Here is a 749992-nt window from a genome sequence, read left to right as displayed (position 1 = left end):
TCGGAGGCCGGTGGACCCCCGTCGGGGCAAACGATTTACTTTCGTCGGGTGTATCTACGAACATGGTCGTCACAACCGAGCGAGACGAGATGACGTGGTACAAGTGCGAGGGGTGCGGGATGATGTTCGACGACGAGGACGACGCCAAGCAACACGAGGCGAACTGCGACCACGAGGACCCCTCGTACATCCAGTAGTCCGGCGTCTCGACTTCGGGACGGTCGATGGGTCGAGAGTGACTTGCAAGATACAGCGCGCGTGTCCGTCACACTCCGTGCCCAACTTTGTCCAGATGGAGAGAAGCCATCTCCTGTTTCAGCGGGCCTCGCATGTAGGGGAGTGACAGAACCTATCACGCCAGATATAGTTTTAAAGGAGAGGCGCTCGGGAGTCGTAGTATGGAACTCGTCGAAGCCACCCTCGACGACCTCGATGCGCTCGTCGACCGCTGGTACGCCCTCGCAAGTGCGATGGAGGAGTACTCCGACCTGAACGAACTCGTCTACGCGGACGTCCACGAGGTTTCGGACGATGGCTTCCGCGCTCTCCTCGACGACGAGAACACTTCCATCTATCTCGTCGTCCACGACAGCGAGACGATCGGCTATCTCACACTCCGCGAGGGCCACCACCCGTCGCGGCAGTACTCGCAGTACCTCCGCATCGTTGACCTCGCCATCGACGAAGACCACCGGAATCAGGGCCACGGCACGGAAGTCGTCGAGCGTGTGAAAGAACTGGCCCGCGAGCGGGGGTGCGACCACCTCAAGGTCTCCTGTGAGTGGCGGAACGAGGACGCGCGCCGGTTCTACCGTGACACGGGTTTCCGTCCGAAACAAGTCGACTACGCACAGCCATTAGAATGAGCGGTCGCTGTCCAGTCGTGTGTTCCGCACTGTGGAAGGCACAAACTCACGATGCCTGACGAGTGGTCGAACGACGCTCGCGGGAGATTCGACCCGCGCCGTCCGGCACTACAACCCGGCGCGCTCACGGTGTTCGTCGGCCAACTCCCGCGCCTCGGCCTCCGTCTGGCAGGTCTCCCAGCGAACCTCGTCGCCCGACCCGTAGGCCAGCGCGTCCTTGAGTTCGTCGCGGAGGACGCCCCACCCGACTTCGAGGACCGCGCCGTCCTCGCCGAGTTCGTAGACGCCGTACTGCTCGGGCGCGGACCCGACCGTCTGCCGGTTCAGCGTCCGCCAGCGTTTCGGGAGCGGCATCTCAGTCCTCGTTGACCAGTTCGTAGGACCGCTCGCCGAGTTCGTCCTCCTCGAAGACGAACACCCGGCCGCGAGCGACCTCCGGGTCGGCCTCGACCTCGATGGCGTAGCCGTCAACGCGCACCGTGACGCCGGGGAACAGCTCCTCTTCCTCGTCCTTACCGAGCATCACTCGACCCACGCCGGTCGATTCGAGGATGTCGTCGTGGGTGTTGCGGTCGTTGACGTACATCAGCACGCCCTCGGTCTCGGTCGGGTCCGTCACGAGAATCTGGACGAGTTTGCCGGGTTGGGTCCGGAGGGTGCCCGACTTCTTCTCCGGGACCCCGCGGTAGTAGGCCTCCCGGCCGTCGGTGTACTCCACGACGATGCCGTCCTCGCCCAACTCGACGCCGAGCGTGTCGGGGGCCACGTCGTTGCGTGCGCTCATGTCCGGATTTTCGTCGGGGTCGGGGAAAAGGGGTGCGTTTCGGCGACAACCCCGATTGCACCAACCACCAGCGTCATTACGACCCGCGAGAGAGTCCCGGGCATGGACGGCCGAGCATCGGCACCCGCGGCGGGCACCGTACTCAACGCCCTCGCCTGCGGAACGGGGTCGGCGTTCGCCATCGACGCCGAGACGACCGCGACGGTCGAACTCGACTCCTCGGGGTCGTTCGACGCGGAAATCGCCGACGCGCCCGACGCCGACACGACGCTGATAGAGCGGTGCGTCGAGTTGGTCGTCGCAGAGTACTCTGCGGAGGCCGGTGACGAGGCCGCCGAAATCTCCGGCGGCCGCGTCCGCACCGAGAGCGAAGTCCCGATGGCGGCCGGACTCAAGAGTTCCAGCGCCGCCGCGAACGCCACCGTGTTGGCCGCGCTCGACGCGCTGGGAGTCGCCGACGAGGTGGCCCGCGAGGACGCCTGCCGACTCGGCGTGCGGGCGGCCCGCGACGCGGGCGTGACCGTGACCGGCGCGTTCGACGACGCGAGCGCGAGCATGCTCGGCGGTGTCACCGTCACCGACAACGAGAGCGACGAACTGCTCGCTCGCGAACCCGTGACGTGGGACGTGGCGGTCTGGACGCCGCCGGAGCAGGCCTACAGCGCGGACGCCGACGTGGCCCGGTGCCGGCGCGTCGCGCCGGTCGCCGAAGTCGTCGCGGACCTCGCGCTCGACGGTCGGTACGGCGAGGCGATGACGGTCAACGGCTTCGCGTTCGCGGCGGCGCTCGGATTCTCGGCCGACCCGATGCTAGAGGCCCTGCCCGACGTGCGGGGCGTCTCGCTGTCGGGCACCGGACCGAGTTTCGTCGCGGTCGGCGATACGGCGGCGGTCGAACAGGTACGCGAACACTGGAGCGAACGAGAGGGTACGACATGGCTGACGACGACACAGAACGACGGCGCCCGGACGAGATGAACCTCGCGGAACTCCGCGAGGAGATAGAGAGCATCGACCAGGAAATCGTGGAACTCATCGCCCGACGGACCTACGTGGCCGAGACGGTCGCGCAGGTCAAGGCCGAGCGAGAGATGCCGACGACCGACGAGGACCAAGAGCAGCGCGTGATGGACCGCGCGGGCGAGAACGCCGAACAGTTCGACGTGGACGCGAACTTGGTGAAGGCGATTTTCAGGCTGTTGATAGAACTGAACAAGGTCGAACAGCGGGAGAAACGGTAGCCAAAAATTCGGCTTCGTGGGGACCACGACCCTTGTGGGTTTGTCTCGATTTATAGGGTCCCGACTTAATCAGCCACACTTCCCGAAACCGTCTGGACGGGTGGCTCGGTAGAGGACCGCTCCGGTTGGATTAGCTCCCATTCCATGGTCTCCTGATAGTGGAGCGGTGCGTTGTCCTGTTCGGGATCGATTACTGTCAGTTGTATCCAGCCGTTGTCGAGGAGTTGCACGAGCTGTTCGTGCTGACGGAGAATCTCTGTAACCCGGTCGACAGGTGCGTGAATCAGTGCAGTCAAACGCAACGGCTGGTGGTGTGGCTGGTCTGCGTCGGCGTAGAGCGACTGGAGCGGAAGTCCGGTCATCAGGTCGCCGCCGTTCCCTTGGAACACACCGACGTTGCCGACGGGGTTCTGCGTCACTTTCGAGCCACTTCCGTAGACGGCGTTATCGACCGTGGCGAAGTAGTACTGGTTGTTGATCCACTGCGTGACCACGAGCGGCCCAGTCATGATGGCCTCCAGTGCCTCGCCCTCCGAATCGGTACGCCAGTCGTAGGAGTGGAGGAACGTACGACCGTCGAGGGTTTCGTCCTCCGTCAACTCGCGCGGGCCGATAACGAACGAGGCGTTGCCGGCCAGTCCCCACTCGGGGCGCGTCTCCGCCCAGTCGGCGGCCCGACGCTGCGTTTCGCGAACGCTATCGGCAGTCTCGTCCGCCATCGATTCCGTCCGCTCCGCCGTCGCGCGAGTCTGCGCCTGCGTGAGGTCCTCACGCAACTGTTCGAGGTCTTCCCGGTGACTCTCGGGCACCTCGCTGTCGAACAGGGTGATTTCGTCGGTCGTCGTGTTGTGTTCTGCGGCGAGGAACGCGGTGTCTTCGGGGATGTCGAACCCGCGTTCGCGCAGTTCGGCCTTGACGGCTTCGTCGTTGCAGATGGCCGCGAGGACGCGAGCGTTCGGGCCGCCGGGGTTGCCGGCACAGGCGCCGCAGTCCAGACTCGAATCGAACGGGTTGTTGGTCGTCTGGCTGGTGTGGCCGGTGAACACGACGAGTCGGGCGAACTCCTCCCAGCCCATCAGTTCGAAGGCGGTCTGGGCGTACTCGACTTTCTCCTCCAACGAGAGCCCTTCCCGGAGGGAGTGGACGGCGTCCGGGTTGTAATCGACCGACGGCTCACAGAACTCGTGTTCGTCGGGCGTGCGGTCGGTGTCGTGAAGTGCGTCGTAGACGCGAGCGGGTAGGAGCGTCCGAGCAGTCAGCGCGACGCCGTACCCTGGCCCGGCGTTCTCGACGAAGCTGAACGCCGCCGCCGTGTTGGCCTTGAGGGCTTTGAGCACTTTCCTCCCTGCATCCAGAGCGCCCTGCCAGCGGTCGTAGCGCTCCCGTGTGGCGTCCGCTCTCCTCGCAGGCCGATCAGTGATACGGTGCTGGGCGTCGACGATCGGCGGACAGGCATCGACAGACACGTCCGCGTCGTACGCCTGATAGCGCATCGGGACACCGAAGAACCCCGCGTAGCCGTGGGTTTCGTACGGGCCGACTGCCTCGATGTGGCGGCGGATAATCTCCGAGCGCGTGTCGATACAGAACACGAGCTGTGCGGCCGGACGAGCGGATTCGTCCGCAGTAGTGGTCTCCCGGTTAGGTTGTGACACCGCCTCCAGCAGCCGGTCACGGTGGCTCTTTTCCCACGCGGTCAGCCATATCTCCGGCAGCGGAACCTCGTCGTTCTCGACCGATTCGGTGTCGTGTTCGTTCGGCTGGATAGGGGCATCGAGGAAATCCGCGAGGAGCAGACGGACCGCGAGATACTCGGTCAGCGAGATGGGATAGCTCGACTGCCACGCGTCGGCGTCGTCGCTGGTCCGCTGTTTGATGAAGCCGGTCCAGCCGGGGAGGGCGGCGAGTTGTTGCTCGAAGATCGTCTCCCACTCTCCCTGTGGATAGTCCGCCAGAACGTCTTCCAGCGCCGCTATCGGGGTTTCCGGAAGGTCGGACGGACCGTCACAGCCGGGAACATCGCCATCGTAGGGAGCCACCGCACGCCAGGCCGCGTAGAACCCGTCTTCGCGGTCGGGCATCGGCCACTTGGCGTTCCCCTGGTCGAGGAAGGCGGCGAGCCACTTCGAGAGGACGCGGTCGACCTCCTCCGTGTTGGAGTCGGTCTCAGAGGGAGAGGCGGACTCGGTCGTCTCCATCTCGTCCAACAACGTCTCCGGGTTCTCGTCGAAGCCGTGGGCTTCTAGCTCGGCGGAAAGCACCTCTCGTTCGATTTGGCCGTTCTCCCAAGCCTGTCTGAAGACGGAGGGATGTGGATAACCCCTACCGCCGAACAGCTGTTCGGCCTCGGCGACCGCCTCGTGGAACGGCCGGTCTTCGAAGCCGGACAGCGGATTGGCCGTGACGAACGAGTGGAGCGGCCAGACCGAGCCGACTTTCTCGGCCGCGCGTTCGATACTGTTCGCGAAGTGGGTTTGCTCGTTTTCAAGCGTCATCGTAGTCCTCCTTGGTGGTCAACACCGTTTCCGGGACCGGCTGTGAGAGGTTCAGCAACGCGACGTAGAGGCGCTTGCTGGACCGGTGCCAGCCGAGTTCGACCGCGAGATACGAACCGACGAAGAGGGCGCCGATGGCGAGGTGGACGACCGTCAGTTCGGTCGGCGCGTGGGTCATCGGAACGTCCGCCAGCACCGCCGAGACGGCGTTGAATAGGAGCCCATAGACGGCGATGGGTACGGCGACGACGAGTGGGAGACCGACGAGTTTGAACTTCGCGGGGAGCTGTGACCGCTTGAGTACGTCACGGGTCGCGTGGAGTGTCGTCAGAACCACCACGAGCGCCAGGAAAGCGCCGGAATCCAGTTTCGCCCCTTTGCCAGTGATTGCGACGAAGAGCGCGCCGCCACCGATTGCGGCGCCTAGACTGACGACGAGACCCGGCAGGCCCAAGTCGGTACGAGTGGTTCCCGTCGGAGATTTTTGCTCGACAGTGGCGCCGGAGGAGAGGAACAGGTACGCCTTGTAGAAACCGTGCAGGACGAGGTGGGTGATGGCGGCGGCGAAGAACCCGAGTCCACACTGGAGAATCATGAAGCCCATCTGGGCGACGGTGGAGGCTCCGAGCTTCCGCTTGATGTCGGGCCGGACGAGCAACAGCGCCTGTCCGAGCAGGGCGCTAGCCGCGCCGACGACGACGAGCAGCGACATAGCAACCGAGACGTCGGCGAAAACCGGCGCGAAGCGAGTCAGCAGGATGCCACCGGCGTTGACGAATCCGGCGTGCATCAGGGCGGACGCCGGGGTCGGTGCCGTCATCGACGACAGCAGCCAGTTATGAAACGGGAGCAGTGCCGACTGAACCATCGCCGTGAGGAAGAGCCCCCCGATAGCGAGCCAAGCGAGCCCAGCGGGGAGGCTCCCTGTCTGAGCGACGATACTGGAGATAGAGCTCGTTCCCGTCGTCCAAGCGAGGAGCGCGAGGGTTCCACCGAGCAAGCCGCTGCTTGCGACGAAGTAGCGGCGGGCGAGCGAGCCAGCGGCCCGCGCCTGCTCCCAGCCGCGAACGTGTCCGATGAGCGACGCCATCGCCAGCCCCATTCCCAGCCACGCCGCGGCGAACAGCACGACGTGGTCAGCCGCGGCCATGGCCATGACCGTGAGCGTGAAAGCGAACGTCAGACCGAAGAACTGGTCGACGCGGGCGTCACCGGCCATGTAGCGGCGAGAGTAGGAGTGGACGATACCACTGAAGAAGGTGACGACGGTCCACACGACCATCGTCAGCCCGTCTACGACGACGTAGCCCGAGAGGTGCCACTCGTTGCCACCCCAGACCGAAACCGCGACCGTCGCCAGACTGAGCAAAAAGAGCGCCCAGACACCCGCCGTCGTCGCTCGCGACACCACCGAGGATGACGGCGTCGTCTCTAGGAGTTGTACTGAGCCATTCGAGTGTGATTGTCCAGTCATCGTTCGTATCTCCTAACTGCCAGCACAGGTCATCAGGCCACCCGGGCCCGGAGTCACTGCAACGAGCTGGCCGATTCTATACTCTTGTACGAACAGATTGGTTATTATATTCTTCGGCTTTACCATATCGTTCTAAGCACGAAACTGTATTAACAGGATGGTAGATAATGATGGATGGAGATAGATTTCGTTTCTGGTGACGCCGAGGGAGTGCGATTAGTTTCGGACGCTAGCCGCGGCTACGTTACGTCCCTCGGGAACACGCGACCGGAGGGTCTCGACGTCTTGCTCGCCGTTCAGACTGACGAGGTAAGGTGTGTCAGGAAACTCTCCGTAGACCCCGTCATCGTCGTGGACGTATCCCACAATCGTCGCTGTGACCGATTCGCTCTGGACGAGAAACTCGACCTGCCGTGAATGGAGATATCGAACAAAACGTTCGGGACGGTTAGTATCCACCTCTCGTAAGTGATGGTCGTGGAACTCGAAGGGCCGATTATCGCCGTGGAAGGTCGTTCTGATTGCCGTAATCGTTCGTCGTGCTGGCGCCCGGGCCGTGAAGCGCGTAGTCCTGTAGTCCTGAGACGAACTCGCGGAGGTTTACTCGTCGCTCGGATTCGACTGTGAGGTGAGGTCGTCGAAGGGTGTCGTCTCGTGACTGCGGACGAGCACTTCGTCGGCGACAGTCAGGCCCATCTCGAGGAGTTCCTGCGCGACGGGCGTGATGTCGTCGTCGCTTTCACCGACAGCTGTCACGAGCAAGTTCTTCTCGCCGGTGACGAGTTCTTGGACGGAAACGACTCCCGGAATCTCGAGAATGTCGTCGATGAGTTCGCCACGTTCCGGAATCGGTGCGGTACAGTACAGGAGCATCCGGAGTGGGTATCCCGATTTCTGGTAATCCACGTCGGCGCTGTAGCCCTTGATGACGCCCTCGGACTCCAGGCGCTGGATGCGCTTTCGGACTGTACTCGACGACGCTTCAGTGCGGTCGGCAATCTCGGAGGACGAGAAGTTTCGAGCCTCCTCCTGCAGTGCGTAGAGGATTTCACGATCGATATCGTCGAGCTCGTACTCGGTCATGCTTCCTGCTTGCTCTCGGTGATATAAGGAGCTTCGGCTGGTGACACCGTCTCCAACCGCCGACGATGCCGGACGAGTCGGCAGACGATCGGTGGCCGCGACGACTCGTTTTTCGGCAAAACCGACTGCGACGGGTTCTCCACGTGCCGAGGCCCGTCCGATGCTCGCCGGTTGACTCACGCCCTCGTACACTGTACAATCTTCCGTTCGAACCCCGGAGGCAACGATGTGAGAACCGTCGAAAGAGTCCGTGCCACCGCGGCGTTCGATTGCTTGCTACCGAGCGAAAAATACGTCGTGCAAGTCGCTCACCTCCGTCCGGCGGACTCCTTCGACGACAGCCGACAGATGGTGTAATAATTCATAACAATGGCCACAATGGGTTTGTGAGGGGCAATAGAATCTGTCGCTGAGGGGTATTCATGGACCGTCGGACATTCCTCGGGTTAGGGGGAACGACTGCGTTCGGCGCGTTGGGCGGTAACTACTTCCCGGACGTCCCCGTGGAGTTTCGTCAAGCGGACGACGGCCAAACAGGAGTGGACCTCCGGGTGCAGCAAGAACCGGGGAAGACTGTCAACTGGGTCCTCCCCGGCAAGCGCCAAATCAGCGAGTACGTGTTCGGTACGCCCGACTATCCGATCAACACGGGCTGACACTGGGTCAACGTGGCCGAGGGGCCGGTGGCCGACCTGCTTCGGGAACAGACCTACCAAGTGGGACTACCGTTGGACAAGCGCCGAACCAACGCGGACGAGAGTGCGTACACCGTCACGACGTTCAACTCGGCGTTCAGCGATTCGTCCCGGACGGTCGACGGTCGACTCGACCTGACGTACAAGGACCGCCGGCCCTACGACATCCCGGCGGGTAGCCCGACCGAGACGCCCGACGACGTCGACCTCGACGCCCGGTTCACCGACCCGGCGGGCAACCAGTATCGACTCGAAATCAAACAGGTGTTTCAGCCGCCGATTCCGCCGTGGAACACGGGCGGCGGTGTCGTCACCGGGTCGTGGCTCCACGGCGTCACCGGCACTGGTACGCCCCTGATGCCGACCCAATTTGCGTACGGTGCGTGTTGGGGAGTCGGGAACGTCATCGTCAACGGCGAAGTGGTCAACCGACGCCAAGTCATCCACTTCATGACCACGCAGATGATTCGGAAAGCCGGTAACTATGCGCTGGCGATCGACGAGGAACTCCCACTGTCGCCCGACGAGGCGTATCTCGGCAATCTCCACCACACGCACGTCCTCGTCCCGCCGATCAAAGTCACGCAACGCGGTCCGGAACCCGAACCGGTTCACACGGCCTTCGAGTTGCCGACCGGTCGGCCACAGCCGTTCCTCCACGTGATGTGGGACGAGGAGACCATCGAGGGAGCGACGGTCGCGGTGTCGCCCGACTTCCCGGACGCGGCGACGACCACTCAGGCCGCCGAGACCACGACAGCCACGACTACGCAGGCCGGGACGACGCAGGCCGTCGCCCCGGACGCGGACTTCGTCCTCGGCGGGCGAGTCGGCGGCTGGCGGGGCATCTCCCCCGATTCTATCGACGGCGAAACGAACCCGACGTTGAATCTGCAACCCGGAACGGAGTACACGCTCGTCTGGAAGAACCTCGACGGTGCGCCGCATAACTTCGCCATCGTCGGCGAACAGGGCAGTACACTCCTCAGTACGGAGGTTATCTCCGAGCAGGGCGCGACCCAGACCGTGGAGTTTACCGCGGAATCGGCGATGGCCGAGTATCTTTGCGAGGTCCACCCGATATCGATGCGCGGCGACATCGCGTTCCCCTCCGGGTGAGGAACGCGGTGGAGCAACGCGAGGGTCGATACGGATACTCCTATCGACACTCCGTTTACCGATTCGCCTCGGGAGGCGTCTCGACGAGTCTCCCGGCGCGCGTCCGTACGCAGTCGCGGAGGCGCTTCCCCGACCCGGTAAAGACCAGCGCCCCCGCGAGTGCGACCGACAGGCCTCGGAGACAGACCTCTCGCCACGGTCCGAGCGCGCCACTGGAGAACAGGCCACTGCCGAGGGCCAGTAACAGGTGAAGCGCTTGTTCGGCGACGAAGTATCCGACGCTCGCCGAGAGTGAGGGACGGAACCCGACCACCCAGAACAGAGCGACGACGACCGTTCCGGCGAGCAGTCCGGCGTCCATCGAGGAGACGGGGAGTGCGACCGGGACCGCATCGGCGACGGTCCACCCGAGACCACAGAGCGACGACCCGACGAGAACCCAGACGGAGAGCAGACGAACGAACGAGGAATCTTTCCTCGCGGATTCGGAACCCGATTCCTGTCGCATTACCGAGTCATCACGCCGAACGGGCCAAGAGTGTTTGGATATCGAACCAGTTCGGTCCGCGGGCGACTCAGTCGTGTTCCGTGCCGGTCTCTTCGCTCTCGTCCGTCAGCCGAATCCCCGGTCTGGGAGTGTCGAACGGGCGGCCGCCCTTCAGGCTGAACAGCAACTCGCGCGTCGAGAGGACGCGGATTTCGGGGTAGCGACGCTGTTCGGACTGGGCGTAGCTGACGAGCGCGACCAGCACCACGCCGCCGAACGTGTTTCCGAGCAGTACCGGGAGCCAGAACTCGTAGGCGATAGTGAGCAGTCCCGGACCGGGAACGCCGAGGAAGACGAAGAAGAGGGCTTCGGCCCCCGAGGAGACGACGTGGAACAGGCCGACGGTGGGTATCATGTAGAAGACGAGGTAGATGATTATCAGTCGGGAAATCGTGTCGCGCGCCCCGGTTCCGAGCCACACCACGCCGGCGACCAGCCACCCCGCGAACACCGCCTTGAAGAACACGTCCCACCAGCCCACTTCGAGGCCGTGCTGGACGAGTCCGGCACCCGCCCGCATCGCCTCCGGCGAGAGGACCTGTGTGTTGGCGAGGACGAACGCGCCGATGGCCGCCCCGACGATGTTCGCCGTCAAGACGACGGTCCACATGCGCAACAGGAGCGGGAGGCTGGCGAGTCTGGTCAACACCAACTTGACCGGCGGGAGCGTGTTCTCGGTGTAGAGTTCGTACCGGCCGAGGATGATGTAGAGGAACCCGATGGGGTAGAGGACGGTGGCGAGGAAGTTGTTGTTCGGGAAGTTCGCGCTCCCGACCGCGTATCCGATGAAGGTCAGGACGATGGCGAATCCGGCGGTGAGACCGCTGAAAAACAGCTCCCTGGTGGTGCTGTCTATCGCCTCTTCGGCCGACGCTAGGAGTCGCTGGTGAATCTCCTCCCACGCGAACCGGTCGCCCAGCGCCCACCCGGCGGCCGGGGCACCGGACGCCGCTCGGTCGCTTGTCCGAACTCTGGGCGTCGATTCCTCGTCTCCCTCGGCTTCTTCGCTCACGGTGGTCCCTTTCGGCGTATCCATTCTTCCGAGCGGACATGGGACTTGTGGCGACGGACCCGTCGCCCGGCGGTCGTGCGCCCCTCGTGCCCCTCGCGAACCGAGTCGCTACTCGGGTCGCCCTCAGTACGTCCAGAGACGCGCTATCCGGTCGTCGATTTCGGGATGCGCCTCGCGAAGGGCGTCAACCTCTCTCTCGTCGTCGACGTTGACGACGTGGACCTCGCCGCGGCGCTCGCCGTACACGTCCTGAAAGTCGTAGACGACGCCGACGACGACGGTGGCGTCGGGAATATCGTCGCTCTCCACGAGGAACTCGACCTGCCGGTCGACGTTGTACTCCACGAGCCGATTGATGGCCTCGGCCCGGTCCACGTCGTCGGGGAGCGCCTCGACGCCCGATTCGAGGCGGGGCTTCAGCAGGCCGAGACAGTGGTCGATGCCCGGCGGCTCCGAGAGGTCGTCGGTCAGCGCGTCGTAGGTCGCCGTGACCGCCCCACAGCCGGTGTGGCCCACCACGACCACGGTGTCGGTGCCGGTGTGTTCGACGGGGTAGAGAACGTCGCCCGAGACGGCCTCGCCCGCCTCGGTCCGCTGGACGACCCGGTTGCCGATGTTGCTACAGGTGAATACGCGGCCCGGTTCGTCGTTGCCCCACATCTCGTCCTGCAAGACCCGCGAGTCCGAGCAACAGACGGTGACGACTGCCGGATGCTGGGAGTCCTGTACGCCGCCGAACCGCGACTGGAACTCCTCGGCGTGTTCGGCGTTGCGCTCCAGCAGCTCCACGAACGTCTGATGCATGGTCGAACGGACTCGCTCCGGGAAAATCACTCCTCGGTTTTCAGGTGTCTACGGACGAGCGTCTCCGACTCACGTTCTCCATGCGGGACTCGGTCACGCGGCCGCTGCTCTCGACGCGTTCACCGCTGTTCGGGTTGGACCGACCGGCGGGGCGTCGAGGCCGCGTCGGGCGACGACTCGTGGTAGAACGAGAGGAGTTCTTCGAGGAGGACCGCGTCGCGGTCCGCGGGGTCGTAGTGGTGGTCGATGAAGTCCTCGGCGTCCTGGACGTTTCCGCGGAGCGCGTGTTTTCGGATGAAGAGTACCGATTCGAGGAAGGACAGTCCCTCCTCCTCGGAGGGACCCGCGTCGCGGATGAGCGCGTCTTCGAGTTCCTCGAAGTCCAGCGTCTCCGGTTCGAAGTCGGGGTCCAACTGCGCGAGGACGTACTCCGAGCAGAAGCGGTGGAACTCCGACTTGCTCTCGACGACTCCCTCCTCGACGAGTGCTTCGATTTCCTCGACCACGGGTTCGGGAAATCGAACGGTACTCTTGACCATGTGACTCTGTTCTCAGTACGGTTAAATAAACTTTGCCAACGTCTGTCTCGGTCGCCCGGGAGGCCGGAGAACCGCCGAAGCAGCGATTCTAGGCGGCGTATCGAGATGCTCACTTCCTTCGGAACGAACCGACCCACACTTCCTTGGTTATTGATTGTGTAGTTCCTCCATGGACACCTGCGAACAGTGCGGCGAGAAACTGGTCGGAGCGCGGGGCTGTTCCTACTGTGAGGGCACGTTCTGTCCGCACCACCAGCTACCCGAGAAGCACGACTGCCCCGGCGTGAAGAACTTGGACAAGACCGGCGACCGCTTCGACAGCGGGTTCGACGGGTCGCCGTAGGTCGGCGGCGGTTCGCGCCCCGCTCGGAACCGTTCGGGAAATCAGAACCGCTCGGCGAGGTCGTCCAGCGCGTCGTGGCGCTCGGTCGTGTGGGGCGCGGTCAGCGGCGAGACGCTTATCTTCCCGTCGAAGACCGCTCGCCGGTCGGTGCCCTCGGGGTCCGACAGCGTGTCGCCGTCCAACTGCTCCCACGTCCGGTCGTGGAGCGTGACCACGCCGTCGTCGCGGGTCGCGTCCATGTCGTAGACGTGCGACGGTCGGGTGACGACCATCGGCGTTCGTTCCGGGGCGTCCGCGGGGGCGCTCTCGCGGCCCTCGGCGGCGCCGGACGTGGCGGACGGGAGCGGTCCGTTGACGTTCAGGTACTCGGCCTCCTCGAAGACGCCCGCGTCGGGGGCGTGTTCCACGAGGTAGCGGACCGCCTCGGCGACCTCCTCGTACTCCTCGACGCTGGTGTCCCGGGGCCACTGGCTCTGTGGGACGTGGAGCGACGCCGCGATGGCCGGCACGCCGAAGAACGCCGCCTCGACCGCGGCGCTGACGGTGCCCGAGCGCCCGAGGACGTACGCGCCGATGTTCGCCCCCTCGTTGCACCCCGAGACCACGATGTCGGGGTAGGGGCCGAGTTCTGCGAGTCCCGCGACCACGCAGTCCGAGGGCGTCCCCTCCACCGCGTAGCCGAGTTCGTGTTCCTCGACGGGAACCTCGTAGGTCATCGCCCGGCCGACCGCGCTCTGGTCGTCGGCGGGCGCGACCGTCGTGACGTTGCCGACCTCCGAGAGCGCGTCGTAGAGCGCGCGGATGCCGGGGCTCTCTATCCCGTCGTCGTTCGTCAGCAGGATTTCGCGGGTGTCGCTCATGTGCGCAACCTCACGACGGCCGGTCAAAAGTCCTACCGCTCTCGGCGCTCGTCGCGCGGAACCCCGCGGTGCGCGGGTCGCGAAGACGAGCGGTCGCGCCTTCGAACGAGAATCGCCGCGGAACTCAGAACCGGACGTACACCATCACGAAGATGATAGCCAACTGGAGCGCGCCCTGAATCCCGCTCAGTTTGGCGTTTCGCATCCCGATGGCACCGATGAGTTCCTCGTCGGGATCCGCCGAGGTCATCTCGCGGTACATCCGGAGTTCGCCCGGCAGCAGTACGCCGAAGCCCAGAACCGACAGCAGGGTCACGATACCGAGCGCCGCCGCGATGGCGTGGTCGGTCATCGCGAACTCCGGGAGCGTCCGGAACAGCCACGCCGCGTGCCCGACGGCGACGACGCCCAAGAGGCCGAGCGTCCGCCGGTCGGTCAGCGCGTCGAACTGCGCGGCGAACAGCAGAATCACCGGGAGCGAAATCGCAGTACTCATCAGCGCTATCCACGGTTCGGCGTGGGGGAACTTCCCGAGGTCCCGCGCGAGCGTCACCCCGCCGAAGACGGTGACGAGCGCCAGCGACGGCATCAGGAATGTCGTCTTCGGGGTGAGTCGCCGGAACACCGACGCCTTCTCCTCGGTGCTGAGTCCGCCGACGACCGGACCGAGTACCAGTCCCATGAACAGGTCGATGCCGGTCCAGAGGACCCCGGCCATCACGTGGACGTAGGTCAGGTGCTGGAGCGGGCCGACCGTGACGCCGTAGGCCAGCGCGACCAGCGGTACCGCGACGACGCCCGCCGCGAACGCCGGATTCGCTCGATTCGCCATGCCGCCGACGAAACTTCGTGACGTGGTAGCCATACTCTAGCCGGTTCGGCGCACGGTCTGATGTTAAAAATTCTGGTTATTTCACTACGGATACTGTTTCGCCGAAGAGAGGACTCGCGATTCGGTTGCGCGCCGGAGTTTGATTCGCGCCGAACCTATCTCGATTGGTGACGAGTTCAGTCCCGTGCGGGGTGGTCGTCGGCGAGTCGCGTCCGGCCTTCCTCCTCGAACAGGTTCTCGCGCAGGGTGTCGCCCTCGTACTCCTCGCGGACCAGTCCTCGCTCGCGCAGTTCCGGAACCACCATGTCCACGAAGTCCCGGAGCGTGCCGGGTCGGACGATTTCCTTGATATTGAACCCGTCCACGCCCACGTCCTCGTACCAGTACTGGAGTTCGTCGGCGACCTGTTCGGGACTGCCCACGATGACGGGGGAGGTGGACCCGAGGCCCGCGAACTCCGCGACTTCCTCGACGGTCCAGTCGCGGTCGGGGTCGTTCTTGGTGAACGCGTTGATGGCTCCCTGAATCGCGTCGGTCTCGATGTGTTCGACCTTCTGGTCGGGGTCGAGTTCCGAGAAGTCGAGGTCGATGAACCCCGAGAGCAGCGCGAGGGTGGCCTCGGTGTCGACGTTCTCGGCGTACGTCTCGTACTTCCGCTGAGCTATCTCCTCGGTCTCGCCAACGACGGGCGCGATACCCGGGAAGAACAGGAGGTCGTCGGGGTCCCGGCCCTTCGACGCGGCCCGGTCGCGCATGTCCTCGACGTAGTCGCGGACTCCGTCCTCGGTGAGTTGGCTGACGAAGACCGCCTCGGCGTTGTCGGCGGCGAACTCCCGGCCGCGGTCCGACGACCCCGCCTGATACAGCACGGGCGTTCGCTGGGGCGACGGCTCCGCGCCGTGGGGACCGGGCACGTCGAAGAACTCGCCCTCGAAGTCGATGGCTCGCACCTTCCCGGGGTCCGTGTACACCCCGCTATCGCGGTCCCGGACCACCGCGTCGTCGTCCCAACTGTCCTCCCAGAGCGCGTAACAGACGTCCATGAACTCGTCGGCGCGGTCGTACCGGTCGTCGTGGTCCATCCGCTCGTCCAACCCGAGGTTCTGGGCCGCGCTCTCCAGATAGGAGGTGACGATGTTGAACGCGACCCGGCCGTCGGTGAGGTGGTCGAGCGTCGAGAGTTCGCGGGCCAACTGATAGGGGTGGTTGTACGACGTGGACTTGGTGACCGCGAAGCCGAGGTTGTCGGTGACCGACGCCATCGCGGGGACGAGGTACGCGGGGTCGTTCGACGGCGTCTGTATCGCGTTCTCGATGGCGGTCTCTCGGTCGCCGCCGTACACGTCGTAGATGCCCCGCACGTCGGCGAAGAACACGCCGTCGAACCCGCCGCGCTCGGCGGTCCGGGCGACCTCCTGCCAGTAGTCGGCGTCGGTGTAGCGGTCCGACTGGTCGCCCGGCGTCCGCCAGTTGCCGGTCGTGACGTGTTCGACCGAGTTCATCGTGAAGAGGTTGAGGTGGATGTAGTCGCTACTCATTGGTCCGTACGTGGGTTTCGCCGGGTGAAAAGGCGGGGATACCGGCGAGACGTGCGGCCGACCTCGGACGACGACGGCGATTGCTTCGGCGGCGTCGGTCAGTCGTCGGCCCGCGCGACGAACCGGCGCGTGTCGCCCGCGAGGTCGGCGATGGCGCGTCGCTTGAGGACGACGAACCCGGCGAACACGAGGAGGAATCCGAGGACGGTGAGCGGGGTTATCGTCTCCCCGAGGACCGCGACGCCGACGACCGTGGCGACGACCGGCACGAGGTAGGCGACCAGCGACGTCTCCAGCGCGCCCCGGACTTCGAGGAGCGTGAAGTAGATGACGAAGGCTATCGCGGTGGCGAAGACGCCGAGGTAGGCGACCGCCCCGGCGGCCGCCGCGGTCCGCGGGAGCGCGAACGGTTCGCCGAGGCCCGCGCTGACGGCGTGCAGGACGAGCGCGCCGACGAACATCGACCATCCCGTGAGCGCGGTCCGTTCGAGCGTCGGGCGGGCGCGCTGTATCAGGACGCCCCCGAGCGCCACGCCCGCGACCTGAAGCAGGATGAGGAGTCTGCCGACGACGTCGTCGCCGAGGAGGTTCGCGGGGTCGGGCCGGACGATGAGTCCGACGCCGACGAGTCCCAGCACGATGCCCACCGCACCGCGGGCCGAGACGCGCTCCTCCGGCAGCAACGCGAGCGCCCACAGCGATGTCGCGATGGGAACGAGGCTCTGCATGATGGCCGCCACCCCGCTGGGGACGGTCTGCTGGCCGACGAAGAGGAACGCGTTCGCGGCCACCAGGAACAGTCCGCCGGCGAGGACGGCGCTCGCGCTGGCGCGGTCGGTCGGCCACGGCGCGGTGTCGCGGACGAACGCGTAGCCGAGCAGGAGTACCGCGGCCACGTCGTACCGGAAAGCGGCGAACAGCACGGGTTCCAGCGATTCGAGACCGACGGAAATCGCCATGAACGAGAACCCCCACAACACGGCGAGCGTGGCGAACAGTCCGACGGTAGCGGTGCGGTCGTTCACGTCGGTCTCAACAGGAGCAGTAGTACTCCTGCGTGCCGAACTCGGTGGTGAGAAGCTGATACGCCGGAGCGGGGTCCGATGGGCGATAGACACCGGTCGTCAGGTCGTCGCTCGCCTCGAAGTCGCCCGACATGAGCGAGAGCCAGTCGTCGCGGGCCAGCACGTCCGAGAACTGCTGGTCGCTGGCGAGCAGTTGTAGGTAGTCGGCGAGGTAGACCCAACTCGCGTCGCGCACCTCGTCGGCTTCGTAGCGTTCGCCCACGGCGTCGGCGTACGCGGCCAGCGGGAGGTTCGCGCCCGCCTGCACCGGCAGGGAAATCCACTTCCACGGCCGGGTGTTCACGTCGATGAGGACGTACTCCTCGCGGTCGCCGTCGTAGAGGAACTCGGCCTCGCTGATGCCGTAGTAACCGGTCTCCTCCAGCACCGCGAGCGCGTTCTCCTCGACCTCTCTGGCGGCGTCGCCGGTCGCCCGCCGCACGACGCAGGAGGTGCCGTAGCCCAGCGGGTAGCGGACCCGGGCGTTCCCGACGAACGAGACCGCGTCGCCCGACTCGGGCACGTAGGAGGCCAGCGAGCAGTCCTCGCCCTGCACGGCGGGGACCTTCTCCTGAGCCATCACGCGGATGCCCTCCGCGGCGGCGTTGGCGACCACGTCCTCCAGTTCGTCCTCGTCGGCGACCTCGATGACGTTCGTCCCGACGGCCTCGGAGAACTTCCGCTTGAGCGCGGGCTTGACCACCAGCGGGAAGCCGAGGCGGTCGGCGGCCTCCGCGGCGGGGACGCTCTCGCGGCCCTCGCCGCTCGCGTCGCGCCCGACGGGTCCCGACTCGCCGCCGGTCTCGGCGGGGTCGGTCTCGGCGATGCGGTAGGTCTCGGGGTACGGGACGCCCAACTCCTCGGCGACGGTGTAGAGCGACTCCTTGTCCAGCACGCGGTCGACGGTCGCGCGCTCTGCGAACGGGAGGGTGACGCCCTCGGGTTCCGTGCGGGAGAAGGCGTGGACCCACTCGTCCATGCACCCGAACGCGACCGGTTCGTGGTCCAATTCCGCGGCGAGGGCTTCCACGTCCTCGCGGAAGCCGTCCTCGTCGTCCAGCGGGTACGTGACTCGACCGGCGTAGTCCACCGCGTCGGAGTAGGGCGCGACGCCCTTCTCGTTGCGGTCGATGGCGATTACGGGCACGTCGCGGGCCTGCAGGGCGCGCGCCACGCTCAGACCGGTGACGTGTGCGTTACAGACGATAGCCGGCGGTCGGTCGAACTCGGCGTCCGCGAGCGCGTCGCGGAGTCCCTCGAAAGAGCGAAAGGTAGCCATATCCACGCTTGGCGTCTCGCGTGCTAAAAGTCGTGCGAGTCGGCAAAGTCAACCGGTAGGTCGGACGGTCGTTCCACGGGCAGACTTTTAACCCCCGGTTATAAACCTCGGTGCAATGGGTACTATCAGAAACTCGGCGGGGTTGACCGACTTCCCGGTGTCGGAGGCGTTCGATGCCGTGCGAGACCGCCGGTGACGACCTCCGTGCGTTCGTCGAGTACGACGACGAGACGTACAATCCGCTGTTCATCGACGAGCGAACCGTCGAGGAGTTCGGCGGGGCGGAAGCCGTCGAGGAGTTCGCGGACCAACTCCACTACAACTACAAACTCGACTTCACCGAACAGGAGATGTACGCGGACCTGTACGAACCGCTCAGTTCGCTCGACGCGTTCGCGGTTTACCTCGAGGACGAGACCATCGTCCGATACGTCGACGACGGACGGGGAATCTACGTGTCGATTCAGGGCGAGACGTACGCCGGGGAGGTAATCGACGTGTTGACCGACGTGCTGGAGGAGCAATGACCTCGCCGGCGCTCGAACAACTTCAGGACGCGAGAAACGTCCTCATGTTGGCCTCGTCGCTGAGTCCTGCCAGCGGTGACATCCACCACGACCTGTTCGGTGAGCGGACGCTCGCCGAGTCGAACGTGCTGGTACTCACGTTCGGCCGGGCGGACCGCTGGCTTCGGGAACTTCGAGCGGAACACGGCGACCCGAACGAGACCGCTATCATCCAAATAGACGAGACCCTCAGACGCTCGACGTCTCACCCCGACGACGTGACGGTGAAGACCGTGAGTCCCACCGACCTGACGGGTGTCGGGATGGCGGTCAGCGACGTCATCGAGCGGTGGACCGACGGCGACGCCGAGACGGTCGTCTGCTTCGACTCGGTCACCGACTTCCTCCAGTACGCCGACTCGTCGACGATGTACCGGTTCCTCCGGGTCGTGACTCGCCGGTTCGACGCCGTCGACGGGTTCGCTCACTTCCACATGAACCCCAACGCGCACGACCAACAGACGATAGCGACCCTCAAGTCGCCGTTCGACGCGGTCGTCGACGCCAGCGACGGGAGCGACGTCTCCGTCTCGACGCGGTACTAAACCGGAATCCGGTCCACGATGGTGTCCTCGTCCACGACGAGGTTGTACGCCTCCTCGTCGTCGTTCCACAGCACCAGCACGTTCTCGAACGAGAGCAGGTCGCCGTACTCCGCGGTTCCGAGGTCGGCGTTCATCGCCGTCTCGCGGGTCAGCACCGCGAAGTGGTCCTCGGCCTCGCTCCCGTCGCTGATTTTGAACAGCGGGTTCCGGTCGCCCTCCGCCAGCGAGTGGCTGAGTTTGAGCGCCACGAGGTCGATGCGCTGAGTGACGTGCCGGTCCATGTCGGCCATCTTCGCCACGTGTTCGGTGTCGAGGTCGAACTCGACCTTCCGGGTCCCGTCGGGGCGGAGAATCGAGTAGGAGAACTGCACGTCCGCGTTGACGAACTCGCCCGACGCGCCCGCGGCCTCGTCGAGTTTGCGCTGGAACGCGGGCACCTCCAGGTCGGGTTTCACGTCGAACGACCACCCGCGGTCGGTCGGGCGCTCGCCGGGCCAGAGTCGGAGCGTCGGGTAGAACACCGCCGCGGCCCCGGCGTCGTCGACCACGGCGCGCTCGACTTGTCGAAGTCCGATGCTGGTCTCGCGGTCGGCGGGTTCGAGCGCGACCACCGACCCGTCGTCGGCGAGGAAATCGAGGTAGCGCCGGACGACCGCCTCCGGGTCGTCCAACTCGTTCAGGACGTTGGCGAACAGCACGACGTCGTAGCCCCCGGCGTCCTCGCCGTCGGCGTCGGCCGCGGCGAGCGCCCCGCTCTCGGTCGGGTCGAACGCCTCGGCGGTCTCCCGGTGGACGTCGGCGTGGAAGTTCCGGTCGGCGTCCGCCAGCATGTGTTCGAACACGTCCGCGGCCGCGCTCGGTTCGACCGCGTCGTACTCCACGAGCGCGTCTTCCGGGAGGTAGTCGGCGAGTCCGAGCGCCGGGCCGCCGACGCCCGCGCCCACGTCGAGAATCCGGAGTCGCCGGTCGAACAGTCCTTCCTCGGCGAGTTCGTGGACGACGTACTGGACCGCGGCGTAGTTGTCCGGCAAGTGGTAGATGGCGTAGCCGAGCGCGGCGGTCTCGTCGTACTCGACCGGGTTGTTCCGGAAGTAGTCCTCCTTGAGTCGCTGGATGGCGTTCCGGAGTCGATTCCCGGACTCGCCCTCGTGCCAGTCGGGACCGAACCGGTCGACCAGCAGATTCTCCAGCCCCATCCCGTACTCGGGCGGGAACGCCTCGACGCCCCGGAACGTCGGCGCTATTGGCCCTTCCTCGACCGGTTCGAAGGTCCGGTCCGCGCGCTCGACGAGTCCGAGCGAGGGCGCTTCCTGCCGGAGAATCTGACGGACGACGCCGGGGTGAGGTTGGCTCTCGATGTACTGGGAAATCTCGTCGGCGTCGATGGGTCTGACGTTCCGGAGGTACTTCGCGTTCTCCCGGACTCTCTGTCGTAACTCGTCGTTCATGTGTCGTCGTTCTCCGCGGTCTCGTCGGCGTCTCGCGTCGCCGCATCCGCGTCTCCGCCAGACGCGGTCGTCTCGTCGGCGACCCGCTTCGCTTCGCTCGCCTCTCGGTACAACTGCGCGAACTCCTCGTCGTCGGCGTCTGCGAGGCGCGCGGCCGCCTCCGCGACCCGGTCCGCGCCGTCGAACGTCGCCTGAATCTCGGCGTACACCGAGGGCGAGTTGCCGGTGACTCGCTGGGCGACCCCGGTCAGGTCCTCGAAAATCGGCGTCGTCAGTCCGTCGGGAACCTCGTCGGCCGCCGCGGCGAACGCCAACACCGCGGCGTGGGTCCCGGCCTGCACCGTCTCCATCGCCTCGTCGTGTTCGTCGGGCGTCGTCTCGACCAATCGGTTGCCCGCGGCGTCGAGCGCGGCCAGAATCCGGTCGGTGACGGGACCGGACTCGTCGGTCACGACCGCGACGTTCCCCGGCGCGTTCGACGCCGCGAACAGCGGGTGGAGGCTGACGCGCTCGCGGTCGGGCGCGGCCTCGCGCATCGCGGCCACGGGGTCGGCCATCTGGCCGGTCACGTCCACGAGCGCGCGCTCGGCCTTCGGCGCGTGGCGCTCGATGGCCGCCTCGGCGGCCGACATCGGGACCGCGACGCAGACCGCGTCGAATCGCTCGTCGGTCGAGAGCGGGACCGCGCGGGCGCCGACCGCGTCGGCGGCAGCGCTCGCGACTTCGGGGTCGGCGTCGGCGAACGCCACGTCCGACTCGTCCGCGTGCGCCGCTACGAGGCCGCCGAACCACCGGCCCATCTCGCCCGCGCCGACGACGAGTAGCTTCATCGGGAGTTGATAGCCGGTCGGCTCTCAAAAGGGGTTCGCTACGAGTTGCTGGGGAGCGACAGCGCCATCTCCAACTCGCCGACCGCGCCGCCGGTCGGTTCGAATCCGACCCCGCGATAGAGGCTGACCGCCGGGAGGTTCGTGCGCTCGACCGAGAGCCAGACCCGCTCGACGCCCGCCGTTCGGCCCCGGCCGAGGAGCGTTCGGAGGAGCGCCGTCCCGACCCCCGCCTCGCGGTAGTCGGGGTGGACGAACAGCGCGAGTTCGTGGCCCGGCCCGCCGCCGAGCAGGATGCCGTGGCCGACCGCTACGTCGCCGTGCCACGCGACGACCTCGATGCCGTCGCGGAGTCTGTCGAGCCACTGGGCGCGCTGTCGGGGGTCCGCGGGCGGAATGCCCTGCGCGCGGTCGGACGCGTCGAAGGCGTCGTACATCGCCGCCAGCGCGCCGCGCTCGTCCGTCCCGTCTGCGGTCGCCTCGTCGCCGGACTCGGGTGCCGATTCCGTCGCCGACTCGCTCGGAGAGTCGCCGCTCGCGCGGAACTGAAGGACGCGACCCTCGCCGTCGGTCAGCGTCCGCGGCGGGGCGGGGAACTCGCCGTCCGTCTCCGCGTCGTCGGTCTCCGAGTCGGGGTCGCTCGTCTCGACTTCGGAGTCCGCGGCCTCCGCCTCGGAGTCGGTGGCGTCCGCGCTCATCGTCGTTCCATCACGACCCGATAGAGGGCTCCCCGCCATTTAAACATAATTGTCTTTAATGATGGTGTGGGTGGTTGTCGCTGCTCCGTACGACCGCCGGACCCGTCGCGGCGGTGGTCGCTGTCAGCCTCGACCTACCTCGCGCTACTGATTCCACGGGGCTTCGTCGGGGTCCACGATGCGGCGACGCTCCTCGATGGAGTCTATCTTCTCCATATCGTCGTCGTCCAACTCTACCCCGAGGCTCAGCCAGTTCTCCCGGAGGTGGTCCTCGCTGGTCGCCTTCGGAATGGCGGTCACGCCCTTCTCGCGAAGCCACGCGAGGCTAATCTGCTGGGGCGTCGCGTCGTGCTTCTCGGCGACCTCTTGCAACTCGTCCACGTCCGAGACGTCGCCGCGGGCGATGGGCGAGTAGGCCACCAGTTCCACGTCCACGTCGTCCTGCGTGCAGAACTGCTGGAGTTCGGTCTGGGGGAGCAGCGGGTGCATCTCGACCTGATTGGCGAAGATGGGTTCGTCCGCCACCTCGACGGCCTCCTCCAGCAGGTCCACCGTGAAGTTGCTCACGCCGATTTCCCCGATGAGTCCCTCCTCGCGGAGTTCCGCGAAGGCTTCGAGGGTGTCGGTGGCCTCGTACTCGCCGGTCGGCCAGTGGACGTACAGCAGGTCCACGAAATCGACGCCGAGGCGCTCGAAGCTATCGGCGGCGCTGGTCAGCACGTGGTCGTAGTCGAGGTTGTCCGGACTCACCTTCGTCGCCACGAAGATGTCGTCGCGGTCGATTTCGGCCTCTTCGATGGCGTCGCCCACCGCGTCCTCGTTGTCGTAGCCCTCCGCGGTGTCGACGTGTCGGTACCCCATCCCGAAGGCCCGTTTGACGGCTTCGACGCACTCGTCGTACTCCTCCATCTGGTACGTGCCGAGGCCGAGCATCGGCATCCCGTGGGTCGTCGGCGGCGAGAGGTCGGCGACCGCCTCGTCCATTTCGGCGGCCTCGGTTCCGGCGGATTCCGCGCTCTCGGACGACGCGGCGTCGCCCGATTCGGCCTCCGAGCGGTCGGTCTCGGAACTCTCGCTCGCTCGGCCCTCGCTTTCGGACTCGCCGGGCGTCGCGCGCTCCCGGACCTCGCTCGCGGCCTCGCTCAGTTCGTCGCCACCGGTCTCGACCGCGGCCCCGTCTCCGCGCTGTTTGCCGAGGAGAAATCCCATCGCGAAGGCGAACGCGAACGGCAGTCCCTTCCGCAGAATACCTCCGCTCTCCCCCGGTTCCTCGCGCGGCTCCTCGCTCTCGGTTCGCTGTCGAAGCATGGTCCGAATTAGACGGTCCCCCACTTGCCGGTTGTGGCTGGTTTTCGGGGACGCGAAGGCCCGAACCGGGGTCGAGCGCGTCGGGAATCGACTCGGGTCTCGTCCGCCCTACGCCAGTTCAAGCCGAATCGGGTAGTCGGTCAGGTTCTCGTAGCCGTCCTCGGTCACGACCACGAGGTCCTCGATGCGGATGCCGCCGACCTCGGGGTCGTAGAGGCCCGGTTCGATGGTGACGACGTGACCCGGCTTCAGTTCCCCGCCCTCGGGGCTGACTCGGGGCAGTTCGTGAACGTCGAGTCCGATGCCGTGGCCGGTGCTGTGGATGAATCCGGTATCCGCGGCGGGGTCGCTCCGGAGGGTGTCGTACCCCTCGCGCTCGTACACGTCGCAGACCGCGTCGTGGACTTCCTTGCCGGTCGCGCCGGGTTCCACCGCGTCGAGCGCGGCCTCGAAGGCCTCCCGAGTGAGGTCGTAGCGCCGGCGGACCTCCTCGCTCGCCTCGCCCTTGACGAACGTCCGGGTCATGTCGCCGTGGTACTTGGTGGACTTGTCCCGCGGGAAGATGTCGATGACGATGGTCTCGTCGGCGCGGAGCGGTCCGCTCCCGCGGTTGTGCGGCCCCGCGGCGTCCGCGCCGCAGGCGACGATGGTCTCGTCGAGCGCACACCCGTGGCGCAGGAGCGTGACCTCGATTTCCTCCTTGACGCGCTCGCTGGTGAGTTGCTCGCCGTCGCGGTACAGCACGCCGTCCTCGACCGTCGCGGATTCGAGCAACTCCTCGGCCGCCCGCATCGCGGCCTCGTTGGCCCGCTGTGCGGCGTGGACGTGTTCGACCTCCTCGTCGGTCTTGACGGCCCGAATCTCCGTCACCACGTCCTCGTCCAGCACCTCGACGGAGACGCCCTGCTCGCGCACGCCGTCGGCGGTGCCGAGCGGGAATCGCTCGGGCGCGGCGACCGACTCGACGCCGTAGTCGTCGAGGAACTCGGCCACGACTCGATGTTTGCCCTCGGTGCGACCGTACTCGCCGACCTTCTCCTGAAAGCCGTAGTCCGAGAGTCGGGCCACCTCGTCGGCCCGACTCTCCTCGGTGGCGCGGCCGTACTCCAGTCCCGAGACCAGCAGTGCGGTCTCCTCGGGGGTGTAGAGCGTGACGAACGGGTCGGGCGCGTCGAAGCCCGAGAGGTACAACTGGTCGGACTCGCCGGAGTCGGCGTCGAGCAGGTAGCCGTCCACCTCGGCCTCGGCGAGCGCGTCCGCGAGCGGTGACAGGTCGGGGTTCATACCGACAGCAACCCCCGCGAACGGGAAAACGATACGGGTTCCGGAACGGTAGTTCCTGACGTAGCCCTCTATGTAATGTCGACCTCGAAAGAGACGATAAATCCGTGCGACAGGACGCGTCACTCCCGATTCGACCGTCAGGAGACGACTACGTCTTCGATAGCGATTTGCAGTTCGGAGTACGAGTTCTCCCGCTTCAGGTACGCGGTTCGGAGGTAATCCGGACGGTTCTCCGGTTCACCGCCGTACTCCCTCTGTTGTCGGTCGATACGCTTCCGCGCGAGGTCGGTGAAGGACTGAACCGAATCGGGAATCGGGGGGCAGGCCTTGTACCTCTCGTCGCTGGCCTCCTCGATAATCTGCTGATGCGCTTTTCGGAGTTCGGTAAAGACGAGCGGAAAGAGGTGCGACACCTGCTCGTCAGAGAGCGACGCGGGTTCGAGACCTATCGTCGTGCTGTGCATGCTGTCGCACCCCGGAACCACTCGTGATAACTGCGCACACCCCGAACTCGCCGTGATACCGATACCCGCTCCGGCCGTCGCTAGGAGGGTCCGTCGCTTCACGTCTCGAATCCGGGAAGCTATGGACAAATACTTTCTCGAGAGTCAAACGCTCGTTTCACCGAGAGCGATAGGGGGACACGCTGCACTTCACGGGCGGAAACCTCACCCCCGGGTTTCCGCTCTCCCCTCCCGACGAACGGTCGAGTTCTCCCCGACGAAGTACGTCGCGTACTGCCTGAAGTAGTCGGCGTAGACCGTCGTCTCACCGCTCCCGGAGTTCGCCCACGCCGAACACCACACGACGACGCGGAACCCGTCGCCGTACTCCTGCACCGACTCGACGCCGCACTCCTGGTGGACCGAACTCGACGCGCCCCGGTACAGTTCGTTGTACACCCACCCGCGCTCGAACGTCTCGACGTACCGCTCTACCGACTCCGCCGTCAGGTCGGCCGGGCGTTCCGGACGGGACTTCGGTCCTTCGGGAAACACGACCGGCCCCTCGGGGAGCGAGGTATCGACGCCGAGCGCGTGGGTCGTGGCGTCGGTAGTCGCCGCGTCGGTGTTGTTCGCGTCGGTGGTCGCGTCCGCGGTCGTCTCGGTCCCGGAATCGGTCGTCGTCGCGCCGGACTCGTCGTCCCGCACGCCCGAGACACATCCGGCGACGGACCCGACGAGCGCGGCCGCGCCGAGGCGGATGGCGCGGCGTCGCGCCAGACCTCCCGCGCCGGGGTTCGACTGCCCGTCGGTCCGGCGGCGTCTCGGCGGTGACATGTCCGGCGACTCTCACGGTCGAAGTAAATACTTTCTCCGAGGTCGGGACCGAGGCTTTTCAACTCCCGCCTGCGAAGCCCGAAACATGTCAAGCCAAGACGACTCGGTGCGCGTACACGAACCGTCTCGGGTCCGGGGTGCGCTCGGGGTCCTCGCAGTTCTGGTCCTGCTGTACAGCGTCCTCATCGCCACTCGGCCACTGCTCGGCGTGACGCTGGTGGTTCTGCTGTTCGGGGCGTACCTCGCGTGGCGGACGTTCCACCTCGCGGTGCAGTTCGTCGCGGCGGTCGAACGCATCGCCGACGCGATGGAGGGGCAGGCGACCGACGCCGCTTCCCGAGAGAGTCGAGCGCGGGACCGCGAGCGCGAGCGCGGACGCGAGTTCTGAAGTCAGTGTCCACTCGACCGTCTCCTCGCGGACGACTCGCGGGGAGTCCGCCGTAATCCAAATCAGCCGTCGCATCGAAGTCGCTCGTATGAAGTACCTCGTCGCGGTCGATGGCTCCGAACCCAGCATGGACGCGCTCCGGTACGCGGTCGAGCAGGCGGCCGCGACCGGTGCCGACGTGACCGCGGTCAGCGTCGTCGTGCCAGACCAGTTCTTCACCGGCGGCGACGACCCGCCGACGAGTTACACCGAGGCCGCCGACGAACTCGTCGCCGAGGACGTGGAGGACGCCGAGGAGGAGGCTCAAGCGGTCCTCGACGAGGCGGCCGAGGTGGGCGAGCAGACGGGCGTCGAGGTCGAGACCGGTCTGCTGTACGGCGAACCGGTCGAGGTCCTGACCGAGTTCGCCGACGACGAGGGGTACGACGCCGTCTTCGTCGGCCACCGGGGCCTCTCGGAGCGCTACGAGGGTCTGGTCGGTTCGACCGCCAAGGAACTCGTCGGGCGGGCCACGGTGCCCGTAACGGTCGTGCGCTGACCGGACTGCCGAGTCGTCGGATAATTCGCCACCTCCGGTATTCTGATACACCCTCGGGCCGTCGGCCCGGACATGGACGTAGAGATAGGACCATCGACGCTCTCGGGGTCGGCGCGCGCGCCCTCCTCGAAGAGTTACACTCACCGGGCGATTCTGGCCGCGGGTTACTCCGGCGGCGCGCTGGTCTACGACCCGCTCGTGAGCGCCGACACGAAAGCGACGATGCGCGCCGTGGACGCCTTCGGCGGAGCGGTCTCCCGCGAGTCCGACCACCTCGACGTGGACGGGTTCGACGGACGCACCGAGGTGCCGGGCGACGTCATCGACTGCGCGAACAGCGGGACGACCATGCGACTCGTCACGGCGGCCGCCGCGCTGGCCGACGGGGGAACGGTCCTGACGGGCGATAGCTCGCTCCGGTCGCGGCCACACGGCCCCCTGCTCCGGGCCGTCGACGAGTTGGGCGGACGCGCCAGGAGTACCCGGCGGAACGGACAGGCCCCGCTGGTGGTCGACGGGCCGATTTCGGGCGGCACCGTCTCGATGCCCGGCGACGTGTCCTCGCAGTTCGTGACCGCCCTGCTGATGGCGGGCGCGGTGACCGAGGAGGGCGTCGAGGTCGAACTCGAAACCGAACTCAAGTCCGCGCCGTACGTCGACATCACGCTCGAACTGCTCGACGAGTTCGGCGTCGAAGCGGGCAAGAGGGGCGTCGGCGGCGAGGGAGACGGCGGCGGCACCTACTACGTCGAGGGCGGCCAGTTCTACGAACCTGAGGACGGCGAGTACCACGTGCCCGGCGACTTCTCGTCCATCTCGTATCTGCTCGCGGCGGGCGCGCTGGCGGCCGACGAGGGCGACGCGGTCCGCGTCCGGGGCGCCTACCCGAGCGCGCAGGGCGACTCGAAAATCGTCGGCGTCCTCGGGCGCATGGGCGCGGACGTGGACTGGAACCGCGACGACGGCGTGGTGACGGTCGAACGCTCCTCGCTCTCGGGCGTCGAGGTGGACGTGGGCGACACGCCCGACCTCCTGCCGACCATCGCGGCGCTGGGGGCGGTCGCTGACGGCGAGACCCGCATCGTCAACTGCGAGCACGTCCGGTACAAGGAGACCGACCGCGTCTCCGCGATGGCCGAGGAGTTGGAGAAACTGGGCGCCGTGACCGAGGAGACCGAGGAGACGCTGACGATTCGGGGCGGCGAGTCGAATCTGACCGGCGGACGGGTGGACGGCCGGGGCGACCACCGCATCGTGATGGCGCTCTCGGTCGCGGCGCTGGCGGCCGACGGCCCGACGACCGTCGCGGGCGCCGAACACGTCGACGTGTCGTTCCCGGACTTCTTCGAGGTGCTGTACGACCTCGGCGCGACCGTGAACCGGTAGTCGCTCCCGCACCATCGAAACGTACTTTTTCCGACGAATCGAACCCCTGCCGGATGCTCAGGACGGACGTGGCCGACGGACTTGTAAAGTGATGTCGGAGAAAGATATACAGCCCTTTGAGAATCATCTGTAATTGTTACGTCTCCCTACCCCGTGATACCGGCGAGTCCCAGCGCCCACCGAACCGCCTCCGACAGCGCGAACAGGCCGCCTTCCGCGCGGGAGAGTCGCCGACCCGACCAGAGTGCCGCCACCATCACGACGACGACGACCGTCAGCCACGCCATGCTCTCTATCGCCGCCCCAGAGACCGCCAGCGGACGTATCAGGGCGCCGAGTCCGAGGATGCCGAACAGGTTGAAGAGGTTACTGCCGACGACGTTCCCAACCGACACGCCGAGGCGGCCGCGCCGCAGCGCAACCAGCGACACCGCGAACTCCGGGGTGGAGGTACCGGCCGCCACTATCGTCCCGCCGATGACCCACTCCGAGACGCCCGCTCCGCGAGCGAGTGCGGTCGCCGCCTCGACCATGTAGTGGCCGCTCACCAGTACGACGGCCAGTCCGACGACCAGCGGGACCGCGTCTCGGCCCCACGAGGCGTTCCGCTCGACGGCGAACGCGTCGGTCGAGTCTCGGCCGCTGTCGGTCGTTTCCGGTGACTCCCGACCGCCGTTAGACGACGCTTCGGCCGACGACTCCCCGTCGTCAGCTACGTCGCCTCCGGACTCCGCGCGGAACAGGTAACCGGTGTAGACGACCAGCAACCCCACCAGCAGCAGTCCCTCGGCGCGGCCGACCGTCAGGTCGCGCATCGCCGCGAACCCGACGAGCGTCGACGCGACGAGCGCGAGTCCGTCCCGGTGAACCAGCGACCGCTCGATGGGGACGACTCGGAACAGCGACACGACGCCGAGGATGAACGCGAGGTTGTAGATGTTCGACCCGACGACGTTTCCGACCGCGATGTCGCTCGCACCGGTGAGCGCGGCGTCGACGGTCACGACGAGTTCGGGCGTCGAGGTACCTATCGCGACGACGGTGAGTCCGATGGCGAGTTCGGAGAGCCCCGCCCGGCGGGCCAGTCGAACCGCGGAATCGACCAGAAGCCGCGCTCCGAGCCAGAGACCGAGGACCGAAGCGACGATTACGCCGACCTGACCGAAGACTGTCCCCCAGACCATGGCGCGCTGGTGGAGGTATTTCCGCCGGACAGACAAAAGGGATGGCGGTGCGAGCGCGTCGAGGACCAACTTGCGCCTACTCCAAACCATAAATACCGGCCCCGACCAACGTTCCGGTAATGAACGGAAACAGCTTCGGTCGCCTCTTCCAAGTCACCACGTTCGGCGAGAGTCACGGCGAGGCGATGGGCGTCACCGTCTCCGGTTGTCCGGCCGGACTGGAACTCGACGAAGACGACGTGCAGGCCGACCTCGACCGTCGGAAGCCCGGCCAATCGATGATTACCACGAGTCGGGGCGAACCCGACCACGTCTCCATCAAGTCGGGGCTACAGGACGGCTACACCACGGGCACGCCCATCGGGATGGTCATCGACAACAAGGACGCCCGCTCGGAGAAGTACGAACCGTTCGTCACCGCGCCCCGGCCCTCCCACGGCGACTTCACCTACTCCGCGAAGTTCGGCACGCGCAACTGGGGCGGCGGCGGCCGGTCGTCGGCGCGCGAGACGGTCAACTGGGTCGCGGCCGGGGCCATCGCCAAGAAGATTCTCGCCAGCGAGGGAATCGAACTCAAGGCACACGTCAACCAGATCGGCGACATCGAGGCCCCCGAAGTCTCGTTCGAGGAGATGCTCGAACACAGCGAGGAGAACGAGGTCCGGTGCGCCCACCCCGAGACGGCAGAGAAGATGCGCGAGCGCATCGACGAGTACCAGCAGGAGGGCGACTCCATCGGCGGGTCCATCTACTTCGAGGCCCGCGGCGTCCCCCGCGGACTCGGCGCGCCGCGGTTCGACTCCGTCGAGGCCCGACTCGGGCAGGCCATGATGTCCGTCCCGGCGTCCACGGCCTTCGAGTTCGGCCTCGGCCGCGAGGCCCGCGAGTACACCGGGAGCGAGCGCAACGACGAGTGGGAGTTCGAGGACCCCGAGAACCCCGAGGAGAGCGACCCCGTGCCGGTCGAGAACGACCACGGCGGGCTACAGGGCGGCATCACCACGGGCGAACCCATCTACGGCGAGGTGACGCTCCACGCGCCCACCTCGATACCGAAGTCCCAGACCACCGTGGACTGGGAGGCCGGCGAGGAGCGCGACGAGCAGGTCATCGGCCGCCACGACCCGGTCCTCCCGCCCCGGGGCGTCCCGGTCGTGGAGGCGATGCTCGCGCTGACGCTCGTGGACTTCATGCTGTTGGGCGGGCGAATCAACCCCGACCGCGTCGACGACCGACCCGGCGAGTACGACACCGACTACCATCCGAGCAGTCCGAGAAACGAGTGACCTCCCGACGGTCGAAAAGAGTTCGATAGTTCGCTGTCGGTCGAACGGCGGGGTTACATCGAACCCGTCATGTTGCCGCTTCCGCCACCGCTCTGGACCTCTATGTCGCCGACCATCGTGTTCGGGTGGACGATGCAGATGTACTGGGCCATCTCCGGGGTGGCGGTGAAGCGAACCGCCTGCACCGCGCCCTCCTCCGAGAGAATCTGGGTCTTGGCCACCAGCGACTGGGTCGTCTGCTGACCGCCGGTCGCGTTTCCGCCGGTCATGTTTCCGCCGGTGCCGTTACTCACGCCGGTCACGTTCCCGCCCGTGATGTCGAGCGTGACGTTCTGGTCCTCGGACGTCTGGTTAATCTGGGAGAACGTGTCCGCCTGAACGGTGAGCGGTTCGAGGACTTGGAGGTTGTTCCCCTGCGAGTCCTGAATGGCGAAGTTGTGGCCTACGCCGTCGCCGTTCTGCCACATCAGGGTGTAGGTCGTCCCCTCCTGCAGCGTCAGCGTCGGGTTCGCCGTTCCCGACGCGCTCGCTCCGCCCGGGAGACGGTAGCCCTGCCACCCTTGGGTGTATCCGCCGAGCAGGATTACCTCCTCGTTCTGGCCCTGTGCGAGGACCGTCGCGTTCAGACCGGCCAATGCGCCTGTCGCTGCCGCCGCTTTCAGAAAGCGCCGACGGGATGTGTTCTCTGTCATGAAACCCCCGTCGGATACTCCTCGGGGAGCGGATTAAATGCCGGCAATAGTTCTACGCTCTCACTCGCCGAGAGCGACGTAATGGGAGGTTTCTAACAGACGTGAACCGTTTCTCGCCGGGGGCGGCCGGTGGTCGCCGGCACCGACAGAGACGTCGCGACCGACCTCGGAATCAGTTCCGTCACTCGGCTCACCGTTTCGAAGTCGCCACCGATAAACGCCATAAATTTATTATTCCTTCAAACTGAAAAAGAAGTGGAGTCGGGAAACGTGTCCAAAAGTAACATGGGAAATGATATCGACGATAACCCGGGCCTGACCGAAGCGCCCGACCGTTCCGGCGTCTACCGCGCGACGTACGACCCGGACGGTCCGGCGATGCTGAGCGACGTCGTCATCGAAGCGATAGCCGAAGTCGCGGACGTCGACCCGACGACGACGGTCATCCCGGTCGCCGACAGAATCGACCCGGACGCACTCGACTCGCTGTTCGTCGACAGCGAGGGCGAGGCCCAGGCTACCTTCCGCGTCTGCGGCCTCGAAGTCCTCGTGCGGAGCGACGGACGCGTCCGAATCGTAGACGAACCGGTATCGGACGACGAGTGAGGAGGTGAGTGGTGTGCAAGATACGAGACTCGTCCGGACGTGCGTAGACGGCGACCCGCATACACTGGTCCAGCGCCGGACGAGCGACGAGAACTCGCGATTCGACGTACTGTTCGACCTCCTGACCGAGACGCCCACCGAGACGGTCGCGGTGACCTACCGACAGTCCGAGCGCTTCCTCCACGAGTGGCGCGACCGGGTTGACCGTCCGCCCCGGAACGTCGGCGTCGTCAGCGTCGGCGAACAGATGCGCTCCTCGGCCGCCACGTCCGCGCCGCTGTCTGCCGACCGGACGCCGCTCCGGGGCGTGGCGGACCCGACCGACACCGACGAACTGCGCGACGCCGTGACGGGGTATATCGACGCGTGGCCCGACGAGGGCCGAACCGTCGTCTACTTCGACTCGCTGACCGACCTTCTCGGCCACCTCGACGCCGCGTCGGCCGCCGCGTTTCTCCCCGAGTTCCTCCGCGCCCTCGACGCCCGCGACGCGGTCGGCTACTTCTGCCTGCGACCCGCGGCCCACGACCGACGCGTCGTCCGCCAGGTGGCCTCGCTGTTCGACACGGTCGTCGAGACCGTCGAGGCCCAGACTGCCGGGGTCGCCCGCCCTTCGGTCGACGACTGCTTCGAGGCCGTCGCCGACCCCCGTCGCCGCTGGGTCCTCGACGCGGTCGCGGACGGCGACCCGATTTCCGTTCCGGACCTCGCCGACCGGGTCGCCGCCCGGAGTTCGGTGGCCTACGAGCGGGCCGCCACCTCCCTCCGCCACGTCCACCTGCCGAAACTCGCCGAGTTCGGGATGGTCGCCCACGACCGGGAACGCGACCGAGTCGCGCCGGGCGACCGCTTCGAGCGGGTCGAACCGTACCTCCGGAAGGCGCTCGGCACCGACGACGACCGGTACTGAGAGGCCGCCGGGTCGCTCCGACCGGTTTTTACCGCGCGCGCCCCTCGATTCCGACGATGGACGCGAACCAGCAGACTCGCTCGAACCCGTTCGGGATGGACGCCGACTGCGAGAACTGCCCGGAACTCTGTGCGACCCGCGAGCGGGTCGTCCACGGGTACGGCGACGTGGGCGCGGACTTCCTGTTCGTCGGCGAGGCGCCCGGTCCGGGCGCCGACCGGACGGGCGTCCCCTTCACGGGCGACGAGCGCGGCGAGGCCCTCCAGCACGTCCTCGGTCTGCTCGGTCTCAACAACTCCCTGCCGAGCGCCGACGACCCCGAACTCGAAAACGCCTTTCTGACCTACCTCGCGCGGTGTCGGGACCCCGACCGGTCGCCGACCGACGACGAGATTCGGACCTGCGAGCCCTACCTCAACGCCGAGATTCGCATGATAAACCCCGAAATCCTCGTGCCGGTCGGCCAGCGCGCGCTGACCGAAATCGCGACCGAGTACACCACGACCCCCGCCGAGGAGTTCGACGCGAGCGCGGACCACGCGACGACGATTCGGGGCCGGGGCTTCGAAATCGTCCCGATGACCGACCCGCTCGACCAGACCGACGCCGAACGCGAGGCGTTCCTCGACCACTTCTCGTCGCTGATGGACCGGGACTACCGCCAGACGAAGGGTCGGCGGGGTCGCTGAGAGACGAGGCGGGCGCGAGTCCCGGTCTCGGCCCTCACTCCCAGTAGGGGTTCGACAGCCAGCGGTTCGGCGACGTGCCGGCCTTGCTCGCCGCGACGACCGCGACGAGTAGCAGGGCGACGACCGCGAGCGCCGCGACGCTTCCGAGGACCTCCTGGACCAGTCCGACCAGCGCGCCGACCGCGACGAACGCGACCAACGCGACCGACAGCGCCGCGAGTGGCTTCCACCAGTTCATACGCGAGGGGAGGGTCGCCGCCGACAAAAAACGGGGCTTTTCGCCGTCGGTGGGCGTCACCCGACTCGCCGGTGTTACCTCGGCTGCGGCCGAGGCGACGAACCGACTTCGCCGGAGCGGGAATGACGACTTTCAAGGCCGCGGCCCACCGAGAGTGAGGTATGACTGTCATCGCCGTCTTCGCGGACCCGCCGCGGCCGGGGCTGGTACTGCCGGAACTCGCCGAGTCGTCGCCGCTCTCGGAGGAGGAGGCGGCCGACCTCTACGCCGCGATGCTGAAAGACACCGTCCGAGCGGCCGAGCGGAGCGGCGGCGAACTCCTCGTCAACTACCGCGACGAGGAGTCCGCCGACGCGAGCGACCGGAGCGCCGAGGCGGAGGTCCGGGCGCTCGTCACCGACGCTCTCTCGGACCACGACGAGGCCCGGTTCGAGGTGCAGGTCGGGTCGACGTTCGCCGCCCGCGCGGGCAACACCGTCTCGCACCTGCTCGGCGAGGAAGACGCCCAGTCGGCCGCGGTCGTCCCCGGCACCGCGCCGATGCTCACCCGGAAGGAAATCGACAGCGCCGCGATGAAACTCCGGCGCAACGAGGTGGTCCTCGGGCCGAGCGAGCGCGGCCGGGTCCACTTCGCCGGCTTCACCGACACCATCGACTTCGAGGGCGCCTACGCTTCGCCCGCGGTCGAGACGCTGACCGACCGCGCGGTCGATGCAGGCCACGAGGTCGGGTTCCTCCCGACCGAGACCCGGGTGGCGACGGGGACCGACCTCCTCTCGCTCGTGCCCGAACTCAACGCCCGCGCCGCGGCCGGACGCATCGTTCCGGAACACACCGCGACCCTGCTCCGCGAGTGGGGCCTGCGGGTCGCGGACGGCGACGCCGGCCCCGAGTTGGTTCGAACGCAGACCGACAGTTCTTAGACGGACGAGTCGGTAGCTTGGACCGCGCGGTGGGATGGCAGAGCGGCCTATTGCGCCTGCCTTGAAAGCAGGTGGCGTCATGCCTCTTGGGTTCAAATCCCAATCCCACCGTCCTTCTGACGGGAGCGATACCGCGAGCAGTGCATCTGCTCGCCAGTCCGCGAGCGCTTTCGGCGTACGGTGGGATTTGAAGTAGACGAGTCGCACGCCCGGAACGGCGCGAAGCGCCGCACGCCCGGACCGTCTCGGCGTAGTTCAAATCCCAATCCCACCGTCCTTCTGACGGGAGCGATACCGCGAGCAGTGCATCTGCTCGCGGCTCTCGCGCTTCACCCGACCGCGAGCGCGCGCTCCAGCAGGTCGGCGTCGTAGCACTCCCGGGTCTGGGACTCGCGGGCGTCGTGGACCGCCCGGACCGTCTCGACCGTGTTCTCGAAGTTCTTCAGGGTCGCCTCGTCCACCATCTGGCCGTCGATGGAGACCGCGCCGGTCCCCTCGTCTTTCGCCTCCGTGAATGCCTCTATCTTCCGAACCGCCTCGCGGAGTTCGGCGTCGGTGGGCAGGTGGATGCGGTTGGCCTGCTCGGTCTGGTTCGGGTGGAGCGACCAACTGCCGTCGAGTCCGACGCGGGCCTCGCGCTCGACGTGCGCGGCGTACTCGTCGCCGTTGTAGAACGTCACGCCCGCGCGCTCCCGGAACAGTTTGTCGAAGGGACCGCCGATTGCCAGCAGGTCGTTCGCGCTGGCCTCGTTCGACATCGCCTCGTAGAGGCCGGGCCAGTTCGGCCCGCCCTCCGGGCCGCCGACGTCCCGACCGCCGAGTTCCGCGGCGTAGTCCACCGGGCCGAAGACGAGCGCCGAGAGCCGCGAGTCGCGGCCGAACTGCGCGATTTCCCGGAGGTCCGACCGAGCGCGCGCGGTCTCGACGATTATCGCCATCTCGATTTCGCGGCCCGACTCCTGCACCGCGGCTTCGACCGCGGCCTCGGCCGCCTTCACGTCGTCGAGTCGGCCGACCTTCGGCACGACCACGCCGTCGAGGTGGTCGCCGACCGACGCCGCGAGCGTCGCTATCTGGTCGCGGCCGCGTTCGCGGGTCGCCTCGTCGTCGTAGCCCCACTCGACGCGGGGCCAGATTTCGCCCGCGAAGTCGGGCGCGTACTCCGGCAGGAGGTCCCGGACGTTCGCCAGCGCCTCGTCCTTGAGGTCGGGCGCGGTGCCGTCTTCGAGGTCGGGAACCAGCCAGTCGGGCGCCTGCCAGCCCTCGGCCGCGAGGCCGGAGACGAGGTACTTCGCGCTGTCGTCGCGGGGGACGCCAGCGGGCGCGGTCTGGAACGTTCGGCAGAGTCGGGTGTTCGTCATGGATTGGGTGTGGTTTCGGGTGTGCGTTTTAGTCGTCAGGCTCGCTTCCGGACGAGTGCGGTTCGCGTCCCGGAGTAGACCGGTTCGTCGCGCTGGTTGAACGCGACGTGTTCGAAAGTGACCTCGCCCGCGTTCCGCGCGTCGCCGTCGTTCGCGTCGAGGACGTGCGTGAAGCCGTAAACCGTGTCGCCGACGGTCACGAAGTCGTGGAATCGCTCGTCGTCGCAGGACACCTCACGTAGGGTCTGCTCGTCCGAGCGCGCGTGGCCGAGCGCGATGGAACGGGTCACGTCGCCGTACGCGACGATTTCGCCCGACGGCGAGTCGGCCATCGCGTCGGCGTTGTGGTGTTGCTTCGCGGTGTTGAGCGTCGCCAGCGGGAGCTGGGCCACCGTCGTGTCGTCGATGGTCCGGCCCCGCTCGTGGCGGTAGGCGACCGCGGCGTCCCGGCCGTCGGCCCGGGCGAGCGCCTCCCGGAAGTCCTCGAAGTGGCCGCCTTCGGGCGCGAGCAGTTCGTCGGGGAGGTCCGCGTCGGCGCGTTCCGCCTCCTCGTCCTCGGAGTCCCCCGCGTTCGCCCCCTCGCCGTCGGCCGCGATTGGCTCCCGGCGGGGAATCATGTTCGTCCGGGTGTACGACAGGAGCGGGTCGCCGGTCGCGGCGTCGTATCCCGTGGTCTCCCACGTCACGATGCCGTAAGCCGGCCGGGAACTCGACTCGGCCTTGCTCTCGACCACCGACTCCACGCGGAGTTCGGTCCCCGGCGCGACCCCCGGACGGTGGTACCGGAGGTCGTCGCGCCCGAGGAAGTAGCCGCCCTTCTCGCTCAGGTCCCCGACGCTCGCGCCCATCACGCAGGCCAGCAGGTAGTCGGGGTGGACCGGCACCGCGTCGTAGCCCCGGGCCTCGGCGACCGAGGGCCGCCAGTACGTCGGGTCGTAGTTGAGCGTCTGTCCCGCCCAGAGTTCCGACCCGCGGCGCGAGAGGACGAGACCGGGGTCGTGTTCGACGGTCTCGCCCTCGGCGAAGTCCTCGAAGCAGTTGCCCTTCTCCTTGGTCTCGGCGCGCTCGAGCGCCGCCGCGAACGCGTCGGGGTCGGTCCAGTCAGTCATCCGCGACCGCCTCCCCGTTCGCCACCGGCGCGCGCCAGTCGCCGCGGCGCGCGAGCGCTCGCCGCATCTCGTTCTCCACTATCATGTACCCCTCGTCGAAGCCCATGCCGGGCTTGGCGAGGACCTGCGCGGCGTCGGTGGCGAGCGCGACGTGTGCGCAGGCCCGCGCCGACTCGGCGGTCTCGTTGCAGGTCCCGCCGAGGTACGCGCGGGTGTCGGTCCCCTCGCAGTACCGGACCGCCTCGCCGCTCCGGTGGACGCCGCCGAGGTCGGGCGTCTTGACCTGCACCACGTCGGCCGCGCCCGCGTCCACGAACGCCGTCACGTCGTCGAAGGTGTTGCACCACTCGTCGGCGACGAGGTCCACGCCGACGCCGGCGTCCGCGAGGGCGTCGCGGAGTTCGGCCATCGCGTAAATCTGCTCCTCGCGGCCGCCCTCGTCCATCGGTCCCTCGACCTGGAGCGGGTAGGGGTCGGCCGCCGCTCGGAGGTCGGCGAAGTAGTCGGCGACCTCCGGCCGGTCGTACGGGGCCTCGAAAATCTCGCCGAGGACGCCGTACACGTCCACGTGGAACCGGGGCGAGTAGTCCGCGCCCGCCGGCCCGAGTTCGGCGGTCCGGTCCGCGAGCCAATCGAGGTACTCGACCAGTCGCTCGCCCGACTCGCCGACCTTCTCGACGCTGTTGAACAGGCCGTGCGGGAGGACGGGCACGCCCTTCAGCAGCATCTTCTCGGCGTTGTCGCGGCGGGCGTCGCCCGACTGGCCGAAGACGGGGACCGGTCGGTCGGCCGGGTCGGTCCCGAGCGCGTCGGCCAGCACGTCCGTCTTCGTCGCGCGGCGCGCCTTCGCGGCGGCGTCGAGGAGCGCCTGCGAGACGCCGTACCGGATGGCCGTGTGGAGTGGGTCGCCCGACGCCGTCCGGATTTCTTCGGTGAGCGCGGCGTTCTCGGCGAACCGCTCGGCGGGCCGACCGACAAGCGCGTCGGCGACCGGTCCCTCCACGACCGGGAGGAACTCCGCGGCCCGGAAGAGGGGGTCCCGGCCGCCCGCGCCGGAGTACTGGACGGCGGCGCAGTCGCCGGTCGCCACGGTGCCGTCGCCGAGTTCGAGCAGGACGCTGATGGCCTCGCCCGCCTGCCGGACGCGGTCGAACCCGGGCGTGACGGGGTCGCCTCGATAGGCGGCGCCGTCGCGTTCGGCCCCGCGTTTGATGGCGCGCTGGTCGTCGAAGAAGAACCCCGACGCGCCGGGCACCGCTCGGACGGTCTCTATCGTCGTCACGCGCCCTCACCTCCCGGCCGGCCGATGAGTCGCCCGTCGCTGATGGCGTCCACGTCGTCGGCGACCATCTGGAACGACCGGTCGCGGTTCTCGGCGCGCGCCCGGCGGTCGAGTCGGTCGGTGTGAACGTCCTTGAGGTCCGGGTCGAGCGCGAGGTCGCCGAACTGGAGTATGCGGACCCGACCGTCGTCGTCGCGGGCCGGGAGCACCGCGCTCTCCGCGCTGTCGCTCGGCGCGAACGGCACGTCGAGTTTTCCCGTGTCGAAGGCTTCGACGACGCCTCGGGCCACGTCTTCGTCGCCGAGTTCGAGGACGGTGTCCATCAGCGACCGGGTGGACTTCTCGATGAACTCGCGCTCGCGCTCGACGCCGTCGAGGGTTATCTCCTGTTCTCGCATCATGTCGATGAGCTGTCTGGTGGTCCGCAGACCCGCGGCGTTGGCCTCCTTGGTCGGCACGCCGCCGAACTCCTGCGGGGACTTGGTGATGACCTTGTCGGGTTCCGCGATGGCCGCGGTGGCCGCGCCGAGCGCGATGACGCCGTTGGCGCGGGCCTCGTCCGGCGGGAACCCGCCCATCCACTCGTGGAAGACGGTGGTGACGGCCACCTCGTCCGGGAGGTACTCCTCGCCGAGTCCGCGGAGCGCCCGGAGCGCCGCGATGTCTTGGACGAGATTGCCGACCTGTCCGTAGCCGAGCGTGACGCTCCGGACGCCCTGCGTGGCGGCGAGCATCCCCTCGACCAGCATCACCGCGATGGCGATGCTCGGCGGGACCAGCGTCCCCGTGAGCGGCCCGAACGGTTCTCGGTTTATCGTGACGCCGCGCTCGGTGTAGGCTCCGGCGAGGCGGTCGACGTACTGCCAGTGTTCGATGGTCTCGGCGAGGTCGTGCTCCTTCGTGTAGGGGATGTTGTACGAGATGGGACCGCCCTCGAAGCTCTGGAACCCGCCGGCGAACGTGACGGCCGCGAGCAGTCTGGCGTCGGGCGTGCCGTGGCGGACCTCGATGGGCGCGTCGAGCGCCTCGATTAGCTCCCGACAGCCCTCGACGCCGTGGTTGACCGCGGGGAAGCCGTTGAGAGTGTCCTCGCCGCTCTCGCGGGCCTCTTCGAGGCCCTGCTGGGCTTTCTCGTACTCGTTGTCTCGCGTGTACGAGTCGATGGTCGTCGGGAGCAGGTCGGCCCGCCCCGCCTCTTCGAGGTGGCCCAGAAGCTCGATCTGGTCGTCGAGTCGCGGGACCCCCGCCCGGGGTTGGAGAAGCGGGCGGTCGGCGTCTTCGAGGACCCGGGCGAACCGTTTGCTCGCCGGCAGCGAGTCGTGGTACTCGACCGCCTCCTCGAAGTCGAGGTCGTCGACCGACCAGTCCGCCCGTATCTCTTGGCCGATGCGCGAGAGGTCTCTTCCGGAGAGTCGCGTGTCGCGTAACATTGAGTGAATCGAGAGGGGTAACTCAGCTCGTGAGTCTGGCTCGTTCGGCTTCGGACTCCGCGATGTTCATGTCGGCCTTGAGCGCGGCGATGGCTTCCTCGGGACCGGTCTCGGAGTCGAAGACCCGGTCGAAGCCCATCTCCCGGAACCGCTCGCTGGTCCGGTCGAAGTCGTCCTGCCCGACCGCGAGGTTGCCGCCGATGTAGGTGACGAGGTCGAGGTCCGCGTCCGCGATGGCCTCGTGGAACCCGCGGCAGTCCTGCTCGGCGTGTCCGTAGAGAGAGGAGACGAGTACGGCGTCACCCTCGTGTGCTTCGGCCGCGGTGATGAACTCCTGCTGGCTGGACTGGACGCCGAGGTTGACGACCTCGAAACCGGCCGTCGAGAGCGCCTGTTCGAGTATCGTGATGCCGACGGCGTGCGCGTCGGACCCGATGACGCCGAGGATGACTGTAGCAGACATCACCTACAACTTCCATGAACAATACTTAAAGATAATCATTGTTCATGATTAAACCCCTTTAAGGTCATTTGAGGGTGTCCATGTCCCTTTCAGACAAATGTAATCATCTATTGCGAAGATTTTTGTCGCGGGTCGGCGAGGGGTGAAACGATGCAAGCGCTCGACGACGTGCGCGTACTCGACCTCACGCAGGTTCTAGCGGGACCGTACTGTACCATGCTCCTCTCGGATTTGGGCGCCGACGTGGTAAAAATCGAGCGTCCCGGCGGCGACCTCATACGACCGAATCCTCCCTTCGTCGGCGACGACGGGGGCGACCGGGAGGCCTACGGCGGGTACTTCCAGAGCGTCAACCGCGGCAAGCGGAGCCTCGAACTCGACCTGAACGACGAGGCCGACCGCGAGGACTTCCTCGAACTGGTCGAGGAGGCCGACGTGGTCGCGGAGAACTTCCAAGCGGGGACGATGGAGCGGTTCGCCCTCGAATACGAGACCCTGCGCGAGCGCAACCCCGAACTCGTCTACGCCTCCATCCGTGGGTTCGGCGACCCGCGCACGGGCGAGACCGACCGACAGGGCCAACCCTCGTTCGACCTCGTCGCGCAGGCGCTCGGCGGCGTGATGGAGATTACGGGACCGGAGGACGGCCCGCCGACCAAGGTGGGGCCGGGCATCGGCGACCTGTTCACCGCGACGCTGAACGCGGTGGGCATCCTCGCGGCGCTTCACCACCGCGACCGGACCGGCGAGGGCCAGTACGTCGACACCGCGATGTACGACGCCATGATTTCGATGTGCGAGCGGACGGTCTACCAGCACTCCTACACCGGCGAGGTCCCGACTCGCCGGGGGAACTCCCACCCCACGCTGTTCCCGTACAACGCCTTCGAGACCGCGGACGGCCACGTCGTCGTGGCCGCGTTCGGGGACAACCACTGGAACGCCCTCTGCGAGGCGATGGACCGGCCGGACCTCGCGGCCGACTACCCGACCGCGGCCGACCGCCTCGACGACCGCGAGTCGCTCCGCGAGGAGATAGCCGAGTGGACCGCCGGCAGGACCGCCGAGGAACTGTGCGACGCGCTCGAAGGGTCGGTCCCGTGCGCGCCCGTGCAGGACGTCGCCGACGTTTTCGAGGACCCTCACGTCCGGGCCCGCGACATGCTGGTCGAGGTCGAACAGCCGGGGGCCGACGAGGACGTGACCGTCGCGGGGTCGCCCATCAAACTGAGCGAGACGCCGCCCGACCCGGGCGAGTGCGCGCCCCTGCTCGACGAACACCGCGAGGAACTGCTCGGCGAGCGAACGAGTCCGGCCGACGCCGACGACTGACCTCCCGAAGCTAACGCGGCGGTTCCGTCGTCCGCCGTCGGGGCCGTTCCGGTTCGATTACCGCGTCACCGTCCGCGTCTCGGACGCTCCGACGAACGGTAAACTCTTTTTACGGCCCGTCCCACGTTCCGGGTATGGACTGGCCGCACGACCCCGACGGCGAAGAAGGGAGCGAAGGCGGACGCAAGTACGGCATGGCGATTCTCGCCAAGAAACTCGACGAGGAGGAGGACTTCCCGCTCTCGAAGCGGGAGTTCGTCGAGGAACACGCCGACGAACCGGTTCGCATCAACTACCAGCGCGTCGTCAGCGTCGCGGACATCTTCGAACACGTCGAGGGCGAGGAGTTCGACTCGATTCTGGACTTCCACAAGGCCGTCGGCGCGGGGATGCGCCGGGGCGGCTTCTGGGACTACCACCCGCGCGGCGAGAACCCCGAGAAGAAGAGCGCCTGAATCGGATTTTCGTCGTTCGAGCTACTTCTCGTTCTCGTCGTTCCACTTCTCCGGGTCCTCGTCGTCCGGCCCCGCCCGCCGGTCGCCCTCGCGGGTTCCGCGTTCGGCGTCGGCCGCGCCCGGTTCCGCGTCGGTCGCGCCCGCGCTGGTGACCGCGAGGCGTTCGGCGTCCTCGCGCTCGACGCCCTCCTCGCTCAGGGTCCAGACCGACCCCGAGTCGGTGTAGGTCTCGGCGCGGACCTTCTCCTCCAGCAGGTTCACCGCGACGGCGTTCGCTCCCTCGGGGATGATGAGGTCGGCGCGCTTCTTCGTCGGCGCGACGAACTGTTCGTGCATCGGTTTGACCGTCGAGAGGTACTGGTCGATGACGCCCTCTAAGTCGCGGCCGCGGTCCACCACGTCGCGTTCGATGCGCCGGAGGATGCGCACGTCGGCGTCGGTCTCGACGTAGACCCGGATGTCGAGCATCTCGTTCAGTTCCTCGTCGTAGAGCGCGAAGATGCCCTCCAGCACGATGACGTCTGTCGGTTCGACCGTGACGGTCTCCGTCTTGCGGTTGTGAATCTCGAAGTCGTACTGGGGCATCTCGATGGTCTGGCCCGAGAGCAGGGCGTCCATATGTTCGCGCAGGAGGTCCCACTCGAACGCCGAGGGGTGGTCGTAATTGACCTCCGTGCGCTCCTCGAAGTCCATGTGACTCAGGTCCTTGTAGTAGTTGTCCATCGGAATCCGCGTGACGGCGTCCTCGACCTCCTCGGTAATCTCGCGGGCGACCGTCGTCTTTCCGGCCCCGGTTCCCCCCGCGATACCCACGACGAACGACGGAATGGTCATTGGTGAGGTGCAGGGCAGACTGTGGTTTGAATCCCTCGGATTCGGATTTCCGCTCTCTCCGCGGGCGGTGTCCCGCCGCGCGGGAGGACGGTTTCGGGACGTTGTCGGCCGTCCCACAATCGCTGTCGCTGGTCGCGTAACAACGCCTGCTCGTGACGAGTCGCGGGTAATCCCGCACGGGATTTCGACTCCGGCGTCAGCAGTACCTGCTCACGTATCTACGAGTCGTCCCGGAATAGCCAGCGCTACTCGCGTGCGGTTCCAGAGAAAATCACGAGTCGTACCGCCGTCAAGCGGACAACTGCGCTAATTTAAAGTCGCGTAAGATTCGTCGCGCGCGGACCCTTGTCCGCTTGCTCGATCTCGAACTCTACCTCAGTGCCTTCCTCGAGGTCGGGGCCGCCGATATCTTCCATGTGGAAGAAAACGTCCTCGTCCGCGTCCTCAGTGTCGATGAAGCCGTAGCCGCCTGTGTCGTTGAAGAAGTCAACGGTTCCTTCTGCCATAGCAAATTAACGAATGTCCGCCGCACGGATAAGTATTGTGAGATACGTCTACGAAACGCCCCGAAATGTGGACGAGTATTTTCCGATTCCCGACTTCTATCGTCGGAGTCCGACCGTACAGTCACTTCGACTCCGTATCGAGTCGGGTTTCGGTTCTCTCAGTGATATTCTGTCCGTATCGACAATCGAACGGGTCGGGTTTCGTCTCCCGCGCCGATTCCGTTCTCAGTTCTGGAAACGCTACCACAATTAGGATAACTTATAAGCCACCGTCACAAACCAACGCCCAACAGTGACGAACGCGCAGGTCACCCTAATTCAGATCGACAACTACGGACCGTGGACCGTGACGCCAGAACCGCGCCGGGAAGTGGACCTCCAGACCCTCCAGTCCCGACTCTACGCCGACCTCGCGCAACTGGTCGGCAACCGCGAGGGGTACGTCTTCTTCACCCGGTTCGACAACATGATAGCGGTCACGAACGGGATGGACGAGGCCGACCACGCGCTGGTGCAGGAGTCGGTCGCCAACCGCTACCCCGTGACCGTCAGTTTCGGCGTCGGCGTGGACCCGAGTCCGGTCGAGGCGCTCTCCGCGGCGACCGAACACATTCAGGACGCCGGGAGCGCGCAGGCGGCCGACCGGACCGAAATCCTCCGGGGCGCGACGCTCGACCCCGACGAGCGCACGGACGACGACGTGCAGATCGCGCACTTCGACGTGAACGACGCCACCGGGAAGTACACCGACCAGTTGAACGCCTTCGACTCGTTCATCCACATCGAACAGGGTTACGCCGAACTGATGCGGTACTTCCGGCGCGCCCACGAGGGCCTCTCCTTTTTCGTCGGCGGGGACAACGTCATCGCGCTCTCCCCCGACCTCGACGCGGCGGCCTACGAGGACGCCATTCGGCACGTCGAGGAGACCGTCGAAGTCGAACTCAAGGTCGGCGTCGGACAGGCCGCCAACGCTCAGACCGCCGGGATGGCCGCCAAGCACGCGCTCGAAGACTGCCGCGACGACGGCGACCGCGTCGTCATCGACTGACACGCGGTCGGGTCGGTGCGGTCGATACGGCCGTTTCGGTCGTTTTTGGTCGATACCGTTTTTCGACGCTCGCGTATCCGAACGAACACCCCGAATCGAACTCCGTCGCCGGCCTCGTCGAGCAATGACGGGGTAACTTCGCTCCCGCCGGCGGTTCGCCGTCCGACCGCCAATCTCGTCGTGTCCGAAGAGACAACTTCTAACGTTGGTTTCTTACGGGCATAAAGTTGCCGGGGATACCTTTTAGAGAATCTGTGCCAATCTTTCGCACATGGAAGGCGAAGTGACTGTCCGGGACGTGATGACCCGAGAATACGTCGGCGTCAGCGAATCGGACACGGTTCTCGGAGCGGTCAGACTCATGGACGAGGAGGGAACCGGTTGTGTGGTCGTCCTCCGCGGGAGCGACCCGGTGGGCATCATGACCGAGTCGGACGTACTCTCGCTGGTCGCCGAGGAGGGCGCTCCGGCCGAGACCGAGGTGTCGTCGGTGATGTCCGAACCGGTCGTCTCGGTGGACGCCGAGCGCGAACTGTCGGACGCCGCCGGCACGATGTCTCGCGAGGACATCCGGCGACTCCTCGTCACCGACGGCGACGAACTCGTCGGCGTCCTCTCGGAGCGCGACGTCATCTCGGCGTCGGCGTCGCTGTCGGCCGTCCCGTCGTTCCACGGCGACTCGCCCGCCGAGGTCAGTGGCCGCGGACCGATGAGCGACGACCGCGTGGGCGGCGAACCGATGACCGGCGACCGGCCCGCGGAACCGACCGGGACCGTCGGCGAGAACGGCGACCGCCGCGAGTACTCCGACCGGAGCATCTGCGAGACCTGCGGAACGCTGAGCCGAGAACTCGCGAACGTCAACGGCCAACTCATCTGCGCCGACTGCCGCGAAGTGTAACCGGTCGGGTCGGCCGGGCGACTCCCAATCGGGAACCGAGATGTCCCGGTAGTCGGAGACCGGAACGCTCCGGCAATCGCGGACCGGGAGACTGTCCGCTCTCGTTCGGACGCTTGCCGCGACCGTGCTGCTCGGACGTGGACCGTGGCCCGGCGGTCCTAGCGCAGGCGGCAGTCCCGGACCCAGATAGTCGTTCTGGACGTCGATAGACGCTCTACGCTTGGACCACCGTCTCGAGCGCAGGCCATCCGCTTCTTCGAGGGGTGTGAAAAAGCGCAAGACACAAATAGGTCGGGCTTGCGAGATACGTCATATGGTAGGTTGTGACAAGCAGACATGCGAGGTGGTTTCACATGCCACCTAGTACCGGGTTGGCCAACGCGATTACGACCGGATTAGTCACCGGGAGCATCGTCGCGCTGGGTGCTATCGGACTGGCGCTGGTGTACAACATCGCCGAAGTCCCGAACTTCGCGCACGGCGAACTCCTCATGCTCGGGGCGTACATGGCGCTGTTCGTCAACAAACCGACGACCGTGCCGGTCTTCGAGATGCTGACCGACGCGGCGGCCCGCGAACTCACCGGCGTCGGGATGGCCGTCCTCTTCGTCCTCGCCGCCGGGTCGGCGCTGGCCACGGTGTACTTACTCGGCGGTCTCCCCGCGCTGAAGGGGTCGTGGTGGCCCGGCGACCCCAGTCCGGCGCTCGCACTCGGCGTCCACGCGGCCGTCGCGGCGGTGCTGGGCGTCGTCGTCACGCTCGGATTCCCCTCGATCTGGGCCGGACTGTTGCTCTCGGCGCTGATGCTCGCGTGGATAGCACCGTTCCTCGAGAAGGTAATCTTCCAGAAGTTCCGCGCGAAGGACGCCTCGCTGGCGACGATGCTCATCGTCACGCTGGGTCTCTCCTTCGTGCTTCGGTTCGGTACGCAGGCGTTCTACGGCGGACAGGTCCGGACCTACGTCGTCCCGCAGGTCGGCACGGTGTTCGGCTACGACATCGGCCTGTCGGCCGCGAAGTTCTTCGACTTCTACGTCACCGGTAGCGGTTTCACGATGCACGTCATCGACACCGGGCCGGAACCCGACCAAGCGATGTTCACCGCGACCTACTCGTGGCTCGCGTTCGTCGCGTTGGTCGGCCTGACGCTGGTCGTCGCGGCCGCGGCCTACCGCTGGCGGAGCGGCGGCGCGGAGGGCTACGGCGCGGGCCACACCGTCGGACCGAGACTCACCGCGGCGCTCGGGGGAATCGTGACGTTCGTCGCGCTCCTGTTCGCGCTGGCGGGCGGCGGGTCGGTTCCCGACTCGTCGGCGTTCGCGACCCGCATCCGCATCTCGGTCATGCGGGCCTCGGTCCTGTTCATCGCGCTCGGGATGATGGGATTCCTGCACTTCCTGCTTCAGGAGACCAAACTCGGGAAGGCGATGCGGGCCTCCAGCGACAACATCGACCTCGCGAAGATTACGGGCATCAACACCGACCGCGTGATGATGGCGACGTGGATAATCGCCGGGGCGTTCGCCGCGGTCGGCGGCGTGATGCTCGGAGTGCTGTTCAGCCAGCTGACGGTCAACATGGGATTCTTCCTGTTGCTCCCGATGTTCGCCGGGGTCATCCTCGGCGGCCTCCAGTCGGTGTACGGTGCGATTCTCGGGAGCTACATCGTCGGACTGTCGATGGACGTGGGCATCTACGCGATTCCGAACATCGGGTCGACCTACCGCATCCCCATCGCGTTCGCCATCCTGTTCGTCGTCCTGCTGGTCAAACCGGAAGGCATCACGGGAGGAAGCTAACATGGCACTGTCATCCAGCCTCGTCTCGCTCGGCATCATCGTGGGCATCTACGCGATACTCGCCCTCGGACTGAACATCAAGTTCGGCTACACCGGCCTGCTCGACATCGGACACGTGGCGTTCTATCTGGTCGGTGCGTACGTCACCGCGTTGCTGGTCTTACCGCCCGCCAGCGAACAGCAGTTCACCACGTACATTCTGGGGTGGAACTGGCCGTGGCTCCCGGCCATCGCGGTCGGGACGCTGGTCGCCGGACTGCTCGGGATGCTGGTCGCGCTCCCGGCGATACGTCTCCGGGAGGACTACCTCGCCATCGCGGTGCTGGGCATCTCGGTCATCCTGAAGCGCGTCGTCCAGTCGGAGGGCTGGCTGGCGAACGGTCCCGGGTCGCTCCGGGGGTTCAGCCAGCCGTTCCGCGACCACTTCCCGCTCCCGGCCGACACGCTTCAGGCGGCCGCGCTCCTCGGATTCGTCGTCCTCGTCCTCTGGACGGTGGCGACCTACCTGCTCGCGCAGGTCGGCACCGAGCGCGACTCGGAACTCGCGGCCGAGGGCGTCGAAGCCAAGGCCGACGGCGGCGAGCGTGCCGACGGGTCGCCCGCCTCGTCGGGACCGCGTTCCGACGGCGGCGTCGCCGCGGGCCGGACGATATCGGGCACGCCGGGCGTCGGCGGGTGGGTCGTGGACGGCCTGCTCGCGCTGACGACGCTCGGGGTCGGCTACGTCGCCGCCCGCCGCTCGCGCACGGAGACCGGCGCGTCCGAACAGCGACTCCTGCTCGGCGGCGGCGCGCTCTTCGGTCTGGCGGCCGGAGGCGTCGCGTGGCAGGCCTTCGAGTGGTGGACGCTCCTCGGCGTGAACCTCGACTGGCTGTTCGGCGTCGTGGTCTTCGCGGCCGTCACAGCGGGGTTCTACGGTGCGAACCGCCGCTACGCGCCGGCGGCCGGTGCCGTCACCGCGGCGGTCGCCTTCGGGGCCGCGCTGGTCGCGGGCGACTCGCCGACGGTCGCGTTCGTCTTCCTCGCGGCGATTTCGCTGTTTACGTGGGTCTTCGGCGCGGTCGCGGTCGTCCGCCGGTACAGCGACCTCTCCGGGCGCGACTTCGGCGTCGCGCTCGCCCTCGCGGTCGTGTTCGTCGCGTGTTTCGTACCGCTCATCGTGTTGGGCGGCGGGTCGGGCGACGCGATGAGCAGCTTCGGCCTGTTCGTGACGATGGGGATGCTCGTCGCGTTCCTCTACGGCGTCTACTACCTCGGGTCGAACTGGAGTCGGTTCGGGTCGGGCGTCGAGTTCGTCCGCATCGTCGGGGTCGGCGCCATCTGGCTGTTCGTCATCCGGTACTTCGTGATGGCCAACATCGTTCCGTTCCAGCGCGCGGGCGCGGGCGCCGTCGTGGACAACACCGTCCAGAACCTGCTGTGGCTGTTGAAGTTTCAGGCCGGAACCGCGGCGTTCGACTACTCGCGGTTCCTGCTGGTGCTGACGCTGGCGTCGCTCGGGATGCTGTACTACCTCGCGGAGATAACGGTCGAGTCGCCGTTCGGCCGGGTGTTGAAGTCCATCCGCGAGGACGAGGACGTGGCGACGTCGCTCGGGAAGAACACCTTCGCCTACAAGGTCCAGAGCATGATGCTCGGGTCGGCGCTCGCCGGGTTCGCCGGCGGCCTGACCGCCATCTACTTCCAGAGTCTGGTCCACACGATGTTCGCGCCGCGGGTGACGTTCATCGCGTTCCTCGCGCTCATCATCGGCGGGACCGCCAACAACAAGGGGATGATTCTGGGTGCAACCATCTACTGGGCGTTCCAGAAGGCCACCGCCGACATCGCGGCGTTCTTCCCGACGGCGGCGCGCTCGTCGGTGCAGGCGCTCCGGTTGGCGTTCATCGGGGCGCTACTCATCGTCATCCTCTACTACCGCCCCGAAGGGCTGTGGGGCGAGCAACGAACCGTCGCTGAGGTGACCGAAGAATGAGCGAGACAGTCGAATCCGAACGCGAGACCCACGGAACCGGCGAATCGATACTGGAAGTCGAAGGCCTACGCAAGACGTTCGGCGGCATCACCGCCGTGGACGGCGCGACGTTCGAGGTCGAGGAGGGGACCGTCACCGGTCTCATCGGCCCGAACGGGGCCGGGAAGACGACGACGTTCAACCTCATCAGCGGGTTCTACGAACCCGACGGCGGCGAGGTCCGGTACCGCGGAACCGACCTGCAGGACATCATGCGGCCGAGCGACACCGAGCAGGGAATCTGGATGGGCGCGTCAGGGATGACCTTCGGCGGCGTCGGTCTCGCGACCGCCGCGGCCGCCGGGGTCTCGACGCTCGGACTCGGCGCCGCGGCGGTCGTCGGCGCGGGACTAGGTGCCGGCGTCTATCAGGCCGAGGAGAAGGTCAAGAACGACTACCTCGACGTGAAGCACCAGCGCCCGTTCCGGGTCTCGCAGGCGGGTCTGTCCCGGACGTTCCAGTTGACCCGCGAGCTACAGGGACTCACCGTGCTAGAGAACCTGATGCTCGCGCCCCAAGACCAGCGCGGCGAGCGCCTGACCAACGCGTGGTTCCGGCGCGGCGCGGTGGCCGAGGAGGAGAACGACGTGCGCGAGCGCGCGGTCGAGATGCTGGAGTTCCTCGAAATCGACCACCTCACCAACGAGTACGCTGGCAACCTCTCCGGCGGCCAGCGCAAACTGCTGGAACTGGGTCGGGTGCTGATGACCGACCCCGACCTCATCCTGCTGGACGAACCGGTCGCCGGGGTCAACCCCGCGCTGACCGAGAAGTTGCTGGAGCGAATCGAGAGTCTGCGCGAGCAGGGCTACACGTTCTGCATCGTCGAACACGACATGGAGGTCATCATGAACCTCTCGGACACCATCATCGTCATGGACCAAGGAAAGAAGCTGATGCAAGGCACGCCCGAGGAGGTACAGAACGACCAACGAGTTGTGGACGCCTACTTGGGGGGATAATCGATGGCACTCCTCGAAGCCCGCGACATCGTCTCGGGCTACGGCGACGCCCAGATTCTCCACGGCGTCTCGATGGACGTGAGCGACGACGAAATCGTCTGCATCATCGGCCCGAACGGCGCCGGGAAGTCCACGTTCATGAAGGCGGTGTTCGGTCTCATCGAGTGCTGGGACGGGTCGGTCACGTTCGACGGTGCGCCTATCACCGACCTCCGACCGGACGAAATCACCCGCGAGGGGATGTGCTACGTCCCGCAGGTGGACAACGTCTTCCCGAACCTCACCGTGCGCGAGAACTTGGAGATGGGCGCGTACATCCTCGACTCGATGCCCGAAGGCGCCCTGCAGGAGGTGTTCGACCGCTTCCCGATTCTGGAGGAGCGCCAGAACCAGAAGGCCGGCACCATGTCCGGCGGCCAACAGCAGATGCTCGCGATGGGTCGCGGCCTGATGGTGGACCCGGACCTGATGCTGGTCGACGAACCCTCGGCGGGCCTCGCGCCTGACCTCGTAGACGAGGTGTTCGAGAAGATAATCGAGATAAACGAGTCGGGGACGGCCATCCTGATGGTCGAGCAGAACGCCCGGAAGGCGCTCCGGAACTCCGACCGGGGGTACGTGCTGGAGATGGGCGAGAACCGGTTCGAGGACACCGGTGACGCCCTGCTCGACAACGACGAGGTCACGGAACTCTACCTCGGCGGCGGCGGCGGTGGCGGCGGCGATACCGGCGAGGCCGCGACCGACGACTAGCGACCCTCTTCTCGACCGCGGTTCCGGCGTTCCGCCTCGAAATCGGCGACACGTCCTCACCTTCGGATACGGCCCTGGCGGTATGGCTCAGCCCTCTCTCAGGTTAGTCGGACTGGCAGTCCCGGGATGGGCCCACTGACTCGTCCGGAACCGCGCGAAGCGTCCGGTCGGGGTTGGTCACCTCACCGGACGTAAAATTTCGCCTGCTGACCCGTCGCTCCCCTCGGCCGAGCGTCGAAAAATTTGACGTCGCGGGCCGACTGTCCGGCGTCGCGGCTTTATCCCTGCGTCGTCGTGGTAGTCGTACCGCCACCGACGCCCAGTTTCCCTTTGAAAAAGCTCCGGGGAATCGTCTCCAGCACCTTAGTCGACCCGTCGCCCTGCACCTGCAGGATGGCGAACTGGTTGAGCGGTTCGAGCGACTCGTTGAGGTTGACGGGACTCGACGCGCCCTGATAGTTGATGTCCTCGCCGTTCGAGAGCAAGTCCTTGGCCTTCTGGAACTCGCCGACAGTCACGACGTTGGCCTGCTGGCCACCGCCACCGCCGCCACCCCCGCCGGTGGTCGTGGCGGTCTGCTGGCTTGCACCTTCTTCGGGCCGCGAGACCGACCGGATGTTCTCGGCGATGGCGGTCCCCGACGCCTCTCCGGCGGCTTGGATGGCGAGTGCCTCCAAGAACAGGCAGTCGTAGGCGTGGGGCGCGAACAGCGTCCCGGCTTGGTCGCCCATCTTCTGCTCGAACGTGGTCCGGCCCGGCGTCTGCTCGGGGTCGGGCGACGCCAGATACATCCCCGACGTGATGTTGCTGAGGCTACTCAGGAACTCCGAGGAGTTCAGTCCCTCGCTGAGGACCCACTCGCCGCCGTAGCCGCCGTTGTTCCACTGGTTTAGGATGGTTCGACCGTTGCCGGGGTAGCCGATGAACCCGATGGCGTCGGGGTTGTTGCTGAACAACTGGTCGAGCGTCGAGGTGTAGTCGCTGGCCCGCTGGCTGTAACCGACCATCCCGACCGTCTCGCCTTGGAACTGCTCGCGGGCGCGCTCCGCCAGACCCTGCCCGTAGGGGTTGTCCACGAAGAGGAACGCCGCCTTGTCCGCGCCGATGTACTTGTCGTCGCTGAGGATGCGGCCCATCACGATGCCCTGCTGGGCGTCGTTCGGGGCGGTCCGGCCGAAGTACTTGACGTTGCTGCCCTCGGCGTAGCCGATTTCCGACAGCGCGGGTGACGTGCTGGCGTTGCTCATCTGCATCACTTGGTCGGCCGCGACGTTCTGAGCCAGCGGAACCGAGACTCCGCTGGACGCCGCCCCGACGAACCCGATGATGTTCTGCTCGTTGACCAGCGTGTTGTACTGCTGGATGGCCCGCGAGGGCTGGGTCTGGCTGTCGGTGTTCGTCATGTTTATCTGCCGACCCAGCGGCCCGCCGGCGTCGTTCACGTCCTGCACGGCGATGTTGACCGCCTTCTGCATCCCGCTTCCGTAGGCGCTCAGGTTCCCCGTGATGGGGAGAATCGACCCCATCTGGATGGGACCGCCCTGCCGGGCACCCGCCGAGGTTGACAGTCCGGTCAGCCCGGCCACCCCCGCGGCCGTCGCGCCCTTTAGATACACCCGTCGCGTCGTTCGATATTTCTCTGACATCTCCGACGTATCACACGACGCGATAGCAATAAACAATTGTGTATGATTCCCACGGTACGGCGGAATAGTTCAACCGGATCCGGTGAGCGACGAAGAATATCAGGACGTTCCTGCGATTTGTCCTCGAAAGAAAGCGCAAGCAGTCACCGCGATGGCGGCGAATTCGTTACAGTTTCCCCTCGAACCACGACCGTTTGATGGAGGTCAGTTGCTCGCGCTTACCTTGCTTGACCTGCATGATGGCGAATCGGTTGAGCGGTTCGAGCGACTTGTTCATGTCCACGGGACTCGACGCGCCCTGATAGTTGATGTCTTCGCCGTCGTCCAGCAGGTCCTTGGCCTTCTGGAACTGTCCGGCGTACACCTTCGTTCCCTCGCGCGAGACCGACCGGATGTTCTCGGCGATGGCTTTCCCGGTCGCTTCGCCTGCCTTGTGGATGGCGAGCGCTTGCAGGAACAGACCGTCGTAGGCGTGGGGTGCGAACAGCGTCCCGGCTTGGTCGCCCATCCCTTCCTCGAACGCGGACGCGCTCTTCTTCGCGGACTCGGGACTCGGCGAGGCGAGGTACATCCCGTCGGTGATGGATTTCAGGCTCTGGAAGAACCCCTTGTCGTTCAGGCCCTCGCTCAGGACCCACTCGCCGCCGTAACCGCCGTTGTCCCACTGCTTGAGGATGGTCTTCCCGTTGCCGGGGTAGCCCACGAACCCGATGGCGTCGGGGTCGTTCTCGAACAGTTTGTCGAGCGTCGAGGTGTAGTCGGTCGACTTCTTGTCGTAGGGGACCATCCCGACGGTTTCGCCGTCGAACGCGGCCTTCGCCTTGTCGGCCAGACCCTTGCCGTAGGAGTTGTTGACGTAGAGGAACGCCGCCTTGTCCGCGCCGATGTACTGGTCCTCGTTCATGATGCGGCCCATCACGAGACCCTGCTGGCCGTCGTTCGGGGCGGTCCGGCCGAAGTACTTCACGCTCTCGTCGTCGTTGTACCCGATTCCGGAGAGCGCCGGGGTCGTACTCGCGTGACTGACCTGCATCACGCCGTCGGAGGCGACGTTCTTGGCGAGAGGAACCGAGACCCCGCTGGACGCCGCCCCGACGAACCCGACGATGCCCTGCTCGTTGACCAGCGATTTGTACTTCTGAGAGGCTTTGCTCGGTTTCGTCTCGCTGTCCTTGTTCGTGACCTTCACCGTCCGACCGAGCGGTCCGCCCGCGTCGTTGATGTGCTTCTTCGCGAGATTCACCGCGTCCTGCATCCCTTGCCCGTAGGGACTCAGCGACCCCGTAATCGGCAGTATCGAGCCCATCTGGATGGGTTCGCCGCCCCCACCGCCGCTGCCGCCGCCGGAGATGCTTCCGATGCATCCCGAGAGACCCGTGAGTCCGGCCCCGGCGACCGCACCAGTCGTCTTCAGATACGCGCGCCGCGACTTCTCCATGCCTGTCATAGTCTACCAATACGTCTCAGACGGGGTATAAAAAAGTTTGCAAACTGTGGACCTAACTCACACCTTCGCGACTGCGAACCCAACGCCCCGCTCCGGAAAGTTCACTCGGAATCGAATTTTTATTTGTCAATCAGCCCGACACATATTTCCCTCCCGCTGTCGGACAGACGTACATGGCGATAGAGACCCTGGACGACCTCGCCGTCCAAGGGACAACGCTGGGAGTGCGTATCGACATCAACAGCCCCCTGACCGACGAGGGCGCGCTCGCCGACGACGCCCGCCTCCGCGCTCACGTCGAGACCCTCTCGGAACTGCTCGAACGCGACGGTCGGGTGGCCGTCCTCGCCCATCAGGGCCGTCCGGGCGGTGACGAGTTCAGGGACCTCCGCCCGCACGCCGACCGACTCGACGAACTGCTCGACGCGCCGGTGGGGTACGCCGACGGCACCTTCTCGGGGGAGGCCCGCCGCGCGGTCGAGAGTCTGGACGACGGCGAAGCGGTCGTGCTGGAGAACACCCGATTCTACAGCGAGGAGTACATGGAGTTTCCCGCCGACCGCGCCGGAGAGACCGAACTCGTGGACAAACTCGCGCCCGTCTTGGACGCCTACGTCAACGACGCCTTCGCCGCGGCCCACCGCTCGCAACCCTCCATCGTCGGCTTCCCGACCCGGATTCCGAGCTACGCAGGTCGGGTGATGGAGGCGGAACTCGACGTGCTGGGAGACATCGAGTCCACGCCCGAACCACGGACCTACGTCGTCGGCGGCGCGAAGGTCCCCGACTCGATGGCGGTCGCCGAGAGCGTCCTCGAACGCGGCCTCGCGGACACCGTGCTGACGACCGGCGTCGTCGCCAACGTGTTCCTGCTCGCCGACGGGACCGACCTCGGCGACGCCAGCGCCGACTTCGTCTACGAGCAGGGTTACTGGGACGAAATCGACCGCGCGGCCGACCTGCTCGCGGAGTACGGCGACCGAATCCGCCTCCCGGTGGACCTCGCCGTCGAACGCGACGGCGACCGTCACGAAATCGCCGTGGACGACCTGCCGCCGCGGGAGGGCGAGGCCGCGATGGACGTGGGGTCCGCGACCGTCTCGGCGTACGGCGAGGTCGTTCGCGACTCGGGCGCGGTCATCCTCAACGGCCCGGCGGGAGTCTTCGAGAACGAGACGTTCGCTCGGGGTACGCGCGACCTGTTCGAGACCGCCACGGACGCCGAGTACAGCGTCGTCGGCGGCGGCGACACCGCCGCGGCCATCCGACGGTTCGACATCGACGGCTTCGACCACGTCAGCACCGGCGGCGGCGCGGCGCTCAACATGCTGACCGGCGAGGACCTCCCGGCGGTCGAGGCGCTCAGAAACTGAATGGTCAGCATCGAGGTCGGCACGACGGCGGACGTCGACGCGGTGGCCGACCGATGGGTCGAACTCGCCGAGGGCCAGCGCGAGTTCGACTCCCGACTGCTCTCCGCGGAGAACCGCCAAGCGGTCCGGGAATCGGTGGCTCAACGCGCGGTCGCCGACGAACTCCTCGTCGCTCGCGCGGACGAGGCCGACCCGAAGGTGGACGCCGAAGACGCGGGCGAGGACGCCGGGAATGCGGAGGACGGTGACGGGACCGACGACGGCCGAATCGTCGGCTTCGTGACCTTCGGCATCGAGTCGAGTAGCTACGAGCAGGACGCGGTCCGCGGCATCGTCCAGAACATCTACGTCGTGCCGGACCGTCGCGGCGAGGGCATCGGGTCGGCCCTGCTCGCCGAGGCGGAGGCGGGTCTGGCCGACGCCGGCGCGGACGCCGTCTCGCTCGAAGTGATGGCTGACAACGCCGACGCCCGGCGGTTCTACCGCCGCCACGGCTACGCTCCCCACCGCGTCGAACTCGAAAAATCGGTCGAAAGCGATACGCTCACAAAGGAGTAGCCAGAAGGTGGCGATGCGCGCCAGGGGAGCTTGGGCGGTTCAAGCACCCGACTTGTAATCGGGAGTTCGTGGGTTCAAATCCCACCCCTGGCTTGGTAGTCGCGGGCCCTTTTCGGCCGGGACCGACACATCTATTGTGAGCGACGAGTCCAGTCCGCTCGTCTTTCCGACAAGAGGAGAGAACGCCGAGATTAGGCGTAGAACGCCAGCAACTGGTCGTCGAGGTCGGTGGTCGCTGTCGGCGCGACGTGGGACGACTCGTCGAGCCACGCCGCGAGGTCCGCCAACTCCTCGGTCGGGGTAATCGCCTCGCCGTCGTCGGTCACGACGCCCGCGTCGGCCAAGCGCGGCAAGTGGTTGTGGTGGAGCGCGATGCGCAACTGACGCCGGTTCGTCCGGTCGTCCTCGGCGGAGACGCCGACGCCGCGAGCGAGCAGTCGGGCCGTCAGTTTATCGCGGGGGACCGACCCCTCCTCGTCCAAGAGCGCGACGACGGCGCGTCGGTACTCGTTACTCAGCAGGTCGAACGCGGTTTCGAATTCCATGGGTGGCGGGGCACGCGGGGAGTCGCGTGCGCTATCCGACTCACTCTAAGCGAGGGTTAAGAATCCCACCGCCGGTTGCAGACGGTTCGCCGTCGCGGCGTCGCTCGACCGCGAACCGTCCCGCTTCACTTAAAGTGAAACGGTCCGGGAGTCTGACGCCGTTTTAATTATCGCACCGCACTCTACTCGGGTAGGCGGTGATAGACCGCCTCGATGTGTCGCGACTCGCGTGCCAGAGTCCGCATCGAAACCGCCGGAACTCCCCGGACGACTCCCGTATTCACTGAACCTGTGACGCGACCGGGTCCGCCGGGCGCACGCTCCCGCTCGGCGGACTGCGGAACTCGGTGTCAGGTCGAAGCGCAGCGGCCGGGACAGGGGGAAGACCCGCCGTTCGATTTTACGCCGACTCGTCTTCGTACGACAGCGCCGCGACCCGACCGTCGCCGTACATCACCAGAATCTCCGGCGCGGGGTCGTCGTCCACGTTCCCGAGCGTCGGGTTCGTCCAAATCGGCGTGTCGCGCTCGTACTCCGCCAGAATCTCGCCAGAATCGGGGTCGACTACCGTCACGCGCCCGCCGTTCGACGCCGCGACGAGTTCGGCCTCGCCGTCGTCGTTCAGGTCGCCGAGGACCGGCGGCGGCGTCATCTGGGCGTTGACCGTGGTCAGACTCGTCGACCACTCGACGGTCCCGTCGGTGGCGTCGACGGCCCGGAGGTTGCCGTCTCGGGCGGTCGCGTACACCTCGGCCGTGCCGTCGTCGTCGCCGTCGCCGACCGCGTTCACCGCGGCGTACGCGCCGAACGACCGCTGCCAGACCCGCGACCCGTCGCCGTCGAACAGCGAGACGTTGCCTCCGGACGTCGCGGTCACGAGTTCGGCGGGCGAGTCGCCGTCGGCCTGCCCGGTCGTGAACCACGTAACCGAGTCGCCCGCGCCGACCGAACGGTTCCACGCGAGCGTCCCGTCGCTGTCGAGCATCGCGAGGCGGCCGCTGCCGAGCGCGACCGCCAACTCCGGCGACCCGTCGCCGTCGAAGTCCTCTATGTGGGGCTGACCCCAGACGTAGTCGGCCGGGAGCTTGCGGGTCCAGACGGTCTCGCCGTTCGGCCGGACCACGAACACCGTCCCGTGAACGTCCACGACGACGACCTCCGGTCCCGCGTCGCCCGTGAAATCGGCCACCAGCGGCCGGGTGTAGCCGTACGCCGAGAGGTTGTGTTCGAAGGAGACCTCGCCGGTCGCCGGGTCGAACGCCGCGACGGTCCGTTCGGTCGAGGTCGCCAGCACCTCGCGGGTGCCGTCGCCGTCGAGGTCGGCGAGCGTCGGGTCGGCGATGGCGTGGATGGTGCAGTTCTCGGCGGGCACCTCGTAGGTCCACCGGGCCGCGCCCGAAGTGCCGTCGAGCGAAACCAACCCGCACCCTGCCGCGGCGCTCGACGCCGCGGTCCCGTGGTCGTGGTCGTGACCGTCGCCCGCGGCGCTCCCGGCCTCGCCGCTGATGGGTGCGAACACGAGCGACCGGTTGCCGACCCGTCCGCCGACCGCGACGTGGTGGTTTCCGGAGATGTTCCGGCCGGTGTCGCTAACCCAGTTCGCGGTCAGCGCGTCGGTCGACGCGTCGCCGGAGTCGCCGGTCTGCGTGGCGACGAACGCGCCCGCGCCGGCGAAGACAGCGAGAAAGACGACCGTCCCGACGGCGAGGAGTTTCGTTCGAGTCATGGTGTCGGTCGGCGGGCGACCATTGGTCGAAACTCGTCGCCCGACCGGGAAAAGCGTCTCTATTCGGCGTCGGTGCGGTCGGCGAATCCGAAACCGGTGTGGTCAGCAGTTTACGAGGCACGGTCGGCGGGCCCGCCGTCGGCACCGCCGGGGGTCTCGATAGTATCCTTCGCGTGTGCGAGAAGATTAGTCAGGTAGTCGGACTGCCGCAACGCCGACAGAAATATACTCTCAATTAAACTTACCGACGTTCGAGAAATCGTCGTCTTCGCACTTCGAACACTGTTCGGGCTTCGAGATGAACACCGAACCACAGCCCTCGCACTCGTAGAGGTCGGGGCCGTCGTCGCGGGCGGCGCTTTCGTCGTCGGGTCCCGACTCTGCCGACCCCACCATTCGCCTGAGTCTGTCGAGGACTGCGGAGAGCATGCGATGCAACGTTCGTGGATGCTTACCGCGGATATAAAACGTTTGTTGCCAGCTACGTAAACTGATACGTCCGGCGACGCGACTCCCGTCGGTTCGGGAACGACGCCGGATGGCCGCCGGGCGTCGATCGCGGCGACCGGTCGCCCCGGAGGGTCGAATGGCCGTCAGTCCTCCTCGGGTCGGGGGAGCGCGACGAACGAGACCTCCACGATGTTGTACGGGTCGTACACCGACTGGTGGCACTGACAGTAGATTTCGTTGGCCGCGTTGAACCGCTGACTCGACCCGAGCGCCTTGTACCCCGGGACGCAACAGAAGTGGGTACACTTGTTCAGGTTGGCGATGAACCCCTGTTCGGTGCTCTCCGAGAGCCAGTCGTTGCCCTGCTCGGTCATCGCCTCGACTCGGGTACTCCGGATGAGTTGGACCGGCATCGTTCCGCCCGGCGGCACGTCCTGCGAGCGCCACGTCACCAGCGCGGGTTTGCCGAGTCCGTCCCGCCCGATGCCGTTGCCCCACGTCGCGTAGTCCTCGAAGTCGCTGACGTTGACTTTAGTGCCGGGTTCGACCTCCTCCTGTTGCCACTGGTACGGCGGAGAACTCGCGTACCGGAAGAAGTTGTCTTGGTCCGCTTCGGGGTTCACGCCGGGGTACGTCTGGACCCCGCAGTACTGGAACCACTCGCTGGAGTAAGTGATGCCGCCGAGTTCCATCTCAGCGACCGTTATCTCCCGGCCCTGTTCGGTCACAGTTTTGGGTTCGGGCCAGATGCCCTTGACGAACCCCTCGTCGTCTATCTCTATCGGAATCTGGGGCATCGCCCGCGGTGCCGGTCCGGCGACGTTCTCCGGACCGTAGTACTGGGTGATACCGCCGCCCTCTCCGGTCGGCGAAGTCGTCGTGTCGATGCCAGCGGCGGCCGCGGTGCCCAGTCCCGCGAGCGTCGCGCTCCCCACGACGCCCTTGACGAACCGACGCCGTCCCGACTCCTCGGGATACTTGTCTCCCGATTCAGACATGCTCTCTCCCCCGGAAAGCGCTCGTGCTACTGTCGAACATACAAAACCCCATCATGAAGTAGTGGGCTCCTGCGGTAAAAGAACTGTCGGGGGTCTACGACCGACAGCGCCGTGCGTCGGGTTCGTGGCCGCCGTACCGACCCGGTCGCTAAACCGGCGAAGACGGCCGCTGTCTTTTTGGTCTTACCGTGAGTTCCTTCGCCTATGGCTCTCTCGAAAGAAGAACGCGAGCGCATCGAGCAGTTCGTAGCCACCCCGCGCTACCAGCGAACACCCGACCAACTCTGCCCCGAGGAAGACGAAGAGTAACTACTCGGCGACCGCGAACCGTCCGTCCCGCTTCTCCACGAGTTCTCGCTCGCGAAGTGTTCGAAGGATGCTGTACAGCGTGATCTTCTTGACGCCGAGACCCGACTGCAGTTCGTCTATCGACGCCTCCGCGCTCTGTAGGTAGAGATAAACGAGTTTCGCGCGCGGCGACTCCAGTTCGCTCGGCAGTGCTTCGGTGCGTGTCGTCGGACGTTGAACGCTCATTTCGGTATTGGTGTCGAGTACTTCGACGATAATAAACCCCATCTACAACGATTGTCGAAAATACGGCGGCCCGTAGCAAAAATTGCGACTTCTGGTGCCAATCGTCGCTCGAAGTCCGGACCGTGCGACGACTCTCGGCGAACCGAGAGGTGCGGCCGACGGCGAGGCCCGCGAGACGCGGCGGCAGGTCGGGGTAGGCGGTGGGTTTATGTGAAATCGAACGGTAGCCACTGGCAATGTGTCCGATGCCCGACGACGGTCGGGACCCCGAGGAGCGGTCGGCGCTCGAAGCCGCCGACCGGACGAGCGACGACGGTGCGCTCTCCCCCGACGAACTCGACATCGAGAGCGAGGAGAACGTCGTCTCGCTCGACCAAGACCGATACGTCATCGGCACCGACGAACGGCCGAACGTCCCCGACGACTCACCGGACTCCCGGTCGGGCGGTTCGCGGTCCGGCGAGGCGTCGGCCCCGGCGGAGTCGGCGTCTCGCGAGGAGTCGGCCGCGTCCGGGCCGGTGGACTCCGGCGCTGTCAAGCAGTGGCTCGAAGACGACCTCGACAGCGTCAGCGCGCGCTACGGCTTCCACGTCACCGCCAAGTCCGACGACGCCATCAGCCACCAGCAGATGTTCTCCGACGACGTGGGCGCGGTGTTCGACAGCCTCCTGCGGTGGTACGCCCAGCAGTTGACCACCGAGACCGCGGTCGAGGACGTGCTCGGCATCCTGCTGACCGAGTCGAACGTCCGGGTGCGCTACTCGCCGTCCTGCCTCCAGTCGATTCTGGAGACCTACGACCTCGGTCCCGAGGACACCATCGCCGACCTCTTCGAGGCGGTGCAGGACGACCGCGGCATGGTGTTCCCGCCCGAGAACGTCGGGTGAGCAGTCGGCGGTCGAGACGCTCGTTATCTGGTAACTCTCGCCGGAACCGGCAGATACACCCCGATTGAACGGCGTCGCGGCCGAATGGTCTCCAAACAAGTAGGAATTGTTTTGACGGCTCCACCGAAAACCACCAGTCACCATGACCGACGAGAGTTACGACCAATCGCTGCTGTCCGACGTTCTGCTCCCGGTGGCGGACGAGGACGACGCCGAACGCTCGGCCCGTGCGCTCGAACCGTACGGTCCCGAACGCGTCACCGTCCTCCACGTCGTCGAGAAGGGCGAGGGCGTCCCGGACAAGACGCCGGTCGAGCAGTCAGAGGAAATCGCCGCGGCCGCGTTCGAGGCGACCCGACGGACGTTCCCCGACGCCGACGACCGGACGGCGTACCGTCGGGACGTGGTCGAGGCCATCCTCGACGTGGCCGACGACATCGACGCGAGCGCCGTCGCGTTCCGACCGCGCGATAGCGGCCGCCTCGCCCGGTTCCTCTCGGGTAATCGTACGACCAGAATCGTCACCGAGGCCGACCGGCCGGTGGTCGTACTCCCGAAGGGTGAGGACGGATGAGTTCCGAAGACGAGGAACTGGCCAAGGACCTCGGCCTGCTCGCAGCCCTGACCATCGGGGTCGGGACGATGATCGGCGCGGGCATCTTCGTCCTGCCGGGGCAGGCGGCGGCCGCCGCCGGACCCGCGGTCGCGCTCTCGTTCGTCGTCGGGGGCGTCATCTCGCTGTTCACCGCGCTCTCGGCGTCCGAACTCGGCACCGCGATGCCGAAAGCCGGGGGAAGCTACTACTACGTCAACCACGCGCTCGGACCGCTGTTCGGGTGCATCGCCGGATGGGGTAACTGGATGGGACTCGCGTTCGCCAGCGCGTTCTACACCCTCGGGTTCGGCGAGTACCTGGCGACCTTCCTGCCGATACCCGCCATCGGTCTCGGCGTCGTCACCCTCTCGTCGTTCCAAGTCGGCGCGCTCTTCGCGGGACTGGTCTTCATCGCGGTCAACTACGTCGGCGCGAAGGAGACCGGCCGCCTGCAGGTGTTCATCGTCGTCACGCTGGTCGGCATCCTCACGCTGTTCTCCGCGCTCGGCTTCCTGCAGGCCGACCTCTCGACGCTCCGACCGTTCTTCCCCGCCGAGACCGGCGGCGCGACCGCGGTTCTGCCCGCGACGGGTCTCGTCTTCGTCTCGTTCCTCGGGTTCGCCAAGATAACCACGGTCGCCGAGGAACTCAAGAATCCGGGCCGGAACCTCCCGCTGGCGGTGGTCGGGAGCGTCCTCATCGTGACGACGATGTACGCCGTCATCCTCGTCGTCATGATGGGCGTCGTCAACTGGCGGCAACTCGGGCCCGAGTTCACGACGACGCCCGTCCTCGACGTGGCGGAAATCGCGTTCGGGACCGTCGGTCTCGCGGCCGTCGGCGTCGGACTGCTGACGTTCGCCGGACTCCTCGCCACCGCGTCGAGCGCGAACGCCTCGATTCTGGCGTCCTCGCGCATCAACTTCGCGATGGGCCGGGACCGACTCATCAGTCCGAAACTCAACGACATCCACCCGAACTTCGCGACGCCGTACCGGAGCATCGCGGTCACGGGCGGTCTCATCCTGCTGTTCATCGTGGCCGGCGACGTGAAGACGCTCGCGAAGGCCGGGAGCGTCCTCCACCTCATCGTCTACGGCCTGCTGAACGTCGCGCTCATCGTCATGCGCGAGGCCGACACCGAGGAGTACGACCCCGACTTCGAGGTACCGTTCTACCCCGCCGTCCCCGTTCTCGGCGCGTTCACCTCGTTCGGTCTCATCGCGTTCATGAAGCCCATCGAAATCACGCTCGCGTTCGTCTTCGTCGCGGGCGGTATCGTCTGGTACTTCGTCTACGCCCGCTCGAAGACCCAGAAAGAGGGTATCCTCTCGGACTACATCCTCTCGCGGAGCGACGAGATGCCACGGTCGGCGGTCTCGGCCGCGACGTCGCTCCAACCCGACGGCGGGCAGTACCGGGTGATGGTGCCGCTGGCCAACCCCGAACACGAGACCGACCTCATCACGCTTGCGAGCGCGTTCGCCAGACAGCGCGGCGGCGTCTTGGACGCGGTCCACGTCATCACGGTGCCCGACCAGACCTCGCTGGAGTACGCCGCCGACCACCTCGACGAACGGGAGGAGAACTACCACCAGATTCTGGACGACGCCAAGCGCGACGCCGAGACGTTCGGCGTGGACGTCGAGACCCACACCATCGTCTCCCACCGTTCGTTCGAGGAGATATTCTCGGCCGCCCGGAGCCACAACGCCGACCTCGTGGTGATGGGGTGGGGCGAGGACGCCCACGGCTCGCCCGGCCGGGTCGAGAGCGCGTTCGACGACCTCGGGATGGACCTGCCGAGTGACTTCATCGTCATGAAGGACCGCGGGTTCGACCCCGAACGCGTCCTCGTGCCGACCGCGGGCGGTCCCGACTCCGAACTCAGCGCCGAGGTCGCGCGCCTGCTCAGGGACGCCTACGACTCGGAGGTGACGCTCCTGCACGTCGCGGACGACCGCGCGGAGGGCGAGGCGTTCCTCGACCAGTGGGCGACCGACCACGACCTCGCGCACGCGAACCTCCGGGTCGAGACCGGCGACGTGGAGGAGGCCATCGAACGCGCCGCCGCCGACTCCTCGATGGTGATTCTGGGCGCGACCGAGCGCGGTCTGCTCTCGCGTCTCGTCGGCGGGTCACTCGTCGCGGACGTGGCCGAGGGCGTCGAGTGCTCGGTCCTGCTGGCCGAGCGCGCTCACAAGCGCGGCATCAAGGACCGACTCTTCGGAAACTGACGCGCCCGTCGGAACGAGAAATATCCTCCATTCTATAAGAAATATATACTCGTGTCGAAGAAATACAGAGTGAGCTACTCTGCCGTCGCGGTCGGTCGTTCGTCGTCCGGCGACGTCGAAGCGTCGCCCGACGAGTCGGCGAGCGACGCGCCGACGACGAACAACGGCGTCCCGACGGCGGCCACCGCGCCCGCGTACGCCGCGACGAAGACGGCGACGAACAGTCCGAACCCTCTCGTCGGCGAGAGGAGCGACACGAACGGCAGCACCGAGAGCGCGAACCCGACCGCGGCCGTCGCCAGCGCGAGTCGTCGGTCCCCGCGGCCGAGCGCGTACCCCGCCGGGAACAGCGCGAACACGGCGACCAGCGGCGGGAAACTGCTCAGGAGCGAGTAGGTCAGTCCGCTCTGGTCGAACGCGACGGCCCCGACGAGCGTGGTCCCTGCCGCCAGCGCGACGCCGACCCCTCCGGCCGCGACGAGTCGCCAGTAGGTCGCTCGCGCTCGGACCGCGGGCCGCCCGAGCAACGCGCCGAAGACGACCGCGGTCGCGCCGACGCCGAACAGCGGCGTGGCGGCCCCGCCGAGCAGCGACAGGCCGCCGCTGGCGAGGAGCGCTCCGCCCGTCAACAGGACGCCGACGCCGACGAGGACGGGGCCGACCGCCTCGCCGACGCGCCCGACGAGTCCGTCCGACCGGGAGACCCCAGCGCCGACCGCCCCGACGAAGAGTCCGAACAGCGCGGTCGGGAACACCACGACGGCGACGAGGTTGCTCCCGACTCGCGGCGCGACCAGCGTCCCGACCGCCAGCAGACTCAGCAGGGGACCGAGCGCGCTCTCCTCGGGAACGAACGTGACGAACCCCCGGTCCTCGAACGCCGTGAGGACCGTGCGGCGGCCGTCGTCGGAGACTGTCGCGCCGGGGACCGTCCACCCGACTTCGGTCCCCTCGGGCGCGACGACGACGAGGCGGTCCGCACCGAGTCCGTCGAGGTTCCGGTAGCCGTAGGCGTCGGTGAACTCGCCCGACCGGAGCGTCCCGCCGACCGACGCCTCCGCGAAGTCGGGTTCGCGGTAGCGCATCGTCAGGACGCCCGACGACGAGACGTTCGCGGCGACGAACTCGGCGTCCCACATCGCGTCGTCGGCGATTTCGGACCGGAGCGTATCGTTCTCGCGCAGGCGTTCGACGCCCGGGGAGTCGGCGAGTCGGTTCCGGACGACCCACGTCGCGGTCCCGTTCCGGGCGACCGAGACGGTGGCGGTGCTTCGCTCTACTGAGACGGTGAGGTCGCGAGACGCGGCGGTCTTCTCCAACGACTCCCCGCAGGCGTCACAGAGCGGTCGCGGCGGCGGGGCGGCGCTACCGGGTGCGACGACGGCGAGGAGCGAGACGACCACGAGGGCACAGGCGGCGAGGCGGAGGACGCGAGCCATACACCGGTCGTTACGCTCCGGTGACAAGTACGTTTCCACCTCCCGTCGTCGCGCCGACAGTTCACCGCGTCCACCGCCGACGAGACCGATTATCAAATCCGAGAGGCGAGGCCGGGATTTATATGCTGGGCTTCGATGTTCAAGTTAGAGACTGCTATGGAGGTACAGGAAACCGACACTGGTGACGGGACCGACGGGACCGAATCGCCGGAGGTCGCCGAGGGACCGACGCGACAGGTCGTTGAGTTCCGCCTCGGCGAGGACTACTGCGCCATCGACATCGACGAGGTCGATAGCATCGTTGAGATAAAGAAGGTGACGCGAATCCCCCGGACGCCCGACTCCATCGACGGCGTGATGGACCTCCGGGGAGAGACCACCGCCATCATCAACCCCCGGACGTTCCTCGGCATCGACGGCGACCAACCGACCAGCGAGGAACAGAACGTCCTCGTGTTGGACCGGGCCGACGACAAGCAGAAAATCGGTATCCGGGTCGACGAGGTGCTGGAGGTCACGACCCACCCCGAGAGCAGAATCGACACCGACGACGACCTCTCGGACCTCCAGACGCGGGGCATCGAGGAAGAGATTTCGCGAGGCATCATCCGCAAGCCCAGCGGCGATGCGCTCGACCTCGTGGTCTGGATAGACATCGACGTTATCATAGAACAGTTGAAATGATAGAACTCAGTTGCTTCAGTCGAGAACGCGGCGAAGACAGCATCAGTCCTGATAATCGGAGGGGAGAATTTATTTCACCCCGTTTCAAACCAACCGCTCGGTGACTATCGCATGGCTAAGAACGTACTCATCGTAGACGACTCGGAATTTATGCGGAATCTACTTCGCGAGATACTGGAAGAGGAGTTCGAAATCGTGGGCGAGGCCGAGAACGGCGTCGAGGCCGTCGAACTCTACGAGGAACACGGCCCGGACCTCGTGATGATGGACATCGTGATGCCCATCCGAGACGGTATCGAAGCGACCACCGAAATCAAGGACGCGAACCCCGACTCGAACATCATCATGTGTACCAGTATCGGGCAGGAAGAGAAGATGAAGGCCGCCATCAAGGCGGGTGCTGACGGCTACATCACCAAACCCTTCCAGAAACCCAGCGTGATGGACGCCATCGAGGACGTCGTCTCAGCATGACGCGGGCAGTCGTCGTGGACGACTCTCACTTCATGCGGACGGTCATCTCCGACATCCTCGACGACGGCGGCATCGAGGTCGTCGCGCAGGCGAGCGACGGCGAGGAGGGCGTCGAGGCCGTCGTCGACCACGACCCGGACGTGGTGACGATGGATGTGGAGATGCCACGCATGGACGGCATCGAGGCCGTCGAGGAGATCATGGCGACGAACCCGACTCCGATTCTGATGCTGTCGGCCCACACCGAGGACGGCGCGGACGCGACGTTCGAGGCGATGGAGAAGGGCGCGGTCGACTTCCTCGCCAAACCCGGCGGGGAAGTCTCGACCGAGATTTCGGCCCACGGCGACGCATTGGTCGAGAAGGTCGAGTCGGCGACGCGGGCCGACCCCCAGTCCGTCGATCGAGTGGACACGTCGAGTTCCGACACCCTCCACACCGACCACGGCTACGTCGAGAATCCGACGCTCGTCGTCGGAGCGTCGACCGGCGGGCCGCGAGTGGTCGAGCGCGTGCTGTCGAGTCTCCCGCGGGAGGCCGACTTCCGGGTGCTGGTCGTCCAGCACATGCCCGACGGCTTCACCGGCCGGTTCGCCGAGCGACTGGACCGCCGGAGCGAGTACGACGTTCGAGAGGCCGAAGACGGCCTCCGAATCGGCGGCGGCGAGGCGCTCGTGGCGAAGGGCGACTACCACATGGCGGTCGCGGGGTACGGCAACGGGCGACTGCGCGTCCGCCTCACGCAGGACGAACCGCTTCACGGCGTCCGCCCGGCCATCGACGTGGCGATGGAGACGGCCGCCGAGAAAGTAGACGGGCCGCTGACCGGCGTCGTCCTGACCGGCATGGGTTCGGACGGCGCGGCGGGCATCGAGGCCATCGAGTCGGCGGGCGGGGCCACCCTCGCCCAAGACGAGGAGAGTTGCTCGGTGTTCGGCATCCCGGCCCGCGCGATAGAGACCGGATGCGTCGACAGCGTGCACTCGGCCGACGAGATGGGCAAAGCGATTCTCGACACGATACGAGACAACGGGTGAACTGAAATGGAAGACTACATTCAGGATTTCATACGCGAGAGCGAAGAGAACGTCACGGAGTTGAACAACTCCCTGCTCGAACTGGAAGACGACCCCGGCGACGAGGCCGCGATGGACTCCATCTTCCGGACCGCCCACACGCTGAAGGGGAACTTCGGCGCGATGGGCTTTCAGGACGCCAGCGACCTCGCGCACGCCATCGAGGACCTGCTGGACGAGATTCGGCAGGGTCGCATGGAGGTCACCCCCGAAGTCATGGACCTCGTGTTCGAGGGCGTCGACGAGATAGACCACGCCCTCGACCAGATAGAGGCCGACGGCGAGTCGAACATCGACCCCGACCACATCATCGCCGACATCCGGAGCGTCATCGACGGCGACGGTGGCGAGGACGGTGACGCCGCGACCGACGACGCCGCAGACGAGACCGGCGCGGCGCTGGCCGACGTTCCGGTCGAGCGACTCGACGACCCGTCGGCGCTCTCGAACCCCGGCGGCGAGGTGTTCCACGTGGACGTGGACATGGGCGACCCCGAGATGAAGGGCGTCGACGGCATGTTCGCGCTCGAAGGACTGAGCGAGAACCTCGACCTCCTGGGCACCGTTCCCGACGTGGACGCCGTCAACGACGGCGAGTACGGCGACGGGTTCGACGCCTTCGTCTCGGCCGACGGCGCGAGCGAGGTCGAGTCGGTCGTCGCCTCGGTCGGCAAAATCTCCGGCGGGACCGTGACCCCGCTCGACCCGGCCGAAATCGACGCGACGAGCGCGGGCGGCGGGAGCGACGAGTCGGGCAGTGCTGCTGACGAATCTGAGGAGGCGGCCGACGAACCGAGTGACGCGGCCCGCGCGAGCGACTCCGGCGACGCGCCGGACGAGAGCGCCGAAGCCGAAGTAGATGCAAGCGCGTCGGCGTCCGAGTCGGACGCCGACGCGGCGGAAAGCAGTGACTCTTCCGAGGACGGCTTCACCGACGCGGACGTGGTCGAGACCGCCGACTCGGACGCCGACGGAGATGGCTCCGACGACCCCGACGATTCGGCGAGCGGTTCGGAGTCGTCGGACGAGTCGACCGCCGGAGAGATAGAGGAGATTCAGTCGGTTCGCGTGGACGTCGACCAACTCGACGACCTCCACGGACAGGTCGAGCAACTCGTCACGAGTCGCATCAAACTCCGCCGGTCGGTCGAGCAGGCGCAACTCGACAGCGCCACCGACCACCTCGACGAACTCGACAAGATAACCTCGAGTCTGCAGGACACCGTGATGGACATGCGGCTGGTCCCGCTGAAGAAGGTGGTCAACAAGTTCCCGCGTCTGGTCCGGGACCTCGCGCGCGAACAGGAGAAGGAGGTCGACTTCCGGATGGAGGGAACCGACATCGAGTTGGACCGCACCATCCTCGACGAGATAAGCGACCCGCTGATGCATCTCCTGCGAAACGCGGTGGACCACGGCATCGAACCGCCCGAGGAGCGCGAGGCCGCGGGCAAGTCCCGCGAGGGGACGATTCGGCTCCGAGGCTTCCGCGAGCGCGACCGCGTGACCATCGAGGTAGAGGACGACGGACAGGGAATCGACCCCGAGGGTATCCGTCGGAAGGCCGTCGAGAAGGGCATCATGAGCCGCGAGGAGGTCGACGAACTCGGCGAGGAGGAGGCCCAGAAGCTGGTGTTCCACGCCGGGTTCTCGACCAACGACGAGGTGACGGACGTGAGCGGCCGCGGCGTCGGGATGGACGTGGTCCAAGACACCGTCTCGCGACTCGACGGCGAGATTCGAGTGGACAGCACGCCCGGCGAGGGCACGACCATTAGCCTCTCGCTGCCGGTCACGGTCGCCATCGTGAAGGTCCTGTTCGTCCAGTCGGGCGAGGAGGAGTACGGGGTCCCCATCAAGAACGTGGACGAGATTCGCCGGATGGAGGACGTCCAGACCGTCGAGGGCGAGGAGGTCGTCACCCACGACGACACGGTCTACCCGCTCGTGCGACTCGGCGACGCGCTGGACGTGCCCGGCGAGACCAAGAACGGCGACGGAATGCTGGTCCGGGTCAAGGAGTCCGAGCGACAGGTCGCCATCCACTGCGACGCCGTGAGCCGACAGGAAGAGGTCGTCGTCAAACCGTTCGAGGGCATCCTCAGCGGCATCCCCGGCCTGTCGGGTGCCGCGGTTCTCGGCGAGGGCGACGTGGTGACGATTCTGGACGTGGAGACATTGTGAGAGGTGACGAGATATGAGCCGAGGTGAGGACAGAAACTTGCACATCGACATACGAAAACTGAACTTGTTCAACCAGATGGCCAAGGAGGGGGCGAACACGGTCGCCAACCATCTGAACCAGATGACCGGCATGGAAACCGAGATGGAGATCACGAAGATCAACTTCCTCGAAATCGACGACATCAAGACCCACGTCGGTCACGAGAAGCAGGTCGGTACTCACATCGAACTCGTGGAACCGCCCCACGGCTACATCCTGTTCCTCTTCAGCGCGAGCAGTGCGAAGAAACTCGCCACTGGGATGCTCCCGGGTAGCGCCGACCCCTCCTCGAGCGGGTTCTCGGACATGGAACGGTCCGCGGTACAGGAAATCGGCAACATCATGACCAGCGGCTTCATCGACGGGTGGGCGAACGTGCTGAACACCACCATCGACATCTCGACGCCGAAGTTCACCTACGGTGCGGGGTCGAAGATGGTCGAGAACCTCGTGGGGACTCGGCCCGACGAGATGGCTTTAGTGTTTGACTCGCGCGTACACGCCCGCGCGGCCGACGTCGAGGTGAAAGTGTACACGTTCCCCGAACTGGAGGAACTCGTCTCGCTCATGCAGAAGATAGAGATATGAACCCGGACCCGAGGTTCGAACCATGAACGTGGACATCGAATCGCTGGGGACTTTCAATCGGACCGCCCGAGCGGGTGCGGAACGGGCGGCCGAGAACCTCACCGGGATGACCGGCATCGAGACAGCCGTGGACGTGACCGAGGTGACGCTGGCCTCCGCGGCGGACGTCTCTCGCGACGCCCGGCGCGTCGGCGTCGCCATCGACTTCGAGGGCGGCATCGACGGGACGAGTCTCCTGACGTTCTCGCCCGAGGGCGTCGAGGTGCTGCTCGACACGCTTCTCCCCGGCGAGGGCGTCGAGGAGAGCGCGGTCGCGGAGGTCGGCAACATCGTCACCAGCGGGTTCGTGGAGGGGTGGGCCGACCACCTCGACGCGACCATCGACATCTCGCCGCCGGAGTACGTCGAGGGGGCCGGCGAGCAACTGCTCGACGCGGCCGGAGTCGAGCGCGACCGAGCGTTCGTCTTCCGGAGTCAGGTCGGCGCGGTCGGCGAGGAACTCGACGTGAACTTCCACATGTTCCCCGACAGCGACTCGATGGAGGAGATGTTAGCCGACGGCGACGACCCCGTCTCGGTCGAGAAGTTGGCGACGCTCCGCGAGATGGCGACGACCGGCGCGGAGACCGCCTCCGAGAGCGTTTCGGCCATGACCGGCATCGCCACCTGCGTCGACATCACGAACCTGAACTTCGTCCCCGTCGAGGACGTGCCCGCGGAGTTGGACGACCGGCCCTACGTCGGCGTCGTCCTCAAGACCGACGAACCGCTCGGGGGCTACGTCCTCGTGCTGTTCGACGAGGCGTCGGCCCGCGAGGTGGCCGCGGCGCTCGTGCCCGGCACCGAGGAGGTGTCGGCCTTCGAGGGGCAGGCCCGGTCGGCGATGGAGGAAATCGGTAACGTGATGACCAGCAGTTTCATCGACGGATGGGCGAACGTGTTGAACGCGACCATCGACATCTCGCCGCCCCAGTTCGTCCACGACGTCGGGCCGGCGGTCGCCGAGTCGGTCGTCGCGCGCCTCGGCCGCAAGCAGGCGTTCGCGTTCCTGTTCGACGCGACCCTGCGGGCCGACGACGCGGAGTTCGACTGCGGGATATACGCCCTCCCGGACGAGAACGACCTCCGGACGGCCCTGGACGACCTCGACCCGGACGCCACGGCCGAACGCACCACGAAAGCAGGGTCACTATGATGACTGCAGAACGACCTTCCTTCGCCGAAGAACCCCCCGAGCGCGTCCGAGTCGGCGTCGCCGAACTCGCAGTCGCCGCGGGCGACACGGTACTCACGACCAGCGGACTCGGCTCCTGCGTCGGCGTCGCCGTGGCCGACCCGACTGCGGGAGTCGCCGGACTGGCCCACGTCATGCTCCCGGAGGCGAGCGGCGACGACCGGGGGAAGCCGGCCAAATCGGTCGAGGTCGGCGTCGAGCGACTGCTGGCCGAACTCGAAGCCGCGGGAGGCGACCCCGAGCGCACAGAGGCCAAACTCGCCGGCGGAAGCCAGATGTTCGACTTCTCGGGAGTCAGCGAGGGCGTCGGCAAGCGGAACGTCGAACAGACGCGGGTCGCACTCGCAGACCGCGACGTGCCGGTCGTGGCCGAGGACGTGGGCGGCGACTACGGCCGGTCGGTCGAGTTGACCCCGAAGACGTGGACGTTTCGGGTGAAGAGCACCCACGAGGGGGTCGAGAACCTGTGAGGCCGGACGACGAGGCGTTCGACCGACTGCTCGGGTACGTCGAGGCCGAACTCGGCTTCGCGACCAGTTACTACGACGACTCGTATCTCGACAGGCGGGTCTCCTCGCGGATGCGCCGAACCGACACCGAGGAGTACGCCGAGTACCACGACTTGCTGAAAGACGACGAGCGCGAGCAGGAGGCCCTGCTCGATGCTTTCTCGGTCAACGTCACCAGCTTCTATCGCAACCCCGAGGTCTGGGAGGAAGTCCGGCAGGTCCTCCGGGCGCTCTCGGACGAGCGCGGCCGGATTCGGCTCTGGAGCGCGGCCTGTTCCGACGGTCGAGAGCCCTACTCGCTGTCGATGCTCGCGCTAGACGACCCCGAAGTCGACGACGCGAGCATCGAGATAACCGCGACCGACATCGACCGCGAGATTCTGGCCGCGGCCCGGCAGGGCGTCTACGAGAACACCCGGACGACCGACATCGGCGAGCAACTCGCACCGCTCGACGAGTACGAGCGGTACGTCGACCGCGACGACGACCAGTTCGCCGTGACCGACCCCGTCAAGAACCTCGTGTCGTTCGAGCGCCACGACCTCATCAACGGCGACCCGAAGTCGAACTTCGACCTCGTAGTGTGTCGCAACCTCTTCATCTACATCGACGCCGAACACAAACTCCCGATTCTGAAGACCGTCTCGAAGTCGCTCTCGGTGGGCGGCTATCTCGTCATCGGGAAGACCGAGACGCTTCCCGACACGCTCAAACCCGCCTTCGAACCGGTGGCGCGACGCCTCCGGATATACAAGAAAACTGACCACACATCTGTTCAGTAGTAGTGTCTCGGAAACGGGACACAGAAGTCCTCCATCGGCGTTTCGACGTTCTCGTCGGCGAGTATCAGAGCTGATAACTCAGGGGGAAGATTAATGTGCTGGAAGTTCGCTGTTGTCGATAATGAAACTTATCGGTCTCAGCGACCAGTTCGTTCACCTCCTCGGGACGGGCTTGGTCGGCATGGGAATCATGGATTTCATGGACGAAGAGGAGGGCGAGAGCGCCGACGCCGACGGCTCCGGCGGCGGTGGCGATGACGACCTCTTCGGCGACGGCATGGGCGGCGACGGTATGGGTGGCGACGGCATGGGCGGGGAGATGGACGACGACTTCGGCGGTATGGACGACGGCATGGGGATGGACGGGGAGATGGACGACTGGGGCGACGGGGGCGGCGACGACGAGTTCGCCATGGGCGGCGGCGGAAGCGGGCCGACGCAGGAACTCGAAAACCGGATCGACGAACTCGAAAACGAGGTCGCCGAAATCTCCTCGACGGTCGGGACGGTCCGGAGCGAGAACGAACAGATATCCTCGAAGGTCGACGAGACCGAGGAGAACGTCCGCAAACTCCTCGAAATCTACGAGATGGTGACGCGCGGTGTCAACCCGTTCGTGGACGACGTTCAACAGGGCGGCATGGGTGCGGGCGGTGACGCCTTAGGCGGTGACGGCGGCGGTGGCTTCGGCCTGTTCGACGGCGAGGAGGAAGAAGAGGAAGAGGAAGACCTCAGCGAAGACGTGGCCGACGCCGAGGCCGAGAGCTTCTTCGACGACGACTTCGACGAGGAGGACGATTTCGAGGAGGACGGTGACGAGTTCGGCGACGGGGAGGACGACTTCGAAGACGACGCGGCCGACGACCTCGGCTTCGAGTCGCCGGACGAGGCGCTCGACGACGAAGGTTCGACCGCGGACGACGCCGACGACGACGGCGAAGGCGGACAGGCCGGTGGCTCGACGTTCGCGGAACTCAAAGAGGAGTACGAGTCGGGCGACGCCGACTGGGCGGAGGAGGGCGAAGAGGCCGGAGACGAACCGCCGGCCGACCTCGACCCGGACCCCGAACCGACTATCGAGACCGACGACTCGGAAGACGGCGACTTCGAGTTCGAGGAACCCGCCGACGCACAACCCGCGACCGCCGACCCCGCGACGCCCGCGAACTCGGGCCGGGGCGGCAAGCCGTACCTCGCGGAACTCCCGAACGGCTACGTCTCGGACCTCGTCGTGATGGAGTGGCTGGAGTTCCTCGTGAGCGAGTTCGGGCCGGAGGACGCGGTCCGAACCATCGAGTACTACAGCGACATCGGGTGGATCAGCGAGTCGGTCGAGGAGGAACTGCTGGCGTTCGTGAGCGGGTTCGCCGACGTGGAGTCGGTCGACACCGAGGAGACCGGCCCCGCGACGCTCGAAGTCGACGACCACATCCAGAGCCTCACCTTCCTCAGCCAGCTCACCGGCGACGCGGTCCAGCGGAAGATAGTCGAACACTGTTCGCGGATTCGAGGTGGGCGCGATGGGATTCAGCGTTAGCGGCGCGACGGTCGTCCTGTTCCTCGGCATCTTCATCAGCTTCGGTATCGCCTACACGACGGCGAACAACGGCTTCGAGCGGGTCAACGACGCCTACGAGGCGAACGGCGAGGACGCGCTCGCACGCCAGAACACCGCGATAGATATCGGCAACGCGTCGCTCGTCGATAGGGGCGGACAGCGCTACGTGAACGTGACAGTCAACAACGCCGGTTCCACGACCTTGTCGGTAGATGACACCGACATTCTTATAGGTGGAAATTACACCAACCACACGAGTTCGAACATGGAGACGCTGGAAGTGAACGGCAACAACGAGACCGACATCTGGCTTCCCGGCGAGACGTTGCACTTCAACCTCTCGGTCGAGACCAATCCCGACAGGGTGAAGGTCGTGACCGGACCGGGAGTCGCCGACTCGGAGGTGGTCTGAGTGGCGAGCGTCTCCAGTTCACACCTCATCCTGTTCATAGCCAGTCTCATCATCGCCGCGAGCGTGGCCGGCACGTTCACGCAGGGCGTCCAACGACTCTCCTCGGCGCTCGGCGAGCGGAGCGTCGACGTGAGCGGCGACATCCGTACGGACATCTCCATCATCAGCGACCCCGGTAGCGGTGCGGTGTACAACGCCTCCGGGAACGAGAACGTCACGGTGTTGGTAAAGAACACAGGGTCACGGTCACTCGAAGCGGAGAGTGACCAAATCGAAGTCTTAGTGGACGGCAGATACCAGACGAACGTCGGTATCACCGTCCTCGACGGGTCGGCGTGGCGCGTCGGCAACGTCGCGAAACTCGAAATCTCTCAGTCGCTCGACGCCGACTCAGACCATCGAGTCGTCGTCATCGTCAACGGTGACAAGGAGGTGCTTCAGTTCAGAACATGAGTCACGATAATCTCTACTCCCTCGGCTTGGAAGACCACGACCGTTTGAACCACGAACTGGGCGGCGGCGTCCCCCGCGGTTCCATCGTCCTCATCGAGGGCGACTACGGGGCCGGAAAGTCGGCCATCAGCCAGCGGTTCAGTTACGGGCTCTGCGAGACGGGCCACTCGGTCACCCTGCTCTCGACCGAACTGACCATCGGCGGGTTCATCGACCAGATGCACTCGCTGTCGTACGGCGTGGAGGACCACCTCCTCGACGAACGCCTCCTCTTTCTCCACGCCGACGTGGACACCGGCGGCGGTCGGCTGACCGCGCCCGCCGAGGACGAGGAGGGCAACCGCAAGGAACTGCTGAATCGGCTGATGAACGCCGAGGCGATGTGGCAGGCCGACGTCATCGTCATCGACACGTTCGACGCCATCCTCCGCAACGACCCCAAGTTCGAGGCGCTGATTCGCCAGAACGAGGAGCGACAGGCCGCCCTCGAAATCATCTCGTTCTTCCGTGACCTCGTGTCCCAGGGGCAGGTCATCGTCCTCACGGTGGACCCCTCGACGGTGGACGAGGAGGCCATCGGGCCGTTCCGAGCCATCGCCGACGTGTTCATGGAACTCCAGATGGTCGAGGTCGGCAACGACGTGCGCCGCAACATCTCGGTGAAGCGCTTCGCCGGGATGGGCGAGCAGGTCGGCGACACCATCGGGTTCTCCGTGCGGGCCGACGCCGGAATCGTCATCGAGAGCCGTAGCGTCGCGTAACGACCCCTACCATGACAGAGCACGGGACCGCGCAGATTCAGGACGACCTTCGGGAGGTCGCCATGCGGCGACCCCACCTGCGGGACTATCTCAAGCGGTTCAAGCAGTTCACCGGCGAGTTCCCCAGACTCATCGACGAACCGGACGACGAGTGGGAGGCGGACAAGCCCAACGTCATCTACCCGGTCGGTGGTCCCATCTACTGTCACGTCTACGGCGACGTGGGCCAAGACACCGAGTACTACGCGGTCGAACCGGAACTATCGGGAACCGAACAGGAACTGTTCGGCAAGGTCCGGGGTGAGATTCTCGAAAAGAGCGTCAAGAAGCCCGCGCCGCAGGACGAGGGCGAGTACGACGACCGCATCGAGGAACTGCTGGACGACACGGTGCTAGTCAACAACGGCAACAACGGCGGTGGCGGTAGGGGTAACCTCCAGAACGTCTCGGCACAGCAGATTCTCGACTGGATAAAGGACGTCTCGTACAACGACTTCAAGCACAACGTCCGGACGTTCTCGACCGACGACATCGTGCGGTACGTCAAGGACTTCACCAACATCGGGACCTACGAGGTGTCCGAACAGACCTACGAGAACATCCGGTACCGACTCAACCGGGACATCGTCGGCTTCGGTCCGCTCGAACCCATCATGCGCGACCCGGCCAACGAGGACATCCACGTCATCGGTCCCCACGAGACGTACGTCGACCACGGCACGTTCGGCATGCTCGGGACCAGCGTGGACTTCGGGTCGCCCGACCGGTTCGACAACTGGCTGCGAAACATGGGCGAGCGAATCGGGGACCCCGTGAGCGACTCCGACCCAATCGTCGACTCGACCCTGCCGGACGGGTCGCGTATCAACATCATCTACTCCGACGACGTGAGTCTGAAGGGGCCGAGCCTCACTATCCGTCAGGGCGAGGGGACGCCGCTGTCGGTCGCCCAGATTACCAAGTGGGGAACGCTGTCGCCCAAACTGGCGGCGTACCTCTGGCTCTGTCTGGAGAACGAGCAGACCGTGTTCGTGGTCGGGGAGACGGCGTCCGGGAAGACCACGACCCTGAACTGCATCATGTCGTTCATCCCCCGCGACAGTAAGATTTACACCGCGGAGGACACCGCCGAGGTGCTGCCGCCCCACGACACGTGGCAGCAGCTCCTCACCCGCGAGGGCGGCGGCGAGGACAGCACCGACGTGGACATGTTCGACCTCGTCGCGGCCGCGCTCCGTTCTCGTCCCGACTACATCATCGTGGGTGAGGTCCGTGGCGAGGAGGGTCGCATGGCGTTCCAGGCGGCCCAGACCGGCCACCCCGTGATGCTGACGTTCCACGCCAGCGACATCGTCTCGATGATTCAGCGGTTCACCGGCGACCCCATCAACATCCCCGAGACGTTCATGGACAACGCCGACGTGGCGCTGTTCCAGAACCGGGTCAAGCAGGGCGACGACGTGCTGCGCCGCGTGACCTCGGTGCAGGAAATCGAGGGCTACTCGAAGGAGATGGGCGGCGTCGTGACCCGCCAGTCGTTCTACTGGGACCCCGTCGAGGACGAAATCGTCTTCCAGGGGATGAACAACTCCTTCGTCCTCGAAGAGCAGATCGCGACCCTGCTCGGGTACGAGAACACCCGCGACATCTACAAGGAGTTGGACTTCCGGGCCGAACTCATGGAGCGCATGATAGAGGAGAACATTCTGGGCTACCACGAGGTCAACGAGACCATCGAGGCGTTCCAGCGCGGCGGGGTGGACGAACTGCCCTTCGACATCCACCGGTCCATCGACTGAGGCGGACGTTTTTGGGAGCGCACTCCTTCCCGTTCAGCGAGGGTTCCCGCGGCGAACCACGGGACGAGTGGACGGCGGAACGCTGACCGCTCCGTGAGTGGCGTCCAATCGGACGGGGAGTTCGACGACGGTGCTTTCGTTTCCTGAGACGACTCCCGAGAACGAGTGACATTCTCGATTCTTTCGGGCGATTCCATCGACCGATCAGACCTCGCCGAGTATCAGTAGAAATACTCCGAGGGAAAGAGAATTGAAGGTGGAACGTAAACCCCGCGAACACCGACGGCTTCCACCATGGCGACTAACGAACAATCCGAGGACGCCCCCAAGGACGTGAAGGACCTCATCTCGGGGTTCATGTCCTCGACTATCGAGTCCTACCAGCACATGGAGACGCCCGTCTCCAGATACCTCACGCTGGTCGTGGCTCCCTCGGCCGTGTTCTTCCTGCTGACCGTGGTGGTCTACGCCGTCACCGATTTCCCGCTGCTCATCAGCGCGCCGATTCCGCTGCTCGGCCTGCTGGCTATCGTCGTCGCAATCATCTACCCGAAGATTCTGCGCGACCAGAAGCGCAAGGAGATAGAGGACCGCCTCCACCTGTTCATCACCCACATGACCATCCTCTCGACCGCGAACATCGACCGTGTCGAGGTGTTCCGGACGCTCGGCGAGGAGGAGGAGTACGGCGCGCTGGCCGAGGAGATGCGCCGCATCACGCAACTCGTGGACACGTGGAACCAGAGCCTCGACGACGCCCTGCGCATCCGAGCGAACAAGTCGCCGAGCAAGCCGTTCGCCGACTTCCTCGACCGACTCGCCTACACCATCAACGCGGGGCAGGAGATTCAGGACTTCCTGCTGAGCGAGCAGGACGTGGTCATCCAGAACTACGTCACCATCTACGAGGGGTCGCTCCAGAACCTCGAAGTGATGAAGGACCTCTATCTCTCGATGGTGCTGTCCGTGACGTTCGCGCTGGTGTTCGCCACGGTCCTGCCGATTCTGACCGGGACCAACCCCACGATGACGGTCAGCGCGGTCGTCGTCATGTTCGCGTTCGTCCAGACCGGGTTCCTCGTGATGATTCGCAACACCGCGCCCTACGACCCGGTGTGGTACCACCCGGAGGAACACACCACCGACTCGGAGTGGCGCATCCGCATTGCGGTCGCGGTCGGATTCGCACTGACCCTCGCGCTCATCGGCGCCTGCCTGCTCATTTTACTGGGGCGGACCGGCATCGACCCCGACGCGATTCCGCTCCCCATCTACGCCGCGATTCCGACTACGCCGCTGTTGCTCCCCGGCATCGTCGCGCGGAGGGAAGAGGAGAGCATCAAGGAGCGTGACGAGGAGTTCACGAGTTTCATCCGGGCGCTCGGTGCGACCGAGACCGCGAAGCAGAGTACCACCACCAAGGTCCTCCAGAGCCTCCGTGGCAAGGACTTCGGCGCGCTGACCGACAACGTCAGCGACCTCTACAAGCGTCTCAACATGCGCATCGAACCCTCGATGGCGTGGCGACACTTCACCGCCGACTCGCGGTCGTACCTCATCCAGAAGTTCTCCGAGATGTTCCTCGTCGGGCGACAGATGGGCGGCGACCCGAAGAAACTCGGCGAACTCATCTCGGCCAACATGAACGAGGTGCTCCAGTTGCGCGAGCGCCGCGCCCAGTCCACCGTGACGCTCATCGGCGTCCTCTACGGGATTACCGCGGCCTCCACCTTCGCGTTCTTCATCGGTCTCGAAATCGTCCAAGTGCTGTCCCAGATGTCCATCGGTCTCAACAGCAGTCAACTCGACATCACGACCATCATCCACACCAACGTGTACGACATCCCGACCATCGAGTACCTGCTCGTCATCATCACCCTCCTCAACGCCGTGCTGTCGTCGCTGATGATTCGCATCGCCGACGGCGGCCACAAGGTCAACTCCTACATGCACTTCGTGTTCCTGATGTGGTCGTCCAGTCTCATCGCGGTGTTCACCCGCATCGTCGTCGGGTCGTTCCTGAACGTCTGAGTCGGCGTTCACGGACTCCCTCGGAGTTCGCGGCGGGGCGCGTCCGGCGGGCGTCTCACTCGCGTCAGGTCCGGTGGATGACGAAGAACGCCGCGATACCGCCGAGCGCCAGCGCGAACCAGTAACTCGCCACTCGGTAGACCAGCGCGGCGCTCGCGGCCACGTCGGCCTGGAGGGTGGTCAGCGCGACTATCAGCCCCACCAGCGCGAACTCGACGCCCCCGACGCCGCCCGGCGTGGGGACGACGCCCGCGAGCGAACTCGCCGGGACGACGAACAGCACCAGTATCGGCGTGAGTTGGTGGCTCACGCCGAGGGTCAGCCCCGCGAAGTAGAGCGGCGCGGCGAAGAAGAGCCAACCGACGTAGGCGTAGACGAGCGTCTTGGCGAGTTGCCCCCGACTCGCGGCGATTCGGTCGACCAACTCGTAGAACTCGTCGATGCGGTCCCGGACGTTGTCGGCATTGATCCGTTCGACGCGCTTGGCGATGGGGCCTATCACCTTCATCAGGAGTCGCTCCACGAACTGCTGGTGGCGATACGACCCGTAGATGATCAGCGGGAGGACGACGGCCATTCCGCCGAGTCCGGCCACGAGCAGTTCGGCCTGTTTGGGCACTTCTCCCTGTATCAGGAGCGCGAGGGTTCCCAGTCCCGCGAAGGTGAAGAACGGAAGCAGGTTGAGCAGGTCGGCGGTCACGACGCTCGCGAGACTGTCCTGGTAGTTGGCCTCGGTGTCGGCCGCCAGCACGTAGGCGATGAAGGGGCCGCCCCCCGCCTTGCCGAACGGCGTCGCGTAGTCGGCGAAGGTCGCCGCGAAGTAGGTCGTGACAATTTTCGGGAAGGGAACGTCGATTCCCACCGTACAGAGGATGATGTCCCACGACTTCGCCCAGATGACGAGCGAGACCACCGTCGAGAGACACGCGAGACCGATCCAGACGGGGTTGGCGTTCCGGAACGTCCGGAGGATTTCGTTCCACCCGATTACCCGGCCGAAGAAGTAGAGGAGCAGTCCGGCCACGGCGAATCCGGCGATGACTTTGAGTGTCGTGCGCCGGTCGAACACCTCACCGGACGTTTCGGTCGACATCTACACCACGGAACGAGCGAGAGACAGTTAGGTCTCGTGGCTTCGGCGGAGTGGCGCTCGGGGACCGAAAAAATATTTACCCCGACTGAGAATTAGGTTTCAAAGAGGCGCGCGGACAGCGAGCGTCCTCGGTTTCGTCTACCATGTCCGAAAAGGTCATCGCCGACTTCGTCGCACGTTTCAGCCTCGACACCTTCGATTCGCCAGACCCGGTCAAAGGACGAATCGTCCTCAGTCGGAAGCGTCTGGTGCTGGCGTCCGGCGACTCGAAGACGACGGTCCCGCTCTCGGCCATCTTCGACATCAACGTCGGGCAGGTTCCCGGCGAACTCGAATCGTTCTTCCAGGACACCATCACCATCGCCTACCGAGAGAACGACCGTCGCCGGACCGCGGTCGTCGAGGCCGGGACCGAGGAGGTGTCGCGGTTCAAGACCGTGCTGTTCAAGGCCGAACTCAACGGTTCGAAGGCAACGGTCAAGCACCCGGCGCGAGTCGGTGGTCGCGTGACCGGTTCGTCGTTCCGCCCGTCGAAACTCAAGATTCGACCCGGCGCGGTCGAGTTCGTCGGCGAGGAGTCGGTGACGGTCGACCTCGCCAACGTCACTCACTTCCAGAAGGACACCCGCGACGGCAGCGCGGTCCTCGTCGTCCGCCACGCCGACGAGGGCCAGTCGGTCACTTCGGAGTTCGGCATCGAGAGCGACCGGAAACTCAACCTGCTCGGACGCTATCTCAGACTCGAGTACTCGGAACTCGCGAAGGAGGTCGAGGAGGTCACGACCTCCGAGGACGAGATGGAGGCGCTGGTCGCGATATACTCCGGGGCGCGAAGCGGCGACCTCGCCGGGACCCTCGGCGTCGATTCGAGTCGGGTCACGATGCTGCTCAACGACCTCCGGGAGAAGGGACTCATCGACGAGGGCCAGAAGGGACTGTCGCTGACCGCGCAGGGGAAACTTCTCGTCAGCGACCGCATCGAATCGGTGAACACCTAGGAAAGTTTGTCATCTATTCCGACACGTAATTTATTCCAAACTATCTACAGCCGTAAGCCTCCTATGGATTTTTAAAGACATCTTTGGTAAACAACAACATACAATGGGCCACGCCATCCGCGTCCTGCTGGTGGACGACGATTCGGCCATCGCGGACCTGACCGCCACCTATCTGGAGCGGGCGAGCGACCGCATCGAGACGGTCGTCGAGACCCGTTCGGACGCGGCCCTGGACCACGTAACCGACGGCAGCGTCGACTGTGTGGTCAGCGACTACGAGATGCCCGAGATGGATGGCCTCGAATTTCTGGACGCGGTCCGCGAGACCGCTCCGTCGCTCCCGTTCGTCCTGTTCACGGGACGGGGCAGCGAGGAAATCGCGTCCGAGGCCATCTCGGCGGGCGTCACCGACTACCTCCAGAAGGGGACGGGGTCCGACCAGTACGCCGTGCTCGCCAACCGCGTCGAGAACGCCGTCGCCCAGTATCGCGCCGAGCGAGAGGCCGAGGAGGCCGACGAGCAGATTCGACGCATCTTCGACCGCATCACGGACGCCTTCTTCGCGCTTGACGACGAGTGGCGGTTCACGCACGTCAACGAGCGCGCGGCCGACTTCTTCGACCGGGACGCCGACGACCTGCTCGGCGAGGACATCCGCGAGGCGTTCTCGCAGGACCTCGGCGAGCAGTTCCGGGCGGCCTACCGGAAGGCGTTCGACGTTCAGGAACCCGTCACCCTCGAAGCCGAATCGACGCTCCGGCCCGGAAACTGGCTGGAGGTCCGGGTCTACCCCGCCGAGGACGGCCTGTCTGTGTACTTCCGGAACGTCACCGAACGGCGCCGCGCCCAGTTGGAACTCCGCGAGACCAAACAGAAGATAGAGGCGCTCCACGACGTGGCCGCTCGGGCGGTCGCGTGTACGACCGAACAGGACATCTACGACCTCGCCATCGAGGCCGCCGAGGAGATTCTGGCGTTCGACCTCTGCACGGTGGACGCGTTAGAGGGCGACGAACTGGTCACGAGGGCCGTCTCGAAGGTCGTCTCGACCGACGGCTACTACGAGCGCACCCCGGTGGACACCGAGAACAACCTCGCGGCCCGGGTCTACCGCGAGGGCGAGACCTCGCTGGTCCGGGACCTCCACGCGACGAACGTAGTGCCCGCCGAGAGCGAGTACCGGTCGGCGCTGACGGTTCCGCTAGACGAGTTCGCGGTGTTTCAAGCGGTCTCGAAGGACGCCGGCGGCTTCGACCACGGCGACCGCGAACTCGCGGAACTCCTCGCGGCCCACATCTCCGAGGCGCTGGCCCGCGTCCGGACCGAGACCGAACTCCGAACCGAGCGCGACCGGTTCGCCGCGCTCTTCGAAAACGTTCCCAACCCGGTCGTGCGCTACGAAATCGACGGCACCGACGCCATCTGCAAGTCGGTGAACCCGGCGTTCGAGGACGTGTTCGGCTGGAACGAGGCCGACATCGTCGGCGACCCCGTGGAGGACTACATCCTGTCCGACGACCGGCGCGAGGAGGCCGAGGCGCTCAACGAGCGAGTGAGCCACGGCCAGCGAATCGAGGGCGCCGAGGTCCACCGTGAGACCCGCGACGGCGACCACGACTTCCTGCTCCACACCGCACCGGCGGGCAACGGCGACGAGAGCGAGGCGTTCGCCATCTACGTGGACATCAGCGAGCAGAAGGAGCGCGAGCGCCAGCTCGCCCGCCAGAACGAGCGACTGGAGGAGTTCGCCAGCGTCGTGAGCCACGACCTCCGCAACCCGCTCAACGTCGCGCTCGGCCGGTTCGACCTGTTGGCCGACGAAGTCGAGAGCGACCACCTCGCGCCCATCGACCGGTCGCTCGACCGCATGGACGGACTGGTCGAGGACCTGCTCACGCTCGCCCGGCAGGGACAGGTCGTCGACGACCCCGAACCGGTCGACCTCGCCGCGGCCGCCGAGGCGGCGTGGGAAACCGTCGACACCGAGGAGGCGTCGCTGCTGCTCGACGGCGATGCGGTGGTCGAGGCCGACGAGGCCCGGTTCCGGGAACTGCTCGAGAACCTGTTCCGCAACGCCGTCGAACACGGTTCGACCAGCCCTCGTTCGCAAGCTCACGAGGACGCCGTCGAACACGGCGACTCCGGGCCGGTCGTGGAGGTGGGCGTACTGGACGACCGCAGCGGCTTCTACGTCGCCGACGACGGGCCGGGCATCCCGGAGAGCGAGCGCGAGCGAATCTTCGACCACGGGTTCACGACCGACGAGGAGGGAACTGGTTTCGGTCTCGCCATCGTCTCGTCCATCGCCAACGCCCACGGCTGGAACGTCGAAGTCGTGAACTGCGGTTCCGGCGAGGGAACCGGCGGCGAGACGGGCGCGCGCTTCGAGTTCTCCCGCGTCTCGGTCTGCGACGAGTCGCCGTCGGAACGTTGATTTGGATTCGGAACCGACACTCCGAACGCGACGGGCAGGCGGCCCGTAACGAAGTCAGTCCCGAACCTATCGGTCGGACGTGGAAGGGTAGCTCAGTGGTAGAGTGCCACCGGACTCCCCGGTGGCAGCCTTACAGGCTTCGCGTGGTTCGACTCCCGCCCCTTCCGCTTTCTGTTGCTACACTGCGAGGCGCGTAGCGCCGAGTGTCTTCAGCAACAGAAAGCGAGCCCAGAAAGGGTGTCGAGCAGGTGAGTCGCAGGCCCGGAAGCGCAGCGAAGCGAGCATCCCGGACCGTGTCACCGAGTTCGACTCCCGCCCCTTCCGCTTCTCGCGAGGAACGCGACGGTGAGCGGTCGGTCCGCTCGCCGCTCCACGCGTCGCAGTACGGCGTAGATTGAGGTCGGGAAACCAACAGTATTGGCCGGTAGAACCGGCGAAACGAAGCTTAGCGCGGGCCGATGGGTTCGCGCGGGAGCGGTTCGTCGTCCTTGATGTCTGCCGCGATGGACCCCATCGTCTCGACCGACAGCGGGGTCGTGTCCCTGACCTGCGCGAGGTACGAGAGGATGGCTTCGAGTCGCTCGAAGTCCCGCTCCTCGGTCAGGTTGTTCGGGTGGAGCCACATGTGAAACACGCCGTTCTCGGCGCTCGCTCGGTCGATGCCGCGCTTCGCCATGCTGACGATGGGGTCGTCGGCCACGCGCTCGACGGCCGACCGACTGCGCCCCTCGAAGCAGAACAGATACAGCGAGGCCGGGATGTTGACCAGTCCGTACTCGTCTTCCTCGGGCGTGACCAGCGTCGGCGAGACGGTGCCCGTGGGCCACCCGAGGAACTTGGTAAGCGACCCGAGCGGGCCGCGGTCGTACCACTGACGGGGTTGGGTGCCGCGGTAGCTCTTGACGCCGTAGGCCGCCAGCACGTCGCGGTGGCCGACGTAGTTGCGCGGAAAGACCACCGAATCGACCGACAGACCACGGTCCTCGGCGAGTTCGACGCACTCGCGCATCTCGGCCGAGGCAATCTCCCGGGTGGTGTGGCCCATCTCGACGTGCGAGTAAGTGTGGGAGCCGATTTCGTGGTCGACGTCGGCGTTCTCGATGGCGTCGATTAGCTTCGACCCGTACCACTGTTGGTCGCGACCCTCCCACGTGCCGGGGTCGCGGTCGAACCACTCCGCCGACGTCGGGTGCGCTTCGTGTTCGCCGTCGCAGGAGTCGAGGAACAGGTGGCCCACGACCGCCCACGTCGCCGGAATTTCGTTGTCGTCGAACGTCTCGAGCAGGCGGAGCCACGACTCGCGCGCCGTGGCGACCCGGTCTTCTGGCATCGTCTCGCGGTCGTGGAACCCCCACGCGAGTTCGGCGTCGAGGGAGAGTACGACAGAACCCATCGTATCGCTGCTTTCGGGCGGTCGGCGAGTAAATCGGGCCGACTGTTCAGGAGCGTTCTCCACGGTAATCGCCGGTTTCTACTCGACGGTCACGCTCTTCGCGAGGTTTCTGGGCTTGTCGATGGCCCGGTCGAGCAGGTCGGCCGCGTGGTACGAGAGCAGTTGTAACTGGACGTTGGCCAGCACGCCCGCAACGTCGGGGTGGGTGTCGGGAATCGTCAGCACCTCGTCGGCGTACTGGTGGACTGACTCCTGCCCGTCGCTCGCCACCGCGACCACGGGCGCGCCCCGCGCCTCCGCCTCCTTGACGTTGCCGAGGGTCTTCTCGTCGTTGCGTCCGGTGAACACCGCGAACACCGGTGTCTCGGGCGTGACGAGCGCGAGCGGGCCATGCTTGAGTTCGCCCGCGGCGAACCCCTCGGCGTGCTCGTAGGATATCTCCTTGAACTTGAGCGCCCCTTCCAGCGCGACCGGTCGGACCGCGCCGCGGCCGATGAAGAAGTACGCCTCGCTGTCCCGATAGTTCTCGGCGACCCGGCGGGCGCTCGTGTAGTCGAGAATCTGCTGGACGTGGCCCGGTAGGTCCGAGAGGGCTTGAAGGCGCTCGCGGGCGTCGTCGGTCCGGCCGCCGGTCACGTCCCGGACGATGCGTTCGCCGAGCAGAGCCAGCGAGACGACCTGCGAGGAGAACGTCTTGGTCGCCGCGACCCCGATTTCGGGGCCGGCCCGGATGAACAGCGCGTCGTCGCACTCGCGGGCCGCGGTCGAACCCACGACGTTCGTCACTGCGAGCGTCCTCGCGCCCGAGGCGTTGGCCCGCCGGAGCGCCGAGAGGGTGTCTGCGGTCTCGCCGCTCTGGGTCACGCCGATGACTAGCGTCTCCTCGTCCACCGGCGGTTGGGCGGTGGCGTACTCGCTGGCGAGGAACGCTTGGGCCGGCACGCCGCCGTCGGAGAGGAACTGTGCCCCAACGAGTCCGGCGTGATAGGAAGTCCCGCAGGCCACGAACTGGACCCGGTCCACGTCCTCGAAGGCCCCCGCCGGGAAGTCTTCGAGGTGGATGTCGCCCGTCGCGGGGTCGGCCCGGCCGCGGAGCGTCTGGCGGAGCGCGGCGGGTTGCTCGTGAATCTCCTTGAGCATGTAGTGGTCGTAGCCGCCCTTGCCCGCGTCTTCGGGGTCCCACTCGACCGTCTGGACCGACCGCTCGACCGTCTCGCCCGCGGTGGTCGAGATGCGGTGGCCGTCGGGTTTCGCCACGACCACGTCGCCGTCGTCCAGGTAGATGACGTCGTCGGTGAAATCGAGGAACGCGGGCACGTCGCTGGCGAGGAAGTACTCGCCGTCGTCCACGCCCAGCACCAGCGGCGACCCCCGCCGGGTGGCGTACACCGCGTGGTCGTGCTTGGTTATCATCGCCACCGCGTAGCTTCCCGAGAGCTTCTCGATGGTCTCGCGGAACGCGGTCTCGGGGTCGACACCCTCGGCCAACTGCTCCTCCACGAGGTGGGGAATGACCTCGGTGTCGGTGTCGCTCTCGAAGTCGTGGCCCCGAGACTGTAGGTCGGCTTTGAGTTCGTCGTAGTTCTCGATGATGCCGTTGTGGACCACGGCAACCTCGCCGGTGCAGTCGGTGTGGGGGTGAGCGTTGGCGTCGCTCGGCGGGCCGTGGGTGCTCCAGCGCGTGTGGCCGATGCCGAGGCCGCCGTCGGGCACCTCGTCGGCGAGCGCGTCTTTCAGGTGCGAAATCTCGCCCTGCCGCTTGAACACTTCGGGCCCACCGCCGTTCTTGATCGCGAGTCCGGCCGAGTCGTACCCGCGGTACTCTAAGTTTTCGAGCCCAGTGAGTAGTTCGTCGACCGCCCTGTCGTCGTCACCGCCGATTCGTGCGATGATTCCGCACATCAGCAGTACACCCCCGTCGTCTCGGTCGCCATTTTCGTGCTAGTGTTTATCATGATTAGAGCGTCGTAGTGCGATATTCGTTCGGGACGGCGCGCTGACCGTCGCATAATCCGCGCCTATCGTTCGTCCGGGCTACTCCATCGAGCATTGTACCGTCCTAACCGCCCCGACGTACGGGAAGCGGGTGATGTTCGACAGATTGGGGCCGGTCCCCTTTGTTATACGCTCGCTGACCGCCGAGTAGGGGGAAATACGGCGTCCGTAGGCCGAACTTATCTCGAAACGGCCGCAACCGTTTCCGACGCATACCTCGGTTCGCGGGACGCTTTGGGGGTGCGTGAATCGGGTGCAGGCCGCGAAATCGGTCCCGTACCTCACACTTACGCCGCCGCAAGCAGGTGGTAACAAAGGCTTCGCCCGGAGTCGTTCCTCCAATGACAGCCGAGAGGATTCAGGCAGTCGTCCTCGCCGCCGGCGAGGGCACCCGAATTCGGCCGCTGTCGGCGTCGCTCCCGAAACCGATGCTCCCGGTCGCCGACCGACCGCTCGCCGCCCACGCCGCGGACGCCGCGGTCCGCGCGGGCGCGGACGAACTGCTCTTCGTCGTCGGCTACGAAGCCGACGCGGTCCGAGACTACTTCGGCGAGGAGTACGCCGGCATCCCGGTGAAGTACGCGGTCCAGCGCGAGCAGGCAGGGACCGCCGACGCGGTGCGGGCGGCCCGCGAGCATCTCGACGGCGCGTTCGCGGTGCTGAACGGCGACAATCTCTACGACCCCGACGGTATCGAGGCGCTGTTCGAGTCGGGACCGAGCGTCGGCGCGCACCGCGTCGACGACCCCTCGAACTACGGGGTGCTCTCGACGGCGGGCGACGCGGTCACCGACATCGTGGAGAAGCCGGCCGACCCGCCGACCGACCTCGCCAACGCCGGTGCGTACGTCTTCCCCGCCGAGGCCCGCGAGTGGCTGGACGTGCCAGCAAGCGAACGCGGCGAGCGAGAGATTACCGACGTGCTGGCGCGGACCATCGACGAGTGCGAGGTCACGGCGGTCGAAATCGACCGGTGGCTGGACGTGGGTCGACCGTGGGAACTGCTGGAAGCCAACGAGTGGAAGCTCGCCGAACTCGAACGCGACGTTCGGGGCGAGGTCCACGACGACGCCGACCTCCGCGGCCCCGTCGTGGTCGAAGAAGGCGCGACCATCGACGCGGGCGTCGTGATAGAAGGTCCCGCACTCGTCCGGGCGGGTGCGAGCGTCGGTCCCAACGCCTACGTTCGCGGCGCGACTCTCCTCGGTGAGGACGCCCACGTCGGCCACGCCGTCGAAATCAAAAACAGCGTTCTCATGTCGGGCGCGACCGTCGGCCACCTGAGCTACGTCGGTGACAGCGTCCTCGGCCGGAACGTCAACTTCGGCGCGGGGACGAACGTCGCCAATCTCCGCCACGACGACGAGGCGGTGAAGCTCACTGTCAAGGGCGAGCGCGTCTCCACCGGCCGCCGGAAGTTCGGCGTCGTCGTCGGCGACGACGTGAAGACCGGTATCGACGTCGCGCTCAATGCGGGTACCAAACTCTCGACGGGCGCCGGGGTCCCGCCGGGCGAGACCGTCACGCGCGACCAGTAGTGACGGCGGAGCGCGGTCAGTTGTTGATCTCTTCGGGCTTGACCCAGACCACGAAGCCGTCGTCCTGCCGGACGATACCACGGACCGATTCGCTCTCGACACTCTCGTCTACCTCGTCGGTGTCGATGCCGACGACCTGATTCACGGCGTCGATGAGCCATCCGACGCTGCGCTCCTCGTCGTCCTCGGTTTCGAGGACGACCACGCGCTCGCCGGTCTCGGTCTCGTCGAGGTCTAGCACCTGCTTGGGGTTGATTATCGTGGTCGTGATGCCCCGGAGGTCCATCACTCCCTCGACACGAGGCTCGGAGTTCGGGAGCGGTGTCAGTTCGTCCTTGTCCACGATTTCGTCCACGTGAGCGATGTCGATGCAGTACTTCCGGTCCTCGAGCCGAAATTCGAGGACCTGAACGTCGCCGACTGTCTCTGGCATAGTCGGTGGGTCCCGCGGGGGGCACTTTACTGTTCCGACGCCGACCAGTTCGTTTCGCGTGATGGGTCGGCTACGGTACCTTTTTAACCCGTGTTTTCAAACGCGATAATTGATGGAGGCCGTGGAACTGCTCCGGGTACTCGGCAACAAGTACAACGCCGAGATACTCCGCGCCACGAACGAGCCGATGTCGGCTCAGGAACTGAGTGACGAACTCGAAATTCCGATAGCGACCAGTTATCGCCGAATCGAGGAACTCACCGAGGCCGACCTGCTCGAACTATCGGGCAGAGAGTTTTCCGACGAAGGGCGTCGCACGAAGGTCTACCGACGTAACGTGGACGCGCTCGAATTCTCGTTCGAGGACGAGAACGTCGACGTGTCCGTCGACGACCGCCCGGACGTGGACAACTCGCTGGCCGACGTGTGGCGCGACCTGAAAGCAGAATGAACCGAGCATACCCCGGGGACCGCCGTCTGCGTTCGCCGTCAGGTCGACCACCGTTCGCGGGCGGGCGGCCTCTCAGCACAGGAAAACCATGCAAACGATAGAACTGCTGTACGTCGTGTTCAGCGCCACCTTAGCAACTGCTGGTCTCTCGATGGTCGGACTCGCGGTCCGGGCCTACCACCGGACGTCCCGACAGGCGATGTTCCACCTCTCAGTGGGGTTCACGCTCATCGTCGCTGCCGCGATAGCCACGACCGTGAGCGCCTTCGTGACCCATTTCGGACAGACCCGCATGCTGTTGACTGTCAACTACCTCATCACGACGATCGGATACCTGTTCGTCATCTATAGTATAACTGCAAACGAATAGTTCGATCGAAAGGATTCAAACTATTTAGATAGGTTATCGGCCAACCTCGGGACGTATCTGATTCCGTTACTGTCCACCTACTCAATATCAGGTCTGATAATCGAGGCCGTACATTTATTATGCAGCTTCGTTTCGTTCCGGGTAGAGTCCGTAGTCAATGTCACATTGACGTTCGGACAGGACGTGAAAAATGAAAGAGAAACTCAAAGAACGGCTAACTGATAGAGGTCAAGTCGGTATCGGTACGCTCATCGTGTTCATCGCGATGGTGCTCGTCGCAGCGATCGCAGCGGGCGTGCTCATCAACACCGCCGGATTCCTCCAGACCAAGTCCGAACAGACCGGTCAGGAGTCCAGCGCACAGGTCTCGAACCGCGTGCAGGTCGTCAGCGCGTTCGGTGACGTCGCCAACGAGGAAGTCGAACAGATCAACCTGACGGTGATGCGCGGGTCGGGGTCGGACGACATCAACCTCTCTTCGGCCACGATCGAGTGGATCGGGCCGGAGGAAGCAAGGACGCTCGTCCACAACACCGCCAAACCGAAGGACCTCAACGGCACTGAGTTCAACGTCAGTGCCATCAAGGATCCCGACGGATCTGAACCCGTCCTCAACACGCAGGACGACCGGTTCAAGATCACGATGAATGCAACTGAGATTTCGAGTCCGCTCGGTGAAGGCGAAGAGGTCAAACTCAAGCTCACCACCCAGTACGGCGCAGTGACTCAGTACCGCGCCAACGTGCCACAGTCGCTCTCCCAGGAGAGCGCTGTCACGGTCTAAGCCGCATCGCTCGCAAACTGACCTTCCTCTCGGTTTCGACCGCGTAACACAACGTTTTTTCTCGGCGCGATTCCTTCGACCAGTCGTGACTTCGCTGTTCGAACTGGAGAAGACGGGCGACGTGGACCAACTCACCTCGCTGTTGGCGAAGAGCAACAGCGAGCCAGTCCGTCGGCGCGCGGCCGACATCCTCGGCGAGGTGGAGGCCGAGGACCACGAGGTGCTGGACCCGCTGGTGACGGCCGTCCAGAACGACGACAGCGAGGCAGTTCGTGCGGCGGCCATCGACGCGCTCGACCAGCGCCACGCCGTCGAGCGCCTCGTCGCCGCGCTGACCGGCGAGGAGGTTCCGACCGAGGGGGCCGAGTGGGCGCGGGCCGAGGCGCTGGTCGAGACGCTCTCGGCCGACCAACCCGAACTCCGCATGGCGTCGGCCAACGCCCTCGGGCGCATCGGCAACAAGGCCGGGACGAAGGCGCTGGCCAAGCGTCTCGGCGACCCCGACCCGCGAGTTCGGGCGCGGGCCGCGCGTGCGCTCGGCCGCATCGAAGACCCGCGGGCGGTCACCGCGCTCCGGAAGCGACTGGGGGACGAGAGCGTCGACGTCCGCCGCGAGGCCGCCGACTCGCTCGGTCGCATCGGCGGCGACGAGGCGCTGTCGGCTCTGCTGGGCCTGCTCGACGACGACAGCGAGACGGTTCGGCGAATCGCGGCCAACTCGCTCGGGAACTTCGGGAGCGCGAAACCGCTGGACGCGTTGGTGTCGCTTCTCTCGGACGAGAACGAGGCGGTCCGGCGGGCCGCGGTGTTCTCGCTCATCGAACTCCTGTCGAACGCGCCGGGCCAGCAGAGCCACGACCTCCGCGAGCGCATGGTCGAGAAACTGAGCGCCACGGACCACCGGAGCGTCGTGGACTCGCTCGTCGACATCCTCGACCAAGGCACCCAGCCACACCAGCGCCGGAACGCGGCGTGGTTGCTCGGTCGGGTCGCGGGCGACGACAACCGCGAGGCCGCAATCAGGGCGCTGGCGTCGGTGCTGGACGACAAGGACGGGATGACCGCACAGTTCGCCGCGACGAGCATCGCCGAAGTCGGCGGGGAAGCGGCCGAAGACGCACTGCTCGACGTGCTCGACGACCCCGAGGCGAGCACCGACGCGCGGGCCAAAGCCGCGTTCACCCTCGGCAAGGTCGGCGGCGAGCGTGCGCGCAGACGCCTCAACGAGATCATCGACGACACCGACGACGAGGAAGTTCGGAAACGGGCGTTTTCGGCGCTGTCGAAGCTCGGAGGCCGCGGATAGCTGAGGTTATCGCGCGTGAAATTTGAGTAAAGCTTTATATCCGGTTGGTGTCTCTTTCCGGCATAAGATGGTCCGGGACAGGTTACTGAAAATTTTAACGAGCTTACGTGACGTGGATAACGACGGCGAACGGCAGCGGAACGTGACGTTCGACGGCGGCACGCAGACCGGAGCGGTGTCCGTCTCGTCGGCGGACACGATCACGCGCTCGCAACTCGCCAGTACGTATCGAGACACCGACGCGGCCGACGACCTGCAACAGGCCCAAGCGGTTCACCTCGGGCAGGTACTCACCGACCCCGAGGCCGCGTCGGGCGACGCCGCCGACCTCGGGCGACGCCACGCCGACGCGTCGGTCTCCGCGGGGACGTTCGCCGGCACCTACGGCGTCGGCGTCGAACGACTCGTCAGCGAGACGTTCGAGCGACTCGAACACCGACTCGCGTCGAACAACGAGGCGGTCGCCGAGGAACTCTCTCGGGCCGAAGACGAACTCCAGTCCGCGCTCTCGGCCACGATGGCCGACATGCAGGCCGGCCTCGACGCCTACGGAACGTCCGGACCCGCGGCCGACGAAGACGAGGAGGAACTCAACGTGGACGACGACGACCTGCTCGACGGCATCGGCGTCCCGGTGTTCATGCTCGACACGGAACGCGACACGGTCGCGGCGTGGAACTCCGCGCTGGCCGACCTCACCGGCGTCGAGGCCGAAGACGCGCTCGGCCTCGAAAACGCCAGTAAGGCGTTCTACCCCGACGGTCGCCGAGTGAAGACGCTGGCCGACAAAGTCGCCGAGGCCCCGGAGTCGGCCCACGTCGAGTTCGACGTGGAGAAGGCCGACACGACCCGGACGCTCTACACCGACGAGGGGACGATGGTGACTCGCGGCGGCCAAGAGCGGAAGATAGAGTTCTCGGCGATGCCGCTGTACGACGACGGCGACCTCATCGCGGTAGTCGAGACGGTTCGGGACCGCACCGAACACATCCACCGACAGGAGGGCATCACCTCGCTGGTCGAGGAACTCATCGGCACGTTGACCGCGATGGAGGCGGGCGACCTCTCGGCCAGAGCGTCGTTCGAGGACGAGTACGGCGTGGTCGACGACTCGCTGGTCGAAGTCGTCGACCAGGTCAACGCCATGGCCGAGCGGTTCGAGGGACTGACCGCGCGGGTCGGCGAGAAGGCCGACAACCTCGAAACCTCGGTCGAGCAAGCCTCCGAATCGGCGCAGGCCATCGACGAACGCGTCGCGGCCCAGACCGAACAGCTCTCGGAAGTCGCCACGCAGATGGAGAACTTCTCGGCCAGCATGGAGGAGGTCGCCGCCAGTTCCGACGAAGTCGCCTCGGCGGCCGAACAGGCCAAGGCGTCGGCCGACAGCGGACTCGAGTCCAGTCAGGGCGCGCGCGAGGCCACCGACGAGGTCATCGAAATGAGCGACGAGTTGGTGGACACGGTGACCGAACTCGAATCCCAGATGGACGAGATAGAGGACGTGGTCGAGGTCATCGCCGAGGTGGCCGACCAGACCAACCTGCTCGCGCTCAACGCCAACATCGAGGCCGCGCGCGCGGGCGAGGCCGGGAGCGGGTTCGAGGTCGTCGCCGACGAGGTCAAGCAACTGGCCAACGAGACCCGCGAGCACACCGAGGAGATAGCCGAGCGCATCGAGGAGATTCAGTCGCAGGCCAACGAGACCGTGGTCGCCGTCGAGGAGTCCAACGAGCAGGTCAAGTACGCCGGCGACGAGATAGAGGACGCGTTGGTGGCCCTCGAGGAGATCGCCGACGCGGTCGAGGAGGCCGCGACCGGCGTGACCGAGGTCGCGCAGGCCAACGACGAGCAGGCCGCCAACGTCGAGCAGGTGATGGCGACCGTCGAGGAAGTGCGCGACCAGACCCGGCAGGTCGAGAGCGCGACCGACGACATCGTCGCGGCGACCCGCGAGCAGACCCAAGCGATCGACGAACTCTCGGCGCGCGTCGACGACATGCGAAGCGAGTGAGTACCTCTCTCCGTTGCCATGACCGCATCCAAACGCCGCCGACGCGAACGACTGCGCCGAGAACGTAGACACAACGCATGAGCAAGGAAGGCGAGCACAAGATAACCGACACGAAGGGGAAGTTCCTGCAGGTCGTCAAGAACGGCCGCAAACTCAACGACCCCGACTGGACCAGCGGCCGCATCCTGCTGTCGAACAAGCGAATCGTGTTGGCGGGCAACCAGGGCAAGCGGTCGATTCCGCTCTCGAAGGTCAACGGCCTGAAGGGTCGGTACGACGTGAATCAGGCCGTCGCCTCCGTCTCGGACTATCTGAGCGTCGAGTTCGAGAACAACGTCGTCCTGCTCGGCACGGGCATGGACATCGACGAGTTCGAGACCGACGTGTACGGGGCCCTGCTCAACCAGAAGATGATCCTGACCAAACACCCCGCGGTCGAGGGCGGCGTGGTTCAGGACACCGAGTGGGAGAAGGCCCGAATCAAGATTAGCGAGGAGATGGTGAACGTCGCCATCGCCTCGGGCACGTTCGTCGGCATCGAACTCGACGACATCGGCGGGGTCGACAGGGCGACCAGGACCGTCAAAGGCGAACAGCGAACCGTGCTGGAGGTCGAACACACGCAGGGCGACACCAGCGTCCAGACCTACATCTCGGGCGAGACCCGGCGATGCGCGCTGCTCGAATCGCTGTTGAAGAAGGGCGAGCGCAAGAACGAGGGCGGAGTCGAACTCGACGAGACCGAGAAGGAGGTCCTGATGGCGCTCTATTCGGGCGTCTCGTCGTTCGAGATTCCCGACTTCCTCGGGATGGACGTAGACGAGGTCGAGAGCATCTTCGAGCGACTCGTCGAAGTGGACGTGCTGGAGGAAGTGCGCAAACGGCGCGAAGTGAGTTTGAAGACTCGCGGGCGGAACATCGCCAGCGAGTCCATCAACGAGAAGTGACGCTACGGACAGGGAAAGGGCAGACGTTCCTCAGGGAAAGGGAACTCGTTTTCTACCGACTACGAATCGAGGTACAGTTTTTGGTGACGAAGTGAGCGTTCAGTGACGGAGTGAACGTTCGGTGAGAGTCTCGGGTCACGCGCGAGCGTGCGCGGGCGAGACACTATGTATGAAGTTGGGCGTGTCCATCGACCGCGTCAATCGGCCGAACGCGCTCGCCCTCAGTCGCTCAGTCCCTTCGCCTCCGCCAACTCCCGGAGTCCCTCCTCCAGCGACACCGTCGGTTCGTACCCCAACTCCTCGCGAATCGCCGAGACGTCGGCCTCGCTGTGCCGGATGTCGCCCGGTCGCGGGTCCACGTGGGTGATTTCGGCGTCCGAGTCCGTCACCTCGACCACCGTCTCGGCGAGTTCCGATATCGTGACGCTCGTGCCCGTGCCGACGTTGAACGGTTGGCCCACGCGGTCGGTCGTCGCCGCGAGCAGGTTCGCCTGCACCACGTCGCGGACGTGGACGAAGTCGCGGGTCTGGCCGCCGTCGCCCTCTATCGTGAGGGGACCGCCGTCGGCGGCCTGCTGGAAGAAGACGTTGACGACCGCGCTGTACTCGGGATTCTGGCGCGGACCGTAGACGTTGAAGTAGCGCAGCGGCACCGTCTCCAGTCCGTAGAGGTCGTGGTACCGGCGGGCGTAGTGGTCCAGCGTCAACTTGTCGATGCCGTAGGGCGAGGTCGGGTCCTTCGAGTCGGCCTCCGCGACCGGGACCGAGTCGGGGTGGCCGTATATCGCGGCGGAGGAGGCAAGCACCACGCGGGCGTCCTCCTCGCGGGCCCGTTCGAGCAGGTCGACGGTCGCGGCGGCGTTGATGCGGTTGCTCCGCTGGGGGTCCTCGACCGACTCCTCGACGGACACCAGCGCGGCCTCGTGGAACACGAGGTCCGCGCCGTCCATCGCGTCGGCGACGGTTTCGGAGTCGCGGATGTCGCCCTCCACGAGGTCGGCGCCCGCGGGGACGTGGTCGCGCGCGCCGCCCGAGAGGTCGTCGAGGACCCTGACCTCGTTGTCCTCGACCAGCGCCTCCGCGAGGTGGCTTCCGATGAAGCCGGCACCGCCGGTTATCAGTACGGTTCGATTCGACACGTCGGGCGTCCGGTCCGCTCTGCCGGCAGAGCGGTCGGAGTCGTCGGTGTCGGCGTCGTTCATGCTCCGACCCTCGCCGCGGAAAGCCAAATAACTGGGAGTCTCGTTCGTGACATCGTGTTGTAGAGTCGTCTCGTTCGTAGCCTGTTCAGGTGAGGATGGTTCTGACTCGCCGGAGGTCGAGCAGGCCGCCGGCCACCGAGAGGCCCGCCCAGACGGCGACGCCGGCCAGAATCGAGACCACGACCGCGAGCGCGCCCGCGACCTGCGCCAGAACCGCGAGGACCGCGGCCGACATCGCGCCCGTGACCGCGGCGACCGCGACGAAGTGGCGGACGAGTTCGCCGACCGACAGCGAGAGTTCGGCGTGGATGACCCAGAGCGTGACCCCGAGGACCGCGGCGTGGGTGACGACCGTCGCGGCGGCCGCGCCGACCACGCCGAACGCGGGAATCATCACGAGGTTCAGCAGGAAGTTAGCGACCGACCCGCCTCCCTTGGCGATGGCCCGTTCGCGGGCGCGTCCGAGGAAGTCGAGCGTGTCGCCGGTGACGTACGACACCGCCTGCAGGACGACGTAGGCCGCGAACACCTGCAGGACGGGCGCGGCCTCGACCCACTTCTCGCCGAAGACGAGCGCGATGGCGGGTTCGGCCACGATGACGATGCCCGCCGCGGCCGGGACGTAGAGCAGGAGGATGTACTTCAGCGTGGTCTCGTAAATCTGGGCGGCGTGGTCGGTCTCGCCCTCGGCCTTGTGTTCGCCGTACGCGGGCGAGAGCGTGAACCCGAGCGAGGCCGCTGGCGAGTGGATGAACCCCACAATCTGCTTCGAGAGGTAGTAGTAACTCACCGCGACCGGGTTCATGAAGTAGCCCACGAGGATGGTGTCCACGCGCTTGTCGAGGATGTTGGCCCCGCGGGTCGCGGTCAGCGGGACGCTGTATCGGGCGATGCGTCGCTTGAGGCCCGCCTCGGCGCGTTCGGCCTTCTCCACGTCCCGGTAGCACTTCCGGTAGAGCAGCGCGAGTCCGAGGAGGCCGCCGAGACCGTAGCCGACGATGTAACCGACCAGCGCACCGACCGCGCCGCCGACGACGAGGACGAACGTCGCCGCGAGCGCGAGTCGGGCGACCGAACCGACCGCCCGGATGACCGCGCTGTTCGTTATCTGGTTGTACCCCTGGAACAGCACCTGCGAGAAGGTGAACACCGAGTGGACCGCGATGTAGCCCGTGCCGACGACCAGCAGGGTCGCTATCTCGGGTTGGCCGATGAGGTCGGCGATGTATCCCCCGAGGAGCGCGAACAAGGTGCCGACGACGAGGATGGTCCCGAGGCGGTAGACCACCGCCGTCCGGAGGACGTGGGGCACCTGTCCGGGGTCGGTCTCGCGGTACTCCGTGATGTAGCGCGCGGCCGCCTTGGCGAGGCCGAGGTCGGTGAACAGTTGTACGACCCCCAGCACCGCCAGCGCCGCCCCGAGGAGTCCGTACTCCTCCTGGGTCAGCAGGAACCGGGCGAGGACGACCATCAGCACGCCGCTGGCCGCCATGTGGAGGACGCGCGCACTCAGCATCGCCTTGAACGAGCGCGCGAAGCGTTTCAGATCCATGGTTGTCGAAGTGCTGTATTGCCGCGGGTCACGTTAGCTCGTCTCGTTTATCTGGTACATCTGGAAGCCGCCGTTGGCCTGCACGCGGTTGAGTCCGGGCGTGGCGTCGAGCGACCGGAACCCGGCCGCGCCGAACCGGAACCCGTCGTACACCTGCAGTTCCTGCTGGCGCACGCGGTCGGTGAACGTCAGATACCGGTCGTCGTAGTGGCGGGTGATGTAGCTCCCTGTGAAGTTCTCGCCGACCGCGGGGTGGGTTTCGGAGGCGTAGAGGCTCGCCGCGCCGAGTTTGCGTTCGCGGCTCTCCTCGTAACCGAGGACGCCGTCGGTCCATCTCTCGCCGGTTCCCCGAATCCCGACGAACGGGGCCGACCCGCGGTGTTCGATGGCGTTCGCGTAGCCGGTCATCTGGGCCTCGGTGACGTGGCTCGAACTCTGATACATGTACGGCGACTGGTACACCGTGGGGACCGTCGCCGCGAGCATGACGACGAGGACGACCCCGACCAGCGTCCGGGCGCTCGCCGGCGAGAGCGAGAAGCGCGTCGAGAGCAGGTCCATCCCGCGGGCGAGCGCGACGGCCCCGAGAATCGTCACCAGCACCATGATGAACCCCAGTTGCCGGAAGTGGAGTTTCTCGTAGCTGACGATGAAGTAGGCCGCGAACAGTCCGAACAGCGGAACCAGTGCGAAACCGAAGTAGCGGGAGAACGCGGTCAGGTTCGACTCCTCGATGCGCCCGAGGACGCCCCCGAGGACGAGGAGGCCCGCGAGCGCGCAGAAGACCACGCTCACCGCGAACAGTTTCAGGAACAGCATCTGGAGCGACCCGCCGACCGAGGCCACCGACCCCGCGGCCTGCGTGGTCTCGGTCCCCAACTGGAGACCGCTCATCAGCATGTTCACCAGCGCGGAACTGGCCCCCGAGGCGCGCTCGTGTCGGGGAGTCCACACCGCGAACACCCCGGCGAGGAAGACCGCTTGCAGCGCGAACGTCCGGTGGTCGGTCGCCTCGCCGCCGAGGTATCGGGCGACGAGTTGGAGACCGACGATGGCGACGAAGACGACGAGGACGTTCGCGGCCTGCTGGGGGTGGACCAGCACGACGGCGACCGAGGCCAGCGCCAGCAACGCACCGGTCGGGGTGCCGACCGCCAACCCGTCGCGGTCGGCCCGCGTCAGGTAGCGCGCCGACAGGTAGAGGACCAGCGGCAGGAACATGATGGCCTGCGTGGTCGGATGGGGCATGTCGAAGACGCTGACGTTGTTCACCGGCATGAACAGCAGTCCCGACAGCGCCGCCACCGTGGTCGCCCGCCGGTCACGGGTTATCGCCCACGTCGCCAGCGGGAGGAACAGCAGGAACGTCGCGGTGAACGCCATCACCATCACCAGCATCGCGCGGGTGAGTTCCATCCCGGTCGCGTCGGCGAGCATCACCGCGATGGTGTGCGTCCCGGGGTAGAGCAGGTCCACCACCGCCAGCTTCCCGGACGCGATGTCCTTGGCCCACCCGAGGTGGGTCAGCGAGTCGCCCGCGCCGAAGAAGTAGTACGACCGCAGGACGGGGAGCGAGGCGACTGCGAGCATCGCCGTCCCGCCGAGAACGAGCGCGAGTCGCCGGGTGCCGCCCGACGCCCGCAGTCCGACGAACACCGCGACCAGCAGCGCCGCGGCGGTTCCGAGCCAGAACGCCGGCGGCGTGCCGGCGTATATCGAGAGTTCGTACGCCTCCGGCGGCGACCCGTGCGCAACGAGTACCGCCGCCGCGAGCGAGACGAAACCGACGAGGAGTGCGCCTTTCTCCCATCGCTGGGAGGATTGCGTGTCCGAAGCCATGGTATATCAGACCGCGCCCGGACGGGCGCGTCGTTACTTCGACAAACCCACGTTCGGGCTTTGTTATGGGCCGCCTGACGCGCCGTAGGTTGCGAAAACGCACGACAGGCAGTCTGTCGTCCCGGGAGGCCGACCCTCCGACCGGCGACAGCCGAGACTCGGTCGGTCGGCGGGTTCATTTCGTCGTCCCCGATTACTGGAAGGTTTGCTAACTCTTATCACTGTACGGCGCCGAGTAACTGGTAGAAACCCACTTACCGTAGGAAAGTGGGCGATCCGACCAATGACCGGAAAATACGAAAGCGATGACGGCCGCGACGCCGACCGAGTGACCGACCGCTACGCCGCCTTCAACGACGGCGCCGGCGAAGTCGTCGTCTACGACACCAAGAACAACGCCGCGTGGATGAAGTCCGACGCGGCGGTCGTCGTCGAAGAGATGGTCTGACTGTTTCTCGCGGTCGCTCGTCCCGACTCCGGGTCGGGCGACGCCAAAAACGTCGGAGAACTCGACTTCCGACCGACTACTGAACTAACTTGTACGCTCGCTTGGCGACGTTCATCGCCGCGCCCGACGACTCCACGACGTAGTACGGTTCGAGGTCCGCGCCGAACTTGGCCTTGTACCGGCAGAGTCGCTCGGTGTTCGCGCCCATCAGGTCGTACTGCGTGACCGACTCGACCGGCGGGTCCTCGACGACGTCCTCGATGAGTCGCCAGTGGATGAGGCTGTTGACCGCGGTGCCCTCGTAGATGCACTTCGCGCCGCCCTGCCAGAAGTAGGCGTGGTCGTTCGAGTAGAGCGCGGTGATGCCCGAGAGGTACTCGCCGTCGGCGTCGCGGGCGACGTAGGCCCGCGCCCGGTCGTCCTCGGCCAGCGCCTCGAAGAGGTCCCGGACGTAGGCCCACGAGAGTCCGAACGGTTCGTCCTGCTCGGCGAAGCGCTCCTCGGTCGCCCGGTAGATGTCACGGGCACCCGACACGCCCTCGCACTCGACGGTCACGTCGAGGTCCTCGGCGTCGCCGATTTCCCGGCGGAGGCTCTTTGAGAAGGACTTTCGGACCTCCTCGGTCTCGCGGTCCTCCAAGTCGAGGAAGTACGTGAAGTTCGGTTCGACCTGAAGGTTGCCCCACGCGTACGGTCGGGGGTCGCCGTAGGCCGCGTTGCACTCCATGCGAAAGAGGGTCAGCCGCGAGTCCACGTCCAAGGTGTCGAGTACGCGCTCGGCCGTCGGCGACTCGACTCCGGCCTCGGCGAGTCGCCCGTCTAAGTCGAGGTCGGTGCCGACCTGCTGGAGGACCTTCTCGGTGAACTCGTTGTTGACCTTCTCCTGCTTGCGTCGCTTGGGACTGGTCGGCATCAGAATCGGTCCCATCCGGGGGATGCCCATGCTCGGCGGCGGCGAGGTGACCGCGGTGCCGACCGACTTCTGCTGGACGAAGACGGGCAACAGCGCGATGGGCTGTTGGCCCTTGAACCCGCCGAACAGCTTCATCTCGGCGTCCGTGTGTCTGTCGACCACCTCCAGCGCCTCCGGTAGATGGAACACTTCGAAGCCGTCGCTCGGCAGTGCCGACTCCCACTCCGACAGTTCGAGTTGCTCGACTCTCATCCTGTTGACTCGGTGTTGGTGCCGGTTTTCACTTTGTTATCCCCCACCTGACGCGGGCGTAGGTCGGTCCTGTCGCCGGGTCCGGCGGTGAAATCGACCGACTGCGAACCTCCGCGGCCGGTCGGCGGGTCGCCGTCACGCCGGTCGGCGCTCGCTCCATCGGCGTCCGATTCGGCCGCGCCGTCGGGGTCGGGGTGGGCCATGAGTTCGTAGTAGTCGCGGGGCGCGCCGACCCACGCGCCCATCTCCAGCGCGCTCTCGACCAGTTCGCGGTAGAGTCGGCGGTAGCCCGGGAAGTCGGCCTCGGTGAACAGCCGCGGGTGCCAGAGCGCCGACATCACCGCGCCGTTCTCGGCCGCCTCCGAGAGCAGGGCCTCGCACTCGGCCCACGCCGCCGCGAACTCCTCGCCGGGGTCCGGGAGCGCACACTCCATCACGGTCAGCGGGAAGACGACGAAGTCGTCGCCGAACGGGCGGGCGGGCAGGTAACGGTCGAAGCCGAACGTCTCGCTCGAACCGGGGCTGGCGTCGTACCGCAGGCCGATGTCGCGGTGGTGGTCCCACGTCTCGGGCCCGCGGTTGAGGTGGTGCTGGCGGCCGCCGACCACCTCCCGGCCGAGCGCGGCCTCCAGCGCCGTCTTCTCCGTGCGGAGGCGGTCGGGGTCGTCGTAGGAGTCGTACGACCCGTGGAGACCGACTTCCCACCCGCCCTCGTGGAGGCGGTCAAGCACGTCGAGCATCTCCGGCGTCTCTATCTCGTAGCGCCCGAACTGCTCGACCCAGTAGAAGGGGTCGAGCCAGTCGCTCGGCGGCCGTTCGAGGAGGTGCTTCTCACGCAAGAAGTAGAACGCCGACCGGACGCCGAGCGACTCCTCTAACTCCATCATCTCCTCGAACTGCCACCACGGGTTGTTGCCGGGGAGCAGGTCGGTCAGTTGCCGGGGGTCGCGGTGTTCTATCGCGTGGTACGCCGACTGAACCGTCTTGTACGGCCGGTCCACGTCGTGGGTCAGCAGGAGCGCGAACTCGCTGTCCGCGACCGCACGTGGCGACCCGGCGACGCGGGGGTCCGCGTACACATCGTCCTCGCTGTCGCGTTCGAAGTCACATTCGTCAGGCATCGTCCAACAGCTCGGTGATTCTGGCCGCGGCGTCGCCGTCGCCGTACGGCCGGGGCTTGTCGCCCGGCGGGTCGGCGTCGGCCAGCGCCCGGCGGATGGCCGTCTCGTTCGCGCCGACCAGTTCGTTCCACCCGGCTTCGACCGTCTCGCGCCACTCGGTCTCCTCGCGCATCGTCACGCACGGCGTGTCGAGGAAGAACGCCTCCTTCTGGACGCCGCCCGAGTCGGTCGCCACCGCGTCGGCGCGGTCCTGCAGTCGCACGAAGTCGAGATAGCCCACCGGGTCCACGAGCGTCAGCCGTTCGCTGGCCTCCTCGTACATTTCGTATTCCCGCATACGGTTTATCGTCCGCGGGTGGGCGGGCAAGACGACCTCGCGGGGGTCGCCGGCGAGGGCGTCCAAGATGGCCGCGAGTCGCTCGGGGTCGTCGGTGTTGCTCGCGCGGTGGACGGTCGCCAGCACGTACTCCCCGGACTCGACGCCCACCTCGGACAGAATCTCGGAGTGGTCCTCGGCCCGGTCGCGCGCCCAGCGGACCGCGTCGCACATCACGTCGCCCGTGTTGTGGACCGCGCCCGGCACCGACTCCTCGCGGAGGTTCGCTACTGCGCGCCGGGAGGGCGCGAACAGCAGGTCGGCGGCGTGGTCGGTCAGGACCCGGTTTATCTCCTCGGGCATCTCCCGGTTGTAACTCCGGAGGCCCGCTTCGACGTGCGCGAGTCGGGTGTCGACCTTCGAGGCCGCGATGGCGGCCGCGAGGGTGGAGTTGGTGTCGCCGTAGACCAACACCGCGTCGGGGTCTTCGGCCTCGATTCGCTCCTCCAACCCGGCGAGCATCTCGGCGGTCTGTGCGCCGTGGCTCGACGACCCGACGCCGAGGTTGTCGTCGGGTTCGGGGATGCCCAACTCCTCGAAGAACACGTCGGACATCTCCTCGTCGTAGTGCTGGCCGGTGTGAATCAGTACTTCCTCGTGGCGGCGGCGGAGTTCGCGCGAGACGGCGGCGGCCTTGATGAACTGGGGCCGCGCGCCGACGACGGTGAGGACCTTCACGGTTCGCCCTCCGTGTCGGCGTCGCCGGAGTCCGCGCCGACGACGAGCGGTTCGCTCTCGGCGGCGTCCGCGTTCAGCCTCCGACCGAGTCGTTCGGCCAGCGTCGTCAGGGGGTCGCCGCCGGTCGTTCGTCCGCGCTGGGAATCATCTACGTTTCTTGTAACCGTATTCATACTTTTTTGAGGTGGTTTTCTGTTTCTTGGACTCGATTGCGTCCGGTCGAAGTCCGGGCCGGGGATGCGGCCGCCGGTCGCTCGAACGGCCTCCCGCTTCGCGGGTGTGGACCGACTCGCCGAGTCGGTCCGCGACGCTCGCTCGACCGCCGGAGGCGCCCCGATGCGACGGGAGCGCGCTCGACTCATCGCTGTCCGCTCCCGATGGTGTAGACGCGGTGGTCGGTCGCGTCGAGTTCGAGGCTCTGGCGGCCGTCCACGACCACCAGCGGGTCGAACCGGTCCCACTCGATGCGCTCGAACTCGCTGTGCGGCGTCACCAACACGACCGCGTCGATATCTCGATCGTAAATCTCATGTTGCGATATCTTTTTGGCGTCGAACCCCTCGGCGTCGTCCAGCATCGGATCCACCGCGAGGACCGACGCGCCGAGCGCCGAGAGGCGCTCAGCGATGGGTTCGGCGGGCGTCGCGCGGGTCTCCTCGACGCCCGGCCGGTAGGTCAGACCCAACAGCGCGACGGTGGTCTCCTCGGGCGATTTCCCCTCGGCGTCGAGTTCGCGGGTCAGCGTCTCGACGGTGAACGCCGGCATCGAGTCGTTGACCTCGCGGGCGGTTTCGAGCAGCGGCGACTCCGTCTCGAAGCCGTTGATGACGAAGTACGGGTAGTAGGGGATGCAGTGGCCGCCGACGCCGGGACCGGGCGAGTGAATCTCGCAGAACGGCTGGGTGTTGGCCGTCTCGATGGCCTCGTTCACGTCGATACCCAACTCGTCGGTCAGCGTGGCGAGTTCGTTGGCCAGCGCGATGTTCACGTCGCGGTAGAGGCCCTCGAACACCTTCACGGCCTCCGCGGTGGTCGCGTCCGAGACCGCCAGCACGTCGTTGTCCGTAATCTCGCCGTAGACGAGTTCGGCGACGCGGGTGGCCTCGTCGTCCGTCCCGCCGACGACCTTCGGGTAGGCCCCGCGGATGTCTTCGAGCGCTCGACCGCTCGACGTTCGCTCGGGGCAGAACGCGAGGCCGAACTCGTCGTGGCCCGCGGCGTCGGCCAGCAGGGGTTCGAGCAGGTCGGCGCAGGTCCGCGGCGGGACCGTACACTCCACGACCACCAGGTCGCCGGGGTCGAGACCCGCGCCGACGTCCTCGGCGACCGACCGCAGGATGGATAGGTCGGCCTCCTTCTCGTCGGTGATGGGCGTCGGCACGATGACGACGTGGACCGCCGCCTCGTCGGCGGCCTCGGCGGGGTCGTCGGTCGCCTCCAACGCGCCGTGCTCGACGGTGTCGGCGACCAGTTCCGACAGGCCCGGTTCGCGTTTGACGTGGCACTCCCCGGCGTCGACGGTCTCGGCCACCTCCGGGTCCACGTCCGCGCCCACGACGTTGCCGGACGCGTCGGCGTACACCGCCGCGAGCGGCAGGCCCATCTTGCCGAGACCGTACACCGCGACGGGGACCCGGCCCGACCGGAACGCCTCGCGCTGTTCGGCCTCGGGGGCGTCGTTGCCGTACAGGTGGACGACTTCCTGTAGGCTCACCGGGCGCTCACCTCCGCTTCGGGGCGCTCGTCCGCGGCGGCCGCGTCGTGAATCTCGCGCGCGACTTCGAGTACTCGGAGGCCGTCCTCGCCGGAGACCACCGGGTCGCCGTCGCCGGTGGCCGCCGAGACGAACGACTCCAACTCGTTCTTGAGCGGTTCGCCGGTCTGGACGGTCGGGCGCTCCACGATGCTCTCGTGGCGGTAGCGCACGTCGCCGTTGTCCTCGATGTACTCGGGCAGCGAGTGGCGGTGAATCTCGACCGACCGGTCGATGTAATCGACGTTGACCCGACAGCTCTCGGCCGTGATGGCGAGTTTCCGGACGCGCTGTTGGGTCACTCTGCTCGCGGTCAGCGAGGCGACGGTCCCGTCGTCGAACGTGAGGTCCGCGGTCGCGTACTGGTTGTTCCTGACGCCGTGGGCAGTGACGGTCTCGGGCGACTCACCGAGCATCGCCAGCACCACGTCGATGTCGTGAATCATCAGGTCCATCACCGCGCTCTCGTCCACCTGCCGGCCCTCCGGCGGCGGGCCGAGTCGCTGGGCGTCGACGGCGATGACGTCGAGGTCGGCCACGATGTCGGCGAGCGCCCGAATCGCGGGGTTGAACCGCTCGACGTGGCCGACCTGTATCGTCACGCCCGCGTCGTCGGCCCGGTCTATCAGTTCGCGGCCGACCGCCGCGTCGTCCACGAATGGCTTCTCGACCAGCACGTCCACGCCGTGGTCGATGCAGTCGCGCGCGATGTCGGCGTGGAACTGGGTCGGCACCGCGACGGAGGCCACGTCGGCCGCTCGGAGGAGCGCGTCCATCTCCATCGCGGTCGAACCGTGGTCGGCGGCGACCTCGCGGGCCTGCTCGTCGTTCACGTCGAAGACGCCGACGAGGTTCACGTCCGGCAGTTCGCTGTACACTCGCGCGTGGTGGCGGCCCATGCTTCCGACGCCGATGACCGCGGCGTTCGTCGGTTCGTCTGTCGGTTCAGCGTTCATACTCTTGAATTGCGGAGGCGATGGTTCGGAGGTCCTGTTCGGAGACGTTCGGATGCACCGGGAGCGAGAGCGCCTCGTCGGCCGCCCGCTCGGCGACCGGCGCGTCGTGGCTCACGTCGTCGTACGCTGGCTGTTCGTGAATCGGCGTCGGGTAGTAGACGCCCGTGCCGACGCCCGCCTCGTCGAGGTAGTCGGCCAGACCGTCCCGGTCCTCGGTCCGAATCGTGTACTGATGGTAGACGTGGGTCCGGTCGTCGGGTTCGGTCGGGGTCACCACGTCGGCGTCGGCCAGCGAGTCGGTGAGGTAGGCCGCGTTCGACCGCCGGGCCTCGTTGTAGTCGGGCAGGCGGTCCAACTGGACTCGGCCGATGGCGGCCGCGATGGAGGTCATGCGGAAGTTGTGGCCGACCCTGACGTGGCGATAGCCGCCCTCCGGCGGGCGACCGTGGTTGACGAAACTCGCGGCCTTCTCGGCCACGTCGTCGCGGTCGGTCGTCACGACGCCGCCCTCGCCCGTGGTCATGTTCTTCGTCGGGTACATCGAGAAGCAGGCCGCGTCGCCGAGCGACCCGACGGGTTGACCTCGGAACTGCGCGCCGTGGGCCTGCGCGGCGTCCTCGATGACCGCGAGGTCGTAGTCGTCGGCCACGTCGAGCAGGTGGTCCATCTCGGCGGGCAGGCCGTAGAGGTGGACCGGCAGGACCGCGGACACGTCGTCCTCGCGCCGGACGACCTCCTCGACCGCGACCGGGTCGAGGTTGTACGTCTCGGGGTCCACGTCGGCGAAGACCGGTTGCGCGCCCGCGAGTCGAATCGCGTTCGCGCTGGCGACGAACGAGAACGGCGTCGTCACCACCTTGTCGCCCGGCCCGACGCCGAGTGCCTCGAAGGCGGTGTGGAGCGCGGTCGTCCCGTTGCTCGTGGCGACGCCGTGGTCGGTTCCGCAGAGGGCCGCGAACTCGTCCTCGAAGGCCCGGACCTCGGGCCCGTCGGCGATGCGACCCGACTCCATGACCTCGCGGACGCGCTCGATTTCGCGCTCGCCCATCTCCGGGTCGGCGATGGGGACGCTCATGCTATCCGGTTCCCCCCTCGCAACTCCTCGGGCAGGTCCCGGAACTCGGCGGGCGCACCCACCGCCAGCGTCTCGGGCGGCACGTCCTCGGTCACGACCGCTCCGGCCGCGACGAACGAGCCTTCACCGACGGTCACGCCGGGGAGGAGCGTCGCGTTTGCGCCGACAGAGACGTGGTCTTCGAGCGTCGGTCCCTCGAGGTCGTACTCCTCGCGGATGGGGTAGGCGTCGTTGGTCAGCACCGCGTTGGGACCGACGAACACCTCGTCGCCGATGGTCGTGTTCGTCGGGACGTAGACGCCCGTCTGGAGGCTGACGTGGGAACCGACGGTCGTGGTCCCGTCGATGACGGTGTTCGTGCCGACCACCACGTCGTCGCCGGCGCGGGTGTCCTCCCGGACCAGCACGTCGTGGCCGGTGGTGAAGTCGTCGCCGATCTCCACGTCGGCGTAGACGACGGTGCCCGAGCGAATGGTCGCTCGGTCGCCGATTCTGGGCGGGGCGGCGTCCTCGCGGTGGCGGTGGCCGACCGTGGCGCTCGGCGACACCTCGCAGTCGTCGCCGAGTTCGGGAGCGATTCGGTCGTCGCGCTCGGACCGCGTGTCGGCCTTAGCCACGCTGGCTCACCTCCCCGGGGGAGCGGGAACCCAGCGTATCGTTCGCAGTCAGTAACGGAATCATAGTCAGTTAGTCGATTGCCCGGCCGCATCGCCTGACGGCGGGCCGGGCGTTATCGACTCAATGACCTGTGTTCCTCTTTGTTATATGGCGCCTTGATTTCGGGTAGACCGCTCTTATCGACGCTCTCGGCGGGTTTTTCGCCGGATAGCGCCCGCGAGGGAACCTGCCGGTACGCCGACCCCATCGGGAGCGTTACTGTCCCCGTATCGCCGACGAGACCCGTCGTACCGTCGGACTACCCGTCGGCAGTAGGTGGGTAACAAAGTGCCAATGCGCCAATATCGAGGGTATGCGGCGGTCTCACCTGCGGACATCCTCCCGACCCGGTGGCTCCGAGCGCGTATCGCCTCCGACGACCTGCCGAGTTCCGGGGGAGCATGTCTCGCGCTGACGGACTCTCTCAGGACGAGGTGTTCGAGGTTCTGAAGAGTCCTCGACGTCGATACGCGCTGTACTACCTCCGACAGGAGGGCGGCGAGACCGAACTCTCGGACCTGACCGAACAGGTCGCGGCGTGGGAGAACGAGACGACTCCCGCGGCCCTCTCCACCGAACAGCGCAAGCGCGTGTACATCTCCCTCTATCAGACCCATCTGCCGAAACTCGACGAGGCGGACATCGTCGAGTACGACCGCGACGAGGGTATCGTCCGACTCGGCGACCGGGCCTCGGACCTCGACCTCTATCTGGGCGACGTCTCCCGCGAGGAATTCCCGTGGGACAGATACTACCTCGGACTCGTCGGGGCCAGTTCGCTGCTGGTCGCGGCGGTCTGGATCGGCGTCCCTCCTTTCGGAATGATTCCCGGTCTCGTGTTGGCGACGCTCATCCTCGCGGTGTTCGGCGTCTCGGCGGTCGTCCACTACTTCTCGTACAGGCGCGGCGGCAAGGTCGGCACGCCGCCTGAACTGCACCACGTCAACGGACAGGAAAATTAGATGTTCGGAACCAGCGGCATCCGCGGACGAATCGGCGACGAAGTGACCTGCGACCTCGCGCTCGCGGTGGGGCGCGCTCTCGCGAGCGAGGGCTACGACCGAGTTGTGGTCGGCAGAGACGCCCGCGAAAGCGGCCGGATGCTGGCCGACGCCGCGGTCTCGGGCCTCCGAGAGTGCGGCGCGGACGCGATTCGCCTCGGCGAGGCCGCCACGCCCACGGTCGCCCGGAGCGTCGGCTGGCGAGACGCCGACGCGGGCCTGATGGTGACGGCCAGCCACAACCCGGCCCCCGACAACGGCCTGAAGCTCTGGAACCCCTCGGGGCAGGCGTTCGACGAGCGCCAGCGCGAGGCCGTCGCCGCTCGCGTGCGCGAAGAGAACTACGACCTCCGAGAATGGGACGGCCTCGGCGAAGAGTCGTCGTGGGACGGGGCCGAGGAGCGCCACGCGCGGGCGCTGGAGCGCGCGGCCGCGCCGGGCGACCTCTCGATAGTCGTGGACGCGGGCAACGGCGTCGGGCAGGTCACGGCCGAGGCGCTGCGCCGACTCGGCCACGACGTGCGGACGCTCAACGACCGACCCGACGGGTCGTTCCCCGCGCGCCCGAGCGAACCCACCGCGGAGAACTGCCGGGCGCTCTCGGAGTTCGTCGCGGCGACCGACGCCGACCTCGGTATCGCCCACGACGGCGACGCCGACCGGATGCGGGCCGCCACCGAGTCCGGCGAGTTCGTCTCGGGCGACGTGCTGCTCGCGCTGTTCGCTCGGGAGGCCGCCAACCCCGGCGACGAGGTCGCGGTCCCGGTCGACACCAGTCTGACGGTCGCCGACACGCTCGAACGACAGGGCGCGTCGGTCTCCCGGACGCGGGTCGGCGACGTGTACGTGGCCGAGCGCGCGACCGACGGGGGCGTCGCGTTCGGCGGCGAACCCAGCGGCGCGTGGATTTGGCCCGACGAGACGCTCTGCCCCGACGGTCCGCTGGCGGCGTGTCGGCTGGCGGGACTGGTCGCCCGGCGCGGGTCGCTCGACGCGCTCGTGGGCGAGGTCGAGAGCTACCCGCTCCGGCGCGGCAGCGTCGAGACCGACGAGAAGGCGGCCGTGATGGAGCGAGTCCGCGAGCGCGTCTTCGCGGAGTACGACGACGTGAACGCGCTCGACGGCGTGCGCGTCGGAACCGACGACGGGTGGTTCCTCGTGCGCGCGAGCGGGACTCAACCGCTGGTCCGGGTCACTGCAGAAGCAAGAAGCGAGGGACGGGCCGACCGGTTGTTCGGAGAAGCCAGAAACGCGGTGGAGGAGGCGAGTCGCGCGGTCGAACGCGCCGGCGTCGGAGGCGAGGCGGAACGTGTAGAGCGAAGCGGTTAGATTCGGTCGACGACGTCGCAGACCGAGCGGGCGTCGGCGACGATGAACGCCTCGTCGCGGAGCATCTCTTCTTCTTCGGGGAGGAACATCAGGTGGCCGCGGTCGTCCTTCCGGGCGCGGATGACTTCCCAGTCGTCCAGTTCGTACCCGAGGTCGGAGGGGTCCGGGTCGCGGGGCGCGTCCTGCCAGCCCTCGGTCTCGGAGTGGGCGTTCTCAGGAGCCATCGCGCACCTCCGCGCCGGACGCGCGGCCGGGAGGGCAGAGCGTCGGTGTGCCAGCGGGAGTGGTCTCGTCAGCGGGGTTCGCTCCGGGCGAGGTCGCAGTCTCGCGCCCGTCGGTCGCCGTCGAAGTCGACCCGGCGTGCCAGCGGGCCGAACGACGGTCGAGGAGGGTCGTTTCGGACTTCGAGTCGCGTGCCGTAACGTCGCGTGCCATGCAGTCTTCAATGCGTCATTACCACTTGAAAAAGGTACCGACTTCTGTTCAATGCTAGCTTGCCGATTTAAGTATAATGGCCGAACGATGCCGGTCGCTGGCTTCCGGCCGACTCGCCGCCGTTCGGGCCGACGTGCGACTCCGTTATAAGTCATCGCTCGCCGAAAGCGGCGCGTAATTCGGCATTTCCGGGGAACGGATGGCGGAACGGAGTGAAACAGTGGCCGGAACGACGGTTCGAGCAGGTCGTCGGCCCTCCGTCAGGAGTCGGACGAGAGGCGCCGGACGAGAGATGTCGGTCGAGACGAAGAGTGACTCCGACGAACTGTCGAGAGAAGGAGAGCGTCGCAACGGAGGGACGAAGGTCAAGAAGAGAAAGTAGTGTCGAGGGGGTAAAATGAGGGAGTAGAGAGGAAGAGAGGAAATCGAGACGTGGGGAGAGCGGTTAGCGGGTGCGAAGCGGCCGTCGTGGAGGGCGATGAGGGAGTCGAACCGGGAACGGAGGGCGGAATCGACGGGCGAGAGGGGAGGTCGCGGACCACGCTGGGGGAAGGTCACGGGCCGCATCGGAGAGGGGGACGACCGCGGAGTGCGCGCCGTCGGGGGAACCGACTCAGGACCCGTCTTCGACGCGGACGTTCGCGGCACCGTCGAGGCTGAAGCCGGTGACCTCGCCGGAGAACCGGTAGCCGTCCTTACCGCCGAAGACCGACCCGGTTATCTCGCCGGCCGAGACGCTGTCGTTCTTCTGGACCGAACCGAGTTCGGTGCTCTTGCGCGCCGCACCGCTGACCTCGAAGGTGTAGTCGGCCGCGACGCGCGGGCGGTTGCTGCCGTCGATGACCAGTTTGTTCGGGAGCGTCAGGTCGTCGGGAGTCACCTCGCTACCGTCGAGTCGGAGCGTCCAGACGCTCTCGTCCAGATTCACCGACGTGATGGCTCCGTCCACGTAGTAGGCGTCGCCGAAGCCGTTGCCCGCGACGCCGGACACCGTCACCGTGCCGTCGCCGTTGTCGGTCACGCTATCGCTGCTCTCGGAGTTGGGGCCGTCGCCGGAGGTGCGCTTGCGGACGCTCCCCTCGACGGTGAACTCGTACTTCACGTTCTTGTGGCCTTCCGCGGCGACGAGTTCGAAGAGGCTACCCTGCGAGTCGCTGGTGCCGTCCGACTGGGTGGTCTCGTTCGCGGGCGAGGACGTGTTCGACGACGAGTCGATTTCGCCCGAGGCGGCCTCCTCGGCCGACATCGGGACGCTCGCGGGCGGCGTGACGTCGGGGCTGCCCGAGACGTTTACCTGCTCGACCGGGCCGGTGACGGGGCCTTCGACTCGGCAGTTCTCCAGCGTGCCCTCGCCCTCGTTGCTGGCGAAGACCGCGTGAGAGCCCTTGACAGAGATGTCGCAGTTGATGGCCTTCAGGCCCGACTGCTCCTTGAACCAGATGCCGCGGGCGTTGGTCTGGCCCGACTCGTTGGACGGGACGGCGTCCTGGCTCTCGACGTGGACGACGCTGTCCTTGATGTAACTGCCGGGCGTGCCGAGCCGACAGTTCTCGATGTTGTTGTTCTTGAGGTAGGCGTTCTCGACCTGCGTGACGCCCATCGTCTGCTTGACGTGGTTGCCCGCGTGGGACATGTACATCCCGTCGGCCGCCCAGCCCTGAACGTGGATGTTCCGGATGGTGACGGTGCCGGCGTTGGCCCAGTCCGAGACCGCCGCGTGCCCGCACCGGTCGGCCGCGCCGTCGCCCATGTAGATGTTCTCCGCGAGCGCCTCGCCGTCCTCGGTGCAGCGGAGGTAGAAGGTACCGTAGGTACCGTCCATGTTGTTGTTCTCGCCCTTGACTCCGACGTTCCGGACCGTCCACCCGCTGCCGTGAGTCATCAACTTCACGTGCGCGCCGTCGGCCGTGATGTCGATGAGTTTGTTCTCGAAGGTCTCGCCGCCGTTCACGTCGATTACCTTCTTCGTGTTCGCGGGAACCTTGATGGTGTCGTAGGACGCCGCCTCCGCGGAGTTGGCGGAGACGCCTGCCGCCCCGACCGTCGCGGCCGCCGCACCGGCCATCTTGAGGTACGAGCGTCGGTCGAGCAGTGAATCGTCCGAACTGCGGTCGCGTGCCGTATCGTCGCGTGCCATGTATTTCTCAATGCGAGACTACCTATTCATAAACCTACCGACTTCGATTCAATGCTACATTACTGATTTAAGTGTTATGGCCGGGGGTGGAACGGTCGGAACGGAACGGTCCGCAACCGGCGAAACGCTCGGTTTCCGCCGAGTAACGCGAGCTTAACCCGGAAAACCGGCCGTAGGACGTGTCTTCGCGGTGACAAACAGCCCATAACAAAGGCCGGCCGGACGGTGGAACGTGGTACATGGCTGACCGCCCGCAGACGAACATGGAGACTCTCCTCGTCGGGTTGGACGCGGGGTGTCGGCCGGTCCTCGACCCGCTGTTCGAGGCCGGCGCGCTCCCCAATCTGGCGTCGGTCTTCGAGTCGGGGGCGGCCGGGCCGCTGGAGTCTCAGATTCCGCCGTGGACCCCGAGCGCGTGGCCCTCGCTGTACACCGGCGTCAACCCCGGGAAACACGGCGTGTTCGGGTTCCTCACGTTCGACGGCTACGAGTGGGACGTGGTGAACGCGACTCACGTCCGCGAGCGGACCCTCTGGGAACTGCTGGACTACCACGGCAAGTCGAGCGTCGTGGTCAACGCCCCGGTCACGCACCCGCCCGACGAAATCGACGGCGCGATAGTGCCGGGTTACACCGCGCCCGAGAACCCCGACTGTCACCCCGACGGACTGCTGGACGAGATACGCGAGGAAATCGGCGAGTACCGGGTGTACGCGCCCCGCGACGCCGACGGTAAGGAGAAGGTCGAGTGGTACGAGCGACTGGTCGGGATGCGGGGGTCGGCGTTTCGCTACCTCGCCGACCGGTTCGACCCGGACTTCGGGTTCGTCCAGTTCCAGCAGACCGATACCGTCTTCCACGAGTTCCCCGGCGACCACGGCAAGGTCCGGGCCGTCTACGAGGCGGTGGACCGACAGCTCGGCACGATTCTCGAGGAGTGCGACCCCGACACCGTCGTCGTCGCCAGCGACCACGGGATGGGAGAGTACGCGGGCCACGAGTTCCGGCCCAACGAGTACCTCCGCGAGCGGGGACTGGTCGAGACGACCACCGAGGGCGAGGGGATGCCGACGTGGTCGACCATCGCCGACAATCAGCTACAGGACGGCAAGCAGGGGAGAGACGAGGCCGACGACGGGACGGGTCTCCTCGAACGGGCCGTGGCCGGACTCGCCGGTGTCGGTCTCACAAGCCAGCGCGTCTACAACGCGCTCGACGCGGTGGGACTGGCGGAGTTCGCGGCCCGACGCGTCCCGACCGAAGTGGCCCGCGCGGGGTCCGAACAGGTCGATTTCCCGGCCTCGAAGGCGTACATGCGCGACCGAATCGAACTCGGCGTCCGGGTCAACCTCGCGGGACGGGAACCCGAGGGCGTCGTTCCGGAACGCGAGTACGACCGGCTCTGCGACGACCTCGTGGACGCGCTGTCGGAGGTGACGACGCCCGACGGGAACCCCGTGTTCGAGCGCGTGGCCCGCCGCGAGGAGGTGTTCTCGGGGCCCTACGTCGAGGAAGCGCCCGACGTAATCACGGTCCCTCGGGAGTACGACGAGTTCCTCTCGACCCGCGTGGGCGACGGGGAGTTCGGTCCGCCCAGCGAACCCTACAACCACAAGCGGGACGGTATCGTGGCGATTTCCGGCGACGGAGCGACCCCGAGCGCCGACCTCTCGGGCGCACACCTCTTCGACGTGGCCCCGACGGTGCTGGCGACGATGGGGCTTCCGGCGGGCGACCGCATGGACGGGTCGGTCCTCCCTGCGGTCGGGTCGGCCGGCATCGAGTCGTACCCCGCGTTCGACGCGGGCGAACAGGAAGCGACGGACGACGACGAAGTCGAAGCGAGACTCGCGGACCTCGGATATCTCGAATAATATGAGCGTAACTATCGAGCGACAAGGCATCAGTATCGGACGCGCGGCGGAATTCGGACACCACGAGTGGAACGACCTCGTCGAGCGGTCGCCGCAGGCGACCCCGTTCCACTACCGGGAGTCGCTGGCGGTGCAGGCCGACCACGCCGACGCCGACCTCCATCTCCTCGCGGGCTACAAGGGTCACGAACCGGTCGGTATCCTTCCGGTCTTCGAGAAGCGAAAGGGCGGGATGTCGATGGCGTTCTCGCCCGCACCCGGCCTGTGGGTCACGTATCTCGGCCCCGCCCTTCTGAACCACCGGAAGCTCAAGCGCCGGAAGCGCGAGCGCCGGAACAAGCGGTTCGTGCAGGGGTGTCTCGACTGGGTCGAGCGCGAACTCGGCCCGAAGCACACTCAGATTCGGCCGGGTCCCGACTACCGAGATGTGCGGCCCTTCGAGTGGAACGACTTCGAAATCGACGTGCGCCACACCTACTCGGTCGACCTGACGCCGGGCGAGGAGGACGTGCTGATGTCGTTCTCGAGCGACGCCCGGAACAACATCCGGACCGACGGCGACTACCGCGTCTACGAGGGCGGTACCGACGAGATTCGGACGATCATCTCGCAGGTCCGGGCCCGCCACGACGAACAGGACGAGAGCTACGGCGTGACGCCCCGGTTCGTGACCGACCTCTACGACCGCCTGCCCGAGGGCTCGGTCCGGCCGTACGCCTGTGAAATCGACGGCGAGGTCGCCGGCGGGATGGTCGCGCTGGAGTTCGGCGACACCGTCTACCGGTGGCAGGGCGGCGCGAAGCACGACCACGACCTGCCGGTCAACGACCTCGTGGACTGGGCCATCATGACCGACGCGATGGACCGCGGTATCGAGAACTACGACCTCGTGGGCGCGAACGAGGAACGCCTCTGTGGCTACAAGGCCAAGTTCGCGCCCGAACTCCGGTCGTACTACACGATGGAGACCGGAACCGCCGTCACCAACGCGCTGTCGAGCGTCTACAAGAAGTTCCGGTAGGCCGGCGTCGCTCGGTTCGGCCGCACTCCTTCTCTCCGACCCTCCGGGCGATAGCCTCCGCCTGCGCAGTCGGTCAAGTCCGGCGTAAAACCGCGCGCCGAGCGTCAGTCGTCGCGTTCGCACGCTCGACGGACCGATAGGAACGGCGTTCTCTCGACCGGTCGCCGCGCAGGCACCGCGTGCGCTCGGCGGGGTTAGCCGCAGGCACCGCCTGTCGCCGGCCGCGTTAACGAGGCGTCAGAGCGGGTTAGACGCTCGGTGCCGCCGGGCTAAGCGCCCGAGAACAATACCGGGAGCGGACGTGGGTCTCGCCGAGAGCGGTCGAACGAATCGACCGTGAGACACCGATGTCGAGCAAACACAAAACCGTGGTCGTCGGCTTCGACGCGATGGATTTCAGATACCTCGACGAGTTCGAGTCGTCGCTCCCCGAGTTCGCCCGCCTCCGGAGCGAGGGCGTCGAGGCTCCCCTCGAATCGACGTTCCCGCCGTGGACCGGGAGCGCGTGGCCCTCGATGTACACGGGAACGGACCCGAGCCACCACGGCACTTACGGCTTCTTCCACCGCACTGGGGGCTACCCCGACGAGGCCGAACTCGTCTCGCGGAACCGCGTCCGCCGGCCCGCGGTGTGGAACTACCTGACCGCGCTCGACGAACCGGTCGTGGTCTGCAACGTGCCCGTGACCCACCCCGCGGAACCGGTCGCGGGCGTCCTCGTGCCGGGATACCTCGCCCGCGAGACGGACTCGGGGTATCCCGAGGGCATCCGGGACGAGCTCTCCGAGGCGGTCGAGGGCGAGTACCGAATCTACTCCGAGGCCGAGTCGAGCGACGACCGCGACCGCAAGCGCGAGGGCTACCTCGACCTGATTCGGACGCGCGGCGAGGCCGCCGAGTACCTCCTGACCGAGTACGACTGGCGGGTCGCAATCGTGCAGGTCCAGAAGACCGACACCGTCTTCCACGACTTCGACGACCGAGAGACGTTCCGTCGCGCGTACGAGCGCGCGGACGAGGTCCTCGGTCGGGTCCGCGAGGCCGCGGGCGACGCCAACGTCGTGGTCTGTTCGGACCACGGGATGGGCGAACTCGACGGCTACACCGTCTACCTCAACGAGGTCCTCCGGAACGCCGGGTTCGTGGAGACGACGACCGAGTCGTCGGGGCCGAGTCTGATGACCGAGAAGGCGACGCTGACCGGCGCGGCGGACGGGGCCGCGGGCGGGCCGGAGGGCGCGAGCGGTCCGTCCGTCACTGGGCAGGTCGTCTCGGCCGCGACGACGGCGCTCGACACGGTCGGCGTGACGCCGGGCGACGCCTACTCGCTGGCCACGCGACTCGGCGTGGGCGACCTGCTGACCGACGTCCTGCCTTACGAGGCGGTGTCGGCCGCCAGCGAGGGCGTCGACTGGGCCAACTCGAAGGCCTACTGCCGGAGCGTCGAACTCGGCGTCCGGGTCAACCTCGTGGGCCGGGAACCCTCCGGCGTGGTCACGCCCGAGGAGTACGAGGGCGTGCGCGACGAGTTGATTCGGACGCTCTCGGACCTCCGGACTCCCGACGGCGACCCGGTGTTCGAGTGGGTCCGGCGGCGCGAGGAGGTGTACGACGGCCCCTTCACCGAGCGCGCCTGCGACGTGCTGTTCATGCCCGCGGAGATGAACCACACGCTCAGCACCAACCTCATCGGCCAGGAGTTCGTGGCGACCGAGGCCCACGACCACAAGCGCGACGGCGTCTTCATCGCCGACGGTCCGGCGTTCGCGGACGGGGCGGCCGACGCCGCGCTCGACGCGGACGGTTCCCGGCCCGGCGCGCTCTCGCTGACCGACGTGGCACCCGTCGCGATGGCCGCGGCGGGCCTCGACGTGCCCGCGCGCGTGACCGGCGAAGTCCCCGACGGCCTGCTGACCGACGACCCGCCGCGGGCCGACTACGGCGAGGTCCCCTTCGGGAGCGACCGGTCCGACGCCGGCGACGACGGGTCGGTCGAACAGCGACTCGAAGACCTCGGCTACATCTGACCGCGGGCCGACTCGCCGGTTTCGGCGGCGAGTCCGTCGAGCAGGAACTCCGCGGAGGTCCGGGTGGTCGCCATCGGCACGTCGTGAACGTCGCAGATGCGGAGGAGCGCGGTGATGTCGGGTTCGTGCGGTTGGGCGGTCAGCGGGTCCCGGAGGAAGACGATACCGTCGAGTCGCTCCTCGACGACCTCCGCGCCGATTTGGGTGTCGCCGCCGATGGGTCCCGACTCCTTGCGCTCGACGGAGAGACCGGTCTCCTCGGCGATTCGCTCGCCGGTCGTGCCGGTCGCCACGAGGTCGAACGTCGAGAGCAGCGACTCGTACTCCCGAGCGAGGTCGATTATCACGGGCTTCTCGTCGTCGTGCGCGATGAGTGCGACGCGTGGCATACCGACCGCTCGGCGTGCAGACGCAAAAACCCACGCCGAGAGCAATGTATTTCGTTATGTTGGAATTATTTAGGGATGGAAGAAGTGGCTACAGTCACTTCTCGACGCCGAATCAGCACGACCCGTCGGTCCGGACGCTGCGCTTGGTCACCGTCGCGTTCTCGGTCCGGATGGCCTCGCCGCCCACGTCGATGGTCGAGTTCCGGACCGCACACCCCTCCGCGTCCGCGAAGGCCATGCCGTCGCGCGACCCGCCGTGCTGGATGCAGACCCGCTCGAACCGGCAGTCGTCCCGTCTGACCGCGCGGACCGCGGTTCCGGTCTTCGCGCTCCCGGAAACGCGGAGGTCCCGCACCGTGACCCGCGTGCGCTTCGGGAGGCGGTCCATGCTCGGGACGGTCTGGCCGGCCATGCTCTCGATGGGGTCCCGGACGCTGACGGCGTACGCGTCGACGTCCGTCCGGATTTCGGTGTCGGTCACCGTCACCTCGCCGAACTGCTGGCCGACGACGATACCGCCGGAACTGTAGGTGCCGGTCAGGTCGGTGATGGCGATGTCGCAGTCCTCGATGCGGACGTGACCGCCCTCCTCGGCCCAGATTCCCCGCATGTTCGGCTTGTGCTGGGGTTGCTTGGGATTGTCCACGCGCACGGTCACGCCTCGGACGAGCGCACCGCTGGTTCCGCCGCCGACGCGAACCTGCTCGATGCCGTTGTTGGCGTAGTAACCGCCCAGAATACGGAGCGGGCCGCGGTGGTAGGCGGCGTACAGTCCCTCCTTCCAGTGTTCGAGGCGGCAGTTCCGGAACGTCAGTTTCCCCACGCTCTGGGGGAAGACGTACATCGCGTGGCCGGTCGTGGACCCGTCGGGGAGCGAGACGTTCTCGAAGGTCAACTCGCCCTCGGGGTCGGTCACTTCGATTTCGAAGGCTGTCCGCGGCGCGTGGCGGTGGCCCCGGACCGCCACGTCTCGGACGACGCTCTTGCCGCCGGCGGTGCCGACGTGGGCGACCGGAGCGACGTCGTTGGGCCGACAGTCGACGGTGAACCCCTCGAAGAGGAGGTCGCTCAACCCGCCCCACATCAGCCAGTAGTTGACGCCCTTGGGCGGGACGAGGACGGCGTCGTCGCCGACCACGCCGAGGTTCCGGTAGTCGGTCGCGCGCCACTCGTCGAGTCGGTAGCGCCCGGTCGGGAAGTACAGCAGGGTGTCGTCCCCGGCGTTGGCTTCGAGGACGGGCCGAATCGACTCCTCGGCGTTGGGGTCGGCCCCGGCGTCCACGACGTTCACGACCGACTCGTAGCCGCGCCGCTCGACCAGTTCGCTCGGCGTCGGCGACGCGGTCGATTCGCCGGTTTCGGTCGGATTCGCGGTCTCGCCCGTCGTCGATTCGGTCGCCGTCGCGGCGGTCGACTCTCTCGTCGTCGACCCGCGGTCCCGCTGGCCGCACCCCGCGAGCGCGCTGACCGCCGCGGCGGTCCCGGCGGTCCGGAGGTACGCGCGTCTCGTCGCCGTCCGCTCGTCACCGTTCACGTCGTCGTCTCCGTCTCCTCGAACCATTGTTATGTTCGTCCTGATAGTTTCTACGACGCTTCTTCGGCGGGCCGACCGAGGACGACCCGCGACCAGACCCATCGGAGCGGCGGCAGGCCGTCGAGTACCCAGAGTCCGAACACCGACGCCAGCAGGCCGAGTTCGACCGCGAGGTACGGCGACACCTCGCCGCGGGCCAACCGCCGGACGTACCGGCCCAACAGCAGTCGGACCATCTCGGCGAACCCGACGCCGACTTCGGTCTCCGCCGCCGGAACGACCGGCCAGAACAGGAAGCCGTAGTTGGGTTCGCCGCCGACCAGCGCCGGGTAGAACACGTCGGCCGGCAGGTGGCTGAGGTAGCCGAGCGCGAACGCCGCGCCGACGCGCTCGCTCCCGTCTCGCCGGCGTCCGAGCGCCGCCCCGACCGTCACCGCGAGCGCCGCGACCGGGAGCGCCGCGAACAGCGAGTGGGCCAGCGAGTGGCCCGACGGCAGGACGCCGACCGTCCACGCCAGCGGCTTGTCCACGAGGTCGGGGAACTGCGTGCCGACCGCGAGCGCGACGACCGGCCACGGCCGGGGCGCTCCCCGACCGGAGAGTCGGACCAGAAGCGAGTAACAGAGGTAGCCGACCGCGAGGTGTTCCCACGGCCACATAGGTTAGCGGTGTCTCGCCCCCGGAGTCCGGTCGCCGGTCATGCCGTCACGTTCACCCAGATGTGGACGTGGTCGTACGCGTTCTCCGTGGTCGGGTTCTTCGGCGGGTCGCCCTCGTAGACGAGGTAGGTCAGACGCAGGTTCTCGCCGGTCATCGTCGGCGTGACCTCGTGGGTGGTCTGCCACGTCTGGCCCGGTCCCACGGTGGGCGTGAACGTCGCCATCTGCTGGTCCTGCACCACCTTCGCGCCCCCGTCGTCGGCCTTCCGGACGCGCTGGAGTTCGGCCACCACCGAGTAGTCGGTCGGCTGGCTCGCGTGGTTGGTCAACTCGACGACCAGCGGTTTGCTCTGCCCGCGCTCGAACGTCCGGGGGTAGTCGTCCGCGACGAGTTCGCCCGTCTCGTTCTGGGAGAGCAGCGCGATGCTCGTGTAGCTCTGGCCCGGCCCGGGCGAGGCGACCGCGTAGCCCATCGCGCCGACCGCCAGCAGGACCCCGACGGCGAGACCGACGTTCAGGACGCGGTCGGAGAGCGGCCCGGTCGAAACCGACCGCCGGGCGTCGTCGAGCCACGCCCCGACCGGGAGCGAGAACCGGCGGTCCGCGGGTCGGCGGAGTCGTCGGCCCGCCCCGACGACCGCGAACGCGACCGTCGCGAGCGCCACCGACAGCAAGACGGTCGCGGGCGCGATGGTCCACGGCGAGACCGCGACCGCGACGCCCAACACCGGGAGCAGTGCGAGGCTGACCCCGAAGCCGAGCGCGGCGCGCTCGTTGCCCGAGAGGCCGTGCTGGCGCACGTCGGCGAGGGTCACGTCGGCCCGGGCGTCGTCGGGGGTCGCGCCGGGGAACAGCGCCGAGACGAGCGCGTACCCCGGCGCGAAGAACAGGAGCGGAAGCCCGATGGCGGCCGCCAGCGGCGTCCCGTAGACGCCGGGTTGCGAGAGGACGACGACCGCGACCGCGACGTAGCCGACGACCGCGAGGAGGTCGACCGGGAGCGCGGGGCGCGCGAGGCGGTCGACCCACGTGTCGGCGGGCGTTTCGTGACTCATGGTTCGACCGACATCGCCTCCGTGCCGGTTCGGCGGCTATCGAAGCTGGTTCGACGGCTCATTACCCCACTCCAACGCAGGATTGCCACTTTGTTATCTCCCGAGTGTCGGGCGGTAAGCCGAGCTTACTGTCGGTGTGAAACGGCGACGCCCCGTTTCTCGGCTTCGCTCGTCCGTTCGCGACGCCCGCCGGAACCGCGTCAGGTCGGGGCTTCGAGACCGTCAGTCCGCGTATAACAAAGACCGGAACGCGGCCATATGTGGAGTAACGTTCGCCCCGGCGCTCTCTGGCCGGGGAGAACAGCGATAATCCCGGGATAATCGGGACAACGGGTCGATACTATGCTCTCGAAACGCGAAACAACGGTTCTGGACGGGAGGAACGAGTCGTGAGACGAACGGTGGTTGCCGCGGTCTTCGCGGTGCTGATAGCCGCGGCCCCGATTGCGGGTCCGGTGGCGGCCGGGGGTGCGAACGCGAGCGCACCCGACGAGGCGGCCAACGCGCCGGGTCCGTCCGCGCGGTGGTCTCAGACGGTCGGCGGCGGCGACGACGACAAACTGGCCACCGGCGTGAAGGTCGACGGCGGCTACCTCGTCGTCGGCTGGTCGAACAGTTCGACCGAGGGTGCCCACGACGGCTACGTCGCCATGCTCGACCGGGCCGGCCAGACGAAGTGGGAGCGAAGCTACGGCGAGTCCGGCGTCGACCGCATCTACGACGTGGAGAAGGTCGAGGACGGCTACCTGCTCGCCGGGATGTCGGCCGAGTCGTCCGGCGACGCGTGGGACGGCTGGGTGCTGAAAGTCGGTCCCGAGGGCGAGAAGCGCTGGTCGAAGACCTACGGCGAGCGCGGCCCCGAGGAGTTCTGGTCGCTGGCGAAGTCCGCCGGTAACATCTACGTCTCGGGCTGGACCGACGACGACGGGTCGGCCGAGGCGTGGACGATGCAACTGACCCGCGGCGGCGACAAGGTCTGGAGCGAGACCTACGACACGCCCCGCGCGGGGTCCGACGAGTACGTCAACTCCATCTTCGTGACCGACGGGGGCCACCTCCTGATGACCGGTACGACGACGAGCGACCGGGCCGACCCCGCCGACGCGTGGGTGCTGAAGGTCGAAGGCGACGGCGAACGCGACTGGAGCAAGACCTACGGCGGCGCGGAGTACGACCGGATTCACGACGCGACGGTCGCCTCCGACGGCGGGTTCGTCCTCGCGGGACGGACCGCCAGTCAGGGCGCGGGCGAACAGGACGGCTGGATGCTCAAGATCGACGGCGACGGCGAGCGACAGTGGGGCCGGACGTTCGGCACCGAGCGGTCGGACGCGTTCTACGGCATCCACAACGACCCCGACGGCGGCTACGTCGTCTCGGGCACCAAGCACGTCCTCGGCGACGAGGGCGCCGACGGATGGATCGTGAAGACCGCCAGTTCGGGCAAACGCGACTGGGGCAAGACCTACGGCGACAGCTACTGGGACAAGTTCTGGCCGGTCGTCGAAGGCCACGGCGGCGGCTTCCTCGCCGTCGGAGAATCGACGAGTTACGGCGAGAGCCGTGACGGATGGGTCGTCCGGGTCGGCGGCCCCTCGGTGGCCGCCATCGAGGACGCCGACGCGAACCGGACCGGAACGACCGTGACCCTCGACGGGTCGCCGGTCCGAGCGGTCACGCTCGCGGACTCGAACGTCTCGGGCGTCCTCGCGGTCGCCGAACGGACCAACGCGTCGGCGCTCTCGCCGCCGGGCGACGCGCTCTACGCCGTCGAGATGAACGGTCCCCCGGCGCTGGAAAACGGGTCGGCGACGGTCGAGTTCGCGGTCCGAACCGGCGCGGTCGAGTCGGACCTCTCGGACGTGCGCGTCGCCCAGCGGACCGCGGACGGGTGGTCGCTGCTGGAGACGACCGTCGTCTCCGACTCGAACGGCACGGCCGTCCTCTCGGCCGACGTCGGGGGAACCGGCACGCTGGCGGTGACGAGCGTGCCCGCGCCCTCCGCGAGCATCGACGCCCGGACGGCGGTTCCGGTCGGCGAATCGGTCGCGCTCTCCGCCAGCGGTTCGACCGCGGAGAACGGGAGCCTGACCGCCTACGAGTGGTCGGTGGGCGCGAAGTCCGCGACCGGCGAGGCCGCGAACTTCAGCTTCGACTCGCCGGGCAAGCGCACGGTGAACCTGACGGTCACTGACCAGCACGGCCTTCGCGACACCGCGACGAAGACGCTGGTGGTCAACGACCGACCCGAGATTAACGTCGAGACGCCCGACTCGATGACGGTCGGCAAGGCCGGCGAGTTCTCGGCCGACGTGTCCGACGATGTCGGCAACGTGACCGTGACGTGGCGGTTCGGCGACGGAGCGGTCACCGGCGAATCGGTCGAACACAGCTTCGGGTCGCCCGGCACTCGGACCGTCACTGTGGTCGCGAAAGACGAGTACGGCGCGACGGTGACGAAGAAGGTGAAGGTCGAGGTGGCCGCGCAGGGCCAGCAGGCGACGACCGGTACGACGCAGACCGACGCCGACGGCGGCGTCCCCGGATTCGGCGTCAGCGTGACGCTGGTCGCGCTGGTCGCGGCCGCGCTGGTCGCGGTCCGCCTGCGCGACTGACCTCCCGAAGCAGTGTCAGTTGCTTTCCGTTTCGCACCGTTTTGCGGCGGTACGGTGGCCGTAACCTCCCGTTACGAGCGGGAGGGTGGCGTATACTAAAGACCCTCTCGCGACTAAAACTGGAGTACCGAAACCGAACTACGGTGATCTACCCTGAGCTGGACACTCCCCACCGCAGAACTGGACGAATCGTTCGAGGACGGCGAAATCATGTTCGCGGTCGACGAGACGGACGACGAGCGCACGACCGTCATCGCCGACGTGTCGAACGACGAGGCGTACATCGCGATGCCCTTCGAGGAATCGAACACGCTATCGCAGTGGCGCTGACGCGGTAGACGGCCCTCTTTTCGCCTCGACCGATTCCAGGCGCTCCGGTGTCGACCGCCGAGCGACGCCTTCCCCGAAGTCGTTTGGCGGCACGGCACGGATTTCCGGCGGCACGGACTGCCGGCGGCGCGCTCGGCGACACGAGACCCCGGAACCGGGAATCCGAAACTGCTTCTAACTCCCGGGCTAATCCACCCATCCATGAACGTGACACTCACGCTCCTCGCGCTCCTGACGGGGTTCGTCACGGGCGCGCTGTTCACCTTCCTCGGCATTCCGCTGCCCGCACCGCCACGGCTCCCCGGTCTGGTCGGCATCGTCGGCATTTACGTCGGCTACAAGACGGTCGAGTACTTCGGCGCGGGCATCGACCTGCTGGCGGCGCTCGGACTGGCGGGCTGACGGGACCGCTCTGCGAGTCGGCCGAAAGACGACACGCGACCGACGGGATTACAAACCGCCAGCGAAAGGTCTCCGTCGATGCCCTCCCGCTACCACAGACCCGACCGCTCGTCGACCGACGTGGTCGGTGCCCGAATCGGTGCCCAAGTCGTCGACCTCGTTTTGCTGTTCGTGCAGGTGATGGTCGTCGCCGTCGGCCTCGCGGCTCTGGTCCGCCCCGAGAGCGAGGCCGCCGTCGAGGGGTACGTCGGAATCGCCTTCCTCACCCTCCCGCTCTACGGCGGTCTCCTCGAAGGGTTCTGGAACGGCCAGACTATCGGCAAGCGTGTGGCCGGTATCAGAGTCGTGAACCGGACCGGCGAGGCGGCGTCGGTCGGCCAAGCGTTCGTTCGGAACGTCCCCGCGGTCATCCTGTTCAGTTGGCTCACCAGCGCGGTCGCGCTCGCCGCGATAGCGATAGACGACCACAACCGGCGGGTCTTCGACAACTTCGCCGGGACCTACGTCGTGAAGGCCTGACGGGACGGCCCGGTGGCCGACGGTCGGGAGACGTTCCGTCACCCGTCTCGCCGCTCGAAGTCAGCGGGTAGGTCGAACGGAGCGGTGGGTCGAGCGGAAGTCCCGGACTACTCGTTTTGCTACGGCTCTGCGGGGTCGGAGAGACCAGAAAAACGAGGCGCGTACGGGGCGGCGCTCAGTACGAGCGTTCCTTCGGTTCGTAGGTCTTGTCCTGCCCTTCGAGGATGACCGGCTTGTACCAGAGTTCCGGCGTGCCGTCGTTCCACGACAGCATCGTGTGCTTGAGCCACTCGTCGTCCTTGCGCTCCTGGTGTTCCTGACGCCAGTGGGCGCCGCGGAACTCGTCTCGGGCAAGCGCGCCGAGCGTGATGGCCTCCGCGAGGTCGATGAGGTTGCGGGTCTCGATGGTGTGGATGAGGTCCGTGTTGAACGTCCGCGACGGGTCGTTGACGTACACGTCCTGATACGCCTCGCGGACCTCACGGATGTCTTCGAGCGCCTGCTTGAGGCCCTCCTCGTTTCGGAAGACGTTGACGTTCTCGGTCATCGACTTCTGGAGGTCGGCCCGCAACTCGGCGTGCTGGATGCCGTCGTCTTTCTCCATCAGCCGTTCGATGCGGGTGCGCTCGCGCTCGACCGCGCTGCGGACCGTCTCGTCGGGTTCCACGACCGCCGCGCCGCCGTCGGCCGAAACGTCGCCGCCGTCGGCCGCAACGTCCTCGTCGTCGGTGGCGACCGCACCGGGTTCGACCGGCGTTTCGAGACCGTCCTCTTCCTCGATTTCGGCGGTCTTGCCCGTCGTAATCTCCGCCTCGCTTACGTCGGCGCCAGCGGCGTGGCGACCGGCGCGCGCGCCGAAGACGATGAGTTCCGGCAGGGCGTTGCCGCCGAGGCGGTTCGACCCGTGGACCGAGACGCAGGCACACTCGCCCGCGGCGTAGAGCCCGTCGATGAGGGTCTCGCCGTTCTCGTCGGTCTCGATGCCGCCCATCTCGTAGTGCTGGCCGGGCTTGACCGGCATCGGCTCTTCGAGACCGTCGACGCCCTCGAAGTCCCGCGCGAGGTGGAGGATGTTCTCCAGTCGGTCGGTGATGCGCTCCTCGCCGAGGTGACGCATGTCGAGGTAGACGTACTCGTCCTCGACGCCGCGGCCCTCGTTGACCTCCGTGAGTTCCGCGCGCGACACCACGTCGCGGGAGGCCAGTTCCCCGTCGTTTTTGGCGTAGCCGTACTCGAACATGAACCGCTCGCCCTCGCTGTTGTAGAGGATGCCGCCTTCGCCGCGGACGCCCTCGGAGATGAGGACGCCCGTCGAGGGGAGCGTCGTCGGGTGGAACTGGACGAACTCCATGTCTTCGAGCGGGACGCCCGCCCGGTAGGCCATCGCCGCGCCGTCGCCGGTGTTGGCGACGGCGTTGGTCGTGTGGTCGTACACCTGTCCGGTGCCGCCCGTCGCGAGGATGACGCCGTTTCGAGCCTTGAAGCCCTCGACCTGCCCGGTCTTGATGTCGTAGGCGACGACGCCGTGACACTCCCGGTCGGCGGGGTCGTCGTGGTCGGTGACCGCGAGGTTCGAGACGTACCACTCGTCGTACACCTGAATCCCGCGCTTGACGACCTGCTCGTACATCGTGTGGAGCAGGTGATGGCCGGTCTCGGCCCCGGCGTAGGTCGTCCGCGGGAAGGAGAGTCCGCCGAACGGTCGCTGAGAGACTCTGCCGTCGTCCTCGCGGGAGAACGGCATCCCCCAGTGTTCGAGTTGGACCGTCTCCTCGGGGCTGTCCTGCGCGAGGGTCTCGATTGCGGGGGCGTCGCCGAGGTAGTCCGACCCCTTCATCGTGTCGTAGGCGTGGAGTTCCCAGTCGTCGCCCTCGCGAATCGCCGCGTTGATACCGCCTTCGGCCGCGCCGGTGTGGCTTCGCACGGGGTGGAGCTTCGTGACGATAGCCACGTCCGCGCCCTCCTCGTGGGCCGCGATGGCCGCGCGAAGTCCGGCACCGCCGCCGCCGATTACCAGAACGTCGTGTTCGTGCATAGTTTTGAATCTCGTCCGTTGTTACCAGAACTTGAGGTTCTGCTTGACCGCCTCTCGCTTGAGTTCCTGGATGTGTTCGGTCAACGGGATGTCCTTCGGACAGACGTTGGTGCAGGAGAACTGGGTCTGGCACCGCCAGACGCCGTGTTCCTGGTCCATCACGTTGAGCCGGTGTTCCTTCATGTCCTCGCCTTCGCGCTCGTCCATGGCGAACCGGTAGGCCTTGTTGATGGCCGCCGGACCGAGGTACTGGTTGTCCTCGGCCGCGATGTTACACGAGGACATGCAGGCACCGCACCAGATGCACCGCGTGGACATCTTGATGTTCTCGCGGTTCTCGCGGGTCTGTCGGTACTCTTCGAGGTCGCCGTCCGGTTCCTCGTCGGGTTGGAAGAACGGCTCGACCGCGTGCATCTGGTCGTAGAAGTGTTCCATGTCCACGACGAGGTCCTTCACCACGTCCTGATGCGGGAGCGGTTCGACCCGGACCGGTTCTTCGAGGTCCGAAATCTGGGTCTGACAGCCGAGTCGCTGGCGGCCGTTGATGAACAGCGCGTCCGACCCGCAGACCGCCTGTCGGCACGAGTGCCGGAAGGTCAGCGTGGTGTCGTAGCGGTCGCGGGCGTAGATGAGCGCGTCGAGGACCGTCATCCCCTTCTGCTTGGGGACGGCGAAGTCGTCGAACCGCGGCTCCATCTTCCCCTCGACCTCGGGGTCGTAGCGGAACACCTTCAACTCGAAGGACTCGCCCTCGATGTCGACGGGTGCGCCGGACACCGACTCCCGGCGCTGAGCGTCTCGCTGGGAGCGTCGTTGGTCGCCGTACGAGGCGCCTTCGGTAATCTCGGCCTCGGTCTCGGCGTTGACCTCCTGTTCGGTCTCGCTCTGCTCTTTCTCTTCTGGTACTTGCGTGCTCATGTTTACACCATTCCGTTCATGACGAGTGCGAGGTAGGTGCCCTGCGCCGCCAGCGCGAGACCGGCGATAGCGAGGACGCCCTTGACCACTGTCTTCTTCGTGCCCGTCAGGCCTTGATTCAGCAGTGCGGCGTAGACGCCGTTGACGCCGTGGAACGTCGCGGTCAGCAGGAACAGAACCATCGTGACGAGATAGCCCCACTCGCTCATGCGAGCGGTCGTCCCGGCGAACGTCACCTCCGACGCGTGGTTCAGGAAGTGCAGGAGGAAGAAGTGGAACGCCAGCACCACGACGAGGAACGCCGCCGTGACTCGCTGGAGGAGCCACGACGCGCTCCCGCTCTGGAACGAGGAGTAACGCTCGGCCATCTTAGAACGCCCCCTCCAGGAACGTCGGGATGCTCGCCAGCACGATGACACCCGTGACTATCAGCGATGCGTAGAAGCTCTTGTCCTGCGATTCGAGTCCGAGTCCGAGGTCCACGAACAGCAGGCGGACCCCGTTCAAGATGTGGAAGACGGCGACCGCCAGCAGGCCGACCTCCATGACGCGGACCACGAGCAGGCTTTCGAGCCCCTGAATCGTGTCCGTGTAAGCGTTGGCACCGGAGATTGCGGTACTCAGTACGGCGATGTGAGTGAACAGGTAGCCGACGAGTACCCACCCGGTGAACTTGTGGAATATCCAGGCCCACATCCCGGCCGTGAACTCCCGCCACCGGCCGAAGTCTTCGACGAGGCCTCGATTGTACGATTGACTCATACTTGTCCGTTCGGAGGGTTGGACTGTGGGCAAATAGAAGTTTCTACCTACTGCCGTACTCCAAACCGTTATCGGCGTCTGATTTTCGGAGACGCCGGCCGAACACGTTCACCGACGACTCGGACTCGCGGGCGTCGGCGTGTTCTCGACCGACTCGCTCCGGGCGCGCTCTCGCTTGAGCGCCTTCCGGGTCTTGGCCGAGAGTTCGACCATGTGACAGAGCGGGTTGCCCGGGTAGACGACCGGGTTCTCCAGCACTCCGACCAGCAGGCCCGTGAAAGGCGCCTCGACGGGTTCCCGGTCGGTCTTGAACGGGTTGGTGATGGTGCAGATGGTGTCGCCCTCATAGACCAGCGACCCGCGGTCGTGGTGCATGTCCACCAGTCCGCCCGCGTCGGCCCGAATCCACGTCTTCTCCTTGGCGTCGTCGATGACGGTCCGCCAACCGGGCCACTTCACCGACGGGGTGCGGTGGGCGCCGTACTCCGAGAGGACGCTCTCTACCCCCTCCAGTCCACGGTCGATGAACTCCCGCTGGAACCGGTGGGCCTCGCCCATCTCGATGGTGATGGTCGGGATGCCGTAGTCGGTCGCCTCCCGGCGGAGCGTGCCGGTCGGTCCCTCCGAGGAGATGATGACGTTCGAACCGAACGACTTGGCGAGTCTCGAAACCTCGGGGTCGGCCATGTCCGCCCGCACGTGTAGCATGTTCGTGCGCCCGCGCGTGGACGTGTGAAAGTCGAGACCGATGTCACAGGGCGCGATGAAGTTCCGGAAAATCTGGAAGGCCATCCGCTTGGCGCTGGTCGACCCCTGCCGACCGGGGAACGACCGGTTCAGGTCCCGGTCGTAGATGGGGAGGTAGCGCTCTTGGGCGAGGAAGCCGGGGACGTTCAGGACGGGCATACAGACCAGCGTGCCACAGAGGTCGTCGTGGTTCCAGCCGTGAGCGACTTCGCGGACCACCTCGATGCCGTTGAGTTCGTCGCCGTGGGCCGCGGCCGTGAGGAACACCGTCGGGCCGGGTTCGGCCCCGTTGACGATGGTGACGGGGATGCGAACCGGGTCGCCGAGATACGTCTCGCTGATGCCGTAGCGAACGTTCTGGGTCTCACCCGGCTCGACGATTCCGCCGTTGTACGTAAACGCGTCCGGGTCAGCCTCCGAACCGGTCATGTGCCCACTCGGACCCCGCCGTATATAAAGGCGCGGCAGACGGCCAGTCTCGCCCAACGTTCGGCTTTTTAAGCGATGGCGTCCAATACGTTACTATCAATGACTGCTGACGGTTCCGGTGTGCGCGTGGGTGTACTCAGTCTTCACAACAGCAAAGAAACGAAGGCGATTCTGAATGCTATCGAGGATCTCGGTCACGAACCCTTCTGGCTTCGCGAGGAGAACACGGCGGTGCAACTCCGGGACAGTTCCGTCGAACTCGAACCCGAGGTCGACGCGGTGGCGAACCGACTGTTGCTCTCGAACACCGAACAACCGTCGGAGGCGCTCGGTCTCGCCAAGATTTACGACTCGGTCCGGCCGGTCCTCAACGACCCGAGTTCCGTGATGACCGCCATCCACAAGTTCTCGACTGCGACCGCGCTGGCCGACGCGGGCATCGCGGTGCCCGACGCGCTGTTGGCGCTGTCGAACGACCGACTCAACGACGGCCGCGACGGCTTCGGCGACGAGGCGGTGTACAAGACCGCCATCGGGACCCACGGCGGCGGGACGTGGAAGGTCGGCCCGGACGAACTCGTCAACCCCCGGGTCGGCGACCGGCAGGCGTTCCTGCAGGAACTCATCGAACGCGACGACGCCCGACACCGCGACCTGCGGGTGTACGTTGTCGGCGACCGCATCGTCGGCGCGATGAACCGCTACGCGCCCGAGAACGACTGGCGGACGAACGTGGCACTTGGCGGCGACGTGGAGGACGCGAGCGACACCCTCCCGCGAGAAGTGGCATCCATCGCCCGCGAGGCCACGGATGTCATCGGTCTCGACTACGCCGGTGTGGACCTCATCGAGGGTCACGACGGCTGGTACGTCCTCGAAGTCAACCCCACCGCGGGCTTCAAGGGCCTGTTCAAGGCGACCGGCAGGAGCGCCGCGCCGTACATCGCCCAACTCGCAATCGAACGCGCGGGCGGCACGGTGGACGAGGGGAGAGTCGAGAACCTGACCGCCTCGCTGGACGACTCGGTTCCCGCCTGCAAGCCGATGCCCAAAGAGACGGGGTCGAGCGAGCCGGTAACCATCGGCTACACCGAGGAGGTCATCCTGAGCGGGACCAGCGGTTCCGAGACGGTCGTCGCCAAGTCCGACACGGGCGCGACGCGGACCAGCATCGACACCAAACTCGCGGCGGAAATCGGGGCGGGACCCATCAAGAGCATCGCCAAGGTCAAGTCCGGCAGCAGCAAGTCGAGTCGGTCGCGTCCGGTCGTGGACGTGGTGGTCGGCGTCGGCGGGAACCGACACACGGTCACGGCCAGCATCGAGGACCGCAGCCACATGGACTACCCGGTCTTGCTCGGCCGGGACATCCTGAAGCACTACCAAGTCAACGTCCAGAAGCGCGTGGACGCCGAGGAAGAGACTGAAGAAGAGGAGGAGTAACTCGCGCGGACTCGGCGTCTCTCGGTGGGGCGGTCGCCGTCCGCTGCCGGTGGGACTTTATCCGCGCTCGACCCCCGAGGTTTCGACCTGACCTGTCCCGACACGACTCGGTTCAACCCCAGATTTTTGGCCGTAGGCGTCGTCAGCACCACCGTCATGACCGACCGGCCCGCCAGACAGACTCGCGCGGCCGAGAGCCGTCGTCGCCAGTCGTGGTCCGGGTGGGGCGAGGGAACCGTGGACGAGAAGGACGGCATCGGCGTGTTCTTAGACGACGTGACCTACGTCTTCGCGGACGTCTCGGCCCTGAGCCTCCCGATTCTCTGGACCGTCCTCGTCGGCGGGACGAACGAGTGGGTGGGCGTCAAGACCGCGGCGCTGGTCGCGTGGCTGACGACGGTGGCGGTCGGGGCGCTGATTCGCGGCGGATGGGTCACGCCGCTGGCCACCGACGCGCCGGGATGGGTGGCGTTGACGCCGTGGCTGGTCGCCCTGCGAGTGTTCTACTACAACGCGGCGCTCGCGCTGGCGGCCTACGGCGGCCGGGCGCTCGGCGAGGCGTCGTCGACGGTCGGACCGCAGTGGCCCTCGCTGGCGACCGTCGGGTTCGCGTTCGCCGTCGGGGCGCTCGCGGCCGCGCTGTTCCCCCGCGTCGCCGAGTCGTTCTACGGTGCCGTGGCGGGGTGAGCGTCGTCCCAGACTGTGAACGTGGCGGCGTGACGGACGGGAGTCGAACGTGACAATTCTCTGTACTTGCGAAAACAACAAGAATATTTCCGAGAGCAATGTCGAGTCGGCGCTACTCGGTTTCGCGTCGGTCGCTCGACTCGAAAAAGATGCGCGGGAACCGCGCCGTCAGTCGTTGTAGTACAAGCCGTCTTCCTCGTCGTCGTCGGTGTTCTGCCGCACGCAGTCACCGTAGGCGACCACGGCGTGCCACTTCGTTCCGACCTCGACCGCAGTGTCGCCGTTCCGGTACGAGGCCATCTTCTCGCCGAGGCTCCGGCAGTTCGAGATGTCGTCGTCCGACGACGGCGACCCGGCGATCATCGCGCCGTCGACTTCGGCGCCGTCGTTCGTTCCGAAGTCGGTGTCGGGGTCGGTGTCGATGCACGTCGGATGGTGGTCGTATCCCATCTCCTCGTTCTCGCAGTCGTTCCCGTCGTCTCCGCCCCAACCGTCGTCGCTGTCGTCCTCTCCCCAACCGTCGTCGTCCCAGTCGGCGACCGGTCGGGCGTCGCGCGCCGGTACGGCGTCGGACCCGGCGGCGACGGGGGTCGTCAGGCTCAACACCACCGCGAACGCGAGCAGGAGCTGTGTCGCTCGTTTCATAGGTATCCCGGCTTGGGCTGCCTCGACACGGTGTACTCCCGGTTCTGGTCCACAGTTTCCCGGTGGGGCGGCCGGTACTCGCCGTGTCGCCGGCCGGCCGCACGCGCTTCCGGTCGGGCCTCCGCCGCGACTCGGAGGTGACCGACATCGCGCTTCCCGCGGTCGGCCGGACTCGGGAGGGCCGCAAGCCGATTCGAACGCGGCGGAGAACCACGATAAATCCATCCGGAAATTGTGATTATATTCTTCTAGGTCCTAGACCGGCGAAAAATGCCACGGCGAGTCGACGCTTCACGGACGCGGCGACGTCTCGGGAGCGGGGAAACGACTGGTACGCGACAGTCGGAGGCGACCGGAAGCCACACGCTCATCTATCTCCGGCACCTACCTCGCGTCGAATGACCGACGAAGCCATCGCCGCGCTCCGCGGCGACGAGTACCTCGGACCGCTGGTCGCCGAGTACGGGCCGATGACCATCGAACCCGCCGAGAACTTCTACGAGCGGTTCGTCGTGTCCATCCTCCGCCAGCAGGTGTCGATGGCGTCGGCCGCGGCGACCCGAGAGCGACTGTTCGACCGGGTCGAACCGACGCCGGAGGCGATGCTCGCGGCCGACCCCGAGGTCCTTCGGGACGCCGGCCTCTCCCGGCAGAAGACCGAGTACGTTCGGAACGTCGCCGAGGCGTTCCTCGAAGAGGGCTACTCGCAGGCGTACTTCGCCGGCGTCCCCGACGAGGAGGTGGTGGCCGAACTCACGTCCATCAAGGGCGTCGGGGAGTGGACCGCCGAGATGCAACTCATGTTCTCGCTCGGGCGGCCCGACGTGTTCCCGGTCGGCGACCTCGGCATCCGGAAGGGGATGGACCGCCTCTTCGACGCCGAGATGACCCGCGCCGAGATGGTCGAGACCGCCGAGCGGTGGGCGCCGTACCGAAGCTACGCCAGCCTCTACCTCTGGCGGGCCGACGAGGACATCACCGAGAGCGTCGGCGAAGTGACGCAGGACTAACTCGGTTCGAGCGCGGGAAGTAGGCGGAGCGGCGAGCGTGTTCGGGGGAGGAAAGTCGAGACGGCTAGCGGACGGGCGGTTCGGAGGGCCGAGAGTCCCGGGAAGTCCTACTCGAAGTGACCGTCAGCGGGACAGTAGAGGCCGAATCCTTCGGAAGCTGTTCGGCGAACGGTCGGAGCGTTTCGGCGGGAAACTCCTCTGGTCGGACGGCGTCCCAATGTCAGACGACGTTCTCCTCGGCGGCGGCGAGGTCGAGGTACTCCGCGAGCGGCATCTCGTCGGCTTCGGTCAGCGCCACGTAACTCTCGTCGGCGTCGAACGCGACTGCGCCCGCTTCGTCCAAGCGGGGGAGTTGACTGTGATAGAGGTCGGCGAGAACGCGCTGGCGGTCCGCGTCGTCGTTCTCCCACGACACGATCTGGTCGGCCAGTTCCTCGACCGACATCGCGCCACCCTGTTTTCGAAGCGAATAGAGGACGTACCGGCGCCGCTGGTTCGAGAGAATATCGAGCGTGGCGTCGAGTGCGGGAGAGATGCCACGGCTTCCCCCTGCGCGGCCGTCGGTCACGTCCGGAGCATCCGTATCCATCATGCAATTCCTACTCCAAACTCCGGGGCAAAAAGCACGGTACCTAAAGGATTAGGTGGTGCCCTCTCGAAGCGGGGCGTGTCTGTGTTTCCCGGTCATATCAACCGACCAATTCGACGGAGGGCGTCGGGTCGAGACGGCCGATTACGGTCCGCTTTCTCGCGGCGTTGGCAGTTCACCTCGCGGGGCACACGAACCGTCGGCGCGGCCCCGTCGGAACCTCTTAATCCCCGGAGCGTCTATCGCCGAGTGCGTACCTCAAGTCCCCGCCCGAGCAGTCCCATACGGGAGCGATGACAGCGCGGAGAACCCGGGTGCGCGACATAGAGTCGTGGCGCTTCGCGCCACGCACGGCCGGTCGGTCTCACCGACTCGCCACGTGGTGCTACGTAGTAGCACCCGCCCGGCACGAGGGTTTGCCAGCAGACTCGGCACGCCGCCACGGGATGACGCTGGAGGTTAGTGTTCCGGGCGACATTTCCGTACTTCGTCGCTACTACCGTCACTACCGGTGACTGCGCTTTTACTCGTCAGGCCCCTATCGCTGGTAATGACGATTCAGGAGAGGCGGGAGCGTCCCGGGCAGTCTGCGGAAGAACAGTCCGCAGAGGAGCACTCCTCGGAAGAGCAGTCCTCGGGGTCGGCGGACGACTCGCAACTTGCCGAGTCGCCCGCCATCGCCGTCGAGGGGCTTCGAAAGCGGTTCGGAAGCGGTTCCGAGGCGGTCACTGCGGTCGACGGAGTCTCGTTCACGGTCGAACGGGGGTCGGTCGTCGGCCTGCTCGGTCCCAACGGCGCGGGGAAGACGACGACTATCAAGTCGATTTTGGGGATGGTCCTTCCCGACGCCGGGTCGGTCCGGATTCACGGCACCGACGTGTACGCGAACCCCCGGCGGGCCTACGCCCACGTCGACGCAATGCTGGAGGGTGCCCGCAACGACTACTGGCGGCTGACCGTCCGGGAGAACCTGCGGTACTTCGCCACCATCGGCGGGGTCGACCCCGACTCGATAGCCGACCGCCACGACCGACTTCTCGACAAACTCGACCTCGCGGACGTGGCCGACCAACCGGTCCGGAACCTCTCGCGGGGGATGAAACAGAAGGTCTCGCTGGCCAGCGTCCTCGCCGGCGAGGCGGACGTGATATTCCTCGACGAACCGACGCTCGGTCTCGACGTGGAGAGTTCGCTGACGCTCCGGCGCGAACTCCGGCGTATCGTCGCCGAGCGCAACCTGACCGTCATAGTGAGCAGTCACGACATGGACGTCATCGAGGACATCTGCGACCGCGTCGTCATCATGAACGAGGGACGAGTCATCGCCGACGACACCGTCGAGAACCTGCTCCGCGGCTTCGACGCGCGAGGGTACCGCGTCACCAGCCCCGACTTCGACGAGTCGCTGGTCGCGGACTTGCGCGACCGTTTCGAGGTCGTCGGCGTCGAGCGCCTCGGCGACCGGACCCGCGTGGAGGTGGCGACCGACAGCGACGGGTTCTACGCGCTGACGGCGTTCCTCCGAAGTCGCGACGTGACCCTCGACGCGGTCGACACCGTCGATTGGGACCTCGAAGACGTGTTCGTGGAGTTGACCGGAGGGAAGGACCGATGACGGACTCGCACCTCGACTCGCCCGACTCTCGACGCGAACCGGACGCGCCGCGCCGGGCGGGCTACCTGCAACTCGCGCAAGCGGTCCTCTACCGGGAGTACCTCATCTTCGTGCGCTATCCCGCCAACGCCATCGGCGGCATCGTCGTCTCGCTGTTCTTCTTCGGCCTGCTGTTTTACGGCGGGAAGATGCTCGCGGGGCGGGCGCTGACCGATTCCATCGAGGGCATCATCGTCGGATACTTTCTGTGGACGCTGTCGGTAGGCGCCTACTCGGCCATCTCCAACGACATCGGAAGCGAGGTCCAGTGGGGGACGCTCGAACGCCACGTCATGACGCCGTTCGGGTTCGCGCCGGTCGCCTTCCTCAAGGGAGTCGCGAAACTGGTTCGGACGTTCGTCACCTCGACGGTCATCTTGGCCGCGATGCTGCTCGTGACCGGGACGACGCTCGCGCTCGACGTTCTCACTATCGTCCCGGTCGCAGTCCTCAGCGTCGCCTCGGTGCTGGGTCTGGGCTTCGCGGCCGGGGGCGTCACGGTCCTCTACAAGCGAATCGGCAGTTGGCTCAACCTCCTCCAGTTCGGCTTCGTCGTCCTCATCTCGGCACCGGCGTTCGGGGTGGGGTGGACGAAGTTCCTCCCCCTCGCGCTCGGAAGTTCGATGCTCCAGCGCGCGATGGTCGACGGGACCCGGCTCTGGGAGTTCCCGCTGGCCGACCTCGCCGTCCTCTCGGGAACGGCGGTCGGCTACGTGGCGCTCGGGTACGCCGTCTTCGAGTACGCGACCCGGCGGGCGCGACGGCTCGGCGTTCTCGGCGACTACTGATTCGGCCGACGTCGTCTCGGCGGTGTTCGGCGCTGGCTCGTCCGTGGCGTACCCGTAATGCTCATGTGACGGGCCGAGGTGCTGTCAAACGTGCAAATCAACATCATCGGTAGCGGGTACGTCGGGACGACGGTGGGGGCGTGTCTCGCCGACCTCGGCCACGAGGTCACGGCTATCGACATCGACGAGGACGTCGTCGACGCTATCAACGCTGGCGAGTCGCCGATACACGAACCCGGTCTCGACGACTTGCTGGCGGAACACGTGGGCGGGAACCTCACCGCGACGACTTCCTACGAGGGCCTCGCGGACGCCGACGTTACCATTCTCGCCGTGCAGACGCCTTCCCGCCCGGACGGGAGTATCGACACCGGGCCGCTCCTGAGCGCGGCCGAGATGGCGGGCGAGGCGTTGCGGGACACCGAGGAGCGTCACCTCGTCGTCGTCAAGAGTACGGTCACGCCGCCGAACGTCGGAGCGCTTCGCGACGCCGTCCTCGACGGTGCTGGCGACGCGCGCGACTTCCTCGAGGTGGCAGCGAACCCCGAGTTCCAGCGCGAGGGGTCGGCGGTCGAGGACTTCCTCCACCCACAGAAGATAGTCTTCGGCACCGACTCGGACTGGGCGACCGACAGGCTACGGGCAGTGTACGCGCCGCTGGTCGCGGACACGGACGCCCGAGTGGTCGAGACAGACCCCGAGACGGCGATGATGGTGAAGTACGCTAACAACGTCTTCCTCGCGTCGAAGATCAGCCTGATAAACGAACTCGGGAACGTCTGCAAGGAGTTCGGCATCGACGCCTACGAGGTCGCGGACGCCATCGGGATGGACGACCGCATCGGCGAGCGCTTCCTCCGGTCGGGCGTCGGGTGGGGCGGGTCGTGTTTCCCCAAGGACACGGCCGCGCTCATCGACACCGCTCGCGAGTCGGGATACGAACCGGAACTGCTCGAAGCGGTCGTCTCGGTCAACGACGGCCAACCCCACCGGATGGTCGAGTTGCTCACCGACCACGTGGACGTGGAGGGACGAACCGTCGCCGTCCTCGGGTTGTCGTTCAAACCCGGTACCGGCGACATTCGAAACTCGCGGGCTATCCCGGTCATCGAACGACTCGACGACCTCGGGGCCGAGGTCGTCGCCTACGACCCGGTCGCAGCCGACAACATGCGCGAGCGATTCCCCGACGTGACGTACGCGGACGACGCGGCCGACGCACTTCGAGGAGCGCACGGCGCACTGGTCGTCACCGGTTGGGACGAGTTCGAGGCGCTCAATTCGGAGTTCGACGAGATGGCCCGTCCCGTCGTCGTGGACGGCCGTCACGTCGTGGAGCATCGCGACGGCCTGACCTACGAGGGCCTCACGTGGTAACACGACGGTAGTTCAGTCTCTTCTTTGCCGACCGTCCCGGCTCGCACGGAGGATGTGGAGGCCCGCCCTCGAGTGCGCAGGCGCGAACAACAACCCGATAAACCACCCGATAAATCGCCTCACCAAAACAACTTACAGTCTAACACGGACTGGGCACGCCGTTCGATAAGAGTCGATTACTAGTCGGCGAGGGGCCGTTGCTCTTACCCATGGAAACGTTACGCAATGGACGCTCGATTCGACGGCCTTAAATCTATCCGGGTGTTTCGTAGTGATGTGAGCGGCGTCCTGCGATTCGGGACGTTCGCACCACGCCCGATCCGATGCCCTTAAGTGTAACAGGGTACTCGGATTGGATGTGACGAGCCTTCGGGGGTCTTCCCACCGAAGGACGACCGCGGTTCGGTGCCCTTAAATGATAGGGGCGCATTGAACCGTTACGCAGAGAAAGACGCGACGTGATTCGCGAGACGTTCAACCCGTCTCGCAGTCTCGGACCACGAACACGCTTCGATGGGTTTAAGCCCAATCGACGCAAACGTTCAGGTCCGAAGGAAATGAGGATTCCACCCCTGCGGTCCGCCGTACACGATGGAATCTGATGTTAGCCCTGGTAGTTCGGTGACACTCGGTCGGTTACGACCGTGTCGTCGAACTAACGGACCATAGAAGATAGACACGATACATGTGTCTCCGCCAGAAACCCACCGAGCCATTACGCGCTCGGCAACCATTCCGGTTGATCCTGCCGGAGGCCATTGCTATCGGAGTCCGATTTAGCCATGCTAGTCGCACGGGTTTAGACCCGTGGCAGATAGCTCAGTAACACGTGGCCAAACTACCCTGTAGACCAGTATAACCTCGGGAAACTGAGGCTAATGCTGGATACGACTCTCAGGCTGGAGTGCCGAGAGTCAGAAACGCGCCAGCGCTACAGGATGTGGCTGCGGCCGATTAGGTAGACGGTGGGGTAACGGCCCACCGTGCCGATAATCGGTACGGGTTGTGAGAGCAAGAGCCCGGAGACGGAATCTGAGGCAAGATTCCGGGCCCTACGGGGCGCAGCAGGCGCGAAAACTTTACACTGCACGACAGTGCGATAAGGGGACTCCGAGTGCGAGGGCATATAGTCCTCGCTTTTCTGAACCGTAAGGTGGTTCAGGAACAAGGACTGGGCAAGACCGGTGCCAGCCGCCGCGGTAATACCGGCAGTCCAAGTGATGGCCGCTATTATTGGGCCTAAAGCGTCCGTAGCCAGCCAGACAGGTCCGTCGGGAAATCCACTCGCTCAACGAGTGGGCGTCCGGCGGAAACCAGCTGGCTTGGGGCCGGAAGACCTGAGGGGTACGTCCGGGGTAGGAGTGAAATCCTGTAATCCTGGACGGACCACCGGTGGCGAAAGCGCCTCAGGAAGACGGACCCGACGGTGAGGGACGAAAGCTAGGGTCACGAACCGGATTAGATACCCGGGTAGTCCTAGCTGTAAACGATGCTCGCTAAGTATGGCACACACTACGAGTGTGTGCTGTGCTGTAGTGAAGACGAGAAGCGAGCCGCCTGGGAAGTACGTCCGCAAGGATGAAACTTAAAGGAATTGGCGGGGGAGCACTACAACCGGAGGAGCCTGCGGTTTAATTGGACTCAACGCCGGACATCTCACCAGCTCCGACTGCAGTAATGAAGGTCAGTGTGATGAGCTTACCTGACGCTGCAGAGAGGAGGTGCATGGCCGCCGTCAGCTCGTACCGTGAGGCATCCTGTTAAGTCAGGCAACGAGCGAGACCCGCATCTCTAATTGCCAGCAATACCCTCGAGGTAGTTGGGTACATTAGGGAGACCGCCACGGCTAACGTGGAGGAAGGAACGGGCAACGGTAGGTCAGCATGCCCCGAATGAGCTGGGCTACACGCGGGCTACAATGGCCAGGACAACGGGTTCCAACCCCGAAAGAGGACGGTAATCTCTTAAACCTGGTCGTAGTTCGGATTGAGGGCTGAAACTCGCCCTCATGAAGCTGGATTCGGTAGTAATCGCGCTTCAGAAGAGCGCGGTGAATACGTCCCTGCTCCTTGCACACACCGCCCGTCAAAGCACCCGAGTGAGGTCCGGATGAGGCCCGGTTCCCGGGTCGAATCTGGGCTTCGCAAGGGGGCTTAAGTCGTAACAAGGTAGCCGTAGGGGAATCTGCGGCTGGATCACCTCCTAACGCACGAGACCAGGTCGACGACCTGGCTCACACACCCGTTCGTCACCACCATACGACGAACACACGCGAGGGTTCCTCGACGACGCGTTCGTATTACCGACCGAGCACCTTTGAACTACCAGGGCTACACTACATTCCCCGTCCGGGGGAAGGGCCCATAGCTCAGTGGCAGAGCGCCTCCTTTGCAAGGAGGAAGCCCTAGGTTCGACTCCTAGTGGGTCCATGTCTCGGGCTGGAACGTGAACCGTGTCCCTTAAGTGGGAGACGGAGCAACGTTCGAGTCCGAACTAACCGATGCACTACACCGTGAAAGCGCGTGTAGGAAGGGTTCGATGCACGCTCCTACACCACCTGTAGGACGTGGCAATGACGACCGTATGTACGTGCAATCCAGGCGTCCACTGGATCCGATGCGTAGCAGTCAATCCGGGTCACAGTGCGATGTATACCAACAGCGTGGCTACTGTGCCAGCTGGTGGATGGCTCGGCTCGAGCGCCGACGACGGACGTGCCAAGCTGCGATAAGCCTAGGGAAGCCGCACGGAGGCGAAGAACCTAGGATCTCCGAATGGGAATCCCTACAACAATTGCCTTGCGCAATGGGGAACGTCGAGAATTGAAACATCTTAGTATCGACAGGAAAAGAAATCGCAAGAGATGTCGTGAGTAACCGCGAGTGAAACCGACACAGTCCAAACCGAAGCCCTCACGGGCAATGTGGTGTTCCGGACTGACACCCAGCACCCGACCGAACAGAAGAAGTCTTCTGGAACGGAGCGCGATACAGGGTGAAAGCCCCGTATTCTGTTCCAGTACGGTGTGCGTCAGCTCCAGAGTAACAGGGATTGGAAATTCCTTGTGAATATCGCGGGCATCGACCGCGAAGACTAAACACGACTCGAGACCGATAGCGAACAAGTAGCGTGAGCGAACACTGAAAAGCACCCCACAAAGGGAGGTGCAATAGAGCCTGAAATCAGTTGGCGATAGAGCGACAGAGCTCAAAAGGCCCTGCAACAAACGACACGAGTGCAAACTCGCAGTAGGACTTGCAGGGAGCCGGTGTTCTGTCGTACGTTTTGAAAAACGAACCAAGGAGTGCATCTGATTGGCAAGCCTAACCGGTTCATCCGGGCAGGCACAGGGAAACCAACATGGCCGCAGCCCTCACGGGCCAGGGCCGCCGTCTTCAAGGGCGGGGAGTCAACCGGATGCGACCCGAAACCAGATGATCTACGCGTGGGCAAGGTGAAGCGTGCCGAAAGGCACGTGGAGGCCTGCTAGGGATGGTGTCCTACAATACCCTCCCGTGACCTACGTGTAGGGGTGAAAGGCCCATCGAATCTGGCAACAGCTGGTTCCAACCGAAACATGTCGAAGCATGACCTCTGCCGAGGTAGTTCGTGGGGTAGAGCAACCGATTAGGGGCGCCGACTTCGAGAGAAGTCGGCCCCCTTGTCAAACTCCAAACCTACGAACGCCGTCGACGCAGGGAATCCGGTGTGCGGGGTAAGCCTGTGCACCAGGAGGGGAACAACCCAGAGCCGGGTTAAGGTCCCAAAGTGTAGACTAAGTGCAATCTGAAGGTGGTCTCAAGCCCTAAACAGCCGGGAGGTGAGCTTAGAAGCAGCTACCCTCTAAGAAAAGCGTAACAGCTTACCGGCCGAGGTTTGAGGCGCCCAAAATGATCGGGGCTCAAGTCTACCACCGAGACCTGGCCATGCGGATCACACCGCAACTGAGTAGGTTGGCACTCTGTTCGGATGGAAGCTCGGGCGAGAGCTCGCGTGGACCGAATAGGGACGAAAATCTTGGTCATAGTAGCAGCGTTAGTCGGGTTAGAACCCCGACGGCCTTACGAGCAAGGGTTCCTCGGCAATGCTGAACAGCCGAGGGTTAGCCGGTCCTAAGTCTCACCGCAACTCGAATGAGACAACAGGGAAACAGGTTAATATTCCTGTGCCGCTATGCAGCGAAACCGACGCCTTGGGAACCGTCAAGCCGGGCTTTCGCCCGGTCAAATCCGGGAACTTCGTGGAAGCCGTAATGGCACGAAGCGAACGAAGCCGGAAACAGCGCAAGTTGACGTTACCTAGGGCCCGTGAAAAGGGAGCATAGCGTCCGTACCGAGATCCGACACAGGTGCTCTGGCGGCGAAAGCCAAGGCCTGTCGGGAGCAACCGACGTTAGGGAATTCGGCAAGTTAGTCCCGTAAGTTCGCGATAAGGGATGCCTGCTCCGGATAGGAGCAGGTCGCAGTGACTCGGACGCTCCGACTGTCTAGTAACAACATAGGTGACCGCAAATCCGCAAGGACTCGTACGGTCACTGAATCCTGCCCAGTGCAGGTATCTGAACACCCGGTACAACGGGGCGAAGGACCTGTTAACGGCGGGGGTAACTATGACCCTCTTAAGGTAGCGTAGTACCTTGCCGCTTCAGTAGCGGCTTGCATGAATGGATCAACGAGAGCGTCACTGTCCCAACGTTGGGCCCGGTGAACTGTACGTTCCAGTGCGGAGTCTGGAGACCCCCAAGGGGAAGCGAAGACCCTATAGAGCTTTACTGCAGGCTGTCGCTGGGACACGGTCGCTGATGTGCAGCATAGGTAGGAGACGTTACACAGGTACCCGCGCTAGCGGGCCACCGAGTCAGCATTGAAATACTACCCGTCAGTGACTGTGACCCTCACTCCGGGAGGAAGACACCGGTAGCCGGGCAGTTTGACTGGGGCGGTACACGCTCGAAAAGATATCGAGCGTGCCCCAAGATTTCCTCATCCGCGTCAGAAACGCGGAACAGAGCGCAAGAGCAAAAGGAAGTCTGACAGTGTCCTCCACAACGAGGGACGCTGACGCGAAAGCGTGGTCTAGCGAACCTATCAGCCTGCTTGATGCGGGCGATAGATGACAGAAAAGCTACCTTAGGGATAACAGAGTCGTCACTCGCAAGAGCACATATCGACCGAGTGGCTTGCTACCTCGATGTCGGTTCCCTCCATCCTGCCCGTGCAGAAGCGGGCAAGGGTGAGGTTGTTCGCCTATTAAAGGAGGTCGTGAGCTGGGTTTAGACCGTCGTGAGACAGGTCGGCTGCTATCTATTGGGGGTGTTACGGTATCTGACAGGAACAATCGTATAGTACGAGAGGAACTACGATTGGATGCCACTGGTGTACCGGTCGTTCGAGAGAGCGCGTGCCGGGCAGCCACGCATCACGGGGTAAGAGCTGAACGCATCTAAGCTCGAAACCCACCTGGAAAAGAGATACCATCCGAGACCACTCGTAGAAGACGAGTTCGATAGGCTCGGGATGTACGCGCCGAGGCAACGAGGCGTTCAGTCCGCGAGTACTAACAGGTCGAGCCACACACTCATCACCGCACTGCGCCCGATTGACACACACTCATCGGGTCCAGGCGCAAACTGGATTGCACACACTACATACGGTCACAACGACCATCGAATCACCGACGGTGGACCAGTATCGCGGTTCGATTCCGCGAGTCGGCGTTAAGGCGGCCACAGCGGCGGGGCGACTCCCGTACCCATCCCGAACACGGAAGATAAGCCCGCCTGCGTTTCGGCGAGTACTGGAGTGCGCGAGCCTCTGGGAAATCCGATTCGCCGCCTCCCACTCATACTCCGACCCCGTTCGGCACCGCGCCGGACGGGGTCGCTTCATTTCGAACTCAACGCTCGATAGCGGCCGCGCCGGACGGGGTCGCTTCATTTCGAACTCAACGCTCGATAGCGGCCGCGCCGGACGGGGTCGCTTCATTTCGAACTCAACGCTCGATAGCGGCCGCGCCGGAAGTCGCGGACCTCGCCCAATCGCGAAGAGAAACGAGTCGTTACCGGAGCGACGTTGGAAACGCGTCTCGGTAGCGTTCGACCAGCGTCGCGCCCAGTCGCCGCTCGACCGTCGTGAACTTGAGGCGTCGGAGCGACACCGCGTACGCGAGCAGTCCCAGTGCGGTTCCGACTACGAACGCGACGGTGTCCGGCAGCGCGAACCTGACGGTCAGCGCGACCAGTGCTAACGGTAGCCCCGCGACCAACGGCTTCGCGTGGAGGCGCGTGAACGGCTGGAGTCCTTCGAGGTAGTACAGCACCGCCACCTCCAGACCGTTGTTGATGGTCAGCATCAGCACGTAACTCCCCACCAACCCCGGGAGTCCGAACTCCGTGGTCAGCGGAATCGCCGTCACGGTCAGAAACGCGGTGATGACGACGTTGACGACGAGCAGCGCCCGCTGGTGGTCGGTCATCGTCAGCAGGATGCCGACGCTCCCCGCGGCGCAGGCGGCGTACTGCGCGACGACGAATCCCGGCAGGAGCGGTGCGTACTCGACGAACGTCGGACCGAACAGACTCATCACGGACTTTCGGTAGACCACGACCGGAATCGCGAGCCCCGTCACGCCGACCAGCACTAGCCGACTCGTCACGTGGTAGAGTCTCGCGAGCGCGTCCCGGTGGCCCTCCTCGTGGAGCGCGGCCGCGACCGGCGGGATGAACTGGTTGATGCCCAGCAGCGGCAGGCGGACCAGCGTGCCGACGAGGACGCCCACCGCGAACACGCCGCCCGCGACGCTCGACAGGAACATCGCGATGAGCGGGTAGAACCCGAGTCGCTGAGTCGTGGTGGCGAACCCGCCGACGAACAGCGGGAGGGTGAACGAGAGGTACTTCCGTCGGAGTCGCGCGGCGTCGCCGCCCCGGAGTCGGGGACGGAAGTCGCGTTCGCGGACCAGCCAGACGGCCGCGCCGACGCCCGACAGTCCCATGACGAGCAGGACGCCCGCGGCGGCGAGCGCGAGGTCGTGGAAGACGAAGGTGGCGACCGCGCCCACCCCGAGTTGGGCCGTCGGGAAGCAGACCCGGAGGGTGAGGTTCAGCGGGCCGACGGCTTCGAGACCGCGCAGCACCTCGGTCACGGTGAACAGCCAGACGCCCGCCGGGAGACCGACCGCGAAGATGCGCAGGAAGAGTTCGAACTGTGCGCCTTCGTCGGCGACTCGCGTCACCAGCGGCGCGGCGGCGAACAGCGCGACGCCGAACGCAGTGGCGACGCCGACCAGCAACAGACCCGCGAACGTGGCGAGCGCGTCGCGCTCGGCGTTCGAGTCGGCGTTCGGCAGGAACCGGCTCAGTCCGCGCCGGAAACCGAGCGTGAGTCGGAGCAGATACCGCTGGAGTCGTCGGGCCAGCGCGAACACGCCGTACGCCCCGGCGGAGAACCCGTTCGTCAGAACTGCGGTGAAGGCCAGCGTCAGTCCGCGCTGGAGGAGGATGCTCGGCACCGAGACGGTCGCGCCGTGGGCGACCCGCTCTAGCGCGTCTTCGAGGCGGGCCTCCGCCGGGTCGCGACCGGTCGCGTCGCCCGTCGGCGACTCCTCGCTCGCGCCAGAGACGTGGGAGTCAGGCACAGTCGAATCGGCGGCGTCGCTGCGAGTCGGGTCGTCCTTCGTCCGACCCGACTCGCGCCCGGCGGTCGAACCGCGCGGGTCGGTCGATTCGGAGGTCACGGTTCGACTTGCTCCAAGCGTCGAATAAATCCGCTGGTCCTACTCGTCGGCCTCCCGAATCCCGCGCCAAACCCGCCGTCAGTCAGCGGCACGTCGACGTGCCGGACGCCGAGCGGTTCGCGCGAACACCGAATTCGGTTAGGAAGCCGTCCGTTTCGGCCGCGAGACCGACGCCTCGCCCGAAGGACAATCGTTTTTCGCCCGCGTTCCGAAACACTCCCCATGAACGTACGAAAGCTTGCGGACCTCGGCCCCGACGACCGGCGGGCGCTGTTCGACCGCGACGCCGGTATCGAAGGCGTCCGCGAGGACGTGCGCGACATCGTCTCGCGCGTCCGTGAGGAGGGCGACGTGGCGGTCCGGGAGTTCTGCGAGGAGTTCGACGGCGTCTCGGTCGGCAACTTGGACATCACCGACGAGGCCGAACGCGCCTACGACGAGATAGACGACGGGATTCGGGAGGCCATCGAGACTGCCGCCGAGAACGTCCGGGAGTTCCACGAGGCCCAACTCCCCGACGACTGGCGCCGGGAGTTCGCCGACGGCCGCGAGTTGGGTCGCCGGTTCAGACCGCTCGAACGCGTCGGGGTCTACGTCCCCGGCGGGGCCGCGGCCTACCCCTCCAGCGCGCTGATGGGCGTGATTCCCGCGAAGGTGGCCGGCGTCGAGCAGGTCGCGGTGGCGACCCCGCCCGCCGAGGAGATGAACCCGGTGACGCTCGCGGCCATCCACGTCGCGGGCGCGGACGCGGTGTTCAACGTCGGCGGCGCGCAGGCGGTGGCCGCGCTTGCCTACGGCACCGAGCAGGTCGACCGGGTCCAGAAGGTCGTCGGACCGGGCAACAAGTGGGTCACGGCGGCGAAGGCCGAGGTGCAGGGCGACGTGGCCATCGACTTCCTCGCGGGACCGAGCGAGGTTCTCGTCGTCGCCGACGACACCGCTGACCCTCGACTCGTGGCCGCGGACCTCGTGGCGCAGGCCGAACACGACCCCGAGGCGTCGGTCGTGGCCGTCACCGACGACGAGGACACCGCCGAGGCTATCGCCGAAGAAGTCGAGTCGCAGGTCGAGAACCGTGAGCGCGCGGACGTCGCCCGAAAGGCCCTCGACGGCGACGAGAGCGGCGTCTTGCTCGCGCGCTCGCCCAGCGAGGCCATCCTGTTCGCCGAGGAGTACGCCGCCGAACACCTCTCGATTCAGGCCGACGACGACGAGGAGATTTTAGACCGCATCGACAGCGCCGGGAGCGTCTTCCTCGGTCCCTACACCCCGGTCGCGGCGGGCGACTACGCCAGCGGTACCAACCACGTTCTCCCGACCAACGGCGGAGCGAAGATAACGGGCGGCCTGTCGGTCGACACCTTCCTGCGAGAGACGACCGTCCAGCGACTCGACGAGGGCGCGCTCGGCGACCTCTCGGAGACGATTACGACGCTTGCGGAGGCCGAGGGGTTGGAGGCGCACGCCGAGAGCGTGCGAAAGCGATTCGAGGACTGAGGCCGGTCAGTTCGGCCGTTCGTCTTCCGGCGGTTTCGTCCGCTCGTCTCCGTCTTCGCTACTCGCGTCTCTCGTCGGTCCCCGTTCCCGAACGACGACCGTCGAGACCCGAGCGCCGTCCACGTCGGCCACGTCGAGGTAGTAGCCGTCGGTCTCGATGCGGTCGCCGACCTCCGGCGCACGCCCGAGTCGGTCCAGCACCAGTCCGCCGACGGTGTCGAACTCCGACACCTCGAAGTCGGCGTCCAGTCGCTCGTTGACCGCCGAGACGGCGACGCCGCCGTCCACGGAGAAGACCCCGTCGCTCCGCCGGTCGATGGAGGGTTCGCGGTGGTCCACGTCGAACTCGTCGCGGATGTCGCCGACGACGACCTCCACGAGGTCCTCGACGGTCACGATGCCCTCGAACGACCCCCACTCGTCGATGACCGCGGCCATCTGGCTCTGCTCGTCCTGGAACTCGGTGAGGAGGTCGTTGACGCGGCCGGTCTCCGGGATGACCGGCAGGTCGCGCGCGAGATCGCCGGCCGTGACGCTCCCGTCAGCGTCCGCAGATTCGCCCGCCCGAAGCACGTCCTTCACGTCCACGAACCCGACCGCCTGGTCGCTGTCGTCGGCGTCCACGACCGGATAGCGCGTGTGCCCGGACTCGATTATCAGTTCGCGGAGGTCCGATAGCGGGAGGTCGGACCGGACGCTCACCACGTCCGGGCGGGGAACCATCACTTCGCGGACCGAGACGTCGTCGAGGTCGAACACCCGCTCTATCATGTCGACCTCCGCCTTGTCGATGTGGCCCTGATTACCCGAACGTGTCAACACCATCAGCAGTTCCTCCTCTTCGAGGCTCTCTTCGGTCTCGGACACCGGCGGGACGCCGAGTAGTCGGGTGAAGGCGTTGGCCGTGCCGTTGAACAGGATGATGCCCGGGACGAACAGGTAATAGAAGAACTTCATCGGCGGCGCGGCCAACAGCGAGACTCGCTCGGCGCGCGCGATGGCGATGGTCTTGGGCGCGAGTTCGCCGAAGACGACGTGGAGGAACGTGATGAGGCCGAATCCCACGGCGAAGGAGACGAGGTGGACGAGATTCGTCGGCAGGAACGGTCCTATAACCGGTTCGAGGACCGCCGCCACGGCCGGTTCGCCGATCCACCCGAGGCCCAGCGACGCGATGGTGATTCCGAGTTGGGTCACCGCGAGGTAGTCGTCGAGGTTGTCGATGGCCGCCTGCAACGTGGACGCGCCCGGCGCGCCCTCCTCGACGAGCGATTCGACGGTGGTCGACCGGATGCGGACGAACGCGAACTCCGTGGCCACGAAGAAGCCGTTCAGTACCACCAGAAAGAGCGCGAGCACGATTCGCGCGGCCGAGAAGACGAGGTCTACCATCTGGCCCTCCGCGGGGGTCCAGTCGTCTGCGGGGCTCCGTCCGAAACCGGGCTCGCGGCTTCGCGTCTCATCATACTCTCACGTAGCGTTCACGATGTGATAAGAATGACCCCCGCGACCCGACGGCCCCCGAACTCGACGGCGAACTACGTCCGGAAGCTCTCGCCGCACCCGCACTCGCTGACGACGTTCGGGTTCTCGACGTGGAAGCCCGCGCCCTGCAGGCCGTCCTCGTAGTCCACGACGCTCCCCTCGATGTAGTTCATGCTCGCGGGGTCCACGAACACTCGAAGCCCGTGGTGCTCGTAGACGGTGTCGTCGTCTTCCGGTTCCTCGTCGAAGCGCATGCCGTAGGACAGGCCAGCGCAACCGCCCTGCTGGACGAACAGTCGGAGTCCCGCGATTCCGGTGTCTAATTCCTCGCTCTCGAGCAGCGCGAGGGCTTCGTCCGCGGCGCTCGCCGTCACCTCTATCTTCGGCGTGGGGTCGCCGTCGGGTGCGGTCTCGGTACTCATACCCCACCGTTGGGCGTCCGAGGTGTTAATCTTGACGCCGAGTACCGAACGCTTTCGAGACGTTCGAACGGGTTCGGTCGGGCTACTCCTCCAACTCGAAGGCGACTGTCACCTCGGCCTGATACTCGCGGTCCGGCGCGTTGGCCACCTCGACCCCGAGTTCGTCCACTTCGACCCACTTGAGATTGTCCAGCGTTCGCTCGGCGCGGTCGATGGCGTCGTCGGCGGCCGCGTCGAAACTCTCGTCGCTCGTTCCGATGAGCGTGATTTTCTTGAACACCATGGCCTCTCGCGGTACCACGTAGAGACGGATAAAGCTACACGGCCAACGGCCCGCGCGAGGCGTGCGTTCGGCGCTCGCCCGCGCGCGTGCGCCGACGCTCCGCTGGATTCGACGCCCGGACTCTCCGCCCGAGTCGCATCTGTCAGAGTCGGACCGAACTACTCCGTCCGACCCCGCCCGTCGAGGCGGTCGGTGAGCGCACCGACCACGTCCGAGAGGTAGGCCGTGCCCCAGACCGCGACGAGGACGCCCCCGACCGTGTCGAACATGAGGTCGCGTATCGTGTCCTCCAGTCCGTACTGGGTCAGGACCGAGTCGCTCCCGATAATCGAGGCCGCGCCAGCGACCGCGAACTCGATGACCTCCCAGACGACGCCGAACGCCAGGACGAACAGGAGGATGAAGACGAAGGTGAACCGCGGCGGGAAGTAGATGTCCTCGGTGTGTTCGTCGAGCGCGCGGGTCGTCGCGTAGCCGATAGCCGCCACGAGCGACGACGAGAGCGTGTGGGTCACGTTGTCCCACGCGACTCCCATCACGGTCATGCCGCTCTGGTACGGTCCGAGAGTGCCGACCGCGTGGAGGAACACCGCGGCCGTAATCCAGAGCGTGAGACCGGCGTCCATCGGGATGTCGTAGTCCCGTTCGAGCATCGCGGGGAGGAACGTGACCGCGAGCGCGATGGCCGAGTTGACCACGACGCCGACGTTCCGGCGGTAGAGTCCCGCGAGGAGGACGACGACGAGTCCGACCTCCATCGCGCGCGTCACCTGCGTCTGGCGGCGCTCGGAGATGTGGAGTCGGTCGCGGACCCTCATAGCCGCTCACCGTGTTCGTCCGGCAGGCGCGTCTCGACGCGTGCGAACCGCCTGAAGTACCACTCGAAGACGACGCCCGCCATCGCGCCGATGACGGTGGCGGCCACGAAGTCCCACATGAGTCGCGTCTCGCTCTGGAGGAACGCCGTACCCAAGTAAACGTCCGAGAGGTGCTGGACGACCGCCCAGACGCCCGCCGTCGCTATCGTGGCGACGACGACGAACAGCACCGCGAACCAGTCGGTCATCTTGACGGGCGTGAAGGCGTGTAACTCGACGGCGACGACGAGCGCCAGCGCCGCGACCGAGAGGTAGGCTGTCACCCGCGAGGCCGACGGGAGCGTCGCCACCGCCCGTCCGAGGATGGAGAGCGCCGAGAGCGCCAACACCTCCCACGGGAGCATGACGGTCCAGTCGCGCTTGGCGACCGTAGGGACAAGCGCCAGCGCTCCCACTGACGCGGTGAATCCGGCCCACAGGAGGTTGCCGTCGAGTACCTCCTCGACCGAGACCAGCGCGAGGAACGCGACGAGCGCCCACCCGATGCCGGCGTTCACGCGCTCGTCCTCCACGACTTGGTCGAGTCCGCCCGTGCGGCGTGCCATGTCGCTCCGTAGACAGCGCCCCGATATGAAAGTCGGGGTGTCGGGTCTCGGTGTAGAAGTCGGCGCGTCGAGTCTCGATACGGAAGTCAGCGCGTCGGGCCGAGTGTGGAAGCCGAGGTTCAAAACGGAACGCGGCGTGGTTCGGGGGTCGCGGCACCGCGACCCCTGACCTCTCACGCGAAGGGATAGGTCAGATAGACCAGCGTGTAGGTCAGCGCCGCGACCGAAACCGCGGTTAGCCCGGTCAGCGCCCACGTCACGGCCTCGTGGTGCTCCGCCGACAGCACCGACCGCGACCGGAGGAGGTTCGGCGCGAACCCGACTGCGCCGACCGCCAGAATCGAGAACACGAAGTGGTAGGACACGTCGAGCGTCGGCGCGGGCATCGTCACCGCCGCGAGGGCGTAGGCGGCGCCGAACGCGGCGCGGGTGTCCACGTGGGAGAGGACCCGCCGGTCGGTGGCGCGCAGGTAGACGTACCCCGCGAGCCAAATCGTCGCCAACTCGATGCCGAACACTGCGAGCAGGTTGAGCGTCGGGTCGCCGAGCAGGACGACGCGCTCGGTCAGCAGGCGGAGGTCCAGCGGGTAGAGAAACCGCGGCGGCGAACCGGTGAACAGGTCGCCGAACGGGTGGGAGAGCAGGCCGACCAGCGCCGCGGCGAGCAGTTCCCGCGGGCCGAGGTCGGTCCGGCGCGCCGCGACCGCCCCGACGGCGAGACCGGCGAGCAGGAACGCGAGCATCACGCCGCCGCCGAGCAGGCCGCTCTCGGCGACGGCGACGGCGGTCAGGCCCGCCACGAGCGCGGCCGCGAGCAGGCGAGACCACCGGGCGAGCGAGCGCGGTGTCTCGGCGTCGGCGGACTCGCGCCCCGCGACGCTGGCCGCGACCGCCGCGGCGGCGACGACGCCGACGACCAGCGAGTGGGTCACGGCGCGGTGGACGAGGTGGGAACTGTCCCAGAACGCGTCGGTCATGGTCCAGACGCCCGCGAGACCGACCTGCGCGAGGCCGACGACCGCGTAGAGCATGTCCACGTCCGGGACTGCCGCGAACGCGCCAGCCACCACGCCGAATGCGAGGGCGCGCTCGCTCGACCACCGCCGCCCCGCGACGGCGGTCGCGATTGCGAACGCGACCATCGCGTGCCCGACCATCATGGGTACGACCGTTGGCGCTCGGGCGATATAAGCGTCTCCCCGTCTGCTACGGGATGTCAATTTCCGAGCGGCGGACTCTCAACTGGCGCAGTTCGGGCTGACTCGACGCCCCGTGACGCCGATTCGTCGTCGAACGACGGAGAAGCGTCTCGGAGATGGTGACGTATTCAGTGCGAAAAACCGAGCGTCGGTCGGACGGAAACCCCCGCCCACCGCGTCGGAAAGACGGCTCGGGACGCCGCGCAAGCGGTCGCGACCGAGACTCGGCCGCCCTCGGTCGGGCAGTAGCGTCGTGCCCGCACGGGGTCGAACCAACCTCCCCCCGTTTGGTGTGACCCTCGTACGGGCTTCAGTCGTGGCCGTTCGTCGGTCGCGCCCGCGGTCCCCCGCGGGTCCGGTCGTGCCGTTTGAAATTCTCGCCCGTCGAACGCGCCCCCGTCGCGTCCGTCTGGGCGTCATCTCGTAGGCCAGACATCGGAATAAACCGAGGTGACCGTTCTATCCGTTCGCGAATCGAAACGCCGTGTTTACCCGACTGTCGCTCGTTCGGACTCGGACAACGCCGGGTTACGAGCCGACGCACCGTCCGAAACGACCGGATAATCCGATTTCCGGGGTGAAACGGTTTAAGTCATTTCGGGTAGATACCACGCGACATGGTAGAGAAACCGGACGTTGGCGAGTTGACACCGCCGGACAGGACGCTGATGGGTCCCGGGCCGAGCGAGGTCCACCCGCGGGTGCTTCGCGCGATGAGTACGCCGCTGGTCGGCCACCTCGACCCCTCGTTCATCGAAATCATGAACGAGGTCCAAGACCTCCTGCGGTACACCTTCCGGACCGACAACCAGTGGACGATTCCGGTCTCGGGCACCGGGTCGGCCGCGATGGAGGCCGCCATCGGCAACGTCGTGGAACCGGGCGACACGATGCTCGTCCCGACTAACGGCTACTTCGGCGGCCGAATGGAGGAGATGGCGACCCGCGCGGGCGGCGAAGTCGTCCACGTGGACGCGCCGTGGGGCGAACCGCTGGACCCCGCCGACGTGGCCGCGGCGATGGACGAGCATCAACCGGACGTGTTCGGGTTCGTCCACGCCGAGACCAGCACCGGCGTCCTCCAGCCGCAGGTGCCGGAACTGACCGACGTGGCCCACGACCACGACGCCATCGTCATTGCCGACACCGTCACCTCGTTAGGCGGCGTGGAACTGAAGGTCGACGAGTGGGGCATCGACGTGGCCTACTCCGGCCCCCAGAAGTGCCTCTCGTGTCCGCCGGGCGCGGCCCCGCTCACGCTCAACGACCGCGCGATGGACAAAGTCCTCTCGCGCGAGGAGGACGCCCGGTCGTGGTATCTCGACCTCTCGCTGCTCGAAGGCTACTGGGGCGACGACCGCTCGTACCACCACACCGCGCCCATCACGAACGTCTACGCGCTCCGCGAGGCGCTCCGCCTCGTCGCCGAGGAGGGAATCGAAGACCGGTGGGAGCGCCACCGCGAGAACGCCGGCGCGCTCAAGGCGGGCGTCGAGGCGATGGGCTTGGAGATGAACGCGCCCGACGACTACTGGCTCCCGAGTCTCAACGCGGTCCGGGTGCCCGACGGCGTGACGGACACCGACGTGACGAGCTACCTCCTCGACCAGTACGACCTCGAAATCGCCACCGGTCTCGGCGACTTGGAGGGCGACATCTTCCGCATCGGCTGTATGGGCTACTCCTCGCGCGCCGAGACGGTGTCGTACCTGATGGCCGCGCTCGGCGACGCGCTCTCCGAGCAGGGCGCGGACGTGGACGTGGAGGCCGGACTCGCCGCGACGGCCCGGAAACTCGGCGAGCAGTAACTGCAAAGCCCGTCCGTCGGACCGTCGGTCGGACTACGGGGAGCGTCGAAACGGTGCGCCGGGGGTCCGGCGCGAGAATCGGGACGCGTCTCAGACCGCTGGTGCCGCGCTCGGCGGTGCGCGAAGGACTTCGTAGTCGCCGCCCTCTCGGACGCCGATTATCGCCCACTCGTACTCCGGGTCTGTCCGCCGGAGTCGGTTACGGAGTTCCGAGGCATACTCGTTCCAGGTAACGAAGCATCGAAGGTCGCCGTCGTCCGGCGTCTCGTCCGAACCGGTTACGGCGCTGACGCGGACGACTCGCCACTTTCGCTCGGCGCGGAACTCCTCGCCGTCGCCGGAGACGGTGTAGCCCAACTCGTCGAAGATCGTCTTCGCTTGGTCGGTGGGCGGTGTGCTAACAGTAGCCATCCGACTGACCCTACCACGGAGTAGGTAATAAACTTTCTTGCGAGTCACCGGAGTCGAATGGTCGGGTCCCGGTGTTGCGAGGCGAACTCCTCTATCTCGTCGTTCTCGCGGAGTTCCTTGATACGCTCGCGGGCGGTCTCGTTGTCGATGCCCGCGACGGTCTGGGCCACTCGCAGCACCTTCGGTTGGGGAACGCCCCGTTCCTCGGTGACCGCCTCTCGCTGGTCGCCCTCCGCCTCGGTGACTTCGTCCTGTATCACTGCTATCACGTCGCGGATGTCGCCGCTGTCGGAAATCGACTCGTGCCAGTCGGCCGGGTAGGCGCTGAGTCGGCCGTCGCCGAGGTCGTAGAGTCGCCCGCCCTCCTCCCACTCCTCGCTGTCGGTCACTCGCTCGTCCACCGCGTCGAGGTCGACGTCGAAGTAGACGGCGTCGGCGTACGCCGCGAGCAGGTCCCGGTCGATTCCCCGACCCTCGTCTCGGTGGTGGGCCTCGATAGTCTGGACGAACTCCGGAAACGTGAGCGTCTCGCTGTGGCTGTCGAGTTCCTCGACTACCTCCTCTCGTACGTCGGTCATGGTGGACGTTAGGGAATCGCTGACAAAAGTCGAGTGGCCGCCTCACTCGTGGGCCGCGTCCCACTCGGTCGGCTTCCGGACGTTCCCGCAGACGTTGCACTCGATGCGGCCCATCGGGTCCATCGCGTTGTCGATTCGCTCGCAGTTGCCACAGAGGTAGCCGTACCGGTTCTCGCGGGCCTCGTCGCCGTAGACGACGAAGAACTGTCCCTTCGACCCGCGGTCGCCCTCCCCGCGGGCCACGTACACCGTCCGGCCGTCTGTCGTCGTGGTCGCGTCCATCGGCCACGAGTAGGCGGTCCGGGCGTTTAGGCGTACTGACCTCGTCTCGAAGGAGTCATACCGTGGCGCTCGCAACGCCGAACAAATGGCTCCCCGTCTCGTCCACTACTCCGACGTGGAGAACGTCTACGACACCCCCGAGCGCGCGGGCCGACTCGCCGGACTCCTCCGGGAGTTGGACGCCGACGACGCCGTCCTCGCGGGGTCGGGCGACAACACCTCGCCGGGCGTCCTCGCGCTGGTCGAAGACGGCGCGCAGGCCCTCGATTTGTTCGACGCCGTCGAACCGGACGTGGAGACGTTCGGCAACCACGAGTTCGACCACGGTCCGTCGGCGCTCCGGGAACTCGTCGCCGACTCGCCCCAGACGTGGGTCAGCGCCAACGTCTGGCGCGACCGCGAGTCCGGGTCGCGGTTCGGAGCGGACGCCGGGGTCGTCCCCGCGACGGTCGTGGAAGCCGACGGCGCGACCGTCGGTGTCGTCGGCGTCACGACCGCGCGAACCGGGTCGATAAACCCCGAGGCGACCGACATCGAGTTCGGCGACCCAATCGCGGCCGCCCGCGACGCGCTGGCCGACCTCGACGCGGACTACAGCGTCGTCCTCTCGCACCTCGGCCGGCGCGACGAGGAACTCGCGCGCGAAGTCGAGGCCGACGCCATCCTCGGCGGCCACGTCCCGACCGAGCGGTGCGACCGAGTGGCGGGCACCCTGCTGACCCGGCCCGGCGACGGCGGGTCGGTCGTCGTCGAAGTGGACCTCGAAACCGGCAACGGGACCCGCCACCGGGTCGCCGACGCACCGCTCCACGAGGGTGTCGCCGACGCGATGGCCGACCGACTCGCCGAGACCGGTCTGAACGACGTGGTCGGCACCGTCGCCGACCCCATCGACCGGGCGGAGACGACGCTGTTCGGCGGCGAGTCGAGACTCGGCAACTTCGTCGCCGACGCCTACCGGTGGGAGACCGGCGCCGACGTGGGACTCCAGAACAGCGGTGGCGTCCGGACCGGCGACGCCCTGAGCGGCGAGATTACCGCCGCGGACCTCGTGAGCGTCACCCCGTTCGAGGAGCGCGTGGTGGTCGCCGAAGTGCCGGGGACCGCGCTCCGTGACGCCTTCGAGTGGGCCGCGAGCCCCGGCCTCGGGTTCGCGGAACGGGGCTGGTGGCACGCGCAGGTCAGCGGTGCGACCGTCGCGTGGGACCCCGAACGCCACAGCGTCGAGTCGGTGCGGGTCGGCGGCGAACCGCTGGCCGACGACCGGACCTACTCGGTCGCGCTCTCCGACTACGTCCTCCACACCGACGACGAGTTCCCCTCGCTCCGGGAGGCTCACCGGGTCGAAACCGCCGGCGTTCAGTACGACGTGCTGGTCGAGTACGCCCGCGAGAACGGCGTCGCGCCCGAACTCGAAGGTCGAGTAACGGCGGTTACAGGCGGCACTGAAACGGGAGCGACCGAGAGGTAGAAGGGGCCGGACGGCGTGGCCCGAACCGTGACTCGCGTCGTCGTCCCCGTCAGGTATCCGCTGACCGACCACTCCGAGCGGACGCTCGCGGAGGCCATCCGCGTCGCGGAAGAGCGCGACGCGGCGCTGACCGTCCTGCACGTCAACCTCTACCATCGCGGGCGAGAGGTGTCGCGCGCCGGACTGAAACGCGCGGTCGAAGAGGAGTTCGGCCGAGTCCCCCGCGCCCGATACGTCGTCCGCGAGGGATTTCTGGTCGAGGAGACCATCCTCGAAGAGGTCGCGGCCGAGGGGGCCGACGTGGTCGTCATCGGCCACAAACAGGCCGGGCGCTGGCGGCGCATGCTCCGAAAGCTGACCTCCGACCCCGACATCGAGGGCTACCTCCGCGCGAAACTCGACGCCGAAGTCCTCACGGTCGGCGACGGAAGGTGAGTAGTCAGTCCGGCGCGTCGAACTCCTCGGGGCGGGTCCGGCGCTCGCTCTCGGTGACTTCCACGCTGGCGGTGCCGCTGGTCTCGTCGAAGACGAGATGGCTGTGAGGGTAGGCGATTTCCACGTCGGCGGCGTCGAGTTGGTCCCAGACGCGCTCCTGTATCTTCGACTCGACCCGGCCGACGTAGTAGGGGTCTTTCACCCAGTAGCGCAACTCCAGCAGGACGCCGTGGTCGGCGTAGTCCTTGATGTACGCGACGGGCGCGGAGGGGTAGCGCGCGCTCCCGATGCGGATGTCCGGACCGCCCTCGACGACCTCGTTCGTCTCGCGGGCCGCCCGCTCCAAGATTGCGCGGGCCTGCTTCAGGTCGCCCTCGTAGGTCACGAGGAGTTGGAGCGAGAGCCGCGACCGGGTGTCCTCCGCCGAGTAGTTGATGACGTCCCGGTCGCGCATGTTCGAGTTGGGAATCACGAGGAAGGTGTTTTCGAGCGTGAAAATCTTGGTGTAGCGGAGCGTGATATCCTCGACGTAGCCCCGCTGGTTCCGGTCCACGAGTTTTATCATGTCTCCGACTTCGTACGGCTGGTCGGCGAGCAGGAACAGGCCGTTGATGACGCTCCCGATGATGGGCGCGAGGACGAGACCGAGGACCGCGGAGAACACCGTGACCGACAGCAGGATGTCGCCCGCTTTGAACCCGACTTGGTTCGCGGCGACCGACGCCGCGAGGACCATCACGATGGCCCGAATCCCGCTGAGAATCGTCTTCGTCAGGCTCGGGCGTTGGAACCGCCGGGCGATGGGCCGACCCAGAAACCGTATCAGCAGTCGGCTCCCGAACCACGCGACTACGAGAATTAGCGTGGCGTCGACGTAGTTCGAACCGGGGAGGCTCCTGTAGGTTTCCAAGAGCCGGTCGATAGCCTCGGCGACCGTGACCATGACTCCAACCTTTCCCGGAGTTGGCAAAACGCTTTCGCCCGACGGAGCGAAGGTCGCTCGCGGCCCCTCGGTGGACCGCCACACTCTCGCCACCGGACAGGGCCCCGCACTGAATAGCGTCCGGGCGACCCCGAAAAGACCTAAGGACCGCTTTCGTGTACGTGTGTCCATGAGTAGAGAACCGCGCTCGATAGGCACTTCGTTCGAAATCGACGCTCACGACCTTCAAGAGACTCTCGTCGCCGGGTTCTCTCAGTCCGGGCTGGCGGGCCTGACCGCGGTGGACTACCTCGTTGACCACTTGGATTTCGAGGAAGTCGGCCACATCACGGCCGACCAACTCCCGGCCATCACGCCCTTCGAGAACGGTCAACCGCGCCACCACACCCGCGTCTTCTCCCACGAAGGCGCGGGCCTCTCGGTCCTCGTCGGCGAACTGTTCGTCCCGGCGTGGGCCGCCCAACAGTTCGGCGAGGCCGTGTTGGAGTGGACTGAGGCCGAGGGTATCGAGGAGGTTACGGTCCTCAACGGCGTCACGATTCCCCACGCGCCCGAGGAGCACGAGGTGTTCTACGTCGCCACCGACGACTACCGGGACCGCCGACTCGCCGACGTCGAGATTCCGGCGATGGGTCGCGGGTTCCTCGACGGCGTGAACGCCGAACTCGTGGCCCGCGGCATGGAGTCGGACCTCCGGACCGCGACGCTCGTGACGCCGGTCCACGCGCAGGCCCCGGACGTGGAGGCCGCGATTCGACTCCTCGACGCGACCCAACGCGTCTACGACCTCGACGTGGACACCGGACCATTGGAGGAGTTCGCCGCCGAGATACAGGGCTACTACGAGGGTCTCGCCGAACGCCTCTCGGAGCGCGCAGACGAGGGCGGCCCCGAGGACCGGATGTACATGTGAGACAACCTTTTGCCAGCGGAGGGCCGCCACATGCGGCCCGGAGCGCAGGAAAAGGTTGATCAAAAACACTGCGTCACCCCCTCAGAAGCGCCGAAGGCGCTTCTTCGAGGGTTCCTTGGTCCGCTCGTCGCGTCGCACGGCGCGAAGCGCCGCGCTACCTCCTCGCTCGCGGTCGTCTGCTGGTGTATACCATAGCTCCTTCTCGCAATTCTCGCCTCGTCTACTTCCCGCTCCGAGGGTTTATAAACGAAGCCGGGACGAACTCACGACGTGCCGACTCGCTGCGTCGTCCCTAGACTCGTTCACTCCCTCGTTTTGAGGTTCCAATACCTGCTCCTCCGGATTACCGCCGTTACTACGCAGAGGATGAAACTCGTTTTCGGAAACCGGTGCTACTCGAAACCGGATAAATCATTTACCCTTCGAGAGTATGGCTTCTCACATGAGTTCAGACGACCTCTACGCGACGTTGGAGAAGGTCGGCGACCGGTTCGACCTCGGCGAGTACGAAATCGACGCTTACCTCACAGTCCTCGAACACGGCGACCTGACCGCGAGCCAAATCGCCGACCGGACCGACATCCCGCAGCCACGAGTGTACGACACGGTTCGGAGCCTCAGCGACCGCGGACTGGTCGAACTCCGCGAGTCCCGACCGATGAAGGTCATCGCGGTGGACCCCGACGAGGCCTTCTCCGGCATCCAGTCGTCGCTGATGGACATGGTCTCGGAACTCGAAGCCCGCTACACCGCGCCCGCCCGAGAGACCGAGGCGGTCTCGCTGGTCAAGTCGCGCTCGACCATCCTCAGGTACCTCGAAGAGGTCATCACCGAGGCCGAGTTCGAAATCGCGCTCTCGCTGACCCCGGACCTGCTGGAGCGGTTCAGCGACGAGTTGAGCACCGCCGTCGATTCTGGCGTCAGCGTCGAACTGCTGGTCACGCCCGCCTCGGAAGCGCCCGACCCCGCGAAGTTCGACTACCTCGACGTGGCGACCACCGCCCGCGCCCGCCGGGGCATCACCACGCCGGTCATCGCGGTCGCCGACGGCGAGTACTCCATCTACGCCACGCAGGACGCCCTGCGGGACGACGAGGACCGCTACGGCGTCATCTTCAACCGTTCGGCGCTGGGCTTTCTCGTCTCCGGGTTCTTCGGCACCGTCCTCTGGACCACCGCCGAGCGCACCCTCGCGACCGACGGCGAGGACCGCCCGTTCCCCCGCCGGTACGCCTCCATCCGTCGCTGCGTGAAGGAGTTGCAGGAACTCGACGGCGACTTCTACGCCACCATCGAGGGCCGGGACATCGAGACCGGTTCCTCACGCGTCGTGGAGGGCGAGGTCGTCGGCTTCTCGTTCGAGGCGGGCGAGCGCGTCGCCGGGATGAAGATAGAGACCGACGACGGCGTGGTCACGGTCGGCGGACAGGTCGCCGCCCTGGAGGACGTCGAAGCCCACGAAATCCGAATCGGTCGGAACAGTCCGCCCGCGCGGTAACTACGCCACGCTTCTTCGGCCGCTACTCGAAAGTGTAGAGTCGCGCGCCGCAGTCGGCACACGCCAGCACGTCGTCGGGGGCGTCGGGCCGCGTCCCGCCCGGCCCTCCACAGCAGTCCGTCTCGGTGGTCTCCTCGACCGGTCCGTCGCAGACCGGACACGCCTGCAGGAGCGTCCGGAGCGGCGCGGCGGCCTGTGCCCGGCGCGTCGCGGGAAGGTCGGTCTCGTCGGCCAGCGCCCGGACCGCCGCGGCTTCCGCGAGTGCGACCGGCCGAGTCAGCCAACTCTCGTTCGCGGGGTCGTCGCTCCCGTCGGAGACCACGAACCAACGCCGGTCGTCGCCGGCCCAACCGTTGGACTCCACCACGTCCACGACCGCGCCGTCGGGTCCGGCTTCCCGGAGCGCGGCCGCGAGTCCGTCGTCGTCTCGCGCCCGAAGGGTCTCCATCTCCGCGCGCCACGCGTCCCGAAACTCCTCGTCGAGTGCGACCGACCGGTCGTCGGCGACGACCACGCCGCGGTCGAGGAGCGCCGACAGGACCGCCTCTCCGGCGTCCTCGGCGTCGGTCTCGTCGCCCAGCGACCCCGAGGCGTCGGGGGCGGCCGGAGCGTCCGGCGGGTCATCTGTTCCCGTGCGGTCGGACGCGTCGGGCGTGCCGGACTCCCCGAGCGTCCGAGACGCGCCGATCGGTGTCGGGTCGCCGTGACCGAAGGGGTCGCCCGGGAGCCACGAGACCAGTCGCGGCGCGAACCGCGGCGTGAAGGGAACCAGATACCCGCGGACCGCGATGGCCGCCGCGCCAACGCCCCCGAGAACGGCCGCGAGCGACCGCGAGCGGCGGCGCGCGACGAACGCGGCCGCGACGAGCAGTAATACGACGTTGACGACGGTGCAGGGCCAGCACCGTCGGTCGCCGGTGTGCGAGGGGTCTCGAAGTCTGTCGTAGAGGGAGTCCATGTCCGACGTATCGGTGTCGAGGGGCTTCGGTTTTCCGGACGCGCGTCTCTCCGGACCGTTTCGCCGCTCCCCGTACCGTTTTACACCCGGTCGCCGTAGCGGCGTGCGTGCCAGAGACAGACATGGAGTACACGACGCTCGGCGACACGGGCCTCGAAGTCTCGCGGTTCTGCCTCGGTTGCATGAACTTCGGGAGCGACCGCGAGTGGATGATAAACGACGAGGACAAGAGCCACGAGATAATCGACCGCGCCATCGACCTCGGTATCAACTTCCTCGACACAGCGAACGTCTACTCCCACGGCGAGAGCGAGGACATCGTGGGCGACGCCATCGCGGAGTACGACCGCGAGGAACTGGTGATTGCGACGAAGGTGTACGGTTTGATGGGCGAGGGACCGAACAAGCAGGGCCTCTCGCGCAAGCACGTCTTGGACCAAGTCGAGGGGAGTCTGGAGCGACTCGACACCGACTACATCGACCTCTACCAGATTCACCGGTGGGACGACTCGACGCCCATCGAGGAGACCCTCCACGCGCTCGACCACCTCGTCGAGACCGGGAAGGTCCGGTACATCGGTGCCTCCACCATGGCGGCGTGGCAGTTCACGAAGGCGCTCTACGAGAGCGACCTGAACGACTACGCCCGCTTTTCCTGCATGCAGCCCCAGTACAACCTCGTGGATCGCCAAGAGGAGGAGAACGTCCTGCCGGTCTGTGCCGACCAAGGCGTCGGCGTCATCCCGTGGAGCCCGCTCGGAGGCGGATTCCTGACCGGGAAGTACGACCGCGAGGACGACCCCGACGAGGGGCGGGCCGCGACCGACGAACACACCCACGAGCGGTTCACCGAGGAGAACTGGCAGGTGCTGGACGCGGTCCGGGACGTCGCCGACGGGAAGGACGCGACGCCCGCGCAGGTCAGTCTCGCGTGGTTGCTCCACAAAGACGTGGTGGACGCGCCGATTATCGGGCCGCGGAGCATCGACCACCTCGAAGAGAACGTCGCCGCCCTCGACGTCACCCTCGACGACTCGGAAATCGAGCGACTCGAAGCGCCCTTAGAGCCCGCTTGGTCTCGCGTTATCGCCGACCTATAGCCACGGAATCCTCGCAGTGGCTGTCCCGGTCCGCGGGAACCGGTCCCGTTGGCCGGTCACTGCTCACTCAATCTGACGTGTCGTCTGTGTTACGGCGCGGACGTCGAACCACGCCACGGAAACCCGAGCTTACTGTCGGAATTACACAACTACAACCGTAGTTACTATCACAAGGATATAAATGGTGAAACGTGGTCATTCGCTGTGGAATGGTTGACAGCAGTTCACACGAGTCCGACGGTCGGGACGGGAGTGTCTCACGCCGGAACTTCGTGCGGGCGGTGGGGGCATCGGGAGCGGCGGCGGGACTCGCCGGTTGCATCGGCGGGGGTGACCCTGAGAGCGCCGACACCAGCGGTACGGTCGGGAACGTCGACAATCAGGGCCAGAAGACGACGCTCCAGTGGGCCACCGACCCCGACTTTCAGGGGGCGACGTGGAACAAGGAACTACAGCCGATTCTGTACAACAACGGTCTCTCGAAGGACATCGAGGTGAACGTCCTCGCGGGTCCGTCGGTGACTGACAACCGCCGAGCGCAGTACCAGCAGTGGCTCTCGGCGGGACGCTCGAAGCCCGACATTCTGTACATGGACAGCGGGTGGACGATTCCGTTCGTCGTCCGGAACCAGCTGATGAACCTGAGTCAGGCCGGGAACTTCCCGAAGAGTCGCATCCAGCGGGTCGAGAACCAGTACTTCGACGCGAGCGTCTCGACGGCAAAGGGGCCGAACGGCGACCTCTACGCGGTGCCCCTGTTCCCGGACTTCCCGACGATGCAGTACAACCAGAACTACCTGAAGAGCGCCGGGTTCGGCCAGTCGGACTTCGACAAGTGGGCGACCGACTCGATGACGTGGCAGAAGTTCTCGCAGGTGACCAAGCAGGCGATGAACAGCAACGACGTCCAGTACGGCTACACCTTCCAAGCGAGCGCCTACGAGGGCCTGTCGTGCTGTGACTTCAACGAGTTCATGTCGAGTTGGGGCGGAGCGTACTTCGGCAACCCCGAGAAGTACCTCTTCGGCCCGGTGGGCGACCGACCCATCACCGTGGACGAACAGCAGGTCATCAACGCCATCAAGATGGTCCGGACGTTCATCCACGGCTCGAACGCCAACAACACCCTGAACAAGTATCAGGGGAACATCGCGCCCGCGGCGGTGATGCAGTGGACCGAGGAGCCGTCTCGGAAACCGTTCACGAACGGCGACGCCATCATGCACCGCAACTGGCCGTACGCCATCAACATCAGCGGCTCCGAGGAGAACCTCGGAAAGGACCTCGGTGTGATGCCGATTCCGTACGCCAAGACGCCGAAGCAGGCGAAGTACCCGATGACGGGCGGTCCGGTCGCGGCGCTCGGCGGGTGGCACAACGCGGTCAATCCCAACTCCAACAACAAGGAGGCGGCGGTCGAGGTGCTGAAAGCGATGATGAGCGACGAGTTCAAGTACAAGCTCTTCGAGGTGCTGGGCTTCCTGCCGCCGGAACCGAAGCTGTTGACCACCAACCGGGCCAAGGAGGTGCCCGTCATGGGCCGATACCTCGAATCGCTCCGGGTCGCTGGCGAGAACGCGATTCCGCGGCCGGTCACGCCGGTCTGGCCCGCCGAGTCGTCGAAGATTGCCCAGCAGGTCAACGGCGCGTTCAGCAAGGGCGGCAAGCCCAAGCAGGCGATGACCCAGCTCAAGGCCCAGCTCGAAGCCATCGAAAGCAGCGCATAGACAGAGAGAAGCCAAACCCTACACGCCTTTTATGTCAACAACTGACGAAGGGGTTCGCGAATCGAAGCGGTCGGGACCGTACGTCGCGGCAGTGCGCTGGATGGAGAACCTGAGCGACACGCAGTTCGCGTACCTGCTGTTGACGCCTGTACTGCTGTTGCTCGGTCTCATCGCGTTCTGGCCGCTGTTGAGTACGTTCCGCATGTCGCTGTTCGCCGACAACCTCGTCGGGAGCGAGGCGCTCGGGGAGTTCGTCGGACTCCAGAACTACGTCGCGCTGTTGACCGGTGAGCGCGACGCGCTGTTGGTCAGGCCGTTCTTCGACCCGGCGACTCCGTTCAAGAGCGCGCTGACGGTGACGCTCATCTTCACCGTCACCAGCGTCTTCTTCGAGACGGTGGTCGGGTTCGGGCAGGCGCTGGTCCTCGACCAGGACTTCCGGGGCCGACGGTGGATTCGGGTCGCCATCATCATCCCGTGGGCGGTGCCCATCGTGATTCAGGGGATGATTTTCTTCCTGCTGTTCCAACCCAACATCGGGTTCCTCGTGGACCCGCTCCAGAATCTGGGCATCTTCAGCGAGACGCCGCTGTCGAACTCGGTGGACTCGCTCATCATCCTCATCGTCGCGGACGTGTGGAAGACTTCGGCGTTCATGGCGCTCATCATCCTCGCGGGACTCCAGAGCGTCGACCGGAGTCTCTACGACGTGGGGAGAGTCGCCGGAGCCACGAAGTACCAGCAGTTCAGGATGATTACGCTGCCGCTGGTCCTGCCGTCGGTGCTGGTCGCGATGCTGTTCCGCACCATCGGCGCGATGCGAATCTACGGCCTCATCGAGACGGTCGTCGGCTGTAACACGGTGCCGTCGCTGTCGTGTCTCGTCGTGACGACCTTCCGCGGGTCGCGCATGTACGGGACCTCTGCGGCCATCGCGTTCATCACCGCGGGCCTCATCGGCATCGTGGTCTCGGTGTACATCGTCAAGTACGCGGATACGGAGACTGGGGGATAACGATGGCTACTGAAACTGATTCCAACCAAGGCGCGTTCTCTCGGTGGGCAGACTCGGCGATACAGAATCCCGGGAAGGTGTATCGGGCGATGTTCTACGTCGCCATGCTGTTCTTCCTGTTCACGACGCTGTTCCCGTTCTACTGGCTGCTGGTGCTGGCGCTCACGCCGAACGAGGCTATCACCAGCTTCGGCTTCCCGCCGGTGCCTCACGGGTTCAACCCCGAGGCGTTCGTGAACGTGTTCACGACGGTGCCGTTCCACATCTACATGTTCAACAGCTTCGTGCTGGGCATCGCCACGACGGCCATCGTGCTGGTACTGGCGAGTCTGGCGGGCTACGTGTTCGGCAGGCTCGAATTCCCGGGCAAGGGACCGCTGATGCTGCTGATACTGGCGGTGTCGTACTTCCCGCCGGCGGCGTTCATCATCCCGCTGTTCCGGCTGTTCACGGGGAACGTCTCGCTGCTGGGAGTGTCGAGTCCGAACCTGTTCAACACGCCGTTCGCCATGATACTCCCGTTCAGCGCGCTGTTCATGCCGCTGTCGATATTCATCCTGTCGACGTTCTACGGGCAGATTCCGGACGGGTTGGAGGACGCGGCGCGCATCGAGGGGACGACGCGACTCGGGGCGCTGTTCCGAGTCATCATGCCGCTGTCGGCACCCGGAGTGGCGACGGCGGGCGTGCTGACGTTCATCTCGGTGTACAACGAGTTCTTCTTCTCGTTCCTGATGACCTCGGGGGAGGCCCAGAGTTGGGCGCCCATCGTCTGGGGCATCCTGAGCTATCAGGGTCAGTACACGCAACTGTACAACCTCATGGCGGCCGCGAGCATCGTCGGGGTCCTGCCCGTCGCCATTCTCGTGGTCGTGGCACAGGAGAAAATCGTCAGCGGACTCACCGCAGGAGCGCTCAAGGAGTGATACACAATGGGTAAAGTCATCTTGGACGACGTCACGAAACGCTACGCCGACGTAACGGCGGTAGACAACATGAACCTCGACATCGAGGACGGCGAGTTCGTCACGCTGGTCGGTCCGTCGGGGTGTGGCAAGTCGACCACGCTGGAGACCATCGCGGGGCTGACCATGCCCACGTCCGGCACCATCACCATCGCGGAGCGGGACGTGACGAACCTGCCACCGAAGGACAGGGGAATCGCGATGGTGTTCCAGAACATCGCGCTGTTCCCCCACATGGACGTCTACGACAACATCAGCTTCGGACTCCGACTTCGGGACTACCCGAAAGAGGAGATAGACCGCCGGGTCGAACGCGCCTCCGACATCGTCCAGTTGGAGGGGATGTTGGACCGTATGCCCGACGAGATGTCGGGCGGGCAGCGCCAGCGAGTCGCGATTGCACGGGCAATCGTCCGGGAACCAGAGGTGTTCCTGATGGACGAACCGCTGGCGAACCTCGACGCCAAACTCCGCGTCCACATGCGGACGGAACTCCAGCGCCTCCACAAGGAACTGGACACCACCATCATCTACGTCACTCACGACCAGGCCGAGGCGATGACGATGTCCGACCGCATCGCCATCATCGACGGCGGCGAACTCCAGCAAATCGACCCGCCGCTGGTCTGCTACAACGAACCCCAGAACCTGTTCGTCGCCGGCTTCATCGGGTCGCCCTCGATGAACTTCGTCGAGGGGGAAGTCACCGCGAGCGGTCTCACGACCCCCGACTTCGACGTGGACTTCGACATCACGCAGATGTCGGGCGTTACCGAGGGCGACCACCTGACGCTCGGCGTCCGCCCCGAGGACGTCTACCTCCGGGAGATGAGCGAAGGGGTCGCCAACCCGACCCAACCCATCCCGGCCCAGACCGACGTGCTGGAGCCGATGGGCGACGAGATATTCGTCTACCTGCTGACCGGCGACGCTGCCGACGTGCAGATGGATATCGAAGGCGAAACGGCCGAGGCGCCCCAGAACCAGTTGCTGATGAGCATCGACCCCTCCTCGGACATCGAGAGCGACGAGAGCGTGGAGGTCGTCCTCGACCGCGAGCGAGTCCACCTCTTCGACACCGAGACCGGCGACGCCATCAGCCACAGCCTCGAATTCGCGGCCGTCGAACCGAGCGCGACCGAGACCGAGGCGGAGGGTGACGACTGATGGTCACGACGCTCGGATGGCTCTACCTCGTCGGCGGGACGGTCCTGTTCTTCTTCTGGGCGTACGGCATCGTGTCGTTCGCGCTCGACTGCAAGAACAAGTTCCTGCCCGCGATTCGGACGTTGCTCGCCAACCGCCGGCGGAGAGCGGAGGAGTCCGAGCGCGAGAGCGAACGCGAGGAGACCGAACAGCAGTTGTACTGACGGCGGGCGAGCAGACGGTCGTGACGGGGACTGACGTGTCCGAAAACGTTACGTTTCCGGTCGTTGATGGACCGCCGAACAGAAAAACCTAACAACGATTCACGGTTGCCTACGACTAGTAATTATGTCTAGTACGAATGTGCCGGTTCAAGTCGGCTTCGTCGGGTTGGGGAACATCGGTCACTACCACGCCGACCGAATCGTGGACTTAGACGGCGTCGAAATCGTCGGCGGCGTCGACATCAACCCGGACGCGCGGGCCCGGTTCGCCGAGAAGTACGGCGTCGAGTCGTTCGAGAGCTACGAGGACCTCTACAGCGCGGCCGTGGACGCCGTCGTCGTCACGACGCCCAACAAGTTCCACGAGGAGTACGCGGTCGCCGCCCTCCGAAGCGGTCTCGACGTTCTGCTCGAAAAGCCCCTCGCCCACTCGCTGGAGTCCGCCGAGCGAATCGCGGAGGCGGCCCACAACGCCGACGGTTTCTGCATGGTCGGGTTCCACAACCGGTTCCGGAACCCCATCGAGGTCGTGAAGGCGTATCAGGAGGAGGGCCGGTTCGGCCAGACCCGCCACGTCGAGGCAAACTTCATCCGACGGCGAGGGATTCCGGGCCGCGGGTCGTGGTTCACCAACAGCGAAATCGCGGGCGGCGGCGCGCTCATCGACATCGGGGTCCACGCCATCGACCTCTCGCTGCACTTCCACGACTTCCCGAAGGTTCAGGAGGTGTCGGGCACGATTCGCTCGCAGTTCGGGTCGCGCGACGACTACGCCTACCTCGAGATGTGGGGCGAGGACGCTCAGTCGGGCGAGTTCTCGGTGGACGACTCGGTCAGCGCGTTCATCCGGTGTGAGGGCGGCAAGACCATAGCACTCGAAGTCGCGTGGGCCGCCAACCGGTCGCCGAACGAGGAGTACATCGTCCGGGGAACCGAGGCGGGCGCGACCTTCGACAAGGGCGACGACACTCTCACCCTCCACGAGACGGGCCGGCAGGGCACCGACCACTTCTCGGACTCCGACATCCAGACCCGCCACGAGGACCCCCACAAGGCCGAACAGCGCGTCTTCTTCGACGCGGTCCGCGACGGCGTTGCCCCGGCCCGGAACACGGTCGAGCAGGCGCTGGAGGTCCAGCGCATCATCGACGCCATCTACCGCTCGCACGACGAACAGCGCGCGATTCGGTTGGAGTAGGTCACGACGGTTCCCCAGCGCGTTTACGCGTTCTCTCGACGGTTTCTCCCTTCTCGCTCGTCGCTCGCGAACTCCGATGGCGGGATAGTAATCGGCGTTACCACGCGGTGTTTGTCGTAGCCGTTTCTAACAGCGGGATACTGCTCCTAATGCGAGCGAGTAACTAAACCTTCGGCGAGCGTGGGGGTCCGCGTGTCCGAAACGCCCACCGACGACCGACGCGCCGACGAACTCGACTCGGACGCGCAGGCGCTTCTCGACCAACTGGTCGAAGCGGACGCGCCCGACATCAGCCACTTGTCGCCCGAGCAGACCCGAGCGGTTCTGGGAGACCTGTTCACGCCGGCGGTCGACCCCGAGGAAATCGCCGCGGTGGACGAGCGCAAAGTCCGGGCCGACGCGCGGGACGTTCGCGTCCGAATCTACGACCCGGCCCCGGGCGAGCAGCGCCCGGCCGTCGTCTACTTCCACGGCGGTGGCTGGGTCGCCGGAAATCTCGACACGCACGACGGCGTCGCTCGCTCGCTGGCGAACGAGGCCGACTGCGTCGTCGTCTCCGTCGATTACCGCAAAGCCCCCGAACACCCGTTCCCCGCCGCGGTGGAGGACGCCTACCTCGCTACGAAGTGGGTCGCCGACAACGCCGACGAAATCGGGGCCGGCGGAGGGTTAGCGGTGGCGGGCGAGAGCGCGGGCGGCACTCTCGCGACCGTGGTCTCCCAGATGGCCGTCGAGAAACAGGCCGGCACGCCGGACATCGACCATCAGGTGCTGTTCTACCCGGTCACCGACCACTCGTTCGACACGCCGTCGTACGAAGAGAACGCCGACGGCTTCTTCCTGACCGCGCGGGCGATGGTGTGGTTCTGGAACCACTACCTCCGCGACGACATCGACGGCGCGAACCTCCGAGCGTCGCCGCTCCGCGCGCCCGAGCGAACGCTCTCGGAACTCCCGCCGGCGACCGTGTTTACCTGCGGGTACGACCCCCTGCGCGACGACGGATTCGCCTACGCCGACGCGCTCGACGACGCGGGCGTGCCTGTCGAACACACCAACTACGACGACATGATTCACGACTTCGCCAACATGCGCCGGCTTTCCGACCCGTTCCCGAACGTCGATGCGGCCGAGGACGTGCGCGAGCGTGCCGGCGAAGCGTTGCGAGACGCCTTCGAGTAGCGCCGACCGAGCGTAACGCGATTCGGACCCGCCGAAACCCTCCGCTCCGTAACGGGCGACTTCAGTCGGGACGCGCCTCGTCCGGCATCTCGACGTGATTCGAGAGGCAACACAAATACGTGTGAGGGGAATATGGAGAATTCTTAGACAATTAAAGAGGTTGCTATCTCCAGCCGAATCACCACGGTCCGACCGCCCCCGTCTCGGCGGCGAAGACGGCGACCTCGTGGGCTAGCGAGAGGCTGAGGTACGCGAGCGCGGGCACCGCCAACGAGTCGGTCCGCCCGTAGACGAGGGCGGCGAGTCCGAGGACGACCAGTTGCGTCCCCGCGAACAGCGCGCCGGCGACCGAACCAATCGCGGCCACCGCCGAGAGGAGCGTCGCGCCGACGACGGCCAGCGCGGGAACCGCCGCGAGGTACGGAACCCACCGGCGCTCGGCGCGGTCGGTCGCGTACAGCGCGACCCCGCCCGCGAGAGCGAACAGCACCGCCCCGGCGATTCGCCCGCCGTCGGGGAACGGCGAGAGTCCGGTCCCGCCCTGAGTCCCAACCAGCAGGAAGGCGGTCGTCGCGGTCGTCAGCGTCGCGGCGGCGTCGCCGCCGACGGCGCGCTCGAAACTCCCCTGCACGAGGACCTGACACAGCAACAGATAGCTCGGCACTCCGACGAACAGACCCAGTCCGGTGACGACGAGGACCGGGCCGAGGGCAACGTCCGGCGCGTAACTCGTCCGCGCCAGCGACCCGTACGACGCGCCGGTCGCGTCGCCGACCAGCGCGGTGAGCGCGACCAGCGACGCCGGAACGGCGAGCGCCGCGGCGACCGCCGGGAGGTCGTCGCGGGTCGGCCGCGCCAATCGGACCTCGATGCCGCGCCGCCTCGCGTACGCCCCGACGAGCAGGCCGAGTCCGAGGAGCGTCGCGGTGCCGTGGAGCAGTCCGTCGACCAGCAGACCGCCGGGCAGCGCGACGAGGTCGCGGAGTCGTGACGACGCGGCGGCGACGACGCGAAACGCGACGTAGAATCCGGTCGCCGCGCCGACGGCGAGGACGAACTCGAACGCCAGCGGTCGCTCCTCGGGGTCGAGAGGGAACGTCGAGCGGGAGGTGGACATGCCGTTCACTGGTCAATCTGGTGTAATAAATCTTCGCCGGGGCGTCCGCTGGCTCGGTCTTCCGCCGCCGAAAGCGCAACCCGGAAAACGCGGTGGGTCGAACGACCGCGCATGTACGAGGTCGAAGTGAAGGTCCGCGCCGACCACGCCAGCGTCCGCGAACGCCTCGCCGACCGCGGGGCCGAACGGGTGAACGCGGTCGAACAGGAGGACGTCTACTACGACGCGCCCCACCGCGAGTTCGCCGAGACCGACGAGGCCCTGCGGGTTCGCCGGGAGCGCCCGACCGACGCCGAACCGTTCGCGGAACTCACCTACAAGGGGCCGCTCGTGGAGGCCGAGTCGAAGACCCGCCGGGAGATAGAGACCGAAGTCGCCGAGGGCGAGGCCGCGGGTGACATCCTCTCGGCGCTCGGGTTCGACCCCGCCGCGACCGTCCGGAAGGAACGCGAGCGGTTCGCGCTCGACGGCTACACCGTCACCCTCGACAGCGTCGAGGGGCTCGGCGAGTTCGTGGAGGTCGAGACCGAGGTGGACGACGAAGGGTCGGTCGAGGCGGCCCGCGAGGCGGCCTTCGACGTGTTGAGAGACCTCGGTCTCGACCCCGACGCCCAGATTCGGACCTCGTATCTGGGTCTCCTGCTGGAGACCGAGTCGGAGGAGTAATCGCCGCGCTCTCGAAGCGTTCCTCCGGAGCGGCGGGGCGCGGAGACGCCGGGCAATTCTTGCGGCGAGCGGTATCGGGCGCGTTTCCGCACGTCGCGCGTCCTCGCTCCGGAATACCAGAAGCACCGTCGGACCGACGGATAACCTCGGGTTATCCCGCACGCGCATTTTCTTTTCGCAAGTTATAGAATCCGCGACCGGATAGGGTGGGGTAATGACCGACCGAAATATCCAGGTCGAACCTATCGACCGCCCCGCAGTCGAGGACCAGGAGATAGAAATCGTCGAGCGAAAAGGGCTTGGCCACCCCGACTCCATCAGCGACGGCATCGCCGAACGCGTCTCGCAGGCGCTCGCGAACGCCTACCTCGACCGAGTCGGGAAGGTCCTCCACTACAACACCGACGAGACCCAACTCGTCGCCGGCCGCTCGAACCCCCAGTTCGGCGGCGGCGAGATGATAGAACCCATCTACCTCCTCATCGTCGGCCGCGCGACCAAGGAGTACGGCGACCAGACGATTCCGACCGAGACCATCGCGCTCGAAGCGGCCCGCGACTACCTCGGCGAGAACTTCCCCGAACTGGAGTTCGGCACCGACATCATCGTGGACGTGAAGTTGGGCGAGGGCAGCGGCGACCTCAAAGAGGTCTTCGGCGAGGAGGGCGTCACGGTCCCGATGGCCAACGACACGAGTTTCGGCGTCGGCCACGCGCCGCTGACCGAGACCGAACAGATAGTGCTGAACGCCGAGCGACGACTCAACGGTGAGTTCGCCGACGACCACCCCGCCTTGGGACAGGACATCAAACTCATGGGCAAGCGCGAGGGCGACGACATCGACATCACCGTCGCCGCCGCGATGATAGACCGGTACGTCGAGGACCGGGCCGACTACGACGATACTGTCGAGAGCGTCCGGGAGTTCGTCCGCGACGTGGCCCACGAGTACACCGACCGGAACGTGAGCGTCTACGTCAACACCGCCGACGGCGACGGCGACGACGAGGAGAGCGTCTACCTCACCACGACCGGCACCAGCGCCGAGATGGGCGACGACGGCTCCGTCGGCCGGGGCAATCGTTCGAACGGCCTCATCACGCCCAACCGCTCGATGTCGATGGAGGCGACCTCTGGCAAGAACCCCGTCAACCACATCGGGAAGATTTACAACCTGCTCGGGACCGAAATCGCCGAGTCGGTCGTCGCCGAGGTGGACGGCATCCGTGACCTCCGGATTCGCCTGCTCAGCCAAATCGGTCGGCCCATCGACCAACCGCACGTCGCCGACGCCGAGGTCGTCACCGAGGACGGCGTCGCCATCGCGGACATCGAGGACGACGTGACCGAAATCATCGACCGCGAACTCGCCGACGTGACCTCCATCACTCAGCGGGTCATCGACGGCGAACTCTCGACGTTTTGACCGACCACTCGCGCTCGGACTCTCCTTCGACTCTCTGACCGCGAACTGCGCCGACACCTCTCACTCGACCCTTCCGTCGGTGCGGCGTTTCGGGGTCGGTTGCCTGCCTCGCTTCGCTCGGCAGTTTTCCGGCCACCACTTCGAGGCGGTTTGCCTGCCTCGCTTCGCTCGGCAGTTTTCCCGCCTCGCAACCGAAGCCCGTTTATTCCCGTCACGACTACCCCAGTCCATGCGACAACCGGGAGCCGACACCGTCCTCGTTCGCCACGCCGACGTGGGCGTCAAGAGCGGGAAGGTCCAAGCCGAGATGGAGCGACGGCTCCGGGACAACATCGAAGCCATCGTCCGCGACCGGGGCATCGACGCCGAGGTCGAGCGCCGCTGGTCGCGCATCCTGCTCCACGCCGACGCCGACGAAATCGACGCCGCGACCGACGCGGCGGCCGACACCTTCGGCGTCCGTTCGGCGAGTCCCGCGGCAGTCGTTCCGCCCGAGAAGGGACCCATCGTGGACGCACTGGCCCGGAGCGCCGAGGCGAACGCCGACGCGGCGGGCGACACCTTCGCGGTTCGCGCCCGGCGGGCCGGCAACGCGGACGCCCACCCGTTCACGAGCGAGGACTTGGAGCGGGAGGGCGGCGCGACGGTGTTCGACGCGCTGGAGGACCCCGAGGTCGACCTGACCGACCCCGACACGACGTTCTCCGTGGAGTGCCGCGAGGACGAGGCGTTCGTCTTCACCGAGAAGCGGCCCGGCCCCGGCGGTCTCCCGCTCGGAAGCCAAGCGAAGGTCGTCGCGCTGGTCAGCGGCGGCATCGACTCGCCGGTCGCGGCGTGGGAAGTCATGAAGCGCGGGGCACCCATCGTCCCGGTCTACCTCGAACTCGGCGACTACGGCGGGCCGGACCACGAGGCGCGAGCGATGGAGACGGTCCGGCGACTCGCCGACTACGCGCCGAACTTCGACATGAGCGTCCGGAAAGTCCCGGCGGGCGACGTGATGGACCTGCTGGCCGAGGAAGTCGGCCCGGCCCGGATGTTGGTCTACCGGCGGTTCATGTACCGCGTGGCCGAACACGTCGCCCGGGAGGCGGACGCCACGGGCATCGTCACCGGCGAGGCCATCGGCCAGAAATCCTCCCAGACCGCACGGAATCTGGGCGCGACGAGTCAGGCCGCCGACCTGCCGATTCACCGGCCCCTGCTGACGATGGACAAGTCCGATATCACCGAACGCGCCCGAGACATCGGCACGTTCCGCGACTCCACGATTCCGGCGGGGTGCAATCGCATCGCGCCGGACTACCCGGAGACTAACGCCACGCTCGAAATCGTGGAGAACGCCGAACCCGACGACCTCTTCGAGCGCGCCGCGGAGGCGGCCCGGAACGCGACGGTCGTGGACATCTGAACCACCGAGAGACGACGAAACCGTTTTGACCGCGCCGGTCGCCCGTCCGGTCGGGGGAGGGAAATGAGACACTACACCAGACGGCGTGTTCTCGCGGCGCTCGGAGGCGGCGTTGCCGGGCCGTCGGCGCTCCGACGAAATTCGGGCGGCGAGACTTTCGGCGCGTGGCTGACCGGGGATAGCGAGGTCCCGCCGGTAGAGACCGACGCTTTCGGTTTCGCGGGTTTTCGGCTCCCGCCGGACGAGTCGCACATCGACTACTGGCTAATCGCGGCGAACATCGAGAACGTCGAGGAGTCGCACGTCCACAAGGGACCGCCCGACCTGAACGGCAACGTCGTGGCGTACCTGTTCGGTCCGGCACGCGACCCCGTGACGAGGACCGGCCTGCTCGCGTCCGGACGACTGACCGACGACGGGATGATATGGCCGCTGACCGACGTCGCCGACATGGTCGAACAGATGCGCGCGGAGAACGTCTACGTGAACGTCCACACCACCGCGCATCCCGAAGGCGAGATTCGAGGACAAATCCGGCCACTCGACGGCTGAGTCCTCGTCTCGGAACGAAATCGCTTTACGACGGTGGTCCCTTCGACCACGTGTGACTCGGGTCTGTCTCGTCGGGTCCGACGGCGTGGACCTCCGCACCGAACTCGTCTCGCGCGAGACCGCTCGCGAGGCGCTGGCGACCTACGACCTCCGGGAGCAGTACCGCAACTCGCTGGCGCTCGACACCATCAGCCTCGGGTCGGCAGTCGCCCTGCTGGGCGACCTGAACTGGTATCTCGTTCGGTTCACCGACGACGCGCTCGTCCTCGAACCGAGCGTCAGCGAGACCGAGTGGCTCTCTCGCGACCTCGCGGAGGCGGTCCGCGACGGCGAAATCGACCCCGAGGAGACCGACGAGTACCTCAAGGTCTACGGTCTGACCGCCGAGCGGGAACTCGTCGAACCAATGTATCTGACCCGACAGGACGGCGAGTTGCCCGACTACGACCTCCGGGAAGTCGAGGACACCGTGGTCGTGCGCGTGACCGACTCGGAGTTCGGCGACTGAGGGTTGTCCGAACTGCTTAGTTCGCGAACACCGAAAGTTTAAACGAACGTCATCGGCGTGGGTAGACGTATGGTTGTTGGGCTCGTGAGTCGTTGTGGTTCAAAATCGCCGGAGGCAGAACGTCCGAAGGACTTGTCTCCGGATTCGATTCTCTCTGAAGAGCTTCATCACTACGCCGAGCGAGTCCACGCGAGCTTGTGCGTTCGTTCGCCTGAACACGGTCTACTCGAATCCGAGTACGACCGAACGGTGGACCGATGACTCGACGAACAGACCTCGACCGATTCTACGGCCTGCTTCACGAACTTCGAGAACGGGTCGGCGGGTACCGATATCTGGCGAACTCCACCGGTCGCATGGACTGGCCCGACCGTGGCGTGTACTTCTTCTTTGCCCGTGAAGTATCTCGAACCGACGACGACCAACCGCGGGTCGCTAGGGTCGGTACTCACGCCGTTTCGGAGGGAAGCGGTACTACGCTCTGGGACCGGCTTCGAGGCCACCGCGGAACGTTCAGCGGCGGTCACGAGGACGGAGGCAACCATCGAGGCTCCGTCTTTCGTCTGAGAGTCGGAGAGGCACTCATCGACCGCGAGGGGTTGGCCGACGAGTATCCGTACTGGGGTGAGGGGTCGAGTGCTCCCAAAGACGGTCTCCGAGACGAGGAGTACGACATGGAGAAGCGGGTCAGCTTCTACGTTCGCGGCATGCCGTTGCTCTGGGTCGACGTAGACGACGAACCGGGCCCAGATAGCGACCGCGCGTACATCGAACGGAACGCGATAGCGCTACTGAGTAACTATCGACGGGAGTCGCTCGACCCTCGAGATACGCGGTGGCTGGGGACGAGCAGTTCGAGTCCGGAGATTCGCCAGTCGGGACTGTGGAACGTGGACCACGTCGAAGAGGACTACGACCCGGCGTTTCTAGACGTGTTCGAAGAATACGTCGCCGAGACTGGTTATTAATCGAACATCCCGGTCGAGAGGTACCGTTCGCCGCTGTCGGGGAACACCGTCACCACGAGCGGGCAGTCGTCGTAGCCGTCGAGTGCGCCGCCGTCCGATTGCACTTCGGTCGTCGCTCCGCCAGCGGGCCCCGGTTCTCCCCCGTCAGAGGCTATCAGGTCCTCGATTTCGTCGGGGGCCTCCGGGCAGTTCAGTTCGGGTTGAGCGATGCGCTCGGCCACCCGGTTGGCGGCGACCGACGCCGCGCCGGACGACTGGCCGACGAGGATGCCCTCCTCGCGGGCGATTCGGCGTGCCTCCGCTTCGGCGTCCTCCAGCGCGACGGGTTCGACCGAATCGAGCAGGTCGGTGTCGAGCAGGTCGCTGACGAACCCCGGACCCATCCCCTGATAGTCGTCGTCGCCGGACTCGCCCGTCGAGAGGACGCCGTCGGACTCGTCCGACGAGCCCTCACTCAGTTCCCTCGTGAGGACCGCGTTTCGCTCGGGTTCGACCGCGACGACCTCCATGTCGGGGAACTCCTCGCGCAGGCGCGATGCGGTGCCGGTGATGGTGCCGCCGGTGCCCACGCCCGCGACGAAGGCGTCGATTTCCCGGCCCTCGACCTGTTCGAGAATCTCCTCGGCGGTCGTCCGGTAGTGGGCCTCGGCGTTCGCGGGGTTCTCGAACTGGCCCATCTGGACGACGCCCTCGGCCTCGGCGAGGCGGTCGGCGCGCTCGCGGGCGTGCTCCATCTCGCCCTCGACGAGTTCGAGGTCCGCGCCGTAGGCCCGAAGCAGTTTCCGGCGTTCGGGCGATTTCGATTCGGGCATCACGATGGTCAGGTCGTAGCCACGCGCCGCGGCCGCGACCGCGAGACCGATGCCGGTGTTGCCGCTAGTCGGTTCGACGAGGCGGTCGCCCGGCGAAATCTCCCCGGCGCGCTCGGCGGCCGCTATCATCTCTCGCGCCGGCCGGTCCTTCGCGGACCCGCCGGGGTTGAACCCCTCGACCTTGGCCGCGACCGTCGCGCCCTCCGGCGACGACACCCTGACGAGCGGCGACCCCACCGCGTCCAGGATTGACTCCTTCATTACGAACAGATAGGAGCGGGATGTATAAACGAATGGCGACTGGTGGCAGGACGTGCCGGTATTCGTCCGGACCGACCCGTCCGCCGGCAAACGCGCTCGCGTTCGGTGTCGGGAGAACCACCCCAACTCTGCCCCGACCCGTGCGACTAAACGCGTCGAGCGCCAACTGTCGGCCATGGAGACGACCGAACCGAATCCGACGTGGGACGCCGCGGCGCACAGCGAAGTCGTCGACGCCTTCGAGGCCGGCGTCGGCGAAGTCACCTACCGCGTCTGGGGCGCAGACTGGTGTGGCGACTGCCGTGACGTACTCCCCGACTTCTTCGCGGCGCTGGAGGCCGCGGGCGTGGCCGACGACCAGATCGAGGTCTACGAGGTCGACCGCGACAAGGACGGCCCGAAGGTCGAGGAGTACGACGTGTCGCTCATCCCGACCGTGGTAGTCGAACACGGCGGCGAGGAGATAGCGCGCTTCGAGGAGTCCGAGGACCGACCCGCGGCGGAGTACGTCGCAGAGCGACTACTCGACGCCGACGTGATGGCCTGACACCGGGCGTCGACTCTTCTCGACGCCGAACTACTTACTCGCCATCGAACCACTCGTCGGTCCACCGGAGTTCGTCGTCGACGAGTATCGGACCGGGGTCGTTTCCGAACCCTTCTCGCATCTCCTCGACCGTGTTCTCGAACCGCTTAGAACCGGGCACCGTGTAGAGTCCCTCTTCGCCGTCCCGCAGATACGAGTGCACCACCGTCCCGACTGCGAACTCCGCGCTCGGATAGCTCGTCATCCGAACCCGGACTCCTTCGGTGTGCGACGTCGCGTCCGAGTCGCTGTCGAACTCGCACAGCGACGGGGTACCGTCTTCACACTGGGCCACTGCGACGCTCGGGTCCCCGACCGCGACGTAGTGACGACCGATGCTCGTGTACTCTTCGACGATTGCGAGTGCGCTGCCGACGGCGAACCCGTAGTTGAGTAACTGCGCGAACGTCTCGCCGACCTCGACTGCGCCCGAATTGCCGACGTCGCCCCAACTCACGATGGCCGCGCGAGCGCCCGCTTCCACGAGTGAGACGCCTTGGTCGTGGGACCGACAGGCGTTGAGCAGAATCGTCGTCGCTCCGGTCTCGTCGACCGTTTCGGCGTCGAGGAGACCGTCGGAACACGCTAACCCGCGACCGTCGACGTGGCCGATGAAGTGGAACAGGTCGCGGTCGGCCGCCAACAGCGTCCGGAGTTCGTCGGTCGTGACGCCGAACCGACAGTCCACCTCGAACGGGACCTCGTCGCGCGCGCCGTACACGTCCGAGACGGCGTCCCACTCCTCGCGCATCTCCTCGTCGTTGCAGACGACGGTCACTTCGATGACACCGTCGGTGGACTCCGTTCGCTCGTGGCGGAACGCCGCGGCGTGGAGTTTCGTGCCGTGGACCGGCGTCCCGTCGCCGATCCACGCCCGCTCCAGCGCGTCGGCCTCCGGCAGGGGCACGTACTCGTCGGGGTCCGGTACGCCGGCCGCTCGTTCGCCCGACTCAGACGGGAGACCGAGGTCGGCGAGGTCGGAACGACGCTTGAACGAACTCAGCGCGTCTTCTCCCGTGGTGTCGTTCGCACCGACGGTCGCCGGGGCGTCCGGCGTCGCCGCCTTCGCGCGAACTATCGAGAGGTCGTACACCGCGTACGGTAGCAGTTCGAGGCTCTCGGCGACCGGCCGTGCGTAGGTGACGCGACCCCACGTCGGTTTGACCTCCTCGGCGACCGTCTCGGGTACCGAGAGGTACGTCGGGAGGCGCTCGACCGGCGGTGCGTCGTACAGCGTCGCGAAGTCGAGGTCGGCGACGGACTCGACCGCACGGCGCGCGGGGAGTTCGACCGGGTGGAACCCCTCGCCTCTCGTCGCGCAGTCGAGGACGTAGACCCGTTTCAGTAACCGAGCGACCTCGTCACCGAACTCATCTCCCTCGCCGAGACGGTGTGTGAACCCGTCTGTCGTGGTCAGACGGGGCGGGTCGCCGGGCACGACCCTCGCGCCGAGGTAGTACGCTAGCGGTGCGACGGGGAGGACGTGTTCGTAGGTCGCGGGGACGTGGATGGTGATTCCGGTATCCGGGGCATCGAGTTCGTCGGGTATCGCCAACTCGTCGCCGCGTTCGATGCGCGGCGGATGACCCCGGAGCGTGGGCCACGACCGCTCCGGCGACGTCGTTTTCAGCGCCGACCCGAACGTGGATATCGCGTCCATCGCAGCGGCGGGGGCGTCGGGAACCGTAATCGTCGCCGCGGGAGTGTTGTGCGGCAACCGGGCCCCGAGTTCGACTTCGACGTCGCCCCCGAACTCGAACCGGAGGCCATCGTCCGTTCGTTCGGTGCTGATAGACGACGGTACCCTGAGGTACATTTTGACGGGGCCAGTCACTTCGAGGAGATACTCGCCGTCGTCGAACTCCCGATTCGTCACGGGGTCGAGGTCACAGAGATACGCGCCGTCACTCCGACGAACACTGACCTGAACGGCGTACCGGAAGCGGATTTCGGACGTGACGAACCGCCGAGCGGCCGATACCGGGTAGACGAACCCGTCGGTGTCGGCCGGTTCGGGCGAGACCGACCCCGGCGTGTAGAGGGCAACTCGGTTGCTCCCGACGGGGTCGATTACGGCGATACCGGATTCGTCGTCGGGTGAGTCGAATCGTGGGTTCATGTTGGTGGTCTCGTTTCGCGTCGGAGAGTTGGTTGTCGGGGAGTTACAGCGGGAACCAGTCGGTCACGAGGTCGTGGCTCGACACGTGCCAGCGCTCCTCGGCGTGGTGGTCGTCCCGGCCGCCGTCGACCGCGCGAATCTCGACCACGGCGTCGAAGTCGTCGGCGAGTCGCTCGGCACGCTCGCTGTCGTACGGTTCGGTCAGCACGTAGTGGCCCATCGCGTCGTAGTCGTCGACGTAGCCGGTGACGACCTGCAGACACCGGTGTACGACGCCGGCGTCGTAGTGCTCGAAGAGCGCGCCGAGGGAGTCGACGCCGACCCGCAACTGGGCCGGGCGGAGTCCCCCGGCGTGTCGGTTGAACGTCGCCATCGACTCGGCGAGTTCGGCCTGCAGACCCGCGAGTTGCGGGTCCACGACCCGCCGCTCCGAGAGGTCGCTCAGCGGCGGGGCATTGCGGGACGCTCCGGCGTCCACGACCGACCGCGGCGGGGACGCGTGATTGACGATTTCTGTCGTCTCGGCGAATTCTCCCGGCGTCTCCTCGGGGTCGGGCAGGCGCTCGACGACGCTCTGTGCGCTCGCGTCAGTGACCGCCAGCAGTCGATAGCGCCGTTCTTCTGGTCCCCCGAGCAGGCCCGCGCTGGCTTCGGTGAACAGGCGACGCGGCGCGTCCCCCACGACCAGCAGGTTACACCCGTCGGCCTTCAGTTCCCGTAGCACGTCGAGAAATCGAGGCTCGTCCTCCGAGGAGGAAGCGTCGTCGGAAGTAGCCCCCCGATAACCGGAACTCCCTGCGCTCATTGGCAAAATCGTTGAAGATGTGTTGTTAATAAACTTTCGCACCCCGGGACCGGGAATCTACCGGCCGACGCGGGGTCGAACCCCGGCCCGCGTTCAGGCGCTCTCGTCGGCCCAGTCGAGCGCCGCGGCGAGGTCGGTCTCCGGGGGCGAACAGGCGAACTCTCGGCAGACGTAGACCGTCGGTTCGCCGTCGGTCCGCCCGCGCTCGGCCCAGATGGGCGGGGCTTCGCCGAGTCCGAGTCGGTCGAGCCACGTCGAGAGTTCCCCGTCGGTCGGGGGTCGGCGCGACAGCAGACGACCGGGCAGGTATCGCTCGGCGAGCGTCTCGCGCCACGCCTCCGGCAGGTCGTCGGCGACCGCGGTGACTTCGAGCGACCCGCGGGCGTAGCGGTCGGCCGCGAGCGCGAGCGAGGCGTGCTGCAGCGGGTTCGACCGAATCTCCTGCGCCCGGGTTTCGAGGACGCGCTCGGCGACGTCGGCGAACTCGTCGTCCGGCGTGAACTCGGCGAGCGCGAGTAAAGTGTCGGCCGCGACGCCGAGGCTGGAGGGCGTCGACTGGTCGCGTGGCTCCTGCGGTCGGGCGACCAGTTCCTCGCCGCGCTCGGGGGTGAAGTAGATGGTTCCGGCGTCGGCGTCCCAGAACTCGTCGGTGACGGCCGCCGCGAGGTCCAGCGCGAAGCCGAGGTGGTCGGGGTCGCCGGTCGCCTCGTAGAGGTTCAGCGCGCCCCGAGCGAGGAAGGCGTAGTCTTCGAGGTAGCCCTCGATGGCCACGTCGCCGTCCTTGAATCTGCGAGCGAGTCGCTCCTCCTGCGGGTCCCACAGTTGCTCGCGGACGAACCCGAGCGCGTCGGCCGCGAGGTCGGCGTAGCGGTCGTCGCCGAGGACGAGAGCGCCCTCCGCGAGCGCCGAAATCATGAGGCCGTTCCAGCCGGCCAGCACCTTCTCGTCACGCCGCGGCCGGACGCGCTCCTCGCGCGCCTCGAAGACCCGCTCGCGGACGCTCTCGACGGTCTCCTCGACCTCTCGCTCGCTCATCCCGTACTCGTCGGCGAGGTCGGCGACCGACTCGCTGACGGTCAGGACCGTCTTCCCCTCGAAGTTGCCCGACTCGGTGACGCCGAACCGGTCGCAGAAGAGGTCCGCGGCGGTGTCGTCGTCCGCGGACTCGTCGGTCCGCTCGCCGCTCGCGACCGCGTCCCGAATCTGGTCGGGCGTCCAGACGTAGAACTTGCCCTCCTCGCCGTCGCTCTGGGCGTCGAGCGTGCTGTAGAACCCGCCGTCGGGATGGGTCATCTCGCGCTCGACGAACGCGAAGGTCCGGCGCGCGGCGGTCGCGTACCGGTCGTCGCCCGCGACCTGATAGCCCGCGAGCATCGCCCGCGAGAGTTCGGCGTTGTCGTAGAGCATCTTCTCGAAGTGGGGCACGACCCACTCGCGGTCCACGGTGTAGCGGTGGAACCCGCCGCCGACGTGGTCGAAGAGGCCGCCCTCGGCCATCGCCGAGAGCGCCTCCGTGGCGACTGCGCGGTACTCGTCGGCGGTATCGTCGCCCGCGCCCCCGTCGCGTTCGGCGCGCTCTGCGGCGCGCAGGAGCAGGTGGATGCGCCCGGCCTGCGGGAACTTCTGGCCGGTGCCGAACCCGCCGTGTTCGCGGTCGGCGCTCCGGACCGCGGCGTCGGCGGCCGATTCGAGCAGGTCCTCGCCGGGGGCCTCGCCGGGGTCGGGGACGGATTCGAGTTCGCCCTCGATGGCGTCGGTCCACTGGTCGACCCGCCGGTCCATCTCCCGGCGCTCGTCGTCCTCGGCCCACGAGTCGGCGATGTTTTCGAGCAGGTCGCGGAAGCCGGGTTGGCCCCGCTTGGCCTCCTTCGGGAAGTAGGTCCCGACGTAGAACGGTCGGCCGTCGGGGGTGAGCCACACCGACAGCGGCCACCCGCCCCGGCCCGAGACGGCCTGACAGATGGTCTGATAGATGCTGTCGAGGTCCGGGCGCTCCTCGCGGTCCACCTTGATGGGGACGAAGTTCTCGTTCAGCACCTCGGCGGTCGCCTCGTCCTCGAAGCTCTCTTCCTCCATGACGTGACACCAGTGGCAGGCCGAGTAGCCGACCGACAGGAAGATGGGCACGTCGCGCTCTCGGGCGGCGTCGAGCGCGGCGTCGTCCCACGGTTGCCAGTTGACCGGATTGTCGGCGTGCTGGCGGAGGTACGGACTCGCCTCCTCGTCGAGTCGGTTGCGCGCGGTGGGGTCGTCGGTCATGGCTGAAGCGAGGGGCTTGACGGACGTAAAGGCGGGGTTCCCGGCTACCGAGGGCCGTCGGTGCGGTCGGTCCGTCTACGGGCACTATCCGGAGCGAATCAGTAGGACGTTCTATAGATGTCTCAAAAGCGTCTATAACGTTCTGAAACACTTATATACAATTCTCATCTGACAGCGACTGACCGCGAACCCACTCCGCGCCCGAGACAGATTAGAAATCCGAGTAGTGAGTTTTTCATTCCGCGAGAGAGAAGCCACGCACATGGGCGTGAGGCCACCACCGTCGAACTCGGACGGAGGTCCCGACGTCATCGAGTTCGGCATCGCCGAAGTGGCGGCCGAACTCGACGGCGGCGACCTCTCGTTCCCGGCGACCGGCGACGAAGTCGTGCAGGCACTCTCGAACCCGCGCATCAAGTACGACGCCGACGGCCACACCGTACCGCTCGCGGAGGCCGTCGCGGAAGTCGAGCGCGACCGGTTCGACGACCAGCAGGAGTTCCTGAACGCGCTCCACCCCGTCTTCGAACGCTACCGGAACTCCCGAACGCCGGGCGTCATCGAGCGCGTTCGAGCGGCGTTGCCGCTCTGAATCGGTTTCTGGCTTCTAACTTTCCGGTCGCTTCGCGGAGGCCGGGCGTTCGTGTCCGCTCTGCGGGAGAGTCGAGTCCGCCCTGCCACCTATTGTCGTGGCTACCCGAATCCGGGTATGGTCAAGTTGGACAACGTGGACCGAGGAATCCTGCACGAACTCCAGATGGACGCGCGCAACCGGACGGCCCAAGAAATCGCGGACAAGGTCGACGTCTCCGCCAGCACGGTCCGCAACCGAATCGAGCAACTCGAAGACGACGGAATCATCGAGGGCTACCATCCGAAAATCGACTACGAGGCGGCCGACCTCCCGCTCCAAGTGCTGTTCGTCTGTACGGCACCGCCGTCCGAGCGGACCGCGATGGTCGAACAGATACTCGACATTCGCGGGGTCGTGGACGTTCGGGAAACGCTGACGGGCCAGCGGAACCTGTTCGTCGAGGCGGTCGGGACCGGCACGTCCGACACCGTCCGCATCACCGACGCCATCCACGAAGTCGGCCTCTCGATAGAGAGTTCGGAAATCCTGCGCCAGCGCCGGGTGCAACCGTTCAACCACTTCTTCTTCACAGACCCGTACGACGACGATGAGGACGACGACCCAGATGACGCGTAATCAGGCGGAAACTCGCTCGCTGTGGAATGCGCAGTATCGCGGGACGAGACGCGGGTAGACACACCGAACCGTGTGCCCGCCTCAAGAGAGCGCGCGTAAACTGCGCTATCTGCATCCCATTATTTATCTGCCAGACAACACTTATCCCCGTCGAAGGCCACCGTTCTAGCATGGAAAACGAAGCCTCTGAGACGAACGGGTTGGGATTCGAGGTCGGAGGCGACCGTCAAGACGAACTCTTCAGTGTCTTGTCTCATCCCTACCGCCGTTTTGTCCTTCAGCACCTCCAGACCGCGGATAGCCCGATTCCGGTGGCCGAACTGACGACGGAACTGGTCGCGTGGGAGAGAAGCCAGTCCGAAATAGGTCGCTCGGGTGACGAACGGACGCGCGTCGGCGTCTCTCTCGTCCACAATCACCTGCCGAAGATGGCCGACGCGAGGGTCGTCGAGTACGACGCGACCCGACAGACGGTTACGCTCGTAGACGACACCGACGAAGTTCACACCCACCTCCAAGCGATGGCGAGCGACTGAACCGGGGTGGAAGTCCGTCCGTACGACGAGCACCGACTACTCCTGTTCGACTTCGGCCTCCTGCTGGGCGTCGTCCTGTAGTTCCGTCCGGCGAATCTTGCCCGTCACGGTCTTCGGGAGTTCATCGACGAACTCGATTTCGCGGGGGTACTCGTGGGCCGAGAGTTCGTCGCGGACGTGAGTCTTGACGGTCTCCGCGAGGTCCTCGGAGGGGTCGGCGTCGTCGCTCGGCACGACGTAGGCCTTCACGATGTTGCCGCGCTCGCGGTCGGGTTTGGGCACCACGGCGGCCTCCGCGACCGCGGGATGTTCGCCGAGCGAACTCTCGACTTCGAACGGACCGATGCGGTAGCCGGACGAGATGATGACGTCGTCGGCCCGGCCCTCGAACCAGAAGTAGCCGTCCTCGTCCTTCCGGGCGAGGTCCCCCGAGAGGTACCACTCTCCGTCGGGGCCGTCCACGAAGCAGTCGGCGGTCTTCTCCGGTTTCTCCCAGTACTCCGCGAAGAAGCAGGGGTAGTCGCCGCGCTGAGCGATTTCGCCGGTCTCGCCCGGGCCCATCGGTTCGCCCGTCTCGGGGTCCACCACGTCGGCCTCGATACCGGGCAGGGGTTTGCCCATGCTCCCCGGCTTGAGTTCCATCGTCGGGTAGTTGTTGATTATCATGTTGCCCGTCTCGGTCTGGCCGTAGGTGTCGTGGATGGTGACGCCCAGCGTTTCCTCGCCCCAGTCCACCACGCCCGCCGAGAGCGGTTCGCCGATGGAGAGCGCGTGGCGGAGGTTCAAATCCACGCCCTCCAGCACGTGTTCTTTCTCCCGGAGCATCCGGTAGGCCGTGGGGACGCTGAACAGGACCGAAATCGGATACTCGTCCAGCAGGTCGGCCCACGTCTCGGGGTCGAACTCGCCCTCGTAGGTGAACAGCGACGCGCCCCAGAACCACGCCCCGAGCGTGTTGATGGGACCGGTCAGCCACCCGAGGTCGGCCGTAGACCAGTAGAGGTCGCCGGGTTGGAGGTCCACCGCGTACTTCTGGGTCGCGGCGACGCCCGCGACCCACCGCTGTTTGTGGCGGACGCCCTTCGCGGGACCGGTCGTCCCGCTGGTGTAGTAGAGGAGCGCGTCGTCCTCGGCCTCGGTTCGGGCGACCTCGTACTCGCCGCTGGCGTCGTCCAGCGCGTCGGCGAACGCGAGGTCGTCGTCGGCCACCGCGCTCTCGCCGCGGTCCACCGTGACGACGTGTTCGACCGACGGTGCGTCGTCGAGCGCCTGTCCGACCGTCTCGCGGTTGTCGCCGGTCGTCACGACCACCGAGGCGTCGCAGTCGTCGAGGCGGTAGGCGATGCCGTCCGGGCCGAACCGCTCGTTGACGCCGCCGAACACCGCCTCGCGCTTGAGCGTCCCGACCAGCGCGACGTAGTGTTCCGGAATCCGGGGCATGTACGAGAACACGCGGTCGCCTCGCTCGACGCCCAACTCTTCGAGGACGTTGGCGAACCGACTGGACTGGTCGGCCAGTTCCCGGAACGTCGTCTCCGTGAGGTCGCCGTCCTCGCCGACCTGATAGAGCGCGACGCTCTCACCGTCGTCCGCGTGGCGGTCGCAGACCTCGTGGCCGACGTTGAGTTCCTCCGGCGCGTCCCAGTCGGCGTCGGCGAACACGTCGTCCCACGAGAACGATTCGCGAACCGCGTCGTAGTCCGAGAGGTTGTGATTGTCACCCATGCAGGAAAATTATGTTCGGGTATCCAGATAACTCTACCGTCGATTTCGACCGGAACGACGAGAAGGGGCCTCACTTCATCCGTCGCATCTGTTCGCGGTGGAGCGTCACGATGAGGTCCGAGAGGACACCGAACATCAGCAACTGGACCCCGAACAGGATGGCGAACGCGGCGACGATGGCGAGTACCTCGTGGGACGTGTTGGCCGGACCGAACCACTCGTAGCCCACGTACGCGCCGATGATGACGCCGATTAGCGAACTCAGAACGCCGACGCTCCCGAAGTAGAACAGCGGATTGCTAGTCTTCGCCAACTGGTAGAGCGTGATCAGGATGACCCCGCCGTCCCGAATCGGGTGGAGGTTGGTGTCCGACTCGTCGGGTCGCGCCTCGTAGCGTATCGGCACCACCGTCGTCGGCACGCCGTGCTTGACGCACTCGACGGCGAGTTCGGTCTCGACGCCGAAGCCGTCGGCGTCGAGATAGAAGTTCTCCACCGACTCGCGGGTGAACGCCCGGTAGCCGCTCAGGATGTCCTCGAAGTCCTTGCCGTGGATGGTGCGGAACACCCAGTTGAACAGGCCGTTGCCGAACTCGTTGAAGCGACTCATCGCGCCCTCCTCCATGTCGGCGAAGCGGTCGCCGATGACGTGTTCGTACTCGCCGTTCACCAGCGGTTCGAGCATCGCGTCGGCGTCCTCGGGTCGGTAGGTGCCGTCGCCGTCCAGCATCAGGACGTACTCGGCCTCGATGTGCTGGATCGCTTCCCTGACCGCCTGCCCCTTTCCGGACCCCGATTGGCACATGACGCGCGCCCCGTGGTCGCTGGCGATGTCGGTCGTCCCGTCCGACGAGTTCCCGTCGACGACGAGGACGTTCTCGTATCCGCGGTCGGTGAATCCGTCGATAACCTCGCCGATGGTCTCGGCCTCGTTCAAAGTCGGGATGAGAACGCAGACGTCCTCGCTGTCGGCCATTGAGAGGGAGTGGTCACCACGAGCGCAAAAGGCTTACTCTATGACCTTTCGGTCGCCGGGGGTGGCCGCGAAGTCGTTCGCCGCGTCCCCGCAACGACCTTCAGAGTATCCAACAACATATGTTCGTTCGGATATGTTCTGAGCCGCGGATACCGGCCTCTACGAAGTCCGTAAATCGGATTCCGCCGTCCGATTATCACGGCTGAAAACGGACGAATGTTATATATATCGGTGGTGGTACGTCCATGTTGGGAAAGTTCCCGAATACGATACGGTCCGAATAATGACACGGAATTATCTCTCAGCGGTAAAAGATAGAATCGAGAGCGCGGTCAACGACCGCGGTCAGGTGGGTATCGGTACGCTCATCGTGTTCATCGCGATGGTGCTCGTCGCAGCGATCGCAGCGGGCGTGCTTATCAACACCGCCGGATTCCTCCAGACCAAGTCCGAACAGACCGGTCAGGAGAGCAGTGCACAGGTCTCGAACCGCGTGCAGGTCGTCAGTGCGTTCGGTGACGTTGCCAACGAGGAAGTCGAACAGATCAACCTGACGGTGATGCGCGGGTCGGGGTCGGACGACATCAATCTCTCTTCGGCCACGATCGAGTGGATCGGGCCGAACGAGGCGAAGACGCTGACCTACAACGAGACCGCAGACAGCGGTAACTTCACGGTCAGTCCCATCAAGGACCCCGACGGCTCCTCGCCCGTCCTCAACACGCAGGACGACCGGTTCAAGGTCTCGATGAACGCCAGCGCGATTTCGAATCCGCTGGGTGAGGGCGAAGAGGTCAAACTCAAGCTCACCACTCAGTACGGCGCAGTGACCCAGTACCGCGCCAACGTGCCACAGTCGCTCTCCCAAGAGAGCGCTGTCACGATCTAAATCGAATCGCTCGCAAACTGACCTTCCTCTCACTTTCGTCCTGTCCGTCTCTCCTTTTTTGCGTTTAGTCGCGAAGGCCGACCAACAGTATGTTATAGTCCGATTCCATACCCGGTCGTATGAACGCTCTCGTGGCCGTCGCCGGGGCGCTCGTCGCCGCCACGGCACTGCCGTATCTCGCGTATCTCGCCCTCTACGCGGCCGTCGGGGCGAGCGGGTCGGCCGCCGACAAGCGCGACGCCGAACCGACCGTCAGCATCGTCCTGCCGACGTACAACGAGTCGGGAATCATCGAGAAGAAACTCGACGACGTGGTGTCGCTGGACTACCCGATGGAGAAGGTCGAACTGGTCGTCGTCGACTCCAGCGACGACGAGACGCCCGACATCATCGAGGAGTACTTCGCCGACCGCGAGCATCCAGACCTGAACCTCATCCGCGAGCAGGAGCGCCGGGGCCTCGCGCCCGCGCTCAACGACGCCTACGCCGCCGCGGACAACGAGATGGTGGTCAAGACCGACTGCGACTCCTACGTCGCCGACGACGCGCTCAGGGAGGCGGCCGCCAACCTCGCCGACCCGGACGTGGCCGCGGTCACGGGCCAGAACGCCGAGGTCCTCGGCGGAAGCGAGGTCGAGGCCGGCTATCGGGGCGTGCAGGCTCACATCCAGACGCTAGAGTCCCACCTCGACTCGACGCTCATCTTTCACGGTCCCTTCTCGGCGTTCGAGAACGACGCTATCGTCCCCATCGACCCCAACTCGCTGGCCGACGACACCGAACTCGCGCTGAAGATACGCCGGGGCGGCGACCGGGTGATATTCGACCCCGCGGTCCGGTACAAGGAGGCCTCCCACTCGGACTTCGGCAAGCGTCGCCTCCAGAAGGACCGGCGCGGGATGGGCCTGATTCGACTGCTAGCCCAGCACCGCGACGCGCTCGGCAGGTACGGCAACTACGGGCGACTCGTCCTCCCGTTCAACTGGTGGTTCATGGTCGTCTCCCCGTGGCTGGTGGCGCTCGACGTGCTGGCGGTCACGGCCGCCGGAATTGCTGTAGCGGGCGTCGCCGGACTCGCGGTCCCGGCCGCGCTCGCCGGGTTCGTCTGGCTCGGACAGAAGGACTTCCTCGGCCCGCTACAAGCGGTTTACGCGGTCTTCGACTCGCAGGTCTCCCTGCTCCACGCTGCGGTCGAACTGCTCCGCGGGAAGGGCGACGGGACGTGGGAAGTCGACGAGGAGCTTCGGGAGGCGTTCGAATGACACCGCCGCACTTCACTGAAAAGTATTTCAACACTCCGCGGACTATCAGTACTCAGTAATCATGGTCGGGAACACCGCTGGCGCCGAAGACCTCTCCGTCGCCATCCTCCACGATCGTTTTCCCCAAATTGGCGGAGGCGAAACGTTCGCTATCGAAGCGGCACGAACGCTTGACGCCCCGATTTACACGATGTACGTCTCGGCGGGAACCAACCTGCCTAACGACGTGGAAGTCATTCCGATCAGACAGAACAAGTACGCCCGAGGTCTGTCGAAACACCTCCTCGAGTGGAAGAACGAGGGCATGAATCCGCTGGAGACCCTGAGCGTCGCCCTCGACATGACCGACGCTCATCCGGACTTGCAGGACTACGACGTCGTCCTCGAAAGTGCCCCGCTGAGTAAACACTACGTCCCGGATGTAGACCAGACCGTAATACATTATCCGCATAGTCCGCCGCGGTGGCTCTACGACCTCTATCGGGACCGGATGGACTCGTTCGACTATCCCGGCGTTCGCGTCTTCCTCAAGGCCTACGCGAAGTGGTGGCGTGCGCTGGACAAGGAGGCCAACGACTACGTAGACACGTTCGTCGCCAACAGCGAACTCATCCGCGACCGAATCCGCCGGTTCTACGGCCGTGACGCAGAAGTAGTCTATCCGCCAGTCACGGGCGATTGGCGAAACGAGGGTGACGAAGGGTACTTCGTCACTTGGTCGCGGCTCGCCCCCGAAAAGCGGATTCCGATGATTGTAGAGGCGTTTACGGAACTTGACGAACGCCTCGTGGTCGCAGGTGACGGTGAGGAGCGTGAGAAGATAGGGCGCATCGCTGCAGGTCACGACAACATCGAGGTCCGCGGCTTCGTAGAAGATATCGAATCACTCGTTGCGAACGCCACTGCGGTCGTCTACGCGCCCAAGCAGGAAGACTTCGGACTAGTCGGGGCCGAGTCGTTGAGCGCGGGCAAGCCGCTTCTGGGGGTGAACGAGGGGTTCACAAAGTATCAGGTGACGGAGGAAACGGGGCTCCTGTTCGAACCGACAGTAGAGTCGCTTCGGGAGACGGTCCGGCAGTTCGACCCCGAGAAATTCGACGCTGACCGGATTCTCGAGATTGCCGAGCAGTACCGATACGAGGAGTTCCAGGACCGACTGCGAGAGGTCGTAGAGCAGTCCACGACCGAATCTGCGACGGAGTAACTCCCCGAGAGGAGAGCGTTACTTGTATCCGAGGGCTTCGAGTCTGTCGGTCACGTCTCCGTCGGCGTCCGACCGTTCCAGTTCGGGTTCGTACTCACCGGTATCGGTCGCGGTTGTCTCAACCCACGGGACCGTCCGGAGGCAGTCAAGCGGTACGTCGTGCGGGTGTCCGTAGATGCCTGCCTCGCCGAAAGCATTCCCGTGGTCCGCCGAGATCGCTACTCGGTCCGCGTCGATGTTGTCTAGCAGAAGTGCCACATCGTCTAGGACGTATTCGAGGTTCCTTCTGTAGGCCGTCCACGTCTCTTCGTGGTCGAGGTCGCCCGACTGAAGCCGTTTCCAGACCGAAGGTGTCTCTTCTTCGTCGAACGAATCGAGGTCGATACCGTGACCGAGCGACGCGGTGACGAATGGGTAGTGCGGTTGCATGTAATGAACTACGAGTCGTCCCGGTCGGTGATCACGCCACGTTCGGATGGCACGGTCGGTGATGGATCGCGGGAGAATCGTCCCTGCCTCGTCGTCCCACGCATACCGCCACACCTCGTCTACCGTCTCGAAGTCACCGGCGTCTATCGCATCGGCGGAGTACGGATTTCCGGTGACGTAGGCGGTTGAACGTATCTGTTCGGAATACTCCGGTGTGAAGGTCCGGTTCATCCACGTCCGAGACATACTGGCTGGCGAGGGGTGAGTCTCAACGTCTCCGATGAACGAGTATTCGTCGGCGACTTCCCGAAGCAGGTCCACGCGACAGGCATCGAGAATCACGAGAACGTCCCACTCGCGTTCGTACGTGGAGTATCCCGACCGATAGCCGAGACGACCGAGTCGCCGGAGCGCTCCGAGCCACAGCTCGTGGGCCGCGTCCTTCGAGCCTCGTCTGACCCCATTCTGTCGGATGTCGTGGAGAGTTCCCCGTGTCCAGTCAGCCAAAGTCATTACTGAGAGAAGTCGGAACACGGACGAATAAAGACTGCGCTGTCGGCTCCGAGGACGCTTTAACTCCGCCACTCACAGTTCTCGGTACAGTTTGACGTGCTCGCCGGCGACGGCTTCGAAGGAGTTTGCCTCGCGGAAGGAATCCATCTCGCGTTCCAAGGTTTCGAGGTCGGAGACGGCTTCTCGGAGTCTGTCCCCGAGGTCGTCGTCTGGCTCGTACAGCGCAATACCGCCCCATTTGGAGGCGATTCGCTCGAAGTAAGGAATCCGTCGACAGAGCATCGGAACTCGGTACGCGAAACACCAGTTGAGGATACCGCTCTGTCGAATGTCGGAGTAGGACAGCACCGCGAGGTCGGTCGCGGCGAACGCTGCGTGGAAGTCCTCGTCGGGGAGGACGCCCGTGATAGTCAAGTTCGAGGGTGCGTTCGAGCGAATTGATTGGAAGTATTCGCGCTCGTCGTCTCTGCGAGGGCCGCCGGCGACGAGAAACTCGTATTCCGGGAACGAATCGGCCAGTTCGAGCATCACGTCGGTGTTCTTCCGGGGGGCTACGTAGCCTATTTGGGAGACGACCGTCGCATCAGAGTCGATGTCGAACCGCCGTTTCGCCTCCGCGGGAGCTACGTCTCGGGTTCCGCGCACGTCGACGCCGTGGGGAAGCGTTCGCGCGCGAACTCCCGGCACACTGTCCTCGAACGCTTCGACTGCGTTCTCCGAGAGAAAGAGCAACTGGTCGGTTGTCGTTGCGAGGAGTCGATGCGTGAGACGGACATAGGCCCGCTTCGGGCCGACAACCGGCGGTTCCACGATGTCGGGGCGCCACGCTTCGTGCATGGTAACGACGACTGGAACGCCTCGGAGTCGGGTGAGGACGAACAGGATAGGGAAGAACACCCATGCGAACAGGATTCTGGGGGTGAAAAAGGCGTACTCGAACTGGAGGTGAATTACGTCGACGGACGCACAACCCGCGCGCACGGCCGTCCGAACGTGTCGAATCGGACCGGCCCCCTCTTCGAGGTTGAGTCGCTCAACGTTCACCGACTGATCCGAGAGCGCTTTCGAGAGCGTGTCGGCGTACTTTCCGATACCCCCGGCGTCGGACGGTGGGGCGACCAACAGCGTATCGACCATTGTTGGGAGATTGTTCGGAGTGACGTGATAAACTCTTTCCGCGTCGGAACGGCCTCTGCTCAGTCGTGCGTACTGTATGCCGGACCTGGAATTGACCGGCACTACTGCGTAGAGGACGGAATACATTTAACTCCGAGCGAACGTGAGCCCAGACAACCAATGAACGTCGCGCTGGTAGTCCTCGACACATTACGGAAAGACGCCTTCGACAGGCAGTTCGATTGGCTCCCAGGTGTTCAATACGAGAACGCTTGGTCGACTAGCCACTGGACGGTTCCCGCCCACGCATCCCTGTTCACCGGCCGCTACGCCAGCGAAGTCGGCGCATACATGGGTGCCGAGAGCCTCGACTGTGAGCGACCAGTGCTGGCCGAGCAACTCCGCGAGGCAGGATACACTACGCGAGCCTTCAGCGGCAACGTAAACATCTCCCATCAGTTCGGGTACGATCGCGGGTTCGAGCAGTTCGAGGGAAGCTGGCGGCTCCGAGCGCTCGAAGAGACCGTCTTCGATTGGGAGGAGTTCATCGTCGATTCCCGAGATATGGGCCCGAAACGGTATCTACTCGGTCTCTGGCGATGCCTCACCGGCGACTGTGACACCATTCCCTCGCTCAAGCACGGCGTCCAGATGAAGATGCGGGATTGGGGGTACGGACACGAGACCAGAGACGACGGCGCGACCGCCGCGCTCGATATGATTCGGAACGCCGAATTCGGCGACCGGGAGTTCCTGTTCGTGAATCTGATGGAGGCCCACTCACCGTATGATCCTCCGGAGGAGTATCAAACCGTCGAGCCGCCCGAAATCAAGGGATTACAGGCGTCCTTCGCGGACACGGACGTCGACCCCGAGCGAGTCAGGCAGGCCTACCGCGACAGCGTAAGTTACCTTTCCGACATGTACCGGAAGATGTTCGCGGAACTCCGTGAGGACTTCGACGTGATAGTCACCGTGTCGGACCACGGTGAACTCCTCGGCGAGTACGGTGCGTGGGAACACGTCTGGGGTATCCCGCCCGAACTCACGCACGTCCCACTGTCGATCTACGCCCGGGACGGCGTCACCGACGCCGAGAATCTCACCGCCGGCACCCGAGAACAGTCGGTGAGTCTGCTCGACGTTCACCGGACGATTCTCTCGCTCGCTGGAATCGACGCCGACGATTCGCGGGGTAGGGACCTCCTGGAACCCGTCGAAGACGGCGAGTTCCTCACTGAGTATCACGGCCTCTCGGACCGCTACTTCCAGGTACTGGAGAACAACGACATCACCGATTACGAACACCTCAACGACGAACTCAACGGCCTCGTCTACGGTGAGTACTACGGGTACGAGGATTTCGACGGGTTCTCAGAGATCGGCGATTCTCCCTTCAAGGACCCGGAAGTTCACCTCGCTGAGCGAATTGCTGAACTCGACAAACGGCGTGTCGCAGAGGACGACGAACTTGACGACGCCGTGATGGAACAGTTAGAAGACTTGGGATACGCTTGAACCGTTTTCTGTGCGAACGCCCGCGGTCATCGCTCTCGCCGCCGCCGATTACTGATTCCCCCGTCAGTGGAACTGCGAGAATATCTTTTCGCCAACCACGACTGAATCGAGACGGTCACGTCGTGGATAGACGGACTCGTCACGCCCGAAGTGGGGCCACCAGTGACGACCGGCGTCCGTCGAAAAGAACACGGCGTGACTCAACCGGGGGCAACACCGGTTGGAGAATCCGGTTATGCGCCCGTGATCCTCGTCGCGCTGTACGTTACTCGAGTAAAACGTCGAATAGCGATTCGGCTGACACGAGAACCGCTCGGGAATTGCAGGTGTCTGTAGCCCGGAAGAGAAGAGTCACCTTCAAATCCTCATAGCTGAATAGGAGATACCAATGAAAACACTTCTGGTCACTGTCGACTCTCTTCGGTACGACCACTTCCGGCACATGCCGGAGACTCAATCGTTCCTCCAGACTACACACGACCGGGCGTTCGCTCCCAGTACGGCGACTATCGGGAGCTTTCCTGGAATCATCGGCGGTGAGTACCCGGACGGGTCCGGCCTTGGCGGGACGAACGTCGCAACCCGGTTCGACGAGTACAGTGTGGGCGTGACGACGAACCACCTCCTCTCGGAGCGATACGGGTACGCCGAGGGGTTCGATGCGTTCGAGTCTCCGACGGGCGGCGGCGATACGCTCAAAGACAAAGGGGCGGCATTTCTCACGCGTGGGTCCGTCCCGTACCGAGTCGCTTCGTGGGGCTTCAATCGTTATCAGCAACTGGTAAGCGCGTTCGGCGATGTCGAGAAGTCGTTCCGACCCGCCGACGACGTAATTGAGCGGTTCCGCTCGGAGATAGACGGCCGGAGCGAGTGGTTTGGCTGGCTCCACTTCATGGAACCCCACCATCCCTATGATCCCGACACGGCCGACTTGAGTCGGGCGCAAGCCCAAGCACTCACCCGCAAGGTCCTCGCGGGCGGCGGTGACGAGGCCGACAGGGAGCGAGTTCGCGAACTCTACAGAACCGAAATCAAAGAGTTAGACGCGGCGCTGACGACTCTTTGGGAGATCGTGCCTGACGACGCGCGAGTCGTGTTCTGTGCCGACCACGGTGAACTGCTCGGCGAAGACGGACTCTGGGGCCATCCCGGAAAGATGCGACCTGAACTGTTACACGTTCCCTTCGGGACGCGAAACGCGCCGGAACTGGGTGAGGTCGTCTCACTGGTCGACGTTCCTTCGGTGTTGTTGGGAGTCGAACACGGAATCGGCGAACTTGACAGGGATGTCGCGTTCGCCACCTACGGCGACCGGAAGGCGGCGATGAACGCCGAACACTTCTCGACCGGAGGAGCGACGACGACCCTCGACGGTGCGGAGTCGGTCGAAGACCCTGCTCTCGAACGAGAACTAGAGCGGTTCGAGCCCGGCCGGGTCGTCAAAGAAGACGCGCTTCAAGAGGACTTGGAGGACCTGGGATACGCATGACTGTCGTCGTTCTCGCTCTCGACGCGCTCGACGCTGGACTGGTCGAACACTTCAACCTCGATGAATTCCGCCTCGAATCGTCGGGACCCATCGAGACGTTCGCCTACTCGAAGGACGACCCGTACACTCCGGAGGTGTGGACCACCGTCGCCACCGGCGTCGGTCCCGAGGAACACGGCGTGACCGGAGCAGGGACGAGCGAGTGGGGGAACCCGTTGCTGGAGTTCGCCTCGAAGTTCACGGGCCGACTCTCCGAAAGTACGCGCGGAACGCTCGGTCGATTCATTCGGAACACGACCAACCAACGTGAGACCATCGGCCGGACCGACCGCCAGACCGCGTTTGACAGGGACAACGCGGTCGTCCGGAATTGGCCGGGTGTCACCGACGGGCGCGACCTCCAGCAGGCGTGGGACCTGATGAACGCGGTTGCAGAGGGGATGTCGAAGCAGGAGTTCGAGCGGAAACTCCTCTGTCTCTGCGCCGAGCAGTTCGGCTGGGCACGGGAGATACTCCACCACGACGTCTCACTCGCCGGGGTTCACGTCCACACGCTGGACGCAGCCGGACACGCCTACGCCGACGATCCCGAGTCGCTCGAGCGCGTCTATCGCCGTGTGGGTGCATTTGTGGCGGAGTTAGTCACGGAACTCAGCGAGGAAGACGAACTCCTCCTACTCAGCGACCACGGGATGTCCGTCAACTTCCTTGATGCCGACGCCGACGCCGATCCCGCGACTCACTCGTGGCGGGCGTACGCGAGCGCTACCACGGATGAAATCCCCGAAAGCGTCTACGACGTTCCTGCATGGATAGATCGTCACTTATCGGCGACCGACGGGGACGTTGACGACATCGACATGCCGACCGAACGACTCCGCGAACTCGGCTACATCGAGTAATATGTCCGACGCATCCAACGTAAGTCTTGGCGGGGAAACCGTCAAGGCAACCTTGGCGAAGTTCACGATGGCGATGACTGGCTTCGTCGGAACGATCCTTTTTGCGCGCATCCTCGGACCGACCTCGTTCGGGGGATTCTACCTCCTGTTCGGTCTCGTGAAACTGGCGGACAGGCCGATAAACGGATGGGGAATCGCTGCAAAGAAGCGTTTCTCCGAGGTGTCCAGCCACGACCGCGAACTCCTCGGTTCGGTCCTGTTTGCTGTCGTAGGATGGACCGTAGTCGTCCTTCCAGGAACTATCGTCTTCTCCGGGTGGCTCCGGTCGTACACGGGTCTGCAGGAAGCCCCGATTCTATTCGCAGTACTCCTCCTGTCAGTTTCGCTGTACGAACCACTCGAAAAGTTGGTGCAGGCTCGTGGACTCATCGGTGCGGCCACGTGGGTTGATGCGCTCCGTTCGTACCTCACGCTCCCACTCCAAATCGCGTTCGTCGCCTACGGGTTCGGAGCCGCCGGGATGGCGTACGGTTTGTCTGGAGCATCTCTTCTCGTCGTACCCGTGTTGCTCCACTACATAGGCGTCTCTCCGGCGCTACCGACGCGCGCGACGGTCCAAAACGTCGGGGAGTTCGCCAAGTACAGCATTCCGTCGAACTTCTTCGGAACGGTATACAGCCGATTCGACCTGCTCCTGCTTGGTCTCATGCTTACCCCTGCCGCTGCCGGAATGTATGAGGTCGCGGCGAAGTTGACGCTACCTGCCATCTTCGTCGCGACGACGGCCGCGAGCGGCCTCATGTCGAGAGTCAGTGATCTTCACAGTCGGGGCGAGAACGTCGAACCGGACATCTCGAACACGCTCGCGTTCGCTAGCATTCTGTCGATACCCATCTTCTTCGGTGCGCTCGCTATACCGAAAGCGCTTATCGTCACCTTCTACGGAGGCGAGTACGCCGAAGCGGCATCGCTGTTGATCGGTTTATCCCTGTACCGCCTCGTGCGGACACAGAGTGCCCCGCTAACACAGGCAGTAAACGGCCTAGACATGCCCGATACGAACATGCGACTCTCCGTGGCGACACTCGCGGTGAACGTCGTCCTCGGTGTGGCGCTCGTGTACCTGCTCGGTGCAATCGGTGTCGTAATCGCTACCATCGTCGCGGAGTCCATTCGGTACGTCGCGCTGTCGGTCTTAGTGAAGCGCCACCTTCCAGACCTCACGCTGTTTCCGCGGACGCTCCTCGAACAATTCGGAATGGGAGCGGTGATGTTCCTAGCGGTGACCGCGGTCCATCGGGTCGTCGCAGTTCAGCGGTGGTTCGACCTTGCAATCCTGTTGGCGGTCGGTGCCGGCGTGTACGGCCTCGGACTGTTGGCTATAAGCGGCCAGCTTCGCCACACTATCGCGAGCGTACTTCGAGGTTCCCGGATAGAATCGGCCATTCCCGGACGGTTCCTGAACTGGTAGTGGCGGGTTGTGAAACGGTTTCCATCTCTTTCCGGACCACTACTGCTTGATACACAGTGAAACACGTGCCCAGATGATAAGGCTTATGCGCGTTTTGCCTCTCCTTCAATCCAATGAGCCAGCAGACTGAGCAGGTCGAGGATTCGTCCGATACCGTCGATTCGGTCCTCGACTCGTTCGAGGACTGGTATCACGTCCCCGTGCTCGCCGCAGCGCTCTCGTTCATGCTGTGGGTTCGACTCCAGTCGTTCGACAAGTTCATCCGCAACGGAGAGGTGTTCTTCGACGGAAACGACGCGTGGTATCACCTCCGGCAGGTACAGTACACGGTGAACAACTGGCCGTCCACGATGCCGTACGACCCGTGGACCTACTTCCCGTTCGGCACCAGCGTCGGCCAGTTCGGTACGCTGTACGACCAACTCATCGCCACGGCGGCGCTCGTCGTCGGACTCGGCGACCCCTCCCAGAAGACGGTCGCGATGACCCTCCTCGTCGCGCCCGCCGTCTTCGGGGCGCTGGTCGCAGTTCCGACGTACTTCGTCGGTAAGCGCCTCGGTGGCCGCCCCGGCGGGCTGTTCGGCGTCGTCGTCCTCGCGCTGTTACCCGGAACCTTCCTCCGACGAGGACTCGTCGGCTTCGCCGACCACAACATCGCCGAGCCGCTGTTTCAGGCGTTCGCAGTGTTGGCGATGATGGTCGCGCTGAGCGTCGCCGAGCGCGAGAAGCCGGTGTACGAACTGCTCGCCGACCGCGACTTCGAGGCGCTCCGAGCGCCAATCGGCTACAGCGTGCTGGCCGGCATCGCCACCGCGCTCTACCTCTGGACGTGGCCGCCGGGCGTGCTGCTCGTCGGTATCTTCGGCGCCTTCTTCGGACTCAAACTCACTGCCGACTACGCACGCGGCGTCAGTCCGGACCACCTCGCGTTCGTCGGCGCGATAAGCATGAGCGTGACCGGACTGCTCATGCTGGTACCGCTCGGCACGCTGAACCCGAGTCCGACCAAGTTCTCGCTGCTCCAGCCGTTACTCGCGTTCGCCGTCGCCGCGGGCTGTGTCTTCATGGCGTGGCTCGCCCGCCAATGGGACGCCCGCGACCTCTCGACGGGGCTATACCCCGCGACGGTCGGCGGCATCGTACTCGGCGTCGTCGGCGTGGTCTACGTCGCGTTCCGCCCGCTGTACAACCTCGTCCATCGTAACCTCCTCCGAATCATCGGGTTCGGTACGAACGCCGAAACCCGAACCATCGGCGAGGCGCAACCGTTCCTCTCCCGAGTCCAGCCGCAGATCGGCATCGAGTGGTACGACCTCATTATTCGAGAGTACGGCCTGATGCTGTTCACGGCCGTCCTCGCCGCGGTCTGGATGGTCTGGCGGGCCTACCGGTCCGACGACCACAAGGCCGAACACCTCCTCGTGCTCGTGTGGGCCGCGTTCATCACCGCGGCGGCGTTCACGCAGGTTCGGTTCAACTACTACCTCGCGGTGCCGGTCGCGGTGCTGAACGCGTACCTGCTCGGCCGAGTAATCGCGTGGGCCCAGTTCCCGCGCCCCGAGAACATCGCCGACATCAACGGGACGCAGGTCGTCACGATTCTCCTGGTCGTGTTGATGGTGACGCCCGTACTCGTCACCCCGGCCAGTATCGGGTCGTCGGGGTACGCGAGCGTCGACAACACGAACACCGCGATGCAGGCCGCAGAGACCAGTCCGGGCGACATCACCAAGTGGGACGGGTCGCTCGACTGGCTGGCCAACAGCACGCCCGCCGAGGGCGACTACGCCAACGCGAACAACGCGGACGAGATGAAGTACTACGGCACGTTCCCGCAGAGTAACAGCGACTACGAATACCCCCAAGGGGCCTACGGCGTGATGTCGTGGTGGGACTACGGCCACTGGATTACGGTCGAAGGCGAGCGCATCCCGAACGCCAATCCGTTCCAGGAAGGCGCCGAGACCGCCGCGAAGTACCTGCTCGCACCTAACGAGTCCCGCGCGAACGAGATCATCAAGACCCTCGGCGCGCCCAGCGAGGAGACCCGGTACGTAATGGTCGACTGGAAGATGGCGTCGGTGTACCCGAATGCCGGCGGGAAGTTCTTCGCCCCGGCGACGTTCAAGAAGAACGTCACTCCCTCGACCTACTACCAACCGATCTACCGACAGGGTCAGAACGGACTCCAGACCGCGTTCAACCTGCGGTCCCAGAAGTACTACGACAGCCAGATGGCGCGGCTCTACCTCTATCACGGCAGTCGCATGGAGCCCAAACCCATCGTCGTGGACTGGCAGGCCCGCCAGTATCGGACGCAGAACGGACAGGTCGCTTCGTTCAAACTCGCCGAGCAGGGACCGAACGCGACGCTCGTCCGGCGGTTCCAGACGATGAAGCAGGCCCGCGCGTTCGTCGCTAACGACTCGACTTCCCAAATCGGCGGCATCGGGCAGTTCCCGAGCGAACCCGTCGAGGCGCTGAACCACTACCGCGTGGTCAAGCAGAGCGAGGCCTCCGGGACGAGCAACGCGCAGTGGGCCCGGCGACTCCGCGCCGAGATGCAGACGCTCCTGCAGGGGAAGGCGATTCGGAGCCCCGGACAGATGTTCCAGACCGCGCCCTCGTGGGTCAAGACGTTCGAGCGCGTGCCCGGCGCGACCGTGAAGGGTACCGGCCCGGCCAACACCACGGTCACGGCCGCGGTCCAGCTATCGCCGGTCGGTCAGAACGGGTCGTTCACCTACACCCAGCAGGCCCGGACCGGTCCGGACGGTCAGTTCACGATGACCCTGCCGTACTCCTCGACCGGCTACGAGAACTGGGGTCCCGAGAAGGGGTACACCAACGTCAGCGTCCGCGCGACCGGTCAGTACCAGTTCTACACGCCCCGGAGCTTCGAGGGTGGCAACGTCACCTTCCACAACGCCTCCGCGCACGTCACCGAGGCGCAGGTCATCGGCGAGAGCAACGAGACCACCACGGTCGAACTGACGAAGGAGTCGGTTTCGCTCCGGCAGAACAACCAGTCGAGCGACAACTCGACGGCCGACGGCAACCAGACGGCGCCCGCAAACGGAACCGCCGCGAACGGGACGACCGGTAACGACTCGGCGAACGCCTCCGCGCTCGGGTCCTCGGCCGACGCGTCGCCCTCCGACGCGCAGTCGAAGATGACGCCCGAACGCGCGCTCCCCGAACGCGAGGAGACCGCTCCGGCGCGCGCCGGACTCGTCGGCGCGTGGGCCGGTGCGCTCGCGCTCGCGAACCGAGACTGAAACGCGGCGCGTCGTTTTCGAGCGGTCGATTTTCGAGGTCCGATTTTCCGGCGTTCGTTTTTCAACGTCAGTTTTCGTGTCCAACGGGTAGCTACCGCGACCGGGACGGTCTCGTGCCGTCTATGCCCCAGGGCCACTCAGTCCTCCGAGAAAGCAAACCGTTTTCCGGCCGGTTGTCGTACCCCTCGCCAATGCGAGAGTGGCTCTCCATCTACCTGAAAGGCGTCTCCATGGGTGCCGCCGACGCCGTCCCCGGCGTCTCCGGCGGGACCATTGCGCTGATAACCGGCATCTACGAGCGACTGGTCGGAGCCATCGCCGCCTTCGACCCCCGCGTGCTGGCCGACCTGCCGCGAGTCTACGACCCCGAGGCCCGGCGGCGCGTCGCGGGAATGCTCCGCGAGATGGACGTGGCGTTCCTGCTGGTCCTCGGTGCGGGAATCATGACCGCCATCGTGGGAGTGACCGGAGCGGTCAGTCGTATCGCGGACTCGTCGCCGGCCGTCCTGTTCGCGTTCTTCTTCGGTCTCATCGCGGCGTCCGCGCTCGTCCTCTGGAGCGAGGTCCGACTCGACACCGGGGGCGAGAAGGCGGCCGCCGTCGTCGGCTTCGTCGTCGCGTTCCTGCTCGCGAGTGAGTCGACGGCCGCGGCGATTCCCCACTCGCCGCCCGTCCTGTTCGTCGTCGGCGCGATAGCCATCTGCGCGATGATTCTGCCCGGCGTTTCGGGGTCGTTTTTACTCATCCTGTTCGGCCAGTACATCTTCATGTCGGACACGCTCCACGCGTTCATCGACGAGGCCGTCGGCGTCGTCCGCGGCGGTCCGGTCGAATCCGCGGTCGGTCCCGCCGTCGCCGTGGTGTCGTTCGTCGCGGGCGCGGCCGTCGGCATCCTCACTTTCGCCCGCGTCGTCGAATGGGCGCTGTCGAACCACCGCGAGGTGACACTGACGTTCCTCGTCGCGCTGATGGTCGGCGCGCTACGGCTTCCGGTCGCGAAGATTCTCGGCGCCGGCGGCGAGTGGCCGGTGGCGCGCGTGGCCGCGGTCCTGCTGGCCGGCGTTGCGGGCACCGCGGCGGTCCTGCTCGTGGACTACTACACCGACGACCTCGACTACGTCGAGGACGACCCGACCGCGACGCCCGCGCCGCGCAACGACTGATTCCGTCCCGGCGTCGCTTCGACCGACTTCACTCCCCGAACAGCGCGTGGAGCACCGTCGACTCGGCCTTCCGGAGGTGTTCGGACGCCGTGCTCGGCGAGCAGTCCAGCGCCTCGGCGACCGCTTCGTGGGACGCGGCCCGCGGCACGTCGTAGTACCCCGCCGCGACCGCCGCCTCGACGGCCTCGCGCTGGCGCTCCGAGAGGAGCGTCTCGTAATCCCCGGACGGCCCGCCGACGCGCTCGACTTCCACCTCGATGCCGTCTGGAGCGCCACCGTGGAGGTCCTGTAACGCCTCGGCGGTGCCGACCACCTCGAAGGTGACTCCGCCGTCTTCGGTGTGTTCGAGCGACGACGTGACCACGACGCCGCCCCGATTGTAGGCGTCGAACATCGCCCGCTGGACCGGCGTCGTCCCGGCCCGGACGTGGAGGTAGAAGCGGTCCTCGGCCACCGTTGTCAGGTCGTAGGCCCGGACCTCGGGCGTCTCGTCGAGCGCCGCGGCGAAGGCCTCGCGGTCGGCCTCGACGTAGAACGCGTGGGTCATGGTCTCGCCCGCGTCGTTCCAGTGAACCATCTCGGCGGCGCTCACGAAGTCGCGCTCGGCCATCAGCGTGTGGAGCGGATGAACCTCGGTGTCGGGCGCGTAGAACGTCAACTGGAGGCGACGCATACGCCGGTGGGCGCCCGCCGCGCCTATAAATCCACCGCGCAGGTCCGGCAGAACCGCTACCTCCTCCGCGGTCGTGGGTCCGCACATGAACGTCTTCGTCGCCGGCGCGACCGGCGTCCTCGGACGACGACTGGTGGCGGAACTCGCCGACCGCGGCCACGACGTCGTCGGCCTGACGCGAGACGAATCGGGCGACCGACGGGTCCGGGCCGCGGGCGGCGTCCCGCGGCGCGGCGACGTACTCGACCGCGAATCGCTCCGGAGCGCGGCCGAGGGGGCCGACACCGTGGTCCACGCCGCGACTGCCATCCCCACCGCGGGGAAGCCGACCGACGACGACTGGGAGCGGAACGACCGGGTCCGCCGGGAGGGCGCGCGGAACCTGACCGCGGTCGCGAGCGAGGCGGGCGCGGACCGCTTCGTCCAGCAGAGCGTCGTCTGGGTCGTACGCCGACCCGACGGTTCCGCGTTCGACGAGACCGCAGACCCGAACCCGGACCGGACCACTCGGTCGGCGCTCGACGCCGAGCGAATCGCCCGCGAGGCGGCCGACGACGCCGAATTCGAGACCGCGGTCCTCCGGTGTGGCTTCTTCTACGCCCACGACTCGGCGCACGTCCGGTCGTTCGGCGAGCGACTGCTCGCCGGGCGGATGCCGATAGTCGGCCGCGGACTTCTGGGCCGGGGCGACGCCGAACTCTCCTTCCTCCACGCCGACGACGCCGCGCGGGCGTTCGCCGAGGCGACCGTCGGGGCGGAAAGCGGTCTCTACCACGTCGCGGACGGGACCCCCGTCACGACCGCCGACTTCCTGCGGGCCTTGGCCGACCGCCTCGGCGCACCGGACCCCCGAAGGATGCCGGGGTGGCTGGCGAAACGCCTCGCGGGCGAGGCGACGGTGGACCTGCTGACGTCTCCGATGCCGACCGACGCCGAGCGGTTCCGGCGCGACTTCGACTGGAGGCCCCGGTATCCGTCCTACCGCGAGGGCCTCGACGCGGTGGTCGAGCGGTGGCGCGAGGAGGGGGTGCTCCGAGAAACCGGAGACGGCTACGAGTGGCGCGCGGAGGCGGTCGAGTCGGCCGAGACGGCGGACGTAGCGGAGGCGGCGGAGACGTAGATGGTCCGCAAACTGGCGGTCGCGACGCTCACAGTCGTTCTGCATCTCGCGGCGAACGCGGCTCACGGCGTCCCGCACGCCGCGATTCCGGTTCCGCTCGCGGCGTGGCAGCGGGCGTTCGTCTTCGGAGTCGTCGCGCTGGCACCGCTGGTCGCGCTCGGGTTCCTGTGGCGCGGGCAATCGAGGGCTGGCGCGGGCCTGCTCGCGGTCTCGATGGCGGCGTCGCTGGCGTTCGGCCTCTACTTCCATTTCGGCGCGCCGAACCCCGACCACGTGGACGCGGTTCGCGCGGGCCCGTGGCGAAGCCCCTTCCGGACGACCGCAGTACTGGTCGCAGCTATCGACGCCGTCGGCGCTCTCGTCGGCCTCTGGTTAGCGTACGAGGCTCCGGACTCGTCGGTCGGTGACCGACCGCCGAGGATTGGACCGCTCCCGAGGCTCCCGCTACGCTGACCGTCTGCCGTCGAGGCGTCGGAACGGGAGGGTCGGGAACCGCGGAACTGCGCGGCTAGGGCGACGCCCGCTCCCGTCGGTCGAGTCGGTCTGAATCCGTTCGAGGACGCCCCGCTCCGCGAGTTCGTAGAGGAACCGCTTGACCGTCGCCGCGGTCAGGTCCGAGCGCTCCGCGATGGCGCTGGCCGCGTCGTCTATCGGAAGCGTCGCGTCGAGCGAGATGAGTTTCAGGAGGACCTCGCGCCGGTTCTCCGGCAGGGCGAAGACCCGCCCGACGTGAATCCCGTCGTCGGGCACGTCCTCGATGCCGGCGTCCACGTCGCTCGCCCGGATTCGGTCGGCACCGTCGGCGTCCGCGATGTCGGCCGCGCCGAACGCGGCCGCGAGGGCGTCGTGGGCGTCGCCGCTGGCCCACTCCGCGAGATGGCGGGCCTGCCCGTGCCTGAGGGCACCGCTCGTCAGCGCTCGCGAGGCCCGCTCGGTCAAAATGTCGACCAGCGCGTGCTGGCGGTACTCCGGCACGTGGACGGTCTTCGCGCTCCAGTCGTCGGGGACCGCTCGGCCGACGACCACGAGCGCCGCGTCGTCGGCGACGGGGTCGAACCACTCGCGGAGTTTTCCGCCGTCGGGCGAACTCGGACTCCCGACGTGGTCGACGGCGACGACGGCCCTCCGGGCGGACGACGAGAACTGCTCGACCAACCGCTCGCGGAGTCGGTCGGTCCCGACGCCGCGTCGGGGGACCGACTCCTCGACCACGGCGTCGAGCAGCGTGTGGTAGAACTGGAACTCGCTGGTCGTCCGGTAGCCGTCGACGTGGACGAACTCGACGGCGTCGGCGGCGGTCCCGGCGCGGGTCGTCGTACCGATTCGGCGGTGCCGTCGCCCGAACTGGTCGCTGAGGTGAGCGAATAGCGCACTCACGAGCGCCGACTTCCCCGACCCCTTCGGCCCGTACACCGCGGCGTCCGGCGGGAGTCGCCGGTCGAACACGGGGTCGAGAACGTCGAGGAGGCGTTCGAGGACTGGACCCCGACCGACCGGGTCGGGCAGGTGAACCGCGGGGTTGAGCGGGCTTCGGTCCACGAACAGGTCGTCGCCCCGCGTGGCCTGTCGCCGAGCGATTCGTTCTTCGAGGTCCATCGGCGCTCAGTGGCTCCCCTCGACGAGGGCCTCCTCCAGCACTTCGAGCGGATGGCGAATCTCGTAGCCGGTCCCGTGTTCCATCTGCATCGCGCAGGTCGGACACTCGGTCATGCCCGCCTCGGCGTCGGTCTCCTCCATGTGTTCGAACATCTCAGCGCCGATTTTCATGGACGTTTCGTATTTCTCGTCCTTCCAACCGTAGGTGCCCGAGATGCCGGAACACGAGTCGCCCACGTCCTCGGCGTTCGCGCCGTCAAGACCGTCGATGAGTTCGACCGCCTGTCCGGCCAGACCCTGATTCCGGGCGTGGCAGGGCGCGTGGTAGGCGAACTCGCCCGCGTCGACTTCCGCGTCCGCCAACTCGGCTTCGAGGTCCTCGTGGAGTCGGAGGTATTCGAGCGCCTCGTAGGTGTGGGCCGCGACGCTGGCGGTCCCGTCGTAACTGAACAGTTCCGGGTACTCCTGGCGGAGTGACATCGAACAGGAGGTACAGGAGGCGATGATGTCGTAGCCCTCCTCGACGAGGCCCGAGAAGTTCTCGACGTTGATTCCGGCCGCGCGCTTGGCGTCGTCCAGCATCCCGTTGGCGAACATGGGCGTCCCCGAACACCGCTGCTTGGGGACGACCACCTCGTAGCCGAACGACTCGAACAGTCGGACCATCGCCTTGCCGACCGCCGGGGTGTTGTAGTTCGAGTAACAGCCGTGGAAGTACGCGACGCGCTTGTCCTCGGAGCGGACCTGCGGGCCACCTCGCTTCTCCCACCACTCGCGGAACGTCTCCTCGGCGAACTCGGGGAACTCACGCTCGCTCGTGATGCCCAGCACCTTCTCGTTGACCGCCTGCACGAGCGAGTTGCCCATCAGGAAGTTGGTGAGTCGCGGGACCTTGCTCCCGAGTTCCGCCATCGTCCGGTAGTTCGCCAGAATCCGGTTGCGGACGTACTCCCGGGATAGCTTGTCCATCTGGTTCTCGACGTACTCCCCGCGGGCCGTGTTGTGCATCTGGCTGAGGGGCACGTCGGAGGGACACGACGAGTCACACCGCATGCAGTTCGAGCAGGACATCACCGAGTCGTCGATGTCGGTGTCCTCCTTGCGCTTGAGTCGCCACTGCTCGGGCCCCTGGAACTTCGGCCCGGGGAAGTCGTCGTCCACCTCCGCGACGGGGCAGTTGGTGTCGCAGGTCGAACACTTGTAACAGTCGTCGCTCCCCGGTCGGAGGTCCATGTCTTCGCTCTCGGGGAACACCTGCACCGGTTCGAACTCGTCGTCCGAGACCGTTTCCTCGTGGCGCACTTCGTTCACGTCGTTCGAGTCGTTCGGGTTAGTTGGCTGTTCTGCGTCGCTCATGAATCAGACACCTCTTTGGCCGCGCTGCGTCCGGCCGCGACGCCGGTGGCGAGCGAGACGCCCGCACCGGACTTCTCGGCCGCGAAGTCGTGGCCGCCCAGCACCGCCCCGGCGGCCCGGAGGTTCGGAAACTCCACGTCACCCCTCCGGTCGAGGGGTCGCAGGTCGTCGTCGGTCTCCACCCCGAACCGAGCGAACGGGTGGTCGCCGAACGCCGCGTCGGCGAACCAGTCGTACCGGTCGCCCGAGTGGGGCACGTGGCAGTCGAAAATCGGTTCGGCGACGCCCTCGCGGTCCGAGTCGATCCCCTTGCCCACGAGGCCGCCGGTCGCCAGCACGAACTGGTCGGCGTGGAACGGAATCGCCGCGCCGTTGCGCTCGACGCGGACGGCGGCGATGTCTTCGCTGCCCGCCCTGCCGCCTTCCTCGTAGTCCACGACGGGGTTGCCGGTCGTGAAGCGCACGCCCGCCTCCCGGCACGCCCCGGTAAGCGCGCCTTCGAGGCGCATCCCCGGGATGCTCGGCGGTCCCATCGGCACCTCGAACACCGCCGCGCCGAGTTCTGCTTCGAGGCTCTCGCGCACCTCGTCTGGCCGGTGCTGGCCGAGGAGCGCCGGAAAGCCCACGCGCTCCGCGCCGCGGAGATGGGGTTTCACCGCCTCCGCGAGCGCCTCCCGGACCGGGAGTTCCGTCGTGTAGCCGTCACCCTGGACTGCCACGCGCTCGTCGGCGTCGAGCGCGTCGGCGAACCGAGTAATCTTGGCGTCCACCCGGAAGTCGCCGGGGAACGAAATCGTCGCGCCCCGCGCGGCGAACGGGACGCCCGCGGATTCGAGGTGGTCGGCCGCCAATGGCGCGTCGAAGTCGGTGACGGTCTCGAACCCCACGAGGAGGGCGCTCCGGTCGTCGCTCGCCAGTCCGGCCGCCGCGCTCGCGGGGTAGCGCGCTGTCGGTTTCACCGCCCCGCCGTGAGTGGGCACGAGCGCGTTTCGGTCGGTGTGGTCGCCGCGGTAGCGGTCGCCGACGACCCCGTCGAAGACCGCCAGCGCCTCGCGGACGCCCTCGACGCCCACGGTCCGGTACGGGTGGGCGTCGGGGAGTTGCGGGATGGCCTCGAAGGGGTCGGAGAGCGGTCCTTCTCCGTCCGATTCGGGGAGATACCCCAACACGTCCACCAGTCCGCTCGCGCTCTTGAGGGTCGAGTCCTTGTGCGAGAGCAGGCGGACGTCCACGCCCTCGCGGGCGGCGGCGAGCGCGGCGGTCATCCCGGCGATGCCGCCCCCGACGACGGTCACGTCGTCTTCAATCGCCACGCTGGCCTCCGTCGAACTCGCCGAACGCAATCGCTTCCTCGCGGTCGGCCGGGTCGCGGTCCCGGTTCATCGTCGCGGAGTGGAGCGCGTAGTTCAGGCCGGCCTGCGATAGCTGTTCGCCCCAGAGGGCGTGGCGCTCGCCCTTCCAGCGCTCCTCGAACAGGTCGTCGAGCGCGGCGTAGGCCTGCGGTTCGTCGAACTCCGGGTGGAGTTCGCTCGCCATCCGGTGACAGCAGAACCCGCCCTGACAGTTGCCCATCGACGCGCGGGTCCGGATGCGGACCGCGTTGAGGTCGGTGCCCGACTGGTCGATGGCGTCGCGCACCTCCGCGCGAGTGACCGCCTCGCAGTCGCAGAGGACCGGATTCGGTTCCACCGACGAGAGTACCTCGTCCGCGCGACTGCCGAGGCGCTGGGTGCTCCGGCGCGCGACCGGCGAGCGCAGGCCGAATCGGTCCATCCCGGCGTCGAGGACGGACTCGTCCTCGCTGCCCGGAAGCGGGACCTCGGCAGTCCGGCACGTCGCGCTGACGCCCAACTGGTCGCAGACGTGGTCGGAAATCTCCTCGGCCATCATGCGGTAGGTGGTGAACTTCCCGCCGACGATGGAGGTGAGTCCGTGAAGGTCGTCGCGCTCCTCGTGGTCGAGCAGGAAGTAGTCGCGGGTGATGTCTGTCGGGTCCGAACTCCCGACCTCCGGCGGTTCGTACAGCGGGCGGACGCCCCAGAACGACCGGACCGTCCGGGCCTCCCCGAGGATGGGGACGAGTCGCTTCAACTCGTCTATCATCAGGTCGACCTCCCACCGCTCCTCGGGGTAGTCCTCGGGGTCTTCGACCTCCTCGTCGGTCGTGCCGAGGATGGCCGTCGTCTCGTGGGGCACGACGATGTCGGCGTCGCCCTTCGGTCGGCACCGATTGATGACGGTGTCCACCTGCCGGCAGTTCATGACGACCATCACGCCCTTCGAGGGCCGGACCTCGATGTCGACGCCCGCCATCTCGCCGATTCGGCCGGCCCACGCGCCGGTCGCGTTGACCACGTACTCCGCGCGAATCTCCTCGGTCTCGCCGGACTTCCCGTGCGAGCGCTTTCCGGGACCGGTCTCGTGGCGAATCTCCGCGCCGGTGATGCGCTCGTCGTCGCCCAACAGGTCGATTACCTCGGCGTGGGTCTCGACGCGCGCGCCGTGGTTCTCGGCGCTGACCGCGTTGGCCACGCAGAGCCGAAACGGGTCGACGGCCCCGTCGGGAACCCGAATCGCGCGCTTCACGTCCTTCGTGAGGTAGGGTTCCTCCTCGCGGGCCTCCTCGGCGCTGAGGACCTCCGCGGGGATGCCGCACTCCCGACAGCCCTCCAACTTCTCCTCGAAGTACTCGTCGGGGTCGCCCTCCAACTGGACGAACTGGCCGCCGGTCTCCTCGACGCAGTGGCCCGCGATGTCCCGGAGGACGCGGTTCTCCTCGATGCACTCCTCCGCGCTCGCCTGGTCGGAGACGGCGTAGCGCCCGCCGCTGTGGAGCAGGCCGTGCATCCGCCCGGTCGTCCCGTGGGTCAGGTTCCCTTTCTCGACGAGGGTGACGTCGACCCCCCGCATCGCCAAGTCCCTGGCGATGCCGGTGCCGGTAGAACCCCCGCCGACGACGAGAACGTCCGTAGTAGCTGTCATCCGTTTTCTCAGAAGTGGGACCCGCGATACTTTACTTTACCGCCACTGCCATCTACGGAGTAAATACATTCGAGAGGCGGCCGAAGACCTTCTGACGGGCGGAAAATATCCGTATATGGAACGACTCGACGAAAGTTTTATAATGAAAGTCAATATTGTTTACCAGTAGAGCGACATCGTGAGTAAACTACGCGCGGTGTCGCGAACCCAGATACGGCTGGCGATTACCATCGGTGACTCACTCACGACAACGGAAACGTACGTCGGAGCAATCGACCAGGGGACGACAGGTACCCGGTTCATGGTCTTCGACCACGACGGAACGGTCGTAACGGACGCCTACGAAACGCACGAACAGATTTACCCGGAACCCGGATGGGTCGAACACGACCCGCTCGAAATCTGGGAGAACACCAAGTCGGTCGTGAGGGCGGCGCTCGACGACGCGGGCCTCTCGGCCGACCAACTCGCCGCCATCGGCGTCACCAACCAGCGCGAGACGACGCTGCTCTGGGACCGCGACACCGGCAAGCCGGTCCACAACGCCATCGTCTGGCAGGACCGGCGGACCACCGACCGAGTCGAACAACTCGAATCCGAGGGCAAGGTCGAGGAGATACGAGCCAAGACCGGTCTCGAAGCCGACGCCTACTTCTCGGCGACCAAGGCCGAGTGGCTGCTCGACAACGCCGACCCCATCAAGACACAGCGCGCTCGCCCGGCCGACATGAAAGAGCGGGCCGCCGAGGGCGAAATCCTGTTCGGAACCATCGACTCGTGGCTGATATACAACCTGACCGGGAACCACATCACCGACGTGACCAACGCCTCCCGGACGATGCTGTTCGACATCCACGAGATGGAGTGGGACGACGACCTGCTCCGGGAGTTCGACGTACCGAGGGAGTCGCTGCCGGAGGTCCGACCCTCCAGCGACGAGGACTACTACGGCACGACCGACCCCGACGGCTTCCTCGGTGCCGAGATTCCGGTCGCGGGCGCGCTCGGCGACCAGCAGGCCGCGCTGTTCGGCCAGACCTGCTTCGACGCCGGCGACGCCAAGAACACCTACGGCACCGGGAGCTTCTTCCTGATGAACACGGGTAACGAAGCGGTCGACAGCGACCACGGCCTGCTCACGACGGTCGGGTTCCAGCGCTCGGGCGAACCCGTCCAGTACGCCCTCGAAGGCTCCATCTTCGTCACCGGCGCGGCCATCGAGTGGCTCGAAGACATGACGCTCATCGAGGACGCCGCCGAGACCGAAGCCCTCGCGCGGAGCGTCGATTCGACCGACGGCGTCTACGTCGTCCCGGCGTTCACCGGTCTCGGAGCGCCCCACTGGGACCAGCGCGCCCGGGGGACCATCGTCGGGATGACCCGCGGCACGCGCCGGGAACACGTCGTCCGCGCGACCCTCGAATCCATCGCCTACCAGACCCGCGACGTGGCCGAGGCGATGGTCGCCGACAGCGACATCGAGATGGAGAGTCTGAAGGTCGACGGCGGCGCGGTCAAGAACAACTTCCTCTGCCAGTTGCAGGCCGACATCATCGGCACCGAAATCGCCCGCCCCGAGGTGGACGAGACGACCGCGCTCGGGTCGGCGTACGCCGCCGGTCTCGCGGTCGGCTACTGGGACGACCCCGACGAACTCCGACAGAACTGGCGGGTCGACCGCGAGTTCGCCCCGGAGATGGACCGCGACGAGGCCGACCGGATGTACGACCGGTGGGGCGACGCCGTCGAGCGCTCGACCGACTGGGCGCGCGACGGGGGTGACGACTGAATGGCTTGGGGCGACCTCTGGGCGGTCGAGATGCTGGTCGCGGCGTTCGCGGGCGGCGCGTTCGGCGCGGCGCTCGGAGCACTCCCGGCCTTCATCTTCACCGGCTTCATGGTCATCGCCGGCGAGGCGGCCAACGTCATCGGCAAGACCGTGGCCGGCGCCTCCGACGCGGGCGCGTCCAGTGAACTCGCGGCGGTCGGCATCACCGGAGCCATCGCGTTCGGCCCGGTGTTCTCCCCGGCCATCAGTTTCGCCGGCGGCGCGGCGGCGGCCGCCTACGCCGCCAAGAAGGGGTACATGGACACCGACTTCGACTTCCACGAGGCCAAGAACATCGCGTTCGCCCAGGGCACCAAGCCCGACGTGCTGGCGGTCGGCGGCGCGTTCGGTATCGTGGGCTACTGGCTGACAGTCGCCTCCTCGACGCTCGGGATGCCCTACGACCCCATCGCGATGGGCGTCGTGCTGTCGGCCGTCATCCACCGAATCGTCTTCGGCTACGACATCATCGGCGACACCAGCGGCGGCATCCTCGACATGAGTCCGTTCGAGGACGGCGACCGCCGCGTCATCGGCGAGGCCGCGACCGCCGACGCCGACGGCGACGGAGGTCGGGAACCCGCGGCGGACGGCGGGGAACCGAGCGACGACTCGCGACCCTCGTCGGAGCCTCGCTCCGACGGCGGGACCGCGGAAGGCCGGTTCGTCGTCGAACCGTGGCTCCCCCACCAGTACAAGTGGGCGAACGTGGCGACGCTCGGAGTGGTCGTGGGCATCCTCGCGGCGTTCACCGCGTACACGACGGGGAGCCCGTTCCTCGCGTTCGGCATCAGCGCGGCGAGTCTCGTCTTCCTCAACTGCGGGGTCGAGCAGATTCCGGTGACTCACCACATCAGTTTGCCCGCCAGCACCGCGGCGCTGGCGCTGGCCCCGGCCGGGATGTCGGTCTCGACGGCGCCGACCGCCGAAGTCGCGGCCGCGATTCCGCTCGGGTCCGCGCTCGCGGTCGGCGGCGTCTTCGGTCTCGTCTGCGCGCTCGCCGGCGAACTCGTCCAGCGGGTCTTCTACGCCCACGCCGACACGCACTTCGACCCGCCCGCAGCGGCCATCGTGGTCGGCACCTTCCTCGTCGCTGTGCTTGCCGCGGTCGGCGTCTTCCCCCAGACCGTCTGGGTGCCGGCGCTCGGCCTCTGAGCGGTCGGTCCGACGACCCCGACGAACTTTTTCTGCGACTCGGGACGCGCCCTGTCGCTCTACCGGTCGGCCGAGCGACGGCCATCTGAACGCGGGTTCAGACCGGAAGCCCTATCTGAATCTTCGCTCAATCACCCGTCATGGCAGACACGACCGACCGACTCCGGCGACTCGTCACCGACGAACTCGGCGAGTGTCGGGACGCCGACTTGGACCGTCGGCTCTCGGAACTGGACGGCCTCGCCGACAGCGCCCTCGCGGACGACTCGGCCCGACCGGTGTTCGCGGTGCTCGGCGACGAGACGCGATACCGACTCGCGCGACTCCTCGTCGCCGCGGACGACGACCTCTGTGTCTGCGAACTCGAACCGCTGGTGGACGTGAGCGAGAGCGCGGTCAGTCACGCGCTCGCCGACCTCGTGGACGCCGGACTCGCCCGCCGTCGGAAGGACGGCAACTGGCGCTACTACGACGCAACCGAACTCGCCGCGGAACTGCTCGCGGCCGCGGACCGGGAGGTGGGCGACGCGTGAGCGACGACATCGGCGTACTGGACCGGTATCTCACGGTCTGGATCGGACTCGCGATGGCCCTCGGCGTGGGTCTGGGCTACGCGGTGCCCGGCGTCGCCGACCTGCTGAACGCGGTCACGTTCAACGGCACCAGCCTCCCCATCGCGATCGGACTGTTCGTGATAATTTACCCCATCATGGCCGAAATTGACTACGGGCGCATCCCGAAGGTCACTCGGACCGCCCGGAAGGAGATCGGGTTGACGCTCGCGTTCAACTGACTCGTCGCGCCGTTCGTGATGTACGGTTTCGCAGTCCTCTTCCTCGGCGGACACCCCGAGTTCGTCACCGGACTCATCATCGTCGGCATCGCGCCGTGCATCGCCATGGTGTTGGTCTGGAACGAACTCGCGGCCGGAAATCAGGAGATGTGCGCGGTCTGCGTCGGCGTCAACAGCCTGCTGCAAATCGTGCTGTTCGTCCCCTACGCCTTCGTGTTCCTGACCGTGCTTCGGGGGACCTCGGTGGACGTTTCCATCGGTCTCATCGCCCAGACGGTGCTGGTCTTCCTCGGCCTGCCGCTGTTGCTCGGCTACCTGACCCAGACGGTCGCGTTCCGAACCGTGGGCAAGGCGGCCTACTACGACCGAATCGTCCCGCGAATCAGCCCGCTGGGTCTGCTCGGCCTGCTGTTCACCGTCGTCGTGATGTTCGCGCTCAAGGGCGAGTACATCGTCGAGAACCCCGAGCAGATAGCGCTCATCGCGGTCCCGCTGCTCGTCTTCTTCGCGGGGATGTGGGCGCTCGCCTACGGCGCGTCCGCCGCGCTCGGCTTCAGTTACACCGGGAGCATCAGCGTCGCGTTCACCGCCTCGTCGAACAACTTCGAGTTGGCCATCGCGGTCGCGGTCGCGGTGTTCGGCATCGGGAGTAACGTCGCGCTCGCCACGGTCGTCGGTCCGCTCATCGAGGTTCCCGTGATGCTGGCGCTCGTCCGCGTCGCGCTGGCGACGAGAGGCCGCCTGTTCTCCGAGGCACAGGGAACGGGCGGGGTCGCCTACTCGGACTGACCCGCCGGTCGGGGCGCCCGAAACGACCGCGAACGACCGCTTTTTGTGGCTGACGCCCTCACGGTGAGCCATGACTCCGCCGCTCGTCCTCGACATCGACGGCACGATGACCCGGCCCGACGACTCCGTAGACCCGCGATTCTTCGACCTTCTTCCGAGTTGGGACGCGCCGGTCGTCGTCGCCACCGGGAAGGCGTTTCCCTATCCCGTGGCGCTCTGTCACTTCATGTACGTCGAGCAGAACGTCATCGCCGAGAACGGCGGTATCGTCCTCTCGGGCGAGGAGGTGACGCGGAACGGCGACGGCGAGGCCGCACGCCGGGTCGCCGAGGAGTACGTCGCGGCGGGATACGACCTCGGGTGGGGGCCGACCGACCTCACGAACCGCTGGCGGGAGACCGAGGTGGCGGTCGCTCGGGACCAACCGCTCGGCCCGCTGGAGGAACTCGCGGCCGAACACGGACTGGAAGTCGTGGACACCGGCTTCGCCTACCACGTCAAGTCGCCCAGCATCGAGAAGGGAATCGGCCTGAAGTCGGTCGCGCCGCTCCTCGACCGCGACCCCGAGGAGTTCGTGGCTATCGGCGACTCCGAGAACGACGTGTCCACGTTCGGCGTCGCCGGCGAGTCCTACGCGGTCGCCAACGCGGACGAGAAGGCCAAGCGCGCGGCAGACGTGGTGCTCGACGAATCGTACTCCGAGGGCACGCTCTCGGTGCTGGACGAACTCCGGAGTCGGGCTTAACTGCTCGTCACGCTCACCGTCGGAACCGTCGGAGCGCTCCCCGAGCAATCGCCGCGACGGCGACGAGGAACACCCCGACGACCAGCGTCCACGGTCCCCAGTCGCGGCGCGTCATCGTCGCTCCTCGCTCTCGGCGACTTCCTCGTCGCGCCACTCCGCGAACGAGTCCAGCAGCGCCGTCTCCTCGAACCGCTCGATGCAGGGCACGTCGTAGGGATGCAACTCCTCGACCCGCGCGGCCAGTCGGTCGTAGCCCTCGTCGGTAGTCTTGGCCAGCAGGACCACCTCGTCGTCTCGGTGGACCTCGCCCTCCCACCGGTAGACCGAGGTGCAGGGAAACCGGTTGACGCAGGCCGCGAGTCGTTCCTCCACGAGCGTCTCGGCGATGTCGGACGCGTCCTCGGGCGGCGCGGTGACGTAGGCTGTCGGCATACCCGTCGCAACGTCCGCGGGACGCTTAAGGCTCGGCCCATCGCTGGTGCGTTCGTTCCCTCCGGTCGCTCGCCGTCGCCGCGTTCGGATGGTGGCTCAGCTCTCTCGAGGTAGTCGGACTGGCGGTCCCCGGCCCCGACTCCGAGCGACCGCGCGGAGCGTCCGGGCGGGGTTCGTCGCGGCCTCGTATTTGAACCCTCGGCCGACTCGAATTCCACTCCGAGAGATTCAAGGCGCGTCCACCTCCCTATTCTACCAATGCGGGACGACCACCTCATAACCGCGAAACAGCTCTCTCGGGAGGACGTAGAGTCGGTCCTCGACCGAGCGGCCGAGTTCGACGCCGACCCGGCCGCGTTCGGGGACCGCCACGAGGACGCGATACTGGGACTGCTCTTCTTCGAGCCGAGTACCCGGACGAAGATGAGCTTCGAGACCGCCATCAAGCGCCTCGGCGGCGACGCGGTGGACATGGGCACCGTCGAGTCGTCGTCGGTCAAGAAGGGCGAGAGCCTCGCCGACACCGCGCGGGTCATCGAGGGCTACGCCGACGCGCTGGTGTTGCGACACCCGAGTCAGGGCGCGGCCAAGATGGTCGGCGAGTTCGTGGACGTGCCGCTCCTGAACGCGGGCGACGGCGCGGGCCACCACCCGACCCAGACCCTGCTCGACCTCTACACGATTCGGGAGAACGCCGGACTCGACGACCTCACCATCGGCATCATGGGCGACCTGAAGTACGGCCGGACGGTCCACTCGCTGGCCCACGCGCTGACCAACTTCGACGCCGACCAGCACTTCATCAGCCCCGAGAGCCTGAAACTCCCCCGGAGCGTGCGCTACGACCTCCACGAGTCGGGCGCGATGGTGCGCGAACACACCGAGTTGGACGACATCCTGCCGTCGCTCGACGTGCTGTACGTCACCCGCATCCAGCGCGAGCGGTTCCCCGACGAGAACGAGTATCAGGAGATAGCGGGCGAGTACGGCATCGACCTCGAAACGCTCGAATCGGCGAAAGACGACCTGACCGTGATGCATCCGCTGCCGCGCGTGGACGAAATCGCGCCCGAGGTGGACGACACCGACTACGCGACCTACTTCGAGCAGGCCCACAACGGCGTGCCGGTCCGGATGGCGCTGCTCGACCAACTGCTGGAGGGACGACAATGAGCGACCACCAACTCCGCGTGAGCAAGATTCCGAGGGGGACCGTCATCGACCACATCCGCGCCGGGCAGGCGCTCAACGTCCTCGCCATCCTCGGCATCGACGGCGAGTCGGGCGAGACGGTCAGCGTCGGGATGAACGTCCCGAGCGACCGCATGGGCCACAAGGACATCGTGAAGGTGGAGGACCGCGAGCTGAGCCAAGACGAGGTGGACGTGCTGTCGCTCATCGCGCCCGAGGCGACCATCAACATCATCCGGGAGTACGAAGTCGCCGAGAAGCAGTACCTCGAACGCCCCGAACGCGTCGTCGGCGTTCTCTCCTGCCCGAATCACAACTGCATCACCAACGAGAACGAACCCGTCGAGACCGAGTTCGACGTGTTGGACGACGGCGTCCGGTGCGAGTACTGCGAGACCATCGTCCGGGAAGACCTCGCGGACCACATCGCGGTCGAGTAGGTCGGGAGTTCGAGCCACGACTCGTAGGCCGACGGCTCCGGCGTCGCCCCGCCGTGAACCGGCGCCGACTGCGACTCACGGTCGAGAATTGGGATAAGTGGCGGCTACGTTTCACGAAACGTCCCGTTACGCGACAAAACGGACCGAACGGTCGTTTTCGTTTATCTTCGGCCTCGAAGTACGTCTCCGGAGATGAGCTCACGACAACTTTCCGCACTCGCGCTCGCGGCCCTCGTCCTGCTGGCCGGGGCGGGACCGGTCCTCGGCGTCGGCACCGACGCCGCGACCGGGAGCGCGGACGACGGCCCAGTACAGCGGACCGGCGAACCGGTCCACCGAACCGACGCCGTCGAGCGGAACGCGACCGACGCCGACGACTCGTTCGCCCAGTACAAGGTTTCGCTCGACAACGTGACGGTCAAGACGTGGCTGATTCGCGACTCCACGGTGCTGAACGCGACCGTCAAGAACGTCGTCGTCCGGAACGCCACGACCGAGAACGGGAGTCGGACGAACGTCACGCTGTCGAACGTCTCGGTGGGGCAGTTCACGCTCGAACGCGCCCGGATGAAGAACGTCACCGCCCAGAAACTCGTCATCCGGAACAAGTCCGTTCTCAACGTGCCCGGCGGAAGCTTCTTCGACCCGAGCGTGAAGAACCGGACTATCGACCGCCAGTGGACGAAGAACAGCACGGTCTCGGGCGTCGTCATCGACCGCCTCGTCGTGGACGCGGCCATCCTCTGTGGCAACGCCTCGCTCGGCCCGCGGGCGACCGGCAACGACTCGGTCGCTCCCGCGGCGGGCGAGAAGAAACCCGACATCGTGGTCAAGAACGGTACGGTCGGCGAGGCGCTCATCATGCGAGGCCACGCCTCGAACTGGTCTGTCGGGTCGGTCGACCAACCCGCAGCGACCAACTCGACCCTGCCGCAGGGGTGCAATCGCGGATAGGCGCCGCGACGCGCCTCGTGGCGAGGGTGGGCGAACCGCACCGTCGGCCGGAGAGCGAACCACTTACCCGGTCCGGCGACCAACTCCGGGTATGTACGGCGTCGTCACGCGAAACGAGGAGGAACTCGACTGGTCGGAGTTCGACCTCGGCTTCTACGAGGTCAAGGACGTGACCGGTCGGTCGGCCGAACCGCTCACCGAGGGGGTGAACATGGTGTCGTGCTTCGGGGACAACGCCGCGGTCGAAGCAGACCCCGACCTCGCGGCCGTCAGCGACGCGGGCGAACTCGCCACCCGCGAGCGCCCGTACTTCGACTGGGCCTACGTCTGCCCGACGCGCGAGGACTACCGCGAGGGCGTCCTCGAAATCATCTCGGACTGCGCCGAGGCGAACCCCGACGTGCGCCTCGACGACGTGGGGTTCCCGCGCGCCGAGTACTGTCACTGCGAGCGGTGCGACGCCCGATTCGAAGCCAGCGACTTCGAGGACCGATTCGAGTGGCGCGCCGACGTTATCACCGAGTTCGTCGCGGAGGCCGCCGACCGGATTCCGGGCAAGACCTACTTCACGCTCTACCCCGACCCGTACCCGGGCCACCTCTACGAGCGGGCCGGACTCGACCTCGACGCTCTCACGGAGTACGTCGACGAGTTCGTCGTCCCGCTCTACGACATGGCCTACGAGACGACCTACTGGCTCGAAACCATCGCCAGCGGGTTCCGGGACGCGCTCGACGCGCCGTTCAGCGTCGAACTCTACGCGGTGGACGTGGACGTGGACAACCTCGTCCACGCGGGAGAAGTCGCCGACGAGTACGCCGAGAACGTCTTCTTCGGGTACGACGCGAGCAACGCGCGGGCGGCGCTCCGCCGGAAGCGCGCCGAGGCGCGCGAAGGCGTCTCCCACGAGTAGCGCGGTCCGCAGGGCGCTCCGCTATCGTCGTTCTCTCGGACGCTTGTCGCTTCCCTCGGACGCTCGCCGTTTCCGGTCCTCGCTATCTCAGGCGTGAGGGTGGACTTCGACGTCGCCGTCCGCGGCGAGGACGACGCGGTGGTCCGCCAGCGAGAACTCGACGCTCCCCGCGTCCCGAGTGCGTCCGCCGGGCGTCCGCGCGAAGAGGTCGTCTATCGCGTCGGGGTCGAGCGCGCGTCGCAGGGGTTCGAGGTCCAGCGGGTCGCACTCCGCGACCGCGGCGACCGCGTTCACGACCACCGAACTCGGTGGTTGTTCGCCCGGTTCGCACGCCGTTCGGTAGCAGTCGTTCTCCTCGTCGTATTCGAGTCCGCCGTCGGTCGGTAACAGTATCTCGTCGTGCATGTGTCGTCGTTTTCCCTGACACCGACCGAGGGCGCCGCGCCGGACGCTCTCCGCGCTCGCCACATCGGTCGGCGTCGAGTTTCGACCGAAAGTGAGGTCCGCCGTGGATATAGCTTCGGGCGCTCAGAACTAATGGTGTGAACCGAGCGACCCCGGGTCACTCCAGCGCGTACTCGCGCCACGCCAGCAGGTCCTCGCGGTCGCGGGTGTTCTCCGGCAGGTCGGCGAACCACTCGGCGTCGGTGATTTCGCCGTCGGGGTCGCTGGGTTCGGGCGTCGGCGCCCCCTCGACGCGGGCCTCGAACAGCGGGAGGACGCCCCACGTCGCGTAGTCGTCGCACCGGACCTCGACCCGGACGTTCATCGCCAGTCCGTCGTACCGGGCCTCGACGCCCGCCTCCTCGGCGAGTTCCCGCTCGGCGGCCCGCCGAAACGACTCGTCGGGTTCGGGTTCGCCGCCGGGGACGACCCACATGTCCACGCCCGCGTGCCAGACGAGCAGGAGTTCGCCCGTCGGCCGGTAGACGACCGAGTGAGCGCCGTACGGTGCGCCGAACTCCGCGATTCGCTCGGCGAGGGTCCGGAACCGCGAGCGCGAGACGCGTCTGCTGTGGTTCCGTTCGAGGAAGTCGTCGTAGGCGTCGGTCAGGCGGTGGTGGACCTGCTCGGCCCGCTGGTCCGCTCGCGTGGCGAGATACCACAGGTCGTCAACGGTGGTCATCGGGGCGTCGTGCGGACGGAATCGACTGACAGCGGACGGGTCGAACCGCGAGGGAGGGCGAGCGCAAGGTCATACTCGGAGGCTTGTCCGGCCGCCCGAATAAGCCTTCGGTCGGCGACACCGGCCGACCGCCCGGGCCGAGTGGAACCTCGACGCCGAATCGAGGTCTCGCGCCGAGTCGGGGTCTCGGCTCTCGACCGGAACCCCGACGCCGAACCGGGTCGTTTTTACCACCAGCGGGGCTATCACGACCCATGAGCTTCGAGGAAGACGACAGCGTCATCCTGCACGACGAGCACAGCGAGTACGACGGCGAAGAGGGCCAGATTACGCAGGTCATGGACACGATGTTCGGCGACAGCACCTACACCGTCAGCTTCGAAGACGGACAGGAGACCGGCATCCCCGAGGATTCGCTGGAAGCCGTCGAAGACGACGAGTAACGACGCGCCGTTTCTCCCGCGTTCCCGTTTGTTCCTGACATCTCCGTTCGACTACCGAGGAGGGGTATTAAATACTAGTCGTGGTTCTGGACTGTGTGAAGAAATTGTTACGCCGGAACGTGTCCGAGAGAGGGCAGGTCGGTATCGGAACGCTCATCGTGTTCATCGCGATGGTGCTGGTCGCCGCCATCGCGGCCGGGGTGCTCGTCAACACCGCCGGATTCCTCCAGACCAAATCCGAGGAGACCGGACAGGACGCCAGCGCGCAGGTCTCGAACCGGGTGGAAATCGTGTCCGCGTACGGGAACGTGGCCAACGACGGCCACGTCGACCTCGTCAACCTGACCGTGATGCGCGGGTCCGGGGCCGACGACATCAACCTCTCGTCGGCCACGATGGAGTGGATAGGTCCCGACACCGCCACGACGCTCGTCGGGAACAACTCCACGATGGAGGGCGGCAGGCACGTCATCGACCCGGGGAGCGACGAGTTCGGAATCAGTCCCATCAAGGACCCGGGTAACACCGTCCCGGTGCTGGCAGACCAAGACGACCGCTTCCGACTCACGATTCCGGCCTATCTCCTCGACGACGACGGGATGGGTCTGGCCGAGGGCGAGGAGGCCGCCGTGAAACTCACGACGCAGTACGGCGCGGTCACGCTCTATCACGTCACCGTTCCCCAGTCGCTGTCGGCGAAGAACGCCGTTATGGTCTGACGCGAACGAAACGCCTTTTTCCGTCCGGGGACCCTACCTCCTCTCGATGGCCGAAGTTCCGTTCCACTACATCGACCTGCGGGCGTTCTGCTACGCGACCGAAGACGACAAGCGCGTCGAGCAGGCCCTGCGGACCTACCTCCCCGACGAGTTCGAAATCCAGCGCGCGAAGAGCGAGGGCCACCACGGCGACCGCATCCTCGTCCTCTCGGCGCGCGTCGAGAACGCCGACGAGATGCGCCACGTCCTCTCGAAGGTGGCCGAACTCCCGGACGACGCCGGCCTGCTGGACGAACTCGACGAGCGAGTGGACGAGAACTGCTCGCTGTTCCTCCGACTCGACAAGCAGGCGGCCTACCGCGGCGAGGCCGAACTCGGCGAGGGCATCACTTTCCGCGCGAAGGTCGAGGCCTACCCCGCGAAGAAGGAGGCCGCTGTCGAGAACGCCCACGAGACGCTGGCGTCGCTCTGAGACCGCCGAGTCAGAAAACGAGTGGGGGTTCCGGCTCAGTGGGCCGTGAATCCGTCTATCATCTCGTCGCAGTCGGGACAGGAGACGAGTTCCGAACCGGTCGATTTGCCGCCGAGCGGTTCGCCGTTCCGCCGCGTCTGGGTCTTCGCTTGCCGATCTAGGTCCGAGCCGCAGTGTGGGCATTCTATCATACGTCTCACCAGAAGTTCTGTGCGAACAGGTACCAATACCCGAACGACACGGATATACTTTGTGTCGAACGTTCGGTTTTCCGTCCGTTACCGCGTCGGTCACGACTCGGGCATCACGACTCGGGCATCACGACCCGGGCAGGATGTCGCCGAGCGCGGCCCCGAGCGCCATCGCGGAGAACGTCACGCTCGTCTGGCAGAACGCCAGCCACGGGTCGGTCCAGTCGACGCGCCCCCAGGCGGTCATCATGGCGAGCGCGGTGAAAAACGAGACGCCGACGACGCCCGCGAGGCGGCGGGGGACGACCCCGAACAGCGGTCGGTGAATCTCGACCTGCTGGATTTCGGCCACGTACAGCAGGCCGACGACCAGTCCGATGGTGCCGACGAGAGTGACCGCGAGGGAGACCGGATGGGCCGCGATGAACGCCCCGATTTCGGCGGTGCCGCCCTCGACCAGCATCGGAATCCCGAACACCACGCTCCCGACCAGCGCCTCGGCGGCGTCGTGGCGGTCGAACCCGCGGATGACCCGACCGAACGCGCCCGGCGTCGAGACGCGTCGGGCGACGCGTATCGTCTCGCGGACCTGCTCGCGCTCTGCCGGGTCGTCGACGGTCTCCTCCAACTCCTCCAGTTCGTCCAGTAGGTCCTCCAACTCCGGGTCCTCCCGCGGGTCGGACCTCGCGGAACCGGTCTCGGAGTTCGCGCTCCGGTCGCTCATGCGTGCCACGTTACGCCGGGCAGGCATAAACGCAAAGGTCGTGGCGGGTCGCCTTCGGGGTATGCCAGCAGCACTCGTCACCGGTTCCTCGCGGGGCATCGGCCGGGCAATCGCCGAGCGGTTCGCGCGCGACGGCTACGACGTCGCGGTCAACTACGTCTCCAGCGCCCAGAAGGCGCGGACTGTCGCCGAGTCCGTCCGGCGCGAGACCGACAGCGACGCGGTCGCGGTCCGGGCGGACGTGGGCGACCCCGACGACGCGCGCGACCTCGTGGACGCCGCCGTCGAGGCCTTCGGCGGCCTCTCGCACGTCGTGAACAACGCGGGCGTGGACCAGCATGTCTACACCGAGGACCTCTCGCCCGAGGATTTCGACAGCGTGATGGACACCAACGTCAACGGCGCGTTCAACGTGACCAAGGCCGCGCTACCGCACCTCCGGGATGCGGCGGACGGCGACGCCGACTCCGCACCGACGCCCTCGGTCACGAACGTCTCCTCGATTCTGGCGTTCACGGGCGCGCCCGTCGAGTGCCACTACGCCGCCTCGAAGGCCGGAATTTTGGGCCTCACGAAGAGCCACGCCGGGGACTTCGCGCCCGAGGTTCGGGTCAACGCCATCGCGCCCGGTCACGTCGAGACCGACATGACCGCCGACCGGACCGAGGCGGAGAAGCGCGAGGAGATGGCCGAGATTCCCGTCGAGCGATTCGGCCAGCCCCGAGACATCGCCGAGGCCGCGGCCTACCTCCGGGACGCCGGGTTCGTCACGGGCGAGACGCTGAACGTCAACGGCGGCGAACTGATGCGGTAGCACGGTTGCGACGCCGACCGAGACAGTAGCACGGTCGCCCGACGAACCGAGGCGCGCAGACGGCCGCGACGCCGCGGGCGAGCGAGGCCGACCCTGACTCGCTCAGCGTTCGAGGTACCGGTCGGCCCAGTCGGGCCGGGGTCGGGCCTCGACGACGTTCCGTTCGGGGTCGTAGCTCACGAGACCGGCCTCGTCGAGTTTCGGCAGGTGGACGTGGTGAAGCCGAACCGCGACGGTGTCGGAGTCCGACCCGTCGGCGACCCGGTCCCGAAGTTCCGAGAGCGCGACAGGTCGCTCGTCGGGGTCGAGCGCACGGAGCGTGCGTCGTCGGAGCGAGTCGCCGAGCAGGCGACAGCGTTCTTCGGGCGCGACGTCGGTCTGCCCGGACGCGCCGGCAGTTCGGGTCGGATTCTGACCGTCTCTGTTTCCTATCATGGCTCCACCTTCGGAGAGAGCGTTCACAGGGTGAATGGGGCCACGGCATTTTGATTGTATTCGACCGGAAGCGGTTCGACCGCGGACTCGCGTCCGAGCAGGTCGGACGTGTTTCGAGTCCCGAAACGCGTCCGAACTTTCGAAACGTCGCTGACTGTCACCGCGAGCGACAGGTGCCGAAACGAATACGTCGCTCGCGTCGGAAGACGCAACAGCCATACGAGCGCGAACGTCGATATGAGCGACGACACAGATTCTATCCTCCGAGACAGCATCGGGACGGTCGTTAAGCGCGGGGCGGTTCTCGACCGACTCGCCGCGGGTCCGGCGACCAAGCGCGACCTGCGCGACGAGTTGGACGTCTCGCGCTCGACCGTCTACAAGGCGGTCCGCGAACTCGAAGACCGGGGACTCGTGACCGAGACCGACGAGGGCGTGGCGCTCACGCTGGTCGGCCGCCTGCTCGGCGAGGAGCGTCGGACGTTCGAGGAGCGCGTGGCGGCCGTCACCGACAGCGAGTCGCTCCTGTCGGTGCTCCCCGACGACGCGCCGGTGACGACCGACCTGCTCGTGGGGGCCGAAACCGTCCGCGGCGAACGCCACGCGCCCACCCGGCCGGTCGAGTACATCGACGACTTCGTCCGCCGGACCGACCGAATCGTCGGGTTCACGCCCGTCGTCCTGCCCCAGTACGTGGACATGTTCCACGAGGAGGTGGTGGGCGACGACCTGACCGCCGACCTCGTGCTGGAGGCCCCTGTCGTGGAGTACCTGCGCGAGAGCCACGGCGAGCGCCTCGACGAGGCGCTGGCGACCGGTCGACTCTCGATTCGCCGGACCGACGAGACCCTCCCCTTCGGCCTCGTGGTCGCGGAGGGCGAGGGTCTCGTCCTCATCATCTACGACGAGGCGGGCGACCTCCGGGGCGTCCTGCTGAACGACACGCCCGCCGCGCTCGAGTGGGGCGCGGAACTGTTCCGGACCTACTGGGACCGCGCGTCCGAACTCGATTCGGCGTAGAAACCGTCGCTCGCGGCCGCTACTTCCCCTCCCACTCGGGGTCGCGGTCCTCGAAGAAGGCGTCGATGCCCTCGTTCTTGTCCTCGGAGGCGAACAGGTGTGCGAACAGTTCGGCCTCGTACTCGATGCCCTGTTCCAGTTCCATTCGACTGGAGGCCTTCACCGCCTTCTTCGCGAACTCCAGCGCGAGCGGACTCTTCTCGGCCATCGACTCGGCGAGGTCGTAGACCCGGTCCTCGAACTCCTCCTCGGGGTGGACCTCGTCCACGAGGCCGATTTCGCGGGCCTCCTCGGCGTCGATGAGTTCGCCCGAGAGAATCAGCTTCATCGCCTGTCCCTCGCCCACGAGTCGGGGGAGCCGTTGGGTTCCCCCGCCGCCGGGCATGATGCCCAGATTTATCTCGGGTTGGCCGAGTTTGGCGCCCTCGCGGGCGATGCGGGTGTCGCAGGCCTGCGCGAGTTCGCACCCGCCGCCGAGCGCGTGGCCGTTGAGTGCGCCGACGACTGGTTGTTCGAGGTCGTCGACGTACTCGTAGACCCGCGGGCGCTTGCTGGCCTCGCGCTGTTCGAGCGAATCGCGCTCGCGGAGTTCGGTCACGTCCGCGCCCGCGACGAACGCGCCCGACTCCTCGTCGCCGGTCAGGACGACCACGCGCACGTCGCTGGCCTCGATGGCGTCTAACACGTCCTTCAACTCGGCGCGCAACTGGGCGTTCAGCGCGTTCCGGGCGTCGGGCCGCGAGAGCGTGACGGTGGCCACGTTCTCGACGCGGTCGCCGACCGACACCTCGACGGTCTCGCACTCGGCCCCGACCGCCTCGGGACTCCCGACGGCGTCGGACGCCGAGTCGTCGCTCTCTCCGCTCATTCGTCGTCACCCCACTCGCCGCTGGTGCCCACGATTTCGCCGTCCTCCCAGACGTAGAACCCCTCGCCGGTCTTCTTGCCGAGGTTCCCGGCCCGGACCTTCCGGCGCAGAATCTGGGGCGGGCGGAACCGCTCGCCCAACTCCTCGCGGAGGTGTTCGAGGATGTCGAGGCGCACGTCGAGTCCCACCACGTCGCCCAGTTCTATCGGTCCCATCGGGTGGTTGTAGCCCAGTTCCATCGACCGGTCGATGTCGCGGGGACTCGCGACGCCCTCCTCGACCATGCGCATGGCCTCGACGCCGAGGGCGACGCCGAGACGCGAGGAGGCGAACCCCGCGGTGTCGCGCACTTGGATGGCTGTCTTGCCGACGTCCTCCACGAAGTCGGTGGCGAACGCGACGGTCTCGTCGCTGGTCTGCTCGCCGACCACCACCTCGACCAACTGCATGATGTGGACCGGGTTGAAGAAGTGCAGACCGATTCCCCGGCCGGGACGCTCCAGCGCCGAGACGATTTCGGTCACGGGGAGCGACGAGGTGTTCGAGGCGATGACGGTGTCGTCCGCGACTTCGGCCTCCACGTCCTCGAAGGTCTGTTTCTTCAGGTCCACGTCCTCGGGGACCGCCTCGACCACGAGGTCGGCGTCCGAGACGGCCTCGGCGAGGTCGGTCGTCCCAGAGATGCGCGAGAGCGTCGCGGCCTTCTCGTCTCCCGACACCTTGTCGCGCTCGACGCCGCCCTGTAGGTTCGACTCGATGGACGAGATGCCCTCGTCCACGAGGTCCTGCTCGACGTCCCGAATCGTCACGCTGTGCCCGGCCATCGCCGAGACTTGGGCGATGCCGTGGCCCATCGTCCCGGCTCCCAAAACGGCGACTTGCAGGTCGTTCATGTCCGATTGGGCGACCGGAGCGCGGTTAAGCGTTTATCTATCGGTTCTCTGTCGTCTCTGTCGGAAGATAACGGACCGACTCCGCCGGGCGGCCGTCCCCGTCGCGTTCACCTCGTCCGTCGCCACCGCCCGCGGAGCATCCCGAGTCCGACGAGAACCGCCACCGCCTGCGCGGCGGTCGCCTGCCACTTCGACGGGCCGCCGCGGGGGTTCTCCGTCTCGGAGAGGTGGTAGTAGGTGCCGTTCGAACGGACGACCTCGTGGGCCGCGTCGAGCGGTTCGCCGCGAGTCCGAACCGTCTCGCCGTCTATCGCGCGCCGGGCCTCTTCCGAGACCTCGCGCTCGGGGACCGAGACGTTCCGGAGGATTTCGGGGGGACTGACCGCGGACAGCGCGTAGGTCACGCGGTCTTCGTTCGCCGTCTCGGTCCGGTTGACTCGCCAGCGGTAGAGGTACTTGCCGCTCCCGCTGTCCTCCACGGCGACGTACTCGGCGTCGAACTCGTACTCCCGGGCGAGAAGGTGGGTCTGGTTCACCACGACCGGCCCGTTCTGGGCGACGTGGGCCGCGAAGAGGCACTGCTTGTCCAGATTGTGGTAGTCGTAGCACGCGAGACCGTCGATTTTGCCGTCGGCCCGGATGTAGCCGGTGTCGTACCTCGTGTACTCGACCTCCTCGGCGGTGTACTCGTAGGTCGTCGCTCCGGCGTCGGGCAGAAGCCAGAACGGACTCGCCACGAGCGCGAGCGCGACCGCGAGGCGGAGATGCGAGGACCAGTCGGGGGACATACCGGGCAGGTCGCAGGTCGCCGGTAAGTGCTTTTTCACTTCTAGAATCCCGGCGGCTGTAGCCACCTACTCCTTCTCTTCAGCAATGAAAATACACGCTTGAGAAAGGCAGAGATGTCTGGTGAGCGTCGTCCGACGGCGCGCCGACACCGCAGTCCGGAGAAAACCCGACGGGTGGGCAACTGCCGCCTCGGCGGTCCGTCGAGCGACGGGGGACGGCCCGCAGAAGACTCCGCAGGTCACTCCGTTCGCTGCGGCCCGACCTCGAACTACGTCGAGACTCCGGGCGTGCGACTCGCCTCGTTTGAAATCCGTCCTCGGTCACGTCGTTCCCTGCGGGCGAACTTTGAACCCGTACCGCGTCACGCCCTCCTGCGTGTAGATGCGCCGCATCGTCGTCCCCACGCGGTCCCCGATGGCCACGTCCGCCGGGTCCGCGGCCACGACCTGCGCCGGCACGCTCGCGGACCCGCCGTCGGGACCGTCGAGCGCCACGACCGCCACGCCGAAATCGCCCGACTGGGCCTGCTGCTCGGCGAACTCCGGCGGCGCGCCGCCCTGCGAGATGACCGTCGCGGCCTCGACGGTGCCCTCGCCGGTCAGTTTCACTTCGTCGTACTCGTCCACGAGCGTCTTGCAGTCGTTGCAGGCGCCCTCGGGCGGGAAGTTGAGGCCGCCGCACTCCGGGCACTTCCCGGCGACCAGTCGGTGGCGCTGGTCGAGCGTGCGCTTCCACGACGGCACGCTGACGTACGCCCCGCCGCCCTCGGGCGGGCCGGAGGTCAACTCGCCGCGCTTGCGGAGGTACTCGGCGTAGGTTACTTGCTCGCCGTCGTCTAGCGCGAGCGAGGCGGCGACGCCGTCGCCGTCGTCGCCACTCGCGCCGGTCTCGACCAGAAGGGCGTCGGCACCGGCGCCGCTCCCGAACGACGCCGCGAGTACTCTCGCCTCGCCGCCGTCGTCTCGCGGGTCGTCGCTTCGTTCCTCGCCGCTCGACCGTTTCGAGGCGTCGCCCGCCTCGCCGTCGGCCAGCGCCCGTGCGAGTCCGAGCGGAACGCTCGCGGCCCCGGTGTCGCCCAACTCGTGGACCGTCGCGCACCGCTGAATCGCCTCGGAATCGACCCCGAGCGCACCCGCCGCCCGGTAGGGCATCTTGCCGTTCGGGGTCTGCACCGCCGCGGCGTCGATTTCGCTTCCGTCTACATCTAACTGCTCGACCGCCCCCGCCAGCGTGTCGGTGAACGCCTGCCGCTCGTACCCCGTCGCGCCGAGACCCTCGACCGTCTCGGACCCCGCGCGCCGGAACCGCGTGCCGGGGAACTCCTCGGCGTACTCGGCGCGCCGGCGGACCGCCGCGTCGCCCGATTCCGACAGCACGAACGCGGCCGCGCCCGCTCCGGCGGCGTGGTCCTCGTCGCTGTCGGGGTCGCCCCGCGGGCAGTCCGCGGCGACGACGAGACCGACGCTCTCGCCGGAAGCGTCCGGCGAAGCGTCTTCACCGGACGGCTCGCTACTCCACGGCCCGGCCGACAGCGCGGCGTCGAGCGCCCGCGTCCCGGCCCGCGTGCTTCCGGTGAAGACGTGGCGGGTCGCGTCGGCCGGGACCCCGACCATCCCGCCGAGTCGGGCGGTCAGGTCCTCCTCGGCCAGCGGCGGCGTCGTGGACGCGAACGCGAGGAACGCCACCTCGTCGCCGTCGCGGTCGGCGGCGTCGAGCGCCCGCGCGGCGGCCTCGTAGGCCATCGTCAGCGCGTCCTCGTCGGCGTCGGGGACCGCCTTCTCGGTCACTCCCGGCGCGTGGAACTGACCCCACGCCTCCTCGAACGCCTCGGCCGAGACCCGGAATCGGGGCGCGTAGGCTCCGACCGCCTCGATTCTGGGCTGTCGCTGACCCGTCATTCTGCCACCTCCCGTTCTCTCTCCCGCGGGCTCGGCCCGCTCGTTCCTTCCGAGGCGCTTCGCGCCTCGCGCTCCAGTACGTGAACCACCGCGGCCCCGCCGCTGCCGCCGACGTTGTGCGTCAGGCCGCGGGTCGCGCCCTCGACCTGCCGATTCCCGGCGTCGCCGGATAGCTGTTTGAACGCCTCCGCGACCTGTCCCGCGCCGGTCGCGCCGATGGGGTGGCCCTTCGACTTGAGGCCGCCAGAGGTGTTCACCGGTAACTCGCCGTCGAGCGCGGTCGCGCCGGACTCGACGAGTTCGCCCCCTTCGCCGGGTTCGCAGAAGCCCAAATCCTCGTAAGCCAGAATCTCGGCGATGGAGAAGCAGTCGTGGACCTCCGCGAAGTCGAGGTCGTCGGGACCGATTCCCGCCCGTTCGTAGGCGGTCTCGGCCGCGCGCTGGGAGGCCTCGATGCCGGTGTAACTGTCGCGCTGGAACAGGCCCACCGCGTCGCTCGCGGCGCCGACGCCCGCGACCCGAATCGGGTCGTCGGTGTACTCCGCGACGACCTCCTCGCTGGCAATCAGGGCGACCGCGGCCCCGTCGGTCGTCGGACAGCAGTGATAGAGCGTCAGCGGGTCGGCCACGGTCTGGGCCGATTCGGCGTCCTCCAGCGAACACTCGAAGCCCAGTTGCGCGTGGGGGTTCTTCGCGCCGTTCCGGTGGTTCTTGACCGCGACGTGCGAGAGTTGCTCGCTCGTCGTGCCGTACTCGGCCATGTGCGCGTCGGCCATCTGGGCGTAGACGCCCGCGAACGTCGTCCCGGAGAGCCGTTCCCACTCGGTCTCGCCCGAGACGCCGAGCCAGTACTTGGTGGCGTCGCTGGACGTGTCGGTCATGATTTCGACCCCGCCCGCCAGCACCACGTCGGCCATCCCCGAGCGGACGGCCTGCACGGCCTGCCGGACAGCGTATCCGGAGGCGGCGCAGGCGTTCTCGACTCGCGTGGTCGGGATGCCGTGGAGACCGACGTGTTCGGTTGCGGCGGGACCCGAGAGACCCAACTGGCGACCCCCGACTCCGAGCGTGCCGACGAACGCCTCGTCCACGTCGTCGGGGTCTACGCCCGCGGGCACCGACTCGCGGGCCGCCTCGAACGCGCTGGCGAACAGCGACCGGTAGCTTTCGTCGGGGAACGACCCGAAGTCGGTCTGGGCCGCGCCGACGATGTAGGCGTCTCGCATGCACGAACCGTGTGGGTCTCGGAGGAAATAGTTGCCGCTGTGGACGGTTGCGAACCCGACCCGGAGCGGCACGAACCCGAAAGGCTAACCGAGGGCGGACCGCCAGTTCGGAACGACATGGCAGTCGCGCGGCCACCGGGAGAACGCGGCGAGCGAGCGGGTCGGCGGCGGACCGACCTCGACAGCGGTCGGCGAGCGACGGCGGTCGGCCACCGCGTCGCCCGAGCGGCGCGGGTCGCCGTCTGACGATGGCGTCCGCTCGCCCTTCGCTTCCGGCCCTGCTTCCCGGTCTCGGTCTCCTCGTCGTTCTCGCGGTGGTCGCCCGCGGTCTCGCGGCGGTCGCACCGGTCCCCGCGCTACTGGCCGCGGTGCTGGTCGGCGGCGTCCTCGCCAACACCGTCGGCGTCTCGGCCCGCTTCGCGCCCGGCGTCGCGACCTATACGCTCTGGCTCGAGGTCGGCATCGTCCTGATGGGCGTCCGCGTCTCGCTGGACGCCCTCCTCGACGCCGGCCCGACGCTGCTCGTCACGGTGGTCGGCGTCGTCGGCTTCACCCTCGTCGTCGCGGAGGCGCTCGCGCGGGGGTTCGACCTCCAGCGGCGACTCGGGTCGCTGGTGGCGGCGGGCGCGAGCGTCTGCGGCGTCTCGGCCGTCGTCGCCGTGGCGGGGGCCATCCGGGCCGACGAGGACCACGTCGCCTACGCGACCAGCACGATTCTGGTCTTCGACGCGGTGACGCTGTTCGCGTACCCCGCGCTCGGACAGTTCCTCGGCCTCCCGGACCGCACGTTCGGCATCTGGGCGGGGCTGACGATGTTCAGCACCGGCCCGGTCACGGCGGCCGGGTTCGCCTACTCCGAAGTCGCGGGCCAGTGGGCCACCGTGGCGAAACTGACCCGGAACGTCCTGCTCGGCGGCCTCGTCGTGGCGTACTCGCTCGCCTACGCCGGGTCCGACGGCGACGCCGCGTCCGGCGCGACCCTCCTCAGGAACCTCTGGGACGGCTTCCCGAAATTCGTCCTCGGGTTCCTCGCGCTGGTCGTCCTCGCCAGCGCGGGCGTCTTCACCGACGCCCAACTCGCCCGCATCGAGTGGGCCTACCGGTCGGCGTTCCTCGTGGCGTTCGCGGGCCTCGGCACGAGCGTCGCGCTCCGCGACCTGCGAGCCACCGGAGTTCGACCGCTGGTGGTCCTCGCACTCACGCTCGGCGTCGTGAGCGCGGTCACGCTAGTCGTCGTCCGACTCGTCTTCTGAGCCGCCGATTCTGATTAGTGTTCTGAAACCAAAAGCGCCGAACTTAAGTCTCGAATTGCGAAACGCGAGGCATGGTCCTCGACGCTCGAAAGCTGAAAGACGCCCTCCTCCTCGCGTTCGTCGTCGGTCTCCTCCTGACCGGCGGGGAACCGAAAGCCGTCAACGCGCTGCCCGGATTCTCCGACCACACCGGACCCACCGAGATGAACGTCAGCGAACTCGAACGCCTCGATTCGGGATGTCGGGAGGCGGTGAGCGGGTACGCGAGGAGTTCGGTCAGCGGCGGCACCTACTCGCAGGTCACGTTCGTCGAAACGGGCGACCCCGACGCCGACCTCTCGGCGTGGGTCGAGCGCACCTCGCCGCCGGGGGCCGACCTGAGCACGTTCCGGGTCCACGTCGAGTCCAGCGGAAACGCGACCGGTCGAAACGAGTCGAACCGGTCCTGTGAGGCGGGCGTCCAGTACCGACTCGAAGTGACGACTGCTGGCGGGAGTCCGGAAGGCGTCCTCCCCGACGCGCACGGGATTCGCATCCTCTGGCTCGAAAACGGCGAGTACGCGGGTTGCTCGGGAAGCTACACGGGTCCGCTCCGGAGCGGTTGTTCTCAACTCCGTCCGCAAGACGGCGGTCCGGACCGGACGTGGGCGAACGCGACGGCGTGAGGCGACCCACCACCGGCCAAACAGTTTAGACCCTCTCTTGCGAATGATTATTCGACATGGTCTACAACGACGTGGAGACCACCCCCCGCGAGGAGTTGCGCGACTTACAGAGCGAACGACTCGCCGAGACCGTCGAGTACGCCTACGAGAACGTCGATTTCTACCGCGAGGCGCTCGACGACGCGGGCGTCTCGCCCGACGACATCGAGGGCGTGGAGGACATCTCCGACCTCCCGTTCACGACGAAGGAGGACTTCCGCGACGAGTACCCCGACGGACTGTTCGCGGTCGAACACGGGGAGGTGCGCCGGATTCACGCCTCCTCCGGGACCACGGGCAAGCCGAAAATCGTGAGTTACACCGACGAGGACCTCGCTACTTGGCGCGAGGTGATGGCCCGGTCGCTGTACGCGGCCGGCGTTCGCCCCGAACAGGTCGTCCAGAACGCCTACGGCTACGGCCTGTTCACCGGGGGCTTGGGTTTCCACGACGGCGTCGAGGAGTTGGGGGCCTGCGTCATCCCGACCGGCGGGGGCAACACCGCGCGCCAGTTGGACATGCTTCAGGACCTCGAAAGCGACGTGCTGGCCTGCACGCCCTCCTACTGCCTCTACCTCGCGGAGGCCGCCGAGGAGCGGGGCATCGACCCGACGGACCTTCCGCTGGAGACAGTGGTCATCGGAGCGGAACCGTTCACCGACCCGATGCGCGACGAGATAGAGGCGGCCCTCGACGTGACCGCGGTGGACGTGTACGGTCTCTCGGAGATAATCGGGCCGGGCGTCTCCATCGAGTGCGAGGAGGTCCAGAACGGGCTTCACGTCTGGGAGGACCACTTCTTCCCCGAGGTCGTGGACCCACGGACCGGCGAACCCCTGCCCGAGGGCGAGGAGGGCGAACTCGTCCTCACGACCCTCACGAAGGAGGCCCTGCCGGTCCTCCGCTACCGGACCGGCGACATGACCTCGCTGACCTACGAGGAGTGCGACTGCGGCCGGACCGTCGCCCGCATGGACAACGTGACCGGCCGCACGGACGACCTCATCATCGTCCGCGGGGTGAACGTCTACCCGAGCCAAATCGAGGAGGTCATGGTGGACGTCGAGAACGTGGCACCGCACTACCGCATCGACCTCTACCGGCGCGGAAATCTCGACCGCATGGAACTCACCGTCGAGTACCACGAGGAGTACGGGGGCACCCACGAGGAGTTGGAACGCCGGATTCGGGAGAAGTTAGAGGAGACGCTGGAGGTCAAGCCCGACGAAATCGAGGTCGTCGGGCCGGGCGTCGTGGACCGGACAGAGGTCGGGAAGGTCAAGCGCGTCTTCGACCACCGCGGCGAGGACGAGTAGCCGACTCTCGGGGCTACTCGACCGAGAACGCGACCCTGTACTTCGCCGTCGCTCGGTCGTCGCTCTCGCCGCGTTCAACTCCGAGCGACCCCTCCACGACGTACTCGCCGGGCGCGAGGTCGGCCGGAATCGCGTACCTTTCGGCGACCGACTCGCCGGGCGCGAGCGCCGAGACCAGCGCCACGTCGGCCGCGTGTTCGACTTCGCGACCGTCGGTCCGGACGCGGTCGCTCGCGGCGTAGGCGTCGGTCCAGAGCGGTCGGGAGGCGACCCCGGTCGCCGCGCCGGAACGTCCCGCCGGGCGACACCGGACGACGCCGAAGGGTCGGGGCGGACCGCTGGCGAGTCGAACCTCGCGGGGTCCGTCGTTGCGGGCCGCGAGTCGGAGTCGGCCGTCCCGGAACGCGGCCGAGACCGAAACCGGGGCCGGGCCGTCGGACTCGACGGAACTAGTGTAGAACGTCCCGTCGAGCGCGACGTACCGGTGGTCTCCGAGCGCGTCGAGGAATCCCTCGGGCGCGCTGTCGAAACCGTACGCGCCGCGCGCCCGTCCGGCGCGTCGGACGAGCGTGCGGGTCCGCTTCGGGGCGGCGTCGGCGTTCCAGACCGGGCCGCCGACCGCCTCCGCGACCGGCACCTCGGTCGCCGAGAGTTCGTGGGGCGGACCCGAGCCCTCGACTTCGACCGTGAAATCGAGGACCGCGCCGTGGTAGCGCGCGGCGTCGTAGGTCTCGAAGAACGTCCGGAGCGCGGGCCAGACGTAGCCCAGTTCGATGCCCTCCCGGCGGGCGATTCGCAGGAGACCGCTGGCCACGTAGTCCTCGCGGGTGACGGCGCGCTGGTACTCGCCGTACGTCGCAATCGCGCCCGCCACGTCGCTCTCTGCGACGGTCTCGGCGGTGATACGGTAGGTCTGCAGGGTGTCGTCGAGTCGGTAGTAGGTGCCCGCCCGTTCGACGAACGGCGTCGCGCTGGCGAACTCCCGAAGCCACTCGGGAGGGTCCTCGGTCTCGTAGGTCCCGTCGATGGCGCTGGTCACGACCGCCCGCTCGCGGTCGGAGAGGTCGGTGAACGCGGTGATGCGCCCGCGCGGGTCGTCGCCGAGGTCGTTCAGGCGGACGACGTGGTCGAAGGTCTCGACGCGGCGGACCGACAGCGAGCGGTCGGTCGCGGCCATCCGGGTCGCGGCCGACGCCGAGTCCGAGTTCGCGCCGGTCGCGGTTCCGCTATCGCTCCCGTCTGACGACCGACGCGCGCCGAGGCGTCCGGCAACCGTCGCAGTCGCGGTCGCGGCGACCGCGCGCCGGAGGAACGGGCGGCGTTGCATACCGGTGGATGACACTCCGGGTTCAAAAATACACAGGAATTAATATGGGTTCGCCGAGCGAGCCGAGACCGCGCCGGTCAGGACGGCGGCGTACCGCTCTGGGGGTCGAACTGCCGGCGCTCGTCCGAGCGACCGGTGAACAGGCCGCGCACCTTCTGGACGGCGAGGTACGGGATGAGAACCGGCAGGACCGGCAGCAACAGCAGGACGTAGCACGCCGCCATCACCTCTCCGATTCGTGCCATGACGAGTTCGGCCTTGGACTTGCCGAGTACTGCTCTCCTGTCCATGCTATCACCCGTATGCGTTCGAGCTAACGACCGTATAGGACAAGAAAGTTACCGGTTCGGCGGCGTCGTTCTCACCGGACACCGCCGCTACTCGTCGGAGTGGAGTGCGACGCCCGTGAACTCGAACCGCGCTCCGCCCGCCTCGCTCTCGGTCACCGCACACTCCCACTCGTACGTCTCGACCAGTTCGGCGACGAACGTCAGTCCCACTCCGGTTCCGCCCTCCAACTCCGCGGTGGTGTACCCGGCCTCGAACACCGTCTCTCGGTCTTCAGGCGGGATGCCGACGCCGTCGTCGGCGACGTAGAACCCGTTCGGGACGTCGCCGACCGTGACCGTGAGGCCGGCGTCCTCGTCCGAAGGACGAGGGCTCGCGGAGCCATGCTCCGCGGCGTCGTCGGCCTCCGGCCGACTGCCTGTCGAACCGTGTTCGACCGCGTTTTCGAGCAGGTTCTCGAAGAGGTGCCGGACGTACGTCTCGTCCGCGGATACGACCCGGTCGGTCGCTATCTCCAGCGTCGCCTCCGGCGCGCTCACTTGCTCCCACGCCTCGCGGGCCACGTCGGCGAGCGCGACCGGTTCCGACTCGCCGACCGCATCGCGGCCCCGCGCCAGCACCAACAGCACGTCTATCATGTCCTCGATGCGGTCGAACGCCTCGGTGACGTACTCGACCGCCTCCGGCGCTTCGTCGGCCGGAAGCCGTTTCCCGTATATCTGGCCGATGGTGACGGGATTGCGGAGTTCGTGGGCGAGCATGCTCGCGAACGATTCGAGTCGCTTGTTCTGTCGTTCGAGGCGGCGCTCGCGCTCCTTGCGTTCGGTGACGTCCCGGACGACGCCGACTCGCTCGTACTCCTCGCCCTCCTCGTCCAGCGGAATCAGCGCGAAACTCGCCTCGGTCTCGACGGTCTCGCCGTCCGCGGTCTCCAGCGACGCTTCGATGGTCTCGGTCCGGCGGTCGCCGGTCCGGAGGTCGCTGTACAGTTCCTCGGCGGCGTTCATCACCTCCTCGCTGACGAGAAACGAGGAGTCGCGCCCGACGAGTTCGTCGGGCGCGTAGCCGAGCATCTCCGCGTACGTCTCGTTGACCAGCGTGAATCGGTTCCCCTCGTCTTTGACGTAGATGCCGTCGTTGACGGTCCGGACGATGGCCTCGTACCGTTCGAGGTCGCGGTCCCGGCGCTGGCGGTCGGTCGTCCACCAGACGCGAACGCTCCCGCCGACCTCCCGGGTCTCGGCGTCGCCGCGTTCCGCGAGTTCGTCGAGTCGGTCGCGCGCCGTCTGGCGCTCACAGCCGAGTGCTTCTGCAACTTCGCTCGCCGTGACGGGAGCGCCCGGCGCTCCCGTCGTCTCTAGCACGGTGAGCGTTTCGGCGAGCGTGATTCCAGAAGAACTCATTGACGGATAAATTAGAAACGGGCCCTCATAGATTTTCCGTTGGAGCGATTCGCGCGTCCTTCCGACCGGTCTCGACCGGATTCGGCGCTCGCGCTACTCGCCGGGCAGGTACACCCGACCGCGGAACGCCGCGATTTCGTCGCCGGCCTCGTCGGTGACGGCGACGCGGTAGGCGGCGGTCCGGCCGCGTTCGTGGACGCGTTCCGCCTCGGCGGTCAAGTTCTCGCCGACCTCGACCGCCTCGAAGTAGGAAACGTTGGTCTCCAGCGCCAGCGCCGCGTCGCCCTCGGCGTTCGACGCGGCCGCGAACGCGGCGTCCGCCAGCGAGTAGACGGCCCCGCCGTGGGGCGTTCCGTGGAAGTTCAGCAGGTCGTCGGTGACGGTGAGTTCGGTGGTCGCGGTGCCCGGACCGAGGTCGGCGAGTTCGACGCCCAACTTCCGGCAGAACGGGTCCGACGCGATTCGTTCGCGGCGCTCGTCGGGGATGTCGGCCATGGATTCGGTTCGCGCGACGGACACTTAGTTCTCGGCTTCGGGAGTGACGGAGTCTCGCCGACTGGGGCCGTCGCGGCGTCTCGGCCCGGCGCGCGGGCGCGGCGCTCTCCTGCGCCGCGCGGACCGTTCCGGCCCTCGCCGGACTCCTTCACGGTAAATACCATAGAATTTTGTCGCCGCCCGGCGAACTCGGAAATATGCCGTACAGCTACACGCCCCACCACTTCGAGGACTTCGAGGAGGGACAGACCTTCGAGAGCGTCGGCCGGACCGTCACCGAGTACGACTTCGTGATGCACTCGGCGTTCGCGGGCGACTGGACCGAACTCCACACCAACAAGGAGTACGCCGAGGGCGAGGAGTTCGGCGAGCGCGTGGCCCACGGCCCGATGACGTTCGTGCTGGCGACCGGATTCGTCTACCGGACCGGCATCTTGGAGCGGACCGTGCTGGCCTTCCTCGGGATGAACTACATGGACATCCCGAACCCGGTCCGCATGGACGACACCATCAGCCTCGACATGGAAGTCGTCGAGACGAAGGAGATTTCGAGTCGCGACGACGCGGGCCTCGTCGTCATCGACACGACGATGACCAATCAGGAGGACACCGTGGTGTTCGAGGGCGACATGAAGTTCCTCATCAAGAAGGAGTAGGTTCGCGCTACTCCAACTCGGCCAGTCGCCCGCACTCCTCCCACTCACCGTCGAGCGGACGTCGGTGGACGCGGGGTTCACGCCATCCGTTCGGGGTGCGCACCGCCGAAAGCCGGTACTGGGGGTCGTCGCCGTCGTACGGACAGATTTCGACGCGGATTCCCGCCTCGTCGCGGTCTATGCGCGACGGTCTGCCCCGAATCAGCGTCCCGCCGACGCGGGCGACGACCTCGTCGTCCGCCGTAATCTCGAACAGGTCTTCGACGAGTTTCATGGGTGTTCTGGCCTCGAATAGCGCTCCGGAGTCGCGCCGGTGTGTGACTGACGCTAGCATACGGCTCGATTATGGTCGTTCTACATAAACGTTCGCGTCGATGAGACGCGTCCGCCGGCAGTCGGTCGCGGCTCTGTTTGGCCACAGCGGAGCGAGCTGTTCGCGCAGACTCGCCTCCCCCACGATTTTTCACGACACTCCGCGAACACCGTCCCATGCCGAAACTCGACGTAGTGGCCGACCACCCCGACGAGAACCCCATCGTCGACACCCACTGCCACCAACCGACAGAGGAGTTCCTCCACGACGCCGGCGGCCTGATGATGGAGGACGCCGCGGAGAAGTTCGGGTCGTCCATCGAGACCGACACCTACGACAATCTCATCGAGGAGTACCACGAGGTCGGCATCGGGAAGACCGTTCTGCTCGGATGGGACGCCGAGACCAACACCGGCAACCCGCCCGTGCCGAACGACTACGTGGCCGAGGTCCGCGACGAGTACGACGACTTCTTCGTCGGGTTCGCCAGCGTGGACCCCCTGAAGGACGACTGCGTCGAGGAGGCCGAACGCGCGGTGAAGGACCTCGACCTCTCGGGGTTCAAGTTCCAACAGATAGCGCAGGGATTCGACCCGAGCGACCCCGAACACGAGGAACTGTTTTCGACCATCGAGGACCTCGGCGTCCCGGTGGTCTTCCACGGGGGCAACTCCACGCTCGGCGCGGGCGCGCCCGGCGGCCGCGGCCTGAAAATCAAGTACGGGAACCCGATGCTGATAGACGACGTGGCCGCCGAGCATCCCGACCTCCAGATTCTCATCGCCCACCCCGCGTTCCCGTGGGAGAAAGAGCAACTCGCCATCTGCCAGCAGAAGGGCAACGTCTACATGGACCTCTCGGGGTGGATGCCCCGCTACATCGACGAGCAGGTCCTCCACTACGCCAAGACCCTCCTGAAGGACAAGGTGATGTTCGGTACGGACTACCCGATGATAGAACCGGCCCCGTGGCTCGACCAGTTCGAGGAGTTGGACTTCCCCGAGGAGGTCCAGCGAAAGATTCTCTGGGAGAACGCCGAGGAGTTCCTCGGACTGTAGCGGTCGCCCGTCCGCTCTCCCTGTCCGGTCCCGTTACTCGGCGTCGTCGGCCTCCACCAGCGTCGTCTCGTCGCCCGTCGCGTGGTGAATCTCGACCGCGTGGCGGGTGTGGCGCGCGTGGGTCTCGGCCCACCGGGTCGCGGCGTCGCCGGCGAGTCGCTCTGCCTCCTCCGGGCAGTTTCGGCACCTCGCGCGCCACGTCGCGATTTCGTCGGGGAAGTGGCCGGTGTGACGCCGGTGGTCGAGCGCGAACTGCTCGACGGCGTGGTTGCCGACGCCCAAATCGTCGAACTCCTTCGAGAGGTCCCACTCCCGGTCGCAGCGCTCGCAGGTCACGGTCGGCGCGTCGCCGAACTCGTCGTCGGTCGCTATCGAGTCGTCTGGGTCGGACACGAGCGACGATAGCGCGCCCGACGCCTTGAGTCTGTCACTCGACGTTCGCCGTCCCGCCCGAACCCGGCGGTGTCACTCGAACTCGGGGTCCCGACCTTCGAGGAACGCCGCGACGCCCTCCTCGTGTTCGGGCGTGTCGTAGGCCAGCGACTGGACGTGGTTCTCGTAGTCGAGTCCGTCCCGCCAGCCCCGGCCCAGATTCTCGTGGATGGCGCGCTTGGCGAGACCGATGGTCCTCGTCGGGCGCTCGCGGAGCGTGTCGAGCAGGTCAGCGACGGCCTCGTCCAGTTCGTCCTCGGGAACCGTCTCGTTGACGAGTCCCAACTCGGCGGCCTCGTCGGCCCCGAAGAACTCGCCGGTGAACGCGAGGCGCTTGGCGGTCCGGAGGCCGACGAGGTGGGGGAGGAGGAACGACCCGCCGGTGTCGGGAATCAGGCCGACGCGGACGAACGCGCAACTGAAGGTCGCGGACTCCGCGGCGTAAGCGAAGTCGCTGACCGCGGTAATCGCCAGTCCCGCGCCCACGGCGTCGCCGTTCACCTTGGCGACGATGGGGACCTTCGCGGAGAGGGCCTCCTCGACCACTCTGCCGAAGGTCTCGGTGACGCGCTCGTAGGCCTCCTCGGTGGTCTCCTCGCGTTCGGCCATCGACTCGATGTCCCCGCCCGCGCTGAACGCGCCGCCCTCTCCGGTGAGGACCAGCGCGTCGTACTCGTCGGCGTCGGTGTCGGCGATGACCTCGGCCAACTCCTCGGCGGTGTCGGTGGTGAAGGCGTTCATGACTTCGGGCCGGTCGAACGTGACGGTGCGGACGCCGTCGTCCTCGGCGAGTTCCATACGTCCACCGACCGCCGCGACCGAAATAAGGCTACCTCACGCTCGGCGCGTCCCGCTTCGCGCTCTCGGCGCGGGTCGTCCGCTCGCGTCTCGACCCGTCGCAGGACGTATTTTTAAGCCCCTCGCCGGCGAAACTCGCCGGCATGGACGTAGAGCGCTTCTTCGAGGAGATGCCGTTCGCCGACCTGCTCGGCGTCGAAGTGACCGAAGTCGAGGACGGCCGCGCCGAGGGCCGGGTCGAGATGCGCGAGGAACTGTCGTGGAACGCCGACCGCCAGATGGCCCACGGCGGCGTGACGTTCACGCTGGCCGACACCGTCGGCGGCGCGGCGCTGGTCTCGCTGGTGGACCAACCGGTCCCGACCGTCGACATGCGCATCGACTACCTCGAAGCAGGGACCGGCGACCTGCGCGCGGAGGCCGACGTGGTCCGATGCGGGAGCGACGTGGGCGTCGTGGACGTGGCGGTCTACGCCGAGGACGATGAGACGCAGGTCGCCGACGCGCGGGGCGTCTACAAGACGGGATAGGGAGTCTCCCACGGATGCGACTCCTCCACTACTCCGACGTGGAGAACGTCTACGACCGCCCCGAGCGCGCGGGCCGCCTCGCGGGATGCATCGACGCCCGGCGCGACGGCGAGACGGTCGTGGTCGGCACCGGCGACGACCTCGGGCCGGGCGTCCTCCCGATGGTCGAAGACGGCGCGCAGGCGCTCGACCTGTTCGAGGCGCTGGACCCCGAGGTGGAGACGTTCGGCAACCACGACTTCGACTACGGTCTCGACGCGGCGCGCCGCGTCGTCCGCGAGTCGCCCCAGACGTGGGTCAGCGCGAACGTCAGCGAGGACGGCGACCCCTTCGCCGCGGACGCGGGGGTCGTCCCCCGAACCGTCGTCGAGCGGGGAGGTCGCCGGGTCGGGTTCGTCGGCGTGAGCGACCCCGAATCCTCGATTCCGGACGCGCTGACCGTCACCGACCCCGCGAGCGCGATTCGAGCGGGCGTCGCCGACCTCCGCGCCGAGGGAGTCGAGCGGGTCGTCGCGCTTGCACACGTCCACGACGAGCGCCTGACCGACCTCGCCCGAGCGGCCGACCTCGACGCGATTCTGGCGGGGCACGTCCACGGCGAGCGGTGCGACCGAATCGACGGCACGCTGGTCGTTCGGCCGGGTGCGAACGGCCGCGTGGTCTGGGAGGTCGAACTGGGCGAGGAGGTTCGCGCGACTCGCCGAGAGGTCCAGCGCTTCCCGTGCGCGGAGCGCGTCGCCGAGCGCCTGCGGACCCGGATGGCCGAGACTGGCCTCTCGGCCGTCGTTGGCCGCGCCGAGGACCCCATCGAGCGCGACCGGCGGGCCTGCTTCGCGGGCGAGCGGCGCGTCTCTAACCTCCTCGCGGACGCCTACCGGTGGGCGGGCGACGCCGACGTGGGGTACTACGACACCGGGATGCTCCGAAGCGGGCCGCCGCTGTCCGGCGACGTGACCGTCGCCGACGTGATGGGACTGGCGCCTTTCGCCGCCGACCTCTGCGTGGCCCGCGTCTCGGGCGCGGCGCTCCGGGAACTGGCCGAAGCGACCGTCGTCACCGACGAGCGCGCGGCCCGGATTCCGGGCGACGCGGCGTGGTGGGGGCAGTTCAGCGGGATGTCGGTCGTCTGGGACCCCGGTGCGGACGTGGTTCGGGAGGTCCGCGTCGGCGGCGACCCTCTCGACCCCGACGGGGAGTACGCCGTCGCCACCAACGAGTACGTCGTCGACACCGACGAGTTCCCCGGCGTGACCCGCGCGGACGTGACCGAGGTGGTCAGCGTGCAGTACGACGCGCTGGTGGAGTACGCCCGCGAGTTCGGCGTCGAGGCGGGCATCGACGGTCGAATCGTCGTCGAGGAGTGGTGAGAAGCAGTCGGCGCGTCACTCGCCGGTCGTCGTTCCGGTCGGCGGCGCGTCGGTCACGTCGCCGATGCGGTTGTCGCCCACCGCCTTCGGTCGTCGTTTGCCCCCGCCGAACCCGCCGAACTCGGTCGGGCACTCGTCGTGCGAGAACTCCAGAAGCGGGTCCTCGACCCGGAGCGTCCCGGTCCAGTAGCCGTCGTCGTTGGTGTGGTCGCTCGCGGCACAACTACGGGGTTCCCACGTCCACGACTGCCACTGCTCGTAGGCCGCATCCTCGTGGTGGAGTTTCCCGTGGACCTCGTAGGTGCCCCACGCGAAGCCGTCTTCGAGGTGGAGCGCAGTGGCAGTCGGGACCCGGTACCGACCGCTGCGGACTCGCTCGGCGTCCTGCGTCACGACGACCGAAACGACTCGCTCGGCGTCGAGGGCGTTCGAGAGGACGAGGAAGTCGCGCTTCGTGTCGTCCGACTCGTCCTTGCCGCCGCCGACACAGCCAGCGGTTCCCGCGACTGCGAGACTCGCGGTGGCGAGGAAGTCGCGTCGCGTCTGAAGCGAGGGCATAGTTCCGGTCAATCGCGTGACCGTTAACTGTTTTTCGGGGACGACTCGCGCGGCGACTCTTTGGTCTCTCTCCGTCACTCGCCGATTCGCTCGGCGAAGCGCAGGAGGGCGTCGAACGCGAGGAGGAACGCCGCGCCGCCGCCGACGACGGTGCCGACGGTGCCGCCGTTCTGGAACACGAGGACGGCGAGGAGGAACGCCACGAGTTCGAGCATGCGGTAAACGTCGGCGAGCGTGAGGTCTGGGTCGGTCACGATTGGGACGTGACAGCCGAACTTCAAGAAAACCTCGGTCGTCAGAGCGCCCGGGAGACCGAATTCCCGACCAGCAGGAGTATCGCGACGCCGCCGGCGACGAGGCCGACGAATCCTTGGCTAATCGCTACCACCGCCAACAGGAGGGCTATCAGTTCGAGCGTCTGGTGGATGTCCGTGAGTCGTTGGGCGATTTCGGCGTCGGTCATGGCTCGAACGTTTCGGCCGGCTCACAAATTCAGTTCGGTGTGCGTTGGCGGGAGGTCCGAAATTTACTTGCCACCGCTCCGACAGGACTCCCGCATGGACGACGCCCTCCGGAAGCGACTCGACGCCATCGTCGGTCTGCTCGCGGTCGTCGTACTCTTGCTCGCCGGCGTCGTCGTCGGTCTCGGCGGTGGTCGGTTTCCGGTCGGAACGTTGCTGTTCGGATTCATCTTCGCGCTGGTCGGAGTGACGGTGTGGACGGACTTCGTCGACCGAATCGCTCCGAGCGATTCGGTGAGTGGCGACTCGGTGAGCGACGAGTCGTAGCGAGAACAGTCACCCGAACACCTGCGCGAACAGCGTCGCCTGTCCCCGGCGCAGGCGCTCCAGAAACGCCGACTTGCTGATGCCCAACTCGTCGGCCACCTCAGCGGCGGTCGCGCCTCGCGGCACCGCGAAGTACCCCATCTCCATCGAGGTCCGGAGCGCGGCCTCTTGGGCGGGCGTCACGTCCCACCGCTGGGCGACCGCCTCGTCGTCCTCGCTCCCGAGGGGAAAGACCCGTTCGAGCGAGACGCCGACCGTCTCGGCGGCCGCCGCGAGGACGCCCTGTAACACGTCGTGGCCCACGACCGCGCCGGTGTAGCGCTCGGTCCCCTCCCGGTACTGGAGCGTCTCGGCCATGAACCCCGCGTCGGTGAGTTCGTGGACGACGCAGGGTCGTTTCGAGAGACACCGGAAGTTGGTCCGACTGTCGGTCCGGGAGGCGTGGAGGTAGCGAATCCGGTCGTCGGCGTCGAGGACTGCGGCGAGTTCGTCGGCCCCCTCGCTCGCCGAGAAGCGCAGGAGCGCGTTGTCGTCGGAGCGCAACTGCGGCGGCCGGGCGTCGACGGTGGTCCCCGTCTCGCGGGTGGCCTCCGCGAGCGGACAGTCGTCGCCGGTGACGGAGAACTCGACCACCAAGCACTCGTCTATCATCGGTCGCCTCCCTCCGGCGTCCGGTCGGCCGGGCGTCCGCGGTCGGTCGTCGCCCAGTCGGTCATGGCCGAATCTCTGTCGCCGGCGTATTTAAACCCGCCACATGGACGGGTTAACCGGTATGTCGGTCGGGACCTATATGATTATACATGGACATCGAGCAGGTCAAAGAGCGCGCCGGGCCCCGCGAGTTCAGCCCGAAGGACGACCTCCCGGAGAAGTACCGGAAGGCCGCCACGCGCATGATTCAGTTCCACGCGAACAGCGAGATAATGGGCGCGTACCTCGAACGCCCGTTCATCCGCGAGGCCCCGAGCCTCGACCGGAAACTGGCGTTCTCCGCGAAAGTGCAGGACGAAATCGGCCACGGCCAACTGCTCTACCGGGCCGCCGAGTCGCTCGGGGTCAAGACCCGCGAGCAGATGCTCGACGAGTTGGCCGAGGGCGAGGGGAAGTTCCTCAACTGCTTCCACTACCCGATGGAGTCGTGGGTCGAGACGCCGATGATAGCCTTCTTCGTGGACGGCGCGGCGATGCGCCGACAGGCCACGCTCAAACAGAGTAGCTGGGAGCCCTACGCCCACGCGATGGACAAGGTCTGCTTCGAGGAGGGGTTCCACGTCAAGCACGGCGAGGCCATCCTCTACGAACTCATGACCGGGTCGAAGGCCGAACAGGAGAAGACTCAAGACGCCTTCGAGACGTGGTGGCCCCGAATCATCCAGTTCTTCGGGCCGACCGACGACAAGTCCACCCACCACGACTTCTCGGCCGACGTGGGCCTGAAGACGATGACCAACGACGAGTTGCGCAACGCCTTCCTCAACGCCTACATCCCGAAGGCGAAGAAGTACGGCCTCGAAATCCCCGACGAACCCCGCATCCGCGAGAACGGCGACGGGACCTACGAGGTCGAGGAGGACGACCTGAACTGGGACGAGTTCTTCACTATCGCCAAGAACGACTCGCCGGGGAGCCACGAGCAAATCGGCAAGCGGAGTCGCACTCAAGAGGCGGTCGAGTGGGTCCGCAACAGCATGGACGACTGGGAAGCGAAGGGCGCGGGCCAGACCCCGCAGGCGGCCGACTAACCATGATTTGGGAAGTGTTCAGACAGGACCAAGCCGGAGAGTACCACACCCACTGCGGCAACGTCCACGCGCCCGACCGCGAGATGGCGCTCATGTTCGCCGAAATCCAGCACGGGCGGCGCAAGCCGACCAACAGCCTCTGGGTCGTCCCCCAGAAGGAAATCGGCGAAGTCGATACGGAGGAGGCCAACTTCGGCGGTACGACCGACAAGTCCTACCGGTGGGCCCAGTCGTACAACTTCGAGGCCGCGGCCGAGGAGGTAGCCGACTCCGAGAGCGAGCAGGTGCAGGCAGAGGCCGAGCGCCAGCGGGGTGACGACTGATGGCGAGCGCCGAGCGACTCGCCGGGCCGGACGACCTCTCCGAGGAGGAGCGCGAAGCGGTCGAGACCCTCCTCTACCGCCTCGCGGACGACGAGTTCGTCACGGCCGAGCGCTACACCGAGTGGCAGGTCCGCGCGCCGACGCTCGAATCCGACCTCGCGCTGGCCAACATCGCGCAGGACGAGTTGGGCCACGCCCGACTCTGGTACGACCTGCTGCAGGACTTCGGGCCGGACGAACCCGACCTCATCTGGGAGCGCCCCGCCGACGAGTGGCGCCACGCCGCGCTGGCCGAACTCCCCTACGGGGAGGGCGACTGGGCCGACCCCATCCTGCGGTCGTACCTCTACGACGTGGCCGAGGAGCTTCGGCTCGAAGCCCTCGCGGACTCGTCGTACGCCCGCATCCGCGACCGCGTGGGGAAGATTCGGGGCGAAGAGGACTACCACCGCGAACACGCCGAGAACTGGCTCGAACGACTGGCCGAAGACGACGAGAGCCGCGAGCGCGTCCAGACCGCGCTCGACCGACTGTTCCCCTACGCGCTCACCCTCTTCGCGCCGACCGACGAGGAGGTCGAGGAGCGCATCGACGAGTTAGGTCTCCGGACCGAGTCGCTGGCCGACATGCGCGAGGCGTGGTTCGACACGGTGGTGCCGTACCTCGAAGGCCTCGGTCTCGACGTGGACGCCGACGCCGACCTGCCCGACGACATCGGGCGCGGCGAGTCCCACACCGACGACTGGGACGACCTCTGGGACGAGTTCACCAACACGTACCGCGAACTCGGCCGGAGCGAAGCGACTCGCATCATGAAAGACCCCGACGAGGTGAAGTGACGTGTCCAGCGAACTGCCCTACGACCCCGAGATTCCGGACCTCCGCGAGAACGACCCGGAGGACATCGAGGACGACGAGATTCCCGGAACGGGCAGCGTCACCGGGAGCGGCGACGCCGCCATTCCCGGCCTCGACGACTGCGCCGACCCCGCGCTCTGCGCGTACACCGAGTACGTCGAGGGCGCGGAAGTCGAGGACCTGCCCGCGACCGGCGAGGGCGCGGAAGGCGTCGAGGTCGACGTGTGGGACGCGCTCTACGGCGTCGAGGACCCCGAGATGCCCGTCTCCATCGTGGACCTCGGTCTCGTTTACGGCGTCGAAGTGACCGACCGAGTCGACGAGGGCGTCCACGCCGAAGTGCTGATGACCCTGACCTACTCGGGGTGTCCGGCCCGCGACATGCTGACCGACGAGGTAGAGCGCGCCGTCGCGGGCGTGGAGGGCGTCGAATCGGTGGACCTCCGACTCGTCTGGAGTCCCGAGTGGTCCATCGAGATGGTGACCGAACGGGGGAAGGCCGACCTGAACGAGTTCGGCCTAAGCGTCTGACCGTGCGACGACCAGACCCGAGCGTCGAGACGTCCGGCGACGACGCGGGGGCCGAGTGCCCCTACTGCGGTTCGACCGAGACCGAACGCGAGCATCCCAAGGGGCCGTCGCTCTGCCGGTCGATGCACTACTGCAACGAGTGCGAACAGCCGTTCGAGAAGTTCGAGTAGTCGGCGCGACTATCTACGATAACAACGACGTGCGATGACGAAAGTGGAGGGCGTGGAACTCGCGACACCGGACCGCGCTGGATGGCGGCAGCGCGATTGGATGACAGACGGGACCGCCGGGCGGCGTGGTCATGGAGTCGCGGCGCAACCGGGGCGCAACCGCAGTTTACTCATTCGGGAGTACCCGCTTAGTTGTTGTGGCCACCCGTGTGGGAATTTACACGCGAGCCGCGGGGCCGTCATCCTCTTGTCCGAACCGGCCCGAACGTGAGGTATGTCCGGAAACCGCCCCGACGAGGAGGAACTCAGGCCCGGAATGACAGTCGAAATCGACCAGTCGAACGCCGACAACGCCGCCGACGCCGACCCGATTCGCGGCGACATCAGAGCCGTCATCGACGAGGGCGACAGTCCGCAGGGCGTGAAGGTGAAACTCGAATCGGGCGTGACGGGCTACGTCCGGCGCGTCGTCGCCGAGTAGCCGACGGCTACTCGAGCGCACCTTCGAGTTCGAGCAGTCGCCGCTTGAGCGCGGGACCGTCGCCCGCCGAGTACCCGCCGAGCGAGTCCGCGCCCACGACGCGGTGGCAGGGCACGACCAGCGGTACCGGGTTCGCCCCGCAGGCCCGGCCCACCGCGACCGGCGCGGAGTCGAGCGCCGCGGCGACGTCGCCGTAGGTCCGGGTCTCGCCGTAGGGAATCGCTCGCATCTCGGCCGCGACTTCGCCGGCGAACCCTTCGGGAGTGGCCACCGACAGGTCGAACTCGCGGCGCTCGCCCGCGGCGTACTCGGCGACCTGCGCCCGAATCTCGTCCTCGGAAGCCGCGACGCTGTCGGCGTCGAGTTCCACGCGCCGACCGAACAGTTCGACGTGCATCGGTCACGAGAGGGCCAGCGGGGCCTTTGCGGTTTCGGTCGGCGCTCCCCGTCCGGCGGAGTCGGCGGCCTACTTCACGTCCACGGACCGTCGTCGCTCGCGCTTCGGAAGCGTGATTCGGAGTCGGCCGTTCAGGTACTCGGCGTTCGTTCGCTTCTCGTTCACCCGCTCGGGCAGGCGAATCGTCCGGCTGACCGTCCCCCGCTCGCGCGCCCGGTCGGCGAAGGCACCGCCGCCCTCGTCGTCCGCCTCGGGGTCGGCGAATATCTGGACGCGGTCCTTCCGGACGCGCACGTCGATGTTCTGCTTGCGGATGCCCGGTAGGTCGGCGGTCACGACGAACTCGTCGTCGCGCTCGGCCACGTCTACCGCGATTTCGGGGTTAGTCCCGGACTGTCGTCGGCTTCGGCGTCGATTTTTGCGTGACATTCTCTCACTCTTCTCTGGCGACGGCTTCGGGCTTAACGTTGGCGAGGCCGGGAACGCGATACGCCGCCGAGCGTCGCTCGAACCGCTCGGAGCCTCTCGCCGTGTGACCGCCGCGGAGCGACCCGAGTAACGTAGGTTTAAACGCGACGACGCGCAAGCCTCGGGCATGACCGAAGATGGAACTCGCCCCGAGACCGACGGTGGCGGGTGGTTCGAGGGGGTCGCCCCGGACGACGCCGAGGCGGGTGCGACCCGGATACGCGAGGGCCGGGCCGACGCGCCCGCCGACTGGCCCGAGCGGGCCGTCGCGTCCGGGTTCGCGGCCGACGACGAGGAGTACTACGACGCGCTCCGGGAGGCCAGTCTCCGGGCCGCCCGAGAGGGCGCGGCCGAGCGAGCGCGGGCCGACGACCAGCAGTTGGTCCACGCGGTCCGAGCGATGGACGACGCCGCGGCGGAGGCGAACGAACTCGCAGAGCGGGTCGCCGAGTGGGCGGGGAGTCGCTACCCCGACGCCGGGACGGGCGTCGAGTACGCCCGCGAGTTGGCCGAGCGCGACCCCGAGTCGCCGACCGACGAGCGACTTATCGCGCTGGCCGGGCGAACCGCGGACCTCGCCGACGAGTCCGAGGAGTTGCGCGAGTTCATCGAGCGCGAGACGCCGGAGGTCGCGCCGAACCTCGCGGCGCTGGCCGGGCCGGTGCTGGCCGCGCGACTCGTCTCGCTCGCCGGCGGACTGGAACCGCTGGCGAAGAAGCCCTCCGGAACGCTGCAGGTCCTCGGCGCGGAGGACTCGCTGTTCGCGCACCTCCGGGGGCACGCGCCCTCGCCCAAGCACGGCGTCATCTTCACCCACGAGTTCGTCCGGGGGACCCGCCCCGAGAAGCGCGGGTCCGCCGCGCGGACGTTGGCCGGAAAGCTGACCATCGCGGCCCGAATCGACCACTACTCGGGCGAACGCAAGCCGGAACTCGACGCGGAGCTACAGCGTCGCATGGACCAGATTCGCGGGCGGGGCGACGACGTCGATGGAACTGACGAACAGTCAGGAGGTGACGAAGAATGACCGACTCGTCCGAAACCGGCCCGTCAGGGACCGACCTCCCCGAAGGCGTCGAGCGCCGCGCGTTCGACGGGCGGGACCGACTCGCGACCCGCGGCGAACCGGTCTACGGCGAACCGACGGACGACGGCTGGCGATGCTGGGACGCCGGGCGGTCGAAACTCGCCGCGATGTTCGAGTCCGGGATGAACGTCGGTCTCGCGGGGGACGAGACCGTCCTCTACCTCGGCGCGGCCAGCGGGACGACGGTCAGCCACGTCGCGGACTTCGCGGGACCGACCTACGCGGTCGAGTTCGCGCCCCGGCCCGTCCGGGACTTGGTCGGGGTCGCGGAGGACCGACGGAACCTCTTTCCCCTGCTGAAGGACGCCCGCAAGCCCGAGACCTACGCCCACGTCGTGGAGTCGGACGTGGACGCCATCGTGCAGGACGTTGCGACCCGCGGGCAGGCCCGCGTCGCGGTCGAGAATCGCCAGTTCCTCGCGCCGGACGGCCGCCTGCTCGCGGCCCTCAAGGCCCGGAGCGAGGACGTGGCCCGCGACCCCGAAGACGTGTTCGAGGACGCGCTGGCCGACCTCCGAGAGGGTTACGAGGTGCTGGAGACGGCGCGACTCGAACCCTACCACGACGACCACCTCGGCGTGGTCGCCCGGCCGCGGTGAGCCGCTCGCTCGACCCCGCCACCGCCCGACCCTGCCGGGTTCGGAACTATTTACACCTCGGATTACGAAACTCCGAGAAATGGACTCGGGTTCGGCTGAGAGCTTCGCAGAGATGGGGACGCTGGGTATCGAAGAGGAGTTCTACGTCGTCGACGAGCGCGGACGCCCGACGGCGGGCACCGACGAACTCGTCTACCAGCGCGACCCGCCCGAACTGCTCGACGGACGACTCGACCACGAACTGTTCAAGTGCGTCATCGAGACCCAGACGCCGAAGATAGAGCGACTCGCTGACGCCCGCGAGAACCTGATCGCGGTCAGGAACGCGCTCGTGGACCACGCCGAGGCCGGCGGGTTCCGAATCGCGGGCGCGGGCCTCCACCCCGGCGCGCGGTGGCGCGAACTCGAACACGCCGAGAAGGACCGATATCGCGCGCAACTCGACCGGATTCAGTATCCGCAGCACCGTAACACGACCGCGGGCCTGCACGTCCACGTCGGCGTGGACGACGCCGACAAGGCGGTCTGGATAGCCAACGAGATTCGGTGGTACATCCCGGTGATGCTCGCGCTCTCGGCGAACTCGCCGTACTGGAACGGCTTCGACACCGGTCTCCAGTCGGCCCGCGCGAAGATATTCGAGGCGCTCCCGAACACCGGGATGCCGACCTGTTTCGACTCCTACGACGACTTCGCGGCGTTCGAAGAGACCATGCTGCGCTCGGAGTCCATCGCCGACCGAGGCGAACTCTGGTACGACGTGCGACCCCACACCGGTCTGGGGACGGTCGAGGTCCGGACGCCCGACGGGCAGGCCGACCCCGACCGCGTGATGGCCTTCGTGGAGTACACCCACGCGCTCGTCCGCGACTTGGCGGCGAGATACGAGGACGGCGAAGAGGGCTACCGACACCGCCGGGAACTGCTGGACGAGAACAAGTGGCGAGCGATGCGCTACGGCCACGACGCCGGGTTCATCCGGCGGGACCGCGAGGGCGAAATCGGCCTCGGCGAAGTCGTCGACCGCGAGTGCGACCGACTCGGCGTCTCGGGCATCCGAGACATCTACGACGGGGAGAGCGGCGCGGCCCGCCAGCGTCGGATTCGAGACGCGGAGGGCGCCGACGCGCTCTACGAGTCGCTGGTCCTCGAACGGAAGTGAGGCGACGACCGACGAATCCGGAGCGGGGCGCGCCACCGCTCTAAGCAAGGTTTTTACTCGCGCGCGGCTTGTGTCCTCGTAGAGAGGACATGTCCGGGGAAAATACAGACGACGAGGATACCGACGTGAACGTCGAGGACGACGCCGTCGAAGAGGCGGAAATCGAGGACGTGGACGACGACGTGTCGGTCGAGGAGGAACTCGACGTGGACGAGGAAGGCGACCTCACCGAGGAAGTCAACGTCGAGGTGGCGGGCGAGGAGGAACTGTCGGTCGAGCAGGACGTGTCGGTCGAGACCGACCGAGACCGCATCTCGAAGGGGCGCGAGCGCCTCGAAGAGGAGGCCGACCGCGCGGTCGATCAGTTCGACCAAGGCATCGTGGACCTGCTCTCGTGGGTCCTCGACACCGAGACGCGGGCGCGAATCTACGTCTACCTCCGCCAGCACCCCCACAGCACCAGCGAGGAGATAGCAGAAGGAACCGGTCTCTACCCCTCGACGGTCCGGGAGTCGCTTGCCGAACTCCACGACGAGGAGAAGGTAGAGCGCCGCAAGCGCGAGAGCGAGGGTGCGGGCAACAACCCCTACGAGTACACCGCCATCGCGCCGAGCGAACTCGTCGGCGGCGTCGTCGGCCAGATTCAGGACGAACTCAACACGGTGTTCAATCTGGACGACCACCTCGACTCCGAGTCCGAGACCCGATTGGAGACCGAACCGAGCGAACCGGTCAGCATCCGGGTCGAGGACGAGGAGCGCGCGGAGAGCGACGACGAGACGACCGCGACGGGCGAGGAGGGTGAGACGGGCGACGACGGAGACGAGTAAAATTCGAGCGTCGGGTCGGTATTCCGAAGGCACTAAGCCGCGGGGACCCTTTCGCGAGGGTATGAGGGTTGCCCTGGGCGGGACCTTCGACCCGGTCCACGACGGCCACCGCGCGCTGTTCGAGCGCGCCTTCGAACTCGGCGACGTGACGGTCGGTCTGACCGGCGACGAACTCGCGCCGAAGACGCGCCACGAGGACCGGTACGTCCGCCCGTTCGACGAGCGGAAGGCCGACTTGGAGGCGGTGCTGGCCGAGTTCGCCGACGAGTACGACCGGGAGTTCGAGGTCCGGGAGTTGACGGAACCGACGGGCATCGCCACCGAACGGCAGTTCGACGCGCTGGTGGTCTCGCCCGAGACCACCGACGGCGCCGAGCGCATCAACGATATTCGCGCCGAGCGCGGGTTCGACCCGCTGGAGGTCGAAGTAGTGCCCCACGTCACCGCCGAGGACGGCGACATCATCTCAAGCACGCGCATCGTGAAGGGAGAAATCGACGAACACGGCGACCTCACTCCGGAGCGGGACGGTCGGTCCGCCGAGCGCTAATCAGTTCTCGATTCTCAGGCTTCGGTCGCTCGCACGCTCAGCCGCGGAGCGACGGTGACGACGGCGGCGAGCAAGAGCAACCCCCGGAGCCAACTCGGGACGAGCGCCAGCACCCCGAGCGCCTGCGCGACGCCCAGACAGACCACGAATCCGCCGGCGACGAGCGTGACGTTGGCGGCGTAACTCGCGAAGACGGGGCGCGGTTCGCCGGAGTCGAACGGGGCGACGCCGGCTATCAGCGAGGTCCAACCGCGGTACTTGATCAGATAGCCGACGAGGAGGACGCCCGCGCCGACGAGCGCCGTGGTCAGCGGACTGGCGGGTATCTGGGCCATGCGTAATCCGAGCCTTTACGTCCGAGTTAGTTAAGCGATACGTTCCGCTCGGTGACAGTCTCGGGTCGGCAGAAAGGTCGCGATTCGCACTCGTCCGCCGTCTCCGGGGCTTACCACGACGGCGGCTGTAACCCGGCTTCCTCCAAGAGTTCCTTCCAGCGCTGTTGAATCGTCAGTCGCGCGACCCCCGCGGCCTCGGCCACGTCGCCCTGCGACCGCTGGTCGCCTTCGATGAGCGACCCGGCGTAGAGGCTGGCCGCGACCACTGCGCGCCGAGAGTCGGCGTCCCGTTCGTCTGGCGCGTCCCACTCCGAGACGGTCGAGAGGAAGAGGTCGGTCGCGCGCGAGCGCGCGGCGGTGTCGAGGTCCAATCGGTCGGCGCACTCCTCGATTTCGGCGAGCCAGCGCTCGTTTTCGACGTGGTCGCGTGCGCGATACACGACCACTGTTTGCGACCGAATTCACATAAGCGTCCCGTCGCGGGAGTTCGAACCCTCCGAGGGCGGACCGGTCGATGGCGAGACCGAACCGCCGGTCCGCTCGGCGAGAACGACAGGTTCTTGTCGCCCTCGCCGGAACGTGGGACTGCGCGCGGGTTGCCAAGCCAGGCCAACGGCGTAGCGCTTAGGACGCTATCCCGTAGGGGTCCGCCGGTTCGAATCCGGTCCCGCGCATGAGCGACCGAAGTGAGCGAAGAGCAGGACCGAATCGAATCCTGTCAGTCGCGCACAGCAAGCGAGCACGTCTGACTCCGGTTCGAATCCGGTCCCGCGCATCAACGATTTTCGAGGGAACCCAGAGACGAGCGAGACGGAAATATCATCGGTGAAACTCTCCGACACGCTTTTTCATTCGGCGTACATATCAGGCGTAGTATGTCAGGTTCCGAGGCCGACGAGGAGGCTCTCTGGCGAACGGTCGGCCGGGCCGTGCTCCTGCTGGCAGGGGGTTTGGTGGCAGTCGTGGGGTTCGTCGCGGCGACCGCCAGTCTCGTCGCCGGGTTCGGCGTCGGGAAGGCGACCTCGCTCAGACTCGGCGTTCTGCTCGGGGCCGTCTTCCTGCTGGCGTGCTTTCTCGCCCTGTTCCGCAGGACCCCCGACGCCGACCGGTCTCGGTCGCTCGCAGGCGTCGGCACTGCGGTCGCAGTCGCGGGGGTCGCGCTGTTCTGGACCGCCGGGTGGACCGGCCGCCCCGGCGAGTTGCCGCCGGTCGCCGCGGGGGCGTACGCGGTCGGACTGCTCGCCGTGTTCGGCGCGGGCTTTCCGTCCGACTTGCGCGACGTGTGCGGCACGTGCGACCGCGGCGAGACCGACACGTTCGGTCGCGGCGTCGAGTCCGTCGTGACCGCGGCCGACGGCGACCGGGAGTTCGACGGCGGTCACGACCGTTCCGACGCCGGCGGGGAGCGCACGGAGACCGGCGAAAGTCGCGCCGAGGTCGACGAGAGTCGGTCGGGGAGCGAGACCGACCGCGGACGTTCCGGCCGCGGGGAGCGGTCGTAACGCCTCCGACCGCTGGCATCATTCCGGCGTCGGTCGCGCCGACTCCGGGCGGCCGTCGGGGGCGCGACCGACGGCGACGTTCCAGTTTAGCTATGTATCCTCCCACAAACCTTTTCTCCGGTCACTGAGTCGTTTCGGGTAATGGCTGACCTGAACGAACTCTTGGGGGACGTGACGGAGGACGCCGACGCCGTCTTCCTGTTCTCGCCGAGCGGGTCTTACTACGACCGGTATGCAGACTTCGACGACCTGGAAGTCGCGGTCGTCGGTCCCGAGAACTCGGTCGGGGCCGACTCGTTCGTCGAACTGCCGCTGGAGTTCGACGACGTACGCGAGCGCATCCGATTCGGTATCGAAGGCGGGATGGAGCAAGGGCTGGTCGAGGACGGCGACGTGGTCGTCTGCGTGGTCAGCATGTTCGACGAGGGGACCGACACCGTGACCCGAGCGCGGGCCAGCGACTCGATTCACTCTGGCGTCTACGACCTGTTCGCCAACTCGCGTGGCGACCCCGGCGTCATCCGCGACGTGTTCGAGGTCGCCATCGAACTCGGCAAGAAGGGCCAGAAGGGCAAGCCGGTCGGCGCGCTGTTCGTCGTCGGCGACGCCGGGAAGGTGATGAACAAGTCCCGGCCGCTCAGCTACAACCCCTTCGAGAAGTCCCACGTCCACGTCGGCGACCCCATCGTGAACGTGATGCTCAAGGAGTTCTCGCGACTCGACGGCGCGTTCGTCATCAGCGACGCCGGTAAAATCGTCTCCGCCTATCGCTATCTCGAACCCTCCGCCGAGGGCGTCGACATCCCCAAGGGCCTCGGCGCGCGTCACATGGCGGCCGGCGCCGTCACCCGCGAGACCAACGCGACCGCCATCGTCCTCTCGGAGAGCGACGGGTTGGTCCGGGCGTTCAAGGGAGGCGAACTGGTCCTCGAACTCGACCCGGAGGAGTACTGATGTCGGTGTTGCAGGTCCAGTGGGAGGTACTTCTCCGCGAGGAGTTTCAGTACATTCTGGCCCTGCTCATCCTCTTCGGCGGTCTCGCCGCGGGGTACGCCATCGGCCGCCTCAACCAGCGACTCCTGACCGCGGCGGGGGTCCCGGAAGCGGTCGAGCGTACCCCCTTCGAGCGCACCGCCCAGAGCCTCGGGACCGACACCGTCGCGCTGGTCTCGCGGCTGAGTTCGTGGTTCATCTACGGCGTAGTCGTTCTCATCGCGCTGAACGTCGCCGACCTGCTGAACGCCCAACTGTTCTGGAGCGGCGTCCTCACGTTCATCCCCGACCTGTTCATCGCCATCCTCGTCTTCATCGTCGGGTTCGTCGTCGCGGACAAGGCCGAACTCGTGGTCGGCGAGCGCCTCCGGTCGGTCAAACTCCCGGAGGTAGGAATCATCCCGCGACTGGTCAAGTACACCATCGTCTACCTCGCCGCGCTGGTCGCGCTAGGGCAGGTCAACGTCGCCATCGAAGCCCTGCTCATCCTGCTGGCGGCCTACGTCCTCGCGGTCATCCTCTTCGGCGCGGTGGCGTTCTGGGACCTCCTGCGGTCGAGCGCGGCGGGCGTCTACCTCCTGCTCAATCAGCCGTACGGCATCGGCGACGAGGTCCGGGTCGGCGACGACCGGGGCATCGTTCAGGAGGTGGACGTGTTCGTCACGCGCATCGAGAACGACGGCGAGGAGTACATCGTCCCGAACAGTCGCGTCTTCGAACAGGGCGTCGTCCGCATCCGGGACTGAGTCGATGCCCGGGGCCGGCGTCGGTTCCGGGAACCGACGCACCGACGCTCGGGGTCTCGTGTTTCGTCGGGCCACTCGCGTCGGTCCCCGCGTAACCGTTCCGTACTACTGCTACGTTGGCTAGCGACTCGTCGCCTCATTCCGGCGATTCCTCGCTCCCCATCGGCGTCGCGGGGACCCCCGCGACCGTCTCGCCGGGCGGCACGTCCTCGGTCACGAGCGAGTTCGCGGCCACGCTCGCGCCCTCGCCGATTTCGACGCCCGGCAGGATGATGGCTCCGGCACCTATCATCGCGCGCTCGCCGACGACTACCTCGCCGGTCCGATACTCGTCCTGCAGGAACTCGTGACAGAGGATAGTCGCGTCGTAGCCCACGATGGCGTGGTCCTCGACCGTGACGAGTTCGGGCCAGAACACGTCCGGCGTCGATTCCAGTCCCCACGAGACCCCCTCGCCGACGGTCACGCCGATGGAGCGCAGGAGGACGCTCTTGAGTTTGAGACTCGGCGAGATGCGCGCGAGGACGATGACGACGTAGTTCAGCGCGACCCGGAGCGGACTCTTGGCGCGGGTCCACGACCGGAGGGAGTTGCCCGGTCCGGGCGTGGCGTGGCGCGCGATTCGGTCGTGGCGTCGCGTCGGGTCGGACTCGTCGGTGTCGTCGGGCACGGTCGGGATTTGGGAGGGTTCGGCCTTGAAGGTAGCTACTCCGACGGGACCGACTCGCGGTACTCCTCCATCACCTCGAAGTACGGGTCTAACTCCTCGCCCACCTCGGTCAGTTCGACCTCGCCGGACATCGGGTCGTAGGACACCACGTCGGCGTCTTCGAGTCGGGGGAGGTGGGCGTGGTGGAGCATCGCCGCGGTTCGCTCGCACTGGTCGGTCGCCACGTCGTCCGGCGTCGTACCTTCGAGTCGGGCCGCGGTCGCCTCCGCGAGTCGGTCGAGACTCACCGCGTCGTCGAACTCCCGGAGGGCCGCCAGCGCCCGCCGTCGCTCGCCGTCGCCGAGCAGGTCGAAGGCCGTGTCGGGCGTCAGCGACCGAGAGTCGCCTTCGTCGGTCAGAGACATAGACGGCGAGACGGCCAGAAGCAGTTTTGTTATGGGTCGCCTGCGGGGGTTCAGGAGACGGCTGAACCGGGTAAGCCCGCGATTACTCGCCGAGCGAGACCGTCGGCGGTTTCGCCGCGCGCCGCGGACCGCGCCGGACTACTCGCCGCGGAGTTCGTTCACGTGGTCGACGCGCCGTTGGACGAGGTCGGGTTTCCCGATGTCGTGGCGCACGTCGAGTCCCTCCTCGCCGGCGACTCCGAGGGCGTCCTCGGCGATTTCCTCGGCGTCGGTGATGGTGTCGGCCACGCCGACCACGGCGAACGCGCGGGAGGTAGTCGTGTAGATGCCGTCCTCGCGCTCGTCCACGCTGGCGTAGAACAGGAGCGCGTCACCCGCGCTGTCTCGCGTCTCCGCGCTCGACCCTTCCGTGACGTTTCGCGCCACGCTGTCTTCGTCGATTTCGACCTTCGCGCCGGCCTCGGGGTCGGTCGGGTAACCTTCGGGCACGGCGTACTTGCAGACCGTCGCCTTCGGTGCGAACGAGAGTTCGGGGAGCGAGTCGCTCTCGCGGGCCGCGACCAGCACGTCGAGGAAGTCGGTGTTCAGCACCGGCAGGGTGTTCATCGCTTCGGGGTCGCCGAAGCGGGCGTTGAACTCCACGACCTTCACGCCGTCGGCGGTCAGCATGAACTGGCCGTAGAGGACGCCCTTGTAGTCGTCCAGCGCATCGACGGTGGCTTCCAGCACGTCGACGGCCTCGCGGTAGTCTTCTTCGGCCATGAACGGGAGCGCGAGTCCCGAATCGCTGTAACTGCCCATCCCGCCGGTGTTCGGTCCCTCGTCGCCCTCGTAGGCGCGCTTGTGGTCCTGCACCGCGGGGGTCACGCGCAGGTCGCCGTTGGCCACGAACGCTTGGACGGTGAACTCCTCGCCGACCAGTCGCTCTTCGAGAACCACGCGGTCGTAGTCGGAGTCCCGGAGGTAGGCCTTGGCCTCCTCGGCCGTCACTTGGTCGCCGATGACCCGGACGCCCTTCCCGCCGGTGAGTCCGGCGGGTTTCACCGCGAGGTCGCCGTCGTACTCGTCGATGTACTCGCAGGCCGCTTCGAGGTCGTCGAACGTCTCGAAGTCCGGACAGCCCGGAACGTCGTTCTCGCGCATGAACCGCCGCTGGAACGCCTTGTCTGTCTCGATGCGGGCCTCGGCCTCGTTCGGGCCGAAGGCGTAGATTCCGGCGTCGTCCAGCGCGTCGGCGACGCCGGCCGCGAGCGGACCCTCCGGGCCGACGACTGCGAGGGTCGCGCCCACGTCCTCGGCGTAGGAGACGACCGCCTTCGGGTTGGTCGTCTCCAGCGTCTCGAACTCTTCGGCGAGCGCCGCGATTCCGGGGTTGCGGTTGCCAGCGCAGGCGTAGAGGTCTGCGTCGCTCTCTCCGAGCGCGCGGGCGATGGCGTGTTCGCGCCCGCCGCCGCCGACCAGCAGGACTGTTTCGCTCATACCCGGAGGATGTAGGCAAGGGAGTGTAAAGGTTGCTCTTGGCTCCGTCGAAAGTATACAAGAACGTGGCTCACCCACGGCGCTCGCGCTCGACGCTCCGACGCTGCCAGCGTCGAATCTACGGTCGAGACGACAGCGACAGAACGAGGGGAGTCGCGACCGAGTAAATGTTTTCTCTCGCGGACGCTCCGCGACGTACGCCGACGCTCGGCGCCACCCGGCGTTTCTTTCGCTCAGCCAGACGGCCACAAGACCGATGGCTTTCTTAACTGTCCATCACGAAGAGAGACGCATGACAGGCGTACGAGTCGCGGGGGTCGGACTCACCCACTTCGGCAAGCACCCCGAGCGGACCGGCCGGGACCTCTTCGCCGAGGCGAGTCAGCGCGCGTTCGAGGACGCGGGGGTCCCCCGCGCGGACGTGGAGCAGTTGAACTACGGCAACTTCATGGGCGAACTCAGCGAACATCAGGGCCATCAGGGGCCGCTGATGGCCGAGGCCGCGGGGCTGACCGCTCCGGCGACGCGCTACGAGAGCGCGTGCGCCTCCTCGGGCGTGGCGGTCCGCGAGGCCGTCAAGGACATCCGAAACGGCGAGGCCGACGTGACGCTCGTCGGCGGGGCCGAGCGCATGAACAACCTCGGCACCGCGGGGACGACCGAGGCCCTCGCGATAGCGGCCGACGACCTCTACGAGGTCCGGGCGGGCATGACCTTCCCGGCGGCCTACGCGCTGATGGCCCGCGCGTACTTCGACAAGTACGGCGGGAGCGGGGAGGACCTCGCCGAAATCGCGGTCAAGAACCACGACAACGCGCTCGACAACGAGTTCGCGCAGTTCCAGCGAGCCATCACGGTCGAGGACGCCCTCGACGCGCCGACCATCGCCGACCCGCTCGGACTCTACGACGCCTGCCCCATCACCGACGGGGCGAGCGCGGCGGTCCTCGTCAGCGACGAGTACGCCGAAGAACACGACCTCGACGCGCCGGTCTCGGTCACGGGAACCGGGCAGGGCGGCGACAAGATGGCCCTGCAGGACAGGCAGTTCCTCGCCCGCACGCCCGCGGCAGAGCGCGCCGCCGAGGAGGCATACGACGACGCCGGAATCGGCCCGCGGGACGTGTCGGTCGCGGAGGTCCACGACTGCTTCACCATCGCGGAGGTCCTCGCGCTCGAAGCCCTCGACTTCTACGCGCCGGGCGAGGGAATCGGCGCGGCCGCCCGCGGCGAGACCACCCGCGACGGCGACCGGCCGGTCAACCTCTCGGGCGGCCTGAAGGCCAAGGGCCACCCGGTCGGCGCGACCGGCACCAGTCAGGTCGTGGAGATGACCAGACTGCTCCGGGGCGACCACCCCAACAGCGACGCCGTGCCCGGGCCCGTCGGCGTGACCCACAATGCGGGCGGTACGGTGGCTAGTACCACAGTCCACGTGCTGGAGGTGGAAGAATGAGCGACGAGAGCGGCGAGGCCGACCGGGTCCGCGACGAGGGCTTCGACGACTTCCTCGACGCTATCGAGTCGGGCGAGGGCTTCTACCTCGAATGTCCGGAGGGTCACGGCTCGCTCCCGCCGCGTCGGGTCTGTCCCCACTGCGGCGCGACCGACCTCGAACACGTCGCCCTGCCCGAGACCGGCGAAATCGAGACGTACACCACGGTCCACGTCGCCGCGCCCGAGTTCGCCGACGACGCGCCCTACGTCACCGCCGTCGCCGACTTCGGTGCGGTTCGGTTGACCGGTCAGCTTCGAGAACTGGACGCCGGAGAACTCGACGTCGGAACCGAAGTCACCGTCGGAATCGGCGAGAGCGAGACGGCGGACGAGCGCGTGTTGGCGTTCCGGCCGCGCTGAGGTCTATAGCGAACGCAGCGCGACGAGACGCCAGACCTCCGGTTCTGCTCTCGTTGGCCACCACCCTTACCCAAGCTTCCGTTGGCTAGGCGACTGCATGGTGAGGAGATACGAACTGACGCTGCTTCTCGTCGTCGCCACCGTCGCGGTCGCCCCGGTGGCGGCGCTCGGCGCAGCGACGCCGACGGACAGTCGCGTGGGGGCGAGTCCGTCCGTCGGAAGCGGGGGACAGGCATACCAACAATCGGGGGCCGCGAGTTGCGACTACTCGCGACTGTACAACCAGACGATAGACTCGGTCGTGCAGATTCAGGCCGGGCAGGGGAGCGGTTCCGGATTCGTCTTCGACGTCGCGTCGGCCAACGGGACGAGTTACGTCGTCACCAACCAGCACGTCGTCAACCAGACGTCGAACGTGGGCGTCCGGTTCGCCCGCGGAGAGACTCGTCCGGGCGCCGTGATCGGGGCCACCCAGGCCGCCGACCTCGCGGTCGTCCGCGTGAACAGCACGCCGGAGTACGTCGAGTCGCTCCCCGTCGCGAACGCGACGCCGAATCCGGGCGACCGAGTCGCCGCTATCGGGAGTCCGTTCGGTCTGGAGACGTCCATCACCTCGGGCATCGTCAGCGGGGTCAACCGAACGTCGCCGGTCGGGTTCCCGCTGCCGAACTCCATCCAGACCGACGCGCCCATCAACCCCGGGAACAGCGGCGGACCGCTCGTCGCGTGCGACACCGGGGCCGTGGTCGGCGTGAATCAGGCCGGTGGCGGTGATAACATCGGGTTCGCCATCGGCGCGTCCATCGTCGAGCAAATCGTGCCCGCGCTCATCCAAGACGGCGAGTACGCCTATCCGTTCCTCGGGGTGCAGGGAGTCACGCTCACTCGCCCGCTCGCCGAGGCGAACGACCTCAACGTGACCGAGGGCGTCTACGTGGTGGACACCGTCGAGGGAACGCCCGCCGCCGAGGCGCTACAGGGCGCGACCGACAGTACCGTCGTGAACGGTCAGCGGATTCCGGTCGGCGGCGACGTCATCGTCGGCATCGGGGGCCAGAGCGTCTCGTCGCGCGAGGACCTGCTGTCGTACCTGTTCACCCAGACCCAACCGGGGGACACGGTGCAAGTGACGGTCCTCCGAGACGGGGCCCGACAGACGGTCAACGTCACGCTCGCGGAGCGCCCGAAACAGAACCAGCAGTAGTTATGGACACTCTTTTTTCGAGCGTCACGTCTCTCACCCTACGGCCGCGCCACTGCGAGAGTCCTCTCGAAACACGGCGGGTACGGGCGCGAAACGGGGCGCCGAACGCGGCGTCGCCTACGTCTCGGCGCCGGGTTCGGCCTCGCGTTCCTCCTCGGTCAATTCGTCGAGCAGGACGTCGAGGAAGGGACCGGGATGCTCGGCGTGGGGGAGGAGTTTCGCCTCGTCGAACACGACCAGTTTCGCGTCGGCGCGCTCTGCCAGTTGCTCGCCCTTTTCCAGCGGCGAAACCGTGGCGTCGCGGCCCCAGATGATGGTGACGGGGACGTCTAGCCGCGCGAGTTCCTCGCCCAAGTCCACGTCGGGGTCGAGATAGCCCGAGACGAACGAGGCGGGCGCGAACCGCGCGCCGGGTTGGTGGGAGGTCTCCCACTGGTAGTCCACGTCGCGCTCGGTGTACGAGGCCTCCGTCGAGTACGCCTCCCGGTTGTCGAAGAAGTGGAGCGACCGCTTGCTGGTCAGCAGGTTGAACAGGCCCTGTCCGAGTACGGGCGACCGGAACACCGACCGGAGCCACGTCCGGCGCGGCCCGGTGTCGCCGGTCGGCGCGACCAGCACGAGTCGGGAGAACGCGCCCGACTGGTGCTGGGCCAAGGTCGCGTAGGCGCCGGACAGCGACGTGGCCACGCAGGTCGCGTCATCGGTCATGTCTTCGGCGAAGTCGGTGACGAACGCGGTGTAGAGCGCCGCGGAGTAGGTCAGCGGCGGCCGGTCCGAGCGCCCGAACCCGGGCAGGTCGGGCGCGACGACGTGGTGGGTCTTGGCGAGTTGGTCGAATATCTGGTCGAACTCCTTGTTCGAGGCCGCCGCGTGGACCCCGTGGAGGAGCAGCACGTCGGGGTCGTCGGGGTCGCCGGCCTCGGTGTAGGCGACGTCGAACCCCCGCCAGCGGTAGGTGCGCTGGTCGCCCTCCAGCGCGGGGCGGAGGTCGCCGGACTTCCACGAGAGCAGTCGATTGCCGAGCGCGGCGGCTCCGAGACCGCCGGCGACTCCGGCCGCGAGCTTTCGTAGCTTCATGCCCGAATCTTCGCTATCGGAACAGTTAGCCGTTGTGCCGAGACCCCCGCGATACGAGGGGCTCTCACCCACTCCGGGCGCGCGCTGGCTTCGGTTCTCGACCCGATGTTCGACCACCGACGGGTCCACCGCCGTCCCAACGTCGAAAATCTCGGGCGACTCCCGGTCCCCGACCGGTCGGCTTCGCAAACGAATTAACCCCCCGAACGGAACCACCGGTATGGTCGTTTCGAGCGCTCCGGGCAAGGTCTACCTGTTCGGAGAACACGCGGTCGTCTACGGCGAACCGGCGGTCCCCTGCGCCATCGAGCGCCGAGCGCGGGTGTCCGCCGAGGCCCGCGACGACGACCGCATCCGAGTCCACGCCGAGGACCTGAGTCTGAACGGGTTCACGGTCGAGTACAGCGACAGCAGCGACGGCGCACCCGACGTGGACGCGGCCGAGTCGCTGGTTCAGGCCGGAATCGGGTACATCGACGCCGCGGTCGAGCAGGCCCGCGACGCCGCGGGCGAACCCGACGCCGGCTTCGACATCACCGTCGAGAGCGAGATTCCGCTCGGCGCGGGTCTGGGTTCGTCGGCCGCGGTCACGACCGCGGGCATCGACGCCGGGACCCGCGAGTTGGGCGTCGAGTTGAGCGCCGAGGAAATCGCCGAGCGCGCGTACCGGGCCGAACTGGAGGTCCAGAACGGCGAGGCGTCGCGCGCCGACACGTTCTGCTCGGCGACGGGCGGCGCGGTCCGGGTCGAGGGCGACGACTGCCGGGGAATCGACGCGCCGGACCTGCCGTTCGTCATCGGGTTCGACGGCGGCGCGGGCGACACCGGCGAACTCGTCGCGGGCGTCCGGGCGCTCCGCGAGGAGTACGACTTCGCGGCCGACACCGTCGAGGGAATCGGCGACATCGTGCGCTCGGGCGAGCGCGCTCTCGCGGCGGGCGACGTGGAAGAACTGGGCGACCTCATGAACTTCAACCACGGTCTGCTCGAAGCGCTCGGCGTCTCCTCGCGGTCGCTCGACCAGATGGTCTGGGCGGCCCGCGACGCCGGCGCGTACGGGGCCAAACTGACGGGCGCGGGCGGCGGCGGGTGCATCGTAGCGCTCGACCCGACCGAGAGCACCGAGACCGCGCTCCGGTACACGCCCGGTTGCGAGGACGCCTTCCGCGCTGAGTTGGACACCGACGGCGTCCGCGTGGAGGAACGATGACGGCGAGCGACGCCCCGACGACCGTCCTCAAACTCGGCGGGAGCGTGATTACGGACAAGGACCGCCCCGAGGCGCTTGACGGCCCGGCGCTCGACCGCGCGGCCGACGCCGTCGCCGACGCGCTCTCGGCGGGCGAGGTGTCTGACCTCGTCCTCGTCCACGGCGGCGGAAGCTTCGGCCACTATCACGCCAGCGAACACGGCGTCTCGAAGACCGAGGGGTCGGGCGAGGCCCGGGCGGCGGTCGAAATCCACGGCGCGATGAAGACGCTCGACGACTTCGTCCTCGCGCGCCTCCACGACCGCGACGTGCCCGCGGTCCCGGTCCACCCCTTCTCGGCGGCCTACCGCGACGAGGCGGCCGCGCTGTCGCTGATGACCGAGCAGGTCGAGACGATGCTCGGCGAGGGGTTCGTGCCGGTCCTCCACGGCGACGTGGTGGCCCACGCCGGCGAGGGCGTGACCATCCTCTCGGGCGACGAGGCCGTCACGGCCGTCGCGACCGGCATCGACGCCGACCGCGTGGGCTTCTGCTCGACGGTCCCCGGCGTGCTGGACGACGACGAGGCGGTGATTCCGGAAATCGAGTCCTACGACGAGGTGGCCCCGTTCCTCGGCGAGAGCGACGCGACCGACGTGACCGGCGGGATGGCCGGGAAGGTCCGGACCCTGCTGGACCTCGGCGCGCCCGCGACCATCTTCGGTCCCGACGCACTTCGCGAGTTCCTCGCTGGCGAGGACCCCGGCACGCGAATCGACGGGCGGTGAGGCGGCGACTTCGAGGGTCTGCGACACCGGGACCGAGTTTACAATCGTTCGTCCACGTGGTCGGCCGCCTTCAGCGAGAGCGCCGCGATGGTCAGCGTCGGGTTCAGCGCCCCGCTGGTCCTGAAGACGCTACTCGACGCTATCGAGAGGTTCTCCAAGTCGTGGGTCCGAAGCCGCGGGTTCACCACGCTCTCGGCCGGGTCGGTCCCCATGCGGGTCGTGCCCATGTGGTGGAACGCGGGCCCCGTGTTCTCCGGGCCGACCGTCCACGAGATATTGACGCCCAGTTCGTCCAGAATCGCGCGCTGAATCTCGTTCGCGCGCCGGAGCGAGGACTTCGTCCGGGCGTCTAAGCGCCAGTGAATCTTCGGCACCGGGTTCCCGTGGTCGTCGGTGGTCGAGGGGTCGAGTTCGATGCGGTTCTCCTTCCGGGGTCGCTGGCCGACCAGTCCGCCCATCGCGATGGCGTTCCCGTAGCCCTCGCGAAGGGTGTCGAGCAGGTCGTCTCCGAACTCGTCGCCGGTGAGCGCCATCTCGACCGGCGAGGGGCCGGCGTAGTTCAGGAACTCCAGTTTGATGCTGTCGGGCCTCGGTTCCCCGCTTTCTTTCGACCACGCCGGAATCCCGCCCGCGCTCCCCTCGGTCCCCCTCGTCGGGTCGTCGTAGAACTGGTGGCACTCGCTGGTGAGGAACCCGACGTGGTTCTGGCGGGTCTCGCGGTCCAGCGTGCCGCCCGTCCCGGCGAACAGGTGGTCCATGAAGTACCGACCGACCGCGCCCGAGGAGTTCGCCAGACCGTCGGGGAACTGCTCGGACTTCGAGAGCAACAGGAGGCGCGGAATCTCGACCCCGCCCGCCGCGAGGACGAACTCGCGGGCCTCCTGTCGGTGGGTCCGGCCGTCGGGCGTGGCGTAAACCGCCGCCGTCACGCGTTCTCCCGCGCCGTCGTGTTCGAGGCGCTGGACCGGCGCGCGGGTGACGACTCGCGCGCCCTCCGATTCGGCCTTCTCGACGTGGTGGTCGGCCGAGTACTTCGCGCCCGAGGGGCAGACCGGCTTGCAGGTGCCGTAGCCGACGCACGAACTCCGGCCGTCGTAACTCTCCGAGTTGCGCGCGTTGGGGACCGAGTGCATCGTCACGCCGAGGCGCTCGCACGCCTCGGCGAAGATGGAGTCGCTGTGGGAGGGCGGGAAGGCCGGCAGCGGAAACGGTTCCTCGCGCGGCGGAGCGTAGGGGTTGTCGTCCGCGCCCGCGACGCCGAGCGCTTTCTCGGCCGCGGCGTAGTAGGGCCGGAGGTCCGCGTAGTCGACGGGCCACGCCTCGAAGTCCGACTCGTGGAGGCGCATCACCATCCCCTGCCAGTGGAGCGTGGTGCCGCCGACGCCCTTGACGCGAGCGGCGTTCAGGGGGTAGAACCGCTCGCCGTCGGAGGAAAAGCGGTCGCGCGCGCCGCCCATCTCCCAGACCGACAGCGGGCCGTGGGCCGGGCGAATCGACCGCTCCATGCGGCGCTCGCGGTCCGCGAAGTCGAAGCGCTCCCCGGCCTCCAGAATCACCACGTCGCGGCCGCGTTCGGCGAGGCGGTGGGCCGCGAGCGCGCCGGCGGGACCGGCCCCGACCACGCACACGTCCGCGCGCTCGGACGGCGTTCGGTCGCGGTCGGCCGGCGTGCCGTCGGTCATTCCGTCCCTCCGCCTCCGTTGGGCCCCCGCCGGTAGCTTCCGGTGCCGCCGGGGTGGCCCTGCGGGTTCTCGATGCCGACCAGTTTCCCGCCGGTCGGCGAGGTGTAGAGCGCGTAGAGCAGTTCGTTGACGAGGTAGTAGCGCACGCGGTCCGGGTCCGCGCCCTCGGGGGACGGACTCGCGGTGTCGACGCCCATCTGGTCCAGTAGTTTCTCGCGCGCCCCGGCGTCGAGTCGTCGGAAGTCGTCGTCGAACCACGACCGGGCGTACTCGTCGAGGGTCGCGAGCGCGTCGACCATCCCCTCGCGGTAGTCGGGCCGGTCGGAAACCCGGCCGAGCGCGTAGGTCCGGACGAACTCCTCGACGCCCGAGACCTCGGAGGGGTAGACGACCTCGGCGACCGCGAGCAGGGTGTCCAGTCGGTCCTCCGGCGCGGGGTCGTCGGCGAAGGGCGTCGCGTCCGCGAACTCCCCCGAGAGGACCGCGCCCGTGCCGACCGCCGCACCGCCGCCAGCGAGTGCGACCAGCGCGTCCCGACGGGTCAGTTCCATTCGGGGAGAGTTAGGCCGGCCTAAAACTTAGGGGTTGCCATGTCGGTGCGGGCGCTCACGGCGCGAACTCGTCGGCGTCGAGGGGGGACGCCGCCCGCCAGTAGCGGTCGAACGCGTCGCTCGCCCACGAGCGAACGGCCGGGTCGTCGGTGTCTATCGACGCCCGGAGCACGCCGCTCTCGTCGCGCAACAGCATGTGGACCCGGTCGTCGGCTATCGTCACCGCGGCGGGAATTCCGTCCTCGTGGATTCGAACAGCTACGCCCTCGGCGTCGAGCAGCGAGGCCAGTCGCCGCCGCAGCCCCGAGTCCTCCGCGAGCGCGTCGATGGCGCTCCGCGAGAAGACCCCCTCGAAGGTCCGGTCGCCGTCGGTCGTCCGCTCCCGAATCGCGTCGAGGCTCTGCTCGTTGAACGCGTGGGAGAACACTCGACACTCCTCGGTCTCGTGAAGCAGGTCGAGGACGCGCTGGACCGGCGCGTTCGGTCGGGTCTGACTCGGGCGGGTGACGGTGGCGTCGGCGAGGCGACCGAGGTCGAACTCCATCGCGTCGGTCGGCAGGTACTCCACGATTTCCCGGAGTTCGCTCTCCGTTTGGAGGACGGCCAGTAGGTCGGTGAATCCCTCGGCGACCAGTCGGCCCGTTGCGGTCGCGGCGTACTCGCCGCCCTCGCGTCTGACCCACGAGCGGTCCTCGAAGTCGCTCAGAATCCGGCCGAGCGTCGCCTGCGAGGCGCCGGTGGCCGCCGCGAGGTCGCCCCGGGTGCGCCGGTCGGCCGCGAGGAGTTCCAGCACTTCGACCCGATTCGGCGAGAGCGCGAGGAACTCGATTTCCTCCAGCGCGGATTCCATACTGGCCCTCGGACCCGTCGCGGTAAACTGTTTTCGCACCGTGAAAGGATTTCACCCCGCGACCGGCTACCGCGCGACGCCCGCGTTTCTCCCCGCGAAACGTTTTCTGAACGGGCCTAAGAGGGTGCCGCTCTTACGGAGAGTAAGATGATTCCGAATTCTCTTTCGAAACTCTCCGGCGTATCGGCCCGCTCGATTCGGAGCGGCGGGACGGGAGCGTAACGTGGTCCGGCGTCGCACGCTGGCCCTCTTCGCGGTCGCGGGCGTCCTCTTCGGCGGGACGTTCGTGGCCGCGAAGGCGGGTCTCGACTACTTCCCGCCGCTGTTGTTCGTCGCGCTCCGGTTCGACGTCGCGGCCGTGGCGCTGGCGGGGTACGCGGTCCTGACGAACTCCCGCGAGGACCTGCTCCCGCGAACGCGGGGCGACGCGGTCGGGATTCTGGCGACCGGCGTCCTCGCCATCGGACTCACCAACGCCCTGCTGTTCGTCGGCCAGCAGTACGCCACCAGCGCCGTGGGGTCCATCGTCTTCAGCCTCAACCCCATCCTGACGCCCGTGTTCGCGGCCGCGCTCCTCTCGGACGAGCGACTCTCGGCCCGCGGGGCCGCCGGGATGGCTCTCGGACTCCTCGGCGTCGGTCTCGTCGTGAGTCCCGACCCCGCGAACCTGCTCGGCGGGAGCGCGTTCGGCAAAGCGATTCTGTTCGCGGGCGCTGTCAGCGGTGCGCTCGGAAGCGTGCTCATCCGGTGGGCCGACGGGACCCTCCCGAGTACGGCGCGCACCGCGTGGGGACTCCCGTTCGGCGCGCTCCTCTGTCACCTCCTGAGCGCGTGGGCCGGGGAGTCGGCCGCGGCCATCACGTGGTCGCCGGTCGCGCTGGCGTCGCTCGGCTACGTCGGCGTCTTCGCCGGGGCGGTCGCGTACATCGCCTACTTCGGTCTCCTCGACTCGACCGGCGCGATTCGCGCGAATCTGGTGTTCTACGTCGTCCCGGTCGTCGCCACCCTCGGCGGGTGGGCGCTGTTGGGCGAGGCCGTCTCGCCGCTGGCCGTCGCCGGGTTCCTGACCATCTTCGCCGGGTTCGCGGTCCTCGGCAGCGAGTCGGTGGACGTTGGCGCGTACCTCCCGGCGGAATGGAGCGAAGACGCCGCGCCCGACCGGTCGCACGTCGCCGACGGGCCGCGGGCCTGCGAGTCCGACTGACTCCGAAGACTCCGCGCTCGTCCGGGCGGACGTTTCACAGAATAGTTAGTTTTATGACCTGTGGTGGAGTGTCCCACCGTAGGTGATTCGATGTCCGACCTCGTCCGCACGGCTAGTCGGTATCTCGACGACCACTGGGTGCTGAAGTGGTTCGCACTCCCGATTCTGTTCATGGCCTCGATGCTGTTCGCCCTCAGTCTGGTGTTGACTCCGACCGCGGGCGAGAGCGTCCAGTTGGTCGGCCTGTTCGTCGGGTTCTCGCTGGCCGTCGTCGCGGTCGGACTCGCGCTGGACTGGGCGGTCCGGAGCGCGACCGGGTGGGAACTCCTCGAATCGAACCGCGGCGGTAGTTAGGGCCGAAGCGACGCCTCCGTCTCTCCGCGCCAACATCCTTTAAGTGCGAACCGCGTGTAGATTTGCGCGCCTATGAAACTCACTTGGTACGGCCACTCGACGTGGCACGTAGAGGTCGACGAGACCGAACTCCTCATCGACCCCTTCTTCGACAACCCGAAGACGGACACCGACCCCGAGGAACTCGACCCGGACTACCTGCTGCTCACGCACGGTCACGCCGACCACATCGGCGACGTGGACCGCTACGAGGGGACGGAACTGGTCGCCACGCCCGAAATCGTCGAGTACTGTCGCGACGAGTTCGGCGACTACGAGGCCGTCGGCGGGATGGGAATGAACCTCGGCGGGACCGTCGAGTGCGACGACGCCTTCGTCACGATGGTCCGGGCCGACCACACCAACGGGATGGACACCTCCTACGGCACGTCCGGCGGGATGCCCGGCGGTTTCGTCATCAGCGACACCAAGCCGACCCAAATCAGCGACCAGGAGAGTCAGTCGTTCTACCACGCCGGGGACACCTCGCTCCAGACCGAGATGCGCGACGTCATCGGTCCGTTCCTCGAACCCGACGCCGCCGCGGTGCCCATCGGCGACCACTTCACGATGGGACCGATGCAGGCCGCCATCGCGGTCGATTGGGTCGACGCCGACTACGCCTTCCCGATGCACTACGACACCTTCGCGCCCATCGAGCAGGACCCCGAGGACTTCCGCAAGGAGGTCAAGGGTACGGGGAGCGACGCCGAGGTGAAGATTCTGGACGGCGACGAGACGTTCGACCTGAGCGAGTAACGGCCCGCTGACGGTCCGCTGGCGGCCCGACTGCTTCTCTCGTTCGCTCGCCCGGGGATGAGCAAACCTTAGGGGTCTGGCGGGCGAACGTCCGGGCGCATGACGAAGGAAGTCACAACTGTCTCCGAAGAGGGGTACACGGCCGAGAACCAGATTCGAGATTTCGAGGTCACCATCGACGCCACGGGCGAGGAAGCGCCCGACACGCTCGAATCCCTGCTGGCGGCCTACGGTTCGTGTTACGTCCCCGCGCTCCGCGTCGGCGGCGAACAGCGCGACGTGGGCGACCTCGGCCGCATCGAAATCGACGTGTCCGGCGACCTCAACGACGACGACAAGCTCTCGGCCGTCGAGTTCACGGTCAAGACCGAGGCCGAGATGGACGACGGACAGGCCGAACAGGTCGTCGAGCGCGCCGACGAACTCTGCAAGGTCCACGACGCGCTGAAGACCGACCTTGAAGCCGACGTGACCGTCGAGAGCGGCGCGTTCTGAGGCCGGAAGCCGAGCGAATTCGGAGTTTCTTTTTCTGCGTCCGGGTGACGAGCGGCGTTTCGGCCGCGACGGAGAGCCGAGTCGAGTAGGAAAACCCTCATACTCCCCGGAACCCAACCGTTCGGACATGACCGAACGCGCGTGGCAGGACCTCATCGTCGGCGACCGGATGTCGGTCGACCAGGAGTTCGCACAGGAAGTCGCGGACTCGCAGTTCTCCCGGCAGGAGTGGGGCCTCATCATGACCGCAGTCGAGTTCGAAATCGAGAACCCCGGCGACGCCGAGCAGGCCCGCATCGTCGCCGACACCTCGAAGGTCGAGCAGGTGATGCCCGAACTCGAGAACATCCGCAACCAGATGAACTCCGTCGCGGGCGGCGGCGGGGGCGGCGGCAAGCAGAGCGGCGGTGGCGGCGTCTTCGACTCCGTGAAGGACGCCCTCGGCCTCGGTGGCGGCGGCAGCGGCGTGGACCGGGACCGCCTCGAAGCGGCCAACCGACTCGCACAGGAGTACGCGGGCGAACTTCAGCAGCGCCTCGAATCGCAGGGGAAGTGGTCGAGAGTGCGCCAGGCCGCCAGCGAGTGATGGCCGGAGAGCGACCCGACGGTCGGCAGGGGCCGGACTCCGGGAACCGATTCGCGCCCGGCGCGTGGCGCTACGCCCTGCTGGCGCTCGCGCTGGCAGTTCCCGCGGCCGTACTCGCGCGGTCGAAGGAGTGGACCAGACGGTGGGGCCTCGCGGCGCCGCTTCTGAGCGCCGGCGCGCTGCTGTTCCACCGGGACCCAGACCGGACGCCGCCGGAGTCGGGCGTCCTCGCGCCCGCGGACGGTCGGGTATCGGTGGTTCGAGAGGAGCGCCACGAGACGGACGACGGGAACGAAACCGAGACCCGCGTCCGGGTCGGCGTGTTCATGAACGTCACCGACGTTCACGTCAACCGGGCACCCCTCGGCGGTCGGGTCCGGGCGGTCGAACACGAACCCGGCACTCACCGGCCCGCCTTCTCGAAGGAGTCGGACAACAACGAGAAACTCCACGTCCGGTTCGCCGACCACGAGGTGACGCTGGTCGCCGGGGCGTTCGCGCGGCGCATCCACCCCTACGTCGAACCCGGCGACGAACTCGAACGGGGCGAGCGACTCGGCCACATCTCGTTCGGGAGTCGGGCGGACGTACTGCTACCGCCCGAGGTGGCCCTCGCGGACGTGGCGGTGGAGCGCGGCCAGACGGTTCGGGCCGGCGAGACGAGACTGGTCGAGCGCTAGTCGCCGCTGTAGTCGCCGCCGTGGAACAGCGTGCGCTCCTCGGCCTCGTAGATGTTGATGAGTTCCTCGACGATTTCGTCGTAGGACTCGTCCTCCACCCGGAGACTGTCCAAGCGCTCGATGGTCTCCTCGTCGAGTTCTATCTTGGGCATCACCTCCCGAGTAAGCGGTCAATCCTCTTAAGCGACGGGGCACCGACGACCGGCCGCGCGGCTTTGGCGCGCCGGTGACTTAAATTAGCGGTACGATTTCGGAATTAACGGGGTTCCAATACCCCGCGTAACAACCGCTTACTGAGGCCGCTAATGGTTGATTACGGGGGTGTAGGTACTGGATAACAAAGTGGATAGGATTGTGTGTATCTATCGCGCACTCATGACCACGACCGACAACAGACTCACCAACGGCGACGACACGATGGCCGAGAACCGCTGCCAGAGCTGTGGCTCTTTCGTCACCCGGGACTTCGCACGCGTCTTCGGGAACAACCACAACGAGGTATTCGGCTGTCTGGAGTGCATGACCGCGACGGAGGTCAAGAAAGGAGGAGCGCGCGCAGACGAGGTGGACACGACCAACCTCATCGGCGGCCGCGACCCGCTTCGATAATCGTTCGGGAACGGACCCTGAATCAGAGTTCTCCGAAGTAGCGTCTCGACGGTACGTTCTCAGAGCCTCGACAGCACCGCGTCAGTCGAGTCTCTCGTCGTCGCGTCGCCGCCGAGGTCCGGCGTTCGGGGACCCGACGCGAGCGTCTCAGTGACCGCAGAGCGCACGCGCTGGCCGGCGTCGTCGTAGCCCAAGTACTCCAACAGCATCGCGGTCGACAGCATCGCCGCGCTCGGGTTGGCGACGCCCTCGCCCGCGATGTCCGGCGCGGTACCGTGAACCGGTTCGAACAGCGCGCGCTCGTCGCCGACGTTCGCGCTGGGCAGGAGACCCAGTCCGCCGACGAGACCCGCCGCGAGGTCCGACAGCACGTCGCCGGCGAGGTTCGGGCAGACCACCACGTCGTAGTCCTCGGGGCGCTGGACGAGGTGCATCGCCAGCGCGTCCATCAGCGCGTCGTCGTACGCCACGTCGAACTCCTCGGCGACCGACCGCGCGGTCTCCAGAAACAGGCCGTCGGTGGTCCGCATCACGTTCGCCTTGTGAGCTATCGTCACCCTCGCGTCGCGTTCCGCGGCGTACTCGAAGCCGTAACGCGCGATTTCCTCGGACGCGGCCTCGGTAACGACCCGTGTCAGCGTGGTTACGCCCGGCGCAATCTCGGACTCGTGGCCCGCGTAGACGCCCTCCGTGTTCTCTCGCACGAAGACGAGGTCGGTCTCGGGGTTGGGCGCGTCGACGCCGGGGTAGGCCCGGACCGGCCGGACGTTGGCGAACGATTCGACCGCGCTCCGGAGCGGGAGAATCACGTCGGCCGCGGTGTCGCCCGCCGCGCCGAACAGGGTGGCGTCGGCGTTCGCGGCGAGTTCGCGGGTCTCCTCGGGGAGCGCCTCGCCGGTTTCCTCCTTCACCGCGTCGCCCGCGTCGGCCTCGGTGAACTCGAAGTCCGGACCGACGGCTTCCAGCACCTCGCGGGCGGCCGGAACGACTTCTCGACCGATTCCGTCGCCGGGAATCACCGCGATTCGCTCGGGGTCGTCGGCCATCTCACTCGGCCTCCTCGCCGTCGCCGGCGGTCCCCGTCTCCACGTAGGGCAGGTCGCTGGCGGTCCGAGCGACCGCCTCGGCGTTCGACTTCAGCAGCGCCGTGGTGTCCCAGACGCCTTCGACCAGCGCCTTGCGCTGGGCGTCGTCCACGGTGGCGTCGATTTCGCTCCCGTCGTACCGGACCGTCTCGGCCGCCACGTCCACCTCGATTTCGGCGTCGGGGTTCTCCTCGACGTAGTTCTGCAGCGTCTCGATGTCCTCCTGACTCGCCGTGACCGTCGGGACGCCGAGTGCGAGGCAGTTCCCCGCGAAGATTTCGGCGAAACTCTCGCCGACGATGGCGTCGATGCCCCAGCGCACGAGCGCCTGCGGGGCGTGTTCGCGCGAGGACCCGCACCCGAAGTTCGAATTGACGACCATGACCGAGGCGTCGCGGAACTGCTCCTCGTTGAACGGGTGGTCTTTCGGTTCGTCCTCGTCGGTGAACCGCTGGTCGTGGAACGCGAACTGGCCGAGTCCGTCGAAGGTCACGACCTTCATGAACCGCGCCGGGATTATCTGGTCGGTGTCGACGTCGTTGCCCCGGACCGGGATTCCCGTGCCGGAGACGCGTTCGACCGTCTCGATTTCGGTCTCGTCGGTCGTCATGCCTCCACCTCCGAGTCGGTCGCGTCGGCGTTCGGGAGGTCGGTCTCGTCCAACTCACGGGCGTCGGTCACTTCGCCGCGAATCGCGGCGGCCGCGACCATCCGGGGGTTCATCAGCACGGTCTTGCCGTCCTTGCTCCCCTGTCGCCCGACGAAGTTCCGGTTCGAGGACGAGGCGCTCGCCTCGTCGCCCTCCAGTTGGTCGTCGTTCATCCCGAGGCACATCGAGCATCCGGCCTCGCGCCAGTCGAAGCCCGCGTCCTCGAAGATTTCGTCCAGTCCTTCCGCCTCGGCGGCGGCCGCGACTCGCTGGCTTCCGGGGACCACCATCGCGCGCACGTCGTCGTGGACCTCTCGGCCCGCGACGAGGCGGGCCGCCCGCCGGAGGTCCGGCAGGCGGGCGTTCGTGCAGGAACCGAGGAAGGCAACGTCGATGGGGTAGCCCTCCATCGTGTCGCCGGGTTCGACGCCCATGTGTTCCTGCGCGCGCCGGGCGGTGTCCCGCTTGTCCGCGGGCAGGTCCTCGGGGTCCGGAATCGGTTCGGTGACGCCGACGCCCTGTCCGGGCGTGGTGCCCCACGTGACCATGGGTTCGAGCGCGTCGCCGTCGATGACCACCTCGTCGTCGTACTCGGCGTCGTCGTCCGAGGCGATGGACTCCCAGTAGGGCTTCAGTCGCTCGAACTTCTCGGGGTCGTCCCGGAACGCGTCGGTCTGCTTCAGCCACTCGAAGGTGGTCTCGTCGGGGTTGACGTACCCGGCGCGAGCGCCGCCCTCGATGGACATGTTGCAGATGCTCATCCGGCCCTCGACGTCGAGGCTCTCGATGGCCTCGCCCGCGTACTCGTAGACGTAGCCGACGCCACCGTCGGTGCCGAGTCGCCGGATTATCTGGAGAATCACGTCCTTGGCCTCGACGCACTCGCCGAGTTCGCCCGTGACGCGAACCCGGCGCACGTCCTTCTTCTCCATCGCCACGGTGCCGGTCGCCAGCACGTCCCGAATCTGGGACGTGCCGATGCCGAACGCCAGCGCGCCGAACGCGCCGTGGGTCGAGGTGTGGCTGTCGCCACAGACCACCGTCATGCCGGGTTGGGTGAGTCCCTGCTCCGGGCCGATGACGTGGACGATGCCCTGATTCCCGGTGTCGGGGCTGGAGAAGTCGATGCCCGCCTCGCGGACGTTCTCCTCCAGTTCGGCCATCATCTCCTCGGCCGCGCCCTCGTAGGGCCGGTCGCGGTCCGCGGTCGGGACGATATGGTCCACGGTGGCGTGAGTGCGCTCGGGGTAGGCGACTTCCAAGTCTCGCTCGCGGAGCATCCCGAAGGCCTGCGGACTCGTCACCTCGTGGACGAGGTGGAGACCCACGAACAACTGGTCCTGTCCGGTCGGGAGTTCGGTCACCTTGTGGCGGTCCCAGACCTTGTCGTACAGGGTACGCTCGCTCACGCGAACCGCCCTCCGGCACTGGTCGCGTCGGTCGCAGTGGTCGGATACGGTACGCCGCTGGTAGTTATCGGGCTTCTTCGTGTTTCTTTTGGCATTGTCTATCTTTCTTTAGGGCCGCTGTAGATGGTCGAAGACGGTACGGACGACGGCACGACGGACCGTCCGCTACGCGTTTCAGCGTCGGAAAAATCCGTACGTACGTTCATCGCTGGCTTACTCTTCGGATTCGACGGGTTCGCGCTCGCCGCCGCGCTCGAAGACGCGGTCCGCGCCCTCGCCGTAGGGCGGCGTGTGCGCCACGTCTTTCATCCGGTCGGCGCGCGATTCCTCGTCGTCCTCCTCGCGAGCGTCGGCGTCGCGCGCTTCTCGTTCACTTTCGGAGGACTCGCTCCGCTCGTCCTCCGACGTTCGAGAGACGGCGTCTCTCTCGCCGCCGTCCGCCGCGACGACCGGTCCGCGCTGGAACGGTCGGTTGACGGTGCCGCGCGCGGCGTGGGGATGAGTGTGACTCACGTCGCGCATCGGGGTGTCGTCGGCGGTCTGGTCGGTCGTCGAGTCGTCTCGGGTCTGGGTGTGTCGGTCGGGTCGGGTCATGGTCAGTCGTCCGCGGTAACTTTCTCGGATTCGCTGTCGTTCTCGGTCGATTCGTCATCGGTCTCTTCCGCCCACGCGAACAGGTCGCGGAGGCGTTCGCCGACGTCCTCGATGTCGTGGTTCTTCTCGGCGATGCGGCGCTGGCGGTAGGACGGCCGGCCCGCCTGATTCTCGGCTATCCACTCGCGGGCGAACTCGCCGTTCTGTACCTGCTCCAGAACCGCCTCCATGTTCTCGCGAGCGGTCTCGTCGACGACCGCCTCACCGCGGGTCAGGCCGCCGTACTCGGCGGTGTCAGAGACCGAGTCCCACATCGCGCCCATCCCGCCCTCGTACATGAGGTCCACGATGAGCTTCATCTCGTTCAGGCACTCGAAGTAGGCCATCTCGGGGCTGTAGCCCGCGTCCACGAGGGTCTCGTAGCCCGCCTTGATGAGTTCGGTCACGCCGCCACAGAGGACCGCCTGCTCGCCGAACAGGTCGGTCTCGGTCTCTTCCCGGAACGTGGTTTCGACTACGCCCGCGCGCGTACAGCCGATGGCCTCCGCGTACGCCAGCGCCTGCTGTTTGGCGTCGCCCGTGGCGTCCTGATACACCGCGAGCAGGCCGGGCGTCCCCTCGCCGCTCTCGTAGTTCCGCCGGACGAGGTGGCCCGGCGACTTCGGCGCTATCATCGTCACGTCCACGTCCGCGGACGGTTCGATCTGTCCGTAGTGGACGTTGAACCCGTGGGCGAACTGGAGGGTGTCGCCGGCCTCCAGTTCGTCCTCGATGTCGGCGTACACCGCGGGTTGGACCGTGTCGGGCACGAGGACCGAGACGACGCTCGCCTCGCTCGCGGCCTCGACCGGAGTCGCCACGCGCAGGCCGTCGGCCTCGGCGGCCTCCCGCGACGAGGAGTCCTCGCGCAGGCCCACGACTACGTCCACCCCGCTGTCCGCGAGGTTCTGGGCGTGAGCGTGGCCCTGACTCCCGTAGCCGAGGACGGCTACGGTCTCGTCTTCGATGTGCGAACTGTCCGCGTCGTCGTCGTAGTAAATCTCGGTGTCGAATTCGTCAGTCATCGTATGTTCCCGTTTTGACTTCGTCTGATTGCTCGTCGGTGTCTTTCGCGTGGCCCGGTTCCTCGCCGGGCGTGGTCGGGGTGTCGCCTCGCGCCAGCGCGGTCTGGCCGGTTCGGGCGATTTCGATGATGCCGAACTGCCGGAACGCGTCGATGGCGTCGTCTATCTTCTGCTGGTCGCCCGTAATCTGGACCGTGATGGTCCGCGGCCCGGCGTCGAGGGTCCGGCCCTCGTACATCTCGGTGATGGCTTGGACCTTGTCGGGTTCCTCGCCCCGGACTTTCAGGACGACGAGTTCGGCCCGAACCGCGTCGTCGTCCAGTTCGCCCACCTGAATCACGGGCTTCAGCTTCGCGAGTTGCTTCTTCACTTGGTCGATGCCGGGGTCGGTCTCCTCGACCACCAGCGTGATTCGGGCGTGGCCCTCGACGGTGGTCGGACCGACCGTCAGGCTCTCGATGTTGAACTGCCGCCGGGAGAACAGCCCCGACACCCGCGAGAGGACGCCGGGTTCGTGTTCGACCAGCGCCGAGACGACCGCGGTCCGGTGCTCGGGTTCGGCCTCGGCCTCGGGGTCGATGCGGATGCCCTTGGCGTTGCGCCGCCCCTCCGGATGCGGTCGCTCGTCCGGCGAGGGCCCCGGCATCCCGTTCCGGGGAATCTCGGGGTGCGGTTCGCTCCCCTCGTCGGACGCGTCGTCGCTGCTCATAGTTGGTCCTCCGAGAGGGCGAACTTCCCGTTTGCTCCGCCGCTGGGAACCATCGGATAGACGTTCTCCGCGGGGTCGATGTGGAAGTCGACGACCGCCGGACCGTCGTACTCCAGCGCCTCCTCGACGGCGTCGGCGACTTCGTCGTAGTCGTCGACGCGCAGGCCCTTGGCGCCGAACGCCTCGGCCAGTTTGTCGAACTCCGGACACCAGTCGTAGTCGGCGGCCATCTGTCGGCCGTCGAAGAAGGCGTCCTGCCACTGGCGGACCATCCCGATGTAGCGGTTGTTGAGGACCGCGACGGTGATGTCCAAGTCCTCCCGGACCGCGACCGAAATCTCCTGCATCGTCATCAGGAACGACCCGTCGCCGTCGAAGCAGACGACCTGCTGGTCGTCGTCGGCCGCGATTCGCGCGCCGATGGCGGCCGGAACGCCGTAACCCATCGTGCCCAGACCGTGCGAGGAGACCCACGTCCGGGGACTCCGGTAGGTCCAGAACTGGGCGGCCCACATCTGGTGCTGGCCGACGCCGGTCGTCACGACGGCGTCGTCGTCGGTCGCCTCGTCGAACGCTTCCACCACGAACTGTGGCTTGAGCGGTTCGTCGTCGGGCGTCGCGTAGGCCAGCGGGTACTCGTCTTTCCACGCTCGGCACTGACTGCGCCACTCACGCGTCTGGGGCGAGCGGTCCATCTCGGCGTCGAGGCGTTCGATGGCCGTCGCCGCGTCGCCGACGACGGGGTAGTCGGCGTGGACGTTCTTCGAGATTTCCGCGGGGTCGATGTCGACGTGAACGACCTCGGCCTCGGGCGCGAACGTCTCGACGCCGCCCGTGAGTCGGTCGTCGAACCGGGTGCCGACGGCTATCAGGCAGTCGGTGTGCGTGATGGCCATGTTCGCGTAGCCGGTGCCGTGCATCCCGGCCCACGACAGGCAGAGTTCGTGGTCCTCGGGCATCGAACCGATAGCGGGCATCGTCGTCGCCACCGGGATGCCGTGTTCCATCGCGAACCCGCGGGCCTCCTTGCAGGCGTCGCTCTTGACGACGCCGCCGCCGAACAGGAGCAGCGGTTTCTCCGCGCGTTCGATGGCGCGGGCCGCGGCCTCGACCTGTTCGTCGTCGGGGTCCTCCTCGACCGAGTAGGTCTCGGGTGTCTCGGCCGGACCGGGTTCGGCGTCGGTCTCGGCGAGGGTCGTGTCCTTCGGCAGGTCCACGAGCGTCGGGCCGGGTCGGCCCTCGGCCGACAGCGCGAACGCCTCGCCGACCGTGTCGCCGACCGTGTCGGCGTCGCCCGCGAAGTAGTTGTGCTTCGTAATCGGCGCGGTGACGCCGGTCGTGTCGGTCTCCTGGAACGCGTCGGAGCCGACCATGTGCGAGGGGACCTGCCCGGTCAGCGCGACCATCGCGTCCGAGTCCATGTCGGCGTCGGCGATGCCGGTGACGAGGTTGGTCGCACCGGGGCCGGACGTGGCGAGACAGACGCCGGGTTCGCCCGACACCACGCCGTAGGCGTCGGCGGCGTGGGCAGCGCCCTGCTCGTGGGCCATCGTGACGTGCTGGAGGTCCGAGTCGTACAGCGCGTCGTAGACGGGCATTATCGCGCCGCCCTGCACGCCGAACAGCGTCTCGGCGCCGGCGCTTTCGAGGGCGGCGACGACCGCCTCCGCGCCGGTTTCGACGCCGGTGTCGGTCTCGGCGTCGTCGGCCGCGTCGGACTTCGGCGGTGCGTGTTCACTCACGCCAACCGACCCCCGGAGAGGTTCGTCTGGCGTCGTTAGCTGGCGGTGCCGCTGGGTTTCTCGGTGTCGTGCGATTCCGTGTCACTGATGGTCGAGCGCGTACTGGTCGGTTCGAAAACGATGCGGAACGTCGGGTCAGAGAAGTGGTGTTGTAGGGGCTCAGGCCCCTACAATAATCGCGCGCTCGACAGTCGCACTGCTGGCGGCCGGTGCGCCCGCTGCGTCCGCCGCGAGCGTGCGCCGAGACGCGAGGCGTCTCGTGCCGGTGGCAGTCGGTGACTGTCGCATCGTTACTGGGAACGTACCGACCCCGACGTTCATAACCCTTTCCCGTGGCGCAACCATTGCGCGAAGGTCGCGGGAGTGTCACACGCCCGCTTGGGGGCCCCGTCGGACCCGCCGCGCGCGGCTGGCAGTGCGAGGCGAACCCGGGGGACGCCATCAGGCGCTGACCTCCTGTTCCTCTCGGGCGACCCCTACGTCGCGGGCGAACCGCTCGAGGTCGTCGACCGTGACGCGGTTCTTCTCCGCGCCGTAGTCTTTCACCCGGCGAGTGACCTCGCGGACCTCGCCGTCGGTCGGCGCGAAGCCGCGGTCCTCCAGTCGCTTGCGGACCGAGTTCGCGCCGGTGTGCTTGCCCAGCACGAACTCGCGCTCGGCGCCCACCATCTCGGGCGTCATGACCCCCGGCTCGAAGGTGTCGGAGTTCTCGATGACGCCCGCGGCGTGGATGCCCGACTCGTGGGCGAACGCGTTGTCGCCCGTGACCGGCTTGTTCGCCGGGACCGGGACCTCGCTGTACTCCTCGACCATCCGGGAGATGTTCGCGATGCCGGTCGTGTCGATGTCGGTATCGACGCCGTAGACCGACTCGACCGTCATCACGACCTCCTCGTAGGCGGCGTTGCCGGCGCGCTCGCCGATGCCGTTGATGGAGACCTGCGCTTGGTCGGCGCCCGCTTCGAATCCGGCGACGGCGTTGGCCGCGGCCATGCCGAAGTCGTCGTGAGTGTGAACGTCGATGCGGGCGTCGGTCCAGCTATCGACCTCGCTCACGAGGTCCCCGAACCGGGTCGGGGTCGCGACCCCGCAGGTGTCGGGGATGTTTATCCAATCGACGCCGACCGCAGAGACCGCTTCGACCACCTCTCGCAGGTAGTCCTCGTCGGTCCGGGTGGCGTCCATCGGGGAGAACATCGCCGTCGCGCCCGCGTCCTTCACGCGCTCGACCGCGTTCACCGAGCGTTCCACGACCTCCTCGCGAGTGGCGTGCATCGAATCCTCAATCTGCACGTCGCTGGTCGAGGCGAAGACGTGGACCATCTCGACGCCGGAGTCGAGCGCGGCCTCTACGTCTTTCTCGACTACGCGGGCCAACCCGCAGGTGGTCGCCGAGGTGTCCGCGGCGATGTCGCTGACCGCCTCGAACTCGGCGTCGGAGTTGACCGGGAACCCTGCCTCGACGACGTGGGTGCCCATCTCGTCCAGCGCGGCAGCGATGGCACGCTTCTCGTCGTAGGAGAAGGACGTACGGGGAGCCTGTTCACCGTCGCGTAGGGTCGTGTCGAAGACCCGCGCGGACTCGAATTCGCCGTTAGTTTTCAACGTACCGTCGAAGAACTCGACCCGCCCGACTGGTATCGGACGAGTGCATGTCGTTGTCAGACATTGTACTCCGTCATGGAGCGCTTCCCGTATTTAAGCCTACCGCTGTAACAGGTCGAGTATCTCGACTTACATATTCGCTCGCGGACGGCCGAGACCGAAATCGCCCGAGGGAAACGTCCTGTAACTATCGGGGATTCCTTAACCCTCCTTATATCACGCTCGCTAACCAGAATTGTAATCGCTATCAAAATGGTTGATTTTCAAAATTCGAGTCCAGAATATTCTCGGGCGCGCCGAAACGACGGTGCCTGTCGCTCGCGGACGCCCCGGTCGTGCGATGACCGCGCGCAGACTGTCACCGCCGGAACAGTAAGAAGGCTGGCGAACGTATCCTCGGGCGTATGACGAACCAAGAGGTCACGGACCTGCTTAAGAAGGCGTACAGCGACGAAATCGAGACCGTGATGAACTACCTGACGAACTCGATCATCCTCGACGGCGTGAGCGCGGAGGAGGTCAAAGAGAGCCTCGAAACCGACATTCAGGAGGAACTCAACCACGCCGAGATGCTCGGCCAGCGACTCAAGCAACTCGACGAGCGTCCGCCCGCCTCCTACGACTTCGAGGCGCGCCAGGAGAGTCTCCAACCGCCCGAGAACAGCACCGACGTGCTGTCGGTCATCAACGGCGTCCTCGACGCCGAGGAGGACGCCATCGAGACGTACCGCTCGCTCATCTCGGCCGCCGGCGACGAGGACCCCGTGACCGAAGACATCGCAGTCACCATCCTCGCCGACGAGGAGGCCCACCGGACCGAGTTCCGCGGGTTCAAGCGCGAGTACGACGAGTGAGGCCGCGGCGTCGTCCGCACCGCCGGGTCGCCCCGCGACGGGTCCGAAACACCATCGCGCGTTCGGTCGCTGACCGCACTCGCGTTTCAGCCGTCACGCTTTAACTGATTGGCACTCATTCTCATTGCACGTATATCGCGGAATCGCTACGTTGCTCATCGTTCGCACACGTAGTCAGGGAGAGTCATCTATTCGCACCTGGAGGAATACAAAATTTTATTTCCGGCCCCTCTGTCGTATGAGACGAGATGTCACTCCAGCGGGCGCGATTTCGCGGGGACTGCTCGACCGACGAGTTTCAGGAGGTGTTGAAACGGCTGAAGCACGACGGGTGCAATCTCCTCGTCACCGGTGCCGTATCAGAGGACGTGACCGTCAAGGCGACTCGGACGCTGCTCGGCGCGTCGAACGCCGAGCGCAAGCGGGTCGTCGCGCTGGCCGACTCCCGAACGGAGACCGTCCGCGAACGACTGCCGCCGGGCGTCGAGTCCGACGACCCGAACGTGTGGTTAATCGACCAAGACGCCCGCCAGCGGTCGGTGCCGAAGGCCGTCGAGAGCGCCGCGGTGACGATCCCGTCCGCCGACGCCGGTCAGAGCGCGCTCGGCCGTCTGCGCGAGGAGATAATCGCCGCCATCGACTACTTCTCAGACGCCGACGGCGGACTCGAACCCGCGGAACTCCGCCTCTCCGTCTCGTCGCTCGCCCGCATGGCACACGAACACGACCCCGACCGCGTCGCTCGATTCGTGCGCTCGGTCTCGGCGATGGTTCGCGGGGTTCACGGGATGGCCCACTACCACCTGCCCCGACCCGACGACGACGGGGTGGTCGAACGGCTCTCGCCGCTGTTCGACGCCCGTATCGAACTCCGGAAGCGCGACGGTCTCCCGACCGAACAGCGGTGGCACGTCCCCGAACACGACCAGACGACCGAATGGGTGCGTCTGTGAGGTGATCCATGGACCCGACGTTTACGGTACACGCTGAACGCAACGGCGTCGAGATAGCTGACCCCATCGAGAACGCCCGCTTCGAACTCCACACGCCGTCCCCGGTCGACCCCTCGCCCGTGTCGACCGACCGATTCTACTTCCCCGTCGACTCCGCAGTCGCCGTCGAGACCAGCGCCGTCGGGGTGCCGAAACTGGCCAACGTCCTCGTCCGCACCCAGTCGGGCGAACTCGTGGCCGACAACGCCGACCACGTCGACCGGTCGCTCGACCCCGGAGCGTACGCTATCGAACTCAGCACAGCGCCCATGAAGCTCTACCTCTCGGTCGAAAGCGCCCTCGACGTGCGCCACGACGAGGCGGCCGTCACCGTCGACTTCGGCGGCCCGACCGAGGTGGCGGTCGGCGCGCGCTCGTTCCACGACCACCCCGCCGCCACGGTCACGACCACGCCCGACCCCGTGGGCGCGATGGACGCGATTTCGCTCCTCGGGTCGGCGCTCAAGACGACCAGTCCCGAGCGCTCGTTCCCGACCCTGCGGGGCCACCCGCCGCTCGTGGAGTTGGGCGACGAGTTCGACGCCCCCGACGCCATCGAACGCCCCGACACGGAGGTCCGCCTCGAACTCCCCGCCGACTACCAGTACGTCTACCCCGCAGCGCCGCTGGCGTACTACCTCGGAGCGGAGGTGGTCCCGAACGACCGCCCGAGACTCGTCACTGACGCGGGCTTCGAGTACGACCTCGACGGTCCGCGGGGCTACGAGACGACAGTCGGGCGCGTCCTCCGCCAGACGTTCTTCTTCGACTGCGTGACCCGAACAGAGGGCTACTATCGGGTGGACCTCCACGAGCGCGAGGCGGTCGAACCCGACGTCGAGTTGGACTTCGCGGCGCTCTACGACCGGACGCCGGCCGAACGACTCGAAGCGTACCTCTCGGTGCCGTTCGGGGAAGTCGCCGAGTACGTCCCCGACTGGAACCTGACGACCGACGTGATGGCCACTCCGAACAACGTCGAGGTGTTACCGTTCGTCGCCGCCGACCTCGCGCTGGTCCGGTGTCCCGGCGAACCGACGGGCGCCTCGGTCAGTCAGACGCCGAAACCGCTCGGCGAGTTCTTCCGGAGCGACGCGGACGGCGCGGCGGCGAGCGACGCCTCGACGCAAACGGAGTTCACGCGAAGCGCGACAGACGACAGCGCCGCCCCGGTCGAGCAGGGCGATATCTTCACCCCGGAACCGGTCGAGACGGTCGGACACGCGTGGGTCGGTGAGGGGTTCCCCGTCGGCGCGAACAAGGCCACCGTCGAATCCTACCGACGGCGCGCCCGTCGGTCGGACTCCGACAAGACCAGCATCGAGATTCACGTCGTCTGCAACGACGAGCGCATGAAAGAGGAGGGCGTCGTCGAGGAGTTCTACGGGCTTCGGGACCTCCTTCAGTTCGACGTGTCGGTCCACTACGAACTCACGACCGACGAACTCCGCGACCTGTTGGCTGAGTCCGCCGACTTCCTCCACTACATCGGCCACGTCGACGGCGACGGGATGCGGTGTCCCGACGGTCACCTCGACGCCCGGACGCTCTCGGAGGTACACGTGAAGGCGTTCGTTCTCAACGCCTGCCGGTCGTACGCTCAGGGCGAGGCCTTGGTGGAAGCCGGGAGCTACGGCGGTGTCGTGACGCTGTCGGAGGTCGCCAACAGCGTCGCCACCGACGTCGGTCGGACGCTGGCGCGACTGCTCAACTGCGGGTTTCCGCTCCGGGTCGCACTCTCGGTGGTGAAAGATGCCATCGGACCGGCGTATCAGTACACCACCGTCGGCGACGGCGGATTGACGCTGTGTCAGAGCGAGAGCGGAACGCCACTTCACTTGCAAATCGAAGCACTGGATTCTGGTAATTACGAGGTTGACTTCCGGACCTATCCAAGCCCGAGTCACGGACTCGGCTCGATGCAGAAGCCGAATCTGCCTAGAGTGAAAACTCGGTATCTTGCGTCAGGTGTCGTTGATACGTACGAGCTTAGTGCTGCGGAACTCGCCGACTTTCTCCAATTGGAGGTTCTCCCTGTAGAGTTAAACGGCAATCTCCGCTGGAGCGACGATATTTCCCCGGACGAACTGTAGTTTACGGTCCTGCATTCGTACTTGCACCGTTCGCCGCCACGTTTCCGGCCTGCATCAACAGCAGACACATTGTGAACAGTGCGCCCATCATCCGGGGATGCGATTCGAGGTACGCTGCCAGACTTTCGTGCGCCGTGGTTTGTGCCATGACCACTCGTGGCAAGCACGCCCTACGCATTGAATCTGTTTAAAGAATGGTAATAGAAAATTTCTTGAAAAAGGTTACTGCCGTTCATTTAAAATGTTCGATTATCGAACGGCTCTCAGGGGGCAAGGATTTTGCCGGGGGAGCGAGAGCGAGCGGGTATGACCAGTGGTTTCGACCTCGACCTCCAAACGGTCGAACAGGAGATAACGAACGGCGACGACGACACGGAGGGCATCGACCGACGAATCGTCCTCGGTGAACTGGACGGGGAGACCGACGAGCGCGAGTGGTTCGAGGTCATCGACCGCGGCAACGTCCTCGTGTTGGCGGTCGAGGGCGAACTGTCGGAGCTGGCGGCCGACCTCGCGCCGCGGGTCAAAGAGCGGGGCGGAAACCTGATTCACTTCCGGAAGTTCCTCATCGTGACGCCCGACGACGTGAGCGTGGACACCGAGCGACTTTGAAACGGTGATTCTCGGGCGCCGGAACGGGTTCTGTCGGCACCGATTCGGCCCGTGCCGGAACCCAACCGTCGTTATCGGGGGCGGGCCGTGACCGTCGGGAGCTAGCGTCAGGTGCGACGGAACGTGAGGTAGTGGCCGTCTGGGTCCCGAACTCGCGTCCCGCCGTCCACCTCGGCGACCGCACAGGCGTCGTCGCGGACCGCGTCGGCCGCGGCCGCAGGGTCCTCGGCCGCGAATCCGACGTCGACGTGGAGTCCGCCGCGCGCGTCGGCGATGCCGAGTTGCGGTTCCCAGAGTTCGAGGTCCACCGGTCCGCCGAGTCGGAGTCGGCGACGCTGCTCGCCGCGGTCCACGACTTCGAAGTCCAGCGACCGGTAGAACGACTCGGCGCGCGCGAGGTCCTCGACCTCCAGCACGATTTCGAAGACGTCGGTGATGGCGGCGTCGCCGTCGCCGACGCCGCCGATTTCGACGCAGTTGCCGTCCGGGTCGTAGAAGTACAGCGACTTCGCGCCGCCGAAGTCGAACTCCGCGAGGTCGAACGACTCCGCGAGGCGGTCGTGCCACTCGTCGTACCGGTCCGGGGGCGCGGCGAAAGCGAAGTGAGTGTGAACGCCGCCGCGGGGCACCGCGCCGGGTTCCCGGAGGACGAGGTTCGCCCCGCCCGCGTCCAAGACGACTTCGCCGTCGCTCTCGCGGACCACCGACAGGTCGAGGTGGGTCGTGTAAAACTCGCGGGCGCGGTCCAGATACTTCGCTTCGAGCGCCAACCAGCGCAACCCCGAGAGCATGGGTTCGTGTACTCGCGCACGGCGCTTAAACCCTCGCGGGCGCGCCGCGCGAGGACCGTATCGAGACCCTGCGAGCGTACAGGAGCGTTTTGTGGGTTCAGTCCGTAGGTCCGGACATGCCGCTGAAGAAGACAGAGCCCGCGACCGAGTACGAGGAGATAGACCGGTGGGACGAGGGCGTCGGGTGGATAGCTCACCCCGACGAGACGATGTTGCGGGCCAGCCACGCGCTCGACACGGCGGCGGGGGTCTGGGTCGTCGACCCCGTGGACGCGCCGGGAGTGGACGACCTACTCGAGGAGTTCGGCGACGTGGCGGGCGTCGTCGTCCTCCTGAACCGCCACTACCGCGACGCCGACGCGTTCGCTCGCCGCCACGACGTGCCGGTCTACGTTCCGGCGTGGTTCGACAAGGTCCCCGAGATGGAGGCCCCGATTCGGCGGTTCGACGCGACGCTTCCGGGCACCGACTACCGAGTGCTGACGGTCACCGACACTTTCGGGTGGGAGGAAGCGGCGCTCTACGACGAGGACGGCGGAACGCTGGTAGTCGCCGAGAGCGTCGGTAATGCGCCGTACTTCACCACGCCCGGCGAGCGCATCGGCGTCCATCCGATGGTGCGACTCACGCCGCCGTCGGCCCTGCGCGGACTCCGACCCGAGCGCGTGCTGGTCAGTCACGGCCGCGGCGTGTCGGACGACGCGGCGCGCGCCCTCGAAGACGCGCTGGACGGCGCGCGACGACAGACGCCCAAACTCTACGCCGAAAACCTGCGCATGCTACTGCGTTGACAGTCGAAGCGACAGACAGGTGTCGAGTCCGCCGATAATTTTTTTGCTTTACCGGTCATATTGTGAAAAACATGAGTTCTCTCCGAGGGGTAGAAACGCGCCAGAAAAAGCAGGGGGTGCGCCCGTGACGCTGTCGTTCGAGGCCGCATCGGAGCGGCCCGGCGTCGAAATCCGGGACCGAATCGAGCGGCGCACGTACACCGTCGGAACGTCCGGGCCGGTGTCGCCGACGCCCGCCGACACCGACGAGTTCAGATTTCCGGTAGATGCCGCGGTCGCCGTCACCACCGAGACCGTCACGCTCCCGACGTTCGTCGCGACGTACGTCCGGGGCGCGGCGGGCCGGATGCAACTCGAAGTCGGCAACGAGACCGACCGACGGCTTCCGTCGGGGCGCTACGACGTCGAGTTGTGCGCGCCGATGAAGTTGTACCTCGCCGTCGAGGGGCCGATGACGGTGACGGCCACCGACGACGGAATCCGATTCGCGTTCGAGTCGGCGACCACGGTGCGGGTCGGCGCGCGGTCTCACCACGAGCGCCCGGCGGTGACCGTCACCACCACCGAGGACCCCCGGGACGTGATGGCCGCGTTCTCGACGCTCGGTTCGGCGCTCAAGACGACTAGTCCCGAGCGCTCGTTCCCGACCCTGCGGGGCCACCCGCCGCTCGTGGAGTTGGGCGACGAGTTGGCGATTCCCGACGCGCTCGACGTTCCGGAGACCGGCGTCCGCATCGAGTTGCCGCCCGACCGGGGCCACGCCTGCGTCGCCGCGCCCCTCGCGTTCTACCTCGGGGCGCGACAGGTGCCGGTCGACGACGGGAGCGCGCCCCGAATCGTCACCGACGAGGGGTTCGCGTACGACCTCGACGGGCCGAGAGGGTTCGAGGAGGAGGTCGCGCGGACGCTCAAGCAGACGTTCTTCCTCGACTGCGTGACTCGGACCGAGGGGTACTACCCGGTGACGTTGCACGAGCGCGAGGCAATCGAACCCGCGGTGGAGTTGGACTTCGCGGACCTCTACGACCGGTCGCTGGCCGAGCGACTCGAAGCGTACCTCTCGGTGCCCTTCGAGGTGGTCGAGGAGTACGTTCCGACGTGGAAACTGACCACTCACGTCGAACCCACGCCCGAGAACGTCGCGTCGGTGCCGTTCTTGGTCGACGACCTCGCGGTCGTCCGGACGCCCGCGGCCCGGCAGACGACCCACCGCGCGGTCGCGTCGTCCGGCGAACTCACGCGCGACGGCGACTTCACCCGGAGTTCCTCGGAGTCGGGCGGAACCCGGCCGGTGGTCGAACCGGAGGGCACCGACTCGGTCGAACAGGCGTGGCTCGGCGACCACGCGCCCGTGGACGCCAGCAAGGCCACGCCCACGGCGTTCCGCAACCGCCTCGCACAGGAGACTGACGCCGGCGACATCGAAATCTCGGTGGTCTGCAACGACACCGCGATGGACGAGGAGCGCGACATCGCCGCCGAGGTGTACGGCTCTCGGGAGAGTCTGCCGTTCGACGTGACGGTTCACCGCGACCTGCGCACCGACGAACTCCGCGAGGTACTGGCCGAGGAGACGGCGTTCCTCCACTACATCGGCCACATCGACGACTCGGGGTTCGAGTGCGCGGACGGACACCTCGACGCGGCCGACGTGGAGTCGGTCGGCGTCGAGGCGTTCGTGTTGAACGCTTGCCAGTCGTACGACCAGGGGATGGAACTCATCGACGCCGGAAGCGTGGGCGGCGTCGTCACGCTCAGCGACGTGATAAACAGCGGCGCGGTCCGGGTCGGCAAGACGATGGTTCGCCTGCTGAACCGCGGGTTCCCGCTCCGGGCCGCGCTCTCCATCGCCCAGAGTCGGAGCATCGTGGGCAACCAGTACATCGTCGTCGGCGACGGGAACCTCGACGTGGTTCAAACCGAGAGCGGGTCGGCGTTCCTCTGCGTGGTGGAGACCGGCGACGGCGACGGTGAGAAGCGAAGCGACGACGAGTTCGAGGTGACGCTCCGGAGTTACGTCTCGGGGGACGGCGGCATTGGCGGGTTCTTCAGGCCGCGGTTCGGGGAGTCCGACGACTACCGCTTGACTTCTGGCGACCACGGCCCGTTCACGATGACTCGCGAGGAACTAGGGACGACGTTGGCGATGGAGAACTTACCGATGAAAGTAGACGGCGAATTTACGTGGAGTAACGCGTTCGACGCGGACGAAATCTGATTTTTACGGACCGTAGCAGGTCACTGCGATTCCGGCGGACGCGTTTCCGGCCTGCGTGAGCAGGAGCAGCATCGTGAACAGGACGCCCATTTTCCGGGGATTCTCTGCGAGGTACGACGTGATGTTGGATTCGGACATTGCAACAACCTCTAATAGCTATGGTAATATAAAATATTCTATATTTTTCAAGACATGAAGGCGTCTGACGTAAGTCAGACGGACGGCGTACTCCGTGAAATACGTTCTCACTTGTCTTCCAGCTGTCTCGTTCGAGGCTGTCCCCCAGTTTCGTCGGTGACCGCCGGCGGCTCGGTCGGGTCGCCGCTCGGGGCAGTATGGTTATACGGGGACGGCCCAAAAGGGAGGTGTGGTCTACGTAACTCGGGGGTTGGTGGACGTGCTACTGGGCTTCGCGGCAGACGCCGAACCCGAGGAACTGACGGTGTCGCTCGCAGTCACTCCCGCGGCCGACTTAGAGGGTACCGAGGGCGTCCCGCCGGACGCCCCGGTGTTCACGCACTTCTATCCGCCCGACGCCGGCAAGTCGATTACCGCGGTATTCGGCGTCGACCTATCGGTCCCCGCCGGGCAGACGCAGGGCCGGTTTATCTCCCATCCGCGGGGCAACCTCGAAGTGGACAAGACCGACGACCTCCACGAGGCGATTCTGGTCGCGGTGCCGCCGTGGGACGAGGCGTCGCTGGCCGCGTTCGACCGGTCTGGCCGAAAGCAACCGCTGGAGGTCGTGGACGCCCGACCGCCGACCGAATCGCTGTCGTAGCTACTCCAGATAGCCCAGTTCTCGGAGTTGCCCGGTTATCTCCTCGAACTCCGCCTCCGTGAGTTGACCCTCTTTCTGGTGCTGGATGACGATGCTCCGGAGCAGAAAGCGCACGAGGTCGCTCGTGCTGGAGAAACTCGTGCCTTCGATGGTTCCTTCGACGCGGTCGGCGAGGTCCTTCGGAATCGAGACGGTGGTGTACTCGGTCATGGGGGCAACTGGGGCCGCCCGCGGGATAGATGTTGTCCTCCGGTCGGTCGCGGTGCCGAGGCGGGCGCGCCCTCCGGTCGGCCGACGCCTCACATTCCCATGTCCTCGGCGTCCTCGGGCACCGGCAGGTCGTGGGGCGAGACGCCGAGTAGTTCCGCGACGTGGTCGAGCGCCATGTCGAACCCGTAGTAGCGTTCGAGTTCGTCGCCGTCGGCGCTCGGCCGGACCTTCAGCATCGCGTAGCCCTCGACGTTCTGGGCCACCGCGGCGGTCGAGCGGTCGGACTCGAATTCGAGGACGCGCTCGTCGTCGGTCTCGTAGTAGCGCGCGGTGATGCCGTGGTCGGCGGTCTCGTGGTCGGTCATGGCTGGCGGTTCGAGTCGGCGATAGTCGAAGCTACCGGTTCGGTCCTCGGGCGTCCCGGAAGCGCAAACGTCGTGGTCGCTCGGCCGGATTGCTCGACCGTGACCCGATGGCTCCAGAGCGGGCGACGGCGCGACCTCTGCGTCCTGCTGTACGACGCCGAGGGACTCCGCGGCCAGTCGCTCAAGACCCGACTCGAATCGCACTACGACGGCCACTTCGACTCGAAGTCGTTCTACGGCGCGCTCGACTGGTTGATTCAGCAGGGGTTCGTGGAGAAGCGCACCGAGGGGATTCACGAGGTGTACGCGCTGACCGAGGCGGGCGAGCGGCGGGTCGAGGAGCATTTCGAGTGGATGCGTGAGAAAGTCGGAGAGGACCACTCACCGAAATAGCCCGTACTGCGTTCCGACCGCCAGCACCGCGAACACCGTCAGCAGGCCGGCGACGACGATTCCGAGCCCGCCGCCAATCGGAAGCCAGCCGACGCCGACCAGCACCGCGCCGAACAGCAGACCGACCGTGGGAAGCCAGACGAAGCGAGCCCGAAGGAGCGACCCGTACATCACTCCGACTCCTCGGAGTTCTCGTCCTCGACAGCGACCTCGTGGCGAACGACCGAATCCGGAAACGACGCGTCGGTGGTCTCGCCGCAGGCGACGCTCTGCGAGCGGTCGGGTGCGAAGGTGATGATTTCCGCGGAAGCCCGGGTACAGAATCCACTGTTGTCGATACCGAGGTGTTCGAGGCGGGGAGACGACTGGCCGGTGCTGACGACCTCGATGGTCGCAGCGTCTTCTTCGACGTTCCGAATCGACAAGCGGAGCGTCGAGCGGGCCGGAACGCGGTGGGTGGCGGTCGTAATCGCGCCGTCGGCCGGTTCGACTGCCGTGGCGTTCACGATGGCCCACCCCGGAATCGGCGGACCGCCGGCACCGTCGAACGTCCGCGTCGTTCCGTTCTGGAGCGTGAACGTCACGGGGACGGTCGATTGGTTCGGCGGGAGTTCGACCACGTAGACCGTGACCTCGAACGCCTCGTCGTAGTGGTTGTTGAACACGTAGTTGGCGGTCGCTCGGCCGCTATCGGTATCGAGTCGTGTCGCTGTCGGTGCAGTACATCCGGCGAAGACGAACAGGAGCGCGAGCGTCGCGTGGAGCGCAGGGCGATTCACGTTGGACGAATGTCAATTCTGGCGGCGAGAAGATAAATCTTCCCGCGCTAATCGGTCGGAGACGTTCGTCCTCAGGCCAGCAGTTCGTTCGCGATCGTGCTCCGGAAAGCCTTCGCGGCGTCGGCGCGTCCACGCCGACGCTCGCTCGCCCTTTCCAGGTCCACCGAGGCGGTGGTTTGGAGCCAGTTCGCTCAGTCCAGCAGTTCGTTCGCGATGGTGTTCCGAAGCACTTCGCTCGTCCCCTCGTAGATTTCGTTCAGTTTCGAGTCCCGGTAGTAGCGCTCGGCCGGGAAGTCCTTGGTGTAGCCGTAGCCGCCGTGAATCTGGATGCCCTCGTTGGCGACCTCACGGGAGATTTCCGAGGCGTATAGCTTCGCCTGCGCGGCCTGCTTGATGTAGTCCTCGCCGCGCATCTTCCGGTCGGCCGCTCGGTGCATCAGCATCTTGGCGGCCTGCACCTTCGTGTCCATGTCGGCCAGTTTGTGCTGGATGGTCTGGAACTCCGAAATCGGCTGGTCGAACTGCTCGCGGTCCTGCGAGTACTCGAGGGCGTCTTCGAGAGCGGCGCGCGCGAGTCCGATGGACCGGGCCGCGATGGTGATGCGGCCGCCGTTCAGCGTCTTGAGCGCGTGGACGAAGCCGCGGCCCTCCTCGCCGAGCAGGCGGTCTTCGGGGATGCGCATGTCGTCGAACCGCAACTCGGCGGTCGGACAGCCCTTGTCGCCGAGTTTGTCCTCGGTGCCCTCGACGTGGAAGCCGTCGTCCTCCTCGGGTCGGACGACGAACGACGAGATGCCCTTGTTGCCCGCCTCCGGGTCGGTCTTGGCGAACAGCGTGACCGTGTCCGCGACCGAGCCGTTGGAAATCCAGAGCTTCCCGCCGTTTATCACGTACTCGTCGCCGTCCTTCTCGGCGGTGGTGTCCATCGCGGGCACGTCCGACCCCGCACCGGCCTCCGAGAGCGCGAACGCGCCGATGTCCTCGCCGCGGTTCAGCGGCGTCAGATACTCCTGTTTCTGGTCCTCGTCGCCGAACTCGTAGAGCATGTTGCCCGCGAGGCTAGTGTGGGCCGCGACGACGGTGCCGAGGCCGCCCGACCCGCGCGAAATCTCCTCCAGTCCGATGGCGTAGGAGTGGTAGTCGAGGCCCGCCCCGCCGTACTCCTCTGGGAACGGCATCCCCATCAGGCCGAGGTCGGCCATCTTGTCGACGAGGTCCTGCGGGAACTCGTCGGCCTCGTCTATTTCGGCGGCACGAGGCTTTATCTCCTCGTCTGTGAACTCCGCGACCATGTCGCGTATCTGCTTTTGCTCGGCGGAGAGACTGAAGTCCATGCGCAAAAGTTGCGGCCACGCTACCCTTTAGTTTTCCCTTCCGAGCGGGGCCGCCGACTCACCGCCACGGCGGCGTCAGGTGGACGTGGAAGAGTTTCTCGCAGTCCTCGTCGCCACAGACCGGACAGGTCTCCTCGGGTGCGACTTCGCCGGACTCTTCGGCCGAGGCGCGGGGGTCCACCGCCGAGACGACCCGCGACCCGGCGTGACCGAGTTCGTAACCGCCGTCCGCCTCCCGGACGAAGTACGAGCAGAGCTTCGTCAGGTGGTAGTTGAACTTTCCCGTGTCCCGAATCCCCGTCCGCTCGCGCAGTTCGGTGAACGACAGCGGGCCGTCGGCCTCCGCGAGTTCGCGCAGGATGGCGACCCGAATCTCGTTGCCGAGAACGTCGAGCGCGTCGGTCACGTCTGGCGAGTCGGCCATGCGAGTCGTTGCTCGGGCCACGACAATCAATTTCCCGAAAGACATACGATTTGTTACAGAACTGCGCTTCGCCGAACGCTGAAGGCGTCGCCGGTCGTCGCTCCCGGCCGTGACCGAATTCGAGTTCCGCGCCGCGGTCGGGCGTCGGGTCGCCGTCCTTCGGAATCGCCCGTTCCGCCGACTCCTCGCCGGCCGAACCGTGAGCGTCCTCGGCGACGGGTTCTACGCCGTCGCCGCGATGTGGTTGGTCTACGACCTGACCGGTTCGACCGCGTACACGGGTCTCGCCGGGTTCCTGACGCGTGCTCCGGGCGTCCTGAAGGTCCTCGTCGGTCCGCTGGTAGACCGGTTCCCGCTCGGCCGGACCATCACCCTCTCTGAAGTCGCGCAGGCCCTGCTCGTCCTCGTCGTACCGCTCGCGGCCGCGGCGGGACGCCCGTCGGTCTGGGTCGTGTTGGTCGCCATGCCCCTGCTCGCGCTGGCGAACCTGTTCTCGGGACCCGCCCAGAACGCCGCGGTGCCGCGCCTCGTCTCCGACGAGCGGATGGTCCGAGCCAACTCGGTCGCGAAGGTGGTCGGCAAGACCGCGGACGCCGCGGCCCGTGCCGTCGCCGGTGCGGTCGTGGCCGCGACCAGCGCCGTCGCGCTCTACGTGGTGGACGCCGCGACGTTCGTTCTCGCGGGGAGCGTCTTCGCCTCGCTGTCGATTCCCGAGCGCGGGCGAGGACCGGACGAGGGGGCCGAGAGCGCCGAGTCCGCGCTCGACCTCGACGGTTATCTCGCCGACCTGCGCGAGGGGTTCGGCGTCGTCTCTGGGTCCGTCGTCGGTCTCATGCTCGCGGGGAGTATGCTGGCGAACTTCCTGACGGGCGTCGCGCTCGCCGTCCTCCCCGCCTTCGCGGACGCGGTCGGCGGAGCCGAGACCTACGGCCTGCTCCTCGCCGGGATGACCGTCGGCGGCGTCGTCGGGTCGATGCTGGCGGCCGCGGTGGACGGGGTTCCGCTCGGTCAGACGGTCGTGGTCGGTTTCGTCGCCGCGGGACTCGCGTGGGTCGGCGCGGTCGCCCTCCCGGGGAGAACCGCCACGGTTGCGCTGTTCGCGACATCTCGCGTGCCCGTCGGCGTCTACAACGTCTCGGCGTCGGCGACGCTTCAGACCGGCGTGCCCGACGAACTCCTCGGTCGCGTGACCGCCCTCGTCGGGAGCGCGTCGAGTCTCGTCCTCCCCGCGGGGATGTTGCTCGGCGGGGTCCTCGGCGCGCGACTCGGAAGCCGAACGGTGATGCTCGCCAGCGGGGTCGGGTCGGTCCTGCTGGCGGCGTACTGGGCGGCCGTCCCCTCGCTCCGGACCTTCGGCCCGCCGAACGCGGTGTCGTCCGGCGAGTTCGGCGGGTCGGAGACGGTCTAAAACAGCTTTCGTCGGATGTCGTCGGCCGTAATCGCACCCTGCAACAGCCACGACGCCGCGGGGTGTTTCGGCGCGACGCTGGCCGCACCGAGCAGCAGGAACGCCCGCTTCGGCTTGCCGTTTCGCAGCGCGAGCGCGGCTTGCAGGACGAACGACGCGACGTTCAACCGGTTCTTCTGGAACTTCAGCGGCTTGCCGACGAGGACCTTCGCGGCGTCTCTCGGGGTCGGAATCATATCTAATTCGACGCGCTCGGCGAGAATAAACGTTGGGTGGCCGACCTGTGTCGTTTCGGACGGCGGCGAGTCCGGAAGCCGCCCCGGAGAATCGGGGGCGGTCAGGGGCGAATCGGGGCCTCTCGGGTCCGCGTCGGGACTACCGCCCGCCGCATCGGCGGTAAATTCTAAGGTATTTGCTCAAGCTTTTCACTATCGCGTCCTTAGGACCCAAAAGTCAATGGACACGGAGCCGCCCACCGAACGCCTCGCGGACAGCGATATCGACTGGTGTTTCGACGCTGTGCAGGGCGTTTCGAGAACGTTCGCCATCACTATCGACGTGCTGGAGGAGCCGATGGCCTCCTACATCTGCGTCGGCTACCTACTCTGTCGCGTCGCCGACACGGTCGAAGACGCCGGGCACATCCCGCCCGACGAGCAGTCGCGCCTCCTCGCGCTCTACGACCGGGCGCTCGACCCCGAGGACTCGACCGGCATCGAGGAGTTCCGACGCGAGGTCGGGCCGTGGCTCCCCGAAAACGCCGAGGAGGTGTCCGCAGACGAGGTCGGCGACGAGGCGGACTGGGAGGTAGTCGCCCGGTCGCCCCGAGTCGTCGCCACCTTCCGGTCGCTCGGCGAGGACGCCCAGTCGGCCATCTACCCGCCGGTCAGCGAACTCGTCACCGGGATGGCCGAGTTCGTGGACCGGTACGCCGACGACGGCGGCCTCCGCATCGGCACCATCGACGAACTCGAGGAGTACTGCTGGTACGCCGCCGGAACGGTCGGCGAACTAATCACCAACCTGCTCGCCCAAGACGTTGACGACCGGCGGGCCGAAATCATGCGGGCCAACGCCCGCGGGTTCGCGCTCCTGCTCCAACTGGTCAACGTCGCCAAGGACGTGTCCGACGACTTCCGCGAGGAGAACAACGTCTACCTCCCGGCCTCGTGGCTCCGCGAACGCGGCGTCAGCCCCGCCAACGTCACCGACCCGGAGAACCACACCGCGGTCGCCGGGGTCATCCAGCGCGTGACCCGCCACGCCCGGGGCTACATGGACGACGCCCAGCGCTACCTCGAAGCCCTCCCCGAGTCGCAGGGCAACACCGTCGAAGCGTGGGCCATCCCCTTCCTGCTGGCGGTCGGCACCAGCCGCGAGTTGCTCGAACGCCCCGAGGACGTCGTCGAGGAGGGCGGCGTGAAGGTCTCGCGCGCCGAGGTCATGGGGCTGATTCAACTGTTCAAGTCGGGCAATGTCGAGCGCGAGCGAATCGGCGAGTTGCGGTCGCAGTTGGAGGACGAGCCGTTCTCGTCGTCATGAGACCCGGACGGCGTATCGGTCGGTCGTGCTCTCGAACGCCGTCCGAGACGACCTCCGACCCCGGACTGCTGGCAATCGGAGAACGTCTTATCCCGGTACGGAACCGAATACGGGTATGGAACGGTACGAGGCTTCCTTCGAAATAGACTCGAAGACCGATTCGTACGCCGCGAGACGCATCTTGGAACGGGTGTACGACACCATCCGGGAGGAGTCGCGCAGCGTCCGAGAGGGTACGGACGACGCGAGCGCGTTACTGCAGGAGTTCAGAACGCTTCGGGAGGAGGTGAAGAGTCCGTCACCGGGGAGACTGACTATCACCTACGAACGGCACGACGACGACTTCGACGATTGAAGCCTCGAACTGAACGACCGGTCGAGTCAAACAACGCCCGAAAGCAGGACGCCGCAGTGACGCCTCCGTGCGGACGACGACTCGTCGGGCCGGCCGACGTTCGATGCAACCGTCGGCCCCGGCGGTTCCGAGGGCAAACCCCATAACCCCCGCGTGCGTTTTTGTGGTATGAGTTCTACCGACAGGCCGACCGTCGAAGACGTGATGTCCGCGCCGCTGGAGACGATTTCGAAGGACGCGACGGTCAGGGAAGCCACCCAGCAGATGCGAGAGAAGGACATCAACGCGTTGGTCGTCAAAACGACGCCGCGGGCGATTATCAGCAGCACGGACGTTCTCGACGCCGTCGCCGAGGGGCGAGACACCGCAGAGCTACAGGTGGCGGACGTGATGACGACCGACGTCGAGACCGCCACGCCCGACCTCTACATGGAGGAGGTCGCCGCGATGATGACGACCTACGGTATCAAACACCTCCCGGTGGTCGACGACGGCTACGTCGGGATGGTCTCCTCGACAGACGTCACCGCCCACCTCTCGTAACCGAACCCCTGCCTTCTCGGGACCGAGCCAACTCGCTCGACGTCTCAGTACTCGTAGAATCCCTTCCCCGTCTTCTTGCCCAAATCGCCCGCGTCGACCTTGCGCTTGAGCAGGTAGGCGGGCTTGTAGCGGTCGCCCAACTCCTCGAACAGCGTCTCGCTCGCGTCCAGACAGATGTCGAGTCCGATGTGGTCGGCGAGTTCGAGCGGACCCATCGGGACGTTCGTGCCGAGTTTCATCCCCTTGTCGATGTCCTCCTTGGAGGCGACGCCCTCGTCGTAGGCCCGGACGCCCTCGTTTATCCACGGCATCAGGATGCGGTTGGTGACGAACCCGGGCTTGTCGTCGGACTCCCACGTCTCCTTGCCGAGGGCCTCGGCGAGCGCGTGGGCGAACTCGACCACGTCCTCGTCGGTCTTCTCGCCGACGACGACTTCGACGCCCTTCATGACCGGCACGGGGTTCATGAAGTGGAGGCCGACGATTCGGTCCTCGCGGTCGGTCACGGACGCGATGGTCGTGATGGAGAGCGTGGAGGTGTTCGTGGCGAGAATCACGTCCTCGGGAATCTCCTCGTCCAAGTCCTCGAAGATGTCCTGCTTGATGTCCATGTCTTCGACCGCGGCCTCGACCACGAGGTCGCAGTCCGCGAGGTCCGAGAGTTCGGTGGTGCCCTCGATTCGGTCGAGGGCCGCCTCGGCCTCGTCCTCCGACATTTTCTCCTTGCTCGTGAACCGGTCGAGACTGCTCTCGATGGAGTCGAAGCCGTTCTGGACGAACTCCTCCTCGATGTCCCGCATCACCACGTCGTATCCCGACTGGGCGGCGACCTGCGCGATGCCGCTCCCCATCGTTCCCGCGCCGACGACGCCGATACTCTCGATGCTGTCGAGCGTACGTACCATGGTCGGCAATTCTTGCGGTCGGGCCGTAAGCCTACCGAAGTTCCGGGTCGATTCGCTGCAGACGGACGTTCCGAGTCCGTCGGCGTCCAGTTCGCCGACGGGTGAGCGAGTTCGCCCCGCATCTGTGCGAGCGCCAGCCCCGTCGGCGGTCGCAACCGGTCGCTAGCCGTATCTGTTTAGCGTCAACCATGCTATGCAAAACATTCAAGCCCTGTCGGCGTGAGTCCGAAACAAATCGGTGACGCCCCGTGAGCAAAGACGACGCCCTCGACGATTCAGACCCGAACGCGGTCGAGAGACTCACCGACGTCCACTTCGTCGGCCCGGCGACTGCGGAGGTGTTGGCACGCGCGGAGTTCGACGCGACCGGCATCCCGGACAAGACGGTATCGTACCAGATGCTGATGGACGCGGGCGTGAACCCCGGCGTCGCCACTCGCCTGCGCAAGAAACACTCCCTCCCTTGGTCGTTCGGCGGCGAGGAGGAGAACGACGACTCGCTCGAACGGCGCTCCGAGAAGGTGCGAGGCCTTCAGGACGGCGAGCGCGCGTGGGTCGCGGCCAGCAACGGCGACTGGGAGGACGCCGAACCCGAAACCGCCACGACCGGCGGCGACTGGACCCCGACCGGAGACGACTCCTCGCCCGTGCAGGCCTCCACCGACGGGAGCGGTGCCGCAGAGGCCGCCGAGGCGGCGTGGCGAGAGCGGAGCAGGCCCGACCCGGTGACCGACGTGCCGGGCGTGGACGAGCGAATCGCCGAGATACTCGCGAACGGCGGCATCACTTCGGTCCGGAGTCTCGCCACCGCCGACCCCGAACACGTCGCCGACTCGCTGGAACTCGACGCCGAACTGGTCGCCGAGTGGCGCGACGCCGCCCGCGACCTCGCCTGAGTTTTTACTATCTGAGTAGTAAGTAACTCTGGTGGGGGAACGGCGCTCACGGCGCTTCTCGCGCCCGGTACCTCTCTCTGCGACAGAGTGGCAGGCGACGCACCCGACCATTAGACTCTTATGCGATGTTACCGGAGATTGAAACGGATGATACCACTCGAAGACTCCCCGGTAACGCGCGACGGCAAGGCGCTCATCCTCGCATACGACCACGGTCTCGAACACGGTCCCTCCGCGGACTTCAGTTCGGTGCCGGAGACGCTCGACCCCGAGCAGATTTTCGACATCGGCACCCACGACGCGGTCACGTCGCTGGCGGTTCAGAAGGGGGTCGCCGAGACGTACTACCCCTCCTACGACGACTCGGTCAATCTGCTGGCGAAACTCAACGGCACCAGCAACCTCTGGACGGGCGAACCCTACTCGCCCCAGAACTGGACGGTCGAGTACGCCGCCGAAATCGGCGCGGACGCGGTCGGCTACACCGTCTACTCCGGGTCGAACCACGAGACGGAGATGTACGAGGACTTCCGACAGGTGCAGGAGGAGGCCCACAGCGAGTACGACCTGCCGGTCGTCATGTGGTCGTACCCGCGCGGACAGGGACTCAAGAACGACACCAAGGAGAGCGTCATCGCCTACGCGACCCGCATCGCGCTCGAAATCGGCGCGGACATGGCGAAGGTCAAGTACCCCGGCACGCGGGAGTCGATGGAGTGGGCGGTCCAGTCCGCGGGCGACATGCCGGTCGTGATGTCAGGCGGGTCGAAGGTCAGCGACTACGAGTTCCTCTCCAGCGTCGAGGCCGTGATGGACGCCGGTGGCTCGGGTCTCGCGGTCGGCCGCAACGTCTGGCAGCGCGACGACCCCGAGCGAATCCTCGACGCGCTCGAACGAGTCATCTTCGAGGACGCCACCGCCGACGAAGCGCTCGACGAATGAGCGGCCCCGAATCGCCGACCGCGGAGACCGACGACGCTATCGGTGAGGCCCTCGCGGTCGTCGCCCGGTCGGCCCCGGAAATCCGGGGCGGACTCGCGGGGCGACGCACGAAGACCGGCGGCGAGAACGCCTCCGGCGAGACCCAACTGGCGGCCGACGTGTGGGCCGACGAGTTGCTCGCCGAGCGTCTGACCGCCATCGAGGGCGTCGGCCAGTTCGCCAGCGAGGAGCGCGACGAAGTCGTGGACGCGGGCGACGGGGAGTACGCCGTCGCCGTCGACCCTCTCGACGGGTCGTCGAACCTCCGGTCGAACAACTCGATGGGGACCATCCTCGGGGTCTACGACGCCGAACTCCCGGCGTCGGGCCGGGACCTCGTGGCCGCGGCGTACGTCCTCTACGGTCCCATCACGACGATGGTGGCCGCCCGCGACGGCGAGGTCACGGAGTACGTGATAGAGAGCGAGGCGCGAAGCGCCTCGGACCGTTCGAGCGGCGATAGCCGCGAGCAGACAGCGGAGGCGCGAGAGGACGGCGAGGTCCGCCGGCGCGCGGTCCGCGAGGACGTGACCTTGCCCGAGGACCCGACGGTCTACGGGTTCGGCGGGCGCGTGCCCGACTGGACCGACCGGTTCGCCGACTACGCCCGAGAAATCGAGGACGAACTCAAACTCCGCTACGGCGGGGCGATGATAGGCGACGTGAATCAGGTCGTGACCTACGGCGGCGTCTTCGCCTACCCGGAACTCCGGTCGCGACCCGAGGGCAAGTTGCGCCTCCAGTTCGAGGGCAACCCCATCGCGTACATCGTGGAGTCGGCGGGCGGCGCGTCCTCGAACGGCGAAACCTCGCTACTGGACGCCGACGTGGCGGAACTCCACCAGCGCACGCCGGTCTACGTCGGCAACGAGGAACTCATCGAGCGACTGGAAGCCGGATTCTGAGCCGTCGGTCGCGGCGATTTTTCGGTCGGCCGTTTCTCGGAACGTGTACGTTTTCCCGACGGTACGGGTGGGTTCGAGTCGGGACTGCGGAGTCTCGCGGATTCCGAAACAGTTGAGTCCCCGCGCTGAACACCGTCGGCCGGATGCACAGTCCCCTCCACTTGCTTTCGGTCGGAGTCGTCCTGCTCGCCACCCTCGCGGTCGGCGTCTGCGTCCACGAACTCCTCCACGTCGTCCCGCTCTCGTTCACCGACGCCGAGTACGCGGTCCGCCTCCTCCCGTCGGACGAGTCGGCGGCCGACGCGCGTCGGCACACCGCGTGGACCACGCTCCAGACCGCGCTGACCGGCGGTCTCGTCCGCGTCGAGATTACCCACCTCCCGCGGACGACGCCCGAGTGGGTGGTCCGCGGGGCCGCAGTCCTTCCGCTCGCGCTGGCCCTGCCGTTCGCGCTGGTCGCGGCGGGCGTCCTGCCGAACCCGGTCGCGGCCGGCGACCACCTCGGGACCGTCGCGCTCGTCGCGCTGACGGGGTGCGGCCTCCCGAGTCCGGCCGACTGGTCGGTTGTCTGGCACGGGTCCGAGCGTTCCGACAACTAACTGTAGTCACGTTTCAGAAATATATACCAGCTTTTGAGACACGAGAAGCTGTCTTTCGTCCTGACGCGCCACCGATTGTCCGCCGGGCGTCGAGTACCTGCCGTGCGTCAACTCTCCGTCTCGCCGACTTCGACCTGTCGCCCTGTCTCTGCCGACTCGTAGATGGCCTCGACCGCTTCCATGTCGGCCACGCTGTCGCGGCCGTCGGGTTCCGGCCGGGTATCGGTGAGGACGCAGTGGGCGAAGTAGTCGAACTCCTCGGCGACCTCGTTGACGTACGGCCCGGTGTACTCGACGCGCTCGTCGCCGACTTCGAGCGTCAGCGTCGGATTGATTTCGGAGTTGAACGCCGGGTTCAGCGCGGCCTGCCCCTCGGTGCCGACGACGCGGAGGCGGTCGTCGTCCTGCGCGCGGTAACTGGCGGTGCAGGAGGCGGTCTCGCCCTCCGGGAACTCCAACTGGAAGGCGACGTGTTCGTCCACGCCCTCGAACTCGGCGTCGGGCGTGCTGGTCGTCGCCTGCGCCGCGACCGGGTCCGACCCGAACAGGAACCGGACCGCGTTGAGCGGGTAGACGCCCACGTCCATCAGCGCGCCGCCGCCCGCGAGGTCCGGGTCGAGTCGCCACTGGTCGGGACCGCCCTGTTCGAGGATGTGGCCGGTGAACCAGCCGTGGAACGCCACCGGGTCGCCGAGCGCGCCGTCCCGAATCAGGCCCCGAAGCCGGCGCGTCGCGGGTTCGACCTGCGGCCGGTAGCCGACCATCAGCGTCACGCCCGCGTCCTCGCAGGCCCGGACCATCTCCCGGGCGCGGTCGGCGCTCGCCTCGATGGGTTTCTCGCAGAGGACGTGCTTGCCGTGGTCGGCCGCGGTCCGGGCGTAGTCGAGGTGGAGCGCGTTCGGCCCTGCGACGTAGACGGCGTCGAAGGCGTCTACGCCCTCGCCCGCCTCGAACTCGTCGTAGTCGAGGACGGTCTCCACGCCGTACTCGTCGGCGACCGACTCGGCTTTCTCGGGCGACCCGCTGACCAGCGCCGTGACTTCGCAGAAGGACGTGCGGTCGGTCGGGCCGCCCGCGTCGCCCGCCACCGCGGGCAGGACGTGGTCGCGCGCGAACTCGCCGAGACCGACCAACGCCACCCGGACCGTCCCCTCCTCGGCGGTCTGCCAGTCGCGGGCCGCGAACTCCTCGAAGTGAGCGTCGAGGTCCATGTCCGTCTCGTCGCCCCGGACGCCGGAAAGCGTACCGGCCCGAGGAGACGCCGACTACCGCAACTTCCAGAACGTCTTGTCGCCGTTCGTCCAGAGCGAGAACTCGAAAGCCCAGTAGAGCGGACTGACACCTTTCGGGACCTCGTAGGCGACCTTCCCGCGTCGGGTCTCGCCGTCGGCCAGCGCCGAGGTCTGGTCGTACGACCGGTCGAGCGACGCGGCCGCGCCGACGCTCATCGGGTAGGTTCGACCCCGGCCGTCCTTGGCGAGCATCTGGAGCGCCGTCGAGATGTTCTGGGCCTTCCCCGTCCCGTTCGTCGTGGCGATGTCGACCACGGCGAACTCCTTGCCCTCCCCGGCCGAGGTGAGGTCGCCGAGTTGTTCGGTGAACTCCACGCCGTTGACCATCACCTCGACGCCGCCGTTGCTGACGGCGTCGCCTTCGCTGTGTACGTCGACCTGTAGATTCTGCTTCAGGTCGTCGGCCGAACTCGCCGCCGATTCGAGGTCCACGCTCACTCGGTCCAGCGTCAGGAACGAGACCGCTTGGAAGTCGAACTGGAGGGTCAGCCCCGAGGCGTCCTTCGGAACCTCGTAGACGAGGTCGCCGCGAGCGACCTCGCCGGGGACGAGTTGCCCGCCGGTGAAGGTCCGACCGCTCGCGGTGATGGTCTGGTCGTAGGTGTAGTCCGACCCGTCTTTCAGTCGGGTCTGGAGGAAGCCGCTGAAATCGAGATAAGCGTCCGTCGTCGTGTTCTTGACCGCGAGACGCACCACGACGAACGTGTTCCCGCTCGACGCCTTCGAGAACTCGCCGAGCTGCTCGGTCTTCTCCACGCCGCGGACCACCATGCTCATCTGCTCGTCGTCCACTCGTTCGCCGACCCGTATCGCCTTCGCGCTCGCCGAGTCGGTCTCGGTCGCGGATTCGCTTCCGGTCGTCGCGTCCGTTCCGGCCTCCTCGGCCGCCGTCGTCGGGGTCGCGGACGTCCCGTCCGTGGTCGGAGTCGTCGATTCGGAACCGGTACACCCGGCGAACAGTCCGGCACCGAGGGCCGCGATTAGCTTTCGTCGTTGCACACTCGCTTATGTATCGGGGATTAGATAGTTATACGTCAGCAGAAAACGGTCGCACAATCTAAAATTCGTCTCAGGTGGTAATTACCCATTGGTGTCTTGACTCGTTTCGAACTCCTGCCTACGAACTCTCGCCAACGAATCTCTGTCCGCGAATCCCGCCTACGAACTCCCGACACGCTTGCCTCGGCCGGACGTTTCTTGCCCGGCGACCGAGAACGGTGCGCCGTGGTAGGTTCCGGCATCTGGTACGCGACGGTCTCGGCGCTCCTCTGGGGCGGCTACCTCTTCGGCCTCAAGCGGTACTTCTCGGAGTTCTCGCCCGCGGTCGTCATCGTCGCGGCCAACGCGGCCGGGGTCGCGTGGTACCTCCCGGTCGTCCTGTTCGCGCCCGCCGACGGTCCCGCGTTCGGCGAGTTGACCCTCCCGGCGCTCGCGCTGGTCGCCCTCGTGCTGGTCGCCAGCGCCGCGGCGTACCTCGCGCTCCTCTACGCGCTCTCGGCCGGAGACGTGTCCTACGTCGCACCGCTCGGGAAACTCGTCCCGGTGTTCACGCTCCCGCTGGAGGTCCTGCTCGTCGGCGAGCGTCTCACTCTCCCCCAAGTCGTCGGCGTCGGGTTCGCCACGCTCGCGGTCTACCTCGCCAACTACCAGCGCACCGGCCCGCTCGCGCCGATTCGCCGCGCGGCGACCCACCGCCCCGCGCAACTCGCGCTCGGGAGCGCCGCGCTCTACGGCGGGGTGGACGTGGGGACTCGCGTTCTGTTGCAGGGCGTGGGCATCCGCGCGGACGTGTGGGTCCTCGTCTACACCGGCGGGGTCGGGGCCGTCCTCCTGCCGGTCGCGGCCCGCCGGTGGCCCGACGAGTTCGCCCCGGCCGTGCCGAAGTTCGTCGCGCTTGGCGCGGTCGTCGCGGTGGCGACCCACACCATGACACGGGCGTTCGCAGTCCTCCCGGCGAGCGTCGTCTCGCCGATTCTGAACACGCAGGCCATCGTCGCCGTCGTCCTCGGCGGTCTGCTGTTGGGCGAGGACCGCTTCGCGCTCCGACTCGCCGCCGGGGCGGTCGCTATCGTCGGCATCTCGCTCATCGCGTTCGGGTGAGCAGCGTCGGGTCGGCGGCGGACCGCGGCAAGATTCCGGCGAATCGAAAGGGAAAACTGTTTGAAATCGCTGGCCGGATTCAACCGTATGAGAGTCCGCGTCAGCGACGGTGCGACCGACGAGGAGGCCTCCGCCATCGCGGAGGCGCTCGCCCAACACGTTCGCGACGAAGTGGAAGTGTTCGTGGGCGACGCCGACGCGCCCGCGGTGGTCCGCGAGGCGCCCGCCGGGGCCCCGGGACCGGCGGCCGAGGCGACCGCCGAGGCCATCGCCGAGTCCGACGACCTCGGGCCGACCGAGCGCGAGGCGGCGCTCTGGGACGAAATCGAGGACATCGAGTTGGGCGGTCCCGAGAAGTACAAACAGCGCCTCGAAGAGCAGGGCAAACTGTTCGTCCGCGACCGACTCGACCTCTGGTTCGGGGAGGACGGCCTGCTGTTCGAGGACGGGAAGTTCGCCAACTTCGACGCGTGGCACCCCGATAGCCCGGAGGTGGACGCGGAGGAGAACGGCGACCGACTGCCGGGCGACGGCCTGCTGACCGGCGCGGCCGAGTTCGAGGGCCGCGAGTTGCACTTCATGGCGAACGACTTCACCGTCAAGGCCGGGTCGATGGCCGAGAAGGGCGTCGAGAAGTTCCTCCGGATGCAACAGCGCGCGCTCAAGAACGGGAAACCGGTCCTGTACCTGATGGACTCCTCGGGCGGCCGCATCGACCAGCAGACCGGCTTCTTCGCCAACCGCGAGGGCATCGGGAAGTACTACTACAACCACTCGATGCTCTCGGGTGCCGTCCCGCAAATCTGTGTCCTCTACGGTCCCTGCATCGCCGGAGCGGCCTACACCCCCGTCTTCGCCGACTTCACCATCATGGTCCGGGACATGTCCGCGATGGCCATCGCCTCGCCGCGGATGGTCAAGATGGTCACGGGCGAGGACATCGAACTCGAAGAACTGGGCGGCCCCGACGTTCACGCCAAGAAGTCGGGGAGCGCCGACCTCGTTGCCGACGACGAGGAACACGCCCGGCAACTGGTCGCAGACCTCGTCTCCTATCTGCCAGACAGCGCCGACGAGAAACCCCCGCGGACCGAGGGCAAGCCCCCCGTCAAGTCCCCGGAGGGAATCGACTCGGTGGTCCCCCAAGAACCGAACAAGGGCTACGACATGACCGACGTCATCGACCGAGTCGTGGACGAGGACTCCTACTTCGAACTCAAGCCCGAGTACGGCGAGGAGATAATCACCGCGTTCGCCCGCATCGACGGTCGGCCGGTCGGCATCGTCGCCAACCAACCGGCCCACCGCGCGGGGGCCATCTTCCCCGACGCCGCCGAGAAGGCCGCGGAGTTCATCTGGACCTGCGACGCCTACGAGATTCCCCTGCTCTACCTGTGTGACACGCCCGGATTCATGGCCGGGTCGCAGGTCGAAGAGGACGCCATCCTCGAGAAGGGCAAGAAGTTCATCTACGCCACCTCGTCGGCCACGGTGCCCAAGCAAACCGTCGTCGTCCGGAAGGCCTACGGCGCCGGCATCTACGCGATGGGCGGCCCGGCCTACGACCCCGAGAGCATCATCGGACTCCCCTCGGGCGAAATCGCGATAATGGGGCCGGAGGCAGCTATCAACGCGGTGTACGCCCGTAAACTCTCCGAAATCGACGACGAGGAGGAGCGCGCACAGATGGAGCAGGAACTCCGCGAGGAGTACCGCGAGGACATCGACATCCACCGCATGGCGAGCGAAGTCGTGGTGGACGAAATCGTCCCGCCGAGTACCCTCCGGACCGAACTGGAGAACCGGTTCGAATTCTACGAGGGCGTCGAGAAGGACCTGCCGGACAAGAAGCACGGCACGATTCTGTAGTCGGCCGACGAACCGTCGCTTCGCGCCTCACCGCCGCGTCTACTTCTCGCCCGGATTCCGTCTGGAACCACGTCCGTAAACTCCGTCCACCGACCGCCGAGCGCCAACGCCGCCGAGGTAGCGGGCCGCTGTCGCGACGTACCGACTTCGTAACATCGCGTTTCGCCGGTTTCGAGGGCTGAGAAGTCGCGTCTCGACGCTCCGCCGCTCCGTGCGTCGTCGAGTCGCACGACGGGTTAATCCGGCGTGTCAGTAGCTAAGGAGCCGTATAACAATTGGCCGGTGCGTCGTTCGTTCGCTCGTGACGAGGCGCACTCAGCGCCGGATTTCATCATGAGTTCGGACCGACTTCACTGGCCGACGTCCGCCCGCGAGGGTCCGCGACGCCTGACCGCTCCGCTGGCCCGAGTCGACGGGTGGGAGCGGACGCTCTGGATACTCGTCGGCGTCGCGCTGGTCGGCGACCTGCTCACGACCTACTACGGCCTCCAAATGGGCCTCACCGAGTCGAACCCGGTGGCTCGGACCGCGATAGAGCGATTCGGTTTCGCGGCGATGGTGGGTCTGAAACTGTTCGCGGTCGGCGTCGGGGTCGGGTGTCGGCGACTCCTCCCCGACAAGCACGGCCTGCTCGTGCCCGCGGGACTGGCGGTGCCGTGGACCGGGGCGGTTTTAGTCAACCTCGCGCTGTACGCGATGGTTCTCGCGTAGGGTCGCGCTCTCCTCGGGGCACCGAAAAACGTGATTTGCGGTCGGCGAGACCGCGGACGCGCTCCGAGGTCTAACAAGTGCCGCCGGTGAGACAACACCGGTGGGCACAGCAGTCGGACTCACACTTCGCGATACAGCAGTCGTCCTGGTTGACGAGTCGGTCGTCGTCCTCGACCTGCTCGTGGATGCGGTCTAAGTCCTCGACCGAGGGGTCTTCGAACGTCCGGACGACGTCGCCGTCCCGAACCACGCGGAGAACGTCGAGGTCGTCGTCGGTCACTCGGCTGTTCGGTCGTCGGGCCGCGGCGCTACCGACGGCCAGACTCGCTACTCCGCTCGCTCCGACGCCTTTGAGGAGTTGTCTGCGTTTCATGGCGCAGTCGTGGTATAGTGTAACAACGCAGATAAATTATTCTCTAGAGTTCTAGAAATAAATAGGTGCGCCGACGACGGTCGGCTACTGATTCTCTCGCTTCAGCGACAGCACGGTCCGGTCGAACTCGCAGACCAGCGTCTCGCCGTCGTCGTCTCCGTTGTCGCCTCCGTCTCCATCGTCGTCTCCCCGCCCGCCGTTGACCTTGAACGCCTCGACGTGCATCGTCACGACGCCGCGTTCGCCGTCGCTGGTCTCGCGCTTGTCGGTCACGGTGGATTGAGCGCGGATGGTGTCGCCGTGGAACACGGGGTTCGGATGCTCGACGCCGTCGTACGAGAGGTTGGCGACGATGGTGCCGTCGGTGGTGTCCGGGATGGAGAGTCCGACCGCGAGACTCATGGTGTAGAGGCCGTTGACCAACCGCTCGCCGAACTGGGTGTCCTCGGCGAAGTCGGCGTCGAGGTGGAGCGGTTGCTGGTTCATCGTCATGTCGCAGAACTGTTGGTTGTCGGACTCGCTTATCGTTCGGCGCTTCTCGTGTTCGTAGGTCTCGCCGACCTCGAACTCCTCGTAGTAGAGGCCCGTCATGGCTGAACGGTCGGCGCGTCCCGGCAAAAATCCCGCCGGTTCCGGTCGCCGCCGACGGTTGCGGACCGTTTCAGGGACCGCCTACGCGCCGGTAAGCGGTGCATAACAAAGGATAAGTCCCGAATAAATCGGGTCGCAGTCAGTCACAGTCGAGGCTTACCATGTCCGAAGACGCAAGCCGGTTCGAGTGGGTACGACCGCGAACAGGGGAACGCGACCGAGTCGGCTCGACCCCCGGACGCGAAGCGGCGCGAGGGACGCCGCGGGGCGCGACGCCCTCGGCCGGTGGGTCGGACGCACGCGAGTCGCCCGCTGGGCGGCCGCGTACGCGTCCGACGCCGACCGACTCGGACGAACGTGTGACGCACTCCACCGACCGGCGCGCGACTCCGGACGACTCGCGGATTCGCTTCCGGTTTCGGGCCGATGGCCCGGCCGAGACCGCACCGGCGGTCCGCGACGGGACGGTCTACCTCGCCTGTGCGAACGGCTGCGTGCACGCGTTCGGCGCCGACGACGGCGCCGAGAAGTGGTCCCGGCGGGCGAGCGGTCGACTCACGGCACCGACGGTCTCCGCGGGCGTCGTCTGCGCTGGCACCGACGGCGGCGCGGTCGTCGCCTTCGACGCCGCGACGGGCGACCGCCGGTGGGAGTTCGCTGCCGACGGCGGCGTGCAGGCGTCGCCGACGGTCGCCGACGGCGAGGTCTTCGTGGCGGCCGACGACGGCCGTATCACCGCTCTCCACGGCGAAGACGGCTCCCGACGCCGGAGCTTTCGGAACGCGGCGCGGGCGCTCTGTTCGCTGGCCCACGACGGTCGGCGGCTACTCCTCGCCAGTCTCGACGGTGGGGCGTACGCCCGCGACCCGACCGACGGCCGCGAACGCTGGCGGTTCGCGCCCTCCGTCGCGGTCGGCGGTGCGCCCGCGGTGACCGACGACACCGCGTACGTCGGAACGGTGGACGACGGTCGAGTGTGCGCCGTTTCGGCGACGACGGGCAGGGAACGGTGGCGCGCCGAGACCGGCGGTGCGGTGTGGGCGTCGCCGACGGTGGCGGACGGGACCGTCTTCGCGGGAAGCGGGGACGGGTTCGTCTACGCCTTCGACGCCGAGGACGGGTCCGTGGTGTGGCGGACCGACCTCGGGGCGCGCGTCTGGTCGTCGCCGACGGTCGCCGGCGACGCCCTCCTCGCGGCGACCGACGCGGGGGACGTGTGGGCGCTGGACGGGGACGACGGGACGGTACTGTGGTGGTGCCGGGCGACGGACGCCGTGGTGGCCCCGGTCGTCGTCGCCGACGCGACGGCGTACGTGGCCGACCGCGGCGGGACCGTCACTGCGCTTTCGCTCGACGCCGGTCCGCGCTGACGCGCTCTCGGTCGCGGGACAGCGAGGCAAAGAAGAGCGTTCTGCGGATTCGACCCTCGCGCGACTGCCTCAACAGATGCAACAGTGGCACGCGCAGTCGCAACCGTCCTTCACGACGCAGCAGTCCGAGAGGGTCGCGTCGGTCTCGGACAGCGGCTTTTCGACGCGCTCGCCGGTCTCATCGTCGAGGACCGAGACCGTCGGGTCGTCCGGGAGGTCTTCGGGGTCAAAGTCGCCCTCGTTGGTCGTGGCCGCGGCGACGCTGGTCGCGCCCATCGCCAGCAGGCCGGTCGATGCGGTGTTGCGGAGCAGGGTGCGTCGTTTCATGACTGCAGTATACGTAACTAACTTTTCTGACTAAGTTCTTTTCTCTAGTTATATAGACTAAAATACTCGGGTGCGTCGGTTCGTGGCTCGCAGGCCGCGTTTCCACGGGGTTGAAAGTCCGCGCACTCTTTGGTCCGGGTATGCCACGACGAAGCGTCATGTTCACGCCGGGCGACCGCCCGGAGATGATGCGCAAAGCGCCGAGCGCGGGGGCCGACGTGCTCGTCTTCGACTTGGAGGACGCGGTGGCCCCTGGCGCCAAGGCCGGCGCGCGCGAGGCGGTCCGCGAGGTATTGGCCGACCCCGACTTCGACCCGGACTGCGAGGTCTGCGTCCGTGTCAACCCGACGGGCATCGCCGCGGACGACGACCTGCGAGGCGTCCTCGGCGGCGCGACGGGCGACGAGGCGTCGGCCGCGAACGCCGCCGAAACTCTCGACGCCGTGATGCTTCCAAAGACCGAAGACGCAGACGACGCCGAGGCGCTGGCCGACCTGTTGGCCGAGCGAGACGCCGAGGTGCCGATTCTCGCGCTGGTCGAGACCGCCGCCGGAATCCTGTCGGCCGAGTCCGTCGCCGAGGTGCCAGAGGTCGACGCGCTCGTCTTCGGCGCGGAGGACCTCGCCGCGGACCTCGGCGCGACCCGGACCGACGAGGGAACCGAAGTCCTCCACGCCCGCGAACACGTCGTTCTGGCGGCCAGCGCGGCGAACGTGGACGCCATCGACACGGTTTACACCGACATCGAGGATAGAGAGGGCCTGCGCGAGGAGACCGAGTTCGCCATCGAACTGGGCTACGACGGCAAGATGGCGATTCACCCCGCGCAGGTCGCGCCCATCAACGAGTCGTTCACGCCCGACCCCGACCGCGTCGAGTGGGCCGAGCGCGTGCTGGCGGCGAAAGCCGAGGCCGACGCCGAGGGTCGGGGCGTCTTCCGGGTCGAGGGCGAGATGATAGACGCGCCGCTGGTCGCGCAGGCCGAACGCGTGCTGGCGTACGCCGAGGCGGCCGACGAGAAGTAGACCGATAGCCGAATCGGAGTCCGGACTTCAGGGCCAGAGACCGCGGGTGCTCTTCGCCTCGGCGATGCGCGAGAGCGCGACGACGTAGGCGGCGTCGCGCCAACTCACGTCACGGGCCTCGACTTCGGCCCGCACGTCGTCCCACGCCGAGAGCATGTGCTTCTCCAGTTCGTCGTTGACGCGTTCGAGCGACCACTGGCGGCGGTTGATGTCCTGCAACCACTCGAAGTACGAGACGGTGACCCCGCCCGCGTTCGCGAGGATGTCGGGGATGACTTCGACGCCGTTCTCCTCCAGTATGGCGTCGGCGGAGAACGTCGTCGGACCGTTCGCGCCCTCGACGACCACGTCGGCCTGCACGTCGTTCGCGTTGTCCGCGGTGAGGACGTTACCGATGGCCGCCGGGACCAACACGTCCACGTCGAGTTCGAGAATCTTCTCGTTCGAGAGCTTCTCGGGCGCGTCGTACTGCATCACGGCCTCGGGTTCCTCCTCGTGGGAAGGCACCGCGTGGGTGTCCAGTCCGTCGGGGTCGTAGATGGCGCCGTTCACGTCGCTGACGGCGACGACGTTCGCGCCCCAGTCGTCGAGCAGGCGGGCGGCGTTCGCGCCCACGCTCCCGAACCCCTGCACGGCCACTGTGGTCTCTTCGAGGTCGTAGTCGTAGTACTCGGCGGCCTCGCGGGTGATGATGGCGACCGACCGGCCGGGCGCTTCTTGGCGGCCCTCGCTCCCGCCGACGACCGGCGGCTTGCCCGTGACGACGCCGGGAATCGTCTCGCCCTCCTGCATCGAGTAGGCGTCCATGAACCACGCCATCGTCTGGGCGTCGGTGCCCATGTCGGGCGCGGGGATGTCCTTCTTCGGTCCGACGAACTTCCGGAGTTCCTCGGCGAACCGGCGGGTGAGTCGCTCCTTCTCGTCGTCGCTCAGGTCCTTCGGGTCCACGACGATGCCGCCCTTCCCGCCGCCGAACGGCAGGTCCATCACCGCGCACTTCCACGTCATCCACATCGACAGCCCCACGCACTCCTCCTCGCTGACGTGGGGGTGGAAGCGCAGGCCGCCCTTGTACGGGCCGCGCACGTCGTCGTGCTGGGCGCGGTAGCCCGTGAACACCTCGACGCTCCCGTCGTCGCGCTTCAGGGGCACCGCGACGCGGTGGACCTTCGTCGGATGCTTGAGTCGCTCGACGACGCCCTCGTCCACGTCGAGATGGGCCGTGGCGTGTTCGAGTTGGCGGCGCGCGGTTTCGAGCGCGGACTCGGGTTCTTCGATTTCCTCGTCACTACCCTTCTGTTCCGTGGATTCGACGGTTTCTGCAGGCATGATTTGTTCGGCGCGTCGACTGCACGACCCGGCGGGGACCGACCCCGTTCGGACCCGCGACGGCGAGTCGCCTCGGCGACGCATCGTAGACGTACGTTCCCGCAGGCGTATAAAATATTAATGCTATAGTCTCATCTTAGGTCCTTATACACACACTTACGGCCGGCGCCGGATTTGGATGCGGTTAGTCGGACCTGCCCGCGTACGGTCTGTGGAATGTTCCCGTTCCGGAAACTGTATGAGTCGCTATCGAGACGTTGTAACTTGACGCCAGAAATTCCCACTCATGTCCGAGCAAGCAAATCCCTTCGAAAGCCTGCAGGAACAGATCGACGACGCGTCGGAGTACATGGACGTCGGCGAGGACGTGCTGAACCGCCTCAAACACCCCGAGCGCGTGCTGGAGACCAACCTCTCGGTCGAGATGGACGACGACTCGGTCGAGGTGTTCAAGGCGTTCCGCTCGGAGTTCAACGGCGACCGCGGTCCCTACAAGGGCGGCATCCGCTACCATCCGAACGTCTCCCGCGACGAGGTCAAGGCGCTCTCCGGGTGGATGGTCTACAAGTGCGCCGTCGTGGACATCCCCTACGGCGGCGGGAAGGGCGGTATCGTCATCGACCCCGACGACTACAGCGAGGAGGAACTCGAACGCATCACGCGGTCGTTCGCCAAGGAACTGCGCCCGTTCATCGGCGTGGACAAGGACATCCCCGCCCCCGACGTGAACACGGGCCAGCGCGAGATGAACTGGATAAAGGACACCTACGAGACGCTGGAGAACACGACCGAACCCGGCGTCATCACGGGCAAGTCCCCCGACAGCGGCGGGAGCGCGGGTCGCGTCGAGGCGACCGGACGCTCGACCATGCTGACCGCACGCGAGGCGTTCGACTACCTCGACCGGGACATCGAGGGCGCGTCGGTCGCGGTGCAGGGGTACGGTAACGCCGGGTGGATAGCGGCGAACCTCATCGACGAACTCGGCGCGAACGTCGTCGCGGTCTCGGACTCCAGCGGGGCTATCTACAGCGAGGAGGGCTTCGACCCCGCGGACGTGAAGGGCCACAAGAACGAGACCGGCAGCGTCACGGACTATCCCGGCGCCGACGACGAGTTCTCGAACGAGGACCTGCTCACGCTCGACGTGGACCTGTTGGTCCCCGCGGCGCTCGAGAACGCTATCGACGGCGACCTCGCAGAAGACGTTGCGGCCGACGTCATCGTGGAGGCCGCAAACGGTCCGCTCACGCCCGAGGCCGACGACGTGCTGGCCGACTCGGACACCTACGTCTTCCCCGACATCCTCGCGAACGCGGGCGGCGTCACCGTCTCGTACTTCGAGTGGGTCCAGAACCGCCAGCGGTTCCACTGGACCGAAAAGCGCGTCAACGAGGAACTCGAACGCATCATTACCGACGCCTTCGACAATCTGGTCGAGACCTACGAGGAGACCGGCGCGCCCAACATGCGGACCGCCGCCTACGTCGTCGCCATCCAGCGCGTCGTAGACGCCTACGAGGAGAGCGGCAACTGGCCCTGAAACCCGGCAGGTCCGTCGCCGATTCCCGTTTTCTTCTGAGGTAATACACATTACAAGTCGGAGTAAGGAGAAACGGAAAATAGGCCTTAGGTGGCCTCACGGCCGTATTTTATCCCTCCCCGCGTCTGTTTTCATCCCTGATAATGGTATCGGGGTTTTATGTCCTCGGTACGAGAAAAGCTGCCCAGAAGAGAACTATGTTCGACACCGACAACTGGCGGCCCGACCGGGCACAGGTGGGTATCGGGACGCTCATCGTGTTCATCGCCATGGTACTGGTCGCCGCTATCGCAGCGGGCGTACTCATCAACACCGCGGGCTTCCTCCAGACCAAATCCGAGCAGACGGGCACGGAAGCCACCGGACAGGTCACCAACCGAGTGAAGGTCGTCAGCACGGTCGGCATCGTGGGCAACGACCAATCCATCCACACCGTGAACCTGACCGTCATGAAGAGTTCCGGGTCGGGCGACGTGAACCTCTCGACCGCCACGGTCGAGTGGCTCGGTCCCGACCACGGGAGGATTCTGACCGCAAACGAGACCGCCGACGAAGGGAACTTCAGCGTCTCGACCATCAAGGACATCGGCGGCACCGCGCCGGTGCTCGTGGACCAGGGCGACCGGTTCCGGGTGACGCTCGACACCGCGGCGATCACCGACGGCTCCCACGGCCTCCGCGAGAGCGAGGAGTTCACCATCAAGATCGTCACTTCCGCAGGTGCAGTGACCTACCACCACAACGTGCCCCAGACGCTGACTAGTCAGAAAGCAGTCCAGCTCTGAGCCCCGTTTTCCTCTCGTTTCTCCCGTCGCGTAGCCAGCGGTGTCGTCAGCGACCGCTCGCCCCGTCGGTGTCGGTTTCGGACTCGACTACCGCGCTACGTCGGCTTCTTGCTCTTCTCCTGCGGTCTCGTCGCTGTCTCTGGTCCCGATAGCCGCTCCGTTCCAGCGTCTGAGCTTGGGTGCGCGCTCGGAGACGTAGTTCCGCTACTCTCGACCCGAGCAGTGCGGTGAAAAGAGAAGAACGTACTCCGGGACGCGTCGGTTGTCGGCTGGTTCAGAGACCGAGCTCTCGTCCGATGACGAGGTGCTGAATCTCGCTGGTCCCCTCGCCGATCTCCATCAGCTTCGCGTCGCGGAAGAACCGCTGGGGCGCGAAGTCCTCGGTGTAGCCGTAACCGCCGAGCGTCTGGACCGCGTCCTCGGCGACTTCGCGGGCGGCCTCGCTGGCGTCGAGTTTGGCGAGCGCGCTCTCGTGGGAGACCGAGTTCCCTTGGTCGTACTTCCACGCCGCCTTGTGGGTCAGCAGGCGGGCGCGCTCTACCTTCCGGTCCATCGAGACGACCTTGTTCCGGATGGCGTCGAACTTCGAGATGGGCTGGCCGAACTGCTCGCGCTCCTTGCTGTACTCCTTGGCGGCCTCGAAGGCGCCCTGCGCGAGTCCGGTCGAGAGCGCCGCGATGGAGATGCGGCCGCCGTCCAGCGTCTTCTTCGTCTGTTCCCAGCCGTCGCCCTCCTCGCCGAGCAGGCGGTCCTCGGGCAGGCGGACATCGGTCAGCTTTATCTCGCACGTCGGCGAGGCGTTCAGTCCCATCTTGTCCCAGACGGTCGTGACCTCGAAGCCGTCGTCCTCCACGGGGTCCACGATGAACGTCGAGATGCCGTCGTAGCCCGCGCCAGGGTCCGTGACCGCCTTGACGAGGACCGACCCGGCGACGTTGGCGTTGGTGATGAACTGCTTCGTGCCGTTCAGGACCCACTCGTCGCCCTGCTTCTCCGCCATCGTGTCCATGTCGCTGGCGTCCGACCCGCTACCGGGTTCGGTCAGCGCCCACGAGCCGAGATACTCGCCTTCCGCGAGGGGTCGAAGCCACCGTTCCTTCTGCTCCTCCGTGCCGAACAGTTCGATGGGCTTGGAGGCTAGCGAGACGTGCGCGGCGTACGAGAGGCCGATGGAACCGGAGACCCGACCGAGTTCCTCGGTCACCAGCGCGTACATCAACTGGTCGCCGCCGAGTCCGCCGTACTCCTCGCTGACGGGCACGCCCATCATGTCGAGGTCCGCGAGTTGGTCGAAGATTTCCTCGGGGAAGCGGTGTTCGTCCTCGATGTCCTGCGCTATGGGCTCTATCTCCTCGTCGCAGAACCGGCGCACCTCGTCCCGAATCATCTGGTGCTCGTCGGGAAGGCTGAAATCCATACGCAAATTTTGCGCGAGTGGTAGTATAAAGACAGCGGACCACCGTCGGCGTTCCCGGAAAGCACTTGTCGGAGAGGTCTGACTACTCAGACATGTCTCCGCCCTCCCGCCGCGAACTCCTGCGCGCCTCCGGCGTCGGTCTGGCCGCCCTGGCCGGTTGCACCGCTCGAGACGACTCACTGGACGACGCCGCGACCCGGACTACGACGCGACGTACCGAAACCACCGCGCAGAGGACGTCCGAGACGACCACGACCACCGAGCAAACGACGACCGCCGCCGAAGCGTCCGAGTGCGCGCCGAAGTCGCTCCCGGAGACGGGGTGGCCGCTCCCCGACCGCGACCCGGCGAACACGAACTACGCCCCGTCGGCGACCGGCCCGGTCGAGAAGCCGTCGGCCCGGTGGCAACGAACGGCCGAACCCCCGGAAACGGACGCGTACGTCGAAGCCGGGTTCACCGACCCGGCCGTGACGAGCGACCGACTCTTCGTCGGCAAGCGGCTTCTGCCGGGGGCCGAGTCACCGATGCCCGAGGGAAACGCTCTCCACGCCTACGACAGGGCGTCCGGCGAGCGCGTCTGGACGTATCCGTTGGGCGACGAGGCCCCGCGAGCGCTCGCGGTGACGGGCGACGCCGTTCACGTCGCCACGTGGTCCCGACTCAGCGCTGTCGGCCGGACCGACGGCACCCGACGCTGGACGTTCGACCCCGAGGAGGGCGTGGAGGCGGTGACGCCGACGGACGAGCGAATCTACGTTACCGCCGGTTCCGGGTCGGTGACTGCGCTCCGGTCCGACGGCACCGCGGAGTGGACCGCCTCGGCCGGCGAGCGACTGAGCGCTCGTCCGGCCGTCTACGACGGGAGCGTCTTCGTCGGGACCGCCGACGGAACGCTGACTGCGCTCCGCGCATCCGACGGGCGCGAGCGCTGGTCCGCGACGCTCGCCGGAGGCGATTCGGACAGCGACCGATTGGTCACCGACGTGGCCGTCACCGACTGCCGAATCCTCGCCATCGCGAGTGACGACGTGGTTGCGCTCGACCCCGACGGGTTGGTTCGGTGGCGGGCGACCGGAGGATACGGCACGGTCTCGACCGACGGCGCGAGCGTGTATGCCGGAACCGACGACGGCCACCTGCGAACGTTCTCGGCCGCCGGCGGCGCGGTCGAGTGGGAGACGTTCCTCGGCGACCGGAACCACCGGCGGGTAGACGGCATTTGGACCGACCCGGTCGTCGCGGACGGAACCGTCTACGTCTCCGCACGGCCCGACAGCCTGTACTCTTTCGAGGCGAGAACGGGCCGGGAAAACTGGAAACTGACCTTCGACTCGTTGGCTCACTCCGGAAAACCGGTCGTCGCGGACGACGACCTGTTCGTCTCGGCCGGCAATGTTCTCGCGGCGTTCGCCTGACCCGTAGTCGGTCGCTCCATCGGTCGGAGTCGCTCGGTCACGGGTGCCGAAACGCTGTTGTCGCTCTTCGACGTATCCCGCTGGCGTGAACCGTCGTACGTCGCCAAGAGTAGTCCTCGGAGTCGTCACGGTCGGTCTGGTTCTCTCGCTCGCCGCCGGATTCGTGACCGCCGGCCACTCGCCCAACCAGCGCTACGACCGATCGTCCGACGTGCCTCCGGGTGAACGAAAGCAGGTAGTCGAACCCCGCGGCGGGGTCACCGTCGTCTCGGTCCAGAAGGGGGATATGCGAGACCGTTCGGGCGAACTCGTCGCCGTCCGGCCGAACGGAACCGTCCTCTATCAGACCGAACGGCACAGTTCCTACTGGGACGTGGACCCGAGTCCCCACGGTGCGCGCACCGTCACGTACGTCGCGACGAAGTGGCTCAACGAATCGGTCTGCGGTGGCGGTCCCCTGCTCGCGGACCGCGGCGACTGCCGCCGGAACGTCGTCGAGCGCCTGAACCTGACCACGGGCGAGCGCACCCGACTCTACGCCCATCGGATGGAGGGCGGTCGGTGGCACGACGTGGACGTGATAAACGACAGCCACATTCTCGTCGGCGACATCGGAAACGAGGCCGTCTTCCTCGTGAACACCACGTCGGGCATCCGGGAGTGGACGTGGACCGCCGAGAGCGACCTGCCGATAACCGGCGGCGGTAGCTACGACAAGGACTGGGTCCACCTCAACGACGTGGAACTGCTGGACGACGGGCGGGTCATGGTCGACCTTCGAAATCAGGACCAGGTCGCGTTCGTGAATCCGAAACGCGGCATCGCGGACAACTGGACCCTCGGGAGCGACGACGACTACGGAGTCCTCCGCGAACAGCACAACCCCGACTACATCCCCGAGTCGGCGGGCGGCCCCGCAGTGGTCGTCGCCGACTCCGAGAACGACCGGGTCGTGGAGTATCAGCGCACGGGAGCCAACGGGACCCAGAACGGGACGTGGAACCGGTCGTGGGTCTGGACCGACGACCAGATGCAGTGGCCCCGCGACGCCGACCGCCTGCCGAACGGGAACACGCTCGTCACCGACACCATCGGCGACCGGGTGTTCGAGGTGAACGAGAGCGGAGCCATCGTCTGGAAGATGCCGGTGGACCGGGCCTACGAGGCCGAACGCCTCGGCACCGGCGACGAGAGCGCGGGCGGACCGAGCGCCGCGAGGGCCGACCTCGAATCGAGGCGGGCCGAACCGCCGTCTGGAGTCGCCGAGCGGTTCGAGGAGGCGGTCCGCGACGCCGTGCCCATCCAAGTCCAGAACGGTCTACTGGGCTACTTCTTCCCGTGGTGGATGGGGTTCTACGACGTGCTGGCGACGTTCGGCTTGGTCGCCGTCCTCGGGGTCTGGGGCGGACTCGAACTCCGGTGGTCGTCGGTCTCGATGCCGGTCGGGCGACCGCTGAGTCTCGACTCGCTCCCGTCGGTCCGGTCGCTCCTCCTGCTGACCGGGATGGCGGTCGTCGGCTACGCCGTCTCGGTGGTCACGTCGCTGTTGTGAGTCGGGGCGACCCGACCGCGGGGTCCGGACTTGATAAAGATATTTACTGTGGGCCGTTGGGCTTTTTTTCGTGCCTGAGCTATCGAGGGTATCGAATGACGGATAGTCGGTTGGACCCGATTCTCGGGGCGTTGGCTCATCCGCGACGGATAGCGGTGATGAGATGTCTGACCAGCGAGTATCTGCCGATACCGGTCCCCTCGTTCGCGACCTATCTGGCGCTCTCGCTGTTCGCGGACGCGGAGGCCGACGACTTCGAGGAGTTCCGAAGTGAAGTCCACGACAGTCTCTATCACGTTCACCTGCCGATACTGGCCGAGGCCGGCATCGTGGACTACGACCCCGACCTCGCCGACGGCGTAATCGACGAAGGGCCGGAGTTCGAGACCGCCGTGGCGCTGTTGGAGGCGTCCGAGTAGCGTCTCCCCGCGAAACGCGTCGCGTCTCGGAGTTCGCCACGGTCACGAGCGCGGGCAAGTGGCTTTTTGAGGGCCGGACGCTTAGTCGCGTCCGATGAGTATCCGGCGGCTGGTGCGTGGCACCATCGAGTGGGACCGACTCGAAGCGGTCTTCGAGGAGATGGCTCGGCGCTACGACCAGTCGGAACTCCGGGTCGAGTTCCTCGACGCCGACAACTGGCTCTCGACGCCCTGCGTGGTGAACGACGAGTGGTTCGTCAAGATAATCACCCGCCAGAACTCGCTGGTCCACGCGCTGTTTACCGGCGCGCGAAACCTCGGGGCCTTCTCGTCGGGCACCGAGGGGTTCTTCGAACACTCGGCCGGGCCGGTCGAGATGGCCGAGCAGGAACTCGCGGCCACCGAGCGCATGGCCGACATCGGCCTGAACGCTCCGGCCCCGCTGGAGGTGTTCGAGGTAGAGGACATGGCGGTCCTCGTAATGGAGTACCTGCCCGACTTCCGGACGCTCGACGAGGTGGCGACCGACGAGGTGCAACGGCTCGCTCCGGAGGTGTTCGAGTCGCTGGCCGCGATGCACGACCACCGACTCGCTCACGGCGACCTCCGGGGGGAGAACGTCCTCGTCCAGCACGGCGAGGTGTACTTCATCGACGCGACGACGGTCCGCGAGGACGCCATCGAGGAGGCCCGGTCGTACGACCTCGCGTGCGCGCTCGCCGCGCTTGAACCGCGAATCGGCGCACGCGCCGCGGTCGCGGCCGCCGCGGAACACTACTCGCCCGAGCAACTGCTCGCGGCGCGGGACTTCCTCGACTTCGTGAACATCCGACCGGACCACGATTTCGACGCGGTCGGCGTCAAGGGCGAAATCGAAAAGTTGGCCGACGCGAACGGCGAGTAGCCAAAATTGGGAGACTTTTTATCCGTGCCCATCACAGTTTTTGCCAGAGCATGAGCCAGCAAGCCAGCGAGGAAACTTACGAACATTACATCGGCGGCGAGTGGACAGAGGGGCACGGCGACGAGACGTTCGAGAGCGTCGACCCGTCGAACCAAGAGGTCCTCGGCGAGTTCCACCGCGGGACCGAAGAGGACGTAGACGCCGCGCTCGCGGCCGCGAAGGAGGCCGAAGACGAGTGGGCCGCCCTCTCGTACATCGACCGCGCGGAGTACCTCTGGGACGTCTACCACGAACTCAAGGACCGAACCGACGAACTCGGCGAAATCGTCACCAAGGAGTGCGGTAAGGAGATTTCGGAAGGCAAGGCCGACGTGGTCGAGGCCGCGCACATGGTCGAGTGGGCCGCGGGCAACGCCCGCCACCCCCACGGCGACGTGGTCCCCTCCGAAATTGGGAGCAAGGACGCCTACATGCGCCGCAAGCCCCGCGGCGTCATCGGTTGTATTACGCCGTGGAACTTCCCGGTCGCCATCCCGTTCTGGCACATGGCGCTCGCGCTGGTCGAGGGCAACACGGTCGTCTGGAAACCCGCCGAGCAGACGCCGTGGTGCGGCCAGATAATCGCCGAGATGCTGGAGGACGCCGGCGTTCCCGAGGGCGTCTTCAACATGGTGCAGGGCTTCGGCGACGCCGGCAACGCCATCGTCGAGGACGACCGCGTGGACACCGTGCTGTTCACCGGGAGCAGCGAGGTCGGCCACAAAATCGCGGGCAAGGTCGGCGGCGAACCCGGCAAACTCGCGGCCTGTGAGATGGGCGGCAAGAACGGCATCGTCGTCACCGAGGAAGCGGACCTCGACATCGCGGTCCACTCGGCCATCATGTCCTCGTTCAAGACCACCGGCCAGCGGTGCGTCTCCAGTGAGCGACTCATCGTCCACGAGGACGTCTACGACGAGTTCAAGGATCGCTACGTCGAACTCGCCGAGCAGGTCTCGGTCGGCGACCCCCTCGACGAGGACACCTTCATGGGTCCGATGGTCAACGAGGAGCAGGTCGAGAAGTTCGGCAAGTACAACGACCTCGCCCGACAGGAGGGCGCGAACGTCCTCGTGGACCGCGAGGAACTGGACGACGACGAGATTCCCGAGGGCCACGAGGACGGCTACTGGGTCGGTCCGTTCGTCTACGAAATCGACTACGACGACGACCTGCGGTGCATCCAAGAGGAGGTCTTCGGTCCCCACGTCGCGCTCATCGAGTACAGCGGCGACATGGACCGCGCGATGGAGATTCACAACAACACGCCCTACGGCCTCGCCGGGGCGGTCATCTCCGAGGACTACCGCCAGATCAACCAGTTCCGCGACGAGGCGGAACTCGGTCTGGCCTACGCCAACCTGCCGTGCATCGGCGCGGAGGTCCAACTGCCGTTCGGCGGCGTCAAGAAGTCCGGCAACGGCTACCCGAGCGCCCGGGAGGCCATCGAGGCCGTCACCGAGCGCACGGCGTGGACGATGAACAACAGCAAGGACATCGAGATGGCGCAGGGTCTGAGCGCGGACATCAAGACCGAAAGCGACGACTGAGCTGAGAGGCCCTCAGGGCCGAACACTCGGTCTCGCTCTCGCAGAGTCCGACGACTGAGCGGACCGCCGACGAACGTCTTTTAGCGTTTGTCCGGGTCAGAAACCGGAGACAGAGTCCTCCGAGAAGAATCCGTGTTCAGTTCCCGAGGCGGAGCAGTTTCGGCCCCTCGACGGCCATCACGAACGAGATGCTGAGCATCATGAACACGACCGTGAGGACGCCGTAGAGGCTCTCGGTCGTCACGTGCGTCGTCGGGGCCGTGCCGAGCCAGTTGCCCGCGATGACCGCGCTCCCGACGACGGCGGTCCAGAGGAAGTAGCGACTCCACTGGTGGGAGAATCCGGTGCGGTCGGGCGCCTCGACTTCGAGGAATCGCCGGATTCGGTCGGCGTCGCCGGTCAGCGAGACCAGTCGTTCCTCGGAGTCGTACTCGACCAGTCCGTGTTCGCTCAGGCGCGGAACGTGGGTCTGGTAGAGCGACGAGTACACCTGCTTTCGCTCGCGCGAGGTCAGGTCGGCGACGGGGGTGTCGTTCTCCCACGCCGCGATGCGCGCGCTCAGGTCGGTCAGGGTGATTTGGCGCTCGTCCAACAGGTGGCGGAGGATTCGCCGCCGCCGGGAGTTGCCCAGTAGGTCGAACATTACGTCACGGGAGGGACCCCGCGCGGCCTCCCCACCCCTCTTCGAAGCACTCATCGTAGTTGTCGCTTCGGCCATCTGTCTGTTATTGTAGGTTCGAAGCCGCTCCGTAATTAAGATTCGGGTTTTTACTCTTGTGGCCGTCTGACAGATGTCCGATCATTATCGCTCACTTCGCACGGTGTTCCTCTTCCGGATATCTCTCACTCGATGACTTCGTTCGGCAGTTCGTGGACCCGAAGTCGGGCGTATTGCCCGTCGCAGCTCTCGCCGCCGACCGCTCGATACCCTCCCGTCGTCGGGAGTCGTCCGCCCGAAACCGGCGCGTAGATGCGCGTGCCGACGATAGCACCGATGCTCCCAGTAAGGGTATCGGGGAGATCGAGGTCCTGCGACTCCAGCACCGACCGGAGTCGCTGGATGGCGTCGTCGTCGCCGCCGAACAGTTGGAACGCCTCGGTCGCGTCCACGAGGACCCCGTCGTAGACGTACGCCCCCTTCTCGAACGCTTGCCGGGCCTGCGTTTCCGCCTTCTCGAAACAGTCGCTGAAGGGCAGGTTGGTGATTCGCTCTCGGAACGCCGTCGTGAAGAGGAACTTGTTGAGGTAGTCGCCTCTCACGATGCCGCGATTCGGCACCACCACTTGGTAGTACTGGATGCCTGACTCCTCCTGCGCGCCGACGCCGAGACCCTCGCGGTCCGTCTCACCGCCGTCGTTCCGAGCGCGGACGCCGAGTCCGACGCCTAACGACGCGACGGCGCTCCGCTTGACGAAGGTTCGACGACTCGCCGATACATCGCTCTCGAACGGATGCTCTTCGGACATCTATTTCCCCCGCTCTCGACTAACCGACCCACGCGAAAGTGGGTTTCCGCAGTCGAAGTGAAACTACCGGACGAGCGATACGCGCCGCCTCAGATTCGCCGGTCGTGCCACGCGGGGAACTCATCGCGAACCGCCTCGACCTGGTCTACGTCCACGTCGGTCACGACGAGGTCGGGGTCGTCGTCCGTGCTGGCCAGCGTCGTGCCCCACGGGTCGTACGCCGTCGAGCGCCCGAGCAGGGAGGCGTCCTCGAAGTCGCCCGACCCGTTGACGGTCGCCACGAAGAACTGGTTCTCGACGGCGCGAGCGCGGGGTAGCAGCTTCCAGTGTTCGACGCGGGGGTAGGGCCACGCGCTCGGCACGAGGACGAGGTCCGCGCCCGCCTCGGCGATGTCGCGGTAGAGTTCCGGAAACCGGAGGTCGTAGCAGGTCGTCGTTCCGACCGTCACGCCGTCGAACTCGGCGACGCCCAACGTCTCGCCGGGCACGAGCATCTGGGCCTCAGCCGACTCGTAGCCGAACAGGTGGTGCTTGCGGTAGACCGCGAGGCGCTCGCCGTCGCGGTCGAACAGGACCGACGTGTTCGCCAGTCCTTCGTCGGCGGGAGTCTCGACGCTCTCGGTCTCGGCGAGGTCCTCCACGATGCTCCCCGCGAGGACGCCCACGCCGTGTTCGCGGGCCGCGTCCGCGATGCGTCCGAGCGTCGGCCCCTCCACGGGTTCGGCCGCGCGCTGGTAAGCGTCGAACGCGAAGTAGCCGACGTTGAAGATTTCGGGAAGCGCCACGAGGTCCGCGCCGCGGTCGGCGGCCTCGGCGATAGCGGTCTCGGCGCGCTCGCGATTGGCCTCGACCGCGCTACCTTCGATTTCGAGTTGCGCTAGCGCGACTCTCACGCCGTCGCCTCCTCCCGAAGCGCGGCTTCGAGGTTGTCGAGTTCGTCGTCCAGATTCTTGCTGAAGTAGCGCTCGATACCGGGCACCTTCCCCTCTACGGTGAACCGGTTGATAAGTCGGCTCCCGGTCTCGGTCTCCTGAATCTCGTGTTCCCCCGTCACGCGGAGCGCCGACGACCGGCCGACGAACTTGACGTACCGCGGCGGGTCGCGCTCCACGTCCTCGGTCCGGACCGGGACTGTCTTGTCGAGGAACGGAATCGGAACCCGGATGTGCCAGATGGAAGAGTTCTCGCCGGTCTGTTCGTAGTCCTTTACGACGCTGATGACGCTCGCGCGCTTCTCCGGGTCCGCGATGAACTCCCACACGTTCTCCGGCGAAACCCCGAGGTCGAAGGTCCGCTCTACCCGGACAGTCATATCTGGATTTCGGGCCGCGGTATCAAAAACCCGCCGGACCTCCCGTAGCTTCCGCGACTCCCGTGACCTTCGGGCCGGTCTAGCCCAGCGTTACCTTCCACGTCGTGGACTTCGCGCGGCCCCACTTCTCGATGTCGACCTCCTCGCTCTTCTCCGCGAGTTCCGGAAGCCGGACACCGACCTGCTTCGACGAGAGGCCGAGCTGCTCGGCGATGTTCTTCGAGCGGAAGTAACGCTCGCCTTTCGAGACGCTCTCGCGGAGGTACGCGAGGATGCGCCGTTCCTCGTCGCTGTAGTCAGTCATCCTTGTACGGTAGTAGGGCGTTGTCACTCTTAACGATTTCCCGCGGGTAATCGCTCAGTTCGGCGACTGGTCCCGTCGGAGACCGGCGATTCGCGCCGCGCTCGCCGGGATACTACCGGAGGAATCGGTTCAGGACGGGATTACCAGTAGAGGTGAACTGCGGCGACCGCGAGGAGGCCCGCGGTCACGGCGGCCGCGAAGCCCCACGCGGCGATTTCGCTGCCCGGTTCCACGAACATCGCTACCGTCGACCCCGCAGCCAGCAGCGTGAACAGCGTGGCGAGTCCGATGCCCTTGTCGCTCGCGACAGTCTCGTGTTCGGCCATGCCCGGCGTTTCCGGCGGGCGGAACTTAGTTCATTCTACTCGGCGGTACACGTCGATGGGTTTTACGGGGTGGAGTGTCGGCTTCCGAGTATGCTCGGGAGCATCAAGTCAGCGTTACTCGGAAGCAAGCTTCGTGTACTGGTCACGGTGGTGGTGGCCCTCGGCGTCGTCGGGGGCGGAGGCCTCTCGCTCGGACTCCTCGGCGCGCCGAGCGTCGGCGGCATCCACAACAGTTTCGGCAACGTGACCGAGGAGACGACGGAGATTCGGACCGACCTCGTGGTCCGGAATCCCAATCCCGTCGGCGTCAACCTCGGCGGGGTGTCGGTCTCCTACGACGTGACGATGAACGGCGTGGCGATGGCCAACGGCACCAAGGAGGGCGTCTCGGTCGGCACCGGCAACAGCACCGTGGCGCTCAGCACCGAGATGCGCAACGACCGGATTCCGGCGTGGTGGGCCAGCCACGTCCGGAACGGCGAGAAGACCGCGCTCCGGGTTGACGCGTCGGTTCGTTCGCAGACACTCGGACGGAGTTTCCAAGCCCCGCCGGTCGAGCGCGAGATTTCGACCGACGTCATCTCGCAGTTCAACTCCTCGGAACCGCGGCCCATCAACGCCGAGCAACCGCTGGTCTCGGACCCGGTCGGCTACGTCAACGAGACCAGCGCGCAGTGGGGTACGGTGACGGAGTCCGAGACGCCCATCGACATGCGCTTCACCGTCTACAACGCCAAGACGCTCCCGATGGCGATTACCGAACTCGGCTACACCATCACGATGAACAACATCACGGTCGGCAACGGGTCGAGCGAGACCGGCCACGTCATCGAGGGCCACAGCACCGAGACCATCGAGACTCGGACGGCTATCGAGAACGCGAAACTCGACGAGTGGTGGGTCTCGCACCTCGAAAACGACCAAGTGACCCAGCTCCGCATCGACTTCTACGCCGAAATCGAACTCGGGGGCGAGACGTTCCGCGTGCCGCTGGACGAACTGACCTACCGGAAGACAGTCGAGACCGACATCTTCGGCAACAAGGCCGAGTCTGACGGGTCCGCAAGCGCCGGCGAGTCGGGAACTGCCGACGACTCGGAGTCGGGCGGAGAGACGACGAGCGACGGTTCGGCGACCACCGCGAACGACGACTCGGCGACGACGACGGCAGACGGTGATACTACCACTACCACCACTACCGCCACCACCACGACTACCGCGGACGACGGCACGACCACCGGCGAGGACACGACGACCACCGACGACGGCCTCCTCTCGCTGTCCGAGGCCGGACTCCGATAGCGCGGCGACGAAACGTTTCGCGCCTGAATGCTTGCCGGCGGCGGGACCTCACGCCCGAACGCTCGCCGCTGGCGCGGGTTCACGGCGACCCGGAGACCACACCGCCGGGAGAACGACGCAGATATTTCCGGTCGCCGGTAGAGTTTTAACCTCGGGTGAGAGAGCTACCAACGCATGACACGGAGTGTAGACGCTCCTGATCGAGTTCTTCTCGTGCGATGAGAGTGACGTTTCGATACGGAGCGACGGCGAGTCGATAGTACTGGCGGTCGAAGACCGAGCCTACGAACTGTCCAGAGACGAGGCCGCGGACCTGCAGGACGCGGTCGGCGACGCCCTGACCCAACGCCGGGAGTTCTTCCGGACCGCGGGCGTCCACCGCGAAGACGGCACCTACGAGGTGTCACGCCGCGGCGCGGACTCGGCGGGCAACTCGAAGGTGTTCGAGAGCTTCGAGGCGCTGCGTCGGATGTTCGACCGACTGCCCGACGAGTTCTCGGCCGACGACGTGGGCCGAACGGGAATCACGGGGTCGCGCCGCCACATGCTGGTGCGCCACTTCGCGGAGCATCCCAGTTTCGACTGCACGATAACCCGGCGCAACCCGCTGACCGCCGAGAAGACCGGAGAGTCGGCCTGCGAACAACCCGTCGGTAGCGAGGAAGGCGAGGTGGTCGTCGGGGACTGAGGACCCGCCACCGGCCCAGTATAAGAAATATTTTTCGTGCCTTAGAGAACGCTAATATTTCTTTGAACCTGCTAGAAGCGTCTATCAGTGGCTTCGAACTCGACCCCCGACAGGCGCCGTTCCGTCCGGTCGACCGACCCTCGTTCCGGGAGACGACGTTCGAGGCCACTCCTCGATTCTCCTCACTCGTCCGGACGCATGTCGAATCCCCCGACCTCCTTGGTCTCCTCGGACCCGCAGTTGGGACAGTTTTCGAGGGGTTCGTCGAACGTCTCGCCGCAGTTCGTACACTGCAATTCGACGCCCGATTCGGCGTCGGGAATCACCCACTCCTTGATAGTGTCGACGACTCCCATGCGACGCGTTAGCGGTTACGAACGGAAAGCGATTGTTTCCGAACCCGAACGCTCGCGGCGGCGGGTTTCGGAACCGCCGCGCGTCAGTTGATAGTCGTGTGTTCGCTCTCTTCGTTGAGCGCCAGATTCGCCGCGATTTCCGCGTTCCGCATCGCGTACTGGGCGGTCTGCTGGAGGCTGACCAGCACCTCGCGGACCGCCAGCAGCGAGTCGTTGTCCATCTCGGGCAGGTCCGAGAGGATGTCGCTCTCCCGGTCGCCGATCTCGTGGAACAGCGCCCGGACCTCCAGCGTCTTGTCGTAGTCGCGTTCGACGGCGGCCTGCACCGCCTTCGCGGTGATCTCGTCCACTTGGTCCGTGAACTCCCGGATGCGGCGCATCGTCTGGCCGTCCACGTCGAGGGTGTGGCCCTCGGCTTCGAGGGTGATTTCGGCGATGTCCTCGGCGTTGTCCGCGATGAGTTCGAGGTTCTTGGCGATGGACCGGTAGCCGATGAGCGGGAACCCGGTGTCTAAGTCAACCGCGCGGGCCAGCGTCGGGTTCTGGTACGCCGTGAAGATGAGTCGCAGCAGCAGGACGAAAATCTTGTTCGCCTGTCGCTCGCGGTTGAGCGCGCGCTGTGCGAGGTCCGGGTTGCCGTGCGCCAGGGCCTTGACCGCCTCGCCGCGCATCGTGGACCCGGTGTTCTCCAGTCGTTCGAGCAGGTTGTCGAGGCTGAAGTCCTCGGGGTCGACCGAACACCGGATGGCGATGCTGTCGGGCGTCTCCTCGACCACGCCCAGTCCCATCAGTTGCGTCTCGGCCTTGTAGACCGCGTTGATGTGGGCGCTCTCGAGGGTGTCCTCGCTCTCGACGTGGATGACCCGTCGGCCGAGGACGTACTGGGCGACGATGGCGCGTTCGACCGCGTCGGCGTCCAGATTCTCGGCGTGGATGACCGCCTCGGACTCCTCGGTGTGGGCCGACTCCGGCAGGACCGTCAGCGTCCCCTTCCCGCCCATCCGAAGCGAGACCTCGTCACCCTTCTCGACGTTGTTCTCCTTGGCCCACTCCGCCGGCAGGGTCATCGCCAGCGTCGAGGGACCCAGTCGCTGCACCTTGCGCGTTTCCATGTCTGTTCCCTCGACCCCCCATGACCTTAAACTTCACTAGGAGACAATTATTGTGCCTTAAACGACCTTCATCATCCGGCGCTCGAATCTGCCGACCCTGACCTTCCGCCACCCGCGCAGGGAGTCGTCGACCTCGTCGTCGCCGGTGTCGACTCGGAGGACGCCCACGCCGTCTAACTTGTCCTTCGAGGCGACGACTTCGACCTCCGACCGGCGAATCACGTCGGGGGAAATCTGGTCGTTGCCCCGGCCGAAGACGAACCCCTGCCCGCCGATGGGCGAGACCACGACAATGTTCCGGTCGCCGAGGTGCGAGAGAATATCGTCGGCGCTGGCGTCCTCGACCAGCACCTCGCCGTCGCGCCACACGTCCACACCGAGCGGCGACCCCTCGAAGCCGAGTTCCGACTTGACCGCCCCGACCGTACCGCCCGGTCCGAGGACGTAGGTCGCCCCCTCGTCGCTCCGCGCGTCCGCGGCGACGCCCGCCGCGACGCTCTCGACGGTGCCGCCGCCGACCTGCTTGCTCGACTGCAGGTCCTCGGCCACGGGCACCGCGGCGACGCCCTTCAACTCGGCCCGGACCTCGCCCTCACGGTAGGCGTCCTCGTCGATGTCGTTGACCTCCCGGCGCTCGGTCCGGTCGAAGTCGGCCGCGACCCGGCCCGCCGCCTCGGGCGTCACCGCGAACACCGCCGAGTAGACCTTCACGCCCGCCGGCACGCCGAGGATGGGAATCTCGGCGCCCGCCTCGTCCAGCGTCTCGGCCACGTCCACCGCGGTCCCGTCGCCGCCGACGAACAGAATCAGGTCCGCTCCCTCGGCGGCGAACCGCCGGACCGCCTCGCGAGTGTCCTCAGCGGCGGTCTCGTCGCCCGCGGACGACCCGACGACCTTCGGGTCGAACCCGGCCGACCGGGCCTCGCGCTCGCCCATCTCGCCGCCGTAGGTCAGAATCTCGACTTCGGAGTCGTCCGCGCCGCCGGCGCGCTGGGCGAGAGCGCGCAGGGCCGCGACCCCACGCTCGGGTGCCCGCGGTTGCGCGCCGCGCTCGCGGGCCGCCTCGACCTTCCCGTCGGTGCCCTTCAGCCCTACTCGTCCGCCCATCCCCGCGATGGGGTTGACCACGACGCCGATAGTTCGCATAGGCGTCGCTACGCGCGTCGAGCGCAAAAGCGGTCCGATACCCCGGACCCGGTCACCGCGGTGCGAGCGGTCCGTACCGCGAGCCGACGGCTTCGGAGTCGAATCGACGCGAAAAGAAATCGACTACCGAAATGGACTGTCAGCGACCCGTCGGTTGGACGGAGTTCAGTACGACTGGGAACCCGAGAACGACCCCGTCTGTCCGCCTTGCTGGCCCATCTGCCCGCTCTGCTGGCCAATCTGTCCGCCCTGTTGGCCCATCTGTCCGCCCTGTTGGCCCATCTGTCCGCCCTGTTGGCCCATCTGTCCGCCCTGCTGGACCTGCTCTTGGATGCCCATCGTCTGGCTCTGCTGGCCGCCGCTGATGGAGTCGAGCAGTCTGCTCGTCGAGTCCAGCGCCTGCTGGACCGCCTGATACGTCTCCTGTACGTGGGGCGACTGCTGGTGCTGCTGGAGAATCGGGAGTCCCTGCTGGGCGACTCGCAGGAACGCCTCGGCGACCTCCGGCCCGTTGATGGAGTCGCGCGCGATGAGTTTCTCGTTCAGCGACGCGAGGTCCGCGAGGTCCTCGCAGAGTCGGGCGCACTCGGCCATCTGGGGGCCGCTCTCGATACACTTGTCGGCGCACCACTCGGCGATTTCGACCACGCGGTCGAAGGACTCGAGCGCCTGATTCAGTTCGGGGGTCATCTCTGACTCGAACTGGTGGCCGACGTTCTCGTGTGTCGTGCGGTGGCTCTGGCCGGACTGTTGGGTCCCCATCTGGCCCATCTGGCCGCCGGACTGCATACCCATTCCCTGCGACTGCATCGGCTGTTGCTGGCCCGTCTGTTGGCCCATCGAACCGCTGTGCGTCTGCTGACCTGTGCTTCCCGTGGACTGTTGATACTTTTCGGACATAGTTGTTCACTCCCCTGCGTGGGCGCCTCCTAAGCGTCGAGACGCCGCGCCGCAGGCGAACGAGCCTTCGCCGGATTCGCAGATAAACCGGAGCGACCGTTGGCTATCGTTCAATCGGACAACGGTGTGTTTCCCGCCCGTCGAGGTCGAAAAAACGTATTCTTCCGGAGAAAGAAACGCCGGGTTACGCCGACGTTTCGGGACCGTTCGCCGATTCAATCCGGGGTTTCGCCCGACGAAACGGGGAACCGTCGCCGCGCTTAACAAGGGTTAAGGGACCGGCCATGGAACCGACTCGTATGTTCGTACTCGCAGAATCGGCGTCGATTCCGGCCAACGCCGCAGGTATCGTCACTGGCGTCCTCGGACTCCTTATCACGGCCGCGTGGCTGGCGTACTTCTACCGCTGAACGCCCTCGACGCGTTCGCGAAGCCACGCCGCCGCGCGTTCGAGTTCGTCCTCGTCGGTACTCTGCAACTTGACCCGCACGTGGTCGCCGGGGTAACTGCCGACGGTCACGTCGAACCGGTCGCGTAGCTCCGCGAATCGCTCGACGAGCGCGCTCTCTGGTTCGTCGGCCTCCACGACGATCGCGTGTCGCTTCTCCCCGGAGAACTCCCCGGCGACGGACTCGAACATGGCCTTCATCTCCTCGGGCACGCCCGGCAGGACGTAGATGCCCTCGATGACGCACCCGGGCGCGACGCCACGCTCGTTCGGGAGCATGCGAGACCCCTTCGGGAGGTGGGTCGTTCCCTCCACGAGGTCGGCGCGCTCGTAGTCGGTGTGGTCGGTAATCCACGACACGGCGTCGTCGTGCTCTTCGACCGGGACGCCGACCGCGGCCGCGACGCCCTCCATCGTCATGTCGTCGTGGGTCGGCCCGAGACCGCCGGTGACGACGACGGCCTCGTAGTTGGCCCGCAACTCGTTGACGACGCGGGCGATGTCGGCCACTCGGTCGGGGACCACGACCACGCGCTCGACGCTCGCGCCGCGCTCGCCGAGTCGTTCGCCGAGCCACGCGGCGTTGGTGTTCACGGTGTCGCCCGCCAGCAGTTCGTCGCCGACGGTGACGAGGGCAACCTGCATAGCGAGCGGTTGGTGTCGCGCGAGTAAAAACCAGACGCTCCGCGGCGGTCCGTTACCCCATCCCCGGCGGCGGGCCTTGGTCGAACTCGTCGCCGTCGGTGTCGACGTTCAGACCCATCTCCTCGCGCTCGCGTTCGAGTTGTCGAATCTGGAGGCGGAAGTAGGCCAACCCGAGGAGCGCGATGACGACGCCCGCGCCGATGATGCCCCCGAAGATGAGCAGGTCGCGCGCGAGGTAGTACCGGACGGTGACGTTCTTCGCCGTGACCTCGGCCCACGAGAGGTGGACCCGGCCGCCGATCTGATGCTTCTGGTCGGCGTCGGGACGGACCTGACTCAGAATCGGCGTGCCGACTCGCATTCCGCTCGGCAGGATGACCTCGTAGGACCCCTCGACGTACGTCGGCGTGCTGAACGACTTCCCGCGGTGTGGCGCGGTGTAGGCGAGTTTCCCCTCGCGCGAGGGGAGCGTGAACACCGTCCGGGAGTCCTTGCGCTGGACCTGCGACTGGTCTAGCGTGACGACGGTGCCGTTCGGGTAGCGGAACCGAACCGTCTTCACGTCGACCGGGGCCTCCTCGCCGAGCGACTCGCGCTGGAATATCTTGAGTTGCGACCGGTTGGAGAAGTCGTAGATGGCGCGGTACTGTCCGCCGGTGACGTTGAGCGTCACCTCCGCGGTGGTGTTCCAGTCGTAGGTCGCGTTGCTGTCGCCTTCGAGTCGCTTCTCGCTTATCTGGTCGCCGCCGAAGATACCGGTACAGCCGGCGGTTGCGGCCAAGACGGCCAGCGTCGCGCACGCGAGTAGGAGTCGCCGATTCATGCTGAGTTACGGAATCACGCACCGAATCTCCGCGGGCAGGTAGTCGCCGATGGCCGCGAGCAGACCCGGCGGGTCGGTCTCGTCCTTGCAGACGATGCTCTGCTCCAGCAGGCCGAGGCGCTCGACGGTGACGATGTCGCGGGCGTGGCCGGCGCGGTTGACCGTCGCGCGGACCTCTCCGCGAGTCGCGCTGTTGACGTTGACCCGACCGGCCCCGCGCGTCCAGTCGTAGAGTCGGTCGCGCTCGGCGTCGGCGAGGCGGTGGCTCTCGGTGTCGGGGTCGTCGTACACGAACCGGAGCGGCATGTGCTGGACGAGTCCGAAGCGCTCGACGATTTGGACGGGCGTCCCCTGCCCGAGTCCGAGTTCGTCGGCGGGCACGCGAACGTCCTCGCCCGCGTCGAGGACGAAGCCGTCATCGTCCCACGCTTCGAGCGTGCCGACGTACGTCTCGCCCGCCTCGAAGTCCGGCGTGACCTCGCCGTACTCCTCGCGGAGGAGGTTTCGCGCGACGACCTCGTCGTCTCCTTCGATGGTGACGACCGCGAAGTCGTCGCGGCGCACGCCCACGGTGTACTCCACGTCCAAGTCCTCGATTTCGTTGGCGACCAGCGACCGGAGCGCGTCGAGCGAGCGCTCGCGGGCGTCGCCTTCGACGTACACCTTGGTGGCGAGTACGACCATCTATGCCTCGGCCTCTTCGAGTTTCTCGACGTTGAGTTCCTCGCGGAGGTCCGCGATTCGCCGCTCCATCGCGTCGATGAGCCGACTGTTCTCCATGGATTCGAGCGGCGACCCGCACTCGGGACACTCGAAGCCGAAGTCCATCGCCTCGCCGAACTCGAACCGAATCGAACAGACCTCACAGAGGTAGAACTCGTGTTGGCGCTCGTAGTCCTCGCGCTGGTCGAGCGCTTCGAGCAGGCGGTGCATCTCCTCTTCGAGGTTGTCCGGGATGTTCTCGTACTGGAACGTCCAGAGGTACGTCAGCCACCCCGAGTCCTCGTCGCGGAGTCGTCGGTACGTGGCGAGGTCGTTCTCGTAGAGGATGAACAACGCGCGGCGCACGTCGTTGAGTTCGAGGTCCAACTCCTCGGCGAGTTCCTCGTCGGTGACTTCGCCGTCCGGCGGGGCCGCCGCGACCGGCATTCCCTTCGGACCGACCAATTCGTGAAGATATTTCTGAATTACTGGGTCCTCCAGTAAGTCCTCAAAAGCCATTATCGTGTACTGGGGCGTTGGAGCGTTTAAAACCATCGGGAACACGTCATTCCTCGCAGAACTGGCCCCGGTGGGTCGTGACTTGCGACGGGCGATGGCGTCGGTCGGAGACCTGACCGCCACTATCGCTCGGTCACGCGTCCGCTGGCGTCGCTCGGTGCTTCGACCGCCACCCCTGACGGACTGAAAGGGACAAGGCGTCTCGCCGTTCGGCGGGGAACTCCAGACCGCTGTCGTGCCTGGCGCGCGCCTCCGGGAACTGGTCGAGACGGTCTTCACGCCCGACGACGAACACGGCCGGCTCTGGGCGGGCCACTTCGCGGGCGTCGAAGTCGCCTACGACCCGGAGGAGGGCGAGATTCGCGAGGTCCGCCTCGACGGCGAGCCGGTGGCCCCGGACGCGGACTACTCGGTCGCCACGAACGCCTACGCCGTCGAGTACGGCTCCGAGCCAATCTACCCGGACGACGTGGTGGAGTCGTTCGGCGTCCAGTACGAAGCCATCGTAGAATACGCCCGTGAGGCGGGGCTGGACGTGGAGTTGGACGGTCGGCTGCGACGGGTGTAGAGCCCCGAAGAAATTCATAGAATGTTCTCAGAAATATATAGATTTCTTTCAGAATCCTACAGTCGGCTTCACCCATGTTATCGGCGGTATTCGGTGCCACCGCGTCGGTGTACTTCCGGCCGTCGTTCCGACAGCGATTCGAACCCCATCGTCCCCGACGGTCCCCGAGTCACTCCTCGTCGGCGGGAACGACTTTCTTGCCCGTCGCCTTCGGAATCACGGTCTGGTCGGCGTCCTCCCACTCGCGGTCCAACTCCCGGCCCTCGAACAGGCGGTCCAAGAACACCGCCAGTCCGGCCACCTCCGAGTGCGGTTGGTTCGTCACGCCGACGTTCCAGTCGGCGGCCTCGTACACGTCGAACGACACCTTCTGAGACCCGACGACCGCGAGAATCGGGTCGCCGTCCGCGCGACGCTCGCGGATTTCGGCCTCCACGTCCTGCACCCGCTCGCCGTACATCGTGAGGTGGACGACCTGCCCCTCCCAGTCGCGGATGACCGCCTTCGGGCTTTCGGTCAGTTCCACGTCGAACGGTCCGCCGAAGCGGTCGGTGATGTCCTCGACGGTACCCCGTGACTTGCTCGCGTCGCCCGCCAGAATCGCGCGGTCGGCCCCCAGCGCCCGCGCGGTCAGGCCGACGTGGGTCGTCATGCGCTCGTCGCGGCCCGGCCGGTGGCCGAGTCGGAGGACCGCAACTTCGGGTTCGCCTTGCATGTCAGGGCGTCGGTGGTCGGCGGGTTAGGGGGTTTCGGAACGCGGCGGCGAGTCGGCGGTGGCGCAACTGCGTACCGGAGGTCACTCCGACGTGTACCGCAGTCCGAACTCGGATTCGAGCAGGTCGTACCACTCGTCCTCGCCGATTTCGCGTTCGGAGCGCTCGCTCCGGTCCGACCGAGTGAGTTTCTCCGGCGAGAGTTTGAGGTGGCCGCGCTCGGTCGCTATCGAGACGGTCGGGTCGCCCGTGAACGACGACTCGGGCGCGGTGGCGAGGTGGTCGCAGGTCGCCTCGAAGTAACTGAGTTTGCGGGGCGTCGCGTCGAAGACGTACCGGTCGCGCCACTCCTCGTCGCCCGGCGTGCGGTACTGTGTCAGATACGCGGCGTCCGGTCGCTCGCTCTCGACCGCGCGCCACGCGACGCCCGCCGAGTCCTCGCGGACGCTCCCGCCGAGCGGAAGCGGTCGGCGCATCGTCGGCACCCCGCATCCGACGTCCACGACGTAGGTGCGGTCGAGCGACACGAGGTGCGCGTGGTGGTTCGCGGGCGGCCTCGGGTCGCCGTCGTCGCTTAGCATCCGCGCGGCGATTCGGTCCGCGTCGAAGCCGAGTTCGGCGAGCAACCACCCGAACAGGCCGTTCAACTCGAAGCAGAACCCGCCGCGCTCGCGGTCCACGACCTTCTCGTAGAGGTGGGGCAGGGTCAGCGTCACGCCCTCGCCGTCGCGGGGTCCGAAGGGGTCGCCCGTGACCGCGAGCGTCTCGAACGGTACGGTCGCGACGTGGGCCCGCTGAAGCGCCGCCAGCGTCTCGCGGTCCGCGGCGTCGGACGCGCGGACTGCGCCCGGGTCGAGACCGATTCGTTCGAGGTAGTCGTCGGGGTTCGCGGCGGCCGCGGTGTCGGAGTTCGACATGCGTTCTCGGGTCGAACTCCTGCCGCGAGCGACTTCAAGACTCGCTGAAACGGAGTTAGGTAAGAAGTCTGTCAGAAGTCTGGTGGGTTGCGACTCGACTTACACCGAGAAGTCGGTCCGGGCCTCGGCGTCGTCGCCGGTCGCGTTCAGGGTGGCGACGACGGTGTAGTCGCCGGGCGCAGGGTCGTCCCACGCCTCGGCGAACGTCTCGCCGTCGTCGGCGTCGATGCGCTCGGTCTGTATCATCTGGGCGAACATCTGGTCGTCGCTGGCCCGCCAGACCTCTTCGCCGTCCGCCACGACCGCGAAGTCGGCCAGCAGGGAACTTCGGAACTGAACCTCCTCGGGGGCGTCGCCGACGTTCTCGACGGTGTACTCGAAGACCACGCGGTCGGACTCGACCGTCGCGTCGACGGAACTCTGAAGCGCCATACTTTCTACTGGCCGTCGGAGGCCTGAAAACTTTTCGCGGGGACCGCTCAGTCGTCGCCCGAATCGAGTCCGACCGCGGCCGCGGCATCCACCAGTCCGTACCCCTGCTCGTCGCTCGACAGGCCGACGTCCTCGGCGGTGTTCCGGAGTCGGGTGCGAGCGCCGGTGTTGGCGTAGCCCTCGGCCATCACGAGCGCGGCGACGCCCGAGACGTGAGCGGTGGCGTACGACGTGCCCGAGAAGGTGGCGCACCCGCCGTCGCTCCCGCCCGTGGTGACGTCGGACCCCGGCGCGGCGAGTTCGACTTCCGGCCCCCTGCTGGAGAAGGAGGCGAGTTCGTCGTTCGAATTGGTCGCGCTGACCGCGACCACCTCCGAGTAGGCCGCGGGGTAGCCCACGCAACTCGAACACGGACCGCCCCCGCCCGCCGCGCCGACGAGGAGGACGCCGTTGTCGGTCGCGTACTGCACGGCATCCCGGAGGACCGACGACCCGGAACTACCGCCGAGGCTGATGTTGGCGACGTCCCACCCCTGATTCGCGACGTACTCGACGCCCGCCGCGATGTCGGAGTACGACCCCGCGCCGTAGCCGTCCAGCACCTTGACCGCGTGGAGGGTCGCGTCGGGAGCGACACCGGTCGTACACTCGCAGGCCTCGCTCGCGCCGATGACGGCCCCGACCTGCGTGCCGTGACCGTTGTCGTCGTCCCACGGCGCGCAACACCCGCCGGAGCAGTCCACGAACGCCTCGCCCGCGCCGACGTTCGGCAGGCAGGGGTCGTCGCAGGGCAGTCCCGTGTCGATGACGGCCACGTCGGCCCCGTCGCCGGTGTAGCCGCTGGCGTTCGCCACGTCGGCGTCGATTCGGTCGTAACCCCACGTCGTCGAGAGCGCGCGAGCGGTGCCGTCGCGCTCGACGTAGCGCACCCCGGCGCGCTCTGAGAGTGCGGTGGCCGCGCGCTTGGGTAGGTCGAGCGTCGCGGCGTCGAAGGTGAACTCCCGGACCACGTCGTCGGCGGCGTCGAGGGCGGCCGACCGGCCGCGCTCGGACGCGAACCCGACGTTGACCCGGACCGTCTCGCCGGGGTCGGCCCCGGCGAGACCGCCCGCACCGACGGCGAGGAGCGACCCGCCGGTCGTCTTGAGGACGGTGCGTCGCGATATGGACTGTTCGTCGAACATCGTTCGACTATACGTCCTATCGGAACAAAAATTTTCATCTAGAATTAACGAAACAAAATGGCGGGTGATGCGGCACTCGTCTCACTGTCGAACGGAAAGGCAGGCGGACTCGCCGGGGCGCGGCCCTGCCGGGGCCACGCCCGACTGCGAACGGGGTGGAAACGCGGGGGACTCGCGTTTCGTCACCCGCGGATGGCGACGTGTCGCAGGTGGGTGACGACTTGGGTGAGTGACGAGTCGCGGTGGGTGACGAGTCGGGTGAATCGCGGTTGGATGACGAACCGCGTTCGAGCGGGAGTCGCGGGGTTGCTACGACGCCGCAGTTACCGGGCCGGCGTGCCGAGAGCGGCGGCTTACTGAGTCGCCGCTTCCACGTCGAGCAGGCCCGCGCCCGACTCGTTGCTGGCCAGACCGATGTTCTCGGCGGTGTTCAGGAGTCGGTTCTTGGCCTGCGAGTTGGAGTAGCCCTGCGCGCGGAGGATGCCCGCGGCACCGGCGACGTGCGGGGTCGCCATCGAGGTGCCCGAGAGCGTGTTGTAGCCGCCGCCGACGTACGACGAGTAGATGTCGGAACCGGGCGCGGCGATGTCGACTTCGGGACCGGTCGAGGAGAAACTCGACAGGTCGTCGTTCCTGTTGGTCGAACTGACTGCGATGGTCTCGGGGTAGGCGGCGGGGTAGCCCACGCAGTCCGAACACGGACCCGAGTTCCCGGCCGCCGCGACCAGCGTGACGCCGCGACTGTCGGCGTACTGGACCGCGTCGCGGACCGTCGAGGACGCACTTCCGCCCAGCGAGAGCGACCCCACGTCCCAGCCCTGGTCGGCGACGTACTCGATACCGGCCGCGATGTCGGAGTAGGAGCCACCGCCGTTGGAGTTGAGGACCTTCACGGCGTGGAGCGTGACGGCGTCACCGACGCCGACGACGCCCTGATTGTTGTCGACGGCGCCCGCGATACCGGCGCAGTGGGTACCGTGGCCGTTGTCGTCGCCCCAGCCGTAGGTGCACTCCGCGGAGGAGGAGTTACACGCGACGGCGTAGGCACCTGCGCCGAGATTCGCTTCGAGGTCGGGGTGGTTGCCGTCGATACCCGTGTCGATGATGGCCACGTCGGCACCGCTTCCGCCCGAGGCCGCGCGGTCGGCGTCCACGCGATTGACGCCCCACGGCAGGGTCTGGGCGAGCGCCTGCATCGTGCCGTTCTCCTCGACGTACCGAATATCGGGGCTCCTTTCGAGCGACGTCGCGGCCTTCTTCGGGACCTGAACGGTCACGACGTCTAGGGAGTCGAACTTCCGGACCACGTTGTCCGCGGAGGAGAGCGCCATCTGGCGGCCCTTGTCGGAGTCGAACCCGACGTTGACCTCGACCGTGTCGTCGGGTTTGGCCGCCGCGAGGCCCGTCGCGCCCATCGCGGCGAGGGAACCGCCCGCAGTTTTCAGTACGTTACGTCGGGAAACGCCGTTTTCGTTACCAAGCATCGCATTCTAACAATAGAAGACTACTGAAATAAACTTTTATTCTAGTATCTGACAATGAAATAAAATCTGAGCCCGGCTCCGAGGCGATTCGATGCCTGAATGCTCATTTGCGAGTTTTACTCGGTGAGCAAATCGACCGAGCGTCACAGGACGACCGCGGTCGGTCACATCGGTACGCTCACTGCCGCCGAGATGCCGGCGACGCGTCGCTGGCGAGGGTCGAACCGTCGGGCACGACGACGCCGTTCGCGCTCCGAAAAGAAGTCGGGTCGAAGGTCGGCCTACGTGTCGTCCGACGAGTCGTAGCCGAGTGCGGCCGCGGCGTCGAGCAGACCCGACCCCGATTCGTTGCTGGCCAGACCGATGTCCTCGGCCGAGTTCTTCAGCGTCGACCGGATGTCGCTGCCGGTCGTCCCGTTCGAGGCGAGTTGGCCCGCGACGCCGGCGACGTGCGGCGTCGCCATCGAGGTACCGGAGTAGGTGTCGTAGCCGCCGTTCGCGACCGACGAGTAGATGTCGGTGCCGGGCGCGGCTATCTCGACTTCCGGTCCCGTGCTGGAGAAGTCCGAGAGGGAGTCGTCGCTCGCGGTCGAACTCACGGCCATGACCTCGGAGTAGGCGGCGGGGTAGCTCACGCAGTCCGAACACGGACCCGAGTTACCCGCGGCCGCGACGACGAAGACGCCCTGCCCCTGCGCGTACTGGACCGCGTCCTTGAGTGCCGACGACCCCGAACTGCCGCCGAGGCTCATGCTGGCCACGTCCCAGCCTTGGTCGGCGACGTACTCGACGCCCGCCGCGATGTCCGAGTACGTACCGCTCCCGCACTTGTCCAGCACCTTGACCGCGTGGAGCGTCGCGTCGGGCGCGGCACCGACGACGCCCTGCGAGTTGTCGTCGCCCGCCGCGATGCCCGCGCAGTGCGTCCCGTGGTTGTTGTCGTCGGTCCACGAGTAGTTGCACGTGTTGTCCGCGGGTTTCGCGCCGTACCGACAGCCACCGCTCGTGTCGCAGGTGACGAACGCCTTCCCCTTGCCGAGGTGGTCGGTCAGGTCGGGGTGGTCGTCGTCGATGCCCGTGTCGAGGATGGCCACGTCGGCACCGGCACCGAGGTCGCCGTTCGCGTGGACCACGTCGGAGTCGACGCGGTCCTGTCCCCACGGCAGGGTCTGGGCGAGCGCTTCCATCGTGCCGTTCTCCTCGACGTACCGGACGTTCGGGTTCTTCTCCAGCGCCGTCGCGGCCCGCTTGGCCGCGCGGATGGTCACCACGTCGATGGAGTCGAACTTCCGGACGACCTCGTCGGCCGCGGCGAGCGCCTTCTGTCGGCCTTTCCCGGACGCGAACCCGACGTTGATTTCGACCGTATCGTCCGGCTTGGCCGCCGCCAGACCGCCCGCCGCGGCCGTCGCGACGGACGCACCGGCCACTTTCAGAACGTTACGCCTCGACACACCATTGTCGTTATCTCTCATGGCATGGAAATAATGGCACCAACCCTCAATAAATGTTTTTCGTGAAAATATAGAAATAATGTCTGAGTGGGATGTTCTCAAGTGTTATGCGCGGGAGGAAAACGCGACGCTAAGCGACGCCACCCCGGAACTATCGAAAAAGCGGCGGTCGGCGAATCGCTTACGTGCTGTCGCTGGAGTCCAGACCGAGCGCGGCGGCCACGTCGAGCAGACCCGACCCCGATTCGTTGCTGGACAGACCGACGTCCTCGGCGGTGGACTTGAGTTGGCTCCGGGCGTCGCCGTTGGTCGCGCCGTTGGCCATCAGTTGACCGCCAGCGCCCGCGACGTGTGGACACGCCATCGAGGTGCCCGAGAAGGTGGCGTACCCGCTGGGAACCGTCGAGTAGATGTCGGTGCCGGGCGCGGCGATTTCGACCTCCGGACCCTGCGAGGAGAAACTCGACAGGTTGTCGTCCTTGTTGGTCGAACTGACCGCGACGACTTCGGAGTAGGCCGCGGGATAGCCCACGCAGTCGGTACAGGAACCCGAGTTCCCGGCCGCGGCGACGAGCAGGACGCCCTGCCCCTGCGCGTACTGAACCGCGTCCTTGAGCGCCGACGACCCCGAACTGCCGCCGAGGCTCATGCTGGCCACGTCCCAGCCCTGATTCGCGACGTACTCGATTCCCGCCGCGATGTCCGAGAACGAACCGCTCCCCGAGCAGTCCAGAACCTTGACCGCGTGGAGCGTCGCCTCGGTGGAGACGCCGCGGACGCCCTGACTGTTGTTCACCGCGTTGGCGATGCCCGCGCAGTGGGTCCCGTGGTCGTTGTCGTCGGACCACGGTTCGTTACACGAGTTGTCGTTGCCCGAGAACCCGCAGTTTCCGAAGTAGCCGCCGTTCCCACACGAGACGAAGGCCTTGCCGGTCCCGAGGTTGCCCTGCAGGTCGGGGTGGTCGTCGTCGATGCCCGTGTCCACGATGGCGATGTCCGCGCCCGACCCCGTCTCGCCGTTGGCGTGCGCGACCTCCGCGTCCACGCGGTCGACGCCCCACGGCAGGGTCTGGGCGAGCGCCTGCATCGTGCCGTTCTCCTCGACGTACCGGATGTTCGGATTCTTCTCCAGCGCCGTCGCGGCTTGTTTGGGCAGGCGGAGCGTGACCACGTCGATGGAGTCGAACTTCCGTACCGTCTCCTCGGCCTGACTGAGCGCCGCCTGACGACCGCGCTCGGACGCGAACCCGACGTTGACCTCGACCGTGTCGTCTGGCTTGGCCGCCGCCAGACCGCTTCCCACGCCCGCGGTCGCCACGGACGCACCGACGCCTTTCAGAACGTTACGCCTCGACACACCATTATCATTTCGTATCATGACATGTGTAAATAAGACTAAGCCCTAATGAATTTTTCTAAGAAAAATATACTAATTTTATATCTAGAGTGGAGTTGTTGGCGTAGTTGGAAAGGGGAAAACAATTGGGGGAGCAAACCGCACGCCTTTAGGAACCGAACCCGTAGCCGGTCTCGTGCAAATCGTCGGGTACGAGACGGAGCGCGAGGGCGGTGCGAGCGGCGAGGACGGAAGCGACGAGAGCGACGGGAGCGGAAACGACGAGCGTGTACGCGGGGCGCTGGTCGTCGCGGACGACGGAGCGGTGCGTCGCGAGCGACTCGAACCCGGCCGGACGCTCGGCTATTCGCTCGGCGAGCGCCGGTGCGCGGGCGCACTCGACGGCCCGACCCACTACGAGTGCGCAAACGAGGGCGCGCCCTACTGCGACCAGCACACCAGCACGTGGGTCTGCGCACGATGTACCGGCACCTGTCTGAAGGACGAGATGGACTGCTACGACGACCACGCCATCTACCTCGCCGCGTTCGCGCCCGCGACGTTCAAGGTCGGCGTGACCAGAGAGTGGCGACTCCGCACGCGCCTGCGAGAACAGGGCGCGGACCGCGCGGCCCACCTCCGGACGGTCGAGAACGGCCGGGTCGCCCGCGAAATCGAGTCCCAGTTGGCCGAGGAGTTCACCGACCGAGTGCGGGTCCCCGACAAGATTTCGGGGCTCCACCGCGACGTGGACGCCGCGGCGTGGCACGACGCCCTCGCCGAGTTCGACCCCGTCGAGCGGTTCGACTTCGACTACGGCCTCGACCTCTCGACCCGACCCGTCGCGGAGACGCTGGCGACCGGCGAAGTCGTCGGCGTGCAGGGCCGGGTGCTGGTGCTGGCCCGCGGCGGCACGACCTACGCGGTCGATTTGCGGGATTTAGTCGGCTACGAGGTCACCGAGGAGGAGAGTCTGCGACAGCTTCAATCGAGTCTCGGCGCGTTCTGAGTCCGGGGTTCGGCGCGTTCTGAATCGAATTTCGGCGCGTTCCGAGCGTCGTCGCGCGCCCGGGCCGCGAGCGGTCGGCCGCCCGACCCCCGACGACCGACTGCCCGCGCCCGGAACCCGCGGAACCGAAAGGCAGTTCCCCGATACGCCGGTAGCTTCTCGCATGATTTCCATCGCGCTGGCGGGCAAGCCCAACGCGGGCAAGTCCACCTTCTACAAGGCCGCGACGATGGCCGACGTGGACGTGGCCAACTACCCGTTCACGACCATCGACGCCAACCGGGGCGTGAGCCACGTCCGGACCGACTGCCCCTGTCTCGAACGCGACGAGCGCTGCGGCGACGAGAACTGCCACGGCGGCAAGCGCTACGTCCCCATCGAACTGCTCGACGTGGCCGGACTCGTCCCCGGGGCCCACGAGGGCCGGGGCCTCGGCAACCAGTTCCTCGACGAACTCACGAACGCCGACGCGATTATCAACGTCGTGGACGCCTCCGGCGGCACCAACGAGGAGGGCGACCCCGTCGAAATCGGCACGTACGACCCCGTCGAGGAGGTCGATTTCATCGAGGAAGAGATGGACCAGTGGCTCGCCAGCATCGTCGAGCGCAACTGGGAGAGCGTCGAGCGCAAGTCCCGGTCGCCCGACTTCGACATCGACGACGCGCTGGCCGACATGCTGACCGGGTTCGGCGCGAGCGAGGCCGACGTGGCCGCCAGCCTCCGGGACCTCGACTATCCCGAAGACCCGATTCAGTGGACCGACGACCACCGAGTCGCGCTCGCTCGCGACGTGCGCGCCCGAACCAAGCCCATCATCCTCGTGGCGAACAAGGCCGACGTGGCTCCCCCGGAGAACGTCGAGCGACTCAAGGAGACCGGCAAGCCCGTGATTCCGGCGACCGCGGAGGGCGAGTTGGCGCTCCGGCAGGCCGAGCAGGCCGGCGTCGTGGACTACGACCCCGGCGACGAGGACTTCGAGGTGGTCGGCGACCTCAGCGGGGAACAGGAGAGCGGCCTCGAACGGATTCGGGAGGTCATGCGCGATTGGGGCGGGACCGGAGTGCAGGAGTCGCTGAACGCCGCGGTCTACGACCTGCTCGACCAGATTACGGCCTACCCGGTCCAGAACGAGACCAAGTGGACCGACGCGAAGGGCAACGTCCTGCCCGACGCCTTCCTCCTGTCGCGCGGGTCCACGCCCGTGGACCTCGCCTACGCGGTCCACAGCGACATCGGCGACGGCTACCTCCACGCCGTCAACGGGAAGACCAACCGGGAAATCGGCGACGACTACGAGTTGGAGGAAGGCGACGTGGTGAAAATCGTGAGCACCGCGAAGTAGTCGCCCGCGGGTCGGTCTCTCTCCTTCCGACGTCCCTCCTTCCGACGTCTCTCCTTCCAACGACCCTTCCCCGCTGTCTCTTCCTCCGGTCACGCGTCGGAAATCTTACGCGGCGTTTTTCCGCGTCGGCGTCGCACGACGCCTATGACCGCCGTCGATACGGACCTCGCCGACGAACTGTCCCGCCACGACGAGTACTTCACCGCCCGCGAACTCGTGGAGTACCTCGAACGCCACCACCCCGTCGAGGGTCCGGGCGTGCCCCGCGACCTCGTGGAGGCCTACGCCGACGAGTTGGAGTACGACCGCGAGCGGTTCGACACCTCCTTCGAGGACCGCCTCACCGACGCCCGGTCGTGGCAACCCGGGAACCGACTCTACCGCGTCAGCGAGAACGTCAGCATCTACCCGCCCTCGTGGCACGAGCAACTGGCGGACACGACGGACCTCTCGGACTACGTGGACGTGATGCTGGAGAGCGTGCGAGCGCCCGAGGGCGTCGAAGTCGCGCGTGGCGACCTCGGCGTCGCGCAGGACGAACTTCTGACCGCGGTCGAGATAATCGGCGACGTGGACCGCAGTACGTCCAAGAATCTCCTGAAGAACCAGCGTCTGGAGGGGTCGCTCGTCCTCTACGCCTTCCAGAACCCGGAGGAACTGATTCGGCTTCCGAAGGAGGAGTCGGACTGAGCGGTCACTCTCCGAGGAACTCGACCAGCAGGTCGTTGACCCGTTCCGGGCGGTCGTTCTGGACCCAGTGGGTCGCGTCGGGCAGTCGTTCGACGCGGAGGTCCGGCACCCACCGCTCCAGTCCCTCGGTCAGTTCGACGCCGAGCGCGGGGTCTCGCTCGCCCCAGACCAGCAGGGTCGGCGCTCGAACGACGTACTGGCTGGTCTCCCGACCGAGCAGTCGCCGAACCTCGCGGCGCAGGTTCTCGCGGAAGAACGCCCGGTAGTAGTCGAGGGCCGACGTGAGCGCGCCCGGACGACACGCCGCCATCCGGTATCGGCGCAGGTCGGTCTCGCTGAAGGTGTCCGGCCCCGCCGTCTCCCGGAACATCTCCGCGACCCCGGCGCAGTCGCTGGCACCGAGCGTCGTCTCCGGGAGCCACGGGAGTTGGAAGTAGAGGACGTACAGCGACCGACCCCACTGCTCGGGGTTCCGTCGGAGTTCCTGCCGATACCGCTCGGGATGAGGCGCGTTGAGGACCGCCAACCGCTCGACCGCCTCGGGGCGGCGAATCGCGGTCTCCCACGCCACCACGCCGCCCCAGTCGTGGCCGACGAGGTGCGCCGCGTCTCGGTCGAAGTGGTTTATCAGGCCGACCACGTCGCCGACGAGTTCCACCGTCCGGTAGTCGTCGAGGCCGCGGGGTTTCTCCGACAGGTTGTACCCCCGCATGTCGGGCGCGACGACCCGGTAGCCCGCGTCGGCGAGCGCGGGAATCTGCTCGCGCCACGAGTACCAGAACTCGGGGAAGCCGTGGAGCAGGACCACCAGCGGGTCGTCCTCGTCGCCCGCCGCGACGTAGTGGAGACGGACGTCGCCGACGACGGCCTGCTCGTGGCTCCACGGTCGGTCGGCGTCGCCGGGCGCGGTCTCGCGCTCACTTCCCTCGGTCGTCATACCGGACGTGCGAGTGACTGACGATTAAAGCTTGAGGCGGTGGTTACGCCTCGGTCGTCGTCTCGTTCGCGGCCGCCGCCGTCTCGTCACCGGCCGCGGTCGTCGTCTCGCCGAAGGTGAGGTCTATCGCGTCGTACTCCACGATGACGTACCCGGTGTCGATGACCGGCGACCCGTTACGGGTGTACGGTTCGTCGGCCTCCGGGAAGTCGTACTGCCGGTTGTCGTTCGTGTCCCGGTGCGGCATCGCGACGAGCGTCTGACTGCTGTTGACGGTCTCGTTCAACTCGACGACCACGTTGCTGTGGACGCCGGGTTCGAGGTACGTCGAGTTACCGACCACGGCACCGACCTCCACCTGCCCCTCGGTGGCGTACTCGCCCGTCGTGTTCCGGGCCTCGTGGAGGACGAGGAAGCCGCCCTCGGGCACGACGACGCGCTCTATCATCACGGTCGTCTCGTTCGGCTGGTCGCCGGTGAAGGTGAATCCGGCGCTCTGATTGAGGAAGGTGACGCGCGCGGACTCGGCACCGACCTGCCCTTCAGCCGTCGTCGTCGCTTCCTCCGCCTGCGTCGTCTCGCCCTCGGCGGCCGTCTCGTTCTCCGTCGTCGTCTCGGTGTCCTGTGCGAGCGGTGCGTCGCCGGTCGCGGCCGGACCGGACCCGACCGCGAGCGCGGCCGAGGTTCCGACGACCATCAGTGCGACGATAGCGAGTACTGCTGTCTTGCGTGTCATGAGTCGCTCCGTCCGGACACACGCCGGACGCGGGGAAGAGCGTATCAATCGTTTATCTCGGAACGACCGAATACCGCTCGTGAATCTCGCTTTACCGCCCGTCGAACCCCGAGACGCTGTCCGCCCAATCCCGACTCCGTCAGTCGATTCTTTCGGCCGAACCCCGACGTTGCCCGTTAGTGCCCACCAGTAGCGGCGTCGATTCCTCGCCGTGAGGGGGAGTTCCCGGGATAAGGATCCCCTATGCTGTCGGATACTCTATATGAGACGAACGCTCAGGGCGCGACGAAGAGTCGAGTTGCGACGAACGGAACCGCAAAAAAGCCGACGGAGCCGTCGACTCGGCTCTCGGTGTTACGCCTCCTCGGTCGTGGTCTCGACTTGCTCCGCAGTCGTCGTCTGGACGCCCGCCGCGGTCGTCGTCGCGCCCGCTTGGACGCTCACGTTCGCCCAGTCAGTGACCGGTTGGCCGTCGACCGTGTAGGGGTCGTCGGCTCCGGGGAAGTCGTACTGCTGGTTGTCGTTCGTGTCCTGGTGCAGCATCGCGATGAGGACCTGATCGCCTTGGATCTGCTCGTCGAGTTGGACCGTCACGTTCTGGTGGACGCCGGGTTCGAGGTACGTCGAGTTACCGATAACCGCACCCGCAGTGTACTGCTGGTCCATCTGCTCGGCCGCGGTCGTGGTTCCCACCATGGTCGTGGCGAGCGCGGCCGTGGTCTTCGTGGCCGTCCCCTCCGCACCGGCCGCGGCGCTCTCAGCCTCGTGAATCACGACGAAGCCGCCCTCGGGCACGACGAGGCGCTCGACCATGACGGCGGTACCGTTCGAGGTCTGGTTGGTAAAGGTGACGTTCGCCTGCTCTGCCGCCATGGTGGTCTGCTGTGCCGCCACCGTCGTCTCCTCTGCCGTGGTGGTCGTCTCCTGTGCGGCCGGAGCGTCCGCCGTCGCCTGCGGACCGGCACCGAGTGCCAGCGCCGCCGACGTTCCCATCGCGAGCATTACAACTACCGCTACGAGTGTTACTTTTCGTGTCATCGTTACACCTCACCGGTGCCACGACCGATTCCGGAAAGAAGGCGTCACATCGTTCAGTGGCCGAACGAACGATAACCTCGAACGTATCTGCACTCGCTCCGTCGTAACCGGAGTTACGCGGCCACAGCGGCGTATTTCTCGCGGTTAAGTTACGAATTACATCGACGCAGGCGTGCAGAAAACGCCGGTTTCCACCTCTAGTCGCCGACGCGGGAGACGTTCACTCCAGCGGCCGGAACCGCATCACCCCAGCGGCCGGAACCACACCGCCGCGAGCAAGAGCGCGAGGAAGACGTACGACCCCCGGACCAGCAACATCGTCGCCAGTTCGGCGTCGGCCCGGCTAGCGACCCCGGCGACCGCGCCGAATCCGGCGGCGGCGGCAACGCTGCTCGGCGGAAAGACCGCGAGCGCCGCGAGCGCGACGACGAGGACCAGCGCGGTCGTCATCAGCGCGTATGCCGCGGTTCTGGCGCGTTCGGGACCGAGCGTGACCGCCACGGTGCGCTTCTCGATGGAGCGGTCGTAGTCGTAGTCCTGGGCGTCGTCGATGACCTTCACGCCCGAGAGCAGGACGAGGAAGACGGCGGCGAACGCGAGCGCGATAGGCGCGAGCGTTCCGGCCTGCGCGGCGTAGCCCCCGAGGATGGCGAGCGCGATGCCGAGCGGATAGCCCGTCGTCGCGGTCACGGGGTTGGTGTCGAGTTGCGGCGCGTGGTGGTACGCGACGAGCCACGTCGGGAGCGTCAGCAGGGCGGCGAGGCCGCCCGCGAGCGCCCAGAGCGCGAGCAGACTGCCGAAGAACAGCGCGGTCGAACCGGCGAGCGCGGCCTTACACCCCCGCTCGGAGAGCGGGTGGTCGTCGTCCTCGTCGCGGACGTAGAAGTCCACGTAGCCGTCCTTGACGTGGGCGGTGTAGACCGCCGCGAAGATGGCCAGCGCGTGGACCGCTCCCGACGCGAGGCCGAAGCGCCCGGCCAGCACGCCGCCGAACAGCGAGGAGGCGACCGGCGGCGTCATGAACACCGGATGGACCTGCGAGGCGAGAGCGCGGACCGCGGGGACGACGCCGGACTCCCGGCGAGCGATGGACATGGTACCCATCGACGGGAGCGAGACGCATAAAATCTCATGCGACCAACGACTGGGTTCCGCGGTGGAACGGGCGCTTACGGAACTCCGTCGGCGCGAACGGAGCCCTCTTGTCGGACCCGCCCGCTTTCGCCGACCATCGGACGCGCCGTGCGCGGGAGGGCCGTCCGTGACAGTGCGACCGCAAAGCAATACAGACGATTCTATCGGCGATACATATAATTGGAAAAGAAACGAGTTGGTTTCTCAATCGCTCACCGGACCGCATTCGTCGCCTCGCGCATGATTTCCAGCGCCTCCTGTATCTGGTCCATGTCGGTCGCGTAGGAGATGCGAGCGTAGCCCTCGCCGTTGTCGCCGAAGGCCTCGCCGGGGACCACGATGACGCCGCGGTCCAGCACCTCGTCGGTCCACCCCTCGGGAACCTTCGGCATGGCGTAGAACGCGCCCTCGGGCGTCGGGCAGTCGATGCCCATGTCGGCGAAGCCGTCGAGCAACACGTCGCGGCGCTCCTCGAACGCGGCCACCATCTCCTCGACCGGGTCCTGCGGGCCGGAGAGCGCCGCCTCCGCGGCGAACTGGGCCGGGGCGCTGGCGCAGGCCTGCACGTACTGGTGGACCCGGAGCATGCGCTCGATGCGGCGCTCGCTCGCGGCGACCCACCCGAGTCGCCACCCGGTCATCGAGTAGGTCTTCGAGCAGGCGTTGACCACGACCACGTTGTCCGACTCGGCGTAGGCCATCGGCGAGTGGTGTTCGCCGTCGAAGACGATGTGTTCGTACACCTCGTCGGAGATACACAGCACGTCGTGTTCGTCGGCGATGCGGGCGAACTCCCGCACGTCCTCCTTGCTCTGGACCGCGCCGGTGGGGTTCGCGGGACTGTTGACGACGAACGCCGCGGTGTCGTCCGTAATCGCCTCTTCGACCGCCGCGGGGTCGAGCGTGAGGTCCTCGCGCAGACCGACCGGTCGGGGTTCGCCGCCCGCGATGCGAGTCAGCGCCTCGTAGGAGACGAACCCGGGGTCGGGGTAGATTACCTCCTCGCCGATGTCCACGTGGGCCTCCAGCGCGAGGTGGAGCGCCTCGCTCCCGCCCGCCGTGGCGATGAGGTTCTCGGGCGGAACCGAGAAGTCGTTGTCCCGGTCGTGCTTCGCGCTGATGGCCTCCCGGAGTTCGAGCGTCCCCTTGTTGGAGGTGTAGGCGTCGGCCCGACCGCCCTCGATGGCCTCGACCGCGGCCCGCCGGGCGTGTTCCGGCGTCGGGAAGTCGGGTTGCCCGATGCCCAGGTTGATGGCGTCCTCGCCCGCCATCTCGAACACTTCGCGGATGCCGCTGATGGAGACCGATTCGACCCTGTCGGAGAAACCCGTCATACCGCGAACCCACGGAATCGGACCGGATAATTCTTCGTGTGGGGGAAGTGAACGAACCACACTAATTCCGGAGCTACTTCGCTCTCACCTACTGGCGAACGGGTCGCGACCCGAATCGCTCTCAGGGCGTTCGGAGCCTATCGCATATCGAACCACCGCAAATATAAAATTAATAACTAGTAGAACAAAAATTTAGTATAAGGATATTCATTACGTATACGAAGATGACACGGAAACTAAATCGACGCTCGGTCGTCAAGTCGCTCGGAATCGCCGCGACGGGAATCACCGGAACCGCCGCACTCAGCGGAACCGTGAGCGCGTTCGCAGAGGGAGAGCGGGTCGAAGCGACCACCGACCTGAACACGCGGAAGCGACCCGGAACGGAGTCGTCCGTCGTCGCCACGGTGAACCCCGGCGAGGTCGGCGAAATCGTCAACGGGCCGACCGCCGAAGACGGCTACACGTGGTGGGGCATCCACTGGCTCAACCGCGACGTGTGGGGTTGGTCGGTCGAACGGTACCTGACCTCCGCCGGCGGCGGGGGCGCCGGAACCGACATCGTCTGGCCGATGGACGGCATCATCTCGTCGGACTACGGCCAGCGCTCCAGCGGGTTCCACGGCGGCGTGGACATCGACAACAACAACACCGGCGTCGGAACGCCCGTCTACGCCGCCCGCGCCGGAACCGCGTACACCGCCTACGACTCCGGCGGCTACGGCAACTACGTCTACATCGTCCACGAGAACGGCTACGAGACGGAGTACGGACACCTCAACAGCTTCGCGGTCTCGGACGGCCAGCAGGTCAGCCGAGGCGACCACATCGGCGGTATGGGCAACTCCGGCAACTCGACCGGACCGCACCTCCACTTCGGCATCGAGCAGAACAACAGTCCCAAGCCCATCCCGAGCGACAACTATCAGAACGTCAGCGCACTCGGTGCGATAAACAAAGACTACAGCGGCCTGTAAGTCGGCGGTCCCGACGGCGGCTTTTTTCGACGGAGACGAGTGTCAGGACAGTCGCGCCGCGATGTCGGCCTCGGTGATGATGCCGACGGTGTTGCCCCGCTCGGTCACGATGACCGCCTTGTTGTGGCCGAGGTCGGTGCTGAGTTCGTCCAGCGTGGCGTTCCGGGACTTGGTGGGGAAGCTCTCGCCCATGAACTCCGAGACGGGTTGGTCGCGGGCGTCTTCGCCGACGCTCATCAGGTCCTCGAAGCTGATGGAGCCGACCGGCACGCCGTCCTTGATGACGGGCAACTGCGAGAAGCCGGCGTCCTGCATCTTCGTGACCGCTTGGCTGACCGAGTCGTCGGGACCCACGCTGACAACGTCCTCGTGCATCAGGTCGCCCGCACGGACGATGTCGCCCTCCGACTCGTCCAGCGCGTCCACGATGTGCCGGAGCGTCGAGAGCCGCGGGTCCACGTCGCCGCCTTCGATGCGGGCGATAAGCGGCTGAGAGACGCCCGCGCGGTCGGCCAGTTCGCTCTGGGTCAGGCCGAGTTCGGTCCGGCGCTCCCGGATGTCTTGGGGCGTCGGTAGTTCCATGCCCTCGGATAACTAACGGTTATAAATAAAGGTTCGGTTCCGCGCGTCAGAACTGACGGTTCGACGACCACCGGCCCCGACGCGCCCGCCGTTCGGTCGTCCGAACTGCCGTCGGAAACCGGTTCGGGTCGGACCGGCCTACTCGTCGTCGCTGCCGAGTTCGATGTCCTCGTCCTCCTCGTACTCGATGGTCTCGACGACTTCGAGGGGAACGTCGCGGAGCGCGCCGCCGATTTCGCTCTTGGCGATGCGCTGGGCGTGTTCCTCGCTGTCGGCGTTGAAGACCTTCATCTCCAGCACCAGACCCACGAGCGAGGTTCCGGCCGCGATGAACGCCGAGTCGAAGGGTTCGCCGCACGCCGGACACCCGGTCGCGCCGACGTCTACCTCCACGTAGTCCATGTCCTTCTCGTTCAGACGCCTCCCGGCCTCGCTGACCGCGACGCCGATGGCGTCGTCGATGTCCTCTACGTCGCGTACCAACCATGCCGCCTCCATCGCAACGAGATAGTTGCTCATATCGGGGGGTCGTTCCGCGGTGGTTCGTGTCTTTCGGTTTTGAAACGAGTTCGTGGGTGGCCGGTGGTCACACGTGACGCACGGACGCTCGCAGGCGGGCCGGAGCGCGCGCGAGGCGCGGACGTGAGCCGTATAATCCTCATAAGTTATACGTACGCCGAGCGTCGCCAAGTCGGTGCCTACGTCTGCGCGCGCCGAAACTCCTCTTTCGTTGAACCGAACGCAAACTAGGTTGAATCGCAAGACTGCGCCGCCCTCGAACTGCAATATAGTTCATTATGGATTTTATCTATCAGTAACGCTTTTATACTCCCTCGGCCGACCCTCGGTCGAGGTACGAACCCAGATGCCCACGCGGATTCACCGTGCAATCCTGTTCGCCCTGTACCAGACGAGCGTCGCGGCCAGCATCCTGCTGCTGCCGCTCGCAATCCTGACCAGACAGCTCGGCGTCACGCTCCCGGCGCACAAGATCGTACAGAAGTTGGAGTACGCCTACGACGCGACGGCCTGAGTCCGACCGTCGGCGAAGCGACGACGATTCTCTCGGCTCCCGACCTAGACAGCACCGACTCCGGCGAGCGCGGCCGCCACCGCAGTTTCGTGAAGAGTTGGTTTTATCAGTGCTGGCGGTCTAGGGACGGGTAATGCGTAGCCCAATGCACGGTTCCGAATTTTCCCAGAACGCTTCGCGCCTCGCAGCCGACGACACGAACCCGTACGAGCCGGAACTCGGCTCGCTCCCGAACCGCTCGGTCGACGCCGAGGACATTCAGGAGCTCAAGACCGGGACCACGACCATCGGTCTGACGACGAACGACGGCGTCGTGATGGTCACCGACCAGCGTGCGAGCCTCGGTAACATGGTCTCCTCGAAGACCGCCCAGAAGGTCGAGCAGGTCCACCCCTCCGCCGCGCTCACCATCTCCGGGTCGGTCTCGGCCGCCCAGTCGCTCATCCGCACGCTCAAGGTCGAGAGGAACCTCTACGACTCCCGACGCGGCGAGGAGATGAGCATGACGGCGCTCTCGACGCTGACCAGCAACCTCCTGCGCTCTGGCGGTTTCCTCATCACGGTGCCGGTCCTCGGCGGCGTCGACGAGGAGGGCGGACACATCTACTCCTACGACGCGCTCGGCGGCGTGACCGAGGAGACCTACAGCGTCTCCGGGTCCGGGTCGCAGTTCGCGCTCGGCGTCCTCGAACAGGACTACCACGAGGACCTGAGTCAGGACGAGGCCCGCGAAGTCGCCATCCGCGCGCTCAAGAGCGCGGTCGAACGCGACACCGCCTCCGGCAACGGCATGTGGCTCGCCGAAATCGACGCGGAAGGCGTCGAAATCTCGAACTACGAGGACTACGACGAGGCGCTGTAAGAGGCTCTTCTCCGGTTGCTCGGGCGCTCGCCGCCCGCTATTTTTCGCTCGATAGCGACGGCTCCCGGCGTCGGAGATACCGACCGGTAGGGGCCCGCGTGGACGAAACGAGAACCGCTCGCTTCTGGACTACTCGTCGCGCTCCAACTCCGTGTCGCCGCGTCCCACCCAGTCGGCGAACGTGCCGTCGATGAGAGTGTCGGCCTGTTTCTCGACGTACTGCTTCTGCATCCCGTACACCGCGTCCTCGAAGTCATCGCCGTCGTCGAGTCGTTCCCGGACGCGTTCGCGCTTCCAACTCGCCGGGGTGAGTCGGTGGCGGGCGCGCTGGCGGAGCGGATAGAGGTACTTCGCGGCGTCTTGGTCGCTCAGACCCCGCATCTGGAGTCCGTCCTTGGCGTGGGCGAAGATGTCCTCGTAGACCTGTTCGTGGTCCGTCGTCTCCTTGCCGTCGTTGGTTATCCAGTAGAGGTCGGCGTCGAGTCCGTCCTCCATCGCGTCGTAGAAGTTGTCCTTGGCGACCACCCAGTCGAGGTGCCGGACCGGGTGTTCGCGCCGGTAGGTCGATTCGAGCAGGCCGGCGAACGCGGCCTGAAACGCGATGGAGTCCCTGACGGTGGGTTGGGCTGCGATGGGCCGGAACTCGATGCGGGCGTTGGCGGCCGACCGGGTCGCCCCGCCGAACACCGGCCGGACCCACCGCCAGTAGGTGCCGTGCTTGAGTCGGAAGTGGGCGAACTCGTCGTCGAACCGGTCGCTGGTGCCGACCGGCATCGGTACGATGGTCCGGTCGCGAGCGATGCGCTCGACGGCTTGCTCGACGCTGTCGAAGTCCCGCGGGAACCGGACCTTGTCGGGGTCGTCGGCCGACCGGTTCAGCACGGACTCGAAGACGCCGATGCGATGCTCGTCGTAGCCGTCGGACAAAATCTCGTCGGGGTCGGCGTCGTCGTCGTAGAGGCCCGGCGGGAAGAACGGCGAGTTGACCCCGAGCGCCAGCAGCGGTCCGGCGATGCGAATCGCGTACTGGAAGTAGGTCGGCAGGTCGCGGGCGTGGGGCACCTGATAGTGAGGTTGGATGGAGGTGATGAGGCTCTCGGGCATCACCGTGTCGGCCGACAGCGAGACGTGCGGGGCGTCCAGACGCATGCCGGCCTGACCGTCGGAGTTGGCCATCGCGTGGTAGCGCACCGAGTCGCTCATGTTCGAGGCGATTCGGACCCCGCGGTCCGAGACGCTGTCGGTCAGATACTGTCGGGCGGTCTCGCCCTCGGGCGGGACGGTCCACATCGCGTCGCTGACCAGTCGCATCCCCTCCGCCCCGGTGCGGTCCTCGGCGGCCGAGAGTCGGGCCTTCACCTCGGCCTCTTGGGACGCCAGTCCGTGGGTGTTCAGCGGTTGGGGACTGGTGGACATCTCGGCGTTGTGGAGGCCCAGTTCCTTCTCGAAGCCGATGAGGTCGAGGAGTCGGCGCGGGACCCGCCGGAGCGCACCGGTCTCGGCGTCGACCGCGTAGAACTCGTACTCGAAGCCGATGATGGCCTGCGGGTTGTCGAACGTTCCCGCGTCTACCTCTTCGACGATGACCTCTGCGTCCGCTTCGACCCTCGCTTGGAACTCGTCGGGGTCGACCGAAAGCACGTCTTCGACCTGCGCCGCGAGGTCGGACTCGGGCATACCCGGTACGTCTCACGGAACCGCCTTGAATCCACGGGCCACGGGGTCGCTGCGCCGCGTCCCACGGGATTGCTCCGCATCCCCAAGGTCGCTACGCCGCCCCGTCCGACGGCGGGTCGCGCTCGCGAGACCCCGGCGCGAGGCCTCCCGCGACACGGAACGCCGCGAGGTCGAGCGCCGCGAACAGCAGGCCGACGACCGTCCCGACGACGAACGCCAGCAGCGACCCGACGCCGACGACGGCGATGAACGAGAGGACCGCCTCGGGGCCTTCGACCGACCCGACCGGGAACACGACGACGGCGACCAGAATCCAGAGGAACAGGACGCCGTCGACCCCGGCCCACTTCCCGCCGGTACCGAGGACGACCGAGAGCGAGGCGTCGTCCCCGGCGGCCGCGATTGCGGCGAACGCCCGGCGGGTCGTCCACCACGTGCTCGCCCAGAGGCCGAGGTAGAGACCGAGGCCGACGACGGTGTCGAGACCCGCGAGCAGGTCGCCGAGCGCCCCCGAGAGGTAGAGCGCGGCGACGAGAACGGCGGTCAGCGCCGCGGTGTGGAACGACGCGAGCGTCCAGACGACCAGCGGGTCGTCGGCGACCCGGTGAAGCGCGAGCGACGGCGGCGACTCCTCAGCCATGTGCCAACACCTCCGCGAGCACGACGAGGACCGCGAGCGAGAGCGCGGTCGCGCCGTAGCCGAGTTCGAGACTCCGCGTATCGAGATTTGACCCCGCGGCCGCCCCGCGCTCGGCCCGGCGAAACCGAGCGACGGCGAGCGTCCGGACCAGCGAGAGCGCCAGCACCGCGAGGACGAGCGCGAGTTTCGCCGCGAAGACGGTGCCCCACTCGGTCCCGGCCGCGGGGACGAAGGGCGCGAGACTCCCGAGGTTGCCGACGCCGGTCATCACGAGGACGCCCATCGCGGCCCAGAACCCCCGCTCGTAGGCGGCCGCGACCGGGAGCGCGTCCGCCGTCCCGCCCGCAGTCGCAGTTCCGCCCGCACTCTCGCTCGCGGCTACGTCGCCGACCTGCCGGAACAGCCACCACGTCAGGGTCGCCCCGCCGAGGACGAACGCCATGCCGAGGACGTGGAGCGCGCGAACCGCGAGCATCTACCGCTCACCGCCGTCCTTTCGGCGGTCCCAGTAGTCGTCCCGCGGTTCGTCGGCGGTCTCGCCGACGTCGTCCGCGGTCGTCGGTCCCTCGCGGTCGTCGCGGTCAGCGCCGAACTCTCCGCCCGGACCGGCGGTGTCGCCGTCGAATCCTTCACTGCCAGCGCCGAACCCCTCGGCGCCGCCGAATCCCCCGCCGCGACCATCGACTTCGCCGTCGCCGCGCTCGTTCGCGTCCAAGTCCGCGACGAACTCGGTCGTGGCGAACGTCAGCGCGAGCGCGACCGGTGCGGTCGCCACCGCGCCGACCGCGACGCCGAGGAGGCCGAGATTGACGACGAAGGCCGACGTCACCAGCGAGACCGCGGCGGCGAACAGCAGGTAGCCCGCGCCGTAGGAGAGGTACGGGCCGCCCGCGGTCGCAAGCCGATAGCTCCGGGTCAGCGCGTCCGCCAGCGAGTCGTCGTTGACCGCGACGAGGTACGTCGTCGCGTAGAAGAGGTACTTCAGCACGAGGAACGCCGGAATCAGAAAGACGATCAACAGCGGAGCGGCCACGACCGGGCCAGCGAGCGCGAGCGTGACGGCCCTGACGAGCGCGACGAAACCGAGCATCGGCGCGAAGTACCTGCGGGCGTTCGCCGCGAAGTCGTAGCGCCCGGTCCGGAGGACCTCGGCGACGCTCCCGACCAGACCGGCCACGAGCGCGGCCTGCAGGAGAATCTGGACCGGGAGCAGCGCGATGGTTGGCGAGAAGTGGACGCCGGGGCCGGGACTCGGCACGTTCACGAAGGTCCAGAGGTCGGGGAGCGCGGCGGGGAACGGCAGACTCACGCCGATGTTGACTCCCTCGGCCGAGCGGACGCGCCGGACGTTGTCCACCGCGAGCAGACTCGACAGGAGCGGGACGGCCGCGAGCGGGAGGTGGTCCGTCGCTCGCTCCCAGCCGATTTCGAGTCGAGTGCCGAACGATTTCCCGTCTGGCGGCGTCCGGGACGCGTCTGTGGAGGGCATCGCCAGTGACTGGCTCACCCCGAGGCGAAAAAGGTTGTCTTCCTTGCAGGTCGGCGCGCGTCGAACGTCGGCGTCCGACGCTTCGACGCGACCGTTCCTCGTCGCTGTGACACCCGACGCTATCGTTTCAGACACTTCGGAACCGGACACGCCCGAACACGTGCGGCGAGCGCGGAGAACGCGCTCTTTTTCACCACCGAAACCGAAGCCTCGCGCAAATGGGTAAAATCAGTATCGGGCTTCGCGGCTGGCGGTTCGACGAGGACGCGGTGTTCACCGAGGACGGCGAGTTCCGGCCGATGGACGACATTCCGGCCGACCAGCGCAAGCGACTCGTCCGACTGCAGGCGCTGGTCGCCTCGCCGTGCGACGGTTGCTGGCTGATTCACGGCGACGAGGACATCCACAAGTGCAACGAGTCGGAGGTCGTCTACGGCGAACCGCTCGGCGAAGTCGTCCTCTGTGCCGACCACGAACCCGACTTCCTCTACTGGTTCGGCGAGGCGGGCGGGAGCCAGTACAAGGGCCAACAGGAGCTACAGGACGAGTTCCACGAGTGGTTCGCGGACGGCGGGCGCGCGCCGGAGGGGTACGGCGGGGTCGAACACGTCGAGACCGACCCCGACGACATCCCCGAACCGCCCGAACCCGACATGGAGGACCTGAACGTCGATATACCGGAGGAAGAGCGCGAGCGCATCGACCTCAGGAACATGGAGGTCGAGAGCGGAGACGGCGGCCAATCGGCCGACGAAGACGACGAATCGCTCGACGACGACCTCGACCTCGGTCGCGACTACCCGTCATGACTCCGCCCGCCGTCGCCATCGTGGAACCCAAGACCCCGGGCAACATCGGAACCATCGCGCGAGCGATGAAGAACTTCGGCATGCACGACCTCAAACTGGTCGACCCGCCGGAGTTCGGCCGGGACAGCGAGGCCTACGGCTTCGCCGGACAGGCCCGCGAGGACGTGTTACCGAACGCCGACGAGGTGACGTTCGACCACCTCGTAGAGAACTACCACACCGTCGGGCTGACCGCGACGACAAACGAGGACGCCCGGAAACACCGCCGGTTCCCCTTCAAGACGCCCGACCAACTGGCCGACAGTTTGGGCGACGTGGCGGCCGACACCTGCCTGATTTTCGGCCGGGAAGACAACGGCCTGACCAACGACGAGATGGCCCGCGTGGACGAGGTGTGCTCGATTCCCGCCAGCGCCGACTACTCGTCGCTGAATCTGGGGCAGGCCGCGACCGTCACGCTCTACGAACTCCGGGACCTCACCGTCGAGGAGACCCAACTTCCGGACGTGGAGCGCGAACGGGCCGACGAATCCGAGATAGAGGGCTTCTACGACCACTTCGCCGAGTTCCTCGACGCCATCGACCACCCCGCGGAGAAGCGGGCCAAGACGGTGCGACTCGCCCGGCGACTCCTCGGGCGCGCGCACCCGACCGGCCGCGAGGTCCGGACGCTCCGGGGCCTCCTCCGGCGCGCGATGTACCACGCCGAGGACGGCGGGGACCGCCCCGAGGCCGATTCCGCCGAGACGGCCGCGACCCCGGACGACGGGTAACGCCGTCGGTTCCGCCCGAACGGTTTTCACTCTCGGCGGGATACGTTCGGGCAGAGACGTTGTGGGGGTTCCATTCGTGCTAAAACGTCGCATATCACGGTCTCGGCGGCGCTCGCATAGGGAAAGTCAAATCTTTTATCGGACCGGGAGATAGCTACGTACGAGTATGTTTGCCTCCCTCCCGCTCGGTACGCAGTTCACCCTCCTCGTCGCGGTCCCGAGCATCGCGGCCATGCTCGTGGGCAAGCGACTCTTCCTCCCCGACCAGCGGTTCCGGACCCTGCTGGCCGACTTCCTCCGGACCGACTGGAAGTACCTCGGGGTCGCGTGGGTCGTCACCGAAATCGTGAACAAACTCGCGCTCAACTTCCACGTCGCCAGAACGTTCACCGGCGCGATTTACGCCATCGAGGGCGCGACCGTCGCGGCGTTTCAGGCGTTCGCGGCCACGCCGCTGACGGTGCTAGCGACCGGGGTATACCTCGTCGGGTTCCCCTTCATCGTCCTCTTCACGTACTTCAAGGTCAAGGCCCACGACGAGGAGGAGGCCCACCGCTACGCGCTCGCCTACGTCATCGTAGTCGTGTGTGCGGTGCCGTTCTTCATCCTGTTCCCGGTGAAGGTGTCGTCGCTGTACCTCTCGACGGTCGAACCGCTGATGTACGAACTCACGCCCGCCATCCAGCACGGCATCTACAGCACCGACACGCTGGTCAAGGCGTTCCCGAGTCTCCACACCGGTCTGTCGGTCCTCGCGGCGCTCTACGCCCGGAAGGCCGACGCACGGTACGCCTACACCGCCGCTATCCTCGCCGGGGCCATCGTCTTCTCGACGCTCTACCTCGGCGTCCACTGGGTGACCGACGCCGCGTTCGCCATCCTGCTGGTCTGGGTCGCCTACCGACTCTCCCAGCGGGTCAGCGAGCCCCACTGGTCGGTCGTCTCCCGGGAGTTCATTTCGGGCGTCCGGCGGCGGACGCCGCTGTAGCGGATTCGGGCTCCTCGGGTCAGTCGGCCTTCGCGTCCGACAGCACCGAGGGGAGCCAGTCGTAGTCCGGAGTCACTCGCCCGTCCAGCACGGCGTTCAGCACGATTCCGAGCAGCACCACCAGCGCGGCGACGTAGAGCCACGCGAGCAGCAACAGCACCCCGCCGACGATTCCGTACAACCGAACGCTCTCCGAGAGTCCGGCGTACCACCGGAACACCCCGCTCGAAACCGTCCACGAGGCGGCCGCGAACACGGTCCCCGGGAGCGCCTCGCGCGGACTCGTCTCCGACGGGAAGACGTAGTACAGCGGGAAGAACACGACCGAGAGCCCGCCGAACAGCAGCAGCGGCCCCAGAACGGTCCACGCGGTTGACGTGAAGACTATCGACCGGGCGACTCCCAACGCGACGAGCAGGACCAGCGCCAGCGTCACGACGCCGAACCCGAGTCCGACCGTCATCACCCGGTCGAACACCGACTTCTGCTTGCGCACGCTGTAGAGGTCGGCGAAGATGCGCCGCAGCGTCGCGAACATCCGGAGCGCCGACCACACCACGAGGACCGCGGCGATGACCGCCGCCCGGGTCCGACTCGCATCGTCCCTGATGGACTGCTCGAAGAACCGCGCCACGGAGTCGTCGGTGGCGAGTTCGACTGCGAGGACGAGCGACCCGATTCCGTCGAGCGCCGAGAAGCCGATGAACCCGAACAGCAACAGCGGAATCGCCGAGAGGAACATGTAGTAAGCCAGCCCCGCCGCCGTGACCGAGAGGTGTTCCTCGCGGGCGACCGCCAGAACTCCTTTCCCGATTTCCCCGTACTTCCCGACGCCTCGCATCGCGGGGAGTTCCACGCCGGCGCACAATAACTCGGCGGCCCGGCCGCCGCCACCGCCAACGGCGCTCCGGCCGGTGATGCGAGTCGGTGGTCGAGCGTCGACCGCTCCGTTCCGTCTTCGATTTCGGGCGCTCGGTAACGCAGACCACCGGGTTCCGCTCGGTGGCGAAGCAAACACTCCTGTATATGGCTGAAGAAAATCTGAAAAATTCTAACACCAATACGTAGGCGTCTAAAGGCCGCCTGTAGATTCCTTCAGGCCCGCTTCTGAATTTCCTCGCGCAGCAACTCGCTCACGGTGTCGCCGTCGGCCTTCCCGCCGAGCGCTCCCATCGCTTCGCCCATCAGCGCCGAGAACGCCTGCATGCCCTGCTCCTCGACCTGTCCCTCGTTTCGCTCGACCACTTCGACCACGGCCTCGCGGACCTCGTCCTCGCCTGCACTGCCGAGACCCTCCTGTTCGATGGCTTCGGCCGCGGTCAGGTCCGGACTCTCGGCGAGCGCCGTGAGGACTTCGCCGACGTTGCCCTTCGCCGTCTCGCCGTCGGCGACTGCTTCGAGCGTCCCGAGGAAGTGGTCCTCGGTCAGGTTCTCGACCGGCACGCCGTCGCGCCGGAGTTCGGTGACGGTGCTCTCGACGGTCTGGGCCGCGAGCGTCGGGTCCGCGCCCAGTCGCTCGACCGCGCGCTCGAACAGCGGCATGCGCTCGCCGTAGGCGACCTGCTCGGCGAGCGCCGCGCCGAGGTCGTACTCCGACTGGTAGCGCTCGACCTTCTCGGTCAGTAGTTCGGGCGTCTCGACCTCGCTCGGGTCGGGTTCGACCGGCGGCACGTCGGTCTCGGGGTACATGCGGGCCGCGCCGGGGAGCGGTCGGAGGTAGCGCGTCGTGCCGTCCTCGTTCGCGCCCCGGGTCTCCTCGGGCACGCCCTCCAAGGCCGTCTCGGCGCGCTCGGCGGCGGCCTCGACGGCGAGGTCCGCGGTTTCGGGGTCGGCCGCGACGATGGCCACCGCGTCGTCGTCGCCCGCGCCCACGGCCTCTCGGAGCGCGGCTACTTCGTCTCCGGTGACGCCGTATGCCGGGAGTTCGTCGGTGTGGAAGATGCCGCCCGCGCCGTGGCGCTTGGCGTGGTCGGACAGTTCCGTCCCGAGGCGGCGGTCCGGTTGAATCTCCGCGCCGACCAGTCCGTCGAAGCCGTAGAGCGGGACCGCCGTGACCTTCCCGCCGGATTCGAGCGCCGAACCGATGACCCCCGACTCGGTGTCGGCGAAGGTGTCGGTCACGTCCACCACGTCGCCGACCGAGGCGTCGCGCTCGCGGAGTTCGTCACGGAGTTCGAGCAGGCGTACCTGCCGGTGGACCTCGTTCTCGACCAGGTCGTCGATGTCCTCGAGGCTCTGGACGCCCTTGACCTCGACGCGCGCGCCCTCCTCGATGGAGATGTTCACGTCTTGGCGGATGGTGCCGAGGCCGCGCTTGACCTTGCCGGTCGAGCGCAGGAGCATCCCGATGGTCTCCGCGGCCTCGCGGGCCTGCTCGGGCGACCGGATGTCGGGCTTGGTACCGATTTCGACCAGCGGGATGCCGAGTCGGTCGAGCGAGTAACGCACGCCGTCGTCGGTCTCCTCGACGCGCTGGGCCGACTCCTCTTCGAGCATCAGGTCCTCGATACCGACCGCCCCGTCGCTGGTCGAAATCTCGCCGTCGGAGGCCATCAGCGTCGAGCGCTGGAAGCCGGAGGTGTTCGACCCGTCCACGACGATTTTCCGCATGACGTGGGCCTGGTCCACCACGTCCATGTCGAGCAGTTGCGCGATTTCGAGGACGACCGCTTGGGCCTCGTCGTCGAGTCGGTGGGGCGGTTCGTCGTCCTCCTCGACCAGACAGGTCGTGTCGTACGCCAGATACTCGAACTCGCGCTCGACGCGACTCTCTTCGAGCGCCGCTTGGTCGAGTTCGCCCAGTTCGCTCTTGGTCGGGTGGAGGAAGCGCGTGAACCGCCGGTCGGACTCCTCGGGTTCTCGGAGTTCGGTCGGACAGTTGCAGAACAGCTTCGTCTCGGTGTCGAGTTGCTGGTGAATCTCCAGCCCCGCGACGAGGCCGAGGTCCTCGTAGTCGTGTTCGGTCATTACTCGCCACTCGGACCGCGAAGGGTAAAAAACCGTTCAGTCTCGACGCGAGGAGTCGAGGTCCGACTCCCGGTCGGCCTCGCCGCGACGCGCCGCCAGACTCGCCTGTAACTTCTCGCCGACCGTCTCGCGCAACTCCCTCGCCGTCTCGGCGTCCACGTCCACCGCGGCGGCCACGCCGCCCGCGGAACTCGCGGTGTCGACGACCACGCTCGCCAACCGCCGCCGGCGCTGGAAGACGGTCGCGCTCTGAATCACGGTCTGGACCCGGTAGTACGGCACCACCTTGGTCGTCCGCGTCCAGAACCCGTTGCGGGTGAGAACGTGGTCCTCGCCCACCGCGTAGCCCCGGTTGCGCCACTTGAGGTGGGCCGCGACCGGAACGACGAGCAGGAACGCGAGCGGGACCACGGCGAGCGGAAACGGAATCGGCGCCGGCGGGCCGACGACCGCCTGCAACGCGAACAGCACCGCCGCGAGGCCCGCGAGGACGAGCGCGTACCTGACCGCGTACCGAGTCCGGGCGCGCTCGGGCGGCCGCGAGAACGCCGGCACCTCGAAGTCCTCGACCTCTCGGGCGAGGCGAAGCACCCGCTCGCGAGTCGCCAGCGGGACCGCGGCCTCCGACCCGCCGGAGGGCGCCTGTCCCGGCCCGTAGCCCGCGGTCTCGACCGCGAGCGTGGCGTAGCCGAACCGCCGCATCAGGACGTTGGCGTCGAGCGTGAGCGCCTGCACCTTCCCGAGCGGAATCGACCCGTCGTAGCGCTGGAGCAGGCCGCGCTCGTACCGGAGTTCGTCGCCGAGGCGGGTCAACCGGAAGTCGTAGTAGCGGGCGAACGTCATTCCGGCGCTCAGCACCCAGAGCGCGACCACGAGAAGCGCGACCAGCAGCATCCCGCCGAGGAACGCCAGTTCCGCGACCCCCGGCACGAACGGGAGCGCGGCCGGACCGAACGCCAACAGCGAGAGGTACCGGAAGTCGAACGAGAGGGCGCTCAGGAGCAGCAGTTCGCCGGACTGAAGCTCGAAGAGGACGGTCCCGCGTTCCTCGGGGTCGGCCCGCTCGTCGGGTTCGGTCCCGCTTTCGGCGTCCTCCGCACCGCGTTTCAGGCGCTGAATCTCGCGCTGGACGCGCTTGGCCTCGTCGTAGCCGACGTACCGGAGGCTGGCCTCGGTCGCGCCGCCGCCCGCCGTCTCGATGTCTAGAACTGCGACGCCGAGCGCGCGCTGAATCACGTTGCGCGAGATGTCGACGTTCTGGATGCGCCCGAGCGGAATCTCGCGGTTGCGCCGGGAGACGACCCCCGAGGCGATTTCGAGGCCGTCGCCGGTGAGTCGGTACTCGAACCGCCGGTAGTAGGCGACCTGCCACGCCGCCGCGCCGACGACGCCGACTGCCGCCAGCGTGACCAGCGCCGGACCCGCCATCGGGACCGGGAGCGCCTCGGCGTCACCGAGCGACCGGCCGACGAAGAACAGCATCAGGCCCGCGCTCAGTCCTCGCGAGGCCGCCCGGTAGGGAATCGACAGCGGATGGAGTTTCATACCGCGTCGGTCTCGCGCTCGCTCTCGATGGCGAGGCGACGGAGCTGTTCCTGCAGGTCGTCGGCCCGCTCGGGCGTCAGGCCGGGAATCGACACGTCGGCCCCGCGAGAGCCCGCGGTGTAGACCACGACGCTCGCCAGTCCGAGCGCGCGCTCGACCGGTCCGCGCTGGGTGTCGACGTGCTGGACGCGGACGAACGGGACGACGGTGTTGACCCGGGTCAGCACGCCGCGTTCGAGGTAGAGGTCGTCGTCGCGCACCTCGAATCGCCAGGTCCGATAGCGCAACACGGCGAACACGAGACCGAGCGCCAGCGCCCCGAGCGCGACGGCCAGCCCCACGGTGACGCCGGGACCGAGGGTGAACCTGCTGACCACGGCCGCGAGGACGCCGACGATGACTGCGGTCACGACCGCGCCGACGCCCCACGCGAGGCGGACGCGCGGATTCAGGACTTCCATGCGGGTTCCATCTACCTCGCGGCCGATAAGTCCCCCCGTCTTCGCTCGCGCGAAAACGCCTGCTCCGGCGTCCGGGGTCGGGCGTGGCCTCTCAGTCTGAGGTCACGCGAGGCCTCCGTGTTCCGAGGCCGTACAGCGAAAGTCGGACCGAGTGCGGGCGAACCCGGACGCCCGTGCTGGTTCGGCAAGGCTTTTCAATCGGCTGGCAATATCTCCCAAGGATTACCGCCTCCGATGAGTACCGACGAAGCCATCGACGCCGAGTACGTCGAGAAACACCGCCGAGAGGTAGAGCATCCGCTGGTTCAGTTGTTCCTGCGCTACGGGGAGGGGAGTCGGCGCTGGTTCGCGGTCGGCATCCTGTCGAGCATCGGCGCGCGCTTCCTCTCGCTGGTCCCGCCGGTCGTCCTCGGGGTCGCCATCGACGCCATCTTCCGGGACAATCAGGCGTTCGCGCTGCCCGGCGTCCCGGCGGCGTGGCTCCCCGACGGGACCGAAGACCAGTTCTGGTTCGCCATCGTCCTGATGGGCGTGGCGATGGTCGGGCAGGCCGTCCTCAACTTCGTGCGCCAGACCTCGCTCAACCTCTTCTCCCACCGGGTGAAACACGAGGTCCGGACCGCGACCTATCAGGAGATGCAGCGACTCGACATGGACTTCTTCGACGAGATGCAGACCGGCGAACTCATCTCCATCCTCTCAAACGACACGAACCGACTGGAGCAGTTCCTCGACTCGATGATGGGCGAGGCCATCCAGTTGGGCGTCCTGATGCTCGGGACCGCGGTCGTCCTGCTCTGGATAAACTCCCAACTCGCGGCGATTACCCTCGTCGTCATCCCGCTCTCGATACTGTTCACTTACTGGTACACCAGACTCGCCGAGGAGCGGTACGCCGACGTGCGGTCGTCCATCGGCGACCTCAACAGCAGGTTGGAGAACAACCTCAACGGGATTCAGGTCATCAAGGCGAGCAACACTGAGGAGTACGAGGACGACCGGGTCGAGGACCACTCCTACAAGTACTTCCGCCTCGACTGGCTCGCGCTCCGACTCAGCTTCGTCTATCGGCCGGGTCTGCAGGCGCTCACCTCGCTGGCCTTTATCGCCACGTTCGTCGTCGGCGGCATCTGGATTCTGGAGGGACCGCCGGGCCCGCTCTCGGGCGACCTCTCGGTCGGCCAGTTGGTCACGTTCCTCCTGCTGACCCAGCGCATGGTCAACCCGCTCGCTCAGATGGGAACCATCGTGGAGCGCTACGAGGACGCCAAGGCCTCGACCAAGCGCATCCTCGGCCTGATGAGCCTCCCCGCCAGCGTCGAGGACGCGCCCGACGCGACCGACCTCGAAAACGTGCGCGGCCGAGTCCGGTTCCGGGACGTGTCGTTCGCCTACGAGGACGAGACGGTCCTCGAAGGCGTGAATTTCGAGGTCGAACCGGGCGAGACCGTCGGCGTCGTGGGGCCGACCGGGGCGGGCAAGACGACCATCGTCAAACTCCTGTTGCGCCTCTACGACGTGAACGAGGGAGTCGTCGAAATCGACGGCCGCGACGTTCGCGACGTGACGCTGGCCGGTCTCCGCGGGTCGATGGGCTACGTCGGACAGGACAACTTCCTGTTCGACGGCACGGTCGCCGAGAACATCGAGTACGGCCACTTCGACGCTACCGACGAGGAGGTGGTCGAGGCGGCGAAGCGCGCCGAGGCCCACGAGTTCATCCAGAACCTGCCCGAGGACTACGACACCGACATCGGCGAGCGCGGCGTGAAACTCTCGGGCGGCCAGCGCCAGCGAGTCGCCATCGCTCGGACCATCCTCCGGCGGCCGGAGATTCTCGTCTTCGACGAGGCGACCTCCGCGGTGGACACCGAGACGGAGATGCTCATCCAGCAGTCGATAGACAAACTCGCGGCCGACCGAACCGCGTTCGTCATCGCCCACCGCCTCTCGACGGTCCGCGACGCCGACACCATCCTCGTGGTCGAGGACGGCCGCATCGTGGAGCGGGGCACCCACGAGGACCTGCTCGACGCGGACGGTCTCTACGCGAACCTCTGGCGGGTACAGGCGGGCGAAATCGAGCGGTTGCCCGACGAGTTCGTCGAGCGGGCCAGCGCGCGGGTCGCCCGCGAGGGCATCGGGAGCGGCGAGTCGCCGGAGTGACCGGGAGCGTCGAACTCCCGTCGGTCGAGTTGCATCGAGACCCCGCACCCCCGGAATTTATATCAAACGTCTGTTAACCGGAGGGCAATGGGAACCGAACCACGTTCCGGACCTGTCGAACAGACCGACCGGGTTCACGTCCGCACGCTCGGGGTGGTGGACACCCTGCGCTGGTCGTGGGAGGCGCTGACCGACCGCCTCGAACTCGTCGGCTTCGTCTTTCTCGTCGCCCTGATAACGGTCGTCGCCAACCTCGGTGTCTCGCCGGCGACGGCGGGCGAGACGCCCGAGTTCGCCAGTTGGGTCTGGCCGCTGTATCTCGTCTACTTCCTCGCCGTCACAGTCGTCTGGAGCGTCGCGTACACGAGCGCCGCGGACGCGGTGGCGAACCGAAAGCGGCCGCTACGCGACCACGTCGTCGCGGCCGCGAAGCGAGTCCCGGCGCTCGTTGCGGTGGCAATCCCGACGTGGATACTTTTCGTAGTGGGTCTCCTCCTGTTCGTCCTGCCCGGCATCTACGTCCTCCACCGACTCGTGCTGGCCTTCCCGGCCTGCGTCATCGACCGGAAGGGACCGCTGGCGAGTCTGAAGGCGGGCTGGCGCGCGGGCGGCGGAAACGTCCTCAAACTGGTGGGCGTCAGTCTCGTTTACTTCGCGCTCATCGGCGTCTCGAACTACGTAGCGGGTATCTTCGGACCGCTCACAGTCGTCGGCGGACTGATATCGGCGGGGCTGTCCGCGGTCCTCCTACCGCTTTTCGGTCTCGCGCTCGGCCACCTCTACCTCGAAAGCAGTCGAAACCAGTAGCCGTCGGCCGCGTCGCTTTTGTCCGTCGCTCCGCTTTGCTACGTCGAAGCCGTCCTGTCCGACCAGTCGCGCACGACTGTCGGACCGAGAGCCGACTCGTTGGACTGACCCGCAGGACCGTCCCGCGCGGCCGACCGGCCGCGAGTCACGCCGGCGCGACTTATTAGAAGGAAAGGTCTTTTAGTTTAGACGAGTCTAATCTTTGGTAACGATGGGCTCCCCCGACACGCTCACCTCGCGGGCGGCCCGCCCTGCTCGAAGCGCGGAGGTGGCGACTCGATGAACGGCTGGCTCGAAATCCTCGTCGTGGCGTTCACGGCCCAACTGGCGGTGCTGCCCGGCGAGAAGGTCCAGTTCATCATCGCGGGACTCTCGACGAGGTACAACCCGTGGGTCGTCGTGGCGGCCGCCGGGAGCGCGTTCGCCGGGTGGACCGCGCTCGAAATCTGGTTCGGGAGCGCGCTGAAGGGCGCGCTCCCGCAGGTCTACCTCGACGTGTTCACCGTGGGCCTCTTCCTCGTCTTCGCGGTCCTCCTCGTCGAGTCGGCCCCCGAGCGCGGCGAGACGCCGGCCGAGACCGACGGCGGAATGATGGGCACGGGCGACCTCGACGTGTCGCTGTTCGGCCGCGAGGTCCCCGACGCGCTCGGCGGGTTTCTCCCCATCTTCGTGATGCTGGCGGCCGGCGAGTTCGGCGACAAGACCCAACTGGTCACCATCGGGCTGGCGGTCCGGTACGGCGCGACCCCGGCCATCTGGGCGGGAGAGATGCTGGCCGTCATCCCGGTCAGCCTCGCCAACGCGTTCTTCTTCCACAAGTTCTCCCACAAGTTCGACGTGCGGAAGGCCCACTACGCCGGCGCGGTGCTGTTCCTGTTCTTCGGTCTCGACACTGCCCTCTCCGTCTTCACGGGGTTCTCGGTGTGGGAGACCGCGGTCGGCACGATAGCCGGCGTGATTACGGCCGCGTTGCCGCTCTGACGTTCAGGAGTCGAACGCGTCGGCGATTCGCTCGCGCACGTTCTCGGCGGTCCCGGCGTTCTCGTGGGTCTCGTCCAACTCGAAGGCGGCGAGCGCGTCGGTCACCGCGGTGGCCTCGGCGCGCGCGAGTTCCACCGTCTCGGTGTCGTCGGGGTCGTTGCCGCCGAAGATGGAGTCGTTGTCGAGCCATCCCTCGTCGTCCTCGGCGGCCATCTCGCCCTTCTCGACCCCGCGGTGTTCGTCGAAGTCGAACTCGGCCGCGAGGTGGTCCTGCACGTTCTGGAGCCGCATCCCCCGGTCGCCCGAGGCGGTCATCTCCTCGTCGGCGAGCGCGGCGATGACCACGCGGGCCTCGTTGCGCGTCATCTCGAATGTCGCTGCGTCGCGGTCTGACATAGAGTAGAGACACGGTGGCCTGCCTGAAACGACTGGTGGGCGTTCCGGCGGCGGGCCGAGCGTCGCGACGAACTCCGCTCGACGGTCGTACCGCAGTTCCGTCGCTCGGACTCGACCGTACGCAGGTCGTACGCGTCACTGCGAAACGTACTGTTATCGTACTTCGGGAGAAGCGTCGCGTCCGCACCTCCACGGCGGAGACGGGGGTGCCGTCTCGGTTCGAAACCGATACGCCCGACAGGCGTTCCGTTCACTGCTGCGGCCAGAGACACCGCATTCCGCAGTTCGTGGAAACGCCGAAGACGAAACCAAACATTTGATTCATCTCCTGACGGTTCGAAACCGACGGCTAGAAACGTAGTAATAATGGTATAAATTATTTACTTTCCGACTGTTAGGGAATTACGGTTACTCGCCGCTTCCGAGAATCCCCCGGTGGGTCATGGCCTCGGGGTCGATGACCTCCTCGGCCTCCTCCTCGCTGAGATAGCCCTTCTCGACGACGACTTCCTTGACCGTCTTGCCCTCCTTCAGGGCGGTCTTGGCGGCGTCGCTGGCCTTGTCGTAGCCGATGTGGGGGTTGAGCGCGGTGGCCAGCGCCATGCTCTGTTCGACCTGTCGCTCGCAGTGTTCCTCGTTGGCTTCCAGTTTCCGGACGAACTTCTCGCCGAACACCTCCGAAGCGTTGGCGAGCATCTCCGCGGACTGGAGGAAGTTGTGCGCGAGGACCGGCTTGTAGAGGTTGAGGTCTATCTGGCCCTCCGCGGCCCCGGCGCTCACGGCGGCGTCGTTGCCCACGACCTGCTTGTGGACCTGATTGACCGCCTCGGCGACGACGGGGTTGATTTTGCCGGGCATGATGGAGCTACCGGGCTGGTTCTCCGGTTGTTCTATCTCGCCGAGACCGTTCCGCGGCCCGGAGGCCAGCAGGCGGAGGTCGTTGGCTATCTTGTTGAGCGACCCCGCGATGGTGCGGAGCGCGCCGTGGGCCTCCGACATCGCGTCGTGGGCGGCCTGCGCCTCGAAGTGGTTGTCGGCCTCGCGGAACTCGACGCCGGTCTCCTCGGAGATGTACTCGGCGGCCTTCTCCGGGAAGTCGGGGTGGGTGTTGAGACCGGTACCGACCGCGGTCCCGCCGAGCGCCAACTCCGAGAGGTGGTCGCGCACGTAGTCGACCCGGGAGAGGCCCTTCTCGACCTGCGTGCGGTAGCCGCCGAACTCCTGACCGAGGCGGACCGGCGTGGCGTCCTGCAGGTGAGTGCGACCGGTCTTGACCACGTCGTCGAACTCCTCCTCCTTGTCTTCGAGGGCCTCGCGGAGCGAATCGAGCGCGGGCAGGAGGTCCTTCTCGACGGCTTCGAGCGACGCGACGTGCATCGCGGTCGGAATCACGTCGTTCGACGACTGGCCGAAGTTGACGTGGTCGTTGGGATGAATCTCGCGGGACCCGACTTCGCCGCCGTAGATTTCGGTCGCGCGGTTGGCGATGACCTCGTTGGCGTTCATGTTCGTGGAGGTCCCCGACCCGGTCTGGAACACGTCCACCGGGAACTGGTCGTCGTGGCGGCCCTCGATGACCTCGTCGGCGGCCTCGACGATGGCGTCGGCCTTGTCCTCGGGAATCAGTTCGAGGTCCCGATTGGCCCGCGCGGCGGCCTTCTTCACGACGCCGAGCGCACGGACGAAGCGCCGCCCGAAGGTGATGCCCGAGACGGGGAAGTTCTGTAGCGCGCGCTGGGTCTGTGCGCCCCAGTAGGCGTCTGCCGGGACCTGCATCTCTCCGAGACTGTCCTCCTCTATCCGGTAGTCCTCGTCGTCGCTCATACGTGTCGGCGTTCGCGGTGCCGGGCGTAAAACCCACCGAAACGGAGTCCCTGTCCGGGGTCGGTCGGGACTCGCGCACGGCGGACGACGGACGTACTGCCCGCTCTGGTACTTCGCGCGCTTCTAGTCGCTCGGTTTACGCGACTCACTGACACAATTTCATGTGCAACTATAATGTTGCTTATCTTTGATAACTGTTAAGTTGGTCGTTGAAGTTAGACTTCGTAGGCTCCACTTGTATGACAGGTAGCGAGGACAGTCACGAGGCTTCGAGACGGACGTATTTGAAAACCGTAACCGCGGGCACCATCGGACTAACCGGTCTCGCCGGTTGTACCGGCGGCGGTGGGAGCGAAGCGACGACGACTACTACCGACGCCACCACAGAGACGACGGAGTCGATGGACGGCGGGGACACCACAACCGAAGGGGAGTCCTCGACCGACTACAAACCGCTGGAGGTTCAGCACTGGTGGACCGGCGGTGACGGCAACAAGGCAGTGACCGCGCTCTTCGAGGGCTTCAAGCAGAAGTACCCCGACATCAAACTGAAGGAGAACCCGGTTCCGGGCGGCGGCGGGACGAACCTCCACACGGTCATCAAGAAGCGCGTGCTGAACAACAACCCGCCGAGTTCGTGGCAGGCGTGGCCGGGTAAGAACCTCCAACCGTTCGTGGAGGCGGGGAAACTGAAGGACATCGGCGACTCGGTCTGGTCGAAGAACGGGATGAAGGACGCCTACCTGAAAGGGCCGAAGGACGCCGCGAAACCCGGCGGGAAGTTCGTCACGGTCCCCATCAACATCCACCGACTCAACAACCTCTTCTACAACAAGAAGGTCGTCGAGAAGGCGGGCGTCGACCCCGCGTCCATCTCGAAGCCCAGTGACCTCGTTGCCGCGATGAAGAAGGTCGAGAACAACACCGACGCGGTCGGCATGGCGCACTCGACCAAGCACCCGTGGCCGACGCTCGACCTGTGGGAGGCCGTGCTCCTCGGGGAGTACGGGCGCAATACCTACCAGGCAGTCGCCGAAGGCAAGATTGCCGAGAACCAGCAGGCCGTCAAGGGTGCCCTCCAGACAGTCAAAGACTACAAGCAGTACTTCAACGAGGACAACGGTTCGGTCAGTTGGACCGAGGCGAACACGAAGGTCATCAACGGCGAGGCGGCGTTCTACCAGCAGGGCGACTGGGCCGCGGGCATGTACCGCGGGCAGGACGGCTTCGAGTTCGGCACCCACTGGGACCAGGTCTCGTTCCCCGGGTCGAAGGGCGTCTACGCGTTCAACATGGACTCGTTCCCCTTCCCGAAGAACAACCCTTCGCCGAAGGCCACCGAGAAGTTCCTGCAGTACTGCGGTTCCGTGGACGCCCAAGAGCGGTTCAACCCGAAGAAGGGGTCGATTCCGCCCCGGACCGACGTTCCCAAGGACGAGTTCGGTCCGTTCCTCCAGCGCCAGATGGACGACTTCAAGAACTCGAAGGCGCAGGTCCCGTCTATCACGCACGGACTCGCGGTCGCACCCGAACCGCTGACGGGGATGAAGGACGCGACGGCGACCTTCACCTCGGACTGGAACGTCGACAAGACGTTCCAGCAGATGAAACAGGCGTTCAACTGAGGACGCCTCTTGTCTTCCGTGGGCGAGAGCGCGCCTCGACGGAGACGAGTCTTCTTTCGTGACGTGCGTCGCGAGACCGGCCGGAAACCCCCGGAGAAGCGGTCGGTGAGTCACACGTTCGGGATAGGAACAGCAGTTGACGGGAGCCGACCTCGGAATCGAGCGAGCGCAGAATCGCGACTGGCCGTGTCCCTGAGTGTCGAGCGTGCTTCACTTTCACGAACTCGCCACCTCGTATTTTGGACGCGACAGTGTCGGAGCGAACGCGAGATACTGTAATTGAACTTATAGAACGACGGGAAGAGACAGCGAAACGAAACGACCGAGCCGGTAACTGTTAGCCGACGAACGGCAAATTTTTCCGATAGCTTCGTTCGTAAATCCACTCCGGGATTTTCGATAACACTCGTAAAATCGGGTTTACACCCGGTCTACTCACCGAGCGTGTTATCGTCTCACAATTTACTCGGTCCTGCATTAATTTCAACAACGTTTAAGTGGCTGGTGGCAGATTACATCTGTTAGGCTTACAGTATGACAGATGCCAACGAAGGTTCCGACGTTTCTCGGCGCGATTACATCAAAGCGGCCGGTGCGGGTACTATCGGCGTAACCGGACTGGCCGGTTGCATGGGTGGCGGTGGCGAGGGCGACTCTACGACGACCACCGACTCCGGTTCGGAGACGACCACGGGGTCGTCCGACGGCGGCGACACTACCACCGAGGAGCAGTCCTCGAACTACAAGCCGCTGGAGGTCCAGCACTGGTGGACCGGCGGTGACGGTGCCGCGGCGGTCAAGGCGCTGTTCGAGGGCTTCAAGGAGAAGCACCCCGACATCAAGGTCAACCAGAACCCCGTCCCCGGCGGTGCGGGCCAGAACCTCAAGACGGTCATCAAGAAGCGCGTGCTGAACAACAACCCGCCGAGTTCGTGGCAGGCGTGGCCGGGCGCGCACCTCCAGCCGTTCGTGGAAGCGGACAAACTGAAGGACATCGGCGACTCGGTCTGGTCGACCAACAACATGAAGAGCGCGTACAAGCAGGGGCCGAAGGACGTCGCCAAGCCCGGCGGGAAGTTCGTCACGGTCCCCATCAACATCCACCGACTCAACAACCTCTTCTACAACAAGAAGGTCGTCGAGAAGGCGGGCGTCGACCCCGCGTCCATCTCGAAGCCCAGTGACCTCGTTGCCGCGATGAAGAAGGTCGAGAACAACACCGACGCGGTCGGCATGGCCCACCAGACCAAGTCCGCGTGGTCCACCTCCCAGCTCTGGGCGCAGGTCCTCCTCGGCGAGTACGGTAAGGAGACCTACGTGGCGTTCACCGAGGGGAAGGTCGAGGAGAACAAGAAGGCCATCAAGGACTCGCTCCAGATAGTCAAAGACTACAAGCAGTACTTCAACGACGACGCCGGGTCCATCTCGTGGACCGAGGCGAACAAGAAGGTCATCAACGGCGAGGCCGCCTTCTTCCATCAGGGCGACTGGGCCGCGGGCATGTACCGCTCGCAGGACGGGTTCAAGTTCGACTCCGAGTGGGGTCAGGTTCCGTTCCCCGGCACCGAGGGCATCTACGCGCTCAACATGGACTCGTTCCCCTTCCCGAAGAACAACCCTTCGCCGAAGGCCACCGAGAAGTTCCTGCAGTACTGTGGCTCGGTCGATGCCCAGGAGCGGTTCAACCCGAAGAAGGGGTCGATTCCGCCCCGGACCGACGTTCCCAAGGACAAGTTCGGTCCGTTCCTCAGCCGCCAGATGGACGACTTCAAGAACTCGAAGGCGCAGGTCAAGTCCATCCAACACGGACTCGCCATCCCGCCGGAGGCCAAGAGCAACTTCGGCGACGCGATGTCCACGTTCACGTCCGGCTGGAACGTCGACAAGACCTACAGCCAACTGACCAAGGCGTTCAACTGAAGACAGTTCCGACTGTTCCTTTTTCACATGCAACGACTCAGAGACGTACTCCGACGGATAACCCCCCGGAACGGCGACGAGACGGGGCCGGTTCGCACGGATGGCGGGGAGTCGGCCGACGGTTCGCGGGCCTCGCCGGACCTCCGCACCGACGGCGGGGCCACGGTCAGCGGCGAGTCCGCCGAAGCCACCGAGTCCGAGACGCGGAGCGGCGGGTCGTTCCTGTCGAGCGACTTCGTCCAGTCGATGCCGTTCTGGCTGCCGCCGTTCCTGCTGATGGGCTTTTTCGTGTACGGAGCCATCGGGTGGAACCTCGTCATCTCGCTGACCGACTTCGAGGGGCTGTTGCTGCCGGAGTACAAGATTTCCCAATTCGACCTCGAAATGTATCGCGAGGCGTTCTCGGACCCGTCGTTCTGGACCGCGGCCCAGAACACGCTGGTCCTGCTGGTGGCGTTCACGGGGGTCTGTCTCGTGGTCGGCCTCCTGCTCGCCATCCTCGTGGACCAGGAGATACGGTTCGAGAACACCTTCCGAATCATCTATCTGCTGCCGATGAGCCTGTCGTTCGTCGTGACCGCGAAGTTCTGGGCGTGGATGTACAACCCCCAGATAGGGATGATAAACGTCACGCTCCGCCAGTTGGGTCTGGACTTCCTGACGCTCCAGTGGATCTCGAACCCCGACACCAAACTGGCGGCGGTCATCTTCGCGCTCATCTGGCAGTTCTCGGGGTACGCGATGGTCGTGTACCTCGCGGGGCTTCGAGCGATTCCGACGTCTCACTACGAGGCCGCGAAGGTCGACGGCGCGAGCACCCTGAAGATGTACTGGCGGGTCATCCTGCCCCAACTTCGGGCCTCGACCATGAGCGCCGCGGTGGTGCTGATGGTGTTCGCGCTGAAGGCCTTCGACTTCCTCTACGTGATGTTCGGCAACAACCCCGGCCCGGCCGCGGACATCCTCGCGACGCTGATGTTCCGCGAGGCGTTCGGGTCGAACAACTGGGCGTACGGGTCGGCCATCGCCATCGTGCTGTTCGCCATGGCGCTGGCGGTGGTCGCACCGTACCTCTACAGCGAATACCGACGAGGTGAACTATGAGCAGTCCGCCAGCCAGTCCGAATCCGGAGGACCACACCAGACGCGAGCGAGTCGAACAGACGGTTCGAGACACCGACGGCCGGCGAGCCGCGCTCTACGCTGTACTCCTCGCGCTCGTCGCGTTCTACCTCGCGCCGCTGGAGGCGGGCCTGATGACCGCGTTCAAGACGACCGACGCGTTCAACAGGACGGTCCCGTTCCTGCCGCCGATCACCTTCGAGTCGGGACTCGTCGCCGTCGAGGGATTCACGGTCGAACCGTGGCGGGTCGCGTTCGACGCGATGTCGGGCGCGCTGATAAACAGCCTCCTGTTGGCGGTCCCGGCGACGGTCCTGTCGGCGACCCTCGGGTCCATCGCGGCCTACGGGCTGACGACCATCGACTGGAAGTACCAGACCACGCTGGTCGCGCTGTTCATCGCGGGCATCTTCATCCCGTATCAGGCAGTGCTGGTGCCCCTCTCGCGGCTCTACGCCATCGTCAACACGCAGGAACTGCTGTCGTTCCTGTGGGGCTTGCCGCTGATGCACGACCACTACGCGAGCATCATCAACCTCATCGTCACCCACACCGCGTACGGGATTCCCATCACGTTCCTGTTGTTCCGGGGCTACTACCAGTCGCTCTCCGATGAGATGATAGAGGCCGCGCGACTGGACGGCGCGAGCGTCTACAGCATCTACCGCAACATCATCCTGCCGCTGTCGAAGCCGATGTTCGCGGTGACGCTCATCTACCAGTTCACGCAGGTCTGGAACGACCTGCTGTTCGCGCTGGTCATCCTGCCGTCGGGCGGCGGTGCGGCCGCACCCGTGACCGTCGCGCTCAACAGTCTGACCGGCGGCATCGTGGAATCGTTCAACACCCAGATGGCGGGCGCGTTCGTCGCGGCCCTGCCCACGCTGCTGGTGTACGTCCTGTTCGGTGAACAGTTCGCGAAAGGAGTCGCAGGCGAAGCATGACAAAGACTTACACTACTCTACGACGGAGGACAGAACGATGGCCGAACTGACGTTAGACGGAGTCACGAAGTGGTTCGACGACGACGGGGACCGCATCGTGGCGGTCGACGACGCCAACGTCGAAATCGAGGACGGCGAGTTCCTCGTGCTGGTCGGGCCGTCCGGCTGTGGCAAGTCGACCACTCTGCGCATGATAGCGGGGCTCGAAACCGTCTCGCAGGGTGACATCCGACTCGGCAACCACGACATCACCGACGAACCGCCGACTGCGCGGGACATCGCGATGGTGTTCCAGTCCTACGCGCTCTACCCCCACATGACCGTGCGGGAGAACATGAGTTTCGGACTGGAGGAGTCGACCGAGATGCCCGACGACGAAATCGCCACGCAGGTCGAGCAGACCGCCGAGATGATGGGCATCGCCGACCTGCTCGACCGCAAGCCCGGCGAACTCTCGGGGGGTCAGCAACAGCGGGTGGCGCTCGGCCGGGCAATCGTCCGAGACCCCGAGGTGTTCCTGATGGACGAACCGCTCTCGAACCTCGACGCGAAGCTCCGCTCGCAGATGCGGACGGAGCTTCAGCGCTTGCAGGAGGACCTCGGCGTGACGACGGTGTACGTCACCCACGACCAGACCGAGGCGATGACGATGGGCGACCGCATCGCCATCCTGAACGACGGCGAACTCCAGCAGGTCGGCACGCCGCTGGAGTGCTACCACGAACCGGCGAACGTCTTCGTTGCCGGGTTCATCGGCGAACCCTCGATGAACTTCTTCGACGTGGAACTGCAGGGCGGGAGCCTCGTGGCCGACGAGTTCGAGTATCCGCTCTCCGACGACGTGCTGACCGACGTGGAAGGCCACGAGCGACTCGTCCTCGGCATCCGTCCCGAGGACATCGAACTCGCGGCCGAGGGCGACGGTCGCCACGAGTTCCGGACGTCCGTGGACGTGGTCGAACCGATGGGCGACGAGAACAACGTCTACCTCACGTTCGCGGACGCCGCCGCGGCGTCCTCCGACGAGGACGTCGAGACGTTCGTCGCCACCGTCTCGGGGATGCGGAACGTCGAGAGCGGCCAAGAGGTCGTCGCTCACATCCCCGAGGAGGCGATTCACGTCTTCGACCGCGACACGGGAGAGTCGCTTCACAACCGAGAACTGAATCGAACGGAAGTCGCACAGCCCAACTTCTGACCTCGGTTCGCTTTTTTCCGGTCCGTGCGAGACTCGGGTAGCCGTCCCGCGTCTCGGCGATGTGTCGCGGCGCTCGCTCGTCGCTCGCTGACTTTCGTCGTCTCTGACCCAGATAGGGTTAGTATATTCTTGGAGTACATTTATGCTACATCCACGAAACCTAATTAAACTCTTCCGATATTATATAAAATATTAAGTGGTCGACGTTCAATCGTCGGACTGGAATGTCAGACCATAGCAGACGGACGTTTCTCAAAGCGGCTGGCGGAGCGGTCGGCAGTGCCGCGCTGTTGACGGGTGCGGCGAGCGCCGACGGTGGCGCGAGCGGACCGGACCGCCGATTCCTCGTGGACCTGCGCGAGGTGTCGCGTAGCGAGGTTCCGGACGAAGTCGAAATCATCCACGACATCTCCGAAATCGACGTGCTGGCGGCGCGCGGCGACCCCGGCGCGGTGCCCGGTTCGGCCTCGACGGTCGCGGACCTCGCGGTCTACCAGCACGACGCGACGCCCGAAGGCGGTCCCGTCAAGGAGCACTCGGCGAAGGGCCCCGGAAGCAAGGGTCCGGCGTGGGACAGTGGCGCTCCCACCAACACGGAACTCCAGTGGGACAAACGCGCCCAACGCGTCGGCGACCTGACCGAGAACCCCGGCGACGGCCGGACGGTCCAAGACACGACGACCGGCGAGGGGACCCGCGTCGCGGTCATCGACAGCGGAGTCTACGACCACCCGGACCTCGAAGGCGTCGTCAACGAGGAACTGTCGGAGAACTTCACCACCGACCCGTACGACTTCCGACCGAACGGCGCGGGCGACCACGGCACCCACGTCGCGGGCATCGTCGCGGGGACGAACGCCGCCGGGGACGGCATTCTCGGCACTGCGCCCGACACCGAAGTCCTCTCCCATCGGGTCTTCTCCGGCGTGAGTGGCGCGAGCGGCGACGTCATCGCGGCGCTCGTGGACGCGGCGAGTAAGGGCTGTGACGCCGCGAACATCAGTCTCGGCTATCCGGTCCCGTACGTCTACCCCGAGAAGTACCCGTTCCTGCTCGACGTGAAGGAACTGTACCGGCGCGCCGCAAACTTCGCCCGCGAGCAGGACATGGTCATCGTCAACTCCGCGGGCAACGACGCGCTCGACATGGACCGCAAGGGCGTCCTCAGCCTCCCGACCGAAGTCGAGGGAATCTTCGGCGTCGCGGCGACCGGTCCCATCGGCTACCTCTGGGACGACGAGAAACCGAGCCGCGAGGACAAGGGGCTGAAGAAGTTGGAGAAATCGACGTCCCAACCCGCGAAGTACACCAACTACGGCGAGGCCGTGGACGTGAGCGCCGGCGGCGGGAACTACGACCTCGACGCCTACGCGGACGGCGTCGAGGGCTGGTACTACGACCTCGTGTTCTCCAGCGTCTACGAGACGAACGAGAACGGCGAGACCGAACCCGGTTACGGCTGGAAAGCCGGAACGAGCATGGCGGCCCCGCAGGTCACGGGCGCAGTCGCGCTCGTGCGCTCGCTCCGCCCGGACGCCAGCGCCGCAGAAGTCGAGAATCTGATTCGAGAGACCGCCCGCGACGCGCCCGGCGGCGAGGCGTACCACGGCGCGGGCCACCTCGACCTCCGCCGACTCGTCGAGCGCGCTCGGTAATCTCCGGTCGCTCTCGTCGCGATTTCTCTTCTCGTGGCGGGCCGCAGTCACCGCTTGTCGCCGATTCGCTCGCGGGTCGGGCCGAACATCTGTACCGTCGGGAGACTCCACCCGTAGTTGACCGCGGCCACCCGCGTTCCGACCGCGACCGTCGCACACGCCACCGCGGCGGTACTCCCCGCCGCGCCGACGGCGACCGCTAGCCAGTAGGCGCTACCGCCCAGCACCGCACAACTCGCGTAGAAGTCGTCGAAGAGGATGAACGGCGACCGGTCCAACAGGATGTCCGCGAACGCGCCGCCGCCGACCGCGTTGATGGTCGCCACCGCGACGACGCCGAACCCCGACAGGCCGGCGTCGGTCGCCACGATGGCGCCCGCCGTGGTGAACGCCGCGAGTCCGACGGCGTCGGCGACGAGCGTAATCGGGTGGTCGTCCGGCGAGTCGAGGACGACGCTCAGACCGACCGCCAGACCCACGCCGAGCAGTCCGAGACTGATTTCGCCCAGCGACCGGAGCGCCAGCGGAACGCGGTTCACGAGAAGGTCGCGCGTTGCCCCGCCGGCGAACGCAGTGACGAGGCCGACGACGGCGATTCCGAACACGTCGAACTCCTCGCGTATCGCCTTGGTCGCGCCGACGAGCGCGAACGCGACCAGTCCGACCGTGTTCATGACGGTAAACGGGTCGGCGAGGAGCGTTCCGACGATGTCCCGAAGCACTGACTCGGGCTACGGCGGTGAGCGCCTTGAGCGCTACGTCTCCGCTGCGGACGACGGCGCCACTCGGTTCGTCCGGCTACTGCTGCTCGGCGTACTCGTCGGGAGTGTAGGTCTTGAGTTCGAGCGCGTGGATGTCCTCGGTCATGTGGTCGCCCAGCGCGTCGTAGACCAGTTCGTGCTGCTGGACCAGCGACTCGCCCTCGAACGCGGGCGAGACGACGGTGGCCGCGAGGTGGTCCTCGTCGTCCACGCCGCGCGGGTGGCTGACGGTCGCCTCGGCGTCTTCGAGATTCGATTCGATGAGTTCCCGCACGTCGTCGGCGTCCATGGAGTCAGATACGGAGTGGGAGGCCAAATGCGTGTGGATACGCCGCCGGCGTCACTCGCTCGCGGGGAGAATCGCGTCCAAGCGCCCGACGGTCTCCGTCTCCGGTTCCTCGCCGTCCTCCAGTCCGCCCTCGACGCGCTCGACCACCGGGGTTCGGTAGTCGGTGTAGACGTTGATGGCGTCGTCGCCGCGTTCGACGGTGAACTCCTCGACGTCCGCGTCGGGCCGCCAGACCCGCGTGACTTCGCCCGTCGCGTCGTCGCCGGTCCCGCGACCGCCCCGCGGGGACCACTCGACGCGGACGCGTTCTTCCTCTCGGAGGTCGTTCGGTTGTAGTTCGTCGGTCACGGTCGCACTTCCCGCTCGCGCTCCCTCAAGACTTCGGCCGCCGCCGGACGTTCCGTCGCGTGGCGGTGCGGGCGCGATAAGAAGACGTACTATACCGTTCAGAGCAATACAGAGATTCCTCTTAACCATACGTACCAACCGAAAAGAACGGAGAAGAGAGCTAAGCGGCAATCGCCCCCGTCGGCACCGATACCGTCGACGCCGAGTCCGTCGAGGTCGGTCCCGGTTAGTCTAGGTCCAGCGTGTAGAGGCGCTTGCGCGCGTCCGAGAACGAGAACCGCGAACTCACGATTCCCTCGTCGTCGAGGCGGTTCAGCGCGTAGCGGACCGTCCGGTCGGGCAGGAGCGATTCCTCGGCGATTTGGCTCTGAGTCAGGGTGTCGTTGTACTCCAGCACCTTGGCGACCAACTTGGCGCTCGGCGGCAGGTCGCGAATTTCCTCGGTGGCGTTCTCCCCCGTGAGTCGACTCTCCTTCGTTCGTGCAGTCTCTGACGCACTCATGCTAAGGTCTACTTTTGGATACGGCTTAATAATATTTCTCCTTTAGATGTATTACTGTCGGGCATCACACCGGTCCGGCGCGTCCCGCGGGGTCCGGTCGGCGAGCGGTATCGTCGAGTCTCGGTCACCGCCGCAGTCCCGGCGGAGAGAGTCGCTCTCCCCGGCCCGACTCCGAGGCGCGTAGACGTGTACGACACGTGTCACACTCACCCGAAGCCTCTTATGAGGGAGGAACCTAGGGCGTCTTGATGACCGACACTGTGGAAGACGTCGACCTCCCCTACGACGAGGAGAGCGCGTCCCAGCAGGACAAGATCGAGGCCCTCCAAGAGCGGTTGGAGGTCCTGGAATCTCAGAACGAGGAGATGCGAGACAAGCTTCTGGATGCGAACGCCGAGAACAACAAGTACCAGCAGAAGCTCGAACGTCTGACGCACGAGAACAAGAAACTCAAGCAGTCGCCGCTGTTCGTCGCCACCGTACAGGAACTCACCGACGATGGCGTCATTATCAAGCAGCACGGCAACAATCAGGAGGCAGTCACCGAGGTCACCGACGAGATGCGCGAGGACCTCGAACCCGACGACCGCGTCGCGGTCAACAACTCTCTGTCTATCGTGAAGACGCTGGAGAACGAGACCGACGTCCGGGCCCGGGTCATGCAGGTCGAGGAGAGTCCCGGAGTCACCTACGAGGACATCGGCGGTCTCGAAGAGCAGATGAACGAGGTCCGCGAGACGGTCGAGATGCCCCTCGAACACCCCGAGATGTTCGGCGAGGTCGGCATCGAACCGCCGAGCGGCGTCCTGCTCTACGGTCCGCCGGGGACCGGCAAGACGATGCTCGCGAAGGCCGTCGCCAACCAGACCGACGCCACCTTCATCAAGATGGCCGGGTCCGAACTCGTCCACAAGTTCATCGGCGAGGGCGCGAAGTTGGTCCGAGACCTGTTCGAGGTCGCCCGCCAGCACGAACCCGCCGTCCTCTTCATCGACGAGATAGACGCCATCGCGGCCAAGCGCACCGACTCGAAGACCTCGGGCGACGCCGAGGTCCAGCGGACGATGATGCAACTCCTCAGCGAGATGGACGGCTTCGAGGAGCGTGGCGACATCCGCATCATCGCGGCCACGAACCGCTTCGACATGCTCGACCGCGCCATCCTCCGGCCCGGTCGCTTCGACCGCCTCATCGAGGTTCCCAAGCCGAACCTCGAAGGCCGCGAGAAGATCTTCCGCATCCACACCCGCGACATGAACATCGCCGACGACGTGGACTTCGACAAACTCGCGAAGAACGCCGAGGACGCCTCCGGCGCGGACATCAAGGCCATCTGCACCGAGGCCGGGATGTTCGCCATCCGCGACGACCGGACCGAAATCACGATGGAGGACTTCGAGAGCGCCAAGGCGAAAATCGACGCCGAGGACGAGGAAGAGGAAATCTCGAAGACGTTCGCCTGAGGCGACCTCTCGGCTGACGACGCGGTTCCTCGTCGTACTTTTCCTTTCGAGTCTAACGGAGTAGCCGACCGGCCGTCGGGGGCGACGCTCCGGACCGGCGGTCGGTGTTCGTGACTCACTACATCGGAGCGGCGGACGCGGCGAGCGCCGTCACCCGAGGACGAGGAAGGCCGCGTAGGGAAGGAGGAACAGCACGACGAACATCGCCAGCAGAATCGCGCCGTAACCGGCGAGCGTTCCGAACGCGGTCAACCACGAGGGGTGGTCGAAGTCGGCGGGTAGGTTCATGTTCGACTCGTCGGACCAGCGGGCCTTAACCCTACCTGAAACCCGCGGGAACTCACCGGAGGATGTCGCCGATTCGCCGGGCCTCGCCCGCGAGGTCCGGGTTCTTCTCCACGATTCGCAGCACCTCGTGGTCGGTCACGTCGAAGTAGGACTTGCCGGTCGCCCCCTCGATGAGATCCTTCGAGAGGCGGAACTCGGTCCCCTCGTACACCACGTCCACACCGTCCTCGTCGAACGCGAGCGTCGTCATACCCCCGCGTTTGACCGCGCTATTTAAAAACATCTCCGAATCTCGGCGGGAGACTGTCAGATATCCGTCTGGTGTCTGACTGAAGTTTATTAGGGTCGAATCGGAACTGACCGGTGTGCCGCTTGGTTCGGACCCCTTGGACGAACTCGCAATCCCGGACGGAACGACCGTCGAGGAACACGACCTCGTGACCGACGGCGACGTCATCGTCGGCGGTCAGAGTACGGTCGAGTTCGGCGTCCGAGGCCACAACGTCATCGCCGGCGAACGCGTCCAGTTCGGCGGCCACATCGAGGCCGAGGCCGACTGCCGCCTCGACATGTGGTCGGACGTTCGGGACAACGTGCTGGTCGGCCGCGACGCCTACCTCGGCGAACGCGTCCACGTCGGCGGTCGCCTGATGGTCAGTGGCGACCTCGACATCGGCGACGACGTGGACATCGAGAAGGGGTTCGAGGCGAACGGGTGGATAGTCATCCGGAACCCGATGCCGACCATCGTCTTCGTCTTCGTCTACCTCCAGCAACTGCTCCGCATCGGCGAGGAGGAGGCCGCCGAGGAGGTCATGTCCGAACTGCTCGAAAACGAGGAGGTCGAGGCCGAACCCGTCGTCGTCCCGCGGAACGGCCACGTCTCCGACGACTCGTGGCGGGTCTCGACACCCGCGACCATCGGCGACGACTGCCGACTCCACGGCAACATCCGCGCCGAGTCCATCGACGTGGGCCAGCGCAACGACGTGTTCGGAAGCCTGCGCGCCCGCGGCGACATCTCGGTCGGCGAGAGCACGGTCATCCACGGCGACGTGACGACGCGGAACGGGACCGTCGAACTCGCCGACGACGTGGAGATTCGCGGGGACGTCTCCTGCGAGGACCTCCACTTCCACGAGGGCGCAATCGTGGACGGAACGATGCGCGCGAGCGGCGAGATGTCGATGGTGAAGGCCGGAACTCACGAACACATCGCCGCGGACGGCGACGGCGGCCGCAAGCGCTTCCACGGCGACGACGCCGAGAGCGCGGTCGGCGGCCGTCCCGGTCGCGCGCCGAACGAGACGTCCAGTAGCACGGCGAGCGTCGGCGCTGACCACGCCGACGCGGAAGGCGCAGAAGACGCGGAAGACGCGGAAGATGCGGGAGACGCGGAGTCGGCGGACGAAGGCGACGGAGCGCCGGCCGGGACCGCCGCCGAAGGCGATTCCGAAGTCGAAGCCGAATCTCGGGCCGAGTCCGAAGACGCAAGCGAGACCGAAGTCGAACCGGAAGACGAGGCCGAAGTCGAGCCGGGTCAGACCGACGCTGAATCCGCCGAGACCGACGACGAGGAGACTTTCGAGTTCGCCGCCGAGACCGAAGACCCCGACGACGAGACGCCGACCGAGGACTGATTCTCCGCCGCTCGACTCGACGCTAACCTAACCGCGTAGCGACTTCGCCGGACGACTCGGAGTCGTTCGACTGATTCGGGAGACGCGACTCGGAACCGCTCGACCGCCTCACTCGTCGTGGGCGAGTCGTACGCCGCCGTTCCGAACCTGAGACGCCTCCTTCGGGGTTAATGTAATAAACATTGACGATGATATACGGACGACGTATGGGAGAGAGACTCAATCTTGTCAGGTGGTGTCGATGCACTCGGTAGTGCTCACGAAGGGCGTCCCCGACTTCAGGGAGGGACAGGTGTCGTTCGACGAGGACGGCCACCTCGAACGCGGTGCGACCCCCACGGTGATGAACCCGAACGACGAGTTCGCGCTGGAGGCCGCGCTCCAGACGAAGGTCAAGCGCGGCGGCACGGTGAGCGTGATGAGCATGGGGCCGCCGGGCTACGAGAGCGTGCTGGAGGAGGCGATGGGCGTCTACGCCGACGACCTCTACCTGCTCTCGGACCGCGAGATGGCCGCGGCCGACACGTGGTCGACCTCCATCACGCTCTCGGCGGGCATCGAGAAGATAGACGAGGAACCGGACCTCGTCTTCGCGGGGTTCAAGACCGCGGACGGCGAGACCGGCCAGACCGGTCCCCAGACGAGTTGGTGTCTCGACCGGCCCATCGTGACCCACGTCGTCTCCATGGAGATAGACGAGGAGGCGGGCCGACTCCGGGCGAAGCGACTCGTGGAGGGCGACGTGGACGAGATAGAGACGGTCGAGGCTCCCCTGCCCGCGTTCGTCGTGACCGACCCCGAGTTCGAACCCTCGTACCGCCGGGCCGAACACCGACTCCGGCACAAGCAGTTGAGGGCCGAGACCGAGGAACGCGTCGAGAACTACGAGGACCACCTCACGACGTGGAGCGCCGAGGAACTCGACCTCGACCCCGACTTCATCGGTCTCGACGGGTCGCCGACCATCGTCTCGGGCGTGGACCCGATTCCGAAGGCGCCCTCCGAGCGCGAGGCGACGATGGTGACGCCCGACGACGAGGAGGGGATGGAGCAGGTCCTCGAAACGATGCGGCCCCTCGCGGGAGGTGACTGAGCGTGGCCGACGAGAACGACGACGTGGACCTCGACCCGAGCGAGTACACGGTGGACGAACTGGAGGAGAAACTCGCGGCGGCCGACGACCCCGCGGAACTCGACGCGACGCTCGCGGCCGAGCAGGAGGGCAAGGACCGGAAGACCGCCAGAGAGGCCATCCAGCGCCGAATCGACGAGTTGCAGGAGGAGACCGAAGGCGGGGAGGCGGCGGCCGACACCGACCACGAGGAGGAGTACGCCGACACGGAGGGAACCGAGACCCTCGACGAAGCGGCCGGAGACGCCGACCAGGGCGCGGCCGCCCCCGACGAAGCGGGCGAGGCGGAGGACGAGAGCACCCCCGACTACGGAGTCGAGAACCGGACCCGCGACAAGAAGCACGTCCGAGCGCTCAAGGGCGGCGACTACCGCGACATGTGGGTCTACTGCGAGACGCAGGGCGGCGAACTGCTCGACGTGTCCAAGGAGATGCTGGGCAAGGCCCGCGACCTGATGGACACCTACAACGAGGAGTACGAGACCGAACGCGTCGTCGGCGTCCTCGTCGGCGACGAGACGATTTCGGACCTCACCGACGAAGTGGTGGCTTACGGCGCCGACGTGGCGATTTACCACGAGGACGACCGCCTCCGGCGGTTCCGCCACAAGCCCTACACCGAAATCGTCGCCGACATGGCGAGGGGCGGCGCCGACCCCCCGAACTGGGAGACCGGCGACCCCGGCACCGAACCCACCGCCGAGTGGCGCGAATACGACAAGCCGCGGTACTTCCTCTTCCCGGCGACCAACAACGGCCGGGACCTCTCAGCGCAGGTGCAGGGCGAACTCGACTCCGGGTTGGCCAGCGACTGCTCGGGGCTGACCATCGAGGAGGAACTCGTCTCCAATCCGGTCAAGACCGGCGAACCCGGCGAGAAGGTGGAGTTCGAGCGCGTCCTCCACATGAAGCGACCCGACTTCTCGGGGTTCGAGTACTCCACGATTCTCTGTCTCGACAACCCCGGCCGGGAGTTCCACCCGCAGGGCTGTTCGGTGATTCCGGGGAGCTTCGACCCCATCGACCCCGATTACGACCGAGAGGGCGAGGTAATCGAACACGACCTCGACCTGCCGGACGACTGGTTCCGGGTGGACGTGACGGAGTTCGACCGCCTCGACGAGGGCGTGGACCTGACGGGCCACGAGGTCGTCGTCGCGCTCGGCCGGGGCATCGGCGACGACCCGACGAGGGGCATCGAACTGGGCTTGGACCTCGTGGACGCCTTCGACGACGCCGCGCTCGGACTCTCCCGGGGCGTCGTCACGGCGTCCTACGACGTGGACGGCCACGTCGCCGACTACGTGGCCGAGGAGCGCCAGATAGGCGAGACCGGTCAGGAGGTCGAACCGACCCTGTACATCGCCGCAGGCATCTCCGGGGCGGTCCAGCACAAGGTCGGGATGGACGAGTCCGACACCATCGTCGCGGTCAACACCGACCCCGACGCCCGCATCCGGGACTTCAGCGACTACTTCGTGGAAGGCGACCTGTTTGAGGTGCTCCCCCGCCTCGTCGATTCCGTCGAGGCGGGCGAACTGCGGACGAAAGCGGAAGCGGAGGCCAGCGATGACTGACGAACGTGAACATTACGAGGCGGTCGTGGTCGGGGCCGGACCCGCCGGGGCCGCGGCGGCGGCGGTACTGGCGCGAAACGACGTGGAGACCCTCGTCCTCGAACGCGGGGTCGAAGCCGGGTCGAAGAACGTGACGGGCGGACTCGTCTACGCCGAGGAGTCGGCACCGTACACGATAGACGGACTGTTCCCCGACTTCCGCGAGGCGGCGACCGAGCGCCCCGTCACCGACTACTACCTCCACAACGTGGCGGGAGAGAAGGTCGAGACCTTCGACATCACGGACCTCCACGAACACGACACCGAGTGGTCCGACGCCGTGCTCCGGCGGAAGATGGACTCGTGGCTCGCCGACCGCGTCCACGAGATGGCCAGCGAGACTGGCGGCGGTCTGCTGACCGACGTGCGAGTGAACGGCCTGCTCCGCGAGGACGGCGAGATTGCCGGCGTCACCTGCGACGAACTCGACCCGATTCGGGCCGACCTCGTGGTGGCCGCGGACGGCGTCAACTCCGAGTTGGCCCGCGACGCGGGCCTGATGGACTGGGAGGACCCCGACGAGTGGTTCCAAGGCGTCAAGGCCGTCGTGGACGTGCCCCCGGAAATCATCGCCGAGCGATTCGGCGTGAGCGACGACGAGGGCGAGGCCCACCTGTTCTCGGGCGACCTGTTCGAGGGCGTGCGCGGCGGCGGGTTCGTCTACACCAACGAGGACTCGCTGTCCATCGGGTCGGTGTTCCACCTCGACAGCATCGTGGAACGGGAGGCCGAACCCCACCAGTTGCTCGACAACCTGCTGACTCATCCGCTGCTCGCGGATTGGCTGGAGGACCACTACGACGAAGTCGAGTACAGCGCGAAACTGGTGCCCGACTCGAAGAAGGCCGCCAACCCCTCGCCCCACGAGGGCCGCCTGCTCGCGGTGGGCGACGCCGCGGGCCAGATGCAGGCGCAGGGTCCCATCATCAAGGGGATGAACCACGCCGTCTCGGCCGGGGCGCTCGCGGGCGAGGCGTTCGCCGAGGCCAAGTTGCGCGGCAAGCCCGAGAAGGCGGGCGACCTCTACGAGCGAAAGCTCCGCGACGAGGGCGTCATGGGCAAACTCCGGCCGACGGGGTATCGGGTCGCCAGCGCGCTCGGCGAGCGCGACGCGGTGGCGAACGCGACCGACTCGCTGCTGACCTCGTCTGTCGGTCGCCTCGGCGTGCGCCTGCTGGGCGACCGCCTCGAAGACATCTACTCGTCGCCCTACCTCTCGCAAATCGTTCCCGACACCCGGACGCCGTACGTCACCCTGCCGACCGTCATCGCCGAGGAGTTGGGCGAGCGAGTCACCGGCGAGGCCGACTTCGAACCGAAGGACCTCGCCGCGCGCATCGGCGACCTGACCTACGACACCGACGTGGGCAACCCCCACATCAGGTTGCGGGACAACTCGATGGAGGCCAGCGGCGCGGCCGTCACCGCCTGTCCGGTCAGCGCGGAGGACTTCGGCGGTGGCTGTTACCGCGAGGAGACGGTCGAGACCAACGGGAGCGAGGAGAAGCGCGTCAGCCTCGACACCCAACCCTGCGTCGAGTGCGGGACCTGCGCGGTGGTCGCAGACACCGAGTGGGAACACCCCCGCGGCGGCAAGGGCGTCGAGTTCAGGGAGGGATAACCGGATGACAGCGCCCGCTCGTGGGCTCCGACCATGAGCGACTACCGCGACCGAATCGAGGCGCTGGCAGAGCGCGCCCGCGAGGAGCGGCGGAGTTTCTCCCCGCCCGCGGACCTGCCGGCCGAGGAGCGGGCCCTGCGCTACCTCAGGGACGGCGTCGGCGAGGTAGTCGCGGTGTACGTCGAGGCCCGGACCGGCGAGTACGCACCGCTCGACGCCGCCGAGATGGCCGGACTGGAGCGGGCCGCCAACGACTGGCTGGAACTGTACGCCCGGTGTCACGGTCGAGAAATCGACGCCGAGTTCACGGTCCGAGAGGTTGCCGAGACCGTAATCGAGACCCGCGACGTGGTCGAGACCGCGCGACTCCTGACCGGCGTCCCCGACTGCGACCGGAGCGCGCCGTGGCGTGCGGGCGCGAGAAACAGTTAAGTGAGCGCGGAGTGTGTTACCATTAACCATGAAGTTTTCAGAAACGCTCGAATTCGGACACGAGGACCGCAAGCGCATCTACGAGTACGTCGAGAGTCGCGGCGAGGTGGACGTCGAGGAGGCCCGAGACGTACTGGGCGTCGACCCCGGCGGGTTCCGACACCACGTCGCCATCCTCAAGCGCGACGGCTATCTGGAGGAGCGGGAGGGGAAACTCCAAGCGTCGTTCGAGGAGGGCGCGGCCGAGGAGTACGAGGCCGGCGGCGTCGAGTTCACCATCCGACCCGCGCGCCAGGAGGACCTCTCGGGAATCGTCGGCGCGATTCGGCGGGTCGCCGAGCAGGGGCGATACATCGTCGCCGAGAGCGTGGCCGACGAAATCGACCACGACGAGGCCCTGCTCCGGCACAACGAGATAGAGTCTCGGATGTTCTTCGTCGCAACGGTGGGCGGTGGCGAGGCGCGAGGCGCCTCGGGAGACTCGACCGGGGTTCGTCCGGGCGACGACGTGGTCGGGTGGGTCCACCTCTACGCGCCGGAACTCGACAAGTTGGCCCACACCGCGGAACTGACCGTCGGCGTGCTGGAGGACTACCAGAATCACGGTATCGGGAGCCACCTGCTCGAACGCGGACTGGAGTGGGCCGCCTCGAACGGCTACGAGAAGGTCTACCAGAGCGCACCCTCGACGAACGAGACCGCAATCGAGTTCCTGAGCGACCACGGATGGGAGACCGAGGCGGTCCGCGAGGACCACTACAAGATAGACGGCGAGTACGTGGACGAAGTGATGATGGCGGTGGAGTTGTAGGCGAGTCCGTCGGCTTACGTCGCGCTTCGGGTCGAAAAAGCGGGCGTCGCGCTGCTCCCGGAGCGACGGACCTACTGGCTCTGCTGTTGGTGGACCGGGAACGCGACTTCGACGGTGGTCTTGTACTCCTGAATCTGGCCGTTCTCCACGTCGGCGGTCCAGTCCTCGACCTCGACGCCGTGGATATCGTCGATGGTCTCGCTCGCTTGGTCGACCGCCTCTTGGGCGGCGTGCTCCCATCCCTCCTCCGACGTGCCGAGAACTTTGATTATTTTCACTGCCGTCATGGCACCGACGCTACGACGCGATTCGAGTAGCGTCTTGTGGCCGCGCGCAGGACCGCCGCTACAGCATGATATAGAGACGTTATAGACAGGTGTATAATCATCTGAGAAACATATACGATTCCCAAGTTGGCCGGAGATGGTGACTCCGGTCGACCGCCAGTACCGCGCGACTCGCGTGGAAGCGGAACCGCCGTCGGGTCCGAACCGCCGACCCGCTACAGTTCGAGGCCCCGAATCGCGACCGCGTCGCCCTCGCGCACCGCGCCGATGATCCGTCCGTCGGTCTCGTCGGCCAGCGCCTCGGCGTCGCTCTCGGGAAGCGCGACGACGAAGCCGGTTCCCATGTTGAACGTCCGGTGCATCTCCTCGTCGCCGACGTTGCCCTCCTGTTGGACGAACTCGAAGACCGGTTGGGCGTCGAACGGGTCGGTAATCTCGTACCGGAACTCGCCCATCCGCGAGAGGTTCGTCCACCCGCCGCCGGTGACGTGGGCCGCGGCGTGGACCTCCCGGTCGCGGAGGTGGTCGAGCAGGTACGTGTAGAGGCGGGTCGGTTCCAGCAGGACCTCGCCGACGGAGGGAGTCGCGGATTCGCCTCCGTTATCGTCGCCGTCTGCCTCCGTTTCGAGCGGGAACGGGTCGTCGTAGTCGTGGTTCCGGGTCGCGGCCTCCCGCGCGAGCGTCAGGCCGTTCGAGTGGATGCCGCTGGAGGGGAACCCGACCAGCGCGTCGCCGACCTCGGCCTCGCCGGGGAAGACGGCGTCCTTCGGCGCGAGACCGACGCACGCGCCGGCGAGGTCGAGTCCTTTGATGACTTCGGGCATCACCGCCGTCTCGCCGCCGACCAGCGCGATGCCGGCCTCCTCCGCGCCCGCCGCGAGGCCGTCTCCGACCTGCTTCGAGAACTGCTCGCTGGGTTCGTCCACCGCGAGGTAGTCTACGAAGGCCACGGGTTCGACCCCCGACGCCACGAGGTCGTTGGCGTTCATGGCGATACAGTCGACCCCCACCGTCGAGTAGTCGCCCAGCGCCTCCGCGACCAGCAGTTTCGTGCCCACGCCGTCGGTCGCCAGCGCGAGGTAGCGGTCGCCGATGTCGAGCAGACCCGCGTACTCGCTCTCGTCGATGTCGCCGACCGCGCCGACCAGCGCGGCGGTGGCGGCCTCGCTGGCCTCGATGTCCACCCCTGCGTCCGCGTAGGTGAGTTCCTCCTCTTCGGTCATGGTGGAACCGGCGCGTCCCGCGAGTAAAGTTCCACCGTTTGCGAGCGCGACGGCGCGTCCCGACGCCCCGTCGCCGCCTCGCCGGCCGGAAACTGTCATTCGTTATCACGATGAAGGCTAAATATATGCGTCTTCGTCGGCTATCGTTCTGCAATGAGTCACCGTGTCGAGAGCGACGACCGACTAGAATCCCCGAACGTCGAGAGCGGAGTGGACGCGCTCCGCCGGAGACCGGAGTTTCGCGGCCCGGTCGACCCGCCGGACGACCCCATTCACGGGGAGGGTGAGGCAAACGACCACTTGGCGTCGATTTACGCCGACCGCGACGAGCAGTTCGGGGCGGCCATTCCGTTCCTGTGCCAAGGGCTCGAACGCGGCGAGAAGTGCGTATACATCGCCGACGAGAACACCAGAGCGGAGGTTTTGGGCGCGATTCGGTCCCACGGCGTCGACGCGGACGCCGCGCTCGAATCGGGGGCGCTCTCGGTCCTCACTCCGGCCGAGACCTACCGCAGTACCGGCGAATTCGACATAGATGCGATGGTGGGGTTCTGGGAGGACACCCTCGCGCGAGCGACCGACGATGGGGAGTTCTCGGGCGTCCGGGCGACCGCCGAGATGACGTGGGCGCTCGACGGTCGGACGGACGACGACCTGCTGGTCGAGTACGAGGCGATTCTCAACTCCGTGTTCGCGGACGAAGACTACACCGTTCTCTGCCAGTACAACCGCGAGCGGTTCCCGGACGAGGTCCTCCGCGATATCATCCGGACTCACCCCCACGTCGTGTCGGACGGCGCGGTCCACCACAACGGCTTCTACAGGCCGCCCGAGGAGTACTTCGGACCCGACGACCCGGCCCGCGACGTCGAGCGGATGATGAGCGCGATGCGCGAGCGAACCGAGATGAAGACGACGCTGGAGGAGCGCCACCGCGGCCTGCGTCGCCAGAACGAGATTACGGCCGACGCCGACCGGACGTTCGACCAGAAGTTGCAGGCGCTCTTCGAACTCGGTTGCGAGCGGTTCGACCTCGAACTCGGGGCGATGGCCTGCGTCGACCCCGAGACCGACGGGTTCGTCGTCGAGTACACGAGCGACGACCACGACCACTTCGAACCCGGAACCGAACTCCCGCTGTCGGAGACCTACTGCGCCACGGTCACGGAGACGGGAGGCCCCGCGAGCGTCACGGACCCGCTCGCGGACGGGTACGAGGACACCACCGTCCACCGGGAGTTCGGGATACGGACGTACCTCGGCACCTACGTCCCGGTCGACGGCGACTTCGACCGGACGTTCTTCTTCGTGTCCTCGGACCCTCGCGGCGAGGCGTTCTCGGAGGCCGAACGGACGTTCCACCGGCTTCTGGGGCGGTGGGTGAAGTACGAACTCGAACGCCAGCAGCGCGAGCGACACCAGCGGACGCTGTACGAAATCGCGGCCGACGCCGACCGGACGTTCGACCAGAAGTTGCAGGCGCTCTTCGAACTCGGCTGCGAGCGGTTCGACCTCGAACTCGGCGGGATGGCCCGCATCGACCCGGGGACGGACTTCTTCGAGGTGGAGGCCGTCAGCGGCGACCACGAACATCTGGTACCGGGCGCGCAGGTGTCGCTCTCGGAGACGTACTGTCGGGTGCTGACCGACACCGCGGACGTGACCGGCATCACCGACCCGTTGGACGCCGACTTCGGGGCCACCGAGGCCTACGACGAGTTCGGCGTCCGGACGTACCTCGGAACTCGCATCGAGTTGACCGACGACCTCGACAGGTCGCTGTTCTTCGTCTCTTCGGAACCGCGCGACGAGGGATTCTCGGAGGCCGAGCGGACCTTCCAGCACCTGATGGGCCAGTGGGTGAAGTACGAACTCGAAACCGACCGACGCGAGTCCCAACTCCAGAGCAAGAACGACCGACTCGAATCGTTCGCCAGCATGCTCGCCCACGAACTCCGCAACCCCGTCACCATCGGCGAAATCTACAGCCAGCAGCTTCCGGACGAGTCCGACTCCGAGGCGGTCGAGTACGTGACGGAGGCGTTCGACCGCATCGAGGACATGATAGACGTGATGCTGGTGCTGACCAAGGGCCGCGAGGCGGTCGACGAGTGTACGACGGTACCCCTCTCGACGGTCGCGCACGAGGCGTGGGAGGAGGTGGAGGCGCCCGACGCGACGCTAGCGGTGACCGTCGACCGCGCGATTCAGGCCGACGCGACGTACGTCCGCCACCTGTTCCGCAACCTGTTCGAGAACGCGGTGAAACACGGCGGCGACGACGTAACCGTCGCGGTCGGCGACGCGCCGACGGGGTTCTACGTCGCCGACGACGGGGCGGGCATCCCCGTCGAGGAGCGCGAACAGGTCTTCGAGGCGGGGTTCACGACCGCGTCCGACAACGGCGGGACCGGACTCGGCCTCGCGTTCGTCGAGGAACTCGCCGAGGTGTACGACTGGACGGTGACGATAACCGAGAGCGAGGACGGCGGCGCGCGCTTCGACTTCCGGAACGTAGTCGCCGACTCGTAACACCGGTTTCGGGTCCGACTCGCCCCCGAAATCGACTTCATCACTGCTCCTATCAGCCCGCGCCCACAGGACTCTTGGCGAAACGCGTTGGGCGTACACTCGTGAATCAGCCACTCAGCGAAGACGACGAGGGCAAGCGAGTCGTCGGTCCCGACGGGGAGGAAATCGGCACCGTCGAGAAGGTAGACGCGGGCGTCGCCCACGTCGACCCAAAGTCGTCGGTGTCCGAGGCGGTCAAGGAGCGACTCGACTGGGGCGACCAAGGCGACTACACGTTTCAGGAGACCCACGTCGAGTCGGTGACTGCCGACGAAATCGTGCTGGGTGAGGACGGCCAGAAGCGAGAGGCCGGCGAGCGCTGACCCCGACTCAGAGGAACGAGAAGCCGAACAGCGCCCACGCCGCCAGCGCGAAGCAGGGGAGGCCGAACCCGACGAACGCCGGGACGCTCCACTTCTTGACCGTGTTGCCGTCGAGGGGGCCGAACGGAATCATGTTGAAGCCAGCGAGCAGGAAGTTGATGCGAACGCCGAGCGCCGCGACGCTCCCGAGCGCACCGCCGAGCAGGAGTTCTAGCGGGAAGAACACCATTCCGAGCGCGACGTTGGTCAGCGGCCCGGCGAGCGCGATGAGACCGTTCTCCCGGAGCGTCGCCCGGCCCTGATGGTACACCGCGCCCGGCGCGGCGAAGAGGAACCCGGCCAGCGCGCCGGCGACGGCCAGAAACAGCATGCCGTAGTCGGCGCGGAACTCGGCGACCTGTCCGTACCGAATCGCCGTGACCTTGTGAGCCATCTCGTGGAGCAGGAAGCCCAGTCCCGCGGTCACGAGACTCGCCGGGAGCAGGCCGACGAGGACGCCGGGGCGGTAGAGAATCGCCCGCCCGCCGCCGCCGAAGAACACCGCGAAGGCGACGGTGAGGGCCGCCCACGCGACCGAGATGTCGAGCAGTTCGCGCTTGCCGAACCGGACGTTGCCCACCCTCATGTCAGTGCCTGCACGATGATATCTGCGCTGTTGCGCGCGCCCTCTATCATCCAGTCGGTTATCTGGGCGACGCCACCGACTTCGGACCCCAGCAGCGGCAGGACGACGAACGGGAACGCGAAACTCGCTATCATGCTCCCGACGTTGGTCATCGCCACGATGGCGATGAGTCGGAACAGCGGCACGTCGAGCATCCGGCCCAGAATGTCGCGGAGCGGACTCTCCTCGTCGGAGAGGATGTCGTTGAGTTTGGCGATGTCGCCGACGTTGACCGAGGTGTACTTGAGTTCGACGTAGCCCGCGAACCACCCCGGCGCGAGCAGCGGGTTGACGCTGGTCAGCCACGCCACCGCGCCGCCGACGCCCGCGGAGGTCCAGCGCGCGCCCGCCAGTTTCGCCAGTCCGAACGCGAAGATGCCGTTAAAGAGGAACCACGCCCCGAACACCTTCAGCAGGAACGTGTCGCGCACGCCGGCCATGAACAGCAGGAAGAAGAACGCGAGGAAGCCGACCGTCATCAGGTAGCCGAACAACTTGAACAGCGAGAACCGACTCCCCGACTCGGTGCCTACCAACTCTTCCATCGGAGGCAGGCGCTCGGGGTGGTCGAGATACTCCTCGATGCCGGCGCGGTGGCCCGCGCCGACGACCGCCAGCACGTCGTGGCCCGCCTTCCGCAGGGCGACGAGTCGGTGGGCGATGAAGGCGTCGCGCTCGTCGATGAGTGCTTCGGCCCCGCCGGGCGAGAACTGGCGGAACTCCTCCATCATCGCCGTCACCACGTCGCCGTCGGTCAGGTCCGCGACGTCGAACTCCTCGTCCTCCTCGGGTTCGCCGATGCCGACCATCGCCAGACAGAGTTCCCAGACCATCCGCAACTTCTCGAAGACGCTCATGCGCGCCCAGAACCGCTGGATGGTCATCTGGATGTCGCGGTCCACCAGCGCCACCTCGCTCCCGACGGCCTCGGCGGCCTCGATGGCCGCCTGCATGTCCGCGCCGGGTTCGATGTCGAAGCGGTCGCCCATCTGGGCCTGCACGTACGACAGCATCCAGTAGGCGATGAACTGGAAGACCGTGTTCCCTTCGAGCAGGTCCGAGGGTTCGAGGTCTTGGGCCACCTCGCCTTTCATCTGGCGATACCGGCCCTCGTCGAGTTCGACCGCGACCACGTCGGGTCGCTCCTCGTCGATGGTCTCGCGGACCTCCTCGACGCTGTCCGCGGAGACGTGGGCGGTCCCGAGGACGCGGACGCTGCCCTCTCCGTCTCCCGCGCCCAACTCGGCTGAATCGCTCATCGTTCGCCTTACACGCTATCCCTTTTTACCGTTGTCGGTGACGAGAGAAATACCAGCGTGCCGAGAGTTCCGCGTCGGGAGCGTTCGGTTGCTGGCGCCTCTCCGCGGAGAATTGGGCCGTTACGCGAGGAAACGACAGCGATAACCGGTCCGTTTCGCGGTGACTCTGGCCGGAAGACGGCGACGGCAAGCCAAAATCCGGAAGGCGAAAACTGGATTGCCTCCGAGCGAGACGTTTCGAGCGATGACGGACACAGCGACGCTGATGGACTCCTACACCGAGATGACCGAACTCCTGTTGCCCAACGACACCAACAACCTCGGCCGGGCGCTCGGGGGCGCGGTCCTCCACTGGATGGACATCTGCGGCGCCATCGCCGCGATGCGGTTCTCGAACTACCAGTGCGTCACGGCGTCGATGGACCACGTCGATTTCATCTCGCCCATCGACCTCGGCGAAGTCGCCGTCGTGGAGGCGTTCGTCTTCGACACGGGGCGGACCAGCATCGACGTGAAGGTGGACGTTCGCGCCGAGGACCCCCGGAAGGGCGAGGAGCGCGAGACGACCACCTCTTTCTTCACGTTCGTGGCGCTGGACGACGACGGCACGCCGACCGAGGTGCCGGACCTCGACTGCCCGACCGAGAACCAGCGGGCGCTCCGGGACGCCGCGCGCGACCAGCGCCGCGAGCAGTTGGCCGCGGTCGCTGAGAAAATCGGGAAGGACAGCGACGGCTGAACCGCCGGATTCCGCTTCGGGCGTTCGTTACGCCTCGGTCGTTCGCTCCGTTTCGGTCGCGCGTTACGCTTCGGTCGTCGTCTCGCCCGGTGCCGTGGTCGTCTCCTCGGCCTGTTCTGGCTGTCGGGCCCGGTCGGTGCGCTGGGTCTCGCTCGCGTTCGTCTCGCCGCCGGCGTCCACCTCGACGAAGAGCTGGAGCGGCGCGTCGGCGGGCGCGTCCTCGGGCGAGGCGTACCCGGCCGCGAAGGCGGTGTAGGCCGTGCCGCCGAGGAGGCTCTCGTTGAACGTCGCGACCACGGTGCCGTTGTTGTCCTCGGCGGCCGCCCGGACCTCGAACGTGTAGACGCCCGACGGGAGGGTCGCGTACTCCGTCGCGTTGCCGAACGTCAGGTTGTCGGCGACGACCTCTCCGGACTGTCGGAGTGTCACGTCGATCGGCCCGGCGTCCGGCGAGAAGTGCGCGAGTCTGACGACGGACTCGTTCTCGCTCGGGACGGCGGGGTCGGTCCGGAGCGCGATGGGTTCGAAGCCCTGCGTCGCGTTCTCCGAGACTTCGCCCGCGGCGGTGATGGTGTAACTCTCGTTGGCCCGGAGCGAGAGTTGTCCCTCGAAGACGACGCTCTCGTTGTCGGCGGTGACGATAGTGACCTGATGTTCGCCGGATTCGAGTTCCGTGAACTCGGTCACGTCACCGTATTCGAGGTTCTGAAAGACGGTCTGATTGTCCACCTGCACGTCCACCGCGGGTGCGTCGGGCGACATGTGCGCGATTCGGACCGTCGCGGATTCGCCCTCGGCGTCTTGGGTCGTCGAGACCACGGACCCGACGCCGAGACTGGCGACGAGGACCACCGCGAGGCCGACCGCTACGGTACGCGTCAGTGTCGAGGTATCTGCTGTCATACGTCGGTGCTGTTTCCGGGAGGCACGGAGATAAAGCGCAACGACCGTGTCGGCGAGTAATCCGCGATAGGTGTCTTCGAAGCCGAGGTTTTCGTATTCAGGCCGACAGAGAGCCGTGCGAAACGTGGCTTACGCCGGGCCGTTCCTCCGAATCGGTCGCCCGGGTGCTGGTCGTCTCCGTAGTCGTCTCGTTACCCGTCGGTTCCGTCACCGTTACGACCCGGCGGACCACCGACCGTGACATCGGTTCCCGCACGGAGAAAGCCGCTCCTAACTCGGCCGCTCGCGGGTCGGAGCGGCAACGTCCGACCGGATCGCCGAGAGCCTTCGACCCCGGCACTCGGCGGGAAGGAACGCTTATCGGAGTCGCGGGCGTAGGGCCGCGGCATGGGACTCGACGTAGCGGTTCCGGACCCGCCAGAACTGGCGGACGCGCGGGACCTACAGGAGTACGACGACGTGGAGGTGCAGGGCGACACCGACTACCGCCGCGAGGAGTTAGAGGAGTTCCTGCACGACGGCGCGTGGGACGAGGCGTTCGGCGAGTGGGCCGAACACACAGACCTCGAAGTGTCCGAGTTCGAGATTTCCCGCGAACTCGGCCTGTTCCGAGAGTACGACTTCTTCTGGGACGACTTCGCCGACCGAGTGGGATACCACGCGCCGGGCATCCCCGAGGACTGGAAGGAGCGCGACTACCACCCCGACCTCGACTCGTGGAACACCGTCTCGGGCATCAACGCCGCGATGACCGAACTCGGACAGGTCGTCTGCGACACGCTGGAGACCGACTACATCGAGTGGGAGGCCGACTACGACGCCCCCGAGGACCTGCCCGACTTCGAGACCTGACCGCGACTCCGGTTCTTTTCCGCTCTCAGACGCGCTCCGGCGCGGCGAGACTGACCGCCCGCGCGCTCGCGGCGTCCGCCGAGACGACGAACTGCCACCCCGCCTCGCCCGTCGCCCGGAGGTCCGACACCGCGATGGTCGCGTCCGGAAGCCACCGGAGCAGTTCGACAGCGAACGGGAGCGTCGGCACTCCGTCGTCCGCGCTGTCGAAGGCGTACTCCTCGACCGTGACCGTCCACGAGCGACCGGCGGCGCTCCCGTCGGCGTTCGCGGTTCGCTCGCGCTCCCCGTGCCGGACGACCGCGTAATCGCCGACCAGCGAGAGGCCGTCGAAGCGCGCCAGCGTAGCGTCCACGGGGTCGGCGCGGTCCGCCGGCGCGTCGGGTCCGGAGCGCTCGCCGAGGCGGTCCGCGGCGGCCCGGAGGACCTCGCCCTGCCGGTCGGGGGCGAGTCGGTCGTCGAGTTCGCTCGCCGCCGTCGAGAGCAGGACCAGACAGAGTTCGTCGGGGGTCGTCACCGACTCGGCGGAGTGGAGGTACGCCTCCAACACCGCCCGTTCGACCGCGGTCTCGCCGAGTTCCGAGAGCGCCTCGAACACCGCGGCGGCCACGTCGTGACAGAAGTCGGAGGCGGAGAGCGCGTCGAGGGACTCCTCGACGACCGGCGCGGGGTCCACCGGTCCGTCCGGCCCCGGTTCCTCCGACACCACGAGGTCGTAATGCGGGAGTCTCGGGTCGTAACGCCGGAGTTCCGCCCGGTACTCGGCCGCGAGTTCGGCGGCCGCCGCCGCGGTCTCGCGCCCGGCGAATCGCTTGCCGGCGACCGGAACCGGCCGCTCGCCGGTCCGGGCGCAACTCACGTAGTAGCGACCGTCGTCGTCGTGGCGGTCCGCGATGCGCTCTCGCAGGTCCCGCAGTGTTCCGCCGACCATTTTAGGCCAGCCTAAAATTTCGCAGAGGAAGTAAATTCCGGTTCGCTCCGGTCACCCGTCGGGTATCTCGCGCGTCCTCGGGTAGTCGCCCGGAACGCCGAATCCGGCGTCTCTCAGGGCCTCGCTCGCGGAACCGAGTTCGCGGACCCACTCGCGGCCGCGCGCTGTCCGGGCGCTCGCGGCGTACCGAATCGGCGACCCTACGACGGTTCTATCGGCCAGTTGGACGGTCGCGCTCGCGTACTCGTCGGCCAGGGCGGGGTCCGAGAAGTCGATGCGGTCCGGGAGGTCGAACGACGGCAAGTCGTGTTCGACCGCCATGTTCCGGTAGGCGAACGCGGCGTCGATGCCGCCCGCTTCGAGCGTCCGGAGCAGGCCGGTCTCGGGGAAGACCGCGCTCCTATTGAGGACCGCCTCGGCGTCGACGCCCTCGGCGAGTTCGAGCGCCATCGCGGTCCGGTAGCCCAACGGGTCGCGCTCGGGGTCGGTCCGGCCGAGCGAGACCCCGGAATCGCCGACGAGCGCGCGCCAGTCGTCGTACTTCGCGGCGATTTCCTCGCGGACGGCCACGACCAGCGCGTTCGTGGCGAAGCAGGTCGCGCGCTCGGTCAGTCCCGCCAACAGGCCGGGGTCGGCCAGCGCCACCGCGTCCGGGTCCCGAACACCGTCCTCTAGCAGGCGGCGACAGGCCACGCTCCCGTGGGCCTCGACGGTCGCGTCGCCGACCTCGCCGGCGATTCGCTGCAGGCTTCCGGCCACCAGCACGTTCGCGCTCCGGGCGGGAGCGTTCGACTCGTCGGAGCGAGCGTCACCTGCACCGCTCGCGTCGCCTACGTCACCGCTGTCCGCGTCACCGCTATCCGCGTCCGACAGCGCCACGCGTGCGCCCATACTCGTCACGCTCCCGAACGCGAGCAGGCCTGCGCCGCGACGGAGGACCTCGCGTCGATTCGACACGAGGGTAACGATTACCCACTACGAAAAAACAGTTGCGTAACCTATTCCGGTTACCCGAACGCCAGAATTCGCCGCTCGGGGACGGTCGCAACTCGCTGAACGCTCCCGCGGATTCAAGAGGAGGAACGTCGAGTGGGAGGTATGACATCCGGGGAACCCATCGCGGTCGTACACTTCACGGGGCGAATCGCAGGAGGCGAGGAGGCGGGCGAGACGTTCGACACGACGGACGCGGCGGTGGCGACGGAGTCGGGCATCTACCGCGGTCACCGCGACTACGAACCGCTGGAGTTCCGGGTCGGCGCGGGGGAAGTCGTGGCGGGGTTGGACGACGCGGTCCGGGGAATGGCGGTCGGCGAGGAACGGACCGTCGAGGTCGAACCAGAACGCGCGTTCGGGGAACGCGACGACTCGAAGGTGGTTGAGTTGCCGCGCGCCGACCTCGAAGCCAGAAGCGACGTGAGCACGCGAGCGGGCGAACTCGTCCGGTCGGAGTCCGGCGAGACCGGGTGGATAACCGGGGTGGGCGACGGGACTGTCACGGTGGACTTCAACCACGAACTCGCCGGCCTCCCCGTCGAGTTCGACGTGACGCTGTTAGACCGGCGCGACAACTGACCGTCGGCTCCGCCGGAAGAAAGCGGCGACGACCGACCGCTCAGGAGGTCGTCGTGGTCTCGGCGCTCCGGGCGTACTGTCCGACGTACCGCGAACGCGCGATGGCGTTCCCCATCACGGCGTCGACGACCTGCTGGTACTCCGCGCCGGGTGCGAGGTCGAGCGGCGCTTCGAGCGCGTAGAGGCTGAACAGGTAGGTGTGTTGCGGGTCACCCACGGGCGGACAGGGCCCGATGTAGCCCAATTCTCCGGTGCCGTTCGCGCCCTGCACCGCGCCGCCGAGGTCCCCGAGCGTCTCGCCGGGCGGAAGGTTCTCCGGGAGTTCTCGCGCGTCGGCCGGAACGTTCCAGACTAGCCAGTGGACGAACGGCGGGTTCGGCGCGTCCGGGTCGTCCATCACCAGCGCGAACGCCTCGGTCCCCTCCGGCGAGTTCGAGACGGAGAACGGCGGCGAGACGTTCTCGCCCTCGCAGGTGTACCGGGTCGGAATCGTCTCGCCGTTCTCCCACGCGTCGGTCGTGAGCGCGAACTCGCCACCGCCTCCGGCGGTCGTCTCCTCCCCCTCTGCGGTCGTCTCTCGTCGCTCGGTCGTCGTCTCCTGTCCGTCTGTCGTGGTCTCTCGCCCGTCGCGGTTCCCGCTCGCTGCCATCGCTCCGGTCCCCCCAATCGTCGCGGCCACTGCGGCCGAGCGCAGAAGCGTGCGTCTGCGCATGGCCGGTGGTTCGTCGTCGTCCGCAAAGCAGTTTGCGGTAGTGTCCCACGGCTGTCATTCTCCGGCGCGGACGTCCGAAGTAGTCACTATCTTTATTCGGAAGTCAAAACCGTCGAACAGAGCCGCCTTTGACGGCGGCACGTTCAACCATGACACCCAATCAGTCCCCCGACACGCACCTCCACGATAGCCCCTCCGACGGTCGGTCGCGCCGCGCGTTCCTGACCGCCGCCGGGAGCGTCGCGGTCGGCGTCGGTCTGGCCGGTTGTAGCGGTAGCGCACCGAGCGCCGACGGTTCGTCGGCCGAGCGGACCTTCCAGATGGTCGGCAGTTCCATCCGGACGCTCGACCCCGCGGCCGCCAACGACTCGGAATCGACCACCGTCGTCTCGCAACTGTTCGACGGACTGGTCCACTACCCGAAGGGCGACCCCGACCCCGAGTTGCTGCTGGCCGACGACCACCGTGTCTCCGACGACGGGACCGTCCACACCTTCGAGTTGGACCCCGAGGCGACCTTCTCGGACGGCCGGCCGGTCCGGGCCGCCGACGTGGTCTACTCGTTCGAGCGCATCGCGGCGTCCGACAACTCCACGTCGGCGAGCGCCCTCCTCGACGTTCTCGGCGTCGAACACGACACCCGGACGGTCGAGACTGAAGACGGCACCGCCGAGGAGTACGACCCCGGCACGCTCGGCGTCGAGGCGTTAGACGACCGGACGGTCGAGATTCGGCTCAGCGAACCGTTCCACGCCGCGCTCGGCGTGCTGGCGTACCCGTCGTTCTCCATCGTCCCGGAGGGCGTCGTGGGCGACGTTCCGGGCTACGACGGCGAGATGAGCCAAGACGAGTTCGCCACCTCGAACCCCATCGGCGCGGGGCCGTTCACGCTGAAGAAGTGGGAGAAGGACGTGGAGTACGCCGTCTCGGCACGCGACGACTACCGGGGCGACGGGCCGTACGTCGCGGGGATTCACTGGCGAGTCACCAGCGACCCGGCGGCGGCGTACACCTACGCCACCAACGAGAACGCCGACGCCTTCTGGGTGCCGAGCGGGAAGTTCGACCCGAGTCTCGTCTCCATCGAGACCACCGACGAGCAGGGCCGGAAAGTCGGCACCTACGGACCGCTCCCCGAGAACGGGAAGACGGTCCAGTACCGGCAGGTGCCGCTGGCGTGGACCTACTACCTCGGATTCAACACCGAACAGGTGGAGAAACCGGTCCGTCAGGCCATCGCCTACGTCCTGAACCAGCAGACCCAAATCGAGGAGGTCCACGCGGGCCGGGGGTCGCGCGCGGCCCACATCACGCCGCCGGGAATCTACCTCGGCGGCAACTCGGCGTACCGCGACCACGCCGAGAACTACCCGTACGGACTCGCCGAGTCGCAGTTCGAGGCCGCCAGCGACGTGCTGTCGAAGGCCGGGTACGGTCCCGACGACCCCGCGAGCGTCCGACTCACGGTCTACGAGGCGTCGGCGTGGAAGGAGACCGCGACGCTCCTGCGGGACAAACTCGCCCGCGTGGGCGTCGACATGACCGTCGAACAGGCGCCGTTCGCGTCCATCGCCGAACGCGGTCGGAACGGCGAACTCGACGTCTTCTCCTACGGGTGGACGATGGACTATCCCTCGCCCGACAGCTTCCTCAAGATTCTCTACCCGCCGTCCTCGGACGACTACTTCTTCCGATGGGGCGGCACGCCCGCGGCCGACCGGGCGAAGCGGGCGTGGGAACGCGTCCTCGACCACCCGTCGGCGAGTGAGACTGACCGACAGGCGCGCACCGACGCCTTCCGCGAGATGGAGACCGCAAACTGGGAGGACGTTGTCGCGCTGCCCGTCTACCACCCCGTCGGCGAGGGGTTCTACTACGACTGGGTGGACGTGCCCAAGACCGGCGCGGCCGGGTTCTCGAAGCACAAGTACAACCACGTGAAGGTCGGTCGGCGCGACTGACGGACGGTCCCCGACTCGCGGCAAACCCCGCGGCAGGAGTCTCATTTATCAGGCCGGCGCGCGTCCCTCCGACCGATGGTCGAACTGGACCCGCCGAACGAACGGGAGTGTCAGCGGTGCGGTCGTCGGGACGTGTGGGACCCCGACGCGACGACGTGGCGAATCGACGGCGAAACGCGCGCCGGGAACCCCCACTGCATCCACGAGTGGGACATCAACGGCGCGTACCGCTCGATTCGGAAGTAGCGTCCGCGACGGGCGGCGAACCGCCTGCGTCGGCGAACGTCGCTAGTCACGACTACCGCCGCGGTCGGACAGTCGGATTTCGGGGAGACGACCCCTGACTCGGGCGGCCGCGGGACGCGAGCGCTCGTTCTCGTTTCGTCCGAACCTTGAAACCGGAGGCCGGGACAAGCCCCGTCCATGCTCGCCGTCGCCGGAGGCAAGGGAGGTGCCGGAAAGACGACCACGACGCTCGGTCTCGCGGCCGCGCTCGGCCGCCAGCGCAGGACCGTCGTCGCGGTGGACGCCGACAGGGAGATGCCGGACCTGCACGCGATGTCCGGGGTCGCGCGCACGCCCGGCCTCGACGCGGTGGCCGCGGGGTGGCCCGCCGAACTGGTCGCCGGACCCGCCGACCCGCCGACGGCGGGCGTCGACGTGCTCCCCGCGGGAACGGGTCCGCCGTCGGCCGGGTCCGGGGCCGTGGACCGCGGAACCGACAGGGCCGCGGACCGCAGAACCGCCGGAACCGAGTCCTCGCTGGCGCGCGTGCGAGGCGTCGCGGACGCCGTGCTGGTGGACTGCCCCGCGGGCGCGGGACCGGATGCCGTCGCACCGCTTCGGGCGGCCGACGCCGCGGTAATCGTGACCACGACCGACCCCGACTGCCTGCGCGACGCCGCCAAGACGGCCGCGATGGCGCGCGAACTCGACGCGCCGGTCGCGGGCGCGGTCGTCTCGCGGGCCGACGAGACGCCGTCGGGGGTCGGCCGCCTGCTGGACTGCCCGGTCCTCGGTGACGTCCCCGACGCTGGAATCGACTCCCGGACAACCTCCGTCGGCCGGGGCGTCGAACCGCTGGACGACGACGAGGTTCGGGCCGCACACGACCGACTCGTGTCAGCTCTTCAGCCCAAATACTTATGAAACAACGATTCCAATGCGTGCAAATACGTGGCACGGCGTCTCTCGACTGGTATCGACGTGTTAGACAGGAAACTCGACGGGGGACTTCCCAAGGGGAGCGTGGTCGCGCTCTCGGCACCGCCCGCGAGTCAGGCGGAGTTGCTACTCTACGAGTTCACCGCCGCGCGTCAGACGCTGTACCTCTCGACTGACCGCGACGAGGCGGCCGTGACCGAGGCGCTCGAACGCGCGCCGGGCCACACGGGGTCGCCCGACGTGCGCCGCGTCCCCGGCGACGCGCCGCTGGACCACTCCCAGCGCCTCTTTCGGCGACTCCCCGAGGACTCGAACCTCATCGTGGACCCCGTGGACCTGCTGGAGAAGCGCGACGAGGACCGGTATCGCAACTTCCTCAACGACCTCCAGAACCACCTGCACAACACCGACGGCGTCGCCTTCCTCCACTGCCTCGACGGCCGCGCGGTGCCCGACACCCGCGACGTGACCGAACACGTCGCCGACGTGGTGTTCCAACTCCACACCGAGTACTCGGGCGACACCGTCGAAACTCGGCTCGCGGTGCCGAAGTTCCGCGGCGGCCGCGCGCTCCCCGAGACCATCAAACTCGAACTCGCCGAATCGGTCCGCATCGACACGAGTCGCGACATCGCGTGACCGGAGCGGCCGTCCGATTTTCTCCCACGAGCGCCGACGTTCGATTTCGCGATAACGGGCCGGCGACTCCGTCGAACGCACTTTGCGCGACGCCGAGAGTGAGAACTTAAGGTCTCGCGCCGACCCATCGAAGATACCCCGCCATGCAGACGATAGACGAGGTTCACATCGCCCCGCTCGGCTACGAGTACGACCGCATCGTCGGCCCCGTGCGCGAACACAACGTCGACGTTCTCTACCTCCTCGAACACGACGACCCCGGAAGCGGTCCGGACTACCACGACGACCTGCGCGAGGAACTGGACGACCTCGGCGTCGAGACTCGCTCCCGGAGCGTGGACGTGTTCGACATCTACGACGTGCTGGGCGTGGTGACGACGCTGACCGCCGACCACGCCGAGGACATCGTCCGGGTCAACGTCTCCAGCGGGTCGAAGCTCTCGGCGGTCGGCGCGGCCATCGCCTGCATGGCCACCGACGCGACCGCCTACTACGTCCATCCGACGGACTACCCAGCGACCGACCGCCGGGAGCGACGGAGTTACGGCTACGCGGGCGACGAAGTGCTGCCGTCCTACCCCATCGAGTCGCCCACGACCGACCAAGTCGCGGTCATGGACTTCCTCGCGGAGACCAATACCGACGCGTACACGGTCAAGAAGAAGGACATCATCGAGTACGCCGAGGAGCAGGGCCTCGCGTTCGTCGCCGACAACGACCCCGCCAACGACAAGGCGAAGTTCGCGCTCCTGAACGCGAACGTCATCGACCCGCTGCTCGAAGACGGCTACGTCGAAATCGAGGACGTGGGCCGACGCAAGCAGGTCGTCCTCACCGACACCGGGGCCGACGCCCTCCGCGCGTTCCGCCACAAGATTCGGGACCTCTGACGCGCTACTTCTCCTATCGGACGGTCCGCGGTAATTCGCCGGTCCGTCGGTTTCGGTCACGACGACCGTAGAATGAGTAGTGTCGATAGTATAGATTGTATCGATACTATCCTTTACTTCGATAGTATAGATTGTATCCGGATAGAGTTGAATACGGCCGACCGTGCAGGTAAACGTGGAGGTCGCACCCGACCTCCTCGGACCGCCCGGGTCCCCGACAGACAGCCCTCCCGACCAGTCAGGTCGCCCTGACCCCCGCGGCGGTCTCGCGTAGCCAGCCTTCCTTCGCGGTATCGCCCGCGGTCCCCGCTGGCGCAGTCGGCCCTCCGTTCACCCCGACCCCGCTGTTCGCCTCCAGAATCCTCCGTTAACCTCCGAAATTTTCCGTTCGCCTCCGGAACGCTCCGCTCGCCGCTAAGGCTCTCGATTCGTTCGAGGCCTCCCGGCGCTCGTCGCTCGTTCGACGGCCGCGACGCTATCGGCGGAAAAGAAAGCAGGAACGAGTCGCGATTACTCTTCGTCGCCTTCGACTTCTTCGAGTTCTTCGACGATTTCGTCTTCGTCCACGTCGGCGTCTTCGAGGGCCTCTTCGAGGTCGGCGCCGCCCATGCCGCCGCCCATCATGCCGCCCATCGGTCCCATGCCGCCGCCGTCGATGGTCTCCTGAACGATGACGCGGTCCAGACCCAACTGGTCGATGACGTTCTGGGCGATCTGCTGCTTCTGGAACATCCACTGCTGGTTCATCGCCAACTGGGGCGTGCTCTCGATGTAGAGCGTCTCCTTCTCGACGGTCTCGGTCTCCGTCTCGGGTTCGGCGTCCTCGTCGTCCTCGTCGGGTTCGACGACCGTCTCCTCTTCGACCTCGTCGGTCTCGATCCACATGTCGAGGTCGGCGTCGATGTACATCGAGATGAGGCCCTGGGCCTGCTCGACGCGGTCGTCGACCTCGCCGACGATTTCGTAGTCGTACTCGATGTCCTCGCCCGCGAGCGGGTGGTTGAAGTCCACGCGAGCGCGGCCGCCGATGATGGTCTCGACGTGACCGTGCTGGCCGTCGACGTCGACGTGCGCGCCGGGGTACCGGTCGTCCTCCGGAATCTTGTTCGCGCTGACCGTTCGGACCTCGTCGGCGTCGTACTCGCCGAACGCCTCCTCGGCGGGGATGGTCGTGCTGCCCGAGTGACCGATGTCCTTGCCGATGATGTCCTCTTCGACGCTCTCGAAGATGTGACCCTCACCGAGGACGATGGTGCGCGGTTCGAACTCGCGCTCCTCCTGGTCGAGACCCTCCTCCTCGGCGACCTCTGGGTCGGTCGTGTCCACGATGTCGTCGTCCTCTACGGTGCGCGCGGTGTAGTCGAGGCGAACGAAGTCGCCCCGCTGAAGTCCCTCATTGGCCTCGTCTTCGACTTCCGCCTGTTCTTCGTCGTCGGCCACTTCGGCCTCTTGTTCTTCACTCATACCCGAAACGTCGCTCGTTCGCCTCTTAAGAATCACGTTTCGGAGCGCGCGCGGTCAGCGGCGGCCGGCCGACCGCTCGATTTCGCCGACGAGTCCGCGACGAACAGGGTCGAACCACCGGTGAGTCACTGGTGTGGCGGGGCTGGCGGCCCTATCGAAACGATTTAAAGTCGTGGTCGGGTACAGGGAGGTATGAGTCAATCCAAACAGAAGCAGGCGCGACGATGCGTCTCCTGCGGGATCAACATCTCCGGGACGAACGCGGCGTCGTTCAAGTGCCCCGACTGCGGGCAGCAGATCTACCGGTGCGCCAAGTGTCGCAAGCAGAGCAACCTCTACGAGTGCCCCGACTGCGGGTTCATGGGACCGTAACAATGGGAAAGGTAGCCGCTAAAATCAAGGTCATGCCGCAGAGCCCCGAAATCGACCTCGACGACCTCCAGGAGCGACTCGAAGACTCGCTCCCCGAGGGCGCCAAAATCAACGGCTTCGAGCGCGACGAGGTCGCGTTCGGACTGGTCGCGCTCCTGCCGACCGTCATCGTGCCGGACGACACGGGCGGGACGGAAGCCGTCGAAGAGGGCTTCTCGAACGTCGACGGCGTCGAGAGCGTCGAAGTCGAGAACGTCGGCCGGATATAAATCGGTTTTCTCGATTCGTTTTTCGCCGCCGCCCGCGACCGAACAGCTACGCGACTGCAATCACGACCGCAGTCGCGAGGAAGGCCGTCGTTTCGACCGTTCCGACCCAGACCTCCTTCTGGACCTCGGCCGCGGTCTCGGGCGGTTCGCCCGACCCTCGGTATCGCCGGAAGTAGAGTCCGGCATCGAGCGCCCGTTGTCGGTTCCTGGCTACGTAGATAGTCTTCGCGCCCAACGCGAGGGCGAGGACGAAGAGAGCGAGCACCGCGTACGCGTTACTTCTCGCCAGGAGGGCGAGGCCCAACAGGACAAACGCCACGAGATACCCGAGCAACGGAACGTGCTGGACGACGGAGGTTGTCTCTTCGGTCACGTGTCAGTCTTCCCGAGAGAGGGGAGCCTGAAAACGGTTGCTAAAATGTCCGCCTCGTAACTCGACTCGGTGCGCACGAACGGCGGGTCGAACTCGCTCCTTAGACGCCCGACCCGGTATCGGCGTCCGGCAGGTCGTACTTCTCGACGTCCATGCCGAGTTCGTCGAGCGCCTGTTCGATGTGGCGTTCCTCGGCGAAGTCGGCACCGTCCTCCTCGCGGATGCGCTGGGCAGTCGCCAGTACTTCTCCCCGTCGGTCGTCCGGAATCGCCCACTTGTCGGTCGAGAGTTCGATGACCAGTCCGTTGTGGTCCTGCGTGTACAGCGAGTGGAAGATGCCGCGGTCGAACTCGTTGCACCCGCGCCACTCCTCGTTGAGCGTCTCGCGAATCTCCACGAACTCCTCGGGGTCGATGCTAAAGGAGAGGTGGTGGACGGCGCCGAGGCCCGTGCGCTGGGGCCGCGGGTCCGAGTCGCGGTCCTCGTTCACGAAGAACGTGACGATGCGACCGTCGCCCGTGTCGAAGAAGAGGTGAGTCTGGGAGGGGTCGTCGAGGTTCGGTTGCCGGAGGACGAGCGGCATTCCGAGGATGTCGCGGTAGAACTCGATGGTGTCCTCGGTGTTGCTCCCGATGAGCGTGATGTGGTCGGTTCCGGTGGTGTGCATCGGACTGTCGGGGAGGTCGGCAGTTATCTCGAAGTCGTCCGCTGAACGGCGTTGATTCGACATACGTTTTCGTAGCTACTGGGACGTAATAGGTCTCAGGTAACACTCGCGTCACCCCGCCGCCCGGAACCCATCCTGCGGTTGACACCCGACCCGCAACCGACACTCACTCCGCGAGTTCGTCCCAGATACGGGCGATGGAGTCGGTGCCCTCGTCCACGAGTCCGCCGTGGTAGCAGAGGGTCCGGTCTACGTCGTACTCGGCGAGCGTTCGGACGGACTCGGTCGCCTCGTCCATCTCCGGCGTGAACTCCTCGTTCGGTCCGGAGAGGTCACCCTCCGGAGCGGTCAGCGCGTCGCCCGCGACGAGCAGGTCGGCGTCCGGGAGGAGCAGCGAGACGTGCCCCGGCGAGTGGCCGGGCGTCCCGACGACTCGCATCGGTCCGGCCTCGGTCCGGAACGTCACGCCGTCCTCGATTTCCACGTCCACCGGGACGCCGACCGAGTCGCCGCCCTTCACCGGGTCTCTCCGGCCGTCGATGTAGGGCGTCTCCTCGCGCGCGGCGAACACCGCCGCGTCGGTCCGGTCGAGAAAGTCGGGGAGTGACCCGACGTGGTCGCCGTCGTGGTGCGTGACGAGGACGGCCCACACGTCGTCCCACCCGTACCCGAGGTCGTCGAGGTGAACCGACAGTTGCTCGACTGCGCCGGGAAGCCCCACGTCCACGAGGACGAGGCCGCGCGGCGTCTCGACCGCGGCAGGGTGGATGACTAGCTCGCCCCCGTCGCGCTCGAACGACAGCGGAAGTGCGTGTACCGCAGAGCTATCCGTCATGCGCCCGGATACGGAGTCCCGCGTGGTAGTTCTACTGGACAGTCGGGGTGTGTCGGCAACACCGAAAACGGCCTTCTACGACGCGTCTCACTCCAGCGACTGCTCGAACGCCTGCTGGAGGTCGGCCTTCAGGTCCTCGACGTTCTCGATGCCGATGCTCGCCCGAATCAGGCCGTCGCGGAGGCCCGCGGCCTCGCGCTCCTCGGCGGGAATCGCGGCGTGGGTCATCGTCGCGGGTTGCTCGATGAGGCTCTCGACGCCGCCGAGGCTCTCGGCGAGGGTGAAGACCTCGGTGTTCGACACCACGTCGGCGGTCTCTTCGAGCGAGGCGTCCATCTCGAAACTGACCATCCCGCCGAAGTCGTCCATCTGCGACGCGGCCAGGTCGTGGTCCGGGTGCGAATCGAGGCCGGGGTAGTAGACGCGGTCCACGTCGTCGTGGCCCTCCAGCCACTCGGCGAGCGCGCGGGCGTTCTCGCAGTGGCGGTCCATCCGGACCGGGAGCGTCTTCGTCCCGCGGAGGACGAGGAAACACTCGTGGGGACCGGGCGTCGCGCCGACGCTGTTCTGGTAGAAGCCGAACCGCTCGTCGAGTTCCTCGTCGTCGGTGACGAGTGCGCCGCCCACCACGTCGGAGTGGCCGCCCATGTACTTGGTCAGCGAGTGGGCGACGATGTCCGCGCCGAGCGAGAGCGGTCGCTGGAGATAGGGCGTGGCGAACGTGTTGTCCACCGCGCAGAGCGCGTCGTGGTCGTGGGCGATGTCCGCGGTGCCTTCGATGTCCACGACGTTGAGCAACGGGTTGGTCGGCGTCTCGACCCACACGAGTTCCGTGTTCTCGCGCACGGCGGCCGCTGTCTCGTCGAGGTCGGTCATGTCGACGAAGTCGAACTCGAGGTCGTACTGCTCGTAGACCTGCGTGAAGATGCGGTGGGTGCCGCCGTACACGTCCTCGCTGGCGACGACGTGGTCGCCGGATTCGAGCAGGTTGAGGACCGTGTTGATGGCTCCCATCCCGCTGGAGAAGGCGCGGCCGTACTCGCCGCCTTCGAGGCTGGCGACGTTGGCCTCCAAGTCGGTCCGGGTGGGGTTGCCCGTCCGGGAGTACTCGTAGCCCCGGTGTTCGCCCGGCGCGTCCTGTTCGTACGTGGAGTTGGCGTGAATCGGGGTCATGAGCGCCCCGGTCTCCTCGTCGGGTTCCTGTCCGGCGTGAATCGACCGCGTCTCGAATCTGAACTCCTCGTCGTCGGTCATGTGCGTAGCGAGGGGCGGGCGGCAGGTTACTCTTGTCCTTCCGACGCGCCCCGCGTGGGGTCCGAGAGACTCGGAACGTGCCTTTTATAACGGAGACAGAACAAGAGGTGGGTACGACTATGCCGAGTTCGAACGGACCCTACCACAGCACTCGTGACAAACTCTCGAACGACCCCCGAGAGCGCGGTACGTCCCCGCCTCAGCGCGCCGTCCAGCAGTACGAGGAGGGCCAGAAGGTCCACCTCAAAATCGACCCGAGCGTCGAGGACGGTCGCTTCCACCCGCGCTTCGACGGACTGACCGGCGAAATCGAAGGCAAGCAGGGCGAAGCCTACAAGGTCGGCGTCAACGACCGCGGCAAGGACAAGACCCTCATCGTCACCCCGGCGCACCTGAAAGCGCAGGAATAGCATGACGATATTCAAGGAGAAGGTCGACGAGGAGTACCTCACCACCGCGGAAGCCAAGGAACTCCTCTCGGACGTCGAGGAGGAGCGCGCGTTGGACGAGGACCGGGAGATGCGCTACGAACTGGCGCGTGCAATCGAACACGTCAACCGGTTCGCCACGCTCGACGCCGAGGAGTCCCGCGAACTCGTCGAGGCACTGCTCGAACTCGACAAGGTGGACGAGCCGACGGCGTACAAGATTACCGACGTGCTCCCGCAGGACCGCGACGAACTCCGCGCGGTGTACGCGCAGGAACGCTACACGCTCTCGGGCGAGGAACTCGACGACATCCTCAACGTCGTCGCGAAATACGTCTGACGCCCACCAACTGTTTAAGTAGTTCGTCGCCGTAATCGATGACAATGAGCGAACAGAACGACGACGAAGAGCAGGTGCCGGCGGTCGTTTTGGACTACCTCCCGCACGGCCGCGCCGACGACGACAGGCCACAGTACCAGAAACCCGCGCTGACCTACGCGCTCGGCGTCGAGGAGTTCCGGCTGTTCGAAGTGACGCTCGAAGAGGACGTGAGCCTCACCATCACCGACCGGTTCGACGCCGACACCGGCGACGAACTCGTGGCGAACGTGCGCGAAATCGAGTTCGAAGACCTCTCTGGGGCCGCCCAGTCGGAACTCGAACACGCCATCCGCGACGTGGTCGAGACCGACGAGGAGCGCTTCGTGAACTTCTACAACGACGCCCAACCCATCACCCTCCGTCTCCACCAACTGAATCTCCTCCCCGGCATCGGGAAGAAACTCCGGAACAACATCCTCGAAGAGCGCAAGGGCAAACCGTTCCAGAGCTTCGAGGACCTCGAAGGGCGGGTGTCGGGTCTTCACAATCCCAAGGAGGTGCTCGTCGAGCGCATCCTGGAGGAGATTCGGGAAGACGACCTGAAGTACCGGACGTTCGTGCGGGTCGAGGAACAACAGGAGTAGTCGCGGGCGATTCGGTTCTCTCGGCGCTCGGTGCGAAGCCACGTTTCTGTGCGGTCCCCCTCACTACGACTCTCCTCCGTCACGTACGAATCTACTGCATAGCGCCGCCTGCGCCGGCTCAGCGGCCGGAAGACCGCCTTTCGCTCCCGCATCGAACGGTGCGGCCGTCGAGAGAACTCCCTACCCCTCAGAGACTCGGTGGCTTTACCCACCTCCGGTAGCTACCACCGGGTAAGATGACCGACGCACGCGACGCGGGGGACGACCTCCGGAATCCCGACGCGCTGCTCAGGCGGGCGGGCGTCCGGGGGAACCCCGACAGGGACCAGCACTTCCTCGTGGACGACCGCATTCTCGACCGACTGCCGGACTACGCCGAGGAGGCGGGGTTCGACCTGTCGCACGTCCTCGAAATCGGGCCGGGGACCGGCGCGCTGACCGACCGACTGCTCGCGGTCGCCGACGAGGTGACGGTGATAGAGCGCGACCGGAACCTCGCGGCGTTCCTCCGGGAGGAGTTCGCCGACGAAATCGCGGCCGGTCGCCTGACGGTCGTGACGGGCGACGCGCTGGAAGTCGAACTCCCCGATTTCACGGCCTGTATCTCGAACCTCCCCTACGGCGTCTCCAGCGAAATCACCTTCCGACTCCTCCCGCGGGGCAAGCCGACGCTCCTGATGTTCCAGAAGGAGTTCGCCGAGCGCATGGCGGCCGACGTGGGCACCGACGACTACGGCCGTCTCTCGGTCTCTGCACAGCACTACGCCGACGTGGAAGTCGTCGAACCCGTGCCGAAGGAGGCGTTCTCGCCGCCGCCGGATGTCGAGAGCGCGGTCGTCCGGACCACGCCGCGGGACCCCGACTACGAAGTCGACGACGAGGCGTTCTTCCTCCGGTTCGTGAAGGCCGTGTTCACTCAGCGGCGCAAGACGCTCCGGAACGCCATCCGGAACACCGGCCACATCTCGGGGCTGGACGACGCCGACGCGCCGGTCGCGGCCATCGCCGACGGAATGACGGGCCTCGACCCCGACGTGCTCGGAAAGCGAGCGGGCAAGATTCCGCCGGAGACGTTCGCCGCGCTGGCGACGGTCGCGGCCGAGTACGGACTCGACGGGGGTGAGAACGGGTGAGGCGTCCTCTCGACGGCATCCTCGCGGCCATCGACCAGTTGGCGAACTTCAGCCAGACCGAGCAGATAGTGGCGACCGCGCTCATCCTCCTCACCAGCGTCGCCGCGGTCTGGGCGACGCGGTACGTCCGGCCGAAGCTCCGGCGGCGGTTCCCCAGACACGTCGGCGACGTGGTGTTGCTAGCGGGACTCGCCGGCGGTCTGCTCGTGACGACGGTCAGTCTCATCGTCCTCTGGGGACAGGGAAAGACCGCCGCCCAAGCGCTCGATCAGATTACCCTCACCGCCGGGAAGGGATTCGCGATCATCCTCGCGCTGGTCGTGCTGGCGAGCGCGTACGTCGTGACCGGGTTCGTCAAGAAGGCCATCGACCGGTTCGTCGAGGGCCACGACACCATCAGCCAGCACCAGAGCGAAATCGTCTACCGCGTCTCACAGCTCACGGTGTACGTCTCGGCCGTGTCCATCATCCTCGGTCTCTGGGACGTGGACCTCAGCGGCCTGCTGGTCGGGGCGGGCTTCCTCGGTATCGTGGTCGGGATGGCCGCGCGCCAGACGCTCGGTGCCCTGCTGGCGGGGTTCGTGCTGATGTTCTCGCGGCCCTTCGAGATCGGCGACTGGGTGGAGATAGACGACGAGGAGGGCATCGTGACCGACATCTCCATCGTCAACACGCGCATCCAGACGTTCGCGGGCGAGTACGTGATGATTCCCAACGACATCGTGAGCGGCGAGAAGATAGTAAACAAGAGCCGAAAGGGGCGACTCCGAATCGAGGTCGAGGTCGGCGTCGACTACGAGGCCGACGTGGAGCGAGCGGCCGACCTCGCCGAGGAGACGATGAAGGAGTTAGACGAGGTGCTGACCGTGCCGACTCCGAAGGTCGTCCTCAAGGAGTTCGGCGACTCGGCGGTCACGCTCGCCCTTCGGTGCTGGATAGACAAGCCGAGCGCCCGCAGACAGTGGCGCGCTCGGACCGCGATAATCGAGTCGGTCAAGGCGACCTTCGACCGCGAGGGCGTCAAGATTCCGTTCCCCCAGCGCGAACTCACCGGCCGACAGGAGTCGGGCGGCTTTCGGGTTGCCGGAGAAACCGACCTGCCGGAGGCCACCGCGGACGGCGGCCGGGCCGGTAGCAGTCAGACGGACGGCGGCGTGACCGGCCAGCGGGCCGACCCGAGCGAGCGAAACGGGGGGAACGAGAAGTGACCGACCTCGCCGACCGCCGGGACGCCGAGACCGAAGTGTACCAGCCAGCCGAGGACTCGAACCTGCTGGCCGAGGCCGCGATAGCCGACCTCGAATCCCACCCCGCCGACCTCGCGCTGGAGGTGGGCACCGGGTCGGGGTACGTCGCGGAGACGGTGGCCGACGAGACCGGCGCGCGCGTCCTCGGGTCGGACCTGAACCCTCACGCCTGCCGACAGGCCCGAGAGCGCGGGGTCGAGACGGTCCGGGCCGACCTGCTGGAACCGTTCCGGGCGGGCGTCTTCGACGCCGTTCTGTTCAACCCGCCCTACCTGCCGACCGACCCCGACGACGAGCGCGACGACTGGATGGAAGTCGCGCTCTCGGGCGGGGAAGACGGCCGGAAGGTCATCGAACCGTTCCTCGAATCGGTCGGGCGCGCGCTCGCGCCCGACGGGGTCGTCTACCTGTTGGTCAGCAGTCTCACGGGCGTCGACGAGGTGGTCGAACTGGCCGACGACGAGGGGTTCTCCGCGGTGGCGCTCCGCGACGAGTCGTTCCCGTTCGAGACACTGACCGTGCTGAAACTCCTGCGCTAGCGGTCGGTCGCGTTTATCGGGTTCGGGAGTCGGTGGAGGTCCGCGACCGTACCGTCGTATTCGACGGTCCGAATGGTCCGACCGTTCATCGCGACGGTGAACTGCTCGTAGTCGGTCGGAAGACTCGTCCCCAGACTGAGGCGAGTCGAGGCGCAGTCGGGGACCGAACCGGCCGACGCGTTCGCCTTCTTTCGTCGGGCGTCCGCTCGGTCGGAGGGGACGGTTCGGAGGTCGACGACGTAGTTCCCCGGCGCGACGTGAGTGACGTTCGCCGTCACGGTCCGGTTCCGGTCGTGGACGACAGTCGCCTCCAGCGTGACCGCGAACGATTCTCCGACCGCCACGTCGTGGACCCACCCGGAGTCCGAGTCGATTCCGTCGCACGAACCGGTCGCCTTCGACAGCGAGAATCCGGGCGACTCGAAGTCGCTGGTGTCGGTGTCGCCGCCGACCCTGAGTCCGAGTCCGCCGGCCGAACCGACGACGGTCCCGAGGACGAACGCAGTTGCGACCGCGAGGAGGGCGAGCGTTGACTGTTTCACGTATATACTTTCGAATAGGAACGAGAAGTACGTTTCCACTGCCTTGCGGTGTGTCACCGTTGACCTATGACCGACGGTAATTTCCGAAGAGGAAAATATTAAGCATCGGCATTTCGTAGTCGGAGGTACATGACCGAATACGTCGCAACGACGCCGGGAGTGTACCCGCTCCCGGACTGGGCCAAGGACGACTTGGCCGACCTGAAGGGCCACCAGAAACACGACCTCGTGGACGGCGACGAGGGCGAGGAGGTCGTCGCAGTCTACGACGAGGCGCGCCAAGAGGTACTCGACCGCCAGCAGGCCGCAGGACTCGACCGCGTGGTCGAAGGACAGCTCCGATGGGACGACATGCTCGCCCATCCGCTCGCGGTCCACGACGCCGTGGAGACCCGCGGCATCGTCCGGTACTACGACAACAACAACTTCTACCGGGAACCGGTCGTGACCGACGAGTTGACCTTCGACGGCGACATCGCCGGCGAGTTGGAGGCCGCGAGCGAGTTCGCGGACGACGACTCCCTGCAGGCGGTCGTCCCCGGCCCGTACTCGCTGGCCGACCTCGCCACCGACGAGTACTACGGCGACGACGCCGACTTCTTGGACGCGGTGGCCGACTTCCTCGCCGGAGAGGTCGAGGCGTTCCCCGAGGTCGAGACGCTGTTCGTCCTCGAACCGTCGCTGGTCGAGAACGCGCCCGGCGAGGGTGAAGACGAGCGTGCGAGCGAGGCGGTCGATACGGTCGCCGACGCCGCTCCGGCCGACACCGACGTGGTCGTCCACACCTACTGGGGCGCGCTCGAAGAGAAGGTCCACGCCCACCTGCTCGACGCCGACTTCGACGCGCTGGGCTACGACTTCGTCTCGAACCCCGAGGACAACCTCTACAACATCAACGAGTACGGCACCAAGGACTCCGTCGCGGCGGGAGTCGTGGACGGCCAGAACACGCTGGTCGAGGACGCGGAGGCCATCTCCGAGCGGGCCGACTGGTTGGAGGACAACACCCCGGCCGCCGACTTCGAGACGGTGTACCTGACGCCGAACACCGAACTGTTCTACCTGCCCTACTCGACGTTCGAGGAGAAACTCGCCGCGCTCGGCGAAGCGACCGACCTCGCGGAGGTGACAGCATGAGCCAGAACCGAGACCAGTTCCGACCGCCGAATCACCCGAACGACCACTTCCTACTGACGACCGTCGTCGGTTCGTACCCCAAGCCGAAGTGGCTGGACAGGGCCCGGGACCTCCACGAGGACGAGGACGCGGACTTCGACGACGACGCGTGGAACGAGGCCAAGGACGACGCCGCGCGACTCATCACGGACGAACACGAGCGGGCCGGACTCGACGTGGTCGTGGACGGCGAGATGCGGCGCAACGAGATGGTGGAGTTCTTCGCTCACCGTATCGAGGGCTACGAGTTCAACGGTCCCGTGAAGGTGTGGGGCCACAACACCTTCGACAAGCCGTCGGTCGTCTCCGAGGTGGAGTACGACGAGTCGTGGCTCGTCGACGAGTACGAGTTCACCGCGAGCGTCTCGGAGCGACCGGTCAAGGTGCCCATCACCGGCCCGTACACGCTGGCGAACTGGAGTTTCAACGAGGCCTACGACGACACCGAGTCGCTGGCCCACGACCTCGCGGACCTCGTGAACGAGGAGATAGAGAAGTTGGTCGAGGCGGGTGCTCGCTACGTCCAGATAGACGAACCCGCGCTGGCGACGACGCCCGACGACCACGCCATCGTCGGCGACTGCCTCGAACGCATCGCGGACGGGATTCCCGAGGACGTGCGCATCGGGCTTCACGTCTGCTACGGCGACTACTCGCGCATCTACCCCGAGATTTTGGACTTCCCGGTGGACGAGTTCGACCTCGAACTCGCCAACGGCGACTACGAGCAACTCGACGTGTTCAAGGACCCCGAGTTCACCGCTGACCTCGCGCTCGGCGTGGTCGACGCCCACGACGCCGACGTGGAGACGGTTCCCGAAATCAAGGAGAACATCCAGAAGGGTCTCGAAGTCGTCCCGCCCGAGCAGTTGACCGTCAGTCCGGACTGCGGGGTGAAACTCCTCCCGCGAAAGGTGGCCTACGAGAAGATGGCGAATCTGGTACAGGCCGCCCGCGAGGTCGAACGGGAACTCGACGAGGGCGAAATCGACGTCGAGCGGTCGGCCGTGACCGCGGACGACTGACCGGCGCCCGCGATTGACCGGACAGACCGTTATTTGCGCTCGTTGGAGGTTGCTAACAGGCGGCGCGCGTCGGCCACGTTCCGGAGCGCTGCGCGCCGCGCGACCGCTGGCGCGCTCCGGCCCGATTCAGGTCACGGACCGAGTTCGTTCCGGTTTCGTACTTGAAGGTTTGTACGGGGGTCTTCGACGCGTTATCGCCTCGATTGGATTTTCTGGACTGGCGCATGCGGGCGCGAGGACGAGGTGGCGCGAGGCTAACGCGGTGCTGGGTAGCGCGGCTGAGTTCTCACTGTAGGTTCGACCAACTACTCGCGTCTTAGGGAAATAAGAATATTTCTCACAGAATCATAAATACTTCTGCGGCTCACACAACGGCCCGAACCAGCGACCCGAGCGCCGACAGACCGACCGGAATCGCGACGCTCAGATAGAGCAACCGTCCCATCCCGGCGTACTGCATCAGACCGCCGTTCGCGGCCATCAGACCGGCGAAGACGGCCCACGCGAGCAGACCGAAGCCGAGTCCGGCCGCGAGGCCCCGCTTGGCGTCCGTCGAGACGAGACCGACCAGCGCGCCGCCGAGGAAGAAGCCGTACCAGTGGACCCGCGCCGCCGCGAGACCGACGACTGCGCCCGCGACGAGCGCGGCCCGTCGCGCCCGGGCGTCGGTCCGAATCTCCGCCAGCGCGCTCCGGAGCGGTCCGGTGACGGTCCGACTCGCGTCTCGGACCTCGCGAAGTCCGCTCATCGGTCGCCCTCCCGCGTCTCGAAGGAGATGGCCGTCTCGCCGCGGACGTCTCGACCCATCGGCTTGTACTTCCCGTCGGCCCAGAGTCGGAGTTGGTCGTCGTAGTGGTCCGAGAAGTACTCCCCGGAGTTGCCGCCCGGCAGGACGCAGACCGACCGCTCTCGCTCGGCCATCGGACAGACCATGCGCCAACTGCTCCCGACCGCCGACTCCTTCCGGTAGTTGTTCAGCGTGTAGGCCGACCCGTCGGTCGGGTACTCGGTGTAGTTGAGGAACGACTGGTCGAACGGGTGGGTGATGGCCGCGGTGGTGTTGTAATCGCCGTAGGTCGCGCCCTCCTCGATTCCGTCGAGCGCCTTCCGGAGCGCCCGGACCATCACGGCCTCGCGTCCCTCGTCGCCGAACCACCTGCTGTCGTCGGGCAGGGTCGCCAGCACCCAGTCGTTCGGGTAGTACGACTCGTCGAGACCCTTCGCCTCGAACTCGTCGGCGAACGCCTCCCGGCGGAACTGGTCGAACCACTTCACGAAGACGAGCGCCGCCCGGGAGTCCCGGGTCATGCGGGCGTCCCAGTTCCGGAGGGTCTCGACCGTCCCCGAGAGGTCGTCTACGCCTTCTGCGGCCGAAACGAGTTCCTCGCGCACCTGCTCGGCGCGCGCGGACTTCGCGTCGCGTTGAACCCTGCGCATGAACCGGGGCGTCATCGGTTTCTCGGAGGCGGCCCGGGCGTCGAGCAGTTCGTAGAGGCGCTGGCCCCGGTAGGGCACGGCGTACTGCTCGCCGACGTAGTGTTCGGGGTCGTCCTCGATGCGCTGGTTCGCGGTGCCGAGGTAGTCGGGGTCGCGGACGTGGGGTTTCTCCTCGAACGGGACGAACCCCTCCCACGACGAGACGCCGAACGGTTCGAAGCCCTCCCACTCGGCCTCGCCCGCCGACCCGTCGAAGACTCGCGTGCCCCAGACCTCCTCGCCGTCGTCGGCGCTCTCCGACTGCCGGTTACTCTCCGAGTCTCGGTCGGCGGCGTCTATCGTGCGAACCGGAATCTTACCCGTGACGTAGTAGAGCGTGTTCCCCTCGCGGTCGGCGTAGACGACGTTCTGGGTCGGCAGATCCATCTTCTTCGTCGCCGCGAGGAAGTCGTCCACGCCCCCGGATTTGCTGTACTCGTGAATCGCCGCCGAAGTCCGGGTCGCGGTGTGGCCGGTCCACGAGACGCCGACTCGCTGGCCCTCGCGTTCGAGGAGCGGACCGTGGACCGTCTTGCGGGTCGTGACCGTCCGGTCCTCGCCGTCGGCCACCCGAATCGTCCGCTCCTCGGTCTCGAACTCGCGCCACTCGCCGCGATACCGGTACCGGTCGCCCGACTCGTCGGTCTCGTAGTCGTAGAAGTCGATGACGTCCGCCCCGCTGTTGGTGAACCCCCACGCGCCCGAGTCGTTCTCGCCGATGACCACGAACGGGACGCCCGGGAACGTCACGCCCCGGACGCTCACGTCGTCGGTCCGGAGGTTCATCTCGTACCAGACCGGCGGCGCCATCAGCGTGAGGTGCGGGTCGTTGGCCACGATGGGCTTCCCGCTCTCGGTCCGCTCGCCCGAGACGACCCAACTGTTCGACCCGACGCCGGGCAGCGACTCGAACGCCGAGAGCCAGTCGAGCAGGTCGCCGCCCTCGAACTCGCCCGACGGCGAGACCCGACGGCGACGCCGCGCGCCGTCGGTCCCGCCGTCGTCCCCTCCGGCCGAGTCCGACCTGATGATGGGCGAGTCGTGGTCCATCCGGAAGGGGTAGAGTTCCTTCACCGCGTCCTCGCCCAGTTTCCGGGCGAGTCGCTCGCGCCGGAGCGTCCGGAAACTCCCGGTCAGTCCCCACGAAATCTGCTGTTCCATCAGCATCGTGTCGGCGGGGGTCCACGGGTCGGGTTCGTAGTCGAGCAGTCCGAACTCCAGGGGCAACTCCTCGCGCTCCCGGCAGGCGTTGACGCCCTCGGCGAACGCCTCGACCGCCTCGCCGGTCGGCGTCCCCGAGAGGAGTTCGAGGTTGGCCGCCGCGCCGCCAGCGAAGTCCATCCGCACGTGGAACTCGTCGGAGTCGAGAGCGCGCTCGCCGACCACCTCCGAGAGTTCGCCCCGCATGACCCGGCGCTGGAGGTCCATCTGGAAGAGTCGGTCGGCGGCTTGCGCGTAGCCCACGGCGTAGTACAGCGGTCGCTCACCGCCGGCCTCGCTCTCGACGTGAGCGGTCCCGTACTCGTCGTAGCGCACCGTCGCCGGTCCGTAGGGACTCTCGACCCGGCGGTTCGTTCGGTCGGTCGCGTCCCGCCACGCCGACCCCGAGAACGGCGCGAACCGGTCGAGATACCCCCTGACCGGCGAGAGCGACCCGCCGACGGCGCCGCCGCCGACGATGGCGGCGACGAGCGCACGTCGCGTGGTATCGATGTCCATAGAGGGGGTGTGGCGGTTCTCACGTAAAACCGCTGTTCCACTCGTTCCGAGTTCCCGAGCGTTGTTTCGGTCAGATACTATATAAAAGACGAGCGCAGGACGATCGGGTGCGTGCTAAACGACTATCGTTGCTGGAAACGGGCGGAAGGACTTAATCACCAAAAGTATGAAATAGTATGATTGGTTACGGTCACGGTGATAATGCCTGCCATGAGCGCACTCGACTGGTTCGGGTTGGTCGGACCGTACGTCCTGTTTTTCGGGATGTTGATAGCGTACTACGTCTGGGAAGGGAGACGCGAGCGCCGCCTCCGCGAGCGCTACGACGAGGAGGTGGAGCATGCAAGGTAGCGCCGGCGGCATCGCGGGAGACGCGGGCATCTGGGTGCTGGGCACCTTCGCGCTCTATCTGTTGGTCCTGCTCGGCATCGGACTGTACTCCTCGCGGTTCATGGACTCGGTCGGCGACTACGTCATCGGCGGCCGCGAAATCGGCCCCGTCGTGACCGGGTTCTCCGAGCGCGCCTCCGAGATGAGCGGTTGGCTCACGCTCGGCGTGCCCTCCGACGCGTACACCTCCGGCATCATGGCGTTCCTGAACGGTCTCGGGATGATTCCGGCCGACCTGTTCGCGTGGGCCGCCATCGCCAAGCGCCTCCGGAAGTACACCGAACTCGTCCGGTCGGTGACGCTCCCCACGTTCTTCGCCACCCGCCTCGGCGACGACACCGGCGCGGTCAAGGGCGTCTCGGCGGTCGTCCTCATGCTGTTCGAGGGCGGCTACGTCGGCGCCCAAATCGTCGCGGCCGGGACCCTGCTCCAGATTCTGACGGGCATCGAGCCGTGGGTCGGGATTCTGGTCGGGGGCGTCATCGTCATCGGCTACACCTTCCTCGGTGGCTACTTCGCCGTGGCGTGGTCGGACTACTTCCAAGGAGCCATCATCCTCGGGGCGTTCATCCTCCTGCCGGTCATCGCGTTCACCAACATGGGCCTGCCCTTCGACGAGGTGGCCCGCGTCGGCGAGGGGAGTCTGACCAGCATCACCGCCGGAACCGCCGGGTGGGCCGCGGTCTTCGGCGTCATCAGTTACGCCGCCATCGGTCTCGGGGTGCCCGGCAACCCTCACATCATGGTCCGGTTCATGGGCATCGACCGGGTGAAGAACGTCCGCCTCGCGGCGCTGGTCGCCCAGTTGTTCATGTTCGTCGCCTACATCGGCGCGGCGCTGGTCGGTCTCTACGCCATCGCCACGTTCGGCGAAGGCGCTATCCAGAACGGCGACAAGGTCATGCCGATGCTGACCCTCGACCTGCTGCCCGGCGCGATAGCCGGCATCGTCCTCGCGGCCGCGCTCGCCGCGATGATGTCGAGCGCCGACTCCCAACTGCTAGTCGCCACCAGTGCGGTGGTGGAGGACGTGTACCACGGCTTCGTCAACGAGGACGCCAGCGAGGAGGACCTCGTGAAGTACTCCCGGTACGTCACCTTCGCGCTCGGGTCCGCGAGCGTCGCGTTCGCCTACCTCGCCAAGAGCACGCCCATCTACACGCTGGTGTTGGACTACGCGTGGGGCGGTCTCGGGGCCGCCATCGGCCCGACGGTCATCGCCACCCTCTGGTGGAAGCGCGTGACCGCCGAGGGGTCGGTCGCCAGCATGATAGTCGGCGCGTCCACGATGATTCTGTGGACCCAGATATCGACGGTCGTCGACCTGCTGGGCCTCTCGGCGACGGTCGAAAGCTCGGCGTTCCTCTCGGGTCTCGTCGGCGTCTACGGCCTTTTCCCCGCGTTCATCGTCTCGGCGATTACGCTGGTCGCGGTGTCGCTGTACACCGAACCGCCCGCGAACGTGGACGACCACTTCGACGTGTTCGACAAGCCCCTCTCGGCGGTCATCGCCGACGGCGGGTCGGCCGACTACGCGACGGACGGCGGTGAGCGGTCCGAAGGTCCGCGGGCCTCGTCGGACCTGCGGTCCGACGGCGGGACCGGCGACGACACCTCGCCGAAGGTCGTGACCGAAGGGGACAACATCCGCGCCCACGTCGCGGCGTCGGGCTACTGGGACGACGATGAGCGCTGACACTCCCGCGGCCGACGCCCCGGCCGACGCAGCGTCCGACGGCGCCGACGCCGGCGACCACCCGATGGTCGGCCAGCGCCACGACGAGGTCGAACTCCCGGTCATCCGACCCGCGATAGCCCGCGATGAGGTCGATTCTTCGGGCCGGGTCGGCGCAGTGGCCTACCCCTACCGGGTGTACGAGGCCGAGGTCGAGGTGGACCGACCGCTCATGTCCCCGCGGCGGGACCGCCGGGTCATCAGCGTGGACTGTTCGCGCCGCCTCTCGCTCCGGGCCGACACCGTCCCCGAGTTCGAGACCCGGACCGTCGAGGACGCGCTGGTCCTGCCGAGCGAACTCTCGCCCGAGCAGGCCGACGAGAAGGCCCGCGACGCCGCGTTCAAGTGGACGCTCCGGACCTCGATTCTCGGCGACGTGCCCGAGGTCGAACTCGCGCGCACGGTGGACGCCTATAAGCTATTCTGGTTGGTCGAGCGCCCCGACGGCGACTGTATCGTGGACAGCGTCGACGGGAGCGAGCGACCGCTCGACGACTGAGCGCTCCTCTCGTCGGTCGCTCGCGGTTCGGTCGTCGGTCGTCGGCCGCCCGCGTTCCGCGTCTGTTGTCGGTCGCTCGCATTCTACGCTCTCGCCGTTCTTGAGACACGTGAGTAGGATTCGATTCGCGTGAGAGGCAACGAGATGTCCTCAACTCCATAACCGGGCATTCGACGTTTACCGGCTAAATCGTTGGCGGCGCGTGCGCTCGCGCCGTCACAGCGGCTTCGTCGTGATGAGTCCGTCAACGCCGCGCCGCGCGAGCGCCCACGCGAGCGACCGCGACCCGACCGGCCACGCGTGGACTTCCATCCCCGCCTCGTGGGCGCGCTCCACGAGGTCGGTGGCGAGACACAGCGTCCAGTGGGGGTTGGCGTAGGCGCAGTCGAGCGTCGTGGCGGTCTCGAAGTTGGCGTCGGGTCGCACGTCGAAGTTGAACGCCAGCGGCATCGACTCGTCGAGCATCCGGGTGCGCCAGAGCGGGTCGGGGTGGAGCGACGAGACGACGACGTCGTTCTCGACGCCCTCCAGCGCCGCCAACAGGTCGGCCACCAAGCCGGTCTCCTTGACTTCGACGTTGATGTCCACCGCCGGCGGAATTACCTCCAACACCTCGGTCAACAGGGGGATGCCGCAGTCGGACCCCTCGACCCGGAGGGCGGCCAGTTCCGTCGCCGAGAGGTCGCCGACCTCGCCGAACCCGTCGGTGACGAGTTTCACCTCGTTCCAGTGTGAGACCACGAGTTCGCCCGTTCCGCACCGTTGAACGTCGATTTCGACCGCGTCGGCGAACCGCGAGGCGCGCCGGACCGCACAGACGGTGTTCTCCGGGTGCTGGTCGCCGAACCCTCGGTGGGCAGTTATCTGCACATCCTCTGTTTGGTTGTCCGGTGGTAAGGAACTAGTGGCAAAGCCATCCACAAAACTAACAAGTCTCGGATTGGTCTTAAGGTTGTAATGTCTAAGATACAGTCTGAAGAAGATGATGAATTACAAGAGGGTAATATTTCTGAAAACCTGTACGATAAGGACCTCCTAATCGCAGAATACACCCAAACAGGAGAGGAATTTCGATACAGAGACAAACTTCTTCATAACTCCTACTATCTTCTTATAATCGCCACGTTTGCAATTGTAGGAATAGTACTGCGAGAGTTCAGAACTGGAAACGTCGTGACCATAGGCATAAGTATCTTAGTTGGAGGACTCGGATTTTCGTTGATTGGGGCTATCATTCTTAATCATTTTATTCAACGACAGTCAGCAGAGGCCCTCCGTACGCGAACGGAGCAGTATGCCGAAGGAATCCAGAATGAACCAGTACAACGACCACTGGGTATTCAATACTGGGTTATAGGGAACAATTCTAACATTGTAAATCAAGATATTAAGAAGTCAGATACCTTCTGGCAGGAAATGAGGAAATTGCCTAAAAAGGCATATTCGGCGAAGACAGTTGCCTTCTGCATCTTTTGGAGCGGCCTCCTGATTACGATTGGAGGACTCCTAATACTAGTCACCGTATAGCTGCGAAAAAACGGGTGGAAAATCGAGTTATTTTACTCGTACAGCCACGTCTCGTCGACGCGCTCGTAATCGACCAGTTCGTCCTCGTCGAAGAACAGGTCGATTTCGCGCTCGTTCGCGCCGGGGTCCTCGTGGTCCGACCCGTGGATGACGTTGCGACCGAGGTCGAGTCCGAAGTCGCCGCGGATGGTGCCGGGCGCGGACTCGGCCGGGTCGGTCTCGCCCATCATCTTGCGGACCTGTCGGGTCGCGTCCTGACCCTCCCAGACCATGGCGAAGACCGGACCGGACGTGATGAAGTCCACGAGGCCCTCGAAGAACGGCTTGCCCTCGTGTTCGCCGTAGTGTTCGTGAGCGAGGTCCTCGCTCATCTGCATGAACTTCCCGGCGACCATCTTCAGGCCGCGCTCCTCGAGTCGGGAGACGATTTCCCCGATGAGGCCGCGCTGGACGCCGTCGGGCTTGACCATCACGAAGGTGCGTTCGGTTTCGTCGCTCATTCTTGGGTCCCTTCGGTGGCACCGCCTTCCTCGGTCCATTCGAGGTCGCGGGGTTCGCGGCCGAGGTCGGCGTTCTTCTCGCACTTCGCCGAGCAGAAGTGGACCGTACTGCCGTCGGTGTAGACGAACATCGTACCCGTGCCGGGTTCGATGTCGTCGCCACAGAAGTCACAAACTCGGGATTGGGGCATTAGTTACTGACCTCCGATGGAGTCGGCTTCGCGTGCGGTCTCGCGCAGTTGCAAGACGTCGCCCTCTCGGACGGGGCCGAGACAGTTCCGCGTGATGATGCGGCCCTGATTCTCGCCCTCGCGGATGCGGCACTTGACCTGCATGGCCTCGCCGTGCATCCCCGTCTTGCCGACGATCTCTATCACTTCGGCGGGCGTGGAGCCTTCTTCTTCAGTTTCCTCTGCACTCATGACTCAACCACCTCAGCGAAGTTCCTCGACCTTGCCGGCGATGTCCTCGATGTCGTCTTCGGCCTCGCCGGAGTCGGTGACCGCCGCGGCGGCGCTCCCGACTTCGAGTCCGGCGGCGTGACCGATGTCGTCCTGGGTCTCGACGAAGATGAAGGGGATGCCCTTCTCGTCGGCGAGTTCCGGAAGGTGCATGACGATCTCCTCCGGCTGAACGTCTTCGGCGATGTAGACGAGGTCGGCGTTGCCGCGCTCGATGGCCTTGGTCGTCTCGTTGGTTCCTTTCTTTACACTACCCGTGTCTCGGGCGACCTCGAGCGCCTCGACGGCGCTGTCTTGGAGGTCGGCTGGGACGTCGAAGTTTACGTACACTGGCATAGGTTGTTCACCTCCCTGCACGTCGGCTCAAGCTCCCCTGCCGGGCGTATCCTGTGCGGCTAGGAGCATCATCAACCGCGCGCAGGTCGTATCCTTGCGTAGTTCGTCGCCCCTTAAAAGCGCTTTCAAATGCTCCGGCGGCGTGCGAAACGAATGCACGGGATCGGAGGTCACGGCGCTCCGTCCCACTCGTCGCGAAGGAGACCGTACAGCACCACGTCACGGTACGCACCTTCGAGGAACACGTGTTCGCGCAGGCGGCCCTCCTCGGCGAATCCGAGCCGTTCGACCAGCGCTCTCGAAGCCCCGTTGAAATCTACTACACGCGCGTAGACGCGGTGGCGGCCGCTCGTGTCGAACGCGTAGTCGAGCAGGAGCGACACCGCCTCCGTCGCGTAGCCTTCGCCTCTGGCCTCCGGGAGGAGCCAGTACGAGATTTCGCCGTGGTCGTGTTCGGTCCGGAAGAGGCTCACCTCGCCGATGGGGTCGGGGTCTTCGGACGCGTCGTCGTTCGCCGATTCGTCGTCGGAGCGCACGCACACGACGAAGTCGGCGTCGCCGTTGTCGACCGAGACGTACTCGTCGTAGAACTCGTCGACTTGCTCGCGGGTCTGCGGTGCGGTCTGGGTCAGCGCGGTGCGGATGGCGGGGTCGCTCCGGGCGCGCTGGACGAGTTCCACGTCCTCGCGTTCGGTCACTCGCAGTTCCACGCGCTCGCCGGAGAGGTAGACGGGGCCGGGCATACTGCGCCGGAGGCACGCCGAGACGAAGTCCGTTGCGGACGGCCGTCCCGAGTTCCGGCAACACTTCGGGTGACGCGAAGATGTGCGACCCAACGATTACCGCCTCGCTGCGGGTAGTTCCGCCGATGGCAGAATCTAGCGAGTCCACGGCGACCTTCGACGCGGCGGAGTCGATAGACGACCTCATCGGCGGGACGCCGCTGCTCCGCCTCGACGCGTTCGCCGCCGACCTGTTCGGGAAGGTCGAGGCGAGCAACCCCTACTCCGTGAAGGACCGTATCGCCCGCGAGATGGTAGACGCCGCCGAGGAGAGCGGCGAACTCGGCCCGGACGGGGTCGTGGTCGAATCGACCAGCGGCAACACCGGCATCGGCCTCGCCGCGGTCTGCGCGGCCCGCGACTACGACCTCGTGTTGACCATGCCCGAATCGATGTCCGAGGAGCGCCGCAAACTGCTCCGGGCGCTCGACGCGGAACTGGAACTCACGCCCGCCGAGGAGGGAATGGGCGGTGCGAACCGACGCGCGGCGGAACTCGCGGACGGACGGGAGGGCGCGGTGCTGGCCCGCCAGTTCGAGAACGATGCCAACCCCCGCGCGCACCGACGCACGACCGGGCCGGAACTCTGGCGCGCGACCGACGGCGAGGTCGACGCCTTCGTCGCGGGCGTCGGGACCGGCGGGACCATCACGGGCGTCTCGGAGTACGCGAAAGAGGAGCGCGGCGCGGAGGAATTCACCGCTGTCGCGGTCGAACCCGCCGCCTCGCCGACGCTCTCCGAGCAGTGTTCCGACGGCCACGACCTGCAGGGCATCGGACCGGGGTTCGTCCCCGACGTACTCCGAACCGAACTCGTGGACGAGGTACGCGCTGTCGCAGGCGACGACGCCAAGGCGGCCGCCCGGAAGTTGGCCCGGACGGAGGGCCTCGCTGTCGGCGTCTCCGCCGGCGCGGCGGTCGCGGCGGCCGCCGAGTACGCCCGCAACCACCCCGGCGAGACGGTCGTGGCGATGCTCCCCGACGCCGGCGAGCGCTACCTCTCGACCGACCTCTACGAGTGAGCGACCGGGACGGTGCGAAATCCCCTTACTCCTTTCGCGCCAACGCCGGGACATGACTCTCGAATCGGTCGTCGCCGCGCTCCGCGAGGAGGCCGCGGCGACCGACGAGCGCCGACTGCTCGTCCTCACCGGCGACCGGGACGCCTGCTACGCGGCCGCGGACGCCGCGCTCGACGCGGCCGACTTCGACCGCGGGGCGACTACGCTGGTCGGCACCGGTAATCTCGACTGCGAGCGCGTCGGACCCAAGCGCGCCGACCGCCTGCTCGGGACGACCCGCGAGTGCGTCGTCTTCGACGCCCACGCCGACTTCCGACCGAACGCGCTCGGCCGAGTCGTCGGCGCGGTGGACGGCGGCGGCCTGTTCGTCCTGCTCGCGCCGCCCCTCGACGAGTGGCCCGACCGCCGGACCGACTTCGACCGGACGCTGGCGGTGCCGCCGGACGACCTCGAAGACGTGACGGGGAACTTCCGGCGGCGGTTCGCCGAGACCCTGCGCGTCCACCCCGGTATCGCCGTCTTCGACGCGGACTCCGGGACCGTCGAGCGCGACGGCCTGACCCACCCCGCGCCGCGACTCTCGACCGCAGACGACTCGCCGGAACGCCCCGCGGACCGCGCGTTCCCCGACGCGGCTTACGACGCCTGTCTCACGGGCGACCAGATGGCGGTCGTGCGGGAGTTGGAGGCGTTGCGCGTTCCGGACCGCGACGCCGGCGACGACTCGGACCCGGACGAGACCGCGGTGGTCGTGGAGGCCGACCGCGGCCGCGGCAAGTCGAGCGCCGCGGGCATCGCGGCCGGAAGCCTCGCCGCGGAGGGCGCGGACGTGCTGGTCACCGCCCCGGAGCATCGGAGTTCGCGCGAGGTGTTCGTCCGGGCCGAGGCCCTGCTGGAGTCGCTCGGACTCGACGTCGAGACCGACGGCGACCCGCCCCGGACCGTCGAAACCGCCGGCGGCGGCCGCGTCCGCTTCGCTTCTCCGGCCGAGGCCGCCGACCTACTCGGCGTCGCCGGTGACTGCGACGACTCGGCGGGCGCGCCCGACGCCGTCTTCGTGGACGAGGCCGCCGCGCTCTCGGTCCGACTGCTCGAACGCTTCCTGGCCGCCCCGAAGGTCGCGTTCGCGACGACGGTTCACGGCTACGAGGGCGCGGGCCGCGGGTTCTCGGTCCGGTTTCGGGACAGACTCGCCGAGAGCGACCACGCGGTCGTCGAGACGGGACTCGACGACCCGATTCGGTACGCCGCGGGCGACCCGGTGGAGGCGTGGGCGTTCCGCGCGCTCCTGCTCGACGCCCGGCCGCCGGTGGACGCGGTGGTCGCCGACGCCGACCCCGAGTCGGTGGCGTACCGCGACTTCTCGGCCGACGACCTGCTCGCCGACGAGACCCTGCTCCGGGAGGTGTTCGGCCTGCTCGTGCTGGCCCACTACCGGACGGAACCCGACGACCTCGCGCGTCTGCTCGACGCGCCGAACCTGACGGTCCGGGCGCTCGTCCGGACCGACGGCGCGGCGGGCCCAGATACGGACGCGGACTCGCCTCGCCGAGACCACGTCGTCGCGGTCGCTCTGCTCGCCCGAGAGGGCGGCCTCCCCGCCGACGTGCGCGAGCACATGTACGAGGGCGGTCGCGTGCGGGGCAACATGCTCCCCGACGTGCTGACCTCCCAACTCCGGGACGAGGCGGCCGGAGTCCCGGTCGGGAAGCGCGTGATGCGCATCGCCACCCACCACGTGGTCAGGTCCCGCGGCCTCGGGTCGCGCCTGCTCGGGGAGATTCGCCGGGAGTACGCCGACGAACTCGATTGGCTCGGCGTCGGCTACGGCGCGACGCCCGAACTCCTCCGGTTCTGGCGCGCGAACGGCTATCGAGCGGTCCAACTCTCGACGACCAGAAACGACACCAGCGGGGAGTACTCGGCGCTCATGCTCGACCCCCTGAGCGAGGCGGGCGAGGCGCTTCACGACCGACACGCGCGCTGGTTCGCCTCGCGGGTCGCCTCGATGCTCGCCGACCCCCTGCGCGACGCCGACCCCGACGTGGTCCGGGAACTCCTCCGGTCGGTCGAGGCCCCGGTCGAACTCGACCTCTCGGCGTGGGACTGGCGGGCGGTCGCGGCGAGCGCGTACGGTCCCGGCCAGTACGACGCCGCGCCCCGGCCCTTCCGCCGGGTTGCGCTCCGGTACTTCGCGGACTCGGACGGAGATTCGGACGCCCTCTCTCCGCGCGAGGAGCGCCTGCTCGTCCGGAAGGTGTTGCAGGGCCGCCCGTGGCCCGACGTGGCCGACGAACTCGGCTTCCACTCGGCGGGCCAGTGCATGCGCGCTCTCGGCGACGCCTACGAACCGCTGGTGGACCGCTACGGCGACGCCGCCGCGGCCGACGAGAAGCGGCGATACGTCGAGTGAGATTCCGGGACTCGTCGCGGCGGTGAGCGAGGCGCTACGCGACGGTCAGTCGGTCGCGTCCACGAACACGTCACGGGTCCCGGTCACCGTGACGGTACAGTCGGCGTACTCGAACGTGACGCGTCCGCCGGTACGGGCACGCCCCGAGACCCTGTCGCCGAACAGCGAATCGAGGGCGTCGGGGTCGAGCGCGCCGTTCAGCGGCGGTAAATCGAGGGGGTCACAGCCGCGGGCGTCGGCGACGGCCAGCACGACAGCCTCGCTCGGCGGCGAATCTCCGACGTCGAGATTCCGCACGGTCCCGCCGGTGTGCGTCGCGTCGAGTTCGTCCATGTTCCACTTACGGAGGAGGGAGACGTGAGTCGCGGGGTTTACTGCTGAGGCCCTTTTAAACGGGGAAGATGCTTGTGATTGGTTACCGTACGTTCAGGCGATGGAGTGTTCCGAGTCGGACTGCACGGAACCCGCCAAGGTAAGGCTACACGTCCCGTGGACGGAGAATCGCGTGGTCTGTGCGGCCCACGCTCGCGTGCTGGCCCGGCGAGACGGCGTGGTCGCAGACCCCATCGGGGACGCCGACGAGTGGCCGTGACCGCCCCGGCATAACCGTTATCTGACGTGTCGTCGTGGCTACCACATGGCCGAGCGCGGTCCCCGATGGTCGAGACGCCAGTTCCTCGCCGCCTGCGGTGCGACGCCGTTCGGCGGGTGCGGTTCGGTCCTCCCCGGCAACGACAGTGAGTCGGCGTGGGTGACAGTCCAGCGCGACCCCGGCCACACTGGCTTCCTCCCCGACGCCGACCGCTCGGCGCGAGATGCGCCCGCGGAGTGGGACCTCGAAACCGACCGCGACGGACTGTTCCACCGGCGACCAGTGTTCGCGGACGGGACGCTGTTCGTGGCGAGCGACGGCGAACTGTACGCCGTCGACGCCGAGGCCGGGTCGGTGGCGTGGACTCGCCAGCGGAAGACGACGAACGCCGACGGCGAACGGGTCCCCTTCCACGTCGGCGAACTCGCCACCGACGGCGACTGCGTCTTCGTCGCGTGGAGTCTGAGCGGCGCGAACGACGTGCTGGCCGCCTACCCCGTCGACGGCGGCGAGACCCAATGGGAGTTCGAGACCAACACGAACGTCGGCGCGGTCCTCCCGGTCGCCGACACGCTCTACCTCGTCGCGACGCTCCCCGAGGGGCAACGGCTGGTCGCGCTGGACCCCGCGACGGGGCAAACGCGGTGGCAGAGCAGGGTGGACGTGGCGACCCATCCGCCGTTGGCGTACGCCGACGGCACGCTGTTCTCCGGCCGCTACCGGGACGAGCAGGAGTCGTTCACCGGAACGTGGGTCCTGCAGGCGTTTGACGCCGACGGCGGCGAACGCCGCTGGAAGCGCGACGTGACCGGCTACGGCGTCGGCACCGGCGACCGCCTCGCGCGCTTCTTCGGACTCGGCGGCGGCGAACCGAATCTGACCGCCGCGGACGGCCGGGTGTACTTCGGGACGGGACCGGCCGAACTGTACGCGCTCGACGCGGCTGACGGGACCGTCCGCTGGTCGTACGCGCTCGAAGAGGGTAACACGTCTACCGGCCACGCGCCGGTCGTGGACGACGACACGGTCTACGTCGCCAACCTCTCGACGGTCACCGCGCTCGACGCCGCGACCGGAACACAGCGGTGGCAGTACGAGGACGCCCGGATTCCGTTCGACGACCCCCAGCGGTATCCGGTGCTGGTCGGCGATACCCTGCTCGTTCCCGAGCAGGTGACGTGGCTCGCACTCGACGCCGCGACCGGCGAGGAGCGGTTCCGCTACGGACCCTACGGCGACGGACTGGTCGGTCCCGCACCGCTGGTCGTAGACGGTGTCCTCTACACTCCGGTCGGCGATTCGGTGTACGCCTTCGCCGTGCCGGAGTTGTTCCGCGACAGCGAGTGAGAGACGAGTCGAGGGCGGGAATGAGTTTCGCGAGCCGCTATAGCGAGGTTCACCGCTACCGTGGGAAATATCTACCTATCTTTGCGGAACTTATTCAGTCCCGAAAGGTGGCTATAGAAGTGTTCGAGACGTCTGTAGAGGGTGAGCTACGTCTCGGGATTCGCACAGTAATCGTGTAGGTCGTCGTTCCAGTGGTGGACGATCGGCCCGTCGAGTTCGCCGTCCCGAATCGCCGCGCCGACGCTGTAGCACTCCGATAGCTGGTCGGCCGGGAGGTGGTAGCGCTCGCCGGAACTGCGGTTGTCGAGACGCACGAGGACGGTGTACCGGCGCGTCGTGTTCTCGATTTCGGGCGGATGAACGTCCGCGCTGTGGACCACGGTCCCGAGCGTCTCGTTCTCCTCTTTGCCCGCGACGCGGCGCGTCGCCCAGTGGACCACCGCGCCATCGTGTAGGACGACCACCTCGACGGTGTGGCTCTGGTTGTCGTAGTTGTTCACGCTGACGCTCCGGAAGACGGGCGGTTCCTCGGGAGTGTCGGGGGCGTCGGACTGCGACGTGAGCGAGGAACAACCGGCGAGCGCGAGGAGCGCGGCGAGTGCGAGAGCGAGGAGGGCGCGGCGCATCACCGAGTAGTGCTTCCGTAGAGTCACGTGAGTTTTCTGTTTTCCCGTCGCTCGGTCGGTGTGGGCGTTCGGGTGATTCTCGTGGTGGTTGGAGGGACAGTGTTTTGGAAAGCCCCTGCCGCTCGCTGTGGACGGTTCGACTCGCTACGAGAACAGCACGATAACCGGGAACCTCGAAGGAAGAATCGAGAGAATTACTCGTGGGCGAAGTACGCCACGCTCTCGTCGCTCGCCTCGTGGTCGTCCACGCGGGCGAAGCCGACGCGCTCGAACTGGACCATCTCGTCCTCGGCGGTGTCGCGGAAGCCCGGTTCGGCGTAACCCGTCACGTCGCCGTCGGGCGTCCGCATCCGGGTCAGGACCGCGGTGTCGGCCGGGACCCAGTGAATCACGTCCACGCCCTCCTCGCGGACCGCGGCGATGTCGTCGCCGACGTAGGAGAGGTCCTCGCCCTCGCGTCGGAAACAGCCGAATCCCTTGAGCCAGATGCGCTCGCCGTCCTCGGGGGCGTCTTCCGCCTCGATTCGGACCCGACTTCCGGCGTCGATGTCGCGGGTGCCTCGCTCCTCGTGTTCGGGGTGGACCGGCGGGTGGGCCGTCTCGGGATGGTCGCCCGCGAGCGTGAAGTCCGCGTGGTCCTCGCGCACGAAGAAGTACCGGTCGGCGTCGTCGTCGATGCGCTGGCGGTTGTTCGAGTAGACCGTGCTCATCGCCAAGTCGACGTTGCTTGTCGAGGTGCCGAGTTCGACCATCGCGTCCACGATGGCCTCGCCCCGGATGCCCCGGCGGCGGACGCTCGGAATCGTGGGGGCGCGCGGGTCGTCCCACCCGTCCAACTCGCCGTCCTCGATGAGTTCGCGAATCGTGGAGGTGGACATCTTCACGTCGTACTCGTCGACCTGCACGTGGCCCCAGTGGATGACCTCGGGGTACTCCCAGTCGAAGTAGTCGTAGACGAACTGCTGGCGCTTCGCGGAGTCCTGCAGGTCGATGCCCCGGATGATGTGGGTGACGCCCGTGAGGTGGTCGTCGACGCCCGACTGGAAGTCGAGCATCGGCCAGCACCGGTAGTCCTCGGCCTCCTCGCGGGGATGGGGCGTGTCGATGATGCGGAAGCCGACCCAGTCGCGGAGCGCGGGGTTCTTGTGTTCGATGTCGGTCTTGACCCGGAGGACCATCTCGCCCGACTCGTACTCGCCGTCGACCATCGCCTCGAACTCCTCCATCGTGGTCTCGACGTCTTTGTCGCGGTGGGGGCAGGCCTCCGCGGAGTTCTTCAGGTCGGAGAACTCCTCGCCCGAACACGAGCAGGTGTAGGCCCCGCCCTTCTCGATGAGGTCGCGGGCGTGGTCGTAGTAGGTCTCCAGACGGTCGCTCGCTCGGTAGACCTCGGCGGGGTCGAAGCCGAGGTACTCGATTTCCTCCAGAATCTCGTCGTAGGCCCAGATCAGGGGCCGCTTGGTCTCGGGGTCGGTGTCGTCGAACCGGACGATGAACTCGCCGTCGTACTCCTCGGCGTAGGTGCCGATGACGGCGGGCATCCGTGCGTGACCCATGTGCCACGGGCCGTTGGGGTTCGGCGCGCACCGCATCCGAATCTGGTCGTACTCCTCGGCGTTCGGTAGGTCGGGCAGAATCTGGTCCTCGCCCTCGTCCTCGCTCTCTATCTCCTCTAGCCAGTCGGGCGCGAGTTCGCCGAGTCGCTCGCGGCGCTCCTCGGCCGTCGAGTCGTTGACCCGCGAGACCACCGGGGCGATGACGCCCGGAATCTCGTCGCCGTGCTGGCGGAAGTCGGGGTTCTCGCCCATCAGCGGTCCCATCACGGCACCCACGTCGGCCTCGCTCTCGTGTTTGACCGCGTTGACCAGCGCGTGCTTCTCTGCCTCCGTCTCGATTCGCTCGCGGAGTTCGTCGTTCATTGCCGGGGAGTTGGACGGTCTTCGGGAAAACTCGTCCGGATTCGCCTCGGTCCGAACTCGTCGGGACCGTCGCGCGACGACCCCGACCGGACTCGTACGGACCGGAAGTTGTCGGCGAGGTAACCGAGGCCCTTACGTTCGCGCGAGCGTACGCTCCGTAAGAACGTGACTTCCGAGGAGACTGCGCGGGCGACGGACGAGCGACCCACCGAGAAATCGGGACAGACCGTCCGAGTTCTCTACGTGGACGACGAGTCGCCGCCGACGGCGTTATCCGAGTCCGAAGCGGTCGCGCTCTCGACCCTGGAGACGGCCGCGGGCGCGCGCGACCGCCTCGCGGCCGACGGGAACGTCGACTGCGTCGTCAGCGAGTACGAACTGCCCGACGGCGACGGACTGGCCCTGCTGGAGGCGGTCCGGGGCGACCACCCGAACCTCCCGTTCGTCCTCTACACCGGGTCGGGGAGCGAGGCGGTCGCCAGCGAGGCGTTCGGGACGGGCGCGACCGACTACCTGCCGAAGGACGCCGACGGCGAGACGCTCCGCGAACGCGTCGTCCGGGCGGTCGCCTCGGCCAGCGTCGAGACCGAGTCGGGCGTCACCGGCGACCGACTCCGAGAACTGACCAACGCCTTCCCCGACGTGGCGTTCGTGCTCGACGAGACCGGACGGTATCTGGAGGTGCTGTCGGGACCGAGTACCCAAGACCTCCAGACGGTCGAACAGGAGCGACTGGTGGGCAAGCGCCTCCACGACGCCTTTTCGACCGAACAGGCCGAGCGCTTCCTCGACCTCATCGACACCACGCTCGAAACCGGCGAGGTCGAGACCATCGAGTACGAAGTCGAGACCGACGCCGGCGAGCGCTGGTACGAGGGCCGGACCGCGCCGCTGGGCGACACCATCGACGGCCGCGAGGCGGTCGTGTGGGTCGCACGCGACGTGACCGAGCGCCGGCGAAACGAGCGCCGTCTCGCCGAGAACCGCGACGAACTCGCCAGACTCACCCGAATCAACGGTCTCGTCAACGACATCCTCAAGTCGCTGGTCGGGTCAGCGACCCGCGAGGAGATAGAGCGAATCGTCTGCGAGGAACTGGCCAACTCGGAGTACTACCAGTTCGCGTGGGTCGGCGGCCCGTGGGTCACGGACGAGCGCATGGCCCCGAGCGTGGTCGCGGGCATCGAGCGCGAGCGAATCGAGCGACTCGTGGAAGCCACCAGCGCCCGGACCGACTCCGAGAACGCCTTCTCGCGGGTCGTCGGCGAGGACGAGTCGGTCGTCGTCTCCGACGTGGCCGACTCGGACATCCTCTCGGAGCGCGAGCGCGAACTCATGGTCGAGATGGAGATGTCCACGGCGGTCCTCGTACCCCTGACCTACGGCACGACCAACTACGGCGTCCTCGGCATCAGCGGGGCCTGCAGCGGCACCTTCGGCGACCGGGAACTGACCGCGCTCGAAGCGCTCGGAGAAATCGTCGCGTTCGCCATCAACGCGGTCAAGAACCGCAACCTGCTCCTGTCGGACACCGCGGTCGAACTGGAGTTCCGAGTCGAGGACCCCGACCGGGGGTTCGGGCGCATCTCTGCCGACCTCGACTGCCGGTTCTCGCTGGAGGGTCTCGTCGGCCTCTCGGGCGACCGACTGCTCGAATACGTCGCCGTCGACGGTGCGTCGCCCGACGCCGTCACCGACCGAATCGCCGACTCTCCCACCGTCGCGGACTACCGACTCGTGACCGCCGACGACGGCGAGTGTCTGTTCGAGATAGAATCCGCGGAGTCCGGCGTCAGCCAACTGGTCGAGACCGGAACGGTCGTGACGTCTGCAACGGCCGAGAGCGGCGTCGTCCGGTGCGTCGCCGAGGCGTCCTCCGACGTGAACGTCCGGACCGTGGTCGAGGAGTTCCAGACGACCTACCCCGGCGCCGAACTCGTGAGCAAGCAGGAGGTCGACAGGCCGGTCCACACGACCCAGGAGTTCCGCCAGACGCTCGCGGAGAACCTGACCGAGAAACAGCGGACCGCGTTGCAGGCGGCCTACTTCGCGGGGTACTACGAGTACCCCCGCGAGAGCACCGGCGCGGAAGTCGCCGAGTCGCTCGGCGTCTCCTCGCCCACGCTCCACCAGCATCTACAGGCGGCCCAGCGAAAACTCGTCGGCACCTTCCTCGACCTCCAAACGTCGGGTGAGTGAACGTTCGTTCTACCTCTAAAACGTTTGATATTCGGCGTTTGACACTCTCTACCGTCCGTACCTCACTATTGAGGCATAGGTTTGTTGTCCCCTCTGGAGAAAGATTCGAGCGGAGGTCACCCGCCATGAACAACGACTCTATCCGCTCCGGTATCGAGGGCGACCACGCCCTCCGAAACGGTCGCGCAGTCACCACGCCCTCGTTCGACGAACTCTTCGACCTCCTCGCGGAGAGCCGACGCCGGTACGCCCTGTACACGCTTATCGGAACCGAGGACGGTCTCGCCGAGGTCGACCAGTTGGCCGACGAAGTGGCCATGTGGGAGGGCCGCACCGGCGACGAGCCGATTACCGACGCCCTCCGAGAGACTATCGCCGAGGAGCTTCGAGAAATCCACCTGCCGCGCCTCGCCGACGCCGACATCGTGGAGTACGACGAGCGCAGCGACGTCGTCCGCTACTGGCGCCAACCCACGCTCGAAGAGTATCTCGAACACACTCACAACAAAGAATTCTCGGGCGAATGACCTCGCCCGGTTCCGCTGACGCCGTTCTCTCGACCGCTACGCGGTGACGCTCCCCGCCGAGAAGCCCCGCTGACGCCGACCCTCCCCAGTTCTCGCGGACCCCGACTCCGTCGGCTCTCCGCTTCTGACTGGCTCTCCGATTCTCACCGCACTATCGTCCCCCGACGAGAAGCCGTAGCTACGGGGAGAGTAGTTTCGGCCGAAGAGAAACGGCGTCGGGCCGCGACGGAACTCGGCGCGTCGACGGACCCGGTCAGTAACCGCGCTCGATGAGGTAGTCGGCGAGGCCTTCCAGCAGTTCGCGCGACTCGTTCTCCGGCAGGACCGAGAGTCGGTCCTTCCCGCGAGTGACCAACTCTTGGGCCTTCTCCTTCGCGTAGTCGATGCTTCCGGCGTCTTCGAGTCGGGCGACCGCCTCCTCGATTTCGGCCTCGGTGACCGCGTCCACGTCGTCGGTCCCGACCAGCGAGTCCACGTCGACGCCCTGTTCGCGGGCGTGGAGCGTGATGATGGTCTGCTTGTTCTCGACGAGGTCGCTCCCGCGCTGCTTGCCGAGTTTCTCGCTCGGTACCGTCAGGTCGAGCACGTCGTCCTGAATCTGGAAGGCCCGACCTACGTCGATGCCGTACTGGTAGAGTTCCTCGACGGTCTCGTCGTCCGCGCCGAGCAGGATGGCGGGGATGGTCGCCGCCGCGCCGTACAGCACCGCGGTCTTGTCCTTTATCATCTCGAGATACTCGTCGGGGAGCACGTCCGGGCGCTCCTCGAAGGCGATGTCTCGGGCCTGTCCCTCGCAGATGTTGGTACACGTCGTCGCCAGCACGTCGGTCGCCTCCACGACTCGCTCGGGGTCGGCGTCGGCCTCCACGAGAATCTCGAAGGCCTTCGAGTAGAGGGTGTCGCCCGCCAGAATCGCGGTCTCGGTGTCGTACTCCCGGTGGACCGCGGGGACGCCCCGGCGCAGGTCGTCGTCGTCCATGATGTCGTCGTGGATGAGCGTGAACGACTGGATGACCTCGATGCTGACCGCGGCGGCCATCACGTCCACGCTGTCGCCCTGTCGGTCGGGGAAGTCCCGGTAGTCGATGGCCTCGGGGTCGGCGTCGAAGTCCGCGAGCGCCTCGGCGACGAGCAACAGTACGGTCGGTCGCAGACGCTTGCCGCCCGCGTCGAGCAGGTACCGGACCGCCTCGTAGAGGCGCTTCGGTTCGTCGACCGGCAGGTCGTCCTCGATGGCGGCGTTGACGATTTCGCGTCGCTGTTCGACCGCTCCAAGCACCTGTGCTTCCAGTGTCTCGGCGCTCGCGTCCGTCATGTTACTCGACGAGTTGGATGATGTTGCCGTTGCTCGTCACGTGGAGGTCGCGACCAAGTTTGTAGCCCTGACTCTCACACAGGCTCACGTAGGGCGCGAACCCTTTCATGTCTTGGTGGGCCGGGATGATGTTCTGTGGCTGGAGCGCGTCTATCATCTCGTAGTGGCCCTCCTCGCGGAGGTGGCCCGACACGTGGATGTCGTCGTAGATGCGCGCGCCCTGCATCTTCAGGAGGCGCTCGGACTGGTAGCGCTGGCCCTCGTTGGTCGGTTCCGGAATCACGCGGGCCGAGAAGATGACCTTGTCGCCGTTCTCCAGTTCGTAGGGCGTCTCGCCGCGGCCCATCCGGGTGAGCATCGCGCGGGGTTCGCCCTGATGACCGGTGACGATGGGGAGGTAGTTCTCCTTGCCCTCCTTCATGATCCGCTTGAAGGTCCGGTCCACGGACTTGCGGTGGCCGAACATCCCCATGTCCTCGGGGAAGTCGACGAAGTCGAGTCGCTCCGCGGTGCCCGAGTACTTCTCCATCGACCGGCCGAGCAGGACGGGTTCGCGGCCAATCTCCTGCGCGAACTCGACGATGCTCTTGACGCGGGCGATTTGGCTGGAGAACGTCGTCGCCACGATGCCGCCGTCGTAGTCCTCGATGGAGGTCATCACGTCCTTGAGGTGCCGTCGAGCGACCGCCTCGCTCGGCGTGCGTCCCTTCCGGCCCGCGTTGGTGCAGTCCTCGATGTAACAGAGGACGCCCTCGCCCTCGCGACCGATTTCGCGGAACCGCTTCATGTCGATGGGGTCGCCGAGGACCGGCGTGTGGTCCATGCGCTTGTCGAGACCGTAGACGACCGCGCCCTCGGGCGTGTGGAGGACCGGGTTGATGGCGTCGATGATAGAGTGGGTCACGTTGACGAACTCCAACTCGACCTGTCCGGAGTCGCCGATGGACATCGTCTCGCCCGCCTCCATCTTCACGAGGTCGTTCTCGACGCCGAACTTCTGCTCGCCCTGAATCTGCTGTTTGACCAGTTCGATGGTGTAGGGCGAGGCGACGACCGGCGCGTTGTACCGGTGCGCCAGTTTGCTGATGGCGCCGATGTGGTCGAGGTGACCGTGAGTCGGAACGATGGCCTGCACGTCGCCTTCGAGGTCCGACATCACGCGGTCGTCCGGGATGGCCCCCATGTCGATGAGGTCCAGACTGTGCAGTTTCTCTGTCTCGACGTTGTCGTGGAGGAGAACCTTCGAGAGGTTCAGCCCCATGTCGAAGATGACAACGTCGTCGCCTGCGCGCACGGCAGTACACTGCCGTCCGACTTCTTCGTAACCGCCGATGGTTGCAATTTCGATTTCCATAGTTTCACCTTATGTACGCAAAGCCACCGGTCGCGGCAGTGCCACGCCGCGGTTCCACTTCGGGCCTCGCCGTCGTGCCGGGGCGAAGCCGCGCCGGTTCCGTGGCAAAGCCGCGTCGGGTGGCGTCCGTACGCACGTAAACCTGCTCGGGGCGACGAGGTCCCGCCGCGGCGTCTTACAGCCATCGGTCGGACCCCGCGGTGGCGAGGCCACGTACCCCCGAGCTATCGGTCTATGGGGGCTTTACGCGCCCCGGTAATAAAAACTGCCGGGATTGACCGCTTGGGAGACCGCTCGAAATCCGTGGAACGAAAGGCGGAGTCAACGTGGCCTCAGCCGTCTTCCTCGGCGGCGTCTCCGGAGTCTCCCGAGTCGGGCGCGTCGGGGAGGTCCGCGCCCGCCGAGTCGTCAGAGCGCCGTCGCCGCCAGAACGCGACCACGCCGGCGACCGGAAGCCCGAAGGCGAGAACGTACGGGAGACCGTACGCCAAGCCGACCGCGAGGCCCCGCGCGACGACTACGACGCCGTGGGCCGACGAGACGAACGCCGAGAGCAGTCCGGTGTCGTACCACGACTCGGTGTCGGAGGTCGAGGGTCCCTCTGGCGGGCGCTCGTTCAGGCGGACCGTCAGCGTCGAGTAGGCGACCTTCCGGTTCAACGACTTGCGCCGCGCTTCGAGTCGCTCGATTTCGGACTGGACCTCCGAGAGTCGCTTCTGAATTTCGAGGACGTTCTCTGTGTCGTTGGCCGCCGCGTAGAGGTCGCGCAGCTTTTGGCGTTGGGCCTTCAGGTTCTGGAGTCGGGCCTCGAGGTCCACCAGTTTCTTCGTCACGTCCTTCGTGCTGGTGCTGGCCTCGCGGACCTGACCGGTCTGCTTGGCCCGCGAAATGAGCGCGGAGAAGTTGTCCTTCGGGACCCGGAGGACGAGTTCTCCGGTCGTCCACGTCCGGTTGCCGCGCTTGTTGACCTGCTGAGTGGAGTCGCTGACGAATCCGCCGAGTCGCTCGACCTCCCGCGAGAGATTCCGCCGGGCGGCGTCGTAGTCGTTCACCGTCACCTCGACCGTGCCGGTCCGAATCAGCGCCCGGTTCTGAGCCTGCACCGCGTTACCGTTCGAGTTAGCGCCACCGCCGCCACCGCTCTGGGTCGCCTTCTCCTCGTTCGAGAGGTCCGGGTTCCCGCCGGCAGTCGCCTGCATCGCGGCGTCGTTACCGCTGCCGGAACACCCCGCGAGGACGACCAGCGAGGCCAGCGCCAGCGCGAGCAGCCACCGTCTCGTGTCGCGTGCCATAGCGTAGCTGTCATATTCTACCACCGTAAACCCGCCGGTGAGTCAAACGCGCCTTTGACCCTCCGAACCGAGTGGACCAGGCGCGGAGAGGCGGTCCCCGCAGTGGGAAGGCGAGGGCGACGCGACGACCGGGCGACGCGACTACCGGAACTCGGGCAGGACGTTCTCCTCGTAGAACTCCATCGCCCTCTCCTGCTCCGCTCCGATTTGATGGACGTAGACGTGGTCGTAACCCGCGTCGATGAACTCTTGGACGCTCTCGACGTGGGTCTGCGGGTCGGGGTCGGTCACGATGCTGTCGGCCTCGCGCACGTCCTCTTTCTCGACCATCTGGCAGGCCTGCTCGAAGAACTTCGGCGTGGCGAGTTCGGTGGCGAGTTGGCCCGGCAGGAGACTGTTGGGCCAGTACTCGTAGGCGGTCTCGACCGCCTCGTCCTCGTCGTCGGCGTAGCAGACCGTCAACTGGCTGAACTTCGGCCCCTCTCCGCCCTCCTCTTCGAACGTCTCGACCACGTCCTGAGGTCCGACCGACCAGAAGCCGTCGCCGAAGTCGGCGGCGTGTCTCGCGGTCTGTTCGCCGTACGCCGAGACGCAGAGCGGCGGGTTCTCGTCGGGCAGCGTGAACAGTCTCGCGTTCTCGACGGTGTAGTGGTCGCCGTGGTGGCTGACCATCTCGCCGGTCCAGAGCTTCCGAATCACGTCCACGGCCTCTTCGAGCATGTCGAGTCGGACGCGGTGGGGCGGCCAGTGGTCGCCGAGGACGTGTTCGTTCAGGTTCTCGCCCGTGCCCACCCCGAAGTAGAACTGCTGGTCGGAGTCCTCGAACATCTTGGCCACCGTCGCCGTCGCCTGCGCGAGGAGCGCGGGCGGATACCGGATGATGGGACAGGTCACGCCGACGCCGACGTCCAAGTCGTCGGTCGCCGCGGCGATACCGCCGAGCGTGGACCACACGAACGGCGCGTGCCCCTGCTGGCCTATCCACGGGTGGAAGTGGTCCGAGATGGAGGCGAAGTCGAAGCCGTGTTCTTCGGCGCTGACCGCGTGGTTCACGAGGTCGGTCGGGCCGTGCTCTTCGCTGGAGAGTGTGTAGCCGAGTTCGACCATAGAGGTGCCACGGCAAGGTCGGGCAAGGCTATTGTGGCCTCGATAGAGGACGCCGACCGTTCGTCTCGACCCGTCCCGCGCTCACCGAAAGGCGTTTCAAACTGATATGAGATGCGACAACTGACATGAGCCCGCCCGTCGATACCTCCGGTCTTCCGAGACCGCTGGCGAGATACACTCCGGATAGCCGTCGGTGGCGGCGTCGCGTCGCCGGACTGGCGGCAGTCGGAGCCATGCTCTCGCTCTACGCGACGTTCGCTATCGTCTCGGGAGTGAAGAGCGGAATCGTCTACAACCTGCTCGCGCTCCTGTTCGGCACCTTAACCCTGCTCCTTCCGGTCGTCGCAACGACGACGGTGTTCGCTCCCGATTCGGGCCTGACTCGACCTGACGACTCGCGCGGCGAGCGTCCTGTAGAGACGCTGAAACGGCGATACGCCGCGGGAGAGATAGACCGAGACGAGTTCGAGCGACGGCTCGACGACCTGATGGCGGCGTCCGACGACGCGCCCGACCGGTCCGACGCCGATTCGGTCGAACGGTCGGGCGGTCGTCGTGCGACCCGCGACGCGGAACTCGACTCGGCCGGACAGTAGCAGCGCTACCGGTCCACAGACCCCAGCACGATGTCCAGACTCCCCAGCGCGGCCACGAGGTCGGGGACGTACTCGCCCTCGGCCATCTCTCCCAACGCGTGGAGGTTGTTGAAACAGGGGCTCCGAATCTTGAACCGTGCCGGCTGGTTGGTCCCGTCCGACCGGATGTAGATGCCGAGTTCGCCCTTCGCTATCTCGACGGAGCGATAGATTTCGGTGTCGGGGTCGGGCTTGAGTGTCCGGGGAACGTTCGACTGGATGTTGCGCTCCTCTTCCGGCCAGTCCTCCAGGATGTCGACGCATTGACCGATAATTTTCGCGGACTCCTCGACCTCCTGCATGCGGACCAACACGCGCGAGTAGTTGTCCCCGTAGGGTTCGGTGACGACCTCCCAGTCGAGTTCGTCGTAGTAGCCGTAGGGGTCGTCGCGGCGCACGTCGTAATCGACGCCCGACCCGCGGGCGACCGGACCTGTACAGCCGTAGTCCTTGGCGGTCTCGGCGTCGATGACTCCGGTATCGACCGTCCGCTTCTGGAAGATTTCGTTCTCGGTCATCATGGCGTGGTACTCCTCGATGCGCTCTGGCAGGCCGTCGAGGAAGTCCCGAATCTTGTCGAAGAACTCGTCGCGGGGTTCGGGCAGGTCCCAGACCACGCCACCCAACCGGAAGTAGTTGAACATCATGCGCTGGCCGGTGAGGTCCTCCAAGATGTTCTGGACGATTTCCCGGTCCCGGATGGCGTACATGAAGATGGCCGTGAAGTCGCCGTACACGTCGAGCGCGAAGGTCCCGAGCGCGAGCATGTGGCCCATGATGCGGGCCAACTCGACCGCCATCGTCCGGATGACTTGGGCGTACTCGGGCACCTCGATGTCGTTCAGGTCCTCCGCCACCCGAGCGTACGCCCACTCGTTCGGCATGTTGGCGGTGTAGTCCCACCGGTCGGGGTAGGGCATAATCTGGTAGCGGTAGTTACAGCTCTGGCACATCTGCTCCTCGCAGCGGTGGAGGTAGCCGATGTCGGGTTCGACGGCCGCGACCTGCTCGCCGTCCAACACCGTCTTGAGGTGGAGCACGCCGTGGGTCGCAGGGTGGTGGGGACCGATGTTCAGGAACATCGTGTCCGACTCGGTCGTCTCGTCCGAACTGTTCGCAAGCGGGTTGACGTGCTCTTTCAGCGAGACGACTTGGGGCTTGTCCTGGTCGTATTCGAGGCTCAGCGGGTGGCCCTGCCACGTCTCGGGCAGGAGGATGCGCCGGAGGTCCGGGTGGTTCTCGTAATCGATACCCACCAAGTCGTAGGCCTCGCGCTCGTGCCACTCCGCCGTCTTGTACACCGACGCCGCCGACTCGTTCCACGGATTGTCCTTGTTGGTCGGCACGACCACGCTGACCTCTTGGGTCCGGTCGTCGTACTTCGTCAGGTGGTAGATGCTCTCGTAGCGGTCCTCGTACTCCTGGGCGGTGAGCAGCGAGAGGTGGTCGAACCCGGCCTCGTGCTTGAGCGTCCGGAGGACCGACTCCACGGCGTCCGGGCGAACGACGAACCCCTCGGCGTTGAGGTGGGTCTCACGTCCGATTACCTGGTCGCCGAGCAGGGATTCGAGTTCGTCGTAGTCGACGCCCTCGCGTCGCGCCGGCGTCGTTACGTCGCGGTCGGTTTCGGGCGCGTCACTCATCGCGCACCACCCAACTCGACCCGACGTTCCCCTCCCCGACACGCTTCGCTCCGACTTCCGGTAGTAAATCGCGTGTACATTCCCATTCCCGACTCAACGTCGGCCCCGGACGGCATTAGTGCTAACGTCTATCGTCGTCGGCGCGGCGTTCGAAAAAAGACGGATTCGAGCGACTCGGTCGGTACTGCGGGCGATGGTGACGGTCGACCGTTCTATCGGCCGCCGCGACGCCGGGACGACTCCTCGTCGTCGCGGGTCTGTTCGCTCTGGCGGCCGTGACGTTCCTGACCGCGCATCATGGTCTGCTGGACCGGACTGAATCCGCTCTCGGAACTCCCGCCGTACTGGTTCTGGCCCTGCTCGCGGCCGGTCTGGTCGTGTTGGCCGCCCTGCTGGTGCTGGCCCGTCTGCTGGCCGGACTGCTGGTGACGACCGGTCTGGCCACGTTGGCCGGTAGTCTGCCCGTACTGGTCGGTCTGGTGCTGGCCGCCGGTCTGGTGCTGACCGGTCTGACCGTGTTGGCCAGTCTGGTGTTGCCCCGAGCGTTCGTGCTGACCTGTCTGGTGCTGGCCGCCGTGCTGACCCGTCTGTTGACCGGTCTGCTGGTCGCTCCCGAACTGCTGGTGCTGGCTGGTCTGGTGGCTGGTGGGCTGACCGCCGTGCTGGCCCGTCTGTTGGCCGGACTGCTGGTCGTGGCCGGTGTACTGGCCGCCGCTTCCGCCGTGCTGGCTCAGTTCGTGGACGTCGCTCTGCTGGCGACTCTGTCCTCGACCCTGATTCTGTCCGACCTCGTGGCGCTGACTACTCTGATGGCGGCCGCCCTGCTGGTGCTGGCCGGTCTGCTGGTGCTGGCCGCCCTGGTGGTGCTGGCCACCCTGCTGGTGCTGGCTACCCTGCTGGCCGCGCTGGTTTCCGTATCGGTTGCTCTGCTGGTGGCTTCCGTGCTGGCCACCGGTCTGCTGGTGGTGGCCCTGCTCTTGGATGTCGCGGCCGCCCATCTGGTGCTGACCAGTTTGGTGGTGGCCGGTCTGCTGATGCTGACCGGATTGCTGGTCGTGGCCGGTCTGGTGCTGCCCCGTCTGGTGGTGCTGACCGGACTGCTGGTGCTGACCGGACTGCTGGTGCTGACCGGACTGCTGGTGCTGACCGGACTGCTGGTGGCCACCCTGTCGCTGACGGTTGCTTCCGTATTGGGTGTCCTGCTGACCGGACTGTTGATGCTGACCAGTCTGCTGATGCTGACCCGTCTGGTGCTGGCCCGGCATATCCTGCTGACCACCCTGGTGTCGTCGCCCGGACTCCCCTCGCTCTCGGCCACCCGCCGAGTAGCGGCCGCCTCGTGTGTCACCTTCGCCCTGCGAACTGCGCTCGTGGCTCCGCTCGTCGTGGCTGCCCCAGTTGTTTCGATTTTCTCGTGACATTGTGTCTCCCCACAGTAACGACCACAGGATTTTCCTTATGTGTACTGGGCGGATTCTGACAAAAATACCGCCGGGCGTCGGGGACCCCTCGATTTCGGGCGGTTCCGGTTCGGTGGCGCTCCCCCGCGCTACCGGAGGTAAGCAGTCTTAAGGCAAGTCGCCCACACCTCTCTCACATGGAACCACGGGACCTCTCTTCGCACACCGTGTATCAGGCCGGGCGGGGCATCGAGGAGGTCGCCCGCGAACTCGGGTTGGACCCGGACGACCTCGTGAAACTCGCGTCGAACGAGAACCCGTTCGGCCCGAGTCCGGCCGCGGTCGAGGCCATTCGGGAGACGGCCGCGTCGGCTAGCTCCTACCCCAAGGCCTCCCACGCCGACCTCACGGAGGAACTGGCCGACGAGTGGGGCGTCTCGCCCGCCCAAATCTGGCTCGGAAACGGCGGCGACGGCGTACTCGACTACCTCGCTCGCGCGACGCTCGAACCCGGCGACGAGGTGCTGGTGCCCGACCCAGGCTTCGCCTACTACGGGATGAGCGCGCGCTTCCACCACGGCGAAGTCGCGGAGTATCACCTCTCGAAAGACGAAGGCTTCGCGCTGAACAGCGAGACCGTCCTCGCCGACTACTCCGGCCAGCGAATCGTCCACCTCACGAGTCCCCACAACCCGACCGGGAAGCGATTCGAACTCGACGCAGTCGAGGAAATCGCCGACGAGACCGGCGACGACACGCTCGTCGTCGTGGACGAGGCCTACGGCGAGTTCCACGACGGTCCGAGCGCGGTCGAACTCGTCGACGAGCGCGACGACGTGGCGGTCCTCCGGACGTTCTCTAAGGTGCACGGACTGGCGGGCGTGCGCCTCGGCTACGGCGTCGTGCCCGAAGAGTGGGCCGACGCCTACGCCCGCGTCAACACGCCGTTCGCCGCGAGCGAAATCGCCTGCCGGGCCGGACTCGCCGCGCTGGACGACGACGACCACGCCGAGAAGACTGTCGAGACCGCCGCGTGGGCGCGCGAGTACATGTACGAGCATCTGGACGCCCCCACGTGGGAGAGCAACGCCAACTTCGTCCTCGCGGAGGTCGGAGACGTTCTCGAATCGTCCGATTCGAGAGCCAGCCAGAACTCGGAGAGTTCTGGCCCGGCGAGCGAAGTGGCCGACGAACTCCAGCGCCGGGGCGTCATCGTCCGCGACTGCTCGTCGTTCGGCCTGCCCGAGTGCATCCGCATCACCTGCGGGACGAAAGACGAGACGAGACGCGCCGTCTCGGAACTCAACGAGGTGCTGTCGTCGTGAGGGTCGTCGTCACCGGCACCCCCGGAACGGGCAAGACCTCGGCGGTGGAGGCGCTGGAGACGGAACTGGAGGTCGTCCACCTCAACGACCTGATTCGGGAAGAGGACCTCTGGGCTGAGCGCGACGAGGAGCGCGACAGCCTCGTGGCCGACCTCGACGCGATCGCCGAGCGACTCGACGGCCGCGACGACCTGCTCGTGGAGTCGCACCTCGCCCATCACCTCGACGCGGACAGGGTGGTCGTCCTGCGGTGTCACCCCGAAGAACTGGAGCGCCGACTCACCGAGCGCGGCGAATCCGAGGCGAAGGCGGCGGAGAACGCCGAGAGCGAGGCGCTCGACGTGATTCTCTCGGAGGCCGTGAACGCTCACGGCGTCGAGAACGTCTACGAAATCGAGACGACCGAGCGCGACCCCGACGACGTGGCCGCCGAGATTTCGGCCGTCGTCGCGGGCGACCGGGAACCGAGCGCGGGCGAGGTCTCGTACATCGACTACGTATGACGCTCGACCAGTTCCGCCACGTCGCCGACCGCATGCTCGACCCGTTCGTCTCGCTGTCGACCAGACTCGGACTCACCCCCGACGCGGTCAGCGTCGTCGCGTTCGCGCTGGCCGGCGGCGCCGGCGGCGCGTTCTACCTCGGCGGGACCGCGCCGGTCTGGTATCTGGCCGGAGCGGTCCTCGTCTTCCTGAACGGGTGGCTCGACCTGCTCGACGGCGCGCTGGCCCGCGAACTCGGCACCGACTCGAAGGCGGGCGACCTGCTCGACCACGTGCTGGACCGGTACGCCGACATCGTGGTCATCTCCGGACTCGCGGCCGGAATCGGTCGCTACGCCCTCGGTCTCGCGGCCGTGACGGGCGTGCTGATGACCTCCTACCTCGGAACGCAAGCGCAGGCCGTGGGACTGGACCGGGTGTACGGCGGCCTGCTCGGGCGGGCCGACCGCCTCGCGCTCGTCGGCGTGACCGGGGCGCTGGCGGCCTTCGTCTCGGCGACGCCCGCGGGCCTCACGGTGGTCGGATGGCTGCTGGTCGTGTTCGCCGTCGTCGGCCACTTCACCGCCCTCCAGCGGTTCTACTACGCGTGGCGGGCGCTGGCGTAGCGAGCGACGTTCAGTCACCTTTTTTAACCTGCGGATTGTCGAAATCAACAGAGTTGAGAAGTGTCATGACGGGAGAACGTCCGGGCGAGTCGGGCATCAACGTCGAGTTGGACGACATCCTGCCGGCGAACAGCCACATCACCATGGAGGAGTTCCTCGAAGTGGCCGAAGAGGTGGACTCGCTGTTCGAGTTGAGCCGCGAGACCCGATTCTCGCGCGAACGCTGTCGGCGGATTCTCAAGTACTTCGAGCGGAGCGAGGAGGTAAAGCAGGGGTTCGGCTACCTCCGCGACCAGAACGACGGGCGACTGCCGTAGCGGTCGTCGGTCGCGGACCCACGGACGGTCGCAGTTCGACGGTCTCCGCGGCGTGGAATTTAAGAGCGGCGACAGACTACCACCTACTATGGTTCAGTGTGAGATGTGCGGCGCCGAGACGAGTTCCCCGAAGACCATCAAGGTCGAGGGGGCCGAGTTGGACGTCTGCGACAACTGCTCGGACTTCGGGACCGAGGTCAAGACGCAGGACGACGCCGGTTCCACGTCTACCAAGTACTCCACGAGTTCGTCGTCCTCCGGAAGTTCGTCGTCCTCGTCGAGTACGTCTTCGAGTTCCTCCCAATCGCGGCGTTCGGACATGTTCGACGACATGGACGAACTCGCCCAAGACTACGACGACCGCATCCGGAACGCCCGCGAGGGCACCGGGATGAGTCAGGAAGACCTCGCCGACGAACTCAACGAGAAGGCCAGTCTCATCCGGAAACTGGAACGGGGCGACGTTCTCCCGAGCGACGAGGTCCAGCGGAAACTCGAACGCGAACTCGACATTCAACTGACCGCCGGCGGTTCCGGCGACGACGAGGACTGGAGCGGCGGTAGCTCTACCGGCGAGTACACCCTCGGCGACGTGGTCAAGCGCAAGGACTGAGAGCGACCGCTTTCGGCGGTCGGGAACTCGCCTGCGGCCGACCTCCCGCCGCAGACGCTCGGCCGAAAACGCCGTCGGACGCGTCCGACGCGACTCGCGCCGACCGCATCTTCTCTCGACGAGCGTTCTCGCAACCTATTAGTCCGGCCCGGCGGACAGTTCGGGTATGAAAGTCGTCGTCAACCTCAAGGCGTACCCGTGTGACCCGGTCGAAGTCGCCACCGCCGCGCGCGACGTGAGCGAGGCGTCGGGCGTCCCTATCGCCGTCGCGCCGCAGGCCGCGCACCTCGAACGCGTGGCCGAGACGGGCGTCGAGACGTGGGCACAGCACGTCAGCCCGGTCGAACACGGCAGTCACACCGGTTCGACGCTCGCAGAGGCCGCCGCCGAGGCGGGCGCGACCGGGACGATGCTCAACCACTCCGAGCGCCGCCTCAAACTCGCGGACATCGACGCCGCGCTGTCGGCGGCCGAGCGCGTCGGCCTCGAGACCTGCGTCTGCGCGAACAACCCCGACCAAATCGGGGCCGTCGCCGGTCTCGGCCCGGACGCCGTCGCGGTCGAACCGCCGGAACTCATCGGCACCGGCACGCCCGTCAGCAAGGCCGACCCCGACGTCGTGACCGACGCCGTCGAAGCGGCCGCGGACGCCGACGACTCCGTGGCGGTCTACTGCGGCGCGGGCATCTCGACCGGCGAGGACCTGACCGCGGCGCGGGAGTTGGGCGCGGAGGGCGTCCTGCTCGCCAGCGGCGTGGCGAAGGCCGACGACCCGACCGCGGCGCTGGAGGACTTGATCGCACCGCTGGAGTAGACCACTGGACGGGAGAATATTTCTTTTAGCAATATCCCCCATTCCGAGACGATTCTCTGGTCACTTCCGCGACCCACAGGTTGAATGAGTCTCGCTGCGACGCGGGAGTCGTGACGGAGAACGTCAAGCGGTACTTCACCGCGCGTAAGACGACGACACCGACGCTCGCGCCCGACGGTCGCCTCGCCTTCCTCGCGGACACCACCGGCACGACGCAGGTCTGGACCGCCGACGAACCGGGCGCGTGGCCCCGCCAGCGAACCTTCTACGACGAGCGCGTCTCGTTCGTCTCGTGGTCGCCCGCGGGCGGGTCGGTCGTCTTCGGGAAGGACGCCGGGGCCGACGAACACGACCAGTTGTTCCGCCTCGACCCGGCGACCAACGCCGTCGAGCAGTTGACCGACGACCCCGACGCCATCCACCGCTGGGGCGCGTGGCACCCCGACGGCGACCGCATCGCGTTCGCGGCCAACCGGCGGGACGCCGCGACCTTCGACGTGTACGCGATGGACCTCGACTCGGGCGACCCCGAACTCCTCAGCGAGAGCGACGAGGAAGGCTTCCTGAGCGTCGCGGCGTGGGGACCCGACGGCGACCGACTCGTCGTCCAGCGCTCGCGCGCGAGTTCCGACGACGACCTCTACGTCGTGGACGCGGCCACCGGCGAGCGACGCCACGTCACGCCCCACGACGGTCAGGTCCGCTACCGCCAGCCGATTTTCGGTCCCGACGGCGACGCGCTCTACTGCCTGAGCGACGCGAACGCCGACGCGAAGGAACTGGTCCGCATCGACCTCGCCGCCGCGACCGACGCGGACGCGGTCGCCGATTCGACCGAGACGGTCGTCTCCGGGGGCGAGTGGAGCATCGACGGGTTCGCGCTCGACGCCGCCACCGGCCGACTCGCGCTGACCCGGAACGTAGACGGCTACTCGGAGTTGCGAGTCGGGAGGCTGACCGACGCGACCGAGGCCGCTCTCGCGGACGCCGAGATTCCCGACGGCGTGGTCCACGACCTCACGCTCGGCCCGGACGGCGAGCGCGTCGCCGCCACCGTCTCGGCGCCCGACCTGAATCACTCCGTCTTCGTCGCGGACCCGCCCGAGGAGGTTTCGGAGTCGCTGGACGCCGTGCCGACCGAGCGATGGACCCGACCCTCGCCGGGCGGCGTCGAACTCGACGCCTACGACTCGCCGGACCTCGTGCGCTACGAGACGTTCGACGGCCGGGAGATTCCGGCGTACTTCACGCTCCCCGACGGTGTAGCTGAAGGGCCCGAGACCAGCGAGGTCCCGGTCGTCGTGGACATCCACGGCGGACCGCACCACCAGCGTCGGCCGTGGTTCCGGCCGATTCGTCAGTACTTCCTCGACGCCGGGTACGCGGTCTTCGAACCGAACGTCCGGGGGTCGTCGGGCTACGGTCGGGAGTACGCCGCGCTCGACGACGTGGAGAAGCGCATGGACTCGGTACGGGACATCGCGAAAGCGGTCGAGTGGCTCCGGGACCGTCCCCAAATCGACCCCGACGGCGTGGTCGCCTACGGCCGCTCGTACGGCGGGTTCATGGTCCTCGCGGCCATCACGGAGTACCCCGACCTCTGGGCGGCCGCGGTGGACTTCGTCGGCATCGCCAACTGGGTGACGTTCCTGGAGAACACGGGCGACTGGCGGCGCTCCCACCGCGAGGCCGAGTACGGGTCGCTCGCCGACGACCGCGAGTTCCTCGAATCCATCAGCCCCATCCACTCGGCCGACGAGATTCGGTGCCCGCTGTTCGTCCAGCACGGCGCGAACGACCCCCGCGTCCCGGTCGGCGAGGCCCGCCAGATAGCCGACGAGGTCGAATCGCAGGGCGTCCCGGTCGAGACGCTGGTCTTCGAGGACGAGGGCCACCACACCACGAAACTCGACAACCGCATCGAGATGTTCGAGCGAATCGCGGCGTTTCTGGACGAACACGTCTGAGACCGGGAGAGACGGAGTCCTCGGCGGACTCGTGCCCGGTCGTAGTTCGTCACGCCTCGCTTTCGACGATAATCCAGTGGTCGTCGTCCTGCTTTTCGAGAACCGACTCCTCGCGCATCCGGACGACGTAGCCCGTGACGGTGTTCTCCAACTCGTGGTCGGCCTTCACCCGGACGAGGTTGCCCAGCACCCGCGCCGAGGGAGGTTTCTGGGCCGCGCCGCAGTCGTAGATGGTCAGCAGTTCGGTCTCTCGCTCGTCGTAGACAACGACGTAGGCGTGTTGCGGGAGTCGCCACCGGTCGTCGGCGTCGCCCGCCCGCGCCAGCGTGTTCATGCGCCACGCTACTCCGAGACGCGGTAAAAGTCTCTCGTCGCGAGAGCGCGCTCAGGCGACCGTTTCGGTCGAGTCGCCCGCGTCGCTCGACCCGGTCGCGTCGGCCGGATGTTCGAGGCCCTCGACCAGTCGGTAGACGGCGTCGGAGTCGTCGGCCTCCCGAGGGTAGACGCCGACCGGCACGACCACGTCGCCGTCGCGCTCTGCGACCGCGAGGTGGACCCGGACCGGAACCGGTCGGTCGCTCCCCCTTCGCGCGCCGGTGAACGTCGCGTCGAAGACGCCGAACTCCGCGGGTTCGCCCAGCAGGTCGCGCTCGGTCGTCTCGACGCGCGCCACGTCGGCGAAGTCGCCGTCGCCGAGGACCGAGGAGAACGCCTTACCGACCGGTCCCTCGCCGGAACTCGTGGAGAACGTGGTCACGAGGGGACCGTATTCGAAGTTCGAAATCGGGTTCAGTTGCGTCCCCTTGACCTTCTCGGTCGGCGACGACATCACCTCGAACCGGGCGACGCCGCCGTCGGAGAGGCGCTTGCGATACCGGGCGAGCCACCACGTCGCCTCGAAGTCGGCGACATAGGGGAACGCCGACACCTCCGTGGCGAGCGTGTCCGGTTCCGTGCCGACGTGTTCGTAGCCCGCCTCGGCGGCCGCCGACTCGCGCACCGCGGCCGGAGAGGCTTCGGCGCTCGCGCTGACCTCGATGATTCCCTGACACCCCGCGAGTCCGGTCGCGACCCCGGCACAGACCGCACCGAGGACGCGTCGTCGTGTTGGCATACGCGGTGGTTCCGTCGGCTTCCATATAAATCGGTGAGCGGAGTCGCAGAGTCGGCGAACGCGCTACTCCACGTCCGGCAGTTCCTCGGCCACCGCCTCCAATGCCTCTTTCCGGGTGTCGTCGTCCATCTCGCCGTCGGTCAGCGCCGCGAGCAGACTCGGCAGGGCCGCGACGTACTCGCCGCTCCCGGCGTGCTGGACGAACCCGCGCTGGCGCAGGGTCCGGTTGTGGTTGTAGGCGAGTTCGCGGTCCTCCGACCCGCCGGCGACGACGTGGGCCTCGACGGGAGTCGCCGGGCCCTGCCGGAGGTAGTGGGCCAGCATCCCGCGCTCGACGCCGTCGAGGGCGTCGAGTTCCGACCGGATGGCGTCGATGGGGTTCCGGTCGGCCGCGTCGCTCTCGGTCTCCCCCGCCTCGGTCTCCTCCGACTCGGACTCGGCGTTCGCCTCGCCCCGCTCGAACCCGCCGAGGTCCGCCTGCCGGGCCCGCTCGCCGGCCTGCTGGACCTGCTCGCCGGGTCGTCCGTGCGGGGGTTGCGCGTCCGCTCCCCGCACCGTCCCGCCGCTACCGCCGGTACCGACGTACGGGTTCGCGCGCTGGTTCCGCGAGGTGTCGAGCATCGCCTTGGCGAACTTGTCGGCGACCTCCTCCATCTCGCGGGCCTCCTCCAACTGCCGTTCGAGGTCCTCGATGTGGTTCTCCTTCTCGCGGAGTTCCTGCTGGAGTTCCTCGATGCGGTCCTCGCGCTGGCTCTCCTCCTCGCTTATCTCCCGGAGGTCGCTCACCAGGTCGTCGCTGACCGACTTGAGGTCCGGGCGCTCGAAGTCGTCGAGACCCGGCGTCGCGCCGGCGTCGAACGTCTGCTTGCGGTGGAACTTGACCCGGCGGGTCTCCTCCGACCAGTCGGTGGTCATGAACGCCTCGCCGTCGCCCATGTCCTCGATGGCGTCGGCGTAGTCGTTGCCGAGGATGCGCCCGACGACGTTGGTGTCGTTGTTCCACGTGAGGCGATGCCACACCAGCCAGTCGCACTGGGTGATGAAGTCCTTCTTCACGTCGGCGGGGCGCTGGCTGATGCCCGCGATGCCCAGTCCGTGTTTCCGCCCGCGCTTGCCGATTTTGATGAGCATGCGGCCGCACTCGTCCATCCCGCCGCCCTCGGGGATGTACTCGTGGACCTCCTCGACCACCATCAGGAACGGCTTCTTGAGTTTCTTCTCCTTGGCGAACAACTGCTGGGCGACCGCCTTCAGCAGTTCCTTGCCGTCCTCCTCGTTGAGGTAGCCCGACACGTCGAGGATAATTGGGACGTTGTCCTCGAGAGCCAGCGAGGCGAGTCGCTCGGCGTGTTCGGGGTTGACCTGGATGTCGCACTCCTCGTCGGCCCCGGCGTGGAGGAGTTCGTACTCCTCTTTGAGGCCGTAGTACTCCCCGTCCGTGTCCACGAGCATCACCGGGTATCCGCCGTCTAAGAGCTTCTCGGCGACGACGCTCATCGTGTTCGACTTTCCGCTCCCGGACTTTCCGGTGATGAACGCGCGGCCGGTCAGCACCTCCACGACGGGCAGTTCGACGGGGTCGCCGGGTTCGCCGGCGGTTCCCCCTTTCCCGGCGCTCACCTCGGCCACGTCGATGGTCTCCTGCGACATTCCTTGCGGGCTACCTCTCACCCGCCCCTCATAAACTGTCGGGCCACGGTGCGGGGCGGCGTTCGGCGACGGGAGGGCCGCGCCGAGAGTCACCCGAAGTCGCCGAGCGAGACCTGTCCCTCCGGGTCCGACTCGTCGCGGCGGTCGCTCTCCGAACTCTCGTCGCCCGACGAACTTTCATCGTCCGTCGAACCCCCGGCGCCAGACGAACCCCCGTCGCTCGCCAGCGACTCTCGGCCTTCGGCGTCGTCCGTCGTCGAACCCCCGGCGTCACCGTCCGTGTCCCACTCATGGCCGAGCGAGACCTGTCCGTCGGGGTCCGCGGGGTCGGACGGTTCGCCGCCGGTCTCGTCGCCGGACTCGCCGGGGTCCGATGCGGCGTCGCCGTCCCACTGCTCGCCGAGCGAGCGTTGGTCGTCCTCCGGCGTCGCGCTCTCGGACTCGGCGTCCGCGTCGGTCTCTCGCTCGCTCGTACCCTCGGACTCGCCCGCGCTCGACTCCCACCCGTCGCCGAGGCTGGCCTGCTCGCCCGCCGCGAACGAGAGGTTCGAGACGCGCACGCCGACCTTCCGGACCGCGAGGCCTTCGAACTCCGAGAGGAGGTCGAGCGCCACCTCCTCGACCAGTTCCGGTTCGTCCACGGGACCGGGGAGCGACTTCGCGCGGGTGTTCACGTCGTAGGGCGGCGTCACGGCCTTGATACCGATGGTGCGGTACATCGCGCCCTTCCGGCGGGCGCGGTCGGCCACCGCCTCCGCCAAGGTCCGAACCTGGTCGCGCTTCCGGTCGTCGTCGTCGGTCGCCTCGGTGAACGCCGACTCCCGCGAGAGGCTCTTGGGTCGCCCGGTGGGCGTCACCTCGCGCTGGTCCTCGCCGCGCGCCCTGCGGTGCATCTCCGCGCCGCGCTCGCCGAACCTCGCTTCCAGTTCCGCGCGGTCGGCCGCGGCGAGGTCGGCCGCGGTGTCGATGCCCATCTCGCGCAACTTCCGGGCCGTGACCGGGCCGACGCCGTGAATCTCGCCCACGCCGAGCGGTGCCAGGAACTCGCTGACTTCGCCGGGTTCGACCACCACGAGACCGTCTGGCTTGTCGTGGTCGCTGGCTATCTTCGCGGCGGACATGTTCGGCGCGACCCCGACGCTGGCGGTCACTCCGACCTCGCGGTCGATGCGGTGTTTGACGTGGCGGGCGAACCCCTCTGCGACCTCCCACGCGGTCCGGTCGGTCACGTCGAGGTACGCCTCGTCGATGCTGACCTCCCGGACAACGTCGGCCGACTCGTGGAGTATCTCCTTGACCTCCGCGCTGACCGACTCGTAGTAGTCCATGTCCACCGGTCGGTAGTAGCCCGCCTCGTCGGGGTCGACCTCCGATTCGGGGTCCTCGGCCGCCGCCATCCGCGGCAGTCGCTCCAGCGCGGTCGAGATGGCCTGCGCGCTATCGACGCCGTACTCGCGGGCCTCGTAACTCGCGGTGGCGACCGCGCCGTGGGTCTCGCCGCCCTCGTAGCCCATCCCGACGACGACGGGTTCGCCCTCCAGTTTGGGCTCTCTGCGGCGCTCGCAGGCCGCGTAGAAGCAGTCCATGTCTACGTGGAGGACGATGGGGTCGCTCCCCTCCTCGTCGGGCGTCCCCGGCAGGCGCGACCCGCCACCAGTCATTGTCGGGGATGGTTCCCGAGGTGGGATAAAGCTTCAGTTCGCGTCGCTGATTCCCTCGGACTACGCGATTTCGGCGTCCCTGAACAGGTCGGCGACGACGTGGACGTAGAGGACGCCCGCGGTGAAGAGCGCGTAGACCGGCCGGACCAGTGCGAGGACCCCGACCCACGCGCCGCCGAGGAGAAGGTGACTGAGGAGGCGGAGCGTTTCGAGCGTCCGGGTGTCCACGCCGTCGAAGACCCGCTCCTGTTCGGTGAACGCGAACACCGGGTCGGTGACACAGCGCCGGAGGTGCGACCAGTCGCCCGCGAGGTAGCGCGCGACGACGAAGTGGTCGAGGTCCACGAAGACCGAGAAGAGAACGCCGTAGCCGACTAAAACCCCGGCCTCGACGGGAACCGAGACGGGGAGCGCCGCGACGAGGAGGCCGGACGCGACGGTACCGAGCGCGGCGTGTTCGGGCGACTTCATCGGTTCGCGGGGGCGTCGGCGGTCGGCGGTCGCTCGAACCGGTCGGCGAACTCGTCGCGTAGAGTTGTCATCGTCCGGAGTATGCCGTCTCCGCGACTTAGTTCCCCGGTTCGAGACCGGGACCCGCCTCGGTCACTCCTCGTCGCGGACCGGAATCTCGACGGCGTCGGTCTCGGAGTCGGTCGCCGACTCGGACCCCGGCCGCAGGTCGCGCAGACGCTCGGTCCGGTCGCCGACCGCTCCCGTCGCACTGGCGACCACGCCGCCCGAATCGCCCGCGCTCTCGGCGACGTTTCCGACCGCGTCTCTCGCGCCGTCCATCGCGTCCTTCGCACCGTCCACTGCGTCTCTGGCACCGGTGGCCGCGCTCTTCGCGCCGCCGCCGACCGCGCGCTTCGCGTCGCTCACCAAGTCCCTCCCGTCGGGGGCGCTCTCCCGCGCGTCGGCGGCCTCCTTCCGAGCGTCGTCCGCGCGGTCCTTCGCGGCCGAGAGGAGGTCCTCGCCCGAGAGGTCCGGCGTGTCGCGGTCTATCGCCCGGAGTTGCCGGTAGAACTCGGCGAACGTCACCGCCTCTTCCTCGCTCCCCTCGAAGGCCTCGTCCAGCGCCGCGACGTTCTCGTCGAGGTACCGGGTCACCGCGTGGTCCTCGCCGTACCGCTCGACCGCTCTGGCGTGGAGGAACTGGCCGACCCGGACGCCGCCCCGGTCGGCGTACTTGACGATGGCCCCCTGGTTCTCGTAGATTATCTGGCCAGCGAACAGCGCCGCGCCGAGGTGGTTGGTCGAGACGCCGACCTTGGTCGCCACGGGTTTCAGGACGGTCAGCGGCACGTCGCTGTGTTTGAGAAGCCACGACGCGAGGTGGTGGGTGGGCATTCGACGTTGGGTAGTGGACTCGAACGGGTTACTGTTTCGGCAGACCCCACCGACCGGTCCGGGGTGAGTCGTCCGCCTCCGAGAGAAGCCGCCAGACACTCACCTCCGAAGACGGTCGCAAAATGCTCGCCTCCGGAGAGCGTCGCCAGACGCTCGAAACGCGGAAAGAGTCGGACGGCCGAGAGCGACCGTCTCAGTTGCGCGGCGCGACCGGGTCCCGTTCGCGGTGGACCTCGAATCGGTCGACCGTGGCCGCGAGCGACTCCGCTTTCTCGGCCAGTTCCTCGGCGCTTCGGGAGACCTGCCGGAGCGAGGCGGTCTGTTCCTCGGTCGCGGCGGCGATGTCCGTAGCCTCGTCCGCGGTCTCGTCGCTGATGTCCGTAATCTCGTCGACCATCCCGACGACCTCTTGGGTCGTGGTCGACTGGTCGTCGGCCGCGTCGCTGATTTCGCGGACGCCGTCGGTCGTCTCCTCGACGTTGTCGACGATTTCCTCCAGCGCCTCTTGGGCCTCGCGGACCGTCTGGGTCCCCTCCGAGACCGCTTCGCGCGTCTCCCGAACGTCTTCGACGGTCCTAGTCGCGCCGGACTGGATGTCCTCGATGCGGTCGTCGATGTCGCCGACCGCGTCTTTCGTCTCGTTGGCGAGGTCCTTGACCTCGTTCGCGACGACCTCGAACCCGTCGCTGGAACCGTCGGTGTTGGCGGCCTCGATGTTCGCGTTCAGCGCGAGCATGTTGGTCTGCTCTGCGATGGACCTGATGAGTTCGACGACTTCGCCGATGCGAGCTATGTCGGACTCCAGTTCCTCCATCTGGGCCACGGTGGACTCGGTCCCGGATTCGATTCGCTGCATCTCGTCGATGGCGGCCTGTGCGGCCTCGCGGCCCTGCTGGCCCAACTCCTCGGTGTGGGTCGCCGCCTGCGCCACTTGGTCGGCAGAGGCCGCGACCTCCTCGATGGTCGCCGAGAGGTCGTTCATCTCCCCGGCGGTCGCGTCGAGGCGGTCGGACTGGTCTTCGGCGGCCGACGACATCACCTGCGTCGACTCGCTGACCTGCTGGCTCGCGTCCTCGATTTCCGCGGTGCTCGCGGTCACCTCTTGGCTCGACGCCGCGACGGTCTCCGCGAACTCGCTCACGTCCGCGATGGTGGATTCGAGTTGCGCTATCATCGCGTTGAACTCCTCGGCGATTTCGGTCATCGCCTCGCTCTCGGAACCGGGGTCCATGCGCTGGGTCAGGTCGCCGGCGGCGGCCCGCTCCATCACGTCGCCGAACTCGGCCGCCTTCCGTTCGAGCGCGTCGTTCATCTCCTCGGCCTCGGCCTTGGCGCTCTGGGCCTCGGCGCGGGCCTGCTCGATGTTCGTCACCATCTCTTCGAGGTCGTGGCGCATCTGGGCCAGCGACTCGCCGAACGTGCCCGGCACCGACTCGTCGAAGGCGTCGGCGTCGAAGTTCTGGTTCGCCAGCGCGTCGGCCTGGTCCGCGACCGTATTCAGGTACCGCCGCATCGACTCGAACGACTCGAACAGCCGTCCCATCTCGTCGTCCCGAGTCGTCTCCGGGAGTTCGACGTCGAGTTTCCCCGACGCGATTTCGTCCGCGGTGTCCGCGACCTCGGTGAGCGACCTCGCGGTCCCGCGCCCGATGGTGACGCCGACGAGCGCCAGTCCGAGCACCGTCGCCAGAACCATCAACAGGATGTTCTCGGAGACGTTGGACTGGACCGCGAGCGCGTCGCTGGTCGGGACGTGATACAACAGCACCCAGTCGGTGCCCACTACGGGAGTGTAGGCGCGGACGTTCCCGCCACTGTCGAGCATCGGGAGGACCGGCATGCCGCTGACCCCGCTCTCGCCGACCAGGCCCTTCTGGATGACGCTCGAATCGCCCGCGTACGTCTTCAGCAGGCGGTTGTTTCGGTTGTCGAAGACGATAGTGCCGTCCTCGTTCACGACTTTGATGTCGCCGGTCGCCGTCGGCGACGACAGGTCGTGGGACCGCTCGGCGAGCGAGGCGGTCAGGACGAGCATCCGGTTCGGTTCGCCCGTCGGCGTCGCGAACGCGACGACCGGTTCCTCGCCAACTCTGTACGGGGCGGTGACGACCACGTCGTCGGGGGCGTCGAACGACACCGACCCGCCGGCCCAGGCGGCCTGCGACGCGGACGGGGTCGTCCCGACCGTGCTGTCGGTCGTACTCGCGAGGACTTCACCGCTGGAAGTATCGACGTAGTGAATCGCCTGCACTTCGCTCGACAGGTCGATGAACTCGCGTTCGACGAGTGCTCGGCGCTCGGCGGTCGACATCTCCCGGCCGACGGAGTCGGCGAGGAACCGCGTCGTGGAACGCTGGCGAGTGACCCACTTCTGCAACGCCTCCGCCTCGTCGGTCGCGGCGCCGCTGATTTCGGCGCGGGTGTCCTCGCGGACGATGTCGCCGGCCTGCACCTGCACGTAGACGCCGACGACGAGCATGAGCAGTACCACCCCGAGTAACACCGCTCCGAACTTCGCTGCGTAGCTCTGGCGAAGTCGCGCGGGTAACAGCCGTTCGATGCGGGTCGTGAGTCCGTCCAGCCACTTTCGATTCGGTTTGCTCATTAGGCTCGCCCTCCCTCGAAGTACGACTCCTGCAGTAGCTCCAGTTGCGTCACCGACCCGTTCTCGACCCGTTCGACGACGTAGGGGTTGAGCGGTTCGAGGTTCTCGTTCAGGTCGACCCCGCCCGACGCGCCCTGATAGTTGACCTCGCGTCCCGCGGCGAACAGGTCCGCCGCGCGGCCGAAGTCGTCGACGGAGACGGTGTGTCCTCGACCGCCGGACACCACGCGCAGGTTCTCGCTGATGGCCGTTCCGGTGGCTTCTCCCGCCCGCTCGATGGCGAGCGCTTGGAGGAACAGCGCGTCGTAGCACTGGAGCGTGTACGCCGTCAGCGGTGCGGCGTCCCGTAACTTCTGTTGCAGTTCGACTTCGCCCGCGGCGTCGGCCTCCGCCACGGACGCGCTGTACATACCGTCCATGTAGTCGGGGGTATCGCCGGTCAGGTATCCGGTCGACAGGACCGTCTGGCCCTCGTAGTCGCTCTCTCCGAGCGCCTCGACGACCGTGTTGTTGCCGGGGACGTTGATGAACGCGACGGCGTCCGCTCCGGAGTCCATCAGCGCGCTAATCTCCTCGTCGTACGAGTCTTTCCCGGCGGAGAACGGTATCCGCACCGTCTCTATCCCGGACGCGACGCGCTCGATTTCGTCGGCGAGTCCGCCGCCGAAGGCGTTGTCGATGTAGAGAATCGCGGCTTTCTCGGCCCCGATGTAGCGTCCTTCGACGAGGATTTTTGCCATCACCGTCGCCTGCTGAGCGTCGTTCGCCGTCGTCCGGCCGAAGAACTTGGTCTCCCCGGCTACCCCCGCGGTTTCGAGTTTCGGATTCGTCGCGGAGTGGCTGACGCCCATCACCCGCTCCTCGCCGAGTCGGTCGGCGAGCGCCAGCGAGTTGCCGGACGTGAGCGGTCCGACGAGGCCGACTGCTCCCCGGTCGACGAGCGAGTCGAACGCCGCCTTCGTCGCCTTCGGGGTGCCGTCGGTCTTCTCTAACGCGAGTTCCACGCTCCGACCGAGCGGCCCTCCCGCTCGGTTGATGTCTTCGACCGCCTGTCTGAGCGACTCGCGGTGGTCCTCGGCAATCGGACCCAATACGGACGACGACAGCGGGAGAATAGCCCCTAACGTGATGGACGAGGACCCGATCGAACCACCGAGACACCCCGTGAGGCCGGTGGCCACCGGTACCGAACCGGCCGTCAGTTGTAAATATCTTCGCCTAGATAAGTCTGATACCATTCGTACGGAGATTTACTAAATCCTCCATATAGTTACTCCGGTGAGTTGCGATTTCTAAACTGTTGTACTTACGTCCGACCTGACACACCGAAAACTACACCGGGTCGTGTCGAATTTCTTAATATCTGGCTGTTCGCCGGCATGAGTGAGAAGTATTACAAATCCTCGCGCCGGTTGTCGCAGTCCGCATCGACGAACGAACCGATGGTTCGTCGACTTTTCGTCGGCTTTCGATACGCCGCTTCACTTCTGCCGCAGCGTAAACACTTATTGTGCGCGTGGCGAGTGATTCCGACCATGACAGATTCCCAGTCGTCGCCCATCCGTGTCCTCCACGTCGACGACGACTCGGACTTCGCGGACCTCGTCGAAACCTATCTCGAACGTGAACGCGAGCGTATCGCGGTCACTACTGCGAACACCGGCCGGGAGGCGCTCGAACTGCTCGAAGACGAGGAGTTCGACTGCATCGTCAGCGATTACAACATGTCCGAGATGGACGGACTCGAACTGCTCGACGCCGTCCGCGAGGAACACAGCGACCGACCGTTCATCCTGTTCACTGGACGCGGAAGCGAAGAAATCGCCAGCGAGGCCATCTCCGACGGCGTGACCGAGTACCTCCAGAAAGAGACCGGGACCGACCAGTACACCGTGCTCGCGAACCGTATCGTGAACGCCGTCGAGAGCTACCGGTCGAGACAGGCGCTCGCGGAGAGCCAACACCGTCACCAGACACTCGTCGAGGAGTCTCACGACGCCGTATTCATCTATCAGGAGTCGGAACTCGTGTTCGTCAACGAGCGCGCCTGTGAACTCACCGGCTACGGGAAATCGGAACTCCGAGAGAAGGACATCTTCACGCTCGTCCATCCGGACGACCGCGAGCGAGTGCGGGAGAGAGTCGCGAGACGAAAGGACGGACGAGACGTGCCGGAGATGTACGAGGCGAAAATCGAGACGAAATCCGGTGAGACGCGCCACTGCGAACTGAACACCCACTGGATTACACACGAGGGCGACGACGCGATTCTCGGATTCGCCCGCGACGTGTCCGACCAGAAGGAGTACGAGCAGACGCTCGAAACCTTACACGATACGACCCGCGAACTGATGCGGGCCGAGACGAAGGAGGAGATCTGTCGCATCGCGGTCCGAGCGGCCCAGAGCGAACTCGGACTCCCGATTACCGGCGCGTGGCTGTCGAACGAGGCGGAGAACCGACTCGACCCGGTGACGCACACGGACGAGAGCGAGGCGATCATCGACACCATTCCGACGTTCGAGCCGGGTAACAGCCTCGCGTGGAAGGTGTTCGAGAACCGCGAACCCGCGGTGTTCGACGACCTGCGAGTCGCTGAGGAGGTGTACAACTCCGACACCGCGATTCGGAGCGAAGCGATACTTCCGCTGGGCAGTCAGGGGCTCCTCATCTCGGGGGCGACGGAACCGCGAGCGTTCGACGACATAGACCGCGATTTCCTCGAACTCCTCGCGACGAGTACGGAGGCGGCGTTGGAACGGGCCGACCGCGAGGCCACTCACCGACGACTCTCGCGGGAACTTCGGTCGACGAACCGGAAAATCGAACAGCTACACGGAATCGCGACCGAAATCGAGGCCTGTACGTCCGAACAGGGAATCTGCGATCTCACCGTCGATGCGGCCGAGCGCATCCTCTCGTTCGACACCTGCATCGTCGATCTCGAAGAAGGAGGGATGCTCGAAACGAGGAGCATGTCGAGTGAGATTCTCTCCGAGGAGACGCCCCCGATGTCAGTAACGGAAGGCATCGCCGGGAAGACGTATCTCACCGGAGAGTCCTATCGGTACGACGACATCCAGACGGTACCCGAAGCCAAGCCACAGGCCGACTACCGGTCGATAATCAGCGTCCCCATCGGCGAACACGGGGTCTTTCAGGCGGTCGCCGACGAGGTCGGGTTCTTCGACGAACAGGACATCGAACTCGCGGAACTCCTGCTCTCTCACGCGACGGAGGCCTTGACGCGAGTCGAACGCGAACAACAGATACGGGAGAGCGAGGCACACCTCCGCCAGCAGAAAGACCGACTCGAGGAGTTCGCCAGCATCGTCTCTCACGACCTCCGGAATCCGCTCAACGTCGCGCAGGGGAATCTACAACTCGTCGTCGAGGGCCTGACGGAGAACTCCGACCAACGCGCGCAACCGTCGGAAGTCGACCGACTGGAGAAGGTGTCGACGTCGCTCGACAGAATGGAGACCATCATTCAGGAGGTGCTGACCCTCGCTCGTCAGGGACAGGTCGTCGACGACCCCGAACGAGTCCGTCTCGACGAGGTCGTCGAACGCGCGTGGACGAACGTCGAGACGGCCGATGCGACGCTCAACCTCGACTGTGAGAGGAAATTAGAGGCGGACCCGGGGAGACTGCAACAGTTGGTCGAGAATCTGCTCCGGAACGCCATCGACCACGGCGGCGATGACGTCACAATTCGCGTGCTGAAACTTGCCGACGGGTTCGCCGTCGAGGACGACGGGCACGGACTGCCGGACGATGGAGACGGTGAAATCTTCTCTTCGGAGTATTCGATGTCGAAAGACGGAACTGGGTTGGGACTGGCGATCGTCGAACAGATTGTGGACGCGCACGGATGGGACGTGTCGGCGACGACTGGGTCCGATGGCGGTGCGCGAATCGAAGTTGAGGGCGTCCCGGAGATTACCGAGTGACGGCTTTTCCAACGGGTTCGCGCACGACCGACACATATGTCCGTCGTCTCTCGCGTTGTGTAACTTGGACAGTGGTACCGCTACTTCTGGATTGCGTCGTAATCTGTACCTGCGCGACGCCCACATCTAGCGCTACTCGGGTGGAGTAATGATATCGGTTCGATAGTTCGGTGAAAAGAAAATACAGAATATTCATCTGCCAGCGTTAGATTAGCCAATAATGTGAAACGACGTCGTTTTCTAACAGTCTGTAGTACCGTCCTCACTACAGTTGGCGTTACTGGCTGTACCGGTTCAGACGAATCGTCTGATTCTACAGAAAAGACAACCGCCTCAACGACAACCGAGACATCGAATCGTAAATCGATCACTACAGGCGTCACAACACGTGTAGATAATTACGATGATGAAGACGGAGACGACCATAATATCAAGATTTACAACAGAGATGGAGAAGTAGTAGAGACGTTGAGTGATGAGAAGAGCGACGAAGTTCAGGACAAAATTATAGAGAAAGCCCACGGAAACGATGATTACGGATCAGGCGGAGAGAGCGACTGTGATGATTATAACGTTGACGGAGACTGCGATGGAAGCGACGGCGTTGACGGCGACGAGTACTAGATGAGATAGAGTGCTACTTTAGAATCCTGTACGTACTGGTTCATAGCTGTCCGATTCCAAGCGTATCGACAAGGTTACGCCTTCGAAATCACTTCCTCCTACAGAATCGTCTCGTCGGAAGTGTTTTTGTGGAGTGGGGTCGGAGGGATTTGAACCCCCGATCGACTGATATCTCCGGTGTATGCGCCTCGGAACTCCAGAGGGTCGTCGTCGCGGACCGATGATCAGTCGGCCGCTCGGTATATCAGCTGGAGTTTCGTCCCGGGCGCGTAGCCTCTGGAGTCAGTCGCCATCCCTGACTTGGCCACGACCCCGCAGGAATTCGTTGGTCCATTCACCGTAAAGGGGTTTCGATTTTTCTCACTCGCGGTCGGTGTCGGCCCAGTCGCAGTCCTGACATTTCCAGCCGGTGACGAACTCGGTCACGCTCGGCATGTATCCGACTTCGAGAACGTCGCCGCCGCAGTCGGGACACTCCCGGTCGGTCTCCTCGATAGCCTCGGCGTCCATCACGCCTTCGCCTTCTATCAACTCCGCGAGAGCCTTCGGCGTCACCATGCGACCCTGCACGACGCGGTTGTCGGCCATGTCTCAGCGAAGTAGATCCGAGCGGGTAAGCCTTCTCGTCGCGCCCGTCGCCGATGAGGCTGACGTCATCGGAGAATCGGGGTTGCACCGGCCCGAAAATCAGGGAGCGTCGCCGCTCAGAGCCACGGTTCGCGTTCGTCGTCGTCTTCCTCGCCGGGGTAGCCGTAACCCACCTCGTCGGAGTCCGCTCCGCCCGACCCGTCGGTGGCGACCGCCTGTGCGGCGTCGGACTTCGCGCCCGAGTCGGTCGCGTTCGGCGACGTCTCGGCGTTCATCGCTTCGACGGCCGCGGTGTCGTCGGCGTCCGTGTCCTCGGCAGCCTCGACGTCCTCCGACTCGGGGTTGAACGCGAGCAGACTGGTGACCGCCAGCACCGCCAGCGGGGCGTTGCCGGGGGCGAGTCCGAGCAGACTCAGCGGTAGGACGCCCAGCGCGACCGCGCTGCCGAAGCGGAAGCGGTCGATGTCGACGACGCCGCGGAGCCACGGCGAGGTCAGCGCGACGAGGAGCGCGAACGTGACGCCAGTGGCCGCTGCCGCGGTGGCCCGCAGGATGAGCATCTCGTCGACGACCGCCAGTCGGAATCCGGCGGGGTGGAAGCTGGCAATCATCCCGAGACCCACGATGACGCCCGGACTGGGGAGGTACTCGCCGATGCGGGAACTCGCGGTCTTCGCGGCGATGGCCAGCATGACTAGCGCGGCGAACCGCTTGAACGTCTCGGGGTGGAGAACGCTCTCGATAGTCGGCGCGAACGCGGCTTCGACCGCTGCGAGGGCGACGATGCCGACGCCGACCGTCAGCACGGTGCCGGCCTGTTCGCGGGGCGTGCCGTCCATCTCCGCGAGGATAACCGCGACCGTGGCGCTCCCGCCGAAGACGAGCAGACCGACCTGTAGGATGCCCGCGACGCTGTTCACCCCGCCCGCGAGGACGAGTGCGGGGAAGATACCGTCTATCAGGGGAAGTCCCATGACGGTGGCCAGCAGCTTCGTCGCGCCACCTACCTGTCGCTCTAGGCGAAGGGCGACTGGGTGTTGTGAGCTACTCATCGGACACTAGCTGGCGTGGCCGTATCCATCGGCCGAACGGTGGTGATAGTCGCGGTACCTACGATGGCCGTCGTCGCCGAGGTTCCATCGCCGTCCCACGAAGAGATTTGCTACCAGTGTAAGGAATCCCATCGCAAAAATCGGTTTGCAGGAGCTGCCGGAGGCAGCACTCGTCTGGCCTGCAGTGCGTGCAGCGATGGGACTGGTAGCGTCCATATTCGTAACAAAACGAGTTTCGAGCATAAACGTTGCGTGAGAGAGAACCACATTCAAAAGAAGATTATAGATTAGACTTGAATACTCAGATAGACAACGACGATTTTCCCCAGGTGATTTCTACCATCTCTCACCGGGTGTCGTCGGCTCGATAACGAACCCGAACTGCGGCCCGGACCACGTTCTTGCATACCGAAGCCACCTGTCCGGTGAGAACGTGCAGTATCTCGCAACGTTTTTGACGGGGGACTCCCTTCGCCTTACATGGAGCGAGATTCTGAGCGAACGGGGCAGTTCACCGATAAACTCCGCGTACCCGAGGCGCTGACCTTCGACGACGTACTTCTGCGACCGAAGGAGAGTCGCGTCGAACCCGACGAGGCCGACGTGTCGACCCGCGTCTCGACCAACGTGGAGGTGAACGTCCCCATCCTGTCGGCGGCGATGGACACCGTGACCGAGAGCCAGATGGCTATCGCCATGGCCCGTCAGGGCGGACTCGGCGTCCTGCACCGCAACCTCGACGTGGACGAGGCCGTCGCCGAAGTCGAACGCGTCAAGCGCGCAGACGAACTCGTCATCCGCGACGTGGTGACCGCCGACCCCGACCAGACCGTCCGCGAGGTGGACGCGATGATGGACCGACGGGGAGTCTCGGGCGCGCCCGTCACCGACGACGAGGGTACGGTGCTGGGCATCATCTCCGGCACCGACATCCGGCCCTATCTGGAGGTCGGCGAGAGCGACGAGGTGCGCGAGGCGATGACCGACGAAGTCGTCACCGCCGGCGAGGACGTGACCGCCCGCGAGGCGCTCGAACTCATGTACGAACACAAAATCGAGCGCGTCCCCATCGTGGACGACGACGAGTGTCTGACCGGTCTCGTCACGATGCAGGGCATCCTCCAGCGCCGCGAGTACGGCAACGCCGCCCGCGACGAGAGCGGCCACCTGCGCGTCGGCGTCGCGGTCGGTCCCTTCGAGACCGACCGCGCGGTCGCCGTGGACGAGGCCGGCGCGGACGTTCTCTTTATCGATTGCGCCCACGCGCACAACCTCAACGTCATCGACGGCGCGCGCGAAATCAAGGAGTCGGTCGAGGCCGACGTGGTGGTCGGCAACGTCGGCACCCGCGAGGCCGCCGAGGACGTGGTCGACTTCGCCGACGGCATCAAGGTCGGCATCGGTCCGGGGTCCATCTGCACCACGCGGGTCGTCTCCGGCGCGGGCATGCCCCAGATTACGGCCGTCGCCGAAGTCGCCGACGTGGCCGGCCCCGAGGGCGTGCCGGTCATCGCGGACGGCGGGATTCGGTACTCGGGCGACGCCATCAAGGCGGTCGCGGCGGGCGCCGACGCCGTGATGCTCGGATCGTACTTCGCGGGCACCGACGAAGCGCCCGGCCGGGTCATCACCGTGGACGGCAAGAAGTACAAGCAGTACCGCGGGATGGGGTCGGTCGGCGCGATGCAGTCGGGCGACGGCGACCGCTACCTCAAGGACGAACCCGAGGAGGACGAGGAGTACGTCCCCGAGGGCGTCGAGGCCGCCGAACCCTACAAGGGGAGCCTCGAGAGCGAACTCCACCAACTCGTCGGCGGGATGCAGTCCGGGATGGGCTACGTCGGCGCGGAGACGATTCCGGAGTTCAAGGAGCGCTCGGAGTTCGTCCGGGTCTCCTCGGCGGGCCAGACCGAGGGCCACCCCCACGACGTGATGATTACCGACGAGGCACCGAACTACAGTCCGAACGAATAAAACGAAACGAGCAGGGCGGCGAGTCAGTTCGCCGCCGTGTAGCAGTTCGGGCTACCGTACGTGATTTCGGCGGCGTTCGAGCTTTCGAGCGCCGTGAACTCCGCACCGCAGTTCTCGCAGGTGTAGGTCTCGAACTCCGGCATCGTTGTGAGACCTCCAACCGACCTATTTCGCCGCCTGAGTCGTTATACTCTGCGTTTTCGGCCGCTCCGATGAATCGCTCGACGCGGTCGGCGTTCCCGGTTCCGAAACGTTCAGGAGCGTGCGACCGGAACCCCCACCGATGACTGTGGGAGTTCGCCGCGCCGAGACCGAGGCCGAGCGCACGGACGCGCTCGCGGTCCGGTCCGAGGTGTTCGTCGAGGAACAGGGCGTCCCCGAGGACCTCGAACTCGACGGCAAGGACGACGAGGCGATTCACGTCGTGGGCTACGCCGAAGGGGAGTCGAGCGACGGACGCGCCGACGGTGAGACCCCTCGCCCGGTCGGTGCGGGTCGTCTCAGGGAGGTCGGAGACGGCGTCGGCAAGGTCGAACGCGTCGCGGTGCTGAAGCCCCACCGCGGCGAAGGGGTCGGCCGAGTGATTATGGACGAACTCGAAGCCGCCGCCGCGGAGCAGGGACTCTCGAAACTGGTCATGCACGCCCAGTCGCCGGTCGAAGGGTTCTACCGTGACCTGGGCTACGAGACCACCAGCGACGAGTTCGAGGAGGCCGGGATTCCCCACGTCGAGATGGCGAAGTCGCTGGACTGAACGCTTTTCGGGCGCTGACCCCTCGTTTCGAGCGTGAAGCTCCTGCTCTGTGGACCGCCGGGCGTCGGCAAGACCACCGTCGCCGAGCGATTGCTCGGGCGACTCAGCGGGGCGGGCCGTGACGTTCGCGTCCTCCACTCCGACGACTTCTCGCGGAACACTTACGAAAAGCTCTACGAGCGCGTGCTTGCCGACCCCGACGCCGATTGGCTCCTCGACGGGACCTTCTACCGGCGCGAGTGGCAGGAGCGGTTTCTCGACTTTCCGGACGCGCACCTCGTCTACCTGACGGCGGGTCTGGAGACCGCCGTAGAGCGGAATCGGGAGCGCGAGAACCCCATCCCGGAACGGGGCGTTCGCGCCATGCACGGCGAGTTCGAAAGGCCGGAGCGACCGGACCTGACGCTGGACACGGAGCGACTCTCGGTCTCCGAGTCGGTCGACGCGCTGGAGCGGTACGTGTCGACGTGGTGCGACGGCTGACTATTCGTCGAGGAGCGACTCGGCGTCCGACTGGAGCGGTTCGCCGAGGCCGCCGTCGGCGGCGAGCGTCCGGAGCAGGTCCCCACAGCCAGCGTTGGCCATGCTGTTCAGGGCGCGACGTCTGAGCGCTCCGTCGAGTCCGCCCATCTGGACGAGGATGGCCAGTTTGTCGCACGCTCCGCTCGCGGCGAGACTATCGATGGCGTCCTCGCGCTCGTCTCGACTCGGCCCCTTATCGACCGCCGTTTGGAAGTCTTGCTTCGCGGAACTCACGGGTCCGGGCTACGGTACTGTCGCGGATAAGTCTGTTCGGGGTTTCGGACGTGTTGCACCGCTCGCCTCCTTCCTGCGGTCGATTCCCGCTCACGGAGAGAACACGGGCCGGAAGGAATTGTGAACCACGTCAAGACGGTCCGGGATGCTCGCTTCGCCTGCGCTTCCGGGCGTGCGACTTGCCTCGTTCAAATCCCTCCGTCGAACGGGTTTCCGGCTCACAGTAGAAACGAGTAGACGAACTGCTCACGGTGTAGTTCGCCGGAGAATACGGGCCGGAAGGGATTTGAACCCCTGACCGTCTGATTAAGAGTCAGACGCTCTCCCTAACTGAGCTACCGGCCCAACGCATCACCAACTTACCGGGTGTTACGTAAATACGTTTCCGTTTCGCCGAACTGTTACCCCTTTCGATTCTCCTCGAAACCCGGCGACGGCGATGCTTTCGAGCGACCTTTGTTTCGGGGATTACTAATTCGAAAAACATCTCCGGGAACGTTAAGTGTGGGCCGGAGCAACGCCACAGTATCATGAGCGCCGGGATTACCATCTCCTCGATGTCCGACTACGCCATCTTGGGCTGTGGGAGCGTCGGGCACGCGGTCGCCGAGGAACTGGTGGAGCAGGGGAAGGACGTACTCATCATCGACCGGGACGCCGACCGTGTCGAGGCCCTGCGCGACCAAGACCTCAACGCCCAGACCGCCGACATCCGGGAGGAGGACCTCTACGATACTATCGCGGACAACGAAGTCGTTCTCATCATGTCTTCCGACGTGGAGGCCAACAAGGACGCCGTCCGGAACATCCGGGCGAACGACGGCGAGCAGTTCGTCGTCGTGCGCGCGAGCGACCCCGTCTCCGAGGACGAACTGACCGAGTTGGGCGCCGACGTGGTCATCAATCCCTCCGAGGTCATCGCCGACTCGGCCCTCCGCGCGCTCGAAACCGGCGAGTTGGAGTACAAGGCCCAGCAACTCGCCGAGGTCATCGAGGACACCGAGGACCGCCTCGCCATCGTCACCCACGACAACCCGGACCCCGACTCCATCGCCAGCGCGGTCGCGCTACAGGCCATCGCCGACACGCTCGGCGTCGAGGCCGACATCCTCTACATCGGCGACATCGGCCATCAGGAGAACCGGGCGTTCGTCAACCTCCTCGGCATCGAACTGCTCCCCTACGCCGACGCCGACGTGGCCGACTACGACACCATCGCGCTGGTGGACCACGCGAAGGCGACCGAGACCACCTTCGACAAGCCGGTCGACGTGTTCATCGACCACTTCGAACCCGACGAGGAGTACGAGGCCGAGTTCGTCGACATCCGGCCGAGCGTGAGTTCGACCTCCACCATCATGACGAAGTACGTCCAGGAGTTCGACCTCAACGTCAGCGAGGAGGTCGCGACTGCGCTCCTCTACGGTATCCGAGCCGAGACGCTGGACTTCAAGCGCGACACGACGCCCGCCGACCTGACCGCGGCCGCCTACCTCTACCCCTTCGCAAACCACGACACGCTCGAACAGGTCGAGTCGCCGAGCATGTCGCCCGAGACGCTCGACGTGCTGGCCGAGGCCATCACGAACCGCGAGGTGCAGGGGAGCCACCTCGTGAGCAACGCGGGGTTCATCCGCGACCGGGACGCGCTGACGCAGGCCGCGTCCCACCTCCTGAATCTGGAGGGCATCACGACCACCGCCGTGTTCGGCATCGCGGACGACACCATCTACCTCGCCGCGCGCTCGAAGGACATCCGCATGAACATCGGGAAGGTGCTGCAGGACGCCTTCGCCGAAATCGGGGAGGCCGCGGGCCACTCGACGCAGGCCAGCGTCGAGATTCCGCTCGGCATCTTCACCGGCATCGAGACGACGGACGACAACCGCGACACCCTGCTCTCGCTGACCGAGGAAGCGGTCAAGCGGAAACTGTTCGACGCGATGGGCGTCGAGAGCGGCGAGGGAAGTAACGGAAGCTAACGGCCCGTTCCCGGTACTCTCGGCGCGCCCGTTTCGAATTTTTATCTCGCGTCAGAAACTCGTACGCAGCGTTCGGCAATCGAGTCGATACCTCGAAATCACCGACGCGCCTCTCGAATCGTCGGCGTCTCCCGTGGGCGAACCGACGACGAAACGACTCCCGAAAAAGAACCGAAGCGACCGACGACGCTCAGACCGCGACCTCTTCCTCGTCGGCGTCCGGTTGCTGAAGTCGCTCGATGGTGTCGTTGATGAGGACCACGTCGCCGACCGCGCGGACCCAGCGGTACGGAATCATCACGCCGTTCTCGTTGCCGACCACGTCGGAGAACAGTTCGCGGTTGAGTTCGCCGAGCGCCAACCCCGTCACGGCGCACGCGTCCACGTTCAGGCGCACGTCTTCGACTTCCCCGACGAAGACGCCGTTGTTGGAGTACACCTCCCGGCCGACCAGATTCGTTATTTCCTGCGGTGTTCCGTCCATGTAGACAACGATTGTGAGGGCGGGTCTTAACTTTTGGCAGACCCGGGCGAAATCATCTCCGAAGTGAACTATCGGACCCCGCTGACCCTCGAAACGTTCGACGGCCGGTCGTCCTCCGCCGCGTCACCCCGCGAGCGAGTCCAGCACCTCGCCGAGGCGGTCCAGACCCGCCGAGACGCGCTCGGGGTCCCCGCCCGCGCCGACGCGGAACCTGTCGGACTCGTCGAAGAAGCGGCCGGGAACGACCAGCACGCCCTCGTTCCACGCGGCCTCGGCGACCGCGTCGCCGTCGGCCGCGTCGTAGTCGAGGAACGCGTAGGAGCACCCGGGTTCGACCCGGCCCGAGAGGTCCTCGCGCGAGGCGACGAACTCGGCCAGCGCCTCGCGGTTGGCCCGGATTCGCTCGCGGGACTCGTCGGCGAGTTGGTCGGCGGCCGCGAGCGCACGCCCGGCGAGTTGCCTGCTCGGTTCCGCGACCGCCGGGACGTGGTGGCGGACCGAGTGCGCTCGGTCCACGAACCCCGCGTCGGCGACGAGCCAGCCGATTCGGACGCCGCCGAAACCGAAGAACTTGGTCAACGAGTTGGTGACGACCGTGTTCGGGAGTCCGGCCGCGGTGGGGCCGCCGAAGGGACCGTCGCCGGGGTCGGCGCGGAACGGCGCGTACACCTCGTCCACGAGGAGCGTCGAGTCCGCGTCGCCGACGAGGCGGGCGGTCTCGGCGAGCGTCTCACGGTCGGTCAGCCGACCGCTCGGGTTGTGGCGATTCGACACCGTGACGAGCGCCGTGTTCTCGACCGTCGCGGCGGCCACCCGGTCGGGGTCCAGCAGATAGCCGTCGTCGGCCCGCCGGAGGAACCGGTCGACCGTCGCGCCGACCGCGCTCGGGGTCGCCAACAGCGGTTCGTAGCCCGGTTTCTCGACCAGCACGCGCGGTGTGGAAGCCGGTTCGGCGCCGTCGCCGTCGCCTTCGGTCGCCTCCTCGGCGGCTTCCGCCCCGGTGACGGCCGTCGCGGCCGCGAGGAAGTTGGCGTGGGTCGCGCCCGCGGTCACGAGGACGTTCTCGGGAGCGACGCCGTAGATTTCGGCGAGGCGTTCGCGCAGAGTCGCCTCGCCCGCCACCACGTCGGCGAGCGCCGGGGGCACCACCTCGTCGGCACCGGCGGGCGCACGCCGGAGGTCCGACGAACCGAGGTCGTACTCGGCGGTCTCGGGCCGTCCGGAAATCCACTCGAGATACGCGATGTCGGGGAACACGTGTCGGTGTACGGGCACCGAGAAATTAACCTTCGGGATACGACGACACGCTTGACAGTCCAAGCAGACGGTTTAAACGTGGTTGCCGCGAAGAGAGAGGCGTGTTAGCTTCTCGTGAGACCAGTCGGACGCGACGAACGCCTCGGAGGCCGACCTGAGAATGCCGGACGACCCGAGCGACGGCGAGGCGACTCCGTCGTCGGAGGAGTCGGACGCGTCGGACGGCGGTTTCGGTGCGACCGCCGACGCGCAGGCACCCACCGCCGACCTCCGGACCGGTGAGGAGTCGTCCGAGCGACTCGACGCCGCGTTCGCGCTTCTCGCACATTCGGTGCGCCGCGACGCGCTCTATCACCTCGCAGAGAGCGATGCGGCCGCGCTCTCGGTCGAGTCGCTGGCCGAAGCGGTCGCGTCGAAGCGGGCGAGCGAAGAGCAGAACGAGGACGCGACCGACGGAACGTCCGAAAGCGCGACCGACACCTCGTCACTGGCGGTCGAACTCCACCACGCACACCTGCCGAAACTGGAGTCCCACGGCGTCGTGCGGTACGACCCGGCCGACCGGTCGGTCGAGTACCGGGGCCACGAGTGGCTGGACGAGTGGCTCGAACACGCCCGGCGGGCCGAGGACGGGTAGTCGAACTTCTGCGGTCCGTCCTTACGACCGACAGGACTCGCAGAAGTTCGCGACGAGTCGTCGGCCCGCGTCGGTCAGGATGCTCTCGGGGTGGAACTGGACGCCGACGTGAGGGCGCTCGCGGTGGCGGACCGCCATGACGACGCTTCGGCCGTCGCCGCCGCGCTCCTCGCCGACCGTCCGCGCCGCCACGTCGAGCGTGTCGGGGAGTTCGTCGCGCTCGACCGCCAGCGAGTGGTAGCGCCCGACCTCGAAGGGGTCGGGCAGACCCGCGAAGACCCCTTCGCCGTCGTGGGTCACGGTCGATGGCTTGCCGTGGACGACTTCGGTCGCGTGGCCGACCGCCGCGCCCTCGGCGGCGCAGAGCGCCTGATGGCCGAGACAGACGCCGAGAATCGGGTAGTCGGTCCGCTCGAACAGCGGAATCGAGACGCCGGCGTCGGCGGGCGTGCCGGGACCCGGCGAGACGACGATGCCGTCGGGGTCGAGTTCGCGCACGTCCGCGACCGTGACGGCGTCGTTGCGCCGGACCGAGACCTCGGGGTCGAACTCGCCGACGTACTGGACGAGGTTGTAGACGAACGAGTCGTAGTTGTCGATGACGAGGATGGACATGTTCGGGGTCGGAATCTCGGCCGCGAATTCGGTCGTGGGTTCAGTTGGCGTGCAGACGATTAATGGGCTTCGATGCGCCGCCTCGGTCGAGGTTCGGGGTCGGCGAAGTTCCGGGTCGGTCGATGCTCCTGTCCGGGGTCGCCGTCGAGTCGCGCGTTCCGGAACAGCCTCCTTTTTATTTCTCCCGTCCCGGGGTTCGCACATGCAGAACGTGAACGCCGCGGGCTTGGGCATCGGCGACGACCACCCGCCGCGGATAATGGGCGTCCTGAACGTCAGCGAGGAGTCGCCCTACGACCCGAGCGTCTACGACGACCCCGGCGAGGCCGCCGAGTACGTCGACACCGAACTAATCGCTGAGGGCGCGGACATCGTGGACGTGGGCCTCGAATCCGCCAACAAGCGGTTCGAGGTCCTCTCGGCCGAGCAGGAACTCGACCGCCTCGACACCGCGGTCGAGGCCATCGAGAGCGTGTCGGGCGACGCCGTCTTCTCCATCGAGACCCGGTACGCCGAGGTCGCAGACGCGGCGCTCGCGCGCGGGTTCGACATGGTCAACGACATCTGCGGGTTCGCCGACCCGCGGATGCCCGACGTGTGTCGCGACCACGACGCCGCGGTCGTGAAGATGGCGAGTCCACCCGACCTCGAACGCCCCGGCGCGATAGAGCGCGTGGACGACATCTACGACGCGCTGAAGCGCGAGGGCCTGACGGACAAGACTATCGTGGACCCCGCGTTCGGTGGCTGGTCGGAGGCCAAGACCCTCGAAGACGACCGCGAGACGTTCCGCCGACTCCGGGAGTTTCGCGGCCTCGGACAGCCGATTCTGGTCTCCATCAACCGGAAGAACTTCCTCCGGGACCTCGCGGGCCGAAGCACCGAGGAGGCCCTGCCGGTCTCGCTGGCCGCGACTTCGATGGCGGTCGAGCGCGGCGCGCACGTCGTCCGGACTCACGACGTGGCCGAGACCCTCGACGCCGCGAAAATAGGGGACGTCTTCGCGCGCGACCGACTCCGCGACGCGGACCTCGGCGTCGAGGAGTTGGACGTGACGAGCGCCGGAGAGGCCGCCCGCCACCTCGACCGCCTCGGGGCCGACGCCGACCTCGCCGACGAGACCGAGACGCGCGTGTTCGAGCTTTCTCGACTCTCGGACGCCGAGCGCCAAACTCTCGCCGCGGCCGCGATGGACGCCGGCGTCACCGTCGCGCCCGGAACCGCGGGCGTCCTGCTCGCGGGGACGCCCGCCGCGCTGGCCCGCCTCCGCTCGCTCGTGGCCGACGAATCCGGGGGAGAAGCGCCCTCCGACCGATTGGTCGACGCTCTCGATGCTGTCAGCGACCCGGAACGGTAAGAGAAAACTTATGCCGGGGGAGGAAGAATCCGGATTTGGGAAGCCGGAAGGGCGCTCGCGGGTAGGGGTACTTGCTTGCGAACTTCCGGCTCAAGCGATTCTGACATGAACTACGAAACGTGGAGCCCCGTCTACGAGCGGATTCTGGCGGACTTCGGCTTCGACAGCGAGGCCGACGAGCGCGCCCGCGACGTGCTGGCCGACCTCACCGGACCCTTCGACCTCGCGGAACTCGACGCGTCGGGCGAGACGGTCGCTATTGCGGGGGCCGGTCCCTCGCTGACCGACTCGGACCACCCCGACCGACCGGCGGAACTCGACCGCGCCCGCGAAGCCGACGCCGTCTTCGCGGCCTCGACCGCCGCGGACGACCTCCGAGACGCCGGCGTCGGCGTCGATTGCATGGTCACGGATCTCGACAAGAACCCCCAGACCGCCCGCGAGTTGACCGAGGAGGGGACGCCGGTCGCGGTCCACGCCCACGGCGACAACGTGCCCGCGGTCCGCGAGTGGGTGCCGAGATTCGACACAGACTACGTCCTGCCGACGACCCAGTCCCGGCCGGTCGCACACGTCCGGAACGTCGGCGGGTTCACCGACGGCGACCGGGCGGCGTTCCTCGCCGACCACCTCGGCGCGGCCGAACTCCGGTTCGTCGGGTGGGACTTCGACGACCCCGACGTGGACCCCGTGAAGGCGAAGAAGTTGGACTGGGCCGAGCGCCTGCTCCGGTGGTTAGAACTCCGGCGCGGCGAGCGGTTCGAGGTGTTGGACGGCCGCCGCGAGCGAATCGAGGCGGCGTTCGAGGGGACCGACGTCGCCGACGAGCGTTTATAGCAGGCGGTCGTTAGCCGAGTCGAGTTTCCATGAGCGTCATGGCGGAGATGACCGTCCCCGCGAGCGAGTTCGTACTGGCGGACACCCTGACGAGGGCTCCCGACATGCGAATCGAAATCAAGCGCGTCGTCGCTGGCACCGAACACGTGACGCCGTACTTCTGGGCGGCCAACGGCGACTTCGAGGGGTTCGAGGCCGCGCTCCGCGAGGACAGCACGATTCAGGACATCCTGACGCTGGAGGAGCAGGGGGACGACGAGCGGTTCTATCGCGTGACGTGGCAGGCCAACGTGGAGAACCTCATGGCGGGCATCTCGGACGCGAAGGCGACGATTCTGGAGGCCGTGAGCGATGGCGGCGAGCGGTGGGAACTCAAAGTCCTGTTCCCGAATCGGGACGCTCTCTCGGCGTTCCACGACTACTGTCTGGAGCGGGAGTTCTCGTTTCAACTCGACCGAGTGTACCAACCAGAGAACCCCGAGGAGAGCGGCACCTACGGCGTGACCGAGGAGCAACGCGAGGCGCTGACCGCCGCCTACGACGCGGGCTACTTCGACGTGCCGCGGGGCGCGAAACTGGCCGAACTGGCCGACGACCTCGGTATCTCCCGGAACGCGCTCTCCGCGCGCTTGCGCCGGGGGAACCGGAATCTCTTGGCGAACACGCTCGTCCACGACGAGTGACCGGGCGGCCCCGGGCGACCCGCGTCCGAGGACTCGCTATCGGCAGGGCTGACTTAAAAGAATGGTAGTATTCACACGCCGGGACTTAGGGGCCGGGTTCACAAGTGTTGCTGTCGGTTTTAGCGAACGATGAACGGCGACGAGTCTACTTCACTTCACAGCGAGACAGCACAGGACCCCGTCGTGACTTCCGAAGTCGGCGACGGCGAGTCAGTCGCGGAAGCCATCGTAACCGCCGTGAGTTCGGCGTCCGACGCGGACGAGCGCGAATTACGACCGCTCTACGACACCATCGACCCCGACGCGCTCGACGCGCTATTCAGACCGGTCCGGAGCGACGTGTCCCACCAGCGCGAGGGCCGCGTCGCCTTCGAGTACGGCGGCCACGAGGTGTGCGTCGAGAGCGGCGGAACCGTCCGAGTCTACTGACCGCGACGCGGCGAGCGACCGACGGAGTCGCCGAGACCAGTCGTCGGCGCGTCCGGGGCGCGTCTGGGGGTGCGTTCCGGCGGGTCGAGGAGTAATAGCGAACGGAGTGCGGAGTCGGGGGTGAGACGAGGGTCCGGTTCAGGGGTTCAGAACGACTTTGCCGGTCGTCTCGCGGTTCTCGATGGCTTCGTGGGCCGCGGCGGCGTCTTCGAGCGGGAACCGTTCGCCGACCACGACCTCCAACTCGCCCGCCGCGAGCATCTGCTGGAGTTCCGGCACCGACAGGAGAATTCGCTGCGGGTCGCGCTGGGTCGCGTTCCCGAGGTGGAACCCGACGACCGACTTGTTCTCGAAGAGGAGTCGCGTCGTGTCGACCTCGCCGGGTTCGCCGCTGGCCGCGCCGTAGGCCACGACCCGCCCGAAGTGCGAGAGTGCGTCGAGGCTCCGGGCGAACGTCTCGCCGCCCACGCCGTCCAACACGAGGTCCACGCCCTCGCCGTCGGTCACCTCGTCCACGACCTCACGGAAGTCCTCTTCCTCGTAGTTGATGGGGTGGTCACAGCCGAGTCGCTCGGCGAGTTCGAGTTTCTCGTCGGTGCTGGCGGTGCCGAACACCTCCGCGCCCGCCGCGCTTGCCAACTGGACCGCCGCGGTTCCGACCCCGCCCGCCGCCGCGTGGACCAGCACTCGTTCGCCTTCCTCCAGTTCGCCCCACTCGTGGAGGACCGCGTGGGCGGTCATGAACTGGACCGGGAACCCCGCGGCCTCGTCGAACGACATCGCCTCGGGCACCTCGAACAGCGAGTCGGCGTCCGCGAGCACGTACTCGGCGTAGCCGCCCCGTCCGGTCATGGCGACCACACGGTCGCCCTCTTCGTACCCGACGCCGTCGGACGCGTCCGACGAACCTCCGCTCGCTTCGCTCGCGGAGACGCCCTCGCCGACGGCGTCGACCGTACCCGCGGCCTCCATCCCGGGCACGTACGTCGGTTCCGGGCCGCCGACGTAGTGGCCGCGACGCTGCATGATGTCCGCGAAGTTGATGCCCGCGGCCTCGACGGCGATGCGGACCTCGCCCTCGCCGGGTTCCGGTTTCTCCGCGTCCGTGACCGCCAGTGCGTCGCTGTCGCCGAACTCCGTGACTTCGACTCTCTGCATACAGTCGGCTTCGTGCCGGAGCCCGATAAACTCTCATGTCGTGGAGAGTTCCTCCGGTTCCGCGCCGAGAGCGGTGCGGAGTTCGCTGGCGTCGGACGGACCTATCGCGACTGGTTCGAATCGCCGGAGCGCCCCGTCCGAACGGGAGTCCAGTACCCGCGGGTGCGGACGAAAACGAACGTCAGCGCGAGCGCCTGCACGGCGACGCCCGCGGCCAACAGTCCCCAGTTCCACGCCGGGTCGCCGGGGTGCATCAGTCCGAGCGCGACCGTCCGTTCGGACACCGGCCAGAACGGTTCCACCGGGTTGTCCGCGATGGGTATCATCAGCACGTCCGCGAAGAGGTGGCTACCGAGGCCAGCGAGCGCACCGCCCGCCCCGAGCGCGAACGCCGCGCGCGGCCGGAAACTGGGCAGTCCATCGACGCGACGCGCCAACCACGTGAGGTTGGCCGAGACGAACGCGAGCGAGAGTCCGACGGCGAGGCTCACCGAGAGGACGAACAACACCGTGTGCGGCCCGCCGTGGTGGTGCGAGAAGGGAATCTTCCCGTCGAGGTCCGGCAGGAGCGCGGTTGCGAGCGCCAGCACGGCGACCGGCGGGTACCGACGCTTCCGGTCGAGGAGCAACACGACGGGCGCGACGAACAGCAGCGCCATTCCGACGTGACCCAGCGGAAACATACGCTCGGTACGTCTCCGACGGCAGTAAGTGCAACGGGCGGCCGAACGCCGACGGGTCGTGCGTCGCCGCGCGGAGACGGAGTCGTTTTCTGATAGCTCTCCGAGAAGTCCGTATGCGCAGTATCGAGGTCCTCCTGTTCGGCATCGCCGTCGTCTGCGCCAGCGGGTTCTTCCTCGTCGGGCAGGCGCTCGGCGTCGTCTCGGAGAGCATCGTCACGTGGGGTCTCGTCTTCGGACTCCTGCTCTGCTTTCTGGGTCTGCTGGTGGACGACCCGAACTCCCACGGAAACGGTCGACGGGTTCGCAACGAGTCCGACGGAGCGTCCGGACGGGGACCTGACGATACTCCCGGAGACGAGAACGATAGCGGAGACGACGAAACGGACGGCGACGACCCCGATACGAATCGCTACTCCGTCAATCGCTTCCCGCCGATGTAGAGTCGGTCGGGGTCGGGCCGACCCTCGGCGAAGGGGTCGCGGTACTCCATCAGTTGCCAGAGGACGCCGGTCGGGTTCCGCGGCGAGACGAACGCCTCGGCCCACTCGTCGTAGTCGGTGCGGTCCACGACCCGAACCCCTTCGGCTTCGAGCGCCGCGATTGCGGCGTCCATGTCGGCGACTTCGAGCGTGACGTGGTGCATCCCCGCCCCGTTCTCGGCGAGGAAGTCGGTGAGAAAGGAATCTTCGCCCTCGATTGGTTCGACCAACTCGACGCGGGAGGCGTCGCCGAGCAGGTAGTACGCCCACCGGAACGCGCCGGTCGGGTCCTCCTCGTGGACGAGCTTTTCGGCTCCGAGCAGTTCCAGCAGAGGTTCGGCGTCGGCGACCGAGCGGACCGCGATGCCGACGTGGTCCACGCGGATTTCGGGCGTCTCGGCTCCGGAGGGGTCGGCGGAGTTGGAATCAGCGGAATCGGAATCGACGGAATCGGCGGAGTCTGTCACGGTTCCCGTGTGCGACCCCGACCGGAATAGGTTTTGCGCGGCCGTCTCCGTCCCTCGCCCGCGAGAAACCGCGACGGTCGCAGGTACGGGTGGTCGCAGTCCGCCGAAGGGTCGACGCTACTCCTCGGGGGCGAGCGCGTCGATGGTCGCCTCCAACTCGTCTTGCTCCGCGCCGCGGGGGAACGAGACCGCCACGCGGTCCACGCCGTCGATGCCCTCGAACTTCCGGAGTTGCGCGCGGGCCTCCTCGGGCGTCCCGACCGCGCCGAGGTCGTCGAGCAGGTCGTCGCCGATTGCCGCGATTGCGCCCTCTTGGTCGCCGTTGCCCCACGCGGACGCGACCGCCTCGGCGGTCTCCTCGTAGCCCTGCCGCGAGAGCGCCTCCCGGTAGAAGGTCCCCATCGCGCCGACGTAGAACGCGAGGTGCTGGCGCGCGAGGGTCCGGGCGCGCTCGCCGTCCGGCGAGACCGCGCAGGTCGTCGAGAGCGTGACCCGCACGTCGTCGGGGTCGCGGTCGCCCAACTCCGCGCCGCGCCGGAGGTCTTCGAGTCGGTCCCGAATCCCGTCGGGCGTGAGCATCAGGGCGTGCCAGCCGTCGGCGAAGCGCCCGGCGAGTTCGACCGACTTCGGTCCCATCCCGGCCGCGTCGATGGGTACGGTCTCGTCCGGCGGGTCGCTCCGCAGGCGGAACCCGCCGACGGTGAACTCCTCGCCCGCGTAGTTGACCGTCTCGCCCGAGAGGACCTGCCGGACGATTTCGACGTACTCGCGGGTCCGCCGGAGCGGTCGCTCGAAGCTCTGGCCGTGCCAGCCCTCGATGACCGCAGGACCGGACGGGCCGATGCCGAGGCGCATCCGACCGTCGGAGAGTTCCTGCAGGGTGGCCGCGGTCTGGCCCACCAGCGCCGGGGACCGCGAGTAGACGTTGAGGATGGACGGCCCGATGCCGATTTCGTCGGTGCGCTCGGCGATGGCCGAGAGGACCGTCGCGGCCTCCCGGCCCCACGTCTCGGGGAGCCACGCCCGGCGGTAGCCGCGGTCCTCGGCCTGCTGTGCGAGCGAGACGATGTCGTCGATGCTCGGTCGGGCGGCGACCGGCAGGTGGATGTTGCGCTCTGTCATGGACGAGACGACGGAAGCGCCCACCATAGTTCCCATGCCAACTGTTCGTGTGAGAAACGATATTCATCGGGCGTCGAGTTGGAGGCATGGGGTTGGGAGCGTCGGGTGGAAAATGTCGAGACGGGACCGCCGAGGTTCGAGTTCCGTACCCCGTCCGCGTTCGACTCGCGCTCCAGTAACCGTTCGCGGTTACGAAATCTGCCGAAGTACCGACTTTCGGTTTCTGAGTAACCCTAAGTCGGTTACGGACGACTGCTCTCACGATGAAGTTCTCGACCGCCGACCTCCGGGACCGAGCGCCGACGTTCGCGCCGGGCGACGCGACCGGTGCGGTCGGCGACTCGGTGACGGTCCTGCCGGTCGTGGTCGCGGTGTCGGCGCTGACGGAACTTCGGCTTCCGGTCCTCCTGCTGTGGTTCGGCGCGTTTCAGGTCGTCTGGGGGCTTCGCTACGGCGCGCCCGTCTCGGTCGAACCGATGAAGGCGCTCGCGGCGCTGGTCATCGCGGGGTCGCTGACGGTGCCGGAACTCGCGGTCGCGGGGACGCTCTCGGGCGTCGTCCTGCTGGCGCTCGGGTCGGTCGGCGCGCTCGGCGCGCTCGCCGACCGCATCGACCCCGCCGCGATTCGGGGCGTCCAGTTGGCGGTGGCGCTCGTCCTCGCGCGGACCGGTCTCGAACTCGGGTCGGGCGCGCCGAAGACGGCGCTGGCGGCGGCGGCCACGGGCGGCGTAGTGGTCGCGTTCGGCCACCGGCGCGCGGCCGCGCTGGCGGTTCTAGCCGTGGGCGTCGGCCTCGCGGCGACCGAGACCGGCGCGCCGAGAGTCGCGGTACCGAATCTCGGAGTCGGACTCCCGCGGGGCGGCGTCGGGGTCGCCGCCGAGGACTTCGCCGTCACCGCCGACGCGCTCGCGGCGACGGGCGCGCAACTGGCGATGACGGTGGGCAACGCCGCGGTGGCGACTTCGCTCCTGCTCTCGGACCTGTTCGACGCGGAGGTCTCGCCCGACGAACTCGCCACCAGCATGGGCGCGATGAACCTGCTGGCGGTTCCGCTCGGCGCGCTCCCGATGTGTCACGGGAGCGGCGGCGTCGCGGGCAAACACGCTTTCGGCGCGCGGACCGCGAGTGCGAACCTGATTCTGGGCGGCCTCTACGCCGGCGCGGCGCTCGGCGCGGCCGAGTTGGTCGCGGCGTTCCCGATGGCCGCGCTCGGAGTCGTCCTCGCGCTGGTCGCCGTCGAGTTGGCGAAGGCGAGTCTCGACACCGACTCGCTCGCGCTGACCGCGAGCGTCGGCGTCCTCGGCGCGGCGACGAACGTCGGACTCGCGTTCGTCGCGGGAGTCGCGGCGTCGACGGTGCTGGCGCGGACGCGCGATTCGAATGAGGAATAGCTACGACCACGTTTGAGAAATAAAATTCGTTCTCTGAAGCGGGATGCATGCTCGCCGCACGCCGAGGCGGGAAGATCCTGACAAGTTATAACAACCCACACCACCACCGGACCACCATGGACGACCCGTCGGAAGCCTACGGCCCGAATCGCCAGCGAGAGGTGTACGCCAGCGGGATGCTCGCCGACCAGCGTCCCGAGATGCCCGTCTCGCCCGACGAACTCGAAGAAGCCGCGATGGAAGCCCTCTCGGAGGAGGCCCGCGCGTACGTCGCCGGGAGTGCGGGCGGCGAGGACACCGCCGACCGGAACCGCGAGGCGTTCCGGCGGTGGCGCATTCTCCCTCGGATGTTGCAGGACGTGGCCGAGCGCGACCTCTCGGTTGAGATGTGCGGACAGGAGTTCCCGGTTCCGGTCCTGCTCGCGCCCGTCGGCGTCCAGTCCATCATCCACGAGGGCGGCGAACTCGCCAGCGCGCGGGCCGCCCAATCGCTCGGCGTGCCCTTCGTCTCCAGTTCTGCGGCCTCGGCCACGATGGAGGACGTCGCGGACGAACTCGGCGACGCGACCGGGTGGTTCCAACTCTACCCCAGCGCGGACCCCGACGTGACCGAGAGCTTCGTGAATCGCGCCGAAAATGCGGGCTACGAGGCCATCGTGATAACGCTCGACACGCCGACGATGGGGTGGCGCGAGCGCGACGTTGCCAACGCCTACCTGCCGTTCCTCGACGGCGAGGGCGTGGCGAACTACCTCTCGGACCCCGCGTTCCGCGACTCGCTCGACGCCCCGCCCGAGGAGGACGAACAGGCCGCACTCTGGCGGTTCGTCGAGCAGTTCGGCGACCTCTCGATGGACTGGGAGACGGTAGAGCGCGTCCGAGGGGCGACCGACCTTCCCGTACTCCTGAAGGGGACATTACATCCCGAGGACGCCCGCGAGGCGGTCCGGCGCGACGTGGACGGCGTCGTCGTCTCGAACCACGGCGGCCGACAGGTCGACGGCGCGATTTCGGCCGTCGAGGCGCTCCCCGACGTCGTGCGGGCGGTCGGGGACGCTCGGTCGGCAAAAGACGCCGTGGACGAAGGTCACGACGAGTTCGCCGTCCTGTTCGACAGCGGGATTCGCCGCGGCGCGGACGCCGTCAAGGCGCTGGCGCTCGGTGCGGACGCGGTCCTGCTCGGCCGACCCTACGTCTACGGACTGGCCATCGACGGCGAGAACGGCGTTCGAGAGGTCGTCCGGAACTTCCTCGCGGACTTGGACCTGACGCTGGCGCTGTCCGGGTACGACTCGGTGGCGGAACTCGACGAGTCGGTGCTGGTCGAGCGGGACTGACCGACCGTGACCCCCGTTGCGACAACGGAGTCCGACTGAGTTCCGGCCGCCGGCCCCGGCAGGACTCCGGCCGCGGACCCGTCGTTTGACGGTTCGTCGGACCAACGGCTTCCGTATGAACCTTCACTGGCACCGCCGGGACCTCCGCGTCGCGGACAACCGCGCGCTGGCCGAGGCGACCGCCGGAGGCGAGTCGGTCCTGCCGGTCTTCGTCTTCGACCCGGAGATTCTGGCCCGCGCGAGTCCGCCGCGCGTCGCGTTCCTGCTCGACGCGCTCGAATCGCTCCGCGCCGACTACCGCGCGTCGGGCGGCGACCTGCTGCTCGTCCGGGGCGACCCCCGCGATGAACTGCCCCGAATCGCCGACGAGTACGACGTAGACGCCGTCTACTGGAACCGCGACTACTCGGGGCTGGCCCGCGAACGGGACAGCGAGGTCCGCCTCGCGCTCGACGACGCGGGCGTCTCGCGGGCGGCGTATCACGACGCGCTCCACCACGAACCCGGGTCGATTCGGACGAACGAGGGCGAACACTACTCGGTGTTCACCTACTTCTGGAAGAAGTGGCGCGACCGGGAGAAGGACGCGCCGTACGACCCGCCCGCGTCGGAGACGGTGGTCGACGCCGAGAGCGTCGCCGACGCCGACCTCCCCGGCGACTCGACCATCCCGACGCTCGCGGACCTCGGCTTCGAGGAACCGGAAGCGGACGTGCCGCCCGCCGGGACCGACGTGGCGCGTGACCGACTTCGGGAGTTCTGCGACGACATCTTCCGGTACGCCGAGGACCGCGATTACCCCGCGAAGGACGCGACTTCGCGGCTCTCAGTTCACCTCAAGTGGGGCACCGTCGGGATTCGGGAAGTCTGGGAGGCGACCGAGGAGGCGGCGGCCCGCGCCGACGGCGACCCCGACGACGAGGGGAGCGAGGCCGCCTCCGTCCGAGAGTTCCGGAGTCAACTCGCGTGGCGGGAGTTCTACGCCCACGTCCTCTCGGCCCGGCCAGACGTGGTGAGCCGTAACTACAAGTCCTACGAGAACGACGTCGAGTGGCGCGAGGACCCCGAGGCCCTGCGGGCGTGGAAGGAGGGCCGGACGGGCTACCCCATCGTGGACGCCGCGATGCGCCAACTCCGGGCGGAAGCGTGGATGCACAACCGCCTCCGGATGGTCGTCGCCTCGTTCCTCACGAAGGACCTCCTGCTCGACTGGCGCGAGGGGTACGAGTGGTTCCGCGAGCGACTCGCCGACCACGACACCGCCAACGACACCGGCGGGTGGCAGTGGGCCGCCTCGACCGGAACCGACGCCCAACCGTACTTTCGGGTGTTCAACCCGACGACGCAGGGCGAGCGCTACGACCCGGACGCGGAGTTCGTCAGGGAGTACGTGCCCGAACTCCGGGACGCCTCCCCCGACGAGATTCACGGCTGGACCGAACTGACCGACGCGGAGCGCGAACGCGTCGCTCCGGGCTATCCCGCGCCCATCGTGGACCACGCGGAGCGCCGCGAGGAGGCGATAGCGATGTTCGAGCGAGCACGCGGTGACGAGTGAGGACCAGACCGCTACTCGCCGAACGCGTCCTCGAAGTCGTTGCGGATAAAGTACCGGACCCAGTTGCCGTAGGTGCGGTCGGTGAGGTCGTCGGCGACCTGTTCGTATCGGACCTGCCCGTCGGTGTCCACGACGTACGTGCCCGCGATACCGGTCAGGCCGTGGCTGGTCTGCTCGGTTCCGCTGTACTGTTCCGCGACTTCCCCGTCGGGGTCCGCGAGCAGTTGGAAGTCGTAGTCGAACCGGTCGCGCATCTCGACTAGCTTCGGCGCTTCGCTCGTCACGACCGGGAGAACGTCCACTCCTTCGTTGAAGTGGAGGTCCTCGTAGACCCTGCTGAACGTCGCCAACTGCTCGGCGCAGAAGCTACACCAGTGACCGCGGTTGACGAGGACGATAGTAGGACCGGACTCCAGCGTCTCTTCGAGCGATACGTCGCCGCCTGAGGTGCTTTCGAGGGTGAAGTCGGGTGCCTCGGAGCCTTCGAGCGTCACGGTTCTACCGTGGCGTCCGACGCCAAAGCCGGTTGTGGCGGCGGCCGGATTGACCGCGGTCTCGGTCCCCGAGGAGTTCGGCCTGCCGGCGCCCTCACTCCCCGGAGGACAGGACGAGACGGAGTCCGACCGAGACGAAGACGACCGCGGCTTTGAGCAGGAGGAGAACGACGAGGACGGACGCGACTGCCAAGAGGACGGACTCGACTCGGCGCCACGCCTGCCCGCCCGCGACGGCGACGAACGCGAGGCCGAGGAGACAGACCACGAGCGTCGCCAAGCCCGCGCGGACTGCGGTGCGACGACTTCGGAGGGCACTCTTCATATCGGACCATTTGCAGTCAGATAAATAACCGTTGTCCCGTTTCGGAATCGGTCCGACCGCTGCGAGACTGCCCGACCCCGGCCGAGTATGGCGGCGCTCTGGCGGTTGTCCGCGAACCCGCATATCGCCGATTCGACCACTGGCTTAACACTTAACCCCGTGGCCGTTGCCGGAGAGAGACGGGGGAGAGACTAATGGCTACTTACGAACTACCGGAACTTCCGTACGACTACGACGCGCTCGAACCGGCCATCGACCAGCGCATCATGGAACTTCACCACGACAAGCACCATCAGGGCTACGTGGACGGCGCGAACGCCGCCCTCGACAAACTGGAGGAGATGCGCGGGAGCGGTGACTTCGGCGACGTGCGTTCGGTCAAGCGAAGCCTCGCGTTCAACCTCTCGGGTCACGTCAACCACACCGTCTTCTGGCAGAACATGCACCCCGACGGCGGCGGCGAACCCGGCGGCGAGTTGTCCGACGCGTTCGACGAACACTTCGGGGGGTACGACCAGTTCAAGCAGGACTTCTCGCAGGCCGCGAAGGGCGTCGAAGGCTCCGGATGGGGCATGCTGGTCTACGACCACATCGCCGACAAGCCCATCGTCGCGGCGGCCGAGAACCACCAGAACCAGCATCCGCAGGGCGCGACGCCCCTGCTGGTCTGTGACGTGTGGGAACACGCGTACTACCTCCAGTACGAGAACAACCGCGGGGAGTACGTGGACAACTTCTGGGACGTGGTGAACTGGGACGACGTGGAACAGCGCTACCAGCAGGCCCAGCAGGCCGACGCGATTCCGAAGCAGACCGGGTCGCACTGAGTCGGAGTCGTCGGGCCGAACCGGAATCGGACCGAACGGGGAAACCGAGCAGCGACGGGGAAGTCGGACCGGGTCGAACGGCCGGAGAGCGCTCCGCATATCAACATCTTTACTGTAATTGCGTTCAGTCCGGGGTGGAGAAACGGCGTCGAGAGCGTCCGAGGACTGGGTTCGACACCGCCCTAGAGGTGTGCTACCAATCGACTTCTCAAACTTTAAGAGTGAAAAGCGACTATATAGGAGCGAGGTTCAATTATGTCCGAGCGATCCAACCCCGAACTACCACCGCTTCCGTACGACTACGACGCGCTCGAGCCGCACATCAGCGAACAGGTGCTCACGTGGCACCACGACACCCACCATCAGGGCTACGTCAACGGGCTCGACAGCGCCGAGGAGACGCTGGCCGAGAACCGCGAGAGCGGGGACTTCGGCGGCACCGCGGGCGCGCTCGGCGACGTGACCCACAACGGCTCGGGTCACTACCTGCACACGCTGTTCTGGGAGAACATGGACCCGAACGGCGGCGGCGAACCCGAGGGCGAACTCCTCGACCGCATCGAGGAGGACTTCGGCTCCTACGAGGGCTGGAAGGGCGAGTTCGAGGCCGCAGCGAGCGCCGCCGGTGGCTGGGCGCTGCTGGTCTACGACCCGGTCGCCAAGCAGCTCCGTAACCTCGCCGTCGACAAGCACGACCAGGGCGCGCTCTGGGGCGCACACCCCATCCTCGCGCTCGACGTCTGGGAACACTCCTACTACTACGACTACGGTCCGGACCGCGGCGACTTCGTGGAGAACTTCTTCGAGGTCGTCGACTGGGACCACGTCGCGGAGCAGTACCAGAAGACCGTCGGCAACCACGAGTAAGTTCCCGAACGAGCGCTTTCTTTCGGTCGCTTCGTCCGACCAGCGACGCGTCTCACCGGCGTCCGTTCTCCAGCGAACGGCTCTGTTACTCGGCAGTTACGCCTGTGAATGATATCCAAACAACTCCGTTCCATTGTGAAACGCTGCCAATAGAGAGTAATATATAGATATCGAGAAAATATATATTTTATTCGGTAGGTTTATGACGGAGTCGCTGGTTCGTTCACTCGATGGCAGACCAATCGACTCGTCGTAAGTTCATGACCGTGGCAGGAGCATCCGGAGCGGCGGCGCTCGCAGGCTGCGTCGGCGGCTCGGGCGGCTCCGGAACGACCGAGGGCGGGAAGAACGACAGTTCCGACTCCGGGTCGAAACAGAGCGGTCAGTCGTCCGGGCCGGACAAACTGAAGGCCGGCGGCTCCTCGACCGTCTACCCGATTACGAGCACCGCGGGGTCGGTCTGGTCGTCGAATCCGCCCGCCAGCGACGAGGAGTACTGGGGGCCGAGCAACTACGGCATCGACACCGAGAAGCGCCTCGCCGACTACTGGGCGGGCCTCTACGGGTTCGAGGCGACCGGGAACGCCGCGCCGCCGTTCGACGTGTCGGTCGGCCTGAGCCACTCCGGGACCGGACTGGAGAAACTCAAGAACGGTCTCATCGACATCGGCGACTCCAGTGCCCCGGTCTCGGCCGAACTCCCCGACGCCAGCGAGTCGGAACTGAAGAAGTTCAAGGACCACGTCGTGGGCGTGGACGCCCAACCCATCGTCGTCAGCAACGAGATATACGAGGCTGGTGTGACGAAGCTGACCGCCGAGCAGGTCCGGAAGATATACACCGGTAAGATCACGAAGTGGTCGGAGATTCCGTCCTACGAGGGCGAGGAAAAGGAGATTCAGGCTGTCGGCCGCTCGGAGGGGTCGGGGACCGACACCGCGTTCCGGGTGAATCTCCTCGGCGGTCCAAACGCCTCGATGTCGGGCGTGGACGTGCGCAAGGGCCAGAACCAGCAAGTCAAGACGCTGGTCAGCAAGTCCGACAACGCCATCGCGTACATGGCGCTGGCGTTCGTCGGTTCCGACGTTCCCTCCATCAAACTCTCGTTCGACGGCAAGGTGTACGAACCCGGCAAGAACCTCGCCGACGAGAACTACCCGCTGTCGCGTGACCTCCACTGCTACACCTACGAGGGCACCTCGAAGAAGGAGGCGGCGTACCTCCGCATGATAATCAGCGAGTTCGGACAGGAGAACTACGTGAAGACGCAGGGGTACGCCACCCTCACCGACGACCGACGCAAGAAGCAACTCGACGCGCTTCCGGACCCCGAGAACTGAACGAGACCTCGTTCGCTTTTCTCGCCTCGTCTGCTCGCTCTCCTCGACTTTTCACCGTCTGTCGTCCGTTCGTGCCTTTCCGTCAGTCGAAATGGAGGCTTCGACCGGGGCGGCGGTCACTCGGGTCCGAAGGCGTCGACGGGGTAGTCGGCGACCACCTCGGCGAGCGAGTCGGAGAGTGCGCCGAAGTCGTAGCCGCCCTCCCGCCGGTCGAAACTCGCGAAGACGCCGACCTTCCGGTCGCCGTCGCTCAGGAAGGTCCGGAACTGCTCGAAGCCGTCGAACCCCCGGACAGTGTACGCGAAATCGGCGTAGTAGAGGTCGCTGTAGGTGTCGCGGGTGACGTACCCGTAGCGCTCGTTGTCCACGAACCGGGTCACGTCGAGGTCGGCTATCTTCTCCGCCACGTCGTCGCGGAGGTAGAGTCGCTCGTGTCCCCGCTGGTCGAACAGCCATACGTCCCGGAGGGCGTCGTCACCGAACGTCGAGAACGCCTCGACGAGCGCCCGCGCCGCTTCCCGTCGGCGTTCCACGTTCACATCTCGCATAGCCAGTCAATCTGCGTCGGCGCGAAGTATAAAAATTAGGTCTCCGTCGGTCGTGACGCCTCCGTCGGTCGTGACGCGCCGGAAGCGCGGCCGCGGCGTCCGACGTCCGACGACGAGACGAACCATTTACCCCGCGCTCGGCCGTACGCTCGGCCATGCCACGACCGAAGTCGGAGTTCGAACAACTCCACCCCTGCGACTTCTACACCGCCGAGGAACTGCTCGACGCCGACCAGATGTACACAGTCTACGAAATCGCGCGCCTCCTTCAGGGACTCGACCCCGACGCGGAAATCGACGCCGAGACCGAGGACATCTTGCTCGACTGGGCCATCCCGTGGGTGATGAACAACGCCGACGACCTCGTCATCGCGGAACCCGAGGACGACGACGAACCGGGCTACTACGGCCTGAAGTCCGACGACAGATGAGGATTCTCGTCGCGGGCGGCGAGCGCGTTGACGCCGGGAAGACGACGTTCACGACCGGCCTGCTCTCTCGCCTCGGCGGGGTCGGGTTCAAGCCCCGCGCGGGCAACGACTACTGGTTCGACCACGACGACTACCGCCGGGCGGTCGACGCGGGTCGCCTCTACGGCAAGGACGCCAAGCGACTCGCCGAGGCGAGTTCGGCCGCGTGCGGCACCGAGTTCGACCCCGAGGACCTGAACCCGATTCACCGCCTCTGGCGACCCTCGCCCGGCCCCGACGCCGGACTCGTCGGGCAGGCGCACCGGGAGTTCGTGCTGGACCGGGTCGGCCAGTCGTTCGTCGCGAACGCCCGGGCCGACGTGCCCGAGTCGGCCCGCCGGAACCTCCCCGTCGCCGAGGCACCCGAAGTCGAGTCGGTCGACCAGTTGGACGACGTCACCCGACGGCTCCACCTCCCGATGCTGGAGGGGTTCGCCGAGCGCGTCCGCGAACTCCAGCGCGAGACGGGCGGGTCCGCCGTCGTGGAGTCGTACGGCGACGTGGCGCTCCCGATTCGGGGCCTCTCGTTCGACGCGGTGGCCGTGGTCGAACCCGGCCGAATGGCCGCCTACGACGGCGACCGCTTCCTGAAGGCCTGCGAAGTCGCCGGCGGGAGCGCCCGCGAGGGCCGATTGGAAGTCCACACCGGCGATGCCACCGAACTCGCCGACCCGAAGGCGACCGCCGGACTTCCGGCGCTCGCGGGCGACGACCGGCGCGACCCCGCCGCCGTCGCGCGGGCCTACGACGAGGCGTTCGGCGAACTGCTCGCCGTCGCCGACTCCTGATTAGAATCCGATGTGGGAGGTCGAACTCGGCATGTCGTCATCGTCGTCCTGCGATTCGTCCGCGTCTCCCGCTCCATTTTCACCTCCTTCCGCGCCGCCGTCTTCGATGCTCCCCTCGTGGACGAACTCGTAGCCGTCGTCGGTCAGGTAGACCGCGCCGTCCTCGACCGCGATTTCGACCGCGGGGAGCGTCGTGTCCGCGGCGTCGCCGTTGTCGCAGTACCCCGAGCAGGCGTCGAACATCGACCCGTGCTTCGGGCAGATTATCTGGCCGTCACGCATCGCCGCGCCGAACCCCCGGTCGAGTCGCTGGGCCTCGTGCGTGCATCGGTTGACCCACGCTTCGACGCCGGAGTCGGCAGAGTCGGCGGCCTGCCGGTCCGCGGAGTCGGCGGTCGCTTCGCCGACCTCTCGCTCCTCGCAGGGAACCAGAATCACCTCGTCCAGTTCGTCGTACTGGTCGCGGACCGTGAATAGCCACGACCGCTCGTCGCGGACCGTTTCGGTCGTCGTCAGTCGCGTTCTTCCGGTCACGCTGCGAGGAACGAACCGGCGAAAAATAAATTTAGCTGCCGGTTCGCGCCCGGCAGCGTCTCACCCCATGCGGGCCGCGCTCGCGGCCAGTTCCACGTCCTGATACGGGTTGGTCGTCACGCTCGGACCGTGGCCGACGTGCATCGCCGAGAGCGTCTCGTCGATGCGGTCTCGCACCCGGTCGATGCTCTCGACGAGTAGGTCCCGGTCGCCCTCCTCCAAGTCGGTGCGGCCGAAGCTCCCGTTCTGGAAGATGAGGTCGCCCGCGAACAGGACGCTGGCGGCCGGCGAGTGGAAACAGAGGTGGTCGTTCTTGTGCCCCGGCGTGTGGAGCGCCGTGTAATCGTGGTCGCCGAGTCGGACCGTCTCCTCGTCGGCGATGGCGTTGTCCACGGCGGAGTGGTCGGTGTCGAACCCCCACGTTTCGACGCCGAAGGCATCGGTGACGGTTTCGAGGTTTCCGACGTGGTCGTGGTGGGTGTGCGTGAGGACTACGGCGTCGAGGTCCGCGTCTCGCTCGCGGATTCGCGCCACCGCGTCGAAGTTCGACCCGGTATCGACGAGTACGGTCCGGTCGCCCTCCACGAGGAAGGCGTTGCTCGTGAACGCCTGCACGCCGCGCGCGAGATTCGTAATCATGCCGGGGAGTAGGAGCGGCGGGGGTTTGTGAGTGTCGCTGTCAGTTCGGAGGACGGACGATGTACTCAGGTTTATGTAGTCCGGCGCTACTCGTCACACCCATGGAGGTCCAACTGCTGGAAGCCACCGACGACCCGGAGGAGGTCATCTGTTCGGCGGCGCGCAACGATTACATGAGCGATTGGCTCGGGGACCAGTCGTTCGAGGAGACGATGGAGTCCATCGAGGGCGAAGGTATCGAGGAGAAGAAGGAGACGCTCATCGGCCACCTGCTGAAGCAGGGTCACTTCGGTCCCTTCGAGCATCCGCAGGCCACCTTCGCCGTGAAAGGAATCAGTCGGTCGTGCATGGCGCAGATAACTCGCCACAGGCACGTCAGTTTCGACGTGCAGTCGATGCGGTACGTCGCGTTCGACGAGGTCGACCCCGAGAACGTCGCCGAGGGCGAGATGGTGGTTACGCCGCCGTCCGCCAACGACCCCGACTGGGTCGGTCGGAACCAGAAGGGCGGGGCGGTAGACGACGAGACGGTCGAGAAGCGCGAGGCCGTCTTCCGGCAGTCTGTCAAGCGTTCGGTCGAGGACTATCAGGAACTGCTCGACCTCGGGATGCCGCCGGAGGACGCCCGGTTCGTCCTGCCTATCGGAACCGAGGTCAACATGGTGATGTCGATGAACGCCCGCATGCTCATGCACGTCGCCGACATGCGCGCCGCGGCCGACGCTCAGTGGGAAATCAGGGAGATGACCGAGCAGGTTCTCGACTTGGCGAAGGAGTGGTGTCCCATCACCTTCGAACACTACGAGGAGCACATGAAGAACCGGAAGAATCGGCTCGCGCCCTGACCGACGCGCCGTTCCTACTCGTCGGCCAGTTCTTCGACCAGCGTCTCTAAACTGTAACTCTCTAGTGGATTGTCCGTGTCGCGGAGCGACGAGATGACGAACGTCGAGTTCGTGCGCTCGACGCCGTCGATGGCCTCGAAGTCGCTGATGAGGCGCTCGACCGCGTCGCTGTCGGGGAGGCGCGCGACGAGGATGAAGTCGGTCTCGCCCATGGCGAAGTACGCCTGCGTGACGCCCTCGACGGCGAGCAGTTTCTCGCCGAACTCCTCGTAGGAGTCGCTGTAATCGGCGAACACCTCCACGACGACGGTGACGCCCAGACCCGCCTTTTCGAGGTCGATGTCGTAGAGGTCGTTCTCGATGACGCCCTCCTCGCGCAGGTTGTTCAGTCGGTAGTGGATGGTCGAGACCGGAATGTCGGTCTCTTCGCCCAGTTTTTCGGGGCTGCCGGTCCCGAGGTCGGCGATGGCCTTCAGGATGGTTACGTCGCGCTCGTCCATTTTCCTCCACGTTACGTCGCCGACTACTTAACCTCGGGTCTGTCGGCGCGAGCGGTCCGACGACGACGTTCCCATAGAGCCGGCTTGAGTCGAGCAACGAGTGAATATTGATGAAGAATTCGGGACTAGGAACTGTTTTCGACTCTAATTCGATTTCAGGACAATCTGTTGTAGAAGCGTTTAAGGCCCGCGACCTATGACGGTTGAAACAGAATCATGATTTCGGACGATATTGGAAGCAGTATCTCACTACCTTCCGTGATGTTCGTATTACTCGCTACGTTCTGGGGCGGTTCGTTCGTCGCCATCGAAATCGGGCTTCACTACTTCCCGCCGCTGGTGTTCGCCGGACTCCGGTACGCGGTGGCCGGTGCGGTCATCTTGGGCTACGCCGCGGTGGCGACCGACCGCTGGCGACCCCGCGAGCGCGGCGAGTACCTCGCTGTCGCCGTCGTCGGCGTGTTCGTCATCGCGGGCTACCACGGTCTGCTCTACCTCGGCGAACAGCGCATCTCGGGCGCAATCGCGGCGGTCGTGGTCAGTCTCTCGCCGGTCCTGACCGCCGGATTCGCGGCGGTCCTGCTGGACGAGCGCCTGACCATTCCGAAGGGAGTCGGGTTCGCGCTCGGCATCACCGGCGTGGCAATCGTCGCGGGCCTCAACCCCGCGAACGCGCTCTCGACGAGCGTCTTCGGCGTCGGACTCGTCCTCGTCGGCATCGCGTGCTTCGCGCTCGGCGCGGTCCTGACCCGGCCTCTCCGGACCGACCTGCCGGTGGCGACGATGGAGGGGTGGGCGATGCTCGGCGGTTCGGGCCTGCTGTTCGCCGCGGGGGCGCTCCGCGGCGAGTCGCTGGCGGCGGTTCGGCTAACCCCGACCTCGCTGGCGTCGTTTGCCTACCTGACGCTCCTCTCGGGCGTCGTGGCCTACCTGCTCTACTTCCACCTGCTGGACGAAATCGGCCCGACTCGACTCAACCTCGTCGGCTATCTCGAACCCGTCGTGGCGACGCTGGCGAGTTGGGCGGTGCTGGGCGAGTTGGTCGGTCCCACCACGTTCGTCGGCTTCGCCGCCATCTTCGCCGGGTTCGCGGTCCTGAACCGGCACGTCGTCCGGCGGGCGGCGGTTTCGGTGCGGCGTTCGCTCGCGCGCGGCGAGCAGTCGGACGCGTCGCCGGACGCCGACGGCGAACGTGGGAACGCGTGGTCTAGCCCCACGGGACCCGCCGACGACTGACTACCGCCTCTCGTTCGGCGAGTCCATCTCGCTGTAGACCGAAGTCCGCCGCTCTCGGTCAGAATCCGCTGAACTTGTCGCGCCGGTAGATGTCGAGTTCGCTGACGGTCGAGTTCTCCTGTTCGGCCGCGAACGCGATGGCCTCCGCGACCTCCTCGGGTTCGGTCACTTCGCCCTCGCCGAACCGCTCGGCGAACGACTCGCCGTAGGCCGACCCGAACTCGGTCCGGACCTCCGAGGGATTGACCACGGTGACGGCCACGCCCTCCTCTCCGACGTTGGCCTCGACGCTGTGGGCGAACCCGCGGACCCACCACTTCGACGCGGCGTAGACGGGGTTGAACGGCCGGGGGTACTGTCCGGCGAAACTCCCGACGAAGACGAGATTGCCCTCGGTCTCCTTGAGGTGCGGAATCGCGGCCCGCGTCGCGTAGAACACCCCGTCCACGTTGGTCTCCATCATCGTCTCGTATTCCTCGGTCCCCATGTCCTCGACCGACTCGCCGCGGGCCAGTCCGGCGTTGTTGACCAGTACGTCGAGACCGCCGAACGCGTCGACGGTCGTCTCGACCATCCCCTCGACCGAGTCCTCGTCGCGGACGTTGGTCTGGACGACGAGCGTCTCGGCGTCCCACTCGGACTCTATCGTCTGGGCGACGTCGTCCAGCGCCTTCGGGCGGCGGGCCGCCAGCGCGACCCGAGCGCCGTCGCGTGCCAGCGCGTGGGCCGTCGCCTCGCCGATACCCGAACTCGCGCCCGTAACCAGTGCCGTCCTGCCGTCGAGCGGGTCGTCTGCCATGGGTGCGGATGGGTCGGCGACCGAGTTGGTTCTTTCGCCGGTCAGGCAGTGTCCTCGACGAGGAACGACCTAAGTTCCTCCAGATAGCGGTCGGGTCGGTCCTGTACGACCCAGTGGTTCGCGTCGTCGAGTCCGACGACTTCGGCCGATTCGATATCGTCGGCGAGGCGTTCCGCGGTCTCGATAGGCTGGAACTGGTCGTCTGCGCCCCACAGCAGGAGCGCCTCGGCCGTGACCTCGTTCGGGTCGATTTCGGTGGTGTGGTTGGTGTTCGTCGCGGCCGCACTCCGGACGAGCGAGACCAGTCCCTCCTCGGAGTTCCAGGGTGCCTTCATCCCCTCGACGAACTCCTCCTCGGGGTCTTCGGCCGTCAGACTCTCCCGGAACATGTCGTCGAGCGTCTGCTGAACTTCCTCGACGGTGTTCTCTTTCGCGGTGGACGGGAGGCCGATGTCCACGATGGGTTCGACGGGCCACGAGTCGTAGGCGACCGCGTTCGACAGCGCGAGTCGGTCCACGGCGTCGGGCCGGTGGACCGCATACCGGAGTGCGACGCCGCCGCCCAAGTCGTGGCCGACGAACGAGACGGTGTCCGCGCCCAGACCGTCGAGGAGGTCGGCGACCGCCGCCTCCTGAGCGCGTATCGACCGGTCGAACTCGTCGCGCATCGAGGACTGGCCGTACCCCACCATGTCGGGGACGACGACGCGGCGGTCGTCGGCCAGCGCGGTCGCAACGTCCCGCCAGAGGAACGACGAAGTGGGGATGCCGTGCAGGAGCACCACCGGGTTGTCCGACGCCGTCGAATCGCCGTCGCCGCCCGCGTCGTAGTACGCCATTTCGAGGTCGTGTCCGTCTACAGTCACCTCGTGCGAGTCGAGTTCGGCGGTCCACTCCTCGTAATCGACCATGATACGAAACTGGCACCGGAGTGCAATAGGTACTTTTCCCGCTCGCTGATAGGACTCCCGTCGGGTGACGGAACTGCGGCCCAGACTCCCGGAGGACGGACTTGCGAGCGCGTGACGGCGACCCGACTGTTTCGAAGCCGGTCGCCGTGAGGCGGTGGGACCGAGCGGGCGCGTCGAATGAAATTACCGCTACCCCGGTATTTAGGAGGCGGAGCGCGAAGTGTGCGGTATGCTCGCACTTCGAGGAGGGACCGTCGTGGACGCCGACGGGACCAGAGAGGCGGACGTGGCGGTCGAAGGCGGACGAATCGTATCGGTCGGCGACGCGCCCGACGACCCCGACGAGGAGATAGACGCGACCGGGCGATTCGTCGCGCCGGGACTCGTGGACGCCCACGTCCACCTGATGATGGACGGGCGAGCGGACCCGGGCGAAATCAGCGGCGACAGCGAATCGACGTTAGCCTACCGGGCGGCGGCCAATCTCCGGGACGCGCTCGACGCGGGCGTCACGACCGTTCGCGACCTCGGCGCGTCGGGGTCGCTCGCGCTCGACGCCCGCGACGCGGTCGAGGCGGGCGTCCTCGACGGACCGCGCGTCGTCGCGTGCGGCGAGAACGTCGTGATGACCGGCGGGCACGGCCACTGGTTCGGCCGCGAGGCCGACGGCGTGCCCGAGGTCAAGAAGGCGGTCCGCGAGCAACTCAAGCGCGGCGCGGACGTGGTCAAGTGCATGGCGACCGGCGGCGTCCTGACCGAGGGCGCGCTCACAGGCATGCCGGAACTCGACGAGGCGGAACTCGAAACCGTCGTGGAGACCGCCGGGGCCAAGCAGGTGCCGACCGCGGCCCACGCCCACGGGACCGAAGGCATCAAGAACGCGGTCCGGGCCGGCATCTCCAGCGTCGAACACGGGACGTTCATGGACCGGGAGGCGGCCGAACTGATGGCCGACCGTGGGACCTACTGGGTGCCGACCGCGAAGGCGCTCTACGGCATCGTCGAGGCGGGAACCGAGGCCGGGATTCCGGAGTTTGCGGTCGAGAAGGCCGAGGAGGCCAAGGAGGCGTGGGCCGACGCCTTCGAGTACGCGCTCGACGCCGGGGTGCCGATAGCGATGGGGACCGACGCCGGAACGCCGTTCAACTACCTCGCGGACGCCCCCGAGGAGTTGGAGTTGATGGTCGAACACGGTCTCTCGGAGCGACAGGCCTTGGAGGCCGCGACGGTCAACGCCGCCGACCTGCTCGGTCTCGACGACGTGGGAACGGTCGCGGAGGGCGCTCGCGCCGACCTCGTGGTGTTGGACGAGAATCCGCTGGACGACGTGACCGCGTGGCAATCGCCAACGCGAGTCGTGAGTCGTGGAACCACAGTCCGGTGACAAGCCTACGTCAAAAGGTCTTTTATACCGGGCAATGGAGGATTAAGGTACATGAGACGGCTGCTGGCTGTCGGCCTCGTAGTCGTGCTACTCGTCGGGACGGTGCCCGTAGCGCCGGTTCTGGGCGTCCTCCCCGCGCGTGACGCGACGGCACCCCCGACGACGCCCTCCACGGAGACCTCCGACGAAACCCCGCGAACCTTCTCTGAGACACCTCGTACGCCGGATAACACCGCAGCGACGGCGGACGAATCTCCGGCGAGGCTCTCGGCCACCCCGAAGACACTCGGCGTCGCCGAGAACTTCGACACCGTCGAGTTCCACATCACGGTTCACGAGAACGGAACCGCCGAGTGGACGTTCACCTACCAGCGCACGCTGAACAACGAGAGCGAGCGCCAGCAGTTCGAACAGTTCGCCGACGAGTTCAACAACAACTCGACGGAGTTGTACACGAACTTCAAGCGACAGGCGCGGCAGTTGGCCAGCGCCGGGCAGAACGCGACCGGCCGCGCGATGAAGGCCCAGCACTTCGACAAACGGGCGTACGTCGGCGGCCTCGTGAACAACAACCGCGGCATCGTCAAGATGTCGTTCCAGTGGACGAGTTTCGCGACCGCAGAGGGCGAGACGGTCATCATCGGCGACGTGTTCGAGGGCGGTCTCTACATCGGCCCGAACCAGTCGCTGGTCGTCCACACCGGGACCGGACTCCAGTTCACGTCCGCTCAACCCGCGAAGTCGGCCCAGCCGTCGGGCGACTCGCTGTCGACCAGCGAGTCGGTCACGTGGCAGGGCGAACACAACTTCATCGACCAGCGCCCGCGCGTCAAGTTCGAACCGGTGAAGGGCACGACCACGACGACCGAGGAGACGACCAACGCCGGCGGTGCCAACAACGCGACCGTCACGACTAATCCGGCCGGGCAACCGCCGTCGAGCGGCGACGGCTGGTCGCTGCTGATGATGTTCATCGGTGCCGTCGTCGTCCTCCTCGGTCTCGCGGCCGCCTTCGCCTACCGACAGGGTGACTTCGGGTCGTTCGCCAACGGGACGGACGACCCCGACGGCGGCGACGACGGCGGGACGGCCGCGACCGCGGGCAACGGCGGAACGACACCCTCCGAACCGTCGGTCAGCGACGAGGAACTGCTGACCGACGAGGCCCGCGTGAAGAAACTGCTGGACGACAACGGCGGCCGGATGAAGCAGGTCAACATCGTGGAGGAGACCGGATGGTCGAAGTCGAAGGTCAGCATGCTCCTCTCGGAGATGGAGGAGGACGGCGACATCAGTAAGCTTCGGGTCGGCCGGGAGAACATCATCAGCCTCGAAGGTCACGAACCCGACGCCGCGGGGTCGCCGCTCGAAGGCGAGTAATCGTTCACGTCCGTTCATTTTGATCGGTGGTCGAGTCTGTTCGGAGAGCGACGGCTGGAAAGCCGCGGTTTCGCTCGCGTGAACTGTTTTCGATTAGTTCGCTGATATGGGGAACCGGGGCACAGCGGCGTGAAAACGCAACTGTTAAACATTCAGTGCCATTACGAAAGAATGCAGACGCGCTCCGTTGGTGTAGTCCGGCCAATCATCTTGCCCTCTCACGGCAAGGACCAGGGTTCAAATCCCTGACGGAGCACTCCCATCCTTCTCCCGTCATGCAGTTTTCGTCCGTGAACAACGGTGAAACCAACGCATGTTCACGGGCAATTACCTTCGATGGACCGGTCGAACCCGCCGCCGTCTTGCGATTAGCGATATAGCGGCGGCAAGCACCTTAGATGTACTGAACCCCACGCCGTCTGGCGATTGGGTGAAATCGACGGGCAAGCACCTGGGTTCCCCGCGAGGTGGCAGGCAATGAAGAACGCCGACGAGGCAACGACCCCTCTAGAGGGGATTACAGTCGTCCCCGAACCCTCCGCGGAACTCCTCAACGAACGCCAACAGATCGACTACCGCAACCAGCGCGAGCAGTGCCTCGAATGGCTGCTCGTATTCGGGAAAGACCCCAAGAAGGCCGAGGGTTACGCACGCACTACCGTCAAGAACCGCGCCCACCGAATGGACCAGTTCTACCGGTGGGTGTGGGACCAAGACGGGTATACGACGAACGTCACGCACGACCACGCCGACGCGTACCTGACCTGGCTCGCCAAGCAGGACCACAGCAACGCCCACAAGGACAACTGCCGGAAGGCGCTGCTGATGCTGTACAAGTGGCGCGAACACGAACACGGGTTAGACGAGTGGGACCCGGAGCTGTCCTTCAGTACCGGCCACAAGACGACCACGCCGCGCGACTACCTGACACGTGAGGAACGCGGCCAGATTCGGGAAGCCGCGCTCGAATACGGAAGCGTCCCGTCGTACAAGGGCCTCGATTCCGAGGAGCGCGACCGGTGGAAGGCTTACCTCGCCCAGCGCTTCGAGAAGCCGAAATCCGAAGTGACGCCGGAGGACTGGGACGAGGCGAACGGCTGGAAGATCCCGAGCCTCGTCTCGGTGAGTCTCGACGCAGGACTGCGTCCCATCGAAGTGGAGCGTGCCGTGACGGGCTGGGTCGATATCGAGAACGCCGTGTTGCGCATCCCGAAGGAGCAGTCCTCGAAGAACACCGGCCACTGGATCGTCGGTCTTCAGGACCGGACGGCCGAGACGCTCGACCGCTGGCTTGAGCAGCGCGAGAACGACCCGACGTACGACGACACTGACAAGCTCTGGCTGACTCGGTTCGGCAACACCTACGGGTCAGCTTCACTGCGAAAGGTCCTTCGCCGGCTCTGCGATCAGGCCGACATCCCATACGAAAACCGGCAGATGAGTTGGTACTCTATACGTCATTCCACTGGTACTTACATGACCAGGGAGGAAGACCTCGCTGCAGCTCAAGCTCAACTCCGACATAAAAGCCCTGAAACAACTATGAAGTACGACCAAGCGCCCGTAGAGGACCGTCAGAACGCCCTAGACCGGATGGGCTGAGAAACGGACGCCGAGCAGGCCCGGTCAGATTTCTTCGGACAGTATTTTCTGAGCGAGGTCGGCGCGGTCCTCCTGAGTGTCGTCGATGACCGCGTCGATGTGCGTAGGAGGAGTCTCTGCTGCGGGGGCCGATGTCTCGTTTTGGGTCTTCCGAGCGGGTTCCTGTGGCGTGTCCTCCCGAGTCGGTTGCTGTGTCTCGTCCGCGTACGGGTTGAACTCCGGGTCTTCTACTGCCCGTCGTGCGGTCTCGTTCACTTTTTCGAGCGTGTGGCGGCGACTCTCGATGGTGGACTCGCCGTAGGTTTTCTTCGTGGTCTCGATGTGCTCGTGGCGGAGCTGGTCGCGGGCCTGTGAGACGCCTTCCGTCTCTTCGATGGATTGCCCGAGGTTGTGTCGGAGGCTGTACCACACGATGTTGCGGTGCTCGTGGTCGATACCCGCCTCGTCGCAGAGCCGCCGGAGCAGGTAGCAGAGGTTCTTCGAACTGTACGGGTTCCCGTCGCGGTTGAGCCAGAGGCGATTCGTCCCGTCGTACTTCTCGTAGTGACGGCGCTCCTGCAACCACTTGCCCATCAGTTCGCCGGTTTCATCCGTGAGCGGGAGTTCCGTCGTCGGCCGGTCCTTCCCGGCGTCCTCCTTCGTGATTTTGAGGATGTTCCGCTTCGCGTCGTACCAGTCCGTACGCGCCCGCTCGACCTCAACCGGGATGATCCCCGTTTCCAGGGCCACGGCGATGAGCGAAGCAACTTTGTTGCTGGTGTCCGCGCGCTCCCAGTCTTTCCTCGTGACTTCGGCTTTCGGTTTCCCAAGTCGCTGCGCGACGAGGCTATCGATCTTGTCGCGCTCCTCCTCGGACGTCTCGTAGTACGACGGCAGCGACCCGTACTCCTTCGCCGCTTGGAGAACCTGCCAGCGCTCTTCGAAATTTAGTTTGTCGGCGTGTTCGTGCTCACCGTCAGTGAAGTTGATCCGCGGCCGCCATTTCTCTGCCCCGTACTGGTCGTGCTTCCACGCGAAGTACTTCTGGAGCGCATCAGCGAACTTCCGCTTGCTCGTCTCCGAGTACGGATCGCCACTCTGGGTACGGATTTCGTCGCGGTCCAACCACTTGACGATCAGATCCGCCTGGTCGTGCGTGAGTTCCGTCTTGTCCGATGGGTCAAAGCGGTCGATGACGAACCTGAAGACTTGGTCAACACGTGCGTGGTAGTTCTCCGACAGCGACGATGACAGCGGCTGTCGTCGATTCGGGTTCTTCCCCTTCGTCAGCATCCAGTTGTAGAACTCGTCGAGATCGCTCTGTACTCTGCTCGCGTCATCACCGAGCGACTCCGCAAGCGCGTCCGTGATCGATTTTGGTTGGTGGTCTGGCATCGAAGCACACCGGGAAATGGACCGGTTACCTAAATACCCTCGTAATCAACCACTTTCGGTGCTTCCATCGAATGTATCCTTCCCCGGATAATCGCCCTATCCAGGGTCTGTAAGTTCTGTTTGGGGAATACGGTAACCGATCCTACGCCACTACCGGTCTCTACAATGGAATGTTTGTAATCCCGTGAAGTGATCCGTTTCCCGGAAGGAGATACCCTCGTCTGGCCGTTAACGAAATATCGATACCGGCCTAAAAGTGATACTAGAAAACCACATCTCCTTCTGGCGGTACCGATAGCGGGCTATCTGGCGGAATCCCATCAGGAATTGCCGGGAATATTGTGACAGCAGAGACTGCCTGAAACGACCGTCGAAACAATGCCCTCGACAAACAATCGCCCTCCAAAAATCCCATCGTCGATGTCATGTACACGGCTAAGTACGTACTCAGGTACATACACAGGTACCTCAGTACCCACTGGCGAACACCAATGAGTAGGCAGATATGTACTCGTCTCAGTATGTACGAACTGGTATGCGGAACTACGGAAGACGATAGATTAGATCTAACGGAGGTTCCGTCATTCCACTCGACTTTGGCAACCGCTTCTCAGGAGATTCGCGTAGATTAGCCAGCAGCAGGGCTAAGAAACCGAGAATTTAGTCATTAAATAGCGAATACAGCATCTCAAGATTATCCGTATCCGAGTAGTCCGTAGTCCTGTAGGATTTCGCCAGTCGTAACGTAGCATCACGTTGTTTCCGAATCTGTTCCTCAGACACATTCGGAGGCTCGTACTCGTCACCGCGTAATTCAGCGACCAACTCCTCGGCCTCCGGTTCGGGAACGAACACGTCGAGTGCCATCGCTAGCAGGTCTTCATCTGCGTCTTCGTAGCCAGCGAGTGCATCAGCCAACATCAGCAACGACTCCAGTTTCGTCTCTCCCTGCGTCGTCACTCCGGTCTCTTCGTCCGTAATCACGAACCAGTCGTCTTCTCGCTCAATCGTAATCGTCGGCATGATTTTCTCAACAGCGAGGAGTGGTAAGTGTCTCCGGGTACGGATAGAGTGCACCACCCTATCACTCTGTGGCAGGGGTTTATTCGTGTTAGGTGAATTCCTCCTTTATGAACGAACTGAGAGCGAATATCTCGTTCGACAGGTTCGCCGATATGCCGGAGTTCTACGGATCGGGTGCTGCGAAGTACCGCCTGGCGATGGTGAAAGAACGAGACGACTTCCTCGACCTGTTCGAAGGCGCTCGTCACGTGGATGCGGTGACGTACGCGGAGACGCCCGAGCTGATGGTGAAGATGCTGACCGAGTACGACATCGGGTCGCTGGACGTACTCATCGGGAACGCCGAAGACTACGCAGACCAAGTGAGCGAAGTCTCGACGGCCAGGTCTCTCGTCCGACTTCGGCAAGACGACCGGCTCACCGTTCGACTGAAGAATCGGAAGACCGTCCACTCGAAGATCTACCGGATCGTCATGCCGGACGACACGGTGAAGCTCGTACAGGGGTCGGCGAACCTCTCGCGGAACTCGTGGGAGTACCACACGAACCAAATCTCGGTCTTCACGACTGAGGTCGGGACTGAGCTGGACGAGGAGTTCGAGCGGTTCATCGACGAGTACCGCGAGGGGTACAGCGACCAGACGCTCCTCGAAGGGCTCGTCGAAGCGCTGGAGGAAGCCGATTCGCCGGAGGAGCGGGAGAACCGCATCGAGTACTGGGTCGGTGCGGGCGACCTCGACGTGAGCGACACGGCCGCACTGAATCAAGACGCCGTCGAGGACCTGAAAGACGTCGCCGACCAGGTCACCGCCGTCGTCGACGACCCCGAGGAGGCTGACGAGACGGTCGCGTTCGTCGAAGAACCCGAGAACGCCGACCGCAACGTCGTCGAACCGGACGCTCAGACAGGTGAGAAAGAGTCTGGCGAGGACGAGAACAGTGACGAGTCGCCGGATGTCGGCCTCGTGGAGTCGGATCACGAAACGGGGTTGACGGATACGCTCGACCGGCCACGGGTTCGCGCCCCCGACGAGAAGATCCGGATGGGAACCAGCAAGGTGGACAAGGATACCGCAGACGAGTTCGGAGCCGGTCTCCGTGACCGCGGTGCGACCGTCGAAGATCACAGCATCACCGCGCCGCTGAGCGCGTACAACAACCAGGTCAAGGAATCGACGGCCATCCCGACGATGTCCGTCCTTCCGGAGGCCGAGCAGGTCGTGATCGGCGAAGACGACGAGATGATTCTCGTCGCCACCGACGAGCCGACGCCCGAAGTCCTGGATCACTGCCTCGAAACCATCGAGCACTACATCGAGACCGTCGAGAACCACGGCCACACGCAGTCCGAGACCGCAGTAATGGCGCAGATGTACGAGGCGTTCCTCTACGGGTTCTGGGCTCCGTTCGCCAACCAGTACGCTGAAGCCCTCTCGTCACCGTCGCGGACGCTGGATAACGTCCTCCAACATCTCTACATCGAAGGAAAGAGCGACGCAGGGAAGGACAAGCTCACCGAGTACATTCTTCGCCTCGTCTCCGACAACACGGTCATCTCCGGTGTCGACGCGGACGAGGTCGGTGTCAAGGAGGTCCGTGGCGTCCGCGAGTGGGACACGTGCTTCCCGTACGCAATCATCGACGCGGAGAAAGAGAAGATTCAACGGTGGAGCCCGATTCGGAACTACTGGGGCGACTGGACGCCGACCAGCGTCGATCAGCCGTGCCTCATCTTCACGACGAACGACGCGCTTCCGAAATCCGAGTTCCGGAACCGGATGAAAATCCTGAGCATGGACGTCTCCTTCCCCTCCAACCCGGAGGACCCGGGCTTCCGCGAAGCGCAAGAAGACCTTTCGGACGTGCTGGAACGGCAGAACCCGATCTTCAGTTACGTGGCCCGCCGGATGCTCACCGAGCGACCGTGGACTGACGGGAACGGCACTATCGAAGACGTCCGCCGCATCGTCCGCGAGTTCTACGACGAAGCTGGTCGAGAGCAACCCGAGTACTTCCCCGCTGACGAGCCGGCCGAGAAGACGTACGACACGGGGCGGCTGAAGTGGCAGCGCGACATTCAGGGCGGTCGCGTCACGTTCGAGCCGGAACCGAATGCCATCACGGCTGACTTCGACCGCGAAGAGTACGAGGTGTACGACTACGAGAAGCGTCTCCCCAAGCGCTTCATGTCCGAGAAGTCGTCCACGAGCGTCTACATCGGTGCACCCGAGGAGTTCGCCGAGTGGATCGGGTACTCCGTCGACGAACTCCTGAACGGGACAGCAGAAACCGGCACAGATACCGAGCAGTCAGCTAAGATGGAAGACGCGTCTGATACAGACAACTCCGGTGGATTCCTTTCTCGGCTGTTCGGCTAGTCTTCTCAGTCTACTGTATGACTTTCGTGGAATACTACTGTACAGCAACGCATCAACATATAGAAGTCTGTGAGCTCGTCTGATCGGGGGCGTGAGTGAGCACGACTGCATCGAGGTCTACAATCGGGGTTGCCTCTGGGATTTGCAAGTACGGAACTTCACCCTCAGCTCCCGGCTTATCACCACAATCGATGAGAACGCGTGACTCCGAAGTGCTCGAAATGAAATTCGCCCAGACAGCTTGTTGTCCGCAGTCGTGACACTCGGCCTCATCCCGAGCATTAGTGGATTTGGAGGCGGAGGTCAGTTCACCCTGTTCTCGACAATGGAATGTTTGTAATCCGGTGAAGCGACCCAGGTACATCGGAAAGAACTAATCGTGATGAACTCGCCAACGGATCGCCGATCCAGAAACACATCCTTGACTGCATAGAACCGCGGTCACTGTCGGTAGGCCGACGTGAGCCTATCCGGAACTAACGCGTGTGTTGATACCACCGAGACCGTCCTGAGGACCGACAGCCGGAGCATCATCGTCGACAAAGAGACAGCCCTTCAAAATCCCAGTGTCGAGGTCATGTACACGGCAATGTACGTACTCATGTACATGCGTATGTACCTCAATACGTACCTGCGTACCGTTGCGAGTAAGTAGCTGCGTGCAAGTTCCAGGGTGTACAAACTGATCTACAGAACCACCGAAACAGATGAGATGATACCCACGGAACTACGCTTCTAATCACGTTACTCATTCCTTCAATCTCGATGTGAGTACTGACGTCCTCAATTGCGCAGACCAGTATTCTCGAATATCACTGTAGGCGTCGGACCACCGTATCAATTCGTTCGATCACCGCCGTTTCATCTTGATTGCATCGCGCCGCTTCCCGGAGTTCATCGAAACACTCTGCAAGCGTAGCGACGACATCGTCTGGCTGCTCTCGTGGGTCAATGACTGGAATCTCTCCGACGTCTCCTGGTTCGAACTTCTGTAACCCGCCTACGAGTTGCCGTCGGTACTGAGAAACCCCGTTATCAGCGAAGACGTAGTTCAAATACGCCAGTAATGCCCTCTGACCTTGCCGGCTCATTGTAGCGTCCGGGTAGACCCCGTAGTAATTGTTCAGGTGCCGCGCGTTGGTTTCGTTGAGTATGGCGCGAAATTCTGACCGGCTCATCGGAGTCACGAGAATCGGTGCGGTATCACCGCGCTCAACCCGGTACCATGGATCCCGGCCGTGAACGCTTGACCTCGTCGGGAGTTTGTCATGGTTAGTGAGGCCGTGACGTAGATATCCGACAATGGAGGGTGCTTGGTCAGTGTTCATCGAGTCTTCTGACCAGTAGGCGCGCTCGTCTTCGTCGTCGTAGGTCGTTTCGGGAACCCCGGGCAACCGGTCGAGGTGATAGAGTAGCCACGTTGGCCGTCCCTGTTCATCGAAATTAGCCCAATCGTCTGCGCGGACGTCATATCCATCGAAATAACGCCGCTTTGGAACGATGCGTGACAAGTACTGCGGGTCGATTCCCCAAGACTCGACCTGTTCCTGCGAGAGGCAGAAGAAATCGTTCTCACCGGTCTGCAATCCGCGGTGGACTTCCGCTATGTCCGAAAGTGGCCGCAGATCGGGCAGTTCGTCAGGATTGAGATCAAATAGATTGTCCCATCTTTCCTCCGGGTTCAGCTCTGACTGCTCGATGCAGTTGATGGCTCCCCAATCTGTCTCTCCGTGGATGCCGTTCTGAACTGCCTCCAATTTAGTCTCGACCCCAGGATTCTCGTCGACACGAATGAACCGCGTGACTCCTGTGTCCGGCTCATCAGTCGCTTCCAAAAACACGACCATGTCTGTCGTCTGCGCCGTGTCGAATTTCGACTCGTTCTCTGGATTGTCCAAGAGGAGTGCCCGGATGTCAAATTCCCGGAGAAGGAACCGTTTGAGGGACTCTCCGTAATCTCGCTCCAAGAAGTGGTGTGGCGTGAGGACTGCCGCTCGATCCCCAACGTCGAGGAACTGCCTGAGGTGGTAATAGAAGTACGAGTACAGCGGTGACGTTTTCGGAATGTCTAATCCGGTCAGTTCCTCGGCTTGTGCGTTGAGTTCGTCTTTGTACGCCGAGGGGAGTGAGTCGTGACGGGTGTAAGGCGGGTTGCACAGGACCGCATCTACGTCTCGATCTAAGTCCGTGGGTTCCACGTCGAAGAAATCAGACCGGCGGGCCTCGTGTTGTTGGCCGGCAATCGTCTGTGCTGTCCGGCCTGCGAGCGCTGCGAGCGGACTGCGATCAATCCCGTGGACGTGGTCCGGGTCAGTACTTATCTCCCAATCTGGATGGAACGGTCCCGACAGTTCGCCAGCACCCATTCCGGGGTCAAGTACGACATCACCACCACTGGTTGCCCACGTTCGCATCACCTGCCCGAGTGACTGTGGGGTTCGGTATTGCCCGAGCACCCGACGATGATCTCCTAAAATCAGCGTCTCGTACAGGCGGCCGATGTCCGTTGCTGGCTGCGTTGACTTCAGAAGCCGATCTCGCGCTTCGGTGACGGCTGTCGTATCGGCCTCTTCAACGCTCCAGAGAATTTCGTCTAATGTACACGGCGTGAACGCTGGGTCACCGGTTTCCTCGCTAGCGAGTTGGAAGTTCTCACGTGCATCGCCCGTGAACTCTGGGAGGTCACCGCGTTGATGGTGCCATTCGTAGAGCGTGCCCTTCAATAGAAGTGCGAACACCGCTTGGTGAGCGATAATTGAAGGCGTCTCGTCATCGTCAGGAGCGTACCCGTGTAACTCACACCACGACTCGACCAATTCTTGAATCGCGGGTGATGCGTCAGTGATTCCTGGTTCTACGACCGCAGCAGTCGTTTCGAGTAGCTTGACGAGGGTATCGCTGAAGACCGAGTGTTTCCTCAATTCTGGAACTGTTGTCTCGCTATTCGGCGGCTCTGGTCGTCGCCGTGCATCCGGTGGTGTAGCTGCAATACCGGTTACCGGTATTGCTGGTTCCCTATCGATACTTGGGTATGTGCTGTGGAGATTCGCCATCCGGCGAAGTCTGTGCCGTTGATTCGTCATCGGAGGTGCTTCGGCTTGATGAACCACCCCGGTTTAAAGCTCTGCCCTCGAAACCCCGAAGACTCCTATTATCGCCGGTAGATAGAGTGTAATAAACACAGAGCAACGCCACACTCTCGACGTAGGGTCTGTCCGACGTTGGATCGCAATGGATTATCCAGAATCACCCGACAGAATGGAGAATTGCCATAATATATAAACTAAATTATTTGTTTTCTGGACATCCCCCGTGTGGACGTTTGGATTACGTTTAGATGATTCTGGACATCTCCTGTTCCACTCAGGATACAGCATCACCCAAACAGTATTCTTGTTCTGTGTTTGGTGTTTGTTCGCAAAGAATCCATAGAGGGGGTGTGTCCAGAACGTCCAGAACGTCAATAACTAGTCCCTCACTTAAGACCCCGGGGAGGGGGGTTGTCCAGAACTTCCCACCACTTGTTAGGCCACATTACTTCGCTAAAGTAGACCCATATCACTTCAGTCGAACTGGGGGTCTTCCAGGGACTAACTGAGTACTATCACCTGTTACTCTCAGATGAGGGCGGTGTACGAGGAGGTGTACCCAGAATTTTGAGGAATCCTGACCTTTACGGCCAACCTCAGCGGATATTCCCGAGGCCGTAATCAGCTTTATCGGCTAGAAGAATATGAATACAATACAGAGTGGACATCAGCAAAAGATTGGCGACAAGATCACCTAACCGACCCCAGGTTTCCCCTGGAAGTAGCCGTTCATCTACACTTGATATAATATTATAATTCTTTTGTTGTAGGTAGTATATTCCCCTAATTGGAATAGATGGCGAACGTGCGGTATACGCTAGAAAAACATGTGATCCGCCTCTTTAGGCGTTTCTCTTCCTTCACGGATCCCTTGTCTTCCCCGACCATATTATATGTGTATCCCGGCTATTCGACTGAGCCGCCTTGACATTAAAGTCGGAGGTACTCACCATGGTCATCTGTCGATGGAAACAGTAGCCCGCTACTCAGAAAAACACCCCATATGGGGCAGGAGGTTCTGGACAACCCCCCTCCCCCCGGATTTATAGGGAAAACGTCTTCTCGACATCCTGGACATTCTGGACAGGGGGTTCAACCTCGATGGAGAGTGACGATTGGGGCCTGGGGCAATCGGATAAAACTAATAGCTACTGACCGCAGCACCCGGCCCGGTTCTCCATGGGTCCGGGGTCAACAGTGATGGACTCCAGCGTGCAAAGGGGTTGGTTGTGTCACAGTACGCTATACCTGTATTCACACTCCACCATTACATGCGTGGGAAGTACAGAAAGTGAAGCGAACGAGGGTGAGTAGTTCGTTCCCGACTTATGCGTTCGAGTACGGTGATTCTCGCGGGAATAACCGGTAATGCGCAAGCGGTGGGACCTCGACGATGTCGTCGGGGATCTTCGACGGCGCACGTAGCAGATCCAGTACGCCAGTGAGATGCTGGACGCCGACAGCCGCGACGACTGTGTCGATGTCGTCGTGGTTAGTGAGTGCGGTGAGGTGACCCGCCATCACTGCGTCACGATCTGAGATAACAGTTTGGAAGGCGTCAGGGGCTCGCTGCTTCGTCAGGTCGCGCCACTGCCGGATCGTCTGGAGGTCTAACTCGTAGTACGTCGTCCGCCTCAACTGGTCTTCTGAGTCGATCTGCCCGAGTGCAGTGAAGATCTCCCGATCCAGCTGTTCGAAGTCCACTGCCGTCTCGTAGTCCTGCGTATCGATGCCGGCGATTAACAGATCGTAGAGGTGATCCGTTGCGAACGCGGCGGCTTCGAGTTCGTCTCGCGGCGGCCACCGCGCGTCTCGAACGTCTGGGTGGTACTGACTGATCCCCTCCGCAGACGTTTCAATAGCGACAACGTCCGGGTCGTATCGCGTGATCGCGCCAGTCACTCGGGCAGTCGCAAGCGGTTGTCCGTGGAGCACACCGAGAACGTGCACCCCGCCGACGCGACCGGCTGTATCGCACGTTGTGATTCCGGTGGGTTCGATAGAACGGCTTCGCTTGTTCATCGATGCCTCCCCACCGTACTCACCTCACCGTTCTCGCTCGCTCGCCGTTCAATCCCGAATCCCTCTACAGCGAAGGAACTTCCAGTGGTTCTATGCTTCATACAAGCGATAGTCAAGAATCCACTTAAACAGTTGGAAAGTGATCCTACCCCTTCGGGTACTACACCTTGCTACAGCACTCCGACGCTAACTAGGAGGCTGACGACGAGGAGCAGCGTCACGACGACCGCACCGACAGTGAGCGGCGTGTTCTCCATGGCCTTCTCGTGGAACGGCATTGCTTCGTACTGTTCTCGGAACGCATCCCGGTTTTCCTCGTCGTAGAAGTACTTGGTCTTGAACACAAAGCGCTCGGTTACAGCGCACCCGGTACAGACCGGTGTTCCCTCCAGTCGCTCGGTCTTGATGTGTGAATCACAGTTGATGCTTCCGCAGTTCGCACAGTACGTATAGGCGTTGTTGGCACCGTTCGTGCCGCAGTGGACGCATTGATGGATGCCGTCTTCGCTCGTCACGCGTGACGGCCCCGCGGCGAAATACTCGTACGGATACGAGTACTCCTGCAGGTCAGTCGTGTGACGAACGAGTGGAAGATACACCGGTTCGATTGACTGCACCGAGATGTCGGAACGGTTCGGTTCGCACGTCTTCGTGTACGTGACGTTATTGTCTCCTGTATAGGAGACGGTCGTCGTGTGATAGTCTTGGAGTCGTTCGACTGCCCATTCCTTGTACTCGGTCTGGGTTTGCCCGAATCGTCGCTCCTCAACCGCATCAAACACGTTCTCGAATTGATCCACATCGAGGTCAACTGCCGCATGCAGGTTCTCCGACACGAGGTTCGAGACTTCACTCGATGCAGTTCGGGGGTGACCGCGTTCAGCGTGGACGACGAACTGGGACCGGTCGTTGATCCGGTGAATCACGCCAACCGACGTCTCGAAGACTGCGTTCGTGTCCGCCGTCACAGCGACAACTGGGCGGAATGCAACTTGTGAATTCGGCTGCGGAAGGTCCGATGAATCGATGTTTTCGATGTCTTGGAACGCCTCTTTGACGGGCGCAGTCACTGACGTCGCTGGGTCGTACGGCCGAAGTGTTTCGTCGCACAGGATTTCGATCCGACCGTTGTAGAGGTCAAGCCCGATCTCGTCAGCAATCTCACGGAGGTCAACACCGTCGAGAAGCTCGATTGGATACGGATCATCGTTCCGCTGAAGCCGCTCGGCGTACTCCACAGCCGGATCTGTGAATCGGCCAGTCGTCACCACCATTCCGCGTTTCGGCCCATCGAACTCGAAAGTCGCAATCGCCGAGTGAAGTTTCTGCACGACCGGCCGTCCGACAGACCCCGTGTGCTTACACTCAACGACGATCCCTCGACGGGTTCCGTCAACGACCTCTTCCATGAGGATGTCGCGCCCCTCGTCAGCCGTCCGTTCTGCTTGCCGAACGTTCTCGTAACCGAGGTTCCGGAAGACGTCCTCCATCACGTCCTCAAACTCGAAACCGGAGAGATCATCCAGAACTGGCATTTTGATGTGTTCTATTTCTTGGTTGTTTGTCTCGTATATACGTTCCCTTGGATCAGTATCGAAGCACTCAGGACGGCATGAGTAGGTCGTCGAGGTCCGCTACGCTGAAAAGGGACCACGAGTCGTCGAGTTGTGCTTCGAGTCCGTCGACGAACCCGCTTTTCGAGAAGAGGGCGAACCGCTCGTTTCGATCCGGCGGCCCCCATCGGACGTTCTCTGCCTTTGCTCGCAGACTCTGGACGAGGTCTTCCCCAACCGGCTCCGTCGTCCATTTACATTCGGCGAGGAGGACTCGGTCGTCGTTCGGTGCCAGTCCGACGATGTCGATCTCTTCTTCGCCGTACCACCAGCGACCGACCTCCGAGTACGGGTCGAACGTGCCGCGTCGAATCCCTTCCCAGACGGCTTCTTGGCACACGTCTTCGAACGTGGTTGCGACGTGGATTGGGAGATCCGGCTCAATCGTCCCGTCGTACACGATCTCCGGTGCTTCCTCGATACTGGATCGATTCGGCTCGACGTATCGAAACCAGAACCGAAGGAACTCATCAGCCACCCGGTACCGTGACCGCTTGGATTTCTTCCCCGAGGCCGTGACTGGGACATCTCGTTTGACGAGCCGAAGTCGACGAAGTGTCTGTAAGTACTTCGAGAGCGGTCCCGAATCGATCCCAGTTGCGCCGGAGATCTCGTTCGGGGTCGTATGGCCCAGTGCGACCGCTTCGAGGATGCTCATGTACCGAGCTGGGCTTCGAAGTTCGGTGCGCAGGAGGAACTCGGGTTCGTTATACAGCACTGCAGACGGTGACAGTACGTGCGACTGAATATTCGCCGCGAGCGACTGTGTGTAGTCGAACAGCGTGAGGTACATCGGGGTGCCACCCGTGACGGCATACGAGCGAATCGCATCCTGGATGTCGTACGAGATGACCGCTCGGGCCTGTTGAAACGAAAACGGCGTCACGTCGAGTTGCGCCGTTCGTCGCCCGTATAGTGGGCTCTCGTGACCCAATATCTCTGATTCCATCGTACTCACGCTCGACCCACAGAGTACGAGCATCGAATCCGTCCCATCGAGTTCCTGGTCGACGAACGCTTGTACGTACGACGGGAGCGAGTCGTTCTCTGCGACGAGATATGGGAACTCGTCGATGACGACGACGAGATCCTCACGCTGGAGTTGCTCCCCGAGGTATTCGAACGCCTCGTCCCACCCGTCGATTCGCGGGACGCGCTCGTCGAAGTGGTCTGCGATCTGGTCGAGGAACTTCTCTCGCTGTCTATGTTCGGCCTCCTGCGCGGCGAGGAAGTATATGTGGGGACGGTTGGCACAGAATTCTTTGAGGAGTTCCGTCTTCCCGACTCGACGTCGCCCGTAAACAACGATAAAGTCCGCACCAGGGGTCTCCACCGCGGCGGTGAGGGTGTCGAGTTCCGCCTCCCGGTCGTAGAAGGTCATACTCTGGGTAATGATTACTGCGATAATGACTTAAACATTCGGTCAACCAGGCCCAACCGAGAGTTGCTCGGACTGCGAACAGAGTACCGAACCAAGCCCGGCGAAAGATTCAGGCGAAACAGGGCTGGAGAGACGGGAATATTGTCCGTCCAATTGCGCGGGTTCGACTGGTCACTCCTCAAATCCTGGGCCGACGGTGAACGAATCCGGCGCGCAGGCCAGTTGATTGTGTTGACACCACTGACAGTGCTCGCCACCACTATACTAATTAAACAAGAACTCTTACTGACAGTCTACCAAAGAGCCTCGTAGAGAGCGAGTCACTGGTTATTCAGACGAACGAAGCACCAATTTGCTATCTCCGATACTAGTGTTTCTCTTGGTTTGCTAACGGGTACCCCAGTTGTCTTGATTTAAACCCCGAATTGGAATATTCTTGATAGTATTTCTGGACACCCCCCGTGAGGCTACCGAGGAACACTACTAACGGTCCGCTGAAGCCGGCGAATAATTCTGGACACCTCCGTTCTCGCTATCCATAGAATACGTGATAGGTATTCAGCGTGATTCGGTTGGCATCAATCCAGACTCTGGACACCGGTCGAATCGCCTTCACCAAAGTCGGCTGCTTCGGACTGTGTCGGTTCACGCTGCCGCTGATCGTAGGCGTCACGCCATTCCTCAATAACGGGACGGCTCCCTGCCCCGTGGGACGTCCGGCGCTGCCGAACTTGTATCAGCGCCGGCGTATTCATCGCATCGCCAGAGACGACCGCTTGCCCAGGCGTCAGACCAGGTAACTCACGGAGAACGTCTTCACCGGCAGCCTCAACAGAGTTCTTGATCGCGTCCTGGTCATTCGGGTTCTTGATTTGCATCGAGATCTGCGTCCCGCACTGTGACAGCACGTCTTGGTCGATCTTCGACGGACGTTGACTGATGATTCCCAGCCCGAAGCCGAACTTGCGGCCCTCGGACGTGATCGTTCGCATGATTCCAAGTGACGGCGCATCACCAGACGCTGGTGCGAACCGGTGCCCCTCTTCGAACAGCGCGAAGAGCGGATGTTCAATCTGAGAGTCTCGGTCTCGGACGGCATCGAGCCGCTCTCGATACATCCGTCGCAAGAGAACGGTCGTGATGAGTTGCTGATTCCACCGATCCAACGTATCCATCTGCAACACTGTACACTGACCTGGATCCACGATCTCGTTCAGCGGAACGTTGTCTTCGGGGTGGAACAGATCGTTCCGCTCAATCGACTGGCGAAGTCGCCACTCTAACGCACCGACACTCGCGTCATCCTCCCCGTATCTCGCTTCCATTTCACCGATAAGCTCATCGATACCCCACGTCCGACTCTCCTGTCGCTGCATCGCACGCCATGCCGTCGACAAACGCTCTTGCATCCGGTTGCTCGGATTGTCTAAGACGGCCATGACGTCGCCTATCTCCAGTTCCGAGATACGAACCCGAAGTCGTTCAGGGTCGTAGTATACGACCTCCGGCTCGTACCCGTCCTCGCCTCGGAATGCCTCGTTCCCCTGCATCTCCGCGAGGGTATCGTATTCCCCGTGCGGGTCGAACACGAGTAGTGAGGCACGGGAATCAGCCCCCATCATTTCCTCGATCAACACAGAGGCTGTGTACGATTTCCCGCTCCCAGTGGATGCGAGGATTGCCAGGTGCGTCGAAGCGAACTCCTCAATTGGAATGTGGATATTCGTCGCCTTCGGTGACCGATTCAGTAACCATCCCAGGTGCGCAGTCCCTTCTAGCTCCGTGACGTCAGTACTGTCCGTCTCGCAGCCGAGGTTCGGGAGAACTGTTTCGAGCTGTTGGTCGGGAGCAATCGATAGTGGTGTCCCTGGGGCCGGGAGCTGTCGCGGATTAGCGAACGTGGTCATCTCAGTGTCATAGTACCCGATGACCGTCGCCGTCAGCCGGTACAATTCGGTGTCGTCGGTCGGGACGCCGAGGGTTGCCGCGACCGTATCTGGACCAACCTCGGGATCTGCGAGAAAGCCCTCGGGTAGCCCGCGAATCAACTCACGGTTCGTTACCCTGGCGAGCACAGACCGGTTCCCTCCATCGACGGAGACAGTGTAGGTGATGAACTCCCCGGTCTTTATCGACTTGTCCGCAGGGGTGACGAAGACGAACTCGTTCGGGTCATCACCTGGTCCGGCAACAGTACCGACAACGGAGGACTTCCCGGACATTAGACCACCCCCCGGCGCTCGTGCGCCTGCCACTCGATGTTTTGCTCCACCACATCGAGTACCCGCTGGTTCGAATCGTCCTCGGGGAGCATCCGTCGGAGCCGGTCGATCAGTGCGACGATGACCTCAGCACCGAGGTCACCTGCAATGTCGATGAGTCGGTCGAGGTAGGCCAGCTGGATCTGCCCGTCGACGGTGTGGAAGGAGACGGTCACCTCATCCGGACAGTGGTAGACCGTATCATCGACCTCTAACGTCCACCGCGGCATCCGATGCGTCGGATCGGTAATCGACCGGTCGTCGGTCACGACAGCTGTCCCGAGGAGCGCCACGCCAGCGAGCGTGGTTCGCTCCTCGATGTATCCAGGTGTGAACTGCGCTTGGTCGTCTTGGGCTAATCGCGGACCGGTTCGACCTTGGTCAGGATCGACGAGCTTCGTGTCGTAAATCACACCCATGACCGCATGCTCCGTCCCGTCAATGACCTTCTTGATGAAGACGGGTTGCCCGAATTCGCGCTCGTGAAGCTTTGGCGGCCGGTCACAATCTCGCTCTTTGAAGATCTCGACGACGTAGTCGAGGTGGCTGTTTGAAGAAACGATGCTCCCGATCCGGACACACGAGTCGAGGTCCGGGGTATCGAGTTCTGTTACTGACTCTGTCATAGGTTCACCTCTAGGGTGCTTCGGGGTTGTCGGACGAGCGGTGCTCTGATCATCTCTGATATATGTGGGTCTGTCATCGGCGGCGGAGTTCCTTGCTTAGTGCCTTGGCGTTCCATTCCAGTGGCACGTCGTTCGATTCGGCCCAGCGCTGCACGACCCGGTGAAACTCTTGGCGGTCTTGGTGGTCCAGCACAGCATCACTGTCCACCTGCTGGAGGATCTCGGGGTAGCCGCGCCCGATACCGGCCTCTGCGCGGACAATCTCGACGGTGTACTCGTACATCGACTCGTACCCGTCAGGACCGTCACGACGGCACAGCCACCCGGGGAATTCGATACGGTCTAGTCCAGCCCCCGGTGGCACGTTCAGATACGAGAACAGAATGTCATCACGGAACTCGTAGGTCTCACCCTCGTACGTCGCCTGTAACGCGTCGACACTTCCGTCTCGCTTCGAGATAAACGGAACCGTCGTGTCGCCCCAGGGACTCATCAACTCTGCCAGTACGTGAGCGTCCGGAATGACGCGATCATCTTCGAACTCCTCACGCCACAGGAGCCGCGTCATTTTCACCAACTCCGTCGCACTCGAACCCGCGACGTATCCGACCAGCGGAATTTCATGGTGTTGGCTTGCCGCGATCACCCGGCTCAACGTCGAGAGATATCGCTCCCGGGTTTCAGGCTTCAACGGGTTCGCAAACGACGCGATCAACGGCCCGTCGTAGAACACGATTGGCGCGTATTCGATATCTCCCGCGTCACGAGCAGCGGCCAGATCTGACAACTTCTCGATCAGGAGCTGCCCTTCGTGTTCGTAGCGATGATGACCGACGAGCTGCGAATCGACGAACCGGTAATCGCCGTCTTCCGATTCCTGTGTCACCTCGTCAGGCGTCAGTAGTCGTCCTTCGACGCTCCGGTCGAGTCGGCCTTCCGCGTGGTGATGATTCACCGCCCATGCCGACTGCACGTATGCGACCGGGACGTTGAACTGCGTGGTCGGCGGGAGCTGTGACCCGTCGACAGCCATCACGGGCACGTCCCGGACGATGTCGCGTGCCCACTCGTTGACTTCCTCATGGTTTTCCCATCCGTCACTCTCCGGGTGCGGAACGATGACATTGGTCGCGTTGTCGAACGCGTCCGTGGGGTATGCGCCCGGATACGACGTGTCCTGTAACGCCATTCGAATCTCATCGCTCGTCCACTCGTCTGGGAGGCGCTGAAACGCGTCCAAGTAGCGTTCGACGATTCCGGAGTCGTCTTCCAGGTACGACTCAATCGTCTCGACGTTGGCCTCTAACTCGCTGGCGACCCCGCGTTTATCAATCGGCATTAATTGACCGTCACCTCCGACGTCTGCCGGTCTTTCGTCACGGAGATCGTGTAGTCCGTCATCGAGTCGAACGTCTCGTCGTGACTGATGACAGTGAGCTGCTCGAAGCTATCCAGCTGCTTCAGTTGTGACACCAGGTTGCGTTTCTTCTGCCGGTCGAGATTCGCCGTCGGCTCGTCCAGGAACGCGACGCCGACCGACGCCAGCTGTTCGAGGATGGCGAGCCGAACCGCGAGCGCAGCCGCCATCTTCTCACCACCGCTTAGCGTCGAGAACGACTTCTTCACGTCCGCGTCGTGAACGACGATCTCGTAATCACTCGTCCACTCAAGCGTTTCCGCGGACGCACCGCGGATCGTCCGGAACAACTCGTTCGCCCGCGCCCCGATTCGGTCGGTGATGATTTCCCGCATCTTCGGCCCTGCCTCCCGAACATTCTCCCGGACCCACTCCGCGAACTGGTGATCGGCTTTCAGCTCCTTCAACTGCTGGAGCTTCTCCTGCCGTTCCTCCAACGCCGTCTCTAAGCGCTGGGTTTCCTCGCGCGTCTCGGTGAGATTCTCCTTCTTTTCTTCGAGCGAGCCTTTCGCTCGCTCTATCTCACCTTTGAGGTCCTCGATGTTCGACTCAAGCGCCTGAAGTCGCTCCTCGTCGAACGCTGCTTTCGTCTCTTCGAGCTCGGCTTTCGTCTCGTCAAGGGCGTCTTTGAGCTCGGCCAGTTCCTCTTCCGTCTCGTTGACGGCCTGTTGCCGTTCCTCTACCTGGGAGGCCTGTTGCTCGTGCTTGATGTACGTCTGATACGCCGACTCGGTCTCCTCCAGTGTCTCCTTGACCTCGGCCAGTTTCTCGTCCAGCCCTTCGTATTCCGCCAACTCGTCGTTGATCTCCTCCAACTTCGAGTTGGTAGCATCAAGCTCTGCCCGTTTCTCCTCTAATTCGTCAGGGATGTCCGCGTGCTCCTGCACTCGGAACTCCGCAGTCTCGTACTCGTCATACGCTTCCTGCAGTTCATCCCGTTCTGCTTCGAGTTCTGGCAGTTCCGCCAGTTCTTCTTCGAGGTCCTCTAGTGTCTCCTCTGCCTCCGACTTCTCTGCCTGGAGATTCTCGACCTCTCCTTCCAACGATTCGATCTTCTCACGGTGAACCGGGAGCTTATCGGCACGTTGCTTGACGTTTCGGGCCTCCTCCCGACGGTCGCGTAGAACAGAGAGTTCCTCGCTGAGCTCCTTACGTTCTGTGTCGATATCTTCGATCCGTTCTTCGCGCTGGTCGATTGCGTCCGACCGGTGTTCCTCCTTCAGTGGTCGGTCACACGTCGGACACGGCGCATCCACATCCGTATCTCGCAGTCGCTCCAACTGCTCTTCGAGCTGTTCCCGTTCGTTCTTCAGTTGCTTCCGGCGCGCCTTCCGCTCGTTAATCTTCTCGTCGAGTTCCCCCGGACGCGTCGTCGCCTCCCACTCTTCCTCGATGACCTCAACTTTCGCTTCGAGCGACTCCACCTTCTCTTGCTTCTCGCTAATATCTCCGGTGAGATCGTCGATTCGTTCCTGTAGTTCCTCGACCTCGCCCTCACGCTGCTGTAGCGAGTTGATCTTCTCGTCAAGTTCTTCGTACCGCTGTTTCTCGTCCTCACGCTCCTCCAACGTTTCCTGCGCCGACTGCAGCGTCTCTAAGTCATCTTCAAGCTGGTTCACCTCGAATTCGACCGACGAGACCTCCTGTTTCTGCTCGTCTTTCCGCTCAGCAAGCGTGTCCCGCTCGCTCTCTCGTTCCTCCAGCTCGTCCAGCCGCTTACTCGCTTCCTCGTGCCGGCGATACCCCTCACGGTTCTCCTCACATTTCTCCTGTGCCTTCTGAGCGGCGCGAAGTTCCTTCTCTGCAGCTTCTAGCTCTCGCTTGGTAGCCTCGATCTCCTGCTCCTGTGACCGCACCTCCTGTTCGAGGCTGTCGATTTCATTCTGGACGGCTTCTAACTCTTCGTGCTCTGTTTTTTTCTCAGTCAGCTCGTCGGTTTTCCGCTCAATCTCGGCTTCGATTGATGCGACCTCGTCGGCCAGCGATTCCGCTTTCGCCCGCTTGTCCGGCAGGTCCTGTACCGTACTCGTGAGCCCTGCAATCTCCTCACGGAGCTTCTGTTCCTCCTGCTCAATCGCATCCGGAATGTCCTTGAGCCGATTCCAGGACTCTTCGTACGCATCCAGATTCAGCAGCGCATCGAACTTCTCCTTCCGTGGCTTCGGATTGTCCGCAAAGTCAGAGAGGAATCGTGTCTGCGGAACGCCGATACACGACTTCCACAGGCTCTGCAGCTCCTCTTTATCTTCGACGTCGAACCGGGCGCACAACCATTTGATGAGTTGGGATTTGGAATCGATGTCTTGGTTGATCCACTCTTCGTTCTCGGAATCGTACCTGTGGACGCCGTAGTTTGACCGCCCGGCTGACCGCGTCACGCGGAAGCGTTGCTGTCCCTTTGCGGTCTCCTGCTCAAATGTGACCTCAACAGTCCCAGAACTCGCGTCCTCGCGCACGAAGTCCTTATTGTTGAACGGCAGCGAGTCAAATAATGCGAACCCAATCGCTTCCTGAATCGTCGATTTCCCCGCGCCGTTCTCACCGAGGATTGCGGTCACACCGCCTTCAATCGACACGACTGTCCGCCCCTCGTACGACTTGATATCCTCTAACGCTACCTCAGTAATCTTCATTGCTGCACCACCTCCGCTTCATCGCTGACCTCTCGACTGGGTTCTTCATCTCCTGACTCAGTCTCCTCATCGGGATCCGTGTCCGAGAAGGGGTCCTCATCGATGTCAAGCACGATGTTGCCAGTCAATTCAGGGAACAGTTCCTGCCGTGCGGAGCTCACCGAATCGCGGATATCTTCGACTGCCTCTTCCGCTTGCGCCATCTGGTGTGCGTTCCCCAGCACGTCGGCGACGTCTTCCGCGTGGTCATCGTAGATGGACTCCTTCGCTATCGTCTCGAACACCCGGTGTTCCAACGCGTTCGTGTTCAACCGCCCATCCTGGAACACTTCCTCTTCGTCGATTTCGGAGATCAGTTGCTGCACGTCCGCCGTCCGGATCCCTGTGTTCACCTGCACGTACAGAGCATCACACTCGTCTTTCAGCCACTCTGCGAGCTCATCCGTCCGGAAGTCTCCCCGACTGAACTGTAATGTCCCGGTGAACCGCAGATCGATGATCGGCGCGCGGGGATTACCATTCGCTGTGAACGCCTCCTTCTGGCAATACTCGTCAATGTTCGATTGCTCTCCTCGGACATGCTCTTGGAACCCGGTTTTGAGTTCACTCGGCGAGTCGTACGACGTTACATCGAACTCCACCTGGTAGTACGGCCGTCGCTTGGTCGAGTGGTGGTCCACTTCGTACTCAACCGCGTCTTCGGCCTCGTTTCCGTTGGAAGATAGCGCAATTGAACAGTAGCCGTGCTCCCAGTCGTGGCGGCCTTCGCGCGTGTTGTGCGCTTCCGGGGAGCCAGGGTTATAGATCCAGTCAGCAGCCTCGTACCGCTTGTGGATATGTCCGAGTGCCAAATAATCCACGTGCTCTTTCACATCTCGGAGTTCCCCGTGCGTTACCGTCCCGCCGAGCGTCGGGACCTCATCCTCCATTCCGAAATGCGCCAGTAGCACGGTCGCTGCCGGTTCACCGTGCTCGGCGTTCGCTGCTTCAATCCCGTTTGCCACCTGTTGCAACGCTTGCCTCGTTCTTGCGCCTCGCCATTGGAGTCCGAACACCCGAACCGGCCCGTCGCACTCCTCGACCTCGATGTCGTAGAATCCAGCGTAATCCCCCGGGTCACTCGGGTCGTACGGGTCGAACCGAGCGGTTTCCGGATCCGCCTCCAGGTCTGCCTTCAGAAACACGATGTGGCCACGCCGATGCAGATAATTTAGCCACGTCACCTCGCGTGGCGTCAAGTTCTCGTCGTGGTTCCCTCGGGATACTAACACCGGCACGTCGTCCGGTAATCTGCTTAGTTCCTGTTCTGCTTGGTCGAGGACCTTCGGGCGGAGATCCCGCGAGTGGAACAGATCCCCGGGTAGCAGAATCGCGTCCGTCTCGTGCTCCTCGACCATTTCACGGAATGCAGCACGCGTCGTCGACACCATGTCGTCCTCTCGTTGTTTCAACCCGTACTGCCGGTGGCCGAGGTGCGTGTCCGCGATGTGCGTGAGCGTCAACATGTGGCTACCACAGATAGTCAATCAAAGCAATAGGTTTTAATAGTTTTGGATATCTTGGATAGTTTGAGGCGTTGGAACTGATGGAACCGGGCAACGGAGACGAAGACAAGAAAAACCGCTTCCGAGAAGCCTTCGAACGCGGACAACAGGGGCACATCGGAAGCTACGAAGTCTGGTTGTCGGATCACGGGTTCCAAGCAGAACAAGCCAGCCGCAACCGACTCACAGAATACTTCCGAAACTACCCTGAAAAAGCGGTGAATCACGAAGATGCGCTTGACGAAGTCGGTGAGTACGCGGGCTTCGTAACCCAGCAACAGGATGTCTATCACACCCCTGTAATCGGACCGTCAGGGATCGGGAAGACTCAGTTACTCCACACGGTCATCTCGTTTCTCACGGGACTCTCCGAGGACATCGATACGAAGTTCATCGACGCGACGGATCTCGGAAAGAAGGCCGACAAAGGATTCCTTCTCGATGAGTTCGCTCACGGGCTGACCGAACTCGAAACCCCAATCGTCTGTATCGATGATTGTGGCCTAGACAAGCGAATCGAAACCTCACTCACCGAACTCAGACAGGCTGTAGACAGCGGCCTATTCGTGACGACTTGGACGCCTGAACGGTGGGGCATCAACCGAGGGCGAATCCAAGACGCCCTCCCGCCCTCGAAAGAGATCTACCTTGATGCGTTCCCCCGCAAAGACACCGACAAAACGCTACGCATCATCTTCGAGGTGCTCTCCGAGAACGAGTTTACACTCCCGTCGGACACCATGGAGCGCATCCATGAGCTAAGCGAGGGGATCCCGCGCTTGATTCACATCCTCGCGTTAGAGTCGCTCCAAGAGGCCTTCCGGAAAGAACTGGATCCAGGAGACGTAGCAGCCACGAACTCGGCTGCTGACCGACTCCACTTGGCCGATGCGAGTACACGTGTCCAGAACCTCTCAGAGTCAAAGCTTACAGTATTGAAACAGATACTCCAACTTCCAAATGACCGGGGTGTCCAACCAGGCACACTGGTTGAGGAACTCCACCGCGACAAATCGACCATCTCCTACCACCTCCGGGAACTCAGCGACAGAGGATTTGTAGAACGCGACCGAGAGGGACGACGCGCGTTCTATCGAGTGACCGAGACATTGGAACCGTTCATCCAACGACGAATCAACCAGGAGGCCGAGTTCGATGGCTAGTTACAAAATTGTGCCACTGCGAGACGAGAGCATCGACACGGAAGAGATCGAAGCCGGAATCGAGGCTACCTCGGCGTTCGACTCGGACGTCGACCTTCACAGCGGAATGCTTCCGCACACGTTCACCGAGGGAGTAGATGGGCTATGCTGGGCTGAGTATGGTCGTGAGACGTACTACGACCGGACCACGCTCGAAGGCACCGAACAAACGAAACGCGCGAAACGGTATCCGATCCTCTTCCTCCAGAACGGATATGTCGCCATCGAGAAGGCGACAAAGGAGGTTGAACAGGAGATTCTCACGACACTCACGGGAGTTCTCGATGAGGACGTGAGATTTGAGACGGTAGAGTTCGACGAAGATGACCTGCGAACGGTCATCGAGGAATCCAGCCGCGTCCAACGTGTCGACGTCAGTCCGAGCAGGCGCGAAAGACCAGACCACGTTTCGGCTCAAGATAGGGGCGACCTGAGAGACACGGACTGGTGGGAGCAATACTTCGGGGATCCATTCGAACAGGTCCGTGTCGATCTCCCGGACCGAAATATCCAGGTCGAAGTTGGGTTCGACGATACCGGTCGTATCACGCTCTACGGCCGCAAGATCGAGATGGCGATCCAGGCTGAGGCGATGCGACACTTGACCGACGAAATTATCGATCCGTATCGAAGCCCGACCGATTTTCAGGGAACTCTCGGAGGGTACAAATGACAGTTCGACAGACTACTACGCTCCGCTCTCGGGCTACAGTGAGTGCTCACCCGACAATGGTCTCCTGGTCACGGGGAAAACCACGACTATACCTCGCTGATACGGATGGGCCGATAGACCTCGCAGGTCTCGTCGGTGAAGAGATCTGCGTCGATATCCAGCCTGGATTCCGGTGCCAGCACTGCGGAGATCAAGCAGACACATCGCCGTGCCAGGAGTGCCAGTCGAAGCCGCCACACCAGCAGTGCATCTTCACTCCTGGAACGTCTTGTACGTATCAGGACTGCCCGTTCCCGTCGTTCAAACGACGGTCGTGTGCGCACAACTTCGTCGTCTACCTAGTTGCCAAAGACTGTGTGAAGGCTGGCATCACGCAGGCAGATCGGTATGTCAGTCGCTGGGCAGAGCAAGGAGCGACGCACGGTATGGTCGTTGCGAGAACACCGAATCGTCGTGTCGCCGGGATCATCGAAGAAGCTCTGGATGATGTGGTGTCGACGGAATCGACGAAAGAATGGTACGAGCCGCTGGATGACCCGAAACAGGAACTCGTCACGGCTGCAAATTCCTGTCGTGAGGTACTAACTGGGTCTCTAGAACCGTTCTCAGTCCTTCCGGATGACGAGGACGGTTTCGATGATCGGATTATCACGGTCCCGGTTCACTTCTCTGGCGATGACGCGACTGTCCTGAACCTGCCCGAAGTCACTGTTGGTGACGAACTCCAGTCAGAGGTACTTGGGGTCCGGGGACAGATTTTGGCGACGAAGGACGCTGTAGTGAACTTCGATCATTTAAAAGGAGAACAGCTCACGGTCGAAGCACCTGCTGAGTGCATCCCGGCAATGGAGGACGCACAATGAAACCAGTTAATCTTGACAAGAACTCACTCAACGACGTACCGGTTGGAGACACCTACGCCGTTCGATTCACCTTAGACGCGGTCTTCGAGAACGAGGGTCAGTACCCTCGACGCAACCTGAAATTCACAGACGGCGGCGGTGATGACCGGACCGTCACGATCTGGAAAAACTCTGCACCAGAGGAGATCTACGAAGCAGATTACGATAGGGGGGCTACCTACCTCATCACAGCTGTCGAGTACGAAATCGACGAAGGAAACGACGGGGAGAGATACCAGAATCTTACTGTTCAGAGTGATGCTAAGCTTCTCGAAATGTCGGGCCCACCGAGTACAGAGGAAGCTCTCGAAGACGGTCTGGCTGAAACTCCAGACACATCTGCTACTAGTGGCGATCACGGTCTTACGACGTTCCGTGCCACAGAGAATCTTCCAGACTACGACGTCTACGAGTACGAACTCGTTCCGAAGCGAGGGTTCCGACCTTCTGGCGAGAACGCGCTGCGAGCGACGTACCGCGCGCGCCGCAAAGTCCGGCAACAACTTGACGTCACGCCGGTCGTGGTTGGGAGTGCGTTCAAACTGGTTTCCCTCGTGAAACTCGCGCATGAACGAGTGGACCTTCCCCGCTTCGAGATTAACGAGGTTGGTAAGCGACCGGTCGCTTTCGCGGACGAAGATGACCGGGAGATTCTGGGTGAAATGCTCGGTGAAGTTCTGAAGGACTCGAAACGCGACCAGTACGACATCCACGGAATCGATAAAATCCTAGAAATCGAACCCGTTATCGAGAAAGAGGGGTTCCGCCTTCACGAGCGATACAACCTCACCGTTGAGGTCCTCCCCACGCGTGCAGCCTATCTGCACGTCGATTACCGCCATCGGATTCTCTCGGACAAGACGCTCGATCAACTCGATGAAGACGAGATTCATCCTGGGCTCAGGGTGACACCAACGTACCGAGATATGGGATTGTACGTTATCGGCGTGGGGTCAGAAACCGTCACTGACAAGCTCCATATCGAGGGGAACAAAAGCCTCGTCCAGTATCACCGCGAGGAACCCTGGGTCGATCCAGCGAAAGTACAGAAAATCGAGGACGCAGATCGTAAGGTTATCTGGACGGTCCGTCAGCGGGGCGATGGAACAGAGATGGCGTTCCCACCTGAACTCCTGGCACTCCAAGGTCACCCTGAGAATCTCGCTCGATTCGCGCCGGAGTTTGCGGAGAAACAACGGCTCAATACACGTTTGTCAGCCGAGCAATGCATCTCGAAGGCTGAGGACTTCGTCAAACAACTTGACCCACTTCAGTTCGACGGGCACACCGTCGAGTTCGAGTCAGATCCGTTGGTCGGCGATGAGAACGTCTCAATCCGTGGGCTCTTCGACCCAGAGGCAGACGTCTTGCAGTTCAGTGATGGGAAAACCGGAACGCATCCGAGTGACGTCACGAGCCTCGGGGTTTACGAAGCACCGGATTCCTTCCGCGTGTGCCACGTCCGGATGGAGAAACGGGATAAGCGAATCCAGCGGGGATGGTCCACCCTCGAAAGCAAACTAGAACAGATCGGAGCTCCGCCAGACAGCGTCGAAGAGGTCACCTTCGACGCGACGATGTCACCTGACCAGCTGGGCATGGAAATTGCGGCGGAAATCCCGGACGACCACGATTACGACGCCGTGTTCTGCACGCTCCCGCCGAAGAACACCGGGTACTTCGACACGGCGGATCCGGAGCGAGTCTACGACGAGGTGAAAAAGGTTCTCGCTACGAAGGACCTCAACAGCCAGTTCGCCCACGAGGAAACACTCGACGAGCGATTCACGATCATCAACATCGCCCTCGGATTGGTCGCGGCTGCAGGAGGCATTCCGTTCACTATTGAGCGTGCGTTGCCTGGCGAGTCAGAACTCCACCTTGGAATCGACGTCACCCATCAGTACGACGAATCAGCGAACGGTAACCACGTCCATCTCGCCGCCGCAACCACCGCGATTCACGCTGACGGGGCCGTCCTCGGATACACCTCCTCTCGACCGCAGTCTGGAGAGAAGATCCCGCCGAAAGATCTCAAAGAGATCGTCAAACAGGCCGTGATGGGCTTCCGGACCCGATACGACCGGTACCCGAACCACATCACGATCCACCGAGATGGATTCGCAAACGAAGACCTCGGCGAAGTCGAGAAGTTCCTCACGGAACTCGACGTCGCGTACGATGTCGTCGAGATCCGGAAGCAAGCTCCAGCCCGCGTACTGAAATACAGCGGCGCTCACTTCGACACACCGCAGAAAGCGACCGCAGCCATCTACGAGGACCTTCCTAAAGCCATCGTCGCCACCTTTGGGGAACCCGAAACCCTCGCCAGCAGAGAAAGCACCGGACTCCCACAACCCATCACTGTCGAACGCGTCCACGGCGATACCCCCATCGAGACGTTAACTGCGCAAACGTACCTCCTGTCGCAAGCGCACGTCGGCGCATCCAATGCCACCGCTCGCCTTCCAATCACGACAATGTACGCGGACCTGGCAAGCACTGCGGCCGCTCGCCAGCACCTCCCACCGACCAACAAACTCCGAGATAAAATCGGCTTCATCTAACTAACCCCAACAATGACCGGAGACACCGATTCGACCACGGACGGCGAAACACCCCTGGAGTTACTGGCACTTCCCGCGTCTACCCTCGACCGCGTGTCACAGCCTGCGGTCCGTGACGCTGTCCAGTACTTCACGGCTGCGCTCATTACTGTCCCTGGGGCCCGAACCCCGACTGCGTATGCGACCGCCCGTGACGCCGCACCGGACCTCCCAGTTCTCCACCCGCAACGCGGCCACGGTGCTGACCGCGTCCACCACTATCGATACTCCTCTGACGCGGGCGTTCACGGAGCACCTGACACAGCGCCACCCCCCGAGACGATAGACATTCTCGCCGTCCAAAGCGGGGACGTCCTCCCTCGACTTCAGACCCAGCTGTCATCGGGTGAGCGGCAGACAGGCTCCGAGGCGGCGACGTACCTCTTCGTCCCCCAACTCTCCGTTGAGTGGGATACGACGACCCTCTCCACGACCCTCCCTCAGGCTGAGCAGTTGGCGGCGATCACTGCTACCCTGTCCGAACCAGTCACGGTCCTCGCAGGCGGCCAGCCAGCAGAGTACTACCACAAGTGGTCACTCTCGTATAATCACTCATCAGTGCAGGTCCCGATTTCTGGACTCGGAGCGTCTGAGGAACACGGACTGAAGTTCGCACAGTACACCTGCACGCCTCAAGGGACGGTTGCAGCAGAAGCTGTCGACGCCGATCAGTTCGGGCTCAAAGCGCTGAACGGTGTCGCCGAGTCTACTGCGAAGCGGCTCCGCAGACAGGGATGTCAAACAACGGGCGATGTCCAGAACCTCGCCATCAGTACGCTCACGGACCTTTCCGGCATTGGACAGACGACTGCCGAGAAGATACACGCTCACGCAGACGTCATCGACTCAGGCGAACCCATCGTTCTCACAAACAAGACACCAGTCAAGACACGTGACGACCGCCCACCGCTCTGCCTCGACATCGAAACCGACGGGCTCTCCCCTACCATCATCTGGCAGTTCGGCGTCTACGACCCAGCAACTGACACACATCAAGCGTTCATCGAGAAGCAACACCCAAACGACCCGAAGCCAGTACTTGAAGCGTTCATCACGTGGTTCCTCGCCAACCACCAAGACAGAACAGTGCTCACATGGAACGGGTACAACTTCGACTATCCACAGATCACCCAGTTCCTTGAACAGCACCTCCCCGAATACGTCGAGGCCTGGAACGACATTTGGACATATGACCTATACAAATGGGCCGTCCGCGACGGGAATGCCCTCCTCCCCGGTCGAACGAACAAACTCGACCACGTTGCTCGCGCGCTCGGCTACGATCCTGCCGGAACCGGGTTAACTGGCGCGCAAACCGCTGCTGCGTATCAAGAATTTATGCGCAACCCGGACTCTCCAGCGGCTGAACCGGACTGGGAACGCCATAAGGCGTACTGCGAAGACGACTGCCGGGCACTCTGGCACGTCTACCAAGCAATCACGAATGCCACGCGACGTGATATGACCGACAGCGGCACTGGCGGCGCAACCGGACAACAAGCTGGCCTCACCGACTTCTAACCATGAGTGACAACACCACCTCGACCGACGCGAACGCACGAGCCGACGTTGATGCGGACACCATTATAGACACGTTCCCGAGAACCTCTCTCACCCCCGACTCGGAATACCTCGAAACCATCGGCTTACCAGCCGAACCAGCGGACACGGTCCCGACAGCGGAAGTCCTCCGTCCAGAGCTCGCCGAGCCATACCCGCACGACCTGTTCAGCCACCAAGCCGACGCGCTCAATGCACTCGAAACAGGTGACAACGTCGCCGTCACGACATCAACGTCCAGCGGGAAAACTCACATTTACGGCCTCCAAATCGCACGGAATCTCCTCGATGCTGGCGTGCTCAACCCCGACGGAACGAGAGCCGCCGAACACAACGACGCTTCAACCGCGTTGTGCGTGTATCCGATGAAGGCGCTCACCAAAGACCAGCAAGAAGCACTCGACGAACTGTACGACCAACTCGGGTTAGACATCCGCGTCGAAATCTACGACGGCGATACAACAGGCAACCGACGCGCCATCCGCGAGCAAGCCGACGTCATCCTCACGAACTTCGCCGGGCTCAACGTCTACCTCGAACACCACGACAAGTGGAGCCGATTCTACAGCGCCCTTGACCTCGTCGCCATCGACGAGTCGCACACGTACACTGGCATCGAAGGCATGCACGTCGCGTGGATCCTCCGCCGGATGCAACGCGTCGCCGATTACTGGGGCGGTGACCCGCAATACGTCCTCACCTCCGCCACAATCGGGAACCCCCGGGATCACTCCGAGGAACTTATTAACGCCTCCGTGACCGTTATCGATGACGACGGCTCGCCGCACGGCCCCCGCGACGTCATCCTCTGGAACCCGCCGCCGCGGGACAAAACACAGGACCCTACGCCCGAAGAGGAAACCTTCGATATCGACATCGACGATGCGAATGATCCAGAAGAGGAAGGCGAAGAGTTCATCGCCGAGCGCGTCCCGGCCAGCGTCGAAGCGCCGAAAGTCTTCAACCATCTGACCTCGCGCGGCATCCGCACGTTATTGTTCTGCGACAGCCGCAAACTCACCGAGCTTAGCATCCAGCGGGCAGACGAACACCGCCGGAACAACCCCCGCGAATACGACCATCCGACCACCGTCGGGAGAGAAGCGTACAACGCTGGCCTCGGTCGCCACACCCGTCACTCCCGCGAACACCAGTTCAAAACCGGCGTCCTCACCGGCCTCGCAACGACATCCGCACTCGAACTCGGGATCGATATCGGCAATCTCGACGCGACCGTTCTCATGGGCTATCCCGGCCAGCGACAGTCCTTCTGGCAACGCATCGGCCGCGCCGGCCGCGAAGCAAGCCGCAGCCTCGCTGTCCTCGTCGGCGATCACCGCACACTCGATCAGTACATCCTCAACCATCCCGAGTACCTCCTCGAAAACGACGTCGAAGACGCCGTCGTCGACACATCGAACAACTCTGTCTTTGCGACTCACGTCCTCGCCGCCGCCGACGAAATCGCACTCGATGAATCAGATATCGGTACGTTCGCGGATGAAGACCGACTTCGGGCTGCCGTCAAGATGTGGCGCGAAGCTGGCTTCGTCGACGGCTACCTTGACGCCGCCGTTCACTACTCCGGCCCGAGCCGCCCACAGACACGCGTCAACCTGTACGGCACCACCGACACGGACTACCGCCTTCAACTCGCAGCCGATGTCGACCGTGACAAGTGGGGCCTCCCCGACGATCTCGACTTAGAACCAATCGAACAGAACCGCGCCTACCGCGACTACCACGAAGGCGCAGTCCGCCTCCAGAACGGTCAGCAGTTCGAAGTCGTCAACGTCGACGAAGACCGCCCGCAACCCATCATCGAACTCAAACCAGTCGATTGCGAGTACTACACCCGTACCCGAAACAAAGTCAACGTTCTTGACGCCGAGTCCGAAGAATCCCGCGAGGTCAACGGATTCACTCTCCACTTCGGCCGCGGAACCGTGCTCGTCCACCACCACTCCTACGACCAGCTCTACATTGGCAATAGCGACCCGAAACAACAAGCAATCCCGACAGAAACCCCGCCGATCCTGATGGATACGCAGCTTTGCTGGGTGGAAGTCCCGGAAGACGTCGAAACCGCCCTCACCCGCAAGTACCAGGACTACGGCATCGAAACCGGCGTCGACCCCGAAAACACCGGTATCGCCCACCTCGGATACATCGCTGGGCTCCACGCCGCAGAACACGCCACTATCCAAACCGCCCCGCTCGAACTCCGCGTCGACAAAAACGACCTCGGCGGCCTCGCCACGCTCGTCATGGACACCCACTACGCCCACCCCGACTACGACGACATCACCGACTCCATCGGCGACTCCTTCGAAGCCGCCACCCACGCACTCGAACAACGCACTCAGGAGCTCACCGGCCGCACCGCCTCCGGCTGGTTCATCTACGACGGCGTCGACGGAGGCCTCGGCTTCGCTCGCGCCATCTACGAAAACTTCGAAGCGCTCGCCGAACGCGCCCGCGATCAGCTCCGCGACTGCCACTGCGGTCAACCCAACGGCTGCCCTGCCTGCACTTTCGACGAAAACTGCGGCAACGACAACAAACCCCTCCTCCGGGCCTCTGCCGTCGACGTCCTCAACCAACTCCTCGGCGACGACACCCGCGAGGATCTCTCAGAGCACCTTCCTGAGGATGAACATGGTGGCGACCGCCGCCCCGTCGTCTTCTACTCGTAAGTAGTTCAGGGAGAACCAATTTGGGAAGTGAGTTCTAGTCTCGTTAGAATGTTTATTCCAGAATCACAATGGATATTCTGGTTCCCCAAACTGGTAAACCAGAATTCAATATGTATTGATTTGAAAACATTCTTGTAGACTTCCTTGGACAGGGTGGTGTGGAGGTGCTTTCCTAGTATGGGGACGCTGGTACTCGATATCGAAACTGCAAGTCCATTCGAAGAGCCACCCGAGAACTCAAACAAAACGAAGTATTACGAATGGTTTGCCGTCAGCCTCGCATACGTTGACGAGCTTGAAGAAACGCCAGAAACAGAAGTGTTGTTCCGGGCCGGGAACTGGGAAGATTCCTATACTAAGGACCTCTACCAGCGACTGTTTGAGTGGTGCAATCAACGGAATGTCGAAAGACTCCTTACGTACAACGGCACTTGGTTTGACGGTAAGCATCTTCTCAATTGGGCTAAAGATATAGACGCGACTACCGACAACGACTTTCGTAAACGTACTGAAAGGCTATTCGAGAACCATATCGATGTCGCACTCGCCGCGGCTGACGAGTATGCTGACGAACTATGGGAAGACCAGCATATACTCCCCGATTGGAAAGCATACGAGATTGCGGGTATCGACAACGACAGCATCTGGTATGACGATTATGATTTCCCAGGTGGATACCTTTCAGAGATAGATGGTTCTGCTGTACAGGGCAAACACATCGGGAAAGTTCTCGGTGAACAATACGTCGAAAACGTTGAAGCGGGTATCGAAGCAACCAGTGTCCACCAAGAGTTCACTCAATTACTCGAAGATTATTGTACAAGCGATGTCGCGGACCTAATAGAACTCTACACCGTACTCGGTGGTCCTGATCTTGACGATATGTACAGGCGTACTGCAATGGAGATTGTTTGACCAGAGATAAAATTAAATAACACCTTTACGAGGTGGTAGTTGTGGGGTCCAACGATAACCGCGACGCGTTCAACTGGCGACACCGCTCGACTGGAGACCACAGTATTGGCGATTCAATGCCAGGTACTGTCGGTGACGCGCAACGGACACTCCACGACAGATACGAGCAGACGCCGGTGATCAACGAGACCGTGGAAGTACCGTCCGAACACCAAGAACGTCAGACCGAAGAGACGACTGAGGACAACGGTATAGAAGTTGAAGATCTCGTAGCAAAACTACGAAGCTAAGTCGCCACCACGCGTCTGCCCTTCCTCCGCCAAAATCAAACTACGCAGAATGACTACTGAGAGAAATCGAAAAAGGGGTTAGTGTCTCCCCTACCTTTTCGGCTCCCATTCTTCGACATAGGCTCCTTCGCTGAGCATGAGCTGAACCTCCTCTAGCAGAAGTAAATTCTGTATAGAGTAAGATTATTCTGAATAGATAATCGACAAGGCGTATGGAGCTTCCTTATATTCCCGAACCGTCTGATAGCGAGGTTCGAAAGCGAGTAGATTCTGAAGAAGTAGCAAGAATGTATGCAGAAGGTGGTGACCGAATAGTGGATAGCTGGGAAATCCAAAGCGCCGTGAATTCTTACCTTTGGGAGAATTGGAAAGAGACACTACAACAACACAGTATTGGATGGACCGATTTCCAGTCCAAAACCAAATTCGCAAATAACACTATTGAATCCTGGGCTAACGAAAGAAAGGACTGGAAAGCAGTTCTAAACGGTCACGCAGAACTTCTCAATGCCAAACTCCGGTAAGGAAGAGTCCTTGGCTGAAATGCCTCTGATCTATACAATGGGGCACCTACGACCGCATACTCAAGACCCGATCCTGCGAATCCAACAGCTCGTATAGTTCCCCATAGAGATTAGCACAACTATTAGCTGTCGTCCGATGTGGAGCAACGGTTGACAAGGTGTCAAAGTCCCCGACCACAACCAGTCGCTTCCGGGCACGCGTGAGTGCGACGTTCAATCGCCGTGGCCCTTCCTCGGGGAACGTCAGGAACCCACTGTTTCCCTCCGGGTTACTCCGTACGAACGAGACTATGATCGCTTCCCGTTCACCTCCTTGGAAGGAGTCAACCGTATCGACTGATACCTGGTCCACATCGTCAGCATCAAGTCTATGTAGTTGTGACCAAATCTTCCCAATTTGTCCACTATACGCGGAAATGATGCCGATATCTGCCGGTTCAAGCCCAGACATCATGAGGAGTTTGACCTGCTTCGCAACGGCCTCCGCTTCAGCGACGTTATACCGCGAGTTCCCGTGAGTCTCCTGTTTTTCCGTTCCTTCGATATCGATGAGTGCCACCGGTTTTAGATCGTCAATTTGCCAATCTGCGTTTTTGTCCGCGGTTTCCAGATTCCCGTCGTAGAACGCTTGGTTGGGGAACTCGGCGATCTCTTCGTTCATCCGATACTGGCGGCGCAGAAGGACAGAAACATTGTCTCCGTACTGATCCAAGAGGTGCTCAAAGAGCGAGATATGCATATCCTCAGTCTTCATTGACTCATCAGCACAATACGGCGGGAGCTGCTTGTGATCGCCTGCCAGCACTACCTTCTGCGCACAGTTGACGACAATCGCAGTCGCTGGACGACTCGCCTGCGTCGCCTCATCAACGACTGCAACGTCAAACTCATTCTTATCGAACTGCGCTGCACCACTCGTTGTTGCTGCGACGACATCCGCACTCTTCGGGGAGACATCCATGTAGTGTGATTGAACGACTTTGTTCCGCGAGTTATGCCCGACTCGGGCAATCGTCAGTTCGGCTTCACCTCTTTCCTCATCGCATACAAACGCGTGAAGTGTATCAGATTCGGGGTCATTCACCGTACTGTCTCCCACTAAGAGATTATCGACCGCTTGGTTTGAGTGAGCGGCCACCAGCACAGACTGCCCTTGGGTAACAGCATGCTTGACGTACGCTGTGAGGGTACGCGTCTTCCCAGTGCCAGGTGGCCCGTGGATACAAACCATATCCTCCGCACTGTCAGCCCAGACCAACGCCTGCTTCTGATACGGGTTAAGGTCCACCTCCACACTAGGGACCGCAAACTTGTTCGGCGAGAACCTGACTGGCCGACTCCCGGTAAGCAACTTTCGTTTTCCTGTGTCTGATTTCACCTCGTTGATCGCGTCTAACCGCCGCTCAAACGGAATTGGATTAAGAAGCGGAGTTACCCAGAAGTCGGTCTGTTCGTTTGCCAGTAGCTTTTCGACAACGGGACGATTCTCAACGGTCTCCCAGTCCGGTTGAAGCGTCAACGAGGGGCCACTCACATTCGTTACTTCAGTAGCAATGGGGAACTCATCGGTGTCGCTCACCGTATCTAGGATATAGAGGTTATTCGGGTACACATCTTCGTCCTCGAAGAGGTCGATATCCTCATCATCCTCAGCGGTAATTTGGAAGATGAACTTGGGATTTCCATCGTTCCCTCTACCTTGGGTTACGGGAACGAATGGCCCGACCGCAGACCCACGGTCGACGAGTGTTTCAATCCCGGTCTCACAGTGTTGATCCCAGTTCGTTTCACGTTCGGTGTCTCGTTCCGTTCGGACAAACTCCAAGAGGTCGTTGAAGAATGCATCCTGTTCAGCCGAGGAGGATTCCGACCGCGGATTCACCCGCGTCTCCGGAAAGTCGATGTCTTCGAGCTCACTGTCCTCAACGAGAGTTGCGTCAGGATGCCAGAATTGGAGGCGTTCACAGACGACTGTTCCAAGCAGTGTGTCAGCAGAGGTGAACCGAGTGACACCGTTCACCCCAAATGACGAATCATACCAGCCGATTTGCTCCGAATCAGGGCGCCAAAGAACGTACTGCTGGGTAGGGGTTGGATCGTTTTCCTGGTGTAGGGGAATCGGGTAGCTCTTCTTATTCTGCTGGTCTGGCTTGACAACGGCCTTTGCATGTTCTACAGTGTCTTTGACATCCTCGGCGGTGTTGATCTCCTCTACGCCGTCACCGCTTCCGTTTGAAGGTTTGCCGTGAGATTGATAGAGGGACGCATTTGCCGCTTGCCAGTTCTTAAAGAGACCGGCGAGGGCTTTCTGGTTCGAGACTGTGGAGGACTCGGCCATGCTCTGTAATCTACCGGGATACGGCTTTCCCGCCAATTATAAATCTGCTGATTTGATGATTCGTGGATTCAACCCCTCCGGGATCGGATACCTTCACCCAGAGTTCCTGCTCCAGAAAACTTATCTTGTCAGACATAGGTCCTTCTTTCGTGGCACGCGATAACAAAGACCGGTACGGCTATCGACACCGTTCTGACGATGCCTATCAGATGGGCGAATCCAAACCGGGGGATGTCGGTGATAGTAAGGGGACATTCCACGACCGAGCGATGGCAGATTCCAATGTTATCGTCGATGGCAAGGTACAGTCTCAAGAGTCCTACCAGCGGTCCGTAAAGGAAACCGGTTCCTCCAAGCAATCCGCAAAATCGTCGAAGCCAAAAAAGGAGAACCGGTCCTCCGGGAAGAACAAGTATCAAGGGCCGAAGGTCTCTCAAGACGAAATCGCCGGGAAGACCGTTGAAGTCGAGATTGAGAGCGACGGCGGCACCTTAGACACGATGGCCCAGTACAAGAACCACCAAATACACGTCGAGGGCGGAGTTCCCGGCGAAACCCGGCGTGTAAAACTTGAGAAAGGGAAAGGGTACTTGATTGGTCGGCCGATCCGCCTAAAGGAATAACCCCCCTCTCTATTCACTCCATATTCCTCACCCAACACTCCATTCTCACCGTAGCAGGTGTAGTAATCGGTCGTCTCCTCATTCTCACGTCTTACAGCGTTCTTCTAAAGACGAAGGACGGTGTTAATCAGATGCAGGCTTTAAAATAATAATCGAGACTTCATTTACGACAGTATTGGCAAGTTAGCGCCTATAACGTTGATTCTATTCCGTGCATAGTTGCCAGTTAATGGCTGCTTCGACGATTTCCTCGTGGTTGGTAAAGGTGTTGGACTCATTCCGTACTATGGCGTCTAAGTATTCACGGTGATCATCCATATTGCGGATTTCAACTGCTGAGTCTATGTCGGTGTCAAGAGTGGCTGCAATCCCTTTTGCAAGTATATCCATGGTCGAATCGAGTTCGCCACTATTACGAACAAGGTCCTCAATCGTTTGCTCGACAGTAGGACTACCAGTTAGGTTGACAGCGAACCCCTGTTTCTCACTCCCCGAAGCCTCACCGGCGAGCAATGCTACGACGTACTGTCGCACGGCTTCAGTCACGAAGTCATCTACTGTCTGAACATCTTCCTGGTCAGATGTCGTGACGGACCATTCGGCTAATGCCACTGCCAATGGATCAAGAGAGACAGTTATGCTGTCTCCCTCAGTCGTTTCAGCATTTCCGTTCTCGCGCTCTGATTCGGTATCCGCCTCCTTAGCGGACTTGTCACCCTCAGGAGTAACTGTACTTTCAGTAGTGGGATTGCCTTCGCCTGTCTGGGGGTCTTGGCGTTCTTGACTGGCCTCTTCGACGGGACTGCTCTGTTCAGGGCTAGCCGACTCGCCTTCCGGTTCTTGTTCAGGCTCGTTATCTTCTGCCTCCGTGTTCCCGGTCGTTTGCGCACCCTCCGTCTCCGCTGTAGAATCAATCTCTTGGCCCGTGCCGGGCTCACCGTTGTCATCGTTCACCGAGTTATCAAGGTCGGCTTCGGATTGCGATTCTCTGAGTTGTTTGGCGGCTCGTTGAGAAACCATGTTCTTCGGTGTAAGCGACGAGGTGTCCAGTTGTTCTGTCGCCTCCATAGACGTCTGGTCACCGCGGGTAACACCAGTCGTATCGATTAATCCAGTCTGTCGATGCGTCGCTTTCTCCTCAGCGTCATCGTTCGTCGAATCATCGTCTGCTGTCATGGATTCCGTATCAGACATTGTCGCTTGCGTTTCTTCGGAGTGGTTTGGTGCGTCCAAGCTTGTCGCTGCGTTGGGACCGTGATGAAGTAACGAGGCGATTTCTGCTTGGTTGATCCCTTCAGCTTCGAGGTCGGGGTCGTCATGACGAGTAAGTGACGGTACTGAGAACGAATGGAGGAGTTCCGTACTGGCAAACTGCTGGAGGTTCCGCTCACCATTCGACACGACGGTTCCACCACCTGCTGCCGGAGGTAACCGCCACTGCTCGCCATCAAATAGTGTGTGCTTGTTTGTATCGCCGGTCCCCCAGACGACGCTGTCGAAATCATTGAATTTCCCGCCGGCACCGCCGTGACGGTGAATGATAACGGTCTCCGTCGGATCCACAGCATCGTGGACGGACTTGAGGGTCTGTGGAGTAGGATGGTTCACCAACTCGTACTCGTGAATCGTGCACCGACCTTCTGCCACCGGGTCATTGCCAGAGCCCACTAACTGCACAACACATGCATTCGCGTTCTCACGAAGACAATCGAACAACCGTCCGCTACTACGTTCACGGGGGATCTCCGGGCCGGCAATCGTGATGACACCGTGCCCAAGACACGTTTGCGGGTCCTCGAACACCGGGATTTGCTCTATGCCAGCGCAATCGTAGTCAAGTCGCTCATAGAGTTTAGCGACCTGACCGACAACACGAATCGGCACACCGAGATCATACTCTTCCCGCAACGCATCTAACAGGTAGGCCACTTGGACACCGACCAAACCGCTGGTCGCCACGAGCGTCGGCGCACCGCCATGTGCGTGTTCAAGCGCCGTCCCAAGCGCGTTAGTGAGCGACCTGCTAAACGACTCGTTCGTTGCAGCAGGTAAAAACAGCGCATCAATATCGATGAACTCCTCTGGAGGGAAGCCCGTAAATCCGCCAGCACTCCGACACGTAAAGTCACCGGTGGCCAACAAGTGATAGGTCTCTCCATCATCCACTACCCGCACTAGAAACCCAACAGCTCCCGGAATATGCCCGGTAGGAACAGGATGGATCTCAACTTCGGAGGTGATAGACCTCCAATCTTCAACCGGTGTGATCGCGTTGGTAACCTCGCCACTCGCTCGGACTCCATACTCATCGCTCGCAACATCAAAGACGTCACCGAGAACACTGGCGGTTGCCGGCGAAGTAAAGATAGGAATTCCGTCACGGTGAGCCGCCGAGAGGCTAGAGTAATGATCCAGGTGGGCGTGTGTCAAGCATATCCCAGCCAGCCGATCATTCGATTCCAAGAGCCGATCAACATCTACTCCTTGGATGAAGATATTGAGTGTTCTAGAGATACTAATTCTTGTTAAGGAACGGGTAGTTCAATATGTCTTACGAGGAGCCCGAATTGCCCTCTTAAGGAGTCACTATGTCGAGGAAGACATGGGGCGAGATAAATTCGGCACAGACGGTTATCAGTGGACTTAACCAATAGACGGATGGTGAATGTATGTAGGCAGTCATACCAGTTATCAGCCACGGTAGCCACAATCCGATCCATCACTTCCGAGGAGACGAAATCTGGTTGAACGCATCTTTGACGCGATCATAGAGGATGGCCGTCAGATCGTCGGCGGTATACGGCCGGCCCGGAAGGGTCCGATTCCTGAGCCAGTTCCGGGCATTAATGGCGAGCGATGTTTTCAATGTCTTGGAATGTCCCTTTGACGGACGCAGTCATGGAAGTTGTTGGGTTGTACGGCTAAAGTGTTTCCTCACACTGTCATTTAGAGTCTCTCTGGCAGACTACATCCTGTAGTTCTTCATAGAGTTCTGGATGGTGTTCCCGTAGTACTTCTACGTCTTTAGGAAGTTCATCTTGGATACGGCTCCTAACACGTGAAATCGCTTGATACCGCTTATTTTCATCGGCCTCCTCTGTATTCGAGATTTGCTTTCTGTCAGTCTTTGTCAGTAATGCTCGGGTCCGCGCCATCTTGCCCTTGCTTCCGCCGCCCATTGCAAATATACCCACCATTTGCAAATACACAAACTTTGCGAATGGGCAAACATATGCAAATATGCAAACTACTAAGTCAGTGGGAATTCGAGAACTAAGTGAGAACCCGTGTCCCGGAGAAATCCCGGCGGGTAGGGCCGCCGAGGCGGGTTCTCAGCACCAACGCCAAAGAACCCATGAAAGAATTAACCGCAGAGGATGAAGAAGCTGCTGATAGACTAACTGAAGATATATCCCAATTAAAACAAATTTCGCTCGGGGAAGGGGCCGCGACGTGTCAAGTGTGCGGTTCCTTTCTTCGTGAAGGTGAGTCTGTCGTTGTGTACGTGTTTCGGCCGGCTAGTGAGGTGATGTTTCAGGTTGGACACGTGATTTGTGGTGACGGGAGGCACGAGTTGCCGAAGGAGTTCACGCTGGGTGTGCGTGAACTTGTTGTGTCGGGTCATGTTGGCTGGTGTTCAGACGGGGCGACGCAGTCGTCGTGGCCAGTGTTGTTGGATCCGGAGGTTTTGTTGGTGAGTGCGGCGGCGACGAAGTCGGTGCGGAGGATTCCGGATGGCGGTACGGCTGTGAACGCTACGACTAGTTTCGAAAATCGTGAACCGTCGGAAAAGATGTCCTTTGGCGAGGCACGACGGCGAGCGGACCGGCCTGACGTCGACGAGGTTCGCAGGTTGTTCTGGAGTGATCAGCGATGACGTTGAGCGGTTCAATACTCAGAGATTCGCATCTCGATGTCGAGCTGGACGTACCGCGGTCGGTGGAGGAGATGTTGTTGCCAAATGTGTACGTCGGGCTCGAAATCGATCTGCTGTCGCCTGGTGATGGTATCGTTACGGATCGGCATCATGCGTCGGCGGATCGGTATGAGGCGGATGATCCGATGAATCAGATTGAGGGACAGATTTCGCCGTTCACTCTGAGCGGGTGGCTGCGTCATGGGTGTGAGCAAGTTGTCCAGGTTGCTGGGGCGACGGCGTGTCATCCGGGTGAGCCGGATGCGGATTATATGCGGGCGGAGACGTACGAGCGCGATTTAGAGTCGGGGTACCACGAGAAGGGAGCGTGCCTCAATGAGCACGGTGATGGGTGTGTTGTCTATGACTTGTTCGGTGGGTTCGGCGATCAGCCGGGGAAGTTGCTGCGTCGTCCGGTGTCGTTCTCGCCGATCCGGCGGAATGTGGATGTCTTGAAGGGTGAGGCGGAAGCGCACTACCGGCAGGTGTCGAATCAAGTTCGGTCGCGGAACGAGGAGGACGGTGGCGAGCCGCTTCGGCAGGCGGATCGTGACGTGCTCGGGAACGTCGAGGGGACATGGAAGTTGACGCTCCGGGAACTGAAGCCGGAGTTCGTGGGGTTGCTCTTGGAAGCTGTGTCGTTCCTTGACGCGCATAGTGATGAGTTCGAGTTCCAGCTCGGCGGCGCACGGAATTTCGGTGCAGGCATCGCTAATGTGTGGGTGATCAATCCGCTGTACAGCGACCGAGAGGTGCGCCGCGTGTTCGACCGTGCGAAGGCGACGACGTCGGCGATGGAGGAGAAGGACGAAGTGTGGCGGTCGGAATGCCGGCCGGAGTTCGTCCGGGCGTTGCAGGCGCGCGTGGCGGCGCGTGATGGTGATGTGCCGATGCCGGACGGTGTGTCGGGAGGTGGTTCGGCGTGACGGATCCTAACGAGTCGTCCGGGGAGTCGTTGCAGCCGCCGACGGAGTCGATTCGCCCCTCGGTGTCGAAGATTGACTCGAAACAAGCGGCCGGTGAATCGGAGGACGACGGGTCATGTGTGAATCCAATGGTTGCGGTGTATCGCCATGACGTCCACAAGGCGCGGATGCGTGGTCATGAGCATGCTGAGGAAACGTTCCGTGGCGTGCGTGTGAACGAGTCCGTGCCGTTTGGTGCGGATCGGGATGCGGCGTTGTTGAGTCGGCCGCGCGGGGAGCCGGAGCAGACGGTGGATGCGCACGAGTCGTGGTTTCGCGTCTCGCTGTTGACTGGGCAGGTTGCGTCGTCGGTGGAGCCAGTTAGTGATATTGGCGGGTCGCTGTTCAAGGTGGTTCGCATCAAGGATCCGGCGGCGTTGCATGCGGCGTGGTTGCATGCGACGGTGCCGTCGTTGTTCAGTGAGTCGCCGTACTACCCGTACACGTCTTTGAAGTATCATACGTTGCTCGTGGCGGCGTTGCTGGATAATTACCGGGCGGGGGTGTCGTTCGATGAGTTGTTCCTCGCGGTGACGCCGAGTGACGGCGACCCGGCGGTGGTACCACATCGGACGGTCGTGTCGACGAGCGGGTTCGCGCTGCACGTGACGAGTGAGCCGGGTGATCGGCCGGCGGCGCGGCTCGGGTCGGGGCCGGCGCGGTTGTTTGCGGACGTGTGGGCGCGCCTGCCGGAGGTCCCGTTCGATGTGGATGGGGAGCGTCGGTGGCGTGTGCTTGACGCGCAGTTGCGCCGGGTTCGGTCGTGGTCGGTGGCGCTCCAGTTCATTGAGGAATACAGTGCGGCGCTCGCCCCATCGCCGCTTGATGGTGCTGGGCCTGGGGGTGATGGGGTGTGACGCGGATCCAGCAGGTGCTGTTTGAGTTCGACGGGCAGTACCTCGGGCATCCGTACTTCGTGACGGGGAACGCGTTGTTCAATGCGGTCGCACGGCGTGTTGATGCGGAGACGCGCCGGTCGCTGCGCGTAAGTCATGGGGTGTTCGTGCCGGGGGAGTACGGTGAGTACCCGGCTGGGGCGTCGCAGGATGGGTATGCTGGGAAGCTCGGGCAGTCGCTGCCGGACGTTGAGGTGTACGAGGATTTGTTCGTGTTTCGTGATGCGGCGCAGCGGTGGTTGCTGGATTCGCGGCCGCGGGACGCGCATAACGTCCACGACTTGCAACTGCACGGTGGTCGGGTAGCGTTCGACGATACGTGCTGGTTTGGGCGGCCAGCGGGGCAGCGGAATCGGCGGCGGTCGGTGTCGTGGTACCTGCACTGCTACCTCCACAGTAGGCAGGGTGACGGCAGTGTTGTCCCGGTTGATGAGGATGTGCTTGACGGCCTGCAGGTCGGTGGTGCGCGGAACTACGGGTTCGGCGAGGTCTCAGTCGTTGACACGCAGATCGTGGATCTGGACGCACTCGACTTCTCGCGGCTGAAGGCAGCGCAGGCGAGTGGCGAGTCGTGCCGGATTGAGTTGGTGTCGCCGTTCGTGTTGGAGTCGGAGCATCCGAGTGGCGATGCGCAGGACGTGCCGTGGTGGTGGCGTGTCGACACGGACGAACTGAGTCCCGTGTCACAGGGCGGGTTGCGTCGCCGGGCGACACGGCTCGTGGACGGTGACGAGACGTACGCAGTGACGACGGTGGATCACGGGCAAGTCGTGCAGTATGCTGGTGATGAGCCGGTCGAGACGGCGCGGAATGGTGTGTTGCGTGTTGGGACGCATTCGCGGTTCGGGTTCGGTGAGTTCTGTGTCCGCCCGGCGAGTGAGGATCGCGTCTCGGAGCGTAGGGCTGCCGGGGCTGGAGGTGAGGTGTAGTGGTGTTGGAGCAGGTGGCGTTCGATATTGAGACGACTGGGTTCGGCGTTGATGACGAAGTGACGGTGGTCGGGTTCGCGGTGTCGATGGGTGTGCAGGTGTTCGTTCAGACGGGGAATCGTCCGGCGCGAGAGCTGCAGGCGACAGTGCAAGAGCAGGTGCCGGTGCACGTAGACGTCTCGACACACGAGTGCGAGGAAAGTGTGCTCGCGGCCGTGACGGAGTTTGTTGCGGAGCGACTCAGCGGCTCGGACGTGTTGTTGGTCGCGTACAATGGTGAGCGGTGGAACGGCGGGTTCGACGTGCCGTTCCTCCGGACGCGGTATGCGCAGCTCGACATGCAGTGGCCGTTCGTGGACGTGCCGTACGCGGATGTGATGCCGCTCGTCACTGACCGGTTCAACACGACCGTCAACGGCGATGACCAGCACGATCTGGGCAGCGTGTACGACCTGTTGTGTGATGGCGAGTACGGCGACCTCGATCCGTTTGATGGGAGTGACGCGGCCGTTCCGGCGTTTGAGAACGGGTGGTTCGCAGAGTTAGTGCAGCATAATGTCGCGGACGTGTTGCGGACGCGGGCGCTTGGCCGTGTCGCTGAGCGGTACTGCTCGAAATCGGAGTTCAAAGTGAAGTCGCTTACCCCGACCAGAGAGGTGTGACGTGATTCGAACTCACCTATCCCCGGGATCTGTAGGTCGGCAGAGGAGCTACAGTGCCCCGTGGGATCCGGGGTGACTGCCGATCTTGATTCAATGGAGAGCCGTCTGAGTACCTGCGGTTTGAAGCGATACATCACTCAGCACTCGGAGCGTCGACGAGTGACCGATCAACGCGAGGACGAAGCATGGCAGAGACTGAACCACGACGGCATGGTGAATCGAGCGGCGAACGAACGGGTAGTAGCGGGGCTGATCGGCCGGGGCACTGTGAGTGTCACGAGACGGTTGACCCGGACACGCGTCAGGATGTCTTGGAGGAGTACAAGCATCGATGTCAATCGTGCGGGCGGCGTGGTCCCGAAAAAGGCGGGTTGGCGACGCTGCATGTCCACCACATCGAACGTAACCCGGACGAGATGGGCGAGCACGATATGGAGAACTTGACGTTGCTGTGCCGGCCGTGTCACAGTTGGCTACATCAGCAGGCGACGCCGGGTGACTCGCCGGTGACGATTACGGACGCGGATCGCAGCGTGTTGCTCCCGCAGGACGTTGAGGTGCTGCAGTTCCTCGCGGCACACGGGCCAAGCCGGACTGGGGATATCGCGTCCGGGATGACCGCGGACCTGTCGGTGTCTGCGGTCCGGGAGCGACTCTGGGTGCTCATGGGACTTGACAACCGTGTCGAGTCGCGTGATCGGCAGATCGTGGATAAGGATGTCGAGACCGGCGAGTGGGGGCTCGTCGATCAGATTGAGAACTCTGCTCGCGGGCACATCCCAGACGACCGGCAGTTGCTGTTGCAGCGCATGGAAGATGAACAAGTCCGGCAAGCGCTGGAACGCGGGTGTGACCGAAGTGACGTTACTGAGGTGCTGGGTATCTCCCGCCGCACAACGTTCAACAAGGTGAAGAGAGCGTACGCCTATGATTTCCCGTTGGATGCGTTCGGGCGGGGTGGACGCCCGACTGATGAGTCCAGACGGGAACGGAACACGCAGGCCACGAAGAGCGAGTCGGACCAGCAGCAACGGCTCGATGATGTCGCCGAGCAAGAGGATGCAGCGTTAGGGCGGACTGAAACCTGGGGGACGCGCGAGTCGAACACGGATGGACAGGCAGCGCGTGATGGTGACCGACGGAACGACCGATCAGCAGATGACGATGACCTCAGTGATGAGCTGCGGACGCATCTGCAGCAAGCAATCGATTCGTTACAAGAGGCGAATTCGGCGCTCTGACTGACGAGTTGGACGCGGATGAGTCAGTATCGGTTGCGGCAGTAGTCCATTGGAGATGCGATAGATGGGTCTCTCCGTGAAAAATGAGCGTTGGTGAGGCGTCGACGTCGTGTTTACTCTACGGTTCGACTGGCGAGTGGTTCGTCGCTTTCGAGCAGGTCCTTCATGTGCTCGTTTGCGGCGGCGAGCCCTTCCTTCAGCGAGACTGCGTCCATCCCGATGATGTTGTTTCCGGCATACAGCGTGAGTCGATTGAGGTCCCGCGGTCCGAATGGGTCTTCGTGGAAGTGGAGGTCGTACCGGTGGCCGTGGTGGATGATGGCGTCGGTTTCCGTGACGATGTCTGGCAGTTCTTCTTGGGTGAGCGTGTGCGAGGTGATTTGAAGAGCACCCGTTTTGAAGCTCTCCCGCTCAACGGCGAGTTGAGTTACGTTGTCCTCGCCGCGGGTGCCCAGGTATCCGTGGACGAACTCTTCGAGCGAGCGCTGCGTTTCTGTTTCATCCAGGATGCGTGTGGCGACGTCGTCGAGGGTGGTTTCGCCGGACTGTTGTTGGCTGCGTAAGCGTTGCACCGTGTGATGATTGAGCCACACCAGGTTTGGGCTGGTGAGGACTTCATCTCGGTCGGGGAAAGTGACTGCGCCGACGGTCTGCCGTGCGTCTTCGACCTTCTCCTCTGCAGCTCTGAACAACTGCTCGGCGTCCTCGCTTGTGACCGACTGGCTCACCGCCGCTCCCTCGTCCGCTTCGGTCGTCTCGCTGAATCCCGTGCCGGGTGTGGAGAGGAGGAGCGTTGCTCCGTCGTAGGTCACGAAGTTGTTGTACTCGTCAACGTACTTGTAGAGTGCCCAGACTTCGGCTTCGCGGCGCGTGAAGTTCGTCTCAGCGACGTACGTTTCGATGCGGTCTGCGAGTTGGTCGTGCAGGGTTTGGCCGAGTTCCTGCACGTCGGTCTTGGAGACGTCCTCTGGGTACTCGTCGTGAGTCTCACAATGGTCTGCTATTTCGTTGAGCTGTGCTCGGACGGTCTGTTCTGAGTCCGTATCGTGCGTCATGTTTCTTTTTCTCGGGTTCGGTGTGCCGTTCGAGCGACTATTTCGATCATACCGTGGGCTCTGCTCCCATCTTCGCAGGGGTAGGCCCGGGTTTGGTCGATGGGTGCGTCACGTTGTTCTGCGCTCCCGTCGTGTTGGAACGGCAAACCGTTTATCTCGCAGTTAGTTATAAACCCTCGCCCTCAAAATAATCCCTTATAGCCGTTTATCAGTCCTAACAGTCTATCTAAGGGCGTGTCTTGGCTAACGAGCTGCTCGCGGTGACGCGGTTACGAAAATTCCATCGCGGACGTTTGGGCAGACTTCGTCAATGCCTGAGAGCGAGGGGTACAACGGGAGTAAGAGATCTGACTTCCGATTCCACGAGAGGCGCTTGGTGTCCGCGATGATTGTTGCAAAACCGGGAGAGTGGAGCCAATCGAATACTGTCCTCGTCTACCCTGAGATGACACCTTCGCTCACGTACGGTCGGCATTTGCCCTGTAGTCCTGGTCTCTTGGTGGGTTGCTCTACGCAGTGAGGGTGGCGTCACTTTGATTTTCACCGTGTGTGATTGTAGCGGTATGACTCGAAGTATTGAGGCGGAATTAGCGGCGGTCCGGCAGCGGCTCGCTGCGCTTCCGGAGGCGGAGGAGCCGCCGCCGACAACGCTGCAGGTGCTTGGCCGGAGTACGCAGGAGCGTGACTGGCAGCAGTTCCTCGTTCATTTCTTGACGCCGGACGCGCCGCACGGGCTGAACCATGCGTTGTTAGAACACGTGTTGGCGGCGTTGTCTGATCGAGATGACTTGGAGTACGAGTTTTCGCGGTTCGACATTGACGATATCCAGATCGCACAGGAGGTGGCGACGTCGGACGGGATTCCCGATGTCGTGTTGTGGGCGTCCGACGAGTGGTTCATCTGCTGGGAATTGAAAGTCCATGCGTCAGAAGGCGACGACCAGACACCACGGTACGTCGGTGTGGATTCGTTCGATGGAATCGGGCTTGACAAGTCCGAGGTACCAGTTGATGGCCAGCACTACGTTTTCTTGGCCCCGGAATCTGCGTCGTCACCGGACGCTGAGGAATTTGTGCATGTCTCGTGGGAGTGGCTGGCTGCAGAGCTACAGTCATTCTTGGTGGAAAGCTACGACGAGTACCCGGCGCGGACCACAGCGCAGTTGAAAGACTTTGTCGACACGATTCGGAGTGAACTCACGATGACCGAGTATCAGGAGAATCAGCACGAAATGGTGGAACTGTACGTTGAGAACTACGGTGTAATCTCGGACTTGGAGGCGGCGTTCGAGGAGGAGTGGTCGGAATTCGAGGAGATCTGGGGGACACGGCTGGCGCAAACGCTGGATGCGGCTGAGCTTCTCGATGATCCGGACGTGCCTGATGAGTACGCGGCAGTAGAGCTGGAGATGGCGACCGGTGAGCGGCGACAGTGGACGTTCCGACAAGGGACGTCTGATTGGGCGTGGCTGTTCCCGCGAGAGTGGTGGCGGAAGGTCGATGAGGACCGTCCAGTTTCGGATGCGATTAAACCGAATGCGCGGGTTGGTTTCCTGCATCGACTTGAGCGTAATCGAGAAGACGCTGTCCGGGATCACACGCTCGTCGTCTACGTCAGGAACGCTCCGTCTGGGCACGAGGACTTCTACAACGGGTTCGCCGACCGGTTCTCGAATACACAGTCCGAGATTAGCGACGCCATCAACGGGACGAAACTCACAATCACGGGGAACAAATCAAACGTTCTCCGAGCAGAGTACGAGATCGACGTTGACCGTCACGATGATTTCTTCGAAGCGTATCTCGACGCACTCTCCCGGGCCGTCAAGGAGGGCGTTCTCTCGAACCCCGAACTGATCGAGACGATTGACCGGCTCTACGAGACGACGATAACGGACGACGTGTCAGTATGACCCACCACTCGAAGACTGACGTACTGATTGTCGGCGGGGGTCTTGCCGGGCTAAGCTTGGCAGGGTACCTTCAACGCCAGGAGTATGAGCCGACGATCATCGAACAAGCAACCGAGTGGCGAGGTTCTGGGTACGGGATTGGGCTTTGGGAAGACGGACTCGCCGTCCTCGACGAACTCGGACTCCTCGATGCCGCCCATAAGCGAGCAGCCGATCCTAATGGATTTGAGATTCGCGCGAGCGGCGGTGAGGTTCTCACACGCACATCTCTTTCCCCCGAACAGACACTCCTACTGGTCATCCACCGTGCTGACCTCCACGCGGCACTACGAGAAAACGTCCCGTCAGACTGGATTCGAATGGGAACATCTCCTGAGCACATCAACGAGCACGCCGACGGTGTGACCGTCACCTTTGATGACGGGACGACTGAAGTATTTGACCTCGTAATCGGTGCTGACGGTATCCATTCCGTCGTTCGCAGTCAGTGCTTCGATGACTGGTCGAAACGGGAATACGATACCTACGTGTGGTCGCTATGGGCCCAACAGGATGTGGACGTCGGGCAGGATATGGTCAGTGTCTGGGGCCCCGGAAGTGAGGGATTCGTCGCTCGTGTCGGTGACCGCGTCGGATTCAATCTCGCTGCACGACTCGACAGTCCTCCAAACCCACCGGGGCGTGAGGAACTGCGGGCGCAAGCCGAAACAATCGGCTGGCAGCTACCCGCTCTTCTTGACGGGACCGACGACGAGCCCTTCTTTGACCGCGTCCGCGACGTGACCTGTGACACCTGGCATACTGACCGAATTGCGTTACTCGGTGATGCCGCCCATGCAGTGCATCCAATTTCAGGGATGGGCGCGTCGCTCGCACTCCAAGACGCGCGTGTTCTCGCACAGGAACTCGCCACGTCCCGCTCCGACCATCTGTCCAAGGCACTTACCAGGTTCGAGTCCCGGCGTCGACCCGACGCAGCACGCGTGAAACGCATGGCACGCGTCGAGGCCACGGTTACATTCCTCGAATCGAAATATCTTCGGCGACTGCGCAACGGGGTGGTCAAACAGACGCCGCTATTCGACATGTTCATCAAGCGACAAGCAACGGAATAACCGCGTAGAACAGGAGATCACAGGCGGCGCTGCAGAGTTCAGGAGGTGCAGCAAACCACTTGCTACGAAGATCCAGATTTCGACTCTAGTACTGAGAAGTAGCGATGCTACCAGACACGGTAGTTCAAGAGAGGGTCAAGATCGAAGCGTACCCTGGCGCTTATGTCTCTGACGACCCTGGGTCGTACCCTGCGTTTTGGAGATGTATGAGGACTTGCTCGATAGTTTCGAGGGCGTTGTGGAGATTTTCTGTGGTGCGACCGCTACTGAGGAAGTCGTTGCTGTCGGTGTTTTCGACGAGGAGGTTGGCGTGGGCGACGTCGTTGCGGAGTTCTTTGATTTCGTGGAGTCGAGAGTCGGCTTCTCCTTTCGTCGAGAAGCCGCAGGCCTCCCAGCAGGGTTCGACGCTTTTGACGATAGTTTTGAGCGTCGAGAATTGTGCGTAGTGGATCTCCTCTAGGGCGACGTTGGCGGCTTGTGCGTCTTCGTACCGGTCTTCGATATCGTCGAGTTCGTCCCTCGTGACGGAGGTTTGCTTCCAGTTCGGTGCATTTTCGAGGATGAGTTCGCGGAGATGTTCTTCGAGGTACGTGATCCGGTCGAACAAGTAGATGCGCGCTGGGGCGGTGTTGAGATCGGCGCGAGTGAGGATACCGGTGACGTGATTGTGCCCGCCGAGGAAATAAACGGGTTTCTCAATGAGTGCGGAGAGGACGTCTGTGAACGAGGTGTCGCCGCTGATCATGTAGTCGATGGTGAGCGGGGTGAGATGGTCGTCGAGAGTGTCGCCGTCGTCGTCAGTCGTGACATCGTCCGTGTGGATGAACCCGATTGGGTCGTCGTCAGCGTAGACCGGGGCAGCATCGTACCCGTTCTCATCAAGCCACGCGGCGGCGTCGCCAGGTGGCGTGCCGTGGTCGAGGTGTTCGACGGAGTACGTGGCGAGTTCGGCCGCAGTACAGTCATAGAGATCACGAGGCATAACGTCAGCTGGGAAGGCAGGGATAGTCAAACTGGGGATTCAACTCACATAAATAACAGATCGAAGACCCTGTTGAAGTTCTCAATAGTTGACCGTACTGTGTGTGAGAAGCGGAGGTTGTATTCAGCAGCACAGCGTGCGTTTCCGCGCTCATCAGGTCAAAGAATAGGGAATGAGGCAAAGGGGGAGTTCACGGTAGCGCCGTCCGGAGGTCCTCGCAGAGGTCATCGGCATCTTCGAGGCCAACGGACACCCGGACTAACGTTTCGGGAATCTCCGCTGACTCCTCACTACGACTGAACTCGTCGGGGATCATGAGTGACGGTACCTCAACAAGGCTTTCGACCCCGCCGAGACTGGCCCCCGGCGTGAATACCTCAAGTCCCTCGACAAACGCTTCAAGTTCGATGAGCGTCCCATCGAACTCGAAGGATAGCATCCCGCTGTACCCCGACATCTGCTCGGTCGCAAGGTCGTGTTGCGGGTGGCTTTCAAGACCAGGATAGTGGACCCGAGCGATCCGATCATGGCCTTCGAGGAACCGGGCAACTGCCATCGCGTTCCTCTCGTGATGTTCCATCCGTGCGGGCAGCGTCTTGATGCCTCGCGCAACGAGGTAGCAGTCGAACGGCGAAAGCATATTCCCGAGTCCAACCCGCTGCGCGAACGCTAATCGCTCGAAAACCCCATCGTTGTCGGTGATGACAGCACCACCAATCGAGTCGGAGTGTCCGTTGAGATACTTAGTGGTGCTGTGAACGACGATGTCGGCACCCAGGTTGAGTGGGGCTTGATAGTACGGACTCGCAAACGTACTGTCCACGCCGAACAGGACATCGTGGTCATCGGCGATGTCGGCTATCGTCTGGATATCGCATAACCGGATCAAGGGGTTCGACGGGGTTTCTGCCCAGATCAAGTCAGTGTCTGCGTTGACTGCATCGGCAACGTTGCCGGGGTCACGAGCGTCAACGAAGTCGATGTCAACACCGAGATGCCCGGCCATGTGTTCCGTGAGCAGTTTTTCGGTCCCGCTATAGATGGTGTCCGAGGAGACGACGTGGCCGCCCGGAGGGACCAGCGCTAGCATCGTCGTTGATGTGGCGGCCATTCCGGAGGCGAACGCCAACGCATGCTCGCCACCTTCGAGGCGGGCTAACTGCTCTTCGAGGGCTGCCCGCGTCGGATTGCTCTCGCGCGAATAGTCGTGTTCGTTGGCGTCCTCTCCGTTAGCCCACTCGAACGTAGTCGAAAGGTGAATCGGCGGGACGACGTCGTTCGTTCCCTCTCTGTGCGGATGTATTTCAGTTTCAGCTGCACCGACTGCGATGGTTGCGAATCGGTCATTGTCGGATCGGTTATTGTGTCGTGTCATCGGATACTCACCACAAGACTCACTCGGACCCGATTTGGCGGAGTGTTTGTAGGCCTGTTCTCAGTGGCGGAGGATAGGTGTGGAGTTCCCGGCGAAGGTGGCAGGAATCCCAACCCCGACTTGGGCGTGGATGAGCAAGGCGTTGGTTGCTATCCGTTTGATGCTCCGAGGGGAAGCATTTTGTTCGTATGGACGAGGGACTATCACGATGTATTTGGTAACGTTCCGCCTCGCTCCTGGAGAGTATGATGCGGAGTTTTACGAGTTGAATGACGCGATACAAGCGGCTGCCGAGGACACGGAGGGATATCTGGGCAAACAGACGTGGCATGCACCGAATAGTGAGGAGGTTCTTGTCGTCTACTACTGGGAGTCGTTGGACGCGATTGAGTCGTTTGGAGTAGATGCAGACCACAAACGCGCGAAACAGCGGTGGACGGAGTGGTACGATGCGTATGAGGTTACTGTTACAGAAGTCGTTGAGACATACGGGACTGGATTCGGTGACGATGCGAACCCACTCGCATAGGAATCATCAACCGATCTGATTAGTGAAGTTCCCAAGCGGAGTTATGAAGACATCCTGTATCGATCATTCATTAGCCCGGTTGAACTACGTGTTGCTGCGTAATATTCGATGTATTAAGTACTACTCCCAGAAGCCACCACTCATGGGATTTTTAACAAAACGGATTGCGGTATCTATCCACCGCAAAATTAATGAGTGGTGGGAATAGATATGAGAATAATTATGCTCAAAGGGCATTTCAAATCGGCAGGACCCAGTATCGACTACGGGGATGCTGTCTGTCTCTTCCCTGTCGACGAGCTTGACACGACAGTGCTCCAGTACCGAGATGCCCAACTCGCGCTCGACGATGTCGATGGATCAAGCGTCATCGTCGTCGCCCCGACGAGCCTCGCAACCAGCTACTTCCTCACCCAGCACGCACTCACCGCGATCCCTGTCGACAGTCTCCCCACCGGGGTTCAGACACAGATCGACGCCGCGCTTGAGACTCCCCTCGATACGTTCGAATTCATCCAAATCGGAAAGTGGAACAGTAACAGCTCGAACCACTCGCTCACCGAATTCACGGACGCCTAACTGCCAGTACGTAGAGACACAGGGTCATCGAGCATACACAATGACCGGTATGTTGGAAGACGACTATCCAGGGGCTGCCGCGTACATTCAGCAAGCCGTTGACGAGCATGGCGAAGACTGGGTGTTGGAGCACTATTACGAGCAACTCTACCCGCTCGGAAGGCTCATAGAGATGCCCGAGAAGGACGAACTCCCGTTCTACGACGAGGACGAGCACGACACGATGACGGAAGAAGAACGGGTGGAAATGTACCAGTCGTGGGCGAAGTATCGGGAGAATCTCCGTACGGGAACGAAGCCTGACGAGTGACTGCTACCCTACATTTTTCTCATGGGTCTTCGTTGGGTCACGTATGAGTTCAGATCGAGCGCGTGGGATCCTCCTTGGGTTAGCGTGCGGGGATGCGCTTGGCCGGCCAGTCGAGTTCGCGTCTGCGTCGGAGATCAGTGCTGAGCACGGGCGGCTTGACGAGATGGTCGGGCACGGCACGTGGAACCAGCCTGCTGGAACGATTACAGACGACACCGAGCAGGCGCTGTGCATCGCTCGAAGCCTCGTCGAACACCAAGCGTTCGACCCGGCGGACATTGCCGATAGGTTCGTCGCGTGGTACGACAGCGGCCCGTTCGACATCGGAGGGATGACGAGACGAGCGCTCAGCCGCCTCAAGCGCGGCGACGAGTGGGACGAGGCGGGCCAGCAGGTCTGGGAGAACAGCCCTGAAGGCCAGAATGCTGGGAACGGGAGTGTGATGCGGTGCCCGCCGCTCGCCATCCCGTATGCCACTGACTGGGATCGACTCGTCGAAGTGAGTCGGCAGTCCTCGCAGATTACGCACGCTGACCCGCGGTGTACCTATGGCTGCGCCATTCTAAATCTCACACTCGCGGGCATCCTTGACGATGCTAACGCACCACTGCAGGACGCCCTTGACTATGTCGATGCAAGTGCACCAAACGAGCTCACCGCTGCGCTTAGTCCTCTCACCCGTGCTACTTCCCCTGGTACACTAGAGACGTCTGGCTATGTTGTCCATTCGATTCAAACGGCTCTCCACGACGGGTTAGCGTCCAAGAGTGCCGAGGAGGCGATTGTCACTGCCGTCAACCGTGGCGGTGATACTGATACCATCGGCGCGATCACGGGAGCCATTGCCGGGGCGCGATTCGGTGCGTCGGGGCTCCCCCGCCAATGGCTTTCCATGATCGACGAAACCGATGAACTCGAATCGCTTGCGGATAGTCTCTTGAAGATGGCGTGATGCAGGTGTTAGCTTTCCACCGGAATTTGACGAGGTGCGGTACTGGGTGTACGAGACTCGCCACGAGATCTGGGTGATTCAGGATCAGAATCTCGTTAATAGGGCAGGCAAACCGAACTGGTACATCGTGGTTCGGCCACCACACCTCATTTACAGTAAAATATGGCGATGATGGAATCTAATTGCTAGTAACGAAAGGTAAATAAGAGAAATAAGTCATCTTAATGATGATGCAAGCGCGGTACTCCCGTCGCTCGGTTCTGCTCTATGTGGGGACCGAGATTGAGCGGATGGGTGAGACGCTCGACGCGGCAGAGGACACGATGGTCGATGGAATTCGGTTATGTGGAGATGTCCTCCGGTCGGGATACGAGTATGATTCCATCGATAGCGTTGCGGGTGCCTGTTTCTACCTCGCGTGTACCCGTCAGGAGGAACCAATTTCGCTGCCGGACATTGCCGATCATGCTCGGAAGTCCCAGAAGAACATTCAACACTTGAGTGCGAGGCTGATGTCAGAGTTGGATATTCAGCCGACCCCAGTCGAACCTGACACCTACTTGGATGACGGGATTGATGAGTTCGGCTTCACGGAAGACCAGGCAGCGGAGTGTTTCGATCTGCTTGAACGCGGGAAAGAACGTAATCTCCATAGTGGATTTGCCCCGACGACGGTCGCCGGTGCGATCCTCTATGCCGTCGCGCAGAAACACGGGCTCGAAATTCGCCAGCGGGATGTCGCAGACTTCGTAAACAAAACTCCGGTCTCCATCCGCAAGAACTACAAAACGTTCCTGAAACTGGCGGACGATGTCCCAGTAGATGTACTTCCACCCCAGACAATTGATGAGGCAATTGCGACGCTCCAGACAGCCTTCTCCGAACATCCGGCTGTGTATGCTGACGATGCCCGTGACATTGCGACTGATGCGGACGTCGGAGACAGTGCCAGTCGTGCTGGGGTCACTGGAGGTGCATACTTGAGCGTCGCCCAGGCGAACGGGGTGCACCTGACTGCCAGCGATATTAGCTCCGCGCTCGGTGTTGGAACTCAGACAATTGCGAAGTACAACGAGAGGTTCGACTATGAGAGTTGAAGACGAGACAATTTCAGAACGGCAGTGCCAGGAGTGGCGGGTATCATACCGCAACGGCAAGTCACCGTATGAACTCGCGGTCGAGAGCGATCATCCTCGGAGAGACGTCTACGACCACTTGATTGGCGAGTGTTCTCACGATTGTGACGAAACCCCGATTTCACGTGGCCGGACTCACAACGTGACCGCTCCTGAATGTCGTGACATTAGAGATCGATATGCCGCTGGGGAGGCGATTGAGGCCCTACGGGCGTCAACGGGTCGTCGCTGGCAGACGCTTGTCCGGCATCTTACTGGAAATTGTTCGCACGAGGTTGCCGTCGAGTCCCCGACAGTTGCGAAGCAGGAGATTCTCCAACGAGACCATGTTACAGCGGAGGAATGTGCCCAACTCCGCCGTGGCGTTCACGATGCAGCGAGCGTGATGGCCTATGCGGACACCGTTGACCACGAGTATCAAGTGGTTCTTGCTCACGTGAACGGTGAGTGTGCGCACGAGGTTGACGAACCTCCCCGTGAGCCGAATGATCGGCGTCGGGATATCTCGAACTCAGATTGTCAGGCAATCCGGGAAACGTATCGGTCCAGTCCTGATGTCGACTTTAGCGACATTGCTGAGGAGTACGACTGTTCGCGGACGACAATTGAGCGCCATATTACGTTCAGATGCTCGCACCCGCCTGTAGATGCCTTAGTAACCGATGTTGATGCAGTCCAAGATCTGTTGGAGTCGGGAGTGGACGCCGACGACGGATTGAGCAAGTTCAGTCCGGAAGAGATAGTTCAGTTGGACCGCGACGGGCGTGCGGATCGTAAGGAACCGGCACTGGACTTGATAGCCCCTGACCCGGATCGTGTCGAGACGACGCGTAGTCGCGTGGTGCGCAATACTGACCTCGCCCACGATATGAAGCGTATGTACAATCATACATGCCAGGTCTGTAGCGTCTCTCGGCGTGGTCCGGATGGGAATCCGTACGCTGAGGCACACCATATCCGTCCGCTCGGTCGCCCGCACGATGGACCCGATGAGCCGGAGAATATTCTCGTTCTCTGTCCGAACCACCACGCCGATTTCGACTACGGCCGACTCACCGTTGACCCAGAGACGTACCGCGTCACCCACACCTACGAAGAGGCCGTTGATGGAACTGTATTGAATATCGCAGACCCACACCAAATCAGCGACGACCATCTCACGTACCATAACAAGGTCATTGCCGGCGAGTAAATGGAAGCAGCTGTCAATGGACTCACTGACCCGATTATTATACCAAATGGCTTTGAATCCAAATTATGGATATCTCTGATCTCACTCAGAAGTTCGAGTTTGTAGACACCGTCACAGTAGAACGGAATGAGGCAGGGCAGATCGATCTCAAAATGCCTCAACAACGCTACGAAAAATCAGACGAAACGTCTGTCCATCAGTACGGTTGGGGACCGTTTTGTAAATTCCACGTTGACACCTCCAGCTTCCAAGAGAGATCAGGTGTTTATATCTTCACCGCAAACCATCAGATAGTGTATGTCGGAGAGGCTGTGGATATACATAGTCGAATTCAATACGGATACTCCAACATTTCTCCCAAGAACTGTTTTGAGGGTGGACAGCAGACCAACTGTCGAATCAATAACGCCATTCTCGAAGTCATCCGCAACGAAGGGCAGGTCGCACTCTGGGCAATGGAGGCCGAGGACAGGAAACAACGGGAAGCGGCGTTAATCGAAGAGTGCGATCCATCCTGGAATTTCGAATCTCCAACCACCGTGACTGATAGTCCACAGCAAATCGCGCAAGCTGATGGCCCTGCAAAAGACCGAGAGTCTATTTTTAACGAATCCACAAATCAGCACCAATTGACGAGTAGTAAGTACGCACCGCTCTATGATCACCTTAAGAAGGCTGATGTGAACACTCTCCACCTCTCATTTGAAGAGATAGAGGAGATCCTGGGTGTTCCATTACCTGCATCTGCTCGTAAATACGCCGTTTGGTGGAATCCTACTGGCCACGCTCATGCCGAAGGCTGGGCAGAACTCGGATGGGCTGCAGAACCAGACCTCGACAGTGAGACTGTTACTTTTAACAAAGTCCATTGAATCGCCCGCTTCACTGTCTTTCATCGTTGGAAATAGAACTCCGGTTATTGTCACTCAGTTAGACCCCATTCCTACCTAAGGACTACTTCACTATTTACAGGAGGAGATGAGCTACCTACGTCTCTGCTGAGTTTCGGTCATCGATTCAATAGAGAAGCTTGGCGTGCTATAACCAAGATAGGCCGGTATTGAGTTCTTCAAGAAACGACGGCCGGACTTGAATAGTGGACGGGAATGAAAGCTGCTCGCCCGCTCGTTCGAGGATTGTTCGGCGGAGGAACGGGTGAGCAGGGTCGAAGGACGGACTAGTTCGAATCCGGTAATCGCTGTCGATAGTAAATAATGCAGCGTCGAACGCTCGGTGATGGAGTGAGTTCAGCACGAGGACGTTCTCCGGATGTTCGGCGAGTTCGGGATGCTGGCTTCGCGGGAGGACATGTGCCAGGTCGAGGAGGTCGTCTTCTCGAATATCGGTCATGGTACAGGCGTGGCCGTACCGTTCGAACGTCTCTGTTCGAAAGGCGTCGCTCACGGCGGTTTCGGAGGTTTCGTAGCGTCGGACCCGCCCGCTCTGGTCGAGCGTCTCGCCGGTCGGCCATTGGGCGACGTCGCCAGTTTCGACCCAGCGCTTCCAGACATCCGGCGCTCGGGCGTCATCGTTCATCCGGGCGCGGTCGTGTAGCCAAGAGATGGGGATGGACTGGGTGTTGAGGATTGAGAAGTGGAACAGGTAATTTGGGATTTGTGTCCCGGAGTCGGCTTGGTAGGTGCGGACCTCGAAGTGGTCTGGTACGCACAATCCGCAGAATTCGACGACTCCGGATTCAGGTTTCCGGAATACGAGGACTGGTGGAACGTCTTCGCGTCGTCTAGCCGCGGCTCGGTCGAACGCGGTCTTGATTTTCTGGTTCTTGATAGAGTCGTCGTATGGATTGTCGGCTTTCGCGTCGCCCCAGTAGCTGATGTAGCCGGCGTTGACGGCGAGTGTGTCTTCCCACGGGTCGTCATGTTGGGAGATACCGCTGTCGTTCGAGACGAGTACGAGCGCTGCAGGCGTCTCAGACCGATTCGCACGGAGGTCACGGATTCCGCCGGTGTTTTTGATGCCGCTGTCGAGCGGGCCGCGAATCCATCTGAGGAACTGGTCAGAAGAGTTCCGATAACTGCCGGTGTCTCGGTATTGTTCGCCGACACGGAACCTGTGCTGCATGTCCGTAGTGTCGTTGCTTCCGCTGTGTAATAACAGTGATTGGTGCCGATGATGTATACTGAACGGTCTCGTCGCCCGGTATCGCCAATAGTGATAGGCTTTCTGAGTGGCGATAGAGACGGAGACTGCACTCTCTGTGGATACACCTGTGTCTGCAAAGCGCGTCGTGGAAGCAGGAAGCCCTACCCTCAAGGAGCGAACGACGTCAGCCATGAGCGAGTAGGGTACGGTAGTTCACTCGTTGATGGATTCCTTGGAAACTACATTTAGTCGTTCTCTGATCTCTGCTCGCTTCGATGGAACTTTTGAAACCGACAGCAAGCGCGGTGATTTGGGGATGGTCCCGGTAGGTATCTGCGGGGAATCAACCCATTATAGCACCCAACTCTGGCAAAGAAAGAGGGATATTTTGCCGGTTTCTTCGCTGAACCCTTACTGCATTAAAGGGGTGGTGGTTAGCCGGGGATAAGGCGATGACTGACGAAGAACCGACGGAGAGAATACAACCTACACAGTACTGTTCTCAATTCAGACGAGGACAAAACACTCTGTGTGCGTGTGGGAGACTCCATCCAATAGCCGGGAGGTGTAGAGAAACAAGTTGCGACAAAAACCAAAGAGGGCGTCAAGGTACGGGCCTGAAGACGGCTGAGATTCATCTAGAACTCGACCACTATAGCAGACAACAAACACTACTGCGTAATCGTACTGTACTCTATCCGCGCTTGATCAGATGTGAACGTAATCGTGCTGTAATCGCACCTGAACTAGTCTCCCGATCTGGGGGGTGTTCTCGTTGAGCAATCGTATTCCGCTGAATGCCCGAGTAGACGAGGACGTACGAGACGCGTTCCGAGAGTACACCCACGAGGTAAAAGGGCAGGTCAGGGGAGAATTCGGTCGTTTAGTCGAGAGAGCGATGCAAGAGTACATGGAACGGGACCGCCTCGCACGATTAGACGAACGACTCGAACGAATCGAAGAGCAGCAGGACGAACTCCTACATCTCCTGAGGAACGAGGCCGCCCCCGCCCAAACTGACCGCACACACTCACACACAGATCGACTTGCGAACCTGGATGACTTGGAGCCGCAGGTGAGACAGGGAGTGAAGAGCACGATAGAGCATCTGCCTGACAACGTCAGTGAGTCAGACTTCGAACAGGCGGTTCACAAGGCAGGGCGTACCGACCCGCGGACAGTAGAGAAGTACAAGAACCTCCTCGAATCACGCGGGATCCTCCTCCCTGATCCGCGAACGTCTTCAGACTACAAGTGGTTTAGCTCCCCGAGGAAATTCGCTCTCGTCTGTGAACAGGACCCAGACCTTAGTGCAGAGAACATCGCCGAGTTGGTTGATTCGCTAGAGACACTCGGAAAATTCTCAGTGAAAGAGTATCGTGACGCGTTGCCTGACTCGATGGCTGATGGTGACGATCTAAAAATTGACGAGGCCTTTTAGGCGACCTTACAGGCCGGTAGAATATCGAGAGTCTGACTATGACAAGACGCAGAACAGACTTCGTCGGTCAGCCCGACACGGGTTCCGTAGCTGGCAGTTTGCGGGTGGTGAGTATCGCTGTCTACCGGTTCAATACAGTCTGAGCTCGGCCCCGTGGTGTGATTCTGAACGATCCATCGCAAGCGACGCGCGCAGGACTTCTGTTACCGGCAAACGACGATATGGTCGTGCGCTCAGTCAGGAGGTCGCGCTGACAGTCTCAAACCGGGGTAAGAAGCGTGTTTTCCGCCGTCCGCTGTGTCGAGAAGCACTGTTCCTTCCCCCGTTCAGGCCTTACATTGAAAAGGGGCTGGCGGTTTTCGAGGTGTGCCGATGGTAGAACAAGCGACCCCCCACGACCACAGACAAAGTGAGCTCTACGAGTTCACGACCGAGGAGTTAGAAGAGCAGCGCGAAGAAATCGAAGAAGAACTGGAGCGACGTAAGTACGACATCGACACGGACGACGCAGAGAGAGTTGATTTAGTCAACGGCCGGTACGTCGCGTGGACGGACCTCTCAGCGCACCCCAACCGCAAAGCGGGCAAGGCATGGATCATGAAGGTCACCGGCACCCACGACACGTACGCCGTCGACGGCGACTGGCTCGACAAGCAGACAATCGACAGTGACTACCACATGGACATCAGCGAGCTGTCCAGCGGTGACATCGTCAAAGTCAGCGGTGCGAGCCACAACAACAAGAAGCACCGGTACTACCGCATCGTCGAACTGACCGACGCAGCGCTCTACTACACGCCGGAGTCCGGTCTGGAGGAATCGGAGGTCATCGAAGAAGTCGGCGACTAGCAGCCTCGATCTTTCAGACTACAGCGACACGGCTCACCACCTGCAACGAACGCAAATCCGTTCTAAGAGGAACCAGTACTAAACGAAGAGGCAGACCCCCTAATTCATCACGTAGACCTAGCTAATGCATAAGTTCCAGCTGGATTCGTGCCGCGCGTGCTGTCCTGTTGTTTCGACAGTCTCTGCACCACCAATAACGACTAAGTCCAGACCATTAAACGTGGCACGGGCATACCAAGTGTATGTCGACCGGACCTCCATTCCGACCAGATCGTGCGACGTCGCCTCCGGAAAACTTGGAGAAGATGACGACGTCCCTCGACTACCCCGACCGTGACATTCGACTCATCTACCTCGGAGGCGACAGTATGTTCGACGGTCCGTACATGGAACCGCGCTTATTCGGGGATTTCTCTCCGACAGACGATGATCCCGACCCCGACGTGTGGCCACTGGAAGGCTACGACCCCGGTCACCCCGCCGACGTCGACGACCTCATCCTCTGGGGGAACTCGTTCCCGGCTCCACACGTCGCGTGGGTGACCGAAGAGTACCTCAAGTCCGTCTACGGGTACAATCCTCGTCGACAGACACTCGACGTCGAAGAACTCCCCCCGTGGCAACAATCAGACACGGCGAAGTACGAAGGCACCGCCGACGTCGTGCCTGGTGGTGCGGCGGGCCGACAGATGAGGCTCACTCACGACCGCCGTGTTGCACTTGAGCGCCTCGGGAGGCTGTGGAACGGGGAACGCGTTCGCGGTCACCACCTCCTCCGGGACAAACTCCCGAGCTGGACCGACCTCTTCGGCGACCTCGACCAAGACGACCTCAAGCGACTCGTCATTGACCCCGACCACGACTACGAGTTCGCCGAAGCGTTCGGAGACCACCCGTGGTACGAACAAGAGGCGTCCGTCTACCTGGCTCCGAAGACGATCTTGCGGAAAAAGGTCTGGTACAGCCCGACGCTCAAGGGTCGAACGCTCATCAACCAACACAGCGCATTCCCACCGCTCAAAGGCGATCCCAGAGAGGGTCTCCCACACCGCGTCGCCGTCGGGTTGGCCACCATCCGAGAACGCCACCACGGCCGCGACGTCGAGACGTACTGCAACCTGAACGGCTACACCGTCGACATCGTGAGCAGGAACCCAAACGGACAGCTCTACGCCGGTGAAGTACTGACGAGCCACCACAACTGGACGCTTCACCGCAACACGTACCGGAAGCTCGTTGACCTCCACAATCAGGGGATAATTCCGTGCGCCGTCTTCGACACGCGCGAAACCGCCTACCAAATCTTCAACCACTGGCACAACCACGAAGCCCTCAGCGCGGAACTTCCGAACGGCCCGTTTGGTTCCGAGCCGAACGTCTCGACGGGACAAAAGCAAATCCGCGAGGCCTACGAGGGAGCCACGAGCTGGGTGGTCGAGAGCTGGACAACGACCTCCGATCTCTGGTCCTCCACAATAGGTGACCCGACCACCACAATCGACCCGGCCATCATATTCTCAACCAACTGGTAACTCACTCTTCCGCAGTACCCCTGCTGTCGCCCCTGAATGGGGGACAGTACCCTAATTATACTGGTCTCGGAGCAAGGGGTTGATTAGGCGGATAACGGTGGGTCTGAGGGGTTCAAACGCTTGAATCAACTGCGGAACGCGTGCGCTTCGCTAAACTATGTACAGATTCTGTCAAGAACGGTTTGGAGGCTCTTCGTGGGTGGTAATGGAAGTGATACACGAATTGTTGAGAATCGGCTGACATGGCCAGGGTCGCGGACGATATGGTCGTGCGCTCAATCGCGCGAGCGTGCTGTCAAAGCGTGAATTCGCGCCGTCCGGTTCACATTGCTCACGCGCCGAACTCTTCGGAACCGCCGTACAGCGCGGAGTAATGTACATTCACAGTGAATCTTCGGGAACCACATTACGCGACGGCGATCAACTCCATTTTCTATCCATTCTTAGCCCACAAAATATCAGTAATCAGATATCGAGGTTCTCTGGCCTCTAAAAAGTATCAGCTTCCTACAGTCACTTCCATTGGGAATACGATGGTTCGTTAAGAACCACCACACGGCGGAGGTACATTAACTTCTCCTGGGAATCATGCAGAACCACCGTACAGCGACGCTTTGAAGGGAATACTGGGATATTGATTGTCCTAACACTAGATAGACAGTTCCCGAAAACCGGCGTCGTACTCCGCTACTCTGCGGAAAACATATATTGGTTTTCTCGGCGGACCCTTCGGAAGTGCAGGACGGCTCCGCAAATTGAGAATCACGATGACTACCTCGGAAGTCGGAGACGGCTCCGACTTGTGACCGAGGTAACCTCATGAGTGGGTAACTGAGAGCGATGGAATTGAGCCGCGCGAGCTCTGCACGGTCTGAACAGTTCCGGGCCAAGCAATCCTGGTCTCACGACGTTCATCCTCGAAAGTCAGTACCGACATTCCGAGCCGCGACCTCATCTACTCCTTTCTATAGCGGAGATCTCGTAGTATACCCCAATTATGCCCGAATCTGCCTTCTAATGACACGTACCGTTAGAATTCGAGTATACCCGTCTGACTAACATATATAAACGAGTGGTTCATGAGACCGGTCCATCACGATGGATAGACTCGCCGGAACGAACCTGGCACTCCCGAATTCAGGTTCACAACCTGGGGCGTATCGAACGACGAGAAGGACAGATGTCGATACCAGCTGTACCCCGGACGACTGTCCGATCACGACCCCTGTCCCTCCAAGGGTCACACCGGAGACACCAGCGTCATTCCCCCGACTGGACGAGTCCGTCGTCGATGACGACCTTCTTGACCGCCTCTCAGCGGCGGCCGATCACCTCGCGGCGACGGTTGACTCAGCCTCACTAGAGACGGCTATACAGACGTGGAGTGAACGTCACGGTCTCGATACGCTCCCTCAAGACGAGCGCCGGACGGTCCTGGCCAGGCATAGTGTGATTAGCATCCTACTGAAGACGACTCTCTACGAGTGGTATCAGCGGCGTGGCGACCTGTCAGCACTCTCGGCAGACATCCGCGCTGCCCTTCAGCACGCGTACCACGAAACGGGGGATGCAGCGTTTCGAGAACTGCCCGTCGACAGAATCATCTGGCGGGCCGACGACGACATCGTCACGCCCGTCGTCGAAGCCCGCGATTGCCTCCTCACCTCTCGGAACCCGGCAGAAGACATCGGGCAGGTCTATGAGAGACTCACGACGAGTGAGAGCCGCCAATCGCTGGGGCAGTTCCGCACGCCGCCAGCCGTCGGCCGACTGCTGCGCTCGTGGGTTACCACTGGCGACGACACAGTACTCGATCCGGGGATAGGGTCCGGAGTCCTGTCCAGCCCGTTCCATCCCCACTGGCTGACGGACTTAGACCCGAAGAAGGTCTTCGGTGTCGATCAGAGCCCACTCTCGATGCTGATGGGGACGACTGCGCTGACGTTGTCTGGACAGTCTCACGAGCCGCAGACAGTGGATTTCCTCACTCTCTCGCCGGATGACCTTCCCGGTGAGGTTGACGGCATCGTCTCGAATCCACCGTTCACCGGTGCCCAAGCGCTGCCAGCGAGCTACAAGCGACGCTGCAACGCGCGGTTCGAGGACAGCACCGGGCGCACGATCAGCGGCAAATCGCCGTTGTATACGTACTTCCTGTACCATTCGCGGGAGTTCTTAGGTCCCGGAGATCGAGCCGCGTTCATCACGCCCCAGAGTTGGCTCAGCCGCAAATTCGGCGAGACGCTCAAGCGATTCCTCCTCGACGAGTACCGGATCAAGTCCCTCGTCCGGTTCAATCCGGAAGCGACGTCAATCTTCGATACGGCCGACGAGACCGCGCTTCTCGTGTGCCTCGAAGTGCCCGCAGAAGACGCTCCTACTGGAGACACGCGGTTCGTGCGCGTTGACGAGGATGTCGATACGAACGAAATCCGCGACGCCATCGACGGCGTTGTCGACGGCGAAACTTTGTGGGGTGAGGTGGTCTGTCGCCAACAAGAACAGCTCGATCCAACTAGCAACTGGCAGTCGCTCTTCGACCGGGAAAGCATTGAGACGCACGGACTCGTACCGCTACGTACACTCGCAACGTGTCGACGCGGGGCCGTCACCGGGGCAGTCAACTTCTTCTGCTTGTCACAGCAGACTGTGGACGAGTACGGTATTTCCGAGGAGCAGCTCTCCCGCCTGATTCGACGCCCGTCGGTCGTCGATGGCTACGACTTCACCGAGATAGGCTGGGCGGAGTTGCGGGAGAGCGGTGCGGCGGTGTGGCTTCTCGATCCGGACGAACTGTCGAACGTTCCCGACGAGATCGCCACTTTCGCCGAGCAGGTGCGGTCCGTCCCGGATTCGCTACAGAACGACGGAGACGAGACCGGGTTGCAGCCGTATCTACGGACTGCGGTAACGGTCCACGATCTCGTTGGGACCGACGCGTTCGACCGGCGGACGTACTGGTATCGCCCGCCGCGTCACGACCCGCCGCAGATCGTGGTGCCGGATACGAGCCGTGACGGATTCCCGTTCGTTCTCAACGAGGTGCGGGCTCGAAACGTCCATAATTTCCACGGACTTCACGGTATCCGACTCGCCGAGGTCGAGATGAAGGCGTTACTCGCGTACCTCAACAGCGAGTTCACCGCGCAACTCCTCACCGAGGAGACGTACACACGCCAGGATGGCTACGAGTCGCTCAGTATCAGTGACCTCCGAGAACTTCCGGTAATTGATCCGCAGACTTTACCGGACGATGTCGTGTCCGCACTTGCTGACGCTTTCGAGGAACTCCGAACGGCCACGCGACGGAGTGGGAACTCTGACTCCGCGAAGAAACGAATTATGACGATACTGGAACAGGAGCTCCAGCTTAGATTGCCTTCGGACGCGGAGCTAGAATGAGTACCTCCGGCGGATCCCTGTTGTCAAGGAGTTCCGCCTGGTCGGCGTTGGTTCTGAGACGAATCGTGTTCTTCCCCGTCTTCGTGAAGAGACCGTCTACACTGTTGAGGCCGCGGATGATCCGGAACCTCTGAACTCCGGCACGCCGATGGTCAGACACTTAACGAACTCTCCGGGGAAATAACGATAAAAAGTTGGGTGAATCGGGCTTTTGTTTGACCCGGTATAGGGGGTTCGTTACTGTGGGACCTGCTCGACTTGGAACGTGACGAGCACGGGTTCTCGGCACTGGTCGCACTTGATCCGTTCGCCGTACCGGACAGAGTACTCGCGGTCGATCCGGGATCGGCACTCGGGGCATCGGAGGCGGACGACAGGTGTTCCGTCGTCGTTGTCGGTATCAGCGATGATTTCGCGGAGCATGCTTTGTCGACGGCCACTGACCGACTTCAACGCTCGGATAGTTACTGAGTCGGTGACCACACCGAATGTCCAATGTAAATTCCGTGATCCTACATATCTCACGCCGTCTCTTCGTGTTGCCGGTCAACTCGATCAACCCGGTCAAAGTATTCTCGCCACTCTTCGGGGACTGTGTCGAGAGAGTAGTACCCGTTGTGCGCGAGTTCCAATGCTAGTTTCGCCTCGTTGCGGGAGCACTGGGTGAGCTCTAAATTCTCGACGAGGGTTTCTCGGGACCATTCCGTGCTCATTCCGTGGTCGGTGATGACCGCTTGCCGGAAATGGTACCAGAACATAAGATGTCCGTCAGCAGGGAATCTTTTCGGCGTCGGGTCAAGACGGCCAGGAACGAACGGGAGTGCCGAGAGACCCGCAAGCGCTCGCAGGAACGTACGTCGGAGCATGTGTCGACATAAACGGCGGTGCTCTTCAATCCACTCCCAAATCCATGTAAGTACGTACTGGTTTCTCACCTCCTCGAACCGGGGTCTGCGTACTGGCACTCAGGTTCGAGGGGACAGCGCTGACACGCCGGTACTCGCGTTGTACACCCGTCCGCCACGAAGTAGTATCTGGGGCCTACACATCAGGGAGGGGCGCGCTGAAGTATCAGTCTCAACTCTCTCTGGGCAATTCTGCGACCGCGTTGCTCGGAATGAACGAGATACCCGAGGAAATCGAAATCTCCGGGGACGTCGCGTCCGTCTAGCGGGATGTCCGAGAGTGCCGTTCGAAACGGATCGAAGCGGACGCGGAGGCTGACATCCACGTCGCGCTCCACATGTACGACGATGCCCTGTCGTCTGACCTCTGGACCGCCGCGGCGAACTTCTACTACGTCTGCGAAAACACGCTTTCCCCCGGCTACGATGAGAAGGATCCGGTGCCTGTTGTCTCTTCGATAACTCAGTACAGTCAGCATAAGCAGTTGCCCGAAATCCACGACGGATCAGAAGTTAACACATTTATCCGACACTCGTGTATTCTTACTCTGTATGCAATTCTGTGACGAGTGTGGTTCGCTGATGCACACGGAGGGCGATACGTGGGTGTGTCGCTCCTGTGAGAACGAGGAGGTGCGGGACTCGCACGCAGAAGCGGCGATGACGACCCAGGATGGACAGCGGGACGACGGGGCACCCGTCGTGGCCGACGCGACCCAGGGTGCCACCGAGACGATGCAGGAGCCCTGTCCGGCGGACGATTGCGACAGCGACCGGGCCGACTACGAGATGATGCCGAAGCCGGGCGGCTCCTACGAGGTTCGGCTGTTCACCTGCGTCGAGTGCGGCCACAAGTGGCGCGAGTCCTGACGGCGCATCCCGCGAACCCCGCCGCGTACATATGCACAGACCGCCACAGCAGACTCTCAACTCCCGGGGGTACTCGGTCTCAAGTGGGGCCACACATCGACTCCAACCCAATTCCCACAACGTTCGTGAGGCTATCAACGACCGCGGTCACAAGAGCCGTTGTTGGGATGTTCATTCCTCCGATTATCGGTGCGGTAGATGAGTTCGTCAACAAGGTCGGGTACGTCGTTGTCTTCTTGACCTTTAGACAGAGCAGAACGACGTGTTGCCGAAATGTAAATCGCTTCCGTGAATATCGGGTTGAGAACCGTGTAACAGCACGTCGAGCCAGCACCATAGCACGCTCAACGAATCGGAGAAGACGTGATTTCGGGAGGACATCCATCTTATCTCCTAGTAATCATTCGTCATGCTCCTCAGCAAGGGTTTCAACAAAGCCCTCGGAATATGCACATCGAGCTTTTAGAATCTTATTTTGTCAAACGTCAATGGACAGTGGGTACACTGAACCGTTACGCCTCGTACAGAAGGAGTGCATTTAGATTGGGCAACAACCATTAGATATCGGAGACTGAAAGTATCGGTGATGGCACCGATTGAGGTTGTGTGTCCTGCCTGCGACTCCGATCAGGAAGTCACGCCCGATGAGTACTCGATTTTCACCGTTAATTGTCCCAACTGTGGGAACGTCTCTAAAGGAATGTATCATTCTGGAGTAGACGAAATCAGTTGGCGATGGACCCGATAAGTGAGTATCGCTGAATTCATCGTGGTGATGGGACGGCGTGTTCCAAACCGTTAACTGCTCGGTGTCCAAACGGCGGTACAGCGGGATAGGATAGCCCGGTGATTCCGCCAGGCTCATGACCTGGAGATCGGTGGTTCAACTCCACCTCCCGCTATCAGTTCCACGCCGTTCGTTGGTGGGGGCTACTCGTATACTTCGTCAGGATCGAATACTTTCTCTCCGACGATGTCCCCGTCGAGCGTTCGATAGAAACACGAGCGGTACCCCGTATGGCAGGCCCCGCCCTCCTGTTCAACACGGTAGAGCAGCGCATCCCCATCGCAATCAACTCGGATCTCCTCGACGCGTTGGACGTGTCCGCTAGAGCCGCCCTTCTGCCACAGCTCATCGCGGCTACGAGAGTAGTAGTGAGCGAGACCCGTATTCTGGGTTTTCGCAAGCGCGTCCGGTGAGACGTACGCGAGCATCAGAATCTCGTCCGTCTCGACGTCCTGTGCAATCGCAGGTATCAGTTCAGTTTCACCAAACTCTAGATCGACGGTAAGAGAGTTATCTTGCATGGAGAGACAGTACAGTAGAACGGGGATATGAGTTGTCGTTTTCGAGCGCGATTAACGAACGTTCTTTACACCAACTGAATCGTATTTCCGTTGGAAGTCACGTGCAGGTCACGGCCAAGCTTGTAGCCTTGACTCTCTGCGAGGTCAACATAGCCCGAAAAGCCCTGCATGTTCTGGTGCGCCGGAATTACGTGCTGGGGCTGGAGCGTATTGAGCATCTGGTAATGCCCTTCCTGCGAGATATGGCCAGAGACGTGGACGTCGTCGTAGATGCGGGCGCCCTGCATCTTCAGGAGGCGCTCGGACTGGTAGCGCTGGCCCTCGTTGGTCGGCTCAGGAATGATCCCTGCCGAGAAGATAACCTTGTCGCCGTTGTCAAGATCGTACGGTGTCTCCCCACGGCCCATCCGAGTGAGCATTGCCCGCGGTTCGCCCTGGTGGCCCGTCACGACTGGCAGGAAGTTCTCCTTGCCCTCTTTCATGATGCGTTTGAATGTCCGGTCTACGGACTTGCGATGGCCGTACATGCCGAGATCCTCGGGGAAGGTTGTGGCCCCGAGGCGTTCGGCTGCCCCGGAGTACTTCTCCATCGACCGCCCGAGGAGGACTGGTTGGCGTCCGATTTCCTTTGCGAATTCGACGAGATTCGTGACCCGAGCGATGTGACTGGCAAACGTCGTGGCAAGGATGCCGCCGTCGAAGTCCTCAAGGCTCATCATGAGGTCTCGGAGTTGACTTCTAGCGACGGCTTCGCTGGGGGTCCGACCCTTCTTGTTTGCGTTGGTACAATCTTCAATGTAACACAACACGCCGTTCCTCTCACGACCTAGTTCCCGAAACCGTTTCATGTCGATGGGGTCACCGAGCACCGGCGTGTGGTCCATCCGCTTGTCGAGGCCGTAGACGATTGCACCCTCGGGCGTGTGGAGGACCGGGTTGATGGCGTCGATAATGGAGTGGGTCACGTTGACGAATTCAAGCTCGCAGTGTTCGCCGATGCCCATCGTTTCGCCCGCGTCCATCTCCACCAGGTCGTTTTCGACGTTGAACTTCCCCTCGTCCTGGATTTCCTCTCTGACGAGTTCCAGCGTAAACGGCGACGCCACGATCGGAGCATTATAGCGATGGGCGAGTTTGCTAATCGCGCCGATGTGGTCGAGGTGACCATGGGTCGGCACAATGGCCTGCACATCGCCTTCGAGATCGCTCATGATGCGGTCGTCCGGAATCGCATCCATGTCGATGAGGTCGAGCGAGTGCAGTTGTTCGGTCTGGACGTTGTCGTGAATCAGTACGTTCGAGAGGTTGAGCCCCATGTCGAAGATGACGATGTCCTCTCCGGCACGGACCGCGGTCATCTGGCGGCCAACTTCCTCGTAGCCGCCGATTGTCGCAATTTCGATTTCCATAGTTACCTGCCGATCATAGCAGTCCACGAGCACGGTAACGGCTTGGAGTCCCGTCACCACAGTACCGTGTGGACTCCCGTCCGATGAGGAAGGTCTTCGATGAACCGCTAGCCAAAACCACCTCGCGGACGAAATTCCCTGTGACCGGACACGGGACTGCGCGTCTTTCGGTTACGTACTTCTTCGCAGGCGAGCCATAAATACTCCCGGAAGTTGTGCCCGTTGATCCAGAATACGGTCAATCGTCTGCTACACTAGCAATGAAGACGCTACCGTGTGGAATGACAATCGGAGCACTACGTATTTCTGAGAGCAGTACCCTCTCCCCGATATGGAGGCCGATTCGGATGACACGAATGTTGCACTTGCGGAGCCATCGTGGCTCGACCGCATTCACCCTCAGGTAGTCGGTTCCCGCTGCTGGAATCGATTGCAACTCGACCGTGACAGCTATGGCCGCACGGTACGTCTCCTAAGCGGTATCCCAGCAGGACTCGTTACACTCCTCGCAGTCGTCGTTGCAGCAGTGCTGTACGGTTTCGGATACCTCCTCACCCGTCCGGATGCCACGACGGGTGAGGAGTAACGGTACTGTCCGATGACTTCCAATTTCCCCTAAAACTGGTTATGGCCGCTTTAGCGCGCCCTCCTCGTCGAAGAGACTGTGACTATCCTTGGGCTCGCCGGGATACTCACGTGCGGCGTCGGCATCGAACTCGACACCGAGCCCCGGTTCGTCGGGAACCGCTATCGTCCCATCTTCGACCTCGAAGTCGTGTTAGATGATCTCGTCGCCCCACTCGACGTCACGGCTCATATGTTCAAGCACTTCGAGATTCTCGATCCCTGCGCAGAGATGGACGGACGCTGCCGTACTGATGCCTGCATTCGGATTGTGCGGCGCGACCGTCAGGTAGCGTGACTTCGCGATGGCTGCGGCGTGCTGGACCTCCTGAAGGCTCCCGTAGTTGGTTACGTCCGGTTGGACGATATCGCAGGCCTGCTTGCGGACGACATCTTCCAGCGTTTCGTTGTTGTATAGGCGTTCACCCGTCGCCACCGGCATGTCGACGTGCTGGGTGACGTCCGCCATCACGTCCCGGTCCTCCAGCTCGACGGGTTCTTCGAGGAACATGATGTCGTACTCTTCGAGGGCATCTGCGACCTCGATTGCACCTCGCCGCGTGAATCGACCGTGGCAGTCGAGCGCGATACCGACGTCCCAACCGACGGCGTCACGAACCGCTTCGAGGAGTTCCGCAACCTCCTCGATCTGATCGTCTGACAGCGAGTACTCATAGTGGGCGAACGGATCGCACTTCAACGCGGGATAGCCCTGTTCCTCGACGGCCTTCTTGGCGTGATGGGCGTAGTTCTCGGGGGTACGTTCGCCGATGTGCCAGCCGTTGGCATAGACGGGGATCTCGTCCCGCACCTTCCCGCCGAGGAGTTTCCAGACGGGCTCATCGTAATACTTCCCGGCGATGTCCCAGAGCGCGATATCGAACGCTGCGGAGACGGCGTTAATGAGCTTCCCAGCCCGCCATGCAAACGGATATCGGCGGAGTTGGCGATTGATCTTCTTTCGGTTGAGGGGGTCCTCCCCGATGACGTAGTGTTTGTGGGCCTCCGCAGTCGCCTCTAACGCGGCTGTGAGTCCTTCACCACTCAGTGCTTCTCCGACACCAGTAATCCCTTTATCTGTTTCAACTTGGACGAAGAACCAGTTGCGCCAGTCGGCATCAACCACGAACGTCTCGACGTCTGTGACTCGCATACAAACCCTTTTACAACGGCCCGAAAAGGGGTTCCGGTTCAGTCAATCCTCTCCACTGGGCGTAGAGGATTCTCAATAGTACCTGAATTTCACGGCACCTTTATATCACGGGCGAATTCATCCAGACAGGTGTCTCGATCGTGAGTGCGGGGACTGGATTACTTCCCCTTGTGGTGACCATCTTAGGGTTGGGTGTCGCTGCCCAGGTGTTAGCCGACCGGCTGGAAATTCCAAGCGTCCTGTTTCTCATCCTTGCCGGCATTGCGGTGGGACCAGAGGGACTCGGCATTATCACGCCAGCGGCCTTCGGCTCGTCACTCCCGGCAATCGTTGGCCTGAGTGTCGCAATCATCGTGTTCGAGGGCGCCTTCCACCTGAAACGGGAGAAGCTTCGCCAGACGCCACGGGCCGCGTTCCGTCTCGGAACGGTCGGTGCAATCATCGGGCTGGTCGGAACTGCCATCGTTGTCCGACTCGCGCTCGGTACTTCATGGGGACTGGCACTTCTCATTGGAGCTTTACTCGTCGCAACAGGACCCACCGTCATTACACCGCTCCTAGACGTCGTGCCGGTGCGTGACCGGGTTGGGGCAGCACTCGAAACGGAAGGGATCGTCAACGACGTGACGGCAGCGATTCTCTCCGTCGTCGTGTTCGATCTCGTTACGCCAGGGAATCCCGAGACGACGAGCCTGTTTCAATCGTTCATCACTCGACTCGGTGTTGGTATCCTCGTCGGCGTGCTCGCCGCGAGCATCCTGTGGTACCTGCTCAAACACGTTGACTTATCGCCAACGAACGCCGTCCAGAACTCACGGCTCATTATCCTTATCGGTGCAATCGCAACCTATGGGGTTGCAGAAGCGCTGTCCCACGAATCAGGGATCGCCGCTGTCGCAACAGCTGGCGTCCTCCTCGGCAATGCCGATCTCCCCTACGAAGACGAAATCGCCGCGTTCAAGGGCGATATCACTCTCGTCGTGCTATCATTTGTCTTCATTGTCCTTGCATCACTGCTCTCGTTCGACGACTTGCTGGCACTGGGCGTTGGGGGTCTCCTCGTGGTCCTTGGAGTCACGTGTCTCGTTCGCCCACTTCAAGTCTTGATTAGTACCTACGGCGATCAGTTCACGTTTCGGGAACAACTCTTCATGAGTACCGTCGCCCCGCGCGGAATCATCCCGGCGAGCGTCGCGACCCTCTTCGCGTTACAACTTCGGTCGTCCAGTCCCGAGGCAGCAACGACCCTCGTCGGAACGGTATTCCTCGTAATTTTGGCAACGGTCGTTTTCGAAGGAGGTTTTGCCAGACACATCGCAGAAGTACTCGACGTCATTCCAATGCGTGTCATCATCGTTGGCGGGGGCCGCGTCGGTCGTGGTCTCGCCGAACGACTGGAGGACCGGGGCGAGAACGTCGTCATCATCGAGCAGGACCAAGCAACGGTCGAGACAGCACGGAACGCCGGGTTCACCGTCCACCATGGTAACGGTGCTAACAGCGATGTGCTTACATCCGCCGGCGCGGAGAACGCCAAGATCGTCGCCGCTGCAACTGGGGATGACGATGCGAACCTGCTCGTCGCCCAACTGGCCAACTCGAAGTTCGATGTCGAGACGGTGATTGCACGCGTGAATACACCGGGCAACGCGGAGGCGTTCGAGGAACTCGGTGTTCGTGCGATTTCGGCGGACGAGTCCATTGCCCAATCGATGGACAACGCGGTCGAGCGGCCCGCACTTTCGGAGTGGATGTCGGAACTCGGGCGGACCGGTGATGTCCAAGAAATCGAGGTGACGGCAGAGCGACTCGTCGGAAAAACCATCAGCGATCTCGATCGGGAACTCCCCGATGGGGTGCTAATTGCGCTGGTCAGTCGCGACGGCGAGTCACAAATTCCCGAACCGGACTTGTTGCTCCAGCAGGGTGACCACCTCACATTTGTCGGTCGCCGCAACGCAGTCCACGAAGCGCTTGAACGGTGTCACCCCGAACTCCACGCCTGACCGGTTAACAAGCGTCTCGCAGGCGTCCGATTAGCGTAAAAATCCGGTATTTGTTCGATATGGATTCTATATCTCTTTATGACAGATCCCTACTAGGTTTGACGTCAGTAACTGCCGAGAAGTGTGAGTAGAAACTGAACCTCTAGTTCCTCGGTTTGAACTGTGCAGCAAGCGTTTCAGCCCACTGTTCGTTTGCGTGGCGTGTACGTCCGGCGAGATGAGGTGTATGAACGACGTTATGTCGATCAAGAAGCGGATCGTCGAGGGGGAGCGGTTCGATGTCCTAGACGTCCGCGGCAAGCGCAATCTCATCGGCGCTGACGCGGTCACGCACCGCCTCCATATCGCAAACCTGTGCTCTAGTGACAAGCACAATGAGACAGCCGCTTGGGAGTGCGTTAATGTGCTCGGCTGTCACCAGTCCTTCTGTCTCCTCAGTCAGCGGGACCATCGGAGCGAAGATGTCGGCGTTAGTCACGAGTTCGTCAAGCCGCCAGACCTTGCGGGCGTCTGACCGGTGGAAACAGGGCTCATCGGCATACGGATCGTACGCGGCGACAGTCGCTCCCATGCTGGAGGTGAAGTCCGCGTATCGGCTCCCGATGTTGCCAACGCCGACAATTCGGACGCGTTTGCCTGCAATCGTCCCGTTGGTGAACGCGGGGTCGTCACCGAACTGGTGGCCGCGTCCACCTGGTTCGGGCGTCTCATCCGGATCGTAGTCCCAGGGCTCTTGGTTGGTGATAATCTCCTTGTGGAGTTGGGGAATCCGGCGAAGGCCTGCGATCGTCAACCCGACTGCGAATTCGGCGACCGACTGGCCCCAGAACCCCTCTGACGGTTGGCGATAGACGGTTACCCCGCTCGCTTCGAGTTGGGTAGCGATCTCCTCGTCCGTGGAATACATCGAAGATGGCGAGTAGACGACTGCTTCTTCGAGCGCAGTAAGTTGATCGAGACAGTCGTTGGAGATAGGCACCCCGAGAGAGACCAACCGGGTGACCGTCTGCGGATCTGGAAGTACCTGGCACAAATCGCGGCTGTCGGTGTCGTCCAGTCGAGTGAACTCAACTGGTCCCTGCTCGGCCCAGAGACTGTGTAGGTGGTCGGCTGCGAACGGCCACACTCGGTCGAATTCAGGATGGACGACGATTTGACTGCTCATCGTTTCGTGCTTTGACCGGATTCCTCCTGAGCATTACTGCCTACTAATCCGGAATCGAACGTGTAAGACATGTTGGCTGACGGTCTCGTCGTGACTTTCGTCTTCAACTGGCCTGAGTACATGGTACTCCCGGACGATAGCGTCGTCGAAGTCGAGATGCTGGAATCCGAACACGCGTCCAGCGCCGTTCTGACTCGGGACAACACCAAGGAGATGTACGACCTGCCGTCGGGGAATCGATTCGAATTAGACAGTCCGACGACGCGGTTGAGATAGTAAACCCGCGCCCCCTCGACGGTTGACATCTCATTCGTGGAGCGCGTCCGTGACGATCCGTTCGTTATCGAAGCCCATTCCCGGGAGGTCAGTCGGATCGAACGTCGCTACCTGTCGGGCCTCCTCGCGGGGAACCGGCGGGTCGTCAGTGGCGGGCGTACACCGATACGCCGCACTGACGTTCCCGCGCTCGTCGCGGTCTGGATCGTCGTAGAGACCGACGAACTCCTCGACAGTGACGTCGAGTCCGACCTCCTCTCTCGTTTCGCGGACGCACGCCTCCCGTGCGGTCTCGTCCCGTTCGACGACGCCACCGGGGAGCACCCAATACCCGTCGAACGGAGGATGGTCACGTTCGAGGAGCAGTACTTCCCCGTCGAGCACGATCACGGCATCGGTCGTGAGTGCTCGAACTTCCACCATAAGAGACAGTCAGCCGGCCGACCACAAGGAGGTACAGGTCTCGCTGTCGAAACTATCGCATCAAACAGCTTGGTACAGATAACCTGATTCCGGTTCTCTAAATGTGGGAACGTGACACACAATTTATCGCATCCGCAGACGTTGTATAGTTGCTCTTTCCCAAAACCATAATAATATAGACTAGTAGATTGATAGTCGTTACCAATGGACGAGTTGGAGGAGTTTCTTGACCTCGTTGAGAGCGACACCGTGTCTGTCAATACTCTTTTTGACGTGCTACGGGCTGAACGGCGACGATACGTCCTTTCGACATTACAGAGTCACGAGACGTCGATGAGCTTGACAGATTTAGCTCATGAAGTTGCGAAACGTGAGAATGGCGAAGCTTCTCCGACCACAGAGGCGGTCACGCGTGTTCATGCGTCACTCTATCACGTTCATATCCCGAAGCTCAAAGAGGCCAACATTATCGAGTATGACCAAGAAAGACGAATTGTTCAACACAAATTATAATCACCGCTATTCAATTCACGCTCTGCATTGTATACGGTCGGAGCGGTTCTATTAGAAGAAGAGGGTTTTGCAAGGTAAGAATCCGTTCATAGTACAGCCTACCTAAAATCGTGACTTGAAGGGACGAATGCTATATGGAGAAATCGTTGCTACAGAACGTTCTCAATTGCGTTGGCTTGCGTCAGACCATCGAACTTCGAGATGACCGTTCCATCATCGTCAAGAACGATTGTTGACGGGACGGACCGCACACCGTACTCGTTGGCTTTGGCCGTCGCCTCCGTCGCATCAATTTTCTCGAACTGTACATCTGGTCGGTCTGCTGCCAGCGATTGGAGGATTTCTGCTTGCTGCGGACACTGGCCGCAAGAGGGCGTCGAAAATTGGAGTATCTCGGTCATTAATGTGCGTCTTCGGTCTATCCAATCGATCTACTTCAATTGTTCTCTTGTCCTTTGGCCACCGCGTTATCGGACGTAGTGTGTGGTGTCCTTACACACACTTTTTTACGGGAAGGACTACATGAAAGACGTGTACTGGGCGAGCGGTATTTTCGTCCGACCGAGGCAGTCATGAACCAGTATCCAAGTTTGGGTCCCGCTGTTCGAACGGCGGAACGCTATGTGGACGAGGGAATGGATACGGCAGACGCAATCTCGGAAGCCGCGCTTGAACATGGGCTCTCCCGAAACCTCGTCTATCGCGAATACATCGAATACGTCGAATCGTAGGCCATCTGCCGGGGGATATAATCGACCGAGTTGGTTCCGCCGTTCGATGACCGGTGCATCGGCGTCGCCACTTCCATCTCCGGTGAGTACGAACTAAACCTGTTTGTCCTTAATTACAAGCTCAAACGTGGTCGATTTCATCCTATCGCCTTTCTCCGCAGATGTCCATCTCACCCGACCTATCAAGTTCTGCTGTGATGAGACTAGTTCCTGTGTGGCCACGAGAGATGTGAAGTTCGATGCTACACCTCTACTGACGGCCTTCTTAACAGTATGCGTTAGTGCTAGAGGCGACGTCTCGTTGTTCGGAGTTCGAACTGTAATCCCCCGTCAGAATCCTCGGACACCCACAGCAGGCGGTCTACCACCGCTGTCAACTCGTTCATTGTCTCTTCGTCGTGGGCCGTAAAATCGATGCCAAAGATTCCGAGTCCGTCACCCACTCGAAGTCCCTTCACTCGTTCAAGAAGCCGACAGACCCGTTCCGTAGTTGCTCCCTCAATCAGTGGTGTGAGCGACCGGATGACAAAGTGTCGAGTTCCCGTAGACGGTACGACAGTCCCGGTCAAATCTGATAGGCCGATTACAACCCGTTCTAGATCCCCCGCTGAGGGCATATAGACCGTGGGGATATCTGCGTACGGTGCGGTAAGGTACTGATCTTCAGACACGGTATCGACCACGGCCACCGAAGGCACCTCGTCTTCGACGACGCCATCCCGGGTGTGAGCAATCACCTGCTCACGGCCTTCTGTGGTCGTGACGATGATCGCAGTATCATCAGCACTTCCCGCGTGCGCTAATAGGCGGAGACCGAGTGCGTATTCCGTCGGGTCGACTGTGCCCGCAATGAGCATCGTGGTTGGTGCTGAAACAGCGTCCGCAACGTCGCTGAGTTGGTCCTCGTTGTCGACACCGCAATAGGTGTCCACAGGCATTAACTCTCCTCCTCCGTTCGCTGTGCTCCCAATACCTCTGCAAGTACTGTTACTGTCTGCTCGGGATAATACCGAGCACCACAGGTGGGACAGTCAGCTACGTTGATGTATTGATGGCCTTCAATCGAGGCTAAGAGCGTGTGAGCTGGCAGGGTTCGTTCATGGAGGTCCGTGCCACAGTCCGTACAGGGAAGGTCAGTTTCAGTGGTCATGATTGTAGATGGCTGCCCAGCCCCGTCAGTTGGTAGCCCCACGGCTGGCCACCAATGGTCGGCGGAATCATCCGGCACGGCGCATCTCAGAGCAGTGCCATCGAATGATGCCTCCATACTGGCGGCACCCCGATGGGCGAACGAAGAAAGGACGGGACGGAGTCTCGGGTACCTTGATATATGATGGAGGCCCCGGATATAAGTTACGCTCAGTCAGTCGATGATAGGTTCTGAGTTCGCTCTTGAAATCAGTAATAACGGATGGGACTGGGACGGGGGCTGGTAAGTACGTAGTGCGCACCTTATGGTACTACTTTTCTCAATCACCAGTCCGGTCTACAAAGCTGTGCTGAATATACTGATCTTGCGTAGCAAGACAATGGATGGAGCCGGTTAACGGTACGCGTCGAATTCTTTGCCAAAGAGCAGGAAGTAGCCGGTGCCGACGAGCCCGATGACAGACGCGACCGTGAAGGTGATCTCGGGGCTGACAAAGTCCCAGAGGTAACCGCCGAGCGCCGCGCTCGGAATGACCATCGTGTTCCGGAGCAAGTAGTACATGCCCGTGACGCGGCCACCGGTATCCTGCTCGGCAGGCCCGACGATAAGTGCCTTATGCGAGGGGAGGCCCGCGAAACGAAGTCCCGAGAACGCAAACACGAGTATCAAGGCAAGTGTGCTTTCGGGGGTGTTGATAAGTACAATCGGGAACAGAGCGTAGACCGCAAATCCAATTGCGACGACGGGCTTGAGTCCCACGTACTCAGCCGCCTTGGCGGCAGGAGCCATTACGAGCAACGCAACCACCATCTCAACGCCCAGCAGATACCCGAAGAACGCCTCCGGCGGAAGATCAATCGGGTACGTGAAACCACCGACAAAGACGGTCATCTCCACGTCCACGCTGAGGAACCGAGTGACAACGAGGACAAAGAACACGTAGACCATACCGTTTGCGAAGCGGACGAGTGTATCGCCGACGAGTAGCGGGCGGAGTTCCTCGGGCATGTCCCGGAGGTCCTGCCGAATCTGGTCGAGGCCTTCGAAGGAGTCCCCGATGGTGTCGGAACTGGCATCATAGAGGAAATGTTGGACAACGGTGCCGATGGCCCCGAAGACGACTGCAACCCCGAGAACGTATTGGAAGTTCACAGTGAAGTCAGGGTGAAACCCGATGAGGACGGCTGCCAGCACCGGCCCAATCAGAAATGCGGTCCGACGGAACGTCTCCGTACTGGCGAAGCCTGCTGCCAGCCGCGACGGGTCGGTCGCCTGCTTGACGACCGCAAACGTCGCGCCGAGGCCGAACGACTTCCACGCCTGAGCCAGGAACAGTCCCACGAAAATCCAGATCCAGGGCGGGAGAGAAACGCCTGCGAGTTCTATCGTCCCAATGGCAGGTGCGAGGAACCAGAACCCAAAGCCCAGAGTTGAGAGGAGCCCGAAGATCGTGAGCGTGTACCGTGAGCCGATGCGGTCGGACACTGCGCCGCCGGGGTATGGGTAGACCGCCGAGATGATGTTGCCGACCGTCCCGAACAGTCCGACGACGAACCCAGACGCGCCGAGTGCGACGATGTACTCGGGCAGGTATCGGGAGGTCATCTGGAAGCCCAGACTAAAGGCGAACATTGCCAGGGAAAGCACCAGCACGTCTCGTTGGAGGGCAAAGAACTGCCGGAATGCGTCAATAGGCCCCTCAGCCTCGGCCTGTTCGTGCGCCATAAACGGGTGATTCGCGTAAACCCTCAAACTACTATCTGTCGAAACAGGAACTCACTCACGATACGAGCCAGTCCGATTTGGTGAATACAAGCCCTATCAATAGTTGGTAATACTATTTCTTTATTTAGTAAATATTACATAACTTATTCGGTGATTTTGCTCAATGTGTTGTGCGAACTTATCGTGTTCGCTCATTCACGGAACGGTATCTATGCGGAGTTAGATAAGAACCGCTCATTATTAGTATAGCAATCAGCAACGACGTGACTACGATACTTGCGGCGGGCAGGTCGAGATGGTCTCAGCGTGCGCATAGAAGACACGCTGGGGGAGTTCACCGATTAGCGCACCTATCACGCCGAACACCGCCCCAGCATGACTGTTTCACCGAGGGGAAGTACCTGCGAGACAGTTGCGGGTGTCATGGAACTGGTGGAAGCGTTCACACTGTTCCGAGTTATCGGTCAGTGATGTCTGAGTTCGAGAGGTCATCCAGACGCGGGTCATCGGGAAACAGAACAATTTTGCCACGCCCGATTCGAACACGGGCGATCGCACCGTCGGTTTCCAATTCACATAGATGTCTGCTAACTGAGGATTTTGACCACCCTGTGCGATCAACTAACTCCGCTTGGTGTACCCGCCCACCATACAATTCGACCAGTTTGAGGAGGGTTTTCTTTCTGGTGCCCCACATGAGGAGGGCGCAATCCATCTCCGACTCTGCGTCAACGGCAGCAGCGAGACGGTCGCGTCCACTTCCCGATTCTCTCTTCACTCCGGTGTCTGTGTCCCGAACCAGTTTGGTAAGAGTGGTGAGTATATCCATGGGATCTAAAGACCTCTCATTGTTCTGTGAGCAGCGGTAGTTTGGTGATCGGCTGCTCATCCGCTCACTACGATTTGCAGTCTTGTGAATTGTTAACATATTAACTCCCGGTTGTCGTGTTGAGAAACTGGGTGACAGAATTCATAGTCGATAGTAACACCCGTTTTCCGTGATGTGCGTTCTTTGACTCCATCTGCTTGGCTGCCATTATAGCCACCCTTTTGGCAACTCATCGCGGTGGTCATCCACCGGTCTGAGGAGTGGCGCAATCTCCTCAAAGTTTGGCCCACGCCATATCGTCTGTGTCTCGGCGTCCCACTCGATATAGCCGTGCTCGGCCAGTTTTGGCAGATGAGTGTTTTGTAACTCCGTTTTTACTCCGTCGAGGTCGTCATCATCTGGCTCGTCTGACGCGAGGCTCTCGGGGGTAAACTCGTCTTCGGTGCGTGGGGTATGGTCGGAAACAGCCAACAAGAGGCGATAGCGGTAGATGTTCCACAGCTCGTCGAACATGGCGTCGAGTGACGCCGAATTAGTGGGGTCTGTCATGGTGTGTCTTTCGTGGGCCGGACTACTCAGGCTGTGACTCACATTTGCCAACGTGGGGAATTTGATTGCTATCGGTATCAAACCACGAGATTTTCATTCTCAGCTACGTTTTGATTATCTGGGTCAATCGTCCCACATCATGATTCTCCACAAAGCCGTTTCGGTCAATGGACGCTCTATATTGCGCGACGGTTACACGGATGGTTCTGAATAAAGAAACCGTGTTACCAACTACTGCTATACTTATCGCAGGCAGCCTGAACCAGTTATCAGCTACTGTTTTCAACAAAGCAATTCCAACGAGCTGTAAAACCGTGATTGGGATTGTTACTCCCGGACGTCCAACGTCCCTTCCTCCGCGGTTTGGGCCTCACGCCACCAGACCAATTCGAATTCGATACTTTGTTTCGCTTCGGCGTCAACTTCGGACCAGTCCGATTCGCCCTCCAGTTTGAAGGCGATCGGGTCAGACGGATTTAGGTTCACCTGCGTTCCACCGAGTTCAAGCGTCACATCACCACTTCCATCAAGTTTGTCGGCCAACTCACGGAGATAGTTTCAACCTCTGCCCGTGATTTCTGTGCTTCAGTTTCGAGTTCCCCCATACTCATCGGCACGTCAAGGAGAAGGATAAAACGGCATGAAACCCGTACACAGCCAAGGAAATACTGTCTCGCCGGAGCAGTTTGGCGTGCTTCCTTAGGAACAAAGAAGCCCTATCGATGCATTGCGGAGTTGCTGTTCGATCACCACTCTGCGAGTGCACGTTGACCATGAACTGACGAGAGGACGAGAACGAACGTCAGTACGCCACTTAAAGCCGCAGCACCGCCGAGGAAGAACACCCATTCCATTCCCACTTCGCTCATCAAGTAGCCTCCAACTATCGGTGCGAGAATTGCTCCTGGACGCCAGACCAACGACCGAATTCCGAAACTACTCGCAATCCCCTCGCCATCGCCCTCGTCGGCAAACAACGCCATACTTGCGGGCTCTCGTAGACTATCGGCGAGACCAAGCAGGCCATTCAGGAGTAACACCACGGGATACGCTGGAGAGACGTTTCCGAGAACGGGGAGTGTCCCTGGCAGTCCGAGCGTCGAGCCAAGGGGACCAGCGAACGGGATTGCGAGCGCCACGAGCCCGTAGATACCGCCACCAGCGAACACGAACAGCGCTCGCCCATACCGGTCAGAAAGGCGACCCATGTACGGCTGGGAGACCATGTTCATGAACTTCTCCGCGGCGATGACCGTCCCGACGATGAACGGACTTAATGCGAGGCCACCGCGTGCGGCGGAGACGCCCACGTAGATCGGTACCCACTTTCGGACGAGGGTGACGGCTACTGCGTACTGGGCGCGGAAACTCGTGAGCGTGAGAATGCGTTGGTTGAACGCGAGGTCAAACAACGCGAAGCCAGAGACTGACGTGTCGTCCGGATCGATGAACAGCCACACACCGAGCAGTGCCGCCGTGAGGAGCAGTGCGAGGATCGCAAAGATTGGCGTGAAGCCGAACTGCTGGTAGAGCAGTCCGGCACCGAGCGTGCCGATGATGCCTGCGGCCATCCGCCACGAGTTGTACTTGCCGATGACGTTCGCGCGGTCACCAGCGGGTGCGAGTTCACTGATCAACGCGAGGCTGATGAGTCCGGTCCCGACGATGCCAAGGCCCTGTAAGGTTCGCGCGGCGATGAACCCGAGACTGCTCGAAATCGCCGCAAAAAGCAGGTATGCACTGATACTCGTTACGAGCGCGATGAGGAGGATGGTCCGTTTGTCGTACCGATCGCCGGCCCAACTTAGAGGGACGATAGCAACAGTTCGCCCGACGCCTAATGCGGTGATGAACAGTCCGACTGCAACGCCTGAGGGATCGAGGACGTCGATGTACGTTGGCAGGAGCGTGAGGATGGTGATGAAGCCGAGGCTGCCAGCAAACCGCGTCAAGTACAGGGAATAGAATTCTGCTCGCGTCGAGCCCATGGTCTCATCAGTCGTATTCCGTACGCGGGAAAAGGACTTCTGATTCCAGAAATTCCTATAGACAGAGTGTCGAGTGCCTCGGGGAGTGACCCCGAGCGGTTCTCTCGGTTTCGCAGTTTTACCTTACGGACTCCATCGGGGCCGACAAGGTCTTTGCAACGGCGTGGTGAGATTGAACCGTGACAGCAAGTTGTCCTGCCTGTGACACACTTGTGATGAATAAGATGGGGACTTCCCACGACAGTGACGGCAACAGGGTCCTGCGCTTCAAATGTCCCGACTGCGGTCACGACTGGCAAGTCACATTCTGACGGAGACTCGGAGTCTCGCCACTACAGATATCCGTTTTCGAGAAGATTACTACCTACAGTGCCATTATCGGGTGTGCGTCAATAAATACCAATAGCCACAGCCTTTACTTCCCTCTCCCCTATATTCACTATACAGTTTGCCTTGGATCAGGGGACTATTACTGAGGCGACGGCCCATGCACTCGTGAATTCAAATAGTCCGGATTCTTCGATGGACTGTGGTGTCAGCGCCGCGATCTGCGAACAGGCACGTGGTCCGATAATGGACGAGATTAATCAGCATCGACCGGTGTCCTGTAGTGATGTAATTGTCACTGACCCCCATGGGCTGAACGCAATTTATCTGCTCCATGCGATATCGAGTCCCGATGAGGGCGACGCAACGGAGCAGAGCATTCGCGATGTGACTCAGACCGTACTTGCACGGGCTGATGCATTGGATTGTCGAACGCTCGTCCTTCCAGTCCTCGGCTGGGGTGGTGGCAGCTATGAACTCGAGGCGGGCGCCCGATTCATCTGTGAGAGGATTTGGGCGTTCGAACCCACCTCGCTGGCTGACGTACGGATTATTGGCCATACAGAGCAACAACTCGAACAGCTTCGTGCTGTCGCGTACGAGGTCAGAACAACGTCCCAAGCAGAGATTTTCGGGGTGTCCGTACCCTTTTTCAGTACCGGCCTCTGAATCTCTCGTACCTGCATTTGAATCGCGTGAGAGCATGAGCGACATCCAACTCCAAGTCAAGCAAGCATATGCAAACGATACCGGACAGGGAGTTGCCCGACTGGCCCCTACCGTGCTTGAGGAACTACAGCTCACGCCCGGTGGGTTCGTGACCATCGAGGGCAGTACTACGACCGTTGCGAAGGTCCAGCAGACCGACTTCGAGGACTGGAACGACGAAACGATCCGTATTGACGGGTTTACGAGACAAAACGCCGACGTCACGCTCGGCGATCACGTTACGGTGCAGAAGGCCACTCTCGGGGCTATCAGGCACATCATCTTGGCACCGACAGAGGAGGTCCACGTTCCCATCGGCCCGAATGTCGCAGGTCTCATCGAACACCAACTCCGTAATCGGCCCGTCAGTGAAGATGACCTCGTTCCGGTCGATTCCTCCGACCAGCCGTTCGTCCAAACACCGGGCGAGACGCTTTCGCTCATCGCACTCGAAATCAAGCCCAACCAGACCGGTAAAATCACCGAGAAAACGAGCATCACCATTCGTGAAACACCAGTGACCGACCAATCCACGACAGACGACCACAACATCATCACATACGAGGAGATCGGCGGGCTCGAAAACGAAGTCGAACGCGTCCGTGAGATGATCGAACTTCCAATTGCCCATCCCACGGTGTTCCGAAAGCTGGGCATCGAGGCACCAAAGGGTGTCCTGTTGCACGGGCCACCGGGTACCGGAAAAACGTTACTCGCAAAGGCGGTCGCCAACGAAACCGACGCTTCATTCCACTCGATTGCCGGTCCGGAAATCATCTCCAAGTACTACGGCGAATCCGAGGAGGAACTCCGCGAAATATTCGCGTCTGCTAGCGATAACCCGCCAGCCATCATCTTCCTCGATGAACTCGATTCGATTGCGCCCACGCGTAACGACGTGACTGGCGAGGTCGAACGACGCGTCGTTGCCCAACTCCTCCCGTTGATGGACGGCCTCGAAAATCGCGGTGACGTCGTCGTAATCGGCGCGACGAATCGACCTGACGCGATTGATCCCGCACTTCGGCGTCCCGGACGATTCGACCGCGAAATCGAAATCGGCGTACCCAGCGCACACGACCGGGAGGAAATTCTTCAAATCCACACGCGTGGCATGCCACTTGCCGACGACGTTGACCTCGACCAGCTCGCTGCCGACACCCACGGATTCGTCGGCGCAGACATTGCATCACTGGCGAAAGAGGCAGCGATGCACGCACTCCGACGGTATCTGCCAGATATTGACCTCGACGACGAGGAGGACGCGGAGATTCCACCGGCACTCCTCGATCGCATGAGCGTGACCACGACCGATTTCGACAGCGTTCTCAGCGAGATCAAGCCCTCCGCGTTACGTGACGTGCGCGTCGAACTCCCAGACGTAACGTGGGACGACGTCGGCGGGCTCCGGGACGCGAAGCAGGCCCTCCGAGAGAGCATCGTATGGTCGCTCCAGTCGCCAGAGAAATTCGATCGGTTGGGAATCGATTCGGTCACGGGAGTGCTTCTCTACGGACCACCGGGGACGGGGAAGACCCTGCTCGCGAAAGTCGTTGCGAACGAAGCTGACGCGAACTTCATCCCGGTTCGGGGTCCCGAAATACTCTCAAAATGGACGGGGGAGTCCGAAGCGGCGATCCGCGACACGTTCCGGAAAGCACGAGAGTCTGCACCGGCGGTCGTTTTCTTCGACGAACTCGATAGCCTTGCAGCTGGCCGTTCACAGGGATTGGGTGGGGAGAGCTCGGATCGACTCGTCAATCAACTCCTGACCGAACTCGATGGAATCCAACCGCTAGAGGACGTCATGGTGGTCGGGGCAACGAACCGCCCGGATATGCTCGACGAAGCAATCCTGCGGACCAGTCGATTCGATCGACTCGTCAACGTTGGCGCACCGGACGTTGAGGGACGTACACAGATCTTCAAGGTACAGACAGATGACACACCACTCGCATCGGACGTGAGTTTCCGAGACCTCGCAGAGATGACTGAAGGGTACGTCGGAAGTGACATCGAAGCGGTCGCCCAAGAAGCAGCAATCAAAGCGTTGCGTGAACAGGCGGAGCCATCAGAGGTTGCACTGCATCATTTCAGCAAGGCAATTGCGGATGTTCGTCCGACCATGACAGAGACAGTCGAAACACGGTACGAACGTATCACGGACGACTTCGAGAATGGCCAACTCGATGACGGCAGTGTCAGTGGACCACGAGGGTTCCGTTAACCCTCGGTGCTAGTTAGGATCTCTGTGACTACGACTTGCGTCTCGCCTACAGCGCTAACCGACCAGGTTTGAACGCAAAGTTCGTCCTGTAAAAGCGGGACGGCCTATTCGATGTGACCTTCAGCGCGGAGCTGGTCGGCATCCTGTTGGTTGTAGCGCCATTCGACGTTGGCCTTCTCGTCCTGCCAGTCCCAGGGTTCGACGAGGACGACATTGTCTTGTTCGATCCAGACGCGGTACTTCATCCGCCCGGGGATGCGGCCCATTCGATTCTTCCCGTCTTCACACCGGACGCAGACGTGGTTTCCGCCGTTGTGTTCGGTCACGACGCCGAATAACTCGTCGTCAGTCGGCATGCGAAGATTTCGACGGTCTGCGTTTTCGCTCATACGTCGTAGATACTCCGGGCACGGAAAAAACCTCTTGAGTCCTTACTGACAACAAGGGCACCCCAATTCATAGAATCGTCACCGCTGAACAGGGATGAACAACTTCCAAAATGTACTGCCACCCGAGAACCGCAAAACTGTCCTACTCCCGCCGTTGTGCCCTAGAAAGAAGGGTATGTCAGAGGCTCAGGCAGTCGAGTTGCGTTGCGAGTGGCAAAAGAGCAGAAGGCCCCACAACGAGCGCGCCTGATTGGTCGTGGGGAACCGTTCTGCGTCCTGTCCTCAGCCGAATGGCCTCATCGGACACCGCTATCGCTACCGTCAGAACCGTCCAAAGAGCGAGTCGCCGTGACGGTTCAACGTAGCTACCACAGCCGGTTAACAGTTACGGATTGAGAACAGCGACGATCGAGCTACTGTTGCCAACAACGGTTACGGTATCCAGTTTGGTTGGGCCATTCAATGAACCCATTTGGGAACAGAAAGTATTTACTACACTCCATACATCCTTCGAGATACCTCGGGTAGGGGTACACGAGGTGCGTTTTTTATAGGAAATACTGAAAGGACTAGCTGAAAACCGAGTGTAGGACGTAGGCGAGTGAAATTCTACTCTGCCATGGGGGCCACGGATTTCCCGAGTGTTTCAGTTACTCGTCTTCGGTGTCGTCTTTGATGTCCTGGAGTTTGTCGACGAGGTCGTCGGTCGAGGCACCCGTTTCAAATTTGAGTTCGCCTTCGTGGTCGTTTTCGTGAACGCTCACGCCTTCGCCGTCGTCGTCAGTGTTGACCTCCTGATTCTGTTGCTCGGATTCATCGTAACTCCCAAAACCCATATGCGTTCATAGGAGCGTCGAAGACTAAAATCGTTCGATTGGACCTTGGAACCAATCCACGAGGAAATCCGGTTGTTCAATACTCTGTTCGCACCAAAAGAGATCAAGTTCGGTTGGATTCTCTCTGCCACGTATCTCTCATATGGTACTGTTCAATGTAATATCAGACCCCCTCCCGTTTTTGAGGACCGGCATAGAGAGTGTTCGTATGGAGTTCACAGTCGTTCAAGGTGATATCGCATCACAAGAGGCCGATGGACTTGTGAACGCCGCAGGGACCAGTCTCCAGATGGGAAGCGGGGTCGCCGGTGCGCTTCGCCGGGGCGCGAACGGACCAATCAACGACGAGGCCGTCTCCAAGGGCCCTGTCGAACTCGGCGCGGTCGCCGTCACTGACGCATACGAGTTGGACGCCGAGTACGTCATTCACGCGGCAGCGATGCCCCACTACGGCGACGGCCAGGCGACGGCAGAGAGTATCCGTGAAGCGACACGGAATTCGCTGGCGAAGGCCGATGATCTCGGTTGTGAGTCGCTCGTGATCCCAATCCTCGGGACGGGAGCCGCTGGTTACGAGTTCGAAGATGGAGCTCGACTCGTCTGTGAGGCAATCCGGGACTACCAGCCGACGGCACTGTCCGACGTCCGAGTCATTGCGTACTCCCAACGAGAATACGAGGTACTTGAACGAATCGCGGAGGATGTCCGAAAGAGTGCGTAAGTAGATAACCCAGTTCAGGCGACTGTTGCTTCGAATCTGTCCCGTATTGCATCGACGATTGTCTCGCGGTCGTACTTGCCCGCCGTCGCATTCACGAGCGCGATCTCGTCTTCGTCCGTCGGAATCCAAATCTGGAGGAACCCTTGAGACCCCTCCATGTACTCGACGCGTGACGCAGGCTTTTGCCAGAGCTCGGCCTCGTGCTCCGTGTACTTCGGGTGAATCCCTTTCGGAAGCGGTTTCGTCGTTTCCAAACTGAAATCCGGATCATCCTCCAACACCGTTCTAATGTCCGCAGAGATTGTGTGACGATCTGCTTTCTCTTCGACTTGTGTATGAACTGTTTGGACCGTTCGCGTGATGAACTTCTCCAAGTTCTTGTCGGGGACGATTTTGGCAGCGTCGTCGAAGATGTCCTGTTCATGGGGACGTGGTATGCCGCTCACGCCAGAGACAACTCGGTCGTCCTCCGGGTTGTGACAGATACCGAGATTTAGCCGTGGGCGCTCACCGACCTGTGGACGATACGTATCCCGGAGTTCGAGGAGCCTCGCAATCTTGAGTTCGGTGTACACGCCGTAGTACTTCTGCAGGAGAGCTTTGAACTCCAGCATCTCCTGCTCAGAAGGCGAGAGGAAGATAAATCGGCGGACGACGTCTTGGTTGGGGTTGTCATCGTGGTAGAAGAAGGTGTGATGCTCGTAATCGTCGAGCGCGAACCAGACGAGATAGTCAATGGGGCCGTCGTCGACGAAAATCGCTTCCTCAATTGGTTGCTCACTGAATTTCGGACAGCGGTCACGAAATTGATCGACGAGTTGTTGGACGTAGTCTCCCGGGTCGAGGCCGTATTCAGAAATGAACTCCCGCGGCATACGCGAAAATACACACAAGTTCGGATAAAAACCTCTCGAAGTGAGCATCGTGATACATGGATATGGGGTAACCTACGGGTGAAGTATCCTGAACCATAATACTGTTCGATCGCATAACCCGTTATATGCCTTCTCAGCTGAGCGGCGCAACCGTGGCAGCGCAAGAGACGGAAACGGGCGACAGCCGACCGCCGGAGTCTAAGGACGATCAAGACGCGGAAAAACACTCGACGAGATTATCGACGCCTATACCAGCTAAACGCCTCTTCACGGAACGATCATGTGAGCCAGTTCCTCAGTACGTGTCTGGACCGACCGTTTCTTTCCGGCGTTCGAGGAACATCATATCTCTTCCTGTTCTGGAAACTGGACGACAAACCGGCGATTCGGTGAGGGCGAAACCTCAAACCGAACCTCACGGACTAGCGAAAAGTATCGACGACGCCCCTCCGTATACGATTCAAGGAGGCCACCATCCACCAACACATCGAGGTGATGGGTGGCTGTTTTGCCATCCATCCCGACTTCCTCCATCAGCTCGGACACGTACATATCCCGCCGTGAAAGGACTCGGAGGATGTCGAGTCGAGCTTTCGACCCGAGTATCTCGAGTGAATCCATAGTGGAGATAATCTTCCAAAGAATACTTATCCGTGTCGAAGGCTAACTCCCGGCTGAACCATGCCTGAAGTGCCCGCCGAAGACGAGGAAGCGAAGATGAGCACGATCACGGATGGCTACTTCGAGGAGGAGTACTATATCAGTGCAGAGGACGCTGGCGAGTTCCTGATCGAGCTGGGCGAGCAGTTCCATGATTCCGACGAGATTACCATCACGGGTGACGACTGGGAGCTGCCGTTCGCGTTTGGTGAGCCGATCGAGTTGGATATCGAGTTCGAAGGCGACGGCGAACCGGAGCTGGAAGTTGAAGTCGAACTCTCCGGGCGGGTCGAAGATGAGGTCCCGAACCTCGAATAGCAGAACGCAGGTTCGCCACGCAGACGAGCAGTTCTCTTCCTTCATGGACAATCTAACTAGGTGTGCGACTCAGACGTAGAATCGGAACAGTGAGGGAAGAGTATAGTAAAAGGGGCACAAATGACGGAAAAGCGTACACCGCAGTCACCGAAAGCCGCACAATTACAGGAAGCAATCGATACGATCGTCCAGACGTTTGACCATCCGGTAGAACTCTCAATTCACTATTCATTTGTAGAAGGAATGAAACGCACGGAAGTTGAGATACAAACGTCTGACGGGGTGACAACGTACGAATTAGTCTACGACGGTGAACGTGATGACGCAGAACCGGAACTTACCCGGACTGAATAAGGAGACCAACACCCACCATTGAACGGCTAGTGGCCAAAAGAGAGCTACGAGGATGACCCTATGTCGATCAGCTGTAACGACTGTCTGATATGGAAGTCTTTTTCTTCCACGTTTTCTGCATCAAGTGCCTCTTCTAGGTGATCCGTCGCTTTGGTCGTGGCACTCAGCCCTCTCACGTCCCTTATTACGATTGGTGGCGGGATAGCTCTTGTCGTTCTCCACTCTTCACGTAGCATTTGTATCAGTAGGGTATCAGGGACGTCCTGATTCAGAAGACGTGTCGCCGCCTTCACCACCTTCCATCCGGTGGGAGAACGGCGTGGCCGAGAGGCCGTGTGCGACGAGGGAAGCGCACAACAAGAGCGATGCGACCGGCCAGATACTGTCCAACCCGGTCTGTCGTTCAGCGAGCATCGCATAGAAGAGCGTCGAAATCCCGATTGGACCGAACCAAGCAGTAAACACCTTCTCCTTTCGCGTGTGGAGGGGCCGGAACCACCGAGATAATCCCAGGATGACGGGCGGTCGCCGAAGGAGTAGAATCAGCACTGCAAGTAAGAGTCCACGCCAACCAAGTTCCAGCCACGCGTCCCACGGTATCGCCAGGCCCACGAAGACAAATGCCGGGAGGACGAAAAACTTCGTCATTGCCTGCTGTATCTGTGCTTCTTCTGTCGGCTCATCAGTACCGGGTCCCATCCGGTAGGCAATGCCAGCGACGAACGCAGCTAAGACCCCGTCAACCCCGAGCAGACGAGCCGCACCTAAGACGACGAAGGTAAGCGCGAAGGTATACGCGAGGAAGGTCCCCTTCTCGACGATACCCACAGATTCAGTCCACGTCAGGAGTCTCGACGAACCGTACCCGAGAATCGCGCCGAGGAGCACAGCGCCACCGATTTGCCATCCAATCACGTTGACGAGCCACTGCGAAATGACCTCTCCCTGTGGTTGTGTTAGGACAAGTATCGGGAGCAAAACCAGGGGATACACGGCTCCGTCATTGGCACCCGACTCAGCGGAGATGAAGTGACGGACTCGTTCAGGCACGTACTTCTCCGCGATGTCGCCGGTCACGATGGTCGTGGCGACGATCGGGTCGGTCGATGCGACTGTGGCCCCGATGAGCATCGCCACCCAGAACGAGACGCTGAGAAGCCCCCACACGAGGAGGCCGCTCACCGCCATCATCAGAACCATGCCGAGACCCAGGACGACCGCAAGCGACCGCCAGTTCTTCAACGGATACCCGCTTGGAAGACGCAACGCGACGCCCATGTCCGCGACGGCGAGAGTCACCCGCGAGACCTCCTGAAGAAGTTGGGTTTGGTCACCGGTGGCGGAGAGACTCAACAGACCCAGCCCCGCCGGGCCGAGGATTACACCGAGGGCGACGCCAGTGAGTGGTTCGGTAAGGTACCACCGTTTCTGGAACCACTTCGTGAACACCCCCAAGAGCAAGACGACCAGGCCGAAGAGGAGGAGCCAGCTGTATAGCCCGTTCATGGCTCACTGAGAGACTGCGTCGTTCGTTCGTCGGAGATGATCCGCCCGAGAGTCGAGCCGTCCCCGACCGAAGTGATAACCAAAACCTTGCCGTCTGACTCAAGGACGAGCGCTTCGACTTCATCCATCGAACCGACGTTCTCTTTCTGAACGGCCCCCCGTAGCTCGTTCTCAGTCACGCGCTGATCACGCATCGCATCCTGAAGGAACTCCCCATGGAAGTAGAGCAGCGTTGAGTCGTTCGTAACCGCTTGTTCGAACCGAGGCCATCGCGTCTGGAGCCACGCAACGGTGTATTGTAGGACGATGAGGAGTGCGAAGGCAGTGAGAGCCTCCGCGAGTGCAACAGAATTGGCCGTGAGGGCCCGACCGAACACCGCCCCAAGCGCGACGGTCACGATGAAGTCGAAGACGTTCATGCTCGCAATCGTTCGACTTCCCGAGAGGCGGAGGAACACGACGAGAGACACATACATCGCAATGCCAACGACGATGACTCGGAGGACTGTCTCCCAGCCGGCAAAGAAGAAGTTGACACTACTCATTGTTTTCAGATGGCCAGTACCATGCATCGGCGGTGACGGCCCCGAGCAGTTTTCGCCGACGCTCGCTCAGCTCGTCGAGGGCCTGGGCGAACTCTTCATCCGAAACCGTGGGGACACCTGCCTCACGAAGGCAGTCTAAATCAGGAGGCGGGGGGGTTTCGTCAGCAGGTTGGATGCCCATGGAATGGAGCGTCTGAAGGTAGGCCTGTGTGCTCGACCGTGCAGTATTGAGGAGGGGAGTGTTCGGTCGATGGTCCTCGGGAACGCCGAACCGGAGCATAGTGAGTGCCTCGTCGAAAATAGCGACGGCCAACGCCGAGGCGTCGTCTTCCTCGTTGCTGTGGTAATAGTGTAGTATCGGGTAGGCCTTGTGTTGCTTGGCGAGACGACCTACGTCGGACGCCAGCGTATCGAGTGGGAGATCAAGTTCGCTGAGGTCCTCGCCATTCCAGCCATCTCGGACGAACGCTTCACTTCGTGTTCCGATTCCAGTGACTGTCGAAGCGAACGAGCGTTTATCGACGACCGCGCCGAGCACCGACAGGACGTATGAGACGCCCATTGTCACGAACAGCATCCCGCTGGCCGTTGTGAGCGACGTTGCAATCTGCCAGATGCCGTCTGTTGGCGTGAAATCGCCGTTCCCCATCGTGAACAGCGAATACGCGACGAAGTACGTACGCTCCGCCCAGCTGATGGGGCCGGTGTCACGTGTGTCCGTGAGCGCGTTCTCACCGCCAGCGAAGATGAACGTCCACCCGCCCCAAATGAGCGCGACCCACATCGTAAGCATCAACGTGAGAATGATTGGGCCAGCGAGATTGAGAAGTCGTGTCTGGCCGCCGCCAAGCGTCCGGAGTCCACGCCAGGCTCCGGTTGTCAACCGGGTGGAAAGGGGGCCTGCACCACCGTTTGCCCAGAGCGTCGTCCAGAGGAGGTCGATAATCGACGAGATTAATAGGAGACTCCCGAGAGCGAGAAAGAAGAGATTTTCAGTGGTCATCGTTCTGAGTGAGTGTCTGCGGGAGAGCACCACTCGCCGGTAACGTCGTGGCGAGATGAATGGTCCCCGCTTGTACAGTTGACGGACACAGTCCTCTCCAGTGGCGATGGATAGGCAGACCTACTGACGTGCATGGTTGTCTGGATTGACGGTTCGTAGGCACTTTGACGTTGTGCGCCTCCAACTCCAACGGAGGTAGATCGTTTTAAAGACTGTCGTGTCGCTGGGGAATTTGAGATAGAACGTGCGAACGCCATCGGTGATGGTTGTCCCTGCTCCGTTCGCACACCTACCTAACGGTTATTTCAGTAGAAAGATGTCGAACAAATATTGGTACAACAGAGCCACGAATCAGTATTTCCGCAGGGAATACGCTGCAATTGGACTTTAGATGTGATCTTCGGTGATTCGTAACTGACCGTTTACTTCGTACAGGTAGCCGCGTTGGAGGAGTTGTTCCAACGCGGCCTCAACAGTTGCCTGTTCAAACTCGTCAGAAAGGCGTTTCTTTGCCTCGTCAATAGGGAGTCGACCATCTGCTGCCGTGATTTGGGGTTTGAGCGTTTCCAAGACCTCCTTTGCATAGGACGGGAGGGGTTGTTGCATCTGTAGGAACTCCGTGCGTTTGGGACAAATGAGTTCGACGTATATGAACGTCCGCCCCTGTTATAACTCCGTGTTCGTCGACAGTACGCCATCTGTGTCATTCCAGTCTGTTCCCCAGTATTTGATGGAATTATGTGTAATAGTTAAGCCAATTGGCGTTGAAGCGCCGCTACAGGGTGAAACCGTGGGAATTGTCCACGACGTCTGTTCACTATTGGATTCTGATACAGAGGCCGTGTCGGCGTATGAATGCCGACGATGTGAATCCGAGTTCGACCTCCAGTATCACGTCTGTCCTGACTGCAGAAGCTATCAAGTCGAACGCACCACCTGGCAGTTCGATCACCAATAGTAGACTCTTCCACTGGGCCGAGCCATCATTGGTGGCTCGGCAGTGATTCAACGAAGTGCCACGTCAGATACACGATTCCGACGTTATACCAAGGTACATCCTATTAGAGAATCTACAACCACGTAGAATGACGCCCGAGATCGCACAATGCCCCGAGTGCGGCTGGACCGGGAGCGAATCCGAGTTTGAAACCAATGACGGCAACCAGATGTGTCCGGTCTGTCAGCACGTCCTCAGCCGAGGCTAACCCGCTACAGAGCAACTCGTATTTAATTGGCAGTGGACCATACAACGCATGCTCGTTGAATGGAAGTGGCGGCTCAGTTGCCATCGTCATCACAAGGGGCTCAGTGGGGTAACTATTCGTCATCGCCGCCAAGGGTGAGTACAGGTTCCACAGTAAACAAAGGTCTGTTCTCGTTCGAGTTTGGGCGTTAACCGACAAGAGGTCCAGAAGGGAAGGCACGTTCTGGGAGTGCTCGGTCATGCCGAAGTTCGTATGGCGCGCGAGTTGGTACTCCCAGGTATGGACGTCACCTTTCTCGGAACCAGTGGAGCCATCCCCACCACCGAACGGAATCCGAGTGCGATCCTGCTTCGGCGCGAGGGTGAGCGGTTCCTCTTCGATGTCGGGGAAGGGACGCAACGCCAGATGATGCGCTTTTCGACCGGCTTCGATATCGACGCGATCTTACTGACCCATCTGCACGGCGACCACGTACTCGGACTTCCGGGATTGCTCCAAACGTTGGACTTTAACGAACGAACAGCGTCACTTCCAATCTACACGCCAGCAGGAACCGCCGATACCGTCGCACACTTGCTCAAGGCGACGAAGACGAATCCGATATATCCAGTCCCCATTCACGAAGTCAGTCCCGGTGATGCTGCGGTTGACCGCGACGAGTACACGATTCGGGCCTTCGAAACGAATCATCGAACGATATCGGTGGGATATGCGCTCATCGAGGCCCAGCGCAAAGGACGATTCAATCGTAAACGGGCCGAAGAACTTGGCGTTCCCGTTGGACCAAAATTCCAACAACTCCATGAGGGCACCCCTGTCGAACTTGATGATGGAACGGTCGTCTACCCGGAGCAGGTGGTTGGCGACCCTCGGCCCGGACGTCGAGTTGTGTATACGGGTGATACCCGACCGACGGACACCACGGTTTCCGCTGCGACGGACGCGGATCTTCTCATCCACGAAGCGATGTTCGCGTCCGACCGGGGCAACCGGGCCAAACAGACGGGGCACTCGACGAGTCGAGAGGCTGCCGAGATCGCACGTCAAGCTGGTGTCGACCGACTCGCACTGACCCATATTTCATCCCGCTATTCAAACGAGACTGAACAGTTAGAAACCGAAGCGAGTGAACTCGTTAATACAGACGTCTGTATCCCTGCTGATGGGGAGTCGCTCACAGTTCCGTATCCCGACTCGGACTAAGACGTGAATGTATTTCTCCTGTCCTCATAGGAGTTTGCGCGAGAGCGAGCGGAATCGGGGAAAGAGACCATCACTGCTGAAGTCCGCAATGAGTGACTGAATCGTCTCGGGGTCCGGTGCTTGCTGTGAGAGCGTTCCGTTTTCGAGCGCAGCCGACACGTGGTGGAGGAACGCAATCGCGTTCGTCCGCGCCTTCTCCTTCGTTTCATACTGCGCAACGGGATAATCGTGTCGCGTCACCGTTGCCCTCGGTGTAATCGTCGACAGCCGGAGTTTGTAAAGTGGTGCGTCGGACACATGCGTGAGCACGGAGACGAGAACTGTCGTTTCAGTGTCGGTCTGATACTGATATTCGAAAAGGATGGACTCCTGCTGCTCAGCGGGTGGTACTTCAACCCATCCTTCGGGCAGTTCCGTATGCGAATCAGTCATTCGATCTCACCAATTAACGGCGGTTGAGATGTGCTCGCGTCGATCGGAGCTCGAACTCGATTCCAGTATCAGGCTGTTCGGTCACCCAGAGGATGCCATCGACACAGGTGGCAAGTTCCGCCATCGTGTCTTCGTCATGAGCCGTGTAATCGAGGCCGAAGAGGCCAAGTCCACCTGGAGTGCGAAGCCCGGAAATGCGATCGAGAACCGTGGAAACCCGTTCGACGGGGTTGGAAGCTAAAATTGGCGAGAGGGAGCGAATAACGAGATGGCGCTGCCCTGGTGTTGGCCCGCTCGTCTCGACTAGTTCAGAGAGGGCGAGGACAAGGCGTTCGAGGTCATCTGGTGCGGGGATAGAGATCGTCGGAAGGTCCTCGTAGAGGGCCGTGATATACTGATCGGACGCCATATCGACCAGACGGAGTTGTGGAGGGTCAGCATTCGGACAGACGCGTTCGTACTGGCCTCTGGTCTGTGATGCACCTTCGGTCGTCGTGACGACGAGTGCCGTATCAGTGCCGCTGCTGTAGTGACTGAGGGCACGGAGACAGAGTGCATATTCTGTCGGGTCAATCGTCCCAGCAACCAACACCGTTGTGCCCGCTGCGACTGCATCGGGGAAGGACTCAATAATGGGGTCACCGCCGTCTTCGTGTTGCTGTGATACGTCCTCCATGGTCGTTAGCCCTCACTCCGAGACTGTGGCCGACGTGGTGATCCAGCCAGTCGCGTCAGGGTTTGCTCCGGATAGTACCTCGCACCACAAAGCGGACATTCAGCAACGTCGACGGTACCACGCCACGGCGTCGATATGGGAAGGTCCTGAACGTGGCGGGTTCGCTCGGTGAGGGCTGTCCCACAGTCGGCGCACGGAAGGTCTGTTTCGTGGGTCATGGGTGTGGTGTCTCTGGTAGGTACTGCCCAGCCCCGTCAGGGACACCCAGCGACCGCCGGGGACGGACCGCCGTGGGCACGGCGCATCTCAGAGCAGTGCCATCGGAGGACGCCCCTGCATGGTGGCGAACCGATGGGCGAGTGGAGAAAGGACGGGACGGAGCCCTGAATACGGTTCCACCTTTTGTCGTGACCGATAAATAGATTTCGTCCCGATGAACAGCATCACGCCGATTACAGCTACGAACTGACGCAGGAAGTTACTCAAGACGGAACGTTTCCGTGTTCTTTGGGGCAAACGTCCTGAGATTAAATTTCTGGTAGAGGGCTGATGAGAGCTGATCGGTCGCTGATTCGTCGCCGTGGACGCAGAGAATCTTGTGTGGACGCGGATCCATTGTCCTGACGAAGTCCTCGAGGCCGTTTCGGTCAGCATGCCCGGAGAACCCGCTGACTGATTCGACGCGGAACTGGAGTGTGAGTTCTTTCTCGCGTCGACGGTCACTGAACGGAATCCTGCGTTCGCCACGTTGAATCCGCCGACCGAGTGTCCCCTGTGCCTGATACCCCACGAACAGCAACAGATTCTCCGGGTCACCGCCCAGTAGTTCGAGCCACGACATGATCGGCCCGCCAGACACCATCCCTGACGTCGAGAGGATGATGCACGGGTCACCGGCAGCAATCGCGTGGCGCATCTCCTCACCGCCGTCGACTTGCTGGAACTGGTCCCCAAGGAACGGATTATCGCCGTCGTGGAGAATCCGCTGTCGTAACCCATCGCGCAGGAACTCGGGATACGCCGTGTGAATGGCCGTTGCCTCGCGAATCATCCCATCGAGGTAGACCGGCATGGTCGGAATCTTGCCCTTGCGCATCGCCTCTTCGAGGACGAGCATGAGTTCCTGCGAGCGCCCAACAGCGAAGGCCGGGATGACGACCGTTCCGTCGTCCTCGTACGTGTCGTTGATAAGGGTAATCAGTTTCCGTTCGCTATCTGCTTGATCCGTCTGGTAATCGTTTCGCCGCCCGTAGGTCGATTCGAGTACGAGCGTCTCGGCACGCGGGAACTCGTTCGAAGCCCCGTTGAACAGGCGGGTGTCCGAATAGTGGATGTCACCCGAAAAGACGAGATTATGAAACCCGCTACCGACGTGGAAGTGGGCAACGGCACTACCGAGGATGTGCCCCGCATTGTGGAGCGTGAGTTTGATGTTTGGGGCGATATCGGTGACATTGCCGTAGTCGAGCGGAATCGTATGCTTGAGTTCCTCGCGGACCATCTCGCTCTCGTACGGCGGTGTGCGCCCCTCCTTTGCAGCCACATCGAGATAGTCCAGTTGCAATAAGCCCATCAAGTCCCGTGTCGCCTCCGTCGTATAAACGGGGCCGTCGTAGCCGTATTTGAAGAGAAGCGGGAGGAGGGCGCTATGATCGAGGTGTGCATGGGTCAGGACGACTGCATCGAGGTCGGCGATTGGGTTCGCCTCCGGGAGTTGCAGATAGGGCACTTCGCCCTCGGCGCCGGGCTTATCACCACAATCGATGAGAACTCGTGTTTCTGGCGTACTCAAGATGAAACTCGCCCGCCCAACTTCGCGGCAACAGCCCAGCGTCGTCACGCGAACCCACTCGGGGTCCTGATTGGACTCACGATGAATCTGCTCGCCGACGCGCTCAAGGAACTGCCGTCGGTCGCCACGTTCTTGTTTGAGGAAGTTCCGCACGTTATCGACCGTCGATGACTCCATCGGTGGTGTGCGCAGGACCTCTGGCGTCCAGCCGACAGCTTGCGTGATTTCGCGGAGCGTACTGGCACGACTCCCAATAACGAGCCCTGGCTTGTCGGCTTCGATAAGGACCTCACCGGTCTCGGGATAAAATTCGAGATTCGTAATGCCCGCCGCGTCCGGAATGAGATCGCGTATACGGGGCTCGGCATCCACCGGACTTGTCTGGGTGCCTGGGGCTGGCCGAACGGTGATTCGTTTCCGGACGGTACTCGCGAGTTGGCGAATCAATCCATCCCGCTCAGCAAATTCTCGTGGGGTGTCGGTGTAGAGAATCAGTTCAGGGCCTTCGTACGTGACCTTCGAGATGGTGAGTTCATCAGGAATCTCGGCTTTAAGTTCAGCGGTTATCGCTTCAAGTGTACTTGTACTAGTGTCTGTACTCATGTGTATCGTGCCTCGGGTCGTTTCTGGGTGCTGACGAGGAGGGTGAAACTAGCCATCGGTCCTGGGAATCATCTGTCAATTCGAGTGCGGACATCACTCTGAACCGGTACGTCTCTGTCAAGCTGTATCAGCCACCTCAGGGGGAGACAGAACCCATTGACCGACAGTGACCGATACAGCGTACTCATCAGTGTGCAAACGAACGAAATCGTTCACATGAGACTAGTTGAGTCGCTGTATAAACCTTTTCCGACGGCGCTCCCCGAGCGTTCGTCATGAAAAGAGGATGCTATCCCAACGATTAAGCGAACGGAAGTTGAATGTATATCTGTCCAACGTCCGCTAGTCGAACGACTATGCGAAAGCGGAGTATACGATGGAAAGGGCCCGATGAGGCCATCCGGCTGAGGGCATGCAACGGTCATCTACAGGGGTCAGTGTCCCTGCCACTGACCCCTCGTGATTCCCACGCAAACCATACGTGGGTACGACCGACGAGGAGTTCGTGTCCAGGTACCTTGTACCTGGGACGGACTTCCTTCTGCTCTTTCGCCAAATTATTCACCAACTCGGCGCTAAATCAGATACATTCGACTCGTTTATCATTACGAGGTGTATCTAGAGATGGATTCCTCATGATGCAGAGAATTTACCGTAAGCAAATCCAGTATTATTATTTTATACTTGATTAATATAAATAATTGTATTAGGTATGAAGGGGAGTGACAGAGTTACCTTGCTTGGCCATTGAGATCAAGCACATCTCGAAATCGGGTGCCAATCAAAGATACATATATTAGCTATTCCGGTAACTATAGAGTCAGTAGTTATCAGAGTATCTATAGAAGTTACTTCGGAGTAAATCACTCCTGGTTCTCAAGGCTACATTGTCACGGCGTTTGAGGAAGTGTATGAAGTCCATGAGCAAGCCAAGGTTATAAATACGGGTGGGAGATAAAAGGTGTGCTTCAACAGATGAAAGACAGAAGATGGGACGATAACGGTGGCCCAAATGATATCCGAGACCAAGCAGTAACGTGCAATGAACTGCGAGATGTCCGCGAGGGTGACGTAATTGCGCTTCGAGCAATGGACAATCACCACGCTATTACATACGTCGCCTCGGGAACTGTGACAAAGACACGGGCGTTCAACAAGAATCCGGAAGAGGACCTTGAGGCGTTAGAAGAATCTACTGATCAACAACATAATCAGGTTCCGATTCTCTACTTCGAGCCTAAAACATACTGGTCGTGGGATAATGGCAAATTCGCTGATAAAAGCGAACAATTACGGAATCGGCCCAAAGTGCGGAATCCGGAGATGGATGAACCGCAGGACCCTCCTCAGTGTACCGTGGTCTATGACGAAAAGAAGCAGCTACAATTCTTTGTTCCGGAGGCAAGGGGAGGTAAGGCGGGAGAGATATATTATATGATGCGGAATCTTGGAACTATTGTTGACCTCGTGTACGGAGGAATCGTTGCGCTCGAAAAACTAATTCCAAAAGGTTGTGAACGCCGCGGTTAAGCCCCTTTCCTACCACTATGTATTGTGTAACATTAAATTTCGAGCTGGAATTATAACAGTAGTAATTGACACTTGTACTTTGAAGTTGGACTCACCTTCGACGATTGGCTATGGTGGAATCTTTACTTCTGATCGACAGCGATTCATACGGGATAGTACGGATATGTGTTACTGCATAGAACGCCGGGACCTTGGACGCTGAGCGGATCATTCCCGATGGCTGGACTGCTTAGTTGTGAGTGTAGGTATTCTTATTTACATATCATTCACACGTTTCCTTCTCATAGTCTCCGTCCGGCGTCCACGGCCAGCGAGCCCAGAGGTCTACCAGTCCTGGGTCGATGCAGTCATCGCACAGGAGTTCGTTCTCACGAGCGGCCTCGAAATCGTATGCGCGACTGACATCGTAGATCTCTGCATAGTACCAGACAGCTTGCTGTCCGCAGTCGTGACACACGGCTTCATCCCAGGCGATGCCGTACTGCTTCAGTATTCCAGTGACGTCTGACGAGTTGTTTTGCAAATCGAGGTGAGAGACGACTTCAGGGTTGTTTTGCTGCGTGGCCAGTCCGCCGTCGACGCAGTGACTGTCTGAGGGTATGGGATCAGTGTAGTTTTCGAGTTTCTCGTCCGGCGTCCATGGCCACGTCTTCCAGAGCTCGATGAACGGTCCCGAGATACACTCATCACACCAACAACGCGTGATTCGGCCCTCATCGGAGTCGAACCCAGCTTCCGCTTGAATCTCGGACGTGTACCACACGGCGCGTTCGCCACACATCGCACACACGTCTTCGAGACCATCCACATCGAGGAGTTCGAGTATCTCCTTTGCATTCGGCTCCAGGTCTAAGTGGTAAATGATCTCTTCAAGATTCTCGTCAAATGCAGTCGATTCCACCATCTCCAACTCGGTGTGCTCGGTCATAGCAAACCTCGATACGTCCAGTCAAATTTAAAGGTTAGTATTAGATACCATACGATTGGTTTCTTGTCTACTGGGTATATGATGTTAAGGCGATTCGCTATCTTCCGGCAGTCCTCAAACCAGGAATCCACCTCATTAATGGAGTCGGCGATGTCCAATTGGGTGAAAGAGTTTGAATACGCTCCTTTGGATAGTCAAGTATATCGAAGATTTCCTTCGCATGATAGGCCTTATTGCAGTCTTTCCCTGATTTCCTATAGGACGCCTTCGTCTTCAAGCGCATCAATCGCATCTCACACTGCGAAGGACTGAATTCCCGCCATGAAACCTCCGTAACTCCGAACCTATGATGGGATATTCCACTAAACGAGTAGATTTGAACCGGTGATAGAGGCCCCCATAACACGGTATTATGGGGCGCTTCGGACAGATCTCCACCCGCTGGGTGAGTCTCTCGACACGCACGACCTTCACGCGCTCAACGACCTCGGGGTCGTTCCCGCTAACGGCAGTCTTAACGAACTGCCTGCCATCGTCAAGATCTACGTCAAACTTGATGACTACTGGACACGGACCCACCGCTCTGAGCTAAATGAGTTGTTCATTGACCGCCGCGTCCACGTTTTGAGCTGCTGTATGCGTGGTTTCCGTTCCCGGTTTCCTCGTCGTACACTCGAAGTTGAGTCCGGACGTTCGGGACGTGCGCTGGATGCTACTCTCGCTCCGCTTCTCGACAATGACTTCATTTCTCGAACGGACGATAAGGAGGCTGCCTACACTGTCGATGAACACCACATATTGTACCGGCGTACTGAACGGCTCTTTGACACACTCCTTGAACAAGCACCTGTCCTCTGTGACCTCCTCCCTCCAACGAACTTCTGATACGATACCCCGTCTGGTGGGGATGTCATAACATTCGCCCACCTGTCTCGTGTAACCCTCCCACGGTTTGGTTCATGACGAAAAACGCCGACAGCCAGATCGAGACGCTTCGAGAGAAGATTCGAAACGGGGAACGAGAGCTCGATGACGCTAATCAGGAGGCTCTGCTAAAGTTCAGTAACGGACTCTTCCTCATTCCGAGTCAAGTCGGGGATCAACGGCATCTCAAGCTACTCCGCCATAACGTGAGAATGGCCGAGCACGCTGGAAGTCCGGTCGATGCGCTCGAAAGCGAGGATGCTGCGAAAGAGATCGTTCGATGGATTCACCGCACGTACGATAACCCCGAGACTAACCGGGACTACCGAGTAGCGCTGAAGCAATTCGGGCGGCGCGTTACCGACCGAAACGGCGACGATCCGCCTGAATCGATGGCTTGGATTCCATCAAACACTCCGAGTACGTATGATCCGGCTCCTGAACCTAGTGATATGCTTCAGTGGAAGGAGGACGTACTTCCTCTGATCGAGGCGACGCGTAATGCTCGTGATGCAGCGCTGATTGCTGTGGCATGGGATGCTGGACCGCGGTCTGGGGAGCTTCGCAGTCTCACTCTCGGTGACGTGACGGAGTACGCACACGGCTATCAAATCACTGTCCGAGGAAAGATGGGACAGCGGACGGTCCCCCTGATTCCGAGCGTTCCCTTCCTCCAGCGGTGGTTCGCCGATCACCCGGGTGCTGATCCGGACGCACCCCTGTGGGCGAAATTGACCGCGCCAGAAGCACCCAGCTATAACGCCCTTCGAACCGCCGTGAAGGACGCGGCAGACCGGGCAGGAGTGAGTAAACCGGTGACGTTCACGAACCTCCGAAAGTCGAGTGCCTCCCACCTCGCCTCACGAGGACTTAATCAGGCACACATCGAGGACCATCATGGGTGGACTCGCGGAAGTGACGTTGCTTCCCGGTACGTTTCCGTCTTCGCTGACGACACCGGTCGAGAAGTCGCTCGTGCCCATGGGTTGGAGATCAGTGACGCGGAAGAGCCTGAGTCGACGGCTCCGGTCGAATGCCCGCGTTGTCATCAACGAACTCCACGCGAGAAGGATCGGTGTCTCCACTGCCGACAACCAATCGACAAAGAGTCAGCCCTACGGGAACAGCAAACGTGTGACTGGTGCGGAGCCGCAATAGCGAACTATTCCGACCATATTCCGAATTGTTCAGCGGTGCACGTGAGTATAGAAGGAAAGTAGTAAGCTGCGGCTCGCAGTTCTCTGCTACGTATTTGATAGTGATGAGAGGACGTCCGAGAGGTCGAAGAGGAGGACGTCATCGCGTTTGTCAGCGACGTGTTCGAGATCGTCGGTGTAGCCGGAGCGGCTGAACAGGACGTATAGCGTCTCCCCGTCTGCTGGCTCCCCTGACCAGCGCACCTCCGTCGTCGTGCGTTCGAGATCGGTGAGAACGCCTTCACTAACGGGCCGGGAGGTGAACTTACACTCGCCCGCGACGACTCCGTCAGCGGTGAGACCGAGGACATCTAGTTCGTGTTCTTTGAACCACCATTGCCCGACGTCACGGAATCGGCGGTCGATGAGTTTCGGGAGCGCTCGCTGGCAGAGGCGTTCGAACAACGGACTCACGTAATCCGCGAGTTCGGGCGCAACGAGTTCGTCGTAGGCGTCGTCGCCGAGCATCCGAAGTTGGTCCTGATTCCCGTACACGAACCGGAACCAAAACCGGAACAGCGGCGCGGCGATGCGATATCGGCCGCGCTGAGAGGCCATCGGCGATTCTGTCACGGGAATGTGGCGTTCGACGAGGCGGAGCCGGCGAAGCTTCTGGAGGTACGTGCTGAGCGATCCCGACTCCACGCCGGCCATGCCCGCGATCTCGTTGGGGGTCCGACGCCCGTGAGCGAGCGCGCAGAGAATGCTGAAGTACGTGTTCGGCTGCCGAAGTTCGGTCCGGAGTAAGAACTCCGGCTCTGAGTACAAGAGGCCGCGCTCCGAGAGGATCGATTGCTGAACGTTTGTCCCCAGCGACTGCTCTGGATCGATAGTCTGCAGGTAGTACGGTGTGCCGCCGTAGATCGACCACGCGGTGATGGCAGTCTCGGGGTCATACTCCGGGAAGAACTGGCGCGCATCAGCTGCGGAGAGGGGCTTGAGGTCAATCGTCGCCGTCCCGCGACCGTACAGCGGTGCGCTTCCGGAGAGTACCTTGTCCTCCATGACGCTGATCGAGGAGCCGACGAGAACGAGCGTCATCCCGGTTTCTTGGAGCTCCATATCCCAGACGCGTTGAATCCGCGAGGGAAGCGACTCGTCCTCCTCGATGAGGAAGGGGAACTCGTCGATGACGACGATAGCGTCTTCCTCACCGAGTGCTTCGAGAAGGGCCTCCCAATCACGGCGGACGTTCCGCAATGAGGAGAACTGTGCGGTGGTGGTATCGACGAACTGTTCGAGCTGGTTCTGCGCCGTTGACTCGACCGCTTGGTAGTAGACGGCGTCGTCCCGGTCAGCGATAGACTGACGAACGAGCTCACTCTTCCCGAGACGACGCCGTCCGTAAATCACGACCAGATCTGCGGTCTCGGACTCGTAGCAGTCTGTGAGTTGATCGAGTTCGACGTCTCGATCAACGAATTGAGCCATACAGCCAGTTGCGTCTCCTCCTAATTGGAACTTCCGATTTCGGAAACTGCGATTTCAGAAATCACGATTTCTTCCAAATGTAGAGCGATGTGAGTTCTCGAAGTTGATTGGCAGAAATCGATCATCGACACAGAGATAAATCGACAGATTACCTGACCATGGTTGAACCCGCAAGGAGTCGTTAGCGGTCTAGGTTTACTTCAGGTAAATCCCGATGTTCGTCTTTAGGACGGCCACTTTCGGAGAGTCCTTATAAAGAATCGCGGTTATCCGGAATAGGATGTATCGAAATAAGGGCTAACCCCCCGGCTCACATATAAAGTATCGAGAAATCCGCGACCCCAGGTCCTTGCCTCTCTTTGACCCACGTTGGGCATGGACCTGGGTGAATTCCACTGAACTTCCATTGCCTTTCCGGCAATTCCACCGTGTTATATAAAGCTCGGGCCCGTTAGAGACGCCTACACGGACGAAAACAGGCGACGCGGGATAAGGGATCGAGGGCTAGCCATCAAGTATTTATAAGAGGCTTGAGGCGCCCTCTCACGGCAAGGACCAGGGTTCAAATCCCTGACGGAGCATCCAAACCCCTTTCTTTCCGGCGATTTCGCGTTTTGCCGGACCAATTCGATTCGCAGGAACGCCAACCCAAAATTCGGCCGACAGCGGTCTGTTTGCCGGAGGAGAGCCGAGTGTGAACAATCAAGACCTCCTTGACGATCTTCTAGTCGTCACCGAGACTGCGAAGGAGAACCTCAATCCGCGCCAGTTGAAGGATTATCGCACTCAACGAGAAGGGTGTCTCACGTGGCTTCTCACGTTCGGCAAGAATTCGGACCTGGTTGATGACTACGCCGTCGAGACCGTGCGAGCACGCGCGTATCGGATGGACATGTTCTACCGATAGGTCTGGGAGCAGGACGGTGGATACACGGCGAACGTCACCCACGACGGTACAGATGGGTGCCGTTGGAGGGAATGTCGCCAACCCCGCGAGACACCTCCCTTCGCCGGGGTTCCGTGGCCGACCGGTGACAGGAAGGCCCGTCGGTCGATTTCCGTCTCCCGGGTGAGGTATTCCTAACAGGAGATAGTGGCACGATTTATCCATCCAAGATATTCTGTGAAATTCGTGCGAAAACAGAACGAGTGCGACCGGAGAACTTCGGCACCGCCCCTGACTCGCTAAATGCGGGATTCGATGCCCAACGATTCGACTCCCTTCGCGACGTCTTCTGCGAATTCAGCTGTCGTATTGAGATACGCCGTCGCATCGGTGTCCGCCGAGAAGTAGACAGGAATCCCGTCCTCTCGTAAACGACGGGCGGTTCGTAGCAACTGAAGGGTTTCGGGTCGCCAGTAAACACAGTTGTCGGGGCCGGTCATCATCGCCGCTAGAAGACTGAGCGAATCCCGTTCTGCCAACTCGAACGTCGACGCGAAATCTCCACTAACGATGGTACTCCGTATCTCCGCTACAGTACCGTGTATGTCGGCTAAGCTCCCCTCCAAAGTGGTGATTCTTTCATCATAGGGAATCCGTTCATTGGGTTCTCCGACTGGGCTACTCTGCCGCGTCGACTACCTCGTAACTGATGTTCTGCTCTCGGAGTTTGTCGGTGTGCGTGGAAAGCTCGCTCGTAACGGCGAGTAACAGCACGTCCAGTCCTTTCGTGGCGGCTTCCTGTACCGCAAGCGGAGTCCCGAAACGAACGTCCGGCTCGTGGTTCGTCGATTCGACGACGGCCAGTGCTTCGGTACCAGACGTCACCAGAAGGTCGTGGGTTTCGACGTGGCCGGAAACCGTAGCGGAGTCTACCTCCGCGCTTCCTCCGTCCTGAACCTGCGGAACCGAGATTACAGTCACTCTCCCCACGTCGTAGTCAAGGACGCCCTCGAAGTCGGTGACGCCGACGTCCTGTCCTTTCTCCGCGTCCGTAACTGCAACTGCGGTTGCATCTGCGGTTTCGCCCGGCGTGGCTCGGAGAACGCCGCCCCGCATCGAAAGCGACACCGTCTGCCCTTCGTCGATTGCCGTCGTCGCGAGCGCAGTTTCGATTTCGACCTGCCCGATTACGTCCTCCGAAACGTGACGGACGAAATCCCGGAGGTCGTCGGTTTGCGAGATGAGCCAGTCGACGCCCTGCTTGGTGACCTCGTATCGTCCGCGGCCGTGCTTTTTGACGTACCCCTGTTCGATCAGATCCCGGAGATAATCGCTCACGGCCTGCGAGGTGATGCCGATGTCGTCGGCGATTTCTTGCTGGCTCACCGCTGGCTGACGTTCAGCGATCTGAACCAAGATTTGATATCGAGTGGCGTTCCGCTTGCTCTGTAGAACGCCAGAGCCGTCGGACGCATCCATTTCTTTTGTCATTATCGACTGTGAGTCCCGATAACTCAAGTATCTTTGCCTTAACCTCGATGAGGTTGCTCTTGTCGACGGAAGTCGGCTCAATAAAGAAACCGAGATTGAGGTAATACAACCAAAATTGTTTTAGGGGCATCGACAGTTGTATTCGGTGATGGCGAGAACAGTACTTCCACACGATGCGAAGGCGGGCCCGACCAAACCCGAGGTTCGGGCGGTCCTTCACAGCAAACTCGACTTGGCGCCGACCGACCACTTCGCCGAGGTCGGTTCTTGCACCGGTGCGGTCACCATCGAGGCCGCCCGTCGCGCCGAGCGGGTCACTGCGATCGAACGGAAACCGGAACGGCTGGAGGTCAGTCGCAAGAACCTGGCAGCGAACGAAGTCTCTGCGGACGTCACGCTCCGTGAAGTGGAGGCCCCGGACGGACTGCCGGAGGACGCAGACGCGCTATTCATCGGCGGAAGCAGGAACTACGAGTCGGTCCTCGACCACGCTGTCGAAGCCGGTATCGACCGCGTCGTGATGAACGTCTCCAGACTCGAAGTCGCCGGTGCAGCGACCGAGGCGTTCCGCGAGCGCAACCTCCTCGACGAAGTCGTCCAGTTACAGGTGAGTCACGGGTACCAGTTGGCCGGTGCGACCAGCTTCGACTCTGACAACCCCGTCTACATGTTGGTCGGTAGTTCGAACGAAGTCGCGACAGACGGCGGTGAACCGACCGGCGCAAAACGAAGTCTCTCGAAACGAGACGGGGGAAAGCGATGAGCCTATACGGAGTCGGTCTCGGACCCGGAGACGCCGACCTCGTCACCGTCAAGGGGCAACGCGTCCTCGAAGAGGCGGACGTCGTTTACTCCCCGGGGCGACTCTCTCGGTCGGTGGCGACCGAGCACGTGCCGGAAGACCGCATCGGCGATGTGGACTTCCCCATGACTCGCGACGAGGACGAACTTCGGCGGGCCTGGAAAGAAGCCGCCGACGAAATCGCATCGCGGGCGCGTGACGAAACCGCGGTGTTCGTCACCTTGGGTGATCCGAACGTCTACTCGACGTTCGGTCACCTCCGACGCACGATGTCGGCGTTCCACCCGGAGGTCGACACCGAAATCGTCCCGGGAGTGAGTGCAGTCACCGCGTTCGCGACTGCCCTCGGCGTCGAAATCTCGTCGGGAATGAGCCTCGCACTCCACGAGGCCGCGCGGGGTGCGGCCCCGACGGGCCCGGATCGGATGATTCTGTTCAAGGTCACTGATGCTCCGGCGACTCACGAGAAACTCGTCGACGCGGGGTACGACGTAGTGTACGGTCGTCGCCTGTTCATGGAACAGGGGGAGACGCTCGTGACTGAGGACCCGGAGGTAGTCGTTGAACGAGACTACTACACGCTAGCCTACGCCGAGAAGCACGAGGTCGAGTACGAACCGGCGACCGCGCAGTTCGAAACGAGCGTCGACGCGGCGATGCGAGAACGCGCGGAGGGCGAGGCGCACGGCGACGTACCTCCGGAGGTGACGTCGGATGACTGACCCGCAAGACGCCATCGATGCGGAGTCGGCCACTCGGACTCGACAGCGCGATTCCCGCATTTCCGAGCGCACAGCGGGTGAGGTGCAGGAAGGGGTTCCGTTCATCGGCGCCGGACCGGGCGATCCGGGGCTGCTGACGGTCACGGGTCGCGAACTGGTCGAAGCAGCGGACCTCGTCGTTCATGCAGGGTCGCTCGTGAACAGTGAACTCCTCGAGGAGTACTGTGCGGACGCCGAGCAGGTCTCGAGCGTCGGCAAGGACCTCGAAGAACTGATTCCGCTGATGAGGGACGCCTACCGGAACGGACGTAACGTGGTCCGCCTTCACAGCGGTGATCCCGCGGTTTACGGCGCGGCACTGGAGCAGATGGACGCGCTGGAACACGAAGGCGTTCCGACGTACATCGTTCCGGGCGTGACCTCGGCGTTCGCGGCGAGCGCCACGCTCCGAACGCAGCTCACGCTGAACGGCGTGGCGAACCACGTCGCGTTCACTCGGCCGCAAGGCAAGACCCTCGACCCCGACGAGGACCACATCGGCGAGTTCGTCGAGATGGGCGACGTGACGACCTGCATCTATCTCGGGACGCACGCGGTCGACGAGACGATGGACCGGCTGTTGGCCGAGGGACACGACCCGGACACGCCGGTCACCGTCATCTACCACGCATCTTGGCCGGACGAAGACGTCATAGAGGGAACAATCGCAACCATTGGCGAGAAGGTGGACGCGGCGGGGTATCGTGCCTCCGCGCTCGTCGTTATCGGCGAAGCAGCACAGGGAACGGGGTACGAGCGCTCCTACCTGTACGGTGACTGGGCGAATGGCGGTTCGAACGAAAGCGAAGCAGACGACTAATCATGAGTACCGAAACAGAGGAGACGGAATCGGGCGAATCGGGCGGCCACTGTTCCACGCCGGACTCCGACGGCGAGGTGGCAGACGAGATAGCTATCATCAGCTTCGAACGTAAGCTCGAGACCGCTCGCGAGATCAAGGACGGGATCGGCGACGAGTACGACCGCGTAGACATCGTCGAGTATCACGGCGACGTGTTCGCCGAACTTTGGGGCGAGTACGACTGCTTCGTCGGCCTCATGGCTTCCGGCATTGCGATGCGGAAGACGGCACCCCTGCTCGACGACAAGTGGGAGGACCCCGCCATCGTCGTCATCGACGAAGAACTCACGTGGGCTATTCCCATCACGGGCGGCCACCACGGCGCTAATCAGGTCGCTCACGACCTCTCGGAGATGGGTGCGGTCCCGGCAATGACCACGGCGAGCGAAGCCGCAGGCAAGCAGGGCGTCGAAAGCAAGGCGAAGGCACTAGACGCCCACGTTGTCAACGGCGACTCCACGGTCGCGACCAACCTCGCTGTCCTGAACGACGAACTCGGCCCCGTCACCCGTCTCGATGGACCGCGTGCGGTGCTCGTCGACGACGACGTGACCGTTCTAAAGCGCAACGGAAACGACGGTGTGGTTCTCGGAACGGGCACCGTCTCGGGCGTGGAGTCCGAACAGGTGCTCGACGCGTGGGAAACCGCACTCGACGACCTGAATCTGGATTTCGACGACGTGGACTTCGTCGCCACCGGGACCAGAAAGGAGGACGAAGAAGGACTCTACGAGGCAGCACAGGAAACGGGTCTCGGCGTCGTCCTATTCGAAAGGGAGACCTTGGAAGGGTTCGAGGGCCCCTCGCCGTCGCGCTCCAAGGAACTCATCGGGTGGCCGGGAATCGCCGAGGCGTCGGCCATCGCAGGCGGCCGGGAACACGAGCTCGCTCGGGAGAAAGAGCGGTTCGAAGACGCGGTGACGGTCGCGGTGGGGCGGTAATATGAGTGACCACCAAAATACGGGCGAGATGGGAACGCTCTACGTCGTCGGTATCGGTCCCGGGCTTCCACACGCTATGACTCAGCGTGCGAAGGACGTCATCGCCAACGCGGACTGCGTCATCGCGTCGAACCTCTATCAGGATTTCCTCCGGCGCGACGGCACGCTTCCGCCGGAGGATGCCGTCACCGATGGCGGTGCCGAGTCTCGCTCGGCACGTCGTCAGACCGGATCTGACGGAAGTGTCGCCGCCCGACCGGACGGGACCCAGCAGGAGATCGTTCGGTCGACGATGGGGCGACAGATCGAACTCGCCCGCGAGGCCTTCGAGCGCGTCCGTGACGGAGAGGACGTCGCCCACGTCTCGGGCGGCGATCCGAACGTGTACGGAAAAAGCGACCTTCTGTATCTCATGGCGGAAGAAGACGAGGCGTACGACGTCCCCATCGAAGTCGTGCCCGGCGTGACCGCGGCGCTCGGCGGTGCGGCGAACCTCGGTGCACCGCTGTCGAACGACTTCTGTACGATTTCGCTGTCGGACAAGTGGCGCGGCTGGAACGAAATCGAGGAGAAGTTGCGCGCAGCCGCGATCAGCGGGTTCGTCATCGTCTTGTACAACTGTTGGCGGGATTACCAGCGGGCGATCGACGTCATCCGCGAGGAGCGCGCCGACGACGTTCCGGTCGCCATCTTCAACGACGCTAGTCGCGGCGATACGGGTCGAAATCAGGACGGTGAGAACCACACCATCACGACGCTGCGAGAGGCGAACGACCACGACGACAAGGTCGGCGGGATGGGCACCTCCATTCTCGTCGGCAATCACGAAACGAACGTCTGGGAGAACGACCACGGAAAGCATCTCGTCACCCCGCGCGGCGGGCGTGACGTCGACGACTTCTAACAATGAGTACGGACGACACTACCGAGTCGAAGTGCGGAGCATCGAAGACGGACACCACCGAATCGAAGTGCGGCGGGTCGACGGCCGCTGAAGAGACATCGTCGAAGTGCGGCGGGTCGGAGTCCGACTCGTCCTCGAGTTCGAGTTGCGGTGGTTCGACGAACGAATCGACCGAAGAAGAAGTCGGTGCGACCGTCGACGACTTCGACGCCGACCCCGGCAGGCTCGTCGCGGTCGGGCTCGGCCCGGGTCACGCGGAGGGGATGACCCAGCGCGCCCGGGTGGCACTGCACGAGGCCGAACACATCGTCGGCTACACGACGTACATCGAACTCCTGCCCGACGAGATCACCGAGGCCGCGGACGAGCTGTACGACACGCCGATGTGCGGCGAAGTCTCGCGCACCGAGGAGGCGGTCGACCGCGCGCTCGCGGGGAACCACGTCGCCATCGTCGGCAGCGGAGACCCGAACGTGTACGCGCTCGGCGGTCTCGCGCTCGAAATCGTGGAATCCAAAGGCGCGACGGCCAGCACGCTCGACTTCGAGGTCGTCCCCGGCGTTCCGGCGGCCCAGTCGTGTGCGGCGCGGGTCGGCGCACCGCTCGTCAACGACACCGTCAGTATCTCGCTGTCGGACCACCTGACGCCGATGCCGACCATCGAGTCGCGCCTCCACGCCGCCGCGAAGGAGGGATTCACCATCACCATCTATAACCCGTGGAGTCGCAAGCGCCGGGAGAACTTCGAGAAGTGCTGCGAGATACTGCTGGAACATCGCGACCCCGAGACACCGGTCGGCATAGTTCACGGAGCAGGCCGAGACGATGAGCGGGCCGAAATCGTCGAGCTCGGCGACCTCGAAGAGCTCGGCGAGACCGACCTCGTAGACATGACGACGACGATTCTCGTCGGCAACGAGGACACGTACGTCTGGGACGACCGCATGGTGACCCCGCGCGGGTACGAGAGCAAGTACGATTACTGAACCATGACCGGCTACCGAATTATCGTCGACAAGGACGCGTGCGAGGGAATCTTCGCCTGCCTCACGCGGGACCCGCGTTTCGTTGAGGGCGAGGACGGATTGGCGACGATTGATCCGGCGTCGGACCCTGTCCCGCCGAGCGGGACCGACGAGGGTATCATCCGCGAGGAAGACGGACGGATAGTCGCGGAGTTCGACGACGATCGCGCCGACGAGGCGCGACAGGCGGCCACTGCCTGTCCGCCGGGCGCAATCACCGTGGAGGAGTGCTGATGTCGATGGAGACCGGTACTCCGGCGGACCTGCTCGCGAGACACCCGGAAACCGCGTACTTCTGGGGGCGAGCCATCGGCGATGGCGACCTCGAAGAGGGCTGTCTCACCGTCCGCGCGAACGACGAGACGGCCGCTCGCCGACTCGCGGCTATTGCTGGCGACGAACAGGTCGACCACCGTATCGTCGAACGCGAGTACGCCCACGACACGGCCATCACGCGCACGGAGGACGAGTACACGATACAAGTCTTCGGTGGCGTGGCAGAACGCGCAGCCGCGGCGTTCGGGCTCCCCATGAGCGGCGACCCCGGCGGGTACCGCTTGGACGCCTTCGAGGGGTACGAGCGCCAGCTCCTCCGGGGACTACTCGAGGGATGTGGCACGGTCTGTTTCAAGAGCGATGCCGAGACGGTCGGCGTCTCCGCGAGCGAAGAGAGCGGAGGCTCGACGGAGCAGGGCTCCGTCGGCATATCGTTCGTCCACGACGACCGACAGCTCCTCGAATCCGTCCGAGGTCTCCTCGACAGAATTCCACCGGACGCACCCGCGAGCGATATCGCCGAGTCGTCATCGGGCAGTTACTGGTTCGGTGTGAGCGACGAGGCCGTCCCGGAGGCCGGCCCCTGGCTGTACGAAAACTGCGAGGAGAGCGGACTATTCGCCCCGACGCGACGGCAGAAACTACTGAAGAGTCTCGAACGCGCTGGAGACAGATGAGTCGGAGTAGCGACGAAGAAGGGTCCAGCCGCGACGGAGCAGTTAGCCCGGGAGACGCCAGCGGTGAGTTCGACGACGAGGCGGTGTTGCTGGTCGGGCACGGTTCGCGTCGGGAGAAGTCGAACGAGCAGGTTCGCGAACTCGCCGTCGGTCTGGAAGAGCGACTCGGCGTCCCTGTAGACGTCGGGTTTCTAGAGCTCGCGGAACCGACGATACCGGAGGCGATCGGTAGCCTCGCGCCAGCGGTGTCCGAGATAACCGTCGTCCAGCTCTCGCTGTTCGCTGCGAGTCACGTCAAGAACGACGTACCGTTGGCTATCCAGCAAGCCCGGTCGGAGTACTCCGACCTGACGCTCCACAACGGGTCTCACCTCGGCGTTCATCCGGCAATCGTCGACTTGCTCGACGACCGGGCCGCCGCGGTGGAGGCAGACCTGAGCGTCGACCGTGAGGCGGACGACGTCGCGGTCGTTCTCTGCGCACGCGGATCGAGCGACCCGGACGCCAACGGCGACGTTCACAAGCTGGCCCGGCTCCTGTACGAAGGCCGCAAGTTCGACCGCGTCGAGTCCTGTTTCGTCGGGGTCACCGAGCCTCGTTTGCAGGACGCACTTCACGACGTGGCGAAGCACCGGCCGGATAGCGTCGTCGTCCTTCCGTACATGCTGGGCGACGGCGTGCTTACGCAACGCATTCGCGACCGGACGGCGGAGTTCGACGACGAGTACCCGTACGTGGACGCCGCGGCCGGAGATCCGCTCGGGACGGACTCGAGACTCCTGGACGTGCTCGGCGACCGTTGGCAGGAGGCGCGCACGGACAGCGTCCGCATGTCGTGTGACACCTGTAAGCACAAAGTCGAACTCGACGGCTACGAGGAGGATGTCGGCGGTGCGCGGGCCATGCTGCGGGCGCTGACTCATCAGGAGTCACACGCCGACCGCGAGTCCGTGGACGAGGAACCGCATACCCACGACGCGCCGGAGAAGCACGTCGCCGTCTGCACTAACCAGACGTGCGCAGCAGACGGTGCGCCGGCAGTCCTCGAACGCCTGCGCCAGTCCGTCCGAGACTCGGAGGAGTGCGATGCACGCGTCACGCGCACGTCTTGTCTCGGGCGGTGCGGCGACGGACCGATGGTCGCCGTCTATCCCGACGGCGTCTGGTACGGCGGCGTCGACCAGAACGACGCGGAGCGTGTCGTCTCGTCCCACCTCGACCGGGATCGAATCGTTTCGGATATCGTCGACCAAACCCTGTAACCATGAGCTGTCACGAAATCGAAGCGCTGCGACTCGGATTGATGAACGTCCTCGGCACGAGCGACCGGAGCGTCCGGGAGCACGCCGAGAAAGAACTGGAAGGACACCTCGAGGGTCCTGTAGAGGGACTGGCGAACGCTGAGAGCCTCTCCGAACTCCGACGCCACCTCGATGCGGCCCTCGTCGACCTGGAAGAGCAGATCGCGACCGCCGACGAGAGCGACCCGGAGTACGACTACCTCCGGGGACGGCTCGTCGCGGTCCGCGACGCCGAGCAGTCGCTCGCTCGGTTGACCGACCACGGGGAGTCGCTGTTGGACGACCTCGGGACGTCACACGACGTCCTCCACGAAGCGTTCCCCGTCGATGACTGAATCCGCGAAGCGACCGCGAGTGATCGTCGAACGAGCTGTGGACCTCGGAAGCGTCGACCCCGCAGGGTCTCGCCAGCTCGGCCGCAGGTCCAGTGTTTGCCTCCGCGACGACACAGTCGTCGTCGGTCTCGCCGACGGATCGGTCGTCGCGTTCGAAGTCGATACGCTGGACGAACGTTGGCGGAATGAGAGCGTTCCGCCGAGGGAACCGAACCGGGGCTCGCCGGATGGGACATCCGACGGCGTCTCAGGGAGTGTCGTTTCACTGACTGCGTTCGCGGACGGCTTCCTCGCCGGGGAACGCGGCCCCGACGGCGACATCCGTCTGCTCGACGCCGACACTGGGAAACAACGGTGGAGCTATCGCTCCGCGGACGACGTCGGTGACCCGGCGAAACGGACTCGGTTCTTCCTACCGTTCGTCTTGGACGCGACCACGGACGGCCGGCGGGCGTACGTCGCCGCTCGCCGCTACTACCGAGAGTCAGACGGTACACGGAACTTCGATAGCGTCGTGTACGCGTTCGAATCCGACGGCACGGTGGCGTGGCGTTACGAGACGGACGCTTCGCCGATTGCGCTCAGTGTCCGTAACGGGACCGTCGCCGTGGGATCCAATCGGTGTCCCGGAACCGATTCCGACGGATTCGTCGCCCTCGACGCGGACACTGGAACGGTACGTCGTCGTTGGGACCCGCCGGGTGACGGAGAGCGACGCGTCGGGGACCTCTCGCTCACCGAGGACGGGATTGCAGTGGCTAGCCACGCCGACTACCGCGGATACTTCCTCGACGACGACGGCGTCCGATGGGCGGTCGACCTGGGCCGCCCCGTCGACTGTGGGGAGGAGACGGTCTACGCGTATCCGAATCACGTGCATGCTACCGGAGACGGTGTCGTCTTCGTCACCGGCAACACGTATCCCGAAGACGGACGAGAGACGGACGCCCGCCATCCCACCGAACACGCGGCCGTCGGTGTCAGTCCAGAAGGCGAGATTCGCTGGGAGTCGTCGGTCGGAGGGTTCGTCCACGGAGTAGCGACCGACGGGGACCGTATCGCGGTCCCCGCGGCCCAGCACTTCCGGGAGCGAGATCCCAACGCGCACGCGCTGTCCAAATTCGACGTGACTGACGGTCGAACTGCGGGTCGACCGATATCGGGCGTCGTCACCGCGGCCGCAATTGAGGACGGTCGGGTCGCGGCGGTGGAGGAACCCGTCGCTTACCACGACGAGGACGCGGTCCGAGGGTCGTACCGCCTCCACTGCTGAGCGCACCACTGCTTTTGTCGAACGGATTGCTTCGGACAGGAGAGACACCTTTTCCCAATCTAAGACATATTTTGGTTTCCCAAAGGTGTATAAATATTTCTCAGACGGACAAGTCGGGACGCTCGGGGGAGAACGCTCGCTGGGAGAAGAACGGCGACCGTAGAGAGTCGGACTCGACCGTCAGACCAGCAGACGGAGCGCGAATCCGAGAACGATTACACTCGTCACGAGTTCGAACGCTGCGTGAACTCTTTCGCCACGCCCTTGGACGACCGAGAATAACTCGCCGATTCCACCGCCGATGACCGACATGGTCGAGGTGATGGCGAGCGCGTAGACAGCAACGGCCGTGAGCGCACCGTGTAGACCGCCGGTCGGAACGACCGTCGAGACGAGCGCGAGCATACTCACCGGCGGTGAGAGCGCGAACAGCGACCCGACGACGCCCGTCCGGAGATAGTCCCCGTAGCTGTCGTGCGGGTGATGGAGATGGGAACGGGCGTGAGACACCGTCCGTCCGACCGAACCGGGGATGGGAGTCGGAACAGTATGAACCGGAAGGCCACGGACTCGCCGCGAACCCTTCGCGGCCAACACGCACGCGACTCCGAAGAGGACGAGACCCGCCAGCGTCGTCCCCACCGTGTCGAACACTGCGGGCGGTGCCGTCGCGACCCGACCGATAGCGGTGAGAATTGCGACCCAGGCGAGGACGACCACGACGTGACCCACCGCGAAGCTACCGCCGACGAACGCCGCGTGGACCCAACCGTCGGCGTCGGTCGTCAGCGCGGAGATACCCGCGGCGTGGTCGGGCTCGAACCCGTGCGTTATCCCGAGTATCGCTGCGGCGGCGAGAACGCCGACGCCGGAGACGTCTATCATCGGTCTCCTCCCTCCGTCGGCTGGAAGGCGTCCGCGACGCGATTCGGGGTGAGAGCTTCGAGGGGAACGCGTTCGCCGTCGGCGGCGGAGACGATGTCCTCCACCAGATTCGTCCGCCCGTCGTCGCTCGCGTCGACGACCAGCACGTTCGCTCCGCGGTCAGCGAGACCGGACGCGGCCGTTCTCGTGTCCGTTGTCGGGGAGTCGCTCCCGGCGTTCGCCCGTCCGTCAGTGACGACGACCACTACGGTATCGTCGGGGTTTGCCCGCGCGAGCAATTCGCCAGCGGTGTGGAGACCGTCGGGGAGCGGCGTGCGTTCGCCCGTCGGTAACGACTTGAGGTGTCGCGCCGCCAGATCGACGCTGTCAGTCGGTGGGAGGATTACGTCCGCGCTCTCGCCGGCGAAGGTGACGACCGCCACCTCGTCGCGACACTCGTAGGCGTCCCGGAGGAGGTCGAGGGCAACCCCCTTCGCGGCCCGCATCGGGCCGCGCATCGAGGCGCTCGCGTCTATCGCGAACACGACGAGCGTCGAACTCTCTCCCTCGCGGACGGACTGACGGAGGTCACGGGACTCGACGCGATCGCCTCCGCGGACGGCAGCGGCGCGGACGGACGCCGCCGGGTCGACCGCGTCGTCGAGACCGGCTCGTTCCGTCCGAACGCGCGTTCCGCGGCCGCGGTCGCTCGGACGTGCGCTGGCCCGACCGCTCCCGTCGGCACGTTCGGCCGTCGGTGCGTTTATGTCGGGAGCCACTCCGTCGCCGGGCTCGGCCACGTCGTTGGGTGGTTGACCGGGAACCAGGGGTTTGGCTTCCTCGTCCCCGTCGTTCGGAGTATCGTCTCCGCCATGTTCAGTCGGTGAGTCGTCGCCCGACGCACCATCCGCATCGCTCGGACGGGGACTGTCACGAGGTTCCGTTCGGGACCCCGAGGAATCACCTCCACTCTCTGGATCGCCGTGGTTCTCCTCTCCAGAGTCGTCTCCTCCCTCCGAACCGTCACCGTCGTCGCTTCCTTCAGTCTCGGAATCTGCACCTTCAGATACGCGGTCGTCGGCCGACCCTGTAGACTCGGAACCAGACTGGTCTTCGTCATCTCCGGAGCTTTCCTCGCCGTCTTGAGCGTCCCCCTCTCCGTCCGCGAAATGGTCGTCGATGACGTCCTCGAAGTCAGGACCGTCTTCGAAGGGTCGGCTCCGAAGACGGTGGGGAAGAGCGAGTTCGACAGCACGGCGAACGTCTGGCTCGATGACTCTGGTTCGGCCGTCGAGGGCGGCCAGCGTGCGCGCACCCCGTGCCGTGGCGATATCGGCCCGATGTCCATCGACCCCCGAATCCAGACAGAGTTCCACCAACTCCCGAGTGAGCGATTCCGGAATAGTAACGTCGGGAAGCCGTTCGCGAGCTTCGCTGAGGCGCTCACGAACGGTCGCGGTCTCCGCGTCGTAATCGCCGTCGAATCCCGAGAGGGAACGTTCGACGACTGCGACTCGCCGATCGATGTCCTCAGCACCGGTCACCTCGACTTGGAGCGCGAATCGGTCGCGGAACTGTGGGCGGAGTTCGCCCTCCTCGGGGTTCATCGTCCCGACGAGCGTGAAGTCCGCGGGATGGGTGACGCTGACACCGTCGCGTTCGACCCGATTGGTGCCGCTGGCTGCGGCGTCGAGAAGGACGTCGACGAGGTGGTCGTCGAGGAGATTCACCTCGTCGACGTAGAGGAAGCCGCGGTTCGCCCGCGCAAGTAAACCAGGGTTGAATTCCGCCGCCCCGTCGAGGGCGTCCGCAACGGAGAGGGAACCCATAACGCGCTCACGTGATGCGCCGAGTGGCAGCGTCACGAAGGGGACCGGTCGAGTTTCGACGGGCGGGTCGTCCCGCGTTCGACACGTTTTGCACTGTTTAGTTCCGTCATCCGGAGGACAGCCGTAGGGGCAGTCGGCGATAGCGCGTTGGTCGGGTAGAAGTTCCGTGAATGCGCGCGTTGCCGTCGATTTCGCCGTTCCCTTCTCGCCGCGGACTAACAGGCCGTCGAGTTCGTCGTTCGCCCCGACGACGAGGAGGGCTTCTTTCAACGCCTCTTGGCCGACCACGGCGGGGAACGGCACCGTCGAACGGGAGGGCTGCGACACTTTTTTGGTCTCTCCCAAATCAACCATACTTGCAATAGTGAAATAGAGGTTTAATAGAGTTATGCCTAAGGTTGCCCTATACACAGCCACGGAGAACGAACTCGGAGCCGTCCAAGCCGCGGCCGAGCGCGTCGACGCCGACCTCGTCGTCCGCTCGGAGGGAGACTTCGACGAACAGACGGACGTCGAGGCGTACCTCGAGGAGATAGTCGACGCGGACGCGGCCGTGTTCTGGCTCCACGGCGCCGAGGAGAGCATGCCCGGTTACGAACACGCCGTCCAGCGGCTCACCGAGGAGGGCGTTCCCCTCGTCGTGAAGTCGACCGGCGATGCGTACGCTCGCGAAGACACGACGGTCGGCATCGAGGACCGCGAGACCGTCTGCGAGTACTTGGACCGCGGGGGAACGTCCAACATCGCTAACTGCATCCGCTTCCTGATCGACAGTTACGCCGACGAGGACTGCGAATACGACAGTCCGGTAGCGCTCCCGACCGAGGGGGTGTACCACCCCGACGTACCGGGCGCGGAATACGAGGACCTACGGGCTCGAATCGACCCGGAGCGAAGCTCCGGCGAGTCCCGACTCGACTCGCTCGGCGAGACGCCGACCGTCGCGGTCTGGTTCTACGAGTCCCACTGGACCCACGAGAACACGCGGTACGTGGACGCGTTGGTGCGAGCCATCGAAGCGAACGGCGCGAACGCGCTCCCCATCTTCTGTAACCCGGCGACGGACACCGACGAGCAGGAGGACGCCGAGTGGGTCGTCGACGAGTGGTTACTCGACGACGACGGCGACCCCGTCGTCGACGCCGTCCTCTCCTCGTTCATGTTCTCGCTGTCGATGGACGAGCGAGGTCGTAGTGCCAGCGACGAAGGCGACAGCGCCGAGGACGTGTTCTTGGACCGACTCGGCGTCCCGGTACTTCAGACCATCACGACGATGCGTTCGCGCTCTCGGTACCAAGGGAGTGACACGGGCGTGATGGGCTTCGAACTCGCGCTGTCGGTCGCCCTCCCGGAGTTCGACGGGAACGTCATCACTCACCCCATCAGCGGAAAGGAGCGCACGGAGGACGCCGGCGACATCGGAAGCGCGCCGAAGCAGCACTTCCCCATCGACGACAGGGTCGACCACGCGGTCCGCCTCGCCGTCAACTGGGCGCGACTCCGCCACCTTCCCAACGAGGACAAACGCGTAGCGGTCGTCCTCCACAACTATCCGCCGAGCGACGACGGAATCGGGACTGCTTTCGGACTCGACACCCCCGAGAGCACGGTAAACCTTCTCCAGGAACTGGACGCACGAGGGTACGACCTCGGCGGTGAGTTACCGAGTAGCGGCCAGACTCTCGTCGATCGACTGACCGCACAACTCACGCTCGACGACCGGTGGGTCGCCCCCGAAGACGTGCGCGATTTGAGCGTCGACGTCGTCTCGCCGGAGCAGTACGAGCAGTGGTTCGAGGCGACCGACGACCGCTTCCAGGAGAACGTCGTGGAAGAGTGGGGTGAACACCCAGACCGTCCGTTTGCAATCCCCGGTGTCGAGTTCGAGAACGTCTTGGTGACGGTGCAACCGCCGCGCGGGTTCGGCATGGACCCTTCGAAGGTCTACCACGACTCGGATCTCCAGCCGCCTCACGACTACGTGGCTTTCTATTCGTGGCTCCGAAACGCCTTCGAGGCCGATGCCGTCGTTCACCTCGGCACCCACGGGAGCCTAGAGTGGCTCCCCGGAAAGACGGTGGGATTGAACGGCGAGAGCGCGCCGGACCAGTTGATCGACGACCTCCCGAACGTCTACCCGTACATCATCAACAATCCCGGCGAGGGGACGCAGGCCAAGCGTCGCTCGTACGCGGCCATCGTCGACTACCTCACGCCGGTGATGCGCAACGCGGGAACGTACGACGAACTGGCCGAACTCGAGGAACTCGCAGACAGATATCGCGAGGCGGGAATGGAGGACGCCCGGACCGACGACGGCGAACATCTCGAACAGCTCGTCCGCCAGAAGGTCGACGAACTGGACCTCGCCGTCGAACTCGGTATCGAAGGAAGCGTCGACGAGAAGGCGGACGTACGCGGCCCAGAGGAGGCGGGGACGACGCTCGCCGAGGGCGAGGTCGCCGGCGACGACATCGCCGTCGACGAACTCGTCGAGCGCATCCACGAGTACCTCACCGACGTGAAGACCACCCAGATTCGGATGGGACTACACACGATGAGCGAGCCGCCCACCGACGAGCGCCTCGTCGAGTACCTCGTCGCGCTCACCCGCCTGGAGAACCCCGGTGCGCCGAGCCTCCGAGAAAGTGTCGCCGGCGTGCTCGGCGTCGACTACCAGCGGATGCTCCACGACCCCGGGGCGTACGACGACACCCTCGGGATGACCTACGCGGAGGCCGCCGACGAGGTGTACGAGACGAGTCTCGAACTGGTGGAGACGTTGGCCGAGTACGAATTCGATGTCCCGGCTTCTGAGGCGGAGGCCGGTCCGAACGACGAGATGAACATGAACCTACTCGTCGTCGACATCGACCCGCTGGGCGACGCCCGAGCGAAATCGGGTGCCCACAACGCCTTACGGGAGGCGCTGGCGTATATCTGCGAGGAAGCGGCGCCGCGTGTCGAGGGAGCCGAGGACGAGATTCCACGGACGGCGGACGCGCTTTCCGGCGAATACGTCCCGCCGGGCGGAAGCGGCGCACCGACGCGCGGCGGGGTCGACCTCCTCCCTACCGCCCGCAACTTCTACACGCTCGACCCGCGGAAGGTCCCGGCGAAGAGCGCCTGGCTGGTCGGACGCGAAGTCGGCGACGGTCTCGCCGAACGCCACTACGACGAGCAGGGCGAATACCCCGAAGAGATCGGGGTCGTCGCGTGGGGCACGCCGACGGTCCGGACCCGCGGCGAGACCGTCGCGCAGGTGCTCGCGCTGATGGGAGTCGAACCCGAGTGGACCGACGCCGGACGGATCGACGACGTGAATCCGATTCCGCTGGACGAACTGGGTCGGCCGCGAATCGACGTGACGACGCGCGTCTCCGGCCTGTTCCGGGACGCGTTCCCGCAAGCCGCCGCCGTGATCCACGACGCCGTAGACGCCGTAGTCGACCTCGACGAGCCACACGAGATGAACTACGTCAAGAAGCACGTCGAGGAGGAGAGCGAGCGGCTCCAATCGGATGGAATGGACGAGTCCGAGGCGCGGAGCGCGGCGACCCACCGCGTGTTCACCACCCGGCCCGGCGGCTACGGCGCAGGGACGAACAAAGCGGTCGACGAGGGTAACTGGGACGACCGCGCGGACCTCGCAGACGTGTACGTCCAGTGGGGCGGCTACGCGCTAGGGAAGCGCGGTCGCGTCTCCGAGGCGCACGACGCCTTCGAGCGCAGACTCGGCAGCGTCGAGGCCACGGTGAAGATAGAGGACACCGCCGAGCAGGACGAGCTCGACAGCTCCGACTGGTACGCGTTCCACGGCGGCTTCATCACAGCGGTCTCGGAAATCGCGGGCGAGGAGCCCGCCTCGTACGTCGGCGACTCGGCCGACCCGGACAACGTCGACGTCTACACCAACGAGGAGAAGGTGCGGAAGGCGATGCGCGCTCGGGTCCTCAATCCGGACTGGCTCGACAGCATGGAGGACCACGAGTACAAGGGTGCGGGCGACCTCTCCACGACGGTCGACGTCGTCCTCGGATGGGACGCCACCACCGGCGTCGTCAGCGACGCGCTCTGGGAAGACGTCGCCGAGAAGTACGCATTCGACGAGGACCGACAAGAGTGGATGCGCGACGTGAATCCGTGGGCCTTGGAAAGCATCACGGACACGCTTCTGGAAGCTATCGACCGAGGACTGTGGGACGCCAGCGACGAAACGGCGGACCGTATACGCGACATCAACCTCAGGGTCGACGGTGACATCGAAGCGCGCGCCGATGGCGTCGACCCTGTGGAGGTGACGAGCGATGACGACTGACGCGGACGTAGATGCCTCGACGGCTGACGACGCTGAAGAGTACGCCGACCTCGGCGCGACCACCGAGAACGCCATGGAGATAGCCGAAACGAGCATGGACCGCGTGCGGGAACTCGTCCCCGACGAGACGCTCACCGACAGAATCCGTCAGAAGTCGGTCCACGCGACCGGTGATCCGGAGTTCCAGCATTTGATGCGGTTCGAAGGTAATCCCGTTCGAGCGGGTGCGGAGGCGGTGCTCGACGAGCGACCCATCGTCACTGACATCACGATGGTGAAAGAGGGTATCACCGGACGTGGCCACAGTTGTCCGGTTCGCAAGGCCATCGGGAACGGGACCGAACTCGCCGAACGAACAGGGATGACCCGAACCGCCGCGTCCGTCCTCGAACTCGACCGCGAAGGCGTCTACGACGGTGCGGTCGCCGTAATCGGGAACGCGCCCACTGCGGCCCTGGCGCTCGCCGATTGCATCGAGGACGGAACTCGTCCCGCCGTCGTCGTCGCGACGCCCGTGGGCTTCGTGAAGGCCGCCGAGAGCCGTGAGCGCATTCGCGACGTCGTCCGCGAATACGAAGTGCCCGCCATCACGAACGTCGGTCGCCGCGGTGGAAGCGGACTCGCGGCCGGACTGACGAACGAGCTCGTCCACGTCGCGAGCGATGCGCGGAACGGAGACGTCGATCTTGCATGAGCGACACGTACGATTTGGAATCCGGTCCGGACCCGGCGACCCTCGCCGCCGCTGCTCCCGAAACCCCTACTGAGGACCCGGTTTACGCGGTCGGAATCGGACCCGGAAACGCGGAGTATCTGACACCGCGGGGCAAGCGAGCGATTCGTGAAGCGGACGTGGTCGTCGGGTTCGAAACGGTCGTCGACTTCGTCCGCGGAGAGACCGATGCCGAGCTACTGACCTGTGGTTACGCCGACGAGGCCGCGACGCTCGAGACGTTTGCCCGACGAATCAGCGACGGTGCGGACGGGACGGCCGTACTGATGGGCGATCCCAACCACTCGGGCTATCAGTTCGTCGGTAAGGTTCAGGATGCGATCGAACGGTCGGTTCGCGTGATTCCGGGCATCTCGTCTCTCCAAGTGGCTGCGAGTCGTGCCCGGACGCCAATGGAAGAGACGACGTTCGTGACGCTCCACAAAAGCGGTGATGTCGCTCCCGATCTCCAGCGCCTCTGCGATTCCGTCGGCGAGCGCCACCTCCTCGTCCTCCCGCGTCCATACGATTGGATGCCGGGGGATATCGCTGCCCATCTCCTCGATTCCGGTGCGTCTTCGTCGCTCGATGCGCTCGTCTTCGAGCGGCTGACGCACGAAGACGAAACGGTCACCCGGTCGACTCTGGGCGATCTCGAAGCCTCTGCGGGCGGAACCAACCCTGACGACACGCCGTTCTCTGATTTGTCCGTGCTGGCTGTTCGTACGGACTAACTCTCTCTGCTACTGCCGTACTCCTTCTCCGTCGGTTGCGACCGGGCGACAATTTTGGGCGAGCTGTGCCTCGAACGATGCTGGACCGTCCTCGCTAGTCGCGAGTACGCGTTGTTTTTCGACCTCCGCGTGGATAGCGTCAGTCACTCGCGGGTGCTCGCCGAGCGGGTCGGCGTATTTGATTCCGCCGCGGTCGAGTTCGAGTTTCGCCGGAATCTCCTCTTCGGTCGCCTGAGATTGAGTCAAAAACAGCGGTACGGCGACCGTGCGGCTGTTCGAAGTGTTGTAGCGGACGCATTCGACGGTGGGATTCTGTAAGAGATAACAGGTGAGAACCTCATCGTAGTCAGACTGGTCGTTCAGACGTGCCGCGTGGTACTCGGCCGTCTGGCGCTGGTACGGCTTCGAGCTACTTCCGAAACTGACGAGCACGAGCGATGCGTCGTTCCTTGCTGGAACTACTTCCGTGGCCCGCTCGGCGAGAACGTCCGTGACGGCGGGGCTTCGACCGACCGGTTCGCAATAGCGTACCTCGCCGGGGACGTACGAGAGCGCGGCGGGTACTCCGTCGGTCGTATCGAACGTGTGTGCCGTAGTCAGGGGGACGGCGTATACACGGTCACTTTCGATTTTGACGAACGTCTCACGGAGTTCGCGAACCGGTTCGGTTTCGTACGTTGCGACGCGCACGCCGTCGACGCCGGCTCTGTTCCTGAGCCGATTCGCGTGTGTTTCGTACACTTCACGAGCGTGCGGGTCTTTCCGGCCGATGAGTAGTATTGATTCGTTTGTCATTTTGGAACCCCGCCGATATACAACTTGGATTTAGTTATACCAAGTTTGCTTGATTTGCACGTCGTGGGGGACTGCCAAATAAGTTTTGGACGCCGCGGGAAAATTTCCGCCTGGGGAGAAGATTCAAACGCTCTATCGAGAGTAAACGGACTAATAGGAACGTGTGAGGAAGTAAGCAAAATCAGGAAGGCAGGAATCCGTCCTCAATCGCAATTAGCTCACGGGCCGTCGCTTTAGCCTCGTCGAACGAATGGGGAAGTAGCTTCCAGACCGCATCACTTCCCGAAGGGCGACGCTCCCTCCGCCGATAGTCAGCACGTTCTTCTGCTCGAAATTGTGGAAAAGGAGCACGGTAGTTGACCTACCCTCGTAGCCACTCTTCCACTTCGCCTCTCACGTTAACGACGTCACCAACTATCGTGACTGCGGGGGACTCAATTTCTGCGGCTTGGCTTTTCTCGACGATGTCAGATAACGTTCCCGTGACTGTCTTCTCGTCACCCCACGTCGCTTTCTGTACCATCGCGGTCGGCGTCCGGCGGGGTACTCCGTGTTTTCGGAGTGCCTGAACGTTCTTCGGCAAGCGATTCACACCCATGAGGATGACGAGTGTCCCGCCTGCGTTAATCGAATCAGCAAGTGCATCCCAGTCGATGGCGCTTTCGTCCTTGTCCGGCGTCTGGTGTCCTGTTATAACAGTCAAGCTGGAAGATCGGTCCCTATGTGTTAGCGGAATCCCGCTCACGCTCGGTGCGGCGAGGACACTCGAGACCCCGGGAATTATTTCGAAGGGAACATCTTCGGATGCCAAGTACTCTGCCTCTTCTCCTCCCCGACCGAAGACGTTCGGATCCCCTCCCTTGAGACGAACGACGGTTTCTTCCTTCCGGGATTTCCCGAGCATCAACTCGTTAATTTCGTCCTGCGTCGTTCGCTGCGGCGGACGTTTTCCGACATCGACGACCTCGACCGATTCCGGAAGGTCGTCGACGATTTCGTCACCCGTCAACGAGTCGTGCAGAACGACGTCCGCCTCTCGGAGAAGTCGCCACGCCCGCCTCGTAAGTAGTTCCGGATCCCCCGGACCGGATCCGACTAAGTATACCGTGCCCGTGTCTCCCCTTTCACCGACCCCTTCCACCGACGTATTTCGGTTGTCAGATTTCGTAACGCCGGACGAGAGTTGGTCTTCCGAATCCGCACGCGTCTTGCTATCAGTTGATGCGTTCCGCGCTACGTCCTCTTGACCATCCCTTCGTTGGCTCTTTTCGTCTTTTTTCTTCAAAAGAGGGGCTCGGACCGGTCCAGACAACTTCTCGGTTGAGTCTGACCCCTCAGAGTCGGGGAGTGCATTCTCAGTTGTATCTTCGCACATACGAAGGCAAACAGGGTTGCAATACTTCAACCTTGTTTGTGTTATACGTGGGGCGTCACAAGTCCAATTGAACAGCGGCCACCCTCATGAGCACACCAAACAATTAAAGCCTGATTGCACTAAACCAAAACTAGGTGGATTAGGCGCAGAGCATGATTGCACAACAACGTGACTTCGATCAACGGTGCGAGGAAGCGCCCGAGAAGGAGCCAGTTTGAACGATGAGGTTCGCTCTTATCGCCGGATGCACACGGACCGCCGAGATAGCGGCATTGGCGACTGACCTCGACCTAGAGTTGACCGTGACCGACCCCGAGTTCGACCGCAGCGACCACCCGGCGATGGACGCCTACGTCGCCGGTGAGGCGAAGGAAGATGTCGGAATGGGCGGCGCGCTTGCGCTGGCCGATCGGTCGGACGTGTCGATGGCGGCGGTGGGCGACCGCGTCATCGACGTCTACGAACCGATTACCGACGAAGAACCCGCGGTGAAACCATGAAGGGCGTCGTCGTCGGTGGCACTCGGTCGGGCGTGGGGAAGACGGTCGCCACCCTCGCAGTCATCAGCGCCGTCGAAGCGGCGGGCTACTCGGTCCAGCCAGCGAAGGCCGGCCCGGACTTCATCGACCCGAGTCATCACGCAGTCGTCGCAGGCCGTCCGTCGCGCACCCTCGACGTCTGGCTCGAAGGCGAGGAGGGGCTCCGACGGAACTATTACCGCGGCGACGGCGACGTCTGCGTCGTCGAAGGCGTCATGGGGCTCTACGACGGCGATGGGTCCAGTACGGCGATGGTCGCGGAGGCGCTCGATCTCCCGGTGGTGCTGGTCGTCGACGCAAGTGCCGGGATGGAGAGCGTAGCCGCGACCGCGGTAGGCTTCCGCAAGTACGCCGCCGATGCGGGTCGCGATATCGACGTCGCGGGCGTTATCGCACAACGTGCGCACGGCGGCCGTCACGAAACGGGCATCGCGGACGCCCTCCCCGACGGGTTGACGTACTTCGGCCGGATTCCACCGAGCGCCGACCTCGAAATCCCCGACCGACACCTCGGCCTCCACATGGGCGAGGAGGACCCGCTCGACCGGGAAACGCTCGACGACGCCGCTGACCACATCGACACTGAGCAACTCGTGGCGGCCGCCAGCGAACCTCCCCGCCCGGAGTCGAGTAATCAGCGATCGGCCAGGAACATGCGAGTCGCCGTGCCGCGCGACGACGCGTTCCGATTCGTCTATCCGGGCGTCCTCGAACGACTGCGTTCGCGCGCCGAGGTGGTGACGTTCGCTCCGGCCGATGGCGACGACGTTCCGGACGCCGACGGGGTTTACCTCCCGGGCGGCTATCCGGAGTTGCACGCTGCCGACCTCGCCGACGGACCGGCGCTCTCGTCACTCCGTCGTTATGCCGTCGATGGCGTACCGGTTCTGGGCGAGTGCGGCGGGATGATGGTGCTCAGCGAGTCGCTGACGACGGCCGAGGAGGAGACGTACGAGATGGCGGGCGTCCTCCCCGCCGAGGTCCGGATGCACGACCGCTATCAGGCGCTGGACCACGTAGAACTCCGCGCTCGCGAACCGACGCTGACCGCGGGAACAGACGACGCCGTCCGCGGCCACGAGTTCCACTACTCGAGCGCCGACGTCGACTCCGATGCCCGGTTCGCCTTCGACGTCGAACGGGGGTCGGGCATCGACGGAGACCGCGACGGGCTCACCGAGTACCGGACGCTCGGCACCTACGCACACGTCCACGCCGAGAGCGGCGCATTCGACCGATTCGTCGACCAGCTCTAACCATGGCACGAGACACTTCAGCTAATGACGACCAGAACAAACTGCACGCACAAACGCCAGGAAAGGGCACCTCACCCGCGGCGGAGCCAATTGAACCGTCGGCGCCGGAGGAGTTCGGCCTCGTGCAAGTCTGGTGGGGCGACGGGAAGGGCAAGACGACCGCCGCGACGGGAATGGGCTTCCGGGCGGCCGGCCACGGCTTCCGCGTCCACATGCTCCAGTTCATGAAGGGCGGGACCTCGAGCGTCGAGGACGTTCGCGGCGAGTACAACGCCATCGAACGCTTCCCTGGTTTCACCTACGAGAACACCGGCCACTACGGCTGGCACGGCTTCCTCGACGGGTCGGACAACGACGAGCACGCCGCGAAGGCGAAGGGCGGACTCGCCCGCACCGAAGATTTGGTTCAAGCGGCGTCAGACGCAGACCTCACCGTCCCCCGTGGGCCTGCAGCCCCGCCCGACGAAGGCGTTCATATGCTGATACTCGACGAGGTCCTCTACGCGGTGAGCCGCGGGCTGATTACCCCGGAATCTGTGGTCGACCTCGTCGAATCGAAGCCCGAGGACCTCGAACTCGTCCTCACTGGCGGGCACGAACGACCCGAATACCTCGTCGGGCATGCCGACCTAGTCACGAACGTCCGGAAAGAGAAACACCCCATCGACGACGGCCAGCGCGCCCGGAAGGGCACCGAGTACTGATGACCGAGACGATACTGGTCGCCGGAACCGAGAGCCACGCCGGGAAGAGTACCGTCGCGGCGGGACTGTGCCGCCTGCTCGCCCGACGAGGGGTCTCTGTCTCCCCGTACAAGGCCCAGAACATGAGCAATAACGCGCGGGCGGTCATCGGTCCCGACGGCGAGTGGGGCGAAATCGGTATCTCGCAGTACGTGCAGGCCCAGTCCGCCGAGGTGCCGCCGACCACCGACATGAACCCGGTCCTGTTGAAACCCCGTGGTGACGGGGAGAGTCAGCTCGTGATACAAGGGGAGGCCGTCGAACACGTTCCTGCCGGGTCGTACTACGACTCCTACTGGGACGGGGCGCGCCGAGCCGCCGTCGAATCCTACGAACGGTTGGCTGAACAACACGAGGTCATCGTCGCGGAAGGGGCGGGAAGTATCGCCGAGATCAATCTCCAGCACCGTGACCTTGCGAACATCGAAACGGCCAGGTTCGCGGACGCCGCCGTCCTGCTCGTCGTGAACATCGAACGCGGCGGTGCGTTCGCCAGCCTCTTCGGCACTCTCGAACTGATGCCCGCGGATGTCCGGGACCGCGTCTGCGGCGCGGTCGTCACGAAGTTCCGCGGCGACCCGGCACTACTGGAATCCGGCATCGAAGAGATAGAGGCCCGGACGGGGGTCCCGATACTGGGCGTGATCCCACACGACGACCCCGGACTACCGGAGGAGGACAGCGTCTCGCTCCCGTCGACGAGCAACCGGGTCGTCACGGGCGATGACGACGGTGTGCCGGCGGGCCAGTCGGTGACGGTGGGTGTCCCTCGCCTCCCCCGAATCTCGAACTTCACCGACTTCGAACCGTTGGCGAACGAACCCGGCGTCCGTGTCGCCTACCTCCCTCTGGATTCGAACCTCGGTGACGTCGACGCGGTCGTGCTTCCGGGAACGAAGAACACGGTCGATGACCTGCTCGCGCTCCGCGGTGCGGGCTTCGAGGACCAACTGAACGACTTCTCGGGACCGATTGTCGGAATCTGTGGCGGGTATCAGATGCTCGGTGAACGGATTACCAACGCGGGGGTCGAAAGCACGAGCGAGCGCGATGTCGTCGACGGCTTCGGGCTTCTGCCGGTCGAAACGCAGTTTGCAACGACAAAGCGCGTCGAGCAGCTGACGGTGCCAATCGACGGAGCGGGGATGCTCGCCGGCGCAGACGGGACAGCTAGTGGCTACGAAATCCACATGGGTCACTCGACGCCAACAACGACTGTCGACCAGCCGCTCGGGTCCGAAAGTGCCGCGACGGAGCGGGTCCTCGGAACCTATCTTCACGGCGTCTTCGAAAACGAAAACGTCAGGATGGCGTTCCTCGACACTGTCTTCGAATATGCCGGACAAGGCGACCAGAGCGAGAGACAGACGGCACGGTCGCCACATGACCGTGCTGCCGACTTACTCGAGGAGAATATGTCTGGCCACTCTCTTCCAGTCGACTTGTAATGTGGAGGAGCGTAATGCCTAAAGAACGGCCGCTGGAGTGCTGAGTGCGAAACCTGCGGTGATTCGGTCCTCTTCGGCTGGTTTCTACGGAGACTATGGAGAGATATCGATACGTCCGTCAGAAAATACTGCTATTTCGCAATCAGCATGGTGAAAGACCACTTTCCCGGTTGTTTCTCACGTAGAAGGACGCGGCGATTTTCGCTCGTCGTCCAGCACGTCGACTCGACGGATTCAGAATACCTTCGCGTCCTGTCCAGGAATGGTCAACTGAATGGCGAACACACCAAGAATTGATGGAGGAGTTCACTCACTCCGAACTAGAGACCTACTGCGAGAGCGACACCATCAACGCCCGGTGGTCCAAGGCCCCTCAATCTGATTCTCACTCGGGCGTGGGTTCGTATGCGTCACCCACGGGCATCTGAAGAATTCCCGGACGGACGGTTAGCGATAACGACTGCGTCGCGAGCATCTCTCCGTCGAGGCTGAACGTCGCGGATTCGGCGTTCCCCACAGAAACCGTGAGGGAAGACGCTTTCATCCGCGAAATATGTGGTGACTCCTGTCCCAACAGCCGTTCCACGACCCTGTCGCCCAGCAAGTCGATCGTCGGTTCGTCTTCGATAATCGTGATGTCGAACTCGCCGTCTTCCATGTTCGCCTGTGGACGACCTTGGGTTGGAAACCGTCGTCCGTTGCCGATCATGACGAGAACTGCATCACCGTCCCAGTCCGGTGGCCCGTCGTCCCCGGCACCGACGCGAACGTCGAGACGGAGTCCCTCGAACGAGGAGAGCGTTCTGAGTGTCGTGAGTACGTAGGCGAGTACGCCGTACCGGTTCTTGAGTTCGGGCGTCGTTTCACCGCTGGCCTCTGCCGTGAGTCCACCGATACACGAATTAATGAAGACTCGATCGTTGGCCATGCCGAGGTCGATTCGTCTCCGTTCTCCGCTTTCCAGTGCGTCGAACGCCGATTCGGCGTCCGTGATACCGATATTTTCGGCGAAGTCGTTTCCCGTTCCGACCGGAACGACCCCGACCGTGACGGCGTCGAAGGCGTCTTCGGCGTCCACACCTTGCAGAACCTCATTCAAGGTGCCGTCCCCTCCTGCTGCGGCAATCACGGATGCACCGTTTCGAACTGCTTCTCGGGTGTACGAGACGGCGTCCCCGTCTGCTTGCGTTTCCTTGACGAGATATCCGTACTCGTCGGCGAGTGCTCGAACTGTCTCGGTATGCTCACCAGTACCGCTCACGGGATTGAGGATGACGATTCGACCTGTGTTGGCGTTAGTCATAGAAGCGGTCCTGTTGGTGTAACGAGTAGCAGACAAATCCATGTTGTGGGTATAGCAGTAACCTCTCAGATTCTCTAATCGCACGGTATCGGAAGTCTATTCGAGATTGAGACCAGGGGACACTATTACGATTACTGGCCGACGCCGAACGGTAGCGAAAGTTTCCCTCGGGTCGGTGACGTTACGTCCACCGTACTCGGCGGGTCGAGGCCGACCGTTCTACAAGTTCGGATTTCGTACACCGACCGAACGCTGACGGTTAGTGACCCGCGTTTCTCCCCGTCGTATTACCGGAAATCATACGCCGAAGCGCAGGTATGTGCCAAACCCTATGGAAGATGTTTACGCGTCCGCGTCGTGCCTTCGAACATGGCTGCGAGCGATGCTCCGCCGATCGGCCTCCGCCACCCGACAGTAAATCCGCACTCCAACGCCCCCGGGTCGTCGCAGCAACGGCGTGACGCCTGCGAGTGCAACGACTGTAACTACACCGTCGAGGCGGACGGTGACTTGCCGCCGAAGTGTCCCGAGTGCGACGGGGCGTTGACGCACGTCACAGCGTAGAGTACTGACGCGTCACCGCGAAGTGAGAACACGGAAATCGGCCGACTTCTGCGACCGGTGCGGCCGTCGGTCGAGTGCCGACGGTCGCCCGCGAGCGCCTCCCCGGACGAACGCTCCGTCGTGGGAAAGAATGTTGCCACGTCGGACCGTTCGAAAGGGCAATGCGCTCTCGTTTCGGTAGCCCGCAAGTCGCGCACGCCCTCGCAGCGCTCCTCGTCGTCGCCGCCGTCGCTGGCTGTCTCGGCGGCGTCGCTCCGGGCGGCGAGACGCCAGAGTGGACCGCGACGACCGACGCCGGACTCGCACCCGCCGGCGACCGAGCGGCCGGAGCCGGGACGCTCTCGGTCCACTTCATCCACGTCGGACAGGGCAGCAGCGTCCTCGTGGTCGGTCCGGAGGGCGAGACCCTGCTCTACGACACCGGCAACTGGGACGACGACGGCGAACACGTCCTCGGCTACCTCCGCGCTCACAACGTCACCAGAATCGACTACCTCGTGACCTCTCACGCCGACGCCGACCACGTCGGCGGGCACGCCGAGGTCATCGAGTACTTCGAGACCGAGGCCGAGGGCGTCGGCGCGGTCTACGACCCCGGCATCGCGGCGGCGACCCGGACCTACGAGGACTACCTCGACGCGGTGGAACGCCACAACGTCACGCTCTACCGGACGCGGGCGGGCGACGAGATTCCGATGGCGGGCGCGTCGGTGCGCGTCCTCGCGCCGCCGGAGGGCTATCTCGCCGACCGCGACCGCAACGAGAACAGCCTCGTCCTCCGGGTGGGGTACGGAAACGCCAGCGTCCTCCTGCCGGGCGACGCCGAGGCCGCGGCCGAGCGGTTCCTGACCGAGCGCTACGCCGGGGCGCTGAACGCGACCCTGCTCGCGGCGGGCCACCACGGGTCGAACTCCAGCACCGGCCCGGCGATGCTCCGGGCGGTCGCTCCCCGAGCGGTCGTCGTCCAGAGCGCGTTCGACTCGCCGTACGGCCACCCCCACCGCGAGGTCCTCGCGCGCCTCGCCGACCGCGGGGTTCCGACCTTCTGGACCGGCGTCCACGGCACCGTCGTCTTCGAGACCGACGGCGAACGCGCGGTCGTCCGGACCCGGTACGCGGCCCCGACCGACCCGCTCGAACTCCGGAGCGCGCCGGGCGTCGAACCCGGTGGCGACGGGCCGCTCGAACGCCGGATATCCTTCAAGGTCGGTCCCGACGCTGGCCGGTCCTCCGACGGAAGCACACCGGCCGATGGAGGACCGGAGACCGTCGCGACCGACGGCGGGACGACCGCAGAAGCGGGCGACTCCGACGCGACCGAATCCGCAGCGGCCGAATCTGCGACGACCGAATCCGCCGACGCGGACTCGGCCGCCGACTCGCTCACCGTCGCCGAGGTCCACGCCGACGCGCGCGGCGACGAGGACGCGAACCTGAACGACGAGTACGTCGTCCTCCGGAACGCGGGCGACCGGCCCGTCGACCTCTCGGGGTGGACCGTCGCCGACGAGGCCGACCACCGCTACGTCTTCCCCGACGGAACCACGCTCGCGCCGGGCGAGACGCTGACGCTCCGCACCGGCCGGGGAACCGACGGCGGCGGCGACTACCACTGGAACGCCGACGCGCCGGTCTGGAACAACGCGGGCGACACGGTTTTCGTCCGCGACGCCGACGGGTCGCTCGTGCTGGAGGTCGAGTACGATGGCTGACGGCAACGACGCGAACGACGCGAGCGACGGCGACGGTGGCGACGACGCGAGCGACACGAGCGGACTGGCCGACGGCCGCTACACCGCGGTACTGGACCGATTCGAGACGACCGACCCCGCGGGCGACGGCGACCGACTCGCCGTCCTGCTCCTCGAATCCGGCGAGTCGGTCGTCGCCGAGCGCACGGTTCCGGCGTGGCGACTGCCCGCCGACGCCCGCCGGCAGGACGCCGTGCTGGAACTGGTCGTGAAGAACGGGTTCGTAGTCTCGACAGAGTTCGACCCTGAATCGACCGAGCGCCGGACCGAGTCCGCCCAGTCGCGGTTCGACCGACTGGCCGAGCGACCGGACGACGAGTCCGACGAGTCGTAGCGCGACAACCTATAGCTATCTGAGAGAACGGTATAAGTTTCCTTTAGGAACATTCTCATTTCTCAAGAGCGTATCAGGATGTGTTTCGAGCGAGCGGCGGCGAACGGAGACCCGACAGAAAGCACTTGTCGGGGCTTCGAGTATCGGCGCGTATGCCCTCCCACGAACGACGACGCCTGCTCCGGGCGAGCGCCGCCGCCCTCGCGACTGTCGGAGCGACCGGATGTCTCGGCGGTGGCGACCGAGACGGCAGTCCCGACCGCGAAGAGACCGCGACCGACGCCGGGACGACCGTCGAACCGACGGCCGACGGGCGGACGACTGGCGAGGTGACCGAGACGCGAACGGCGCACGGCGACCCGGAGTCCTCCGCCCTCCCCGAGTCGGCGGTGAAGTCGGTCGCCGACGCCCGAGTCGGCGTGGCGAACCCGGTCGCTCGGCCGGCGGTCGCCTACGACTCCATCATGGGTTCGAGCGGCGTCCTCGCCCCGGACGGGGCGCAGTTCGTCGTCGCCGCCGTGCAGACCGACACCGGGTCGGGCCTCGACGCCGCGGGACCGCCCTCGTACGACGCCTTCGACCTCGTCGCCGGCGGCGAGCGCTTCCCCGCCGTCGAAATCGAGAAACGGACGACCGGGGCGTTCACCACGTCGCTGGGCGGACGCGGCGAAATCAAGTACGCCGACCCGTACGCGAACAGCGGCGGAGAGCGCCGCGTCGGGTGGGTCGCCTTCGAGGTCCCGTCGCCGCTGACCGCCGACTCGCCCGCGATTCGGTGTCGGCACGGCGGCGCGTCGGCGGTCTGGCGACTCCCCGAGGAGACCGCGGCGGCGCTCGGTCGGCGAGCGCCCCGGTTCGAACTCCGCTCGTTCGACGCGACGGTCGGCGACGGCGCGGGGGTCGAACTGTCGCTTGTCGCCGAGAACGCGACGGGAGTCGCGGGCGAGTTTCTGGCCGCGGTCTACTGGCCGACCGCCGCCGTTGCCGACGACGACGAGAGCCACATCGTCAGGGAGTCGGTCGACCCCAACGGTCGCGTCGAGTGGTCCGAGACCGTCAACACCGGTTACGCCGCGTCTTCCGAGGGAACCGTGACCGCCAGCGTCGAGGGGTGCGTGTCCGGGGAGACGACCGTCTCGCTGTCGGAGACCGCGACTCAGAGTTCGCAGTGAGTCCCGTCCCCGAACTCACGGTCGAATCCGAGCGGTAGAACAGGGGCGATGGGACAGGGGCGACGGGACAAGGACAGTGGACGTCCGAGCGGCACGAGTCCGCCCCGCGTCTCCGCCGTTTGCGTGAACTTAAGTGCGCCCCGGATAATCTTCGGATATGGCTGAACGAACACTCGAATCCTCCTCCGCGGAGTCGAGTCGGCGCACGCTCTACGTCGGGCGCGACCGACCTATCCGCATCTCCAGCGGACATCGCATCCAACATCACGACGGGAAGTGCAGTCGTCCTCACGGCCACAACTACGAAATCGCCGTGAAAGTCGTCGGCGAGTTGCGCGAGGAAGGCTGGGTTGCGGACAAGGGCGATATTACCTCGATAATCTCCGAGTGGGACCACCGATTCCTGCTGGAGGAGGGCGACCCGCTGGTGGAGGCGTTCGAGGCGTCGGGCGACGGCGACGCGCTGGTCGTGTTGGACGCGCCCCCGACCGCCGAGGTCATGAGTGCGGTGCTGGAGCGCCGCCTCGCCGAGGCGTTGCCCGACAACGTCTCGGAGGTCGCGGTGCAGGTCAGCGAGACCGCCGAACTCTGCGGCGGGGCCACGTTCTGACGATGCCCGTCACCAGCGACGTGGACGCGGATTCTGAGGATTCCGCATCTGAGACCGACGGCGACGCGCTCCCCGTCAACGAACTCTTCGAGTCGCTACAGGGCGAGGGCCGACTCGCGGGCGTGCCGAGCGTCTTCGTCCGCACCTCGGGGTGTAACCTCCGGTGTTGGTTCTGCGACTCCTATCACACCTCGTGGGAACCGACCCACGCGACGATGAGCGTCGCGGAGATTCTGGCCGAGGTCGAGTCCTACGACGCCGACCACGTCGTCCTCACGGGCGGCGAACCGCTCCTGCACGACGCCTCGGTCGCGCTCTTGGAGGAACTCGACGCCCGAGGCTACCACACCACGGTCGAGACCAACGGCACCATCTACCGGGACGCGCCCATCGACCTCGCCAGCGTGAGCCCCAAGTTGGCATCCAGCACGCCGACCCCCGAGAACGACCCCAGACCCGGGGCCGACGAGGCGGACGAAGCGGGACCGACCGACGCGAGCGAGTGGACGGAGCGCCACGAGGAACGCCGCATCGACCTCGACGCGCTCGCGTCGCTCGCGGAGAACTACGACTGCCAACTCAAGTTCGTCGTGAGCGACCGCGCGGACGCGGCCGAAATCACCGACCTCCTCGGCCGAATCCGGGACGCCGCCGCGGTCGAGATTCGGGACACCGACGTTCTCCTGATGCCCGAGGGCGCGACGAAAGACCGAGTCGCCCAGACCCGGCCCGTCGCCGCCGAACTGGCGCAGGAACACGGGTTCCGGTACACGCCGCGTCTGCACGTCAACCTCTGGAACGACGCGCCCGAGACGTAGCGACCGGAGCGACTCGGCGGACGACGAGACGACGAACCGAGCGAGACCGATTCAGGCCAGCGAGTCGAGGCAGTCCTCGTAGAACGCGACCTGATACACCGACCCGAACGCCGAGACGACCGTCGAGACGAGCGCTACCGCGAGAAGTATCGGAACGAGAACCGCGACGCCGACCTCGGTAGCGGCCGTCCCCGACGTTCCGTACCCCGTGAACAGCGAGACGCTCGCGGAGGCGACGCCGGTGACGAGACCCGCCGCCGTGACGACGACCGTGTAGCCGAGCGTCGAGACGAGGTTACGGCGCACGACGGCGGCGCTCCGCTTGAACGAGTCCACGATACCGAGGTCCGACACGACGACGGCCGCGGCGTAGAACTGAAAGACGAACACCGGCAGGAGGAAGGCGAGAGCGCCGAGGAGTACGAGAAGCACCAAGAAGACGACGCTCACGCCCGACCCGGCGAGCGACTGCCCGGCGGCGCCGGCGCTGATTCCGAAGACGACCGCGCCGACCACCGCACCGACGACGAGGACGACGAATCCGACGACGGTGAGCAGGACGCCGAACAGCACCATCGCGCCGAGCAGTCGAACGTAGTTCGCCTTCCCGCCACGGACGAAGGTTCCCAATCGCGTGGTCCCGGAGAGGCCCTCGTCTGCCATCGACAGCAGGCCGCCCATGAAGAACGGCGTGACGAACAGCGATACCCCCGACAGCAACAGCGATACCAGTCCCGCCATCACCGGCGGGAGCAACGCGTTGACTCCGGAGGGAGCGAGACTGATTACCGTGAGGACGAACGCCGCCGCGAACAGCGCGGTGTTTCGTTTGAGCGTTCGCCCCGTGGTCGAGAGAGCAGAGGTTGCACCCATAAACGACCTATCAAATCAAAGTGTTTTATTACTGTCGATGGGGCGGCTGGAAACCGTGTCGCTCTTGGTATTCGCACGCGAGCATCCGAGTATGACCGAGAGTACACCGAAGCGCGCGGTCGTCCTCGCCTCCGGCGGGATGGACAGCGCCACCGCGGCCCACGTCGCGGCCGACGAAGGCTACGACCTCTACCTGCTCCACACCTCCTACGGGCAGGAGACCGAGGACAAGGAGTACGAGTGCGCCCGGACGCTGGCCGACGAACTCGACGCCGCGGACTTCCTCCACGTGGAGACCGGCCACCTCGCTGCCATCGGCGGGTCGAGTCTGACCGACGACGAGATGGAAGTCGAGGACGCCGACCTCGACAGCGAAGAGGTGCCGACTTCCTACGTCCCGTTCCGGAACGCCAACCTGCTGGCGATGGCGACCTCGTACGCCGAGGCCAACGAGTGCGAGGCCCTCTTCATCGGCGCCCACAGCGAGGACTTCTCGGGCTACCCGGACTGCCGCCCGGCGTTCTTCGACGCCTTCCAGCGAGTCGTCGACGCCGGAACGAAGGACGACACCGACATCGACCTCCGCGCGCCGTTCGTGGAGTGGAGCAAGACCGACATCGCCGAGCGCGGGACCGAACTCGGCGTTTCCTACGAACACACGTGGAGTTGCTACCGCGCGGAGGCCCCGGCCTGCGGGACCTGCGACGCCTGCGCGTTCCGACTGGAGGCGTTCCAGAACATCGGCGTCCGCGACCCCATCGAGTACGAGGAGCGCCCGGAGTACGCCGAGTAACGCCCGGTCGAGACGGATTCGACGGGGAGCGGGAAACGCGCCTAGAAGCGAGACCGAGCGGTTCGTCCTCACTCGCGCTTCCGGAGGACGGCCAGCGCCGCGAGCAACGCCGCGACCGCGACCCCGACGCCGAATCCGGGAATCGGAACGGCCGGACTCGCCGGGTCGTCGTTCCCGCCTTCGCTCCGGACCGACACGGCGGCCGTCTCGTTGCCCACCTCGGCGGTGTAGTTGCCGGCCGCGTCGATTCGCCGGACGAACGTCACCTGCTCGGTCCCGCCCGCGGAGACGTTCACGCGCTCGTCGGCCACCGCCTCGCCGAACAGTCTCAGCGCGATACCCCGCTGGCCGGACTTCGACCCACGGTTCTCGACCGTCGCGGTGACGGCGACTCGCTCGCCCGGCGCGATGGTCGAATCGTTGACCGACACGTCCGTGACCGCGATGTCGGCGGCGGGTTCGGCCACCGTCACGTTGCCGACGCGCGCGTTCGCGGGACCGATGCGCGGGCCCCCGAGTCCGACCGAGTGCCTGCCCGGTGCGAGCGAGGCGGTGAGCGTCACCTCGCTTCGGTCGGCCGCGGGCACCGCGACCGTCTCCGTCGCCACCACCTCGCCGTCGGCGGTGAGATTCGCGGCGAACCTCGCGGCCGAGTCGCCCTCGTTCTCGAACGTCGCGGTCAGCGCGACCGGTTCGTCGGCGGCGACCGTCGTCGCGTTCAGTTCGGCCGCCGCGACAGTCACCGAGCGCTCGCCACCGACCGCGACCGGCGCGAAGCCGTCGGTCTCCACGTCGAGGAGGACCGTCTCGCCGTGCGATTCGACCGTGACGTTCGCCCGCTCCCACCCGTCGCCCGCGCGCCGGTACGCGGTCAGGTCCGCTGGCGCGAGGCCCGCCTCGGCGAGTCGGGACCGCTCGATTGCGACGGTGTAGCCGACGCTCTCGACCTGCCGGGGTTCGACGTACTTCACGCCGACCGACAGCGACCCGAGGGTCACGTCGGCGGGGGTCGAGCGGTTCGCCTGAGTCGCGGCGTCCGACGTCGCCGCGCCGCGAGCGGTCTCCACGGCGAAGTGGGTCACGTCCCGCGATAGGTTCACCCGGACCTCGCGGAAGGCGACGCCGGTCGCGTCGCGCGCGGCGGTCGCGGGCAGGTCGGCCCGAATCGTCTCGTCGGCCCGGCCGTGGCGCACGTCCACGAGTCCGGCGTTCGGCCCGCGCTTCTCCGCGTTCGTCAGAACCGGCGGCGGGCCGAGGTCGGCCCCGCCGCCACCGCCGCCGTCGCTCGCGCCGGCGTTTCCGCCGCCGCTGCTTCCGCTGGCGCCGTTTCCGCCGTCACCTCCGCCGCCTCCATTTCCACCGCTACCGCCGCCGTTTCCGGAGTGGGCCTTCTCGTCTCGCTCGACGCGAATTTCGACGGTCGCCTCGTCGGCGTTGCCGGTGCGGTCCACCGCGGTCACGGTCGCGTTGTAGGTGCCCGACGACTCGTAGGCGTGGCCGACCGTCGCGTTGCTCGTAGTCCGGTCGGTCTCGCCGTCGCCGTCGAAGTCCCAGCGATACGTCGCGACGCCGGTCTCGCCGTCCGAGGAGTTGCTCGCGTCGAAGGCGACTTCGGTTCCGGCGTCGGTCCGGTTCGTCCCGACCGCGAGCGCGGCGCTCGGCGCGGTGTCGTCCTCGGGGAGGACTTCGACGGTCACGTTCGCCGTCGCCGCGTTGCCTCCCGCGTCGGTGACGGTGACGGTCGCCTCGTAGGTGCCCGCCGCGTCGTAGCGGTGGGCCGCGGTCCGGCCGGTCGCGGTGGTTCCGTCGCCAAACGCCCACCGGTAGGACGCGATACCTCGCTCGTCCGAGGAGTTGTTCGCGTCGAATCGGACGGGCGCACCGACCTCGACTGCGGTTCGGTTCGCCGCGGCCGCGGCGTCCGGTGCGGTCTCGTCGGCCTTCCGGACAGCGATTTCGGCCGTCTCGGTCGCGTTGTTGCCGGCCTCGTCCACGACTTCGAGCGAGACCGGGAGCGTGCCGTTCTCTTCGGCGGTGTAGGCCACGCGCTCGCCGGTCGCGGTGGTTCCGTTGCCGAGCGTCCACCGGTAGGTCGCGATGCCGGTGTCGTCGGTCGAGTTGCCGGCGTCGAGGACGACCTCCCGCCCCTCGACCGGAGTCTCGGGCGAGACGACTCGGAACGCGGCCTCCGGCGGGTCGTCGGTCTCGACGCCGACCGTGGCCCGCGCCCGGTCGGCGTTCCCGGCCGCGTCTACGACCGTCACGCTGGCCTCGTAGGTGCCCGCCTCGCCGAACTCGTACGCGACGGTCGGGTCCTCGGTGGTTCGCTCGACTTCGCCGTCGCCGTCGAAGTCCCACCGGTACTCGGCGACGCCGCGGTCGTCGCCGGACGCGCTGGCGTCGAACGTGACCGACGAGCCGACCGTGCCGTTCGAGGCGTCGAGTTCGGCGGTCGGCGGGGTCTCGTCCGCGCCGCAGTGCCCGGTCCGAATCGTAATCGGTTCGGTCATGTCGAGACCGACCGCGCTCGGGTCGCCGACGCTCCCGGTCAGGAACTGCCACGCCTCGGTGTTGCCCGAGCGGTCCACCGGGGAGTCGTAGAGCGCCGCCTGCTCGTCGAACGCGGGGTCGACGGTGATTTCGGTGCCGTCGCGGTCGAGTCCGCGGAAGACGGCGCCGTCGGTCCGGTCGCCGTACCAGGACCAGTCGATTCGGTCGCGCGAGAAGCGGTCGTCCTGCCCTGAGTAGTCGTCGTCGGCGACCACCCAGTCGCCGCCGCTCGGCAGGCCGTCGAACCGGAAGGTCGCGGCGCTCCCGTCGCCCCTGTCGCCGCCGACCTCGTTGTGGACGACGACGAGGCTCACGCCGTTCGGGCCGTCGTAGAGGAACAGGCGACTGGCGTCGGCCCGCTTGAGATTGCTGGGCATGTACGAACTGTAGGTGTACTCGCCCTCGCCGGCCCCGTTCTCGACGTTGCGGTAGTCGTAGAACGAGCGCACGTCCTCGTCGTTCGAGAGCGGCGACACCTCGAAACAGCGGTCGCCCTGCTCGACGACGAAGGTGTGTTCCGCGGCCGCGGCGGTGTCGCTGGCGGGCGACAGCGGGACCGCCGCACCGACCACCAGGAGAGCGATACCGACGATAGCGAAACGGGTTCGTGTCCGAGTCATGTTGAGGGAAATCCACGAGCGGGCGGTAACGTGGCCCGAGATTCCCCCGAGACGGCCTTTGTTATACGTCGGCTTCGCCGGGCTAGCCCGGTCCGGACGACTCTCGTCGCCCGGGCTTAATCGCGGTCAGTTCGGGCTTAGGACGGCGGCGCTGGCGGGAGATTTTCGGCGGTGGACGAGGCAGTGAGCGTCCGGAAAATCGGCGATAGTCGGCGTTCGTCTGGCGCTACTCCGGTTCGTCACGGTTCCTGCGTATCGGCGCTACTCCGACTCGTCGCGCGGGTCGCTCTCCTCGCCCGACCAGTAGTCCACGTCGGCGTCGCGCTCGTAGTAGCCGTGGACGCTCCGGCCGTCGCGGCCGCCCGGCGGCGACCCGACGAAGACGCTGAGTTTCTCCGAGTCGGGGTAGACCGTCACCTCGGGGTCGTCCATCGTGGAGACCGCCAGATACCGGAGCGGTTCCTCGGAGTCGTTGACCACCCGGTGAGCGCCGGATTCGTCGGCCGGGAGCGCGACGTAGTCGCCCGCCTCGAGCGGGGTCCGCTCGCCGCCGAGTCGGAGCGCGCCCGACCCCGCGAGGACGTACAGCGCCTCCTCGTTGGCGGTGTGGTAGTGGTACGGCCACGACCGCTTGCCCGGCGGGAGTTCGTAGAGACTGGCCCCGAGTCGGTCGCCGTCGGCGGCCTCGCCGAGTTGCTTGCGCCGGAACGCCGTCTCGCCCCTGTCCAACGTCGTCCAGTCGAGGTCGCTCTCGTTGACCTTTCCCATGACCGACGCGACGGGTCGGTGAGTGATAACGTTCGGGCCGCGGACCGCACCGCGCGATGCGGTCGGCGTCGGTGACGGTCGTCGGCGAAATCGAACCGTGGGCCGGAGCGAACCATCGGCGAAATCGAACCGTCTGCGAAAATAGCCGTCGCTGGCCGGAGCGCAGAAGCCGAAAAAAGCGAAAAATCGAACCGACGCGAAAAGAGCGAAAATCGCGCGAAAGCGTCGAGTCTACTGTCGGCGGAGGGCCACCAGCGCGGCGGCCACCAGCGCGACCAGGGCGACGCCGACGCCGAACCCGGGGACGCCCGAGGAGTTGTCCGGCGTCGCGGTCGTCTCGACGCTACTCGACTCGTCGGTCGTCGTGGTTTCGACGCCCTTCACGACGATTTCCGCGTTCTGGTCGCCGACGCTGACCTCGTAGACGCCGCTCTCGGCGAGCGTGTGCTCGAAGGTCACGTCGGTCGTCTCGCCCGCGGCGACCGAGACGTTCTTGGTGGCGACCACTTCGCCGCCGACCGTCAGCTTGACTTGCTGGGTGCCGTCGGCGTGGCCGGTGTTCCGGACCGTCGCGGTGACGGTTGCGGTCTCGCCGGGTTCGACCGACCCGCTCTGGACCGACACGTCGGTGACGCTCGTGACCGCCTTGCCGATGCCGACGGCGAACGTGCCGTCGGAGACGTTCGCGCGGAACCGGAAGGCGTCCTCGGTCTCGTTGACCTGCGCCGTCTCGACGGCGGTCCACGAACCGTCGTCGTAGCGGAAGAGACCGACCGCGTCGGGGGTCGCGCTCGCGTCGGCGAGTCGGCTCTTCGAGACGGTGAACGTCGCCTGCTCGGCGCCGCTGACGTTCAGGTACGAGAGCGCCGCGAAGCCGTCGGCCTCGACGGTCGGCGCGGTGACGCCCTCGGGCACGGTGTCGCTCACTTTGACCGTGGGGTCGGCGTCCGAACTACCGGCGCGGACGACGACGGAACCGACCTTGCCGTCCGCGTCGGTCAGCGGCGCGGTGGCCTTCGAGTCGTCGTTCTGATTACCGCCGTCGTTCTGGTTGCCGTCGTTCGAGTCGCCGTTCCCGCCGGGGCCGACGACGCCGATGCCGCCGCCCGTGTTACCGTTGTTCGGGGAATCGCCGATGCCCTTGTTCGAGTCGCCGTCGTCGCCGTTGTTGCCGTTGTTGCCGTCGCTTCCGTCGCCGCCGTCGTTACCGTCGTCGGCGGCTGTGACTTCGACCGTCTGGGAGGCCTTGTCGGACAGTCCTCCGTGGTCCCAGACTTTCACCGTGAACTCGTACGTTCCGGGGCCGTCGAGGTGCTTCTGCGGAGTGAGCGACGTCCGCTCGGGCGTCGAGTCGGGGTTCCCGGCCCACAGGAGGTCCCCGTTGGCGTAGTACTTGACCCACACGATGCCGTGGTCGTCGCTCGACTTCCGGGCGTCGAGGAAGACCGTCTCGTCCGCCGAAACCGTCGACGGAACGTCGAGGTGCGCGTTCGGTGCTTCGTTCTCGTACGGTTCGCTCACGCAGACCGTCTCGGTCGCGGTGTCGGACTGGCCCGACTCGTCCACGACCGTCACGGTGACGTGGTACGTGCCCGCGGTGCGGAACACGTGACCGACCGTCGCGTTCTGGCTGGTCCGGTCGATCTCGCCGTCGCCGTCGAAGTCCCACTTGTAGGCGGTGACGTTGCCGTCGTCGGTGGACCCCGCGGCGTCGAAGGTGACGGTCTCGTTGACCGCGACCGAGGTCGGGTCGGCGGTCAGTTTCGCGGTCGGCGGCATCTCGCCGTTCGCGATCTGGTCGGGCGTGGGACCCGTCGTCGTCGAAGCGCCGTAGCCGAAGTTCGAGAAGTCCGTCCGCCAGACGACGTTCGAGTCGTTGCTCGCCGGCGTCCACGTCACGGTGACGGTGTTACGACCCGGCGCGAACTCCGTCGGGGGTTCGCCCGAGACGTTGCCCGCCGTGAACGCGCTGGCCGAGGCGTTCACGGAGCGGTCGTTCGGGTTCTCGTAGCCGAACGTGACCTCGTAGGTTCCGTTGTCGACCTTCTTCGCACTCTCGAAGAAGGTGCTGACCTTGTCGGGTCGCACCGCTTCGAGTTGGGCCGCGTAGTCGGGGTTGGCCCGACTGAGCGCGGGGTCGTCGTCGGACGCGTTCTCGTAGGCGGCGACGCTCCGAGTCACCGGACCCCAGACCTCGTCGTCGGGGGTCAGGACCGTCTCGCCGGTGACGTTCTCGAACGTCCGCACGGAGGTCTGCTTACCGTCGCCGTCGAAGGACGTCGTGCGAAGGTTCACCTTCTCGAAGTTGCCGGTCACTTCGACCGCGGACTCGTTGACGAACTTGATACCGTGGCCGAGGTTCGCCCGCTGGACCGTCACGTTGACCGACGTGACGTTCGAGAGACCGTGCGTTCCGTTGTCCACGACCATCAACTCGACTCGGTGTTCGCCGGTTTCCGAGAAGTTGTACGTCGTGGTCGGAGAGTCCGTCTTGCGCTCGAAGCTCTCGTCGCCGTCGAAGTTCCACGCGTACTGGGCGATACCGCTCTCGTCCGAGGAGTTCGAGGCGTCGAAGGTGACGGTCTCGTTGACCTCCGCGACCGTCGGCGAGGCCGACAGTTTCGCCACCGGTTTAGTCCGGTCTTGGGTGATGGCCTCGATGGTCTTCGTCGCCGTGTCCGTGTTTCCGGCGGCGTCTTCGACCGTCAGCGTGACGTTGTGTTCACCGGTTTCGTTGAACAGGTAATTGACCGTTTCGCCGTGCTTCACGTCTTCACCGTCGAACGTCCACGTGTAGTTGACGATACCGCGATTGTCGGTCGATTCGTCCGCTTGGAACGTGGCGTGGGTGTCGGTGTACGCCGTGTCCGGCCCCTCGATGACGGCCGTCGGCGCGGTGGTGTCCTCGCTGCCGTTCAGTTCGCCAGCGGTCGGCGTCTGCGCGCTAACGTCGCTCTGTCCGAATCGGCTCCGGTTGAGCGTCCACGTCGCGCGGTCGTCGGCGGTCTCGGGCGTCCACGTCGCGGTGAAGTTGTGCTCGCCCGACTCGAAGTTCTCGGGCGCCTGGACCGAGACGTTCCCCGAGAAGGTGCTGTTGGGCATCGACAGCGTCTCCTCGTTGGGGTTGTCGTAGGCGAACGTCACCTCGTAGGTGCCGTTCTCGACCTCGGAGACGTTGTCGACCGAGACCGTCACCGGACGGGGTTCGATGGTCTCGGCGTAGTAGTCGAGTCGCGGATTCTCCTTCTGGTACTCGGCCTCACCGGGGAACTCGTCCTCGTGGAGTTCCACGAGGTTGACGATGGTCCCGTTGATGCCGTGGTCCTCCTCGACGTGAATGACCGTCGTTCCGGAGACGTTCTCCTCGACGTAACGCGACTGCCCGTAACCGCTCTCGGTGTAGTAGCCGAGCGTGAGGTCGACTGCAGCGTAGGTGCCGTTCACCTTGACCGCGGTCCCGTTGATGTAGGTGACGTTCTGTACGGGTTTGGAACTCGACCCTTCGACCGTCACCGTCGCGGTCGCTTTGTCGGTGTTCCCTCCCTCGTCGACGACCGTCACCGAGGCGTCGTAGGTGTCCGCGGCGTCGTACGCGTGGGAAGTCGTCGCAGATGAAGTGTTCTTGTCTATCTGGCCGTCGCCGTCGAAGTCCCATCGGTACTCCGCGATGGCGGTCTGGTTGTCAGTGGACGCGCTGGCGTCGAACGAGACCGACTCGCCGGTCTCGACGGTCTGGGGGTTCGCCGAGAGCGCGGCGCTCGGGGAGGTCTTGTCGGGACAGCTTCCCTTCTCGATGGTCAGGCTCTGGCCCTTGGTGAGGTCGTACTCGGTCCCGTCGCCCGACCGGAGTTTCCAGTCGGTGTCGTTGGTGGCGTAGGGCCACGGACGGTGCTCGCCGTCGACCGTGCGGTTCTGGTACGCCCACGAGTTCTCGCCGAAGGCGGACTCGATGGTGATGGCGTCGAAGCTACCGCCGAGACCGCGGACCGCGGCGCCGTCGGTCCGACCCGAGGCCCACATCCAGTCGATGGACGAGTTCGTCTGGCCGTGGTCGAAGTTGTCGTCGCGGTTCGGGTAGTCGTCGTCCTCGACGACCCACTTGCGGTCGGACGGCAGGCCCGAGATGTCGAACGAAATCGCGCCGCCCTTCGACGCGTTGAGTTCGTCGTGGAGCATCACGAGGCTCAGTCCCTTCTCGCCCTTGTAGACGAAGAGGTGACTGACCTGATTGTCCTGAATGGCCTTCGAGCCCTCGCCGTACGAGCCGTACTTCGTTCCTTCTCCGGCCCGGTAGTCGTAGAACTCCTCGACCGTGTCCTCGCTCGACGTGACCGGCGAGACCTCGTAGCACGCGTCGCCCTGTGCGACGTGGAACGTGGTCGGAGAGTCGGTCGGCGTCGCCGCGACCGTACCGACGCCCGCCGAGACCGACGAGACGACGAGCAGGAGCGTCAGCAGGACGCTCCGTGTGCGCTCGGTCACGGCGAGTCACCTCCGGGGGAGTTCGCGCGGTCTACGCTCCGCGGTGTTTCGTTCGGCTTATCGATGCTAGCGCGGGAATACCGCCGCGTCGGCGGTTTTCCGTGGTGTTCGTCACGGGGGTTGGCGTCGGGCATTCGTCTGAGTTTCGGGGGTTAATTCGGCGTTTTTCGTGCGTTCTGACCATCTTAATCGCAAATTCGTACGTCAGAGCATCGTTACGCCAGAACTTCCGCCGCGGCGACCCTTTGTTATCCTGCGGCTGTAGACCCGACAGAGACCGCCTGAAAACCGATAAAGCGGCGTCTACTCCGAATCGGACCGAATTTGGCCGGGCCTACACTCCCCCGTTCGGGCCTGTGACGCCGTCCCGACGAGCGCCGTCTACGCGCCGCTCGGTCGCCCCGTTGCGGTGACGTAGATGCCAGCGAGGACGACCGCTCCGCCCGCCACGGTGACGGTGTCGGGGACCTCGCCGAGAAGAGCGAGCGCGAGGAGCGTCGAGCCGACCGGTTCGCCGAGCAAGGTGACGCTGACCACGCTCGACTCGACGTACTTCAGCGCCCAGTTGATGACCGTGTGCCCGAAGATGCCCGGTCCGACCGCCATGCCGAGGAACAGAAGCCACTCCTCGGGCGGGTACGCCGTCGGCGCGACGGTGGTTCCGTCCGCCAGCGCGACGGCGAGCAGGACGACGGCACAGACCGAGTAGACGACCGTGACGTACGGCACCAAGGCGACCCGCTGGCGGAGCGACCGGCCGGCCAGCACGTAGCCCGCGGCCGTGACCGCGCCGGCGAGCGCGAGAGCGTCGCCGTAGAGCGGCCGCGCCCCGGCCAGCGCGCCTCCCGAGACCAGACCGCCGAGCGACATGAACGCGACGCCCGCGACAGCGACGAGGATGCCGCCGACCATGCGGCGATTGATGGCCTCGTCGAGCAGGAGCGCCGCGCCCACTGCGACGAACAGCGGTTGGGACTGGACGAGCGTGACGCTGGCGGCGACGCTGGTCCACTCCAGGCTCTCGAACCACGTCGCGAAGTGGGCCGCGAGCGCGACGCCGGTGACGACGGCGACCAGCGCGTCGCGGGCCGACAGCGCCCGGAGGTCCTCGCGGTAGTTCGTCACCGCGAACGGCGCGAGCAGGAGCGTGGTGAACACCACCCGGTAGAGCGCCTTGACGATGCTCGGGGCGTCGCTGAACCGGACGAGGATGGCGCTGGTGCTGACCGCCACGATGGAGACCGCCAGCGCCGCCATCGGCGGGGTGCGCTCTTCGAGCGACGCCAACCACGTCATCGTGCCCGAAGTCGGACGGCGGTCGTTTAATCGAACCGGTTTTGTGAGCGTGTTCCGAATCCGGGGCATGGACCGAGCGGGAACCGCGCTGGTGCTGGTCTCGGCCGCCGGGTTCGGCACGCTCGGCGTCTTCGGCGAACTGGCGGCGGACGCGGGGCTGTCGATTCCGACGGTGCTCGCGTTCCGGTTCCTGCTCGCCACGGTGGTCGTGTGGCTGGTGCTGGGCGCTTGCGGCCGACTCCGCCTGCTCCGGGGTCGGTCGCTGGCGGTAGGCGTCGCGCTCGGCGCAGTCGGCTACGCGGCGATGAGCGGCCTGTTCTTCTGGGGCTTGACGTTCATGACCGCCGGACTGGTCGGCATCGTCCTCTACACGTACCCGGTCTTCGTCGTCGGCGCGGCGGCGTTGCGACTCGACGAACCGGTGACTCGGCGGACGGTCGCCTCGCTCGCGGCCGCGCTCGCAGGCGTGGCGCTCGTGACCGGCGCGGACCCGGCCGGGGCGGACCCGCGCGGGGTCGCGGTCGTCCTCGCGGCCGCGGTGGTGTACGCGGGCTACATCACTGCGAGTCGGTCGGCGCTGGCGACGGTGGACCCGCAGGTACTCACCGCGCACGTCCTGCCCGGAGCGGCGGTGTCGTACCTCGCGTTCGGGACCGCGACCGGCGGACTCGCGACTCCGGCGACCGACTACGAGTGGGCGCTGGTCGTCGCCATCGCCGTCGTCGCAACGGCGCTGCCCATCTTCGCGTTCTTCGCGGGCCTCCGGCGAATCGGCGCGAGCGACGCCAGCATCGTCAGCACCGCCGAACCGGTGGTGACGCTGTTGCTCGGCGCGGCGGTGTTGGGAGAACCGATTACGACCGCGACGGTGGTCGGCGGCGCGCTCGTCCTCGGGGGCGTACTGCTCGCCCAGACCGGCGAAGCGTAGCGGCTATCGGTGCGTTGGCTCAGCCCTCTCGGGGTAGTCGGACTGGCGGTCCGGGTACGTCGCCCGCGACTGGGTGAAGTACGACGCCCGCGACCGCACGACACGTCCGGGACGAATTGGTCCCGGTTTGCGACGTAAACCTTCGTACTGACTCCGAGCGTTCTACGCCCCCGTTTTTACACTGTGCGCCCTCCGCTCCAGCGTGCGCTGGCGCGGTCGTCGGGGTGCGCCTTCGCGTGCGGGGTCTAGCCGCGAGAACCGGACTCACATGTATCCCGACTCCCGGAAGTACACGACCAGAATCACCGTCACCGCGAGCATGCCCACCATTACGGCCGGATAGCCGTACGTCCAGCCGAGTTCCGGCATGCTGAACGGCCCGCCCGAGAAGTTCATGCCGTAGACCCCCACGACGAACGTCAGCGGGAGGACGATGGTCGCCACGACGGTCAGTTTCTTCATCACCTCGTTGGTCGAGAGCGACAGCGAGTTGAGGTAGATGTCGCGCGCGCCGCTGGCCAAATCGCGGTAGGTCTCGGTCAGGTCCACGAGTTGGACGAGGTGGTCGTACACGTCCCGGTAGTACTTCTCGGTGTCCTCTCGAATCTCGTCGGGGTCGCCTCGGGCGAGGTAGCCGATGGCCTCCCGCGAGGGCCACAGCAGTTTCCGGAAGGAGAGCAGTTCCCGGCGGACGTTGTTGATGGTCTCCAGCGTCTCGATGTCGGTCGCGGTCATCACGTCCTCCTCGACCTGCTCTATCTGGTCCTCGATTTCGTCCAGCACGTCGAAGTATCCGTCCACGATGGCGTCGGCGACTCGGTAGGTGGCGAAGTCCGGACCGTTGCGAAGGATGCGGCCCTCTCCGCGGCCCACCATCTCCCAGACGCGCTCTACCGCGCCGACCGGTTCCGGGGACATGGTAACTAACCAGTCGTCGCCGACGAAGAATCCGACCGACCGCACGGCGATTTCCTCGCGGAAGGTCGTCTCGCCCCGGCGCAGAATCGCGGTCTTCAGCAGGACGAAGGTGTGGTCGTCGAACTCCTCGGTCTTGGGCCGGACCTCGTTGCGAACGTCCTCGACCGAGAGTCGGTGGATGCCGAACGCCTCGGCGACTCGGTCCATCTCCTCGGCCGACGCGTCCGACGCCCGGACCCACGTGGTCCCGGTCGCCTCGCGGGCGGCCCGCAGGTCGTCGTGAATCGTCGTCCCGTCGGGCGTGTAGACGACCGCGTCGACGGTCACGCCGAATCGCCTCCCCAACCGATGGCCAGCAGTGTGACGCCGACCATCACGCCGGTCACGGAGAACGCGCGTCCGGGGTAGGGCGCGGCGACGCCCACCAGATAGCCGACCAGTCCGGCGAGCGTGAACGCGAGACCGGCGGCCAGCGCGGTATTCATATTGTGACCGACACGCGCGACCGAGAAAAACGTTGTCAGACCGTTCGTCGGGGGACGACTCGCCGCTCGTTACTCGCCGTGCTGGACGCCGCGGATGAGTCGGTACACCTTCTGCTCCTGTCCGGGGAGCTTCTGGGGATAGACGCCGACTGCGACCACGAAGTCGCCCTGATGTTCGACCTTCGTGACGTGGAGGTAGGCGTCGAACTCGATGCCCGTCGCGGTGGTGACGCTGGCCTCGAACTTCGAGACTTCCGTCGTCTTCCCGAGCATCGTGCGGTTCTGGCTACTGACCTGCCGGACGCCGCTCACGCTGTCGAGTTGCGAGGTGAACTGCTGGGCGAGCTGGCGGTCGTCGTACTTCTCGAGGGGGTTGAACGACTTGCCGAGTATCTCGACTTTCGGACTCGTGAACGTCGCGAACACCGCGACCTTCTGCTGGCCGACGCCCGGCAGGCCCACGCGCTGGTGGTACTCGGAAATCCAGTTGGTCACGCCGACCTCCTTGCTCTGTCCGGCGGCGCTGAAGGTCCGCGAGACCTCCATCTTCTCGGTGCTGTTGTGCTGGTATCCCGTGTCTTCGAGCGCGGCGTCGCTGACCGTCGCCTCGGTGGCGGAGAACGTCACCGGTCCCGAGAGGAACCCGGTGCATCCGCCGAGGACGAGGAGAACCGCGAGCGAGACGCCAGCGACTGCTCTTCGTGTCATGCTACTCGCGGGGTAGACAGGCCGGGGTTATGAACTTCGTGGCTTCGCCGGACGACCCCCCGAAGTCGGACGCGACGGGTCTGAAATCTAACTGCTCACTCCAGTCGGAACTCGGCGCCCGAGTCGGTGTCTTGGACCTCGACGCCCAGCGCCTCCAACTCGTCGCGCAGGTCGTCGGCCCGCTGGTAGTTGCCCGCGTCGCGCTCCCGTTCGCGCACGTTCAGCACGAGTTCGACCAGTTCGTCCAGCAGTTCGACGTTCCCCCCGGCCTCGCCCGACAAGTCGAAACCGAGGACCGCCTCGCCGAGTTCCTCGAAGGTCTCGACCGCGTCGCGGAGCGCCCGATAGTCGTACTCGTCGCGCGAATCGACGTGCTTGTTGACCGCGCTGACCAGTTCCAGCAGGGCCGTGATTGCCTCGCGAGTGTTGAAGTCGTCGTTCATCGCGGCCGCGAACTCCTCGCGGGTCTCGGCGACCGCGCCGCGGAGCGAGTCGTCCGCGACCTTCGTCCGGGCGTCGGGACTGTCGGCGGCCTCGACCGCGCGGTCGTAGCCGCGTTCGAGTCGTTCCCATCGCTCGACCGCCTCGTTCAACGTCTCCTCGCTGTAGGTCTGGCGGTTGTTGTAGGCGGTCGAGAGCAGGAACATGCGGACGGCGTCCGCGCCGAACTCCGAGACCGCGTTCCGGACCGTGAAGTAGTTCTGGAGACTGGAAGACATCTTCTCGCCGCCGGTCTCCAGCAGGCGGACGTGCATCCAGTACTTGGCGAACTGCTGGCCGGTCGCGGCCTCGCTCTGGGCGATTTCGTTCTCGTGGTGGGGGAAGACGAGGTCCTGCCCGCCGAGGTGAACGTCGATGGTCTCGTCGAGGTGGGTCATGCTCATCGCCGAGCACTCGATGTGCCATCCGGGGCGGCCCTCGCTCCACGGCGAGTCCCACGTCTGGCCGCCCGACTCGGCGCCGTCGGACGAGTCCGACGAGTCTCCGCTCGCGTCGCTCGCAGAGACACCGTCGGGGTGGGCCTCTCCGGCCTTCCAGAGCGCGAAGTCGGCGGGGTGGCGCTTCTCTTCGAGTTCCTCGTCCTCGCCCTGCGCCTCCATCTCCTCGACGTTCTGGTTCGAGAGTTTGCCGTAGTCCTCGAACTCGGTCACGTCGAAGTAGACCGACCCGTTGGACTCGTAGGCGTAGCCCTTCTCGACGAGGGTCTCCACGAGGTCCACGATTTCGGGGACGTGCTCGCTGACCCGCGGGTAGACCTCCGCGCGGAGGAGGTTGAGCGAGCGCATGTCGGTCAGGACTTCCGAGACGAAGTTCCGAGCGACCTCCGCCTCGCTCTCGCCGAGGTCGTCCTCGCCGACGCGTGCGACGATTTTCTCGTTCACGTCGGTGAAGTTCTCGACGTGGCGCACGTCGTAGCCGAGGTGGTCTAGCCAGCGGTGCATCACGTCGACGTGGACCCACGACCGGGCGTGTCCGAGATGTGCGAGGTCGGAGACCGTCAGTCCGCAGTAGTAGAGTAGCACAGATTCGGGGTCCTGCGGTTCGAACGGTTCCCGCTCACCGGAGAGGGTGTTCGTCACGTGGAGCGTCATTGGCGCCTAGTTGCCGGAGCGACCGTTTTAAACATTCGATAGACGCACTTCGCGCCGATTATCGGGCGCTCGGCTCCGCCGCCCATTTCGGTGGGTCGGCCGCCGACTACGCTCGGTCGGGTTCCGCCGACACCGGAACCACGTCGAGGGCGTCCTCCACGATTCGGAGCGCGTCGGGACCGTCGCGGCGCTCGACGACCACGAGGAGGCCCTCACCCGCGAATCCCGCCGCGCGGACCGCCACGCCGTCGGCGTCCAAGCGCCCGAGGACGTGTTCGAGCGCGCTCGCGTCCGCGTCGCCCTCGGCGAGAACGCCCGTGAGCGACCCCTCGCCGGGCGCGAGGCGGGTTCCGCCGACCGAGAGCAACGCGTCCTCGTCCGTTTCGACCTCACCCAGTCCGCTCTCCATCGAGACGCGCGCGCTCCGCGACTCGGTCTCTCGGTCGGGCAGCGACTCGGCGAACCGCCGGAGCGCGGTGGCTATCGAGTCGGCGTCGCCGTCGATGTCTCCGGACAGCGAGCGGGCCGCCGCGGTGTAGTTGACGACGCCCGCCCGGAGCGCCGCGAGCAGGAAGGGCCGACGCCGGGCCGCCGCGCGGGTCTCCTCGGCCAGTGACATGCGCGGAGCGAGGGCGGCAACGAGCAAAAGCGATGCGATAGCCACGGGCGAACGGAGAGAGCGCCCGCGGGCAGTCGCCCTACCGAACGAGGAGATAGCCCGCGGCGACTACGCTCCCGAGGACGGCCAGCGCGCCCGCCAGCACGGCTACGCTGTCTGAGAGCGAGGCCGACCCGACGGCGACGGCCAGCGCGAAGACGCCGAGGACCGCGACCGGCGCGTTCCGGCGCACTGAGACGTCCGGGAACTCGAACCCCGAGTCGTCGGTTCCGTCGGCGGCGGCGTCCTCGGCGTCGCCGCCCGAGCGCTCGGCGAGCGTCTCGTCCACCGCGACGCCGTCTTCCTCGTCGGGTTCGGCGACGGTCACGGAGACGTAGTCGGTCTCCGCGCCGTGACCGGTGACGATTTTGAGTTGTCCTTCGACCGGCCGCGGCCCGCCGTCCTCGATTTCGACGCTGACCTGTCGCGTCGAGTCGGCGTCGACGAAGTGGTTGTTCGCGGGGATGGACGCGACTGCCGAGAGGGCGTCGTCCAGATGCAGGTGGACGTGGACCGGCGCGTCGCCGTTGTGAAGCAGGACCGGAAACGAGTCGGTCGCTTCGAGCGACGCCCGAGTCTGGATGTCGTGCAGTCGGTCGTGGTTGAGACGGACGGGGAGACTCTCGGACACGCTATCGACACCTCAAACGCAGGGTAGAAAAAACTACGCCTCGACGTCGCGCATGTCCGGCGGCAGGAGGTTCGGGATGCCGTCCTCGATGGGGTAGGTCTCGCCGCACTCGGTACAGGTCAGCGTGCCCGAGATGACCTCCTCGTCGTCGTCGGTCTCGGTCGCGTCGAGTTCGAGTTCCTGCTTGTCCAGCGGACAACAGATGATGTCCATCAGCGACTGCTTCATGCTATTGCCTGTGAGTGGGTGGGGCAAAAGCGTGACGGGTTCGCCGGGCACGGCGACGCGACGCAGGCGACGCGCGAACGGCAGTTCGACGACTTCCGTGAGCGCCGAACTGTGTTCGACCGGCGATTCGACTCCTCGTCGGGTGGTCTGGTTCGAACGATTCCGACCGTTCGGCCGGCGCGGACCGTCACGCCTCCCGGAGTTCGGGTTCCGGCGTCTCGTCCGCGACTTCGTCGGCGAGTCGCTCGGCGAGCAGTCTGACCGCCGTCTCGTGTTCGGACTTCGGGCGCTGAACCTGATACGGGCCGATTTCGCGCGTGCCGTACCCGTCGAACGTCTCCGGGAGGTCGTGACGGACCGCGAGGTATTCGTGGGTCTTTGCGAGTAGCGCGTGGAGATACAGGAGTTCGGTTTTCTGCATGGCGCGTGCCTGTCGGCGTAGCCAGTGGGTCGTGTGACGCGGCTAGTGGTCGACTCCGGTTCCGGCGCTATCGGTGGTCTTCGCTCCTCTCGGCCCCGACTACCCCCGGTATGGTGTACGTCCACACGGCCTTAAACCTGACCGCCGACGCACCGAGCGCCGCCGAGGAGGAAAACGACGGTCTCTCGGCCCGTTACTCCAGCGGGTTCTCGACCACGACGGTCTCCTCGCGGCCCGGCCCGACGCCGACCGCGTACACGTCGGCGTCGAGTTCGTCGCTGACGTATTCGAGGTAGGCCCGAGCGTTCTCCGGAATCGCGTCGTAGCCCTCGTCGGCGACGGCCTGCCAGTCGACGTCCTCCCAGCCGTCGAACGTCCGGAAGTTGGGCTCACACTGACTCCACCGCTCGGTGGTCGCGGGCATCGTGAAAATCTCGTCGGTGTCATCGGACTCCGTCCGATTGCTCGACGAGTCTCCCTCGTCGGTGATGAGGTCGTAGCTGTGGCCGACCTTCACCTCGTCCAGTCCGGCCAGCACGTCGATGTGATTGACGGCGAGACCGGTGAACCCGTTGGCGCGCGCCGAGTGGCGCAGCATCGGCATGTCCAACCAGCCGACCCGGCGCGGACGGCCCGTGACGGTGCCGTACTCGCCGCCCTCCTCGCGGATGTACTCGGCCAGTTCCTCGTTCTCGCCCTCGCCCTGCTCGTCGTAGCCGGGCGTGTCGCCGACGACGCCGCCGAGTTCCGTCGGGAGCGGGCCGCTTCCGACCCGGGTGAGGTAGGCCTTGACGATGCCGACGACTTCCCCGCCGCCGACGACGCCCGGACTCAGGCCGGTGCCCGTGGCGGCCCCGCCCGCGGTCGGATTCGAGGAGGTGACGTAGGGGTAGTTGCCGTGGTCGATGTCGATGAGCGTGCCCTGCGCGCCCTCGAACATCACTTCGTCGCCGTCGTCCAGACGGTCGGCGAGGAACTCCCCGGCGTCCACGGTCATGTCGTTCTCGGCGAGTCGCTCGCCGTAGCCCTTGTACTCCTCGTAGAGGCTGGCGATGTCGAACTCCTCGCCCGTCTCGACGCCGAACACGTCCTCGGCGAGTCGCTGCTTCTGCGGGACGACGTACTCCAGTTTCTCGCGGAGTCCCTCGGGGTCGAGCAGGTCGGCGACCCGGATGCCGCGCCGACCGGCCTTGTCCTCGTAGGTCGGACCGATACCGCGGCCGGTCGTCCCCACCTCTTGGTCGGACTCGCTCTTGACGTCCTCCTCGATGCCGTCCAGCACGCGGTGGTACGGGAAGATGACGTGCGCGCGCCGGGCGACCCGAACGTCGGGGTCGAGACCCCGCTCGCGCAGGTCGTCTATCTCCTCGAACAGCGTCGCGGGGTTGACGACGCACCCGTTGCCGAGGACGCCGACCTTCCCGCGGACCGCGCCGCTAGGAACCAGCGAAAGCTTGTACTCAGTGCCGTCCTCGACGACGGTGTGGCCCGCGTTGTCCCCGCCCTGATAGCGGGCAACCACGTCGACGGCGTCGCCCCAGAGGTCAACGACGCCGCCTTTCCCCTCGTCGCCGAGTTGCGAACCGACGATGGTTACGGTCATTACGCGGAGTGGTTCTCTCGCACCCCGTAAACCGATTACGGTCTTTCGGCCGATGTTGTACACGTTCGTGTCCACATCGGCGCCCGCTCGGTCGAAAAGACGCAGTATCGAGGATACTACGCGAAGGTAAAGGAATTTAACCGTCGGGTCCCAAAGCCAGAACTGTTAACCTCTCGCACCACAAAGCGTAGGGATGCGGTTTTCCGCGGTTCCGTCGGACAGCAACTTTTAAAAGGCTCTAAGACAAGTTAACACATGCCATGATAGATAGACTTGAGAAGGAAGTCGATATGTTGGAGCGCCATCTGCAGGTCCTGAAGATGGTCATCGAGAGCGAGCCTATCGGCATCGTGAAGATGTCGAACGAGACCGGCTACCCCCACCACAAGGTCCGATACTCCCTCCGCGTCCTCGAAGAGGAGAACCTCATCGAACCGTCGAGTCAGGGAGCCATCACCACCGAGCGCACCCAGGAGTTCGTCGACGAACTCGACGACAAGATCGACGAAATCGGAAGCAAGCTCGACGAGATGAAGATCAGCGAAGCCGCAGAAGCCGAAAGCTAGAGCTCCGGCACGTTCAGGTGGAAGCCACCGCTCCGTGACTCCACGAGACAGAGGTGGTATCCCCGCTTTCGGGAGAGTTTCACGAAACTCTCTCTCTTTTCCCGGCTGAGGAACCCGCCCGAGGTAGCCGACTCCGTCGTTTCGAGCGCCTCGGGTTCGAAGAAGCTCTCGGTCACTTGGAACGTCCCCGATAGCTCGTCGTGGGTCTGCGCGACGTCCGACGAGGCGTCGACCAGCGACCCCATCATCTCGCCGGTCGTGGGGTCGCGTGAGTCGTTGAGGTCCGCGACGAGCAGCGGGTTCCCCATGCGGTCGCGCATGATGATGTCGAACGACTCCTGTCGCGTGTCGTCGTCGGTACTCCCCGCGCTCACCGACCCGTGGAGGTCAACGCGGTCTATCTTCGGAATCGACTCGTAGAGGTCCTTCAGGCTGGTCCGGTGGCCGGTGTCCCGAATCTCGTACAGCAGTTCCTCGACGACCCACGAGACGAACCGGTACTCGAAGGAGTCGGTCAGGAACGAGTCGAACGCCTCGCCCGCGACCTCCACGTCGTCGGCTTCGAACTGGGTGTGGTGTTCGAGTCGGAGGTTCGCGTTCACGTCCTCCGCTTCGACCGTCCCCTCGGCGGCCTCGTCCAGCGTGGCCTTTCCCTTCGACTCGTAGCGCACGAAGAGGTTGGTCCCGTCGAACGCCTGCGAGGGGTCGAGTTGCCGCTTGCCGCTCGCGCTCCCCGCCGACCCGGCGGTTTCGAGTTTGGCTTCGAGTCGCTCGACCTCTTGGCGGAGCGCGTCGCGCTCGCGCTTGTACTCGTTGCGTTCGGACTCCACGTCCGAGAGTCGGTCCTTCAACTGCTTCACCTGCTGTTTGCGCTGCTTGAGCTGCGACCGGAGCTGCTGGACGCGCTCCTTTGCGTCTTCGCTGACCTCGGACGACTGGCCGGACGCCCCCGCGCCGGGACTCCCCGCACCGTCCGCGCCGCCGGCCTCGCTCGCCCCGCCCGTCGCGGTTTCGGTCTCGGGCGCGCTCGGCGACCCGTTCTGTCCGGAGGCCGCGCTCGACCGGGACCGCCGGTCCGACCGGCCGCGCGACGCTCGGTCCGCGCTCGGCCGCTCGTCGCTCGGGGACCCGCCGGTCGCCGACTCCGGACTCGTCGGGTCGGGCGACGCGCCTCCGTCGTCGGCCGCGCTCTCGGCGGATTCGGCGGCCGCCCCGGCGAGATCCTCGCTCCGGTCGGGGTCGAGCGACGGAATCGTAGTGGTCTCGCGCCACTCCTCCTCGTCGGCGAACGCGCCGCCGGTCTCTCGCTCGTCGGGCTCGCCGTCGGACTCCGATTCGGGCGTCGAGTCGGTTCGGGCGGGGTCGGCGCTCGGTTCGGCGCCCGCGCTAGGCTCCGCTCGGGCCGCCGCCTCTCCGCCGGGCGTGGCCGTGTCCGCACTCACACCGGCCTGCTCGCTCGCTCCTGCGTCCGCCTGCTCGCCCGCGCCCGTCGCCCGCGCGTCGGCCTCCGCGGGTTCGACCTCGCGCTCGGTCGTCTCGACTTCGGTCCCGGTCGCCCCGACTCCGGCGTCCGAGGTATCTGCGCCCCCGGTCGGCGACTGCTCTGTGTCCGAGGTCGGTTCGGCTTCCTCGACGCGGCCCGCGGCGGACTGCTGTTCGGCGGACTGCTGCCCCAGGGACCGCTGTCCGGCGGCCTGTCCACTCGCATCGCGCTCCGGGCGTCGGCCGGCGTCGGTCGGGGCGGCGTCGGCGCTCGCGGTGTCGGCGTCGGACCGAGTCGAGTCGCCACCGGGCGCTCTGCCGACTCCGCCGGACGGTTCGCCCGCGCCTGTGGCGGAGTTCGCACCTGCTCCCGCGGCACCCGCACCGCCCGAAGGCTCCGAACTGCCCGCACCGCGCGCGTCGTCCGGACCGCTCGCGACGCCCGACGGTTCGGGTTCTTCGGGTTCGTCGGGTTCCGGGAGGTCGATCACTTCGACGTCCACGTCCCGGACCTCGTAGATTCCCACCTCGTCGTTGGCGCGCTCGAAGGCGTCGTCGCCGGTCACGACCTGCTCGCTCGCGCCGACGAACGCGACGCTCATCGAGCGCCCGCCGTAGTAGGCCACGTAGTAGTCGCCGCTCAGGACGTTCTCGCTGAGTTCGACGTAGCCCGTGAAGTTGCCGCTCGTGAGCGTCGAATCGACCTCCGAGAGCGGCGTGTCGTTCGTGTAGTACTTTGCTTGCGTCTCGCCGCCCTGCTCCTGCATGCTGAACAGGAGCGGGAGCGACGGGTGAGGCGCGGCGTAGGCGGTGCCGTCGGCGTCCTCGAAGTCGTCGAGACTCCCCTCGTAGACGCCGATTATCCGTCCGTTGAGCATGAATAGCCACGCGCCACCGGCCCTGACTGCCCCCGAGAACTCCCCGTTCGAGAGTTCGCGCAGGCCAGCGTACCCGTCCCCGAAGGAACGAGTCTTCCAACTTTTGACCTGCTCGACCGTGCGCGTTTCCATATTACGTGGAAGCCACAAGCCTCTCAAATATCTTGCGGCCCGAACTTCTGCTGCGAGCGCGACACGAGCGTCGCGCCCTCGCAAAACTTCGGTGAAAACCCTTCGTCACTCCTCAGCACCGCCACCAGTTCGGGGTTTGGGGTTCTCCTGTATACTCGCCCTATCGCGCAACGCTCCACGCCGTGCGACGCCCCTCGCACGCGGTGGATTGTGTGTTTCTCCCCGGAAGTCAATCGGGCGCCAGTCCGAGAGAGTCGGGGTCGCGCATCCCCCACCTTCCGCGGAAAGTCCAGCAGTGTTACGCGAGAGAGCGAAGCGACCGCCGGAAAAGGTCGTCTTAGATTTTGGATTCCGCGTCGTCGGCGAGTTCCTGCATGCGCTTGCCGATGCGGCCCGCCTCGCTGAACTCGTCGTCGCTCATCGCGGTGGCGAGCGCGTTTCCGAGGACGAACACCGCGTGCTTGTGCTCGCTCTTGGACTTGTGGACGTGCGAAGGGTCGACGTCGAGTTGTTCGTAGGGGTCGAACAGACCGTCGGTGACGTGTTCTTGGTCCTGGAAGTACTCCATGATGAGGACCATCTCCTCGTGGAGTTCCAGAAGCTCGTCCTTGTGCATGCCTGTGGATACGGATGTGTCTGGTTTAAGGGTTTCTGACAGAGCCTCACACTGCTCCGAAAAGAGAGGGTTAGAAGACGTACTCGTCCTCGTGGCCCATCATCCCTTCGTCTTCGATACCCGGTTCGCGGTCGTCGTCGTCCATCGGACCGCTCGTTTTGTAGGCTTTCAGGCCGGTCGAGAGCAGATCCTCGATGGCCTCCTCCCGGTTCACGAATTCGCCCTGTTCGACCATCTGGGCGATCTGCATTTCGAGATGTTCCGGAATAGTTATCTCTACCTTCGGCATTGGAACATTGGTGGCTTCGGGAGGGGTGTTCTTAAGTCTGACGGGGACGAGTACCGCCGACGGCAAGCCATTTTTCCAGTAGTGGAAAATACGTTTCCGGAACCTAAACTTCGAACGTCGAACGACAAACGGAAGTTACGCACATCCGGATACAACCGGAGATTATCACCGACTGATGGCAAAAAAGCGGGCGGACGGGTCTCAGCGGCTACTGAGCATCTGCTCGATGGAACTGACGATGCGGCCCGGTCCCATCGCGCTCAGTTTCTCCTCCATTCGCTTCTGGTTGTAGTAGCTAGCGAACGCGAGAATCGTCGGCGGCCAGAGACCGATGAACAGGCCCTGCATGCGATTCCCGCGTCCGAAGAACTGGTACCACGACAGAGCGACCGATGCGGCCGACGCGAGGATGGCGAGGTCCGTCGTCGACTCCTCGGCGGCCTCCATCTTGGCCTTTCGTTCGACCGTTTGCTGGTTATCCATTGACATCGCGACCACACCTTAGCACAGGCCGTCCTTTGTTATTCAGTTGCTGCCCGGGAGTATCGACAATTAGTTGCGGGAGTTCATTCAGTTCGACGCGTAATCGGTTCGTTACGCCCGAGCCCAGACCGGCCACCGTACGCCGAAATCCCCGATTGAGAACGGGTACGCCGACGGAGAATCCGCCCGGAGTCGTTAAACCTACTTGGGTTCGCCGCCGACTGGGACCCATGAGCGTCACCGACGTGACGGACCTCCACGAGGAGTTCGGCGGCGAGCGCCTACCGCCGGGCCAGCGGAAGACGAGCAAGTTCCCGGTCCTCTCGAAGAGCGGCACGCCCGACTGGAACCCCGAGACGTGGGAGTTCACGGTCACGGGCGCGGTCGAAGAGGAGCTATCGTTCTCGTGGGAGGAGTTCAAGGACCTCCCGAGCGAGACCCAGAAACAGGACTTCCACTGTGTGACGGGGTGGAGCAAGTTCGACTGCGAGTTCGCGGGCGTCACGTTCCCCGACCTCGCGGAGATGGCGGGCGTAGAGGACGACGCGGTTCACGTCATGTTCTCCGCGCTCGACGGCTACACGACCAACCTACCGCTAGACGACTGCATGCGCGAGGAGGTCCTGTTCACCTACGAGTTCGACGGCGACGCGCTCCCCGAGGAACACGGCGGCCCGCTCCGGGTCGTCACGCCCCACAAGTACGCCTACAAGGGCGCGAAGTGGGTGGACGGCGTCGAGTTCCTCACCGAACCGGAGCGGGGCTACTGGGAGAAGCGCGGGTACTCGAACACCGCGAACCCGTGGAACGAGGAGCGGTACAGTTAGGCGTTCGGGTCGCCGAGAGCGCCGATTCGAGTTCTCACCGGGAGAACATTCGAGTCTTCGACGTCGCGTGCGATTCGACTAGCCGTATACCAACTCGGAGCGTATCACGAGTAATTCAGTTAGACTAAAGGCTCCCCACTCCCCAGTTCGACTGAATGGAGTCTCCGCCCCGCGACGGACAGGTGTCGGCCGAACCGACCGGCTCCGCCCTCGTGAGCCGGGCAGTAGAGCTACCAGACTGCGACCCCCGACCCTTCCTCGCCGGGCGGGACGCACCACGTGTCTACTGGACCAGTCCCTACGGTCCGGAGTTCGCCGGCGGCGGCACCGCGGCCCGCATCGCGGCCGACGGTGCCGACCGGTTCGAGACGGTCCGCGAGGCCGCCGACGAACTGTTCGAGGGGCTCGACTACGACGGTCCCGAGGCGGCCCGCCCGCGACTCTTCGGCGGGTTCGCGTTCCACGAGGACCACGACCCGGCCCCGCCGTGGCAGGGGTTCGGCGCCGCCGAGTTCGTCCTGCCCCGGACCCAGTTGACCCGCGCGAACGGCGAGACGTGGCTGACCGTCTCGTCGCTCAACGCCACGCCGGAGGCGGTCGAGCGCGAACTCGCCGAGGTCCGTGAGGCGCTCGCCGAGAGCCGAGACCGGGCGAACGGGCCCGACGCCGGACCGCCCGGCGTCGTCTCGACGACCTCGACCACGACCCGCGAGGAGTGGGCCGAGCAGGTCAGCGCCGCAGTCTCGCGCATTGAGGCGGGCGACCTACGGAAGGTCACGCTGGCCCAAGCGCTCACCGCGGAGTTGGCCGACGAGGTGTCGATACCCGACGCGCTCGCGCGCCTCGGCGAGTCGTACCCCGACTGTTTCAGGTTCTGCTTCGAACCGACGACCGACGGTGCCTTCTTCGGCGCGACCCCCGAGCGCCTCGCCACGCTCCGAGGGCGGACCGTCGAGACCGACGCCCTCGCGGGGTCGGTCGGCCGGGGCGACACCCCCGAGGAGGACGCCGAACTCGAAGCCAGCATCGAGACGAGCGAGAAGATGGCCCACGAACACGGACTAGTGGTCGAGACCATCCGCGACCAGCTTTCGCCCGTGTCGGGCGAGGTCCGGGTCGCCGACCGCCGGGTCCGGAAGCTGGCGACCATCCAGCACCTCTGGACGCCCATCGAGGCCGACCTGACCGACAACGGCCACGTCCTCTCCATCGTGGAGGCCCTGCACCCGACCCCCGCGGTCGGCGGCCTGCCGCCCGAGGCGGCGCTCCGAACCATCCGCGAGACCGAGACCTTCGACCGCGGCTGGTACGCCGCGCCGGTCGGCTGGTTCGACGCCGCGGGCGACGGCACGTTCGCGGTCGGCCTCCGGTCGGCGGTCACGGACGGCACTTCGGCGACGCTGTTCGCCGGAAACGGCATCGTCGCCGACAGCGACCCCGACGAGGAGTACGAGGAGGTTCAGTTGAAGTACCGGCCGATTCTGGACGAACTGGAAGATGAGTGACCGCGACGACTCCGACCCCGACTCTCAGGCACCGAACCGCAACACGCTCTGGGCGCGAACCCTCGTCTCGGAACTCGAAGCCGCAGGCGTGGACGCGGTCTGCGTCGCGCCCGGCAGTCGTTCGACGCCCCTGACGGTCGCGTTCGCCCGACATCCCGACATCGAGGTCTTCTCGCACTTAGACGAGCGGTCGGCGGCGTTCTTCGCACTGGGTCGGGCCAAGCGCACCGGGAAGCCGACGCCGCTGGTCTGCACCTCCGGCACCGCGGCCGCGAACTTCCACCCCGCGATCGTCGAGGCGACGCAGGCCCGCGTGCCGATGCTCGTCCTCACGGCCGACCGACCGCCGGAACTCAGAGACTCGGGCGCGAACCAGACCATCGACCAGCAGAAGCTCTACGGCGACGCCGTCAGGTGGTACGCCGACCTGCCGGAACCCGAACCCGAGGGCCGGAAACTCCGCTCGCTGCGGACGACCGTCGCGCGCGCCGTCGCCGAGTCGAACGGGACGCCGCCGGGACCGGTCCACCTCAACGTCCCGTTCCGAAAGCCGCTCGAACCGGTCGAGGTTCCCGGCGACGTGCCCGAGAATTTAACGGACGAAGCGCCGCTCGGCGCGGGGGGCCGGACCGAGAGCGACGGGACCGCCCGGCCCTTCGTCCGGACCGCACAGGGCCGCCCGGAGTTGGCCGACGCCGACCTGCGCGGCGTCCGCGAGACCGTCGCGGACGCCGACCGCGGTCTGCTCGTCGTCGGTCCCGCGGACGCACCGACGCCGGAGCGCGAGGCGCTGGCGAGTCTCGCCGAGGCGACCGGGTTCCCGATTCTGGCCGACCCGCTCTCCGGACACCGGTTCGGACACGACGACGAGACTCCGGTCGTTGGCGGCTACGACGGCTACCTCGACGCGGTCGGCGAGTCGTGGCCCGACCCGGAAGTGGTCGTCCGGTTCGGCGCGTCACCGACCTCGAAGGTTCTGCGACGTTACCTCGAATCGAGCGACGCCCGGCAGTTCCTCGTGGACCCCGCGGGCGGGTGGCGCGAAGCGACGTTTACCGCGACCGACCTGCTGGCGGCCGACCCGACCCGGTTCGCGCAGACGCTCGCCGAGGAACTCGACGGCGAGTCGAGTCGGTCGGACGAGCGCGAGACGTGGCGCGGCCGCTTCGCCGACGCCGAGCGCGACTACTGGTCGCTGGTCGAGTCGGGCCGGGCCGAGCGACTGTTCGAGGGCGGCGTCCTCTCGGCGGTGGCCGCGGACGCGCCCGACCCCGCGACCGTGATGGTCTCGAACAGCATGCCGGTCCGGGACTTGGACCGGTTCGCCCGACCGCGGGCGGCCGACGTGACGGTGCTTGGCAACCGTGGCGCGAGCGGCATCGACGGCATCACCAGCACCGGACTCGGCGCGGGGAGCGCGACCGACGACCCCCTCGTCCTCGTCACGGGCGACTTGGCGTACTATCACGACATGAACGGCCTCCTCGCGGTGGCGCGCTGCGGCGTGGACGCGACCATCGTGGAAATCAACAACGACGGCGGGGGCATCTTCCACATGCTTCCCATCGAGGACTTCGAACCGCCGTTCACCGAGCAGTTCCGGACGCCCCACGGTCTCGACTACGAATCGACGGGCGACCTCTACGGTCTCGACTTCGAGCGGTTCGGGGACCTCGCTTCGTTCCGGTCGGCGTTCCGCGAGTCGGTCGGCAGCGCGGGCACGCAGGTCCTCGAAGTCGTCACCGACGCCGAGGAGAGCCACCGGTTCCGCGAGGGACTGGCCGCCCGCGCAGCCGAGCAATTGGAGTGAGCGACCGGCGGCCCCGCCCGACCGACGCCCCGTTTATCTGCGCTGAGAATCGAGACAAGATTAATATCTGCGCCCGCGCAATTTCAGTCAACGGCTATGTCAGTCGCATCCTCCGAGGCCCTGACCGAGTTCCTCCGAGCGCGCGTCGGCGACCACCTCCGAAGCGTCATCTACTACGACGACGACGGCGGCGAAGTGCTGTACGTCCGCGACGACGTGGCCGACGAGTACACCGACGGCGACATCCGAGAGGTCGTCCGCGACGTGCGACTGGAGGCCGTCGAGAAGCCCCATCAGGAGGACCTCTACGCCCACGGTCCGCTGAACTGCACGGTCCGGTCGTTCGAGGACGCCGTGGAGATGCACTTTCCCCACGACGAGACCAGCGGTACCGCGGTCGCACTCGACGGCGAGGTGTTCGCGATGCACAACACCTTCATCGGGCAGTGCTTGGACGCGATGGAGTCGTAGTCGGTCCCTCGTAGTCTCCGCTACCGCTCGTCCGTCTCCGGATGCGCCGGGTCGTGGCGCTCGAACCACTCGGTCAGCGTCCGCAGGCGGTGAATCGCCCGGTCAGGGTCGCCGATGTTGTGGTGTTCGCCGGGGTAGACGACGAGTTTCGAGGGGACGTCCCGCTTCTTCAGGCGGACGTACAGTTGCTCGGCCTGCCACGGCGGACACCGCCAGTCCTCCTCGCCCGCCGTGACCAGCGTCGGCGTCTCCACCTCGTCCACGTCCTGAATTGTCGAGATGTCCCGGTAGTTCTCGGGGTTCTCCCACGGCAGGCCGAGGTCGTTCTCGTACCAGAGTTGGGTGTCGGCCGTCCCGTAGAGACCGTGGAAGTCGTAGATGCCGTGCTCGGGTGCGGCCGCCGCGAACTCGTCGGTTCGCGTGATAACGTAGAGGCTGTTGATACCGCCCTGCGAGAACCCCGTGACGAACAGGCGGTCGGGGTCGGCCACGCCTCGCTCGACCATCTCCCGCGCGCCGGAGACGATGTCGTCGGCCTCGCGCGGCCCCCACTCGCCCCGAATCTGCTCGCTGAACGCCTGCCCGTAGGACGACGACCCGCGGTAGTTGACTTCGAGGACCGCGTAGCCCTTCCCGGTCCAGTAGGTCTCCGTGAAACCGAACCGCGGCGAGTCGTAGGCCATCGGACCGCCGTGGACGTTGACGACGAGCGGAAGTCCGTCGTGTTCGCCCTCCTCCGCCTCCTCCGCGTCCGCTACGTCCGTCGCGTCGAAGTCGGCGGGCAGGTATGCGACGGCCTCTATCTCCTCACCGTCGGAGTTCTCGAAGCGGACGCGCTCGCAGGTCGGCGTCTCGACTTCGGCCCGGAGGTCGGCGTTCAGGTCCGAGACCCGACGAACCGGGTCGTCGTCCGCGGGACCGGCGTTCACTGCCCCGGTCGGGAGTGTGTAAACCTCCGAGGGCCGGTCGGGCGACGAGAGTGCGAGTGCGACCGTTCCGCCCGCCACATCGAACCCCGTGACCGTGCGGTACTCGCCCTGCCGGTCGTAGACGCGTTCGGGGTCGCCGCCGACGCGGAGTCGGACCAACCGAGTCCGCCCGGCGTCGGCGAACGGCGCGAGAAGCGTGTCGTCGTCCACCCACGCGGGCGTTCCGGCCCGCGAGAGCGTTCGGTCGAGCGCGGCCGAGACGCTCGTCCAGTCGGCCTCGTCGGGGTCGGCCACCAGCACGTCCGCCGAGTCGTACCAGTTCTCGGCGTCGCGGGCCGAAATCGCCAACCGCTCGCCGTCGGGTCGCCACCGGACGTCGCTCACGAACAGGTCGCCGTCGGTGAGTCGCCGGAGGTCGGAGCCGTCGGGCGAAATCGTGTACACGTCCATCGCGCCCGAGTCGTCCGGTCGCTCGGTCCGGTTCGAGAGGAACGCGATGCGGCTACCGTCGGACTCGGCCGGCGACCACGCGGGACACAGGCCGGTCCGGGGTTCCATCGCGCCGCCGCCGTAGGCGTCGTCGAGGCGGGTCGCTTCGCGGGTCTCGCGGTCCACGACGAACAGGTAGGTCGTCACGTCGTCCAACCAGCCGTGACCGTCGAACTTGTGCTGGAGGCGCTCGGTCTCGACGGGACCGTCGTCCTCCCGGCGGTTTTCGAGGTACTCGCGCTGGTCCTCGGTGGGGTCGCGGGCCGCGACCACGAGACGCTCGCCCTCCGGTCCCCAGTCGAACTCCTTCGCGCCCTCCTCGAAGTCGGTTATCTGGCGGGCGTCGCCCCCGCGTTCGAGGTCGAACGCCCAGACCTGCGGGCGGTCCTCGCCGGTCCTGTCCGCGTCGTCATCGCCGGTCTCGTCGGCGTCGTCCGTGGTCTCGTCGGCGTCGTCCCCGGCCTCGTCGCTCGCGCTCTCGACCCCGTCACCGTCGTCGCTCTTTCCCACGCGGAAGTCGAGGTCTCGCTCGCGGTCGGCGACGAACGCGAGGGCGCTCCCGTCCGGACTCCACTTCGGGGACCCCGCGCCGGGGAGTCGGGTCAGCCGATGGGGGTCCCGGCTTCCGTCGGTCGGCGCGACGAACAGCGATTTCCTGTGGGTCTCCTCGCCCTCGTCGGCTTCCGTGACGACGAACGCGACGCGCTCGCCGTCCGGGGAGACGACGGGGTTTCGGACGCGGCGCAGGTCGTAGAGGTCCTCCAGTTCGAGTTGGCGCGGTTCCATGGCCCCGCTTCAGAGTCCTCGAAAATAATTCCCCGCCTTCCGTGATAACAGTTCGCGAGGGCGGGTCGCTACGTCTCCTCGTAGACGAACCGCTCGACGCGGTCGAGTCCCTCCTCGATTCGGTCAAGGCTGTTGGCGAAGCTAATTCGGAGGTAGCCTTCCCCGGCGTCGCCGAACCCGTCGCCCGGCGCGGTGACCACGCCTCGCTCCGAGAGGAGTCGCTTGGCGACTTCGAAGCTCCCACCCGGCAGGTCGCTCACGTCGAGGAAGGCGTAGAACGCCCCCTCGGGCCGCGGGCAGGAGACGACGGGCATCTCGGCGACGCGTTCGACCACGAAGTCCCGGCGCTCCGCGAACGCGGCCTTCATCTCGGCGACCGGTTCCTGCGGGCCGGTCAGGGCGGCCAGCGCGGCCTGCTGGCTCACGCTCGACGGGCAGGCGGTCGTGCTCTCGCCGATGCTGGTGACGGCGTCCACGACCGGTCGCGGCCCGGCGAGCCATCCCAACCGCCACCCTGTCATCGCGTAGGTCTTCGAGCAGGAATCGACCGTCAGGACGTTCTCGGGCGAATCGACGTAGGACGCGACGCCCCGGAAGTCGCGGTCGTAGGTCAGGCGACCGTACACCTCGTCGGCGACGACGTAGGCGTCGTGGGCCACCGCGGTCTCGACCACCTCGGCGACGGCGTCCTCGTCGTAGACCCGGCCGGTCGGGTTCGACGGACTGGTCAGGACGACCGCGGCGGTGTCGTCGCCGATTTCGCCCGCCACGCGCTCGGGGTCGAGGTCGAACCCCGACTCCGCGGGGAGCGGGACGGTCACGGGAGTCCCGCCGGCCAACTGGACCTGATTCACGTAGTTCGGCCACGCGGGCGTGGGCACGACCACCTCGTCGCCCGGGCCGACGAGCGCCATCATCGCCAGCGAGAGGGCCTCCATCGCGCCGCTCTTGACGGTGACCTGCTCGGGGTCGTACTCGACGCCGCTCTCGCGGGCCATCGTCTCGGCGATGGCCTCCCGGAGCGGCGGGATTCCGGCGTTCTCGGTGTAACTGGTCGCGCCCTCGCGGGCGGCCTCGGCCGCGGCGTCGACGATGTGGTCGGGCGTGCCGAAGTCGGGTTCGCCGACTTCGAGGCGGACCAGTTCCCGGTCGGACTCGCGTCGCGCCTCCTCGGCGAGGCCGAACATCACGCGAATCTTCGAGCGTTCGAGGCTCCGCGTCCGGTCGGCGAGTCGCGCGGAGGGGTCCCGCTGGCTTGCGTCGGTCATGGGCTACGTCACGGAGTTGGGCGTGAAGTAAGTTCGCTCCGCGGAACTATCCGAGCGCGGCGACGACCGCGTCCGTGCGACGCACGGCGGCGAACTCGTTACGGAGGTTCGCCAGCGCAACGTCGTGGACCACCGACGGGTCGTATCGGGTGCCGTCGCGGCCCTCAGCTTCGAACGCTGCGGTCGCGTCCGCGACCACGACCGGGGAAAACCCGAGGTTGTCGGCCATCCGGGTCGAGGTCGAGACGCAGTGGTTGGTCGTCAGTCCGGCGATTACCGGCGTCTCGCATCCCATTTCCCGGAGTTCGTCGGCGAGGTCGGTCCCGACGAAACAGCTATTCACCGACTTGTGGACGACCGGTTCGTCGTCGTGCGGAGCGACCTCGGGTTTGAACGCCACGCCCGGGCGGTCCGGTCGGAGCGGCGAGTCGGACTCCGTAGAGCGGTGCTGGACGTGGAAGACCGGCCGGTCGGTCCGCCGCCACGCGTCCAGCAGTCGCGCGGCGTTGGCCTCCGCGTCGGGGTTGTTGCGCTCGCCCCACGAGGGGTGGTCGAACCCCTGCTGGACGTCTATCAGCACGAGCGCGGCGTCGGTCGGGAGTTCGTCCATGGTCGAGTGTCCGACTCCTGCGAGAAAAATCTACGCGTCGGGAGGGCCCTCGCACCGGAACCGGGCGCGTTCGGGAATCTTTTTGCGCGCGCCGCCCCGACGCGGACACATGGTATCCGAGATTTTCGACCCCGAGAAATGGGAGTCGGCGGGTCCCGACTTCGACGACATCACCTACCACCGGGCGGTCGATTCGGGCACCGTCCGCATCGCGTTCGACCGACCCGAAGTCCGCAACGCCTTCCGACCGAAGACGGTGGACGAACTCTACGACGCGCTCGACCACGCCAAGCGCCAGACCGACGTGGGGTGCGTCCTGCTCACGGGCAACGGCCCGTCGCCGAAGGACGGCGGGTGGGCGTTCTGCTCGGGCGGCGACCAGACCGTCCGGGGCGAGGAAGGCTACGAGTACCGCGGCGAAGACGGTAAAACGGACCAAGCCGCGAAGGGCGGCCGCCTCCACATCCTCGAAGTCCAGCGCCTGATTCGCCACATCCCGAAACCGGTCCTCTGCGTGGTGCCGGGATGGGCCGTGGGCGGCGGCCACAGCCTCCACGTGGTCTGTGACATGACCATCGCCAGCGAAGACCACGCCGTCTTCAAGCAGACCGACCCCGACGTGGCGTCGTTCGACGGCGGGTTCGGGTCGGCGTACCTCGCCAAGCAGGTCGGTCAGAAGAAGGCCCGCGAAGTCTTCTTCCTCGGGAAGAACTACGACGCCGAGGAGGCCGCCGACATGGGGATGGTCAACGAGGTGGTCCCCCACGAGGAACTCGAAGACGTGGCGCTGGAGTGGGCCGAGGAGATGAACTCGAAGAGTCCGACCGCGATGCGCATGCTCAAGTACGCCTTCAACGCCACCGACGACGGGATGGTCGGCCAGCAGGTCTTCGCCGGCGAGGCGACCCGACTGGCGTACATGACCGACGAGGCGCAGGAAGGTCGAGACGCGTTCGTCGAGGGGCGAGAACCGGAGTTCGACGAGTTCGACTGGCACTACTGACCCCGGCGTAGCTTTAACCGAATCGGGACCGAACCGGGTTACGGACGGTACCGTGACCTCGATAGCCGATTTCGTCCTCGCGGCCGACGGGTTCCCCCTCGGAAAGGCGTTCGAGGACTTCCCCGACGCGGTGTTCGAACTCGACCGGGTGGTCCCCAGCGCCGACACGGTCATGCCGTACTTCTGGGTGACCGACGAGAGCGCCGACATGACGGACGTTTGCGAATCGCTCGACCGCCTCCCCGAGTTGCGGTCGGCGGTGCTGATGGAGGACCTCGGCGAAAGGGGACTGTTCCGGGCCGAGTGGGAACCGGAGTTCCTCGGCATCATGACCGCCATCGCCGAAACCGGCGTGACCGTCGTCTCCGCCACCGGTTCCAAGAACGGATGGACGTTCGAACTCCGGGCCGAGACGTCCGACGCGCTCGCGGCGTTCAAGCAGTACTGCGACGACCACGACATCCACGTGTCGCTCGCCAAACTCAGCCACCTCTCGGAGTTCGAGACGGGCAACGCGTTCGGCCTCACGCCCGAACAGCGCGAGGCGCTGGTACTCGCGTACGAGGAGGGGTACTACGAGGAACCCCGCGAGACCGACCTCGACGCGCTCGCCTCCGAACTCGGCATCAGCCGACAGGCGTTCTCGTCGCGGTTGCGCAGGGGCTATCGCATCATCGTCGAGAGCGGGTTGACGGGCGAAGGAGACGCCGATACTTAAACGGGTTACATGGGTAACGGCGGAGTTGACCCGTCCGGCGGGAGTACCGAGAGGCGATGACCAGCGAGGGAATGCAACAGCCGATTTTCACCTACGAGATATCACCGTCGGAGTCGTTTAGCGAGGGCGTTATCGCCGCGGTGGCCGAGGCTTCCGGTACCGACGCGATAGCGCCGAAAGACGCCGCCGATTCTGCGGAGGTTCTCGAACCACTGTACACCGTTGTCGACCCGGACGCTCTCAACGCGCTGTTACGAGACCGGGACTCCGGTCAAGATGGTGTCGAGGTGTCGTTCGCTTACCACGACCACGAGGTCACCGTCTCGGGCGGCGGGCGAGTCGAAGTCGAGCGTCGCTCGACGACCGACGAAGCGTCCGACTGAGGGGACCGACCGTCGCGGTGAACCGACCGAACTCGCCGCCGCCCGCCCGCTTAAGGCCGTCACGACCCAAAACGACTCCATGACCGACGAGACTCGGGAGTACGAGGTCGCGGTCGTCGGGGGCGGACCCGCGGGACTCACGGCCGCGCTCTACACGACGCGACTGAGCCACGACACCGTGGTCGTCAACCGCGGCGGGGGCCGGGCCGCGATGATGACCGAGACCCACAACGTCATCGGCGTCACCGAGGACGTGTCTGGCAAGGAACTGCTCCGGACCGCCCGCGACCAGATTCAGCGGTACGGAGCCGACTACGTTCGAGACTACGTGGAGTCCGTCGAACAGACGGACGACGGGAGATTTCGGCTCTCGACGGGAGAAGGAGACGACGACGCCGACTTCACCGCGGAGAGGGTAGTGCTGGCGACGGGGTTCAACGACGAGCGCCCCGACCCGCCGCTCCCGCCCACCGGTCGGGGCCTCCACTGGTGTCTCCACTGCGACGCCTACCTGTTCGTGGACGAACCGGTGTTCGTGATGGGGGCCGGCGAGTCGGCCGCCCACGTCGCCATGATTATGCTCAACTTCACCGACGAGGTGGACCTGCTGACCCGCGGCGACGAACCGACGTGGAGCGACGAGACCGACCGCCAGTTGCGCGCCCACCCCGTCGAAATCGTCGAGGCGGAGGTCGCCGGGATGGAGAAGAGCGACGACGGCTGGTTGTCCGGATTCGAGTTCGAGGACGACACCTTCCGCGAGTACCGCGGCGGGTTCCCGATGTACGGGTCGGACTACAACGCGGAACTCGTGGACCAACTCGGCTGTGAACGCAACGACGACGGCACCGTCGCGGTCGGCGACGCGGGCGAGACCAGCGTCGAGGGCGTCTACGCCGTGGGCGACCTCACGCCGGGTCACAACCAGATTCCGGTCGCGATGGGCGAGGGCGCGAACGCCGGTATCGACGTCCACTACTCGCTCCGAGAGTTCCCGAAGTCCATCGAGGAAATCGAAGCCGAGGGCGAGGTGTCGCCCGACGAGGTGCCGGGAATCTCCGAGACGTTGCGCGAGGCGGCCCGCGAGTTCAGGGCGACCGGAGACGACTGAGCGGCGCCCGCCTCCCCGCCCTCGTTTAAGTGCTTCTGGCGACAAGGAGTAGATACGAGCGAAGTGCGGTTCTCCCGGACACTCACTTCCGCAGCGTCCGCTCTGCCGAAACCGCAGACGCTATTGTTCGCTCGCCGTAACTGCCGACAATGAGCGACATGGCTACCGAACACTCCCGCCGCGAGGCGTGGCTGATGGCCGCCCGGCCTCACACGCTCCCGGCGGCCGCCGCCCCCGTCGTCGTCGGCGTCGGTCTCGCCGTCCACGAGGGCACGTTCGCCGCCCTCCCGGCGCTGGCGGCGTTCGTCGGCGCGGCACTCATCCAAATCGGCACCAATTTCGCCAACGACTACTACGACGCCGTGAAGGGCGTGGACACCGACGAGCGCGAGGGGTTCACTCGCGTCACCCAGTCCGGCCTCATCGCCCCGGAGTCGGTCAAGCGCGCGATGTACGCCACGTTCGGACTGGCGATACTCGTCGGCGTCTACCTCGTGTACGTCGGCGGACTCCCCATCCTCGTCGTCGGCCTCGCGAGCGTCGTCTCCGGCATCGCCTACGCCGGGGGTCCCTACCCGCTCGGGTCGCACGGTCTCGGCGACCTGTTCGTCTTCGTCTTCTTCGGCGTCGTCGCCGTGATGGGCACCTTCTACGTGCAGGCCGCCAGTAAACTCGCCGGGGCCTTCCCCACGGGAATCCCGGCGGGGACCGTCACGCTCGCGGCGTTCGTCGCCAGCCTCCCGGTCGCGGCCATCTCCACGAACATCCTCGTGGTGAACAACGTCCGGGACCTCGAAACCGACCGCGAGGCGGGCAAGAAGACGCTCGCGGTCCTCGTGGGCTACCGGGCCAGCAGGGCCGAGTTCGTCGGTCTGCTCGCGCTCTCGTACGCCGTTCCCGTCTGGTTCTGGCTGGCGCGGGGCTACTCCCCGGCGGTCCTCCTGCCGCTGGCGACGGTTCCCTACGCCGCCACGATTGCGCGGACGATGCTGACCGACACCTCCGGCGAGGCGCTCAACCCCGCGCTGGAACAGACGGGCAAGCTACTGGCCGCCCACTCGGTCCTGTTCGCGCTGGGTCTGATCGTATGATTGGCGCCGTTCGCCCCTTCTCGCTCCCGCTGGCCGACCCCCTCGACACCGCTCGGGGAACCATCGAGCGCCGCGACGGACTGCTGGTCAGACTGGAGGCCGACGACGGCGCCGTCGGGGTCGGGGAGGCGACGCCGCTTCCGGGGTGGACCGAACACTACGACGAGTGCGAGTCGGTCCTCGCCGACGCCGTCGAGGCCGTGGACGGCGGAGCCGACCCCGACGACCTGCTCGGGGACCTCGACTCGACCCCGGCCGCCCGCCACGCGTTCGACCTCGCGCTCGCGGACCTGCGCGCCTCTCGCGAGGGCGTCCCGCTGTATCGCCGCCTCGGCGAGTCCGGAGACGACCCCGACTCCGCCGGAGACGAGTCGGCGCGCGTCGAGAGCGTCCCCGTCAACGCGACGGTCGGCGACGCGCCCGTCGCGGAGACCGTCGCCGAGGCCGAGCGCGCCGCGAAGGCGGGCTTCGAGTGCCTGAAGGTCAAGGTCGGCGCGCGCCAGTTGTCGGCCGACGTGGAGCGAATCGAGGCCGTGGCCGACGCGCTCCCCGAGACGGAACTGCGGGCCGACGCCAACGCGGCGTGGACCCGCCAGCAGGCCCAGCAGTTCCTCGACGCGGTCGGCGACCGGCTTTCCTACGTCGAGCAACCGCTGGCCCCGACGGACATCGCGGGCCTCGCCGCGCTCTCGGGACCGGTCGCGCTGGACGAGACGCTCGCGGAGGTCGAGTTCGGGGACGCGCTCGACGCCGACCCGGACGCAGTAATCCTGAAACCGATGGCGCTCGGCGGCCCGCGCGCCGCGGTCGGGGTCGCCGAGCGCGCCCGCGAGGCGGGCGTCGAACCGGTGGTGACCACGACTATCGACGGCGCGGTGGCCCGGACCGCCGCGGTCCACGTCGCGGCCGCGATTCCCGACGTTCCGGCCTGCGGACTCGCCACCCGGAAACTGCTGGAGTCTGACCTCGGCCCGGACATCGCCCCGGTCGCCGACGGCCGGGCGGTCGTCCCGCAGGGCGAGGGCAACGGCACCGCGGACACGTGGGGACACCATGACTGACGGGAGAACTACTCGAAATCACGACGAAGAGATGCACGACTGGCTGGCCGAACGAGTGCGGACCTCCCCCGAGGCGACGGCGCTGGTCGAGGCGGAGGATGGAGCGGAGTGGAGTTACGCCGAACTCGATTCGGCGGTCGAGGAGACCGCCGCCCGACTCGCGGCGCTCGGTCTCGAACCGGGCGACCACCTCGGCGTCCTGATGGAGACCCGAGTCGCGTTCGTCCGACTGGTCCACGCCGCGATGCGACTCGGGGCGGTTCTGGTCCCCCTCAACGCGCGTCTCGCCCGGCCGGAGTTGGCCCGGCAGGCCGAGACGGCGGACCTGAACCTGCTCGTCTGCGAGCGCGAGACCGAGAGCGAGGCGGTAGCGATTTCCGAGGTGCCGGTCGCGTCGGTCGACGCTCCCCAGCGAGAGGGAGAGGACGCCGTGGCGGCCCTTCGCCAGCGCGACTCCGCGGGATTCGACCCGGCATCGTGGTCCCGCGCGGACCCGCAGGCGATGCTGTTCACCTCGGGCACGACCGGCGACCCGAAGGCGGTGTCGCTGTCGATGGGGAACTTCCTCGCGAGCGCCACCGCCTCGGCCTTCCGACTCGGCGTGACGCCCGACGATAGCTGGCTGCTCTGCCTGTCGATGTACCACATGGGCGGGCTATCGGTCGTCCTCCGGTCGGCGCTCTACGGGACGACGGTGGTCCTGCAGGAGGGCTTCGACGCCGAAGACGCCGCGGACGCGATGGCCGAGTTCGGCGTCACGGGCGTCTCGCTCGTCCCGACGATGCTCCGTCGGATGCTCGACGCGCGCGACTCGCTGGCCAACTCCCTGCGGTTCGTCCTGCTGGGCGGTGCGCCAGCGTCCGAAGAACTGCTTTCGCGGTGCGAGGCCCGCGGCGTGCCGGTCCACCCGACCTTCGGCATGACCGAGACCGCCTCCCAAATCGCCACGGCCCGGCCCCGCGAGGCGTTCGAGCATCGGGGAACCGTCGGGCGGCCCATGCTGTGGACCGACCTGACCGTGGTCGGTGAGGACTGCAACCCCCTGCCCGCGGGCGAGACCGGCGAACTCGTCGTCTCCGGGCCGACCGTGATGAGAGGCTACTACGGCGACCCGGCGGCGACCGCCGAGGCCTTCGGCGAGTACGGTTTCCACACCGGCGACGTGGGCTACCGCGACGACGCCGGACGCGTCTGGGTACTGAACCGGCGCGAGGACCGCATCATCACCGGCGGGGAGAACGTCCACCCCGGCGAGGTGGTCGAGGCCCTGCGCGAGCATCCCGACGTGCGGGACGCCGCGGTCGTCGGACTGGACGACGACGAGTGGGGCGAGCGAGTCGCCGCGCTGGTGGTTCCCGAAGATGGCGCAGACCTCACGGGAGAGACCGTCGAAGACTTCTGCGACGACCGACTCGCGGGCTACAAGCGACCCCGAACGGTCGCGTTCGCCCACGAGTTGCCCAGAACCGCCTCGGGGACCGTCGAGCGCGAGGCGGTCCGGGAGCGACTTCGCCGCGAGCGCGATGCGTAGGTCGGCGGTCGGGTGGTCCACAGTTTGGCGGACGTTCGCCGACGTTCGCACGGGAACTGCCGAGGCCGCGACACTTTAGCCCGATACGTCCGTAGTCGTAGACGTGTGTACCCTAATCCTCGCGTGGCAGATGTTCGACGACGCGCCGATAGCCGCGGCGGCGAACCGCGACGAGGCGCTCGGCCGCCCGTCTCGCCCGCCGGGCGTCTTGGACGAGAACCCCCGGGTGGTCGCGCCGCGTGACGAGGAGGCCGGCGGGACGTGGATCGGATACAACGACGCGGGCGTGTTCGTCGCCGTCACGAACCGCCGGACCGACATCGAGGGCGAGCGCTCGCGGGGCCTGCTCGTCCGGGACGCGCTGGCCCGCGAGTCGGCGAGCGCCGCCGACGCGTTCGTCCAGAGCGAACTCGCCGACCGCCGGTACGCCGGGTTCAACCTCGTCGTCGCCGACCGCGAGCAGGCCCGACTGCTGGAGTGGGACGGCGTCCTCCGGACGACAAACTTCGACCCCGGCGTCCACGTCGTGGTCAACGAGGGGTACGACGAGGCCGCGACGAAGGCCGAGCGCATCCGCGAGGCGGTCCGCCCCGAACCCACGACCGACGAATCGGCCACCGAACTCGGGGGCGCCGCGGCGTGGTTCGAGCGCGCGAAGGCGGTCCTGCGCGACCACGACCTCGGGGCCTGCGTCCACGGCGACGGCTACGGCACCCGGTCGTCGTCGCTGGTCGCCGTCGACGCCGACGGGACGGGCCGCTACTGGTTCGCCGACGACGCGCCCTGCGAGACCGACTACGAGGCGGTTACGGTGGAGGAGACGGGCGAGTCGGACGGTCAGATTTAAACCGCCCGCGGCCCGTGGTTTCCGTATGGCAGTATCCGAGGAGGACCTCACCGACGCCGAGCGCGCGGGACTCGAACTCGTCCGGGAGTCCGGCGGCATCCACCAGAGCGACTTCTGGAAGCAACTCGACGTGGACTCTCGGAAGGGCAGTCGCATCGTGGAGTCGCTGTACGAGAAGGGACTCGTCCAGCGCGAGGAGACCGTCTACGAGGGCCACAACACCTACCTCATCACGCCCGCGGCCCGCGACCTCGACTTCTCGCTGTTGATGGCGGGCGACATGCTCTCGCCGTTCATCGGCGAGGAGGAAGTCGACGCCGAGAGCGACGCCTTCTCGCAGTGGATTATGAACCTCGCGTACAGCGAGTAGACGTCTCGACCGTTCGCTTTTCGCGTCGCCCCCGATTCGATGCGCCGTCGGATACGCGACGAGATGCGGCTTCCCCGTCCGAACTGCTTCTTTGGACAGTAGAGATATGCGCTCCGAGAGACGAAAATTGTCTATGGGGAGCGAGACGCCGCCACCGCCGGGAGGGACCAACATCGAGGGACGGGCCCCCGAGAGCGAACCCACGGTCGAAACCGACGAGGCGACCATCACCGAGGACGCCGAACTGGAGCGGACGCTCGGACTCTCGGGCGGCCTCGCCATCGGAATCGGGACGATGATCGGTGCGGGAATCTTCGTCTTCCCGGGACTCGCGGCGGGACGGGCCGGCCCCGCCGCCGCGGCGTCGTTCGCCATCGGGGCAGTCGTCGCGCTGCTGGTCGCGCTTCCGGCCTCCGAACTCGCCACCGCGATGCCCAAGAGCGGCGGGGGCTACTACTTCATCTCCCGCGGACTCGGGGCGCTTCCCGGCGCGGTCGTCGGCCTCTCGCTGTGGTTCGGACTGGTGTTCGCCACGGCCTTCTACCTCGTGGGCTTCGGCTTCTACGCCGTGGACACGCTGGCGGAACTCGGCGTGGCGGTCGGGGAGGGACTCGTGGTTCCGCTCGCGCTGCTGTTCGGCGCGGGGTTCACGGTGCTGAACGTCACCGGAACGGAGAACGCCGCGAAGCTCCAGAACGGAGTCGTCGCGCTGCTGCTGTCGATTCTCGCCGTCTTCCTGCTCTACGGTAGCCTCGACGCGCTCGGCGTCGTCGGCCAACCGAGCGCGCCCGAGACGTTCGCGCCGTTCGGCTCGATTCCCGTTTTGACGACGGCGGCGCTGGTGTTCACGTCGTATCTCGGGTTCGCGCAGGTGGCGACCGTCGCCGGGGAGATGAAGCGGCCCGGCCGGAACCTCCCGCTGGCGATGATCGGATCGGTACTCGTCGTCGGCGTGATGTACGTCGTCACCGTCTTCGTCGCCACGAGCGCGTTCGGCAGCGACCGTCTCGCGGCGCTCGGCGAGACGGCGATGGTCGAGGTCGGCCGGGAGTTCCTCGGGTCGGCCGGGGCGCTCGCCATCGTGTTCGGGGGACTGCTGGCCACGATGTCGAGCGCCAACGCGTCGGTTCTCAGTACCTCGCGGGCCATCTACGCCGTTTCGAAGGACGCCCTGCTCCCCCAATGGGCGAGTCGCATCAACCTCAAGTACGGCACGCCCCACGTCGCGCTGGGGATGGCCGGCGGTCCGATACTCGTGCTGGTGACGACGGGACAGGTCGAGATTCTGGCGGAGGTCGCGTCGTTCCTGCACCTGATAATGTACGGCCTCATCTGCGTCGCGCTCGTCGCGCTCCGTCGAGACGAACCGGAGTGGTACGACCCGGACTTCCGGGTGCCGGGCTATCCGTTCGTGCCCGCGCTCGGCGCGCTCACGAGCTTCGCGCTCATCGGGTTCATGCAGCCTGCGTCCCAGATCATCGGCATCGCCATCATGCTGGTGAGCGCCGGGTGGTACTTCTATTACGCTCGGGACGTCACACTGAAGGGGGCTCTCTGATGACGCGCGTACTCGTTCCCGTGGCCGTGCTGGAGGGCGAGTCGGTCTCGACCGGCCTGACCGACCTGCTCGGCACCGCGGACGTGACGGTCTTGGGCTACCACGTCCTGCCCGAACAGACGCCACCCGACCAGGCCCGCCTCCAGTACGAGGACCGCGCCACCGAGGCGCTCGAGGACCTCGCCGCGGAGTTCCGCCAAGCGGGGGCAAGCGTCGACCACCGACTCGTGTTCACCCACGACCGGGACCAGACCGTCGACCGGGTCGCCGACGAAATCGACGCGCGAGCGTACGCCATCACCGGGGCGACCGGCCCGGTCGAACGCCTGCTCGTCCCGCTGACCGGCGACGTCGCCGTCGAGCGCATCCTATCGTTCGTGACCGACTTGGTCGGCGGCCGCGACGTAGGCGTGACGTTGTTTCGCGCCGCCGACGAGGAGACTGTCGAGAATCGGGCGTCGCTCGAGGAGGCCGCCGAAACGCTCGCCGCGGCGGGCATCGACGCTCGGACCGAACTCGCGACCGGCGTCGACCCGTTCGAGGCGCTCGTCGACGCCGTGGCGGGCCACGACGCCGTCGTCATGGGCGAGCAAGCACCGTCGCTCCGGTCGCTGGTGTTCGGCGAGGAGACCGAACGAGTCGCCGCCGAGACGGTCGGGCCGGTACTCGTGGTTCGTCGCGACGAGTAGCGCGAGACGCGAGCGCCCGAGGAGCGAGAAGTCGGGGGCGCCGACTTTTCGAGTCGACACCCGGCTTCGCCACTACTCGTAACCCCGACAGCATCGTGCGGTGATCGAATGGAAGTAGAATCGGGCGCAGACGAGAACGGGAGTTTCGTGCAACGTCGCCGTTGACGGCGACGCTCGTCGGCATCGCGGCGTAGAGCGCCTCGTCGTCGGCAATCTCGTGTTCACCCAGTTCGGCGAGACCCCGCTGGTGGTCGTTCGGTCGTTCGCGGGCGGGGCGGTCCTCGCCCCGGTCGCCGACGAGGCGATGCCCGACGCCTACGAACGCGGCGGTCCTTACGTCGCCTTCGGGACGGTCGCGGGGTTCCTGACGTCCTTCGTGCTGACGTGAGAACGGTTGCCGTTCGCGGCGTCGCGAAAACAGGGTACAGCGTACGGAACGGCGAGAACGTGGGCTACTGTTCGACCGCGCTCCCGACGCGGATTATCTCCTCCTCGCCGAACGCCGGACCGACGAACTGGACTCCGACCGGACCGCCGTCCACTTCGCCCGCCGGAACCGAAATCGCGGGCAGGTCCGCGAGGTTTGCCGGGACCGTGTTGGCGTCCGCGAGGTACATCTGGAGCGGGTCGTCCAGACTCTCGCCAACCTCGAACGGCGGCGTCGGCATCGTGGGGCTGGCCAGCACGTCCACCGACTCGAAGGCCTCGTCGAAGTCCTGCTTGACCCACGCGCGGGCGTCTTGGGCCTGCTTGTAGTACTTGTCGTGATAGCCCGCCGAGAGCGCGTAGGTGCCCAGCAGGATGCGGCGTTTGACCTCCTCGCCGAAGGCCTCCTCGCGGGCCTTCGAGAAGGCCTCGTTCCAGTTCCCGTCGAACCCGCCCGAGTGACCGTAGCGCACGCCGTCGAATCGCGCGAGGTTCGAGGACGCTTCCGACATCGCGATGACGTAGTAGGCCTCCACCGCGTGTTCGACCGAGGGGAGCGAGACCTCCTCGACGGTCGCGCCCTGCGATTCGAGGTCGTCGAGCGCGGCCTCGAAGCGCCCGCGGACGCCCTCGTCGGCGCCCTCCACGAGTTCGGTCGGAACGCCGACGGTGGTCCCGTCGACGTCGCCCGTCGCGGCGCTGGCGTAGTCCGAGTCGGCACCCTCGTCGCGGGTCGTGGCGTCGCGCTCGTCCGGGCCGCTGATGACGTCGAGCAGGGCCGCGGCCTCCTCGACGGTGGGAGCGAGCGGGCCGATCTGTTCGAGGCTGTTGGCGTAGGCGACGAGGCCGTAGCGCGAGACGAGGCCGTAGGTGGGCTTGATGCCGACGACGCCGCAGAACGCCGCCGGATTCCGGATGGACCCGCCCGTGTCGCTCCCCAGCGCGAGGTCGGCCTCGCCCGCCGCGACAGCGGCCGCGCTCCCGCCAGACGACCCGCCGGGGACGCGACCGGGCGCCGCGGGGTTCTCGGCGGGGCCGAACGCCGAGGTCTCGGTGGTCGAACCCATGCCGAACTCGTCCATGTTGGCCTTGCCGACGATGGTCGCGCCCGCCTCGGTCAGTTTCTCGACCACGGTGGCGTCGTAGGGCGGCACGTAGTCGTCGAGCATCTCGGACCCGCAGGTCGTCCGGACGCCCTCGGTGCTGATGTTGTCTTTGACCGCCACGGTGCTGTCGGCGAGAGGGCCGTCGGCCGCGCCCTCGACGGTCTCCTCGGTGACGAAGATGTTGTGGTCTGCGCTCATGAGTAGATGGTGGTGGTTCGGTCTTGAATGGTCGTCGGCGGTTACGAGACGTTCGGCCCCTTGAAGTAGCCGTCCTCGGTCTCGGGTGCGTTCGCCAGCGCCTCCTCTTGGCTCAGGCTCTCTCGGACCTCGTCCTCGCGCATGACGTTCACGAGGTCGGCCTCGCGGTCGACCTCGGGCACCTCGTCGAGCGTCTCGAAGTAGTCGAGGATGTCCGCGAACTGGTCGGTGAACTTCTCGACCTCGTCGTCGTCGAGTCCGACGCGGGCGAGGTCGGCGACGTGACGGACCTCCTCGGGACCGGGAGACGTGTCGCTCATACACGTCACGTCCCGCGGGCCAGCGGTAAGGGTTTCGATACCGACCCCTCGAAGGTAGTACTAAAGGTTGCCGAATCGGGGGGTCGCCGTGAGAACCCGAGACACGCCGCTCGACCGTCGAGAAGCGGGATGAGTGGTCGATGACGGGAATCGGAGAAATCGCGCGTTGCCACAGTCTTTAAGTAGGAACGGCCACAACTAGAGTACGTCTTCTGACCCGGTATTGACCGTCCCGTCTGCGGCGACCGACCCACCTACTGATAGCTCTCTCGTTCAAATCCACCATGACTGAAACACGCACCCGAACCCACACCGACGAGCGAACCACCGACGAGCAAGAGACCGAGCGCGAGGAGAACCACTGCCCCGAGTGCGGCGGGAACCTCGTCGCCGACGAAGAGCGCGGCGAGACGGTCTGCGGGGAGTGCGGTCTAGTCGTCGACGAGGACCAGATCGACCCCGGACCCGAGTGGCGCGCGTTCGACTCCAAGGAGAAAGACCAGAAGTCCCGCGTCGGCGCGCCGACGACGAACACGATGCACGACAAGGGTCTCTCGACCAACATCGGCTGGCAGGACAAGGACGCCTACGGCAACTCGCTCGGGTCCCGTCAACGCGAGAAGATGCAGCGGCTTCGCAAGTGGAACGAGCGGTTCCGCACCCGCGACAGCAAGGAGCGCAACCTCAAGCAGGCGCTCGGCGAAATCGACCGCATGGCCTCCGCGCTCGGCCTCCCGGACAACGTGCGCGAGACCGCCTCGGTCATCTACCGTCGTGCGCTCGACGAGGACCTCCTTCCGGGCCGCTCCATCGAGGGCGTCGCCACCTCCGCGCTCTACGCCGCCGCCCGGCAGGCGGGCACGCCCCGGAGTCTGGACGAAATCAGCGGCGTCTCCCGCGTGGAGAAGGACGAAATCGCTCGGACCTACCGCTACGTGGTACGGGAACTCAACCTCGAAATCCAACCCGCCGACCCCAAGAGCTACGTCCCGCGGTTCGTCTCGGACCTCGGCGTGAGTGACGAAGTCGAGCGCCGCGCCCGCGACCTGCTCGACACCGCGACCGAGAAGGGCATCCACAGCGGCAAGTCGCCGGTCGGACTCGCCGCCGCCGCCGTCTACGCCGCCGCCCTCCTCAGCAACGAGAAGGTGACCCAGAGCGAGGTCAGCGACGTTTCGGACATCAGCGAAGTCACGATTCGTAACCGCTACCACGAACTGCTCGAAGCGAAGGAAGACGCCATCGCGCCCTAACTGTCCGTTTTTACCGAACGTAGACGCGACGTGTTAGCGGCCCGCCGTCGCTCATCGCAGAAACAATCTTGTTTCTCTGAGCATCGAAATTATGGTTTAGACGATTATAGTGCTGTTTCCATGCGCTCGAAGAGTGATTGGGGCGGAATCGCCGCGTTCTCGAACGATAGGCTACCGACTGGCGATTCTCCGAGCGTATTCCCGTCTGAATCGAGACCGTAACTCGCAAACCCCGACCGTCCCACGACTCCGACATGGAAACCACCCGCCACTTCACCGCGACGACCTACGTCGTCAACGACGGCGCGGTCGCCCTGCACCACCACGACCGACTCGACATGTGGCTCTCGCCCGGCGGCCACGTGGACCGCGACGAACTCCCCCGAGAGGCCGCCCGCCGCGAGGTCCGCGAGGAGACCGGCCTCGACGTGGACCTGCTCGAACCCGAGACCGACGTCTCGGTCGAGGCGGGCCGGGAACTCCCGCCCGCCGAACACGTCATGCTGTTCGACATCGACGTGTATCCGGACGGCGAGGTCGGCCACCAGCACATCGACTTCGTCTACTTCGCCGAGGCCGCAAACCGGGACGTCGACCCCGAGGGAGACGACGAGGCCGACGCCGACGAGTGGGTCTGGTTCACGCCCGAGGACCTGCGCAGTCGCGACGACCTCACGACCGAAGTGGTCCAAATCGGCTCGGAAGCCATCGAAAAAGTCGAATCGCGGTCCGAGTAGTCGGCCGGCGTGCTTTCGCTACGACCCGTCGATGTCCAGCGTCACCGTCAGCGGACCGCTCGCCTCCTCGACGGTGATGGACCCCGAGTAGCGGTAGTCGTCCACCGGGTCGGAGTTGCCCTCGATGGAACCGCCGACTTTCCCGCGGACGACGTTGTCTTCGATACTGTCCACGCCGAGCGTCCCGGCCTTCGGTCCCTTCTCGACTCTTCCCGAGACGCGGAACTTGTAGGAGACTCGTTCGTCGGCTTCGAGCGTGACGGTGTTCGTCAGTTTCTCGTCTTCGGTCGTGTCTTCGACGACTTCACCCTCTTTCAGCACCATCCCCGGCCCTTCGAGGTCCAGTTCGGTGATGTCCCCCGTGAAGAGCCAGTCGTCGTATCCGCCCCCGCTGGCCGCGCCTTCGGCCGTGTTGTCGTCAACGAGCGTGTCGTAGCCGTCGCGGTTGGCCTCGCGCTTGAGTTCCCCGCTGACGCTGACGCGGTATCGGAACGTCTCGTCACCCGCGGACTTGAATCGCAGTCGCTTCCACTCCTCGGCGCTCGCGGTCCCGACTGCCCCCACGCCGGCGATTCCGGCGGCCGTCGCCCCTCTCAGCACAGTTCTTCGGTCGATTCCGTCGGTCGCTTCGGCGTCTCGTGTTTCGTCAGGCATCGTCTGTACCCGGTACAACCGACCGCTCGGAGGTGTTTAACGGGTGATGTTTCTCAACCCAGATTAAACTGCTTTTCTCCTCGATTAGCGAGGATTTGGGATAGCAACGCGTCGTTTCCCGGAGTTTCGCGGATTGTCGGACGGCGAGACGATTCCGAGTACGGCCGAGTCAGACTGAGACGGCGGACAGGCCCGTCCTAACTCGGGAGTACAGAGAGCGTAAGAACGGAACATGCCGGATAGAACAAAAGCCGTCTCGGGCTTTGATACGCTCAACATGAGTAGGTCGGCGAACCGCCTCCGAGACGTATCTGGCCTCGGTGCGGGTCGGGAAATCGACGCGAACGGGGGCTACTCGACGGAGGAAGCCGGATGGCTGTGAAAGATAGCCTCGCCCGAGGACTGAAGATGACCGTGCTGGCGCGGGCCGTCCACGTCCTCTCGAACGCGGTCCTGATGGTCCTGCTGACCCGGTTCCTCCTCAGCCCCGACGAGTACGGTATCCTGTTTCTCGCGCTCTCTGTCATCGGAGTCGCGCGCCTGTTCAGCGACCTCGGTCTCGCCAAGTCCGCCGCCCGCTACGTGACGGAGTTCAAGGAGTCGGACGCCTCGCAGGTCCCGTACGTCTTCGAGACGGCGCTCAAGTACCGACTGCTGTTCATCGGCATCGTCGGTTGCGCCCTCGCGCTCGGCAGGAACTACATCGCCGGACTCATCGGCGAACCCGCGGTCGCACCGCTACTGCTCGTGGGCGCGGTGTACCTCGGGTTCCACTCGCTCAGCGTCTTCAACAGCCTGCTCTTTCAGGGGTTCAACTGCGTCTCGTGGAGTGCGCTCGTGCAGGTCGTGAACAACGTCAACCGAATTATCTTCGCGGTCCTGTTCGTCTTCGTTCTCGGATTCGGCGCGCTCGGTGCCCTCTTGGGGTATCTCGTCGGTGCCGCGCTGGCGATGGTCGTCGGCTTCGGCGTCCTCTACAAGTACTTCTACAGCAACTACGAGAAGGCCGACGAACCCGAGGAGGGCCTCTCCCGGCGGATTCTCGAATACAGCGCGCCGATGATGATTACTCGCGGGGCGGGCGTCCTCAACACGAAAATCGACACCATCCTCATCGGCGTCCTGCTCAATCCCGCCGCGGTCGGGTTCTACACGCTCGCCAAGCAGATTTCTTCGTCGCTCACCGTCCTCGCGGGGTCGCTCGGATTCTCCATCTCGCCGACCTACGGCGAGCAGAAGGTGAACGAGCAACTTGACCAGGCCGCCCGGATGTACCGGAAGACGCTGGAGTACACCCTGCTTCTGTATCTCCCCGGTGCGGTCGGCGTCATCATCGTGGCCGAACCGACGATTCGCATCGTCTTCGGCGAGGCGTACCTCGGCGCCGCGCCGGTCCTGCAGGTCCTCGGAGTCTACGTGGTCCTCAGAGCCGTCAACCAGACCACCACGAAGGCGCTGGACTTCCTCGGTCGGGCGCGCGTTCGGGCCATCGCGAAGGGTTCGACGGCAGTCGCCAACTTCCTGTTGAATCTCGTTCTCATCCCGAAACTCGGCGTCGTCGGGGCCGCCGTCGCGACCGTGATTACCTTCGGAATCTACACGTTCACTAACGTCTTCGTGATGTATTCGGAACTCCCGCTGGACTCGAAGCGACTGGTTCGGCCGGTCGCGCTCGTCGGCGTCGTCACGGCCGGGGTTGGCGTTCCGGTTCTCTTGGCTACTCGGTACGTCTCCGACGTGTTCTCGCTGGTCGGCGTGGTGCTGTTCGGCGTCGCCATCTGGTCCGTGCTGGCGATACGAACGGGCCTCTTAGATATCAGTTCGACCAAATCGTTCCTGCTGAGCGAGTAGTGTCTCTCAGTGCCCTTATCGAATCGACCCGTCTCAGGTTCTCACGTCTCTGGTTCGAGCAAAGCTCCGTCTCGATTGTACATTCATGAAACCGGAAAATACTTAAAACATGGGTTAAGCATTGAAGGTAGCATGGCACGCGACGAAACGGCACGTGAGCCGTCACGAGAGGCATCGAACGTCAGCAGACGGAACTATCTCCGGCTAGCCGGGTCGGCCGCGATATCCGCCGCGGCACTCAGCACGGGCGTCAGCGCCGCAGACGACTTCCAGACGATTACCGTCCCCGCGGGCGAAGTGCGGAGTTTCAGTCTGGGAGACGGCGACACACTCGAAAACGCGCTCATCGACATCTCCGCCGACGGCGCGGGCTACCGCATCTCGGCCAACGGCGACGGCTGGGCGATTCGCAACGTCGGCGTGAAAGGCTACTTCGACGCCAACGTAGACGACCCCCTCGTGGCGATGTGCCCCAACGGCGGGTCCGGAACCATCGAGAACGTCTACCTCGGCGACGGCGGGTACGACGCTCCCGCCGGCCTGACGACGGGCATCTTCGTCCACGCGTATCACACGGGTCACATCGACATCGATCGCGTGAACATTCAGGGATGGGCGGGCAACGGCGTCTACGCGAGCGGTCCCGGTAACCACGACGACCACCCCAACCCCGGCGGCGGCGGGACGGTACAGATAACGAACTCCTACGCCGCCGACAACCCGACGGCGGACTTCCGCCTCGGGACCGACGGTTCGTACTGCAAGAACTGCGTGAGCAAGGGCGCGGGTCGAGGCTACTGGGGCTTCTACAACACCACGAAGCTCATCGACTGCGACATCCACAACGGCATCTACGCCAGCGACGGTTCGTGGCAGTCGCCCGCCGTAGTCCAACTCGAGAACACGCGCTTCTCCGGGGGCACCCACACCTACGTCGACAGCGCCAGCATCTCCGGCAGTTCTGCCGGCACCCCTCGCTACCGGATACCGAACGGCGTGCCGACGACCGCGAAAGAGGCCGCGAGCGGCGCGACGAGTACCGGCGATAGTTCCGATTCGACCACGACCAGTCCCGACGACTCGAACGCCGCCGGAACGGTCCTCGAACTCGTCGCCGGGTCGTCCACCTCGAACACGACCTACGAGTTCACGGTCGAGGGGAGCGTCCAGAAGCGCACCTCGTCGGGCGACGTGGCCGCCGAGGACAACGACACCGTCACGAGTAACGGCGACGGGACGGTCACAGTCTCCGGCCTCTCGGGCAACGGCTACGGCGACTCCTTCCTCGTGGACGGCGACATCGTCTCGATGAACCTCGACGAGAGTAAGTGGACGCTGAAGTACGGCGGTAACGAGGTCAGCGTGAACGACCTCGTGCTTCCGAACAAACTCGTTATCGACGGAAGCAACGCCCCTCGACGGTCCAGCGAGTACACCGTGGAGTTCAGCGGCACGGCCCGTAAGAGCGCCGCGCTCGGGTCGGTCAACGACCACGACACCATCACCGACGGCAAAATCTCCGGCCGAGTCATCGGCGGAAAGGACGGCTACCGCTTCTCCGGTGAGATTACGGGGTTCCGACTCGACGGCCCTGCGAACGTCCGCGTCGAAGACGGCTCCTAATCGCCGAGCACTCTTTGCGCGTAGTTGCCTCCAATTGTAGCACCTATTTGGAGTTCAGGGGGTGCCTGAATACGTTTCACGACTGTCACGGGGACCACGAGGCCACCGATAGCTATACGGGAATATTTCGAACGTTTACGCGGCGAACGTTACAACCGAGCGCCGGGTCCTGTTGCTGTCGATGGTCAGGCTAAGGCCCGTGTTCGGACGTACGAACCGGCGACAACGGTGTTGGTGGACTCGGGAGCAGCCACCCGCTACTCTCCGGATAACTTCGGCGTAATTGTAATCATACTGTCTGTTTCAGCCCTCGCTTGTCGCGCTCATCGTCCCCGAAATTCAGTCACAACTACAATATAACAATACACCCACAGGTTCTGGACCAATCCACAATGCCCGGAATTTCATTCGTTCAGGGCCAGACGACTGGGAAGGGAGCGGAGGAGGCGTCGCTCCGCACTGTCTGCTTCCGCGAGGACTACGAGCGAACAGTCCACGCAGCAGACGGTACCTCGTTTCTCGGGTCGACTGGTTACGCTGAATACCCCGTGAAGACAGTCGAGACCGCTGACGCGATTTACCTCCTCGAAGGACACCTCTACGACGTGAACGACGAGGAGCGCCATCTCCGGTCCATCGGCTCGAAACTCCTCGACGAGCGTCTCGAAGAAGTCCGGGCGTGGCTCTCCGACCGCGACGGAGACTTCCTGCTTCTGGCCTACGAGAGAGACACCGGGGCGCTCTCGGTAGTGAACGACGCCTTCGCTCGACTGCCGGTCTACCACGCGACCGTCGGCGAGAACGTCGTCCTCTCCCGCGAACTCAAGTTCGTCCGCAGTCTCGCCCGCCACTACGGCGACTCGCTCGAACCGGACGTGACGGCGTTCGCCCAGACGCTCCTCTTCGGGTATCAACTCGGGACTCGGACCCTGTTCGACTCGGTCGAACCCGTCCCGCCGGGGTCCTACGTTCGCATCGACGGCGACGTTCGCGTCGAGAGCCTCTATCGACACGACTTCGAGGGGACGCCCCGAGGCGACCGGAGCGTTCGGGAGAACGCCCGCGAGTTAGCGTCCCGGTTCGAGACGGCCTGCGCGAACCGAGACACGGGCGACCTTCCGAACGTCGTCTCGCTAAGCGGCGGCCTCGACTCGCGGGCCGTCGCGGGTGGGTACGAGGCTATCGGAGCCGATTACGCCACCGCGACCTTCGAGAAGCCGAACGAGGCGAACACCGCAGACGTCCGACTCGCCGAGAGCATCGCCGACGCGCTCGACGCCGAGTGGGAGCGCTACGCCGTCGAACGCACCGAAGGCCATCGGACCGACCTGCTGGAGATGAAGCAGGGACTGAACTTCCTCGCGATGTCGTTCCTGCTGGACTTCCTCGAACAAATCGAAGCCCGTCACGGCAAGTTCACCTACGTCACGGGCGACGGCGGCGACAAGGCGCTTCCGGACCTGACTCCGCCGCGGGAGTTCGACTCTCGGCGTGACCTCGCCGAGTTCGTCGTGGACGCTCACAGCATCTTCGACCCCGAGGAGGTCACGACCCTCACGGGCGTCTCTCGCGAGCGACTCGTCCAATCGGTCGAAGTCCGGTTGGAGTCGTATCCGGAACGGACCTACGACGCCAAGTACGTCCACTTCCTCGTCCGAGAGCGGGGAATCAACTGGCTCAACCACGGCGAGGACCGGAATCGCTACTACTGCTGGAGCGTCTCGCCGTTCTACTCGCTCCCGTTCTTCGAGTACGCGATGAACGTACCCGCCGACCAGAAGCGCCGTAGCAGATTGCAGGCGGCCTTCCTCGAGGAGTTGGACCCGGCGCTGTGCGACATCGAGAACGCCAACTACGACGCGCCGGTCAGTTCCCTCAGGCACAAAGCGAAGACGCTCGCGCTCGACCTGGTCAGTCGGTATCCGAGTCTGCGAGACACCGTGGCCTCCTTGCTGAGGGACGGCGCGAGCGACGGACTCACCGACGTACTGGCGACCGAGGTCCGGCGGGCCGGTGAGACGCCGTTCGACGACGCCGCGCTCGGCACCGTCGTTCGGAACGGCGAGGAGTACGCCGGTCGGGAACTCTACAACCTACTGACGCTGGTGGCGACTGCCGACTACGAACCCGAGCGACCGCTCCGGACCGACCCGACCGCGGTCATCGCCGACGGGTCGGGGTACGACGACGAGTAATTCCGCCCGTGCCGGTTCCTCAGACCGAAACCGGAGCGTGGGGCGACAGTTCTCCGAAGGTGTCGTCCGAGAGGAGGTCCGGAGCGAGGAGCGCAAGCGCGAGCAGTAGCACGGCGACGACCGGCAGAAAGAGTCTATCTCTCCACCCCATCTCGGCGACGTTCCGGGAGAAGTACCTCGCCGAGGACTGCCCCACGACCCACGCGACGCTCGTTCTGCGGCGAATCGCTGCGAGGAATGTTCGTTCCCGGTCGGCGTTCTGCATGTCCAGACCCACAACACACTGCCGAATTAATATACGGAGGTTAGGGTAGGCTAAGTTGACACTACGGCGCGTTAAGGAATTGTAGGTGCGCGGTCGTGATTAGACGTGTCTGCGACCTCTCGGAGGGGTACGTCGAAACACGCTAATCCCCTTTCGAATAGGCGCGTCGTCTTGACATTTAAGAAAGTTAATTAACCCCGGTTCTGAATAAATCGCTTACATGAGTACCGGTCGGCACGGGACCGAAGAGGCTCCAGACGAGCGCGACGTCCCGTTTCGGGACCAATTAGAGTCCGCCGAGGAGATTCGCCTCTCGTGGACCGGGTCCGACGTTCGCTGGGCGAATCAGTGGCAGACGCTCCCCGACACGCCCACCTCCTTCGCCGCGACCGACCGTCGAGTCGTCTTCGCGACCGGCGACGAGACGACCTCCATCGGCTACAACCACATCCGGGCGGTCGAGACCAAGCCCGCAGGCGAGGGACTGGACCTCTCGGTGGCGTTCCTCGCCTGCGGCGGTCTCTGCCTGCTGGTCGGCGTCGTCGTCGCCACGAGGGACGCGATGAACGGGGCCGGACTCGTCCTGCTGTCGGTGATGCTCCTCGTCGCCGGGAAGGCGGTCGAAACCGACGCCGAGCGAGCGACTATCACCATCGTCATCGACAACGAGCGCCAACGGCTCTCGTTCTCGGCCGACGAGTCGATCGGCGCCGAACTCGCCGAACTGGTGGAAGAGGGCTGAACCTCCGAAACCGCCCGTCACGGAACCTCTACTCGGTCTCGGATCACGTCGATAACGTCGAACAGGCGGGTTCGCTTCGACGAGTCGAACGAGACGAACACTCCGGTGTGGGTGTCGGTCGGCGTCTGAACCGCGAACACGTCCTCGGTCTCGTAGACGATGCGCCGGAGCGACCCCGAAGCGGTCACCTCGTCCACCTTCTCTCTCCCCAGACCGAGGACGATTATCTCCCGCCGGAGCGCTTCGAGGTCGACTCGGGAGTACTGCGAGTCGAGGTCGTCGCGGAGATACAGGTGGTCGAACTCCGTCTCCTCGTAGACTGCGACCATTCGGAGCGCGTCGCCGACCTCCGTTCGGAGAGTCCGCGTGAGTTCCGATGGGTCGTCCATACCGACCGGTACGGCTCACTCGCCTATTAGTGTGGTTGGCTAGCACATGACTCGGTTCGGATTTGGAGCGAGAAATTCCCGATGCACGGCAGGCCGAACCGGCTACTCCCCGACCCGTGACGCGACGTACTTCGAGACGTGGTCGTCCATGCGGCGCTTGAACCCGGCCTGCCGGGCCAGTCGGTCCACCTCGCGGGCGACCAGACTGCCGTACTGGACCGCCTTCTTCTCGCGGAACGCCACCCCGTCGGGCACGAACTCGCGGGCGGCCAGTCGGAACGCCTTCTTGCGCTCGCCCCGGGAATCGACCAGCAGGTCGCCCGGAAGCGAGAGCGCGGTCCGGACCACTCTGTCGTCCAGTAGCGGCGCGACCGGTTCGACGCCCGCCGCGCGCAGCGCCAGCACGTCCCGTTCGAGTTGGTCCGGGAGCGTCCCGACGGCCTCGCGGGCGGCACCGCGGACCGTCTCGGCCTCGACGCGGGGGTCCTCGGGCGCTCGCGCCACCTTCGCGTACCCGCCGAACAGTTCGTCCGCGCCCTGCCCGACCGCGAGTCGGTCGTAGCCGTCGCGAGCGGCCCGCTCCGCCGCGAGGTACAGCGGAAGCGCGATTTGCACGTCCATCGCGTTCGTCCGACCGGTCGCGCGGGCCACCTCGGGCACCGCGCGCTCGGCGTCCGACGGGGACAGTTCCACCACGCGCAGGGCGTCCTCTCGGCCCATCAGGCGGGCCGCGCGCCGGGCCGCCGCGACGTCGTGGCTCTCCGGGAAGCCGACGACGTACAGCGGCGCGTCGAAGGCGCTGGCCACCACCGCCGAGTCGACGCCGCCCGAGAATGCGACCGCGAGGTCGTCGGGCGCGACGGACGCCAGCGCCTCCCGGAGCGCGCCTTCGAGGTCGAGGACTGCTTCGCGGGCGTCGGACGCAGTCGGCGGGTCGGGGAGCGAGAAAATCTGCTCGGAATCACCGCTCGCGGGGTCGCAGACGTGTCCCGCGGGAAGCGGTTCGGGGTCGGCGAGGTCGCCCGGAGCGAACGACCACTCGGCGTCCCCGTCACCCTCCGCGAAAATCGGCTGGCGTCCGAGCGAGTCGCGGACGAGGCGATCGTCGGGAAGCCGACCCGCGAACCCCCGCGAGTCGAACAGCGACTCCCGCGCTGCGACCGCCTCCGCGACGCGCTCGGCCGACGCGCCGCGCATCTCCGGGGACGCCTCGCGCTCGGTCATCAGAGGAGTTCGCCGAGTCGGTTCTTCACCCGGCGTTTGGCCCCGCCCGCGGCCTGCCGAAAGCTGACGTGCCACGGAGTGCGCTTGCCCTCGACGGTCGTCCGGCCGTCGCGGATGGCGTCGAGGATGCCCGCGGCGCTGCGCTCGTCGGCGTCGATTCGCGTGACCGCCTGCCCGACCATCTCGCTGATGTGAGCGTCGCTTCCGGCGGTCTGGGGCAGACCGCGGCGCTCGGCGAACCGCCGGGCCTTCCGATTGCCCCGGCCGGTCAGCAGTCGGGAGTTGTACACTTCGATGGCGTCAGCCTCGGCGAGTTCCGATTTTCCGATGTTGGCCATCACGCCGCTCCGGGACTTCTGGAACGGGTGAGGAACGACCGCGACGCCGCCCTGTTCGCGGATTCGGTCGAGCGTCTCGGCGAACGACAGGCCCGCGGGAACCCGCTCGGAGACCCCCAGCGCGAGGACGTGTCCCGCCGCGGAACTGATCTCCATCCCCGGAATCCCGACGAGTCCGTACTCCTCGGCCTTCTCGGCCGCTTCGAGACTGGCCGAGAGTTCGTCGTGGTCGGTGACCGCCAGCGCGTCGAGTCCGACCGCGGCGGCCTGCTCCAGCATGAGGTCGACGGGGTCCCGGCCGTCGTACGACAGCGACGAGTGGGCGTGAAGCTCGACCGATAGCACGGGCGGGGGTTCGCAGGCGGACGGCAAAAGCGCCTCGGTACGGAGTCGGCCGCCGGGTCGGTCGTGGCCCGCTCGCTCGTGGCCCCTTCGGCGCGACGATTCGCATCGCTCGCGCCTCCCGATTCTCGCGGTGACGGTGAATCGTCCGATATTAGCGAATAGCGGGCTTCAAGGAAGCGGTTCATGAAACACTCCGAGACCTGCCGCGGGTAGCATTTCGTATATCAGAATACAGTTTACGTGTTGGTCACAGGACGAGAGGAAGTGAATACTAGATTTCATTTTCTGACGCGGACAGCCCCGAATCTCACCCAAATCGGGGGAAAGCGAGCGGAGTATCGCCAACGGGCGAGGTTCGTTTGCAAGAGGCGCGTGCCGAAATCCGGTCGCAGTTCCACCTCGCCGGGACGCCGACGGGAGAGTATGCACGAACTCGCACATAGAAAGGCATTAATTCGCCGTGTCTGTACAGACAGGTGAATGAGTCTCTCCGAGCAAGACCGCGAACTCGTCGACGCCGAACTCGGCCGGGAGCCGACCCCGGCGGAGGCGGCGCTGTTCGAGAACCTCTGGAGCGAACACTGCGCGTACCGGTCGTCTCGACCGCTCCTGTCGGCCTTCGAGTCGGAGGGCGAACAGGTCGTCGTCGGGCCGGGCGACGACGCCGCGGTCGTGGAAGCCGCGGACGGCACGTACATCACGATGGGTATCGAGAGCCACAACCACCCGTCGTTCGTGGACCCCTACGACGGCGCGGCCACGGGCGTCGGCGGCATCGTGCGCGACACCCTCTCGATGGGGGCCTACCCCATCGCGCTGGCCGACTCGCTCTACTTCGGCGACTTCGACCGCGAACACTCGCGCTACCTGCTGGAGGGCGTCGTGGAGGGCATCAGCGACTACGGCAACTCCATCGGCGTCCCGACTGTCGCCGGAAGCACGGCCTTCCACGACGACTACGAGGGCAATCCGCTGGTGAACGTCGCCTGCGTGGGCCTGCTGGACGAGGACCGACTGGTCACGGCCGACGCGAAGGAACCCGGCAACAAACTCGTGCTGGTCGGCAACGCGACCGGCCGGGACGGTCTGGGCGGCGCGAGTTTCGCCAGCGAGGACCTCTCGGAGGACGCCGAGACCGAGGACCGACCCGCGGTGCAGGTCGGCGACCCGTACACCGAGAAACTGCTCGTCGAGGCCAACGAGGCCCTGCTCGACCGCGACTTGGTCGAGGCGGCCCGGGACCTCGGCGCGGCCGGACTCGGCGGCGCGTCGAGCGAGATGGTCGCCAAGGGCGGTCTCGGCGCGGAGATTCGGCTGGAGGCGGTCCACCAGCGCGAACCGAACATGAACGCGCTGGAGATTCTGCTCGCGGAGTCCCAAGAGCGCATGTGCTACGAGGTCCGCCCCGAGAACGTCGACGCGGTCGAGCAGGTCGCCGAGAAGTACGACCTCGGTTGTTCAGTCATCGGCGAAGTGACCGAGGGGAACTACGTCTGCACCTTCGATAGCGAGGCGAACGCCTCCGAAAAGCCGACCGAGGAGCGAAGCGACTCGGGAGGCCGCGAGACCGTGGTGGACGTGGACGCCGAGTTCCTCGGCGACGGCGCGCCGATGAACGACCTGCCGGCCGAGGAGCCGACACAGCCGGAGCGCGACCTGCCCGACGCCGACCTCCGCGACGCCTTCGAGGCGGTCGTCGGCCACCCGAACACCGCGAGCAAGCGGTGGGTCTACCGCCAGTACGACCACGAGGTGCAGGTCCGGACCGCGACCGGACCGGGCGACGACGCCGCGGTGTTGGCCCTGCGCGAGGCCCGGAAGAGCGCGGAGAAAGGCTCCGCGGCGGCGTCGAGCGGCGATAGCCGCGAGACTGGCCTCGCCGTCTCCTCGGGGGCGGACCCCAACTGGACGAGCGCCGCGCCCTACGAGGGAGCGCGGGCGGTCGCGCTGGAGAACGCGACCAATCTCGCCGCGAAGGGCGCGACGCCGCTCGCCGCGGTGGACTGCCTCAACGGCGGCAACCCCGAGAAGCCCGACGTGTACGGCGGCTTCCGCGGTATCGTGGACGGTCTCGCCGACATGTGCGCGGCGCTCGGCGCGCCGGTCGTCGGCGGGAACGTCTCGCTCTACAACGACTCGCCGTCGGGGCCGATTCCGCCGACGCCGACCCTGGCGATGACCGGGACGAAGGACGGGTACGACGCCCCGCCCGCCCACCTCTCGGCCGACGCCGGCGGAGCGACCCTGCTCGTCGTCGGCGCGGACGGCGGGAATCGACTCGGCGGGTCGCAACTTCTCGCCCAGACGGGCGGCAGCGACCGGTTCCCGGAACTCCCGGAGAACCCCCGCGAGGTCGTGGCGACCCTCGCCGACGTCGCCGACAGCGAGGCGACCGCGGCGGTCCACGACGTGAGCCACGGCGGTCTCGCAGTCGCGCTCGCCGAGATGGTCACGGACGAAGCGGGCGCGGCGGTCGAACTCGACTCGCTCGACGCCCTGTTCGCCGAGACGCCGGGCCGCGCGGTCGTCGCCACGACCGACCCCGAGGCGGTTCGCGAGGCGTTCGACGGCGTCGCTCCGGTCGCGGAACTCGGTGAAGCGGACGATTCGGGCGCGCTGGACCTGACCGTCGACGGCGAGTCGCTGAGCTACGACGCCGACGATATCGCCGCCCTCCGCGACGTGCTGGCCCGAGAACTCGACTGACGTTTCCGCAGTTCTCTCGTCGTTTTCCGGTATTTTGGCAGGAACGTCTACGACTGTTCTCCGGTGGCGCTGACGCGTCGTTCGCAGATGACGGGGTAACTGCCCGAGACTGAGTGTTTCGAGCGGGAAATACAACGGGAGTCGAGTCCTACGCCGTCCTCTCACCCCGAGTTGTCCGTCAATAAACAATATGCCGCGATAACGTCGCAGGGTGCGTCGGCCGAGAGCGCGCCGCTCTGTGGCCCGCCGAACCGTCGGAAGCCGACCTCCCGCACCGCAAACAATTTGATTCGTCGGTCCGCGTGGTGGATCGTGTCACGGACTGCCATCGCGTGCGCTCTCTGTCTCCTGCTGGCGGGCTGTGCCGCGCCGACCGCACAGCAGACGGCCGTCGAGTCGGACGCTCCCCGTGGGACCGACTCTCCCGGTGACGGACCGACGGACGGACTGACCGACCGGAACGCGAGCGTCGCCGGGAACGAATCGGCGGCCGCAGGCCGCGACATCTCGGTCCGCGGCGGGTCGCTCCCGGTCGAACACGAACGGATTTTCGCCCGGACGGCCGACCTCCTCGGTGCGAACGTCGCGCCGCCGACGGTCATTGTCGTCGAGTCGGCCGCCGAGATTCGCAACGACACCGGCGGCCCGTCGGCCGCGGGGAGCGGGTCCCGAGCGCGGAGTTTCGCCGGCGTGATGGGAATCGGCGGGGAGCGCGGTGGTACGGGGAACGAGACGGGGGACGGCGACACCGGCGGGTCCGGCCGGGGCGTCTCGGTCGCGGCCTACGCGCCGTCGGCCCGCTCGGTCGTCGTCAACGAACGGGTGGCGACCGCGGGGCGCGAGCGGGCGCTCGAACGCACGATGGCCCACGAGTTCGTCCACACCATCCAGTTCCGCCAGAACGCGTTCGTCCGGATGCAGTGGGCCCTCGACGTGGACCGCCGGCCGACGCGCGACACCGTCCTGACCTATTCGAGCGTCGTCGAGGGCGCAGCGGTGTTCGTCGCCGACGCGTACGACCGCCGGTATCTGGCGGGCGACTGGGCCTCGATTACCACGACCGAGCGCTACCGGTCGGCGCCGGCGAGCGTCAAGTACAGCATCGCGCGGTACTACTTCGGCAGTCGCTATCTGAGCCATCGGTTCGACTCGCCGCGCAACCTCTCGGCGGTGTACGACGACCCGCCCCGGACCACCGAGCAGATTCTGCACAACGACACCGACGGGTCGGAGATGCCGCTGTCGCTCTCGCTGTCGGTCGAACCGAGGGAGAATCGGACCCGCGGACCGAACGACACCTACGGGGAACTGTTCGCTCGCATCGCGGTCGGGACGGAACTGAACGAGTCGCGCGCGGCCGACGCCGCGGCCGGGTGGGGCGCGGACCGCCTCGTGCCGGTCGCCGACGAGGATGGCACCCGGAGTTTCGTCTGGGCGACGCGGTGGGACTCGCCGGACGAGGCCGACGAGTTCGAGCGCGCGATAGCGGCGTATCTCGACTCGCGCGCGAACCGGTCCGGTGGCGCGGCCGGGGCGCGGGCGAACGAATCAGCGGGTCGGTCGGGGACCGGTTCGCCGACGATTTGGCGCGACGGGAATCTCACGTTCGGGACCGAACGCGTCGACGAGGAGACCGTCGTCCTGCTCGCCGGCACCGAGTCGTTCGTCGGCGGCGCGAACGCGACGGGCACGAACGCGAGCGTCTCGGTCGTCGCCGGCGGCGACCGACGGTAGCGGACGGAGAACGGATTTTCTGTACTAAAGACTTATTTTTCTGTTTCTATAATAGTTCTATCCACGCTAAGGAAACAGAGAGAGAGTGGTAAAAGCGCCCGGCGAGAAGCGACGTTTCGGAGTCGTGTCGCGCTACGCCGCGATGAGCGGGAGCGCGAACGCGACAGCGAGACCGACGACGAGGACGGCGAGGCCGATGCCGACCTGCGACGACGAGAACTCCTGCATCGGCGAGGTCACGCGGTCCATCTCCACGGCCTCGTGGCCGTGAATGTCGTCGGTGTGGTCGTCCATCTCGGCGTACTCGTCCTGGTCCACGTCCAGATGCTCGCTGTCGTCGGCGTCGACGTGCTGGTCGTCGTGGTCGTCCATGCGAGTGACTTTCCGGCCCGGACACTTAAACGCAACCAAACCTAAGCCGCCGGAGACCGTTCGTGGAGAGCGCATGGACTTCTCCGACTCGGACCCCGACGAGGAGCGCGCGGCGTTCGACCAGTTCGACGTGGACCGCGAGTGGTGGAAGGAGGCGGTCGTCTACCAGATTTACCCGCGGAGCTTCTTCGACTCGGACGGCGACGGCGTCGGTGACCTCCGTGGCGTCGAGGCCAAGTTGGACTACCTCGACTCGTTCGGCGCGGACGTGGTGTGGCTCAACCCGGTCTACGACTCGCCGAACGCCGACAACGGCTACGACATCCGCGACTACCGGGCCATCATGGACGAGTTCGGGACGATGGACGACTTCGACCGCCTGCTCTCGGGACTCCACGACCGGGACATCAGACTCGTCATGGACCTCGTGGTCAACCACACCTCCGACGAACACGAGTGGTTCCGAAAGTCGCGCGAGTCGAAGGACAGCGAGTTCCGGGACTTCTACATCTGGCGCGACGGCCGAGGCGACGGGCCGGGCGGGAGAGGCGCTCCGCCGAACAACTGGGAGTCGGCGTTCGGCGGGTCGGCGTGGACCTACGACGAGCAGACCGAGCAGTACTACCTCCACCTGTTCGACGAGAAGCAACCCGACCTCAACTGGGAGAACCCCGAGGTCCGCGAGCGCGTCTACGAGATGATGCGCTGGTGGCTCGATAAGGGCATCGACGGCTTCCGCATGGACGTCATCGACCTCGTCTCGAAGGCCGACGGCCTGCCCGACGGCGACCCCGACTCCGGGTGGACCGGCGCGGAACACTTCATGACCGGGCCGCGCGCCCACGAGTACATCTCCGAGATGTACGACGAGGTGCTCGACGGCCGAGACGTGATGACGGTCGGCGAGATGCCCGGCGCGACGGTCGAGGAGGCCCAGCAGTACCTCGGTCCCGACGGCGACGGCCTGAACATGGTCTTTCACTTCGAGCACGTCAGCCTCGACTACGGCGAGAGCGGCGACCGGTGGAGCGTCGGCGAGTTGGACCTCGCGGAGTTCAAGCGCGTGCTGACGAAGTGGCAGAACGGACTCCGGGGCGAGGGGTGGAACAGCGTCTATCTGGGCAACCACGACTGGCCCCGCATCGTCTCGCGGTTCGGCGACGACGGCCTCTACCGCATCGAGTCGGCCAAGATGCTGGCGACGCTGCTGTTCACGCTCCGGGGGACGCCCTACGTCTATCAGGGCGACGAAATCGGCATGACGAACTTCCCGTTCGAGCGCGAGTCGCAGGTCCAAGACGTGAGCGCCCGGAACTTCGTCGAGCGAAAGAAGCGCGCGGGCTGGCCGATGGACGAGATTCTGGAGGTCGTAAGCTACCGAAGCCGGGACAACGCCCGGACGCCGATGCAGTGGTCCGACGGGGAGAACGCGGACTTCACCGAGGGGGAGCCGTGGATTCCCGTGAACCCGAACTACGAGGCGGTCAACGTCGCCGACGCGACGGCCCGCGAGGACTCCGTCTGGGAGTACTACCGGGAGCTGATTCGGTTCCGGAAATCGACGCCGGCGGCCATCTACGGCGACTACGAACTCCTCCTGCCGGACGACCCGGACATCTACGCCTACCTCCGGACGCTCGGCGACGACCGACTGCTGGCGGTCCTGAACTTCGGCGAGGGGACACCGACGTTCTCGCTCCCGGAGAGCGTCGAGTACGAGGATTCACAGTGCGTCCTCCACAACTACGCGGTCGACGCAGAGGGGCCGCGTTCCTTCGAACTGCGACCGTACGAAGCGCGAGTGTACGAACTGGACTGAACCCCAGCGACGGTCACTCCGCCTCGTAGTGGGTCGTCTCGTCGGCGACCGGAATCATCTCTGTCGCGTCCATGTCGAGGAACGACGCCGCGTCCTCCTGGACCTCCGCGCCGGTCTCGGACTCGAAGGACTCGTTCATCGCCGCGGGGTCCTCGAACCAGAGTTGGGCCACGTAGTCGTAGCCCGCCTTCTCGGGGTCGAGCGGGACCGAGGACGTGTACCGCTGGAGGTTCGGCAGGTCGTTGACCAGCGGCGCGTGTTCGTCGTGCATGTACTCGACGCACTCGTCGTGACTGGTGTCGTCGTCCCGGACCGCGAGAATCACCATCTTGCAGGACATATTGCGTTATTCGGGAGCTACGGTCGTGAAAGTTGGGATGTCGGTGGTCGGACTCGGCGGTTCGGAGGCCGCGTGACCGCGACCCCGTTTCGCAGTCCCGATTCGGACGACCCTCCGATTCGGGCCGACTCCCGGTTCCGAACACCTGTCGGAGTCGAAACCGTGAAACCCGCCTCGTGCAAACTCACGAGTAACGAAATGACTCTCACCAAGCGCATCGTCCCGTGCATCGACGTGGACTTGGACGAGGACGGGAACCCGGCGGTCTACACCGGCGTCAACTTCGAGAACCTCGAATACACCGGCGACCCGGTCGAGATGGCCCGCCGGTACAACGAGGCGGGGGCCGACGAGTTCGTCTTCCTCGACATCACCGCGAGCGCCGACGGCCGCGAGACGATGCTCGGCGTCGTCGAGGACGTGGCCGACGAGATATTCATCCCGCTGACCGTGGGCGGGGGCATCCGAACCAAGGAGGACATCAAGGAGACGCTCCGGGCGGGGGCCGACAAGGTCTCCATCAACTCGGGCGCGATAGCGAACCCCGACCTCATCACCGAGGGCGCGGACGCCTTCGGAAGCCAGTGCATCGTCATCTCGGTGGACGCCGAGCGCCGCTACGACGAGCAGGGCGAACACTACGTCGAGGTGGACGGCGAGTCCTGCTGGTTCGAGTGTACCGTCAAGGGCGGCCGCGAGGGAACCGGCCTCGACGTGGTCGAGTGGGCCGCGGAGGCCGAGGAGCGCGGCGCCGGCGAGTTGTTCGTCAACTCCATCGACGCCGACGGCACGAAGGACGGCTACGATATCCCGCTGACGAAGGCGGTCTGCGACGCCGTGGACACGCCGGTCATCGCCTCCTCGGGGTGTGGCGGTCCGGAGGACATGCACGAGGTGTTCACCGAGGCGGGCGCGGACGCCGGACTCGCGGCCTCCATCTTCCACTTCGGCGAGTACTCGATTCGGGACGTCAAGGAGTATCTGGCCGAGCGCGACGTACCGGTTCGGCTCTGAGGTCCCTACTTCTCGTCTGCGGGCAGAAAAAGCGGGAGTCGAATCGACGCGTTACCGGCGCGTCAGAGGTCGGGGGCCGCGAGCGCGGCGGTCCCGTTTCCGGTCTCGTTTCCGGTCGCGGCGCCGTCGGCGGTCGTCTCGCCGCTCATGCCACCGAGACCGCCGCCGATGAGACCGATACCGGCCGAGGCGTTCTCGATGCTGACGCGGTCGGCCTCGACGGTGTCGAGGATTGCGGACCCGACGGTCATGTTCTCGACTTCGACGGTCGGCGTGCCCTCGATGGGGTTGCCCTCACCCACGCCGCCGGGCGAGAAGGACGTGCGGATGTTGTTGACTTCCGCGCTGCCGAGACTCCCCGTCTCGACGAACAGCGATTCGATGCTGGTCTCCGAGAGCGAGGCGTTCTGAATCGTCGCGTTCTCGCCCTCGGGCGGCGTCTCGCCGCCGAACAACTGCTGGGCGACGGTCTGGTTCCGAATCGTGACGTTCAGCAGCGTCACGTTCTCGAACGAAGCGTTCACCACGGTCAGGTTCGACGCGGTCGCGGTGCCCAGCGACTGGGTACCGTTGACCCCGCGGTCGAGTTGCGTCTGGTTCAGCACCGCCTGCTGAACCGTGACGTTCGTCATCGTGAGATTCTGAATCGTGAGATTCTGGTACTGGTAGGTCTGGTTGTTCGTCTGGTCTTGGGCCGCGACGCCGGTGTCGGCCGGCGCGGCGGTAGCGTCGTGTGCGTTCGGTGACGCCGCGAGCGCGGAGGACGCTCCGGCGAGCAGTACGAGTGTCGCTACGACTACTGCGCGCGTTCTCATGCGACCGAAGGTTTTCCGAGTGCGTCAATAAACGGCCCCGACCGTTTGGGGCTTCCGTGCCGTGTTACGACGATTAAGTCGGGCTTATTCGGGTTCTGGCGGCGTCTGACGGTCGCTCTCCGACGCCGACGCTCGGCGGTGGCGATGAACGGAGTGAACGGCGCGAACGGCGGTTCAGAGTCGGGCGACGCTCGGCGTTCGGAGTCGCTCGTGAGAAACGGGACGCCCGAAGCGACGAGAAGAGGCCTCAGACTGCGCTCTCGTAGGCGTCGCGGAACGCCGCGGTCTTGTCCTTGATGTCGCCGGTGGCGTCTTCCAGCGCGTCGAGCGGGTCGGTGCCGTCCTCGGTCTTGATGGTCAGGATGGGTTCGGTCTGTCCGCCGGACTGCTCGGGGTTCATGTCGTACGTCGCGGCCGCGACGCCCTCGTGTTCGAGGAGAGTTCCCTTCAGCACGTTCATGAACGTGTGGTCCTCCCCGGCGATTTCGATAGAGAGTTCGTCGTCGGCCTTCTCGGCAACCCGTAGTTCCATACCCGTCAGTTCTAGCTTTGTGCGTTTCAACATTACGGAAAGACGCGTCGAGGGCGACCCGCCGTCGCTCGGCGAGCCCTCGACCGAATCCAGCCACCCATTTATACCGCGATGGAGAAACTAACCGGTATGGTTCAGTTGCCCCCGTGGTTGCCGGCACCGGCGCAGGTAGCGATTCCGGTCGTCGTCCTGCTGTCGCTCGCGCTGGTCCGGCGGCTCGACGCTCCCGCGGGTCGATGGGGTCGCCGTCTCCGGTCGCGGTTCCTGCTCGGCGTCCCGTGGGGCACTCTCGTCTCGGTGATGGGCGTGCTGGCGGTCTACCTCTTCGTCCAGCAGGGCGCGGGCAACTGGCGCAACCCCGTGACCCTCCCGTTCTCGTCGTGGTCGTACCTCTACCCCGTCGGGTGGCTTCTGGCACCGTTCTCGCACACCGGGCCGGGCCACCTCGTCGGTAACCTCACCACGACGCTCGCGGTCGCACCGCTCGCGGAGTACTTCTACGGGCACTTCCCGTCGAAGCGCGGCGAGAACCCCTTCTTCTCGCGGACGAGCAACCCGTGGGTTCGCGCGTTCGTCCTCTTCCCGGCGGGCGTCGCGCTGGTCGGACTGGCGACCAGCGTGTTCGCGTGGGGTCCCATCATCGGCTTCTCGGGCGTCGCGTTCGCGTTCGTCGGGTTCGCGCTGGTTCGCTACCCGCTAATGACCGTCGTCGCGGTGTCGGCGCAGGGAGCCATCAGGACCACCTATCGGGCCCTGCTCGACCCCCGGATATTCGGGTCGGCGTCGCGGAGGTTCGGCGAACCGTGGTGGTACGGCATCGCGGTGCAGGGCCACGTCCTCGGTCTCCTGCTCGGCATCCTTCTCGGTGTGGCGGTCCTCTACCGGCGGCGCGAGCGAGTCGGCGCGCTCCGACTCTGGACCGGCGCGGTCGTCCTCGGCATGTCGATGACCCTCTGGGCGCTCTGGTGGTACCGCGGCGAGAGCACCTACGTCCTTTATCGCGGGTGGGGCGTCGTCTTCGTCGTCACGCTCGCAGTGCTGACGACAGTCGCCGCGACGGCCGACCGCAGACCGCTGTTCGGCGACGTGTCCCGCCAGCAGGTCGGCCTGCTCGCGCTCCTTCTCCCGCTTGCTGTCATGGTAGGCGTCGCGATTCCGGTCAACCTCACCACGGTCGGCGACGCCAGCGTCCCCGGCGGCGGCCCGGCGATAGAGGTCCACGGATACGACGTGACCTACGCCGAGAACGTCCAGAACCAGAAGGTCTCGGCCATCGACGTGTCGATGTTCGGCGAGACGACCAACGTGACCACCAGCGGCGTCATCGTTGTCAACGACGACCGCGAGATATGGACGCAGGCGGTCTCGAAGGGACGCCTCGCCTTCGACGGCCGGACGCGCGTTCGGGTCGGCGGCGTCGGGTGGGCAGAGGACGTCCGGGTTCAGCGCCGGGGCTGGTCGGCGGTCAACGGCGGGACGGCGTATCAGGTCTGGCTTCGTGGCCCGGACGACGACGAGTGGACCCACGTCTTCGCCTCGCAACCCGCCGTCGCCGGGCCGACGCTCGCGAATCACTCGGTCGTCGTCCGACCGGCCGACGGGGAGTTCCGCCTCCTCGTCACGCGGAACAACTCGACGGTCGCCGACGCGCCGATCCCCGACCCCGGCGGGAACGTGACTCTCGCCGGCATCCGGTTCACCCGCGAGGGTCGAAAGCTGTTCGCCTCGCTCGACGGAACTCGCGTGCAGGTCGCGGCCCGCGAGACGTACCGGTGAGGGCGCTCCCGTCCGTCAGATGAGACCGCCGAGAGTGACCAGTGTGCCGAGGAGGACGAGCGCGAATCCGACGGAGTCGTACTCCACGATGGCGAGACCGAACAGCGACGTCTGTACGCCGGCACCGATGAGTCGGACTCGGGTTTCGAGGTGTTCGCTCATGTTTGCCGACACGAATCCTGCGACGAAAACCTTGCGCTACTCCCACCGAATCCGGAAGACCTCGGCGTCGATTGCTTCGGTCTCGCTGGTCTGGTGGCCGAACTGCCGGGAGAGCGTCAACTCGGCCCGGAAGGCGTGCGTCACCTCGCCGCCCTCGTCGGCGGCGAACGCCTCCACGAACGACTCGCTCCCGGCGTTGTGAATCGAGTAGGAGGTCCCCGAAATCCGACTCGCGGTCGCCAGAAACGCGCGGTCTGCGTGTTCGTTGCCCGCCTGCGCGCCGAACGGCGGGTTCATCAGGACCGTGACGTTCGACCGGTCGGCGGGCGCGTCGGACGGGCGGAGCGGCGCGTCCGACGGACAGAGCGGTGCGCGGGTCGCGTCGGCGAGTAGCCACTCGACCGGCGTCGCGGAGGCCGCCCCGGTCGCGGACGCGCCCGGGTCCACGACCCGGCGCTCGTTCTCGCGGGCCTGCGCGAGCGCCGCGGGGTCGCGGTCGAGCGCGAGGACGCGCGCGGGACCCCGGCAGGCCGCCCCGAGTGCGAGCATTCCGGTTCCGGTGCCGAGGTCAACGACCGTCTCGCCCGCGAGGTCGCCATGCACGCTCGCGAGGTGGACGAGGTGGGCCGCGAGGTCCGCCGGCGTCGGATACTGCTCCAAGTCGAGTCGCGGGTCCGCGAACCCTTCGACCCGAGAGAGACGGCGCTCCAGCGCGGCCTTATCCATGCGAGAGAGAAATCGCTCCGAGAAGGAGAACGTTCGGATTCGGTTCTCAGTCCAGCGTAATCGGACCGTCCAGGTCGAGCGTGACGCCCTCGCGGTGGGCGCGCTCCGCGACAGCGGCCAGTGCGGGCCGGACCTTCGACTCGTCGCCCACGCTGTCGAACTCGACGGTGACGGTACTCGCGCCGAGGAAGGCGGCGGTGCGCACGTACTCGCGGACGCGGTCGGCCTCGTCCTGCGTGGCGAACGAGCAGTCCTCTCCGAAGCAGGCGTCCACGACCACGCGGGCGGCCACGAGGTCGTCGGCGTCGAGTTCGCGCTTGAGGTCCATGAGGTCGGCGCGCGCGGTCGGGATGGCGTCGGCGTCGAGGCTGACGGGCGTGGCGTCTTCGACGCGACAGCGTTCGATGGCAGTTCGGACGTCCGCGGAGCGAGTGGCGCTCATCGTTACCAGCACATACCCGTTACTCATACAAAAAGGTTCGGTAGATGCGCGTGAGTTATATTCCTGTGGGCGTCTCGTCAGGGCGCCGTCATTCGACGCCGTTTCGGTTGGGGGTGTCTCTACACCTCGACTCACTCGTCCATCGCACGCCGGAGGACGCGCTCGACGAACTCACCTTTTCGTTCGGTGTACGCCTCCCGGTCGTCCGGGTGTTTTTTCGCCAACTCTCGTTTCAGCGCCTCGTACTCCTGGGCAACGTCGGGATGGGAGCGGAGAAAATCGCGGAATGCAATCGCCTCCCGATAGCAGTCAGTGTCGCGTTCGGTGAGCGAGAGATAGTGAGTGCGATTCGTCCGCGGTCCCTTGGCGAGAAAGAGTCGTTCCGGAACGTCGTCTTCCGGTCGGTACTCGTAGCCGTGTGATTCGAGGAGCGGGACGAGTTCGGTCGCGTCCTCCACGTCTGCCACGACCGCCAACAGGTCGATGATTGGTTTCGCGGCCAGTTCCTCGACGGCGGTGCTACCCACGTGTTCGTAGTCGAGCAGACGGTCACCGGCGATGGCCTCCAGTCGCCGGACCTCCGCCTCGTAATGCCGTTTCCACTCGGGTTGGTGAGGGCGAAGTTCTACCGTCCCGCGCTCCAAGCCGACCATACGGAGTGCGTCGCCCGGAAGGAGTAAAAAGTCAGGGAGCCGCCGTCACCACGTGCCGTGGAACGTGTCGAAGCTGAGTTCGTCCAGCGGCTTGTTGCCGACCGCGATTTCGTACTCGCCGGGGGTCAGCATCGGCTTGTGGAACTGCGGGCCGTCGTCGGTCGTGATGCGCGGGCATCCGGTGTTCACGAAGGCGTCCATGTCGAAGTTTCGGAGTCGGTCGGGGGTCACCTCGTCCATCGTGATGAGGTAGGCGTCGTCGTTGTCGTCGAGAATCTCTTGGGCCTGTTCCCAGCGGCCCTGTCCGATTTTAGTGCAGAAGATGACGCCCCACTTCTCGGCGTCCATCGCCTTGTGGACCGAGGCGTAGCGCTGTTTCAGGAACTTCTCGGTGTCTGCGACCGTGACGACGTTGTTGACGGGGTCGGCGATGACGACGTTCTTGTCGGGATGCTCCATCGCGAGGCCGAGCGGGTGGAACTTCCCGCCGCCGACGTACAGTACTTGATCGGCGTCGATGTCGGCGCTGGCGTAGTTACAGCCCAGCACCTGCCCCTCGTGGGTGAGTCGGTCGTCGCCCCGGCGGGTGTGGACCTCGTAGCCGCGCTCGTCCAGCCACGACTTCATCTCCTCGAAGCGGTTCATGTGCTGGGCCGTGGTGACGAGTCCGACGTGAGGGTCCTCGTCGGGGTCGGCGAGTTCGTCGAGCGACTCCTCCATGATGGGGAACACGTCCACGTTCGAGAAGAGGGGGACGTAGATGACCTTGTCCGTGTTCTTCATCGGCGAGTGGCCGAAGTGGACGAACACGTCGGTCCGCTTCATCAGGAAGGTGTCGAGGTCGCAGGCCCCGTAACAGGGCTGGCCCGACAGCATCACGGTCACGTCGTCGGGGACGAGTTCGCGGATGTCGTCGGCGACCTTCGGGCCGCGGCGCTTCAGTCCCTCGGGGAACTGCAGTCCGACCTTGGTGGCGTCGCGCTCCTCTACCGCCTCCACGATGCGGTCAAGTTCGTAATCCCACTCCCGGTCGTGCTTGAGAGACATGCCGGTGTTTCGGAGGTCTCCCTCGCTGTACTCGGAGTCTTGGCTCATTGGAATTGGTTTGTCGGTCAGGACGTTTAAGGACGATGTTCTCTAACCGGGACCGTTTCGACGTCGGAGGGCCGCGCCGTCGCGTCCGTCGCGGTACGTCCGAACCGAACGAAGCCTTGACTCGCCGACGCTCGGAGGTGCATCCGGCAGGTCTAAAACGCCGCAGTTCCAACAGACCGGTACATGAGCATCGAAACCGAGGCCGACGGCGAGGCGACTGAGCTCTCCCGCGTCGAAGAACTCGCAGGCGAACTCGGCGAGGCACTCGCCCAGACGCCCGAGTACCAGCGGTTCGAGGAGACCAAGGAGGCCGTCGAGCAGGACGACGAGGCCCAAGAGAAGGTCCAGGAGTTCGAGCAGTTGCGCCAGGAGTTCATGCTCGCGCGCCAGACCGGCGAGGCGACCCAAGAGGACATCCAGAAGGTCCGCGAGGCCCAGCAGGAACTGCACTCCCTGCCGGTGATGGACGAGTACCTGCAGGCACAGGAGGACCTCGAGGAGAAGATGGAGTCGGTCAATCAGGCCATCTCGGAGCCGTTGGCCGTCGACTTCGGCGACCAGGCGAGCGGTTGCTGCGAAGACTAGCGCCGCGGTTATTTTCTCGTTCGGCCGCGACGGTCGGCGTCGAGTTCGACGCCTACCGGTCGTCTGTCGGTTCGTTTACGAAATTTGGCAACGAGACCTAAGTTTCCAGACCCCGACTCTGTTTACGGTGGGAAATATGGCAGACGACAGGACAAGTAACACGAACGTAGACCGCGACGGCGAAACGAACGTCACGACCGACCGCAGCACGATTCGGACGTGGATAGAGGACAGCGGGTACAAGCCCGCGTACCGGACGAGCGACTCGGGCGAGCGAGAACCGCACGTCCACTACCCCGAGGACGACTCGACCGAGAACGTCGAAGAGGCCTCGTGGGACGAGTTCCACGAGCATCTCGAAGAGAACGAACTCGCGCTGGTCCGGCACGACGACCGGCAGAGCGAGGGCCGCGAGCAGTTCGAGTTCGTGGACCGGACCGAGGCCATCGAGCGCGCCACGCTCGAAGACGAGGAGGTCGAGCAGGCCCTGATGGAGGGCGAGACGGTCGAGACCGAGATTACCGAGACGAAGGTCATCGAGAAGACGGTCCGGGAGACCGAGACCATCGAGAGCAAGGTCGTGGACAGCGAAATCATCCGCGACGAGGTAATCGGCACCGAACTCATTCGGCGGGAAATCGTCGACATCCACATCGGCGAGGAGGAGCGCGGCATCGCCATCGTGGAGGACAGCGAGAGCACCGCGTGGGAGGAAGACGTCGAGGAAATCGACGTGACCGACCGCGAGGTCATCACGGTCGACGTGGACGAGACGCGCGAGGTCACGCGAGAACTCATCGAGCGAAAGACCGTCGAGAGTCGCGTCGTGGACCACGACGTAGAGGAGACCGAGACGCTCGAATCCGACACGCTGGAGAGTCGCGTCGACCTCGAGGGCGTCCAGCAGAACATCCTCGAGAGCGACCTCCTCGGCGGGGAAATCGTCACCGAGGACGCCATCGAGGGCGGTCACGTCGAGAGCGAGTTCACCGACGAGGGCGTCATCGAGACGCACCTCTACGAGCGGCGCATCGTCGAGGACGAAATCGTGGACCGCAAGCGTCTCACCTTCGAGTTCACCGACGAGGAACTCGTGAGTAGCGAGACCGTCGAGTCCGTCCTCGTGGAGACGATGCTCGTCGGTTCCGACGCGGCCGACGCGGACATCGAAGGCGAGCGCCTCGACGTGGAGGGCGTCCGGATAGACCGCGACGAGACCGCTACGAGCGTCACGACCGGTGCGGACGACGGAACCGCCACCGCGACCGCCGACGAGACCACCGCCGCCGAGAGCGGGACCACGATGGGCGACGAACCGACCGACGACGAGTCGGTCGCGAATGCGAGCGGGGACATGACCGACGACGAGACGATGGTCGGCCGCGAGATGGTCACGCTGGACGACCACGACGTCGGCAAGGACGTGCTGGACGCCAACGACGAGAAGGTCGGCGTCGTCACCGAGGTAGACGAGGACACGAACATGCTGTACGTCGACCCGAACCCCGGACTCGCCCAGCGAGTCAAGACCCGACTCGGGTGGGAAGGCCACGACGACGACGCCTACTCGGTCGACCCCGACCGCATCGACGAAATCGACGACGACCACGTCCGCTTGCGAAGCCTGTAGCGTTCGGGTCGATCGCGGTCGAGACGTTCGCGGTCGGCGCGAAGAACAACACTTACCTCTTTTGTCGGCACACTGGGCGACATGGCAATCCACAGCGACTGGGGAGACTGGCTCCCGCGGGCGGTCGAAGACGCCGACCCGGATGGAATCGCGGTCTGGTATCTGGGCTGTAACGGCTTCGTCCTGAAGGCCGAGGACACGACCGTCTTCGTCGACCCGTACCTCGGGACCGGTGACCCGCCGCGCACGGTCCGGATGGTCCCGGTACCGTTCGACCCCGCTGACGTGGGGGAAGCCGACGCGATTCTGGCCACCCACGAACACACCGACCACGTCCACGGCCCGAGTCAGGCACCGATTCTCGAATCGACCGGCGCGACCTTCCACGCGCCCGACGACAGCCTCGCGGTCGCGCGCGACGACGAAAACTGGACCGACGAGTGGGACGTAGACGACAGCCAACTGGCGGAAGTCGAGGAGGGCGACACCTTCGAGGTCGGCGCGTTCACCGTCCACGTCGAACCGGCCCACGACCCCGACGCGACCCACCCGGTCAGCTACGTCGTGGAGTACGACGGCCGGACGTTCTTCCACGGCGGCGACACCAAGCCCAGCGACGAGTTCGCCCGCGTCGGCGACGAGTACGACATCGACCTCGGCGTGCTGGCGTTCGGGAGCGTCGGCCGGATTCCGGACAAGGAGACCCGCGAACCGAAGCGCACGCGGTGGTACAACGACGAGAATCAGGCGGTCGAGGCGGCCAGCGACCTCCAGTTCGAGCGCTTCCTCCCGAGCCACTGGGACATGTGGAAGGGTCTGACCGCCGACCCGACCGCGCTCCACGGCCACGCCCGGAGTTTCGACTCCCCCGAGAGATTGGAAATCGCGGAAATCGGCGACCGCGTGAACATTTAAGGCCGGGTTCGTTTTTCGTGTGAGGCGTGACGACTTTTCGTAGAACGTCATCAGAGCAATCGGAAACGCGACGAGGCTAGCTTCAGGTTCGAACGAGAGAGTCTGTCGCGGCCGTACGGCACCGCGACCGCACGCGCCGAAGCGGAGAGTCGCCCATCTAGACACATCCGAAAGCAATATTCTTCATTCCAAAACGGCTATATAGGTTTTTTTCACCGTCGGGAAACGCCCTGCCAGCGCGCAGAGACTTTAAATCTGAAGACGGGACGAAGCCCACCCGGACGCCTCGCGCGGTCGCGGGCGACGTACCCGAACCGACAGTCCGACTAACCCGAGAGGGCTGAGCTACTTCGAGAGATTCGGAGTCGCCGCTACAGACAGCAGAGCGACGCCACGCCCGAAGGTATCCGGCCGCCCTCGACCCACTCGCCGGACGACCGGAACATCACGCCGCCGTCGTTCGTGCCCGCGACGACGCGGCCGTCGTCGTCGGCCCACGAGAGGACGACTTCCTCGGGCTGGCCCGGATAGGGGACCGATTCGAGGGTATCGCCGTCGTTCTCGGACTCGAAGAGCGCAGCGTCCGCGCCGCGATCGCCCTTCCACGTGCCGGGCGACGACCGGGCCGCCGCGGCGTAGAGCGTGCCGTCGTGCGCGAACGCCTCCCGGAAGTACGTGTGGTCCGCCCCGTCGTCGAGTCGGACCCAACTCTCGCCAGCGTCGCGGGTCCGGTAGAGACCCCCGCCGCAGGAGGCGACGTAGTGGTCCGGACCGCGCACGAGGACGTGGTGCACGTCGTCGTGGACGCCCGAGCGTCGCTCGGTCCACGTCTCGCCCCCGTCGTCGCTGACGTGGACGCCGCCCACCTCGACGCCCGCGATTACTCGCTCGGGCGCGTCGGGGTGCGCGCCGAGGCTCCGGACGTGGGCCTCGTCGCGGTGGCGCGGCGTGTGCCACTGGTCGCGCGACGGCAGGTCCTGCAACCCGGTTAGCTCTTGCCACGTCGTTCCGTCGGACACGTCCGACGACGTTCGCGAACCGTCGGTTCGCTCGCCTCCGCCGTCTTCGGAGACGTACAGGTGCGCGGGGTGGGTGCCCGCGTACAGGCGCTCGCCCGCGGGGTCACCCAACACCGAGTACACCTCCTCGCGGGGCACGTCCAGATTCGTCCACGAGTCGCCGCGGTCGGTCGAGCGGTACAACCCCGACTTCGTCGCGGCGAACACGCCGTCCCAGCCCTCGAACCGCCGGACGCGCAGGACTCGGTCCGAGTCCAGCACTCGCTCGGCCGAATCGAAGCGGGGTCCGTCGGCCCGGTAGACGCCGTCGTAGGTTCCTGCGAGTAACATAGTCGCCGGTACGCCGGGCGTAGTCAAATAGGTACACCCTGCCCACGTGCGAGCAGGAATTTCACCGACGACGGCGTGTGATTTATATGCCCATTGTGGGATGTGAACCGTATGAGTGACAGCATGACCGAGGTGGTGACGACGAGCGAGAGCGGCGTCGTCGTAGAGAAGTCTTTCGAGGGCGAGGAGTTCGCGGTCCCCGCTATCAAATTCGTCGTCCGCTCGGAGCGCGACGAGCGCGCGACGCTCCGGCTAGCCGACGACATCCCGGAGGAGTTTCCGATGGACAACGTCGGGTTCCACCCCGACTACGAGAACGACAACTGGACGGCGTACAAGGACCACCGAGTGCAGTTCGAGCGCGACCTCGACGCCGGCGAGGAACTGGTGACCGTCTACGGCGTCCGACTCGCCGACGACGACGACCCCTCGTCCTTCCTCGGGACCCCGAGCATCGAGGAGGTCACGCCGGTCGGGGTCGACTCCGGCGAGACCGACGCCGAGGAAGTCGAAACGGTCGGCGGGAGTGACGACGCCACCGCTGACGGCCCGGACCTTGACGGCGAAGTCGGCGGACCGGACGGCAACACCATCACGGACATCGTCTCCGAGGAGGACAGCCAACTCGTCCGCGACGTGGTGGCCGGCGAGGAGGACCTCGGACTGGACGAGGAAGACGACCCGCTGGCGGTAGGCGACGAGGACCCGCTCGCCGAGGCGGACGAGGGAGACGATCCGTTGGCAGTGGGCGACGAGGACCCGCTTGCCGAAACGGACGACGATCCGCTCGCCGAAGCGGACGACGACCCTCTCGACGATTCGCCCGACACGGGGGCCGAGGAGGGCGACGACTCCGAGAGCTTCCTCGAACCCGAGTCCGAGGAAGTCGCCGACGAGGCGACCGCGGACGAATCGCTGGACCTCGGCGACGAGGGGGCCGACGAAGAAGAGGACGAAGCGCTCGAAACCGATGAACTCGGAGACGAGGAGGGAGTTACGGACGAGGGACCGGCGGACGAAGTCGCCGCGGACGAGGAGTCCGACGACGCCGCGCGCGACGAGACCGACGCCGAGGACCCGACGCCGCCCTCCGAGATCGCCGACGAGACGGCGACCGCCGCGGCCGAACCGTCCCCACCGAGTCCCGGGAGCGTCGCGGCCGCGCTCGCCGACGAGATTCGCGCCGGGGAGGTCTCCGACGAGGACCTGACCGCCATCCAGCGCGAGTTGGACGTCGAAACCCCCGAGAGTACCAACGTCCGCATCCGTCACCTCCAGTCGCGCGTCGAGGACCTCTCGGCCTACACCGAGGCGCTGGAGGAGTTCATCGACGAGAACGGGGTCGCCGAGGACATCTTCGGCGACTTCGAGGACGACCTCGCCCGGATTCGGGCCGACGTGGACGCCTTCGAGGACGAGGTGCAGGCCGTCCGGACCGAGACCGACGAGCGAGTCGAGGACCTCGGCGGTGACCTCTCGGCGGTCGAGTCCGAGGTGGAGGCCTTCGAGGACGACCTCGACCGCGTCGAGAGCGAACTCCGAGACGTAGAGAGCGACCTGCGCAGCGACCTCCGAGAGTTCAAGGCGGACTTCCGCGAGGACGTTTCGGACCTCGAAGCCGACGTCGAGGAACTCGGCGGCGACGTCGAGGCCGTCGAGGACCTCCGCGAGGAGGTCGCCGAAATCGAGGCCCTCCGCGACGACGTGGACGAGTTGGAGACGCTGCGCGGAGACGTCGCGGAACTGGAGACCCTGCGAGAAGACGTCGCGGAACTCGAAGTGCTCCGAGAGGACGTCGAAGCGCTCGACGACCTCCGTGGCGAGGTCGAAGCCCTCGAAGCCGAACTCGACGAGGCGGGCGACTTCGGCGAAGAGTTCGAGACGCTCGAAACGCAACTCGACGAACTCGAAGAACTCGTCGGCGCGAACACCGAGGACGTGACCTCGGTCAGCGCCGAAATCGAGTCCGTCACCGACGAACTGCAGGGCGTCCGGGAGGAACTGGACGACGTGAGCGACGTGACCGACGCGGTCGAGAGCGTCTCGGAGGAGGTCGAGTCGCTGTCCGACGACCTCGACGCGCTGGAGGAGAACCTCACGGCCCGCGTCGAGAGCGTCGAGGCCGACATCGCCGACATCCGCGACGAAATCGAGGGCATTCAGGAGTGGCGCGAACGGATTAACGACGTGTTCGGCAACTAGTCACGGTTGGTTTTATGCTTCTTCCGCCGGATGTATCGGCAGTGTCCCGCTACGCCGTCTCGCTCGAACGGTGGTCGGTCGCCGGACTCGGCGGCGGTCTGTTCGCGGTCTCGGCTAGCTACTTCGCCGTCGGCGGAGAACTGCTCTCGGCGGAGTTCGTCCGGTTCGCCGTCCCCATCGCGCTCTCGCTGTTCGTCGTCGCGCTGGGCGTCTGGCTCGGGACCGCCGAGTTCCGGGCCGGATTCGTGAGCGGCGTCTTCCTGTGGAGCCTCGCGGGCGGCGTCGTCATGGGCCTGCTCGCCGGTTGGATTTCGGTCCTCCAGTCGGTCGAGGGCCGACGCGTGCTCCAACCCGCGTCGGTCGTGCTGACCACGGTCGGCGTCGGCGCGCTCGGCGGTGGCCTGCTGGGGGTCTACCACGGCCGACTCCGGCGGCGCACCGACGAGTTGGCCGAACAGCGCAACAGACTGGACGAGTTCGCCAGTATCGTCTCCCACGACCTCCGGAACCCGATGAACGTCGCGCAGGGCCACCTCGAACTCGCTCGCGAGACGGGCGACGAGAAACACTTCGAGGCGGTCGAGAGCGCCCACGACCGGATGGAACGACTGGTGGACGAGGTGCTGGCGCTCTCGCGGCACGGCGAGACCGTGGACGACCTCTCGCCGGTCGGACTGGACGCCATCGCCCGAGACGCGTGGAGTACCGTCGAGACCCCCGAGATGGACCTCCGGGTCAGAACCGACCGGCGAGTCGTCTCCGACCGCCGGCGAATCCGCGCTCTCTTCGAGAACCTGTTTCGGAACGCGGCCGAACACGGCGGCGAGACGGTGGTCGTGGACGCGACCGAAGACGGCTTCTTCGTCGCGGACGACGGGCCGGGCATCCCGCCGGAGGACCGCGAACTCGTCTTCGAGGGCGGTTACTCGACCGCTCCGGACGGCACCGGGTTCGGTCTGGCCATCGTCCGCCGCATCGCGGAGGCCCACGACTGGCAGATTCGCGTCGGCGAGAGCGAGTCGGGCGGCGCGCGCGTCGAGTTCTCGGGCGTCGCCGGCGAGTGACCGGCGCGTTTCGACCGTTCTTCTTCGCGCCCGAGGCCGACCGTTCGGCGGTTCCGGTCGCCGTTTCGGACCGGAGTTCGGACCTGCCACCGCGTCGCACGAAGCGCAACGCGTTTACTCCCGGTTCTCCATTGTGCGAACAATGACCGACACGATTGCGGTGGCAGTGCCGCGCAAGGGGCGACCGCTGGAGGCCGTCCTCCAGCGAGTCGCCGCGGAGGCCGACGCCGAGGGAGTCGCCGACGAGATTATCTCGACGCTCCGCTACGAGAAGGCCGTCACGAAGGGCGACCAGACGCCCGACCGGAACGCCTACGAGCGTCTCGCCGAGTACAGCCACCTCGACGACCCCGAGAGGCCGGACTTCACGCTCCTGCGCGACGACCGGGCGGGCAAGCCCCGGCGCATCGTCTTCGACAGCGTCGACGTCCCCGCGGGCGACGTGAACCTCCGACTGGTCGGGCGCGAGGAACCCTTCCGGTCGCTGCGCAAGCACGACTTCGCGCTCGGGTTCGACAGCGCCGACCTCGTGTTGGAGGAAGTCGTGGAACTCCGCCCGGACCCGCTCTCGCGCATCGCCGACGTGAACGCCCGCATCGACCCCCACGACACCGACGTTCGCGTGGTCGCCGGAATGGGCGACACGGTGTACCACACGCTGATGGCGACGCCCGAGACGCTCCCGCAGGGCGACCGGCCGACCCGCGAGTTCCTGCGCGACTACGAGGGCGAACTCTGTATCTCGCCCCGATACGAGCGACTGGTCGAGGCCGTCATCGGCACGCGCAACAGCGAGACGCTCGACTTCGCGTACCCCGACGAGGACGAGGAGGAGGAGGCCGCTATCGCCGACACCGGCGCCGGCGTCTACCTGACCGTGACCGGTTCGACCGCGCGCGAACACGGTCTGGTCGTCGGCGAGGAACTGTTCCCGAGCGAGACGGTCCTGATGGAGAACTACGAGGAGAGCGACGCCGTCGCGGAGAGAGTGAAGGAGATGTTCGCGCGCGCCGAGACCGAGACCGCGATGGCGATTTACTGACTTCTCTCCGTACTCGCTGGTAACCAGTCTTCCTGCCGGATGAATATATCATTATGGAGTTTACTTCTGGACCTACTATCGAGATGAGACGTTCTGTCTGTTTTTCGTAGCGTTGTGGGTCGAAAGCGCCAGTGACCGGATATCGGATACACTCGCCGGACACTACCGGCGGTTCCGGGACAACGACGACGCGATTTCTACGTGCAGGTGAAACGAGTACCGCGGAGTCCATCTGGTCTGATTCTGAACTCCACCACCACGCGCCGTCAACGTCTCGTCGCACCGACGATTATCGCTGTCGCAGATGACCTTCTCGTTCGTAGCGAGTATTCGGTTCTGGTCACGGAGAGCCAGCCGGCGGCACACCTGCGACTCGCCACCGTAGACGTGCACCCCGACAGGAGAACGGACCACGTTCGTCACCGACCACTAGACGACACTGCCCGTCGATGACTCTCCGAGAATCAGCCAGATTGTGGATAAAAACGTGCCCCTTCTGTCTCTGTGAATTCGTGTAATGCACGGCTAATTTCTGGTCACAACTACGGCAATGAATGAGTAATCTCTCTAGGTAGTACTGCCTAGAGCTCATTTCTAATCTCCCCATCTAGGACTGTCATACGATTTATCTCCCTGGAGAGTACCGTCATTCGGCACATATTCAGTACCGTCTCGGAAGATAAAGTTCCTTATCTGTCTGTCTGGGACAGATTCATATGGGAGGGGTGTGACCGGCCAAACGACCGATGAGCGACGACGCCGACACCGACCGAGCGGTCGTGAAGACGTTCGTGCCGACATATCAGAAAGATGAGTGGAAACGGCACGCCGACGACCTCGACATGAGTCAGAGCGAGTTCGTCAGAACGATGGTACAGGCCGGGAGACGCGGGTTCGGCCTCGAATCGGGGGCCGGAGAGTCGGCGAACCGCGCGGAAGGGCCTTCTGACGCCCCCGACCCCAGGGGTGACGGTCTCGAAACCCGCCTCCTCGACCTCCTGAATTCCGACGAGTATCTGTCGTGGGACCGACTCGTCGAGGAGTTGGCTGGCGACTTCGAGGACCGACTGGAGGAGACGCTCCAAGAACTGCAAAACGAGAACCGAGTTCAGTACAGCGGCCGCCGCGGCGGATACACGGTGACGAACGATGGCGAGTAGCGGGACCACCGGCGACGCCGACCCCGAGGACCCCGTGGGCTACTTCATCGAGGACCTCCGCTTCCACGGGAAGAGCGAGCGGACTCGCGAGGCCTACGAGCGCGTTCTCCGTGAGTTCGAGGCGTTCGTGGGCGACCCCGACCGCAACCCCGGAGGCCAGTCACTCTCGCCCGGAGAGGCGAGTCAACGCGAGTGTATGGCGTGGGTCCACAGCCTCCGGGACGACCTCGCCGAGAGCACCGTCGCCACCTACGCCTCCTACCTCCATCGGTTCTACGATTACATGACGCAGGTCGGCGCGTTCGACTCGAATCCGATGGCGCTCGTGGTCGAGGAGATGAACGAGTCCATCGACAAGGACCCGACTCGCCGGGAGATTTCGATTCCGCAGATGCGGTCGTTCGTCGCGGGCGTCACCCATCCGCTGGAGCGGGCCGTCGTCGTCGCGCTCCTGAAGACGGGGATGCGGGTCGGCGAACTCTGTAACCTCGATTTGCGGGACCTCCGACTCACGGGAGAGGCCGGTGACGCGTACCGACTCGGAACCCGGCCGCAACTCGACGGGCGGGGCGACTCGCTGTTCGTCACCGCCGACGCCGCCCGCGGAACGGTCGTCAACGGCGAGGAGCGCGACGCGGCGAACAAGCGCAAGCGGGCCACCGTGATTCCGGTGGACGCCGAGCTCGCGGGGGTCTTGACCCGGTGGCTCGCGGTCCGCCCCGACGCCCGTTCGGCGGCCGAACCGCTCTTCGTCAGCACCGGCAGGAAGTGGGGCCGCCGTCTCACGCCCCAGATGGTCCGGAACGTCGTGGAGACCCACGCCAGCGAGGCGGGGTGGTACCGACGCGGCGGCGGCGCAGAGGAGAACGTGACGCCCCACTACTTCCGGCACTTCTTCACCACCCACCTCCGGGACCGGACGGGCGACCGGGGCATCGTGAAGTACCTGCGCGGGGACGTGGCCGACGACATCATCGACACCTACACCCACAATTGGGGCGACAGGGTTCGAGAGGTCTACGAGCGCCACATCTACTCGCTGCTCTAACGGCGCGACGGGTTCGCACCGGGTCAGTTGCCACACCGGAGCGTGTGACCTTCCTCGGTCTCCTCGTAGGTCGGACGCGGGTCGAGTTCGATGACGGCCACCACGTCGTTGAAGTCGCCGCTCGCGAGCGACTCGTTGAGTTCGAAGACGGCGACGAACTCGTTGTCCGAGAGGTTCAGATTGCCGCTCCCGTCGATTCGGTTCCGGAGGAGGTCCTGCAAGTCGTCCTGATGGGGGCTCGACTCGCCCCATGTGGGCACGCTGTCGCCGTCGCGGAGGATTTCGACGTTGTCCTCGCTCGGGTCGCTGCTGTCGATGGTCCGCTCGTAGTCGTCCAGCGGAACGTGGGCCTCCTCGTACTGGGTGCCCGCGTAGGAACGCGTCGAGCCTTCGCCGATAATCTCCGAGTCGTCGCCGCCGAAGACGTAGGACTTCATCTCGACGGTCACGTTCGCTTCCGCCGGAATGCGGTCGGTTTCGTAGGTCATCGGGAACGAGTAGACCGGATTGTTGATGTCGTCGTCGGTCGTGTCCGTGAGCGCGTCGTTCGGGTCGCCGTCGGGGAACGGCGTCAGGGTGCGCGCGGTGTTCGGTCCCGAGACCACGATGCGCGACTCGACGGGCCAGTAGAGGTAGTAGTCGGTCCCGTCGTGGTTTTCGAGCGTCGCGTACCCGCTTCCGGGAATCGTCACCGTCGCCTCGTAGGGCACGTCCGACTTGACCGCGTTGTCGACCACCTCGAAGGAGGCGTTTCGCTCGATGCGAATCGTCTGTTCGGCGACCGGTTTGCCGGTCGGTTCGTGATAGACGTCGACGGTGGCCTCGTCGGCCGACGACGAACAGAGGTCCGCGCCCGTGAGGTTGAACCGCGTCGCGTCCCCGCCCGAGAGCGCACCGCCGGTCTCGATTTCGGGGTTCACGACCCGTCGGTCGCCCGCGCGGACGACCACCTTCAGGTTCTGCGGGTCGATGGTCTCGCCGCCCCCGTGGCGGAGAATCATGTACTGGTTGGTCGCGCCGGTCTGTTGGTCGACGGTAGCTTCGAATCCGACGGTCGTCGCGGCCTGCGGCGCGACCCCCGACGGTCGGACGCCCCCGACCGCTGCGAAGAAGACCACCGCGAGCGCGACCACGACGACGACTAACAGCGCGACGCCCACCACCGGACTTATCGACCGAGTACCGAATCGCATCGTCCCTGATTACATCCCTATTCCTTGGGTAATAAATACACTTTCGCTAGTTAGTCGTCTGAATTCTGGGTTGGCGGACGTCGCCAGTTTACGGGGATGCCTCCAACGGCGTCTAGTGGCGAATCTGCGAGTGGTGGGCCGGTACAGGTCGGAGGGAGTCGGCCGGCCGACGGTGGTCTGAATCGTGGTGGTTGAGCAGTCGATTTCCGGGACCCCAATACTTGACATTCCACATACCTATTTTCGAAATGTTGTTTCCGGCGTCTCGAACGAGACTTATGAACTGAATGGCGCTATATCGAATTAGTGGATTAGCCGGGCCACAGATTCGGCGTTTGGATTTCTAAAAATTCCCGGTCAGGTCGTCTCTCCGGCGAATAGAGAGGTGTGAATATGCGGTCGGGGTCGAGCAGACAGAAACTCGGTAAGCGAGGCGCAATCGTCAATACCCTCGACCACGTTATGTGGTAGACATGCGCATGGAGTTGCGGGTGTGTAAGCAGTGTTACGAGGGAACTCACGGTAATCCCCAGAAGACCGCCGTCACACAGGACATGGTCGCGCTGGCCGAGCGCATCCGGGAGTACAAGGACCTCATCGGCATCGACTCGCTGTACATCACCCGCGTCGCCGAGGGCGACCCCGGCGGCGAGGAGGTACTGCCGGCCATCGTCGCCAGCATCGAGAACGACCAGATTCAGCTCTCGGACACCCAACTCGTGATGGAGGACGACCAGCAGAACATGCTGGTGTATCCGGAACCCGAGGACATTCTGGAGGTGCTGACCCGAAACGTGGACCAAGTCAGCCAGCAGACCCGCCAAGACGTGGCCGTCGAACTGTCCGAGGAGGCCGCCGAGTTGGTCGGGTGAGTCGCTCTCCGGTGGAGAAAAATACGACGGTGCGTGTCCGGGTTCGGAGCGAGGGTGAGCGAGGAGCGTTCAGTCGTCGCTCGCGTCCGCGACGGGTCGCTCCCGGCGCTCTTCGAGTTGCGCCTCGTAGCGCTTCCTGAGGACGTTGCCGTACATCGAGAGGACGAGTCCGACGAACAGCACGAGGACGCCGACGTTGATGCCGACCGTGAGCAGGGCGTTGGTCGGGCCGCCGCCGACGGCGAGTTCGCGCGGCACCGGATACCCCTCGTCGAAGATGCTCCCGACGAGGACGCTCACGATACCGACGACGGTGAGCGCGCCCATCAGGTTCGCGGCCCAACTCCAGTTGCTCGACAGTATCAGTTGCTCGATGCCGGTTCCCTCGTACTCGCGCTCGACAGCCTCCTCCTCGACGGCCACCTCGTCTTCGACCACGCGGCCCTCCTCGTCGGTGACGACTTCCTCCTCTACGACCTCGTGTTCCACCGCGACTTCCGTGTCGGCGTGGGTCTCCGGCGTGAGGTCCTTCGGGACGAACGCCTTGAGTTCGACCGGGAAGAACGCCGGGTGGAAGCCGTGTTCGAAGATGTGGAACATCACGCCCATCAGCATGATGACCCCGAGCAGACCGTGGAAGGTGACGAACGCCGCCGCGGCGGTCTTCGTGGCGAAGTACTGCATCAGGCCGACCTTGCTCCAGATGAGCAGGCCCGAAATCATCAGCAGGACCAACTCTATCGAGAAGATGAACACGACGCCCTTCCCGACGTAGCTCAGCAGGGGCACCTCGTCGGCGGTGTAGCCCGCGAACTGGCGGGCGTGAGGGTGGCGCTCGTCGGCCCGGCCGAGCGCGAACTTCACGTCCTGAATCGCGGCGTCAACGTCCTTCTTCGACGGCATGGCCGACTTGACTCCCCGGCGACCGCCGGGCGTGAGAATAGTCAGCGTGAGCCAGAAGACGACGAGCGCGACGAGGACGAGGCCGGCGAGTCGGTGGACCGCCAGCACCCCCGTGTTGCCGCCCATCAGCGTGACCAGCCACCAGAGTTCGTCGTTGAACATCACGGCGTAGCCCGTGAAAAAGAGGGCGAACACGTCGAGCGCCAGCAGCGAGTGGAAGACGGTGGTCGTCCGCGAGAACTTCCCGTGGTCGAGGTTGGTCACGGGCCGTCACCTCCCTCGCCTCGCGCCTCGTCGTCCCTCTCCGGGTCGTGCGTCCTGCTGTCCGTCTCCAGGTCGCGTTCCCCGTCGGTTTCGGAGTCGCGCGCTCCCCCATCCGTCTCCGGGTTTCGCGCCCCGCCGTCGGTGGCGACGGTCTCGCCGGTCTCGCGCCGCGCCGGTCGACGCATCCGGGTCGAGAGTCGTCGGAAGATGGACCAGTGGAGGAACACCATCCCGAGGATGAACACCCCCATCAGCACGTCCGCGGCGTGGGTGATGGCGATGGCGGCGTCGAGAATCGGCACGGTGTTGCCGACCACCCAGTCGGTGCCGACGCCGCCGCCCGAGACGGTCGGCGCGACGCGGAACAGCGACTCGTAGAACGTCGCCCACCCGAACCACCCGGAGGCCCAGAGGTACGCGAGCGCGGTCGCGACCAGCGCGACCAGAGCCGAGACGGCGATGGCCGCGGCATCTGAGAGACCGCCGCCGTCGTCGCTGCCGGTCTCGTCGGGGTCCTCCGGGTCGTCGGGAGCGGTTCGGGTCTCCGCGGCGCTGGCGTCGGCCGTCCCTACCGGGTCGGTGCCGGTCGCTCGCTCGCCGCGGACCGACTCGACCTCGCCGTCGTCGCGGTCTTCGGTTCGACCGTCGCGACGCTCGGTCCGACCCTCGGGACGCTGGCCGCTCCCGTCGGAAATATTTTCCGTCGTTTGGCGATTCTTCTCCGTTCTTTTAGCCGTATTTTCATCCGTCTCCGGGTCCGCGGTGGTTCTCCGGTCGCCGTCGCGGTCGCTCATCCGCCGAACACCTCCGCATCGCCGCCGAAGATGATCTCCATCGCCACGTCGTTGAAGAACACGTCCGACCCGCGCCGGTCGAGTTCGTCGGCTATCTGGTCGGCGCTCCCGACGAGGATGGCGTCGGTCGAACACTCCTCGGCGCAGGCCGGTCCCTTGCCGGTCTCCGATTGGCGCTCCTCGCACATCGTACACTTGTCCATCACGCTGCCGCTACCGACTATCTGGGCGCTCCCGTCGTCGGCGTCGGGGAACTGCGGCGCGCCGAACGGACACGCCGACAGGCAGTACTGACACCCGACACAGAGGCTGTCGCGCACCTCCACGAAGCCGTCGCCCTGCTTGACCAGCGAGTCCGTCGGGCAGACCGACACGCACGGCGCGTTCTCGCAGTGGTAACACTGCATCGGGATGGACGTCTCGCCGGGTTTCTTGCCCTCTTGGAGCGCCCGTGCGCTGTTGGCGTTCAACCCCTCCGCGGCCTCTTGGCCCTCCATCATCGTGGCGACGCTGATTCGCTGTTCGTCTCGGGGCACGTCCCACGTGCGCTTGCACGCGACGACGCACCCGCCGCAGTCGATGCAGGCCTCCACGTCCGGGAAGATGCGCGCGCCCTCCCCGGTACTCATCACGCCCGACCGCATGACCTCCTTGCTCTGGTCCGCCTGACCCTGTGATTGATTTTTGGACATGCTCTATCACCTCACTGCGTAGTTTGCCGGTCGCGCACGTCGAAGTCCTTCTGCGTGCCGACGCCGTCGCGGTCCTGCGGGAACTCGGCGTCGAAGCCCACCATCCGGCCGTCCTCCCACATGTTCAGGTCCTGCATCTTCGACTTCGTCGCCTTCCAGAGGCGGACCATCGCGGGCTTGGTCTCCTGCATCTGGGTCTCGGCGTCGTAGCCCCGCGACGTGACGATGTTCGCGCTGTCGCCGATGGCGTAGGGCACCATCCCGTCTGGGTACTTCTCCTCCAGACTCTTGCCGTGGAAGACCCCGCCCCAGTGGAACGGCAGGAATATCTCCCGGGGGTTGGGCCGGTGGGTCACGCGGGCCTTCACCACCACCGACCCGCGGTCCGTCGTCTGGACGACGACGAGGTCCCCGCCATCGACGCCCGCCGAGACGCCCTGCTGGTTCTGGCCGATGGTCTCGGCCTTGTCGGGGTGAATCTCGGCGTACATGTGTGGCTGGAGGTCCGCGAGGAAGACGTTCGAGCGCGACTCTGAGCCACCGCCCTGATGCTCGACCTGCCGCCCGGTCGTCATGATGGTGTCCATCCCCTGCTGGTTGGCCTTCTTGGTCGCCGTCTTCTGGATGGCGGCGTTATCCTGGTCGAGGCGGTAGAAGTTGGTCTGAGTGCCGTTCGCGGGCCACTGCTCGACGAGGTCCGGCCGCGGACTCTCGATGGGTTCGCGGTGAACCGGCACGGTGTCGAGGAAGTTCCACGCGACCGCACGCGCCCTTCCCCGGCCCGTCGGGGCGTCTGGCTGTTTCGAGTCGTACTGGCTGTACTCCTGCGGGTTGATGCTGGACACCGCGTTCGCGGGTTTGAGATTCCCGTTCTGCTTCATCTGCTTGAGCCGTTTCGCGGTGTCGAACACCGACTTGTCCTCGCGGAGCGCGTACTCGTAGGGCACCGAGAGCGCGTCGGGGTTGGTGATGTCTTGGGGCCAGACGACGTGGAAACCGGGGTACTGCGGGACGCCCTGAATCTCGCCCTGCCCGTTCCACCAGTCGGGGTCGTAGGACGCGCGGAGCATGTCCAACCCTTTCTGGCCCTGTTGCTGGACCGTTTTCTCGAACGGATACCGCTTCTCGTCGGGGATGTCGCCGGCTTTGACCATCTGGTTCCACTCCTTCCGGGTCGGCGCCTTCGTCCCCCACCGCGCCCGGAAGTCCTGTCCGCCGTCTCTGGGGTCCAAATCGTCGCGCCAGATGATGGGCGTGCCCGGATGACCTTCGCCCCAGCACGGCCACGGCAGTTGCCAGTACTCGCCCTCGACCGGCCCGGACTTGCCCTCCAAGTCCTCGGTGCTGAAGGCGTAGTCGTACTCGTACTGGCGCTGGAGTCGCTGGGGGTCCTGCTGGTAGCCGATGGTCCGGACCCCGAGGTTTATCTCCTTGAGACACTGCTCGTAGGTCGATTTCCCGTTGAACAGTTCCGGCCCGCCGCCCCAGTCGAAGTGCTCGCCGTGACCCAACTCCGCGGCCAACTCCTGAATTATCTGCATGTCGGTCTTGGAGTTGTGGCTCGGCGGCCGGACCGGGTTGCGCCACTGGACCGACCGGTGGGAGTTGGTCACGGTGCCGTGGTGTTCGTACTGACTCGACGCGGGCAGGATGATGACGCCGTCGTCGCGTTCGGACATGACCGACGCCAGCGACGGGAACATGTCCACGACGACCAGCAGGTCGAGGTTCTCCATCGCCTTCTTCTGCTTGTCCATCTCGCTGATGGAGTTTGCGGAGTGGCCGTCGAACACCGCGGCCCGAAGCCGGTTCGGCTGGTAGAGTTGGGCCTTATTCAGTCGCTCCTCCTTCGGGAGTGCGCCCTCGAACCACCGGGCGACCGTCAGCCCCTTCTGGAACATCATCGACCGACTCGGGACCTTGGCGTCGCCGACGTTGATGAACGCCGAGGTGGCCTCCGCCGCTTGGTCCTGCCACTTCTGCTTGGGCATGTTGTCGTACCGGCTGTTGAGGTCCTTGAACGACGTATTCCCGCTGGTCCACGGGCTCTGGTCCCACACGTCGGCCCAGTACTGCCACGACCCGGGCGAAGTCACGCTGTAGTAGCCCGGCAGGATGTGGCTGTTCGGCCCGAGGTCGGTCGCCCCCTGCACGTTCGAGTGGCCCCGCATCACTTGCAGGCCGCCGCCCGACCGGGCCGCCGACCCGGAGGCGAGACTCAGCAGAGCGTACGACCTGATGTGCTGGGTGCCGTTGTTGTGCTGGGTGCCGCCCATCGCCCACTCTATCTGGACGCTGGGCTTGTTCTCGATGACGAGGTCGCCGATTTCGCGGATGTCGGCCGGGTCTATCCACGTGATGTCCGAGACGGTCTGGAGGTCGTACCGGTCGAGTTCGGCCTCCACGTCGGGCCACCCGTTCACGCGCTCGCCGAGCATCTGCTGGTCCAACTCGCCTTGGTCGCGCAGGTAGCGCAGGAGGCCCATCATCAGCGCGGTGTCCGTGCCGGGCCGGAGTCGGTAGAAGTGGTCGGCGTGGGCCGCAGTCTTGGTGAACCGCGGTTCGATGACGACTATCTTCCCCCCGCGCTTCTGGCCTTCGAGGATGTGCTGCATCGCTATCGGGTGGGCCTCGGCGGGGTTCTGGCCGATGATGATGTCGAGGTCGAAGTTCCGATAGTCGTTGATGGTGTTGGTCATCGCCCCGTACCCCCACGTGTTCGCCAGTCCCGCGACGGTCGTGGAGTGACAGATTCGGGCCTGATGGTCCACGTTGGTCGTGCCGAAGAACGCCGCTAGCTTTCGGAAGGCGTAGGCCTCCTCGTTGGAGTGGTGGGCGCTCCCGAGCCACATCACGCTGTCGGGGCCGGACTCCTCGCGATACTTGTTCAGCTTCTGGCCGACCTCCTTCATCGCGGCGTCCCACGACACCTTCCGCCACTCGCCGTTCACGAGCTTCAGCGGGTGTTTCAGGCGTTTCGGGGAGTGTTCGCTCCCGTAGATGCCCGCGCCCTTCGAGCACAGCGACCCGTTGTTGACGGGATGTTCGTGCCACGGCTCTTGACCGACGAAGGCGTCGCCCTTGCGCTCGCCCTTGAATCCGCAACCGACCGCGCAGAAGTTGCAGATGGTCTTGACCGTCTCGGTCTGACCGAGCGCGCCCTCCGGTTCGTCCTCGCCGCTCTCGTCCTGCGCGAGGACCTGTCCCGTCGCGCTACCGCCGAGTGCGACCGCCCCGGCGAGCGCGCTCGCCTTCACGAACGAGCGTCGGTCGAGGTCGAGCGAAACCGGTTCAGTGGGTTGGGTGCTCATAGTCCCCCCGTATCATGTGGTATGTCATCACTTGCCACCGAATCCCCTAGCCCGACTTCAATTTTAAGAATCATTAAAGTTCGGGTGGAAGGGACAAGCGTTCGACACTCCGGGCGGTGGACGAATCGGGTGAAGTAGTGTTAACGTGGGGCAAGACCTTTGTCCGAACCGAGTGTATCAGCACGGGCATGAACACGGGGGTGTTCGTCTGCTCGTGCGCAGATACGTGCGACGTAGACCTCGAAGGGGTGCGGGAGGGCGTCGAAGACGTGGACGTGGTGGCGAGTTCGCGCCTGCTGTGCGAGGACGGACTCGCCGCGATGGACCGCGTCGTCGACGAGTACGAACTCGACCAACTCGTCGTCACGGCCGCCGAGTCGCGGTGCAAGCAGACGTTCCGGGAGTTGGCGGCCGAGAAGGGACTCCACCCGGACGCGGCCGCGTTCGTCGACCATCGCGAGGGCGCGGGGTGGGTCCACGACGAACCCGCGGCGACCGAGAAGACCGCCAGACTCCTGAACGCCAGATTCGCGGGCCTTCGGGAGGAGGCCGTCTCGCGTTCGGTCTCCCGCGAGGCGGGTCGCTCGGTCGCGGTCGTCGGCGACCCGGAGACCGCGGCCGCGCTGGCCGACACCGCAGACGTGACGCTGGTCGCGGACGGCGAGGACTTCGCCGACTCCGACGCCGACCTCGACGACGTGACGATAGAGCGCGGGCGCGTAGCCGGTGTCGACGGCCGGTACGGCGACTTCGAAATCGCGCTCGACTCCCGCGTGACCGAGGACTGCGTCGGGTGCATGGAGTGCGTCCGGAAGGGTCCCGACGCGGGCGTCACTCGACTCCCGGTCGATATTTCGCTGAAGGCCGCCGCGGCGGCCGGTGACGGAGCGAGCGAGACGACGGACGGGGAAACGGCCGCCGACGGCGGAACCCCCGAGTGGGTCGAGTGCTGCCCGACCGACGCCATCGACCTGTCGGGCGTCGAGCGCACGATTTCGGCCGACCAAGTCGTGTACCCCGGCGCGGACCGCGAGACGAGGGGCGGCCGCGTCGGGTTCTACACGGGGCCGATAGACGCGGGCACCATCGCGGCGGTCGAGGACCTGCTCGGCGGCGTCGAGAAGCCCAAACACCTCGACCTGGAGATGGACGTGTGCGCGTCGGGCGAATCGAGCCAGATGGGGTGCAACGAGTGCGTCGAGGCCTGCCCCCACGGCGCTGTCGAGCGCCCGCGAATCGACGCGGTCGAGTTCGACGAGGTGGCCTGTCAGGACTGCGGGGCCTGCACGAGCGCGTGCCCGACCGGCGCGACCAAACTCCGGGAGCCTTCGAACCGCCGCATCGCGCGCGAGGTCGAGGCCCTGCTCGAACCGCCGGACTCGGGCGGGTGGCTGTTCGGCGGGAACGACCCCATCGGCGAGCAGGTCGTGGCGTTCGTCTGCTCGGAGCGCGCCCGGCGCGCGCTCCGAACCTACGGGCGGGAAGCGCGCTCCGCCGGCGAGGACGGCGGAGACGCCGACTTCTCGTATCACCCCATCCTGCCGGTCTCGGTCCCCTGCGCCGACGCGGTAGGCGAGGCCCACGCGATGCACGCGCTGGCGGCGGGGGCCGACGGCGTGGCGCTGGTGGGTTGCGGCGACGAGTGCCAGCACTCCGGGCCGGACCCGAAGGCGGAGTTGGTCGAGCGGGTGAATCGCGCGGCCCGCGACCTCGGACTGGGCGAACGCGCGACGTTCCTCGCGCCCGACCCGAGCGACCCCGAGACGTTCGCCGCGTCGCTGGACGAGTTCGCGGAGGCGGTCGGCGAGTCGCCGGTCCCCGCGGGCGAGTACGAGGCGACCGGAAGAATCGCGGACGAGGACCGACCGAACCCCGAGTTCGACGGTCACGGCTGGACCTTAGAGAGCGTCCGGGCGATTCTGGACCACGCCGACCCCGAGCGCGAGGTGATTCGGGGCCTGACGGACTTCGGCCGGATGGCGGTCAGCGACGACTGCGCGCTGACGCCGACCTGCACGAACCTCTGTCCGACCGACGCGATTCGACGGCGCGAGGGAGACCTGCAGTTCAACCACCAGCGGTGCGTCGACTGCGGCCTCTGCGAGCAGGGGTGTCCCGAGAGCGCGATTGCGATGCGCGACGGCCTCGACCTGTCGTTGCTCCCGGAGAACCGGGCGGCGGAAGTCGAGGACGGCGAGGACCCGGCGTGGGTCACGGTGATGGAGGGCGAGATGCGCGAGTGCGTGCGCTGTGGCGACCCCTTCGCCAGCGAGGCCTCGGCCGAGAAAATCGAGGGCGAAGTCGGCGATATGGTCGCTGGACTCGCGCCCGACTCGGACCACAGCGTCTTCGAGTACTGCGGCGACTGCCGCGCCCGACTGCTGTTCGAGGGGTAATCATGGACGAAACCGAACTCTACGCCGCGCGCATCGAAATCATCGACTACGCCATCGACACCTTCTGGGACGCGCCCAGAGAGTCGTTCGTGGCGAACCTGCTGGAGGGCGACGTTCGAATACCGGGCGACGAGGTGAACCCCGCGCTCGACGAGGGGTTCGCGGAACTGGAACGCTTCGTGGACGCCAACGAAGGCCGGGAGGTCGGAGCGGTGCGAGACGAACTGGCGACCGAGTACACGCGGGTCTTCGTCGGCCCGCGTCCGCCCGTCCTCGCCCACGAGACGTACTACCGGGAGGACGCGGACTTCCTCGGCGAGGGACTGGCGGAGGTGTCGGCCAGTTACGCCGCGGCCGGGTGGTCGCCGCCCGAGGAGTACCCCGAGGAGGACGACCACCTCGCCGTCGAACTGGCCTTCCTGCGCTATCTGGTGGACCGCCAGCGCCGGGGCGACGAGGAGACGTTCGGCTTCGAGCGCGTGTTTCTGGACGAACACCTCTTGCAGTGGGTCGAGGCGTTCGCCGACGACGTGTTGGCGGAGACCGACGAACCGCTCTACCGGGCCGGGGCGAAGGTCGCGGCCGGGTTCGCCGAGTTCGAGGACGAACTAGTCGCCCAGATGGTGTAGCATCGCGAAGTCCGCGCGCTCGACGCGAAGCACTCCGGCGACGAACAGCACGCGTACGAAGGTCGATTCGTGATAGAGAAGTCGGGCGACGTGAGCGGCGGTTTCTACGCCGTGTAGCGCTCACTCGCCCGAGAGCAGCACCGCGCCGAACAGCGCCACCAGCGAGGCCCCGGAGAGCGCGAGCGCGACGGGCGTCGCAGTCGCAATCGCTTGCTCCATCCGGAAGTACCACGTCCACGTCTGCTGGGTCTCGGCGACGGCCGCGACCACTCCGACGCCCGCGACGACCACCAGTAGCACGCCGACGACGACGAGAGGTGCGACGCGCGCGACCTGTCGGGGGTCGGGGAGCGCTCCGTCACGCATCGGACCACCGCCCGCGAACCGCGACGAACAGGCCGAACAGCGGCACGAGCATCGCGAGCAGGTACCGGACGAACAGGCCGACGTAGCTCAGGGTGGATTCGAGGTGGATGGACCAGTGCCACGTGCCCTTCACCTCGGCGATGATGGCGACGGTGCCCAGAATCAGCAGCGACAGGCCGAGCAGACCGGTCAGCGCGTACACCGACCCGCGGAGGAACGCCACCGCTCGGCGTCGGTTCGGTCGGGCGTCTCCGCGTCGGTCGGTCGCGCTCGCGTACTCGGTGCGATGGTCTCCCTGCATGTGCTACCCCCAGTAGGTCCGATAGGCGTCGTAGACGACGAGACCGAAGACGAGTGCGCCGAGCGCGAGCGTCGCGCCCGCGGCGTCGAGCGCGAGCGGCAGGTTCGTCCCGGCCCCGCCGTGGAGCGGTCCGGTCGGGTCCACTACTCGAAGCTTTGGGGTCGTTCATGATAAATTCTTCTGGCTCATTTGAATCCGTGGCGGCGTCGCTCCCGAGTCCGCCGGCGTCTCCGCGCCGCTCGCGATACCGTTCTCCGATTCGTGCTATTTGGGAACAACCCTTTTGCCTGTGCCCGCGCTAGCCAGTTCGACTACCACGATGGCCTCACGACGCCGACTGCTCGGCAAACTCGCGGGCGCGGCGGCCGCGGCGGGACTCGCGGGCTGTTCGCAGTTCCGGGCCACCGGCGGCCGCGCGACCGAACTCGACCTGCCCGAGAACCCTCACGACGTGCCGCGTCGCCAGCACGCGTGGAACGCCGCCTCGCGGACCGACCGGCACGGCAATCCGCTGCTTCCGCGCCACCACCTCGTTCTCCTGCTGGACCTCGCCGAGTCGCCGTCGGTCGAGAGCGCCGAACGCGTCGAGCGCGCGATGCGGACGCTCGAATCCGCCTACGAGTGGTCGAGCGACGGTCTGCTCCACTCGCTGGCGTGGGGCACCCGCTACTTCGAGCGCCTCGGGAACCTCGGCGACGCGCCGATTCGACGCCCGCAGGTCCTCTCGCGGACCGACGACCCGGAACTGCTCGACTTCGACGCCGCGCTGGTGCTGGCCAGCGACGCCGCCTCGAATCTCCGGGCCGCCGAAGCCGCGACGTTCGGGAACCGGGACGCGCTGGCCGGCGAAACGGTCGGGGACCGCCTCGGCGACGTCTTCGACGTGGCCGCGCGCCGGACCGGCTTTCGCGGTGCGGGCCTGCCGGTCGAACACACCGACGCCGAGGGCATCCCCGAGAGCCCGCCGCTCTCGAAGGGCGACCGGATGTTCATGGGGTTCCGGTCGGGCTTCCGGGGCACGCAGGCCGGCGAGGACCGCGTGACCATCGACTCGGGCGCGTACGCGGGCGGGACGACGATGCATCTCAGCCACCTCCGCCAGTCGCTCGGCCGGTGGTTCGAGGCGTTCGACGACGACGAGCGGGTCGCTCGGATGTTCTCGCCCGAGTTCTCGCCGGCGGACGTGGCGAACTTCACAGACGACGTGCCGTTCGGCGACGAAGTGGCGCGACACGCCCGCGAGTTCGACGTGGTCGGCCATCAGGAGAAGGTCGCCCAGACGCGGAAGGACGGCGAACCGGTCCTCCTGCGTCGGGACTTCAACACCGTGGACGGCGGCCACGCCGGAGTCCACTTCCTCTCGCTCCAGCAGTCGCTGTCCGACTTCGAGCGCACCCGGAAGGCGATGAACGGGTGGTACGTCCGCGACGACAGCCCCGAGATTACCGACCGGAAGAACAACGGCATCCTCGACTTCGTGAGCGTTCGGTCGCGGGCGAACTTCTACGTGCCGCCCCGCGGGAAGCGGGCGTTTCCGAGGTTGTAGGCGGCGCGAGCGCGCTTCTTGTCGCGAGCAGTTCGCCCGAACGTGAGCGCGCCCTACTCGTCGTCTAACTGCGCGAGTCCCTCCTTCAGTTCCTTCGGGAACGCGATGTCGCCGTCCACCTCCGCGGAGTTGACCTCGTGCGGGCCGATGCCGTGGTCCCAGAGTTCGCTTCCCCCGTACTCCTCCAGACCGAGGTCGGGCCGCCAGCCGGCGTCTTCGTGCGTCATGTGTTACCGTGCAACGAGAGGTGACTTATGCGTTCCCCCTCGTGCGCTCGGTAGTGCGGTCGAACGGAAGTTCGGAGTCGAAGACGCTCGGACGCGACGAACAGTTATAATGTGAGAATAGAAACGTGAGGGCATGTTCACGCGACTGCCCGGCTGGCTACGGTCCCGCGACTCGTCCGACGGGGACGACGGAACCGTCTGGGACGCGATTCCGTCGCGGCAGTACGGCGGCCGCCACGCCGAGTCCGGCGGGGTCACTCGCGAACAACAGGAGCGCGCGCTCGGCGAGGTTCAGCGGCGGGCCGAGGAGTTAGACGACCAGCACTGACGTCACTCCGGCGGCGCGTTCGGCGGGCGCACCGCGTCGTCGTCGCGGAAGGCGCCCGAGAACAGTTCCGCGTGGAGTTTCAACACGTCGGCCTCCGAGAGACCGGTCTCGTCGGCCTGCTCGGCCAGCAGGTCGGCGAGTTCGTCGCTCGGTTCGTGGCTGACGGTCCGGTCTTCGACCTCGAACTCCACCTCGGTCGCGCCCGAGGCGAGATGTTCGATTTCGAGCAGGGCCTGCTCGGCCTTGGTCTCGATGGCGTCGTCGCGGTCCATCAGTCGGTCTTCGCCCCACTCCTCGGCCGCCGCGACGAAGCGGTCGCCGACCGTAAACGAGACGGTCAGAACGACACCCCCGCTCGGTCGTCGGTGAAGGCCACTTCCCAGTGCGTCGGGGCCTCGCAGACCGGACAGTCCCGATGGACCGTCTCGCCGTGCGCGTCGGCGAAGTCGGCCAGTTGCCCGCACCCGGCACACTCGTAGCGCGTCATCGTCGCCACCTCATCGATTCGACCCGAGACCGCTATCGGTCGGCGGGAACGACTCCGGCGCGGGCGACGACTCCGAAATCGCACTGTACAGTCCGACTAGCAGGACGACGACGGTGAGCATGACCAGCAGGCCGACCAGTCCGCCGAGCAACGTCTGTCCCACGCCGGTCCCGCCGGTCCAGAGCGACGGAATCGCGTCGAACACCCGGAACAGGTTCAGCGCGACCCACGCGCCGAACAGCACGACGCCCGCCAGCAGTATCGGTGCCCGTTTCGCCGCGGTTCGCAGACTCATCTGTACTCCCCCATGGCTCGTGCTACCACACCGAACGTGAAAAAGTTACTCCGGCGACTCGGGACCGGCGTCGGTCCGGTCGTCGTCGCGCCCGCCGGTCGCTCCCTCGTCGGTCGGGGACTCGGCGACCTCCCACCCGGCCTTCTCGGCGGCCTCCGAGAGCGGGACGAACTCCCAGTCCGCGCGCTGGGCTATCTCCTCGTCGCGGCCCTCGACGCCGACGAGGACCATGCGCTCGGCGTAGAACATCGAGGTTGGACCGACGGCCGCGAGGCGTTCGGCCGGGCCGCGCGCGCTCCCGTTGAAGAAATCGAGGTCCACGTTCCGGTCGCGCTGGAACTTGTTGAGGACGTGGGCCGGGACCTGGCCGACGATGCCGACCCAGTCGGCCCATTGGTTGGCATCGACGGCGACCGCGCCGAAGTTTGGGAAGCGGGTCGCGGCCGCGTAGGTGAACGCCAGCGTCATGTCGTCCGCGCCGCCGCCGTGCGGGCCCGTGGCCTCGGATTTCCCGCCCGAGTCGGCGCTCGCTCGCCCGTCCGCCGCAGGCGCGTCTGCGCTCGCGGCCGAACCTGCGTCTGTGTCGTCTGCGCTCGCAGATGCATCTGCGCTCGCGGCAGGCGTGTCCGTCCCGGCGCCCGCGCCCGCACCGCCCGACTCCGTCGGAATCCCCGCCGGCCGGGCCTCGTTCTCGCGCGGGACGCGGGGAATCGGTTCGCCGTCGTCGAGTCCCGGTGAGTCCGGAGTCGCCGACGCCGACCGCTCGGAGTCGGCCGTCACGTCGGTCTTTACGTCGGTCACGGCCTCCGGCGCGTCGGGAGCGTCCTCCTCGCGCCAGAACCAGTCGCCCGGGTTCGGTCCCTCATCCTCGCCGTCGTCTCCGACGTCGAGGTCGTCCAAGTCGATGCGTTCGGTCATGGTCGGAAGCCGTCCGCGTCGGACATGACGTGTCGGACGGTAACTAGTCACAGTATCGACGCTGACGCGGTTAAACGTATCCCCGCGCGAGAGGTGTTTTTGGCGAACCTAAAACTACAAATACGGCCCGCGACAAGCGACGGACAGCATGAACACCGACGCAGGGAGGCCCGACGACCGGAACGGCGCGGGCGACCGGTCCGCTCGCGCGAGCGGTTCGCCGGACGGCGCGGACCGCAGGGCCGACGGCGAGTACACCTTCGACGACGTGAGCGTCGTCATGGGGACGTACAACGAGGAGGCGGCCATCGGGACGGTGCTGGACGACATCGAGCGCGTGACCGACGGCCGGGCGGAGGTCGTCTGCGTGGACGGGTCGTCCGACCGGACCGCCGAAATCGCCCGCGAGCGCGGTGCGACGGTCGTCGAGCAGGCACCGCAGGGCTACGGCGTCGCCGTGCGGGAGGCCGTCCTCACGCCCGACCGGCCAGTGGTCGTGACGACCGACTGCGACGACACCTACCCGATGGAGCAACTCCCGGAGTTCCTCGACTGGATAAACAGGGGCTACGACGTGGTCAGCGGCGACCGACTCTACTGGGGGGCCGAGGCGATGCCGGACCTCAACCGGTGGGGGAACTACGCCTTCGCGGGACTCGCCAGTCTCCTGACGGGCGAACTCGTCCACGACACGACCACCGGAATGCGGGCGTACCGCCGACGCGTGGTCGAGGACATCCGCTGGACCGAGAACACGGGGCTCTCGGCGGAACTGTTGATTCGGCCGCTGATGCGGGGCTACGACGTGCGAGAGGTCCCCATCGAGTACGACGAGCGGGCGGGCGAGACGAAGTTAGACCCCTTCGCGGGCGGCGCGGCCATCGCCAAGTCCATCGTGAAGGTGTGTCTCGAAGAGCGGTAGCGCCGGAACCCACCGCCCGCGAAACTCGCGGGAGGCCCCCAGAGTTAATCCGGACGACGGGGTACGTCCCGGTATGCCTGCCGACGTTCCCGGTATCCACCACGTCACGGCCATCGCCAGCGACCCCAGCGAGAACCTCGATTTCTACACGCGGACGCTCGGCCTCCGACTCGTCAAGCGGAGCGTCAATCAGGACGACGTGTCGGTCTATCACCTGTTCTACGCCGATTACGAGGGAACGCCCGGAACGAGTATGACGTTCTTCCCGTACGAGGGCGCGCAGGCGGGTCGCGTCGGCACCGGACAGGTCAGCACGACCGCCTTCCTGATTCCGTCCGACTCGGTCGAGTACTGGCGCGACCGCCTCGCGGACGCCGGGGTCGAGACCGACGACCCGCGCGAGCGGTTCGGCGACACCGTCGTCCCGTTCCGCGACCCCGACGGCCTGCCGCTCGAACTGGTCGCTCGCGACGACGCGCCCGCCGGCCATCCGCCGGAAGGGCCGGTGCCCGAGGAACACGCGATTCGGGGCTTCTTCGGCGTGACGCTCTCGTTGGACTCGGCCGAACCCACCGCGGACCTCCTCCGGACGATGGGGTTGCGCGAAACCGAGAGTGACCGGACTCGACGCCGGTTCGAGGCCAACGGGGAACTGGGCTACGCGGTCGATATCCTCGAAGACCCGCAGGCGCCTCGCGGACAACCCGGCGCGGGCACGGTCCACCACGTCGCCTTTCAGGTGACCGACGAAGACCAGTCGGCGTGGCGCGACGTGCTGATGGACCACGGCCTCCGGCCGACCGAGATAATCGACCGGAAGTGGTTCGAGTCGGTGTACGCCCGCACGAAGGGCGGCGTCCTCTTCGAGTTCGCCACGAAATCGCCGGGCTACACCGTGGACGAGGACCTCGACGAACTGGGCGAGCGACTGGTCCTCCCCGAGTGGTTAGAGGGTCAGCGCGACGAAATCGAGGCGGGCCTTCCGGACCTATCTACGGACCGCCCGACCGAGTAGCGAGTCGGCCGAACGTTTATCCCCGATGCCGGGACGAACCCCGCCCGGACGCCTCGCGCGGTCGCCCGGCGGTCGGGGACCGGGGACCGCCAGTCCGGGTAGCCTGCAACGGCCGAGCAATCTAGAGACACGTCTACCATCGCTAGAAACATAGAAATCGTTCTCAGAGAACGATTTCCATTCGTCTATCCCGCGTCGAACGGTCAGAAGTGTCGCGCCACGAGCGACCGGTGTTCGCACTCCGCGGGCACCGAGTGGAACCACGCCGCGTCGGCTATCTCGTCGTCGTCCCGACCGAGGTCCTCGCCGAGCGTCGGGTCGTCGGTCCGAGCCTCGAAGACGACGAAGGAGCCAGAAACGGCGGTCGCGGCAGTCGCGGTTTCGTCCGACGCGGTAGACCCGTCAGCCGTGGCTTCGTCCGACGCGGCGGTCCAGTCCGCGATAGCTTCGTCCGCGGTGAACGTCTGCTCGACCACCTCCAGCGGTCGCTCGACGGTCGCGTCGAGACCGGTCTCCTCGCGGACCTCCCGGACGACCGCCTCGCGGAGCGACTCGCCGGGTTCGGGGTCGCCGCCGGGGAGTACCCAGCCGACGCTCCACCGATTCCGGACGAGGACGACCCGACCGGTGCCGTCGCGGACCACCGCGCCGACCCACCGGTCGAAGCCCGCTTCGACGTTCTGACGCACGGTGTCGAACGCGTCGGGGTCGAGGAGAATCGTCTCCTCACTCCGCGGGAGGTCGTCCGGGAACGTCATCCGGGCGGGAGTTCTGCGCGAACCGGCTTTTGGGTTGCGCCTCCGTTCGCGCAGACCTCGCACGGTTGGCGCGACCCGCGAGTGGTCCGTCAGCACGCGTCGGGGCGGTCAGCCTCGACTCTCGAAACCACGCCGAGAGTCTAGCGGAGCCCGAGCGGTCGCGTTCTCCGTTCGGGCGACCTGACCCGACCGGTTCGCGCGGAGCGTCGTCTCCATCCGAACGCCGTCCGGGACTGCGCCCTCGATGTAGGCCGCCGCGCCGTTGCAGTTGTCCGGGACGAAACAGACCTCTCGGTAGGGCGTCAGCGCGGCGACTTCGCCGTCGGTCCGGCGGACCGGGAGTTCGAGGCGGTAGGAGAACCCGCCGGTCGCGTCGCTGACGAACACCTGCACGACGATTTCGTCCTCGCGTCCGACCGGGACGGTGGCGTTCTCGCCGACCGAACTGACGCCGGGACCGGCGAGGCGCGCGGTCCCGTTCGAGACCCGGAGACCGAGCGACACGTTCTCCGGCGTGCCCGCGACGCCGTAGTAGGCCGACTCGTCGCCGGTCGAGACGCGCGCCGACACGCTCTCGGCGTAGTCGGGCACCGCGAGCGTCGCGTTCAGGGCGAGGCGCTCGCCGCGAACCGCCCGGACGCGGTGGAGCGCGGGGTCGACCGGGTCGCCGAGGAACGGCGTCCACTCGCCGCGATAGACGTACCGGTAGTAGCTCCGATTCGGATACGCCGCGACGACCGCGAGGTCGTCGGGGCCGTCCGAGAGCGCGTAGACGCGTTCGCCGTCGAAGCCGGGGTCGTTCCGGAGGTGCTGGAACGGGTGGTTGAGCCAGTCGCCGTACGGCGTCGGCAGGAACACCACCGAGTTCGATAGCTGTCGCTCCTCGAACGGTTGGTAGGCCGCCTCGTAGGCGTCGGTGGTCTCGGCGTGGTCGGCGACGGTCGGCGCGAGGAGGCCCGCCGTCGCGCCCGCGAGCAGGACGCACCCCGCGAGCGCGACGCCCGCGACGACCGCCCGTCGGCGTCGAGTGCGGTCGCCGACGAGCGCCCGGGCGCGGTCGAGCCCGAGGAGCGCCCCGTGGGCCGCGAACGCCGCGGTCGGCACGAGCAGGTCGAAGTGGTAGTACGGCCCGAGCGTGTCGACGAGACCGTCGGCGGGGTCCGCGAGCGACCCGAGGACGTTGAGGTTCCCCCAGAAGAAGACGTTGCCCGCGACGACCGTGAGGAAGAGACCGGCCAGCGTCGCTTTCGCCTGCGCGTCGGTGAGGTCCGGCGACCACTCCGAGCGCCGACGGAAGTCGGGGGCGACACGTCGCAGGAACGCGCCGACGCCGACCGCGGCGAGCAGGGTCCCGACCGGCCCGCCGACCACCCACTCGGTGAAGAGCAGCGCCACCACCTCGGCGTTCGCTCGGAGCGCCAGCGCCGGGGTGTAGTCGCGGGCGTAGCCCAGAATCTCGCGGTGGCCGAACCCGAGACCGTCCTGCGGCGCGAACGCGGCGTAGGGGAAGACCGTCGGCGACCCGGTCATCGCGGCGTTGTACGCCAAGGCGACTCCGACGCCGGCCAACCCGCCGAGCGCGGTCAGCGAGAGGCGCGTCAGGCGTTTCGCCGAGGGGCCGACCCACAGCGAGTAGCCCGCGTGCGCGACGAACGGCGCGGCGAACAGGACCGCGGTGTAAGGTCGCGCGAAGAACGCCGCGCCGACTGCGAGACCCGCGAGCAGAGCGTAGCCGTTGGTCCCGCGGTCGCTGGCGCTCGCGCCCCCGGTCGCCTCGCGCCGGGCCGACCGGAGGTACGCGAACGCGAACAGCAGGTTCCAGAACGTCGTCGGCGCGTACGGCAGGAAGACCGACGAGTCTATCAGGAACAGCGGCGAGGCCAGCAGGAACGCCCCCGCGAGCAGGCCGGTCCGACGGTCGAAGGCCGCGGACGCGACCGCGACGGTCAGCGCCACGTTGGCCGCGGCGACCCCCGCCAGCGCGAGACGGAATCCGCCGAGTAGCTTCCCGACCGCGAACATCGCGGCCGGAACCGGCGCGTACTTGGGGTAGAGTCGCGCGCCGTCCCGGACGAAGAACCACGGCCGGAACGAGTCGGGGACCGGCGGGTACAGCGAGAGCTGCCCCTCCAGCAGCATCGCGGCCTGCTGGAGGTAGACGGCCTCGTCGTGGTTGGTCGTGTGGTACGGAAATAGCTCGGTCGCGGTCAGGAGGACGACGGCGCCGGCGAGCGTCGCCAGCGCCGCCGAGAGGAGGCGGAATCGCCGGCGCTTCATCGGGGCCGTACCGAGTCCGAAACCCGCTCGGTGGCCGATTCCTCGCCGTCCCGCGGCGGGTACCACGCAAGCGTGTGGTCGGCGTCGAGTTCGACCCGGACCGGCTTGCCGATGTCGAGTTCCTCGACGTGGTTGTGCTGGCAGTGGACCAGGTCGCCGTTGTGGAGTTCCACCCGGTAGACGAAGGAGGGTCCGGTGTACTGGCGGTGGACGATGTGGCCGTCGGCCTCCGACTCCTCGACGACGGTCGCCCGGAGGTCGTCGGGCCGGACCAGCACGTCGAGGTCGGTGCCCGCGTACTCGGTCGTCAGGCCGTTGAGCCGTTGGGGCGCGAAGTTTCCGATGGGCGTGACGACCGTCCCCTCCTCGGACCGCGCCGAGAGGAATCCGGCCTGTCCGAGGAACGAGGCGACGAATCGCGACTCGGGATGCTCGAAGACGCTCTCGGGTCTGCCGACCTGCTCGACCCGGCCGTCGTTCATGACGGCCACGCGGTCGGAGATGGAGAGGGCCTCCTCTTGGTCGTGAGTGACCGAGACGGCGGTGACACCCGCCTCCTTCAGAATCCGGCGGACCTCCTCGCGCATCTCGACGCGCAGGCGAACGTCGAGGTTCGAGAAGGGTTCGTCGAGCAGGAGGATGTCGGGTTCGGGCGCGAGCGACCGCGCGAGGGCCACGCGCTGTCGCTGGCCGCCGGACAACTCGTCGGGCGTGGCGTCGCGGTGGCCCGAGAGGTCCACGAGGTCGAGGAGTTCCGAGACGCGCCGGTCGGTCTCGGCCTCGTCGGCCTCTGTGAGTCCGAACGCGACGTTCTCGGCGACAGTGAGGTGGGGGAACAGCGCGAAGTCCTGAAAGACAAGCCCCACGTCGCGGTTCTCGGGGTTGACCGAGTGGGTCTCGTCGGCGACCACCTCGCCGCCGAGGCGGACCGTCCCGGCGTCGGGGCGTTCGAGGCCGGCCATCGTGCGGAGGGTCGTGGTCTTGCCGCACCCGGAGGGGCCGAGGAGCGTGAGGAGTTCGCCCTCTCGGACCGACAGCGACAGTGAGTCTACAGCGGTTTCGGCGGCGTACTCCTTGACGACGCCGTCGAGTTCGAGAACGGTCTCGGGGTCTCGGTCGGTATCAGTGTCACTCTCACGGCGTCGCGCGGTCGTGGTCGCGTCGTGGTGGGTTCGGTCCATCGTGTCGGAGTCGTCGTGTCGAGAGCGTTCAGGCATCCTTTCCTCCTTCCCGCCGCACGAGGCTCCCGTCCTGCTTGAGCAGGACCAGCATCGAGAGCGCGGAGACGCCCACGAGGGCGAGCGCCGGAACCGCCGCCTGCCCGTAGTAGCCCGCGTCCTGTACGCGCCAGATGTACGTGACTAGG

At 65.2% G+C, this 749992-nt stretch carries 746 protein-coding genes, 9 tRNA genes, 3 rRNA genes and 4 pseudogenes (1 of these 762 running past the window's edge); 397 read left to right on the top strand and 365 right to left on the bottom strand.

All coding sequences use genetic code 11. The features are described 5' to 3' along the window. Window positions 1–62 precede the first annotated feature (62 nt). Window positions 63–197 (top strand): DUF7128 family protein, encoded by a 135-nt coding sequence (locus M0R89_RS23335; protein WP_256478424.1) that lies wholly within the window; start codon window positions 63–65, stop codon window positions 195–197. A 201-nt stretch (window positions 198–398) separates the two neighbouring features. Further along, a complete protein-coding gene (locus M0R89_RS18300; protein WP_248650513.1) occupies window positions 399–866 on the top strand; it encodes a GNAT family N-acetyltransferase in 468 nt (155 codons plus the stop codon). 108 nt (window positions 867–974) lie between these two features. On the opposite strand, the gene M0R89_RS18295 is transcribed toward M0R89_RS18300, so the two are convergent. Beyond that, complete coding sequence (locus tag M0R89_RS18295; protein WP_248650512.1) at window positions 975–1220, bottom strand: DUF7508 domain-containing protein; 246 nt, start codon at window positions 1218–1220, stop codon at window positions 975–977. 1 nt (window position 1221) lies between these two features. Continuing rightward, entirely contained in the window at window positions 1222–1650 is a 429-nt protein-coding gene (locus M0R89_RS18290; protein ID WP_248650511.1) for a DUF5796 family protein, read from the bottom strand. Window positions 1651–1752: 102 nt separating this feature from the next. Between M0R89_RS18290 and M0R89_RS18285 the strand changes: the two genes are divergently transcribed. Together M0R89_RS18285 and M0R89_RS18280 are read left to right on the top strand one after the other, a co-directional pair. Then, window positions 1753–2628: a shikimate kinase gene (locus tag M0R89_RS18285; protein WP_248650510.1), complete on the top strand. Its 876-nt coding sequence runs from the start codon at window positions 1753–1755 to the stop codon at window positions 2626–2628. Continuing rightward, window positions 2586–2891 (top strand): chorismate mutase, encoded by a 306-nt coding sequence (locus tag M0R89_RS18280; RefSeq protein WP_368408846.1) that lies wholly within the window; start codon window positions 2586–2588, stop codon window positions 2889–2891. Before M0R89_RS18285 ends, M0R89_RS18280 begins: the two co-directional genes overlap by 43 nt. Before the next feature lie 65 nt (window positions 2892–2956). Here the strand turns inward: M0R89_RS18280 and M0R89_RS18275 are convergent, their stop codons facing one another. Beyond that, a complete protein-coding gene (locus tag M0R89_RS18275) occupies window positions 2957–5386 on the bottom strand; it encodes a DUF2309 domain-containing protein (RefSeq protein WP_248650509.1) in 2430 nt (809 codons plus the stop codon). Next, the gene (locus M0R89_RS18270) at window positions 5376–6860 is read right to left on the bottom strand and encodes a proton-conducting transporter transmembrane domain-containing protein (protein WP_248650508.1); all 1485 of its coding nucleotides are present in this window, start codon (window positions 6858–6860) and stop codon (window positions 5376–5378) included. The genes M0R89_RS18275 and M0R89_RS18270 overlap by 11 nt, the downstream gene beginning before the upstream one ends. Before the next feature lie 174 nt (window positions 6861–7034). Between M0R89_RS18270 and M0R89_RS18265 the strand changes: the two genes are divergently transcribed. Beyond that, entirely contained in the window at window positions 7035–7277 is a 243-nt protein-coding gene (locus M0R89_RS18265; RefSeq protein WP_248650507.1) for a hypothetical protein, read from the top strand. A gap of 183 nt (window positions 7278–7460) precedes the next feature. On the opposite strand, the gene M0R89_RS18260 is transcribed toward M0R89_RS18265, so the two are convergent. Then, window positions 7461–7943 (bottom strand): Lrp/AsnC family transcriptional regulator, encoded by a 483-nt coding sequence (locus tag M0R89_RS18260; RefSeq protein ID WP_248650506.1) that lies wholly within the window; start codon window positions 7941–7943, stop codon window positions 7461–7463. Between the two features lie 422 nt (window positions 7944–8365). Here M0R89_RS18260 and M0R89_RS18255 point away from each other — a divergent pair, with 422 nt between their 5' ends. Both M0R89_RS18255 and M0R89_RS18250 read left to right on the top strand, forming a co-directional pair. Beyond that, window positions 8366–8599: a hypothetical protein gene (locus tag M0R89_RS18255; protein ID WP_248650505.1), complete on the top strand. Its 234-nt coding sequence runs from the start codon at window positions 8366–8368 to the stop codon at window positions 8597–8599. 12 nt (window positions 8600–8611) lie between these two features. Further along, a complete protein-coding gene (locus M0R89_RS18250) occupies window positions 8612–9757 on the top strand; it encodes a cupredoxin domain-containing protein (RefSeq protein ID WP_248650504.1) in 1146 nt (381 codons plus the stop codon). Window positions 9758–9812: 55 nt separating this feature from the next. Here M0R89_RS18250 and M0R89_RS18245 read toward each other — a convergent pair whose 3' ends face one another. From M0R89_RS18245 to M0R89_RS18230, 4 genes are all read right to left on the bottom strand, one after another. Continuing rightward, window positions 9813–10265 (bottom strand): hypothetical protein, encoded by a 453-nt coding sequence (locus tag M0R89_RS18245; protein ID WP_248650503.1) that lies wholly within the window; start codon window positions 10263–10265, stop codon window positions 9813–9815. Window positions 10266–10332: 67 nt separating this feature from the next. After that, the gene (locus tag M0R89_RS18240; RefSeq protein WP_248650502.1) at window positions 10333–11340 is read right to left on the bottom strand and encodes a formate/nitrite transporter family protein; all 1008 of its coding nucleotides are present in this window, start codon (window positions 11338–11340) and stop codon (window positions 10333–10335) included. 99 nt (window positions 11341–11439) lie between these two features. Continuing rightward, complete coding sequence (locus M0R89_RS18235; protein ID WP_248650501.1) at window positions 11440–12120, bottom strand: carbonic anhydrase; 681 nt, start codon at window positions 12118–12120, stop codon at window positions 11440–11442. 119 nt (window positions 12121–12239) lie between these two features. Then, window positions 12240–12659, bottom strand: coding sequence for a ribbon-helix-helix domain-containing protein (locus M0R89_RS18230; protein ID WP_248650500.1), 420 nt, complete (start codon window positions 12657–12659; stop codon window positions 12240–12242). 169 nt (window positions 12660–12828) lie between these two features. On the opposite strand from M0R89_RS18230, the gene M0R89_RS18225 reads away from it, so the two are divergent. Further along, window positions 12829–13002 carry an AN1-type zinc finger domain-containing protein gene (locus tag M0R89_RS18225; protein ID WP_248650499.1) on the top strand — a complete coding sequence of 58 codons (174 nt, stop codon included), beginning with the start codon at window positions 12829–12831 and terminating at the stop codon, window positions 13000–13002. 41 nt (window positions 13003–13043) lie between these two features. Here M0R89_RS18225 and surE read toward each other — a convergent pair whose 3' ends face one another. From surE to M0R89_RS18200, 5 genes are all read right to left on the bottom strand, one after another. Continuing rightward, window positions 13044–13862: a 5'/3'-nucleotidase SurE gene (gene surE / locus M0R89_RS18220; RefSeq protein WP_248650498.1), complete on the bottom strand. Its 819-nt coding sequence runs from the start codon at window positions 13860–13862 to the stop codon at window positions 13044–13046. A 124-nt stretch (window positions 13863–13986) separates the two neighbouring features. Continuing rightward, window positions 13987–14694 carry a hypothetical protein gene (locus M0R89_RS18215; protein WP_368408892.1) on the bottom strand — a complete coding sequence of 236 codons (708 nt, stop codon included), beginning with the start codon at window positions 14692–14694 and terminating at the stop codon, window positions 13987–13989. A 176-nt stretch (window positions 14695–14870) separates the two neighbouring features. Then, entirely contained in the window at window positions 14871–16232 is a 1362-nt protein-coding gene (locus M0R89_RS18210; protein ID WP_248650496.1) for an LLM class flavin-dependent oxidoreductase, read from the bottom strand. 98 nt (window positions 16233–16330) lie between these two features. Then, window positions 16331–17257 (bottom strand): DMT family transporter, encoded by a 927-nt coding sequence (locus tag M0R89_RS18205; protein ID WP_248650495.1) that lies wholly within the window; start codon window positions 17255–17257, stop codon window positions 16331–16333. Between the two features lie 7 nt (window positions 17258–17264). Next, complete coding sequence (locus M0R89_RS18200; protein WP_248650494.1) at window positions 17265–18575, bottom strand: carboxylate--amine ligase; 1311 nt, start codon at window positions 18573–18575, stop codon at window positions 17265–17267. Window positions 18576–18748: 173 nt separating this feature from the next. Here M0R89_RS18200 and M0R89_RS18195 point away from each other — a divergent pair, with 173 nt between their 5' ends. Next, window positions 18749–19102 (top strand): DUF7522 family protein, encoded by a 354-nt coding sequence (locus M0R89_RS18195; RefSeq protein WP_248650493.1) that lies wholly within the window; start codon window positions 18749–18751, stop codon window positions 19100–19102. Continuing rightward, a complete protein-coding gene (locus M0R89_RS18190) occupies window positions 19099–19686 on the top strand; it encodes a DUF7504 family protein (protein ID WP_248650492.1) in 588 nt (195 codons plus the stop codon). Before M0R89_RS18195 ends, M0R89_RS18190 begins: the two co-directional genes overlap by 4 nt. Here the strand turns inward: M0R89_RS18190 and M0R89_RS18185 are convergent. The 7 genes from M0R89_RS18185 to M0R89_RS18155 form a co-directional block, all read right to left on the bottom strand. Further along, window positions 19683–21134, bottom strand: a complete 1452-nt coding sequence (locus tag M0R89_RS18185; RefSeq protein ID WP_248650491.1) for a small ribosomal subunit Rsm22 family protein — start codon at window positions 21132–21134, stop codon at window positions 19683–19685. The genes M0R89_RS18190 and M0R89_RS18185 overlap by 4 nt on opposite strands. Further along, on the bottom strand, window positions 21131–21964 hold the full coding sequence (locus M0R89_RS18180; RefSeq protein WP_248650490.1) for a prephenate dehydrogenase/arogenate dehydrogenase family protein: 834 nt from the start codon (window positions 21962–21964) through the stop codon (window positions 21131–21133). The genes M0R89_RS18185 and M0R89_RS18180 overlap by 4 nt, the downstream gene beginning before the upstream one ends. A 38-nt stretch (window positions 21965–22002) precedes the next feature. After that, window positions 22003–22659, bottom strand: a complete 657-nt coding sequence (locus M0R89_RS18175) for a GNAT family N-acetyltransferase (RefSeq protein ID WP_248650489.1) — start codon at window positions 22657–22659, stop codon at window positions 22003–22005. Window positions 22660–22803: 144 nt separating this feature from the next. Further along, window positions 22804–23643: an aldo/keto reductase gene (locus M0R89_RS18170; protein ID WP_368408891.1), complete on the bottom strand. Its 840-nt coding sequence runs from the start codon at window positions 23641–23643 to the stop codon at window positions 22804–22806. Between the two features lie 432 nt (window positions 23644–24075). Then, window positions 24076–25251: a M24 family metallopeptidase gene (locus tag M0R89_RS18165; protein WP_248650488.1), complete on the bottom strand. Its 1176-nt coding sequence runs from the start codon at window positions 25249–25251 to the stop codon at window positions 24076–24078. Between the two features lie 137 nt (window positions 25252–25388). Then, on the bottom strand, window positions 25389–25817 hold the full coding sequence (locus M0R89_RS18160; RefSeq protein WP_248650487.1) for a hypothetical protein: 429 nt from the start codon (window positions 25815–25817) through the stop codon (window positions 25389–25391). Between the two features lie 102 nt (window positions 25818–25919). Then, the gene (locus M0R89_RS18155) at window positions 25920–26531 is read right to left on the bottom strand and encodes a hypothetical protein (protein WP_248650486.1); all 612 of its coding nucleotides are present in this window, start codon (window positions 26529–26531) and stop codon (window positions 25920–25922) included. 85 nt (window positions 26532–26616) lie between these two features. Here M0R89_RS18155 and M0R89_RS18150 point away from each other — a divergent pair, with 85 nt between their 5' ends. The 3 genes from M0R89_RS18150 (at window position 26617) to aroA (ending at window position 28843) form a co-directional block, all read left to right on the top strand. Next, entirely contained in the window at window positions 26617–26919 is a 303-nt protein-coding gene (locus tag M0R89_RS18150; RefSeq protein WP_248650485.1) for a DUF8066 domain-containing protein, read from the top strand. An 88-nt stretch (window positions 26920–27007) separates the two neighbouring features. Next, window positions 27008–27457 carry a universal stress protein gene (locus M0R89_RS18145; protein WP_248650484.1) on the top strand — a complete coding sequence of 150 codons (450 nt, stop codon included), beginning with the start codon at window positions 27008–27010 and terminating at the stop codon, window positions 27455–27457. A 72-nt stretch (window positions 27458–27529) separates the two neighbouring features. Further along, complete coding sequence (aroA, locus tag M0R89_RS18140; RefSeq protein WP_248650483.1) at window positions 27530–28843, top strand: 3-phosphoshikimate 1-carboxyvinyltransferase; 1314 nt, start codon at window positions 27530–27532, stop codon at window positions 28841–28843. A 146-nt stretch (window positions 28844–28989) separates the two neighbouring features. Here the strand turns inward: aroA and M0R89_RS18135 are convergent, their stop codons facing one another. Continuing rightward, a complete protein-coding gene (locus tag M0R89_RS18135) occupies window positions 28990–30027 on the bottom strand; it encodes a calcium/sodium antiporter (protein ID WP_368408890.1) in 1038 nt (345 codons plus the stop codon). A gap of 119 nt (window positions 30028–30146) precedes the next feature. On the opposite strand from M0R89_RS18135, the gene aroC reads away from it, so the two are divergent. Next, window positions 30147–31313, top strand: coding sequence for a chorismate synthase (gene aroC / locus M0R89_RS18130; protein ID WP_248650481.1), 1167 nt, complete (start codon window positions 30147–30149; stop codon window positions 31311–31313). Window positions 31314–31366: 53 nt separating this feature from the next. On the opposite strand, the gene M0R89_RS18125 is transcribed toward aroC, so the two are convergent. Further along, window positions 31367–32005, bottom strand: a complete 639-nt coding sequence (locus tag M0R89_RS18125) for a twin-arginine translocation signal domain-containing protein (protein ID WP_248650480.1) — start codon at window positions 32003–32005, stop codon at window positions 31367–31369. Between the two features lie 285 nt (window positions 32006–32290). Between M0R89_RS18125 and M0R89_RS18120 the strand changes: the two genes are divergently transcribed. The 3 genes from M0R89_RS18120 to M0R89_RS18110 are packed head-to-tail and all read left to right on the top strand — an operon-like array spanning window position 32291 to window position 34210. Continuing rightward, window positions 32291–32611: a HalOD1 output domain-containing protein gene (locus M0R89_RS18120; RefSeq protein ID WP_248650479.1), complete on the top strand. Its 321-nt coding sequence runs from the start codon at window positions 32291–32293 to the stop codon at window positions 32609–32611. A gap of 13 nt (window positions 32612–32624) precedes the next feature. Further along, complete coding sequence (locus tag M0R89_RS18115; protein ID WP_248650478.1) at window positions 32625–33521, top strand: DUF7504 family protein; 897 nt, start codon at window positions 32625–32627, stop codon at window positions 33519–33521. Between the two features lie 56 nt (window positions 33522–33577). Then, window positions 33578–34210: a uracil-DNA glycosylase gene (locus tag M0R89_RS18110; protein WP_248650477.1), complete on the top strand. Its 633-nt coding sequence runs from the start codon at window positions 33578–33580 to the stop codon at window positions 34208–34210. 34 nt (window positions 34211–34244) lie between these two features. Here M0R89_RS18110 and M0R89_RS18105 read toward each other — a convergent pair whose 3' ends face one another. Next, window positions 34245–34448: a hypothetical protein gene (locus M0R89_RS18105; protein ID WP_248650476.1), complete on the bottom strand. Its 204-nt coding sequence runs from the start codon at window positions 34446–34448 to the stop codon at window positions 34245–34247. Between the two features lie 161 nt (window positions 34449–34609). Here M0R89_RS18105 and M0R89_RS18100 point away from each other — a divergent pair, with 161 nt between their 5' ends. Both M0R89_RS18100 and M0R89_RS18095 read left to right on the top strand, forming a co-directional pair. Next, a complete protein-coding gene (locus M0R89_RS18100) occupies window positions 34610–35371 on the top strand; it encodes a TIGR04282 family arsenosugar biosynthesis glycosyltransferase (RefSeq protein ID WP_248650475.1) in 762 nt (253 codons plus the stop codon). Between the two features lie 28 nt (window positions 35372–35399). Beyond that, a tRNA-Ser gene (locus M0R89_RS18095) sits at window positions 35400–35482 on the top strand. A gap of 218 nt (window positions 35483–35700) precedes the next feature. On the opposite strand, the gene citE is transcribed toward M0R89_RS18095, so the two are convergent. From citE to glmS (M0R89_RS18070), 5 genes are read right to left on the bottom strand one after another with little or no spacing between them, the layout of a single operon-like run. After that, complete coding sequence (gene citE, locus M0R89_RS18090) at window positions 35701–36732, bottom strand: L-malyl-CoA/beta-methylmalyl-CoA lyase (protein WP_248650474.1); 1032 nt, start codon at window positions 36730–36732, stop codon at window positions 35701–35703. Window positions 36733–36767: 35 nt separating this feature from the next. Next, a complete protein-coding gene (gene mch, locus M0R89_RS18085) occupies window positions 36768–37841 on the bottom strand; it encodes a 2-methylfumaryl-CoA hydratase (protein WP_248650473.1) in 1074 nt (357 codons plus the stop codon). Beyond that, window positions 37834–39123, bottom strand: coding sequence for a methylaspartate ammonia-lyase (locus M0R89_RS18080; protein ID WP_248650472.1), 1290 nt, complete (start codon window positions 39121–39123; stop codon window positions 37834–37836). Before M0R89_RS18080 ends, mch begins: the two co-directional genes overlap by 8 nt. Beyond that, window positions 39120–40553: a methylaspartate mutase subunit E gene (locus M0R89_RS18075; RefSeq protein WP_248650471.1), complete on the bottom strand. Its 1434-nt coding sequence runs from the start codon at window positions 40551–40553 to the stop codon at window positions 39120–39122. Before M0R89_RS18075 ends, M0R89_RS18080 begins: the two co-directional genes overlap by 4 nt. Window positions 40554–40575: 22 nt before the next feature. Next, window positions 40576–41016: a methylaspartate mutase subunit S gene (glmS, locus tag M0R89_RS18070; protein WP_248650470.1), complete on the bottom strand. Its 441-nt coding sequence runs from the start codon at window positions 41014–41016 to the stop codon at window positions 40576–40578. Window positions 41017–41166: 150 nt separating this feature from the next. Between glmS (M0R89_RS18070) and mct the strand changes: the two genes are divergently transcribed. Both mct and M0R89_RS18060 read left to right on the top strand, forming a co-directional pair. After that, a complete protein-coding gene (mct, locus tag M0R89_RS18065) occupies window positions 41167–42348 on the top strand; it encodes a succinyl-CoA:mesaconate CoA-transferase (RefSeq protein WP_248650469.1) in 1182 nt (393 codons plus the stop codon). 134 nt (window positions 42349–42482) lie between these two features. Beyond that, entirely contained in the window at window positions 42483–42803 is a 321-nt protein-coding gene (locus tag M0R89_RS18060; RefSeq protein ID WP_248650468.1) for a DUF5785 family protein, read from the top strand. 21 nt (window positions 42804–42824) lie between these two features. On the opposite strand, the gene udk is transcribed toward M0R89_RS18060, so the two are convergent. Further along, window positions 42825–43637 carry a uridine kinase gene (gene udk, locus M0R89_RS18055; protein WP_248650467.1) on the bottom strand — a complete coding sequence of 271 codons (813 nt, stop codon included), beginning with the start codon at window positions 43635–43637 and terminating at the stop codon, window positions 42825–42827. Between the two features lie 311 nt (window positions 43638–43948). Next, window positions 43949–44143: a cold-shock protein gene (locus tag M0R89_RS18050; protein WP_135825806.1), complete on the bottom strand. Its 195-nt coding sequence runs from the start codon at window positions 44141–44143 to the stop codon at window positions 43949–43951. 292 nt (window positions 44144–44435) lie between these two features. Between M0R89_RS18050 and M0R89_RS18045 the strand changes: the two genes are divergently transcribed. From M0R89_RS18045 to M0R89_RS18020, 6 genes are all read left to right on the top strand, one after another. Further along, on the top strand, window positions 44436–45194 hold the full coding sequence (locus tag M0R89_RS18045) for a GTP cyclohydrolase IIa (RefSeq protein WP_248650466.1): 759 nt from the start codon (window positions 44436–44438) through the stop codon (window positions 45192–45194). A gap of 271 nt (window positions 45195–45465) precedes the next feature. Next, complete coding sequence (locus M0R89_RS18040) at window positions 45466–46095, top strand: CBS domain-containing protein (protein WP_248650465.1); 630 nt, start codon at window positions 45466–45468, stop codon at window positions 46093–46095. Window positions 46096–46448: 353 nt separating this feature from the next. Then, window positions 46449–47894, top strand: a complete 1446-nt coding sequence (locus M0R89_RS18035) for a branched-chain amino acid ABC transporter permease (RefSeq protein ID WP_248650464.1) — start codon at window positions 46449–46451, stop codon at window positions 47892–47894. Between the two features lies 1 nt (window position 47895). Continuing rightward, window positions 47896–49869, top strand: coding sequence for a branched-chain amino acid ABC transporter permease (locus M0R89_RS18030; protein WP_248650463.1), 1974 nt, complete (start codon window positions 47896–47898; stop codon window positions 49867–49869). Continuing rightward, complete coding sequence (locus tag M0R89_RS18025) at window positions 49866–50870, top strand: ATP-binding cassette domain-containing protein (RefSeq protein ID WP_248650462.1); 1005 nt, start codon at window positions 49866–49868, stop codon at window positions 50868–50870. The genes M0R89_RS18030 and M0R89_RS18025 overlap by 4 nt, the downstream gene beginning before the upstream one ends. Before the next feature lie 3 nt (window positions 50871–50873). Then, a complete protein-coding gene (locus tag M0R89_RS18020) occupies window positions 50874–51623 on the top strand; it encodes an ABC transporter ATP-binding protein (RefSeq protein ID WP_248650461.1) in 750 nt (249 codons plus the stop codon). 278 nt (window positions 51624–51901) lie between these two features. On the opposite strand, the gene M0R89_RS18015 is transcribed toward M0R89_RS18020, so the two are convergent. Next, window positions 51902–53269, bottom strand: coding sequence for an ABC transporter substrate-binding protein (locus tag M0R89_RS18015; RefSeq protein ID WP_248650460.1), 1368 nt, complete (start codon window positions 53267–53269; stop codon window positions 51902–51904). A 166-nt stretch (window positions 53270–53435) separates the two neighbouring features. Further along, on the bottom strand, window positions 53436–54716 hold the full coding sequence (locus M0R89_RS18010; protein ID WP_248650459.1) for an ABC transporter substrate-binding protein: 1281 nt from the start codon (window positions 54714–54716) through the stop codon (window positions 53436–53438). A gap of 173 nt (window positions 54717–54889) precedes the next feature. On the opposite strand from M0R89_RS18010, the gene M0R89_RS18005 reads away from it, so the two are divergent. From M0R89_RS18005 to M0R89_RS17995, 3 genes are all read left to right on the top strand, one after another. Beyond that, a complete protein-coding gene (locus tag M0R89_RS18005; protein ID WP_248650458.1) occupies window positions 54890–56089 on the top strand; it encodes a phosphoglycerate kinase in 1200 nt (399 codons plus the stop codon). After that, complete coding sequence (locus tag M0R89_RS18000; protein ID WP_248650457.1) at window positions 56090–56647, top strand: GNAT family N-acetyltransferase; 558 nt, start codon at window positions 56090–56092, stop codon at window positions 56645–56647. Between the two features lie 19 nt (window positions 56648–56666). Then, a tRNA-Thr gene (locus M0R89_RS17995) sits at window positions 56667–56740 on the top strand. 98 nt (window positions 56741–56838) lie between these two features. On the opposite strand, the gene M0R89_RS17990 is transcribed toward M0R89_RS17995, so the two are convergent. The 5 genes from M0R89_RS17990 to M0R89_RS17970 all read right to left on the bottom strand — a co-directional run bounded on the left by M0R89_RS17990 (window position 56839) and on the right by M0R89_RS17970 (window position 60900). Further along, window positions 56839–57192, bottom strand: coding sequence for a DUF7344 domain-containing protein (locus M0R89_RS17990; RefSeq protein WP_248650456.1), 354 nt, complete (start codon window positions 57190–57192; stop codon window positions 56839–56841). Window positions 57193–57592: 400 nt separating this feature from the next. Next, window positions 57593–58918, bottom strand: coding sequence for an outer membrane protein assembly factor BamB family protein (locus tag M0R89_RS17985; RefSeq protein ID WP_248650455.1), 1326 nt, complete (start codon window positions 58916–58918; stop codon window positions 57593–57595). Window positions 58919–59149: 231 nt separating this feature from the next. Then, entirely contained in the window at window positions 59150–59347 is a 198-nt protein-coding gene (locus M0R89_RS17980; protein WP_248650454.1) for a hypothetical protein, read from the bottom strand. A gap of 164 nt (window positions 59348–59511) precedes the next feature. Then, window positions 59512–60366, bottom strand: coding sequence for a Rieske (2Fe-2S) protein (locus tag M0R89_RS17975; RefSeq protein ID WP_248650453.1), 855 nt, complete (start codon window positions 60364–60366; stop codon window positions 59512–59514). Between the two features lie 309 nt (window positions 60367–60675). Beyond that, window positions 60676–60900, bottom strand: a complete 225-nt coding sequence (locus tag M0R89_RS17970) for a helix-turn-helix domain-containing protein (protein ID WP_248650452.1) — start codon at window positions 60898–60900, stop codon at window positions 60676–60678. Window positions 60901–61136: 236 nt separating this feature from the next. On the opposite strand from M0R89_RS17970, the gene M0R89_RS17965 reads away from it, so the two are divergent. The 3 genes from M0R89_RS17965 to M0R89_RS17955 all read left to right on the top strand — a co-directional run bounded on the left by M0R89_RS17965 (window position 61137) and on the right by M0R89_RS17955 (window position 64619). Beyond that, entirely contained in the window at window positions 61137–61787 is a 651-nt protein-coding gene (locus M0R89_RS17965) for a DUF7500 family protein (RefSeq protein ID WP_248650451.1), read from the top strand. 142 nt (window positions 61788–61929) lie between these two features. After that, window positions 61930–62361 carry a universal stress protein gene (locus M0R89_RS17960; RefSeq protein WP_248650450.1) on the top strand — a complete coding sequence of 144 codons (432 nt, stop codon included), beginning with the start codon at window positions 61930–61932 and terminating at the stop codon, window positions 62359–62361. Next, window positions 62358–64619: an amino acid permease gene (locus tag M0R89_RS17955; protein WP_248650449.1), complete on the top strand. Its 2262-nt coding sequence runs from the start codon at window positions 62358–62360 to the stop codon at window positions 64617–64619. The genes M0R89_RS17960 and M0R89_RS17955 overlap by 4 nt, the downstream gene beginning before the upstream one ends. A 74-nt stretch (window positions 64620–64693) precedes the next feature. On the opposite strand, the gene M0R89_RS17950 is transcribed toward M0R89_RS17955, so the two are convergent. Continuing rightward, complete coding sequence (locus M0R89_RS17950) at window positions 64694–66058, bottom strand: hypothetical protein (protein WP_248650448.1); 1365 nt, start codon at window positions 66056–66058, stop codon at window positions 64694–64696. Window positions 66059–66214: 156 nt separating this feature from the next. Between M0R89_RS17950 and M0R89_RS17945 the strand changes: the two genes are divergently transcribed. The 14 genes from M0R89_RS17945 (at window position 66215) to arlJ (ending at window position 80643) form a co-directional block, all read left to right on the top strand. Continuing rightward, window positions 66215–66742 (top strand): chemotaxis protein CheW, encoded by a 528-nt coding sequence (locus tag M0R89_RS17945; protein ID WP_248650447.1) that lies wholly within the window; start codon window positions 66215–66217, stop codon window positions 66740–66742. Window positions 66743–66853: 111 nt separating this feature from the next. Further along, window positions 66854–67216 (top strand): chemotaxis protein CheY, encoded by a 363-nt coding sequence (cheY, locus tag M0R89_RS17940; protein WP_248650446.1) that lies wholly within the window; start codon window positions 66854–66856, stop codon window positions 67214–67216. Continuing rightward, window positions 67213–68253 (top strand): chemotaxis-specific protein-glutamate methyltransferase CheB, encoded by a 1041-nt coding sequence (gene cheB, locus M0R89_RS17935; RefSeq protein WP_248650445.1) that lies wholly within the window; start codon window positions 67213–67215, stop codon window positions 68251–68253. Before cheY ends, cheB begins: the two co-directional genes overlap by 4 nt. 6 nt (window positions 68254–68259) lie before the next feature. Further along, a complete protein-coding gene (locus M0R89_RS17930; protein ID WP_248650444.1) occupies window positions 68260–70476 on the top strand; it encodes a chemotaxis protein CheA in 2217 nt (738 codons plus the stop codon). A 13-nt stretch (window positions 70477–70489) separates the two neighbouring features. Then, a complete protein-coding gene (locus tag M0R89_RS17925) occupies window positions 70490–71104 on the top strand; it encodes a chemotaxis protein CheC (protein WP_248650443.1) in 615 nt (204 codons plus the stop codon). A 22-nt stretch (window positions 71105–71126) separates the two neighbouring features. Then, a complete protein-coding gene (locus tag M0R89_RS17920) occupies window positions 71127–72299 on the top strand; it encodes a chemotaxis protein CheC (protein ID WP_248650442.1) in 1173 nt (390 codons plus the stop codon). Beyond that, window positions 72299–72808, top strand: coding sequence for a chemotaxis protein CheD (locus M0R89_RS17915; protein WP_368408889.1), 510 nt, complete (start codon window positions 72299–72301; stop codon window positions 72806–72808). Before M0R89_RS17920 ends, M0R89_RS17915 begins: the two co-directional genes overlap by 1 nt. After that, entirely contained in the window at window positions 72805–73629 is an 825-nt protein-coding gene (locus M0R89_RS17910; RefSeq protein ID WP_248650440.1) for a CheR family methyltransferase, read from the top strand. Before M0R89_RS17915 ends, M0R89_RS17910 begins: the two co-directional genes overlap by 4 nt. A 121-nt stretch (window positions 73630–73750) precedes the next feature. Beyond that, the gene (locus M0R89_RS17905) at window positions 73751–75166 is read left to right on the top strand and encodes a FlaD/FlaE family flagellar protein (protein WP_248650439.1); all 1416 of its coding nucleotides are present in this window, start codon (window positions 73751–73753) and stop codon (window positions 75164–75166) included. Beyond that, window positions 75150–75599, top strand: a complete 450-nt coding sequence (gene arlF, locus M0R89_RS17900) for an archaellum stator protein ArlF (protein ID WP_248650438.1) — start codon at window positions 75150–75152, stop codon at window positions 75597–75599. Before M0R89_RS17905 ends, arlF begins: the two co-directional genes overlap by 17 nt. Then, entirely contained in the window at window positions 75600–76052 is a 453-nt protein-coding gene (arlG, locus tag M0R89_RS17895; RefSeq protein ID WP_248650437.1) for an archaellum stator protein ArlG, read from the top strand. Next, entirely contained in the window at window positions 76049–76813 is a 765-nt protein-coding gene (gene arlH, locus M0R89_RS17890; RefSeq protein WP_248650436.1) for an archaellum protein ArlH, read from the top strand. Before arlG ends, arlH begins: the two co-directional genes overlap by 4 nt. Before the next feature lie 11 nt (window positions 76814–76824). Then, the gene (gene flaI, locus M0R89_RS17885; protein WP_248650435.1) at window positions 76825–78612 is read left to right on the top strand and encodes an archaellum flagellar ATPase motor FlaI; all 1788 of its coding nucleotides are present in this window, start codon (window positions 76825–76827) and stop codon (window positions 78610–78612) included. A 294-nt stretch (window positions 78613–78906) separates the two neighbouring features. After that, a complete protein-coding gene (arlJ, locus tag M0R89_RS17880) occupies window positions 78907–80643 on the top strand; it encodes an archaellar assembly protein ArlJ/FlaJ (RefSeq protein WP_248650434.1) in 1737 nt (578 codons plus the stop codon). Window positions 80644–80707: 64 nt separating this feature from the next. Here the strand turns inward: arlJ and M0R89_RS17875 are convergent, their stop codons facing one another. Next, complete coding sequence (locus M0R89_RS17875) at window positions 80708–81736, bottom strand: lysylphosphatidylglycerol synthase transmembrane domain-containing protein (protein WP_248650433.1); 1029 nt, start codon at window positions 81734–81736, stop codon at window positions 80708–80710. 143 nt (window positions 81737–81879) lie between these two features. On the opposite strand from M0R89_RS17875, the gene M0R89_RS17870 reads away from it, so the two are divergent. From M0R89_RS17870 to M0R89_RS17860, 3 genes are all read left to right on the top strand, one after another. Beyond that, on the top strand, window positions 81880–82734 hold the full coding sequence (locus tag M0R89_RS17870; RefSeq protein WP_248650432.1) for a CheF family chemotaxis protein: 855 nt from the start codon (window positions 81880–81882) through the stop codon (window positions 82732–82734). Window positions 82735–82837: 103 nt separating this feature from the next. Then, window positions 82838–85168: a PAS domain S-box protein gene (locus M0R89_RS17865; protein ID WP_248650431.1), complete on the top strand. Its 2331-nt coding sequence runs from the start codon at window positions 82838–82840 to the stop codon at window positions 85166–85168. 81 nt (window positions 85169–85249) lie between these two features. Next, a tRNA-OTHER gene (locus M0R89_RS17860) sits at window positions 85250–85335 on the top strand. A 278-nt stretch (window positions 85336–85613) separates the two neighbouring features. Here the strand turns inward: M0R89_RS17860 and M0R89_RS17855 are convergent. Both M0R89_RS17855 and glmS (M0R89_RS17850) read right to left on the bottom strand, forming a co-directional pair. Then, window positions 85614–86561, bottom strand: coding sequence for a polysaccharide deacetylase family protein (locus M0R89_RS17855; protein ID WP_248650430.1), 948 nt, complete (start codon window positions 86559–86561; stop codon window positions 85614–85616). A gap of 78 nt (window positions 86562–86639) precedes the next feature. After that, a complete protein-coding gene (gene glmS / locus M0R89_RS17850) occupies window positions 86640–88463 on the bottom strand; it encodes a glutamine--fructose-6-phosphate transaminase (isomerizing) (protein ID WP_248650429.1) in 1824 nt (607 codons plus the stop codon). A gap of 449 nt (window positions 88464–88912) precedes the next feature. On the opposite strand from glmS (M0R89_RS17850), the gene glmU reads away from it, so the two are divergent. Continuing rightward, the gene (glmU, locus tag M0R89_RS17845) at window positions 88913–90094 is read left to right on the top strand and encodes a bifunctional sugar-1-phosphate nucleotidylyltransferase/acetyltransferase (protein ID WP_248652296.1); all 1182 of its coding nucleotides are present in this window, start codon (window positions 88913–88915) and stop codon (window positions 90092–90094) included. A 16-nt stretch (window positions 90095–90110) separates the two neighbouring features. On the opposite strand, the gene M0R89_RS17840 is transcribed toward glmU, so the two are convergent. Further along, window positions 90111–90527: a chemotaxis protein CheW gene (locus tag M0R89_RS17840; protein WP_248650428.1), complete on the bottom strand. Its 417-nt coding sequence runs from the start codon at window positions 90525–90527 to the stop codon at window positions 90111–90113. 112 nt (window positions 90528–90639) lie between these two features. On the opposite strand from M0R89_RS17840, the gene M0R89_RS17835 reads away from it, so the two are divergent. The 6 genes from M0R89_RS17835 (at window position 90640) to M0R89_RS17810 (ending at window position 96396) form a co-directional block, all read left to right on the top strand. Further along, complete coding sequence (locus M0R89_RS17835) at window positions 90640–90978, top strand: ArsR/SmtB family transcription factor (RefSeq protein WP_248650427.1); 339 nt, start codon at window positions 90640–90642, stop codon at window positions 90976–90978. Between the two features lie 88 nt (window positions 90979–91066). Further along, complete coding sequence (locus tag M0R89_RS17830; protein WP_248650426.1) at window positions 91067–91348, top strand: DUF7521 family protein; 282 nt, start codon at window positions 91067–91069, stop codon at window positions 91346–91348. Window positions 91349–91538: 190 nt separating this feature from the next. Continuing rightward, a complete protein-coding gene (locus M0R89_RS17825; protein ID WP_248650425.1) occupies window positions 91539–92132 on the top strand; it encodes a flagellin in 594 nt (197 codons plus the stop codon). 85 nt (window positions 92133–92217) lie between these two features. Further along, window positions 92218–93438, top strand: a complete 1221-nt coding sequence (locus M0R89_RS17820; protein WP_248650424.1) for a HEAT repeat domain-containing protein — start codon at window positions 92218–92220, stop codon at window positions 93436–93438. A 112-nt stretch (window positions 93439–93550) separates the two neighbouring features. Then, a complete protein-coding gene (locus M0R89_RS17815; protein WP_248650423.1) occupies window positions 93551–95449 on the top strand; it encodes a methyl-accepting chemotaxis protein in 1899 nt (632 codons plus the stop codon). Between the two features lie 77 nt (window positions 95450–95526). Then, complete coding sequence (locus M0R89_RS17810; RefSeq protein ID WP_248650422.1) at window positions 95527–96396, top strand: CheF family chemotaxis protein; 870 nt, start codon at window positions 95527–95529, stop codon at window positions 96394–96396. 221 nt (window positions 96397–96617) lie between these two features. On the opposite strand, the gene M0R89_RS17805 is transcribed toward M0R89_RS17810, so the two are convergent. The 3 genes from M0R89_RS17805 to M0R89_RS17795 all read right to left on the bottom strand — a co-directional run bounded on the left by M0R89_RS17805 (window position 96618) and on the right by M0R89_RS17795 (window position 100989). Further along, window positions 96618–97598 carry an NAD-dependent epimerase/dehydratase family protein gene (locus tag M0R89_RS17805; RefSeq protein ID WP_248650421.1) on the bottom strand — a complete coding sequence of 327 codons (981 nt, stop codon included), beginning with the start codon at window positions 97596–97598 and terminating at the stop codon, window positions 96618–96620. Window positions 97599–97683: 85 nt separating this feature from the next. Beyond that, window positions 97684–99150 (bottom strand): oligosaccharide flippase family protein, encoded by a 1467-nt coding sequence (locus M0R89_RS17800; protein ID WP_248650420.1) that lies wholly within the window; start codon window positions 99148–99150, stop codon window positions 97684–97686. Between the two features lie 33 nt (window positions 99151–99183). Then, window positions 99184–100989, bottom strand: coding sequence for a hypothetical protein (locus tag M0R89_RS17795; RefSeq protein ID WP_248650419.1), 1806 nt, complete (start codon window positions 100987–100989; stop codon window positions 99184–99186). Between the two features lie 283 nt (window positions 100990–101272). Between M0R89_RS17795 and M0R89_RS17790 the strand changes: the two genes are divergently transcribed. Beyond that, window positions 101273–101437, top strand: a complete 165-nt coding sequence (locus M0R89_RS17790; protein ID WP_248650418.1) for a DUF7331 family protein — start codon at window positions 101273–101275, stop codon at window positions 101435–101437. A gap of 76 nt (window positions 101438–101513) precedes the next feature. On the opposite strand, the gene M0R89_RS17785 is transcribed toward M0R89_RS17790, so the two are convergent. The 8 genes from M0R89_RS17785 to M0R89_RS17750 all read right to left on the bottom strand — a co-directional run bounded on the left by M0R89_RS17785 (window position 101514) and on the right by M0R89_RS17750 (window position 109139). Further along, entirely contained in the window at window positions 101514–102602 is a 1089-nt protein-coding gene (locus tag M0R89_RS17785) for a GNAT family N-acetyltransferase (RefSeq protein WP_248650417.1), read from the bottom strand. Further along, window positions 102599–103723: a polysaccharide deacetylase family protein gene (locus tag M0R89_RS17780; protein ID WP_248650416.1), complete on the bottom strand. Its 1125-nt coding sequence runs from the start codon at window positions 103721–103723 to the stop codon at window positions 102599–102601. The genes M0R89_RS17785 and M0R89_RS17780 overlap by 4 nt, the downstream gene beginning before the upstream one ends. After that, window positions 103716–104777 carry a non-hydrolyzing UDP-N-acetylglucosamine 2-epimerase gene (wecB, locus tag M0R89_RS17775; protein ID WP_248650415.1) on the bottom strand — a complete coding sequence of 354 codons (1062 nt, stop codon included), beginning with the start codon at window positions 104775–104777 and terminating at the stop codon, window positions 103716–103718. Before wecB ends, M0R89_RS17780 begins: the two co-directional genes overlap by 8 nt. Then, window positions 104774–104950: a hypothetical protein gene (locus tag M0R89_RS17770; protein WP_248650414.1), complete on the bottom strand. Its 177-nt coding sequence runs from the start codon at window positions 104948–104950 to the stop codon at window positions 104774–104776. Before M0R89_RS17770 ends, wecB begins: the two co-directional genes overlap by 4 nt. 185 nt (window positions 104951–105135) lie before the next feature. Beyond that, window positions 105136–106491: a nucleotide sugar dehydrogenase gene (locus tag M0R89_RS17765; RefSeq protein WP_248650413.1), complete on the bottom strand. Its 1356-nt coding sequence runs from the start codon at window positions 106489–106491 to the stop codon at window positions 105136–105138. Next, on the bottom strand, window positions 106488–107486 hold the full coding sequence (locus M0R89_RS17760; protein ID WP_248650412.1) for a Gfo/Idh/MocA family protein: 999 nt from the start codon (window positions 107484–107486) through the stop codon (window positions 106488–106490). Before M0R89_RS17760 ends, M0R89_RS17765 begins: the two co-directional genes overlap by 4 nt. Then, complete coding sequence (locus tag M0R89_RS17755) at window positions 107476–108561, bottom strand: DegT/DnrJ/EryC1/StrS family aminotransferase (protein WP_248650411.1); 1086 nt, start codon at window positions 108559–108561, stop codon at window positions 107476–107478. The genes M0R89_RS17760 and M0R89_RS17755 overlap by 11 nt, the downstream gene beginning before the upstream one ends. After that, window positions 108558–109139: an acyltransferase gene (locus tag M0R89_RS17750; protein ID WP_248652295.1), complete on the bottom strand. Its 582-nt coding sequence runs from the start codon at window positions 109137–109139 to the stop codon at window positions 108558–108560. Before M0R89_RS17750 ends, M0R89_RS17755 begins: the two co-directional genes overlap by 4 nt. Window positions 109140–109619: 480 nt before the next feature. On the opposite strand from M0R89_RS17750, the gene M0R89_RS17745 reads away from it, so the two are divergent. Then, a complete protein-coding gene (locus tag M0R89_RS17745; protein ID WP_248650410.1) occupies window positions 109620–110180 on the top strand; it encodes a DUF7344 domain-containing protein in 561 nt (186 codons plus the stop codon). Beyond that, entirely contained in the window at window positions 110181–111548 is a 1368-nt protein-coding gene (gene glmM, locus M0R89_RS17740; protein WP_248650409.1) for a phosphoglucosamine mutase, read from the top strand. On the opposite strand, the gene M0R89_RS17735 is transcribed toward glmM, so the two are convergent. The 3 genes from M0R89_RS17735 to M0R89_RS17725 all read right to left on the bottom strand — a co-directional run bounded on the left by M0R89_RS17735 (window position 111545) and on the right by M0R89_RS17725 (window position 114120). Next, a complete protein-coding gene (locus tag M0R89_RS17735; RefSeq protein ID WP_248650408.1) occupies window positions 111545–111772 on the bottom strand; it encodes a hypothetical protein in 228 nt (75 codons plus the stop codon). The genes glmM and M0R89_RS17735 overlap by 4 nt on opposite strands. After that, the gene (locus tag M0R89_RS17730) at window positions 111762–111983 is read right to left on the bottom strand and encodes a hypothetical protein (protein WP_248650407.1); all 222 of its coding nucleotides are present in this window, start codon (window positions 111981–111983) and stop codon (window positions 111762–111764) included. Before M0R89_RS17730 ends, M0R89_RS17735 begins: the two co-directional genes overlap by 11 nt. Window positions 111984–112596: 613 nt before the next feature. Next, a complete protein-coding gene (locus M0R89_RS17725) occupies window positions 112597–114120 on the bottom strand; it encodes a right-handed parallel beta-helix repeat-containing protein (protein WP_248650406.1) in 1524 nt (507 codons plus the stop codon). A 239-nt stretch (window positions 114121–114359) separates the two neighbouring features. Between M0R89_RS17725 and M0R89_RS17720 the strand changes: the two genes are divergently transcribed. From M0R89_RS17720 to M0R89_RS17710, 3 genes are all read left to right on the top strand, one after another. Then, complete coding sequence (locus M0R89_RS17720; protein WP_248650405.1) at window positions 114360–115994, top strand: alkaline phosphatase family protein; 1635 nt, start codon at window positions 114360–114362, stop codon at window positions 115992–115994. Between the two features lies 1 nt (window position 115995). After that, window positions 115996–117015, top strand: a complete 1020-nt coding sequence (locus M0R89_RS17715) for a lipid II:glycine glycyltransferase FemX (protein WP_248650404.1) — start codon at window positions 115996–115998, stop codon at window positions 117013–117015. A gap of 347 nt (window positions 117016–117362) precedes the next feature. Then, window positions 117363–119042 carry an alkaline phosphatase family protein gene (locus tag M0R89_RS17710; protein ID WP_248650403.1) on the top strand — a complete coding sequence of 560 codons (1680 nt, stop codon included), beginning with the start codon at window positions 117363–117365 and terminating at the stop codon, window positions 119040–119042. On the opposite strand, the gene M0R89_RS17705 is transcribed toward M0R89_RS17710, so the two are convergent. The 4 genes from M0R89_RS17705 to M0R89_RS17690 form a co-directional block, all read right to left on the bottom strand. Next, a complete protein-coding gene (locus tag M0R89_RS17705) occupies window positions 119033–119431 on the bottom strand; it encodes a methylglyoxal synthase (protein ID WP_248650402.1) in 399 nt (132 codons plus the stop codon). The two genes, M0R89_RS17710 and M0R89_RS17705, sit on opposite strands and share 10 nt — an antisense overlap. Window positions 119432–119543: 112 nt before the next feature. Further along, a complete protein-coding gene (locus M0R89_RS17700) occupies window positions 119544–120992 on the bottom strand; it encodes a hypothetical protein (RefSeq protein ID WP_248650401.1) in 1449 nt (482 codons plus the stop codon). 23 nt (window positions 120993–121015) lie between these two features. Continuing rightward, window positions 121016–121624, bottom strand: a complete 609-nt coding sequence (locus M0R89_RS17695) for a metal-dependent hydrolase (RefSeq protein WP_248650400.1) — start codon at window positions 121622–121624, stop codon at window positions 121016–121018. Window positions 121625–121662: 38 nt separating this feature from the next. Next, a complete protein-coding gene (locus M0R89_RS17690; RefSeq protein WP_248650399.1) occupies window positions 121663–122679 on the bottom strand; it encodes a DUF1616 domain-containing protein in 1017 nt (338 codons plus the stop codon). Window positions 122680–123068: 389 nt separating this feature from the next. On the opposite strand from M0R89_RS17690, the gene M0R89_RS17685 reads away from it, so the two are divergent. The 4 genes from M0R89_RS17685 to M0R89_RS17675 all read left to right on the top strand — a co-directional run bounded on the left by M0R89_RS17685 (window position 123069) and on the right by M0R89_RS17675 (window position 126545). Beyond that, window positions 123069–125294 carry a PKD domain-containing protein gene (locus tag M0R89_RS17685; protein ID WP_248650398.1) on the top strand — a complete coding sequence of 742 codons (2226 nt, stop codon included), beginning with the start codon at window positions 123069–123071 and terminating at the stop codon, window positions 125292–125294. Between the two features lie 153 nt (window positions 125295–125447). After that, the gene (locus M0R89_RS23560; RefSeq protein ID WP_438267687.1) at window positions 125448–125624 is read left to right on the top strand and encodes a DUF7556 family protein; all 177 of its coding nucleotides are present in this window, start codon (window positions 125448–125450) and stop codon (window positions 125622–125624) included. A 201-nt stretch (window positions 125625–125825) separates the two neighbouring features. Beyond that, a complete protein-coding gene (locus M0R89_RS17680) occupies window positions 125826–126026 on the top strand; it encodes a XapX domain-containing protein (RefSeq protein WP_248650397.1) in 201 nt (66 codons plus the stop codon). Between the two features lie 78 nt (window positions 126027–126104). Next, window positions 126105–126545, top strand: a complete 441-nt coding sequence (locus M0R89_RS17675; RefSeq protein WP_248650396.1) for an RDD family protein — start codon at window positions 126105–126107, stop codon at window positions 126543–126545. Between the two features lie 175 nt (window positions 126546–126720). On the opposite strand, the gene M0R89_RS17670 is transcribed toward M0R89_RS17675, so the two are convergent. The 5 genes from M0R89_RS17670 to M0R89_RS17650 all read right to left on the bottom strand — a co-directional run bounded on the left by M0R89_RS17670 (window position 126721) and on the right by M0R89_RS17650 (window position 131436). Then, the gene (locus tag M0R89_RS17670) at window positions 126721–128580 is read right to left on the bottom strand and encodes an FAD-binding protein (protein ID WP_248650395.1); all 1860 of its coding nucleotides are present in this window, start codon (window positions 128578–128580) and stop codon (window positions 126721–126723) included. Between the two features lie 21 nt (window positions 128581–128601). Then, complete coding sequence (locus M0R89_RS17665) at window positions 128602–129498, bottom strand: succinate dehydrogenase/fumarate reductase iron-sulfur subunit (protein WP_248650394.1); 897 nt, start codon at window positions 129496–129498, stop codon at window positions 128602–128604. A 2-nt stretch (window positions 129499–129500) separates the two neighbouring features. After that, window positions 129501–129866 carry a succinate dehydrogenase/fumarate reductase transmembrane subunit gene (locus M0R89_RS17660; protein WP_248650393.1) on the bottom strand — a complete coding sequence of 122 codons (366 nt, stop codon included), beginning with the start codon at window positions 129864–129866 and terminating at the stop codon, window positions 129501–129503. 1 nt (window position 129867) lies between these two features. Beyond that, window positions 129868–130260: a succinate dehydrogenase, cytochrome b556 subunit gene (gene sdhC, locus M0R89_RS17655; protein WP_248650392.1), complete on the bottom strand. Its 393-nt coding sequence runs from the start codon at window positions 130258–130260 to the stop codon at window positions 129868–129870. Between the two features lie 108 nt (window positions 130261–130368). Continuing rightward, window positions 130369–131436, bottom strand: coding sequence for a succinylglutamate desuccinylase/aspartoacylase family protein (locus M0R89_RS17650; protein WP_248650391.1), 1068 nt, complete (start codon window positions 131434–131436; stop codon window positions 130369–130371). 99 nt (window positions 131437–131535) lie between these two features. Here M0R89_RS17650 and M0R89_RS17645 point away from each other — a divergent pair, with 99 nt between their 5' ends. Together M0R89_RS17645 and M0R89_RS17640 are read left to right on the top strand one after the other, a co-directional pair. After that, complete coding sequence (locus M0R89_RS17645; protein WP_248650390.1) at window positions 131536–132879, top strand: ATP-grasp domain-containing protein; 1344 nt, start codon at window positions 131536–131538, stop codon at window positions 132877–132879. Window positions 132880–133035: 156 nt separating this feature from the next. Then, a complete protein-coding gene (locus M0R89_RS17640; RefSeq protein WP_248650389.1) occupies window positions 133036–133566 on the top strand; it encodes a DUF8215 family protein in 531 nt (176 codons plus the stop codon). A 168-nt stretch (window positions 133567–133734) separates the two neighbouring features. On the opposite strand, the gene M0R89_RS17635 is transcribed toward M0R89_RS17640, so the two are convergent. Then, the gene (locus tag M0R89_RS17635) at window positions 133735–134211 is read right to left on the bottom strand and encodes a hypothetical protein (RefSeq protein ID WP_248650388.1); all 477 of its coding nucleotides are present in this window, start codon (window positions 134209–134211) and stop codon (window positions 133735–133737) included. A 398-nt stretch (window positions 134212–134609) separates the two neighbouring features. Between M0R89_RS17635 and M0R89_RS17630 the strand changes: the two genes are divergently transcribed. Next, window positions 134610–135221: a DNA-3-methyladenine glycosylase family protein gene (locus M0R89_RS17630; protein ID WP_248650387.1), complete on the top strand. Its 612-nt coding sequence runs from the start codon at window positions 134610–134612 to the stop codon at window positions 135219–135221. Window positions 135222–135441: 220 nt separating this feature from the next. On the opposite strand, the gene M0R89_RS17625 is transcribed toward M0R89_RS17630, so the two are convergent. Next, a complete protein-coding gene (locus M0R89_RS17625) occupies window positions 135442–135813 on the bottom strand; it encodes a DUF7344 domain-containing protein (RefSeq protein WP_248650386.1) in 372 nt (123 codons plus the stop codon). Window positions 135814–136360: 547 nt separating this feature from the next. Here M0R89_RS17625 and M0R89_RS17620 point away from each other — a divergent pair. The 7 genes from M0R89_RS17620 (at window position 136361) to rrf (ending at window position 145468) form a co-directional block, all read left to right on the top strand. Next, window positions 136361–137425: an ABC transporter ATP-binding protein gene (locus tag M0R89_RS17620; protein WP_248650385.1), complete on the top strand. Its 1065-nt coding sequence runs from the start codon at window positions 136361–136363 to the stop codon at window positions 137423–137425. Next, the gene (locus tag M0R89_RS17615) at window positions 137422–138252 is read left to right on the top strand and encodes an ABC transporter permease (protein WP_248650384.1); all 831 of its coding nucleotides are present in this window, start codon (window positions 137422–137424) and stop codon (window positions 138250–138252) included. The genes M0R89_RS17620 and M0R89_RS17615 overlap by 4 nt, the downstream gene beginning before the upstream one ends. 90 nt (window positions 138253–138342) lie before the next feature. Further along, window positions 138343–139629: a UDP-glucose 6-dehydrogenase AglM gene (gene aglM, locus M0R89_RS17610; protein ID WP_248650383.1), complete on the top strand. Its 1287-nt coding sequence runs from the start codon at window positions 138343–138345 to the stop codon at window positions 139627–139629. 732 nt (window positions 139630–140361) lie between these two features. Beyond that, window positions 140362–141833: ribosomal RNA gene (locus tag M0R89_RS17605) — 16S ribosomal RNA — on the top strand. A 153-nt stretch (window positions 141834–141986) separates the two neighbouring features. Next, a tRNA-Ala gene (locus tag M0R89_RS17600) sits at window positions 141987–142058 on the top strand. 228 nt (window positions 142059–142286) lie between these two features. Continuing rightward, a 23S ribosomal RNA gene (locus M0R89_RS17595) occupies window positions 142287–145207 on the top strand. Between the two features lie 139 nt (window positions 145208–145346). After that, window positions 145347–145468 (top strand): 5S ribosomal RNA (rrf, locus tag M0R89_RS17590). The 16S, 23S and 5S rRNA genes sit together here with 1 tRNA gene alongside, the layout of an rRNA operon. 218 nt (window positions 145469–145686) lie before the next feature. On the opposite strand, the gene M0R89_RS17585 is transcribed toward rrf, so the two are convergent. Continuing rightward, entirely contained in the window at window positions 145687–147363 is a 1677-nt protein-coding gene (locus M0R89_RS17585; protein ID WP_248650382.1) for a lipopolysaccharide biosynthesis protein, read from the bottom strand. Between the two features lie 222 nt (window positions 147364–147585). On the opposite strand from M0R89_RS17585, the gene hisD reads away from it, so the two are divergent. Next, on the top strand, window positions 147586–148860 hold the full coding sequence (hisD, locus tag M0R89_RS17580; protein WP_248650381.1) for a histidinol dehydrogenase: 1275 nt from the start codon (window positions 147586–147588) through the stop codon (window positions 148858–148860). 6 nt (window positions 148861–148866) lie between these two features. Here hisD and M0R89_RS17575 read toward each other — a convergent pair whose 3' ends face one another. The 6 genes from M0R89_RS17575 to M0R89_RS17550 all read right to left on the bottom strand — a co-directional run bounded on the left by M0R89_RS17575 (window position 148867) and on the right by M0R89_RS17550 (window position 153633). Beyond that, the gene (locus tag M0R89_RS17575) at window positions 148867–150252 is read right to left on the bottom strand and encodes a hemolysin family protein (protein ID WP_248650380.1); all 1386 of its coding nucleotides are present in this window, start codon (window positions 150250–150252) and stop codon (window positions 148867–148869) included. A 146-nt stretch (window positions 150253–150398) separates the two neighbouring features. Further along, window positions 150399–150767, bottom strand: coding sequence for a HesB/IscA family protein (locus M0R89_RS17570; RefSeq protein WP_248650379.1), 369 nt, complete (start codon window positions 150765–150767; stop codon window positions 150399–150401). 82 nt (window positions 150768–150849) lie between these two features. Further along, window positions 150850–151050, bottom strand: a complete 201-nt coding sequence (locus M0R89_RS17565) for a dodecin (protein WP_248650378.1) — start codon at window positions 151048–151050, stop codon at window positions 150850–150852. Window positions 151051–151208: 158 nt separating this feature from the next. Then, the gene (locus M0R89_RS17560; protein WP_248650377.1) at window positions 151209–151868 is read right to left on the bottom strand and encodes a DUF2238 domain-containing protein; all 660 of its coding nucleotides are present in this window, start codon (window positions 151866–151868) and stop codon (window positions 151209–151211) included. Continuing rightward, window positions 151865–152473 carry a hypothetical protein gene (locus M0R89_RS17555; RefSeq protein ID WP_248650376.1) on the bottom strand — a complete coding sequence of 203 codons (609 nt, stop codon included), beginning with the start codon at window positions 152471–152473 and terminating at the stop codon, window positions 151865–151867. Before M0R89_RS17555 ends, M0R89_RS17560 begins: the two co-directional genes overlap by 4 nt. A gap of 173 nt (window positions 152474–152646) precedes the next feature. Then, on the bottom strand, window positions 152647–153633 hold the full coding sequence (locus M0R89_RS17550; RefSeq protein ID WP_248650375.1) for a metal-dependent hydrolase: 987 nt from the start codon (window positions 153631–153633) through the stop codon (window positions 152647–152649). A 656-nt stretch (window positions 153634–154289) separates the two neighbouring features. On the opposite strand from M0R89_RS17550, the gene M0R89_RS17545 reads away from it, so the two are divergent. Further along, the gene (locus tag M0R89_RS17545; protein WP_248650374.1) at window positions 154290–155480 is read left to right on the top strand and encodes a pyridoxal-phosphate-dependent aminotransferase family protein; all 1191 of its coding nucleotides are present in this window, start codon (window positions 154290–154292) and stop codon (window positions 155478–155480) included. 90 nt (window positions 155481–155570) lie between these two features. Here M0R89_RS17545 and M0R89_RS17540 read toward each other — a convergent pair whose 3' ends face one another. From M0R89_RS17540 to M0R89_RS17530, 3 genes are read right to left on the bottom strand one after another with little or no spacing between them, the layout of a single operon-like run. Beyond that, window positions 155571–155891: a DUF7116 family protein gene (locus M0R89_RS17540; RefSeq protein WP_248650373.1), complete on the bottom strand. Its 321-nt coding sequence runs from the start codon at window positions 155889–155891 to the stop codon at window positions 155571–155573. Window positions 155892–155935: 44 nt separating this feature from the next. Then, window positions 155936–156469 (bottom strand): hypothetical protein, encoded by a 534-nt coding sequence (locus M0R89_RS17535; RefSeq protein ID WP_248650372.1) that lies wholly within the window; start codon window positions 156467–156469, stop codon window positions 155936–155938. 42 nt (window positions 156470–156511) lie between these two features. Next, a complete protein-coding gene (locus M0R89_RS17530) occupies window positions 156512–156751 on the bottom strand; it encodes a DUF5816 domain-containing protein (RefSeq protein WP_248650371.1) in 240 nt (79 codons plus the stop codon). 85 nt (window positions 156752–156836) lie between these two features. On the opposite strand from M0R89_RS17530, the gene M0R89_RS17525 reads away from it, so the two are divergent. Both M0R89_RS17525 and M0R89_RS17520 read left to right on the top strand, forming a co-directional pair. Next, window positions 156837–158222, top strand: coding sequence for a bifunctional metallophosphatase/5'-nucleotidase (locus M0R89_RS17525; RefSeq protein ID WP_248650370.1), 1386 nt, complete (start codon window positions 156837–156839; stop codon window positions 158220–158222). Window positions 158223–158249: 27 nt separating this feature from the next. Beyond that, window positions 158250–158657 (top strand): universal stress protein, encoded by a 408-nt coding sequence (locus M0R89_RS17520; RefSeq protein ID WP_248650369.1) that lies wholly within the window; start codon window positions 158250–158252, stop codon window positions 158655–158657. Between the two features lie 4 nt (window positions 158658–158661). On the opposite strand, the gene M0R89_RS17515 is transcribed toward M0R89_RS17520, so the two are convergent. Continuing rightward, the gene (locus M0R89_RS17515) at window positions 158662–159600 is read right to left on the bottom strand and encodes a mechanosensitive ion channel family protein (protein ID WP_248650368.1); all 939 of its coding nucleotides are present in this window, start codon (window positions 159598–159600) and stop codon (window positions 158662–158664) included. A gap of 169 nt (window positions 159601–159769) precedes the next feature. Between M0R89_RS17515 and M0R89_RS17510 the strand changes: the two genes are divergently transcribed. Further along, window positions 159770–160513: a proteasome assembly chaperone family protein gene (locus M0R89_RS17510; RefSeq protein WP_248650367.1), complete on the top strand. Its 744-nt coding sequence runs from the start codon at window positions 159770–159772 to the stop codon at window positions 160511–160513. Window positions 160514–160955: 442 nt separating this feature from the next. Then, window positions 160956–162011: an HTH-type sugar sensing transcriptional regulator TrmB gene (trmB, locus tag M0R89_RS17505; RefSeq protein ID WP_248650366.1), complete on the top strand. Its 1056-nt coding sequence runs from the start codon at window positions 160956–160958 to the stop codon at window positions 162009–162011. 22 nt (window positions 162012–162033) lie between these two features. Here trmB and M0R89_RS17500 read toward each other — a convergent pair whose 3' ends face one another. Continuing rightward, on the bottom strand, window positions 162034–162969 hold the full coding sequence (locus M0R89_RS17500; protein WP_248650365.1) for a DUF8054 domain-containing protein: 936 nt from the start codon (window positions 162967–162969) through the stop codon (window positions 162034–162036). Window positions 162970–163091: 122 nt separating this feature from the next. Between M0R89_RS17500 and M0R89_RS17495 the strand changes: the two genes are divergently transcribed. From M0R89_RS17495 to lipP1, 8 genes are all read left to right on the top strand, one after another. Then, window positions 163092–164069, top strand: a complete 978-nt coding sequence (locus M0R89_RS17495; RefSeq protein WP_368408888.1) for an aldo/keto reductase — start codon at window positions 163092–163094, stop codon at window positions 164067–164069. A 272-nt stretch (window positions 164070–164341) separates the two neighbouring features. Next, on the top strand, window positions 164342–165796 hold the full coding sequence (locus M0R89_RS17490; RefSeq protein ID WP_368408886.1) for an extracellular solute-binding protein: 1455 nt from the start codon (window positions 164342–164344) through the stop codon (window positions 165794–165796). 31 nt (window positions 165797–165827) lie between these two features. Beyond that, window positions 165828–166811: a carbohydrate ABC transporter permease gene (locus M0R89_RS17485; RefSeq protein WP_248650362.1), complete on the top strand. Its 984-nt coding sequence runs from the start codon at window positions 165828–165830 to the stop codon at window positions 166809–166811. A 2-nt stretch (window positions 166812–166813) separates the two neighbouring features. After that, complete coding sequence (locus M0R89_RS17480; protein WP_248650361.1) at window positions 166814–167737, top strand: carbohydrate ABC transporter permease; 924 nt, start codon at window positions 166814–166816, stop codon at window positions 167735–167737. 6 nt (window positions 167738–167743) lie between these two features. Next, window positions 167744–168943: an ABC transporter ATP-binding protein gene (locus M0R89_RS17475; protein ID WP_248650360.1), complete on the top strand. Its 1200-nt coding sequence runs from the start codon at window positions 167744–167746 to the stop codon at window positions 168941–168943. Further along, a complete protein-coding gene (locus M0R89_RS17470; protein WP_248650359.1) occupies window positions 168943–169146 on the top strand; it encodes a DUF8005 family protein in 204 nt (67 codons plus the stop codon). The genes M0R89_RS17475 and M0R89_RS17470 overlap by 1 nt, the downstream gene beginning before the upstream one ends. A 124-nt stretch (window positions 169147–169270) precedes the next feature. Further along, window positions 169271–170344, top strand: coding sequence for a Gfo/Idh/MocA family protein (locus M0R89_RS17465; protein ID WP_248650358.1), 1074 nt, complete (start codon window positions 169271–169273; stop codon window positions 170342–170344). Between the two features lie 192 nt (window positions 170345–170536). Beyond that, window positions 170537–171526, top strand: coding sequence for a LipP1 family hormone-sensitive lipase (lipP1, locus tag M0R89_RS17460; RefSeq protein ID WP_248650357.1), 990 nt, complete (start codon window positions 170537–170539; stop codon window positions 171524–171526). 178 nt (window positions 171527–171704) lie between these two features. Here lipP1 and M0R89_RS17455 read toward each other — a convergent pair whose 3' ends face one another. Continuing rightward, the gene (locus tag M0R89_RS17455) at window positions 171705–172643 is read right to left on the bottom strand and encodes a hypothetical protein (RefSeq protein WP_248650356.1); all 939 of its coding nucleotides are present in this window, start codon (window positions 172641–172643) and stop codon (window positions 171705–171707) included. A gap of 111 nt (window positions 172644–172754) precedes the next feature. Between M0R89_RS17455 and cyaB the strand changes: the two genes are divergently transcribed. The 6 genes from cyaB to M0R89_RS17425 all read left to right on the top strand — a co-directional run bounded on the left by cyaB (window position 172755) and on the right by M0R89_RS17425 (window position 178174). Then, on the top strand, window positions 172755–173309 hold the full coding sequence (cyaB, locus tag M0R89_RS17450; protein WP_248650355.1) for a class IV adenylate cyclase: 555 nt from the start codon (window positions 172755–172757) through the stop codon (window positions 173307–173309). A gap of 214 nt (window positions 173310–173523) precedes the next feature. Further along, window positions 173524–174735 (top strand): methionine adenosyltransferase, encoded by a 1212-nt coding sequence (locus tag M0R89_RS17445; protein ID WP_248650354.1) that lies wholly within the window; start codon window positions 173524–173526, stop codon window positions 174733–174735. A 229-nt stretch (window positions 174736–174964) separates the two neighbouring features. Continuing rightward, on the top strand, window positions 174965–176146 hold the full coding sequence (locus M0R89_RS17440) for a tRNA sulfurtransferase (RefSeq protein ID WP_248650353.1): 1182 nt from the start codon (window positions 174965–174967) through the stop codon (window positions 176144–176146). A 63-nt stretch (window positions 176147–176209) separates the two neighbouring features. Then, a complete protein-coding gene (locus M0R89_RS17435) occupies window positions 176210–176698 on the top strand; it encodes a CHRD domain-containing protein (protein WP_248650352.1) in 489 nt (162 codons plus the stop codon). Window positions 176699–176750: 52 nt separating this feature from the next. Then, the gene (locus M0R89_RS17430; protein ID WP_248650351.1) at window positions 176751–177206 is read left to right on the top strand and encodes a DUF5804 family protein; all 456 of its coding nucleotides are present in this window, start codon (window positions 176751–176753) and stop codon (window positions 177204–177206) included. 257 nt (window positions 177207–177463) lie between these two features. Then, on the top strand, window positions 177464–178174 hold the full coding sequence (locus M0R89_RS17425) for a GIY-YIG domain-containing protein (protein WP_248650350.1): 711 nt from the start codon (window positions 177464–177466) through the stop codon (window positions 178172–178174). On the opposite strand, the gene M0R89_RS17420 is transcribed toward M0R89_RS17425, so the two are convergent. Then, window positions 178171–179247, bottom strand: a complete 1077-nt coding sequence (locus M0R89_RS17420) for a PLP-dependent cysteine synthase family protein (protein WP_248650349.1) — start codon at window positions 179245–179247, stop codon at window positions 178171–178173. The genes M0R89_RS17425 and M0R89_RS17420 overlap by 4 nt on opposite strands. Window positions 179248–179422: 175 nt before the next feature. On the opposite strand from M0R89_RS17420, the gene M0R89_RS17415 reads away from it, so the two are divergent. Next, window positions 179423–179794, top strand: a complete 372-nt coding sequence (locus M0R89_RS17415; RefSeq protein WP_248650348.1) for a thioredoxin family protein — start codon at window positions 179423–179425, stop codon at window positions 179792–179794. 34 nt (window positions 179795–179828) lie between these two features. Here the strand turns inward: M0R89_RS17415 and M0R89_RS17410 are convergent, their stop codons facing one another. The 3 genes from M0R89_RS17410 to M0R89_RS17400 form a co-directional block, all read right to left on the bottom strand. Next, window positions 179829–181952: a CHAT domain-containing protein gene (locus M0R89_RS17410; protein ID WP_248650347.1), complete on the bottom strand. Its 2124-nt coding sequence runs from the start codon at window positions 181950–181952 to the stop codon at window positions 179829–179831. 43 nt (window positions 181953–181995) lie between these two features. Further along, a complete protein-coding gene (locus M0R89_RS17405) occupies window positions 181996–182757 on the bottom strand; it encodes a DUF7504 family protein (RefSeq protein ID WP_248650346.1) in 762 nt (253 codons plus the stop codon). Between the two features lie 93 nt (window positions 182758–182850). Beyond that, window positions 182851–185016: a thioredoxin domain-containing protein gene (locus M0R89_RS17400; RefSeq protein WP_248650345.1), complete on the bottom strand. Its 2166-nt coding sequence runs from the start codon at window positions 185014–185016 to the stop codon at window positions 182851–182853. 262 nt (window positions 185017–185278) lie between these two features. Between M0R89_RS17400 and M0R89_RS17395 the strand changes: the two genes are divergently transcribed. From M0R89_RS17395 to M0R89_RS17385, 3 genes are all read left to right on the top strand, one after another. Next, window positions 185279–185608: a DUF5789 family protein gene (locus M0R89_RS17395; RefSeq protein WP_248650344.1), complete on the top strand. Its 330-nt coding sequence runs from the start codon at window positions 185279–185281 to the stop codon at window positions 185606–185608. A 117-nt stretch (window positions 185609–185725) separates the two neighbouring features. Beyond that, a complete protein-coding gene (locus tag M0R89_RS17390; RefSeq protein WP_248650343.1) occupies window positions 185726–186226 on the top strand; it encodes an Lrp/AsnC family transcriptional regulator in 501 nt (166 codons plus the stop codon). A gap of 170 nt (window positions 186227–186396) precedes the next feature. After that, entirely contained in the window at window positions 186397–186762 is a 366-nt protein-coding gene (locus M0R89_RS17385) for a DUF7344 domain-containing protein (protein WP_248650342.1), read from the top strand. A 36-nt stretch (window positions 186763–186798) separates the two neighbouring features. Here M0R89_RS17385 and M0R89_RS17380 read toward each other — a convergent pair whose 3' ends face one another. Both M0R89_RS17380 and aglJ read right to left on the bottom strand, forming a co-directional pair. Continuing rightward, entirely contained in the window at window positions 186799–188487 is a 1689-nt protein-coding gene (locus tag M0R89_RS17380) for an acetate--CoA ligase (RefSeq protein WP_248650341.1), read from the bottom strand. A gap of 70 nt (window positions 188488–188557) precedes the next feature. Beyond that, window positions 188558–189463 carry an S-layer glycoprotein N-glycosyltransferase AglJ gene (gene aglJ, locus M0R89_RS17375; protein ID WP_248650340.1) on the bottom strand — a complete coding sequence of 302 codons (906 nt, stop codon included), beginning with the start codon at window positions 189461–189463 and terminating at the stop codon, window positions 188558–188560. 283 nt (window positions 189464–189746) lie between these two features. Between aglJ and M0R89_RS17370 the strand changes: the two genes are divergently transcribed. From M0R89_RS17370 to M0R89_RS17360, 3 genes are all read left to right on the top strand, one after another. Next, the gene (locus M0R89_RS17370; RefSeq protein WP_248650339.1) at window positions 189747–190352 is read left to right on the top strand and encodes a flagellin; all 606 of its coding nucleotides are present in this window, start codon (window positions 189747–189749) and stop codon (window positions 190350–190352) included. 119 nt (window positions 190353–190471) lie between these two features. Continuing rightward, window positions 190472–191614 carry a glycosyltransferase gene (locus M0R89_RS17365; RefSeq protein WP_248650338.1) on the top strand — a complete coding sequence of 381 codons (1143 nt, stop codon included), beginning with the start codon at window positions 190472–190474 and terminating at the stop codon, window positions 191612–191614. 61 nt (window positions 191615–191675) lie between these two features. After that, on the top strand, window positions 191676–192818 hold the full coding sequence (locus M0R89_RS17360) for a glycosyltransferase (protein WP_248650337.1): 1143 nt from the start codon (window positions 191676–191678) through the stop codon (window positions 192816–192818). A gap of 18 nt (window positions 192819–192836) precedes the next feature. Here M0R89_RS17360 and M0R89_RS17355 read toward each other — a convergent pair whose 3' ends face one another. The 3 genes and pseudogenes from M0R89_RS17355 to M0R89_RS23470 form a co-directional block, all read right to left on the bottom strand. Continuing rightward, window positions 192837–193760 (bottom strand): alkaline phosphatase family protein, encoded by a 924-nt coding sequence (locus tag M0R89_RS17355; protein WP_248650336.1) that lies wholly within the window; start codon window positions 193758–193760, stop codon window positions 192837–192839. 72 nt (window positions 193761–193832) lie between these two features. Next, the gene (locus tag M0R89_RS17350; RefSeq protein ID WP_248650335.1) at window positions 193833–194447 is read right to left on the bottom strand and encodes a glycosyltransferase family protein; all 615 of its coding nucleotides are present in this window, start codon (window positions 194445–194447) and stop codon (window positions 193833–193835) included. 15 nt (window positions 194448–194462) lie between these two features. Beyond that, a pseudogene (locus M0R89_RS23470) lies at window positions 194463–194897 on the bottom strand (glycosyltransferase); the annotation flags it as partial. Window positions 194898–195056: 159 nt separating this feature from the next. On the opposite strand from M0R89_RS23470, the gene M0R89_RS17345 reads away from it, so the two are divergent. The 6 genes from M0R89_RS17345 (at window position 195057) to M0R89_RS17320 (ending at window position 204697) form a co-directional block, all read left to right on the top strand. Beyond that, a complete protein-coding gene (locus M0R89_RS17345) occupies window positions 195057–196394 on the top strand; it encodes a sulfatase-like hydrolase/transferase (protein WP_368408885.1) in 1338 nt (445 codons plus the stop codon). Between the two features lie 388 nt (window positions 196395–196782). Then, entirely contained in the window at window positions 196783–197883 is a 1101-nt protein-coding gene (locus M0R89_RS17340; protein WP_303657507.1) for a sulfatase-like hydrolase/transferase, read from the top strand. Next, window positions 197880–198785: an alkaline phosphatase family protein gene (locus M0R89_RS17335; protein ID WP_248650333.1), complete on the top strand. Its 906-nt coding sequence runs from the start codon at window positions 197880–197882 to the stop codon at window positions 198783–198785. Before M0R89_RS17340 ends, M0R89_RS17335 begins: the two co-directional genes overlap by 4 nt. A gap of 1 nt (window position 198786) precedes the next feature. Further along, window positions 198787–200256, top strand: coding sequence for an oligosaccharide flippase family protein (locus M0R89_RS17330; RefSeq protein ID WP_248650332.1), 1470 nt, complete (start codon window positions 198787–198789; stop codon window positions 200254–200256). A gap of 113 nt (window positions 200257–200369) precedes the next feature. Further along, entirely contained in the window at window positions 200370–203534 is a 3165-nt protein-coding gene (locus M0R89_RS17325; protein ID WP_248650331.1) for an oligosaccharyl transferase, archaeosortase A system-associated, read from the top strand. A gap of 191 nt (window positions 203535–203725) precedes the next feature. Continuing rightward, window positions 203726–204697, top strand: coding sequence for a DUF368 domain-containing protein (locus M0R89_RS17320; RefSeq protein WP_248650330.1), 972 nt, complete (start codon window positions 203726–203728; stop codon window positions 204695–204697). Between the two features lie 28 nt (window positions 204698–204725). Here M0R89_RS17320 and M0R89_RS17315 read toward each other — a convergent pair whose 3' ends face one another. Continuing rightward, window positions 204726–205457 (bottom strand): helix-turn-helix domain-containing protein, encoded by a 732-nt coding sequence (locus M0R89_RS17315; protein ID WP_248650329.1) that lies wholly within the window; start codon window positions 205455–205457, stop codon window positions 204726–204728. Between M0R89_RS17315 and M0R89_RS17310 the strand changes: the two genes are divergently transcribed. Together M0R89_RS17310 and M0R89_RS17305 are read left to right on the top strand one after the other, a co-directional pair. Next, window positions 205456–206490, top strand: a complete 1035-nt coding sequence (locus tag M0R89_RS17310) for an NAD-dependent epimerase/dehydratase family protein (protein ID WP_248650328.1) — start codon at window positions 205456–205458, stop codon at window positions 206488–206490. The two genes, M0R89_RS17315 and M0R89_RS17310, sit on opposite strands and share 2 nt — an antisense overlap. Then, a complete protein-coding gene (locus M0R89_RS17305; RefSeq protein ID WP_248650327.1) occupies window positions 206491–206943 on the top strand; it encodes a hypothetical protein in 453 nt (150 codons plus the stop codon). On the opposite strand, the gene M0R89_RS17300 is transcribed toward M0R89_RS17305, so the two are convergent. From M0R89_RS17300 to glpA, 4 genes are read right to left on the bottom strand one after another with little or no spacing between them, the layout of a single operon-like run. Beyond that, window positions 206935–208086 (bottom strand): Cdc6/Cdc18 family protein, encoded by a 1152-nt coding sequence (locus tag M0R89_RS17300; protein WP_248650326.1) that lies wholly within the window; start codon window positions 208084–208086, stop codon window positions 206935–206937. The genes M0R89_RS17305 and M0R89_RS17300 overlap by 9 nt on opposite strands. 6 nt (window positions 208087–208092) lie before the next feature. Further along, the gene (locus tag M0R89_RS17295; protein WP_248650325.1) at window positions 208093–209442 is read right to left on the bottom strand and encodes an anaerobic glycerol-3-phosphate dehydrogenase subunit C; all 1350 of its coding nucleotides are present in this window, start codon (window positions 209440–209442) and stop codon (window positions 208093–208095) included. Beyond that, the gene (gene glpB / locus M0R89_RS17290; RefSeq protein WP_248650324.1) at window positions 209439–210755 is read right to left on the bottom strand and encodes a glycerol-3-phosphate dehydrogenase subunit GlpB; all 1317 of its coding nucleotides are present in this window, start codon (window positions 210753–210755) and stop codon (window positions 209439–209441) included. The genes M0R89_RS17295 and glpB overlap by 4 nt, the downstream gene beginning before the upstream one ends. Next, a complete protein-coding gene (gene glpA, locus M0R89_RS17285; RefSeq protein WP_248650323.1) occupies window positions 210745–212424 on the bottom strand; it encodes an anaerobic glycerol-3-phosphate dehydrogenase subunit GlpA in 1680 nt (559 codons plus the stop codon). The genes glpB and glpA overlap by 11 nt, the downstream gene beginning before the upstream one ends. A gap of 229 nt (window positions 212425–212653) precedes the next feature. On the opposite strand from glpA, the gene glpK reads away from it, so the two are divergent. The 6 genes and pseudogenes from glpK (at window position 212654) to M0R89_RS17255 (ending at window position 217734) form a co-directional block, all read left to right on the top strand. Further along, complete coding sequence (gene glpK / locus M0R89_RS17280; RefSeq protein WP_256478557.1) at window positions 212654–214213, top strand: glycerol kinase GlpK; 1560 nt, start codon at window positions 212654–212656, stop codon at window positions 214211–214213. Then, window positions 214214–215407, top strand: coding sequence for a DUF7973 family transport facilitator (locus M0R89_RS17275; RefSeq protein WP_248650322.1), 1194 nt, complete (start codon window positions 214214–214216; stop codon window positions 215405–215407). It begins immediately after the preceding gene. A 140-nt stretch (window positions 215408–215547) separates the two neighbouring features. Further along, window positions 215548–215940, top strand: a complete 393-nt coding sequence (locus tag M0R89_RS17270) for an ArsR/SmtB family transcription factor (RefSeq protein ID WP_248650321.1) — start codon at window positions 215548–215550, stop codon at window positions 215938–215940. After that, window positions 215937–216200 (top strand): arsenic resistance protein, encoded by a 264-nt coding sequence (locus tag M0R89_RS17265; RefSeq protein ID WP_248650320.1) that lies wholly within the window; start codon window positions 215937–215939, stop codon window positions 216198–216200. Before M0R89_RS17270 ends, M0R89_RS17265 begins: the two co-directional genes overlap by 4 nt. Window positions 216201–216212: 12 nt before the next feature. Next, window positions 216213–216989 (top strand): annotated as a pseudogene (locus M0R89_RS17260) (arsenic resistance protein); the annotation flags it as partial. A 70-nt stretch (window positions 216990–217059) separates the two neighbouring features. After that, the gene (locus tag M0R89_RS17255) at window positions 217060–217734 is read left to right on the top strand and encodes an HAD hydrolase family protein (RefSeq protein ID WP_248650318.1); all 675 of its coding nucleotides are present in this window, start codon (window positions 217060–217062) and stop codon (window positions 217732–217734) included. Window positions 217735–217845: 111 nt separating this feature from the next. On the opposite strand, the gene cutA is transcribed toward M0R89_RS17255, so the two are convergent. Further along, complete coding sequence (cutA, locus tag M0R89_RS17250; RefSeq protein WP_248650317.1) at window positions 217846–218166, bottom strand: divalent-cation tolerance protein CutA; 321 nt, start codon at window positions 218164–218166, stop codon at window positions 217846–217848. 258 nt (window positions 218167–218424) lie between these two features. Between cutA and pyrB the strand changes: the two genes are divergently transcribed. The 4 genes from pyrB to M0R89_RS17230 all read left to right on the top strand — a co-directional run bounded on the left by pyrB (window position 218425) and on the right by M0R89_RS17230 (window position 221664). Next, window positions 218425–219339, top strand: coding sequence for an aspartate carbamoyltransferase (gene pyrB, locus M0R89_RS17245; RefSeq protein ID WP_248650316.1), 915 nt, complete (start codon window positions 218425–218427; stop codon window positions 219337–219339). Continuing rightward, window positions 219336–219797, top strand: a complete 462-nt coding sequence (pyrI, locus tag M0R89_RS17240) for an aspartate carbamoyltransferase regulatory subunit (RefSeq protein ID WP_248650315.1) — start codon at window positions 219336–219338, stop codon at window positions 219795–219797. The genes pyrB and pyrI overlap by 4 nt, the downstream gene beginning before the upstream one ends. Before the next feature lie 192 nt (window positions 219798–219989). Then, window positions 219990–220751 carry a hypothetical protein gene (locus M0R89_RS17235; RefSeq protein ID WP_248650314.1) on the top strand — a complete coding sequence of 254 codons (762 nt, stop codon included), beginning with the start codon at window positions 219990–219992 and terminating at the stop codon, window positions 220749–220751. A 91-nt stretch (window positions 220752–220842) separates the two neighbouring features. After that, window positions 220843–221664, top strand: a complete 822-nt coding sequence (locus tag M0R89_RS17230) for a hypothetical protein (RefSeq protein ID WP_248650313.1) — start codon at window positions 220843–220845, stop codon at window positions 221662–221664. Between the two features lie 87 nt (window positions 221665–221751). Here M0R89_RS17230 and M0R89_RS17225 read toward each other — a convergent pair whose 3' ends face one another. Next, a complete protein-coding gene (locus M0R89_RS17225) occupies window positions 221752–222069 on the bottom strand; it encodes a HalOD1 output domain-containing protein (RefSeq protein WP_248650312.1) in 318 nt (105 codons plus the stop codon). Window positions 222070–222226: 157 nt separating this feature from the next. Then, the gene (locus M0R89_RS17220) at window positions 222227–222790 is read right to left on the bottom strand and encodes an NUDIX domain-containing protein (RefSeq protein WP_248650311.1); all 564 of its coding nucleotides are present in this window, start codon (window positions 222788–222790) and stop codon (window positions 222227–222229) included. Window positions 222791–223044: 254 nt separating this feature from the next. Between M0R89_RS17220 and M0R89_RS17215 the strand changes: the two genes are divergently transcribed. The 3 genes from M0R89_RS17215 to M0R89_RS17205 all read left to right on the top strand — a co-directional run bounded on the left by M0R89_RS17215 (window position 223045) and on the right by M0R89_RS17205 (window position 224424). Continuing rightward, window positions 223045–223233 (top strand): DUF1918 domain-containing protein, encoded by a 189-nt coding sequence (locus M0R89_RS17215; protein ID WP_248650310.1) that lies wholly within the window; start codon window positions 223045–223047, stop codon window positions 223231–223233. Between the two features lie 95 nt (window positions 223234–223328). Further along, a complete protein-coding gene (locus M0R89_RS17210) occupies window positions 223329–223952 on the top strand; it encodes a flagellin (RefSeq protein WP_248650309.1) in 624 nt (207 codons plus the stop codon). 46 nt (window positions 223953–223998) lie between these two features. Next, a complete protein-coding gene (locus tag M0R89_RS17205) occupies window positions 223999–224424 on the top strand; it encodes an RNA-binding protein (protein ID WP_248650308.1) in 426 nt (141 codons plus the stop codon). Window positions 224425–224459: 35 nt separating this feature from the next. Here the strand turns inward: M0R89_RS17205 and M0R89_RS17200 are convergent, their stop codons facing one another. Beyond that, window positions 224460–224615, bottom strand: coding sequence for a hypothetical protein (locus M0R89_RS17200; protein ID WP_248650307.1), 156 nt, complete (start codon window positions 224613–224615; stop codon window positions 224460–224462). 127 nt (window positions 224616–224742) lie between these two features. Continuing rightward, window positions 224743–225339, bottom strand: coding sequence for a DUF2391 domain-containing protein (locus M0R89_RS17195; protein WP_248650306.1), 597 nt, complete (start codon window positions 225337–225339; stop codon window positions 224743–224745). Between the two features lie 61 nt (window positions 225340–225400). Between M0R89_RS17195 and M0R89_RS17190 the strand changes: the two genes are divergently transcribed. Beyond that, a complete protein-coding gene (locus M0R89_RS17190; RefSeq protein ID WP_248650305.1) occupies window positions 225401–226153 on the top strand; it encodes a 3-oxoacyl-ACP reductase family protein in 753 nt (250 codons plus the stop codon). A gap of 102 nt (window positions 226154–226255) precedes the next feature. Here M0R89_RS17190 and M0R89_RS17185 read toward each other — a convergent pair whose 3' ends face one another. Further along, window positions 226256–226588 (bottom strand): DUF7344 domain-containing protein, encoded by a 333-nt coding sequence (locus M0R89_RS17185; RefSeq protein WP_248650304.1) that lies wholly within the window; start codon window positions 226586–226588, stop codon window positions 226256–226258. Between the two features lie 237 nt (window positions 226589–226825). On the opposite strand from M0R89_RS17185, the gene M0R89_RS17180 reads away from it, so the two are divergent. Then, window positions 226826–227608, top strand: coding sequence for a helix-turn-helix transcriptional regulator (locus M0R89_RS17180; protein WP_248650303.1), 783 nt, complete (start codon window positions 226826–226828; stop codon window positions 227606–227608). A gap of 19 nt (window positions 227609–227627) precedes the next feature. Here M0R89_RS17180 and M0R89_RS17175 read toward each other — a convergent pair whose 3' ends face one another. The 5 genes from M0R89_RS17175 to M0R89_RS17155 all read right to left on the bottom strand — a co-directional run bounded on the left by M0R89_RS17175 (window position 227628) and on the right by M0R89_RS17155 (window position 233282). Next, window positions 227628–228476, bottom strand: a complete 849-nt coding sequence (locus M0R89_RS17175; protein ID WP_248650302.1) for an enoyl-CoA hydratase/isomerase family protein — start codon at window positions 228474–228476, stop codon at window positions 227628–227630. Continuing rightward, window positions 228473–229360, bottom strand: a complete 888-nt coding sequence (locus tag M0R89_RS17170) for a 3-hydroxyacyl-CoA dehydrogenase family protein (RefSeq protein ID WP_248652292.1) — start codon at window positions 229358–229360, stop codon at window positions 228473–228475. The genes M0R89_RS17175 and M0R89_RS17170 overlap by 4 nt, the downstream gene beginning before the upstream one ends. A 116-nt stretch (window positions 229361–229476) precedes the next feature. Continuing rightward, on the bottom strand, window positions 229477–230157 hold the full coding sequence (locus M0R89_RS17165) for a DUF8127 domain-containing protein (protein ID WP_248650301.1): 681 nt from the start codon (window positions 230155–230157) through the stop codon (window positions 229477–229479). 321 nt (window positions 230158–230478) lie between these two features. Continuing rightward, window positions 230479–232056: an OB-fold domain-containing protein gene (locus tag M0R89_RS17160; protein ID WP_248650300.1), complete on the bottom strand. Its 1578-nt coding sequence runs from the start codon at window positions 232054–232056 to the stop codon at window positions 230479–230481. Next, entirely contained in the window at window positions 232053–233282 is a 1230-nt protein-coding gene (locus M0R89_RS17155) for a thiolase domain-containing protein (protein WP_248650299.1), read from the bottom strand. The genes M0R89_RS17160 and M0R89_RS17155 overlap by 4 nt, the downstream gene beginning before the upstream one ends. 117 nt (window positions 233283–233399) lie before the next feature. Between M0R89_RS17155 and M0R89_RS23330 the strand changes: the two genes are divergently transcribed. From M0R89_RS23330 to paaK, 4 genes are all read left to right on the top strand, one after another. After that, window positions 233400–233528, top strand: coding sequence for a hypothetical protein (locus M0R89_RS23330; RefSeq protein ID WP_256478415.1), 129 nt, complete (start codon window positions 233400–233402; stop codon window positions 233526–233528). A 2-nt stretch (window positions 233529–233530) separates the two neighbouring features. Beyond that, window positions 233531–234535 carry a YeiH family protein gene (locus M0R89_RS17150; RefSeq protein ID WP_248650298.1) on the top strand — a complete coding sequence of 335 codons (1005 nt, stop codon included), beginning with the start codon at window positions 233531–233533 and terminating at the stop codon, window positions 234533–234535. Window positions 234536–234606: 71 nt separating this feature from the next. Continuing rightward, a complete protein-coding gene (locus tag M0R89_RS17145; RefSeq protein ID WP_248650297.1) occupies window positions 234607–235200 on the top strand; it encodes a hypothetical protein in 594 nt (197 codons plus the stop codon). A 56-nt stretch (window positions 235201–235256) separates the two neighbouring features. After that, window positions 235257–236555 (top strand): phenylacetate--CoA ligase PaaK, encoded by a 1299-nt coding sequence (paaK, locus tag M0R89_RS17140; RefSeq protein ID WP_248650296.1) that lies wholly within the window; start codon window positions 235257–235259, stop codon window positions 236553–236555. 13 nt (window positions 236556–236568) lie between these two features. Here the strand turns inward: paaK and M0R89_RS17135 are convergent, their stop codons facing one another. The 4 genes from M0R89_RS17135 to paaI form a co-directional block, all read right to left on the bottom strand. Further along, window positions 236569–237882, bottom strand: coding sequence for a DUF8130 domain-containing protein (locus M0R89_RS17135; protein WP_248650295.1), 1314 nt, complete (start codon window positions 237880–237882; stop codon window positions 236569–236571). A 77-nt stretch (window positions 237883–237959) separates the two neighbouring features. Continuing rightward, window positions 237960–238172 carry a hypothetical protein gene (locus M0R89_RS17130; RefSeq protein WP_248650294.1) on the bottom strand — a complete coding sequence of 71 codons (213 nt, stop codon included), beginning with the start codon at window positions 238170–238172 and terminating at the stop codon, window positions 237960–237962. An 87-nt stretch (window positions 238173–238259) separates the two neighbouring features. Continuing rightward, window positions 238260–239573, bottom strand: a complete 1314-nt coding sequence (locus M0R89_RS17125) for a PAS domain S-box protein (protein WP_248650293.1) — start codon at window positions 239571–239573, stop codon at window positions 238260–238262. A 93-nt stretch (window positions 239574–239666) separates the two neighbouring features. Next, window positions 239667–240068: a hydroxyphenylacetyl-CoA thioesterase PaaI gene (gene paaI, locus M0R89_RS17120; RefSeq protein WP_248650292.1), complete on the bottom strand. Its 402-nt coding sequence runs from the start codon at window positions 240066–240068 to the stop codon at window positions 239667–239669. 197 nt (window positions 240069–240265) lie between these two features. Between paaI and M0R89_RS17115 the strand changes: the two genes are divergently transcribed. Beyond that, complete coding sequence (locus tag M0R89_RS17115; protein WP_248650291.1) at window positions 240266–240724, top strand: MaoC/PaaZ C-terminal domain-containing protein; 459 nt, start codon at window positions 240266–240268, stop codon at window positions 240722–240724. Window positions 240725–240731: 7 nt separating this feature from the next. Here M0R89_RS17115 and M0R89_RS17110 read toward each other — a convergent pair whose 3' ends face one another. Next, complete coding sequence (locus tag M0R89_RS17110) at window positions 240732–241058, bottom strand: hypothetical protein (RefSeq protein WP_248650290.1); 327 nt, start codon at window positions 241056–241058, stop codon at window positions 240732–240734. 155 nt (window positions 241059–241213) lie between these two features. On the opposite strand from M0R89_RS17110, the gene M0R89_RS17105 reads away from it, so the two are divergent. Continuing rightward, window positions 241214–242095 (top strand): amidohydrolase family protein, encoded by an 882-nt coding sequence (locus M0R89_RS17105; RefSeq protein ID WP_248650289.1) that lies wholly within the window; start codon window positions 241214–241216, stop codon window positions 242093–242095. A gap of 33 nt (window positions 242096–242128) precedes the next feature. Here M0R89_RS17105 and M0R89_RS17100 read toward each other — a convergent pair whose 3' ends face one another. Then, the gene (locus M0R89_RS17100) at window positions 242129–242488 is read right to left on the bottom strand and encodes a DUF8062 family protein (RefSeq protein ID WP_248650288.1); all 360 of its coding nucleotides are present in this window, start codon (window positions 242486–242488) and stop codon (window positions 242129–242131) included. A 72-nt stretch (window positions 242489–242560) separates the two neighbouring features. Further along, a complete protein-coding gene (locus M0R89_RS17095) occupies window positions 242561–243325 on the bottom strand; it encodes an enoyl-CoA hydratase/isomerase family protein (protein ID WP_248650287.1) in 765 nt (254 codons plus the stop codon). Between the two features lie 143 nt (window positions 243326–243468). Here M0R89_RS17095 and M0R89_RS17090 point away from each other — a divergent pair, with 143 nt between their 5' ends. Together M0R89_RS17090 and M0R89_RS17085 are read left to right on the top strand one after the other, a co-directional pair. Continuing rightward, window positions 243469–243855 (top strand): PaaI family thioesterase, encoded by a 387-nt coding sequence (locus tag M0R89_RS17090; RefSeq protein WP_248650286.1) that lies wholly within the window; start codon window positions 243469–243471, stop codon window positions 243853–243855. A 14-nt stretch (window positions 243856–243869) separates the two neighbouring features. After that, window positions 243870–245222 (top strand): bifunctional metallophosphatase/5'-nucleotidase, encoded by a 1353-nt coding sequence (locus M0R89_RS17085; protein ID WP_248650285.1) that lies wholly within the window; start codon window positions 243870–243872, stop codon window positions 245220–245222. A 15-nt stretch (window positions 245223–245237) separates the two neighbouring features. On the opposite strand, the gene M0R89_RS17080 is transcribed toward M0R89_RS17085, so the two are convergent. The 3 genes from M0R89_RS17080 to M0R89_RS17070 form a co-directional block, all read right to left on the bottom strand. Next, window positions 245238–245780, bottom strand: coding sequence for a hypothetical protein (locus M0R89_RS17080; protein ID WP_248650284.1), 543 nt, complete (start codon window positions 245778–245780; stop codon window positions 245238–245240). A gap of 74 nt (window positions 245781–245854) precedes the next feature. Continuing rightward, on the bottom strand, window positions 245855–246034 hold the full coding sequence (locus M0R89_RS17075; RefSeq protein ID WP_248650283.1) for a hypothetical protein: 180 nt from the start codon (window positions 246032–246034) through the stop codon (window positions 245855–245857). Window positions 246035–246075: 41 nt separating this feature from the next. After that, on the bottom strand, window positions 246076–246243 hold the full coding sequence (locus M0R89_RS17070; RefSeq protein ID WP_248650282.1) for a hypothetical protein: 168 nt from the start codon (window positions 246241–246243) through the stop codon (window positions 246076–246078). Between the two features lie 94 nt (window positions 246244–246337). Between M0R89_RS17070 and M0R89_RS17065 the strand changes: the two genes are divergently transcribed. Beyond that, a complete protein-coding gene (locus M0R89_RS17065; RefSeq protein WP_248650281.1) occupies window positions 246338–246568 on the top strand; it encodes a hypothetical protein in 231 nt (76 codons plus the stop codon). A 9-nt stretch (window positions 246569–246577) separates the two neighbouring features. Here M0R89_RS17065 and M0R89_RS17060 read toward each other — a convergent pair whose 3' ends face one another. Then, window positions 246578–247219, bottom strand: a complete 642-nt coding sequence (locus M0R89_RS17060) for a helix-turn-helix domain-containing protein (protein ID WP_248650280.1) — start codon at window positions 247217–247219, stop codon at window positions 246578–246580. A 149-nt stretch (window positions 247220–247368) separates the two neighbouring features. On the opposite strand from M0R89_RS17060, the gene paaA reads away from it, so the two are divergent. The 6 genes from paaA (at window position 247369) to M0R89_RS17030 (ending at window position 250673) form a co-directional block, all read left to right on the top strand. Continuing rightward, window positions 247369–248310 (top strand): 1,2-phenylacetyl-CoA epoxidase subunit PaaA, encoded by a 942-nt coding sequence (gene paaA / locus M0R89_RS17055; protein ID WP_248650279.1) that lies wholly within the window; start codon window positions 247369–247371, stop codon window positions 248308–248310. 2 nt (window positions 248311–248312) lie between these two features. Beyond that, entirely contained in the window at window positions 248313–248633 is a 321-nt protein-coding gene (gene paaB / locus M0R89_RS17050; protein ID WP_248650278.1) for a 1,2-phenylacetyl-CoA epoxidase subunit PaaB, read from the top strand. Beyond that, entirely contained in the window at window positions 248633–249472 is an 840-nt protein-coding gene (gene paaC / locus M0R89_RS17045; RefSeq protein WP_248650277.1) for a 1,2-phenylacetyl-CoA epoxidase subunit PaaC, read from the top strand. Before paaB ends, paaC begins: the two co-directional genes overlap by 1 nt. 121 nt (window positions 249473–249593) lie before the next feature. Then, on the top strand, window positions 249594–250022 hold the full coding sequence (paaD, locus tag M0R89_RS17040; protein ID WP_368408883.1) for a 1,2-phenylacetyl-CoA epoxidase subunit PaaD: 429 nt from the start codon (window positions 249594–249596) through the stop codon (window positions 250020–250022). Window positions 250023–250024: 2 nt separating this feature from the next. After that, a complete protein-coding gene (gene paaE, locus M0R89_RS17035; RefSeq protein ID WP_248650275.1) occupies window positions 250025–250192 on the top strand; it encodes a 1,2-phenylacetyl-CoA epoxidase subunit PaaE in 168 nt (55 codons plus the stop codon). Window positions 250193–250466: 274 nt separating this feature from the next. Continuing rightward, on the top strand, window positions 250467–250673 hold the full coding sequence (locus M0R89_RS17030; RefSeq protein WP_248650274.1) for a DUF2196 domain-containing protein: 207 nt from the start codon (window positions 250467–250469) through the stop codon (window positions 250671–250673). A gap of 7 nt (window positions 250674–250680) precedes the next feature. Here the strand turns inward: M0R89_RS17030 and M0R89_RS17025 are convergent, their stop codons facing one another. Together M0R89_RS17025 and M0R89_RS17020 are read right to left on the bottom strand one after the other, a co-directional pair. Then, complete coding sequence (locus M0R89_RS17025; RefSeq protein ID WP_248650273.1) at window positions 250681–251070, bottom strand: methylated-DNA--[protein]-cysteine S-methyltransferase; 390 nt, start codon at window positions 251068–251070, stop codon at window positions 250681–250683. Window positions 251071–251139: 69 nt separating this feature from the next. Then, on the bottom strand, window positions 251140–251499 hold the full coding sequence (locus tag M0R89_RS17020; RefSeq protein WP_248650272.1) for an Hsp20/alpha crystallin family protein: 360 nt from the start codon (window positions 251497–251499) through the stop codon (window positions 251140–251142). A 166-nt stretch (window positions 251500–251665) separates the two neighbouring features. Between M0R89_RS17020 and M0R89_RS17015 the strand changes: the two genes are divergently transcribed. The 5 genes from M0R89_RS17015 to M0R89_RS16995 all read left to right on the top strand — a co-directional run bounded on the left by M0R89_RS17015 (window position 251666) and on the right by M0R89_RS16995 (window position 255766). Then, the gene (locus M0R89_RS17015) at window positions 251666–252565 is read left to right on the top strand and encodes an NOP5/NOP56 family protein (RefSeq protein WP_248650271.1); all 900 of its coding nucleotides are present in this window, start codon (window positions 251666–251668) and stop codon (window positions 252563–252565) included. After that, the gene (locus M0R89_RS17010; protein WP_248650270.1) at window positions 252562–253224 is read left to right on the top strand and encodes a fibrillarin-like rRNA/tRNA 2'-O-methyltransferase; all 663 of its coding nucleotides are present in this window, start codon (window positions 252562–252564) and stop codon (window positions 253222–253224) included. Before M0R89_RS17015 ends, M0R89_RS17010 begins: the two co-directional genes overlap by 4 nt. Before the next feature lie 79 nt (window positions 253225–253303). Further along, window positions 253304–254386 (top strand): glutamate--cysteine ligase, encoded by a 1083-nt coding sequence (locus tag M0R89_RS17005; protein WP_248650269.1) that lies wholly within the window; start codon window positions 253304–253306, stop codon window positions 254384–254386. A gap of 266 nt (window positions 254387–254652) precedes the next feature. Beyond that, window positions 254653–255216 (top strand): helix-turn-helix domain-containing protein, encoded by a 564-nt coding sequence (locus tag M0R89_RS17000; RefSeq protein ID WP_438267686.1) that lies wholly within the window; start codon window positions 254653–254655, stop codon window positions 255214–255216. Between the two features lie 61 nt (window positions 255217–255277). Next, the gene (locus M0R89_RS16995; RefSeq protein WP_248650268.1) at window positions 255278–255766 is read left to right on the top strand and encodes a phosphopantetheine adenylyltransferase; all 489 of its coding nucleotides are present in this window, start codon (window positions 255278–255280) and stop codon (window positions 255764–255766) included. Between the two features lie 14 nt (window positions 255767–255780). Here the strand turns inward: M0R89_RS16995 and M0R89_RS16990 are convergent, their stop codons facing one another. Next, window positions 255781–256101 carry a hypothetical protein gene (locus tag M0R89_RS16990; protein ID WP_248650267.1) on the bottom strand — a complete coding sequence of 107 codons (321 nt, stop codon included), beginning with the start codon at window positions 256099–256101 and terminating at the stop codon, window positions 255781–255783. Between the two features lie 110 nt (window positions 256102–256211). Continuing rightward, a complete protein-coding gene (locus tag M0R89_RS16985; RefSeq protein ID WP_248650266.1) occupies window positions 256212–256541 on the bottom strand; it encodes a transcription initiation factor IIB family protein in 330 nt (109 codons plus the stop codon). A 149-nt stretch (window positions 256542–256690) separates the two neighbouring features. Between M0R89_RS16985 and M0R89_RS16980 the strand changes: the two genes are divergently transcribed. The 4 genes from M0R89_RS16980 to M0R89_RS16965 all read left to right on the top strand — a co-directional run bounded on the left by M0R89_RS16980 (window position 256691) and on the right by M0R89_RS16965 (window position 259342). Continuing rightward, window positions 256691–256775 (top strand) — tRNA-Leu (locus M0R89_RS16980). 201 nt (window positions 256776–256976) lie between these two features. Further along, the gene (locus M0R89_RS16975; protein WP_248650265.1) at window positions 256977–257603 is read left to right on the top strand and encodes a cell division protein CdpA domain-containing protein; all 627 of its coding nucleotides are present in this window, start codon (window positions 256977–256979) and stop codon (window positions 257601–257603) included. A gap of 141 nt (window positions 257604–257744) precedes the next feature. Beyond that, window positions 257745–258557, top strand: coding sequence for a diadenylate cyclase DacZ (dacZ, locus tag M0R89_RS16970; protein ID WP_248650264.1), 813 nt, complete (start codon window positions 257745–257747; stop codon window positions 258555–258557). Continuing rightward, window positions 258557–259342, top strand: coding sequence for a mechanosensitive ion channel domain-containing protein (locus M0R89_RS16965; RefSeq protein ID WP_248650263.1), 786 nt, complete (start codon window positions 258557–258559; stop codon window positions 259340–259342). Before dacZ ends, M0R89_RS16965 begins: the two co-directional genes overlap by 1 nt. Window positions 259343–259478: 136 nt before the next feature. On the opposite strand, the gene M0R89_RS16960 is transcribed toward M0R89_RS16965, so the two are convergent. The 3 genes from M0R89_RS16960 to purD form a co-directional block, all read right to left on the bottom strand. Next, window positions 259479–260012: an acyltransferase gene (locus M0R89_RS16960; protein ID WP_248650262.1), complete on the bottom strand. Its 534-nt coding sequence runs from the start codon at window positions 260010–260012 to the stop codon at window positions 259479–259481. 35 nt (window positions 260013–260047) lie between these two features. Then, the gene (locus M0R89_RS16955; protein WP_248650261.1) at window positions 260048–260416 is read right to left on the bottom strand and encodes a DUF7344 domain-containing protein; all 369 of its coding nucleotides are present in this window, start codon (window positions 260414–260416) and stop codon (window positions 260048–260050) included. Window positions 260417–260554: 138 nt separating this feature from the next. Continuing rightward, window positions 260555–261895, bottom strand: a complete 1341-nt coding sequence (gene purD / locus M0R89_RS16950; protein ID WP_248650260.1) for a phosphoribosylamine--glycine ligase — start codon at window positions 261893–261895, stop codon at window positions 260555–260557. A gap of 292 nt (window positions 261896–262187) precedes the next feature. Between purD and M0R89_RS16945 the strand changes: the two genes are divergently transcribed. The 3 genes from M0R89_RS16945 to M0R89_RS16935 all read left to right on the top strand — a co-directional run bounded on the left by M0R89_RS16945 (window position 262188) and on the right by M0R89_RS16935 (window position 264956). Next, a complete protein-coding gene (locus M0R89_RS16945; RefSeq protein ID WP_248650259.1) occupies window positions 262188–263351 on the top strand; it encodes a thiolase C-terminal domain-containing protein in 1164 nt (387 codons plus the stop codon). After that, on the top strand, window positions 263348–263752 hold the full coding sequence (locus M0R89_RS16940; protein ID WP_248650258.1) for a Zn-ribbon domain-containing OB-fold protein: 405 nt from the start codon (window positions 263348–263350) through the stop codon (window positions 263750–263752). The genes M0R89_RS16945 and M0R89_RS16940 overlap by 4 nt, the downstream gene beginning before the upstream one ends. Window positions 263753–263849: 97 nt before the next feature. Further along, entirely contained in the window at window positions 263850–264956 is a 1107-nt protein-coding gene (locus M0R89_RS16935) for a S1C family serine protease (RefSeq protein ID WP_248650257.1), read from the top strand. 117 nt (window positions 264957–265073) lie between these two features. On the opposite strand, the gene M0R89_RS16930 is transcribed toward M0R89_RS16935, so the two are convergent. After that, a complete protein-coding gene (locus M0R89_RS16930) occupies window positions 265074–266033 on the bottom strand; it encodes an alpha/beta fold hydrolase (RefSeq protein ID WP_248650256.1) in 960 nt (319 codons plus the stop codon). Between the two features lie 220 nt (window positions 266034–266253). Between M0R89_RS16930 and mvk the strand changes: the two genes are divergently transcribed. After that, a complete protein-coding gene (mvk, locus tag M0R89_RS16925) occupies window positions 266254–267243 on the top strand; it encodes a mevalonate kinase (RefSeq protein WP_248650255.1) in 990 nt (329 codons plus the stop codon). Continuing rightward, window positions 267240–268010 (top strand): isopentenyl phosphate kinase, encoded by a 771-nt coding sequence (locus tag M0R89_RS16920; protein WP_248650254.1) that lies wholly within the window; start codon window positions 267240–267242, stop codon window positions 268008–268010. The genes mvk and M0R89_RS16920 overlap by 4 nt, the downstream gene beginning before the upstream one ends. Window positions 268011–268048: 38 nt before the next feature. On the opposite strand, the gene M0R89_RS16915 is transcribed toward M0R89_RS16920, so the two are convergent. Genes M0R89_RS16915 through M0R89_RS16905 form a run of 3 tightly spaced genes read right to left on the bottom strand, consistent with a single transcriptional unit; the run spans window position 268049 to window position 271093 of the window. Then, window positions 268049–269692: a GMC family oxidoreductase gene (locus M0R89_RS16915; protein ID WP_248650253.1), complete on the bottom strand. Its 1644-nt coding sequence runs from the start codon at window positions 269690–269692 to the stop codon at window positions 268049–268051. Further along, on the bottom strand, window positions 269689–270243 hold the full coding sequence (locus M0R89_RS16910) for a gluconate 2-dehydrogenase subunit 3 family protein (protein WP_248650252.1): 555 nt from the start codon (window positions 270241–270243) through the stop codon (window positions 269689–269691). The genes M0R89_RS16915 and M0R89_RS16910 overlap by 4 nt, the downstream gene beginning before the upstream one ends. Window positions 270244–270298: 55 nt before the next feature. Further along, a complete protein-coding gene (locus M0R89_RS16905) occupies window positions 270299–271093 on the bottom strand; it encodes a helix-turn-helix transcriptional regulator (protein ID WP_248650251.1) in 795 nt (264 codons plus the stop codon). Window positions 271094–271316: 223 nt separating this feature from the next. Here M0R89_RS16905 and M0R89_RS16900 point away from each other — a divergent pair, with 223 nt between their 5' ends. The 6 genes from M0R89_RS16900 to M0R89_RS16875 all read left to right on the top strand — a co-directional run bounded on the left by M0R89_RS16900 (window position 271317) and on the right by M0R89_RS16875 (window position 275210). Continuing rightward, on the top strand, window positions 271317–272297 hold the full coding sequence (locus M0R89_RS16900; RefSeq protein ID WP_248650250.1) for a DMT family transporter: 981 nt from the start codon (window positions 271317–271319) through the stop codon (window positions 272295–272297). A 90-nt stretch (window positions 272298–272387) separates the two neighbouring features. Next, complete coding sequence (locus M0R89_RS16895) at window positions 272388–272651, top strand: hypothetical protein (protein WP_248650249.1); 264 nt, start codon at window positions 272388–272390, stop codon at window positions 272649–272651. 72 nt (window positions 272652–272723) lie between these two features. Beyond that, complete coding sequence (locus tag M0R89_RS16890; RefSeq protein ID WP_248650248.1) at window positions 272724–273449, top strand: metal-dependent hydrolase; 726 nt, start codon at window positions 272724–272726, stop codon at window positions 273447–273449. Window positions 273450–273548: 99 nt separating this feature from the next. After that, a complete protein-coding gene (locus tag M0R89_RS16885; protein WP_248650247.1) occupies window positions 273549–273944 on the top strand; it encodes an OsmC family protein in 396 nt (131 codons plus the stop codon). Between the two features lie 127 nt (window positions 273945–274071). Next, window positions 274072–274530, top strand: coding sequence for a DUF5799 family protein (locus M0R89_RS16880; protein WP_248650246.1), 459 nt, complete (start codon window positions 274072–274074; stop codon window positions 274528–274530). Further along, a complete protein-coding gene (locus M0R89_RS16875; RefSeq protein ID WP_248650245.1) occupies window positions 274530–275210 on the top strand; it encodes a protein sorting system archaetidylserine decarboxylase in 681 nt (226 codons plus the stop codon). Before M0R89_RS16880 ends, M0R89_RS16875 begins: the two co-directional genes overlap by 1 nt. On the opposite strand, the gene M0R89_RS16870 is transcribed toward M0R89_RS16875, so the two are convergent. Further along, window positions 275207–275362, bottom strand: coding sequence for a DUF7557 family protein (locus M0R89_RS16870; protein WP_248650244.1), 156 nt, complete (start codon window positions 275360–275362; stop codon window positions 275207–275209). The two genes, M0R89_RS16875 and M0R89_RS16870, sit on opposite strands and share 4 nt — an antisense overlap. Window positions 275363–275585: 223 nt before the next feature. Between M0R89_RS16870 and M0R89_RS16865 the strand changes: the two genes are divergently transcribed. Further along, window positions 275586–275819 carry a DUF7563 family protein gene (locus M0R89_RS16865; protein WP_238398193.1) on the top strand — a complete coding sequence of 78 codons (234 nt, stop codon included), beginning with the start codon at window positions 275586–275588 and terminating at the stop codon, window positions 275817–275819. Window positions 275820–275878: 59 nt separating this feature from the next. On the opposite strand, the gene M0R89_RS16860 is transcribed toward M0R89_RS16865, so the two are convergent. From M0R89_RS16860 to M0R89_RS16825, 9 genes are all read right to left on the bottom strand, one after another. After that, on the bottom strand, window positions 275879–276865 hold the full coding sequence (locus tag M0R89_RS16860; protein WP_248650243.1) for an isocitrate/isopropylmalate dehydrogenase family protein: 987 nt from the start codon (window positions 276863–276865) through the stop codon (window positions 275879–275881). 1 nt (window position 276866) lies between these two features. Continuing rightward, on the bottom strand, window positions 276867–277514 hold the full coding sequence (gene leuD / locus M0R89_RS16855) for a 3-isopropylmalate dehydratase small subunit (protein WP_248650242.1): 648 nt from the start codon (window positions 277512–277514) through the stop codon (window positions 276867–276869). Further along, window positions 277511–278962 carry a 3-isopropylmalate dehydratase large subunit gene (gene leuC / locus M0R89_RS16850; RefSeq protein ID WP_248650241.1) on the bottom strand — a complete coding sequence of 484 codons (1452 nt, stop codon included), beginning with the start codon at window positions 278960–278962 and terminating at the stop codon, window positions 277511–277513. The genes leuD and leuC overlap by 4 nt, the downstream gene beginning before the upstream one ends. Before the next feature lie 213 nt (window positions 278963–279175). Further along, window positions 279176–279556 (bottom strand): DUF7989 family protein, encoded by a 381-nt coding sequence (locus tag M0R89_RS16845; RefSeq protein ID WP_248650240.1) that lies wholly within the window; start codon window positions 279554–279556, stop codon window positions 279176–279178. Between the two features lie 2 nt (window positions 279557–279558). Next, window positions 279559–280620, bottom strand: coding sequence for a ketol-acid reductoisomerase (gene ilvC, locus M0R89_RS16840; protein ID WP_248650239.1), 1062 nt, complete (start codon window positions 280618–280620; stop codon window positions 279559–279561). Further along, window positions 280613–281329: an acetolactate synthase small subunit gene (gene ilvN, locus M0R89_RS16835; protein ID WP_248650238.1), complete on the bottom strand. Its 717-nt coding sequence runs from the start codon at window positions 281327–281329 to the stop codon at window positions 280613–280615. Before ilvN ends, ilvC begins: the two co-directional genes overlap by 8 nt. Then, complete coding sequence (gene ilvB / locus M0R89_RS16830) at window positions 281326–283071, bottom strand: biosynthetic-type acetolactate synthase large subunit (RefSeq protein ID WP_248650237.1); 1746 nt, start codon at window positions 283069–283071, stop codon at window positions 281326–281328. Before ilvB ends, ilvN begins: the two co-directional genes overlap by 4 nt. A 159-nt stretch (window positions 283072–283230) precedes the next feature. Further along, window positions 283231–283359 (bottom strand): hypothetical protein, encoded by a 129-nt coding sequence (locus tag M0R89_RS23325; protein ID WP_256478412.1) that lies wholly within the window; start codon window positions 283357–283359, stop codon window positions 283231–283233. A 153-nt stretch (window positions 283360–283512) separates the two neighbouring features. Then, window positions 283513–284769, bottom strand: coding sequence for a LeuA family protein (locus tag M0R89_RS16825; protein ID WP_438267685.1), 1257 nt, complete (start codon window positions 284767–284769; stop codon window positions 283513–283515). Between the two features lie 311 nt (window positions 284770–285080). Here M0R89_RS16825 and M0R89_RS16820 point away from each other — a divergent pair, with 311 nt between their 5' ends. The 3 genes from M0R89_RS16820 (at window position 285081) to M0R89_RS16810 (ending at window position 288615) form a co-directional block, all read left to right on the top strand. Further along, window positions 285081–285530 (top strand): ferritin-like domain-containing protein, encoded by a 450-nt coding sequence (locus M0R89_RS16820; RefSeq protein ID WP_248650236.1) that lies wholly within the window; start codon window positions 285081–285083, stop codon window positions 285528–285530. A gap of 248 nt (window positions 285531–285778) precedes the next feature. Next, the gene (locus M0R89_RS16815; RefSeq protein WP_248650235.1) at window positions 285779–286483 is read left to right on the top strand and encodes a DUF7504 family protein; all 705 of its coding nucleotides are present in this window, start codon (window positions 285779–285781) and stop codon (window positions 286481–286483) included. Between the two features lie 8 nt (window positions 286484–286491). Further along, a complete protein-coding gene (locus M0R89_RS16810; RefSeq protein ID WP_248650234.1) occupies window positions 286492–288615 on the top strand; it encodes a caspase family protein in 2124 nt (707 codons plus the stop codon). Between the two features lies 1 nt (window position 288616). On the opposite strand, the gene M0R89_RS16805 is transcribed toward M0R89_RS16810, so the two are convergent. Beyond that, window positions 288617–288763 carry a DUF7503 family protein gene (locus tag M0R89_RS16805; protein WP_248650233.1) on the bottom strand — a complete coding sequence of 49 codons (147 nt, stop codon included), beginning with the start codon at window positions 288761–288763 and terminating at the stop codon, window positions 288617–288619. A gap of 158 nt (window positions 288764–288921) precedes the next feature. Between M0R89_RS16805 and M0R89_RS16800 the strand changes: the two genes are divergently transcribed. Further along, a complete protein-coding gene (locus tag M0R89_RS16800) occupies window positions 288922–289227 on the top strand; it encodes a DUF5779 family protein (RefSeq protein ID WP_248650232.1) in 306 nt (101 codons plus the stop codon). Window positions 289228–289334: 107 nt separating this feature from the next. On the opposite strand, the gene M0R89_RS16795 is transcribed toward M0R89_RS16800, so the two are convergent. Then, window positions 289335–290018, bottom strand: a complete 684-nt coding sequence (locus M0R89_RS16795) for a VOC family protein (RefSeq protein ID WP_248650231.1) — start codon at window positions 290016–290018, stop codon at window positions 289335–289337. A 116-nt stretch (window positions 290019–290134) separates the two neighbouring features. Here M0R89_RS16795 and M0R89_RS16790 point away from each other — a divergent pair, with 116 nt between their 5' ends. Beyond that, window positions 290135–290809, top strand: coding sequence for a hypothetical protein (locus M0R89_RS16790; protein WP_248650230.1), 675 nt, complete (start codon window positions 290135–290137; stop codon window positions 290807–290809). A 124-nt stretch (window positions 290810–290933) separates the two neighbouring features. Next, window positions 290934–293027: a hypothetical protein gene (locus M0R89_RS16785; protein WP_248650229.1), complete on the top strand. Its 2094-nt coding sequence runs from the start codon at window positions 290934–290936 to the stop codon at window positions 293025–293027. A gap of 3 nt (window positions 293028–293030) precedes the next feature. Here the strand turns inward: M0R89_RS16785 and M0R89_RS23320 are convergent, their stop codons facing one another. After that, window positions 293031–293165 (bottom strand): DUF7503 family protein, encoded by a 135-nt coding sequence (locus M0R89_RS23320; protein WP_256478411.1) that lies wholly within the window; start codon window positions 293163–293165, stop codon window positions 293031–293033. Between the two features lie 229 nt (window positions 293166–293394). Between M0R89_RS23320 and M0R89_RS16780 the strand changes: the two genes are divergently transcribed. Further along, window positions 293395–293808, top strand: a complete 414-nt coding sequence (locus tag M0R89_RS16780) for a JAB/MPN domain protein-containing protein (RefSeq protein ID WP_248650228.1) — start codon at window positions 293395–293397, stop codon at window positions 293806–293808. Here the strand turns inward: M0R89_RS16780 and M0R89_RS16775 are convergent, their stop codons facing one another. Together M0R89_RS16775 and M0R89_RS16770 are read right to left on the bottom strand one after the other, a co-directional pair. Beyond that, window positions 293809–294018 carry a ribbon-helix-helix domain-containing protein gene (locus tag M0R89_RS16775; protein ID WP_248650227.1) on the bottom strand — a complete coding sequence of 70 codons (210 nt, stop codon included), beginning with the start codon at window positions 294016–294018 and terminating at the stop codon, window positions 293809–293811. Window positions 294019–294107: 89 nt separating this feature from the next. After that, on the bottom strand, window positions 294108–294383 hold the full coding sequence (locus M0R89_RS16770; protein ID WP_248650226.1) for a DUF7111 family protein: 276 nt from the start codon (window positions 294381–294383) through the stop codon (window positions 294108–294110). Here M0R89_RS16770 and M0R89_RS16765 point away from each other — a divergent pair. Next, window positions 294357–294776: a PadR family transcriptional regulator gene (locus tag M0R89_RS16765; protein WP_438267669.1), complete on the top strand. Its 420-nt coding sequence runs from the start codon at window positions 294357–294359 to the stop codon at window positions 294774–294776. The genes M0R89_RS16770 and M0R89_RS16765 overlap by 27 nt on opposite strands. Here the strand turns inward: M0R89_RS16765 and M0R89_RS16760 are convergent. The 4 genes from M0R89_RS16760 to M0R89_RS16745 form a co-directional block, all read right to left on the bottom strand. Continuing rightward, complete coding sequence (locus tag M0R89_RS16760) at window positions 294765–294947, bottom strand: hypothetical protein (protein ID WP_248650225.1); 183 nt, start codon at window positions 294945–294947, stop codon at window positions 294765–294767. The genes M0R89_RS16765 and M0R89_RS16760 overlap by 12 nt on opposite strands. Then, entirely contained in the window at window positions 294947–295555 is a 609-nt protein-coding gene (locus tag M0R89_RS16755) for a hypothetical protein (protein WP_248650224.1), read from the bottom strand. The genes M0R89_RS16760 and M0R89_RS16755 overlap by 1 nt, the downstream gene beginning before the upstream one ends. A 191-nt stretch (window positions 295556–295746) precedes the next feature. Next, window positions 295747–296889 carry an acyl-CoA dehydrogenase gene (locus M0R89_RS16750; protein ID WP_248650223.1) on the bottom strand — a complete coding sequence of 381 codons (1143 nt, stop codon included), beginning with the start codon at window positions 296887–296889 and terminating at the stop codon, window positions 295747–295749. A 58-nt stretch (window positions 296890–296947) separates the two neighbouring features. Then, window positions 296948–297313, bottom strand: coding sequence for a winged helix-turn-helix domain-containing protein (locus M0R89_RS16745; RefSeq protein ID WP_248650222.1), 366 nt, complete (start codon window positions 297311–297313; stop codon window positions 296948–296950). 109 nt (window positions 297314–297422) lie between these two features. Here M0R89_RS16745 and M0R89_RS16740 point away from each other — a divergent pair, with 109 nt between their 5' ends. Then, the gene (locus M0R89_RS16740) at window positions 297423–298721 is read left to right on the top strand and encodes an MFS transporter (protein ID WP_248650221.1); all 1299 of its coding nucleotides are present in this window, start codon (window positions 297423–297425) and stop codon (window positions 298719–298721) included. Here the strand turns inward: M0R89_RS16740 and M0R89_RS16735 are convergent. Further along, on the bottom strand, window positions 298718–298957 hold the full coding sequence (locus tag M0R89_RS16735) for a hypothetical protein (RefSeq protein WP_248650220.1): 240 nt from the start codon (window positions 298955–298957) through the stop codon (window positions 298718–298720). The genes M0R89_RS16740 and M0R89_RS16735 overlap by 4 nt on opposite strands. 220 nt (window positions 298958–299177) lie before the next feature. Here M0R89_RS16735 and M0R89_RS16730 point away from each other — a divergent pair, with 220 nt between their 5' ends. The 3 genes from M0R89_RS16730 (at window position 299178) to M0R89_RS16720 (ending at window position 301161) form a co-directional block, all read left to right on the top strand. After that, the gene (locus tag M0R89_RS16730) at window positions 299178–300263 is read left to right on the top strand and encodes a phytoene/squalene synthase family protein (RefSeq protein ID WP_248650219.1); all 1086 of its coding nucleotides are present in this window, start codon (window positions 299178–299180) and stop codon (window positions 300261–300263) included. Window positions 300264–300378: 115 nt separating this feature from the next. Then, window positions 300379–300618, top strand: coding sequence for a hypothetical protein (locus M0R89_RS16725; protein ID WP_248650218.1), 240 nt, complete (start codon window positions 300379–300381; stop codon window positions 300616–300618). A 168-nt stretch (window positions 300619–300786) separates the two neighbouring features. Further along, entirely contained in the window at window positions 300787–301161 is a 375-nt protein-coding gene (locus tag M0R89_RS16720; protein ID WP_248650217.1) for a CBS domain-containing protein, read from the top strand. A gap of 44 nt (window positions 301162–301205) precedes the next feature. Here M0R89_RS16720 and M0R89_RS16715 read toward each other — a convergent pair whose 3' ends face one another. Beyond that, entirely contained in the window at window positions 301206–302066 is an 861-nt protein-coding gene (locus M0R89_RS16715) for a 3-hydroxyacyl-CoA dehydrogenase family protein (protein ID WP_248650216.1), read from the bottom strand. A 248-nt stretch (window positions 302067–302314) separates the two neighbouring features. On the opposite strand from M0R89_RS16715, the gene M0R89_RS16710 reads away from it, so the two are divergent. The 4 genes from M0R89_RS16710 (at window position 302315) to M0R89_RS16695 (ending at window position 305447) form a co-directional block, all read left to right on the top strand. Continuing rightward, the gene (locus M0R89_RS16710; protein WP_248650215.1) at window positions 302315–302962 is read left to right on the top strand and encodes a helix-hairpin-helix domain-containing protein; all 648 of its coding nucleotides are present in this window, start codon (window positions 302315–302317) and stop codon (window positions 302960–302962) included. 147 nt (window positions 302963–303109) lie between these two features. Beyond that, a complete protein-coding gene (locus M0R89_RS16705; RefSeq protein ID WP_248650214.1) occupies window positions 303110–303904 on the top strand; it encodes a class I fructose-bisphosphate aldolase in 795 nt (264 codons plus the stop codon). Next, window positions 303901–304848 carry a class 1 fructose-bisphosphatase gene (locus M0R89_RS16700; protein WP_248650213.1) on the top strand — a complete coding sequence of 316 codons (948 nt, stop codon included), beginning with the start codon at window positions 303901–303903 and terminating at the stop codon, window positions 304846–304848. Before M0R89_RS16705 ends, M0R89_RS16700 begins: the two co-directional genes overlap by 4 nt. A 143-nt stretch (window positions 304849–304991) precedes the next feature. Next, the gene (locus tag M0R89_RS16695; RefSeq protein ID WP_248650212.1) at window positions 304992–305447 is read left to right on the top strand and encodes a hypothetical protein; all 456 of its coding nucleotides are present in this window, start codon (window positions 304992–304994) and stop codon (window positions 305445–305447) included. A gap of 107 nt (window positions 305448–305554) precedes the next feature. Here the strand turns inward: M0R89_RS16695 and gfo6 are convergent, their stop codons facing one another. Together gfo6 and M0R89_RS16685 are read right to left on the bottom strand one after the other, a co-directional pair. Continuing rightward, complete coding sequence (gene gfo6 / locus M0R89_RS16690; RefSeq protein WP_248650211.1) at window positions 305555–306658, bottom strand: D-xylose 1-dehydrogenase Gfo6; 1104 nt, start codon at window positions 306656–306658, stop codon at window positions 305555–305557. A gap of 54 nt (window positions 306659–306712) precedes the next feature. Further along, complete coding sequence (locus tag M0R89_RS16685) at window positions 306713–307738, bottom strand: DUF4352 domain-containing protein (RefSeq protein ID WP_248650210.1); 1026 nt, start codon at window positions 307736–307738, stop codon at window positions 306713–306715. 225 nt (window positions 307739–307963) lie between these two features. Here M0R89_RS16685 and M0R89_RS16680 point away from each other — a divergent pair, with 225 nt between their 5' ends. From M0R89_RS16680 to M0R89_RS16670, 3 genes are all read left to right on the top strand, one after another. Then, window positions 307964–308839, top strand: coding sequence for an EamA family transporter (locus tag M0R89_RS16680; protein ID WP_248650209.1), 876 nt, complete (start codon window positions 307964–307966; stop codon window positions 308837–308839). An 87-nt stretch (window positions 308840–308926) separates the two neighbouring features. Next, window positions 308927–310708 (top strand): acyl-CoA carboxylase subunit beta, encoded by a 1782-nt coding sequence (locus tag M0R89_RS16675; RefSeq protein WP_248650208.1) that lies wholly within the window; start codon window positions 308927–308929, stop codon window positions 310706–310708. Between the two features lie 333 nt (window positions 310709–311041). Further along, complete coding sequence (locus M0R89_RS16670; protein WP_248650207.1) at window positions 311042–311419, top strand: DUF5658 family protein; 378 nt, start codon at window positions 311042–311044, stop codon at window positions 311417–311419. A gap of 70 nt (window positions 311420–311489) precedes the next feature. Here M0R89_RS16670 and M0R89_RS16665 read toward each other — a convergent pair whose 3' ends face one another. Continuing rightward, window positions 311490–311792, bottom strand: a complete 303-nt coding sequence (locus M0R89_RS16665) for a hypothetical protein (protein WP_248650206.1) — start codon at window positions 311790–311792, stop codon at window positions 311490–311492. Window positions 311793–311876: 84 nt separating this feature from the next. Further along, on the bottom strand, window positions 311877–312383 hold the full coding sequence (locus tag M0R89_RS16660; protein ID WP_248650205.1) for a MaoC family dehydratase: 507 nt from the start codon (window positions 312381–312383) through the stop codon (window positions 311877–311879). Window positions 312384–312742: 359 nt separating this feature from the next. On the opposite strand from M0R89_RS16660, the gene M0R89_RS16655 reads away from it, so the two are divergent. Next, on the top strand, window positions 312743–313753 hold the full coding sequence (locus M0R89_RS16655; protein WP_248650204.1) for an outer membrane protein assembly factor BamB family protein: 1011 nt from the start codon (window positions 312743–312745) through the stop codon (window positions 313751–313753). Between the two features lie 69 nt (window positions 313754–313822). Here the strand turns inward: M0R89_RS16655 and M0R89_RS16650 are convergent, their stop codons facing one another. Beyond that, window positions 313823–314080 (bottom strand): hypothetical protein, encoded by a 258-nt coding sequence (locus M0R89_RS16650; RefSeq protein ID WP_248650203.1) that lies wholly within the window; start codon window positions 314078–314080, stop codon window positions 313823–313825. A gap of 140 nt (window positions 314081–314220) precedes the next feature. Here M0R89_RS16650 and M0R89_RS16645 point away from each other — a divergent pair, with 140 nt between their 5' ends. Further along, the gene (locus M0R89_RS16645) at window positions 314221–315105 is read left to right on the top strand and encodes an HpcH/HpaI aldolase/citrate lyase family protein (protein ID WP_248650202.1); all 885 of its coding nucleotides are present in this window, start codon (window positions 314221–314223) and stop codon (window positions 315103–315105) included. A 27-nt stretch (window positions 315106–315132) separates the two neighbouring features. Here M0R89_RS16645 and gdhB read toward each other — a convergent pair whose 3' ends face one another. Further along, a complete protein-coding gene (gdhB, locus tag M0R89_RS16640) occupies window positions 315133–316434 on the bottom strand; it encodes a glutamate dehydrogenase GdhB (RefSeq protein ID WP_248650201.1) in 1302 nt (433 codons plus the stop codon). Between the two features lie 286 nt (window positions 316435–316720). Here gdhB and M0R89_RS16635 point away from each other — a divergent pair, with 286 nt between their 5' ends. Both M0R89_RS16635 and M0R89_RS16630 read left to right on the top strand, forming a co-directional pair. Beyond that, window positions 316721–317977 (top strand): Glu/Leu/Phe/Val family dehydrogenase, encoded by a 1257-nt coding sequence (locus tag M0R89_RS16635; protein ID WP_248650200.1) that lies wholly within the window; start codon window positions 316721–316723, stop codon window positions 317975–317977. A 197-nt stretch (window positions 317978–318174) separates the two neighbouring features. Then, entirely contained in the window at window positions 318175–318762 is a 588-nt protein-coding gene (locus M0R89_RS16630; protein ID WP_248650199.1) for a flagellin, read from the top strand. A 274-nt stretch (window positions 318763–319036) separates the two neighbouring features. On the opposite strand, the gene M0R89_RS16625 is transcribed toward M0R89_RS16630, so the two are convergent. Further along, window positions 319037–320179: an acyl-CoA dehydrogenase family protein gene (locus tag M0R89_RS16625; protein ID WP_248650198.1), complete on the bottom strand. Its 1143-nt coding sequence runs from the start codon at window positions 320177–320179 to the stop codon at window positions 319037–319039. A gap of 92 nt (window positions 320180–320271) precedes the next feature. Between M0R89_RS16625 and M0R89_RS16620 the strand changes: the two genes are divergently transcribed. The 5 genes from M0R89_RS16620 (at window position 320272) to M0R89_RS16600 (ending at window position 326061) form a co-directional block, all read left to right on the top strand. Beyond that, window positions 320272–321597 carry an outer membrane protein assembly factor BamB family protein gene (locus tag M0R89_RS16620; protein WP_248650197.1) on the top strand — a complete coding sequence of 442 codons (1326 nt, stop codon included), beginning with the start codon at window positions 320272–320274 and terminating at the stop codon, window positions 321595–321597. Between the two features lie 85 nt (window positions 321598–321682). Further along, window positions 321683–323149, top strand: a complete 1467-nt coding sequence (locus tag M0R89_RS16615) for an arylsulfotransferase family protein (protein WP_248650196.1) — start codon at window positions 321683–321685, stop codon at window positions 323147–323149. A 95-nt stretch (window positions 323150–323244) separates the two neighbouring features. Further along, window positions 323245–323568 (top strand): DUF7344 domain-containing protein, encoded by a 324-nt coding sequence (locus M0R89_RS16610; protein ID WP_248650195.1) that lies wholly within the window; start codon window positions 323245–323247, stop codon window positions 323566–323568. Window positions 323569–323662: 94 nt separating this feature from the next. Next, window positions 323663–324472, top strand: coding sequence for an RIO1 family regulatory kinase/ATPase domain-containing protein (locus M0R89_RS16605; protein WP_248650194.1), 810 nt, complete (start codon window positions 323663–323665; stop codon window positions 324470–324472). A gap of 50 nt (window positions 324473–324522) precedes the next feature. Continuing rightward, complete coding sequence (locus M0R89_RS16600; protein ID WP_248650193.1) at window positions 324523–326061, top strand: aldehyde dehydrogenase family protein; 1539 nt, start codon at window positions 324523–324525, stop codon at window positions 326059–326061. Between the two features lie 136 nt (window positions 326062–326197). Here M0R89_RS16600 and M0R89_RS16595 read toward each other — a convergent pair whose 3' ends face one another. The 6 genes from M0R89_RS16595 to M0R89_RS16570 form a co-directional block, all read right to left on the bottom strand. Further along, window positions 326198–326704, bottom strand: a complete 507-nt coding sequence (locus M0R89_RS16595; protein WP_248650192.1) for a DUF7344 domain-containing protein — start codon at window positions 326702–326704, stop codon at window positions 326198–326200. Window positions 326705–326904: 200 nt separating this feature from the next. Beyond that, on the bottom strand, window positions 326905–327528 hold the full coding sequence (locus tag M0R89_RS16590; RefSeq protein WP_248650191.1) for a hypothetical protein: 624 nt from the start codon (window positions 327526–327528) through the stop codon (window positions 326905–326907). An 89-nt stretch (window positions 327529–327617) separates the two neighbouring features. Further along, window positions 327618–328421 carry a nitrilase-related carbon-nitrogen hydrolase gene (locus tag M0R89_RS16585; RefSeq protein WP_248650190.1) on the bottom strand — a complete coding sequence of 268 codons (804 nt, stop codon included), beginning with the start codon at window positions 328419–328421 and terminating at the stop codon, window positions 327618–327620. Continuing rightward, window positions 328418–328840: an SRPBCC family protein gene (locus M0R89_RS16580; protein WP_248650189.1), complete on the bottom strand. Its 423-nt coding sequence runs from the start codon at window positions 328838–328840 to the stop codon at window positions 328418–328420. The genes M0R89_RS16585 and M0R89_RS16580 overlap by 4 nt, the downstream gene beginning before the upstream one ends. Window positions 328841–328919: 79 nt before the next feature. Continuing rightward, entirely contained in the window at window positions 328920–329144 is a 225-nt protein-coding gene (locus M0R89_RS16575) for a DUF7123 family protein (protein ID WP_135854555.1), read from the bottom strand. A 140-nt stretch (window positions 329145–329284) separates the two neighbouring features. Then, entirely contained in the window at window positions 329285–329470 is a 186-nt protein-coding gene (locus M0R89_RS16570) for a DUF7525 family protein (protein WP_248650188.1), read from the bottom strand. Window positions 329471–329560: 90 nt separating this feature from the next. Between M0R89_RS16570 and M0R89_RS16565 the strand changes: the two genes are divergently transcribed. Both M0R89_RS16565 and M0R89_RS16560 read left to right on the top strand, forming a co-directional pair. Continuing rightward, window positions 329561–330772 carry an LEA/WHy family protein gene (locus tag M0R89_RS16565; RefSeq protein ID WP_248650187.1) on the top strand — a complete coding sequence of 404 codons (1212 nt, stop codon included), beginning with the start codon at window positions 329561–329563 and terminating at the stop codon, window positions 330770–330772. 289 nt (window positions 330773–331061) lie between these two features. Further along, window positions 331062–331460 carry a DUF7528 family protein gene (locus tag M0R89_RS16560; RefSeq protein ID WP_368408882.1) on the top strand — a complete coding sequence of 133 codons (399 nt, stop codon included), beginning with the start codon at window positions 331062–331064 and terminating at the stop codon, window positions 331458–331460. 182 nt (window positions 331461–331642) lie between these two features. Here the strand turns inward: M0R89_RS16560 and M0R89_RS16555 are convergent, their stop codons facing one another. From M0R89_RS16555 to M0R89_RS16520, 8 genes are all read right to left on the bottom strand, one after another. After that, window positions 331643–331816, bottom strand: coding sequence for a hydrogenase maturation nickel metallochaperone HypA (locus M0R89_RS16555; RefSeq protein WP_248650185.1), 174 nt, complete (start codon window positions 331814–331816; stop codon window positions 331643–331645). Between the two features lie 83 nt (window positions 331817–331899). Continuing rightward, complete coding sequence (locus tag M0R89_RS16550) at window positions 331900–332928, bottom strand: phosphate uptake regulator PhoU (RefSeq protein WP_248650184.1); 1029 nt, start codon at window positions 332926–332928, stop codon at window positions 331900–331902. Window positions 332929–332985: 57 nt separating this feature from the next. Further along, window positions 332986–334074 carry an ATP-NAD kinase family protein gene (locus tag M0R89_RS16545; RefSeq protein ID WP_248650183.1) on the bottom strand — a complete coding sequence of 363 codons (1089 nt, stop codon included), beginning with the start codon at window positions 334072–334074 and terminating at the stop codon, window positions 332986–332988. Between the two features lie 165 nt (window positions 334075–334239). Beyond that, window positions 334240–334974 carry a four-helix bundle copper-binding protein gene (locus tag M0R89_RS16540; RefSeq protein WP_248650182.1) on the bottom strand — a complete coding sequence of 245 codons (735 nt, stop codon included), beginning with the start codon at window positions 334972–334974 and terminating at the stop codon, window positions 334240–334242. A gap of 400 nt (window positions 334975–335374) precedes the next feature. Next, window positions 335375–336067, bottom strand: coding sequence for a competence/damage-inducible protein A (locus tag M0R89_RS16535; protein ID WP_248650181.1), 693 nt, complete (start codon window positions 336065–336067; stop codon window positions 335375–335377). A gap of 52 nt (window positions 336068–336119) precedes the next feature. Then, entirely contained in the window at window positions 336120–336890 is a 771-nt protein-coding gene (locus M0R89_RS16530) for a DUF5803 family protein (RefSeq protein ID WP_248650180.1), read from the bottom strand. 6 nt (window positions 336891–336896) lie between these two features. Then, window positions 336897–337574, bottom strand: coding sequence for a DUF2110 family protein (locus M0R89_RS16525; RefSeq protein WP_248650179.1), 678 nt, complete (start codon window positions 337572–337574; stop codon window positions 336897–336899). Next, window positions 337575–338111 carry a transcription factor gene (locus M0R89_RS16520; RefSeq protein WP_248650178.1) on the bottom strand — a complete coding sequence of 179 codons (537 nt, stop codon included), beginning with the start codon at window positions 338109–338111 and terminating at the stop codon, window positions 337575–337577. It abuts the gene before it with no gap. A gap of 211 nt (window positions 338112–338322) precedes the next feature. Between M0R89_RS16520 and M0R89_RS16515 the strand changes: the two are divergent. Continuing rightward, window positions 338323–338679: pseudogene (locus tag M0R89_RS16515) on the top strand (5'-nucleotidase C-terminal domain-containing protein); the annotation flags it as partial. Between the two features lie 169 nt (window positions 338680–338848). Here the strand turns inward: M0R89_RS16515 and M0R89_RS16510 are convergent. From M0R89_RS16510 to M0R89_RS16480, 7 genes are all read right to left on the bottom strand, one after another. Next, window positions 338849–339394 carry a tRNA (cytidine(56)-2'-O)-methyltransferase gene (locus tag M0R89_RS16510; protein WP_248650176.1) on the bottom strand — a complete coding sequence of 182 codons (546 nt, stop codon included), beginning with the start codon at window positions 339392–339394 and terminating at the stop codon, window positions 338849–338851. Between the two features lie 81 nt (window positions 339395–339475). Continuing rightward, on the bottom strand, window positions 339476–340309 hold the full coding sequence (locus M0R89_RS16505) for an arylamine N-acetyltransferase family protein (RefSeq protein WP_248650175.1): 834 nt from the start codon (window positions 340307–340309) through the stop codon (window positions 339476–339478). Between the two features lie 99 nt (window positions 340310–340408). Next, window positions 340409–340741 (bottom strand): BsuPI-related putative proteinase inhibitor, encoded by a 333-nt coding sequence (locus M0R89_RS16500; protein WP_248650174.1) that lies wholly within the window; start codon window positions 340739–340741, stop codon window positions 340409–340411. Between the two features lie 47 nt (window positions 340742–340788). Further along, complete coding sequence (locus M0R89_RS16495) at window positions 340789–341925, bottom strand: S8 family serine peptidase (RefSeq protein WP_248650173.1); 1137 nt, start codon at window positions 341923–341925, stop codon at window positions 340789–340791. Window positions 341926–342278: 353 nt separating this feature from the next. After that, the gene (locus M0R89_RS16490; protein WP_248650172.1) at window positions 342279–343409 is read right to left on the bottom strand and encodes a S8 family peptidase; all 1131 of its coding nucleotides are present in this window, start codon (window positions 343407–343409) and stop codon (window positions 342279–342281) included. 281 nt (window positions 343410–343690) lie between these two features. Next, a complete protein-coding gene (locus M0R89_RS16485) occupies window positions 343691–344884 on the bottom strand; it encodes a S8 family serine peptidase (RefSeq protein WP_248650171.1) in 1194 nt (397 codons plus the stop codon). Between the two features lie 160 nt (window positions 344885–345044). Continuing rightward, window positions 345045–346241 carry a S8 family peptidase gene (locus M0R89_RS16480; protein WP_248650170.1) on the bottom strand — a complete coding sequence of 399 codons (1197 nt, stop codon included), beginning with the start codon at window positions 346239–346241 and terminating at the stop codon, window positions 345045–345047. A gap of 154 nt (window positions 346242–346395) precedes the next feature. Between M0R89_RS16480 and M0R89_RS16475 the strand changes: the two genes are divergently transcribed. The 3 genes from M0R89_RS16475 to M0R89_RS16465 all read left to right on the top strand — a co-directional run bounded on the left by M0R89_RS16475 (window position 346396) and on the right by M0R89_RS16465 (window position 349243). Further along, window positions 346396–347208 carry a DUF2797 domain-containing protein gene (locus M0R89_RS16475; protein ID WP_368408843.1) on the top strand — a complete coding sequence of 271 codons (813 nt, stop codon included), beginning with the start codon at window positions 346396–346398 and terminating at the stop codon, window positions 347206–347208. Window positions 347209–347371: 163 nt separating this feature from the next. Further along, a complete protein-coding gene (locus M0R89_RS16470; protein WP_248650169.1) occupies window positions 347372–348553 on the top strand; it encodes a redox-regulated ATPase YchF in 1182 nt (393 codons plus the stop codon). A gap of 144 nt (window positions 348554–348697) precedes the next feature. After that, on the top strand, window positions 348698–349243 hold the full coding sequence (locus tag M0R89_RS16465; protein WP_248650168.1) for a hypothetical protein: 546 nt from the start codon (window positions 348698–348700) through the stop codon (window positions 349241–349243). Window positions 349244–349247: 4 nt separating this feature from the next. Here M0R89_RS16465 and M0R89_RS16460 read toward each other — a convergent pair whose 3' ends face one another. The 5 genes from M0R89_RS16460 to M0R89_RS16440 form a co-directional block, all read right to left on the bottom strand. Then, window positions 349248–350180 (bottom strand): alpha/beta fold hydrolase, encoded by a 933-nt coding sequence (locus M0R89_RS16460; protein ID WP_248650167.1) that lies wholly within the window; start codon window positions 350178–350180, stop codon window positions 349248–349250. 43 nt (window positions 350181–350223) lie between these two features. Beyond that, on the bottom strand, window positions 350224–350916 hold the full coding sequence (locus M0R89_RS16455) for a DUF7282 domain-containing protein (RefSeq protein WP_248650166.1): 693 nt from the start codon (window positions 350914–350916) through the stop codon (window positions 350224–350226). Between the two features lie 354 nt (window positions 350917–351270). After that, window positions 351271–351918, bottom strand: a complete 648-nt coding sequence (locus M0R89_RS16450; protein WP_248650165.1) for a DUF7282 domain-containing protein — start codon at window positions 351916–351918, stop codon at window positions 351271–351273. Between the two features lie 279 nt (window positions 351919–352197). Then, window positions 352198–353049, bottom strand: coding sequence for a UbiA family prenyltransferase (locus tag M0R89_RS16445; RefSeq protein ID WP_248650164.1), 852 nt, complete (start codon window positions 353047–353049; stop codon window positions 352198–352200). Window positions 353050–353300: 251 nt separating this feature from the next. Beyond that, window positions 353301–354422, bottom strand: a complete 1122-nt coding sequence (locus tag M0R89_RS16440) for a pyridoxal phosphate-dependent aminotransferase (protein ID WP_248650163.1) — start codon at window positions 354420–354422, stop codon at window positions 353301–353303. 224 nt (window positions 354423–354646) lie between these two features. On the opposite strand from M0R89_RS16440, the gene M0R89_RS16435 reads away from it, so the two are divergent. Further along, the gene (locus M0R89_RS16435) at window positions 354647–355399 is read left to right on the top strand and encodes a peptidoglycan DD-metalloendopeptidase family protein (protein ID WP_248650162.1); all 753 of its coding nucleotides are present in this window, start codon (window positions 354647–354649) and stop codon (window positions 355397–355399) included. Between the two features lie 42 nt (window positions 355400–355441). Here the strand turns inward: M0R89_RS16435 and M0R89_RS16430 are convergent, their stop codons facing one another. After that, entirely contained in the window at window positions 355442–355981 is a 540-nt protein-coding gene (locus tag M0R89_RS16430) for a CBS domain-containing protein (RefSeq protein WP_248650161.1), read from the bottom strand. A 138-nt stretch (window positions 355982–356119) separates the two neighbouring features. Then, on the bottom strand, window positions 356120–356500 hold the full coding sequence (locus M0R89_RS16425; RefSeq protein WP_248650160.1) for a DUF555 domain-containing protein: 381 nt from the start codon (window positions 356498–356500) through the stop codon (window positions 356120–356122). Between the two features lie 346 nt (window positions 356501–356846). Between M0R89_RS16425 and M0R89_RS16420 the strand changes: the two genes are divergently transcribed. Together M0R89_RS16420 and psmB are read left to right on the top strand one after the other, a co-directional pair. After that, window positions 356847–357014: a hypothetical protein gene (locus tag M0R89_RS16420; RefSeq protein ID WP_248650159.1), complete on the top strand. Its 168-nt coding sequence runs from the start codon at window positions 356847–356849 to the stop codon at window positions 357012–357014. A 133-nt stretch (window positions 357015–357147) separates the two neighbouring features. Next, a complete protein-coding gene (gene psmB, locus M0R89_RS16415) occupies window positions 357148–357876 on the top strand; it encodes an archaeal proteasome endopeptidase complex subunit beta (RefSeq protein WP_248650158.1) in 729 nt (242 codons plus the stop codon). Between the two features lie 129 nt (window positions 357877–358005). Here the strand turns inward: psmB and M0R89_RS16410 are convergent, their stop codons facing one another. The 4 genes from M0R89_RS16410 to M0R89_RS16395 all read right to left on the bottom strand — a co-directional run bounded on the left by M0R89_RS16410 (window position 358006) and on the right by M0R89_RS16395 (window position 361682). Continuing rightward, complete coding sequence (locus tag M0R89_RS16410; protein ID WP_248650157.1) at window positions 358006–359553, bottom strand: glutamate-cysteine ligase family protein; 1548 nt, start codon at window positions 359551–359553, stop codon at window positions 358006–358008. A 91-nt stretch (window positions 359554–359644) separates the two neighbouring features. Beyond that, entirely contained in the window at window positions 359645–360193 is a 549-nt protein-coding gene (locus tag M0R89_RS16405; RefSeq protein ID WP_248650156.1) for a DUF7965 family protein, read from the bottom strand. Next, on the bottom strand, window positions 360186–360668 hold the full coding sequence (locus tag M0R89_RS16400) for a CopD family protein (protein ID WP_248650155.1): 483 nt from the start codon (window positions 360666–360668) through the stop codon (window positions 360186–360188). Before M0R89_RS16400 ends, M0R89_RS16405 begins: the two co-directional genes overlap by 8 nt. Beyond that, the gene (locus M0R89_RS16395; RefSeq protein WP_248650154.1) at window positions 360669–361682 is read right to left on the bottom strand and encodes a hypothetical protein; all 1014 of its coding nucleotides are present in this window, start codon (window positions 361680–361682) and stop codon (window positions 360669–360671) included. It lies immediately after the preceding gene. 218 nt (window positions 361683–361900) lie between these two features. Between M0R89_RS16395 and M0R89_RS16390 the strand changes: the two genes are divergently transcribed. The 3 genes from M0R89_RS16390 (at window position 361901) to M0R89_RS16380 (ending at window position 364252) form a co-directional block, all read left to right on the top strand. Further along, on the top strand, window positions 361901–362491 hold the full coding sequence (locus M0R89_RS16390; RefSeq protein WP_248650153.1) for a DUF8114 family protein: 591 nt from the start codon (window positions 361901–361903) through the stop codon (window positions 362489–362491). Then, complete coding sequence (locus M0R89_RS16385) at window positions 362488–363264, top strand: RNA methyltransferase (RefSeq protein WP_248650152.1); 777 nt, start codon at window positions 362488–362490, stop codon at window positions 363262–363264. Before M0R89_RS16390 ends, M0R89_RS16385 begins: the two co-directional genes overlap by 4 nt. 166 nt (window positions 363265–363430) lie before the next feature. Further along, window positions 363431–364252 carry a phosphatase PAP2 family protein gene (locus M0R89_RS16380; protein ID WP_248650151.1) on the top strand — a complete coding sequence of 274 codons (822 nt, stop codon included), beginning with the start codon at window positions 363431–363433 and terminating at the stop codon, window positions 364250–364252. 19 nt (window positions 364253–364271) lie between these two features. Here M0R89_RS16380 and M0R89_RS16375 read toward each other — a convergent pair whose 3' ends face one another. The 4 genes from M0R89_RS16375 to M0R89_RS16360 form a co-directional block, all read right to left on the bottom strand. Then, window positions 364272–365108 carry a YihY/virulence factor BrkB family protein gene (locus tag M0R89_RS16375; protein ID WP_248650150.1) on the bottom strand — a complete coding sequence of 279 codons (837 nt, stop codon included), beginning with the start codon at window positions 365106–365108 and terminating at the stop codon, window positions 364272–364274. A gap of 239 nt (window positions 365109–365347) precedes the next feature. Further along, window positions 365348–367219, bottom strand: a complete 1872-nt coding sequence (gatE, locus tag M0R89_RS16370) for a Glu-tRNA(Gln) amidotransferase subunit GatE (RefSeq protein ID WP_248650149.1) — start codon at window positions 367217–367219, stop codon at window positions 365348–365350. Window positions 367220–367255: 36 nt separating this feature from the next. Continuing rightward, window positions 367256–368764, bottom strand: a complete 1509-nt coding sequence (locus tag M0R89_RS16365) for a PH domain-containing protein (protein ID WP_248650148.1) — start codon at window positions 368762–368764, stop codon at window positions 367256–367258. After that, a complete protein-coding gene (locus tag M0R89_RS16360) occupies window positions 368761–369225 on the bottom strand; it encodes a PH domain-containing protein (protein WP_248650147.1) in 465 nt (154 codons plus the stop codon). The genes M0R89_RS16365 and M0R89_RS16360 overlap by 4 nt, the downstream gene beginning before the upstream one ends. A 234-nt stretch (window positions 369226–369459) precedes the next feature. Here M0R89_RS16360 and M0R89_RS16355 point away from each other — a divergent pair, with 234 nt between their 5' ends. From M0R89_RS16355 to M0R89_RS16345, 3 genes are all read left to right on the top strand, one after another. After that, window positions 369460–371391 (top strand): ABC transporter ATP-binding protein, encoded by a 1932-nt coding sequence (locus M0R89_RS16355; RefSeq protein ID WP_248650146.1) that lies wholly within the window; start codon window positions 369460–369462, stop codon window positions 371389–371391. 87 nt (window positions 371392–371478) lie between these two features. Next, window positions 371479–372198: a hypothetical protein gene (locus M0R89_RS16350; protein WP_248650145.1), complete on the top strand. Its 720-nt coding sequence runs from the start codon at window positions 371479–371481 to the stop codon at window positions 372196–372198. Window positions 372199–372477: 279 nt separating this feature from the next. Beyond that, a complete protein-coding gene (locus M0R89_RS16345; protein WP_248650144.1) occupies window positions 372478–373179 on the top strand; it encodes a TMEM165/GDT1 family protein in 702 nt (233 codons plus the stop codon). Window positions 373180–373182: 3 nt separating this feature from the next. On the opposite strand, the gene M0R89_RS16340 is transcribed toward M0R89_RS16345, so the two are convergent. Further along, on the bottom strand, window positions 373183–373575 hold the full coding sequence (locus M0R89_RS16340; RefSeq protein ID WP_248650143.1) for a hypothetical protein: 393 nt from the start codon (window positions 373573–373575) through the stop codon (window positions 373183–373185). A gap of 408 nt (window positions 373576–373983) precedes the next feature. Beyond that, window positions 373984–375399, bottom strand: coding sequence for a class II fumarate hydratase (locus M0R89_RS16335; RefSeq protein ID WP_248650142.1), 1416 nt, complete (start codon window positions 375397–375399; stop codon window positions 373984–373986). 239 nt (window positions 375400–375638) lie between these two features. On the opposite strand from M0R89_RS16335, the gene M0R89_RS16330 reads away from it, so the two are divergent. The 6 genes from M0R89_RS16330 (at window position 375639) to M0R89_RS16305 (ending at window position 383863) form a co-directional block, all read left to right on the top strand. Continuing rightward, complete coding sequence (locus M0R89_RS16330; protein WP_368408842.1) at window positions 375639–377024, top strand: ABC transporter substrate-binding protein; 1386 nt, start codon at window positions 375639–375641, stop codon at window positions 377022–377024. Window positions 377025–377558: 534 nt separating this feature from the next. Then, complete coding sequence (locus M0R89_RS16325) at window positions 377559–378944, top strand: ABC transporter substrate-binding protein (protein WP_248650140.1); 1386 nt, start codon at window positions 377559–377561, stop codon at window positions 378942–378944. 27 nt (window positions 378945–378971) lie between these two features. Next, window positions 378972–380048 (top strand): carbohydrate ABC transporter permease, encoded by a 1077-nt coding sequence (locus M0R89_RS16320; RefSeq protein WP_248650139.1) that lies wholly within the window; start codon window positions 378972–378974, stop codon window positions 380046–380048. After that, complete coding sequence (locus M0R89_RS16315; RefSeq protein ID WP_248650138.1) at window positions 380045–381010, top strand: carbohydrate ABC transporter permease; 966 nt, start codon at window positions 380045–380047, stop codon at window positions 381008–381010. The genes M0R89_RS16320 and M0R89_RS16315 overlap by 4 nt, the downstream gene beginning before the upstream one ends. A 37-nt stretch (window positions 381011–381047) precedes the next feature. Next, entirely contained in the window at window positions 381048–382208 is a 1161-nt protein-coding gene (locus M0R89_RS16310; protein WP_248650137.1) for an ABC transporter ATP-binding protein, read from the top strand. A gap of 224 nt (window positions 382209–382432) precedes the next feature. Further along, window positions 382433–383863, top strand: a complete 1431-nt coding sequence (locus M0R89_RS16305; RefSeq protein ID WP_248650136.1) for a S8 family peptidase — start codon at window positions 382433–382435, stop codon at window positions 383861–383863. A 47-nt stretch (window positions 383864–383910) separates the two neighbouring features. Here M0R89_RS16305 and M0R89_RS16300 read toward each other — a convergent pair whose 3' ends face one another. The 4 genes from M0R89_RS16300 to M0R89_RS16285 form a co-directional block, all read right to left on the bottom strand. After that, window positions 383911–384537: a trimeric intracellular cation channel family protein gene (locus M0R89_RS16300; RefSeq protein ID WP_248652287.1), complete on the bottom strand. Its 627-nt coding sequence runs from the start codon at window positions 384535–384537 to the stop codon at window positions 383911–383913. 124 nt (window positions 384538–384661) lie between these two features. After that, window positions 384662–384913 carry a BolA family protein gene (locus M0R89_RS16295; RefSeq protein ID WP_248650135.1) on the bottom strand — a complete coding sequence of 84 codons (252 nt, stop codon included), beginning with the start codon at window positions 384911–384913 and terminating at the stop codon, window positions 384662–384664. Window positions 384914–384964: 51 nt separating this feature from the next. Further along, window positions 384965–385261: a hypothetical protein gene (locus M0R89_RS16290; RefSeq protein ID WP_248650134.1), complete on the bottom strand. Its 297-nt coding sequence runs from the start codon at window positions 385259–385261 to the stop codon at window positions 384965–384967. Window positions 385262–385487: 226 nt separating this feature from the next. After that, window positions 385488–385763 (bottom strand): MarR family transcriptional regulator, encoded by a 276-nt coding sequence (locus M0R89_RS16285; protein ID WP_248650133.1) that lies wholly within the window; start codon window positions 385761–385763, stop codon window positions 385488–385490. A gap of 248 nt (window positions 385764–386011) precedes the next feature. Between M0R89_RS16285 and pan1 the strand changes: the two genes are divergently transcribed. Continuing rightward, window positions 386012–387226: a proteasome-activating nucleotidase Pan1 gene (gene pan1 / locus M0R89_RS16280; RefSeq protein WP_248650132.1), complete on the top strand. Its 1215-nt coding sequence runs from the start codon at window positions 386012–386014 to the stop codon at window positions 387224–387226. A gap of 150 nt (window positions 387227–387376) precedes the next feature. Here pan1 and M0R89_RS16275 read toward each other — a convergent pair whose 3' ends face one another. Together M0R89_RS16275 and M0R89_RS16270 are read right to left on the bottom strand one after the other, a co-directional pair. Continuing rightward, on the bottom strand, window positions 387377–387514 hold the full coding sequence (locus M0R89_RS16275) for a hypothetical protein (protein WP_248650131.1): 138 nt from the start codon (window positions 387512–387514) through the stop codon (window positions 387377–387379). Window positions 387515–387566: 52 nt separating this feature from the next. Further along, on the bottom strand, window positions 387567–387764 hold the full coding sequence (locus tag M0R89_RS16270; RefSeq protein WP_248650130.1) for a DUF5800 family protein: 198 nt from the start codon (window positions 387762–387764) through the stop codon (window positions 387567–387569). 115 nt (window positions 387765–387879) lie between these two features. On the opposite strand from M0R89_RS16270, the gene M0R89_RS16265 reads away from it, so the two are divergent. The 6 genes from M0R89_RS16265 to M0R89_RS16240 all read left to right on the top strand — a co-directional run bounded on the left by M0R89_RS16265 (window position 387880) and on the right by M0R89_RS16240 (window position 394766). Beyond that, window positions 387880–389154 (top strand): polymer-forming cytoskeletal protein, encoded by a 1275-nt coding sequence (locus M0R89_RS16265; protein ID WP_248650129.1) that lies wholly within the window; start codon window positions 387880–387882, stop codon window positions 389152–389154. A 241-nt stretch (window positions 389155–389395) separates the two neighbouring features. Continuing rightward, window positions 389396–390247 carry an electron transfer flavoprotein subunit beta/FixA family protein gene (locus M0R89_RS16260; protein WP_248650128.1) on the top strand — a complete coding sequence of 284 codons (852 nt, stop codon included), beginning with the start codon at window positions 389396–389398 and terminating at the stop codon, window positions 390245–390247. Window positions 390248–390270: 23 nt separating this feature from the next. Beyond that, entirely contained in the window at window positions 390271–391863 is a 1593-nt protein-coding gene (locus tag M0R89_RS16255; RefSeq protein WP_368408881.1) for an electron transfer flavoprotein subunit alpha/FixB family protein, read from the top strand. Next, window positions 391856–393523 carry an FAD-dependent monooxygenase gene (locus M0R89_RS16250; RefSeq protein WP_248650126.1) on the top strand — a complete coding sequence of 556 codons (1668 nt, stop codon included), beginning with the start codon at window positions 391856–391858 and terminating at the stop codon, window positions 393521–393523. Before M0R89_RS16255 ends, M0R89_RS16250 begins: the two co-directional genes overlap by 8 nt. A 33-nt stretch (window positions 393524–393556) precedes the next feature. Further along, entirely contained in the window at window positions 393557–393955 is a 399-nt protein-coding gene (locus tag M0R89_RS16245) for a DUF8055 family protein (protein ID WP_248650125.1), read from the top strand. 28 nt (window positions 393956–393983) lie between these two features. Next, window positions 393984–394766: a GNAT family N-acetyltransferase gene (locus tag M0R89_RS16240; protein ID WP_248650124.1), complete on the top strand. Its 783-nt coding sequence runs from the start codon at window positions 393984–393986 to the stop codon at window positions 394764–394766. Between the two features lie 71 nt (window positions 394767–394837). On the opposite strand, the gene M0R89_RS16235 is transcribed toward M0R89_RS16240, so the two are convergent. Continuing rightward, complete coding sequence (locus tag M0R89_RS16235; protein WP_248650123.1) at window positions 394838–395053, bottom strand: dodecin family protein; 216 nt, start codon at window positions 395051–395053, stop codon at window positions 394838–394840. A gap of 215 nt (window positions 395054–395268) precedes the next feature. Continuing rightward, window positions 395269–396276 (bottom strand): phosphoribosylformylglycinamidine cyclo-ligase, encoded by a 1008-nt coding sequence (gene purM, locus M0R89_RS16230; protein WP_248650122.1) that lies wholly within the window; start codon window positions 396274–396276, stop codon window positions 395269–395271. A 153-nt stretch (window positions 396277–396429) separates the two neighbouring features. On the opposite strand from purM, the gene M0R89_RS16225 reads away from it, so the two are divergent. Next, window positions 396430–398808 carry an MEDS domain-containing protein gene (locus M0R89_RS16225; RefSeq protein ID WP_248650121.1) on the top strand — a complete coding sequence of 793 codons (2379 nt, stop codon included), beginning with the start codon at window positions 396430–396432 and terminating at the stop codon, window positions 398806–398808. Window positions 398809–398909: 101 nt separating this feature from the next. Next, window positions 398910–399170 carry a DUF8593 domain-containing protein gene (locus M0R89_RS16220; RefSeq protein ID WP_248650120.1) on the top strand — a complete coding sequence of 87 codons (261 nt, stop codon included), beginning with the start codon at window positions 398910–398912 and terminating at the stop codon, window positions 399168–399170. A 7-nt stretch (window positions 399171–399177) separates the two neighbouring features. Here M0R89_RS16220 and M0R89_RS16215 read toward each other — a convergent pair whose 3' ends face one another. Both M0R89_RS16215 and M0R89_RS16210 read right to left on the bottom strand, forming a co-directional pair. Then, window positions 399178–399795, bottom strand: a complete 618-nt coding sequence (locus M0R89_RS16215) for a zinc metalloprotease (RefSeq protein WP_248650119.1) — start codon at window positions 399793–399795, stop codon at window positions 399178–399180. Then, window positions 399792–401093, bottom strand: a complete 1302-nt coding sequence (locus tag M0R89_RS16210) for a TraB/GumN family protein (RefSeq protein ID WP_248650118.1) — start codon at window positions 401091–401093, stop codon at window positions 399792–399794. Before M0R89_RS16210 ends, M0R89_RS16215 begins: the two co-directional genes overlap by 4 nt. 244 nt (window positions 401094–401337) lie before the next feature. Here M0R89_RS16210 and M0R89_RS16205 point away from each other — a divergent pair, with 244 nt between their 5' ends. After that, window positions 401338–401832 (top strand): acyl-CoA thioesterase, encoded by a 495-nt coding sequence (locus M0R89_RS16205; RefSeq protein WP_248650117.1) that lies wholly within the window; start codon window positions 401338–401340, stop codon window positions 401830–401832. Window positions 401833–401895: 63 nt separating this feature from the next. Here the strand turns inward: M0R89_RS16205 and M0R89_RS16200 are convergent, their stop codons facing one another. Then, window positions 401896–402735: a DUF4397 domain-containing protein gene (locus tag M0R89_RS16200; protein ID WP_248650116.1), complete on the bottom strand. Its 840-nt coding sequence runs from the start codon at window positions 402733–402735 to the stop codon at window positions 401896–401898. A gap of 387 nt (window positions 402736–403122) precedes the next feature. Between M0R89_RS16200 and M0R89_RS16195 the strand changes: the two genes are divergently transcribed. After that, complete coding sequence (locus M0R89_RS16195; RefSeq protein ID WP_248650115.1) at window positions 403123–403587, top strand: DUF7992 family protein; 465 nt, start codon at window positions 403123–403125, stop codon at window positions 403585–403587. Window positions 403588–403612: 25 nt separating this feature from the next. Here the strand turns inward: M0R89_RS16195 and M0R89_RS16190 are convergent, their stop codons facing one another. Both M0R89_RS16190 and M0R89_RS16185 read right to left on the bottom strand, forming a co-directional pair. After that, window positions 403613–404518 carry a DUF7551 domain-containing protein gene (locus M0R89_RS16190; RefSeq protein WP_248650114.1) on the bottom strand — a complete coding sequence of 302 codons (906 nt, stop codon included), beginning with the start codon at window positions 404516–404518 and terminating at the stop codon, window positions 403613–403615. A gap of 51 nt (window positions 404519–404569) precedes the next feature. Further along, window positions 404570–405475 carry a substrate-binding domain-containing protein gene (locus tag M0R89_RS16185; RefSeq protein ID WP_248650113.1) on the bottom strand — a complete coding sequence of 302 codons (906 nt, stop codon included), beginning with the start codon at window positions 405473–405475 and terminating at the stop codon, window positions 404570–404572. Window positions 405476–405616: 141 nt separating this feature from the next. Here M0R89_RS16185 and M0R89_RS16180 point away from each other — a divergent pair, with 141 nt between their 5' ends. Beyond that, on the top strand, window positions 405617–406093 hold the full coding sequence (locus M0R89_RS16180; protein WP_248650112.1) for an FKBP-type peptidyl-prolyl cis-trans isomerase: 477 nt from the start codon (window positions 405617–405619) through the stop codon (window positions 406091–406093). Between the two features lie 40 nt (window positions 406094–406133). On the opposite strand, the gene M0R89_RS16175 is transcribed toward M0R89_RS16180, so the two are convergent. Beyond that, complete coding sequence (locus M0R89_RS16175; RefSeq protein WP_248650111.1) at window positions 406134–406805, bottom strand: YbhB/YbcL family Raf kinase inhibitor-like protein; 672 nt, start codon at window positions 406803–406805, stop codon at window positions 406134–406136. Window positions 406806–406954: 149 nt separating this feature from the next. Here M0R89_RS16175 and M0R89_RS16170 point away from each other — a divergent pair, with 149 nt between their 5' ends. The 5 genes from M0R89_RS16170 (at window position 406955) to M0R89_RS16150 (ending at window position 411459) form a co-directional block, all read left to right on the top strand. After that, window positions 406955–408766: an ABC transporter substrate-binding protein gene (locus tag M0R89_RS16170; protein WP_248650110.1), complete on the top strand. Its 1812-nt coding sequence runs from the start codon at window positions 406955–406957 to the stop codon at window positions 408764–408766. Window positions 408767–408841: 75 nt separating this feature from the next. Next, window positions 408842–409012: an HEWD family protein gene (locus M0R89_RS16165; protein WP_248650109.1), complete on the top strand. Its 171-nt coding sequence runs from the start codon at window positions 408842–408844 to the stop codon at window positions 409010–409012. 177 nt (window positions 409013–409189) lie between these two features. Further along, window positions 409190–409915 carry a MinD/ParA family ATP-binding protein gene (locus tag M0R89_RS16160; RefSeq protein WP_248650108.1) on the top strand — a complete coding sequence of 242 codons (726 nt, stop codon included), beginning with the start codon at window positions 409190–409192 and terminating at the stop codon, window positions 409913–409915. Window positions 409916–409942: 27 nt separating this feature from the next. Beyond that, complete coding sequence (locus tag M0R89_RS16155) at window positions 409943–410569, top strand: RAD55 family ATPase (protein WP_248650107.1); 627 nt, start codon at window positions 409943–409945, stop codon at window positions 410567–410569. 143 nt (window positions 410570–410712) lie between these two features. Next, a complete protein-coding gene (locus tag M0R89_RS16150; RefSeq protein ID WP_248650106.1) occupies window positions 410713–411459 on the top strand; it encodes an HFX_2341 family transcriptional regulator domain-containing protein in 747 nt (248 codons plus the stop codon). 510 nt (window positions 411460–411969) lie between these two features. Here the strand turns inward: M0R89_RS16150 and M0R89_RS16145 are convergent. Next, entirely contained in the window at window positions 411970–412923 is a 954-nt protein-coding gene (locus M0R89_RS16145; RefSeq protein WP_248650105.1) for an FKBP-type peptidyl-prolyl cis-trans isomerase, read from the bottom strand. A 192-nt stretch (window positions 412924–413115) separates the two neighbouring features. On the opposite strand from M0R89_RS16145, the gene M0R89_RS16140 reads away from it, so the two are divergent. Together M0R89_RS16140 and M0R89_RS16135 are read left to right on the top strand one after the other, a co-directional pair. Beyond that, window positions 413116–413295, top strand: a complete 180-nt coding sequence (locus M0R89_RS16140) for an HVO_2753 family zinc finger protein (protein WP_128478397.1) — start codon at window positions 413116–413118, stop codon at window positions 413293–413295. A gap of 2 nt (window positions 413296–413297) precedes the next feature. Then, complete coding sequence (locus M0R89_RS16135; protein ID WP_248650104.1) at window positions 413298–413564, top strand: elongation factor 1-beta; 267 nt, start codon at window positions 413298–413300, stop codon at window positions 413562–413564. A gap of 46 nt (window positions 413565–413610) precedes the next feature. Here the strand turns inward: M0R89_RS16135 and M0R89_RS16130 are convergent, their stop codons facing one another. The 4 genes from M0R89_RS16130 to M0R89_RS16115 all read right to left on the bottom strand — a co-directional run bounded on the left by M0R89_RS16130 (window position 413611) and on the right by M0R89_RS16115 (window position 416693). Next, the gene (locus M0R89_RS16130) at window positions 413611–413937 is read right to left on the bottom strand and encodes a hypothetical protein (RefSeq protein ID WP_248650103.1); all 327 of its coding nucleotides are present in this window, start codon (window positions 413935–413937) and stop codon (window positions 413611–413613) included. Window positions 413938–414037: 100 nt separating this feature from the next. Then, window positions 414038–414667 carry a VOC family protein gene (locus M0R89_RS16125; protein ID WP_248650102.1) on the bottom strand — a complete coding sequence of 210 codons (630 nt, stop codon included), beginning with the start codon at window positions 414665–414667 and terminating at the stop codon, window positions 414038–414040. A gap of 103 nt (window positions 414668–414770) precedes the next feature. Continuing rightward, the gene (locus M0R89_RS16120; RefSeq protein WP_248650101.1) at window positions 414771–415439 is read right to left on the bottom strand and encodes an MBL fold metallo-hydrolase; all 669 of its coding nucleotides are present in this window, start codon (window positions 415437–415439) and stop codon (window positions 414771–414773) included. An 87-nt stretch (window positions 415440–415526) separates the two neighbouring features. Beyond that, window positions 415527–416693 carry a cystathionine gamma-synthase gene (locus M0R89_RS16115; RefSeq protein ID WP_248650100.1) on the bottom strand — a complete coding sequence of 389 codons (1167 nt, stop codon included), beginning with the start codon at window positions 416691–416693 and terminating at the stop codon, window positions 415527–415529. A gap of 119 nt (window positions 416694–416812) precedes the next feature. Here M0R89_RS16115 and M0R89_RS16110 point away from each other — a divergent pair, with 119 nt between their 5' ends. The 6 genes from M0R89_RS16110 to M0R89_RS16085 all read left to right on the top strand — a co-directional run bounded on the left by M0R89_RS16110 (window position 416813) and on the right by M0R89_RS16085 (window position 421006). Beyond that, window positions 416813–417103: a 50S ribosomal protein L21e gene (locus M0R89_RS16110; protein ID WP_248650099.1), complete on the top strand. Its 291-nt coding sequence runs from the start codon at window positions 416813–416815 to the stop codon at window positions 417101–417103. Window position 417104: 1 nt separating this feature from the next. Beyond that, a complete protein-coding gene (locus M0R89_RS16105; RefSeq protein WP_248650098.1) occupies window positions 417105–417461 on the top strand; it encodes an RNA polymerase Rpb4 family protein in 357 nt (118 codons plus the stop codon). 44 nt (window positions 417462–417505) lie between these two features. Further along, entirely contained in the window at window positions 417506–418087 is a 582-nt protein-coding gene (locus M0R89_RS16100) for a DUF655 domain-containing protein (protein WP_248650097.1), read from the top strand. Between the two features lie 236 nt (window positions 418088–418323). After that, window positions 418324–419220 carry a 16S ribosomal RNA methyltransferase A gene (locus tag M0R89_RS16095; protein ID WP_248650096.1) on the top strand — a complete coding sequence of 299 codons (897 nt, stop codon included), beginning with the start codon at window positions 418324–418326 and terminating at the stop codon, window positions 419218–419220. Next, window positions 419217–420428, top strand: a complete 1212-nt coding sequence (locus tag M0R89_RS16090; protein ID WP_248650095.1) for a mechanosensitive ion channel family protein — start codon at window positions 419217–419219, stop codon at window positions 420426–420428. Before M0R89_RS16095 ends, M0R89_RS16090 begins: the two co-directional genes overlap by 4 nt. Continuing rightward, entirely contained in the window at window positions 420425–421006 is a 582-nt protein-coding gene (locus M0R89_RS16085; RefSeq protein WP_248650094.1) for a HemK2/MTQ2 family protein methyltransferase, read from the top strand. Before M0R89_RS16090 ends, M0R89_RS16085 begins: the two co-directional genes overlap by 4 nt. Here M0R89_RS16085 and M0R89_RS16080 read toward each other — a convergent pair. After that, window positions 421003–421548, bottom strand: a complete 546-nt coding sequence (locus tag M0R89_RS16080; protein ID WP_248650093.1) for a hypothetical protein — start codon at window positions 421546–421548, stop codon at window positions 421003–421005. The genes M0R89_RS16085 and M0R89_RS16080 overlap by 4 nt on opposite strands. A 129-nt stretch (window positions 421549–421677) precedes the next feature. On the opposite strand from M0R89_RS16080, the gene M0R89_RS16075 reads away from it, so the two are divergent. Both M0R89_RS16075 and M0R89_RS16070 read left to right on the top strand, forming a co-directional pair. Next, window positions 421678–422685, top strand: a complete 1008-nt coding sequence (locus M0R89_RS16075; protein WP_248650092.1) for a 5-methyltetrahydropteroyltriglutamate--homocysteine methyltransferase — start codon at window positions 421678–421680, stop codon at window positions 422683–422685. Further along, window positions 422682–423749, top strand: coding sequence for a methionine synthase (locus M0R89_RS16070; protein ID WP_248650091.1), 1068 nt, complete (start codon window positions 422682–422684; stop codon window positions 423747–423749). Before M0R89_RS16075 ends, M0R89_RS16070 begins: the two co-directional genes overlap by 4 nt. Window positions 423750–424113: 364 nt before the next feature. Here M0R89_RS16070 and M0R89_RS16065 read toward each other — a convergent pair whose 3' ends face one another. Continuing rightward, window positions 424114–424497, bottom strand: a complete 384-nt coding sequence (locus tag M0R89_RS16065) for a hypothetical protein (protein WP_248650090.1) — start codon at window positions 424495–424497, stop codon at window positions 424114–424116. Further along, window positions 424494–426944, bottom strand: coding sequence for a penicillin acylase family protein (locus tag M0R89_RS16060; RefSeq protein ID WP_248650089.1), 2451 nt, complete (start codon window positions 426942–426944; stop codon window positions 424494–424496). The genes M0R89_RS16065 and M0R89_RS16060 overlap by 4 nt, the downstream gene beginning before the upstream one ends. 210 nt (window positions 426945–427154) lie before the next feature. On the opposite strand from M0R89_RS16060, the gene M0R89_RS16055 reads away from it, so the two are divergent. From M0R89_RS16055 to M0R89_RS16045, 3 genes are read left to right on the top strand one after another with little or no spacing between them, the layout of a single operon-like run. After that, the gene (locus M0R89_RS16055) at window positions 427155–427295 is read left to right on the top strand and encodes a hypothetical protein (RefSeq protein ID WP_248650088.1); all 141 of its coding nucleotides are present in this window, start codon (window positions 427155–427157) and stop codon (window positions 427293–427295) included. Beyond that, on the top strand, window positions 427285–429030 hold the full coding sequence (locus tag M0R89_RS16050; protein ID WP_248650087.1) for a sodium/proline symporter: 1746 nt from the start codon (window positions 427285–427287) through the stop codon (window positions 429028–429030). The genes M0R89_RS16055 and M0R89_RS16050 overlap by 11 nt, the downstream gene beginning before the upstream one ends. Continuing rightward, window positions 429020–429568, top strand: a complete 549-nt coding sequence (locus M0R89_RS16045) for a hypothetical protein (RefSeq protein WP_248650086.1) — start codon at window positions 429020–429022, stop codon at window positions 429566–429568. Before M0R89_RS16050 ends, M0R89_RS16045 begins: the two co-directional genes overlap by 11 nt. 216 nt (window positions 429569–429784) lie before the next feature. Here M0R89_RS16045 and M0R89_RS16040 read toward each other — a convergent pair whose 3' ends face one another. Next, on the bottom strand, window positions 429785–430438 hold the full coding sequence (locus M0R89_RS16040; protein ID WP_248650085.1) for a glycerophosphodiester phosphodiesterase: 654 nt from the start codon (window positions 430436–430438) through the stop codon (window positions 429785–429787). 87 nt (window positions 430439–430525) lie between these two features. Here M0R89_RS16040 and M0R89_RS16035 point away from each other — a divergent pair, with 87 nt between their 5' ends. After that, window positions 430526–431095: a hypothetical protein gene (locus M0R89_RS16035; RefSeq protein WP_248650084.1), complete on the top strand. Its 570-nt coding sequence runs from the start codon at window positions 430526–430528 to the stop codon at window positions 431093–431095. 32 nt (window positions 431096–431127) lie between these two features. Here the strand turns inward: M0R89_RS16035 and ndk are convergent, their stop codons facing one another. The 5 genes from ndk to M0R89_RS16010 all read right to left on the bottom strand — a co-directional run bounded on the left by ndk (window position 431128) and on the right by M0R89_RS16010 (window position 433135). Further along, the gene (ndk, locus tag M0R89_RS16030) at window positions 431128–431595 is read right to left on the bottom strand and encodes a nucleoside-diphosphate kinase (protein ID WP_248650083.1); all 468 of its coding nucleotides are present in this window, start codon (window positions 431593–431595) and stop codon (window positions 431128–431130) included. Then, window positions 431592–431786 carry a 50S ribosomal protein L24e gene (locus M0R89_RS16025; RefSeq protein ID WP_248650082.1) on the bottom strand — a complete coding sequence of 65 codons (195 nt, stop codon included), beginning with the start codon at window positions 431784–431786 and terminating at the stop codon, window positions 431592–431594. Before M0R89_RS16025 ends, ndk begins: the two co-directional genes overlap by 4 nt. A 3-nt stretch (window positions 431787–431789) precedes the next feature. Next, window positions 431790–432017: a 30S ribosomal protein S28e gene (locus tag M0R89_RS16020; RefSeq protein WP_115796086.1), complete on the bottom strand. Its 228-nt coding sequence runs from the start codon at window positions 432015–432017 to the stop codon at window positions 431790–431792. Between the two features lie 12 nt (window positions 432018–432029). Then, window positions 432030–432392, bottom strand: coding sequence for a 50S ribosomal protein L7Ae (rpl7ae, locus tag M0R89_RS16015; protein ID WP_248650081.1), 363 nt, complete (start codon window positions 432390–432392; stop codon window positions 432030–432032). A 170-nt stretch (window positions 432393–432562) separates the two neighbouring features. Continuing rightward, on the bottom strand, window positions 432563–433135 hold the full coding sequence (locus M0R89_RS16010; protein WP_248650080.1) for a GNAT family N-acetyltransferase: 573 nt from the start codon (window positions 433133–433135) through the stop codon (window positions 432563–432565). 125 nt (window positions 433136–433260) lie between these two features. On the opposite strand from M0R89_RS16010, the gene cysK reads away from it, so the two are divergent. Beyond that, on the top strand, window positions 433261–434196 hold the full coding sequence (gene cysK / locus M0R89_RS16005) for a cysteine synthase A (protein WP_248650079.1): 936 nt from the start codon (window positions 433261–433263) through the stop codon (window positions 434194–434196). 52 nt (window positions 434197–434248) lie between these two features. Further along, window positions 434249–436609 carry a tRNA(Met) cytidine acetyltransferase TmcA gene (gene tmcA / locus M0R89_RS16000; protein ID WP_248650078.1) on the top strand — a complete coding sequence of 787 codons (2361 nt, stop codon included), beginning with the start codon at window positions 434249–434251 and terminating at the stop codon, window positions 436607–436609. 45 nt (window positions 436610–436654) lie between these two features. Here tmcA and ddfA (M0R89_RS15995) read toward each other — a convergent pair whose 3' ends face one another. After that, window positions 436655–436942 (bottom strand): DdfA family disk-determining factor, encoded by a 288-nt coding sequence (ddfA, locus tag M0R89_RS15995; RefSeq protein ID WP_248650077.1) that lies wholly within the window; start codon window positions 436940–436942, stop codon window positions 436655–436657. 100 nt (window positions 436943–437042) lie between these two features. On the opposite strand from ddfA (M0R89_RS15995), the gene M0R89_RS15990 reads away from it, so the two are divergent. Continuing rightward, window positions 437043–437201: a DUF8014 family protein gene (locus M0R89_RS15990; protein ID WP_248650076.1), complete on the top strand. Its 159-nt coding sequence runs from the start codon at window positions 437043–437045 to the stop codon at window positions 437199–437201. 45 nt (window positions 437202–437246) lie between these two features. Next, the gene (locus M0R89_RS15985) at window positions 437247–438548 is read left to right on the top strand and encodes an outer membrane protein assembly factor BamB family protein (protein ID WP_248650075.1); all 1302 of its coding nucleotides are present in this window, start codon (window positions 437247–437249) and stop codon (window positions 438546–438548) included. Between the two features lie 146 nt (window positions 438549–438694). Here the strand turns inward: M0R89_RS15985 and M0R89_RS15980 are convergent, their stop codons facing one another. Together M0R89_RS15980 and M0R89_RS15975 are read right to left on the bottom strand one after the other, a co-directional pair. Continuing rightward, the gene (locus tag M0R89_RS15980) at window positions 438695–439174 is read right to left on the bottom strand and encodes a hypothetical protein (protein ID WP_248650074.1); all 480 of its coding nucleotides are present in this window, start codon (window positions 439172–439174) and stop codon (window positions 438695–438697) included. Between the two features lie 194 nt (window positions 439175–439368). Further along, window positions 439369–441093, bottom strand: coding sequence for a glutamate--tRNA ligase (locus M0R89_RS15975; RefSeq protein ID WP_248650073.1), 1725 nt, complete (start codon window positions 441091–441093; stop codon window positions 439369–439371). A 165-nt stretch (window positions 441094–441258) separates the two neighbouring features. On the opposite strand from M0R89_RS15975, the gene M0R89_RS15970 reads away from it, so the two are divergent. Together M0R89_RS15970 and M0R89_RS15965 are read left to right on the top strand one after the other, a co-directional pair. Next, on the top strand, window positions 441259–443292 hold the full coding sequence (locus tag M0R89_RS15970) for a bacterio-opsin activator domain-containing protein (RefSeq protein ID WP_248650072.1): 2034 nt from the start codon (window positions 441259–441261) through the stop codon (window positions 443290–443292). Window positions 443293–443417: 125 nt separating this feature from the next. Beyond that, window positions 443418–443819 carry a DUF7344 domain-containing protein gene (locus M0R89_RS15965; RefSeq protein WP_248650071.1) on the top strand — a complete coding sequence of 134 codons (402 nt, stop codon included), beginning with the start codon at window positions 443418–443420 and terminating at the stop codon, window positions 443817–443819. 253 nt (window positions 443820–444072) lie between these two features. Here M0R89_RS15965 and idsA3 read toward each other — a convergent pair whose 3' ends face one another. The 4 genes from idsA3 to M0R89_RS15945 form a co-directional block, all read right to left on the bottom strand. Next, complete coding sequence (gene idsA3, locus M0R89_RS15960; RefSeq protein ID WP_248650070.1) at window positions 444073–445134, bottom strand: geranylfarnesyl diphosphate synthase; 1062 nt, start codon at window positions 445132–445134, stop codon at window positions 444073–444075. 1 nt (window position 445135) lies between these two features. Continuing rightward, entirely contained in the window at window positions 445136–446488 is a 1353-nt protein-coding gene (locus M0R89_RS15955; RefSeq protein WP_248650069.1) for a ribonuclease J, read from the bottom strand. Window positions 446489–446820: 332 nt separating this feature from the next. Beyond that, window positions 446821–447780, bottom strand: a complete 960-nt coding sequence (locus M0R89_RS15950; protein WP_248650068.1) for a DUF4349 domain-containing protein — start codon at window positions 447778–447780, stop codon at window positions 446821–446823. Window positions 447781–447921: 141 nt separating this feature from the next. Continuing rightward, window positions 447922–448887, bottom strand: coding sequence for a TIGR03557 family F420-dependent LLM class oxidoreductase (locus M0R89_RS15945; protein ID WP_248650067.1), 966 nt, complete (start codon window positions 448885–448887; stop codon window positions 447922–447924). 125 nt (window positions 448888–449012) lie between these two features. Here M0R89_RS15945 and M0R89_RS15940 point away from each other — a divergent pair, with 125 nt between their 5' ends. Beyond that, the gene (locus tag M0R89_RS15940) at window positions 449013–449483 is read left to right on the top strand and encodes an SHOCT domain-containing protein (RefSeq protein ID WP_248650066.1); all 471 of its coding nucleotides are present in this window, start codon (window positions 449013–449015) and stop codon (window positions 449481–449483) included. Window positions 449484–449488: 5 nt separating this feature from the next. On the opposite strand, the gene M0R89_RS15935 is transcribed toward M0R89_RS15940, so the two are convergent. After that, window positions 449489–451165 (bottom strand): NADH-quinone oxidoreductase subunit D, encoded by a 1677-nt coding sequence (locus M0R89_RS15935; protein WP_248650065.1) that lies wholly within the window; start codon window positions 451163–451165, stop codon window positions 449489–449491. Window positions 451166–451440: 275 nt separating this feature from the next. On the opposite strand from M0R89_RS15935, the gene M0R89_RS15930 reads away from it, so the two are divergent. The 8 genes from M0R89_RS15930 (at window position 451441) to M0R89_RS15895 (ending at window position 458709) form a co-directional block, all read left to right on the top strand. After that, window positions 451441–452583, top strand: coding sequence for a hypothetical protein (locus M0R89_RS15930; RefSeq protein ID WP_248650064.1), 1143 nt, complete (start codon window positions 451441–451443; stop codon window positions 452581–452583). A 179-nt stretch (window positions 452584–452762) separates the two neighbouring features. Next, window positions 452763–453890 carry a histidinol-phosphate transaminase gene (hisC, locus tag M0R89_RS15925; RefSeq protein ID WP_248650063.1) on the top strand — a complete coding sequence of 376 codons (1128 nt, stop codon included), beginning with the start codon at window positions 452763–452765 and terminating at the stop codon, window positions 453888–453890. After that, complete coding sequence (locus M0R89_RS15920; protein WP_248650062.1) at window positions 453887–454393, top strand: adenylate kinase family protein; 507 nt, start codon at window positions 453887–453889, stop codon at window positions 454391–454393. Before hisC ends, M0R89_RS15920 begins: the two co-directional genes overlap by 4 nt. After that, window positions 454390–454998: a CDP-alcohol phosphatidyltransferase family protein gene (locus M0R89_RS15915; protein WP_248650061.1), complete on the top strand. Its 609-nt coding sequence runs from the start codon at window positions 454390–454392 to the stop codon at window positions 454996–454998. Before M0R89_RS15920 ends, M0R89_RS15915 begins: the two co-directional genes overlap by 4 nt. A 65-nt stretch (window positions 454999–455063) precedes the next feature. After that, window positions 455064–455315, top strand: coding sequence for a hypothetical protein (locus M0R89_RS15910; protein WP_248650060.1), 252 nt, complete (start codon window positions 455064–455066; stop codon window positions 455313–455315). 88 nt (window positions 455316–455403) lie between these two features. Then, a complete protein-coding gene (locus M0R89_RS15905) occupies window positions 455404–455928 on the top strand; it encodes a multiprotein bridging factor aMBF1 (RefSeq protein WP_248650059.1) in 525 nt (174 codons plus the stop codon). 166 nt (window positions 455929–456094) lie between these two features. Beyond that, a complete protein-coding gene (gene tpiA, locus M0R89_RS15900) occupies window positions 456095–456742 on the top strand; it encodes a triose-phosphate isomerase (protein ID WP_248650058.1) in 648 nt (215 codons plus the stop codon). Between the two features lie 110 nt (window positions 456743–456852). Beyond that, window positions 456853–458709: a S9 family peptidase gene (locus M0R89_RS15895; RefSeq protein WP_248650057.1), complete on the top strand. Its 1857-nt coding sequence runs from the start codon at window positions 456853–456855 to the stop codon at window positions 458707–458709. A gap of 49 nt (window positions 458710–458758) precedes the next feature. Here the strand turns inward: M0R89_RS15895 and M0R89_RS15890 are convergent, their stop codons facing one another. From M0R89_RS15890 to M0R89_RS15855, 8 genes are all read right to left on the bottom strand, one after another. Beyond that, window positions 458759–459043 carry a hypothetical protein gene (locus M0R89_RS15890; protein WP_248650056.1) on the bottom strand — a complete coding sequence of 95 codons (285 nt, stop codon included), beginning with the start codon at window positions 459041–459043 and terminating at the stop codon, window positions 458759–458761. 51 nt (window positions 459044–459094) lie between these two features. After that, the gene (locus M0R89_RS15885; protein WP_248650055.1) at window positions 459095–459823 is read right to left on the bottom strand and encodes a DUF6517 family protein; all 729 of its coding nucleotides are present in this window, start codon (window positions 459821–459823) and stop codon (window positions 459095–459097) included. A gap of 63 nt (window positions 459824–459886) precedes the next feature. Next, window positions 459887–461473 (bottom strand): helicase HerA domain-containing protein, encoded by a 1587-nt coding sequence (locus M0R89_RS15880; protein WP_248650054.1) that lies wholly within the window; start codon window positions 461471–461473, stop codon window positions 459887–459889. An 89-nt stretch (window positions 461474–461562) separates the two neighbouring features. After that, a complete protein-coding gene (dinB, locus tag M0R89_RS15875; RefSeq protein ID WP_248650053.1) occupies window positions 461563–463134 on the bottom strand; it encodes a DNA polymerase IV in 1572 nt (523 codons plus the stop codon). Window positions 463135–463194: 60 nt separating this feature from the next. Further along, window positions 463195–463605 carry a hypothetical protein gene (locus M0R89_RS15870; RefSeq protein WP_248650052.1) on the bottom strand — a complete coding sequence of 137 codons (411 nt, stop codon included), beginning with the start codon at window positions 463603–463605 and terminating at the stop codon, window positions 463195–463197. 132 nt (window positions 463606–463737) lie between these two features. Then, a complete protein-coding gene (locus M0R89_RS15865; RefSeq protein WP_248650051.1) occupies window positions 463738–464481 on the bottom strand; it encodes a hypothetical protein in 744 nt (247 codons plus the stop codon). A gap of 193 nt (window positions 464482–464674) precedes the next feature. Continuing rightward, the gene (locus M0R89_RS15860; RefSeq protein ID WP_248650050.1) at window positions 464675–467086 is read right to left on the bottom strand and encodes a methyl-accepting chemotaxis protein; all 2412 of its coding nucleotides are present in this window, start codon (window positions 467084–467086) and stop codon (window positions 464675–464677) included. Next, window positions 467086–468267, bottom strand: coding sequence for an ABC transporter substrate-binding protein (locus M0R89_RS15855; RefSeq protein ID WP_248650049.1), 1182 nt, complete (start codon window positions 468265–468267; stop codon window positions 467086–467088). Before M0R89_RS15855 ends, M0R89_RS15860 begins: the two co-directional genes overlap by 1 nt. A gap of 354 nt (window positions 468268–468621) precedes the next feature. Here M0R89_RS15855 and M0R89_RS15850 point away from each other — a divergent pair, with 354 nt between their 5' ends. Next, complete coding sequence (locus M0R89_RS15850) at window positions 468622–471039, top strand: GAF domain-containing protein (protein WP_248650048.1); 2418 nt, start codon at window positions 468622–468624, stop codon at window positions 471037–471039. Between the two features lie 222 nt (window positions 471040–471261). Further along, window positions 471262–471663: a hypothetical protein gene (locus tag M0R89_RS15845; RefSeq protein ID WP_248650047.1), complete on the top strand. Its 402-nt coding sequence runs from the start codon at window positions 471262–471264 to the stop codon at window positions 471661–471663. 134 nt (window positions 471664–471797) lie between these two features. Here M0R89_RS15845 and M0R89_RS15840 read toward each other — a convergent pair. From M0R89_RS15840 to M0R89_RS23640, 4 genes are all read right to left on the bottom strand, one after another. Next, a tRNA-Trp gene (locus M0R89_RS15840) sits at window positions 471798–471977 on the bottom strand. A 46-nt stretch (window positions 471978–472023) separates the two neighbouring features. Beyond that, entirely contained in the window at window positions 472024–472251 is a 228-nt protein-coding gene (locus tag M0R89_RS15835; RefSeq protein ID WP_248650046.1) for a DUF5795 family protein, read from the bottom strand. 116 nt (window positions 472252–472367) lie between these two features. Further along, window positions 472368–473303 (bottom strand): DUF5794 domain-containing protein, encoded by a 936-nt coding sequence (locus tag M0R89_RS15830; RefSeq protein WP_248650045.1) that lies wholly within the window; start codon window positions 473301–473303, stop codon window positions 472368–472370. A 6-nt stretch (window positions 473304–473309) separates the two neighbouring features. Next, the gene (locus tag M0R89_RS23640; RefSeq protein WP_497007463.1) at window positions 473310–473519 is read right to left on the bottom strand and encodes a DUF8099 family protein; all 210 of its coding nucleotides are present in this window, start codon (window positions 473517–473519) and stop codon (window positions 473310–473312) included. 264 nt (window positions 473520–473783) lie between these two features. On the opposite strand from M0R89_RS23640, the gene guaB reads away from it, so the two are divergent. From guaB to M0R89_RS15815, 3 genes are all read left to right on the top strand, one after another. After that, on the top strand, window positions 473784–475277 hold the full coding sequence (gene guaB, locus M0R89_RS15825; protein WP_248650044.1) for an IMP dehydrogenase: 1494 nt from the start codon (window positions 473784–473786) through the stop codon (window positions 475275–475277). Window positions 475278–475560: 283 nt separating this feature from the next. After that, window positions 475561–476031: a GNAT family N-acetyltransferase gene (locus tag M0R89_RS15820; protein ID WP_248650043.1), complete on the top strand. Its 471-nt coding sequence runs from the start codon at window positions 475561–475563 to the stop codon at window positions 476029–476031. Window positions 476032–476064: 33 nt separating this feature from the next. Then, window positions 476065–476514, top strand: coding sequence for an ATP-binding protein (locus M0R89_RS15815; RefSeq protein WP_248650042.1), 450 nt, complete (start codon window positions 476065–476067; stop codon window positions 476512–476514). Here M0R89_RS15815 and M0R89_RS15810 read toward each other — a convergent pair whose 3' ends face one another. Next, a complete protein-coding gene (locus tag M0R89_RS15810; RefSeq protein ID WP_248650041.1) occupies window positions 476515–476787 on the bottom strand; it encodes a hypothetical protein in 273 nt (90 codons plus the stop codon). It lies immediately after the preceding gene. Between the two features lie 271 nt (window positions 476788–477058). After that, window positions 477059–477132 (bottom strand) — tRNA-Lys (locus tag M0R89_RS15805). A 185-nt stretch (window positions 477133–477317) separates the two neighbouring features. On the opposite strand from M0R89_RS15805, the gene M0R89_RS15800 reads away from it, so the two are divergent. Next, the gene (locus M0R89_RS15800) at window positions 477318–478769 is read left to right on the top strand and encodes a DHH family phosphoesterase (protein WP_248650040.1); all 1452 of its coding nucleotides are present in this window, start codon (window positions 477318–477320) and stop codon (window positions 478767–478769) included. Window positions 478770–478959: 190 nt separating this feature from the next. Here the strand turns inward: M0R89_RS15800 and M0R89_RS15795 are convergent, their stop codons facing one another. Further along, entirely contained in the window at window positions 478960–479253 is a 294-nt protein-coding gene (locus M0R89_RS15795) for a PRC-barrel domain-containing protein (RefSeq protein WP_248650039.1), read from the bottom strand. Between the two features lie 123 nt (window positions 479254–479376). Then, complete coding sequence (locus M0R89_RS15790; protein WP_248650038.1) at window positions 479377–480510, bottom strand: pyridoxal phosphate-dependent aminotransferase; 1134 nt, start codon at window positions 480508–480510, stop codon at window positions 479377–479379. 160 nt (window positions 480511–480670) lie between these two features. Between M0R89_RS15790 and M0R89_RS15785 the strand changes: the two genes are divergently transcribed. Next, window positions 480671–481147: a DUF7344 domain-containing protein gene (locus tag M0R89_RS15785; RefSeq protein ID WP_248650037.1), complete on the top strand. Its 477-nt coding sequence runs from the start codon at window positions 480671–480673 to the stop codon at window positions 481145–481147. 21 nt (window positions 481148–481168) lie between these two features. Here M0R89_RS15785 and M0R89_RS15780 read toward each other — a convergent pair whose 3' ends face one another. Beyond that, the gene (locus tag M0R89_RS15780) at window positions 481169–481762 is read right to left on the bottom strand and encodes an anthranilate synthase component II (protein WP_248650036.1); all 594 of its coding nucleotides are present in this window, start codon (window positions 481760–481762) and stop codon (window positions 481169–481171) included. Between the two features lie 202 nt (window positions 481763–481964). Here M0R89_RS15780 and folP point away from each other — a divergent pair, with 202 nt between their 5' ends. The 4 genes from folP (at window position 481965) to ddfA (M0R89_RS15760) (ending at window position 485068) form a co-directional block, all read left to right on the top strand. Next, window positions 481965–483119 (top strand): dihydropteroate synthase, encoded by a 1155-nt coding sequence (folP, locus tag M0R89_RS15775; RefSeq protein WP_248650035.1) that lies wholly within the window; start codon window positions 481965–481967, stop codon window positions 483117–483119. A 105-nt stretch (window positions 483120–483224) separates the two neighbouring features. Continuing rightward, a complete protein-coding gene (locus M0R89_RS15770; protein WP_248650034.1) occupies window positions 483225–483956 on the top strand; it encodes a 6-hydroxymethylpterin diphosphokinase MptE-like protein in 732 nt (243 codons plus the stop codon). A 29-nt stretch (window positions 483957–483985) separates the two neighbouring features. Beyond that, the gene (locus M0R89_RS15765; protein ID WP_248650033.1) at window positions 483986–484639 is read left to right on the top strand and encodes a helix-turn-helix domain-containing protein; all 654 of its coding nucleotides are present in this window, start codon (window positions 483986–483988) and stop codon (window positions 484637–484639) included. 129 nt (window positions 484640–484768) lie between these two features. Next, window positions 484769–485068, top strand: a complete 300-nt coding sequence (ddfA, locus tag M0R89_RS15760) for a DdfA family disk-determining factor (protein WP_248650032.1) — start codon at window positions 484769–484771, stop codon at window positions 485066–485068. 138 nt (window positions 485069–485206) lie between these two features. On the opposite strand, the gene M0R89_RS15755 is transcribed toward ddfA (M0R89_RS15760), so the two are convergent. Both M0R89_RS15755 and M0R89_RS15750 read right to left on the bottom strand, forming a co-directional pair. Further along, a complete protein-coding gene (locus tag M0R89_RS15755; protein WP_248650031.1) occupies window positions 485207–486226 on the bottom strand; it encodes a quinone oxidoreductase family protein in 1020 nt (339 codons plus the stop codon). Between the two features lie 101 nt (window positions 486227–486327). Continuing rightward, complete coding sequence (locus tag M0R89_RS15750) at window positions 486328–486909, bottom strand: metal-dependent hydrolase (protein ID WP_248650030.1); 582 nt, start codon at window positions 486907–486909, stop codon at window positions 486328–486330. Window positions 486910–487022: 113 nt separating this feature from the next. On the opposite strand from M0R89_RS15750, the gene M0R89_RS15745 reads away from it, so the two are divergent. Continuing rightward, complete coding sequence (locus M0R89_RS15745) at window positions 487023–487349, top strand: hypothetical protein (protein WP_248650029.1); 327 nt, start codon at window positions 487023–487025, stop codon at window positions 487347–487349. Here the strand turns inward: M0R89_RS15745 and M0R89_RS15740 are convergent. Together M0R89_RS15740 and M0R89_RS15735 are read right to left on the bottom strand one after the other, a co-directional pair. Further along, window positions 487319–487855, bottom strand: a complete 537-nt coding sequence (locus tag M0R89_RS15740; RefSeq protein WP_248650028.1) for a VOC family protein — start codon at window positions 487853–487855, stop codon at window positions 487319–487321. The two genes, M0R89_RS15745 and M0R89_RS15740, sit on opposite strands and share 31 nt — an antisense overlap. A gap of 117 nt (window positions 487856–487972) precedes the next feature. Continuing rightward, the gene (locus M0R89_RS15735; protein ID WP_248650027.1) at window positions 487973–488977 is read right to left on the bottom strand and encodes a TIGR04024 family LLM class F420-dependent oxidoreductase; all 1005 of its coding nucleotides are present in this window, start codon (window positions 488975–488977) and stop codon (window positions 487973–487975) included. A gap of 263 nt (window positions 488978–489240) precedes the next feature. Between M0R89_RS15735 and M0R89_RS15730 the strand changes: the two genes are divergently transcribed. From M0R89_RS15730 to M0R89_RS15720, 3 genes are all read left to right on the top strand, one after another. Beyond that, window positions 489241–490368 (top strand): putative sulfate/molybdate transporter, encoded by a 1128-nt coding sequence (locus tag M0R89_RS15730; protein ID WP_248650026.1) that lies wholly within the window; start codon window positions 489241–489243, stop codon window positions 490366–490368. Window positions 490369–490484: 116 nt separating this feature from the next. Continuing rightward, the gene (locus M0R89_RS15725; RefSeq protein WP_248650025.1) at window positions 490485–491705 is read left to right on the top strand and encodes an alpha-hydroxy-acid oxidizing protein; all 1221 of its coding nucleotides are present in this window, start codon (window positions 490485–490487) and stop codon (window positions 491703–491705) included. A gap of 115 nt (window positions 491706–491820) precedes the next feature. Next, the gene (locus M0R89_RS15720) at window positions 491821–493263 is read left to right on the top strand and encodes a cryptochrome/photolyase family protein (RefSeq protein WP_248650024.1); all 1443 of its coding nucleotides are present in this window, start codon (window positions 491821–491823) and stop codon (window positions 493261–493263) included. Between the two features lie 11 nt (window positions 493264–493274). Here the strand turns inward: M0R89_RS15720 and M0R89_RS15715 are convergent, their stop codons facing one another. Continuing rightward, window positions 493275–493757 carry a peroxiredoxin family protein gene (locus tag M0R89_RS15715; RefSeq protein WP_248650023.1) on the bottom strand — a complete coding sequence of 161 codons (483 nt, stop codon included), beginning with the start codon at window positions 493755–493757 and terminating at the stop codon, window positions 493275–493277. Window positions 493758–493851: 94 nt separating this feature from the next. After that, the gene (locus tag M0R89_RS15710; RefSeq protein ID WP_248650022.1) at window positions 493852–494082 is read right to left on the bottom strand and encodes a hypothetical protein; all 231 of its coding nucleotides are present in this window, start codon (window positions 494080–494082) and stop codon (window positions 493852–493854) included. A 194-nt stretch (window positions 494083–494276) separates the two neighbouring features. Between M0R89_RS15710 and M0R89_RS15705 the strand changes: the two genes are divergently transcribed. The 3 genes from M0R89_RS15705 to M0R89_RS15695 all read left to right on the top strand — a co-directional run bounded on the left by M0R89_RS15705 (window position 494277) and on the right by M0R89_RS15695 (window position 497116). After that, a complete protein-coding gene (locus tag M0R89_RS15705) occupies window positions 494277–494909 on the top strand; it encodes a superoxide dismutase (protein WP_248650021.1) in 633 nt (210 codons plus the stop codon). 255 nt (window positions 494910–495164) lie between these two features. Further along, window positions 495165–495776 (top strand): superoxide dismutase [Mn], encoded by a 612-nt coding sequence (gene sod / locus M0R89_RS15700; RefSeq protein WP_248650020.1) that lies wholly within the window; start codon window positions 495165–495167, stop codon window positions 495774–495776. 230 nt (window positions 495777–496006) lie between these two features. Further along, window positions 496007–497116: a PstS family phosphate ABC transporter substrate-binding protein gene (locus tag M0R89_RS15695; RefSeq protein WP_248650019.1), complete on the top strand. Its 1110-nt coding sequence runs from the start codon at window positions 496007–496009 to the stop codon at window positions 497114–497116. A 116-nt stretch (window positions 497117–497232) separates the two neighbouring features. On the opposite strand, the gene M0R89_RS15690 is transcribed toward M0R89_RS15695, so the two are convergent. After that, on the bottom strand, window positions 497233–497664 hold the full coding sequence (locus M0R89_RS15690) for a DUF7522 family protein (RefSeq protein ID WP_248650018.1): 432 nt from the start codon (window positions 497662–497664) through the stop codon (window positions 497233–497235). Between the two features lie 155 nt (window positions 497665–497819). On the opposite strand from M0R89_RS15690, the gene M0R89_RS15685 reads away from it, so the two are divergent. Together M0R89_RS15685 and M0R89_RS15680 are read left to right on the top strand one after the other, a co-directional pair. Further along, window positions 497820–498095: a DUF5827 family protein gene (locus M0R89_RS15685; RefSeq protein WP_248650017.1), complete on the top strand. Its 276-nt coding sequence runs from the start codon at window positions 497820–497822 to the stop codon at window positions 498093–498095. Further along, on the top strand, window positions 498092–498922 hold the full coding sequence (locus M0R89_RS15680; RefSeq protein ID WP_248650016.1) for an ATPase: 831 nt from the start codon (window positions 498092–498094) through the stop codon (window positions 498920–498922). Before M0R89_RS15685 ends, M0R89_RS15680 begins: the two co-directional genes overlap by 4 nt. On the opposite strand, the gene M0R89_RS15675 is transcribed toward M0R89_RS15680, so the two are convergent. Next, window positions 498923–499456, bottom strand: coding sequence for a Rieske (2Fe-2S) protein (locus M0R89_RS15675; protein WP_248650015.1), 534 nt, complete (start codon window positions 499454–499456; stop codon window positions 498923–498925). Between the two features lie 60 nt (window positions 499457–499516). Next, entirely contained in the window at window positions 499517–500095 is a 579-nt protein-coding gene (locus tag M0R89_RS15670; RefSeq protein ID WP_248650014.1) for an MBL fold metallo-hydrolase, read from the bottom strand. 101 nt (window positions 500096–500196) lie between these two features. Here M0R89_RS15670 and thyX point away from each other — a divergent pair, with 101 nt between their 5' ends. Then, complete coding sequence (gene thyX, locus M0R89_RS15665) at window positions 500197–500940, top strand: FAD-dependent thymidylate synthase (RefSeq protein WP_248650013.1); 744 nt, start codon at window positions 500197–500199, stop codon at window positions 500938–500940. Window positions 500941–500954: 14 nt separating this feature from the next. Here the strand turns inward: thyX and M0R89_RS15660 are convergent, their stop codons facing one another. Continuing rightward, the gene (locus tag M0R89_RS15660) at window positions 500955–501440 is read right to left on the bottom strand and encodes an Lrp/AsnC family transcriptional regulator (RefSeq protein WP_248650012.1); all 486 of its coding nucleotides are present in this window, start codon (window positions 501438–501440) and stop codon (window positions 500955–500957) included. 261 nt (window positions 501441–501701) lie between these two features. Between M0R89_RS15660 and M0R89_RS15655 the strand changes: the two genes are divergently transcribed. Next, window positions 501702–502676: a DMT family transporter gene (locus tag M0R89_RS15655; protein ID WP_248650011.1), complete on the top strand. Its 975-nt coding sequence runs from the start codon at window positions 501702–501704 to the stop codon at window positions 502674–502676. Window positions 502677–502734: 58 nt separating this feature from the next. On the opposite strand, the gene M0R89_RS15650 is transcribed toward M0R89_RS15655, so the two are convergent. After that, complete coding sequence (locus tag M0R89_RS15650) at window positions 502735–503475, bottom strand: SDR family oxidoreductase (RefSeq protein WP_248650010.1); 741 nt, start codon at window positions 503473–503475, stop codon at window positions 502735–502737. Window positions 503476–503516: 41 nt separating this feature from the next. After that, window positions 503517–504386, bottom strand: coding sequence for an alpha/beta fold hydrolase (locus M0R89_RS15645; RefSeq protein WP_248650009.1), 870 nt, complete (start codon window positions 504384–504386; stop codon window positions 503517–503519). Window positions 504387–504615: 229 nt separating this feature from the next. On the opposite strand from M0R89_RS15645, the gene M0R89_RS15640 reads away from it, so the two are divergent. The 4 genes from M0R89_RS15640 to M0R89_RS15625 all read left to right on the top strand — a co-directional run bounded on the left by M0R89_RS15640 (window position 504616) and on the right by M0R89_RS15625 (window position 508752). Beyond that, window positions 504616–505770 carry a metal-dependent hydrolase family protein gene (locus M0R89_RS15640; protein ID WP_248650008.1) on the top strand — a complete coding sequence of 385 codons (1155 nt, stop codon included), beginning with the start codon at window positions 504616–504618 and terminating at the stop codon, window positions 505768–505770. A gap of 51 nt (window positions 505771–505821) precedes the next feature. Next, the gene (locus tag M0R89_RS15635; protein WP_248650007.1) at window positions 505822–507150 is read left to right on the top strand and encodes a helix-turn-helix transcriptional regulator; all 1329 of its coding nucleotides are present in this window, start codon (window positions 505822–505824) and stop codon (window positions 507148–507150) included. 181 nt (window positions 507151–507331) lie between these two features. Continuing rightward, a tRNA-Glu gene (locus M0R89_RS15630) sits at window positions 507332–507406 on the top strand. A 221-nt stretch (window positions 507407–507627) separates the two neighbouring features. Beyond that, on the top strand, window positions 507628–508752 hold the full coding sequence (locus M0R89_RS15625; RefSeq protein WP_248650006.1) for a tyrosine-type recombinase/integrase: 1125 nt from the start codon (window positions 507628–507630) through the stop codon (window positions 508750–508752). A 24-nt stretch (window positions 508753–508776) separates the two neighbouring features. On the opposite strand, the gene M0R89_RS15620 is transcribed toward M0R89_RS15625, so the two are convergent. Together M0R89_RS15620 and M0R89_RS15615 are read right to left on the bottom strand one after the other, a co-directional pair. Continuing rightward, window positions 508777–510126 (bottom strand): tyrosine-type recombinase/integrase, encoded by a 1350-nt coding sequence (locus M0R89_RS15620; RefSeq protein ID WP_248650005.1) that lies wholly within the window; start codon window positions 510124–510126, stop codon window positions 508777–508779. A 660-nt stretch (window positions 510127–510786) separates the two neighbouring features. Next, entirely contained in the window at window positions 510787–511149 is a 363-nt protein-coding gene (locus M0R89_RS15615) for a type II toxin-antitoxin system HicB family antitoxin (RefSeq protein ID WP_248650004.1), read from the bottom strand. Window positions 511150–511256: 107 nt separating this feature from the next. Here M0R89_RS15615 and M0R89_RS15610 point away from each other — a divergent pair, with 107 nt between their 5' ends. Beyond that, window positions 511257–513527, top strand: coding sequence for an Aq_aa27 family P-loop NTPase (locus M0R89_RS15610; protein WP_248650003.1), 2271 nt, complete (start codon window positions 511257–511259; stop codon window positions 513525–513527). 812 nt (window positions 513528–514339) lie between these two features. On the opposite strand, the gene M0R89_RS15605 is transcribed toward M0R89_RS15610, so the two are convergent. From M0R89_RS15605 to M0R89_RS15565, 9 genes are all read right to left on the bottom strand, one after another. Then, window positions 514340–516580, bottom strand: coding sequence for an Eco57I restriction-modification methylase domain-containing protein (locus M0R89_RS15605; protein ID WP_248650002.1), 2241 nt, complete (start codon window positions 516578–516580; stop codon window positions 514340–514342). A gap of 1362 nt (window positions 516581–517942) precedes the next feature. Continuing rightward, entirely contained in the window at window positions 517943–518518 is a 576-nt protein-coding gene (locus M0R89_RS15600; protein WP_248650001.1) for a TraB/GumN family protein, read from the bottom strand. Window positions 518519–518808: 290 nt separating this feature from the next. Beyond that, entirely contained in the window at window positions 518809–520173 is a 1365-nt protein-coding gene (locus M0R89_RS15595; protein WP_248650000.1) for a restriction endonuclease, read from the bottom strand. Between the two features lie 67 nt (window positions 520174–520240). Then, window positions 520241–521632, bottom strand: coding sequence for an ATP-binding protein (locus tag M0R89_RS15590; protein WP_248649999.1), 1392 nt, complete (start codon window positions 521630–521632; stop codon window positions 520241–520243). A 578-nt stretch (window positions 521633–522210) separates the two neighbouring features. Further along, window positions 522211–523854, bottom strand: coding sequence for an ATP-binding protein (locus M0R89_RS15585; protein WP_248649998.1), 1644 nt, complete (start codon window positions 523852–523854; stop codon window positions 522211–522213). Further along, the gene (locus M0R89_RS15580; RefSeq protein ID WP_248649997.1) at window positions 523854–524519 is read right to left on the bottom strand and encodes a DUF8166 family protein; all 666 of its coding nucleotides are present in this window, start codon (window positions 524517–524519) and stop codon (window positions 523854–523856) included. Before M0R89_RS15580 ends, M0R89_RS15585 begins: the two co-directional genes overlap by 1 nt. A 73-nt stretch (window positions 524520–524592) precedes the next feature. Continuing rightward, complete coding sequence (locus M0R89_RS15575; protein ID WP_248649996.1) at window positions 524593–525858, bottom strand: DNA double-strand break repair nuclease NurA; 1266 nt, start codon at window positions 525856–525858, stop codon at window positions 524593–524595. Then, window positions 525858–528569 (bottom strand): AAA family ATPase, encoded by a 2712-nt coding sequence (locus tag M0R89_RS15570; RefSeq protein ID WP_248649995.1) that lies wholly within the window; start codon window positions 528567–528569, stop codon window positions 525858–525860. Before M0R89_RS15570 ends, M0R89_RS15575 begins: the two co-directional genes overlap by 1 nt. After that, window positions 528566–530074 (bottom strand): metallophosphoesterase family protein, encoded by a 1509-nt coding sequence (locus M0R89_RS15565; RefSeq protein WP_248649994.1) that lies wholly within the window; start codon window positions 530072–530074, stop codon window positions 528566–528568. The genes M0R89_RS15570 and M0R89_RS15565 overlap by 4 nt, the downstream gene beginning before the upstream one ends. Before the next feature lie 80 nt (window positions 530075–530154). Here M0R89_RS15565 and M0R89_RS15560 point away from each other — a divergent pair, with 80 nt between their 5' ends. The 8 genes from M0R89_RS15560 to M0R89_RS15525 all read left to right on the top strand — a co-directional run bounded on the left by M0R89_RS15560 (window position 530155) and on the right by M0R89_RS15525 (window position 541481). Continuing rightward, window positions 530155–531276 (top strand): ArsR/SmtB family transcription factor, encoded by a 1122-nt coding sequence (locus M0R89_RS15560; RefSeq protein ID WP_248649993.1) that lies wholly within the window; start codon window positions 530155–530157, stop codon window positions 531274–531276. Further along, window positions 531269–531988, top strand: coding sequence for a hypothetical protein (locus M0R89_RS15555; protein ID WP_248649992.1), 720 nt, complete (start codon window positions 531269–531271; stop codon window positions 531986–531988). Before M0R89_RS15560 ends, M0R89_RS15555 begins: the two co-directional genes overlap by 8 nt. Continuing rightward, window positions 531985–532851, top strand: coding sequence for a DUF2797 domain-containing protein (locus tag M0R89_RS15550; RefSeq protein ID WP_368408840.1), 867 nt, complete (start codon window positions 531985–531987; stop codon window positions 532849–532851). The genes M0R89_RS15555 and M0R89_RS15550 overlap by 4 nt, the downstream gene beginning before the upstream one ends. Beyond that, window positions 532848–535457 (top strand): Piwi domain-containing protein, encoded by a 2610-nt coding sequence (locus M0R89_RS15545; protein ID WP_248649990.1) that lies wholly within the window; start codon window positions 532848–532850, stop codon window positions 535455–535457. Before M0R89_RS15550 ends, M0R89_RS15545 begins: the two co-directional genes overlap by 4 nt. 12 nt (window positions 535458–535469) lie before the next feature. Next, entirely contained in the window at window positions 535470–537017 is a 1548-nt protein-coding gene (locus tag M0R89_RS15540; protein WP_248649989.1) for a ribonuclease H-like domain-containing protein, read from the top strand. Window positions 537018–537019: 2 nt separating this feature from the next. Beyond that, window positions 537020–539752 (top strand): DEAD/DEAH box helicase, encoded by a 2733-nt coding sequence (locus tag M0R89_RS15535; protein WP_248649988.1) that lies wholly within the window; start codon window positions 537020–537022, stop codon window positions 539750–539752. A 177-nt stretch (window positions 539753–539929) separates the two neighbouring features. Further along, window positions 539930–540667 carry a hypothetical protein gene (locus M0R89_RS15530; RefSeq protein ID WP_248649987.1) on the top strand — a complete coding sequence of 246 codons (738 nt, stop codon included), beginning with the start codon at window positions 539930–539932 and terminating at the stop codon, window positions 540665–540667. 502 nt (window positions 540668–541169) lie between these two features. After that, on the top strand, window positions 541170–541481 hold the full coding sequence (locus M0R89_RS15525) for a hypothetical protein (protein ID WP_248649986.1): 312 nt from the start codon (window positions 541170–541172) through the stop codon (window positions 541479–541481). 46 nt (window positions 541482–541527) lie between these two features. Here M0R89_RS15525 and M0R89_RS15520 read toward each other — a convergent pair whose 3' ends face one another. After that, complete coding sequence (locus M0R89_RS15520) at window positions 541528–543819, bottom strand: DEAD/DEAH box helicase (RefSeq protein WP_248649985.1); 2292 nt, start codon at window positions 543817–543819, stop codon at window positions 541528–541530. 149 nt (window positions 543820–543968) lie between these two features. Between M0R89_RS15520 and M0R89_RS15515 the strand changes: the two genes are divergently transcribed. Then, on the top strand, window positions 543969–544442 hold the full coding sequence (locus M0R89_RS15515) for a hypothetical protein (RefSeq protein ID WP_248649984.1): 474 nt from the start codon (window positions 543969–543971) through the stop codon (window positions 544440–544442). A 204-nt stretch (window positions 544443–544646) separates the two neighbouring features. On the opposite strand, the gene M0R89_RS15510 is transcribed toward M0R89_RS15515, so the two are convergent. Continuing rightward, window positions 544647–546608, bottom strand: coding sequence for an ICP22 family protein (locus M0R89_RS15510; protein ID WP_438267668.1), 1962 nt, complete (start codon window positions 546606–546608; stop codon window positions 544647–544649). A 1189-nt stretch (window positions 546609–547797) separates the two neighbouring features. Here M0R89_RS15510 and M0R89_RS23635 point away from each other — a divergent pair. From M0R89_RS23635 to M0R89_RS15485, 6 genes are all read left to right on the top strand, one after another. Continuing rightward, window positions 547798–548319, top strand: coding sequence for a DUF8112 family protein (locus M0R89_RS23635; RefSeq protein ID WP_497007279.1), 522 nt, complete (start codon window positions 547798–547800; stop codon window positions 548317–548319). Continuing rightward, window positions 548316–549284 carry a hypothetical protein gene (locus M0R89_RS15505; RefSeq protein WP_248649983.1) on the top strand — a complete coding sequence of 323 codons (969 nt, stop codon included), beginning with the start codon at window positions 548316–548318 and terminating at the stop codon, window positions 549282–549284. Before M0R89_RS23635 ends, M0R89_RS15505 begins: the two co-directional genes overlap by 4 nt. A gap of 128 nt (window positions 549285–549412) precedes the next feature. Beyond that, window positions 549413–550180 (top strand): DUF8168 family protein, encoded by a 768-nt coding sequence (locus M0R89_RS15500; protein ID WP_368408880.1) that lies wholly within the window; start codon window positions 549413–549415, stop codon window positions 550178–550180. Further along, window positions 550177–551148 (top strand): hypothetical protein, encoded by a 972-nt coding sequence (locus M0R89_RS15495; RefSeq protein WP_248649981.1) that lies wholly within the window; start codon window positions 550177–550179, stop codon window positions 551146–551148. Before M0R89_RS15500 ends, M0R89_RS15495 begins: the two co-directional genes overlap by 4 nt. Continuing rightward, window positions 551148–551810 carry a ribonuclease H-like domain-containing protein gene (locus M0R89_RS15490; RefSeq protein ID WP_248649980.1) on the top strand — a complete coding sequence of 221 codons (663 nt, stop codon included), beginning with the start codon at window positions 551148–551150 and terminating at the stop codon, window positions 551808–551810. The genes M0R89_RS15495 and M0R89_RS15490 overlap by 1 nt, the downstream gene beginning before the upstream one ends. 185 nt (window positions 551811–551995) lie before the next feature. Beyond that, a complete protein-coding gene (locus M0R89_RS15485) occupies window positions 551996–553051 on the top strand; it encodes an HNH endonuclease (protein ID WP_248649979.1) in 1056 nt (351 codons plus the stop codon). Window positions 553052–553164: 113 nt separating this feature from the next. Here M0R89_RS15485 and M0R89_RS15480 read toward each other — a convergent pair whose 3' ends face one another. Continuing rightward, window positions 553165–554106: a hypothetical protein gene (locus tag M0R89_RS15480; protein ID WP_248649978.1), complete on the bottom strand. Its 942-nt coding sequence runs from the start codon at window positions 554104–554106 to the stop codon at window positions 553165–553167. Window positions 554107–554669: 563 nt separating this feature from the next. On the opposite strand from M0R89_RS15480, the gene M0R89_RS15475 reads away from it, so the two are divergent. After that, window positions 554670–556019 (top strand): PD-(D/E)XK nuclease family protein, encoded by a 1350-nt coding sequence (locus M0R89_RS15475; RefSeq protein WP_248649977.1) that lies wholly within the window; start codon window positions 554670–554672, stop codon window positions 556017–556019. Continuing rightward, window positions 556016–557134 (top strand): FAD-dependent oxidoreductase, encoded by a 1119-nt coding sequence (locus M0R89_RS15470; RefSeq protein WP_248649976.1) that lies wholly within the window; start codon window positions 556016–556018, stop codon window positions 557132–557134. Before M0R89_RS15475 ends, M0R89_RS15470 begins: the two co-directional genes overlap by 4 nt. A 160-nt stretch (window positions 557135–557294) precedes the next feature. Here M0R89_RS15470 and M0R89_RS15465 read toward each other — a convergent pair whose 3' ends face one another. Continuing rightward, entirely contained in the window at window positions 557295–558116 is an 822-nt protein-coding gene (locus M0R89_RS15465; protein ID WP_248649975.1) for a CBS domain-containing protein, read from the bottom strand. Between the two features lie 190 nt (window positions 558117–558306). Next, window positions 558307–559491 (bottom strand): trans-sulfuration enzyme family protein, encoded by a 1185-nt coding sequence (locus M0R89_RS15460; RefSeq protein ID WP_248649974.1) that lies wholly within the window; start codon window positions 559489–559491, stop codon window positions 558307–558309. Window positions 559492–559699: 208 nt separating this feature from the next. On the opposite strand from M0R89_RS15460, the gene M0R89_RS15455 reads away from it, so the two are divergent. From M0R89_RS15455 to M0R89_RS15425, 7 genes are all read left to right on the top strand, one after another. After that, complete coding sequence (locus M0R89_RS15455; protein ID WP_248649973.1) at window positions 559700–560020, top strand: antibiotic biosynthesis monooxygenase family protein; 321 nt, start codon at window positions 559700–559702, stop codon at window positions 560018–560020. Between the two features lie 222 nt (window positions 560021–560242). After that, on the top strand, window positions 560243–560599 hold the full coding sequence (locus tag M0R89_RS15450) for a DUF8165 family protein (RefSeq protein ID WP_248649972.1): 357 nt from the start codon (window positions 560243–560245) through the stop codon (window positions 560597–560599). Window positions 560600–560639: 40 nt separating this feature from the next. Continuing rightward, window positions 560640–560909: a DUF8110 family protein gene (locus M0R89_RS15445; protein ID WP_248654390.1), complete on the top strand. Its 270-nt coding sequence runs from the start codon at window positions 560640–560642 to the stop codon at window positions 560907–560909. A 43-nt stretch (window positions 560910–560952) separates the two neighbouring features. After that, window positions 560953–561861: an ADP-ribosylglycohydrolase family protein gene (locus tag M0R89_RS15440; protein WP_248649970.1), complete on the top strand. Its 909-nt coding sequence runs from the start codon at window positions 560953–560955 to the stop codon at window positions 561859–561861. Window positions 561862–562151: 290 nt separating this feature from the next. Then, window positions 562152–562958, top strand: coding sequence for a transcription initiation factor IIB family protein (locus tag M0R89_RS15435; protein ID WP_248649969.1), 807 nt, complete (start codon window positions 562152–562154; stop codon window positions 562956–562958). Then, window positions 562948–564189 (top strand): HNH endonuclease, encoded by a 1242-nt coding sequence (locus M0R89_RS15430; protein WP_248649968.1) that lies wholly within the window; start codon window positions 562948–562950, stop codon window positions 564187–564189. The genes M0R89_RS15435 and M0R89_RS15430 overlap by 11 nt, the downstream gene beginning before the upstream one ends. A gap of 65 nt (window positions 564190–564254) precedes the next feature. Then, on the top strand, window positions 564255–565061 hold the full coding sequence (locus M0R89_RS15425; RefSeq protein ID WP_248649967.1) for a GIY-YIG nuclease family protein: 807 nt from the start codon (window positions 564255–564257) through the stop codon (window positions 565059–565061). 166 nt (window positions 565062–565227) lie between these two features. Here M0R89_RS15425 and M0R89_RS15420 read toward each other — a convergent pair whose 3' ends face one another. Then, complete coding sequence (locus M0R89_RS15420; RefSeq protein WP_248649966.1) at window positions 565228–566271, bottom strand: HNH endonuclease; 1044 nt, start codon at window positions 566269–566271, stop codon at window positions 565228–565230. Between the two features lie 931 nt (window positions 566272–567202). On the opposite strand from M0R89_RS15420, the gene M0R89_RS15415 reads away from it, so the two are divergent. From M0R89_RS15415 to M0R89_RS15400, 4 genes are all read left to right on the top strand, one after another. Beyond that, the gene (locus tag M0R89_RS15415; protein WP_248649965.1) at window positions 567203–567733 is read left to right on the top strand and encodes a hypothetical protein; all 531 of its coding nucleotides are present in this window, start codon (window positions 567203–567205) and stop codon (window positions 567731–567733) included. 372 nt (window positions 567734–568105) lie between these two features. Continuing rightward, window positions 568106–568582: a hypothetical protein gene (locus M0R89_RS15410; protein ID WP_248649964.1), complete on the top strand. Its 477-nt coding sequence runs from the start codon at window positions 568106–568108 to the stop codon at window positions 568580–568582. Between the two features lie 368 nt (window positions 568583–568950). Further along, window positions 568951–570114: a hypothetical protein gene (locus M0R89_RS15405; protein ID WP_248649963.1), complete on the top strand. Its 1164-nt coding sequence runs from the start codon at window positions 568951–568953 to the stop codon at window positions 570112–570114. A 1098-nt stretch (window positions 570115–571212) separates the two neighbouring features. Further along, window positions 571213–573516 (top strand): N-6 DNA methylase, encoded by a 2304-nt coding sequence (locus M0R89_RS15400; protein ID WP_248649962.1) that lies wholly within the window; start codon window positions 571213–571215, stop codon window positions 573514–573516. A gap of 237 nt (window positions 573517–573753) precedes the next feature. Here M0R89_RS15400 and M0R89_RS15395 read toward each other — a convergent pair whose 3' ends face one another. Further along, on the bottom strand, window positions 573754–573939 hold the full coding sequence (locus M0R89_RS15395; protein WP_248649961.1) for a hypothetical protein: 186 nt from the start codon (window positions 573937–573939) through the stop codon (window positions 573754–573756). A gap of 820 nt (window positions 573940–574759) precedes the next feature. On the opposite strand from M0R89_RS15395, the gene M0R89_RS15390 reads away from it, so the two are divergent. Together M0R89_RS15390 and M0R89_RS15385 are read left to right on the top strand one after the other, a co-directional pair. Next, on the top strand, window positions 574760–574987 hold the full coding sequence (locus M0R89_RS15390) for a hypothetical protein (protein WP_248649960.1): 228 nt from the start codon (window positions 574760–574762) through the stop codon (window positions 574985–574987). Further along, window positions 574974–575291 carry an RPA12/RPB9/RPC11 RNA polymerase family protein gene (locus tag M0R89_RS15385; protein WP_248649959.1) on the top strand — a complete coding sequence of 106 codons (318 nt, stop codon included), beginning with the start codon at window positions 574974–574976 and terminating at the stop codon, window positions 575289–575291. The genes M0R89_RS15390 and M0R89_RS15385 overlap by 14 nt, the downstream gene beginning before the upstream one ends. Before the next feature lie 181 nt (window positions 575292–575472). Here the strand turns inward: M0R89_RS15385 and M0R89_RS15380 are convergent. Then, a pseudogene (locus M0R89_RS15380) lies at window positions 575473–575676 on the bottom strand (IS5/IS1182 family transposase); the annotation flags it as partial. 442 nt (window positions 575677–576118) lie between these two features. Here M0R89_RS15380 and M0R89_RS15375 point away from each other — a divergent pair. Further along, window positions 576119–576193 (top strand) — tRNA-Met (locus M0R89_RS15375). Between the two features lie 28 nt (window positions 576194–576221). Here the strand turns inward: M0R89_RS15375 and hisI are convergent. Beyond that, a complete protein-coding gene (gene hisI, locus M0R89_RS15370; RefSeq protein WP_248649958.1) occupies window positions 576222–576599 on the bottom strand; it encodes a phosphoribosyl-AMP cyclohydrolase in 378 nt (125 codons plus the stop codon). Window positions 576600–576664: 65 nt separating this feature from the next. Further along, complete coding sequence (locus tag M0R89_RS15365) at window positions 576665–578008, bottom strand: ribonuclease J (RefSeq protein WP_248652285.1); 1344 nt, start codon at window positions 578006–578008, stop codon at window positions 576665–576667. Between the two features lie 331 nt (window positions 578009–578339). Here M0R89_RS15365 and M0R89_RS15360 point away from each other — a divergent pair, with 331 nt between their 5' ends. After that, window positions 578340–578594, top strand: coding sequence for a hypothetical protein (locus M0R89_RS15360; protein WP_248649957.1), 255 nt, complete (start codon window positions 578340–578342; stop codon window positions 578592–578594). 192 nt (window positions 578595–578786) lie between these two features. Here the strand turns inward: M0R89_RS15360 and M0R89_RS15355 are convergent, their stop codons facing one another. Next, window positions 578787–579785, bottom strand: a complete 999-nt coding sequence (locus M0R89_RS15355; protein WP_248649956.1) for a mandelate racemase/muconate lactonizing enzyme family protein — start codon at window positions 579783–579785, stop codon at window positions 578787–578789. Between the two features lie 140 nt (window positions 579786–579925). On the opposite strand from M0R89_RS15355, the gene M0R89_RS15350 reads away from it, so the two are divergent. Then, on the top strand, window positions 579926–581791 hold the full coding sequence (locus M0R89_RS15350) for a cation:proton antiporter domain-containing protein (RefSeq protein WP_368408839.1): 1866 nt from the start codon (window positions 579926–579928) through the stop codon (window positions 581789–581791). A 283-nt stretch (window positions 581792–582074) separates the two neighbouring features. Here the strand turns inward: M0R89_RS15350 and M0R89_RS15345 are convergent, their stop codons facing one another. After that, on the bottom strand, window positions 582075–582956 hold the full coding sequence (locus M0R89_RS15345) for an NAD(P)-dependent oxidoreductase (protein ID WP_248649955.1): 882 nt from the start codon (window positions 582954–582956) through the stop codon (window positions 582075–582077). A gap of 69 nt (window positions 582957–583025) precedes the next feature. On the opposite strand from M0R89_RS15345, the gene M0R89_RS15340 reads away from it, so the two are divergent. Continuing rightward, entirely contained in the window at window positions 583026–583232 is a 207-nt protein-coding gene (locus M0R89_RS15340) for a hypothetical protein (RefSeq protein ID WP_248649954.1), read from the top strand. 30 nt (window positions 583233–583262) lie between these two features. Here M0R89_RS15340 and M0R89_RS15335 read toward each other — a convergent pair whose 3' ends face one another. After that, a complete protein-coding gene (locus M0R89_RS15335; RefSeq protein ID WP_248649953.1) occupies window positions 583263–583655 on the bottom strand; it encodes an NUDIX domain-containing protein in 393 nt (130 codons plus the stop codon). A gap of 204 nt (window positions 583656–583859) precedes the next feature. On the opposite strand from M0R89_RS15335, the gene M0R89_RS15330 reads away from it, so the two are divergent. Continuing rightward, complete coding sequence (locus M0R89_RS15330) at window positions 583860–584168, top strand: DUF7344 domain-containing protein (protein WP_248649952.1); 309 nt, start codon at window positions 583860–583862, stop codon at window positions 584166–584168. Window positions 584169–584317: 149 nt separating this feature from the next. On the opposite strand, the gene M0R89_RS15325 is transcribed toward M0R89_RS15330, so the two are convergent. The 8 genes from M0R89_RS15325 to M0R89_RS15305 all read right to left on the bottom strand — a co-directional run bounded on the left by M0R89_RS15325 (window position 584318) and on the right by M0R89_RS15305 (window position 591140). After that, on the bottom strand, window positions 584318–584569 hold the full coding sequence (locus M0R89_RS15325) for a thioredoxin family protein (RefSeq protein WP_248649951.1): 252 nt from the start codon (window positions 584567–584569) through the stop codon (window positions 584318–584320). 614 nt (window positions 584570–585183) lie between these two features. Further along, window positions 585184–585837, bottom strand: a complete 654-nt coding sequence (locus M0R89_RS15320) for a DUF7504 family protein (RefSeq protein ID WP_248649950.1) — start codon at window positions 585835–585837, stop codon at window positions 585184–585186. A 605-nt stretch (window positions 585838–586442) separates the two neighbouring features. Then, window positions 586443–587774: an MFS transporter gene (locus tag M0R89_RS15315; RefSeq protein ID WP_248649949.1), complete on the bottom strand. Its 1332-nt coding sequence runs from the start codon at window positions 587772–587774 to the stop codon at window positions 586443–586445. Window positions 587775–588041: 267 nt separating this feature from the next. Continuing rightward, on the bottom strand, window positions 588042–588131 hold the full coding sequence (locus M0R89_RS23630; RefSeq protein ID WP_497007278.1) for a hypothetical protein: 90 nt from the start codon (window positions 588129–588131) through the stop codon (window positions 588042–588044). 100 nt (window positions 588132–588231) lie between these two features. Then, complete coding sequence (locus tag M0R89_RS23465; protein ID WP_368408879.1) at window positions 588232–588471, bottom strand: helix-turn-helix transcriptional regulator; 240 nt, start codon at window positions 588469–588471, stop codon at window positions 588232–588234. A 339-nt stretch (window positions 588472–588810) separates the two neighbouring features. Next, a complete protein-coding gene (locus M0R89_RS15310) occupies window positions 588811–589152 on the bottom strand; it encodes a DUF7344 domain-containing protein (protein WP_248649948.1) in 342 nt (113 codons plus the stop codon). 327 nt (window positions 589153–589479) lie between these two features. Further along, complete coding sequence (locus M0R89_RS23460) at window positions 589480–589665, bottom strand: amphi-Trp domain-containing protein (RefSeq protein ID WP_248654383.1); 186 nt, start codon at window positions 589663–589665, stop codon at window positions 589480–589482. Between the two features lie 233 nt (window positions 589666–589898). Next, window positions 589899–591140: an MFS transporter gene (locus tag M0R89_RS15305; protein ID WP_248649947.1), complete on the bottom strand. Its 1242-nt coding sequence runs from the start codon at window positions 591138–591140 to the stop codon at window positions 589899–589901. A gap of 495 nt (window positions 591141–591635) precedes the next feature. Between M0R89_RS15305 and M0R89_RS15300 the strand changes: the two genes are divergently transcribed. Continuing rightward, a complete protein-coding gene (locus M0R89_RS15300) occupies window positions 591636–592136 on the top strand; it encodes a macro domain-containing protein (protein ID WP_256468589.1) in 501 nt (166 codons plus the stop codon). Between the two features lie 34 nt (window positions 592137–592170). Continuing rightward, on the top strand, window positions 592171–594402 hold the full coding sequence (locus M0R89_RS15295) for a CDC48 family AAA ATPase (RefSeq protein ID WP_248649945.1): 2232 nt from the start codon (window positions 592171–592173) through the stop codon (window positions 594400–594402). 104 nt (window positions 594403–594506) lie between these two features. Here the strand turns inward: M0R89_RS15295 and M0R89_RS15290 are convergent, their stop codons facing one another. Both M0R89_RS15290 and M0R89_RS15285 read right to left on the bottom strand, forming a co-directional pair. Beyond that, complete coding sequence (locus M0R89_RS15290; RefSeq protein ID WP_256468568.1) at window positions 594507–594791, bottom strand: translation initiation factor eIF-1A; 285 nt, start codon at window positions 594789–594791, stop codon at window positions 594507–594509. Between the two features lie 650 nt (window positions 594792–595441). After that, on the bottom strand, window positions 595442–595627 hold the full coding sequence (locus M0R89_RS15285) for a DUF5786 family protein (RefSeq protein WP_248649944.1): 186 nt from the start codon (window positions 595625–595627) through the stop codon (window positions 595442–595444). Window positions 595628–595835: 208 nt separating this feature from the next. Here M0R89_RS15285 and M0R89_RS15280 point away from each other — a divergent pair, with 208 nt between their 5' ends. Next, complete coding sequence (locus M0R89_RS15280) at window positions 595836–596348, top strand: macro domain-containing protein (RefSeq protein ID WP_248649943.1); 513 nt, start codon at window positions 595836–595838, stop codon at window positions 596346–596348. 14 nt (window positions 596349–596362) lie between these two features. Here M0R89_RS15280 and M0R89_RS15275 read toward each other — a convergent pair whose 3' ends face one another. Both M0R89_RS15275 and M0R89_RS15270 read right to left on the bottom strand, forming a co-directional pair. Next, a complete protein-coding gene (locus tag M0R89_RS15275) occupies window positions 596363–597223 on the bottom strand; it encodes a hypothetical protein (protein WP_248649942.1) in 861 nt (286 codons plus the stop codon). A 342-nt stretch (window positions 597224–597565) separates the two neighbouring features. Then, entirely contained in the window at window positions 597566–597844 is a 279-nt protein-coding gene (locus M0R89_RS15270; RefSeq protein WP_248649941.1) for a winged helix-turn-helix domain-containing protein, read from the bottom strand. Between the two features lie 60 nt (window positions 597845–597904). Here M0R89_RS15270 and M0R89_RS15265 point away from each other — a divergent pair, with 60 nt between their 5' ends. Beyond that, entirely contained in the window at window positions 597905–598201 is a 297-nt protein-coding gene (locus M0R89_RS15265; protein ID WP_248649940.1) for an amphi-Trp domain-containing protein, read from the top strand. 606 nt (window positions 598202–598807) lie between these two features. On the opposite strand, the gene M0R89_RS15260 is transcribed toward M0R89_RS15265, so the two are convergent. The 4 genes from M0R89_RS15260 to M0R89_RS15245 all read right to left on the bottom strand — a co-directional run bounded on the left by M0R89_RS15260 (window position 598808) and on the right by M0R89_RS15245 (window position 602215). After that, window positions 598808–600061 carry a cation:proton antiporter domain-containing protein gene (locus M0R89_RS15260; RefSeq protein WP_248649939.1) on the bottom strand — a complete coding sequence of 418 codons (1254 nt, stop codon included), beginning with the start codon at window positions 600059–600061 and terminating at the stop codon, window positions 598808–598810. Further along, complete coding sequence (locus M0R89_RS15255) at window positions 600058–600606, bottom strand: DUF421 domain-containing protein (protein WP_248649938.1); 549 nt, start codon at window positions 600604–600606, stop codon at window positions 600058–600060. Before M0R89_RS15255 ends, M0R89_RS15260 begins: the two co-directional genes overlap by 4 nt. After that, window positions 600599–601639 carry an ion channel gene (locus M0R89_RS15250; protein WP_248649937.1) on the bottom strand — a complete coding sequence of 347 codons (1041 nt, stop codon included), beginning with the start codon at window positions 601637–601639 and terminating at the stop codon, window positions 600599–600601. Before M0R89_RS15250 ends, M0R89_RS15255 begins: the two co-directional genes overlap by 8 nt. Window positions 601640–601996: 357 nt before the next feature. Beyond that, entirely contained in the window at window positions 601997–602215 is a 219-nt protein-coding gene (locus M0R89_RS15245; RefSeq protein ID WP_248649936.1) for a hypothetical protein, read from the bottom strand. Window positions 602216–603093: 878 nt separating this feature from the next. Between M0R89_RS15245 and rnz the strand changes: the two genes are divergently transcribed. Beyond that, window positions 603094–604017: a ribonuclease Z gene (gene rnz / locus M0R89_RS15240; protein WP_248649935.1), complete on the top strand. Its 924-nt coding sequence runs from the start codon at window positions 603094–603096 to the stop codon at window positions 604015–604017. Between the two features lie 24 nt (window positions 604018–604041). Here the strand turns inward: rnz and M0R89_RS15235 are convergent, their stop codons facing one another. The 3 genes from M0R89_RS15235 to M0R89_RS15225 all read right to left on the bottom strand — a co-directional run bounded on the left by M0R89_RS15235 (window position 604042) and on the right by M0R89_RS15225 (window position 607520). After that, complete coding sequence (locus tag M0R89_RS15235; RefSeq protein WP_248649934.1) at window positions 604042–604449, bottom strand: hypothetical protein; 408 nt, start codon at window positions 604447–604449, stop codon at window positions 604042–604044. 13 nt (window positions 604450–604462) lie between these two features. Then, entirely contained in the window at window positions 604463–605125 is a 663-nt protein-coding gene (locus tag M0R89_RS15230; protein ID WP_248649933.1) for a DUF7504 family protein, read from the bottom strand. A 478-nt stretch (window positions 605126–605603) separates the two neighbouring features. Then, window positions 605604–607520 carry a beta-CASP ribonuclease aCPSF1 gene (locus tag M0R89_RS15225; RefSeq protein ID WP_248649932.1) on the bottom strand — a complete coding sequence of 639 codons (1917 nt, stop codon included), beginning with the start codon at window positions 607518–607520 and terminating at the stop codon, window positions 605604–605606. Window positions 607521–608483: 963 nt separating this feature from the next. Between M0R89_RS15225 and M0R89_RS15220 the strand changes: the two genes are divergently transcribed. After that, window positions 608484–609050, top strand: a complete 567-nt coding sequence (locus M0R89_RS15220) for a hypothetical protein (RefSeq protein ID WP_248649931.1) — start codon at window positions 608484–608486, stop codon at window positions 609048–609050. Window positions 609051–609312: 262 nt separating this feature from the next. Here the strand turns inward: M0R89_RS15220 and M0R89_RS15215 are convergent, their stop codons facing one another. Beyond that, window positions 609313–609978 (bottom strand): hypothetical protein, encoded by a 666-nt coding sequence (locus M0R89_RS15215; RefSeq protein ID WP_248649930.1) that lies wholly within the window; start codon window positions 609976–609978, stop codon window positions 609313–609315. 384 nt (window positions 609979–610362) lie between these two features. Here M0R89_RS15215 and M0R89_RS15210 point away from each other — a divergent pair, with 384 nt between their 5' ends. Next, on the top strand, window positions 610363–610863 hold the full coding sequence (locus M0R89_RS15210; RefSeq protein WP_248649929.1) for a hypothetical protein: 501 nt from the start codon (window positions 610363–610365) through the stop codon (window positions 610861–610863). 74 nt (window positions 610864–610937) lie between these two features. Beyond that, a complete protein-coding gene (locus M0R89_RS15205) occupies window positions 610938–612122 on the top strand; it encodes a tyrosine-type recombinase/integrase (protein ID WP_248649928.1) in 1185 nt (394 codons plus the stop codon). 24 nt (window positions 612123–612146) lie between these two features. Here the strand turns inward: M0R89_RS15205 and M0R89_RS15200 are convergent, their stop codons facing one another. After that, entirely contained in the window at window positions 612147–613529 is a 1383-nt protein-coding gene (locus M0R89_RS15200) for an ATP-binding protein (protein ID WP_248649927.1), read from the bottom strand. 694 nt (window positions 613530–614223) lie between these two features. Here M0R89_RS15200 and M0R89_RS15195 point away from each other — a divergent pair. Next, a complete protein-coding gene (locus M0R89_RS15195; RefSeq protein WP_248649926.1) occupies window positions 614224–614436 on the top strand; it encodes a hypothetical protein in 213 nt (70 codons plus the stop codon). A gap of 657 nt (window positions 614437–615093) precedes the next feature. On the opposite strand, the gene M0R89_RS15190 is transcribed toward M0R89_RS15195, so the two are convergent. Further along, window positions 615094–615906, bottom strand: a complete 813-nt coding sequence (locus tag M0R89_RS15190; RefSeq protein WP_248652282.1) for a DUF7839 domain-containing protein — start codon at window positions 615904–615906, stop codon at window positions 615094–615096. A gap of 148 nt (window positions 615907–616054) precedes the next feature. Between M0R89_RS15190 and cbiT the strand changes: the two genes are divergently transcribed. The 11 genes from cbiT to M0R89_RS15135 are packed head-to-tail and all read left to right on the top strand — an operon-like array spanning window position 616055 to window position 625063. Beyond that, a complete protein-coding gene (cbiT, locus tag M0R89_RS15185; RefSeq protein WP_248649925.1) occupies window positions 616055–616669 on the top strand; it encodes a precorrin-6Y C5,15-methyltransferase (decarboxylating) subunit CbiT in 615 nt (204 codons plus the stop codon). Further along, window positions 616666–617430 (top strand): cobalt-factor II C(20)-methyltransferase, encoded by a 765-nt coding sequence (locus M0R89_RS15180; RefSeq protein ID WP_248649924.1) that lies wholly within the window; start codon window positions 616666–616668, stop codon window positions 617428–617430. Before cbiT ends, M0R89_RS15180 begins: the two co-directional genes overlap by 4 nt. Then, on the top strand, window positions 617423–618289 hold the full coding sequence (locus tag M0R89_RS15175) for a cobalt-precorrin-4/precorrin-4 C(11)-methyltransferase (protein WP_248649923.1): 867 nt from the start codon (window positions 617423–617425) through the stop codon (window positions 618287–618289). Before M0R89_RS15180 ends, M0R89_RS15175 begins: the two co-directional genes overlap by 8 nt. A gap of 2 nt (window positions 618290–618291) precedes the next feature. Next, window positions 618292–619272, top strand: coding sequence for a cobalt-precorrin 5A hydrolase (cbiG, locus tag M0R89_RS15170; RefSeq protein WP_248649922.1), 981 nt, complete (start codon window positions 618292–618294; stop codon window positions 619270–619272). Between the two features lies 1 nt (window position 619273). Then, window positions 619274–620176: a precorrin-3B C(17)-methyltransferase gene (locus M0R89_RS15165; protein ID WP_248649921.1), complete on the top strand. Its 903-nt coding sequence runs from the start codon at window positions 619274–619276 to the stop codon at window positions 620174–620176. Window positions 620177–620178: 2 nt separating this feature from the next. After that, on the top strand, window positions 620179–621162 hold the full coding sequence (gene cobJ / locus M0R89_RS15160) for a precorrin-3B C(17)-methyltransferase (protein ID WP_248649920.1): 984 nt from the start codon (window positions 620179–620181) through the stop codon (window positions 621160–621162). Between the two features lie 3 nt (window positions 621163–621165). Next, complete coding sequence (locus tag M0R89_RS15155; RefSeq protein ID WP_248649919.1) at window positions 621166–621435, top strand: ferredoxin; 270 nt, start codon at window positions 621166–621168, stop codon at window positions 621433–621435. After that, entirely contained in the window at window positions 621435–622154 is a 720-nt protein-coding gene (locus M0R89_RS15150) for a cobalamin biosynthesis protein (protein WP_248649918.1), read from the top strand. Before M0R89_RS15155 ends, M0R89_RS15150 begins: the two co-directional genes overlap by 1 nt. Further along, a complete protein-coding gene (locus M0R89_RS15145) occupies window positions 622151–623416 on the top strand; it encodes a CbiX/SirB N-terminal domain-containing protein (RefSeq protein WP_248649917.1) in 1266 nt (421 codons plus the stop codon). The genes M0R89_RS15150 and M0R89_RS15145 overlap by 4 nt, the downstream gene beginning before the upstream one ends. Before the next feature lie 2 nt (window positions 623417–623418). After that, window positions 623419–623790, top strand: a complete 372-nt coding sequence (locus M0R89_RS15140; RefSeq protein ID WP_248649916.1) for a DUF3209 family protein — start codon at window positions 623419–623421, stop codon at window positions 623788–623790. 19 nt (window positions 623791–623809) lie between these two features. Next, window positions 623810–625063 (top strand): outer membrane protein assembly factor BamB family protein, encoded by a 1254-nt coding sequence (locus M0R89_RS15135; RefSeq protein WP_248649915.1) that lies wholly within the window; start codon window positions 623810–623812, stop codon window positions 625061–625063. 180 nt (window positions 625064–625243) lie between these two features. Here M0R89_RS15135 and M0R89_RS15130 read toward each other — a convergent pair whose 3' ends face one another. Further along, a complete protein-coding gene (locus tag M0R89_RS15130) occupies window positions 625244–625948 on the bottom strand; it encodes a hypothetical protein (protein WP_248649914.1) in 705 nt (234 codons plus the stop codon). Beyond that, the gene (locus tag M0R89_RS15125; RefSeq protein ID WP_248652281.1) at window positions 625945–628110 is read right to left on the bottom strand and encodes a VWA domain-containing protein; all 2166 of its coding nucleotides are present in this window, start codon (window positions 628108–628110) and stop codon (window positions 625945–625947) included. The genes M0R89_RS15130 and M0R89_RS15125 overlap by 4 nt, the downstream gene beginning before the upstream one ends. 34 nt (window positions 628111–628144) lie before the next feature. On the opposite strand from M0R89_RS15125, the gene cobN reads away from it, so the two are divergent. Genes cobN through M0R89_RS15110 form a run of 3 tightly spaced genes read left to right on the top strand, consistent with a single transcriptional unit; the run spans window position 628145 to window position 633520 of the window. Beyond that, on the top strand, window positions 628145–632074 hold the full coding sequence (cobN, locus tag M0R89_RS15120) for a cobaltochelatase subunit CobN (protein WP_248649913.1): 3930 nt from the start codon (window positions 628145–628147) through the stop codon (window positions 632072–632074). Next, window positions 632064–632768, top strand: coding sequence for a precorrin-8X methylmutase (locus M0R89_RS15115; RefSeq protein WP_248649912.1), 705 nt, complete (start codon window positions 632064–632066; stop codon window positions 632766–632768). The genes cobN and M0R89_RS15115 overlap by 11 nt, the downstream gene beginning before the upstream one ends. Beyond that, window positions 632765–633520, top strand: coding sequence for a cobalt-precorrin-7 (C(5))-methyltransferase (locus tag M0R89_RS15110; protein WP_248649911.1), 756 nt, complete (start codon window positions 632765–632767; stop codon window positions 633518–633520). Before M0R89_RS15115 ends, M0R89_RS15110 begins: the two co-directional genes overlap by 4 nt. Window positions 633521–633529: 9 nt before the next feature. Here M0R89_RS15110 and M0R89_RS15105 read toward each other — a convergent pair whose 3' ends face one another. Both M0R89_RS15105 and cobA read right to left on the bottom strand, forming a co-directional pair. Continuing rightward, window positions 633530–634315, bottom strand: a complete 786-nt coding sequence (locus M0R89_RS15105; protein ID WP_248649910.1) for a CbiX/SirB N-terminal domain-containing protein — start codon at window positions 634313–634315, stop codon at window positions 633530–633532. A 361-nt stretch (window positions 634316–634676) separates the two neighbouring features. After that, window positions 634677–635690, bottom strand: a complete 1014-nt coding sequence (cobA, locus tag M0R89_RS15100; RefSeq protein ID WP_248649909.1) for a uroporphyrinogen-III C-methyltransferase — start codon at window positions 635688–635690, stop codon at window positions 634677–634679. A 221-nt stretch (window positions 635691–635911) separates the two neighbouring features. On the opposite strand from cobA, the gene M0R89_RS15095 reads away from it, so the two are divergent. From M0R89_RS15095 to M0R89_RS15080, 4 genes are read left to right on the top strand one after another with little or no spacing between them, the layout of a single operon-like run. Beyond that, window positions 635912–636190 carry a nicotinate-nucleotide--dimethylbenzimidazole phosphoribosyltransferase family protein gene (locus M0R89_RS15095; RefSeq protein ID WP_438267667.1) on the top strand — a complete coding sequence of 93 codons (279 nt, stop codon included), beginning with the start codon at window positions 635912–635914 and terminating at the stop codon, window positions 636188–636190. Then, window positions 636187–637485 carry a cobyrinic acid a,c-diamide synthase gene (locus tag M0R89_RS15090; RefSeq protein ID WP_248649908.1) on the top strand — a complete coding sequence of 433 codons (1299 nt, stop codon included), beginning with the start codon at window positions 636187–636189 and terminating at the stop codon, window positions 637483–637485. Before M0R89_RS15095 ends, M0R89_RS15090 begins: the two co-directional genes overlap by 4 nt. A gap of 2 nt (window positions 637486–637487) precedes the next feature. Beyond that, the gene (locus M0R89_RS15085; RefSeq protein ID WP_248649907.1) at window positions 637488–638189 is read left to right on the top strand and encodes a cob(I)yrinic acid a,c-diamide adenosyltransferase; all 702 of its coding nucleotides are present in this window, start codon (window positions 637488–637490) and stop codon (window positions 638187–638189) included. Beyond that, window positions 638189–639676: a cobyric acid synthase gene (locus M0R89_RS15080; protein WP_248649906.1), complete on the top strand. Its 1488-nt coding sequence runs from the start codon at window positions 638189–638191 to the stop codon at window positions 639674–639676. The genes M0R89_RS15085 and M0R89_RS15080 overlap by 1 nt, the downstream gene beginning before the upstream one ends. 385 nt (window positions 639677–640061) lie before the next feature. On the opposite strand, the gene M0R89_RS15075 is transcribed toward M0R89_RS15080, so the two are convergent. Continuing rightward, on the bottom strand, window positions 640062–641063 hold the full coding sequence (locus M0R89_RS15075) for a diacylglycerol/lipid kinase family protein (protein ID WP_248649905.1): 1002 nt from the start codon (window positions 641061–641063) through the stop codon (window positions 640062–640064). Window positions 641064–641704: 641 nt separating this feature from the next. On the opposite strand from M0R89_RS15075, the gene M0R89_RS15070 reads away from it, so the two are divergent. The 5 genes from M0R89_RS15070 to M0R89_RS15050 all read left to right on the top strand — a co-directional run bounded on the left by M0R89_RS15070 (window position 641705) and on the right by M0R89_RS15050 (window position 646228). Next, window positions 641705–643255, top strand: a complete 1551-nt coding sequence (locus tag M0R89_RS15070; RefSeq protein ID WP_248649904.1) for a lamin tail domain-containing protein — start codon at window positions 641705–641707, stop codon at window positions 643253–643255. Continuing rightward, on the top strand, window positions 643248–643628 hold the full coding sequence (locus M0R89_RS15065; protein ID WP_248649903.1) for a DUF3006 domain-containing protein: 381 nt from the start codon (window positions 643248–643250) through the stop codon (window positions 643626–643628). Before M0R89_RS15070 ends, M0R89_RS15065 begins: the two co-directional genes overlap by 8 nt. 152 nt (window positions 643629–643780) lie before the next feature. Beyond that, window positions 643781–644800 carry a hypothetical protein gene (locus M0R89_RS15060; protein WP_248649902.1) on the top strand — a complete coding sequence of 340 codons (1020 nt, stop codon included), beginning with the start codon at window positions 643781–643783 and terminating at the stop codon, window positions 644798–644800. A gap of 157 nt (window positions 644801–644957) precedes the next feature. Then, a complete protein-coding gene (locus M0R89_RS15055; protein WP_248649901.1) occupies window positions 644958–645410 on the top strand; it encodes a 6-pyruvoyl trahydropterin synthase family protein in 453 nt (150 codons plus the stop codon). 2 nt (window positions 645411–645412) lie between these two features. After that, window positions 645413–646228: a 7-carboxy-7-deazaguanine synthase QueE gene (locus M0R89_RS15050; RefSeq protein ID WP_248649900.1), complete on the top strand. Its 816-nt coding sequence runs from the start codon at window positions 645413–645415 to the stop codon at window positions 646226–646228. 51 nt (window positions 646229–646279) lie between these two features. Here the strand turns inward: M0R89_RS15050 and M0R89_RS15045 are convergent, their stop codons facing one another. Further along, window positions 646280–647101 carry a DUF7847 domain-containing protein gene (locus M0R89_RS15045; protein ID WP_248649899.1) on the bottom strand — a complete coding sequence of 274 codons (822 nt, stop codon included), beginning with the start codon at window positions 647099–647101 and terminating at the stop codon, window positions 646280–646282. Window positions 647102–647192: 91 nt separating this feature from the next. Between M0R89_RS15045 and queC the strand changes: the two genes are divergently transcribed. Then, window positions 647193–647894, top strand: coding sequence for a 7-cyano-7-deazaguanine synthase QueC (gene queC / locus M0R89_RS15040; protein WP_248649898.1), 702 nt, complete (start codon window positions 647193–647195; stop codon window positions 647892–647894). A 68-nt stretch (window positions 647895–647962) separates the two neighbouring features. Here the strand turns inward: queC and M0R89_RS15035 are convergent, their stop codons facing one another. The 4 genes from M0R89_RS15035 to M0R89_RS15020 all read right to left on the bottom strand — a co-directional run bounded on the left by M0R89_RS15035 (window position 647963) and on the right by M0R89_RS15020 (window position 657610). Next, window positions 647963–651064 carry a PKD domain-containing protein gene (locus M0R89_RS15035; RefSeq protein ID WP_248649897.1) on the bottom strand — a complete coding sequence of 1034 codons (3102 nt, stop codon included), beginning with the start codon at window positions 651062–651064 and terminating at the stop codon, window positions 647963–647965. Window positions 651065–651325: 261 nt separating this feature from the next. Then, entirely contained in the window at window positions 651326–651832 is a 507-nt protein-coding gene (locus M0R89_RS15030; RefSeq protein WP_248649896.1) for a cupin domain-containing protein, read from the bottom strand. Window positions 651833–652063: 231 nt separating this feature from the next. After that, the gene (locus M0R89_RS15025) at window positions 652064–656314 is read right to left on the bottom strand and encodes a PKD domain-containing protein (protein WP_248649895.1); all 4251 of its coding nucleotides are present in this window, start codon (window positions 656312–656314) and stop codon (window positions 652064–652066) included. 381 nt (window positions 656315–656695) lie between these two features. Next, window positions 656696–657610, bottom strand: coding sequence for a DMT family transporter (locus tag M0R89_RS15020; RefSeq protein ID WP_248649894.1), 915 nt, complete (start codon window positions 657608–657610; stop codon window positions 656696–656698). A 67-nt stretch (window positions 657611–657677) separates the two neighbouring features. On the opposite strand from M0R89_RS15020, the gene M0R89_RS15015 reads away from it, so the two are divergent. Then, entirely contained in the window at window positions 657678–658538 is an 861-nt protein-coding gene (locus M0R89_RS15015) for a DMT family transporter (protein WP_248649893.1), read from the top strand. A 264-nt stretch (window positions 658539–658802) separates the two neighbouring features. Here the strand turns inward: M0R89_RS15015 and corA are convergent, their stop codons facing one another. The 9 genes from corA to M0R89_RS14970 all read right to left on the bottom strand — a co-directional run bounded on the left by corA (window position 658803) and on the right by M0R89_RS14970 (window position 665782). Beyond that, window positions 658803–659783, bottom strand: a complete 981-nt coding sequence (gene corA, locus M0R89_RS15010) for a magnesium/cobalt transporter CorA (protein ID WP_248649892.1) — start codon at window positions 659781–659783, stop codon at window positions 658803–658805. Continuing rightward, a complete protein-coding gene (locus tag M0R89_RS15005; RefSeq protein WP_248649891.1) occupies window positions 659780–659941 on the bottom strand; it encodes a hypothetical protein in 162 nt (53 codons plus the stop codon). The genes corA and M0R89_RS15005 overlap by 4 nt, the downstream gene beginning before the upstream one ends. Before the next feature lie 69 nt (window positions 659942–660010). Further along, entirely contained in the window at window positions 660011–660649 is a 639-nt protein-coding gene (locus M0R89_RS15000) for a DUF6517 family protein (protein WP_248649890.1), read from the bottom strand. Window positions 660650–660744: 95 nt separating this feature from the next. Continuing rightward, complete coding sequence (gene cysS / locus M0R89_RS14995; RefSeq protein WP_248649889.1) at window positions 660745–662241, bottom strand: cysteine--tRNA ligase; 1497 nt, start codon at window positions 662239–662241, stop codon at window positions 660745–660747. Window positions 662242–662347: 106 nt separating this feature from the next. Further along, window positions 662348–662860, bottom strand: coding sequence for a DUF7523 family protein (locus M0R89_RS14990; protein WP_248649888.1), 513 nt, complete (start codon window positions 662858–662860; stop codon window positions 662348–662350). 79 nt (window positions 662861–662939) lie between these two features. Next, window positions 662940–663530 (bottom strand): DUF7524 family protein, encoded by a 591-nt coding sequence (locus M0R89_RS14985; RefSeq protein WP_248649887.1) that lies wholly within the window; start codon window positions 663528–663530, stop codon window positions 662940–662942. A gap of 33 nt (window positions 663531–663563) precedes the next feature. After that, on the bottom strand, window positions 663564–663758 hold the full coding sequence (locus M0R89_RS14980) for a methytransferase partner Trm112 (protein WP_248649886.1): 195 nt from the start codon (window positions 663756–663758) through the stop codon (window positions 663564–663566). A 187-nt stretch (window positions 663759–663945) separates the two neighbouring features. After that, a complete protein-coding gene (locus M0R89_RS14975; protein ID WP_248649885.1) occupies window positions 663946–664179 on the bottom strand; it encodes a UPF0058 family protein in 234 nt (77 codons plus the stop codon). Between the two features lie 193 nt (window positions 664180–664372). Next, entirely contained in the window at window positions 664373–665782 is a 1410-nt protein-coding gene (locus M0R89_RS14970; RefSeq protein WP_248649884.1) for an adenylosuccinate synthase, read from the bottom strand. A 260-nt stretch (window positions 665783–666042) separates the two neighbouring features. Between M0R89_RS14970 and M0R89_RS14965 the strand changes: the two genes are divergently transcribed. Then, window positions 666043–666348 (top strand): hypothetical protein, encoded by a 306-nt coding sequence (locus M0R89_RS14965; protein WP_248649883.1) that lies wholly within the window; start codon window positions 666043–666045, stop codon window positions 666346–666348. Here M0R89_RS14965 and M0R89_RS14960 read toward each other — a convergent pair. The 4 genes from M0R89_RS14960 to M0R89_RS14945 form a co-directional block, all read right to left on the bottom strand. Beyond that, window positions 666345–668840, bottom strand: coding sequence for a DUF7527 domain-containing protein (locus M0R89_RS14960; protein ID WP_248649882.1), 2496 nt, complete (start codon window positions 668838–668840; stop codon window positions 666345–666347). The genes M0R89_RS14965 and M0R89_RS14960 overlap by 4 nt on opposite strands. Window positions 668841–669177: 337 nt before the next feature. Beyond that, on the bottom strand, window positions 669178–669456 hold the full coding sequence (locus M0R89_RS14955) for a UPF0058 family protein (protein WP_248649881.1): 279 nt from the start codon (window positions 669454–669456) through the stop codon (window positions 669178–669180). A gap of 70 nt (window positions 669457–669526) precedes the next feature. Further along, window positions 669527–669745: a ribbon-helix-helix domain-containing protein gene (locus M0R89_RS14950; protein WP_115795808.1), complete on the bottom strand. Its 219-nt coding sequence runs from the start codon at window positions 669743–669745 to the stop codon at window positions 669527–669529. A 201-nt stretch (window positions 669746–669946) separates the two neighbouring features. Continuing rightward, a complete protein-coding gene (locus M0R89_RS14945) occupies window positions 669947–670228 on the bottom strand; it encodes a hypothetical protein (protein WP_248649880.1) in 282 nt (93 codons plus the stop codon). Window positions 670229–670458: 230 nt separating this feature from the next. On the opposite strand from M0R89_RS14945, the gene M0R89_RS14940 reads away from it, so the two are divergent. The 4 genes from M0R89_RS14940 (at window position 670459) to M0R89_RS14925 (ending at window position 674841) form a co-directional block, all read left to right on the top strand. Beyond that, window positions 670459–671055, top strand: a complete 597-nt coding sequence (locus tag M0R89_RS14940; protein ID WP_248649879.1) for a sulfite oxidase-like oxidoreductase — start codon at window positions 670459–670461, stop codon at window positions 671053–671055. A gap of 155 nt (window positions 671056–671210) precedes the next feature. Further along, complete coding sequence (locus M0R89_RS14935) at window positions 671211–672560, top strand: isochorismate synthase (protein WP_248649878.1); 1350 nt, start codon at window positions 671211–671213, stop codon at window positions 672558–672560. Continuing rightward, window positions 672553–674370 (top strand): 2-succinyl-5-enolpyruvyl-6-hydroxy-3-cyclohexene-1-carboxylic-acid synthase, encoded by a 1818-nt coding sequence (gene menD / locus M0R89_RS14930; protein WP_248649877.1) that lies wholly within the window; start codon window positions 672553–672555, stop codon window positions 674368–674370. The genes M0R89_RS14935 and menD overlap by 8 nt, the downstream gene beginning before the upstream one ends. A gap of 96 nt (window positions 674371–674466) precedes the next feature. Then, on the top strand, window positions 674467–674841 hold the full coding sequence (locus M0R89_RS14925; protein ID WP_248649876.1) for a DUF7522 family protein: 375 nt from the start codon (window positions 674467–674469) through the stop codon (window positions 674839–674841). A gap of 20 nt (window positions 674842–674861) precedes the next feature. On the opposite strand, the gene M0R89_RS14920 is transcribed toward M0R89_RS14925, so the two are convergent. From M0R89_RS14920 to M0R89_RS14910, 3 genes are all read right to left on the bottom strand, one after another. Beyond that, window positions 674862–677045, bottom strand: coding sequence for a S9 family peptidase (locus tag M0R89_RS14920; RefSeq protein ID WP_248649875.1), 2184 nt, complete (start codon window positions 677043–677045; stop codon window positions 674862–674864). Window positions 677046–677113: 68 nt separating this feature from the next. After that, window positions 677114–678313, bottom strand: a complete 1200-nt coding sequence (locus tag M0R89_RS14915) for a pyridoxal phosphate-dependent aminotransferase (RefSeq protein ID WP_248649874.1) — start codon at window positions 678311–678313, stop codon at window positions 677114–677116. A 46-nt stretch (window positions 678314–678359) separates the two neighbouring features. Next, a complete protein-coding gene (locus tag M0R89_RS14910; protein WP_248649873.1) occupies window positions 678360–678923 on the bottom strand; it encodes a cysteine hydrolase family protein in 564 nt (187 codons plus the stop codon). A gap of 109 nt (window positions 678924–679032) precedes the next feature. On the opposite strand from M0R89_RS14910, the gene M0R89_RS14905 reads away from it, so the two are divergent. The 12 genes from M0R89_RS14905 to M0R89_RS14850 all read left to right on the top strand — a co-directional run bounded on the left by M0R89_RS14905 (window position 679033) and on the right by M0R89_RS14850 (window position 689673). Next, the gene (locus tag M0R89_RS14905; RefSeq protein WP_248649872.1) at window positions 679033–679926 is read left to right on the top strand and encodes a 1,4-dihydroxy-2-naphthoyl-CoA synthase; all 894 of its coding nucleotides are present in this window, start codon (window positions 679033–679035) and stop codon (window positions 679924–679926) included. Between the two features lie 52 nt (window positions 679927–679978). Further along, window positions 679979–680644 (top strand): helix-turn-helix domain-containing protein, encoded by a 666-nt coding sequence (locus M0R89_RS14900; RefSeq protein ID WP_248649871.1) that lies wholly within the window; start codon window positions 679979–679981, stop codon window positions 680642–680644. Window positions 680645–680700: 56 nt separating this feature from the next. Then, window positions 680701–681027 carry a HalOD1 output domain-containing protein gene (locus tag M0R89_RS14895; protein WP_248649870.1) on the top strand — a complete coding sequence of 109 codons (327 nt, stop codon included), beginning with the start codon at window positions 680701–680703 and terminating at the stop codon, window positions 681025–681027. 79 nt (window positions 681028–681106) lie between these two features. Continuing rightward, entirely contained in the window at window positions 681107–682138 is a 1032-nt protein-coding gene (locus M0R89_RS14890; protein ID WP_248649869.1) for an NAD(P)/FAD-dependent oxidoreductase, read from the top strand. A 149-nt stretch (window positions 682139–682287) separates the two neighbouring features. Continuing rightward, complete coding sequence (locus M0R89_RS14885) at window positions 682288–683229, top strand: 1,4-dihydroxy-2-naphthoate polyprenyltransferase (RefSeq protein ID WP_248649868.1); 942 nt, start codon at window positions 682288–682290, stop codon at window positions 683227–683229. Then, the gene (gene menC / locus M0R89_RS14880; protein WP_248649867.1) at window positions 683226–684290 is read left to right on the top strand and encodes an o-succinylbenzoate synthase; all 1065 of its coding nucleotides are present in this window, start codon (window positions 683226–683228) and stop codon (window positions 684288–684290) included. The genes M0R89_RS14885 and menC overlap by 4 nt, the downstream gene beginning before the upstream one ends. Beyond that, complete coding sequence (gene menE / locus M0R89_RS14875) at window positions 684283–685821, top strand: o-succinylbenzoate--CoA ligase (RefSeq protein WP_368408837.1); 1539 nt, start codon at window positions 684283–684285, stop codon at window positions 685819–685821. Before menC ends, menE begins: the two co-directional genes overlap by 8 nt. Before the next feature lie 103 nt (window positions 685822–685924). Then, entirely contained in the window at window positions 685925–686668 is a 744-nt protein-coding gene (locus tag M0R89_RS14870) for an NRDE family protein (protein ID WP_248649866.1), read from the top strand. 25 nt (window positions 686669–686693) lie between these two features. Continuing rightward, entirely contained in the window at window positions 686694–687038 is a 345-nt protein-coding gene (locus tag M0R89_RS14865) for a helix-turn-helix transcriptional regulator (RefSeq protein ID WP_135851153.1), read from the top strand. Between the two features lie 133 nt (window positions 687039–687171). Beyond that, window positions 687172–688596 carry an APC family permease gene (locus M0R89_RS14860; protein WP_248649865.1) on the top strand — a complete coding sequence of 475 codons (1425 nt, stop codon included), beginning with the start codon at window positions 687172–687174 and terminating at the stop codon, window positions 688594–688596. Beyond that, a complete protein-coding gene (locus tag M0R89_RS14855; RefSeq protein WP_248649864.1) occupies window positions 688596–689285 on the top strand; it encodes a universal stress protein in 690 nt (229 codons plus the stop codon). Before M0R89_RS14860 ends, M0R89_RS14855 begins: the two co-directional genes overlap by 1 nt. 217 nt (window positions 689286–689502) lie before the next feature. Next, on the top strand, window positions 689503–689673 hold the full coding sequence (locus tag M0R89_RS14850) for a ZIP family metal transporter (RefSeq protein WP_248649863.1): 171 nt from the start codon (window positions 689503–689505) through the stop codon (window positions 689671–689673). 64 nt (window positions 689674–689737) lie between these two features. Here M0R89_RS14850 and gatA read toward each other — a convergent pair whose 3' ends face one another. Then, on the bottom strand, window positions 689738–691015 hold the full coding sequence (gene gatA / locus M0R89_RS14845; RefSeq protein ID WP_248649862.1) for an Asp-tRNA(Asn)/Glu-tRNA(Gln) amidotransferase subunit GatA: 1278 nt from the start codon (window positions 691013–691015) through the stop codon (window positions 689738–689740). Window positions 691016–691056: 41 nt separating this feature from the next. Beyond that, a complete protein-coding gene (gene gatC / locus M0R89_RS14840; protein WP_248649861.1) occupies window positions 691057–691335 on the bottom strand; it encodes an Asp-tRNA(Asn)/Glu-tRNA(Gln) amidotransferase subunit GatC in 279 nt (92 codons plus the stop codon). A 284-nt stretch (window positions 691336–691619) separates the two neighbouring features. Between gatC and M0R89_RS14835 the strand changes: the two genes are divergently transcribed. After that, window positions 691620–692588, top strand: coding sequence for a transcription initiation factor IIB (locus M0R89_RS14835; RefSeq protein ID WP_248649860.1), 969 nt, complete (start codon window positions 691620–691622; stop codon window positions 692586–692588). Between the two features lie 254 nt (window positions 692589–692842). Continuing rightward, a complete protein-coding gene (locus M0R89_RS14830) occupies window positions 692843–693325 on the top strand; it encodes an NUDIX hydrolase (protein ID WP_248649859.1) in 483 nt (160 codons plus the stop codon). Between the two features lie 18 nt (window positions 693326–693343). Here M0R89_RS14830 and M0R89_RS14825 read toward each other — a convergent pair whose 3' ends face one another. Beyond that, a complete protein-coding gene (locus M0R89_RS14825) occupies window positions 693344–693979 on the bottom strand; it encodes a hypothetical protein (protein WP_248649858.1) in 636 nt (211 codons plus the stop codon). Window positions 693980–694351: 372 nt separating this feature from the next. Between M0R89_RS14825 and M0R89_RS14820 the strand changes: the two genes are divergently transcribed. The 3 genes from M0R89_RS14820 (at window position 694352) to M0R89_RS14810 (ending at window position 699648) form a co-directional block, all read left to right on the top strand. Further along, the gene (locus M0R89_RS14820) at window positions 694352–695830 is read left to right on the top strand and encodes a flippase (protein ID WP_248649857.1); all 1479 of its coding nucleotides are present in this window, start codon (window positions 694352–694354) and stop codon (window positions 695828–695830) included. 132 nt (window positions 695831–695962) lie between these two features. Then, window positions 695963–697453, top strand: a complete 1491-nt coding sequence (locus M0R89_RS14815; RefSeq protein WP_248649856.1) for a hypothetical protein — start codon at window positions 695963–695965, stop codon at window positions 697451–697453. Window positions 697454–697845: 392 nt separating this feature from the next. Next, window positions 697846–699648, top strand: a complete 1803-nt coding sequence (locus tag M0R89_RS14810; protein ID WP_248649855.1) for an asparagine synthase-related protein — start codon at window positions 697846–697848, stop codon at window positions 699646–699648. Between the two features lie 19 nt (window positions 699649–699667). Here the strand turns inward: M0R89_RS14810 and M0R89_RS14805 are convergent, their stop codons facing one another. Beyond that, window positions 699668–699913, bottom strand: coding sequence for a hypothetical protein (locus tag M0R89_RS14805; protein WP_248649854.1), 246 nt, complete (start codon window positions 699911–699913; stop codon window positions 699668–699670). 220 nt (window positions 699914–700133) lie between these two features. On the opposite strand from M0R89_RS14805, the gene M0R89_RS14800 reads away from it, so the two are divergent. Next, window positions 700134–700655 (top strand): hypothetical protein, encoded by a 522-nt coding sequence (locus tag M0R89_RS14800; RefSeq protein ID WP_248649853.1) that lies wholly within the window; start codon window positions 700134–700136, stop codon window positions 700653–700655. A 17-nt stretch (window positions 700656–700672) separates the two neighbouring features. Here M0R89_RS14800 and M0R89_RS14795 read toward each other — a convergent pair whose 3' ends face one another. From M0R89_RS14795 to M0R89_RS14785, 3 genes are all read right to left on the bottom strand, one after another. Further along, the gene (locus M0R89_RS14795) at window positions 700673–701044 is read right to left on the bottom strand and encodes a DUF7522 family protein (RefSeq protein WP_248649852.1); all 372 of its coding nucleotides are present in this window, start codon (window positions 701042–701044) and stop codon (window positions 700673–700675) included. A gap of 102 nt (window positions 701045–701146) precedes the next feature. After that, the gene (locus M0R89_RS14790; RefSeq protein ID WP_248652279.1) at window positions 701147–702241 is read right to left on the bottom strand and encodes an asparagine synthase C-terminal domain-containing protein; all 1095 of its coding nucleotides are present in this window, start codon (window positions 702239–702241) and stop codon (window positions 701147–701149) included. 26 nt (window positions 702242–702267) lie between these two features. Further along, window positions 702268–702951 carry a PHP domain-containing protein gene (locus M0R89_RS14785; RefSeq protein ID WP_248649851.1) on the bottom strand — a complete coding sequence of 228 codons (684 nt, stop codon included), beginning with the start codon at window positions 702949–702951 and terminating at the stop codon, window positions 702268–702270. 480 nt (window positions 702952–703431) lie between these two features. Here M0R89_RS14785 and purL point away from each other — a divergent pair, with 480 nt between their 5' ends. After that, window positions 703432–705657 (top strand): phosphoribosylformylglycinamidine synthase subunit PurL, encoded by a 2226-nt coding sequence (gene purL / locus M0R89_RS14780; protein ID WP_248649850.1) that lies wholly within the window; start codon window positions 703432–703434, stop codon window positions 705655–705657. A gap of 312 nt (window positions 705658–705969) precedes the next feature. Beyond that, window positions 705970–707391: a hypothetical protein gene (locus M0R89_RS14775; RefSeq protein ID WP_248649849.1), complete on the top strand. Its 1422-nt coding sequence runs from the start codon at window positions 705970–705972 to the stop codon at window positions 707389–707391. Window positions 707392–707523: 132 nt separating this feature from the next. Here the strand turns inward: M0R89_RS14775 and M0R89_RS14770 are convergent, their stop codons facing one another. Further along, on the bottom strand, window positions 707524–707763 hold the full coding sequence (locus M0R89_RS14770; RefSeq protein ID WP_248649848.1) for a DUF7550 family protein: 240 nt from the start codon (window positions 707761–707763) through the stop codon (window positions 707524–707526). A gap of 73 nt (window positions 707764–707836) precedes the next feature. On the opposite strand from M0R89_RS14770, the gene M0R89_RS14765 reads away from it, so the two are divergent. After that, window positions 707837–709582 (top strand): glycoside hydrolase family 13 protein, encoded by a 1746-nt coding sequence (locus M0R89_RS14765; protein WP_303657505.1) that lies wholly within the window; start codon window positions 707837–707839, stop codon window positions 709580–709582. A 13-nt stretch (window positions 709583–709595) separates the two neighbouring features. Here the strand turns inward: M0R89_RS14765 and M0R89_RS14760 are convergent, their stop codons facing one another. Further along, window positions 709596–709922 (bottom strand): EthD family reductase, encoded by a 327-nt coding sequence (locus M0R89_RS14760; RefSeq protein WP_248649847.1) that lies wholly within the window; start codon window positions 709920–709922, stop codon window positions 709596–709598. A gap of 198 nt (window positions 709923–710120) precedes the next feature. Here M0R89_RS14760 and hisF point away from each other — a divergent pair, with 198 nt between their 5' ends. Further along, window positions 710121–710936 (top strand): imidazole glycerol phosphate synthase subunit HisF, encoded by an 816-nt coding sequence (hisF, locus tag M0R89_RS14755; RefSeq protein WP_248649846.1) that lies wholly within the window; start codon window positions 710121–710123, stop codon window positions 710934–710936. Between the two features lie 62 nt (window positions 710937–710998). Here hisF and M0R89_RS14750 read toward each other — a convergent pair whose 3' ends face one another. Together M0R89_RS14750 and M0R89_RS14745 are read right to left on the bottom strand one after the other, a co-directional pair. After that, window positions 710999–711751, bottom strand: coding sequence for a hypothetical protein (locus M0R89_RS14750; protein WP_248649845.1), 753 nt, complete (start codon window positions 711749–711751; stop codon window positions 710999–711001). A 247-nt stretch (window positions 711752–711998) separates the two neighbouring features. Beyond that, window positions 711999–712283, bottom strand: a complete 285-nt coding sequence (locus M0R89_RS14745; protein WP_248649844.1) for a DNA-directed RNA polymerase subunit L — start codon at window positions 712281–712283, stop codon at window positions 711999–712001. Window positions 712284–712412: 129 nt separating this feature from the next. Between M0R89_RS14745 and M0R89_RS14740 the strand changes: the two genes are divergently transcribed. Next, window positions 712413–714059, top strand: a complete 1647-nt coding sequence (locus M0R89_RS14740) for a rhomboid family intramembrane serine protease (protein WP_248649843.1) — start codon at window positions 712413–712415, stop codon at window positions 714057–714059. Window positions 714060–714074: 15 nt separating this feature from the next. On the opposite strand, the gene M0R89_RS14735 is transcribed toward M0R89_RS14740, so the two are convergent. The 5 genes from M0R89_RS14735 to dph2 all read right to left on the bottom strand — a co-directional run bounded on the left by M0R89_RS14735 (window position 714075) and on the right by dph2 (window position 717137). After that, window positions 714075–714221, bottom strand: coding sequence for a hypothetical protein (locus M0R89_RS14735; protein ID WP_248649842.1), 147 nt, complete (start codon window positions 714219–714221; stop codon window positions 714075–714077). Between the two features lie 36 nt (window positions 714222–714257). Continuing rightward, window positions 714258–714947: an METTL5 family protein gene (locus tag M0R89_RS14730; RefSeq protein ID WP_248649841.1), complete on the bottom strand. Its 690-nt coding sequence runs from the start codon at window positions 714945–714947 to the stop codon at window positions 714258–714260. A gap of 46 nt (window positions 714948–714993) precedes the next feature. Continuing rightward, window positions 714994–715389: a DUF7961 family protein gene (locus M0R89_RS14725; protein WP_248649840.1), complete on the bottom strand. Its 396-nt coding sequence runs from the start codon at window positions 715387–715389 to the stop codon at window positions 714994–714996. A gap of 131 nt (window positions 715390–715520) precedes the next feature. Continuing rightward, entirely contained in the window at window positions 715521–716042 is a 522-nt protein-coding gene (locus M0R89_RS14720; RefSeq protein ID WP_248649839.1) for a GrpB family protein, read from the bottom strand. 45 nt (window positions 716043–716087) lie between these two features. Then, the gene (gene dph2, locus M0R89_RS14715) at window positions 716088–717137 is read right to left on the bottom strand and encodes a diphthamide biosynthesis enzyme Dph2 (RefSeq protein WP_248649838.1); all 1050 of its coding nucleotides are present in this window, start codon (window positions 717135–717137) and stop codon (window positions 716088–716090) included. A 183-nt stretch (window positions 717138–717320) separates the two neighbouring features. Here dph2 and M0R89_RS14710 point away from each other — a divergent pair, with 183 nt between their 5' ends. The 3 genes from M0R89_RS14710 to M0R89_RS14700 all read left to right on the top strand — a co-directional run bounded on the left by M0R89_RS14710 (window position 717321) and on the right by M0R89_RS14700 (window position 720267). Continuing rightward, a complete protein-coding gene (locus M0R89_RS14710) occupies window positions 717321–717722 on the top strand; it encodes a YlbF/YmcA family competence regulator (RefSeq protein WP_248649837.1) in 402 nt (133 codons plus the stop codon). A 136-nt stretch (window positions 717723–717858) separates the two neighbouring features. Further along, window positions 717859–719352, top strand: coding sequence for a DUF8593 domain-containing protein (locus M0R89_RS14705; protein ID WP_248649836.1), 1494 nt, complete (start codon window positions 717859–717861; stop codon window positions 719350–719352). A gap of 81 nt (window positions 719353–719433) precedes the next feature. Continuing rightward, window positions 719434–720267, top strand: a complete 834-nt coding sequence (locus tag M0R89_RS14700; protein WP_248649835.1) for an MBL fold metallo-hydrolase — start codon at window positions 719434–719436, stop codon at window positions 720265–720267. Window positions 720268–720638: 371 nt separating this feature from the next. On the opposite strand, the gene M0R89_RS14695 is transcribed toward M0R89_RS14700, so the two are convergent. After that, window positions 720639–721616, bottom strand: coding sequence for a WD40/YVTN/BNR-like repeat-containing protein (locus tag M0R89_RS14695; protein WP_248649834.1), 978 nt, complete (start codon window positions 721614–721616; stop codon window positions 720639–720641). A gap of 111 nt (window positions 721617–721727) precedes the next feature. Between M0R89_RS14695 and M0R89_RS14690 the strand changes: the two genes are divergently transcribed. The 5 genes from M0R89_RS14690 (at window position 721728) to M0R89_RS14670 (ending at window position 728132) form a co-directional block, all read left to right on the top strand. Beyond that, the gene (locus tag M0R89_RS14690; protein WP_248649833.1) at window positions 721728–723818 is read left to right on the top strand and encodes an AAA family ATPase; all 2091 of its coding nucleotides are present in this window, start codon (window positions 721728–721730) and stop codon (window positions 723816–723818) included. Window positions 723819–723859: 41 nt separating this feature from the next. Continuing rightward, window positions 723860–724882, top strand: coding sequence for a sensor histidine kinase (locus M0R89_RS14685; RefSeq protein WP_248649832.1), 1023 nt, complete (start codon window positions 723860–723862; stop codon window positions 724880–724882). A gap of 142 nt (window positions 724883–725024) precedes the next feature. After that, on the top strand, window positions 725025–725924 hold the full coding sequence (locus M0R89_RS14680) for a phosphoribosyltransferase HisG-related protein (RefSeq protein ID WP_248649831.1): 900 nt from the start codon (window positions 725025–725027) through the stop codon (window positions 725922–725924). 746 nt (window positions 725925–726670) lie between these two features. After that, complete coding sequence (locus M0R89_RS14675; RefSeq protein WP_248649830.1) at window positions 726671–727084, top strand: DUF5805 domain-containing protein; 414 nt, start codon at window positions 726671–726673, stop codon at window positions 727082–727084. Further along, window positions 727074–728132, top strand: a complete 1059-nt coding sequence (locus M0R89_RS14670) for a tyrosine-type recombinase/integrase (RefSeq protein WP_248649829.1) — start codon at window positions 727074–727076, stop codon at window positions 728130–728132. Before M0R89_RS14675 ends, M0R89_RS14670 begins: the two co-directional genes overlap by 11 nt. Window positions 728133–728155: 23 nt before the next feature. Here M0R89_RS14670 and M0R89_RS14665 read toward each other — a convergent pair whose 3' ends face one another. Then, the gene (locus M0R89_RS14665; RefSeq protein ID WP_248649828.1) at window positions 728156–729325 is read right to left on the bottom strand and encodes an archaellin/type IV pilin N-terminal domain-containing protein; all 1170 of its coding nucleotides are present in this window, start codon (window positions 729323–729325) and stop codon (window positions 728156–728158) included. A 473-nt stretch (window positions 729326–729798) separates the two neighbouring features. Between M0R89_RS14665 and M0R89_RS14660 the strand changes: the two genes are divergently transcribed. Then, window positions 729799–730197 carry a hypothetical protein gene (locus M0R89_RS14660; RefSeq protein ID WP_248649827.1) on the top strand — a complete coding sequence of 133 codons (399 nt, stop codon included), beginning with the start codon at window positions 729799–729801 and terminating at the stop codon, window positions 730195–730197. A 69-nt stretch (window positions 730198–730266) separates the two neighbouring features. Here the strand turns inward: M0R89_RS14660 and M0R89_RS14655 are convergent, their stop codons facing one another. The 4 genes from M0R89_RS14655 to M0R89_RS14640 are packed head-to-tail and all read right to left on the bottom strand — an operon-like array spanning window position 730267 to window position 736161. Beyond that, entirely contained in the window at window positions 730267–731364 is a 1098-nt protein-coding gene (locus M0R89_RS14655) for a cytochrome b/b6 domain-containing protein (protein ID WP_248649826.1), read from the bottom strand. Further along, a complete protein-coding gene (locus M0R89_RS14650) occupies window positions 731361–732158 on the bottom strand; it encodes a hypothetical protein (RefSeq protein WP_248649825.1) in 798 nt (265 codons plus the stop codon). The genes M0R89_RS14655 and M0R89_RS14650 overlap by 4 nt, the downstream gene beginning before the upstream one ends. Next, window positions 732155–732802, bottom strand: coding sequence for a 4Fe-4S dicluster domain-containing protein (locus M0R89_RS14645; protein WP_368408878.1), 648 nt, complete (start codon window positions 732800–732802; stop codon window positions 732155–732157). The genes M0R89_RS14650 and M0R89_RS14645 overlap by 4 nt, the downstream gene beginning before the upstream one ends. 59 nt (window positions 732803–732861) lie before the next feature. Next, window positions 732862–736161 (bottom strand): molybdopterin-dependent oxidoreductase, encoded by a 3300-nt coding sequence (locus M0R89_RS14640; protein WP_248649823.1) that lies wholly within the window; start codon window positions 736159–736161, stop codon window positions 732862–732864. Between the two features lie 188 nt (window positions 736162–736349). Here M0R89_RS14640 and M0R89_RS14635 point away from each other — a divergent pair, with 188 nt between their 5' ends. Then, the gene (locus tag M0R89_RS14635) at window positions 736350–738557 is read left to right on the top strand and encodes a hydrogenase iron-sulfur subunit (RefSeq protein WP_248649822.1); all 2208 of its coding nucleotides are present in this window, start codon (window positions 736350–736352) and stop codon (window positions 738555–738557) included. Window positions 738558–738559: 2 nt separating this feature from the next. Further along, entirely contained in the window at window positions 738560–739186 is a 627-nt protein-coding gene (locus tag M0R89_RS14630) for a TorD/DmsD family molecular chaperone (RefSeq protein ID WP_248649821.1), read from the top strand. A 120-nt stretch (window positions 739187–739306) separates the two neighbouring features. On the opposite strand, the gene M0R89_RS14625 is transcribed toward M0R89_RS14630, so the two are convergent. From M0R89_RS14625 to M0R89_RS14615, 3 genes are read right to left on the bottom strand one after another with little or no spacing between them, the layout of a single operon-like run. Beyond that, on the bottom strand, window positions 739307–739552 hold the full coding sequence (locus tag M0R89_RS14625) for a hypothetical protein (protein ID WP_248649820.1): 246 nt from the start codon (window positions 739550–739552) through the stop codon (window positions 739307–739309). After that, window positions 739545–739853, bottom strand: coding sequence for a hypothetical protein (locus M0R89_RS14620; RefSeq protein WP_248649819.1), 309 nt, complete (start codon window positions 739851–739853; stop codon window positions 739545–739547). The genes M0R89_RS14625 and M0R89_RS14620 overlap by 8 nt, the downstream gene beginning before the upstream one ends. Before the next feature lie 3 nt (window positions 739854–739856). After that, window positions 739857–739997 (bottom strand): hypothetical protein, encoded by a 141-nt coding sequence (locus M0R89_RS14615; protein WP_248649818.1) that lies wholly within the window; start codon window positions 739995–739997, stop codon window positions 739857–739859. 175 nt (window positions 739998–740172) lie between these two features. On the opposite strand from M0R89_RS14615, the gene M0R89_RS14610 reads away from it, so the two are divergent. Further along, window positions 740173–741399: a DUF7405 family protein gene (locus M0R89_RS14610; protein WP_248649817.1), complete on the top strand. Its 1227-nt coding sequence runs from the start codon at window positions 740173–740175 to the stop codon at window positions 741397–741399. 53 nt (window positions 741400–741452) lie between these two features. Here M0R89_RS14610 and M0R89_RS14605 read toward each other — a convergent pair whose 3' ends face one another. Next, on the bottom strand, window positions 741453–741626 hold the full coding sequence (locus M0R89_RS14605) for a hypothetical protein (RefSeq protein ID WP_248649816.1): 174 nt from the start codon (window positions 741624–741626) through the stop codon (window positions 741453–741455). A 133-nt stretch (window positions 741627–741759) separates the two neighbouring features. Here M0R89_RS14605 and M0R89_RS14600 point away from each other — a divergent pair, with 133 nt between their 5' ends. After that, complete coding sequence (locus tag M0R89_RS14600; protein ID WP_248649815.1) at window positions 741760–741954, top strand: hypothetical protein; 195 nt, start codon at window positions 741760–741762, stop codon at window positions 741952–741954. 2 nt (window positions 741955–741956) lie between these two features. On the opposite strand, the gene M0R89_RS14595 is transcribed toward M0R89_RS14600, so the two are convergent. The 4 genes from M0R89_RS14595 to M0R89_RS14580 all read right to left on the bottom strand — a co-directional run bounded on the left by M0R89_RS14595 (window position 741957) and on the right by M0R89_RS14580 (window position 743654). Continuing rightward, window positions 741957–742226 (bottom strand): hypothetical protein, encoded by a 270-nt coding sequence (locus tag M0R89_RS14595; RefSeq protein WP_248649814.1) that lies wholly within the window; start codon window positions 742224–742226, stop codon window positions 741957–741959. 65 nt (window positions 742227–742291) lie between these two features. Continuing rightward, window positions 742292–742441 (bottom strand): hypothetical protein, encoded by a 150-nt coding sequence (locus M0R89_RS14590; protein WP_248649813.1) that lies wholly within the window; start codon window positions 742439–742441, stop codon window positions 742292–742294. 10 nt (window positions 742442–742451) lie between these two features. Beyond that, window positions 742452–742736, bottom strand: coding sequence for a hypothetical protein (locus M0R89_RS14585; protein ID WP_248649812.1), 285 nt, complete (start codon window positions 742734–742736; stop codon window positions 742452–742454). Window positions 742737–742781: 45 nt separating this feature from the next. Then, the gene (locus M0R89_RS14580; protein ID WP_248649811.1) at window positions 742782–743654 is read right to left on the bottom strand and encodes a DUF7124 domain-containing protein; all 873 of its coding nucleotides are present in this window, start codon (window positions 743652–743654) and stop codon (window positions 742782–742784) included. Window positions 743655–743802: 148 nt separating this feature from the next. On the opposite strand from M0R89_RS14580, the gene M0R89_RS14575 reads away from it, so the two are divergent. Next, complete coding sequence (locus M0R89_RS14575) at window positions 743803–744576, top strand: dolichyl-phosphate hexose transferase (RefSeq protein WP_497007462.1); 774 nt, start codon at window positions 743803–743805, stop codon at window positions 744574–744576. 73 nt (window positions 744577–744649) lie between these two features. Beyond that, complete coding sequence (locus M0R89_RS14570; protein ID WP_248649810.1) at window positions 744650–745591, top strand: ring-cleaving dioxygenase; 942 nt, start codon at window positions 744650–744652, stop codon at window positions 745589–745591. Between the two features lie 203 nt (window positions 745592–745794). Here the strand turns inward: M0R89_RS14570 and M0R89_RS14565 are convergent, their stop codons facing one another. The 4 genes from M0R89_RS14565 to M0R89_RS14550 all read right to left on the bottom strand — a co-directional run. Continuing rightward, window positions 745795–746349, bottom strand: a complete 555-nt coding sequence (locus M0R89_RS14565) for an NUDIX hydrolase (RefSeq protein ID WP_248649809.1) — start codon at window positions 746347–746349, stop codon at window positions 745795–745797. A 108-nt stretch (window positions 746350–746457) separates the two neighbouring features. Next, the gene (locus tag M0R89_RS14560) at window positions 746458–748626 is read right to left on the bottom strand and encodes a DUF7846 domain-containing protein (RefSeq protein ID WP_248649808.1); all 2169 of its coding nucleotides are present in this window, start codon (window positions 748624–748626) and stop codon (window positions 746458–746460) included. Continuing rightward, window positions 748623–749807 carry an ABC transporter ATP-binding protein gene (locus M0R89_RS14555; RefSeq protein ID WP_438267684.1) on the bottom strand — a complete coding sequence of 395 codons (1185 nt, stop codon included), beginning with the start codon at window positions 749805–749807 and terminating at the stop codon, window positions 748623–748625. Before M0R89_RS14555 ends, M0R89_RS14560 begins: the two co-directional genes overlap by 4 nt. A gap of 28 nt (window positions 749808–749835) precedes the next feature. Next, on the bottom strand, window positions 749836–749992 hold the end of the coding sequence (locus tag M0R89_RS14550) for an ABC transporter permease (RefSeq protein WP_248649806.1). It continues 1499 nt past the right edge of the window; only the last 157 of its 1656 coding nucleotides appear in the window; its start codon lies beyond the right edge, outside the window — the gene reads right to left on this strand; it ends in the stop codon at window positions 749836–749838.

The sequence above is a fragment of the Halorussus limi genome (genome assembly GCF_023238205.1).
GTDB classification, from domain to species: Archaea; Halobacteriota; Halobacteria; order Halobacteriales; family Haladaptataceae; genus Halorussus; species Halorussus limi.
Note: the sequence above shows the minus strand (reverse complement) of the source record. Positions and strands in the feature narration are given on the sequence as shown.

What these genes read in the sequence shown, in the direction of transcription:
- cheY (WP_248650446.1), top strand. Translation starts at nt 66,854, where the DNA reads ATGGCTAAGAACGTACTCATCGTAGACGACTCGGAATTTATGCGGAAT.
- M0R89_RS17475 (WP_248650360.1), top strand. Translation starts at nt 167,744, where the DNA reads ATGGGTAAAGTCATCTTGGACGACGTCACGAAACGCTACGCCGACGTA.
- M0R89_RS16700 (WP_248650213.1), top strand. Translation starts at nt 303,901, where the DNA reads ATGAGCGGCCCCGAATCGCCGACCGCGGAGACCGACGACGCTATCGGT.
- M0R89_RS16335 (WP_248650142.1), bottom strand. Translation starts at nt 375,399, where the DNA reads ATGAGCGACGACGAGGACTACCGGATAGAGGAGGACAGTCTCGGAGAG.
- M0R89_RS16340 (WP_248650143.1), bottom strand. Translation starts at nt 373,575, where the DNA reads ATGTCAGACCGCGACGCAGCGACATTCGAGATGACGCGCAACGAGGCC.
- M0R89_RS17255 (WP_248650318.1), top strand. Translation starts at nt 217,060, where the DNA reads ATGACTCCGCCGCTCGTCCTCGACATCGACGGCACGATGACCCGGCCC.
- M0R89_RS17650 (WP_248650391.1), bottom strand. Translation starts at nt 131,436, where the DNA reads ATGACCGGTTCGGAGGCTGACCCGGACGCGTTTACGTACAACGGCGGA.
- M0R89_RS17440 (WP_248650353.1), top strand. Translation starts at nt 174,965, where the DNA reads ATGCGACAACCGGGAGCCGACACCGTCCTCGTTCGCCACGCCGACGTG.
- M0R89_RS17620 (WP_248650385.1), top strand. Translation starts at nt 136,361, where the DNA reads ATGACGATTCAGGAGAGGCGGGAGCGTCCCGGGCAGTCTGCGGAAGAA.
- M0R89_RS16420 (WP_248650159.1), top strand. Translation starts at nt 356,847, where the DNA reads ATGCCCACGCGGATTCACCGTGCAATCCTGTTCGCCCTGTACCAGACG.
- M0R89_RS15830 (WP_248650045.1), bottom strand. Translation starts at nt 473,303, where the DNA reads ATGAGTAGCTCACAACACCCAGTCGCCCTTCGCCTAGAGCGACAGGTA.
- M0R89_RS14575 (WP_497007462.1), top strand. Translation starts at nt 743,803, where the DNA reads ATGAACACCGACGCAGGGAGGCCCGACGACCGGAACGGCGCGGGCGAC.
- M0R89_RS17930 (WP_248650444.1), top strand. Translation starts at nt 68,260, where the DNA reads ATGGAAGACTACATTCAGGATTTCATACGCGAGAGCGAAGAGAACGTC.
- M0R89_RS15285 (WP_248649944.1), bottom strand. Translation starts at nt 595,627, where the DNA reads ATGGGTTTTGGGAGTTACGATGAATCCGAGCAACAGAATCAGGAGGTC.
- M0R89_RS15325 (WP_248649951.1), bottom strand. Translation starts at nt 584,569, where the DNA reads ATGACCGAGATACTCCAATTTTCGACGCCCTCTTGCGGCCAGTGTCCG.
- M0R89_RS15315 (WP_248649949.1), bottom strand. Translation starts at nt 587,774, where the DNA reads ATGGCGCACGAACAGGCCGAGGCTGAGGGGCCTATTGACGCATTCCGG.
- M0R89_RS15485 (WP_248649979.1), top strand. Translation starts at nt 551,996, where the DNA reads ATGGCAGAGACTGAACCACGACGGCATGGTGAATCGAGCGGCGAACGA.
- M0R89_RS18145 (WP_248650484.1), top strand. Translation starts at nt 27,008, where the DNA reads ATGAAGTACCTCGTCGCGGTCGATGGCTCCGAACCCAGCATGGACGCG.
- M0R89_RS18260 (WP_248650506.1), bottom strand. Translation starts at nt 7,943, where the DNA reads ATGACCGAGTACGAGCTCGACGATATCGATCGTGAAATCCTCTACGCA.
- M0R89_RS15720 (WP_248650024.1), top strand. Translation starts at nt 491,821, where the DNA reads ATGAACCTTCACTGGCACCGCCGGGACCTCCGCGTCGCGGACAACCGC.
- sod (WP_248650020.1), top strand. Translation starts at nt 495,165, where the DNA reads ATGTCCGAGCGATCCAACCCCGAACTACCACCGCTTCCGTACGACTAC.
- M0R89_RS15695 (WP_248650019.1), top strand. Translation starts at nt 496,007, where the DNA reads ATGGCAGACCAATCGACTCGTCGTAAGTTCATGACCGTGGCAGGAGCA.
- M0R89_RS14890 (WP_248649869.1), top strand. Translation starts at nt 681,107, where the DNA reads ATGACCGACGAGACTCGGGAGTACGAGGTCGCGGTCGTCGGGGGCGGA.
- M0R89_RS17105 (WP_248650289.1), top strand. Translation starts at nt 241,214, where the DNA reads ATGCCGAAACTCGACGTAGTGGCCGACCACCCCGACGAGAACCCCATC.
- M0R89_RS17360 (WP_248650337.1), top strand. Translation starts at nt 191,676, where the DNA reads ATGGTCGGGAACACCGCTGGCGCCGAAGACCTCTCCGTCGCCATCCTC.
- pyrB (WP_248650316.1), top strand. Translation starts at nt 218,425, where the DNA reads ATGCGGGACGACCACCTCATAACCGCGAAACAGCTCTCTCGGGAGGAC.
- M0R89_RS16425 (WP_248650160.1), bottom strand. Translation starts at nt 356,500, where the DNA reads ATGAGCAACTATCTCGTTGCGATGGAGGCGGCATGGTTGGTACGCGAC.
- M0R89_RS16325 (WP_248650140.1), top strand. Translation starts at nt 377,559, where the DNA reads ATGACAGATGCCAACGAAGGTTCCGACGTTTCTCGGCGCGATTACATC.
- M0R89_RS17400 (WP_248650345.1), bottom strand. Translation starts at nt 185,016, where the DNA reads ATGACCGACGACCCCACCGCGCGCAACCGACTCGACGAGGAGGCGAGT.
- M0R89_RS17300 (WP_248650326.1), bottom strand. Translation starts at nt 208,086, where the DNA reads ATGGACCTCGAAGAACGAATCGCTCGGCGACAGGCCACGCGGGGCGAC.
- M0R89_RS17340 (WP_303657507.1), top strand. Translation starts at nt 196,783, where the DNA reads ATGAAAACACTTCTGGTCACTGTCGACTCTCTTCGGTACGACCACTTC.
- M0R89_RS16820 (WP_248650236.1), top strand. Translation starts at nt 285,081, where the DNA reads ATGACGAACCAAGAGGTCACGGACCTGCTTAAGAAGGCGTACAGCGAC.
- M0R89_RS16195 (WP_248650115.1), top strand. Translation starts at nt 403,123, where the DNA reads ATGGGACTCGACGTAGCGGTTCCGGACCCGCCAGAACTGGCGGACGCG.
- M0R89_RS16140 (WP_128478397.1), top strand. Translation starts at nt 413,116, where the DNA reads ATGAGTCAATCCAAACAGAAGCAGGCGCGACGATGCGTCTCCTGCGGG.
- M0R89_RS17175 (WP_248650302.1), bottom strand. Translation starts at nt 228,476, where the DNA reads ATGAGCGGAGAGAGCGACGACTCGGCGTCCGACGCCGTCGGGAGTCCC.
- M0R89_RS14710 (WP_248649837.1), top strand. Translation starts at nt 717,321, where the DNA reads ATGAGCATCGAAACCGAGGCCGACGGCGAGGCGACTGAGCTCTCCCGC.
- M0R89_RS15280 (WP_248649943.1), top strand. Translation starts at nt 595,836, where the DNA reads ATGGAGTTCACAGTCGTTCAAGGTGATATCGCATCACAAGAGGCCGAT.
- M0R89_RS15385 (WP_248649959.1), top strand. Translation starts at nt 574,974, where the DNA reads ATGCAATTCTGTGACGAGTGTGGTTCGCTGATGCACACGGAGGGCGAT.
- M0R89_RS17515 (WP_248650368.1), bottom strand. Translation starts at nt 159,600, where the DNA reads ATGGTCACGGTCGCCGAGGCTATCGACCGGCTCTTGGAAACCTACAGG.
- M0R89_RS18225 (WP_248650499.1), top strand. Translation starts at nt 12,829, where the DNA reads ATGGACACCTGCGAACAGTGCGGCGAGAAACTGGTCGGAGCGCGGGGC.
- M0R89_RS15560 (WP_248649993.1), top strand. Translation starts at nt 530,155, where the DNA reads ATGGAACCGGGCAACGGAGACGAAGACAAGAAAAACCGCTTCCGAGAA.
- M0R89_RS15215 (WP_248649930.1), bottom strand. Translation starts at nt 609,978, where the DNA reads ATGACCGAGCACACCGAGTTGGAGATGGTGGAATCGACTGCATTTGAC.
- M0R89_RS14705 (WP_248649836.1), top strand. Translation starts at nt 717,859, where the DNA reads ATGGCAGACGACAGGACAAGTAACACGAACGTAGACCGCGACGGCGAA.
- M0R89_RS16955 (WP_248650261.1), bottom strand. Translation starts at nt 260,416, where the DNA reads ATGTCTCTGACCGACGAAGGCGACTCTCGGTCGCTGACGCCCGACACG.
- M0R89_RS14690 (WP_248649833.1), top strand. Translation starts at nt 721,728, where the DNA reads ATGAGTGACAGCATGACCGAGGTGGTGACGACGAGCGAGAGCGGCGTC.
- M0R89_RS15505 (WP_248649983.1), top strand. Translation starts at nt 548,316, where the DNA reads ATGACGTTGAGCGGTTCAATACTCAGAGATTCGCATCTCGATGTCGAG.
- M0R89_RS14980 (WP_248649886.1), bottom strand. Translation starts at nt 663,758, where the DNA reads ATGAAGCAGTCGCTGATGGACATCATCTGTTGTCCGCTGGACAAGCAG.
- M0R89_RS15365 (WP_248652285.1), bottom strand. Translation starts at nt 578,008, where the DNA reads ATGGAAATCGAAATTGCGACAATCGGCGGCTACGAGGAAGTTGGCCGC.
- M0R89_RS15950 (WP_248650068.1), bottom strand. Translation starts at nt 447,780, where the DNA reads ATGGCACGCGACACGAGACGGTGGCTGCTCGCGCTGGCGCTGGCCTCG.
- M0R89_RS17970 (WP_248650452.1), bottom strand. Translation starts at nt 60,900, where the DNA reads ATGAGCGTTCAACGTCCGACGACACGCACCGAAGCACTGCCGAGCGAA.
- M0R89_RS16160 (WP_248650108.1), top strand. Translation starts at nt 409,190, where the DNA reads ATGCTCGCCGTCGCCGGAGGCAAGGGAGGTGCCGGAAAGACGACCACG.
- M0R89_RS16055 (WP_248650088.1), top strand. Translation starts at nt 427,155, where the DNA reads ATGAGCGCACTCGACTGGTTCGGGTTGGTCGGACCGTACGTCCTGTTT.
- M0R89_RS15305 (WP_248649947.1), bottom strand. Translation starts at nt 591,140, where the DNA reads ATGGGCTCGACGCGAGCAGAATTCTATTCCCTGTACTTGACGCGGTTT.
- M0R89_RS16235 (WP_248650123.1), bottom strand. Translation starts at nt 395,053, where the DNA reads ATGACGGCAGTGAAAATAATCAAAGTTCTCGGCACGTCGGAGGAGGGA.
- M0R89_RS17200 (WP_248650307.1), bottom strand. Translation starts at nt 224,615, where the DNA reads ATGATAGAATGCCCACACTGCGGCTCGGACCTAGATCGGCAAGCGAAG.
- thyX (WP_248650013.1), top strand. Translation starts at nt 500,197, where the DNA reads ATGGAGGTCCAACTGCTGGAAGCCACCGACGACCCGGAGGAGGTCATC.
- M0R89_RS17230 (WP_248650313.1), top strand. Translation starts at nt 220,843, where the DNA reads ATGTACGGCGTCGTCACGCGAAACGAGGAGGAACTCGACTGGTCGGAG.
- M0R89_RS17555 (WP_248650376.1), bottom strand. Translation starts at nt 152,473, where the DNA reads ATGGCACGCCGCACGGGCGGACTCGACCAAGTCGTGGAGGACGAGCGC.
- M0R89_RS14905 (WP_248649872.1), top strand. Translation starts at nt 679,033, where the DNA reads ATGGTATCCGAGATTTTCGACCCCGAGAAATGGGAGTCGGCGGGTCCC.
- mch (WP_248650473.1), bottom strand. Translation starts at nt 37,841, where the DNA reads ATGACTGACTGGACCGACCCCGACGCGTTCGCGGCGGCGCTCGAGCGC.
- M0R89_RS16520 (WP_248650178.1), bottom strand. Translation starts at nt 338,111, where the DNA reads ATGGCTTTTGAGGACTTACTGGAGGACCCAGTAATTCAGAAATATCTT.
- M0R89_RS17225 (WP_248650312.1), bottom strand. Translation starts at nt 222,069, where the DNA reads ATGCACGACGAGATACTGTTACCGACCGACGGCGGACTCGAATACGAC.
- aroC (WP_248650481.1), top strand. Translation starts at nt 30,147, where the DNA reads ATGAACGGAAACAGCTTCGGTCGCCTCTTCCAAGTCACCACGTTCGGC.
- M0R89_RS17525 (WP_248650370.1), top strand. Translation starts at nt 156,837, where the DNA reads ATGGCTCCCCGTCTCGTCCACTACTCCGACGTGGAGAACGTCTACGAC.
- arlH (WP_248650436.1), top strand. Translation starts at nt 76,049, where the DNA reads ATGAGTCACGATAATCTCTACTCCCTCGGCTTGGAAGACCACGACCGT.
- M0R89_RS17415 (WP_248650348.1), top strand. Translation starts at nt 179,423, where the DNA reads ATGGAGACGACCGAACCGAATCCGACGTGGGACGCCGCGGCGCACAGC.
- M0R89_RS14670 (WP_248649829.1), top strand. Translation starts at nt 727,074, where the DNA reads ATGGCGAGTAGCGGGACCACCGGCGACGCCGACCCCGAGGACCCCGTG.
- glmS (WP_248650429.1), bottom strand. Translation starts at nt 88,463, where the DNA reads ATGTGCGGAATCATCGCACGAATCGGCGGTGACGACGACAGGGCGGTC.
- M0R89_RS15030 (WP_248649896.1), bottom strand. Translation starts at nt 651,832, where the DNA reads ATGGGAAAGGTCAACGAGAGCGACCTCGACTGGACGACGTTGGACAGG.
- M0R89_RS17365 (WP_248650338.1), top strand. Translation starts at nt 190,472, where the DNA reads ATGAACGCTCTCGTGGCCGTCGCCGGGGCGCTCGTCGCCGCCACGGCA.
- purD (WP_248650260.1), bottom strand. Translation starts at nt 261,895, where the DNA reads ATGAGCGAAACAGTCCTGCTGGTCGGCGGCGGCGGGCGCGAACACGCC.
- M0R89_RS16345 (WP_248650144.1), top strand. Translation starts at nt 372,478, where the DNA reads ATGAACGGCTGGCTCGAAATCCTCGTCGTGGCGTTCACGGCCCAACTG.
- M0R89_RS14855 (WP_248649864.1), top strand. Translation starts at nt 688,596, where the DNA reads ATGACGCGCGTACTCGTTCCCGTGGCCGTGCTGGAGGGCGAGTCGGTC.
- M0R89_RS17720 (WP_248650405.1), top strand. Translation starts at nt 114,360, where the DNA reads ATGGCTGACCGCCCGCAGACGAACATGGAGACTCTCCTCGTCGGGTTG.
- M0R89_RS17495 (WP_368408888.1), top strand. Translation starts at nt 163,092, where the DNA reads ATGGAGTACACGACGCTCGGCGACACGGGCCTCGAAGTCTCGCGGTTC.
- M0R89_RS16595 (WP_248650192.1), bottom strand. Translation starts at nt 326,704, where the DNA reads ATGTTCGACCTACTGGGCAACTCCCGGCGGCGGCGAATCCTCCGCCAC.
- M0R89_RS18060 (WP_248650468.1), top strand. Translation starts at nt 42,483, where the DNA reads ATGGACTGGCCGCACGACCCCGACGGCGAAGAAGGGAGCGAAGGCGGA.
- gatA (WP_248649862.1), bottom strand. Translation starts at nt 691,015, where the DNA reads ATGAGCGCAGACCACAACATCTTCGTCACCGAGGAGACCGTCGAGGGC.
- M0R89_RS23465 (WP_368408879.1), bottom strand. Translation starts at nt 588,471, where the DNA reads ATGTGGGGCACCAGAAAGAAAACCCTCCTCAAACTGGTCGAATTGTAT.
- dinB (WP_248650053.1), bottom strand. Translation starts at nt 463,134, where the DNA reads ATGACTGGTGGCGGGTCGCGCCTGCCGGGGACGCCCGACGAGGAGGGG.
- M0R89_RS16100 (WP_248650097.1), top strand. Translation starts at nt 417,506, where the DNA reads ATGAGCGAACAGAACGACGACGAAGAGCAGGTGCCGGCGGTCGTTTTG.
- M0R89_RS16105 (WP_248650098.1), top strand. Translation starts at nt 417,105, where the DNA reads ATGACGATATTCAAGGAGAAGGTCGACGAGGAGTACCTCACCACCGCG.
- M0R89_RS15785 (WP_248650037.1), top strand. Translation starts at nt 480,671, where the DNA reads ATGCCGGACGACCCGAGCGACGGCGAGGCGACTCCGTCGTCGGAGGAG.
- M0R89_RS15885 (WP_248650055.1), bottom strand. Translation starts at nt 459,823, where the DNA reads ATGCCAACACGACGACGCGTCCTCGGTGCGGTCTGTGCCGGGGTCGCG.
- M0R89_RS16800 (WP_248650232.1), top strand. Translation starts at nt 288,922, where the DNA reads ATGACCAGTGGTTTCGACCTCGACCTCCAAACGGTCGAACAGGAGATA.
- rpl7ae (WP_248650081.1), bottom strand. Translation starts at nt 432,392, where the DNA reads ATGCCAGTGTACGTAAACTTCGACGTCCCAGCCGACCTCCAAGACAGC.
- M0R89_RS14860 (WP_248649865.1), top strand. Translation starts at nt 687,172, where the DNA reads ATGGGGAGCGAGACGCCGCCACCGCCGGGAGGGACCAACATCGAGGGA.
- M0R89_RS15165 (WP_248649921.1), top strand. Translation starts at nt 619,274, where the DNA reads ATGAGTGACCACCAAAATACGGGCGAGATGGGAACGCTCTACGTCGTC.
- M0R89_RS16430 (WP_248650161.1), bottom strand. Translation starts at nt 355,981, where the DNA reads ATGGAACTACCGACGCCCCAAGACATCCGGGAGCGCCGGACCGAACTC.
- M0R89_RS14830 (WP_248649859.1), top strand. Translation starts at nt 692,843, where the DNA reads ATGGAAACCACCCGCCACTTCACCGCGACGACCTACGTCGTCAACGAC.
- M0R89_RS16390 (WP_248650153.1), top strand. Translation starts at nt 361,901, where the DNA reads ATGGGTAAAATCAGTATCGGGCTTCGCGGCTGGCGGTTCGACGAGGAC.
- paaA (WP_248650279.1), top strand. Translation starts at nt 247,369, where the DNA reads ATGGACATCGAGCAGGTCAAAGAGCGCGCCGGGCCCCGCGAGTTCAGC.
- M0R89_RS14735 (WP_248649842.1), bottom strand. Translation starts at nt 714,221, where the DNA reads ATGAGCGAACACCTCGAAACCCGAGTCCGACTCATCGGTGCCGGCGTA.
- gatC (WP_248649861.1), bottom strand. Translation starts at nt 691,335, where the DNA reads ATGAGCGACACGTCTCCCGGTCCCGAGGAGGTCCGTCACGTCGCCGAC.
- M0R89_RS16065 (WP_248650090.1), bottom strand. Translation starts at nt 424,497, where the DNA reads ATGAGCGGACTTCGCGAGGTCCGAGACGCGAGTCGGACCGTCACCGGA.
- M0R89_RS15765 (WP_248650033.1), top strand. Translation starts at nt 483,986, where the DNA reads ATGAGCGTCATGGCGGAGATGACCGTCCCCGCGAGCGAGTTCGTACTG.
- M0R89_RS16020 (WP_115796086.1), bottom strand. Translation starts at nt 432,017, where the DNA reads ATGAGTGCAGAGGAAACTGAAGAAGAAGGCTCCACGCCCGCCGAAGTG.
- M0R89_RS14730 (WP_248649841.1), bottom strand. Translation starts at nt 714,947, where the DNA reads ATGGATAAGGCCGCGCTGGAGCGCCGTCTCTCTCGGGTCGAAGGGTTC.
- M0R89_RS16270 (WP_248650130.1), bottom strand. Translation starts at nt 387,764, where the DNA reads ATGACGACGCTCGCGTTCGACGAGGACGGTGTGGACGTGGTGTACGAG.
- M0R89_RS17785 (WP_248650417.1), bottom strand. Translation starts at nt 102,602, where the DNA reads ATGAGAGTCGAGCAACTCGAACTGTCGGAGTGGGAGTCGGCACTGCCG.
- M0R89_RS18165 (WP_248650488.1), bottom strand. Translation starts at nt 25,251, where the DNA reads ATGAACCCCGACCTGTCACCGCTCGCGGACGCGCTCGCCGAGGCCGAG.
- M0R89_RS14605 (WP_248649816.1), bottom strand. Translation starts at nt 741,626, where the DNA reads ATGACGCACGAAGACGCCGGCTGGCGGCCCGACCTCGGTCTGGAGGAG.
- M0R89_RS16385 (WP_248650152.1), top strand. Translation starts at nt 362,488, where the DNA reads ATGACTCCGCCCGCCGTCGCCATCGTGGAACCCAAGACCCCGGGCAAC.
- M0R89_RS15655 (WP_248650011.1), top strand. Translation starts at nt 501,702, where the DNA reads ATGTTCGTATTACTCGCTACGTTCTGGGGCGGTTCGTTCGTCGCCATC.
- M0R89_RS17975 (WP_248650453.1), bottom strand. Translation starts at nt 60,366, where the DNA reads ATGTCTGAATCGGGAGACAAGTATCCCGAGGAGTCGGGACGGCGTCGG.
- glmM (WP_248650409.1), top strand. Translation starts at nt 110,181, where the DNA reads ATGTTCGGAACCAGCGGCATCCGCGGACGAATCGGCGACGAAGTGACC.
- M0R89_RS23320 (WP_256478411.1), bottom strand. Translation starts at nt 293,165, where the DNA reads ATGTCCGAATCCAACATCACGTCGTACCTCGCAGAGAATCCCCGGAAA.
- cysK (WP_248650079.1), top strand. Translation starts at nt 433,261, where the DNA reads ATGGCAGAATCTAGCGAGTCCACGGCGACCTTCGACGCGGCGGAGTCG.
- M0R89_RS16600 (WP_248650193.1), top strand. Translation starts at nt 324,523, where the DNA reads ATGAGCCAGCAAGCCAGCGAGGAAACTTACGAACATTACATCGGCGGC.
- M0R89_RS14620 (WP_248649819.1), bottom strand. Translation starts at nt 739,853, where the DNA reads ATGCAGGGAGACCATCGCACCGAGTACGCGAGCGCGACCGACCGACGC.
- M0R89_RS17180 (WP_248650303.1), top strand. Translation starts at nt 226,826, where the DNA reads ATGAGCGACGACACAGATTCTATCCTCCGAGACAGCATCGGGACGGTC.
- leuD (WP_248650242.1), bottom strand. Translation starts at nt 277,514, where the DNA reads ATGACGACCGACGAGACCGAAATCGAGACGGTCGAACGCGTCTCCGGC.
- M0R89_RS15390 (WP_248649960.1), top strand. Translation starts at nt 574,760, where the DNA reads ATGTACGACGATGCCCTGTCGTCTGACCTCTGGACCGCCGCGGCGAAC.
- M0R89_RS14725 (WP_248649840.1), bottom strand. Translation starts at nt 715,389, where the DNA reads ATGAGCGCCACTCGCTCCGCGGACGTCCGAACTGCCATCGAACGCTGT.
- M0R89_RS18010 (WP_248650459.1), bottom strand. Translation starts at nt 54,716, where the DNA reads ATGACAGGCATGGAGAAGTCGCGGCGCGCGTATCTGAAGACGACTGGT.
- M0R89_RS15980 (WP_248650074.1), bottom strand. Translation starts at nt 439,174, where the DNA reads ATGCGCCGCGCCCTCCTCGCTCTCGCACTCGCCGCGCTCCTCGCGCTC.
- M0R89_RS15055 (WP_248649901.1), top strand. Translation starts at nt 644,958, where the DNA reads ATGGCTGAACGAACACTCGAATCCTCCTCCGCGGAGTCGAGTCGGCGC.
- M0R89_RS15430 (WP_248649968.1), top strand. Translation starts at nt 562,948, where the DNA reads ATGAGAGTTGAAGACGAGACAATTTCAGAACGGCAGTGCCAGGAGTGG.
- M0R89_RS17345 (WP_368408885.1), top strand. Translation starts at nt 195,057, where the DNA reads ATGAACGTCGCGCTGGTAGTCCTCGACACATTACGGAAAGACGCCTTC.
- M0R89_RS16810 (WP_248650234.1), top strand. Translation starts at nt 286,492, where the DNA reads ATGGACCCGACGTTTACGGTACACGCTGAACGCAACGGCGTCGAGATA.
- M0R89_RS15400 (WP_248649962.1), top strand. Translation starts at nt 571,213, where the DNA reads ATGGATAGACTCGCCGGAACGAACCTGGCACTCCCGAATTCAGGTTCA.
- M0R89_RS17725 (WP_248650406.1), bottom strand. Translation starts at nt 114,120, where the DNA reads ATGGCACGCGACGATACGGCACGCGACCGCAGTTCGGACGATTCACTG.
- M0R89_RS16035 (WP_248650084.1), top strand. Translation starts at nt 430,526, where the DNA reads ATGTCTAAGATACAGTCTGAAGAAGATGATGAATTACAAGAGGGTAAT.
- M0R89_RS14600 (WP_248649815.1), top strand. Translation starts at nt 741,760, where the DNA reads ATGTTCACGCGACTGCCCGGCTGGCTACGGTCCCGCGACTCGTCCGAC.
- M0R89_RS17070 (WP_248650282.1), bottom strand. Translation starts at nt 246,243, where the DNA reads ATGACCGACGCCGAAATCGCCCAACGACTCACGGACATCCACCAGACG.
- M0R89_RS18125 (WP_248650480.1), bottom strand. Translation starts at nt 32,005, where the DNA reads ATGACAGAGAACACATCCCGTCGGCGCTTTCTGAAAGCGGCGGCAGCG.
- M0R89_RS15610 (WP_248650003.1), top strand. Translation starts at nt 511,257, where the DNA reads ATGAACGAACTGAGAGCGAATATCTCGTTCGACAGGTTCGCCGATATG.
- M0R89_RS18040 (WP_248650465.1), top strand. Translation starts at nt 45,466, where the DNA reads ATGGAAGGCGAAGTGACTGTCCGGGACGTGATGACCCGAGAATACGTC.
- M0R89_RS17325 (WP_248650331.1), top strand. Translation starts at nt 200,370, where the DNA reads ATGAGCCAGCAGACTGAGCAGGTCGAGGATTCGTCCGATACCGTCGAT.
- M0R89_RS15435 (WP_248649969.1), top strand. Translation starts at nt 562,152, where the DNA reads ATGGGTGAGACGCTCGACGCGGCAGAGGACACGATGGTCGATGGAATT.
- arlF (WP_248650438.1), top strand. Translation starts at nt 75,150, where the DNA reads ATGGGATTCAGCGTTAGCGGCGCGACGGTCGTCCTGTTCCTCGGCATC.
- M0R89_RS14925 (WP_248649876.1), top strand. Translation starts at nt 674,467, where the DNA reads ATGTCAGTCGCATCCTCCGAGGCCCTGACCGAGTTCCTCCGAGCGCGC.
- M0R89_RS15345 (WP_248649955.1), bottom strand. Translation starts at nt 582,956, where the DNA reads ATGAGCAGTCAAATCGTCGTCCATCCTGAATTCGACCGAGTGTGGCCG.
- M0R89_RS17315 (WP_248650329.1), bottom strand. Translation starts at nt 205,457, where the DNA reads ATGTGCGGACCCACGACCGCGGAGGAGGTAGCGGTTCTGCCGGACCTG.
- M0R89_RS14570 (WP_248649810.1), top strand. Translation starts at nt 744,650, where the DNA reads ATGCCTGCCGACGTTCCCGGTATCCACCACGTCACGGCCATCGCCAGC.
- M0R89_RS15880 (WP_248650054.1), bottom strand. Translation starts at nt 461,473, where the DNA reads ATGTCGCAGGAGACCATCGACGTGGCCGAGGTGAGCGCCGGGAAAGGG.
- M0R89_RS17060 (WP_248650280.1), bottom strand. Translation starts at nt 247,219, where the DNA reads ATGATAGACGAGTGCTTGGTGGTCGAGTTCTCCGTCACCGGCGACGAC.
- M0R89_RS16380 (WP_248650151.1), top strand. Translation starts at nt 363,431, where the DNA reads ATGTTTGCCTCCCTCCCGCTCGGTACGCAGTTCACCCTCCTCGTCGCG.
- M0R89_RS17125 (WP_248650293.1), bottom strand. Translation starts at nt 239,573, where the DNA reads ATGAGTTCTTCTGGAATCACGCTCGCCGAAACGCTCACCGTGCTAGAG.
- M0R89_RS15105 (WP_248649910.1), bottom strand. Translation starts at nt 634,315, where the DNA reads ATGACAAACGAATCAATACTACTCATCGGCCGGAAAGACCCGCACGCT.
- M0R89_RS16675 (WP_248650208.1), top strand. Translation starts at nt 308,927, where the DNA reads ATGAGAGTCCGCGTCAGCGACGGTGCGACCGACGAGGAGGCCTCCGCC.
- M0R89_RS17645 (WP_248650390.1), top strand. Translation starts at nt 131,536, where the DNA reads ATGACTGCTGACGGTTCCGGTGTGCGCGTGGGTGTACTCAGTCTTCAC.
- ndk (WP_248650083.1), bottom strand. Translation starts at nt 431,595, where the DNA reads ATGAGCGACGAAACCGAACGCACCTTCGTGATGGTCAAGCCCGACGGC.
- M0R89_RS17030 (WP_248650274.1), top strand. Translation starts at nt 250,467, where the DNA reads ATGTCCGGAAACCGCCCCGACGAGGAGGAACTCAGGCCCGGAATGACA.
- M0R89_RS17960 (WP_248650450.1), top strand. Translation starts at nt 61,930, where the DNA reads ATGACCGACGAGAGTTACGACCAATCGCTGCTGTCCGACGTTCTGCTC.
- M0R89_RS16535 (WP_248650181.1), bottom strand. Translation starts at nt 336,067, where the DNA reads ATGCAGGTTGCCCTCGTCACCGTCGGCGACGAACTGCTGGCGGGCGAC.
- M0R89_RS18290 (WP_248650511.1), bottom strand. Translation starts at nt 1,650, where the DNA reads ATGAGCGCACGCAACGACGTGGCCCCCGACACGCTCGGCGTCGAGTTG.
- M0R89_RS17920 (WP_248650442.1), top strand. Translation starts at nt 71,127, where the DNA reads ATGAACGTGGACATCGAATCGCTGGGGACTTTCAATCGGACCGCCCGA.
- M0R89_RS18155 (WP_248650486.1), bottom strand. Translation starts at nt 26,531, where the DNA reads ATGTCACCGCCGAGACGCCGCCGGACCGACGGGCAGTCGAACCCCGGC.
- M0R89_RS16530 (WP_248650180.1), bottom strand. Translation starts at nt 336,890, where the DNA reads ATGAATCGGCGACTCCTACTCGCGTGCGCGACGCTGGCCGTCTTGGCC.
- M0R89_RS17510 (WP_248650367.1), top strand. Translation starts at nt 159,770, where the DNA reads ATGAGTAGAGAACCGCGCTCGATAGGCACTTCGTTCGAAATCGACGCT.
- M0R89_RS16635 (WP_248650200.1), top strand. Translation starts at nt 316,721, where the DNA reads ATGTCCGAGCAAGCAAATCCCTTCGAAAGCCTGCAGGAACAGATCGAC.
- M0R89_RS15690 (WP_248650018.1), bottom strand. Translation starts at nt 497,664, where the DNA reads ATGCGAGATGTGAACGTGGAACGCCGACGGGAAGCGGCGCGGGCGCTC.
- M0R89_RS16625 (WP_248650198.1), bottom strand. Translation starts at nt 320,179, where the DNA reads ATGGATTTCAGCCTTCCCGACGAGCACCAGATGATTCGGGACGAGGTG.
- M0R89_RS15470 (WP_248649976.1), top strand. Translation starts at nt 556,016, where the DNA reads ATGACCCACCACTCGAAGACTGACGTACTGATTGTCGGCGGGGGTCTT.
- M0R89_RS14955 (WP_248649881.1), bottom strand. Translation starts at nt 669,456, where the DNA reads ATGCACAAGGACGAGCTTCTGGAACTCCACGAGGAGATGGTCCTCATC.
- M0R89_RS16630 (WP_248650199.1), top strand. Translation starts at nt 318,175, where the DNA reads ATGTTCGACACCGACAACTGGCGGCCCGACCGGGCACAGGTGGGTATC.
- M0R89_RS15155 (WP_248649919.1), top strand. Translation starts at nt 621,166, where the DNA reads ATGACCGGCTACCGAATTATCGTCGACAAGGACGCGTGCGAGGGAATC.
- M0R89_RS15710 (WP_248650022.1), bottom strand. Translation starts at nt 494,082, where the DNA reads ATGAAGAGTGCCCTCCGAAGTCGTCGCACCGCAGTCCGCGCGGGCTTG.
- M0R89_RS14965 (WP_248649883.1), top strand. Translation starts at nt 666,043, where the DNA reads ATGATAGATAGACTTGAGAAGGAAGTCGATATGTTGGAGCGCCATCTG.
- M0R89_RS16075 (WP_248650092.1), top strand. Translation starts at nt 421,678, where the DNA reads ATGACCGAATACGTCGCAACGACGCCGGGAGTGTACCCGCTCCCGGAC.
- M0R89_RS16790 (WP_248650230.1), top strand. Translation starts at nt 290,135, where the DNA reads ATGCCGCTGAAGAAGACAGAGCCCGCGACCGAGTACGAGGAGATAGAC.
- M0R89_RS17760 (WP_248650412.1), bottom strand. Translation starts at nt 107,486, where the DNA reads ATGAACGCTGAACCGACAGACGAACCGACGAACGCCGCGGTCATCGGC.
- M0R89_RS18175 (WP_248650489.1), bottom strand. Translation starts at nt 22,659, where the DNA reads ATGAGCGCGGACGCCACCGACTCCGAGGCGGAGGCCGCGGACTCCGAA.
- sdhC (WP_248650392.1), bottom strand. Translation starts at nt 130,260, where the DNA reads ATGAGTCAATCGTACAATCGAGGCCTCGTCGAAGACTTCGGCCGGTGG.
- M0R89_RS17015 (WP_248650271.1), top strand. Translation starts at nt 251,666, where the DNA reads ATGACCGAAGATGGAACTCGCCCCGAGACCGACGGTGGCGGGTGGTTC.
- M0R89_RS16510 (WP_248650176.1), bottom strand. Translation starts at nt 339,394, where the DNA reads ATGCAAGGCGAACCCGAAGTTGCGGTCCTCCGACTCGGCCACCGGCCG.
- M0R89_RS17745 (WP_248650410.1), top strand. Translation starts at nt 109,620, where the DNA reads ATGTCTCGCGCTGACGGACTCTCTCAGGACGAGGTGTTCGAGGTTCTG.
- M0R89_RS15225 (WP_248649932.1), bottom strand. Translation starts at nt 607,520, where the DNA reads ATGAGTACAGACACTAGTACAAGTACACTTGAAGCGATAACCGCTGAA.
- M0R89_RS17825 (WP_248650425.1), top strand. Translation starts at nt 91,539, where the DNA reads ATGAAAGAGAAACTCAAAGAACGGCTAACTGATAGAGGTCAAGTCGGT.
- M0R89_RS17530 (WP_248650371.1), bottom strand. Translation starts at nt 156,751, where the DNA reads ATGGACGCGACCACGACGACAGACGGCCGGACGGTGTACGTGGCCCGC.
- M0R89_RS15820 (WP_248650043.1), top strand. Translation starts at nt 475,561, where the DNA reads ATGACTGTGGGAGTTCGCCGCGCCGAGACCGAGGCCGAGCGCACGGAC.
- M0R89_RS14915 (WP_248649874.1), bottom strand. Translation starts at nt 678,313, where the DNA reads ATGACCGACGCAAGCCAGCGGGACCCCTCCGCGCGACTCGCCGACCGG.
- M0R89_RS15425 (WP_248649967.1), top strand. Translation starts at nt 564,255, where the DNA reads ATGGATATCTCTGATCTCACTCAGAAGTTCGAGTTTGTAGACACCGTC.
- trmB (WP_248650366.1), top strand. Translation starts at nt 160,956, where the DNA reads ATGAGTTCAGACGACCTCTACGCGACGTTGGAGAAGGTCGGCGACCGG.
- M0R89_RS15000 (WP_248649890.1), bottom strand. Translation starts at nt 660,649, where the DNA reads ATGACACGAAGAGCAGTCGCTGGCGTCTCGCTCGCGGTTCTCCTCGTC.
- M0R89_RS18300 (WP_248650513.1), top strand. Translation starts at nt 399, where the DNA reads ATGGAACTCGTCGAAGCCACCCTCGACGACCTCGATGCGCTCGTCGAC.
- M0R89_RS15850 (WP_248650048.1), top strand. Translation starts at nt 468,622, where the DNA reads ATGACAGATTCCCAGTCGTCGCCCATCCGTGTCCTCCACGTCGACGAC.
- M0R89_RS17535 (WP_248650372.1), bottom strand. Translation starts at nt 156,469, where the DNA reads ATGACCGACGTACGAGAGGAGGTAGTCGAGGAACTCGACAGCCACAGC.
- M0R89_RS15275 (WP_248649942.1), bottom strand. Translation starts at nt 597,223, where the DNA reads ATGCCGCGGGAGTTCATTTCTGAATACGGCCTCGACCCGGGAGACTAC.
- aroA (WP_248650483.1), top strand. Translation starts at nt 27,530, where the DNA reads ATGGACGTAGAGATAGGACCATCGACGCTCTCGGGGTCGGCGCGCGCG.
- M0R89_RS15410 (WP_248649964.1), top strand. Translation starts at nt 568,106, where the DNA reads ATGGTAGAACAAGCGACCCCCCACGACCACAGACAAAGTGAGCTCTAC.
- M0R89_RS15745 (WP_248650029.1), top strand. Translation starts at nt 487,023, where the DNA reads ATGCGCAGTATCGAGGTCCTCCTGTTCGGCATCGCCGTCGTCTGCGCC.
- hisI (WP_248649958.1), bottom strand. Translation starts at nt 576,599, where the DNA reads ATGCAAGATAACTCTCTTACCGTCGATCTAGAGTTTGGTGAAACTGAA.
- citE (WP_248650474.1), bottom strand. Translation starts at nt 36,732, where the DNA reads ATGACGAACACCCGACTCTGCCGAACGTTCCAGACCGCGCCCGCTGGC.
- M0R89_RS16875 (WP_248650245.1), top strand. Translation starts at nt 274,530, where the DNA reads ATGGCCGGAGAGCGACCCGACGGTCGGCAGGGGCCGGACTCCGGGAAC.
- M0R89_RS16190 (WP_248650114.1), bottom strand. Translation starts at nt 404,518, where the DNA reads ATGGTCGGCGGAACACTGCGGGACCTGCGAGAGCGCATCGCGGACCGC.
- M0R89_RS16240 (WP_248650124.1), top strand. Translation starts at nt 393,984, where the DNA reads ATGAAGTTTTCAGAAACGCTCGAATTCGGACACGAGGACCGCAAGCGC.
- M0R89_RS16905 (WP_248650251.1), bottom strand. Translation starts at nt 271,093, where the DNA reads ATGGAATCCGCGCTGGAGGAAATCGAGTTCCTCGCGCTCTCGCCGAAT.
- M0R89_RS17855 (WP_248650430.1), bottom strand. Translation starts at nt 86,561, where the DNA reads ATGGGTTCTGTCGTACTCTCCCTCGACGCCGAACTCGCGTGGGGGTTC.
- M0R89_RS14675 (WP_248649830.1), top strand. Translation starts at nt 726,671, where the DNA reads ATGAGCGACGACGCCGACACCGACCGAGCGGTCGTGAAGACGTTCGTG.
- M0R89_RS17665 (WP_248650394.1), bottom strand. Translation starts at nt 129,498, where the DNA reads ATGAGCACGCAAGTACCAGAAGAGAAAGAGCAGAGCGAGACCGAACAG.
- M0R89_RS15405 (WP_248649963.1), top strand. Translation starts at nt 568,951, where the DNA reads ATGTTCGACGGTCCGTACATGGAACCGCGCTTATTCGGGGATTTCTCT.
- M0R89_RS16490 (WP_248650172.1), bottom strand. Translation starts at nt 343,409, where the DNA reads ATGCTTGGTAACGAAAACGGCGTTTCCCGACGTAACGTACTGAAAACT.
- M0R89_RS17215 (WP_248650310.1), top strand. Translation starts at nt 223,045, where the DNA reads ATGAGCTTCGAGGAAGACGACAGCGTCATCCTGCACGACGAGCACAGC.
- M0R89_RS18230 (WP_248650500.1), bottom strand. Translation starts at nt 12,659, where the DNA reads ATGGTCAAGAGTACCGTTCGATTTCCCGAACCCGTGGTCGAGGAAATC.
- ilvC (WP_248650239.1), bottom strand. Translation starts at nt 280,620, where the DNA reads ATGACTGACGAATTCGACACCGAGATTTACTACGACGACGACGCGGAC.
- M0R89_RS16365 (WP_248650148.1), bottom strand. Translation starts at nt 368,764, where the DNA reads ATGAAACTCCATCCGCTGTCGATTCCCTACCGGGCGGCCTCGCGAGGA.
- M0R89_RS15605 (WP_248650002.1), bottom strand. Translation starts at nt 516,580, where the DNA reads ATGGCGAATCTCCACAGCACATACCCAAGTATCGATAGGGAACCAGCA.
- M0R89_RS18030 (WP_248650463.1), top strand. Translation starts at nt 47,896, where the DNA reads ATGGCACTGTCATCCAGCCTCGTCTCGCTCGGCATCATCGTGGGCATC.
- M0R89_RS17465 (WP_248650358.1), top strand. Translation starts at nt 169,271, where the DNA reads ATGTCTAGTACGAATGTGCCGGTTCAAGTCGGCTTCGTCGGGTTGGGG.
- M0R89_RS17990 (WP_248650456.1), bottom strand. Translation starts at nt 57,192, where the DNA reads ATGGAATTCGAAACCGCGTTCGACCTGCTGAGTAACGAGTACCGACGC.
- M0R89_RS15475 (WP_248649977.1), top strand. Translation starts at nt 554,670, where the DNA reads ATGACTCGAAGTATTGAGGCGGAATTAGCGGCGGTCCGGCAGCGGCTC.
- M0R89_RS14560 (WP_248649808.1), bottom strand. Translation starts at nt 748,626, where the DNA reads ATGAAGCGCCGGCGATTCCGCCTCCTCTCGGCGGCGCTGGCGACGCTC.
- M0R89_RS16930 (WP_248650256.1), bottom strand. Translation starts at nt 266,033, where the DNA reads ATGAAGCTACGAAAGCTCGCGGCCGGAGTCGCCGGCGGTCTCGGAGCC.
- mvk (WP_248650255.1), top strand. Translation starts at nt 266,254, where the DNA reads ATGGTCGTTTCGAGCGCTCCGGGCAAGGTCTACCTGTTCGGAGAACAC.
- M0R89_RS15670 (WP_248650014.1), bottom strand. Translation starts at nt 500,095, where the DNA reads ATGATTACGAATCTCGCGCGCGGCGTGCAGGCGTTCACGAGCAACGCC.
- M0R89_RS14940 (WP_248649879.1), top strand. Translation starts at nt 670,459, where the DNA reads ATGAGCGTCACCGACGTGACGGACCTCCACGAGGAGTTCGGCGGCGAG.
- M0R89_RS15705 (WP_248650021.1), top strand. Translation starts at nt 494,277, where the DNA reads ATGGCTACTTACGAACTACCGGAACTTCCGTACGACTACGACGCGCTC.
- M0R89_RS18180 (WP_248650490.1), bottom strand. Translation starts at nt 21,964, where the DNA reads ATGAAGCTACTCGTCGTCGGCGCGGGCGAGATGGGCCGGTGGTTCGGC.
- M0R89_RS15340 (WP_248649954.1), top strand. Translation starts at nt 583,026, where the DNA reads ATGTTGGCTGACGGTCTCGTCGTGACTTTCGTCTTCAACTGGCCTGAG.
- cbiG (WP_248649922.1), top strand. Translation starts at nt 618,292, where the DNA reads ATGAGTACCGAAACAGAGGAGACGGAATCGGGCGAATCGGGCGGCCAC.
- M0R89_RS16795 (WP_248650231.1), bottom strand. Translation starts at nt 290,018, where the DNA reads ATGCTCTCGGGGTTGCGCTGGTTGGCGCTCGAAGCGAAGTATCTGGAC.
- M0R89_RS15130 (WP_248649914.1), bottom strand. Translation starts at nt 625,948, where the DNA reads ATGATAGACGTCTCCGGCGTCGGCGTTCTCGCCGCCGCAGCGATACTC.
- M0R89_RS16910 (WP_248650252.1), bottom strand. Translation starts at nt 270,243, where the DNA reads ATGGAACTGACCCGTCGGGACGCGCTGGTCGCACTCGCTGGCGGCGGT.
- M0R89_RS16025 (WP_248650082.1), bottom strand. Translation starts at nt 431,786, where the DNA reads ATGCCCCAATCCCGAGTTTGTGACTTCTGTGGCGACGACATCGAACCC.
- M0R89_RS16485 (WP_248650171.1), bottom strand. Translation starts at nt 344,884, where the DNA reads ATGAGAGATAACGACAATGGTGTGTCGAGGCGTAACGTTCTGAAAGTG.
- M0R89_RS23335 (WP_256478424.1), top strand. Translation starts at nt 63, where the DNA reads ATGGTCGTCACAACCGAGCGAGACGAGATGACGTGGTACAAGTGCGAG.
- M0R89_RS14885 (WP_248649868.1), top strand. Translation starts at nt 682,288, where the DNA reads ATGAGCGACATGGCTACCGAACACTCCCGCCGCGAGGCGTGGCTGATG.
- purM (WP_248650122.1), bottom strand. Translation starts at nt 396,276, where the DNA reads ATGACCGAAGAGGAGGAACTCACCTACGCGGACGCAGGGGTGGACATC.
- M0R89_RS17370 (WP_248650339.1), top strand. Translation starts at nt 189,747, where the DNA reads ATGACACGGAATTATCTCTCAGCGGTAAAAGATAGAATCGAGAGCGCG.
- M0R89_RS16210 (WP_248650118.1), bottom strand. Translation starts at nt 401,093, where the DNA reads ATGAGCGATTCAGCCGAGTTGGGCGCGGGAGACGGAGAGGGCAGCGTC.
- M0R89_RS15865 (WP_248650051.1), bottom strand. Translation starts at nt 464,481, where the DNA reads ATGCCCACCCACCACCTCGCGTCGTGGCTTCTCAAACACAGCGACGTG.
- M0R89_RS18185 (WP_248650491.1), bottom strand. Translation starts at nt 21,134, where the DNA reads ATGAACGACGAGTTACGACAGAGAGTCCGGGAGAACGCGAAGTACCTC.
- M0R89_RS17185 (WP_248650304.1), bottom strand. Translation starts at nt 226,588, where the DNA reads ATGATAGGAAACAGAGACGGTCAGAATCCGACCCGAACTGCCGGCGCG.
- M0R89_RS15580 (WP_248649997.1), bottom strand. Translation starts at nt 524,519, where the DNA reads ATGACAGAGTCAGTAACAGAACTCGATACCCCGGACCTCGACTCGTGT.
- M0R89_RS15045 (WP_248649899.1), bottom strand. Translation starts at nt 647,101, where the DNA reads ATGGGTGCAACCTCTGCTCTCTCGACCACGGGGCGAACGCTCAAACGA.
- M0R89_RS16750 (WP_248650223.1), bottom strand. Translation starts at nt 296,889, where the DNA reads ATGGACTTCAGTCTCTCCGCCGAGCAAAAGCAGATACGCGACATGGTC.
- M0R89_RS17705 (WP_248650402.1), bottom strand. Translation starts at nt 119,431, where the DNA reads ATGCCACGCGTCGCACTCATCGCGCACGACGACGAGAAGCCCGTGATA.
- M0R89_RS17270 (WP_248650321.1), top strand. Translation starts at nt 215,548, where the DNA reads ATGGCAGACACGACCGACCGACTCCGGCGACTCGTCACCGACGAACTC.
- M0R89_RS14945 (WP_248649880.1), bottom strand. Translation starts at nt 670,228, where the DNA reads ATGGATAACCAGCAAACGGTCGAACGAAAGGCCAAGATGGAGGCCGCC.
- M0R89_RS16165 (WP_248650109.1), top strand. Translation starts at nt 408,842, where the DNA reads ATGGTCGAACTGGACCCGCCGAACGAACGGGAGTGTCAGCGGTGCGGT.
- M0R89_RS17780 (WP_248650416.1), bottom strand. Translation starts at nt 103,723, where the DNA reads ATGCCTGACGAATGTGACTTCGAACGCGACAGCGAGGACGATGTGTAC.
- M0R89_RS16300 (WP_248652287.1), bottom strand. Translation starts at nt 384,537, where the DNA reads ATGAACACGGTCGGACTGGTCGCGTTCGCGCTCGTCGGCGCGACCAAG.
- M0R89_RS14865 (WP_135851153.1), top strand. Translation starts at nt 686,694, where the DNA reads ATGGCAGTATCCGAGGAGGACCTCACCGACGCCGAGCGCGCGGGACTC.
- M0R89_RS14820 (WP_248649857.1), top strand. Translation starts at nt 694,352, where the DNA reads ATGGCTGTGAAAGATAGCCTCGCCCGAGGACTGAAGATGACCGTGCTG.
- M0R89_RS18190 (WP_248650492.1), top strand. Translation starts at nt 19,099, where the DNA reads ATGACCTCGCCGGCGCTCGAACAACTTCAGGACGCGAGAAACGTCCTC.
- M0R89_RS17110 (WP_248650290.1), bottom strand. Translation starts at nt 241,058, where the DNA reads ATGCTAGCGTCAGTCACACACCGGCGCGACTCCGGAGCGCTATTCGAG.
- M0R89_RS17405 (WP_248650346.1), bottom strand. Translation starts at nt 182,757, where the DNA reads ATGAGCGCAGGGAGTTCCGGTTATCGGGGGGCTACTTCCGACGACGCT.
- M0R89_RS17840 (WP_248650428.1), bottom strand. Translation starts at nt 90,527, where the DNA reads ATGCCAGAGACAGTCGGCGACGTTCAGGTCCTCGAATTTCGGCTCGAG.
- M0R89_RS15945 (WP_248650067.1), bottom strand. Translation starts at nt 448,887, where the DNA reads ATGGTCGAACTCGGCTACACACTCTCCAGCGAAGAGCACGGCCCGACC.
- M0R89_RS16665 (WP_248650206.1), bottom strand. Translation starts at nt 311,792, where the DNA reads ATGAAACGCAGACAACTCCTCAAAGGCGTCGGAGCGAGCGGAGTAGCG.
- M0R89_RS15915 (WP_248650061.1), top strand. Translation starts at nt 454,390, where the DNA reads ATGACGCTCGACCAGTTCCGCCACGTCGCCGACCGCATGCTCGACCCG.
- M0R89_RS15770 (WP_248650034.1), top strand. Translation starts at nt 483,225, where the DNA reads ATGAACTACGAAACGTGGAGCCCCGTCTACGAGCGGATTCTGGCGGAC.
- M0R89_RS17385 (WP_248650342.1), top strand. Translation starts at nt 186,397, where the DNA reads ATGGAAAACGAAGCCTCTGAGACGAACGGGTTGGGATTCGAGGTCGGA.
- queC (WP_248649898.1), top strand. Translation starts at nt 647,193, where the DNA reads ATGACCGAGAGTACACCGAAGCGCGCGGTCGTCCTCGCCTCCGGCGGG.
- M0R89_RS15050 (WP_248649900.1), top strand. Translation starts at nt 645,413, where the DNA reads ATGCCCGTCACCAGCGACGTGGACGCGGATTCTGAGGATTCCGCATCT.
- M0R89_RS16175 (WP_248650111.1), bottom strand. Translation starts at nt 406,805, where the DNA reads ATGCGCAGACGCACGCTTCTGCGCTCGGCCGCAGTGGCCGCGACGATT.
- M0R89_RS16125 (WP_248650102.1), bottom strand. Translation starts at nt 414,667, where the DNA reads ATGTCGAATCAACGCCGTTCAGCGGACGACTTCGAGATAACTGCCGAC.
- M0R89_RS18050 (WP_135825806.1), bottom strand. Translation starts at nt 44,143, where the DNA reads ATGGCAGAAGGAACCGTTGACTTCTTCAACGACACAGGCGGCTACGGC.
- M0R89_RS15230 (WP_248649933.1), bottom strand. Translation starts at nt 605,125, where the DNA reads ATGGAGGACGTATCACAGCAACACGAAGACGGCGGTGACCCCATTATT.
- M0R89_RS16295 (WP_248650135.1), bottom strand. Translation starts at nt 384,913, where the DNA reads ATGGACGCCGACGACGTGCGGGAACTCATCGAATCGAATCTCGAAGAC.
- M0R89_RS16310 (WP_248650137.1), top strand. Translation starts at nt 381,048, where the DNA reads ATGGCCGAACTGACGTTAGACGGAGTCACGAAGTGGTTCGACGACGAC.
- M0R89_RS14835 (WP_248649860.1), top strand. Translation starts at nt 691,620, where the DNA reads ATGACTGAAACACGCACCCGAACCCACACCGACGAGCGAACCACCGAC.
- cysS (WP_248649889.1), bottom strand. Translation starts at nt 662,241, where the DNA reads ATGACGCTCCACGTGACGAACACCCTCTCCGGTGAGCGGGAACCGTTC.
- M0R89_RS14610 (WP_248649817.1), top strand. Translation starts at nt 740,173, where the DNA reads ATGGCCTCACGACGCCGACTGCTCGGCAAACTCGCGGGCGCGGCGGCC.
- M0R89_RS17695 (WP_248650400.1), bottom strand. Translation starts at nt 121,624, where the DNA reads ATGTGGCCGTGGGAACACCTCGCGGTCGGCTACCTCTGTTACTCGCTT.
- M0R89_RS14740 (WP_248649843.1), top strand. Translation starts at nt 712,413, where the DNA reads ATGGTTCAGTTGCCCCCGTGGTTGCCGGCACCGGCGCAGGTAGCGATT.
- M0R89_RS14630 (WP_248649821.1), top strand. Translation starts at nt 738,560, where the DNA reads ATGGACGAAACCGAACTCTACGCCGCGCGCATCGAAATCATCGACTAC.
- M0R89_RS15335 (WP_248649953.1), bottom strand. Translation starts at nt 583,655, where the DNA reads ATGGTGGAAGTTCGAGCACTCACGACCGATGCCGTGATCGTGCTCGAC.
- M0R89_RS15440 (WP_248649970.1), top strand. Translation starts at nt 560,953, where the DNA reads ATGAGTTCAGATCGAGCGCGTGGGATCCTCCTTGGGTTAGCGTGCGGG.
- M0R89_RS15585 (WP_248649998.1), bottom strand. Translation starts at nt 523,854, where the DNA reads ATGTCCGGGAAGTCCTCCGTTGTCGGTACTGTTGCCGGACCAGGTGAT.
- M0R89_RS17925 (WP_248650443.1), top strand. Translation starts at nt 70,490, where the DNA reads ATGAGCCGAGGTGAGGACAGAAACTTGCACATCGACATACGAAAACTG.
- M0R89_RS16570 (WP_248650188.1), bottom strand. Translation starts at nt 329,470, where the DNA reads ATGGCCGAACACGAGACTGTCGCGAGCGACAAGGGCATCGGACTCGCC.
- M0R89_RS15625 (WP_248650006.1), top strand. Translation starts at nt 507,628, where the DNA reads ATGAAGAACGCCGACGAGGCAACGACCCCTCTAGAGGGGATTACAGTC.
- M0R89_RS16095 (WP_248650096.1), top strand. Translation starts at nt 418,324, where the DNA reads ATGACCGACGCACGCGACGCGGGGGACGACCTCCGGAATCCCGACGCG.
- M0R89_RS17640 (WP_248650389.1), top strand. Translation starts at nt 133,036, where the DNA reads ATGACCGACCGGCCCGCCAGACAGACTCGCGCGGCCGAGAGCCGTCGT.
- M0R89_RS15500 (WP_368408880.1), top strand. Translation starts at nt 549,413, where the DNA reads ATGGTTGCGGTGTATCGCCATGACGTCCACAAGGCGCGGATGCGTGGT.
- M0R89_RS14800 (WP_248649853.1), top strand. Translation starts at nt 700,134, where the DNA reads ATGAGTACCGGTCGGCACGGGACCGAAGAGGCTCCAGACGAGCGCGAC.
- aglJ (WP_248650340.1), bottom strand. Translation starts at nt 189,463, where the DNA reads ATGGCCGACAGCGAGGACGTCTGCGTTCTCATCCCGACTTTGAACGAG.
- M0R89_RS14765 (WP_303657505.1), top strand. Translation starts at nt 707,837, where the DNA reads ATGGACTTCTCCGACTCGGACCCCGACGAGGAGCGCGCGGCGTTCGAC.
- M0R89_RS14700 (WP_248649835.1), top strand. Translation starts at nt 719,434, where the DNA reads ATGGCAATCCACAGCGACTGGGGAGACTGGCTCCCGCGGGCGGTCGAA.
- paaK (WP_248650296.1), top strand. Translation starts at nt 235,257, where the DNA reads ATGGTCTACAACGACGTGGAGACCACCCCCCGCGAGGAGTTGCGCGAC.
- M0R89_RS17410 (WP_248650347.1), bottom strand. Translation starts at nt 181,952, where the DNA reads ATGAACCCACGATTCGACTCACCCGACGACGAATCCGGTATCGCCGTA.
- M0R89_RS15395 (WP_248649961.1), bottom strand. Translation starts at nt 573,939, where the DNA reads ATGCTCCGCGAAATCATCGCTGATACCGACAACGACGACGGAACACCT.
- M0R89_RS15985 (WP_248650075.1), top strand. Translation starts at nt 437,247, where the DNA reads ATGGCCGAGCGCGGTCCCCGATGGTCGAGACGCCAGTTCCTCGCCGCC.
- M0R89_RS16650 (WP_248650203.1), bottom strand. Translation starts at nt 314,080, where the DNA reads ATGAAACGACGCACCCTGCTCCGCAACACCGCATCGACCGGCCTGCTG.
- M0R89_RS15140 (WP_248649916.1), top strand. Translation starts at nt 623,419, where the DNA reads ATGAGCTGTCACGAAATCGAAGCGCTGCGACTCGGATTGATGAACGTC.
- M0R89_RS16395 (WP_248650154.1), bottom strand. Translation starts at nt 361,682, where the DNA reads ATGCCCTCCACAGACGCGTCCCGGACGCCGCCAGACGGGAAATCGTTC.
- M0R89_RS16605 (WP_248650194.1), top strand. Translation starts at nt 323,663, where the DNA reads ATGAGTATCCGGCGGCTGGTGCGTGGCACCATCGAGTGGGACCGACTC.
- M0R89_RS16620 (WP_248650197.1), top strand. Translation starts at nt 320,272, where the DNA reads ATGTCTCCGCCCTCCCGCCGCGAACTCCTGCGCGCCTCCGGCGTCGGT.
- M0R89_RS15115 (WP_248649912.1), top strand. Translation starts at nt 632,064, where the DNA reads ATGACGACTGACGCGGACGTAGATGCCTCGACGGCTGACGACGCTGAA.
- M0R89_RS16305 (WP_248650136.1), top strand. Translation starts at nt 382,433, where the DNA reads ATGTCAGACCATAGCAGACGGACGTTTCTCAAAGCGGCTGGCGGAGCG.
- M0R89_RS17135 (WP_248650295.1), bottom strand. Translation starts at nt 237,882, where the DNA reads ATGCAACGCCGCCCGTTCCTCCGGCGCGCGGTCGCCGCGACCGCGACT.
- M0R89_RS18020 (WP_248650461.1), top strand. Translation starts at nt 50,874, where the DNA reads ATGGCACTCCTCGAAGCCCGCGACATCGTCTCGGGCTACGGCGACGCC.
- cobN (WP_248649913.1), top strand. Translation starts at nt 628,145, where the DNA reads ATGCCTAAGGTTGCCCTATACACAGCCACGGAGAACGAACTCGGAGCC.
- M0R89_RS15615 (WP_248650004.1), bottom strand. Translation starts at nt 511,149, where the DNA reads ATGCCGACGATTACGATTGAGCGAGAAGACGACTGGTTCGTGATTACG.
- M0R89_RS14825 (WP_248649858.1), bottom strand. Translation starts at nt 693,979, where the DNA reads ATGCCTGACGAAACACGAGACGCCGAAGCGACCGACGGAATCGACCGA.
- M0R89_RS15150 (WP_248649918.1), top strand. Translation starts at nt 621,435, where the DNA reads ATGTCGATGGAGACCGGTACTCCGGCGGACCTGCTCGCGAGACACCCG.
- folP (WP_248650035.1), top strand. Translation starts at nt 481,965, where the DNA reads ATGCAGAACGTGAACGCCGCGGGCTTGGGCATCGGCGACGACCACCCG.
- M0R89_RS14910 (WP_248649873.1), bottom strand. Translation starts at nt 678,923, where the DNA reads ATGGACGAACTCCCGACCGACGCCGCGCTCGTGCTGATAGACGTCCAG.
- M0R89_RS14810 (WP_248649855.1), top strand. Translation starts at nt 697,846, where the DNA reads ATGCCCGGAATTTCATTCGTTCAGGGCCAGACGACTGGGAAGGGAGCG.
- M0R89_RS15005 (WP_248649891.1), bottom strand. Translation starts at nt 659,941, where the DNA reads ATGAATACCGCGCTGGCCGCCGGTCTCGCGTTCACGCTCGCCGGACTG.
- M0R89_RS15320 (WP_248649950.1), bottom strand. Translation starts at nt 585,837, where the DNA reads ATGCCTGTGGACACCTATTGCGGTGTCGACAACGAGGACCAACTCAGC.
- M0R89_RS15125 (WP_248652281.1), bottom strand. Translation starts at nt 628,110, where the DNA reads ATGGTTGATTTGGGAGAGACCAAAAAAGTGTCGCAGCCCTCCCGTTCG.
- M0R89_RS16505 (WP_248650175.1), bottom strand. Translation starts at nt 340,309, where the DNA reads ATGTCGAACTCCGACACCGCGGCCGCCGCGAACCCCGACGACTACCTC.
- M0R89_RS14595 (WP_248649814.1), bottom strand. Translation starts at nt 742,226, where the DNA reads ATGGACCGCGACGACGCCATCGAGACCAAGGCCGAGCAGGCCCTGCTC.
- gfo6 (WP_248650211.1), bottom strand. Translation starts at nt 306,658, where the DNA reads ATGGACCTCGACGCTCACTTCGAGGAGTTCGCGGCCCGCGACTGGCAG.
- M0R89_RS16250 (WP_248650126.1), top strand. Translation starts at nt 391,856, where the DNA reads ATGACTGACGAACGTGAACATTACGAGGCGGTCGTGGTCGGGGCCGGA.
- M0R89_RS15020 (WP_248649894.1), bottom strand. Translation starts at nt 657,610, where the DNA reads ATGACGTGGTTGGCGTCGCTCGAAGAGCGCACCCCGCCGATGGCGGCG.
- gatE (WP_248650149.1), bottom strand. Translation starts at nt 367,219, where the DNA reads ATGACCGAACACGACTACGAGGACCTCGGCCTCGTCGCGGGGCTGGAG.
- mct (WP_248650469.1), top strand. Translation starts at nt 41,167, where the DNA reads ATGCAAGCGCTCGACGACGTGCGCGTACTCGACCTCACGCAGGTTCTA.
- M0R89_RS16330 (WP_368408842.1), top strand. Translation starts at nt 375,639, where the DNA reads ATGACAGGTAGCGAGGACAGTCACGAGGCTTCGAGACGGACGTATTTG.
- M0R89_RS17420 (WP_248650349.1), bottom strand. Translation starts at nt 179,247, where the DNA reads ATGAAGGAGTCAATCCTGGACGCGGTGGGGTCGCCGCTCGTCAGGGTG.
- M0R89_RS16705 (WP_248650214.1), top strand. Translation starts at nt 303,110, where the DNA reads ATGATACCACTCGAAGACTCCCCGGTAACGCGCGACGGCAAGGCGCTC.
- M0R89_RS16920 (WP_248650254.1), top strand. Translation starts at nt 267,240, where the DNA reads ATGACGGCGAGCGACGCCCCGACGACCGTCCTCAAACTCGGCGGGAGC.
- M0R89_RS18100 (WP_248650475.1), top strand. Translation starts at nt 34,610, where the DNA reads ATGACTGTCATCGCCGTCTTCGCGGACCCGCCGCGGCCGGGGCTGGTA.
- M0R89_RS16150 (WP_248650106.1), top strand. Translation starts at nt 410,713, where the DNA reads ATGCAGACGATAGACGAGGTTCACATCGCCCCGCTCGGCTACGAGTAC.
- M0R89_RS15450 (WP_248649972.1), top strand. Translation starts at nt 560,243, where the DNA reads ATGCTCAAAGGGCATTTCAAATCGGCAGGACCCAGTATCGACTACGGG.
- M0R89_RS16775 (WP_248650227.1), bottom strand. Translation starts at nt 294,018, where the DNA reads ATGACCGAGTACACCACCGTCTCGATTCCGAAGGACCTCGCCGACCGC.
- M0R89_RS17675 (WP_248650396.1), top strand. Translation starts at nt 126,105, where the DNA reads ATGCCCTCCCGCTACCACAGACCCGACCGCTCGTCGACCGACGTGGTC.
- M0R89_RS17435 (WP_248650352.1), top strand. Translation starts at nt 176,210, where the DNA reads ATGAGACACTACACCAGACGGCGTGTTCTCGCGGCGCTCGGAGGCGGC.
- M0R89_RS17545 (WP_248650374.1), top strand. Translation starts at nt 154,290, where the DNA reads ATGGTAGAGAAACCGGACGTTGGCGAGTTGACACCGCCGGACAGGACG.
- M0R89_RS16110 (WP_248650099.1), top strand. Translation starts at nt 416,813, where the DNA reads ATGCCGAGTTCGAACGGACCCTACCACAGCACTCGTGACAAACTCTCG.
- M0R89_RS16995 (WP_248650268.1), top strand. Translation starts at nt 255,278, where the DNA reads ATGAGGGTTGCCCTGGGCGGGACCTTCGACCCGGTCCACGACGGCCAC.
- M0R89_RS15035 (WP_248649897.1), bottom strand. Translation starts at nt 651,064, where the DNA reads ATGACTCGGACACGAACCCGTTTCGCTATCGTCGGTATCGCTCTCCTG.
- M0R89_RS16545 (WP_248650183.1), bottom strand. Translation starts at nt 334,074, where the DNA reads ATGCGAACTATCGGCGTCGTGGTCAACCCCATCGCGGGGATGGGCGGA.
- M0R89_RS17020 (WP_248650272.1), bottom strand. Translation starts at nt 251,499, where the DNA reads ATGTCACGCAAAAATCGACGCCGAAGCCGACGACAGTCCGGGACTAAC.
- M0R89_RS16215 (WP_248650119.1), bottom strand. Translation starts at nt 399,795, where the DNA reads ATGAGGGTGGGCAACGTCCGGTTCGGCAAGCGCGAACTGCTCGACATC.
- M0R89_RS18135 (WP_368408890.1), bottom strand. Translation starts at nt 30,027, where the DNA reads ATGGTCTGGGGGACAGTCTTCGGTCAGGTCGGCGTAATCGTCGCTTCG.
- M0R89_RS16865 (WP_238398193.1), top strand. Translation starts at nt 275,586, where the DNA reads ATGACCACGACCGACAACAGACTCACCAACGGCGACGACACGATGGCC.
- M0R89_RS16805 (WP_248650233.1), bottom strand. Translation starts at nt 288,763, where the DNA reads ATGGCACAAACCACGGCGCACGAAAGTCTGGCAGCGTACCTCGAATCG.
- cobJ (WP_248649920.1), top strand. Translation starts at nt 620,179, where the DNA reads ATGAGTACGGACGACACTACCGAGTCGAAGTGCGGAGCATCGAAGACG.
- M0R89_RS17205 (WP_248650308.1), top strand. Translation starts at nt 223,999, where the DNA reads ATGGCCGAAGTTCCGTTCCACTACATCGACCTGCGGGCGTTCTGCTAC.
- M0R89_RS17710 (WP_248650403.1), top strand. Translation starts at nt 117,363, where the DNA reads ATGTCGAGCAAACACAAAACCGTGGTCGTCGGCTTCGACGCGATGGAT.
- M0R89_RS18200 (WP_248650494.1), bottom strand. Translation starts at nt 18,575, where the DNA reads ATGGCTACCTTTCGCTCTTTCGAGGGACTCCGCGACGCGCTCGCGGAC.
- M0R89_RS14770 (WP_248649848.1), bottom strand. Translation starts at nt 707,763, where the DNA reads ATGGACGACCACGACGACCAGCACGTCGACGCCGACGACAGCGAGCAT.
- M0R89_RS15990 (WP_248650076.1), top strand. Translation starts at nt 437,043, where the DNA reads ATGGAGTGTTCCGAGTCGGACTGCACGGAACCCGCCAAGGTAAGGCTA.
- M0R89_RS14650 (WP_248649825.1), bottom strand. Translation starts at nt 732,158, where the DNA reads ATGAGCGACCGCGACGGCGACCGGAGAACCACCGCGGACCCGGAGACG.
- M0R89_RS15965 (WP_248650071.1), top strand. Translation starts at nt 443,418, where the DNA reads ATGAACAACGACTCTATCCGCTCCGGTATCGAGGGCGACCACGCCCTC.
- M0R89_RS16440 (WP_248650163.1), bottom strand. Translation starts at nt 354,422, where the DNA reads ATGACGGGTTTCTCCGACAGGGTCGAATCGGTCTCCATCAGCGGCATC.
- M0R89_RS16060 (WP_248650089.1), bottom strand. Translation starts at nt 426,944, where the DNA reads ATGGACATCGATACCACGCGACGTGCGCTCGTCGCCGCCATCGTCGGC.
- M0R89_RS15635 (WP_248650007.1), top strand. Translation starts at nt 505,822, where the DNA reads ATGAGACGGCTGCTGGCTGTCGGCCTCGTAGTCGTGCTACTCGTCGGG.
- M0R89_RS14920 (WP_248649875.1), bottom strand. Translation starts at nt 677,045, where the DNA reads ATGGAACCGCGCCAACTCGAACTGGAGGACCTCTACGACCTGCGCCGC.
- M0R89_RS17165 (WP_248650301.1), bottom strand. Translation starts at nt 230,157, where the DNA reads ATGTCCCCCGACTGGTCCTCGCATCTCCGCCTCGCGGTCGCGCTCGCG.
- M0R89_RS15330 (WP_248649952.1), top strand. Translation starts at nt 583,860, where the DNA reads ATGGACGAGTTGGAGGAGTTTCTTGACCTCGTTGAGAGCGACACCGTG.
- M0R89_RS17540 (WP_248650373.1), bottom strand. Translation starts at nt 155,891, where the DNA reads ATGGCTACTGTTAGCACACCGCCCACCGACCAAGCGAAGACGATCTTC.
- M0R89_RS17700 (WP_248650401.1), bottom strand. Translation starts at nt 120,992, where the DNA reads ATGGTTCGAGGAGACGGAGACGACGACGTGAACGGTGACGAGCGGACG.
- M0R89_RS16720 (WP_248650217.1), top strand. Translation starts at nt 300,787, where the DNA reads ATGAGTTCTACCGACAGGCCGACCGTCGAAGACGTGATGTCCGCGCCG.
- M0R89_RS17025 (WP_248650273.1), bottom strand. Translation starts at nt 251,070, where the DNA reads ATGCACGTCGAACTGTTCGGTCGGCGCGTGGAACTCGACGCCGACAGC.
- M0R89_RS15645 (WP_248650009.1), bottom strand. Translation starts at nt 504,386, where the DNA reads ATGGTCGATTACGAGGAGTGGACCGCCGAACTCGACTCGCACGAGGTG.
- M0R89_RS17955 (WP_248650449.1), top strand. Translation starts at nt 62,358, where the DNA reads ATGAGTTCCGAAGACGAGGAACTGGCCAAGGACCTCGGCCTGCTCGCA.
- M0R89_RS18240 (WP_248650502.1), bottom strand. Translation starts at nt 11,340, where the DNA reads ATGGATACGCCGAAAGGGACCACCGTGAGCGAAGAAGCCGAGGGAGAC.
- M0R89_RS15590 (WP_248649999.1), bottom strand. Translation starts at nt 521,632, where the DNA reads ATGACCTTCTACGACCGGGAGGCGGAACTCGACACCCTCACCGCCGCG.
- cheB (WP_248650445.1), top strand. Translation starts at nt 67,213, where the DNA reads ATGACGCGGGCAGTCGTCGTGGACGACTCTCACTTCATGCGGACGGTC.
- M0R89_RS16285 (WP_248650133.1), bottom strand. Translation starts at nt 385,763, where the DNA reads ATGAGTGCGTCAGAGACTGCACGAACGAAGGAGAGTCGACTCACGGGG.
- M0R89_RS16580 (WP_248650189.1), bottom strand. Translation starts at nt 328,840, where the DNA reads ATGACTGTCCGGGTAGAGCGGACCTTCGACCTCGGGGTTTCGCCGGAG.
- M0R89_RS17500 (WP_248650365.1), bottom strand. Translation starts at nt 162,969, where the DNA reads ATGGACTCCCTCTACGACAGACTTCGAGACCCCTCGCACACCGGCGAC.
- M0R89_RS17875 (WP_248650433.1), bottom strand. Translation starts at nt 81,736, where the DNA reads ATGTCGACCGAAACGTCCGGTGAGGTGTTCGACCGGCGCACGACACTC.
- guaB (WP_248650044.1), top strand. Translation starts at nt 473,784, where the DNA reads ATGGAGCGAGATTCTGAGCGAACGGGGCAGTTCACCGATAAACTCCGC.
- M0R89_RS18150 (WP_248650485.1), top strand. Translation starts at nt 26,617, where the DNA reads ATGTCAAGCCAAGACGACTCGGTGCGCGTACACGAACCGTCTCGGGTC.
- M0R89_RS15520 (WP_248649985.1), bottom strand. Translation starts at nt 543,819, where the DNA reads ATGGCCGAGTCCTCCACAGTCTCGAACCAGAAAGCCCTCGCCGGTCTC.
- M0R89_RS17835 (WP_248650427.1), top strand. Translation starts at nt 90,640, where the DNA reads ATGGAGGCCGTGGAACTGCTCCGGGTACTCGGCAACAAGTACAACGCC.
- M0R89_RS18285 (WP_248650510.1), top strand. Translation starts at nt 1,753, where the DNA reads ATGGACGGCCGAGCATCGGCACCCGCGGCGGGCACCGTACTCAACGCC.
- ddfA (WP_248650077.1), bottom strand. Translation starts at nt 436,942, where the DNA reads ATGGACGAACTCGACGCGACGCACACCGGCGGGACCGTGCGGAATCTC.
- M0R89_RS17690 (WP_248650399.1), bottom strand. Translation starts at nt 122,679, where the DNA reads ATGAGTCACGAAACGCCCGCCGACACGTGGGTCGACCGCCTCGCGCGC.
- M0R89_RS15070 (WP_248649904.1), top strand. Translation starts at nt 641,705, where the DNA reads ATGCGCTCTCGTTTCGGTAGCCCGCAAGTCGCGCACGCCCTCGCAGCG.
- M0R89_RS17790 (WP_248650418.1), top strand. Translation starts at nt 101,273, where the DNA reads ATGACCGGAAAATACGAAAGCGATGACGGCCGCGACGCCGACCGAGTG.
- hisF (WP_248649846.1), top strand. Translation starts at nt 710,121, where the DNA reads ATGACTCTCACCAAGCGCATCGTCCCGTGCATCGACGTGGACTTGGAC.
- M0R89_RS16500 (WP_248650174.1), bottom strand. Translation starts at nt 340,741, where the DNA reads ATGGCGCTTCAGAGTTCCGTCGACGCGACGGTCGAGTCCGACCGCGTG.
- M0R89_RS17625 (WP_248650386.1), bottom strand. Translation starts at nt 135,813, where the DNA reads ATGATGGATACGGATGCTCCGGACGTGACCGACGGCCGCGCAGGGGGA.
- M0R89_RS17830 (WP_248650426.1), top strand. Translation starts at nt 91,067, where the DNA reads ATGCAAACGATAGAACTGCTGTACGTCGTGTTCAGCGCCACCTTAGCA.
- M0R89_RS16010 (WP_248650080.1), bottom strand. Translation starts at nt 433,135, where the DNA reads ATGCCCGGCCCCGTCTACCTCTCCGGCGAGCGCGTGGAACTGCGAGTG.
- M0R89_RS17160 (WP_248650300.1), bottom strand. Translation starts at nt 232,056, where the DNA reads ATGACGGGTCAGCGACAGCCCAGAATCGAGGCGGTCGGAGCCTACGCG.
- M0R89_RS18275 (WP_248650509.1), bottom strand. Translation starts at nt 5,386, where the DNA reads ATGACGCTTGAAAACGAGCAAACCCACTTCGCGAACAGTATCGAACGC.
- M0R89_RS18270 (WP_248650508.1), bottom strand. Translation starts at nt 6,860, where the DNA reads ATGACTGGACAATCACACTCGAATGGCTCAGTACAACTCCTAGAGACG.
- M0R89_RS15835 (WP_248650046.1), bottom strand. Translation starts at nt 472,251, where the DNA reads ATGGCCGACAACCGCGTCGTGCAGGGTCGCATGGTGACGCCGAAGGCT.
- M0R89_RS14815 (WP_248649856.1), top strand. Translation starts at nt 695,963, where the DNA reads ATGGCACGCGACGAAACGGCACGTGAGCCGTCACGAGAGGCATCGAAC.
- M0R89_RS15455 (WP_248649973.1), top strand. Translation starts at nt 559,700, where the DNA reads ATGTATTTGGTAACGTTCCGCCTCGCTCCTGGAGAGTATGATGCGGAG.
- M0R89_RS16590 (WP_248650191.1), bottom strand. Translation starts at nt 327,528, where the DNA reads ATGTCCGAAGAGCATCCGTTCGAGAGCGATGTATCGGCGAGTCGTCGA.
- M0R89_RS17310 (WP_248650328.1), top strand. Translation starts at nt 205,456, where the DNA reads ATGAACGTCTTCGTCGCCGGCGCGACCGGCGTCCTCGGACGACGACTG.
- M0R89_RS17755 (WP_248650411.1), bottom strand. Translation starts at nt 108,561, where the DNA reads ATGAGCGTCCCCATCGCCGACCCGGAGATGGGCGAGCGCGAAATCGAG.
- arlJ (WP_248650434.1), top strand. Translation starts at nt 78,907, where the DNA reads ATGGCGACTAACGAACAATCCGAGGACGCCCCCAAGGACGTGAAGGAC.
- M0R89_RS16465 (WP_248650168.1), top strand. Translation starts at nt 348,698, where the DNA reads ATGACCGCCGTCGATACGGACCTCGCCGACGAACTGTCCCGCCACGAC.
- M0R89_RS17335 (WP_248650333.1), top strand. Translation starts at nt 197,880, where the DNA reads ATGACTGTCGTCGTTCTCGCTCTCGACGCGCTCGACGCTGGACTGGTC.
- M0R89_RS16565 (WP_248650187.1), top strand. Translation starts at nt 329,561, where the DNA reads ATGCTCGGGAGCATCAAGTCAGCGTTACTCGGAAGCAAGCTTCGTGTA.
- tmcA (WP_248650078.1), top strand. Translation starts at nt 434,249, where the DNA reads ATGACTCTCGAATCGGTCGTCGCCGCGCTCCGCGAGGAGGCCGCGGCG.
- M0R89_RS18075 (WP_248650471.1), bottom strand. Translation starts at nt 40,553, where the DNA reads ATGTTACGCGACACGCGACTCTCCGGAAGAGACCTCTCGCGCATCGGC.
- M0R89_RS18000 (WP_248650457.1), top strand. Translation starts at nt 56,090, where the DNA reads ATGGTCAGCATCGAGGTCGGCACGACGGCGGACGTCGACGCGGTGGCC.
- M0R89_RS15975 (WP_248650073.1), bottom strand. Translation starts at nt 441,093, where the DNA reads ATGAACGACGAACTCCGCGAGCGAATCGAGACGGAGGCAGAGAAGCAC.
- M0R89_RS17455 (WP_248650356.1), bottom strand. Translation starts at nt 172,643, where the DNA reads ATGTCCACCTCCCGCTCGACGTTCCCTCTCGACCCCGAGGAGCGACCG.
- M0R89_RS14565 (WP_248649809.1), bottom strand. Translation starts at nt 746,349, where the DNA reads ATGACGTTCCCGGACGACCTCCCGCGGAGTGAGGAGACGATTCTCCTC.
- M0R89_RS16225 (WP_248650121.1), top strand. Translation starts at nt 396,430, where the DNA reads ATGAGTCACCGTGTCGAGAGCGACGACCGACTAGAATCCCCGAACGTC.
- M0R89_RS14555 (WP_438267684.1), bottom strand. Translation starts at nt 749,807, where the DNA reads ATGGACCGAACCCACCACGACGCGACCACGACCGCGCGACGCCGTGAG.
- M0R89_RS15620 (WP_248650005.1), bottom strand. Translation starts at nt 510,126, where the DNA reads ATGCCAGACCACCAACCAAAATCGATCACGGACGCGCTTGCGGAGTCG.
- M0R89_RS18105 (WP_248650476.1), bottom strand. Translation starts at nt 34,448, where the DNA reads ATGAACTGGTGGAAGCCACTCGCGGCGCTGTCGGTCGCGTTGGTCGCG.
- M0R89_RS16070 (WP_248650091.1), top strand. Translation starts at nt 422,682, where the DNA reads ATGAGCCAGAACCGAGACCAGTTCCGACCGCCGAATCACCCGAACGAC.
- M0R89_RS16725 (WP_248650218.1), top strand. Translation starts at nt 300,379, where the DNA reads ATGGAACGGTACGAGGCTTCCTTCGAAATAGACTCGAAGACCGATTCG.
- M0R89_RS17870 (WP_248650432.1), top strand. Translation starts at nt 81,880, where the DNA reads ATGTCCGAAAAGGTCATCGCCGACTTCGTCGCACGTTTCAGCCTCGAC.
- M0R89_RS16870 (WP_248650244.1), bottom strand. Translation starts at nt 275,362, where the DNA reads ATGCCCAAGATAGAACTCGACGAGGAGACCATCGAGCGCTTGGACAGT.
- M0R89_RS17805 (WP_248650421.1), bottom strand. Translation starts at nt 97,598, where the DNA reads ATGAACGACGCCGACACCGACGACTCCGACCGCTCTGCCGGCAGAGCG.
- M0R89_RS14975 (WP_248649885.1), bottom strand. Translation starts at nt 664,179, where the DNA reads ATGCAGAAAACCGAACTCCTGTATCTCCACGCGCTACTCGCAAAGACC.
- M0R89_RS14695 (WP_248649834.1), bottom strand. Translation starts at nt 721,616, where the DNA reads ATGTTACTCGCAGGAACCTACGACGGCGTCTACCGGGCCGACGGACCC.
- M0R89_RS15955 (WP_248650069.1), bottom strand. Translation starts at nt 446,488, where the DNA reads ATGGAAATCGAAATTGCAACCATCGGCGGTTACGAAGAAGTCGGACGG.
- M0R89_RS16965 (WP_248650263.1), top strand. Translation starts at nt 258,557, where the DNA reads ATGTCGGTGTTGCAGGTCCAGTGGGAGGTACTTCTCCGCGAGGAGTTT.
- M0R89_RS17560 (WP_248650377.1), bottom strand. Translation starts at nt 151,868, where the DNA reads ATGAGGGTCCGCGACCGACTCCACATCTCCGAGCGCCGCCAGACGCAG.
- M0R89_RS17330 (WP_248650332.1), top strand. Translation starts at nt 198,787, where the DNA reads ATGTCCGACGCATCCAACGTAAGTCTTGGCGGGGAAACCGTCAAGGCA.
- surE (WP_248650498.1), bottom strand. Translation starts at nt 13,862, where the DNA reads ATGAGCGACACCCGCGAAATCCTGCTGACGAACGACGACGGGATAGAG.
- M0R89_RS17010 (WP_248650270.1), top strand. Translation starts at nt 252,562, where the DNA reads ATGACCGACTCGTCCGAAACCGGCCCGTCAGGGACCGACCTCCCCGAA.
- M0R89_RS14660 (WP_248649827.1), top strand. Translation starts at nt 729,799, where the DNA reads ATGCGCATGGAGTTGCGGGTGTGTAAGCAGTGTTACGAGGGAACTCAC.
- M0R89_RS14895 (WP_248649870.1), top strand. Translation starts at nt 680,701, where the DNA reads ATGACCAGCGAGGGAATGCAACAGCCGATTTTCACCTACGAGATATCA.
- M0R89_RS18255 (WP_248650505.1), top strand. Translation starts at nt 8,366, where the DNA reads ATGGACCGTCGGACATTCCTCGGGTTAGGGGGAACGACTGCGTTCGGC.
- M0R89_RS18280 (WP_368408846.1), top strand. Translation starts at nt 2,586, where the DNA reads ATGGCTGACGACGACACAGAACGACGGCGCCCGGACGAGATGAACCTC.
- cyaB (WP_248650355.1), top strand. Translation starts at nt 172,755, where the DNA reads ATGTACGAGGTCGAAGTGAAGGTCCGCGCCGACCACGCCAGCGTCCGC.
- M0R89_RS16405 (WP_248650156.1), bottom strand. Translation starts at nt 360,193, where the DNA reads ATGGCTGAGGAGTCGCCGCCGTCGCTCGCGCTTCACCGGGTCGCCGAC.
- M0R89_RS15555 (WP_248649992.1), top strand. Translation starts at nt 531,269, where the DNA reads ATGGCTAGTTACAAAATTGTGCCACTGCGAGACGAGAGCATCGACACG.
- M0R89_RS15750 (WP_248650030.1), bottom strand. Translation starts at nt 486,909, where the DNA reads ATGTTTCCGCTGGGTCACGTCGGAATGGCGCTGCTGTTCGTCGCGCCC.
- M0R89_RS18265 (WP_248650507.1), top strand. Translation starts at nt 7,035, where the DNA reads ATGGAGATAGATTTCGTTTCTGGTGACGCCGAGGGAGTGCGATTAGTT.
- M0R89_RS15265 (WP_248649940.1), top strand. Translation starts at nt 597,905, where the DNA reads ATGCCTGAAGTGCCCGCCGAAGACGAGGAAGCGAAGATGAGCACGATC.
- glmS (WP_248650470.1), bottom strand. Translation starts at nt 41,016, where the DNA reads ATGTCTGCTACAGTCATCCTCGGCGTCATCGGGTCCGACGCGCACGCC.
- M0R89_RS16940 (WP_248650258.1), top strand. Translation starts at nt 263,348, where the DNA reads ATGAGCGACGAGAGCGGCGAGGCCGACCGGGTCCGCGACGAGGGCTTC.
- M0R89_RS14585 (WP_248649812.1), bottom strand. Translation starts at nt 742,736, where the DNA reads ATGAGTCTGCGAACCGCGGCGAAACGGGCACCGATACTGCTGGCGGGC.
- M0R89_RS15200 (WP_248649927.1), bottom strand. Translation starts at nt 613,529, where the DNA reads ATGGCTCAATTCGTTGATCGAGACGTCGAACTCGATCAACTCACAGAC.
- M0R89_RS16575 (WP_135854555.1), bottom strand. Translation starts at nt 329,144, where the DNA reads ATGACTGACTACAGCGACGAGGAACGGCGCATCCTCGCGTACCTCCGC.
- M0R89_RS17425 (WP_248650350.1), top strand. Translation starts at nt 177,464, where the DNA reads ATGACTCGACGAACAGACCTCGACCGATTCTACGGCCTGCTTCACGAA.
- M0R89_RS16670 (WP_248650207.1), top strand. Translation starts at nt 311,042, where the DNA reads ATGAGTTCGGACCGACTTCACTGGCCGACGTCCGCCCGCGAGGGTCCG.
- M0R89_RS17470 (WP_248650359.1), top strand. Translation starts at nt 168,943, where the DNA reads ATGGTCACGACGCTCGGATGGCTCTACCTCGTCGGCGGGACGGTCCTG.
- M0R89_RS14745 (WP_248649844.1), bottom strand. Translation starts at nt 712,283, where the DNA reads ATGGAACTACGGGTTGCCGAGAAGGCCGACGACGAACTCTCTATCGAA.
- M0R89_RS17985 (WP_248650455.1), bottom strand. Translation starts at nt 58,918, where the DNA reads ATGACTCGAACGAAACTCCTCGCCGTCGGGACGGTCGTCTTTCTCGCT.
- M0R89_RS16555 (WP_248650185.1), bottom strand. Translation starts at nt 331,816, where the DNA reads ATGGGAGTCGTCGACACTATCAAGGAGTGGGTGATTCCCGACGCCGAA.
- M0R89_RS17670 (WP_248650395.1), bottom strand. Translation starts at nt 128,580, where the DNA reads ATGCACGAACACGACGTTCTGGTAATCGGCGGCGGCGGTGCCGGACTT.
- M0R89_RS18295 (WP_248650512.1), bottom strand. Translation starts at nt 1,220, where the DNA reads ATGCCGCTCCCGAAACGCTGGCGGACGCTGAACCGGCAGACGGTCGGG.
- M0R89_RS16320 (WP_248650139.1), top strand. Translation starts at nt 378,972, where the DNA reads ATGCAACGACTCAGAGACGTACTCCGACGGATAACCCCCCGGAACGGC.
- M0R89_RS16770 (WP_248650226.1), bottom strand. Translation starts at nt 294,383, where the DNA reads ATGACCGACCACGAGACCGCCGACCACGGCATCACCGCGCGCTACTAC.
- M0R89_RS15870 (WP_248650052.1), bottom strand. Translation starts at nt 463,605, where the DNA reads ATGAAGTCGCCCGAACACGCCGCGCTCGGTACCGTCGCGTCCGGCCTC.
- M0R89_RS14805 (WP_248649854.1), bottom strand. Translation starts at nt 699,913, where the DNA reads ATGCAGAACGCCGACCGGGAACGAACATTCCTCGCAGCGATTCGCCGC.
- M0R89_RS15255 (WP_248649938.1), bottom strand. Translation starts at nt 600,606, where the DNA reads ATGAGTAGTGTCAACTTCTTCTTTGCCGGCTGGGAGACAGTCCTCCGA.
- M0R89_RS15755 (WP_248650031.1), bottom strand. Translation starts at nt 486,226, where the DNA reads ATGCAGAGAGTCGAAGTCACGGAGTTCGGCGACAGCGACGCACTGGCG.
- dph2 (WP_248649838.1), bottom strand. Translation starts at nt 717,137, where the DNA reads ATGAGCCAAGACTCCGAGTACAGCGAGGGAGACCTCCGAAACACCGGC.
- M0R89_RS14635 (WP_248649822.1), top strand. Translation starts at nt 736,350, where the DNA reads ATGAACACGGGGGTGTTCGTCTGCTCGTGCGCAGATACGTGCGACGTA.
- purL (WP_248649850.1), top strand. Translation starts at nt 703,432, where the DNA reads ATGAGTCTCTCCGAGCAAGACCGCGAACTCGTCGACGCCGAACTCGGC.
- M0R89_RS15460 (WP_248649974.1), bottom strand. Translation starts at nt 559,491, where the DNA reads ATGACACGACACAATAACCGATCCGACAATGACCGATTCGCAACCATC.
- M0R89_RS16480 (WP_248650170.1), bottom strand. Translation starts at nt 346,241, where the DNA reads ATGATACGAAATGATAATGGTGTGTCGAGGCGTAACGTTCTGAAAGGC.
- M0R89_RS18110 (WP_248650477.1), top strand. Translation starts at nt 33,578, where the DNA reads ATGGACGCGAACCAGCAGACTCGCTCGAACCCGTTCGGGATGGACGCC.
- M0R89_RS16915 (WP_248650253.1), bottom strand. Translation starts at nt 269,692, where the DNA reads ATGACCGACGGCACGCCGGCCGACCGCGACCGAACGCCGTCCGAGCGC.
- M0R89_RS16990 (WP_248650267.1), bottom strand. Translation starts at nt 256,101, where the DNA reads ATGGCCCAGATACCCGCCAGTCCGCTGACCACGGCGCTCGTCGGCGCG.
- M0R89_RS15095 (WP_438267667.1), top strand. Translation starts at nt 635,912, where the DNA reads ATGAGGTTCGCTCTTATCGCCGGATGCACACGGACCGCCGAGATAGCG.
- M0R89_RS17155 (WP_248650299.1), bottom strand. Translation starts at nt 233,282, where the DNA reads ATGCGAGACGCCTACATCGTCGGCGCGGCCCAGACCGACTTCGGGTCG.
- M0R89_RS17005 (WP_248650269.1), top strand. Translation starts at nt 253,304, where the DNA reads ATGGACTCGGGTTCGGCTGAGAGCTTCGCAGAGATGGGGACGCTGGGT.
- M0R89_RS17390 (WP_248650343.1), top strand. Translation starts at nt 185,726, where the DNA reads ATGGTCAAGTTGGACAACGTGGACCGAGGAATCCTGCACGAACTCCAG.
- flaI (WP_248650435.1), top strand. Translation starts at nt 76,825, where the DNA reads ATGACAGAGCACGGGACCGCGCAGATTCAGGACGACCTTCGGGAGGTC.
- M0R89_RS18035 (WP_248650464.1), top strand. Translation starts at nt 46,449, where the DNA reads ATGCCACCTAGTACCGGGTTGGCCAACGCGATTACGACCGGATTAGTC.
- gdhB (WP_248650201.1), bottom strand. Translation starts at nt 316,434, where the DNA reads ATGCCTGCAGAAACCGTCGAATCCACGGAACAGAAGGGTAGTGACGAG.
- M0R89_RS16935 (WP_248650257.1), top strand. Translation starts at nt 263,850, where the DNA reads ATGGTGAGGAGATACGAACTGACGCTGCTTCTCGTCGTCGCCACCGTC.
- M0R89_RS15065 (WP_248649903.1), top strand. Translation starts at nt 643,248, where the DNA reads ATGGCTGACGGCAACGACGCGAACGACGCGAGCGACGGCGACGGTGGC.
- M0R89_RS17630 (WP_248650387.1), top strand. Translation starts at nt 134,610, where the DNA reads ATGACCGACGAAGCCATCGCCGCGCTCCGCGGCGACGAGTACCTCGGA.
- M0R89_RS17735 (WP_248650408.1), bottom strand. Translation starts at nt 111,772, where the DNA reads ATGGCTCCTGAGAACGCCCACTCCGAGACCGAGGGCTGGCAGGACGCG.
- tpiA (WP_248650058.1), top strand. Translation starts at nt 456,095, where the DNA reads ATGAAAGTCGTCGTCAACCTCAAGGCGTACCCGTGTGACCCGGTCGAA.
- M0R89_RS15550 (WP_368408840.1), top strand. Translation starts at nt 531,985, where the DNA reads ATGACAGTTCGACAGACTACTACGCTCCGCTCTCGGGCTACAGTGAGT.
- M0R89_RS16450 (WP_248650165.1), bottom strand. Translation starts at nt 351,918, where the DNA reads ATGCTCGCGATGGGAACGTCGGCGGCGCTGGCACTCGGTGCCGGTCCG.
- M0R89_RS15080 (WP_248649906.1), top strand. Translation starts at nt 638,189, where the DNA reads ATGACCGAGACGATACTGGTCGCCGGAACCGAGAGCCACGCCGGGAAG.
- M0R89_RS17905 (WP_248650439.1), top strand. Translation starts at nt 73,751, where the DNA reads ATGAAACTTATCGGTCTCAGCGACCAGTTCGTTCACCTCCTCGGGACG.
- cobA (WP_248649909.1), bottom strand. Translation starts at nt 635,690, where the DNA reads ATGTGCGAAGATACAACTGAGAATGCACTCCCCGACTCTGAGGGGTCA.
- M0R89_RS16880 (WP_248650246.1), top strand. Translation starts at nt 274,072, where the DNA reads ATGACCGAACGCGCGTGGCAGGACCTCATCGTCGGCGACCGGATGTCG.
- M0R89_RS14590 (WP_248649813.1), bottom strand. Translation starts at nt 742,441, where the DNA reads ATGACGCGCTACGAGTGTGCCGGGTGCGGGCAACTGGCCGACTTCGCC.
- M0R89_RS15480 (WP_248649978.1), bottom strand. Translation starts at nt 554,106, where the DNA reads ATGACGCACGATACGGACTCAGAACAGACCGTCCGAGCACAGCTCAAC.
- M0R89_RS17950 (WP_248650448.1), bottom strand. Translation starts at nt 66,058, where the DNA reads ATGGCTCGCGTCCTCCGCCTCGCCGCCTGTGCCCTCGTGGTCGTCTCG.
- M0R89_RS16245 (WP_248650125.1), top strand. Translation starts at nt 393,557, where the DNA reads ATGAGCGACTACCGCGACCGAATCGAGGCGCTGGCAGAGCGCGCCCGC.
- menE (WP_368408837.1), top strand. Translation starts at nt 684,283, where the DNA reads ATGACTGACGGGAGAACTACTCGAAATCACGACGAAGAGATGCACGAC.
- M0R89_RS14795 (WP_248649852.1), bottom strand. Translation starts at nt 701,044, where the DNA reads ATGGACGACCCATCGGAACTCACGCGGACTCTCCGAACGGAGGTCGGC.
- M0R89_RS17550 (WP_248650375.1), bottom strand. Translation starts at nt 153,633, where the DNA reads ATGATGGTCGGGCACGCGATGGTCGCGTTCGCAATCGCGACCGCCGTC.
- M0R89_RS15015 (WP_248649893.1), top strand. Translation starts at nt 657,678, where the DNA reads ATGGACCGAGCGGGAACCGCGCTGGTGCTGGTCTCGGCCGCCGGGTTC.
- M0R89_RS16275 (WP_248650131.1), bottom strand. Translation starts at nt 387,514, where the DNA reads ATGAACCTACCCGCCGACTTCGACCACCCCTCGTGGTTGACCGCGTTC.
- M0R89_RS17965 (WP_248650451.1), top strand. Translation starts at nt 61,137, where the DNA reads ATGTGTCCGATGCCCGACGACGGTCGGGACCCCGAGGAGCGGTCGGCG.
- M0R89_RS15660 (WP_248650012.1), bottom strand. Translation starts at nt 501,440, where the DNA reads ATGGACGAGCGCGACGTAACCATCCTGAAGGCCATCGCCGACCTCGGG.
- M0R89_RS16815 (WP_248650235.1), top strand. Translation starts at nt 285,779, where the DNA reads ATGTCACTCCAGCGGGCGCGATTTCGCGGGGACTGCTCGACCGACGAG.
- M0R89_RS18005 (WP_248650458.1), top strand. Translation starts at nt 54,890, where the DNA reads ATGGCGATAGAGACCCTGGACGACCTCGCCGTCCAAGGGACAACGCTG.
- M0R89_RS15940 (WP_248650066.1), top strand. Translation starts at nt 449,013, where the DNA reads ATGAGCCCGCCCGTCGATACCTCCGGTCTTCCGAGACCGCTGGCGAGA.
- M0R89_RS15245 (WP_248649936.1), bottom strand. Translation starts at nt 602,215, where the DNA reads ATGCAACAACCCCTCCCGTCCTATGCAAAGGAGGTCTTGGAAACGCTC.
- M0R89_RS15730 (WP_248650026.1), top strand. Translation starts at nt 489,241, where the DNA reads ATGAAGTTCTCGACCGCCGACCTCCGGGACCGAGCGCCGACGTTCGCG.
- M0R89_RS16730 (WP_248650219.1), top strand. Translation starts at nt 299,178, where the DNA reads ATGGACACGGAGCCGCCCACCGAACGCCTCGCGGACAGCGATATCGAC.
- M0R89_RS15190 (WP_248652282.1), bottom strand. Translation starts at nt 615,906, where the DNA reads ATGACAAAAGAAATGGATGCGTCCGACGGCTCTGGCGTTCTACAGAGC.
- M0R89_RS16540 (WP_248650182.1), bottom strand. Translation starts at nt 334,974, where the DNA reads ATGTCCGAAAAGTATCAACAGTCCACGGGAAGCACAGGTCAGCAGACG.
- M0R89_RS17115 (WP_248650291.1), top strand. Translation starts at nt 240,266, where the DNA reads ATGCCGTACAGCTACACGCCCCACCACTTCGAGGACTTCGAGGAGGGA.
- M0R89_RS15415 (WP_248649965.1), top strand. Translation starts at nt 567,203, where the DNA reads ATGGAACGGGACCGCCTCGCACGATTAGACGAACGACTCGAACGAATC.
- M0R89_RS17795 (WP_248650419.1), bottom strand. Translation starts at nt 100,989, where the DNA reads ATGGCTTCGGACACGCAATCCTCCCAGCGATGGGAGAAAGGCGCACTC.
- M0R89_RS15565 (WP_248649994.1), bottom strand. Translation starts at nt 530,074, where the DNA reads ATGTTGACGCTCACGCACATCGCGGACACGCACCTCGGCCACCGGCAG.
- M0R89_RS16495 (WP_248650173.1), bottom strand. Translation starts at nt 341,925, where the DNA reads ATGTTCGACGAACAGTCCATATCGCGACGCACCGTCCTCAAGACGACC.
- M0R89_RS23640 (WP_497007463.1), bottom strand. Translation starts at nt 473,519, where the DNA reads ATGGACGCTACCAGTCCCATCGCTGCACGCACTGCAGGCCAGACGAGT.
- M0R89_RS16745 (WP_248650222.1), bottom strand. Translation starts at nt 297,313, where the DNA reads ATGGCCGACTCGCCAGACGTGACCGACGCGCTCGACGTTCTCGGCAAC.
- M0R89_RS16975 (WP_248650265.1), top strand. Translation starts at nt 256,977, where the DNA reads ATGTCAGGTTCCGAGGCCGACGAGGAGGCTCTCTGGCGAACGGTCGGC.
- M0R89_RS14970 (WP_248649884.1), bottom strand. Translation starts at nt 665,782, where the DNA reads ATGACCGTAACCATCGTCGGTTCGCAACTCGGCGACGAGGGGAAAGGC.
- M0R89_RS17575 (WP_248650380.1), bottom strand. Translation starts at nt 150,252, where the DNA reads ATGGTAGACCTCGTCTTCTCGGCCGCGCGAATCGTGCTCGCGCTCTTT.
- M0R89_RS14790 (WP_248652279.1), bottom strand. Translation starts at nt 702,241, where the DNA reads ATGCGCGGCGCGTCGGCCGAGCGCGTCGCGGAGGCGGTCGCAGCGCGG.
- M0R89_RS14990 (WP_248649888.1), bottom strand. Translation starts at nt 662,860, where the DNA reads ATGTCACTGGCCGAGGAGACCCGCGCGGCGGCCCGGCGTCGGCCCTTC.
- M0R89_RS16045 (WP_248650086.1), top strand. Translation starts at nt 429,020, where the DNA reads ATGAGCGCTGACACTCCCGCGGCCGACGCCCCGGCCGACGCAGCGTCC.
- M0R89_RS15795 (WP_248650039.1), bottom strand. Translation starts at nt 479,253, where the DNA reads ATGGACGGAACACCGCAGGAAATAACGAATCTGGTCGGCCGGGAGGTG.
- M0R89_RS15110 (WP_248649911.1), top strand. Translation starts at nt 632,765, where the DNA reads ATGAGCGACACGTACGATTTGGAATCCGGTCCGGACCCGGCGACCCTC.
- M0R89_RS17715 (WP_248650404.1), top strand. Translation starts at nt 115,996, where the DNA reads ATGAGCGTAACTATCGAGCGACAAGGCATCAGTATCGGACGCGCGGCG.
- M0R89_RS17800 (WP_248650420.1), bottom strand. Translation starts at nt 99,150, where the DNA reads ATGGATCTGAAACGCTTCGCGCGCTCGTTCAAGGCGATGCTGAGTGCG.
- M0R89_RS15260 (WP_248649939.1), bottom strand. Translation starts at nt 600,061, where the DNA reads ATGAACGGGCTATACAGCTGGCTCCTCCTCTTCGGCCTGGTCGTCTTG.
- M0R89_RS14665 (WP_248649828.1), bottom strand. Translation starts at nt 729,325, where the DNA reads ATGCGATTCGGTACTCGGTCGATAAGTCCGGTGGTGGGCGTCGCGCTG.
- M0R89_RS17065 (WP_248650281.1), top strand. Translation starts at nt 246,338, where the DNA reads ATGGACGACGCCCTCCGGAAGCGACTCGACGCCATCGTCGGTCTGCTC.
- M0R89_RS16550 (WP_248650184.1), bottom strand. Translation starts at nt 332,928, where the DNA reads ATGGAAACGCGCAAGGTGCAGCGACTGGGTCCCTCGACGCTGGCGATG.
- psmB (WP_248650158.1), top strand. Translation starts at nt 357,148, where the DNA reads ATGCGTAGCCCAATGCACGGTTCCGAATTTTCCCAGAACGCTTCGCGC.
- M0R89_RS16695 (WP_248650212.1), top strand. Translation starts at nt 304,992, where the DNA reads ATGCACAGTCCCCTCCACTTGCTTTCGGTCGGAGTCGTCCTGCTCGCC.
- M0R89_RS16400 (WP_248650155.1), bottom strand. Translation starts at nt 360,668, where the DNA reads ATGCTCGCGGTTCGCGCGCTCCACGTCCTCGGCATGGCGTTCGTCCTC.
- M0R89_RS15595 (WP_248650000.1), bottom strand. Translation starts at nt 520,173, where the DNA reads ATGCCAGTTCTGGATGATCTCTCCGGTTTCGAGTTTGAGGACGTGATG.
- M0R89_RS15905 (WP_248650059.1), top strand. Translation starts at nt 455,404, where the DNA reads ATGGTTCAGTGTGAGATGTGCGGCGCCGAGACGAGTTCCCCGAAGACC.
- M0R89_RS18210 (WP_248650496.1), bottom strand. Translation starts at nt 16,232, where the DNA reads ATGAGTAGCGACTACATCCACCTCAACCTCTTCACGATGAACTCGGTC.
- M0R89_RS17730 (WP_248650407.1), bottom strand. Translation starts at nt 111,983, where the DNA reads ATGGCACGCGACGTTACGGCACGCGACTCGAAGTCCGAAACGACCCTC.
- ddfA (WP_248650032.1), top strand. Translation starts at nt 484,769, where the DNA reads ATGAACGGCGACGAGTCTACTTCACTTCACAGCGAGACAGCACAGGAC.
- udk (WP_248650467.1), bottom strand. Translation starts at nt 43,637, where the DNA reads ATGACCATTCCGTCGTTCGTCGTGGGTATCGCGGGGGGAACCGGGGCC.
- M0R89_RS14760 (WP_248649847.1), bottom strand. Translation starts at nt 709,922, where the DNA reads ATGTCCTGCAAGATGGTGATTCTCGCGGTCCGGGACGACGACACCAGT.
- M0R89_RS17220 (WP_248650311.1), bottom strand. Translation starts at nt 222,790, where the DNA reads ATGACCACCGTTGACGACCTGTGGTATCTCGCCACGCGAGCGGACCAG.
- M0R89_RS16435 (WP_248650162.1), top strand. Translation starts at nt 354,647, where the DNA reads ATGACACGGAAACTAAATCGACGCTCGGTCGTCAAGTCGCTCGGAATC.
- pan1 (WP_248650132.1), top strand. Translation starts at nt 386,012, where the DNA reads ATGACCGACACTGTGGAAGACGTCGACCTCCCCTACGACGAGGAGAGC.
- M0R89_RS17680 (WP_248650397.1), top strand. Translation starts at nt 125,826, where the DNA reads ATGAACGTGACACTCACGCTCCTCGCGCTCCTGACGGGGTTCGTCACG.
- M0R89_RS15890 (WP_248650056.1), bottom strand. Translation starts at nt 459,043, where the DNA reads ATGAACACGCTGGCGCGGGCGGGCGACGCCGACGACCGGTGGCGACTC.
- M0R89_RS17445 (WP_248650354.1), top strand. Translation starts at nt 173,524, where the DNA reads ATGACCGACCGAAATATCCAGGTCGAACCTATCGACCGCCCCGCAGTC.
- M0R89_RS17865 (WP_248650431.1), top strand. Translation starts at nt 82,838, where the DNA reads ATGGGCCACGCCATCCGCGTCCTGCTGGTGGACGACGATTCGGCCATC.
- M0R89_RS16890 (WP_248650248.1), top strand. Translation starts at nt 272,724, where the DNA reads ATGAAACTCACTTGGTACGGCCACTCGACGTGGCACGTAGAGGTCGAC.
- M0R89_RS15420 (WP_248649966.1), bottom strand. Translation starts at nt 566,271, where the DNA reads ATGCAGCACAGGTTCCGTGTCGGCGAACAATACCGAGACACCGGCAGT.
- M0R89_RS18025 (WP_248650462.1), top strand. Translation starts at nt 49,866, where the DNA reads ATGAGCGAGACAGTCGAATCCGAACGCGAGACCCACGGAACCGGCGAA.
- M0R89_RS17095 (WP_248650287.1), bottom strand. Translation starts at nt 243,325, where the DNA reads ATGGAACTCGCCGAGGACGACGGCGTCCGCACCGTCACGTTCGACCGG.
- M0R89_RS16645 (WP_248650202.1), top strand. Translation starts at nt 314,221, where the DNA reads ATGCCACGACGAAGCGTCATGTTCACGCCGGGCGACCGCCCGGAGATG.
- M0R89_RS16205 (WP_248650117.1), top strand. Translation starts at nt 401,338, where the DNA reads ATGACGGACACAGCGACGCTGATGGACTCCTACACCGAGATGACCGAA.
- M0R89_RS17085 (WP_248650285.1), top strand. Translation starts at nt 243,870, where the DNA reads ATGCGACTCCTCCACTACTCCGACGTGGAGAACGTCTACGACCGCCCC.
- M0R89_RS17395 (WP_248650344.1), top strand. Translation starts at nt 185,279, where the DNA reads ATGGGCGTGAGGCCACCACCGTCGAACTCGGACGGAGGTCCCGACGTC.
- M0R89_RS15445 (WP_248654390.1), top strand. Translation starts at nt 560,640, where the DNA reads ATGACCGGTATGTTGGAAGACGACTATCCAGGGGCTGCCGCGTACATT.
- M0R89_RS18120 (WP_248650479.1), top strand. Translation starts at nt 32,291, where the DNA reads ATGGGAAATGATATCGACGATAACCCGGGCCTGACCGAAGCGCCCGAC.
- M0R89_RS16610 (WP_248650195.1), top strand. Translation starts at nt 323,245, where the DNA reads ATGACGGATAGTCGGTTGGACCCGATTCTCGGGGCGTTGGCTCATCCG.
- M0R89_RS15355 (WP_248649956.1), bottom strand. Translation starts at nt 579,785, where the DNA reads ATGCGAGTCACAGACGTCGAGACGTTCGTGGTTGATGCCGACTGGCGC.
- M0R89_RS16135 (WP_248650104.1), top strand. Translation starts at nt 413,298, where the DNA reads ATGGGAAAGGTAGCCGCTAAAATCAAGGTCATGCCGCAGAGCCCCGAA.
- glpA (WP_248650323.1), bottom strand. Translation starts at nt 212,424, where the DNA reads ATGACAGCTACTACGGACGTTCTCGTCGTCGGCGGGGGTTCTACCGGC.
- paaB (WP_248650278.1), top strand. Translation starts at nt 248,313, where the DNA reads ATGATTTGGGAAGTGTTCAGACAGGACCAAGCCGGAGAGTACCACACC.
- M0R89_RS15575 (WP_248649996.1), bottom strand. Translation starts at nt 525,858, where the DNA reads ATGCCGATTGATAAACGCGGGGTCGCCAGCGAGTTAGAGGCCAACGTC.
- M0R89_RS15205 (WP_248649928.1), top strand. Translation starts at nt 610,938, where the DNA reads ATGACGAAAAACGCCGACAGCCAGATCGAGACGCTTCGAGAGAAGATT.
- M0R89_RS14750 (WP_248649845.1), bottom strand. Translation starts at nt 711,751, where the DNA reads ATGAGAACGCGCGCAGTAGTCGTAGCGACACTCGTACTGCTCGCCGGA.
- M0R89_RS16360 (WP_248650147.1), bottom strand. Translation starts at nt 369,225, where the DNA reads ATGGAAGTCCTGAATCCGCGCGTCCGCCTCGCGTGGGGCGTCGGCGCG.
- M0R89_RS18170 (WP_368408891.1), bottom strand. Translation starts at nt 23,643, where the DNA reads ATGGACGAGGCGGTCGCCGACCTCTCGCCGCCGACGACCCACGGGATG.
- M0R89_RS16760 (WP_248650225.1), bottom strand. Translation starts at nt 294,947, where the DNA reads ATGTACGGGTCGCTCCTTCGGGCTCGCTTCGTCTGGCTTCCCACGGTC.
- M0R89_RS16170 (WP_248650110.1), top strand. Translation starts at nt 406,955, where the DNA reads ATGACACCCAATCAGTCCCCCGACACGCACCTCCACGATAGCCCCTCC.
- M0R89_RS17380 (WP_248650341.1), bottom strand. Translation starts at nt 188,487, where the DNA reads ATGGGTGACAATCACAACCTCTCGGACTACGACGCGGTTCGCGAATCG.
- M0R89_RS15290 (WP_256468568.1), bottom strand. Translation starts at nt 594,791, where the DNA reads ATGAGCGAAAACGCAGACCGTCGAAATCTTCGCATGCCGACTGACGAC.
- M0R89_RS15525 (WP_248649986.1), top strand. Translation starts at nt 541,170, where the DNA reads ATGGAGCTTCCTTATATTCCCGAACCGTCTGATAGCGAGGTTCGAAAG.
- M0R89_RS15800 (WP_248650040.1), top strand. Translation starts at nt 477,318, where the DNA reads ATGAGCGCCGGGATTACCATCTCCTCGATGTCCGACTACGCCATCTTG.
- M0R89_RS14625 (WP_248649820.1), bottom strand. Translation starts at nt 739,552, where the DNA reads ATGCGTGACGGAGCGCTCCCCGACCCCCGACAGGTCGCGCGCGTCGCA.
- M0R89_RS15295 (WP_248649945.1), top strand. Translation starts at nt 592,171, where the DNA reads ATGAGCGACATCCAACTCCAAGTCAAGCAAGCATATGCAAACGATACC.
- M0R89_RS15680 (WP_248650016.1), top strand. Translation starts at nt 498,092, where the DNA reads ATGAGGATTCTCGTCGCGGGCGGCGAGCGCGTTGACGCCGGGAAGACG.
- M0R89_RS17485 (WP_248650362.1), top strand. Translation starts at nt 165,828, where the DNA reads ATGTCAACAACTGACGAAGGGGTTCGCGAATCGAAGCGGTCGGGACCG.
- M0R89_RS15060 (WP_248649902.1), top strand. Translation starts at nt 643,781, where the DNA reads ATGCCCTCCCACGAACGACGACGCCTGCTCCGGGCGAGCGCCGCCGCC.
- M0R89_RS14935 (WP_248649878.1), top strand. Translation starts at nt 671,211, where the DNA reads ATGGAGTCTCCGCCCCGCGACGGACAGGTGTCGGCCGAACCGACCGGC.
- ilvN (WP_248650238.1), bottom strand. Translation starts at nt 281,329, where the DNA reads ATGAGCAGCGACGACGCGTCCGACGAGGGGAGCGAACCGCACCCCGAG.
- M0R89_RS16315 (WP_248650138.1), top strand. Translation starts at nt 380,045, where the DNA reads ATGAGCAGTCCGCCAGCCAGTCCGAATCCGGAGGACCACACCAGACGC.
- menD (WP_248649877.1), top strand. Translation starts at nt 672,553, where the DNA reads ATGAGTGACCGCGACGACTCCGACCCCGACTCTCAGGCACCGAACCGC.
- M0R89_RS15935 (WP_248650065.1), bottom strand. Translation starts at nt 451,165, where the DNA reads ATGAGTGACGCGCCCGAAACCGACCGCGACGTAACGACGCCGGCGCGA.
- M0R89_RS16735 (WP_248650220.1), bottom strand. Translation starts at nt 298,957, where the DNA reads ATGATTCCGACCCCGAGAGACGCCGCGAAGGTCCTCGTCGGCAAGCCG.
- M0R89_RS14720 (WP_248649839.1), bottom strand. Translation starts at nt 716,042, where the DNA reads ATGGTCGGCTTGGAGCGCGGGACGGTAGAACTTCGCCCTCACCAACCC.
- cutA (WP_248650317.1), bottom strand. Translation starts at nt 218,166, where the DNA reads ATGCCGACAGCCTACGTCACCGCGCCGCCCGAGGACGCGTCCGACATC.
- M0R89_RS15235 (WP_248649934.1), bottom strand. Translation starts at nt 604,449, where the DNA reads ATGACTGATTCGCATACGGAACTGCCCGAAGGATGGGTTGAAGTACCA.
- M0R89_RS15640 (WP_248650008.1), top strand. Translation starts at nt 504,616, where the DNA reads ATGCTCGCACTTCGAGGAGGGACCGTCGTGGACGCCGACGGGACCAGA.
- M0R89_RS16180 (WP_248650112.1), top strand. Translation starts at nt 405,617, where the DNA reads ATGACATCCGGGGAACCCATCGCGGTCGTACACTTCACGGGGCGAATC.
- M0R89_RS18015 (WP_248650460.1), bottom strand. Translation starts at nt 53,269, where the DNA reads ATGTCAGAGAAATATCGAACGACGCGACGGGTGTATCTAAAGGGCGCG.
- M0R89_RS16260 (WP_248650128.1), top strand. Translation starts at nt 389,396, where the DNA reads ATGCACTCGGTAGTGCTCACGAAGGGCGTCCCCGACTTCAGGGAGGGA.
- M0R89_RS15535 (WP_248649988.1), top strand. Translation starts at nt 537,020, where the DNA reads ATGAGTGACAACACCACCTCGACCGACGCGAACGCACGAGCCGACGTT.
- M0R89_RS17305 (WP_248650327.1), top strand. Translation starts at nt 206,491, where the DNA reads ATGGTCCGCAAACTGGCGGTCGCGACGCTCACAGTCGTTCTGCATCTC.
- M0R89_RS17295 (WP_248650325.1), bottom strand. Translation starts at nt 209,442, where the DNA reads ATGAGCGACGCAGAACAGCCAACTAACCCGAACGACTCGAACGACGTG.
- dacZ (WP_248650264.1), top strand. Translation starts at nt 257,745, where the DNA reads ATGGCTGACCTGAACGAACTCTTGGGGGACGTGACGGAGGACGCCGAC.
- M0R89_RS15145 (WP_248649917.1), top strand. Translation starts at nt 622,151, where the DNA reads ATGAGTCGGAGTAGCGACGAAGAAGGGTCCAGCCGCGACGGAGCAGTT.
- M0R89_RS15540 (WP_248649989.1), top strand. Translation starts at nt 535,470, where the DNA reads ATGACCGGAGACACCGATTCGACCACGGACGGCGAAACACCCCTGGAG.
- cbiT (WP_248649925.1), top strand. Translation starts at nt 616,055, where the DNA reads ATGGCGAGAACAGTACTTCCACACGATGCGAAGGCGGGCCCGACCAAA.
- M0R89_RS16120 (WP_248650101.1), bottom strand. Translation starts at nt 415,439, where the DNA reads ATGACGGATAGCTCTGCGGTACACGCACTTCCGCTGTCGTTCGAGCGC.
- M0R89_RS16445 (WP_248650164.1), bottom strand. Translation starts at nt 353,049, where the DNA reads ATGTCCATCGCTCGCCGGGAGTCCGGCGTCGTCCCCGCGGTCCGCGCT.
- M0R89_RS15545 (WP_248649990.1), top strand. Translation starts at nt 532,848, where the DNA reads ATGAAACCAGTTAATCTTGACAAGAACTCACTCAACGACGTACCGGTT.
- M0R89_RS14950 (WP_115795808.1), bottom strand. Translation starts at nt 669,745, where the DNA reads ATGCCGAAGGTAGAGATAACTATTCCGGAACATCTCGAAATGCAGATC.
- M0R89_RS17235 (WP_248650314.1), top strand. Translation starts at nt 219,990, where the DNA reads ATGAGCTCACGACAACTTTCCGCACTCGCGCTCGCGGCCCTCGTCCTG.
- M0R89_RS15310 (WP_248649948.1), bottom strand. Translation starts at nt 589,152, where the DNA reads ATGACAGACCCCACTAATTCGGCGTCACTCGACGCCATGTTCGACGAG.
- M0R89_RS15735 (WP_248650027.1), bottom strand. Translation starts at nt 488,977, where the DNA reads ATGACAGAGCGCAACATCCACCTGCCGGTCGCCGCCCGACCGAGCATC.
- M0R89_RS17190 (WP_248650305.1), top strand. Translation starts at nt 225,401, where the DNA reads ATGCCAGCAGCACTCGTCACCGGTTCCTCGCGGGGCATCGGCCGGGCA.
- M0R89_RS16860 (WP_248650243.1), bottom strand. Translation starts at nt 276,865, where the DNA reads ATGGCCGACGACCCCGAGCGAATCGCGGTGATTCCCGGCGACGGAATC.
- M0R89_RS14580 (WP_248649811.1), bottom strand. Translation starts at nt 743,654, where the DNA reads ATGACCGAACGCATCGACTTGGACGACCTCGACGTCGGAGACGACGGC.
- M0R89_RS15270 (WP_248649941.1), bottom strand. Translation starts at nt 597,844, where the DNA reads ATGGATTCACTCGAGATACTCGGGTCGAAAGCTCGACTCGACATCCTC.
- M0R89_RS17635 (WP_248650388.1), bottom strand. Translation starts at nt 134,211, where the DNA reads ATGAAACGAGCGACACAGCTCCTGCTCGCGTTCGCGGTGGTGTTGAGC.
- M0R89_RS16470 (WP_248650169.1), top strand. Translation starts at nt 347,372, where the DNA reads ATGATTTCCATCGCGCTGGCGGGCAAGCCCAACGCGGGCAAGTCCACC.
- M0R89_RS16050 (WP_248650087.1), top strand. Translation starts at nt 427,285, where the DNA reads ATGCAAGGTAGCGCCGGCGGCATCGCGGGAGACGCGGGCATCTGGGTG.
- M0R89_RS18195 (WP_248650493.1), top strand. Translation starts at nt 18,749, where the DNA reads ATGCCGTGCGAGACCGCCGGTGACGACCTCCGTGCGTTCGTCGAGTAC.
- M0R89_RS17565 (WP_248650378.1), bottom strand. Translation starts at nt 151,050, where the DNA reads ATGGTGTTCAAGAAAATCACGCTCATCGGAACGAGCGACGAGAGTTTC.
- M0R89_RS16945 (WP_248650259.1), top strand. Translation starts at nt 262,188, where the DNA reads ATGACAGGCGTACGAGTCGCGGGGGTCGGACTCACCCACTTCGGCAAG.
- M0R89_RS15465 (WP_248649975.1), bottom strand. Translation starts at nt 558,116, where the DNA reads ATGCCTCGTGATCTCTATGACTGTACTGCGGCCGAACTCGCCACGTAC.
- M0R89_RS15530 (WP_248649987.1), top strand. Translation starts at nt 539,930, where the DNA reads ATGGGGACGCTGGTACTCGATATCGAAACTGCAAGTCCATTCGAAGAG.
- M0R89_RS14645 (WP_368408878.1), bottom strand. Translation starts at nt 732,802, where the DNA reads ATGCGGTCGGGCGTGATGAGTACCGGGGAGGGCGCGCGCATCTTCCCG.
- M0R89_RS17480 (WP_248650361.1), top strand. Translation starts at nt 166,814, where the DNA reads ATGGCTACTGAAACTGATTCCAACCAAGGCGCGTTCTCTCGGTGGGCA.
- M0R89_RS14640 (WP_248649823.1), bottom strand. Translation starts at nt 736,161, where the DNA reads ATGAGCACCCAACCCACTGAACCGGTTTCGCTCGACCTCGACCGACGC.
- M0R89_RS15725 (WP_248650025.1), top strand. Translation starts at nt 490,485, where the DNA reads ATGGACGACCCGTCGGAAGCCTACGGCCCGAATCGCCAGCGAGAGGTG.
- M0R89_RS17660 (WP_248650393.1), bottom strand. Translation starts at nt 129,866, where the DNA reads ATGGCCGAGCGTTACTCCTCGTTCCAGAGCGGGAGCGCGTCGTGGCTC.
- M0R89_RS16145 (WP_248650105.1), bottom strand. Translation starts at nt 412,923, where the DNA reads ATGAGTGAAGAACAAGAGGCCGAAGTGGCCGACGACGAAGAACAGGCG.
- M0R89_RS15650 (WP_248650010.1), bottom strand. Translation starts at nt 503,475, where the DNA reads ATGGCAGACGACCCGCTCGACGGCAGGACGGCACTGGTTACGGGCGCG.
- M0R89_RS17130 (WP_248650294.1), bottom strand. Translation starts at nt 238,172, where the DNA reads ATGGACAGGAGAGCAGTACTCGGCAAGTCCAAGGCCGAACTCGTCATG.
- hisC (WP_248650063.1), top strand. Translation starts at nt 452,763, where the DNA reads ATGGAACCACGGGACCTCTCTTCGCACACCGTGTATCAGGCCGGGCGG.
- M0R89_RS17615 (WP_248650384.1), top strand. Translation starts at nt 137,422, where the DNA reads ATGACGGACTCGCACCTCGACTCGCCCGACTCTCGACGCGAACCGGAC.
- M0R89_RS17945 (WP_248650447.1), top strand. Translation starts at nt 66,215, where the DNA reads ATGGAGGTACAGGAAACCGACACTGGTGACGGGACCGACGGGACCGAA.
- M0R89_RS17980 (WP_248650454.1), bottom strand. Translation starts at nt 59,347, where the DNA reads ATGCTCTCCGCAGTCCTCGACAGACTCAGGCGAATGGTGGGGTCGGCA.
- M0R89_RS16525 (WP_248650179.1), bottom strand. Translation starts at nt 337,574, where the DNA reads ATGGTCGTACTCGCCACCAAGGTGTACGTCGAAGGCGACGCCCGCGAG.
- M0R89_RS16460 (WP_248650167.1), bottom strand. Translation starts at nt 350,180, where the DNA reads ATGACGACCGAGGGAAGTGAGCGCGAGACCGCGCCCGGCGACGCCGAC.
- M0R89_RS16845 (WP_248650240.1), bottom strand. Translation starts at nt 279,556, where the DNA reads ATGACCCGACCCGACCGACACACCCAGACCCGAGACGACTCGACGACC.
- M0R89_RS15085 (WP_248649907.1), top strand. Translation starts at nt 637,488, where the DNA reads ATGGCACGAGACACTTCAGCTAATGACGACCAGAACAAACTGCACGCA.
- M0R89_RS17810 (WP_248650422.1), top strand. Translation starts at nt 95,527, where the DNA reads ATGAGCAAGGAAGGCGAGCACAAGATAACCGACACGAAGGGGAAGTTC.
- M0R89_RS17150 (WP_248650298.1), top strand. Translation starts at nt 233,531, where the DNA reads ATGGCGTCCGCTCGCCCTTCGCTTCCGGCCCTGCTTCCCGGTCTCGGT.
- M0R89_RS16715 (WP_248650216.1), bottom strand. Translation starts at nt 302,066, where the DNA reads ATGGTACGTACGCTCGACAGCATCGAGAGTATCGGCGTCGTCGGCGCG.
- M0R89_RS17080 (WP_248650284.1), bottom strand. Translation starts at nt 245,780, where the DNA reads ATGCCCTCGCTTCAGACGCGACGCGACTTCCTCGCCACCGCGAGTCTC.
- M0R89_RS16355 (WP_248650146.1), top strand. Translation starts at nt 369,460, where the DNA reads ATGAGTACCGACGAAGCCATCGACGCCGAGTACGTCGAGAAACACCGC.
- paaC (WP_248650277.1), top strand. Translation starts at nt 248,633, where the DNA reads ATGGCGAGCGCCGAGCGACTCGCCGGGCCGGACGACCTCTCCGAGGAG.
- paaI (WP_248650292.1), bottom strand. Translation starts at nt 240,068, where the DNA reads ATGGCCGACATCCCCGACGAGCGCCGCGAACGAATCGCGTCGGACCCG.
- M0R89_RS17770 (WP_248650414.1), bottom strand. Translation starts at nt 104,950, where the DNA reads ATGAATACGGTTACAAGAAACGTAGATGATTCCCAGCGCGGACGAACG.
- M0R89_RS17275 (WP_248650322.1), top strand. Translation starts at nt 214,214, where the DNA reads ATGGCTTGGGGCGACCTCTGGGCGGTCGAGATGCTGGTCGCGGCGTTC.
- M0R89_RS16455 (WP_248650166.1), bottom strand. Translation starts at nt 350,916, where the DNA reads ATGACACGCAAGACAGCAGTACTCGCTATCGTCGCACTGATGGTCGTC.
- M0R89_RS15090 (WP_248649908.1), top strand. Translation starts at nt 636,187, where the DNA reads ATGAAGGGCGTCGTCGTCGGTGGCACTCGGTCGGGCGTGGGGAAGACG.
- M0R89_RS14680 (WP_248649831.1), top strand. Translation starts at nt 725,025, where the DNA reads ATGACCGACACGATTGCGGTGGCAGTGCCGCGCAAGGGGCGACCGCTG.
- M0R89_RS15180 (WP_248649924.1), top strand. Translation starts at nt 616,666, where the DNA reads ATGAGCCTATACGGAGTCGGTCTCGGACCCGGAGACGCCGACCTCGTC.
- M0R89_RS17570 (WP_248650379.1), bottom strand. Translation starts at nt 150,767, where the DNA reads ATGAGTACCGAGACCGCACCCGACGGCGACCCCACGCCGAAGATAGAG.
- rnz (WP_248649935.1), top strand. Translation starts at nt 603,094, where the DNA reads ATGGACGTCACCTTTCTCGGAACCAGTGGAGCCATCCCCACCACCGAA.
- M0R89_RS18215 (WP_368408892.1), bottom strand. Translation starts at nt 14,694, where the DNA reads ATGGCGAATCGAGCGAATCCGGCGTTCGCGGCGGGCGTCGTCGCGGTA.
- M0R89_RS17145 (WP_248650297.1), top strand. Translation starts at nt 234,607, where the DNA reads ATGGTCCTCGACGCTCGAAAGCTGAAAGACGCCCTCCTCCTCGCGTTC.
- M0R89_RS16200 (WP_248650116.1), bottom strand. Translation starts at nt 402,735, where the DNA reads ATGACAGCAGATACCTCGACACTGACGCGTACCGTAGCGGTCGGCCTC.
- pyrI (WP_248650315.1), top strand. Translation starts at nt 219,336, where the DNA reads ATGAGCGACCACCAACTCCGCGTGAGCAAGATTCCGAGGGGGACCGTC.
- M0R89_RS17090 (WP_248650286.1), top strand. Translation starts at nt 243,469, where the DNA reads ATGGACGTAGAGCGCTTCTTCGAGGAGATGCCGTTCGCCGACCTGCTC.
- M0R89_RS15910 (WP_248650060.1), top strand. Translation starts at nt 455,064, where the DNA reads ATGACGGGAGAACGTCCGGGCGAGTCGGGCATCAACGTCGAGTTGGAC.
- M0R89_RS16885 (WP_248650247.1), top strand. Translation starts at nt 273,549, where the DNA reads ATGACGAAGGAAGTCACAACTGTCTCCGAAGAGGGGTACACGGCCGAG.
- M0R89_RS16350 (WP_248650145.1), top strand. Translation starts at nt 371,479, where the DNA reads ATGGGAACCGAACCACGTTCCGGACCTGTCGAACAGACCGACCGGGTT.
- M0R89_RS23635 (WP_497007279.1), top strand. Translation starts at nt 547,798, where the DNA reads ATGAAAGAATTAACCGCAGAGGATGAAGAAGCTGCTGATAGACTAACT.
- M0R89_RS23325 (WP_256478412.1), bottom strand. Translation starts at nt 283,359, where the DNA reads ATGCGACAGTCACCGACTGCCACCGGCACGAGACGCCTCGCGTCTCGG.
- M0R89_RS16895 (WP_248650249.1), top strand. Translation starts at nt 272,388, where the DNA reads ATGTCCGACCTCGTCCGCACGGCTAGTCGGTATCTCGACGACCACTGG.
- M0R89_RS15570 (WP_248649995.1), bottom strand. Translation starts at nt 528,569, where the DNA reads ATGAAGATTACTGAGGTAGCGTTAGAGGATATCAAGTCGTACGAGGGG.
- M0R89_RS23330 (WP_256478415.1), top strand. Translation starts at nt 233,400, where the DNA reads ATGGCAGTCGCGCGGCCACCGGGAGAACGCGGCGAGCGAGCGGGTCGG.
- M0R89_RS15360 (WP_248649957.1), top strand. Translation starts at nt 578,340, where the DNA reads ATGGAGGCCGATTCGGATGACACGAATGTTGCACTTGCGGAGCCATCG.
- M0R89_RS15685 (WP_248650017.1), top strand. Translation starts at nt 497,820, where the DNA reads ATGCCACGACCGAAGTCGGAGTTCGAACAACTCCACCCCTGCGACTTC.
- M0R89_RS15860 (WP_248650050.1), bottom strand. Translation starts at nt 467,086, where the DNA reads ATGAGCAAACCGAATCGAAAGTGGCTGGACGGACTCACGACCCGCATC.
- M0R89_RS17915 (WP_368408889.1), top strand. Translation starts at nt 72,299, where the DNA reads ATGACTGCAGAACGACCTTCCTTCGCCGAAGAACCCCCCGAGCGCGTC.
- M0R89_RS16115 (WP_248650100.1), bottom strand. Translation starts at nt 416,693, where the DNA reads ATGACCGACGACGAGGAGTTCAGATTCGAGACGCGGTCGATTCACGCC.
- M0R89_RS17320 (WP_248650330.1), top strand. Translation starts at nt 203,726, where the DNA reads ATGCGAGAGTGGCTCTCCATCTACCTGAAAGGCGTCTCCATGGGTGCC.
- M0R89_RS16410 (WP_248650157.1), bottom strand. Translation starts at nt 359,553, where the DNA reads ATGCCCGAGTCCGACCTCGCGGCGCAGGTCGAAGACGTGCTTTCGGTC.
- hisD (WP_248650381.1), top strand. Translation starts at nt 147,586, where the DNA reads ATGAACGTACGAAAGCTTGCGGACCTCGGCCCCGACGACCGGCGGGCG.
- M0R89_RS18235 (WP_248650501.1), bottom strand. Translation starts at nt 12,120, where the DNA reads ATGCATCAGACGTTCGTGGAGCTGCTGGAGCGCAACGCCGAACACGCC.
- M0R89_RS16660 (WP_248650205.1), bottom strand. Translation starts at nt 312,383, where the DNA reads ATGACGGGCCTCTACTACGAGGAGTTCGAGGTCGGCGAGACCTACGAA.
- M0R89_RS18245 (WP_248650503.1), bottom strand. Translation starts at nt 10,265, where the DNA reads ATGCGACAGGAATCGGGTTCCGAATCCGCGAGGAAAGATTCCTCGTTC.
- idsA3 (WP_248650070.1), bottom strand. Translation starts at nt 445,134, where the DNA reads ATGACGGACGCGAGCGCCGAGACACTGGAAGCACAGGTGCTTGGAGCG.
- M0R89_RS17355 (WP_248650336.1), bottom strand. Translation starts at nt 193,760, where the DNA reads ATGACTTTGGCTGACTGGACACGGGGAACTCTCCACGACATCCGACAG.
- M0R89_RS15175 (WP_248649923.1), top strand. Translation starts at nt 617,423, where the DNA reads ATGACTGACCCGCAAGACGCCATCGATGCGGAGTCGGCCACTCGGACT.
- menC (WP_248649867.1), top strand. Translation starts at nt 683,226, where the DNA reads ATGATTGGCGCCGTTCGCCCCTTCTCGCTCCCGCTGGCCGACCCCCTC.
- M0R89_RS14960 (WP_248649882.1), bottom strand. Translation starts at nt 668,840, where the DNA reads ATGGAAACGCGCACGGTCGAGCAGGTCAAAAGTTGGAAGACTCGTTCC.
- M0R89_RS17195 (WP_248650306.1), bottom strand. Translation starts at nt 225,339, where the DNA reads ATGAGCGACCGGAGCGCGAACTCCGAGACCGGTTCCGCGAGGTCCGAC.
- M0R89_RS15780 (WP_248650036.1), bottom strand. Translation starts at nt 481,762, where the DNA reads ATGTCCATCCTCGTCATCGACAACTACGACTCGTTCGTCTACAACCTC.